The following is a 922,746-nucleotide window of genomic DNA, read 5'->3' as shown; positions in this document are numbered from 1 at the left end:
TATGTGACGAATGTCTTCCAGGCCGAACTGCAGGCCAGCTATGAAATCGACGTGTGGGGCAGGCTGGCCAATCTGAGCGATGCAGCGGGCGAGAGCTACCGCGCCGAACAGGCCAGCCTCGATGCGGCAGCCCTGTCGATCGCGGCCAGCGTGGCGACGAGTTACCTGAATCTGCGGGGGCTCGACGCGCAGCTGGCGCTCACGCAATCGACGCTGCAGCTGCGCGAACAGTCGCGCGAGCTGGCGCGCAAGCAGTTCGAGGTGGGCTACAGCTCGCGGCTGGAATGGCTGCAGGCGCAATCGGAATACCATGCGGCGGCCGAGCAGGTGCCGCAGCTGCAGCGGCAGATCTTTGAACAGGAAAACGCGCTGGCCATCCTCGTCGGCGGCAATCCCGGCCCTATCGCGCGCGGCTTGCCGCTGGCCGAACTGGCGGCGCCGGGCGTGCCGGCCGGCCTGCCGTCCGAATTGCTGCGCCGGCGGCCCGACATCGCGCGCGCGGAACACAACCTGGCGGCCGCCAACGCCAGCCTGGCAGCCACGCGCGACCAGCTGCTGCCCTCGTTCAAGCTGACGGCCGTCGGCGGCGGGCAAGCCACGACGCTCACCGATTTCCTGCATGCGCCCACGGCCCTGTGGCGGCTGACGGCGCTGGCGGCCGGTCCCCTGTTCGACGGCGGGCGCGTGCAGGCGCAGACGGATGCGGCAGGCGCGCAGCGCGACCAGCTCGCGTACACCTATGAAAACGTGGTGCGCAACGCCTTCGCCGAAACGGAGAACAGCCTGGGCGCCATCTACCGCCTGCAGCAGCAGGCCGTGGAAAACGACGCGCGCCGCGCCACGGCGGCGGACACCCTGCGCATTGCGCATAACCGCTACCGCAATGGCTATGCCTCGTACCTGGAAGAGCTGGACGCCCAGCGTACCCTGTACAGCGCCGACGTGGGGCTGCTGCAACTGAAGACACGCATCCTCGTCGCCTCGGTCGACCTGTACCGGGCCATGGGCGGCGGCTGGGCGGCAACGGCCCGCCCTTAACGCCTGTCCCGGCCTGTCCCGGCAGGGGATGGATCCCTCTGCCGGGACAAGCGCCTGCTCCCTCCAGTCGCAGCATCCGTTTTTTTTGCCTGGATGCAGGCGCTTCGGTAACGTCTTGCCGCCCTTTCCCAAAACTCCCCGCATTTCCCCTGTCCGCGGCGGCGCGCCGCCGATCTTTTTTTTGTTGTATTTTTACAACTTCATTTTCACGTTGCTGTACATAAAAAATTTCCACATGGAATTCTTTTGCGATTTCTGTCGTGCTGCGCTTGTGATACCAATAAACATTGTCATTTGAATTATTTTTAGTATCACATTGGAAACACTTTTCTTTCTGATATGTACGCTAGAGTACATAGTGGCATATTGAGCGAAATTGGCATCTTTAGCCTTGATTTCTATCATTTCAAGGGAGTGAAGCCAAAAAACCTGCCGTAGTACCAATTTCAAAAAATAACAAAATAGACACATTTGTTAGCATGAGTGCAAGTGCCTTTGAGTGATTTTTTCATTTCCTTGCTTAATCTCAATTGATTAATTTTTTAATATTTTTATTGCTTGTAAAGCATTAAAAAATGCACCAGAATGTCGCAAATCATCAATGTTGTCATAAATTACACATTGAATATTTGTTGACTTTCGTGCCGCCTTGCCATGTCCGCAGGGTGAAAAAGCAGGCCGTTCGCTGTTTTTTCTGGGCCGGAAGTGCCGTTGCAGCACACCGCACAACCCCCTGACGACTGCCATGCCTATGTCCTCCTTTTTGCGCACTATCTTTTCCTGTCTGATCTCCTGCAAGCGGGGAGGGCCGCGCGGTCTCCTGCAGCGCCTGTTATGGCTGATCGCCTGTTTCTGCACCCTTGGCGCGGCGGGAACGGCGTCGGCGGCGGCAATCGATTTGTCCGTTTCCGCCTACCTGCAGGCGCCGGACCCCGTGCCGCGTGGCGGCAAGGCCAGCTTTTCGGTGGTGGTGACGAACAATGAGGACCTGGTCGATGCGACGGGCACCGTGCGCCTGGCGGTGGAATTGCCCGCCAATGTGAATTTTGCGTCGAGCACGGCGCCGGCCGGTTGCGCCTTCAATCTGGCAGCCAGTCCGCAACTGCTCACTTGCACGCGCAGCGGACTGGGCAAGACCGCGAACTGGACGGTCAATTTCAGCGGCACGGGCTCGGCGGCGTCTGCCGTGGTGACCAAGGCCAGCGTGTCTTTTGTCAACGTGGACACGGACGGCAACAGTTTCAACAACGATTCGATCAAGACGGTCACCGTCATCAAGGGCGCGGACCTGAGCGTCGCCGCCAGCGGCACGACGGGCTTGAGCGGTTGTCCCGCCGCCTGTACGGCAGCGGCCGGCGCAACGGTGGGCTACCGGGTGGACGTGGCGAATGCCGGTCCGGACAGCGCATCGCAATTCAAGGTCACGTACAACTTGCCGGCCAGCGCGGATTTTACCTACGCGTCAGCGTCCGGCACGGGCTGGGCATGCGCCCGTTCGGGCACCGTGCTGACCTGTACCTACAGCGGCGCAGCCATCGGCGTGGGGCAGCAAGCTCCCCCCATCACGATCGGCGGGCGCATCGTCAAGAGCATCGCCGGCACCATCACCAACGGCGCGTCGGTGGCTTCCAGCGACTTGCAGACCGGCGATCCGGAAGACGGCAACAACGGACCGAGCCAGGTCATCGTCACGGTCAAGCCGGGCACCGACCTCGATGCCCGGCAAACCCTGGTGTCGAACGCCAGCGGCCTGAGTTCGTTGACGCAGGGCGAGGCGGTCAGCCTGAACCTGTGGGCCGTCAATAGCGGCACGCAGGACGCCAGCGGCGTCACCGTGAAGACGACGGTGTCCGGCGATTTCACGATCGGTACCTTGCCGGCCGGCTGCGCCAAGGCTGGCCAGACGATCACCTGCAATGTCGGCGCGCTGGCGCTGGGCGCCACCTCTTCGAAGTTCCTGATTCCGCTGACCGTCGCCACCGGCGCGACGGGCGGCGCGAATGTGGTGGACGTGGCACGCAGCGCCCCGCTCGACGGCTTGAACAATCCCGCCTCGGCCACGTACACCATCGTCGCGCCATTCGCCCACCTGACCCTGAGCAAGAGCAAGTCGCCAGGACTGGTCGCGGCCAATGGCCTGATCACCAATACCATCACGGTCACCAATGCGAGCACCTCCACCAGTGCCGCCAGCGGCACCGTGACCGTGACCGATACCTTGTCGCCGCAAGAAAGCTATGTGAGCGCCAGCGGCGCGGGCTGGACGTGCAGCGCGGCGGGACAGCTGGTGACCTGCACCTACACGATCTCCGGCAGCCTGGCGCGCGGCGCGAAACTGCCTGCCCTGATTCTGACCACGCGCGCGCAAGCGGGATTTTCCGGCACCTTGAGCAATACCGCCTGTACCGGCATGGCCGCCGGGTCGGCGCACCAGCCGCCGGACAATGCGAGCACGGGCAATTGCGACACCGCCAGCGTCACGTCGACGCCGTTGAACGTCGACCTGGCCATCGTCAAGACGGCGTCCCTGGTCAGCTTGCCGGCCGCCTCGAATACCTTCAGCTATACCCTGGTGGTCAGCAATGCTGGCCCGGACAGCGCACCGACCGTCAAGGTGGTCGACGCCTTGCCGCACTGGTACAACGGCAGCGGCGGCACCACGGGCGGCAGCGTCGTGCTGGCCGGCAGCGGCGCAGGCGAAAGCTGCAGCTTTGCGTCGACCATCACGTGCACGCTGCTGAACCTGGGCAATGGCGCGTCGCGCACCATCACCATCACGCTTAATCGCCCCTTGAAGGACGGCGCCTTGCTCAATACCGCCACGGTATCGAGCCCGGATGCCATCGACACCGATGCGGCCAATAACAGCTCCGGCGCCACCGTCACCGTGGTGCCGCAGGCCGACGTCGGCGTCACGGCGATGGCCGGTGCGCCAAACCCCGTGCGCGTCGGCGTGCCGCTGGTGTTCACCACCTCGATCCGCAACAATGGGCCCAGCAGCGCGGCCAATGTGGTGCTGCGCCAGGTCATCGATCCGGCCCGCATGGCGTATGTGGCCGGCTCGGCCAGCATCGCGGGCAGCGCCGCGCAATGCACGCTGGTGCCCGCCTTCAGCGGCGCGCCCTATGCGGGACAGTCCGGCATCGAATGCCGGACCTTTGGACTCGGCGATGGCGAGACGCGCCAGCTGATCTTCTCGGTCATCCCCGTGTTCCCGTACCCGGATGCGCTCGACGCGACCTATGCCAGCAGCGCCACCATCAGCACGACGACCGATGACAGCAACGCGGCCAACAACAGCAACAGCACCACCGTCACCGTGATCAGCAAGGAGCTGGACCTGAGCGTGTCGGCCGTCGATACGGGCTACGAACAGAGCCCGTTCGGCGATGCGCTGGTGTACAAGGTCACCGTGCAAAACAATGGACCGTCGCTGGCCACCGGCCTGAAGCTGGTCATCACGCCCGTGCCGCCGCCGCAAAACGGCGCGGCCGTGCCGTATACCATGCTGTGGAATGCCGCCGGCAGCACCTTGCCGGCCGGCGCCTCGTGCAGCCAGCCGGGCGGCGCGGGCACGAACCTGGTGTGCTACCTGGCCAGCATGCCCGGCGACAGCACCTTGGCCAGCGGCGTCAGCCGCGTGTTCGCCCTGAAATTCGATACGGGTCCCGTCAGCAATGCGCCGCCGGGATCGATCACCTACAAGATCAACGCCAGCGTCGAATCGCTGGAAACGGGCGCGGCGCCGTTTGCCGGCGACAAGCTGGCGACGAACAACGTGGTGGAAGAAACCACCACCGTGCTGCCGAAGACCGATCTGATGCTGGTGTCGAAAACCGTTTCGCCCGCATCGCCGTTCAGCATCAACCAGCCCTTTAGCTACACCCTGGTGGTGGGGAATCTGGGACCCGCCCTGGCGGCCAGCACGGTCGTCACCGACGTGCTGCCGGCCGGCTTCGTGCTGACGGGCGCACCGACGGCACGCCTCGGCTCGGGCGCTTCGCTGACCTTGAACAACTGCGTCAGCAGCGGTTCGCCGGTCACCGTGACCTGCACGCTGGGCGTGCTGCCGATTGCCTCGGGCGCAGCCGACACGGTCAACCTGGTCAGCATCTCCATCCCCGTGAAGGCGCCTTACCCGGCCTATGCGGGACCGTTCGCCAGCAATATCACGAATACCGCCAGCATCGTGCCGACGCCGGGCACCTCGCGCGATCCGAACGCCGGCAACAACAGTGCCAGCGTCGACGTGCAGATCGTCAAATCGAGCATCGCCGGCTCCGTGTATAACGATGCGAACCGCAGCAACGGCATGGATGCCGGTGAGAAGATCACCAGCAGCGTGACGTTCTCGCTGTACGGCCAGGATTTCTGGGGCAACGATATCGGCACGGCGGGCGCGCCGCTGACCCTCAGCACCAGCAGCGGCGACTTCCTGTTCGACCGTCTGCCGCGCTCCGCGGCCGGCGGCTACACCCTCGTCGAGACACAGCCGGCCAGCTACGCCGACCTGTTTGAAGTCGCGGGCACGGCCGGTGGCACGCCGCCGCCGGCCAGCTGCGACAACGGCGCCAACTGTTCCGCCAGCGCGGCGCACAACACCATCGGCCAGATCGTGCTGGCGCCGAATACGGCGGCGACGGGCTACCTGTTCCAGGAATACGCGCATGCGGCCATCAGCGGCTACGTGTACGCCGACAAGAACAACAACGGCTTGCGCGAGGCGGGCGAAAATGGCATCGCCGGCGTGCAGGTGAAGCTCTCCGGCCAGACCTTCTGGGGCGCCGACGTGTGCGTCGCGATGGGCAGCGCGTGCACGGCCACCACCGACGCCAATGGCAAATACAGCTTCACGAATGTCCCGCCTAGCCGGCTGGGAGAATCCTACACGGTGACCGAACTGGCCCAGCCTGCCGGCCATGCGGATGGCAAGGAGCAGAACGGCGCCGGCAATGTCGTGGCGAACAGCGCGGGACGCGCGGCGCCGGAAGGCATCGTCATCGGCAGTATCGAACCGGGCCTGAGCTACACCGAGCGCAATTTCGGCGAACTGGCGCTGGCGTCGATTGCCGGCAGCGTCTACATGGACAGCAACCGCGATGCGGTGCGCCAGGGTGGTGAAAGCACGGGCGTGGCCGGTGTCACGCTGACCCTGAGCGGCAACGACCATCTCGGTCATCCCGTCTGTCCCGGCATTGCCGTGCCGAGCTGCACCTTCCAGACGGGTGCGGACGGCAGTTACCTGATTGCGGGCCTGGCGCCGAGCGACGCTGCCGGCTATGCCGTGACGGTCACGCCGCCAGCCAGCCTGTATCACACGGGTGCGCAGGCAGGCAGCCTGGGTGGCCTGATCGACGGCGCCGTGCGCGTGCCTGGCGCGGGCGTGCCCGGTGCGGCGATCCGGACTGCCGGCGCCATCGTGCTGCTGCCCGGCGCCACGGCGACGGGCTACCATTTCGGCCAGGCGCCAGGCGCGGCTGGCGGCGTGGCGCAGTCGCTGTCCGGTTACGTGTATATCGATGCAAACCGCAACGGCCGCAAGGATGGGGGCGAGACGGGCATCGCCGGCGTGACGGTCACGCTGTCGGGTACCACGGCGGACGGTTTCGACGTCTGCAGCGTGATCGTGCCTGCCTTGTGCACGCTGCAAACGGCGGCTGACGGCGGCTACAGCTTCACGGGCCTGCCGCAAAGCGACGGCAACGGCTATGCCGTGGCTGAAACCCAGCCTGCCGCCTACCTCGATGGCGCGGAAAGCGTGGGCACGGTCAATGGCGTCGCGACAGGCCGCATCGGCGGCAGCGCGCCCCGTTTCGACCAGTTCAGCGGCATCGTGCTGCCGAACGGCGGCAGCGCGCGCGATTACAATTTTGGCGAACTGACGGGCAGCATCGCCGGCAAGGTCTACCTCGACGTGGACGGCAATGGCGCGGCCGGCAGCGGCGACACGCCGCTGGCTGGCGTGACCTTGACGCTGACGGGTGGCGCAGGCGGTCCCGTGACGGTGCTGACCGATGCCAACGGCGCCTACCATTTCGACGGCCTGCTCGCCGGTACTTATACCGTGACGCAGACGCAGCCGGTCAATTACGCCGATGCGGCGCAGGCAGCCGGCAATGGCGGCGGCAATGCCAGCGTGGCCAACGTGGTCAGCGCCATCGCGCTGGCGCCGGGCGCGCAATTGACGGGCTACGATTTCGGCGAGAAGACAGGCGCCATCAGCGGCGCCGTCTACGTCGACGCGAACGACAATGGCGTGCGCGATGCGGGTGAAACCGCGGGCATCGCCGGCGTTACCATCACCCTGACCGGCATCGCCCGCGACGGCGTCACGCCGGTCAACCGCACGGCCATCACGGCCGCCGACGGCAGCTACAGCTTGCGCGACCTGCCGCACGCGAATGCGGCCGGCTATACCTTGGTGGAAACGCAGCCTGCCGCCTATCTGGACGGACGCCAGCGCAAGGGCTTGATCGACGGCGCCGCCGCCTGCGCCAATCCGGCCTGCGACATCGGCACGGCCAATACCATCGCGCGCATTCCATTCGATGCGGCGAAGAGCCATACGCGTTTTGACTTCGGCGAACTGCTGGCGGCGAGCATTTCCGGCCGCGTGTACGGCGATGCGAACGACAGCAGCAGCTACGAGAAGGGCGAAGGCTTGCCGGGCGTGAGCCTGACGCTGAGCGGCATCGACAGCCACGGCAAGCCGGTCAATGTCACCGTCGTCACGGACGCCGATGGCAGCTACACCTTCCCTGGCCTGTATCCGTCCGGTCCTGCCGGCTACACGGTCACTGAAACGCAGCCGGCCGGCCTGGGGAATTATCCGGGTGCGACGGGTACCTTTGTCGGCAGCATCAACGGCAAACCGGTCGGTACCGGCGTGGTGGATGTCGTCAGCGGCATCGTCCTGCCGCCCCAGGGCAATGGCAGCGGCTATGATTTCCGCGAACAGGTGTCGTCGTTGCGGGGTTTCGTGTATCGCGACCTGAACGACAACGGCGCCATGGACGCGGGGGAAGCGGGCATCGCCGACATTGAAATCACTGTGCGCGGCGCGAACGGCTTGACCCGTACGGTGGTGACGGGAAGCGATGGCAGCTACCGCTTCGACGGCCTGCCCGCCGGTACCTACAGCCTGCTGGAAAGCCAGCCTGCCGTGTATCTCGACGGCCGCGAAACTGCCGGCAGCGCCGGCGGCAAGGTGAACAACGCCAGCTTCGGCGCGGCGCCGGAACACAACACGATCGGCGACATCGTGCTGCCGGTGGCGACGCAGGCGAGCGGCTACCTGTTTGGCGAACGCCATATGCTGGGCAAGATCGGCGGCGTGGTGTATGCCGACCTGAATAACGACGGCATCCGCAACGATGGCGAGTCAGGCATTGCCGGCGTGACGGTGGTCCTGAGCGGCACGTCCGTCGATGGCAAGCCCGTCAAACTGAGCGTGCTGACGGGCGCCGACGGCAGCTATCTGTTCGACACGGTGCCGGTCAGCGACGCTGCCGGTTACACCCTGACGGAAACGCAGCCGGCCGCTTATGTGGACGGCAAGACGGTGGTGCTGCCAGGATCGGTGGGCACGGCCAACGCCAGCAAGCCTGTCGGCGTGGGCAACAAGGATACGATCACCGGCATCAAGCTGGCGGCGGGCGACGACATGCGCGGCTATCTGTTCGGCGAGAAGGGCATCCCGCAATTGAAGCCGCCCATCATCAACGGCTACGTATGGCTGAACCGCGACGGCAGCCGTGTGCGTCCGCTCGACGGCAGCCAGGCTGGCGTGGCTGGCTGGACGGCCGAGCTGCACCAGGAAGGCAAATTGATCTGCCGCGCCATCACGGACGAAAAAGGCTTCTACCAGTTCGACAACCTGCATTGCCCCGGCTACGAGGCGAGCGGCTTGCCGACGGGTTCCGGCTACGCGATCACCTTCCTCAAGGATGGCAACAACATGCCGAATGTGCCCGTGTCGACGGGAGGCGAAGGCGTGGTGGTGCCAGGTGGCAGCCGCATCACCAACCTGACCTTGCGCGACGGCGACCGTGTCGTCGAGCAGAATCTGCCGCTCGATCCGGCCGGCGTGGTGTACGACTCCGTGACGCGCAAGCCGGTGGCTGGCGCCGTGGTGTCGATCAGCGGCCCTGCCGGTTTTGACAGCGCCACGCACCTGGTCGGTGGTGTTGCGGAGCAGACGCAAACCGTGGGCAGCGACGGCATGTACCAGTTCCTGCTGCAGAACGGCTTCCCCAACGGCGTGTATACGCTGAGCGTGGTGGCGCCGGCGAATTACCTGCTGGCGCCGTCCGGCAGCCTGCCGGCCTGCAAGGGACCGCTGACGGTGGGCCTGGTGCCGGATCCGGCCTTTATCCAGGCGAGCGAGCTGGCGCCGGCATTGTCGACGAAGATGGAACTCGATCCGAACAACTGCACGGGACTGATCGCCGGAGGCGCCAGGACCACGCAGTATTACCTGAGCTTTGTCATCACGAATGGCGGTTCGGCTCCGATCCTGAACAACCATATCCCGCTCGACCCGCTGGGCAGCGACAGCATCATGGTGACGAAGACGACGCCGATGCTGAACGTCACGCGCGGCGACCTGGTGCCGTACACGATCACGGCCAGCAATCCGCAGGCGGCGACCCTGGGCGCGATGGAGGTGCGCGACCTGATACCGGCCGGCTTCAAGTACCGCGTCGGCAGCGCGACCCGCAATGGCGTGCCGGTGGAACCTGTCGTCGATGGCCGCAGCTTGCGCTGGAAGGAAAGCGGTTTCGCGCCGAAGGAGAAGAAGACCTACAAGCTGATGCTGATGGTGGGCAGCGGCGTTGGCGATGGCGAATACGTCAACCAGGCCTGGGCAGCGACGGGCGAGACGCGTATTTCCAACCTGGCTACCGCCACGGTGCGCGTGGTGCCGGATGCCACCTTCGATTGTCCCGACATCATCGGCAAGGTGTTCGACGACCGGAACGCGAATGGCTACCAGGATGACGGCGAAGCGGGCATTGCCGGCGTGCGCATGGCGACGGCGCGCGGCTTGCTGGTGACGACGGATGCGGAAGGACGCTTCCACGTGGCTTGTCCGGCGATTCCGAATGCGGACCGCGGCTCGAACTTCGTCATGAAGCTCGATGACCGCACCCTGCCGAGCGGCTACCGCGTCACGACGGAAAATCCGCGCGATGTGCGCCTGACCCGAGGCAAGGTGGTCAAGCTGAACTTCGGCGCCACCATCCATCGTGTCGTGCGTCTTGAGCTGAGCGACGCCGCATTCGTCGCGGGCGAAACGGCCTTGCAGCCGGAATGGGCCGCACGCATCGAAGGACTGGTGGCCAGCCTGCGCGCCAAGCCATCGGTACTGCGCATCGCGTATGCCGCTGGCGGCGATGCCGCGCTGGCGCAGCGCCGCAGCAAGGCGATCGAAAGCGAGATGCAGGCGCGCTGGCAGGCACTGCAAAACGAATATCCCCTCGTCATCGAGATCGAGGGCGCACAATGAAACCGAAAATGACCATGAACGTTAGCAATCAAGGCACCTTCAAAGCGGCGGCCAGGCCGGTCCCCACGCGGCTCGTGTATTTGCTCGGCAGCATAGGCTTTGTCTGTCTGGGCGCGCATGCGCAAACGGCAAACGAGCACGCGCTGCGGGGGAAAATGCTGGATCGGAGCCACAGCATGGGGGCGCAGCAGCCCTCGAGCGGCGAGCAGGAGTCGCCCGCTTTCAGCGGCCTGGCGCCATCTGGCCTGAGCCGCGCCGAGCGCCGCGTGATCCTGGAAGCGGTGCCGCCGGCCACGCCGGCGCAGCAGAGCGTGACCTTCGACGATCTGCTGTCGGGCACCAATTTCGAGTCCGGCCGCGATGTGCTGCTGCCGGCCGCCACGGCCCGGCTTGACGCGCTTGCCGCACGTTTGCGCGGCAAGCAGAAGGTGCGCGTGCAGGTGATCGGGCATACGGACAACCAGCGCATCGCCGCCTGGTTGAAGCCGACTTTCCCGACCAACCAGCATCTGTCGGAGGCGCGCGCGCTGGCCGTCACGGCCTATCTGATGCGCGCGCTGGACTTGCCGGCGTCGGCCTTCTCCGCCAGCGGCAAGGGCGAGAGCGAAGCGATCGCGTCGAACGCCACGCCGCAAGGCATGGCGCAGAACCGCCGCACGGAAATCCGTGCCTGGTACGAGGAAGCCGTCGAACTGCCGGCTGTCGCCGCCGCACCGCCGAAGCGCATCGAGACGGTGGTGCAGGTCGACGATTGCGCCGTCGCCAGCCAGGTGGCCAACCGCGATGCGGCCTTCTCCATCAGCATAGACGGCGTGGTGCAGGACACCGATACGCCGCAGCAGGAGGCGGACCGCCAGCGCTGCGTCGACGTGGCGCTGGAGCGTTCCGACATCCAGGTCAAGTACGACCCCCTGAACGTCGCGCCGGCCTTGAATGTCTGGCTGGCGGCGCCTTATGCGCAGCGCCGGGCGCCCGTGCGTTTTGGCACGTACACCAATTACGCATTTTTCCAGCAGCGCGCCGAGATCCGCATCTTCGCCAAGGGACAGAGCACGCAGGAGCAGCCATTTGCCATCGTGCCCGCGACGATGGGCGAAGCGACGGCCTGGCAGGCGCCGGCCGATGCGCCGGAGCAGATCGGTTACCTGCTGCGCGTCTACGACGCAGGCGGCAAGTTCGACGAGACGCGTTTGCAGCCACTGCGCCTGCTCGATGCGGCGCCGCCCGAAGCGCCGGGCAAGAAGGCCGGCGGCGAAGCGTTGGCCGGCTGGGGCGAGTCGAGCCTGATCTTGCGCAATATCGATGCATCGGGCGGCAGCGTCACCATCAGCGGCGAGAAGATCAAGCCTGGCCAGCAGGTGACGGCGCTGGGCATGGTCGTGCCGGTCGACGCCAGCGGCAAGTTCGCCATGCGCCAGATCATGCGCCCTGGGCCGCATACGGTGGAAGTGGCCGTGAAGGATGGCAGCGGAGCTGGCATGACCTTCCGCCGCAACCTGAACATCGCCGACAGCGACTGGTTCTATGTGGCGCTGGCCGACCTGACCATTGGCCGCGACCGCACGAAAGGGCCGGCGGAACTGGTCACGGGCGACACGCAGCACTACAGGAACGAGACCTGGGCCGACGGCCGCGGCGCGTTTTACTTGAAGGGCAAGATCAAGGGCGACTACCTGCTGACGGCCAGCGCCGACACGCGGGAACAGCCGCTGCGCGATTTGTTTCACAATTTCCAGAGCAAGGATCCGAACTACCTGCTGCGCCGCATCGATCCGGACAAATACTATCCCGTGTACGGCGACGACAGCACCACCGTCGACGATGCGCCTACCCAGGGGCGTTTTTACGTGCGCCTGGAAAAAGGCGATTCGTCCGTCATGTGGGGGAATTTCCAGACCACCTGGAGCGGCTCGGAACTGGCCCAGTACAGCCGCGGCCTGTATGGCGCCAACCTGCTGTGGAATGGTGCCGCCAGCACCAGCCATGGCGAAAAGGCCAGCACGGTCAACGCCTTTGCCGCTTCGCCGGGCACCTTGCAGTCGCGCGAGGAGTTTCGCGGCACGGGCGGTTCGCAATACTATCTGCGCCATCTGGACCTGACGCAGGGTTCGGAACGCCTGTGGGTGGAAGTGCGCGACAAGGATTCGGGCCTGGTGATCGAGCGCATCCAGCTGACGCCTTCGCAGGATTATGAAATCAACTACCTGCAGGGACGCCTGACCTTGCGCTCGCCGCTGTCCTCTGTGGCCGATGGCGGCGCGCTGGTGCAAAGCGCCAGCTTGAGCGGCAATCCCGTGTACCTGGTGGCGACGTACGAATATGTGCCGGGTCTGAGCGCCATTTCAGGCACGTCGGTAGGGGTGCGCGCCAGCCACTGGTTCAACGACCATGTGCGCATCGGGGCCAGCAATTATCACCAGGGCGAACAGGGTTCGGACCAGACCCTCAAGGAACTGGACCTGACCTTGCGCTACAGGCCGGGTACCTGGATCAAGGCCGAGGCAGCCCGTTCCAGCGGCGACGCCAGCAGCGTGCTCAGTTCATCGAGCGGCGGCTTCGATTTCAACCAGACGACGGCGGGCGGCCGCCCCGCCAACGCGAAGCGCTTCGACGGCGCGCTGGACCTGGCCGACCTGGGCGGCGCGGCGCGCGGCCGCATCGCCGCCTACTGGCAGGACCGCGAAGCCGGTTACGCGGGACCGGGCATGCAGACCCTGAACGGCGAGGCCGTGCGGCAAACGGGCCTGGCGGCGACCGTGCCGCTGGGCGAGCGCACGGAAGTGTCGCTGAAGGCGGATGACCGCACGGCCACCAGCCAGGATGCGCGCGCAGTGGAAGCGGCGCTGCGCCACAAGCTCGATGCGGAGTGGGGCGTGTCGGCAGGTCTGCGGCACGACCGCCGCGACAATGCGGCTGGCAGGGACAATGCCAGCGCCATCCTGAGTCAGGATGGCGGGCGCAGCGACGCCGTGCTGCGCGTCGACTATCGGCCATTGCAGCAGGGCCAGCAAGCCCGGGATGGCGCGCTGGAAAGGACACCGGCGTCGAACGCCGTGCCGCAGCAGGGACTGGAAGGCGGCATCACGGGCCAGCTGGTGACGCAGGGACGCGAGGCAGGCATGGCTGGCGGTCCGCAGTACGGCCCCGACACCACGCTCGCTTCCGGCGTGGCCTCGGCGCGCGTGGCAGGATTGCTGTACGCGCCGTGGGATATGTACGGCTTCGTGCAGCATACCTTGTCGCGCAGCGGCAACCGCACCCTGAATGACCGCGCGGGACTGGGTGGCACCTACCAGGTGAGCGAACGCCTGCGCCTGGGGGCGGAAGCGTCGGGCGGCAGCGGCGGCGCGGGCGGCCAGCTGTTCGGCAATATGCAGATGGATGAACGCAGCAGCGTTTACCTGAACTACCGCATGGAGACGGAATCGCCGGATGTGAACTACAGCGGCCGCCAGTCTACCTTGACGGCGGGCAGCCGCTACCGCCTGAACGACAAGGCGGGCCTGTTTGCGGAAAGCCGCTGGGGCAATGGCGCGGGGCCGCAAAGCCTGACGCACGCGTTCGGCGTGGACCTGGCGCCCACCGAGCGCTGGACCACGGGCATCAAGTTCGAGACGGGCACGCTGTCGAATCCCCTGTCGGGCGACTTGAAGCGCGACGCCATCGGCCTGACGGCGGCATATGCCTACGAGCGGCTGAAGTTTTCCAGTGCGCTGGAGTTCCGCACGGACCGCACGAAGTCGCTGGGGACCGTGGATGGCAGTTGCGCCACCATGCCGGCTGACGGCGGCTGCGTCACGGACGCGAACAGCGAACACCGCAAGGTGTGGCTGACGCGTAATGCGCTGAGCTACCAGCTGGACCGCGATTGGCGCCTGCTGGGCAAGTTCAACCTGTCGCGCAGCAGCTCCACGCGGGGGGCCTTCTACGATGGCGACTACACGGAAGTGGTGACGGGGGCGGCCTATCGCCCGGTCGACAACGACCGCTGGAATACCCTGTTCAAGTACACGTACTTTTATAACCTGCCATCGCCAGGCCAGGTTGACGGCGTCACGGGTGGGGTGCTCGACTATACGCAGAAAAGCCATATCCTGAATGTCGATACGACGTATGACGTGCGGCCATGGCTGTCGTTGGGCGGGAAATTCGGCGTGCGCACGGGCCAGTTGCGCGCGTCGAAGACGCAAGGCGAGTGGTTTTCCAGCCGCGCGGAATTGCTGGTGCTGCGCGCCGACTTCCATATCGTCAAGGAGTGGGATGCCTTGATCGAGGGACGCAGGCTGAAGGCGCGCGAGGCGGGCGATGCGCGTGCCGGCGCCCTGGTCGGCGTCTACCGGCATGTGGCGAAGCACGCCAAGATCGGCATCGGCTACAACTTCACGACCTTCTCGGACGATTTGACGGATTTGTCGTATCGCAGCCGGGGCTGGTTCCTGAACGCCATCAGCACGTTCTGACGCCCATAGGCGCGCCAGGAAAGCAGGACGGTCTCGCGGCTGTCCTGCTTTTTTTTCGCCGTTCGCGTGTCTCCCCGGCAGGCTTGCCGTGGTGGCCGGTGTAATATTGAGCCAGGGAAAGCGGCGGCATGGTGCCAGCGGCTCCCGTCACGAACGAGGTTGTAACATGACGATTTTTGGCATAGGCATCCACATCCTGATCGCGGTATTTTTTGCGATTCACGTGGTGCGCAACGGGCAGCAGCTGTACTGGCTGCTCATTTTATTCATGTTTCCGCTGCTGGGCAGCGTGGTGTATTTCTTCGCCATCTACCTGCCCAATTCGCGCTTGCCGCAAGGCGCGCGCAAGGTGGCTTCAGTGGCCGTGCAAGTGCTCGATCCGAACCGCGAACTGCGTGAGGCAAAAGCCGCTTTCGAGTACACGCCGACGGCGCAGAACCAGATGCGCCTGGCCAGCGCGCAGCTGGAAGCGGGCGATGCGCAGGAAGCTGCATCGACGTATGAAGCCTGCCTGCAGGGTGCGTTTTCCTCGGACCTGGAAATTCGGTTGGGCGCGGCACGCGCCTACCTGGAATGCGGGCGCGGCGCCGAGGCCTTGACGCACCTGGAGTTCATCCGTCGCACGGATATCCATTTCCGTCCCGAGATGGTGTCCCTGCTGACGGCGCGGGCGCTGGCGCAAAGCGGGCGCCAGCCGGAGGCGAAGGCGGAATTCGACGATGCGCTGGCGCGCTACAACAGTTTCGAGTGCCGCGCCGAGTGCGCGATCTGGGCGTTGCAGCAGGGCGACAAGGTGCTGTCGGAACGCCTGCTGCTCGATATCGACAACGCCATGGCTCGCTGGAGCAGCCATACGCGTGCCATGTATGCGCCATTGCTGGCGCGCCTGGAGGCGGCGCGCCGCTGATTTGTTGCCAGTGCCTGACTCAGACGCCAGGCACCGTGTTCTTGCCCTCGACCAGCTTGTACCCCTTGCCATCGAAACCATAGCGCGCGTGGCTGTTCAAGGGCGTGGCGATGCGCGGCGGGTCTTCGTCCGGCTTGACCGTGACGCCCGGCTTGATCTTCTCTGAGGCGCCCTTGAAATCGATCAGCAGATCGTCGTAGGCGCCGCCATTGCGCGCGGGAGCGAAGCGCCACTTGCCGTCGACCATCCAGCACTCGTCCGTGTCAGGCCCGCAGGCGCCCATATTGTCCGAATACAGGTCGATGCCGCCATCGATCGCCGTCACCTTGCCATCGCCGATTTCAAACAGGGCCAGCTGCGTGATGGTGTAACCCTGGCCCGTGTAGCCATGGCGTATCGCCAGTCCCGGCTTGTTCGCACCCAGCATGACCCAGTGCACTTCGCCCAGCTGCCCTGAGGAGCCGAGGGTGGCGATGTTTTCCAGGCGTTTCACGACTTGCCATTGGCCGTCTTCCGGCTGGCCCTTCGGCGCCAGGAAAAACACGTTCAGCAGTCCCGGCGAGGCATGCGCCGATTCGGCAGTGCCTTCCGTGTTCGCCGTTTCCGCATTCGCCACCAGGATGGCACGGCCATCGGGCAGCAGCTTGTGGCTGATGGCGCTGACCACGTAACTGAGTTTGTCGACGTGGTTGTCCGGATCGGACAGGTCGGCCAGCGCATCGTCGCTGTCGTTGCGGTAGTCCTTGCCGAAGACGGCGCGCATCATGCCCACTTCGAGCTCGCGCGCCTGCGGCGTGTTCATCGCTTCCGTCCTGGGCGCGGTGGCGGCCGGTGGCGGCACGTGTTCGGCCGATGCCGTGTCGGCTGCGGGGACATCGCTTGCCACGTCAGCTGCCACGTCGGCGCTGGCGGGGGCGGTCTTGTCCGAGCAGGCGCCGAGCAGTGCGGATACCAGTAGCAGGACGAGCGGGGTGCGGTAATTCATAGGCAGGGCAGATTGCGTTCATGGAGAATGGGCGCAGTATGCCAGATAGATGGAAGCGAGGGAGCGCGGCCTGGTGGCCGGTCCTTCGCTTCCTTGCCCGCAAGGGGCGATTTTGCAAACGGTGGCGGCGCTTATTTTTCCAGCGCCACCTTGTCATCGCGCCGCAGCGGCGCCTTCTGGCGGCGCAGTCTGGCCATGCCGCGCTTGAGCAGGTGCTCCAGGTCGTCGATGTAGGTGAACACGGCCGGCACCACCAGCAGGCTCAATAAAGTCGACGTGATCAGGCCGCCGATGACGGTAATGGCCATGGGCGAACGGAAGCTGGGGTCGGCGCCCCAGCCCAGCGCCAGCGGCATCATGCCGGCACCCATGGCGATCGTCGTCATCAGGATGGGGCGGCTGCGCTTGTGGCAGGCGTCGACCAGCGCATCGAAGCGGTTCATGCCGGCCTGGCGCGCCAGGATCGCATAGTCGACCAGCAGGATCGAGTTCTTGGTGACGATCCCCATCAGCATGATCAGGCCGATCATCGATGGCATCGACAGGGCGCTGCCCGTGATCAGCAGGGCCACGAAGGCGCCGCCGATCGACAGCGGCAGCGCCGCCAGGATGGTCACCGGCTGCATGAAGTCCTTGAACAGCAGCACCAGCACGCAGTAGATGCACAACACGCCGATCAGCATGGCCAGGCCGAAGCTGGCGAACAGCGATGCCATTTCCTGTGCGTCGCCCAGTTCGGCGATCTTCACGGACGGCGGCAGATTCTTCATCGACGGCAGCGCGCGCGCTTCTTCGTTCAGTTCGCCCAGGGTGCGCGAACCGAGTTCCACGTCGAGGGTGACGTTGCGGCTGCGGTTCAAGCGGTCGATCTGCGCCGGGCCGCTTTCCATCGTCACGGTGGCCACGTTCGCCAGGCGCACGGGACCATTTTTGCCGGGCACCGTCAGGCGTTCGATGGCGGCCAGGTCGGCGCGCACGCTGTTGGGCAGCTTGACGCGGATCGGCACCTGCCGCTCGGGCAGGTTCATTTTCGTCAGGTCCGTATCGTAGTCGCCGGCCGTGGCCACGCGCACCGTCTCGCCGATGGCTGCCGCCGTCACGCCCAGGTCGGCCGCCTTGGCAAAATCAGGGCGTACGATGATTTCCGGGCGCACCAGCGAAGCGCTGGAATTGACGTTGCCGATGCCTTTCAGTCCGCGCAGCTCGCGCTCGACCTTTTGCGCCGCCGCCATCAGCGCCACGGGGTCTTCCGAGCGCAGCACCAGCTGCATCTTGACGCCCGTGTCGGGCGGCCCTACTGTGAAGCGCGCACCGGGTATCGCATCGAGCTTGTGGCGCAGCTGCGTTTCCAGGCCCGCCATCGATTCCTTGCGCTCCGTGCGGTGCACGGTGGTCAGGGTCAGCACGGCCCGGCGTGCCTCGGCAGCCGCGCCGGGAGCGAAGGCGTCGCCGCTGGAACCGCCGCCAATCGAACTGAAGACGCCCTGGATGCCTGGCGTGCGCATGGCCGCATCGCGCGCCAGGGCCGCCACGGCCTGCGTTTCGCCCAGGGTGGAGCCGGGAGGCAGTTCCAGGTTGATCTGCGTCTGCGCGCGGTCGGCGGCCGGCACGAAGCCCGTCGGCAGCAGGGGCACGAGGGCGATGGCGCCGACAAAGAACAGGGCTGCGGCGATGGCCGTGGTGCCGCGGTGGTTCAGGCACCAGCGCATGACGCGCAGGTAGCGCGTCATCAGCCAGCCATCCTGTTCTTCCTTGTGCGGCAGCGGTTTCAATATGTAGGCGGCCATCATCGGCGTAAGCAGGCGCGCCACCACCAGCGAGGCCAGTACGGCCAGCACGGCCGTCCAGCCGAACTGCTTGAAGAACAGGCCGGGAATGCCGCTCATGAAGGCCGTCGGCAGGAATACGGCCACCAGCGCGAAGGTGGTGGCGATCACCGCCATGCCGATTTCGTCGGCCGCTTCCATGGCCGCTTCCATGGGCGACTTGCCCATGCGCAGATGGCGCTCGATGTTTTCGATTTCGACGATGGCGTCGTCGACCAGCACGCCGACGACCAGCGCCAGCGACAGCAGGGTGACGGTGTTGAGCGTGTAGCCGAACCAGTAGATGCCGAGGAAGGCTGGCATCACGGACAGGGGCAGGGCGGCGGCGGCCACCAGGGTGGCGCGCCAGTCGCGCAGGAACCACCACACCACCAGCACGGCCAGCAGCGCGCCTTCGTACAGCAGCTCCATCGAGCCCTCGAAGTTTTCCTCGACGGGGAAGGCATTGTCGATCGACTGCTGCAGCACTACATTCGGGTTTTCCTTCTGCAGGTCGGCGATGGCGTCGCGCGCGCCCTTGGCGACGGCCACTTCGCTGGCACCCTTGGTGCGGAACACTTCAAAGGCGACGACCGTTTTGCCATCCTGCTCGGCCAGTGCGCGCGGTTCGGCGACCGTGTCGCGCACGGTGGCCACCTGGTCCAGGCGCACGTGGCGCCCGTCCGGCAGCGGCACTTCCACGCGCGACAGTTCATCGGCCGTTTTCACGGTGGCGATGGTGCGCACCGATTGCTCGGCGCCGCTGATGTCGCCCCGCCCGCCGGGCGCTTCGCGCTGGACCAGGCGCAGCTGGCGCGAGACGTCGAGGGCCGACACTTTCAGGGCGGCCATGCGCGCCTCGTCGAGTTCCACCTGGATCTCGCGGTAGACGCCGCCCACGCGGGTGACGGCACCCACGCCGGGCACGGTCAGGAGGCGCTTTGCCACCGTATTGTCGACGAACCACGACAGGTCGGGTGCGTCGAGCGGATTGTCGACGCCCGGTTTTGCCGTGGCGATAAAGGTCAGCACCACGCGCCCGGCCGTGGACGCCTTGGTGACGGTGGGGTCGCGCAGCTCGGCCGGCATGTCCGCCTTGACGCGGGCGACGGCGTCGCGCACATCGTTGACGGCTTCGGCGATCTGCTTTTCCAGGATGAATTCGACGGTCACCGTGACGACGCCGTCGAGCACCTTGGTGTAGATGTTTTTCACGCCTTGCAGGGTGGCGACGGAGTCTTCGATCTTGCGCGCCACTTCGGTTTCCAGCTGGGCTGGAGCGGCGCCGGGCAGCACCGCGCTGACGGTGACGATGGGCAGTTCGATATCGGGGAAATCCTGCACCGGATTGGCCTTGTAGGCCAGCAGCCCGGCCAGGGTCAGCAGCACGAACAGCATGATGGCCGGGATCGGATTCTTGATCGAGAGGGAGGAAAAATTCATGGTTTTTCCTTACTTTTTCGCTGCGGCCGGCTTGGCAGCTGCTGCGACCGGGGTTGCCACCGGGTTTTGAACATTCCGCACCAGGTCGCCGTCATTGAGGAAGCCTGCGCCGCTGACGACGATGGTGGTGTCGGCCGTGATGCCGCCTAAAATCTCGATGCGGTCGCTCAGGCGCCGTCCGGCCTGCACCTTGATCTGGCTGACCCGCTGGTCGGCATTCAGGCGGAAGACATAACTGAAGCCATCGCGCACGGCGATCGCCTGTTGCGGCACCGTCAGCGCGCCCGAGTTACCCAGTTCGAATTCGCCGCTGGCGTACATGCCGGCCTTGAACGGTGCATTGTTGCCGGCGCTGGCCGGCAGGTCCACGTACACGAGGGCGGAACGCGTCTGCGGGTCGACGGTAGGGGCGATCATGCGCACCTTGCCCGTCAGGACGCTGCCATTGGCAGCCTTGACTTGCGCCAGGGTGCCCGCTTTCAGGTTCAGCAGCTCGGTGGCCGTCACTTCGGCGCGCCATTCGAGGCGGCCCTGGCGGATCATGCGGAACAGTTCCGTGCCGGCGCCTACGACCGAGCCGACGGTGGCCGAGCGCGAGGAAATGATGCCGCTGTCGGGCGCCACCACCTGCGTGTATTTCAGGCGCAGCTGCTGCGCCGCCAACTGCGCCTTGGCGGACGCGATGCGCGCGTTGGCCGTCTGTTCGGCCGTCAGGTACTGGCTGATTTGCTGTGCGCTGATGGCGCCCGTGCTTTGCAGCGAACGGGCGCGCTGCGCGTTGGCGGCGGCTTCCGCAGCATTCGCTTCCGCTTCCAGCACGGCGGCCTTCGCCTGCGCCACGTCGGCATTGACCGTGTCGTTCGAGAACACGGCCAGCACCTGGCCGGCGCGCACCACATCGCCGACATTCACGCGCACATCCGTCAGGCGCAAGCCGTTCGATTCGCTGCCGATGACGGCTTCCTGCCAGGCGGCCACGTTGCCGTTGGCCTTCAGCTTGATGGGCAGGCTGGCCGTTTGCGGCTTGGCCGTGGTGACGGTGAGCGCCGGTTTTTGCGCCGTGTTCTTATCCTTGGCGTCGTCGGCCGCCGTGGAGGAAGGGGAGTACAGGGCAACACCGGCGCCCAGCACCATAAAGAGGGCGGCCAGCGCGAGCGTCATCGGTTTCAAGGTCATTTTTTTCATGTTGTCGTATCCGTCAGGGGGCGTTGTTGGCGATGGCGCTGCTGCTGTTCCAGCCGCCGCCGGCGGCGCGGTACAGCGCTACCCAGGCGGCGCTGCGTTCGCGCTCCAGGTTGACCACGGTGTTTTCGGCGGCCAGGCGCGTGCGGCGCGCGTCTTCCAGTTCGATCAGGCTGGCCAGGCCATTCTTGTAGCGGTCCTCGGTGGCGACAAACGACACGCGGTAGCCTTCCAGCGCCGTTTTCGCGTGGCCGCTGCGCGCGTCCGTGCTGGCCAGGTTGACCAGTGCTTCTTCCACTTCGCGCACGGCCTGGCGCACGCCGGCACGGTACTTCACCACGGCTTCGTCGTAGCGCGCCGTGGCCGCATCGACCTGGGCGCGGCGGGTGCCGCTGTCGAAAATGGGCAGGCTGACGGCCAGCGGGCCGATGCTCCAGGTGCTGGCCGTGATGCTGGTGCCGCCGGCGCGGATATTGCCCTTGCCGATGGAGCCGGAAAGGCTCAGGCGCGGGTAGCGCTGCGCTTGCGCGCCGCGCACTTCAAAGCTGGCGGCCGCCACTTCGCGTTCGGCGCTGTAGATGTCGGGACGTTGGCCCAGGGTTTGCGCCGGCAGCTCCGCAATCGCCACGGGCGAGGGCAGGATGGCCGGGCTGGCCGCCAGCTTCTCGCGCAGCGACGCTTCCGGTATGGCCGACAGGGCCACCAGCGCCTTGACATTCACGTCACAGGCGGCGCGCTGTTCGATGGCGCGGCTGGCGCCTTCGGCGGCGCTGGCGCGGGCCAGGGCGGCGTTGGCGGGCGGCTGGAAGCCGGCGCCGGCGCTCAGCTCCGTCAGGCGTGCCGAGTCGCGGCGCGAGACGGCATCCTGTTCGGACACTGCCTGCAATTGCTGGCAGGTGCGCAGGGCGTAGTACTGGTTTGCCACTTCGGCGGCCACCGAGACGCGGGCCTCATGCCAGCCCGCGCGCGCGCTGTCGTAGCGCTCCTGCGCCGCATCGCGCGTGGCGCGGTTGGCGCCGAAGACGTCGATTTCCCACGACGCCTGCAGCGCGGCCTGCGAGGTGGTGCCGCCGGGCTGCGCCGATTGCTGGCTGGTGCGCACCACGCTGCCCGTCGCATCGAGCGTGGGCGCCAGCGCGGCGCCGCTGGCGACTCTGTCCGCGCGCGCCTGCACGATGCGCGTGCGGGCGGCGGCGATGGTGGGGCTGACCTGCTGCGCGTCGGTGATCAATTCCACCAGCAGGCTGTCACCCTGGCCCTGCCACCAGCTGGCCAGGTCCGTCAGCTTGCCGTTATGCGGCAGTGGCGCCTGCCACTGCACGGGTGCGCTGGCGGCCACCGCTGCGGGCGGCCCCTGCAGGGCGCAACCGCCCAGCGCCAGTACGATGCTGGCGGCCAGGACACGTTGAACGGTGCATCGAATAGTCGTCATGCTGGTCCTTCTGCTTGTCGTTGAGCGGTAGGGGGAGAGGGAGGAATGGTCAGGCGCTGGCGCTCCACGTCGGCCATGGCCAGCGCGTAATCGGTCATGCGTGCCAGCCAGGTGTCGATGGCCTGCGGCGATTCCAGTAGTTGCGGGCGCAAGGTTTGCAGCACCTCGGCGCCCACCATGTGCTGCAGGGCCAGCGAAGCGATGGAAAAGGCCAGGCGGTGCATGTCGTCGCTGTCGTCGGGTGCGCCCAGGTGGCGCGCCAGCACGCGCGTGAGCGCCTCGTGTTCGGGGCGGATATTCTGGTCGATTTCGCGCGCCCACAGGCCCGTCGGTTCGAGCATCTCGCGGCACCACAGGCGCATGCAGTCGCGCGCGATCTCGCCTTGCTGCATGGGGGCGAGCAGCTGCGCATAAAAGCCTTCCAGGCTTTGGCGCAAGGTGAAATGCGGTTGTTCGTACAGGGCGATATTGTCTTGCGGGTTGGCCGACTGCTGGGCGAAGGCGGCGCGGTACAGGCCCGCCTTGTCGCCAAAATAGTAGCTGATGGCTGCGGCGTTCGTGCCGGCCGCCTGCGCCAGTTCGCGCGTGGACGTCTTGGCGTAGCCCTGCTCGGCAAACAGGCGGATGGCGCTATGCAGCAGGCGCTCGCGCGACTGTTCGCCGTCGGAACGGGGCTTGCGCCCTTCGTCGGTGTGGGAAGTGGGGATGGCGTTTTTTTCAATCATGCCGGAGATTTAATCACATATCTCAAACGATTGATATAACTAAATCGTTTGATTTAGTTAAGGAAAGGTGAAGATGAGGGAAAACGCAGGCAAAAAAAAGCCCGCGGTTGTATTCGCGGGCGTAATCCAATGTTCGGAGAACGAATTGGAGGAGACAGTTCTACTATAGCGCTGAAAATGGTGCGGTGCAATACCGTAGAACTACTGTATCGGTCTGTCCTGGATAGCAAGAAATCAAAATTTCATGCTGCGGCGCACAGGAACTCAGGCCTTGCTGCGCAGGGCCAGTGTAAACGTGCTGCCGGAGCCGTAGTCGCTGTTGAAAAACAGGGCGCCGCCGATGGCGTTGGCCAGGTTCTGGCACAGGTACAGGCCCAGTCCCGCGCCTTCCACGTGGCGCGTGGAGGTGGAATCGAGCTGCGAGAAGGCCTGGAACAGCTTGGCCTGGTCTTCTTCCTTGATGCCGGCGCCGCTGTCGGCGATGCTCATTTCCGTCACCAGCACGCCGTCCTCGTCGCGCTGGGCAAGGCTGATGCGCACCGTGCCCTGTTCCGTGAACTTGATGGCGTTGTTGAGCAAGTTGATGAGGATTTGTGTCAATGCGCGGCGGTCCGTGTCGATGATGGCGGGCGGCTGGCCTTCTTCTCCCAGCGCCATTTCCAGCGCCAGGCCCTTTTGCTGGGCCAGGGGGCGCAGGGTGTCGGCCACGTCGGCCATCAGTTCCTGGCAGTGCACGGGTTCGATCGACAGGGTCAGCTTGCCCGCTTCGATCTTGGCCACGTCGAGGATGTCGTTGATCAGCGAGAGCAGATGACGCGCGCTGGCGCGGATGGTGTTCAGCTGCTTGTCCTGGTCGGATGTCAGGGGGCCGGGCAGTTTCATCAGCAGCGCGCCCGTAAACCCGATGATGGCGTTGAGCGGCGTGCGCAATTCGTGCGACATGTTCGCGATGAAGGCGGACTTCATGCGGCTCGCCTCGGCCAGCTCCAGGTTTTTCAGGGCGATTTCGCGGTTGATGGTTTCCAGTTCGGCCGCATGGTGCGCCAGGCGCATGTTCAGCTCGATCACCTGGCGTTCGCGCGCCTGCAGTTCGCCGTTGACCTGCACCGCCTGTTCATACGTGGAAATGAGCAGGTCGAGGATTTGCTGGCGCTCCGCATTGATGAAATGCTTCTGGTCGCCCAGGTACAGGGCGATGCCGATTTCCACATTCTGGTTCTTGCGCAGCTTCTGGTTCATCAGCATGTGGCTGATGCGGTTGAGCAGGTAGTCTTCCGCGTAGGGCTTGCGGATGAAATTGTCCGCGCCGCACTCGATGCCGCGGATGATGTCCTTCGGATCGTTGAGCGAGGTGACGAGGATCACGGGAATGTCGCGCAAGGTCGGATCGGACTTGATGGCGCGGCACAGGTCGTAGCCATTCATTTCAGGCATGACGATGTCGGACAGCACCAGGTGCGGCTTGCGCTCGCGGATGGCGGCCAGGGCCAGCTGGCCATTGGCCGCCACGCGCGCGTTATAGTGCAGGGATTGGATCAGGCGGCGCAAGCGCTCCGCCTGGGTCGGGCTATCCTCGACGATCAGGATCTCGATTTCGTCAGGCTTGATTTGGTTGTTGGAGTCCACAGACCTCTCCTAGAATTTCAGTGTGGTGATGCTGGGCGCGGTGAGCGCGCAATATCGACATCGTATGACTATATCGGATTTAGGTCTGCAAAAGTAACTTCCAAGTAACTATTTTGGCCACAGGGAATGCTGTGGCCGCTTGTCAGTTTTCGCCCTGGAACTGCCCTGCGCGATAGGTCAGCACGAGCGTATCGCGGTGGCCATGTTCGCCGACCGGCTGGATCGGCGTCGATTCGTGGATGACAGACGCATCGTCGAGCAGCAGCAGCGACCACGGCTCGGTCAGGGTAAAGCGCTTGCCGTTGGGGCCATTGGCCTCGAAGATGCGCGTCTCGCCGCCCTTGACCTGTTCGCGCCCGATCAGCAGCACGGCGACGAAATCGACGCCGTCGCGGTGCGCACCTTCCGGCGTGGGGCGGCCGATGCCATCGGTCGTATCGATGCGGAACTGGTGCGCCTCGATGAACCACGGCTGGCTGCCCTTGACCTGTGAGCAGGCGTTGCCCAGCGCGCGGATCAGCTGCTGCCAGGCCGCTTGCGCAACGATAGCCGCTTCGACCGGTTCGAACAGGCGGTGCATGCCGCCGTGCAGGGCGTTGTATTCCACCGGTTGCCAGTGCGGACGGTGCGCCGTCTGCGTCAGGCGCTCGCCATCCTGCACGAAGCACGAGTGGCGCCGGCGGCGATAGCGGCCGCCATCCTTCAGGTAATTGTCCAGCGGGAGGGTATTCCAGCTCCCTTCCAGCGCGCGCAGCGCGGCCAGCGGGCAGCCGGCCAGCGCGGCCACGTCCTGCGGGCGCAGGACGGCATAGCCGTCATCGCGCAAGGCTTCCTTGACGTGGGAAGGGTCGGTAAAGATCGGTGCGGAAGTGCTCATGGCGGTGCCGGCCGCAATGCGGCCTGTCTCAGTTTATCCAGCCTGGCATTCTACGACTTCGCGGCAACTCTTGTGTTAGGTCCGATAGGAATTATTCTTGTTGAGTTAAAAATTCTTTACCAGGGTCAGGCGCAGCGAGCGCGATTCCACCGGATGGAAGTGGATATCGTCGACGGGTTGCGCTTCGCCGGGCAGGCGCGAGGCATAGTAATAGTCGATGGCCGAGTCGCGCCGGTTGGCCAGGTTGTAGCCTTCGACTTCCACGCGCAAGGTCTTGTCGATCTGATAGGCGATGCGCCCGTTCAAGCCCACGCTGGCCGCGGAGCGCACGCTGTTGTCTTCAATCAGCGGGCGCGGGCCGAAGTAGCGCAGGCGCAAGGAACCCGACCACGGCCCCGGCGGCGTCACCGTCATGGCCAACTGGGCCACGCCTTCGATGGCGCCGGGGATGAAGTCGCCCGCCGGGTCGCTGCCGCGCGAGCGCGCCCGTGCATATGCCAGGTCCAGGTCCAGCGACAGCCAGCTGGCCGCCTTGTAGTAGCTGGAAAACTCGATGCCGTAGCGGCGGCTGGGGCGGCCCGCCTCGGTGGCGCCCGCGTCGCCGATGAACAGCAGCTCGGAATCGAAGTCCAGGCGGTACAGCGACAGCGAGGTTTGCAGGCCGGCGATGGCGGCGCTGCGCAAGCCCAGTTCCAGCCCGCGCGAGCGCACCAGGGGCGTGACCTTGTCGGCCGCCTCGCCCGTCTTCGGGTCGACGGTGATCGTCGTGCCGCGCGCGTCGTTGCTGTGAAAGCCATTGCCGATGTTGAGATACGCTTCCGTATCGCGCCACGGTCCCGCGATCACGCTCAGGCTGGGACTGAACAAATGGTCGCTGGCCGTGCCTGAATTGGCGGCGCGGTCGCTGCGTACGTCGAAGCGGTAGGCGTCCGCGCGCAGGCCGGCCACGGTGCGCAGCCAGCGCGACCAGCGCGTGCTGTTTTCGCCATACACGCCGATGCTCGACTCGACGATGTGGTCTTGCCGCGTGGTTGACAGGATCTGCCGCTGCCGCGTGTTGTACAAGCCATTGTGGATATTGTCGTTCTGCAGCTGCACGCCGATGGTGGTGTCGCTGCTGCCCCTGTCCGTGTGGCGGTGCCAGGTATGGCTGGCGTCGAGGCCGGACGTCACGCGCCGGTCGGGCTGGGCGAACTGGTCGCCGTTGTCGGGATCGTCCATCGCATACGTAAAATTCGAGAACAGGGCCAGGCGGTTGGCGATCACATACGCGCTGACCCTGGACGACACGTCGTCCGTCGTCTGGCGCCAGGCGCCCGACAGGCTGTAGCGCTGCGCCTTGCCGCCGTCGCTGGCATCGATGGCGTCGAAGCGGCCCTGGGTGCCTTCCTTTACGGCGCGCAGCGGAATCTGGTCGGTGGCGTTCCAGCTGGCGTCATACGCCATGGCCGTGACGTTGAAGCCGTTGTTGGCATAGCCTTCGCTGTAGCGCAGCACGCCATTGAGCTTGCGGTAGCGGTCCGGCTGCGTGAACGGGCCATCGTTACGCTGTGCTTCGAGTGCGTACAGCAGGCTGCCGTCGCCCGCATCGGGCGAATCGGCCAGCAGGGCGCGGCGAAAGCCGTTTTGCCCGAGTCCCAGGCTGGCGACGCCCTGCGTCAGGCGGTTCGCATACACGACGGACGCCGCCCCCGCCGAGGAGAAGTCGCCTTGCGCCGCCGAATACGGCCCCTTTTTGTAATCGAGGCGCATGGCCAGTTCGGGTATCAGGAAGTTCAGGTCCGTCCAGCCCTGTCCGTGGCCATGGCTGCGCTGGTTGACGGGCATCTCGTCGACGGTGGTGCGCAAGTCCGTGCCGTGATCGAGGTTGAAGCCGCGCAGGTAGAACTGGTTGGCCTTGCCCTCGCCGCTATGCTGGCTGACGATCAGCCCCGGCACGGCTTCGAGCAGTTCGCCGGGCCGGTAGCTGGTGCGCGCATCGAGCTGCTTTTGCGTGACGCTGCCCGCGTTGGCCGAATCGGCCACGCCCAGCTGGTTCAGGCGCGAACCGTCGACCAGCACGCGCTGGAAGATGTCGTCGGCGTGGACGGCGGCAGGTAAAAACAGGGCGGCGAGGAGGAGGGGCAGAGAGCGTGGCGTCATGGGTGTATGGGTGTGGCGGCAGTTTGCCGGTGTTTAGCGGATCGGCAGTTCCGTGTTCTGGCGGTCGAAAATCAGCGTCTGGATGGCGCCGCTGTCCTGCACGTTGAGGGTGTTGCGCTGGCTGGGCAGGAAATCGATCAGCAACTGGTTGTGGATGCGCGTGGCGGGGGCCAGGCGCGTGCGTTCGAGCTCCTGGAAGATCACCACGTTGTCGGCATTGACCTTCATGCCGACCCAGTTCAGGCGCAGGCGCTTGCCGTCCGGCGCCACGAGGTAAAACTGTTTTTCGACATAGCGGCGCAGCGCCGCTTCGCTGTCTTCCTGGCCCAGGTCGAACTGGCGCTGGTACAGGTTGGTCAGCAGCGCCTCGACGTCGTGGCCCGTGTAGGTATGCACCACTTCGGTGCTGCCGCTGGCCGCGTTATAGCTGATATCGGCGATGCCCATATGAAAATTATGGGCGCCCGCCGCCATGCTGGCGCAGGCCAGCGTGGCGCAAGCGAGCAGGCGCCAGCGCTTCACGCCTCGTCGCCCTTGGCCGAGCCGCCGTTCTTGCCTTTCAGCGGCGTATGAAAATCGCGCATCAGGTTATCCTTGGGCGATTTCTCGCTCTTGAACAGTTCCAGGCGCGACGGCGTGATTTTTCGCGGCCAAGCGTTGTTGCTCGTGTCGATATCGGCCGTTTCCCAGTACGGGTCCTGCACCAGGCCCACCATCGGTTCATCCGTGATGACGACTTTGGTGATTTTCTTCGGCGAGTAGCGCCACACTTCGGCCGGCACGCGCTCGACGTACTTCTTGCCGCTTTTCAGTTCGATTTCGAGGATCAGCGGCATGACCATGCCGCCCACGTTCGACAGGTCGACCAAGTACAGGTGCTTGCCCTGTTTCAGCAAGTCCTTTTCCCACGGTTCCAGGGCGGCCAGCGCTTCGGCGTAGGCGTTGCGGTCCTTGTTGGTCACCGTGAAATCGTCGTGCTGGTTGTAGAAATCCTTCAGCTCCGGATGCGCCTCGACCCGGCGCGCCATGCCCTTGTTGGCGCGGCTCGTGACGGATTCCGGCTGGGCGTCCTTTTGCGCCTTCTTCCAGGCTTTTTCCGTTGCCGGATCCTTCGAGCTCACGCCATATTCGCTGATGCCGTCGATGCTGATGTCGACCGGGTCGGTCGTATAGAACCAGCCGCGCCAGAACCAGTCCAGGTCCGTGCCGGAGGCGTCTTCCATGGTGCGGAAAAAGTCGGCGGGCGTGGGGCGCTTGAACTTCCAGCGCTGCGCATATTCCTTGAAGGCGTAGTCGAACAGTTCGCGCCCGAGGATGGTTTCGCGCAGGATGTTCAGGCCAGCCGCCGGCTTGGCGTAGGCGTTGTTACCGAACTGCAGCAGGGACTCGGAATTGGTCATGATGGGCACCTGGTCGCGGCTACGCATGTAGTCGACGATCTCGCGCGGTTCGCCGCGCGAAGCCGGGTAGTTTTCTTCCCACGCCTGCTGCGCCAGGTATTGCACGAAGGTGTTGAGGCCTTCGTCCATCCACGTCCACTGGCGCTCGTCCGAGTTGATGATCATCGGGTAGTAGTTGTGGCCCACTTCGTGGATGATCACGCCGATCAGGCCATACTTGGTGCGCTTGGAGTAGGTCAGCTCGCCCGTCTTCTTGTCTTTCACCGGACGGGGGCCGTTAAACGAGATCATCGGATACTCCATGCCGCCCACGGGGCCGTTTACGGAGATGGCCGTCGGATACGGATAGTCGATGCTGTACTTGTTGTACTGTTCAATCGTGTGCACGATGGCTTGCGTACTGTACTTTTCCCACAGGGGGTTGCCCTCTTTCGGATAGTAGGACATGGCCATCACATCGCTGCCGCCCTTCTTGTATCCCTGCGCATCCCAGATGAACTTGCGGCTCGAGGCCCAGGCGAAGTCGCGCACGTTGGCCGCCTTGAAGTGCCACGTCTTTTGCGCGCGGCTCACTGTTTTTTCGGCCGCTTCGGCTTCCTTCTGCGTGACGATGACGACGGGCTTGTCGCTGCCGCGGGCCTTTTTCAGGCGCTCGCGCTGCGCGGAAGACAGCACTTCCTGCGGGTTTTGCAGCTCTCCCGTGGAGGCGACGATATGGTCGGCAGGAACGGTCAGCTGCACGTCGTAGTCGCCGAATTCCAGCGTGAATTCGCCGGAGCCGAGGAACTGCTTGTGCTGCCAGCCGGCCGCATCGTAATAGGCCGCCATGCGGGGGAACCACTGCGCCACTTCGAACAGGGCGTTCTTGTCGTCGAAGACTTCATAGCCGGCGCGCCCGCCCAGCACCTTCTGTTCGTTGATGCGGTAATCCCAGTCGATCTGGAAGACGAAATCCTGGCCCGGCTTCAGGGGCTGCGGCAAGTCGATGCGCATCATGGTGCGGTTGATAACGTACTTCAGGGGCTGGCCATCCGCGCCTGTCAAGCGGCGGATATTGAAGCCGCCCTGGAAGTCGCCGCGCGCGAGGATGCCGCGCAAGCCTTCGAACTTCATGGTCTCTTCGCCCGTCGTCTTGGCCCACGCCTGGCGCGAGGGCGCCGTGGTCATGCGGCGCGCGTCGGAATCGGGCTTGTAGATATTCTGATCCAGCTGCACCCACAGGTAGCCGAGGGTGTCGGGCGACTGGTTATGATAGGTGATGGTGCCGCTGCCGGCGATCTCGCGCCTGGCTTCGTCCAGCGTCGCGCGGATAGTGTAGTCGGCGCGCTGCTGCCAGTAGGCGTGGCCCGGCGCGCCGGAGGCCGTGCGGTAGGTATTCGGGGTGGGCAGCACCTCTTCGAGCTGGCGGAACTTGTCGTCGAATGGTTCGGCCGCGAAGGCCGACACGGTAAAACACAGAGCCAACGAGGCTACGGAGCCGAAAGAGATGCGCATATTCACCCTGATGTTGTTGTAAGGAAATAGTGGCAACTATTCTATACGCAGGGCGGGGCCATCCATGTATCGATTTGTAATAAAGAAAGGCGGATTTCACGCCAGCTTTTGCCTGGCGCTGTCAGGGGGATGCTTTACCTGATTTTGCTCGGAAAAGCGGCGCCTTTACTCACTTTTCATCAGGCTGTCGCGCAATTGGTTCAGCTGTTGTTTCATGTCCACAACCTGTTCCACGCTGCACTGGCTGGCCGTCAGGATGGCTTCCGGCAGCAAGGCTGCTTCATGGCGCAGCTGGTCGCCCTGTTCCGTGAGGGAAATGATGACTTGCCGCTCGTCGCTGGCGGCGCGCGTGCGCGTCAACAGGCCCGATTGCTCCATGCGCTTGAGCAGGGGCGTCAGGGTGGCCGAGTCGAGGAACAGGCGCTCGCCCACTTCCGACACCGTCAGGCCGTCGCGTTCCCACAACACCATCATCACCAGGTATTGCGAATAGGTGAGACCGAGCTTGCGCAGGAGCTTGCGGTACAGCTTGTTCATGGCAAGCGAGGTCGAGTACAGCGCAAAGCACAGCTGGCTGTCCAGGCGCGGCACCTGGTGCAAGGGATTGGGGGCGGTGGTGGTATCCATGGGCACAGTATATATAGCGCACTACCTAATTGCAATGCGCGGCGCCGGACCTGGCGATCCGGCACCGGGGCGCATAAGCTTAGCCGGCGTAGCGCGTGCGCAGCAGATCGAGCATGGCGACGTTCTGTTCCCACGCGTCGCTCACGGGCTGCTGCGTCCAGGGCAGCGTTTGCGTGTACGGCGCGGGGCCGAATTCCGGCGTGAACGTCATGCGCTCGGCTCCGGCCGCGCGGCGCAGGGCGACGATGGCATCCCACCAGGCCAGGTGGGCGTCGAGTGCCGGTTTCGCTTCCGGTGCGCGGAAGTCGGCGACCTGCGGCCCTTGCGCATGGCCCACGCGCGCATGCACGTGGCGCACCAGCGGCAGCACCTGCGCCAGGGTCTGCGGCTGGTCTTCCAGCAGCGATTCGCAGGCGCAGCACCAGTGCGACAGGTCGGCCGTCAAGGGCAGCTCGGGATACTGCTGCAGATACGGCAGCAGCAGCATCGGATGGCCGGAAAAGCGGCTGCGGTGGATTTCGTGCACGATGGGCACGCCGTGCTTTTCCGAGATGGCGGCGGCCAGGTCGAGCAGCTGTGCATTCTGCGCCGGCGTATAGAAATCCTTGCCCGTGTGGGTGTTGACCAGCACGGGGCGCGCCAGACAGGCGTTCTCCAGCAGTTCGGCCAAGGCGGCGCGGTGCAGATCGAAGTCGCTGTGGAACACGGTTTCCCACTGCGCGGCGATCAGCTGCAGTCCCGCCTTGGCGATGCGCTCCGTCCACTCTTCGCGCAGGGCGACGTCCAGCGGCAGCGACATTTCGATGCCGTCGAAGCCGGCCGCCAGTACCTTGTCGATGAAGACGTCGGGCGGCAGGTCATTATTGCCCCAGTGGGCGGCAAAGACGTCGATGCGCATCAGACGAAGCCCCGCACGGGGAAGGCGTCGTCGCGCTGGATCCAGTTGTGGGCCGCGTATTCCGTCTGGCCGTCGGTGGCGTGCAGGGTGTAGGCGTGGCGCGAGACGGGCGAGCGGTTCGGCGCGCTGTAATGGGGCAGCAAGCCATGGAAGCAGACGAGGGCGCCGGCCTTGACTTCCAACGGCACGGCCGTGCTGTCGTCGGGCCATGGCGTGGCGTCGAGTTTTTCCACGCGCACGGCGTCGCCGTTACGGATGAAGCGTTCGCGCAGCGGGCCGCGGTGGCCGCCCGGTTCCGCCCACAGGCAGCCGTTGTCCAGGGTGGCGTCTTCCAGCGCAAACCAGAACGTGGTCACGCTGATCGGCGTGGTCTCGAAATACGTGGCGTCCTGGTGCCAGCGCACTTCGCCGCCGATGCCGGGCTGCTTGAAGATGTACATCGATTGCCACACCTGCGCATCCGCCAGGCCCAGGTCGCGCGCCACTGCGGCCAGTTTCGGGTCGGCCGAAAAGCTGCGGAAGACGGGGTCCAGGTCATGCATGGCGTGGCCGATCTTGTTGATCGACAGGGACTTGGCCTGCTTCAGCTGGCCGTCCGCGCCGAACGCCTCTTCCTCGAAGAAGCAGCGGATGGTGTTGTCGGAAGCGAGAAAATAATCGTTGGTGTTCTTCGCCTGGTCGCGCGTGGTGAAGATGGACTGGCTGACGCTGGGATCGAATTCGTTGACAATCTGCTCGGCGCGCGCGCGCAAGGCGGCGATTTCATCGGCGCCCTTGAAATCGGACAGGATGATGTAGCCGTCGCGTTGGTATTGTTCTTGTTGTTCGATCGTTAGCATGGCGGCGGCTCCGGAGGTCAATGGAAAGCGCCATTGTAGGATGGGCGAGGGCGGCAAACAATCGCCCTGCGGTTGACAGATTGTCGCCAAAGCGAAGACAATCTTTGACATGGATCAACTAAAAGCGATGGAAATCTTTGTCGAAGTGGCGCGCCAGCGCAGCTTTACGGTGGCCGGGCAGCGCCTGGGACTGACGCGCGCCATGGTCAGCAAGACCATCATGCAGCTGGAAGAACGCCTGCATGCGCGCCTGCTGCACCGCTCCACGCGCGAAGTGAGCCTGACGGACGCGGGCCGCGCCTACCTGGCACCGTGCATGGCCACCGTCAGCCAGGCGCAGGAAGCGGCGCGCATGGTGGCGCACGTGGCGCAGGCGGGAGCCGGGGCGGAGCTGGCCGGGCCGCTGCGCATCCAGGCGCCATCGAGTTTCGGCAGCGCGTGGCTGGCCGACGCCGTCGCCCGTTTCAGTTTGCTGCACCCCCAGGTGCAGGCCGAATTGTTTGTCGACGATGCCCTGCTCGACCCGATACGCCACGGTTTTGACTTGACGATACGCGTGGGCGGCATCCCGGACAGCAGCGCTCTGGCCATGCGTCCGCTGGCGCCGTGCCGCGCCGTGCTGTGCGCCAGTCCCGCCTACCTGGCGCAATGGGGCGTGCCGCAGACGCCGCAAGAGCTATTGAAGCACCAGTGCCTGCATTTCAGCCACCTGACGGATGGCACGAACTGGCATTTCCAGCGCGGCGAGGGAGACCGGCAAGAAGCGGTGAGTGTGCGCGTGCAGGCGGGTTTTACGGCGAACAATGGCCTGGTGCTGCACCAGGCGGCGCAGCGGGGACTCGGCATCGTCTACAGCACCACGTTCCTCGCCTGGCGCAACCTGCTCGATGGCAGCCTGGTACCCGTGCTGCCCGGCTGGGAGCTGCCCCTGAATCACTTGAGCGCCCTGTATCCTGCCAGCCGCCAGCCCTCGCCCAAGGTACGCGCGCTGATCGATTTCCTGGTGGCCGAATACCAGCCCGTGCCGCCGTGGGACCGCGAGCTGGCAGCTGCCGGATTTCTCAGCTGAGGTTCAGCCAAGGTTCAATTGAGGCTCAATTGAGTGCGACGGGTTCCACCGTCCACGCGCCATCCGCGTACACGCGCTCGTCGTCCAGATAAACGGCTTGCGTGACGGCGAAGATATCGACGTGATAGCGCGCATCCTTGCGCTTGAATTGCGGCTTGGCGTAGACGCCGTGCTTGGCGCCCAGCGACAGATGGATGCCGCACATGCGCTCATACGTGCCGATGTCGTTGACCAGCTGTTCGCGCGAAAAGGCGCGGTTCATGCCGAAGCCCAGTTCGCGCACCCATACTTCGCCTTCGTGCGCGCGGATGATTTCCAGCATGGCGGTAAATTCCGGCGTGGCGTTCTCCGTGCCCGTCACGCGCCCCTTTTCGATGATCAGGGTGATCGGCGTGTCGGGGCGGTTGACCATAAAGTGCGTGTCGCCGAAAACAAAGATGCGCACGCGGCCATTGACGGCTTCCAGGTCCTGCGCTTCCGTAAACACTTCGCCCAGGGGGAACTGGCCGCCGATATTGTTCATGCCGCTGTAGTCGCCGATATTGAGCTTTGCCGATTCGAACGGGGAAGCGAAGACCAGCTGCTCGCCGCCGCTGTCGACCATGCCGTGGCGGGCGCCGTCGATGCGCGCCTTCAGCGCATGGCCCACGCCGCGGTAATAGGCGGGGTCGTAGGCCAGCGAGGCGATGTAATGCAAGCCCTGCACGCCGGGCATGCGCGACAGGTGCACGTGTTCGATGACCTTCAGCCCCCGCTTGAACAGCTCGATGCGGATGCGGAACGCTTCCAGGCGGAAGCTGGTCGACTGGATCAGCACGACGAGGCTGCCGGAAGGCAGTTCGGCAAACGCGGCCAGCACGGCGTCGGGCGTGACGTCGTCGAAATCGATGAAGGCGGCGTCCGGCAAGGCCTGGCGATACGCTTCCGTCAGCACGACATTGAGCCAGCTGCGCTTGTCGCAGACGATCAGGGCCGGTTCGTCGGGGCGGTGGCAGATGGCCATGGCCAGCAGGTCGGCCACGTTTTGCGCGGCCACTTCGGTGGCGGCGGCGCTGATGGCGTCGAGCCGGCTGGTGTCATTCTCGGGAAGCGTCATGGTGCGGAGGTGGGGGACGTGAAGTAATCGCAGCATTATAAGGTGATTGCCACTGGCCACACCATTCCCCATCCGGCGGAGGGCAGGCGGCTGCCGCGCCCCTGATTACTTGTGTAGTGCTTTCCGGCAATGTATTATTTGATAAATGGTATTGCAGGGCATGGCAGCGAGCCTGGGAGTGGCCCGGCGCAGCGGCAAACGCATGCGCACGGCGGCTCGCTTCCAGTGATGCAGGGACAACAAGCCAACAGGCGATGATGAAGAGTGTGAAGTGATGAGCATAATCGGACAAGATATTCCCATGGAGCGGCCGGATACGGATGGGCGCGCCGCCGTCTTCGTTCCCGTCACGGGCGTCAAGGAAGATGTCCTGTTGACCATACGCAAGGGTGCGGCCATCGTCGGCTTTGCCAACCACGACCGTACCATCACCGTGTATTTTGAAAGCAACCGCTTTGACGATCCCGTGCTGGCCAAGTGGGAACACAAGGCGCGCAAGGCCTACGACCGCCTGGTCGACAATGCGCCCACCGTGTCGAAACTGACCACCAGCCCTGCCAATTTCGAGCAGATCGGTTATATCAATGGCAAGGGCATCACCATCCGCCGAATGGAAAGCCTGCAGCGCTGGCTCGCGTATTCGGATGCGATGGAGACTTGCCCGGCAACGGATATCATTCCGCGCACGGTGATAGCGAAACCTGAAAGCGTTAAAGTTTAAGAGCGGCGGATACAACGCCCTCGGTGTTGTTGCCTGCCCTGCATTTACCTCGCTGTACTGAAGTACTGTCTTCGGGGCGGCGCCTGGCCCTGCGCATTTTCTCAGCGGCTCCTGGTCTGCGCGCATGAGTATCCAATGGCGCCGCTGGCGCTAATCCGACCTGCGCGACCTACGCCTGACCTCGCTTATCACTACACCACCACGATATTCGCCTGCGCCTTGAGCGGGCAGGGCAGGGTGTCGTCGAAGGTGATTTCGATGGCGCTGGCGACGAACATGCCGCCGATGTGCTGGGCGGCGATTTCGGGCGGCGTGCCGGGCTTGGTCAGGTTGACGTCCTGGGCGAAAACGAAGACGCGCCAGGTGCCGTAGACCTTTTGATCATATTGCAACAAGGTGCGGTAAGCGCGCTTCAAGTCCAGGCTGCCTGCGTAGACGCCATCGTTGGCGCCCGGATCGAAGCCCAGGCCGTCATCGGTCAGCGATTCGACGAAATACAGTCCCTGCGGCGCCTGGAACAGCACGAAGGCATACAGCTCTGTACCGCGGAAGACATTGCCATTGTCGCGCTTGAAGCTGGCGCGCAGCCACAGCGGTTCGTAGGCTTGCACGACGGCGGGCGTATCTGTTTCCACGGGCCCCGCCAAGTGGATGTTGACCTGCGTTTCGTTCACGGCATGCTGGTAGGTGGCGCCCGTGGTGAAGCGCTCGTACTGCCAGCTGATGTCGGCCGTGTAGGGCAGGCCCGCATTCGGCGCTTCCGGCAGCACCCATTTCGCCACCACGCGCTCGGCCAGTGTCAGTTCGCCGGCGGCTGGCGGTGTTGCTTCCTGGCCACGCCAGAACGGGTCCGCGATATCGGAGCAGGCGACGGCGATGGCGCCCGAGGCGATGGCCGAGGCCACGCCCGCCACCGTGAATTCGGGCTGGCCCGCGCCGGCGCCTTCCAGCGAGCAGCAGTCGACGCTGGGATCGGTTTCCTCGAACGGACCGCCCACGCTGAAGCTGGCCTTGCCGGAACCGAGCGCGGCCGAAATGATGGCCACCAGCGCGGCGATGATGGCGATGATGATGGCGAGTATCTTCCACCACGGGTCGGAAAACGGCAGCTCGCCATGCGTGCCCGCATAGGCGGGGTTCGGCGTCCAGACGAGGGTCATGCCGGTCGGCACGATGGGCCCCAGGCCGGGCGGGCAGCGGCAGTCTTTCCCGTCGCCGCCCGTGCTGCCCCAGCGCTTGCCGGGCAAATGGCCTTGCGGCTTGGACAGTTCCAGTGTGCCTTCCTCGACCGTGCACGTGTACGTGTTGGTGGCGCTGTCGAAGCGCGTCTGCGAGACGAAGATTTGCTGGATCGAGCGGTGCGGCGTGTAGCCGTCCGCCTTGGCGACAAAGCTGACCAGGCGCTTGCCGGGCGCGGCATGCTGGAAGTCGGCATCCCACATCACCAGCATGGCCGCGCCGGCGGGAATGCTGGCAAAGAAGAAGGTGCGCGCCACGGGCACGATGCCGGGGTCGCCCACGCTTTCCAGGTACACGGTGACATTGTTCAGGGCGCTGCTGGACATATTGGTGACGTGGGCGGCGATGCGCAAGCCATAGATGGCATTGTCGAAGATGCCATCGGGCAGCATGATGTTGGTGACGGGCTCGATCGCGAACGGCCGCGTCAGCACCTGCAGGGGGGTATCGCTCATGATGCTTGCTCCTCGGGGCTTTGCTGGTCTTGCGCTTGCTCTTTCTCGAGATCGGTGACGATATACGTGATGCCGCCCATGAGCTTGCCTTCCTGGGTTTCGAGTACGCGCAGCAGCGCATACTGGCGCGGCGGCAAGGCTTCGGCGCGCACGCTCAGGTACACGGCCTGCGCCTGCCCGCGCGGCACTTCCAGCGCCAGCTTTTGCTCGCCGGGCGCATCGCCATTGCAGTGGGGCGTGCGCGCCAGGCCCGCTATCAGGCGGGCGTCCCTGGCCGGCTGCCAGCGCTCGAGTCCCAGGGTGGCCAGCAGGTGTTCCGGCAGCTCGCCGCCCTGCTCAATCTGCAATTCCACTTTTTTCGTTGCGCGGGGCAGGGCCGCCACCGCGATGGCCAGCGATTGCGCGCGCCTTGCCGCCAGCACCACGGTGACATTGCGCTGGGCGATCTGCTCGTGCAAGGTGGGCTGGAAGGGAAAACCGTTGGGCAGGGGATCGGGCAGCGGGTTGATGTCGCCCGCGCCGTGGGCCACGGCCAGCAGGCATTCGTGGCCGCCATTGACGATGACGGGGACCCAGGGAACCAGGCACAGCACTTCCTGCGTGGCGCCCGGCGGCAAGTCGGCAAACGCGGAGCCGATCTGCGTGGCGGCGCCGACGGCGATCTGGCCGGAAGGGTCGGCCCAGTAAAAGTCCACGCGCACGCCGTTCGAGGCGCTGTTGCCCGTGTTGTGCACGCGGCCCCACAGGTAATTGCTGGTGCCGGCGATGGGGGCGCCGGGCGGGCCATTCGGATCATTGCCCGGCACCACCCAGATATCGGCGCTGTCCCACCACCAGGGCTGGCCGTCTTCGATGATCAGGTGGGCTGGCATGGCGTTCTCCTTGTCCTTGGCCGCTGCTGGTAGCTTAGACCGCTGCGGCGGATGCTTTTTGATCGGTATCAAGGCCATGAAACACGGCGCCGTTGCGCCGTTGCCGTGCTTGCGTAAGGTAATATTGCGGCAGAACGCAGTGGAATGACTCCAGGAAAAGGTTGGAATGTGCTTGAAACAGTGAATGACGTTTGCATCAACGCCGCTTGCGGCCGGACCTTGCCGCTGCGCGTGGCGCATTGCCCGTTTTGCGGCGCGGGCCAGATAGCGCAAGCGCCTGTTCTGGAGAAAGCCGTGGTGCCGCCGCCGGTGCCGCGCATGCCGCCGCCCGTGCCCGTCGCGCCTCCCACGCCTGCGCCTGCTCCCATGCCGCAGCCCGCGCCGCAGTCCGCACCCGCGCCCAAGCCCGTCCCGCCAGCGCCTGCCGCGCCGGCCAAGGCACCGCCCGCGAAACCGGCCGTCAAGGGTTCGGTGCCGCCACCGCGCCCGCCCGTGCGCCTGCGCACGTGGATCGCGGCGGCGGCGGTGCTGACGGGTATCTGGTTCTTCAACAAGCCCGCCGACAAGCCGGCCAGCGTGGCGGAACAGGTCGAGGCCGCCACGGCGCTGGCGGCACAGTGCGACCTGGATGGGGCGCGCAGCGCGCTGGCCGTGCTGAAAAGCGCCAAGGCGCCTGCCGCGCAGCTTAAACGCTTGCAGGCAAGCATCACCAAGTCCGCCGCCACCTGCGACAGGCAACAGCAGCGGGCACAGGCGTGGCTGGCGCTGCAAGGCAGCGTCAACCAGGCCCTCGATGCGGGCAAGCCGGACGTGGCCGCCACGCGCCTGGCCGCGCACGTCAAGCGCTGGGGCGACGATCCCGACACCCTGGAACTCGATGCCAAGGTGAAAGTGGCGCTGGCCAGCGCCCAGCTCGACCTGGCCGACGCCTGCCTGGCGCGTTCGGACCGGGTCTGCCTGGAAAACAGCCTGATCGCCGCCGAACGCTACAAGCGGCCGGAACTGGCGGCGCGCACGCAGACGCTGCGCACGGCGTTGTCGCAATTGCTCGAGCGTTCGCTGCTCGATGCGGTGCCGGGCCAGTAGCGCCAGGCTGTCAAACGCCCGCCGCGGCCAGGCCGTGCGGGCGTCGCGCCTGTCGGCGGGCGCGATTACTCTTGTGGCACCAGCGCCAGCGCCGCGCTGAAGTCGCCCATCGGCTTGCCGCCGTTGGCCACCAGCGCCTTGTCGCGCGTGCTCAAGCCATCGAGCACGGGCAATGCAAAACGGTGCGTGATGGCGCGCAGGATGGAAGCCGAATCATATTGCGTATGATCAACTAATCCCTTTTTCACGTACGGCGAGACGAGGATGGCGGGCACGCGCGTGCCGGGACCCCAGCGGTCGCCCTTCGGCGGCGCCGCGTGATCGTAAAAGCCGCCGTTTTCATCGTAGGTGACGATGACCAGCATGTTCTTCCACTGCGGACTTTTCTTCAACTGGGCGATGACGCTGGCGATATGCGCGTCGCCGTCGGCCACGCTGGCATAGCCCGCGTGCTGGTTCAGGTTGCCCTGCGGCTTGTAGAAGGTCACGGGCGGCAGCTTGCCGGCGCTGGCATCGCTGAGGAACTGGCTGTCGAAGTCGCGCAGGTGGGCGGCGCGGTAGGCGGGCGCCTTCACCGGGTCCATATTCGCAAAGTAATTGAAGGGCTGGTGGTGGAACTGGAAGTTCGGCGGATTCGGGAAGCTGCCGGCGCGCGCGCTGGCCGTGGCCAGGGCCGTCGTGTCTTTCCAGGCGCCCGCATACCAGGCCCAGTCGATGTTCTTGCCTGAAAGCAAATCACCGATATTCGTCTGCGTCTGCTGCGGCAGGGTGGTGGCCTTGCCCGTGTCCGCATACAGCTTGCTGCTGTCGCCGGACGCCGGGGCGTTGCTGCTGGGCTGGAACGGCGGCTGCATGGTGTTGACGGCATAGAACATGCCCGTGCTGTCGGCCGGCGTCAGCGCGCCGTCATTGGCATACGCGGGCGCGCCGTTCAGGACGGTGCCCGGCGCCGTGGCGGACGGCGTCAGGCGCAGGAAGTTGCCCTTGGCATCGACGTCGATCTTGGCGATCGAACCCTTGGCCACCGAGGTGTCGGCGTTCGGATAGGTGGGCGCGCAGGCGCAGATCAGGTACTGGTGCGTGAGGAAGGAGCCGCCGAAGGCGCCGATGAACAGGTTGTCGGCCAGCGCATATTGTTTGGCGATGTCCCACAGCTGCATCTTGCTGCCGTCGTAATAGCCCATGCTCAAACCACCGGCATCGGAATACGCCGTAAACTTGTCGTTGGCGCCACCGTTGATCTGCATCTGGTTGTTGTAGAAGCGGTGCACGAGGTCGCGCGTGATCACCGATTGCGGCAAGTACAGGGGGCTGGCGGCGTCGTCGATCTGGAGCGGCTTGTTCGGCAGGTTGGCCGATTGCGCCTGGGTGATGACGGTGCTCTGGCCTGCCGCCGTCATGCCGCCCCAGGTGGGCGGCAGCACGGGCAGGGTGCTGCCGTCGTAGTCTTTCTGCGCCACGTAGGCGGAAGTCGACGTGGGATTGACGCCCGGCACGCCGTTCGCGCCCGGGAACAGGCCGTACAGATTGTCGAAGCCGCGGTTTTCCGCGTAGATGACGACGATGGTCTGGATATTGTTCAGCGCCAGGGCGCCGTTCAGGGCGGCCAGCGCGTCGGCGGGCGCCGCTTGCGCGCTGGCGCTGGCGATCAAGGCCGTCACGCTGGCGTTTTCCGCCTTCAGTTTCGCCAGTTCGTCGCCGCTGGCCTTGTTGAAGTCGGACGCCAGGCCCGCTTCCGACACGCCCAGGCGCGCGGCCAGCTTGCTGCTGGCGGCCGCAAAGTCGCCGCCGTTGCCATCCATGACTTGCGCCAGTTCCGTCGACAGGGCGCTCACAAACGCGCTGTGCCCGGCGGGAGCGCGCAGCAGCAGTTTTTGCGTCACCTTGCTGCCGCTGTCGCCGATGGCTTCATGGCGGATGGCGTCCGTGCCGATGGTCACCAGCACGGCGCCCTGGCCGTCCAGCGTGTAGCTGCCGTCGGCGGCCGTGCGCACGGTGGCGGAAGCGTTGTCGCACGTCAGCTTGGCGGTGGCGCTTTCCAGGCACACCTGGGCGTTTTCATAGTAGCTGCCGATCACCTGGCCTTGGGTGCCGGGCGTGATCGCATAGTCGCTGCCGCAGGCGGCCAGGCCCAGCGACAGTAACAACGGCAGGGGCCGCAGGGAGGGTTTTGCGTGCAAGTTCATGTTCATGCCTTCTGGGTGGAAAACGTCGCATGCTAGGCAGGCAATATGTCAGCTGCGTGACATGTCAGCGCCTGTTACATGACGTAATGTACGAACTTGATACATGACGTTTTGCGGGGTTTTGTCACGCAGCTGTCACATGCCGTTGCTACGCTGCCAGCCCATGATGAAAACGATACCCCCTCTGCTGCTTGCCATGTGCATGCTGTCCGCTTGCCAGCCCGCGCCGCCGCCGGAAGCCCAGGCCGCCCCCGCGCCTGCCTACCTGGCCGCGGCCTACGCGCCGGGCCTGAAGCGCCAGCCTTCGGTGGCGGCAATGACGGCCATGGGCCGCGCCATGTTTTTCGAGCCCGGCCTGTCCGTGTCGGGCAAGATGTCGTGCGCCAGCTGTCACAGTCCTGAACACGCGTATGGGCCGCCGAATGCGCTGGCGGTGCAGCTGGGCGGCCCGGAATTGAAGGATGCGGGCACGCGCGCGGCGCCCTCGCTGCGCTATCTGCAGACGGCGCCCGCCTTCAGCGAGCACTATCACGACGACGATGGCGACGACAGCGTCGATGCGGGTCCCACGGGCGGGCGCAACTGGGATGGCCGTGCCCAGTCCGGCCATGAGCAGGCGCTGGCGCCCTTGCTGTCGCCGCGCGAGATGGGCAACCGCGACGGGGCCGCCGTCGTCGCCAAGCTGCGGGCCGGCCCGCTGGCGGCGCAGTTCCGCCAGACGTATGGCGCGGATATTTTCGAGCAGCCGGGCCAGGCGCTGCGCTGGGCGCTGATGTCGCTGGAAGTGTTCCAGGAAAGCCCGGCCGACTTCTACCCCTACACGAGCAAGTACGATGCCGTGCTGCGCAAGCAGGCCGTCCTGAGCCCGCAGGAAGCGCGCGGCCTGGCCCTGTTCAACGATGAACGCAAGGGCAATTGCGCCTCCTGCCATATCAGCCAGGTGAGTGCCGGCGGCGCCTTCCCGCAATTTACGGATTACGGCTTGATCAATATCGGCGTGCCGCGCAACGGCAAGCTGCCGGTCAATGCGGACCCGGCGTTCTTTGACCTGGGACTGTGCGGCCCGGACCGCACCGACTTGACGCAGCACAAGGAATATTGCGGCAGCTTCAAGACGCCGTCCCTGCGCAATGTCGCCCTGCGCAAGGTGTTTTTCCACAACGGCAGCTTTGACAGCCTGGAACAGGTGCTGCGTTTTTACGTGCAGCGCGACACGGCGCCGCAAAAATGGTATCCGGCAGATAAGCACGGCAAGGTGCGAAAATACAACGATATGCCGCCGGGAATGGAAGCGAACGTGAACGTGGAAGCGCCGTTCGACCGCCAGCCGGGCCAGGCGCCCGCCCTGAACGCGGCGGAGATCGCCGACGTGATCGCCTTCCTGCACACTCTGACGGATGGCTATCGGGCGCCCCGTCCTGCGCAGGGAAAACATGGCTAAAAAATATCAAGATACCATTGCTTACAACTACGCCACAAAAGCGTGTTTTTATGTGCGTTAGCGCACGCTAGAAAATTTTAGGCAGGTGTATATTGCGAACTGATCTGTGTCTTTTGATAACAATGAAAGGGAATATCATGAAAGTAAGCAAAAATTGGATGACCGTGTGCGCCGCCGGGATGATGGTCGTGGCACTGGCTGCCTGCCAGAAGAAGAGCGATGTCGCCGCAGGCCCTGCGGAACAGGCCGGCCAGAAGATCGACGCGGCCGCTGCCAAGGCTGAAGCCGACATCAAGGCCGCCGCTACCAAGGCTGACGCTGCCGTGAGCCAGGCCGCTGCCGATACGGGCGCCAAGATGGACCAGGTCGCCGCTGACGCCGACAAGAAAATGAGTGAAGCGGCCGACGCCGTCGGCAAGAAAGTGGAAAAAGCGGGCGAAAAGATGCAGGACGCCGCGCACAAGTAATCATCGCGATCACATCGCCAGGGCCGGCCACGGCCGGTCCGTTCCCCGCAGCGGTCGTCAGGTGACGGCCGCTGCGGTCACGCCATCGCTGGCGCCAGCCCGGCTGGCCTGCGTCGCCGCGCCTGCAGCGGCAGTATCGCCCCCGTCCGTTCCCCCCAGCACCACGCTCAAATCGACAAAGCCGTCGCGCCACGCGCGTTCCAGGTCTTGTTCCACCGCTTCCAGGGTCGTTCTTTCCACCTGCTGAAAACCGCGCAAGCCATACGCCCGGTTGCGCCCGTGCGCCTTGGCCAGGTACAAGGCCATGTCGATCAGGTTGACGCTGCGTTCCCACGTGAGCGGGCGTCCCAGCGGCGCCAGCGGATAGGGCGCAAAGCCCACGGAGACGTGCACCTGGATGGCCTGCCCCTGGTAGTGGATGACCTGCGCCGCCATGCCGTTGAGGATGCGCCGCGCGATATCGTCGAGCCCGTCGCGCGCGACGGCTGGCAGGAAGGCAAGGAATTCCTCGCCGCCCCAGCGCACGATCATGTCCGTTTCGCGCAACACGTCGTGCAAGGTTTCGGCGATCGTCGTCAGCACCAGGTCGCCCGCCGCATGGCCGTAACGGTCGTTGATGTGCTTGAAATGGTCGACATCGAGCAGGAACAGCGCGCCCACGACATCGGCGCCGCCGTAGGCCGGCTGCGGCTTGCCCGCATGGCTGCGCATGAATTCCTGGAAATGGCGGCGGTTGTACAGGGCCGTCAGCGGGTCGCGCGAACTCTGGCGCTTGAGTTCCTGGTTCTTCACCTTCAGCTGCACGTTCGCGTGGCGCACCTTGCGGTACAGCAAGCCGACGATGGCGGACGCCATGGCCAGTACCAGCGCCAGCAGCCACCACACGCGCTGCTGCAGGCGGCGGTTGTCGATTTCCGTGCTCTTGAGCTGATTTTCGCGGCTCAGCAGCTCGATCTGGCGCTGCTTCTTTTCCGCCTCATACTTTTCTTGCAGCTCATACACGGCTTTTTGCCGTTGTTTCTCGAACAACTGGTTCGAGATGCTCCGCTCGCGGTGGTAGGCTGTCACGGCGCCGCGCAGGTCGCCCGCCTTTTCCAGCGCCGTGCCGTATTCCAGCAGCACGGCCTGCATGTCCGGCTGGTTGGCCGTGCGTTCGTAGTAGGCCAGGCCCGTGGCCACGCTTTGCTTGCCTTCCTGCAGGCGTCCCTGGCCGATCAGCGCCTGGCCGATGTTCAGGCGCGCCGTCGCCTCCACCTGTTCATTGTTGACCAGGCGCCCCGCCGTGATGGCTTCATTCGCATAGCGCAGCGCGCGCACGTAGTCGCCTTCCTTCAGGTAGCTGTCCGACAGGTTGACGAGGGTAACGGCCACCATGCCGCGCGCGTCCAGCTGGCGTTCCAGCGCCAGGGCCGCCAGCAGGGCGCGCTGGCCCCGCTGCGGCTGCTGCGCGTCGAGCGCCAGCCCGTATTCCGTATTCTTCGCCTGCGCCATGCGGCCCGGCGACGCCAGGGTGCCGGATACGGCCAGCAATTCATCGAGCACCGCGAAGCCCTTGTCGTATTCGCGCATTTGCGTGTACAGCAGGGTGAGGGCATTCAGGGCGGCGGCCAGGCTGGTGGGGGAGTTGCTCTGGCGCGCCAGGTCGACGGCCGCCTGCAGCTTGGCCAGTGCAAACGGGAAATTACCTTCCTCGGCCCACGACTGGCCCGCGCTGATGGTCGCCTGCACGCGCACGGGCAGGTCGTCCGTGCGGTTGGCGATGCGTTCCGCTTCGAAGGCCAGCAGGTGCGAGGCGCGGCGTTCGTTCAGGGCAAACGTGATGTAGGCCTTGCAGAGCACGCCTTTCGCCAGCGCCACGTCATTCTTGTTGGCGCGGGCGTAGGCGATCAGCTCTTCGGCCAGCTGCATGGCGAGATCGTTCTGCCCCAGGCGCATGCGGACGGTGCTCAGCTGGGTCAGGAATTCCGCGCGCACGGGCAGGGGGGCGTTGCGCGCCTGCGTTTCCACCTCTTGCAGGCGCTGCAGGGCGCGCGCGGGCACGAAGCGGCCATCCTCGCGTACGGCGGCAATCTGCTGCTCCAGGTTGCCGGCCTGGGCATGGACGGCGGGCGGCAGCAGGCAGGCCAGTACCAGCAGCCAATGCGCCTTTCGCCATGATGCCCGTCTCTGTCTGCCTGCCAACGTCCCGCTCCCGCAATGACCACCTGTCTTGAACAGATTATATTCTGTTGCAATCAAGAAATATCATGCGGTGCGCAGAAATTTGCGAAAGTGCACACGGCAGGCATTGACAATGCCCCCTTACTGCGCCAGCTGCTGCAGCAGGTACAGGCGCTGGTACAGGCCGCCTTCGATCTGCATCAGGGCGTCGTGCGGCCCCGCTTCCGTGATGCGGCCGTGATTCAGGACGATGATCCGGTCGGCTTCGCGGATGGTCGACAGGCGGTGGGCGATGGCGATGATGGTCACCTTGCCGCGCAATTCATTGAGGGCCAGCTGCACGATCTGCTCCGTCTGGCTATCGATGCGCGACGTCGCTTCGTCGAGCAGCAAAATGCGCGGCTGGCCGGCCAGCGCGCGGGCAATCGCGATCAGCTGCTTCTGCCCGGACGACAGGCGCGAGCCGCCTTCGCCCAGCGGCGTGTCGTAGCCGTGCTCCAGCGCGGCGATGAAGTCGTGCGCATGCGCGGCGTGCGCGGCCGTCTCGATCTGCTGCTGCGTGTAGCCGCGGCCCATGTCGATGTTTTCGCGCGCCGAGGCAGCCAGCAGGAAGGGGTCTTGCGGCACCAGGCCCACGTCGGCGCGGAAATGCTCGTTGTCGATGCTGTCGAGGGCGACGCCATTGATGGCGATGCTGCCCTGCGTGACGGGGTAGAAGCGCAGCAACAAGGAGAGCAGGGTCGACTTGCCGCTGCCCGTGTGGCCGACGATGCCGAAGAAGGCGCCTTGCGGGATGGTCAGCGACAGGTCGTGCAGCACGGGCTGGTTTTCCACGTAGGCGAAGGTCAGGCGGGAAATGTCCACGGCGGGCAGGTCGACGCCCGCTTTCGCCTGCCGCAGGGCCGGTGTTTCCCTTCCCTGCGCGTGTTCGAGCGCCTGCGCTTCGTCCAACAGGGCCGAGACGCGCGCCGTCGCCACCACAGATTGCTGCAATTGACTGAACTGCATGGTGATCTGGATCAAGGGTTCGATCACGCGCGCGATGTAGCTGATGAATGCGTACAGCACGCCCACTTCGACGGCGCCCATCTCGCGCCGGCCGAAGCTGAAGATGACGACGGCCAGCAGCACGATGTTGAGCATGTCGAGCGCGGGCCGCAGCAGCCAGGCGTTGGCGCGCAATTCCTGCATGCGCGCCGTGTAATGGTCCTGGTTGATGCCCGTGAAGCGCGCGCCGAAGCGCTTTTCCGCGTTATTCGCCTGCAGCACGCTCATGCCGCCGATCGATTCGGCGATCTGCCCGTTGATTTCGCTGCGCAGGGCGCGCGCGCGCGTGACGGCCGGCGCGCTCCAGCGCTGGTACAGGAAGACGATGACCAGCACGGCCGGCAGCAGGGCCAGCACGATCAGCATCAGCCGCCAGTCGAGGAAGGCCATGGCGGCCATGGTGCCGACCAGCACGATGGAGCTGTCGAGGATGACGAACAGCACTTGCACGTACAGCGATTTCACGGCCTCCGTGTCGTTGGTGACGCGGCTGACCAGCTGGCCCGTGATGGCGCGGTCGAAAAAACTCATCGGCAGGCGCAGCACGTGCTGGTACACGGTTTCGCGCAGGCGCTGCACCGAGCGCATGGCCAGGCCGGACAGGCGCACCAGCTGCAGATAGCGCAGGCCGGAAGCGACCCAGCCCGTCAACAGGCAGCCGCCCAGCAGCAGCGACATGCGCGTCCAGTCCAGGTTGCGCGGCAGCAGATGCTGGTCGATCAGGGCCTTGCCCAGAATCGGCCCCGTCACTTCCAGGGCGGCGGCGAGGATCAGCCAGAACGTGGCCCAGTACAGGTGGCGCAGGTCGGGCGCGGCGGCGCGGCGCAGCAGGCCGATGGCTTGCGCGGCCTGGCGGCGCACGGATGGCGTGGCGGTGGCGGCGTGGTCGTTCTTAGATGGCATCGAGGCTGGCCTCCAGTTGTTGATAGCGCCACTGGCTGGCATACCAGCCGTCGCGCTGCATCAGCGCGTCGTGGTTGCCCGTTTCCGTCACGTGGCCGTCGCGCAGCACCAAAATCAGGTCGGCGTTGACGACGGCGCTCAGGCGGTGGCTGGCGATGATGGCGCTACGCTCGGGGCGGCGCGCGCGCAATTCTTCCAGGTGCTGCAGGATGCGCGTTTCCGTGCCCGTGTCGACGGCCGACAGCGCATCATCCAAGAGCAGCAAGCCGTTGTCGGCCAGCAGGGCACGGGCGATCGCCACGCGCTGGCGCTGGCCGCCGGACAGGGTGATGCCCTTTTCGCCCACGTGGGTCTGGTAGCCGTCGGGGAATTGCAGGATATCGTCGTGGATGTCGGCCAGCTGCGCCGCCCGTTCCACTTCCTCGCGCGTGGCGCCGGGACGGGCCAGGGCGATATTGTCGGCGATGGTGGCGGAGAACAGGAACGATTCCTGCGGCACCCAGCTGATGGCCGCGCGCAGCGCATGCAGGGTGTAGGCGTCCAGCGGCTGGCCATTCCACGTGGCCGTGCCCGATTGCGGCGTGACCTGGCGCAGCAGCACGCGCAGCAGGGTCGACTTGCCGCTGCCCGTGGGGCCCACCAGGCCCAGGGTCTGGCCCGGCTGCAGGCGCAGCGAGATGCCGGACAGCGCGGGCGCCGTCTGGCCTGTGTACGCAAAGCCGATGTCCTGCAATTGCAGGGGGCCGGGCGTCAGCGTATCAATAGTGCCATGGTCGTCGATGGCCAGCGGCGCATCGAGCATCGGCTGCAGGCGCTGCCAGGCGGCGCGGCCCCGTTCGATCAGCGAGAGCACCCAGCCGGCGGCGAACATGGGCCAGATCAGCTGGCCCAGGTACATGGAAAAGCTCGTCAGCGCGCCGATGGTCAGCTGGTCTTGCCACACGAGGTAGCCGCCCAGGCCCAGGGTCAGCGCCGTGGCGGCCGTCAGGGTCAGGCCGACGGCCGGCTCGTACGCCGCTTCCCAGCGCTGCGCCGTCAGGCTGGCGTTGGCCGCGTGGCCGGCCAGGGTGGAAAACTGCTTGCTGCTGCGCTCTTCCAGGCCCAGCGCGCGCAGGGTGCGCACGCCCGACAGCGATTCCTGCACATGGTCGTTCAGCGCGGAAAAGCGTTTCAGCGAATCCGTCGACGCCGTGTGGATATGGCTGGAGATGCGCCAGAAGGCCAGTCCCATCAGCGGGAAGGGCAGGAGGGCGATGCAGGCCAGGCGCCAGTCCACGCCCAGCAGCATGATGCCCAGCACCATCAGCAGGGTCAGGGTGCCGTCGAAGCCGGCCAGCATGGCTTCGCCGGCGGCCATTTCGATGGCGTCGATGTCGTTCGTCGCCAGCGCCATCAGGTCACCCGTGCGCTGGTTCTGGTAAAACGACGCGCCCTGCTGCGACATGCGCGTGTAGAAGCGCGTGCGCAGCATCACGCCCAGCTGGTAGGCGGCCTTGAACAGGGTGATGCGCCAGCCCACGCGCAGGAAGTAAATGACGACGCCCACGGCGAGCAGGGTCAGCAGCTCAAGCCACAGTTCGGCCGCCGTCATGCGGTGTGCGGCCAGGGCGTCGATGATGGCGCCCACGCGGCGCGGGATCCAGACGGTCAGTGTTGCCACGCCTGTCAGCATGACGGCAGCGGCGGCATACGCCGGCCAATGCTGACGCACGAAGCCGGCGATGAGCCTCGATAAACTCATGGTTACCTTTTGTTTTGAATAATGGGGTGTCGCGGGGCGGAAGGACGGGCACGCGGACGGAAAGTACGCGTAGGATACAACAAGGCGGAAAAGCGCGCTGTGGGCGGGCACGCAAAAAACGGGCCGTAGCCCGTTGTTTTGCTGCATCAGTGCCGTGCGCGAGGCTTACTTGCGACCGCTGCCTTTGCCGCCCAGCATGTCGAGCTGTTTCGATGGCGTGCCCTTAGGCGCAACCTTGGCTGCCGGCTTGGCGGCTGGCGCAGGGGCGTGCTTCACGGCGGCCTTGGCCACGGTCTTGCCGGCGGCGCTGGCTGGCTTGGCGGCCGGTTTGCTTGTAGGAAATGGTTTCGCGGCCGGCTTGGCCGGTGCGGGCGCGGCGGCTTTCGCTGGCGCGGCGACGGGCGCCGGTGCGGGCTTGACCGCTTCAGGCTTGGCTGCCGGCTTGGCTTCGACCGCTTTCACGGCAGGCTTGTCGGCAATCTTCTCGGCAACCTTGGCAGGCGCCGCTTCCGGTTTGGCTGCCGGCGCGGCGACTGGTGCGGGGGCTGGCGCTGCCTTGGCGGCAGGCTTGACCACGTCTGCAGGCTTGGCGGCAACGGGGGCAGGTGCCGCTGCAGGCGCAGGTACGGCGGCCAGCGCGGGCTTGGCTGCTGCAGGCGCGGGAGCGATGGCAGGGGCGACCGCATCGAGGCGGGCCTTGGCCGAGGCCAGCAATTCAGCCTGGGTGCTCGAGGCGATGCCGAACAGCTGGCGGCTGTAGGCCAGCACGCTTTCGATGTTCGGCTGGGCCTGGCTGGTGCTGTAGCTGAAGAAGTCGCGCGGATCCTGCGTTTCCAGCAGGTGCTGCGCCGTTTCCGCCGTGTGCGACAGGGCGGCCTTGCCTGCATTCAGGTTCAGGGCGATGATTTTCTCGGCGCTTTCAAAGACTTTGCTGGTGAGGGTGCTGAAGATTTGCAGCTGGTTTTCCAGTTGCGACTTGGCGGCGCTGGAAAATTGTTCAGGAAGCGGAAACATATTTACTCCTTTGTACGGATTAAAATGCTGGCAAAACGCTCTGCAAAATCCCGAAAACCAGAGTTGGCCGCGTTTTGTAAAGTGGGTAGCGCGCTAAAAGCTGATCATGGACTTTTTATGATGCAACGCAATATGAATATTCTAGCGGTGATTCGAGTTAGTTGAAAGCTATTTTCTCAAGGGCGTGCGCCGCATGTTTGCCACGGGCTGGCTGTATTCATGCGCCTGGCAGCATTTGCAGAAAGTTTGCGCGTGCGCAAAGCGTTGTCATGGAATCTATGGCTACGCTTTTGCCAGTGAGTATATTCGTGCACTGCAGCATCCTTGAGGAAATAAGATGACAATGCACTGGAAGCACCAGGTACCGCAGTCAACCGAAGGAGTGTCCGCATGGACCTAGTCATCCGCAATGCCAGCCTGCCCGACGGGCGCCGCGCCATCGATATCGCCATCGAGGGCGGCCGCATCGCCGCCGTCGGCCCCGCCTTGCCCGTGACGGGCGCGCAAGAGATCGACGCCGCCGGCGACCTGGTCACGCCACCGTTTGTCGACGCCCACTTCCACATGGATGCCACGCTCAGCTATGGCCTGCCGCGCGTGAACGCCTCCGGTACTTTGCTCGAAGGCATCGCCCTGTGGGGCGAATTGAAGCCGCAATTGACGCAGCAGGCGCTGGTGGACCGCGCCTTGCAGTATTGCGACTGGGCCGTGGCGCGCGGCTTGCTGGCCATCCGCTCGCACGTGGACATCTGCGACCCGCGCCTGCTGGCCGTCGAAGCGCTGCTCGACGTGAAACGCCAGGTGGCGCCGTATCTGGATTTGCAGCTGGTGGCCTTCCCGCAGGATGGCATCCTGCGCAGCCCCGGCGCCTTCGACAATCTGAAGCGCGCCATCGCCATGGGCGTCGACGTGGTGGGCGGCATCCCGCATTTCGAGCGCACCATGGCCGACGGCGCGGAATCCGTGCGCCTGCTGTGCGAATTTGCCTGCGAACGGGGCCTGATGGTGGACATGCATTGCGACGAGTCGGACGACCCGCTGTCGCGTCACATCGAAACCCTGGCCTTCCACAGCCAGCGCCTTGGCATGCAGGGCAGGGTGACGGGGTCGCACCTGACGTCCATGCATTCGATGGACAATTATTATGTGAGCAAACTGCTGCCGCTGATCCGCGAGGCGGGCGTGGCGGCCATCGCCAACCCCCTCATCAACATCACCCTGCAGGCGCGCCACGATACGTATCCGAAGCGGCGCGGCATGACGCGCGTGCCCGAGATGCTGGCCGCCGGCATTCCCGTCGCCTTTGGCCACGACTGCGTGATGGATCCGTGGTACAGCCTCGGTTCGGGCGATATGCTGGAAGTGGCGCACATGGGACTGCACGTGGCGCAGATGACGGGCCAGCAAGCGATGCACGACTGCTTCCTGGCCGTGACGGAGACGCCGGCGCGCATCCTCGGTCTCGAAGGCTACGGCATCGCGCCCGGCTGCCATGCGGACTTGCTGATCCTCGATTGCAGTTCGACGGTGGAAGCGCTGCGCCTGCGCGCGGCGCGGCGCCTGGTGCTGCGGCGCGGGAAAATCGTCAGCGAATCGCCCCGCGCACAATCGCGCCTGCACCTGCCGGGGCGGCCCGATAGTGTGAATTTCCGCCTGGGGCGCTGATACAATCAGCCATCACTTGTTATCGGGAGCACCGCCTTGAAAGAAATTGACATCCGCCCGGCCACCGAAGCCGATTTTGACGCCATGTGGCCGATCTTCCAGACGCTGGTGGCCGCCGGCGACACCTATACCTTCCCCGCCGATACCACGCGCGAAGCGTGCCACGCCTACTGGTTCGGCGCTGGCGTACAAAGCTTCGTCGCCGTGATGGGCACGGAGCGGCTGTTGGGCATGTACAAGCTGGTGGCGAACCAGCCGGGCCATGGCTCGCACGTGGCCAATGCCTCGTTCATGGTCGACCCGGCTGCGCAGGGCGTGGGCGTGGGCTGCCTGCTGGGCGTGCACTGCATGGAAGAAGCGCGCCGCGCGGGCTACCTGGCGATGCAGTTCAACTTCGTCGTCAGTACCAACCTGGCCGCCGTCACCCTGTGGAAAAAACTGGGCTTCACGGTGGTCGCCACCCTGCCGCTGGCCTACCGCCACGCGCAACTGGGCTATGTGGACGCCTACGTGATGTACCAGCTGCTGAGCGACCCGATGCAGTGGCCGGCATGAGCGGCGCCATCACCATCTGCGAGACGCCGCGCCTGCGCCTGCGCACGGTGACGCCGGACGATGCGGCCTTCTATCTGGAGCTGGTCAACGACCCGTCGTGGATCGCCAACATCGGTCAGCGCAACCTCCACACCGTGGAGGCGGCCCGCGCGGCCCTGGAAACGGGGCCGATGGCGCAGTTCCGCGAGCACGGCTATTCCCTGTACATCGTCGAGCGCCGCAGCGATGGCGCGCTTGTCGGCATGGCTGGCCTGGTGCGCCGCGACAGCCTGCCCGGCCCCGATATCGGCTATGCCGTGCGTCCCGCTTACTGGGGCCAGGGCTATGCCTACGAGGCGGCGGCCGCCATCGTGCGGCACGCGCAGCAGGTACTGCGCCTGCGCACCCTGTACGGCATCACCTCGCAGCAGAACCAGGCGTCGATCAATCTGCTCAACAAGCTGGGGTTGCGCTACGAGCGTTTCTCGCGCCTGCCGCCGGAGGGCAGGGAGACGAATATCTACCGCAAGGATTTTCGCCAGGATTGAGCGGCAAATCCGTATCGGCGAAGTGAAAAAAAGTATTTAGAAACCGGCACCTTTTGTAGTGGTGATGCGCCGTCTTTGTTTTTATAGTGGTTTCACCGGTGGAAAACCGCCGGACTATAAAAATGGAGACGTGTTATGAAAATCATGACTGCTGTTGCATGGGGCGCCCTCATGTCCGCCGGGTTTGCAGACGCCTCGGCACAAAGCTGCTCGGTGCCCGTGATCAAGGTGCTGGCGCAAAAAAGCCTGGGCCTGACGGTGATGGAAAAGACCCTCGCCGAGTATGAAAAGAAAAGCGGCACCAAGGTACAAATCAGCTATTTCGGCGAAAACGACCGCCGCTCCAAGGCCAGGCTCGATGCTTCCACCAAGGCCGGCTCCTACCAGATCTACTACATCGACGAAGCCAACGTGGCCGAATTTGCCACGGCCGGCTGGGTCGTCCCCCTGCTCAAATACTTGCCCAAGGAAGCCGACTACGACGACTTTCTGCCGGGCCGCCGCGCCGTCGCCTCGTACAAGGGCGTGGCGTATTTCGCGCCCCTGATCGGCGGCAGCGACTTCCTGTTCTACCGCCGCGACCTGCTGGAAAAGGCCGACATTGCCGTGCCGAAGACGCTCGACGAACTGGTCGCCGCCGTGAAGAAAATGAACAGCCCGCCAAATGTCTACGGCTGGGCGGCGCGGGGCCAGCGCGGCTCTGGCATGAATGTCTGGCGCTGGTCGCCGTTCATGCTGGCCGCCGGCGGCAAGTGGGAAAAGGATGGCGTGCCGACCTTTAATTCGCCGCAGGCCGTGAAAGCGACCACCCTGTACCGCGACCTGTTCAAGTATTCGCCGCCGGGCGGCGCCACCTACGACTGGAGCAATGCGCTCGAAGCGTTCAGGTCGGGCAAGGTGGCCTTCATGATCGAGTCGACGCCCTTCGCCGACTGGATGGAAGACCCGAAAAAATCGTCGGTGGTCGACAAGGTCGGCTACGTGCGCCCGCCCGCGCCGCTGGCGTCGGCCGCGTACGGCCATGGTCTGGCCATTTCCGCCACAGGAGCCAAAGATGAATGCACGCGCCAGGCGGCCGGCAAGTTCATCGCTTTCGCCACGGGCAAGGAGCAGGAACAGGCGCGCCTGAAGGACAACGTCTTCAGCGACTACAACCGCAGCAGCACCATCGCCAGCGACTACTTCCGCAAGCACGTCAAGCCGCAGATCCAGGCGGGCCTGACGGACACCACGCCCGTCTCGCGCGTCACCATCTGGCCTAGCCCAGAGTGGCCGGACATCGGCGACAACCTGGGCGTGGTGCTGGAAGAGGTGTTTACGGGCACGCGCGGCGACGTGCAGAGCGCGCTCGATGAGGCGAATGAGTACGCCACGGAAGTGATGCAGCGGGCCAGTAAACGCAAATAAGCCGCGGGGTCAGTCGCTTCGCGATCGGATTGCGCCCCACTGGGGCGCAATCCCCCGCCGGGTCTGACCCCGGCTCTTGCCTTGGGGTTAAAGCCAGCGCTCGCCTGTTCACGTTTGAAAGCCATCACCATGCCGCATTCCATCCGTAAAAAACGCCATACCTGGCTGCCGGCCGTCTTTCTGACGCTGCCGCTGCTGGTCCTGCTGATACTGGGCCTGGTGCCCACCATCGCCGCCATCAACCTGGCCCTGCAAAACCGCGTGCTGCGCTACAGCGACAGCGACTACGTCGGCTTTGCCAATTTTCTCCGCCTGTTCGGCGACCGCCGCTTCATCAATGCCGTGCAGGTGTCGGCCATCTGGGAAGTGGTCACCGTGGCCGGCTCGCTGATCGTCGGCGTGCTGCTGGCCGTGTTCCTGTTCGAGCGAGTCAAGGGCCGCACCCGCGACATCATCGCGCTGCTCCTGATCGTGCCGGTGCTGCTGCCGCGCGTGTCGGCCGCCTTTATCTGGAAGTTCATGTATTCGCCGCTGATGGGCATTTTGAACTGGCTGCTGGAAATCGTGGGCCTGGGCGGCACGGCCTTGCTGTCCGACCCTGCCACGGCCCTGTACGCGGTGGCGCTGGTCGACATCTGGCAGTGGGGCCTGTTCTTCGGCGCCGTCATCCTAAAGCTGCTGGAAACCCTGCCCGCCGAACCGCTGGAAGCGGCGCGCCTCGACTACGCCAGCACGCTGCAGGTGTATGCGTACATTGCGCTGCCGATGCTGAAGGTACCCATCATGAGCCTGGTGTTCATCAAGATGGTCGAGTCGCTGCGCTCGTTCGACCTGATCTACGTGATGACCAAGGGCGGCCCCGGCATCTCCACCGAAACGCTGGACATGTACGCGTATGCGCAAGGCATCGGCCTGATGGGCAAGGTATCGTACGCGTCCAGCATGGCCGTGCTGATGATGCTGGCCACCACCGTCATTTTCACCTTACTCTGGAAGCGGGTCGCCAAATGGGAAAACTGACTGTTACGCGCGGCCTTGGCGCCGTCACCACCACTGCCATCACCACGGTGATCGTCCTGGTGGCGCTGTTTCCCATCCTGTGGGCCGTGCTCAATTCCTTCAAGGATCTGATGGACATCGTCACGCCCGTGCCGCGCTTTTTCTTCAGCCCGACCCTGGCCAACTACAAGCAGGTGCTGGCCAGTCCGGAAGTGCTGACGGGACTGGGCAACAGCGTGGCCATCGTCGGCGTGGCCGTGCTCCTGGGCGCCGTGCTGGGCGTGCCGGCCGCGTATGCGATCGCCCGCTATCCGGTTCCCGCCAAGAAGGATATCCAGTTCTTCCTGCTGTCCTTGCGCTTCTTGCCGCCCGTGGCCGTCGCCATTCCGCTGATTTCGATCTGGATCGACCTGGGCTTGTACGACTCGCGCCTGTCGATGGTGGTGACGTATCTGCTGGTGACCCTGTCGACCATCATCTGGCTGTCGATTCCCGCCTTTGCGCGCATCCCGAAAGAGATCGAGGAAGCGGCGGCGCTCGATGGCTATGGCCCGTACCAGGTGTTCTGGCACGTTGCCCTGCCGGTGGCCTCGAAGACCCTGATGGGCGGCATCGTCTTCAGCTTCGTGCTGGTCTGGAATGAACTGATGATCGCGCTGGCGCTCACCTCGTCGAAAAGCATGACCCTGCCCGTGGTGGCGTCGGCGTTTACCTCGATGGGGCAGGAAGTGCCGTGGGGCGTGGTGAACGCTTCCACCGTGCTGCTGGCGCTGCCGCCGCTGCTGTTCGTCGGCATCCTGGGCCGGTTGCTTAACTCCATGCTCAAACATAAATAACGATAAACAAGGAAGACAATCATGCAAGCACTCGTACTGGAACAGGCGCATTCAATCACCTTGCGCGACATCGACGTGCCGCTCGCCGTCGGCCCGCGTGACGTGAAAATCAGGATTCATACCGTCGGCATCTGCGGCAGCGACGTGCATTACTTCAAGCACGGCAGGATCGGCCCCTTCGCCGTCGAAGCGCCGATGGTGCTCGGCCACGAGGCCTCCGGCGTGGTGGCGGAAGTGGGCGTGGAAGTCACGCACCTGAAGGTGGGCGACCGGGTCTGCATGGAGCCGGGCGTGCCGCAGTTCGATTCGCCGGCCACCATGCGCGGCCTGTACAACCTCGATCCGGCCGTGCGCTTCTGGGCCACGCCGCCCATCCACGGCTGCCTCACGCCGTACGTCGTGCATCCGGCCGCGTTCACCTTCAAGCTGCCCGACAGCGTCAGCTTCGGCGAAGGCGCCATCGTCGAACCGCTGGCCATCGGCTTGCAGGCGGCGAAAAAGGCGGCCATCAAGCCGGGTGATGTGGCCGTGGTGATCGGCGCGGGCACCATCGGCGCCATGAACACCCTGGCCGCGCTGGCGGGCGGCTGCTCGCGCGTGATCCTGGCCGACCTGGTGCCGGAAAAGCTGGCCCTGTTCGCCGGCAATCCCGCCGTGACCACGGTCGACGTGCGCCAGGCCAGCCTGGCCGACACGGTGCGCGAGGCTACCGATGGCTGGGGCGCCGACATCGTCTTTGAGGCCAGCGGCAGCATGCGCGCCTACGACAACATCGTCGACCTGCTGTGCCCGAACGGCTGCCTGGTGCTGGTCGGCATGCCGCCGGATAAGGTGCCTTTGGATGTCGTCGCCATCCAGGCCAAGGAAGTGCGCATCGAGTCGGTGTTCCGCTACGCGAACATCTTCCCGCGCGCCATCGCCTTGCTGGCCTCCGGCAAGATCGACGTCAAGCCCTTCATTTCGCGCACCTTCGGCTTTGCCGACGGCGTGCAGGCGTTCGAGGAAGCGGCCAAGTGTCATCCGCGCGACGTCAAGATCCAGATCGAACTGGCAGGAGACTAACCATGGCAAATATCGCCTGCAGGCAGCTGAACAAGACGTATGACGAGAAGACGGCCGTGCTGCAGCCGTTCGACCTGGAAATCGATGACGGCGAATTCATCGTCCTGCTGGGGCCATCGGGCTGCGGCAAGTCGACCTTGCTGCGCATGATCGCGGGCCTGGAAGACATCAGCGGCGGCGAGCTGTTGATCGGCGGCGCCGTCGTCAACGATTTGCCGCCCCGCGCGCGCAACGTGGCGATGGTGTTCCAGAATTACGCGCTGTATCCGCACATGACGGTGTACGACAATATCGCTTTCGGCTTGCGTCGCCTGAAGGTGCCGAACGACGAGATCGAGCGCCGGGTGCGCGAGGTGGCGGCCATCCTCAGCCTGGACAGCCTGCTCGATCGCAAGCCACGCGCCATGTCGGGCGGCCAGCAGCAGCGCACGGCGATTGCGCGCGCCATGATCAAGACGCCGCAGGTGTTCCTGTTCGACGAACCGCTGTCGAATCTCGACGCCAAGCTGCGCGCGCAGCTGCGCGCCGACATCAAGCGCTTGCACCGTCGCCTGCGCACCACCACCCTGTACGTCACGCACGACCAGCTCGAAGCGATGACTCTGGCCGACCGGGTGGTGTTGATGAAGGGCGGGCATATCGAGCAGATTGGCACGCCGGCGGAACTGTACAACCATCCGCGCACCCTGTTCGCGGCCGGCTTCATCGGCACGCCGGCCATGAACTTCATCGATGGCGTCGTCGAAAAGGAGGGCGGACAAACGGTGCTGGTGTGCGCCGGCTACCGCTGGCCCCTGGTCTCGCCACGCTTCGCCGCGCTGGCGGCGGGTTCGCGTGTGGTCTTCGGCCTGCGTCCGAATCATTTGCGGGCAGCGCCAGCGCAGGCACGAACGCAGGAACCGGCCGGCACGCATGGCCTGGCGTGCGTGGTCGACCTGGTCGAGCTGCTGGGCGCGGAAGCGCTGATCAGTTTTCAGTGCGGCGCCTTGACCTTGTCGGCCCTGCTGCCGGCGAATGCGGCCAACAGCGCGGCGCAGGTAGGGCAGACCCTGGCGCTGGCCTTCGATGAAGAGCACATGCATCTGTTCGACGCCGACAGCGGGCTGGCCGTGGCGCTCAGTGGTCAGTAAGTGGTTAGAATAGCTGGCACCGAGACTGCGCAAGGGAACTGCCGTGACGCCTGACCTGGAACTGATCCACAAACCGATCCACGAATCGTTTCGCGCGTGGGCGCACGGCTTTCCGCACACCGTGGCGAAATGGCATTTTCATCCCGAGTATGAGCTGCACTTCATCATCACATCGAATGGAAAATTTTTTATCGGCGACCATATCGGCAGTTACGGGGCGGGCAATCTGATCCTGACAGGGCCGAACCTGCCGCACAACTGGGTCAGCGAACTGCCGGAAGGCGTGGTCCTGCCCGAGCGCGACCTGGTGCTGCAGTTTTCCAGCGACTTCATCGAACGTTGCGCGCTGCTGTTCCCGGAAATGGCGCCCCTGAAAGCGTTGCTGGGCGAGGCAGGCAGGGGCTTGCAGTTTCCCGATGCGCTGGGCCTGCGCCTGGTGCCGCTGATGAAGGAATTGACGACGGCGCAGGGCTTGCGCCGCGTCGAACTGTTTACGCGCCTGTTCGGCGAGCTGTGCGACTGCCGCGAGCGGCGCCCGCTGGCCAGCGTCACCTACCTGGCGCAGGCGGGGCGCTACATGTCGTCCACCATCAACCTGGTGCTGGCCTATATCAAGCAAAACATCACCCTGGATTTCTGCGAGCAGGACGTGGCCGACGTGGCGGAAATGAACACCTTGAAATTCACGCGTTTCTTCCGCAAGCACACGGGCACCTCGTTCATTCAATACGTGAACCAGGAGCGCATCGCGCTGGCCTGCGAGCTGCTGATGAACACGGACATGAAGGTCACCGATATCTGCTACCGCACGGGATACAACAACCTTTCCAATTTCAACCGCCAGTTTTTGGCCCACAAGCAGATGTCGCCGTCGAAATTCCGCTCCTGCCTGCTGATGAACATGCCCGAGCCGTCCGGCGACGGCCATTCTTAACTTTCTTTTGGAATCAAATGACTTATCTCGGTATCGATATCGGCACTTCCGAAGTCAAGGCCATCCTCACCGATGACGCCCAGGCCATCCTTGCCAGCGCCGGCGTGACCCTGCGCGTCTCCAGTCCTCATCCCGGCTGGTCGGAACAGAATCCCGAGGATTGGTGGCATGCCACCCTGGACGTCATCGCCGCCATCCGCACTGCGCAGCCGGTGGCGTTTTCCGGCCTGCGCGGCATCGCCCTGTCGGGCCAGATGCATGGCGCCACCCTGCTCGACAAGCAGCAGCACGTGCTGCGCGCGGCCATCCTGTGGAACGATACGCGCGCGTTTGCCGAATGCGTGGAACTGGAAGCATTGGTGCCCGAGTCGCGCGCCATCACGGGCAACCAGGCCATGCCGGGTTTTACGGCGCCCAAGCTGCTGTGGCTGCAAAAGTACGAACCGTCGCTGTTCCGCGCCACGGCCAAGGTCTTGCTGCCGAAGGATTACGTGGCCCTGCGCCTGACGGGCGAGTATGTGTCCGACATGTCCGACGCTTCCGGCACCCTGTGGCTGGACGTGGCCAGGCGCGACTGGTCCGAGCGCATGCTGGCCGCTACTGGCTTGACGCGCGAGCATATGCCGCGCCTCGTCGAAGGCAGCGACGCTGCGGCGCAGGTGCGCCCATCCCTGTGCCAGGAGTGGGGCATCGCGCATCCGGTGCTGCTGGCCGGCGGCGCGGGCGACAACGCGGCCGCCGCCGTGGGCCTGGGCGTGGTGGAGCCGGGGGCCGGCCTGCTGTCGCTGGGTACCTCGGGCGTGCTGTTCGCCGGCAGCGATGGTTTTGCGCCGAATCCGGGCCAGGGCGTGCATGCGTTCTGCCATTGCCTGCCCGAGCGTTGGCACCAGATGAGCGTGATCCTCAGCGCCGCCTCCAGCCTCAGTTGGGTGGCGCGGCTGACGCAGTCGGGCGACATCGGCGAGCTGGCAAGGTTGGCGGAAAACGTCGAGGCGCGCACGGCGCCCATCTTCCTGCCGTATTTGAGCGGCGAACGCACGCCGCACAATGACGCCTCCGCACGTGGCGTGTTTTTCGGCCTGTCGACGGAACACGGGCGCGCCGAGCTGGCCTACAGCGCGATGGAAGGCGTGGCCTTTGCCATGGCCGACGGCAACGCGGCCCTGCGCAGCGCTGGCACGCACCTGAAGGAAGCGTCATTCGTGGGCGGCGGTTCGCGCAGCCGCTTCTGGGCGCAGCTATGCGCGAATGCGTCCGGCCTGGACGTGCTGCGCCACGACCATGGCGTGGCCGGCGGCACCATGGGCGCGGCGCGCCTGGCGCAGATGGCGGTGACGGGCTTGCCGCCCGCGCAGGTGTGCACGCGCCCGCCCGTGCAGGAAACGGTGGCGCCGCAAGCGTCCGCCGTGCTGGACGACCGCCTGGCGCGCTACCGGCGGCTGTATCCGCTGCTGCGCGCGGAGTTCGCGGGAGCGGCTGCGCACTGACGCCGGCAGGTATTTTTGCATTGACATACGCAACGTATGTCAATAACATGCTTTCACATACGCTACGTATGTGAAAGGACTGTCCATGCCCGTCTCCACCGTATCACCCCCGCGCCGCAGTCGCAGCAGCATGATCGAGGAAACCCGCGCCCGGCTGCTGGCGGCGGCGCGCCATGCGTTCGCCGAACAGGGTTATGCGAATACCTCGATGGATGATTTCACGGCCGCCGCCGGCCTGACCCGCGGCGCGTTGTACCACCATTTCGGCAGCAAGGAAAAACTGCTGCTTGCCGTGATCGATCAGCTCGAGGGCGAAGTTGGCGAGCGCCTGCAAGCCATGGCGGACGCCGCGCCCTCTTCGTGGCAAGCGTTTCGCCGCCGCTGCCAGGGCTACCTGGAACTGGCGCTGGTGCCCGAACTGCGCCGCATCATCCTGCAGGATGCGCGCGCCATGTTCGGCGACGTGCCGCAGGCGCACCAGAGCGTCGGCGTCGCCGCGTTGCAGGCGGCGCTGCAGGGGCTGATCGATGAAGGCGTGGCGCTGCCTGCGCATACTGGCGTGACGGCCCGCATGCTGTATGGCGCCGTGACCGAAGCGGCTTTCTGGATCGCCGAAGCCGATGGCGACCCGCCCGCGCGGCTGGCCATGTCGCTGGCCGCTCTCGACAAGCTGCTCAGCGGCCTGCTGGCCGACCCCGCATCCGCTTTCACTTCCCAGGAACCGCCCCATGCAATGGAAAAATAACGCCGACCGTTTTGGCGCGCTCGCCAAGTTCTTTCACTGGACCAGCGCCGCCGCCTTTATCGGCGCGTATGTCGTTGTCTACTATGTGATCTGGTTCCTGGACGAGGAGGCGCCCGGTACGCTGGCGGTACTGAACGTGCACTGGATGCTGGGCTTGCTGGTGGGCGCGCTGGTGCTGCCGCGCCTGGCGTGGCGGCTGCTCGACGTGCAGCCGCAGGATCCGCCCGGCTCCGCGCTGGAGCACAAACTGGCGCACGCCGCGCACTGGGGCCTGTATGGCCTGCTGATCGCGCTGCCCCTGACCGGCTACGTGGGTACGGGCCTGCATACCGACTTTGGCCTGTTTACCGTGCCCAGCTTTCGCGATACGGCGCTGTTCGAGTCGATGGCGACGACTTTCGGCATGACCTGGGAAAGCTTCGAGGCGCCGGTGGATAGCGTGCACCACTTCCTGGGCAAATGGGCAGCCTGGGGCGTGGTGGGCCTGCATGTGCTGGCCGCCGTGTTCCATCACCGCGTGCGCAAGGACGATGTACTGACCCGTATGCTGCCTTGATGCGGGTACGGGCAAGCTTGCCCGGATGACCATGACGGTGACGGAAAATCATGACCATCCAGTCAACCTTGCGCTGTAATTTGTTGTTTCTATGTTGAAAGTGTTTCTCTAACGAAAGCGCTGCTTGGTTTTTCACGGGGCGCGCCCCATGATTTCCCTATTTGGTGAGAATTGGATAGTTTTGGTGGCGCCTTTGTTGCCATCCTGTTCTTGCCGCCGGGAGAAACACATGCAACTCGCGAATCTGAAAATCTCCGTCCGCCTGGGTCTGTTGGGCGCCTTCTTCTTTCTTGCGCTGGTGTTCGTTGGCGCGCGTGGCTGGAGTGCGCTCGACGCGGCCAGTGCGCGCAGCGCGGACGCCATGCAGCGCTCCGTCGCCTTGACGGAAGCGGTCGACGCGGCGCGCAGCGCGCAGGTGGAATTCAAGATCCAGGTGCAGGAATGGAAAAACATCCTGCTGCGCGGCGGCGATGCTGCCGCCTTCCAGCGCTACCGCGAAGCGTTTGTCGCCAGCGGCGCGCAGACGCGCAAGGAATTGAAAAGCCTGCAGGTGATGATGGGCGCATTAAAACTCGACACGGCACCCGTGGAGCAGGCGCTGCAGGCGCACGACGCGCTGGGCGTGAGCTACCTGGCGGCGCTGCAGAAGTATGACGGCGCGCGCGCCGACAGCGCGCAGACCGTCGATGCGCTGGTCAAGGGCATGGACCGCGAACCGACGCGCCAGATCGACGCCATCGTCACGGCCATCGGCAAGCAGTCGCACGCCCTGATGGCGCAGATGAAGGAGCAGGATGATGCCGCGCACCGCAGCGCCAGCATCGCCATGCTGGCCACCGTGCTGGTGACCCTGGTCGTGGGCTCCGTCACCGTGTGGTGGCTGATCCGCAGCATCACGGTGCCGCTGGGCGCGGCCGTCGGCATCGCCCAGCAGGTGGCGGCGGGCGACTTGCGCGCCGTGGTGGCCGACGGCAGCCGCGATGAAATCGGCGACCTGCTGCGCGCCTTGAAAGCGATGAGCGGCAACCTGGCCGCCATCGTGGGACGGGTGCGCGCCGGCACGGACGCCATCGCCACGGCGTCCGCTGAAATCGCCAGCGGCAACATGGACCTGTCGTCGCGCACGGAGGAGCAAGCCAGTTCGCTGGAAGAAACGGCCGCCTCGATGATCGAGCTGACGTCCACCGTGCGGCAGAATAACGACAACGCGGATCAGGCGCGCCAGCTGGCCGGCGGCGCTTCCGACGTGGCGCAGCGCGGCGGCGAGGCCGTGGCGCAGGTGGTGCAGACCATGAGCCATATCAATGCCTCGTCGAAGCGCATCGTCGACATCATCGCCGTCATCGACGGCATCGCTTTCCAGACGAATATCCTGGCCCTGAATGCGGCGGTGGAAGCGGCGCGCGCGGGCGAGCAGGGACGCGGCTTCGCCGTCGTGGCGACGGAAGTGCGCAACCTGGCGCAACGCTCGGCTGCAGCGGCCCTGGAAATCAAGCAGCTGATCGGCGAATCCGTGCGCACGGTGGAAGAGGGCAGCGTGCTGGCCGGCCAGGCGGGGCGCACGATGGATGACGTGGTGAGCAGCGTGCAGCGCGTCAACGCCATCATCGGCGAGATCGCCGTGGCCAGCGTGGAGCAGCGCGACGGCATCGAACAGATCAGCATCGCCATCAGCCAGATGGATGGCGTGACGCAGCAGAACGCGGCCCTGGTGGAGCAGGCCGCCGCCGCCGCAGACGCGCTGCAGCAGCAGGCGGCCAGTCTGGCCGACGCCGTCAGCATCTTCAAGCTGCATGCGGCGCCGGCGCTGGCGTCGACGCCGGAACTGAAGCCGGGCCGGCTGGCGCTGGCTTAAAACGTGTACTTCGCCGTCAGCACGGCGCTGCGCGGATCGCCGAATGCATTGCCGCTGTCGATGCTGCTGATGGCCTGGTAGTAGCTGCGGTCGAAGACGTTGGTCACGCTCAGGCGCACGTCGAGCTGGCGGTTCACTTGCCAGCCCGCGTTCAGGTCGGCCACCGCGTAGCCGCCCTGGCGGATGGCGCTGTTGGTCTTGTAGATATGGTTCTGCGCCCGTAGCGCGCCGCCGACGCGCCACGCATCGGACAGGCGATAGCTGGTGGACAGGCGCAGCAGGCGGCTGGGGCGCTCGGCCGCATAGCGCGCGCCGACGGCATTGCTGCCTTGCGCCTTGGCGTATTCGGCCGTGTTGTAGGTAAAGCCCGCGTTGACCTGCCAGCGCGGCGTCAACGCGCCGGACACGCTCAGTTCAAACCCGTCGCTGCGCACTTCACCGGCCGCCTCGGAGCAAGACAGCAGGCCGGGACCGCACTGCGTCAGCGGCAGCGCTGTCGCCAGGTTCTTTTGCACGATGCGGAACACGGCCGCCGAGGCGTTCAGCGCGCCGCCGAAGTATTCGCCCTTCACGCCCGCTTCCATGTTGATGCCCGTGACGGGATCGAGCAGCACGCCATTCCTGTCGACGGCGCTTTGCGGATTGAAGATGCTGGTCCAGCTGCCGTACAGCGAATGGTGGGCGTCGACGTCGTACACCAAGCCGGCATATGGCGTGACTTCCCGGCTCACCTTGTAGCCGGAGCGCGCGCCCGAAAACGTGTTGATGGCGCGATAGTCGTACCAGTCGACGCGGCCGCCCACCAGCAGGGCCAGCGGATCGGCCAGGCTGAAGCGGGCCGTCGTGTAGACGCCCGTCTGCTTCGTCTTGCTGTCCTGGCCATAATAGAAGGTGCCGATCGCGGGTTTCACGGGCGCGCCCGTATCCCAGCGCACGGGGTTGAAGGTGTAGCTGTAGTCGGGCACCGACTTGTAGCCCTTGTCCTCGGTATCGCGCGTGCGGTAGTTGGCGCCGAAGACGATTTCATGGCGGCGGCCCAGCAGGCTGAAAGGACCGGCTGCCTGCGCATCGACTATGCGCTGCTGGCGGTCGTAGACAAAGGCGTTGGCCGCGCTGAGGCGGAACAGATTTGTCTTCGGCACGCGGGCGATGCCCGTGACGACGGAGTCGAGTTCGTCCTGCAGCGCCTGCGCCGCCAGTTTGACCTTCCAGCCGTCGCCCAGCCGGTGTTCGAGTTCGGCGAACAGGCGCGTGTTTTTCTTGTTCCAGAAGGTCCAGTCGGGCGCGTTGCTGGCCGAGCGGTCGAGCGGCAGGAAACTGCCGTCGAGCGCCGTTGGCAAGCCGTACCACGTGGAGCCGGGATTGCGCTCGTCGTTGACGTGAAAGCCCACGCTCAGGGTCGTGTCGCGCGACAGGTCGGCATCGGCGGTGGCGTAGAGCAGGGCGCGCTTGTGGCGGTAGTTCGAGATGAACGTGTCGGTATCCTGGTAGGCGGCCACGGCGCGTCCGCGCAGGCTGCCCGCCTGGTTCAGTGCGCCGCGCGCATCGACTTCGCCGCGGTAGTCGTTGTAGCGGCCGATGCTGCCCGTGAGCGACACCTCGTTCTGCGCCGTGGGGCGCTTGCGCACGAAATTCATCGTGCCCGACGGGTTGCCCACGCCATTGAGCATGCCGGCCGCGCCGCGCAGGATTTCGACGCGGTCGTACATGGCCAGGGTAGCGAAACCGAGGGTGTCGCCGTCGGCCGACATGGTCAGGCCGTCTTCCGTGAAATTGCTGATCGAGAAACCGCGCGAATAAAAGCTGGCCCGCTCAGTGGCGCCCTTGTTCAGGCTCAGCCCCGGCGTGACATTGGCGATGTCCTCGACCGAGCGGATATTCATGTCGTCCATTTGCTGGCGTGTGACGACGCTGACCGATTGCGGCGTCTCGCGCACGGACAGGTTCAGGCGCGTGGCCGCGTTCATGCTGCCGCTGGTGTAGGAGCCGCTGCCTTCGGTGGTGGCCGAGGCAGCCTGCGCGTTGACGTGCACCTCGGGCAGATTCTGTTCCTGCTGCTGCGTCTGGCCAAGGGCTGGTGCACCCAAGGTGCCGAGAATGGCCGCGGCCATGAGGGTTGGCGCCAATGCGGCGGCCTTTCGCTGTGCGCTGTGTATTGTCATTGATTACTCCCGGTGTCGCGATGATGTGGTGGATGAAGCAGGCGGATGCCTGTTTCAAAATATGCGTCGCTGGGGGAGTGTTGCGCCTGGCTTGCCTGGCCATGCCGCTGCGGTCCTGGCGTGGGCGCAGGGACTCAGATGAATGGAGTTGACTCCCAAGAATGAGAATCATTCTCATTTTAGTGTTGCGCAGCAATTGTTGCAATAATTGGTGAGATTGTCTGTGGGAGGATTGCAACAGTGATCACGCCCCACCGTGATTGACACCAGTCAAGCGGCGCCCGATCAGGCAAATATCGCGCCGGAATTCTTATATTATTTCCTTTCCGCATGGTTCCGCGCCCGGCCGCATGGCGCGCGTTGCAAAGGAAAAGCATGTCTTCCACCTCTTGCCTGCCGGGTGACGCATGACGACGCTGCTGCTGGCGCTGTGCCTGACCCTGGCCGTGATGCTGAGCGTGCTGCTGGCCTGCCAGTGGCAGGCGGCGCGCACGTGGCGCCTGCGCCATGCGACAGGCGTGGTGCTGCAGGCGGCGCAGGCGCAGCGCATGGCAGATGCGCTGGCGCTGCTGCACGCCTTGCCTGCGGCCGTCGTCGGCACCGACCACGCTGGCGTCGTGCGCTACCTGAATCCCCGCGCCAGCGCCATGGGCGGGCTGTTCGGCGACGATGGCCTGGGCCAGCCCGTGACGCAGCTGCTGCCGCTGTTCCACGACGGCACGCCCATCGATGCGGCGCGCCAGGTGCGCGACTGCGTGGCGCAGCAGGAAGTGCTGGAAGTGGCGCGCGGCGCCGTGCTGCTGCGCCATCTCGACGGCAAGCGCATCGACGTGCAGTACAGCTGCGCACCACTGGCGCAGGGCGGCGCGGTGCTGCTGCTGCACGACGTGTCGGCGCGCCGGCGCGCCGAGCAGCAGCTGGAATTCATCGCCCACCACGACGGCTTGACGGGTTTGCCGAACCGGCTGCATTTCCAGATCCGCTTCGAGCACGGCATCGCCTACGCGCGCCGCCACCAGGCGTTGCTGGCGGTGCTGTTCGTCGATATCGACCGCTTCAAATCCATCAACGACAGCCTGGGGCACGACGTGGGCGACCAGGTGCTGACGGAGTTCGCGCGTCGGGTGCAGCAGTGCGTGCGCAAGGTCGACACGGTGGCGCGCCAGGGCGGCGACGAATTCATCATCCTGCTGACGGAATTGCGCACGGCGCACGATGCCGAGCGGGTGGCCGAGAAAATCGTCGGCGCCATCGCTGCCCCCTTCGTCATCGGCGAATACAGCCTGTCGGTGGCGGCCAGCGTGGGCGTGGCCCTGTACCCGGACGATGACGACGACGTCAATGCGCTGATCGAAAAGGCCGACCTGGCCATGTATGCGGCCAAGCGCCACGCGCCCGGCACCTGCCTGCGCTACGCGCCGCGCATGCAGACGCAATCGTATTCGCGCACCATCCTCGAGACGGCCTTGCGCCACGCGCTCGAACGCAATGAATTCGCCCTGTTCTACCAGCCGCGCATGGACTTGAAGACGCGCACGATCACGGGCGTGAAGGCGCTGCTGCGCTGGAAGCACCCGGAGCTGGGCCTGATGATGCCGCTCGACTTTTTGCCGGTACTGGAGGAAATCGCCCTGATCCTGCCGGTGGGAGCGTGGGTGATGGCCACGGCGGTGGAACAGGCGCGCAGGTGGATCGCGCAGGGGCAGATGCTGACGGTGTCCGTCAGCCTGTCGGCGCGCCAGTTCTACCAGCGCGACATCGCGCGCAATTTCGCCGCCGCGCTGGAAGCGGCCGGCGTGCCGGGGCATTGCATCGAGCTGGAAATCGCCGCCGGCATCCTGATCGACCGCAACCAGAACTGCGAACTGATATTGCGCCAGTTCCGCCAGCTGGGCATGGCGATCGCCATCAGCGATTTCGGCACGGGCGACGCTTCGCTCAATTACCTGAAACGCTTTCCCACGGATGCCGTGAAGATCGAAAAATGCTTCGTCGACGACGTGGGCAAGCCGGGCGGCGACGGCGCCATGGTGCGTGCCATCGTGGCGATGGCGCGCACGCTGGGATTGCGCACCATCGCCGGCGGGGTGGAAAGCGGCGAGCAGCTGGAACTGCTGGCCGAGATGGGCTGCGACGAGGCGTTTGGCTATTTCCTGGGCCGCGCCATGGCACCCGAGGGCATCGAGGTGCTGCTCAAAAGCAGTGAAGCCATTCAGAACTGATAGCGCAGCGACAGCATGGCGTTGCGCGGATCGCCGTAGTAGCCGCCCATGCCCGTCGAGTAGTAGCGCTTGTCGAAGACATTGTTGACGTTCAGAGTCGCCAGCAGCTGCTTGCTGACCTGGTATTGCGCCATCAGTCCGGCCACCGCATACGCCTTCTGCGTGAAGCGTTCGCCATTCGGCCCGCGGTCATCCATGTAGATATCGCTCTGCCAGTTCACGCCGCCGCCCAGCAGCAGGCCCGGCACGCCTTGCTCCAGGCGCCACGTGGTCCACAGCTTGGCCATGCTCTGCGGCTGGTTGGTCTGGATGCGTTCGCCGGCGGCATTGCGGATGCGGCTATAGGCATAGCTGGCCGTCAGTTGCCAGTCGGGACGCAGCTGGCCCGATACTTCCGCTTCGAAGCCGCGCGTGGTGGCGCCCTTCACCGTGTGATAGGCGTAGGAACCGCCGCCCGTGCCGATGATCCAGACATTGCCCGGATCGGCTTCGGCCAGGTTCTCCTGCTTCAGCTGGAACAGGGCGGCGCTGGTGGTGAGCTTGCCGCCGAAGAATTCGCCCTTGGCGCCCACTTCGTAGTTCTTGCCTTCCAGCGGCGCCAGGAAACGGCTGTTGACGTCGCGCTGGCTTTGCGGCGTGAAGATGCTGGTGTAGCTGGCGTAGGCCGACCAGTGCTGGCCCAGGTCGTAGACCAGGCCCGCATACGGCGTGATCTTGCCGTTTTCGCGCATGGCGTCGTACAGGTCCGTGTCGTTGAAATAATCGCTGCGGATGTCGCGCTTCCAGTACGACAGCCGCGCCCCGACAATCACCGACAGCGCGTCCGTCGGGCGCAGGCGCAGGGTCGAATACACGCCGCTTTCCCGCTCCCTGTCGTACGAGGAGCCCAGGCGCGTGCCGCTGTAGTCGGGCACCGGCATGGCGCCATGCCAGGCGTGGATATCCGGCACCGTGTAGTCGTAGCCGTCGAGGCGCCAGTTCGGGTAGATGGGGCCATTCGTCTTGAGTTCCGAGGCGCTCACGCCCAGCACCAGTTCATGCTTGCGGCCGAAGGCCTGGAACGGGCCGCTCACGTACGCGTCGAGCGAGGTCTGTTGCGGCTTGCTGTGCCAGTTGGCCAGCCACAGCTTCATGCCGCCGCCCGTCACGCGGTCCGGGTAGCCGTTGCCGGAAAAACCCTGCAGGGCGTCGTACTGGTTGCTGCTGCGGCTGACGGCCACCTTGGCGATCCAGTCGTTGTCGAAATAGTGGTCGAGCGTGGCGAACAGCATGTTCTGTTCGCGGTCATACGTGCTCCACGCGGCCGTGCCGTTCATCGAGCGGGGAAAATGGGTTTGCGAGCCGTCGGCGTAGAACACGGGGAATTCACGCCCCGCGCCCTTGAGCTTTTCCTTTTGGTAGTTGATGCCGGCGCTGAGCACCGTCGAAGGCGACAGGTCCGCTTCGACGATGGTGTACAGCACGTCCTTTTTCTGCTGGTAGCGGTCGATGAACGAGCGTTGGTCTTCATGTGCGGCGACGAGGCGCGCGCGTACCTTGCCGTCCGCCGTCAAGGGCGTCGAGACATCGCCCTCGACGCGGTAACGGTCCCATGATCCCAGCTGCGCGCCGGCCGTGGCGGCGAACGTGCGGCCCGGGCGCTTGCGCACCAGGTTGATGGCGGCCGACGGGCTGCCCGTGCCGCTGATCAGGCCTGTCGCGCCGCGGATGACCTCGACGCGGTCGTAGATGGCCATGTCGTAGGTGCGCGCTTCCAGGCTCTTGCTGGTCGGGATGCCGTCGAACATGTACGACGTGACTTCGAAGCCGCGGGAAAACACCTGGTCGTATTCGCGCGTGCTCGACGAATGGTCCACCGTGATGCCGGGCGCCTGCAGCAGCACGTCCTGCAGGGTTTTCAAGCCCTGGTCCTCGATCTGCTGGCGCGTGATGACGCTGACGGCTTGCGGCGTTTCGCGCAGCGACAGGTTCAGGCGCGTGGCGCTGGTCAGGCCCGCGTAGCCGCGCTTGCCTTCCGTGGTGCCGTCGCGCAGGGCGCTGGAGCTGACGGCCACTTCGCCCAGGGTGGCGGCGATCGGCGCGGCGGGCGAGGCAGCGCCCGACTTGCGCAGCACGTAGCTGCGTTCACCGCTGGGCAGTGCCTCGAGGCCCGTGCCAGCCAGCAGGCGGGCCAGCGCCTGCGGCACCGTGTAGCTGCCGCTCAGGCCCGGCGTGCGCACGCCTTGCAGCAGCTCGGCCGCCGCGCCCACGCTCACCTTCGCCTCGATGGCAAAGCTGGCGATGGCGGCGGACAGCTCGCCCGCCGGCACGTTGAAGGCCGTTTGCGCGGCAACTGGCGCGGCGGCGGCATCGGCTGCCATGGCCGGCGCCTGCGCCAGCGACAGCAGGAGCACGGCGCTGCCGATGGCGCGCGCGAGGGGAGTCAGACGAGGAGGGTGCATGGTCTTGCCTTTCCGGTGAGTGTCGTTGTAATACTCACAGGACAGGCAGCGGTGAAGAAAGGGGCCAATTTTGTAAGTTATTTTTTGCGGGCCGCGATGGTGACCCAGTACGGGCTGCGGTACAGCACGTCGACGGGCAGCATGCGCGCCAGGCTGTCCAGCACGGCGTCCGTGTCGTGGAGCTGGAAGGCGCCCGACAGGCGCAAGCCCGCCACCTGCGGTTCCACGCGCAGCAGGCCGGGGCGGTAGCGCGACAGCTCGAAGGTGAAGGCGTCGAGACGCATGTCCTGCGCCGCCAGCATGCCGCGCGCCCAGGCATCGGCTTGCAGCGGCGCCGGCACGGGCAGGCTGGCGTGGCTGGCGTCGAAGCGGCTTTGCTGGCCTGCCGCGACCGTGCGGACGGTGGCCGAGGGCGCGCGCGGCGTGATTTCCACCGCGTGTTCGAGCACCGTCACGCGGCTGCCGTCGTCGTCGACGCGCACGGTAAAGCGCGTGCCCAGCGCGCGGATGCGCCCATGGCAGGTGGCGACGATGAACGGGCGGCTGCCCGCGTGGTCGGGGCGCGTCTGCACCAGCACTTCGCCGCGGCGCAGGGTCAGACGGCGTTCGTCGGGGCCATACGCCACATCGACGGCGCTGTCCGTGTTGAGCACCAGGGTGCTGCCATCGGGCAAGGATATGTCGCGCCGCTCGCCCACGCCGCTGCGGTAATCGGCCAGTATCTCGTGGCGCGCCAGCAGCCAGGCGGCGGGCGCCGCCATCAGCGCCAGCAATACCTGCACGGCCACGCGGCGCTGCGGCCGGCGCAGCACAGGCACGGCCAGATCCGGCGGCAGCAGGCCAGCCGTCTGGCTCACCTGCTGCACCCTGTTCCAGGCGCGCGCATGTTCCGGGTCGCGTGCGCGCCATTCGGCGCTGGCGGCCAGGTCGTCCGGCGTGGCCTGGCCCGACTGCTCCAATAAATACCATTCGACGGCCTGGCGCGCCACCTTGCGCGACAGCGGAGGATATGGCGAAGCAGGCGCGCTCATGCCGGAAAATCCGGCGCCAGCAGCACGCATTCCGTCAGTGCCTCGGCCATGTAGCGTTTCACGGAGCGCTCGCCGATGCCCAGCAGCGCGGCGATATCCGCGTAGGCATGGCCTTCGATCTGCGCCATGATGAAGACGGCGCGCACCTTCGGTTTCAGGCCGTCGAGCATGGCATCGACCGCTTGCAGCGCCTGCAGGATTTCCACGCGCTGCTCGGTCGATGGCAGATGCTGTTCGGGCAGGGCAGCGAGCGCTGCCAGCCACGCCAGTTCCAGCGACTGGCGGCGCAAATGGTTGATCAGCAGATGTTTGGCGACGGTCGCCAGGTAAGCCTTGGGCGCGCGCAGGGCAGGCGTTTGCGGCTGCATTGGCGCGCCGGCCAGCAGGCGCGCGAAAGTATCCTGCATCAGGTCGGCGGCCTCGGCAGCGTTACCCAGGCGCCGCTGCAGCCAGTGCGCCAGCCAGCCGTGGTGTGCGCGGTAATGGCTTTCCAGCTGCGTGGCCAGCAGGGGGGAGGGCGCGAACGGACTGCCTGGCATGGTGGGGATGGCCTTAATGCAAATAAGAATTATTCTCATTTTAGCGCGGTGAGCGTGCCGATGCAATGCGCTGTTGCTGTCCCGCCACGCACTTGCCTTCACGTGGCGGGACCGCCAAGTCCTCTACAGCAAGGCCAGCGCGACGGCGGCCAGTACGGCCGCGCCGCCGATGATACGCGCCAGGCGCATGGCCTGGTGCGGCGCGTAGGGCAGCAGCCAGATCAGCAGCAAGCCGCAGCCCGTCAGGCTGCCCACCCAGTAGACGAGGCCGTAGCCGCCGCCGGCGATGTGCATGGCCCAGGCGAGGCCGGCCGCCAGCGCCACCCAGCCGGCCCACTGCAAGCGGCGGCGCAGTGGCGCGGGCGGTTCGGCGCCGCGTCCGTGCAGGTCGGCGTAATGGCGGTCCATCGCCAGGCACAGCGAGGACAGGCCCGCATAGCACAGGGCAAACACGAGGAAGTTCGACAGCAGCTCCATCACGCGGCCTCCATCGTTTGCGCCGGTTTCACCGGTGCTGCCTTGGCTGCCTTCACGGGCAGCGGTTTCAATTTGAACGCCGCATACGCGAGGCCCAGGCCCAGCACCAGCACCACCATGTCGAAGGCGGCGACCGCCACGGGGCCGCGGCCCAGGAACAGGGTCACGCCCAGGTGCGAACCGGTCGTGAAGACGTTCAGCACAGGCAGGGATGCCAGCAGGAAGGCGCCGGCGGCCAGCTGCATGCGCCACATGGCGCGCGACGGGCGCAGCTGGGCGATGATGGCGGCCAGGGCCCAGGCGCCGAAGAAGCAGGCGATTTCCTCTTTCGGCCGGTCTTCCATCGTCACGGACAGCAGGCGGTTGGCCCAGAAGTAGGCGCCAAAGGCGATCGGGATGCCGGCGATGGCGCCGATGTTGAGCGCTTCGACCAGGCGCAGGCCGAAGCTGGCGCGCTTGCCGGCGGCCAGCGCCTTGGCCTGCTTCTGGCGCGTCTTGACGGCCCACAGCAAGGCGCCCGTGGCCACCATGGCGCAGCCGGCCAGGCCGGACAGGAAGAACAGGGCGCGCAGCAGCGGCCCGCCGAAATGCGCGACGTGCAGTCCAACCATCACGCCTTGCGTGGCTGCCGCGCCGGGCTGTGCATCGCCATCGCTTGACAACAGCTTGCCGGAAACGCCATCGAATTCCATCGACGGCTGCTTCGACGACATGTCGCGTCCACCGGCGCGCGTCAGCGAAATGGTGGCGTTGGCGTCGCCCGGGTGGTTGACGGAAATGCGCTCGACCTTGCCGCCGCCCCAATGCTGTTCCGCCTGGCGCACGAGGGGCGCGAACGGCGTCAGCGGCGCGGCCACGCCGGCCGCCTTGCGCTCGTCCGAGCGGCCCGGGAAGGCTTCGGCGAAGAAGGCATCCTGGTCGCCCTTGTAGGCGGCCGTGGCGCCGGACGGCATGTACAGGAACATCAGGGTGACGAGGCCCGTGTAGGTGATCATCATGTGGTAGGGCAGGGCCAGCACGGCCGTCACGTTGTGCGCGTCCAGCCACGAGCGCTGGCCCTTCTTCGGCCGGAAGGTGAACAGGTCCTTGAAGATGCGCTTGTGCGTGACGATGCCGCTGATGATGGAGACGAACATGAACATGGCGCAGAAGCCCACGATCCAGCGGCCCCAGATGGCCGACATGTAGTGCAGGTCGAAATGCAGGCGGTAGAGGAATTCGCCGCCCCGCGTCTCGCGCGGCTTGGACAGCACTTCGCCCGTGGCCGGGTCGGCCTTTTCGCTATGAAAATTGCCGCGCCGTCCGCGTTTCTTTTCGCCCGGTTGCGACGGTTTGCTCCAGCCCAGCTGCGTGGCGGGATTGCGCTCGCCGGGCAGGCTGATGAACCAGCGCGTGGCGCCCGTGGCCCGCTCTTCCATCGCCTGTTGCGCGACCTTGGCCGCCACTTCCGTCGTCACTTCGCTGGCGGCGGCGCCATGCAGTTCGGGCTGCATCCACAGGGTGATTTCATTGCGGTAGTAGCTGGCCGTGCCGGCGCAAAACACCAGCAGCAAGATCCAGCAGACGAGCAGGCCGGACCAGGTGTGCAGCCATGCCATCGACTGGCGGAAACCTTCTTTCATGCGAGACTCCAGGATAGTGCGTCCATCCACTGCAGGATGGCGGCGATGACGGCGGCGGGGATCGCGAGGCCCAGCCAGGCGCGCAGGGCGCTGCGCGTGGCGAAGACCCACATCACGGCGCAGGTATAGATGGCAAACGACAGCAGGGTGGCCGTCATGACGGCTTCGGAGCGGGCCATGGGCAGGCTTACCGACAGCAGCATGGTGACCAGCGCGGCCAGCACGTAGCCGCCAACGATGGCCGCCACGCTGCGCGAAGCCACGCCGAGGCGGTACACGGCCCCGGCGGAGAGCCGCAGGCGCGGCATTTTTTCAGTGGTGGCTGGCGCTTGCATGGTCAGTCGTGATCCTTGCTCGGTGGCAGGGCCGGGCCGGCCGGCAGCGGCGTCACGCCTTGCGGCTGCACCAGGCTCAGGGTCGTCACGAACATGGCCTGGTCATAGGCTTGCGCGCCGCGCTGGCCGGCCGTCTTGTCCGTGTGTTGCACTTCCAGCACGTAGGTGCCCTTCCATGGCAGCGGGAAGCTGACCAGGCCTTGCGCATCGCTCCACGCTTCCTTGCCCCAGCCCGACTGCACCACGGCGTTGACCTTGGCTTGCGCCAGCGGCTTGCCCTGGTAGCTGACCTGGAACTGGCCTGGTTTGCCGGTCGGCACCAGGTCCAGGGTCAGCGCGGGCGCTTGCGCCTTGCCGTCGGCGACCAGGCGCGCGGCCGGGACCCACACGGTGCGCGTGGCCTTGCCATCCTTTTTCTCTTCCCACGACGGGTAGTTGTCTTCCTCGACGATGATGCTTTCGCCGGCGCCCACCTTGCCATTCAGGATGAACGCGCCGGCCGTCTTGCTCGCCTGCAGCGGCTGCGCGCCCTTGGCGGACACCCACGTCACGTTCTTGATGCTGAACTTGTCCAGCAAGCCGGGCGAGGCTTCGCGCAGGTTGTCGCCGAATTCGCCGAAGTACACGCTGGCCGCCTTGCCGTCCTGCTGCAGCCAGATCTGGTGCGCGCTGGCCGTGCCGGAAACGAGGGCCGCGCCCAGCAGGGCGGCGGCGAGGGCGCCGAGGCGCGCGATGGAAGTGAGGTGCATGGTGTATGCCTTAGTTTGTGGTGAGAAACGTGGTTGTCGCAGCGGTGCAAAGTACCGGAAAGTGGCGGCGGCAGCGCCGGCCAGCGAACGTGCTCGCGCCATGAAACGACCTTTTTGCGTTATGGATATGGGAAGGCTTGCTTGGCAGGGATGCCTGGCTGGCGCAGCGTGTCATCCAGCTGCGCATCGGCCATGCCGTCCTGGCCGGTCGATGGCAGGCGGGACATGCGAGATGCAGACTCCGAACGGAATCCAAATGTGAATGAGAACTATTCTTATTATAGTGCGAGGTTGCGAGACATGCAAGAGTGTGATGTTGTAAACGCGCACGGCCACCGCAGTGACGCGGCGGCCGTGCGTGCGCGGGAGCGCGAGTTTACAGCTGGCCGCGCAGGGTCAGCATGGCGTTGCGCGGTTCGCCATAGAAGTTGGAACCATACGCGGCCCACACGCGCGTGTAGTATTTTTTGTCGAACAGGTTGTTCACCGTCAACGACAGCTCCAGCGTGGGACTGAGGCGGTAGCCCGCCTGCAAGCCTACCGTGGTGACGGGGCCCTGTTCGAATTTCACGGGCCCGTTCAGGCGGTACATGCTGCTGACGCTGCGCAAGCCGCCGCCCACGCTGATCTTGTCGAGCGCGCCGGCGAGCCGGTAATTGGTCCACAGGTTGAAGTTGTGGCGTGGCGCGATGAAGGAATACAGTTGCGCTTTCTGGTCATCGCTGCCTTCGAGGGTGCGCGTGCTGGTGTAGGAATAGCCGCTCGTGATGTTCCAGCCCGGCAGGGGGCTGCCGCTCAGCTCGGCTTCCAGGCCCTGACTGCGCATCTTGCCGGCGCCGATGGAAAACAGCGGGTTGGCCGGATCGGGCATATCGCGGTTCTCGTCTTCCATGCGGAACAGGGCCGCATGCGCATTGACGTTCTTGTCGAACAGCTCCGTCTTCAAGCCCAGTTCGAATTGCTGGCCCGTGCGCGGCTTCAGGGTTTGGCCTGCTGCGTCCGTGGTGGTCTGGGGCGAGAAGATGCGCGTGTAGCTGCCGTAGGCCGACACCTGCTTGTCGAGCTCATAGACCAGGCCCGCGTACGGCGTGAACTTGGCCCTGATGGTGTTGCTGACGTCGGTGACCTGGTTGAAATACGTATTGCGGTTGACGGCATGGTTGTTCCGGTGCGTCAGGCGCCCGCCCAGGTTGACGGCCAGCCGGTCCGTTGCCTGCAGGCGGGTGCGCGCGTACAGGCCGAACTGTTTGGTGCGGTTGTCGTTACCGTCAGTAAAAGTGTAACTGGCCTGGGGGATATTGTTATCCGGATGGTAGATGTTGATTGGGGTGACCTTGCCGCCGCCGTAGCGGAAATTCTTGTGCACCTGGCGGTAGTCGGCGCCCACGATCAGGTCGTGGCTACGGCCGAACGCCTGGAAGGGCGTGGCCAGGTAAGCATCGACTCCCTGCGTCTTCCAGTGGCTGCGGTAGCTCCAGGTGACCAGGCAACTGTCGCCCGTGACAGGGTCTGCCGAACAATCGGACCAGCCGAAATGGCGCGATGGCTCATCCTGTTCGCGGGACAGGGCGGTCACCTTGAACTGGCCGCCGTTGTCCAGCTTGTGATCGAGTTCGGCAAAATATTCCGTGACCTTTTCCGTGATGTGGTTCCAGGCCGGGTCCAGGTAGGTCGAGCGGGGCACGTCGAGCAGGCGCCCGTCTTCATAGGCGGGCAGGCCGAAGGCGGGACGGCCCTTGTATTCCTGCCAGGTGACGCCGCCCGTCAGCACGGTGCCCGGCGCCAGGTCGATGGCGACGGTGCCGTACAGCAGCGGTTTTTCCGCATACACGTGGTCGACGAAGGAGCGCCGGTGTTCATAGGCGGCCACCAGGCGGCCGCGCACCTTGCCATCCGCGCTCAGGGGGCCGGTGACGTCCGCTTCCGCATAGTAGCGGTCCCAGGAACCCGCGCTGAGCACGCCGCTGGCGGCGAAGGTGTCGCGCGCCCGCTTGCGCACCAGGTTGATGGTGCCGCCCGGGTCGCCCGCGCCCTGGAACAGGCCGGCGGGGCCGCGCAGCACTTCCACGCGGTCATAGATGGCCAGGCCGTAGCCGGCCGACAGGTCGTTGCCCGTGCTGGCGGGCGTCATCACGCCATCGACCTGTACCGAGTCAAGCGCATGGCCGCGCGAGTAAAAATTGCCGTGGTTGCCGCCCGTGCTGCTCGCTTCGACGGTGATGCCCGTCACGCCGCGCATGGCGTCGTCCAGGCTCAGCAAATTCTGGTCGTTCAGCTGCTGGCGCGTCAGCACGGAGACGGACTGGGGAATGTCGCGCAGGCTTTGCCGGCCCTTGCCGATGCTCACCGCTTGCGCCGCATACGACTTCGTCAGCTCGGTATCGATGGTCGCGTCCTGGCGCGCGCTGACGGTGATTTCCGCCAGGGTCGCCACTTTGCCCGTGGCGGCGGGCGCCGGGCGGATGATGACGCTGTTGCCGTCGATGCTGGCGGCCAGGCCGCTGCCGGCCAGCAGGCGCTCCAGGCTGTCGGCCACGCTCAGGGTGCCGCTGACGGCGGGCGCCGTCTTGCCGGCCACCAGTTCCGGCGCAAACAGCAGTTGCAGATTGGCTTGCCGCGCCAGTTCATTCAGGGCTTGCCCCAGCGGCTGGGCGGCGATGGCCAGTTTGACGGGGGACAAGGTTTGCGCCTGTGCCAGGGGGATGTTGCCCAAGGCCAGCATGGCGGCCAGGGCGAGGGGAGCGGGTGTCAGATTGAGGCGGGGGGACCACATGTTGCATTTCTCCAGGTTAATTTATTGTCGATTAACTTGGTAGACGCGGCAGCGGAGAAAACCCTCACCTGCGAATGCGAATTATTTTCATTTATTTTTTTGAAGTTGCATGGCCGGTGCCTGCGCGGCGGCTTTCGGCGCCATGCCGATGGTGCTGACGGTGCCGCTGCGCACGATCTGCACGGGCAAGAGTTGCGGCAGGGCAGCGGCGAAACGGTCCAGCTGGGTCAGGCTGAAGCTGCCGCCGATGCGCAGCCTGGCGACGGCGGGATCGTGCACGACGAAGCCCGTGTCGCCATAGCGTTCGAACTCGGCCAGCGCCGCGCCCAGCGGCACGTTGTCGAAGGTGACCCTGCCGTCGCGCCACGACGCCACGCTGCCCGGGGCCAGGCTGGCGATGGCCGACAGGCGGCCGCTGGCATCGCTGCTGACGCCCTGGCCGGCCCGCAGGTCGACCCGGTCTTGCCGCGCACCCGCCACGCGCACCTGGCCATGCTGCACGGCCACGCGCAGCTTGCCGTCGTGTTCGAGGGTATTGCGCACGGAAAACTGCGTGCCTACCACCGTCACTGTCAGGGGACCGCTGAGCACGTCGAAGGGCTGGCCCTGCTTCGATTGCACCTGGAACAGCGCTTCGCCGTGCGCCAGGCGCACTTCGCGCCGCTGGCGGTACAGGGTGACGTGCAGCTGCGTGGCCGTATCGAGCTGCAGCTGGCTGCCGTCGGGCAGCGCGACGGCCAGGCGCTGGCCGCGCACGGTGGCATATGACTGGCTGAACACGGCTTGCTGTTGCCACCACCGGTAGCCGCCCGCGCCCACGCTCAGCAGCAGCATGGCGGCGGCCGCATACGGCAGCGCGCGCAGCCAATGACGGCGCGACGCCTGCGGTGTCACGTGCGTTGCGGCTGGCGGCACTGCCCAGCGCGCGGCGACCTGCGCGGGAATCCGGCGCGCCACGCGGTGCGTGCTTTGCAGTTGCGCATAGGCGTCGGCATGGGCCGGATCGGCCGCCAGCCAGGCGGCAAACTCGGCCTGTTGTTGCGCATCAAGGTTGCCGTGCCGGCTGAACCAGGTGGCGGCCGCCAGCGCCACGCCATCTTGCGTGGCGGCAAAGTCGGCGTACTCGCGCAAGTCCGCCTGCTCCTGGGCAGAGGGGCCGAAATCATGGCGGGGTGAGTGGGCGGTCATGGGCGCCATTATGTGGCTTCCCGCAAAGAATGCAACTGCGCCTGGCAACTGAGCATGCCGCGCGCGATATGTTTTTCCACCATGCTCACGGAAATGCCCATGCGCGCGGCGATTTGCGCGTGCGGCAATTCCTCGAACACGTGCAGCACGAAGGCGTCGCGGCAGCGGGGCGGCAAGGCGTCGATGGCGGCCACGCAGGCTTGCCAGTCCTGGCTGCTTTCCAGCGCCTGTTCCGGCTGCAGATGACGGGGGGCGGCCGGATGCGCGGCCTCCGGCAGGGCGTCGAGCTCCTCGTGCTGGCGCAAGGCGGCGCGGCGGTGCTTGTCGATCAGCAGGTTGCGCGCCGTGCGGTACAGCAGCGCGCGCGGTTCGCGCACGGCCGCTTCGCCCAGCACGCGCGCATAGCTTTCCTGCACCAGGTCGGCAGCGGCCTCGCGGTTGCGCAAGCTGCGCCAGCAAAAGTTCAACAGTTCTTGGTAATAGCGTGCAACCACGGCGTCCGATGTATGAGTCCGCAGCCAGGAATGCCGCATATGAGAATGATTCTCATTATATGTCATGCCGGGATGTGGTGCTAAGCGGCTTGGCGCACCGTGGCAGATGTACAACGCTTTGCCGCTTGCCTGGCATGCGTTAACATGGGAAGTTAATATGGAGGCAAGATGGCTATACAAATCATCAATACGGCGCCGATAGCCGGCCAGCGGCCCGGCACTTCGGGCTTGCGCAAGAAGGTGGCTGTCTTCAGCGCACCGCAATACCTGGAAAATTTCGTGCAGAGCGTTTTTGACACGCTGGGCGACTGCCGCGGCCAGACCCTGGTGCTGGGCGGCGACGGCCGTTATTACAACCGCGCGGCCATCCAGACGGTGCTGCGCATGGCGGCCGCGCACGGCTACGCGCGCGTGCTGCTGGGGCAAGGCGGCATCCTGTCGACGCCGGCCGTCAGCTGCGTGATCCGCAAGCATGGCGCCAGCGGCGGCCTGATCCTGTCGGCCAGCCATAACCCGGGCGGCCCCGATGGCGATTTCGGCATCAAGTACAACATCGCCAATGGCGGCCCGGCGCCCGAAAAAGTCACCGAGGCCATGTTTGCGCGCACGCAAACGATCACCGAATACCGCATCAGCGACGCTGCCGACATCGACCTCGATACCCTGGGAGTGGTGCGCATCGAGCAGATGACGGTCGAGGTGATCGATCCGGTGCTCGATTACGCGGAACTGATGCAGCAGCTGTTCGACTTCGACGCCATCCGCGCCCTGTTCGCGGGCGGCTTGCGCATCTGCTTTGACGGCATGCACGCCGTTTCCGGCCCGTATGCGACGGCCATCCTGGAAGGCATGCTGGGCGCGCCCAAGGGCAGCGTCATCAACGGCGTGCCCCTGGAAGACTTCGGCGGCGGCCACCCGGACCCGAATCCCGTCAACGCGCAGGAATTGATCGCCATCATGGCGGCCGACGATGGGCCCGACTTCGGCGCCGCCTCGGATGGCGACGGCGACCGCAACATGATCGTCGGCCGCCGCTTCGACGTGACGCCCTCGGACAGCCTGGCCATCCTGGCCGCCAACGCCACCGTGGCGCCCGGCTACCGCGCCGGGCTGAAAGGCATCGCCCGCTCCATGCCCACGTCGGGCGCGGCCGACCGGGTCGCCAGCGCGCTGGGCATACCGTGCTACGAGACGCCGACGGGATGGAAGTTCTTCGGCACCCTGCTCGACGCGGGCCTGGCCACCCTGTGCGGCGAAGAAAGCTACGGCACGGGCTCGAACCACGTGCGCGAAAAGGATGGCCTGTGGGCCGTGCTGTTCTGGCTCAACCTGCTGGCTGAGAAAAAGCAATCGGTGGAAGAGATCGTGCGCGCCCACTGGGCGACCCATGGCCGCAATTATTATTCGCGCCACGATTACGAAGACATCGACAGCGCCGGCGCGGCGCAGCTGATGCAGGCCGTGCGCGGCCAGCTGGCCGCCTTGCCGGGCCAGGCGCTGGGCGGCTACACGGTGGCGCTGGCCGACGATTTCAGCTACACGGACCCCGTCGACGGCTCGGTGGCGACGCAGCAGGGCATCCGCATCATCATGACGGACGGCGCGCGCATCGTGCTGCGCCTGTCCGGCACGGGTACCGAAGGCGCCACCCTGCGCCTGTACCTGGAGCGCTACGCAGCCGATCCGGCGCAGCATGACTTGCCGACCCAGCAAGCGCTGGCGGGGCTGATCGCCGTGGCGGAAACAGTGGCGCAGATCCGCTCGCGCACGGGGCGCGATGGGCCGACGGTGACGACGTAAAAAAAGGGCGCCCGAGGGCGCCCTTTTTGCGTTACATCAAACCGGCATCACGCTTTCGCCGGGATGACCGCCTGGCGGTAGTTGTCCACCATCTTGTAGCGCTTCGCATACAGACCGAAGGCCAGCATGGCGACGGCGGCGAAGGCGGCGAAGAAGAACATCTGGAAGGCTGTCACGCTGATGCCGCTCTCGGCGATCTTGCCGATCACGCCTTCGTTCATGACGCTGCGGTTGACGATCAGCACCCACAGGTTGCCCACCGTGGTCGACAGGTTCCAGAAGCTCATGATGGCGCCCTTCATGGACACGGGCGCCTGGCTGTACGCGAACTCCAGGCCCGTGGCCGAGACCAGCACTTCGCCGAACGTCAGCAAGGCATACGGGAGGATCTGCCACATGATGGAGACGGCGTTGCCGCTGTCGAGGGCCAGCTGCAGCAGACCGATGACGATCCACGCCAGCGAGGAAAAGCCGATACCGGCCGTCATGCGGCGCAGGGCCGTCGCTTCCAGGCCGAAGCGGTTCAGCATCGGGTACAGCACCAGGTTGTTGAACGGGATCAGGAGCATCACCAGCATCGGGTTCAGCGCCTGCATCTGCGCCGGGAGGAACCAGCTTGGTTTTTCCATGGTGTTCGCCTGCACGATCCACGTCGAGGCCTTCTGGTCGAACAGCGAGAAGAACGGCGTGACGAGGGCGAAGATGACGAGGATGCGCAACACGGCGCGCACGCCTTCGACGGCTTCGTCAGGGTGGATGCCGCGTGCGCGTTCCAGTTGCATGGCCGTGCCGATGCTGCCGAAGGCCAGCAGCAATACCAGCGCGGTACACGCGGCAATCACGAAGCCCCATTCGGGAATGCTGTAGAACGCATACAGGGCGCCGATCACGCCGACGTAGGCCACGTACAGGCCGGGACGCGAACCGCCATCGACACGGGCCAGCAAGGCCGTGCGGGCCACGCGGGTGAACGAATCGGGATTCGGCGGCGCCGGCGGCACGTGCACGTATTTCTTGGCGCCCATCCAGAAGACGATGGTGGCGGCCAGCATCATCAGGCCGGGGATGCCGAAGGCGATCGACGGGCCGAAGTCGCGCAGGAACATCGGCATCAGCAGCGAAGCGAAGAAGGAGCCGAAGTTGATGATCCAGTAGAACAGGTCGAATACCAGCTTGGCCTTGTGCTTGTTGGTCTGGTCGAACTGGTCGCCGACAAACGAGGCCACCAGCGGCTTGATGCCCCCGGAACCGAAGGCGATCAGGAACAGGCCGAAATAGAAGCCGTTGACGCTGTTTTCAAACAGGGCCAGGCAGGCATGGCCGGCGCAATACACAAGGCTGAGCCAGAAGATGGTGTTGTATTTGCCAAAGAAGCGGTCGGCCAGCCAGCCGCCCAGCAGCGGGAAGAAGTACACGCCGATGACGAAGGTGTGGAAGACGTGCTTGGCTTCGCCCGTGCGCTGGTCGATCGGGATCATCAGCAGCAAGGTGCTGATGAGGAATGGCGTCAGGATGTTGCGCATGCCATAGAAGCTGAAGCGTTCGCAGCCTTCGTTGGCGATGATGTACGGTATTTGCCGCGGCATTTTGCCCGTGGCGGTTTGTGTCTCGGCCGATGACATTGGCTCTCCCCCAAGTTTTTTTTGTAAGCCGCGATGCTAAGGCCTGCCGCGTTTGCTTGCAACAGAAAAAACGGCCTGTCCGCTATTTCGCAGAGATTTGTAAGGTATTGATTTTCATAAAGACATTACTTTCGGCACTTGCGCGCGCCGGGCGGGGCAGCCACAGCTGCATTTGCAGCATGCCATCCGATGCGGGACAGTCTTCCAGGGTAAAACCGCAACCGAGGTACAGGGTCAATGCCGCGTGGTTGTCCTGCGCCACGGCCAGGCGCACGCGGCCCAGTTCGGGAATGGCGCAGGCATGGGTGATGGCGGCCTGCACCAGTTGCCGTCCCGCGCCGCGTCCGCGCGCCTGCGGCGCCACGTACACGCCCCACAGGCTGGCCTTGTCATGCACGACGGCAATCGGTTCGCGGCGCAGGCCGGCCAGCGCGATCAATTGTTCCTCGTCGAAAGCGCCAAATATTATTTGGTGGGAAGTGGCGCGCAAGCGCTGGGCTATCTGTGCCAGCGGCAAACCGCTTTCCGCCGCATGCGTGGTGCAGAAGGCGGCGGGCAGTTCGGCGATGCCGGCCAGGCGCAGCGCGCGGTAGGCGGCAACGTCGTCTGGCGCGAGGGGACGGACAGTGATGGCTGGCATGTGGGCGAGTATCGGGCTTCGATGCCAGAAAGTAAAGCTTGCGCTGCAAGGCAAGCGTCCCTGGCCATCGCGCCCGTCGCCGGCGCAGGGGCCTTACTGCGTGGCGACGCGCTGCATGGGCGCATTGTCCTTGCGCCATTGTTCCAGGCTGATCAGCTCAGCGCTGACGATGTCGTCGACGAGGATGCGCTTGCCGTCGGGCGAAACGACGAAACTCTCCCACCGATGCGCCGCATCGGGCGTGCTTTCGAAAAAGCTCAGCTGATAACAGGCGACGCCATCGACGAGGCGCGTCTCGGGTGACGTTTCCATCACGGCACCATGGGCGCGGCCGCCCGACGCCTTTTCGATATGCGCCGACCAGGCCTTGATTTCCGGCAAAGCCATCAAGGCATCGATGGCGCGCGCGTTCTGCTCCGGCGCCGCCGTCTGGCTGCTCGCGGCGGGGGCATTGTCTGCCTGCGGCGCGGATTGCTGGTGCAGGTAGAAAGCGCCGAGCCCGGCGGCCAGCAAGCCGGCCAGGATGCCGGCGATGATGGTGGTTTTGGAAGAGGAGGCGCGTGGCGGCATGATGGTGAGCATGGGAAAGAGGGACGATGGCGGCCATGCTAAAGCAAAACGCCCAGGCCGGCAATCGCCGGGCTTGCCAAACGGGTTTGCGAAACGGGTGTGCCAAATCGCCAGGCGAAAAAAAGCCACCTTCCGTAGAAGGTGGCTTTCGGGGCCGCCGGGAGGCGCTGGCAGCTTTTGGTCTGCCAGCCCTGTCCCTGCGTATGCGGCCAGTCGCGCCGTCGCCTGCGCGACTGGCCGCCGGACATTACATCATGCCGTCCATGCCGCCCATGCCGCCCATACCACCCATGCCGCCGCCCATGCCGCCGCCTGCTTTGTCGTCAGCGATTTCGCAGACCATGCAGTCGGTCGTCAGCATCAGCGAAGCGATCGAAGCGGCGTTTTGCAGCGCCGAACGGGTCACTTTGGCTGGGTCCAGGACGCCCATTTCAACCATGTCGCCATACGTGCCATTGGCAGCGTTGTAGCCGTAGTTGCCCGAGCCAGCCAGTACGGCTGCCACGACGACCGAAGCTTCTTCGCCAGCGTTTTGCACGATCATGCGCAGTGGCTCTTCCATTGCGCGCAGGACGATCTTGATACCAGCGTCTTGATCAGGATTGTCGCCCTTGACCGTGATGTTGGCGCGTGCGCGCAGCAGGGCTACGCCGCCGCCTGGCACGATGCCTTCTTCCACGGCAGCGCGGGTTGCGTGCAGTGCATCTTCAACGCGGGCTTTTTTCTCTTTCATTTCGACTTCGGTGGCTGCGCCAACCTTGATCACGGCAACGCCGCCAGCCAGTTTGGCTACGCGCTCTTGCAGTTTTTCACGGTCGTAGTCCGAGGTCGCTTCTTCGATCTGTACGCGTACTTGTTTTACGCGTGCTTCGATCGAGGCAGCTTCGCCGGCGCCATCGATAACGATGGTGTTTTCCTTGCCCACTTCGATGCGTTTCGCTTGGCCCAGTTCGGCCAGGGTCACTTTTTCCAGGGTCAGGCCGACTTCTTCAGCGATCACTTGGCCGCCGGTCAGGACAGCGATGTCTTCCAGCATGGCTTTGCGGCGGTCGCCGAAGCCAGGGGCTTTCACTGCGCAAGTTTTCAGGATGCCGCGGATGTTGTTCACAACCAGGGTCGCCAGCGCTTCGCCTTCGATGTCTTCCGCGATGATCAGCAGTGGACGGCCAGCTTTTGCGACTTGTTCCAGTACCGGCAGCAGGTCACGGATGTTCGAGATTTTCTTGTCGCACAGCAGGACGAATGGGCTGTCCAGTACGGCAACTTGTTTTTCTGGGTTGTTGATGAAGTATGGCGACAGGTAGCCGCGGTCGAACTGCATGCCTTCAACGATGTCCAGCTCGTCGTTCAGCGACTTGCCGTCTTCTACGGTGATGACGCCTTCTTTGCCGACTTTTTCCATCGCTTCAGCGATACGCTCGCCGATCGAGTAGTCCGAGTTCGCCGAGATCGCGCCAACCTGGGCGATTTCCTTGGTCGTGGTGCAAGGACGGGCGATTTTCGCCAGTTCTTCGACGGTGGCTGCAACAGCCTTGTCGATACCGCGCTTCAGGTCCATCGGGTTCATGCCGGCGGCAACGAACTTCATGCCTTCGCGCACGATGGCTTGTGCCAGCACGGTGGCGGTGGTGGTGCCGTCGCCGGCGTTGTCGCTGGTGCGGGAAGCAACTTCCTTGACCATTTGCGCGCCCATGTTCATGAGCTTGTCTTTGAGTTCAACTTCTTTCGCTACCGATACACCATCCTTGGTGACGGTAGGGGCGCCGAACGAGCGCTCCAGGACCACGTTGCGGCCTTTCGGGCCCAGCGTTACTTTGACTGCGTTGGCGAGGATGTTGACGCCTTCGACCATCTTGGCGCGCGCTGCGTCGCCGAATACTACTTCTTTAGCTGCCATGTTCAATTCTCCTGAGTTTCGGGATGTATCTGTCTACAACGTGGAAACAATTACTTGACGACGATCGCCATGATGTCTTCTTCGCGCATGACCAGCAGCTCATCACCGTCAACTTTGACGGTTTGGCCGGCGTACTTGCCGAACAGGACGCGGTCGCCCACTTTGACATCCAGAGGACGGACTTTGCCGTCGTCGAGAATCTTGCCATTGCCTACGGCAAGGACTTCGCCTTGATCCGGTTTTTCAGCAGCTGCATCAGGAATGATGAGGCCGGACGCAGTTTTGGTTTCCTGGTCGAGGCGTTTGACGATGACGCGATCGTTCAATGGGCGCAGATTCATACAAAACTCCTTAAAGTTCAATGGATAAGTGTTGCTAAATGAATACATGCCTGGCGCAGCGCCAGGCCTGCTTTCAGTGACCGCCGTTGAAAGCAGCCCGCAACGGTCAAGCAAACCCCATGTCATCGAGTGCGTGCCGGCGCTGGGCAGTGGTGGCATCGCGGCGTCGCCCGCCGCGTAGTGTTCCCTGCTGTTGTCCGGCATGCACCATCATGTCCTGAGGATTGCTACGAAAGAGTTTGTTAGCACTCTCTACTAACGAGTGCTAATTATAGGGACGCTAAGGGTCAACTTCAAGGGCTTATTCAAGGGGAACATATAGATAGATGCTGAGCAGAGCCTGCATCTACACAGGGTTTGCGCCAGCACAAGCCTCGTTCCCGGGCGTCAGCAACAGGCGCGACTCTAGCATGTCGTTCGGAGAGGGGGTGTTCCTGTACGCACAGGAAACAGAGTTTGACTATGAAATTTGATAAGATGATTGCAATTGCATATCAATATCGCCACATATCACCGCTCGCGCCAGAAAGAACACCATGCCATTCCCGCTTTCCCGTCCCGCCCTGCGCCTGCTGGGTGCCACCGTCATCGGCTTCGCCTGCCTGGGCAATGCCGCCGCGCAAACGCCCACCATCGTCGATGAAATCACCGTGGCGGCTTTGACCCCGCTGGAAAAGGACATGCTGCTCAATGACTTGTTCAACGACTTGAACAAGGATGACGACGACCAGGAAGCCCATGTGTGGGATAACGGCGGCGACCGCGGCGTGCTGGTGAAAGTCACGTATAACTTCAGCAACTCCGGCATGACGGAGCACAGCCTGAAGGCGCACGTCTGTCGCGACCTGAAATTCGTCGTTACGGCAGGCGACAAGTCGCAGGACCTGAGCCGCCGCACCTGTTCGCAAAACAGCGGCCGCTGGGATGTGCAGGGCAAGGATCCGGCGCCCGTCGTATATCCGCCATTCCTGTCCGACGTGACCATCGCCAAGCTGAATGCCAAGGAAAAACAAGCCTTGCTGACGGCTGCCGTGCGCACCTTGAAGGATGAAGAGGATGGCAAGACGCGCCAGTGGAGCAACAAGGGCCTGGGCAATGCGGTGCCGCTGGCAGTGCGCCTGACGCCCTCGGGGACGGACGCCAAACCTGGCAGCTACCGCAGTACTTGCCGCGACTTGACGATGGTGCTTGACGGAAAGGGTGGACAACAGACGCTGACGCGCCGCTCTTGCGAAAACCGCTATGGCGGACTGGATATCGAACCCGATTACGTCGACGAGTAAAACGCCGCCATCGCGGCGCTGGCGGATGCGTGCAGATGGCGAAAAGCGCCGGAAAAAGCGTGTATTGTCCGCCAACTGCCCTGCATTGATGTAAATATGTGTGACAGCGGCGTGATTCGATTGACGCCCATGGAGCGTCCGCCCTATAGTGGCGGGATGATTTCCGAATTCAACGAATTATCCGACAAAATAGGCCTGCTGGCCGAAATGACCCATGCGCTGCGCCGTGAAAACGCGCAATTGCGCAAGGACAATGCCGCGCTGGCCGCCGACAACGCCCTGTACGTGCAACGCATGCGCGAGGCGCAGGAGCGGGTGGAAGCGTTGCTGGAAAAAATTCCCGAACTGGTGCAAGCTGGTCTGGAGCAAGCCGCTTCGGAAGCGGGCGCCTATATTGCCGAGAACGAGAAGGAAGCGTAATGCCGCGTGTCGATGTCAATATCATGGGCCAGTCCTACAGCATGGTGTGTCGCGACGGCGAAGAGCGCGCGCTGCGCGAAGCGGCGATCTATCTCGATAGCAAAATGAAAGCCATCCGCGACGCGGGCAAGGTCAAGGGCAACGACCGCATCGCCGTGCTGGCCGCCCTGGGCGTGGCCGCGGAATTCCTGTCCGTGAAGTCGCCGCAAGGTCCGCTGTCGGAATTGACGATACTGGAAGTGAAGCAGAAAATCTCGGCCATGCACACGGTATTGGATAGTGCTCTGACGCCCCAGGAAAACCTTTTTTAAGCGCGTACGCGACGATTTGTCTTTGCGATGCGCGATCAAAGGAGTAAACTTGGGTCTACCCTGCGGTGTTCGCGATTGCCATATATTCCTTGAACCATTTATGCGCATCGGTTGCGAATTTTGTTTGATGGGAGTGAGCGTCGCTCGTTCGACGAACCCGAAATTGAACTAACGTGACCACCTTGAACCGTTTGGTTCGGGATGCCGGCATAGCGGCACAGGCGGGGCCCAATTTGCAGTACCAAGAAAACGGTTGCAGCATCATGCTCAGCCGTTTTTTTACGCCTGTTGCTTTTGATAGGGAGTGAACATGAAACAATACTGGCTGATGAAATCCGAACCCGATGAAGTGAGCATCGACGACCTGATGGCCGCGCCGCAGAACACCATGCCGTGGTTTGGCGTGCGCAACTACCAGGCGCGCAACTTCATGCGCGATGGCATGCAGCCGGGCGATGGCGTGCTGTTCTACCATTCCAGCTGCCCGCAGCCGGGCGTGGCGGGCGTGGCCGAAGTGGCCAGCGGCGCGTATCCCGATCACAGCCAGTTTGAAGCGGGCGGCAAATATTTCGATGCCAAGGCGACGCCGGAACAGCCGCGCTGGATCAGCGTCGACGTGCGCGGCCTGAAGAAGACGGCGCTGCTGCCCCTGTCCGAGATGCGCCAGATGCCGGAGCTGGAAGACATGCTGCTGCTGAAGAAGGGCAGCCGGCTGTCGATCACGCCCGTGACGCCGGCGCAATGGAAAGTCATTACCGGCAAGCTGACAGGCTAGCCTTCGACCCGGTTGCGGCCATTCTGCTTGGCCCGGTACAGGGCCTGGTCGGCGGCGGCCAGCAATGCTTCCGGCGTTTGTCCTGCGTCACTCAAGGCCAGGCCGATGCTGGCCGTGACCAGGCCGCCGCGCGACGGCGCGTGGGCGATGGCGGCCGCGGCGATCGCTTCCTGCATCTTCTGCGCCACCGCCAGGGCGCCCGCGCCATCGGTGGCGGGCAGGATGGCGGCAAACTCTTCGCCGCCGAAGCGGGCCGCCAGGTCGCTGGCGCGCGGCAGCGCGGAATGCAGGGCCGCCGCGATCCGCACCAGGCAGGCGTCGCCATACGGGTGGCCGAAGGTATCGTTGAGACTTTTGAAGAAATCGATATCGATGATCAGCAGCGCCAGCGCTTGCTGGTTGCGCGCGGCCCGCTGCCACTCCAGCTGCAAGGTCTGGTCGAAGCAGCGCCGGTTGGCGATGCCCGTCAAGCCATCCGTCAGCGACAGCTTTTCCAGCTTGTCATGCGCCGCGCGCAAGGCCAGTTCGCTTTGCATGTAGCGGCTTTGCAGGGTGGCCGAGCGCAGCGCGTGGACCGTCAGCGCGACAAACAGGGCGCTGGCCGCCAGGTAGAAATGCTCGCGCAGCACGACGAATCCCAGTCCGAGCAGGGCTGCCGTGAAGAAGATGGGGCTGAAGTTGTCAATCAGCAAGGTTAACGGCCGCGGCGGCCGCGCTTCTTCCTCGCCCGGCTGCACGCGCATGGCCAGCACCGCCAGCAGCAGGAAAGGCATGCTGGGCAGTATCTCGCTGGGACCGGATTCGGCCAGCGCGTGCAGGGTCAGGTAATTATAGGCGCCCGCGCAGGCGGCGTAGCACCACAGGAACACGCTGAGCAGAAGGTAGAAGCGCCCTTGTGCGCCATCGCGGCGGTGCGCCAGCAGGCGCAGCGAGGCGCAACAGGCCAGGACGAGGTTTTCCACGTTGTACGTCGTCACCAGCAGGCTGGCGGGTATCGGCGCGATCGAGCGCTGGTCGAAGGGCGAGACGGAAAAGATGGCCGTGTAGGTCAGGTAGGCCGCCAGCAGCACTTGCACGGCGTCCAGCCATTGCAGGGTGCGCGAAGGGTGTCTGTCGCTGACCGAGGAAATGGCCAGCAGCAAGGGCGCGCCATACATGAAATAGGCAAAATCGGAGAAATACGTCGTGTCGGACGCCACGTGGCCGCTCAGGTCTTGCCAGGCGGAAAGGGCCATGCCCACGCTCCAGAATAGCATGGCGGCCGCAAACAGGCCCCAGCCCGTGCGCACGACGCCGGGTGCGCTCAGGCTGGCGTTGCGGCAGCAGGCAGCCAGCGCCAGCAGTGGCGCCATCACGCCGAACAGGTAGCTCACGGCGGGACCGCGCGTCCCGGCCCAGGCCGTCAAGGCCAGCTGCGCCAGCACGTAGCCGCCCGCCAGCGCCAGCCAGAATGTCGTGGTCTTCCTCGCATACTGCATGGATGGGACTCCCCGCTCGAATTGCCAACACAGCATGATTGCATGCCTTGCTCTTGCTGCAGGGTAAAGCGATCATTGCGCTATCGCAAGCGAAGATTCATTCCGCAAGGAAATTGTGCTGCTTTGAGGGAAAGATTGCCGGAGGAGGGTGATGGCGCGCCTGTCTGGCGCGCCATCGGGGGAACAGCGGTTTTACGTGTTTGCGGGGCGGGTCTTGGTGGGCGGCGTGCCCATCACCTGGCTTTTATACGCCCACACCAGCAGCGCGATGGCGCCGACGATCATCGGCAAGGACAGCATCTGGCCCGACGTGATCGGCACGCCCAGCCACACGACTTCCCAGTCCGGCGTGCGGAAGTATTCCGTGAAGAAGCGCGCGCAGCCGTACAGCAGGGTGAACATGGCGCCCACGGCCATGCGCGGACGCTGCTTGCGCGCATACAGCCACAGGATGATGAACACCAGGATGCCGTCGACCAGCATCTGGTAGATCGGCGACGGGTGCACGGGATACGGGATGCCCGGCCATTGCATGGCCCATGGCAGGGTGTCCGGGGCGATGCGGCCCGGCAGTTCGGCATTGATGAAGTTGCCCAGGCGGCCAGCCGCGTAGCCGAGCGGCACCAGCGGCGCGATGAAGTCGAGCACGTCGAACAGGTTGCGGCCCGCCTTGCGGCTCCACAGGTACATGGCCAGGATGACGCCGAGGAAGCCGCCATGGAAGGACATGCCGCCATGCCACACCATGAAGATTTCGAGCGGATTGTGCATGAAGTACTCGGGGCGGTAGAACAGCACTTCGCCCAGGCGCCCGCCGATCACCACGCCCAGCATGCCGTAGAACAGCATGTCGTCGAGGTCTTCCTTCTTCCAGCCCAGCACGGCGATATGCGGCTGCTTGATGCGCACGCGGCCCAGGATAATGAACAGGGCGAAGGCCAGCACATACATCAGGCCGTACCAGTGCACGGCGAGCGGGCCGATCTGGATGGCTATCGGGTCGGGCATCGGGTGTATCAGCATGGGGTTTCTTTCTTTGTTTAAAGCTAAGGTTGCGTAGTATGGGGGCGCTTGCGGTTTTTTGCCTTAGCGGCCACTTAATTTAAGGGGCAGTACCGCCGCCGATCTGCTTGCGCAGCAGCGCCAGAAAGCCTTGCAGCACGGCGGACGGGTTGTCGCGGCGCCAGGCCAGGCCCGTTTCCACCAGCGGCGTGGCGTCCTGCAGCGGCCTGTATTCTACGCCCGGGCGCATCAGATTCGATACCGATTGTGGCACAAGCGCGATGCCCATGCCAGCCGAGACGAGGCTGACGATGGTTTGCATCTGGATCGCTTCCTGGCCGATCTGCGGCGTGATGCCGGCCGCGCGGTACACGCCGAGGATGGCGTCGTGCAGGGCCGGCGAGATCGCGCGCGGGAAAATGATCAGGGGCAGGGGCGGCACGTCGCGCAGGCGCACGGGTCCCGGCGTGTTCAAGATGTCGAGGCCGGACGGCGCGGCCAGCACCAGCGGTTCGGCCAGCACGGGCAGGTAGTCGAGTTCCCCTTTCGCCTTCTCGGGCAGGGGCGGGATCAGCAAGCCCGCATCCGTGCGCCCGGCCAGCAATTCCTCGAGCTGCAGGTCGGATGTGGCTTCCTGCAGCGCGATCTGCACTTGCGGATAAGCCGTCTGATACGCGCGCAGCAGCGGCGGCAGCACGCTGTAGTCGGCCGAGGAAACAAAAGCCAGGCTCAGGCGGCCCGCCTCGCCCTGCGCGGCCCGCCGCACCAGTGCGGGCAAGTCCTGTGCCTGCGCCAGCAGTCGGCGCGCCTCGGGCAGCAGGGCGTTGCCGGCCGGCGTCAGCTGCACTTCGCGCCGGGTGCGCACGAACAGGGGTGCGCCCAGCAAGTCTTCCAGGGCCATGATGGTTTGCGACAGCGGCGGCTGCGTCATGTGCAGGCGCGCGGCGGCGCGGCCGAAGTGCAATTCCTCGGCCACCGTGACGAAATAGCGAAGTTGTCGTAATTCAAGATTCATATGCATTTCCATGCTGATCGGATGCTGTGATACATAAAACGACTCACAGACACGTGCATCATATATTTGACAGTGGGACGCGCGCAAGGCAATCTGACGTACCCCCACTGCATGCAGGGTTTTACTGCGAATTTTTCTGTAAGCCCGCACAGTCAGGCACCAACACTTTTGGAAGGTCCATCATGCCGCAATACCGCTCCCGCACCACCACCCACGGCCGCAACATGGCTGGCGCCCGCGCCCTGTGGCGCGCCACCGGCATGAAGGATGGCGATTTCGACAAGCCGATCATCGCCGTCGTCAACTCGTTCACCCAGTTCGTGCCCGGCCACGTGCACCTGAAAGACCTGGGGCAGATGGTGGCGCGCGAGATCGAAGCGGCCGGCGGCGTGGCCAAGGAATTCAACACCATCGCCGTCGATGACGGCATCGCCATGGGCCACGGTGGCATGCTGTATTCGCTGCCGTCGCGCGACCTGATCGCCGACTCCGTCGAATACATGGTCAACGCCCACTGCGCCGACGCGATGGTCTGCATCTCGAACTGCGACAAGATCACGCCGGGCATGCTGATGGCCGCCATGCGCATCAATATCCCCGTCGTCTTCATCTCGGGCGGGCCGATGGAAGCGGGCAAGGTCGTCAAGGTGGTCAACGGCACGCAGAAGATCATCAAGCTGGACCTGGTCGACGCCATGATCAAGGCGGGCGACAGCACGGTGTCCGACGCCGACGTGGCGGAAATCGAACGCTCGGCCTGTCCGACCTGCGGTTCCTGCTCCGGCATGTTTACGGCCAACTCGATGAATTGCCTGACCGAGGCGCTGGGCCTGGCACTGCCCGGCAACGGCACCATCCTGGCCACGCACTCGGACCGCCAGCAGCTGTTCCTGCGCGCGGGCCGCCTGATCGTCGAACTGGCCAAGCGCCACTACGAGCAGGACGATTACAGCGTGCTGCCACGCTCGATCGCCACCAAGGCAGCGTTTGAAAACGCCATGGCGCTCGACGTCTCCATGGGCGGCTCGACGAATACCGTGCTGCACCTGCTGGCCGCCGCGCACGAGGCGGAAGTGGCATTCACGATGGCCGATATCGACCGCATCTCGCGCAAGGTGCCGTGCCTGTGCAAGGTGGCGCCGATGACGGACAAATACCATATCGAGGACGTGCACCGCGCCGGCGGCATCGTGGGCATCCTGGGCGAACTGGCGCGCGCCGGCCTGCTCAACACGACCCTGCCGACGATCCACGCGCCCACCCTGGCCGACGCCATCGCGCAAAACGACATCATGTGCACGGACAATCCGGCCGTGCATGAACTGTTCCGCGCAGCGCCAGGCGGCGTGCCGACGCAGACGGCGTTCTCGCAGTCGGAGCGCTTCGCTGCCGTCGATACGGACCGCAGCACGGGCTGCATCCGCGACAAGGCGCACGCCTACTCGCAGGATGGCGGCCTGGCCGTCTTGTACGGCAACCTGGCCGAAAAGGGCTGCATCGTCAAGACGGCGGGCGTCGATGAAAGCATCCTGAAATTCTCGGGCAAGGCGCGCGTGTTCGAAAGCCAGGACGCGGCCGTCGCTGCCATCCTAGAAGACACCGTGCATGAGGGCGACGTCGTCATCATCCGCTATGAAGGCCCGAAAGGCGGCCCCGGCATGCAGGAAATGCTGTACCCGACTTCCTACATCAAGTCGAAGGGCCTGGGCAAGGCGTGCGCGCTGTTCACGGACGGGCGCTTCTCGGGCGGCTCCTCGGGCCTGGTGATCGGCCACGCCTCGCCGGAAGCGGCCGAAGGCGGCGCCATCGGCCTGGTGGAAGAGGGCGACTTCATCGACATCGATATCCCCGAGCGCACCATCAACCTGCGCGTGACGGATGCCGAACTGGCTGCGCGCCGCGCCGCCATGGAAGCGAAGGGCGATGCGGCCTGGCTGCCCGTCAACCGTGACCGCTACGTGTCGCAGGCGCTGCAGGCGTATGCGGCGCTGACGACGTCGGCCGACCGGGGCGCCGTGCGCGACCTGTCGCAGCTGAAGAAGCGCTGATTTGTTGCGCAGGTAAGACAGCCGGCCCCGATCTGCTGCGCGGGGCCGGCTGTCGTTACATCGCCTTACAAACAACATGGTCATGGGCGCGCAGATGGGGCAGAATATGACTGCCTCTCGTCTACATTGCGTTACTACATTGAAACGCTTGATCTGGGCTCGTGGTGCATCTGCGGAAACACAGTAAAATGCCGCAGGAAGTAACTTTGGAGAAAAGACAATGAAACGTTTTATGTTGGTGAGTGTATTGACCGTATCGGCTCTGGCATCGCAAGCAGCGTTGGCCAATCCGGACCTAGCGAAAGCAAAAAACTGCATGGCTTGCCACGCGGTGAGCACGAAACTGGTGGGCCCTGCGTTCAAGGACGTGGCTGCCAAGTACGCTGGCCAGAAAGACGCGGAAGCCAAGCTCGTGGCGAAAGTCATGAAGGGCGGTTCCGGCACCTGGGGCGCGATCCCGATGCCAGCGAACCCGCAAGTGAGCGATGCTGAAGCCCACACCTTGGTCAAATGGGTACTGGCACAGAAATAATCTGTGCCGCAGTACCTGCAGTCAGCGCGCCGGCAATCCCGGCGCATTTTTTTTGTCTGTCGCCTTCAGATTGCCCATGCCTTCCAGTGTCGCCCGCACCGCCTCGTCGAGCGGCGTATGCGCTTCCTGCCCCAGCACGGCCAGCAGTTGCGCATTGTCCATGGACAGGGGCGTTTGCCACAGATAGCGCATCTCGCGCATTTCGCGCAGGGTCGCCACGAACGGCGACGCCAGCGCCACCAGCCACCATGGAAAGCGCCGGATGACAGGTGGCGCGCCGGTCGCCTGCTCCACCGCGCGGGCAATCGCGCCCGTCATTTGCCGGCCGTCGTGGTCCCAGTGGCCCGCCATGTGAAAGCGCGCAAAGGCGGGCAAGGCGGCGCGCATGGCCAGCAATCGCACCATCGTGCGCGCCACGTCGGGCAGGTAGGACCACTGGTGGCCCACGCCGGGCGCGCCCGGATACAGGATGCTGCGCACGGGCTGGCCAGGCTTGACGAGGCCTTGCGAAAACCAGTTGTTGCCGGCGCGGGGGCCGAAGAAGTCGCCCGCGCGCACGATCAGGACCCTGGCGCCCTGCGTGGCGGCCCATTCCAGGCGCGCCTCCAGTGCCACGCGGATGGCGCCCTTGCGCGTCAGCGGGCGCTGCTGCGCGTCTTCTGTCAATACAGGAAAGGCGTCGGGGCCGAAGTTGTACACGGTGCCAGGCAGCACGATGGTGGCGTTTTCGGCAATCGCCGCGGCGATGGTGTTGTCGAGCATGGGCAGCACCAGCCGGCCCCAGTGGCGGTAGCCGGGCGGGTTGACGGCGTGCACGATGACGGCGCAGCCTTTGGCGGCCGCCAGCACGTCCGCGCGCGACAGCGCATCGCCGCGCAGCCATTCAATGCGGTCGCCCCGCGGCGGCGGCGTTTCTCCCCGCGTCAGGGCGCGCACCTGCCAGCCCGCAGCCAGGAGCTGGCGCAGCATCTCGCCGCCGATGCCGCCCGTGGCGCCCAGTACCAATGCCGTGTTTTTCGTGTTGTCCATCCTGACCTCCGTGTGGTTGATGGAGCCAGTATCTGCCGCGCAAGGTTAATTGGGAATTGACGAGCATCGAGTACAGGCTATACATTTATGTATGACCAATTCGATTGCCTGGGAATATTACCGTTCGCTATTGGCCGTGCTGAAGCACGGCTCCTTGTCCGGCGCGGCCCGCGCGCTGGGCATCACGCAACCCACCGTCGGCCGGCATATCGCCGCGCTGGAACAGGCGTTGGGCGCGACCCTGTTTACGCGCTCCCAGCTGGGCTTGCTTCCCACGGAAGTGGCGCTGGCGTTGCGGCCCCATGCGGAAACCATGGAGCATACGGCCGCCCTGATGGAGCGCGCCGCCAGCAGCCACGGGCAGGGCGTGGCCGGCGTCGTGCGCATCGCGGCCAGCGAAGTGGTGGGCGTGGAAGTGCTGCCGACTATCCTGGCCCGCCTGCGCGCGCGCCATCCGGGCTTGATCATTGAATTGGTATTGAGCAACAAGGTGCAGGATTTGCTGCGCCGGGAAGCGGACATCGCCGTGCGCATGCTGCGTCCGCGCCAGGAGCAGCTGGTGGCGCGCAAGGTGGGCGATATCGAACTGGGCCTGCACGCGCATGCGGATTACCTGGCGCGGCACGGCATGCCGCTGGCACTGGCCGATCTGGCGCGCCATGCCGTCATCGGCTACGACGAAGCGAGCCCCTTCGTACGCAACGCGGGCGCCGCCTTCCAGGGATTTTCGCGGGACAACTTTGCCTGGCGCAGCGACAGCGATCTGGCGCAACTGGCCCTGATCCGCGCGGGCGCGGGCATCGGCGTGTGCCAGGCGGGGTTGGCGGCGCGCGATCCGGCCCTGCGGCGCGTGTTGCCGCAGGCGTTTGCGCTGCCCATGGAAACGTGGGTCACCATGCATGAAGACTTGCGCGGCAGCCTGCGCTGCCGCGCCACCTTTGACGCGCTGGCCGAAGGATTACTGGCTTATGTGGCCGGACAGCAAGAACCGTAGCGAGCGGATGTGAGTTGTGGCTGAGAAGCGGAGCTGTGCGAATGCACAGTGAGCATCGCAGGCCGCAAATCGCGCCGCGCAGTAGGCTCTATTATTTGACCACTTCCATCTTGGTCTTCTTGCCATCTCGATAGGTGAACAAGGTCAGCGCGCCATCCTTGATGTCGCCGTTGGCATCGAACGAGATCGGACCCGTCACGCCCTGGTAGTGCACCTTGGCCAGGAACGGCAGGTAGACGGACGGTTTCGACGACTTGGCATCGGCCATGGCGGTGGCCATGGTCATCACGGCATCGTAGACGTAGGGCGCGTACAGCTGCACTTCCATGTTGTACTTTTGCTTGTAGCGGGCGCGGAAATCGTCCATGCCTTTTTGCTGCGCGCCCGTCACGCCGCCCGCTTCCGCGCAGGTGACCATGTCTTCACCCACGGCGTCGCCCGCCAGCTTGCCCAGCGGTTCCGTGCACAAGCCATCGCCGCCCATGAACTTGGCCTTGATGCCCAGCGCCTTCATCTGGCGCAGCATGGGGCCGCCCACGGAATCCATGCCGCCAAAGAAGATCAGATCGGGATTTTTCGACTTGATGCTGGTCAAAATGGCATTGAAATCGGTCGCGTTGGCATTGGTAAATTCCTTGCCGACGATTTGCACGCCTGGCGCCGCCTTCTTGGCGCCTTTGACGAACTGTTCCGCCACGCCCTGGCCGTAGGCCGTGCGGTCATCGATGACGGCGATTTTCTTCGCCTGCAGCTTGCCCACGGCATACGCGCCCAGGGTGCCGCCCAGCTTGTTGTCATTGGCCACCACGCGGAAGGCCGTGTTGAATTTTTGCTGGGTATACGTGGGGTTGGTGGCGGCCGGGGAAATCTGCGGAATGCCCGCATTGAAGTAAATGCGCGAGGCGGGAATCGTCGTGCCCGAATTCAGGTGGCCCACCACGCCGTTGACCTTGGCGTCGACCAGCTTTTGCGCCACGGCCGTGCCCTGCTTGGGATCGGCGGCGTCATCTTCGGGCACCAGCACGAATTTCACGGCTTTGCCGTCGATCTTGAAGCCTTTGGCGTTCAAATCCTCGATGGCCATCTTGGCCGCGTTCTCGTTATCCTTGCCCAGGTGGGAGCTGGCGCCAGAGACCGGGGCGACGTGGCCGATCTTGATGATTTCCTGCGCGCCCGCATGGCCGGCAAAGGCGAGGGCGACGGCGAGAGGAAGGATTTTGGTCTTGAGCAGCATAAACATTCTCCAATGGATAAAGATACGGCGGCGTCTCGTGAAAACCGCTTCGAGGGGCGGTGCATTTGAAGAAGGTACAACAAAAAACAGGCGGCGCAAAGCCGCTTTTGGGGCTTTTTGCATTTTGTCGCAACAATCACCAAAGTGAGGCGCGATGCACCGATTTCGCAGGCGCGAGCGCACCAAAGAATGGCGTTGGGGGAGATACAGGTGTAGAGAAATCAGGCCAAATATGCCTAGTAAACTGACAGCACCTGATAAAACCGTAGCGAGCGGAAGGGAGAGGTGGCTGAGAAGCGCAACCGTACCAGGGTACGGTGAGCATCGCAGGCCGCCTATACCGACGCGCAGTAGGTTTTTGCAGGTGTCTTAGTGCGCGGGAGGGTGCAGGTGACCCAGCTCGTGGCTGACGGCATGGGCCACGATCTGCTCCAGCGACTGCTGCAAGTCTTCGCGCAGGGCGCCGCGCATGCCGATCAGGGCGTTTTGCAGGGCCGTCTGCAGGACATGGGCAATGCGCTCTTCCAGCAGGTGGTCGATCTTGCCCTGGACTTGATGCAGGATGCGCAGCGTCAGGCGCTGTTCGATGGCGTCCCAGTCGGGTTGCACTATGCTCGGTGGCAACACCGGCGCTTCCTCGACGGCAGGCGCAGCCGCAGCTGGCGCGACAGGTTCCGGCACTTCCGGCCCCAGCAGCACTTCCGTCAGCAGGGGGATGCCCTGGTCGAATGGTTGATCACTCATGACTTGCCTGCCACGAAGTGGGTCGGTTGCACGTTTTGCTGGCGGTAGTGCAGGAAGCGCTGGCGGCCCGCCTGCGCATCTTGCTCATCCATGGAAACGATCTCGAAGACGCGCTGGAATTGCGCGTAATTAGCGGGCGGCAACTGCGACAGGTTGACGAGGATGTCGTGGTGCGGTAAGTCCGCCGCTGCATCATCGGTCAGGATGATGGGCGTCTGCGCCGCCAGCGGATCGCCGGCCAGCACGTGGGGCAGGAAATCCGTGGCGGAAATGGTCCACATGGCGCTGTTCAAGGCGTCGAGCTGGGCGCCATCTTGCGCCAGCACGACGACCTTGTTGCCGGCCATATAGGCCTTGCGCGCCAGGCGGCAGGCGTAGGCCAGCTTGTCCGGCACGTTGCTGTGAAAATCGACGCGGCTCATGGCGATCAAGCGGCCATGCCGCTGTGGCGCAGCAGGGCGTCGATCGATGGTTCGCGGCCGCGGAAGGCCGTGAACGATTCCAGCGCGGGGCGCGAGCCGCCGACGGACAGAATTTCCTGCAGGTAACGCTTGCCTGCCGCCGTGGTGGCGGCTGGGCCCAGCACCTTGGCTTCCTCGAACGCCGCATACGCGTCGGCGGACAGCACCTCGGCCCATTTGTAGCTGTAGTAGCCAGCCGCGTAGCCGCCGGCGAAGATGTGCCCAAAGGAATTCTGGAAGCGGTTGAACGGCGGCGGGATGAGCAGCGAAAACTTGGCGCGCACGCCGTCGATCAGCTGCTGCACGCTCTGGCCCGTGCTGGCATCGTAGTCATAGTGCAAATGCATGTCGAGCAAGGAGAATTCCACCTGGCGCAGGGTTTGCAGGCCGGACTGGAAATTCTTGGCCGCCAGCATCTTGTCGTACAGCGCGCGCGGCAGCGGCGCGCCCGTGACGGCATGCGCCGTCATGTGCTCGAGCACTTCCCATTCCCAGCAGAAATTTTCCATGAATTGCGACGGCAGTTCCACGGCATCCCATTCGACGCCGGCAATGCCCGACACGCCCAGCTCGTCGACCACCGTCAGCATGTGGTGCAGGCCGTGGCCGAATTCGTGGAACAGGGTGATGACTTCATCGTGCGTGAACAGGGCTGGCTGTGCCTTGCCGTCGGCCACGGCCGGTTCCGTGAAGTTGCAGGTGAGATAAGCGATCGGCGTTTGCACGTGCTGGGCGTCGGCGCGTCGTCCGCGCGCGTCGTCCATCCAGGCGCCGCCGCTCTTGCCCGCGCGCGCATACAGGTCCAGGTAGAACTGGCCCACCAGCTTGCCGTCGCGCTCGATGCGGTAAAAACGCACATCCTTGTGCCAGACGGGCGCCGTATCGAGCTTGATGTCGACGGCGAACAGGTTCTGGATCTGGCGGAACAGGCCGTCGATCACCTTGTGTTCAGGGAAATATTGTTTGACTTCCTGGGCCGAGAACGCGTAGCGGCGTTCCTGCAGCTTTTCGGAAGCGTACGGTACGTCCCATGCTTGCAGTTCGGCAATGCCCAGTTCTTCCTTCGCGAATTGTTTCAGTTCTAACAAGTCTTTCTCGGCGAACGGGCGCGCGCGTTTGGCCAGGTCTTCCAGGAAAGCGATGACTTGCGCGGGCGAAGTGGCCATTTTGGAGACCAGCGACACTTCGGCGAAATTGGCGTAGCCGAGCAGTTTTGCCTCTTCTTCGCGCAATTGCAACAGGGTGACGATGTTGTGCGTATTGTCCCAGTCCGCTTTCTTGCTGAAGACGTCGCCCTGGTCCGATGCCTTGGTGGCATTGGCGCGGTAGATGGTTTCGCGCAGCGCGCGGTTGTCGGCAAATTGCAGGATCGGGTAATACGAGGGGAAGTGCAGCGAGAATTCATAGCCTTGCTTGCCCGCCTTGTCGGCGGCGGCGCGCGCGGCAGCCTTCACGTCGTCGGGCAAGCCGGCCAGTTCAGCTTCGTTCTCGACCAGCAACTTGTAGTCATTGGTGGCGTCGAGCACGTTTTCGGAAAAGCGCGTCGACACGGCCGCGTGTTCTTCCTGGATGGCGCCAAAGCGCTCTTTCTTGTCCTCGGGCAACTCGGCGCCGCCCAGGCGGAAGTCGCGCACGGCATTGTCGACGATGCGGCGGCGCGCTGGCGACAGGCTGGCGAAATCGGCGCGCGCCTGCAATTGCTTGTATTTGCCGAAGAGGATTTCGTTCTGGCCCAGTTCGGTCCAGAATTCCGTCACCTTGGGCTGGTTCGCATTGTAGGCGGCGCGCAGCTCGGGCGTATCGACCACGCTGTTCAAGTGGTTGACGATGCTCCAGGCGCGGCCCAGGGTTTCGGCGATCTGGTCCTGGGGCGCGACGAAGTTTTCCCAGCTCACTTCTTCCATGGGCGCTTCCAGCTGCGCCACCGTGGCGCGCGCCTGGGCCAGCAGGGTATCGATGGCAGGTGTGACATGCTCGTGCGTGATCGCGTCGAAGCGTGGCAGGCCGGAAAAATCAAGCAGGGGATTGGTGTTCATCGTCGGTTCGTCCATTCTGTCTTCATATATGGAGCGCCTGAAAAATGTTCAAGGCCAGGCAACGCCGCCATGAGCATTGTCTCAGGTGCTGCTCTTAAATGCGCTCGGCGGCTTCGACCGTGTTCATCAGCAACATGGTGATCGTCATCGGACCCACGCCACCCGGTACCGGGGTGATGTGCGACGCCACTTCCTTGATGCCGGCAAAATCCACGTCGCCGCACAGCTTGCCGTCGTCGTCGCGGTTCATGCCCACGTCGATGACGATGGCGCCCGGCTTGACCATGTCGGCCGTCAGGGTGTTGCGGCGGCCGACGGCGGCCACGACCACGTCTGCCTGGCGTGTGTACAGGCCCAGGTCCGGGGTCGCGCTATGGCAGATGGTGACGGTAGCGTTCGCTTGCAAGAGCAGCAGGGCCATCGGCTTGCCGACGGTGTTGCTGCGGCCGATGACGACGGCGTGCTTGCCGCGCAAGTCCACGCCCGTGCTTTCGATCAGTTTCATGCAGCCATACGGCGTGCACGGGCGGAAGCCGGGCAAGCCCGTCATCAGTTCGCCGGCGCTCAGGACGGAATAGCCGTCCACGTCTTTCGTCGTGGCGATCGCTTCGATGACCTTGTGCGGGTTGATGTGCTTGGGCAAGGGCATTTGCACGAGGATGCCGTGGATGGCCGGGTCGGCATTCAGGCTGGCGATGCGTGCCAGCAAGTCCGCTTCGGACAGGTCCGCTTCATATTTTTCCAGCACCGAGTGGAAACCCACGTCGCCGCACGCCTTGACCTTGTTGCGGACATACACCTGGCTGGCCGGGTCTTCGCCGACGAGAATCACGGCCAGGCCGGGCTGGGTGCCCTTGGCCGTGAGGGCGGCGGCGCGCGTGGCGATCTCGCTGCGCAGTTTTTGGGAGAGGGCGATTCCGTCGATCAGTTGTGCTGGCATGGTAGGGAGGCTGAGAGCTGGTAGGAGGGAAAAGACAGATTATAAAGCCGGGCGGCGCAAAGGGGCGGTTTTGGCGCCAATGCCGTGACGTTAAAAAGCGGGCCACAGACGCGAGCCTGAGAAAATGCCGATGGCGGCGTTGCAACTCCTTGCCGTACTGGCGTACTGTCTGTGTCGCCGCGCCTTGCCCTAGACATTTTTCAGGCCCGCCTGGCCCGGCATAAAAGCGGGCCAGAGACGCGAGCCTGAGAAAATGCCGATGGCGGCGTTGCAGCTCCTTGCCGTACTGGCGTACTGTCTGCGTCGCCGCGCCTTGCCCTCGACATTTTTCAGGCCCGCTTGGCCCGGTATGCCTGCGCGGACGACTGGGGTTTTAATTCGGTTTGCTGATGTGCTCGTAGAGCAGGGCCGGCCAGGGCATGCAAGTTTTCCGGTTTCGGCGCTATTTGCTACTCTGATCACCCTAATTTCCGGGCAGAATTTGCGGCAGTGCAGCATAAATTTCATAGGGTAATTTCACAATACGAAATGCTATATCGTAATTTGAAAAATAGTAAATACGCTGTTAGAATCCCCACACTAAACCGACTTAATAGTAAATAATCAGCGAAATACCGTCCGACAGCGATCCGGAAAATCGGGGTGGGGCGTTCACAAAGGAGACTCAACAGATGTCAGCTCAACTGAACCAGGTAACGACACAGATCGGCACCGACCCGGATATGCAGGAAACCAAGGAGTGGCTGGACGCGCTCGAAGCCGTGCTGGAAAATGAAGGTCCGGAACGCGCGCATTACCTGATGGAGCGCATGGTTGACCTGGCCCGCCGCCGCGGCGCGCAGATCCCGTTCTCCAGCACCACCGCCTACGTCAATACCATCCCCACCAAGCAAGAAGCACACTGTCCCGGCAACCTGGAATACGAAGAGCGCCTGCGCTCGTGGATGCGCTGGAACGCCATGGCCATGGTCGTCAAGGCCAACCGCGCCGACGGCGACCTGGGCGGCCACTTGTCCTCGTTCGCTTCGCTGGCGAACATGCTGGGCATCGGTTTCAACCACTTCTGGCACGCGCCGACGGCCGACCACGGCGGCGACCTGCTGTACATCCAGGGCCACTCCTCGCCCGGCGTCTACGCGCGCGCGTTCCTCGAAGGCCGCCTGACGGAAGAACAAATGCTGAACTTCCGCAAGGAAGTCGACGGCAAGGGCCTGTCTTCGTACCCGCATCCGAAGCTGATGCCTGACTTCTGGCAGTTCCCGACCGTGTCGATGGGCCTGGGCCCGCACATGGCGATCTACCAGGCGCGCTTCCTGAAGTACCTGCACGCACGCGGCATCGCGAAAACCGACAACCGCAAGATCTGGGCCTTCTGCGGCGATGGCGAGATGGACGAGCCTGAGTCCTTGGGCGCGATCGGCCTGGCCGCACGCGACATGCTCGACAACCTGGTCATCGTGGTCAACTGCAACCTGCAGCGCCTGGACGGCCCTGTGCGCGGCAACACCAAGATCATCCAGGAGCTGGAAGGCGAATTCCGCGGCGCCGGCTGGAACGTCGTCAAGGTCATCTGGGGCCCGGGCTGGGACGCCCTGCTGGCACAGGACAAGGAAGGCATCCTGCAGCGCGTGATGATGGAAACCGTCGACGGCGAATACCAGAACTACAAAGCGAAAGACGGCGCCTACGTGCGCAAGCACTTCTTCGGCAAGCATCCGAAGCTGCTGGAAATGGTTGCCAACATGACGGACGACGACATCTGGCGCCTGACCCGTGGCGGCCACGATCCGCACAAGATCTACGCGGCCTTCAAGATCGCCCAGGAACACAAGGGCCAGCCGACCGTCCTGCTGGTGAAAACCATCAAGGGCTACGGCATGGGCAAGTCCGGCGAAGCGCGCAACACGGCGCACCAGACGAAAAAACTGGACGACGAAGCCATCCGCGAAATGCGCGACCGCTTCTCGCTGCCGATCCCGGACGACAAGCTGGCCGACATCCCGTTCTTCAAGCCTGCCGACGATGCGCCGGAAATGGTCTACCTGCACGAGCGCCGCAAGGCCCTGGGTGGCTACCTGCCGCAGCGCCGCCAGAAGTCGGAAGAAACCCTGCCCGTGCCTGGCCTGGACGCGTTCAAGAACGTGCTGGAAGCGACGCCTGAAGGCCGTGAAATCTCGACCACGCAAGCGTTCGTGCGCGTCATTTCGACCCTGCTGAAAGACCCGAACCTGGGCCAGCGCGTCGTGCCTATCCTGGTCGACGAGTCGCGTACCTTCGGCATGGAAGGCCTGTTCCGCCAGATCGGCATCTACAACCCGAAAGGCCAGTTGTACGAGCCGGTCGACAAAGACCAGGTCATGTACTACCGCGAAGACAAGGCTGGCCAGATCCTGCAAGAGGGCATCAACGAAGCGGGCGGCATGAGCTCGTGGATCGCTGCGGCGACGTCGTATTCGACCAACGACCGCATCATGATCCCGTTCTACACCTTCTACTCGATGTTCGGCTTCCAGCGCATCGGCGACCAGGTGTGGGCTTCGGCCGACATGCGCGCCCGCGGCTTCCTGATGGGCGGCACGGCTGGCCGTACGACCCTGAACGGCGAAGGCTTGCAGCACGAAGATGGCCACAGCCATATCTTCGCCGCGACCATCCCGACCTGCATGCCGTACGACCCGACCTTCAGCCATGAAGTCGCCGTCATCATCCAGGACGGCCTGCGCCGCATGATCGCCAACCAGGAAGATGTGTTCTACTACATCACGATCATGAACGAGAACTACGCCCAGCCAGGCATCAAGCCAGGCCAGGAAGAAGGCATCCTGAAAGGCATGTACAAGCTGCAGGAAGGCCCGGCCGACGCCAAGCTGCGCGTACAGCTGATCGGTTGCGGCACCATCCTGCGCGAATCGATCTTCGCCGCCGAATTGCTGCAAAACGACTGGGGCGTGGCTGCGGACGTGTGGTCGGCGCCGTCGCTGACCCTGGTGGCCCGCGATGGCCAGGATGCGGAACGCTGGAACATGGTCAACCCGTCGAAAGAGCAGCGCGTGCCATACGTGACGTCGCTGATGCAGGATACGGACGGCCCGATCGTCGCCACGACCGACTACATGCGCGCGTTTGCAGAACAGATCCGCGCCTTCATGCCGAAGGGCCGCACTTATAAAGTGCTCGGTACCGATGGCTTTGGCCGCTCGGACAGCCGCGCTAAGCTGCGCGAGTTCTTCGAAGTGAACCGTTATTATGTCACCGTGGCCGCGCTCAAATCGCTGGCTGACGAAGGCAAGATCGACGTGTCGGTGGTGGAGCAGGCGATCGCCAAGTACGGCATCGACGCGAACAAACCGAATCCGGTGACCCAGTAATCGTTGTGCGGACCCGATGATGCCAGGGCGGTGCGAAAGTGCCGCCCTGGCGTGTGTGCGGGTCCATCTGACAAATAAAATAACGGAGCAAGCTATGAGCATTGTGGAAGTCAAAGTCCCGGATATCGGCGATTTCAAGGAAGTCGAGATCATTGAACTGATGGTCAAGCCAGGCGATACGGTCAAGGTCGACCAATCCCTGATCACGGTCGAATCGGACAAGGCCAGCATGGAAATTCCATCGAGCCACGCCGGTGTCATCAAGGAATTGAAAGTCAACGTGGGCGACAAGATCGCCGAAGGTTCGCTGGTCCTGCTGCTGGAAGTGGCGGACGACGCCTCGGTCCCGGTATCGGCGCCAGCGCCTGCCGCTGCAGCCCCTGCACCGGCTACTGAAGCTGCACCAGCCGCCGCGCCAGCGCCTGCTGCTTCCGGCGCGCCGGCCCTGGTCGAGGTGACCGTGCCCGATATCGGCGACTTCAAGGAAGTCGAAGTCATCGAACTGATGGTCAAGGTGGGCGACAGCATCAAGGTCGACCAGTCGCTGCTGACGGTCGAATCGGACAAGGCCAGCATGGAAATTCCATCGAGCCACGCCGGTATCGTCAAGGAATTGAAAGTCAAGGTCGGCGACAAGGTGGCCAAGGGTTCGCTGGTGCTGGTCGTGGAAACGACCGGTGGCGCCGCTCCTGCCGCTGCCGCCCCGGCCGCAGCGCCGGCGCAAGCTGCCGCCGCACCAGCCGCCGCCGTCGCTTCGGCGCCGGTCGCCGCTGCTGCCCCGGCACCAGTTGCCGCCGCCCCTGCCGTGAATGGCAAGCTGGCGCACGCGTCGCCTTCGATCCGCAAGTTTGCGCGCGAACTGGGCGTGGACCTGGCCCGCGTGGGCGGTTCCGGTCCGAAGGGCCGCATCACCCAGGAAGACGTGCAGAATTTCGTCAAGGGTGTGATGTCGGGCGCCGTCGCCGCGCCGAACGCACCGGTCGCTGCCAAAGGCGGTTCGGGCGTGGGCCTGGACCTGCTGCCATGGCCGTCGCTGGACTTCAGCAAATTCGGCACGACCGAATTGCTGCCGCTGTCGCGCATCAAGAAAATCTCGGGTCCGAACCTGCACCGCAACTGGGTCATGATCCCGCACGTCACGCAGTTCGACGAAGCGGACGTGACGGACCTGGAAGCGTTCCGCGTCGACACCAACGCCGCCAATGCGAAGAACAAGGATGCGGCCAAGCTGACCATGCTGGCCTTCGTCATCAAGGCCTCCGTCGCCGCGCTGAAGAAATTCCCCGCGTTTAACGCTTCGCTCGATGCCAAGGGCGAAAACCTGATCCTCAAGCAGTACTACAACATCGGCTTCGCGGCCGACACGCCGAATGGCCTGGTGGTACCCGTGATCAAGGGCGCGGACCAGAAGTCGGTCTCGCAGATCGCCCGCGAAATGACGGAACTGTCGCTGCAGGCGCGCGAAGGCAAGCTGAAACCGGCCGACATGCAGGGCGCCAGCTTCACGATTTCGTCCCTGGGCGGCATCGGTGGCACGCACTTCACGCCTATCGTCAATGCGCCGGAAGTGGCTATTCTGGGTCTGTCGAAAGCCTCGATCAAGCCGGTATGGGATGGCAAGGCCTTCCAGCCGCGCCTGATGATGGGCACCTCGCTGTCCTACGACCACCGCGTGGTCGATGGCGCGATGGGCGCGCGATTCTCCGTGTACCTCGGCGAAGTCCTGGCCGACATGCGCAAAATTCTGCTGTAAGGAGCGATTGATGAGCACAGTAGAGGTAAAAGTACCGAATATCGGCGACTTCAAGGAAGTCGAAGTCATCGAACTGATGGTCAAGGTCGGCGACACCATCAAGGTGGACCAGTCGCTGATCACGGTCGAATCGGACAAGGCCAGCATGGAGATTCCATCGACCCACGCGGGCGTCGTCAAGGAATTGAAAGTCAAGGTTGGCGACAAGATCGCCGAAGGCAGCGCGCTGCTGGTGGTGGAAGCATCTGAAGGCGCGGCGGCAGCTGCACCGGCAGCCGCTCCTGCGCCTGCAGCAGCTGCTCCGGCGGCTGCCCCGGCGGCAGCACCGGCAGCCGTTGCCGCCATCCCGGCCGGCAATTACAGCGGCCAGGTCGACATCGATGTCGACATGATGGTGCTGGGCGGCGGTCCTGGCGGCTATTCGGCGGCGTTCCGCGCGGCCGACCTGGGCATGTCGACGGTCATCGTCGAGCGCTACGCCACCCTGGGCGGCGTGTGCCTGAATGTGGGCTGCATCCCGTCGAAGGCGCTGCTGCACGTCGCTTCCGTCATCGATGAAACGGCGCACATGTCGAACACGGGCGTGACGTTTGCCAAGCCGACCATTGATATCGATCAGGTACGCAAGTACAAGGAAGGCGTAATCTCGAACATGACGGGCGGTCTGGCCGGCATGGCCAAGGCGCGCAAGACGCAAGTCGTCACCGGCGTGGGCCAGTTCCTCTCCGCGAACCACATCGAGGTGACGGCTACCGACGGCTCGAAAAAAGTCGTGCAGTTCAAGCAAGCCATCATCGCCGCCGGTTCGTCCGTGGTGAAACTGCCCTTCGTGCCGGAAGACCCGCGCATCGTCGATTCGACGGGTGCGCTGGAATTGCGCCAGATCCCGAAACGCATGCTGGTCATCGGCGGCGGCATCATCGGCCTGGAAATGGCGACCGTCTATTCCACCTTCGGCGCGCGCATCGACGTGGTCGAAATGATGGATGGCCTGATGCAGGGCGCGGATCGCGACGCCGTCAAGGTGTGGCAGAAGTTCAACGAGAAGCGCTTCGACAACATCATGACCAAGACCAAGACGGTGGCCGTCGAGGCGTTGCCGGAAGGCATCAAGGTCACGTTCGAAGCGGCTGAAGCGGGCGCCACGGCGCCGGCGCCGCAGATCTACGACCTGGTGCTCGTCGCCGTGGGCCGCAGCCCGAACGGCAAGAAGCTGGCAGCCGACAAGGCCGGCGTGCAAGTGACGGACCGCGGTTTCATCAACGTCGACAGCCAGATGCGCACCAACGTGCCGAACATCTTCGCCATCGGCGACCTGGTGGGCCAGCCGATGCTGGCGCACAAGGCCGTGCATGAAGCCCACGTGGCCGCGGAAGCGGCTTCCGGCCAGAAGTCGCACTTCGACGTCAAGGTGATTCCATCGGTCGCCTATACGGATCCGGAAGTGGCATGGGCCGGCATCACGGAAGACGAAGCGAAAGCCAAGGGCATCAAGGTCGAGAAGGGCCACTTCCCTTGGGCCGCCTCGGGCCGCGCCGTGGCCAACGGCCGCGCCGAAGGCTTCACCAAGCTGCTGTTCGACGCGGAAACGCACCGCATCATCGGCGGCACCATTGTCGGCACGCATGCGGGCGACATGATCGGCGAGATCGCGCTGGCCATCGAAATGGGCTGTGACGGCACCGACATCGGCAAGACCATCCATCCTCACCCGACCCTGGGCGAGTCGATCGGCATGGCCGCCGAAGTGTACGAAGGCGTGTGCACGGACTTGCCGCCGCCGCGCAAGCGCTGATAAAGAGTTAATTTTCAGTATAAAAAACCCGCAAGCGATTGCGGGTTTTTTTATATCCCTTGATCCTGGCAGCGTAAACCGCAGATGGGGCGTGGCGGATACGCCCCATGTGAAAATTGGTGAGTATTGCCGTATGGAAAAAGTGGCAGAATGGAGGTCTGTCACCATGTTCTTCTTTTTGCTGCAATGGAAGCGTGTGATTTTTCCAGGAATGTTGCCAGCGTGGGGTTCGGTCAAGTTCCGCTGTACCGATGAGAGCCTGCCCCGGTGGATGAATGCATCCCCTGCTGGCGCCCCTCGGAAGCGGGGACTGCGGTGACCGTCGTCGCGTGGCTCGCCCCGCGTGCTCCTCACGCCTTGTCTGCGCTCCTGATGAACTGCCAGCAGAAGACGCTCCCTACTGGGATAGGCCCTAAGAAAGTTTTGCAACAATGAAAAAATTTACCGCCCTCCATATTGCCGATGTCCGTTTGCGCCGGGCCGATGAGCAAGAGCAAGCCGTGATGCTGCATGCCTTGTACCAGGATGTGGCCGCTATCCTGGCGGCGGGCAAGAGGATCGATGCGATTTTCTTCACGGGCCAGCTGGTGGCGCCCGACGCCTGTGCCGACACGACGCCCGTGTATGTCTACGAATACTTCCTGCGCCCCTTGCTGCAGGCGGCCAGCTTGCCCGGCGCGCGGTTCTACCTGGTGCCAGGCAGCCGCGCGCAGGGTGTCGCGGCGGCGGCGCTGGGCAATGCCGGCTTCAGCTTTTTCTCCGCCGATGAGCACGCCAGTGCCGAGCAGCGCGCGCACTACAAGAATATCCACGCCGTGTTCCATGGGCACCAGCATACGGGCGATGCCAGCTCGCTGATGAAGTCGCTGGGCATCTTGTTCAAAAGCAATCCCGGCAGCCTGTACGGTGCGCATGGCCAGATGGCGGCGTTTGCCGTACTCGAGTTCGGCACGGACGCGGCCGATGACGGCAAGGCAGGCACGCAGTGGACGGTGTCCCTGCGCGAGTTCGATGACGTGAGCAAGAACTTCGCCCTGTCGGTGCTGTACACGCCGAATGGGCAGGAAACGGGGCAGGTGGATGCCGAGTATGTGTTTGCCACCTTGCTGCCGCAACTGGCAGGCGAGCGTGCCTATCTCGATGGCTTGCTGGGCATGGCGGGTGCGCCGCGGCGCGTGGACGCCGGCGCGGCTGCCGATGCGCGCGAATTCCTGATGGAGCTGGCGTTCGTGATGTTCGAAGCGAAGACCGTCTTCCTCAGCGCGGCGGAGCTGGAGCGCTTTGCCGGCGACTATTGTGGCGTGAAGGGCTGGAACATGGCGGCCGGGGACTGGCTGGCGCCGTTGTATGCGCATGGCCTGCTGCTGCGGGCCGATGGCCAGGTGGCGTTTTCCTTCGATTACTTCCGCACGTATTTCCTGGCGCAGCGCTTTGAAACGTCGTTCGACCTGATGCGCTATGGCCCCGAGCGCTACGATGGAAGTGAGTCTTCACTTAGTCTCGATGGCGCATCGGCGGCCCAGCCTTTCCTGCGCGCGCTCGGCTTGAACGATGAACACGCCGACGCGGCGGCGATGGAAGACTGCAGCCGCCCCGGCTGACCTGGCGGGCCAGCCGTCCCGCGTCAGCCCGCCAGCGGCTGGCGCAGGGTGCCGCGCAGGAACAGGTCGAGACTGACCGCCACCTTGGCGCGCAATTGCGCCACGTCCGGTTGCGCCTGCGGCGGAAACAGCAGGCGCGACATCTGGTCGCCCAGCAGGCAATTGAGCAGGTGCAGCGCCAGCATGGACGGCGTCAGTTCGGCGCGGAACAGGGGCGCGATGTCGGGTCGGCTGAAAAACTTGACCAGCATCTCGCGCGTCTGTCCCGGCCCCACCTTGTAAAACGTTTCCGCCAGTTCCGGGTGCGTGGCCGCCTCGGCCACCACCATGCGATTCAGGCGGATCGCCGCCGGCATGGTGACGAGCTGCACGAACAGCAGGCCGAACTCGCCCAGGATGGTAGGCAGGGGCCGCATATCCGTTTCCAGCGCCGGCATGGTCGAGAAGTAGGCGGCGCGGCGCAGTTCCACCACGGCATTGAACAAGCCCGACTTGCCGCCAAACTTCACATAAATCGTGCGCACGGCCACATGGGCTTCGCGGGCGATCATTTCCAGGCTGACCTTTCCATACCCCTTTTCCAGAAACAGGCAGCCGGCCGTGTGCAGCAGGTTTTCCATGCGCGCTTCCATGTCGGCCGCGCGCGGGCGGCCGGCTGGCTTGCCGCAGCAGGAAAGCTCCTGGGCAGCTTCGTCGGATTCTTTATCGGTTGGCAAGGTATCGCTGAGGCCGGGATCGGGCATGGTCTGGGTCTCTTTATAAGTGGGAAGGTAAGTGATGGCTCACACTGTAGTGCAAATTAAAATGAAATGCAATCGTTTCATTTCTTGACTTTGGCTTTTCTTTGCCCAATAATGAACCTACATCATTTCATTTCCGGAGCGAGTATGTCCAACCAGCCAGGCCAAGCAGAGCACAAGGTGCTGAGCGCCGTCCCACCCGCGGCTCCGGCCGCATCTTCCGCGCCTGCCGCTTCCGCCAGCTCCGCAGCACCGAATAACCGCGTGAAAATCATCGCCGGCCTGATCGTCCTGGTCGCCCTGGGCGCCGGCGCGCGCATGTGGTACCGCAGCCACTACTTCGTGGAAACGGAAAACGCCTATGTGGCCGGCCACGTGCATCCCGTCTCGGCGCGTATTTCCGGCGTCGTCACCAAGGTCTTCATCGACGACAATCAAATCGTGAAAGAGGGCGACGTGATCGCCGAACTCGACCCGTTCGACCAGCGCGTGAAAACCGAGCAGATCGCCGCGCAGATCGCCAGCGCCGAACAGCAAGTGCTGCAAGCGGACGCGCAGATCGCCCAGGTGCAGGCGCAAGCCAGCGGCGCCCAGGCGCAAGTGGCGCAAGCCGATGCGCAGCTGCTGCGCGCGAAACAGGATGCGGAGCGTTATGGCCAGCTGTACACGAGCCAGATGAAAGCCGTCTCGAAAGCGGAACTCGACGCGGCCAATGCGGCCCGCTCGAGCGCCGTGGCCGACCTGGCCGCCCGCCGCGACAGCGCTTCGGCCGCCAAGGCGCAGATCGGCGCCGCCCAGGCCGCGCGCGACGTGGCCAAGGCACAAGTGGCCGTGCTACGCGTGCAATTGAAGGACGCGGAACAGCAGCTGCAATACAACCGCATCCTGGCGCCCGTCGCCGGCCGCATCGGCAAGCGCAACGTGGAAACGGGCATGCGCGTGCAGCCTGGCCAGCAATTGACGGCCATCGTGCAGGACAACGTCTGGGTCACCGCCAACTTCAAGGAAACGCAGCTGGCCGACCTGCACCGCGGCCAGAGCGTGCACGTGACGATCGACGCCATGCCGGGCAAGAAACTGGTGGGTACCGTGGACAGCTTCGCCCCTGCCTCGGGCGCGCAGTTCGCCCTGCTGCCGGCCGATAACGCCACCGGCAACTTCACCAAGATCGTCCAGCGCGTGCCGGTGAAAATCGTCTTCCAGCCGGAAGACATCAAGGCCATGAATGGCCGCCTGGTGCCGGGCATGTCGGTGATCGCCGAAGTGGAAGTGAACCAGCCCGTGTCGGAAAAGGATGCGCGCCACGCCGCCGCTCCTGCCGCCCAGACCGCCACCCGCTAAGCTTCCATGAGCAGCTCCTCCACCACGCTGGCGAAGCCGCCGGCGTTTCCCGTGATCGACGAGAAAGTCTCCGGGCGCACCTGGCTGGCGGTCGCCGCCGGCATGCTGGGCGCCTTCATGGCGGTGCTCGACATCCAGATCACGAACTCCTCGCTCAAGGATATCCTTGGCTCGCTGTCGGCCACCCAGGAAGAGGGCTCGTGGATTTCCACGGCCTACCTGGTGGCGGAAATTATCGTCATTCCCCTCACCGCGCTGCTGGCGCGCGTGTTCGGACTGCGTACCTACATGATCGGCACCACCGCCTTCTTCCTGCTGTTCTCCACCCTGTGCGGGGCGGCCTGGAACCTGGAAAGCATGATCGTCTTCCGCATGCTGCAAGGGTTTACGGGCGGCGCGCTGATACCGATGGCGTTCACCCTGGTGATGCTCAAGCTGCCGGCGTCGAAGCGCGCCGTCGGCATGGCCATCTTCGGCCTGACGGCCACCCTGGCGCCGGCCATGGGCCCGACCCTGGGCGGGTATCTCTCCGAGCTGTATGGCTGGCCTTCGATCTTCTACATCAACTGGGTACCGGGTGTGCTGCTGATCGCCGGCATGATCTATGGCCTGGACAAGGAGCCGATGCAACTGAAGCTGTTCTGGAAAGCCGACTGGCTGGGCATCTTCTTCATGGCCCTGGGCCTGGGCTGCCTGACCATCTTCCTGGAAGAGGGCAATTCGAAGGACTGGTTCGACTCGGGCTTCATCATCGCCTTCGCCGCGCTGGCCCTGACGGGCATCCTGGGCTGGGTCGTCACCAGCGCCACGCGCGCCGAACCGTTCGTCAACCTGGCCCTGTACGGCCAGCGCAATTTTCTCGTCGCCACCGTGCTGTCGGCCGTGACGGGCATGGGCCTGTATGGCTCGGCCTTTTTGCTGCCCCTGTTCCTGGGCCAGATCGCCGGCTATTCGCCGATGCAGATCGGTGAAGTCATCATGTGGGTGGGCTTGCCGCAGCTGTTCATCATGCCGTTTGTCGCCAAGCTGTCGTCGAAGGTGGACAACCGCATCCTGTGCTCGTTCGGCCTGCTGCTGTTCGGCGGTTCGTGCATGATGAATGCCTACATGGACGCTTCTACCGGTTACGACCAGTTGTTGTGGTCGCAGGTGGTGCGCGCGCTGGGCCAGCCCTTCGTCATGCTGACCCTGTCGAACTTCGCCATGAAGGGCATCGCGCCGAAGGACATGGCGTCCGCTTCGAGCCTGTTCAACATGACGCGCAACCTGGGCGGCTCGATCGGCATCGCCCTGCTGGCCACCGCCCTGAGCACCCGCGAGCACTTTCACTCGCAGCGCCTGGGTGAAGCGATCAACGCGTATTCCAGCGCCACGCAGCTGCGCATCGACCAGTTGACGTCCTCGTTCATGGCCAAGGGCTATGACGCCGTCACGGCCGGCAACCAGGCCTTGCAGGCGATCGACGGCATCGTGCGCCGCGAAGCGTATGTGATGGCTTACAACGACGGCTTCTTCCTCGTCGGCGCCATCCTGCTGGCCTGTATCGTGCCCCTGTGGCTGGCCGACAAACTCAAAGCCCCCGGTGGCGGTGGCGGTGGTCATTGACCGCGCACAGGCCGCACGTGCAGCACCTCAAGAACAAGAAGGTACACATCATGAACACAGTTATGACCAAAATCGCCGCAGCCGCCTCGCTGGCCGTGCTGCTTGCCGCCTGCGGCACCGTGGGCCAGGATTTCAAGGCGCCCGCCAATCTGGCCGGCATCGACACGGCCACGTTCCGCCACGGCGCTGGTAGCGCGGACGCCGCGCAATTGCCGGCCGAATGGTGGAACGTGTTCGGCGACGACACCCTGAACCGGCTGGAACAAGCCGCGCTGCGCGACAACCCGAGCGTGAAAGCGGCCGGCGAACGCCTGCTGCAGGCGCTGGCGCAAAGCGGCACGGCGCGCGCCAACCAGGGCCCGAGCGTGAACGTCAGCACGGGCATCTCGAACTCGCGCACCTCGGCCAATACCTCGCAGGGCCTGGCCCTGGGCAACCGCTCGATCAGCGGCAACAATTTTTCCGTCGGCGGCACGCTGTCGTATGAAGTCGACTTGCTGGGCCGCGTCAAACGCATGGTCGAAGCGGCGGACTCGCAGGCGCTGGCGGCGCAGGCGGACCGCGACGGCGTGCTGCTGATGCTGTCGGCGCAAGTGGCCAGCAATTACTGGCAGCTGCGGGGGCTGGATGCGGAAATGGCGATTTTGAATGGCGCGCTCGATACGCGCCGCGAATCGGCCCAGCTGGTCGAGGCACGCTTCAACGCGGGCCTGACGAATGAGCTGGACCTGGCGCGCGCGAAAGTGGAACTGTCGAACGCGCAAGCCGACCTGCATGAAGTCAAGCGCCAGCGCAACCAGCTGGAAAACAGCCTGGCCACCCTGACGGGCAAGCCGCCGTCGGCGCTGCAGCTGCCGGTGGCCGCCGAACCCTCGTCCTTGCCGCTGCCGCCAGGTATTCCTGTCGGCTTGCCTGCCAGCCTGCTGGCGCACCGTCCGGACCTGGTCTCCAGCGTGGCGGGCCTGCGCGCGGCGAATGCACAGGTGGGCGTGGCCGAAGGCGCGTTTTACCCGTCGCTGCAATTGACGGGCAATTTCGGTTATGCGTCCGAAAAGCTGCGCGACCTGGCGCAGGGCGGTTCGCGCCAGTTCAGTTTTGGTCCGCTGGCCCTGTCACTGCCCATCTTCGACGGTGGCCGCAACCAGGCCAACCTGGATTTGTCCAAGGCGCGCTATGCGGAAGCCGTGGCGAATCATGAAACCAAGCTCCTGACGGCCTTGCGCGAAGTGGAAGACGCCTTGTCCGACGTGGAGCAGCGCCAGTTGCAGGGCGACGCCCAGGCACTGTCGCAGGCAGCGGCCGCGCGCGCCTACCTGGTGGCGCGCACGCGCTATGAGCGCGGCATCTCGACCTACCTGGACGTGACCGATGCGCAGCGCAGCTCGCTGGCTGCGGACCGCGCCGCCGCGCAGATCAAGACCCAGCGCCTGCTGGCGACGGTCGCCGTGGCCCGCTCTTTAGGTGCCGGCTGGCAGCCGGACGGCGAGCTGGCCAAGCTGGCGTCGGCGCCCGCCGCAAAGGTGAACTAGGCTTCCCGGTTACGTGAGCGTGGCCGGCGGCGGTGTCGCCGCCGGCCCGTAGCGTTCCAGCAGAAAATCGATGAAAGTCGTCAGCTTCGGCGTGGGCTGGCGGTCGCGCGCATACACGAGGTGCATGGGGCGCGGCGCCGGCACGTAGTCGGCCAGCAGCGGCACCAGCTTGCCGGCGGCGATATCGCCGGCCATCAGGATTTCCGCCTGCATGACGATGCCGAAGCCGTGCAGGGCCGCCACGCGCAGCGCCTGCCCATTGTTCGAACGGAAGCGGCTCTCGCGCACGGGGCTGCCGTCATCGTCGCCGCTCCTGGCCAGGCGCCAGCGCACATGGCGCGTCCATTGCATGAAATCCAGGCATTCGTGGCGCGCCAGATCGGCCGGTGTGCGCGGCGTGCCGTGTCTGGCCAGGTAGGCGGGCGCGGCGCAGATCACCATCGCATACGGCCGCAGCGCGCGCGCCACCATGGCGGAATCTTCCAGCTTGCCGATGCGGATGGCGGCGTCGAATCCTTCTTCCACGAGGTCCACCGTCCTGTCGTTCAGGTTCAATTCCAGGCTCACTTCCGGATACGCATCGAGGTAGTCGGCCAGCAGCGGCGCGATGCACTCGCTGCCGAACGACACGGGCGCCGTGATCTTCAGCTTGCCGCGCGGCGCCGTGCGCATGGCTTCCGCACCCCGTTCGGCCGCATGGATGCTGGCCAAAATCTGGCGGCACTGCTCCACATATTGCTGGCCGATTTCCGTCAGGCTTTGCCGCCGCGTCGTGCGCGCCAGCAGCCGCGCGCCCAGCCGTTCTTCCAGGTATTTGATGTGCTTGCCCACCATCACGGGCGAAATCTGGAATGCCTCGGCGGCGGCCGTGAAACTGCCCGCATCGACGACGGCGACAAAAATTTCCATGCTGCGCAATTTATCCATGGCGCCTTTATTGCAAACTGTAGATTAGTAATCTTGTAAATTCTAGCGTATTTATTCCTTTTTGTAAGCGGCGCATACTGGCTCCATCGTTCAATCAGACAAGGAAGCATCATGAAAATCGTTATCATCGGCGCCAGCGGCACCATCGGCACGGCCGTCGCCGCCCAACTGGCGCAACGCCATGAAATCATCGAGGTGGGCAGCCGCAGCGGCACGCACCAGGCGGATATGGGCGACATCGCGCAAGTGCGCGCCCTGTTCAAGCGGCTCGGCAAGGTCGATGCCGTCGTCGTCACGGCCGGCAAGCTGCATTTCGGCCCGCTGGCCGAATTTACGCCCGAGCAATTCCAGCTGGGCCTGGACAGCAAGCTGATGGGCCAGGTCAACGTGGCGCTGGTGGCGCAGGAATACCTGAACGACGGCGGCTCGATCACGCTCACGAGCGGTATCGTGGCCGACCAGCCGATCCGCTTCGGCACGGCCGCCACCATGACCAACGCGGCCGTGGAAGGTTTCGTACGGGGCGCCGCCATCGAGTTGCAGCGCGGCGTGCGCATCAATGTCGTCAGCCCCACGGTGCTGGAAGAGTCGCTGGAGTCGTATGGCCCCTTCTTCTACGGCTTCGAACCGGTCGCCGCCAGCCGCGTGGCCCTGGCTTACAGCCGCAGCGTGGAAGGTGCACAGACGGGGCAGGTGTACAAGGTCTGGTAAGCCGCTTGCCATGCCATGGGGGCAGGTGGGACAATCGCAGGCTGAACAAGGAAGCGGCCGCGCCGTGATGGTGCGGGGCGCTTGCTTGCTGTGAACCATACACCGAGGCCCCATGAAAAACATCCTGATTCCCCTGCTGATGGCCGCTGCCGTCGGCAGCGCCTGCGCCGCGACGCCAGCCGCCGCACCAGCCACCCCGGCCACCGCGCAACAACTGACCAGCATGAGCGCCCGCTATGCGCCCGTCGCCCTGACGGCCGATGTCACGCACCTGTCCGCAGGCGACCGCCAGGCCATCGCCAAGCTGGTCGAGGCGGCCAAGCTGGTCGACGTGCTGCAGCTGCGCCAGCGCTGGTCCGGCAATGAAGCGCTGTGGGCGGCCTTGAAGAAGGACAAGTCGGCCCTGGGCCAGGCCCGTCTGAACTATTTCTGGATCAACAAGGGGCCCTGGTCGGTGCTCGACGCCCACGCCTCCTTCATGCCGGCCAGCTATGCCGGCATCGCCATTCCCGCGCACAAGCCGGAAGCGGGCAATTTCTATCCGCAGGGTGCCACCAAGGCCAGCCTGGAAACGTGGATGAATGGCTTGCCGGCGGACGACAAGCAGCAGGCGCAATGGTTTTTCACGACCATCCGCGCGGGCAAGGACGGCAAGTACCACACAGTAAAATATTCGGATGAATACAAGGTGGAACTGAAGCAATTGGCCAAATTGCTCGACGAAGCGGCGGCCGCCACGGACAATGCATCGCTGAAGAAATTCTTGACCCTGCGCGCCAAGGCTTTCCTTGACAACGACTATCTGCCGTCCGACTTCGCCTGGATGGACCTCGATTCGCCCGTCGACATCACCATCGGCCCGTACGAAACGTATAACGACGAGCTGTTCGGCTACAAGGCCGCGTTTGAAGCCTACGTGAACATCCGCGACCAGGCGGAAACGCAAAAGCTGAACTTCTTCGCCAAGCACATGCAGGAGCTGGAAGACAACCTGCCGCTCGACGCCCAGTACCGCAACCCGAAAGTGGGCGCGCTGGCGCCCATGGTGGTGGTCAACCAGGTGTATGGTGCGGGCGACGGCAACATGGCCGTGCAGACGGCGGCCTACAACCTGCCGAACGACGAGCGCATCATCAGCGCGCGCGGCTCCAAGCGCGTCATGCTGAAAAACGTGCAGGAAGCCAAGTTCAAGGCCACCCTGACGCCGATCTCGAAACTGGTGCTCACGCCCGAAGCGCAGCAGGACGTGGATTTCAATTCCTTCTTCACGCACATCCTCGCGCATGAAATCATGCACGGCCTGGGCCCGCACGCCACCATCGTCGACGGCAAGCCATCGACGCCGCGCCAGGACTTGAAGGAAGCGTATTCCACCATCGAAGAAGCCAAGGCCGACATCACGGGCCTGTTCGCGCTGCGCTACATGATGGACAAGGGGCAGCTGAACGATACCCTGGGCCAGGGCGACGTGGCCGAGCGCAAGCTGTACAACACTTTCCTCGCCTCCGGTTTCCGCACCCTGCATTTCGGCTTGACGGATTCGCACGCGCGCGGCATGGCCATCCAGATGAATTACATCCTCGACAAGGGCGGCTTTGTGTCGCTGGGCGATGGCAAGTTCGGCGTCGATTTCAGCAAGATCAAGCAGGCCGTGATCGACCTGGATCGTGAATTCTTGACCATCGAGGCGACGGGCGACTATGCGCGCGCGCAAGCGATGATGAGCAAATACGTGGTCATCCGCCCGGAAGTGCAAGTGGCGCTCGACAAGATGAAGGCCGTGCCGAACGATATCCGTCCGGAATTCGTCACGGCCCGCGCGCTGGACAAGGCGGCGAAGAAATAAGCCCGAGCTTGATTATTGTCAGTGTGAAAAGCCGGCGCCTTTGCGCCGGTTTTTTTTCGTCTTTATTTATGAAAAGTTGCCAGTTTTTCCTTGTGGAAATATCCGTGCCGCTTACCCTGCAATGGTTGCTGCCCCATTTGTCCTGTCGACCCCATGCCCAATCCGCTCTTGCTGATGAGCTTGCTCATCGCCCTATCTCCTTTGCCCGCCGTGGCTGCCGCCAGTCTCACGGATCTGGAAGTGCGCTGGCTGCAGGCGGGCCAGCCCGTGATCGCGTTTGCGCGTGCGCAAGGTTTGCCCATCGATATCATCGTCCAGCCGCAGGAGGCCCCCGGCGCCGTGCCGCTGGCGCTCGGCTACGCAGCCGGGCGCTGCAAGCTGGTGCTGTCCTTGCGCGGCAATGCGCAGGCGGAGGGTATCTTGCAAGATGTCTTGCCCGCACGCCAAGGTGTGATGATCGAAGCGATGACGGCGCATGAGATCGGCCATTGCCAGCGCTACGCGCAGGGCGACTGGCATGCCTTGCCGCGCGGCTTTGTCGAGCCGCTCAGCATGCAGCGGGGCAAGTTGACACCGCTGGCGCAGGAACTGCGCGAGACGCGCCGCGAAGAGGGCTATGCGGATCTGGTGGCCCTGGCCTGGATGCATGCACGCCACCCTGGGCAGTACCAGGAGGTGCTGGCCTGGATGCGCGGCGTGCGCGCGGCTGGCGAGGCCGTGGATGGTTCGCACGCCACGCAGGCATGGCTGGCGCTGGCCGATGGCGCGGGTGCATTTGATGACTCCGCTTCACCATTTGAACAGGCGCAAGTATTGTGGCGGAAGGGCTTGAGCAGCGACAAATAAACATGATTTTTTCCGCGGATGGCCTGTCAGCGTGTGCTGTCGCACGGAGCTTTGCGCGCGGCAGGGGTCTAATCTGGGCATCAATTAACCAGAGAGGAACCATCATGAACAAAATGATCGCACTCATGCTGGCCGCCAGTGCCAGCGCCTTGCTTGCCGCCACGCCCGCGTATGCGCAGGATGCCTCATACAAGAGTTTGACGGACAAGGCATCCAGTGATTACAAGCAGGCCAAGGCCGCCTGCGACAGCCATAGCGGCAACGCGAAAAAAGTCTGCGTGGAAGAAGCCAGGGTGGCGCGCGCCAAGGCCGATTCGGACGCCGTGGCCCAGTACCGCAACACGCCGCGCGAGCTGGGCAAGGCCCGCAAGGACGTCGCCAATGCCGAGTATGACCTGGCCAGGGCCAAGTGCGGCGACCGCACTGGCGCGGATAAAACCACGTGCATGAACGATGCCAAGGCAGCGAAAACGGCCGCGCTGGCTGATGCCAACACGGGCGCCAGGGCCGGCACCAATGTGGCGCAAAATCCGCCCGCCACGACGAAGGAAAATTGCGACGCCATGGATGCGACGGCCAAGGCCGCCTGCGTGACGCGCAACGCGGCCGGCAGCACCAAGACGGCCGTGGCCGACTCCGTCATCACCACCAAGATCAAGGCTGACCTCGTCAAGGACAATGACTTGAAAGCGCTCGATGTGCACGTGGAAACGGTGAACGGCGTCGTCATGCTCAGCGGCTTCGTGCCTTCCCAGGCGCAAGTGAAAAAAGCGGCCGACCTGGCCCGTGGCGTGGAAGGCGTGACGGATGTGAAGAATGGCTTGAAAGTGAAGTAAGCGCATTTTGCACAGGCGTTAAAGCCAGGACTGGAGCCGCACGCAACAGTGCAGCTCCAGCTTTTTTTGATTGTATAAATTATGATCATCATATAAAATGGGGGAAGCCCGCCAGCAGGCGGCGCTGGGCTAACTCTTTTCTCATGGGGACTGCATGCTTTCCTATCCTTTTTCGCAATGGCTGGAGCGGCGCGGCATGCACTTTGCTTGGGTCATCGTCGCCATCACTTTTCTCACGGCATTAACCTCGTCTGCCGCGCTGGGCTTGCCGGGCGCGCTGATGCAACCGTTGAGCCGAGAATTCGGCTGGGATGCGGAGCAGATTTCCTCGGCCCTGGCCGTGCGCTTCGTGCTGTTCGGTTTGATGGGCCCGTTTGCCGCCATCCTGATGGAGCGCTTCGGCTTGCGCAACATCATCTGCGTGGCCCTGGGCCTGATCGCCGCCGGCATGCTGCTGGCCACGCGCATGACGCAGTTCTGGCACCTGGTGGCCCTGTGGGGCATCTTGCTGGGCCTCGGTTCGGGCATGACGGCGCTGGTCTTGAGCGCCGTGGTGGCGAACCGCTGGTTCGAGACGCACCGGGGCCTGGTGGTGGGCGTGCTGACGGCCAGCTCGGCCACGGGCCAGCTGCTGTTCCTGCCCGTGGGCGCCTGGCTGATCGAGCACTACGGCTGGCGCACGGCCGTCATGCCCGTGTTTGCCGCCTGCGCCATCGTCGCCGTGCTGGCCTTCCTGTGCATGCGCAACCGTCCGCAGGATGTGGCCTTGCGTCCGTATGGCGCCGATCCGGCCACGCCGCTGGCGCCACCGCCAGCAGCGAAGATGACGTTTGCCACGCCCTTTTTGATCTTGCGCAGTGTTGCCGCGAATCGCACCTTCTGGATCCTGTTCGGCACCTTCTTCATCTGTGGCCTCAGCACCAACGGCTTGATCCAGACGCATTTCATTTCCCTGTGCGGCGACTCGGGCCTGTCCGCCGTGCCGGCCGCGTCCGTGCTGGCCATGATGGGCGCCTTCGACCTGTTCGGCACGATCCTGTCCGGCTGGCTGTCGGACCGCTATGACAACCGGAAATTGCTGTTCTGGTACTACGGCTTGCGGGGCTTGTCCCTGTTCTGGCTGCCGTATTCGGAATTTACCTTGTACGGCCTGTCGCTGTTCGCCATGTTCTACGGCCTGGACTGGATCGCTACCGTGCCGCCCACCGTCAAATTGGTGGGGGCCACGTTTGGCCGGGAGCGGGCGGGCATGGTGTTCGGCTGGATCTTCGCCGGCCACCAGCTGGGCGCCGCCGTGGCCGCGTATGGGGCGGGCCGCATCCGCACCCTGATGCTGACCTACAACCCGGCCCTGTTCGCGGCCGGCGCCGCCTGCCTCGTCGCCGCGCTGATGGTGCTGGCGATCCAGCGGCAGAAGGCGGCCGTGGCCTCCGCCCAGCTCGCATGAAAAAAACCAGGTCCGCGTGTGCGGAGCCTGGCTTTTTCATTTTTTCAAGATTTCAAGAACGCCTCAGAACACGTTCAGGGCAAGGCGCATTGCCGAAGGCAGTACGAATAGTACGACTAGGCAATGCAACGCCGCCATGGACTGTTCTGTGGTGTTCTTATTTTAAGTATTTGGCCAGCCAGCCCTCGACTTCGCTGTAGAAGAAGCGGCTGTTCTCGCCCTTCAAAATCCAGTGGTTTTCGTCCGGGAACACGAGCAGTTTCGCCGGCACGTTCAGGCGTTGTTGCACGGCAAAGTTCATCAAGGCATTGTTGGCCGGCACGCGATAGTCGAGCTCGCCCACGGTGATCAGGATGGGGGTCGTGAAACCCGTGCCTTTTTCGTGGTTGCCCGCTTGCATAACCGGGCTTTGGTCGCGCCACACGGGCAGGTTCGACCAGACGGGGCCGCCTGCATTCGTTTCTCGGCCGAAACCGCCGTCGCTGGTGCCCCACTGCATGATCAGGTCCATTTCGCCCGCGTGCGAGACGATGGCCTTGTAGCGCGTGGTGGTCGCTTGCAGCCAGTTGGCCAGGTGGCCGCCATAGCTGGCGCCGCCTGCGGCCAGTTTCGTGCCGTCGATGAATGGATATTTCTTGATGGCTTCATCGACACCCTGGTTGACTTCGTCGCCCGGGCCCTTCAAGGGGTCGAATTGAATCGAGCGCGAGAATTCCTCGCCATAGCCGGTGGAACCCTTGTAGTCCGTCAGCAGCACGACATAGCCGGGCTTGGCCAATAAATGATAGTTCCAGCGCAGCACGAACTGGTCGCGCCACATGCTGGCCGCGCCGCCGTGGATGACGGTAAACAGCGGATATTTCTTGTTCGGGTCAAAGTTGGCCGGCTTGACGAGCATATTGTGGATCTGGCGGCCGTCGGCCGTCGTGAACCAGAAGTGCTCGGGCGCCTGCCAGTCGATCTTATCTGCCTTGTCCGTGTTGAAGGCCGTCAGGCGTTTCGGCTGCTTGCCGTTGAAGGCATAGATTTCCGGCGGGTTGATGGCGGACTCCCACACGCCGACCAAGGCCTTGCCGCCGCTGCTCAGCGAGTTGATGGTGCCCGTCGGCAAGGATGGCTCTTCGCGCACGTCGCCGCCCCTGGCGTCGATCGAGTACAGCTTTTCCAGGCCAGCATGTTCATAGCTGAAGAGGACGCGCTTGCCGCCTTCGGGCAGCACGAAGCGGGAGATCGAACGGTCCAGCTTGGCCGTCAGGATGCTCGGCTCCGCCTTGACCAGCGGCCAGGCGAAGCTGGCCAGGCGTTTCACGTCATACACCTTGCCCGGCGTTTGTGCGTCGCTCAAGGCGAACAGGGTCTTGCCGTCGGCGGCAAATTTCAAGGAACCGTAGCTATGTTTGTCCTGCGTCAAGCGCTGCGCTTCGCCGCCCGCCACGGGCAGCAAGTACAGTTGCGAGTAGACGGCTTCGCGCTGGGCCGCATCGCGGTTGGTGGCCGCGTTGAAGACGACGGCCTTGCCGTCCGGCGTCCAGACGGCGTCCAGCGATTGTCCCTCGTCGCCCTGGCCGCCGCCAAAGCCCGGCAGAGTGACCAGTTGCGTGCCCGACAGGATGTCGCGCGGCGTGTTTTCACCTTTCGTATCAGGCTGCGCATCGACGATGAACAGGCGCACCTGCTTGTCGGTCAGCCATTTGTCGAAATAGCGGGGCGCCGTCGTTTCATACGAACGGGCGCTGTATTTGCGCTCCTTGCGCTCTTTCGCGCTTTGCTTGACGTCGGCTTCCGTCTTGTTGCCTGGGTAGATGTCGCTGATGAACAGCAATTGCTTGCCGTCCGGACTCCATTTCGGCATGCGCGCGCCCAGGGTGAGCGAGGTCAGGCGTTGCGCTTCGCCGCCGGCGGCCACGTCGAGGCGGTAAATCTGGCCCGCTTCATCGCCGTCGCGCTTGGCAACGAAGACCAGCTGGCGGCTGTCCGGCGACCAGGCCACGGCGCTTTCGCCCCCCTTGGAAGAGGTCAGGCGGCGCGCGGGGCTGTCGTCAAGCAGCGACTTGATCCACAGGTCGGACGATTGGTCCTTGTTGTCGTAGGCGCTGTCGACCACGGAAAACACGGCCCAACGCCCATCGGGGCTGGCGACGGGTGCGCCCACCCGTTTCATCAGCCACACGTCTTCATGCGTGATGGCGTGCCTGGCCTGCGTGGCGGCAACTGGGGTGGTGGCCTTGGTATCGGCGGCGTGGACGGTCGTTGCCAGCGAGGCGCAGGCCGCTGCGATCAGCAGGGAGCCGAGGGAACGGCGAAGACGGGGTGAGGTCATGGGCGTGGTCCGGAGTAGTGAAAAAAGTACAGCGGGCAACATTATTGCCTATCGTTTCCTGCACTGCCAAGGCTGTGTACCGTTACTTACCAGGCCGGCGCACGCATGGCGGACGGGTGGGGCGTATCCGATCAGTTAAACTTGCCGCTTTACTCACGCTGGCGCCGATTCAACATGAAAATTAGTCTACCCTTATTGAAAACGCTATTGCTGGGCGCAAACTGCCTGCTGGCCGCCCCGGTTTTTGCCGCTGCCGCCGCACCGTACCCGAATACGAGCGCCATGGGCGTGGGGCACGCGGAAAGCACGGCCTGGTATGCGAGTTGCCTGAAGGTCAAGGATGCGGCGCCGCCGCCCGCCGACTTGCCGGCGCCGTCCGCCGTGGCGTCCCTGCAGCAATGCCAGGCAACGGACCTGTATTACGATACCAAGAGTATGTCCTCGCCCAAGCCGGCCGACTGGCGTCCCGCGCGTCATTGCGCCATGGCTACGCAGAACAGCGCCGTGCTGATGATGCTGTACCAGAATGGGCAGGGCGTGCAGAAAGACCCGTTGCTGGCGCTGAAGTATGCGTGCAGCATCGATGCGGCGCCGGCCGAGATGCGGGGGGCGCATCGAGCACTTGCAGCAGATCAATGCCAGCGGACGCGGCATGATCGACCTGTGTGACGACATCACCAGCGGCTACATGATGGGCGTGTGCAGCGCCATCGATGCGCGGCAAAAGCAGCGCGTGCGCGCGCAGGCGACAGATAAGGTCAGTGCGGCCATGCCGGCCGTGGCGCAAGCGTCGCTGCAAAAGCTGCAGGCGGCGGCAAGCAAGTTTGCCGACGCGCGCGCGGCGAATGAAACGGATTTGAGCGGCACGGCGCGCGCCGCCCTGAGCATCGCCGCCCGCACGGCCGAGCTCGACCAACTGGCGCACGATCTGCGCGAGTATGAAGCGGGCAAGTTGCCAGAAAGCATGTCCAAGGAACAGGCGGCGGCGCTCGACAAGGAACTCAACGCCATCTACGGCAAGCTCATGAAAAAGCCGGCGGAAACCCATGCGGGCGCCGTGGGCAAGGATGGCATCCGCGCCACCCAGCGCCTGTGGCTGGCGTACCGCGACGCCTGGATGAACTTTGGCGCTGTGCGCTATCCATCCGTGACGAGCGAGACCTGGGCCGGCCGGTTGACGTCGCGACGCAATGTGCAACTGCAAGATTTGCTGGGGAATTGAGCCATGCGGGAAGCGTACTACCACGAAGACGATTTTTGCATGATCGAACTGTTGCCGTTGGATAATTTACAGCACTGTCTGACGCAGATGGGCGAGCAGCAGGCGTTCGCCGACGCGCACCGCAGCGGCGCCGGCTGGACGGACATGTACGTGCCCGAGGCGCCGCCGTCGCCGCTGCGCGCGCTGGGCATGACGGCGGACCAGCTACGCCTGGCGCTGGCCGACGCCTTGCCGCCCTACGACGCCGTCTACACGGGCTACAGCAGTTACCGGGTGGAATGCAAGAACGTGCTGGCCTTTGGCGGCGACAAGACGGAGACTTTGTTCGCAGGCCTGGACGACGACGGCATCGTGTGCGACCTGTGGTGCAGCGATGGCATGCCCGGGCTGATGCTGCTGCCCTTGAAAGAGCGGTTGCTGCTGGCCGACTGGGGCGCGGGGTTTGCGTGCCCGCTGGCCGATGGGGGACTGTTCGCCCGTTATCTGCAGGAATACGAACTCGACTGATTTATTCGCAGGCGATGGCGTTCGGTTGCGCCACTTTGATGACCGACGCCAGGCGCGCCATGTCGTTGCCGTCGCCTTGCTCCACATATGGTTGATACGTATCAATGACGATGCGCGCACGCGCCTGCCAACCGCAATTGTCGGCCTGGCGCGCGGGTACGCGCAGCAGACGCCGCGCCTCGCCATCGTTGCTGAAACAAAACCACGCATCGTGCGTGGCGGCAGGCCGGGGCAAACGGCCCCACTGCGCCTTGTCGGGCGCGAAGCAGACACGGTTGCCGATGATTTCCAGGCTCATCTCGTCCGTGCGCGCGCTGTACTGGCCGTCGAGCACGATGGGCGTTTGCGCCTGCGCGGACAGGCAGGCGCAGGCCAGGAGGAGGGTGGCGGCAAGTTTCATGCGTTTCTTTCAGGGCTGGCAAGACGAAGGGCTAGTATAACCGGGGGCTGGAAACGAAAAAAGCCAATCCCGGAGGATTGGCTTTTTAGTACTGCGCATTCGTGGTAGGCCGTGCGGGATTCGAACCTGCGACCAACGGATTAAAAGTCCGCTGCTCTACCAGCTGAGCTAACGACCCGAAAGAGGCCGCATTATATATCAGTTGAAAAAGAATGCAAAGCATTCCTGCGAGAAAGTACTGAAGCTCACGGCAGGGCCGCCGTGAGCTTCAGCACTTCGTCGAGACTGGTCGTGCCATCGATGATCTTGCGCGCGCCGGCGATGCGCAGCGGCGTCATGCCGTCCAGCAGGCTCTGGCGGCGCAGCGCGTGCAGGTCGGCCCCCGCCTTGACCAGCTGGCCGAACGTTTCCGTCACGCCCAGCAGTTCATAGATGCCGGCCCGCCCCAGGTAGCCGCTGTGCCGGCACAGGGCGCAGCCGACGGGGCGGTACGCTGCGGCCGGCCGTTCCAGCTGGCCGCCCGTCAGGCGCTGCCAGGCAGCGGCGCCGGGGGCGGCGTCCAGCTCCTTGCAGCCCGGGCACAGGCAGCGCAACAGGCGCTGCGCCAGCACGCCGGCCAGGCACGCTTCCAGCAGATAGGCGGGCAAGCCCAGTTCCAGCAGGCGCATGACGGCCGAGGGCGCGTCATTGGTGTGCAGGGTCGACAGCACCAGGTGCCCCGTCAGCGCCGCCTGGATGGCCATCTCGGCCGTGGCCAGGTCGCGGATTTCGCCCACCATGATGATGTCGGGATCTTGCCGCATCAGCGCCCGCACGCCATCGGCAAACGACAGTTCGATGCCGGCCTGGGTTTGCACCTGCATCTGGTTGAAGGCCGGTTCGACCATTTCGATGGGGTCTTCCACCGTGCACACATTGACTTCGCTGCCGGCCAGTGCCTTCAGGGTGCTGTACAGGGTGCAGGTCTTGCCCGAACCGGTCGGGCCCGTCACCAGCACGATGCCGTGCGTGCGCGCCGTCAGCTGGCGCCAGCGTTCGGCGTCCGCGGGTGGAAAGCCCAGCTCGGCCAGGCTCTTGACGGCCACTTCCGGGTCGAAGATGCGCATGACGAGCTTTTCGCCGAAGGCCGTGGGCAAGGTCGACAAACGCAGTTCGATTTCCTGGCCCTGCGCATTGCGCGTCTTGATGCGGCCATCCTGGGGGCGGCGCTTTTCCACCACGTCCATGCGTCCGAGCAACTTTATGCGCGCCGTCATGGCCAGCAGCACCACGGGCGGCAGCTGGTAGGCCTGGTGCAGGCGGCCGTCGATGCGCAGGCGCACGAGGCCCGCGTCGCGCTTCGGTTCCAGATGGATGTCGGAGGCGCGCTGGGCAAACGCGTATTGCCACAGCCAGTCGACGATGCGCACCACGTGCTGGTCGTTGGCGTCCAGGTTACCCTTGTTGCGCCCCAGTTCCACCAGTTGTTCGACATTCTGGCGCAGCGCCAGGTCTTGCGTGGAGGCTTGCCGGGCCACCTTGACGGAACTGGCCAGGCTGAAAAATTGCGCGATGGCGTCAGCGATGTGCAGCGGATTGGCGATGACCAGGCTCAGCTTGCGCGGCGCCAGCTTGCCCAGCTGGGCCTGCCAAGCGAGCGAGTACGGCTGGGCCGTGGCGATGACGATGCGCTCCGGCGTGCTTTCCACGGGCAGGATGTTGAAGCGGGCCGCATAGCCGGCCGTCATGACGTCGGCCACCTGGCTGAAATCGATGTGCAGGGGATCGATGCGCAGATACGGCAGGCTTGCGCGTTGCGCCAGCCAGGCGCACAGGGTGTCGAGCGTCAGCGCACCGTGGGCGATGCTGCACAGCGGATGCAGGGCCGGCGCCGGCAGCAGGGCGGCCTGGGCGCCGATGGCGGCCGCTTGCGCCGCGTCGAGCAAGCCGTCTTCCTGCAGCCAGGCCAGCAGTTGCGGCAGTTGCAGCGGCGTATCGGGAGAAGGAGGGGATGCGGGCATGGCCGGCGCCTTTCCGGGCTGCCGGCCTTGCCTGGACTTGCCGGCGGTTACAGGGTGCTGACGATGCCCTTGACCCAGGACTTGGCGGGCAGCTTGGTCTCGGCGACGATCTGCTTGGCGCGCTCGAGCAGGGCGGCTTGTGCTTCGGCATCGAGTGCCACTTTCGTCTTGAAAGCGATGGCCACCACGTTCCCATCATGGACTTCCGGCAGGCAGATCACCTGTTCGAACGCAAACTTCATCGCCTTGATGTTCTTTGCATAGCTGGGATGGTCGCCAAACAGGTTGACCGTCATGATGCCGTGCGGCGCCAGGCAGGCGCAGCAGGCGGAATAGAACTCGGCGCTGTCGAGCACGGGACCGCGCGCCGTGGCGTCGTACAAGTCCACTTGCAGGGCGTCCAGCGTGCCGTGGTGGGCCTCATCGTTGACGTAGTCGAGCGCATCCATCTCGCGCACGTGCAGGCGTTCGTCGTTGGGCGGCAGCTTGAACATCGAGGCGCAGATGGTGATGACGGACGGGTTCAGCTCGATGGCCTCGACCTGTGCCTGCGGGAACTGGCGGTAGCAGAACTTGGTCAGCGCTGCCGTGCCCAGGCCCAGCTGGGCGAGGCGCTGCGGCTGCTCGATCCACAGCATCCACGCCATCATCTGCTGCGCGTATTCGAGTTCCGGCCAGTCCGGCTTGCGGATGCGCATGGCGCCCTGCACCCATTCCGTGCCGAAATGCAGATAGCGCACGCCATCCATTTCCGACAGGGTGACAGGGGCGTAGCGTGGCTTGCGCGCAGGGCGCGAGGATTCGACTTGTTCGATGGATTTTCGTTTGATAAGCATAAGGCGGCCTGAAAGTGTGCCGCATTATAGCCCGTGCCGGGGCGCCATAAAAAATGCCAGCCCCATGAGAAAGACATGGGGCCGGCATTTTAGTCCTGAGTAACAACGCTTGACAGAAGCGTCGCGAGCGGAAGGCAGAGGTGGCCGAGAAGCGCAACCGTACTCCAGTACGGTGAGCATCGCAGGCCACCTATGCCGACGCGCAGCAGCTTATGTCAGGCGTTACTGTTGAGCAGGCTCGATGGAGACGCGCAAGCGGATGCGTTCGCCCGGATCGTAGGACATGATGCTCGTGTAGTTGCGGCCGCGGTAGTCGTAGGTGACCTGGTAGCCATTGTTGCGCGATTCCCAGTGGTCGACCTGACGGCATTGCTTGACGGCTTGTTCCTGCATGCCGCCCTGGTAATTGTTCTGGTTGTCGACACGGTCGCCGACGACGGCACCGGCAATCGCGCCAGCGGCTGCCGCGGCCGTGCGGCCATTGCCGCCGCCGACCTGGCTGCCCAGCAGGGCGCCGGCGATACCGCCGACGATGGAGCCGCCAGCGCTGCGCTGTTGCGGTGGTGCCTGGACTTGCACGTATTCCGTACGGCATTCCTGGCGTGGACGATTGATCTGTTCCACTTGCGGCACGACGCGCACGACCTTGCCGAAATCTTCAAAGTCGGCGGCCTGGGCGAGTGGCAATGCACCGATACAAAGGGCTGACATCATCAATTTGGCTTGCAAGTTCATTTGTAACCTCGTTATCTAGAGAATCTTTCAGGGTATTTTTTACAACTTGGGGCTATAGTAATCCCGCCGGGCGGCGACAAGTGTTTCGCGTGGCAACAAAATGTAACAGCCCAAGCCCCTTGCCCCACAGTCTGTAACATGCACTTTCAATCGATACAAGATGTTGAAGTGACTTGAAACCAGCGGTTTGTAACAAATCTTGCGTTTGACATCATATTCGGGTTGATTCATGCAGGACAACACGTTACCCTAATACGCGTATGGCTTATATAAAATCGCACTGAATCGCATAAAAGTTGATACAGATCGAATCACCGCGTGCGCATTGACCCGCGTGCGGGGATGCAATAAGAAGAGCAGCTAGAACAGATCCATACATAACAGGTCGATTTGAGGGAAAAATGAGTTTGTTACTAACCGTGCCGCCCAACCTTGTCCAGTCCATCCGTGCCTTTCGCGTGACCGAATTACAAGACGAGGCGATCCGTCTCGGGCAGCACTTTTTATATGCGCATTGCAACGCTGGACAGACCAAACAACAAGTCATCGGCATTATTGCAGAAGCATTCCTGTTTCCGAAGAACCTGGCGAAGAATTTCGACGCCCTGCGCCTGTGCCTGACGGATACCATGTTCAAGGCGGGCACGCAAACGGGCTTCCTGGTGGTGCTCGAGCAATTGCCAAATACGCAAAAATTCGACAAGGAAGCGCGCGAGATCCTGCTCGACGTGTTCCGCGACGCGGCCGACTACTGGGCCGAGAAGAAAGTCCCGTTCCGCGTCTTCTATTCGTTCGAGTAAATACTTACTCTTGCCGCAGCGCCCTCAAGCGGGCCTCCGGCGCAGGTGAAAACCGGCATCGCCGGGCGGCTGCGGCGCGCCGGCGCTCATGTTGCGCCGCAACAATAATACCGGCCTTTCTAGATTCGCATCGCCATAGCGGGTACAATGCGCGCTATGAAAAATATCGTTATCCTCATTTCCGGACGCGGCAGCAACATGGAAGCGGTCGTCCGCGCGGCGCAAGCCGAGCAATGGCCAGCCCGTATTGCCGCCGTCATCAGTAACCGGGCCGATGCCCAGGGACTGGTTTTTGCCGCGGAACATGGGATAGCGACGGCAGTCGTTGCCAACAAGGATTATGCCAGCCGCGAACAGTTCGATGCGGCGCTGCAAGCCGTGATCGACGGCTTCGCCCCCGACCTGGTCGTGCTGGCCGGTTTCATGCGCATCCTGACGCCGCCCTTCGTCGAGCATTACGCGGGGCGCATGCTCAATATCCACCCGTCGCTGCTGCCGCTGTTCCCGGGCATGGCGACGCACCGCCAGGCGCTCGAGGCGGGCGTGACGGAACACGGCGCGACCGTGCATTTCGTGACTGCCGAGCTTGACCATGGCCCGGCCGTGGCGAGCGCGGTGGTGCCAGTCTTGCCAGGCGACACAGAAGACAGCTTATCGGCGCGCGTGCTGGTACAGGAACATCTGCTTTACCCGCGCGCCATCCGCCTGTTCATTGACGATAAACTGTCAGTCGAGCATGGCCAGGTCCGCGTGGACCCTCAATAAAATATTACAGGAAGAATAACAATGAGATTGCCACCAGCGATACTTGCCAATGCTGAAGAAGTATTGCGCGAAATTTTACGTTTTACGGCTCCGGCCGACACCACCCTGTCGCGCTATTTCCGCGACCATCCGCGCCTCGGTTCGCGCGAACGCGGCGCCATCGCCGAAGGCATTTATGCCGTCCTGCGCAACAAATCGTTCTTCACGGACTTCGCCGAAGCGGGCAGTGGCCCGACCATGCGCCGCTTGACCATCCTCGGCCTGGCCGAAGCCGTCGGCGCCGACTCCCTGGGCGGCTTGACGGAAGAAGAAGTGGAATGGCTGGAACGCATCACGCAGATCGACCGCAGCCTGATGCCGTCGAACATGCGCGCCAACATGCCGACCTGGCTGTTCGACAAGCTGATCGCCCAGTTCGGCGAAGCGGAAACCATGAAGCTGGCCGATGCGCTGAACGCGCCGGCGCCGCTGGACTTGCGCGTCAATTCGCTCAAGGCCACGCGCGACGACGTGATGCTGGCCCTGGCCGAAGCGCCTATCCTCAGCACGCCAACGCCGTACGCCCCGCTGGGCTTGCGCGTGATCAAGAAGCCATCGTTGCAAAACCTGCCATTGTTCCAGAGCGGCGCCATCGAAGTGCAAGATGAAGGCAGCCAGATCCTGTCGCAGATCGTCGGCGCCAAGCGCGGCGAGATGGTCGTCGATTTCTGTGCCGGCGCGGGCGGCAAGACCCTCGCATTGGGCGCGCTGATGCGCAACACGGGCCGTTTGTACGCGTTCGACGTGTCGGAAAAGCGTTTGGCCAAGCTGAAGCCGCGCATGGCCCGCAGCGGCCTGTCGAACGTGCATCCGGTGCAGATCGCGCATGAGCGCGATGCCAAGATCAAGCGCCTGGCTGGCAAGATCGACCGCGTGCTCGTCGACGCCCCATGCAGCGGCCTGGGCACCCTGCGCCGCAATCCGGACGTGAAATGGCGCCAGCAGCCGAACTCGATCGTGGAATTGCAAGCCAAGCAGGCAGCCATCCTGGCCGGCGCGGCGCGCCTGGTCAAGGGCGGCGGCCGCCTGGTGTACGCCACCTGCAGCTTCCTGAACGAAGAAAACGACTTTATCGCCGAGCAATTCCTGGCCGCCCATCCGGACTTCACCCTGGTGCCGATGAGCAAGGTGCTGGCCGAGCAGAAGATCGAGCTGGAAATGGGCGACTACCTGAAATTGTTGCCGCACTTGCACCAGACCGACGGCTTCTTCGCCGCCGTGTTCGAGCGCAAGGTCATGCCGAAAAAAGTCTACGCCGATGAAAAACCGGCCGACGACGCTGACGCTGAACAAGCCGAATAAGCCGTCACGGGCCGCCGCTGCACCTGGCAGTGGCGGCTTTCAATGCCGCCGGCCCGCCTGGCGGCATGGGCCTAGCCCCTCCGTACCACCTCCGTCCCACCCGTCTCACCTTCCGGACCGCATCCGCCATGAATGAAACCCCGCTGCTGAATCTGATCACTGACTTTGTCGACGATTTCCGTCAACCGGCCATCCTGTGGCAGGCGCTGGTCATCGTCGCCTGCCTGGCGCTGAGCTGGCTGCTGGTGCGGCAGTTGCGCGTGTTCCTGCATCAGCGGGCGGAAGCGGCCACGGTGCCGGCCACGCCGGAAACCTTGCAGCGCACGGATAGTTTCATCCGCATCCTGACGCCCGTGCTGGCGGCCATGCTGCTGGGCATTGCGCAGCATTTCCTGGCCAAGTTCCAGTCCGTGAACCTGCTCAGTATTGCCATTCCCCTGTGCACCTCAATGGCGCTGGTGCGCTTCGGGTTTTACGTGCTGCGCCGCATTTTTGCCCGCCACGGCGACATCAGCCCGACCATGTTGCTGCTGGAGAAGATCTTCACGGTGGTGGTGTGGGCCGGCATGGCCCTGTACATCACGGGCCTGTGGCCGGAATTGCACACCTTCCTAGAAGGTATTGTCGTGCCGCTGGGGCGCAACAAGGTGTCCGTGGCTGCCATCTTGCAAGCCGCGATTTCCGTGGCCGTGCTGCTGGTGCTGGCCATGTGGGCCGGCACTTCGCTCGACGAGCGTCTGATGAAAATGCAGGGCTTGCACACTTCCTTGCGCGTGGTGCTGTCGCGCATGGGCCGCGCCGTGCTGATCCTCGTTTCCGTACTGGTCAGCCTGTCGCTGGTGGGCATCGACCTGACGGTGCTGTCCGTGTTCGGCGGCGCCTTCGGCGTGGCGCTGGGCTTTGGCTTGCAAAAGATCGCCGCGAACTTCGTGTCCGGTTTCATCATCCTGCTGGACCGCAGCCTGACCATCGGCGACATGATTACGGTGGGTCAATTCACGGGCAAGGTCACGCAAATCAATACGCGCTATACTGTGTTATTGGGTGGCGATGGCGTTGAATCCATCGTGCCGAATGAAATGCTGATTTCCGGCGGCGTGCAGAACATGTCGCTGAGCAACCGCATGGTCTGGCTGTCGACGGCCGTGTCGGTGGGCTATGAAACGGATCTGGATGTCATCTTCCCCTTGCTGGAAGCGGCGACGGCCAAGGTGCCGCGTGTGTCGCAAAGCAATCCGCCATCGGCCACCCTCGTGCGTTTCGGCGCCGACGGCCTCGATGTGCAGATCGGCTTCTGGATTGCGGACCCGGAAAATGGCACCGGCGGCGTGAAGTCGAATGTGAACCGCGCCATCTGGCGCACCTTGCAGGAACATAAGGTCACTGTACCGTTTCCGCAACGCGAATTGCGTATTGTTGGTACGCCTCCTGCCCCGCTCGCCAGCGCGGCAGAGGGTGAGTCCGCCCCATCCGGCACCCAGCCTTAACCTCGCTGCCTGCCTCCGATTTTGCCTGACCGCACCCATTAGGGCGTACAATCACGCCTAAAATTAACTCTGCCGGACCTCCAGAGTCACTGGAGCGACCGTGCGCACGCCCTGTCCACTTGGAGTAGTAGTAATGACATTGAGTTCCGTTTTACACGACGTTTTGCAGTTCATGGCAACTGGCATTACCGATCTGTCCGCATGGCAAGTTTTCCTGTACACCATGGTGGTCACGCATATCACCATCGCCAGCGTCACGATTTACCTGCACCGCCACCAGGCCCACCGGGCGCTGGAATTGCATGCGATCCCCAGCCATTTCTTCCGTTTCTGGCTGTGGCTGACGACGGGCCAGGTGACCAAGGAATGGGCGGCCATCCACCGCAAGCACCATGCCAAGTGCGATACGGAAGAAGATCCGCACAGCCCCGTGACGCGCGGCATCAAGAAAGTCTTCTGGGAAGGCGCCGAGCTGTACCGCGCTGAATCGAAGAACATGGAAACCATGGCGAAATATGGCCACGGCACGCCGACGGACTGGATCGAGCGCAACTTGTACACCAAGTACAGCTGGCTGGGCGTGGTGTCGCTGTTCGTCATCAATTTCATTTTGTTCGGCGTGATCGGCATTTCCGTGTGGGCCGTGCAAATGATGTGGATCCCCATCACGGCGGCCGGCATCATCAACGGCATCGGCCACTACTGGGGCTACCGCAACTACGACTGCGCCGATGCGGCCACCAACATCATTCCGTTCGGCATCCTGATCGGCGGCGAAGAGTTGCACAACAATCACCATACCTATGCGACGTCGGCCAAGCTGTCGTCGAAATGGTATGAAATCGATATCGGCTGGGCCTATATCCGCGCGCTGGAAATGCTGGGCCTGGCCAAGGTGAAAAAGCTGGCGCCGGAGCCGAAGTTCTCGCACGGCAAGCTGGAAGCGGACTTCGAGACCTTGCAATCGGTCATCGCCAACCGCTACGACGTGATGGCCAAGTATGCGAAATCGATCAAGCATGCCTGGAAGGAAGAGCTGGAACACTTGAAGCACAAGGCGGAACTGGAAAAGCGCTTCCTGAAATCGTCGCGCAAGCTGATGCAGCGCGAGCCGGGCAAGCTGGCCGATGCGCACCACGAACAGCTGTCGGAATTGTTCCAGCACAGCAAGGCGCTGGAAACCATGCACCACATGCGCGTGGAGCTGGGCGCCATCTGGGAACGCTCGCACTTTACGCGTGAGCAATTGCTGCAAAAGCTGCAAGACTGGTGCACGCGCGCCGAAGCGTCTGGCATCAAGTCGCTGCAAGACTTCTCCTTGCGCCTGCGCAGCTATGCCTGAGTAAGCTGTTGCGTCATATCAAGGCCCTGGTTTCCAGGGCCTTTTTTTCGTCCCGGCACAAGGGGAGAGCGGCGAGATGAAAATCAGGGCGAAAAAAAACCGCTCATCGGAGCGGCTCTTTTTACAGAACACAATATCAATTACTTGATTTTGGTTTCTTTGTACGTTACGTGCTTGCGTGCTTTAGGATCGAATTTCATGATCTCCATTTTCGCAGGCGTCGTACGCTTGTTTTTGGTGGTCGTGTAGAAGTGACCCGTACCGGCGGTCGATTCTAACTTGATTTTGTCGCGGCCTGATTTTGCCATGATAGCTCCCTTATTCTGCTAATTAGACTTTTTCGCCACGAGCGCGCATATCGACCAATACGGCGTCGATGCCGACTTTATCGATGACGCGCAGACCGGCGTTGGACAAACGCAGGGAGACCCAGCGGTTTTCAGATTCAACAAAAATACGACGATTCTGCAAGTTAGGCAAAAAACGACGTTTGGTTTTGTTGTTTGCATGGGAAACATTGTTGCCGACCATCGGCTTCTTCCCAGTGACTTGGCAAACACGTGCCATGGCGCACTCCTTAAAGATATTCCAAATTGGAAAAACGAGAGTATATCCAAAATAAGCCGATTTATCAATGACTTGCGAAAAACAATTGTGTCATGTTGTATTGAAATAATTTAACAATTTGACTTTTCCCCTTCTTCATAGGGGAAGGCACTGGTAAACAGCGCTGTTTACTGTTAGATAAGCGTCTCGCTGCAGTGACGTATGTCCTTGTTTACACATGGTTAACTGCCGCCTGGCCAGCCCTGGCCTAGATCTGGCCATGTTCCGCGAACGAATGCACGTGCCGTCCGGCCACGACGAAATGGTCGAGGATGCGCACGTCCACCAGCGACAACGCTTGCACCAGCGCGCGCGTCAGCAATAGATCCGATTCGCTGGGCTCGGGTGTGCCGGACGGGTGGTTGTGCGCCAGCATGACGCTGGCCGCGTTGTGCTGCAGTGCCTGCTTGACGACTTCGCGCGGATATACGCTCGTGTGGGTGAGGGTGCCGCGAAACATTTCCTGGGTCGTGATCAGGCGGTTCTTGACGTCCAAAAACAACACGTGGAATGCTTCATGCGCCAGGTTGCCCAGGGTCAGGCGCAGGTAATCCTTGACGGCGTGCGGCGAATTGAGGGTCTGGCCCGCCTGCAAGTCTTCGATGATGGCGCGCCGCGCCAGTTCCAGCACTGCTTGCAACTGGGCAAATTTGGCGCTGCCCATGCCGTGCACGGCGGAAAAGCTCACGAGGCTGGCGCCAAACAGGCCCCGCAGCGAACCGAAGTGCTCGACCGTGTCGCGCGCCAGTTCCACGGCGCTCTTGCCGCGCACGCCCGTGCGCAGGAAGACGGCCAGCAATTCCGCGTCCGACAGCGATTGCGCGCCATCTTCGATCAGGCGTTCGCGCGGCCGTTCGCCGGCCGGCCAATCCTTGATGCCCATCTTGCCTCCCGTTCGCGCCCGGCTGGTCGTGGCGCCTGCCGATGATTGTCGCGCCTTCCCCGGGCGGCCATGCTGCGCTAGCTCGTCTTCATGGCGAATCCTATGAAAAAAACAAAAACCAAGATGCCCGGCCTGGCCATTTTCAAGCGCTATGATTTGCCTGTCGTTGCATTCCATGCAAGTTGCAGCGGCGGGGAGTCAGGGCCCTGAACTCAATGTCTTCCACTTGTTTTACAGGAGTCGTCATGCCGTACATCAAAGTTATCAATGGAGTCATGCAAGAGTTCAACGCCGCCGGCGTCAACACGGGCAAGGTCAGCGGCATCGGCCTCAATGCGCACGCGTATCTGGAGCGCCGTCAATGGAGCGCTACCGCACCGCTGGCGCCGGAAGTGGAACATCCTGATTACAGTACCGATTTGCCTTATCTTGCGGCCAACGGCTTCAAGTACATCCAGGTGATGGTGGCGCCATTCAACGGCAAACTGGCTGACGGTACGGGCTATCAGGTATGGGACTACGTTGTGGGCGCGCCGAGGTTTGCCACCGACAACACGGTCGTGGACCTGAGAATCCAGGATAAATATTGGAAAGCGGTGCAGGCGCTGCTTGACTATGCGCTGGCCAATGGCATCGGCATCATCGCCTGTCCATTCTGGAATCCCTTTGCCGTGCCGGAGTTGGTGGGGGAAGCGGGCGCTACGGGAGCTACGCCGGACGAGCACGATGCCGCCGCGCGCGCCGCACTGGCCAATCCACAATCGAAAACACGCCACTACATGCGTGCCTTTGCCAAGGCGTTTGCGCAGCGCTACAGCAACCACGCCGGCATCGCCGCCTGGATGGCTGCACAGGAACTGATGGCCATTGCCAAGATAGACTTGACTACCACCCGCGAAATCATCCAGGAAACGGCGCAAGCGCTGCGCGACAACGATGCCCTGGGGCGGATGATTTCCTCGGGTAATGCAGGAATCCCCGCTTACATACCGCACCAGGGTACCCTCGAACAATACATTGCGGAAACCCTGCCATTGATAAATCCGGATCCTGTCGACTGTATTTGTGAAAACCTGTTCTTGAATAATGAATATGTCAGCAGCGCCATGAACAGCAGTGCGGATCTGCCGGCCGACTTCGTCTCGTCTTCGCTCGCCTACCTGCAGGTGATGCAGCGCGCTGCCCATGCCTTGGGCAAACCGTATTACCTTGGCAGCTTTTGCTTGTCGAAAGAGCAAGAAACGGCGTTGCAAGATACCGAACGGCAAGACAACCTGCATGCCTTGCTGAGCGCCATACGCCGTACGGGCGTGCAACTGGCGTGCTATTGGGCCTGGAATGCGGGGAAAACCATGGAGCGCGCCGGTTTGAACCTGGTGGAGACGCCGGGCTACAGTAACAAACGCAAGGCTGTCTGGGACGCCTTGCGCGGCCAAGATGCCATGCGCCCGGCACCGCCCAAGCCCTGTTTCGGCGTGACGAAGACCTTGCAATTCAAGCCTGGCCTGCTGCTCACCGTGCCGTCGTCCGTGCGCTACGAGAGTGCGGATTTTTCGCTGTCGTATTGCATCCGGCAACAGGACTTCTCTTCGACCGTTGCTCTGGCGCAGGCTTTTATCGCACATCAGGCGAACAAGAAAGGATGGGTGCTGCTGACGCAGGATATCAAGACGTTCCTGTATTTATTCAATGGCGTTGGCGACAATGGCCTGGGCGCCAACAGCAATGGGCATGGCTTGAAGGTGGACATTCCCAACCGCTGGTTCCGCTGTACTTATACTGTGAAGCATGATGGACGCATCAGCCTGTATGTGGATGATTTCCTCATGTATCAGAGTTTGCAAAACATGGCGCCGCCATTCTTGAATGCCACTGGCACCCCGCTGGTGATCGGCCGCGCCGTGCATGCGCAGGAGCAGGGCGCGCCAGCCTGGCAGTTGTCGGACGTCATCCTGTACGACCGCGTGCTGACGCCGAAGGAAGTGTATGACTATGGCCAGTATGGCATCGTGCACCGGCCCGTAGGGCGCTGGAAGCTCGACGGCAACCTGGAAGACAGCTCCGGCTTCGGCAATCACGCCAGCACGGCGGGCGGGTTGACGTACGTCAACGTCTGATTCGTCGATTCGACGTCGGATGTGTTGCGCGGCCATGTTTTTTGACAAAAGCATGGCCGCGCCGAGATGGCATGGGGCGCGCTGGCTCAGGGTGGCTTACAATATCGTTTTGCACCAGTTACTTGAAAACTACTATGTCCAACGAGCAACCAGCAGTCGTCACCGAAGCGGCTTACCTCACCCTGCATTATCGTCTTGCCACTGTTGACGGTACTGACATTGTCACGACCTTCAGCGGCAATCCCGCGACCTTGATGCTGGGACAGGGCCAGCTGGCGCCGTTCCTCGAGCAGCGCTTGCTGGGCTTGCCTGAAGGCACGCACCAGACGTTCGATCTGGCGGCCGGCGAAGGTTTCGGCGAGCGCAACCCCGAGCTGGTGCAGTCCGTCTCGCGCGCCACGCTGGACGAGAACTCCGTGCCGGGCGCCGACTACAAGATCGGCGACCTGGTCGATTTCGCCGCGCCGGGCGGCGGCCGCTTTGCCGGCGTGCTGCGCGAAATGCGCGAGGACTCGGCCCTGTTCGACTTCAACCATCCGCTGGCTGGCCAGCCGCTGCGTTTTGAAGTCAAGCTCATCTCGGTCCTGTAAGGAGTAGCGATGGATAAGGAACTGTTACTGGCCCAGCCCCGCGGCTTTTGCGCTGGCGTCGATCGGGCTATCGAAATCGTCGAGCGCGCCTTGCAGCAATTTGGCGCACCGATCTATGTGCGCCATGAAATCGTCCACAACGCCTATGTGGTGGCCGACTTGCGCAACAAGGGCGCCATCTTCATCGATGACCTCGATGACGTGCCTGCAGGCAATACGCTCGTGTTTTCCGCGCATGGCGTGTCGAAAGCCGTGCGCGCCGAGGCGGAATCGCGCGGCCTGAGCATTTTTGACGCGACTTGCCCGCTGGTCACCAAGGTGCACATGGAAGTGAGCAAGATGCGCCGCGAAGGCCGCGAGATCATCATGATCGGCCACGATGGCCATCCCGAGGTGGAAGGCACGATGGGCCAGGCCGATATGGGCATGCATCTGGTGGAAACGCTCGAGGATGTGGCGAAATTGCAAGTTGCCAATCCGGAAAGCCTGGCCTATGTTTCGCAAACAACGTTGTCAGTTGACGACACTAGCGACATTATTGCGGCCTTGAAAGCGAAATATCCGAATATCGCCGAGCCGAAAAAAGGCGACATCTGCTACGCCACCACCAACCGCCAGGAAGCCGTGAAATTCATGGCCCCGCAAGTGGAAGTGGTGATCGTCGTGGGCAGCCCGAACAGCTCGAATTCGAACCGCTTGCGCGAAGTGGCCGAGAAGATGGGCACGCCTGCCTACATGGTCGACAATGCCTCGCAAATCGATCCCGCCTGGCTGGAAGGCAAGCTGCGCGTGGGTGTGACGGCCGGCGCCTCGGCGCCCGAGGTGCTGGTGCAAGCCGTCATCGACCGCTTGAAAGAGTGCGGCGTGAAGAGCGTGCGCCCGCTGGACGGCGTGCAGGAAGCCGTCACGTTCCCGATGCCGAAAGGCCTCGATGGCCTCAAGCGCGACGTCGCCTGAGTCTGCAGGGCGATTGAGTATCGGTGAAATAGTTACCTCAAAACCGAATTTAATTCGGAAATGATCGATTTATTCCAAGCTTAGTTTTTGCAAAAGATCGTTATGATTGCCTCAAGCTTGAATATGTTGTCGTTATGACTAAGCAAGGTCACGCCCTTTTTGAGTGCGTGCACCATGCTGGTGAGAACGGTCCAGGGATGGCACTGCAGGAATTCTTCCTCCGGTGCCGTTTTTGTATCAGCGACCCATGTTCTGGCGGAAGTTGTTCCCGAAAAATGCATATTTGATAGGGCAATCATGGATACATTCATCCAGCAGATCATCAACGGCTTGGTGTTGGGCAGCATGTATGCCTTAGTCGCCCTCGGTTACACAATGGTGTATGGCGTCTTGAATCTGATCAACTTCGCCCACGGCGACGTGCTCATGATCGGCGCCATGGTGGGCTTGAGCATACTCAAGCTGCTGGGCATTTATGTACCGGACTGGCCCGGCTATCTGAAACTGGCCACCGCCATCCTCGGCGCCATTCCCATCTGTATTCTGGTCAACATCATCATCGAGCGGGTCGCCTACCGCCGCCTGCGCAACGCCCCCCGCCTCGCCCCCCTGATTACCGCCATCGGCGTCTCCATCCTGCTGCAAACCTTCGCCATGATGATCTGGACGCGCAATCCCTTGCCTTTCCCGCAATTGCTGTCGACCGACCCCATCAACATAGGCGGCGCCGTGATTTCGCAAACGCAAGTGCTGCTGCTGGCCCTGGCCGCGCTGTCGATGGGCGGATTGGTGTTGCTGGTGGAAAAAACGAAAATGGGCCGCGCCATGCGCGCCACGGCGGAAAATCCCCGCGTGGCGGGTCTCATGGGCGTCGATTCCGACAAGGTCATCGTCGCCACCTTTGCCATCGGCGCCGCGCTGGCCGCCGTGGCGGGCGTGATGTGGGGCGCCAATTACGCGTCCATCCAGTTTTCCATGGGCGCCATCCCCGGCTTGAAAGCCTTTTGCGCGGCCGTGCTGGGCGGCATCGGCAATATCTACGGCGCCATGCTGGGCGGTGTCTTGCTGGGCATTATCGAGAGCCTGGGCGCCGGCTATATCGGCGACATCACGGGCGGCTTCCTGGGCAGCCACTACCAGGATATCTTTGCCTTCGTCGTGCTGATCATCGTGCTGACCCTGCGCCCGTCCGGCATCATGGGCGAACGTGTGGCCGACCGTGCCTGATGTGAAACTGGGAGACTGAATCATGGCACTACTCGATTTTGACGCTAAGAAAAATCCGACCAAAGCCTACGCCGGCATGCTGGGCCTGGCCGCGCTGCTGATGGTGTTCCCGTTTTTTGCCGCGCAGTTCGGCAACTCGTGGGTGCGCATCATCGACATGGCCTTGCTGTACATCATGCTGGCCCTGGGCTTGAACATCGTCGTCGGCTTCGCCGGCTTGCTCGACCTCGGCTACATCGCCTTCTATGCCGTGGGCGCCTACCTGACGGCCTTGCTGGCGTCGCCCCAGTTCGCCATCCTGCTCGAATCGGTGGTGAATCAATATCCGGTGCTGGGTGCATCCCTGGTGCAGCTGATGGGGCCGGAAATCCGCGAAAACGGCATCCACCTGTCGATCTGGATCATCGTGCCGCTGGCCGCTGCCGTGGCAGGCCTGTTCGGCGCCCTGCTGGGCGCACCCACCTTGAAACTGCGCGGCGACTATCTGGCCATCGTGACCCTGGGTTTTGGCGAGATCATCCGCATTTTCATGAACAATTTGAACGACCCGATCAATTTCACGAACGGTCCGCAAGGCATCAATTTGATCGACCCGATCCGCATCTTCGGCGTCAACCTGGCGGGCGAGGCGGGCACCAACAGCACCGTGACGGTGGCCGGTTTTTCCATGCCGTCCGTCAACGCTTATTACTTCCTGTTCCTCTTCCTGTGCATCGCCGTCGTGTTCGTCACCAAGCGCCTGCAGCATTCGCGCCTGGGCCGCGCCTGGGTAGCCATCCGCGAAGACGAGATCGCCGCCAAGGCCATGGGCATCAACACGCGCAACGTGAAATTGCTGGCCTTTTCCATGGGCGCCTCGTTCGGCGGCGTGGCTGGCGCCATGTTTGCGTCTTTCCAGGGCTTTGTTTCGCCGGAATCGTTCTCGCTGACGGAATCGATCGCCGTGCTGGCCATGGTGGTGCTGGGCGGCATCGGCCATATCCCCGGCGTGATCCTCGGCGGCGTGATCCTCGCCTCGATACCGGAAGTGCTGCGCCATGTGGTGGAACCGGCCCAGCAGGCGCTGTTCGGCCACGTGGTGATCGAGGCGGAAGTGCTGCGCCAGCTGCTGTACGGCCTGGCCATGGTGTTGATCATGCTCAATCGTCCTGCGGGACTGTGGCCATCGCCGAAGCACGAAGACCGGCCCGACCACGATGTGGACCAGCCGAACAAATCCACCGGCGTCGTGTCCGCTTAAGGGAGGGAATCACATGAGCGAACAGATCATTCTCAATATCGCCGGCGTAAACAAGCGTTTCGGCGGCTTGCAGGCGCTCACCGACGTGGGCATCACCATCCGCCAGGGGCAAATCTACGGCTTGATCGGCCCGAACGGCGCCGGCAAGACGACGTTTTTCAATGTCATCACGGGCCTGTACCAGCCCGACACGGGCACCTTCGAGCTGGCCGGCAAGCCGTATTCGCCGTCCGCGCCGCACCAGGTGGCCAAGGCGGGCATCGCGCGCACCTTCCAGAATATCCGTCTGTTCGGCGACATGACGGCGCTGGAAAACGTCATGGTGGGGCGCCACGTGCGCTCGCACCAGGGCGTCTTCGGCGCCATCTTCCGCCACAAGGCGGCGCGCGAGGAAGAGGCGTCCATCCGCAAGCGGGCCATGGAGTTGCTCGATTTCGTCGGTATCGCCCAGTTCGCCAACCGGACGGCGCGCTTCCTGTCGTATGGCGACCAGCGGCGCCTGGAAATCGCCCGCGCGCTGGCCACCGACCCGACCCTGCTGGCCTTGGACGAGCCGGCGGCCGGCATGAATGCGACGGAAAAGCTGGCCCTGCGCGAGTTGCTGGTGAAAATCAAGGCGGAAGGCAAGACCGTGCTCTTGATCGAGCATGACGTGAAACTGATGATGGGACTGTGCGACCGCATCACGGTGCTCGAATATGGCAAGCGCATCGCAGAAGGCTTGCCGGCCGAAATACAACAAAACCAGGCCGTCATCGAGGCTTACCTGGGGGGATCGCACGCATGAGCAATATATTGAAGGTGGCGGGCCTGCACGTGGCCTACGGCGGCATCAAGGCGGTGAAAGGCATCGACCTGGAAGTCAACGAGGGCGAGCTGATCGCCCTGATCGGCGCGAACGGCGCGGGCAAGACGACGACCCTGAAAGCCATCACGGGCACTTTGCCTGCCTGCAAGATCGAGGGCACGATCAGCTACCTGGGCGAATCGCTGAAGGGCACGAAATCGTTCCACCTGGTGGAACGGAAACTGGCCATGGTGCCGGAAGGGCGGGGCGTGTTTACCCGCATGTCGATCCGCGAAAACCTCATGATGGGCGCCTACACGCGCACGGACAAGGCGGGCGTCGAGGACGACATCGCCCGCTGGTTCGACGTGTTTCCCCGCCTGAAGGAAAGGGCGGCGCAGATGGCCGGCACCCTGTCCGGCGGCGAGCAGCAGATGCTGGCCATGGCGCGCGCCCTGATGAGCCATCCGAAGCTGCTGCTGCTCGACGAGCCGTCGATGGGCCTGTCGCCCATCATGGTCGAGAAAATCTTCGAGGTGATCCGCAAGGTGTCGTCCGAAGGCATCACGATCTTGCTGGTCGAACAGAATGCACGGCTGGCCCTGCAGGCGGCGCACCGCGGCTATGTGATGGATTCCGGCCTGGTCACCATGGGCGGCAACGCGGCCGCCATGCTCGACGACCCGCGCGTGAAGGCGGCGTATCTGGGCGAGTAAGCGCGTTCGGGAAGTGTTCAGGCATAAAAAATGCCCCAGCTGGGCTGGGGCATAATGGCATCCGTCGGGGAAGTGCGGGATGGATGCCTGGAGGAGCCGATAACAGCAGACCGCCGTGGCGGCCGCTTGATAATTACTTGGCGGCAGTGCGCGGCACGATTTTTTCAGCCGCTTGCGTGAACTGGTTCACGGCCGACGTCAGGTTCGCTTCGATGGCTTCGACGGCTTGCTTGCTGGTTTTCGAGAATTGCTCGTAGCCTGCATTGGCGTTGCCGATGGCGCTTTTCAGGATGGCGACGGCGTTTTCCGAACCGGCTGGCGCGTTCTTGGTGACTTCTTCCACCAGCGACAGGACTTTACGGTTGGTTTCAGCGATCTGCGATTCAGCAGCTTTGCTGAATTCGGCTTGCGTGCCCGACGTGATGGCAGCCAGGTGACGGCCGTAAGCGATGGCTTTTTCGGCGCCAGGCTGGGTTTGGGCAGAGGCCAGCGAGAAGAATTCTTGTGGATCTTTTGCCGACAGCAATTGCTTGGCGGCGGCGGTCGATTCTTCCAGCGTTGCCTTGGCAGCGGTCAGATTCAGTTCGACGATCTTTTCGATGCCTTCGAAGGCCTTGCCCGTCAGCGACGAGAACAGGGCGAATTGGGCTTCCAGGTTGGCTTTGGTAGCGGACGAAAATTGCTCAGGAATTGAAAACATATAAATCTCCAAAAAATCGAAATCTGGTTAATTTGATGCTGCGTGTACCGTTTGGGAAAGCAGGTGAATCTAAATTTTTCAAGCTGAACAAGAATTGTGCAACGCAACAAACCCTATTCTACGGCGAAAAAAACGTAAGTCAAGCGATTCTTGTGCGATGCAACAATTGAATAGATTTGCATCAAAAGTCATTGTTTCTAAAGAGAAATATTTGATTTCTACCTGTTAATGGTTTGTGCTTAAACTATCGTTTCCAGTGGCTGCGGGGACGATCGCGGCGCAGCATGCTAGACTTTGCCTCCCGCACTGGGCAACGCCCCGGTGCCGATCCCGTTTCCCGAGTCGATACCATGTCCAATCTTCCCGCCGCGGCTGGCGCCAGCGGCAAAGCCTCTTTCCTGACTAATCTGGCGCCGATGGCCTTGCCCGGCTTCTTTGTGTTGTTATGGAGCACAGGTTTTATTGTGGCCAAGTTCGGCTTGCCGTATGCGCCGCCGCTGACCTTTTTGCTGCTGCGCTTCCTGGGCGTGCTGGTCATTCTGCTGCCGCTGGTGTTGCTGTTGCGCGCGCCGTGGCCCGTGGGCCAATTCCGCCAGATCGCCGTGGCCGGCATCCTGATGCAGGCCGGCTACCTGGCCGGCGTGTGGTGCGCCATCAAGCTGGGCATGCCGGCCGGCCTGTCTGCGCTGATTGTCGGCATGCAGCCCGTGCTGACGGCCTGCGCCGCGCCCCTGATCGGCGAATCCGTGCGCCCGCGCCAGTGGCTGGGCCTGTTCTTTGGCTTGCTGGGCGTGGCCCTCGTCGTGTATGCGAAGATCAACCTCGTGGGCCTGACCGTGGAAAGCGTGCTGCTGTGCGTGTTCGCGCTGCTGTCGATGACGGCCGGCACCATGTACCAAAAACGCCACTGTCCGCACTTTGACTTGCGCACCGGCACGGTGGTGCAGTTTGCCGCTTCCATCGTGGTGGTCTTGCCATTTGCCCTGTATTACGAAGGATTGGACTTGCATTTCAGCAATGTTCAATGGACGGCGAATTTCATCGGTGCCTTGCTGTGGTCGGTGCTCGTGCTGTCCATCGGCGCCATCTTCCTGCTGTTCGCCCTGATCCGCCGCAGCGATGCGACGAAAGTGACGGGCTTGCTGTACCTGACGCCGCCCACGACGGCCGTGATGGCCTGGCTGATGTTTGGCGAAGCCTTTAATATGCTGGGCATCGCCGGCATGCTGGTGGCCGTGGTCGGCGTGGTGTTCGTGGTCAAGAAATAATAAGCTATAGCGGGAGAGCAGGGCAGTGAACAAGCAAGCATTGGAAACACCAGCGGCGCAGCAAGCCGTCGATAGCGTCATCCTGTCGCGCCGTTCCATCCGCGCCTTTTTGCCCACGCCGGTGGCGCAGGACGAGATCGCGCGCATCCTGGAAGTGGCGGCGCGCGCGCCTTCGGGCGCCAACATGCAGCCGTGGAAAGTGTATGTGCTGTCGGGCGAGGCCCGCCTGCGCCTGTCGCAGCGCATCCTGGCCGCCTACGCCGCACCGAAGGCGCCCGATGCGCCCGCGCGCACGGCCTCATATATCTATTACCCGCGCCAGTGGACGGCGCCGTTCATCGAGCGCCGCCGCAAGATCGGCCTGGACCTGTACCAACTGCTGGGCCTGGAGCGGGGCGACACGGCCGGCATGGCGGCCCAGCATGGGCGCAATTTCCAGTTTTTCGATGCGCCCGTGGGCCTGATCTTTACCATCGAGCGGGTACTGGAACAGGGTTCCTGGCTCGACTACGGCATGTTTTTGCAAAACATCATGCTGGCGGCGCGTGCGCGGGGACTCGACACGTGCCCGCAAGCGGCCTTCATCCATTACCATGACATCATCCGCGACGAACTGGGCGTGCCGGCCGGCGAAATGGTGGTGTGCGGCATGGCCCTCGGCCATGCCGACCCGGACAAGGTCGAGAACCGCCTGAACACGGAGCGCGAGCCGCTGGCCGGCTTTGTTAAATTCATGGACAAATAGACATTACTGGCGACGGGCGGAGAAAAACAGCCGGTTAAGGATGAGTTTGTTTGCTGAACGCCAACGATTTGTATTTCATTGCTGCAATAAATACTGTCCTAACTGTTAAATAGGCTTGCGATTGCTCTGCATTTCGCTACACTGCAATAAGGCAACAGCTTCACGGGGAATTATCGAATGGCTAAGTTTAAACTTGCGCTGGGTATCCTGGCTTCCCTGCTGTTTGCACTGGCGCCGGCTGCGGCCGTGCACGCCAAGGAAGCGAACGGCAAATCCTCAGCCTCGAAGAAACACAACACCAAGAAAATCAAAGTCGTGCTGCGCAAGGGCGCGACGGCCGCGCCGCGCGAAAAGACCGTGCGCCGGGTCGTCATGGTGCGCGGCAAACGCAAGGTCATCTACCAAAAAGTCAGCAGCGTGGCCGTGCCCATGGCCGCACCGATGCCCACCATGGGCGACCTGGCCGGCCTGAACCTGACGCGCGATCCGCTCGACCTGAAGTCCAGCGTGGCGCTGGTGCTGGACCAGGCGAATGCGGAAGTGCTGTTTGAAAAGAATTCCAATGTCGCCTTGCCCATCGCCTCCATCACCAAGATGATGACGGGCCTGGTGGTGGTCGAAGCGCGCCAGGACATGGATGAGTTGCTGACGATCACGGACGAAGACGTCGACCGCGCCAAATTCAGCAGCTCACGCCTGAAAGTGGGCTCGCAATTGACGCGCGCGAATATGCTGCACATCGCCCTGATGAGCTCGGAAAACCGCGCCGCCTCGGCGCTGGGCCGCAATTATCCGGGCGGCTTGCCGGCGTTTGTCGACGCCATGAACAGCAAGGCGCGCCAGCTGGGCATGATGGATACGCATTACGTCGATTCCAGCGGCTTGTCGAAGATGAACGTGGCCAGTGCGCGCGACCTGGGCAAGCTGGCCATGGCCGCCTTCCGCCATCCGCTGCTGCGCGAGTACTCGACGGACCCGAAAGCCATCGTCGAGGCCAGCGGCCAGCCCATGCAGTTTGGCAATACGAATCACCTGGTGGCCAATCCTGGCTGGGAAATCGGCTTGCAAAAGACGGGGTTCATCAATGAGGCGGGACGTTGTCTGATGATGCAGGCGGTCATCGAAGGACGGGCCGTGATCATGGTCTTCCTCGATTCCAAGGGGAAACAGTCGCGTACGGCCGATGCGGGACGCATGCGCAAGTGGCTGGAAGCATTGAAACCTGCCAATATGAGCTTGCCAGGGGGGTAAGGTGTCCAGGGCGGCACGGCCGCCCTGCATTCTTATTACTCTTGAGGAATGAATCCCAAGGTCACGGAAATCTGGTTCGCCGTTTCCACCAGGTCCACCAGCCACTCATCCTGCAGGCGGTCGGCCGGGGCCGAGATCGACAGGCCGGCGATCAGCTTGCCGGTATCGTCGCGGATGCCGGCGGCCATGCAGCGCACACCCAGTTCCAGCTCTTCATTGTCGCGCGCATAGCCGCGCTCGCGCACCAGGCTCAGCTCGCGCTCGAGCTTTTGCAGATCCGTGATGGAATTCTTGTTGTGTCCGGCCAGTCCCGTGCGCGTGGCATAGGCGCGGATGGCTTTCGGCTCGTCCACGGAGAGGAACAGCTTGCCCGTCGAGGTCAGGTGCAGCGGACCGCGGCCGCCGATGGCGCGCACCACCTGCATGCCCGAGCGCTCGGAAAAGGCGCGGTCGATGTAGACGATCTCGTCGCCCTGGCGCACGGACAGGTTGATGGTTTGCTGGGTTTTCTTGTGCAGCTGGCGCATGAAGTCCAGCGCCGCTTCGCGCACGCTGAGGCGGCTTTTCACCACATTGCCCAGTTCCAGCAGGCGCATGCCCAGCCGGTACGTGCCCGGTTCGATGCGGTCGACAAAGCGCGTCAGCACCATGTCGTTGAGGATGCGGTGCGCCGTCGAGGGGTGCAAACCGGAAACCTTGGATAATTCCTTCAGGCTGACCGGGTCGGAATATTTGGCCAGGGCATCGAGCAGGGCGACCATGCGTTCGATCACCTGGATCGTCGTCTTCGGGGCAGCGACCGGTTCAATTTTCATGATGGATTTGGTGCAATGCAGTATTCATGCTTCTTTATACCATGATGTGAAAAAATAGTGAAATGTTCCGAGATATTCAGCGAATAAATGGTCACAGTGCTATGTCGCCCCCATAATGTGCCCACTGCACTTGCTTTACATATGGAAAACTATGCAACCTGTAAACGAATTCAAAAGTAAAAGTGGCTTGAAACGGATTTTCTCCGCTTTTTTCTACTCGCTCGATGGCTTGAAAGCGGCCTGGCGCCATGAACACGCGTTCCGCCAGGAACTCGGTTTGTTCGTCGTCGGCACCGTGATCGCCTTGCTGCTGCGCGTCTCCGCCTTTGAAAAACTGGTGCTGATCGGCGTGCTGCTGCTGGTGCTGATCGTTGAACTGATCAATTCCGCTATCGAAGCCGTGGTCGACCGCATCTCGCTGGACCGCCATCCGCTGTCGAAGAACGCCAAGGATTTCGGCAGCGCGGCCGTGCTGCTGACCTGCATCCTGGCTTTTGCAGCGTGGTCCGTGGTGCTGTTCAACCGTTTCTATTAACTACTTTATCCCCGTTGCGCGCCGTCCATATGCGAAAAATGTATATCAAACGGCGAAACGCTTCGTTCTCTTTGCGGCCATAGCGCCGTAATCTGGTGGCTCTGAAAGTTCAACCACACGGGGATCTTAGATGCTGTCGAAAAAAATCATCACTGCCGCCGCCATCAGCGCGTTTGCCCTTCTGCAAACGGCGCAGGCTGCCGATATCACCCTGCTCAACGTGTCATACGACCCGACGCGCGAGCTGTACCAGGATGTGAATACGGCGTTTGCCAAGGAGTGGAAAGGCAAGACGGGTGACAACGTCAAGATCAAGCAATCGCACGGCGGTTCCGGCAAGCAGGCGCGCGCCGTCATCGACGGCCTGGAAGCGGACGTGGTCACTTTGGCCCTGGCCTACGACATCGACGCGCTGGCCGAGCACAAGCTGCTGGCCGCCGACTGGCAAAAGCGCTTGGCGCACAACAGCTCGCCTTACACCTCGACCATCGTGTTCCTGGTGCGCAAGGGCAACCCGAAAGGCATCAAGGATTGGAATGACTTGATCAAGCCGGGCGTGTCCGTCATCACGCCGAACCCGAAAACCTCGGGCGGCGCCCGCTGGAACCATCTGGCCGCGTGGGGTTATGCCTTGCGCCAGCCGGGCGGCAACGAAGCCAAAGCCAAGGATTTCCTCGGCAAACTGTATAAAAACGTGCCCGTGCTCGATTCCGGCGCGCGCGGCGCCACCACCACTTTCGTGGAACGGGGCATCGGCGACGTGCTGATCGCCTGGGAAAACGAGGCTTACCTGGCCGTCAAGGAACTGGGCCCGACCAAGTTCGACATCATCACGCCATCCGTCAGCATCCTGGCCGAGCCGCCCGTCGCCGTCGTCGATAAATTTGCCGACAAGCACGGCACGCGCAAGGTGGCCGAGGCTTACCTGAACTACCTGTACACGGACGAAGCGCAAGACATCATCGCGAAGAACTACTACCGTCCGGCAACGGACAAGGCGGCGAAGAAATACGCGTCGCAGTTCGCCAAGGTCAACCTGTTCACCATCGAGCAAGTGGCTGGCGGCTGGACGGCCGCACAGAAGGCGCACTTTGCCGACGGCGGCATCTTCGACCAGATCTATCAGCCGAAGTAATCTTCACCGGCAGGCGGCAACGCTTGCCGGAATCGATCACGCAAGGACACATCATGGCGCTGCGCAGCTTTTCCGATTACCGGGTATTGATCGTGCCGGGCTTGCATAACAGCGGTCCCGAGCATTGGCAGAGCCGCTGGCAGCGCCTGTATCCGCAATTCGAGCGGGTCGAGCAGGACGATTGGAACGCTCCCGACCTGGCCACCTGGTCGGCGCGCCTGGACCAGGTGCGGCGGCAGGATGCGCGTCCCACGCTGATCGTCGCCCACAGCTTCGGCTGCCTGACGACGGCGCACAGCCTGGCCCGCGACCCGCAGGGCGTGGCCGGCGTGCTGCTGGTGGGGCCGGCCGATCCCGACAAGTTTGGCGTGGCCAAGGCCTTGCCGCAAAAGCGGCTGCCTTGCCCCGGCATCCTGATCGCCAGCCAGACGGACCCTTGGATGACGGCCGAACACGCGGCGCAGTGGGCACGGCGCTGGAATTGCAAGTATATTGATGGTGGTGCGCTGGGCCATATCAACGCCGAGTCGCGCCTTGGTGACTGGGTCTATGGCCAGGCGCAACTGCAAACACTGTTTGATCTGGCGCAAAGCGACAAACGCCACCGTCAGGCAGCCTGATTCGACGCACATCCCATTGCCACACAACCTCTCAAGGAGATCACGATGACTTTACGCCTGGGCGATGTCGCCCCTGATTTTGAACAAGACAGCTCGATCGGCCCCCTCAAGTTCCACGAGTGGGCGGGCAATTCCTGGGTGGTGCTGTTTTCCCACCCGGCCGACTTCACCCCCGTGTGCACGACGGAACTGGGCCTGACGGCCAAGCTCAAGCCGGAATTCGACAAGCGCAACGTAAAGGCCATCGCCCTGTCCGTGGACGCGGCCGAGTCGCACAAGAGCTGGATCAAGGATATTGAAGAGACGCAAAACACGGTGGTGGGCTTCCCCATCATCGCCGACGTCGACAAGAAAGTATCGGTGCTGTACGACATGATCCACCCGGAACAGTCCGTCACGGCCACCGTGCGCTCCGTCTTCATCGTCGACCCGAACAAGAAAGTGCGCCTGATCCTCACGTATCCGCTGAGCACGGGCCGCAACTTCAATGAAATCCTGCGCGTCATCGACGCCCTGCAATTGACGGACGGCTACACGGTGGCCACGCCAGGCAACTGGAAAGATGGCGACGACGTCATCATTCCATTGACGGTGCAAGACCCGGACGTGATCAAGCAGAAATATCCGAAGGGATTTACGGCAGCGAAACCCTATCTGCGTTTGACGCCGCAGCCAAACAAGTAATTCCGGGGTCAGTTGCTTCGCAATCGGAATGCGTCCCATTGGGATGCATTCCCCCTCGGGGTCTGACCCCAGCATTTGTCTCGGGTATAAATATGTCTAAGAAGCAAAAACGCACCTGTCCGGTGCGTTTTTTTTCGCCCAGCATTTCCATCGGCAAGTATGCAAAATCCATCTAAGCAAATGAGAAATGGTTAGTTCTTTTTATAACGATTGCATGTGATTATTGCACTCTATAACTCAAAAATGTAATAAGAAGGAGTTTCTATGTCTGCAGCATCAGCAGCACCGCTCAAGGCGCGCGGAGCGCCGTTTCGGGTCATGCCGGGGTTTAAGCTGTCACTGGGCTTCACGCTCTTTTACCTGGCCTTGATCGTTCTCATTCCGCTGTCGTCGGTGTTCCTGAAAACTTTCACCATGACATGGGACGCCTTCTTCAGCGCCGTCACGTCCGACCGTGTGATGGCGTCGTACCGCCTGACGTTTGGCGCTTCCTTGATCGCCGCCCTGTTGAACGTGGTGTTTGGCGGCATCCTGGCCTGGGTGCTGGTGCGCTATAAATTCCCTGGCAAGCGCATCATCGACGCGCTGGTCGACTTGCCGTTTGCCTTGCCGACGGCCGTGGCCGGCATCACCCTGACGGCCTTGTATTCGTCGAATGGCTGGTTCGGCCAGTTCATCGAAGGCGTGCTGGGCATCAAGGTGGCGTTCACGCCGCTGGGCGTGGTGGTGGCGCTGACCTTCATCGGCTTGCCCTTTGTCGTGCGCACCGTGCAACCGGTGCTGGAAGACGCGGAAAAGGAACTGGAAGAAGCGGCCGCCAGCCTGGGCGCCAATTCGCTGCAAACGTTTATCCGCGTCATCTTCCCCACGATCTTGCCTTCCTTGCTGACGGGCTTTGCGCTGGCGTTTGCCCGCGCCACGGGCGAGTACGGTTCCGTGATCTTTATCGCCGGCAACATGCCGATGGTGTCGGAAATCACGCCGCTGTTCATTATTACCAAATTGGAACAATACGATTACGCAGGCGCCACGGCCATCGCCGTGGTGATGCTGGTGGTGTCTTTCCTGCTGTTGTTGACGATTAACCTGCTGCAAGCATGGACGCGCGGAAAGGCGAAGAAATCATGAGTACGAATACGACTAGCGTCGCTGGCGTGGACAATGCGCGCCCGGCAGTGCGCCGCTTCGAGCCGAATGTCGGCCCCGTCGTGCTGGAACCGTTGTGGGTACGCACCGTCCTGATCACCGTCGCCTTGCTGTTTCTGACGGCGTTCCTGATCGTGCCCCTGGTGGCCGTGTTTGCGGAAGCGTTCAAGAAGGGCTGGGAAGCGTATATCGCTGCCATTATCGACCCGGACGCGATTTCCGCCATTAAATTGACCCTGATCACAGCCGCCATCGCCGTGCCGCTGAACCTGGTGTTCGGCGTGGCCGCTTCCTGGTGCATCGCCAAGTTCGAATTCCGCGGCAAGAGCATCTTGCTGACGCTGATCGACTTGCCGTTTTCCGTCTCGCCCGTGATTTCCGGCCTGATCTATGTGCTGATGTTTGGCGCCCAGGGCTGGTTCGGCCCGTGGCTGCAGGCGCACGACATCAAGATCCTGTTCGCCGTGCCCGGCATCGTGCTGGCCACCATCTTCATCACTTTCCCGTTCGTGGCGCGTGAATTGATCCCGCTGATGCAGTCGCAGGGCAGCGAAGAGGAAGAGGCCGCCATCGTGCTGGGCGCCTCGGGCTGGAATACCTTCCGCCGCGTGACTTTGCCAAATATCAAGTGGGGTCTGCTGTATGGCGTGATCCTGTGTAACGCCCGCGCCATGGGCGAGTTCGGCGCCGTGTCCGTCGTGTCCGGCCATATCCGCGGCGAAACCAACACCATGCCGCTGCAGGTGGAGATTCTGTACAACGAGTACAACTTCGCCGCCGCGTTTGCCGTCGCCTCCCTGCTGGCCCTGCTGGCGCTGGTGACCCTGGCCTTGAAAGCTTTCATTGAGTGGCGTTTGAACGAGAGCAACGCCGACGATTCCGCCTTACGTTCCACGGAGCACTGATATGACCATCGCAGTTAAAAACATCCACAAGCGCTTCGGCGATTTCGTTGCCCTCGACAATATCTCGCTGGATTTTCCCGCCGGCGAACTGACGGCCTTGCTGGGCCCGTCCGGTTGCGGCAAGACAACCTTGCTGCGCATTATTGCTGGCTTGGAACATCCGGACAGCGGCCAGGTGCTGCTGGACGCGGAAGACGCGTCGAACCGCCATGTGCGCGAGCGCCAGGTCGGTTTTGTGTTTCAACACTATGCGCTGTTCAAGCACATGACCGTGTTCGAGAACGTGGCCTTCGGCTTGCGCGTGAAGTCGCGCAGCGAGCGCCCGTCGGAAGACCAGATCCGCCGCAAGGTCAAGGATTTGCTGGAACTGGTGCAGCTCGATTGGCTGGCCGACCGCTATCCGCCGCAATTGTCGGGCGGGCAACGCCAGCGCATCGCCCTGGCGCGCGCGCTGGCGGTCGAGCCGCGCGTGCTGCTGCTGGACGAGCCGTTCGGCGCCTTGGATGCCAAGGTGCGCAAGGAATTGCGCCGCTGGCTGCGCCGCCTGCATGACGACTTGCACGTCACCAGTATTTTCGTCACGCATGATCAGGAAGAGGCGCTGGAAGTGGCCGACCAGGTCGTACTGATGAACAAGGGCACGGTCGAGCAACTCGGTTCCCCTGAGCAAGTTTATAACCACCCTGCGTCGCCCTTCGTCTACGGCTTCCTCGGCAACGTCAACCTGTTCCACGGCCGCGTGCATGACGGCGTGATGGCCACGGGCGACGCCAGTTTCGAGGTACCCGATTACGCGGGCGTGAGCGACAGCAAGGGCACGGCCTATGTGCGGCCGCACGACCTGGAAATCGACCGCTATACGCAGGGAGCGGAAGGCATCGTCGTGAAACTGAGCCGCGCGCATGCCATCGGCCCGCTGGCCCAGCTGGACTTGCAGCGTGTGGATAACAGCGAACTGATCGAAGCGGTGATGTCGAACGAGCGTTTTACCCATCTGCAGCTGAAGGAAGGCGAGACATTAGTTGTCCGCCCGAAACGCCTCCATGTATTTGTGGAACCCACCCGAACTTGATACAGGATAGCCATGAACTTTCAACAATTGCGATCGATCCGCGAAGCGGCCCGCCGCGGCTATAACCTGACGGAAGTGGCCAACGCCCTGTTCACGTCGCAACCGGGCGTGAGCCGGCAAATCCGCGAACTCGAAGACGAGCTGGGCGTGGTGATTTTCGAGCGCAACGGCAAGCGTTTGACGGGCTTGACGGAGCCGGGCAAGGGCATCCTGAAGATCGTCGACCGTCTCTTGATCGAGGCGGAAAACCTGCAGCAGGCCAGCCTCGAATACAGCGGCCAGACCAGCGGAACCTTGTCCGTGGCGGCCACGCACACGCAGGCGCGCTATGCGCTGCCGAAAGTGGTGCAAAGCTTCCGCGCCGCTTTCCCCGACGTGCGTATTGCGCTACAACAAAGCGCGCCCGAACACATCGCGGAATGGGTGCTGTCTGGCAAGACCGATATCGGCATCGCCACGGAAGGCTTGAGCCAGTTCCCCGACCTCGTGTCGTTCCCGTGCTACCGCTGGAGCCATTTGATCGTCGTGCCCGACGGCCATCCGCTGCTCGAGCACTCGCCCATCCGCCTGGAAGACCTGGCGAAATATCCGCTGATTACCTACGACAAGGGTTTCACGGGGCGCGGGCATATCGACGATGCGTTTGCCAAGGCGGGCGTGGCGACCGATATCATCCTGACGGCCATGGATTCCGACGTCATCAAGCAATACGTGGCGCTGGGCCTGGGCGTAGGCATCGTCGCCTCGATGGCCTTCGACCATGGCCGCGACAAGGGGCTGCGGGCCGTGGAAGCGTCGCATTTGTTCGCCACCAACACGACGCGCCTGGCCGTGCGGCGTGGCGCCTACCTGCGCGCCTACGCCTACGAGTTCATCCTGCAGCTGGCGCCGGACTTGACGCGCGAAGACATCGACCGCGCCATGGCGGGCGAGGACGCCCTCTAGGCGATGGCCGCCCTTTGCGCGCGCGTCAGGCTGGCCACGGCGCGCGCGTGGCTATCCTGCACCAGTTCCGCCAGGTAATCGGCCGGGAAGCGCGCCACGTCGACGATGGTCACCCAGTGAAAGCGGCCCATGTAACGGGCCGGTTTCACGCCGGGCATGTCCGTCAGTTCGATGAAGCGCCCGGCGCTGGCGCGCAGGCTGAAGCGCCACTGCTCGGGTGCGCTGGTCTTAAAATAGGCAAACTTCTTGCCGCTCACTTCATACACGAGGATGTTTGACGGCGCACCGTACAGCACGGCTTGCGCGCCGGGCAGGGCCGCGCAAACGTCTTTCAGTTCATCACTTGTCATTCGTCAACCGCCATGAATTGTTGGGTGTTATGGTCGAAGGCATAGGCCGCGCCGGTGGGAGCGTCCAGCAGCGCAATGAAACGGTCATCCACGCCGAGCACGGCGCCCAGCGACACGAGGGCCACGTTGGCGCTGTCGTTGATGTAGTCGTCGCTTTCATCATTCGCCGTGAAGCGCCAGCCGCTGTCGTCGGCGTTGTCCGGTTCCTCGCGGTACAGATAGCCGACAGGCGCGCCGTCTTCCAGCACTTTTTTCGTCACGAAGCACAGGCCCGCATAGCGGTTGACGAGGTTGTCGTCATCGTCGTGCTGCGTATTGATGATGTGGCGTGCCGCGAAGGCGACGGGGTCTTTGGCTTGCAGATCACGGATGTAGCCTGGCGTGTTGTCGAGCTTGCCGGTGAAGTGTCCGTGCGGCTCGACTGTGTCGACCAGCACCCACATGCGCTCGGCGCCCGGCGCCTGCGGATCGTCGCTGTGGAAGGCGAAGATCAGCTTGACCACCTCGCCGGGGCGCACCTGGGCGATGGCCTCGGGCGGCGATTTGTAGAAGGTGTAGGGATGGCGCGCCGCCAGTTCGGCGGCGTCGGCCAGGTGCCAGCTGGGCATGGTGATCCGTTATCAAGAAGAGGAACACCCATGGTAGCCGATTGCGTGCCAGGATGACCACGCCTACCTTCAGGCTTGCCGTTGCCGCAGGGCTACACCGCTATCTGGCATGTGCCGATCTGCAACAATCCTGCTGCCAGGAGCGGCGCCCGGACATGGCAGGGAGGGCGGCATGCCCCGCGATAGCAGGCACCGGCCATAAATCGATAAGGCCAATTGAAAATGCCAATGGTAAAAATTGTTTCTTTTATTGCATTTCTATTTCCTGAATGATATCTTTTGCTCTGCGATGTGAGAGTGATAGAAAAATAATTAAAATTGCAATTATTAAAATATTTATATCAGGGGAATATATGAACATGACCAAACGCGCGTTGCTGGGTCTTTGCCTGACCGCTGCGGCTTGCCTGGCGCCATTGGCCCAGGCGGCGAGCTGGGTGGAAATCACCGATCCTGCCATGACGGGCTTTTCGGTGGGCGGCAAGACCGTCACCTATGGCAGCGTGGCAGCGGACTCGGTTTGGGTCTATGACGGCGCCAACCCGCCCGGCGCGCAAAGCGCGGCCGCCATCCAGAGTTTGGTCAGCAGCACGTTTGGCCTGCCGTCCAGCGGTACCGGCTCCTTGGTCTTTGCCGCCCAGGGCGACTTGGCCAGCAGCAACTCTGGTTCGTTCACCGTCAACTCCAGCTTTGACTACCTGGCCGTGCATTATGGCCGTGGCGAACTGTTGTTCCACTGGGACACGCCGCTGGCCGCCAATACGGTTGTCAGCATTGCCAACCTGCCGCGTGGCCTGAGCAATTTCCGCGCGTTCAGTTCGGTTTCGGCAGTGCCTGAGCCAGCGACCTACGGCATGCTGATGCTGGGCTTGGGCCTGGTCGGATTTGTCGCGCGCCGCCGCCGCGCCTGAGCCTGCAGCGCCTGAGGGCGCATGCGCTGACGCATGAAAAAAAGCCTGGAAACGCGATGCGTTCCAGGCTTTTTGCATGGCAGAGCGCCATTTACCAGCTATAGCCGGCCTTGGCGTAGTAATAGCGGCCGTTGAAGCCGTTCGGCGCGAAGCCGCTGTACGGCTGGGTGCCGCCATTGTTGAAGTTGCCCACGCTGGTGACCTGGTCAGGATAGCGGTTGGTGACGTTGTCGATACCGGCCACCAGGCGCCAGTTCTTGCCCAGTTTCACGGAACCGGACACGTCCAGCACCCATTGCGGATCGTAATGCTGGTCTTGCAGGGCATTGTTTTGCGGCACGATGAAACTGCCGTAGCGCGTTACGACGCCGTGTGCATTCCAGATGCCGACGCTGTAATCTGCGGCCAGGCTGAACTTGTCCTTTGGCGAACCGACGGTGGCGCGCTGGATGGTCTGGCGGTCGATCAGTTTCAGGTCGTTGGCCGTCAGGATGGCCGGATTGTCCGCCAGTTTCTGTACCGAGGTCTTGTTGTGGTTGTACGCCACGGTCAAGTCCAGGCGGTCCTTGTCCTGCAAGTCGATGCGGTAGGTGCTGACGATGTCCACGCCTTCCGTGCGCGTATCGACGGCGTTGGTGAAATAGCGTCCTGCACCCACCGGCGTGCCTTGCGCGGCGAGGATGTTTTTCAAAGTAGTGCTGAGTATCAGATTGGAGGAAAACAGGATGCGGTCATCGATGTCGATGCGGTAGGCGTCGATCGTCGTCGTGAAGTTGCGCGTGGGCTGGAATTGCAGCCCCAGGCTGTAGTTGCGGGCTTTCTCCGCTTTCAGGTTTTGTGCGCCCAGTGCGCGCGCCTGCGGCGTGTTGACGGCAAAGGTGCCCGTTTCGATGGCTGTATTCGTGCCATTGATGACCTGGAAGTTGGTGGTGGTGATGGTGTAGTACTGCTGTGCCAGCGACGGTGCGCGGAAGCCGCTCGACACGGTGCCGCGCAGGGACAGGGCGTCCGTGAAGGCATAGCGGGCCGAACCCTTGGCCGAGGTGGTGCTGCCGAAATCGCTGTAGCGCTCATGGCGCAGGGCCACGCCGCCGGACAGTTTTTTCGTCGCTTCCGCTTCCAGGTTGACGTAGATCGATTCATTGTGGCGGCTGTGGCTACCCGCGTTTTCGGGACGGAAGCCGGCAAAGCCCTGCGAACCGGTACCGGTATACGATGCTTGCTCGCCAGCGCCGATCGTGTATTTTTCATGGCGCGCTTCGGCGCCCACGGCCACCGTCAGCGGCCCCGTAAAGTAAGCGACGGGGAATTCGCGTGCCGCGTCGAGATTCAGGACGGTCTGCTCATTTTTCAGCGAGCCCACATAGAAGTGCGTGGGGCTGGCGGCAGCCAGATCGAAATTGACGGTATTGTCGAGATCCAGCTTGAACTTGTTGCTGCCGTAATTCAGGCTGGCATCCCAACGCCAGCCGGCCGCCTCGCCGCGCAAGCCTGTCACCAGCGACTGGTCGGTCAGGGTGCTGTTCTGGATCGGCAGGAAGCCTTCGGGGAAGATCGACGAGCGGGTGACGTATTGTCCATTTTTGTCCTTCACCAGGCCTGCGCGCCAGGTGGCGCCGGCCGAGGTGTCGCGCTGGCCGTAGCCGCCGAAGGCATACCAGTCGAGGTTGTCGCCGAGATGGTATTCGCTGTTGATGAAGACGGTAGCCGGCTTGCTCTCGGCATCGCCGTAGCGCAGGTTGACCTTGCCGTAGCGCGGTTCCAGCGGGTTGCTGAAATCGCGGCCGGCGCGGTTGGTGGGACCGCGATCGGCCACTTCCGCCGAGACGCGCACCCAGCCGTCCTCGCCCAGGGCGAAGCCGGCCGAACCCTTGATGGATTTTTGCTTGCCGTCGCGCTCCTGCGTCTGGCCATAGCCCACTTCGACGTCGCCGCCGGCCGCGCCTTTTTTCAGGATGATGTTGATCACGCCGGCAATCGCATCGGAACCGTACTGGGCCGCCGCGCCATCGCGCAGCACTTCCACGTGGTCGATGGCGGCCAGGGGGATGGCGTTCAGGTCGACAGGCGCCGAGCCGCGGCCCAGGGTGCCGTTGACGTTGACGACGGCCGAGGTGTAGCGGCGCTTGCCGTTCACCAGCACCAGGGTCTGGTCGGGCGACAGGCCGCGCAGCTGGGCAGGGCGCACGGCGTCGCTGCCATCGGCACCCGTCGGACGGGGGAAGTTCATCGATGGCAGCAGGCGCGCCAGCACGGTGGCCAGTTCGGCCGAGCCTGTGCTTTGCAGGTCGCGCGAGGTGAGGATGTCGATCGGCGATTCGGAATCGATGGTGCGGCGGTTCTTGGCGAAGGTGCCGGTGACAACCACCGATTGCAATTCGCCTTCGGCCGGCAGCTCTTGCTGCGCTTGCGCCTGCATGGGCAGGCTGAAGCAGGCGATCAGGCTGGCGGCGATAACGGTTTTCACGGGCAGGGCGGGAAGCTGGGAGCGGGCGTTGCTTGAACTCATCGACGATATCTCTTCGGTTGGTGGTTACGCGGACCATGGCGGTCCGACGATGAAATCAGATTAACAGTGGGCACGTGGCGTGCTTACGAATCGTTCTGTCTATCGATATGCAATAAATATCTGAAACACGTCAACATGGCGCGAGTAGCGCATATGGCCTCGTTTCCAGCATACGGCCGGGCAAGGCAAGGCCGCAATGCTGCACAGCAGTAAATTGCCAGCTGTTGTATAAATACGACTATTGCGAGGAGAGGGGGGAGCCTGGCGGCGGCATGCGCCGCCAGACGCAGGGCGGTTACTGCCCTGGATTGGGCGCACTGGCGTGGATGGCGTCGACGGCCGCCACCAGTTCCGGCGACAAAGTGACTTGATGGGCGTCGATATTTTGCTGCAACTGCTCCACGCTGGTGGCGCCGATGATGGTCGAGGCCACGAACCAGCGCGTGTAGCACCAGGCCAGCGCCAGCTGCGCCGGCGTCAAGCCGTGCGCGCGGGCCAGCGCCGCATACTGGCCGGCGGCCGCGATGGTGGCGGGGCGCACGTAGCGGGGGCTCCAGCCGGCCGGAAAGCGCGTCAGGCGGCCCTTGGCTTGCGGATCGTCGAGGTATTTCGCCGTCAGCTGGCCGAACGCCAGCGGGCTGTAGGCCAGCAAGCTGACATTTTCCCGGTGGCAGGTTTCGTCGAGCAAACTCGTCTCGAAATGGCGCGCCGTCAGGTTGTACAGGTTCTGGATGGAGGCGATGCGCGGCAAGCCCTTCAGTTCCGCCTGCTTGATGTATTCGCACACGCCCCACGACGATTCGTTCGACACGCCGATGTGGCCGATCTTGCCTTCCTCGACCAGCTTGCCCAGCACGGCCAGCGTGTCTTCGATGGCGACGCAAGCGTGCTCCTTGCGCGGGTTGTACACGCTGGCGCCGAAGATGGGCAGGTTGCGGCTGGGCCAGTGCAATTGATACAGGTCAATGTGCTCCGTCTGCAGCCGGCGCAAGCTGTCTTCGACGGCGGCGCGGATGTTGACCGCGTCGTGGTCCGTCTTGCCCTTGCGTATCCAGTGCATGCGCGAATTCGGCCCGGCCACCTTGCTGGCCAGCACGATGTTGCCGCGCTTGCCGCTTTTCTTCAGCCAGCTGCCGATATGGCGCTCGGTGCTGCCCTGCGTCTGCGCGCTGGCCATCACCGGATACATTTCCGCCGTGTCGATGAAGTTGATGCCCCGTTCCAGCGCGTAATCGAGCTGGCTGTGCGCTTCGGCTTCCGTGTTCTGTTCGCCGAAGGTCATCGTGCCCAGGCAGATCCTGCTGACTTCCAGGCTGCTGGTACCCAGCTTGATCTTTTTCATGCGCCGTCCTTAGCGGGCCTGCTTGCCGTGCAGCGCGCGCGCGCAATCCTTGATCAGCGCGGGGCCGGCGTAAATCAGGCCGCTGTACAGCTGCACCAGTTGCGCGCCCGCCTCGAACTTGGCCACGGCGTCGCTGCCCTGCATGATGCCGCCCACGCCGATGATGGGCAGTGCATCGCCCAGTTCCGCCTTCAGCAGGCGGATGACATTGTTCGACAGCTCGAACACGGGCGCGCCCGACAGGCCGCCCGCTTCCGCGCCGTGCGGCATGCCTTCGACGGCGCTGCGCGACAGGGTCGTGTTGGTGGCGATGACGCCGTCGATCTGGTGGCGCGTGAGCGACTCGGCGATGCTTTTCACCTGTTCGCCATCCATGTCCGGCGCGATTTTCAGGGCCAGGGGCACGTAGCGCTTGTGCTTGTCCGCCAGGCGCGCCTGGGCATCTTTGAGCTGCGACAGCAGGGCGTCGAGTTCCGACGCACCCTGCAGCTGGCGCAAATTCTTGGTGTTCGGCGACGAGATGTTCACCGTCACATAGCTGGCGTAGGGGTAGACTTTTTCCAGGCACAGCAGGTAGTCGTCGGCCGCGCGCTCGATGGGCGTGTCGGCGTTCTTGCCGATGTTCAGGCCCAGTACCCCGGCGCGGTCCTGGTAGAACTTCGACGCCTGCACGTTGGCGACAAACGCATCCACGCCGCCATTGTTAAAGCCCATGCGGTTGATGATGCCTTGCGCCTGCGGCAGGCGGAACATGCGCGGTTTCGGATTGCCCGCCTGAGCGCGCGGCGTGACGGTGCCCACTTCGATGGAGCCGAAACCCAGGTCGGCCAGCGCGTCGATGTAGGCGCCGTCCTTGTCCAGGCCGGCGGCCAGGCCGACCGGGTTCGGGAAGGTGATGCCCATCACCGTGCGCGGGTCCGCCGCCGGTTTGCCGGCCAGCTTCGTCAGGCCCAGCGCGCTGGCGCGTTTCAGGGCGGGCAGGGTGAGATGGTGGGCCGCTTCGGCATCCATCGAAAACAGCAAGGGGCGGGCGAGGGAGTACAGGATTTTTTCAGACATGGGGCGCTTTGAGTAGGTATGCGGGCTGCCGGGAAGGGCTGGCGGCGCGCGAAATAAGTGGCGTATTTTACCGTGTTCCGCGCGGCTGCCGGGTGTATAGTTCTTGTTGGTCTAATGCAATATTGAATCCTTGATAATTCGCATTCGACCGTGGACCTTCCTGTTTTTTCTCTGTTCTGTTGACTTCATAAGCGAGACATCGATTGAAAAAGACACGCATCCTGACCGCCATCGCGGCCGCCAGCGCACTGCTGCTGAGCCATCCGGCCCTGGCCCTGCCCAATACGCAAGACACCCGCATGCTGAGCGAACCGGCCGTCTCCAGCCGCCACATCGCCTTCATCTATGCGGGCGACGTATGGCTATCGAACCTGGACGGCGGCGGCGCGCGGCGCCTCACCTCCGACCTGGGCGACAAATCCAACCCCGTGTTTTCGCCCGACGGCAGCCTGATCGCGTATAGCGCCAACATCGACGGCAATGTCGACGTGTATGTGATCGCGGCCGCCGGCGGCGTGCCGCGCCGCCTGACCTTCCACCCGGGTGTTGATCTGGCGCAATCGTTCACCCCCGATGGCCAGTCCGTGATGTTCACCTCGCCCCGCGCCGCCTTCAACAACCGCTTCCAGAAGCTGTTCACGGTGCCGGTGGCGGGCGGCGTGGAAACCCAGCTGGAAATCCCCAACGCGTCGCGCGCCACGTATTCTCCCGATGGCCAGCGCATCGCCTACAACCCGCTGGCGCCCGCCTTCAAGCAGTGGAAGCGCTACCGGGGCGGCACCAATTCCTGGCTGTGGCTATTTTCGTCCAGCGACAAATCGATTGAAAAAATCCCCCAGCCGACGACGCGCTCGAACGACGTCGATCCGATGTGGATCAAGGATACCGTGTACTTCCGCTCGGACCGCAACGGCGAATTCAACCTGTTTGCCTACGACGTCAAGACGAAAGCCGTGCGCCAGTTGACGCAGCACAAGGATTTCCCCGTGCTGAACGCGTCGGCGGCGAACGGCACCATCGTCTACGAGCAGGCCGGTTATCTGCACTCGCTCGACATCGCCAGCGGCCAGGCGCACAAGCTGGTCATCGCCGTGGCCAGCGACCTGGGGCAGGCGCGCCCCCGCTGGGTCAAGAACGCGAAATACATCCGCGACGCGTCGATTTCGCCGTCGGGTGCGCGCATCGCCTTCGAATACCGGGGCGAAATCGTCACCATCCCCGCCGACAAGGGCGACGTGCGCAACCTGACGCAGACGGGCGGCGCCCACGAGCGCACGCCCATCTGGTCGCCCGATGGCCGCTCGGTCGCGTATTTCTCGGACGAGTCGGGGGAATACGAGCTGCATGTGCGCTCGCAGGACGGCAAGGGCGCCGTGAAAAAGCTCAAGCTCAATGGCAGCGGTTTCTATGACAACGCCGTCTGGTCGCCCGACAGCAGGAAGATCGCGTTTGCCGACAATGGCTGGAGCATGTATGTGATCGATGTCGGCACGGGCAAGGTGCAAAGAATCGCCACGGAGCCGATGTATGGCGTCGACAAGAGCATGCGCGCCTCGTGGGCGCCCGATTCGCGCTGGCTGGCCTACACGCTCAATTCGCCCACCTACACGCGCAGCGCCTATATCTATTCCGTCGAGCAGAACAAGTCGATGCCCGTGACCGACGGCTTGTCCGACGTGGCCCAGCCCGTGTTCGACAAGAGCGGCAAATACCTGTACTTCTTCGCCTCGACGAATGCTGGTCCCAGCAACAACTGGTTCTCGCAGCAGAACGAAGACAATCTGGTGACGCGCACCGTGTGGATGGCCGTGCTGCGGCGCGACTTGCCATCGCCCCTGATCAAGGAAAGCGACGAGGAAAAGGCGGCCGGCGCGGAGAGTAAAAAAGACACGGCGAAGGGGGAAGCGGAAGCGAAGAGCGAGCCGAAGGTCGACCCGAAGACGGGGCGCGACGACCCGAAAGTGGTCGTGGCGCCGGTGGCGCCGATCCACATCGATTTCGACGGCATCGCCACGCGCATCGTCGACTTGCCGCTGCCGGCCGCGCAATTCTCCAGCCTGACGGCTGGCGCTGCGGGGCAAATCTTCCTGCTGCGCGAAAGCGACGGCAAGAAGGCCGTGCAGCGCTTCGATCTGAAGGAGCGCAAGGCGGAAACCGTGGTGGCGGAAGCCGATGATTTCGAAGTCTCGGCCGACGGCAAGAAGCTGCTGTACCGCCAGAAGGACAATTGGGCCATGGGGTCGGCCACGGGCAAGCTGCTGGCGCCGGGCGAGGGCAAGATCAAGGTCGACGCCATCGAAGTGAAGGCCGATCCGCGCGCCGAATGGACGCAGATTTTCAACGAGGTGTGGCGCATCAACCGCGACTATTTCTACGACCCGGGCATGCATGGCGTGGACTGGAAGGCCATGCGCGACAAGTACGCCGTGTTCCTGCCCGAGCTGTCCAGCCGCGCGGACCTGAACCGATTGATACAGTGGATGTGCAGCGAACTGGCCGTGGGCCACCACCGGGGAGGCGGCGGCGACGATTTTATCGAGGCGAAGAAGGTGCCGGGGGGCTTGCTGGGCGCCGATTATGAAGTGCGCGACGGCCGTTACCGCTTCAAGAAGGTGTATGGCGGCTTGAACTGGAATCCGGCCCTGCGCGCGCCGCTGACGGAGCCGGGCCTGAACGTCAAGGCGGGCGAATACCTGCTGGCCGTCGACAGCCGTCCTTTGCTGCCGCCGACGAATATCTACAGCGCCTTCGAGAACACGGCCGGCAAGGCCATCGACCTGACCGTGGGACCGTCGGCCGACGGCAAGGGCGCGCGCACCATCACCGTGGTGCCCGTGCCGACCGAGGATGCCTTGCGCAACCGAGACTGGATCGAAGGCAATATGCGCAAGGTCAATGCGGCCACGGGCGGCAAGGTAGCGTATGTGTACGTGCCCAATACGGCGGGGCTGGGCCACACCTACTTCAAGCGCTATTTCTTCCCGCAGGCGGACAAGCAGGCCATCATCGTCGACGAGCGTTTCAACGGTGGCGGCAGTGTGGCCGATTACTACATCGAGATACTGCAGAAGAAGGAAATCGCCTGGTGGACCATGCGCTATGGCGCCGACATGAAGACGCCGTCCGCGTCGATCCAGGGGCCGCGCGCCATGCTGATCGACGAGACGGCCGGTTCGGGCGGCGACCTGCTGCCGTGGATGTTCCGCAAAAACAACATGGGCCCGCTGATCGGCAAGGCGACGTGGGGCGGCCTGGTGGGCGTACTGGGCTTCCCCGTGCTGATGGACGGCGGCTTCATCACGGCGCCGAACCTGGCGTTCTGGACGCGCGAGAATGGCTGGGGCGTGGAAAATGAAGGCGTGCCGCCCGATATCGACGTCGAGCAAACGCCGGCCGACGTCATCGCCGGCCGCGATCCGCAGCTGGAAAAGGCGATCGAGGTGATCCAGGCCGAACTGGCGAAGAATCCGCCCGTGCAGCCCAAGCGTCCTGCGTTTCCGGACAAGAGCAGGTAAGCCGGTACGGCAGGCATGAAAAAAGGGGCGCGAGCCCCTTTTTTTACAGGATGACCCACTGCCCCTTGATCCGTGCTTCCAGCGGCTTGAAGTTGATTTTATACGCCATCTTCGGGCTTTGCTTTATCCAGTAGCCCAGGTAGATGTAGGGCAGGCCCAGTTCGCGCGCCTGGGCGATTTGCCACAGCACGTTGTAGGTGCCGTAGGAGGCGCCTGGCACGTCCGGATCGAAAAAGGTGTAGACGGACGACAGGCCGTCGGCCAGCACGTCGATGATGCTGACCATGCGCAGGATGCCTTCGGCATCGCGGAATTCCACCAGGCGCGTGTTGACCCGGCTTTGCAGCAGGAATTGCGCATACTGGTCGCGGCTGTCCTGGTCCATGCCGCCGCCCGCGTGGCGCGTGCTCTGGTAGCGCAGGTACAGCTCGTAGTGCTCGTCGAGGAAGGACAGGGTGGCCACGCCCGCCTGCAGGTCGGCGTGGCGGCTCCAGGCGCGGCGCTGGTTGCGGTTCGGGGTGAACTCGCCCGTCACGACGCGCACGGGTATGCAGGCCTGGCAGCCATCGCAATACGGGCGGTAAGTAAAAATGCCGCTGCGGCGAAAGCCGTTGCGCACCAGTTCCGAATACACGTCGCTGTTGATCAGGTGCGAGGGCGTGGCCACCTGCGAGCGGGCCTGGCGGTCGTCCAGGTAGCTGCACGGGTAGGGCGCCGTCGTGTAGAACTGCAGGGTGGCAAACGGTAGTTCGTTCAGGTGCGTCATGCTGATCCTGTCTGGTCTGTCCGCGGCAATGGAAGTCTGCGTGGAGATATCATAGCTTTTTTATGCCGGCGGCGCAGCCTGCCAATCCGTGATTTGCGCTGCTTCAATGGCGACGCGCACATGGGCGAGGAAGCGCGCGCGCGAAATGGGCGCCGCGCCCAGCGACGCCAGGTGTCTTGTTTCTTGCTGGCAGTCAATCATGGTCACGCCGCGGTCCTTCAGGAAGCGCACCAGGTGCGCCAGCGCGATCTTCGAGCCATCCGTCACGCGCGCGAACATCGATTCGCCATAGAACATGCGCCCGATCGACACGCCATACGCGCCGCCCACCAGTTCCCCGTCCAGCCACAGTTCCGACGAGTGCGCGTAGCCCAGCTTGTGCAAGCCCGTGTAGCCGGCGATGATTTCGTCAGAAATCCACGTGCCCGGGCCATCCTTGCGCGGCGCGGCGCAGGCGCGCATGACGGCGTCGAAATTGCCGTCGAAGCGCAGCTGCCAGCGCCCGTCCGTCGCGGCGCTGCGTTCGACCTTGCGGATCGCCTTGGCCAGGCTGTCGGAGACCTTGAAATGCTCCGTCATCAGCACCATGCGCGGATCGGTGCTCCACCACAAAATAGGCTGGCCTTCGGAAAACCAGGGGAAGATGCCGCGCCGGTAGGCGTCGAGCAGGCGCGCGGGCGACAGGTCGGCGCCGGCCGCCAGCAGACCGGGCGCCTCGTCGGTCAGGGCGCGCGAGACGTCGGGGAACGGGGTGTGGATGTCGAGCCAGGGAATCATGCGGCGTCAAAGGTGGCAGGTGAGGGGATTATTCTGCATCCGTGCGCGCCATCGGGCGCGTGATGTCGCCCGTATGGACGCCGTAGCTGCCGCCTTCGCGGATTTTCACGCGGTCGGCAAAGAACAGTTCCAGGGTGGCGCGGATGGTGGGAAAGGCCAGGTCATCCCAGGGAATCTGCGCTTCCGTAAACAGCTGCACGTCCAGGCTTTCGATGCCCGGCGCGAAATCGAGGTCGCGCAGGCGCGCCAGGTAGAACAGGTGCACCTGGTGCACGCGCTGCACGTTCAGCAGCGAAAACAGGGGGCCTAGTTCGATATTCGCGCCCGCTTCCTCCACCGTTTCGCGTTCGGCCGCATCCGACGTCGTTTCATCGTTTTCCATGAAGCCGGCCGGCAGGGTCCAGTAGCCCAGGCGCGGCTCGATGGCCCGCTTGCACAGCAAGACCTGCAACTGGCCATCCTCTTCCCAGACGGGAATCGAGCCGACCACCATTTTCGGGTTCTGGTAATGGATGGCGTCGCAGTTGGCGCACACATAGCGCGGACGGTTGTCGCCTTCCGGGATGGACAGGCTGACAGGATGGGCGCATTCGGAGCAGAATTTCATGGGCGGGCTTAGGAAAAGAATGATGTCTAGTGTAACGCTTACTGTACACCGCTTACTGTACACCGATTGCGTGCGGCGTGGCGTGACGGGCGGACACAATGCCAACCGGCAATTGGCGAAGCTGCTTGATGCACTTTGGAACGCATTTTTAATAAAATGGCTCTAATAAAATGGCTCTATTGCGGTCTAAGTTGAGATAGCTATTGCCTAAGCCACCTGTTTGCCCTTATAATTCTTGTGCGGGGTGGAGCAGTCTGGCAGCTCGTCGGGCTCATAACCCGAAGGTCACAGGTTCAAATCCTGTCCCCGCAACCAATACCGGAAAGCCGCTGATTCTTGCAAAAGATCGGCGGCTTTTTTCATTTCCGCCTGGCGCTCCCCGTCATTTGCCCATCTGCAATCTTCGCGAGGCGGGGGGCGCATGCAATTGTCAAATCTTGCCCTTTACGCCTCGCAACAATCTGGTATATAATTCTGCTGCGGGGTGGAGCAGTCTGGCAGCTCGTCGGGCTCATAACCCGAAGGTCACAGGTTCAAATCCTGTCCCCGCAACCAATTCGAAGCCGCTGATTCCTCGCAAGAGGGTCAGCGGTTTTTTCGTTGTGCGGCGGTGTTTACTCTGGCACCTGGCGCGCATATACGACCAGCCGCAGGTGGCGGTCCGCATCGATGGTCAGCGAGGTGTGCTCATACGCGATGCCTTCGCCGTCGACGTCCAGGCAGCGCACGCCGGCACATGGCGCATGCACGTCGTGGCGGCGCCACCACAGCTTGAATTCGGGCGAGACTTTTTCCAGTTCGTCCACCAGCGCATGGATGTCCGCTTCCTGCGTGGCGCGCGCATAGTCGCGGCGAAAGCTCGACAGCATCAGCGGCGCCTGCTCTTCCCAGCCGATGAAGCGCGAGCGCAGCAGCGGATCGGTAAACAGGAGCCACAGCAGATTGCGCCGCGCCGGCACATGCGCGCCGAAGCCGAACAGGGCGTCCGCGCCCGCATTGAACGCCAGCACGTCCCAGCGCAGGTTGAGCACATACGCGGGATGCGCCAGTTCGTGCATCAGGCGGCGCACCGGCGGCGGCACCACGCAAAACGTCTTGCCTTCTTCGGCCGGCGGACGCGCATGCGCGAGCAGGAACAGGTGGCGGCGTTCGCCCGCGTCGAGTTTCAGCACTTCGGCCAGCTTGTCGAGAAAGGCGCTGGAGACGCCGATGTCGCGCCCCTGCTCCAGCCAGGTGTACCAGGTCAGTCCCACGCCGGCCAGCGCCGCCACTTCTTCGCGGCGCAAGCCGGGCGTCCTGCGCCGCCCGCCGCCGGGCAAACCCACGTCTTCCGGCGACAGGCGTGCGCGGCGCGCCTGCAGGTAGGCGGCCAGTTCGTGGCGGGTGCGGGCCAAAGTGCGCATGGTGCTGCCTTTCAGGTAAGCCTGTTGCTATCAGTAATAGCATAAACAGTTAAATTGTAATTGTTTATATTGTATTCCAGAATGCCTGCTTTCTTCCCGAAGGCTTGCCCATGTCCGACTATTCTTCTCACGCCAGTACTGGCACTTCCGCCGCCGTGCTGCCCGCCACCGTCTACCTGATCGCCGTGGGCGCGTTCGCGCTGGGCATGGCGTCGTATGTGACGGCAGGCCTGATGCCGATGATCGCCGGCGCGTTTTCCGTTTCCCTGGCGATGGCGGCGCAACTGGTGACGGCGTTTACCCTGGCCTATGGCCTCGGCTCGCCGCTGATGGTGGCCTTGCTGCCGGCGCGCGCGCAGCGCTCCGGCCTTTTGGTCGCCCTGGGCGTGTTCGTGCTGGCGAACGGGGCCAGCGCGCTGGCGCCCGGTTTCAGCGGTTTGCTGGCATGGCGCGCCATCGCCGGCATCGGTGCGGGCGTGTATCTGGCGCTGGGCATCGCGGCGGCGGCGGGCGTGTCGGCGCCGCAGCAGCGGGGCAAGGCCATCGGCGCGATCATGGGCGGCATGGCGGGCGGCACGGTGCTGGGCGTGCCCTTGAGTTTGCTGCTGGCGCAGCAGCTGGGCTGGGCCGCGGCCCTGTGGCTGGTGGCGCTTCTCGGTGCGCTGGCGCTGGTGGGCTTGCTGTGGAAGCTGCCCGCGCTGCCTGCCGCATCGTCCGCGCCGGCCATCTCGCTGCGCCGCAAGCTGGCCTTGCTGGCCGACGGGCAGGTGCTGGCCATCCTGCTCGTTTCCTTGCTGGCGGCCGTCGCCAGCCTGGGCATGTACACCTTCATCGCGCCGCTGCTGGCGTGGTCGGCGCAGGGCGCAGCGATCTCCGCGACGCCCTTCCTGTGGGCCTGGGGCGTGGGGGGGATCGTTGGCAGCGTGCTGGTCGGGCCATGGGCGGACAAGGTGGCGGCGCCGAAACTGACCTGGCTCATCTTGCTGCTGCTGGCGCTGGCCTTGGGCGCGCTGCCGCTGGCGGCCGGCTGGTCGGCCTGGCTGATGCTCGCGCCTATCGTGCTGTGGGGCGCGGCCGGCTGGGCCCTGCAAGTGCCGCAAAACCAGCAATTGCTGGCCGTGCGTGCGCGCCAGGGCGACGGCAACCTGGCCATCGCCCTCAACGAATCGGCGCTGTACCTGGGCAGCGCCATCGGCGCGGCCACGGGCGGGGTGCTGCTCCTGCTGGACTGGCCCATGTGGCTGCTGGCGGCCGGCGCCGCCCTGGTCGCCGCCGCCGCCTTGCTGCTGCAGTTGCCGGCGGCGCGGCGCGGCTAGCCTTTCTTCGCCAGTTGCATACCCACGGGCAGGGCGCGGATGCGCTTGCCCGTGGCGGCGAAGATGGCGTTGCACAGGGCGGGCGCGATGGGCGGCGTGGCCGGCTCGCCCACGCCGCCCAGCTCCATGTCCAGGGTGCCCGGCACCAGGTGCGTGTGGATCACGCGCGGCGCGTCGGCCGCGCGCAGCACGGCGTAGTCGTGGAAATTGCTTTGCTCGACCCGGCCATTTTTAAAGCTGATTTCGCCGCTCATGGCCAGGGACAGGCCCATGATGCAGGCGCCCTCGATCTGCGAGCGCACGCGGTCCGGGTTGATCTGCGGGCCGCAATCCATGGCGATGTCGACCCTCGGCACGATGACTTCGCCGGCCCCATTGATCTCCACTTCGATCACGGCCGCCACATAGGTAACGAAACTGTAGGACACGGCCAGGCCCAGCCCCCGTCCCTTGGGCAGCTTGCGGCCCCAGCCCGCCTTGGCCGTCGCCAGCTCGATCACGTGGCGCATGCGGCCGATATCGACCGGATACTTCGCCGGATCTTCGCCATAGTTCCAGCCGTCGGACAGGTCGGCCGGGTTGATCTTGCGCGCGGGGCCCAGGAGCGCCAGCAGGTAGTCGCGGTGGTCCTTCTTCGCCGCATGCGCCAGTTCGGCCGTGAACGACTGGATGGCAAACGCGTGCGGGATGTTCGACACGGAACGGAACCAGCCGATGCGCGTGTGGGCAGGCACTTCGGGCACTTCGACGCGGATGTTCGCAATGGCGAACGGCACGTTGATCGCCGACATGCCCAGTTCGAACGGCGCCTGCTTGTTCGCGCCGGCGGCAAAGGTCGACGTGATGGTGGGCGCGGCCGTGCGGTGCAGCCAGGCCGTCGGCATGCCTTTCGCGTCGAGCGACGCTTCCAGCCGTTCGACCGATACCGTATGCAGGTAGTCGTGCTGCAGGTCGTCGTCGCGCGTCCACGTCAGCTTGACGGGCGCGCCATCCATGGCTTTCGACAGCAGCGCCGCCTCGACGGCGAAATCGGGTTTCGATTTGCGCCCGAAGCCGCCGCCGAGCAGGGTCACGTGGACGGTCACGTCGTCATACGTCAGGCCCAGGGCCTTGGCCACGTTGCTGCGCGTCGCCTGCGGTGCCTGCACGCAGGCCCACACTTCGGCCTTGCCGTTGGCGATGCGCACGGTGGCGGCGGGCGGCTCCATGGTGGCGTGGGCCAGGTGGGGCAGATAGTACTCGGCGCTGAATTTCCGCGCGGCGGGGGCGGCGGCCAGCGTCGCCACCGTCTTGCCCTGGTCGCGCGCCGGGCTGGCCGGCTGGCGCACGGCCGCTTCCAGCGTCTTGCGGAAGGCTTTCGAATCGTAGCCGCTGTTCGGACCGTCGTCCCATTCCAGCACCAGCGCTTCGCGGCCCTTGATGGCGGCCCAGGTGTTGCTGGCGATGACGGCCACGCCGCCCAGGGGATTGAACATGGCCGGCGGCGGGCTGCCCGCCAGTTCGACGATGCGCAGCACGCCCGGCACTTTCAGGGCCGCCGTCTTGTCCACGCTTTTCAGCTTGCCGCCGAAGACGGGCGGACGGGCGATGACGGCGTACGCCATGCCATCGAGGCGCGTGTCGATGCCGAAGTGGGTGTTGCCCGTGACGATGTCGTGCAAGTCGATGCCGCGCGTGCTGGTTTGCCCGATGTAGCGCAGCTCGCCCGCCGTTTTCAGGCTGATGCGCGCGCGTGGCGGCACGGGCAATCTGGCCGCGTCTTCGGCCAGCGCGCCGAAGGACAGCGAGCGTCCGCTGGCCGCATGCACGACCGCGTGATTGACGGCTTTCACTTCTGTCACGGGTACGTCCCAGCGCACGGCGGCCGCCGTTTCCAGCATCAGGCGCGCCGTGGCGCCCACGTGGCGCATGGCGCGGAACGAGTGGCGCATGCTGCGCGAGCCGTCCGTATCCTGGCTGCCGTAGCGCGCTTCGTCGGCGGGCGCTTGCTGCACGCGCACCTGCGCCCAGTCGGCGCCCAGTTCGTCGGCCGCCACCATGGGCAAGCTGGTGCGGATGCCCTGGCCCATTTCGGAGCGGTGCGCCACGATGGTGACGATGCCGTCGGCGCCGATCGACAGGAAGACCAGGGTGTCGTCGACCACGCCGCCAGCCATATTGTCGCCGCCGTATTTGACGGCATCGGCCGCCATCACGAGGCCGGAAGGGCCGGCCACCAGGGTCAAGCCGGCCAGCGCGCCGGCGGCCTTGAGCCAGTTGCGCCGCGCAGGCGAATGTGCTGCGGCAGTGTCATGGATGCTCATTTGGCCGCTCCTTTTGCGTGGATGCTGCTTGCCGCCTGCTTGATGGCCGCGTGGATGCGCGTGTAGGTGCCGCAGCGGCAGATATTGCCGCTCATCGCTTCGCGGATTTGCTGGTCGTTCGGTCTTGGCGTCTTGTGGAGCAGGGCCGTGGCCGACATGATTTGCCCGGCCTGACAGTAACCGCATTGTGGCACGCCGTGTTCCTGCCAGGCTTGTTGCAGCGCAAGGCCGACCTTGTCTTCGCCCACCGCTTCGATGGTGGTGATCTTCTTGCCTGCGGCGGCCGACATGGGCGTCACGCAGGAGCGGATGGCTTCGCCATCGAGGTGCACGGTGCAGGCGCCGCACAGGGCCATGCCGCAGCCGAATTTGGTGCCGGTCATGCCCAGTTCGTCGCGCAGGGCCCACAGCAGGGGCGTGTCTTCAGGCAGTGCAAGGTCGTGCTGCTTGCCATTGATGGTCAGGGTCGTCATGTGTATTCCTCGGAGTGGGGATGGTGCGGGACAGCGCGACGGCCATCCGCCAGACGGATTAGCTCATCAGTAGGGGATGGTAGCACCGCTCGCCCTGCGCTGCAGGAGATGGCGCCGGTGGCATACTGCGGTTTCTGATATCGGAGTTTTCCATGACATACCCCACAACGGCGCCGGGCTTGCCCGACATCCTCGCTCCCGGCTTGCAGGTGGTTTTTTGCGGCCTCAATCCCGGCGTGGACGCGGCGGCGGCCGGCCACCATTTTCTCGGCCGCGGCAACCGCTTCTGGCCCGTGCTGCACCTGGCCGGCTTCACGCCGCACCTGGTGGCGCCGCAGGACGATGCCAGCGTGCTCGGTTTCGGGCTGGGCTTGACGGCGGCCGTCGGGCGCCCGACCAGCCGCGCGGACCAGGTGGGGAAGGACGAATTTGCGCAAGCGGCGGCGGGCCTGCGGCACAAGCTGGCATGGGCGCAGCCGCAGTGGATCGCCTTCCTGGGCAAGGCCGCCTACGCGGCGATGACGGGAAAACGCCAGCTGGCGTGGGGTGAGCAGCCAGAGCGCTTCGGCGGCGCGCGCGTGTGGATCTTGCCCAATCCGAGTGGCCTCAATCGCGGTTATTCGAAGGAGCGGCTGGTCGACGCGTATGCGGAACTCAAGCGCGCGCTGGGCTGATGCCGGGCTGGCGTTCAGCGCACTTGCGCATGGATGGAGGGGCTTAGCGGGCTTGCTCCAGCTGCGCGTACACGGCGTCGGCGATCTTGCCCAGTTCCCGTTTGGGCAGGCTCGCCGAGAGGGCATAACCGAGCTGGCCGTCGATCCAGTAAAACACGCTCAGGTCCTTTTCCTGCGTATAGCGGAAAGCCGTTTCCTGTCTGCCCGCCCGTTCCTTGGCCACGTACAGGGTCAGGCGCTTGCCACCGCCATCTTCGTACATGAATTGCGCCACGGGGCCATCGCCATCGCCGGGCAGCAAGCGCCCGCCGATCAGGTGATAGCCGAGTGGCGACAGCGCGGGCGGCTGCAGTTGCGTGCCCAGGCGTTTCGACAGCCATTGCACCAGGTGCGCTTCCTGCGCCGCGCCCACTTCGACGGGATGGCGCACTTCGGGCGTGTAGACGGCATGGGCGATGGCGGCGCTGCGCGCCAGGGTCAGGGGGCTGGCGCTGGCGCTCGTGCCATCGCCGCCGCGCAGCAGCCAGCCGCCCGCGCCGCCGGCGATGAGCAGCACGATGGCCGCTGCCGCCTGCATGGCGGGGCGGCGCCAGGCGCCGTTCGCCGCCGCTGGCGATGCCGCCTGCCGCAGGGCCGGCGGCACGGTTTCGTCGAGCACGGGATCGAACAGGGCGCGCAATTGCCGGTTCTGTTCGCGCCACGCATCCACCCTGGCGGCGTCCTCGGGGTGCGCGCGCAGGTGGGCGTCGATGGCCGCGCGCTGCTCCTCGGGCAGGACGCCGTCGGCCAGGGCGTGCAATTGCGCTTCGCTGATGGCTTGCGTTGTCATTTCACGACTTTCAGGGTAGGGGCGCCATGGCTGCCGGCGGGGCGGCCGTCGAGCAGTTCGCGCAGCCGCTCGCGCCCGCGCGACAGCCGCGACATGACGGTGCCGACGGGGATGCCCAGCGTGGACGCCACCTGCTCGTACGGCATCTGTTCCAGCGCGACGAGCAGGATGACTTCGCGCTGCCCCAGCGGCAAACTGGCCAGCGCCGCATCCATTTCGCCGATGGCGATGGCCTGCCCAGGCGCGCGCTCCGGCGCGGGCAGCAGGGCGTCGTCGTCGAGTTCCTGCAGCGCCAGGCCGGGGCGGCGCAGTTGATCCACGTGCAGGTTATGCATGATGGAAAACAGCCAGGGCCGCATCTCGCCACCGCGCTGCCACTGGTCGAACTTGCGCCAGGCCCGCTCCACGGTGTCCTGCACCAGGTCGTCCGCGTGCGCGGCGCCCGCCAGCGCGCGCGCATAGCGGCGCAGGCCGGGCAGGCAGGCTTGCAGCTGGCGGCTGTCCTCTTGCGTGGTCATCGTGGCGGCGGGATGGCGTGCTTAAGGCTTGACGACGTGCCACACGTTCTTGAAATTGTCGCCGGCCGCGTCGCCCGGTTTCTTGTCTTCCTTGTACAGGTACAGGGGCTTGCCCTTGTAGGTCAGCTGCATGGCGCCGTTGTCTTCGCGCTTGATGCTGCCATACGGGGCGGCGGGCGCCGCTTCGGTGGCGATGACGGCGGGCCAGGCCACCAGGCAGCCGCCGCTGCAGGCGCTCTTGCCGCTGTCGGCGACATCCTTGTCGAACACGTACACGGTCATGCCGCTGGCGTTGACCAGCATGCCGTTGGCGGGCATGACGTCGGCGGCAAAGGCCAGCGGGGCGGACAAGGCGGTGCAAAGGGCGGTGGCGGCAAAAGTGGTAAAGCGCATGGTGGTCTCCTTGAGGTTTTTGGGGCTTGCAAGGGATAGACGCGTGCCGCCCGCCGTTTATTCCCCGGCAGGCAAAATATTTTTTTCCGGCGCGTGCAGGCTGGCCCACAGGTGGGCGGCGGCCATGGTGCGGTGCGGCGCGTACTGGCGCAGCCACTGCTCCGTGCGCGCCATGTCCGGCTTGACCTCTTCGCCGAGCAGCTTTTGCAGGGCGGCGCGGATGGCCACGTCGCCGTGCAGCGAGCAGTCGGCATAGCCGTAGCCGCGCAGCAGCGCATAGTTGACGGTCCACGGGCCGATGCCCTTCACGGCCAGCAGCGCCTGCGAAATGGCCGCCACGTCGCCGGAAGGGGGCAGCTCCAGCGACAGTTCTCCATCGTTGACGAGATGCGCCAGGCGCAGCACGGTTTCCGCCTTGGCGCGCGAGAATTTGCGGCTCGTCAAATCCTCGGCGGATAGCCGCGCCACGTCGCGCGCCTCCGGGTAGCACCACAAGCCGCTGGCGTGCCGGCGTCCCGCCTGCACGATGAAGGTGCGGCGCAGGGAAATGGCGAACGGCAGGTTGATTTGCTGGCCGATGATGGCCCAGGTCAGCGCTTCGAAGGGGCTGGCCGATTGCACGATGCGCAAGCCCGGGTTGACGTGGATCAAGGGCGCCAGCAGCGGGTCGGCGGCGGCCAGTTGCGCGAACGGCTGCGGGTCGATGCGCAGGCCGAGGATGTTCAGCAGGGCGCCGTGCAGCGGCGTTTGCAGGTCGGCGACGGTGTCGTCATTGTCGTCGAGGTCTGCCTGGCAGATGGCGGCATCCTGCGTGAACGCCACGTCCAGTACGACGGGTACGCCGGCAAGCAGGATGCCCTTGCGCAGGCCTGTCGGCGTGACTTGTTCCGCCACGGCTTGCGTATCCCGGCTGTGGAAGGCGATGACATCGTCGCGGCGGTAGCCGGCGGGCAGGGGGAGGGTCCAGTGCAGCAGGGTCATGGCGGGCCAAAGTCAGGGAAGGTATCAGGGGGACGATGCTGGCGCATCCCGTTTCTTGCTTTTCACGCTTCAGCGCACGCAGAGGTCAGGGTTGGGCGGGCTCAAGGCGGCCGCGTGCTGGATCTGCAGCGCGTCGGGCACGCCGTTTTTCACGGCCGTCAGTTCGGCCAGGATGGAAATGGCGATTTCGGCCGGCGTCTTGCTGCCGATGTACAGGCCGATGGGGGCGTGCAGGCGCGCCAGCTGCTCGGCGCTGACGTCGAACTGCAGCAGCCGTTCGCGCCGCTTGGCGTTATTCGCGCGCGAGCCGATGGCGCCCACGTAGAACGCAGGGGATTTCAACGCTTCCATCAGGGCCAGGTCGTCGAGCTTGGGGTCGTGCGTGAGGGCGACGACGGCGCTGCGGCTGTCGAGCTTTAATTCCAGCACGAGGTCGTCCGGCATGGCGTGCAGCAGGGGCACGCCCGGTACGTTCCAGCCGCCCCGGTATTCCTCGCGCGGGTCGCAGACGATGACGTGGTAATCCATGGCCGTGGCGATTTGCGCCACGAAGCGCGACAGCTGGCTGGCGCCGATGATCAGCAGGCGCCAGCGCGGGCCGTGCTGCGTGGTGAGCGCCCCGTCTTCCAGGGCCAGCACGGCGCCCGGCGTGGCGCGCTGCAGCGTGACGGCGCCGGTATCCAGATCGAGGCGGCGCTCGACGAGTTCATGGGCTTCCAGGCGCGCCAGCAGTTCGGCCACGCGGCTGCCCGCGTGCAGCGGCTCGATGGCCAGTTCGATGGTGCCGCCGCAGGGCAGGCCGAAGCGGTGCGCCTCGTCGGCGCTGATGCCGTAGCTGACGATTTCGGGCTGCCTGCGCACGATGCCGTGCACGCGCACGGTATCGATCAAATCATCTTCGATGCAGCCGCCGGAGACGGAACCGACCACCGTGCCATCGTCGCAGATGGCCAGGGTGGCGCCCACGGGGCGGGGGCTGGAACCCCAGGTCTTGATGACGGTGACGAGTTCGCAGCGGCGGCCGGCGGCGAGCCAGGCGGCGCTGGTTTTCAGAACTTCAAGGTCGATGCTGTCCATGGCGCGCGCGAGTTACATGCCGCATGTTTGCGGCAAAGTATGGAAAAGTATTCAAGATTGTGGATATACTACCTGTTCCACCACCCTGCGGAGAATTTTCATGTCAAATGAAGTCAAGACGCAAGAAGAGGGTATCCCCAAGTTCGGCAAGTTGCTCATTGTCCTGTTCCTAGCCGTCGTGTTCTGCGGTGCCCTGACCTGGATCATGGGCACCTACTTCCCCAACTTCCCGGGAGCCTGAGCAAACCCTGTTTGATCAGGATTGAGCACAGTGAGCATCGCAGACCGCAAAGCGCGACGCGCAGTAGGTTATGGCAGGCGCTCTAAGGCTTCAGCGGTTTCTTCGCCGCCTGCTTGGCGCGCACGTCGATGACGGCGCGGTTGACGGCGGCCATGCGCGAGTTGGTACCCGGATGCAGGGCCGTGTAGCCGTTGGCGACCGTGGCCGGCACTTGCGTGGCCAGGCGCTGCCAGAAGCGGGCCGCGTTGTCGACGTTGTAGCCGGCGCGCGCCAGCAGGTAGATGGCCAGGGTGTCGGCTTGCACGTCGAGTTCCTGCGGCATGGCCTTGATGCCGGCGGCGCCCGTCAGCATCGACACGTCGGGCTGCACGGCGCCCAGGCTGTCTATGATGCTGCCGGCCGTCCCTGCCGTGCGCTGGCTGCGCGCGTGGTCGAGGATGTTGTGCGCCATTTCGCGGGCGATGACAAAGGCGATGCCTTCGTCGTTTTGCGCCGCATTGACCATGCCGCGCGTGAGCATGATGCGCGCGCCGTCCGAGTAGGCGTTGATATTGTCCGCATTGCCCAGGGCGACGCGGAAGGCGCAGGCGCGCGTGACGGGAATCTTCAGGTCCTGCTGCTGGCCGTCGCGGGCGATGGTCATGTTCAGGTTCGCGCTTTTCGAGGCCAGCGGGCCGACGATGGCGCCAAACGGGCCTTCCGCCTTCGGACCGGCCGGCAGCGGCTTGCCTTCGGCGGCCAGCAAGCCGTCGCCCTTGCGCAAGCCGGCGCGCGCGGCGCCGCTGCCCGGCAAGACGCTGGAGACTTGCATCTGTTCGCCGTAGCCGAGGGCCGCCTGCGCCGCGTCGGCATAGATGCCGGGGTAGGAATACTTGTTCTGCGCCGTGAAGCCCAGCAAGTTGCGCGCATACGTCTTGCACAGGTCCGCATTGTTGATCAGCAGGGGCGCCGAGACTTTCGAGAGGCGGTCCTGCAGCGCCACCATCTTCACCAGTTCTTCCTGCGCCGCCTTTTGCTGCGCCGTCGGGGCGGGCGCATCGGGCGCCGGCACCACGTTGAACGGGCCGCTGACATGCGTCGCCGGCGTGGTGCAGCCGGCGAGGATGGCCGCACTGGCCAGCAGGAGGGGAGTGGCCAGTTGGCGCAGCGAAGTTGGGGCTGTGATCAGATGGCGAAAACCTGGCATGAGAAAATCCTTAATGTTTGCCGGTGCTGCCGAAACCGCCAACACCGCGTTCGCTGTCGCCGAATTCCTCGACGACGTTAAAGCCCACTTGCAGCACCGGCACGATAATCAGTTGCGCCAGGCGTTCCATGGGATTGAGCGTGAAAGCGCTCTGGCCCCGGTTCCAGGTCGATACCATCAGCTGGCCCTGATAATCGGAGTCGATCAAGCCTACCAGATTCCCCAATACGATGCCGTTTTTGTGGCCCATGCCGCTGCGCGGCAGGATCATGGCCGCATACGAGGGGTCGCCGATGTGGATGGCCAGGCCCGTGGGAATGAGCACGGTCTGGCCGGCTTCGATGGTGATCGCCTCGTCGATGCAGGCGCGCAGGTCCAGGCCGGCGCTGCCGGGTGTGGCGTAGGCCGGCAGCATTTCTTTCATGCGGGCGTCGAGGATCTTGATGTCGATATTTTTCATTAATCTAACTAAGCTAAGTCGTGTAAAAGGTTATTTGAGCAGCGAATTCTTGGCCAGCCGCTTCGAGATCTCCGAAATCAGCTGGCGCGCCAGGTTCAGTTTGGAGGCGCGCGGCAGTACGGTATGGCCTTCCTCGTCGAACAGGATGATGGTGTTGTCATCCTGGCCAAACGTGTTCTGGCCGATATTGCCGACCAGCAAGGGGATGCCCTTCTTTTCGCGCTTGGTCGAGCCGAATTCCACCAGGTTTTCCGATTCGGCGGCAAAACCGACGCAGTACGGATAGCCGGCCAGGTTGGTGCGCGCCGCCACGGTGGCCAGGATGTCGGGATTTTGCGCGAACTGCAGCTCCGGCACGGAGCCGTCGGCCTGCTTTTTCATCTTTTGTTCGCTGGCGTTGGCCACGCGCCAGTCGGCCACGGCGGCCACGGCGACGAAGACATGCTGGCCGTCGACGTGGGCGAGTACCGCATCGTGCATCTGCTGTGCGCTTTGCACGTCGATGCGGCGCACGCCGAACGGCGCGTCCAGGGCCGTGGGGCCGGAAATGAGCAGCACCTCGGCGCCCGCTTCGCGCGCCGCGCGCGCCACCGCATAGCCCATCTTGCCCGAGGACAGATTGGTGATGCCGCGCACGGGGTCGATGGCTTCGAACGTGGGGCCGGCAGTGACCAGCACGCGCTTGCCCGCCAATACCTTAGGCTGGAAGGCGGCGATCAGCTCCGTCAGCAGCTGTTCCGGTTCCAGCATGCGGCCCAGGCCCGTTTCGCCGCACGCCTGTTCGCCGGCGGCCGGGCCGAACAGCTTGATGCCGTCGTCGCGCAGCTGCTGCACATTGCGTTGCGTGGCGGGGTTTTGCCACATTTCCACGTTCATGGCCGGCGCCACCAGCAGGGGCAGGTGGGATGGACGGGCCAGGCACAGGGTCGACAGCAGGTCGTCGCACACGCCGTGCGCCAGCTTGCGCATGAAGTCGGCGGAACACGGCGCGATCAAAATCGCGTCCGCATGGCGCGTCAAATCGATATGCGCCATGTTGTTGGCTATGCGCGCATCCCACTGGCTCGTGTGCACGGGGTGGCCGGACAGGGCCTGCATCGTGACGGCCGTGATGAAGTGGCTGGCCGCATCCGTCATCACCACTTGCACCGAGGCGCCTGCCTTTGTGAGCGCGCGGCACAATTCGGCCGCCTTGTAGCAGGCGACGCCGCCCGAGAGTCCCAGGACGATTTTTTTGCCGGACAGTTCCATGCCGTTCTCCTGCGTGTTTATTTGTTTACCCGGCGCAGTTCATCGATGATGAACAGGGCCGCACCGATGCAGATGGCGCTGTCGGCGATATTGAAAGCGGGGAAATGGCCCCAGCTTTTCCAGTGGAAGTCGAGGAAATCGACCACGTGGCCGTACATCAGGCGGTCGATAGCGTTGCCCAGCGCGCCGCCGAGGATCAGCGACAGGGCCCAGCAGAACATGCGCTGGCCCGCGTGCTTTTTCAGCAGGTAGATGATGTAGATGGCGGCCGCCAGGGCGATGCCGGTGAAGAAATAGCGCTGCCAGCCGCCCTGGTCGGACAGGAAGCTGAATGCGGCACCCTTGTTATACGCGAGCACCAGGTTGAAATATGAGGTGATGACCATTTCCTGCGCATAGCGGAAGGTCTTCAGGATCGTGATCTTGGTGATCTGGTCGAACAGGATGACGATGGCGGCAATGCCCAGCCACAGCGTCAGCGGCGATTGCGGTTTCGATGAAAAACGGTTTTTAGTGGCCATATTTTTCCAGGGAAGATAAAGCCGCCGCCTGGCAGCAGGCGGCGGTTGGACGGATAGCATACAACGGCGGGCAAAATCGTAGCGAGCGGCAGCGATTTGTGGCCGAGAAGCGCAACTGTACTCTAGTACGGTGAGCATCGCAGGCCGCAAATCGCGACGCGCAGCAGATTTTGACGCCGTTGTTTAGGCGAAGCGGCGAACTTCGCCCTTGCCAAACAGGTTGCTGACGCAGCGGCCGCACAGGGTGGCATGCGCGGCGTCCGTGCCCACGTCGCTGCGGTAGTGCCAGCAGCGCTCGCACTTCGGCGCCGTCGACGCGGCCACGACCACTTCCTCGGCCGCTTCGTCGGCCACTTCGGCTACCGTTGCCTGCGAGGTGATGAAGACGAACTTCAAGTCGTCGCCCAGGGTCGTCAACAGCTTGTACTTCATCGGCGCGGCCTTGATCGTCAGCTCCGCCTGCAGCGACGAGCCGATGGCGCCCGAGGTACGCAAGTCTTCCAGCTGTTTTGTGACGTCCGTGCGCACGGCGCGCAGGGCCGTGTATTTCTCCAGCAGGTCGGCCGCATCCGCCACTTCCGGCAGCTGCCACCAGGTTTGCGTGAAGATGGTTTCATCGCTGGCGGCATACGCTTCGCTGCCGGCGAAGACGGCCCACGCTTCCTCGGCCGTGAACGACAGGGCCGGGGCCATCAGGCGCAGCAGGCTTTGCGTGATGTGCCACAGGGCCGTCTGCGCCGAACGGCGCGCGTGCGACGTCAGGCCGGAGGTGTACAGGCGGTCCTTCAGGATGTCCAGGTAGAAGCCGCCCAGGTCTTCCGAGCAGTACGTCTGCAGCTTCGACACGACCGGGTGGAATTCGTAGCGCGCGTAGTTGTTCTCGATCTGCGTTTGCAGCGAGGCCATGTTGGCCAGCGCATAGCGGTCGATTTCGAACATCTCGGCCACCGGCACGGCGTCCGTGGCCGGATTGAAGTCCGAGGTGTTCGCCAGCAGGAAGCGCAGGGTGTTGCGGATGCGGCGGTACGATTCCGTCACGCGTTTCAGGATTTCGTCGGAGATCGACAGTTCGCCCGTGTAATCGGTCGAGGCGATCCACAGGCGCAGGATGTCCGCGCCCAGGGTGTCCGAGATCTTTTGCGGCGCCAGCGTGTTACCCAGCGACTTCGACATCTTCTTGCCTTCGCCATCGACCGTGAAGCCGTGCGTCAGCAGGGCCTTGTACGGCGGACGGCCATTGAGCATCGACGACACGAGCAGGGACGAGTGGAACCAGCCGCGATGCTGGTCCGAGCCTTCCAGGTACAGGTCGGCCGGGAATTGCAGCTGCGTCGAGTGCGAACCGTGCGCTTGCGGGCCGCCCAGCACCGTCTGGTGCGTGGCGCCGGAATCGAACCACACGTCCAGCGTGTCCTTGTTCTTCGCGTAGATGGCCGCTTCGTCGCCGATCAGGTCAGCCAGGTCCAGCGCCTGCCAGGCCTCGATGCCGCCTTTTTCGATCAGCTTGGCCACTTGCTCCAGCAGTTCCGGCGTGCGCGGATGCAGGTCGCCCGTTTCCTTGTGCACGATGAAGGCCATCGGCACGCCCCACTGGCGCTGGCGCGACAGGGTCCAGTCGGGACGGTTGGCGATCATGCCGTGCAGGCGCGCCTGGCCCCAGTCGGGGAAGAACTCGGTGTCGGCGATGCCTTTCAAGGCCGTTTCGCGCAAGGTCGCGCCGCCGTCCTTCGGCGTCACGTCCATGCCGGCAAACCACTGCGAGGTGGCGCGGTAGATGATCGGCGTCTTATGGCGCCAGCAATGCATGTAGCTGTGGTCGAACATCTTGACTTCGAACAGCGCACCGGCTTCGCGCAGGGCGTTGCAGATCGGCTTCGACGCTTCCCAGATGGTCATGCCGCCGAACAGGGGCAGGGTCGAGGCGAACTTGCCGTCGCCCATGACGGGCTTGATGATGTCGTCGTCCTTCATGCCGTGCGCCTTGCACGAGATGAAGTCGTCCAGGCCGTAGGCTGGCGCCGAGTGCACCACGCCCGTGCCGCTTTCCGTGGTCACGTATTCGGCCAGGTACAAGGGCGACAGACGGTCATAGAAGGCATCGGCCGCATGCAGCGGGTGGCGGAAGCTGATGCCGGCCAGGGCCGCGCCGTCGCAGGTGGCGATGGTCGTGCCATCGAGCTTGAAGCGCGCCAGGCTGGCGACGACCAGGTCTTGCGCCAGGATCAGCAGCAGCGGCTGGCCATCGCGCTCGGCTTTCACCAGCGCGTACTTGACTTCCGGGTGCACGTTCAGCGCCTGGTTCGACGGGATGGTCCACGGCGTGGTGGTCCAGATGACGATGAAACCGTTATCGGTCGGCAGGGAAGGCAGGCCGAAGGCGGCCGCCAGTTTTTCCGGCTCGGCGAACTTGAATCCGACGTCGATGGCGGGATCGCGTTTTTCCGCGTATTCCACTTCCGCCTCGGCCAGCGCCGACTGGCAGTCGAAGCACCAGTTGACGGGCTTCAAGCCGCGGTACACATAGCCTTTTTCCAGCAGCTTGCCCAGCGCGCGCAATTCGTCCGCTTCATTGCCGTGCGCCATGGTCAGATACGGGTTGTCCCACTCGCCCAGCACGCCCAGGCGAATAAAATCCTTCTTCTGGCGCTCGACCTGCACATTGGCGTAGGCGCGGGCCTTTTCCAGCACTTCCGCCGTCGGCAGGTTCTTGCCGTGCAGTTTTTCGATCTGGATCTCGATCGGCATGCCGTGGCAATCCCAGCCCGGTACATACGGCGCGTCGAAGCCGGCCAGCGAGCGCGACTTGACGACCATGTCCTTCAGTATCTTGTTGACGGCGTGGCCCAGGTGGATATCGCCATTCGCGTACGGCGGGCCGTCATGCAGGATGAATTTCGGACGGCCGGCGGCAGCCTTGCGCACGCGCTCGTAGATTTTCTTGTCTTGCCATTGCTGTACCCATTGCGGCTCGCGCTTGGCCATGTCGCCGCGCATCGGGAACGGGGTTTCCGTCATATTGACCGGGTATTTGCTTTCAGGCTTCTTGTTCTGCTTGGGCGTGGCTGGCTTGTTTTGATCGGACATAATCTTCTTTAATGGTATGGAGTATATTTTTGCAGCGGGTTTGCGACGGCAAGTGCCGCCAGGCGGCGGAGTTGGCCGGCGTCAAATTCGGTCGGTGGCGGTAATGGCGCCGCTGTGCTGCTCAAAATAGGCGCGCGCCTGGTTCGAGTCGCGCTCGATGGCGGCCGTCAGGGTGGGCAAATCGTCGTACTTTTCTTCGTCGCGCAGCTTTTCCAGGAATTCCACGCGCACCAGCTTGCCGTAGCAGGATTGATTGAAATCAAACAGATGCACTTCCAGCAAGACGCGGCCGCTGTCGTCGACGGTGGGGCGCACGCCGAGGCTGGCCACGGCCGGCAGCGGCTGCGGCGCCAGGCCGTGCACTTGCACGATGAAGACGCCGGACAGGGCGGGACGGTGCGCCACGCGCAGGTTCAGGGTGGGGAAACCGAGGGTGCGGCCCAGTTTCTGGCCGTGGATGACATGGCCGGAAATGGCGTACGGATGGCCCAGCAGCTGCGTGGCCAGCGGGAAATCGCCGGCGGCCAGCGCCAGGCGCACGGCGGACGACGAGATGCGCGTGCTGCCGTTCATCACGGTAGGCAATGTTTCTACATGGAAACCATATTTGCGGCCCGCTTCCTGCAGCATGGCCACGTCGCCGGCGCGCCGGGCGCCATAGCAAAAGTCGTCGCCGACCATCAGCCATTTCACGTGCAAGCCATCGACGAGGACTTTTTCCGTGAATTCCTGCGGTGTCAAGGCGGCGAACTGGGCGCTGAAGTGCTCGACGACGACACGGTCGATGCCGGCGTCATCCAGCGATTGCAGCTTGTCGCGCAAGTTGGCGATGCGCTGCGGGGCCTTGGACAGGTCGCCTGCGCGCTGCGCGAAGAATTCGCGCGGGTGCGGTTCGAACGTCATCACGGCCGCTTCAATGCCGAGTTCGGTTGCCGCGCCGCGCACGCGCGCCAGCAAGGCTTGATGGCCGATGTGGACACCGTCAAAATTGCCGATGGTCAGAGCGCAAGGCGCTCGTGCCTGGGCATTGGGAAGTCCGCGGAATACCTTCATAGGAATCTGATGAAAAACTGTGCCAAAAGGGGGATTATACGGACTGTTTCGGGGATGCACACCCGGCAGGGCGGACGCAGGGCGAATTTCACTGCTGAAATGATAAAAAGCGTTGCCGGCGGGTATGCTGGCAACGCTTTAGTATTGATTCAATGCACTCTCAACGTCGAAGCCAAGCGTAGCGAGCGGCAGTGATTTGCTGCCGAGAAGCGCAACCGTACTGTAGTACGGTGAGCATCACAGGCTGCAAAGCGCGACGCGCAGTAGCTTGGGTTCGATGTTAATTACTTATTCATCAAGGTCCAGTAGCGGGCCAGGTCAGCCGCGCCATCCGTGCCCTTGACGGCTTTGAGTGCCGTCGTGGCGTTGGACTTCTTGCCGGCGTGGATGTAGGCGATGCCCAGATGCAGCTTGGCTTCTTCCGCATACTTGGCGGTGCCCAGTTTCACGGCGTCGTTCATCAAGCCCAGACCTTTTTCGGCCTGGCCATCGTAGACCAGGGCGAAGCCCAGCTTGCTCAAGCTGTCGGCGTCCTTGTTCTTGGCGTATTCCGCTTCCGACTTGGCCGCGTTGGCTTTCAGGTCAGCCTGGGTTTTCAGGGCCAGGTCTTTCAGACGCTGGTGACGTGGCGCATCGGCGCCGGTACCCAGCACGCCTTTCTTGTAGCCTTGCTCGATGATGCTCAGCGCTTCGCCAGGATTGCCTGCTTGCAGGGCCAGCTGGCTGATTTCCATGTATTCGGAAGGTTTGCTGAACAGGCCGTTGGCCAGGCGCAGGCGCTGGACATCCAGGCCCAGGCGTTGCGAGAAGCCAGGTTTACCCGAAACGCGGTTCAGCAGGTCGGCCCAGTAGCTGGTTTTCGGATAGCTCGATGCCAGTTTTTCCAGGGTGGCAACGTAGCCGCCCTTGTCATTTTGCTTCAACTGGATGTTGGCCAGCATTTGCAGGCTCGCTTCCGAGTTGCCGCCGCGCGCTTGCAGTTCTTTTGCCGCTTCGGCGAAGTTGCCGCTGACGTAGTAGGTCTGGATCAGCAGTTCGCGCATCTGTGGATCTTCGCGGTCTTTCAGCGAGCGTTTGATCCAGGTGATGGTGTTTGGCCAATCCTTGGCGCGGTAGTACATGCCTGCCAGCGCTTGCGTGAATTTGGGGGCTTCGGCGGCGCTCAGGCGGCCGGAATTGATGACGGCTTCAAAAGCCTTGATGGCGGTGCCGTTGTCGCCAGCGGCGGCGGCAGCCGAGGCGCGCACGCGTTCGATCTGGTAGCTTTCAAAGGCGGTCTTGCCGCCGACGCTGTCAGCTTCGCGCAGCTTGGCCAGTGCTTCCTTGTTTTTGCCGCTGCCAGCGAGTTTTTGCGCTTCTTGCAATGGCTTGCCCACTTCGGCACGCACGGTGTCCGCGGCATATGCCAGCGAGCCCAGGCCGATTACGGGAGTTGCTGCGGTAAAACCGATAGCGGCCATGACGAGGCCGAGATGAGCGAGACGAAACTTGGACATGAGAAAGTCTTTCAGTAAAAAGCGAATAGGCAGGAAGTCCTGCCTATTCGGATGTAAAGATAACCTGATTGCTACAGCTTACTGGAATTGCTCGTTGCCGACCAGACCGATTTTGGTCACGCCCAGACGCTGCGCCGACGCCATCACACCGGCGACGACTTTGTATTCCACCAGCTTGTTAGGACGCAGATGCACTTCTGGCTGATCTGCTTGCGCAGCAACGTTGCTCAGCTTGGCTTCCAGCGTATTACGATCAGGTACGACCTGATTGTCCCACAAGATAGTGCCATCAAAATCGACATCGATCGTGACGACCACTGGTTCGGTTGTCGGTGGCGGCGGGGTGCCGACCGGCATGTTCAGGTTCACCGAGTGGTTTTGCTTAGGAATCGTGATGATCAACATGATAATCAGCACCAGCATCACGTCGATGAGGGGCGTCATGTTCAGTTCCATCATTGGTTCCGGATCCGCGCCTGCTGCGCTTCCCGAACCGACATTCATACTCATAGTGTTTCCTTTAAGAAGTCCAACGAAGCACCGGGCGAAACTGCCGCCCGGCAAGCTTCCTTCAGTGGCGCCCCCATGTTGCCGGGACGCCGCTGTCAGTCGCTATCAGCCCTTGTCAGGTGGTTCGGTGATGAAGCCGACCTTCTGGATCCCGGCACGTTGGGTCGTGTAAATAACCCGGCCGATCGATTCGTAGCGTGTTTCTTGGTCGCCACGAACGTGTACTTCCGGCTGCGGTACTTTCACTGCTTCAACTTTAAGATAATCGAACAATTCGTTCGTGTCTCTCAGTCTGGTCTGGCCCAGGTAAATCTCGCCATCCTTGTTAACAACGATGTTAACGTTTTGCGGCTTGGTTTGAAGGGCTTGGTTGGCCTCGATCGGCAGATCGATTTTCTGCAGCTTGAGGACAACTGGACTGGTGATCAAGAAAATGATCAGCAAAACCAACATGATGTCGACGAGCGGCGTCGTGTTGATTTCTGACATTACTTGATCTTGATCTCCGCTGTCGGAGCCGACGGACATCGACATGACTTATCCGATCTTTTTAGCGCCGGCAGCACGGCCAGCTTCGCTGGTGGACATTACGCCGGAAACCAGAACCGAGTGAACGTCGGCGCTGAACGAGCGGATGTCTTCCATTGCGGTTTTGTTACGACGAACCAACCAGTTGTAACCCAGAACGGCAGGAACAGCGACCAGCAGACCGAAAGCGGTCATGATCAGTGCTTCACCAACTGGACCTGCAACTTTGTCGATCGATGCGTTACCGGTCATGCCGATAGCGGTCAGTGCGTTGTAGATACCCCAAACGGTACCGAACAGACCGATAAACGGTGCGGTCGAACCAACGGTTGCCAGGAACGACAGGCCATCTTGCAGACGCGATTGGACTTTGTCCGAAGCGCGCTGGATCGACATCGTCACCCAGGTCGACAGATCGATTTGTTCCAGCAGGGCGCCGTCATGGTGAGCGGTTGCCTTGGTGCCCGATTCAGCGATGAAGCGGAATGGCGAACCTTCTTCCAGGGTTGCCGAACCAGCAGCGATCGAAGGAGCTTTCCAGAATTTGGCAGCAGCTTCTTTAGCTTGCTTGAAGATCTTCATTTGATCGATCAGCTTGGTGATGATGATGTACCAGGTACCGATCGACATGATGACCATGATGATCAGGGTGGCGCGTGGCACGAAGCCGCCGTCCCACACTGCTTGCAGGCCGAACGGGTTGTGTACTTCTTCGGTTTTGGCTGGAGCGGCTGCATCAGCGGCTGGAGCTGCTGCTGCGTCTGCTGCTGGAGCGGCGGCATCTGCAGCAACTGGTGCTGGTGCAGCGTCTGCCGCAGGAGCCGAAGCGGCAGCCGATGCTGGCGCGTCAGCGAATGCCGGAGCTGCTACCAGAGCGGTAGTAGCGGTAACGGACAACAGAACCGCGGCAAAAAATGCGGACAAACGGGTATTCTTAAACATGCTTCCTCCAAAATTAAAAATAACAGATCGCTGAACGTAATGACAACGAAATCATAGTGTGAGACAGGGGATAACTGTCTCGGGTTTTAATCCAGCGACCAAACGTATTGCATTTGCTGCCAGCCTTGTTCCGGCTTGCCGTCAACTGTTGCCGGCTTAAATGTACAGCGGCTGATACCTTGCACCGCGGCTTTGTCCAGGTCCCTGAAGCCGCTGGACTTCACGATCTTCGAATCAGCGACCTTGCCGTCTACACCGATCAGGAACGACAGTGTCACCACACCGGTTTCCTCGTTACGCTGCGACGACTTTGGATAAGCCGGTTTTTCGCAGACGCTGAAGTCAACCACGGCCGGTGTACGCACCGATTTGGCTGGTCCAGGAGTTGGCGCAGGCTGTGCAGGCGGCGATGGCGGTGCCAATACATTCGTGGCTGGCTTCACGGCAGTCGCATTTGCAATCACGTTCTGCTGTGGTGGCGGCTGCTGCACGTTCACCTCGACTGGCGGAATGAATGGCGGCGGTGGTGCCTTCATTTCTGGCGGCGGTGGTGGCGGTGGAAGATCCTTCGGTGGAGGCGGTTTGACTTCCTCGATAATCTTGGTTTCAACCGGTTCCATCATTTTGGTGACCAACCGCTTGCCCAAGCCCGTCACGATCCCGTAAGCCGCGAGAACGTGCAGCAGGACAACGATAGTGATGCCTGTGTAGTTCTTGGGACTTTTCTCGTTCGAAAAATTCATGCCTGCTTTCTCCAAATACCATCTCTTGTCTTGCAACTGAACCCCAAAATGACGACACAAAGCTCCAGCCGTATCCGGGACGTCGCCGAATTATACATACGAATTCTTTATTTTACACAGATTTTTAACGCCTAAAACCGGTTAAATTTTTGGCGCTTTTGCGCCCTGAAAACGTACTTGCTTATGTCATCTTTGCACGCTTTCGGACATAAAAAAAGGCGGTCTTATCGGTTTTTTACAGCCGTTTTGGGCGACCGCTGCTAAGTTCTCCGATGTGTCGATCTGGCGGAATTATATTTCGTGATATCCAATATGGAAACTGCTAAATTTGGAGAAAAATCTTTCTTTTTGGAAATGTTTTGCCTCGGAACCAGACCACTTAGCCCGTCGCGCGCACCAAACGGGTGCGGAACGCACTTCACCCAGGTCAAAAAAGGCGCTCCTGACAGCCGTTTCGAGGCCGTCAGGCCATACTGAATTCCTATATAGGCATAGGAAGCGCTTATATTCTTGCTATTGATTATTATCAACAAATCATTTCATGGCTTGGCAACCGGGTCATCGCGCCGGTTGCGCTTCTCGCGCCGGCAATTCAAGGTGCCCAGTACCGCCCCCTGTGGGTCGACCGTATCGAGGTGCACATCGAAGCCCCACAGCCGTGCCACGTGCTTGAGCACCTCGGCCGCCTGCTGGTTCAGCGGGCGGCGCTGGAATTGCGTGTGGCGCAGGGTCAGGGCGCGGTCGTCGCGCGTGTTGACGGACCAGACCTGGATATTCGGCTCGCGGTTGCCCAGGTTGTACTGTTCCGCCAGTTGCTGGCGCACGTAGCGGTAGCCGGCATCGTCGTGGATGGCGGAAATGGCCAGTTTTTCATTCTTGTCGTCGTCGAGCACGGTAAAGAAGTGGAATTCGCGGATCAGCCGCGGCGACAGGTACTGGGCGATGAAGCTTTCATCCTTGAAATTGCGCATGGCAAAGTCCAGGCTCTTGCGCCAGTCGCTGCCGGCCATGTCGGGGAACCAGGCGCGGTCTTCGTCGGTCGGGTGCTCGCAGATGCGGCGGATGTCGCTCATCATGGCAAAACCCAGCGCATACGGGTTGATGCCGCTGTAATACGGGCTGTCGATGGGCGGCTGGTAGACCACGTTGGTATGGCTTTTCAGAAATTCCATCATGAAGCCGTCGCCCACCACGCCTTCGTCATACAGTTGGTTCAATATCGTGTAGTGCCAGAAGGTGGCCCAGCCCTCGTTCATGACCTGGGTTTGCCGCTGCGGATAGAAGTACTGGGAAATCTTGCGCACGATGCGCACCATCTCGCGCTGCCACGGTTCCAGCAGCGGCGCATACTTTTCGATGAAGTACAGCAGGTTTTCCTCGGGTTCGGGCGGAAAGCGGGGCGCGGCCTTGCGCTGGTCTTCCTCTTCCTCCTCATCCTCGCGGCGAGGCAGGGTGCGCCACAGCTGGTTGATCTGCGACTGCACATAGGCTTCGCGCTCTTTCTGGCGCGCATATTCCTTCGCCATCGACAGTTTCGCCGGGCGCTTGTAGCGGTCCACGCCATAGTTCTGGATGGCGTGGCACGAGTCGAGCAGCAATTCCACGGCGTCGACGCCATGGCGCTGTTCGCATTCGGCGATGTAATTCTTGGCAAACACCATATAGTCGATGATGGCGTCCGCATCCGTCCAGGCGCGGAACAGGTAATTGCCTTTAAAAAAGGAGTTGTGGCCGTAGGCCGCATGCGCGATCACCAGCGATTGCATGGTCAGGCTGTTTTCCTCCATTAAATAGGCGATGCACGGGTTCGAGTTGATGACGATCTCGTAGGCCAGGCCCATCTGGCCTCGTTTATAACTTTTCTCGGTGGACAGGAAATGCTTGCCGAATGACCAGTGGTTGTAGGAGACGGGCATGCCGACCGAGGTGTAGGCATCCATCATCTGCTCGGCCGTGATGATTTCCAGCTGGTTCGGATAGGTGTCGAGGCCAAACTGTTTCGCCACGCGGCGGATTTCCTCGTGGATTTGCTCGATCAGTTCGAACGTCCATTCCGACTGCTCGGGCAGGGCGTTCGGGTGGCGCAGGCGCGCGAACGGTTCGCCCGGGGTGTTGCTGGCGCGGTCAAAGGCTGCACTCATCATTTCACCTGTTTCTTGAACAGTTCGCGGAAGACCGGGTAGATATCGGCCGGCGTGACGATCTTTTGCATGGCGAAATGGGCGTGATGGTCGAGCACGCCCGCGTATTGCTCCCACAGGTTTTGCTGCGGGCCGTCCGTGATCTCGACATAGGTGTAGTACTGCACCTTGGGCATGATGGTATTAATAAGCAATTGCCGGCACAGCACGGAATCGTTGTCCCAGTTGTCGCCGTCGGACGCCTGCGCCACATAGCTGTTCCATTGCCCGGCGCCATAGCGTTCGTCGATGATGGTGTTGAGCAAGTGCAGCGCGGACGACACGACGGTGCCGCCCGACTCGCGCGAATTGAAGAATTCATGCTCGTCCACTTCGGCCGCCGCCGTATGGTGGCGGATGAAGACGACCTCGATCTTGTCGTAGGCGCGCTTGAGGAACAGATATAACAGGATGAAGAAGCGCTTAGCCGTGTCCTTGCGCGACTCGTCCATGGAGCCGGATACGTCCATGATGCAGAACATGACGGCTTGCGTCATCGGCTTGGGCACCTTGATGCGGTTGCTGTAGCGCAAGTCGAACGGGTCGATGAAGGGGATGGCCAGCAGGCGCGTGTGCAGGTGGTGGATCAGGCGGCGCAGTTCCGTGACGAGCGGGTCGCTGTCGGGCGCGCCTTCGTGCAGCAGTTCGGCCAGGTCTTCCTCGGCCTGCGCCAGCTGCTTGCGGGCGCCGCCGCCGACGGCGATGCGCCGCCCCAGCGCGCCGCGCAGGGAACGCAGCACGTGGATGTTCGATGGCGTGCCCGACATATTGTAGCCGGCGCGCTGGTTCTTGAATTCCGTGGTGGCCGTCAGCTGGGTTTTCACCATGTGCGGCAATTCCAGGTCTTCGAAGAAATAATTCATGAATTCTTCGCGCGACAATTCGAAGATGAAGTCGTCTTCCGTCGTTTCGTCGCTATTGCCCGCCTTGCCCCGCCCGGCGCCACCGCCGCCTTTCGGCCGCGCGATCTGGTCGCCTTTCAGGTATTCCTTGTTGCCGGGATTGACCACTTCCCATACGCCGCCATGCGCGTGGCCGAACGACGGTTCGCCCACGTCCTTGACGGGGATGCTGACCTTCTCGCCATTCTCGACGTCCGTGATCGAGCGCCCCTTGATGGCGCGCCCCACGGCATCCTTGATCTGGCCCTTGTAACGCCGCAGGAAACGCTCGCGGTTGACGGCGGATTTATTCTTGCTTTGCAAGCGCCTGTCGATGAGATATGTCAAAGGGTGCCTCCTTACTTCTCGTCTTGCGCGCCCCGCCAGCCCTCGGGCGGGAGCGCGCCTCCGCTGTCCGCGCTAGGATGACTTGCGCACGCGCAAGTACCATTCGCATAACAGGCGTACCTGCTTGGCCGTATAGCCTTTTTCCACCATGCGGGCCACGAAGTCGGCGTGCTTGTTGGCATCGTCGGCGCTGGCCTTGGCATTGAAGGAAATCACGGGCAACAATTCCTCCGTATTCGAAAACATTTTCTTTTCAATGACGGTGCGGAACTTTTCATAACTGGTCCAGGCGGGATTCTTGCCGCCGTTCGAGGCCCGCGCGCGCAAGCCGAAGTTCACGATTTCATTGCGGAAATCCTTCGGATTGGAAATGCCCGCCGGTTTCTCGATCTTCTCGAGTTCATTGTTCAGCGATTCGCGGTCGAAGCTTTCGCCCGTGTCCGGATCGCGGTATTCCTGGTCCTGTATCCAGAAATCGGCAAACGTCACGTAGCGGTCGAAGATGTTCTGCCCGTATTCCGAATAGCTTTCCAGGTAAGCCGTCTGGATCTCCTTGCCGATGAATTCCACGTAGCGCTGCGCCAGGTGCTCTTTTATATAGGAGAAGTAGCGCTGCTCCAGTTCCGGCGCGAACTGCTCGCGCTCGACCTGCTGCTCCAGTACATATAATAGATGCACGGGATTGGCAGCCACTTCGGAATTGTCAAAGTTGAACACTTTTGACAGGATCTTGAAGGCAAAGCGCGTCGACAAGCCGTTCATGCCTTCGTCCACGCCCGCGTAATCGACGTATTCGTGCATGGACTTGGCTTTCGGGTCCGTATCCTTGAGGTTTTCGCCATCGTAGACGAGCATCTTCGAGAAGATGCTGGAGTTTTCCGGGTCTTTCAGGCGCGACAGGATGGCGAACTGCGCCATCATGCGCAGGGTGCCGGGCGCGCACGGGGCCTTGACGAGCGAGGAATTGGCCACCAGCTTGTCGTAGATCTTGATTTCGTCGGAGACGCGCAGGCAATACGGCACCTTGACTATATAGATACGGTCAAGAAACGCCTCGTTGTTGCGGTTGTTCTTGAACGTCTTCCATTCCGACTCGTTCGAGTGGGCCAGGATGATGCCGTCGAACGGAATCGCGCCGAAGCCTTCCGTGCCCTTGTAATTGCCTTCCTGCGTGGCCGTCAGCAAGGGGTGCAGGACCTTGATCGGCGCCTTGAACATTTCCACGAATTCCATCAAGCCCTGGTTGGCCAGGCACAGGCCGCCCGAATAGCTGTAGGCGTCCGGGTCGTCCTGCGCATAGTCTTCCAGCTTGCGGATGTCGACCTTGCCCACCAGCGAGGAAATATCCTGGTTGTTTTCGTCGCCCGGCTCCGTTTTCGAGATGGCGATCTGTTTCAGCACGGATGGATAGCGCTTGACGACGCGGAACTGGTTGATATCGCCATTGTATTCATGCAGGCGTTTCACGGCCCACGGGCTGGGGATGTTGCGCAGGTAGCGGCGCGGGATGCCGTAATCCTCTTCCAGGATGGTGCCGTCCTCTTCCTCGTTGAACAGGCCCAGCGGCGATTCGTTGACGGGCGAGCCTTTCAGGCAATAGAAGGGCACGTGTTCCATCAGCGACTTGAGTTTTTCCGCGATGGACGACTTGCCGCCGCCGACGGGCCCCAGCAGATACAGGATCTGCTTGCGTTCTTCCAGGCCTTGCGCGGCGTGGCGGAAGTACGAGACCACCTGCTCGATCACTTCCTCGGTGCCGTAGAACTCGCGGAAGGCGGGATAGATCTTGATGATCTTGTTGGCGAAGATGCGCGACAAGCGCGTGTCGTTACGCGTGTCGACCAGCTGCGGCTCGCCGATGGCGGCCAGCATGCGTTCGGGCGCGCTGGCGTACGTCAGCTTGTCCTTCTTGCACAGGGCCAGGTAGTCGGTGAGCGACATTTCCTCTTCGCGGGTGCGCTCGTAGCGTGCTGCATAGTTATCAAAAATGGTCATGTCAATGTCCTTTAATGTAAACCCGTACTGCCAGTCACCATGGCCGCCCGCCTGGCACTCGCCTGGGCTTGCCGCTTGAACTTTTCCTGTACCCCGTATCGATTTTTATTGTTGTTTCAAGCCCGGCTGTCTTTGCGAGTCCGGATTGCCCGGACCAAAAAACTGGCGCTTGATGCCGTGTGCTGACGTGGCCAGCCGGCTTTTTTTTCACTGTTGATAGCGCTTGCTGCACCTACCATTACCCCATGAAATTTATTATTGCTCTAAAGGATCAGGAAGTCAAAAGATATGTCGGCATATCCTTAATACTTGTTTGTAAATTGTTGATTTAATTGGATAAATCATCAAATTTTTCATCGGTTCCAATGAACTTTTGTATACCTTTTAAACCATCATACGACAATTCGCCAGCGCGTGCCGGAGCCGGCCAAGGCGCTGCCGCGGCCTGCGCCATGGCGGCCTGGCGCCGGTGAGGCTGGCCATCTTGCGCTAAGATGCCTGCATGTCTGATGGCCCTGCGCGCCGCGCGTGCGCGTGCGCGAGCCAGCATTTTTATCGTCACCCTATAAGGAACACCCATGATGAACCCCCAATTGCGCGCGATCGTCCGCGGCATGCCGAAGGCCGAACTGCATATCCATATCGAAGGCTCGCTGGAGCCAGAACTGATTTTCGCACTGGCAGAGCGCAATGGCGTGCCTCTGGGCTATGAATCGGTGGAACACTTGCGCAGCGCCTATGCTTTTACGGATTTGCAGTCTTTTCTCGACATTTATTACGCTGGCGCAAGCGTGCTCTTGAAAGAGCAGGATTTCTATGACATGACGCAAGCCTACCTGCGCCGCGCCGAAGCCGATAACGTGCTGCACACGGAAATCTTCTTCGACCCGCAAACCCACACGGCGCGCGGCGTGCCCATTGCCGACGTGATCAACGGCATCCACCGCGCCTGCCAGGACAGCCCCGTCAGCGCCGCCCTGATCCTGTGCTTCCTGCGCCACTTGAGCGAGAAAGAGGCGTTCGAGACGCTGGAAGACGCCTTGCCGCACCGCGACAAATTCATCGGCATCGGCCTCGATTCCTCGGAAGTGGGCAACCCGCCCGAGAAATTCTCGCGCGTGTTTGCCCGCTGCCGCGAACTGGGCCTGCACCTGGTGGCCCACGCGGGCGAGGAAGGCCCGCCGGCCTACATCCGCACGGCGCTCGACGACTTGCAGGTCGAACGCATCGACCATGGCGTGCGCTGCCTGGAAGACGCGGACCTGACGGCCCGCCTGGCGCGCGAACAGATCGCCCTGACCGTCTGCCCCCTGTCGAACACCAAGCTGCGCGTGTTCGACCAGATGCATGACCATAACCTGGTGCAATTGCTCGACGCCGGCTTGCTGGTGACGGTGAACTCGGACGATCCCGCGTATTTCGGCGGCTACATGAACGACAATTTCGACGCCATCTTCGACGCGCTGCCGCTGGGCCTATCCCACGCGCAACGCCTGGCGCGCAACGGTTTCATCGCCGCCTTCCTGCCGCAGGCGCAGAAAGACGCCTTCCTCGCTACCGTCGATGCGTATTTCGCGCAGCACGCCGCCGCCCACGGCAGCGCGCAGTAACTCTATAAAGACCCGCCGCCCATGTTCCGCCTCTCCCTGAAAATGACCGGCCGCGACTGGCGCGCCGGGCAACTGCGTTTCCTGCTCGTCGCGCTGATCGTCGCCGTGGCGGCCCTGTCGGCCGTCGGCTTCTTCGTCGACCGCCTGCGCGCGGGCTTGAACCGCGACGCGCACCAGCTGCTGGGGGCCGACCTGGTCATCAGCGCCGACCAGCCCGTCAATGCGGCCTGGCGCGCGGAGGCGCAGAAGCGCGGCTTCATCCTGGCCGACACGGTGACGTTTCCCAGCATGGCGCAGGCGGGCGAGGGCGGGCAATCGCTGTCGCAGCTGGCCTCCATCAAGGCCGTCTCGCCCGGCTACCCGCAGCGGGGCAAGCTGAAAATCACCACCCAGGTTAGCGAGGCGCAGGATGCCGTCGGACGGCCAACGGACCAGGTGCCGGCGCCCGGCACCCTGTGGGTCGATGCGGCGATTCTGTCCAGCCTGAATGCGAAACTGGGCGATACGCTGACCCTGGGCGACAAGGCGTTTACCGTCACGCAACTGATCGCCAGCGAGCCGGACCGCGGCGCGTCCTTCCTCAACTTCGCTCCCCGCGTGATGCTGCCCTTGAGCGATCTGGCCGCCACGGCGCTGGTGCAGAACGGCTCGCGCGTGTCGTACCGCTTGCTGTTGTCGGCGCCGCCCGCCAAGGCGGGCGAGCTTGCGCAATATCAAGCCTGGCTGGAAAGCCAGATCAAGACGCAAGCGATCAAAGGCGTGCGCATCGAATCGCTGGAGTCGGGTAGTCCGCAGATGCAATCGACCCTGGACCGCGCCGACCGCTTCCTTTCCCTCGTCGGCTTGCTGTCGGCCATGCTGGCGGCCGTCGCCGTGGCCATGGCGGCGCGCCGCTTCATGCTGCGCCACCTGGACGCCTGCGCCATGCTGCGCTGCCTGGGGCTGACGCAAAACCAGGTCACGGCCATGTACGTGATCGAATTCTTATTGGTGGGACTGGCCGGCAGCGTGGTCGGCGTGATGGTGGGTTTCGGCGGCCACCTGGTGCTGCTGGAACTGCTGGGCAAGCTGGTGCAGAGCGACTTGCCGCCCGTGTCCATGTTGCCCGCCCTGCAAGGCGTGGCTACCGGCATGCTGTTGCTGCTGGGTTTTGCCTTGCCGCCGATTTTGCAGTTGCGCAATGTCCCCCATAACCGCGTGATCCGCCGCGAGCAGGAGACGCCGCAGGCGCTGGCCCTGGCCACCTACGGCCTGGGCATCGCCGCCTTCGTCGTGCTGCTCCTGTGGCAAGCGGGCGACGTGAAACTGGCCCTGCTGACGGCGGCCGGCTTCCTGGGCGGCTTCGCCCTGTTCGGCCTGGCCGGCTGGCTGGGCATCCGCTCGCTGAAAACCCTGCGCGGCGCCTTCAACCACCAGGGCTGGCGCTTCGCCGTCACGTCCCTGCAGCGCCGCCCGGGCGCCACCGTCATCCAGGTGGTGTCCCTGGCCCTGGGTCTGATGGCCTTGCTGCTGCTGACGGTGGTGCGCGGCGACTTGATGGTGGCCTGGCGCAACGCCACGCCGCCGGACGCGCCGAACCGCTTCATGATCAATATCCTGCCGGAACAGAAAGACCCGATCGCCGCGCGCCTGGCCCAGGCCGGCGTGGCCAATGCGCCCTTGTATCCGATGATACGGGGGCGTTTGGTGGCCGTGAACGGCAACGTCATCACGGAAACCACCTACGAGGATGACCGCGCCAAGGGCCTGGCCGACCGCGAATTCAACCTGTCGACGATGGCCACGATGCAGGAAGAAAACAAGCTGGTGGCCGGCAAGTGGTTCGGTAATGCGCCGGGCGCGCCAGCCGAGGCGTCGGTGGAAGAAGGCATCGCCAAGACCCTGAAGCTGAAGCTGGGCGACAAGCTGCGCTTCGACATCGCCGGCCAGCCCGTGGAAGCGGCCATCACGAGTTTGCGCAAGCTGGAATGGGGTTCGATGCGCGTCAATTTCTTTGTCATCATCAATCCGGCCGCCATGGCGGACACGCCGCAGACGTGGATCACGGCGTTCCACCTGCCGCCCGCGCAGGCCGACCTGGGCAACGCCTTGCTGCGCGACTACCCGAACCTGACGGTGGTCGACGTGGGCGGCGTGCTCAAGCAAATCCAGGGCGTGCTGGACCAGGTGGTGACGGCCGTCGAATTCCTCTTTGCCTTTACCCTGGCCTCTGGCTTGCTGGTGCTGTATGCGGCCTTGATGGGTTCGCAGGACGAGCGCACGCGCGAAGCGGGCCTGCTGCGCGCGCTGGGCGCCACGCGGCGCCAGCTGGCGCAGGCGCAGCTGATCGAGTTTTCCCTCGTCGGCGCGCTGGCCGGCCTGCTGGCGGCCTCGGGCGCGGCGGCCATGGGCTGGGCGCTGGCCACGTACCAGTTCAAGTTCGCCTGGAGCTTCGCGCCCGGCGTGTGGGCCTTTGGCTTGCTTGCCGGCGCCCTGTGCGCGATCGCCGGCGGCTGGCTGGGCTTGCGCAATGTGCTGAAACATCCGCCGCTGCAAACCTTGCGGGAAAGCTAAGGACTAGGCGCCCACGCTGTCGTCCGCCTGCGCGCGTAAAAATTGCGCGTAGGACATGACTGGCTGCCCCAGCTGGTGCGGCGGCACGTCGAACAGGGCCCAGAAGTAGGTTTCGCGCCCCAGGCAGATGGTCGGCGCGGCGCAATAGCGGAACCAGTTTTCGCCGATGTGCGCCGCATACATGCCGTCGCTGTCGGCATCGGAAAAGTACGGGATCACGCGCATTTCCAGCAAGGCCAGCAGCAGGGACTCGGGCGCGTCGCTGTCGCGCGCCATTTCGTACTGCGTGTGCAGGCTGCGTTCCGTCTCTATGATCATCAGGCGGGCCTGGCCGTCGCGAGTGAAAAACAGGATGCCGCAGGGATTCGGGAAAATATAGAACTCGACAAAGCCATGGCGCCGGCACAGCTCCTGGACGACGGCGGCCATGGCTTCGTCTTGCAGGAAACTATAGTCGTGCAGCAATAGCAAGTCGCGCACCGTGTCCGACTGCTGCAGGAAGAATTCGCGTTGCAGGGAAACGATTTCCTGTTCCAGGATATCGAGCGCATCGTCGTCGCTCTTCTTGATGTAGCGGTCGATCAAGCCCCGGTTGAAGGCCGTCACGGCCACTTTTTCATCGGCCGCGCCCGTAAATAAAATCTTCTTGCACGGCAAGTCACGCACGGCCTGGCAGAATTCCAAGCCATTCATCTGCGGCATCGAATAATCGACCACCAGCACGGAAGGCACGGCAAAGCGCTGCGCCTGGCCGCTGATGCGCCAGATGCGTTCGAGGTCGAGCGCCACGTTGCGCTGGTCGCGCGGCAGGTTTTGCGTGTCGAAATTGACGTGCAGCGGCGTCTCGCCCGGCTGCGTGCTGTGGCGCAGCCAGTGCAGCGCGCTGCTGGTGTCATGAAAGGTCAGGCGCGCCAGCGCGGGATCGAGCTGGAACGCCAGGCTTTTCAGGAAGGAATCGCTGTCATCGATCAATACGGTCAGGGTCGGATGGGAGTAGACGGGCAGTTGCATGCATCACCTTGCGGGGGAAGAGGGTTGTAAGCGGGCAGGCAGGGGCTGGGGAAATTCCAGGATGAAAATCGCATACGCATGCTCGCGCGACACGCAGCGGATGCGCGCCTGCCAGGCCGTGATGATCTGCCGGCACAGGGCCAGGCCGATGCCGCTGCCGTTGTGCACGGGATACGAATAAAAACGCTCGAAGATCAGCGGCAGGCGGTTCTTCGCGATGCCGCAGCCCGTGTCGATGAACAGCAGCCTGGGCACGGGGCGGGCGCCGTCGATGATGATGCGCACGCGGCCCTTGCCGGCCCGCTGGATGGCTTTCAGCGCGTTTCTCAGCAGGTTCAGCAGGATCACCACGCACAGTTCGTCCTGGCCGGCGAACTGGAAGTCGGCGCGCACGTCCACCTTGACGCGGCTGCGCTGGCTGTTGCCGGTGAATGGGTAGCGCTTCAGCACGGAGTTCACCATCGCCAGCATCGATAGCGCCTGGCTGGGCTGCAGGTTGCGGTTCACGGCGCTGGCGCTCATCAGGAACAAATCGATCATGTGCTGCATGTGGCGCACTTCGAACTGGATGCGCGACAGGGCTTCCTGCAGCGGCGGCAAGTCGTGCGCCTGATCGGCCAGTTGCGGCAGCAGCCGACGCATGCCCCGCACATTGGCTTCCACGCTGGTGAGCGGCGTGCGCAGCTCGTGCGCCACGGAACCGAGCCCGGCGGACAGGCCGGCCAGCCGTTCCAGTTCCAGCACCTTGCTGCCCACTTTCACCACGGACAGCGCGGCTATGGTGAACCAGTGCACGGGCAGTTGCTGCAGCACTTCACGCTGCAGCAGGAAGTCGCCTTCCCCCTGCAGGATGACGGCCAGGCAGGCGGTGCTGGTGCCGATCAGGTAGGCGCGGCAAGCCAGCTTCGTTTCGAAATGAAACAGCACGACGAGGCCGATCAGCAGCGATTCGCTCCAGATGGACGAGGCGTGGTTCATCAGAAACATGAAGGTAAAGAAGAAAGGCAGGATGTAGCTGAGCGCGAACAGCAGGTAGCGCGACAGCCAGCGGGCCGAGAAGTGGCGCGCAAACAGGCCGACCGCGCAGATGCCCACGCCCGTCAGGCGCAAGGTCAGGTTTTCATAGGCTTGCGGAAAAAAGTAATTCCACAGCAGGTAGTACAGCGGCATCGCCACCGTGCCCACGGCGGCCAGCATGGCGACCCTGCCGGCCAGGTTTTCATGGGGCATGCGTTCATGCAGCAGCGAATGGAGCAGGCGCCTGCGCCAGTGTGTCCATCGTCCTTGCAATTGCTGCGTCATGACTCTGCCTTGATTCTCTTCAGAACATTATCATCGCGTAAATTTTCCTGGTTGAACGGTTATCTCATCGGACATTGATATACGTCAATGGATGGGTTCGCGAGACGGTCAAGGCTTTAAGCCGCAGCAAACCTTTCCCTAGGAGAAAACTCATGACCATCGCTACCAGCTTGCACGCCCCATCCTTCGTCCGCGCAGAACACTGCTTGCCAGACTACATCGTGCGGCGCATGGATGCGCACCACGTCACGCGCATCGAAAAGCTGCTGGGCGGCCAGCATCCCCATGCTTGGCAACCGACACCCGCCCATGCCATTTTCCTGGCTGGCAATGACTACCTGTCCATCGCCGCCGAGCCGGCGCTGGTGGCGGCCCAGGTGGCGTCCCTGCAGGCGCATGCGGGCGGCATGCTGATGTCGGCCGTGTACTTGCAGGAAGGCAGCGAACAGCACCGGCTGGAAAGCCGGCTGGCCCGCTTCATGGGCAGCGAGGACGGCATCCTGGCGCAATCCGGCATGGCGGCCAACGTCGGGCTGATCCAGTGCATCGCCAGCCCCGGCATTCCCGTCTACCTCGACATGCAGGCCCACGCCTCGCTGTGGGAAGGTGTGCTCTCGGCGCAGGCCCAGGCCGTGCCCTTCCTGCACAACGACATGACGCACTTGCGGCGGCAGGTGGAAAAGCATGGCCGCGGCGTGGTTGTCGTCGACGCCCTGTACAGCACCAACGGCAGCCTGGCGCCGCTGCTGGAATTGCTCGACATCGCCGAGCGCAGCGACTGCGTGGTGGTGGTCGACGAGTCGCACTCGCTGGGCACGCATGGCCCGCAGGGGGCGGGCCTGGTGGAGGCGTGGGGACTGGGCCACCGCGTGCATTTCCGCACGGCGTCGCTGGCCAAGGCCTTCGCGGGCCGGGCCGGTTTCATCAGCTGTTCCAGCCGCTTCAAGGGCTATTTTTTGTCCGAATCACGCCCCGCCATCTTCAGTTCCTGTTTGCTGGCGCACGAGCTGGCGTGGCTGGGCGCGGCGCTCGATTTCATCATGGCCGCCGACGAGCGGCGCGCCACCCTGCAACGCCATACGCTGCAGGTGCGCGCAGGCTTGCGCGAGCTGGGCTACAACGTCAGCGATGGCACGGAGCAGATCGTGGCGCTGGAGGCGGGCGGCGAACCGGCCACCCTGGTCCTGCGCCAGGCGCTGGAACGGCAAGGCATTTACGGCGCCATGTTTTGCGCCCCGGCAACGGCGAAGAACCGCGCTCTCGTGCGCCTGACCCTCAATGCGGGGCTCGACGGGGCGGCCATCGAGCGGGTGTTGGCGGGCTGCGCCGCCATCCGCGCCGAAGCGGGCGTGGAACACTGGTCATCGACGCGGCGCCTGCGCAGGCTGGCGCTGGTGTAGCGTCGTCAGCCGGCCAGCCGGCCCAGGAGGGCTGAAAGCGCTCCCAGCTGTTCTGCCGGCGCATCCTGCAGCAATTCGCGCCCCACCGCCTGCGCGGTGGCGCTCGCATGTCCCAGCAATTCCTGGCCGGCGGCAGTCAGCACGGCATAGCCGACGCGTGCGTCGCGCGCATCGGCCTGGCGCGCCACCAGGCCAATCTTTTCCAGTGGCATCAAGGAGCGCGTGACGCCCGAGGCCGTCAACGCCAGGCGCTCGGCCAGGTCGATGCGGCGCAGGCGCGCACCGGGCGCGCGCTGCAGCTGGTACAGCAATTGATAGTCGCTGAAGCTCAAGCCATGCAAATTGCCCAGGGCGCTGTCGAAGCGGCGCACGATGAGCGCCTGGGCGCGCGCCAGGCGCAGGCAAAAGTCCAGCGCGCCATCGGCGTCCGGCGACGGGAGAGTGTGATCGTTCATGGCGTCCATTTTATCCGTTGCGAAATGCTTGAGTGCGCAAGTGTAAAGCAATGCCGCTCAATACAGCGGCTGGCCTTGCTCCAGCCACTGTGCGCGGTGCAATTCCAGCAAGGCGCCCAGTTCGGCGTCCGCATCGAAGGCGGGGTCGTCGGGCAGCTTGAGCGTATCGATGACGGCGCAGGAAAAGGCCGCCGCGCCGTCGCGCCGCCAGTCCGCCTGCAGCAGGGCGTTGCGGTGCTTGCCCAGGTTCAGCTCGAAGCGGTGCCGGTTCAGCATGCCGGGCGCGTTGCGGCTGCTGTCGAGCAAGGTGCGCCCGCTGGGCAGGTGCCGCAAGGCGATGATGCCCAGCGGCGGCGGCTGTTGCCGGTAGTGCGCTTTCAATGTTGCCTGTCGTGTCTTGTCCATGTTTTACTTCTCCGATATCGTTTGGGTAATCGTTTCCGGTCCGGCGATGCGCGGGATGGCGGTAAATAATGCGGCCGCCACGGCGGCCGCCAGCAGCAGGGCGCCGCCGCCGCAGAACAGCTCGCCAACGCTCAGGTGGCGCAGCAGCGCGCCCGTGGCCGCCGCCGACAGCGGCGCCAGTCCCAGGAAGATGCCCATGAACAGGGCCATCGCCCGGCCCAGCATGGCGGGCGCCACGCGCCGCTGTATCCACGTAAAGATGGCCACCTGCAAGTAGCCGCCCAGCAACCCTGTCACGGCCAGCAGGGCCGCGCCTTGCCAGGCCGAGCTGATTTGTCCCAGCGCCATCAGCAGCAGGCCGACGACCGCGTCGACGAGCAGCAGGGTGGCGCCGAAGTGGCGGCGCAGCCAGGCGCCGCCCAGGCTGGACGCCAGCATGCCGGCCAGGGTGCCGGCGCCATGCGCGCCCATCAGCAAACCCAGCGCGGAGGCGCCATGCAGGCGCTCGCTGGCCAGCACGGGCAAGGCCACTTGCAGCGGCCCCATGACGAAGAATGCCACCACGGCCCAGTACGCATAGCAGCTGCGCAAGGGAAGGTCGCGCCACACCATGGCCAGGCCCGCCGCCATGTCGCGCCACATGCCCTGCGCCGCCGCCGCTGCGGCCAGTGGCCGCAGGCTCACCTGCCGCAAGGTCCACGCGGAGAACAGGAACGTCAGCGCATCGATGGCAAAGGCGGCGGCCAGCGCCGCCATGGAGGTGTGCCGCGCGCCATCGTGGGCGCCGAGCACGAGCGCCGCCAGCAGGGGGCCGGCCAGCAGGGACAGCTGGCGCGCGCCCATCTGCAAGCCATTGGCGTTTTGCAGCGATTGCGGCGGCACGGCTTGCGGCAGGATGGCCGTGCCGGCGGGAATGCCGAAGGCGGCCGCGATACCCAGCGCCAGCGCGGCCGCATACGCGAGCGCCAGGCTGGCCTGGTCCAGCAGCAGCAGAGTGGCCAGCGCCAGCAGGATGGCGGCATTTGCGTATTTGCTCAGCAGCATCACGCGCCGGGGCGAATAGCGGTCGGCGATGGTGCCGCCCAGCAAAATCAGCACGGCGCGCGGGGCGCCCATCAGGGCCACGGCGATGCCCAGGCTGAGGCTATCGCCCGTCAGGCTCAGCACCAGCCAGGGCAGAGCCAGCATGCTGAACTGGTCGCCCAGCATGGAGACGAGGCCGCCGCCCAGCAGCCAGCGGAAGTTGGTATTGCGTAGCAAAGGGGATTCTGCGGTGGTGGGCATGGTTGACCTGTCCGTGTTTAAAGATTGCATAGTAGTTGATAAAAGCTTGAGTGGTCAAGTATATTGCTTTTTATGCCGGCAGCGGCAGCTGGCGACGCATGGGCCGCCGGCGCTTGCGCTATCATGGCGGCCATGACTGATACCACTGCCCCCACCCTCTACGAGACCATCGGCGGCGCCCCCGTGCTGCGCGAAATGGTCGACCGTTTTTATGACTTGATGGAACTCGAAGCCGAGTTCGCCGGCATCCGCGTCATGCATCCGCCTTCGACGGACGGTTCGCGCGACAAGCTGTATTTCTTCCTGACGGGCTGGATGGGCGGGCCGGACTTGTATATCGAGAAATTCGGCCACCCGCGCCTGCGCGCGCGTCACTTGCCCTACGCCATCGGCACCAGCGAGCGCGACCAGTGGCTGCGCGCCATGGCTTGGGCCATGGAAGACACGGGCATCGAAGAGCCCTTGCGCGTGCGCCTGATGGAATCGTTCTATCAGACGGCCGACTGGATGCGCAACAAACCTGACTGACACCCATGAGCCCAATCGAGTTTTACAGCCTGCTGGGCGCCGCCATCGTCGCCATCGTCCTGTTGCTATTGATCTTGCTGCGCCCCCGTGGCGCGGCCGGCGATGGCGCCACCACCCTGGCCCTGGTGCAACAGCACCAGCAGCAAAGCCTGGAGCGCATCGACCGGGTCGAGCGCGAAGTGCGGCTGCAGCTGCAGGCGTCGGCACAAGCGACGCGGCAAGACCTGGCCACCAGCCTGGCGCAATTCCAGGCGGCGACCCTGCAGCAGCTCGACAGCCTGCGCACGCAGATGCAGGCGCAGGGAAAAGTCGGGCGCGAGGAACAGGCGCAAAGCCTGGCGCGCTTTGCCGACAGCACCAACCAGACCCTGGCGCAGCTGACGGAATCGAATGCGCAGCGCATGCTGGAAGTGCGCGCCACCCTGGAAAGCAAGATCCGCGACTTGCAGGCCGACAATGGCGCGCGCCTGGAAGAGATGCGCAAGACGGTCGACGAGAAATTGCACGCGACGCTGGAAACGCGCCTGACTGCCTCGTTCCAGCAAGTGTCGGAGCGGCTGGAAAAAGTCCACCAGGGCCTCGGCGAGATGCAGCAGCTGGCGCTGGGCGTGGGCGACCTGAAGCGGGTGCTCACCAACGTCAAGACGCGGGGAACGTGGGGTGAAGTGCAGCTGGAAATGCTGCTGGAGCAGGTACTCACTGTCGACCAGTACGCGAAGAACGTGGAAACCTTGCCGGGCAGCGGCGCGCGCGTGGAATTCGCCCTGAAATTGCCGGGCCTGTCCGATGGCGGGCCGCCCGTGTGGATGCCGATCGATGCGAAGTTCCCCAAGGAACAGTATGAGCGCCTGGTCGAAGCGGCCGAGCGGGCCGATGCGGACGGCGTGGCCCTGGCCGGACGCGAGCTGGAACGGGCCGTGCGGGGCGAAGCGAAAACCATCGCGGACAAATACCTGGCGCCGCCGCTGACCACCGACTTTGCCATCCTCTTCCTGCCCACGGAAGGCTTGTATGCGGAAGTGTTGCGCCGCCCGGGCCTGGCCGATGAATTGCAGCGCGTGCACCGGGTCAGCATCGCGGGGCCATCCACGTTGACGGCCTTGCTCAACAGCCTGCAAATGGGTTTCCGCACCCTGGCGCTGGAAAAGCGCTCGTCGGAAGTGTGGCAAGTGCTGGGCGCCGTGAAGACGGAATTCGGCAAGTTTGGCGACGTGCTGTCGCAAACCCGGCTGACCCTGGAAAAGGCGGCGAAGAATATCGAAAGCGCGGAAGTGCGCAGCCGGCAAATGGCGCGCAAATTGAAATCCGTGGAAGCCTTGCCGGGCGAGGCGGCTGCCTTGCTGCTGGGTAAGGCGGACGCGGGGCTGTCCGCCGAAGCGGACGGCGAATAGCGCCGCCGGCGTTCAGGCCGCCGCCGCAGGCCGGCGGCGCAGCGTGGCGCAGACCAGCAGCGCGAGTCCCGCCAGCAGCATGGCCCACGTTTGCGGTTCCGGCACGGCGGGCAGGACGGACAGGCCGGTGGGCGGCAGCGAAGGCAGCATGACGGTGGGGTTGAACGGCTCGACGATGATGCTGCTGCCGCGCGGTGGCTGGCCACCGCCTATGCCCGACGGCAACATCGTGTCGCGGCTGCCGCGCACGAAATCGAAGCCCGGCAGGGGCAGGCCGGCCACCACGGCCGGCGGCGCCGCGCCCGTGAGCGAGCCGCCATGCGCGGCGACGGGATGCTCGATGACGGGCACGCCCGTTGCCGCCGGCGCGGCCGCTGCCGGCGTTGCACCGCCCGGCGCGGCGCCAACGGGGGCGGCGCCAGCGCCGCGCGGCCCGGCCGCCGCCTGCGTGATGCGGCTGACATTGCGGCACACGGTGGGCACGAGGATGCAGGCGCCCTGCACGCAGTACACGAGTCCCCTTTCCTGCATCTGCTCGCTCCAGCCTGAGCGCGTGACATTGCGGCAGACGCGGCCCGGGCCGAAATGCATGTCGCTGATGCGCGCATCGTAATTGCCCTTGCCGCGGATGGCGTCGCGGCTGATCACGACGATTTCATCATACTGGCGCGCGCGCATGCGCGCCTTCAATTGCTCGCGCACCTGCGGCGCGATGTCCGGGTACCTGTCCACGGCGGCCACGACGTCGCCCATGAACGGGTCGGCGCCGGGGCGGTTCCAGCTGCAGTTGTCCAGGACGTCGGCCCGAGGGGCCCCTTTGGCGTAGGCGGGCGGCGGCGCGAGGGTCAATAGGCCAAGCAGGCAAGCCGCTCCCAGCATGCTGGCGCCCGCGCTCCAAGAGCGGTGTCTCATTATTAGTTTCCTCGTGAAAACAATATCAAAATTGAACTTTTCGTATAAGTTCGGATGTTATCACCGAAGAAACTTCAATATCAACAAATAAATAAAATAATTACAATTAGTGTTGTGTTTATTGATATGTTATTTGAAGAAATAATTAACATTTTTATCTCAATAGCCGAGCAGTTTCCGGGAAGAAAATTGATTGCGAAGGAGCAATGCAAACGGCCCGCGCAGGGCGGGCCGTTGTGGCGAGGGGGGATAAGTGGCGCAGCGTGGACTGCGGTCCGGCCGGCGCGTCAGCTTGGCCGGTGGGGGCGCGTCAGGTCAATCCCTGGAACAGCACGATATCGACCAGGTCGCCGGCGGCCACGTGGCCTTGCGCTTCATGCAGCACGATCATGCAATTGGCTTGCGTCATCGAGCGCAGGATGCCCGAGCCTTGCGCGCCCGTTACGCGCACGTGCTGGCGCCCGTCCGCGCCGCGCTCGACGATGCCGCGCTGGTATTCCGTGCGGCCCCGTTTCTTGCGGATCGCCGCTTGCGCCGCCACTTGCAGCAGCGGCAGGGCGGACGTGTCCGCGTCGGCGCCCATCAGGCGCAGCAGGGTGGGGCGGGCGAGGAAATAAAACGCCGCCATCACGGCCACCGGGTTGCCGGGCAGGCCCAGCAGTAGTGCCGATTCGCCTTCGCTGGCAATCCGCCCGAAGGCCATGGGGCGGCCCGGGCGCATGTTGATTTGCCAGAAGGCCACGTCACCGAGGCGCGCGAGGATGTCGCGCGTAAAATCGGCCGCGCCGCTGGATACGCCGCCCGAGGTGATGATGACGTCGGCCGTGGCGCAGGCGCCGCGCAGGGCCGTTTCCAGCGCCTGCGGATTGTCCTTGACGATGCCCATGTCGAGGACTTCGCAGCCGAGGCGCGTCAGCATGCCCAGCAGGGTGTAGCGGTTGCTGTCGTAGATGCAGCCCGCGTCGAGCGGCTCGCCGATCGAGCGCAATTCGTCGCCGGTGGAAAAGAAGGCCACGCGCAGGCGGCGGCGCACGGGCACCGTGGCGATGCCCAGCGAGGCCAGCAAACCCAGCTCGGCCGGTCCGAGTATCTTGCCTTGCAGCAGGGCCGGCTTGTCCTGCATCAAGTCTTCACCCTTGAAGCGGCGGTTGTCGCCGGCGCGGATGCAGTCCGGTGCCACGGTAATGCTGGCGTCGCCCGCTTGCAGCACCAGTTCCTGCGGCACCACGCTGTCGCAACCGTCGGGCATGACGGCGCCCGTCATGATGCGCGCGCATTGGCCGCGTCCGATTTTGACCGTGCCGGGACGCCCGGCCAGGATGGTGTCGACCACGGCCAGGGTCACGGGGGTGTCGCCGCCGAGGTCGGCGCCAAGGTCAGCTCCGTAAAGCGCATAGCCATCCATGGCGGAATTGTCGTGCGCAGGCACGCTGATGGGCGAGATGATGTCGGCCGCCAGGATGCGTTCGAACGCTTGCGGCAGCGGCAGTTCCTCGATCTCGGCCACGGGCGCGACGGTGTCGGCCAGGATGGCTTGCGCCATCGGCACGGACAGGCCCTGCGCCTGCTGGGCGGCCAGCTCGTCCGGGGTATTGATGTTGCCGAATGCACTATTGTTTTCGAAGAGTACTTCGGCCAGTTTCAATGGGCCGTGCCAGGTGCGCATGCGGCGTTCGCCGCCGCGCAGATAGGCGTCGAGCTGGGGCAGGGCGGATGTTTTTACCAGGCAAAAGACGGGGTGCGGGCGGCGCACGGCCGTTCCCGTCGCCGCATCGATTTCCTCGGTGACGGCGATGGCCAGGTCGGCATTGTCTTGCGTCAAACCGGCGGCCAGGCGCACCGCCAGGTCGGGCGGCAGCAGGGGCGAGTCGCAAGGCACGGTGAGCAGATAGGGCGTGTTGGCGTGCTGCATGCCGCTGTGCAAGCCGGCCAGCGGACCCAGCTGGCCTGGCAGCACGTCGGGCCACACGGGCAGGCCGAAGCGCGCGTAGTCGCCTGCATCCGCGTGGACGCTGAGGGCCAGCTGGCCCACTTGCGGCGCCAGGCGCTGGGCCACGTGGCGCGCCAGGGGCTGGCCATGCAGGGGCAGCATGCCCTTGTCGCGCTGGCCCATGCGCGTACCGAGGCCGCCGGCCAGGATCAGGCCGGTAATGTCGTGTTTGTTGATCATGTCAGGTAGGAAAATTGGTGCATGCGCCATGGTAGCAGCGGCGGGCGCGCGCTGCGCCCGATTCAGCCGCCGATGTACGACATTTCCACTTTCTTTTTACCGTGCTCAAGCGCACCGCCCGTCAAATCCGTCTGGCTGGTGCGCAATTGCGAATAGCGGTCGCCGCGGCCGCGCCACAGCTGCGCCACGGCCGAGGAGATTTCCGCGTCGCTGCGGCCGCCGCGCAGCAGGCTGCGCAAGTCGTGGCCGCTGCTGGCGAACAGGCAGGTGTACAGCTTGCCCTCGGTCGAGAGGCGGGCGCGGCTGCACTCGCCGCAGAACGCTTGCGTGACGCTGGAAATGAGGCCGATTTCGCCGCTGCCATCGGCATAGCGCCAGCGCGCCGCCGTCTCGCCCGCGTAGTTCGGATCGATGGGCTGCAAGGGCATGTGCGCGGCGATGCGCCGCACCACTTCCGCGGAAGGGATGACTTCCTGCAAGTTCCAGCCGTTCGAGGCGCCCACGTCCATGTATTCGATGAAGCGCAGGATGTAGGGCGTGCCCTTGAAGTGGCGCGCCATGGGCACGATTTCCTGCTCGTTCATGCCGGCCTTGACGACCATGTTGATCTTGATGGGCCCCAGGCCGGCCGCGTGCGCCGCATCGATGCCGTGCAGCACGTCGGCCACGGCGAAATCGACGTCGTTCATGCGCTTGAAGGTGGCGTCGTCGAGCGAGTCGAGCGACACGGTGACCCGGTTCAGGCCCGCATCCTTGAGCGCCTGCGCTTTTCTTGCCAGCAAGGAACCATTGGTCGTCAGGGTCAGGTCCAGCGGCTGGCCCGACGGCGTGCGCAGGTCGGCCAGCATGGCGATGAGCTTTTCGATATTCTTGCGCAGCAGCGGCTCGCCGCCCGTCAGGCGTATCTTTTCCACCCCGTGCGCGACGAACAGGCGCGCGACGCGCGTGATTTCCTCGAACGACAGCAAATCCGTGTGCGGCAGGTAGACGTGGTTCTTGTCGAATACGTCCTTGGGCATGCAATACACGCAGCGGAAATTGCAGCGGTCGGTAATCGAGATGCGCAAGTCGTGCAGGGGCCGGCCCAGGCTGTCGGCCACGTTGCCGCTGGGGCTATCCAGCTGCGCGGGAATCGCCAAAGCCCCGTTGCGGGCTTCGGCGAGGTAGATAATCTTGTCAGCCATGAAAGGTGATACCACTTACGTTGAGTCGTTCAAGGCAGATACGATAGCACGAGGCCGAAGATGGCACAGGCGAGCAGCAATTTGATGGTGCCCACCTGAAACCTGATCAGTGCCACGCCGGCCGCCAGCGCGATGGCGATCGCCAGCCAGTCCCAGTGCGGCAGCGGGTTTTCTTGCCAGAAGACATGGCGGCCAAAGAACAGGGCCAGGCTGGCGATGACGCCCACCACGGCCGCCGAGATGGCCGTCAGGGGCGCGCTCAGGCGCAGATTGCCGCGCGACGCTTCCAGCAGCGGCGCGCCGGCCAGGATGAAGATGAACGAGGGCAGGAAGGTGAACCAGCTGGCGACGAGCGCGCCGCACACGCCTGCCAGCCACAGGTGTTCTCCCGTCACGGCATGGCTCCAGCCGCCGACAAAACCGATGAAGGCGACGATCATGATCAGGGGGCCGGGCGTCGTTTCGCCCAGCGCCAGGCCATCCATCATTTGCGCGCTGGTGATCCAGTGGTAGTGCTCGGCGGCGCCCTGCACCAGGTAGGGCAGCACGGCATACGCGCCGCCGAACGTCAGCAGGGCCGCCTTGCTGAAAAACACGCCCATCTGCGCCAGCGGCTGGTCCGCGCCGCCCGCCAGCGCCAGGCCCAGCCAGGCGAGGAAGGTCAGGGCCAGGCCCACGGCGGCCGTGCCTAGCAGGCGTGGCCAGCTGAAGCGCGCGTGTTCCGGCGTGGGCGTGTCGTCATCGATCAGGGCGGCGCCGTAGCGGGCCGCGCCGCCATGCGAGGCGGCGCCGCCATGGAAGTGGGCCGGCAGCCAGCGGCCGCCCGCCATGCCCAGCAGGGCTGCGGCGAGCACGATCAGCGGAAATGGCAGCTGTAGCGCGGCGATGGCGACAAATGCGCCCGCCGCGATGGCGATCAGGCCGGGACTGCGCAAGGTGCGCCGGCCCAGGCGCCAGGCGGCCGCCAGCACGATGGCGACGACGGCCGGCTTGACGCCGTACAGGATGCCGGCGATGGCGGCCACGTGGCCATACGCCATGTACAGCCAGGACAGGACGATCAGCAGCAGCAGCGAAGGCAGCAAAAACAGCAGGCCCGCCACCAGGGCGCCGCGCGTGCGGTGCATCAGCCAGCCGATGTAGATGGCCAGCTGGGTCGCTTCCGGCCCCGGCAGCAGCATGCAGTAATTCAGGGCGTGCAGGAAGCGCTGCTCGGAAATCCAGCGCCGCTTTTCCACCAGTTCCGCATGCATCATGGCGATTTGCCCGGCCGGACCGCCAAAGCTGACGCAGCCGAGCTTGAGCCAGTACCAGAAGGCGCTGCGCAGGCTGACGGGGGCGGGAAGTTGGTTGGCGTTCTCGTGCATGGCGGCTGGCTGGCAAAGTTGGGGACGTAAAAAAGGGGAAGCCTGAGCTTCCCCTTTCATCATCGGCGGCTGGGCGAACCCTGCACGCTTATGGACGTTGCGTGTTGACCTGGATCAACGGCTCATCCGATTGCGGCGGCAATGGCTTGCGTTCGCGCGGCTTGCGTACCGGAGCGACTGCCTTGGCGGCCGCTTCCTGCGCCAGGCGCAGTTTTTCCGGATCGGTGGCAGCCAGGGTCAGGCCGGCCGAACCGAGCACTGCGCTCAAGTCCAGCGGCGCGGCCACTGGCGCGGCAGGTGCCGGGGCAGGCGCGGCGACAGGCGCCGGCGCTGGTGCAGGAGCAGGAGCAACTTCGGCAACCACCGGCGCGGCTTCCGCCACGACAGGTGCCGCTTCGGCTACCGGCGCTTCTTCCACCACGACGACCGTTTCCACGACAGCAACTGCTTCCACGACTGGCGCCGCTTCGACGATGACTTCCGCTGGAGCAGGGGCTGGTGCGGCTTGCGCTTTTTCGGCGAAGCTGTACTCGGCAACCGGCGCCGGTTCGGCAGCGGCTGGTTCAGCTTGCGCTGCAGCCACTTCGACAGGGGCTGCCGGCACGATCACTTCAGCAACTGGGGCAACTTCTGCGGCAGGAGCGGCTTCTTCGACCTTGGCGATGTCCACGACCTTGGCCACTTCCACCACTTCAGCCACGACGGCTGGCGCGGCTTCGGCGGCAGCTTCCACTGGCGCGGCAGCGACAGCAGCTTCCGGCGCCGGAGCAACCGTAAAGCTGATCACTGGCGCATCCTGGCCTTCGTTCTCGCCATTTGCCGATTCGATCAGCTCGCCCGTTTCGCGGTCGCGGCGGTTGCGGTTGCGGCCGCCACGACGACGGCGGCGGCGCGGTTCTTCGCCTTCCACGTCGTTTTCCGTCTCTTCGCCTTCAGGACCGGCATTCGCCGGTGCTTTCAGCAGGTTGGCCGGTGCGGCGTCGGATTCCGGGCCGCTGGACGGCACGACGACGTTCACTGCGCTGGCGGTGGCGCCAACCAGTGCCAGCTCTTCAGCTTTCACTTCAGCAACAACAGCCTTGTCGGCGCGCGGTTCGCGGCCTTCGCGTGGCTGGCGTGGCGGACGTTCGGCACGTTCCGGACGCTCGGCGCGCTCCGGGCGTTCCGCGCGTTCAGGACGTTCGCCCCGTTCGCGTGGCGCTGCCGTTGCATCGCCGCCTTCGCGTGCTTCACGCGGTTCGCGTGGCGGACGCGGCGGGCGTGGCGGACGGGCCGCTTTTTCCAGTGCTTCCGCTTCTTTCGCGGCATCGTCCTGGGCTGGACGGCCCTGGCCCGGTTCGCGCTCTTCGCGGCCAGGCTTGCCGTTGCGGCCACGGCCACGCGGGCCACGGCTGTTGCGGTCGCCGCGGTCGGCGCCGGCCGGCTTGGCTGGTGCGACAGGGGCGGGTGCCGGTGCCACCGGTGCCGGGGCGCCGGTGAAGAAGCTGATGATCTTGGCGATCAGGCCTTGCGGCGCGGCAGGCGCGGCCACGGGAGCCGGTTTCGCTTCGACGGGCTTGCGCTCGACCAGCGGTGCCGGCTGGTCAGGGGTGATCGTCTTGACGACGGCTTCCTGGCGCGGCTTGGCTTCTTCCTTCTGGCGCTTGCTGTAAGCCATGTCGGTTTCAGCGCTTTCAGCCAGGTTGTAGCTGGCCTGGCTGTCTTCCAGACGCGGATCGTCGTGCTTGATGCGTTCCAGCTTGTAGTGCGGCGTTTCCAGATGCTTGTTCGGGATCAGGATCACGGCGATGCGGTGGCGGTTTTCGATCTTCAGCACTTCGCCGCGCTTTTCGTTCAGCAGGAAGGCGCCCACGTCCACGGGCACTTGCACGTGGATGGTGGCCGAGTTTTCCTTCATCGCTTCTTCCTGGATGATGCGCAGCACTTGCAGGGCGGACGATTCCGTATCGCGGATGTGGCCGGTGCCGGAGCAGCGCGGGCACGTCACGTGCGAGCCTTCGGACAGCGAAGGACGCAGGCGCTGGCGCGACAGTTCCATCAGGCCGAAGCGGGAAATCTTGCCCATTTGTACACGGGCACGGTCATGGTGCAGCGCATCTTTCAGGCGCTGTTCCACTTCGCGCTGATTCTTTGCCACTTCCATGTCGATGAAGTCGATGACGATCAGGCCGCCCAAGTCGCGCAAGCGCAGCTGGCGGGCCACTTCTTCGGCCGCTTCGCAGTTGGTGTTGAAGGCGGTCGTCTCGATGTCCGAGCCGCGCGTGGCGCGGGCCGAGTTGACGTCCACGGACACCAGCGCTTCCGTATGGTCGATCACGATGGCGCCGCCCGATGGCAGCGGCACGGTGCGGCTGTACGCCGTTTCGATCTGGTGTTCGATCTGGAAGCGCGAGAACAGCGGCACGTCGTCGCTGTAGCGTTTCACGCGGTGCACCATGTCGGGCATCACGTGGCTCATGAACTGGTGCGCCTGGTCGTAGATCTCGTCGGTGTCGATCAGGATCTCGCCGATGTCGGGCTGGAAGTAGTCGCGGATGGCGCGGATGACGAGCGACGATTCCTGGTAGATCAGGAAAGCGCCGTTGGCCGACTTGCCGGCGCCTTCGATGGCGCGCCACAGTTGCATCAGGTAATTCAAGTCCCACTGCAGTTCATCGACGTTGCGGCCGATGCCGGCGGTGCGGGCAATGACGGACATGCCAGCTGGCAAGTCCAGTTTATCCATGGTTTCGCGCAATTCCTGGCGCTCTTCACCTTCCACGCGGCGCGATACGCCACCGCCACGCGGGTTGTTCGGCATCAATACCAGGTAACGGCCGGCCAGCGAGACGAACGAGGTCAGGGCGGCGCCCTTGTTGCCGCGCTCTTCCTTTTCCACCTGGACCATGATTTCCTGGCCTTCGCGCAGCGCTTCCTTGACGGAAGCGTTACGCACGTCCACGCCTTCGCGGAAGTACGTGCGGGCAACTTCCTTGAAAGGCAGGAAGCCGTGGCGGTCTTCGCCATAGCTGACGAAGCACGCTTCGAGCGATGGCTCGATGCGCGTGATCACGCCCTTGTAGATGTTGGATTTGCGCTGTTCGCGCCCGGCTGTCTCGATATCGATGTCGATCAGTTTTTGTCCGTCGACAATCGCTACGCGCAGTTCTTCTTGCTGCGTGGCATTAAACAACATGCGTTTCATTTTTATAACTCCGCGACCCGTAGGCCATCTCAAAGCCGCTTCCGGGGAAGCGGCGAAGTACAGGGATATATGCGAGAACGGGAGTGCTGGCGGGGGAAATGCCTAGGCGTGCGGAGCAACAACGCGTACGAGGTATACGTTACGGCCGCAACAGGCGCGGTGAGGTCGATCGTCATGCCGAGTGCACAGGACACCTGCAACTCATCTGAAGCAGCCCGGATGTCGGGGGCAGAGAATGCAAGTGGTCAGCAAATTCAGAGCCAAATCGTAAGCCGGCTCATTACAGGGATCGCGATGGCGAGGCTTGGCCTCAGCCTATTCATCGACAACCCTCAGTATTGTGGCCGCATACGGGGTTTGGCGAAAACGGCAAGCGTTATCAACTTCATCAACCCGCGAGCCCGACTCGATAAGTCGCGCTAACGGGTACTTATCCTTATAATCCAATACACTCACTTCAGCATCTCCACGCGTTATCCGATTACAACTACGGTGCAACCTTGATTCGCGCAGGGATGGTGCATATACATTTTTTTCCACCGAATTTGCAATTTGGCGAGGCCGGTGGAGACGCCCCTGTGTAAAATGTGCTTTTATTCTTACACTCGCAGCAGCCAGGGCCGCAGCAAAAACAATTATATATTCAAAATGAAGGACTTAGAGAGATTTCTGGGAAGACATAGTAAATGAAGAGTCAAAATGATGTTGTTCCCCCTTCAACACCCCCGGTTCAGCCGCAAGCCCAATTCGTAACGATCGCCGAGGAAGAAGCAGGCCAGCGCATCGACAACTACTTATTAAGAGTGTGCAAGGGAGTGCCTAAAAGCCACATCTACCGGATCTTGCGATCGGGAGAAGTGCGGGTTAATAAAGGCCGTATCGATCAGCTGTACCGTCTCGCCGCCGGCGACGTGGTGCGCATTCCACCCGTGCGCGTGGCCGAAAAGGCCGCCACGGGCGCGCCGGCCGCCGAATTCAAGATCATCTTCGAAGATGCGCAGCTGCTCGTCATCGACAAGCCGGCCGGCGTGGCCGTGCATGGCGGCTCGGGCGTCTCGTTCGGCGTGATCGAGCAATTGCGCGCTTCGCGCCCCGACGCCAAGTTTTTGGAACTGGTGCACCGCCTGGACCGCGACACGTCCGGCTTGTTGTTGCTGGCAAAGAAACGTTCCGCGTTGACGAATCTGCATGAACAGATGCGCGACGGCGTCACGGACAAGCGTTACCTGGTGCTGGTGGCGGGCGACTGGAAGAATGCGCGCCAGCATATCAAGTTGCCGTTGCACAAATATACGACGGCCGAAGGCGAGCGCCGGGTGGCCGTGCAGGCCGATGGCCTGGCGTCGCACACGGTGTTTTCACTGTTGCATAAATATCACAACTTCGCCTTGCTGGAAGCGGAATTGAAGACGGGACGCACGCACCAGATCCGCGTGCACCTGTCTTCGTCCGGTTTCCCCATCGCCGGCGACGATAAATATGGCGACTTTGCCCTCAACCGTGCCCTGTTGAAAGCTGACAGCACGCGCGGCGCCCTGAAACGCATGTTCCTGCACGCGCACCAGATCACGTTCACGCATCCGGAAACGGGCAAGACGATGACCTTGAACGCGCCGCTGGCTGCCGAATGCGAGCGTTTCTTGGTAAGCTTGGGCAAACCATTGGCCGTTGCCGCACGCTAAATATCCACCGTGCGCGCGACACTACTCACAAGGTAGTCAGTCGCCAGCATTCATTCTCAAGGAGCCGGCGGCTATGCCGTCGGGAAACATGGCAAGAAAGCAATTTGATCTGATCGTCTTCGATTGGGACGGTACCCTGATAGACAGTACCTCGACCATCGTCAAGTGCATCCAGGCGTCGGCCAAAGACCTGGGCTTGCCAATTCCCACCGAGTTGCTCGCTTCGCATGTGATCGGCCTGGGCTTGCAGGAAGCCATGCAGCTGGTGATGCCCGACGTGGAGCCGAAATACCATGCGCGCATGGCGGAACGCTACCGTTATCACTATCTGTCGCGCGACCATGAGCTGGCTTTGTTTCCTGGCGTCTACGAGATGCTGCAGGAACTGTCGCAGCAAGCGTATTTCCTCGCCGTCGCCACGGGCAAGAGCCGCGTCGGCCTGAACCGCTCCTTGAATGCCGTCAAGCTGCTGTCCCTGTTCGATGCGACGCGTTGCGCCGATGAAACCTTTTCCAAGCCCCATCCGGCCATGCTGCAGGAACTGACGCGCGAACTGGGGCAGGACATGCGCCGCACCGTGATGATCGGCGACACCAGTCATGATTTGTTGATGGCAAGCAATGCAGGCGCGGCCGGTATTGCCGTAGAGTATGGAGCGCATCCGGTGGCACAGTTGCAAGCTTGCAATCCCCTGTATTCGGCCGCCACGGTGGCCGAGCTGCATCAATGGCTGAGCGAGCACGCATGATGAACGATGTTGTCGACGTTTTCATCTGTGCCGCCGACGCCGTGGCCGATGGCGGCAAGGGTGTGCGCTTTCCCGTCTCGGCCGGCGGTGAAGCCACCACGGGCTTTGTCGTGCGCCATGGCGGCAAGGCGTATGGCTACCTGAACCGCTGCGCCCACGTGCCGATCGAACTGGACTGGGCGGAAGGCGAGTTTTTCGAGTCCAGCGGCTTGTACCTGATGTGTTCGACGCATGGCGCCATCTATGTGCCGGAAAGCGGCTACTGTGCGGGCGGCCCCTGCAAGGGCGGGCGCTTGCGCCCGATCGCCGTGGCCGAACGCGATGGCCAGCTGTACTGGCAACCCGACGAGTATGTCCAGCCGCTGCCGGCCTGAGGCCGGGGCAGGCCTTCTGTAATTTACGCAAAGTGAACCATGAGCGATAACACGAATGACAAGCTGGACAGTAGCGCGCCAGCCGCCGGCCACGGCGCCCCTGCGGGACACTGGGAGCGCGAAGTGCTGGAAAAGCTGGTATTTGCCACTTTGCAAGAGCAACGCGCGCACCGCCGCTGGAGCATCTTTTTCAAGGTCTTCGGCTTGCTGATCGTGCTGTTCGCCCTGTGGGTGTTTTATGACTACAACACGGCCGACGACAGCGAAACCCTGGGCCGCCACACGGCCCTGATCGACATCAGCGGCGCCATCGAGTCCGAAGGCAGCGGCTCGGCCGCCGTCGTCATCCCCGCGCTGGACAAGGCGTTTTCCGATGCCGGTTCCGTGGCCGTGGTGCTGCATATTAATAGTCCGGGCGGCAGTCCCGTGCAGGCAGGCATGATCGTCGACGAGATGCAGCGCCTGCGCAAGGGCTATCCGGACAAGCCTTTATATGTGGTGGTCGATGAAATGTGCGCCTCGGGCGGCTATTACATCGCCGCCGCCGCCGACCGCATCTACGTCAACAAGGCCAGCGTGGTCGGTTCCATCGGCGTGCTGATGGATGGCTTCGGCTTCACGGGCGTGATGGAAAAGGTGGGCGTCGAGCGCCGCCTGCTGACGGCGGGCGAGAACAAGGGCTTCATGGACCCGTTCAGCCCCCTGACGGAAAAACACAAGGCGTATGCGCAAGGCATGCTCAATGAAATCCACCAGCAATTCATCGACGTGGTGCGCGCGGGACGGGGCAAGCGCCTGAAGGAAACGGCCGATACCTTCTCCGGCCTGTACTGGACGGGCGCGAAAGCCGTGGAAATGGGCCTGGCCGACGATTTCGGCACGGTCGACAGCGTGGCGCGCGACGTCGTCAAGGCGGAAGACATCGTCGACTACACGCAGCATGAAGGCTTGCCGGAACGGGTGCTGAAGAAGTTTGGCGCCGCCATGGGTGCGGGCGCCATGAAGGCGGCCGTGCAGCAGTCGCAACCGGCGTTGCGCTGAGGACATCACTCTTGGCAGGCAGGCAAGCCAGTCGAGAATGATTTTCAATAAGGTGGTAAATTGGCTTGAAAATAGGGCTGCTTGGGCTATAGTGAAATCGTAGTTCTTTTCAAGGAGGGGCGATATATCAACTATGTTGTCAGTACTAACTTGATTGGCAGGTCTTGGAACTACTCGCCGCATCGCAGATGTGGTTTTGAGTGAATTTACATTCCTCACTAAAGTCCCGATGGGGCTTGGGAACGGCGGCGCAATGCCGCCGTTTCCTTTTGTGCGTCGTTCATGTTCGATGGTCCGGTATCGCTGGATGGGGTTGGGCGTGCTGGCAAGGCAGGCATGCGAGGGCGTGGCATGGCTGGTCGGATGGGCCGCGCTCAGACGGCGCAGCCGTTGCAGTGCACGGGCAGGGGAGCGGCGCTGGTTTCCCTGGCTGCTGTTGCACCGGCGTCAACGTTTATGCTGGTATCGGACGGCATGTCCGCCATGGCGGGCGCGGTCGCGTTGTCGGCCTGCGCATCCGCGTGCGCAAAACCGCCCAGTTCCAGCCAGCACATGAAATGACATTGCGCCTCGGCATGCCAGCGCGTCTGGCTTGCCGGCGATGGCGGCGCGTCCGCATCCTGCGGCGCAGGGGCGGTGCTCCAGCGCGCCACGCCGAGTCTGACCTTGTGCATGGCCGCCTGTTCTGCGGCGATGCGCAGGCGCATGTCGGCGATGTTGCCTTGTAAGGCGATGGTATCGGTATGTTCCATACGATGTCCTTGTCAGTCGGTGCCTAGTTATTATTCCTAAAGCTCGCTAGGCGGATTCCTAACGAAGTTTCAGTCTATCAACGCGATATTCCGAGCGCTTGATATTTCTCAAAGGAATCAACCATTTCTCGCCAAATCTCACCTTGTTCTTTTTGGTATTTCTGCGTGCACCATGGTTTCGTGCCGCCTGGGCCGCCGCGCGGACGCCAGGCGCCGCCGCTTCACGCTGCCAGCCGCTTCTGGTAAAGTCACGCCCATGAGTAAATTATCCCTAGACCGCATCCTGCAATCGCAGGGTTTTGGCACCCGTAAATATTGTCGTTCCCTCATCGAGGATGGCGATGTCGTCATCGATGGCGTCACCCAGACCAATTACCGCACCACCGTCGAGACCGAAGGCCTGGTGCTGCACGTGTTCGAAGAAGAGTGGGTGTACCGCGCGCACCTGTACCTGGCGCTGAACAAGCCCGCCAACTTCGAATGCTCGCGCAAGCCCAGCCATCATCCTGGCGTGCTGACCCTGTTGCCGGAACAATTCACCTGGCGCGAAGTCCAGCCCGTCGGCCGGCTCGACCACGATACGACCGGCATGCTGCTGATGTCCGACGATGGCCCGTTTATCCATGCACAATCGTCGCCGAAGCGCCACGTTCCGAAGATTTACCAGGCCACCACGCAAGAGCCCGTGACGGATGAGCTGGTGGCCCTGCTGCTGGCCGGCGTGCAATTGCACGACGAGCCGGCCCCGCTGGCGGCCCTCGTCTGCGTCAAGCGCGGCGAGCACCAGCTGGAAATCGTGCTCGAGCAAGGCAAGTACCACCAGGTCAAGCGCATGCTGGCCGCCGCCGGCAACCATTGCAGCGCGCTGCACCGTTCCGCCATCGGCAGCCTGACCCTGGAATCGCTGGGCATCGCCGAAGGCGAGTGGTGCTACCTCACGCCCGAGCAGATCGCGCTCCTGGCCTAGCCCCTTCCTGACCGCCAAAGCCGGGGATATCCCGGCTTTTTGGCGTCTTTAGTCTCCATTGCCTGCATTTGACGAAGTTTCCCGCACATGAAATTAGCTACCCTGAAGGATGGTACGCGCGACGGCCAGCTGGCTGTCGTCTCGCGCGACCTGAAAACGGCCCATCTGGCCGATGGCATCGCCTCGACCCTGCAAAAGGCGCTCGACGACTGGAGTTTCATCGCGCCCCAGCTCGATTTGCTGTACCAGACCATCAATAGCGGACGCGGCCATCGCGCCTTCGAATTCGATCCCGCCAACTGCATGGCGCCCTTGCCGCGCAGCAGCCTGCGCGTGGCCGGCGCAGCCTACCTGCAGCAGATCGAGCGGGCCTGCAAGGCGGCGGGCAGCGAGGCGCCCGCCAATCTGCGCGATGCGCCGCGCCTGTACCAGGGTGCCAGCGACGATTTCCTGGGCGCCCAGGACGAGATCGTGCTGGCGCACGAGCAGTGGGGCATCGACTACGAAGCGGGCATCGCCGCCATCACGGACGACGTGGCCATGGGGTCGACGCCGGACCAGGCGCACCTGAACATCAAGCTGTTGATGCTGGTCAACGACATCACCCTGCGCAACCTGGCGCCGGACGAGCAGGCGAGTGGTTATGGTTTCCTGCAGGCGAAACCGGCCATGGCGTGCTCTCCAGTCGCCATCACGCCCGACGAGTTGGGGGACGCCTGGCGCGGCGGCAAGGTGCATTACGCGCTGCGCTGCAGCCTGAACGGCAAGTTGACGGGCCAGCCCCACGCGGGCGCCGACATGGCGTTCAATTACCCGCAATTGCTCGCCCACCTGTGCCAGACGCGCAACGCGCGCGCCGGCAGCGTGGTCAGCGCGGGCGGGGTCGCCAACAAGGAAGTCAAGAAAGGATTTTCCAGTATTTTTGAGCGACGTAACCAGGAGATGATCGCCGATGGCGTCGCCAGCACGCCGTATTTGCTGTTCGGCGACGTGCTCCGGTTGGAAATGCTGGGCGATGATGGTAAATCCCTGTTTGGTGCCATCGAGCAGACCGTGAAACAGGCCGAGGCGAGAAAAAACCGTTAGGAGCCCCGAGAAAATGGCCATGACTGCGTTGCAACCCCTCGCCGTACTATTCGTACTGTCTTCGGGGCTGCGCCTTGTCCTGACCATTTTTCGGTCTCCTTTGAAGTGGGCGCCTGCGGCGCCTTGTTTCATTTAGGCAAAGGAAATACAGGGCATTTGTCCTCCTGTTCCGCCGATGGTAAACAGGCACTTGACTCGATAATGCCACATGCCCAGTCCGTATTGCGCCTAGCCAGGCTGCAGGACTTCACCGGAGTTGATTGATGTCGGAAGACAGCGACGCAGAAAAGACCGAAGCCGCGTCACCGAAGCGCCTCGAGCAGGCGCGTGAGGAAGGCGACGTTCCGCGATCGCGTGAAGTGGCAACGTTCACTGTGTTGATGGCGTCCGGCTGCTGCCTGTGGTTTGCTGGCGACGCCATCGTGCGGCGGTTGACGGCCGTCATGGTGTCCGGGCTGACCCTGGACCGGGAGCAGATACTCAATCCCGACGCGATGATGTTGCGCATCGGCTACGACGTGGGCTCGGTCTTGCTGACGTGCCTGCCGTACGCGCTGGCCATCATGCTCGTCGCCCTGGCTTCGCCCGTGCTGGTGGGCGGCTGGCTGTTCAGTTCCAAGGCGTTTACACCCAATTTTGGCAAGCTCAACCCGATTCGCGGCCTGGGCAACATGTTTTCGAAGAATGCGCTGGTGGAATTGCTCAAGGCCATCGCCAAGACCCTCGTCGTGGGCGTCGTCGCCTGGATGGTGATGCAGCATCAAAAGGACGCCGTGCTGGGCTTGTCGGTGGAATCCCTGCGCGCCGGTTCGGCCCATCTGATCAGCCTCTTGATCACGGCTTTCCTGCTGATCGTCGGCGCGCTGGGCTTGATCGCCGCCATCGACGGGCCGTACCAGATGTGGCATTACGCCAACAAGATGAAAATGTCCTTGCAGGAAGTCAAGCAAGAGTCGAAGGAATCGGACGGCAATCCGCAGATCAAGGCGAAGATCCGCCAGATGCAGCATGAAATGTCGCGCCGCCGCATGATGGCCGACGTGCCGACGGCCGACGTGGTGGTGACCAACCCTACCCACTACGCGGTGGCCTTGAAGTATGGCGAGAATTCGCGCGGCGCGCCGCAGGTGGTGGCCAAGGGCGTCGACGAGGTGGCGGCGAAGATCCGCGAACTGGCCGGCGAACACAAGGTCGCCATCCTGGAAGCGCCGGCCCTGGCGCGCGCGCTGTACAAGCATACGGACATCGGCGACGAGATTCCCGAGGCGCTGTACGGCGCCGTGGCCGAAGTGCTGGCCTACGTGTTCCAGCTGCGCAGCTATGGCAAGGGCCAGGGCGAGCGTCCCGACAAGCCGAAGAAACTCGACGTGCCGCCCGAGCTCGACCCGCAGAATCCCGCCTCACAGACACCGCCCGCAGCCGGCGCAGAAGACAAGAATAAAGGAAGTACACCATGAACGGCCTGAGAATGCCAGCCTGGCTCAGCGGAATGGGTGGCAACGCCAGCAAGGGCATCGCCGCGCCTGTCATCATCATCATGCTGCTGGCGATGATGGTGCTGCCGCTGCCGGCCTTCATCCTCGACATCTTCTTCAGTTTTAATATCGCGCTGTCCATCATCGTGCTGCTGACGGCGCTGTACACGGTCAAGCCGCTCGACTTCATGGCGTTCCCGACCATCCTGCTCGTGTCGACCATGCTGCGCCTGTCGCTGAACGTGGCATCCACGCGCGTGGTGCTGACGGAAGGCCATACGGGCGCCGACGCGGCCGGTAAAGTGATTGAAGCGTTCGGTCACTTCTTGATCGGCGGCAACTACACGGTCGGTATCGTCGTGTTTATCATTTTGACGATCATCAACTTTACCGTCGTGACCAAGGGTGCGGGCCGTATCGCCGAGGTGGGCGCCCGTTTCGCGCTGGACGCCATGCCTGGTAAACAGATGGCCATCGATGCCGACCTGAACGCGGGCCTGATCGGCGAAGACGAAGCGCGCCGCCGCCGCACGGAAGTGGCGCAGGAAGCGGAATTCTATGGCGCCATGGACGGCGCCAGCAAATACGTGCGCGGCGACGCCATCGCCGGCATCATGGTCACCGTCATCAATATCGTCGGCGGCTTGCTGGTGGGCCTGCTGCAGCACGACATGGGCTTTGCCGATGCGCTCAAGAACTACACCTTGCTGGCCATCGGTGACGGCCTGGTGGCGCAGATTCCTTCGCTGATCATTTCCACGGCGGCCGGTATCGTCGTCTCGCGCGTGGCCAGCGAACAGGACATCGGCACCCAGCTGGTGGGGCAATTGTTTGCGAAACCGCAAGTGCTGTATATTACCGCCGGCATCATCGGCGGCATGGGCTTGATTCCCGGCATGCCGAACATGGTCTTCATCCTGCTGGCGTCCCTGCTGGCCGGCTCCGCCTATCTGATCAGCAAGAAACGCACGCAGGAAAAAGCGGCGGCCGAAAAGCCGGCCGAAGTGCCGCAAGCAACCGTGGCGCCCGAGCAGGAAGAAGCCAGCTGGCAAGACATCATGCCCGTCGATACCCTGGGCCTGGAAGTGGGCTACCGTTTGATCCCCCTGGTCGACAAGACGCAGGGCGGCGAATTGCTCAAACGCATCAAGGGCATCCGCAAGAAATTTGCCCAGGAAGTGGGTTTCCTGGCGCCGCCCGTGCATATCCGCGACAACCTGGAATTGAAACCGTCCGCCTACCGCATCACCCTCAAGGGCGTGGAAGTGGGCGTGGGCGAAGCGTTCAACGGCCAGTTCCTGGCGATTAATCCCGGCATGGCCAGCGGCACCTTGCCCGGCCTGGCCACGAACGACCCCGCCTTCGGCCTGCCCGCCACCTGGATCGACGCCAGCCTGCGCGACCAGGCCCAGTCGATGGGCTATACGGTGGTCGACGCGGGGACGGTGGTGGCCACGCACCTGAATCACCTGATCACCTCGCACGCTTCCGAGCTGCTGGGCCGCGCGGAAGTGCAATCGCTGCTCGACCACCTGGGCAAGGAGTCGCCGCGCCTGGTGGAAGACCTGGTGCCGAAGATGCTGTCCCTGTCGACCTTGCAAAAGGTGCTGCAGAACCTGCTGGCCGAGGGCGTGCACATCCGCGACATGCGCACCATCATCGAAACCCTGGCCGAGCATACGGTCAGCACGCAAGACCCGAACGACCTGACGGCGCTGGTGCGCGTGGCCCTGGGCCGTGCCATCGTGCAGCAACTGTTCCCCGGCTCGGCCGAACTGTCCGTGATGACCCTCGACAGCCGCCTGGAGCGGCTGCTGATGCAGGCGATGGGCAATGGCGGCGACGGCGCCGGCATCGAGCCGGGCCTGGCCGACACCATCGCGCACCAGGCGGGCCTGGCTGCCCAGCAACAGGAAGCGCTGGGCCTGACGCCCGTGCTGCTGGTGCCGGCGCCGCTGCGCGCCTTGCTGTCGCGTTTCCTGCGCCGCGCCTTGCCGCAGCTCAAAGTGCTGTCGCATGCGGAAGTGCCGGAAACCAAGACCATCCGCGTCACGGCGCTGGTGGGCGCGCAGTAGTTGTGATGAGCGGCATCGGGGTCGGTTCCTGCGGGACGGACGCCCGGTGCTTGCTTTTGGTCAAATAAACATCAATTTCCTCTCGGCAAACTGAATAACGGGTACTTTCCCGTCCTGTTCCTTCGATCATTTCCTGCAAGCATCGCTAATAATGGAAACTGTCCGGGTGATCTGTGTCCATGTGGAAGACAGCACTCAAGCAACAGGAGTCGACGATGGTCACACAGTTCAGCCAATATTGCGCCACCCCCGCCCTGGGAGGCCGGTCATGAATGTGAAGAAATTTACGGGCGCCTCGTCGCGCGATGCGCTGCGCAAGGTGCGCGAAGCGCTGGGCCCCGATGCCGTGATCCTGTCGAACCGCCAGGCCGATGGCGTGGTGGAAATCCTCGCGCTGGCCAATGACGACGCCGCTTCGCTGGCCTCGCCGCCGGCCGCCTCCGAAATGGCCCAGCCCCGTCCCCAGTTGCAGACCCAGTTCGCCACGCCGCAGCGTCCGGCCGCCCCGGCCCAGCGCCCGGCCGCGCCACGTCCTGCCGCGCCGCGCCAGGCTGCCTCCGAGCCAGTGGACATGGCCCGCATGCAGCAGATGATGGCCAGCGCGCTGGCGCACGTCAAGGAAAACGCCGCCGCCGAGATGAGCGGCATGATGAATGAAATCCGCGCCATGCGCGGCATGATGGAAACCCAGCTGGCGGAAATCTCGTGGGGTTCGACGCAGCAGCGCGAGCCGCAAAAAGCCGTCGTGCTGCGCGAAATGCTGGCGGCCGGCTTCTCGGCCAGCCTGGCGCGCTACCTGATCGACAAGCTGCCGGCCGGCCTCGACGGCGCGCAAAGCATGCGCTGGATCAAGACGGTCCTCAGCCGTAACCTGAATACTGTGGCCAATGAAGACGCCATGCTGGAGCAGGGCGGCGTGTTTGCCCTGGTGGGCCCGACGGGCGTCGGCAAGACCACCAGCACGGCCAAGCTGGCGGCCCGCTGCGTGATGCGCCACGGCCCGGAAAAGCTGGCCCTGATCACCACGGATGCCTATCGTATCGGCGCGCATGAACAGCTGCGCATCTACGGCAAGATCCTCGGCGTGATGGTGCATTCCGTGAAGGACGAGGCGGACTTGCGCATCGCCCTGAAGGAATTGAAGAACAAGCACACGGTGCTGATCGATACGGTGGGCGTGAGCCAGCGCGACCAGATGGTGACGGAACAGGTGGCCATGCTGTCGGGCGCCGGCGCCGACGTGAAGCGCCTGCTGTGCCTGAACTCCACGGCCACGCAGGAAACGTTGAATGAAGTGGTACGCGCGTATCAGGGCAGCGGCCTGGCCGGCTGCATCATGACCAAGCTCGATGAAGCGGCCTCGATCGGCAATGTGCTCGACGTGGTGATCCGCCAGAAGCTGAACCTGTTTTATGTGTCGAACGGCCAGCGCGTGCCGGAAGACCTGTACCTGGCCGACCGCGGCTACCTGATCGACCGTGCCTTCAAGCTCAAGCGCGATGCGGCGGCCACGCAGTTTTCCGACGCCGAACTGCCGCTGCTGATGGCGCAGGCGGCCGCCCGCAACAATGAAGCGCGCGGGGTGCACCTTGGCTAATTTCGATTTCGACCAGGCCGAAGGCTTGCGCCGCATGCTGGCCGGCCCGCAGCCGCGCGTCATGACGTTCCTCTCGGCCACGCCGCAGGACGACAAGGGCGCCATGCTGGTCAACCTGGGCGCGTCGCTCGTCTACGGCGGCAATGACGTGCTGCTGCTCGACGCCAGCGGCGGCAGCGATGGCGTGGCATCGCGCCTGGGACTGGCGCACGGCGCCAGCCTGCGCGACGTGGCGCGCCAGCAGTGCGGCTTGAACCAGGTCATCCACCAGGTGCCGCAAGGCTTCGGCGTGGCCAGCCTGGGCGCGCGCAACCATTTGATGGACAGCATGGATTATGCGGGCGAGGATGAACTGCGCCGCCTGGGCAAGACGTTCGAGGTGCTGGCGCGCCAGAGCGGCATCGTGCTGGTCGACGGCGTCGTGGCGGACGAGGGGGCCTGCTTCCCCGTGCCGCTGATGGCATCGTCGGATATCGTCGTGCAAGTCTCGACCAGCGCCACCTCGATCAAGGCGGCGTACTGCCTGATCAAGCGCCTGAGCCAGGAACTGGGACGCCGTCCGTTCGGCATTCTCGTCACCGGCGCTTCCGAATCCGAAGCAAAAGTGGTATACGATAATATGGCGCAGGCGGCGAGCCGCTACCTGGCCGTGAAGCTGACTTCGATGGGGTCCGTGCCTGCCGACGAGTATCTGCACCGCGCGGCGCGGCTGGGCCGCAGCGTGGTCGATGCGTTTCCGCTGGCGGGAGCGTCGGTGGCGTTTCGCGGACTGGCCGAGCGGCTGGCCCGTTCGGCGGCGCCGGTGCTTGGCGGCACCTTGTACCAGACGGGGAGCCCGCACCAGTTCAGCGCCTGAATCGAACCGCAGCACCAGATAAGATGAGAAAACAATAAGCAGCCTATGTACACGGTCAAAGGGAAATCGAACAAGGACTATTTGCTGACGGAGCACATTCCGCTGGTGAAGCGTCTGGCGCACCATATGAAGGCGAAATTGCCGCCTTCGGTCGAGGTCGATGACCTGATCCAGGCCGGCATGATCGGCCTGCTCGATGCCATTACGCGCTATGAAGAGACGCATGGCGCGCAGTTCGAGACGTATGCCGTGCTGCGCATCCGCGGCGCCATGCTCGACGAATTGCGCACCAGCGACTGGCTGCCGCGCAGCATGCGCCAGAACATGCGCAAGATCGAAGAGGCGATGAGCACCCTGCAGCAGCGCCTCGGCCATCCGCCGACCGAGTCGGAAGTGGCGAAGCTGCTGAAAATGTCGCTGGCCGACTACCAGGAAATGCTGGGCGACGGCGGCGGCCACCAGCTCGTGTACTACGAAGACTTTCATGACCCGGACGGCAATGACAGCTTCCTCGACCGCCACTGCGTGGACGAGGACAGCGACCCCTTGCGTTCCCTGCTCGATACCGATTTCCGGCAATCCGTGATCGATGCCATCGACGCGCTGCCGCCACGCGAGAAAATACTCATGGGCCTGTATTACGAAGAAGAGCTGAACCTGAAGGAGATCGGCGCGGTGATGGGCGTATCCGAATCGCGCGTCTCGCAGCTGCATACCCAGGCCGTCGCGCGCCTGCGCGCAACCTTGAGGGAGCTGGCGTGGACTGGTCCAGCGTAATCGGGCTGGCGCTGGCGCTGGCCGGCCTGCTGGTCGGCCAGGCACTGGAAGGCGGCAAGATGGCCTCCCTGCTGCAGCCGGCCGCCTTTGCCATCGTCATCGTCGGCACCTTCGGCGCCGTGCTGCTGCAGACGCGGCTGCGCACTTTTGTCCGCGGCCTGGAAATGCTGCGCTGGGTGTTCCTGCCGCCGTCCGACACGCGCGCTGCGCTGGCGCGCGACATCGGGCAATGGAGCCTGACGGCGCGCCGCGACGGCCCGCTGGCGCTCGAACGCCTGATGGAAAACACGGCCGACCGCTTCAACGCCAAGGGTTTGCGCATGATCGTCGACGGCATCGCGCCCGACAAGCTGCGTCAGCTGCTCGACGTGGAAATCTCCGCCTACGAAATGGCCGAGCGCCAGGCCGTCAAGGTGTGGGAATCGGCGGCCGGCTATTCGCCTACAATCGGCATCCTGGGCGCCGTGCTGGGCCTGATCCACGTGATGGAAAACCTCACCGACCCCAGCAAGCTGGGCGGCGGCATCGCCGTGGCCTTCGTCTCGACCATCTATGGCGTGGGTCTGGCCAATCTGCTGTTCCTGCCGGTGGCCAATAAACTCAAGGCCATCGTCTCGCGCCGCGTGGTGCAATATGAAATCACGGCCGCCGTGCTGTACGACATCGCCACGGGCGACCACACGCGCATCATCGAAGAGCGCGTGTCCAGCCTCTTGCACGAGCATTGACCATGATGCGGCGCGCGCGCAGGAAGTATGACGAGGAACCGGATAACCAGGACCGCTGGCTGATCTCGTACGCCGACTTCATCACCCTGCTGTTCGCCTTTTTCGTCGTCATGTATGCGATTTCGCAAGTTAACGAAGGCAAGTACCGCGTCTTCCAGAGCGCCATCGGCCAGGCCTTCAGCCTGGAAAAGGGCGCGCCGCCCATCATCATGGAAGCGCCGCAGGCCATCCCGTTGCCCAATCCCGCCCTGAAACGCCGCACGGAAGCCATCCGCCGCGAGCGCGAACACATGACGCGCCTGGCGCAGGACCTGACGTCGACCCTGGCGCCGCTGGTCAAGGAAGGCAAGGTGCGGGTCACGCAGACGAGCCGCGGTGTGAGCGTGGAAATCAATGCCAGCGTGCTGTTCGATCCGGGCGCGGCGGGCCTGACGGCGGAATCGGACCAGGCCTTGCGCGCCGTGGCCGTGCTGCTCAAGGACGACACGCACGACGTGCAGGTGGAAGGGCATACGGATGTGCAGCCGATCAGCAATTCGACCTTTGCCTCGAACTGGGAGTTGTCGGCCGCGCGCGCCAGCGCCGTGGTGCGCCTGTTCATCGCCAGCGGCGTCAAGGCGTCGCGCCTGACGGCCGTGGGCCACGCCGACAATATCCCCGTGGCGCCGAACGCCACGCCGGAAGGGCGCGCGCGCAACCGCCGGGTCGCCGTGACGATTTTGTCGGGCATCCCCGAAACGGTGACGGAAGTGCCGACGGCGCCCGTGGCGCCTGCGCCGGCCAATTGACGCTCGTCAACTGCGGGCTGCCGCTTGGTACAATCGCGCTTTCTTCCTCTTTTATCGTTTCCTCATGAAAAGTAGCTCCCTGGGCGGTCTCGTCTATTCCACTGAAACGGGCCGCATGTGTCCCGCCTGCCGCCAGCCGCTGGCGCAGTGCGCGTGCAAGGCGCAAGCGAAGGCGGCGCCCGCGGGCGATGGCGTGGTGCGCGTCTCGCGCCAGACCAAGGGCCGTGGCGGCAAGAGCGTCACCGTGGTCAAGGGCTTGCCGCTGGACGCCACCGCGCTGGCCCTGCTGGGCAAGCAGTTGCGCACGCAGTGCGGCTCGGGCGGCACCGTCAAGGATGGCGTGATCGAAGTGCAGGGCGACCATGTCGACGCCATCCTGGCTGCGCTGGCCAAGCTGGGCCACCAGCCGAAAAAGGCCGGCGGCTGAGCGTGCGGAGGCGTGCGGCCCGCCGCCGCGCGCCTGTGGTAACGTGCGTTTCCCATCCACGCGCTTCCTCACCATGAACGTCAAATTCACCGGCCTGGCCATCGCCGCCGCTATCGCGGCAGCGCTGGCGCTCGTGTACTGGCCCGCTCCCGAGAGCGGCGCGCCGGAAGCTGCCGCCACCTCCGCCGCAGGCGCGTCGGCGGGACGCAGCCTGGAATCGTATCTGAATATCGATGCCAGCCCGGTCGCCGATGCCGCGCCGATGCCCGTCACCCTGGCGCAGCAGCTCGCGCGCCTGGCGGCCAGCGGCAAGCCGGAAGACGCGTATGCGGCCTACAATCTGCTCGACGACTGCATTTCATTTGAGAAAGAAAGGCGCTTGCCGGGGCTGGAATTCGAGCTGGGGCGCGAGATGACGGCGCAGGAAAAAGCCGCCCAGCAGCAGCTGTGCGCGGGCCTGACGCAGCGCCAGCGCGAGGAGCGCCTCGGCTACCTGGCGACTGCCGCCAGGGCGGGCGTGCCTGGCGCGGCGACTATCTTCCTGTCGGAAGGGCCGTTCGGCGACCGCAGCGCGCTGCGCAACCGTCCCGACGATCCGCTGGTGCAGGCGTGGAAGCGGCAAGCGATCGCCCAGCTGACGGCGCAGGCGGACGAGGCGGAGCTGACCAGCGTGGCTACCCTGATGATGGCCTACCTGCGCGATGGCGAGGTGGTGCAGAAAGATGCGCCGCAAGCGTATGGCTACCTGCTGGCGCTGCGCCAGGTCTACGACGACATCCTCGCGCCCGGCGTCACCAATCCCTACCAGGACGAATACTGGCACTGGCTGCAGGCGGAACTGACGCCGGAGCAGCAAGCGGCCGCCAGCGCCAGGGCGCAAGCTATCGTGGCGAAATACCGCCAGCATGCGGGGCGTCCCGCGCACGGCTGACATACGCTGGGCTGTATGCTTTTTTGCAACAATTGATATGGTTTCGCATGGCTGTGCCGGGCTATGATGGTCGTATATGTGCCCATGTGGGCAGGGTACGCCATGAGGAGCAATACACGGATGTTGAAAGCGACGAACTTGCCGATGCCACGACTGGCTGTCAACTTGGCTGCACTGCGGGCGAGCATGGCAAAGCGCCCCATGCGGGGCGCCATGCGCCTGGGCTTGTGCGCGGGCGCCGTCAATTTTTTCATTGCCATGCTGTTGCTGTTGGCAGCCCTGGCCTTGTTCTCGCCACAGCAGCTGGGCGGCTCCGCTTCATCATCGCTGGAAGGTGCCGGTACGGTCCGGATATTCTGGACAGTCGTCGTCTGGGCGCCATTGTTCGAGACGCTCATCGGGCAGTGGCTGCCGCTTGAAGTGTTGCGCCGCTACAAGGTGCGTGCCGGCTATAGCCTGTTGGCCAGCGCGATACTGTTTTCCGTCTTGCATGTCATGGGCGGCTCCGGCATTTTGCATGCCAGCATGACTTTGATTGCCGGAGGTATCTTCGCGGCCAGCTACTTGGCGGCGCGCAGCTTGGGCCTGGCGCCCGCCTATGTGGCGGCGGCCACGGCGCATGCGTGCAGCAATGGATTAATACTGTGCGGGTCGTTCGTGTTTCCCGATTTGTTGGGATGAGCGTCGAATCAAGGCTGTTAGCCGATGACGACGCGCCGGCTGGCCGTGTTCGTCGTCGGTTGGCCGCTGGGGCCGTAGAAATTGCCGCTCTGGGCCGGGGGGCGCATGGCGTTCAGGGCGCCTTGCGTGTGCAGCATGTGCTTGTTGACGAGCAGGCTGTTCAGGCGGTTTTGTTCCTTGGCTTCGCGCGTCGTCTCGAGCAGGGCTTTCCACAGGGGCGCCGCGTCGGCTTCATTGGCGCCGACCAGCCAGTCTTCCATGCCCGCTTCGGCCGCCGTGAAACCGGCTGCCGCCAGCGCCTGGTGGCGTTGCGCCGCCAACTGGCTCAATTGTCCTACCAGTGCCGTCTTGCGCGCCGTGAGCTCCGTGATTGCATCGATGTCAGCCGCAACCAGATGCCGCTGTTCTTCTTTCATCAATGCCAGCAATGTGGTCATGAGCTGTTGCTCGTCGCGCAGGCTGGAAAACGGAGTCACTGATTGCATGAGGGAACCTATCTATTTCGTGAGTGCAGCAAGTCCTTGACCGTGTCGAGGAGACCGTCCGCCACTTTTTCTGAGTTGACCTGGAACTGGCCGTCGGCGATCGCGAGCTTGATGCGTTCGACTTTTTTCGTGTCGAACACGGCGCCGCTGCCGGCAGTTGCACTGGCCGCTAATGCCTGTCCTTGCGGCGACAGGCGTACATTGTCCGACGTTGTCGGTGTTGCCTGGGCTTTCTCGGCATTCCGGGCGCCGGAGGTACTCGCGGGCGCCACCGGCAGGCCGGGATTGCTTTTAATGGTGTTATCGGTAATTTTCACAGCGTGATCCTCGTCTGGTCGAAGTCAAAAAACTCCGGGATATGTGTCATTATCGGCACCTTTTGCCGAAACTTTAGTGCGCCAGACCACAATATCGCTGTCCATCCGTGTTTAAAACGCCACCTCCACCAGGCCGCCAGCCCGCGCCACGCCGCTGATCTGCTGGCCGCTCTGCGTGCGTACCTGCACCGTCTGGCCATCGCCGGCGCTGCCGATGGCGCGTCCTTCTGATGCCACCTGGAAACCGTTGCCACTCGAAACGACGCGCACCAGCTGGCCTTGCATCACCACCGGTTTGCGGCGCAGGGTGTCGAGGCGCATCGGCGTGCCTGGCGGCAAGGAAATATTCGTGCTGGCGCCCACGACCTGGGCCATGTCGGTGGCGATGCCTGCCGGCAATGCGGCCAGGTCGCCCTGCATCGTCACCAGCTGGCTGGCGTCGATGGCTTGTCCTTGCGCCAGCGGCACAGCGCTGGCCACGTAGTCGCCGACGACGGCCACGTTCGCTTGCAAATAAATAGTCCAGCTGGAGGGCGCCGTGCAGCGCACGCCGACGGTGGTCTTGCCCCAGGCGCGCGCGCCCGGCGCCATGAACGCCTGCGGCGCGGGGCAGGCAGCCAGGTTCAGGCGCGGATCGACGGCGCCGACGGTGACAGTCACCTTGCCGGGCAAGCCGTTGCTTTGCACCTGCAGGAATTGTTCCACGCTGTTGCGCAGCGCTTCCGGCGTTTGCCGGCCGGTGTTTTGCGCCTGCGCCAGCAGTGGCAGGGCGGCAAAAGCAAAGAAGAAAGCGAGCGGTGTTTTCATGGTGATAGGCCTCTGGAATAGTGCCATGATAGTGCGCGCCGCCCCGTTCGAAGCGCCGATTAAGGGGTAAAAGTACGGTCTGATCCGACGATGGTCTTGCTGGTGGGCACCTTACTATGTTTCCTGTCATCACTAATCCGCCATCCTTCCGCCATCTCGGGCGCCAGTGGCAGATCTTTCCGGAGCCTGACATGATAGGGAAACTCGACGATTACATGCGCTTCAACGAGACGGCGCTGAGCCTGCGCTCGACGCGCCAGGAATTGCTCGCCTCGAATATCGCCAATGCCGACACGCCCAACTACAAGGCGCGCGACGTCGATTTCGCCGCCGCGCTGAAGGGGGCGATGGCGCGCAAGGATGGCGTGCCGCCGGCCCTGAAGGGCACGGCACCGCAGCATATGCCGGGCAAGGGCGTGGCCGCAGCTGCGGGCGCACCCGGTGGCGGCAAGGTCGAGACCCTGGCCGACGGCACGCCGCTGCTGTACCGCGCGCCGGCCCAGGGCGCCGTCGACGGCAATACGGTCGACATGGATCTCGAGCGCAACGCGTTTGCCGACAATGCCATCCGCTACGAGGCGGCCGTGACGTTCCTCAATTCGCAGATCAAGGGCATGCTGACGGCCATCCAGGGAGGACAATAATCATGTCGCTATTTAATATCTTCAATGTTTCCGGTTCGGCCATGAGCGCCCAGGCGCAGCGCCTGAACACGGTGGCCAGCAACCTGGCCAATGCCGACAGCGCCACCAGCGCCACGGGCGAAGCCTACCGCGCCAAGCAGGTGGTGTTCGAAGCCGTGCCCATGGCCAACGGCGCCACGGCCGTCAAGGTGCAGAAGGTGATCGAGGACCCGTCGCCGATGAAGCTGGTCTACGACCCGAAGAATCCGCTGGCCGACGAGAAGGGCTACGTCACCATGCCCAACGTGAATACGGTCGACGAAATGGTCAACATGCTGTCGGCTTCGCGCTCGTACCAGACCAACGTGGAAACCATGAACGCGGCCAAGTCGCTGCTCCTGAAAACCCTCACCCTCGGCCAGTAAGGCTGACTGATCATTATGGCAATCATCGATACGAACACCTCCAAAGTCACCGACCTGATGGCGACGATGAATCCGAAGAAGACGACGGCCGAGGCAGGCAGTGTCGAAGCGGAAACGAACAAATTCCTCACCCTGCTGGTTACCCAGCTGAAAAACCAGGATCCGATGAATCCGCTGGACAATGCACAGCTGACCAGCCAGCTGGCCCAGTTGTCGACGGTGACGGGCGTCAACAAGCTCAATACCACCGTGGAAAGCTTGAAAGCCAGCTACCAGCAAGCCGAATCGATGCAGGCGGCCAACATCATCGGCCATGGCGTCTTGACGGCGGGCAAGGACATCAACTTGAGCAAGAGCGCCGCGCTGCTGGGCGTGGACCTGGCCACGGCCGCCGACAAGGTCAAGGTCGTCATCTACAAGGATGGCAAGGAAGTCCATTCCATCGACCTGGGCGCCCAGCCGGCGGGCACCTTGCCGCTGGGCTGGAACGGTTCCACCGCCGACCTCGACAAGGATGGCAAGCCGGTCGTGCTGGCCGACGGCGCCTACACCTTCGCCGTGGAAGCGACGCGCGGCGGCACCAAGCTCAAGGATGCAACGGCGCTGATGTTCGGTTCGGTCGCCAGCGTGTCGACGGGCGCCAATGGCGTGAAATTGAATGTGCCGGGCGTGGGCAGCATCACCATGGCCGACGTGAAACAGATTCTGTAAGCCGCTTCCCCTTAGCGTGACCCTCTACCCCTAATTTCTACCAGGAGAACACAATGTCTTTCCAACAAGGCCTGAGCGGCTTGAATGGCGCCGCCAAATCGCTGGACGTCATCGGCAACAACATCGCCAACTCGTCGACCGTGGGTTTCAAGCAGTCGCAGGCCCAGTTCGCCGACATTTATGCCAACTCGCTGTATGGCGTGGGCGGCAACCAGGCGGGGATCGGCGTGTCGGTCTCGCAAATCGCCCAGCAATTCAACCAGGGTAACCTGGAAACGTCGCAAAATCCCCTCGATATCGCCATCAATGGCGGCGGCTTCTTCCGTACCAGCGTGAATGGCGCCATCCAGTATTCGCGCAATGGCCAGTTCCAGGTCGACAAGAGCGGTTTCATCGTCAACGCCCAGCTGGCGCAGCTGACCGGCTATCCGGCCGACGTCAACGGCAAGATCGTTGCCGGCGCCGTCGTGCCCCTGCAGATCGACCAGTCGGACATGAAGCCCCAGGCAACGACCAAGGTCGACACGCAAGTCAACCTCAATTCGAACACGGCCATGCCGACCACGGTGCCGTTCAAGTCGACGGACGACACCTCCTACCACAAGCAGTTCCCCGTCGAAGTCTTCGATTCGCTGGGCAATTCCCACAACATGGCGAATTTCTATGTCAAGACGGGCACCAACACCTGGGATGTCTACTCGGCCATTGACGGCACGGAAGTAACCAGCATGAAGGTCGCGGCCGCCCTGCAGACGGACCCAGCCTCGCTGGCCGCGCGCGCCGCCTACCAGGCCGCCGCCACGGCCGTGCCGCTGGTGCCGGCCAACGTGACGGCCGCCGCCGTCGCCTATGGCAATGCGGTCGGTGCCGCCGTCTCGGCCGCTGCCGCCGCCGCGGGCGCCACGCCGGCGCAACTGGCCGCCATCGCCGCCACCTACGGCAGCGCAGTGCCGAACGGCGTCAACTCGAGCCGCACGCCCGACCAGATCGACGAGGCCATCCGCAACGTGACCGTGGTGCCGGCCGTCAAGACCGGTTCCCTGGTCTTCAACACGGTCGGCAGCCTGGACCGGGCCGCCATGTTGGCCCTGACGCCGCCGCAAACCTTGCCCGTCACCGTCAACCTGCCGATCTTCCCGGCCACGGGCGCGAATGCGACCCTGTCGGTCCAGGTCGATTTCACCAGGTCGACCCAGCTGGGCACCACCACGGCGGAAAAGAAAACGGAAGCGGACGGCTACAAGGCGGGCCAGCTGAGCCAATTCATCGTCGGTGACGACGGCGTCATCCAGGGCCAGTACAACAATGGCAAGACGCGCGCCCTGGGCCAAGTGGTGTTGAGCAACTTTACCAACCCGAACGGCCTGGAGCCGCTGGGCAACAACGCCTGGGTGGAAAGCTCGGCCTCGGGCAAGCCCATCACGGGCGAACCGAAGACTGGCACCCTGGGCAACTTGCGCGCCTCGGCGGTGGAAGTGTCGAACGTCGACCTGACGGCGGAGCTGGTCAACATGATCACGGCCCAGCGCGCCTACCAGGCGAATGCGCAGACCATCAAGACGCAGGATTCCGTCTTGCAGACCCTCGTCAACCTGCGTTAAGAGTAAGGGGAGCGGTTCTTTCGGACTGCTCCCGGCTTTCGTTTTGCACGGAGAAAACACATGGACCGTCTCATCTACACCGCCGGCTCGGGCGCCAAGCACATCCTCGACAAGCAGGCGACCACGGCGAACAACCTGGCGAACGCCACCAGCACGGGTTTCCGTGCCCAGCTCGACTCGTTCCGTGCCGTGCCCGTGGTGGCCGACGGCATGATGCCGACGCGCGCCTTCGTCGTCGATTCGACGGTCGGTTCCGATTTCACGCAAGGTCCCATGCAGCACACGGGTCGCGCGCTCGACGTGGCCGTGGAAAATGGCGGCTGGATCGCGGTGCAGTCGGCCGACGGTTCTGAAGCCTACACCCGCAACGGCGCCCTGAAACTCAATGAAAACGGCATGCTGCAAACGCAGGGCGGGCTGATGGTGCAGGGCGATACGGGCCCCATGGCGATTCCGCCCGGCGTGACGGTGGCCATCGCCAGCGACGGCACGGTGGGCACGATTTCCACCGACGTGCCGCCCGGCCCCTCGACGGTGCTGGGGCGCATCAAGCTGGTCAACCCGCCCGAGCAGCAACTGGTGCGCGGCGACGACGGCCTGTTCCGCCTGAAGGATGGCACGGTGGCGCAGGCCGACCAGGCCGTCAAGCTGACCACCGGTGCTCTGGAAGGCAGCAATGTCAGCCCCGTCGACTCGATGGTCAGCATGATCGCCCTGGCGCGCCAGTTCGAAACGCAAATGAGCTTGTTGAAGAATGCCGAGAATAACGCGGCGAAAGCCACCCAGATCCTCGCTTTGAATTGATGGGGGCCACCGCATAATGGTCGCATAGAAATAGTCTACAGGGCTGGTTAGCGCTGTTATTGGAGAAATATCATGATTCGTTCCCTTTGGATTGCCAAGACCGGCCTGGAAGCGCAGCAAACGCAGATGGACGTGATCGCCAATAACCTGGCCAACGTCAGCACCACGGGCTTCAAGAAGTCGCGCGCCGTGTTTGAAGACTTGCTGTATCAAAATGTGCGCCAGCCGGGCGCGCAATCGTCGCAGCAGACCCAGCTGCCATCGGGCTTACAGATCGGCACGGGCGTACGCACCGTGGCGACCGAACGCATCCATACGCAGGGCAATCCCCAGGCTTCGGGCAATTCGCGCGACGTGATGGTCAACGGCACCGGTTTCTTTCAGGTGCTGATGCCGGACGGCGCCACCGCCTACACGCGCGACGGTTCGTTCCAGACGGATGCCAACGGCCAGCTCGTCACCTCGGAAGGTTTCGTCATCCAGCCCGCCATCACCGTGCCGACCAATGCGCTGAGCCTGACCGTGGCGCGCGACGGCACCGTCTCCGTCACCTTGCCCGACACTGTTGCGCCATCGCAAATCGGCTCGTTGCAACTGACCACTTTCGTCAACCCCGCCGGCCTGGAATCGAAGGGCGAAAACCTGTACATGGAAACGGGCGCCTCCGGCGTGGCGCAAACCAACACCCCGGGCACGAACGGCGCCGGCGTGCTGATGCAGGGCTATATCGAGACGTCGAACGTCAACGTGGCCGAGGAAATGGTCAACATGATCCAGACGCAGCGCGCCTACGAGATCAACAGCAAGGCCATCACCACATCCGATCAAATGCTGCAGAAATTGTCGCAACTTTAATTTTCATAGTCGTCATGCCATCCGCCGCCGGATGGCAGCGGAGGTTCGCCATGCAATACCCCATCATCGCCCTGTTGTCCGCAGTCCTGCTGTCCGGCTGCGCCATCACGCCTACGTCCATCGTGCAATATCCCACCACCACGCGCGCGCCGATGCCGGAACCGGTGGTCGTCAACAACGGTTCCATCTACCAGCCGTCGACCTACCGTCCCGCCTTCGAAGACCGCCGCGCGCGCCATGTGGGCGACACCATGACGATCGCCATCACCGAGCGCACGAATGCCGTCAAGGCGGGCGCCAGTTCCGGCAACAAGTCCGGCAGCGTGGGCTTTTCCACGCCCGGCTTCGCCCAGGGCCGTTTCGGCGGCACCGTGGCGGCGAATGGCGCGACGAAATTTGCCGATGGCGACAACCAGTCCGCCAGCAACACGTTTTCCGGCACCATCGGCGTGACGGTGATCGAAGTATTGCCAAACGGAAACTTGATCGTCGCCGGCGAAAAACAGATCGCCATGAACAAGGGCACGGAATTCATCCGCTTCTCGGGCATGGTCAATCCGGACACCATCGGCACGGGCAATGTCGTGCCCTCGACCCAGGTGGCCGAGGCGCGCGTCGAATACCGCACCAACAGCCAGATCGACCGCGCCGAAATGGCGTCGATGGCGTCGCGCTTCTTCCTCAGCCTGTTGCCGTTCTGATCATGGCAACGTCGACCTTTCCCCGCTTTCTCGCCATTTTCGGCCTGGCCATCTCCCTGCTGGCGCCCGTGGCGCAAGCCGAACGCATCAAGGACCTGGCCAGCATCGCCGGCGTGCGCCAGAATCAGCTGATGGGCTATGGCCTCGTCGTCGGCCTCGACGGCAGCGGCGACCAGACCACGCAAACCCCGTTCACCATCCAGAGCGTGGCGGCGATGCTGCAGCAGCAGGGCATCAACTTGCCGCAAGGCACTAGTTTGCAGCTGAAAAACGTGGCCGCCGTGATGGTGACGACGGCCTTGCCCGCGTTTGCCCAGCCGGGCCAGTTGCTCGACGTGACGGTGTCGTCGATGGGCAATGCGAAAAGCTTGCGCGGCGGCACTTTATTGATGACGCCCCTGAAGGGCGCCGACGGCCAGGTGTACGGCATGGCGCAAGGCAACGTGCTGGTGGGCGGCGTGGGCGCGCAGGCGGCCGGCAGTTCCGTCGTCATCAATCACCTGAGCGTGGGCCGCATCTCGGGCGGCGCGACCGTCGAGCGCACCGTGCCTTCGGCGCTGGGCGCCAACAACACCATCCGCCTGGAATTGAACGCCACCGATTTCGCCACCGCCAGCCGCGTGGTCGACGCCATCAACAGCCGCTACGGCGCCGGCACGGCCGCCGCGCTCGACGGCCGCGTGATCCAGGTGCAGTCGCCGAGCGGCAGCGACCAGCGCGTGTCCTTTTTGGGCCAGCTGGAAAGCATCGAAGTCAACCCGGCCCGCCTGGCGGCCAAGGTCATCATGAATGCGCGCACCGGTTCCGTCGTGATGAACCAGTCCGTGACCCTGGAAACGTGCGCCATTTCGCACGGCAACCTGTCCGTCACCATCAATGTCGAGCCGCAAGTGAGCCAGCCGGCCCCCTTGTCGGGCGGGCGCACGGTGGTCACGCAGACGGCGCAGATCGATATCAAGAAGGAACCGGGCAAGGTCATGCTGGTCAAGGGCGGCGCCTCGCTGTCCGACGTGGTCAAGGCCCTCAACGCCATCGGCGCCTCGCCGCAAGACTTGCTGGCCATCCTGCAGGCGATGAAGGCGGCCGGTTCGCTGCGCGCCGAACTCGAAATCATTTGATGGGCACGCCATGATCAGTCAAACCGACCTCAGCAATACCGCCGCCTATGACGTGAAAGGCATGGATGGCTTGCGCCAGTCCGCCAAGGCGAAGGATCCCGCCGCCCTGAAAGAGGCGGCCACGCAATTCGAAGCCATGTTCATCAACATGATGATGAAAAGCATGCGCGAAGCCACGCCGCAGGACGGCATCATGGATAGCCAGCAAAGCAAGATGTACACCTCGATGCTGGACCAGCAGACGAGCCAGAACCTGGCCAAGCGGGGCACGGGCCTGGCGGACGTGCTGATCCGCCAATTGTCGTCGTCGAACCAGGCGCTGGCCGCCGATGGCGCCGAAGCGCCGTCGCCCCGTTCCTCGAGCATGGCGCAGGCGCTGGCCGCCTTCCGCCAGCAGCAGGGCGCCCTCGCCGAGGGGGCCGGCAGCGCCGTCGCCAGCGGCAAGACCCTGAGCGACAAGGCCAACGCCACGCAGGCGCCGCACGTGCGCGCCTTCCAGGAAAAGCTGGGCGTGCATGCGGAAGAAGCCAGCCGCGCCACGGGCATCCCGGCCAAGTTCATGCTGGGCCAGGCGGCGCTGGAAACGGGCTGGGGCAAGCGCGAAATCATCAGCCGCGATGGCAGCAGCAGCCACAACCTGTTCGGCATCAAGGCTTCCAGCGACTGGAAGGGCAAGGTCACGGAAGCCGTCACCACGGAATATGTAAATGGCAAGGCGCAGCGCAAGGTGGAAAAATTCCGCGCCTATGACAGCTATGCCGACAGCTTCAAGGATTATGCGCAGTTGATTACCAACAACAAGCGCTACGAAAAAGTCCTGGCCAGCGCGGGCGACGCCAGCACCTTCGCCCAGGGCTTGCAGAAAGCCGGTTATGCGACGGACCCGAATTACGCTGCCAAATTGACAAAAATCATTAAAAATTCTCTGGTCGGCTGACGCCCCGCCTTGCCCCCGTGCAAGCCGCGCGCTTCAAGTTTTCGCCGCGGCTGCCGTAAATACATTTGACGGTAACCAATAAGACACCATGACTTCGAATCTACTCAGCATCGGTAAGAGCGGTTTGCTTGCAGCGCAGGTGGGCCTGTCGACGACCGGGCATAACATCACCAATGCCAACGTGGACGGTTACAACCGCCAGGTGGTGCTGCAGCAGACGGCGCAGTTCAACAATGCCGGTTATGGCTTTGTTGGCAATGGTACCGAGGTATCGCAAGTCAAGCGCCAGTACGACGGTTTCATGGCGGCCCAGGTGAATGCCGCGCAGTCGGCCACCAGTTCGCTCGACGCGTATTACACGCAGATCACGCAGATCGACAATATGCTGGCGGACCCCACGGCCGGGCTGTCGCCGGCGATGGCCGATTTCTTCAAGGGCGTGCAGGATTTCAGCTCGAATCCCTCGTCCGTGTCGTCGCGCCAGGCATTGTTGTCGAGCGCAAACTCGCTGACGGCCCGTTTCCAGGGCCTCAGCGCGCGCCTGACGGAGATCGGCGACGGCGTCAATTCGCAGATCACGTCGAACGTCAAGGTGATCAATTCCTACGCCAAGCAGATCGCGGAACTGAATACCTCGATTACCAACCTGACCGTGAATGAAAGCAATCAGCCCAACGATTTGCTGGACCAGCGCGACCAGTTGATCACGGAACTGAATAAATACGTCAAGGCAACGGTTCAGCCTGGCGCCGGCAATTCGATTACCGTCTCGATCGGCTCGGGCCAGCCGCTGGTGGTGGGCGACAAGAACTTTGAACTGGCCACCACGCCGTCGCCGACGGACCCGAACCGCCTGGACATCGGCTATGTGACGGGCTCGAGCGTCAGCAAACTGTCGGAAAGCTCCCTCAGCGGCGGCGCGCTGGGCGGCTTGCTGGAATTCCGCAGCGGCAGCCTGGACCGCATCCAGAATTCGCTGGGCAAGGTCGCCATCGCACTGGCTTCCACCTTCAATGAACAGCACAAGCTGGGCCAGGACTTGAATGGCGACATGGGGACCGACTTCTTCAAGTTGCCCGATCCCGTCATCGGCGCCGACTACCGCAACAATGCGACCAGCACGACCGTTCTGTCGGCCAAGGTCAGCGATCCGACCAAGCTGACGGCCAGCGATTATGCCGTCAAGTATGACGGCTCCAATTATGTGGTGACGCGCCAGAGCGACGGCGCGAAAACGACCATCAACCCGTATCCGCAAACCGTGCCGCAAACCATCGACGGCGTGGATTTCTCGATCTCGGGCGCGGCCGCCGAAGGCGACAACTTCATGGTCAGGCCGACGGCGCACGGTGCTTCCGACCTGGCTGTGGCGATTACCGACCGCAACAAGCTGGCCGCCGGCGCACCGATCGTCACGGGCGCGCCCGTCAGCAACACGGGTAGCGGCAAGCTGGGCGCAGGTAGCGTGGACAAGGCATATTTGACGCCAGGCAACGCCTTGACGGGCCCCGTCACCTTGACGTACGACAAGGCGACCACTTCGCTGTCGGGTTTCCCCGCGGGCCAGGCCGTGACCGTGAAAGGCTTGAACGGCGCCACCACCACGTATCCGGCCGGCACGGCGAACATTCCGTACACGGAAGGCGACAGCTTCAGCTTTGGCGGCATCAACGTCAACATGACGGGGGCGCCCGCGCAGGGCGATAAGTTCACCATCGGGCCGAACTCGGGAGGCGTGGGCGACAACCGCAATGCCTCCCTGCTGGCGGGCTTGCAGACGAAAAACATTCTCGACGGCGGCAAGGCCACGTTCCAGGGTTCGTACGCGGAAACCGTCAGTTTTGTCGGCAACAAGACGCGCGAAGTACAGGTCAGCGGCTTGGCCAGTCTTGCGTTGTTGCAACAAACCAGCACGCAGCAGCAAGCCGTCTCCGGCGTCAACCTCGATGAAGAGGCGGCCAATCTGCTGCGCTACCAGCAAGCCTACCAGGCTTGCGGCAAGGTCATGCAGATCGCCAGCACCCTGTTCGACGTGGTCATCGGCCTCGGACGTTAATTATTCAAGCGGCGGCGCCTGGCGTCCGCCGCCATCAGGAAGGGCAGCATCATGCGCATCAGTACCAAAATGATCTATGACGCGGGCAGCACGCAGCTGAACAACCTGCAGGGCGCGTTGAACCGTAGCCAGATGCAGCTGTCGGCGAACCGCCGCAACCTGACGCCGGCCGACGACCCGATCGCCTCGGCGCGCGCGCTGGAAGTGACGCAGTCGCAAACGATCAACACGCAATTCGTGACGAACCGCTCGAACGCCAAGAATTTCCTCTCGCAGGAAGAGCTGGCCCTGGCCAGCACCACCTCGCTGCTCGCCGACGTGCAGGAACTGGTGCTCAAAGCCGGTAATCCGGCCTTGAAGGATGTCGACCGCCAGAGCCTGGCCACGGAACTGCAGGGGCGTTTGACGGACCTGCTGGGCATCGCCAACACGTCCGACAACGCGGGCGGCTACCTGTTCGGCGGCTACAAGTCGACGACGCAACCGTTCAGCCAGACGCCGGGCGGCGCCACCTACGCAGGTGACCAGGGGCAGCGCGAACTGCAAGTGGGCTCGGCCCGCTACCTGGCCACCAGCGATTCGGGCGCGGCCGTGTTCGAGAATAATTTGACGGGCAACGGCAAGTTCACCACGGCGGCCGATCCCGGCAACTTCACGCGCGGCGGCGCCGGCATCATTTCCGGCGGCACCGTCACCGATCCCACCAAGTTGACGGGGCACAAGTACTCGATCGATTTCCAGGTGACGGGCACGGGCACCGCCGCCGTCACGACCTATACCGTGACGGACGTGACCCTGGGCCAGACCATCCCGAATCCGGCCGTGCCGGTGGCCTACAAGTCGGGCGACGCCATCAACTTTGACGGCCAGCAAGTCAATGTCGCGGGCAAGCCGGCCGACCTGGACAAATTCACCCTGGAGCCCAGCAGCAAGGAATCGATCTTTAGCACGATTACCAACCTGATCGGTGTGCTGGGCCAGCCGGCCTCGGGCGACGCGGGACAGGCGCGCCTGACGGCCGGTCTGAACGCGGCACACGACATCCTCGATACGGCCTATGACAACGTGCTGTCGGTGCGCGCGGAAGTCGGTTCGCGCCTGAAGGAACTCGACACGCTCGACAGCGCCGGCGACGACCTCGACCTGCAGTATGCGAGCACCCTGTCGGGCTTGCAGGACCTGGACATGGTGAAGGCGATTTCCCTGTTCAGCCAGCAGCAGATCACCCTGCAGGCGGCGCAGAAGTCGTTTACCTCGATCTCGGGCCTGTCGCTGTTCAATTACATCAGCTAAGCGGCCCGCATCGGATAACCGGCAAGCCGGGGCAGGGAGGAGATCTCCCGCCCCGGCTTTTTTGCATCCGCAAGATGGCCGTTCTGGCAAGATATGCAGGCAAACTGTGCAGTCTACCTGCATATCTGGTATAGTGGAGGCCGTTGATCCACTACATGACTGCCATGACCACCCCGCAAGAAGACCACGAACAAGTTCTGCAACTGGCCGGCGAATTGCGCATCCTGGTCGGCAAGCTGCGCCGCCGCCTGCGCGAAGAGGCGCACCTGGGCGATGTCAGCATGTCGCAGGCATCCGTGCTCAGCCGTCTTGAACGCGACGGCCCGGCCACGGCCAGCAGCCTGGCGCGCGCCGAAGGCATGCGGCCCCAGTCGATGGCCGCCACCGTGCTGGCGCTGACCGAGGCGCGGATGGTGACGGGGTCGCCCGACCCGGCCGATGGCCGGCAAACGATATTGACCCTGACGGACAACTGCCGCGCCTGGATCGCGGCCAGCCGTGCCGCGCGGGAAGACTGGCTGGCGCGCACCATTGAAACCCGGCTCACGCCGGACGAAGTCACCGAACTGAACCACGCGGTGGCATTACTCAAACGCTTGGCGGAGTGATCCGCTGAATTTTCCACCACGACCCCGGCAAGGAGCCCGCACGCCCAGATGAACAACACATTCCGTTCGCTACGCATTCCCAATTACCGTATCTGGGCCGGCGGCGCCCTCGTGTCGAATATCGGCACCTGGATGCAGCGCACGGCGCAGGATTGGCTGGTGCTGAGCGAATTGACGCAGCACAATGCCAGCGCCGTCGGCATCGTCATGGCCTTGCAATTCGGCCCGCAACTGCTGTTGCTGCCCCTGACGGGCATGGCGGCCGACTTGCTCGACCGCAGGAAATTGCTGCTGTGTACGCAGGCGGCCATGGGTTTGCTGGCGCTGGGCCTGGGTTTGCTGTGTATCAGCGGCCTCGTGCAACTGTGGCACGTGTATGTGTTTGCTTTCCTGCTGGGCTGCGTGACGGCCTTCGATTCGCCCGTGCGCCAGACTTTTGTGGCCGAAATCGTCGGCGAGGAAGACTTGACGAACGCCGTGGCGCTCAATTCCACCTCGTTCAATGCGGCGCGCATGCTGGGCCCGGCCGTGGCCGGCTTGCTGATCAGCAGCGTCGGCAGCGGCTGGGTCTTCATCATCAACGCCGTCTCGTTTGCCGCCGTGATCGGTTCGCTGTTGCTGCTGCGCGTGGAATTGCTGCGCCGCGCGCCGCGCCTGAAGGCCACGCGGGCCAGCCTGGGCGACGGCTTCCGCTACGTGCGCCAGCGGCCCGACCTGATGGCTATTTTGCTGATGCTGTTCCTGATCGGCACCTTCGGCCTGAATTTCCCCATCTTCCTGTCGACCATGTCCGTGACGGCCTTCCATGCGGGCGCCGGCCAGTATGGCGTGCTCAGTTCCGTGATGGCTTGCGGCTCCGTGGCCGGCGCCCTGCTGGCGGCCGGACGGGGCCAGCCTACGCTGGCCTTGCTGCTGGGCGCTGCTGCGCTGTTCGGCCTGGCTTGCGCGCTGGCCGCCGTGATGCCCAATTATTGGCTGTTCGGCATGATGCTGGTAGTCATCGGCATCGCCGCGCAAACCTTTACCACCAGCGTCAACAGCAGCGTGCAACTGTCGACGGCGCCCGCCATGCGGGGCCGGGTGATGGCCATCGTGCTGGCCATCTCGGCGGGCGGCACGCCGCTGGGCGCGCCCATCGTGGGCTGGGTGGCCGACACCTTCGGCCCGCGCTGGGCGCTGGGCATAGCCGCCTTGTCGGGCCTGGCGGCGGCGCTGGTCGGCGTGCGCTACCTGGTCAAGCATCACCAGTTGCGCCTGAACGGCGACGTGCGGCGCTGGCGCGCGGCGCTGAGCAGCGACCCGCGGTGAGTCAGCGCGCCGGCGCGGCCGGCGCCGGAGGGCGCAAGGGATTCGGCGGCGCGGGCGGCGGCGGCCGGTCGCGCGTGGCGAAGCCGCGCGGCAGCAGGCGCGCCGTTTCTATGCCGCGCAGGAACATGTTCTGGAAGGGCGTGGCCAGGTAGGGCAGGACCATGCCGATCACCAGCAAGCCCACGCCCAGGGTGACGGGAAAACCGATACCGAAAATGTTCAGCTGCGGCGCGGCCCGCGTCAGGATGCCCAGGGCCACGTTGGTCAGCAGCAGGGCGGCGATGATGGGCAGGGAAATTTGCAGGCCGGAACGGAAAATTTCCCCACCCCACGCCGCCAATTGCTGGAAGCCGCCGCCGCTGATGGGACTCGATGAAATCGGCAGGCTGACGAAGCTTTCCGCCAGCGCCGCCAGCAAGACCAGGTGGCCGTTGACGGTCAAAAACATCAAGGTGGCCAGCATGACGAGGAACTGGCTGATGGCGGAAGACCTGCCCTTGGTTTGCGGATCGAAGAACGAGGCGAAGCCCAGGCCCATGGTAAGACTGCTGATTTCGCCTGCCATTTCGATGGCGGAAAACACGATGCGGATGGAAAAGCCCATGGCCAGGCCCACCAGCATCTCTTGCGTGAGGATCAATAAACCGGGCAAGGACATCGGGTTGACGGCAGGCAAGGCCGGCACGGTGGGGGCGATGATCATGGCCAGCAGGGCGCCCAGGCTCACCTTCACCGTGGCCGGCACGGCCGCGTTGCCGAACAGGGGGGCGGCCGCGATCAGGCCGAGGATGCGGCTAAGCGGCCACAGCAGTGCTGCGATCCAGGTATTGAGTTCGATGCTGGACAGGGTCAGCATGGCAACAAGCGCAGCACTAGCCCACCAGGTTCGGGATGCCCGTGAAGACCTGGCGCATGTAGTCGAGCATGACGGACAGCATCCAGGGGCCCGCCACGACGAGGGCGACGAAAATGCCGACCAGCTTGGGGATGAAGGACAGGGTCGCCTCGTTGATCTGCGTTGCCGCCTGGAAAATACTCACGATCAAGCCGATGATGAGGGCGACGAGCAGCATGGGCGCGGCCACCATGAGGGTGATTTCCATCGCATGGCGGCCCAGGGTCATGACGCTTTCGGGTGTCATCGTATTTCCCCTAGTAAAAACTCTGTGACAGCGAGCCCAGCAGCAACTGCCAGCCATCGACCAGCACGAACAGCATCAGCTTGAACGGCAGCGAGATCGTTGCCGGCGACATCATCATCATCCCCATCGACATCAGCACGCTGGCGACCACCATGTCGATGATCAGGAACGGGATGAAGATGGCAAAGCCGATCTGGAACGCCGTCTTCAGTTCGCTGGTGACGAAGGCGGGCACGAGGATGCGCAGCGGCACGTCTTCCGGACCTTGCAGGGCCGGCGAGCGCGACATCTTGGCAAACAGGGCCAGGTCGGCCTGGCGCGTCTGCTTGAGCATGAAGGTTTTCAGGGGATCGACGCCCTTGTCCATCGCCTGCTGCATGGTGATCTTGTTTTCCTGGTAAGGAAGATAGGCATCCGTATAAATCTTGTCGAACACGGGTCCCATGACGAACAGGGTCAGGAACAGGGCCAGCCCCACCAGCACCTGGTTCGGCGGCGCCGATTGCGTGCCGATGGCCTGGCGCAGCAGGGACAGCACGATGATGATGCGCGTAAAGCAGGTCATCATCAGGAGGGCCGCCGGCAGGAAGGTGAGCGACGTCATCAGGATGAGCGTCTGCACCGGCAACGAGTAATTCTGGCCTCCGCCCGGCGCCGGCGTGCTGTTGAAGGCCGGGATGCCCGGCTGGGCCATTGCCCACAGCGGCAAGGCCAGGGCGGCGGCCGCCAGCAGCCAGGTCAGGGGAGTCTTCAAGGTGGACCACGCCATCTGCTGCTTATTTCCCATTGCGTTTTTCGATGGTCTGTTTCAGCCACTCGGAAAAATTGGCGGCCGCGGGGCCGTTTTGCGCCGTGGCCAGTTGCGGCAAGTCGCCTTCCTGGCGCGGCATGGTGGCCAGCGCGTTGATCCTGCCGGGCGAGGCGCCGACGACGATCCACTGGTCGGCCACTTCGACGAGGACGATGCGTTCGCGTCCGCCCAGGTTGAGCGAGCTGACGACGCGCATCTTGCTGTTGCCGCCCATGACCTTGGGGCCATAGCGCTTCATGAACCAGGCCAGGCCGATCAGGAGGGCCAGCACGAACACGAGTGCGAAGATGGTTTGCAGCAAGCTGCCGGCCGAGCTGGTCGGCGCCATCGTCATCGCTGCGCCGGGCGGCATGGCGGGCAGGGCGGCGGCAGGCGCGGAGGCCGGCACCGCCGTTGCAGCCGAGGCGGCCGGCGCCGTGGCGGCTGGCGGTGCCTCGCTGGCCGCCGCGACGGAAGCGCTGGCGGCGCTGGCCGCCGGCGCCGATGCCGGTTCGGCGTGCGCGATGCTGCATGCCGCCAGGAACGGCAGCACAGTGGAAATCAACAGGCCAGGCTTCATTTATTCAATTTTCGGATGCGTTCGGAAGGCGTGATGATGTCCGTCAGGCGGATGCCGAACTTGTCATTCACCACCACCACTTCGCCCTGGGCGATCAGGCAGCCGTTCACCAGCACGTCCATCGGTTCGCCGGCCAGGCCGTCGAGCTCGACCACGGAACCCTGCGCCAGTTGCAGCAGGTTCTTGATGGCGATCTTGGTGCGGCCCAGTTCGACCGTCAGCTGCACGGGGATATCGAGGATGAAATCGATATCGTTGTGCGTTTCCGACTTCGATGCCTGCTTGGAAAAGTCCTTGAACACGGCGGCGCTGGCCGCGCTGGCCGTATTGGCGGCCTGGTTTTGCAGCGCTTCCGCTTCCGCCTTGGCCTGCTCGGCAATGGCCGCGCCCCAATCGTCTTCCGCGCTTTGGTCGTCTTGGTTGTCAGACATGTGTTTCTCCTGTTGTACAGATGCGGGCCGCAGCGGCCCGGGTATTTTTTAATGATTGTTCATGTTATCGGCGTTAGCCAGCAACTTTTCAACCTTCAGCGCATATTGTCCGTTCAACACGCCGTACGTGCAATCCATCACGGGCACGCCGTCGACGGTGGCGGCGATCAGTTCGGGAATATTCAGCGGGATGATGTCGCCCACCTTCATGTTCAGGATTTCATCGAACGACACGCGCGCAGTGCCCAGCGAAGCGACCAGCTCGACTTCGGCGATCTGGATCTGCTGCGTCATCAGGCGGATCCAGCGCTTGTCCACTTCCAGCGCCTCGCCCTGCAGGCTGGAGGTCAGCGAATCGCGGATCGGCTCGATCATCGAATACGGCATGCAGAAGTGGATTTGTCCGGAAACGGAGCCCAATTCCACCGTAAACGTGGACGCCACCACCACCTCGTTCGGCGTGGCGATGTTGGCGAACTGCGTGTTCATTTCTGAACGGATATATTCGAACTCGACGGGGAAGACCGGCTCCCACGACTTGGTGTAGGCCTCGAAGACGATGTCGAGGATGCGCAGGATGATACGCTGCTCCGTCTGCGTAAAGTCGCGTCCTTCGACGCGCGTATGGAAACGTCCGTCGCCGCCGAACAGATTGTCGACCAGCAAGAACACGAGGCCCGGATCGAAGACCATCAAGGCCGTGCCGCGCAGCGGCTTCATGTGCACCAAATTCAGGTTGGTCGGCACCACCAGGTTACGGATGAACTCGCTGTATTTCGATACGCGCACGGAACCGACCGACACTTCGGCGCTGCGGCGCAGGAAGTTGAACAGGCCCACGCGCAGCAGCCGGGCGAAACGCTCGTTGATAATTTCCAACGTTGGCATCCGGCCGCGCACGATGCGCTCCTGGGTTGCCAGGTTGTAGGTACGAACTCCCGTGACATCTTCCGGCGCCTGCGCGTCGTCCTGGTCTCCGTTGACGCCCTTCAGAAGGGCATCGACTTCTTCCTGGGAGAGGAAATTATCGGCCATGGCTGCTTATTGAATGATGAATGCGGTAAATAATACGTCCGTCACGTCCTGCTCCGGCCCTTTGTCCTCGAACGGCTGGTTCACCTGATTGATGATTTCGGCCGCCAGTTGCTGCTTGCCTTCCACGGTATTGAGTTCGGACGCCTTCTTGCCGGACAGCAGCAGCAATAAACGGCTGCGCACTTTCGGCATGTTGACCTTGATCAAGTCCATTTCTTCCGGACTGCTGGCCTGCAAGGTAAACGCGATTTGCAGGTATTGCTCGCCATTTTCCGGCTGCAAGTTGACGGTGAAGGCATCGATGGGCACGAAGACGGGCGGACCTGCCTTGGAAGCGGCATGTTTTTTCTTGCTGGGCGCCGATTCTTCTTTATCGGCCTTGCCATGCAGGAAATACCAGGCGGCACCGCCACCGATACTGCCAGCCACCAGCACCGAGGCCAGCACGATGATCAGAAGCTTCTTTTTCGAGGCGCCGGCGGGAGCCAGGCCTGCATCTGCTTTCGGATCTGCTTTCATTTTTGGATTTGCTTTCAATGGTACTCGAGTGCATGGAAGTGGATCACGACGCCATTATGTCATTATCGGCAAATTCTGCGCAGAAGGATGCAGTGAAAAGAGGGCGGAAGCGCCCTCAACTCGCTGTTTTTAGACGAAAAGTTACGTCAGGGGGCGCGCCAGCGGCTGGCGGACGACGAATTGTCCTCAGGCAAAGGTATCCACGGCACTCAGGCTGGGCCGGCTGCGTCCGCCTGCCGCCGGCGCGATGGCGATCTCGCCACCCGCTACGCCGCCGCCCTGGCCATTGCCACGGCGTTCGCCGGATGCTTCCCGGTTACCCTGGCCCTGCTGTTCCGGCGTGCCGGCCGAGACGGTGGCGCTGCCAAAGGCGATGCCCGCTTCGCTCATCATCTCGCGCAGGCGCGGCATGGCCGCTTCCAGCGCCTGGCGTACTTCCGGCTGGGCCGACATGAAGGCGGCATCGGCCTGGTCGTTGGTGACTGTCAGTACCACTTGCACAGGTCCCAGGTCGGGTGGATTCAAGGTCAGGGTGGCGCTCTGGTCGCCGCCGGCCGCCATCCACACGACTTTCTGTCCCAGTTGCTGGTCCCAGGCCGGCGTGCCGACCCGGCCCGTCAGCTTGTCGGCCGGCACGGCCACGGCGGCGGCCGCCTGTTGCAGCGCGCCCGGTTGCAACTGGGCCGCCAGGCGGCTCAGGTCGGCAGGTGTTTCCTTGATGATCGGTTCGGCCACGGCGGCGCCCGCCTTGGCGGTGGCTGCCAGCTGGGCGTCGATGGCCAGCTTGCCAGGTTCGGCCTTGCCGGTTGGCACGCTGGCGCCCGGTGTGGCGGCCGTCTTGCCCTGGGCCTGGCCCAGGCTGTCGGCAAAGTCGCCGCCGTCGGCTTGCGCGACGGCGGTGGCGGCAGCCTTGCCGCTGCCCTGGCCCGCTGCCAGCAAGGGCCCTGTGGCCGGGTTCTTGCCGTCGGCCTTGACGCTGGCGCGCGCGGGCAGTTCCGGCACAGCCTTGGCGGCTGCGGCCGGCGGCTGGATGGCCAGCTGGATGCTGCCTACCAGGGCCAGCATCTCGGCGGCCGGATCGGCTGGCGGCGCGACTGTCGCGGTAACGGGGGCGGCGGGTACGCTGGCCTCGGCCGGGACGCTGGTGTTGTCGGCGGTGGCGGGCGCGGCCGCCTCGCTGGATTGTGCTGGCGGCTGTTCGCTGCTGGCCGCCTGTTCGGTACCCGTTGGCGCCGGTTTCGCTTCGCTCGCTGGCGCCTGGGCCGGTGTGGCCGCAGGGCTGGTAGGGCTGGCAGGACGGGCCGCCGGCGCAGGCGCTTGTACTTGCGCCTGTGCCATATTGCGGCTGGCCTGGCGTTGCTCGATCTGGCGGTTCAGGGTGCGCTGGAAGTCGCCCGCCGTGCCGCTGGTGGTCGGCTGGCTGCGGTTGGCGGCGCCCGGCGTGGCGTTCGGCGAGACTATCTGGGAAATCGGTGTTGGCTGGGTTTGCATGATGCTGCCTCAGTGTTGCTTAGCGTTTGTAATAGGCTTGTCGCGCCGCGTGCTCATCCATTGCTTTCTGGTCGCGCTTGTTTTCCAGCTTCAGCGCCTGTTCCTGCGCCCGGTTGTTCAGGGTGGTGTACGACATGCGCTTGCGTTCGGCCAACTGCCAGCGCATCTTTTCATTGTCGCTGCGCGCCTGCGCATGCTCGACTACCTGCTGCTGGCCCAGGATGGCGCTGTCGAGCTTGACCATGAAGGCCTGGAAGTTGCGGTAAGCCATGGGCGTAATGCCGCTGCTCATGCTTGTCTCGAAGCGCTTGGCGTAGTCGTCGCGGTAGCCGGACAGCATGTCGAGCTTCTGGCGGCAATCGTCGAGCGCTTTCAGGGCCGCGCCCAGGCGCTTGGCGCAGTCATCCGTTTCGCGCTGGGCAAGGTCGATCAGGGTTGCAAGTTGGGAAGGAGAAGCCATGGCTGATTATATTCCCGCTATGCAAGCCCTAATCAGTCGAATAGAGCGGTAAGTTGCCCCAAGCTCTCGTCCATGCTGACCCGCTCCGTGATTTGCTGTTGCAAAAACGCCTCGATCTTTTCATGCAGGGCGATGGCCTGGTCCAGCACGGGGTCGGTGCCGGCGCTGTAGGCGCCCACGCTGATCAGGTCGCGGCTGCGTTCATAGCGCGAATACAGCTGTTTCAGCTTGCGCGCCTGCTGCTGGTGTTCGTGCGTGGTAATCGAGTGGGCGGCGCGCGAAATCGATTGCTCGATGTCGATGGCGGGATAATGGCCCGCTTCGGCCAGGCGCCGGTTCAGCACGATATGGCCGTCGAGAATCGCGCGCGCCGAGTCGGCGATCGGGTCCTGCTGGTCGTCGCCCTCGGTCAGCACGGTGTAGAAGGCCGTGATCGAGCCGCCGCCTTCCTCGCCATTGCCGGCCCGCTCCACCAGCACGGGCAGCTTGGCGAAGACGGACGGCGGATAGCCCTTGGTGGCGGGCGGTTCGCCGATGGCCAGGGCGATTTCGCGCTGCGCCATGGCGTAGCGGGTCAGCGAATCCATGATCAGCAGCACGTTTTGCCCCTGGTCGCGGAAGTGTTCGGCAATCGCCGTCGCATACGCTGCCCCTTGCAGGCGCATCAGCGGCGGCGTGTCGGCCGGCGCGGCCACGACGACGGAGCGGGCCAGGCCTTCGGGGCCCAGGATCTGTTCGATGAATTCCTTGACTTCGCGTCCCCGTTCGCCGATCAGGCCGACGACGATCACGTCCGCCTCCGTGTAGCGGGCCATCATGCCCAGCAGCACGCTCTTGCCCACGCCGGAACCGGCGAACAGGCCCATGCGCTGGCCACGGCCCACGGTCAGCATGGCGTTGATCGAGCGCACGCCCACGTCGAGCGTGTCGACGATGGGCGCGCGGCCCAGGGGATTGGCGGGGCGTACATTGATGGGGGCGCTGTCCGTCGTGTGCAGCGGGCCCAGCTGGTCGAGCGGGCGGCCCGCGCCGTCGAGCACGCGGCCCAGCAGTTGCGGACCCACGGGCAGGTGGCGCGCGCGGTCGCTGGGGCGGCGGCGCGGGTGCGCCACGCTGCCGGGACGGGGAATGGCCGGTTCGACGGAAAACACGCGCGTGCCGGGCACGATGCCCTCGACGTCGCTTTGCGGCATCAAGAACAGGCGTTCGCCTTCAAAGCCGACCACTTCCGCCTCGACCCGGCCGCCATTCGGCAGCGGCACGGTGCAGGCGGCGCCGACGGCCAGGCGCAGGCCCACGGCTTCCATCACCAGACCGGCCACGCGCGTGACGCGGCCTGAAATCTGCATCGGTTCGACAAAGCCGACCACGGCCGTACAGTCGCTCAGGTAGGCGCGCCAGCGCGCCGCATGGGCAGCAGGGCCTTTGACGGGCTCGCTCACGGCGCCAGCCAGTCCAGGTCTTTGCCCAGCGCATGCGTCAGGCGGTGCCAGCGGGTGGACGTCTGCGCATCGATCTGATTGCTGGCCGTGTCGATCTTGCAACCGCCACGTTCCACGGACGGGTCTTCAATGACGCGCCAGCCGCCCTTGTCGAGCTCATCGCCGATGCCGTCGCGCACCACTTGCGCATCGTCGGGGTTGAGCATCAGCAAGGCTGGTTGTTGCAGTACAGGCAAGTATTCGATGGCTTCGCGCACCATCGGCAGCATCAGCTCCGGGCGCACGGGCAGGGCCGTCTTCAGCATGCCCTTGGCCAGCTGCAAGGCCAGTTCCATCACGTCATTGGCGATCAGTTCGTCGGCCTGGTGCACGGCCGTGCCGAAGTCGACGGCGATGGTTTGCAAATGCGCCAGTTCCACGGCGGACGCCGCCTTGCCTTCCGCATACGATTGCGCATGGCCGTCGGCATGCCCGGCCGCATGGCCTTCCGCATAGCCGGCCGCGCGGCCTTCGTCGAAGGCCGTGGCGCGCGCTTCCTCGCGGATGGCGTCGAGTTCTTCCTGCGTCGGGTATTCCAGCGGCGGGGCCAGTTCTTCCTGGTGCAGCTCGCCGTAGGGATCGGTTTCCGGATCGATTTCGGGCTCGGGGTCCGGTTCCAGCAGCTTGCGCGCCGCCACCACGCTGGGACGCTCGTCGCCAAACGAGGTCATTTCCCAGCGCTGGTACGCGGTTTGCTGCTCTTTGGGAATTAAACTAGACAAACGAATCCTCGCCTTTTCCGCCTAAGACAATCTGCCCCTCGTCCGCCAGGCGGCGCACGATCTGCAGGATCTGTTTCTGCTGCGATTCCACTTCCGACAGGCGCACGGGGCCTTTCGACTCCAGGTCTTCGCGCATCATCTCGCCGGCGCGCTGCGACATGTTCTTGAAGATCTTGTCGCGCAGCTCTTGCGAGGCGCCTTTCAGGGCGATGATCAGCATTTCCGACTGCACTTCGCGCAGCAGCAGCTGGATGCCGCGGTCGTCGATATCGATCACGTTGTCGAACACGAACATTTCGTCCATGATCTTTTGCGCCATGTCATTGTCGTAATTCTTGATATTGTCCATGACGGAGCCTTCTTGCTCGCCGCTCATGAAGTTCAGGATCTCGGCCGCCGCGCGCACGCCGCCCAGCGACGATTTCTTGATGTTTTCGTTACCGGACAGCAGTTTCGTCAGCACGTCGTTGAGTTCGCGCAAGGCGGCCGGCTGCACGCCGTCCAGGGTGGCGATGCGCAAGACCACGTCGTTGCGCAGGCGGTCCGTGAAATGACCGAGGATTTCGCAGGCCTGGTCGCGTTCCAGGTGGACGAGGATGGTGGCGATGATCTGCGGGTGCTCGTTGCGGATCAGCTCGGACACGGATTGCGAATCCATCCACTTCAGCGATTCGATGCCGGACGCGTCCTTGCCGCCCAGGATGCGCGACAGCAGCACGGATGCCTTGTCGTCGCCCAGCGCCTTGGTCAGCACCTGGCGGATGTATTCGTCCGAGTCGAGGCCGACGGTGGAATTGAGTTCCGTCTGCGCGCGGAAGTCGTCGAGCACCTCGACCACCTGGTCGTGCGCGATGCCCTTCATGGTGGCCATGGCGGCGCCCAGTTTCAGCACTTCGCGCGGCCCGAGGAATTTCATGACCTCGGCCGCTTCGCTCTCGCCCAGTGCCAGCATCAGGATCGATGCTTTTTGCAGTCCCGTTGTCTCAGTCATTATTGCCTATCCATGCTTTGATTACGTTGGCCACGACGCGCGGGTCTTCCTGCGCCAGTTTCCGGGCCATCGCCAGGTTTTCGCGATAACCGCGGGCCGTATCTTCTTCCAGTTCTTCCAGCTCCGCTTCGCTGAGCAGGACTTCGTTTTCTTCGCCGTCCTTGCTCAGTTCCGGCTCGATGACGGGCGGCGGGGCGCCGAAATCGTCGATCTTGCGCATGACCGGGCGCAGCATCGGGCGCACGATCTTGATGAAGATATACAGCAGGATCAGGGCCGTGATGAGGAATTTCGCCAGTTCCTTGGCCAGCGGCAAGTTGGCCGGGTCGCGCCACCACTCCAGCTTGCCTTCCGGCGCGCGGTCGATGCCGTCGAAGGGCGAGTTGGCCACGCTGAAACTATCGCCGCGTTCCTTGTTGTAGCCCATCGCTTCCTTGACCAGGTTATTGATCTGGATCATTTCGGCAGGGGAAATCGGCTTGACCGTGACCTTGCCATCCTTGTCGAAGCTGCGGCGGTAGTTGACGACGACGGCCACCGACAGGCGGCGCAGGCCGCCCATGGATTTCTGTTCGTAGCGCACGGTCTTGTCGACTTCATAATTCGTCGTCGATTCCTTCTGTGTCGGCGCCGTCGGCGCGCCGCCCAGGGCGCCCGGCGCCTCGGCCGTCAATGGCGCCGTGGCCACGCCTGGCGGCTGGTTCGACAGCGCGCCCGGCACGCCGGACGGGTTGGCATTGCCGGCGCCCGTCGATTCGCTCGTCTGCTGGCTGCGGATGGTGGACGCTTCCGGCGGGGAATTCGGCTTGTAGGTTTCGGCTGCCTGCTCGCTTTGCGAAAAATCAACATCGGCCGTCGCTTCGGCGCGCACATTGCCTTCGCCGACGATGGGCAGCAGGATCGATTCGACTTGCTTGATCACGCTTTGCTGCAATTGCTGCACGTACTTCAGCTGGTTCGGGTCCAGGCTCTTGATGCCGTTGGCACGGTCCTTGTCCTTTTCCTGGTTCGACAGCAGGGTGCCGGCCTGGTCGACCACGGTGACATTGATTGGCAGCAATTCCGGTACGCTGGACGCCACCAGGTGCACGATGGCGCTCACCTGCAGCTGGTCCAGGCCGCGGCCCGGGTGCAGGTTCAGCAGCACGGAAGCCGTCGGTTTTTGCTGTTCGCGCACGAAGACGGATGGTTTGGGCAGGGCCAGGTGGACGCGCGCCGTGTCGACGGCGGACACCGATTCGATCGATTTCGCCAGTTCGCCTTCCAGTGCGCGCTGGAAATTGACCTGTTCCAGGAATTGCGACACGCCCAGCTTCTGGTTTTCCATCAGCTCGAAACCCACGTTGCCGCCCTTCGGCAAGCCTTGCGCGGCCAGTTTCAGGCGCGCGTCGTGGACTTGCTCGGATGGCACGAGAATGGCGCCGCCGCCTTCGGAAAACTTGTGCTTGATGCCCAGCTGGTCCAGCGATGCGGTGATGGCGCCGCCGTCGCGGTCCGTGTAGTTGGAAAACAGGACCTTGTATTCGGGCGGCTGGTTCCACATGTACAGGGCCACGCCGATGGCGACCAGTGCCGCCACGCCCAGGCCGCGCAGGAAATTCTTGCCCATCGGCGTCTTGGCGAACGCTTGTACGGACTCCACGGGCGAGCGGGCAGGCGCCGGTTCCGGCGGTATGCGGTTCACATCGATTTCTTCGGCTACAGCCATGATTGCCTTCCAGGGCGGTGTATTTACGTGTATTGGGTGGTGCGTGGGGGCCGCTTCCTCGGGAGGATTGGGCGATATGCAGAATTATCCGCCACTGTCACGCGCTTCAATCGTCCAAATAGAAGGCGCTTTTGCCGCCTGCTCGGCCGAGCGGCTGGCGTTGGCGCTGGTATTGTGGAACCCTGGCAACATGTGACGGAAGTTATTGTACCCGTCGTTGCCTTGCAAGCCAGGGTTTTGTTCTCTGGGTGCAACAGGCATGGAACAGTTACGAAGCACACCAGAATCGGGAGGCAAAGTGAAAACAGGCGGTATCGATAGCAGCAGGATCGAGGCGATGATCGCGCAACTGAAGTCGGCGGCCACGCGGCCGGAGGCGAAAATACCGGCGATCCAGACCGAGATGCCGGCGGCGAAGGTGAATTTCGCCGATGCCTTCAAGAGCGCGCTCGACTCCGTGAGCGGCGCGCAAAAAGCCTCGTCCGCGCTGGGCCAGCGCTTTACCATGGGCGATGAAAAGGTCAGCCTGTCGGACGTGATGGTGTCGATGCAAAAGTCGAGCATCGAATTCCAGGCGACGGTGCAGGTGCGGAATAAATTAGTTTCTGCATATCATGAGATCATGAACATGCAAGTTTGAGTTTTAGCTATCCCAACGGCAGATTCCGGGGTCAGTTCCCAAGGAATTGGAATGCATCCCATTGGGACGCATTCCCCCGGCGGGTTTGACCCCAGCTTTCGTTTTGGGTTATCAGCCCAGCCCAGCCATGCGCGCATTCCGTTCTCGTTCGAGGCGCGTGATATAGCGCTGCACGTGCGCCAGCATGCTGCGCGGCAGGTCGACGAACTGGCAGCCGAGTCGGCGGTTCAGCTTATTGTTCAGCAAGGTCATGTCCAGCGAGTTGCGAATTTGCAAAGTCGCCGTGACGATGCCGACGTCGGGCAAGTCGATGCGGCAGCCGGGATAGTCCCGGCCGATGGTCTCGCCCAGCATCAGTTTATTGTCGAGGATGGCGATGCCGCCGCAGCTGATGTCGGCCAGCGGGAACAGGGTGTCGGCGCCGCCCAGCGAGGGCGGCAGGGGAATCGCCACGCGCACGGGATTGCTCACGGGCGTTGTCATGCGGTAATACTCGCGCCGCTGCAAGCGGATCAGTGTTTCTGGAATGGCAATTTTCAAGGCGGGCGTGCCGCCGTAATTGCACTCTTCCACCAGGGCGCTGGCAAACAGGATGCGGATCTTGTCGAGCGAGGTTTCAAACGAAATGCCCTTGGCGGCCACCATGCGCCGGTTCTGGTCGGCATTCACGGAACGGTCGAGGATGACGCTATCGTGGTCGGCATCGACTTCCAGGATGGACGTGACGCACACATCGGATTCACCGTGGATCAGCATGCGGATCAGCTGGTTCTTTTCGCCTATGCTGCGCAGCAAGGCGATGATTTCCCGCCGCGATTCCACTTCAAAATCATGCCAGTTTTCGAGGCCGGAATCCATAATATGTGCTTGCATTGATGCCTGTCTATGTATCGGTGAGGTTGATGCTGGTGTCGGGCGGCGGCGGGATGGGCCCGCCATTCGCAGATTCAATATGATATAACCAGGCCAGCAGTTCCGCAATCGCCCGATACAGGCCGGGCGGAATCTGGCGGTCCAGGTCGACATCCATCAGCAACGCCACTAATTCCTTCGATTCATGCACGAAGACGCCGTGTTCGCGCGCCGTGCTGATGATCTGGTCCGCGATCAGGCCGCTGCCCTTGGCCACCACCTTGGGTGCGGGCGCGCCGCTCTGGTAGGCCAGCGCGACGGCCGTCTGCGGCACCTTGCGCTTGGTGTCGTCAAGCATCGTCCGCTTCCGCTGGCCCGGCGGCGTCCGGCTTGCCGGCGATCGTCAGCGACGTCAATGGCCATCCGGCCGCGGCTAGCGACGCTTCCAGCGCCGCCGCATGCTGGCGCAAGGTGTCGGCGCTGCCTTCGCTGCCCGCTTGCAGCTGGATGGCCACGCGGCCGCCCTGCAAGACCACGTGCGCGGCCAGGTCTCCCAGCAGGGGAAACTGGAAGCGCACGTTGCTGCGCCAGGCCGTCGCTTCCTCGTCGCCGTCGCGCCCATCGTGCTGCTGTCCTTCCGGCGCATCCTTGCTGATATCCCACTGCATCTTCTGGCCGGGCCACGCTTCGCCCTGCCATTGCACGCGCGCCTGTTCGTGCGTATGCAGCTGCAAATTGATCAGTTGCGCCGAGGCAAGGTCGGTCCCCGTCCTGGCCGCCTCGCCTTGCGGGGCTTTCTGCATCTGCGGCTCCAGCAGCAGCGACGCCAGCGGCCGCTTGCCTTCGGCCCATTCGGCCACATGCGATTCATAGAACAGGCCGCTGCTGCCCACCGCCTCCTGCAGTTTTTGCGCCACCTGGGCCGGAGCTGCGCCCGGCGTCGTCATCAGCGGCGTCTTGCCGACCAGGGACAGGGGCGCGCCGGGCACGCTTTCCGCCTGGCTGAGCACAGTGCTGATGGCGCGCGCGGTGGTGCTCAGCTCGGGCGCGGGCGTGTCGCCCGCCAGGGCGGGCAGCAGATTGGCCGGCGTCAGGGGCGCGCGGCTGAGCAGGGTGGCGGCCGTGCTGCTGGCGCGCGTGCCCGCCTGGGCGGCGCCGGGCTGGGGGCCGCGCGTTTCAGCGGCGTCCGGCTCGGCTTCCGCGTCCGCATACGTCAGCAGGGCGCTGGCGGGCTGGTCGCGGTTATTGCCGATTTGAAAAGAGGGGCGGGGATTGATGCCGATCAAGGTCAGCGGGATTTCCGTGCCAGGCTGGGCGCCGGCAGGCAGCTGCATGCGGGCCGGCGTACCGGCCACGCGCACGAGAAAGCTGCCGTCGCCCATGCGGGCCAGCACCTGTCCCTGCATGGATTTGCCGATGAGTCCCTGCAGCGAGCGCTGGAACTCGGCCTGGCGCGGGTCGGCGACGGTGTCGGCCGGGCGAGTGCCCTTGATCGGGGTCAAGGGCGTCATGCCGATTGCATCCATCTTCGGCAACATGATAGCGGACCTTGCCCCGTGGGCGCTTACGCGCCGTAGGCGTTTGCCAGGCGCCGCTCGGTGCCGGTGCTGCTGATCAGCTTGGACAATTGCGCCATCCACGGCATGGTGAGGTCGCGGATCTTGCGGTCGTCTTCCAGGATCTGCTTGATCAGGGCGACCTTGCGCTGGCGGCCAGCGCTTTCCAGCACGACTTTTTCTTCATTCGCCTTCAGCGCGGCCACATGCGTGCTGATGCGCTGTTCCAGCTCTTCGAGCGCGTCCCAGTCGGCGTTGGTGGCGGCGGTCACCATCTGGCCCGTCAGGGTCTGCATGGCTTCGTAGGTGGTCAGGACTTCTTGATTCGTCATCATGGGTCAGGCGCTCGCAAGGCTGGGCATACGTTTCAGATCGGCGCCAGGCATGGCGGCGGGAGTGGCGCCGATGGCGTTCCAGGTTTCGCGCAAGTCGGTGAGCAAGCGCTGCACTTCTTCCAGCAGGGTAATATCGTTGTGCAGGTTGGCCGTCAGCAGGCGCGCACTCATGTATTCATACAGGGCGTCGAGGCCTTCGGCGATCTGGCCGCCCGCTTCCTTGTCCAGGCTGGCGCGCAAGCCATTGTCGATGATCTGGATGGCTTTCGAGATGGCCTTGCCTTTCTCCGGCACATTGCCCGATTTCATGTGCATCTGCGCGCTGAGCACGGCCACCAGGGCGCCGTCGTACAGCATCACGATCAGCTTGTGCGGCGAGGCCGAAACGATGCCCGTTTCCAGGCCGACCTTGGCATAGGCGTTGACGCCGCGTTGTTGGGTTCCAAACATGTAATTCTCCTGATGAATGGGCTTAACGGTTGGCGGCGATGGCGGCCAGCTGCTGGGTCAAATAGGTTTGCATGCCCTGTAATTTATTCAGGGACACGTCCAGGCGCGAGTACTGGGCGCGGTAGCGCGCTTCGATGTCGTTCAGTTTGTCACTGAACTTGTCGCGCTGCGTCGCGATGCTCTTGATGGTTTCGTTGAGGCCCTTGGAGCGGTTGGTGATCATGCCGTCCGTGCCGAGGAAGGAAGTGGCCAGGTTATTCAACTGGTAGGCATAGCCTTGCGAGAAGCTGACGGTGCCGCGCGAGCCGGTGGTGCCGCCCGTGACTTCAATCTTCAGGCCATCGGCCGGCGAACCGGCGGCGCCCGTCAGGGTCTGGCCCGAGCCGATCACCGGTTGTCCGCCCAGGGTGCCAGCCACGTCCGCGCCCTTGACGGGCGCGGATGCGCCGAACAGGTCGGTTGGCGCCGTGCCGGTGCCGCTGCTGATGGCGATATTCGAGACGGAACCATAGCGGCTCGAGGCCAGTACCAGTTTGCCCGCACCATCGACGGAAGCCGACACGGTGGCGCCGTTGTCGGAAAACGACTTCACGCCGTTGATCGATGACTGGATGATGGATGCCATCTGGGCCGGGGTGTACGTCCCGGCAGGAATGACGACCTGGGCCGTATTCTTGGCAGCGCTGGGCTCGGTATCGTTCAGCGTGATGCTCCATGTGGTGTCGCTGCCTATCGTGGTGGTGGCCGGCATCGCGGCGGCCGAGGTGATCGAGCCTTGGCTGGCCATCGTGGTGATCGTCAGTTCATAGCTGCCCGGCTTGGTTGCTGCGGTCGAGCTGGTAAAGGCGACGTTGCTGTCGGTGGCCTTGCCGAGCGCGGAAAACAGGCCGGCGATGTCCGTGAAGTTAGCGCTGATGGCCTTGTCGAGCTTGCTGGAGTCCAGGGTCAGGCTACCATCTTTCTGAAAGGAAATGCCGACCTGGCTCAGGGTGCTCAAACTGCTGTTCAAGCCGGTAATGGGCGCGCCCAATTGCTTGCGCAACTGGCTCTGGATCGATTGCGCGGTGGAGTCCCCCAGCAGGACGCCGCCCTTCTTGGTTTCCGGATCATAGGCCGTCATCTTGGCCATCGCCGTATTCAGGTCGTTATAGGCCTTGACGAAGGTATTGATGCTGGTTTTGACGGTGGAGGTATCTTTCTGCACCGACAAGCTGGTGCTGCCGACCTTGGCAATGCCGAGGGTCACGCCTTCGATGGCCGTATCGACACTGTTGGACGCGCTGGTGATGGCGATGCCGTTGACGCTGAAGTTGGTGTTTTGCGCGGCGCTGTTCTGTTTCAGGTTCTGCGTGCCGCTCGCATCGTAGGACAGCAAGTCATTCAGGGCGCTGTCCGGGGGCAGGCCGTCGCTGCCGCTCAGCGAGATCTTCATGGACGAGTTGGCACCCGTCTTCGACGAGCTCAAGACCAGATGGAACGGCTTGTCCGTGCCGTCCGAAACGATGCTGGCCGTCACGCCCAAGCCCGCGTTATTGATGGCGTCGCGGATGCCTTGCAAGGTGTTGTTGGTGGCGTCGATCACCACCGTGCCCGTCGCCTGCGTGCCGTCCTGGGTGAAGTTGGTGTTCATGTAGGCGCCACCCGAGCCTGCCGTCAGTCCGGCGGCGGCCGGATTGCTGCCGGCGATGGTGATCGGGCTGGCATTGCTCGAGGCCAGGTTGATGGTGCTGGTCAGCGTCACGTTCGAGCCGTCATTGACCGAGTTCGAGGCGTGGCCGATGCCGCCCTTGACCGAGCCCGTCACCACTTCTTCGATGTTCAGGTTGGAACCGTCGGCGCGCGTAAATTTCAGGGTGCCGTCGGCGGCCTTGCCGGTGACGGTGATGTTGGCCGCGGCCAGCGCATTCGAGACGGCATTCGGACCTTCGAGCGTCGTGTCGAGCGAGGCGGCCGTGATGCCGCCGTTGGCGGCCACGCCGTTGCCCTGCGTAACGATCTCGATGCCGCCCACCGACAGCGAATAGGTGCCATCCGCGCCCGTTTCGACGCTGCCGAAGCCGGCGAACATGGTCGCGCTGCTCGACGTCGGCTGGGCCGTGGCGGTCACGCCCGTGGTGCTGCTCTTGGCGTTGATGGCGTCGGCCAGGGCGCGCGCGCTCTTGGTGCTGGCATCGGTGGGGATGGCGGTGCCGTTGAGTATCAGCGAGCCGTTGCTGATGCCGGTCTGCGCCGTGGTGGCGGCCAGGGCGGTGCCGTTCAAACCGAAGGTGCCGCCGGTGAGCGAGCCCAACTGGAAGGAAATCGTCGTCTTGCTGCCCAGTCCGATGGTCGACAGCTTGTTGGCCATGCCGCCCGACATCAGGGTCTGCGACTGGGCAAGTTGGGTGACATTGATGTTGTAGTTGCCGGCCACGGCCTTGGCGCCGGCACTGGCCGACAGCACGAGGGGATCGGCGGGCGTGGCGCTGACTGCGCGGAAGTTATTTGTATTCGACAGGGCCGACAGCGAATTCTGGAAGGTGCTGACGGCGCCACTGAGCGTGCCCATCGCGCTGAGCTTGGCCTGGTAGGAGGCCGTTTTCTTGTCAAAAGTACCCAGCGGTGCGGCTTCGGCCGTCATCAGCTTGTCGATGATGGCATTCACATCCAGGCCGCTGGCGCCGGCGCCGATGCCTATGGATGAAAGGGTAGGTGTGATGGCCACTGAATACTCCTAGGAAAACGCTAATATAAGCTGTTATCGGCAGAATCAATCAGGACTTGAGAGGGGGATTTACCGTGCTGTTTTCAGCGGGAGCAAAAAAGCGGGGAAGAGATGGGAAAATATTGTACGAGTTGCAATAAAAAACGGGGCCGGATAGCCAGGCTACCGAACCCCGTGGTCATGCTGATGCCTGCTGCCGCGATGTCGCATGTCCGTGAGCCATGCCATCATCAGGCGCTTTGGCGGATCAGCGAACCCTTGGCCGAGTCAAAGGTCTTGGCCAATTCCAGCGCTTCCCGGGTGGGAATCTGGCGCAGTACTTCCTTGGTTTCCTGGTCGATGACCTTGACGACCGTGCGTTGGCTGTCTTCATCGATGGAAAACTCCAGGCCTTGCGTCTTCATCTGCGACGACTGGTTCAGCTCCGATACCGCCTTGTCGAGCTGCTCGCGGCTGGGTTCCTTGCTGGCTTGCTGTGGTGCAACCTTGTCGGTTTCCGTGGCGGCGCGTGGCGCTGCCGGGCGGGCCGGTGATGTGTCCGCAGACACATAACTCTTGTCTATCCTGGCCGCGGAGGCGGCCGCTATCGTGTCGATAGTCATGGTGCTCTCCTAGTGAAAATTCCCCGGCCGAAAAAATCCGGCAGGGGAATCAGAGTCCTACGCTGTTGCGATACTAATCAGGGATTAGCCACGCAGCAGGCTCAGGACGCCGTTTGGCAGCGAGTTTGCTTGCGCCAGCATGGCCGTACCAGCTTGTTGCAGGATCTGGCCGCGGGTCATGTTGGCCGTTTCCGATGCAAAGTCGGTATCGACGATGCGGCTGCGCGATGCGGACAGGTTTTCCGTGGTCGATTGCAGGTTGGAAATCGCCGACGAGAAGCGCGATTGCAAAGCACCGTACTGGGCGCGTTGGCCGTTGACCGTTGCCAGTGCTGCATCGGCAATTTTCAGTGCCAGCTGCGCGCCGTCAAACGTCGTCACGTCCAGGGTCGACACGGAGTTCAGGGTCGAACCTTGTGCCGTCGCTTTACCAATCGCCAGGCCGGTGGTGGTGGTTTCCGTTACCGAGAAGCTGTTTTGCGAGTCGAAGGTCACGCGGCCGTTGACCGTGGCGGCGTTGGCAGCGGTGATGATCGATTGCGCTGCAGCTTGTACCTTGCCGTCAGCCTTGTAGCCATCGACGTCGAACTTGACGTTGGCCGTCGTGCCTTGCGTCAGGCTGATGTTCTCGCCCGATGCATTCGTCAGCTTCATGCCCTTGTTGACGCTGTCGTACTGGGCGGTCACGCCGGTCTTGGCCGTTTGGGCATTGATGGCGTTGATGCCTGCAGCATAGTCAGCTGCGGTCGATGCCGTGCCGCTGACGGCGAATGACACGGTGACTGGCTTGGCGTTATCCGAACCGATGGAGAACGAATACGATTCGGCGCCCAGGTTCAAGTTCACATCCGTTTGTGCCGATGCGGTCACGCCCGTTTTTGCCGTTTGGCTGTTGATGTCGGCGGCGACGGATTTGGCCGTGCTGCCTTTAATGGCATCACCTGCACCTGGTGCCGTTTCGGCGACGGCGGCCGTCGTGTCGACGGTCGTGGTGCCGATGGAGCCGGAAATCGTCAGCTTGCCGACAACTGCATTACCTACGGCATCTTTCTTGACAGCCGATGCATCGTTGGCGATACGGTTGTTACCGTAGGTGTTGGTCAGGAAGTTCGCGCCGCTGGCGGAAATCAGCTGATTGGCATCGGCGCCAACCTGGAAGTTGGCCGTACCCATGGTGCCGTCCAGCAGCGCCTGGCCGTTGAACGAGGTGGTTTGGGCGATACGGTTCAATTCCGAACCCAGCTGGCCTACCTCGGTTTGCAGCGCTTGACGGTCGCTCGACGAGTTGGTGGCGTTCGACGATTGCACGGCCAGTTCGCGGATACGTTGCAGGATGTCGCCCGAGCTTGCCAACGCGCCTTCAGCCGTTTGGGCCAGCGAGACGCCGTCGTTTGCATTGCGGGTGGCTTGGGTCATGCCGCGGATTTGCGACGTCATGCGGTCGGAAATTGCCAGACCAGCGGCGTCATCCTTGGCGCTGTTGATGCGCATGCCGGAGGACAGGCGTTGCAGCGAGGTGCTCAGGGCCGACTGCGAGGTCGACAGGTTGCGTTGCGAATTCAGGGACGAGATGTTGGTATTAATTACTGCAGCCATGATAATTCTCCAAACAGGTACTACATTGCGCTATGTGCTAGTCACTTTGGCCTGCCCCGCTGTTCCGGGACAATCAAGCCGCTGTTGTTTAGGGTAACGGTTGCTCTGCGGGAAAATTTATGGCGAAAAGTGCTTTAAATTTTAATTTTTAGCCCTTCAGTTTGCCGCCGGCCGCGCGCTAGACGACATGATTTAAAGAAACTTGAGGGTAAAAATAGTTTTATTTTCATATCGCGCGGACGCCGGCGGAAGGCGGGAAGGCGATGAATGTTATTGTTTTTGCCATGAAAAATGCCGTCCGGCCGGTTGGCGGGACGGCATGGCGTGAAGCGGACCGGGCTTAGTCGGCCACCACCACGCGGTTCTTGCCCGTCTGCTTTGCCTGGTACATGGCGCGGTCGGCGCGCTTGACCAGCTCGGCCTGGTCTTCGTTGGGCAGGCGCAGGGCCACGCCGGCGGAAAAGGTGATCAAGACTTTTTCGTTGTCGTGCAGGAAGAAATGCCGGGTCAGCTCGCGCTGCAAGCGCGTCATCGTCGACGAGGCCGCCTCGACCGTGGTTTCCGGCAGGAGGATGAGGAATTCCTCGCCGCCGAAGCGGGCGATGACGTCCATCGAGCGCAGGGTTTCCTTGACTATCTTCACCAGGTGTTTCAAGGCGGCATCGCCGGCCAGGTGGCCGTAGGTGTCGTTCAGGCGCTTGAAATCGTCCAGGTCCAGCATGGCGATGCACAGCGGGGTGCCGCGGCGGTCGGAGCGGGCCGTCTCGCGTTCGAACACGTCGTCCAGGCCACGGCGGTTCAGGCTGCCCGTCAGCTGGTCTTCCCGCACCAGTTCGCTCATATGCTGGAGCTTGGCTTCCAGGGTGTGGATGCGCTGTTCCGCGTCCTGCACTTCCTGGCGCGCCAGCACCATCTTGTCGCGTGCGCGCAAGGCTTCGTTCTGCACCATGCGCGTTTCGCGCAAGACTTCGTCGAGAACGCTGTTCAGTTCGCTGATATTTTCTGCCTGGCTGATCTTTTCCGAATAGCCGCCGATCTTTTCATGGAAGTCGCCCGTGCTGGCCGCCACTTGCCCCAGGCGGTCGATGAAGGTCATCATCATGTTCTTGACCGTCAGCTTGACGTCGGACAGGCTGTGCTTGAGCTGGCCTTGCTTGTAGATGACTTCCTTCAGGCTGCGCGTGGCGTCTTCCAGCGCGCGCTGGTCGAGCGGGCCGGCGATCAGGTTTTGCACGGCATCGACCTGGCCGCGCAGCCAGCTGTCGTCGTCGAGCAACTGGCTGACGTTGTCCAGCAGTAACTTGAACAGGCGCAGCAGCAATTCCTGCTGCTCGGCCGTGTCGCCGCTCTTCAGCTCGATCTGGTAGCACAGCTGTTTCAGGCGCAGCGCCGCTTCGTTCAGCGCTTCTTCCGTATGGGCCAGCTTGATGGCCGCGCCCAGCGATTCGGCCTCTTCCACCAGCGCGGGCGTGCCCGTTAGCAAGGTGGCGACGGCAAAGCCCAGGGTGCGGCTGAGCAACTCGCGCAGTGTGCGTGTCTGTTCGCCGTCCGGCAGGGGCGGCAATTCGATGCCGCCGCCTTTCTTCACCTGTTTTTCCGCCAGTTGCGCCAGGGTGCGCGCATAGCTGTCCCAGTCGCGCGCTTTCAGGGCGCGCTGGAAACGCCGGCCAAAGTCGCCCAGTTCGCCCGCCGATTCGCTCATCTTGGCGGCAAACTGCGTCAGGACGTTTTCCGCGCCACTCTCCGTGGGTGCGCTGGCGGCCAGGACCGCGGCAGGCGCGCCGGGCGTCTCCGCCGGTTCGCTGATGCCGGCGATTTCATTGTAGATATCGCGGTAGGCGCTCGGCGTCGGGGCGATGCGGCGCGTGGCCAGGCGGCGAAACGCTTCGCGGGCGATATCGGCAGGGTTCATCGCCGCAGCGGCGGCGGTATTCGTGGCGCCGGCGGGAGCGCTTGCTGGTGAAGTTGGCAATTTACTGGACATGTAGGCACAGCCTTTTTAGATATTTCTAATTATCCTCATGATATGCGAGTTGGCAAAGAACTTATTGTGCGAGAAGCAAGGAGAAGTCCTGTCAATTCGCCCGATGCCAGCGGGCATGCCGCTTTGCCGTCAATCCACCAGCTGGTTGCGGATGGCGTAATGCGTCAGTTCGGCGCTGTTCTTGAGTTTCATCTTGACGAGCAGGCGGGCGCGGTATTCGCTGACGGTTTTCACGGACAATTTCAGCTCTTCGGCGATGGCGCCCACGGCCTTGCCCGAGGCGATCATGACCAGGGTCTGGTATTCGCGGTCCGACAAGGTGTCGTGCAAGGCCGTTTCGTGGTCGTCGCCCACCGTGTTGGCCAGTTCCTGCGCCAGCGAGGCGCTGATGTATTTCAAGCCTTGCGCCACCTGGCGGATGGCCGTGACCAGTTCGCGCGGCGCGCTCTGTTTCGTCAGGTAGCCGGCCGCGCCCGCCTTGAGCGAACGGATGGCGTACTGGTCCTCGCGGTGCATGGAGAGCATCAGCACGGCCAGTTCCGGCTTTTCCTTCTTGATCTGCTTGAGCACCTCGATGCCGCTGCGGTCGGGCAGGGAGATGTCGAGCAGCAACACCTGGCATTTCGAGCCGCGGAACAGCTTGATGGCGTCGTGGCCATTTTCGGCCTCGCCGGCCACGATGATGTCCTTCGTATCGGCGAGGATTTGCTTCAAGCCCTCGCGCACGATCGCGTGATCGTCGGCGATGAATACCCGGATGGTGGCTTTTTCTTTCATGACTGCGTTGTTTCCTATCTAATTCACCCACTGGCCGCTTCTGGTGGCGGCCCGCTGTGCGCGGGCGCACTGGCTGCAGCCGCTATTATCGCCTCTCGCGGCGTGGTCAGCCGGATTTTTATGCTCAGGATGGTGCCGCCGTCCGGCCCGTCCATCAGGCTCAGGGTGCCGCCCAGCGCGCTGGCCCGTTCGGCCATGCCGCGGATGCCGAACGATTGCGGCTTGGCGCGGTCGGACAGGCGCATGCCGACGCCATTGTCGGCGATCGACAGGCTGATATGCTGGCGCTGGCGGGCCAGGCGCACGCTGACCTTGCTCGCCTGTGCATGCTTGGCGATATTCGTCAGCGCCTCCTGGGCGATGCGGAACAGGCTGGTCGCCTGGTCCAGCTCCAGTTCGATGTGTTGGCGGTTTGAAATGAACTGGCATTCGATGCCGGCCTGGCGCGCGAATTCCTTCACTTGCCAGTCCAGCGCGGCGACCAGGCCCAGGTCCAGCATGGAGGGGCGCAAGTCCAGCGAAATGCGGTGCACGGCGTCGATGCTGCGGTCGACCAGAGCATCGACATAGTCGGCCTTTTCCTGCAGTTGCTGGTCGTCCGGCGGCAGGCGGCGCGCCAGCATGGCCAGCGCCATCTTGATCGCCGTCAAATTGCCGCCCAGGTCATCGTGCAATTCGCGCGCCAAGCGCGTGCGTTCGTGTTCCTTGACCTTGTCGATATGCGCCGTCAGCTCGGCCAGGCGGGCGCGCGACTGGCGCACTTCGCTCTGTTCCAGCCGGCTTTCCGTGATATTCGTCATGATGCCTTCCCACTGCACCGTGCCATCGGCCAGCGCGCGCGGCGTGGAGCGCAGGTTGATCCATTTGACATCCTTCCAGGCATCGATCCAGATGCGGCCTTCCCAGTTCCAGCTCCACAAGGCGTTTTTCGACGCTTGCATCGATTCCAGATACGAGGCGCGGTCGTCGGCGAGGATCAACTGGTAAAACAGTTCCGGGCGCGCGTGCAGCTGTGCCGGCCCCAGGCCCAGCAGGGCCTGGCAGCCATCGCTCAGGTAGGGGAAGGCGGCGCGCCCATCCGCATGCAGGCAGAACTGGTACACGAGACCCGGCGTATTCGAGACGATGGCGTTGAAGCGCGACTGCACCTGCGCCAGGGCGGCGGCCGTCGCCTGCGGCGTGCGCAAGTCTTCGCCCTCGGCCAGCAGCAGGGCGCGTCCGTGGCGGCTGGCGCGCGACAGGTGCAGGCTGAGCGAATACAGGCTGCCGTCGCGGCGCCGCTGCTGCACGTGCAGCAGGGCTTGTGCACCGATGCTGTCGTCCAGGGTCGCCAGCACGGCGGCCAGTTGCTGCGCGTCAAGCTGCGGCGCCAGGGTGAAGGGTGTCATCGCCAGCAATTGCTTGCGCGCATACTGCAAGTTGTCGCAGGCGGCATCGTTGGCGTCCAGCAATTGCAAGCTGGCCGCGTCGTACAGGTAGATTTCCGGCGCCGCCGCGCGCATGGCGGGGGCCAGGCGGGGAGTGTCGTGCATGGAGTGGCCTTTCTTCATCAGCGGCGGGCGCGCCAGAAGGCGACGAAGCGGCGCAGCACCCTGGCCGGGCGCGAATTATGGCGCCCTTGCGTGCCCTTGCGCAAGCGTTGCCACCAGGCACGGCGGGCGCGGCCCAGCGCGGCCGACAGGCGGCTGACACGGCGCCAGGGGCGCGTGGCGCGCAGGCGGGCGATCCAGCGGTCCTTGGTTTCCATGAACAGACCATGCCAGCGGGCAAACCATGGCAAACTGAGCAGGGTAGGGCGCGTCAGGCTGTACAGGCGCGCCACGGCGGCCGCGCCGCCCAGCTTGGCGATGACGATCACGCCGATGCCGGAAAAGGCATGGCCGCGCGCGATGGCCAGCAGGGCCAGCAGCTTGACGGGGAACAGCAGTACGGCCGGCAGCACGAAGATGGCCAGCGCCCAGTACGACGGCAGGCGCTTGATCCACGCTTCCAGCGCATGCAGGGGCGGAAATTGCGCGATCACCTGCATGAGGCGTGCCCCGGTCGCCCACAGCCATTCCTCGATCAGCAGGAAGATGGCGGCCAGGTAGACCAGCGGCGCGAACAGCCAGCGCCTGACTCTGTAGAATTTTTTCATCCGTCTCCGTGTGCGGCGCAGGTTTGCCGCGATTGCCACGATGATACGTCAAAAAAGCCCGTTTGCCCCCGCATCCCGTGTGCCCGTGGCTCCCTGGCGGGGCTACAATAGACAGATGAATAAAGCCTTTGTAAAAGAATCCGACAACGACGACGATGAAGAAGCGGCCGCGCTGGCGCTGGCCATTCCCGCCGGCGCCAAGAACTACATCACGCCGGCCGGTTACCAGCGCATCAAGGATGAGCTGCTGCAGCTGATCGACGTCGACCGTCCTGAAGTGGTGCGCATCGTCCATTGGGCGGCGTCGAATGGCGACCGTTCGGAAAATGGCGACTATATCTACGGCAAGCGGCGCCTGCGCGAAATCGACCGCCGCATCCGCTTCCTGACGAAACGCATGGACCTGGCCGCCATCGTCGACCCCAGCGTGCACCATGGCAATGACCAGGTGTTTTTCGGCGCCACCGTCACCTATCGCACCAGCGACGGCGAAACGCACACCATCACCATCGTCGGCATCGATGAATTCGACCCCCTGAACGGCAAGATCAGCTGGGTCTCGCCCATGGCCCGCACCATCACCAAGGCGCGCGAAGGCGACGTGATCACCCTCAACACGCCGCTGGGCGAGCAGGAACTGGAATTGCTGGAAGTGACGTATCCGGCGCCGGGGGAGACTTGAATTGATGTGTTCCGCATGAAAAAACGGCTGGGCAGAGAATCTGGCCAGCCGTTTTCTAGTTGCGCTCGCGCAATATCCGATTGACCCCGGCGACCCGGCGCACATTGCGCAGCAGGGCGGCCAGGTGGACGCGGTCCTTGACTTGCACGGTGAAGCGCAGCTGGTCGAGGACGTTGTCCTTGTCTTCATCCATGCCCACGTAGATGATGTTGGCGTCGGATTCGCCGATTTCGGCGGCGACTCGCGCCAGAATGCCCCGTTCGCTGTTGATCAGCACCTTGATGCGGCAGTCGAAGCGGCGGTTCAGTTCCGTTCCCCAGCGCACGGCGATCCAGCGGTCCGGTTCCTTGGCGCGCTGGCGCTTCGCTTGCGAGCAGTCGCTCGTGTGCACGAGCAAGCCCTGGTCGCGGCGCAGCTGGCCGATGATCTGGTCGCCGGGAATCGGCAGGCAGCACGGCGCCAGTTGCACGGAGACGCCTTCGCTGCCGCAGATGGTGACGGGGTCGAGTTCGCTGCCGCTATTGTGTTCCACGGGCATGCTGGCCGCTTCGCCGCCGATCAAACCGAAGATGTGGCGCGCCACCAGGGTGGCCATGCGCTTGCCGATGCCGATGTCCGCGTACAGCTCGTCCATGGAATTGGCGCTCGACTCGTTGAGCAGGCGTTCGACCAGCGGCGCCTGCAGGTCGGCGTCGATGTTCAGTGCGTGCAGCGCCTGGGACAGCAGTTGCTGGCCCAGGGCGATCGATTCGGGCAGGTTGATCGTGCGCAAATGGTGGCGGATGGCCGAACGGGCCTTGCCGGTGCGCACGAACGACAGCCAGGTCGGGCTGGGGCGCGACGAGGAATCGGTGATGATTTCCACGATGTCGCCATTGTGCAGCTCGGTGCGCAGGGGCGAGGTTTCGTTGTTGATCTTGACGGCCACGGTCTGGTCGCCGATGCCCGTATGAATCGAGTAGGCGAAGTCGATGGCCGTGGCGCCGCGCGGCAGGGCGATGATCTTCGACTTCGGCGTAAACACGTAGACGGAGTCGGGGAACAGGTCGACCTTGACGTGTTCGAGAAATTCGGCCGAGTCGCCCGTCTGCTGCTGGATGTCGAGCAAGGATTGCAGCCAGGCATGCGTGCGCTGTTGCAGGTCGGACGGGTTCGATTCGCCGCTCTTGTACAGCCAGTGCGCCGCCACGCCCGATTCGGCCGTGCGGTGCATTTCCTGCGTGCGGATCTGGAATTCGACGGGCGTGCCGTAGGGGCCGATGACGGTCGTGTGCAGCGACTGGTAGCCGTTCAGCTTGCGGATCGCGATGTAATCCTTGAACTTGCCCGGCATGGGCTTGTACAGGCTGTGCAGGGTGCCCAGGGTCACGTAGCAGTCGGCAAAACTGCCCACCACCACGCGGAAGCCGTACACGTCCAGCACTTGCGAGAACGACAAGTGCTTGCTGCGCATCTTTTTATAGATGTCGTACAGGGTCTTTTCACGGCCCGTGACGTCGGCATCGAGCTCGGCCATGGACAAGGTGCTTTTTACGGCTTCCATGATCTTGTTGACCACTTCGCGCCGGTTGCCGCGCGCCGCCTTGACGGCTTTCGCCAGGGTGCGGTAGCGCATCGGATACAGGTGCGAGAACGACAGGTCCTGCAGCTCGTGGTAGATGTTGTTCAGGCCGAGGCGGTGCGCGATCGGCACGTACACTTCCATGGTCTCGCTGGCGATGCGGCGCTTTTTTGCCGCCGTCATGAAGTCCAGGGTGCGCATATTGTGCAGGCGGTCGGCCAGCTTGATCAGGATCACGCGCACGTCGGACGCCATGGCCAGCAGCATCTTGCGGAAGTTTTCCGCCTGCGCTTCGATCTGGCTCTGGAATTCGATCTTTTCCAGCTTTGACAGGCCGTCGACCAGGTGCGCCACGGGCGCGCCGAAGCGCTCGATCAATTCTTCCTTCTTGACGTCCTGGTCTTCCATGACGTCGTGCAGCAGGGCGGCCATGATGGCTTGCGCGTCGAGCTTCCAGTCGGCGCAGATTTCCGCGACGGCGATCGGATGTGAGATATACGGCTCGCCCGAACGGCGCATCTGGCCCAGGTGCATTTCGTCGGAGAAGCGGTAGGCTTCCTTGACTTTCTTCAGGTCGGCGGGAGACAGGTATTCGGCCAGCTTGTCGGCCAGGTGGCTGACGGAGGCCACGCCCAGGGCGGGCGCTGGCGGTACTGCGGGGATGTTGCTGCCGGACATGCCGACGCCGGGCGTGGTTGCGCCCTGCGATTTTGCCGCCTGGCGCGAGGCCAGGGGCGGCAATGCTGCGGAAGTCGTGTCGGCTGGGGTCAGACTCATAAAACGTCGCGTTGCTTCACAGTGTGAATAAAGGATACGGTAGAACCAGGGGTCAGCACTGTTCCGGCACGCGGGTTCCCACTTACATCGGGACCTTTTTCAGCATTTCGATGCCGACTTTACCGGCAGCGATTTCACGCAGTGCAACAACGGTAGGCTTGTCCTTGGCTTCCACCTTAGGGGTGTGGCCTTGCAGCAACTGACGTGCGCGATAAGTCGCAGCCAGGGTCAGCTGGAAACGGTTAGGGATCTGCTTCAGGCAATCTTCGATTGTGATACGGGCCATAGTAACTCCTAAAATTTTTGCGTGGTGCTGTGTGAACTGGCGTGCAGGCGAATTACTCTGCGTGCAGGCCCAGCTGGGCGAATAGCGATGCGTTGCGGGCCGCTTGTTGCGCAAACCGGCAACGGGCCGCTCTCACGATCGCGCTCAGTTCGGACAAAGCGACCGTAAACTCTTCATTGATAATAACATACTCGAACTCGGGAGCGTGTGCGATTTCGCCGCCGGCCGCCAGCAGGCGGCGCGTGATCACGTGCGGCTCGTCCTGGCCGCGCTTGTTCAAGCGTTCTTCCAGCGCATCGATCGATGGCGGCAGGATGAAAATGCCGGCCGCGCGGGGGAATTGCTTGCGCACCTGGCGCGCGCCTTGCCAGTCGATTTCCAGCAGGATATCGGTGCCGGCCAGCATTTGCTGCTCCACCATGATGCGCGACGTGCCGTAGTAATTGCCATGCACTTCCGCCCATTCCAGGAATTCGCCCTGTTCGGCGCGCGCGACGAAGTCTTCCGCCGTCGTGAAATAGTACTCGCGGCCATGCTGCTCGCCCGGACGGGGCGCGCGCGTGGTGGTCGAGATCGACAATTTGATGCCGGGCTCTTGCGCCAGCAATGCATTGACCAGTGTCGATTTGCCGGCGCCCGAGGGCGCGGCGACCACGAACAGGCTGCCGGAGAAGGCGGTAGGGTGGCTCATGCGGATCTTTCCATTTGCGTGTGATGGCGGCGTTTGCGCTTGCGTGGGCGCCGCCCAATTCGGTATTTTACCAAGAGGCAAGGCGGCGAGCCAGCCCCGCGATGCGCCTCGCCGCCCCGCTTGTGCATATTTTGCTTGTTATCCTGAGGAAATAGTTATTTAATTTGGATGGTTTTTTCTCAATAACTATTCTACCGACAGGATGCGCGCATGAAGAATTTCCCGTTTCTCAGTTCCGCCCAGGCCATGTTGTTGCTGCGCGTGGCCATCGCCGTGATGTTCATGGCGCACGCCATCACGCGCATCGCCAATGGCACCATTCCCCGCTTTGCCGGTTTCCTGGAAGACAAGGGATTTATTTACGGCCTGGCCGTGGTGTGGGCGATTACCGTCGTCGAGATCGTTTGCGGCAGTTTGCTCATCGTCGGCAAATACACGCGCTGGGCGGCGGCCGGGCTGATGGTGATCTGCATCGGCGGCATTGCCATCGTGCATGCGGCCAAGGGCTGGTTCGTTGGCGAGCATGGCGCCGGCGGCGTGGAATACAGCATCGTGCTGTTTGTCGCCTGCGTCGTCATCGCCGCCAGCGACCAGGGGCGCGCCGGAGCGCGCCTGGCCTGACGGGGTTTATTCCAGGTTCTGCACCTGTTCGCGCATCTGCTCGATCAGCAGCTTCAAGTCCATCGAGGCGTCGGCCAGCTCCTTGACGGACGCCTTGGCGCCCAGCGTGTTGGCTTCGCGGTTCAGTTCCTGCATCATGAAGTCGAGGCGCTTGCCCACTTGCCCGCCCTTGGTGAGGATGTGGCGCGTTTCGCCCAGGTGGGCCGACAGGCGCGCCAGTTCTTCCGACACATCGATGCGGATGCCGTACAGGATGACTTCCTGGCGGATGCGTTCCATGGCGTCCTGGCGCGACAGGGCCGAATTCGAGCCCTGGCTGGCCAGGCCCAGCGCGTCCTGCATGCGCTCGATGGCTTTTTGCTGGAAGGCCGCCACCACTTGCGGAATCAGGGGCGTGATGCGCTTGACGATGGCTTCCATCGCTTCGATGCGCGACACCAGCACCGCTTCGAGCGCGGCGCCTTCGCGCTTGCGGCTGTCGACGAAGGCGGCCACGGTGCGTTTGGTCAGCGCGCCCACGTCCGCCTGCAGGGATTCCTGTCCCACTTGCGCTTCTTCGATGACGCCAGGCCAGCGCAGCAGTTCGGCCACCGTCATGACGGGGGCGGAGACAAAATGCTGGCCCACTTCGTTTTGCAGGCGCGCCAGTTCGGTCAGCAGGGGCAGGTTCAGCGCCTGCGTGCCGTTTGTGGCGGCCTTGCGGCCAAAGCTCAGGCGTACCTCGACTTTGCCGCGCGTGATGGCGGACATGACGGCGGCGCGCAAGTCAGGCTCCAGGGCCCGCAGATCGTCGTTGATCCGGAATTGCAGGTCGAGAAAGCGTGAGTTGACGCTCTTGATTTCAATTGTCAGTGTGCCTGCAGCACCTTCGCTGGTGGCAACCGCGTAGCCTGTCATGCTTGAAATGCTCAAAGGATTCCCCGATTTGGTCTTGTATACAGTCACTTATACACTTAATCAGCCAGCGCAGGCAATACCGCCCGCGCCGCAAAAACAGAACCGCATGGTCTGATGGCCTGAAAATTGCTGAATAGTGTGCGTTTTACGGCATTGTAAAGAAAATTGTGTTTGGTGGGGCAGGATTGTAGGGATCATGTGTGCGCCGCCTGCCATTGCGTCTTGCGCTGTTGCATGACTGCAAATAGACGGACGCGCGGTGGTAAAATCGCTGCCGCAACCCCAATCACACAGGACATCCCATGACATTTGAATCCCGCCCGAGCGGCCGCGCCGTCGACGCGCTGCGCGCCATCCGCATCACCCGCCAGTACACCAAGCATGCCGAAGGCTCGGTGCTGATCGAGTGCGGCGACACCAAGGTCATCTGTACCGCCAGCATCGAAGACAAGGTGCCGGGTTTCCTGAAAGGCAAGGGCCAGGGCTGGTTGACGGCCGAATACGGCATGCTGCCCCGCTCGACGCACACGCGCATGGACCGCGAAGCGGCGCGCGGCAAGCAGTCCGGCCGCACGCAGGAAATCCAACGCCTGATCGGCCGCTCGCTGCGCGCCGCCTTTGATTTGCAGGCGTTCGGCGAACGCACGCTGCACCTCGATTGCGACGTGATCCAGGCCGATGGCGGCACGCGCACGGCCTCGATCACGGGCGCCATGGTGGCCGCGTATGACGCGTTTTCCCAGCTGCAGGCGCGCGGCGCGATCGCCGCCATTCCCGTGAAAAGCTTTGTCGCCGCCATCTCGGTGGGCGTCTACCAGGGCATGCCGGTGCTGGACCTGGACTACGTGGAAGACTCGGGCTGCGACACGGACATGAACGTGGTGATGACGGAAGCGGGCCACTTCATCGAAGTGCAGGGCACGGCCGAAGGCGCCGCCTTTGACCGCGCCGGCATGAACCGTCTGCTGGACCTGGCGCAGGGCGGCATCGCCGACCTGATCGCCCTGCAGAAGCAGGCATTGGGGATCTGATCTTTACACAGATTTACATCCGCTGGCCCGCCGCGCCGGGCAAAAAACCCACAGCTGCCGCTTCTTGCGGCAGCTTCGGGGCGAGGTGAGGGGGGCGCAAAAGGTTTACAATGTCGGCACTTCAACCGGACTACTGACATGACCCAACGCCTCATCCTCGCCTCCAACAACGCCGGCAAGCTCAAGGAATTCAACGAGCTGCTCTCGACCATCGGTTTTTCCGTCCACGCCCAGGGCGAGTATGCCGTGCCGGAAAGCGACGAACCATTCCACACCTTCGTTGAAAACGCCCTGCAAAAGGCGCGCCACGCGTCGCGCCTGACGGGCTTGCCGGCGCTGGCCGACGATTCCGGCGTGTGCGTCAATGCGCTCGGTGGCGCGCCCGGCGTGTATTCGGCCCGCTATGCCGGCGAGCCGAAATCGGATGCCGCCAACAGCGCCAAGCTGATCGCCGACCTCGAGGCGCATGCCGACAAGTCCGCGTACTACTATTGCGTGCTGGTGTATGTGCGCCATGCGGACGACCCGCAGCCGGTGATCGCCGACGGACGCTGGAATGGCGAAATGATTGCCGCGCCGCGCGGCAACGGCGGTTTCGGTTACGATCCGCACTTCTTCATTCCCGCGCTGGGCAAGTGCGCGGCCGAACTGACGTCCGATGAAAAGAACGCGCTGTCGCACCGTGGCCAGGCCCTGCGCGCGCTGGTGGAAAAGCTGCGATGATCCCGATCAAACTGGTGGGCGCCGTTGCCAAGTCGGCAGCCAAGCCCAGTACCGCTCCCGCGCCGCAGGACGGCATTTCCGGCGCGGCCGGGGCGGCCCTGAAATACCTGCAGCCGGGCGCGCTGAACCTGACGGCCCTGCCGCCGCTGTCGCTGTACATCCATTTCCCGTGGTGCGTGAAGAAATGCCCGTATTGCGACTTCAATTCGCACGAGGTGCGCGGCGACTTGCCGGAAGCCGAATACCTGGCGGCCCTGCGCCTGGACCTGGAAATGGCGCTGCCGCTGATCTGGGGCCGCAAGATCCACACCATCTTCATTGGCGGCGGCACGCCCAGCCTGATGTCGGCGGCGGGCCTGGACCGGCTGATGTCGGACGTGCGCACCTTGCTGCCCCTGGAACCCGATTGCGAAATCACCATGGAAGCCAATCCGGGTACCTTCGAAGCGGAAAAATTCAAGTCCTACCGGGCCAGCGGCATCAACCGCCTGTCGATCGGCATCCAGAGTTTCAACGGCCGCCACCTGCAGGCGCTGGGCCGCATCCATGACGACAACGAAGCGCGCCGCGCGGTGGAGATCGCGCACGCGAACTTCGACAATTTCAATCTCGATCTGATGTATGCGCTGCCCACGCAAACCCTGGCCGAGGCGCAGCAGGACCTGGACACGGCGCTGTCGTTCGCGCCGCCGCACCTGTCGCTGTACCACCTGACTTTGGAGCCGAACACGCTGTTCGCCAAGTATCCGCCCGTGCTGCCGGACGATGACGAGAGCGCCGACATCGCCGACATGGTGGCCGCGCGCGCGGCGCAGGCGGGCTATGGCCGCTACGAAGTGTCGGCCTACGCGCAGCCGGGCCGCCAGGCTAAGCACAACCGCAATTACTGGGAATTCGGCGACTACCTGGGCATCGGCGCAGGCGCCCACTCGAAGATTTCGTTTCCGCACCGGGTGCTGCGCCAGGCTCGCTACAAGCAACCGCGCGCCTACATGGACGCGGTACTGGCCGGTAACCCGGTGCAGGAAGAGCGCGAACTGGCGCGCGAGGAAATGGGTTTTGAATTCATGCTCAACACCCTGCGCCTGACGCAGGGCTTTTCGCCGAACCTGTTCGCCGAGCGCACGGGCCTGGCCCTCAACGCCATCGAGCAGCCGCTGAACGCGGCCGAAGCCAAAGGCTTGCTGTACCGCGACCACCAGGTCATCCGCCCGACGGCGTTGGGATTATCCTTCCTGAATGACCTGCAGCAAATGTTCCTGGAAGACTGACTGCCTTAATGACGCCTGCTAATGCGTGCTGGCGGCGCGCAGGCGCTGCAGCTTGGCCGCGTACAGTCCGTGCTCGCCGCGCGTGGTGCTGGTGTCCATCGCCAGTTCCAGCTGGCGTCCGGCCTGCGCCAGTTGGCCCATGCGCGCATACGCCTGCGCCAGCCAGAAGTGGAATTCATGGTAGTAGGGGTCGCGCGCGATCTCGCGCTTGAACAGGCGCGCCGCTTCCTGGTAGTCGGCGGTTTCCATGGCGCGCTGGCCCAGGTTGAAAAAGTGGAAGGGCGGCTCTGGCTGCAGGGCCAGCAATTTGCGCCGCAGCAGCTGCGCTTCGCCCGTGCGTCCCAGGCCGTCGAGTGCCTGCGCTAGGTTGGACAGCAGCACGGCGTTCGATGGCGAGCGTTCCAGTGCGTAAGCGAGCGTGCGCCGCGCCGGCTCGATGTCGCCGTGGCGCAACTGGATGATGCCCAGTGTATTCAAGGCGCCCGCAAACGTGGGGTCTTGCAGGATGGCGGCGCGGGCATACCAGTAGGCTTGATCGAGCTCGCCGCTGGCCATGGTTTCGGCGGCGCGATTGTTGAGGTACATGGCCAGGATGGTTGCTTCGCGCACTTCCTGCGTGCGCTGGCCGGTGAGGTCTTCGCCCGGCAGGAAGTCGATGAGCAGGATGGCATCGGCGTCGTAGCCGACGGTATTGCTGGCGGCACGGCGTTCCAGCGCGAGATTGACGTGGCCGGCAACGAAATACATGCCGCCGCTGCGGCTCCAGCTCTCATCTCCCAGGACCACCTGGTAGTGCACATCGAGTCCCATTTCCTTGGCCAGCGCGGCCGTCATCAGCACCAGCGACAGGCAATTGCCGCTGCGCGCATCGAACGCCTGTGCCGCCGTGCGCGTCATGGCGGCATCGTATTCCAGTTGCAGCCCGGCCCGGTTGTGGAGGGCATCGGCGAGCGCCCGACGGGGATTCTTGTTGCGCGCCTCGCGCGCGATATCGACACGCACGTATTGCCGCATGGCCTCGCTCATGGCAAACGCCTGCTGCGGGTCGACCGGTATGGTGGGCGCGGCAAAGCTGGCATCGTTGAACAGGTCGGGCGGAGGCAGGGTGGCGGGCGCCGTGGCGCAGCCGGCAAGGGCTGCACACAGCAGCAAGGGGGGCAGGAAGCCCCGGCGCAGCTGTGCGCTGATGCCGCTGATACATTTCATGTTCGTACTCCCGCAGAACGATGTCGGGCGCAACACGTATTGCTGCCGGTGGAGCGCCATGCCACCTGAAACAAGTATCCTCGCGCGCCAGGGCGCTGTCAAACCCTTTCAACTGGCGCCGCCGTCAGCCTTAAAACTCTTCCCAATCCTGCTCGCCCGCTACCTGCGCCTGAGGCTTGCGCGCAGGAGGCGCACTCCTGGCCGCGCTGCCTGGCTGCCTGGCGGGAGTGTTCCTGGCCGCCGGCCTAGCCAGCTTGGCGGCAGCCGGCCGCGCGGCGCGTACCGGCGCCGCCGCGACCATGTGTTCGAGCTGGAAGCCGGCCGCCACTTGCGCCAGGCGCGCCGCCTGGTCCTGCATGCTTTCGGCGGCGGCCGCCGCTTCCTCCACCAGGGCCGCATTTTGCTGCGTCACCTGGTCCATCTGCGCGATGGCCTGGTTGACCTGGTCGATGCCCATGCTCTGCTCGGCGCTGGCGGCAGTGATCTCGGCCATGATGTCGGTGACCCTGCGCACGCTGTCGACCACTTCGCCCATGGTGTTGCCGGCCTGCTGCACCAGCCGCGTGCCGTTGTTGACCTGCTCCACCGAGTCGCCGATCAGGGTCTTGATTTCGCGCGCCGCCGCCGCCGAGCGCTGCGCCAGGCTGCGCACTTCCGTGGCGACGACGGCAAAGCCGCGTCCCTGTTCACCGGCCCGGGCCGCTTCGACGGCCGCGTTCAAGGCCAGGATATTCGTCTGGAAGGCGATGCCGTCGATGACGCCGATGATGTCGACGATTTTCGTCGATGCCGTATCGATGGCACCCATGGTGTCGACCACCTGGCTGACGATGCTGCCGCCCCGTTCAGCCACGCCGGAGGCGGCCACCGCCATCTGGTTGGCCTGGCGCGCATTGTCCGCATTCTGCTTCACGGTGCTGGTCAGCTCTTCCATCGACGACGCGGTCTCTTCCAGCGAACTGGCCTGCTGTTCCGTGCGCGCCGACAGATCCTGGTTGCCGGCGGCGATTTCGCCCGACGCCGTGGCAATCGCATTGGTGCCCGTCTGCACTTCTGACACCACCTTGCGCAGCGCCTCGTTCATGCCGTGCAGCGCGCGCATCAGGTCGCCGATTTCATCGCTGGCAGGCGTGCCGAAATGCGTGCGCAAGTCGCCGTCGGCCACCGTTTCGGCCACCTTCACGGCGGCTTTCAACGGTTGCGTGATCGAACGCGTGATCAGCCAGGCGCAGACGCTGCCCAGGGCCACCACCAGCGCGCACAAGGTCAGCAGCAGGGTGAAGCTGCGTTCGTTGGCCGCCTCGATGGCTTGCGCCGTGGCGTCGATGGCCTGGCGCTGCTGCGCCAGCAGGGCCTTGACGTTGTTCTGGTAATTGGTGGCGGCCGGCGCGAAGCTGTCGCGGTAGGTGCTTTCCGCCTGCGCCGCATTGCCCACCTTGCGCGCATTCATGACCAGGGTCTTGGCATCCTGGTATTTGACGCGCTCGGCGATGGACGATTTGAAGATGGCTTTTTCTGCATCGCTGTCGAGCAGCGCCTCGATTTTCTTCAGCAGTTCGCTGCCCTGTTTCGTGCTGTCGGCGATGGTGTCGGCAAATACGTTCGACAGCGTTTCATCGGTGCTCCTGGCGATCATCGAGGTGCGCGCGATGGCCGAGTAAATCAGCACGTACCAGTCCGATACGAGGCGTTCCTTGGCCAGCGGCTTTTCCATCATTTGCCGCGTCGCTTCGGCATTCATATGGGCGCTGTACAGCGCGTACGAGGTGGAGATCACGGACAGCAGCAGCACCAGCGCGAAGCCTGCAGCCAGGCGCGTGCCGATACGAAGGTGGGAGAGGGCGTGCATGGTCGGAACTCCTGTCGCAGAGGGATTGAAGGTTGCCTGTGCGACATAGTATGCACTGATAAGTGACCAATAGGCGAGGGAAAAGCGCGCTTGTTTTGGCGCTTGTTGCAGTCTCGCCCGTGCTACAGATCGAGCGCCTGGCGCAGGTCCGGCTGCTCGGCCCAGCGGGCGAAGGCGGCCGCCATGCGCTCGCTTTCCGCGATGGCGCGGCGCCAGTCGCGCATGCGCGCCGCGTGGTCTTGCCCGTAATGGGCGAAGTCGCGCCGGTCCGGCAGCTTGCCGTTGGGCAGGCTGGCCACGAAGGCGGGCGAGGGCGAGACGAGGATCATGTTGTCGAGTGCGCTATCGCCGCTGCGCGCGCGGCGCCAGGGCATGGCCTTGTCCAGCCAGCCCGGCACGATATGGTCGGCAAAGTGCGGGTACAGCACCAGGTCCGGTTCGCGCTGGTAGGGCAGGTGCAGATGGTAGTCGACCAGGCCGCCATCCCAGTAGCGCCCCGGCGGCGCGCCGGCGATGTCCGTGACCGCATCGAGCACGAGCGGGATGGAACCGGAGGCCAGCAGCGCGTCGCGCAGGTTGTCTTGCGCCAGCGGCACGAAATGGGAATGAAAGGCGTCGAAGCGCGAGCGCAGCCAGCTGGCGCCGTCCGGCCCCGCATGGAACACCGCGCGCTCGAGCGAGGCGGCCAGGCGCGCGCGCGCCACGGCGTTACCGGCGGCAGCCAGCAGGAAGCCGCGCCGGTCGCGCCATTTTCCTGGCTGCGCCAGGGCGCCGATGCCGCGCACGGCCAGCACGGACAGGCTATGCCGCGCGTGCTGCAGCAACTGCGCATCCTGGCCATCGAGGACGGCGTCGAGCAGGGCGCGGCACGTGCGGCTGACGTGCGCTGCGTCGGGTTTGTCGGGGTAGCGCTGGCCCACGTATTCGCGCACCAGGCGGCGCTGCGCTGCCACCGGGTCGGGAAATACGGCGGCGGCCATGCGCCAGGCGCCGATCGAGGCGCCGACGAAGTGGCGCGGGCGCGGCGCTTGCGCCAGGAAGTCGCCGAACAGCCAGCAATCGAGCTGGTGCAGGATCAAGCCTTTCGGCCCGCCCGCGGCGGCAGGGACGATGGCGACGTCAAGCGCGCGCAAGCCGTTGTCGGCAATGCGGGCACGGGCGCGGCGGCCCAGGCGGATGGTGATGGCGGACGAAGCAGGCAGGGTGGAGGACATGCGCGTGGCGGCTGGTGGCGATTGCCTATTGTAGCGATTGTAGCGTCATGCCGCGCCCATGCGCGGCCGCAGGCGTGCGACAGTTGAGAGGAAAAAGCAATATTATCTGAAATGCAAAGATGCCATGCAAGCGTGCCGTCCTTGCCTTTTTTGAATCATAAGGAATACATGAAACAACCAACCTGCGCCTCCCGCCTTGTTCTGCCAGCCTTGCTGGCTGCCACCCTCAGTGCCTGTGGCGGCGGCTCTTCCTCCTCCGATGCCCAGGTCGCCGTGAATCAGGCCACGCCCGTCAATCCACTCCCTCCGGTGACACCGCTTACCCCACCGCCTGCCGGCAGCGACACGGGCAGCGTCAGCACGCCGTTTGCGAAGGGGCTGAGTCCGCGCTATCTGTTGCTGGCCGTTGCCAGCCAGGCCTACGGCACCCTGGGCAGCGTGACGCAAGACAGTTCCGGCGCCCTGAGCGGGATATCGGGCATCAGCTTCAGCGGCACGCCCGCCATCACGCGCGACGTCGTCGGCGACGCGGCATTTGCGCAGGGACGCTGGTTCACCGGCACCATCACGCGCAGCAGCGGCACTACCGTCATGAGCGGCAACAATGCCAGTGCCCATTACAGCGTCTATAACACGGTGGCGGCCTTGCCCTTCACCGGCGCCTTCCAGTGCGATGCGGGCAAGTTCACGGCGCCCAGCTACACGGGCGGCGCCAGCGTGCAGCAGGACGGCTATTTCGGCGCGGCCAGCGGCAGCGCCACCTTGGCCTTCGGCGCCGCGGGCGCCGCGCTGGCCATGACGGTCGATGTCGCGGCCGGCGGCAGCACTGGCAAGGCCAGCGGCACCGGCACGATCAACACGCCGGGCATGACGGTCATCAGCGGCGGCTTCCTGGGCGGCAGCTCGGGCATGCTGCTGGCGCTGGGGGACGGCGGCACGGGAACCTACCTGGTTACGGGCGGTTACAAGGTGGTCATGGCCAACGGCGCCAATTACCAGGGCGTAGCGACCTTCCGCTGCTCCTGATGGCGCGGACATGAAAAAAGCGGCGCCGTGCATTGCACGGACGCCGCTTTTTTACGCCAGTCGTGTGCTTAGCGCAGTGCCGAGATCATCTGTTTCAGCTTGCCGGAGTCGACGCAGAAGGCGCGGATGCCTTCGGCCAGTTTTTCCGTCGCCATCGCGTCTTCATTCATCATGAAGCGGAAGGCTTCTTCGTTCAGCGACATTTGCACGATGTTGGTCGATGGCGCCGCTTCGGCGCTCAGCTTGCGCTCCACCGGCGCATCGCTGTCGGCCAGCTTTTGCAGCAGGTCGGGGCTGATGGTGAGCAGGTCGCAGCCGGCCAGTTCGAGGATTTGCGAGGTGTTGCGGAAGCTCGCGCCCATCACCTCGGTCTTGTAGCCGAACTTGCGGTAGTAATTGTAGATGCGGCGGACCGATTGTACGCCCGGGTCTTCCGCGCCCACGTAGTCGATGCCCGTCGATTTCTTGTACCAGTCGTAGATGCGGCCGACGAACGGCGAAATGAGCTGCGCGCCCGCTTCGGCGCAGGCGATGGCCTGGGCCAGCGAGAACAGCAGGGTCATGTTGCAGCGGATGCCTTCCTTTTCCAGGATGGCGGCGGCGCGGATGCCTTCCCAGGTGGAGGCGATCTTGATCAGCACGCGTTCGCGGGCAATCCCCGCGTTCGAATACAGGGCGATCAGGTCGCGGCCCTTGGCCACCGTGCCTTCCGTGTCGAACGACAGGCGCGCATCGACTTCGGTGGAGACGCGGCCGGGAATGGTTTGCAGGATTTCCACGCCAAAGGCGATCAGCAGGCGGTCGATGATTTCAGCGGTGGAGGCATTCGGATGGTCGCGCACGGCCTTTTCCAGCAGCGGCTTGTATTCATCCTTTTGCACGGCCTTCAGGATCAGCGACGGATTCGTCGTCGCATCGCGCGGCGTGTAAGCCTGGATCGATTGGAAGTCGCCGGTGTCGGCCACCACGGTAGTAAATTGCTTCAGTTGTTCGAGTTGGTTCATGGCTGCACGGGAAAGAGTGAATGGGCTTGCCGGAGTATTGTACCGAATCCCTTGCCCGAAGCAGCGACTATTGTCTTCCCCGGCACTCCTTGTTCAATTGAATCTTGCTTTTTTAAGAACTCGCGCATAATTGCCTGGACTTGTTTATTTTGCACATTGTTTTGACAAGTAATGTGCGATGCCACTTTCCAGATGAAGAGCATCCTTTGACACAAGATATCGTTAGCGCGGTAGCCGCCTTCAATGGCGCGACGCGCCTGTATGCATTGGCCATCGGCGACGATGGCCAGGACAGCGGTTTGCTGGTCGAAGCCTTTGCCGCCGATGACCGGCTGCAAGAGCTTGGCGCGCGCGAGATTATCGCCTTGTCCACGAATGCCGACGTTGCGCTGGCCTCCCTGCTGGGCCAGCCGGCCAGCCTGCAAATCAGCCTGGCGGACGGCACGCGCACGCAGTTTTCCGGCTATATCAGCGCAGCGGCCATGCTGGGCAGCAATGGCGGCCTGGCGCGCTACCGGCTGCGCATCACGCCCTGGCTGTGGCTGCTGACGCAAGTGCGTAACAGCCGCGTATGGCAAGATCGGAGCGTGACGGCCATCGTCGACGAGGTATTGCAAGCCTATGCGCCGCATGCCCTGTGGCAATGGAGCGACGAGGTGGCGCAGTGCATGCAGCAGGCGGGAGAGCGCAGCTATTGCTGCCAGTACCGGGAATCGGACTTCGATTTCGTGCGCCGGCTGCTGACGGAGGAGGGCATCGCCTGGCGCTTCGACGAGCACACACTGATTTTGTTCGCCGACAGCAGCCAGCCCTGCGCCACGCCCGAGGATGCCAGCAGCGCGCAGGGCGGCGGCTTGCGCTTTCATGGCGCCAGGGCCGGCGAAGCGAGCGACAGCGTGCAGGCGCTGTGCGCGCGGCGCAGCCTGCACGTCGGGCTGAGCAGCGTGCTGAGCTACGACTACAAGGCCAAGAAGGCGGTCGCCGCCAGCGTGCCGACGAATATGGCCATCGGCGGCCAGCATGCGCCGGTGCTGGAAAGCTACGATACGCCGGGCCAGTACTGGTATGCGAATGGCGCGCAGGCACAGCACTATGCCGCGTTGCAGATGCAGGCCCGCGAAGCGCGCGCCCAGCTGTGGCAGGCGCGCTCGACGGTACGCACCTTGCGCGCCGGCACGCGGTTTACCCTGACGCAGGGACCGTTGCCGCAGGCCGATGGCGCCGCGTCCGACTATGTCGTGCTCCGGGTGGCCAGCATCGGCATCAACAACCTGCCGGCGCCCGCCTCCCAGGCGCTGGCTGAACTGTTCGGCCCGGTGCCCGAACTGCTGGACGAAGCCATGCCCGGGCTGGGCGACGGCTTTGCCGACTTTGCCGCCGCGATTGCGCAAGCGCAAGCCAGCGGTTACGCCAACTGCATCGAGATGATCGCCGCGGCGACGCCATGGCGTCCTGTGCATGGCGACAACGACGCGCGCCACCATCCGAAGCCAACGGCCTGCGGCAGCCAGAGCGCCATCGTCGTCGGCGCCGACGGCGGCGCCAGCGGCGGCAGCGAGATCCATTGCGACAAGCTGGGCCGGGTGCGCATCCGTTTCCACTGGCAGCAGGAAGGCGGCGCCACCTGCTGGGTACGCGTGGCGCAGCGCTCGGCCGGCGGCGGCATGGGCAGTCAGTTCCTGCCGCGCATCGGCCAGGAAGTGCTGGTGCAATTCCTGGAAAACGATATCGACCGCCCCATCATCGTCGGCGCCCTGTACAACGGGCAGGGCGAGGGCGGCGTCGCGCCCTCGCCGGGCGGCATCACGGATAAGCCCGCGGATGCCAGTGTCTTCGAGCCGGCGCGCGACCATGCGCCGTCGGCGCAGGGCAACGTGGCCGGCGGCAACAGTCCGGTCTGGCATGGCGCGGCCGGCGGCAGCGCCGGCCACCGCAACGGCGCGGCGCAGTGGGGTATCCGCAGCAAGGAATTCGGCGCCGCCGGCTACAACCAGTTGCTGTTCGACGATACCGACCAGCAGGGGCGCATCCAGCTCAAGAGCAGCCATGCGGCAAGCGAGCTCAATCTTGGCCACCTGATCCATGCGGCCGACAATTACCGGGGCAGCCTGCGCGGCACGGGCGCCGAGCTGCGCACCGACGCTTACGGCGCCGTGCGGGCCGGCGCCGGCCTCCTGATTTCCAGCTACCTCGTCAACCACGACGCGCAGGCGCGCGATCCGGCCGGCGACAATGCACCGGGCATGGTCTTGCTCAAACAGGCGGCCAAGCTGGGTGCAACCTTCAGCGCCGCCGCCGTCACGCACAAGACGGTCGCGTATGCCAGCCACCTGGGGCCGGCCAAGGCGAATGCCAGCGTGCTCGACGAAAAGGCGTCGCCCTTGCCGGCGTTTTTGACCAGCGTCTCCGGCATGCTGAGCCAGGACGATACGGCCGCCGCCAGGCGCGACGCGGCGGGCAAGCCGACCAGCCCCGGCGATGACAAGTTGCCGCACAGCAGCGACGCCATCATCGCCATCGCTGCCCGCGCCGGCCTGGGCGTGCTGGCGGGCCAGGATATCCAGCTGGCAAATGGCGAAACCACCTCCTTGATGAGCGGCCTGGACACCCAGTTCGTCGGCGGCGGCCAGTTGCGCGTGCACAGCGGCCAGGCCATCGGCGCGCTGGCCGGCGTCGTCAAGGCGGGCGAGAATAATATGGGCCTGCAACTGATCGCCGCCAAACAGGCCATCGACCTGCAGGCGCAGGCTGACGTGCTCAACGTGCAGGCGCGCGAGGAAGTCAACATCGTCAGCGCCGCCGCGCACATCGACTGGGCGGCGGCGAAAAGCATCCGCCTGTCGACGGCGGGCGGGGCGAACATTACGATCGAGGGCGGCAACATCACCGTGCAGTGTCCCGGCAAGATCACGGTGCATGCCGGCAAGAAGAGTTTTATCGGGCCGGAACGGCTGGCTTATCCGTTGCCCAGATTTTCCCGTTCCATATGCAAACGATGCAGGCTTAATGCCGCCAAATCAGGTTCGCCTTTTTCTATGGTGAATGAGTGATCAGCCAAACACAACTGTTAGAGGAGCATGAATAGGTGAGTATTAATATGTTTCCCGCAGATTGGAAAGCATCATTGCACACGCGCTTGCAGGCGTTTCGCTGCCAATTTCCCGATGCGCATATTTATGCGCTGGTCGATGGTGTTTTTGACGAGTCGTGTTATCCATTGCTTAAGCGTGCGCAGCACCTGCAATATGAGTTGCTGTTTGCCGGTACGCCATGTGCTGATGAAGAAACTTTGACAGTTTCTCCGCTGCTGGTTGAGTTTCGCGATGCAGGTCGTTTTACTTGGGAACGACTGCTTGAGAAAGCCAATGGTCATCCGGCGCTCAGTTTGATTGTCACGCCGGAGCCGTTGAAACAACTGGCGGCCCGTTTGGCGCCATGGTGCATTGTTGACGCCGCCGACTATACGGTGGCATTGTCGTTTGCCGATACCCGCATTTTGCCGCAGCTTTTCAAGATATTGACGGCGCAGCAGTTGGGCCAGTTTTGCGGACCGGCACACCATTGGCAATATGTCACGCGCAACGGCGATTGGGATGACTTGACCTTGCCTGGTGAGGCGCTTCCGGCGGCGGTTGGCATATCGTTAAGCGAGCAGCAATGCGCTCAACTGATGCGCGCGGCGGAAGGCGACGGTATCCTGTTCCAAGTGCGCGCGACTAGCCCTCGCTTGTTAGAGCCCCATACTGCAGAACACGCCCATGCCTTGGTCGAATATTGGCTGGATTGTGCCGATCATGCACGGCTCGAAGCACCGCCAGATCGATTTGACGTATGTATATTTGGCCTCGAAAATCCAGGCCTGCAAGCACGGCCGCAACTTGCGTCCTGGCTAGCTGAACCTGCACAGGCACAAATGCCAGCTGCATTGTTTGAACTATGGCTAGCAGAGCAATCCTCTGTCGATGTGTCGACGTTATCGGTGGAGACAAAGTCATGATTGTCTTGTTCAGGCAGAGGCTGTGGCGATGCCTCTTGCTGGCCGCATGTTTACCCGGCATCGCCATGGCCGCGAGCATTCAGGCGCTGAATTATTCTTCGCGCGAAGTCGATTACATCGCGGTTGAAAATCCTGGCAATACCAACAGCGGCGGCGGTGGCGATTCGATCCGTCCATACGGGCAGGGCGGATCGATATGCTGTTTCAGCGTGCCGGAAAAGTGGCATGCGGATTTGAAGGTGGTGGTGGTCTATCAGTTGTCCCCGGACCCGACCTTTCATCGCGAGACGGTCAGTGTTCCACCGTATCCGGATGGGAAGGCGGGCGATATCTGGCTGATCGTCTATGAAGATGGCAGCGTTGGCGCCGTGGTGTCGCTTTACGGACCGAGCCGACCGGAGTGGCCGGGAAAAATCAAGGGGTATCCGGTGCCGACGAAGGAGTATCGGGATGAGCGCCGCAAGCAGAAATTGAATAGAGAAAAAGCTAGCTTACTTACGCTGGAAAGAGGACTGTTGCTTAGAGGGAATTCTTTGCCAGATGAGAAGGTAAAGGAGATTCAGGAAATCATTGAGTTTCAGAAAAAAGTCATCCAAAGCTTGGAAGGAAATCCATGACTGCTTTTTTAGCCAAAAGCTATTCTGTTGATAAAAATGATCCGTCTGACAGAGATGGATTTTTTGATGAAGTTAATGAATTGCCAAAGATTTTTGAGTTTATTAGAGATCGTGAATGCCCACTTCCCGGTTTCCCACCGCCATGTGATGTCAATCTGTTTTTCGGCTTCTTTTTCGATGGCACTAATAATAATATGAAACGGGATCTGGCATTTCATTCGCATAGTAATGTGGCACGTTTGTATCACGCATTTCCCGGTGGTAAAGACACGCATGGCAGCGATGCCTGGCCGGACTTGGAAACAAAATACCACAAGAGTTATTTTCGCACCTACGTCCCCGGGGTCGGCACACGCTTCGACGAGGTTGGCGATACGGGCGAGGGATTTAGCATCCTCAGCAGCGACCGGGCGCGCGGTCTGGCTTTTGCCTACAAGGGCGAGAATCGCATCATCTGGGCATTGGTGGAAGCACTCAATAATGTGCACAGATATTATACCGATGCTCCTTTGGTGGACGATAAATTGTTTAAAGAGGGCTTCAATACGCTCAGTTTGCCCAGCAAAGTGCAGCCTTCACCTGCATTGGAGAACGCTTTTACGCAAGCTTTGCAAAAGTTGCACAGCAATTTGCGGCCATTTGTACCGGTTCGGGCGCCGGGGAAAGACGCCAAGAAAGGCAGGGTGATCAATATTTTCGTGTCGATGTTCGGTTTTTCGCGCGGCGCGGCCGAAGCGCGCGCGTTTGCCAACTGGTTTATCTGGTTATGCCAGCTAGATGCGCAACTATGCAACCAGGCTGCGCAACTGGCCGTTATCAAGGACTTCAAGGAGCGTAAGTTAAGTATTGGCACCATTGAGGTGACGTTTGACTTTATGGGTCTGTTCGATACCGTCGCTTCGGTTGGCTTGGCGGCTTCAGCACCCCTCCTGAACGTGGTGGTGGACGGACATGGTGGCTGGGCCGACACCGAAGTGTCGCTCAAAATACCCACGGCACCGGGGCCAAGCAAGTGCCTGCATCTGGTCTCGGCGCATGAAGTGCGCCGGTCTTTTCCCTTGGACTCCGTTGCTCACCTGGGCAATATTCCCGCCAATTGCACGGAAATTGTTTTTCCTGGCGTTCACTCGGACATCGGAGGCGGCTATTTGCCGCAAGAACAAGGGCGCGGTACAGATCCAAGCGGAGGCGACTTGATGTCGCGCATTACGTTGGCCACGATGTACCGGGCGGCGCGCGTGGCTGGGGTGCCGCTGAAGCTGGAAGAGGCCAGTGAAAAGACGAAGCGGGCCTTTCGCATCGATCCGCGCACAATAGCCACCTTCAATGCGTATATCGGCTTTTGCCATGCGCAGCAAGGAGCTGAGCCATCATTGCGGCTCCATAGGGTCATGGAATTCCAGCACATGCTGTACATACAGTGGCGCAAGAAAGTGCTAGGCAAGATGGGAGATTTGCCGAATGTCAAGAATCTGGCAACAAGCTATAAAAGCGGGAAATTCGATTTTACTGATCTCACGATGGCGGACAAAGAGCTGGAGGAAGAGGTTGCAAGCTTTGAGAAGTGGCGCATCGATCAGCGCACGAGCAACAGTAGAGGGCAACCCCGTAATCCCGAATGGAAACCTATCGCCGAATTTTGGGACAAACCGGCGCTACCTGCCGAAGTAAGCAATTTTTTTGAACAGTTCGTACATGACTCGCGCGCGTGGTTCAAACCGCTGGGGAAAGACATTCCCGACTTGTGGTATGCGCTGGAATTGCTTGTGGCGCAGGAAGAGCGAGCCCGTGACTGGGAGAGCGGACCGGATGCCGACCCTGGTAAACCCAATCCCTATAATTTGAGCAAGGCTGAAAAAGAGCAATTGCTGCGATACAAAGCGGTCAAAGGCACCGAAAATGAAATGGATGCGATCGAGCCGGACAAGGGCGGACGCGAGAGCAAACTCATGGGCGGTGGCTACTTGCGTTTCCGGCGGATTTACATGGGATCGGATAGCTTCAAGCCGACGGGTGCTCAGTATGCGGGCATGCTGCCTGTTTTGCACAAGGAACAGCGCGGTATCGCGATGGCCCATCACAGATCTGCCGATGCGGTGGAGCAAGCGAAGACGGTGTAAGGCAAGCTAAGTCATTGAGCTACCCGTGCGCTGGGCTGATACGCGCACATTGCCGGCCTTGCTGGCGGCCTTGACGCAAACCCAATATGCGCATTTGCTGAGCCCCATCTACCGCTGGTGGTCGCTGCGGCGCGATGGTTCCCTGATCAGTTGGCAGGGCGAGGCGCTGCCCAGTCCCGTTCCGGCGGAGTTTGACAAATTTCCGCTCAGCGACGCCGCCTTCGCAGCCCTGGTGGATACCGCCGAAGCCGATGCCATCCTGGCCAATCTGCATGATGTGCAGCCGGACCTGTTTCATTCCGGCACCCCGGCCGAGTGCCACGCGCGCGTGGCGCGTCATTTACTAGTGGCAAGCGCCAGCGGCATCGAGGCGGCAGGCCAGCGTCAGCATTTCAGCGCCCTGGCCTTGATGCTGGCCGATGATTTTACCGTGCATCCGGCGATGGCCAGCCTGTTGCGGCGCACGCGCCAAGGTGCGAATTACCTGTCCGAACTCGACACGCTGCCCGACGATTTCTGGCAGGCGCGCTCGGCTGCCTAGCCTTGTTCCTTCAACTGCCTATTTTTATAAAAGGAAAATCATGAAATGGATTATGTATCTTGGCACGGCCTTGCTGCTGAGCGGCTGCGCCCTCAAGACCAGGCAGGTTGAGCAAGTCGGCCCAAGTCCTACCGCGACAGCGCAGGTGGGTATTGTCAACCATACGGGGAAATATATTTATTCCGCATCGGTGGATGGGGCCGGAGGCGCCAACATGGCCAGGTGGGGGGCGGGGGGGGCAGAAATCTGTTGCGCCTCTATCCCGAGAGTGTGGTATCCGGGAATGAAAGTCCTGGTGCGTTGGAATATGCCTGAAGGGCATACCGACGTTATCAAAGAAAAAATGGTGGAAGTGGAAAAATACGATGAAACGGGAAGTATTTATATCCATTTTTTTCCAAACGATGAAGTTCGGGTTGTGGTTTCAGTTTATCCCGGATATAGCACTGCTCATCCGATACGTCACTATGGAAAACCGGAAAATATCAATCCGTAGGAGTTTATTGCGATCAATGAAAATCTACTCTTGCACATTTTCCTGGTTTTTCTTAAACCATTTGCGACGCGTGGGAGTTCTATGTTTTCTATTGTCATATGTGGCAGTAAAATGAAAAATGGCGTGGTATTTTTTATAAGGTGCAAATGATGAAATGGATTATTTATCTTGGTGCGGCCTTGCTGCTGAACGGCTGCGCCTTCAAGGCCCGGCAGGTTGAGGACGTCAATCCAAGTCCTACCGCGACGGCGCAGGTGGGTATTGTCAACCATACGGGGAAGTATATTTATTCCGCGTCAGTGGATGGAGCGGGAGGCGCCAATATGGCCAGGTGGGGAGCGGGGGGAGCTGATGTTTGCTGTGCTTCTATTCCTCGGGTATGGTATCCGGGAATGATGGTTCGGGTGCGATGGGATATGCCGGAAGAACATACGCATATTGTCAAAGAAAAAATGGTTGAAGTGGAAAAATACGATGAACCAGGGGATATCTATATGCATTTCTTCCCCAATGATGAGGTGAGAGTCGTCGTGTCAAATGCTGGAGGGGGGGCAAAAACTCATCCTATTCTTCACTCCGGAAAACCTGCCAATATTCCTTGATATTATGATCAGTGAAACTCCCCATTCCGCGCCGTTTCCCGTCGGTTTTTTTTTAAAGCCGTTGACGAAAGAGCAATCCGAAATTGCCAAGGAGGCATGTGAAAAGAAAGATGGCGCGCCGTGCAGTATTCCAGTGAGGGTTGGACTTTTCTTTGATGGAACCAATAATAATCTGGAGCGCGATAGGAATGGGGTTAGGACAGGTGTGCTCGATCCAAGAACAAAAAAGCCCATTCCTATAGCTAATGTTGTGGTCGACCCCAATAGTGCCAGCCATAGCAATGTGGCGCGGCTATTTTCGAGTTTTCCCTCGAATAAACGGGGTGCGGGATATTTTCGAAATTATATTCCTGGCGTGGGAACGCCATTTAAGGAAATTGGTGAATTGACTGAATCGGACGAGGGGAAGGCTTTTGCCAAAGGAGGGCAGCCGCGTATTATCTGGGGCTTATTGCAGGTTTTAAATGCAATTCATCGAACGGTTTATGGAGATGAAACTCCATTATATAAATCAGATAAGGCTGGCGAACTTGCCCGTACTTATGATAATGCCGTAGGCCACAAAAAGGTGCCGCATCCCTCAACCGGCAGGGAGCGCTTCATGACCCACTCGGACTGGTTCGCTGAGCATATTGAAAAACTCAAAGTGGCGGTGGCGGCACAACCCAAGCCGCATATTCCATCGCTGACCTTGTCGGTGTTCGGTTTTTCGCGTGGCGCCGCCGAGGCGGTGGCATTCTGCCAGCTGTTTGCCGATTTGCTCACGCCGGGCAAAGGTGAGGGGCAGGAGTTTGCCGGCATTCCGGCCAGCATCGATTTTCTTGGCGTATTCGACACGGTGGCAACCGTGGGCAGTTCGGCGTCTGTCGCGAAAACCACGATCGCGCCTGGCGCGATGTTCGATGGCCATTGGGCCTGGGCCAATGAATTGCTCAAGCCGCTGCCTCGCTGCGTTCAGGCAGGCTTGCATTGCATTGCCACGCATGAGCAGCGCATGAATTTCCCCGTTACACGCTTGGAAGGGAAAATCGAGGAAGTGTATTTTCCTGGCGTGCACTCCGACGTGGGAGGCGGCTATGGTCCGGGCGAGCAGGGAAAGGGACGCGGCGGACAAGCAGCCTTGTTGTCGCAAATTCCGCTCGCGCATATGTTCAAGGAGGCGCGCCTCAAGGGAGTGCCTTTGATACCGTTCAGCGAACTGGAGGCAACGGACCGAGATGATTTCCAGGTCAGTCAAGAGCTTGCCAAGGCATGGGAAGCATATACCGCCGAGCTTAACAAGCAAGGCGCCTTGCTGAGCAAGCATATGGAGCTGTATTACCGCTGGCGCGCCGTGCGCGTCAAGACCCTGGAAGCCACGGCCAGCTTCAAGGCGGCCAACGCGCAGGAGCGGGAGGATCTGGGTTCCTACAACCGTTTGCTGGCGGGCGATCTGGAAGCGCTGCGCGCACGCAAAGCCTTTCGTCATGGCGATGAGGATAAACCGTTCAGCGCCCGGGATATTGCGCGCATCAATCACTGGCAATACTATCGCGCGCAAAATCATACACCGCTGGATGACTGGGAAGCTTGGGCGCTCGACATATTCGATCACCCAAAACCACTGCCGCCCGAAGTGATGCGTTTTTTTGACGACTATGTACACGATTCCCTGGCCGGATTCTATATGGCGGGCGAAGTGACGGAATACGATAAACGGGCCAAGATCGCCTCGTTCGCCGATAAACCGCCTGAAGAAGGCTTTTATAAACGCGCGTATGAACTGAGCCGAAAGACCGAAGTTGCGCAATTGAAACAGAAGAATGGCGAAGCATTGACGCCGGAAGAGGACGCACTGGTCAAGGAAGCGCAGTACGGCACCCCCTACCCAATCCGTACGGATGCCGACAGCGCCGACATGCGCAGTGCGGTGATCACCACGCAAACCTATACGCGTCGCGAGGGTGGCGGCTATATCTTGCGCCGTGGCTACTACCCGCAAAGCGGCTTTTTCCGGAAAAGCGTGCACGAGAAGGAATTGCAACGCATGCCGACGGCCGGCATCCAGGCGGAAGAAGCACCCGAAAAATTCGTGTGGAGTGAAAACTTAACACAGGATATTGCGCAGGCCAAAGCCGATGAAGAGATTTACCTGGCGCAGCAGCGCTATGCAATGCGGATCGAGGCGCTCGCATAGAGCGTGATTTCAGCGCGGCTGGAGCCGAAAGGAAAATCATGAAATGGATTATTTATCTTGGCACTGCTTTGCTGCTGAGCGGCTGTGCGTTCAAGGGCAGGCAGCTTGAGCAAGCCGGTCCAAGTCCTACCGCGACAGCGCAGGTGGGTATTGTCAACCATACGGGGAAATATATTTATTCCGCATCGGTGGATGGGGCCGGAGGCGCCAATATGGCCAGATGGGGAGCGGGAGGAGCCGAGGTTTGCTGCGCATCCATCCCGCGGGTATGGTATGCGGGGATGATGGTTCTAGTGCGGTGGGATATGCCGGAAGAGCATACGCATATTGTCAAAGAAAAAATGGTGGAAGTGGAAAAATACGATGAGCCCGGGGATATCTATATGCATTTCTTCCCCGATGACGGGGTGAGAGTGGTTGTGTCAAATGTGGACGGCGATAGTAAAAACCATCCTATTCTTCATTCTGGAAAGCCTGCCAATCTTCCTTGATAGGATGATCGATAAAAATTTCTTTTCTGGACCGATTCCCATCACTTTTTCTTGAGGCATTCAAGCGTGGGCAGTCCCCTATTTTTATTGCCGTATGTGGCAGTGAAGTAGAAAAACCACGTGGCATTTTTTGCAAGGTGAAAATTATGAAATGGATTATTTATCTTGGCACTGCCCTGCTGCTGAGCGGCTGTGCCCTCAAGGCCAGGCAGGTCGAGGAAGCCCGCCCAAGTCCTACCGCGACGGCGCAGGTGGGTATTGTGAACCATACCGGGAATTTTATTTACTCCGCGTCGGTGGATGGAGCCGGAGGCGCGGATATGGCGAGATGGGGGGCGGGAGGAGCAGAAATCTGTTGCGCCTCTATCCCGAGAGTGTGGTATCCCAGAATGATGGTTCGGGTGCGGTGGGATATGCCGGATGGACTACAGCATATTATTAAAGAAAAAATGGTGGAAGTGGAAAAATATGATAGGCCAGGAGATATCTATATGCATTTTTTTGAAAATGACGAGGTGAGAGTGGTTGTGTCAAATGTGGATGGCGATAGTAAAATTCATCCTATTCTTCATTCCGGAAAACCGGCTGATATGCCTTGATGCCTGTCGCACAAAGCAGAGGCTCCAGCGAGGCTGGAGCCGATGGGGGGATCAGCCGATGAAGGAGTCGAACTGCATGTCGAATTCCTGCAGCGCCTTCTGCGCGTTCTGCATCTTCTTGCGGAACTCCGGCCCCCGTTGCAGGGCCAGGCCCACGGCCAGCACGTCGATCACGACCAGGTAGGCCAGGCGGGCGGAAATCGGGGTGTAGGGGTCGGTATTGAAGACCAGGTCGATCGGGATCAGCACGGTCGCCAGGTCGGCCAGCGGCGTGCCCGATGGGGCCAGCACGACGACGTCGGCGCCGCCGCGGCGCGCCAGTTTCACGGAGCGGACCAGGGCGGGGCTGTTGCCGCGCTGCGAGATGGCCACCAGGCAGTCGCCGCCGCGCAGCAGGGCTGCGGCGATGCTGTGGATGTTCGGGTCGCTGTAAGCCACCGTCGGCACGCCCGAGCGGAAGAACTTGTGCTGCGCGTCGGCCGCCACGATGCCCGACGTGCCCTGGCCATAGAATTCGATCTTGCTGGCGCGCGACAGGATGTCGAGCGCGCGCTGGATCGCTTCCGGGTTCAGGTTGTTGCGCAGGTCGAGCAGGGTGTTGATCGAGCGGCTGCAGATTTTATTCACCAGGTCGGCCGCCAGGTCGTCCTGCGCCGGCTGCTCGTTCGCGCCCGGCATGGCCAGGGCCAGACCCTGCGCCAGCTTCAGCTTGAATTCATGCCAGCCGTCGTAGCCCAGGGTGCGGCAAAAGCGCACCACGGTCGGTTCCGACACCTGTGCGCTTTTCGCCAGCGCCGTGATGTTCTGGCTGACCGTCTGGTTCGGCTGGTCAAGCACGGCCAGCGCGACCTTCTTCTCCGACTTGGAGAGCGAATCGAGCTGGGTGCGGATGGAGTCAAGCAGCATCAGGGTAATCTTCTGGGTTAGTTTTCGGGAACTCGGGGACTGGCAACGGTGAAGCAGGGAATTCGTGGAGCACCGCTCCACGCCTGCGTAACGGTCTGGCCTTGCAAGGCCAGACTCCTTGCGCTTCCAAACTAGTCTTCAGGAAGCGCCTCTTCACGCCACTGCAAGCCATCGCGGCCGATCAGGGCGCTGGCGGCCGCGGGGCCCCAGGTGCCGGCCGTGTAGGGAATCGGCGCGCTGTCGTTCTGTTCCCAGTTGTCGAGAATCGGTTCGACCCATTCCCACGCCGCTTCCAGTTCGTCGCCGCGCATGAACAGGGTCAGCTGGCCGCGCAGGACGTCGAGCAGCAGGCGCTCGTAGGCATCCATGCGCGGGGTCTTGAACGATTCGCGGAAATCGAGTTCCAGTTCCGCCGGTTTCAGACGCATGCCGTCGCCCGGGGTTTTCGCCATCAGGTTCATGCGCAAGCCTTCGTCCGGCTGCAAGCGGATCACCAGACAGTTCGGCTGGAAGCTGGACGTCGGCTGGTTGAAGATAGAGTGCGGAATCTGCTTGAAGCGCACGACGATCTCGGCCAGGCTGTCAGCCATGCGCTTGCCCGTGCGCAGGTAGAACGGCACGCCGGCCCAGCGCCAGGTGTCGATTTCCGCCTTCAGGGCAACGAAGGTTTCGGTGCGCGAGTGTTCCGGCGCGTCCGGCTCGTCGCGGTAGCTCGGCACGGTGGCGCCATCGACGTGGCCGGCGCGGTACTGGCCGCGCACGATGTTCTGCGCCAGGGTGGTGGGCGTGAATTTTTTCAGCGAGCGCAGCACTTGCAGTTTTTCATCGCGCACGGCGTCCGGCGCGATCGAGGTCGGCGGTTCCATGGCGACGATGCACAGCAGTTGCAGCAAGTGGTTTTGCAGCATGTCGCGCAGCGCGCCCGAGGTGTCGTAGTAACCCATGCGGTTGCCCACGCCCAGCTTTTCGGCGATGGTGATCTGCACGTCGGAAATCCATTCGCGGCGCCACAGCGGTTCGAACAGGATGTTGCCGAAGCGCAGGGCCAGCAAGTTCTGCACGGTTTCCTTGCCCAGGTAATGGTCGATGCGGTAAATCTGCGATTCCTGGAAGACCTTGCCCACTTCGGCATTGATCTGCTTGGCGCTGGCCAAATCGCGGCCCAGCGGCTTTTCCAGGACCACGCGCGAATTCGGCGTCACCAGGCCGTTGTCTTCCAGGTTGTCGCAGATGAGGGCGAACAAATGCGGCGGCGTCGCCAGGTAGTACACGCGCGTCAGATCGGCATCGCCGCGCAGCGCTTCGACCAGCGGCGCGTACGTGGCCGCATCGCTGGCGTTGAGCGACACATACACGATGCGCGCGCAGAATTTGCTCCAGGTGGCGGCATTCAGGGTGCTGGCCTTGATGTGGGGACGCGAGTTGGTCTCTACCATTTTCAGGAAGGCATCCTGGCCGCTGTCCTGGCGGCCCACACAGATGATGCGCGCCGTCGGCGGCAAATCGTTCGCGACGTCGCGCGCATACATTGCAGGCAACAACTTGCGCATTGCTAAATCGCCGCTGCCGCCAAACAGGACCAGGTCAAAATCGGTAAGTGCCATAAGTGAGTGTCGTCGCAAAAGTAAAAGGGCCGGAGCGGGGAGGAAGCCGACCGGAAGTGCCAGTCTGTCGCTACTATAATCGATGGTGTAAATTTACTACGTAGAACGGGCAATTGCAAGAAATTTTACTACATTCTCTCCGCTGCCGTCGCCATTTTGCCCGGTATGCATGCCAGCGATGCCAGCACGGCCATTATATGCCGTTCGCCGGCGCCGGCGCAGCGTCCTGCTTTGCATTGGCTTTTCAAAGCAACCATGGTTGCCAGGGAAATTTTCGATTCTCTCCATCATCATTTGCGCTGTAGCAACAAGCAAATCAAGAAATACTGTCAGGATCGCTGTTGGCAGCGTAAAGTAGCTTTGAAGAAAGTAAAAAACCGTATAATTCAAGCTCGAATCGATAGCAACTATTGGTTGTAAGAAATTGTACGATATACACTGCACCGCTAGCGCCGGCCATGCCCCGAACCCGCCATCCGACGTCCATGCGACGTGCAGTCCGCACTGTCCGCAGCATCAGGGCAGGCGACTTAACTTTACAAGACGGCTCAAGGGGACACAATGAATTCAATGCAGCAAGATGTCGATGAACGCACCAGCCTGACAGGCAATAACAAATTCGAACTGTTCCTGTTCAAGCTGGGCACTAGTGATCACTCGACCAGCCGCGAACTATTCGGCATCAATGTGTTCAAAGTCCGTGAAATCATGGAAATGCCGGCCATCACGGCCGTAGCCGGTTCGCACCCCCACATGTTGGGCGTGGTCAACATCCGTGGCCAGATCGTGCCCGTGATCGACTTGCCGATGGCGGTCGGCTGCAAGAGCAATGGTTTGAAGATCCTGATGGTGACCGAATTTGCCCGCTCGACACAGGCGTTTGCCGTGGAAGAGGTCGATGAAATCGTGCGCCTGGAGTGGAATCAGGTGCTGTCGGCCGAATCGAGCGTCGGCGGCGGCCTCGTCACCAGCATCGCGCGCCTCGATGGCGACACGGACAAGACGCGTCTGGCCCAAGTGCTTGATGTGGAACAAATCCTGCGCAACGTGCTGCCGTCGGGCGACCCGGACGTGGACGAGAACAGCATCGGCCCGCAAGTGCGCTTGCCGGCCGGCGCCGTGATCCTCGCGGCCGACGATTCCTCGCTGGCCCGTTCGCTGATCGAGAAGGGCCTCGAAGCGATGGGCGTGCCTTTCATCATGACCAAGACGGGCAAGGAAGCGTGGGAGCGCCTGCAGGCGATCTCGGCCCAGGCCGCCACGGAAGGCAAGACGGCGAAAGACAAGGTTGCGCTGGTGCTGACCGACCTGGAAATGCCGGAAATGGATGGATTTACCCTGACGCGCAACATCAAGAACGATGGCCGCTTCGCCAACATCCCCGTGGTGATCCACTCGTCGCTGACGGGCTCGACCAACGAAGACCACGTCAAGGGCGTGGGCGCCGATGGTTATGTCGCCAAGTTTGTGGCGGCTGAACTGGCGGAGACGATCCGTAAAGTGCTGGCGCGCTGATTTGCGCGCTCGCATGTGAAAAAGCGCCGGTACCCGCGAGGGTCCGGCGCTTTTTTTATGCGGGCAAACGATTACGCCTGATACAGGTGTTCCGGCTGTCCCGCCACGTCCACGCGCACGGACAGCACGTGGCCGCTCAAAGGGTAGTTGGCAATTTCCTCTGCCGAGCGATTATGGCTGGCGCTGGTGATGTACAGGGTGCGCAGGTCCGGGCCGCCGAACGTCACCATGGTGGGGCAGCGCACGGGCACGGCGATTTCGCCCAGCAGATGGCCATCGGGGGCGAAGCGCAAGATCTTGCCGCCTTCAAACATGGCCGACCAGTAATTGCCTTCGCTGTCGACGGCCGCGCCATCGGGGCGCCCGCCGTAATCAAAGGCTTTCTTGTCCGTGGAAAAACGCTGGAATGGTTGCGGCGCGGAAATGGCTCCACTTGCCGCGTCGAAATCGAAGCGGTCGATGCGGTGCGTGGTGGTATCCGAGTGGTACATGGTGCGCTTGTCCGGGGAAAAGCCCAGGCCGTTCGATACGGTCATGCCGCCCGACCAGACCTTGCGCACATTGCCCTTTTCCAGCACGAACATTTCTGCCGCATCGGCGTTGCGCGGCTCGAAAATCGTGCCGACCCAGAAGCGTCCGGCAGGGTCGACTTTGCCATCGTTGAAGCGCGTGGTGGCCATGTCGAACGGCGCCGGGGCGATTTCCGCCAGGCTGCCCGTCTTCGTGTCGAGGTGGGCAAAGCCGCTGCGCAAGGCCACGATCAGGCCGCCGCCCGCGTTGATGGCCAGCGCCGACGGCTCCGTCGGCATGCTCCACTGTTCATGCTTGCCGCTGGCGGGGTGCAGGCGGTGCACGGCGCGGCCATCGATGTCGACCCAGTACAGGGCCGCTTCCTTGCCATGCCATAGCGGGCATTCGCCCACTTGCATGGCTTTGTCGCTGACTACTTTGATCTCGTAAATATTCATAAACCTCAATTAAGTTAATACGCCGCCTTGGCGGCTTTCGCCAGGGCAATCAAGCCATTGGTCGAGCTGTCGTGATGGTCGGGACGGGCTTCGCCCGTCAGTTCGGCCTGGATTTTCTTGGCCAGCACCTTGCCCAGTTCCACGCCCCACTGATCAAAACTGTTGACATTCCACAAGACGCCCTGCACGAAGGTCTTGTGTTCGTACAGTGCGATCAGGGCGCCCAGGGTGGTCGGGGTCAGCTGATCCATCAAAATGGTATTGCTGGGGCGGTTGCCGGGGAACGTCTTGTGCGGCACCAGCGCTTCGATCTCGCTGTCCGGCAAGCCTTGCGCCTGCAAGTCAAGACGCACTTCCTCGCCCGTCTTGCCCGTCATGAAGGCTTCCGACTGGGCAAAGCAGTTCGCCAGCAGGGCGTCGTGGTGGCCGGGCAAATCGTGCGTGGCGCGCAGGGCGGCGATGAAGTCGATGGGCGTGATGTCGGTGCCCTGGTGCAGCAGCTGGAAATACGCGTGCTGCGCATTCGTGCCGCAATCGCCCCAGATGACGGGGCCGGTCGGCACGCCGACGGGCACGCCATCCTTGGTGACGCGCTTGCCGTTGCTTTCCATGTCCAACTGTTGCAGATAGGCAGCAAAGCGGCTCAAGTCCTGGTGGTAAGGCGCGATGGAAACGGAGCCGCAATCGAGGAACTGGCGGTTCCAGAAGCCCACCATGGCCAGCACCACGGGCATGTTCTGTTCCAGCGGGGCCTGGCGGAAGTGCTGGTCCATCGCATGCGCGCCGGCGAGGAAATCGCTGAAGTATTCAAAGCCGACGGACAGCGCCACGGCCAGGCCGATCGACGACCAGACGGAATAGCGGCCGCCGACCCAGTCCCAGAACGGGAACATGTTGTCCGGCGAAATGCCGAAGTCGACGATGGCTTGCGTGTTGGTCGAGACGGCCACAAAATGCTTGGCCAAGTCGCTTTCTTCGCCTTCGAGCAGGAACCAGGCGCGCGCCGTGTTGGCGTTGAGCATGGTTTCAGCCGTAACGAAGGTTTTCGAGGCGACGATGAACAGCGTCGTTTCCGGATCGACTTTCGACAGGGTTGCTTCCATGTCGTGCCCGTCGACGTTGGAAACAAAGTGCATTTCCAGGCCCGGGTTGGCGTAGGAACGCAGCGCCAGGCACGCCATTTTCGGGCCCAGGTCCGAGCCGCCGATGCCGATGTTGACGATGTCGCAAATCGGCTTGCCCGTGTAGCCGAGCCAGCTGCCATTGCGCACCTTGTCCGTAAACGCCTTGACGCGTTGCAGCACATCTTGCACGTCGGCATCGATATCCTGGCCATCGACCACCAGCTTCGTGCCGCGTGGCGCGCGCAAGGCGGTATGCAGAACGGCCCGATGTTCGGTAAGATTGATTTTCTCGCCAGTGAACATGGCTTCGCGCTGCGCTTCCACGCCGCGCTCGCGGGCCAGGTCCATCAGCAGGCCCATGGCGGTGGCGTCGACCCGGTTCTTCGAGTAATCGAGCAGCAGGCCGGCCGCATCCACCGTCATGCTGGCAAAGCGCGCGGGGTCGGCCGCGAACAATTGGCGCAGATGCACGTCGCGCAGGCTGGCGCTGTGCGCTTGCAGGGACTGGAAACTGGCGGTGGCGGTGATGGCAGGAGTAGGTGCTGGCTGGCGCATGGCGGTCGGCTTGGGTGCTTGTCTCGGTTGAAAGGAGCGCGGTGCGTTCGGGGTGGCGAACTGCGGATCCGGCGTTGATGTGAGAATAATACATCAGAAAAACGTAATTTCACTACAGTTTGTGATGTGAAGCTGATTTTGTTGTGCTTTTTTTAGCGATTGCGCCAGTGGTATACAAGAGAGGAGTTGGCCGGTGCTGATACGCGATATTGCCCGGGTTTGCTTTGATACGCCGCAATCCGTGGCTTATTTGTGTTGTTGGCCCATGCAAGAGTGCTTCTTCTTTGCCATTTTGTAGTAAAATTTCACGAAATACTCATTTTTAAGGAAATCCATATGGCGCTGCATCCAGTAGTCGAATCCGTAACAGCGCGCATCATCGCGCGCAGCCGGCCATCGCGCGGCGCCTACCTGGCGCATCTGGATGCTGCCCGCATCCAGGGCGTGCAGCGCGGCGCCCTGTCGTGCACCAACCTGGCGCACGGCTTTGCCGCCTTTCCCGCCAACGACAAGCTGTCGCTGAAGGAATACAAGAAGCCGTCCGTGGCAATCGTTTCCTCGTACAACGACATGCTGTCGGCGCACCAGCCGTTTGAAGGCTTCCCGCAGATTATCAAGCAAGCCGTGCGCGAAGTGGGCGCCGTCGCCCAGTTTGCCGGCGGCGTGCCTGCCATGTGCGATGGCGTGACGCAAGGCCAGCCGGGCATGGAACTGTCGCTGTTCTCGCGCGACACCATCGCCATGTCGACGGCCGTGGCGCTGTCGCACAATATGTTCGACTCGGCCCTGTACCTGGGCGTGTGCGACAAGATCGTGCCGGGCCTGCTGATCGGCGCGCTGCACTTCGGCCACTTGCCGGCCGTCTTCGTGCCGGCCGGTCCGATGACGTCGGGCCTGTCGAACCAGGAAAAAGCCAAGGTGCGACAACTGTATGCGCAAGGCAAGGCCACGCGTGAAGACTTGCTCGAAGGCGAGTCGAAAGCCTACCATGGCGCCGGCACCTGTACCTTTTACGGTACGGCGAACAGCAACCAGATGCTGATGGAAGTGATGGGCCTGCATTTGCCGGGCGCTGCCTTCATCACGCCGAACACGCCGCTGCGCGATGCGCTGACCGCCGCTGCCGCCCAGCGCGCCGCCGGCATCACGGCGCAAAGCGCCAATTACTTGCCGGTCGGCCATATTGTCGACGAGAAATGTATCGTCAACGCCGTCGTGGGCTTGCTGGCCACGGGCGGTTCGACCAACCATACCTTGCACCTGGTGGCCATCGCCAAGGCGGCCGGCATCGTCATCGACTGGAACGATTTCAACGAACTGTCGGCCATCGTGCCGATGCTCACGCGCATCTACCCGAACGGCGACGCCGACGTAAACCATTTCCACGCGGCCGGCGGCACGGGTTACCTGATCCGCGAACTGCTGGACGCGGGCTTGCTGCACGAGGATGTCAACACCATCCTGGGCCACGGCTTGCGCGCGCACTGCATGGAACCGTTCCTGGGCGAAGACGGCAAGGTCTTCTGGAAAGATGCACCGGCTGCCAGCGCCGACGAAAGCGTGCTGCGCCCGGCTTCGAACCCGTTCGCGCCGGACGGCGGCATGGTATTGGTCGCGGGTAACCTGGGCCGCGCCGTGATGAAGGTCTCGGCCGTCAAGCCGCAGCACCGCACGGTGGAAGCGCCTGCGCTGGTGTTCAATTCGCAGGAGGATTTCATGGCCGCCTACAAGGCGGGATCGCTGGACCGCGACTTCGTCGCCGTGCTGCGCTTCCAGGGCCCGCGCGCCAACGGCATGCCGGAATTGCATGCGCTGACGCCCGCGCTGGCCAACCTGCAGGATGCGGGCCGTCACGTGGCGCTGGTCACCGACGGCCGCATGTCGGGCGCGTCGGGCAAGGTGCCGGCCGCCATTCACGTGTCGCCTGAAATCCTCGCCGGCGGCCCGCTGGGCCTGGTGCGCGACGGCGACATCATCCGCCTCGACGCCTTCACGGGCGTGCTCGAAGCGCTGGTGCCGGCCGACGTCTGGCATGCCCGTTCGCTGGTCACTGCCGACCTGTCGCCGAACCACATCGGCATGGGCCGCGAGCTGTTTTCCATGTTCCGTTCCACCGTCAGCGCGGCGGAAGAGGGTGCCACCACCTTCGGCCTGCCGTCGCCGATTCCCACCACCGTCGCCTTGCACGACGCCGACAATGTCGGTGATACCGTACCGGGTTCCGATGAAGACTTTTTGGCTAGGAAATAAGAGATGACCATGACACTACTGGAAATTATGCGCACATCGAGCGTGATCCCCGTGATTGCGATCGACGATCCTGAACACGCCGTACCGCTGGCGCGCGCGCTGGTGGCGGGCGGCATCCGCGTGCTGGAAGTGACCCTGCGCACCAAGCACGGCCTGGAAGCGATCCGCGCCATGTCGGCCGTGCCGGGCGCCATCGTCGGCGTCGGCACCCTGACCCGTCCCGAGGAATTCGCCCAGGCGCGCGACGCGGGCGCCGTCTTCGGCGTCTCGCCAGGCCTGACGTCGGCCCTGGTGGCAGCGGCGAAAAGCAGCGGCCTGCCCTTGCTGCCGGGCGTTATGACGCCGGGCGAAGTGATGGCGGCGCGCGAAAACGGCTTCCAGCAGCTGAAACTGTTCCCGGCAGTGCCGGCCGGCGGCATCGGCATGCTCAACGCGATTTACGGCCCCTTGCCGGACATCACGTTCTGCCCGACGGGCGGCATCTCGCAAGAGACGGCGTCGCAGTTCCTGGCGTGCAAGAACGTCGCCTGCGTGGGCGGTTCGTGGCTGACGCCGAAAGACGCGATCGCGGCCGGCAACTGGGACCGCATCACGGAAATCGCCAAGGCAGCCAGCGGCCTGCGCTCGGTTTAGTCGTACCTGACATAAGCTACTGCGCGTCGCGCTTTGCGGCCTGCGATGCTCACCGTGCTCCAGCACGGTTGCGCTTCTTGGTCACAAATCGCTGCCGCTCGCTACGCTTCTGTCAGGAACTTGACGCTTTGATAATGCGGCAGGCTTGCATGCCTGCCGCGCTTTCTTCTCCTCTTCTTATGCGCGTCTTGCGCCGCCCCCTCACCATCGGCGAAACCGCCATGGCCCGCAGCGTCTTCCAGGGCGCCATCGACTACGCGCGCGTGCGCGTCGTGCGCGGCTCCTTTCTACCATTCGGCTTGCAGGACCAGAACACGGCGATGACGCCGCGCGGCAGCCTGCACTTCATGCCGGCCCAGTACCGCGACGATTTTTCCCGCGAAGGCAACGGCGGCAAGCTGTTCTTCATCCACGAGATGGTGCATGTGTGGCAATACCAGCTCGGCTACAGCGTGCTGCTGCATGGCGTGTTGCTGGCGCTGTGCGGCGGCTACATCCGGCAGCGCGCCTACCGCTACGACGCGCAGGCGGGCGGCGTCCTGTCCGACTTCAACATGGAACAGCAGGGCGACCTCATCGCCCACTACTTCGGCGCGCGCCAGCTGGGCATCCCCGCCTACGTGGCGAAGTTGCCGCAACTGCAGGAGATCCTGCAGGGCTTCTTGCTCGATCCACGTGACCGCGCCTTGCTGCCGCGCTAATTTTCTTTCCCTCGCGAATTTTCCTACGCGCATAAATTTCTGCATATTCAGACCTTGACTTTCGGCTTTGCATTACCTAAATTAAATTATACAAAGAACAATTTATTTGGTTTTATTGCAACGTCGGCACAAGACCGAGAGCAACCTGTCCAAGCGAGTAAATTATGCAGACTAGAAACAACTGTAGGGGAATGTTGCGAATGAAAAAACCATCGCGCGGCGCGGCGCTGGTGGAGTTTGCCTTGATCGCCCCTATTCTTTTTTTTCTCATCGCCATGATCATGGAACTGGGAGTCATGTTCTGGGTTAACCTGACGATGCAGTACGCGGTGCGCGAAGGAGCCCGTTACTCCATCACGGGACAGAACAACCTCGATCCCGCCAGCGCCAACAAGCAGCGCTATGAGGCTGTGCTACAAAAGATCAAAGACAGTTCGGTGGGCCTGTATACCATGGTCAGCCCCGTGGTAGTGGTCAATGGCGTCTCGCAAGCGCCATCCGCGTACAACAACAATATGTTTGGCGCGGCGGGCGATATTGTTGTGCTACAGGTGAACTGCACCTGGCCCGTCATCACCCCCGCATGGCGCTTGATGGCTTTGCTCAATCCTAAAACGTCCACCAGCGCGCCCGGCCAGTACTCGTTCAGCGTCGCTGCCACCATGCGTAACGAGGCTTTCTGATGACACCATCCAAACTATTGGCACGCGCGCGCAGCCAGCAGGGCGTGGCCGCTGTGGAATTCGCCTTGGTCCTGCCTTTCCTGTTGATGATGGCGATACCCGTCTTTGACTTGGCGCGCATCGTGCAAGGCGACATGATCCTTACCAATCTGAGCCGCGAAGGCGCCAACCTGGCCTCGCGCTCGTCGCAAGACCCGCAAACCATAATGACGGCGCTGGCGATGACGACGCCGCCGCTGGACATGGCCAGCAATGGCAGCATGTACATCAGCAAGATCATGGGCAATGGCCCCGGCAAGCAAAACGTCATTCTCGAACATTACCGCTGGATCCAGGGGCCGCAGCAGGCCAGCAAGGTATGGAGCTGCAGCAGCTGGGCCAGCGACGGCACGGGCAAATGCACCAGCATTCCCAGCGCGGGTTCGCCCATCAATGATGCCATGAGCAACCAGCTGGCCAACGGCGAAATTATTTATGTCGTCGAGGGGCTATATCGCGCCAACATCCTGTTCGCTGGCATGAGCCTGGGCTTTGGCGCGCAAACGCCCCAGCTGAGCGGCAATCTGTACGCCAAGACCATTTTTTAGACACGCTGTCATCATTGCGCAGGCGCACGTGCAGGCGCTCGTGCAGGCACCGGGAGAAGACCATGAAAAGCATACGCAGGCGGAATGGAAAACAAAAGGGGCAAGTTCTGATCGTCATCGGCTTGTCAATGGTGGTGCTGATCGGCGCAGTGGGGCTGGCCATCGATTCCGGCCTGGGCTTCATCATCCGTTCCAAGCTCAATGCGGCCGTCGATGCGGCCAGCATCGCCGCTGCGCGCGCCGTCACGCAAGGCGTTGGCGAGGCGGCGCAGCGGGCCAGCGCCCAGGCGGCGGCGCAAAAGTTCTTTGCCGCGAATTTTCCCACTGGCTACCTGGGGGCAACGCCCACTTTCAACGATCCCACCGTGACCTTTGATGCCGGCAAGGTGACGATCGATGCGGCGGCCACTGCCGTCGTGCCCGTGACCCTGATGCGTGTGCTGGGGTTCAATTTGCTGACAGTCAGCGCCGCGGCGCAAACTATTCGCAAGGACCTGGATCTGGCCTTCGTGATGGATACCTCGGGCTCGCTGTCGCCCGTCGGCTCCACCGTCATCAGCAGTGCGCAGCTGTTTCTCAGCAAATTCAATCCGGCGCTGGATCGCATGGCCTTGATCCATTTTTCCTACGGCGCCGAGGTCGATACGCCGATCAGCAAGGTGGCGCGCGGTTTCGACCAAGCGGGAATGAAGACGACCATAGGCAAGTATTCGTTTGACGGCTTGACGAATTCGGCCGAAGGCATGTGGAATGGGCGCGACCAGCTCAACAGCATCGCTCTTGCCAACCGCTCCAGCCTGCGCGTCATCGTGTTTTTTTCCGACGGTTCGCCCAATACGATTTCTTCCGTCTTCAAGTTCAAGACTCCGGCCGACTGCACCACGCCAGGCTCGCTGGTGACGGGCGACGGTACCAGCACCGGGACGCCGGCCGGCCTGTGGCTGATCAACAAACAGGGCACGACAGCTGCCGGCAAGTGCAACCAGGGTTCAAACATTGTCAAGAATCTCGATGCGGCCGCCTTGCCGCAATGGTATAACGCGCATAATCCGACCAACCTGCCGGCCCTGCAGGAGTTTCCCGTCATCACGGCCACGCCACGTGCGGTCACAAACGATACCAGCAGCAATTCGGCCACCTGGATCAATGTCAACAGGGCCTCGCGCAACCTGCTTGAGGCGGTTGCCAGCAAGGCCCGCAGCGAGGGCATGTATGTGTTCACCCTGGGCCTGGGCAGTGAGCTGACGAATGCCAATGGCCCTGCTCCCAGCGACAAGGGCGAAGACATCCTCAAGTGCATGGCCAACACGCCGGATGCCCTGTCGCGCTGTGTGAAGGCGGGCGCCGGTCAACCCATTGGCATTTATTGTCATGCAGCCAATTCCGACGAGTTGAAACCCTGCTTCGAGAAACTTGCTTCGGCCATTTTGCGTATCAGCATGTAGATACGGAAAACAGATGGCCAGGGCCGGATATCCCCTCCGGCCCTTTTTTATTGCCCTTGCACTTAGGCTGCGGCCAGCACATCATACGGCTATGCTGCTGAATCTTCCGCTCGCCGAGGAATCGATGGCGTATGAGGCGGGATACTCGTACCGCATGGCGGAGTGCCCCGCGACGATATGCAAACCTTGCTCCTTGAGGTTTTTAGCCAGCCGAGTCCGGCATGATTGCTGCTAGCAGTCGTCCATGATCGGTGCGGTGTTGTCAGCGGACTTGGTGCGTGGCCGCTGATTGCTGATAGGGACTTGGTTCGGGTACATCCCGAAGCCATCCGTAATGTGGTTGCCAAAGGCTGGAATCGGGCATCGTGCCTGTGCGGCCCTGCAGGCCCGTGGCACGCGCAGCGGCTGAGGTGCCAGGCATCGTGGCAGGAGGTCGTGTTTCAGGGGGGAGGGCAATGCAGGAAGGCGTCAGGAGAACAGGCAAGTGGCGGTTGGAGTGGTGGGGGGTATCTTTGGCCCCCGGCAGCGCTGACTGCCGGGAGCAGGCGGGAAGACTGCGGCCCTAATTGCCACCAGCCATGCCAGGCAGCAGCACGCGGTAGATTTGCAGGAAGGCTGGTCCCATGAGGACGACCAGCAGCGAAGGGAAGATGAAGAAGATCAGGGGAAACAGTAGCTTCAGGGCAATTTTCGCAGCCTGCTCCTCGGCCAGCTGGCGGCGCTTGGTGCGCAACTGGTCAGATTGCACGCGCAGGGAAGCGGCGATGCTGGTGCCGAAGCGTTCTGCCTGAATCAGCATGGCGACCAAGGCATCGACATCTTCCACGCCCGTGCGCAGGGCGAGGTTGCGCAAGGCTCGTTCCTTCGAGTTGCCGGCGCGCAATTCCAGCGTCAGAAGGTGCAGTTCCTCGGCCAGCACGGCGCTTTTCAGCGTGATTTCGGAAGCCACCCGCGCCAGCGCCGCATCCATGGCCAAGCCCGCTTCCACGCAGACCGTCATCAGATCCAGCGCATCGGGAAAACTTTCAAAGATATCGCGCTGGCGCAGGCGGATGCGGCGGTTCAGCCAGCCGTTCGGCAGGTAGTAGCCGAAACCGGCGGCCAGCAGCAGCCACAGCAGTAATGCCGTGCCGCTGTAATGCACGCCGGCCAAGCTCAGGCCCAGGAACAGCAGCACAGGCAGGCCCACGGCGAGGGCTGTCTTGGCGCCAAAATACAGCAGGGGGGCGGAGGGATGGCGCAGGCCCGCATGCATGAAACGCAGGCGTATTTTCGACGTCTCCCAACCTTCTTCTGGCAGGGACAGGCGCGCCAGCGGTCCGCTCAGCTTGACGAAATGCGTCAGCCAGTGGCGGGCGCCGCCCGTCCCGGCCGCGCCCACGCTGTTGATACGGTGGCGCAGCGGGTCGGGTACGGCCAGCAGCAGCACGAACATGGCACCGGCGAAAACGGCGACGAACAGCAAGCCGAGAAAGCCCATTTGCATGGTAGTCATGATGTCGTTCCCCTCAAAAAAATCATACCCGGATATGGATGATATTACGCATGCAGATGACGCCGAGCAGCATCAGCAACAGGGCGCCGCCCAGCATTTTCTGCCCGCCGGGATCGCGGTACAGCAGCTCCAGGAAGGTGGGGTTGGTCAGCTGAATCATGGCTGCCGCACCAAATGGCAACAGCGCCAGGATCCACGCCGACAGGCGCGCCTCGGCTGACAGCACGCGTACCTGTCCCAGTAGCTTCATGCGCTCGCGGATGATGTGGCTGATGCTGTCGAGCAATTCCGATAGGTTGCCGCCCGTCTCGCGCTGGATCAGCACGGCGATGACGAAATAGCGCACGTCCGTGCTGGGCACGCGCGTGGCCAGGTTCATCAGCGCGTCCGGCATGGCGATGCCGAAGTTGACTTCGTCGAAGGCGATGCGAAATTCGTCGGCCAGCGGCGCGTTCATTTCCTCGCCGACCATTTTCAGGGCCGTGGGAAAGGCATGCCCTGCGCGCAGGGCGCGGCTCATGAGTTCCAGCGCGTCTGGCAATTGCTGGCCGATGCGCTGCAGGCGGTGCGCCTTGGCGCGCTCGATGTAGTAAAAGGGCAGCAGCGCGCAGGCGACCGCTACCAGCAGGCGCAGCAGCCAGGGCAGATTGATCAGGCTGGCGCCAACCAGGCCGATGAGGAAGGCCAGCAACACCAGCATGGCCCACTGCGCCACGCTCCACGTCAACCCTGACTGTTCCAGCAGGCGATCGAGTGCATGCACGCGGGGCACTTCCAATAATAATTTCTGCAGCACCGGCGTTTCACTGAGCAGGCGCTGCTTGATCATCGACGTGTTCTGCTCGCCCGCGTGGGCGCCGGCTGACATCACGCGCAGGCGCCGTGCCACCCGTTCCGATTCCGGCCCGCGCACGTTGTTCCAGCTCTGGTACAGGCCTGTGACGAGCAGGACCACGGCGATGAAGATCAGCGCCCCGAAGACGTAATAACTGTAGTCCATGGCGTGGCTCCTCAATGGTATTGGCGGTTGGGATCGAACAGGCTTTCCGGCACGACGACGCCGAAGGCGCGCAGGCGATCGAGGAAACGGGGGCGCACACCGCTGGCCTGGAAGTGGCCGCTGACGGCACCGTCCTGGGCCACGCCCGTCTGACGGAACGTGAAGATTTCCTGCATGGTGATCATCTCGCCTTCCATGCCCGTGATTTCCTGGATCGACACCACCTTGCGCTTGCCGTCCGTCAGGCGCGCCACCTGCACCACCACGCCGATGGCTGCGCTGATTTGCTGGCGCATGGCCTTGCCCGGCAACATGGAGGCCGCCATGCTGATCATGTTTTCCAGCCGCGTCAAGGCATCGCGCGGCGTGTTGGCATGGATGGTGGCCATCGAACCCTCATGGCCCGTATTCATCGCCTGCAGCATGTCGAGCGCCTCGGCACCGCGCACCTCGCCCAGGATGATGCGGTCGGGCCGCATGCGCAGGGCATTGCGCACCAGCGCGCGCTGCGTTACTTCGCCCTTGCCTTCGATGTTCGCTGGCCGCGTTTCCAGGCGTACCACGTGCGGCTGCTGCATTTGCAGTTCCGCCGCATCCTCGATGGTGACGATGCGCTCGGCGCCGCTGATGAAGCCCGATATCGCGTTCAGCATGGTGGTCTTGCCGCTGCCCGTGCCGCCCGAGATCAGGATATTGATCTTGGCCTTGCCCAGACCCTGCAGGATTTGCGCCATTTCGAGCGTCAGGCTGTGATGCTCGACCAGGTCGGAAAGCCGCAGCGGCTGGGCCGAAAAGCGCCGTATCGACATCACGGGGCCGTCGATGGCCAGCGGCGGGATGATGGCGTTGACGCGCGAACCGTCGGGCAGGCGCGCATCGACCATGGGGCTCGATTCATCGATGCGCCGCCCCACGCGCGAGACGATCTTGTCGATGATCTTCATCAGGTGCGCATCGTCGGTGAAGCGGACGTTGCTCAGCTCGAGCTGGCCATGGCGTTCGACATATACCTGGCGGTGCGTGTTGACGAGGATATCCGATATCGACGGGTCGTTCAGCAGCGGTTCGAGCGGCCCGAAGCCCAGTACTTCGTCCTGGATGTCGCGCACCAGGGTACGCCGTTCCAGGTCGTTGATGACGACGCTGTCTTCTTCCAGCAAGCGCCCCACCAGGATCTTCAGGTCGTCGCGTATCTGCTCCTGGGACAGGCGCTGCATGCCTTCCAGGTCGATGCGGTCGAGCAGGGACTGGTGCACGTGCTGCTTGAGTTCCTGGTAGGCGGGGTTGTCGATACTGCCGCCGCGCACGGCACCGAAGGCCGTATTACTGTTCGCGCCCGGGGCGCTGCCGAGGCGTTCGCGCAGGCTGGGGCTGGCGCCATTGATGTCGATGCTCATGCTGTTTCCCCTCGAAGATGAATGGGCCGGCTACGCTGGAACAGGCGTGAAAACAGGCCGGGCGTACTGGCCGCGCGCGTGCCGCCCAGCTTGAGCGCGCACTCCTGCAATGATTTTGCCAGCGCACTGCCGGGCGCCAGCTTCAGCACGGGCACGCCCTGGTTGACCGAGGCTGCCGCCACTGGGTAGTGATTTGGCATGGCATGGAAGATGCGGTGGCCATAGGCCGCTTCCAGGTCGCGCCCGCGGATTTCATCGGTACCCGTATGGCGGTTCAGGATCAGGTGGATCTTGCTGGCCGGGTACTCCAGCGACTGGAATACCTGCAGCAGCCGCTTGCCATCGCGGATGTAGGGCAGGGTTGCCTGCACCACGGGGCAGATCATGTCGGCGTGGTCGAGCGCGCGTACGCTGATGGCATCGAGGCCGCGGCCCGTATCGAGCACGATGAAGTCGTATTCGTGGCGCGCCAGATGCAGCAGCTGGTCGATGTGTTCGGGCTTGATGTCGCTTGCGTGGCCGGGATCTTCGGGAGCTGCGAGGATGCTGAAGTTCGGCGTCACCTGCACCATGCTGGCGTTCAGGAAGGAGGGGTCGAGGCGGTGGATCTGCTGTGCCACGTGCGACAGCGTGGCGGCCGGTTTCTGATCCGAGACAAACAGCGCCGCATCGCCAAACTGCAGGTTCAGGTCGAACAGCGCCACGCGCTGGTTGTCCTGCGCCAGCGCATACGCCAGGTTGGCGGCGAGGAAGGTAGCGCCGCTGCCGCCCTTGCACGAGACGAAGGCGATAATCTTGCCGTCGCGCCGCTCGTGGCGCGCGCTCTTGTCCTCGATGCGCTGCAATGCCGTAGTCAGGGCGGCGCCGTTGTCTGCTTGCGGCAGCACTTCGCGTACCCCCGCGCGCATGGCTTGCAGCAAGAAGTCGCTGCCCTGGTGCTGGCACTGCAAGATGATGGCCATGGCGGGCTGGCGGCTGGCCAGGCGTTCGATGCGCACCAGATCGGCATCGTCGATGAAGGGCTGCGTCAGCAACAGTACGTCTGGCGCGGCCATTTCAGCCGTGCCGGCCAGCCGTTCCAGGCTGCCGACGGCGCTGTCGATATCGTCGCCTGCATGGCGCTCGCGCAACAGCGCCGTCATCGCGGCCAGTTGTTTCTCGTTACTGGAGATAATGAAGATTTTCACGGCAGGCTCCGGCAGTGGCTGGGTGGATGGGGCACGGTTCAGCGTTTGCTCACGCCGATCGTCAGCACATCGGGAATCGGATCGGGTGCGCTATAGGATTTCTGGTACAGCTTGTAGCCGCTGACGGCAGCCTTGCCATCGAGGCCCAGCACGGGATTGCGGTTGGAGACGGCTTCCGGATACAGGATTTGCTGCTGCTTGAGCAAGGTCACCGACTCGCCGAAATGACTGTCGAGTACGGGGGTGGTGGTGGCGGTACAGCCGGCCAGCGCGCCGATCGCCGCAGCGCACAGCAGGCAGCGGGGCAGGGTGGTTGCGAAGGTTTTCATGGGGATGCTCCTATTTGAGATCGTCGATAATGCTGGCCGATGACGTGGCCGCATCGGCTTTCGGCACGGCGCGGTATTGCGGCAGGTCATTGCTGGTCACCGTGGGCGTGGCGACCGGCATGGCGGGTGGCACGGGCGCGGCCATGGCGGCAGGCGGCGGGGCGGATGCGGGCGCGGGCAGCGGTGCCGGCTGCGGCATCGGGGCTGGTGCCGGCGCCGTACCCTCCATTTTGCCTTGGATAAACATGTCGCCGCGCGTAGGCTGTACGTACGGATCGGTGGGCAGCTTGTAGTCGGGTGGCAGCGGTTTGACCAGGTGCGGCGTGATGATGAAGACCAGTTCCGAACGGTCCGTCTGGAAGTCCGTGCTGCGGAACAGGGCGCCCAGCACGGGCACTTCGCCCAGGCCCGGCAAGGCCTTGATATTGCTGGTCACATTATTCTTGATCAAGCCGCCGATGGCGAAGCTCTGGCCGTCGAACAGCTGTACCGTGGTGGTGGCGCGGCGCGTGGTAAATGAGGGCAGGATGGCGGTGGTCGAAATGCCGGTGGCCGTGATGCCGATGCCTTCCTTGTTCAGGTCAGACACTTCCGGCGACACTTTCAGGTTGATGCGCCCCCCTTCGAGCACGGTGGGGGTGAATTTGACGGCCACGCCAAACTCTTTTTCTTCCAGCGTGATGGTGGGCGTGCCGCCATTGTTGGTCTGGCTGACGGGGATGAAGATCTTGCCGCCGGCGAGGAAACTGGCTTCCTGGCCACTGATGGCCATGATATTCGGTTCGGCCAGTACCTTGATCAAGCCATCGCGCTTTTGTGCATCGAGGCCCAGGAAATTGCCATTGCGGCTGTTGCTGGCGCCGATGCTGCTGGGATTGTTGCTGAGCAAGTTCGACAGCAGCGAATAGGTCCAGCCGCCGATGGTCTTGCTCAGGCCCAGGTTCGCACCCAGTTGGTCGACCAGGGTTTTCGACACTTCCGCCACCTTCACTTCCAGCATCACCTGCTGTGGCGCGGCGATCGCCATCAGGTTGATCACGCGCGGCGAGGCCGATGGCCCGCCCGAAGGGTCGGGCGCGGCGCCGGCCGCGGCGGGCGCCGCACCGGCAGCGGCGGCGCCGGCTGCGGGGCGCGAACCGCGCTGCGCATACGCGTTTGCCAGCGACATCACCTGGTCCGCCTTGACGGTGTCGCTAACGACGCCCGACAGTATCAGGGTGTCGCCGGCCACCGTCACGTGCAGGTCTTTTTCATTCGGCAGCAGTTCGGCCAGGCGCGCCTGCAGCAGGCTGGCGTCGATGCTGACAGACAGGTCGATGATGCTCGCTTCATTGTTGCGGTTCCACACGATCAGGTTGGTCGTGCCCACGGATTTTCCCAGCAGGTAGACATCGGTGGTATTGAGCAGGATCACATCGGCGATGCGCGGATCGCCCACCGAGACACGGGCAACGGGAAACGGCAGGTGCATCAGCGTGGACTTGCCTTCGGCCAGGGCCATGTTGCGGCTGAGGTCGGCCCGCCCGCCCGCCGTATCGAGCATGGCTTGCTGCGCCACGGGTTTCATGCGCGGGGCACGGCGCACGACCTTGGGCGGCGGCGTGGTTGCCGCAGCCGCAGCTGATGCCGACGCCGTGGCGCCCGGCGGCGTGGTCGACAGGCCCGGCGACGTGGCAGGCGCGCCTGCTTCGCCATGGGCGGCCGGGATCAGGGCGCCGATGGCGGCGATGGCGAGTGCCATGCGCAGGATGCGGCCTCCGTTTGCTGTGCTCAGTTTGCTCATGGTATTCATGGCATGCTCCTCGTGGTGCTGATCGGATGACGATCAGCGTGGCGTTGTTCAGAATTGTTGGGAGCTGCGTTCCAGCCCTTTGATGACATCGACTTGCGGCCCGGTTGGCCCTTGCGCCATGCGGCGGCGCACGACTGGCCGGGGGGCGGGGGCGGCTACCTGGGCGGCAACCTTGGCGTCCAGCAGGCTGGTCTTGGTGGCGCCTTCCGTGTTGACGGGTTTGTCTTCAATCTGGTTGCGCAGCACCAGCGACAGGGTGCCCACGCTGCGCGCCAGGTCGAGTTTTTCCGTCTGGTCGGGCGTCAGTTCCAGGGTCACTGCATTGACCACCTTGGGCTTGGTGTCGTCACGGTTCGATTCCTGCGCGATGGCCAGCACGAGGATGCGTTCAAGCACGATTTTTGAAATGCTGGGGTCGCGTCCGGAGCCCGTCTTGGCCACGTCATCCTGCGTGTTGACGAGAATGTCGACGTAGTTGCCGGGCAGGGCGAAACCGGCCACGCCGACCACGTCATTGACACGCACCGTCATGGCGCGCTTGCCTTCGCCCACCACGGCCGACAGGCCGCCCTGGGTGCCGGGGGGCGCCAGCTTGCTTTCCATGATCGGTTCGCCGAGCTGGATGCTGGTGCGCGTGACGCGCGCATCGAGCAGTTTCGGGTCGTTGAAGGCGCCCGGCGGCAGTGCGCTGCTGGGCCAGTCGACCATGCGCACCATTTCCGGCGCGATGCGTGCGCCCAGGCTGATGTCGACCAGGGCGACAGCGACCTTGTTGGTATTGCCCGAAGCCTGGGCATTGATCCAGCGAGCGGCCACGATGACCGCCACGAACGCCAGGATGACCGCGAAGGCCATCATCGTCAGAGCGCGTGCGTTTCTCATTTTGATACTCCTTTATGCAGGACCGCAGCCGGTCCGTTCTGTATGCCGGCGGAGCCGTCGGCGGCGCCGAAATAATTGTTCCAGGCCCAGTGCAGCGCGTCGGCTTCGAGCCTTGGCGGGCGGCCCTCATAGCGGGCCATGTCGCACAGCTGGGCCAGGATGTCACGTGGATAGCAGGCCAGCAGGGGCCGCGCGTGCTGGCCGTGCAGCTGCAACAGGTAGTGGTAGGCGGCATGGTTGAAGGTCATGCCGAATTGTTCGCAGACGTGGCGGAACACGGCTTCGTAGTGGTAGCCGCTCAATTCGCCGACATGGATCTTGTAGCCGATACGGCGCAGGAAGGAGTCGTCGGCCAGCTGCTGCGGCGCCAGGTTCGAGGAAAAGACCACGATGACGTCGAAGGGCACCGGGAATTTGTAGCCCGTGTGCAGCGACAGATAATCGATGCGGCGCGCCATCGGCACGATCCAGCGGTTCATCAGTTCCACGGGCGAGCAGCGCTGGCGGCCAAGGTCATCGATGATGAAGATGCCATTGTTCGCCTTCAGGTGCGGCGGCGCCTGGTACAGGCGGGCACCGGGATCGAATTGCAGGTCGAGCATGTCGAGCGTCAGTTCGCCGCCCGTCAGCACCGTGGGGCGCCAGGCGCGTACCCAGCGCGGGTCGGCCGGCGGCGCTACGTCGGTGGCCAGCGTGTGCAGCATGGGATCGAGGAAGGGCAGCACTTCGCCATCGACCATCACCGCGTGCGGCAGGGCGATGGTGCCGCTGAGCAAGCCGTGCAGGCGCTCGGCCAGATACGTCTTGCCGCTGCCGGCGGGACCGTGCAGGAACAGGGCGCGGCCCGAATTCATGGCCGCGCCCAACTGGTCGAGCACCGAGGTGCAGGCCACCACGTCATGAAATTGCTGCATCATGGTTTCCCGCGTGACGTGCATGTGCGCCACGCTTTGCGCCAGTACCTGCGCGCTGTAGTGGGCCAGGGTGACGGGGGCGGGACCGCTGTAGGCATTGCGCCGCAAATAGTCGGCTGCGCGCAGGCGGCCCTGGTCGCCCAGGTGATAGTGCTGGTCGGCGTCCGTGCCGCTATAGCCGTTGCGTTGCACTTCGCACAGTTTTTCGGCGCGCATGAAGGTCAGCAGCGGTTCGAGCACGCCGGCGCCCAGTTTTACATGGGACGACAGGGCCGGCAAACCGATCTGGCCGCGCAAGAACATGACCTTCACCAGCAGTTCCACCAGGAACAGGAAGGGCAGGCCTGTTTCAGCCACGTTGCGCGGTGCGCGCTGCATGGCCGGCATGATGCTGCCGTCTGCGGGCGCTTCTGGGTAGGTATCGGGCATGATGATCGCTCCTTTTGCCGGATGGCGAAGTCAGAAAATGAATGGCAGAAGCCGGTATTTCACTTGCCGCATGTACACGCGGTAGCGCACGTCGGTAGACAGGAAGCGCTCTTCGCGCAGCAAACGCGCCACCAGCATCAGCATGGCCAGCACGTACACGACACCATTCTCGGGCGAGGTATTGGCCAGCAGGTAGCCGCTCAGGGAAATCAGGTAGCTGGCATACAGCGGATGGCGCACCACGCGGTAGGCGCCGCCCGTCTTGATTTCGCGCTGCGCCGCCACCAGGCCGAAGCTGCGGTTCAGCGACAGCAGGCCGGCGATCTGCAGCAGGCTGCCGAGGGCCAGCAGGTAGCGCGCGCCGGGCCAGATGGCCATATCGGCGGGCGAGAGCAGGAAGGGGGCGAAGGTGGCGCCGATGGCCAGCAGCCAGTCGCCCGCATCGGTGGAGACGCTGACGGGGGCCGAGCGCACGACGAAGAACAGGGCGGCGAGGGTTTCTGCGGCGCAGAACAGTAAATAGCTCCAGTCGCCGCCGTGCAGGTAGCCCACCACGTGGGCACTGGCGAAGAAGGTCCACAGGCAAGCCATGGCGATGCTGGTGAACAGGCTGGCGTGGCGCGAGTGGCAGAGGGTGGCGAGGGTGTGCATGGTCGGGTCCTGTGGTGGCTGGTCGTCGGAGCGGCGCGTTTCAGCGCAGGCTCCACAGATGGTGGTATTGCAGGAACACCTGCAGCGCGGTGCCGCTGGCAATGGCGAAGGCGTAGGCCAGCTTGCCGGTGGCTGGCGGCGGTTCGGCGATCGTGGCGGCGCCGCCGGCCATGCTGTGCAGCAGCGCGCCCAGCATCATGTGATAGGTGTTGCGCAGCACCAGGCGCAGGCGGCGGCCTGCCAGCGCGGCGGCCAGGGCCAGCACGCCGCCGCACAGGAAGGTCAGCAGGGCCGCTTCCAGCACCGCATCGGGGCCGAGGAAGGCGCCGCACATGGCCATCAGTTTGACGTCGCCGGCGCCGAGGGCGCGCAGCAGGTACATGGGCAGCAGCAGGGCCAGTCCGGCGCCGGCGCCGGCCAGCGCCTGCAGCAGGCCCAGGCCGCCGAAGGAGGCGTCGAACAGGCCGTTGCCGGATGGTACGAAGCTGTTCAGGATCAGCCCCGCCAGCGTGCCCCACAGCACCAGCTGGTTGGGGATGCGGCGCGTGCGCAGGTCGTGCCACAGCGCGGCAGCGAGCAGGGTGGCCAGCACGGCCAGGCACAGCAGCATGGGCAGGCGGGCGCTCATGATGTCAGTCCTCCCTTGCTCAGGCAGGGCGCCGTGGACAGGTTCATGGCGGGTGCCGCGGCCTGGCTGCCCAGCAGCTGTCCTACCAGGCGCCACACCAGCGCCGCGCCGGCCGCGCCCACATAACCGTCGAGCGCATAGTGCCAGCCCAGGTGGATGGAGCCGAGCAGGATCAGCACGGCGAAGGCGGACAGGGCGAGCCCGGCGGCGCGGCTCACTTTCCAGCCCATGAGCGCCATCAGCACGGCCGTGGCCACATGCATGCTGGGCATGGCGGAGATGCCCAATTCGCCGTTCGTGCCCTTGCTTTGATAGCCTTGCCACAGCATGTCTTGCACTTGCAGGGCCCAGACGGGGACGTGCTGGTTGGCGTCATGCAGGTAGGCCATCAGCGGCGCGTACGGGTCGCTGGCATGCAGGTGGCCGTAGTAGCAGGGGCCGACCGAGGCAAACAGCACTGCCAGGATGCTGCCCAGGGCGATCCAGGTCAGCGCAAAGCTGAGCAGGAACTGCATGCGCAGCAGCGGGCGGCGGGTATCGAGGATGAGCCAGTACAGGATGGCGTAGAACAGGAAGAACCAGAAGTGGTAACTGAAGTTGAGCAGGCCCGTGATGAGCGGGTGGCCCAGCAGCGGCTGCAGCCTTTCCCATGGGGCCTTGCCGCCATGCAGCGCCATGTCCCAGGCGGACAGGCTGGCATCCCAGGTGTACGGATGCAGGCGGGGGATGGCGGCCTTGAAGACGGTGAAGCTGGAGGCGAATATGGGGATCAGCAGCATGGCTGGCAGCGCGTGCAGCAGGCGCTCGTTGCTCAGGTAGCGGCGCAGATCGTGGTACAGATAGTGGCACAGGCGGTGCGGGCGTTTCACCACCATGACGCGGATTGTGTAGCCGCACAGGATGAAGACGGGACCCGTGAGGATGGCCACGAGGAAGCCGGCCAGCACGTTGAGGGTGTCCGAGGCGCTGGGCAGGCCGCCGGCCAGCAGTGCCGCGGCGGCGGCATACAGCAGCACGATCAGCAGCAGGGCGCGGTGGCTGCGCAGCGAGGCGCGCAGGGTATTCATGACAGGGCCAGGACCACTTGGTCCTTGACGTAGACAAACAGCAGTCGGACCTGGTCACCGAGCAGGGTGATCGTGATCACCAGCACTGCCGCGATCAGGCCCGCCAGCAGCGCGTACTCGATCGCCGTGACGGCGGACTCGTCGGATAAACGGCTGAAAAGAGTTTTCACGATGGGCCTCTGATAGGTGAGCAGGGGAAACTTGCCTGTGGCGTTGACCTGGCGGTAACCGGACTGGCGACGTGCCAGCCCGGAGTACCGTGCTCAGGCGGCAGCGGTGTTGGCGGCGGTGAGCTTGGTGCCGATGGTGCTGAATGTCTTTTTCAGCTGCGTGCCGACGATGGTGACGGCAGCGATGATCACCACGGCGATCAGGGCGGCGATCAGGCCATACTCGATTGCGGTGACGCCATCTTCTTCGCGGATAAAGTTTTTGATGAGGTTCATGACAACTCCTGGTGGTGGTTAAGGTACAGCGGTGGGTAAAACGGCATGGCAGCGTTGCTTCCTGGCGCACTCATGGACTTTCGCCCAGTGCCAGCAGTCCGATGATGCAGACCACCGCCATGAGGGCCGCCACAAGTGCATAGCGGTAGAACGCAGCCTTTTCCTTGCCCTGCAAATAGGTGATCAGGGCTGTCGGAAGAAACTTGTCAAAGCGCATGCTGTGCTCCGTGTCGTGGTGGGCCGCGCGGTGATTTGCACTCCGGTAGAGCCACTATAGAAGTCGGCACCTTGATCTACATCAGAAGAACATCCTTTTATCGTGAGGAGGAACTGCTTGTTTTTTTCGTGACAATTGTCATGGTCGAGTTGGGCGCGCGCGGGCGAAGGGAGGCCATGCCGGTGGCTGGCGCAGGGGGCTGCGGGGGAAGGGCGTGCGCGGCCGTGCAGTGGCCGTGCGGGGGGGGGGTAGCGGCGTCAGGCGCCGGGCGGCAATTGGCCCAGCTGGTGCTTGGTGGCGTAGGCGTACAGTTCCAGGCGGTTGTACACGCCCAGCTTGCGGTAGATCGACGTCAGGTGATTGCGCAAGGTGTGTTCGGAGATGAACAGCTGGTCCGCCAGCAGCTTGGCCGGCGTGCCGCTGCCGTGCACCAGCGCGGCGATGATCTTCCTTTCCTTGAGGGTCAGGCTGGCGATGGCGATGGCTTGCGCCGAGCCGCCGCCGGGCTGCGTCAGATGGGTGAGCATACGTCCCAGCATTGCGTGTTCCAGCCACAGTTCGCCCTGGTACACCTTTTCGATGGCTTTCAAGACCATCTCCGCCGGCGCGTCCTTGCTGACGATGCCGCGCGCGCCTTTCAGTACCGTCTGGTCCAGGATGGCCTGGTCGTGGCTGGCCGTCAGCACCAGCACGCGCGTGCTGCCGCATTGCGCCAGCGCGGGCAGGATGGCCAGCGAGCTGATGCCGCCCAGGTCCAGGTCCAGCACGATCACATCCGGTTGCAGCGCCTTCGCCTGCTCCAGCGCCTCGGCGCTGTCGGACGCCGTGGCGACCACGCGCATGCCCGAGTGCTCGCCGCCGATCAGCCGCTCCAGGCCCCACAGCATGGTCTTGTGATCGTCCACCAGCATGACGCTGATGACATGGCCGGCCGGAGGGATGTGGCGTAAGTCATTCATATGGGGATCTCGATCTGCACGGAGGTGTTGCCCAGCATGCCATGCGTGACGCGGGCGGTGCCGCCTAAGGCGGCGGCGCGCTCGGCCAGCGAGTCGGGCAGGAAGTCGGGGACGTGCGCGGCGGCGCATTCGTTGTCGATGCTGATGTGCAGCGCGCCCTGCACGCAGGTCAGCTTGACGGCGCCGTGGCGCGCCGACGTATGCTTGCGGATATTGCTCATGCCCTCGTTGACGATCTGGAACACTTCGGCCGCCAGGCGGTCGTTGATGTGCAGGTCGCCTTCGATATGCAGGGCGATGTCGATGCCATAGAATTCGCGGATCTGCGTGGCCTGGCGGCGCAGCGCGACCAGCAGTTCCGGCTCGCTTTGCACCTGCCCGTTCTTGAACGTGCGCGCGTAGCTGCGCAGGTCGGCGATTACCTGGCCCGACATGATGATCAGCTTTTCCAGCTCCGGCAGCAGCGGGTTGCCCGGTGTGGCTTCGTTGCGCAGGGCGGCCAGGCCATGGCGCAAGCCGATATACGGCTGCACGGCCGTGTCATGCAAGTCGCGCGCGATCTTTTCGCGCTCGCGCGAGGCCGCCTGCGACGCCAGGCGGTCGAGCAGATCGATGTTTTCAATGACGGGAAAGGCCTGCGCGCCGATATGGCTGAGAAACAGGGCGTCCGTCTTGCTCATGCTGGTGGCGGACACGATGAAGATGCGGCCTTTGCCATTGCGCAAGGGCAGCGGTGCGCTGATGAAGGCGTGCGCTTCGAGCAGTTCGGCCAGGCGGCCGCCCGCCGCGTCGTCGTGCCGCAGCCAGCGCCCGCTGTCGGGCTCGAGCATGCGCGCGCCGCCGGACCATGGCAGCCAGCGGCCGGCGGGCTGGTTGTACAGGGCGATCTTGTCGTACGGGAAAGCGAGCAGGGGGCTGGCCGCGTCGTCGCTGAGGAACGAACTCGTATGCACGACGCCCGTGCCCGTATGAATCACGCTGCGCAGCGACCAGACCCGCGTGCCCTTGTCCTGCATGATCAGCAGGCAACTGCGGCCGTTGAAATAACTGCGGGTTTTTTCCAGCACCGAGGTGATGGTCTGGTCGACGCCGAAGCGCGGATTGGACAGCTGGCTGACATCGCGCAGCAGCGCCAGGTGGCTGCGCTGGGTGATGGCCGAGCCGCCCCAGTAGGCGATCATGTAGCCGAGCGCCAGCAGGAAGGTGGTGCGCAATAGCAGGCGCGACAGTTCAGCATCCGTTTCGCCGAACAGGGCGGTGGCGGCAAACAGGCCGGCCGAGGCCAGGGTGATGCGCGCGCCCTCCTCGAAGCCCCGCTGGAACGACGAGGTCAGGATGGCAAAGAAAAAGAACAGGAAGAATAAATTGTTGTGGCTGCTGGTGGCAAACACGATCAGCGCATACCAGGTCACGTCCAGCCAGTACAGCAGGATGTCCTGCGGCAGGCTGAAGCCCAGCAGGGCCAGCACATAGAGCAACAGGCTGTGCATGGTGTAGGCGGAAAAGATCAGCCAGGTGATATTGCTCAGTTTGCCGGCGCTTTCGGGGTCGATGAACAGGGTCAGCAAGGTGGCGCTCGACAGCAGCAGGCGCATGCCGTTCACCATGGTCGTATCCATGCCGGCACCCGGCAAGCCGGATTTGAGGGGAGGATCGAGATTCACAAGCGCTCCTGGCCATGTCCCGCATGGGTGGGCCATGCGCAGGGATAGATACCACAGATAAATTCTTGTTATTGTTGCTGCAATCAGTGACGAGTCTACGCACACGCCGTAAAGATGTCTACTGGAATCATTTGCCCTGCGTTGCTTTTTTTATAGCGGCTGCGCCATCACGCGGTTGCGCCCGGCGCCCTTGGCCTGGTACAGGGCGCGGTCGGCGGCGCCGATCAGGGCGGAGATGGCCAGCGGCTGCTGCGGGTACTGCGTGGCGATGCCGATGCTGACCGTGATGTGCTTGACTTCATTGCCCGTCTTGGCATGCGCAATGCGCAGGTCGGCCGCATGCTGGCGGATTGCCTCGGCCATGCGCAGCGCCTGCGCCGCGTCCGTATCGGGCAGGATGGCGGCAAATTCTTCGCCGCCATAGCGGGCCAGCAAGTCGGTGGGGCGCTGCAGCATGGCGGCCAGCTCGGCCGCCACGCGGATCAGGCAATCATCGCCCTGCTGATGGCCGTAATGGTCGTTGTAATCTTTGAAATGGTCGATGTCGATCATCAGCAGCGACAGCGGGCTGCTGGTGCGCATGGCGCGCCGCACTTCCTTCTCGATCGCCACGTCGAAGTGGCGGCGGTTGGCGATGCCCGTCAAGCCGTCGGAAAAGGTTTGCGAGCGCAAGACCATGGTCTGTTCGCGCAGCAGCTTTTCGCGTCCCACGGCGATGGTGACGTCATTGATCTGGATCAGGCAGTGGCGCGGCGAATCGGGTAAATTGATCGGTGTGACGGCGATGGCTTGCTGCATGCGTTCCTCGGCGTCGTTGCCGCCCGTGGCCGCGCCATGCGTGTACAGCGCAAACGGCGCCTTGTGCAGGGTTTGCGACAGCAGCGACTGGAAATTGTCGCGCAGGGCCTGGGTGATGGCCGAATCGATGCGCTTGTGCCGCATTTCCGGAAAAACGGCGAAGAAATCCTGGCCCAGCACGGCGTCGGCCTGGCGGGCCGAGTGGCGCGCCATCCAGCTGTTCCACAGCACGATGCGGTGCTGTTCATCGAGCACGATGGCGCCCAGGTTCACGGCGCCGAGTATGCTCTCGAGCAGGGCGAGTCGATGCAATGCATCCGGCATGATCGTCACGCCTGTCCCAGGACCTTGGCCAGGTAGCGGCTGACCTGCTGTTTCAGGTCGTGCAGGGCGGACAGGTCGAGCACGAAGGCCACATAGCCATGGATCTGGTGCTTGGACAGCACGAAGTCGATATGCAGCATCAGCACGACGGCTTCGTCATCCTGGCCGCCGAACGAGGACAGGATTTCCGCACTGGTGCCCACGTGGTACAGGGGCAGCGAGCCATGCAGTTCGCTGTCGAACAGGTTGGCCAGGGTTCCGACGCAGGAGTTGAGGATGATGTTGCCGATCTCGCTCATCGCCTCCTGTTCCATCTCCGTCAGTTCCTGCAGCGGCATGGCGTCGCCCACCATCAGGCGCACGATTTCCAGGCTCTTGTCCTCGGGAAACATCAGGATGGCTTCGGTGGCGAAAGCGCCATCGTAATGCTGGCTGACGCCGCAGATGCGTTCGCCATCCTTCTTGCTGCCCAGCAAGGCGGCCGCGTCGGCACGGTTCAGGAAGGTGATCGACGGCACCGACATGGTGACTTCTTCATTCACGATCTCGCTCATGGCCGCCGCCGCATGGCCCACCCCGATGTTGAATATCTCTACCAGGGCATCATTCTCGAGTTCGGAAAGATTGACCATGCTCACAGTCCCAGTGATTCGATCAGCTGGTGGATGCGCGTTTCCGTGATCGGTTTTTCCATGAAGCCGACGCCCAGTTCGCTGGCGCGGTTGCGGGTGGCGTTCTGCACATTGGCCGTGACGAGAATGATATTCGTCTGCGGACACAGCGCGCGCAATTGTTCCGCCGCCGCGATGCCGCCCATGCCGGGCATGTTGACATCCAGTAGTATCAGCACAGGGGTGGCGGTCTTGACTTTCTCCAGGGCTTCCTCACCCGTCGCCGCCTCAATCACTTGCCAGTCGGCATGTTTGCTGAGGATGAACTGATGCGACATCAAACGTGAAACCCGGCTGTCATCGACAACAAGTACCTGTTTACTGTGATTCATGTGCTATTCCTGAAACGTCATATCGGGGCTATCGTGCCATTTTCGCATATTTTAAAGGGCATAGAGTGTAAATGGACGCGCAATTGCCTTAGGGCAAGGTTTTCGCGCTTGCCTGTTGTATCGCGGCGCCTTGTCGGTCATGATGGCCGGCTGGCCGGGCTGGCAATCCGTTAAAATAGCGCCATTCCTCACTTTAGCCTGAATGCCATGACCCAAGACGAATTGAAGCAAGCCGTAGCCCGCGCCGCCATCGACTACGTAGTAAAAGGTGAAATCATCGGCGTCGGCACCGGTTCCACCGCCAATTTCTTCATCGATGAACTGGCCAAGATCAAGGACAGCATCAAAGGCACGGTTGCGTCGTCCGAAGCGACGGCCGCGCGCCTGGCCGGCCATGGCATTCCCGTCTTCGACTTGAACGATGTCGAGTCGATCGCCGTCTACATCGACGGCGCCGATGAAATCACGGCCAGCGGCGCCATGATCAAGGGCGGCGGCGCGGCATTGACGCGTGAAAAGATCGTTGCTTCCGTATCCAAACAGTTCGTCTGCATCGCCGACGGCTCCAAGCTGGTGGAAACCCTGGGCGCCTTCCCGCTGCCGGTGGAAGTGGTGCCGATGGCGCGCGCCGCCGTGTCGCGCCAGCTGGCCGCGCTGGGCGGCACGCCCCGCCTGCGCCTGAAGGCAGGCACCACCGAAGCGTTCATTACGGATAACGGCGGCGAGATCATCGACGTGCTGGGCTTGAAAATTGCCGACCCGGTGGCGCTGGAACAGCAGATCAACCAGATCGTCGGCGTCATCGCTGTCGGCCTGTTCGCCGTGCGCGGCGCCAACGTTTGCCTGCTGGGCATGCCAGAAGGCGTGCGTACCCTGGCGTACTAAGATGATAGCCGGCGTTCGCCGGCATAGATGTGTTAAACGGCGGCCCCTTGCGGGCCGCTTGTCATGTGTGCCTGGCGGTACACGGCCACGGTGCGCAGCAAGCCGCCGAGGAAGATGCCGCTGAAGCAGCCATAGGCGAGGCAGACAGGTACGATGAAGCCGGCCGCATGGGCATAGGCCGGGGCGATGGCCAGGGTCACGGCGACCGCATATTTCATGCAGAAAATGCTCATCATCAAGATCATGGGTACCCAGCTGCCGGGGCGCTGCACGCTGCCCCTCTGGGGAATGGCCACGATGGTGTCTGTCTTGGTCAGCGACCATGCCAGCGCCGCGCCGGCCAGCGCGCCGGCGACCCAGGCGAACGGCGCCATGCCGGCCAAGCCGAAACTGCCATGTACGCCGCTCAGCGACAGGGCCAGCATGACCAGGGGAATGATGCACAGCTTGCGCAAGCTCACTTCGCGGGCGCGGCTGGCCAGCACGCCGCGGTAGACGAGAAAGCCCAGGATGGCCCAGACGTAGAGGGGAGTGTGGCTGAAGATTTGCTGCAACATGGTGTCCGCCTTGGTGTGAGGTTGTCGATGGACGTACTGTGCCAGCCGGCGGCGTGGGCGGCGAGCGGCTTGCGACGAAACGGGGAGGCGGTGCCGTGAAACGGCGGGGAAAGGCGTGAAACGAAGGTGAAACTGCCCGTGACGTGGTCACGGGCAAGCGATACAGCTTATTCCGTAGGTGGAACGTAACCCATGGCCGCATCGGCGCCATCGCCGAAGAAATGCTTTTCCATCTGCGTGGCCAGGTATTTGCGGGCGCGCGCGTCGGCCAGGTTCAGGCGGTTTTCATTGACCAGCATGGTCTGGTGCTTGAGCCAGGCAGCCCACGCTTCCTTCGACACGGATTCGTAAATCTTCTTGCCCAGTTCGCCCGGGTACGGCGGGAAATCCAGTCCTTCGGCTTCCTTGTTGAGTTTGATGCAGTGGATCGTGCGGGCCATCTGTGCTCCTGAATCAGTGTAGAGATAAAGCGTGATTATAAGGCACTTTGCGCCTGCCCTCGCGGGGCCGTCGCGGCCTGGCGACACGCCGTTTGCCGCGCCCTTGCGCTGGATCAAATTTGATCTGCGCCGCCCTAGCTAGTAAGATGCCTTATCGCGCCAGCCGCTGGCGGCGCCTCTTCCAACCAAGTAGTAGCAATTAACCAATATGGAATCCCTATGACCTCAGTGAAAGTCCATGGCATCGATGTCAGCAATACAGGCAGCTTTGCGCTGTTTGGCGGCATCAACGTGCTCGAATCGCGCGATCTCGCCATGCGCGCTTGCGAAGAATACGTGCGCGTCACGCAAAAACTGGGCATTCCATATGTGTTCAAGGCCAGTTTCGACAAGGCCAACCGTTCATCGATCCATTCCTACCGTGGTCCGGGCCTGGAAGAAGGCATGCGCATCTTCCAGGACGTGAAGGCGGCGTTCGGCGTGCCCGTGATTACCGACGTGCATGAACCATGGCAGGCGCAGCAAGTGGCCGAAGTGGTGGACGTGCTGCAATTGCCCGCCTTCCTCGCGCGCCAGACGGACCTCGTCGTGGCCCTGGCGAAAACCGGTAAAGTGATCAACATCAAGAAACCGCAATTCCTCAGTCCTGGCCAGATGGCCAATATCGTCGAGAAATTCAAGGAAGCGGGCAACGATCAATTGATCCTGTGCGACCGCGGCACCTGCCTCGGCTACGACAACCTGGTGGTCGACATGCTGGGCTTTGGCGTCATGAAGAAGACGTGCGACGACTTGCCGATCATCTTCGACGTCACGCATGCGCTGCAGCAACGCGACCCCGGCGGCGCCGCTTCGGGCGGCCGCCGCCAGCAAGTGGCGGATCTGGCCCGCGCCGGCCTGGCCGTCGGCATCGCCGGTCTGTTCCTGGAAGCCCACCCTGATCCCGACAACGCCCGCTGCGATGGCCCCAGCGCCTTGCCGCTGGACCAGCTGGAGCCGTTCCTGGCGCAATTGAAGGCGCTCGACGACCTGGTCAAGTCGTTTGCCCCGCTGAACATCAAGTAATGGTGTTTCAGTAAAGGTGTTTCAGTAAAGAAAAAGCCCGGCATGCCGGGCTTTTTCAGTTTTACAGTGTCTTGATGAGAACCTGGGATTTACGTTGCCAGTTATACATATGCTGGCGGTCCTTCGGCAAATCGTCGACCGTAGCCGGCACGAAGCCCCGTTTCTTGAACCAGTGCGAGGTGCGCGTGGTCAGCACGAACAGCTTGTTCAGGCCGGCGGCGCGGGCGCGGTTTTCCATGTGTTTCAGGATGCGTTCGCCATCGCCCTGGGCTTGCACTTCCGGGTTGACCGTCAAACATGCCATTTCTGCCATCTTTTGCGCGGGGAACGGGTACAGGGCGGCGCAGCCGAAGATCACGCCGTCATGCTCGATGACGGAGAAATAATCGATTTCGCGTTCGATCAGCTCGCGGCCCCGCTTGACCAAAGTGCCGTCCGCTTCCAGCGGTTCGATCAGTTTGATGATGCCGCCCACGTCTTCGATGGTGGCCTGGCGCAAGCTTTCCAGGTTTTCATGGCTGATCATGGTGCCCACGCCATCATGGGTAAACAATTCCAGCAGGGCGGAACCATCCATCGAGAACGGCACGATGTGCGAGCGCTCGACGCCGTTGTGGCATGCCTTGACGCAATGTTTCAGGTAAAACGCCGTGGCGTCGGGCAGGAAGCCGGCCATCAGCACGGCTTCGGCCTGGTGCGACGACAGTTCGCGGATTTCCACGCCCGTCGCGTCTTCCATCATCGGTGTTTCCGTGATGAAAATCAGCTTGTCCGCGTGCAGGGCGATGGCGGCGCTGCACGCCACGTCTTCCATGGTCAGGTTGAACGCTTCGCCGGTGGGCGAAAAGCCCAGCGGCGACAGCAGCACCAGGCCGTCCGAACCGAGGATGGAATGGATGGTTTCGGCGTCGACCTTGCGCGTGATGCCCGTCAGTTCCAGGTCCACGCCATCGATCACGCCCAGCGGGCGCGCCGTGATGAAGTTGCCGGAAATGATACGGATGGCCGCGTGCGACATGGGCGTGTTCGGCAAGCCCTGGCTGAACGCGGCCTCGATATCGAGGCGCAGCTCGCCGGCGGCTTCCTTCGCGCATTCCAGCGCGGCAATGTCCGTGATGCGCACGCCGTTGTGGAAGCGGCCTTCGACGTTACGCAAGGCCAGTTGTTCCGCCACCTGCGGCCGCGAGCCGTAGACGACGGTGACATTGATGTCCAGCGCATGCAGCAGGGACAAATCATGGGCCAGCACCTGCAGCGCCCCGGCGCTGACGAGTTCACCGGGGAAGGCGACCACGAAGGTCTTGCCGCGAAAGGCGTGGATGTAGGGCGCGACTGAGCGCAGCCATTGGACGAATTGGGTAGGGTTTTCCATTAAGCGCATTATAATTCGCTGCGCGATGTGCGCGCTTAAAATACCTGTAAAAAACAATGTCTTCAGCCAGCAATAAGTCTTCCCCTCCTTCCACCGTTGCAAATGTGCCCGCCAGCGGGGATGTTTCCGCGCCTGCGGCCACGCCTGCGCAGGGCCGCCAGCGCCCGCCCGTGAGCCAGCAAAGGCAGCAAGCGCCGCGCGCGGAACAGCAGAAACAGCAACAGCAGCAGCGATCGGGAGAGGGCAAGCCCCAGGCCGCGCGCCCGCCGCGCGAGGGGCAGGAAAGCCGCGAAGCCCGCGATGCGGCCCGCGCCGCGCGCGAAGCGGAAAAGGCTTTCCGCAACCCGCTGCCGCCGATCACGTATCCGGAAGACTTGCCCGTCTCGGGCCGGCGCGAAGAAATCGCCAAGGCCTTGACGGAAAACCAGGTGATCATCGTCTCGGGCGAGACGGGTTCCGGCAAGACGACCCAATTGCCGAAGATTTGCCTGGAACTGGGACGCGGCCAGAAGGGCTTGATCGGCCACACGCAGCCGCGGCGTATCGCCGCCTCGTCGACGGCCAAGCGCATCGCGCAGGAGCTGGGCACGCCGCTGGGCGAAACCGTGGGTTTCAAGGTGCGCTTTGCCGACACCTTGACGAAGGGCGCGTCCGTCAAGCTGATGACGGACGGTATCTTGCTGGCCGAGACACAGACCGACCCGTTGTTGAAAAATTACGACACCATCATCATCGATGAAGCGCACGAACGCAGCCTGAACATCGACTTCCTGCTTGGGTATCTGAAGCAGCTGCTGCCGCGCCGGCCCGACCTGAAAATCATCATCACCTCGGCGACCATCGACGCGGAACGCTTTGCGCGCCATTTCGGCACGCCGGAAAAACCGGCGCCCGTGATCGAAGTGTCGGGCCGTCTGTACCAGGTGGAAGTGCGCTACCGTCCCGTCGAACGGGAGCAGGTGGCCATGCCGGGTGCCGGCGCGGGTAGTAGCGGCGCCGACAAGCCGGGGCAGAGGACGGCCGCCGCGCGCGAAAAGCGCGATTTGATGGATGCCGTCGTCGATGGCGTGGAAGAGCTGTGCCGCATCGGTTCGGGCGACGTGCTGGTGTTCTTGCCGGGCGAGCGCGAAATCCGCGACTGCGCCGAAGCGCTGCGCAAGCACCACCCGCCGCACGTGGAAATTTTACCGCTGTTCGCCCGCCTGTCGGCCGAAGAGCAGGAGCGCGTGTTCAAGACCAGCAATGCGCGCCGCATCGTGCTGGCTACCAACGTGGCGGAAACGTCGCTGACGGTGCCCGGCATCCGCTACGTGGTCGACGCGGGCCTGGCGCGCGTGAAGCGTTACAGCTACCGCAACAAGGTCGAGCAGCTGCAAGTCGAGCCGATCGCCCAGTCGGCCGCCAACCAGCGCGCCGGGCGTTGTGGCCGCGTGGCCGACGGCGTCTGCATCCGCCTGTACGAAGAGCAGGACTATTTGCTGCGCCCGAAATTCACGGAACCGGAAATCCTGCGCTCCTCCTTGGCGGCCGTCATCCTGCGCATGAAGTCATTGCACCTGACGGACGTGGAAACTTTCCCATTCATTGAGCCGCCGCTGGCGCGCGCGGTGGCCGACGGCTATCAGCTGCTGCAGGAGCTGGGCGCCGTCGATGACGTCAACAAGCTCACGCCGCTGGGCAACAAGCTGGCCAAGCTGCCGCTGGACCCGCGCGTGGGCCGCATGATCCTGGCCGCGCTCGACAACGCCTGCCTGACGGAAGTGCTGATCGTCGCCTCGGCCCTGTCCGTGCAAGACCCGCGCGACCGCCCGATGGAGCACCAGCAGGCGGCCGACGAGGCGCACAAGAAATTTGCCGACGAAAAATCGGAATTCCTCAGCTATCTGAAAATCTGGCGTTGGTTCGAGTCGGCCATCGAGCACAAGAAAACCAACCGCCAGCTGCAAGACAATTGCCGCACGAACTTCCTGTCGCAGATGCGCTTGCGCGAATGGCGCGACGTGCACTCGCAGTTGTTGACCATCGTCAAGGAACAGGGCTGGCGCCTGAACGAAGCACCCGCCACCTATGATAATCTGCACATGGCCTTGCTGACTGGCTTGCTGGGCAATATCGGTTTCAAGGGAGAGGACGAGCCGGGCGCGGGCTACCTGGGCGCGCGCGGCATCAAGTTCCATATCTGGCCCGGCTCCTCGCTGCTGAAAAAACCGGGCAAGTGGATCATGGCGGCCGAGCTGGTCGACACGACGCGTTTGTACGCGCGCTGCGTGGCGCAGATCCAGCCCGAATGGCTGGAAAAGGTGGGCGAGCACCTGCTGAAGAAATCGTGGGGCGAGCCGCGCTGGGAAAAACGCTCGGCGCAGGTGACGGCGTCCGAACGGGCGACCCTGTATGGCCTGGTGGTGTACAGCCAGCGGCGCATCAATTATGGCAATTTCAACTTGCCGGAAGCGCGCGAAATCTTCATCCGCGACGCCCTCGTGGGCGGCGACTTCGACACGCGTGCGCCATTCTTTGCGCACAACCACAAGCTGATCAAGGACATCGAAAACCTCGAGCACAAATCGCGCCGCCTGGACGTGCTGGTCGACGATGAACTGATCGCCGCCTTCTACGACAAATTGCTGCCGGCGGACGTGTGCAATGGCGCCGGTTTCGAGAAATGGCATAAAGAGGCCATACGCGAGAACCCGAAGCTGCTGTACCTGAACCGCGAAGAGCTGATGCGCCACGAAGCGGCAGGCGTGACCACCGACCTGTTCCCGAAAACCATGTCCGTGACGGGTCTGGAAATGGGCCTCACCTACCATTTCGAGCCGGGCAGCGTGCGCGATGGCGTGACGTTATCGGTACCTCTGTATGCCTTGAACCAGTTGCCGCGCGAACGCTGCGAATGGCTGGTGCCGGGCATGCTGAAGGAAAAAGTGCATCTGCTGTTGAAATCGCTGCCGCAAAAGCTGCGTCGCCACTGCGTGCCGCTGCCCGATTACGCGGCCAAGTTCTGCGAGCGCGTGCATGCAGCGGGCGTGTTTGGCCGCGGCGACCTGGTCGACGCCATCATCCTCGACATCCGCACGCAGATCACGATCAATGTGCTGACGACGGATTTCAAGCCGGAAACTTTGCCTGCCCATCACTTCATGAATTTCAAGGTGATCGACGAGCATGGCCGCCAGCTGGATATGGGCCGCAACCTGGCCACCCTGCAAGCGGAATTCGGCGGCCAGGCGCGCCAGAGTTTCCAGAAACTGGCCGAAGTGTCGGGCGTGTCCGGCACGGGCACGCCCGGTGCCAAGGTGGCGGGCGCGCAAGTGGCGTCGCGGCTGCAAGCGCAAGCGCAGGGTGCCAACGCGGCGCCAGGCAAGGGCGGCGCGCCGGCCAAGGGCGCAGCCGCCGCTGCGGCGCCGGCGTCGGGCAATGCCACCGTCTCGCAGCACATGGGCTTGACGGGCTGGACCTTTGGAGAATTGCCGGAGTTGCTCGAAATCGTGCAAGGCAAGCTGACCCTGATCGGCTTCCCCGCGCTGGTCGACAAGGGCACGCATTGCGACCTGGAAGTGTTCGACGACCCGACCGTAGCCGCCCGCACACACAAGGTGGGGTTGCGCCGCCTGTTCGCGCTGCAAATGAAGGAGCAGATCAAGTACGTCGAGAAAAGCATCCCCGGTTTGCAGCAGATGGGCATGCAATTCATGGCCCTCGGTTCGCAGGAAGAGCTGCGCGAGCAAATCATCAACAAGGCGCTCGATATTGCTTGCTTGCAAGATCCGCTGCCGCTGGACGCCGCCTCGTTCGCCAAGCGCCAGGCGGAGGGCAAGTCGCGCCTGGTCTTGCTGGTCAATGAAATCGCCCGCCTGCTGTCGCAAGTACTGACGGAATTCCACGGCTTGCCCAAGCGCCTGCAGAATATTCCTGCAGCGGCGGCCACCGATATCCAGTCGCAGCTGCAGGGACTCGTGCATAAGCGTTTCCTGACGGAAAACGAGTACACGCAGCTGGCGCATTTCCCCCGTTACTTAAAAGCGATCAATGTGCGCCTGGAAAAGCTGCGCGCCGACCCAGCGCGCGACACCAAGTTGATGGCCGAGTGGCAATCGGCGGCCGCGCCGTATTTGCGCCAGGCCAAGGACCGCCAGGCTGGCAAGAACACGGACCCGAAACTGGTCGACTTCCGCTGGATGCTGGAAGAGCTGCGCGTGTCGCTGTTCGCGCAGGAATTGCGCACGCCGATGCCTGTTTCGGCCAAGCGCCTGCAAAAGGTATGGGAGTCGATGCAGCGCTAGGTTTTTTGCCTTCGGCCCACGCGTAGGCTGCATGACGCGGTTTTACCGCTAGTCCGGCTGGCGTTGATCCTGCTCATCATCACCGAGCGATGAGCGCGAGCCACCCTGGCTGCTGCCCGTGCCGGCGCGGCTGCCGCTCATGGAGGTGCCGGACATGCTGCTTTCGCTGCCCGATTGCAGGCTGGCGCTGCCGCGCAGGTCGCTGCCCGATGGCATGCGGCTGCCTGCCATGGCGCCGCTGCCGTAGCGCGTGCCGCTGCCATAGAAGGCTTCCATCTGCTGGTTCCACGCTTCGCTGCCCATGTCGGGCCAGTTGTTCTTGTCGAAGCCGGGGGCGTCTTTCAGCAAGTCTTTGTCCACGTTGAGCAGGAAGCGCTTGTTGACGGTATCCAGGGTCAGGCGTTCCCAGGGTACGGCAAACAGCTTGTCGCCCATGCCCAGGATGCCGCCGAAGGACAGCACGGCATAGGCGATCTGGCCCGTGCGCATGTCGAGCATGATTTCCTTGATGTCGCCCAGTTCCTCGTCGTTGTGATTGTAGACATCGTCGCCGAGCAGGGTATCTGCCCCCATCAGTGCCGGCCCCGGGCCGTCGTGGTTGCGGTACATGCCCAGGATGTCGCGGTCCAGATAGCTCATGGTGTTCTCTCCTCTGGTGAAGTGCGGATCGAACATCCAGATTAAGCATGCGCACGAGGTCGCGCTTGATCTGCCTCAATCGTGCCAGCGGCACTTTTATCCGTGTGCAAACGTACGGTGTTGCCAGACAATTGCGGTACTCTATGCATTCTACGGAGGAGGCCGCACATGCTGACGATGCAACGATGCAGTGGGATGAACTTGCGGTACGCTCCACCACGCCATGCGCGCCGCTTGCCATGGTAAAGCCCGCCACCAAATGGCTGCGCGGGCTGCTGCGCGCCGGTAAGGCGCAGCAGCGCACGGCCAGCAAGCTGGCCAAGGTGCTGTTCGGCCCCGTGCCGGCCAAGCCCAAGGCCAAAGCCCGCAGCAAGGTCGTGGCCAAGACCACGCAGGCGAGCCACAAGCCGCGCGCCAGGCCCGCCAGCGACGCGCTGCCCGCCCTGGCGCCCTTCGGCACGCCCCTGTCGCCCCCGCGCGTGCGCAAGCGAACGGCGCCCCCGCCGGGCAAGTGGCTGGCCGCCCACTATGCGCCGTTGCCGGAACTGGGGCAGTTGCCGGGCCGGCGCCTGCCATATTTCCTGTACCTGCCCGAGAAGGCGCCGAGCGCCGCCATGCGCAGCCGGGGCCGGCCGCTGCTGGTGATGCTGCACGGCTGCGAGCAGAGCGCCACGCAGTTTGCCGAAGGCACGCGCATGAACCGCCTGGCCGAGCGCAAGGGCTATGCCGTGTTGTATCCGCAACAATCGCTGCGTTCGCATGCGCGCCGCTGCTGGAAGTGGTACGACAAGCTGACGCAGGACGGCGGCGGCGATGTGCGCCTGATCGTCGGCGCCATCGAGCAGGTGGCGGCCCGTTATGCGATCGACCGCGCGCGCATCTATATCTGCGGCATTTCCGCCGGCGCCGGCATGGCGCATATCGTGGCTCTGAACCATCCGCAGCTGTTCGCCGCGCTGGGCCTGCATTCCGGGCCCGTGTTTGGCGCCGGGCATAACCTGATCGGCGCGCTGGGCGTGATGCAGCATGGTGCGGCCGCCCGCGCCGACGCGGCCATCGATGAAGTGCTGGCGCGCCAGCCCGCGTTTCCCCGCCTGCCCACCATCCTGCTGCAAGGGCTGGCCGACAAGGTGGTGCGGCCCATTAACCAGACGCAGCTGGTGCGCCAGAGCGTGCGCGTCAACCGCTTGCCGGTCGATACCGTGGTGACGGCGCAGCGCTTGCCTGGCGGCGCGGCGGGCGGGCGCAATCCGGCCCATGCGTATGGGCTGCACGATTATCAGGTGGGCAAGCAGGTGTTGCTGCGCGTGGCGCAGGTCGAGCACCTCGAGCACGCCTGGAGCGGCGGCGACGCCAGCCTGCCGTTTAACGACAAGGCCAAGCCCGACGCCAGCAAGATGCTGCTCGATTTCTTCGCCAGCCACCGCCGCCGATAAGCTGCCGTGCCGCGCGCCGCAACGGTGCGCAGGCACTGGTACGCATCGCTTTCCTTTCTCCCGCAGGACCGCTGCCGCGCGCCGGCACGCTGGCCGCGCCCTTTCCGGTGCCGATTTTCAATGCCGCAGCAGCAGTGATTTTTCTAAAGTGGTATTGCTGCGGTATTTAAAAATCACAAAAACAGGCGCTAAAAATACTAACTGGTATACAATTGGTACACGTTTTCAGTGAAGTCGTGTCCGCCGTCCCATGCCCCGACAGCCGGCACGCACTGACGGCAGCCACCCACGTTACGGAACGCGCCATGTCCATCAAGTCCAAGCAGTTGCTGTGGTTTTTTGCGTTTTTCCTCGTCTTTGAACTGAATATCTATCTGTCGAACGACATGATCATGCCGGCCATGCTGGGCATCGTCGGCGAGTTCCAGGCGGAGGCGAAATTCGTCCCCTTGTCCCTGAGCCTGTATCTGCTGGGCGGCAGTTCCCTGCAGATATTCCTGGGGCCCCTGGCCGACGCCATCGGCAAGCGCAAGCTCGTGTTGACCGGCAATACCTTGTTCCTGTTGGCCACGTTGGCCGTGCCATTGACCGCTTCGATCGAGCAATTTCTCGTCGCGCGTTTCATCCAGGGCATGGGCTGCTGCTTCATCTTCGTCGGCTACGCCATGATCCATGAACTGTTCGACGACATGGCGGCCGTCAAGCTGAGCAGCATTCTGTCGAGCACCACCATCCTCGCGCCCCTGGCCGGCCCGATCCTCGGCAGCGCCATCATCAGCCGGCTGGACTGGCGCTACGTGTTTTTCCTCTCCGGCCTGCTGGCGCTGCTGTCCTTGCTGGGCCTGTGCAAGACCATGCCGCGCGCGGCCCCCAGGGTCGCGCGTCTGGACCTGGCTGCCATCGCGCGCAGCTATGGCGCCATTTTCAGCAATCGGCGCTTCATGTTCGGCATGTTCACGGCCGGACTGGCCACCGTGCCCCTGACGGCCTGGATCGGCTTTTCGCCCCTCTTCGTGCTGCAGGAAATGGGCGCCTCCTACGCCACGTATATCGCGCTGCAATGCGTGATCTTGTCCGGTTTCGTTCTCAGCAGCATCGCCATCCAGCGCCTGCGCCAGGATTTCCCCCTCGTGTCCCTGCTGCGCCTGGGCGGGCTGATCGCGGCCGCCGGCATGCTGGGCGCCGGCGCGGGCCGCCACCACGTCGACGTGTTTGCGGCCTGCATGTTTGTCTATTCCATCGGCTTCGGCCTGTTCAACGGGGCCCTGATCCGCAGCGCGCTCACGGCCAGCAAGGAATCGATGACCTTGACGACGGCCGCCATGAGCTTGCTGTACTGCATTTATCTGTCCGCCTGGCTGCAGCTGTACAACGTGCTGTGCCAGCGCTTCGGCTATGCGCTGGAAACGTATGCGCTGCTGAATATCCCCGTCATCGTGGTCATCACGGCCTGCCTGCTGCTGTTCACACGGGGCATGGCGGGACGCCGGGAAAGCGAGGTGCTGCTCGCCCGGCATTGATGGCGCAACGATGCGCATGTTGTCGACCTTGTTTTATCTCCTGCGACGTTTATTGACACTCTCCTGCGGAAAATGGTGCGCCCATGAAAATAGATGACCTGGCCTCGAAACACGATCAAGCAAAGATTTTCAACCTGGAATACGAGTTTCGCATCAACCGGCTGAAACTCGATTACATCACCCTGGCCGATGTCAGGCCGGCTGGCAGCGACCTGGAGCAATTGGCCGCGGAGCACCAGGCGGGCATCGCGGCCCTGCGCAGCTTCGTCGCCCTGAACTTCAACCATTTCAATGCGGCAAGCTGTTCCTCGCTCAGCTGCATCCCCACGCGCGCGCTCGGCGAGGACGAGCGCTACCTGCACCGCATCTGGATGGGCGGCCCCCTGCCGGCCATCGCCTGCGAGGCGATCCAGCAGTGGGGCGCGGCGCTCGACGACGTGCGCTGCAACGGCGGCGCGCCGTATGTTTCCATCCTGTGGGTGTGGGATGCGCAGCAGCTGCGCGATGACGAGCGCTTCAGCCCCACGGGCGGCGCCGGGCGCTACACGATAGGCCGCTACGACATCGGCGGCACGACCCTGCATATCAATTCGCTGCGCGCGCTGGCGCTGGACTTCGCGCCGGCCCGCTTCGATATCCTCGATACCCTGCATACGCAGCGCTATTTCGCCACCTTGTCCGATTATTTCCGCATCCTCATCATGTGCGAGTACGGCGGCCTGTATATGGATGTCGATACGATCCCGCACAATCCGGCGACGATTTTCCTGATGAAGCCGGAAGTGCCCGATTATTTCCAGCGCAAGGATGATGACAGCGAAGAGCGCCGGCATGTCAGCTGGATGAATTTGTTTCTCGATGAAACGGGCATGCTGATCGCCAAGAAGAACGATGCGGCGCTGCGTGTGATCCAGCGCAATGTGAACCGCGCGTATGCGGGTATCGATGCGCAGATTCCCCGTTCCTGCCCGCAATTCGAGGCGCGGCTGTTTGGCCAGTTTTATGCCGAATGGAAGAAAAACCTGGGCGTGACCCTGCTCAGCCATGCCGAGTTTTACCAGCGCTATTGCGTGCTGTATGACGGCGCGCGGGAAGCGGTGGCGGGCGGCATCCGCGGCATGCGCTTGCTGGACGATATCATTACCGACATGCACATCCCCTTGAGCGATGAGGAACGGCGCGCGTATGCGCGCTGCGTGGCGCGGCTCGACGAAATCGGCTGGCAACTCGACGATCCTTTGATCTTGCCCAATATCGTCGACGTGTTCGATATCGAGGAAGTGCCGCGCATGGCGTATGCTGCCCAATTGCGGGCGGATATCGAACATTTCCACTATTACTCGGTGCTGTCGGACGATCCGCAGCTCGACCGCGTGAATGACGTTTTTTGCCGCTACCTGCTGGCCCATCGTTCGCAGCATATTGCCGCCGGCAACTTCTGGCGCCCCACCGTGGGCCGCCACGGCAGCCGCATGCCAACCGCCGGCGATACCGCCCCGCCAGGTGACGAGGCTCAGGCGGGCTTGCTGTCGCATGCGCCGCTCACGCTGGTGCCGGGCGAGCTGCTGGGCGACGAGGCGAAGAACCGCATGGCCAAATTGCTGTTTGCCACCAGTTACCTGGAATACTGTTCGTTCGGCAATAAACTCAATCTGCAGTTCGTTGAATTGCAGCGGCGGCAGAACATCGACCCTTACCTGGCGCATATCCACGGCCTGCATGACGAGGACGGGCGCTTCATCGGCTTTTTCACGGCCGCGACGATGGACGAGTTCCAGGCGTGCGGCGCCGTCTCGTATTACCGCGATGACATGAAGGCGCTCGACGATGCGTATGACGCCTTCGTGCTCGCGCATGCGCGCGCCGACGACTGTTTCGTCAGCAGTTTGGCCATCGACGAAAAATACCGGGGCCAGGGTTTATTCAGGCAGATGTTCCATGAGATCCGCGACTTGTCCAGCCGCAAGGGCTGCGCGCGCATCACCTTGACGGTGTGGGAAAAGAGCGAAGCGCTGCAAGTGTATCTGCACAAGGGTTTTCGCAGCGTGGGCACGTTCGACTATGCCTACAGCCTGTTCTATGACCGGCTGCATTTCCTCGTGTATGAAGGAACTGAGGAAGGTAACTGAGGGGAAGGTGAGGGGAGTGGGGGCGGCCGGCAGCCGCCCCGTGTAGTGTCTTACAGGGCCAGGAAGGCCAGGCCCGCCACGGCCGTCGGCAGCAGGGCGCCCGCCAGCAGGCCGACGGCGCCGATCGATTCATCCTTGAAGCCGCGGCGCAGCAGGGCCACGCCGGCCGGGTTCGGCGCATTGGCGATGACGGTCAGGCCGCCACCGGCCACGGCGCCGGCCATCAGCATGTACTTCGCTTCGTCCGTCATGCCGACGATCAGCGAACCGAGGTAGGTGAGGGCCGCATTGTCGGTAATCGCCGTCAAGCCCAGGGCGCCGAAGAACAGGGCCAGCGGTTTCAGGCTGGAAACGATGGGCTGCAGCCACCATTGCTGCATGCCGCCCAGCACCACCAGGCCGCCCAGGAAGAAGCCGACCAGCAAGCCTTCCTTGAGGATCAGCGGGCTTTGATAACGCTCATACGCCTGCACGAAGCCGAGGAAGAACAGGAACAGGCCGATGAACAGCACGGGATGGTGCGCCAGGGTGACGACGCCGGCCAGCACGATCATGTGCACCAGGCTGACGGCCAGCGGCACCTTCGATGCTTCCACTTCGCCAGCCTTCGGCTTGATGTCGGAGGTGTTGCTGTGCAGATATTTGCGCAGCAAGATGCTCACGCCCGTGGCGTTGACCAGCACAGCGATGGCGGCCTTCCAGCCGAAATGGGTGGCCATGTAGGCGCTGTCCCAGTTCCACGTGGTGGCCACCATCAGCACGGGCGGCGCCGCGTACGAGGTGAGGGTGCCGCCGATGGAAACGTTGACGAAGAGCACACCCAGCGCGCCGTATTTCAGCCATTCAGGGATGCCCGGGCGGAAGATTTGCGGCGCCAGCATCAGCGCGGCCAGGGTCATGGCGGCCGGTTCCGTGATCAATGAGCCCGTCAGGGGCACGAGCGCCAGGCCCAGCCAGACGAGGGCCAGTTCCGTGCGCAGCGGCATCACGCGCGCCACGCCCTTCAACAGGCGCTGCACGGCGTCGAGCACGGGGCGCGAAGCGGCCACGACCATGACGACAAAGACGAACAGCGGCTCCGTGTAATGGCGCGACTCGGCATACTCGATGGCGGCATCGCCGCCCGAGACAAAGGCCATGATGATGATCAGAATGAAAGCCCAGAAGCCGAACACGACTTCCACTTCGCCCAGCAAATGCAGCAAGCCCGCATGGCGGGGATGGCGCCGCGATAATGTTTCAAACGACTTGGCGGCGAAGGTATGGATGAGCGCGAGGCCGAAGACGATGGCGCTGATGAGTTGGATGGTGGTCAAATGCGTTTCCTTATGGACGGAGGAAGCCGCCCGGTGCATTGCCGAGCGGTAAGGAGAGTGCTTATGGTACAGCAATCGATGTGAAAAACGGTGTTTTTCGGACGTCGCGGGACGGCCCCCGGATGGGGATGCGCAGATATGCCTTGCCAAAAGGGGGACTGGATAGTACTGTATATGCATACAGTATTCATCTTCATATTCAATTATGCAACATTCCCAATTGATGGCCTCGCCGGAAGCCTTGCACCCGTCCCTGTGGCGCGCATCGCAGCTGGGGCAGGGCGCCACGCGCTGCCTGGACACGGGCTTTGCCGCCCTGTCCGCGCAGCTGCCCGGCGGCGGCTGGCCCTGCGGCAGCCTCATCGATCTGCTGGTGCAGCAGCCGGGCAGCGGCGAAGTGCGGCTGCTGGCGCCCGCGCTGGCGCAGCTGCCGGGCTTGCCCATCGTGCTGCTGCAGCCGCCCCATCCGCCGCAGGCGCTGGCCCTGGCCGCGCAGGGGCTGGCGCCGTCGCAACTGCTGTGGCTCAAGAGCGCCGGCAGCAAGGATGCCCTGTGGGCGGCGGAAAACATCTTGCGCAGCGGCACGTGCGGCGCCTTGCTGTTCTGGCAGCCGCACGTGCGCGCCGACAGCCTGCGCCGCCTGCACCTGGCCGCGCAGTCCGGCAACACCCTGTTCTGCATGCTGCGCCCCTTGCATGGCGCGCAGGATGCGTCGCCGGCGCCGCTGCGCCTGTCCGTGCGCCCGGCCGCCGGCGGCATCGAGATCGGCTTCATCAAGCGCCGGGGACCGCAGCGCGACGCGCCCCTGTTCCTGCCCCTGCAACCTCCTTCATTACTGCTACGCCATGCGACTCTGGATCGGCCTGTACCTGCCCCGGCTCCCGCTCGAAGTGTTTTGCCCGCGCTGGTCGGCTGACCTTCTCGGCGTGGTGCTGGAGCAGGAGCAAGTGATGGCCGTGTCGCCGCTGGCGCGGGCGGCGGGTATCCGGCCGGGCATGCGCCGCGCGGGTGCGCTGATGCTGGCGCCGCAGGCGCGCCTGCACGAGCGCTCTTTGGCACTGGAGGCGCAGGCGCTGCAAGCGGTGGCGCTGGCGCTGCTGCAATATTCGCCGCTGGTGGCGCAGGGCGAGGAAGCGACCCTGCTCGTCGATGCGGGCGCCAGCCTGCGCCTGTTCGGCGGCGTGCGCGCCCTGTGCCGGCAGATTGCGGCCAGCTTGCGCGCGCTGGGCTACACGGCCCAGCTGTCGTGCGCCCCCACGGCGCGCGGCGCCTGGCTGCTGGCGCGCGCCGGGACGCGCCGGGGCCGCGTGCTGGGCATGGAGAGCCTGGTGCGCCGCCTCGACGGCTTGCCATGCGCCTTGCTGCCGCCCGCGCGCCCCTGGCTGGAATGGCTGGACGGCATCGGCTGCCGCACCCTGGGGCAGTTGCGCCATTTGCCGCGGCCCGGCTTGCAGCGCCGTTGCGGCGGGGCCTTGCTCGACATGCTCGACGATGCGCATGGCCACGGCACGGAACTGTACCTGTGGCTCGAAGCGCCGCCCACGTTTTGCGCCAGCCTGGAACTGTTCGATCGCGTGGAGCACGCGGAAGCGCTGCTGTTCGGCGCGCGCCGTCTGCTGCAGCAAATGACGGGCTGGCTGTGCGCGCGGCAATTCGCCGTCGAACGCATCCAATTGCTGCTGGCGCACGAGCGGGGCAGGGTGGCGCGCCCGCCCACCGTCATCGACCTGGCCCTGGGCGAGGCCGTCTGGCGCGACGAGCATTTATTGCGCTTGCTCAAGGAGCGCCTGGCGCAGCTGGTGCTGGAGGCGCCCGTGATCGGCCTCACCCTGGAAGCGCTGCAGGTGCAGCCGATGGCGCCGCCCAGCGACACCCTGTTTCCCGAGCCGGGCGGCACGCCGCAGGAGCGCCAGCGCTTGCTGGAATTGCTGGTGGCGCGCCTGGGCGCCGAGAATGTCTTGCAGGCGGCGCCGCGCGCCGATTACCGGCCCGAAGCGGCCAACCAGTGGCTGCCGCTGCCGGCCAGGCCAGGCGCACAAAACGCGCAGCCGGACTTGCCGCCCGGCTTGTCCGGCATGCCCCGTCCCGGCTGGCTGCTGGCCCAGCCCATCGCCCTCCTGATGCGCGAACACCGGCCGTTTTATGGCTCGCCGTTGAAAATGGTGTCTGTCGCCGAACGCATTGAGGCGGGCTGGTGGGGGCAGTCGCAGGCGCGCGATTATTTCATTGCCGAAGGACTCGATCACGCCCATTACTGGGTCTACCGCGAACGCATCGCCGGCAGCGGAGAAGATGCCGCGCCGCGCTGGTTTTTGCATGGCTTGTTTGGCTGAATGTGTTGTCCTGCTGAAACTGTCATGCTTGGCTATACTTGCCTGCTTGTGCCACGTCATACACCTCAAAAGGATTTCCATGTCCCAACTCTCCGACTTCCCCATCACCCAAAAATGGCCTGCCCGGCATCCCGAGCGCTTGCAGCTGTACTCGCTGCCGACGCCGAACGGCATCAAGGTCTCGATCCTGCTGGAAGAGCTGGGCCTGGCGTACGAGCCGCACCTGGTCAGCTTCGAGCAAAACGACCAGCTGTCGCCTGCCTTCCTGTCCCTCAATCCGAACAACAAGATTCCCGCCATCCTCGACCCGGACGGCCCCGATGGCAAGCCGCTGGCCCTGTTCGAGTCGGGCGCCATCCTGCTGTACCTGGCCGAGAAAACGGGCAAGTTCATCCCGCAGGACGCGGGCTTGCGCTATGAAACGATCCAATGGCTGATGTTCCAGATGGGCGGTATCGGCCCCATGTTTGGCCAGGTGGGCTTCTTCCACAAATTCGCCGGCAAGGATTATGAAGACAAGCGTCCGCTGGAACGCTATATCGGCGAAGCGAAGCGCCTGCTGGGCGTGCTCGAGCAGCGCCTGCAGGGCCGTGACTGGATCATGGGGAGCCAGTACACGATTGCCGACATCGCCATCTTCCCGTGGGTGCGCTGCCTGGTGGGCTTCTATGGCGCGGGCGATCTCGTCGGCTTTGCCAACTTCCCGAACGTGCAGCGCGCGCTGGACGCCTTCCTGGCCAGGCCAGCCGTTGCCAGGGGCGTGGATATTCCCAAGCGTGATTGAAGCTTGCCAGCCGCCAGCGGCGGCGGCCGGGCGGCGCTACAATGCGCCTTCGGCCGCCCTGCGCGGCAGCTTTGATCTGAGACAATGAAATCCACCCGGCAAGATTTTCCCGGCGCGCACGGCCATGTGCTGGCGGCGCGGCTCGATGCGCCTGACGGCGCCATCCGCGCCTATGCGCTGTTCGCCCACTGTTTTACCTGCGGCAAGGATGTGCTGGCCGCGCGGCGCATCGCGCAAGGTCTCACGGAACACGGCATCGCCGTGCTGCGCTTCGACTTCACGGGGCTGGGCGCCAGCGAAGGCGAGTTCGCCGCCACCAATTTCTCATCGAACGTGGACGACCTGGTCGCCGCCGCTGATTTCCTACGGGCAAAACATGCCGCGCCGCAATTGCTGATCGGCCATAGCCTGGGCGGCGCCGCCGTGCTGGCCGCCGCGTCGCAAGTGCCGGAAGCCACCGCTATCGCCACCCTGGCCGCGCCCAGCACGCCCGCGTACGTGACGCGCATGTTCAGCGCGCATCTGGAGCAAATCGCCGCCGAAGGCGAAGCGCTGGTGCAGCTGGAAGGGCGGCCCTTCCGCATCCGCCAGCAATTCGTCGACGACGCGGGCAGCCACAGCCTGAAGACCCACATCGCCGGCCTGCGCCGCGCCCTGCTGGTGATGCACGCGCCGAACGACACGACGGTCAGCCTGTCGAACGCGATGGAGATCTTTACGGCCGCCAAGCACCCGAAAAGCTTCGTTTCGCTCGACGATGCCGACCACCTGTTGACGGGTCGCGACGACGCGGCCTATGTCGCCAACGTCATCGCTGCCTGGAGCGCGCGTTATTTGAACTAAGCTGAACTAAGTTGTCGCCCATGAAAAACGCCGCGGCAGCAGAAGCTGGCGCGGCGCGGATACTATTGGTACTTTACAACACCTGACAAAATCGTAGCGAGCGGCAGTGATTTGTGGCCGGGAAGCGCAGCCGTGCTAAAGCACGGTGAGCATCGCCGGCCGCAAAGCGCGGCGCGCAGTAGATTTGGTCAGGTGTTCTCAGTCTTCGTCAAATTCGGCGGATAGATCCTTCCAGCCCTTGCTCACGGCAAAGGCAGAAAATTCCTCAGGCGCTTCCAGGACGATCAGTTTCTTGTCTTGCAAGCCCAGGTCGCCATGGCCGAAGTCGGGGCCTACATAGCCAAGGCTGCGCAGGCGGGCCAGGATGTGGCCGACCAGGGTCTTGTCCTTGCAGGCGCCCGCTTCGAGCGGGGCGGCGAAATCGACGTAGACGTCGATGATGCCGTAGCCTTCGTCGAAGATGCGGATGGCCTTGATGTCGTGGGCACGGCCGGAGCCGTCGGTGGCCTTGAAGGGGCCGCTGAGCTGGATGTCGGTGTCATTGTTCATGCCGCCAGCATACACCAAAAGCCGGCCCTGCATGAGGGGTGTCATGCAACCCATCCCTGGATGGGGCATGTAAAAATTTCTTACAAATTCTTTGCCGTCTGGGGCGTTTTTCGCCAATTTCAAGGCCTTGAAAGGGCGTTGGCAGGCCGTATATCGGTAACAGGCGGATGCTCATGGTGAGGTCCGCCCCTCTTATCGCTTTAATGAAAAGGATATTTATCATGCGTACTTTTGACCTTGCTCCCCTGTACCGTTCCGCCATCGGCTTCGACCGCCTGGCGCAATTGCTCAACGAACAGCGCGCCGATGCGCAGCCCAGCTACCCGCCCTACAACATCGAACTCGTATCGGAAGACAAGTACCGCATCGTGATGGCATTGGCCGGCTTCTCGCGCGAAGAGATCGACATCATCACGGAACGCGACTCCCTGCACGTCACGGGCCGCAAGCAGAAAGATGGCGTCGAGCGCACGTTCTTGCACCGCGGCATCGCTGCCCGCGATTTCGAACAGCGTTTCCAACTGGCCAACCACGTGAAGGTCACGGGCGCCACGTTTGAAAACGGCATGCTGACCATCGACCTGGTGCGCGAAGTGCCGGAAGCGCTGAAGCCGCGCAAGATCGAGATCGGCACCACCACTGGCGCCACCGTCAGCGCGCTGGAACAGCGCCAGGCAGCCTGAGCTGAGCTGAGCTGATCCCGGCGCCACGCGCCGGCATCGGCGGGAGGGAACAGCGCTTCCCCATGCAGTAGAATACTGGCCGGTCGATCCGGCCAGTGTCACGTCCGGAGCCCGTTCGGGCCGCATTCAGGGCTTCCATTGGTTGCCCATGCCACGCAAGATTAAACCCCGCTTAAAGGCGCAAATGCCTGTTTCCAAATGGAAAAATGTTAAGCACCGCCTAAGACTCGTGGCCCACTATTGCATACATCAAAATCTCATTGAATGAGGAGCAATTCATGGAACAGCAAACGAATACCGCATCGCTGAAAATCAAACGCACCGTAGCCGCGCTGGCCGCGATCGGTGTGCTGGGCGCCGGTGGCGCCATGGTGATGCATCAGAACAATGCCGGCGCGAATGCCACCGCAGGCACGCCCGCCGCACCCGTGGCCGCGGCAGTCGCGCCTGCAGCAAGCGCGCCGCTGGTGGCCTTGCCCGACTTTAGCCAGATCGCCGCGCGCAACAGCCCGGCCGTCGTCAATATCAGCGTCACGGGCAGCACCAAGGTGGCCTACGACCCATCGGCCCAGGCCGGCAATGACGACTTCGGCAACGACCCCTTCCTCGAATTCTTCCGCCGCTTCCAGGGCCCGCAAGGCGGGCAGCGCGGTGGCCGCGACGTGCCCACGCACGGCCTCGGCTCCGGCTTCATCGTCAGTCCGGACGGCATCATCATGACGAATGCCCACGTGGTGCGCGATGCGCGCGAAGTGACCGTCAAGCTGAACGACCGCCGCGAATTCCGCGCCAAGGTGCTGGGCACGGATCCGAAGACGGACATCGCCGTGCTGAAGATCGACGCCAACAACCTGCCCATCGTGCCGCTCGGCCATTCCAGCGACCTGAAAGTGGGCGAATGGGTACTGGCCATCGGTTCTCCTTATGGCTTCGACAGCACGGTAACGGCTGGCGTCGTCAGCGCCAAGGGCCGTTCCTTGCCGGACGACAGCAATGTGCCGTTCATCCAGACGGACGTGGCGGTGAACCCCGGCAACTCGGGCGGTCCCCTGTTCAACACACGCGGCGAAGTGGTCGGCATCAATTCGCAGATATACAGCCAGACGGGCGGCTTCCAGGGCTTGTCGTTCGCCATCCCCATCGACCTGGCCGGCCGCATCAAGGACCAGATCGTTGCAACGGGCAAGGCCAGCCACGCCAAGCTGGGCGTGACGGTGCAGGAAGTGAATCAGGGCTTTGCCGACTCGTTCAAGCTGGCCACGCCGGAAGGCGCGCTGGTCGCCAACGTGGAGCGGGGCAGCCCGGCCGACAAGGCAGGCCTGAAATCGGGCGACGTGGTGCGCAAGGTGAATGGCCAGCGCATCATCGGCTCGGCCGACTTGCCGGCGCTGGTGGGTACGTCCTTGCCAGGCGACAAGATCAACATGGATGTCTGGCGTGACGGCAAGATCGTCAGCCTGACGGCAACCCTGGGCAATGCGGCCGACAAGGTGGCCGAAGTGGCGAAGAGCGACAGCGCCGCCGGCAAGGTAAAGCTGGGCCTGGCCCTGCGTCCGTTACAATCGGATGAAAAACGCGAGGCGGGCATCAGCGCCGGCCTGCTGGTGGAAGACGCGGGCGGCGCCGCCGCGAATGCCGGAGTGCAGCCGGGCGACGTGCTATTGTCGGTGAATGGCCGTCCCGTCAACACGGTCGAGCAGGTGCGCGACGTGGTGGAAAAATCCGCCAAGTCGGTGGCCTTGCTGATACAGCGCGGCCCCGATAAGATCTTCATTCCCGTGCGCCTCGGTTGATCTGGCGCAGGATGCAAGGTCGATAAAACAGTCAAGATGAAGGAGTAGGGCATGCGCTTATTGCTGGTAGAAGACGATACGATGATCGGCGAGGTGGTGCTCGATTTGCTGCGCGCCGAGCACTACGCGGTGGATTGGGTCAAGGATGGCGACATGGCCGATACGGCCCTGCAAACGCAAACCTACGACCTGGTGCTGCTGGACCTGGGCTTGCCCCGCAAGGATGGCCTCGACGTGCTGCGCTCGATGCGCTTGCGCAAGCTCGACACGCCAGTGCTGGTCGCTACGGCGCGCGACGCCATCGAGCAGCGCATCGCGGGTCTCGACGCGGGCGCCGACGATTACGTCTTGAAGCCGTATGACCTCGATGAATTGCTGGCGCGCATACGCGCCCTGCTGCGGCGCGCCTCGGGGCGGCCGGAACCGATCTTCGAACACCAGGGCGTCTCCATCAATCCGCTGACGCGCGAAGTGATCGCCGAGGGCCACCCGGTCAACCTGTCGGCGCGCGAATGGGCCGTGCTGGAAGCCTTGATCGCCCGTCCCGGCATCGTGCTGTCGCGTGCGCAACTGGAAGAAAAGCTGTACAGCTGGAAAGATGAAGTCAACAGCAATGCCGTGGAAGTGTATATCCATGGCTTGCGCAAGAAACTGGGCAGCGACCTGATCCAGAACGTGCGCGGCCTCGGCTACATGGTGCCCAAGGCATGAGGATGAAGGTCACGGTGACGCATTCGCTGCGCGGCCGCCTGCTGTGGTTTTTGCTGGCGGCCATCATCATGGCGGCCCTGGCGCAAGCCTCGATCGCCTACCGCAGCGCCCTGTACGACGCCGACCAGATCTTCGACTACCACATGCAGCAGATGGCCCTGTCGCTGCGCTCCGGCGCGCCGCTGGCCAACCATGCGCAAGCGTTGCCGGCCGACCCCGTCAACAACGACATGGTGGTGCAGGTGTGGACGCCGGACGGCGTGCAGGTGTTCCGCTCGATCACGCGCGCGGAATTGCCGCAGCGCGCCGTGCTGGGCTTTTCCAACGTGAAAGCCAACGGCACGACGTACCGCATCTTTTCCGTGCAAACCAGTTCCCAGACCGTGCAGATCGCCCAGGACATGGCCGTGCGCAAGCGCATGGCCGGCAGCCTGGCCCTGCGCACGGTGGGGCCCATCGCGCTGATGGCGCCTATTTTGATGCTGGTCGTCTGGTGGGTCGTCAGCGGTTCGCTGGCGCCCGTCTCGCGCGTGCGCAAGCAGGTGGCGGCGCGCCAGGCGGACGATCTGTCTCCCGTCTCGGAAGCGGGCTTGCCCGACGAAGTGCGCCCCCTCGTGCATGAACTGAACCTGCTGTTCGGGCGCGTCAAGACGGCGTTCGACGCGCAGCAGCATTTCGTTGCCGACGCCGCGCATGAATTGCGCACGCCGCTGGCGGCCCTGAAACTGCAGGTATTGAGCCTGGAACGGGCCGAATCGGAAGAAAAACGCAGCCTGGCGATTTCCCGCGTGAGCGCCGGCATCGAGCGGGCCACGCGCCTGGTCGAGCAGCTGCTGGTGCTGGCGCGCCAGGAAGCGAGCGCTGCCAGCGGCGACCAGCTGCAGGCGGTGGACTTGAACGATGTCGTCAAGCGCGCGCTGGGTGACATGGCCGGCATCGCGCAGGCGCGCAAGATCGACCTGGGCCTGCATCACATGGATCCGGCCAAGGTGGCGGGGCAGGCCGATGCGCTCAACATCATGCTGCGCAACCTGGTCGACAACGCCATCAAGTACACGCCGCAGGGCGGCACGGTCGACATCGACCTGCGCGCCAGCCCCGTCGGCGTGACGTTATCCGTGGAAGACAGCGGCCCCGGCATCCCGCCCGAAGAGCGCGAGCGCGTCTTCAGCCGCTTCTACCGCGTGCCCGGCACGGACGCCAACGGCAGCGGCCTGGGGCTGGCCATCATCAAGGCCATCGCCGAACGCCATGGCGCGCGCCTGGTGCTGGATAAATCCGAGCGCCTGGGCGGCCTGTGCGTGCGCGTGGAATTCCCGCAAGCCGCGAAAAGAGCATTTTGACCATGATCTTTGGCATGTTGCATTGACGCGCGCGCCGTGGCCCTATATTGTCTGCGAAACAAGCAGAACCAGACCACGGAGCGCAGCATGCAGAAGATCGGATTTTCAGGAACCCTCGACCCCATCACCAACGGCCATATGTGGGTGATCGGCGAAGCGCGTTCGCTCGCCGACGAGGTGATCGTGTTCCTGTCGCAAAACCCCGCCAAGAAGCCGCAATTTCCCGCCGAAGACCGCAAGCGCATCATCGAACAGAGCGCGCGCGAGTGCGGCTGGGACAATGTGCAGGTGGTCATCGTCAAGGGCGACTACACGGCGCGCGCGGCGAAAAAGCATGGCTGCGACTACCTGATCCGCGGCATCCGCACGACGGCCGATTTCGACTATGAAAACCTGATCCAGCAAACGAATGTGGACGTGCTGCAGGGCGCCAAGACCATTTTCGTCATGCCGCCGCGCGACCTCGGCTCCGTCAGCTCCAGCTTCGTCAAGGCGCTGGAAGGCCCCGTCGGCTGGAACTGGACCATGAAGAAATTCGTCCCCGGCCCGGCCTACCAGGCGTGGATACTCGACTGCCTGCGCAAGGAGTGGGAAGCGCTGTGGAACTACGCCACCGCGTCCGATGCCGACATCGCGCTGGCGGATCACTGGTTCGCCCACCTGACGGGGCCGCAGGCGTATGGCGGCGCGGACCGCCACTATCACAACCTCGACCACCTGGTGCACGGCCTGTCCGAAATCCGCGTGTGGGCCGACAATACCTATGCGCCCAAGCGCGACAGCGCGCTGGTCAAGAAAGCGTTCTGGTTCCACGACGCCGTCTACAGCCACGACGACGACGCCCTGTATTCGAGCGAAGAGGCGAGCGCCCAGCTGTGGCTGGCCAGCGGCCTCGATGCGGGCGACAACCTTGATGTGGCGCAATTGATACGCGTCACCGATCATTTCCAGGGTCCGGGCATCAGCCATCCGCTGAAAGACGCCATGCTCAGCGCCGACCTAGCCATCCTGGGCCAGGATGACGAGGTGTACCAAGCCTACACGCAAGCCATCGGCCGCGAATACGCGCACGTGGATCCCGTGCGCTTCAACGAGCAGCGGGGCCTGGCGCTGCAGCATCTGTGCGCCAAGGCGCAGGCGGGCCAGCTGTTCGGCGATGCATACTTTGCCAACCAATACAACGAACGGGCCATTGAAAACATGCAGAAGGAGATCGCGGCGCTGGCCGGCTGATTGCGCGCATGATGCCGCGCCGCTGGCTTGCCGGTGGCCTTGAGCTGGGTATCACAGACAACTGGTTTGCCAGGGAGCGCCACCGTCGCCGCAGATGCCGGCAGGTCCGCAGGCGCGGGGAATGGCGATGCCGGATTGGCAGACGGGCGCGCCGGTCTGTGCTGCTGGACTCACCGACCCCCAACATTGGCAGCTTGTCAGCATCCATCCTGACGGCAGTTTCTGCGGTATGGGCGGGTAAAATGCAGAGACACCCAACGCGCGGTTGCCGGCATGCGACGACAGCAGCAGTCTGGCCTCGTTTTCCCGGGCATAGGCGGGTGCTTCGACAGGACCGCCATTGGACGAGTTATCCACCCATTGCTTGGCAAAGCCCGTTACGCCCCAATTCTTGTATTGTTGGACATGCAGCATTTCATGCGCCCATAGTGCCGGATCGCGCGCATCGTCATCGCTGCGAAAAATGACGGCATTCAAGACCGTAATCGCGCGCGTGTTGCTGTTAAATTGCATTTGCGCCGCCTGCAGCGTGTTTTGCAAAGCGCTCCACTCGCTGGTCCAGCGGACGGAATCGAGCAGGTCGGGGGTATGCCAGCGCAGCAGGAAAGCCTTGATTTCTGGGGCCATGCTGTTGGCATTGCCGCTGGTGACGACGGCGTTGCGTGCCGATACCATCGCCGCTGCCACCGGCGTGTAGGGAATCTGGCCTGGATTCTGTATCAACTGTATTGCCGTGTCGGGATTTTTTACGACAAATTCGATGATGTCGCCTGTCGTCGGGATACCGGTGGGATTGAGCGGGGCAAGCGGATTCAGAATGGTGCCGATGGGATCTGTCTTGCCACGCTCAGTCACCTTGCCGGGATCGATGGTGGGAGGGAGAATGCAGCCACTTTTAGGAAGGCAGACACATCCGACAAGTGGCGCGCATGCTTCGTATTGACAGTCGGGGCAGCCGGTCGTGGCCGCCGTACCATGGAATAATATGCCTGCCAGCACCAGCCAGCCGGCGGTTGCGCGCGATAGCGTAGCCATGAGATCCCCCCCGATGCAGGTTGCCCTCCGTTTTTGGCATGTCGTGGTGATGGCAACAGCGATGACGATACGCCGGATTCCGGTGCGCGGCAGGCTATTTCGTCTGAAACAAGGAAGGCTTTGCGCTAGCTCAATTCAGACTATTCACTCAGGAACTTTCAGCTTGAAGCGCATGGACAGCGTGCTCATGCGGCAAACATAGGCGATACGTATTTGCGCGGCATGTTGCAGCGCATCCAGCGCGTACCAGGCGGTCATCCGGCAACTGCCGCGCCCGGGCACAGGTATCGCGTCCGGGCGAACCTGTGTCCGGACCCGCAACGCCTGGCCAAACCGACGCGCAGTAGGTTTTGACAGGCGTTCCAGGCGTTACTCCTGCGCATGGGCGCTGGCCCGTCGCCTTAGCTGGCTGTGGCTGCCTTGGCGCGCGCCGCGTGCAATTTCTTGAAGCTGTCGATCAGGCGCTGGTGCCGGTCGAGGCCTTCCAGTTGCATGCTGGTCGGGGTCAGGCCGAAGAAACGCACGCTGCCGTCCACCGAGCCCAGCACCGCATCCATACGGGCGTCGCCAAACATGCGGCGGAAATTGACGACGTAATCGTCCAGCTCCAGCTCGTCATCGAGTTCCACTTCCAGCACCACGTTCAAGGCTTGATAGAACAGTTTGCGCTCGAGCGTGTTGTCGTTGTACTGCAAGAAGGTTTCCACCAGCTCTTTCGCTTCCTCGAATTGCTGCAGGACGAGCTGTATCAGCAGTTTTAATTCCAGCGTCGTCAGCTGGCCCCACACCGTGTTTTCGTCAAACTCGATGCCGATCAGGGTGGCGATGTCGCCGTACTCGTCGAGCTCGCTGTTTTCCAGGCGGTCGAGCAAGTCTTCCAGGCTGGCATCGTCCAGGCGGTGCAGGTTCAGGATGTCGGCGCGGAACAGCAGCGCCTTGTTGGTATTGTCCCAGATCAAATCCTCGACCGGATATACCTCGGAATAACCGGGCACGAGGATGCGGCAGGCGGTGGCGCCCAGCTGGTCGTACTCGGCCGTGTAGACTTCCTTGCCCATGCCGGCGAGGATGCCGAACAGGGTTGCCGCTTCCTCGGCATTCGAGTTTTCGCCGTGGCCGGAAAAATCCCACTCGACAAAATCGTAATCGGCCTTGGCGCTGAAGAAGCGCCACGAGACGATGCCGCTGGAATCGATGAAGTGCTCGACGAAATTGTTCGGCTCGGTGACGGCTTCGCTGGCAAACGTCGGTTGCGGCAAGTCGTTGAGGCCTTCGAAGCTGCGGCCCTGCAGCAATTCCGTCAGGCTGCGCTCGAGCGCCACTTCCAGGCTCGGGTGCGCGCCGAACGAGGCAAACACGCCGCCCGTGCGCGGGTTCATCAGGGTGACGCACATCACCGGATACACGCCGCCCAGCGACGCATCTTTCACCAGCACGGGGAAACCCTGTTCTTCCAGGCCGGCGATGCCGGCCAGGATGCCCGGATATTTCGCCAGCACTTCCTGCGGCACGTCGGGCAGGGCGATCTCGCCTTCGATGATTTCGCGCTTGACGGCCCGTTCGAAAATTTCCGACAAGCATTGCACCTGCGCTTCGACGAGAGTGTTGCCGGCGCTCATGCCATTGCTGACGTACAAGTTTTCAATCAGGTTCGATGGGAAGTACACGGTCTCGCCATCGGACTGGCGCACATACGGCAGCGAGCAGATGCCGCGCTCCGCGTTGCCGGAGTTGGTGTCGATCAGGTGCGAGCCGCGCAGCTCGCCATCGGCATCGTAGATGTCGCGGCAGTAGGCGTCGAGAATCTCTTTCGGCAGCGCATCCTTGCGGCCCGGCTTGAACCAGCGCTCGTTCGGGTAATGGACAAAATCCGCGTTGGCGATGTCTTCGCCCCAGAACGAGCCGGCGTAGAAATGGTTGTTGCTGAGGCGTTCGATATACTCGCCCAGGGCCGACGCCAGCGCGCTTTCCTTGGTCGCACCCTTGCCGTTGGTGAAACACATGGGCGAATGCGCATCGCGGATGTGCAGCGACCACACGTTGGGAATGATGTTGCGCCATGAAGCGATTTCAATCTTGATGCCCAGGCCCGCCAGCAGGCTGGACATATTGGCGATCGTCTGTTCCAGCGGCAAGTCCTTGCCGACGATATAGGTGCTCGCGCCAGGGGCGGGATTCAGGGCCAGCAAGGCCTGGGCATCGGCGTCCAGGTTCTCCACTTCTTCAATGACGAACTCCGGCCCCGCCTGCACCACTTTTTTTACCGTGCAACGGTCGATCGAGCGCAGGATGCCCTGGCGGTCCTTGTCCGAGATATCGGCCGGCAACTCGACCTGGATCTTGAAAATCTGCTGGTAGCGGTTTTCAGGATCGACGATATTGTTTTGCGACAGGCGGATATTTTCAGTGGAAATATTGCGCGTATCGCAATACAACTTCACGAAGTAGGCCGCGCACAGTGCCGATGATGCCAAAAAGTAATCGAACGGGCCGGGCGCCGAACCATCGCCTTTATAGCGGATGGGCTGGTCGGCGATGACCGTAAAATCGTCGAACTTGGCTTCGAGACGCAGCTTGTCGAGAAAGTTGACTTTAATTTCCATGAGGTAATCCAATACTGTGCTTATGAGTTAGCCGCTATTATCCGTGCTTTCCGCCGCAGGGCAAAGATTGTTCGCGGCGGCCGTGCTGGCGGGGAGCCGCAAGACCAGGCCGGCAGGGCAGGCAAGGGGCAAGCTCCCCCATGAAGCGGACGGATAAATGTGCGAGGCGATCTGACTGGACATGCGAATAACATTAATGAGACACGGCGAGCCCCGACTCGCCAAAGGGCGCTGGATAGCGCCGCTGCAAATGGGACAGTGGATTAATCTCTACAATCAATCGATCATCAAAGAAGGTGGCATCCCTGCGCAGTGCGCTGCGGCAGCGCTTTCCGCGTCGACCATCGTGGCCAGCACGGCACCGAGGGCATGCTCATCGGCCAGGGCATTGGGTGACTTGCCATTCATGCAAGAGGCGATGTTCTCTGAAGCAGGGTTGCCCTTTGCGCTCTGGAAGGCCCCTTGGCTGCCGGCTGAAGCCTGGGCAGCGATTTTTCGCCTGCTCTGGTTGTTCGGTTATGCGCGCGGATCGGACTCGTTGCAGATAACCCGGCGGCGCGCCAGGGCCGCCGCCGAGCGGCTGGTTGCGCTCGCCGCCAGGGGGCCCGTGCTGCTGGTCGGGCATGGCATCATGAATCGATTGATCGGCAAGGAGTTGCAGGCCTTGGGTTGGCTTGCCCGCAACAGGCAAGGCAGCCGGTACTGGAGTATGGGAGTGTATGAGCTGTGAAAACCTGTGACGAATGCGGCAGCCGATACCGTGATGACGCCGAAGGCATGGCCAGCCTGTGCCCGGAATGCGCCTCGGTCATCTATGGCTTGCCACGGTGTGAGCACGTGTTCGAGGCAGGCAGATGCCGGAAATGCCTGTGGGATGGCCGGAAAAGTGACTTTGTGCGAAAACTGGAGCAGCAGGGGCGTTGACGCGATATCCGTGTGTGGGGGGGGGCAGCGTCCATCGGCGGTCACCGGTGTTTTCGTGACAATGCATGAGTTTTTCGGATGGATAATTGGCTATCCTCCATGGGGGCTGCCTGCAGCCACTGCTGGACGGTTGATCGCATCTGAATCTCCTGCCGGTGACCGCTCCGTCACTTTCGCTTTGCCTAACCTGATGCAAGGATGAGCTGATGCAATTATCCAATTATCTTTTCTTTACTACCACTTGCGAACAAGCCTTGGCGTTCTACACGCAATGCGGGCTGGGCAAGATAAGCGATGTCTTGCGCTTTGGCGTGGATGGCATGCCGCTCCGTCATGAAGCCATGCGCGGGAAAATCATGCATGCCCGATTTGAAGGACCAGGCGTGTTGTTTTTTGCTTCTGATAATGACGATGCCGAGCCCATGCGAGGGTCCGCACATATTTTGCAAATGCATGACAGGCAGTTAACGAAACAGCTTTTTGACAAGCTGGCGTATCAAGGCGTGGTGACGACACCGCTCGCCATCCAGGTATGGGGCGATTATTACGGTAAATTGACGGACCAGTTCGGGGTGCAGTGGATGCTGAACTGTTCGGCTTAACTAAAAAACAGCGGCTGCCCATGCTGGCGCAGCCGCTGTTTTTATGCGGACGCGGTGATCAGAACTTCACCCACAGCCGCCCGAAGTACGAGGCGCCGTTCAGGCCGAACTGCACGCTGTCGTATTTGAAACCGTTGTCCGTCTCGTCCGCGTTTTGCGTGGTGGGCTTGACGTTGAAGATGTTGTTGCCGCCAAAGGTCAGCTTGGTGTTCTTGCTGATGCTGTAAGTGAAGCTCAGGTCGGCGGACGTCTTGGCCGCGTAACGGGCATTCGGCACGCCTTCGGCCGTGCCGCTGAAGGTGCCCAGGGTTTGCGGGCCAAAATAAATGATGCGCAAGTCCGATTCCAGCTTGCCCGTGATGTAGTCGAAGCCCAGGGTGGCTTTCGCGCGCGGGCCGCCCTGTTCGATGAACAGGCGTTCGCGCTCGGACAGCAGCACGTCTTCAAAGCCCGTCAGCGAGGCGGGCGTCTTGACCTTCGTCACTTCCGTTTTGCTCAAATTCAAGGCCAGGAAGGTGTTCAGGCGGTTGCCGGCCAATTCTCCCTTGTGCGACGCCGTCAGGTCCAGCCCGCGCGTGCGCGTGTCGATGGAATTGACGAAGAATTGCGCCTCGCCCACGCCCAGCAGGGCCAGGCGCGCGGCCAGGTCCGGGTAGTTGTCGGCATTGAAACGGCCCGACAGCACGATGCGGTCCTTGATCTTGATGTTGTACAAGTCGGCCGTCACGGAAATGGCTTGCGTCGGCGTCCAGGTGGTGCCGAAGGTAAAACTGGTGGATTTTTCCTCTTTCAACTTCGGAATGCCGGCCGCGTTGGCGACGGCGCCGCCATTCGGCGCCAGCACCACGTCCGTGGGCACGCCGCCGATGAAGTCGGTGAAGGTGGACGAGAAATACACTTGCTGTAACGATGGCGCGCGGAAACCCGTGCTGGCCGAACCGCGCAGCAGCACGTTGGGTGCCACTTTATAGCTGGCGGCCAGCTTGCCCGTCACGGTGGAGCCGAAATCGCTGAATTTCTCATAGCGCAGGGCCGCCTGGGTTTTCAGGCGTTCCGTCCAGTCCAGTTCCACGTCGCCATACGCGGCGATGCTGTGGCGCTTGGCCTTGGTGGCGTCGCCGGGCTGGAAGCCGGGAAAGCCCTGGCTGCCCGCATTGCCGCCCACGCCCACGCCGTCGGCGTCGTTGTAGGAGCCCGGTTCGCCGGCCATGATCTTGTATTCCTCGCTGCGGTATTCGGCGCCGAAGGCCACGTTCATGCCGCGCATCACCGTGTCGTAGTAGCGGCTGAAGTCGGCGTTGCTGGTCAGCTGCTGGAACGAAAAGCCGCCCGCATCAAAACGGCTGGGGCTGACGCCCTTGCCGCCGTTCATCAGGTCGAGGTTGGCGATCGAGGCATTCAGCGTGTTGCTGATGTCGTAGCGCATCTTGTTGTAGCCATAGGTTTGCGAAAAATCAGCATGCCATTCGCCGATCTGGCTGCGGTGGCCGATGGTGGCGTACTGGTCGTCGATCTTGCCATTGATGAAAGGCACGAAACCGTCCGGATACATGGCGGCCGAATTGCGCGATGGAATGTCGTCGCTGCCGATGCCGCCCCGGCCGAACGCGGCGCTGGACGCGTCGCGCGTTTGCGCGCCGGCCGTGAAGTACAGCTTGCCCGTGGGGCTGGTGGCGTAGTCGCCATTCACGTACAGGGTCTTGTTTTTGGATTTGGTGTCGCCGATGATGCGCATGCTGTCCGCGTCGGCCCGGTTCGAGCGGCCGCGGTCCAGGTATTCTCCCGTGATGGCCAGGGTGCCCTTGTCGCCCAGCGCGATGCCGCAATAGGCGGAGGTCATGTAATTCTTGCCGTCGCCTGCGGAATACTGGCTGTAGCCGGCCACGGCTTCGCAGCCCAGGCTTTTCTTCAGTTCGATGTCGATCACGCCGGCAATGGCGTCCGAGCCGTACTGGGCGGCGGCGCCGTCGCGCAGCACTTGCACGTTCTTGATCGCCAGCAAGGGAATCGCATTCATGTCCGTGCCCGTGTTGCCGCGGTTGCGCGCGCCGAACAGGTTGACGAGCGCCGTCGTGTGGCGCCGCTTGCCGTTCACCAGCACGAGGGTCTGGTCGGAACCGAGGCCGCGCAGGGCGGCTGAATCGATCAGGTCGGCCCCGTCGGCGCCCGTCTGGCGCGTGGAGTTGAACGAGGGCGAGATGTATTGCAGCGATTGCGCCAGATCAAACTGGCCGCCTTGCTCGGCCACCTTGGAAATGGGAATGATATCGACCGGCACCATGGTATCCGTGGCGGAACTGGCGACCCGGCGCGAGCCGACCACGCTGACCGTTTGCACGGGGCCTTCCGTGGCGGCCGCTTCCGTGTTCTGGGCCATGGCGGCAGGACTGAAAACGGCCAGGGCGGCGCTGCCGTACAGGCTGATGAGGATGGCTTGACGCAAGGTGGTGAGGGTCGGCACGCAGTATCTCCAAGTGGCTGATGAGCAAGATTCGTGACTTGATTCTAGTGCCATCTTTTCGGCATTCACCAGCGATACTTTGTTTTGTTATTACAAATTTGCTGTAACTGTTGTTTCCTGGTTGATTATCTTTTGGCCACTGCCTGGCTTGCCTTGTGCTGGTGCGGCATGCCCCATTCAGGTGCTGCGTTGCAGCATGCCGCCCACCCAGATCGCTTGCGTGCTGTATTGCACTTCGATCAGACAGGGCTGCTGCGTCACGTGGCCCTGGTGCAGGCGCAACGACTGCTGCAAGTGTGCTGCCAGCGCGCCCGCCGCCACGCCCGTGGCGCTGTCTTCCAGCGCCGGGTCGAGGTGGTTGAAGTTGCGTCCCTCGTACTCGTGTTCGCCCGTGCGGCAATACGCATAGCAGCCGTTGACCTTGTGCAAGGCGCTCCAGTCGGCGATCAATTCCAGGTTCGGCCGCAGCGCGCGCAGGGTGGTGCGGTCGGCCACTTCCAGCAGCAGCTTCGGGCTGCCGACGGACGCGACCACGGGCGGCGACAGCAAGTGCATGTGCTGGCCCATCAGCTCGGACGGCACATACTTTTCCACCAGGACGGCAGGCGCCGGCTGCGGTGCCAGGCCGATGAACAATCCCTCCGCGCGGCGCACCAGCTGCAGGGCTTGCCCGTGCATGGCGGTCGTCACCGTCAGCGCCGCCGGCGCGCCGGGCGCCGCCAGCAGCACATGCGCGGCCGCCAGGGTGGCGTGCAGGCACAGGGGACTGCGCGTGTGCGGATAAAAATAGTCGAGCACAATGCCGCCGTCCGCCTGGCGGTCGAGGAAGACGCAGGCGCTGACCTGGCGTTCGCAGGCAAAGGACTGGCGCTGCGTTTCGCTGGCGTGGTCGTTTTCCACGACCAGCGCCGCATTGCCGCCACCGGGGGCGGCGCCGAAACATTTTAATGAGTGGACGATCATGGCGGGCACTGTGCAAGGTAAAACCTCAGCATAACTGAGATGGCCGTTTTCAGATGAGTATAATATACTGTGTTTATATACAGTATTGAGGTAGATCATGGGGAGCGCAGTCTTACCCGAGTATGCTGAGTTGTACTGCCTGAGTAATTTCAGCTTCCTGCATGGGGCTTCGCATGCGGAAGAGCTGGTGGCGCGCTCTGTCCAGCTTGCCTACCGGGCGCTGGCCATTACCGACGAGTGCTCGCTGGCGGGTGTCGTGCGCGCCCATGCGACGGCCAAGCGGGCTGGTTTCCCCCTGATTATCGGCGCGCATTTTCACTTGACGCAGGCCGACGGCAGCCCGGGGCCGTCCCTGCTGGCGCTGGTGCGCGATGCCGACGGATACGGCAACTTGTCGGAACTGATCACCATGGCGCGCACGCGGGCGGCCAAGGGCCGCTATTTGTTGACGCCCGACGATTTCGCCGCACCGTCGGTGCAGTTTGCCCATTTGCAGGGCTTGCCCGGCTGTTTGATGATCTTGCTGCCTGGCTATCCGGCCCAGGCCGCGACGCTGCGCGCGCAGGGGGCGTGGATGCTATCCACCTTTGGCGGCGAGCGCAGCTGGATAGGCTTGAACCTGCTGCAGCGGGCACAGGATGACGCCCACCGCGGCGCCGTGCAGGACGCCGCGCAGGCGCTGGGCTTGTCCGTGGTGGCCGTCGGCCATGTGTGCATGCACGTGCGTTCGCGCAAGCCGCTGCTCGACACCCTGTGCGCGATCCGCGTGGGCAAGCCCGTGGGCGAGTGCGGCTATGCGCTGGCGCAAAACGCGGAGCAGCATCTGCGCGCGCGCTTGCGCCTGGCCAATGTGTATCCGCCGCAGGCGCTGGCGGAAACCCTGCGCATCGCGGACCTGTGCAAATTTTCTCTCGACAGCTTGCGCTATGACTATCCCGACGAGCTGGTGCCGCACGGCCACACGCCGGCGACGTATCTGCGCGCAGAAACGTATGCGGGCGCGCGCATCCGTTTTCCGCTGGGCATACCGGCCAACGTGCAGGAGCAGCTCGAACAGGAGCTGGAACTGATCGCGGAGCTGTCGTATGAAGCCTACTTTTTGACCGTGTACGACATCGTGCGCTTTGCCCGCTCGCAAGACATCCTGTGCCAGGGCAGGGGGTCGGCCGCCAATTCGGCCGTCTGCTATTGCCTGCACATCACGGAAGTGGACCCGGCGCGCGGCAATTCATTGGTCGGGCGTTTCATGTCGCGCGAGCGCAACGAGCCGCCCGACATCGACGTCGACTTCGAGCACCAGCGGCGCGAAGAAGTGATTCAATATATCTACGGCAAATATGGGCGCGAGCGGGCCGCGCTGGCGGCCGTGGTGATCAGCTATCGGCCCAAAAGCGCCTTGCGCGACAGCGGCCGGGCGCTGGGGATCGACCTGGCCATCGTGGAAAAAGTGGCCAAGGCGCACCGCTGGTTCGACGGCAAGCGCGATTTGCTGGAGCGCCTGGCCGAATGCGGGCTGGACCCGGAAGCGGCATTGTCGCAGCAGTGGGCCGGCCTGGCGCAGCAGCTGCTGGGCTTTCCCCGCCATTTGTCGCAGCATCCGGGCGGCTTTGTGATTGCGCAAGGAAAGTTGTCGCGCCTGGTGCCGATTGAAAACGCGGCCATGGCCGAGCGCAGCGTCATCGAGTGGGACAAGAACGACCTGGAAGAACTGGGTTTGATGAAGGTCGACGTGCTGGCGCTGGGCATGCTGTCGGCCCTGCGCCGCGCCCTGGAACTGGTGAGTGCGCGTCGCGGCGAGCCACTCCGCCTGCAGGATATTCCTGCCGAAGACCCTGCCACCTACGACATGATGTGCCAGGCCGACACCATCGGCGTGTTCCAGATCGAGTCGCGTGCGCAGATGAGCATGCTGCCCCGTTTGCGTCCCCGTGCATTCTACGACCTCGTCATCGAGGTGGCGCTCGTGCGCCCCGGCCCCATCCAGGGCGGCATGGTGCATCCGTATCTGCAGCGGCGCCAGCAGAAAGAGCCGGTCGATTATCCCAAGGGCTTGGAAAAGGCGCTGGGGCGCACCCTCGGCATTCCCATTTTCCAGGAGCAAGTAATGCAGGTGGCCATCATCGCGGCCGGTTTCACGCCTGGCGAAGCGGACCAGTTGCGGCGCGCCATGGCGGCCTGGAAACGCAAGGGCGGCATGAACAATTACCATGACCGCATCGTCGATGCCATGGTGGAGAATGGTTACGGCAAGGAGTTTGCCGAGGCTATCTTCAGCCAGATCGAAGGCTTTGGCGAATACGGTTTTCCCGAGTCGCACGCGGCCAGTTTCGCGCTGCTGACGTATGCCAGTTCCTGGCTGAAATGCCACGAACCGGCCGCCTTTCTGTGCGCCTTGCTCAACAGCCAGCCCATGGGTTTTTACAGCCCCTCGCAACTGGTGCAGGATGCGCGCCGGCATGGCGTGCCAGTGCTGCCCGTCGACGTGACCGTCAGCGGCTGGGAAGCGGCATTGGAAGCAGGGCAGGACCCCGCGCCCGCCGTGCGCCTGGGCTTGAACAGCCTGTTCGGCATGCGCGCCGAGGCGGCCCGGCGCATCGAGGATGCGCGCGCCATCGCCGCCTTTGTCGATGTGGCCGACCTGGCGCGGCGTGGCGGCCTGGACCGTCATGACTTGCAGGTCTTGGCGGCAGGCAACGCGCTGCACGCGCTGGCCGGGCACCGGCGCGCGGCGCTGTGGCAGGCGGCCGGCGCCGTGCCCGACAGGGATTTGCTGCGCGTCACCACGCCAGAGGAAGACTTGCCCGTGCTGGCCGCGCCGACGGAAGGCGAGAGCATCGTCAGCGACTACCGCGCGCAAGGCCTGACTCTGGGCCGCCACCCGCTGGCGCTGTTGCGCAGGCAATTGCTGGAGCAGCGTTTCCTGCCGGCATCCGCGCTGGCCAGCTACACGGATGGCCAACTGGCGCGCGCCTGCGGCATCGTTACCGTGCGCCAGCGTCCGGGCACGGCCAAGGGCGTCATCTTCATGACCCTGGAAGACGAGACGGGCACCGTCAACGTCATCGTCTGGCCCGACCTGGTGGAAAACCAGCGCCGCGAAGTGCTGAGCGCGCCGCTGCTGGGCGTGTACGGCGTGTGGCAGCGCGAGGGGCTGGTGCGCAACCTGGTGGCCAAGCGCCTGGTCGATATGTCGCATCTGCTGGGGCGTTTGAGGACCAGCAGCCGCGATTTCTGTTGATGCTTGTCAATGTCGGCCAGGCGGTGGCATGATTGTCATATGACTACTTTGCCCGAACCGACACTGCGCCCCGCCCTGGTCGCCGACGCGCCCGCCATCGTCGCCCTGATCGACGACTTGATGCCTTTTTTGACCCTGCACCCGGACGGCGCGGGGGCGGAAAAGTTCATCGAACATTGCCGCCAGCCGGCCATCGAAAGTTACCTGTCTCTCCCCAACTATCGTTACCAGCTGGCGCACATCGATGGCGAGCTGGCCGGCGTGGTGGCCATGCGCGACAACACGCACCTGTTCCACATGTTCGTGCCGCGCGCGCTGCACCGGCGCGGCATGGCGCGCCGCCTGTGGCAGGCTGCCCGCGATGCGTCGCTGGCCAGGGGGAATGTCACGGCGTTTACCGTCAATTCCTCGGCCTATGCCTTGCCCCTGTACGAAAGCCTGGGCTTTGTCGCCACGGGGCCGAAGGTGGAGACGGGCGGCATCGCCTTCGTGCCGATGCGCATGGAGTTGTAAAAATAACCCAACGGCAAGGGCCGGGGTCAGACCCGGCGGGTCTGACCCCAGTTTTTGCTTGCAGGCTTATGGCGCTTATTTACCAGCGCACGATCTTGCCCGGATTCATGATGTTCTTCGGGTCCAGCGCGTGTTTCAGGGCGCGCATGGTGTCGATGGCGCCTTCGCCATGTTCTTCCACGAGAAAGGCCATCTTGTGCATGCCCACGCCGTGTTCTCCCGTGCACGTGCCGTCCATGCCGATGGCGCGCGTGACCATGTCGCCGTTGACCTTTTCCGCGCGCGCGATGTCGTTTGGGTCGTCCGGGTCGACCAGCATCTGCACGTGGAAGTTGCCGTCGCCCACGTGGCCGATGATGGCGTAGACGAGGCCTTGCGCTTCGCAATCGGCCTGGGTGGCGAGGATGCATTCGGCCAGGCGCGAAATGGGTACGCAGCAATCGGTGGAAATGGCGCGGCTGCCGGGGCGCATCTGCAGCAGGGCAAAGTATGCATTGTGGCGCGCGGCCCACAGGCGCGAGCGGTCTTCGGGGCGGCTGGCCCATTCGAAATCGCTGGCGCCGTGTTCCGCCGTGATGGCTTGCACCAGTTGCGCCTGCTCCGCCACGCTGGCCGGCGTGCCATGGAATTCAAACAGCAGCAAGGGTTTTTCCGGCAAGGCCATCTTGTCGTAGGCGTTGATGGCTTTCACGCCGTTTTCATCGAGAAACTCGACCCGCGCCACGGGAATACCCATCTGGATGGTCTGGATCACGGCGCTGACGGCCTCGCCCGTGCCGGGGAACGAGCACACGGCCGCCGAGATCGCTTCCGGCAGCGGATACAGTTTCACCGTCACTTCCGTGATGATGCCCAGCGTGCCTTCGCTGCCGACGAACAGGCGCGTCAGGTCGTAGCCGGCCGACGATTTCTTTGCCCTGGTTCCCGTCTTGATGATGCGGCCATCGGCCGTCACCACCGTCAGGGCCAGCACGTTTTCGCGCATGGTGCCGTAGCGCACGGCGTTCGTGCCCGAGGCGCGCGTGGCCGCCATGCCGCCCAGCGAGGCATTGGCGCCCGGGTCGATGGGGAAGAACAGGCCCGTGTCGCGCAGCTCTTCGTTCAGTTGCTTGCGCGTGACGCCCGCCTGCACGGTGGCCGTCAAGTCTTCACTATGCACGGCTACCATCTGGTTCATTTGCGACAGATCAATCGTCACGCCGCCATGCAGGGCCAGCACGTGGCCTTCCAGCGAAGTGCCGCTGCCGTAGGCGATGACGGGCACGTCGTGCGCGCTGCACAGTTTGACGGCGGCCGCCACTTCCTCGGTGGAATGGGCGAAAATGACGGCGTCCGGCAGCATGGGGGGATAGCTCGACTCGTCGCGGCCATGGTGTGCGCGCATGGCTTGCGTCATGGAAAAGCGGTCGGCAAAGATCAGGGAAAGTACGGCAGCAAGGGATACGGGCAGCGGTTTTTTCAGTACCGCCAACTGGTCAGTTTGATTCACGCAAGTCCTCCGTTTTTTTTATTCTACTCCGCGCCCGGGGATTTCACCGGCGCAGCCTGTTGATTTTTTGCCAGTTGTAAAAAAACCTGCATGGTTTGCCGCGCTTTGGTTGTAAATGAGAATCATTTCTATTAGAATGCCCGCCTATACCTATTTTGCAACAGTTTGACCCGCAGCTCAGACCCCGAAAGGCCATGCCATGAAATTCCCCCTGTCCTTCTCCGCAGTCCTGCCCGCCTGCGTGCTGGCGCTGAGCGCCTGCAGCAGCGTGGCGCCAGCGACTGACGCTGCCACCGGCGCCGCCGCCGCCGCAGCGTCCGCCGCGCAAGACGTGCGCCAGCTGGGCGAAATCGTCGACCTGCGCAGCGGTCAGCGCGTGACTGCCGAACAATTGCTGGCCCAGCTGGCCGTCGCGCCGCGCGTGATCATCGGCGAGCAGCATGACCAGCTCAGCCATCACCAGATCGAGCAATGGCTGCTGCAGCAATTGCAGGGCCAGCGTCCGCAAGGCAGCGTGCTGCTGGAAATGCTGAACCCGGACCAGCAAGCCAAGGTGGACAAGGTCAAGCCGTGGCTGCAGACGGACCCCGTCGTGCGCCCCGAACACGTGGCCGAGCTGCTGGCCTGGCAGCCCAGCTGGAAGTGGGCGCAATATGGCGACTTGGTGATGACCGTGATGCGCGCGCCGTATCCCGTCTGGTCGGCCAACCTGGACCGCAGCGAAATCAAGCAATTGTTTATCGACAAGCCAGTCGTGCAGGGTAAGCATTCGAACCTGGCCAACGACGGCAAGGTGCATGAGAAGCTGAAAGACATCATCCGCGTCATGCATGACAACCAGATCGACGAGCCGCGCCTGGCCGCCATGCTGTCGGTGCAACAGCAGCGCGACCGCCGCATGGCCGAGCGCCTGCTGGCCGCGCCCGCGCCGGCCGTGCTGATCGCCGGCGCCTACCATGCGCACAAGGACCTGGGCGTGCCGCTGCACGTGCAGGACTTGACGGGCGGCCCGGCGCCGCTGGTGCTGGTCCTGGCACAGCAGGGCGCCACGGTGCTGGTGCCGCAGGCGGATTTCGTCTGGTTCACGCCGGTTGTCGCGCCCGCCGTCGCCAGCGCCAAGTAATTTCTTGTATCGCCGCCGGGCGTTCTGCCCGGCACTCTCCCCCAGCAAGCTCCCCCATGGCAGCCAGGTAGTTCGTCCGATTTTTTTGCATGCGCGTGCGCGCCGTTGGCGCAGCCATGCCTGTTACCTGTCAAAGTTCTCATGCGTATCCCCTTGTTCCGTATCAAAGCCGCCAGCTGCGGTGTCGTTCTTTCCCTGTTGCATGCCACCGCGCAAGCGTCCGCCTTACCCCATGACATGTCGCCGCTGGGCATGTTTTTCGCCGCCGACCAGGTCGTCAAAAGCGTGCTCATCGGTTTGCTGGTCGCCGCGCTGGCCACCTGGGTGGTCTTGCTGGTGAAGGGCGCCAGTTTGCTGCAAGCCCGGCGCGAGGCGGCGCATGCCGTCGCCATGCTGAAGACGGCCACCTCCTTGCCGGACGCGGCCGTCAAAGTGGAGGGCGCAGGCGCCATTTCGCTGGCGCAACAGTTGCTCGCTGATGTACAGCAAGAACTGAGTCTGTCGCACGCCAGCGCGCCAGCGGCGGCACTGAAGGAGCGGGCCGGCTTTCGCCAGGAACAGTTCATTGCGCAGCAGGTGCGCGCCATGACGCAAGGCATCGGCTTGCTGGCCAGCATAGGCGCCGTGGCGCCGTTCGTCGGCCTGTTCGGCACCGTGTGGGGCATCATGAACAGTTTTATCGGCATCGCCGTCAGCCAGAGCACGAACCTGGCCACCGTGGCGCCGGGCATCGCGGAAGCCTTGCTGGCCACCGCCCTGGGCCTGGTGGCGGCGATTCCCGCCGTCGTCATCTATAACGTCTTGAGCCGTGGCATCAACCAGTACAAGGCGCAGCTGCGCGCCGCTTCCGCGCAAGTGCTGCTGATGCTGAGCCGCGACCTCGACACGCGCCAGCAGGCCTGAGCCATGGCTTCCCTGTTTCCCTCCCCGGACGACGACACGGCCGATATGCCGGAGTTGAGCGAGATCAATGTCACGCCCTTCATCGACGTGATGCTGGTGCTGTTGATCATCTTCATGGTCGTCTCGCCGCTGGCCACGGTCGACTTGAAAATCGACTTGCCGGCCGCCACGGCCAAGCCCGAACCCCGTCCCGAGAAACCGTTGTTCGTGTCGCTGAAGGCGGACCGCAGCCTGTACCTGGGCGAGTCTCCCGTGGCGCGCGAGCAGCTGGGCAGCCTGCTCGATGCGCAAACGGGCGGCGACCGCCAGCGCACCCTGTTTTTCCAGGCCGACAAGCAAGCCGCGTATGAAGACGTGCTGGGCGTCATGGATGCCCTGCGCCAGGCCGGTTATCTGAAAGTGGGCCTGGTCGGTCGGGAGGGCGGGTGAGTCCGCAGTCCGGGCTGGCGCTGCGCCCCCTATTGAGCTGGGGTATTGCCACGTCGCTGGTGGTGGCCGCTGCGCTGGCGCTGCTGCTGTGGGCCGGCTGGCAGCCCGTCGCCGTGGCGCCCGCCAATCCGGCGGCCAGCGTGATGGTGGTGTTTGCCGCGCAAGCGATGTCGCCGGAGACGCAGGTGGCGCACGCCCTGGGCGCGCGCCAGTCGGCCGCGTCCAGCGCCGCCCGGCCGCCAAAGAGTGCAACCAGGCAAGAGGCGCTGCCGGTGCTGGCGCGCGCCGCCGCACCGGAGATCGTCGCGGCGGAAAAAGAGGAAAAGGCGGCGGCCAGTCCGTCGGCGGAGCCGGGCAAGGATGCCGCGAAGGAAGCGTCCGTGCCCGCGCAGGCCAGCAGCAGCGCCACGCCGGCGCCGGCCGCCGTGCGCGGTCCGCAGGCGGCGCCGTTCAACAGCGACACGCCATCGACCAGCGCGGCGCCGGCCAGCTGGCAAAGCCAGGTGCTTGGCCACCTGGCGCACTTCAAGCGCTATCCGGGCGATGCGCGCCAGCGCAAGCGGGCTGGCGCCGCCTGGGTGCGCTTCCAGGTGGACCGCGACGGCAAATTGCTGGCCAGCGAACTGGTCACGTCGTCGGGCACGGTGCTGCTCGACCGCGAAGCCTTGCAAGTGCTGCAGCGCGCGCAGCCGCTGCCGGCGCCGCCCGACAACGTATTGCGCCAGGGCACGGTGACGGTGACCTTGCCCGTGTCGTTCAAGCTCGACGCCAGCTGAATTTTAAATTTTTCAATAACATAACAAATCGAGGGTGTATGCATATCAAGACAATGACGCAGGCCGTGGGCATCTGCATGGCCTTGCTCGCGCAGCAGGCATGGGCGCAACAGGCGCAAGACAGTGGCAAGGTGGAATTTTCGCCGCTGAATGTATCGGGTGAAACGGTGCCTGCGGAACGGCAGGCGCTGGAAAAACCGGGCGCCGTCAGCGCGCGCGGGGCCGATACGCGCTTGCAGAGCGTCGACCAGATCGTGCGCAGCATGCCGGGCACGTTTACCCAGATCGATCCGGCGCAGGGCGCCGTCAGCGTCAACATCCGCGGCTTGTCGGGCCTGGGGCGCGTCAACATGATGGTCGATGGCGTGAGCCAGAATTACTATGGCAGCGCGCCGTCGTCCGTGTCGCACGGCGGCGTGCCCAGCAGCCAGTTCGGCGCGCTGATCGACCCGAATTTCATCATCGGCGTGGATGTGTCGCGTGGCAATGTCGTCGGCGGCGACGGCGTCAATGCGCTGGCCGGCAGCGCCAATTTCCGCACCATCGGCGTCGATGACGTCGTCTTCGCCGGGGAAAAGACAGGAGCGCGCACGAAGATGTGGACCGGTAATAACGGCGTGGGCCGCAGCGCCATGCTGGCCGTGGCCATGAAAAACCCCGCCTTCGATGGCGGCAGCGTGGGCTTCATGGCCGCCACCAGTGCGAGCGTGATCGGCAACAACTACAAGAATGCGAAGGGTGTCAACAGCGAGGAATTCGGTTTCGGCTACAACCGCTATTACAAGCAAAAGCCCAAGTCGCAATTGCTCAAGCTGGACCTCAAATTGAGCGACTTCCATGCGCTGGAACTGTCGGCGCGCGATTACCGCAGCACGTTTACGCGCCGCGACATCCACAGCGATGACTACTACGTAAAATATCACTACACGCCGTTTTCCGAGTTGATCGACCTCAATGTGGTGGCCAGCAGCAGCCGCGGCAACCAGAAATACATGCCCGAGGCGCTGACCAATTTCATCAACACGAATGCGGCCAACCGCGCCGACGCGGTCGACATCAACAACACCAGCAGCTTCAGGCTGGCCGGCGGCGATGCGCTGGTGACCATCGGAGGCAAGCTGATGCGCAATAAATACAGCAAGCACGTGGAAAGCCTGGTCGACGATCCGGACAATCCGGATGCGAACCAGCAATCGATCGAAAACAATACGTTCGGCCCCGAGGGCGTGCAAAAGATCAACAGCCTGTATGCGGGCCTGCAATACAACCGCGGCATTGTTCAAGTCAATGCGGGCCTCAACTACACGCACTTTGATTTGACGGGCCACAAGCCCGCCTGCGACTTGCGCGTGCAGTGCTTCCCGCAAGGGGCAAGCAATATTGCGTTGAAGGAGCATGGCATCAATCCCTCGCTGCTCGTTTCCGCGCAAGTGACGCCGTGGTTCCAGCCGTTTGCCAGCGCCGAGCGCACCATGCGCGGGCCGAATCCGCAGGAAGTGTTTTTCTCGAATGACGGCGGGGCCTCGATGAACCCCTTCCTGAAGGGCGAGCGGGCCAGCACCTACCAGCTGGGTTTCAATTCCAGCCTGCATGGCTTGCTGAGTGCTAACGATGCGCTGAATTTCAAGGCCCTGTATTTCAAGAGCAAGATCGACGGCTATATCACCAGCCAGTCTTTCCTCGTGTGCGACAGCGGGCGCAAGTGCAATATCGCGGAAGTGATCGCCAAGGACTGGCAGAATGTGGATGAATACGTGACCAATATGTATATCTACATCAACTCGGCCACGCCCGTGTATACACGCGGCTGGGAACTGGAAGCGCAATATCACCTGGGGCCGGCGTATGCGCGCCTGTCGTACACGCGCGAAACGACGCGCCAGCCCACGTCGATCGCCAGCGCCTGGTTTGGCGCGGCCGACATCAGCGAACTGCCCAGCGTGTACTACAACCTCGACGTGGGCACGCGCCTGCTGGACAACAAGCTGGAAGTGGGCGCCATTCTCAAGCACACGGGCTCGAACCGCCGCCTGTCGCCGGACAATGACGCCGATGAAGCGACGGGGGAAGTGCTCAAGGCCGACAATCCGAAGATCCCGGCCGTGATCGACCTGTATGCGAGCTACCAGGTCAGCAAGAACCTGTTCCTGCGCCTGTCCGTGCAAAACGCCATGAACAAGGATTTCTCGGAAGCGCTGAACCGCCTGAACTCGATGCCGTCGCAGTCGCAGGAGAATACGCCGCTGAGCACGGCGCGGGGCAGGACGTATGTGGCAGGGCTGGAGTACCGCTTTTAAAGCAGGCCCAAGCCCCGCTGCCTTGGCTTAATTAATACTCGCGCGGCGTCGTACCATAATAGCTATGGATCGACGTCGCCCAAGCGCTGTCCGCCATGTTCGGCCAGTTATCCGTGTCGAAGCCGGGCGCGTTTTCGATGCGTTCCTTGTCGACGTTGAGGGTGAAGCGCTTGTTGACGGTGTCGAGCAGCAGCGCTTCCCACGGCACGGCGAACAGCTTTTCGCCGATGGTGAAGACGCCGCCGTGCGACATGACGGCGTAGGCGATCTTGCCGCTGCGCATGTCGAGCATGATTTCCTTGATTTCGCCCAGGTGTTCATCCTTGGCATTGTGCACATGGTCGCCGATCAGGGTGTCGGCGCCCATCAGTTCAGGGCCGGGGCCTTTGTGGCCGCGGTTGACATACATGCCGTAGGCGTCGCGTTCTTCGTAGCTCATGATGGACCTCCTGTTGAAAAATCCCAGTCTGCCGCCGGGGCGCGGCAGGGTCTGTTCGCTCGCCCACACAACATATGGAATTGGAAATATTTCAATTATTGTTATTGGGTAATTTTGTTGCGCGTAGACAGCAGGAGGGGGAGGGATAGTCGGTATTTGGCGCAAATTTCCGTGCGCGGGGAGCGACGCAGGCGGGCTTTAGTGTATAATTTCAATTTCCCGCACGTGCCGTTCGGCACCATCTGCAATGACCAAATTTGTCTTCGTCACTGGTGGCGTTGTGTCTTCCCTTGGAAAAGGGATTGCCGCCGCCTCCCTCGCCGCGATCCTCGAATCGCGCGGCCTTAAAGTCACCATGCTCAAGCTCGACCCGTATATCAACGTCGATCCTGGCACGATGAGCCCTATGCAACACGGTGAAGTATTCGTCACCGATGACGGGGCCGAAACCGACCTCGACCTCGGTCACTACGAGCGCTTCATCTCCACCCGCATGAAAAAGGTGAATAACTTCACCACTGGCCAGATCTATGAATCGGTGATCCGCAAGGAACGCCGGGGCGAATATCTGGGCAAGACCGTGCAGGTGATTCCGCATATCACCAATGAAATCCAGGATTACATCCGCCGTGGCGCCGAAGGCTACGACGTGGCCCTGTGCGAAATCGGCGGCACCGTCGGCGATATCGAATCCTTGCCATTCCTGGAAGCGGCACGCCAGCTGAGCCTGCGCGCCGGCCGCAAGAACACGGCGTTCGTCCACCTGACCCTGGTGCCTTACATCGCCTCGGCCGGTGAACTGAAAACCAAGCCGACCCAGCACTCGGTGCAAAAGCTGCGCGAAATCGGCATCTTGCCGAATGCGCTGCTGTGCCGCGCCGACCGCGCCATCCCGGAAGACGAGCGCGCGAAAATCTCGCTGTTCTCGAACATCGAGGAAGACGCCGTCATTTCCGTGTGGGACGTCGACACCATCTACAAAGTGCCGCAAATGCTGCACGACCAGGGCCTCGACAAGATCATCTGCGACGCGCTGGACCTCGATCCTGCACCGGCCGACCTGTCGATCTGGAGCAAGTTGATCTACACGATGGAGCACCCGAAGGCGGAAGTGACCGTCGGCATGGTCGGCAAGTATGTCGAGCTGACCGAGTCGTACAAGTCGCTGATCGAAGCGCTGCGCCACGCCGGCATCCACACGGAAAGCCGCGTCAACATCGAGTACATCGATTCGGAAGAAATCGAAACGACCGGTTGCGACAACCTGGCCAAGTACGATGCCATCCTGGTACCGGGCGGCTTCGGCAAGCGCGGCGTGGAAGGCAAGATCAAGGCGGCCCAGTTTGCCCGTGAAAACAAGATCCCTTACCTGGGCATCTGCCTGGGCATGCAAGTGGCCCTGATCGAATACGCGCGCAACAAGGCAGGCATGCCGAACGCGAATTCGACCGAGTTCGACCTTGATACGGATCAACCTGTTGTTGCACTGATCAATGAGTGGCAAAACCACGATGGTAAAGTCGAGTTGCGCGATGAAAACTCGGACCTGGGCGGTACCATGCGCCTGGGCGCGCAGACCTGCGCCGTCAATCCGGGCACCCTCGCCGCCGAGATCTACGGCAGCGTGGTGACCGAGCGTCACCGTCATCGCTACGAAGCCAATAATCACTACCTGGCCCGTGTCGAATCGGCTGGCCTGATCGTGTCGGCCCGCACGCCGAGCGAAGATTTGTGCGAAATCATGGAATTGCCGCGCACGGGTGAAAATTCCCACCCTTGGTATATGGGCGTGCAATACCATCCCGAGTTCAAGTCGACGCCACGCACCGGCCATCCGTTGTTTACGTCGTTCATCAAGGCAGCGCTGGCGCACAAAGAAGCCAACGCCGCTGCGGAATAACGCGGTCGATCGCGACAGTATTACCCGTAAGACAGCTCCCGGCCAGATCGTTCCCGCCGGGAGTTTCTTTGCCCCCTTTGTGCAATTGCGCATCAGAACGCAGTGTGCAGCCCCTGTTACGCTTAACTTTGGAGAATGACATGAGTGCTATTGTTGATATTATCGGTCGCGAAATCCTGGACTCGCGCGGTAACCCGACCGTCGAATGCGATGTGTTGCTGGAATCGGGCGTGATGGGCCGTGCGGCCGTGCCGTCGGGTGCCTCGACCGGTTCGCGCGAAGCCGTGGAATTGCGCGATGGCGACGCCAAGCGCTACTTCGGCAAGGGCGTGCTGCAAGCATGCGAAAACATCAATACCGAAATCTCCGAAGCCATCATGGGCCTGGACGCCAATGAACAGGCTTTCCTGGACCGTACCCTGATCGACCTGGACGGCACGGAAAACAAATCGCGCCTGGGCGCCAACGCCATCCTGGCCGTCTCGATGGCTGTCGCCAAGGCTGCCGCCGAAGAAGCCGGCTTGCCGCTGTACCGCTATTTCGGCGGTTCGGGCGCCATGCAGATGCCAGTGCCGATGATGAACGTCATCAACGGCGGCGCACACGCCGACAACAACCTGGATATCCAGGAATTCATGATCATTCCCGTGGGCGCCCCGTCGTTCAAGGAAGCCGTCCGCTACGGCGCGGAAGTGTTCCACACGCTGAAAAAGATCCTGCACAAGAAGGGTCTGAACACCAACGTGGGCGACGAAGGCGGTTTCGCGCCATCGCTGGCCAACCATGAAGAAGCCATCAAGCTGATCATCCAGGCCATCGAAGAAGCGGGCTACGAGCCAGGCACGCAGATCGCCATCGGCCTCGATTGCGCCGCGTCCGAGTTCTACAAGAACGGCAAGTACGAAATGGAAGGCGAAGGCCTGAGCCTGACGGCCACCGAGTTCACCAACCTGCTGGCGACCTGGTGCGACAAGTACCCGATCATCTCGATCGAAGACGCGATGCACGAAGGCGACTGGGACGGCTGGGCGATCCTGACGGCAGAACTGGGCAAGAAAGTGCAACTGGTCGGCGACGACCTGTATGTCACCAACACCAAGATCCTGAAAGAAGGCATCTCGAAAGGCATCGCTAACTCGATCTTGATCAAGATCAACCAGATCGGTACCCTGACGGAAACCTTCGCCGCCATCGAAATGGCCAAGCGCGCCGGCTACACGGCCGTCATTTCGCACCGCTCGGGCGAAACGGAAGACTCGACCATCGCCGATATCGCCGTTGCCACGAACGCCCTGCAGATCAAGACGGGCTCGATGTCGCGTTCGGACCGCATGGCCAAGTACAACCAGCTGCTGCGTATCGAGGAAGACCTGGGCGACATCGCCAGCTACCCTGGCCGCGATGCGTTCTATAATCTGAAGTAAGCTGATGTAAAACCCACTGGCCGGCCGGAGATGTTCCGGCCGGTTTTTTAACTGAATGCCCCATGCGCCTGATTACGCTCGCCCTGGCAGCCCTGCTGCTGTTGATACAATTTCCCCTCTGGCTGGGTAAAGGCGGCTGGCTGCGTGTTGCCGACATGGAAGCCCAAGTGGCGGTGGCCAACAAGAAGAACATGGAATTGAAGGCGCGCAACGCCAAGCTCGAATCCGAAGTGCGCGACCTGAAGGATGGTACGGGCGCCGTCGAAGAGCGTGCCCGCTACGAGCTGGGCATGGTCAAACAGAATGAGATTTTCGTGCAGATCGTGCGCAAGGGACAAACCCCGCCACTGCTGGAAACGCCGGTGGACGCCGCGGCGCCACATTAAGATAGTACTACTTCCCGCTTGCCAGCCTGGACCGATTGCCAGGCTGACATATCACTTTACTTCCTTGTACTTATTACCTTGTACTGCTGCACACGCATGGCGCGGCGTGCTGCTGCCTTGCTGCCTTGCTGCTTGCTGCTTGCTGATCAGAAACGGGCCTTGCCGGTCGTGATCAGGTAAAAATGGATGCCGGTGACCACGACGGCGACACTTACCAGTACGGTTTCGAGAAATATCATATAAAAATCCTTGTCAGTATATTTAGTTAGCTTAAAAAAACGTCCAGGGCCAGGCGCCCAGCCGAAGACAGTACGTCAGTACGGCAAGGCGCAGGCAACGCCGCCATGAACGTTTTTTAACCGCGCGAAGCCAGGAAGCGCAGTTCTGCGGCCAGATTCGGCATCAGTTTTTCGTAGCGGTTCGCTTCCGAGTTCAGCAGGGCGAAATCGCGCTTGCTTGGACGCACATAGCGCTGCTCTTCATCGCTGACGCTGCTGGCGATGACTTCCTTCTGTGCCAGTTCGCTGTACGGCTTGGAAGCGAGCAGGGCGCCCAGGAAGGCGCGCGTGGCGCGGCCCAGGTTGCTGAAGTAATTGTCGTTGTCGTTGCTGTAGGTGTTGGTAAAAGTGGACATATGCCCTCCATGAATGGTCTGTTGTTGCATTGCACAATAATGGAGTTTGCGATATGCGTCCAATTTCAAATTCCAATTTCAGAAATTCAAGAAACGCATAATAAGGGCGTAGCCATCGGCCACGCCCTGAAAATGAATTTGTTACGAAATGTTTATCCTGCGGCGATGCGTCCCAAACCCGGATCGTCGCTGAAAAAACCGTCGAGTCCCGTCTCGATATAGCGCCGCATTTCCGCCACGGATCCCGCTTCGTTGCGCGCATTTTCGCCATTGCCGTCGCGGAAGTCGGCCGCCAGGAAGCGGTTTTCCGGACGGAAGGTCCACGTGTGCAGCAGCAAGCCCGCCTGGTGCGCATCGTCGACGATGGAAGAGGGCTTGGCCAGGCGCTGGTCGGCGCCCAGCGGGATGATTCCTCGCGTTGGCGGCGCTACCACGTCCGCGTAGGCGGCGATGTCGCGCAGGCCGGCGGGCGTCGTCATCTGGCCAAACGTCAGCTTGCCGCCCGCCTTGGCCACGTCCATCGGGCGGATATCGCCGCCCACCACCAGCTGCATCAGGCGCACGTTGGCGCGCCGTCCCAGCTTCTCGCGCAAGTATTTCAAATTGGCCACTTCGAAGGACTGGATTTCGATGGGCGCGCGGCGCGTGTACTCGTGCGCCAGCAGGGTCGACAGGAAACGGTCTTCCAGCGCCAGGCCCGCATCGCGGAAATACGTGGAGCTTTTCAGCTCCGGCACGAGGCCGATGACGCGTCCGCTGGCGGCAGATTGCGCTGCAACAAAATCGATGATTTCTTCCCAGGTGGGGATCTGGAATTGTCCATCGTATAAGGTGTTGCCGGTACGTACTTTCGGCAGCCGTTCGATGGCGCGCAGGGTTTTCAGTTCGGCCAGCGTGAAGTCGTCGACGAACCAGCCTTCGTGCCATTCGCCGTCGACCATCTTCTTGCCGCGCCGGCTCGCGAACTCGGGACGGCGCGCCACGTCGGTGGTGTCGATCAGGTTGCTTTCGTGGCGCGCGACCAGAATGCCGTCGCGCGTGGCCACCAGGTCCGGCTCGACGTAGTCGGCGCCGTCGAGGATGGCCTTGGCGTAGGACGCCAAGGTATGCTCGGGACGCAGGGCGCTGGCGCCCCGGTGGGCGAAGACGAGCGGACGGCTTGGCTTTGTTTCCAGCAGGCCCGCGGCAAAGCCGGGTGCGGCTGCCAGCGCCAAGCCGCCGACGGCCGCCTGGACGAAGCTGCGGCGCGAAAAGTGCCGTTGCGGAAGGATAGGCGTACGCATCAGAAATCCGCCGTCAAGGTCAGGAAGCCCTGGCGAGGGGCGATGGGGAAGGTGTTGTACGTCTTGTCGGCCGCGCCGACCACCACGTTCAGCGCGCCTTCGCGGTTGGCCAGGTTGCTCACATTCACGCGCCAGCGCGGGTTTTTCAGCCAGCCGGCCATGGCCGGCAGCTTGCCCGACACGCCCAGGCCCATCAGGAAATAGCTTGGGACGGACAGATCGTTGGTGTACGTCGCATAGCGCTTGCCCACATAGTCTCCCGTCAGTTGCACTTCGATGTCGCCAACCGTGGCGGAAGCAACGAACTTGTTCAGCCATTCAGGCGAGCCCGGCACGTTCTTGCCCGCCGTCAAGACCAGCGCGGCGCCATTGTTGTAATTGTCCGCGTACTGCGAGCGGTTGTACGACAGGGCATTGTAGAACGAGAAATTGTTGCCGAAGTGCACGGTGCCCGCGATATCGATGCCGTCCGTGCGCACGCTGCCCACGTTGGCCAGCACGGGGTTGCCGCCAATGATGGAGGAAATCACGGGCGTCGGGCTGATCTGCAGCAAACGGTTGCTGAAATCGACGTGGTAGACGTTGACTTGGCCATCGATGGCCGTGATGGCGCCCAGGTTCAATGGGTGGCTGCCGCGCACGCCCACTTCATAGGTGAGGGCCGTTTCCGGCTTGGCGTCGCGCTTGAACAGGTCGAAGGCTGCCTGGCTCGACAAGCTCCAGGGCGACGCGCCGCCGCCGCCATAGGTGACGAACTGGCGCATGTTTTTCTGGATATTGAAGTACAGCTGGTCTTGCGGCGTGAAATCCCAGCGCGCGCCCACTTGCGGCAAGAACCATTTTTTCGTGTTGATGGTGCCGACCGGCAATGCCGTCGAGCCGCCGGCGATGGCGCCCTTGGCCGGCTGCACGGGGAATTGGCCATCGGCAAATTGCAGGCTGGACTTGAAGCCGGCTTGCAGGGCGACATCGGGGCGGATGCGCCATTCATCCTGCAAGTGCAGCTGCACCACCTTGTTGTCGATTTCGCTGCCGTACTGCGTGATCAAAGGATTGCTGGGGCGGTCGTACGGCGACGTCGGGTTGTTGACGTCCAGCGCATACCAGCGGCGGTAGGCGGACGAGCGGTTCTGTTCCAGCCACAGGCCCGCTTCCAGCTGGTGATTGCCGATTTCCTTGCGCAGGGTGGAAAGGAAGCCGCCCCGCTTGATGTCGTATTCCGTCGTGCGCACGGCGTAGCCCGAGTTGCCGAACACCTGTTTCAGGTTCTGTTTCGGGTAGTACACGCTGAACAGGCCCGGCAAGCCGGCCACGCCGATGGGGCCGGCCACCACGCCCGCGCCGTCATCCTTGTGGTAATACACCTGGTTCGACCACGTCATGCCTTCGGACAAGTTGGCGTCGAACTTGGCGTAAGCCAGGTAATCGGTGCGCTGCGCATCGCTGTAGTAGTTGCGGTAATTGTTGCCGTCCGCGGCAGGCGTGGCGCCCGTCGGCGACAGGTAATTCAGGGCCGCCTTGAAGTCCGGATACAGGAAGGGGCGCGTGTATGGCGCGCTCGTCTCGCCCGCCACGTGCACGGTGCTGTCTTCGTTCGGCTCGATCTTGTCCGAGTAATTGAAGAACAGGGTCAGCTTGCCCGCCTCGCTGCGGTTGACGTACTTGGCGTTGAACTGGTCGCCGCCCTGGCGCGCATCGAAGTCCCAGGCGCGCGCTTCATGGTGCAGGATGGAAAAATAGGCGCTGCTGCCATCGCCGAAGGCGCCCGTGTCATAGCGGGCAAACGTGCGCGACGTGCGGTGGCTGCCCACCGTTTGCTGCACGCTGGCGCCTTGCGTGGCCAGCGGGTCGCTGGAATAGGTTTCGATGGTGCCGCCCAGGTTGCTGGTCGACGCCGTGGCCAGGTCGCCCGCGCCAGACGACAGCACGACGCTGCGCACGTTTTCGCTGATCACGGCGCGCTGCGGCGACAGGCCGTTGTAGTTGCCGTATTGCTGGTCGCCCAGCGGCACGCCGTCCATGGTGTAGCCCAGTTGTTGGCCGGAAAAACCATGCACGAACAGCGACAGGTTTTGCTCGTTGTTGCCCCATGGGTCGGCCGTCTGGAAGCTGACGCCAGGCAAGGTTTGCAGGGCCTTTAACGGATTCGTGCCGGGCAGGATTTTCTGGATTTCATTCTTGCTCAGGGCGACGGAAGAGCGCGTCTTGCGCGAGGAAATCTCCACGGTGGCCATCGGAGCATTGTCATCGGCAGCGGGGGCGGAGGCCATGTCGGTGGCGGCGGACGCCACGGCGGCGGCGACGGCCGTTTGCGCCAGGGCAGGCAAGGAGAGGCCTGCGGCGCAAGCGCCCAGCAAAACATGGAAGGAATGGCGGCGCAGGGCCAGCGTCAAGTGGGTATTCATCATCAGCCTGTGGAAAGTATTGGAAGTAATACAAGCTGCGCAGCGTAACGGCGGCGCGTGACGGGCTGATGACGAACTGATGACGGGAAGATGACAGCAGAAACAATTGCGCCGCCTCAGGGGCGGCGCGGCAGATTCATTGCGAAAGTGTAATGATCAGTTGATGCTGGCTGCGGGTGGAATCAGGACTTCGGCCGGCGCATCCGTGACGAACAGCTGCGCGCAATCGACCTTGTCGAATTCATAGTGCTGACCGCAGAAATCGCAGTTCACGCCCACTTGGCCCACTTCTTCCAGGGTGCTGTTGACTTCCTCCTCGCCCAGCATCTTGAGCATATTGCCCACTTTTTCGCGCGTGCAGCTGCAATGGAAGCTCGGGTGCAGGGGATCGAAGACGCGGATGGTTTCTTCCCAGAACAAGCGCTGCATCAGGGTATCGATATCCGTCGACAGGATTTCCGCCTCTTTCAGGGTCGAGGCCAGCATCACGGCGCGGTTCCACGTGTCCAGCGCGTCTTCTTCCGACACGGGCGTCGCTTCGGCCTTGCCGCCATGGTGGGGCAGCTTTTGCAGCAGCAGGCCGCGCGAGACGCTGTCGTCCGTGGCCAGCCACAGGCGGGTGTCGAGCTGTTCCGAACGCAACATGTAGTTTTCGATCACGGTGGCCATGTCGTCGCCGTCCAGCGGCACGATGCCCTGGTACGGTTGCTGGCCCGGCACCTTGTCGGCCGGGTCCAGGGTGATGATGAAGCGGCCCTTGCCCGTGGCGTTGAGCAATTGCGGCACGGTGGCCACGTCGGGAATCGTGGCGTCCGGGTCCAGCTTGGCCGTGGCGCGCAGGCGCAGGTCGGAGTCGCACTCGACCACCATCAGGCGCACGGGGCCGTCGCCATGGATTTGCATGATGATGGAACCGTTGAATTTCAGGTTGGCCGACAGCAGGGCGGCGGCAGCCACCATTTCGCCCAGCACTTTTTTCACGGCCGTCGGGTAGGCGTGGCGCGACACCACTTCCTGCCACGTGGCCGAAACGTCGATGAACTGGCCGCGCACGGCGGCGTTGTCGAAAATAAATTTTTGCAGGGTATCCTGGCCGCTAACGGCTGCGCTGATTGCGCCCGTGGTTTCAGTCGTCATTCTCTTATCCAATCTTCTTGAGTTGCGTATTAAATAGCTGGCCGCGTTGCACATAGTTCACGGCGTTGCCTTGTAGCCTGGTGATATCGTCTGCCGTCAGGGCCCGCACGGCTTTCGCCGGTGAGCCGATGATCAGCATATTGTCGGGAAATTCCTTGCCTTCCGTGACCAGCGCGCCCGCGCCGACCAGGCAGTTCTTGCCGATCTTCGCGCCATTCAGGATCACGGCCTGGATGCCGACCAGGGCGCCATCGCCGATCGTGCATCCATGCAACATCGCCTGGTGGCCGATGGTCACGTTCCGGCCGATGTCCAGCGGGTAGCCCGGGTCCGTGTGCAGCACGGCGCCTTCCTGCACATTGCTGTTGGCGCCCACGGTGATGCGCTCGTTGTCGCCGCGGATCGTGGCGCCGAACCATACGGACGTATTCGCTTCCAGGGTCACCTTGCCGATCACGTTGGCCGTGTCGGCAACAAAAGCGGAAGCATCAATCAGCGGCGCATCGGCGCCCAATTGGTAGAGTGTCATCGTTAGCCTGTGGCGGTGGTGGAAGCGCCGGGCACGGCCGGACGCGGAAGTTTTGCGCTATTTTACGCTGTTGCAGGGCAAGTCCGAGCGCCGGCCGCTAATCCGGTATAATTATAGAACGGTCGTACTTTTATGTGCGCCCTATCTACAGACACAGCATGTGGCGCCATCTGCGCCACTTTCAAGGCAGGCATCCGATGAAACCCATGAAACTTTCCCGTTCCGAATTCATCAACATCCGCGGCGCCCGTACGCATGTGCGCCATTGGGGCCGCGAAGGCGCGCCCATCCTGTTCATGGTGCACGGCTGGATGGACGTGGCCGCCTCGTTCCAGTTCGTCGTCGACGAGTTGCAAGGCGACTGGCACGTGATCGCGCCCGACTGGCGCGGCTTTGGCCTCAGCGACTACACGCAATCGGACACCTACTGGTTCCCCGACTATCTGGCCGACCTGGACGCCATGTTGCTGCACTATTCGCCGGACGCGCCCGTCAACCTGCTGGGCCACAGCATGGGCGCCAACGTGGCCGGCCTGTACGCGGGCGTGCGCCCGGAGCGCATCAGCCGCTTCATCAACCTGGAAGGCTTCGGCATGATGGCAACGCAGCCGGAGCAGGCGCCGGCCCGCTACGCCAAGTGGCTGGACGAATTGCGCGAGCCGCCCGCCATGCGCAGCTATCCTTCGCAGCGCGCCGTGGCCGAGCGCCTGCAAAAGACCAATCCGCGCCTGCCCGACGAGCGCGCCGCTTTCCTGGCCGAACACTGGTCGGCGCGCAACGAGGCGGGCGAGTGGGACATCCTGGGCGACCCGCAGCACAAGCGCGTCAATCCCATCCTGTACCAGGTGGAAGAAGTGATGGCGTGCTGGCGCCGCATCACGGCGCCCGTGCTGTGGGTGGAGGCCGATGACACGAATATGTGGCAATGGATGGGGCCCAAGGAACAGGCGCGCATCGAAATCGACCGGCGTTTGGCCTGCATCAAGGATGTGCGCTGCGAGATGATGGCGGATGCGGGCCACATGCTGCATCATGATCAGCCGCAGGCACTGGCGCGGCTGGTGGAAGCGTTTTTGGCCTGATGTGTGTCGGGAACGCTGCAGCGCGATTGGCCAAGCAGCGTACAATGAAAACTTCTTCCATGCTGAGCCCGTGCGGGGTATTGTTTTCACATGCTTAAAGTCGACCTGCATTGTCATTCGAATATCTCCGACGGCGTGCTGTCACCGGCCGCCGTGGCCGCTTACGCGCGCAAGGCGGGCGTGGACGTGTGGGCGCTGACGGACCACGATGAAGTGTCCGGCGTCGCCGCCGCGCGCACGGCCGCGCTGGACCTGGGCATGCGCTTCGTGGCCGGCGTGGAAATTTCCATCACGTGGGCCGGCGAAACCGTGCACATCGTCGGCTTGCAAGTCGATGAAAACAATCCGGGTCTCGTGCAGGGCTTGCACCGCACGCGTTCCGGGCGCGACGCGCGCGGCCGCGAAATCGCCCGCCAGCTGGACCTGGCTGGCATCCCCGACGCCTATGAAGGGGCCTTGAAATTCGTCGGCAACCCGGACCTGATGTCGCGCACGCACTTTGCCCGTTACATCGTGGAAACGGGCAAATGCGCGAACATTCCCGACGTGTTCAAGAAATACCTGTCGGAAGGCAAGCCGGGCTACGTCGAGCACCGCTGGGCCACCCTGGCTGAAGCGGTCGGCTGGATCCGCGGCGCGGGCGGCGTGGCCGTCATCGCCCATCCGGGCCGCTACCGCTTCAGCGACATGGCGCAAGGCGTGCTGTTCGATGAATTCAAACAACTCGGCGGCGTGGCCATCGAGGTCGTCACGGGCAGCCACAGCCCGGACCAGTATCCGGAATACGCGCAGCTGGCCAACGCCTACGGTTTCCTCGCCTCGCGCGGCACGGATTTCCATGCGCCGGGCGAGTCGCGCGTGGATTTTGCCATGTTGCCGCCATTGCCAGCCAACGTCACCCCGATTTGGCACGACTGGTTCTAGGGCGCGGCTGGCCTGCGCCTGCCGCGCGGGCTTGAAAAGTCGCGACTGCATACTTATCTTTTAGTCATTCTTGTTTTCCGGAGCCATCGCCCATGAAACGTATCGTCCTGTTTATTGCAACCAACCTGGCCGTGATGCTGGTGCTGTCGCTCGTGCTCAGTTTGCTGGGCGTGGGCAATCCGGCGCGCGGCAGTACCCTGAACCTGGGCAGCCTGCTGGTGTTTTCGCTGGTGGTCGGCTTCACGGGCTCGATCTTTTCGCTGTTGATCAGCAAACCGATGGCCAAGTGGAGCACGGGCGCGCGCGTGATCGACAATCCGACGTCGTCGACGGAGTTGTGGCTGGTCAATACCGTGCGCGCGCTGTCCGAGCGGGCCGGCATCGGCATGCCGGAAGTGGCCGTGTACGAAGGCGACGCGAATGCGTTCGCCACGGGCGCCTTCAAGAATTCGGCGCTGGTGGCCGTGTCCACGGGCTTGCTGCAAAGCATGAACCGCGATGAAGTGGAAGCCGTGCTGGGCCACGAGATCGCCCACGTGGCGAATGGCGACATGGTCACCTTGACCCTGATCCAGGGCGTGGTGAATACCTTCGTCGTCTTCATGGCCCGCGTGGTGGGTTTCTTTGTCGACAATGTCCTGTTGAAAAATAACAACCGCGAAGGCGGCGGACGCGGCATCGGTTACTTTGTGACCGTGATGGTGTGCGAAGTGATCTTCGGCTTGCTCGCTTCCATCATCGTGGCCTGGTTCTCGCGCCAGCGCGAATTCCGCGCCGACGCCGGTTCCGCCAAGCTGCTGGGCAGCCCCACGCCGATGATGCATGCGCTGGCCCGCCTGGGCGGCGTGCCGCCGGGCGAATTGCCGCAATCGATGCAGGCGCTGGGCATCAGCGGCGGCAATGGCGGCTGGGGCGCGCTGTTCGCCACCCATCCACCCCTCGAACAACGCATCGCCGCGCTGCGCAGCGTACAATAATGCCAACTTAACAAGCTGGTTCGCCAGAACGCTTACACATGAGTCAATTTTTTCATATTCACCCCGACAATCCGCAATTGCGCCTGATCAAGCAGGCGGCGCAGATCATCCAGTCCGGCGGCGTGGTGGCCTTGCCCACCGACTCCTGCTACGCGCTGGTGTGCCAGCTCGACGACAAGGGTGCCGTCGAGCGCCTGCGCCGCATCCGTGGTGTGGATGAAAAGCACCATTTAACCTTGCTGTGCCGCGACTTGAGCGAGCTGGGCGTGTATGCCCGCGTGGACAACCGCCAGTTCCGCCTGCTCAAGGCGGCCACGCCCGGCGCCTATACGTTCATCCTGGAAGCGACGAAGGAAGTGCCGCGCCGCCTCAGCCATCCTTCGCGCAAGACCATCGGCCTGCGCGTGCCGCAGCACCGCATCGTGCAATGCCTGCTGGAAGAGCTGGGCCAGCCGCTGCTGGGCGCGACATTGACCTTGCCGGGCGACGAAGACAGCCTGACGGATGCCGACACGATCCGCGAGCGGCTGGAAAAACTGGTCGACCTGATCGTCGACGGTGGCGTCTGCGCGCATGGTCCCAGTACCGTGATCGACCTGACGGGGCCGGAGCCGGAAGTGGTGCGCGTGGGACGGGGTGACCCGGCCGTGCTGGGTTTGTAGGCGGCATTGTGCGCCCGTGCTGGCGCCGGTCTTCACCTGTTCTTAATGACAACGTAAGAAAGGGGCTGGGACTGCTCTGGTAGAATCGCGGTCATGAGCGATTTCAATACGATAGTCCAGACCGTTGCGGTCTACCTGGTGCCGGTGCTGTTTGCCATTTCCCTGCATGAGGCGGCGCACGGCTACGCGGCCCGCTATTTCGGCGACCCCACGGCCTCGAACGAGGGCAGGCTGAGCCTCAATCCCATGCGGCATATCGACCCTTTCGGCACGATCTTGCTGCCCTTGATGCTGTATTTCACGATCCAGGTGCCGTTCGGCTATGCCAAGCCGGTGCCCGTCGATTTCAGCCGCCTGCGCAATCCGAAGAAGCAGATGGCCTGGGTGGCGTTTGCCGGGCCTGGCGCCAATTTCGTCATGGGCCTGGGCTGGATGATCGCCTTCGTCGTGCTCAGCGTCTTGCCGCCGACGGAAATGGGCATGTTTTTCCGCAAGATGGCGGGCGCCGGCGTCAGCGTGAATGCGGCCATGTTCGTCTTTAACCTGATTCCCGTGCCGCCCCTCGATGGCGGGCGCATCATGACGGGCTTGCTGCCGATGCAGCTGGCGCGCCCTTACGCCAGCATCGAGCGCTACAGCCTGTATGTCTTCGGCGCCCTGGTGTTGCTGATGTACACGGGCATCTTGAACCGCGCCTTGCTGGCGGCGATCGAATTTGTCATCGGCATTTTTGTCACCCTGGTCACGCCCCTGACGGCGATATTGACTTGATGCCCGCAACTGGATGTACGCACATAATTGATGGAAGTACCGATGCAAGTAACTGAACCAATATTAGAAACCGAAGCGATTTCCGGCTGGCTGCGCCGCTGGGCGCCCCTGATCCCGGGCGGTGAGGTGCTGGACCTGGCCTGCGGCGCAGGCCGCCACGCGCGCCACCTGGTAAGCCTGGGCCACCCCGTGATCGCGCTCGACCATGATCCGGAAATGCTGGAAAAGGCGGCTGGCACGGGCATCACCACCTCGCTGGTGGACCTGGAAGCGCCGGGCGCCGTGTGGCCTTTCGCTCCCGGCCGCTTTGCCGGCATCGTCGTCACCAATTATCTGCACCGGCCGCTGCTGGAAGCCATGGTGGCCAGCCTGGCGCCCGATGGCGTGCTGCTGTATGAAACGTTTGCCGAGGGCAATGAGCAGTTCGGTAAACCGTCGAATCCGAAATTCCTGCTGAAGGAAGGCGAAATGCTGACCTGGGCGGTGCAGCACGGCTTGCGTGTGGTAGCGTATGAGGATGGGCGCGTGGAACAGCCAAAAGCTGCTCTGGTGCAACGAATTTGCGCCGTCCGGCCGGATTTTCCACGGTTGGCAGCCCTGCTGCCGACGTTTTGAGCGGCCATACTATGTCAGAATGCACCACAGGCGCGGGCTATCCGCTACAATCGTTGTTTTATTTATCGGCGCTATAAACTTACTATGATCAAGGGCAGCATTGTAGCAATCGTCACCCCGATGCACGCAGACGGCAGTCTGGACTTTCCAGGTCTGCGCAAGCTGATCGACTGGCATATCGCCGAGGGTACGGACGGCATCGTCATCGTTGGCACGACGGGCGAATCGGCAACAGTCAGCGTGGAAGAACACTGCGAACTGATCCAGTTGACCGTCGAACATGCCAAGGGACGCATTCCTATCATCGCCGGCGCCGGAGGCAACTCCACGGCCGAGGCCATCAAACTGACGCGCTACGCGAAAGAAGCGGGCGCCGATGCTGTCTTGCAAGTGGTGCCGTACTACAACCGTCCTACCCAGGAAGGCATGTACCAGCACTTCAAGGCCATCGCCGAAGCCGTCGACATTCCCGTCATCCTGTACAACGTGCCTGGCCGTACGGTTGCCGACATGAGCAACGAGACCATCGTGCGCCTGTCCGCCATCCCGAATATCGTCGGCGTGAAAGATGCGACCGGCAATATCGGCCGCGGCGTCGACCTGCTGCGCCTGGTTCCAGCGGACTTCGCCGTGTACTCGGGCGACGATCCGACGGCCATGGCGCTGATGTTCTGCGGCGGCCACGGCAACATTTCCGTGACGGCCAACGTTGCGCCGCGCGCCATGCACGAACTGTGCGTGGCAGCCATGGCGGGCGAGCGCGCCACGGCGATTGCCATCAATAACAAAGTGTTCCCTTTGCACCAGAAATTGTTTGTCGAGCCCAACCCGGTGCCCGTCAAATGGGCGCTGGCCGAAATGGGTCTGATGCCAGCCGGCATACGCTTGCCACTGGTGCCGCTGGCTGAAAATTGCCATGCCACCGTGCGCGATGCCTTGCGCGACGCTGGCATCCTGTCTTAAGCCGAACTTCAAGCCCGGGCTTGACCAGCCCGGACCTTTCCTGATTCCAGCTGCTACTTAGCTTCTTATCCAGTTACGACATGACTAATTGCAAGAAAACCAAACCGGCGCCTGCCACCATCGCCGTCCGCGGCATCGTCATCGGCGCCGTCGCAGCCAGCCTCGCGGGCTGCGGCATGATCAGTTCGGTAGTCGGCGGCGACAAGGTCGACTACAAGTCGGTCAAGAAAGCCAGCACCCTGGACGTGCCGCCTGACCTGACGCAATTGCAGCAGGACAACCGTTATTCCTTGCCGGATTCGAAAAACGGCGTGGCCACGGCTTCCGGCTACAACGCCCAGCGCAATGCCACGGCCGGCACGCCCGTCATCGTGGGCGCCGACGGCGTGGTGGGTGTCGTGCCCGTCACGGCCGGTGGCGTGAAGGTCGAGCGCGCGGGCAACCAGCGCTGGCTGGTCGTCAAGCAGTCGCCTGAAGTGCTGTGGCCGCAACTCAAGCAATTCTGGGAAGATTCGGGCTTTACCGTCGCCATCGACCAGCCTACGGCTGGCATCATGGAAACCGAGTGGAACGAAAACCGCGCCAAGCTGCCGCAAGACTTTATCCGCAACACCATCGGCAAGGCTTTCGATTCGATGTACTCGACTGGTGAAAAAGACAAGTTCCGCACCCGCGTGGAGCGTCTGGCCGATGGTTCGACCGAGATCTACATCAGCCACCGCGGCGTGGAAGAGGTCGTCACGGGCCGCGACAAGGAAACCACCACCTGGACCGCGCGTCCGAACGATCCGGGCCTGGAGGCGCAATTCCTGGCCAAGCTGATGACGCGCCTGGGCGCGGCTAGCGATGAAGCACAAGCGAAGACAGCCATTGATGGCGCCATCGTGCAGCCGCTGCACGCCAAGCTGGTGGGCGACGCCGCCACGCCGGCGCGCGCCATCGAAGTCGATGAAGGTTTCGACCGCGCCTGGCGCCGTGTCGGCCTGGCGCTGGACCGCGTCGGCTTCACCGTGGAAGACCGCGACCGCACGCAAGGCACGTATTTCGTGCGTTACGTCGATCCGGACGCGGTCAAGAAGGATGGTTTCTTCTCGAAACTGTTCAGCTGGGGTTCGTCGTCCGACAAGGACAAGGAAGCGCAGCGCTACCGCGTCCTGGTCAAGGCCGGCAATGGCTCGACCAGCCTGGTCAGCATTCTCAGCAACGAAGGCCAGCCCGATGTCTCGCCAGTGGCCGAGAAGATCCTGGGCTTGCTGAACGAGCAGCTGAAGTAAGCGGTGCATTCGCGGCGGGTATCACAACCTGCCGCGCAATAAAAAAGGCTGATCCGGGAAACCGGCGCAGCCTTTTTTATTGCCTGCGTCCAGCCTTATATCCTGCGGATAAAACGCCGGACGCAAAAAAGCCGACCCGAAGGTCGGCTTTCTTTAGTGCAGGGTGCTAAATTACTTAGCAGCCGATGCAGCAGCCGAAGCAGCCGAAGCAGCGTCGGTAGCGGCCGAAGCGGCAGCCGAAGCAGCAGCAGCAGCGTCGGTAGCGGCCGAAGCAGCAGCGTCAGCAGCAGCAGCTGGAGCAGCTTCAACTGCTGGTGCTGGTGCTGGGGTTTCAACTACTGGTGCTGGTGCAGGAGCTTCTTCTTTTTTGCTGCAAGCAGCCAGAGCAACAACCATCAGGGAGGCGATCAGCAGGGATTTTTTCATTTGTTTTCCTTAATTATTTCAAAAAATAAATCAATATTGTTGCGATGAATAATTACCGGTAATTATCGCTCGTTAGGTCGTCTTCGAAGGCTTTTCGTACCAGGTGGTGCCTGCCAGACAACGGAAACTTCCTAACCGAATATTATAGCGATTTTTGGTGCGTCGCAATAGGAGCAAGAGGCAAATTCGCAACTATTTTGTGATATCGCAATATTTGCCGAAGCAAATTGCAAGCAAGTGTAAGCGATTTGCGAAAGCGCGACAAAACGATATAAAAATAATATGTTTTATTGCGCTAACGCAGATGCTGTTATTTTACCTACTGTAATACCACTTTGCTACGCCGCCCCCATTCAAGCCAGTTCGAGCCAGCCATCCTGATACCACGTATATAACGCATCCATCACGTCATCGGAAGCCTGGGCCACGGCGGCGCCATCGAGGGCGCGTTCGTTGGCCAGGGTTTCCAGGGCCGCTTTATCGGCCTTGCCAATGGCAAACGATTCGCCATTGATGAAGACATTCTTGCCACGATACAGCATCAGGGTCTTGCGCGACAACACGACACCCTTTTTCTGTGCGGCGTCCGCGAAGCGGCCTACCGTCAGCGGCTTGGACAGCGGCGTGAAAAATACATTGTGCTTCGGTTCCGACAGGTGTTCGCCCAGGAAAATGGTCACGTCTTCTTCCGTGAAGCGCACCTTGTTCATTTCTTCCGCGATGGTGCTGAGCATTTCACGGGGGATTTCCGCCGGTTTGCCCGACGCTTTCAAGTCCGGATCGCTGTAAATGCCCGGCAAGTCGATCGAGTCGGCCATGAATTGCAGGAACGCTTCGCCCAGCTCCTGGAACGTGGGCGAGCGGAAGCCGATCGAATACGTCTGGCAATCGCCGATGGCCACGCCGTCGTGCGCGTAGTGGGGCGGCAGATACAGCATGTCGCCCGGTTCCAGCGTGAATTCTTCATCGGGCGTGAAATTGCTGAGGATCTTCAGCGGCAAGCCGTCGATCAGGCTCAGGTCTTTCTGCGCGCCGATGCGCCAGTGGCGCTTGCCCTGGCCTTGCAGCAGGAATACGTCATAGGAATCGAAATGCGGGCCCACGCCGCCGCCATCGGTGGCGAAGCTGACCATCAGGTCGTCCAGGCGCGCGTCCGGCAGGAAGCGGAACTGGCGCAGCAGGGCGTCGGCCTTGGCGCTGTGCAGGTTGGCGCCCTGCACCAGCAGGGTCCATTCCTTCTGTTTCAGCGAAGGCAGGCTGGTCAAAGGGCCTTGCTGCATGTTCCAGTGGCCGTCCGCATGGCTGACCAGGCGCGATTCGACGTGATCGAGGGTAGCCAGCTCGGCCAGGGCCTTGAAATCGAACAGCGCCTTGAAGCCAGGCACGGCTTGACGGATCAACAAGGGTTTTTTATGCCAGTAGTCGCGCAGGAATTGCGCCGGCGTGATATCGCCGAGGAGAGTTAATGTTTTCATGCGCCCATTATAACAACCGGAAATGCAGGAATGCGCCTGCCGTTGGCGGCGTGAAGGTATAATTTGCCAGCTTATACAATGAAAGGAAGCATAATGAAGATTGCCAAAAATACGGTCGTGACTGTCAACTACAAACTGTCAGACGCGCAAGACAATCTGATCGAAGACGGCCGTCAGCCGATGGTCTACCTGCACGGTGATTATGAAAACACCCTGCCGAAGATCGAAGAAGAGCTCGACGGCAAGGAAGTTGGCTATTCCAACACGATCCAGATCGAACCGGATGATGCTTTCGGTGAATACGATCCAGCCCTGGTGAAGGTCGAGCCGCGCAATCGCCTGCCTGAGCCGCTGGAAGTGGGCATGCAGTTCGAAGGCATGCCGGAAAGCGATTCGCCGGACGAAGAAGCGATGATCTTCACGGTCACCGATATCGCCGACGACAAGGTCGTTCTGGACGGCAACCATCCACTGGCCGGCATCGCGCTGCGCTTCTCGCTGACCGTCGCCGACGTGCGCGAAGCCACCGAAGAAGAAATCGCCCATGGCCACGTGCATGGCGCACACGGCCATGACCATGGCGATGAAGATGATGAAGGCGAAGACGGCGATCACTTCCGTACCCACCCTATTCACTAACACCTGAGCAAACCTGCTGCGCGGCGCGCTTTGCGGCCGGCGATGTTCACCGTACTAGAGTACGGTTGCGCTTCTCGGCCACGCCGCGCCGCTGCTCGCGACGGTTTTCTCAGGCGTCGTGACGTTTGTTGGTCGTGACGCCTGTTGTTGGATAGATAAAGGCTGGCTGCGTGCCGGCCTTTATTTTATCGGCGCAGCGTCGACGCCTTGGCGCGCGCCTGCGCCGATGGGCGGGTAGCGCGTTGACGTACCTCAAAGAATGGCGTCTTGCCGGGCCGGACGGCGATGGCGGACCAGTCGTTGTCGATGCTGACGTGGCCCAGGTTGCCTTTCCAGCTGATTTTCGGCCCGCCAGCCCTGGCTGCTGCCTTTTTACTTTTTCCCTCCTTGCCATCCGCGTCGCCATCGCGCTGCGTATCGACCAATAACACCTTGCCGCTGAACTTCTTGGCCAAAGTGCGGATCTGCTTGCGCGGTCCGGCAAAGCCATCCTGTTTCGAACTGAAGCTGGGCAGCAGCGAATTGTCGTCTTCATCGAGCACGCCCACGTCGCCATCGGAAAACAGCACGATGCCGTCAAGCTGCTTGCGCTGCGCCATGGCGAACAATCGCTGCAGCCAGGAACGGTTGGCGACCAGGCGGTCTTCGAATTCGCTGTTGCGTCCCGCTTCCGGCAAGAAATGGTTGTTATTCGCCGGCAGATTCACGGTGGCAAACAATACGCCGCCGTATTCCCAGTGGGCATTTTCCGCATAGCTGCGGAATTTCGCCGTCGATGACAGCCGCGACAGGGTCAGCTTGTGCTGGCCCAGGCTCTGGTCATCGGCGAAATACACGTCGCGCAAGCGGTTCAGGCGTTCGATGGCGTTGACCCTGCCGCGCGAATTGCGGCAGTTGGCCCAGTCGCTGGCCGACAGCGAGACGATCAGCGGCGGGCCGCTGGCGTCGAGCAAGTCCTTGCGCTGGCCATACAGCTTGTCGCTGCACGATTCGCTGGCGGCCTTGATGCCGGTGGCCACGACGAACGACGCATTGAAGGCGCTCGTGTCGGCGATGGCTTTTTTCAGGGGGCCGTCGTCCGGCCCTGCGTTGAAGGAATGGCCCAGCACGGCAAACTCGAAGCCGGCCTGGTCGACGGGGGCCGCCACCGCCGCTTGCCATGGCAGGCTGGCAGCGAGCAAGCCGGCGGCCAGCAGGCGTATCGAGCTGCGCCGGAAGGTCATGCGGCGGCCAGCCGTTTCAACTGGTACAGCTGCTCCAGCGCGTCGCGCGGGGTGAGCGCATCGGGATCGAGGTCGGTGATGGCGTCGAGCAAGGCTTGCTGCGCCGCGTTCAGCGCGGCCAGCGGTGCCGCCGCTTCCTCTTCTTCCTCTTGCGCATACGGATCGGCGGAGGGCAGGGCGAACAGGTCGCGTTGCGGCGTGGCGTCGAGCGCCTGCGCTTCCAGGCGCGCCAGGTGTTTGCGCGCCGCCTTGATCACGGGCTGCGGCACGCCGGCCAGTTGCGCCACCTGCAAGCCATAGCTTTGCGAGGCGGGACCGGCTTGCACGGCATGCAGGAAGACGATGCTGTCCTTGTGCTCGACGGCGGACAAATGCACGTTGGCGGCGCTCGGATGACTGTCCGGCAATTGCGTCAGCTCAAAGTAATGTGTGGCAAACAGGGTGAAACTACGGCTGGTGTCGATCAAATGGCGCGCGATGGCCCACGCCAGGGCCAGGCCGTCGAAGGTCGAGGTGCCGCGGCCCACTTCATCCATCAGCACCAAGGAATGCTCGGTGGCGCCGTTCAGGATGGCGGCCGATTCCGTCATTTCCACCATGAAGGTCGAGCGTCCGCCCGCCAGGTCGTCGGTGGCGCCGATGCGCGTGAAGATGCGGTCGATGGGGCCGATGGTGGCGGACGCGGCCGGCACGTAGCTGCCCACGTAGGCCAGCAGGGTGATGAGTGCCACCTGGCGCATGAAGGTCGATTTACCGCCCATGTTCGGGCCGGTGATCAAGAGCAGCCGGCGCTCGTTGACGAAGCGGCAATCGTTGGCGATGAAGCGTTCGATCTGCTTTTCCACCACGGGGTGGCGGCCTTCGACGATGTTGATGCACGGCTCGTCGACCAGTTGCGGCGCGGCCCAGTTGTGCTGTTGCGCATGTTCCGTCAGCGCATTCAGGGTATCGAGCTGGGCCAGGCCTTGCGCAATCGTCTGCAGGGTGCCGATGTGCGGCGCCAGTTCGGCCAGCAGCAGGTCATACAGCATCTTTTCGCGCACCAGCGCCTTGTCTTGCGCCGACAGGGCCTTGTCTTCGAACACTTTCAGTTCGGGCGTGATGTAGCGCTCGGCGTTTTTCAGGGTCTGGCGGCGGCGGTAGTCGTCCGGCACCTTGTCTGTCTGGCCGTGCGTGACTTCGATGTAGAAGCCATGCACCTTGTTGTATTCGACGCGCAGGTTGGCGATGCCCGTGCGTGCGCGTTCGCGCGTTTCCAGGTCGAGCAGGAACTGGCCCGCGTTTTCCGACAGCGCGCGCAATTCATCGAGTTCCGCGTCGAAACCGGTGGCAAAGACGCCGCCGTCGCGCACCATGGCGGCTGGTTCCTGCGCCACGGCGCGCACCAGCAAGTCCAGGCAGGCCGTCGGCGTGGCCAGCGCTCCGTGGATGGCGGCCAGCAAGCCGCTTTCGCCGCCCTGGCCGGGACCATAACAACGGACCACGTCGCCGCGCAGGGCGGGCAGTTGCAGCAAGCCGTCGCGCAGGGCGGCCAGGTCGCGCGGACGGGCCGACAGCAGGGCGATGCGCGTGGTGATGCGTTCGATGTCGGGCACTTGCGCCAGGGTGGCGGCGAGCGGACCGGCCGCTTCGCTTTGCGCCAGCGCGGCGATCGCTTCATGGCGCGCGCGGGCCACGTTCTGGTCGCGCCGCGCATGGTGCAGCCAGTGGCGCAGCATGCGCGAACCCATGGCCGTGCGGCAATGATCCAGCAGGGAAAACAGCGTCGGCGATTCCTGGCCGCGGATGGTTTCCGTCAATTCCAGGTTGCGCCGCGTGGCCGCATCCAGGCCGATGAATTCGCTTTCCGTTTCCGTGATCAAAGAGCGCACGTGCTGCAAGCCGCGGCCCTGCGTCGATTGCGCATAGCGCAGCAGCGCGCCGGCCGCGCCGAACGCGGCGCCGAGGCCATCGGCGCCAAAACCCGTCAGGGTCGCCACGCCCAATTGGTCGAGCAGGGCCTTGTGGCCGCCCACCACGTCGAAATGCCAGTCCGGCACGCGGTTGATGTGCGTGCCCGCGTAATCGTCGAACAGGTTGCCGTTGTCGCCGCTCAAGATTTCGGCCGGCACGATGCGTTCCAGTTCCTGCTGCAGGCGCACGGCCACGGTGGCGCTGTCGCCGGAAAACTCCATCAGCTTCAAGGCACCGCTGGCCAGCGACAGCCAGGCCAGGCCCGTGGTGACCGTCTTGCGCTGCGTGATGCTGCACATGGCCAGCAGCGGGCGCTCGGCCTTTTCAGGCAGCAAGTCCGCATCCGTCAGGGTGCCGGGCGTGACGACGCGCATGACCTTGCGCTCGACGGGGCCCTTGCTGGTGGCCGGGTCGCCGATCTGTTCGCAGATGGCCACCGACTCGCCCAGCTTGACCAGCTTGGCCAGATAGCCGTCGAGCGAATGAAACGGCACGCCGCACATCTTGATGGGGTTGCCGCTGGCCACGCCGCGCGCCGTCAGGGTAATGCCCAGCAGGCGCGAGGCTTTTTCCGCATCCTCGAAAAACAGCTCGTAGAAATCGCCCATGCGGTAGAAGACCAGCATCGTCGGGTGGTTTTCCTTGATGCCTAAATATTGCTGCATCATGGGAGTAAGCTTTTCAGCGGAATTCTTCTTTGCCGCGGCGGCGTTGATTTCTTTGGGGACGGTGGTCATGTGTTCTTTGTCGTTGGTCCGGCGGCAGGAAATGCATGCCTGCCGGGCTGTGGGTGGTGCTGTGTGCATTCAAGGCCGCGCCAGGGGGCGGAGCTTGGGTTCAAGGCCGTCATTTTACCGCTTTCGGCGGGCGGGGCGGCGTATTGCGTGCGGATGTGAAAAAGCCGCGCCGGTGGAGGTGGCGCGGCTTGGATATCCGGTGGCACTTGCTATTGGTCGATAAGTGTCTGTCGGTGGCTGTACGGTTTACGTATCGGTGTGGCCGCCTATCGACGCTTCCGGATCAAAACTGAAGACGCGCAGTTCCGGCAAGTCTTGCTCGCCGCGAATGATGCGTACAGTCAGCACAAACGAGAGTTCCCAGCGGCCCTTGCTCTGACCTACGTCAAGGTTGTGTTTCCATTCCTGGCGGATGCGGCGCAGATCGGGCAAGGCTGGATCAGGCGGCAATACATGGGATTCGAAATCCAGGGGCAGCTGATAGGTGGCGCCGGCGGCTTGCAGGAAGGGCGAAGGCAGCGAATAGCGGGTGGGTACGTCGGGGCCGATCTGGGTCAACTGGGGTATGCTGATCAGGCTGCAATCGACGATCTGGAAGGAGGTGAAACCACTGTCTTTGCTGCCACAGCAATTGACTTCCAGGTAGACGTGTTGGCCCTGCTGGAAGTGTACGCCACCCATGTAGGGGCCGTGGCGCGGGTCGGCGCTGCCGTCGCAGGACGTAAACGCATAGTCGAGTTGGTTGGTGATCTGGTCTGCATCAAAGTGGACCGATAACTTCATCCAGGGTTTTTCGTACGTCATGTTTTCTGGTTTCTTTCCATATTAATAAGTAATTTCTGATAGCGAGCATCTCGCCTTAGTGTCAACAGATCGGGAGCAGATTCGATCAGGTTGAGAGGGTAGCCGCGTTCTATGGCCTGCTGCAGCGCCGCCATCGCTTCATTGCGCTTGCCTATCAGTTCATAGGTCAGTGCGGCCCTGAAATGGATGTCTGGCAATGTGGGAGCAAGCTGGACAGCTTGTGTTACGTGCTTCAGCGCATCGTCTTGCGAGCCCGCATAGGCTGAATATAGTGCTAGCCGCGAATTGATTTTTGGGTCGTCTGGCGAGTGGCGTAACATCACTTGAATCAGCGTAATTGCGCGCCGGTAAGAATCGCGTGACAACTCAATCTGTCCGGGCACCCACCGCTGGGCATCCGCCAAGTTCGCCCATAGCAGGTAGTTACCGGGACTGCCTTTAGTTTCTGAGACGGCATTTTTAAATGCCTGCACTGCTCCCAGATAGTCGCCTCGATTAAACAGGGCATTGCCAAGGTTGGTATACAGTTCCCAGTCGGGATGCACCTGCAATCCTTGTTGCAGAACTTGCAGGGCTTCGTCATTGCGATTCAGACGGTCAAGTGTACCGCTGAGTTGGGCATAGGAATTGGCCACATGCGGGTCCATCTGTATGGCTGTCCGAAAGAGCTTTTCAGCCTCCGTGTAATTACCAAGGTTATAGTGCAGCTTGCCCAGGATGGAAATGAAAGGGCGATCACGGGGATACAGTGTGATGGCCTTGCCAAGCACTTCCTGAGCCAGATCAAATTTTTGTGCATGGATGAGTAGGCGCGCCTTACCATACATGCCCAGCAGATTGTTTGGTTCAAGGTTTAAGGCTGCCGTGATTTCCTGCATCGCTTGCGGGCGTTTGCCTTGATATTCCAGAACCCAGGCCTGTGCCACATGGGCAAGCGCCAGCTGATCGTCGGCTACCAATGCCTGTTTTGCCGCGATGTCCGCGCGTTGCAGCCAGGTTTCATCGCGGCCACCACCAATATAGCGCAACGTGAAAGCCAGTGACAGGCCGGCATTTGCAGCAGCATGCTCTGGATTGTGTTTAAGGATGGCACTGAAATGCTCAATGGCCAGTGTCTTACTGCTATCTTGATCGAGCATGCGCAACGCTTCCATCCCCGCCGCCATGCTGGCCATTTCCGAATACGGCGCGGGCGCTTTTTCGCCCGTGACGAACGATTTGACGGCAGGAAGGATATTGGGCAGCTGCCATCCCGCCAGTACGGCCAGCAGCGCCACGCCCGCGCCCCATTTAAGCGTGCGCTTGCGGGGCAGGGGCAGGCGGATGGAGACGCTGGCGGGTGGTTCTTCCTTCGCGGGTATCTCGTCGGCAAGGGGCGTGGCCAGGGTGGGCGGCTCCCCGCGCTGCGCCCCGATCGCCTCGCGCACGTCGCGCATGGTGCGCGGCCGTTCGGCCGGGTCGTGCGCCGTCATCGCGCGCACGAGGGCGTTGATGGCGGGCGGGACGGAGTCGGGCAGGTCGGGCCATGGTTCCGTCGCCTGCATGTGAGCGGCGGCCAGGGCCAGGCCGTTCAGGTGGGCGAAGTGGCGCTGGCCGGCCAGCATTTCGTACAGCATGGCGCCCAGCGCGTAGACGTCGCCGCGCGTGTCGGGCAGGCGGCCCATCAGGCGTTCGGGCGCCATGTAGGCGATGGTGCCCTGCAAGTCGCACAGGGTGGTCGTTTGCGTGGCTTGCGGGTCGATGTGGCGCGCCAGGCCGAAGTCGAGGATGCGCACCTTGCCGTCCGCTTCCAGCATCAGGTTCGACGGTTTCAGGTCGCCGTGGACGAGGTCCATGGCGTGCGCCTCGTCCATGGCATCGGCGATCTGGTAGGCGATGTCGAGCGCCCCCTGCAAGTCGGCCTTGCCGCTGTGCATGAACTGGCCCAGGGTCTGGCCTTCGACCAGTTCCATGACGATGGACTGGCTCGTGCCCTGGCCCTCGATGGCGAAGATGCGCACGAAGGCGGCATGCCTGAGCGAAGCGGCCAGGCGCGCTTCATTGATGAGTTTTTCCGGATGCAGCACGTCGGCTTGCGGTTTCAGGCGCTTCAGCGCCACGCTACGGCACAGCTTGGCATCCCAGGCTTCGAATACATGGCCGAAACCGCCTTCGCCCAGCAAGCGGCGCACTTCATAGTGCCCGCTGATCGTGTCGTCTTGCGGCGGGGTCTGACGCAGGGAGTCGAGCAGTTCCATATACCTTGGCTTCAGAGTGCATCAACGTGGGCATCCAGCATCGAGAGGGTCAATGCGATGTTGGAATGCTCAAGATGATTGATTTTGAGTAACTTCCTGATTTAAAACGATTGTTTCGAATAAGTCAATTAATATTGACAAGGAGTGAACAAAAGCTGCTTTACCTGCGCCAGGAAGGCACTCCTTGCTGACGCATGCGCGCAATCTTGTTCAAACTCAATTTTCTTCCCTCCCGCTTCATCAATAATGCAGACGGGGCTATACCGGCATGTGCCGATCAGGCGATGGGGGCGGGCATGGACGAGTTGCTGCAATACTACGAGCGCGAACTGGGCACCTTGCATGCGCACAATCAGGCGTTTGCCCGACGCTATCCGGCCATCGCCGGCGCGCTGGGCATCTTGGGCGGCGACGTGGGCGACCCGCACCTGGCGCGCATGCTGCAGGCGTTTGCCATGTTCAACGCGCGCACGGCCAAGCGCCTGGCCGACGGCTTCGGCGCCTTCAGCGAAACCTTGCTGGAAGTGAACTTCCCCCATTATTTGCGCCCGTTTCCCGCCTGCGCCATTGCGCGCATCGATAACGATGCGGCGACGGTGACGGAGCTGGCCACCATTGCGCGCGGCACGGTCATGCATGCTGCCGAGCATCAGGGCGTCACCTGCAAGTTCACCACCACCTACGATGTCGCCGTGGCGCCGCTGCGCCTGTCCGACGTGCGCTTCCAATCCATCGTGGCGGCGCCGCCCGCGGTGCGCCTGACGCCGGATATCGGGGCGGCGATCAGCATCACGCTCGAAGCGACGGGCGCCACGTCCACGCTGGACGGGCTGGCGCTGCCGATGCTGCGCCTGTTCCTCGACGGCGAACCTGCGTTCTGCGCCACCCTGCGCGACAGCCTGTTCCTGCGCGCCCGCCGCGCCTATGTGGAAGTCGATGGCGCGTGGCAGCCGCTGGACGCGGTGCCTGTGCATCCGGTCGGCTTTGCCGCCGAGGACGCATTGATACCGGCCAGGGCCGCCTCGCATCCCGCTTACCTTCTGCTGGGCGAATGGTTTGCCTTTCCCGATAAATTCAATTTCGTCGACCTCGACCTGGCCGCGCTGCGCCCATTGTTGCCGCCGGCCTGCCGGCGTTGCACCGTGCACTTGCTGCTGGCCGACGTGCAGGCTGACGCGGATATCGCGCGCATCTTGCGGCCCCTGTCCGCAAGGCATCTGGTGCCGGGGTGCACGCCCGTCGTCAACCTGTTCCGCCAGGCCGCCAATCCCATCCGCCTGACGCACGCGAGCGCCGATTATGTGCTGCTGCCCTCGGTCAGGCAGGCGCATTGCTACGACATCCACAGCGTCGACAGTGTGCAGGTTCTCGGTGAAACGGAGCAAGGCGCCGCGCTGGACACGTTTCACCCGTTTTATTCGATGCGCCATGGCGAGGCGGGCGGGCGCCAGGGGCGTTATTGGGTGACGCGGCGCGACGAGGACATGGCGTTGAGCCATCCCGGCTACGACATGCGCATCTCCTTTGTCGACGGCGCCATGCAGCCGCTGCACGACACGACGCAAACGGTGTCCATCATGCTCACCTGCAGCAACCGCGACTTGCCCAGCCGCCTGGTGTTCGGCCATGCCGCGGGCGACTTGCACCATGACGGCGCGGCCAGCGCCTTGCCGGTGCGTCTGCTGCGCAAGCCCGGCGCGCCCTGTCGCTTCCCTGCGGGTGCGGCGTCGCACTGGCGGCTGATCGCGCAATTGTCCCTGAATCATCAGTCGCTGAGCGAGCAGGGCTTGCCGCTCTTCAAGCAGATACTCGAGTTGTACAACTTGCCCGGTTCGGCCAGCGCCGCGCGCCAGATCGCGGGCATGACCGGACTGCGCCAGCGCGCCGCCAGCACCTGGCTGCACGACGAGGCGGGTGGCAGCCTGGTCTTCGGCATCGACGTCCTGCTGTCCGTCGACGAGGAAGCCTTTGTCGGCAGCGGCTTGCATGCGTTTGCCCAGGTCATCGAACGCTTTCTCGGGCTGTACGTGCACCTGGGTTCGTTTACCCGCCTGATCGTCTTGTCGCAGAAGAATGGAAAGGAGTTGCTGTGCTGCCTGCCACGCAATGGAAACCAGACGCTGGCGTAGTCGCGCGCCTGCTGGCCGATCCGTCCGGCACCGGTTTCTTTCAGGCCGTGCGTTTGTTGTGTGCCTGGATGATGCAGCAAGGCATTTCACAGGAGCAAGTGTTTCGCGATTGCCTGCGCCTGCATGGCAGTGCCTCGCTGTCGTTTGCTCCAGGGGAAATCGAACAACTGTGGCTGGAGCCGCAGGCGGACGGCGAGACGCAGGTGCATGTGCAGGCGGCCATGCTGGGTTTTTTGGGCGTGCATGGCAGCTTGCCGCTGCATTACACGGAAACGCTGGTCCGCCATGAGCGGCAGACGGGCGATGGTGCTCCCCGCGACTGGCTCGATGCGCTGTCGCACCGGGCGCTGACCCTGTTTTACCAGGCCTGGGCCCGATATCGCATCGAATGCCAGCAGGACGCCGACGGCGGCGAATTCCTTCCCCTGCAACTGGCGTTGGCGGGCGCCTGGCCTGCCGAGGTGGCCAGGCAGGAAGATGGCTTGCCTGCGCACGTGCTGGCCCATTACGCGGCCTTGCTGCGCCACCGGCCCGTGTCGGCCGACGCGATGCAGGCGGTGCTGGCCGAGTATTTCGGCGTGCCCGTGCGCTTGCAGCGTTTTGTCGGCGCCTGGTTCCGGCGCGCAGCGCAGGAGCGCACCTTGCTGGCCGCCGCCCATGCCCGGCTGGGGCAGGGGGCCATGCTGGGCGAACGCTGCCGGCGCGCCGACTTGCGCGTGCGCCTGGTGCTGGGGCCGCTAAGCCGCCGCGCCTACGAGGATTTCTTGCCCGGCCGGCCAGGCGCGCTGGCCCTGCGCCAGATGCTGGCGCTGTTCGGCTTGCCTGGCGTGAGCTTCGAGATCCGCCTGGTCTTGCGGCGCGAAGACGTGCGTGGCTGCGTCCTGGGCAGGGGCGCCTGCCTGGCGGAGGATGCCTTTCTGGCCGGCAAGTTGTCGGCCCGTGACCGTGATGACATGCATTACGACCTGCGATTTGATGGCTCCGCCTGAGACCGCCGTGAATGATGGACTTCGCTAACTGTTGGAAGGAAGAAAACCATGGAAGACTTCGCGCAATGGCTGGCCGTGGACAAGGTCTTGACTGCAGGCAATCGCGCCTTGCGGCTGCGCCTCGCCTACCCGCAGGGCGTCAATGACGATGTCTTGCTGCCGCAGCGCATCAGCGGCAGCGAGGCCATCTGCGGCGGTCTGGAATACCGCATCCTGTGCGTGGCCACGGAGGCACAGCTGCCGCTGAAGCAGTTCATCGCCGTGCCGGCCGAGCTACAGATCGTGAACGACCAGGGACAGCTACGCAAGGTGTGCGGCATCGTCGCCGAAGCGTGCGCGGGGCAGAGCGATGGCGGCCTGGCCACCTATCAGCTGGTGCTGCGCGACGGCCTGGCCTTGATGGAGAAACGCATCAATACGCGCGTGTTCCGCAACAAGCATGAATTGCAGATCGTGCAGCTTCTGTTTGATGAGTGGCGACAGGGCAATAGCTTGCTCGCGGCCAGCCTGGATCTCGCCATTGACGGGGCGCTGGCGGCGCGCAGCTTGCCCGCGCGCGAATTCACGATGCAGCACAATGAATCCGATGCCGCCTTTATCCGCCGCCTGCTCCGGCGCCGCGGCATCGCCTGGTGCTTCCAGGCGGGAGCGCCGGCCAGTTCGAACGCCGCCACCACGCCCGTGCATACCCTGTTGCTGTTCGACGACGCCAGCCGTCTGGCGCACAACGTGGCCGGCACGGTGCGCTATCACCGCGATGACGCCACCGAGGAAAGGGATGCCGTGACGGCCTGGAGCGCCGTGCGCCGCTTGCAGCCGGGAAAGTCCGAGCGCTACAGCTGGGACGATGGTCACCCGCACAGCCCGCAGTTTATGGCAACGCGGTCGCAGGGCGGCGTGGATCAGGGCAGCAATGGCAATCGCCTCGCAGCCAGTCTCGACGACTATATCGTGGAGCCGCCGCTGGCCGCCGCCAGCAATGACGACTTGCGGCAACTGGGCCAGCTGGCGATGGCGCGTCACGATTTGGACAGCAAGTGTTTCCAGGGAGAAGGCTGCGTGCGCGACTTTTGCGCGGGCCAGTGGTTCAGCCTGGAAGGGCATGCGGACATCGACAGCCACCCGGTGGCCGAGCGCAGTTTCGTCATCACGGCCTTGAGCGTGGCGGCCAGCAATAACTTGCCGACAGGCCTGGATGCCCGTGTCGAGCGCCTGTTTGCGCAGAGCGGCTGGCAGTGTGACGCTGGCCAGCCGCAAGGGGCGGGTGCCGATGGCCGGGCGGTCTTGCGTTACCGCAACCGTTTTACTTGCGTGCGGCGTGGCATTGCCATCGTCCCTGCCTTTGACCCGCGCAGCGATTTTCCCGTCGTGCGCCTGCAAAGCGCGCTGGTCGTGGGGCCTGCCGGCGAAGAGGTGCATTGCGATGCGCTGGGACGGGTCAAGGTGCGTTTTGGCGCCACGCGCGCGCCGGACCATGCACATGCCAACGGCAGCGGCGCGTCCGATACGGAGCGCGATTCGGCCTGGGTGCGCGTGGCATCGAGCTGGACGGGCAATGGACCGGGCAACGGCAGGCAATGCGGCACGCTGACCTTGCCGCGCATCGGCGCGGAAGTGCTGATCGATTTTCTCGGCGGCGACCCGGACCGGCCCATCATCGTCGGCCAGCTGTACAACGCCGTGGGCGCGCCGCCGGGCTTGAGTGCGCGCGGCGCCTTGCCCGGCAACCGCTACCTGTCCGGCATGCGCAGCCGCGAAGTGCGGGGCGGGCGCGGCAATCAGCTGTGTTTTGACGACACGCCGTCGCAGATCAGCGCACAGCTGGCCAGCGACCAGGCGGCCACGCAACTGAACCTCGGCTACCTGACCGAGCCGCGCAGCGACGGCGCAGGGCGGCAGCGCGGCGACGGCTTTGAATTGCGCAGCGACGCCAGCGGCAGCGTGCGCACGGCCCGCTCGCTGCTGATTTCGGCCTGGAAACAGCTGGGCGCCAGCGGCAAGCAGCTCGACAGCAGCGAGCATGCCGCCGTGATGAAGGAATGCCTGGCATTGTTCACGTCCCTGGGCGAGTTTGCCGTCCAGCACCAGGCGCTGGCGCTGGACGCGGCCGGTAGCAAGGCGCTGGGGGCCGCCATTGCCGCCGACCAGCCCGCCGTCAGCATCGCAGCGCCCGAGGGCGTGGCGCTGAGCACGCCCAGGACCATCGCCGGCAATGCGGGCGCGAATATCGACCTGGTGGCACAGCAGCATCTGCAGCTGAGCGCGGCCCAGCGCTGCAACGTCAACGCGGGCAAGGGTATTTCCCTGTTCGCGCACCAGGATGGCATCGTGCAGGTGGCCCACTTCGGCAAGTTCTTGCTGCAAAGCCAGCACGACTTGCTGCAGGCGGACGCCGCCAAGGACATCCGCCTGACGGCGGGCACGCGCCTGGTCGGCGTGGCGCAGGACGAAATCACCTTCATGACGGCGGGCGGCGCCTACCTGAAACTGTCCGGTGGCGCCGTGGAGCTGGGCGGGCCGGGCGCGTTGATGGTGAAGACCGACGGCCACCACTGGAGCGGTCCGGCCAGCATGAAAGGCGAACTGCCCACCTTCGGCGAAGGCGACTTGGGCCGCGTGCCGCGCTTGCTGCGTCCCACCGACGGCTTGCCCGTCGAAGGCGTGGAAGTGCACATCGAGCGCGAAGGCGACAGCCCGTTGACGGGCGTCAGCGATGCCGATGGGCGCGGGCCGAAGGTGGCGACCGACCACCTGCAGCGGCTGAAGGGATTCTTCTTCCGCCGCCGTTCCTGAACCCCGACATCGGAGACACGCCATGCAGTTCGATCCCCACCCGCCGTTGTGCGACGATCCCAAAATCGATATCCTCGGCCAGTTTTCCTGCAACGCCAATTTCCAGAGCAGCGACCGGGACACGCTGCAACAGTTGCCGCTGCCCGGCATCATCATCTTCGTGCACGGCGTCAATTCCGACGGCGAGTGGTACGCGGCCGCGGAAGAAGGCCTGTGCAACGGCCTCAACGAGCGCCTCAAGCGTTCCTGTCATCACCTGCAGCACCGTGGCGTGGAAGGCGGCGAACTGAAGGCGGTCAATTATGGCGCCGAGATCACGGCGGAAGGCTTTCTCCATCCGGAGATGTCGGCCGATACCCTGATCCGCGATGCCGGCACGTTTTCTCCCGTGCTCCGCTTTCGCTGGGGCTACAAGGCTTCCGGCGAAGAACTGCAGAAATACGGCAAGGGCATCTACCTGAACGAACAGGATTACTGGGGCGGCGGCCCATTTGCCAATGGCTGCAGCGCGCTGGCCGACCTGTGGAAGGAGGGGCTGAGCGAGGATTTGTTTTTGTGGAACAAGATCCAGCACATGAATCCCTTTTCGGAGCGGCAAGTGTACAGTTGCCCGCCGCGCCCGTATTTCGTGCTGGCCGCCTATCGCCTGGCCAGGCTGGTCGAAGCCATCCGCCAGCAGCAGGCCGACGTGCCGGTCACCATCGTATGCCACAGCCAGGGCACGATGGTGGCGATGGCAGCCGCCTTTCTCGGCGTCCGCCTGCCCAAGGTGGATGGCGTTCCTTGCGTGGCCGATAACTATGTCATCTGCAATTCGCCGTACAGTTTGGCGAAACGCAATAGCGCCGAGAACTGGGTAGCCGGCAATCTGCGCGCGGCGGATGGCAGCACGGGCCGGGTGACGGTGCAGGCGCGCCTGGATACCTTGAAAAACTTCTTTGCCATCATCCGCCAGCGCGCCACCCTGGGCGAACTGCAGACAGACGAGGAAATCGACCGCTGCATGGCCAACCTGCAGCACGGTTTTTCCGCCGCCAAAGACCGTGAACGATACGGGATTGCCGGCGCCGCGCGCGGCGGCAAGAAGTCATCGTATGGCCGGGTGACCATCTATTGCAATCCGCACGACGTGGTGGTGTCGTCCGTGGCCATCGAGGGCATCGGCTGGCGCGGCCTGTCGGGCTCGCTGGCCAGGGACAGCAAGGACGGCGGCGAGCTGGCCGCCACCGACGCGGCAGGCGTGTACGTGCAGCGCGTGTTTGCCCAGGGTTTCGAGGTGGGCAAGCAAGGCAGCTATCACTACTGGACCGATCACTGGCGCAAGCCTGCGCCGGGCGGCAACGATTTCTGGTTTCCGGCACAGAAATATGCGTCTTATTCCGTCAAGCAGGGCGTCGAGGCCAGCCAGGAGAGCCGCTTGTCCACCATCCTGACTGTCGGGTTTGCGCCCCTGTTCATCGTGGTCACGGGCCTGGCCCGCAGCCCCTGCAATGCCTCGCCCCACAAGGATTGGAAAATCGAACTGAACGCGCCCGACTTATTGCAGCCCTTCACGCCGCAGTCCTTGCGCTTTGGCCAGACCAGCGAGGAATTCGACGAAGGCTATGATCCGCCCGGCGAATCGCGCCAGGCGGGCAAGCAGCGCGCTGCCGGCGACGATTGTCTTGCCGATCATGCCATCCCGCCCGGCGGCCTGCAGGGGCAGGCGGGAAAAGACGAGGCCAAACGCGTGGACAGCGCGAAGGGCACGGCCGACGACGAGGCGCGCCTGCGATTCGAGCAGCGCGCGGTGATACGCGCCCAGGCTGTACGGGAAGGGAAAAGTCCTGCGGGCAAAAAAGTGCAGCAGGAAATGCCCAACGCCACGCCAGACGCCGACTACCAGCAATGGCGCAGCACGCGCATCGGCGAAATGATGTCCAGCCAGGCGGGCGCCTACGCCACCGACCATTCCTCCATCCTGACCAACCCCATGCACGCGGAGTGGGCGCTTGCGTATGACGTGGCGGTGGGCGTGTGCCGCATCAAGGCTGAGCAGTTGCGCAAGTTGCGGGTGGCGGCGGATTGGAGGTTGTTGGAGGGGTTGGACAAGGATAATCCTGCAAAAGTTTTTAAAGAGTACTTTGCCAAAGCGACACGTAACAAGGTGACTGCCTCGGTGTGGGTAAAAGAAATGCAGGAAGCCAGTCTCCCTGAAAAAATAATCGACAAGCGTGAAAACCCTGCGCGGGATTCCCGGCCTACGTCTGGAGAACTGGCTCACGATTGATGTCATGCGATTTAACGGTTTGTATAGAGCAGATCCTTCTGCAACAGCCTTTTTATAGATGGAGTATTGAGCATGTTCAAAACTATTTTTCTTTATGTGTCCCTGGGATTCCTGGTCGTATTCCTGCTGGCCGCTTGTTCACATTTGCGTTCGTCGCCAGCTACCTTGAGCAGTACTGTTAGCGCTGTACCTGAGGTTAGTCAGCAGCCATACATGGCTCAAGTAGTTGGCTTGCAATGGCTGAATCCCTTGCAGCGGAAGGACTATCCGACGCAATGGCAGTTGCTGTGGATTTTAGGGCTAGTGCAACCAAATCCGAACGACGATATGGTCAGGGAAAAACCCGAGAAATATACCCGGCTGCAAAGTATTGCTTCTATTGCTGTTGGAAATAATGGATCAGAGACATTTGATGGTTATTATGAGAAGTATGTCGAGAAGATGTTTGACTTAATGCACAGTGTTTATTACTCCGACCCAGAGTACTTCTACAACGTTCACTCTGCTGAAAATAAATCGCGCTGGCGCGAGCTTGCAGGCATTCACATTGAGTATGCGCTACCTAAAGGCAAGCTCGACCCAGTGGAAGCAGCCAACTTCGTCCGGGAATATGTTGCTGATACTTTCAGCATCGGCAACGTCCACTCTCCCACCCTTTGGACCCGCTCCACCCCACCCGACGTCCGCGTCACCATGGGCGGCCCCAACGCCGGCTTTACTTCACTTTCCGCCGCGCTCGACTACTTGCAAAGCCACCCGAAAGAAACCGTCTGGGCCATGAACTGGGATGCGCCCAGCCGGCCCCTGGACCGGCAGATCAACGAAAACCTGGTGCTGCTGGTGCTGGCGGGTCCCGATTTTAAAACGGAGCGGGCGCCGCTGGCGTGGCTCGGCTATCCGAGTACGAAACAGGCGGCGGATTTTGACGTCAAAAAGGGCGAACCGCCGCGCCTGGTGCAGGCGTGGACGGCTGCCATCGAAGAGGCCGCCGCGAAGGCCAACCGGCAAGATACGGAGATTGGCTATCTGATCCATGATGCGGGCAATACACACCAGGACTCTTCAGCACGGCTCGGTGCGCTGGCGCAGACGCTCACTCTGCAATTGCCGGAATTCGACCTTCTCAAGCAAAGCTTCAATCTGACTGCCGTGCTGGGCGAAACGGGCGCGGGCACGGCCTTGACGAACGTGGCGCTGGGCATTGCCTATGCGCATCACTTTGGCAAGCCAGTGCTGGTGGCCGGCACCAGCGACCTGTCGGCGCCCGTGGCGCTGGTGGTGGCGCCGCCCGCCGTCGCGCGGCCGATCCGGCCCGACAAGCCGTGGTTCCGCGCGCGTGGCGGCAACCATGCGTATTTGCCGTGGTGGGGCTTGCGCCACGATGCACCCGAGTATTACCAGGGGTTTTCGCAATGAGACGCTTGATACATCCGGGGAGAAGAGCATGCGTGGCGTGATCCGCTTGAACGACCCCACCAGCCATGGCGGCAAGGTGGTGGGCGCGGCGCCGAAGAGTACCGTGCTGGGCGTGGCCGTGGCGCGCAAGGGCGATCCTTGCGTCTGCCCGGTCAAGGGCCACGTGCGCTGCGTGATCGCCGAGGGCGATCCGCAGGTGCTGATCGACGGCGTGCCCGTGGCGTTTGACGGTCACAAGACCAGCTGCGGCGCCAGCCTGATGTCCACCGTGGGCAACAGCGGGCGCGCTTAGGCCAGGCTCGTGTCGATGGCCGTGCCCAGCTTGTCGACGATCTCGTCGACATGGCTGGCGTCGATGATGTAGGGCGGCGCCAGCAGGATGTGGTCGCCGTGCAGGCCGTCGATGGTGCCGCCCATGGGATAGCACATCAGTCCGTTCTGCATGGCGTGCGCCTTGATGCGCGCGTGCAGGCGGCGGGCCGGGTCGAACGGCTGCTTGCTGGCGCGGTCCTGCACCAGTTCCAGGCCCAGGAACAGGCCGCGGCCGCGGATGTCGCCCACGTGCGCATGGCCGTCGAAACGCGCATGCAGCCGCTCTTGCAGCAAGGCGCCCATGGCGCGCACGTTGGCCAGCAAACCGCGTTCCTCGATCTGCCGCTGCACGGCCAGCGCGGCGGCGCAGGCCGTGGCGTGGCCGATGTAGGTGTGGCCGTGCTGGAAGAAACCCGTGCCGGCGCGGATGGTGTCGCGGATGTCTTGCGACACCATCACGGCGCCGATGGGCTGGTAGCCAGCGCCCAGGCCCTTGGCGATGCAGATCAGGTCGGCCGTGACGCCTTCCTGCTCGCAGGCGAACAGGCTGCCCGTGCGCCCCATGCCGCACATGACTTCGTCGAGGATCAGGAGGATGCCGTGGCGCTGGCAAATGGCGCGCATGCGCTGGAAGTAGCCGGCCACGGCGGGCAGGGCGCCAGCCGTGGCGCCGACGACGGGTTCGGCGATGAAGGCCATGACCTTGTCCGCGCCCAGCGCGGCGATATGCTCTTCCAGCTCCTGGCCCAGGCGCGCCACGTAGTCGCCGTCCGTTTCATGGGCTGCCTGGTCGCGCCAGGCGTAGCACGGAGAAACGTGGGTGACGTCGATCAGCAGCGGCTCGAACTGCTGGCGCCGCCAAGCGTTGCCGCCCGTGGCCAGCGCGCCCAGGGTGTTGCCGTGATAGCTCTGGCGGCGCGCGATGACGTGGCGGCGCTGCGGCTGGCCCCGTTCGACGAAGTACTGGCGCGCCATTTTCAGCGCGCTTTCCACCGCTTCCGAACCGCCCGAGACGAAATACACGCTGTCGATGCCGGCTGCCGCCCTGGCGACGAGGAAATCGGCCAGCTGCTCCATCGGCTCGGTGGTAAAGAAGGAGCTGTGCGCATACGCCATGCTGGCCACCTGCTGCTGCACGGCGGCGATCACGGCCGCATCCGAATGGCCGAGGCAGGAGACGGCCGCGCCGCCGCAGGCGTCCAGGTAGCGCTTGCCATTCGCATCGATCAGGTAAGGGCCGTCGCCGCCCGTGGCGACGGGATAGCTGGCGGTCAAGCTGCGGTGGAAGACATGGCTCATGGCATCGCTTTCTTATCGGCAAGGGGGAAGATGGCCGATTATAGGATGCGCCACGTCATATTGCAACGTTTGATGTATTTGTATTTAATTTACATCATTCGATGTTTTTACGTAAGCGCCCAGCGCCCGCAATTGCTGTTCCGCCGCGCCGATGGCCGTGACGGCATCGGGCCCCGCGCGCGCCACCAGCAGTTCCACCAGGCTTTCCACGGCCGCGACGCCGGCCACGATGGAGGGGAAGAACGAGGGGCTGTCGACGGCGATGACGATGCTGGCGTCGGCCTGCAGGGCCAGCGGCGACATGGCGCTGTCGCTGATGGCGACCACCCGGCAGCCGGCCTGGCGCGCCGCCTGCGCCACCAGCAGCGCTTCGCTCGAATACGGCGCGAAGCTGATGACGACGACGGCTTCGCCCGCCTGCAGGGCGCGCAAGTCCATTTCCAGGGTGCCGCCCTGGCCGCTCAGCAGCTGCACGCTGGGGCGCAGCAGCCGGTACAGGTAGTGCAGGGTGTAGGCGATCGGGTGGGCGGCGCGAAAGCCGGCCACGTGCACGCGGGGCGCCGCCTGCAGCAGATTGGCGGCCGCGTCCAGGGCGGCGTGGTTGGCGCTTTCCGTGGCGGCCAGGTTGCGCTGCTGCACCGTGAACACTTCGGTGACCAGGTCGCGCTCTTTCCCCTCTTTGCCGGCCAGCGCGCCGGCTTTTGCCGCGTAGCCGCTTGGTCCCGCGCGCAGGCGCTCCACGAAGATGGCCTTGAGTTCCGGCCAGCCGGCAAAGCCCAGCTGCTGCGCCAGGCGCACGAGGGCGGCCGATTGCACCTGCGCCCGCGCGGCGATGCTGCGCATCGACGAGACGGCCACTTCGTCCGGGTGGTCGGCCAGGTAGCGGGCGCCGGCCTGGAATTGCGGACTCAGCTGCGCATGGCGCGCCTTGATCAGGTCCATCAGTGCCGCATAGGAATCGTGGGGTGTCGCTGCCTGCATCGCCGTGCCTCAGTTGATAGGTTGCGGCGATGGTACAGGATTCGTCAGCGCGCCGGTAGCGGCGCGCCTTGCACCCGGGCAGCCGTGCGTGGACGCAGGCGGGCAAACAGGTGCGGCCCGGCCGGTTTGCGGCGCGGTCCCGTCGTCAGCACGCGCAGGGCGGTGGGCAGCGGCACGTCGTGGCAGTGCAGGAACAGGGCGGCGGCACCCGTGCCGGCCATTTCCTGCAAGGCCAGCGCATGCTCGACCAGCGCCGCCGTGCGCATGTCGAGCCGTACCGGGATGTCGGGTTGGAATAACTGTGTGTCGATGGGCCGTGCATTGCGCATGCTGTCCCCCGCCGGGTTCGCTAGTCAAGCTGCCAGCATAAAAGCGCCCCGGCGCCACCACTTTGCGCCAGATCAATTCCACTGTCGGATAGATTCCACAAGGCAAAAAAACGCCAACCGTTGCCGGCTGGCGCTGAAAACCCTCGAAGGAAGAAAGGGTGGGGGACGGGCTAGTAGCTCCAGCGGACTGAGATACCTACAACCTTGTCATAGCGCCGCACATCGCGCACATAGTCCGGCGTGTCGTGATAGTCGCGGTAGGTCGAGTCGAGCAGGTTGTTCGCGTCCAGCGTCACCGTGGTATTCGGGTTGAGCTTGTACGAGACCGACGCGTCCAGGGTCTTGGTGGGCGCCACGGTCAGGTGGATGCCCTTGCCGCGGTAGTTGTAGTCGTCGACGTACTTGTCGCGCCAGCTGTAGGCCAGGCGCGCCGACCACGGTCCCTGTTCGTACAGGCCGACGATATTGGCAGACCATTTCGACATGCCCGTGAACGGATGCGCGCTGCCATTCAATTCTTCCAGCTCGCCCGTCATATAGGTGGCGTTCGCCTGCAGGCCCAGGCCGCTCATCCAGCCGGGCAACTTGTCGTAGAACTGCTGGTAAGCCATTTCCACGCCTTGCAGATGGCCCTTCGAGGTGTTGCGCGGACGCGTGATGTCGTACTCGATGCCGTCATACGTTTCCTTGGCCGAACCGGACAGGATGTAATTCTTGAAATTGTGGCGGAATACGGTGGCCGTGACGGAACCCGTCTGCGCGAAATACCATTCCAGCGCCGCATCGAGGTTCTTGCCTTCCACGGGTTTGAGGTCGGGATTGCCGCCGCTGCCCGTCGGACGCACCATTTCCAGGCTCTTGCCCAGGGTTACGCCGGGGTTGAAGTCGGCGAAGTTCGGGCGCTGTACCGCCTTGCCGGCCGTCAGGCGGGCGACCAGGTCCTGGCGCAGCATGGCTTTCAGGGTCAGGCTGGGCAGCACGTCCGTATCGGACGTTTTCACGCGCACGGGCGTGACGATGCCGTCTTGCGAGGAATTGCCTTGCAAGTCCTGCTTGGTCTGCACGACGCGCACGCCCACGGTGCCATCGACCGGCACTTGCGCCAGATCAAAGCCGATGCGCGCCTTGCCGTAGACGGCATTGGTTTTTTCCACATCCTTGAAGTGGGTCATCGGATCGTCCGGGCTGCGCTCGCTGCTGCCCGTAAACAACTGGCGCAAGGTGTCCGTGTTGTTGAGCATGTAGTCGCGGCACGGCGTGAGCCAGCTTTGCAGGCCGAAGTTGCCCGTGTTCTTGTGCGAGGTGCATGCCAGGCCGGGCAGGGCGTCCGCGGTCATGATCGACGTCAGCCCGCCTTGCACGTTCTTTTCGCGGATCGATTCGGCCTTGCGCTTGGCCAGGCGCACGCCGCCCGAAAATTCACGGAAGAAGCCCGTGCTGTCCATGTCGTAGGTGACGTCGCCGCGCCAGTCGGTCGAGCTGCCTTCGTCGTGGCTGTGGTTATCGTAGAAGCCCAGCAGCGTGTAGTTCTTCGGATCCAGCATGTCGTAGCCGGGGTAGCTGATCTGTGCGCCGCCGTTGACGTTCGTGCTGCCGATCACGCTGGTCGGATGGGCGAGGAAGTCGAGGATGGGAAATTCGCGCTCGAAGTTGCTGACCGTGCGCGCCAGTTCCGTCGTGGCGCGCAGCTGCGGCGTGATGTCCCAGCGCGCGCCGATGGCGCCTTGCGAACCGATCGAGCGGTCGCGCCGCGCCTGGGTCGAACCGAGCGTGAACGGCGACCAGGGGCCGTCGATCTTGCCCACCGTGGCCGCCTGATTGGTGCCGGGGATCAGGGTGATGTCCGGGTTCTGGCCCCAGGGCAGTGAACCGACGAAGAACTGGCTGTCGAACGCGTGCTTGATCAGGGTCGACATGCCTTCCGCATACACTTCCACCTGCGAGTTCGGGCGCCACTGGAAGGCGGCATTCGCCGCGTAGCGCTTGCGGTCGCCCACGGTGGGGATCATGCCGACGGAATCGGGTCCCGTGATGTTGCCCGCGTCGGGGCGCTTGACGGGTTCGGCGTTCCAGATCGTCTCGTCATAGTATTTGCTGCGCTGGTAGGACAGGCCGAGCAGGGCGCCGAATTCGCCATATGCGGTCTTCCAGCGGTTCGAGACCATGCCGCTGACGTTCGGATCCGTCGAGCCGGACTTGTCGCGGTGCTCGGCGCGCACGTTGCCCGATGCCGTGAAGCCCTTGAAATCGAACGGGCGGTTGGTGCGCACGTCGACCACGCCGGCCGTGCCGCCTTCGACCATGTCGGCGCCCTGCGATTTGTACACGTCCACGCGCTGCAGCATGGCCGTCGGGATGTCGGCCAGGTACAGGCTGCGGCCCACGGAGGTGAACATTTCACGGCCGTTGAGCAGGGTCACCACGCCGGGCAGGCCGCGGATGATGACGGAACCCGCTTCGCCGCCTTCTCGGCGGATTTGCACGCCCGTCACGCGGCCGAGGATTTCGGCCACGTTCTTGTCGGGGAATTTGCCGATTTCATCGGCGACGATGGAGTCGACCACCTGGTCGTTGTTCTTCTTGATCGTTTGCGCGCTCTGTGCCGCCTTGCGCACGCCCGTGACGGCGACGACGGCGATGCCGGCATTGTCGGCTGGCGCCGGTGTTGCCGTTTCCACCGTTGCTACCGCTTCCACGGCGGGCGCCTGTTGCGCCCAGACGGAAGCGCTGCTCAGCAGGCCGGCGCCGGCCAGGGCGGCCACCGTGGCCTTCAAGGTCAGCCGTGTGTTTTGCTTGGGCGTGCGGGTGCCCGTTGCCATCGATTGCTTCATCTTGTCTCCACCTGTATTTTAGTTATGTTGAGAACGCTGCGGCAGTCGCCGCCAGAGCTGAAACTTGCTCAGGAAGCATGGTAGGGGGAATGACTTTGCCCCACAAATGACTTCTTTTGCGATGTCCATATCAATTCCGGTATCCCTGCTGCATCCATGCGCCCTGGCGGCGCACCGCGCGTTTTCGGCGGGCCGCGCGTGCTGCAGGGGAGGTGTCAGGCGGCGCGCGGCGCGGCGCTTTGCGCCAGCCATGCGATGAACTGCGCCTGCGGCATGGGGCGGGCAAAATAGTAGCCCTGTAATTCATCGCAGCCGGCGTGGCGCAGCACGTCGGCATCGGCCGCGCTTTCCACGCCCTCGGCGGTCACCGTCAAGCCGAGGGTATGGCCCAGGCCGATGATGGTTTTCGTCACCGCCAGGTTTTGCGGCGAGCCGTGGATGTCCTGCACGAAGCTCATGTCGATTTTCAGCTTGTCGAGCGGGAAGCGGCACAGGTAGTTCAGGCTCGAATAGCCGGTGCCGAAATCGTCGATCGACAGCGCGAAACCCAGCGCCTTGATGGCGTGCAGGGTGGCGATGGTGTCGTCCACATTGTCCATCAGGATCGATTCCGTGAGTTCGAATTCGATCTGTCCCGGCGTGACGGGAAACTCGCGCAGCACCTCGCGCAAGGTGGCCACCAGGCCGCCGCTTTTCAGCTGGATGGCCGACAGGTTGATCGACACGGCGATGTCGCCCGCGCCCGCCTCGCGCCAGGCCAGCTGCTGGCGGCACGCCTCGCGGATGACCCACGCGCCGATGGCGACGATCAGGCCCGATTCCTCGGCGGCGGGAATGAAGCTGTCGGGCGTGATCAGGCCGTGCTGCGGGTGCAGCCAGCGGATCAGGCTTTCCACGCCATTCAGGCGGCTGCTTTTCGCATCGATGCGCGGCTGGTAGTACAGCACCAGTTCCTGCCGCTCGATGGCGTGGCGCAGATCGCTTTCCAGGTGCAGCTGCTGCAGCTGCTGTTCCTGCATCTGCGGCGTGAACATGCGCGCGTGATCGCGCCCGCCGCTCTTGGCCTGGTACATGGCCGCATCGGCGTGGCGCATCAGGGTATCCATGTCGCCGCCGTGGTCCGGGTAGATGGCCACGCCCACGCTGCACGAGACATACAGCTCGTTGCCTTCCACCTGGTGCGGCTCGCGCATGGCGGGGATCAGCCGCGTGTCGAGCAGGGCGGCGATGGATGCGGCATCGCCGACGCCGTTGAGGATGACGACGAATTCATCGCCGCCCAGGCGGCTGACGGTATCGCCTTCGCGCACCAGCTGCAGCAGGCGCTTTGAGACCGATTGCAGCAGCGCGTCGCCCACGTGGTGGCCCAGCGCGTCGTTGACGTGCTTGAAGCGGTCCAGGTCGACGAACAGCACGCCCACCTTTTCGCCGCTGCGTCGCGCCTGCGCGATGGCGGCCGCCAGGCGCACTTTCGACACGTGGCGGTTCGCCAGTCCCGTCAGCGCATCGTGGTGGGCCATGTGCTCGATCTGCCGCTCGCTGGCCTTGCGTTCGCTGATGTCGAGCGAGCTGGCGATGAAATGCGTGGTGACGCCGTCGAGGTCGCGCACGGCGTTCATCACCAGCCAGGCGGGATAGCTTTCCAGCGACTTGCGCTGCACCCGGATCTCGCCCTGCCAGTAACCGCGCCGCGCCAGGGTCTGGCGCAGGCTGTCGAGCTGCTCGGGCGGGTTCTCCGGCGCGAGCAGGAAGGCCGGGCGCTTGCCGATCAGCTCCACCATGTCGTACAGCGAATGGCGGCGGAAGGCCTGGTTGACGGTGATGATGCGCATGCCGGCGTCCATCACGATCAGGCTTTCGGCCGATGCCTCGAATACCTTGGCCCACAGTTCCAGGCGCGACTCCATCAGCTTCATCTTGTTGATCGGCGTGAAGGTCGACAGCACGGCGCGCTGGCCCTGGTAGTCGATCAGGCGCGCGGAAATCAAGGCCCACGTGGGCGTGCCGCCGCCGCTCCAGCACACCTCGAATTCATCGACGGCGCCCAGGTCGCTCAAGCGCTGGAAGAAGCGCGAACGGGCTTGCGGATGCATGCCGCCCACCCACGGGTCCAGTTCCAGGCCGCCCTGCCACGCGTGCGCGGCCTGGTTCGCGTGCAGCACCTGGTGATGCGGGATCGAGGTGACCATCAGCGGGATGGGAATGGCGTCGACCAGCTGGCGCTGCGCATCGGCCGCGCTGGCGCGCGCCACCAGCTCCTGCTGCGCCATGCGCTGGAAGTCGAGCTGCTGCAGCATGGTATTGAAGGCGCGGACCAGGCGGCCCGTTTCATCCTCGCTGTCCCAGATGGCGCGCAGGCTATGGTCGCCCGTTTCGCGCACTTCCTGTGCCACGCGCGCCAGGCGGCGGATGGGCAGGGCGATCTGGCGCGCGACGAAAAACACCAGGCCCAGTATCATCACCAGCAGCAGCACGGCCGTGCCCAGGTGCAGCCACATGCGCGTGAAGAAACCGTCCACGCGCAGCTGGATCAGACGGTGCAATTGTCCTTCCGCCGCGCGCCAGGCACGCTGCAGGGCCGCGGCGGCCACGGCATCGCGGCGCAGCAGTTCCTGCGTGCCTGCGGGGTTGGCTTGCGCGCCGGCCAGCGCCTGGGTACTGGCGCGTAACTGCGCCACGGCTTGCCGCAGGGCCGCGCGCGAGCCGTCCAGGTGCTGGCGCAGCAGCGGCGTGCTGGCCGCGAACGCCTCCGTGTAGTCGCTGCCGATGCCGGCCATGGTGGCGTCCATGCGCCCCTCCAGTATCAGGAACTGGGTCTGCAGGCGCTGGCGCTGCGCGCCTTCGGCCGTCGCCAGTTGCAGGGCCAGGGCGCGCGTGCTGTTGATCACTTCCAGCAGTTCGGGGAAGCGCAGGATCACCAGCGACATCGTGTAGTAGCTGTCCAGGTCCGGGTCGAGGATCAGGTTCGATTGGTTGCCCACGCGCGTGAGCAGTGCGCGCCCGGCCACGAAGGCGGGCGAGGGCGCGATGCCGTCGTCCGGCGCGGCGGGAGTTTCGCCGGCCTGGCGCAGCAGGGCGGCAAATTGCGCATTCAGTTCGGCGCTGCGCATGCCGGCGCCGAAGCGGCTTTCGGCCTGCTCCACGGCCGCTGCCTGCGCGTCCGGCTGCGCCGTGCTGCGCGCCAGGGGCAGCAGCGCATCGCGGATCGCGGCGATATAGTCATTGCCCGCCATCTCCTTGCGCGAGAAATCGATGGCGATGTATTTTTCGTTGATGAGGATGCCGGAAATGAAGATCACGGCGGACAGGTCGAGCAAATAGATCAGCGCCAGTTTGCGCCCCACCGTCAATTTCCCGATCATGCGCGAGATTCTGCCCACCATGCGTGCCCCACCTTCTCGTCAGCCCATTTATGTTTTCTTATGAGCAATTTTCATGCCTGAATTTACAAGCTTGCAAGGGGGCTTTTGCACCATGCAGGTGCGCGGCGGGAGACGGCGGACGATAAAAAAAGGCGGCCCGCAGGCCGCCCTTGTGTGCACTGTTACAGCGCTCAGGCTTCGGCGACGCGCTTGGCGATGTGCGCCAGCGCTTCTTCCACCTGGTCGATCAGGATCAGGCACAAATCGCCTTCACCGAGGCGCGCCAGGGCCTTGTCGATGGCGACGAATTCGCCGTTGATTTCATCGATATGGCTGGTGCGCTTGGCGCCGTCCAGGCCCTGACGCAGCAATGCCACGACTTCGCCGTCGGCGCGGCCGCGCTGGCACTGGTCCTGGTACAGCAGCACGTCGTCAAACGCGGCGCCGAGGATTTCCGTCTGCTGGCGGATGTCTTCGTCGCGGCGGTCGCCGGCGCCGCTGATGACCACCGAGCGGCGCTTGGCCGGCATGCTTTCCACGGCCTGCACCAGCGCCAGGATGGCGTCCGGATTGTGGCCGTAGTCGGCGATCAGGGTGGCTCCACGATAATCGAAGACGTTGAAGCGGCCCGGCGCATTGTCGGCTTCATTGGCGAAGGTTTTCAGGCCCAGCGCGATGGTATTCCAGTTCAGGCCCACCGCCCAGGCGGCGGCCAGCGACGCCATGACGTTGTCGACCTGAAAGCCGATGGCGCCGTTGCGCGTGATCGGCACTTGCGACAGGGCGATTTCGTGGCGCTCGTTGCCCTGCGCCGCGACCAGCTTGCCGTCTTCCACGTACACCACGCGGTTGCCTTGCGCGCGGTGCGTGGCCATCACGGGATGCGTCTTGTCGGCGGCGAAGAAGGTCACCGTGCCGCTGCAATTCTTGGCCATGCGCGCCACAGCAGGGTCGGTGGCGTTCAGCACGGCCACGCCGCTGTCGGCCACGTTCTGCACGATCACGCGTTTCAGGACCGCGAGGTCTTCCACGGTGGTGATGTAGTTCAGGCCCAGGTGGTCGCCCGCGCCGATATTCGTCACCACGGCGACCTGGCAGCGGTCGAATGCCAGGCCTTCGCGGAGCATGCCGCCGCGCGCCGTCTCGAACACGGCCGCGTCCACGTCCGGGTGCAGCAGCACGTTGCGCGCGCTGCGCGGGCCGCTGCAGTCGCCGCTGTCGATCTGGCGTCCTTCGATGTACACGCCATCCGTGTTCGTCATGCCCGTGCGCAGGCCGGAAGCCGTCAGCAGGTGGGCGATCAGGCGCACGGTGGTGGTCTTGCCGTTGGTGCCGGTGACGGCGACCACGGGAATGCGGCCATCGTCGCCTTCGGCGAACATGGCGGCGATGATGGCTTCGCCCACGGGACGCGGCTTGCCGAACGACGGCGCCAGGTGCATGCGCAAGCCCGGCGCGGCGTTCACTTCCACGATGCCGGCGTTCTGCTCTTCCAGCGGTTTCAAAATGCTTTCGGAGACGACGTCCACGCCGCAGATGTCCAGGCCCACCATGTGCGCGGCCGCGACGGCGCGCGCCGCCACTTCCGGGTGCACGTCGACGGTGACGTCGGTGGCCGAGCCGCCCGTCGACAGGTTGGCGTTATTGCGCAAGATCACGCGCTGGCCCACGGGCGGCACGGATTCGGCCACATAGCCCTGCTTGGCCAGGCTGGCCAGGGCGATGTCGTCGAAGCGGATTTTCGTCAGCGAGGTGGCGTGGCCGCTGCCGCGGCGCGGGTCCAGGTTGACCTGGTCGACCAGTTCGCGCACCGTGTGCTGGCCGTCGCCCACCACTTGCGGCGGGTCGCGGCGGGCCGCTGCCACCATCTTGTTGCCGATGACGAGCAAACGGAAATCGTGGCCCGGCAGGTAGCGCTCGACGAGGATATCGTCGCGGAATTCCTGCGCCGCGAGGAAGCCGGCCGTCAGCTGTTCGCGCGTGGTGACGTTGACGGTCACGCCCTTGCCCTGGTTGCCATCCTTCGGCTTGACGACGACGGGCAGGCCGATCTCGCAGGCGGCGGCCCAGGCGTCGTCCGCATCGATGGCGACACGGCCGTGCGGCACCGGCACGCCGGCAGAATCGAGCAGTTTTTTCGTCAGTTCCTTGTCTTGCGCGATGGCTTCCGCGATGGCGCTGGTGCCGTCCATTTCGGCGGCCTGGATCTTGCGCTGCTTGCTGCCCCAGCCGAACGTCACCAGGCTGCCTTCGGTCAGGCGGCGGAACGGGATGTTGCGGGCCACGGCGGCGTTGACGATGGCGCCCGTCGAGGGGCCCAGGCGCACGTCTTCATCGAGTTCCTGCAGTTGGTGCAGGGCGCCGGCCAGGTCGAACGGCGCATCGGCCAGGGCGGCCTGGCACAGCTGCTGCGCCAGTTCCAGGGCCAGGCGGCCGACGGCTTCTTCCGAATATTCGACGACGACCTGGAAGATGCCCGTTTCCAGGGTCGGCGTGGTGCGGCTGAAGGTGACGGGGCAGCCGGCTTGCGCCTGCAGGCCCAGCGCCGCCAGTTCCAGCACCTGCGCCATCGGCGCGGCGTTGTAGTTGCCCAGCGGTTGCAGCGGGCTCAGTTGCGGGAAGAGCGCGCGCAGGCGGGCTTCGAAGCCGGGCAGCTGGGCGATGTCGAGTTCCTGCGTGGTGCAGGAAACAATGGCTTCCACGGCGGTGTCGTGGCTCCAGAGGTTAGGGCCCCGCAAGGCCCGTACGCGAGATACTTCCATAATTAAACCGTAATCCTGTTGTGTTCTTGTGGGCCCGGCCGTAGCCGGGCTTTTACGTCAAATTAAACCGTAGCGAGCGGATGGGATTTGTGGCCGAGAAGCGGAGCTGTGCGGATGCACAGTGAGCATCGGAGGCCGCAAATCGCGCCGCGCAGTAGGTTTGGTTTGAGGTCTCTGGTTTTCAGTTCCCGATGCAGCCGGGGGCCGCGTCGAAGGTGCGCAGGCCCGCGCAAATGAGGTCGACGGGCAGGTTCAGGGCCCAGGCGGCGGCCGCCACGGCCAGCACGCTGTCGACATTGCCGGCCGTGGCCGGTTTCAGCAAGTCGAGGCACAGCAAGACCGTTTCGATGCCGCCTTCGGCCAGCACGATGTGGTTGCCGCGCACGAACACGGCGCGCTGGCCGGCGGCCAGTTGCGCCGCGATGGCGGCCAGGCTGCCGTCCTGCGCATACAGGATCACGCTGCCGTCGCACAGCTCGGCCAGTTCCAGCACGTGCGCGTTGGCGGCGTTCAGCACGGCCACGCCCGTCGGCACCACCACGTCGACCTGGCTGCGCACGGCCTTGTACAGGCCCGCTTCGTCCAGCACGTCGAAATCCTTGACGCTATCGAGGCTGCCCATGTCCGTGACGACGCCGATCTGGCACTTGTCGTAGGCCAGGCCTTCGGCCAGGATCATGCGCGGATTGCTTTCGAACAGGGCCGTCTGCACGGTGCGGTTGAGCAGCAGGCGCTGGCCCGCGTCCCAGTTCACGCAATCGCTGCTGACGACGCGGCGCTGGTCCAGGTACATGCCTTCGCTGCAGACGGCGCCCGTGTGCAGGCCCGACAGGTTGAGCAGCTTGCACAGCATGCGCACGATCAGGCTGGCGCCGCGCGTGCCCGTCACGCCGATCAGCGGAATGCGGCCCGTTTCCTCGGCGGCGAACAGGTGGTCGACGATGGCCGCGCCAACAGGGCGGGGCTGGCCCACACCCGGCTTGATGTGCGCCAGCAGGCCGGGGCTGGCATTGACTTCGATGATGGCGCCGCGCTGCTCTTCCAGCGGACGCGTGATGTCGGTGGTGACCAGGTCGATGCCGGCGATATCCAGGCCCACGACGCGGGCGGCCAGCAGGGCCGCATGCACGACGGACGGGTGCACGTCGTCCGTGACGTCGATGGCCACGTTGCCGTTCGGCTGGATCAGCACTTTCTGGCCCGCCTGCGGCACGGACAGGGCGGTCATGCCTTGGCGCTGCAGTTCCAGCACGATTTCGCCCGATTCGTGCGGCTTGACGGTACCCAATGGGAAATCTTCGCCTTCGCCGCGGCGCGGGTCGGTATTGATCTGCGTGTTCACCAGTTCCAGCACGGTGGAGACGCCGTCGCCGTCGACCCACAGCGATTCGCCCTTGGCGGCTGCGATCAGCTTGTTGCCGACGACGAGCAGACGGTGTTCGTCGCCCGTGATGAAGCTTTCCACCAGCACGGCCGAGCTGTCGCCCTTGCGCGCGGCCAGGTCGTAGGCTGCCTTCACGTCCGCTTCCGTCATCAGGTTGAGCGACACGCCGCGGCCATGGTTGCCGTCATACGGCTTGACGACGACGGGCACGCCGATGTCCTGTGCTTCTTCCCAGGCCGCTTCGGCGCTGCGCACCAGGCTGCCCTCGGGCACGCGCACGCCGCACGACTTGAGCAGGAATTTGGTGAGATCCTTGTCGCTGGCGATGCCTTCGGCAATCGCGCTGGTGCGGTCCGTTTCGGCCGTCCAGATGCGGCGCTGCGCGGCGCCGTGGCCCAGTTGCACCAGGTTGCCGTCGTTCAGGCGCAGTGAAGGGATGCGGCGCTCGGTGGCGGCATCGACGATGCTGGCCGTGCTCGGGCCCAGGCAGCGCGAATCGACCATGTCGCGCAGGGGCGCCAGGGCCGCTTCCAGGTCGTAGGCTTCATCGTTGATGGCGGCCATCAGCAGTTCGCGCGCGGCGGCCAGGGCGGCGCGGCCCACGTGCTCTTCGCGCGTGCGGAAGGCCATCTTGTAGACGCCGCGCTGGCTGGTCGAGCGTGTCTGGCCGAAGCCCGTGCGCATGCCTGCCAGGTTTTGCAGCTCCAGCACCACGTGTTCGAGGATGTGGGCCGACCACGTGCCTTCGCGCAGGCGCTCGAAAAAGCCGCCCCGTTCGCCCACGCCGCAGCGGTGCTCGATCATGCCGGGCAGCCACGCCACCAGGCGTTCGTACAGGCCGGGCAGGGTATTGGATGGATAGTCTTCCAGTTCGCCGATGTCGACCCAGGCTTCAATCACCGGGCGGTAAGTCCAGATGTTGGGGCCGCGCAAGTGGGTGACGCGGGCAAATTCGATGTTCTTCTTCTTGATCATGTAAGTGGTTTCTTGATAACAAGCCAGGCGTCTGGGCGCCAGATACTTTATGTTGGCTCTACAGAGTCTTTTCAGGCTCGTGCTTGGTTCTTTATCCCGGGTATGCGCAGTGTGCCACTTTTAGCGGCCTCTTGTCGCGTTTGCTTCTCGTATTCTGCTGGTGTTGTCATTCTAATTGTTACTAATTGTTGCCATACTTGTTATAAAGATACCGACTCTGGGCTAAGCTGGAGCATTTGCGCAACAGCGGGCTGTTGTATACTTGCTCCCGTATCGCGGCCGCGTTGCAAAAGCGCCGCGCCTGCCTGGCACTTCCTGCGACAGCCGCGCATTTTTTTTGCGCCGTTTTGCCATCATTCCTTACCGGCAGTCATCCATTCGATACAATACAGGAAATTGCCACTGGTGCATCCACCTCGCCATCGCGCAGTACACAAACATTGATCGGGCGTCTGCCCCATCCCCCAAATCCCGCCCTGAAGGGCTTGGCCTCGAGCCGGAGTATGCTTTACGATGACAACTGAACTGAGTGTTCCTGCAACAACTATTCCCCTCACCTCGCTGCCGGAACACTGGCTGGCGGAAGTCGAGAGCAACCTTTCTCCAGGGGAGAACGTTTTAAGTAGCGTTGAGGTTGACCTCGATGCGCGATTACGTTTCACAAAAGGCATAATTGTTGTCACCGAGAAGCGTTTACTGGCCCGTTCGCCCGGCGATACCGCCTGGAAAAGCTGGTCTTTCCGTCCTGGATTGCGCCTGACGCACCACGACCACGCCGGTGTCGGCCACCTGGAACTGTTCGACGACCACGGTCGCCTGGCTTCGTGGCGCTTCACTTTGGGCCAGAATCTGCACGCCATCCGCGTGCTGGAACAGTTCGTCGAGCGCCTCGACAGCCACCTGACGGGCCAGCCCGTGCTGGAAGCGGAGCAGGAAGTGTGTCCTAGCTGCAAGGCCCCGCTGGAGCCGGAGCAGGAAGAATGCCCGATCTGCGCCAAGGTGCTGTACACGCCGCCATCGACCTGGACCCTGTTCCGCCTGTGGCGCTTCGCCCATCCCTACCGTGGCCAGCTGGCCCTGGGCTTCCTGCTGATGCTGCTGAGTACGGCTGCGCACATGATTCCGCCCTATCTGACGGCGCCGCTGATGGACAATGTGCTGATCCCGTATCAGAACGGCAAGCATATCGACCCGTGGCTGGTGGTGTACTACATGAGCGGCTTGCTCGGTTCGGCTCTGCTGGCCTGGTTGCTGGGCTGGGGCAAGACGTATGTGCTGGCCCTGGTGTCCGAACGCATGGGCGCCGATTTGCGCTCGGCCACGTATGAACATCTGATGAAACTGTCGCTGGAATTCTTTGGCGGCAAGCGCACGGGCGATCTGATGGCGCGCATCGGCAGCGGCAGCGACCGCATCTGCGTCTTCCTGTCGCTGCATTTGCTCGACTTCGCGTCCGACGTGTTGATGATTATCATGACCGGTGTCATTTTGTGGTCGATGAATCCGTGGCTGGCCATCATGACGCTGGCGCCATTGCCCTTCATCGCCTGGATGATCCACCTGGTGCGCGACCGCCTGCGCACGGGCTTTGAAAAGATCGACCGCGTGTGGAGCGAAGTGACCAACGTGCTGGCCGATACGATTCCCGGCATCCGCGTGGTCAAGGCGTTTGCGCAGGAAAAACGCGAAGCGGCCCGCTTCCGCGACGCCAACGCGCATAACCTGGCCGTCAACGACAAGTTGAACAAGGTCTGGTCGCTGTTCTCGCCCACCGTGTCCTTCCTGACGGAGATGGGCTTGCTGGTCATCTGGTGCTTCGGCATCTGGCAGCTGTCGCGCGGCGAAATCACCGTCGGCGTGCTGACCGCCTTCATCGCCTACAGCACGCGTTTCTATGGCCGACTCGATTCCATGAGCCGCATCGTTTCCGTGACGCAGAAATCGGCATCGGCCGCCAAGCGCATCTTCGACATCCTCGACCACGTGTCGAGCGTGCCGGAACCGGCGCAACCGGTCAAGCTGGACAAGATCGAAGGACGCATCGATTTGCGCGAAGTCGGTTTCCGTTATGGCAACCGCGCCGTCAACCGCGGCATCACCCTGAACATCAAGGCGGGCGAGATGATCGGCCTGGTGGGCCACAGCGGTTCGGGCAAGAGCACCCTGGTCAACCTGATCTGCCGTTTCTACGACGTGTCGGAAGGCGCGATCTTGCTCGACGGCGTCGATATCCGCTCGTTCGTCGTGTCCGACTACCGCCGCAATATCGGCCTGGTATTGCAGGAGCCGTTCCTGTTCTTCGGCACCATCGCGGAAAATATCGCCTACGGCAAGCCGCACGCGACGCGCCAGGAAATCATCGCCGCCGCGCGCGCCGCGCATGCGCACGAATTCATCCTGCGCCTGCCGCAAGGCTACGATTCGATGGTGGGCGAGCGTGGCCAGGGCCTGTCCGGCGGCGAACGCCAGCGCATCTCCATCGCCCGCGCGCTGCTGATCGACCCGCGCATCCTGATCATGGATGAAGCGACATCGTCGGTGGACTCGGAAACGGAAAAAGAAATCCAGAAGGCGCTGGACAACCTGGTGCAGGGCCGCACGACGATCGCCATCGCGCACAGGCTGTCGACCCTGCACCGCGCCGACCGCCTGGTGGTGCTGGACCGCGGCCAGGTCGTCGAAGTGGGCAGCCACGATGAACTGATGGCGAAAGAGGGCGCCTATTTCCGCCTCTACGAAGCACAGGCGCGCAACAACGAACTCGCCCTGGATGACAAGGAATAAGCATGGCCAGTACAACTTTTACATTACACCGCGACACCTTCGGCAAGCTGGTGATGACGGACGCGGACGGCCAGGTCTTTGAAGGCGTGGCGCCCGTGCGCGCCTTTCCCATCCAGTCGCCCGACGAAGGTATTTCGCTGGTGCTGGGCAATGGCAAGGAAGTGGCGTGGATCGACCATGTCGACACCTTGCCCGAGCCGGCGCGCAGCCTGCTGCAGGAAGAGCTGGAAGGGCGCGAATTCATGCCCGAAATCGCGCGCGTGAAAAGCGTCTCCAGTTTCGCCACGCCGTGCACCTGGTACGTCGACACGGACCGGGGCGAGACGCAGTTCGTGCTGAAGGGCGAGGAAGACATCCGCCGCATCGGCGCCGCGTCGCTCTTGATCGCCGACAACCACGGCATTCACTTTTTGATTCGCGACATGTTCAATATCGACAAGACGACGCGCAAGATCCTCGACCGCTTCCTGTAGGCGATGCAACAATCAAAAACGGCGCCTTCACGGCGCCGTTTTTTTTATTGGAAGGCCACCTCGGCAAAACTGCGCAGCTTGCGGCTGTGCAGCCGGTCCACGCCCTGGCGGCGCAGCAGTTCCACGGCGCGGATGCCGATGCGCAGGTGCTGGTCGACGCGTTCGCGGTAGAAGTGGTTGGCCATGCCGGGCAGCTTGATTTCGCCGTGCAGCGGCTTGTCGCTCACGCACAGCAGGGTGCCGTACGGGACGCGGAAACGGAAGCCGTTGGCGGCGATCGTCGCGCTTTCCATGTCCAGCGCGATGGCGCGGCTCTGGCTGAAACGACGCTCCGGCGTACGCTGCGGCAGCAGTTCCCAGTTGCGGTTGTCCGTGCTGGCCACGGTCCCCGTGCGCATGATGTGCTTTAAATCATGCCCCGTCAGCTGGGTGATTTCCGCCACCGCCGTTTGCAGCGCCTGCTGGATTTCCGCCAGCGGCGGGATCGGCACCCATAGCGGCAAGTCTTCGTCGAGCACATGGTCTTCGCGCACATACGCATGCGCCAGCACGTAGTCGCCCAGGCTTTGCGTGGTGCGCAGGCCGGCGCAATGGCCCAGCATCAGCCAGGCGTGCGGGCGCAGCACGGCGATATGGTCGGTGATGGTCTTCGCATTGGCGGGTCCCACACCGATATTGACCATGGTGATGCCGCTGCCGTCCGCGCGCAGCAGGTGGTAGGCGGGCATCTGTGGCAGGCGCGGCGGCGCGGCGCCCAGCGCATCCTCGCTTTCCACCGTCTGTCCCACGCGGCGCGTGACCACGTTGCCCGGTTCGACGAAGGCGACGTAGCCGTCGTCGTCCGAGGGCGCGGCGGCGTCGGGTGCGCGGTCCATCAGGGCGTGGCCCAGGCGGATGAATTCATCGATGTAGAACTGGTAATTGGTAAACAGGACGAAGTTCTGGAAATGCTGCGGCGAGGTGCCGCTGTAGTGGCGCAGGCGCTGCAGCGAGTAATCCACGCGCGGCCCCGTGAACAGCGACAGCGGTTGCGCTTCGCCATGCGCCGGTTCGTGCGTGCCGTTGGCGATGCCGTCGTCCATGGCCGACAGGTCGGGCAGGTCGAACAGGTCGCGCATGGCCAGGCGGCGGCCCGCATCCATATTGCCCTCGATATGGTCATGCTCGGCGAACGAGAAATGCACGGGGATGGGCTGGGCGCTCACGCCCACTTCCAGGTGCACTTTCTGGCCGCTGTTATGGTTTTTCAGCAGCAGCGTGAACTGGTCGAGGTAATAATCGCCGAACAGGTCGGGGCGCGTCAGGGTGGTCTCGAACACGCCGGGGCCGGCGACGAAGCCGTAGGCCAGCGGCGAGTCGGCGCGCGCCACGGTGTCCGTCTGGATGCGCACGAAGGGGTAGCAGGCGCGCACCCGTTCGTGCATGTCTTCGCCGGCGACAAAGCGCTGCAGCGCATCGCGCAAGTGTTCGATGCTGCTGCGGTAGATGGCTTGCACCTGTTCCAGCGCCAGGCGTGGATCGTCGAAGCGGGAGGAGGCGATGAAAGGGGGCGTAAGCAAGCGGATTCTCCTTGTAGCGGTTCGTGCATACCATTGTAAGGCAGCAAGGCAAGTCGCGTTGGACGCGTTTTTCAGCAAACCGGGCCGCTTGACGGATTCAAATAGAATCTGTATTCTATTTGAATGGTCAGACTAGCCAAATTCAACGAAAACAACTTCATCGACAGCGCGATCGCCGTCGCCGCCCAGTGCGGCGTGGGCGCCGTCTCGATGGCCGCCATCGCCGTCAAGGCCGGTGCGCCCATCGGCTCCGTGTATCACCGCTTCGATTCGCGCAACGCCATCCTGGCGCGCGCCTGGCTGCGCGTGAAAAGCGACTTCCGCGAGGAAGTGGCCAGCCGCTGGCTGGGTGGCGATACGTGGGCCGGCGTGCACGGCTTGCTGGACTGGTGCCGGCGCAAGCCCGTGTATGCGCGCTTCCTGCTGCAATGCGCGGACAGCCCCGATTTCAGCAGTGGCCTCAGCGAGGAATTGCTGGCCGCCGTCGAAGAGGAGCAGGCGGCACTCGATGCCTGCTTTGTCCGCTGCGCCGAAGCCATGCCCGCCACCACGGAGCTTGACCTGGATCACATGCTGCTCAAATTCGTGCTGATCGACGCGCCCGTGGCCGTCGTCAAGCCTTACCTGACCCAGGAGCGGCCGATCCCCGCCAGCGTCGACGCCATGCTGCGCGCCTCGCACGACGCCGTGCGCGGCTGGGCCGCCCACACCACACACTAACCAAGAAGAAAACCATGCGCTATTCCACCCAGCTTGAACACGGCAAGAAAATCCCCCTGCACGACGAAGAAGGCTTCATCGGCATGCGCGCGGCCGGCCGCATCGCCGCCGACACGCTCGACTACATCGCGCCGTTCGTGAAACCGGGCGTCTCGACGGCCAAGCTCGACGCCCTGTGCGAGGAATTCATGCGCGCCGCCGGCGCCATCCCCGGCACCATCGATTACCACGGCTACAAGCACGCCAGCTGCATCTCCGTCAATCACGTGGTCACGCACGGCATCCCGTCCGAGACCAAGATCCTGAAAGTGGGCGACATCCTCAATATCGACGTCACGCCGAAGTTCCAGGGCTGGTTCGGCGACACCAGCCGCACCTTCAAGGTGGGCGCCGTCTCCATCCTGGCCAATCGCCTCGTCAACACGGCGTATGAGGCCATGATGGCCGGCATCCACACCGTGCGTCCGGGCGCCACCCTGGGCGACGTGGGCGCCGCCATCGAGGCGGTGGCCAAGGCGCAGGGTTTTTCCTCCGTGCGCGACTTCTGCGGCCATGGCGTGGGCCAGGTCTTCCACGACACGCCGCAAGTGCTGCACTATGGCCGCGCCGGCACGGGCATCGTGCTCGAACCGGGCATGATCTTCACGATCGAACCGATGCTCAACGTGGGCAGCTACCAGGTCAAGGTCTTGCCGGACAAATGGACGACGGTGACGAAAGACCGTTCGCTGTCGGCGCAGTTCGAGCACTCGCTGGCCGTGACGGAAACGGGTTTCGAGATTTTCACCCTGACCGGCTCGACCGACCCGCTGGTGTAAGCATGGATGAGGCGCGCCGGCAGCAGCTCACCGATATCGTCGCCGCGAAAGCCGGCGTGGATGTCGCTTGCGCGGCGCGCCACCTGGCGCTGCATGATGACGACGTAGCGGCCGCGCTGCGCGGCATCGACATCGAACGTTTTACGCTCACGCAGCGCCTGCTGAACAAGTACCGGCGTGATCCGGAAGACGCGCTGCAGCACGTGGCGCTGGCCGTGCTGCAGCACGAAGATATCCGCAGCGACAGCGTGCTGCGCCTGGAGCGCATCGCGGCCCTGGCGCCGCCCGTCGCCGGCGTGGTGATGCTGGCCGAGTGGCTGGCCTATGTGGACTGGGAAGGCTTCGACAGCGCCCTGTACGCGAATATCGACGCGGTGGTGGCGTTCATCGGCGGTGCACTGGACCTGCCCGAGGTGGCCGCCAACCTGCTGCAAGCGCGCGATGCAGACGTGTTTGAAACGAGGCGCCCGGCGCTGGCTGCCGCGGCCCTGCTGTTCATCGAGCGCCACACTACGCAGTTTCCCTGACGGCTGGCGCTTTGCCGCCGGCGGGCGCGCGTCTTACAATGGCGGCAAGCACTGTTGCCCCATTTTGAAGACTTCCGCATGAGCGATTTTCCCGAAGATATCTACACCGAGCCGTCCGCCGACGTGCACACCCTGAACAACCTCGGTCCCCTGACCGGCATGGCCGGCATCTGGACGGGCACGCGCGGCCTGGACGTCAAGCCGAAGGCCGACGGTCCGCGCAAGCAGGCCTTCGTCGAGCGCATCGAGCTGCAACCGATCGACCCCGTCACCAACGGCCCGCAACTGTTCTACGGCTTGCGCTACTACATCCACATCACCAAGCCGGATCAAGTCAAAACGTATCATGAACAGGTGGGCTACTGGCTGTGGGAGCCAGCCACGGGCGCCGTGATCCAGACCCTGGCCATCCCGCGCGGCCAGATCGCCATGGCGTCCGGCACGACGACGGCGGACGCCACCAGTTTCGAACTGGTGGCCAAGCGCGATTCGACGGCGTACGGCATCTGCTCGAACCCCTTCCTCGAACACGCGTTCACCACCGTCGAATACCGCATCAAGGTCGATATCCACGCCGATGGCACCTGGGGCTACGACGAAGACACGGTCATGTTGATCCGCGGCAAGGATGAGCCGTTCCACCACACGGACCGCAACCTGCTGACCAAGGTCGGCGAACCGACGCCGAACCCGATGGCCCTGCAGGCGCTGGCCGCAGCCGCCTAAGGTTTTCCTTGCGCCACCGCCTTGACCGCGCGCTCCTCGCCCATGGCGGCGGCGATTTTCCAGCGCTGCATGGCGCTGGCGCGGTCGGGGCGTTTCAGGCCCGCGCCTTCCCAGTCCATCAGGCCCAGGTTGTAGATGTCGCCCGCGCTGCCCTTGTCGGCGGCCAAGGTGAACCATTTGCGCGCTTCCTTGTGGTTGACGGGAATCTGGTAGCCGCGCACGTGGTACAGGCCCAATAAGTGCATGGCTTGCGCATTGCCCTTGTTCGCGGCCTGTTTCAGCAGGTCCAGGCCGCGCGCCATGTTGCGCGGCTCTTGCCAGCCTTCGGCCAGCATCACGCCCTTCGCCGTCAGCGCATAGCTGTCGTTCTTCACGAGGCCCTTGCCGATCAGGGGCTTGGCGGCCACCTGGCGCGCTTCGCGCTGCTGCGCCGTTGGCGCGGTGTTAGGGCCGGGCTTGCCTTCGCCCATCAGCAGCATCCAGCCATATAAACCATACGCGCCCGCGTCGCCCTTGCCGACCAGGCTTTCCAGCATGGCCAGCGCCTGCGCCTTGTCGCCATTTTCATACAGCTTGACGGCCTTGGCGCTGCTCGCGTCCTGCGGCACGGCGGCCGGCGCATGGGGCGCGACGGGCGCCGACGCCATGGCCGTTTGCGGCGGCGCGGAAACCGGGCGCACGCGCACGGGCAAGCCATAGCTGGCGGCCAGCACGGCCAGGCTGGCGGGGGCGAGGATCAGCACTTGCGCCAGCTGGTTGCGGCGGCCCTTGCCGGCGATGCCCATGGCCCGTTCGGCCTGCCGTTCGCCGCCCAGCGCCTCGCTGAGTACCGCCTTGACCTTGCGGTTGAACAGCCAGTAACCGGCGCCCGTGACAAGCAGTCCGGCCACGGCGGCGGCACCGCGGCCGGCGAAGAACCAGGCGGCGATGGCGGCGGCCAGCGCGGCCAGCGCGCTTTTCCACCAGAACTGCTTGGCCAGCCGCGTGTAGACCTGGCGCAGGGCGCCCAGCACGCAGGTGCGCACGTTCTGCGCGTAGTCGGCGGAAACGACATCGACGTGCGCGTGGTCCGCGTCGCCGCTGAGGACGGACTCAATCACGTCCGCATTCAGTTCCGATGCGGCCACGTCGCGCAGCGGCGTCAATAAACCCTGGACGTGGGCCGAGAACAGGCCGTCGTCGGCGCTGCCGGCCAGCGCATCGCTGAGCGCCTTGAGGTCGCCGCGCAGCAGTTTTTCCACGATGTCATCGAGCGTCAGCCAGCGCAAGTCCGTGCCATACGCCACCAGGTGATGTTTTTCCGCGTTGCACGATGCATCCAGGCGCACGATGCGCAGCTTGCCGCCATACAGGGCGTCGACTTCCTGCGGCTGGTCTTCATTGTAAATGCTCACTTTCGCCAGGGCCAGGCTGCTGGCGATGGCTGCCAGTGAGTGCACGCTTTCCTTGTCGCGGATGCGGCGCGCGTCGTCCGGCGCCTGCTTGGGCAGGCTGACGCTGTAGCCGGGCGCCACGTGCACGTCGACCCAGGCCGCCTTGCCCACCTTGCCGGAACCGTCGCAGGGGTTGCAGCGCAAGTCGCCCACGCCGCTGCACGTGCGGCACGTGACCTTGCCGCTGGCGCGGCAGGTGCCGCAATTGATGTTGCCGGAACCGTGGCACGTGTTGCAGCTGACCTTGCCGAAGCTGCAATGGTAGCAAGAGCGATATTCCGTGCGGTATTGCGTGCGCGTTTCGCTGTGGTAGCTGGTGTGCGAGCTGCCGTTGCTGTAGGTGGTAGTGGGCACTTGCACCGTGACGTAATCGGTGACTTGCTCGGACACCGTGCCGCTGCCGCTGCAATACGAGCACGACACCTTGCCGCTGCCGTAGCAGCCATACGCGTCGCAGCTGACGGTGCGCCCGCCGTGGCAATTCCAGCACGTTTCCGTCGTCGCGCCATAACAGGTGTGGCAGCCGATGCGGCCTTTGCCGGAACAGTTGTTGCAGGTATCGAGGTGCCAGTACTTGACGGCGTGCGGCAGGTAGACGCCCGCCTCGACGCCGTTGTAGGCCTGGCCCGCCTGGCGCAAGGCATTGTCGAGCTTGCCCGCCGCGCGGCGCAGCCGCTCCTTTTCCTGCGCGTGAGCGAGTGCTCCCACTTCGTGTGAGCCACAGCGGCAGTCATTGCCCGCCGGCGCGAAATAGCCGTTGATGACGCGCTGCTCGAAGCGCGCCTCGAGCGCGTAATTGGCTTGCAGGGAAAAATCCTGCAGCACGTCTTCCTCGCCCAGCGGCGTGATGTCGTGCGGCTCGAAGCGCGTCTTGTCCTGCACCAGGGTGCGCAGCTTGCCCAGCACGGTGGGCACGTCTTCCTTGTCGAGCTTGATGGGCGCTGGCGCCGTCACGGCCGTTGCTGATGCCTGGGGCATGTCCTCGCTGCCTTGGGTATCGGTGGCCGTGTCGGTGCTGGGGTTCATGCGCGTCCTTTTGCTCTCTGGAAAGATGTTTGAATTTTAGCATCCCCATATGACAAGGCGGCTACCCCTGGCTCCCTTTTTCAGCGCAGGCCGCGGCGGAACTGGTCCGGCGTGCCGCCGCCTTGACGGCGGAACATGGCGATGAAGGCCGAGGCCGTGCTGTAGCCCAGTTCCAGCGCGATCGCCTGCACGGTTGCTCCCTGTTCCAGCAGGGGCAGGGCGGCCAGGAAGCGCTGGCGCTGGCGCCATTCGCCGAACGGCATGCCCAGTTCGCGCTGGCAACGCCGGGCCAGCGTGCGCTCGGTCACATGCAATTGCGCGGCCCACTCGGCCAGTGAGCGGTTACTGCCGGGATCAAGCTGCAGGGCGGCCAGCAGCGCCGCGATGACGGGTTCGTCGCTGCCGGGCAAATAGTTGCGGCTGCACGGCGCCAGCTGCAATTGATCAACCAGTACTTGCGCCAGGCGCTGGTCGGCGGCCGTGGCGGGCGTGGTGACGCCCCGTTCGGCAAAGTCGCCGAGGATCGCCTTGAGCAGGGGACTCAATACCAGCGCGCACGGCTGCGCCGGCAACTGCGCGCACAGGCTGGCATCGATGTAGGCGGAGTGAAACACGACATCCTGGCGGATATAGCCGTCGTGCAAGGTTTCGGGCGGTATCCACACGGCGTACTGGGGCGGCGACAGGTAACGCTGGCCCGCCACCATGATTTCCATCACGCCCGTGGAGCAATACGTGAGCTGGCCCCACGGATGGCTCTGGTAATCGAATTGCTGGTGCGCGTGGTAATCGTCGAGGCGAAAGTACACGGGATAGGGCAGGGCGTCGGAAACGGCGGGAAAGTGCTGGTTGCTGGCCATCGGATCTCCTGTTTTGTCCTGTTCTTTGCATCGTTTGTCCGATATGCATTATATCCATGGAATCGGACCATGCGAAAATGGTGCTCGTTGAATAGTGGAGTTCCTGCATGAAAGCCAAGCATTATCTGTTTCCCGTGATCGCCGTGCTGATCTGGGCCATCAATACCATCGTCAGCAAGATGGCCGTGGGCGTGATCGATCCGGCCGCCATCTCGTTCTACCGCTGGCTGCTGGCCGGCGTGCTGCTGGCGCTCGTGTTTGGCCGCGCTGTGTGGAAGCAGCGGGTCGTGGTGAAACCATATCTTGGGAAACTGTTTGTGCTCGGCATGTTGGGCATGGTCATGTACCAGTGCCTCGCCTACATCGCGGCGCAAACGACGACGGCCACCAACATGGGCATCCTCGCATCGCTGATGCCGCTGCTGGCCGTGGGCCTGTCCGTCTTGCTGTTGAAAGAAGCGCCCACCGTGGGCGGCGTGTTTGGCGGCTTCGTGTCGCTGCTGGGACTCGGCTACTTGCTCAGCCATGGCGACCCGGCCGCCCTGATCGCCCATGGCGCGGCCGTGGGCGACGCCCTGATGCTGCTGGCGTGCCTGTCGTATGCGGGCTATGGCGTGCTGCTCAAGCGCTGGAAGATTCCCCTGAATAACTGGCACTCCCTGCTGATCCAGGTGTGGTGCGCCGTGCCCGTGCTGTTCGTGTATTACCTGAGCCAGTCCGCGCCGCCCGTCACCGGCGCCGGCTTGCCGCTGGTGCTGTTCGCCGGCATCCCCGCGTCCATCGTCGCGCCGTTCTTGTGGATGCACGGTCTGGCCAAGCTGGGACCGAGCCGCGCCACGACTTTGATGAATCTGCTGCCCGTGTTCACGGTGATCATCGCCATGCTGTTCCTCGGTGAAACCTTGCACAGCTACGATGTGATCGGCGGCGGCGTGACCCTGCTGGGCGTGGTGATGGTGCAGTACCTGAAACGCCCATTGAAGCGCGCACAAGCGTAGTATTTTTGCTATGCTGATGTTTTGCACAAGGAGGCGGCATGCACAGCATCGATACCCTCGATACCTTATTAAGCGAACTCGAAGCATTCGGTAACACCAATGACGCGGCGCATACGGAGCGTGCCAGCCGCATGCTCAATATCACGCGCGATACGGGCGAATTGCTGGCCGTGCTGGTGCATGCGCGCGGTGCGCGGCGGGTGCTGGAAATCGGCACCTCGAACGGCTATTCCACCCTGTGGCTGGCGCGTGCGGTACAGCCGCTGGGCGGCAGCGTGGTGACGGTGGAAAAGGCGCAGGACAAGTTCGACATGGCGCATGCTAACTTTGTGCGCGCGCAACTGCAAGGCGTGATTGGCCAGTTGCTGGCGGACGCGGGCGACGTGCTGCGCGATGCGGCTGACGGTGCCTACGATTTCATCTTCCTCGATTCCGCGCGCCAGCAATATGAGTCCTGGTGGCCGCAGCTGGACCGCGTGCTGGCGGCCGGCGGCGTGCTGGTGGTCGACAATGCCAGCTCGCACTACGCGGACATGGCCGGTTTTATCGACGCCATCCGCGCCGACAGCCGCTACACGGCGTGCCTGGCGACGGTCGGCAAGGGCGAATTCATCGCCGTCAAGGCGGGCAACTGATTATTCGGCAACGATAGCCGCTTCCAGTACGCGCACCAGCGATTCGACGCCTTGCGCGTCGACGTCGTCGAAGCGGCCGGGCAAGGGGCTGTCGAGGTCGAACACGCCGATGATTTGACCCTGCGCAAACACGGGCACCACCAGTTCCGAGCGGGAATTGACGTCGCAGGCGATGTGGCCAGGAAACGCGTGCACATCCTGCACAACGATCGACTTGCCTTCGACCACGGTGGTGCCGCACACGCCGCGGCCCTTCTTGATGCGGATGCAGGCCGGCTTGCCCTGGAACGGTCCCAGCACCAGTTCATCGCCTTTCAGGAAGTAAAAGCCGGCCCAGTTGAGGCCCGGCATCGTGTTGAAGACCAGCGAACTGAAGTTGGCCGTATTGGCGATGAAATCGCTCTCGCCGGCCAGCAAGCCTTGCAGTTGCGAACGCAGGTCCGCATACATGGCGTGCTTGGCTGCGGGGGTATCGGTGCCGTAGGCGGCGTCGCTGATGGTAAACGTCATGGTCGTGGTGGCGCTGAAAAAATGGGGAAGGCGCCATGGTAGCGCGTCTGGCGCATCCGTGCGCGGCCTTCACTTTTTCAAATGTTCTTGCGCCAGCTGGCGCAGCAGGGGCAGGGCCGCATGGCCGTGCTCTTCCCGCCAGGCCAGGCCGATGCCGGCCGCCAATTCCTCGCCCTCCACCAATGGCCGGTAGACCACGCCAGCCAGGCGCAGCGCGCGGAACGAGTCGGCCAGCAGGGCCATGCCCTTGCCGGCCGCCACGTCGCCGAGCAGCACATGGTGGTCGGGCGCTTCGCGCAGGAAAATCGGCGCGAAACCATGCCGGCGGAAAACTACCTGGCAATGGTCGAAGAAGGCGGGCTGGCGCGCCCGCTCGAACCAGTAGACGGATTCCTGGGCGATATCCAACAGGCTGAGCTTGCGCCTTTGCGCCAGCCGGTGCCCGGCGGGCAGGGCCAGCATCATGGGCTGGTGCGCCAGCGGCTGCACGGCCAGCTCGAAGGTGGCGCTGGGCAAGGCCAGCAGGGCTGCATCGAGCTGGCCCTTGCGCACGCCAGCCACCAGGCGCGGCGAGGGCGCGGACGTCAGTTCCAGGCGGATACTGCCCAGTTGCCCTTCCAGCGCCGCCAGCAAGGGCCGGAACAGGCCGGCCGCCACGGAAGTGGTCAAGCCCAGGCGCAGGCGCGCGGGCGCGCTGTCTTGCCGCAGCGACGTTTGCGCAATATCAAGCAAATCGAGGATGTGCAGCGCCTGCGGCAGCAAGGTATGCCCCGCCTGCGTCAAGGCCACGCCCTGCGTGTCGCGCTCGAACAATCGCGCGCCCAGCCGCTCTTCCAGCGCCTTGATGGCGCGCGACAGGGGCGGCTGGGTCATGTGCAATTGCTCCGCCGCCTGGCGGAAGTTCAGGCAGCGGGCGACGGCGCAAAACAGGCTCAAGGCATGGGTATCGAGGGCTCTCATACCAGAAAGGTATCACGAAATCGCCCATTCCCCCGCCGGCCGGCACGGCCTAGACTGGCTGCATCGAGTCAACACGTGAGGAGAGCAGCATGCAACAACGACGCATCGGCAATAGCGGCTTGACCAGCTCGGCACTGGGCCTGGGCTGCATGGGCATGTCGGAATTTTATGGTGCCACGGACGAGGCGCAATCGCTGGCCACCCTGGAAGCGGCCCTGGCGGCAGGCGTGACCCTGTTCGACACGGCCGACGCCTACGGTTTCGGCCACAACGAGCAATTGCTGGGACGTTTTCTGAGCAACCATCGCGGCCAGGCCCTGGTCGCCACCAAGTGCGGCCTGGCGCGCGAGGCGGGCAGCTATGCGCGCCGCGTCGACAATTCCCCCGCCACCATCCGCCAGGCGTGCGAAGCGTCGCTGGCGCGCCTGGGCGTGGATGCCATCGACTTGTTCTACCTGCATCGCCTGAACCTGGAGACGCCGCTGGAGGAATCGATGGGCGCGCTGGCGCAGCTGCGGCAAGAGGGCAAGATCCGCGCCGTGGGCCTGTGCGAAGTGAGCGCAGCCACCTTGCGGCGCGCGGCGGCGCTTTGCCCCGTGGCCGCCGTGCAGAGCGAATATTCGCTGTGGACGCGCGAACCGGAGCAGGGCGTGCTGGCCGCCTGCCGCGACGTGGGCGCCAGCTTCTTTGCCTACAGCCCGCTGGGGCGCGGTTTCCTGACGGGCGCCATCGCCGATGCGGCCAGCCTCGACGCGGGGGATTTCCGCCAGTTCAATCCCCGTTTTTCATCCGACAACCTGGCGCGCAACCAGGCCATCGTCGCGCAGGTGAAGGACCTCGCGCGCGCCAAAGGCTGCACGCCGGCCCAGCTGGCGCTGGCCTGGCTGCTGGCGCAAGGCGACGACCTCATTCCCATCCCCGGCACCAAGCGCATCGCGTATTTGCACGACAACCTGGGCGCGCTGGCCGTGCGGCTGGACGGCGCGGAACTGGCGGCGATGAATGCCGCCTTTCCCTTGGGCATGGCGGCGGGCGCGCGTTACACGGAGGAAGGCATGAAGGGCGTGGATGCCTGAAAAAGATGGCGCAGTGTACGCCAGCGTACCTAACTGACACTTTCCTTGCGGGATAATCGCCGGCGATCTGCTAGCATTTGGCAGTGACTGCATGGTGTGTGTTGCACTGTGTTCAACGGTCAGGTATCCGATGAGGTGGATGTTGTTAGATGACGATATTTTCGATATAGAACTGAAATTGTTGCTTGAGGGAATCTTGTTGAGATATCAGCACGATTTCCGCGATTATTCGGTGGCGTCGCTGCGCCGGCGCATGCGCCAGGCCATGGAGCGCTTCGGCTGCGCCAGCCTGTCGCAATTGCAGGACCGCATCTTGCACGAGCCGGCCATGTTCGCGCAGATGCTGCAGTTTTTCACGGTGCAAGTGAGCGAGATGTTCCGCGATCCCGCGTATTTCCGCGCCTTGCGCGAAAAAGTCGTGCCCATCCTGCACACCTATCCGTCCATCAAGATCTGGGTGGCCGGCTGCAGCAGCGGCGAAGAGGTGTGGTCGCTGGCCATCTTGCTGGAAGAGGAAGGCTTGCTTGAACGTAGCATGATTTACGCGACCGACATCAATGTGGAAGCGCTGGCCGCCGCCGAAGCGGGCATCTACCCGATCGAGCGCATCGCCCAGTTCAGCGAGAATTACCAGTTGGCGGGCGGCAAGCGCTCGCTGTCCGACTATTACACGGCTGCCTACAAGGGCGCCATCTTTGAGCGGCGCTTGCGGCGCCAGTTCGTCTTCGCCGACCACAGCCTGGCGACGGACAGCGTGTTTTCGGAGGTGCACATGGTTTCCTGCCGTAACGTCATGATCTATTTCAATAAAGACTTGCAAGACCGCAGCCTGGGCCTGTTCCACGAAGCGCTGGTGAACCGGGGCTTCCTGGGCCTGGGCATGAAGGAAAGCCTGCATTTCAGCCGCCATGCGGCCAGCTTCAACGAGCTGAGCCCGGCTGAACGCATCTTCCAGCGTGCCTGACATGTTGCCGACCTGCGACGTCGCGCCGCCGCCCGCCGGCCTGCGCCTGATCGCCATCGGCGCCTCCGCCGGCGGCGTGGAAGCGCTGGGCATCGTGCTGCGCGCCTTGCCCGCCACCTGCCGCGCGGCCGTGGTCGTGGTGCTGCACCTGGCGCCGGGCCGTTCGAGCCAGTTGCCGCAGTTGTATGCGGAACGTTGCCAGCTGCCCTTGCGCGAAGCGCAGGACAAGGAACCCTTGCAGGGCGGCACCGTGTATTTCGCGCCGCCCGATTACCATTTGCAAGTCGAACCCGATGGCAGCTTTTCCCTGTCGCAGGAAGCGCCCGTGTATTTTTCGCGTCCATCCATCGATGTCTTGCTGGAAACAGCCGCGTACGCTTACCGGCGCGCCATGCTGGCCATCATCTTGACGGGCGCCTCGGCCGACGGCGCGGCGGGCCTGGCGCGCGTGCGGCAGCTGGGCGGTAGTGCCTGGGTGCAAGACCCGCAGTTGGCCAGTTGTGGCATCATGCCGGCCGCCGCGCTCAAGCGGGCCGGCGCCGACCGCGTGCTCGATTTGCCGCAGATGGCTGCCAGCCTGGCCTTGCTCGGCGATGGTGAACACAAGTGAATGGGAATGGTGTAGTGCGTGTAATATATGTGAGAATTGAAACAATGTTTATGTCCATATCGAAACACGATGGCATCTTGCCGTTGCGATGCCTGAAGATGATTCCGTGACCGCCCCTATCCATATCCTCGTCGTTGACGACATCGCGCAAAACCTGGTCGCCGCCGAAGCCGTGCTGGCGCGGCCCGGTATTGTCATCCTGAAGGCAGACTCGGGCGCGCAAGCGCTGGAATTGCTGTTGACGCATGACGTGGCGCTGGCCCTGATCGACGTGCAGATGCCGCAGATGGATGGTTTCGAGCTGGCCGAGCTGATACGCGGCAGCGAACGCACGCGCAGCATTCCCTTGATTTTTCTCACGGCCGCGTCGCGCGAACCGAGCTACAGTTTCCGTGGCTACGAGGCGGGCGCCGTCGATTTCCTGTACAAACCCATCGACGTGAAAGCCTTGCAAAGCAAGGTGGCCGTGCTGGTCCAGCTGTACCAGCAGAAACGCGAGTTGTCGGCCCAGCTCGACGAGCTCAAGCATGCCTTGCACCTGAATGAATTGTTCACGGCCGTGCTGGGCCACGACTTGCGCACGCCCCTGTCGGTGGTGATGAACGGCGCCATGCTGTTGCCGATGATGAGCGACCACCCGAAGGTGATCGTCACGGCGCAGCGCATCGAAAGTAGCGCCAAGCGCATGGCGCGCATGGTCGACCAGTTGCTGGACCTGGCGCGCATCCGTTCCGGCACGATGGAGTTGCGCAGCAGCACGCACGATTACCTGGCGCTGGCGCGCGCCATCGTCGAGGAATTCGAGACGGCCGGCCAGGCGCCCCTTGTCGAGCTCAGCAGTGTTGGCGAGCTGCACGGGCAATGCGACGCGGGCTTGCTGTCGCAAGTCATCTCGAATCTGCTATGCAACGCCCTCACGCATGGCGAGGCGGGCGCGCCGGTGCAGCTGGCCCTCGACGGACGCGACGCCGACAGCATTGAATTGCGCATCGCCAATCGCGGCGTCATTCCCGCCGCCTTGCTGCCGACCCTGTTCGAGCCGTTCCAGCAGGCGGGCGAAAAGCGCAGGACGGGGCAGGGCCTGGGGCTGGGCCTGTACACGGTGAACATGTTCGTCAAGGCCCATGGCGGCACGGTCGAGCTCAGTTCGACGGACGCGCAGGGCACGCTGGCGACGGTGCGCATTCCGCGCCAGTGCCAGGTGCGCGTGCAAGCGGGATTGGCCACATGAGCGCGCCAGCCTGGCCGCGCGGCGGCGGCAGCATGGGCGAGCTGGTGCGCCAGCGCGACTGGTCCGCCACCGGCCTGGGCGACCTCGATGGCTGGCCCGCCAATTTGCGTACCAGCGTCGACATCGTGCTCAATTCGCCGATGGCGATGGTGCTGATGTGGGGCCCGCAGCATGTGATGATTTACAACGACGACTACATCCAGATCGCCGGGGCGCGCCATCCTGCGGCGCTGGGCGGCACGGTGCCGGCCGTCTGGCCCGAAATCTGGGACTGGAACGCGCGCATCCTCGATGCGGGATTGCGCGGCGAGACGCAGGTGCACCGCGAGTGCTGCCTGCCGCTGTTGCGCGGCGGACAGCACGCGGATGTCTGTTTCGACCTGTTTTACACGCCCGTGCATGGCGCAGGCGGCCAGGTCGATGGCGTGCTGTGCACGGCGCTGGAATTGACGGCGCGCATGGAGGAGGGGCGCCAGCTGAAGCTGGCCACGGCCGAACTGGGCGAGCTCAACACCACCTTGCAAGCCGAGAGCGAGGCCGTGCGCGCGGCCAACCGCCGCCTGGGCGAGGAACGCGCGCTGCTGCGCGCCCTGTTCCAGCAGGCGCCCAGTTTCATGGCCATGCTGCGCGGGCCGCAGCACGTGTTCGAATTGGCGAATGAACATTATCTGCGCCTGGTGGGACGCCCCGAACTTGAGCTGCTGGGCAAGACAGTCGAAGTGGCCTTGCCCGAAGTCAAGGCGCAAGGTTTCATCGCGCTGCTCGACCAGGTCTATCGCACGGGCGAACCTTACGAGGGGCGCCAGGTCAAAGTGGATTTGCAGACGGCGGACGGGCAGACGGGCCAGCGCCACATCGATTTCGTCTACCAGCCCATCAAGGATGACGAGGGCGCGGTCACGGGCATCCTCGTCGAAGGCATCGACGTCACCGAGCGCATGGAAGGCGAGGAGCGGCTGCGCCTGGCCCAGCAGGCGGGCGGCATCGGCACCTTCGAATGGTTCCCCGAGACGGGCGCGATGCTGGTGTCGCCCACCTTCCGCCGCCTGTGGGGCATTGCCGACGAGACGGAAGTGACGGAACGGCTGCTGGTGAGCCTGGTCGATGCGCGCGACCAGCAAAAGGTCGGACCGAGCAAGCTGGATCTGGCGCCCAATCCCCTCGAATACGTGGAATACCGCATCCGCCGTCCCGCCGATGGCGCGCTGCGTTGGATCGCGCGCCAGGGCGAGGTGGTGGCCGGCCGCGTGCCGGGCCAGCGCCGCTACGTGGGCGTGTCGTTCGACGTGACGGAGCGGCGCCAGATCGAGGATGAACTCAACGCCAGCCAGGAGCGCATGGCGGCCATTTTCGGCCAGGCTTCCGTGGGCTTGTCCGAGCTGGGCCTCGATGGCCGTTTCCAGCGTGTCAACGGCGCCCTGTGCCGCATGCTGGGCCGTTCCGCCGAAGAACTGCTGAGCCTAAATATGAACGACATCATGCATCCGGCGGACGTGCCTGGCAACGGCGTGCTGTTCCAGCGCCTGGTGGAAACGGGCGAATCGTTCTCGCTGGAAAAGCGCTACCTGAAGCCCGATGGCTCGCAAGTGTGGGTGTCGAGCAATGTCAGTCGCCTGGTCGATGAGCAGGGTCATACGCGTTCCTTGATCGCCGTCAAGACGGACATCACGGACCGGCGCCGCGTGGAAAAGGCGCTGCATGAATTGAACGAAACGCTGGAACACCGGGTCGAACAGGAAGTGAATGAGCGCACCAAGGCTGAAGACGCCTTGCGCCAGGCGCAAAAGATGGAAGCCGTGGGCCAGTTGACGGGCGGCATCGCGCACGACTTTAACAATGTGCTGCAAATCATTTCCGGCAATTTGCATTTGCTGCAGCACCTGGCGGGCACGGATGGCCTCATGCGCCAGCGCCTGGACACGGCGATCGCCGCCGTCGAGCGGGGTGCCAAGCTGTCGTCGCACCTGCTGGCGTTTGCGCGGCGCCAGCCCTTGCAACCGGTGGTGGCCGACTTGACGCGCGTGGTGCGCAACATGGATGCGCTGCTGCGGCGCGCCCTGGGCGAAGCGATCGACATCGTGCTGGTGGGCGGCGGCGGACTGTGGAATACCCTGGTCGACCGCAGCCAGATCGAGAACGTCATCCTCAACCTGGCCATCAATGCGCGCGACGCCATGGATGGCGTGGGCAAGCTGACCATCGAACTGGGCAACGTCGTGCTCGACGAACAGTATGTGCACAACCTGGTCGACGTGCCGGCGGGCCAGTACGTGATGCTGTCGGTGACCGATACGGGCCGCGGCATGAGCGGGCCCGTGCTGCAGCGCGCCTTCGAACCGTTCTTCACGACCAAGCCGGAAGGCGCGGGCACGGGCCTGGGCCTGTCGATGGCGTACGGCTTCGTCACGCAAAGCCGCGGCCATATCCGCATCTACAGTGAACCTGGCGTGGGCACGGGAGTCAAAATCTATTTGCCCCGATCCCTGATGGCCGAAGCGGACGAGGAACTGGAATTGAGCGGCGTCGTCACGGGCGGCACGGAAACGGTGCTGGTGGTGGAAGACGACGTGGGCGTGCGCACCACCGTGGTCGACATGCTGGGCGCGCTCGGTTACAAGGTGCTCAAGGCCGAGGATGGCGAAAGCGCGCTGGCCGTGCTGCACAGCGGTGCGCAAATCGACGTGCTGTTTACGGACGTGATCATGCCCGGTCCCGTCAGCAGCACGGAGATGGCGCGCCAGGCGCGCGAGCTGCAGCCCGATATCGCCGTCTTGTTTACCTCGGGCTATGCGCAGGATGTCATCGTGCACGAAGGCCGGCTCGATGCGGGGGTGGAATTGCTCAGCAAGCCATACCGGCGCGAAGAGCTGGCGCGCAAGCTGCGCCATGTGCTGGCCAACCGCCAGCAGCAAATGCGCGCGCGCCAGTTCGAACGGTCCGGCGCACCCGTGGCCGGCACGCTGGCAAGCGGCAGCACGGCGGCCAGCGTGCTGGGAGGCGGCACGCCGGGGCTGGACTTGACGGGCCATGCGTTGGTGCCGCAGGGGGACATGCCGACTTCGATGAAGATACTCGTGGTGGAAGACAATCTCGATTCCCAGCTGATGGTGTGCGAGCTGGTGGGCATGCTGGGCCACACGGTCAGCGGCGTGTCCGATGGCGAGGCGGCGTGGGAGTTGCTCAACGAGCAAGACTTCGATATCCTGTTTACGGATGTCAGCCTGCCCGGCATGTCCGGCATCGCACTGGCACGCATGGTGCTGCGCGATAAACCGGACATGCGCATCATCTTTTCCACCGGCTATGGCAAGGAATCGATGGATGAGCTGGGCTTTTCCGCCAGCGTCTTGCGCAAGCCCTATGATTTGATGGAGTTGCAAGCGGCACTCGACCAACCCTGACGGGCATGCGCCGGCACGGCCAGCCTGTCCCACCCTGCAGAGGTAAGGCATGACTCCTGAACTGACGATGCTGGCCTGTACCCTCGTGCTGGCGCTGGTGCAAATTCTGCTGCCCGCGCTGTTTCGCACGCGCGAGACGGGCACGGCGTATAACGTGAGCGCGCGCGACGGCGAAGGCCCGCCCGTAGGCAAGATCACGGGCCGCTTGCAGCGGGCCCAGGCGAACCTGTTCGAAACCCTGCCCCTGTTCGCCGCCGCCGTGCTGATCGCCCACGTGACGGCGCAGGAAAGCGCGCTGACCCTGTATGGCGCCGCCCTGTACTTGGCCGCGCGCGTGCTGTACTTGCCCCTGTATGCGTTTGGCGTGCCCGTCGTGCGCACGCTCGTGTGGTGCGTATCGATTGCCGGCTTGCTGATGCTGTTCTGGGCCATCCTCTTCGCTTCCTGAACTCCCCGCCGCTGGCGTCCCGCGGCCGCGTGTCGGAGGCGATGCGCGGCAAGTTCCGATGCCGCCGTTCTCCGGCCGCCCTGGCGGCTGGCCGCGTGCGCTGCCTCGCTAACTGCTGAGTGTCTGGTACTTTTGGTGGAAAACTGAAAGTAACTGCGCCACCACGGGCGGGACTCATCCTACATGCGCTCTTGGCATCCTCCTATTTCTTGCACCCCATGCGCGCACTAAGATGACGGTTCCCTTGCCATGCGAGGGGAAAGAATTGCATGGTTTGCACTGTTTCTGATTCCATCGATCAAGGAGATCATCATGGCCACATCGAGCGACAATAAACAGCAAGGTAGTAAAACCAGTAGCAGCAGTAGCGGCGGCGGCAGCGGCAGCAAGCAAAGCGATACCAGCAAACGGGGTTTCGCTTCCATGGACCCCGCCCAGCAGCGCGAAATCGCCAGCGAAGGGGGACGTGCCGCGCATGAAAAGGGCACGGCGCATGAATTCACGTCGGAAGAGGCGCGCCGCGCAGGCAGCCAAAGCCACAAGAACGATGCCAGCCGGCAAAGCGCCTCCAGCGCCAGCGGCACGCGCGACAATGCCGGCATGAACCAGGAGGGCAACCGCGACAGTGGCAACAAGCAAAGCGGCGGTTCGGGGTCGGGTTCGGGTTCCGCGGGTTCGCGCAACAAGTAGCAGCAAGTGGTAATGAGCGTTAGCGGTGACCATGGCCAGTGGCAGGCACGCCGCTGGCCATGGCCGCATCTGTCCGGTCGCCGCAAAATTTTGATGCAATGCAGCAGGCATGGACTATGATGAAATAGCTGCGCTGGCAAGGTGTAATCGCCTGGCAATCGCCGCGCAGTCAACTCGCATTGATGATCAGGGAGAAGATAATGGGCAACGCGAATACGCCGCAACCGGGCAATAGCCAGGGCGGCACGCCATCCACGGCGGGCAGCAAGCAAAGCACGGCCGACTCGGCCGAAAACTTTGTACTGGTCGATAGCGAGCAAGGTCTCGATATCGGCGACGATCTGTTTTCCATCGGCGAAGTGCGGCGCGCCGACCGCTTGCCGCATCACCAGTCCGGCTCCGCAGGGCAAAGCCGGCAGAGCGCCGACGATGCGCCAGACACCACGGGCAGCACGGGCGTCTGAGCTTCCCTTCCTGACTGTCTGACAATTTCCGCAGGGCCAGCCGCCGGGCGTGTTCGCGCACGGCGGCTGGCCGTTTCCCCTTGCGCGCGGACAATGTCGCCTGCTTGCCGCCGGGGGGGAGACTGGCGACCCGGCTACAGGTCGACCCGTCCTTGTTCGCCCAGATACTTTGGCGGTTCGCCCGTGATGGCGGCCTTGGCCATTTCATAGAATTGCATCATCTTGCTGGCGCTGCTATCCCAGTATTCGGCTGACTGTATCGTTACCTTGATCAGCGACAGCTTCGGATCGTCGGCACCGCCTGGGAACCAGGCTTTTAGCAGCGGGTTCCACAATTCCTCCGCCTTGACGCGGTCCTTCAGCAACTGCGCGTGACCGCAGACGGACACATACAGGCTGTCGCCCGTGTCGACAAAGCTGACGTTGACTTGTGGATTGTTCAGCAAGTCGCGCGTGTAGGCGGCCTCGTCCGAGACAAAGAACCAGATGTGCCCTTCGCTGTCGACCTGCTGCTGCGTCAGCGGCCGGCTGGTGAGGGTGCGCATGTCATCGCTGGTGGTCAGCATGCCGAATTTGACGTCCTTGATCCTGGCCGCGATGCTGGCCAGTTGTTCGCTGGAATATGCTTGCATGGGTGCTCCCTTGATGGTTGTCCTGAACAACAGCATAGGCGGGCGCGGCAGGCGGCTCTGTACGGCAGCTTACGTAGTGGCGACTGCCTGCCTCGCGCCATGTTTCAAAGCTGTTACAAAACGCTGGCCCGGCGGGGCGCCCCATGTATTGACTTAATAAATGATAATCATTATCATTTGTTTGAAAATGAGGCATGAACTTTGATTGAAGGATGGGAATGAAGCACACTGACTTGTCGCGCCACCTGGCCCGCTCCTTGCCGGGAGCGCTCGATGGGTAATGCGGGCGCAGCAGACAAGGCCAAGAACAACGCCAGCCGCGCCGTCTGGCTGAAGAACTTGCATCAATGGCACTGGATCAGCTCAGCGCTTTGCCTGCTGGGCATGTTTCTGTTCGCCATTACCGGCATCACCTTGAACCACGCCGGCCAGATCGAAGCCAAGCCGGCGATCACGCGCCAGAAGGCGGCGTTGCCGGCACCCCTCGTCACGCAACTGGCCGCGTATGCCGCCAAGCACGATGGCGCCAATGCGCCCATGCCGGCCGACGCCGAAGCCTGGCTCAAGCAGCAGTGGTCGCTCAATGCGGGCGGCCGTCCCGCCGAATGGTCGATCGACGAAGTCTACCTGCCGCTGCCCAGGGCGGGTGGCGACGCCTGGGTGCGCATCGGGCTGGAAGATGGGGCCGCCGAATACGAATTGACGGACCGGGGCTGGGTCTCCTGGCTCAACGATGTCCACAAGGGCCGCAACACGGGCGTGGCGTGGAGCTGGTTCATCGACATCTTTGCCGGCGCCTGCATCGTGTTTTGCCTGACGGGCTTATTGATTTTGAAGTTCCACGCGGCCAACCGGCCATTTACCTGGCCGATGGTTGGCCTCGGTATCTTGATACCCTGCGCGATCGCCTTGCTGTTTATTCACTGATCGTTTTTACTCTTACTTTTTTACAGGCACACCATGAAATTACGCTACACCCTGGCGCTTGGCCTTCCCCTGATCGGTACGTCGGCGATGGCGGCCGACCTGTCCCTCAAGCTTGAACTCCCGCAATTGAACGTGGCGGAATACCACCGTCCCTACGTGGCGGCGTGGCTGGAAACGGCGGACCAGAAGGTGGTTGGCAACCTGGCCGTGCTGTACGACGTGAAAAAGAAAGACAAGGTCGGCGAGAAGTGGCTGAAGGACATGCGCCAATGGTGGCGCAAGAGCGGCCGCGACCTGGCCATGCCCGTGGACGGCGTCAGCGGCGCCACGCGTGCGCCAGGCGAACATACCTTGACCTTCCCTGGCGCCAAGGCCTTGCTCGACAAGTTGCCGGCGGGCGAATACCAGGTGGTGGTGGAAGCGGCGCGCGAAGCGGGCGGACGCGAACTGGTGCGCGTGCCGTTCCAGTGGCCGCTGAAATCGGCCCAGTCCGTGCCAGCCAAAGGCAAGGAAGAACTCGGTAATGTCGTCGTCCAACTCAAACCATAAGGCGCACCCCATGTTCAAGCAATTCAACAAACCCCTGATCGCCCTGGCCCTGGCTGGCCTGGCCATGAACGCCCACGCCCACCGCGGCTGGATGGTGCCATCGAGCACGATGGTGGAAAGCAAGGACGCCTGGGTGACGGTGGATGCCGCCGTTTCCGACGGCCTGTTCGAGATCGACCACCAGCCGCTGCGCCTGGACGCGCTGCAAGTCATCGGCCCGGACGGCGCCAAGGTCACGCCAGCAAATACGCTGACGGGCCGTTTGCGCAGCGTCTTCGACGTGAAAATGGAAAAGCCGGGCACGTACAAGGCGGCCATCGTGTCGCAAAACGTGATGGGCAGCTACACCGTGAACGGTGAGCAGAAGCGTTTCCGCGGCAACGAGGAAACCTTCAAGAAAGACGTGCCGGCCGACGCGAAAGACGTGAAAATCACGCGCACGGCAGCGCGCCTGGAAACTTTCTTCAGCAATGGCGAAACCAGCACGGAAGTGTTCAAGCCGACGGGCGTGGGCCTGGAATTCGTGCCGGTGACGCACCCGAACGACTTGCGCGCGGGCGAGAAAGCCACCTGGCGTTTCTTGATCGATGGCAAGCCGGCGGCGAACCAGGCGTTCAGCCTGGTGCCAGGCGGCGTGCGCTATCGTGGCGTGCTCGGTGAAATCCGCCAGAGCACGGATGCCAAGGGCGAGATCACGTTCACCGTGCCGGCCGCCGGCATGTATTACCTGAGCAGCACCTGGCCAGCGGCCGCGCCAGCCGTGGCCGGCCAGCCGCCCGTGATGCCGGAGCGCCGCGCCACCTACGCGGCTTCCGTGGAAGTGCTGCCGCAGTAAGCGGCGGCATCTTCGCGAGCGAGAGCGCCGATGCGCCGGGTCCTGCTGCCGCAGCATATTTCCGATCAGGTCGCGCCGCCCGGCGCCGCGATCCGGGACTTGCGCGGCCTGTCGATGGGCACCAGCTGGTCGGTGCGCTTGCTGGAGCCCGCCATGCCGGGACGCGCGGGCAGCGCCGACCTGCGGCGGGGCTTGCAGCAGCAGCTGGATCTTGTTGTAGCGCAAATGAGCCACTGGGACGAGGACTCGGACCTGGGCCGCTTCAACCGGGCAGAGCCCGGCAGCTGGCACAGCCTGCCCGCCGCCTTTTGCGAGGTGCTGGGCTTTGCCATGCACGTGTCGCAGGCGTCCGGCGGCGCGTATGACCCGTGCGCCGGTACCCTCGTCAACCTGTGGGGCTTCGGCCCCCGCAAGCGCTACGATGAGCCCGGCTTCCTGCCGCCGAAAGACGATACCGTGGCGCTGCTGCTGGCGCAGCGCCAGCGCCGCCGCCTGGAACTGGACTTGCCGGCCCGCCGCGCGCGCCAGCCGGGCGGCTTGCAGCTGGATTTGTCCGCCGTGGCCAAGGGCTATGGCGTGGACCGCCTGGCCCGCTACCTGGACAGCCAGGGCATCCATCATTACCTGGTCGAAGTGGGCGGCGAGCTGCGCGGCGCCGGAAGCAAGCCCGACGGCCAGCCGTGGTGGGTGATGCTGGAACAGGTCGATGGCGCCGCCGATCGTGCCGATAATGCGCAGCATCCGCCGGAAATGCTGCTGGCGCTGCACGGCTTGTCCGTGGCGACGTCGGGCGATTACCGGCGTTTCTTCGAAGATGGCACGGTGCGTTTCTCGCACACCATCGATCCGCGCAGCGGCATGCCGATCGCCAATCAACTCGCTTCCGTCACCGTCGTGCACGCCGAATGCATGGCGGCCGATGCCTGGTCGACGGCCTTGACGGTGCTGGGCCCGGAAGCCGGCATGGCGCTGGCCGAAGAGCAGGGCCTGGCCGCGCGCTTCCTGCAGCGCGACGGCGATGGTTACCATGAAACGCTGAGCAGCCACATGCTGGCCATGCTCGACGAATGAACGATTGATTCCATGATTTTTACGCACGATACGACGCGGCTGGCCTTGCTGGCCGCCCTGTCCCTCAGTTATGCGGGCGTGTGCCTGGCGCCCTGGCTGCGTGCGCGCGCCAGGCGCCGCGCGTCCGACGCCGCGAAGGCGGCGCTGGCCAACAGTCCCGCCTGGCTGGTGGCGTATGCGAGCCAGACGGGCAATGCCGAGGAACTGGCCACGCAAACGGCGCAGAGCCTGCAACTGGCCGGCATTCCCGTGCGCCTGTGTGCGCTGGCCGACCTCACGGCCATTGATCTGCAACAAGCGGAGCGGGCCTTGTTTTTGGTCAGCACCTATGGCGAAGGCGATGCGCCCGACAATGCGGCCGCCTTCATGGGCCGTTTGATGACGGGCGAACTGGCGCTGCCGCAATTGCACTACGCCGTGCTGGCCCTGGGCGACCGCAGCTATGGCCAGTTCTGCGGCTTCGGCCGCGCGCTCGATGCCTGGCTGGCGGAGCAGGGCGCCTCGCGCCTGTTCGAGCGCATCGAAGTCGACCGCAGCGCCAGCGCCACCATCGAGCAATGGTTCCAGCACCTGAGCCACCTGGCCGGTACCAGCGACGCGCCCGACTGGAGCGCGCCCGCATTCGGCGACTGGCGCCTGACACGTCGGCAGTTGCTCAATCCCGGCAGCGCCGGCGGCCCCATCTATCACGTGGAACTGGCGCCCGTGGCAGGCAGCCTGCCTGACTGGCAGTCGGGCGACCTGGTGCAGGTGGCCGCGCCGCTTGATCCTGCGCAACCGCGCGAATATTCGATCGCCTCGATTCCACACGACGGCGGCGTGCACTTGCTGGTGCGCCAGCATGCGCATCCCGACGGCAGCCTGGGCCTGGCCTCGGGCTGGCTCACGGCGCAGGCCGCTGTCGGCGACGTGGTGCAACTGCGCTTGCGCCAGCACCGGCGTTTCCGCCTGGAAGACAATGCCCAGCGGCCCCTGATTTTAATTGGCAACGGCAGCGGCATCGCCGGCTTGCGCGGCCATTTGAAAAGCCGCGTGCTGGCAGGGCAACGGCGCAATTGGCTGATCTTTGGCGAACGCAACCTTGACCACGATTTCCATTATCGCGAGGAAATTGAGCACTGGCATGCCAGCGGCGACTTGCCGCGCCTGGACCTGGCGTTTTCGCGCGACCAGGCGGAGCGAACCTATGTGCAGGACCGCTTGCGCGGCAATGCCGATGAAATCAAATTGTGGCTGCAGCAGGGCGCGGCCATCTACATTTGCGGCAGCCTGGCCGGCATGGCGGGCGGCGTCGACCAGGCCCTGCAAGACATGCTGGGACGGCCCGCGCTCGACGCGCTGGCAGCGGAAGGGCGCTACCGGCGCGACGTCTACTGAGTTGTTGACGCCGCCAGCACGTTCGCGCACACACGGCTATCATGATTGTTTTATCCGCCGAGGAGATACATCATGAGCGACAGTATTTACGACATTCCTTTGCGCCGCATCAATGGCGAACCCACCAGCCTGGATGCCTATCGGGGCAAGGTCGTGCTGGTGGTCAATGTCGCCTCCGCCTGCGGCTTGACGCCGCAGTACGAAGGACTGGAAAAGCTCTACGCCGACAAGCAGGCCGAGGGCCTGGTGGTGGCCGGTTTTCCCGCGAATGAATTCGGCGCGCAGGAACCGGGCAGCAATGCCGAGATCGCCGATTTCTGCCGCGGCACCTTCGGCGTGCAATTTCCCCTGTTTGAAAAAATCGTCGTCAAGGGGCCGGGCCAGCATCCGCTGTACCAGCGCCTGGTGCAAGAGCAGCCGCGGGCGCAGGAAAAGCCGGGCAGCGATTTCCGCGCCAAGCTGGCCGGCTACGGCATCACGCAGGAGCAGCCCAGCGACGTGCTGTGGAATTTCGAGAAGTTTTTGATCAGCAAGGACGGCAAGGTGGTGGGGCGTTTCGCGCCCGACACCACGGTCGATGATGCGCTCTTGCGCGAAGCGATCGCGCGCGAGTTGCAGGCCTAGGTTTAGGCCTGGATTTAGTCGGCGGCGTCCAGCGCGGCCGGCTCCATCTCGCCACTGACTTCCTGCAAGCCCCGTGCCAGGCTGGAGATGCTGGGGTTGTCGATGAAGACGCAGCGCTTGCCCGTGCGCTTGCAATAATCTTTCACGCGCCAGTAGGCGCTGTGGCTGATGCAGCCCGTCTGGCAAATCACCAGGTCGGCCGCCGCCAGGCTCGAATCGAGCAGGTTGGCATTGTCTTCCAGGCCGCCGTCGTGGTGGGCGAATTGCGCGCCGACCCGCTCGATCAGGGCGCGGTAGGTGGCGACATTGCCGCTGCGCCCGCCCACGCACAGGACGCTTTGATCGACGAGGCGGATCGGCATTTTCAGCTTGCCGCCCGTCGGCACTTCCAGCTTCGGCGCCGGTGGCGGCACGGCCGTGCCCGGACGAGGCTGGGCTTGCTTCAAATCCGCGATTTGCTGGCGCAATTCCTTTTCGCGCTCATCCATTTGCGCCAAGCGTTCGACCAGGCGCGTGCGCGATTCCAGCGCCGGGATGGCCGCCTGCAATTGCGCCAGTTCCGCGCGCAAGCCGTCGATCACGCTATCCTTGCCGATCGCTTCTGCACGCGTGCGCAGCAGCACGGCTTCCTGGCGTTCCAGTTCGCCCGTCTTTTCCATCAGTGCTGCCTGGCTGCGCTGTTGCAGCTTGGCCAGTTCGTGCGTCAGGCGCGCATTTTCTTCCTGCAAGGCCGTAAACTTGCCCATGTCGGCGCGCACGCAGGCGCCGGCCTGGTGCTGGATCATGTGCAAGTCTCTGCACATCTGCTCTTCCAGCTCGGCGTCGCAGCGCGGGTGCGTCAGGCCGGCCCAGAAAGCGCCCGACACGTCGCCGTTGGCGACGGCCGTGCGCCACAGTTCGGCCACTTGGTCCGTCGTCTTGGCGCCGCGAAAGCGCAGGATCACGGGGGCGTAGCGGCGTTCGAGTTCCTTTTGCAGCGCTTCGGACAGGCGGTTGCGCGCGCCGCATTCCGTCACGGCGCCCACGTGCACTTCGTAGTCGTCGGCCAGCACGCGCCCGCCCGTCATCTTGCCCACCAGCTTGCGCAAGTATCCCAGGGGCAAGCCTACGCCGACCAGCGGGCAATGACAGGTATGCGACAGTTCCCACAGCCGGCGGCGGCGTGAAGCGAGCGCGGCCGGTTCGGCCCCGCCGCTGGAACAATTGCTGATGACGGGCAGGGACTGGTCTTTGTCACACATGGCGATATCCTGTTGGGCGATGGGGGATGGAAAAGAAATTATTGCGGCAGGGGCGAGGCGGGGCGCTTGGCGCTCAGCATGCGTGCCAGGCGCTCAAGCCAGCTGGTGCTGGGCGGCGCGGGCCGGTGCAGCGCCACGAGGGCAGCCCATTGCTGCGACAGTTGCTGGCAGGTCGCTTGCAGCACGGGGCCCAGGCCGGGCGAGTTTGACAGCACTTGCAGATGGCGTTCGATGACACCCGCCAGTTTCTCGCAGGGACTGCCCGCATGGTAGTGCGACATCAGGTGCAGCACGGCCGACAGCAGCAATTCAGGCTGTTGGCCTTGCGGAGGAGGAAACATCGGGGAAGGTCGGTCGTTCGCCATCAAACACTCCTGTGCGGTGGTTTGGCTGGCTGCGCGCACGGGGCACGACTGGCTGGCGAGTGTGGTGACTGGCTGCCGTGCTGCTTCAGGCAGTCAGGATCAGCTTGTTCAATTGGGTGACGCGCAGGCGATAGATCTTGCCGCTGTGCTCAATCTCCACTTCGCGGCCCTGCTGCAGCAGCGCTTCGCTGGTGATGCGGCGCGCCGGCTGGGCCATGCTGACGGGAGGACGGACGTGGGCGGTAGCGGCATCCTGGATCAAGGCTGGTTTTGAGCTTTGCATGTTGGGCTTTCTTTGTCTCAGTTGAGAATGATTCGTATTTGCATTATTGTTGAATGTGGCCCGAAAAGCAAGGCTTATTTGTGCGGAATCCGCGCTTTTTTACGGTGGGACGGCAGCGTGGGAGCGAGTGCTGCGCAAAGGCGGCCGCTGGCGCGGCGCGGAAGGGGGCGGCAGCAAAAAAGACCCGGCAAGGCAGTGCGCCTTGGCCGGGTCAAGCCTGTGCCAAGCTTGAGGAAATCGGGATGAAGCTAGATGGTGGCCAGCAATTGCGCCGAGGCGCTGGCGGCCGCGGTGGTATCGGCCTTGAGCTTGGCGGCGGCCAGCTGCTTGGCGCGCGAACGCGACGGCGGCAGGCGGCGCAGGGTTTTCAGGGCGTCCGGATCCTTGATGCCGATGGTGCGCTGGTCAACCGTGATCAGGCCGATTTCATTGAAGGCGGACAAGGTGCGGCTGACCGTTTCCAGGGTCAGGCCCAGGTAGCTGCCGATTTCGTGGCGCGTCATGCGCAGGTTGAACAGCTTGCTCGAGTAGCCCATCTGCGCAAAGCGGTCGGCCAGCGAGACGAGGAAGCGCGCCACGCGGGCTTCGGCGCTGAGGGCGCCCAGCATGCCGATCATGGCTTGCTCGCGCACCAGTTCGCGGCTCATCACGCCGTACATGACATTTTCCAGTTCCAGGTGGACACGACCCAGCGCCGTGAGTTTCTTGAACGGCAGCAGGATCAGGTCGCAGTCGGACAGGGCCACCGCTTCCGAGGAATAGTGGCGCGAGTGGATGCCGTCGACGCCCAGCATGTCGCCCTTCATGGGAAAGCTGAGCACCTGCTCATTGCCGAATTCATCGATGAGCACGGTTTTCAGGAAGCCCGAATTGACGATGTACAGGGTGTCGAACGGCTGGCCGATCGTGTGCACGCGCTGGCCCGTCTTGAATTGCACGTGCTGGAACAGCAGTTCGTCGGCGGCGATGGTGCAGGCGCTGGAGATATGCAGCAGGTCGCACACCTCCTTCAGGTTCGACCAGAGCCGGCCCTGGCGCTGGCGTCCTGCTTCCATCGGAGCGGAGGGGGCCAGCGATGGTGAGGCGGCGCGGGTGTCGGGCATTTGCGTGGACAGCATGTTCATCTCCTGGTGACAGGTAGTTCAGAGTTGAATGACGGGGTGCACGGGACGGCGGGCAGGCGTGGGCCGGCGGCGCGCGTTCGGGCAGGTAATGCTCAATTCGCTGAAGACTTGCTGTGTGATGAAATAACTTTCCAGCAACTTGATTACTGGTTTCAGTATGCCAACAAGCGTATGCAATTAATATCAGCAGTGGCTGAATATGGCAGTAGGAGCTGTGGTAGATGAAGTAGGATTGTTCCTACAGTCGACGCGCGGGCGCGCGTCGCCGTATTCAGGTCTTGAAGGGGGAGAGCAGGCGGTGCGCCACGGCATACTGGACCATTTCTGACAGGGAACTCATGCCCATCTTTTGCATGATGCGCGTCTTGTGCGTACTCACCGTCTTGACGCTCAGATGCAGGTTGTTGGCAATTTCCGTGATCGACTTGCCTGCCACCAGCAGGGAAAAGACTTCGAATTCGCGGTCCGACAACTGTTTATGCAGCAAGCTTTCATTCGGCATCATGATGTTGAGCACGAGCTGCTCCGCCACCTCGGCGCTGATGTAGGGACGTCCCGACGCCACCTTGTGGATGGCGCCCACGAGCTGGGTGCCCGCGCTTTCCTTGGTCAGATAGCCTTGCGCGCCGGCGCGGATGGCGCGCACCGCATACTGCTCTTCCTCGTGCATGGTGAGGATCAGGATGGACAGCTTGGGCGCCTCGCTGCGGATTTGCCGGATCAGGTCGACGCCGCTGCGGCCCGGCATCGACAAGTCGAGCAGCAACAGGTCGAAGCCGCCCTGGCGCACATGGTTGAGTACTTCAAAACCGTCGATGGCTTCACCCACGATGTCGATATCCGGCGCGCCGTCAAGGATGCGCTTCAATCCTTCACGCATGATGGTGTGGTCGTCGGCAATCACAATACGTATCATAGGCGGGCAATCTGGTGGCGTGTAATCTGCTCTGTCCGTCACCGGACAATCAAATGTTGAGAAACGAGAAACGTTGTCATTTTAACCGAAGCTGCCGCGCTGTGCCTTTTCTTGCGATGTGCCGGTGCGGCGGCCCCCGTGGCCATGTGACCCCTTATTTTGTCGGGGGTTCCTTGATCAGCCTGTGTACCAGCACGGGCAATTTCGAGTGCGACAGCACCTTGTTGGTCACGCTGCCCAGCAGCAACTGACCCCAGCCGCTGCGGCCATGCGAACCCATGAAAATCAGGTCGCATTGCTGCAATTGCGCCACTTCCACGATTTTCAGGGCGGGGCTGTCGGAAAAGGCCGTCAATCCCGTCGCTTGCAAGCCCCGCTTGGCAGCGGCGTCGAGCACGGGTTGCCAGTGGTCGGCGCCCGCCTTGCGCATGGCGACGCGGTATTCCTCTTCGCTGGGATAGCTCGGCGGAATGATTTCGATGTACACCGGGTACTGGTACTCGGGCGCCACATACACGGCAAGGATGTCGGCGTGCATTTGTTCGGCAAAGGCAACGCCGGCACAGGCCGTCAAGTTGGAGACGGTGGAGCCGTCCGTGGCGATCAGAATTTTCTTATACATGGCAGGTCCTTTGGCAGTGACTCAGCGCGCGCAACGCCTCTTATTGTAGACGTGGCGGCAGCATTGTATTCATGTAAAGACTTGATAATTATCAATACTACTGCACCTTCAGTATAGACAACATTGGCAGAAAGATCGTGTTTAGCTGCGGCAGGGTCCGTCTGGCGCCGTTGCGCAGGCGCTTGAGGGCAGGATTTCTTGTGTCGCGCGTGGTCTTGCACCCACGCCAATGGTAGTATTTCAAAATACAACAGCAGGAACACTTATTTCCTGGCGGAAAAGCTCTTGCGGACCCGCTTTGCACCAGGAAGCGCGTTTTGAGATTTACCAACAGGGCGGCGCCCTGCTACACTCGCACCATCGCAGCGGTATTGCCTCAAATCATCTTAATCGAGAAATTGTGGGTATCAGTCTGTAAAACGCACAGTTCAGGCGGAATTTTGACAAATTATGGAGAAGCAGGGATATGACCAACGCCGCTGATGATTTCGATGCATTATTCGATGAAGTATCCGCGCAAAGCGCGGCCGCAGCCACGCCGGCGCCTGCCGCCGCGCCCGCTCCCGCCGTGATCGCGGATGACGATTTTGATGCGCTGTTCGACTCCGTGTCGGCCAGCGCCGCCGTACCGGCAGCCGCAGCGGCGCCGGTGGCTGCCGCGCCAGCCGCAGCGGAAGCGGCCCCCGTGGCCAGCGCCGACGCGCCTGGCGAAGCGGCCGACCCGGTCGACCAGTCCGACAAGCCGATGTTCGAGCGCCTGGGCGGCATCGTGCGCCTGCTGCACGATTCGCTGCGCGAACTGGGCTACGACAAGGCGTTGACGGAAGCGTCGTCGCAGATCGTCGACGCCCAGGACCGCCTGGAATATGTCGCCACCCTGACGGAACAGGCCGCCAACAAGGTCTTGAACACGCTCGACGAAGGCATGCCGGCACAGGACGTGCTGTCGAAGAAAGCCAAGGACATGGACGGCCGCTGGACGGCGCTGTTCGACGGCAAGCTGAGCCTGGAAGAATTCAAGGCCCTGGCCGGCGATTCGCGCCAGTTCGCGCAAGCCGTTGCCGAAGCGACGGAAGCGGAAAAAGCCCGCTTGCTGGAAATCATGATGGCCCAGGACTTCCAGGACATCACGGGCCAGCTGATCAAAAAAGTGGTCAACATCACCAAGACGGTGGAAAACGAGCTGGCTCAGCTGCTGCGCGACAACGCGCCGGCCGAGGTGCGCGAAAAACTGGCGCAAAAGCCGGTGCCGCTGATGCAGGGCCCGTCCGTGCCGTCGGTGGCGCTGGACCAGGATAATGTAGACGACCTTCTTGCGGATTTGGGATTCTAATGGACGATATGCTCAAGGATTTCGTCGTTGAGGCGATGGATCTTGCGGTTAATGTTGAAGAGCACTTATTGCGCCTCGAGCGTGATCCTGACAACAAGGAAACACTGAATGCCGTGTTTCGTTCCTTCCACACCATCAAGGGTGGCGCCGGTTTCATGGGCCTGCCTGCGCTGGTGGCGGCCTGCCACCTGACGGAAAACCTGTTCGACGCCTTGCGCACGGGCGCCGCGCCCGTGACGCCGATCGCCATCGAGGCGGCGCTACAAGCGTCCGGTTTCGTGGCCGACCAGCTGACGGAACTGGCGAACGGCGCCGCGCCGGAAAGCTTGCCGGCCATGCCGGAAGAGCTGGAACACATCCTGACGAACGCCATCGAAGGCAAGGGCATGGACGCGCCTGCGCCTGCCGCCGCCGTGGTGGCGGAAGCGGCCGCGCCTGTTGCCGAGGTCGCTGAAGTGCTTGCAGCCGCGCCTGCCGCTGTCGCGGCCACTGCCAGCGCCGATGGCCTGGACTGGGAAGGCATGTATAACGCCGTCGTGCCCGAGGCCAGCCGCGTCGCTGCCGCACCGGTGTCCGCCGTCGCCGCTGCGCCTGCCGTCGTGGCCGCCGCGCCTGCCGCTGCTGCCGCCGCCAAACCGGCCGCCAAGGCCTGGGATGGCGCCGAACGCCGCGAAGAGCGCCCGGAAGTGCGCCATGCCGCGCCCGTCAAGGAAGACAGCATCCGCGTCGACGCCGTCAAGCTCGACGCATTGCTGGAAGTGGCCGGCGAATCCGTGCAGGCCGCCAACCAGGCTGCCGTGTTGCTCGAGCGCTTGCTGCAATTCAAATTTGAAGGCCAGGCCGCCACCCTGATGGCGACCCTGGCGGAAACCCTGGAACGCGCTTCGCGTTACTCGACGGAACTGCAGCGGGCCACCCTGGCCACGCGCATGCAGCCCGTCGGCCGCCTGTTCCAGAAATTCCCGCGCCTGGTGCGCGAACTGGCCAAGGATCTGGGCAAGGATGTCGAACTGACCATCGAAGGCGCGGAGACGGAAGTCGACCGCGTGGTGGTCGACAGCCTGTACGATCCGCTCGTGCACATGCTGCGCAACTCGCTCGACCATGGCGTCGAATCGCCGGAAGCGCGCCTGGCTGCCGGCAAGCCCGCCAAATCGTATATTTCACTGAAGGCATGGCAGGAAGCCAACAGTGTCATGATCGTGCTGCAGGATGACGGCAAGGGCATGGACCCGGCTTTCCTGCGCAGCAAGGCCCAGCAAAAGGGCTTGATCAGCGAAAACGCGCAATTGAGCAACGACGAATGCTTCCAGCTGGTGTTCCTGCCGGGCTTCTCGACCAAGGAAGTCGCGTCCAGCGTCTCCGGGCGCGGCGTCGGCATGGACGTGGTGAAAACGGCCGTGGAGAAAAACCGCGGCGCCATCCACATCGAATCGGCGCTGGGCAAGGGCACGAAGTTCGCCATCCGCCTGCCGATCGAACTGTCGATCGTGCCGACCATGCTCGTGTCGACCTCGGGCGCCGCGCTGGCGTTGCCGATGGCCGTGGTGCAGCGCGTCGTCGAATTGCCGGAAACCTTCATGGAAGTGGGCGGCGCGCCCGTGCTGAAAGACCAGGGCCGTCCATTGCCCGTGCGGTCGCTGGCCGGTTCGCTGGGCTACGAATCGTGCAGCGAACGCGTCGGCATTGTTGTCGCTGCGCCACAGCCGTACATTCTCGCCGTGGAAGCCGTCGATGGCACGGCCGACCTCGTGATCAAGCCGATGACGGCCATCACCGTGGAAGGCATCACGGGCACGGCCCGCTCGGCCGAGGGCGAGCTGGTGCTAGTCGTGGGCCTATCTTTCCTGATGGATGGTTGCAGGGGAAGTGTGCGCATGGCTGCCTAACAACACAGGCCAGTTCACATCCAGCCCGCTGCAGACCTCTGCAGCGGGCTTTTTTTCGGCTTTTTTCGATTTTTATTCGCCCCGCCGGCATTTTGGCGGATTTTCGTATCAGCAATTTTTTCGCCATATCCGCAAAGCGCGCCAAATTTTGTATCGCCCATCCCACGCTGGGGCGGCTTTTGGTTCTGCATTGCACAATATATGGCATAATCATTGCCGATCCCTCCGATCAGTAGACAGATCACTTAAACACAGGCTGTGGCAACGCTGCATAAATCATGATGAAGACGCTTTACGACAAACTTTGGGAATCCCACGTTGTTCGGGCCGAAGATGATGGCACGACAATTCTGTACATCGACCGGCACCTGCTGCACGAAGTCACCAGCCCGCAAGCCTTCGATGGCCTCAGCGTGGCGGGCCGCCAGCCGTGGCGCATTTCCGCCAACCTGGCCGTGGCCGACCATAACGTGCCCACCACCAGCCGCGTCGACGGCATTGCCGACCCGGTCTCGCGCCTGCAGGTGGAAACCCTGGACAAGAACGCCCGGCACTATGGCTTGACCTACTTCAACATGAACGACAAGCGCCAGGGTATCGTGCATGTGATCGGCCCCGAGCAGGGCGCGACCTTGCCCGGCATGACGGTCGTCTGCGGCGATTCGCACACGTCCACGCACGGCGCGTTCGGCGCGCTGGCGCACGGCATCGGCACGTCCGAAGTGGAACACGTGCTGGCCACGCAGACCTTGCTGCAAAAGAAATCCAAATCCATGCTGGTGCAGGTCGGCGGCGCCTTGCCGGCCGGCGTGACGGCGAAAGATATCGTGCTGGCCATCATCGGCAAGATCGGCACGGCCGGCGGTACGGGCTACTGTATCGAGTTCGGCGGCTCGGCCATCCGCGCCCTGTCGATGGAAGGCCGCATGACGGTGTGCAACATGGCCATCGAGGCGGGCGCGCGCGCCGGCATCATCGGCGTGGACGACACCACCATCAATTACGTCAAGGGCCGCCCGTTTTCGCCGGCCGGTCCCCACTGGGAACGCGCCGTGGCCTATTGGCGCACCCTGCATTCGGACCCGGGCGCCCGCTTCGACCTCGTCGTCACCCTGAACGCGCAAGACATCGTGCCGCAAGTGACCTGGGGCACGTCGCCCGAGATGGTGATCGGCGTCGATGGCCGCGTGCCGGACCCCGACCAGGAAAAAGACAGCGTCAAGCGCGATGCGATGGAAAAGGCGCTCGTCTACATGAACCTCAAGCCGAACACGGCCATCGAAGACATCCGCATCGACAAGGTCTTCATCGGTTCCTGCACCAATTCGCGCATCGAGGATTTGCGCGCGGCAGCGGCCGTGGTGCGCGGCAAGTACCGCGCCTCGAACGTCACCCTGGCGCTGGTGGTGCCCGGTTCCGGCCTGGTGAAAGACCAGGCGGAGCGCGAGGGACTCGACCGCATCTTCAAGGATGCCGGTTTCGAATGGCGCGAGCCGGGCTGTTCCATGTGCCTGGCCATGAATGCGGACCGCCTGGAGCCGGGCGAACGCTGCGCGTCCACGTCGAACCGCAACTTCGAAGGCCGGCAAGGGCAGGGCGGGCGTACCCACCTGGTGTCGCCCGCGATGGCGGCCGCGGCAGGTATCGCCGGCCACTTTGTCGACGTGCGGGGCTTGCGATGAATTAAGGGAACTGCGTGGTAACGCAGCCAAATTCTGGGGTCAGACCCGCCGGGTCTGACCCCAGCTTTCAGCTGCTGGTTTACACTAGCGCCATTCATTTCCCTGAAACAAACGAGATCATCATGAAAAAACTCTTCGCCCTCCTCATCGCCACCGTCATCTTGTCTGGCTGCAACACCGTCTCCGGCATCGGCCGCGATGTGCAGAAAGTCGGCCAGGTTGTCACTGGTGCCGGCGGAAAATAAACCGCGACGTGCCGGCGCCCTGCGCCGCGCGTCTTACCGAGTAGAAACAGCATGGATAAATTTACGATTTACGAAGGCCTGGTCGCCCCGCTGGACCGCGCCAACGTCGACACCGACGCGATTATCCCGAAGCAATTCCTGAAATCGATCCACCGCAGCGGTTTCGGCCCGAACCTGTTCGACGAATGGCGCTACCTCGACCATGGCGAACCGGGCCAGGACAACAGCCGCCGCCCGCTGAACCCGGAGTTCGTGCTCAATGAGCCGCGCTACCAGGGCGCCTCGATCTTGCTCACGCGCAAGAATTTCGGCTGCGGTTCCTCGCGTGAACACGCGCCGTGGGCGCTCGATCAATATGGCTTCCGCGCCATCATCGCGCCCTCGTTCGCCGACATCTTCTTCAATAATTGCTACAAGAACGGCTTGCTGCCCATCGTGCTGTCGGAAAGCCAGGTCGAGCACCTGTTCAATGAAGTCAAGGCTTTCCCCGGCTTCAAGCTGGTGGTGGACCTGGAGCAGCAATGCGTGCGCACCAGCAATGGTTCCGTATCGTATCCGTTCGAGATCGATGCCTTCCGCAAATATTGCCTGATGAATGGGCTCGATGATATCGGCCTGACCCTGCGCCACGCGGACGATATCCGCGCCTTCGAAGAGCGTCATTTGAACAATCAGCCTTGGCTCGCCAACGTCATCTAATCGATAAAAATATGAAAATTGCAATCTTACCCGGCGACGGCATCGGTCCTGAAATTGTCGCGCAAGCCGTCAAGGTCTTGAATGTGCTGGGCGAATCGTTCGAGCTGGAAAGCGCGCCCGTGGGCGGCGCCGGCTATGCGGCCCATGGCCACCCGCTGCCGGAAGGCACGCTGGCGCTGGCCAAGGCGGCCGATGCCGTGCTGTTCGGTGCCGTGGGCGACTACCAGTACGACAATCTGGAGCGCCAGTTCCGTCCCGAGCAGGCGATTTTGGGCTTGCGCAAGAACCTGGGCCTGTTCGCCAACCTGCGTCCGGCCATTCTGTATCCGGAACTGGCGGGCGCCTCGACCCTGAAACCGGAAGTGGTGTCCGGCCTGGACATTTTGATCATCCGCGAATTGACGGGCGACATTTATTTCGGCCAGCCCCGCGGCGTGCGCGAGTGCCCGGACGGCCCGTTCAAGGGTCAGCGCGAAGGATTCGACACCATGCGCTATGCGGAAGGCGAAATCCGCCGCATCGCCCACGTGGCTTTCCAGGCCGCGCAAAAGCGCGACAAGCGCCTCACCAGCGTGGACAAGGCGAACGTGCTGGAAACGTTCCAGTTTTGGAAAGACATCGTCATCGACGTGCACAAGGAATACCCGGATGTTGCGCTCGATCATATGTATGTCGATAACGCGGCCATGCAGCTGGTGCGGGCGCCGAAGAAATTCGACGTCATGGTGACCGGCAACATGTTCGGCGACATCTTGTCGGACGCGGCCGCCATGCTGACGGGTTCGATCGGCATGCTGCCGTCGGCCTCGCTGGACGCCAACAACAAGGGCTTGTACGAGCCGTCGCACGGTTCGGCGCCCGATATCGCGGGCAAGGGCATCGCCAATCCGCTGGCGACGATCTTGTCGGCCGCCATGATGCTGCGCTATTCGCTCAACCGCGAAGAGCAGGCAAACCGCATCGAAACGGCCGTGAAGCAGGTGCTGGCGCAGGGCTTGCGCACGGCCGACATCCATGAAACGGGCACGACTTTGGTCGGTACCGAGGCCATGGGTGATGCAGTTGTAAAAGCACTGGGATAAAATAGTCTAATGACGGCAGTCGCCGTCTCATCTTGAGGAATGGTAATGAAATTAGTTGGCTTGGTAGGTTGGCGCGGTATGGTCGGTTCGGTCCTGATGCAGCGTATGCAGGAAGAGGGCGATTTCGCCCACATCGAACCGGTGTTTTTCACCACCTCGAACACGGGCGGCGCGGCGCCGGCCATGGCGAAGAATGAAACCATCCTCAAGGATGCCAACAACATCGCCGAACTGTCCAAGTGCGACATCATCATTTCCTGCCAGGGCGGCGACTACACGAGCGCCGTCTTCCCGCAGCTGCGCGCAGCGGGCTGGAATGGCTACTGGATCGATGCGGCCTCGACCTTGCGCATGGAAAAAGACGCCGTCATCGTGCTCGACCCCGTCAACCTGCACGTCATCAAGGATGCGCTGGGCAAGGGCGTCAAGAACTACATCGGCGGCAATTGCACCGTGTCGTGCATGATGATGGGCCTGGGCGGCCTGTTCCAGCACGACCTGATCGACTGGATGACGTCGATGACGTACCAGGCGGCATCGGGCGGCGGCGCGCAGCACATGCGCGAACTGCTGACGCAATTCGGCACCATCAACGGTTCCGTCAAGGCGCTGCTGGACAACCCGGCTTCCGCCATCCTGGAAATCGACCGCCAGGTGCTGGCCACCCAGCACGGCTACTCCCCAGATGAAATCAAGCAATTCGGCGCGCCGCTGGCCGGCAACCTGATCCCGTGGATCGACAAGGACCTGGGCAACGGCCAGTCGAAGGAAGAGTGGAAGGCCGGCGCGGAAACGAACAAGATCCTGGGCCGCGGCATCGATTTCGGCACGAAGGAAATCCCGGTCGACGGCCTGTGCGTGCGCATCGGCGCCATGCGCTGCCATTCGCAAGCCTTGACCATCAAGCTGAAGAAAGACGTGCCGCTCGATGAAATCAACGACATCATCGCCAGCAACAACGAATGGGTGAAATTCGTGCCGAACACGCGCGAAGCGTCCGTGCGCGACCTGTCGCCGGCCGCCGTCACGGGCAGCCTGACGATTCCCGTCGGCCGCGTGCGCAAGATGAGCATGGGCGGCGAATACCTGTCCGCGTTCACCGTGGGCGACCAATTGCTGTGGGGCGCGGCCGAGCCGCTGCGCCGCATGCTGCGTATTTTGTTGGACGCATAACGGCAATTAATTGCTGATCCAGATCAAGCCGGGGCTGTTTTCCCGGCTTTTTTTTCGTCCTGAGCCCGTCAAGGCTCAACCATGCGGAGCTTGCATAGCTCTGGGCATGATGATATGTTGATACCTCTGGAAAAGTAACAGTTTTCCCATGTCAACTAAGATGCCGCCAACTATGCCTGTACACACTCGTCCCCGGGTCGCCTCCCTTGCCATTAAAACACTCAGCAGCGCTGTCGCCTGTGCGGTGTTATTGTCACCGGCGGTATCCGCAGCCGAGCTGGGCAAGATCACGGTGCTGTCCGCCGCCGGCCAGCCGCTGCGCGCCGAGGTCGAATTATCGGCCGTCAAGCCAGGCGAGGCTTCGAGCCTGCTGGCCAAGCTGGCGCCGCCGGACGCCTACCGCCAGGCCAACGTGGAATTCAATCCCGCCCTGAACGCGTTGACGTTTGCCGTGGAAAACCGCAACGGCAAGTCCTTCATCCGCATCAGCTCGGCGCAACCGGTGGCCGAACCCATGGTCGACCTGCTGCTGGAGCTGAGCAGCAAGAGCGGCCGCCAGGTGCGCGAATATGCGTTCGTGCTCGACACGCCCGAAGCGCGCCAGACGCGCGGCGCGCAAGTGACGGCGCCAGTCGAGCCTGGCAAGGCCAAGCCGGCTGCTGCCGCTGCCGATGCTGCGCCACCAGCCGCGAAAAAGGCGGCAGGCGAATACAAGGTCAAGGCGGGCGACACCCTGAGCCGCATCGCCAGCGAACTGAAGCCATCGGGCGTGTCGCTCGACATGATGCTCGTCGCCCTGTACCGCGCCAATCCCGATGCCTTCAAGGGCGAGAACATGAACCGCATGCAGGCCGGGCGCATCCTGGCCGTGCCGGGTGCGGACACCGTGCGCGCCACCGGTGCGGCCGAAGCGAAGGGCATCGTGACGGCGCACGCCATCGATTTCGACGCCTACCGCAACAAGCTGGCAGGCCAGGTGTCGCAAAGCAAGCCGGCCAAGGCCGCGCAAGCGACGCAAAGCACGGCCGGCAAGATCGGCCCGACCAAGGTGCAGGAAAAGCCGACGGCCGTGAGCGAGTCGCAAGACAAGCTGAAACTGTCGAAAGCGGAGCCGGCAGCCAAGTCGGCCGGCAAGAGCGCCGTCGCCAGCGAAGAAGACAAGATCGCCAAGGCGAAGCAGGTCGATGAAGCGGCCGCCCGCGTCAAGGAACTGGAAAAGAACGTCAGCGACCTGGAAAAGTTGATGGCGGTCAAGAGCAAGGCCATGGCCGACAAGAGCGCCCCGGCGCCCGCCAAGCCGGCCGAGGCCGCTGCCAGCGCATCGGCCAGCGCATCGGCCAGCGCCGTTGCCAGCGCCGTCGCCAGTGCACCTGCCGAAGCCCAGCCGCCCGTGCCGAAGGCAAAACCGGTGCCGCTGGTGAAAAAGCCATCGCCGCTGGAACCGACCTTCGCCGACAAGATCAGCGACCACCTGGGCGCCATCGGCATCGGCCTGGCCGCGCTGCTGGCCGCCGTGGCCGCGCTGGTGATCGCGCGCCGCCGCAAGGAGACGCCGCCGCCCGCCGAAGATATCGCCCCCGTGTTCGAGCCGGAAGCGCCAGTGGCGCCGCCGGCCGGCCTTGCGCCGGAAGATCAGCAGTCCGAAGCGAGCAATCACCTGTTTGGCACGGGCGCCGCCGCTGCCGGCGTGGCCGCCGCAGCGGGCGCCAGCATGCTCGACGCGAATGAAACGGACCCCGTCGCCGAAGCGGACGTGTATATCGCCTACGGCCGCGATGGCCAGGCGGAAGATATCCTCAAGGAAGCCTTGCGCATCCACCCCGAGCGCCATGCAGCCCGCTTGAAGTTGCTGGAAATCTATTCGGCCCGCAACGACGTGCGCGCGTTTGAAGACCAGGCCAGCGAGCTGTACAGCCTGACGCGTGGCCAGGGCGAAGAGTGGCCGCAGGCCGCTGCCTTAGGCCTGGCGCTCGATCCCGCCAACCCGCTGTATGGCGATACGGAAGACGACGCCGTCGTCAGCCTGAGCAAGGCTGCCGGCGACGACTTGCATGGCCAGAGCATGGACTTGCCGGACGATTTGTCTACTCCTGCGCCGCTGGCCGACCTGGCGCCGGCCGAACCGGTGTCTTCCGTGGCGGCCCGCGATGCGCGCGATCCGCTCGATTTCGACCTCGACAGCCTCGATTTCGAACCCGTTTCCACCAGCGACCCGATCGTCATGCCGGGGCCGGACAGCAAGCCTGTTTCTGCCGCGCAGGATGCGCACGATGTGCACTATGACGCCAGCATGGATTTCGGCCTGGACCTGGAGCCGCCAGCCGGTCCCGTGAACGGCGTGGGCGCCGGCTTGACGCCGTTGCCTGATCCGTTGAAGGATGTCGACCTGGCCCATTTCGACCTCGACGAGCCTGTCGCGCCCGCTGCCGCGCCGGTGGTGGCGGCCGAGCCTTCCATCGACAGCCTGTTTGACGATGCGCAAACGCCCGCCACCTTGCCGGAAGCCATACCGCCGGCGCAGGAATTCGACCTGTCCGGCATCGACCTGGACCTCAACGATGGCAAGACGGCCAGCGCGGGTGTGGACGACCCGCTGTCGGCCATCCACATGGAAATGGATACCAAGCTGGACCTGGCGATCGCTTATCAGGAAATCGGCGACAAGGAAGGCGCGCGCGAGCTGATCGATGAAGTCATCAAGGGCGGCAGCGAAGAGCAGGTGAAGAAAGCTAACACGATGCGCGCCCTGCTCAGTTAGCAATACCCGCCGGCGCGGCAGGCTGCTGCGCCGGTATAATGCTTCGATGCAAAATATTACGACAGCAACGCCATTGAAGCGTATCGTCCTCGGCCTGCAGTACGACGGCACGGCCTGGCACGGATACCAGAAGCAGGAAGACGGGCAGACGGTGCAGGACCAGTTGGAAAACGCGCTGGAACAGTTTGCCCGTGTGCGCCTGGCTACCACCTGCGCCGGCCGCACGGACACGGGCGTGCATGCGCTCGAGCAAGTCGTGCATTTCGATACGGAATTGAGCCGCGACGTGCACTCGTGGGTGCGCGGCGTCAACGCCTTCCTGCCGAAATCCATCGCCGTACGCTGGGCCAAGGAACTCGAAGGCGATCCGACGGTCAATGACTTCTTCCACGCCCGTTTCAGCGCGCGCGCGCGTACCTATCATTATGTGTTGTACAACAACGCTACCCGTTCGCCGCTGGTGGAAGGCCGTGCCGGTTTCTTTTTCCGTCCGCTGGACGTGGAACTGATGCGCCAGGCCGTGCAGCCGCTGCTGGGCTGGCACGATTTCACGGCCTTCCGTGCCGCGCAATGCCAGGCCAAGTCGCCTGTCAAGCTGATGCATGACATCCGCATCGAGCGGCGCGGCGATTGCGTGATTTTTACGATTACAGCCAATGCCTTCCTGCACCACATGGTGCGCAACCTGGTCGGTTCGCTCGTCTACATCGGCACGGGACGCGAAAAACCGGACTGGCTCGGGCACTTGCTTGAAAGCAAGGATCGTCATGCGGCCGCGCCCACGTTCATGCCGGACGGCTTGTACCTGGCGCAGATCGATTACGATCCGAAATGGGCCTTGCCGCAAGACAGCAGCAGCGCCTTGCCCTGGTTTTGATCTGCATCAATAAAGGATAGCCATGCCTCGCACACGCATCAAGATCTGCGGCCTGACCCGCGCCGAAGACATCCAGGCCGTCGTGGCGGCGGGCGCCGACGCCATCGGTTTCGTGTTTTATCCGAAAAGCCCCCGTTACGTCACGCCGCAGCAGGCGGCCAGCCTGATCGCCGCCATGCCGCCGTACGTGACGACGGTGGGCCTGTTCGTCAATGCCACGCTGGAAGAAGTGCAGGCGGCAAAGGCTGTGGCGCCATTGTCTCTGCTGCAATTTCATGGCGACGAGACGCCCGAACACAGCGCGGCGCTGGCCGGCGCCGTGCAGACGCCGTTTACGCAAGTGTTCCGCGTCAAACCCGACACCTCCTTTGAAGATTTGCTAGAATACGAACAGCGCTATCGCGCCGCCAGTCCCTTGTTTTCGAGTCTTTTGCTCGATACCTATGTGGATGCCTACGGTGGTGCAGGAAAGGTATTTGATTGGTCCCTCATTCCAAAAGAACTCGCGCCTCGGGTCGTTTTAAGTGGTGGCTTGAGCGTACAAAACGCGACTGACGCAGTGGTGCGCGTGCGCCCTTACGCCGTCGACATCAGCAGTGGTGTCGAAGCGTCCAAGGGCATCAAGGACGCGTCCCGTGTCCGCGCGTTTATCGCCGCGGTGCAGGATGCCGATGCCATCATTGCCAGAGGAAACAACCATGAATGACCACACCACCGCGCCCAGCGCAGCCGCCGCATTGTTCCACGCCACCGATTACCCGTTTCCCGACCTGCGCGGCCACTTCGGCCCGTACGGCGGTTCCTTCGTTGCCGAAACGCTCACGCATGCGCTGGCCGAACTGAAGGAAGCGTATGCCCGCTACAGCGTCGATCCGGAATTCCTCGAAGAATTCCGCTACGAGCTCAAGCATTTCGTCGGCCGTCCGTCGCCGATCTACCACGCCAAGCGCTGGTCTGAGCTGGCGGGTGGCGCGCAAATCTATTTCAAGCGCGAAGACTTGAACCACACGGGCGCGCACAAGATCAATAACGTCATCGGCCAGGCCCTGCTGGCCAAGCGCATGGGCAAGCCGCGCATCATCGCCGAGACGGGCGCGGGCCAGCATGGCGTGGCCACGGCCACCATCTGCGCCCGCTTCGGCCTCGAATGCGTGGTCTACATGGGCAGCGAAGACGTCAAGCGCCAGGCGCAGAACGTGTACCGCATGAAATTGCTGGGCGCCACCGTCGTGCCCGTCGAATCCGGCTCCAAGACCCTCAAGGATGCGCTGAACGAAGCCATGCGCGACTGGGTCACGAATATCGAAAACACCTTTTATATCATCGGCACCGTGGCCGGCCCTCATCCATATCCGATGATGGTGCGCGACTTCCAGTCCGTGATCGGCGAGGAATGCCTGGTGCAGATGCCGGAAATGACGGGCCGCCAGCCCGACTACGTGCTGGCCTGCATCGGCGGCGGTTCGAACGCCATGGGCATCTTTTACCCGTATATCGACCAGAAAGACGTGAAACTGATCGGCGTGGAAGCGGCCGGCGAAGGCCTGGACACGGGCAAGCACTCGGCCTCGCTGACGGCCGGTTTCCCGGGCGTGCTGCACGGCAACCGCACCTATCTGCTGCAGGATGAAAACGGCCAGATCATCGAGACGCATTCCGTCTCGGCCGGCCTCGACTATCCCGGCGTAGGCCCGGAACATGCGTGGCTGAAGGATTCGGGCCGCGCGCAGTATGTGTCGATCACGGACGAGGAGGCGCTGCAGGCGTTCCACGACTGCTGCCATATCGAAGGCATCATCCCGGCCCTGGAATCGTCGCACGCGCTGGCCTACGCGGCCAAACTGGCGGCCACCTTGCCGAAAGATAAAATTGTACTGGCCAACCTGTCGGGCCGCGGCGACAAGGACATGCATACCGTGGCGGAACGCATGGGACTCAATTTCAGCTAAACAGCTGAAAAATCCCGCGCAGGTCGGATGAACGCATAGCGCGTCATCCGACATCTCTCACCGATAACACGAAAGCTCGCCATGTCCCGTATCTCCGCCACTTTTGCCAACTTAAAATCCAACAACAAGACCGCCCTGGTCACCTTCATCACCGCCGGCGACCCCGGCCCCGACGCCACCGTGCCCCTGATGCACGCGCTCGTCGAGGGCGGCGCCGACGTGCTGGAACTGGGCGTGCCGTTTTCCGACCCCATGGCCGAAGGCCCCGTCATCCAGCGCGCCTGCGAACGGGCCTTGAAATTCAACGTCGGCATCCACGACGTGTTCGGCTATGTGCGCCAATTCCGCGAAACCAACCAGACGACGCCCGTGGTGCTGATGGGCTACGCGAATCCCATCGAGCGCATCGGCAGCGCCGCATTTATTGATGCAGCGCAAGCGTCCGGCGCGGATGGCGCCATCGTCGTCGACTATCCGCCGGAAGAGTGCGAGGAATTCGCGGCCGCCATGCGCGCTGCGGGCCTGGACCTGATCTTCCTGCTGGCGCCTACCTCGACCGAAGAGCGCATCGCGCAAGTGGCCAAGGTTGGCGGCGGCTTCAGCTATTATGTGTCGCTGAAAGGCGTCACGGGTGCCGGCAACATTGATACGGAACAGGTGGCAGAGCGCCTCGCGGCCATCCGCCAGCATGTAAAATTGCCTATCGGCGTGGGCTTCGGCATCCGCGATGGGGCCACGGCCAAGGCCGTTGCCAAGGTCGCTGATGCCGTCGTGATCGGCAGCCGCATCATCCAGGAGATTGAAAATGCCCCGGAAGGCGGCGCCGTCGACGCCGTGCGCAGCTTTACGGCAGGCATCCGCGCCGCACTGGACGCCTGAGCAAGCTTGTTGTTTAGGCAAGCTCGGGTGGCGGCAAAGTTCGACAGCCCGGCGATAAACGGCTACACTTCGGCCACTGATTTGCCTGTTATTGTGCAATAGATAAAATTTTTGGTGGCGCCCTGCGGGGCGTCGCCGTTTACCGTCTGCCGGGGGCGTCCACCGACGCTACCCCTACAAGGGCCCAAGGAGAAAATATGAGTTGGTTGGAAAAACTGCTGCCACCGCGCATACAGCGTTCTGATGCTGCCGCGCGCAAGACCATGCCGGAAGGCCTGTGGGTCAAATGCCCGTCGTGCGAAGCCGTGCTGTACCGTACGGACCTGGAATCGAATTTGCACGTGTGCCCGAAATGCGATCACCACATGCGCATCCGCGCGCGTGAACGCCTCGACAGCCTGCTCGACGCTGGCGGCCGCTATGAAATCGGCCAGGAAATCCTGCCTGTCGATACCTTGAAGTTCAAGGACAGCAAGAAATACCCGGACCGCCTGAAATCCGCCATGGAAGCGACGGGCGAGACGGATGCGATGGTCGTCATGGGCGGCGCCATCATGAGCCTGCCGGTTGTCGTGGCGTGCTTCGAATTCGAATTCATGGGCGGCTCCATGGGCTCCGTCGTGGGCGAGCGCTTCGTGCGCGGCGCGCAAATCGCGCTGGAACAGAAAGTGCCGTTCATTTGCATCACCGCCACCGGTGGCGCGCGCATGCAGGAAGGCTTGCTGTCCCTGATGCAGATGGCGAAAACCACGGCCATGCTGACCAAGCTGTCGGAAAAGAAATTGCCATTCATCAGCGTGCTGACCGACCCGACCATGGGCGGCGTGTCCGCCTCGTTCGCCTTCATGGGCGACGTGGTCATTGCCGAACCGAAAGCGCTGATCGGCTTTGCCGGCCCCCGCGTGATTGAAAACACCGTGCGCGAAAAACTGCCGGAAGGCTTCCAGCGCGCCGAGTTCCTCGTCACCAAGGGTGCCGTCGACATGATCGTCGACCGCCGCAAGATGCGCGAAGAAATCGCCCGTCTGCTGGCCTTGTTGCAAAACCAGGCCGTCGAAGTCTTGGCGTAACGCCAACGTAACAGGCCGGGCGGCGTCCGCAGGACACGCCCGGTTGCCACGCCACACCATCTCCGCGCCTCGCGCACTGTCTCCTCATCAAGAAGTCTCCCATGCACAAGCTCCCCACCACCTTGCCGGACTGGCTCGCCATGCTGGAAACCCGCCATTCGGAAACCCAGATCAATATGGGCCTGGACCGCGTGCAAGCCGTCAAGGCGCGCATGCAGCTGGCGTTTACTTGCCCCGTGATCATGGTGGCGGGCACGAATGGCAAGGGTTCCACCTGCGCCATGCTGGAATCCGTGCTGTTGCGTGCCGGCTACAAAGTGGGGCTGTACATCAAGCCGCACTTTCTCGATTTTAACGAGCGCGCCCGCGTGCTGGGCGAGATGGCCAGCGACGAACAGATCGTCGCCAGCTTCAATGCCGTCGGGGCCGTGCGGGGCGACACGCCGCTGACGTATTTCGAATTCACCACCCTGGCCATCCTGCACCTGCTGTCGCAGGCCAAGCTGGACGTGGCCATCCTGGAAGTGGGTCTTGGCGGGCGCCTCGACGCCGTCAACGTGATCGATGCGGACGTGGCCATCGTCACCAGCGTCGATATCGACCACACGGATTACCTGGGCGACACGCGCGAAGCGATCGGCTTTGAAAAGGCGGGCATCTTCCGCCCGGGCAAGGCGGCCATCTGCAGCGACCCCGTGCCGCCGCAATCCTTGATCGACCATGCGGAAGCCATCGGCGCCGACCTGTGGCTGATGGGTCGCGATTTCAATTATTCGGGCGACAAGCAGCAGTGGAACTACGGCGGGCGCGAGCAGCGCCGCAATTCGCTCGCGTATCCAAGCTTGCGCGGCGCCAACCAGATCCTCAACGCGACGGCCGTGCTGGCCGCCCTGGAAGTGCTGAAGCTGAAACTGCCCGTGGGCGCGCAGGAAGTGCGCACGGGCCTGGTGACGGTGGAGCTGCCGGGCCGCTTCCAGGTCTTGCCTGGCCGCCCCAGCGTGATCCTTGATGTAGCGCATAACCCCCATGCGGCGTCGGCGCTGAACCAGAACCTGGGCAATATGGGTTTCCACCCGTACACCTATGCCGTGTTCGGCTCCATGCTGGACAAGGATATCGATGGCGTATTGGCCGCGATGAGCGAACACGTCGACCACTGGTGCCTGACGGGCTTGCCTTCGCCGCGCGCGGCCACGGCGTCCGAGCTGGCCGCCAAGGTGCAGATCATGCTGGAAGATAAGCCCGACAGCAGCGAGCATACTGTATCTATTTTCGATGATCCGGCACAAGCTTTTGCAAATGCAATGAGCCGGGCCGGTGAGAATGATAGAATTGTGGTCTTTGGTTCTTTCCTCACCGTTGCCGGCGTGATGAAGGCCCGAAAATCCTCACTTCACTGAAACGCACTCGACTGAAAATCACGCATGGGCTTGTTCTCGAAACTGTTTAAAAACAAGCAAGAATCCTCTGGCGAAGACAGCGGCTTTTATGTCCCTGGCGAAGCACAGTCGCCGACCCGCAAACGCGCCGCCAACACCTCCGGTGGCGGCGGATCGCGCCGTGGCGGCAAGGAAGCGCCGGATCCGGTCTTGCCTGAAAAAAAGCGCGCACGCCGCCGCCTGGTCGGGGCCATCGCCCTGGCCCTGGGCGTGGCTGTCGGCTTGCCGATGCTGCTCGATTCCGAGCCGAAGGCGCCGTTCAACGATATCGCCATCGATATTCCGTCGAAGGAAAAGGCCGTAGCGCCTGCACCGGCACCCGTGCCGGCCGTTCCGGCCCGGGCCGCATCGAATGGCCTGGACCAGTCCGAGGAAATCGTCGACGCGCCGCTGCCGCCTGCGGCCAAGCCGACGCAGGCACCGGCACCCGTGCTGGCCGCCGTCCAGCCTGCGCCGGTCAAGCCAGCCTACGTGGAACCGAAACCCGAGCCCAAGCCGGTCAAGGTGGAGCCAAAACCGGAACCGAAGCACGAAACCAAGCCGGAACCCAAGGCCGAGCCGAAACACGAGTCCAAGCCTGAACCCAAGCATGAAGTAAAACCGGAAGCCAAGCCCGAGACTAAGCCTGCCAAGCCGGCGCAATCGGCCGACGATGCCGCGCGCGCGCTGGCCATCCTGGAAGGCAAGCCGCAGGACAAGCCGCAAGAGAAGGTGCAGGACAAGGCGCACGACGCCGGCAGCGGCAAGTTCGTGGTGCAGGTGGCGGCGCTGGCGACGCAGGACAAGGTTGACGAATTGCAGGACAAGCTGCGCGAAGCGGGCATCAAGTCGTACACGCAGAAAGTCTCCAGCCCGGCGGGCGAACGCATCCGCGTGCGCGTGGGACCGTTCGGCAGCCGCGAAGACGCCGAAAAGACCCGCGCCAAGCTGCAAAAGCTGGGCCTGGGCGGCAGCCTGGTACCGGCGTGATGTTGCAAGGCTGAACGGGCGTGACGATCTTCGATTACCTGGTGCTGTTCGTGCTGGTGACGTCCGTGCTGATCAGCATGATGCGTGGCCTGGTCAAGGAAATACTGTCATTGGTCAGCTGGATCGTGGCTTTTGTCATTGCCAATGCCTATGGCGCCACGCTGGCGAAATTCCTGCCGGAAGCCGTGCCGGGCGAAGCCATCCGATTGTTGCTGGCCTTCGTGGTGCTGTTCATCGGTGTGCGCATTTTGATGGGATTGCTGTCCATGACGGTCGACGCGCTGGTCAAGGTGACGGGCCTGAGCCTGGCCGACCGCACCCTGGGCAGCCTGTTCGGCGTGGCGCGGGGCCTTGTGATCGTGCTGACCGCCGTCATCTTGTGTGGCATGACGTCCATACCGCAGCAGCCATTCTGGAAAAACGCGCAGCTCAGCCCGCTCGCGGAACAGGGCGCGCGCGCCATCAAGCCTTATCTGCCTGCCGCTTACGCGCAGCATGTGAAATTTTGAATTTTTTTTAAAATCAGTAGCACAGTTTAGGAGCACACCATGTGTGGCATCGTCGGCGTCGTTTCCCATCAACCTGTCAATCAATTGCTCTATGATGCATTGTTGCTCCTGCAACATCGCGGTCAGGACGCGGCAGGGATTGCGACCAATCACAGCAGTATGTTTTCCATGCACAAGGCCAATGGCCTCGTGCGTGACGTCTTCCGTACGCGCAACATGCGTTCGCTGCAAGGCACGACGGGCATCGGCCATTGCCGTTACCCGACGGCCGGTTCGTCGAGCGAAGAGGAAGCACAGCCGTTTTATGTGAATGCGCCGTTCGGCATCACGCTGGCGCACAATGGCAACCTGACCAACTGGGAACAGTTGAAGCTGGAAATGTTCAAGAACGACCGCCGCCACATCAATACCGATTCCGATTCGGAAGTGCTGCTCAACGTGCTGGCGCATGAAATCCAGGAAGCGACGACGGGCCTGAACCTGGACCCGGAAGCCATCTTCAAGGCTGTCACCGTGCTGAACCGCCGCGTCAAGGGCGGCTACGCCGCCGTCGCGCAAATCGCCGGCGTGGGCTTGCTGGCCTTCCGCGACCCGCACGGCATCCGTCCGCTGTGCCTGGGCATCAATGAAACGGAACAAGGTCCTGAGTACCTGATCGCTTCCGAATCCGTGGCCCTGGAAGGCATGGGCTTCCGCTTCGTGCGCGATATCGGTCCCGGCGAAGCCGTCTTCATCGATGCTGACAAGCAATTGCACAGCGCCCAGTGCGCCGACAATGCCAGCCTGAACCCGTGCGTATTCGAGTTCGTCTACCTGGCCCGTCCCGATTCCGTCATCGACGGCGCCTCCGTGTACGCCACGCGCCTGAAAATGGGCGAGTACCTGGCCGAAAAAATCCGCGCCGAATTGCCTGGCGTACATATCGACGTGGTCATGCCGATTCCCGATTCCTCGCGTCCGGCCGCCATCCAGCTGGCCATGGCGCTGAACATCGAGTACCGCGAAGGCTTCATCAAGAACCGCTACATCGGCCGCACCTTCATCATGCCGGGCCAGGCGGCGCGCAAGAAATCCGTGCGCCAGAAGCTCAACGCGATCCCGTCCGAATTCAAGGATAAAGTGGTGCTGCTGGTCGACGATTCCATCGTGCGCGGCACCACCAGCCGTGAAATCGTGCAGATGGCGCGCGAAGCGGGCGCGACGAAGGTCATCTTCGCCTCGGCCGCGCCACCGGTGATCTACCCGAACGTGTACGGCATCGACATGCCGACGCGCGACGAACTGATCGCCTACGGCCGCACGACGGAAGAAGTGTGCCGCGAAATCACGGCCGACTACCTCGTGTACCAGGATATCGGCGCGCTGAAACAGGCCATCGCCGACGTCAACCCGGCCCTGACCAACTTCGAGGCTTCGTGCTTCGATGGCGTGTACGTGACGGGCGACGTGTCACAGGAATACCTGGACCGCCTGGAATATGCGCGTCACCATCCGAAGGCGGCAGCGCCCGAAGATACGCCGCGTTCCCAGCTGAACCTGAACCTGGCGACAACAGAAGCATAAGTAAGCTGCCCGGCCGATGCCGGGCATTTTTTTCTCTGCGATCATGAACGATAAAAAAAACTACGGCTTTACCACCACCATCCTGCATAACGACCGCCGCAAGGGCATTGAACATGGCTCCCTGCACAAGCCCGTGCACACTTCCGTTGCCTTTGGTTACGCCGATGCGCGCCAGCTCGCTTCCGTGTTCCAGGGCAAGGAGCCGGGTTTCCGCTATGGCCGCCAGGGCAACCCGACCGTTTCCGCGCTGGAAGACAAGGTCAACAAGATGGAAGACGGCGTGGCCACCCTGTGCTTCGCCACCGGCATGGGCGCCATCGGCGCCGTGGTGCAATCCTTGCTGCGCGCGGGCGACCATGTCGTGTCGTCGGCCTTTTTGTTTGGCAACACCAACAGCCTGTGGCAAACGGTGACGGGGCAGGGCATCGGCGTGTCGTTCGTCGACGCCACCGACGTGGCCAATGTGGCGGCCGCCATCACGCCGGCCACGCGGATTGTTTTCGTGGAAACTATTGCCAATCCGCGCACGCAGATCGCCGACCTGAAGAAGATCGGTGACTTGTGCCGCGAGAAGGGCATCCTGTACATCGTCGACAATACGATGACGACGCCATACCTGTTCCGTCCGAAAGCCGTGGGCGCGGGCCTGGTGGTCAATGCCTTGACGAAATCCATCGGCGGCCACGGCAATGCGCTGGGCGGCAGCTTGACGGATACGGGCGTGTTCGACTGGACGCAGTATCCGAACATCTTCGAGAATTACAAGAAGGCGGCGCCCGCACAGTGGGGCATCGCGCAAATCCGCGCCAAGGCCTTGCGCGACTTCGGCGCCTCTTTGGGGCCGGAAGCGGCGCACCATATCGCCGTCGGGGCGGAAACCATGGCCTTGCGCATGGACCGCACCTGTTCGAACGCGCTGGCGCTGGCGACCATGCTGGCCGCCGATCCGAGAGTGGCGGCCGTGCATTACCCGGGCCTGGCGTCGCACCCGCAGCATGCGCTGGCGACGGACTTGTTCCGCAGCTATGGCTCGCTGTTCAGCTTTGAATTGAAAGATGGCATCGACTGCTTCGATTTCCTCAATCGTCTCAATCTTGCCATTCCCGCCAGTAACCTTGGCGACACGCGCACCCTCGTCATTCCCGTCGCCCACACGATTTTCTACGAGATGGGTGCCGAGCGGCGCGCCAGCATGGGCATCGCCGAGTCGCTGATCCGTGTGTCGGTGGGTATCGAGGATGAGGTGGATCTGCTGGAAGACTTCAGGCACGCATTGGAAGAAGAATAAGGTTTCACTTTTTTGAGAAAAAGATTACATTTAAGTGTAATTAAAGCATATGTGTCTTTTTCTCAATCGGAGAGTGGGAATGAAAAAAATTGTATTTAGTGTTTTTTTATTGTTTTCTTGCGCTGTCTATGCTGATGACCTGACGGATGCGAATAAATTCCTGCAATCCAAGGCTTACCCGCAAGCCTTGGATTTGTACAAGAAACTGGCTCAGGCTGGGAATGCCGAGGCTCAATTTCATTTGGGCGAGATGTATTTGTATGGTGAAGGAGTGGCTGTCGATGCCGCGCAAGCCGGACAATGGTTTGGGCAGGCATCCAAGGCGGGCAACAAGAATGCCGAAGCCGCGCTTGCCCTTATGGCTAACCGTGTCGCGCGAAAAGGTGACATTGATTACTATGTCAACTCATATGCCGGCGAGGATGTTGCCTTGAGTAAGGTCAAGTGCGTTACCCCGGTGATTCCTGCATTCTCCCAAACCAAGCGTCAAATCAGAGATGTGGCCGATAGTGTTGATGCCTGGATGGCGTGCTATAACAGCTTCGTCAGTAATTTGAATGCTTCTTTGCCGCCTGGCAAAGCCATTCCTTCTGATATTGAATCGTTGATGAATGAGCAGGAATTTGAAAAGGCCAAGCTGCGCATGGATGCAGCCTATGCGCGGGTGAGTGCCGAAGGGCGTGAGCTGGCAAAAAATATCTTGGCGCAGCGCGATGAGTGGCACTCCAAAACAGAGGCGTATCTCTTGGCGGAGAATAAAAAAATTCAGACAGAAAATGAAATGAGTGAATTGAATCGCTCACGTACCGCGAACACGCCGCAATGGGTGACCAGTCCTTTGCCAAGCAAATAAGTCAGTCTTGCCGATGTGCTCAATGGGATGGGAATTAAGCGCTCGCAGGTATGCTGCAAGCGCTTTCCCTCTTAATGCCAACTGCGCATGAGTCCGACGGCCAAACCTTCCAATGCAAACTCATCTTCCGGCGACACGGTAATCACCTTGAAGTCCGGATTTTCCGGCAGCAATTCGATGACGGAACCCGTCTTCTTGTAGCGCTTGACGGTGACTTCGTCGCCGATGCGGGCCACGACGATCTGGCCATTCTTGGCGCTGTCGACTTTCTTGACGGCCAATAAATCGCCATCCATGATGCCGGCGTCGCGCATGGACCAGCCGCGCACCTTCAGCAGGAAGTCAGGCTTGGCCGAAAACAGGGCCGGATCGACGTTGTAGCTCGCTTCCAGGTTTTCCTGCGCCAGGATGGGCGAACCGGCCGCTACCCGGCCGATCAGCGGCAGCGACATCAGCAGCGCTGCCGGCACCTTCGACGGCAGCGCTTCGGCGGCGGCGCCGATCAGGCGGATGCCGCGCGAGGTGCCGGGAGAAATCTCGATCGCGCCCTTGCGGGCCAGGGCCTGCAAATGCTCTTCGGCCGCGTTGGCCGATTTGAAACCCAGTTCATTGGCGATTTCGGCACGGGTGGGAGGAAAGCCCGTGTTTTCAATCGCGTCCTTGATCAGGTTCAGGATTTGTTCTTGTCGTGCTGTCAGCTTGATCATGAGCGGTGGGTGCATACTAAAATGCTGTCTATATGAACAGTCTGTATTTTTGTACAGTATCGTTCACTATGCAAGGGGATTTCCGTGTTTTGGGCGAATTTCGCAAGAAATACTTGTCCATGGACGGAAAGCACGGCGGCGCGCGGGCTTTTCGGGCCCATGTGGAAGGAATGATTGAAACGTTTGCAAAAGGCGGTTATAATCTTCGGCTGACCTTCCCACACCCGTCTTGACGCCGGGGTGGGCGATTATCAATCCGACCTGAAGGAGTTTGCATGCGTCATTATGAAATAGTCTTTATCGTCCATCCGGACCAAAGCGAGCAAGTGCCCGCGATGATCGAACGCTACAAAGCCAGCGTAACCACCCGCGGCGGTTCGGTTCACCGCGTGGAAGATTGGGGCCGCCGTCAAATGGCTTACTCGATCCAAAAGCTGCCTAAAGCACACTACATCTGCCTGAACATCGAATGCGACAACGAGACCCTGGTCGAGTTGGAAACAGCATTCAAATTCAATGATGCCGTGTTGCGTCACCTGACCGTTAAAATGAAGAAAGCTGAAACAGCTCCTTCGCCGATGATGAAATCGGTACAACGCGAAGACGCGGCCAAAAGCCACCGCACCGAAGCACCAGCAGCCGCTCCAGCCGCAGCAGCTTAATTCTTGACCAGGATCGTGCGCTGAACCAGCTACAAGTAACCGCCATCATTGCCGAGCGCGAAATATTGCGCTATACCCCGGCAGGGCTGCCGATTGTGAATGCAGTATTGCAACACAGTTCGCAGCAGATGGAAGCAGGGATTGCCCGTTTGACCGAGTTTGATGTTGCCGCGCTAGCCGCTGGCGAAATCTCAGGCCGGTTCAGTCAGGCAAGCTTGGGCGGGGTGTATCAGTTCACGGGTTTCCTGGCCAGGAAGAGCCGCAACAGCAAGAGTTTGGTGTTTCACATCATTGATTTTAGTGCAGTCAATTCTGACTAGCGCATTTTAGATACAGGAGCCTGACATGGCATTCGGTAAAAAGTTCGACAAAAATAAGCTCAAGCTTAAAGAAAAACGCAAACAGCAAAACCCGTTGTTCAAACGCAAGAAGTTCTGCCGCTTCACCGCAGCTCACGTTGAGCAAGTCGACTACAAAGACGTCGACACGCTGAAAGACTTCGTCCAAGAAAACGGCAAGATCATGCCAGCACGCCTGACCGGTACCAAAGCGCACTACCAGCGCCAAGTTGACACCGCAATCAAGCGCGCTCGCTTCCTCGCGCTGCTGCCATACACCGATCTGCACCACGCTTAATCGGTCAGATATTCCTGGAGAAGAACTATGCAAATCATTCTGTTAGAAAAAGTTGTTAACGTCGGTAACCTCGGCGAAGTCGTCAAAGTCAAAGACGGTTACGCACGTAACTTCCTGATCCCGCAACGCCTGGCACGTCGTGCTACGGCAACCGCTGTGGCTGAATTCGAAGTCAAGCGCGCCGAACTGGAAAAAGCTGCTGCCGCTAAACTGGCCGCATCGCAAGCCCAGGGCGAAAAACTGAGCGGCCTGACCGTTCAAGTTGCTCAAAAAGCTGGTGTGGATGGCCGTCTGTTCGGTTCCGTCACCAACTTCGACATCGCTGAAGCGCTGACCAAGCAAGGTTTTGCTGTTGAAAAAGCACAAATCCGCATGCCTACCGGCCCGCTGAAGATCGTTGGCGAGCACAACGTTTCGGTTGCTCTGCATACCGACGTGGTTGTGGAAGTTGTTATCGCTGTCGTTCCAGACGCGAACGCGTAATCGTCTGCGGGCCTGGCCCGCAAGCGTTGCCGCACTATGAAAAGCCGGGTTCGCCCGGCTTTTTTGTGGCCTTTTTTTCGCTCAATTTCAGCCCTTTATTTTTGCCAGCACGCCGAAGCGGGTATAATTCGCGCCATGAACGCCCCCTCTGATCCGCAACTGGATTCCCTCCGTATTCCGCCGCATTCGATCGAAGCAGAACAATCCGTTATCGGTGGTCTGCTGCGCGACAATGCCGCATATGACCGCATCGCCGACTTCATGCATGCGGAGGATTTCTATCGCTATGACCATCGCATCATCTTCGAGCAAATCGTCAAGATGGTTAACGCTTCCAAGCCAGCCGATGTCATTACTGTTTTTGAAACCCTGACCCAGCTCGGCAAGGCCGATGATGTGGGCGGACTCGCTTACCTGAACGCCATGGCGCAAAACACGCCATCGGCCGCGAACATCCGGCGCTACGCGGAGATCGTGCGCGACCGCGGCGTGCTGCGTAAACTCATTACCGTCGCCGACGACATCTCCGGCACGGCCTTCAGCCCGCAGGGCAAGGAAGTCAAGCAGATGCTTGACGAGGCCGAATCGAAGATTTTCGCCATCGCCGAAGAAGGCGCGCGCGGCGCCCAGGGCTGGACCGCCATCCAGCCCCTGCTGACGCAGGTGGTCGAACGCATCGACGAACTGTACAGCCGCGACAACCAGAGTGAAATCACGGGCGTGCCCACCGGTTTCATCGACCTCGACCGCATGACCTCGGGTCTGCAGCCGGGCGACCTGGTGATCGTGGCGGGACGTCCTTCGATGGGCAAGACGGCGTTTTCCGTCAACATCGGCGAAAACGTGGCCATCGACAGCGGCCTGCCCGTGGCCGTGTTCTCGATGGAGATGGGCGGCGCCCAGCTGGCCATGCGTATGCTGGGCTCCGTCGGACAGCTCGACCAGCACCGCCTGCGCACGGGCCGCCTGAACGACGAAGACTGGCCGCGCCTGACGAATGCGATCCAGAAGATGAACGACGCGCAGTTGTACATCGATGAAACGCCGGCCTTGAATTCCATCGAGTTGCGCGCCCGCTCGCGCCGTCTGTCGCGTCAATGCGGCAAGCTGGGCCTGATCATCGTCGATTACTTGCAGCTGATGTCGGCCAATACGCCGGGCGACAACCGCGCCACGGAGATTTCCGAGATTTCACGGGGCTTGAAAGGCCTGGCGAAAGAACTCGGTTGCCCCGTGATTGCGCTGTCCCAGCTGAACCGCTCGCTGGAGCAACGCCCGAACAAACGTCCTGTCATGTCCGACTTGCGTGAATCGGGCGCTATTGAGCAGGATGCCGACGTGATCCTGTTCATTTACCGCGACGAGGTGTATAACCCCGACTCGCCGGACAAGGGAACGGCCGAAATCATCATCGGTAAACAACGTAACGGTCCAATCGGCAGCATCCGCCTCACCTTCATGGGGCAGTACACCAAATTTGGCAATTACAGTGGTGGCCTGGCGCTTTACCAAGGCGACTAACACAGCAGCACTGATATTCCATTGGCCGCCCCTTCATCAAAAGGGGCGGCTTTCTGTAGTAAATAACACGACTCAATGCTTAACGGAGAATGACATGTTTGGACGCTTGATGCCCACTGAGGGCAAGTTTTTTGAATTGTTTAACCAGCACGCGGAATTGTGCGTCAAGGGCGCCAAAGAGATGCTCGGCCTGATGACCAATTTCGATGACCTGGAAAACCGCGTGCATGCGATCGAAAGCATCGAGAAACAGGCGGACAAAGTCACCTACGCCACCGTGGAAATGCTGCACAAGACCTTTATCACGCCGATCGACCGCGATGACATCCATCAGCTGATCACGCGCCAGGACGACATCCTCGACTTGCTGGAAGATGCGGCGCAAACCGTCTCGCTGTACGACCTGAAGGCCGTCACGCCGGAAGCCAAGCGCCTGGCCGAACTGGTACTGGCCTGTACCGAAAAAGTGCGCGACGCCGTCGCCATGCTGCACAACATGGATAACTCGCGCAAGATCGTCGCCATCTGCGAAGAGATCGACCGCCTGGAATCGGACGCCGACCACGTGATGCGCGCCGCCATGTCCAAGCTGTTCCGCGACGAGCCGGACGTGCGCAACCTGATCAAGCTGAAAGCGATCTACGAAATTCTGGAAACCGTGACCGACCGTTGCGAAGATGTGTCCAATATTATCGAAGGCATCATCGTCGAAAACGCGTAAGCGTTGGGCCTGTCCTGAACCAGAATCAGAAAAGAAACTACAATGACCATACAAATCAGCATCTACGTGCTAGGCCTGTTGATCGTCCTCGCACTGCTGTTTGACTTCATGAACGGCTTCCACGATGCCGCCAACGCGATCGCCACGGTGGTCTCGACGGGCGTATTGAAACCGCAGACCGCGGTTGCCATGGCCGCCACGTTCAACTTCGTCGCCATCTTCGTGTTCCACCAGCTGACCGTGGCCGCCACGGTGGGAAAGGGAACCATCGACCCTGCGGTGATCGACCAGTACGTGATCTTCGGCGCGCTGATGGGCGCCATCTTCTGGAATTTGTTTACCTGGTACTACGGGATTCCTTCGTCGTCCTCGCACGCGCTGATCGGCGGCCTGGTGGGCGCCGCCGTCGCCAAGTCCGGCACGGGCGCGCTGGTCGCGGCCGGCCTGTGGAAAACGGTGGCCTTCATCGTGATCGCACCGGTGCTGGGCTTTGTGTTCGGTTCCATCATGATGCTGCTCGTGTCGTGGATCTTCGTGCGTTCGACGCCGCGCAAGGTCGACAAGTGGTTCCGCCGCCTGCAACTGGTATCGGCGGCCGCCTACAGCCTGGGCCACGGCGGCAACGATGCGCAAAAAACCATCGGCATCATCTGGATGCTGCTGATCGCCGCCGGTTACTCGAGCGCGGCCGATGCCATGCCGCCGATGTGGGTCATCATCTCGTGCTACACGGCCATCAGCTTCGGCACCCTGTTCGGTGGCTGGCGCATCGTCAAGACCATGGGTCAGAAGATCACCAAGTTGAAACCGGTCGGCGGCTTCTGCGCCGAAACGGGCGGCGCGATCACCCTGTTCGTCTCGACGGCGCTGGGCATTCCCGTGTCGACCACGCACACCATCACGGGCGCCATCGTCGGCGTCGGCTCGTCGCAAAAAATGTCGGCCGTACGCTGGGGCGTGGCGGGCAATATCGTCTGGGCCTGGATCTTCACGATTCCCGCGTCGGCCTTCGTCGCAGCAGTCGCGTGGTGGATTGGCCACCACATCATGTAATGGATAGCCAACGCCAGTAAAAAGGGAGCTTCGCGGCTCCCTTTTTTTATGCGCCGGCCAGTTCCACCGTCAGCCCTTCGTAGGCAAGGAACACTTGCAGGCCATTGAGGCGGCTGCTGTAGCGCCCCATCACGTCGGCAAACACGGCTTCGAGCTGCTCGTCGCTGCGGGTCGGTTCGTGGTGGGTGCAGTACAGGCGCCGCGCGCCGCAGCGCAGGGCGAGGTCGAAGGCGGCGTCGAAGGTGCCGTGGCCCCAGCCCTGCTTGCCCGGGTATTCCTCGCGCGTGTACGAGCAATCCATGATCAGCGCATCGACGCCGGCGACCAGCGCGTCGATGCCGGCCTGGCGCTGCGCATTGCGCGCCGCGCAGGCCATGTGCTCGGCATGGCCGGGCGGATGCAGGTTGTAGAACGGTTCATGGTCGCCGCTGAAAAACAGCGCGACGCCGCCGCAGTCGATGCGGTAGCCGAGATTGACGACAGGGTGGTTCATTTCCGCGCCGCGCACGCGCGCGCCCCCCACCTCGACGGCTTCGCCGGGCGCCAGGGTGCGGTACTCGATGCTGGCCGCCATGGCCGCTTCGCTGACAGGAAAATAGCTGCCTTGCAGCTGCACCGCCATCACGTGCTCGATGCCGCGTCCGCTGATGGCGTCAAAGGCGCCATGCAGACGCATGCGGTTGCCAGCCACGAACAGGGGCGAAAACATGGGCAGGCCGTGGATGTGGTCCCAGTGGCTGTGCGTGATGAAGACGTGCGCGTCGACGGGTTCGCCCGGCGGCAGTTGCTGCGCCAGCGCAAAGATACCGCTGCCCGCATCGAGGATGATCAGGCTATCGTTGTTGGTGCGTACTTCGATGCACGTGGTGTTGCCGCCATAGCGCGCCGTGCGCGGGCCGGGAGAGGGGATGGAGCCGCGCACGCCCCTGAACGTGAATTTCATTCAGTACCTTGTTACGGTGTAATTATTGTTGATTCTATTCTAATTAATGAGGTTGGCGGCAACATTTATGCGTGTTGCAATACGGCAAGTTATTTCATTTTGTTGCAACTAAGTAATGTACAGTGCGCAGGGTGGCCGTTACACTGGCGCTTGCCGACTTCCCCTTTTTTGCTTGCCCATTACCGGATTGCCACCAACATGCCTCAGTTGCACCCTGAGAAAATCGCCCACAGACTGGAGCAATTGACCGAACTCAGTGTCGCGCTTGGCCATGGCCTGGGCGGCGAAGGGCACGATATCGGCGCGCTGTTGCAGCGCATCGTGCTGCTGGCAAAAAGCATGAGCGGCGCCGATGGCGCCACCCTGTACCGGCCCATGGCCGAGGGCCGCCAGCTGGCGTTCGACATCAGCGTCAACGACAGCCTGGGCATCGCGCAGGGCGCCGACATGGGCTTGCCTGGCGTGCCCCTGTTTGACGCTGCCGGCCAGCCGAACCTGGCGTCGGTGGCCGCGTATGCGGCGAACCTGCGCCGCAGCGTGAACATCGCCGACGTGTACCGCGACGAGGGCTTCAATTTTTCCGGCATGCGCGACTTCGACCGCCACCACGGCTACCACACGCAATCGATCCTGACGGTGCCCATGAGCGACCACGAGGGCGACCTGATCGGCGTGCTGCAGCTGATCAATGCCAAGGATGGCGAGACGGGCCAGGTGCGCGCCTTTTCCTCCACCGACCAGCGCTTCATCGAGGCGCTGGCCGCGCAGGCGGGCGTGGCGCTGACGAATCAGCTGCTCATTTCGCAGCTGGAAGAGCTGCTCGAATCGCTCGTTACGCTGATCAATATCGGCATCGATGAAAAGTCGCCGTACACGGGCCGTCACTGCCAGTTCGTGCCCGAGCTGACGATGCTGCTGGCCGACGCCGCGCACGCCACGCAAACGGGGCCGCTGGCTGATTTCCGGCTCAGCGACAACGAGCGCAAGCAGCTGTGGCTGGCCGGTTTGCTGCACGACTGCGGCAAGATCACCACGCCTGTGCACGTGGTCGACAAGGCCACCAAGCTGGAAACCATTTTTGATCGCATCGCCCTGATCGACACGCGCTACGAAGTGCTGCTGCGCGACGCCGAGATCGCAGCCCTGCGCCAGCAGGCGGCGCAGCCGCAGCAAAAGGACTCCATCGCCCGCGCGCTGGCACAGGAGCAGGCGGCGCTGCGCGAAGAGCGCGACTTCATCCGCACGGTCAACGTCGGCGGCGAGAGCATGGCGCAAGCCGACCAGGAGCGCGTGCGGCAGATCGCCAGGCGCCGCTGGCGCGCGGCCGACGGCGAACTGCGCGATTTCCTCGACGCCGACGAGACGGAAAACCTGACCATCCGCGCCGGCACCCTGACGGCGGCCGAGCGGGCCATCGTCAACAACCATATCAGCGTGTCGATCCGCATGCTCGAAGCGCTGCCGTGGCCCAAGCACCTGCAGAAGGTGCCGGAATACGCGGGCGGCCACCACGAGCGCATGGATGGCAAGGGCTATCCGCGCGGGCTGACGAAAGAGCAGATGTCGGTGCCGGCGCGGCTGATGGCGATTGCCGACATTTTCGAGGCGCTGACGGCGCGCGACCGGCCGTATAAAAAGGGCAAGTCGCTGTCGGAATCCCTGCGCATCCTCGGCAATTTCAGCCTGAACGGGCATATCGACCCGGAGCTGTTCGACGTTTTCATCCGCAGCAAGGTCTATCTGACCTTCGCTGAAAAGCACATGCATCCGAGCCAGATCGATACCGTCGACGAGGCGGCCATTCCGGGCTATACCCCTTGAAGCTGTCGCAGGCCTTGCGCAAGCATGGGGCGCGGTCGCTGCTGGGCATACTGCTGACCTTGGCGGCAGGCGTCCTGTGCCTGGCCGGCAACGACACTGTCGCGCGGCTGGACGCCATGCTGGGCGACTGGCGCATGCGTCTTGAGGCGCCGCAGCTGGACCGCCGCATCGTCATCGTCGACATTGACGAGCAAAGCCTGGCCCGGGTGGGCCGTTTCCCCTGGAGCCGCGACATCCAGGCGCGCCTGGTGCGCCAGCTCACCGGCCATTACGGTGTGGCCGCGCTGGGCTTCGATATCTCGTTTCCTGAAGCGGACACCAGTTCCGGCTACGCCGTGCTGCAAGGTCTGGCGCGGGGCGAACTGGCGGGCGTGGCCGGCTTGCCGGCGCAGCTGGAAAAACTGCGCCCGGCCATGGATTACGATGGCCTGTTTGCCGAGGCCATGCGCGGCCAGCCTGTGGTGCTCGGCTACAGCGTGTCGGAGCAGCAAAGGAAGGGCGTGCTGCCCAAGCCGGCTTTTACCGTTGCCGATTTGAACGGGCGCAGCGTCACGGCCTACGTGGCGCGCGGCTACGAAGCCAATATCGCGCCCCTGCAGGCGGCCGCGCAGGGCGCCGGCATCTTTACGGCGCTGACCGATGCCGATGGCGTGGTGCGCTCCTCGACCCTGTTGCAGCGCATCGGCGACGGCTATTATCCTTCGCTGTCGCTGGCCACGGTGGCCGTCTACCTGCAGGCGCGCGCCATCGCCCCCCGTTTCACGGACACGGCCGATACCCTGTCGGCGCGCGAACTGGCCAGCGGCGGACTCGAACACATCATGCTGTTCACGCCGCGCGGCGCGCTGGCGATCCCCGTGGGCGAAGCCTTGACCACCACGGTGCAGTACCGCGGCGCGGGCGGCCCCGATGGCGGCGCCTTCCGTTACGTCTCGGCGTCCGACGTGCTGGCCGGCACGGTGCCGCCCGCGCTGCTCAAGGGCGCCCTCGTGCTGGTGGGGACCACGGCGCCCGGCTTGAACGATATCCGCGCCACGCCCGTGAATGCGGAATACCCGGGGGTGGAGGTGCACGCCAACCTGATCAAGTCCATGCTCGACGGGCGCTTCAAGGCGCGGCCCGACTATGCGCTGGCATTCGAACTGGTGCAGATCGTGCTGTTTGGCCTGCTGCTGGCGGGCGCCCTGGCCGTGCTGCCGCCGGCCGGCGTGATGCTGGCGACCGTGGGCGCGCTGGCGGCCGTCATCGCCATCAACCTGTACCTGTACGCCGTGCACGACCTGGTGCTGGGCGGCGCCGTGCTGCTGTTGCTGATCGTCGCGCTGTTCATCGCCAACCTGGCGTGGGGCTATTTTTTCGAGGTGCGCAAGGGACGCGCGCTGGTGGCCCGTTTCGGCGAATATGTGGCGCCCGAACTGGTGGCCGAGATGGCCGACGATCCGCAGCGCTACACCATGGAGGGGGAGAACCGCGAACTGACGGTGCTGTTTGCCGACGTGCGCGGTTTCACGGCCATCTCCGAGCAGCTGGCGCCGGCCGCGCTGCGTGAATACATCAACGAATACCTGACGGCCATGTCGGAAGATATCCGCGACAGCCATGGCGGCACCCTCGATAAATACATCGGCGACGCCGTGATGGCGTTCTGGGGTGCGCCCGTCGCCTTTGCCGATCACGCCAGCCGGGCCGTGGCCAGCGCCCTGCTGATGCAGGGCAGCGCGGCGCGGCTGAACCAGCAGTTTTGCGCGCGCGGCTGGCCGGCGCTGCGCATCGGCATCGGCCTCAATACGGGACCCATGCACGTGGGCGACATGGGTTCGCGTATCCGCCGCGCCTATACCGTCATGGGCGACAGCGTCAACCTGGCCGCGCGCCTGGAAGGCGCCAGCAAGCTGTATGGCGTGGGCATCGTGGTGGGCGAGGCCACGCGCGCGGCTGCCGCCGCATTCCTGTACCGCGAGCTGGATCGGGTCAGAGTGCAGGGCAAGCAGGAAGCGGTGGCCATCTTCGAGCCGCGCGGCCTGCTGGCTGATGCTACGGCCGCGGAACTGGCGCAGGTGGAACGCTGGCACGCGGTGCTGGCCCTGTTGCGCGCGCGCGACTGGGCGGCGGCTGGCGCGCAGCTGGCCCGCTTGCAGGCGGACTTTCCCGATGACGGCTTGTACCGGCTGTACGTGGCGCGCCTGGAGCGCTATCGCAGCCTGCCGCCGCCAGCCGACTGGGATGGCGTGACAGAATTGCACAGTAAATAAGGCTGCCGGCGCACCGGAAAATGCCCGTTATTGCAGCATTTTTATCACTGTGCGCGCACTGTTTGTTGCGTTGCGATAAAAATCAGGGAGAAATGTTAGAAATTTCTGACTGGAAACAAAAAGCCGTCTAAAATTTGTCTTCAATCCATTGCCGGACACGCTGGCGCCTGCGGGCCGCGCGCTTGTCCGGTTACACAAGAAATCCTTCACATGACATATCGTTTGGTGCACCTGCTTGCGGGTTCCGCGCTGCTGTTCGCCGTCGGCGCCGCCGGCGCTGCCGTTTCCATGGATGACGCTGCTCCTGCCCTGCAGGAAGATGGTGTGCCGCGTTTCGAGATCCGCCGCTTCGACGTCCAGGGCAATACCCTGCTCACGTCGGCGCAGGTGCAAGCCTTGCTGGCGCCCTTTACGGGAATGCAGCGCGATTTTTCCGACATCGCGCGCGCCATCGAGGCGCTGGAGGCGGCTTACCGCGAGCGCGGTTACAGCGCCGTCCAGGTGCAACTGCCGGAACAGGAACTGGAACGGGGCGTGGTGCGCCTGAGTGTGCTGCAAACGCCGCTGGGCAAGCTCGCCATCAGCGGCAACACGCATGTCGACGAGACCAACGTGCGGCGCGCCTTGCCGTCCCTGCGCGAAGGCGAGACGCCGAACTTGCCGGCCTTGTCGCAAAGCCTGAAGCTGGCCAACGAAAATCCGGCGCGCAAGATCGAAGTGCGCCTGCAGGCCGACGAGCCGGCGGGCGCCATCGACGCCATCGTCACGGTGGCCGATGAGCAGCCCTGGAAAGCCATGCTCAACGTGGACAATACGGGCAATGCGCAAACGGGCAAGACGCACGTGGGCGTGGTGTTGCAGCATGCCAACCTGTTCGGCCGCGACCATGTGGCCAGCCTGCAATACACGAGCAGCCTGGAAAAGCCGGACAAGGTGGGCGTGTATGGCGCCGGCTACCACTTGCCGCTGTACGCGCTGGGCGACTCGATGGATTTTTTCGCCAGCTATTCGAACGTCGATTCGGGCAGCGTCTCGGCCGGCATCTTCGACCTGGCCGTCAGCGGTCAGGGCAGCATGGCCGGCATCCGCTATAACCAGAATTTTGCCCGCAGCGGCGATTTCGAACCCAAGCTCGTGTACGGCATCGATTACAAGGCGTATCGCAACAGCGTGCAACTGTTCGGCATGGAGTTGGGCGCCGACGTCACCGTGCACCCGCTCAGCGTCAGCTACATCGGCGCCTGGACCTTGCCCACGGGCGAGACCAGCGTGGCCGTCACGTTCGCGCATAACATTCCTGGCGGCAAGCATGGTGCGCAAGCCGATTTCGACCGCGTGCGCGCGCATGCGAAGGCCGCCTACAACACGGTGCGCCTGAGCGCCAGCTCGGGACGCGTGCTGGCCGGCGACTGGCAATGGCGCGCGCTCGTCAATGCGCAAGTCACGCCGGACGCGCTGGTGCCTGGTGAGCAGTTCGGCGCCGGCGGCGCCGCGTCCGTGCGCGGCTTTGCCGAGCGCGAGGTGTCGAATGACTCGGGCGCCAGCCTGAACCTGGAACTGTACACGCCGAACTGGTGCGGCCAGGCCCTCGGTTACCAATGCCGCGCGCTGGCCTTCTATGACACGGCATGGCTGCGCCGCAACCATGCGCTGCCCGGCGAAAGTGCTTCGCAAGGCATCAGCAGCGGCGGACTCGGCCTGCGTTTACTGCTGAGCCGCTACGCCAATCTGCAACTCGATTACGCCCATGTCGTCAATGGCGGCGACACGGGACAGCGGGGCGCCAACCGCCTGCATTTCCGCCTCGCCTTGGCCTACTAGTATCAGGATGAACACCATGCAAAACCACGCCCAGCACGCCTCCGTTTTCATCCTGACGCCATCATTTGCTCCACCTCGTGCGCTACCCCTGCGCCGCACGGCGCTGGCGCTGCTGCTGGCCGGCTGCTTCGGCGCGGCGCAGGCCAACCCCGCCTTGCCGCAGGTGGTCCATGGACAGGCGACGTTCAACCAGCAGGGCAATGTGTTCTCGATCACGAACACGCCCAACACCATCATCAACTGGCAGAGCTTTTCCATCCATGCCGGTGAAATCACGCGCTTCATCCAGCAAAACGGCAATAGCGCCGTACTCAACCGCATCACGGGACAAGACCCCAGCAAGATCCTGGGCGCGCTCGAATCGAACGGCAAGGTGTTCCTGATCAATCCGAACGGCATCGTCTTCGGTCAGGGCGCGAAAGTGGACGTGAATGGCCTGGTGGCGTCCAGCCTGGGCATGACGAACGAGGATTTCCTGGCCGGCAAGCGCCAGTTCACGGCGGGCGGCGTGGCCGGTGCCGTCGGCAATGCGGGCACCATCAACGCGGGCAAGGGCGGACAAGTGTTGCTGATCGCGCCGAACGTGGAAAACACGGGCCTCATCACGGCGCCGAACGGCGAAGTGATCTTGGCGGCCGGGCGCAGCGTGCAGCTGGCCGATCCCGGCAATCCGCAATTGCGCGTGCTGGTGTCGGCGCCCGCCGACCAGGCCCTGAACCTGGGCCAGATCATCGCCCAGGGCGGCAGCATCGGCATGGCCGGTGCACTGGTCAGCCAGCGCGGCGTGCTCAACGCGAACAGCGCCGTCGTCGGCGACAACGGCAGGATCGTGCTCAAGGCCAGCGGCAAGGTGCTGCTCGAAGGGGGCAGCGTCACCAGCGCCACGGGCGCGGCAGGCAAGGGCGGCGACATCCAGGTGCTGGGCGAGCAGGTGGGCTTGCTGGGCAATGCGGCAATCGACGCCAGCGGCGCCACGGGCGGCGGCACGGTCTTGCTGGGCGGCGATTATCAGGGCAGGAACGCGGCCGTGCAGAATGCGCGGCAAGTGCTCGTCGGCAAGGACGCCAGCGTCAAGGCCGATGCCATCGACAGCGGCAACGGCGGCAAGGTCATCGCCTGGGGCAATGAATCGGCGCAGGTGCACGGCAGCATTTCCGCGCGCGGCGGCGCGCAAGGCGGCGACGGCGGCTTCGTGGAAACCTCGGGCCATTCCCTGGCCGTGGGCGGCATCCGCGTCGATACGAGCGCACGCCGCGGCAAGCGCGGTACCTGGCTGCTCGACCCCTACGATATCGATGTGGTGCAGGGCGGCGGCGGCAGCCTCGGTGACGTGGACGAGTTTGCCGAAGGTCCGCCCTCCAGCAGCACCAGCATCGGCGCCGACGTGATTTCCAACGCCAACAGCAACGTGACCTTGCAGGCCCAGCACCGCATCAATTTCAGCAGCGCCGTCAATATGCTCCATCCCGGCATCGGCCTGAGCGCCACGGCGGGCGAGACGATCAATGTGTATGCGGCCATCAGCACCAACGGCGGCAATGTGACCTTGTCGGCCAACGACGCCAGCAGCGGCGCCGCGTATGGTTCCAGCGCGAATATCCACCTGAACGCGCCGATCACGACGAACGGCGGCAGCGTGTCGCTGTCCGGCGCCAGCGTGGCGGGCAGCGGCGTGGTCAGCGTCGGCAGCGGCAACCTGTCCCTGCGCGCCAATTTCTCGGGCGGCGAAATCAACCTGACGGGCGGCGGCGCGCGGCTGACGGGCAGCGGCACCGGCGGCCAGACGGTGACCTTGCAGGCCGACAGCATCAGCATCGGCGGCACGCTGGATTTCGGCGGCACCGGCGGGCGCGCCAGCGTGGCGATCAAGCCCCTGAGCAGCTCGCGCCTCATCGACCTGGGCAGCAAGTCCGGCGGCGCCCTGGGCCTGGACGCGGCCGAACTGGCCGGCATCTCGGCATCCTCGCTGACCATCAGCGACGGCAGCAACACGGGCGGCATGCGCATCTCGAATGCGATCAATCTGGCGGGCGACCTGCGCCTCAATTCAGCTTCCCCCATCACGGCCACGGGCGCCGTCACGGTCGGCGGCCTGTTTGCCCTCGACGGCGGCGCGTGGATGCAAAATGCGCCTGGCCTGGCCGCTTTCTCGGCCAGCCGCTTCGCCATCGCGCCGGGCGCCAGCTTCCTGCGCGTGAGCGGCGGCGACGGCAGCACGGCCGCGCCTTACCAGATCGTCGATATCTACGGCTTGCAAGGCATCGGCAGCCTGGGGCTGGGCAACAACTACCGGCTGATGGGCAATATTGACGCCAGCGGCACGACCAGCTGGAACCAGGGCGCCGGTTTTGCACCCATCGCCGGCGGCGATGGCGCAGGGTATGCGGGCATGTTCGACGGCGGCGGTTTTGTCATCAACGGCCTGTACATCAATGCCCTGAACCCGACCGTCAGCTCCGGCGTGGGCCTGTTCGGCAAGGTGCAGGGGGGGACGGTACGCAACCTGGCCCTGCAAAATGGCAGCGTGGCGGGGGTGAACAATGTCGGGGCCCTGGTCGGCCTGAATATCGGCGGGATGCTGGACAGCGTGCGCAGCAGCACCGCGGTCAGCGGCGCCAGTGCCGTCGGCGGTCTGGTCGGCAGCAACGGCGGCACGCTGCGCAATGCCAGCGCCAGCGGCAACGTCGCGGGCATCAATGCGGCCAATGGCGGCAGCATTGGCGGGCTGGTGGGGGCAAACCTGGCCGGCGCCAGTATCGATGCCGCCTACGCCACGGGCGACGTGACGGGAGCGCGCGACAAGGTCGGCGGCCTGGTGGGGAACAATGACGGCGCCATTTCGCAGTCCTACGCCACGGGCGCGGCCCGCGGCGCGGCCAATATCGGTGGCCTGGCGGGACGCAATGGCGGCAGCATCAGCGACGCCTACGCCACCGGTGCCGTCGGCGTGTCGGCCGATGGCGACGTGGCGGTGCCCCGCGCAAACCTGGGCGGGCTGATCGGCTGGAGCGTGGCGGGCAGCAGCGCCAGCCACGTCTACAGCAGCGGCGCCGTGGCCGGCAGCGGCTTTGCGGGCGGCACGGTGGGCGGCCTGGTGGGCCGCGCCGATGTGGGCGCGGGCATCGCGTTCGGTTTCTGGAACTATGAGACGGCCGGCATCCTGATGGACCAGGGCGGCGCCAGCGGCCGCACCACGGCGCAGATGCAGCAGCAGGGCAGCTTCAACGATTTCAATTTCAGCAGCGTCTGGCGCATCTACGATGGCTATACGACGCCGATGCTGAAGGCGCTCCTGAAACCGCTGCAGGTGAATGTCACGGACAATGCCAGCGGCAAGGTCTACGATGGCCAGCTGGCCGCCTTCCTGGGCACGATAGGTTACGTGGGACTGCTCGACGGCGACGCGGGCGTGAATGGCAGCCTCGGCTATGGGACCAATGCACGCAATGTGGGCACCTACGGCTTGACGGGGCTGTGGTCGACCAAGTACGACATCAGCCTGGGCGGCACGACCACCTATGCCATCACGCCGCGCATCCTGACGGTCGGCATCGGCGGCAATGGCAAGGTATATGACGGCAACCTGAGCTATGACGGTGCCACCTTCGTGCTGGGCAATGTGGTAACGGGCGACAATATCAGCATCAGCGGCAGCGCCGCCTTCCTCGACAAGAACGCGGGCGGCAGCAAGGCCGTGCACGCCAGCGGCCTGACCCTGGACGGCAATGAGCTGGGCAACTACAGCCTGGCCGCGACAACGGCGGACGGCACGGCGGCCATCACGGCGCGCATCCTGAATTATGGCGTCTCGGGCGCGCACAGCCGCGTCTACGACGGCACGCTGCAAGCGGCACTGAATGGCTATTTCGAAGGCCTGGTGGCGGGCGACCAGGTCGGCATGGCCGGCTTGCTGGGCAGCTTCCGCGACAAGAATGCCGGTACAGGCAAGGTGGTCGATTACCAGGTGGCGACGGGCCACCTGACGGGCGCCGATGCGGGCAACTATGTGCTCAATGGAAATGCGGGCAGCACCACGGCCGACATCGGCGCACGTGCGCTGAACCTGTCCGGCGTGGTGGGTAACAAGGTCTACGATGGCACGACGGGCGCCAGCCTGGTCCTGGGCGATGACCGTCTCGCCGGCGACAGTTTGACGGCCTCGGCAGTGGCCAACTTTGCGGACAAGAACGTGGGCGCGGCCAAGGCGGTGCAGCTGAGCGGCGCGACCCTGGCAGGCGCCGATGCGGGCAATTATTTTATCGTCTTGCCGACAGGCTTGCTGGCCAGCATTACGCCCGCCAGCCTGACCCTGGCCAGCCTGAGCGCGGCCGGCAAGGTGTATGACGGCACCACGAATGCGGCCGTCAGCGCGTCGGCGAACGGCGTGCTGGGCCAGGATGTGGTCAGCGTGGTGGGCGGCAGCGGCAGCTTTGCCGACAAGAATGTGGGCGCGGGCAAGCTGGTGACAGCCAGCGGCTTCCGCCTGGCGGGCGCCGATGCGGGCAATTACACACTGGAAACGACGGGCGGCACGGCGCAGGCAACGATTGCGCAAAAACAATTGTCAATATGGGTCGGCAGCGGCAGCGGCTTGTGGAGCGACGCCGCCAACTGGGACGGTGGCGTGGTGCCGGAAGGCGCGAACGTGCTGGCTGTCGACTTCAGCAACAGCAAGGGCATCGTCACCTACAGCGCGGCGGCCGGCAGCACCATCCTGAAAAACCTGCATTCGGCGACGGGCTTGCTGTTGACGGGCGGCAGCCTGACGCTCGGTGAAAGCGCGCTGGACTTCTCCGTGCTGGGCGGCCTGGCCGGCCTGGAAATCAACGGCGGCAGCTTGCTGCTGAACGGCAGCCTGTCGGCGGACCGTTATGCGCAAGGCGGCGGTGTGCTGAGCGGCAACGGTAACTTGCTCGTCGCCAACAGTTTTAATCAGACGGCCGGCGCCATCCGGCTGGCGGGCCAGCTGGCCATCACGCAAGCGGCGGGCGATATGCGCTTCGCCAGCCTGGCGGCCAACGAGGTGAAACTGAGCGCCCTGAACGGCGCCATCGGCCAGGATGGTGCCTTGCTTGCCGGCAGCCTGGCTGCGCAGGCGCGCGATGGCATCGTGCTGGGCCATGCGGGCAACCAGGTGGGCAGTTTTGCCGCCAGCAATAGCGCAGGGGGCGGCATTGCGCTGAACAATACCTCGGCGCCGGGCACTCTGATCCTGGGAACCTTGGTAACGGGCGCGGGCAACATTGCCATCGATAACACGGGCGGCGTCATGGCCGGCAACATCAATGCGAATGGCGGCAACGTCAGCGTGACGGCGCACAGCCCCGTCACCGTCAACGGCAAGATCGAGGGCAAGGACATTGCGCTCAATGCCAGCACGGATGTGCTGCTGGGCAATGGCGCGCAGCTGGCAGCGGCGCGCGACATCACCCTGGCGGCCGGCGGCGACATTCGTATCGAGGGCAATGCCCAGGTTCTCGGCGGCGGCAATTTCAGCGCCAGCGCGGGGGGCAATGTGCGCTTTGCGGACACGGCAAGCTTCGCCTTGCCGGCGGCGGCCAGCATGAGCGTGCTGGCGAAAGCGGGCAGCATCACGGGCGACTCGGGCGTGCGCATCAACCGCCAGCGCGCCAACGTCAGCTTGCTGGCGCCGAATGGCACGGTGAACATGGCGGATGCCATCTTCCTGCCTGCCACGACCGTCGACAAGCCCGCCATCGATGCCAGCGCCAGCGCAGCCATCGATGAAGCCTTGCGTATCATCAAGCAGGCCGACCGTGCCAACGCCCCGCTCGCTTCTGCGTCGCCAGCCAAGGATGATGACAAGAAGAAAGACAGCAAGGATGTTGCCGATGCCACAGATAAACCCACAGGATACAAATACGATGATGCCGCAAAAAAAATGTACTGCAATTAAGGCCTTGCTGTGGCTGGCCCTGATGTGCGTGGGCGCGCACGCCTGGGCTGGACAGGTGGCGGGTACGGTGATGCAGTTGAGCGGTCCGCTGATGGCCAAGAAGGCGGATGGCAAGGTGAAAATCCTGGCCATCAAGTCCGAAGTCGAGCAGGGGGACACCTTGCTGACGGAAAAGGAAACCTATGCCTTGATCAAGCTGATCGACAATAGCGAAATCACTTTGAAACCGAATACCAGTTTCGTCATCGAGCAATTCAGCTACACGGCCGAGCAGCCTGACGGCGACCACGCCATCTTCAGCCTGCTCAAGGGCGGCTTACGTTCCGTCACAGGCTTGCTGGGCAAGCGTAACAAGGAGCGTTTCGAGATGAAGACGCCGGCCGCCACCATCGGCATCCGCGGCACGACGTTTGTTGCCACCTATGTGCCAGCCTCGGCGCAGGCGGTGCCAACGGTGCCGACACCAGGCGGGGCGGCGAGGGCGCCGGGCCTGTATGTGCAGGTGCTCGATGGTTTGATTCATGTGACCAATCCTGCCGGGACGCAAAATTTTGCCGCCGGCCAGTTCGGTTTTACGCCCAGCTTCAAGCAGCCGCCCGTGATGCTGCCTGTCAATCCCGGCATCCCGTTCACGCCGCCGCCGGTCTTTTCATCGTCGTCATCGGGCCCGGGCAGCGCGGCAGGCGGCAGCAAGCCGGCCGCAATCGACTGCGTCGTGCGCTAAGCGTCGTCAAACAAGCCCGGCACAGCGTGCAAATAGGGCTTGACCTTCCCATCATGGGATAGCAGATCCTGTCCGTATTCGTTACTCTTTCGTACAGGATCTGCCATGAACCAGGCTGCACTCGCCCCGACTTCCCCCAATTCCGTCGCCGCGCATGCGCAGGCGCTGGCCATCGAAGGCATGAGCTGCGCCTCGTGCGTGGGCCGCGTGGAAAAGGCCTTGGCCGCCGTGCCCGGCGTGACCCAGGCCAGCGTCAATCTGGCCACCGAAGTGGCCAAGGTCACGTCCGACACGCCGATTCCCCTGGCCACCTTGCAGGCGGCCGTGGAAAAGGCTGGCTACAGCGTGGCGCAGCGCGAAATCGACCTGAACGTCGCCGGCATGACGTGCGCCTCTTGCGTGGGCAGGGTGGAAAAAGCCTTGCTGAAGGTGCCGGGCGTGCTGGCCGCCAGCGTCAACCTGGCCACGGAAAGCGCGCGCATCAAGGTGACGGGCGAGGCCGATGCGGCCACCCTGATCGCCGCCATCGACAAGGCCGGCTATGAAGCCACGGTGCCCGCCGCCAGCGAGGCCAGCGCGCCCCTTGCCGCGCCGAATCGCGACGGCTTGAAAGTGGCGTCCGCGGCCGTGCTGGCTTTCCCCCTGATGCTGCCCATGCTGCTGGAGTGGGCCGGCATCCATCTGATGCTGCCCGGCTGGCTGCAATTCGCCCTGGCCACGCCCGTGCAGTTTTACTTTGGCGCGCGCTTCTACAAGGCGGGCTGGAAGGCGGCCCGCGCCGGCAGCGGCAACATGGACTTGCTGGTGGCGCTGGGCACGAGCGCCGCGTATGGCTTATCCGTCTACCAGTGGCTGACGGCGGGCGAGATGCTGCCGCACCTGTATTTCGAAGCGTCGGCCGTCGTCATCACCCTGGTGCTGCTGGGCAAATGGCTGGAAAGCCGCGCCAAGCGCCAGACAGCCTCTGCCATCCGTGCGCTGCAAGTCCTGCGTCCGGAATCGGCCCGCGTGCGCCGCGACGGCGTGGAAATCGACTTGCCCGTGGAACAAGTCAAAGTGGGCGACCTGGTGGTCATCCGTCCCGGCGAGCGGGTAGCCGTCGATGGCGTGGTGGTGGAAGGCGCCAGCCAGATCAACGAATCCCTGATCACGGGCGAAAGCTTGCCGGTCGATAAGCATCCGGGCGACAAGGTCACGGGCGGCGCCATCAATGCGGATGGCTTGTTGCTGGTGCGCACGCAAGCCGTGGGCGGCGAGACGACTTTGTCGCGCATCATCCGCCTGGTGGAAGATGCGCAGGCGGCCAAGGCGCCGATCCAGCACCTGGTGGACAAGGTCAGCGCCATCTTTGTTCCCGTGGTGCTGGTGCTGGCGCTGCTGACCATGCTGGGCTGGTGGTTCGCCACGGGCGAGCTGGAAAACGCCATCATCAATGCCGTGGCCGTGCTGGTGATCGCCTGCCCGTGCGCGCTGGGCCTGGCCACGCCGACGGCGATCATGGCCGGCACGGGCGTCGCTGCCCGTTACGGCATCCTGATCAAGGATGCGGAAGCGCTGGAAGTGGCGCACGCCGTCAATACCGTCGTGTTCGACAAGACGGGCACCCTGACGGTGGGTAAACCTGCGCTGGCGGCCCTGCATGCGCATGGCATCGACGATGCCCGGCTGCTGCAACTGGCGGCCAGCATCCAGCGCGGCAGCGAGCACAGCCTGGCGACGGCCGTGCTCGATGCGGCGGCCGCGCGCCACCTCGAACCCTTGCCAGCCACGGGCCTGTCGGCCTTGCCGGGGCGCGGCCTGGCGGCCCAGGTCGATGGCCTGGAACTGAAACTGGGCAGCACGCGCCTGATGCAGGAGTTGCATGTAGACATGACGCCGCTGGCGGAACAGGCCTTGTCCCTGGAAGCCACGGGCAACACGATCTCGTGGCTGGCTGCGGGATCGGAACTGCTGGGCCTGTTCGCCTTTTCCGACCAGGTCAAGCCGAACGCACAGGCGGCCATTGCCCATCTGCACAGCCTGGGCATCCGCACGGTGATGTTGACGGGGGACAATCAAGGCAGCGCGGACGCCGTCGGCAAGCTGCTGGGCATCGACATGGTGGCGGCGAAAATGCTGCCGGCCGATAAAACCGCTAAAATTGTCGCGCTGAAAGGCGAAGGGGCGAAGGTGGCCATGGTGGGTGACGGCATCAACGATGCGCCCGCGCTGGCGGCCGCCGACGTGGGCATCGCCATGTCGACAGGCACGGACGTGGCCATGCATGCGGCCGGCATCACGCTGATGCGCGGCGATCCGGCCCTGGTGGCGGACGCCATCGATATCTCGCGCCGCACCTACAGCAAGATACGGCAAAATCTGTTCTGGGCCTTCATTTATAACCTGATCGGCATTCCGCTGGCCGCCTTCGGCTTGCTCAACCCCATGGTGGCGGGCGCGGCGATGGCCTTCAGTTCCGTCAGCGTGATCAGCAATGCCCTGTTGCTGCGCCGCTGGAAAGCCCGCAGTCATACAGGTAGCGTGCATACCAAGGAGCAACAAGGATGAATATCGGCCAGGCGGCAAGCGAGACGGGCGTATCGGCAAAAATGATACGCTATTACGAAAGCATTACCTTACTAAAACCCAGCGCGCGCAGCGACGCCGGTTACCGCATTTACACGCCGAACGATTTGCATGCCTTGCGCTTCATCAAACGCGCGCGGGGCCTGGGTTTTTCGCTGGAACAGATCCGCGAACTGCTGTCGCTGTGGCAAAACGACCAGCGCGCCAGCGCGGACGTGAAAGGCATCGCCCTGGCCCACGTGGCGGACTTGAATCAGCGCATCGCCGAACTGACGGAAATGCGCGACACCCTGGCCCACCTGGCGCAATCGTGCCATGGCGACGACAAGCCCGATTGTCCCATCCTGCAAAGCCTGGGACTGGCCGGCGACACGGAAGCGAAACCATGTTGCCATTGATGTAAATCAACGGAGGTGTGCATGGCCTATGAACTGTACTACTGGCCCACGATACAGGGACGCGGAGAATTCATCCGCCTGGCGCTGGAAGAGGCGGGCGCCGAGTACCGCGACATCGCCCGCTTGCCCGAACACAAGGGGCAGGGCGTGCCCGCGATGCTGGCCTGCCTCGATGGCGACAGCACGCCACAGGCCGCCTACGCGCCGCCCGTGCTGCGCGACGGCGACATGCTGATCGGCCAGACGCCGAATATCCTGTTCTACCTGGGCCGGCGCCTGGGCCTGGCGCCGCGCGCTGAAAGCGGCCGTTTGTGGCTGAACCAGCTGCAACTGACGATGGCCGACTGGCTGACGGAAGTGCACGACACGCACCATCCGCTGTCGATGAATCAATATTACGAAGAGCAACAGCAGGCGGCCATGCTGCGCAGTGCGGATTTCCGCGCAACACGCTTGCCGAAATTCCTATCCTACTTCACGCAAGTGTTGCTGAGCCGCCGCGGCCCGTATCTGCTGGGTACAAAGCTCACGTATGGCGACCTGTCGCTGTTCCAGATGCTGGCTGGTTTGCACTATGCGTTTCCGCAAGCCATGGCGCGCCTGGCGCCCGAATATCCTGCCTTGTCTGACCTGCATGGCGCCGTGGCAGCGCGGCCGAATATTGCCCGTTACCTGAAGTCGAAGCGCAGGATCCCGTTCAATGAAGAAGGCATCTTCCGCCATTACCCTGAACTGGACGGGTAAACAAAAACAGCCGGCGCATTGGCCGGCTGTCGTGTCCTTGCTGTTTATTGCGCGCTGGTGACGGGGTAGCCCGCATCGACGATGGCGGCGCTGATGGCGCCCAGTTCGCTCGATGACTCCACCGTGACGCGCTTGCTGGCCAGGTCGATCTGCACCTGTGCGGCAGGATCGATGCCTTGCACCGCTTTCGTGACCGAGCCGACGCAATGGCCGCAGCTCATGTTTTCAACTTGTAACTGATACATGGCAAGCACTCCTTGAATGATTAAGTGCTGCCACTGTAAGCCTTCCCCCGATGGTAAGGTCAAGGGGAAAGCTGGCATGTGGATCAATTCAGCAGGAAATCGACGGCTTGCATGGGCGGCGGCACGTTTTCATCCTGCACGGATTCGCGCAAGCTGATTTCGATGGCGCGGCACATGGCCGACAGCGGTAAATCGTTGGCGTCTTCGCCGAACGGTTCCTCGATCTCGTCGCCCAGGGCATCGAGGCCAAAGAAGGTGTAGGCGACGATGGCGACGACGAACGGCGTCATGAAACCGAGCGAATCGACGAGGCCGAAGGGCAGCAGGAAACAGTACAGGTAGGCCGTGCGGTGCAGCAGCAGTGAATACGAGAAGGGAATCGGCGTGCTGCGGATGCGCTCGCACGAGGCGCCGGCCGCTACCATGGCCGAGACCGTGTTATCGATCTGCGTGGCGAGGATGCTGTCGATACGGCCCTGCGCGATGCAATCGGCCAGGTCGTGACCCATCTGCAGCATCAGATAGTCGGACGGGTTCGTGGCCTGGCAAGCCGCTTCCCATTCGGCCGGGCGCAGCAGCGGCTGCAAGTCGGCCGGTCCGCGCGTGTCGCGCAGCTGGTGGCGCAGCGCGTGGCAAAAGGCGATGGTGCGGTAAATCATGCGCACGCGCACGTCCTCCAGGCCCAGCCTGGCGTGGGCCGGGATGTCGCCGCGTATCATCGTCTGGCACTGGCGCGAGAAATTCCGGCTGCGTAAGACCAGTTCGCCCCACAGCTTGCGCGCTTCCCAGTAGCGGTCGTAGGCGGCCGTGTTGCGAAAGCCCAGGAAGATGGCCAGCGGCAAGCCGATCAGGGTAAACGGGATGGTGGTGAGGATGACCTTGTGGTCGAACAAGGTGCCGTGGCACCACGTGACGAGGGTGGCGATCAGGGTATTGACGATGAGCGTGGTGCGGATGCGCGGCAGGACGGAGCCGCGCACCACCAGGAACAGCCGCAGCGCCGAAGGACGCTCGCGCACGATCATGATGGGCTCCCTGTCGGGTGCTGGGCTGGCGGTGAAAGCCGTGCCCTGTTTTTGTTATTGAAAAACCATTGTGTGGAATGGCAGAGTGGCAAATGCCGGGAACAAAAAGCCCGCAGTGTGTGCGGGCTGAGCTGGGTGTGCATGGGACGCAGTGTAGGGGAGACGGCATGAGTATAGGCCGCCGTCCCGCTTCGCGCCAATTCACAGTGATAATGGATATTATTCATTTCATGAATGAATATTTCATTTGTAAGTTAATGTGTGAATCTCAGTTGCCTGCATCCCGTCCTTGCCGCAGCTTCTTGCGGTGTTCCTCTTGCTGTCGTTTCAATGCTGCACTGGCTGCATAGTCGTTGCGGAACCACTTCGGGTTCTTGCTGCGGCCTAACCAGGTGCAATCGGCCAGGTTGGCGATATCGGCGCAGTCGCAGGCACAGTCGCCGCAATCGGGGACAGGCAGATCGCAATACCCTGCCTGCGCCCGATGGCGCGCACTGCGGCCCCTGGCGTGCTGGGGCTGGGTCTGGGACTGGGCCTGGTGCAGGCGGTGGTGTGCGCTGCAGCTGTGCAAGCGGCGCCGCAGCAGGGAAAGTCCCGGCCGCAAGCCATGGCGGGCGATGACCCTGTGGCCATACGCGGAACAGCTGTCGCGTCCCGTGAGCACGCGGTAGGCGCAGGAAAACCCTTTATGGGGCGACAGATAGCGTTGGTAGGCACCGATCGCCCACAGGGCCAGCTGCGTGCCGCAGGTGTCGAATGAGAAAATGCGCTCTCCTTGGCCGGTCGCGTTTATTGGATGGGATAGTGGTGCGAGCATACGACAGGTCTGCAAAAAAGAATAGCGCCAGCGCACTACATCCCCATGCTTTTCCAGCCATGCCAGGCAAACGCCACCAGCCACGCCAGCAAGATCGCCAGACCCGGCAGCAACAGCCATTTTGCCGCCGTCTCTTCCCACGCCACAAAAGGTCGTCCACCTCGGGCGATGGCCAGCAGCGCCTGCCCCCCGTTCAAGCCGGCAAACGGCAGCAGGTTGAAGGCGCACAGTTTCAACGAGAACAGGGCGAACACCAGCGCAAAGCCGTGCGTGCGAGCAAAGGTTTCCCCTTCACCCAGCAATTCCTGCGCCGTTGACAACGGCGCCAGCGCGCCATGGACGATTTGTCCGAAGGCCGCGACAAAGCGCTCCCAGCCTTGTGGCCCCATGAGCCAGAGCGCCACGGCCAGCAGCACCGCCACGCCGCTCAGGGGCAGCAGCACCTGTTTCCACAGCGGCTGGAAGTTGTAGGCATCGCGGCAGGGATCGTCGTCGTACAGCGTTTCCTCGCGCGTATCTTTCAGCACCACGTTGCCGGCCAGGGGCAGCAGCTTGATGTGGACTTTTCCCCAGGCCAGCAGGGTCGGTCCCACGCCATAACTGATTTGGCGCATGCTGATGCCCAAGGCATGGGCGCACAGGGCCATGATGGAAATGTGGAGGAACATGAAAAAGATGAAGCAGAGCAGCAACTGCAGGGCGGGATGCATCGGGTGAGGTGTCCTGGTGGAATGGAGCGGTATTAGAACATGTCGCAGGGAAAAGTCGCGCACATGAAAAAAGCCCCGCCTGCATCGCTGCAGCCGGGGCTTTCGAATGACCGGGCAGCTCGCGCCGCCCGCCATCACTTACAGTACTTCGCTGGCGTGATCGGCCAGGCGCGAACGCTCGCCGCGCGCCAGGGTGACGTGGCCGCTGTGGGTCCAGCCCTTGAAGCGGTCGACCACGTAGGTCAGGCCGCTCGAGCCTTCCGTCAGGTACGGCGTGTCGATCTGTGCGATGTTGCCCAGGCACAGGATCTTCGTACCGGGACCGGCGCGCGTGACGAGGGTCTTGACTTGTTTCGGCGTCAAGTTTTGCGCTTCATCAATGATGAGGAACTTGTTGACGAAGGTGCGGCCGCGCATGAAGTTGAGCGACTTGATCTTGATGCGCGAGCGGATCAGGTCTTGCGTAGCCGCACGGCCCCATTCGCCGCCATCGGAGTCGGACTTGTTCAGCACTTCCAGGTTGTCGTCGAAGGCGCCCATCCATGGCGACATCTTTTCCTCTTCCGTGCCTGGCAGGAAACCGATGTCTTCGCCCACCGGCACCGTCACGCGGGTCACGATGATTTCATTGTAGAGCTTGGTTTCCAGCACTTGCGCCAGACCGGCGGCCAGGGCCAGCAGGGTCTTGCCGGTGCCGGCCTGGCCCAGCAGAGTGACGAAGTCGCACTCTGGATTCATCAGCAAGTTCAGCGCGAAATTCTGCTCGCGGTTGCGCGCCGTCACGCCCCATACATTGTTCTTCGTGTGGCTGAAGTCGCGCAGGGTTTGCAGCACGGCCGTCTTGCCGTTGATCTGTTTCACCTGGCCATAGAACGGCGTTTCGCCGTTTTTCGGTTCCAGGTAGATGAACTGGTTGACCAGCAACGATGGAATGAACGGGCCCGTCACGCGGTAGAAGGTGGAGCTGTAGCCGTTCTTGCTTTCCTGCCACGATTCCATGTCCTTGCCGTGCTTGTTCCAGAAGTCGTCCGGCAATTGCACGATGCCCGAGTACAGCAAGTCCGTGTCTTCCAGCACATGGTCGTTGAAGTAATCTTCGGCTGGCAAGCCCAGGGCGCGCGCCTTGATGCGCATGTTGATGTCCTTCGACACCAGCACGACGGGGCGGCCATCCTGTTCCGACTCGAGCGAGCGCACGACGGCCAGGATCTGGTTGTCGGCCTTGCCTACTGGCAAGCCAGCCGGCAAGTCGGCGCTTTGCAGGCGCGTCTGGAAGAACAGACGGCCCTTGGCATCCTTGTTGCCCAGCTTGGACAGCAGGATGCCGTGCTCGATGGCGTCGTCATCCGTGTTGCTGATCAGGGCGTCCAGGGTGCGCGAGACCTGGCGCGCATTGCGCGCCACTTCCGTCATGCCCTTCTTATGGTTGTCCAGCTCTTCCAGGGTCATCATCGGCAGGTACACATCGTGTTCCTCGAAGCGGAACAGCGACGATGGATCGTGCATCAGCACGTTCGTGTCGAGCACGAACAGCTTGCTGATGCCGCGCTGGTCGGCGGCGCGGCTGGCGGACGACTTGAGCTGGACTTCGACCGCCTTGTGCTTGGCCGGATGTGGCTGCTCGACTTGCTTGACGGATTTCAGCGGCGTGACCTTGCCCTTGGCTGCCGGCTTGGTTTTCGCGGCAGGAGCAGGGGCTGCGGCCACTGGCGCCGGTGCGGGCTTGGCGACCATCAGGGCCGCCACTTGCTTGATCTTCGTGGCCGCATTGCGGACTGGCTTGGCAACTTCGGCGATCGCCGCTTCAATGATCGGTGCAGCCACTTTCTTGGCTGCCGGGGTTTTGGTGGCCGGGCGCGCTACGCCTGCGGTTGGGTAATCTTGGGTGGCCAGGATGGTGGCTGGCTTGCTCGGTAATTTTGGCAGTGGCATCAGGATCTCAATCAAAAAATTTCTGGAATGAATCGCCCATGGGCAGCCAGCTTCTGGCGGCACTTCTCATGGGGTGGATGCGGGGGGAACAACAATGCTACAGGACGAGTAACTGCCGGAAGGCCGGCAGCATGGCCGGTCATGGACGCCATCGGCGGGCTGCAGGCCCGCCTGGCGGAGTGGATGGAGGCGCTTCGTTGACTCAAAATGGCGATAGGTACCGTGAACTGAACTGCGGTTGAACTAAGCTCGCTGGAAGCCGGCAACGCGCATTGGATCAAAATGGACGATCAATTCAGATGCGCTACGAATTCCAGCACTTCTTCCACGTGAGTTGCGACCTTCACGCCTCTCCATTCTTTCACCAATCGGCCCTGGGCGTCAATCACAAACGTACTGCGCTCGACGCCACGGACCGTCTTGCCGTACATCTGTTTCATCTTCATGACGTTAAACAGCAGGCAAACGGCTTCGTCCGGGTCGGAAATGAGCTCGAATGGCAGCTCCAGCTTGGTTTTGAAGCTTTCGTGCGAGCGCAGGGAATCGCGGCTGATGCCGTAGATTTCCACGCCGGCGGCGACGAATTGCGAATACGCATCGCGAAAGGCGATGTTTTCCGTGGTGCAACCAGGGGTGTTGTCCTTCGGATAGAAAAACAGCACCGTGGCCTTGGCCGGGCGGCCCAGCAACTGAAAGGTCTTGCCGCTGGTCATCGCGGCGCTAAAGTCGGGTATGCTAACGAGGGATTGGCTATCAGCCACAGGTTCTCTCCTGAACGGTGATCATCAGCGCTGTTTTTAATCTGGCAACGCATCCAGGTGCAACAATACAGCATTCAGGCCGCTTTGCCCTGCACAATCAGGCGTCCCGAACGGCCTGGCAACTCATCCCAGGTGACGGGACAAACGGGCAAGTCCGTATTTTTTATCTTTTCATAATAATCGCCCATCGCTGCAAACTGGTAGCCCTGGGCTTTCCAGCCAGCCAGCAGTTGTTCGAAAATGGGGGCGAGTTTCTGTCCTTCAAGTTCCGCATGCAAGGTATATACGTGATCGCGAGGATTGTCGGCCGTCAATGACAGGATATGCGCGGCAACATTGCCGGTCGTGATCAGTTTGCCGTCGATTTCGCAGCCCAGCAATTCATCCAGGGTGGGCAGGGTGGTGGGCAATTGCACGCATTGCAGGATCGTGTTGCCGTTGCGCACGCGGTGCGGGCCATTGCTTGGATGCACCATGGCGCCGCGCGCGTCGAGCATGGCGCGGCCATCGGAGGCATAGCGGTAGCCGGCCGTGTCGTGTTCGACAAAGGCGCTGACATTCATTTGCCAGCCGGCCGCGCCGTGCGTGTGCGGCTTTGTTCCAAACACTTGTTCGTAGCGGTTGGCGGCCTTGCGCATCATGTTGATGGTCCAGGCGGCGTTGCGCTTGGCCACGTTGTCTTGCCACAGGGTGTGATCCCAGGTGTGGATGCCGCACTCGAAACCGGCATCGCGCACGGCGCGCAATTGCGCCGCGCATTGCTTGCCGATATCGGGTCCCGGCAGCAAAGTGCCGTACATCAATGTTTTCAAGCCGTAGTGCTCGACCACCGAGGTGCGCGATACCTTGCTGAAAAAGCCGGGTTTCAAGGCGCGCCGCAGGGCCCAGCCCGTGTGGTCGGGGCCCAGCGAGAACAGAAAGGTGGCCTTGGCCTGGTGCGCGGCCAGCATGCGCACCAGATTGCCCATGCCTTCACGGGTGCCGCGATAGGTATCGACGTCGATTTTCAGGGTCAGGAACGGCTTGCTCAACATTAATCCATCAGTGCTTTGGCTTGGGCTACCTGGCTGCGGTAGGCGTCGAAAATGTTGCGCAGGGAATCGGCCATGGTGGTGGTCGGCGCCCAGCCCAGCTCTTCGCAGGTATTCGTGATTTTCGGCACGCGGTTTTGCACGTCCTGGTAGCCGGCGCCGTAGTAGGCGCCCGAGGTCGTTTCCACGATTTTCACGTGTTTCGCGCCTTCGGCGTATTCCGGGTATTCGGCGGCCAGGGTCAGCATCATGCCGGCCAGGTCGCGGATCGAATAGTTATTGGTCGGATTGCCAATGTTGTAGATCTTGCCGCTGGCGATGCCGTTCTTGTTGGCGATGATGCGGATCAGCGCATCGATGCCGTCGTCGATGTAGGTGAACGCGCGTTTCTGCGCGCCGCCATCGACCAGCGAGATGTTCTCGCCGCGCACGATGTGGCCGAAGAATTGCGTCACCACGCGCGAGGAACCTTCTTTTGGCGTGTGGATCGAGTCCAGGCCGGCGCCGATCCAGTTGAACGGACGGAACAGGGTGAAGTTCAAGCCTTCCATGCCGTAGCCCCAGATCACGCGGTCCATCAGCTGCTTGGCGTTCGAATAGATCCAGCGCGGCTTGTTGATCGGGCCGCAGATCAGTTCCGAGTTTTCCGGGTCGAATTCCTCGTCATGGCACATGCCATACACTTCCGAGGTCGACGGGAAGACCAGGTGCTTGCCGTACTTGGCGGCCGAGCGCACGATCGGCAGGTTGGCTTCGAAGTCCAGTTCGAAGACGCGCAGCGGCTGCTTGACGTAGGTCGAAGGCGTGGCGATGGCGACCAGGGGCAGGATGACGTCGCATTTCTTGACGTGGTATTCGACCCATTCCTTGTTGATCGTGATGTCGCCTTCGAAGAAGTGCATGCGCGACTTGTAGTTGTCATCTTCCAGCAATTCCGTGATGCGGTCCGTGTTCATGTCCATGCCGTAGACATGCCAGTCGGTGGTTTCCAGGATGCGCTTGGACAGGTGGTGGCCGATGAAGCCGTTGACGCCTAAGATGAGGACTTTTTTCATGTGAGATTCTCTTGAGTTAAATCAGTGTGTGCTGACGCGGGTGGTCAGACTTGCTTGCAATTGTTGAGCCGAAATCGGCTCCCCGGCAGCCCTCAGCGCGGAAATGGCCAGCATGCGGCCGTCTCCGCAGACGCCAAAGATGCAATTATCCACTACCGCCAAGCCCGATGGCAAACTTCCTGCGGAATGCTTGCTCAAACGGGCTTTTTCGATAATATAAATGACATCATTGACTTCGGTGAAGGCGCCGGGATAGGGGGGCGCGACGGCACGGTGCAGGTTGTAAACCTGCTGCGCGGGTAACTTCCAGTCGATCCTGCCATCTTCGGGTTTGCGGCCGCCAAAGTAGCCGCCCTGGCGCAAATCGTTGAGCTGGCGCGGCGCCGTGCCGTCCAGCAAGGCCGGCAGCACGTTCCACAGGGTTTGTTCCGCCGCCACGGTGACCTTGCCGAAGACTTCGAAGGCCGTGTCGTCGGGCAGGATGGGCACGGCCGTTTGCGCGACGATGGCGCCGGCATCGGGCTTGACCGTCATTTCATGCAGGGTGGCACCCGTTTGCGGGGCGCCATGCAGCACGGCCCAGTTGACGGGCGCGCGGCCGCGGAACGCCGGCAGCAGCGAGCCGTGCATATTGTAGGCGGGCGCGACTTCCAAGATGCTAGCCGGCAACATGTGGCGGTAGTAAAAACTGAACAGCATGTCCGGTGTTGTCGCCTGCACCTGCGCCAGCAACTCGGGCGCGCGGGCGTCCGATGGCGTGATGTACGGGATGCCTTCCGCCTGGCACAGGCTGGCGACGGATTCGAACCACAGGTTTTCCGTGGGGCTGTCTTCGTGCGTGACGACGAGGGCGATGTCGACGCCGCCGGCCAGCAGCACCTTGATGCAGCGCACGCCCACATTGTGGTAGGCGAAGACGACGGCGCGCGGGGCGCCCATCAGCGGCCCACCTGGCGCTTTTCCAGGCGCACGTACGATGGCGCCTCGGCTTCCGCCTGCGTCATGCCGTCCTGCAAGATGGTTTGCACCACGTAGCGGGGACGGGCGCGCACTTGCTGGAAGATGCGTCCCACGTATTCGCCCACCAGGCCGATGCCGAACAGGATCACGCCCATGAAGAAGAAGGCGATGGCGAACAGGGTGAACACGCCTTCGGCTTCCGCGCCCAGCAGGAAGCGGCGTACCAGCAGGAAGACCACCAGCAATGCCGAGCCCAGCGACAGCGCCATGCCCAGCATGGAAAAGATTTGCAGCGGAATCAGCGAAAAGCCCGTGACCAGGTCGAAATTGAGGCGGATCAGGCTGTACAGCGAGTATTTCGATTCGCCGGCCGCCCGTTCCTCGTGTTCGACGATGATTTCCGTCGGCTTGCGGGCAAAGGTGTAGGCCAGTGCCGGCACGAAGGTATTGACTTCGGCGCATTGGTTGACGAGGTCGATCACGTTGCGGCCATACGCGCGCAGCATGTTGCCCTGGTCGGTGATCTTGATATTCGTGATTTTTTCGCGCAGGCGGTTCATCATCTTCGAGGCCAGCGTGCGCCAGGCGGAATCTTGCCGCTTGCGCCGGATCGAGCCCACGTAATCGTAGCCTTCGCGCATCTTCGCCACCAGGTTGCCGATTTCCTCGGGCGGATTCTGCAGGTCGGCGTCGAGCGTGATCATGATCTGTCCGCGCGAGGCTTCAAAACCGGCCAGGATGGCCATGTGCTGGCCATAATTGCCGTTGAACAAGATTACGCGCGTGACGTCCGGGCGCTGACGGAATTGTTCCGCCAGGATGGGTACCGAATTGTCGCGGCTGCCATCGTTGATGAAGATGATCTCGTAGCTCGTCTGGAGGGCATCGAGGGCCGGATACAGGCGGGCGAACAGGCTGGCCAGGCCATCCTGTTCGTTGTAGATCGGAATGATAATGGACAGTTCAGGTTTCATCGGCGCGCTGCTCATTTGATGAGAATGGATTTGACGGTGGCGACGGCGCGTTCCACGTCCTGTGTCGTCATGGCGTAGAACATCGGCAAGGTCACGGTCAGGCGGCCGATCTTTTCCGAGACGGGGAACATGCCCTCGGTAAAGCCGCGTTCGCGGTACATGGTAAACAGGTGGATCGGTGCGTAATGATAGCCCGTTCCCACGTTTTGCTGCGCCATTTGCTGCATGAAGGCGGCGCGCGTGCCGGGGCCATTGTCGGGCAGGATGATCTGGAACAAATGCCAGTTGCTGTTTTCAAAGTCCTGCACGGGCAGCTGGGCGCCGCTCAGCGCTTCGAAATCGCTGCCGAACTGCGCGAAATAGTGGCGTGCCAGCGCGCGGCGGTGGGCCGTGATCGCCTCGATATTGGCAAACTGGCCCAGGCCGATGGCGGCCATGATGTCGCTCATGTTGTACTTGCCGCCCAGCACATCGACGTCGATGCCGTCGACGCCGCTGCGCGTCACGCCCTGCAGCCGGTATTTCTCGGCCAGTTTCGCTTCTTCCAGGTTGTTGAGGACGAGGCAGCCGCCTTCGCCCGTGGTGATGTTCTTGTTGGCCTGGAAGCTGAACGAGACGAAGTCGCCAAACGCGCCGATGCGCTTGCCTTTCCAGGTGGAACCGAACGCTTGCGCCGCGTCTTCCACGACCCTTAAGTTGTACTTTTCAGCAATCGCGTATAGGCGGTCCATATCGACGGGCAGGCCGGACAGGTAGACGGGGATGATGGCCTTGGTACGCGGGGTGATGACCGCTTCCAGTTTGTCGAGGTCGATATTCCGCGTAACGGGATCGATGTCGGCGAACACTGGCGTGGCGCCCACTTCGATGATGACGTTGGCCGTCGCGACCCACGACACGGGCGTGGTGATGACTTCGTCGCCGGGGCCGATGCCAGCGATGCGCAGCGCGATTTCCATGGTGCACGTGCCCGAATTGAAGGTGCGCACGGGGCGCCCGCCGAAATACTCGGACAGCTGGGCTTCGAAAGCCTGCACTTTCGGGCCGCTGGTGATCCAGCCCGAGCGCAGCACTTCGCCGACGGCGGTGATGGTCGCTTCATCGATGGTGGGTTTGGAAAAGGGCAAAAAGGGCAGGGTAGAGGTCATGGGGCGCAGTTCTTGGATCTGTATTGTGTCAGGGTATCGGCATCGCCGAGGCTGCCAGTGCCGTCAAAAGGCGCCGGCAGGCATGGCTATTTTATATCGTCAGTATGGCGGCGCAGCCCTTCAGCGGTGAAAAATCCTGCTGATGCGGGGGCGGGGCAAGCTGGCCGGGGGGGCGCGATCCGTGCTGCCTCGCGCCCCTTTAAATATTTACTTGTTAGCAACGACCATGCGGCGCGCATCTTCGGCAATCACACGCATGGGCACGCCACGGCCCTGCAATTCCTTGTAACGGTACAGGCTGATAATCGCCATGTCGTGCACGCCGGCATTGGCATCGTTCGTCCATTGCGTGATGAAAGGCTCGATGTTCGGGATGGACAGTTCGGGCTGCTGTTTCAGGCCAAACGTAAACTCATCCCAGTAATCGACGAGGATCACGGGCCGCTGCAGGTAATACGTCAGCGATTGTTCGTAGATGCCGACCGAATAGAGCTTGGTATCGGCTGTCAGTTCGGCCTGGATCTGCGGCAGCATGTCGGTGCCTGCGCGGTTCTGGCCATACAGTTCGGAGCCGGCCAGGATGCAGTGCGTGGCCAGGAAGCCGGCGCCGGCGATGGTCAGCACCGTCATGTCGCGGCGCAACTGGCGCGCATGCAGCAAGGCCAGGGCGCCGCCGGCCAGGGCGAAGAAGCCGGCCGCCATCAGCCATGGCTGGTAGCCCTTCAGCGCGACCAGGGCTTCCGCGTCGCGCGCGCTGGCCTTGCTGAAGGCGATCGGTCCGCCGATCAGGATGGCCGCGCCCAGCACGCACAGCAGGCCGGCGGCGAACAGGCGCTGGCGGCGCGAGGCCGATTCCAGGTACAGCGCCACCAGCAGGGCCAGCGCCGGGAAGATGGGCACGATGTAGCCAGGCAGCTTCGAGGTCGAATAGCTGAAGAAGAAGAAAATGAAGACGGCCCAGACGAGCAGCATCAAGCGGGGCTGGAAGGCGCCTTCCTGGCGCTTGAAGGCGGCGGCCAGGCTTTGCGGCAGCACGCCTATCCATGGCAGGATGCCGGGAATGAGCAGCACCAGGAAGTAATACCAGGCGCCTTCGCGCTTGTGGCCCTTCATCAGGAAGCGCTGGAAATGCTCGTGGATGAAGAAGAAATGCGGCTGTTCCGGATTGCGCAGGGCGACCAGCACGAACCACGGCGTGGCGATGGCAAAGAACAGCAGCAAGCCCTTGACCAGGTGCAGCCGCGTCCAGATGCGCCAGTCGCGCGCGCACAGCGAATACAGCACCAGCACGGCGCCCGGCAGCACGATGCCGATCAAGCCCTTGGCCAGCACGGCCAGCGCCATGGCTGCCCAGCAGGCCAGCATCCAGTTGCGGCGCTCGAACTCCGTGGCGTCGTCGCGCTGGGCGATCAGCAGGCTGCCCAGGGTGAGGGTCATCATGCCCGACAGGCCCATGTCCAGCGAATTGATCTGGCCGGAAGCGAGCCAGAACAGGCTCGATGCCAGCACCAGGCCCGCATACAGGCCCACGCGCGGGCCGAACACTTTCTTGCCCGCGTAAGCCGTCATGCACACGCCGATGATGCCGCACAGGCCAGTCCACAGGCGCGCCTGCCATTCGCCCAGGCCGAAGGCGGCGAAGGTCAGCGCATTCATCCAGGTTTGCAGCGGCGGCTTTTCAAAGTACTTGATGCCGTTCAGGCGCGTGGTGATCCAGTCGCCCGTGACGAACATTTCGCGCGCCATCTCGGCGTAGCGGCCCTCGTCGGGCGGTACCAGGGTGCGCACGCCCAGCGCATACAGGGTGACGACGATGAAGATGCCCAGCAGGGACCACATCAGCACCCGCGACGAGTGCAGTTCGTTGACATTGATTTTCATGCGGGCGTGCCTGCGGCCGGGGCCAGGATCAGGGCCAGCGTGACCTTGCGGCCTTCGCCCATGAGGATATTGTAGGTGCGGCAGGCAGCCTGGCTATCCATGCATTCGACGCCGATGCGGCGCATGGTCAGCGCGGCCGTCAGCTTCGGATGCACGAAACGCTGGCGTTCGCCCGTGCCGAGGATGACCACGTCGGGCGCATCGGCCAGGATCTGCGCGAAATGCGCCTCGTTCAGTTGCTCGAAACTGTCCACTTCCCACGCCCGCGGAGGCATTTCCGGCATGACGATCAGGCTGTAGTTGTAGGGCTGGGCATTGATCTCCACGCCGTTTTCGTCATAGCCGGTGACAGTCTGGTATTGTTGGGTGCTGCTGGCATGGAGTTTCATGGCGATATCGGGGGCTGGTCGTGTCGGTTGATCGGTGCGCGCGCGGCCAAACTGCGTGCCGCGGCCAAGGGCGTAAGCATGCCATAAATGACAGAAAAGAGCGACTGAAAAGCAATATCCTTTCCAAATTGCAATCTTCGGCGCCACAGTGGGACTGCCTGCTTGCTCCATGGTAATGCTGCCAGATTAAGGGAAGATGAAGATGGCGCGTGCCCGATTGCCGTCCGGAGGCGCCGGCGTGGCAGAATCGGCGTCAAATGCTGGGGTTGGCCATGTTTAATTTGATAAAATGGCCTGTTTTCGGCGAGAATGGTTGTTTTCGCCTTGCAGTCTTTCGCATCGCAGTTTCACGGGTTCATAGTTCTGGCGCGGCTATCATGCTGCAAGTTCTGCTTACCGCGCCGCATCACGACAGGGATTTATTTTGCGACCGATTCAGAAATCGAATAAATTGGCGGATGTCTGCTATGACATCCGCGGCCCGGTCCTGGAAAAATCCAGGCAAATGGAAGAAGAAGGCCACAAGATCACCAAGCTCAATATCGGCAACCTGGCCGTATTCGGCTTCGATCCGCCGGACGAGATCGTGCGCGACATGATGCTCAACCTGCAAAATGCCGCCGGCTATACGGATTCGAAGGGCATGTTCGCGCCGCGCAAGGCCGTCATGCACTATACGCAGGGCAAGAACATCGCCGGCGTGACCATCGATGACATTTATTTGGGCAATGGTGCTTCCGAACTGATCGTCATGTCGATGAACGCCCTGCTCAACAGCGGCGACGAAGTGCTGGTGCCGGCGCCCGATTACCCGCTGTGGACGGCCGCCGTCAGCCTGTCGGGCGGCAATCCCGTGCATTATGTGTGCGACGAGCAGAACGAGTGGTATCCCGACATCGAGGACATGCGCCGCAAGATCACGCCGCACACCAAGGCTATCGTCGTCATCAACCCGAACAATCCCACGGGCGCGCTGTACCCGGTTTCCGTGCTGCTGCAGATCGTCGAACTGGCGCGCCAGCACCAATTGATCATTTTCGCCGACGAGATCTACGACAAGGTGCTGTACGACGAAGCCGAGCACGTGTCGATCGCCTCGCTGGCCGACGACGTGCTGTTCATCACCATGAACGGCTTGTCGAAGAATTACCGCTCCTGCGGCTACCGTTCCGGCTGGATGGTGGTCTCGGGCGAAAAGCGCCACGCAAAAGATTACATCGAAGGCCTCAACATGCTGGCCTCGATGCGGCTATGCGCCAACGCGCCGGGGCAGTTTGCCATCCAGACGGCGCTTGGCGGCTACCAGAGCATACAAGACCTGGTGGGGCCCGGCGGGCGCCTGTTGAAACAGCGCGACCTGGCGCACAAGCTGCTGACCGATATTCCGGGCGTCACCTGTGTCAAGCCAAAGGCCGCGCTGTACATGTTCCCGCGCCTGGACCCGGAGATATACCCGATCGCCGACGACCAGCAGTTTGCCTATGAATTACTGGCCGAAGCCAAGGTCCTGATCGTGCAGGGCACGGGCTTCAACTGGATCGCGCCCGACCATTTCCGCGTCGTCTTCCTGCCCAACTCCGATGACCTGACCGAGGCCATGGGCCGCATTGCGCGCTTCCTCGAAGGTTACCGCAAGCGCCACAGCCGGGGCTGAGCCAGACAGTAGCAATACCGATCAACCTGGCGCCGCCCAAGGGGGCGCCACTTATGAGCAGTCAAGCACACTATGAAATCCATCAAGATCGGCCTGCTGGGCCTGGGCAATGTCGGTTACGGCACGTTCAGCGTCCTGAAACGCAACCAGGAAGAAATCAAGCGCCGCGCGGGCCGCGGCATTGAAGTCGTCGCCGTCGCCGTGCGCGACGTGGCGCGCGCCGAAACGCTCGTCGCCGGCGGCTGCAAGGTCGTCAATGACCCCTACCTGATCGTCAACGATCCCGAGATCGACATCGTCGTCGAACTGATCGGCGGCTACGACCTGTCGAAAACCCTGGTGATGCAGGCCATTGCCAACGGCAAGCACGTGGTCACGGCCAACAAGGCCCTGCTGGCCGTGCACGGCAATGAAATCTTCGCCGCCGCCCAGGACAAGGGCGTGATGGTAGCCTTCGAAGCGGCCGTCGCCGGCGGCATCCCCATCATCAAGGCGTTGCGCGAAGGCTTGACGGCCAACCGCATCGAATGGATCGCCGGCATCATCAACGGCACCACCAATTTCATCCTGTCCGAGATGCGCGACAAGGGCCTCGATTTCGCCACCGTGCTGAAACAGGCGCAGGAACTGGGCTACGCGGAAGCCGACCCCACCTTCGACATCGAAGGCGTCGACGCCGCGCACAAGGCCACCATCATGTCGGCCATCGCCTTCGGCATCCCGGTGCAGTTCGACAAGGCCTACGTGGAAGGCATCAGCAACCTCAATGCCGTCGACATCCGCTACGCCGAGCAGCTGGGCTACCGCATCAAGCTGCTGGGCATCACCAAGCGCGCCACCGTCAATGGCGTGGAAGGCATCGAGCTGCGCGTGCATCCGACCCTGATCCCGGCCAAGCGCCTGATCGCCAACGTGGAAGGCGCCATGAACGCGGTGCTGGTGCATGGCGACGCCGTCGGCGCCAGCCTGTACTCGGGCCGCGGCGCGGGCGCCGAGCCGACCGCGTCGTCGGTGATCGCCGACCTGGTCGACATCACCCGCCTGGCCACGGCCGACCCGGAACACCGCGTGCCGCACCTGGCGTTCCAGCCGAACGCGATGACCGATATCGCCATCCTGCCGATGTCGGAAATCACCACCAGCTACTACCTGCGCATGCACGTGGCCGACCAGCCGGGCGTGCTGGCCGACCTGACGCGCATCCTGGCCGAACGCAGCATCTCGATCGACGCCATGCTGCAAAAAGAGCCGGCCGAAGGCGAGACGCATACGGACATCATCATGCTGACGCACCAGACGCAGGAAAAGAATGTCACGGCCGCCATCGAGAAGATGGAAGCATTAAATAGCGTGGTGGGCACGGTCACCAAGATCCGCCTGGAAAACCTCAGCTGAGCGTTTTTAGCGATCCATGCAAAACGGCGCCCGCGGGCGCCGTTTTTTCATCCGATGACTGTCTTAATGCTGCGGTACGTCGGGAGCGCCGACGGGTCCCACGTCCATGCCGTCATAGCTGGCCAGCTGGTTTTCCTGGGCAAACGCCATCAGTTCGCCATTGCGCGCGTGCAGGCTGTCGACGCCATGCACTTCGGCCTTTTCCACGTGCAGCACCCACACGGGCGGTGCCGCCGGATCGTCGAGTTCCGGCTGGTACAGTTCCACCGGGCGGTAGCCCTGCAGCGCCAGCACGGTGGCGGCCTGCTCCAGCGGTTCGGAAGTGGGGTTGGTGAAGTAATAGCCCCACAGCAGCGGCTGGGACAGGTTCCAGGGCGCGTTCTCGGCGATGTTGGCGAACAGTTCGCTTACGTCTTCTTTGGTCATCATGGCGGAATCTTTCAGTCAATTTCAGGGCGAGATATTAACATCGGCGCCCGTGGCGCGCCATGCGCCCATAAAAAAACCGGCTGTGCAGCCGGTTTCTTATCAGCCGTTAAAACGGCTGGATGCTGATGCGCGCGAGCGCGAATCAGAACTTGTAGCGCAGGCCGATCGACAGCAGGTCGGCTTTCAGCTTGGCGCCATCGCCGTTTGCTACCTTGCCGAAGTTTTCGTATTCCGCAACCAGCGACAGTTTTTTGTCGAAGTGGTAAGCGGCACCGATGCCAAAGATGGCGGAGGTCTTGTTGGTCGAGTCGTTAACGTTCTCACCAACGACGCTGACTTTGGTGCGGTTTTGCGATACGCCAGCCTTGGCGAACAGCGAGAACTGTTCGTTCAGTGGCAGGGTGCCGGTGGCGGCAACGTAGAATGCGTGGCTTTTCACGTCCAGTTTATCGCCGTCGAAGGTTGTCGTCAGTTTGCCAAAGTCGACGTAGCCGGCTTCCGCGCCGAAGTTTTGCGTGAGGTCGTAGCCTGCGTAGGCTTTGTAGCCGGTATTGCTTTTCTTGACCGAAGGGGTGTCACCCGACAGTTTCAATTCCGAACGGCCGACGTTGGCGCCAGCATAGAAACCTTCAGCTTGAGCGAACAATGGGAATGCCAGGGCGGCGCCTACGACTGCTGCAAACAATTGCTTTTTCATATTAATCCTAGGTAATTAATGCGGAGAGACTGTCTCGCCGCTTAATGGGAGCCGAATTGTATAGGGATGAATATGTTTATGTAAGGCAATTATTTAAAAAATATTAGAAATAAGCTACGTGTTGTTTTTGGGCAACACTCCGTGTCGAATGACTATCTATGCAGGCCATCATGCGGCGCCGCCGAAATGCACGCTGACTTTCAATCCGTGGCCATTTTCCGCCGTCGCCAGTTCCAGGCGCGCGCCGTGCAGGGCGGCAATGTCGCGCACGATGGCTAAACCTAGCCCCGCGCCGCCAGGATTGCTCTCGAGCGCCGTGCCGACGCGGTAGAACGGCGTGAATACGCGTTCGCGCTCGGCCGGCGGGATGCCCTTGCCGCTGTCTTCCACCTCCAGCACGGCGCCGTGTTCGTGGCCGTTCCCCGTTTGCGCCGCGCGCACGCGCAGGATCACGCTGCCGCCCTGCGGCGTGTAGCGCAGGGCGTTGTCGACCAGGTTGGCCACCAGTTCATGCAGCAGCAGGGCCTGGCCATGCACGGGCGCTTCGTCGGGCGCTTCCAGCGACAGGTCGATATGCCTGCCGACGGCGGCCATGGCCATTTCCAGTCCCACCTGCTGCGCCACGTCGCGCAAGGGGACGGCGTCCATCGCCAGGCTGTCGCCGCCATGCTCGATGCGCGCCAGGGTCAGGAGGCGGTTGGCCAGCAGCACGGTCGAATCGGTGGTGGTGGCGATCGAGCGCACGATGTCGCGCAGGGCGGCGATGTCCGGCGGCCCGCCCGCCTGGCGGTCGCACTCGCGCATGGCCAGTTCGGCCTGGGTTTTCAGCACCGTCAGCGGCGTGCGCAACTGGTGCGAGGCGTCGGCGATGAAGCGGCGCTGGCTGGCGATCAGCTGCTGCAGGCGCGACATGGAGCCGTTCATGGCGCTCACCAGAGGGCGCATTTCCTTGTGCACCAGCGTGGGGTCGACGTCGGACAGGTCGGACAGGGTGCGCGTCTCGACCTCCGTTTTCAAGCGCATCAGCGGGCGCAGCACCAGGCGCACGGCAAACCACACGAGGGCGCCCATCACCAGTATCATCGCCGCCTGCCAGCTCAGGGTGTCGAACAGGATCTGGTTCGACAGGCCGCGCCGCGCGTCCAGCGTTTCGGCCACCTGGATCAGGGCGATGCCGCGCATCGAGTCGTCGTACACGGGTTGCAGCAGGGCGGCAATGCGGATCGGCTTGCCGTGGTAGTCGGCGTGGTAGAAGCGCACCAGGGCGGGATAATTCTGCGAGCGGGGCACGTTTTTCGGCACGGGCGGCAAGTCGCCATAGCCCGACACCAGTTCGCCATTGATGCCCGTCACCTTGTAATAGATGCGGCCCAGGGTGTCTGTTTCGAAGCTGTCGAGCGCCACGTAGGGCACTTCGGCCACCACCTTGCCGCCGACGATGGAGACGCGCTCGGCCAGCGCCCGCGTCGACGCCAGCAAGGAGCGGTCGTAGGCCATGTCGGCCGCGTCGAGCGCGTTGCGGTAGACAAAGACGGCATCGAGCAGCACCAGCATCACCAGGGGGATGAGCAGCCAGCGCAGCAGCTGGCTGCGCAGGCTGCCCAGCGGCCGGCCCTGCGCCCAGCGCCGGCGCAAGCGTTCGAGCATGGGCGGGCGTGGGGCGCGCACGGTCATTTCGGCGCGGCCGGCGCCATGGCGCTGCGCGGCTGCAGCAGGTAGCCGATGCCGCGCAGGGTGGTGATGACGGCGCCGTCGGGCGAGCCGCTTTCCACGCCGCTTTCCAGCTTCTTGCGCACGCGGTGGATATACAGTTCGATGGCGTCCAGGTTGGCGTCGTCGGCCAGCGCAAAGACTTCGTCGAACAGTTTTTCCTTCGACACGGCGCGTCCCGAGCGCGTGATCAGCGCTTCGAGCACCGCGTGTTCGCGCGGCGTCAGGGGAAACGGGGCGCCGGCATAGCTGAACATGCGCGTGACGGTGTCGAAACTGAGGGCACCGCACGCATGCACGAGGGCTTCGTTGCCCTGGCTGCGGCGCAGCAGGGCTTTCACGCGCGCTTCCAGTTCGGCCAGCTCGAACGGCTTGGCCATGTAGTCGTCGGCGCCCAGGTTCAGGCCCTGCACTTTTTCATCCAGGCCGCCGCGCGCCGTGAGTATCATGACGGGAGTCTTGCCGCGCGTGCCGCCGCGCGCGCGCAGGCGGCGCAGCACGTCCAGGCCATCCATCTTCGGCAGGGTCAGGTCGAGCAGCACCAGCGAGTATTCCTGCGTGTGCAGCAGGGCGTCGGCATCGGCGCCGTTGTGGGCGGTCTCCACCGTCAGGTGCGCGTCGCGCAGGGCCTTTGCCAGCCAGTGCGACAGCTCCAGATGGTCTTCCACTAATAATATGCGCATGGTCTCCGCCATTCGTTGAAATGGATGCAGTGTAAGCCTGCCGGCGCCGCGCCGACAGGGGCGGCAATGAATATGTTTGCCCCCTTTGTGGCTGGCTGGCGACACCTGTCAGTCTGAAAGCGAATTGAAAGGATCGCGCTCATATAGTGTGATCCTGATTCATGAAATTGATCAGGCATATCACTAATAACTATATCTAAGGGAGATACTCTACATGAAGAAGACCGCATACTCGCTGGCCGCTCTGGCTGTCCTGGCCGCCGCTGGCAGCGCCCAGGCACAATCGAACGTCACGCTGTACGGCCGCCTGGACGCCGGCGTCAGCACCACCAGCAACGCCGGTCCGAACAAGAGCTCGATGACGCAAGTGAGCTCGGGCGGCATGAACACCTCGCGCTGGGGCATCCTGGGCAGCGAAGACCTGGGCGGCGGCCTGAAAGCTGTCTTCAACCTGGAAGGCGGCATCCTGGTCGACACGGGCGCTGCCGACGGCGCGCTGTTCAAGCGCCAGGCCAATGTGGGCCTGGAAGGCGCATTCGGTCGCGTCGTGCTGGGCCGTTCGTTCACCACCGTGTATGACTTCGTGCTGCCGTTCGATCCGATGGCCTATGCGCCGTTCTATTCGTGGGCCACTTCGGCCAATGCGACGGGTCCGAGCAAGTACGGCATGACGACGGCCTTCGACAACATGGTCAAGTATTCGGGCAAGACGGGCGACTTCAGCTACGGCGCATCGTACGGCTTCGGCGAGCAGTCGACGGGCAACTCGGACAGCGCCAAGCTGTCCACGGCCGTCACCTACAAGACCGGTCCTGTCAGCCTGCTGGCCACGTATGAGCAGGTGAACGGCAATGCCATCGCCGGCGGCGCGCGCGACAAGACCACCGTCTACCACCTGGGCGCCATGTATGACGACGGCCCGTGGAAAGTGCAGGCGGCGGCGCGCGACTACAAGCTCGATCCGGCTGCCTCCGGCAAGGCCGACGTGCGCGGCACCCTGTACTGGGGCGGCGTCAGCTACAAGACCACGCCGGTGATCACCCTGACGGGCGTGATCTACTACCAGGACGTGAAAAACGTGGCCGCCAACCTCAATGCCGATCCGATCATGTACGTGGCGCGCGTGCGCTATGCCCTGTCCAAGCGCACCGACCTGTATGTGGCCGGCGCCTACGCCAAGGCCAAGCACAACCAGTTGGTCAGCCTGTCGCGTGACGATGCCGGTTTCGGCGACACGCAGCGCGGCCTGATCGCCGGCATCCAGCACCGCTTCTAAGGCATGACGATGCTGCGCTCCCTGTTCCTGTCCTTGCTGTGCCTGCTGCCCGCCCTCGCGGCGGCGCAGGCGTCGGCGCCGGCCGAGTGCGTGGTGCCGTCCAAGCCGGGCGGCGCCATGGACCTGACCTGCAAGCTGGCGAAAAAAGGCCTGGCGCAGGAGGGCGCGGCAGCCGCCATGGCGCCGATGCGCATCAGTTATCTGCCCGGCGGCATCGGCGCCGTGGCCTGGCACTCGATGGGTTCGCAGCGCCGCCGCGCGGAGCCGAACACCCTGGTGGCGTTTTCGGGCGGTTCGCTGCTGAATCTGGCGCAGGGCAAGTTCGGCAATGCCAAGGCGGGCGACGTGCGCTGGGTGGCGGCGCTGGGCGCCGACTACGGCATGATCGCCGTGCGCAGCGATTCGCCCTACAAGACGCTGGGTGACTTGATCGCGGCATTGCGGCAGCATCCGGACAAGGTGCTGATCGGCGTCTCCGGCACCATCGGCAGCCAGGACTGGCTGAAGATGGCGCTGGTGGCGCGCCAGGCCGGCATCGATCCGAAAGTACTGCGTTTTGTCGCGCTCGAAGGCGGCGGCGAAGTGTTTACGGCGATGCAGGCCGATTATGTGCAGGTGGTCTCGGGCGACACGTCCGAAGCCACCCTGAACGCCAGCGCCAACCATGCGCGCGTGCTGGCGGTGCTGTCGGAGAAGCGCCTGCCAGGCGTGCTGGCAGGCGTGCCGACGGCGCGCGAGCAAGGCGTCGACGTGGTCTGGCCGATCATCCGCGGCGTGTGGATGGGGCCCCAGGTGCCGGAGGCGGACTACCAGCGCTGGGTGGCCACCTTTGACCGCGTCATGGCCACGCCGCAGTTCGCGGAATGGCGCGCGCAGGCCGGCCTGTATCCATTCGCCCTGACGGGGCCGAAGCTGACGGCGTATGTCAGGAAGGCGGTCGACGAGTATGCCAGGCAGGCGAATGAGCTTGGCCTGATGCGCTGACCGACATCTCATTAAATAAAAAACCTATTCATAGACGGAGACAACCACATGCAAACCAAGACCCTGCTTCAAGCCGCCCTTGCCACCGCGTTTGCCAGCCTGGCCGGCGCCGCTTTCGCCCAGGTACCGGCAGGTTATCCGGCCGACTACCAGAAGATCATCGACGCGGCCAAGAAGGAAGGCAAGGTGGTGATCTACAGCGCCACCGACAGCAAGGCCGCCGCGCCGCTGATCAAGGACTTCAGCGCCCTGTATCCCGGCATCTCGGTCGAATACAACGACATGAATTCCACCGAAGTGTATAACCGCTTCATTTCCGAAGTGGCCGCCGGCGGCAACACGGCCGACGTGATGTGGTCTTCGGCGATGGACTTGCAGATGCGCCTGGCCTCCGATGGCTACGCCCTGAAATACAAGTCGGTCGAAGCGGCCAAGATCCCCGGCTGGGCCATGTGGGACGACCAGGCCTACGGCACCACGTTCGAGCCGGCCGCCATCGTCTATAACAAGCGTTTGCTCGACCCGAAGGAAGTGCCGAAGAACCACGACGACTTCGTCAAGCTGATCGCCACGCCGAAGTTCAAGGACAAGGTCACCACCTACGACATCGAGAAATCGGGCGTGGGCTTCATGTTCATGGCGCAGGATGCCAAGGAATATCCGCAATTCCTGGCGCTGCAAAACGCGTTCGGCACGGCCAAGGTGCGCGTGCAGTCGTCGACGGGCACCATGATGGAGCGTATCTCGTCCGGTGAAAACCTGATCGGCTACAACGTGCTGGGTTCCTACGCGCTGGTGCGCGCCAAGACCGACCCGTCGATCGGCGTGGTGCTGCCCAAGGATTACACCCTGATCCTGTCGCGCGTGCAGTTCATCAACAAGAACGCGAAGAACGTCAACGCCAGCAAGCTGTGGCTCGATTACATCCTGTCGCACCGCGGCCAGACCATCATCGCCAACGGCGCCAAGCTGTTCGCCATCCGCGCCGACGTCACGGGCGAGACCACCTCGGCGGAACTGATCAAGGAAATCGGCACGGCCAACGTCAAGCCGATTCCCGTGCATCCGATCATCCTGCAATTCCTGGGGCCAGCCAAGCGCATGGCCTTCCTGAAGCAATGGAAAGAAACAGCCGGCAAAAAATAACGCCGACTTAGCCGCCCGCGAGCCTGGCTGCGGGCGCACGCCGTACCCTTCATTCATTGGATTCATCATGCAAACTGCTATCTTGCCGCTGCCTGCACGGTCGCGCTCTCCCTTGTCGCGCCTGAACTGGCCGCGCGGCGTGGTCGTGGCGATTACCCTGGTCGCCATTTTCCTGCCGCTGTTCCTGATTTTTTACCAGAGCTTTTTGAACGCGCCCTTCTTCATGCCGGTGCGCGAATTCGGCTTTGATTCCTACCGTTTCATCTTCGATGATCCCGATTTCGCCATGGCCTTCAAGAATGGCCTGATGCTGGCCTTCGGCCTGACCGTCATCGCCGTGCCGCTGGGCGGCATGCTGGCCTTCCTGATGGTGCGCACGGATTTGCCGGGCCGCGGCTGGGTGGCGCCCATGCTGCTGGTGCCGATCTTTGTCTCGCCGATGGTGATGGGCTTTGGCTACGTCGTCTCGATGGGACCCGTGGGCTTCTATTCGATCTGGGCCAAGGAGCTGCTGGGCTTCGTGCCCTGGAATATCTATTCCTTCACCAGCATCGTCATCATCGCTGGCCTGACGCACGTGCCGCACGTCTACCTGTATGCCTCGTCGGCGCTGAAAAGCCTGGGTTCGGACGTGGAAGAAGCGGCCCGCGTGGCCGGCGCTTCGCCGATCCAGGTGATGCTCAATGTGTCGCTGCCGATGATCATGCCTGCACTGGCGTATGCGGGCGTGCTGGTGTTCTTCCTCGGCTTCGAGGTGTTCGGTCTGGTGTTGGTGCTCGGTGATCCGGAAGGCCATCTGGTGCTGCCGACCTATCTGTACAAGCTGACGAACAAGCTCGGCACGCCGTCGTACCACCTGATGGCTGCCGTCGCCGTGTGCCTGGTGATGGTGACCATGCCGCTGGTGATGATACAGCGCTGGCTGCTGAAATCGGCCAACAAGTACGTGTCGATCAAGGGCAAGGGCGCGCGCAGCAAGGCCATGCCGCTGGGCCGCTGGAAGTGGCTGGCGTTTGCCTTGCTGGCCGGCTGGCTGATCTTCACCATCATCCTGCCGCTGACGGGCATCGTGCTGCGCTCCTTCGTGCAGTACTGGGGCGAGGGCGTGCACCTGGCCGACGTGCTGACGTTGCAGCATTTCCGCGATATTTTCGACCAGCCTTCGCTGGTGCGCGGCATCGTCAACACCATCCTGATCGGCGTCGTCGGCGGCGCGCTGGCCGTGGGCTGTTACAGCTTCATCGCGCTGGCCATGCACCGCAAGCAGGACGGCATCACGCGCCTGCTCGATTACAGCGTGCTGGTGCCGCGCGCCGTGCCGGGCCTCTTGGCCGGCCTGTCGTTCCTGTGGGTGTTCCTGTTCGTGCCGGCCTGGCTCGACGGCATATTGAAAGGCATGGACAACGGCGTGGCCCTGTGGCTCAGCGGCCATGTGATCCCCGTGCTGCGCGAAGTGCGCTCGACGATCTTCGCCCTGTGGCTCGCGTATTCGGTGGTGTGGATGGCTTACGGCATGCGCCTCATTTCGACGGCGTTGCTGCAGGTGGGGCCGGAGCTGGAAGAGGCGGCGCGCGCCGTCGGCGCCAGCCGCGGCCAGGTGACGCGCGACGTGACCCTGCCGCTGATCAAATACGGCTTGCTGGGCGCCTGGCTGATGGTGTTCCTGATTTTCGAGCGCGAATATTCGACGGGCGTGTACCTGCTCTCGCCGGGCACGGAAGTGATCGGCGCCATGCTGGTGTCGCTGTGGGCGGGCGGCTCGACCGACCTGGTGGCGGCGCTGTCCTTCATCAATATCACCCTGGTGGCCATCGGCCTGGGCATCGCGCTGCGCTTTGGCGTGAAGTTACATAACTGAGCTGCATAACTAAGAATAGACTGAGACCACATCATGAATGAATTGACCGTCAATGAGCTGTACCTGGACTACGGCACCGGCGCTGCCGCCAACCAGATCCTGAAAGGTGTCTCGATGCACCTGCAAAAAGGCGAAGTGGTCGCCCTGCTGGGGCCTTCGGGCAGCGGCAAGACCACCTTGCTGCGCGCCGTCGCCGGGCTGGAAAGCCCGAAGGCGGGCACCATCCAGATCGGCGAGCGCAATGTCTTCGACGGCGCGAAGCATTTCGAGATGCCGGCCGAGCATCGCAACCTGGGACTGGTGTTCCAGTCGTACGCGCTGTGGCCGCACAAGACCGTGTTCGACAACGTCGCCTACGGCCTCAAATTGCGCAAGATGGGCAGCACGGAAATCGCCGCGCGCATCAAGGAAGTGCTGACGCAGCTGGGACTCGGACACCTGGGCGAGCGCTATCCGCACCAGCTGTCCGGCGGCCAGCAGCAGCGCGTGGCGATCGCCCGCGCGCTGGTGTACAACCCGCCCGTGATCCTGCTCGACGAACCGCTGTCGAACCTGGACGCCAAGCTGCGCGAGGAAGCGCGCGCCTTCCTGCGCGAACTGATCGTGCGCCTGGGCCTGTCGGCCCTGATGGTGACGCATGACCAGGGCGAGGCGATGGCCATTTCCGACCGCATCCTGCTGCTCAATAACGGCAAGATCGAGCAGCAGGGTACGCCGCAAAGCATGTATGAAACGCCGGACACCCTGTTCACGGCCGAATTCATGGGCAGTAACAACCGCCTGCCCGGCAAGGTGGTGCAGCGCGAAGGCAAGCAGGTGCGCCTGCTGGTCGATGGCGCCTCCATGCAGGGCGTGGCGCGCGGCGCCAACGCGGGCACGGAAGTGACGACCATGATCCGCGTCGAGGAAGTGAAGATCAGCGCCACGCAGGTCGACAACGCCATCGAACTGCCGCTGCTGACGTGCATGTATCTGGGCGACCGCTGGGAGTGTCTGTTCGAGCGCGGCGGCGCCGAGAACATCAGCCTGCGCGCGTATTCGCGCCACAAGCTCGAGGCAGGCAAGTACTGGCTGCACATGCCGGCCGATAAGCTCTGGGTGTTTTAACGGTGCCGTGGTGGCTGCGCTGGCGCGCAGTCGGCGCAGCGCTGGCCACGGGTTTGCTGGGCGCCGCCATCTGCCTGTGGCTGCACACGCCGCTGCCGTGGATGATCGGCCCCCTGTTTGCCACGGCCGTGCTGCGCCTGGCGGGGCGCGAACTGGCTTGCCCGGTGCGCGTGCGGGAAGCGGGACAGTGGGCCATCGGCACGGCCTTGGGTCTGTATTTCACCGCGCCCGTGCTGGCCGTGCTCACCGTCTACACGCCATGGATCGCCGGCGCCGTGCTGTTCGCGCTGGCGCTGGGCGCGTCCGGCGCCATGCTGCTGCGGCGCTTCTCCGGCGTCGACCATGCCACCGCCTTCTTTGCCATGGCCGTGGGTGGCGCATCCGAGATGGCGGTGCAGAGCGAGCGCCATGGCGCCGACGTGGGCAAGGTGGCCGCCGCGCACAGCCTGCGCATGATGCTGGTGGTGGCGACCATCCCGTTCGGCGTGCGCTACTGGGGCAGCCATGGCCTGGCAGAAGGGCATGAGACTTCCGTGCCCGGCGCCGCGCTGGTCGACTATGGCGGGCTGGCGCTGCTGGTCGGCATCACGGTGCTGGCGGCCCTCGCATTAAAACGGGGCCGGCTGCCCAACGCCTGGGTCATCGGCCCGCTGCTGGCCGCGCTGCTGCTGACGGCCTGCGGCATCCATCTGTCGCGCCTGCCCGAATGGATGATACGCGCGGGCCAGCTGTTCATCGGCATCGCCCTGGGCACGCGCTTCACTCCCGCCTTCCTGCATGCTGCTCCCCGCTACCTGGCCGGCGTGGCTCTGTGCAGTTTCCTGATGCTGCTGCTGGCGGCCGCCTTCGGACTGGGCCTGTCGCACTGGCTGGGCATCCATCCCGGCACGGCCATCCTGGCCACGTCGCCCGGCGGCATCGCGGAAATGTCGCTGACGGCCAAGGCCCTGCATCTGGGCGTCCCCATCGTCACGGCCTTCCACGTGGCGCGCATGGTGGTGCTGGTATTGCTGATCGGACCGCTGTTTCGCCTGCTGCCGCGTCCTTAATTTCCCCGCACGACGATTTCCTGCACCTGCGGTTCGCGCTGGCGCATGAAGCGCACGATGGAGTCCACCGTGACGACGTCGATCTGGCGCGTCATGCGGCGCTCGAACGGGTGATCGTCGAAGGCGATATTGGCGCGGAACATGCGCGCGCCCAGGCGCGTGGCGGCCGGTATGCTGAGCGTTTGCGGCGCGTAGCTGGCGCTGCGCAGCCAGCCTTGCGCTTCGGCGCGCGTTTCGATCTTGCCCGGCTCGTTGCTGGCAGCGGCCAGGGTTTCCAGCACCCATTGGTTCGAGTTCTGGTACTTGGTGGAAAACGGATAGGCCAGCATATTGTAGTGCGGCTCATGCAGGCGCTTGGGCGTGTTCGACGTCAGCAGTCGCACCAGCTGCTGCTGCGTATCCTGGCCGGGAATCAGGATCAGGCTTTCATACATGAACACGTCATCCATGAAGAAATTACCCAAGCCTTCGTTGTACAGCGACGATTGCGCCGTGCCGCATTCATTGAGTTCATGCACCACCAGCCAGCGGCCCTTCGGGTGGTCGCGCCAGGCCAGCGCCATGTGCGAATAGCGCAAATTGTACTTCGACAGGTCTTGCCCGGCGCGTGCCACCAGCGCCACTTGCGCGCCCGAACCATCGAGCGCCTGCAGGGTCTTTTGCGCCAGGTCCATCGATTTGACGAGGGTGGTCGCATCCGTTGGCTTTTCCTCGCACGAGCGTCCCGCATGGGCGGCGCCGGCCAGGGCCAGGCTGATGATCATGACAGTCAGGCGTTTCATGGGTTCACGCTTTCGAATGGTGGAGGATGGCATTGCCGGCCGCATCCGGCACATAGGCGATGGCCTTGTCCGACAGTACCAGCATGTGGCCCGTCGAGACGGCAACCACCTGGATGGCCGTGCCGGCCGCCAGCGACAGACCTTGCGTGGCTTTCTGGCTCAGCTTGACGGAGGCCGTGGCCGCCTGCGAGGCGCCCCTGGCTGCGCTCTTCAGCACGAGGACGCTGCCGTCGGCCACGTCTTCCACCTTGTCGATGACGATTTCACCGGCGGCGGCCAGCACCGACATGGAGCCGACGAGCACGATGGCCGACGCCATGCTGGCGTTGTCGGACGCGTTGGTGGTGTCGGAATTGGCGGCCTGGGCCAGCGGCGCCATGGTGGCGGCGCACAGCAGGGCGGTGGCGAGCAGATGTTTCATGGGATTTCCGTTTTTCATTGGTGGTTACACTTTGGAGTGGTGCAGCAGCGCCTTGCCCAGTTCGTTCGGGATGAAGGCGATGGCCTTGCCGGAAAGAACCAGCATGTGGCCGGTGGACAGCGCCACGACGTTGACCACGGTGCCGGCCGCCAGCGACAGGCCCTTGGCCGCTTGCGTGCTCATCTGGATGGAAGCGCCGCCCGCTTCGGACGCGCCTTTCAGCACGATGACGATGCCTTCGCCCACCGTTTCCACGCTGGCGACCACCACCTGGCCAGAGGCGACCAGCATCGACATGGAGCCGGCGACGACGATGGCGGAACCCTGGCTGAGGTTTTGCGAGCCTTTCGACAGGTTCTCCGAGGCAGCGGCGTGGACCAGGCCGGGAGCGGCCACGGAGAGCGTCAACAGCGACAGGGACAGGCAGAGGGGCAGCAGGCGTTTCATGTGTTTCTCCTTCAAGTGTGCCAAGTGGCAACGCCATCATTGTAGACTGTGGGCAATTGGTCAATGAAAACGCTACTCGTAGCGGGCAGGCATACCGCAGGTAGCGTATTGCGCTACTTTTTTGCCGTTAGAACCGATGCCATTTTTATAAAGGAAATGCATGCCGCAAACCCACGCCTTGATCGAAGCCTTGAAACGCCTGTTGAAAGCGCGCGCCGTCACATATGCCGAGCTGGCCCAGCGCATCGGCGTATCCGAAGCCAGCGTCAAGCGGATGTTTTCGCAGAAGCAATTTACCCTGCAGCGCCTGGACCAGATCCTGGTGGCCATCGGCAGCGATTTCCAGCAGCTGGCGCTGGCCGTGCAGTCTGCCCAGGCCACGCCCATCCTGATCACGGGACTGACATATGCGCAGGAAAAGGAAATTATCGAGGACACCCGGCTGTTCGTCGTGGCCGTGTCTGCCCTGAACCTGCTGCCGCTGGAACAGATCGTTGCCATCTATGACATCAGCGAGGCGCAAGCCGTGAAATACCTGCTGCGCCTCGACAAGATCGGTTTTCTGGAACTGCTGCCGAATAACCGGGTCAAACTGCTGGTGGCGCGCACGTTTGCGTGGATACCGAACGGTCCCATCCACACGTATTTCAAAAAGGAAGCCTATGGTGACTATTTGAATTCCCAATTCGATGGCGAGACGGAATTGCTGCGCCTGGTGAACGTGATGCTGTCGAAAAAATCCACTGCGGCCTTGCTGGAACGCCTGAAGCAAGTGGCGGTGGAATTCTCGCAGCAACACCAGGAAGACGCGCGCCTGCCCGGCGATGAGCGCCTGGCCATCAGCTTCATGCTGGCGGCGCGTCCCTGGATGCCGCAGACGTTCAAGGCGTTGCTGCGGCAGTGAGCGAGCAAGCCGGTCGATAAGCAAGCCTGCTAGCCTGTAAGCAAGCCAGCCGCCAGCAAGCCAGCAAGCCAGCAAGCAGTGAAGCCAGCAAGCCAGCAAGCAGTGAAGCCAGCAAGTCAGTACGCCGCGATAAAGCCATTTGTGTAAAGCCATTCGTGGCGCCTGGTCTTTCTGGCCGCTAGTCTGGCCGCTGGCCGCGCCTGTTTGCGCCATCCTCCATTGCTTGCCGGCCCATTATTTGCGGGCTCATTTATTGCTGGCCCGTTTGCTGTTGGCCTGTTTTCTGCTGCCCCGTTTGTTCCTGTTGTTCCTGTTTCATTTGCGTCAGCAAGCGCCAGGCAAAGAAGCCCAGCACGCCCACGCCCAGCAGCAGTGCGCCCCACAGCGCGGCCAGGCGCCACGGTGCCCCGTCCTTTGTGACGCGTGCGGGTGCCGCCGCGCCCCCGTTGGGGTGGAGCGGGCCGGCGCTCGCCGTCTTGAGCGCCAGCAATTCGTCTGATTTGAAGCCGGGCGCCACCTGCGACAGCGGTTGCGCCACGGCGGCGGCGTTGCTGTTGCCGAATGCCAGCTGATAAGGCAGCTTGCCGCTGACCAGGAAAACGACGGTGGCCGGTGTCCAGCCCAGGCGCAGGGCGGGCGCATCGCCGGCGTCGAGCTGGAGTTCCGTGGCCGTCTGCAGTACCCATTCGCCCGTTTGCGTCACGGGCATGGCCAGGTCGCCCGAGATCCTCTCCTTGCCATCGAGGCCGATGCGGTAAAACGTCGTGCTCAGCACGGGATCGAAATACGTGCCTTGTACGGGACGCGCCTGGTGGCGCAGGTGCAGCCGGTGCCGGGGAACATAGTTGTGCTGGCGATACACGCCCAGAGTCACGGGCAGCACAACATTGTTGTGCGTCAATTGCAGGGCGATGCTGTCGGCGGGAATGGCGAGGGGCGTGGCGTAGCGCCATTCATTCGCCTGCTTGCCGGGCAAGCCTTGCAGCACGATGGAGGCGCGTGCTGGGGCGATCTCCGTTTCGCTGACGGCTTGCGCCGTGATCGCCGCAAAGGCCAGCGGTTCGCCCGCTTGCCAGCTCAGGCGCGCATAGCGGAAGGCGCGCGGCGCAAAGGCGATGCTGTCGTTGGCCAGGGTTTGCGTGTCGCTGTTGCTGAGCCAATTCAGGGTGGTGGTGCCTATGGCGTCCCATTGCTTCAGGTCATCGCTCACTTCCAGCAGCACTTGCGCACTGTAATTGTCCGTGCGGGCCGGCGGTGTGAAGCGCAAGGCGGCGATGCGCTTATCTTGCGTCTGCTTGCCCAGGTCGAGGATCAGCGCCTGCAGCGCCGCCGTGGTCGCTGCCGTGCCGGCGCGCGTGCTGACCGACAGCAAACGGCCATCGTCCGCCGTGCGGATATCGATGCCTTGCAAGCCATCGCCAGTTGCCGGCGCGCCCGTCACGGGGAAAATGCGGGCGGGAATGGCAGTCCGTTGCGTGGCCGATTGCGCGGGCGGCGCGCCGATGGCGTAGGCCAGGCGCTTGCCGTCCGCGTCGAACAGGCGCAGGTCGGCCAGGCTGGCCGACCTGGCGTGCAGGTAGACGTCCCTGGGCAATATCAGCTGGACGATGCCGGCACCGGCCGGCACCTGCACGGGCATGCTCCAGGCATAGTCCTGTGGCCGGTCCTGGCCGGGCGCGGCCAGCGCGGCGCCTGCCACCAGCAGGCTGCAGCAGATCAATGAGGGCTTCATGCGGCTCCTTGTTGCGGTTCGGCTGAAGCGGGCGCGACAGCCTTGGGGAAGGGCGCCAGGTAGCCGATCAAGACCATCAGCAAGCCGACGCCCACGAAGGAGACGATGCGCTCGATGCCGCCCACGTTCGACAGGTCGATCAGGAACAGTTTCAGGACGACCAGACCCAGCAGCACGGCGCCCAGGCTCCATTGCTGGCGCCGCTGCTGGCGCGCCGCGTGGCGCATCAGCAGCAGGGCCGTCACGCTCCACACCAGCGACAGCATCGCTTGCACGAACTGCGAGGCCAGCATGGCGTCAAAGGTGTAGGGCACGCCCAGGTACTGCGACACCGTGCGCAGCAGCATCAGGTTGAACCAGCCATACAGCAGGCACGCGGCCACGACGGGCAAGCGCGCCTGCCACAGCGCGGGCAGCGGCATCTGGCCCGCCGGCAGCAAGCGGTAGCTGGCAATGGCCAGCAGGACGGCAAAACTCGTGCTCAGGTCCAGCGGATTGAGCAATGGCAAATACGGCAACGGTGCCATGGCGCCGTCGTCGAAGATATTCCATGCGGCGATCAGCAGCAGCGACCATGCCGCCGCCAGCGGTATCAGATAACGCTGGTACCACGCTGCAATCGGCGCCACCGGCCAGGCGCCAGCGCGGCAGCGGCGGATCAGCCCGGCCAGCACCAGCATCATGGCCCAGGCCGGCAAGTAGCGGGCCCAGGCAGGGCTGACGCTGCCTTCATGCTGCGCCAGCCAGGCGCTGACCTGCATGGCGCCAAGCGGCCACAGCATCAACCATGGCGCGGCCGTGCGCAGCGTATGCAGGAAACGCAGCGCGCGCGCGTCGAGTTGCCAGCCCGCTTGCGGCCAGGCCAGCAGCAGGTATTCTCCTGCCGCCAGGGCGCTGGCCAGGGCCAGCCAGCTCAAGCCGGTCGGCAGGTAGTCGCGCAGGTACAGCGCCAGCAACAGGTTGGCGCTCCACAGGCCCAGGCCAATCCAGGCGGCCACGCTGATCCAGCGCAGCTGCGGCCAATCGAGGCGCCGCGCCAGGAGGGCGAACGCGGGCGTCGTGACGCAGACGGCGATCAGGTACAGCGCCAGCCAGTGTTCGCCCGCGTGTGCTTGCAGCGCCAGGTTGCCGTCGATCAGGCGCAGCAGCCAGCTGGTGAAGGGCACGAGGATGGCGGCAAACCACAGCAAGCCGCTCCAGGCCAGCAGGGGGCGCGCCACCAGGGCCAGCAGCTCGTCGCCGCCGCGCGCGCGCAGCGCAAGGAAACGGGCGCTGGCAAAGGCGGCGGCGCCCAGCAGCAGGGCGCTGAGGAAGGAACCGCCGAACAGGTTGGCCGGATGCTGATCCCAGGCCCAGCTGGCGCGGCTGAGCATGACCATGCCGGCCAGTACCTGCACGGCCAGCAGCAGCGCGCGCGGCGCATGCCATTGCTCGCGCCGCGCCAGCGCCGCCAGCAGGGCTGCCACTGCCAGCGCGCTGACGGTGAGCAGGTTCAGTTGCGTGGCGGCATCCGTGCGCAGCAGGATTTCGCTCCAGATGCCGCCCAGCAGCCAGACTGTGGCGGCCGTCAGGAACAGCACGGACAGGCTGCTCATGAACTCCGGATGCAAGTGGCTGCCATGGTGGCGGAAGTTGAAGGCCATCACCAGCGCGGCGGCGGCCAGCAGCACGCAGCCGAGCCAGATGTTGGCGTCCAGGGCCGCTGCCGTGGTGAGTTCCAGCATGGCGCCGAGGAAGGCAAGCCAGGCGGCCCCCTGCACCAGCAAGCCGAAGGCCCAGGCCAGCGTCTGGCGTTGGCGCAAGCCGACCCAGACGATGCCCGCGCCTTCCAGCGCCCAGGCGGCGGACGTCCAGCGGCCGTCGAGGGCGAACGGGATGGCCAGGGTGCCGAAGACGATGCCCAGCGCAAGGAAGGCTTCGGCCAGCAGTTTGAAACCTGCGCGGCGCCACAGCGCCACGGCCAGTCCCGTGTAGCACAGGCCGGCAAGCAGCGCGGAAAATGCCAGGCCAAAGTCAAAGTGCCGGACCAGGCCGTATTGCAGGCCCATGGCCGCCAGCGGCGTGCCGAAGACGAGGGTGCCATCCACGTAATGCTTGAGGCGCGGCGCCTGGCGCGCGCAGTAGGCGATCGCGATGCCGATATAGAACAGCACGAACAGGATCAAAAACAGCTGCGTCGACAGGTAGTGCTCGGGCGAGTAGCGCAGCAGGCCCCAGGTGGTGGCAACGACAAAGGTAAAGCCAAAGCTCAGGACATTCAGGACGCGCCAGGCGCGTTTCAGGGCGATGGCGAAGACGCCCGCGTTGAGCAGCGCGTAATAGCTGAACAGGCCGATATGGTTGCCGCTGCCCGTCGACACGAGCAGGGGCACGGCAAAGCCGCCGACGATGCCGAAGACGGCCAGCCAGACGGCGTTTTGCAGCACGGCCAGCAGACACGTGAACGCCGTCAGCACAAACAGCACGGCAAACGCCAGGCCGGCCGGGATCAGTTCATACAGGCGGAAGGCGCCAAACGTCACCAGCATCAATATCGCCAGCGCCGTGCCCTGCAGCGGCAGGCTGATGCCTGGACGGCTGAGGCGGATGCGCCAGGCCCAGGCCAGCAGGGCAATATCGGCCAGCGCGATGCCAGCCAGGCGCAGCTCGATGGGCAGCGTGACCTGGGCCGACACGTATTTGAGCAGGAAGCTGACGCCGAGGAAGAGGATCAGCAAGCCCAGCTTGGCGACCAGGTTGCCCGTGAATAGCCAGTTTTTCGCCTTGGCAACGAGGCCGTCCGGGTGCGCGATCCAGGACGGGGTATTCGGGACGGCAGGGGCGGGTCTGGCGGGGGGCGGCGGAGCCGGTTTCCGCGCCACGGGGGCTTCTGCTGCGGAGGCTGTTGCCGGCACTGCTGCCGGCGCGACCTGCGCCACCTCGGCCACCTTGATCGCGGCCGCTTGCGGCACGGGGGCGGGTGTCGGCACCGCCACCGGTGCCGCGCTGGCGGGCACGGCCGGTGCGACGGGCACGACGGGCGTAGCCGCAGGCGCTTCGCCCTGGCCTTCCAGCGTCCGCAGGCGCTGCTGGATGCCGTCGACTTCCTTGCGCAGGCGTGCCGTCAGCAATTCCAGATCCGCCACCTTGCGGCGGTACTGCAGCACCAGCACGAAGGCGGTAATCAGCAAGCCAAGGATGAACAGCGTGATCAATCCAAACATGGGGCAGCTTTCCTGAAAGGGCAGGGCGAAGGCGCCCGATGTATGCGCACATTACCTTATTATCAAGAAACAAGCGATTTCTGTTGTGTCAGGGCAAGTGCCAGGAAGCGCGTACGGCGACAAGGCAAGCATGGGGCCGGAGCGGGCTTTTCATATTGATGCCAAGCAAGATGTCGACATTCAGATTGTCGTGCGCAGGATAGTGCTGTATTTTAGCAATTCCTTAATTGCCAGTTCCCTATGCCATGAGTCAAAGCAGCCAGTTTTCCTTATTGTCGCAGCGCCGTTTCGGGCCCTTCTTCTGGACCCAGTTCTTTGGCGCCTTCAACGACAATCTGTTCAAGACGGCCTTGATGGTGATCCTCGCCTACGATGCGCTGAGCTGGACCACGCTCGATCCGTCCACCATCACCAACCTGATTCCCGGCCTGTTCATCTTGCCCTACGTCGTGTTTTCAGCCACGGCGGGCCAGCTGGCCGACAAGTTCGAAAAGGCGGGCCTGGCCCGTTTCGTGAAATGGATGGAACTGGCCATCATGGCCGTGGCCGCCGCCGGCTGGATGACGCATACCCTGTGGCTGCTGGTGGCCGCCGTCGTGGGAATGGGCGTGCACTCGACCCTGTTCGGCCCCGTCAAGTATGCCTACCTGCCGCAGCAGCTCAAACCCGAGGAACTGGTCGGCGGCAATGGCCTGATCGAGATGGGCACCTTTGTCGGCATTTTATTGGGCGAAATCCTCGGCGCCGTGTTGATCGTGCACAAGCCGCTGGGCGTGGAACTGGTGGCGGGCGCGACGATTGCCGTGGCCGTCTTCGGCCTCATCGCCAGCTACCGCGTGCCGCGCACGCCGGCGCCCGAGCCGGACTTGAAGGTGAGCCTGAATTTCGTCGCCGAATCGTTCCGCAACCTGAATTTTTCGCGCAAGAACCGTCCCGTCTTCCTGGCCATGCTGGGCAACTCCTGGTTCTGGTTCTATGGCGCCCTGATCCTGGCGCAGTTCCCCGTGTACTCGAAGGATTTCCTGCATGGCGACCACAGCGTGTTCGTGCTGCTGCTGACCGTGTTTTCCGTCGGCATCGGCACGGGTTCCTTGCTGTGCGAGCGCCTGTCCGGCCACAAGATCGAAATCGGCCTGGTGCCGTTCGGTTCCATCGGCCTGTCGCTGTTCGGCATCGACCTGTATTTCGCCAGCAACGCGTATGCGAATACGCAAGTGGTCGACGCGCTGGCCTTTGTCAGCCAGGCCGGCGTGCCGCGCATTTTGCTCGACATCGTCATGATCGGCGTCTTCGGCGGCTTTTTCATCGTGCCCCTGTTCGCCCTGATCCAGACGCGCTGCGACCCGAAACACATTTCGCGCACGATCGCCGGCATGAATATCCTGAACGCCCTGTTCATGGTGGCGGCCGCCGGCGTGGCCATCGTGCTGCTGGGCCAGGGGTTTACGATTCCGCAGTTGTTCCTCGTCACGGCCATCTTGAATGCGCTGGTGGCGGCCTACATCTTCTCGCTGGTGCCGGAATTCCTCATGCGTTTCCTCGCGTGGATACTGATACAGACCGTGCACCGCGTCAAAGTCGTCGATGGCGAGCGCATCCCGACGGAAGGGGCGGCCGTGCTGGTGTGCAACCACGTCAGCTATGTGGACGCCATCGTCATCATGGCGGCCAGCCCCCGCCCCATCCGCTTCGTCATGGACCACCGCATCTTCAAGATGCCGCTGATGGGCTGGATTTTCCGCACGGCCAAGGCGATTCCCATCGCGCCGGCCAAGGAAGATCCTTTCCTCATGGAAAAGGCCTTCATCGACATCGCGCAAGCGCTGCACGAGGGAGAACTGGTGTGCATCTTCCCGGAAGGCAAGCTGACGCGCACGGGGCAGATCAGCGAATTCAAGGGCGGCATCGCGAAGATCGTCGAGCGCAGCAAGGTGCCCGTGATTCCGCTGGCGCTGCGCGGCTTGTGGGGTCATCTGTTGAGCCATCGCAATGGCCATTTGTTCGAGCGCGCCTTCAAGGCGGGCTTGCGTTCGCGCCTGTCGCTGGCGGTGGGCATGCCCGTGGCGCCCGAGGCCGCCACGCCGGAATTGCTGCAGCAAAAGGTGCAGGAATTGCGCGGCAAGTGGAAATAAACGCTATTTTGTCCGCGTAGCTGCTCCCGTCCGCCGCGCCAGGCGCTGTTCCAGCAGGGCGGCGATGGCGGCGAAGTCCACCGGTTTCGTCAGGTGATGGTCGAAACCGGCTTGTTCCGTGCGTGAGCGCGCCTCTCCCCAGCCCGTCAGGGCGATCAGCAGCACTTCGCGCCCCTGCGCACGCTGGCGTATCTGGCGCGCCGCCTCATAACCATCCATGTCCGGCATGCCCAGGTCCATCACGACCAGTTGCGGCCATGCCATGTCGACGGCCGCCAGGGCTTGCGCGCCGCCATACGCGACACTGGCGGCATAGCCCTCGAGCTGGAACAGGCTTTGCAAGGCATCGGCCGCATCGAGGTTGTCGTCCACCACCAGCACTTGCACGGGTTGGCCAGCGCCGCTGGGTGTCTCGCTGCCGGCCGCCGCCGGCGTGGCCGGGGCGGCTGCCTGGGCGTCGCCGGCGCTGGCCGGCAAGGTGACGATGAAGCGGCTGCCGCGGCCGGGGCCGTCGCTGTACGCTTCGATGTTGCCGCCATGCATCTCGGTAAATTGGCGCGCCAGGCTCAGGCCGATGCCCAGGCCGCTGGCCATCTGGCCTTCCACCGTGCGCCCCTGTTCGAACATGGAAAAGATGCGCGGGATGGCGTCCGGCTCGATGCCGATGCCATTGTCTTCGACCGTCACCTGCAGCAAGCCTTGCGCCAGGCGCGCCGTCATGTGGATGTGGCCGCCTTCCGGCGTGAACTTCACGGCATTCGACACGATATTGGCAAAGATCTGCACCACCCTGGCATAGTCGGCGTGCAAGGTCACGGCATGCGGCGGCAGCGCTTGCGTGATGCTGATGTGCCGGCTGTCGGCTGCGGGCTGGCACAGTTCGATCACATGGTCGAGTACTTGCTGTAAATCAATGTTTTCTCGCTGCAGCAGTACCTTGCCGCTGGTGATGCGCGCCACGTTGAGCAAGTCATCCACCAGCCGCGTCAGGTGCGTTACCTGGCGCTCGATCACGCCGCTGACCTTGCTGACCTGCTCCGATGCGGGATACAGGTGCTTGAGCAGGGCCACCGAGGTCTTGATGGGCGCCAGCGGATTGCGCAGTTCATGCCCGAGGCTGGCAAGGAATTCGTCCTTGCGCCGCTGCGTCTCGCGCACCTGGTACTGGCGCTGGCGTGCGCGCAGCATGGCGTGGGCCGAGGTGATCAGGGTCAATATGTGTACGGGGCGTTCCAGCAGGGTCAGGTTGCCCAGGGTGGCGACGGCTTGCCGCAAAGGCAGGGAATCGAGGCCCGCGTGCGTCAGCAGGATGATGGGCAAATCGGACCAGTCCGGTTGTTGGCGGGCGTAGGCGTCAAGCACGGCGTACACGCCGGCAGGCAAGGATTCGTCCACCGTCAGCACGCCGCCGGCGCCCAGCGCCAGTTGCTCGGCCAGTTCGCCGGCGGAGCGGCAGGCGTGGCTGGCGATGGCCTCGCCGGCGAGCACCCTGGCGGCCAGGGCGGCGTCCTGGCCGCCAGGCGCGTAGATCAGGATACGCTGCTCCATGGCAACTCCTAGGGGAAGGGCGTGCCGCCGATGGTGGGCAAGCCCGACAGGATGCCGTGAAAGCCGGCCAGGGCCGGGCCGATGCGGATGCCCTGCGGGCTGATTTCGAAGCGGCGGATGCTGCGCTCGTGCGCGCTGCCGCGCTTCTTGAAGACGGAAATGGCTTGCCGCACCTCGCCTTCCGTTTCGTAATAGCGCAGCATGATGACGCCGTCGGCCAGATAGCTGGCGTCGGCCGAGGTCGTCATCGAGGTGCCCAGCATGTTTTGCTGCACGCCGACGAGCAGGGTGGCCACGCCCCGCTGGCCCAGGTAATTGAGCAGTTCATGCAGATAGGTGCTCTGGAAGCGCTCGTCGGGCACGGCATGCATGTAGCCGTTCAGGCTATCGATGACGATGACCTGGGCGCCCCGTTCTGCCGCGTCGACCACGGCCTGGGCGAATTCTCCCGGTGTCAGCTCGGCCGGATCGACTTGCTGCACACTCAACAGGCCGGAATCGAGCGCCGCCTGCAGGCGCATGCCCACGCTGTCGGTCCGGTTCAGCAGCTTGCTGCGGGCTTCCTCGAACAGGAACATGGCGCACGGTTCGCCGCGCGTTATGGCCGCGTGCACGAATTGCGCCGCCAGGGTGGACTTGCCGCTGCCGGCCGGGCCGGAAATGAGCGTGCTCATGCCTTCTTCCAGGCCGCCCCCGGTCATGGTGTCGAGTTCGGGCACGCCGCTCGACAGGCGCCGATGGTCGCCATCGCGGCGCGTGTCGGCCGCCACCAGGCGCGGAAAGACGACCAGGCCGTCATGGGCGATCTTGTAGTCGTGCGTGCCGCTGCGAAACGGCACGCCCCGGTATTTCACCACCCGCACGCGGCGCCGGTCATTGCCGTAAGCCTGGTTTTGCAGCTCCAGCGAAATCACGCAATGGGCCACGCTACGCACTTGCAAGCCGTCGTCCAGCGCGGAACGGTCATCGATCAGCAGGGTGGTGCAGTGCCGGCTGGCCAGGTATTGTTTCAACGCCACGACCTGGCGCCGGTAGCGCAGGGGGTTTTCCGCCAGCAGTTGCAGTTCGGACAGCGAATCGAGCACGAGGCGGGCAGGGCGGTGCTTTTCGATGGCGGCGAGGATGCGCTGGTTGGTCGAGGCCAGTTCGATTTCCGACGGGTGGAAGATGGTGTACTGGCGCTCGGGGTCGAGGATATCGTCGCCGGGCGCCACTTCTTCGATGGCGATGCCGGCCAGGTCCCAGCCATGCGACAGGGCCGCGCCGCGCAGCTCGATCTCGGATTCCGCCAGGGCGATATACAGCACGGGCACGCCGCTGCGCGCACCCTCGGCCAGAAATTGCAGCGCCAGGGTGGTCTTGCCCGTGCCGGGGACGCCTTCGACCAGGTACAGGCGCTCGGCCAGCAAGCCCCCCGTGAGGATGGTGTCGAGGCCGGCGACCCCCGTCGACAGCAGTGGCGGCGCGTCCGGGCCGCTCGCGCCATCGTGCTGCCCTGTGTTTCGCGCCTGTGCCGTCATCGTTGCGCCCCCGCTTTGCCACGCCGTGATCACTATACTAGCGCGTCCGGCGCGGCATGTCTTTTCGATACCATTGGTAAATATTCATCGTGGCCGGCGGGGGGCGCGCAAGGCAGTGTTGCGTACGCGACCACGGCTTCAGCAAAAAACGCATTACCCTGCTACAGTAATCATTCAATCCAACTTTCCCGCTTTGCCGTTTTGCCGCCGCCGGCCCGCTTCCCGTTCGAATTGGCGGGCGTGCCGACGCTGTTGCTGCCTTCATTTCATTGCCTCATTGATAATTTAATTCGCTTGATAGTTACTATGTTTCAATTGTAACGATGCTTGACGATTTTAGAATGATCGTTCATTCTTTGATCTGCGTTAATAAATTTAGTCATTTCTAACGACACTAGCCAGCTTCTTTTTCAGAAAGTCCAAGATGCAACCAACATTTTCCTTGACGTCGCCGCGTACGAGCGGCGCTATTGCCGTTCTGTGCGCCACTGTAATCATGGCCGGCTGCAGTAAAAAACAGGAAGCACCTCACGCGCAGCAAGCGCCACAGGTGGTCGTGTTTACTGTTAATCCGGCCGCGTTGCCGATGAGCGCCGAATTGCCCGGCCGTACGAATGCCTACCAGGTCGCCGATGTGCGCCCGCAAGTCGGCGGCTTGATCCAGAAGCGCCTGTTCGTCGAAGGCAGCGATGTGAAAGCGGGCACGGCCCTTTATCAGATCGATCCCGCCACCTACCAGGCTGCCTATAATTCGGCCAAGGCCGCGCTGTCGAAAGCCAAGGCCAACCTGCTGACGGCCGGTCCGAAAGCGTCCCGCTACAAGGAACTGGTCGCCATCGAAGGCGTGAGCCGCCAGGAATACGACGATGCCGTCGCTGCGTTCGAGCAAGCCAAGGCAGACGTCGAGTCCGCCACCGCGGCGCTGGAAACGGCGAACATCAACCTGAAATACAGCACCGTGACGGCGCCGATCAGCGGCCGCACCAGCCGCTCGACCGTGACGGCCGGCGCGCTGGTCACGGCGGGTCAGGCCGACGCGCTGACCACCGTGCAGCAACTCGATCCCATCTATGTCGACGTGACTCAGTCGAGCACGGATCTGCTGCGCCTGAAGCGCCAGATGGCCGACGGCTCGCTGAAAAAAGTGGGCGAAGGCCAGGCCAAGGTCGACCTGATCTTGCCGGATGGCAGCAAGTACAGCGAACCGGGCAAGCTGCAGTTCGCTGGCGTGACGGTCGATCCGACCACCGGCAACGTGATCTTGCGCGCGCTGTTCCCGAACCCGAAAGGCGAATTGCTGCCAGGCATGTACGTACGTGCCCAGCTGGAAACGGGCGTCGATGAAAAAGCCATCACCGTGCCGCAAGTGGGCGTGACGCGCAACCAGAAGGGCCAGGCAACCGCCTTGATCCTGAACAAGGAAAACAAGGTCGAGCAACGCGTGCTGACCACCAGCGGTACCGTCGGCACCAACTGGCTGGTGACGTCCGGCTTGGCCGCAGGCGATCGCGTGATCGTGGAGGGCTTGCAAAAAGTCAAGCCAGGCGCACCAGCCGTTGCCGTACCGGCCAAGGCCGCTGATGCGCCTGCCGCTGCCGCCTCTGCCGCAGCATCGGCTGCCAGCGCCCACTAATTCAGGAGAATATTAATGGCCCGTTTTTTCATTGACCGCCCGATTTTTGCCTGGGTGGTCGCGATCGTCATCATGCTTGCCGGCGTGATTTCGATCCTCAGCCTGCCGATCGCGCAGTACCCGAGCATCGCTCCGCCGTCGATTTCGATCAGCGGCTCCTATCCTGGCGCCTCCGCCAAGACCGTGGAAGACGCCGTTACCCAGGTCATCGAACAAAAGATGAAGGGTATCGACGGCTTGCGCTACATGGCCTCGTCGAGCGATGCCACTGGCGGCATCAGCATCACGCTGACGTTTACCAGCGGCACCAATCCCGACATCGCCCAGGTGCAGGTACAGAACAAGCTGCAGCTGGCTACGCCACTGCTGCCGACGGCTGTCACGCAGCAAGGCTTGGTCGTGTCGAAAGCCACGAAGAACTTCCTGATGGTGTTCGGCTTCATTTCCGAAAACGGCAAGATGGACCAGACCGACTTGAGCGACTATGTGGCCGCCAACGTCGTCGATCCGCTGAGCCGCGTGCCCGGCGTGGGCGACGTGACACTGTTCGGTTCGCAGTACGCCATGCGTATCTGGCTCAATCCGGCCAAGCTGCAAAGCTTTAACCTGACCCCGGCGGACGTGATCACGGCCGTGCAGGCGCAGAATGCGGAAGTGTCGGCCGGTGAGCTGGGCGGCACGCCGTCCATCAAGGGCCAGCAGCTGAACGCGACCGTGTCGGCGCAAAGCCGTCTGCAAACGGTGGAGCAGTTCGGCGCCATCCTGCTGAAAACCACGACCAACGGTGCCATGGTGTACCTGAAGGACGTGGCCAGCATGGAACTGGGCCGCGAGAACTACAATACCGTGGCCCGCTACAACGGCCATGCGGCAACGGGCGTGGCGATCAAGCTGGCGACGGGCGCCAACGCGCTCGATACGGCCAATGCGGCGAAAGCCATGCTGGGCAACCTGAGCAAGCAATTCCCTGAAGGCATGAGCTATCAGGTGGCGTTCGACACGACCCCGTTCGTGAAACTGTCCATCGAAGAAGTGGTCAAAACCCTGGTCGAAGCGGTCATCCTGGTGTTTCTGGTGATGTATCTGTTCCTGCAGAACTTCCGCGCCACCCTGATCCCGACCATGGCCGTGCCGGTCGTGCTGCTGGGTACCTTCGGTATCCTGAACGCGTTTGGCTATTCGATCAATACGCTGACCATGTTCGCCATGGTGCTGGCCATCGGTTTGCTGGTCGACGATGCCATCGTGGTGGTGGAAAACGTCGAGCGCGTGATGAGCGAAGAGGGCTTGTCGCCGCTGGAAGCGACGCGCAAGTCCATGACGCAGATCACGGGCGCGCTGGTCGGTATCGCCATGGTGCTGTCGGCCGTGTTCGTGCCGATGGCCTTCTTCGGCGGTTCGACGGGCGTGATTTACCGCCAGTTCTCGATCACGATCGTCTCGTCGATGGTGCTGTCCGTCGTCGTCGCGCTGGTGTTTACGCCAGCCTTGTGCGCCACCTTGCTCAAGCCGGTCGAAAAAGGCCATCACGCGACGAACAAGGGCTTCTTCGGCTGGTTCAACCGCAGCTTCGATAGCAGCAGCAACAAGTACCAGGGCCTGGTCGGCAGCATGATCCGCCACCGCGCCCGTTCGATGCTGTTGTATGTGCTGTTGCTGGCCGGCCTGGTGTTCATCTTCATGCGCCTGCCGACCTCGTTCCTGCCGGAAGAAGACCAGGGCATCCTGTTTACGCAGATTCAATTGCCGACGGGCGCCACGCAAGAGCGCACCCTGAAAGTGATCGAACAGGTCGAAGACCACTTCATGAACAGCGAGAAAGACAACGTCGCTTCCGTGTTTGCCGTCGCCGGTTTCAGCTTCGGCGGTAACGGCCAGAATACGGGTATCGCCTTCGTGCGCCTGAAAGACTGGTCGCTGCGCAAGGACGTGGCGCAAAAAGCGCCGGCCGTGGCCGGTCGCGCCATGGGCAAGTTGTTGCAGATCAAGGATGCGATGGTGTTTACGTTTGCACCGCCTGCCGTGCTGGAGCTGGGTAACGCCACCGGTTTCGACATGCAGCTGCAGGATATCGGCGGTGTCGGCCATGACGCCCTGATGGCGGCGCGTAACCAGTTGCTGGGCATGGCGTCGCAGAATCCGGCCATGGTGGGCGTGCGCCCGAACGGCCAGGAAGATACGCCGCAGTACAAGATCGACATCGACCAGCAGAAAGCTACCGCGCTGGGCCTGCAGATATCGGAAATCAACCGCGTGCTGAGCGTCGGCTGGGGTAGTTCATATGTGAACGACTTCCTCGACCGTGGCCGCGTGAAGAAAGTGTTCATCCAGGGTGACGCCAGTTCGCGCATGCTGCCGGAAGACTTGAACAAGTGGTTCGTGCGCAATACCGCTGGCCAGATGGTGCCGTTCTCGGCCTTCGCTACCGGCAAGTGGATTTACGCGTCGCCACGCCTGGAACGCTACAACGGCTTGCCGTCGGTAGAGATCCTGGGTACGCCGGCGCCGGGCCAAAGCACGGGCGCCGCCATGAACGCGATGGAAGAGATGGTCGCCAAGTTGCCGCCTGGCATCGGCTTCAGCTGGACCGGCGTGTCGCTGGAAGAGCGCGAATCCGGTTCGCAGACGCCGCAGCTGTACGCGCTGTCGCTGCTGATCGTCTTCCTGTGCCTGGCCGCGCTGTATGAGAGCTGGTCGATTCCGTTCTCCGTGCTGCTGGTGGTACCGCTGGGCGTGATCGGCGCCGTGCTCGGTACGTGGATGTTCGGCCTGTCGAACGACGTGTACTTCCAGGTGGGCTTGCTCACGGTGGTGGGCCTGTCGGCGAAGAATGCGATTCTGATCGTTGAATTCGCCAAGGAAATGCAGGAATCGGGCATGTCGCTGCTGGACGCGACCTTGCACGCGGTGCGTCTGCGCCTGCGTCCGATCCTGATGACCTCGATCGCCTTCGGCCTGGGCGTGTTGCCGCTGGCTATATCCAGCGGCGCCGGTTCCGGCAGCCAGAACGCCATCGGTATCGGCGTGCTGGGCGGTATGTTGACGGCCACGTTCCTCGGTATCTTCTTCGTGCCGGTGTTCTTCGTGCTGGTGCGCGGCTTCTTCTCGAAGCCGGACGCGCCCGCCACGCCGGCGACGCCTGGCTCGCCAGCCGTCACGCTTTCTAAGGATGCGCATTAATATGAAAAAAACGCTACTCTCCATGGCGGCACTGGCCTTGCTGGCCGGTTGCAGCCTGGCCCCGACGTATGAGCGTCCGGCAGCGCCGGCGCCCACGGCGTGGCCGACGGGCCCTTCCTACAAGGCCGACACGGCCGCCGCCGACGCCAAGCCGGTGGCGGACGTCGCCTGGCGCGAGTTCTTTGCCGATGCGCGCCTGCGCCAGGTACTGGAACTGGCGCTGGCCAACAACCGCGACCTGCGCGTCTCGATCCTCAACATCGAGAAGGCGCGCGCCACCTACGGCATCGAACGCGCCGCGCTGATCCCGACCCTGTCGGCGTCCGGCGGCCAGACGGCCAGCCGCGTGCCGAAGAACGCCAGCGCCAACGGCGAAGCGTCCATCAACCGCCAGTACACGGCGAACCTGGGCGTGTCGGCTTACGAGCTGGACTTCTTCGGCCGCGTGCGCAGCCTGTCCGACAGTGCGCTGGAGCAATACCTGGGCACGGAAGAAGCCCGCCGCGCACAGCAGATCAGCCTGGTGGCCGAAGTGGCCAGCACCTATCTGAACCTGGTGGCCGACCAGCAGCGCCTGCGCGTGGCGCAGGACACCCTGAAGAGCCAGCAGTCGTCGTATGACCTGGCCGTGCGCCGCTTCAGTGCCGGTGCGACTTCCGGCCTGGACAAGTACGATGCCCAGACCAGCGTCGAGTCGGCCCGTTCCGACGTGGCCGTTTACACGAGCCAGGTTGCGCTGGATCAAAACGCGCTCGTCCTGCTGGTGGGCGGCCCCGTGCCGGCCGACCTGCTGCCGCAAGGCGAGTTCGGTGCCGTGACGGCCCTGGCGGACATTCCGTCCGGCGTGCCGTCGGACGTGCTGCAACGCCGTCCCGACGTGCTGGCGGCCGAGCGCACCTTGCGCGCTGCCAACGCCAACATCGGCGCGGCGCGCGCGGCGTTCTTCCCGCGCATTTCGCTGACGGCCACGGCCGGCTCGCTGAGCGACAACCTGTCGGGCCTGTTCAAGGCGGGCAGCGGCACGTGGAGTTTCATTCCGCAGATCAGTTTGCCGATCTTCGATGGCGGCGTGAACCGCGCCAACCTCGATATCGCCAAGGTGCAGCGTGAAATTTCCGTGGCGCAATACGAAAAGGCGATCCAGGTCGCCTTCCGCGAAGTGTCCGATGCGCTGGCCCAGCGCGGCACCATCGACGAGCGCCTGCAATCGCAGGTTTCGCTGGTCGAGGCGTCGACGAAGAGCTACACCATCCACGACGCGCGCTACAAGCAGGGCGCCGAGTCCTACCTGAACGCCCTGGTGGCCCAGCGCGCGCTGTACACGGCGCAGCAAAGCCTGATCACGGCGCGTCTGGCCAAATCGACCAACCTGGTGACCTTGTACAAGGTGCTGGGCGGCGGTTGGCAGCCTGAGCAGACAGCCGTCGCGGCGGCTGGCGGCGTCCAATAATCACGGGGACGCCGACGCCGGCCTTGCCCGCAAGGGCAGGGCCGGCGCGCTACTGGAAAATCATGAACCAAGTTGAAAAGAAGCATCCGGATCCCGAGCGCGCCAACACGCGGCGCAAGCAGGTGCTCGATGCGGCCGAAAGCTGTTTCAGCCGCCGCGGCTTCCACGGCGCCAGCATGGCCGAGATCTCGAAAGCGGCCGGCATGAGCGCGGGCCATATCTATAATTATTTTGACAGCAAGGATGCGATCATCGCCGCCTTCGTCATGCAGAATACGGAGCGGGTGTCGAACCTGATGCAGGACCTGGCGCAGCGCGAAGACCCGCTGCAGGCCGTGATCGACAATGCGGGCGAGCATGTGCTCGAAGCGCTGGACCCGAAAACGTGGATGATGCCGCTGGAAATTTTCGCCGAAGCATCGCGCAATCCGGCGATCGCCGACATGCTGCAATGCTCGGACCAGCGCTCGCGCCAGTTGTTTCTCTCCATCATCCGCGATGCGCGCATCAAGCGCGGCTTGCCGGCCGATGAAGAGATGCTGGAAGGCCGCCTGAATGCCCTCGTCGCCATTTACCAGGGCTTGCCCGTGCGCTTCATTCACAATCCGGACGTGAAAGTCGAGCCGCTGATCGCAGGCTTCCGCATCGTCCTGACGGCGCTGCTGCTGAACGAATAGGCCGCTTGCCAGGGCCATGCAAAAAAGTTTGCGCAGTTCGATATGAATCATGCGCAAAGCATGGCAAAAACCTAAAAGCCTCTGCTATAATTCCCACCTCGTCGGGGCGTAGCGCAGCCTGGTAGCGTACATGCATGGGGTGCATGGGGTCGGAAGTTCGAATCTTCTCGCCCCGACCATTAGATTCAAGGAGTTACAGCGCAAGCTGTATAGAAACCCAGTACTGTATATTATACGTTTGTATAATATCGGTGCTGGGTTTTTCCGTTTACATAGCGTATGATTTTCATTGCTGCATGCAGATGGCCCTATCAGTATGCAGGCATTAGTGAAATCGTTTTAGGTGAGGGTTGTTGGTAACACATAAAGATTGTTTTGGCATAAAAATGTGGGCTACTCACTTAAATTTTTTATATCGCGCCATAAGGATTTAGATATGCAAGACCCGATCATCGAACTCAACCAGATTTTGCATTTATACGACGCTGTAAATATGCGCGTTATGGATTCCCGAGATTTTGAGAAATACTTGGGGAAAATTTACTCAAACGTGCGTCTCTTTCAGGCACCGCAAAATCATAGCCGTACTACCGCTAAGGCCACTGAGATTATTAATGTCACCAGTCAGCTTCTTGAGAGAGTTGTTATACATCATCAAGCTAAATCCCGGAGTGCGACGTTAGATGCTGTGAAAGTTTACGATGGCATAGTTTCTGCGCTCGAGCAAATTCTGATGATTGATTTGAATATGCGCGAACAAGACTACGATGCTGCGCGAAAGGAGAGTCAAGCCCTGAATGCGCTTCTGGCCTGCGGCATTCTGCCACCTGGTCATCATGAGGGGCGATTTTCGTCGCGATTTGAGGACGAAGAGGAGACTGAAGCTCGTCGCGTTAAGGCACTTGAGTACGCGCAGGACAATATTGAAGAATTCGCGCGTTTCGTTTTCCACGTCGCTAACAACGACGTGTATGTCCGTGATAAGTTTCTGAACTTGAATAGTTATGACAGCTTGGCCCTTTTCGAAAGGGTAAAATCTCTAAGGGCTGGGATCATAATGGTAGAGGGGCTACCTTCGCTTGCAGATGCCCCTTGCTAAGGATATGTTCTAAGCTTCGACCTTCCAGTCTTGGGAGAAGACAGCCATTCAGCATTCGCTGAGAATGGCTTAAACTTGCGAAGGTCGGGCGTTATTCAATCCATGGCAATGCCATTGGAATCTCGGAAACATCCGCAATCACTTCCTTGATGTAGATATCCGTTGTCTTGCCTGACGTGTGCACCAAGCGCTTTTGAATGTCGGCCCGGCCCTCTCCCCGCCGTGCCGCATCGGTGGCCGCCAAGGCCCTGATATCGCGGAATACCCCGTCATTCTGCGTGCCAATGCGCTCCTTTGCGCGATCCCACATCGAACCAGGGCCTGAGCGGGTGTAGGCGCCGCCTTTTTGCGTCGGAAACACGAACTGGCTGATCAGCCCATACTTGATTTTCAATCCACGGGCGCGGGCGATCACTTCGGCAATTTCGGGAGTGGCGATAATATCGACAGCCTTCCCGCTGGTTTTTTGTGTCTTGCTTGGCTTGATCCTGATCCGTCCATCCTCGATCTGAGATTCGTTCAGCATGCGGATATCGATGCCGCGCGCCCAAAGCAGGTAGGACATATCGATGATGCAGGCGAACATGGGGCCGCTGGCTGTCGGGATGCTCAAGCCCGTGCCCTTGCGTTCCTTGCTCATCATGCCGGCTTCGCGTATCGCCTGCACTTGCGCATGCGTGGCCAGAACCTCGCGTCGTTCGGCCCTGTAGTTGAACATGTCGAGTTGCTCGATAGGTAGTCCAGGCGCAGGCCCGGTTCAGCGACGATGAACTTGAACAGTTTAAGCATTCACAGTCCTCCGAGTCGATTCCCAGACACCATGCAGGACTGCCCTTGCGTTCTTTTATTGATGCAGAATTGATATATCCCAAGTTCTTGAACCAATAAGCCGGCAACAATCGCATTTCCTGGCCACATCTTGTCGCAGGCATGACGCGAGGTCCACGTCGTCAGCGCCGCTATTCATAATGTCCTGCGTATTTCGATGTGTATCGTCGCTTAACGGGAGTCGGTATGCTGGAGCTTCAACCGAAAGATATGCGCGGTTACTTTATGCTGCCCCAGGCGCCTGAAGGGGCTGGCTATTACGTTTATGGAAATGTGGGCGGCCGGCTCAATACCGGCCACCTTGCCCAGTATGCCCACCCCAACCTGATGACTCTTATTCTGTGCATTGAACGTGAGTGGCAAGCTATTGACGAGCGCAAGTTTGGCATCGGTAATATCAGTGTCGCTGGCGGCGCCGAATATGATGGCCATGCCACGCACCAGAAGGGGCTTGAAATGGATATTCGGCCGGTCCGGAACGATAAACTGACAGGGCAGGGAGCGCGCTTGACGCGGTTTGATCCTGCCTATGATCGTGATGCAACAATCCGCTTGATCCGGTTATTCGCGCGGCACATGATGGTCCGCGTCATTTACTTTAATGACACGGAAGTGCAAAAGGTGATCGGGGGCGGACGAGTTCGGTCGGCGATGCGGCATGACGATCACTTTCATGTCGAGATCAGGAGGTATGCGTGAATTGCCGCAGAGCGGGGATTCTTTCAGCATGCGCGCTGATTTCGTTGGCACAGTCCGCCGAGATAGACCTGAAAATGGCGGAAGCCAAGGCTCTCAGCGGCCGCTACCAGGTGTACGGCGGCAGTCTTGCCGAGATGCTGCCGCCGACACCAAACGACCGCCATGTCTCATTCCGGTTCAAGGGGCAGGCTGCCCGCGACCTGTTCAATGGTATCGGGCCTGACGTGCGGCGTGAGCTTGCCTGTAGCGGCGACCCTGATTTCCGCGAGCGGCGCAGGGGGCATCTTCTTTGCGTCCACAACAAGGACAACGGTTACGCGTGCCTGCTTGGGCTCGATCTGCGTACTGGCAAAAGTGAGGCTGGCGGAATTTGCTAGTCGCGTTGGCAATCCAGTGAGTTGACTGGCTTGCCAACGGCAGGCGAACATCGCTGCAAGCTGCAGCGACATGGCTGCTCCGCTAGCCAGTCCGCGTTTTCGCCATTCTGTCCCCCGATTCTCGTCCCCTGTCGCGTAGTCAACCTGGCAATACGGCTTTGGCCTATGATGTGCTGGCACATGCACGTGTGAAGTTTCCCTTCATTCATCAACCATGAGGTGTCCATGATTCGCTATGTCCTGCCTGTCCTGTTGTTCGCCAGCGCACTGCCAGCGCACGCCCAAGCTCCTGTCAATGACACGCCGCTGATCGAGCGGGCCAAGCTGTTTGGCAATCCCAGCAAGTCCGGCGGGCGCATCAGCCCGGATGGCAAGTGGCTGTCGTGGATCGCGCCGCGCGACGGCGTGCTCAATGTGTGGGTGGCGCCGGCCAGCAATCCGGCGCAGGCGCGCCCGCTGACGGAAGAAAAGGTGCGTCCCATCCGCAGCAGCTTCTGGTCGCCCGATTCGAACACCCTGCTGTTCATCCAGGACAAGGGCGGCGATGAAAACTTCCTGCTGTACGGCGTGAATGTCGTGAGCGGCAAGCAGGTCAGTTACACGCCGTTCGAGAAGACCCGCGTGCGCGTGATCCAGATCAGCAGCAAGGTGAAGGACCGTATCTTGATCGGCATCAATAACCGCGATGCGCGCTGGCACGACGTGTACAGCCTGGACCTGGCCAGCGGCAAGCTGACCCTGGTGCTGCAGAACGATGGCTATGGCGGCTATGTGGCCGATGAGCTGCTCAACGTGCGCATCGCCAGCAAGGCGCGCGCCGATGGCGGCATGCAGTACTTCCGCATCACGGACGGCAAGGCCGAGAGCACGCCGCTGGCCGAGGTCGGCCTGGAAGATGCGCAGACGACGTCGCCGCTGGGCTTTACGGTCGACGGCAAGACCTTGTATTGGACCGATTCGCGCGGCCGCAATACTTCGGCGCTGCTGGCGCAGGACGTGGCCAGCGGCAAGACCACGGTGGTGGCGCAAGACCCGCGCGCCGACATTTCCGACGCCCTGTACGACACGCGCACAGGCAAGGTGCAGGCGTATTCCGTCGACTATCTGCAGCACGAATACCTGCCGCTGACGGACGACCTGAAGGCTGACCTGGCCTTCCTGAAGAAGCATGCCAAGGGCCAGTTCAACGTGACGTCGCGCACGGACGCCGATGACAAATGGCTGGTGGGCGTCGATGCCGTCACGGCGCCGGCATCGAGCTGGCTGTACGACCGGAAGAGCAAAAAGCTCACGCAGCTGTACGTGACGCGGCCCGAGCTGGAAGGCGCGCCATTGGTGCCCATGTATCCGCAGCAAATCAAGGCGCGCGACGGCCTGACCCTGGTGTCCTATCTGACCTTGCCGCAGGCATCGAAGGCGGGCGCCGGCGGCGTGCCGTCGCAGGCGGTGCCGATGGTCCTGCTGGTGCATGGCGGCCCGTGGGCGCGCGATACCTATGGCTATAACAGCTACCATCAATGGCTGGCCAACCGCGGCTATGCGGTGCTGTCCGTGAATTACCGGGGCTCGACGGGCTTCGGCAAGCAATTCATCTCGGCCGGCGACCTGCAGTGGGGCCGCAAGATGCATGACGACTTGCTCGACGCCGTGCAATGGGCGGTGAAGAGCGGCGTGACGACGGCCGACAAGGTGGCCATCATGGGCGGCTCGTATGGCGGCTACGCCACCCTGGCCGGCATGGCGTTCACGCCGACGACGTTTGCCTGCGGCGTCGACATCGTCGGCCCGTCGAACCTGTTTACCCTGCTGCAAACCATTCCGCCGTACTGGGAAGCGGGCAAGCAGCAGTTCTACAAGCGCATGGGCGATCCGACCACGGAAGAGGGCAAGGCGCTGCTGAAGGAACGCTCGCCGCTGAACTTTGCGCAGAACATCCAGCGCCCGCTGCTGATCGGCCAGGGCGCGAACGACCCGCGCGTCAACGTGGCGGAATCGGACCAGATCGTGGCGGCCATGGCGGCGAAGAATATCCCCGTCACCTACGTGCTGTTCCCCGACGAAGGGCATGGCTTTGCCCGGCCCGTGAACAACATCGCCTTCAATGCGGTGACGGAAAACTTCCTGGGCCAGTGCCTGGCGGGCCGCGCCGAGCCGATCGGCGCCACGCTGAAGGCGTCCACCGCGCAGGTCAAGCATGGCGCCGGGTTTGCGCCGGGGCTGGAAGAGGCGATGCGGTAGGCGGAGAAAGCCGCGAGGCAGGCACTGCACAGGCGGCCGGGGCGGATGTCCTTGGCCGCCTGTGTGCCGCCGAGTGCGGTGGTGATGGCGTTCATGTCAAAAACTGTGTAAAAGCGGCAATGCTTCCATTAGAATAAATCATTGCTTCAATTACACAGCCCATGAAATGGAATGCCTGGAATGATGAATGTATTGACCCTGGAACACTTTGCCGCGCGCGTCAACGACACGTTTATCTCGGTCGGCGACGGGAATGCCGCTTTCATCCTGAAGGAGGCGCGCCCGTTGCCGTCGGCCACGCTGGAAGGTCTGTTGCGGGCGCCGTTCAGCTTGTTATTCCATAACAGTTCCCCCATCCTCTTCAGCCAGAAAATCTTTCAGCTGCAGCATGATGCATTTGGCGAGGTGGGTATCTTCCTGGTGCCGGTGGCGCGTGACAACCACGGCTTTCTGTATCAGGCCGTGTTCAACTGAGAATGCCGCTGATGCGGGGCAGGCAGGGCCAGGCGGGAGTCCGATGGCGCCGCCTGCCCGGGGCGTTCAAGCCTCAATCAAACGCGGGAAACTCGCCTTGCAGGGCGATGCAGAAATTTACCGCCAGCAGGGGCTGGCGATTTTCATGCGCCTGGCCGCCACCCGCGCTGCCGATGGTCAGTGGCGACAAGGTGACGTTCGGTGTTGCCGCGGGCACGAACGCGTTCGTGCCCGTGATGCTGGTCAGGCCATCGCCATTTTGCGGCACGTTGCGCTGCAGGGTGGCATTGGTCTGGCGGCTCAAGGTCAGTTGATGGGTGTGGTTGGGAATCTCCGTGAGATTCAGCTGGACGGTATTGCTGCCGAACGTTTCGCCCATCACACGCTGCGTCAAGCCTGGCCCCTGGCCCTGGCTGCAGGGCGCGCGTCCTGTGAAGTTGGGCAACTGGAAGGTGTTGACGCCATCGCCGCCATATTGCGTGCCGATTAATGAAAACAGGGCGCTGAATTGCCTGATCTGCAGGGTGGCGCCATTACAGCTTGCCCACCCGGCAGGGGTGAAATTGAAGCCAAAGACTTGTATTTCGCCAAGATATGGTGATGTCACGGTAGGTTCTCCTGATCGATTTTATGGGCTGCGCTTGCGTGCTGGCTGCTATTGTTGGGATGGGTAAATACCTGCCCATGCGATGCAAAACGAGGCGGTCAGGGTGGGCATGGTGTTGTCATGCGGCAAGCTGCTGCCTGCAGTGCCCGTTGCTGCGGGCGCCATGTCATAGGTCGTGAGGCCAGCCAGGCTGCTCGTGTACATCTTGTCGTTATTGACCGGTGCCGCCAGCTGTGCGCTGGTGCCTGGCGCGTTGCTTGTCGCCAGAGTGCTGATCGCACTGAAGACGTGCGTATGCGCAGGCATCTGGGTCGGCAGCAAGGTCACCGTTTCGCTGCCCCCCTTTTGCCCCATGACCCGGGGTGTCAGGCTAGGGCCGGTGCCCTGATGCAAGGGCACCTGGCCGCGCAGGTCGGGTACACCGAATGTATTGACGCCGTCGCCGCCATAGGTGGTGCCCAGCAGGGTATATAGCACCTCGTTATTGGCGATGGACTTCAGGCTGCCGTCGCAGGCAAACCAGCCTTGCGGTATGCGGGGAAAGGAAAACAGGCGGATCTCGCCGACATAAGGTGTAGTCATGACTTTGCTCCGTGGGAAGTGGCTGGCATGTTAGTTGCGCGATGGGAAGACGCCGTTCAGGGCGATATTGAAATTGAGTACCTGGAAGGGCTGCATATTGTTATGCGGCAGGCTGCCGCCCGTCTGGGCCAGAACCAGGTTGTTCAAGGGCACTTGCGGGCCTGCCGTGCCATAGATGGCTTCCGTGCCGCTGCCGCCATACAGGGTGTTGGTCGGGTTCTTTGTAGTGCCTGGCGTGGTCAGCGCATTGGCCGCGTGCGTATGCGGTGGAATCTGACTCAGTGTCAAAGTGATAGCTTCCGCGCCGTTACGAGCGCCGACCTGGTAGGGGACGGGTTGCCAGGAAGCGTCCACCGAACTGCCCGAGCCGACAGGGGTGCTGCCTTGTAAATTTGGCAATGCAAAGTTGGTCGTGCCGTTCCCCCCGTAAAAGGTACCCAACAGGGCAAACAGTGCCTGATTCTGCGTAATTGGCAGCAATTGCCCGTTACATGCTGCAAATCCACGCGGTGCAAACGCAAATCCGCTCATCATGATTTGTCCCAAATACACTTCAGCCATCATCGTTCTCCCGCTGTTGGAATGTTATTGAATGTTAAAGGAATAATATTTTCCATTTGCAATCAATATTGTTTTTTGAAAAACCCTTTTTGTTATAGTTACTTTATTGAAATCTCGAGGTAGCATACGTTGTCGTATGGCAAGCGTCAACATCTGTTGGCCCTCTGGAAGAGCCCTGAATGGGGATCGCTTGCAGCCTGAATCCATGGTTCTTTTTGTCCAAAAAACTCTGTATTGGAGAAATCATGTTGCGTATTTGCAACGATATCGTCGCCCGTCCGGCACATTTTTTGTTCCTTGCTTTTGTCGCAGGAATTCGAGGGCCGGCAGCGGCTCGCCGGGTAGGCCTGGCATCAGCGTTTGGCCGTTTCCTGTATTGCAGCGTTACGCTGTGCTTGCTGATGCTGGCGCTTGGCGCAGGCCCGGCGCAGGCAGCCAACGGCGATCCGAGCACGAAATGTATTCCCAATCAGAGGAGTTTTACTGTCGCATCAGGCGACTCCTATGTCATCGATTTGTCGCTGTGTAGCTCATTTGGCCTGACGGACAATGGCGCGACTGCCTTGCACGGCACGATTACTGGTCTCGTCAATAACGGTACCGGTATTGCGACCTATATCAATAATGGCGACGGGGCGCTGTCCGACAGCTTTGTCCTGTGGGATGAAGACAGCAAGGCGGTGACTTTTACGGTGACCGTCCTGCCCCCTGCGGCTGCCTTCACCGTGACACCGGGCAGCATATCGGCGCCCGTGATCGGCGTGGCGTACAGCCAGGCGATGTCGTCGACCGGCGGTGTCGCGCCTTACAACTACGCGCTTGTCTCTGGTGCTTTGCCACCTGGCATCACTGTGTCGTCGACCGGCGTGATTTCCGGCACCGTGACGGCGACCGGCGCCTATGTGTTCGGCATCAAGGTGACCGACTCGACCTCAGGCACGCCGCTGACCGTCACCAAGAATTACTCCGTGTCGATCGCCGTGCCCACCCTGTCCATCACGCCCACGGTGCTGGCGGCAGGCGGATTGTCGGTGCCCTACAGCCAGCAGATGTCGACCGCGAACGGCACCGGGCCCTTTGCGTATGTGGTGGAATCGGGCAGCCTGCCGGCGGGCCTCACCCTGTCGGGCAGCGGCTTGCTCTCGGGCACGCCCGGTGCTTTGGGCACCTACAACTTTGTGATGAAATCGACGGACAGCACGGGCGGCAATGGACCATACAACACGTCCAGAAGCTATTCCCTGGTGATCAATGCCCAGCCGCCGCCTGCCGTCACAGGTGTGTCGCCTGCGCTCGGTCCGGTTAGCGGCGGCACCGCCGTCACCATTACCGGTACCGGCTTTACCGGCGCAACGGCGCTCAAATTCGGCAGCAACAATGGCCTCAGCGTTACCGTGCTCAATTCCACGACCATCACCGCCACGTCGCCAGCCGGCACCGGTGTCGTGAACGTATTCGTCACTACGCCAGGCGGCACCAACGCCGCCGATCCGTCAAACCAGTTCACCTATGTTCCGGCACCAGCGATCACCAGTATTTCGCCGACGGCGGGCCCAGGCGGTGGCGGCACCACGGTCACCATCAACGGCTCGAACTTTACCGGCGCGACGGCGGTGACCTTCGGCGCGACGGCGGCGACCGGCTACACGGTCAACAGCGCCACGCAGATCACGGCGACGGCGCCAGCCGGTACGGGCACGGTGGATGTGCGCGTCACGACGCCCGGCGGCACCAGCGCCACCAGCGCGAACGACCAGTACACCTTTGTGGCATTGCCGACAGTGACGAGCATTTCGCCCACTGCGGGGCCGGCAGGCGGCGGCGCCACGGTCGTCATCAGTGGCACGAACTTTTCCACCACGACGGCGGTGACCTTCGGCGCCACGGCGGCGACCGGCTACACGGTCAACAGCGCCACGCAGATCACGGCGACGGCGCCAGCCGGCACGGGCACGGTGGACGTGCGCGTCACGACGGTCGGCGGTACCAGCGCCACCAGCGCTGCGGACCAATTCACCTACGTGGCAGCACCGGTGGTGAGCAGCATTTCGCCCACGGCCGGTCCCGCCGCGGGGGGGAGCACGGTCACCATCAGCGGCACGAATTTCAGTGGCGCGACGGCGGTGAGATTCGGCGCTACTGCCGCCATCGGCTTTACGGTCAACAGCGCCACGCAGATCACTGCGACGGCGCCAGCCGGCACGGGCACGGTGGATGTGCGCGTGACCACGTCGGGCGGCACCAGCGCCACCAGCGCGGCCGATCAATTTACCTACGTGGCGGTGCCGACGGTGACGAGCCTGTCGCCTACTGCTGGCCCCATCGCAGGCGGCAGCACGGTCACCATCAGCGGCACGAATTTCAGTGGCGCGACGGCGGTGACGTTCGGTGGCACGGCAGCCATCGGCTTTACCGTCAACAGCGCCACGCAGATCACGGCGACGGCGCCAGCCGGTTCCGGCACGGTGGATGTGCGCATCACCACCATCGGCGGCACCAGCGCCACCAGCGCGGCGGACCAATTTACGTACGTGGCAGTACCGGTGGTGAGCAGCATTTCGCCCACGGCCGGCCCGGCTGCCGGCGGCACCACGGTCACCATCAGTGGCACGAATTTCAGTGGCGCGACGGCGGTGACCTTCGGCGCCACGGCAGCGACGGGCTTTACGGTCAATAGCGCCACGCAGATCACGGCGACGGCGCCAGCCGGCGCGGGCACGGTGGACGTGCGCATCACCACCATCGGCGGCACCAGCGCCACCAGCGCGGCGGACCAATTTACGTACGTGGCGGCACCGGTGGTGAGCAGCATTTCGCCCACGGCCGGCCCGGCTGCTGGCGGTACCACGGTCACCATCAGCGGCACGAATCTCAGTGGCGCGACGGCGGTGACGTTCGGTGGAGCGGCCGCCTCCGGCTTTACCGTCAACAGCGCCACGCAGATCACGGCGACGGCGCCAGCCGGTGCCGGCACGGTGGACGTGCGCATCACCACCACCGGTGGCACGAGCGCCACCAGCGTGAATGACCAGTTCACGTATGTGGGCGCACCGGTGGTGAGCAGCATTTCGCCCACGGCCGGTCCCGCCGCGGGGGGGAGCACGGTCACCATCAGCGGCACGAATTTCAGTGGCGCGACGGCGGTGACGTTCGGCGGCACGGCAGCGGCGGGCTTTACCGTCAATAGCGCCACGCAGATCACGGCGACGGCGCCAGCCGGCACGGGCACGGTGGACGTGCGCGTCACCACCATCGGCGGCACGAGCGCCACCAGCGCGGCGGACCAATTTACGTACGTGGCAGCACCGGCGGTGAGCAGCATTTCGCCCACCTCCGGCCCGGTCACTGGCGGCACCACGGTCACTGTCAGCGGCACGAATTTCAGTGGCGCGACGGCGGTGACGTTCGGCGGCACGGCAGCGGTGGGCTTTACGGTCAACAGCGCCACGCAGATCACGGCGACGGCGCCAGCCGGCACGGGCACGGTGGACGTGCGCATCACCACCACCGGTGGCACGAGCGCCACCAGCGCGAACGACCAGTTCACGTATGTGGGGGCGCCGGTGGTGAGCGGTATTTCCCCGGCCTCCGGTCCAACGACGGGCGGCAGCAGTGTCGTTATCAGCGGCGCGGGCCTTGGCGGCGCGACGGCAGTGACGTTTGGCGGTGCGGCGGCGACGAGTTTCACCGTCAATAGCGCCACGCAGATCACGGCCACGGCGCCAGCTGGTGCCGGCACGGTGGACGTGCGCGTCACCACTGTCGGTGGCACGAGCGCCACCAGCGCGTCGGACCAGTTCACGTATGTGGTGGCGCCGGCAGTCAGCGGCATTTCACCTGCCTTCGGCCCCATCGCCGGCGGCACCAGCGTGGTCATCACCGGTACCGGCTTTACAGGTGCCACGGCAGTGCGATTCGGCGGCAGCAATGCCGGCAGCTTTGTCGTCAACGGCGCCACGCAGATCACGGCCACGAGTCCATCGGGCAGCCTGGGCGTGGTGGACGTGAAGGTGACCACGGTTGGCGGCACCAGCGCCAGCGGCGCGGCGGACCAATTTACGTATATCCCGACCGGTGTCATCACGTTTGCGACACCGACCGCGGCATCCGTTCCATTGGGCAACAACTTCAGCAATGCGGCGACCTCCAGCCTGACGGGCGGCAGTTATGGCGCCTTGAGCTATACCAGCTCGAACGCGGGCGTGGCGACTGTCAGCGGCACCGGCGTCATCACTCCGGTCAGCGCCGGCACCAGCACCATCACCGCGACGCAAGCCGCGGTCGCAGGGGTCAATGCCCAGGCAACTCAAACGTATACCTTGACCGTGACCTCGGCCATCGGCGTCACCCCGGCCAGCTTGCCGGGGGCAACCGTTGCCACCGCGTACAGCCAGCAACTGACGGCCAGCGGCGGTGTCGGTCCGTACACGTTCGCGATAACGGGCAGCCTGCCTGCCGGCATGAGCTCGAACGCCAGCGGCGTCTTGAGCGGCACGCCTACGGCGGCTGGCGATTTTGCGCTGGTGGTGCAAGTGACGGATTCGCGTCAATTCACGGGGACGAAGAGCTACACGCTGTCCGTCGCTTCGGCGGTACTGGCGCTGAACCCGGCCAGCTTGCCCAATCCGACGGCGGAAGCGGCCTACAGCACGACCCTGACGGGGACGGGCGGCACGGCGCCGTACAGCTATGCCGTGGTGGGCACCTTGCCCGTGGGCCTGAGCCTGAATACGGCTACGGGCGTGCTGTCCGGCACGACGAATGCGGCGGGCAGTTTCCCGTTCAGCATCAAGGTCACCGACAGCAGCACGGGCGTGGGTGCGCCATTCAGCCTCAGCAAAAACTACACGCTGACGGTAGCTGCGCCCACCCTGACCCTGACGCCGGCCAGTTTGGCGGCGATCCGTGCGGGCGACGCGTATAGCCAGCCATTCACGGCGGCCGGCGGTGTTGCGCCTTACGTGTACTCCCTGAGCAGCGGCGCCTTGCCGACCGGCCTGGCGCTCGACGCGGCGACCGGCATCGTCAGCGGCACGCCGACGGTGGCGGGCAGCTTCGCCTTCACCTTGCAGGCGAAGGACGCGCACCAGTTCACGGTGCAGCAAGCGCTGACCCTGCAGGTGAACCAGGCGCCGCCACCGGTGCCCAATGAAACGGCGACCACCTCGGCCAACCAGGAAGTGAGCCTGACCATCGCTTCCACGGATGGCAGCCCAATCACGGACGTGACCATCGTCACGCCGCCGCAGCACGGGCGCGTTACGGTGGTCTCGAGCGGTGCCTCGGCGCGCATGGCGCGCGCCGTCGCCGGTGCGAGTTTCAAGGTGACGTATGTGCCGAATGCCAACTACTTCGGTCCGGACAGCTTCAGCTACACGGCGACGGGTCCAGGCGGCACCTCCGCGCCGGCCACGGTCAGCGTGACGGTGGCGCCGCAACCGGTGCCGGTGCCTGTCGCCAAGACGGCGACGGTACTGGCCGGTACGCCGGTGACCCTGCAGGTGACGCAGGGCGCGACCGGCGGCCCGTTCACGGCCGTGGCCATCACTACGCAGCCAGCCAGCGGCACGGCAGTCGTCAATGGCATGGACATCGTCTACACGCCAGGCATCAACACCAGCGGCGACATCAGCATCGGCTACACCGTGTCGAACGTGTTCGGCACCTCGGCACCGGTGAAAGCGACCATCAGCGTCAATCCGATGCCGCAGGTGGCCAGCCAGAGCGCCACGGTGGTGGCGGGCCTGACGGTGACGGTCGACCTGACGGCGGGCGCCACGGGCGGCCCGTTCACGGCGGCCAATGTGCTGAGCGTGGCGCCGGCCGAGGCGGGCAAGGTGGTGGTGCGCGACGTGGGCACGGCCGGCAAGCCGTCGTACCAGCTGAGCTTTGCGGCTTCGGGCAAGTTTGCCGGCGCGGCCGTCGTCAGCTACACCCTGAGCAATGCCTTTGCCACCTCGAAGCCGGGCGTGGTCAACGTGACCGTGACGGCGCGGCGCGACCCGTCGCTCGATCCGGAAGTGATCGGCTTGCAAGCGGCGCAAGCCGATGCGGCGCGGCGCTTCGCCACGGCGCAGCTGTCGAACTTCACGCAGCGCCTGGAAAGCCTGCATGGCGATGGCTGGGGACGGTCGAACTTTGGCCTGAGCCTGACGCCGCCGAACGACAGCGGCAATCCGACGGCAGCGCTGGCGCGCTGGCAAGAGCAGGAAGCGGACCGCGTGTTCGGCACGGCCGTGAAACCGTTCATGCGCAAGGCGTCCCTGCGCCAGCCGGATGCCGGTTTCAGCAGCGATAAGGCGGTGGGCGGCACGGATGTCAGCCAGGCAACGAATGGCTTGCCGGACATGCCGCAGAAGCCGGACACGCAGAAACAGGCGCTGTCGCTGTGGCTCGGTGGCGCGGTCGATTTCGGCCAGCATTATGTGAATGGCCGCGACACGGGCTTCCGCTTCCGCACGAATGGCGTGAGCGTGGGCGGCGATTACCGTTTGAGCGACCTGGCGACCCTGGGCGTGGGTGCCGGTTTCAGCCATGACCGCAGCGACGTGGGCCAGAACGGCAGCCGCAGCACGGCCGACAGCGCCGTGGCGGCCGTGTATGGCAGCCTGCGTCCGAGCAAGGGCGTCTTCCTTGACGGCGTGCTCGGCTATGGCACCCTGCAATACGACGCGTCGCGCTACTTGACCGATGGCAGCGGTTTCGCCACGGGCGAACGCGACGGCAAGCAAGTGTTCGGCGCGTTGGTGGGCGGTATCGAGATGCGCCAGGAAACCTGGATGTGGTCGCCGTATGGCCGCGTGGAACTGATGTCGGCCAAGCTCGATCCGTACACGGAGAAGGCGGCGGGCATCAACGCCCTGAGCTACTTCAAGCAGACGGTGCGTTCGCGCATCGGCGCGCTGGGTGTGCGGGCCGAGGGTATCTATGTCGGTGGTCTGGGCACGTGGTTCCCGCGCGCGCGGCTCGAGTACCGCCACCAGTTCCAGGGCGCCGATGATGCGCGCCTGGCGTATGCCGACCTGGTGGCCGACGGTCCCGTGTACGTGATCCGCACAGTGCCGCAGCAGACGGGCAACTGGACGGCGGGCCTGGGCGTCAAGCTGCTGTTGTCGAACGGCATGACCATCACGCTGGACTACAACAGCAATCTGAATATCGATAGCGGACGTACCCAGTCGGTGATGTTCGGTATCGCCATGCCGCTCAAGTAATCAGTCAGCCTTCAGGCTAGCCCTGATCGCCGGCCCGGAGTCCATCCGGTCCGGCGATTTTTTTTGTCACAGCGACCAAGGATGGTCTTCTGCGCCGGCGACGATGCCGCCCAGCACGGACTGGTCGCGTTCCGCGTGGCTCTGGCGCAGGAACACGGGCAGGTCGGCAGCCAGGCGGGCGAAACGGGCATCGCGGCACAGGGGGCCTGCGCCCAGCGCCCGCGTGGCCAGGTGCAAGACCAGGGTGGCGGCGTCTTCCGTTGCCAGGCGCAGGCGCAGGGCCAGTCCCATGGCGTCGCGTTGCGGGTGCTGGTCGATTTCCGCGGCGCCTTCGCGCAGCAGGGCGCCGGTGGCGCGCAAGACGCAATCGATTTGTCCCAGCTGCGCCAGGCGGACGGGGTCGGGCGCGGCGTGTTGCGCGCGCGCATGCAGGTGGCTGGCGACGGCGCAGGCCGCGCCATACCAGGCGGCGGCGATGCCCGCGCTGCCATGCCAGTAGCCGGGCCGCTGCAGATAGGCGCCCGGCGCGCCCACGGGAAAGGCGCGCGCGGCAGAAAAAGTCACGTCGACGCTGGCGCAGGCATGCATGCCGACGGCTTGCCAGCCTTCGTCCGTGACGAGCACGCCGGGCTGCGACAGGGTCACCGAGGCCAGGCAAGCCTGGCCAGCGTCGTTCCAGCAGCTGATCAAAGCATGGCTGAGGCCCTTCGCCCCGGCACACCAGGCCTTGCGTCCGTCGAGCACATGGCGGCCCTCGGCCGTTTGCCGCAAGCGGACGCGCGCGCCCGGCAGGTCCGCGCACCAGACGCCCCAGCTGCTGCCGGCCGGCACGCCGGAGCCGCCGATTTCCGCCAGGATGGCGAGCGCATCGGTATGGCCTTCATACAGCTTGAGCAGGGAGAGGTCGACGGCGGCGATGGCGGCCAGCATTTGCCAGCGCTGCAGGGTGGCGCCGTGGCCGGGCAGGGGCAGCTGCTCCAGTCCCGCGTCGCGCAAGCGCCGCAAGCCTTCGATGGGGTGGAAAGCGCTGTCCTGAGGCTGCAGCAGGGCGTCCAGTGCAGCGTGGGAGGGCAGGGGAAAGGCATGGTGTGACATGGCAAGCTCCTGTTTTTCTACAGGATAGCTTTTTATTTTTGCAATGTCTGTTTGATTTTACACAGATACCCGCTCACGCTAGCGAGTCCATGAAGCGGCGGGCGAGAAGATGCACCGTGGCAACTGCAGGGCCGGGCGGCCCTGCAGCTGATCACGCGCTTATTTTTTCACGTAGTGCACGTCCAGGACATACACGCCCTTTTCCGGGTCCAGCACCACCGAGTACAGGTCGTTGCCGCGCAAGGACAGGCCGCCGGGGACGCTCAGCGCCGCGTGCATGCCCTCATCCCACATGCACGATTCGCCATTGTCCACCTTGACGCACCATTGCTGTTTGCCATCGCGCAATACATATTGCACGGTGGCGCCGCTGCGCTGGAAGGTATAGGCCGGCACCGACGAGGTGAACTTGTCGACGCGCAAGTTCGTTGCCGCGGCATTTTCCGCCAGCTTGATCGGCATGTCGGCTGTACCGTCCGGCTTGCCGGTGATTTTCGCGCTCATGCCGTCCGTCGCGACCACGGGGCCGGTGCAATCGGCCTTGAAGTAGGTTTCGCCGGTCGGCGTCAGTTCCAACGAACCGCTGCCGTCGCTCTTGAGCGCGACGACGAGCACTTGCCGGTCGTGATTGTCACACGCCGATTGCCACGTGCCAAGATATGCGGCCAGTGGCGAGGTGGAACCGGAATCGCCGGCAAGCTGCTGCGCCGAACTACCCCCACCGCCGCCACCGCAGCCGGTCAGGAGTGCCGCGGCCGAGCCGACCAATACTGCCAATAATTTTTTCATTCAGAGTCCTTTTTATCCGGCAGCGGTGCGTGCCGTCAACGCGGCCTGATTATAGGATTATTAATAGGAAGGAATTCTCACCGAATCTATCGCTGACTTGATTTGGATCATGTCGCGGCAATGCGCTGAAATGGTTTGCGGGAATGAAGGGAGGATGTGGTGTAACTGGTGCGCATTGCGCCGCTCACGCGGCGCAATGGCTGATTACTGACTGATTTATTGTTTTACATAGTGCATATCGAGCACATAAGCACCGTCTTTTTGCATCACGGTAAACAATTCGTTACCGCGCAAATAAAAGCCGCCGTTGTCACTTACTGCCTGTTGTATGCCGGTATCCGGGATGTCCGTGGTGTCGCCACTGCCATCGGTGATGCGCCAATTGGGTTTGCCATTGACCAGCACCGTGGTGACGGCCGGGCCCGTAATCTGGATGGTGTGGGCTGGCAGCGACGATACGACCTTGTCGATGCGGATGTCCGAGGCCGGGCTGTCCGCCGTCAGCTTGAGCTGGATATTGCCTGCGCCATCCGGCGTCGCGGTAATCTTTTCACTCGTGGTTTCCGTAAATTGCACGGGGCCGCTGCAATCGGCAGTGCTGAAGGTTTCATCGTAAGTCGATATTTCCAGGGCGCCGCTGCCATCGTTCTTGAGGGCGACGACGAGGCGCTGGCGGAAAGAGTCGTTACATGCGGGAGTCCAGGTGCCAACATAGGCGGCCAGGGCGGGAGGAGGCGGAGGTGCGACCACCACTGGAGGGGGCGCTACCACCACTGGCGGGACCGCTACGTCTGCATTGCCGTTAGCACTACCATTAGCACTACTGTTTCCGCCGCCACCGCAACCAGTCAATACCACTGTGCCCGATACCATTAATAAAGCCAATACTTTTTTCATCCGTGATTCCTGTAAATCTTCAACCGGCTGGAAGCGTGCCGTATACGCGGCGATATTATAAAGTACATGCGTATCTTATTTTTGTGAAATTTGAAATTGGCCGCAATGCCGGTATTGAAAATGGTCATCGGATAAATTCCGGCAGGAGCGGTAGAACATTCTCCTGGTGCTGATGCGGCGGGAAATAAAGGAAGGTAATCTGAAGTGCGGCCATTCAATGGCACCGAGGAGAAACAGGCGGGTGCCACGCCGAATCCGGCGCGAGGCAGGTATTGAGTTGGCCGTTTATAAAATTCGTGCCGGCGCCTGAATCTGGCGCCGGCCGCCGCCGGAAAGGTCCGGCTTAAAACTCTTCCCAGTCATCGCCTGCCGGCGCCTTGGCTGGCGCATGCTGTGCTGCTTGCGGCTTGGCAACACTCAGGCGTTTGGCTGGCGCGGCGGTCTTGGGCGTCACGGCGCGCGGCGCTGCTGGCGCTGCAGCCGGCGTTGCTGTCGACGTTGCCTGGCGCGCCTGCTCGCCCAGCTTGAACACGCTGACCACCTCGGCCAGATGGCTGGCCTGGTCTTGCAGGCTTTCGGCGGCCGCCGCCGCTTCCTCGACGAGGGCCGCGTTTTGCTGCGTCACGCCATCCATCTGCGCCAGCGCCTGGTTGACCTGGGCGATGCCGTCGCTTTGCTCGGTGGTGGCGACGCTGATGTCGGCCATGATGGCGGTGACCTTGCGCACGCTGTCGACCACTTGCTCCATGGTGGCGCCCGCTTCATCGACGAGCTTGCTGCCGGCGGCCACCTTGCCCACGGAATCGTCGATCAGCAGCTTGATTTCCTTGGCCGCCGCGGCGGAGCGCTGCGCCAGGTTGCGCACTTCCGTGGCGACGACGGCGAAACCGCGCCCCTGTTCGCCCGCGCGCGCCGCTTCCACGGCCGCGTTCAGCGCCAGGATATTCGTCTGGAAGGCGATGCCGTCGATGACGCTGATGATGTCGACGATCTTGTTTGACGAGTCATTGATCGACGTCATGGTTTCTATGACTTTGCCGACCACTTCGCCGCTCTTCTGTGCCACACTCGATGCGGAAGCAGCCAGTTGATTCGCCTGGCGCGCATGGTCGGCATTTTCCTTGACGGTGCCCGTCAGTTCTTCCACGGAGGCGGCCGTTTCTTCCAGCGAGCTGGCTTGCTGTTCCGTGCGGGCCGACAGGTCGTTATTGCCTTGCGCAATTTCCGCGCTGGCGCGTGCCACGTTGTCGGCACTGGCTTGCACTTGCAGCAGCACGGCGTGGATCTTTTCCACGAAGGCGTTGAAACCCTTGCCGATGACGGCCAGCTCGTCGGTGCCCTTGACTTCCAGCTTGACGCGCAGGTCGGCGTCGCCGCTGGACAGGTCCGTCATGGTGCGGCCCAGGGTGCGCAGGGGGCGTGTCAGCTGGTTGACGACGAGAATCAAAATGCCGGCCGTGGCTGCCGCGCACAGCAGGGCGACGATCAGCGTGTAGACCATCAGGTCGCGCGCCGAGGCGGTGGCCACGCTTTTCGGGAAATTCAATTCCACGCTCCACGGCGCGATGTCGGGGTGGATCTGCAGCGGCTGCAGCAAATGGATGTAGCCCTTGTCATCCTCGTATTCATACGCCTGGCCCTGGCGCACCTTTTCCAGGCCGGCGGCCGGCACGTCGTCCGCCTTCTTGCCCAGCCGTGCAGGCTCGGGGTGGCTGGCGTACAGGCCGCCGTTCGAGATCAGGGCCAGCTTGCCGCCCTCGATCACTTTCAGGTCGGCGAGGATTTTCGCCAGGCGCGTGAGCATGAAGTCGGCGCTGGCCGTGCCCTTGAAGCTGCCGTCGATCATGATGGGCGCCACCAGCGAAGCCATCAGCACATCCTTGCCGTCCACGGGGTAGATATATGGTTCCGTAAAGTAAGTCTTGCCGGTGCGCTTGGGCACGTCGTACCAGTCGTTGGCGCCCGCTTTCGGGTCGAAGACGATGGGCTCGACTTGCAGCTTGCCGCCGGCCCCACGCGTCCAGTAGGGCATGAAGCGGCCGCTGGCGTCGTAGTTCGGTTTCTGGTTGGCAAACTCCGCATCCTTGCCGTCGAGTGCGTTCGGCTCCCACGTCACGGCCGAGCCCAGCAAGTCTTCCGAGCTGGTCAACGTCGCCTTGGTCAGTTCATTGATCTGGTCGCGCTGCAGGGGCAAATTCGCGCCCTTGGTGCCGCGCATGGCGCCGGCCAGGCTGGACACGCTCGACAGGTTGCTGGCGATGCGCGCCTGCAGCGCACCGGCCACTTCGCGTGCCGACGTGCGCGCCAGGTCCAGCGCGGCTGCTTCGGCGCTGGCGCTGCTCTTGTAGCCGATCACGGCCGCCGTGACGCCGAGGCTGAGGACGGCGAGCGCGGTGGCGGCGACGCAGATTTTACTGTTCAGTGATAGTTGCATGAGGCTGTTCCTTGATGGGGAGGGGTATCGGTGTCTCGGGCGTCGCGGGTAGCGCGCCTAGAAAGTCTTGCTGACGGCCAGCACGAAGGTGGCCGCGGCCGGGTTCGAGGTGTCGAACTGGCCAGCCGCATTCGGGATGCCCAGCGTGTAATGGTCGTAGGCGTCGGTGGCGCCCCAGGCGCGCGTCACGGCGCCACTCAGGCTCCAGCCGCCGTCGAAGGCCCGCGTGACGCCCACCTTGGCATCGCGCCAGTTCCACATGGCATTGCCCGTGCCCGCCACGCGGCCATTGCCGGCGTGCAGGTTCAAGGTCCAGGCATTGCCCAGGTCGACATTCGCGCCCACGTCCAGGTAGCCCGTGCCGCGCGCATGCGTGATGCCGAAGAAGTCCCGCGTGACGGTATGGTTGTATTTGGCGTACAGCATGCGGTAGGTCAGGCCCAGCGACAGTTCGCCATAGTCGTACCTGACGCCTGTGGCGCGGTACACGGCGCCCGGATACTTGTAGTAATACGCGAGCACGCTGTAGCCCAGCTCGCCCACCGTGCCGCCGTAGCCGCCGTACAGATCCCATTCGACGCTTGCATCCTGGATATAGCGGTCGCTGACGGTGGAAGCCCAGGTGCCCAGCGACCAGCCGCTCGGGTGCGCGTAGTCGACGCCCGCCTGCAGGGCCGGCTTGCCCCAGGTCTGGCGGAAGCCGCGCGAAATGTATTGCGAAGTGAGGCTGGCATTGGCGCTGAAGGTGGCGCCAGTGCTGTCCGTGGTCTGGGCCTGCACAGGCAGCGCGGCCGCCAGCAGGAAGGCGCAGCCCAGCAAGGATGATCCGGGGAAATGGTGGTGCGATGGCATGGCAGTCAGCTCCGTATTTGCCGGCAGCGGCCGTCCAGGCGCGTTGCCCTGATGGTTGCAATAAAAATGCGGAATGGACTTTTGTGAAGGCAAGGCGAGGCCGTTTGCATGCTCGCCTGAACATGCACACATTCTCACCAAACGTAACTGAAAGGATAGGGGCTAGGGCTAGTGGAAGTCAATAAAGTTGCGCTACGGAAATCGTAAGTTGTTGTTTCCTGGCACTTTTTCATGCTCCTGTCACATTTCCGGCCTGCCCCGGCTGGCTGCCTGTTGCAAGCTGGCCTGCAAGCCTGGCAGGGCCGCATGCAAGGCTTGCAGGCTGTCGGCGTCCAGCCCGGCCTGCATTTCCACCCGGCCCGAGGGCTGGCCCCAGACGACCTGTGCGCTGAGCCGGGCGCCGGCGTCGAGTCCCGTGACGCTGACCAGCAGCGCGACTTCTTCCGGGGCATCCTCGGGCACGTCCGCGAGCAGGCAGGAAATGCCGAAATGATAATCCTGGAAGGCGCTCGCCGTGCCGCTGGAAAAGGCGAAGACGGACGCGAGCACCTGCGGCGCAGCGGCCGCAAGTGACGGCAGGGCGGCGCGAAACAGGGGCAGCAAGTCGTTTTCCAGCTGCAGTACCAGCGGATGAGTGTGGCTAAGGACGGTCATGGGCGGATGAAAGGAGTGGCGGCGCGCGATGGTAGCAGTTTTTGCTGCCGCCGTGCTCCTGTACTGGTCCTACCAGTGGCCTCAATCGTCATCGCTGGTGACGCGCGTGCGCACGAAATCGATGTGGCCTTGCATGGCCGTGCGCGCCTCTTCGGGCTGGCTGGCGCAGATGGCCTCGCACAGGGTGCGGTGCTGCGACAGCAGTTGCAGCGAAGTGGCCTCGTCCTGCTGGCGCAAGCCCGTGCCATTGATGGTGATGTGTTCGCGCAGCATGCCGATGATGCTGGTGTGCAAGTGCAGGAACATGGTGTTGTGCGACGCTTGCGCGATGACTTCATGCAGGCGTGCATCGGCCTGCGCCTCGCCGTGCTTGTCGTCGCTGGCGCGCGCCTGTTCCAGTTCGGCCAGCAGCGCCATGATTTGCGCGCGCTCGTCCACGCTGGCCCGCTGCGCCGCAAAGTAGGCCGTCGCCCCTTCCAGCACGCGGCGAAATTCCAGGATGTCGTCGCGCAGGGCGGGGTGGTCGGCCACCAGCTGGCTCCATGGCGACGCCATGCCCGTGCGCAGCTGATCCGTCACGAACACGCCGGCGCCGCGCCGGCTGCGCACCAGGCCCCGCGCCGCCAGCCGCTGCACCGCTTCGCGCACGGTGTTGCGCGAGACGGCATATTGCTGCGCCAGCAGGCGTTCGGCCGGCAACTGCGCGCCCGCCGGCAAGCTGCCGTCCAGCAGGGCGGTTTCCAGCCTGCGCATCACCATCTCGACCCTGCCCCGCGTTTGCATGCCTGTCGCCATCGATGTCTTCCGGTGTTGTTTTAAAGTGGTCCGAGCAATTTGAAGTGGCTTGCGGAAGCTGGAATTATGCGTGAACCAGTCATTCTTAACAACACACAGCGGCGCCGCAGCAACACACAGAGCGCCGGGGAGACACACTCATGCAGCCAGATCCGCGCCAGCCACGCCGCTATCCACCCGCACCGCTCCAGGTGTACCTGTTCGCCACCTGCCTGGTCGACCTGTTCGTGCCGCAGGCGGGGCTCGACGCGGTGCGCCTGCTGGAGCGGGAAGGCTTGCTGGTGCATTATCCGCGCGGCCAGAGCTGCTGCGGCCAGCCCGCCTACAGCAGCGGCAACCCGGAACAGGCGCGCGCCGTGGCCCGCGCCCAGCTCGACCTGTTCGCGCAGCCCTGGCCCGTGATCGTGCCGTCCGGCTCCTGCGCCGGCATGATGCGCCACCACTGGCCGCAGTTGTTCCAGGACGACCCCGTCGCCGGCCCCAAGGCGGCCGAACTTGCCGAACGCGTGTATGAACTGAGCGAATTTCTCGTCTGCGTGCTGCAACTCGATGTGGCCGGCCTGGCCCTGGCTGGCCCGCGGCAGGCCGATGAAAACGTGGTGCTGCACACCTCGTGCGGCGCGCGCCGCGAAATGGGCACGCGGGTGCACGGCGTGGCCCTGGTCGACGCCTTGCCCGGCGTGACGCGCATCGAACACCAGCGCGAATCGGAATGCTGCGGCTTCGGCGGCACGTTTTCACTGAAGCACCCGGATATTTCCGGCGCCATGGTCAGCGACAAGATCGCCTCGGCCTGCGCCACGGGCTGCGGCCGGCTCGTCTCGGCCGACTGCGGCTGCCTGCTCAACATCGGCCACGCCGCGCAGCACCAGGGCGCGCCGCTGCCCGTCGAACACCTGGCCAGCTTTTTGTGGCGCCGCACGGGAGGCGAAGCATGAGCGCCGCCCTGACTGCCCGCGAACGCATGCTGGGACGCCTGCGCGCCGCCGCGCCGTCCACGCCCGAGGCGGTGGACGTCATCGATACGGCCATCGACCAGCACTACCTGGCGCGCCGCGCACAAGCGCCGCTGTCGCCACGGGGCCGGATCGCCGCCCTGCAGGCCGCCCTGCAGGCCGCGCATGCGGAAGTCGATTGCGTGCGCGGCGATGCCTGGCCCGCCCTGCTGGCGCAGCGCCTCGGTGCGCATGGCGTGCGCCGCCTGCTGATGGATGCCGATAGCAGGGAAGGACTGGCCTTGCGGGCCGCCTTGCCGGACGGCGTCGAGGTGCTCTCTTTCGAGCGTCCGCTGGCGCAGTGGAAGGGCGAGTTGTTCGACACCGTCGACGCGGGTTTTACCGTCGCCCGTTCCGGCATCGCCGCCACGGGCACGCTGGTCATCGCGCCCGACGCGGCCACGCCGCGCACGGTGTCGCTGGCGCCGCCGCTGCACATTTGCCTCGTGTATGCGAGCACCCTGCATGCGGACTTGCATGCGGCGGCGCGCGCCGAGCGCTGGGTGGACGGCATGCCATCGAACCTGGTGCTGGTGTCGGGTCCCTCGAAAACGTCCGACATCCAGCAAACCCTCGCCTATGGCGCGCATGGCCCGCGCTGGCTGTGGGTGCTGATCGTCGATGACTTGCCAGCCCGTGAAGGAGGCCAGCCATGAACGCCAAGCCACTGCAATTCGTCAAGCCGGCGGACTTTCATGCGCGCGCCCGCGCCGCGCTGGACGACCCGAAGCTGCGCCAGAGCTTTCGCGGTGCCATGGATTTTTTGCAGGACAAGCGCACGGCGCAGTTCCCCGACGGCGACGAGCTGGAACGCCTGCGCGACCTCGGCGAAGCCGTGCGCCGGCACGCGCTGGCGCGCCTGCCCGACTTGCTGGTGCAGCTGGAAGACAAGCTGACGGCGGCCGGCGTGCAGGTGCACTGGGCCGAGGATGGCGAGCAGGCCAACGCCATCATCCACGCCATCGCGCAAAAGGCCAAGGCAACGCGCTTCATCAAGGGCAAGTCGATGGCCAGCGAGGAAATCGAGCTCAATCACTACCTGGAAGCGCGCGGCATGACCTGCCTGGAGTCGGACATGGGCGAGTACATCGTGCAGCTGGCCGGCGAAAAGCCGTCGCACATCGTCATGCCGGCCATTCACAAGACCAAGGCCGACATCGCCGGCCTGTTCGCCGAGCACATTCCCGACGCGCCCTACACGGAAGACGTCGACAGCCTGATTCAGACGGGCCGGCGCGCGCTGCGCCAGGCCTTCGTCGAAGCTGACATTGGCCTGTCGGGCGTGAACTTCGCGGCGGCCGACACGGGCACCCTGTGGCTGGTGGAAAACGAGGGCAATGGCCGGCTGACGACGTCCGTGCCGGACGTGCACATCGCCATCATGGGCATGGAAAAGGTGGTGGCCAAGCTCGAACATATCGTGCCGCTGGCGAGCCTCTTGACGCGTTCGGCCACGGGGCAGGCCATCACTACGTACTTCAACCTGATTTCCGGCCCGCGCCGCGCCGGTGAACAGGATGGACCGCGCGAAGTGCATCTGGTCTTGCTCGACAACGGCCGCAGCCAGGCCTACGCCGACGAGCAGCTGCGCGCCACCCTGCAATGCATACGCTGCGGCGCCTGCATGAATCATTGCCCCGTCTACACGCGCATCGGCGGCCACGCCTACGGCACCACGTATCCGGGGCCGATCGGCAAGATCATCTCGCCCCACTTGCTGGGACTAGCTGCGACGGCCGACCTGGCCACCGCGTCGAGCCTGTGCGGCGCCTGCGGCGAAGTGTGCCCCGTGCGCATCCCGATCCCGCAACTGCTGGTGCGCCTGCGTACGGAGGCCAATCGCAATCCCGGCGAGCAGGTGGCGCATCCGCTGCGCGGCCAGGGGGCCAAGTTCAGCCGCGGCGAAAGCCTGGTCTGGCGTTTCTGGAGCGGCGCCTTCGCACGCCCGATCAGTTATCGCCTGTTCCGCTGGGCCGCCACCCGGCTGCGCGCACTGACGCCGGGCAAGCAGCTGGGCTGGACGCAGCACCGCAAGCCGTTGACGCCGGCGCCGCGCAGCCTGGCCGACCTGCTCAACGCGCGCGGGCAGGAGGAGTAAGCCGGCCCCCGCAGCACCGAAGCACCGCAAAAAACACGCTACACACAATTACATCAAAAGCCGTTTTTTCAATCAACCCGCATCCACCGGAGGAGACCCGACATGCAAACCTGGACCCAACTTTATACACCGCTCGGCAGCCTGTGGCTGTCGTCCCTGGCGGCAGCCGTTCCCATCATTTTCTTCTTCATCGCCCTGGCCGCGCTGCGCATCAAGGGCCATGTGGCGGCTGCCGTCACCCTGGCGCTGGCGCTGGCCGTGGCGATTTTTGCGTACGGCATGCCCGTGCCGCAGGCGCTGGCGGCGGCCGGCTATGGTTTTGCGTATGGCTTGTGGCCGATCGCCTGGATCATCGTCACGGCCGTCTTCCTGTACAAGATCGTCGTGAAAACGGGGCAGATCGAGATCATCCGCGCCTCGGTGCTGTCGGTCACGGACGACCAGCGACTGCAGGTGCTGTTGATCGGCTTTGCCTTCGGCGCCTTCCTGGAAGGGGCGGCCGGTTTCGGCGCGCCCGTGGCGATCACCTCGGCCCTGCTGGTGGGCCTGGGCTTCAACCCGCTGTATGCGGCGGGCCTGTGCCTGATCGCCAATACGGCGCCCGTGGCCTTTGGCGCCATGGGCATCCCCATCATCGTGGCGGGCCAGGTGACGGGCATCGACCCGTTCCTGATCGGCGCCATGGCGGGCCGCCAGTTGCCGCTGCTGTCGCTGGCCGTGCCTTTCTGGCTGGTCTTCATGATGGATGGCGTGCGCGGCGTGCGCGAAGTGTGGCCGGCTGCCCTGGTAACGGGCGCCAGCTTTGCCGTCACCCAGTACTTCACGTCGAACCATATCGGGCCGGAGCTGCCGGACATCACTTCGGCCCTCGTCAGCCTGGTGTCGCTGACCCTGTTCCTGAAAGTGTGGCAGCCGAAGAATGCCAAGGTGGTCAACGCCGTCGGTGGCGGCGCCGCCGCGCTGTCCGGTTTTGGCGGCGGGGCAGGCAATGCGGACTTGCGCGGCAGCGGCAGCCGCGCCGCCTCGCCCTACACCTTGGCGCAGACGGCGCGCGCCTGGGCGCCGTTCGGCTTGCTGACGGCCATCGTCACCGTCTGGAGCCTGCCCGGCTTCAAGTCCCTGTTCGCCGCCGGCGGCGCGTTGTCCAGTCTGGTCGTCAAGATCCACGTGCCTTACCTCGATAAACTGGTGATCAAGACGATGCCGATCGTGGCGGAGCCGAAAGCGTATGACGCCGTCTTCAAGCTCGACCTGTTGTCGGCCGTGGGCACGGCGATCTTGCTGACGGCCGTGCTGTCGATGTGGATGCTGCGCATGAAGCCGCGCGATGGCATCAAGGCGTTCGTCGAAACGCTCGTGGAATTGCGCCGTCCCGTGCTGTCGATCGGCATGGTGCTGGCGTTTGCCTTCGTGGCCAACTATTCGGGCATGTCGTCCACCCTGGCCCTGCTGCTGGCCGGCAGCGGTGCCGCCTTTCCGTTCTTCTCGCCGTTCCTGGGCTGGCTGGGGGTGTTCCTGACGGGGTCCGATACGTCGTCGAATGCCTTGTTCTGCTCCCTGCAAAACACGACGGCGCACCAGATCGGCGTGTCCGACACCTTGCTGGTGGCGGCCAATACGACGGGCGGCGTGACGGGCAAGATGATCTCGCCCCAGTCGATCGCCGTCGCCTGCGCCGCGACTGGCCTGGTGGGCAAGGAATCGGACCTGTTCCGCTTTACCTTGAAGCACAGCCTGCTGTTTGCCGTCATCATCGGCATCATCACCATGCTGCAGGCGTACGTGTTCACCGGCATGATCCCGCATTGAGCGATCCGTAGAAATACGTAGTAAAACTAGATGAATTGATAGTAAAACGTGCAGATGGTCATGAAAATGACCTGATGCACTGCAGCATGACGACGCTTCCCGGCGTCGTGCCGGGCGGCCGTGTGTTGCCGCATACCCATCCCGTGCTCAAGCGCGAGGCGAGCAGGATGGGTCTGGCGATGGTCTTGCTGGTACTGCTTGCTTCCGGTTCAGTACATTAACGGCTCAGGCCGCTCATCCAGGTGGGCTGCGGGTTGGCACGGGCCAGTTCGCGCATGCGGTATTCCAGATCGTAGCGGTCGGTCGATTCAGCCAGGTAGGCTTCTTCATAAGCGCGTTCGCGGCGGTCGCTGCTTTGGTTCAGCCAGGCACCGACGCGCTTGGCGGCGTGGACGAGGGTGGCGACGATATTGCTGTTTTGCGTGGTGTGGTAAGTAAATGCGGTAGACATGGCAGACTCCTTGAGTGGCGTGCCGCGTTGTGCTGCACTGCAATATAAGTATAGCGATTCCAAGTTATAAGGCTACTTTTGATTTCAAATGTCAGCTATTCATTTTTCAAATAATGGTCGCGAAAGCTGCGCAATACGGGGCTTTAAGGCATAATGCCGGCGCAGGATCGTAGTTTTACTACAAGACGTTTTTGTCCTGGATGTTGTTTTCAGACGCAGCCCGCAGGCGTGCCGCGCCCACAAGACATCGTTCTGACGAGAAACGGTCGGCCGCACGCGCGAGATGCCATGCCTGCCCCGTATCGCTGATGGCAGTCATGGCCCACGCTGATATCTGCGTGGCGCTTGCGCGTCCTGGTGCTGCCCGGGTGGAAACGCTTCCATGCCTGGCGCGATCAACTTGGAATTGAAAAATGGAGAAGGTATGGAATATGTAAAGCAAGGCCAGGGCGTACCGTCCGCACGGGCCGGCACGCAAAACAATACAGGCGCCCTGATCATTGTCACGGTGCTGTTTTTCATGTGGGGATTGCTGACCTCGCTCAATGATGTGCTGATTCCCCATCTGCGCTCGATCTACACCTTGACGTATGTCCAGGCGATGCTGGTGCAATTCTGCTTCTTCGGCGCCTACGCCATCGTTTCGCTGCCGGCCGGCATGCTGATCAAGAAAATCGGCTATCAGCGCGGCGTCGTCGCCGGTTTGCTGATCGCGGCCGCCGGCTGCGCCATGTTTTACCCGGCGTCCACCGGCAGCTATGCGCTGTTCCTCTTGTCCTTCTTCATCCTGGCGGCCGGCATCACCGTGCTGCAGGTGGCGGCCAATCCGTACGTGACGGAACTGGGCGACCCGCAGACGGCGTCGAGCCGCCTGACCCTGACGCAGGCGTTCAACGCGCTGGGCACCACCGTGGCGCCTGCGCTGGGCGGCATGCTGATTTTGTCGGGCACCGTGCTGACGGTGCAGCAGTTCGACCTGCTGCCGGCGGCCGAACAACTGGCTTACCGCGCCAAGGAAGCCGCTTCCGTGCAAGGCCCGTACCTGGTGCTGGCCGCCACCCTGGTGATCCTGGCCGTGCTGTTCGCGCTGGCAAAATTGCCGAAGATTTCGCATGCCGACGATGCGGCCGCCGTGGCGCAGGATGGCCACAAGGTGTCGATCTGGTCGCACCGCCACCTGGTGCTGGGCGCGCTGGCCATCTTCCTGTATGTGGGCGGTGAAGTGAGCATCGGCAGCTTCCTGATCAACTTCCTGGGCGAGAGCCATATCGCTGGCCTCAGCCACGCCGATGCCGCCTATTTCGTCAGCTATTACTGGGGTGGCGCCATGCTGGGCCGCTTCGTCGGCTTTGCCGTGATGCGCTATGTCAGCCCGGGCAAGACCCTGGCCTTCAACGCCGCCGTCGTCATCGCGCTGATCCTCGTCGCCGTGTTCTCCAGTGGTCACACGGCCATGTGGGCATTGATCGCCGTCGGCCTGTTCAACTCCATCATGTTCCCGACCATCTTCAGCATGGCGCTGAACAAGCTGGGCGCGCAAACGGGTCAAGGTTCGGGCATCCTGTGCATGGCCATCGTCGGCGGCGCCATCGTGCCGTTCATCCAGGGCTTCCTGGCCGACCACATCAATTTGCAGCTGTCCTTCCTCGTGCCGGCCCTGTGCTACACCTTCATTCTGTACTTCGGCTGGAAGTACGCCAGCATGTACAAGGACGACGCCGCCAAATAAGCAAGGTGGCGCGATCAATCAAAAGGGTGGCCTCGGCCACCCTTTTTTTACGTCAGTGCGCGAACGGCGTGCCCAGCACGTTCTGGCACACTTCGAGCCAGGCGCGCGCCGCGTGCGACAGGTAGCGCCCGCTCCAGATATGCGCCACCTGCCACGCCACCTCCGGCCCGACGATGCGCACCGCTTCCAACGGTTCGCCTGCCAGGCGGTGGATGAACGGCTCGGGCAGCAGGGCCACGCCCAGGCCGGCCGAGGCCATCGCCACCAGCCAGTCCCATTGCCCGCTCTGGGCCGCAATCGTCGGCGTGAAGCCCGCTTGCGCGAAATGCTGGCGCAGGCTGCGCGTGAGCGCGAAATCATCCTTTAATAACACCAGCGGCAAGTCGGCCAGCGCCTTGAAGGGCAGTGTCGTGCGCTGCTTCTGGAATGTGCCCGGCTCGGCCAGGGCCCAGATCGGGTAGTTGGCCACTTCCACGGCCACGAGATCGAGTTCCGGGTCGGCCGGCAGCACCGTCATGCCGATTTCCAGCTCGCCCCCCGCCACCTTGCGCTCGATCTGCTGGCCCGTGTCTTCCTGCAGGGTCAGGCTGATGTTCGGGTGGCGCGCGCGGAAGGCTTTCAATACGGGCGTGAACAGCACGTTGATCATGGGCGGGATGCCGACCGTCAGGCTGCCGCGCTGCAAGGCCTGCGTGTCGCGCACTTCCAGGGTCAGCTGGCGCATATTGGCCAGCATTTCCTGGCCGTGCTGGTAGACGATGCGGCCCGTGTCCGTCAAGGTCAGCTTGCGCCCGTCGCGCACGAGCAATTGTGCGCCCACCTCGTCTTCCAGCTGGCGCACCATCTTGCTGATAGTGGACTGGGTCAGGTGCAGCGATTCGGCCGCCTGCGTAAAGCTCGACAGGCGCACGGTTTCGACGAAATAGCGCAGGGAACGGATATCCAAGAGGGGCTCGGCGTTGGCAGGGCATGAAAATATCGACTGGATATGACGAAATTAATTCATGCCATGCATGTAAGCGGGATTTTATACTGAATCCACTTATGGGGTTGGTGTATGACAGCCATCCAGTTTGAGAATATTAAGAATATCAGGAGCATCACGATGTACGAGGACCGTATCCGCCACCCAGGCTTGCTCAGCAAAATCATGAGCGCCGATGAGGCAGCCAAATTGTTCCACAACGGCATGCGTGTCGGCATGAGCGGCTTTACCCGTGCCGGCGACGCCAAGGCCCTGCCGCGCGCGCTGGCCGAACGCGCCCTGCAAGACCCGTTGAGCCTGACCCTGATCACGGGCGCTTCGCTGGGCAATGGCAGCGACGGCCTGATGGCTGAAGCGGGCGTGCTGGCGCGCCGCATGCCGTTCCAGGTCGACCCTGTGCTGCGCGGCAAGATCAACAACGGTGAAGTCATGTTCATCGACCAGCATCTGTCGGAAACGGCCGAGCAGTTGCGCTCGGGCAACCTGGCGGCCGTCGATATCGCCGTCATCGAGGCCACCGCCATCACGGCGGCCGGCGCCATCATCCCGACCATGTCGGTGGGCAACTCCGCTGCGTTCGCCCAGCAGGCCACGCAGGTCATTATTGAAATCAACCTGTCTACGCCGCTGGCGCTGGAAGGCTTGCACGACATTTATATTCCGCAAACCTTGCCGGGGCGCGAACCGATTCCCCTCACGCGCGTGGACCAGCTCCTGGGCAGCACGGCCATCGCCATCGACCCGGCCCGCATCGCGGCCATCGTCATCACGGACAGTCCCGACAGCCCGTCGAACGCCTTGCCGCCCGATGCGGAAACGCAGGCGATCGCCGGCCACGTGATCGCCTTCCTGCAAGGCGAAGTGGCGGCCGGGCGCATGGGCCCGGAATTGCTGCCCTTGCAGGCAGGCATCGGCACCATCGCCAACGCCGTGCTGCATGGCTTGATCGGCTCGCCTTTCCGCAACATGACGATGTATTCGGAAGTGCTGCAGGACAGCGCCATCGAGCTGCTCGACTCGGGCCAGCTGGCGTTTGCCTCGGCCTCGTCGATCACCCTGTCGGCCGCCGTGCACCAGAAGCTGATGGACAATATCGACCATTACCGCTCGAAAATCGTGCTGCGCCCGCAAGAGATCAGCAACCACCCGGAAATCGTGCGCCGCCTGGGCATCATCGCCCTGAACACGGCGCTCGAGTTCGATATCTACGGCAACGTCAATTCCACGCATGTATGCGGCACGCACATGATGAACGGCATCGGCGGTTCGGGCGACTTTGCGCGCAATGGGCAAGTGTCGATGTTCGTGTCGAAATCGGCGGCCAAGGGCGGGCGCATTTCCAGCGTCGTGCCGATGGTCTCGCATGTGGACCATACGGAGCATGACGTCGACGTGCTGGTGACGGAGTGGGGCTATGCGGACTTGCGCGGCCTGGCGCCGCGCGAACGGGCGCCACTGATCATCGAGCGCTGCACGCACCCAGACTACCGCGCGCAACTGCGTGCGTATTACGACGCGGCATGTCAGCGCGGCGGCCACACGCCGCACATGCTGGAGCAGGCGCTGTCGTGGCACACGCGCTACCAGGAAACGCAGAGCATGCTGGCAGCGTAGCAGCCGCTAACATCAGGATAGGGCGGTGCGGCACCGCGCCTGCCTTTTTTATTGCTTAGTACATATGCAGCGCCTTGGCGCCCAGGCCCAGCAGGGCAAACGTGGTGGTGGCCTGTATGCCCATGAACCACAGGAAGTGGGTGTGCATGTGCTTGCGGATGTCCCCCAGTTCCGTGCGCAAGGCGTGGCAGTCGCCGCGCAAGTCGCCGCGAAACTGCGTCAGGTCGGCGCGCAGCAACTGCGATTCGCCGCGCAACTCCGTGCGTACATTGTCGAGGCCGTCGCCAAGACGCTGTTCCAGGGTCTTGAACCATAGCCGGTCGTGTTCCCGGTCCGTTTCCAGTTTTGTCAGGCGCGCTTCCATGCGTACAGCATTGTGCGCGCCTTGCTGTTTGTCAAGCCGGTCCGTGGCATAGGCTTCGTTCATCTCGCCCTCCTTCGCGCGAGCCGCGCTGCACCAGCGCAGGCGGCTTCACTCCACTGTCCGCCTTTTCTGTCGGGACGGTTTGCGCTGGATCAAACGTCAGGAAGCCGGTGCAAAGCGCAAACGGATGCCTGCCGTGACGACGGCCAGCAAATCGTCGATATGCGCGTTCATTTCCGGGTGCGGCGTCCACGGGTCGCCCGCATCCATGACGATGCGCAGCGACACGAGGCCGTGCAGCGATTGCCAGAAGACTTGCGTCATCGTGTGCAGCGCCGGCTCGTCCTGGCGCACCTGGCCCGCTTGCGCCAGTTCGGTAAACAGGTGCAGCGCGTAGGCGTACGGATCCTGCTCGATATTGCCGTGTTCGACCTCGACGGCGTCGATTTCCGCGTGCGGCCGCAATTCCATGAAGATCAGCGAATACTCGTCCGGATGCTGGAAGCCGTACTCGATGTAGGCGCGGCCGACCAGGGCGATGCGCTGCCACGGATCATCGCTGGTGGCGCACGCCGTGCGCATGGCGCGCACCAGTTCCAGCAAATCCTTGTCCATGGCCTGGGCGATCAGGGTGGCCTTGTCGCGGAACAGGGCGTACACGACGGTGGTGGAAAAACCGGCCGCCTCGGCTACCTTGCGGATGGAGACGGCGCGCGCGCCGCCTTTCTTGATGAGATCTTTGACGACGTCGATGATGTGCTCGCGCCGCGCCTGAGCCTCGCGTAACTTTCTTTCCTGGATGTTAGTTAACTTCTTGTCCACGACTCTTTCCTGGCGACTCTATGAAAGCAAGAATTATAGGGGGGGCGACCGGGCGCCAATGTGTCAGCCGCTGTTACAAAGCAGTTTTTTGTCCGGTAGATGCAACAGCAGACCGATTTTTCGCGCTTTTGCCCGGCACTTTTCCATCGATGCCCCGGATTGGTGCATAAAACGCCGGGCCAGGCTTTGCGAACGGTGCCAAAGGGCGGAAAATAGCGGGATAGCTTACACTGCGTTTTTTAGCGCAACGGCGCCAGCCCACGAGGCAACGCCGGAACACTTACATTCGGACGGGATCATTACATGACCATTAAAATCAGCCAGAACTTCGACTCGGGCGCCATCGACGTGGTGAGCGCCACCAGTGCCGGCGCCATCGACCTGAACTTGCGCAAGGATAGCCACGCCGACATCCACCAGTGGTTCCACTTCCGCCTGCAGGGTGCGCGCGGCCAGGCGTGCACGATGCGTTTCCTGAACGCGGGCCAGGCCACCTATCCGGCCGGCTATGAAGACTACCAGGCCGTGGCCAGCTACGACAGTGAAAACTGGTTCCGCGTGCCAACGTCGTTCGACGGCCAGGTCATGACGATTTCGCACACGCCGGAACTCGACAGCGTGTACTACGCCTATTTCGAGCCGTATTCGTGGGAACGCCATCTGCGCCTGCTGGGCGAAGTGGCCGAGCATCCGCTGGCGCGCGTGTCCGACCTGGGCAGCACGGTCGACGGCCGCGACATGAACATGGTTACCATCGGCAATTCGCAGGCGGAAAAGAAAATATGGGTCATCGCGCGCCAGCATCCGGGCGAATCGATGGCCGAATGGTTCGTCGAAGGCCTGATCGACTCGCTGCTGGACGACGCCAACCCGATCGCGCGCAAGCTCTTGCAGCGCGCCGTGTTCCACATCGTGCCGAACATGAACCCGGACGGCTCCATCCGCGGCAACCTGCGCACGAATGCGGCAGGCGCCAACCTGAACCGTGAGTGGATGACGCCATCGCTGGAGTCCAGCCCGGAAGTGCTGTGCGTGAAAAACAAGATACACGAAACGGGCGTCGACATGTTCTTCGACATCCACGGCGATGAAGCGCTGCCGTACAACTTTGTGGCTGGCAATGAAATGCTGGAAAATTTCACGCCGGCGCAAGCGGCGCACCAGAAAGCCTTCATCGAGCGCTACAAGCAGGCCAGCCCCGACTTCCAGGACAAGTTCGGCTATGCCGCCAGCAAGTACAAGTCGGACATGCTGACCCTGGCATCGAAGTACGTCGGCCACCACTTCGGCTGCCTGGCGCTGACCCTGGAAATGCCGTTCAAGGAAAACGCCGACTTGCCGGATCCGGCCGTCGGCTGGAACGGCGCGCGCAGCGCGGCCCTGGGCGCGGCCATGCTGCAGCCTATCCTGCTGTCGCTGGATTGAACGGCGTTGTTCATGGGTATCGAGATCGAGCGTAAATTTTTGCTTGCCGGCGACGCCTGGCGGGGCCTGGGCCAGTCGGTCCTGCTGCGCCAGGGGTATTTGTCGTCCGCGCGCGAGCGCGTGGTGCGCGTGCGCATCGAAGGCGAGCAGGCGATGCTGACCATCAAGGGGGCGAACGTGGGCGCGACGCGCGGCGAGTGGGAGTATCCGATTCCGCTGGCCGACGCGGCCGAACTGCTCGACAGCCTGTGCGAACAGCCGCTGATCGAAAAGGTTCGCCACCGCATCGAACACGCGGGCATGATGTGGGAAGTCGACGAGTTCCTGGGCGCCAATGCGGGCCTGGTGGTGGCGGAGATCGAACTGGCCTCGGAAGACCAGCCGTTCGAGAAGCCCGACTGGATCGGCGCGGAAGTGTCGGGCGATGCGCGCTACTACAACGCCAACCTGATCCGCCATCCGTTTTCACAGTGGTAATGTTGGCCACAGAAATTGGAAAATCACGGCATTCATCGTCAGATTGAATGCCGCGTGCGCCGCCATCGCTGGCCATAGCGAAGCATGGCGGCGCCGTAACCATGCGAACAGGCAAGCTGTCGCAAACATCAGCGTCACCCACACCGCCGCCGAGGCCGCATTCAGCGACAGGCCGGCAGCCGTCATGCTCAAGCCATGATGGCACAGGTGTGCCAGGCCGAACAGTCCTGCTTCCACGCAGGTGCTGCTGCGCACGGACAGTTTTTCCTCCAGCGCCTTTTGCAGCACGCCCCGAAAGAAGATTTCCTCGCCGATAGGGCTGAAGATGCAAGCCGGCACGGTGATCATCAGGTGCAGCATCCAGATGCTTAGCCCCGCCGTGGGCGCCGTGCGGCGAAAGCTGGCCGCTATGCTGACAAACCAGTTGTCCGGCGTGGCGCCATACAGCAGCATGCCCAGGGCAAAGCACAGAAGCGCGGCTGCCGCGCCGCAGATCAAGGCCAGCGCATACGGCGCCTTGCCGGAAGGCGCTTGCAGGCCGATGTTGCGGCGTCCATGCGGCGACAGCAAGATCCATGGCAAGGCCGCCATCACGCAAAAACTCAGCGGCAGCATCCAGAACAAACCCAACGGACCCAGCGTGCCCATGACGCGCATGGCGATGAATGCGCTCGCCAGTAACATTGCCAGCATGGGAAACGATAGCGCCAGCAATGCTGGCCGCAGGGGAGAGAGCGAGACTGGGCTGGAAGGCATCGGCGGTCGGGGCGAAAAAAAGGCCGGAAGAAAACTTCCGGCCCCATGCTGCATTAATTAATGAAAATGCTCGGTACCTTGCGGCGTATCTTCCGGCATTTCCGCATGCGCCAGCTCGCCCACCGGGTCGGCAAACAGGGGCGCGCCGCAATCGTCGCAGTATTCGCCGACAAAACGTTCCGCGTGGCGCTTGATCTGCGTCACGCCGGCGGCGTTCAGATGCTCGATAATTTCATCGACGGGCGTCTTTTGCTTGTCCAGCGCGGCGATGCCGACCTGGATCAGGCCTTCGATCGGCGTGCCATCCTCGTCTTCCTGGCCGTACAAAGGCCAGACGATGCCGTAGATGACATCCGGCGCCTGGCGCAGGGTGAAGGCGATGCGGTACTCGTCCACCTGGCCATCGGCCGCTTCCTCGCCGAAACCGGCGATGACGGCGCGCAGTTCCGACGGCTCGATGGCCAGCGTGTGCGTCAGGTAGTGCACGGCGGCGCGTACGGAGACGGGGCGTATCAGCTTGTCCGCTTCGCGGCAGGCCACGTAGTACGCTTCCGGCAGCAGCAGTTCCAGGCCGCAGCCCGGCAGCAGGCGGGCAATCGTCGGCGTCGCCTGCGTGCGCCATTGTTCCAGGGCGGCGCTGCGCTCCTTGATGAAGTCGGGCTGGCTGGCCGGCGTCTGCCAGCGGAACAGGGGGGCGCCGCTTGGGGCTACCACGGCCACCAGCAGGTAGCGCGTATCGGCCAGGAAGGGCGCCGTTTCCGCCTCTTTGCTTGACGGCTTGACGGCCGTGCCTTTCAGGGCGGCCAGTGCCAGCTTTTGCGTCTTGGCATAGGTTTCGACGTGGCTGCGCGGCAACTGGTCGATCGAATACAGGGTCGGCGCCATGGCCATCTTCGTGCCGTCTGCCAGCAGGTGGGCGGCGAAATGCGCGGACAATACGCCGTGCGCGTCGCCGGCCATGGGGCCGGAGGCGATGGAAAAGCGCGTCCACGCGAGGATGGGCACGGCCACCAGCAGGGCGTCGTAGCGCACGTCTTCATGCGTGACGACGGTCGATTCGCTGACGGCTTCAACGCAGTCCATCAGCACGTCGTAGGCGTTCAAGTCTTCCTTGAACAGGCTGCCCAGGGTGTTGTCGATGGTGTCCTGGTGGCCGGTTTTGAGTAATTTCTGGAGCTGCGTATCCAGGCTGTGTTCCCAGGACCGCTCTTCGAGACGGCTGGCTGCCTGTACGATCGCCTGGGCAAAGGTGACCAGGCGCTGGCTGTCGGCAGTCAGTTTATGGGATGAATCTTTGGAAGGACGACGCATAGCGGGATAAGAGTCTCGGAAAGTGAAAAAAATGGATCAGTCAAACAATGATAAACCCTTATAACCGTATTGTAGAGGATTCAGCCGCACGCAATACGTAAGCTGTCCTTAGATCATGCCAATAGTCTGAATTTCAAGGAAAAACGGGGTGCCGGGACGAAAAAAAGCGCCGGTCGGAACCGGCGCTTTTATCTTACCTTACAGCTGGGCTGATTACTCGGCCAGCAGTTGACGCAACACGAATGGCAGGATACCGCCATGCTTGTAGTAATCGACTTCGATCGGCGTATCGATGCGCAGCAGGACTTTGACTTCCTGGCTCGAGCCGTCGGCGCGGTGGATCACCAGGGTAGCCAGTTGCTGTGGCTTGATTTCGCCTTCGAGGCCTTTCAGGTCGAAGGTTTCCTTGCCGGTGATGCCCAGGGTTTGCACGCTGTCGTCGCCGATGAATTGCAGCGGCAGCACGCCCATGCCCACCAGGTTCGAGCGGTGAATACGCTCGAACGAACGGGTGATCACGGCTTTCACGCCCAGCAGTTGGGTGCCCTTGGCTGCCCAGTCGCGCGACGAGCCCGTGCCGTACTCTTCGCCGCCGAAGACCATGGTTGGCGTGCCTTCAGCAACATATTTCATCGCTGCGTCGTAGATCGACATTTCTTCGCCGGAAGGCTGGTGGATCGTGATGCCGCCTTCGACTGCCGAACCGTCCGCTTTCGCAGGGATCATGCGGTTCTTGATGCGCACGTTGGCGAACGTGCCGCGCATCATGATTTCATGGTTGCCGCGACGCGAGCCGTAGGAGTTGAAGTCCGCTTTCAGGACGCCGTTTTCCTTCAGCCACTTGCCTGCAGGACCGTTTTCCTGGATCGAGCCGGCTGGCGAGATGTGGTCGGTGGTGATGGAATCGCCGAACACGCCCAGTGCGCGCGCGCCTTCGATGCCGGTGGCCACTGCCGCTGGCGTCATCGAGAAGTTGTCGAAGAACGGCGGTTCCGCGATGTAGGTCGATTTCGGCCAGTTGTAGACTTGGCCGGACACGGTGGTGACTTTCTCCCACAGCTTGCCTGGCGCGCCCTTGACGTCCGCGTAGTTGTCCTTGAACACTTTGGCGTTCATGGCGAACTTCATCATGGCCGAGACTTCAGCCGAGGTCGGCCAGATGTCGCCCAGGTAGATGTCCTTGCCGCCCTTGCCCTTGCCGACCGGTTCCGTCATCAGGTCGCGCGTCATGTTGCCGGCGATGGCGTAAGCGACGACCAGCGGTGGCGAAGCGAGGAAGTTCGAGCGGATGTTCGGGTGAATACGCGCTTCGAAGTTACGGTTGCCCGACAGCACTGCCGACGCGACGATGTCGTGCGTGGCGATGGCGGCGTTCAGCTCGGGCGTCAGATCGCCCGCATTGCCGATACAGGTGGTGCAGCCGTAGGCGGTTACGCCGAAGCCCAGTTTTTCCAGGTATGGCAGCAGGCCGGCAGCCGTCAGGTACTCGGTCACGACGCGCGAGCCAGGGGCCAGCGAGGTCTTGATGTGCGGAGCGACTTTCAGACCGGCTTCCACGGCTTTCTTGGCCAGCAGGCCGGCAGCCAGCATCACGCTCGGGTTCGAGGTGTTGGTGCACGAGGTGATCGCGGCGATCAGCACGTCGCCGTTCGACACTTTTACGCCGTTCGTCGTTTCGTACACGGCAGCCAGGTCGGCCGGGTTCTTGTTGAAGCCGTTTTCCGTCGTTGGCTTGGCGAACAGTTCGGCGAAGTTCGCCTTGACGTTGCCGATTTCGATACGGTCTTGCGGGCGTTTCGGGCCGGCCAGCGACGGAGCGACCGACGCCAGGTTCAGTTCCACCACGCGGGTGTAGTCGATGTCGCCCGCTTTTGGCACGCCGAACAGGTTTTGCGCCTTGAAGTAGCCTTCGAACGCGGCGATTTCAGCCTTGCTGCGGCCGGTGCCCTTGAAGTAATCGATGGTGGCTTCGTCGACTGGGAAGAAGCCCATGGTCGCGCCGTATTCCGGGGCCATGTTGGCGATCGTCGCGCGGTCGGTCAGGGTCAGCGATTCCGTGCCTTCGCCGAAGAATTCGACGAACTTGCCGACGACTTTCTCTTTGCGCAGCAATTCGGTGATGGTCAGGACCAGATCGGTGGCGGTGCAGCCTTCGCGCAGCGCGCCCGACAGGTTCACGCCGATGACGTCTGGCGTCAGGAAGTAGACCGGTTGGCCCAGCATGCCGGCTTCCGCCTCGATGCCGCCCACGCCCCAGCCGACCACGCCGATGCCGTTGATCATGGTGGTGTGCGAGTCGGTGCCGACCAGGGTGTCAGGGTAGTACACGTCGCCGGCTTTCTTGCCTGCGTGGTGCACGCCGCGTGCCAGGTATTCCAGGTTGACCTGGTGGACGATGCCGAAGCCTGGTGGCACGACGCCGAAGGTGTCGAAGGCTTGCATGCCCCATTTCATGAACTGGTAGCGCTCGTTGTTGCGCGAGAATTCCAGCTTCATGTTCAGGTCCAGCGCTTTCTTTTCGCGGTAGTGATCGATGGTCACCGAGTGATCGACCACCAGGTCGACCGGTACCAGCGGTTCGATTTTCTTCGCGTTGATGCCCATCTTGGCGGCCACGTTGCGCATCGCTGCCAGGTCGGCCAGCAGGGGCACGCCGGTGAAGTCTTGCAGCACGACGCGCGCCACTACGAACGGGATCTCGTCGGTACGCTCGGCGGTCGGGCCCCAGTTCGCCAATTGCTTGACGTGTTCTTCGGTGACTTTTTTGCCGTCGCAGTTGCGCAATACCGATTCGAGCACGATACGAATCGACACTGGCAGGCGGGAGACATTGATGCCCAGGCTTTTTTCCAGCGCAGGCAGGGAATACAGCTTGCCCTTCTTGCTATCCGAAATATTAAAGTCCTTGAGCGTGTTCAGAGTGTTGCGGGACATGACCTCTCCTTGTTGGGTATCGTCTATTTATTGATTATTCAAATTACAAAACATGACTGAGCCCCCGAAGAGGCCCTTGCTGCTCACATCAGCCGCCGGTCGCCGGCAGCACGCCCAGCGATGGCGCGGCCTCCACCACTGCCGCTGGCTTGGCTTGCTCCGCATCCTTGCATTCATTGGCCAGCTGGCGGCCCTGCTTGGAATCGAGCAGCATGCCTTTGGCCGGGATGCCGATCCAGACGAGACCATACAGACGGTTCTCGAAGCGGTTGGCGCCGGTGGTGGTGCCCACGCGGCTCAGGCGGTGCAGGCGCTTCTTCCAGCGCAGGGCGATGTGTTTGTCGTCAGTCGCATTGGTGTAGATGGTAATTTTATTACCAAGTTCACAATTGAAATCGGTGGAAGCGGAGCCGGCGGTATCCGGCTCATCGGATTCTTCCTTGTCGACCACCGACATGGCGAGCGGATGCGCTTCCTTGGCGGCAGCTTTGGCCTTGGTGGCCTTGGCTTTCGGCTTGGCCTTGACGGCCTTGGCTTTTGCCGGCTCCTTGGTATCCGTGGCGGCGAAGCTGGCCGGCGCCAGCGTGAGGGTCATGGCGCCCAGCGCGACGCTGCAGGCAATGGCTAATTTGGAGAGGGACATCGTGTAATTCCTGTCAGTTTTCAGTGGTGCTGGAAGAGGGGGCGTTGAGTAATGCAGCGGCCGCCTCGGGCAGGCCGAGGCCTGCCAGTTTGGCGCGTTGCAAAACGGTCCAATAATATCGGTAGCTGGCGCGGTCGTGCAAGCGGCCATTTTGCGCAATCGGTCCCCAGTTGGCGCGCAGCGCTTCATTGAGGATATTGCTGGCCTCGTTGACTTCGGACAGGCGCGGCGTGAAGGCCTTGATGATGGGCTTGATCTGGTCCGGGTGGATGCTCCACATGCGCGTGTAGCCGAACTCGGCTGTTGCGCGCTGGGCATCGTTGGCCACCACGGCCGAATCGCGCACGTCCGTCGTCACGTTGTGCGACGGCACCTTGCCGTGCGCATGGCAGGCGGCCGCCACTTCCAGCTTGGCGCGCACCACCAGCGGGTGCGTGAACTGGCCCGGCGTGCGCATGGCGGCGGCGGGAATGGCGCCGTAATGGGCCGAAACGAAATCCATGATGCCGAAGGACAGGCATTCGACCTGGGGCAGGGCGGCGATCGCATAGGCGTCGCGCAGCGCGCCATGCGTCTCGATCAGGATGTGCACGGGCAGGTTGTCGCGGCCGGCGCGGCGCGCGTGCAGGTTGATCAGGTCGATGGCCAGCATGGCATCCTGCACGCCGCCCACCTTGGGTACGGCGATATAGGCCAGGCGGGACGCGGCGCTGCAGATGATTTCCACGTCGCGCGCGAAAAACGGGCTGTCGACGTCGTGCACGCGCACGCCGATGCGGTTGAACTGGTTCTCGTCGCTGGCCAGCAGGCCGGCGATCATGTGGGCGTGGGATTCTTCGTTGCCGGCGCTGGCGCCGTCTTCGCAGTCGAACGTGATGTCGAACAGGGGGCCAAGCTCTTGTTGCAAAGCAATCGATTTACGCATCAGCTTTTCAGAGCCGGCGTAGTGGTCGCAAGCGGCGAGCAACAGCGGCTGGCGTTTGCCTTGGAATAAAACCTCGGAAGGGTGCATGCTTAAGGCATTTCTGCAGGTAAAAACTACTTGAGAAAACAGCCGCGCCGCGAATCTCGCGGGCGGCCTTCTTGGCGGGCGGCGCTCAGGCCGCGCCGCCAATACTGGACTTAGGCCAGCAGGTGTTTCACGCCTTCGCGCTCTTCGGTCAGTTCTTTCAGGGTCAGGTTGATGCGCTCTTGCGAGAATGCATCGATTTCCAGACCTTGAACGATGGTGTACTCACCGTTGTCGGTGGTGACCGGGAAGCCGAATACGGTGCCTTCAGGAATGCCATACGAGCCATCCGAAGGAACGCCCATGGTAGTCCACTTGCCGGCGGTGCCCAGCATCCAATCATGGATGTGGTCGATGGCGGCGTTCGCTGCCGACGCTGCCGACGACAGGCCGCGCGCTTCGATGATGGCCGCGCCGCGCTTGCCGACGGTTGGCAGGAAGGTGTTGGCGTTCCATTCCTGGTCGTTGATCAGGTCCTTGACAGCCTTGCCGTTCACGGTGGCGAAGCGGTAGTCGGCGTACATCGTTGGCGAGTGGTTGCCCCAGACGGTCAGCTTCTCGATGTCTTTCACGGCGGTGCCGGTCTTGGCAGCGACTTGCGACAGCGCGCGGTTGTGGTCCAGGCGCAGCATGGCGGTGAAGTTTTTCGCCGGCAGCGATGGCGCCGATTTCATGGCGATGTAGGCGTTGGTGTTGGCAGGGTTGCCGACCACCAGTACTTTGACGTTGCGCGAAGCGACGGCGTCGAGCGCCTTGCCTTGCACCGTGAAGATCTGGGCGTTCGCTTCCAGCAGGTCCTTGCGTTCCATGCCTGGGCCGCGTGGACGCGCGCCAACCAGGACGGCCACGTCGACATCCTTGAAGGCGGTCAGCGGATCGGAGTGGGCGGTCATTTCCGTCAGCAGCGGGAACGCGCAGTCGTCGATTTCCATCATCACGCCCTTGAGCGCCTTCTGGGCTTTTTCGTCCGGGATTTCAAGCAGTTGCAAGATGACAGGCTGGTCTTTGCCGAGCATGTCGCCATTGGCGATGCGGAACAACAGGGCGTAGCCGATCTGGCCGGCGGCGCCGGTCACTGCAACACGCATTGGGGTTTTAGCCATGATGAATCTCCAAAAATGGGAAAGAAAACGGGCTTGAAGCTGGGCTTACGCTTATCCGGAAAAACTATAATGATACCAAAACCGGCCCGCGCCACCGAATTGCTGGTGTACGCTGCCGTCACGCTTGTGCTGCACGAGGCCAGAGTGGCTGGCCGACAACATAAAACGCTGGCTCACAAGTTTTATCGAGGGCAGTTTAGGCCTCCGATCTCTATCTGTCAATCATATCTTATGTCTTATATAAGACAGATAACTGCGTGTGTTTTACTGGACGCGGGCAGTGATTTGTGTTGAAATGTCGGACTATGAATTCCGCCTCGTCCAATCTGACCAACAATGCCACTGCTGCAAGCGGGGCGGTCAGTCCGACCGCGGGCACCCCGGCCACGCCTGTTGCCGCAGCGGCCAGCACCGCCGCCGCCCCTGTTGCCAGCGTCAATACCACTGCCACCGCCGCCGTGCCAGCGCCTGCCGCGAATGCCTCGCCCACCTTCAGTCCTCTGTACCAGCAGATCAAGGCGCTCATCACGCAGAGCCTGCAATCGGGCGAATGGAAGCCGGGCGAACTGATTCCCAGCGAAGTCGAGCTGGCGGGCCGTTTCAAGGTCAGCCAGGGCACGGTGCGCAAGGCCATCGATGAGCTGGCCGCCGAGAATCTCGTCATGCGCCGCCAGGGCAAGGGCACCTTCGTGTCCACCCACCATGAGGCGCGCGCACATTTCCGCTTCCTGCGTCTGGTGCCGGACGAAGGCGTGCCGCATTATCCTGAAAGCAAGTTTATTGAGGTCAAGCGCGTGCGCGCGCCGGCCGACGTGGCGCGCCTGATGGACCTGAAGTCCGGCGACGCCGTCATCTTCATCAAGCGCGTGCAGTATTTCGACGGCGTGCCGACCATCGTCGAGGAATTGTGGCTGCCCGGCCTGATCTTCAAGGGTCTGACGGCCGAGCGCCTGGTGGAATACAAGGGCCCCATGTATGGTCTGTTCGAAACGGAATTCGGCACGCGCATGATCCGCGCGTCCGAACAGATCCGCGCCGTGTGCGCCGACGCGGGCGCCGCGCAATTGTTAAATATCGACCTCGGCACGCCCTTGCTCAGTTCCGAGCGCGTGTCGTTTACCTACGGCGACAAGCCGGTCGAACTGCGCCGGGGCTTGTACCTGACCAGTCGTCATCATTATCAGAATGAACTCAGCTGAAGCGGCGGGGCGCCCGCGGGCGTCCGAACAAGCAGCAAGGCTGAAGTGCATCGCTTGCAAGATGCCTGCCGCAAGGCGGGCAACGGAGACAACGGAAAGCGCAGCGACAGCATGGCCCGCCCCGGCGGGCCGTGTTTTGCCGGCGATTCTGTAATTAAATTACGTGAACTACGGAAAGTAGCGCGGTATTTTGTAGTAAAAAACCATTTTGGTTATATGTAACAATAGATATTGGTATGGGTTGCGAAAATCGGCGAAAATCGCGGCTTCAATATTTAGTTGAAATTCAAAGGGGAGGTTTTTGTTATGTCTGAAGCCGTAAGAGAAGTACCAAAAAAAGAACGGCCGCAATTCCGTAACATTCATGTTACCGAATTGTCGAACTACCGCATGGCTGTCGGCGCCATCGTCTCGATCCTGCATCGCATCAGCGGTTTCATCATTTTCGCCTTGCTGCCGTGCATCCTGTACATGCTGGAACTGAGCCTGCGTTCCGAAATGTCGTATGCCTACTTCCAGGGCATCGCCTCGCACTGGTTCGTCAAGCTGATCACCCTGGGTCTGGTCTGGGCCTTCCTGCACCACTTCTGCGCCGGCATCCGCCACCTGTTCATGGATGTGCACGTTGCCATCGAAAAAGATTCGGCACGCAAGACCGCGTCCTCCGTGCTGGTCGTGAGCCTGGTGCTGACGGCTTTGGTCGCTTTGAAACTGTTTGGAGTATTTTAAACATGGCAGACAATAATATCGGACCGAAACGCCTCGTCGTCGGTGCCCATTACGGCTTGCGCGACTGGCTGGCGCAACGCGTTACCGCCATCGTCATGGTGGCCTATGTTGCCATCCTGCTTATTTCTTTCCTGACCGGCAGCAACTTCAGCTATGAAGGCTGGGCTGGTCTGTTCGCACAGCAGTGGTTTAAATTGTTCAGCCTGGTGACCTTCGTCGCCCTGTTCTACCACGCATGGGTCGGCGTACGCGACATCTGGATGGACTACGTGAAAAGCGCTGGCCTCCGTCTGACCCTGCAAATTGCCACCATGCTGTGGTTGATCGCTTGTGCCGGCTGGACGGTACAGATACTCTGGAGTGTGTAATCGTGGCAGCATATAAATCTGCAATCCCTACCCGCCGCTTTGATGCGGTAATCGTTGGCGCCGGCGGTTCCGGCATGCGCGCGTCGTTGCAGCTGGCTGAAGCCGGTCTGAACGTCGCAGTTCTGTCGAAAGTTTTCCCGACCCGCTCGCACACCGTTGCGGCGCAGGGCGGTATCGGCGCGTCGCTCGGCAACATGGCCGAAGACAACTGGTTCTGGCACATGTTCGACACCGTCAAGGGTGGCGACTATCTGGGCGACCAGGATGCCATCGAATTCATGTGCCGCGAAGCACCGAAAGTCGTGTACGAGCTGGAACACTTCGGCATGCCATTCGACCGCAACCCTGACGGCACCATCTACCAGCGTCCATTCGGCGGCCACACGGCCCACTTCGGCGAAAAGCCGGTGCAGCGCGCTTGCGCGGCAGCCGACCGTACCGGTCACGCCCTGTTGCACACCCTGTACCAGCGCAACGTGCGCGCCCGTACGCACTTCTTCGTCGAATGGATGGCGCTCGACCTGATCCGTGACGCCGAAGGCGACGTGATCGGTGTTGTCGCGCTGGAAATGGAAACCGGCGAATGCATGATCCTGGAAGCAAAAACGACGGTCATGGCAACGGGCGGCGCAGGCCGCATCTTCGCCGCGTCGACCAACGCCTTCATCAACACCGGTGACGGCATGGGCATGGCGGCACGCGCCGGCCTGCCGCTGCAGGACATGGAATTCTGGCAGTTCCACCCGACCGGCGTGGCCGGCGCGGGCGTATTGATCACCGAAGGCGTGCGCGGCGAAGGCGGCATCCTGATCAACAGCGAAGGCGAACGCTTCATGGAGCGCTATGCGCCGACCCTGAAGGATCTGGCGCCGCGCGACTTCGTCTCGCGTTCGATGGACCAGGAAATCAAGGAAGGCCGCGGCTGCGGTCCGAACAAGGACCACGTGATGCTGGACCTGCGCCATATCGGCGCCGACACCATCGCCAAGCGCCTGCCGTCGATCCTGGAAATCGGCCACAAGTTCGCCAACGTCGACGCCACCAAGGAACCGATTCCTGTCGTGCCGACGATTCACTATCAGATGGGCGGCATCCCGACGAACATCCACGGCCAGGTCGTCACCCCGACCGGCCCGGATAATTCGGCCAAGGTTGTCAACGGTCTGTACGCGATCGGCGAATGTGCCTGCGTCTCCGTGCACGGCGCCAACCGCCTGGGCACGAACTCGCTGCTCGACCTGGTGGTCTTCGGCCGCGCGGCCGGCAACCACATCGTCAACAGCGGCCTGAAAGCCAAGGAAAACAAGCCTTTGCCAGCCGACGCTGCCGATTTCGCCATGGGCCGCCTGGCGCGCCTGGAAAACTCGACCGGCACGGAAACCGTGCAGGGCGTGGCGAACGACATCCGCGCAACGATGCAGAAGTACTGTGGCGTGTTCCGTACCGACGAGATGCTGAACAAGGGCGTCGAAGAAATCATGAAGCTTGACGAGCGCCGCAAGCACGTCTCCTTCAAGGATAAATCGATGGTCTTCAACACGGCCCGCGTGGAAGCGCTGGAGCTGGACAACCTGATCGAAACGGCGAAAGCGACCATCGTTTCGGCAGCAGCCCGCAAGGAATCGCGCGGCGCCCACGCCCAGGACGACCATCCGCAACGTGACGACGACAACTGGATGAAGCACACTCTGTGGTATTCGGAAGGCAACCGACTGGAATACAAGCCAGTCGTGACCAAGCCGCTGACGGTTGATACCTTCAAACCGAAACCACGTACTTTCTAAGGCTATACCATGGCACGCACTCTCAAATTCAAAATCTACCGCTACGATCCTGACCAGGATGCCAAGCCGTACATGCAAGACCTGACGGTCGAACTGAAAGACACCGACAAGATGCTGCTCGACGCGCTGCAGCGCATCAAGGCGGACGTCGATGACTCGCTGGCCCTGCGCCGCTCGTGCCGCGAAGGCGTGTGCGGTTCGGACGCGATGAACATCAACGGCAAGAACGGCCTGGCATGCACGACCAACCTGAACGAACTGTCGGAGCCTATCGTGCTGCGTCCGTTGCCAGGTCTGCCAGTCATCCGCGACCTGATCGTCGACATGACGCAATTCTTCAAGCAGTACGATTCGATCAAGCCTTTCCTGATCAACGATTCGATCCCGCCTGAAAAAGAGCGCCTGCAATCGCCGGAACAGCGCGAAGAGCTCGATGGCCTGTACGAGTGCATCCTGTGCGCATGCTGCTCCACGTCGTGCCCGTCGTTCTGGTGGAATCCGGACAAGTTCGTCGGCCCGGCCGGCCTGCTGCAAGCCTACCGCTTCATCGCCGATTCGCGCGACGAAGCCACCGGTGCGCGTCTGGACAACCTGGAAGACCCGTACCGCCTGTTCCGCTGCCATTCGATCATGAACTGCGTCGACGTCTGCCCGAAAGGGTTGAACCCGAACAAGGCGATCGGCAAGATCAAGGAATTGATGGTCCGCCGCGCGATCTGATCACCCTGATCGCGTCCGCTGGGCGCCGTTTGCGGGAAGAGGGTATCCTCTCTTGCCTGCAGGCGGCGCCTGCAAAGCAGCACCGTGCCGCAAGGCACACGTAAAGTGGTAAACCAAATGACAGAATCAATTTTGTCCTCGCATCAGGCCGACCCGGCCAACCGCGCCCGCCTGCGCTGGCGTTCACGCCGTGGCCTGCTGGAAAACGACATTATCCTGACCCGTTTTCTCGATGCGTATGAAACCGAATTGACCGATGAAGAAGTTGACGCGCTGACGCGTTTGCTGGATTTATCGGACAATGCGTTAATGGATCTGGTACTGGCCCGTAAAGAGCCGGAAGGCGAAGTCGATCTGCCGCATGTGCGCGCACTGCTGCAACGACTGCGCATTGCCTAGACGCCTGGGCGATATATTGCAAACGGTGCGAGTGGCGCGCTGTAGCACTGCCGAATTGCGGTGCGAATTGCAGCCAGAATTTTTGATTTTAATTTCGACTCACTCCCGAGAAGGAAGAGCCCATGAATATCTCTGACACAAAAGCTACCCTGTCGTTCTCCGATGGCAGCCCATCGCTTGAATTTCCAATCTACAAAGGCACGGTTGGCCCGGACGTCATCGACATCCGCAAACTGTACGCCGGTAGCGGCAAGTTCACCTACGACCCAGGCTTTATGTCGACGGCCGCCTGCAACTCGTCGATCACCTACATCGACGGCGACAAGGGCGAGCTGCTGTACCGCGGTTACCCGATCGAACAGTTGGCCGTCAACGCCGACTTCATGGAATCGTGCTACCTGCTGCTGAACGGCGAACTGCCGAACGCGGCGCAAAAAGCCAAGTTCGTCGACACCGTCACCAAGCACACGATGGTGCACGAACAGATGCAATTCTTCTTCCGTGGCTTCCGCCGCGACGCGCATCCGATGTCGGTCCTGGTGGGCACCGTCGGCGCGCTGGCATCGTTCTACCATGACTCGCTGGACATCAACGACCCGCGTCATCGCGAAGTGTCGGCCATCCGCCTGATCGCCAAGATGCCTACCCTGGTCGCCATGACCTACAAGTACTCGGTCGGCCAGCCGTTCGTATACCCACGCAACGACCTGTCGTACAGCGCCAACTTCATGCACATGATGTTCGCCAACCCATGCGAAGAGTACAAGGTCAACGACGTGCTGGTGCGCGCTCTGGACCGCATCCTGATCCTGCACGCGGACCACGAGCAAAATGCATCGACTTCGACCGTCCGTCTGGCCGGTTCGTCGGGCGCCAACCCGTTCGCCTGTATCGCTGCCGGTATCGCCTGCCTGTGGGGCCCTGCCCACGGCGGCGCCAATGAAGCGGCACTGAACATGCTGAAAGAAATCGGCACCGTCGAGAACATCCCTGCCTTCATCGCGCAAGTCAAGGACAAGAACTCCGGCGTCAAGCTGATGGGCTTTGGCCACCGCGTGTACAAGAACTTCGATCCACGCGCCAAGCTGATGCGTGAAACCTGCTACGAAGTGCTGCAAGAACTGGGTCTGCAAGACGATCCGCTGTTCAAGCTGGCGATGGAACTGGAAAAGATTGCACTGAACGACGAATACTTCGTGTCGCGCAAACTGTACCCGAACGTCGACTTCTACTCGGGCATCGTGCAATCGGCGCTGGGCATCCCCGTGTCGCTGTTCACCGGTATCTTCGCTATGGCCCGTACGATCGGCTGGATCGCCCAGTGGAACGAAATGATCGCCGACCCAGAGCAAAAAATCGGCCGTCCGCGCCAGCTGTTCGTCGGTTCGACCACGCGCGAAGTATTGCCACTGGACAAGCGCGCTTAAGTTACCGCGTATTGTTCTTGCCGGGCCTTGCGGCCCGGCGCACAAAAGCGAGCCTCGCGGCTCGCTTTTTTTATGCCTGTCCGCACCGCCGGCCGCAAGCCGGGCTGGTATGCTCAGGCCTGGCTTCAACAGAAAACATAACGCGATGAATGACGAAACATGCGCCCCCAGCGGCGTAGCCCTGGGCGATACGGCATTTGGCTACACCTTGTCGCTGATCGGCGGCAAGTACAAGATGCTGATCCTGTACGCGCTGGCGGAAAACACCGTGCTGCGGCATAACGAACTCAAGCGGCACCTCGGCGGCATTGCCTTCAAGACCCTCAGCGTGGTCCTGAAGGAACTCGAAGCCGATGCGCTGATCGTGCGCAAGGAATATCCGCAAGTGCCGCCCAAGGTGGAATATTCCCTCTCAAGCAAGGGTGCCTCGCTGATCCCCGTGCTGCATACCTTGTGCGAATGGGGTGAACGGCACCAGCCTGCCTGATCCGGATACGCCTGGTAAAGGGGATTTCTGCAGTCAAGTAACTTACTTTTTATACTGTATGGGTAATCAATGTGCGTACTTGTGGAAAGTACTCGCCATGGTTATGCTGTTTTTGCCCTTGCAGGCGCGCGGCCATGTGCTGCGCGCCTTGGGGCAGGGTACCGGCTTGCCTGCTTTTTTGTGCATGCGCGTCCGGTGCATCCATCCCATATTCAGGAAAGCAGCATGAAGAAAACCCTCGTTATCGTCTTCCATCCCTCGATCGACACCTCGGTCGCCAACAAGCGCTGGCTGCAGGAGCTGGCGCAGCATCCCGAGCGCTACACCCTCCACGACGTGCACCGGGCTTATCCGGATGGAAATATCGATGTGGCGCGGGAGCAGGCGCTGGTGGAGGCGCACGCCAATGTGGTCTTGCAGTTCCCCGTGTACTGGTTTAACTGTCCGCCCTTGCTGAAGCGGTGGCTCGATGACGTGCTGGCGTATGGCTGGGCCTACGGCACGGGCGGCGACGCCTTCAAGGGCCGCAAGGTGGCGCTGGCCGTCACGGCAGGCATTCGCCAGGAAGACTTCACGCCGGAAGGCAAGTGGAAGGTCACCCTGGCGCAGCTGCTGGCGCCGTTCGATGTCACTCTGGCGTATATCGGCGCCGACAACCGCCGCTTCTTTGCCTTCTATGGTGCGGAAGACGGGCCGAAGGAAGCGGGTTATGCCGGGCGGCTGGCGCGCAGCGCGCAAGAGTATGAACGCTTCCTGGCCGCTTTGTAAGAGCGCTGGTTCAGCCTCAGTTCAAGGCCGCTTCCAGCTGGTGCAGGGCGACCTGCCGGCCCTCCAGCTGCAGGCTGTCGCCCTCATAGGGTTGCGGCAGGACGATGCGGTGCGGCGCATTGTGCTTGAGGATGCCGCCCCAGTGGGCGACCCTGGCGCCGGCCTGGCGGCGTATCGCCTCGACCGTGGCGCCGCTGGCGAGGATATGGGCCTGCGGAAAAGCTTGCTGCAGCACGCCCAGGCCGAAATAGGCTTGTGGTTCGGCCGCGCTGATATAGATGGTGGTCAGGCGCTTGCCGCTGGCGGCGATGGTGTGCGCTAACTGCGCCGCATCGTCGCGCAGGAACTGGGTATTGACGAGGATGGCGTCCGCCACGCCGCTCAGCAGCAGCGAGGTGGACGGTGCGCGGCCCAGCACATCCAACTGGAAGGTCTCCAGCGTGCGGTAGGGGTGAAAGGGGAGGGCGGCGCGTGCAAGCATATTATTCTTTCAATATTAGATACTCTCTCGCATATTATCCTTTCGACCAGGCACGGGAAATAGGGTAGATTGCAATACTTAGTTGCATGAATCGGATGAATCAAGGAGTACCCGCATGGACCGCATCACCGCCGCACAAGTATTCGTCGCCATCGCCGAGCGTGGCAGCATGGTGGCCGCCAGCGACGCGCTCGACATGTCGCGCGCCATGGTGACGCGCTACCTGGCCGAGATGGAGCAGTGGGCGGGGGCGCGCTTGCTGCATCGCACCACGCGCCGTTTGAGCCTGACGGATGCGGGCGAGGCCACCCTGGCGCGCTGCCGGCAGATGCTGGAAGTGGCCGGCGCCATGGCCGTCACCTCGCCCGAGGGCTTCGACACGCCGCACGGCTTGCTGCGCATCACCTGCTCGCAATCGCTGGCGCAGACGGCGCTGGCCGGCGCAGTGACCGCTTACCTGCGGCGCTACCCGCGCGCCGCCGTCGACCTGCAGATGGAGAACCGCGCCGTCAATCTGGTGGAGCAGCGCATCGACCTGGCGATCCGCATCACGAACGCGCTCGAGCCGAACCTGATCGCGCGCCAGCTGGCCAGCTGCGCTTCGGTGGTGTGCGCCGCACCATCGTACCTGGCGGCGCACGGCACGCCGCGCAGGGCGGAAGACCTGGCCCTGCACAACTGCCTGACGTACACGTATTTCGGCAAGAGCCTGTGGCAGTTCACGCACGACGGGGAAGCGCTCACTGTTCCCGTCAGCGGCCGCCTGTCGGCGAATGAGTCGCTGGTCCTGCTGGTGGCAACGGTGGCGGGGGCGGGCATCGCCATGCAGCCGCGCTATTCGGCCGCGCCGCTGATCGCCAGCGGGCAGCTGGTGGAGCTCCTGCCCGCGTACCAGCCGCAGGACATGGGCATCTACGGCATCTACACCTCGCGGCAGCACATGTCGCCCTTGCTGCGCACCATGCTCGACTTCCTGGTGGAGTGGTTTGCCGGTGATCCCGATTGGCTGGCGGCCATCGCGGCGGCGCCGTTGCCGGGCAGACCAGTTGGACGCAAGCGGCACGCCGGCAGGGCTGCCGATGTGCTGTAAGCGCAACAGTGACAGGCTTGCAAGCCCGGGAAAATCAACAACACAGCTTACATTTGCTTGCCAAATAAAATTCAACTAGCGGTTGTTGCGTTACAATACCGCGTGCTATTCTAAATGACGGTATGCAGAATGCTGGTGCAATAAAAAAGCCCTTCCCCACAACTTGATGTGCAATCCGCTAACCGGTCAGGCCGTGTCGCGGAAGGTTAGATTAACCCGCTAATTCCTCGCGAAGCGCGAAGAAAGGTGAGCAATATATGCAGCAATTAACGACCAACTCCTACCTGTTCGGTGGGAATGCTCCGTACGTGGAAGACCTGTACGAGGCGTATCTGAACAACCCAGGCTCGGTACCCGATAACTGGCGTTCCTACTTCGACGCAATGCAGCACGTGCCTGCCGTCGATGGCACCAACAAGCCTGACGTGGCGCATGCCTCCGTCGTCGCCTCGTTCGCCGAGCGCGCAAAAGCTGGTCCGATCCGCACCGTGACCGCTTCCTTCGATGCTGAAATGGGCCGCAAGCGCGTCGCCGCCACGCAGCTGATCGCCGCTTACCGCTACCTCGGTTCGCACTGGGCCAACCTGGATCCGCTGCAACGCCAGGAACGTCCGATGATCCCTGAGCTCGAGCCGAGCTTCTACGGTTTCACCGATGCGGACATGGACACCGTGTTCAACATCAGCAATACCTATTTTGGCCCCGAGACCGCCACCCTGCGCGATCTGCTCAACTATCTGCGCGATACCTACACGCGTTCGATCGGCGCCGAATTCATGTACATCTCCGACCCGGCCGAAAAGCGCTGGCTGCAGGAGAAACTGGAAGCGATCCGCTCCACCCCGAATTTCACCCCAGAGAAAAAAATCCACATCCTCGACCGCCTGACCGCGGCCGAAGGCCTGGAACGCTATCTGCACACCCGCTACGTGGGCCAGAAGCGCTTCTCCCTGGAAGGCGGCGAAACCTTCATCGCCTCGATGGATGAAACCATCCAGCGCGCCGGCGAAAAAGGCGTGCAGGAAATCGTGATCGGCATGGCCCACCGCGGCCGCCTGAACGTGCTGGTGAACACCCTGGGCAAGGCGCCGCAGGAACTGTTCGAAGAATTCGAAGGCAAGCATGGCGACGACCTGCCTGCCGGCGACGTGAAATACCATCAAGGTTTCTCGTCCGACATCTCCACCGCAGGCGGCCCGGTCCACCTGTCGCTGGCGTTCAACCCGTCGCACCTGGAAATCGTCAACCCTGTGGTCGAAGGTTCCGTCAAGGCCCGCATGGATCGCCGCGGCGACGCGCAAGGCGCGCAAGTGCTGCCTATCCTGGTGCACGGCGATGCCGCTTTCGCCGGCCAGGGCGTGGTCATGGAAACGCTGAATCTGGCGCAAACCCGTGGCTACCATACCGGCGGCACGGTGCATATCGTGATCAACAACCAGATCGGTTTCACCACCTCGGATCCGCGCGATGCCCGCTCGACCCTGTACTGCTCCGACGTCGTCAAGATGATCGAAGCACCGGTCCTGCACATCAATGCCGATGATCCGGAAGCCGTGGTGCTGGCGACGCAGATCGCGCTCGACTACCGCATGGAATTCAAGAAGGACATCGTCCTCGACATCATCTGCTACCGCAAGCTTGGCCACAACGAGCAAGATACGCCGGCACTGACGCAGCCACTGATGTACAAGAAGATCGGCCAGCATCCAGGCACCCGCAAGCTGTACGCGGACAAGCTGGTAGCGCAAGGCGTGATTCCTGCCGATGGCGGCGACAAGATGGTGGCCGCCTTCCGCGACGCCATGGACGCCGGCAAGCACACCGTCGATCCGGTCATCTCGAACTTCAAGAACAAGTACGCCGTCGACTGGCTGCCGTTCCTGAACAAGAAATGGACCGATTCGGCCGACACCGCCGTGCCGATGACGGAACTGAAACGCCTGGCCACCCGCATCACCACCGTGCCGGAAGACTTCAAGGTCCACTCGCTGGTTGAAAAAGTACTGGGCGACCGCGGCACCATGGGCCGTGGCGAAATGAACCTCGACTGGGGCATGGGCGAACACCTGGCCTACGCATCGCTGGTATCGTCCGGCTACGCCATCCGCCTGACGGGCCAGGACGCCGGCCGCGGCACCTTCGTGCACCGCCACGCCGTCCTGCATGACCAGAACCGCGAGCGTTGGGATGCAGGTACCTACATTCCGCTGCAAAACGTGTCGGACAACCAGGCGCCGTTCACCGTCATCGACTCGGTGCTGTCCGAAGAAGCCGTACTGGCCTTCGAATACGGCTACTCGACCGCTGAACCGAACACCCTGACGATCTGGGAAGCCCAGTTCGGCGACTTCGCCAACGGCGCGCAAGTGGTCATCGACCAGTTCATCAGCTCCGGCGAAGTGAAGTGGGGCCGCGCTTCCGGCCTGGTCATGATGCTGCCGCACGGTTACGAAGGCCAGGGTCCTGAACACTCGTCCGCGCGTCCGGAACGTTTCCTGCAGCTGTGCGCAGACAACAACATGCAAGTGGTGCAGCCGACGACGGCTTCGCAGATCTTCCATTTGCTGCGCCGCCAGATGGTCCGTCAGTTCCGCAAGCCGCTGGTCATCCTGACGCCGAAGTCGCTGTTGCGCAACAAGGATGCCGGTTCGCCGCTGACCGACCTGGCCAAGGGCGGTTTCCAGACCGTCATCGGCGAAGTCGACGACAAAATCGATGCCAAGAAAGTCAAGCGCGTGGTCGCCTGCTCGGGCAAGGTCTACTACGACCTGGTCAACGCACGCAAGACCCGCGGCCAGACCGACACGGCCATCGTGCGCCTGGAACAGCTGTATCCGTTCCCGCACAAGTCGTTCGCTGCTGAACTGAAGAAGTTCCCGAACCTGGTCGAAGTCGTCTGGGCGCAGGACGAGCCGCAAAACCAGGGCGCCTGGTTCCAGATCCAGCACAACATCTTCGAAGGCCTGGAATCGGGTCAGCGTCTGGCTTACGCCGGCCGTCCTGCTTCGGCGTCGCCTGCTGTCGGTTACTATGACAAGCACTACGCCCAGCAAAAAGATCTGCTGGAAACGGCATTCTCGAAGCTGAAGGGTTTTATCCTGACCAAGTAAGTGGCAGGATGACGGGTGCCGTGCGTATGCATGGTGCCTGTTCGCATACATCGTGACGGAGCGCCGCCCTTGCTACGCAGGGGCGGCGCCGCAATAACAAAATAAACGGAGTTTTACATGGCACAAATCGAAGTCAAAGTTCCCCAGTTGTCGGAATCGGTTGCAGAAGCGACCCTGCTGGCATGGCACAAGAAAGTCGGCGAAGCAGTTGCGCGCGACGAAAACATGATCGATATCGAAACCGATAAAGTGGTGCTGGAACTGCCGGCGCCAGCCGCTGGCGTGATCGTTCAAATTATCAAGGCTGACGGCGCTACCGTCGTCGCCGGCGAAGTCATCGCCATCATCGACACCGACGGCTCGGCCAAGGTCAGCCCGATGGAAGTGTCGGCCGTGCCTGCACCAGCCCTGGCTGCCGCCGCACAAGACGCCGCTACCGCGTCCGCGCCAGCCGCTGCGACCAAAGGCGATGTCGCCATGCCTGCCGCCGCCAAGATCCTGTCCGAAAAAGGCCTGTCCGCTGGCGACGTCGCCGGTTCGGGCAAAGACGGCCGCGTGACCAAGGGCGACGCCCTGGCCGCTTCCGCCAAGCCAGCTGTCGCGCCACTGGCGCCAGCCGCTGCCAAGCCAGCGCTGCAACAAGTTGCCACGCCGTCGGCCGCCAGCCTGGGCGACCGCCCTGAAGAGCGCGTGCCGATGAGCCGCCTGCGCGCACGTATCGCCGAGCGCCTGCTGCAATCGCAATCGACGAACGCCATCCTGACCACGTTCAATGAAGTGAACATGCAGCCGGTCATCGACCTGCGCAACAAGTACAAGGACAAGTTCGAGAAAGAGCACGGCGTCAAGCTGGGCTTCATGTCCTTCTTCGTCAAGGCCGCCGTCGCCGCGCTGAAAAAGTACCCGATCATCAATGCCTCCGTTGACGGCAACGACATCGTCTACCACGGCTACTTCGACATCGGCATCGCCGTCGGTTCGCCACGCGGCCTGGTCGTGCCTATCATCCGCAACGCGGACCAGCTGTCGATCGCCGACATCGAGAAAAAAATCGGTGAATTCGGCGCGAAAGCCAAGGAAGGCAAGCTGACCCTGGACGACCTGACGGGCGGCACGTTCTCGATCTCGAACGGCGGCACCTTCGGCTCCATGCTGTCGACCCCGATCATCAACCCGCCGCAATCGGCCATCCTGGGCGTGCATGCGACCAAGGACCGCGCAGTTGTCGAAAACGGCCAGATCGTGGTGCGTCCGATGAACTACCTGGCCATGTCCTACGACCACCGCATCATCGACGGCCGCGAAGCCGTCCTGGGCCTGGTGGCGATGAAAGAAGCGCTGGAAGATCCTGCACGCCTGCTGCTGGACCTGTAAGCACTGTAGTCCCCCGGCGTAGCCGCCGGGGCAATGTAGCTGATACCCCTTGCCAGAAGACGCAGCTGGCTGATCTCAATGAAAGAGGATTCCCATGAACGTCTCTGAAGAAATCAAGCGTCTGCACGAGTTGCACCTGGCAGGTGCCCTGAGCGACGCGGAATTCGCGCAAGCGAAAGCCAAGCTCCTGAGCAATATCAACCTGGACAAACCGGACAACGCGTCCGGTGCCGCCTCCGGCCCCGCGAACGACCTGGTGCAGGAATTCAACCGCCTGCGCCGGTCGCGCAACGACCGCTGGCTCGGCGGCGTGTGCGGCGGCCTGGGTCGCGCTTCCGGCATGGAAGCGTGGATCTGGCGCCTCGTCTTCGTCCTGTTTACATTGACCTTCGGCTTCGGCGTGGTGATTTACCTTCTATTGTGGATTTTCGTACCAGACGAAGAGATTGGAATAACAAAACATGAGTACTAAACAATTTGACGTAGTTGTCATCGGTGCGGGCCCTGGCGGCTACATCGCCGCCATCCGCGCAGCGCAGCTGGGCTTTTCCGTCGCTTGCGTCGACGAGTGGTCGAACGCCAAGGGCGGCGCCGCGCCTGGCGGTACCTGCACCAACGTCGGCTGCATCCCGTCGAAAGCGCTGCTGCAATCGTCCGAGCATTTCGAACACGCGGGCCACAGCTTCGCCGAGCACGGCATCGACGTCGCCGGCCTGAAGCTGAACCTGGGCCAGATGCTCAAGCGCAAAGACACCGTCGTCAAGCAAAACAACGACGGCATACTGTATCTGTTCAAGAAGAACAAGATCGCCTTCTTCCACGGCCGCGCCGCTTTCGCTGCCGCCGCCGCTGGCACGTATGACATCAGCGTGACGGGCGAAGCCAACGAAACCCTGACGGCCAAGCACGTGGTCATCGCCACGGGTTCGAACGCGCGCGAACTGCCGGGCGCACCTTTCGACGAGAAATTGATCCTGTCGAACACGGGCGCACTGGCCATCGACGCGGTACCAGCCAAGCTGGGCGTCATCGGTGCCGGCGTGATCGGCCTGGAAATGGGCAGCGTCTGGCGCCGCCTGGGTTCCGACGTCACCGTGCTGGAAGGCCTGCCGGTCTTCCTGGGCGCTGTCGACGAGCAGATCGCCAAGGAAGCGTCGAAGCTGTTCACCAAGCAAGGCTTGAAGATCAACCTCGGTTGCAAGATCGGTGCGATCACGCCAGGCAAGAAAGACGTCACCGTGGAATTCGTGGACGCCAAGGGCGAAGCGCAAAAAGCCGTGTTCGACAAACTGATCATCTCGATCGGCCGTACGCCGAACACGAATGGCCTGGGTGCCGACAAGGTCGGCCTGCAGCTGGACGAGCGCGGCTTCATCGCCGTCGACGGCGACTGCAAGACCAACCTGCCGAACGTGTGGGCAGTGGGCGACGTCGTGCGCGGCCCGATGCTGGCGCACAAGGCGGAAGAAGAAGGCGTTGCCGTGGCCGAGCGTATCGCCGGCCAGCACGGTCACACCAACTTCAACACGATTCCTTGGGTGATCTACACCTCGCCGGAAATCGCGTGGGTCGGCAAGACCGAGCAAACCCTGAAGGCCGAAGGCATCGCCTACAAGGCCGGTACCTTCCCGTTCATGGCCAACGGCCGTGCGCGCGCGCTGGGCGACACCTCGGGCATGGTGAAATTCCTGGCCGATGCGACGACCGATGAAATCCTCGGCGTGCACATCGTCGGCCCGATGGCCTCCGAATTGATTTCCGAAGCCGTCGTGGCGATGGAATTCAAGGCTTCGGCCGAAGACATCGCGCGCATTTGCCACGCTCACCCATCCCTGTCGGAAGCGACCAAGGAAGCGGCACTGGCGGTTGACAAGCGCACGTTGAACTTTTAATTGTAGTTAGTCCTACGGGGGCGCTCGCGGATTTTTTCCGCCGGCGCCCCTGTGCGTTAAAGCGAATCCCATGAACGTAGAAGAGTTTTACCAGCACGCGCTGCAGAAGCGTGATTTCAAGGCCGATGCCGCCCAGCGGCGCGCGGTCGACCGCCTGCAGCTGTGCTATGACGAGTGGGTGGCCTACAAGGGCCAGCGCTCGAGCACCTTCAAGCGCCTGCTGAACCGTCCTGCCGTGCCGAAAGGCGTGTATATGTGGGGTGGGGTGGGGCGCGGCAAATCGTTCCTGATGGACAGTTTTTACTCGGTCGTGCCCCTGGTGCGCAAGACGCGCCTGCACTTCCACGAATTCATGCGCGGCGTGCATCAGCAGCTCGATGAATTGAAAGGCGTGGCCGACCCGCTCGACGAGGTGGCCAAGCGCATCGCCAAGAAATACCGTTTGATCTGTTTCGATGAATTCCACGTCTCCGACATCGCCGACGCGATGATCCTGTACAACCTGCTGTCGGCCCTGTTCGCCAACGGCGTGTCCTTCATCATGACCTCGAATTACGATCCGGACCTGCTGTATCCGGACGGCCTGCACCGCGACCGCATGCTGCCGACCATCGCGCTGCTCAAGGACAAGCTCGACGTGATGAACGTCGACGCGGGCGTCGATTACCGCGGCCGCGCGCTGGAGCAGGTGGAAAGTTACTACACGCCGCTCGGCGCGGAGACCGACAAGGCTTTGCGCGACGCTTACACGCGCATCGCCGAGACGGCAGACGAAGACGCGCGCATCCGCATCGAAAGCCGCGAAATCCATTGCCTGCGCCGCGCCGGCGGCATCATCTGGTTCGATTTCGCCACTCTGTGCGGCGGTCCCCGCTCGCAAAATGATTACCTGGAAATCGCCAGCCGCTTCCATACGGTGATATTGTCCGGCATACCGGCCATGTCGGCGGCGCAGTCGTCCGAAGCGCGCCGCTTTACCTGGCTGATCGACGTGTTTTATGACCAGAAGGTCAAGCTGATCATGTCGGCCGAAGTGCCGCCTGATGAGTTGTACACGAACGGCATGCTGGCCAACGAGTTTCACCGCACCGTTTCGCGTATCATCGAGATGCAATCGCGCGAATACATGGAAAAAGAACAGCGCGGCGCGGCCGACGCGATCGTTTGAGGCAGGGATAAGGAACATGATGGCAAATACACTATACAAGCTGGGTGCGGCGCTGGGCCTGGTCCTGGCGTTGTCCGCCTGCGCGCACCAGGGTGCCGCGGCGTTGGATGAGGTCGGCGCGCCGCAGGTGCCCGCCACCTTGTCGGTGGACGAGGCGGACGCCAAGCTGAAGCTGGTCGCCAGCGAGCGCGCGGCAGCGGAAAACGAGTTTGCCACGCGCGAACTGGAGTGCTACGACAAGTTTTTCGTGAATAACTGCCTGGACAAGGCCAAGGAAAAGCGCCGCCTGATCCTCGTGCGCCTGCGCGCCGTCGAAGCGGAAGCGAATTACTTCAAGCGCGCCGAGTCCGTGCGTTTGCGCGATATCGACCTGGCCCGGACGCAGGAAAGTGCGCGCCTGGACGCCGAACAGCGTGCCGCGGCCTTGCCCAAGCCCGTGAAAGTGGTCGCGCCCGAGCCGGCGCCGCCCAAGCCGGAAGGCAAGAGCGTGGCCGAGCGCGAGGCTGAGCACGCGGCGAAGGTGGCGAAGCAGGCCGCCGCCGACGCTGCCGAGGCCCCGCGCCGCGCCGCCCGCGAAGCAGCCTATTCGAAAAAACAGGCTGACGCCGTGGCGCGCCAGAAACGGGTGGCGCAACGCCTGGCCGAGCGCCAGGCCGAGGCGCAGGCCAAGGCTGCCAAGGCGGCGGCCGCCGCTGCCAGCACGCCGGCCGTTGCTGTACCTGTGCCTGTGCCGCCGGCCAAATAACGCTGCCGCGCAGGGGGCAGGCCGGAAAGGGCGTGCCCTAAGCCGCGCGGCAGGTTAAACTACGCCCACTGGCTGCCTGCGTACGCTGCGCGCGCCGGTTTCCCAACACCGTTACCAACACTGCCTGGAACGCAACACATGAGCGATGCACAGCAAATAGAGCGGCGCCTGATTGAACTCAACGTGGAACACCGCGACCTCGATGCCGTCATCGAGTTGCTGATACTCGATGGCCACCATGACGAGCTGCAACTGCGCCGCCTGAAAAAACGCAAATTGCAATTGAAGGATCACATCACCTTGCTGAAAATGCAGTTGGTGCCCGACGTTCCCGCCTGAGGGGCGCCAGTAGCGTCCAGTCCAGCCTTCACCTAAGTATATTTTGACCGATCACAATTTATTGCCCGCAAGCCCAGATGGCCAGCCTGCCGATCTGCCAGCCAGTCTGCCCGCCGAGCTCCAGGCGCCGCCTGGCAAGCACGATGCCGACATCGAGCGCCTGTTTGGCGCCGGCGGCCCGCTCGGTCCGGCCGTGGGCAGCTACAAGCCGCGCCGTTCGCAAACGGAAATGGCGAAAGCCATCGCCAGCGCCATCGACAGCCAGACGACCCTGATCGCCGAGGCGGGCACGGGCACAGGCAAGACCTTCGCCTACCTGGTGCCGGCCCTGATGTGGGGCGGCAAGACCATTGTGTCCACCGGTACCAAAAACTTGCAGGATCAGCTATTCCTGCGCGATATCCCCACCGTGCGCGCCGCGCTGCAGGCGCCCGTTTCCGTCGCCTTGCTGAAGGGGCGCTCGAACTATGTCTGCCACTATCACCTGGAACGCACCCTGCAAAACGGGCGCATGACGTCGCGCGACGACGTGGGCCACCTGCGCGAAATTTCGCGCTTCATCAAGATGACCAGCTCGGGCGACAAGGCCGAGCTGACCAAGGTGCCGGAAAACGCCATGATCTGGAACCTGGTGACGTCCACGCGCGACACCTGCATGGGCGCCGAGTGCCAGTATTACCAGGATTGCTTCGTCATGAAGGCCCGCAAGGAAGCCCAGCAGGCCGACGTGGTGGTGGTCAACCATCACTTGTTCTTTGCCGACGTGGCCCTGAAGGATACGGGCGTGGCGGAATTGCTGCCATCGGCCAACACCATCATCTTCGATGAGGCGCACCAGTTGCCCGACACGGCCACTTTGTTCTTTGGCAATACGGTGTCGACGTCGCAAATCCTGGAACTGTGCCGCGACGTGCTGGCCGAGGGCCTCGCGCATGCGCGCGGCATCGACTGGGCCAAGACCGTCACGGTGGTGGAAAAGGCGGCGCGCGACCTGCGCCTGACCTTCCCGCAGGATATCGTGCGCCTGTCCCTGCCGCAGATCGCCCCCTCGAGCGACTTTTTCCCCGCGCTCGACACCCTCAAGGATGAGCTCGACGGCATGGTGGCCGTGCTGGAAACCCAGGCGGAACGGGCGGAAACGCTGGAACAGTGCCGCGTGCGCGGCGTCGAGCTGGCGCAGCAGCTGAGCGGCTGGAAGTTCGATCCGAAAGCCAAGGTTGCGGCCGGCGAGGAAGCCGTGTTCTGGGTGGAAGCGTTTTCCAGTTCCTTGCAATTGCATAAAACGCCATTGTCGATCGCGCCCATCTTCAACAACCAGCGCGAAGGCACGCCGCGCAGCTGGATTTTCACGTCCGCCACCCTGGCCGTGAAAAACGACTTCAAGCATTTTTCCGAACAGATGGGCTTGACGGGCGAACCGTCGCACACGTGGCCGAGCCCGTTCGATTATGGCGAGCAAGGCTTGCTGTTCGTGCCGCAAAACCTGCCGCAACCGAATTCGCTCGGCTACACGGACGCCGTCATCGACTGCGCCTTGCCCATCATCGAGGCGGCGGGCGGGCGCACTTTCTTCCTGTGCACCACCTTGCGCGCCGTCAAGCGCGCGGCCGAACGGCTGGCCGATGAATTCAAGCAGCGTGGCCTGAACTTCCCCCTGTTCGTGCAGGGAGAAAAGGGACGCACGGAATTGCTGGACCAGTTCCGCGCGGCCGGCAATGGCGTGCTGATCGGCAGCCAGAGTTTCTGGGAAGGCGTCGACGTGCGCGGCGATGCGCTGTCGCTCGTGATCATCGACAAGCTGCCGTTCGCGCCGCCCGACGATCCCGTGCTGGCGGCGCGCATTGAAGTGATGGAAAAGCAGGGCAAGAACGGCTTCATGCACCATTCGCTGCCGGAAGCCATCATCAACCTGAAGCAGGGCGCGGGCCGCCTGATCCGTGACGAGGGCGACCGGGGCGTGCTGATGATCTGCGATCCGCGCCTCATTTCCAAGCCGTACGGCAAGCGCATCTGGCAAAGCCTGCCGCCGTTCAAGCGCACGCGCGACACCGCCGAAGTGGTTGAGTTCTTCCGCAACCTGCCCGCCAGGGGCGCCTAAGTCCTCGCTTAAGTCCTGCCTGCCGGCGCCATCCGCGCGCCGGCGTATTTCCCTTTGTTATCAATCACATGGCGTTTTTCGCGCGGCGCCCGCTTGCGCGCCCGGCATGCCAGAAATCGGCGCGATCGCGCCAGTTTCTGGCATTTTTCCTCATGTCCAGGACGCCAGACACATCTTTGCGCCAGCGCAAACAGGCTTGTTGCCGAGCGGTCTACAGTGAGCTCATGCCTTGCAGGGTCAAGGCGCGGCGATGGCAGGGCCGCACGGGGAACAGGGGGATGCCATGGAGATCCGCTACGGCTGTTTCTTGAGCTACGCGCACGGCCAATATGCGTTCATGAACAAGTTCAAGAATGACCTCATCGAGGCGTTGGCTTGCTATCTGGAACCGCACCTGGACCGCGAGGAAGTCCTGTTCATCGACAGCGAGCAACTGGGCGGCGGCGACGATATCGACTTGCGCGTGGCGCGCGCCATGTGCCAGAGCGTGTGCATGATCGTGCTGTACACGCCCAAATATGAAGCGCACGGCTACACGCGGCGCGAATTTGCCGCCATGCAATTGATCGAGCAGGAGCGGCGCGCCTGGTACGACTTGCCCAGCCACCTGATCATTCCCATCATCATGACGCGCCATCCGGACGGCTTGCCGCCGCAAATCACGGAATCGGGCCTGTACGTGGATTTTTCCGGCTATACCCTGGCCAGCGGCGACCTGAAATCGAATCCGCAATACCTGCCCGACATCGAACGCATCGTGCAGCGCATCGCCACGCATTACCACTTGCTCAAGCGGTCAACACCGCCCGGCCACGATTGCAGCCGTTTCGTGTTGCCCGCTATTCCGCCGGAATGGCGCGCCATTCCGCCTCCCCACTTTCCACGTTAATCACGTAAAAGGTCCTGTCATGGAATGCCAACGCCTCTCCCTGCCGCCTTTGAGCGCCCCTGGCGAAGTCGTCACCTTCTACTCCTACAAGGGCGGTACCGGCCGCACCATGGCCCTGTCGAACATCGCCGTGCTGCTGGCGCGCCGCGAAAACGCCAGCGTGCCCGTGCTGATGCTGGACTGGGACATGGAAGCGCCGGGCCTGCACCATTATTTCGAACAGCACGAGGAGCGACCGGGCGTGCTCGAGTTCTTCGAGGCGTGCCGCCAGCAGCTCGAGCGCATCAGCCTGGAAACGGCGGGCGCGCGCGCCGGCGGGCAGGCCAGGGGCCGGGAAGATGGGGGGCGCGAGGATGCGGCGCTGGCCCAGCGCGTGCTCGACGCCATCGACTGGCAGCAGTACGTGGTGCGCGTCGACCAAGGCAGTCCGCTGTACCTGATGCGCGCGGGGCGCTTCGACGCCAGCTACAGCGAGCGCCTGGCGCAGATGCGCTGGGATCAGCTGTTCGACAGCTGCCCGGCCCTGTTCCGCTGCTTCGCCGATACCCTGGCCCAGCATTTCCGTTACGTGCTGGTCGATTCGCGCACGGGCCGCACGGACAGCGCGGGCATCTGCACCACCTTGCTGCCGAAAAAGCTGGTGGTGGTCTTCACGCCGAACCGGCAAAGCCTGGAAGGCGTCGACGCGCTTGTCACGCGGGCCATCGAATACCGCCGCAGCCATGAAGACGAACAGCGCCCGCTGCTCGTGTACCCCTTGCCCTCGCGCATAGAAATGGGCGACGGGGCGCAGCGCGCCGAGTGGCGCCGCGGCGATGCGCACAAGGGCATCGCCGGCTTCCAGCCCATGTTCGAGCGCCTGCTGCGCACCTCGTATGGCTTGCCGCAGATCGCCCTCGACAGTTATTTCGACGAAGTCCAGCTGCAGCAGACGAAAACCTTTGCCTATGGCGAGCAATTGGCCGTGCGCATAGACCAGGGCGGCGACCGCTTTTCCCTCACGCGCACCTTCGAAGCCTTTTTGCACTGGCTGACGGGCGGCTACTTCCCCTGGCAATCGAGCCGTGAAATCGCCTTGCTGGGCGCCATCAGCGAAGCGCGCCAGGCCTTGCAGGCCGAACCGGGCCGCGCCGTGGCCCTGCCGCTGGCGCGCGACCTGGCGCGCCTGGGCGAGTTGTACCGCAAGGATGGCCGCAGCGGGCAGGCGCTCGATGCCTTCCGCCAAAGCGTCGAGATCCGCGTGCGCCTGTTGGGCGAGGAGCATCCCGACAGCCTGGCGTGCAAGAGCGGCATGGCGCGCCTGTTGCGCCAGCTGGGCAAGCTCGAGGAAGCCCGCTTCCTGGAAGAAGACGTGCTCGACGTGCGCGAACGGGTGCTGGGCAGCGAACATCCCGATACCCTGGCCGCCCGGGCCTGCCTGGCGAAAACCCTGTTGCTGCAGGGTGAACTGGCGGCGGCGCTGCTGCTGCAGGATGCGGTGCTGGCAAGCTATGCGCGCCAGCTGGGCGGCGAGCATCCGCTGACCCTGGAAGCGATGGATGGCCGCGCCGCCACCTTGCTGCGCATGGGCCGGCTGGCGCAGGCGCAGCAAGTGCTGGCCACGGTGGTGGCGGCGCGCGAGCGCCTGTTTGGCGCCGAGCATGGCGATACCTTGCGCAGCAAGCTGGCCCTGGCGCAGGCGCTGGGGCGTGAAGGCGACCTGGAAGGGGCGCGGCGCCTGTTCGCTGCCGTGCTGCAGGCGCAGGAGCGGCGCCTGGGCAGCGACCATGCGGCCACCCTGGCCACGCGCGATTTGCTGGCCGACATCGTCGCCGGGCAGGGCGACTGGGCCGGCGCGCGCCAGTTGCATGAAGACCAGGTGGCGGCGCGCGAGCGCACGCACGGGCTCGATCATCCGGAAACCCTGATGAGCCAGCGCAAGCTGGCCGAGGCACTGCTGCGGCGCGGTGAACTCGATGCGGCGCGCAGCGTGCAGGAGCAGGTGCTGGAAGTGCATGCGCGCCTGCTGGGCGAAGACCACCTCGATACCTTGCACAGCAAGACGCAACTTGCCGGCACCTTGCAGCAGCAGGGCGACAGCGCGGCGGCGCGCCTGCTGGAAGATGCCGTGCTCAGCGGCAGCGACCGGCTCTTGAACGCGCCCGTCACGGGACATGCAGACAGCGTGCTGGACGGCGCGCGACATTTGCAGGAAACCATCCTGGCCGGCCGCGCCAACGGGCACGAAGGGGCCGAGCCGGAGACCCTGGCCAGCATGATCTCTATGCTGCAAGGCATGATCGAGCGCGAACAGTATGCGCAGGCGGGCGAACTGGCCGAACATTTGAAGTCTTGCCTGCTGCGTCCGGGCGTGCCTGGCAAGCTGCGCAGGCGTGGCATGGCGCAGCTGAAAAGGATGTACAAATTACAAGGCGATTTGAATGCCTTGCTGGCCTTGCAGGAGGATGAAGTGCAGGCGCTGGAAGGGGCGCTGTCCGAGGCGCGCATCGAGCAGCGCTGATGCGGCGCGCCATGTCCGCGCGGCGGCACAAATAATGCTGTCTATCGGCGTGCGGTACGCGCAGTGTTGGCATTGCTTCAGGTAAAATCTCGTTATGAGAATTCTTATCAGTAACGACGACGGCTACCTGGCGCCTGGCTTGGCGGCCCTGGCCGATGCGCTCGCCCCTATTGCCGACATCGTCGTGGTGGCGCCCGACAGCAACCGTTCGGGCGCGTCCAATTCGCTGTCCCTGGACCGGCCCTTGTCCGTGCACAAGGCCGCCAACGGCTTTTATTTTGTCAACGGCACTCCCACCGACTGCGTGCACGTGGCGCTGACGGGCATGCTGATCGAGCGCCCCGACCTGGTGGTCTCCGGCATCAACAACGGCCCCAACATGGGCGACGACACCCTGTATTCGGGTACCGTGGCCGCCGCCACGGAAGGCTATCTGTTCGGCATTCCCGCCATCGCCTTTTCCCAGTCGCAGTTTGGCTGGGCCAACCTGGACGCGGCCGCCCGCGTGGCGAGGGAAATCGTCGAGCGCCAGTTTGACGCCCTGCAGAAACCGTATCTGCTGAACGTGAATATCCCCGCCATTCCTTACGAGCAAATGCAAGGCGTGGTGGCCACGCGCCTGGGCAAGCGCCATTCGGCCGAGCCCGTGATCCGCGCGCTCGACCCCCGCGGCCGTGAAATCTTCTGGATCGGCCCCGCCGGCGCCGCCAAGGAAGGCGGTCCGGGCACGGACTTCCATGCTGTTGAACATGGGCAAGTGTCGATCACGCCGCTGCAGATCGACCTGACCCATACCACCCAACTCGATGCACTGGCAAAAGGCCTGGCATGACCGCTCACGATGACCGACAACCATGACCGATAAGCCGCGCACCTTCCCCCTGTCCCTCGATTCGCTGGCCGGCAAGCCCGCCAGGCAGGGCGGGGGGCAGTCGCTGGCCCAGTCCAGGATCGCCACGCCGCAGACGGCCACGCAGAATGCGGCGCAGAGCGCGGCGCGCGGCGTTGCGCAGCCGTATGGCGCGCACGCGGCCATCGCGCCGTCGCGGGCCCAGGCCATCGCCAATGAGCGGGCGCAGCCGGCGGCGGTGTCGCCGCCGCGGCAAAATCCGCTCGTTTCGGAGGCCGTGCGCCGTGCCATGGTGGCGCGCATCGCGAAACAGGGTGTCAAGGACCAGGTGGTGCTGGACGCCATGCAAGCCGTGCCGCGCCACATGTTCATGGACGAGGCGCTGGCGTCGCAGGCGTATATCGACGCCTCGCTGCCCATCGGCCACCACCAGACCATTTCGCAGCCGTACATCGTGGCGCGCATGATCGAAGTGATGCGCCAGGGCGGGGCGTTGCAGCGCGTGCTGGAAATCGGCACGGGCTGCGGTTACCAGGCGGCGGTGCTGTCGCTGGTGGCAAAAGAGGTGTATTCGATCGAGCGCATCCGGCCCCTGCACGAGCTGGCGAAGGCGAATTTGCGCCCGCTGCGCGTGTCGAATCTGCGCTTGCAGTACGGAGATGGTATGCTTGGCCTGCCGCAGGCGGCGCCCTTCGACGGGATCATCCTTGCCGCAGCCGGCCTGGAAGTCCCGCAAGCCCTGCTGGAACAGCTGGCGCCCGGCGGGCGTCTGGTTGCGCCGGTGGGGGCTAAATTGCAACACTTACAACTCATTACCCGGGTGGGGAAAATGGAATGGACTAGCCAAACCCTGGAAGATTGCCATTTCGTACCTTTGCGCCCGGGCACCATATGATCCCCGGATCAGCTAGCAAGCAGGACATATAAATACATGCGAATGATTAAGAAAAGTAACATACTTCTATGTAGCATCACCTTGGCCGCGCTGTTGAGCGGTTGCGGCACGACGGGCGTCCAGGCGCCCGTCGTCGAGCGCCACCCCTCGAGCAGCAGCGCCGCCGCCAGCGATCCGCGCGACCGCGACCCGGCCTATTACACGGTCAAGCGTGGCGACACCCTGTTGCGCATCGCCCTCGAGCACGGGCAGAATTACCGCGACCTGGTGGCCTGGAATGACTTGAGCAACCCGAACGACATCAAGGTCGACCAGGTGCTGCGCGTGTTGCCGCCGAATGGCGACACGGGCGGCGCGCAAACGTCGGCCATCGTCATGCCGCCAGCGACGGAAGTCAAACCGGCCGCGCCTGTCGTACCGAAGAAAACGGGGCCGCGCGGCGAGAAGCGCGCGTATTCCGACGCCACCCTGGCCGAATTGCGCGCCGATGGCGGCATGGGCGACGCCAAGCCTGCGCCAGCCCCGGCGGCAACCGTCGCCGCCGCACCGGCCGCCGCCGCGGCAGCCCCTGCGGCATCGGCGCCTGGCGACGACAAGATCAGCTGGATGTGGCCTTCCGAAGGCAAGGTCATCGGCACTTTCGACGAAGGCAAGAACAAGGGCGTCGATATCGCCGGCAAGGCGGGCCAGCAAGTGGTGGCCGCCGGCGCGGGAAAAGTCATGTATGCCGGGAGCGGAATCCGTGGTTATGGTAATCTTGTCATCGTGAAGCACAGTAATAGTTTATTGTCGGCGTATGCGCATAACCGCAGCATCCTGGTGAAGGAAGGGCAGAACGTCAACAAAGGCCAGGCCATCGCCGAAATGGGCGATTCCGATGCCGACCGCGTGAAGCTGCACTTTGAAATTCGCCAGCAGGGCAAGCCTGTCGACCCTTCGAAATTCCTGCCTAACCGTTAGGTAAAGCAATGACACACGCGCCGCACGACCAGCTGGACGATGACCCGGAACTGCCGGAAGACGGGGCAGACGAAGTCGTGACGGACGATGCCGGCGAACTTGACGGCATCGATGCCGTCGACGCGGGCGAAGGCGGCGAGGTGGCCAGCGTCAGCGTGCTGGTCGAAAGTGTCGATGAATTGAAAAAAGTGCTGGCGGCCGAGCTGTCGACCGATACTACCCAGCACTATCTGAACCAGATCGGCACGCGGCCCCTGCTGACGGCGGCGCAAGAGGTGCATTACGCCACCCTCGCCAAGCAGGGCAATTTCGAAGCCCGGCAAACCATGATCGAGCACAACCTGCGTCTGGTCGTGTCGATCGCCAAGCATTACATCAACCGCGGCGTGGTCTTGCTCGACATGATAGAGGAAGGCAACATCGGCCTGATGCGGGCCATCGACAAGTTCGAGCCCGAGCGCGGTTTCCGTTTCTCTACCTACGCCACCTGGTGGATACGCCAGAGCATCGAGCGCGCCATCATGAACCAGGCGCGCACGGTGCGCCTGCCCGTGCACATGGTGCGCGAACTGAATCAAATTCTGCGCGGCAAGTACCACCTGGAAGCCCAGCACCACGACGGCAAGGATGCCACCGCGGAAGACATCGCCCACCTAGTGGGCCGTCCCGTGGAAGAGGTGCAGGATATCCTGGCCCTGTCCGAGCACGCCACGTCGCTCGACGCGCCGCTCGACAACGACCCGCAATCGTCGCTGATGGACATGTTGCCCGGCGCCAGCGAAGACAGCCCCGACGCGCGCGCGGAACACCATGAAATGACGGTGCTGGTGCGCGACTGGCTGACCAAGCTGCCCGACAAGCAGCGCGTCGTCATCATGCGCCGTTTCGGCCTCGACAACGACGACCCGGCCACCCTGGAAACCCTGGCCGAGGAAATGGGCGTGACGCGCGAGCGGGTGCGCCAGATCCAGCAAGAAGCCTTGATCAAGCTCAAACGGGCTATGGCCGCACGCGGCGTCGTGCGCGACTCCCTGCTGTAGCAAGTCTGATAAAACGCCCATGGCGGCGTTGCATGGCCTCGCCGTACTGGCGTACTGTCTTCGGCCACGCGCCTTGCCCCGCGCATTTTCTCAGGCTTGCTGCCCGGTGAGGGCTTGAGCGGCTTTTGCCTGTCGCGATCTGCTATCATACGCCCCGCTCGCGGCGCCTGACCTTTCCCCCATTCTTTCAAGTTCCAGCGCGGCCCTGCGTCCTGGCCCACTCTTACCTATTGATCGCTATGCAAGAAAATATCATCGAAATCAAATCGCTCGACATGGACGCCCGTGGCGTTGGCCATATTGAGAACGAAGACGGCTCGCCGGGCAAGGTCGTGTTTGTCGAAGGCGCGTTGCCGGGCGAGCGCGTCAGCTTTGTGACGTTCAAGAAAAAGAAGAACTGGGAAATGGCCCGCATGACGGCGCTGCACCGCGAATCGTCGATGCGCGTGACGCCCAAATGCAAGCATTTCGACAATTGCGGCGGCTGCTCGATGCAGCACCTGGAGCCGTCGGCGCAGGTGGCGATCAAGCAGCGCGTGCTGGAAGACAACTTGTGGCATATCGGCAAGGTGCGTCCGCAAAGCATCATGCGCCCCATGTATGGCCCGACGTGGGGTTACCGCTACCGCGCGCGCCTGTCCGTGCGCCACGTCAAGAAGAAAGACGCCGTGCTGGTGGGCTTCCATGAAAAGAAATCGGCGTTCGTGGCCGACATGGATAGCTGCGAAATCTTGCCGCCGCACATCTCCGCCATGCTGCTGCCGCTGCGTGGATTGATTGCTTCGCTGTCCATCTTCGACCAGATGCCGCAGATCGAGCTGGCCGTGGGCGAAGACGTCACCGCCATGGTCTTGCGCATCATGGCGCCCTTGACGGCGGATGACGAAACGAAATTGAAGGCCTTTGCCGACGAATACGGCGTGCAATGGTGGCTGCAGGTGAAAGGCCCGGAAACGGCCGTGCCGTTCTATCCGCTGGACAAGCAATTGCACTACCTGCTGCCGGAATTCGGCGTCAAGATGCCGTTCAAGCCCGTCGATTTTACCCAGGTGAACCACCACATCAACCGCGTGCTGGTATCGAAAGCCCTGCGTTTGCTGGAAGTGCAGCCGACGGACCGCGTGGCCGACCTGTTCTGCGGCCTGGGCAATTTCACCTTGCCGCTGGCCACGCAAGGCAGCGAAGTGGTCGGTATCGAAGGCAGCACCACCCTGACGGAGCGGGCGCTGGAAAACGCGCTGGCCAATGGCCTGGCGGAAAAAACCTCGTTCTCCACGCGCAACCTGTTCGAAGTGACGACGGACGACCTGATCGCGCTGGGCAAGTTCGACCGCATCCTCGTCGACCCGCCGCGCGATGGCGCCATGGCCCTGTGCCAGGCGCTGGTCGGCCTGTCGCAAGTGCGTCCGGACCTGCTGCCGAAACGCATCGTGTATGTGTCGTGCAGCCCGTCGACCCTGGCGCGCGACGCCGGCATCCTGGCGCTGGAAGCGGGTTATGTGCTGAGCAAGGCGGGCGTGGTGAACATGTTCCCGCATACTTCGCACGTCGAATCGATGGCGGTCTTTGATTTGATCTGAGGGCACACCTGATAAAACGTCCATAGCTGCGTTGCCTTGCCTAGCCGTACTTGCGTACTGTCTTTGGCAAGGCGTCTTACCCTGAACGTAGAAAAACGTCCATAGCTGCGTTGCCTTGCCTAGCCGTACTATTCGTACTGTCTTCGGCAAGGCGCCTTGCTCTGAACGTTTTTCAGGCGCGCCGAGGCTATTCAGGGCGCTTGCACAAATTCTGCCTTTTCTCCTGACTCCACAGCAATACCACTTACAGCGTGTTATAAAACTGGTCTGTCTTTTCCTGATCCAGCGTCTTTTTTCATCCTTCCTCTGCCGTTTTTTTGCTTGTCCAGTAGGACAACGCGCCGTCCGTCTCCGCCGTGATGCTTTCTTTGTAAAGTGGTATTGCCCACTTTGAGGCCACTTCAAAACCACTTGACCGCCTATTTTTTCAGCAGCATGCTGTTCTTGCAACTGCAAAAAACAAAATCACAGGGTAGCTTTTTCATTGAAGCAGAGTGGTATTTCCGCAAACCTGAACAGGAGACAACGTGGAAAATTTAATACTCAAGAAAACGATCAGGAACATGATGGTATGTCTGGCCAGCGGTGGCGTGCTGGCGGCCTGCGGCGGCGGTGGTGACGCCGGCGCGCCGGCAGGTTCGCAATTGCTGGCGGCCAGCACGGTGGTCGCGTGCGTGCCGTGGCAAGAGGGCGGCACGTATAACGCGGGTACGGTGGTCACCTACCTGGGCGCCAACTACACGGCCCTGGTGACGCAGACCGATCACGTGGGCTCGGGTTGGAACCCCGTTTCCACGCCTAGCCTGTGGAGCGCAGGCGGCACGTGCGATGGCGGCACCACGCCAACTCCTACGCCGACACCGACCCCGACGCCCACGCCCACGCCGACACCGGCGCCTACCCCGAATCCGACGCCCACCCCGACGCCAACGCCAACCGGCGGCACGTGCGCGCTGGCGTGGGTGGCCGGCACGGCCTACAGCGCGGGCGCCACCGTCAGCTATGCGGGCACGAATTACCGCGCCAATTACTGGACGCAGGGCGATAATCCGTCGACCAGCAGCGGTGCCGCCGGCACGGGCAAGCCATGGACCAGCCTGGAGATCTGCAGCACCACGCCTACCCCGACGCCAACGCCTACGCCGACGCCAACACCGACCCCGACGCCGACCCCAACGCCTACTCCAACACCGACCCCGACCCCGACCCCGACGCCAACGGGCCGCGAAGTCGGTTCCTATTTCGCCCAATGGGGCGTGTATGGCCGCGACTATGAAGTGGCGAACGTGCATACCAGCGGCGTGGCCGACAAGTTGACCTTCATCAACTACGCTTTCGGCAATATCTATCCGAAAAACGGCGGCTATGAATGCGCCATGATCACCAAGACGGAGCCGGGCGCGACGAATCCGAATTCGCCGGATGCGGGCACGGGCGGCGATGCCGAGGCCGACTACATCCGCACGCCGAAGCGCACCGTCGATGGCCAGGCGATTCCTTGGGATGCTCCCTTGTCGGGCAACTTCCTGCAGTTGAGAAAGCTCAAGGCGGCGCACCCGAACTTGAAACTGTTCATCTCGCTGGGCGGCTGGAGCTGGTCGAAGAACTTCTCCGTCGGTTCCGCCACGGATGCGCTGCGCAAGCAGATGGTGCGCTCGTGCATCGACATCTACATCAAGGGCAACCTGCCGGTGCAGGGCGGTCGCGGCGGCGTGGGCGCGGCGGCGAATATCTTTGACGGCATCGACATCGACTGGGAATATCCGGTCGGCGGCGGCCAGCCGTACAACACGGTCAGCCCCAACGACAAGCGCAATTTCACCTTGCTGATGGCGGAATTCCGCGCCCAGCTCGATGCGCTCGGCGCCGCCAACGGCAAGCGTTACCTGTTGACGGCCGCTGTCGGTGCCGGCAAGGACAAGATCGACAACACGGAACCGGCCCTGTACTCGCAGTACATGGATTGGATCAACCTGATGACCTACGACTTCCACGGCGGTTGGGAAAACAGTACCAACTTCAACGCCCAGCTGTTTGCCGACCCTGCCGATCCGTCGACAGGCATGGCGCGCGAATACGTGGGCGACAAGGCGGTGCAGTACATGATTGCCGCCGGCGTGCCGCGCGACAAGCTGCTGCTGGGCATACCGTTCTATGGCCGCGGCTGGACGGGCGTGGCGCCGGGACCGAATGGCGATGGCCTGTACCAGGCGGCCACGGGCACGGCGCCAGGCACCTACGAGTCGGGCATCGAGGACTATAAAATCCTCGTCGCCAAGGCCGGCACGCGCTACTACCATCCCGTGACCAAGCAGCTGTACCTGTACACGGGGGCGGGCGGCCAGTGGTGGAGCTATGACGATCCGACCGTCATCGGCACCAAGGTGAAATACGTCAAGGACCAGGGCTTGCGCGGCGCGTTCTCGTGGGAACTCGATGGCGACGCGAATGGCGTGCTGGCAACCGAGGTGTGGAAAGTGCGGTAATGTTGATGTAGCGTAAGACGCGGCCGGATAGCCATGCTGTCCGGCCGCTTATTCATATAAAAACACGGGAGGCGGGCGATGGCGGCGGTATCGACATTCGGAGTCAAGCAGAAGCAGCAGCAGGAGCAGGAGCAGGAGCTGAGCCGCGAGTGGCGCAGCTGGATCGCGGAAAACCTCATGCTGGGCAGCCATCCGTCGGCGCTGATGCCGGTGCTGCAGCAGGCCGGCATCGCGGCGCCCCTGGCGCGCCGCGAAATCGAGCTGGCGCTGCAGAGTCCCTACCTGGCCGGCGCCGTGCGCCTGTCGAACCGCCTGGCCAAGCGCGACTGGGTGATCGACATCCAGCGCAAGCTGAACCACCTGCGCACCCCCGAGATTCCCCGCCGCGACAAGCTGTCCGCGCAGGAATTCCTGGACGAATACTATTCCACCAACCAGCCCGTCATCATCACGGGCATGATGGATGACTGGCCCGCCATAGCGAAATGGAGTCCCGCGTATTTCCGCGAGCATTACGCGCAGCGCGAAGTGGAAGTGCAGTTTGGCCGCGAAGCGGATGCCCAGTATGAAATGAACAGCGTGGCGCACAAGCGCAAGATGGCGTTCGGCGAGTACGCCAGCCTGGTCGAGACCAGCGGCGCGACCAACGATTTCTACATGACGGCGAATAACAATTCGCAGAACCGCCAAGCCTTGCGCGAGCTGTGGGACGATATCGGCCAGCTGCCCGAATACCTGGAGCAGGGTGGCGGGCCTACAGGTTTCCTGTGGTTCGGCCCGGCCGGCACGGTGACGCCGTTCCACCACGACCTGACGAACAACTTCATGGCCCAGGTCAAGGGGCGCAAGCGGCTACGCATCATGGCCGCCTGCGAGGTGGCGCGCGTGTACAACCAGCGCCACTGCTTTACGCCCGTCGACGGGCGCGACATCGACCTGCGGCGCTATCCGCTGATGGCCGACGTGCAAGTGCGCGAATGCGTGCTGGCGCCGGGCGAGATCCTGTTCCTGCCCGTCGGCTGCTGGCATTTCGTCGAAGCGCTCGACGTATCGATGACGGTGGCGTTTACCAATTTCAGATGGGATAACGATTTTTACAGCAAGTACCCATCGAATCACGACTTTTGATCGTGGCGCCGCATGGCGCGAACCTGCCGCGAACAGCCGCCTTACGGGCGGCTTTTTGCATGTTACGGGGCCATACTTGTATAAAATATTTCCATAAAATAATTGATTCAAATCATTTTGCAGCAATTATTTTGATATGAATGACCATGATGTTTCATTATCCAGATGGCGATGGCGGGCGGATAATTTTATGGCTGGCGCGGCGCCGGGCCGCTGATGGGCTTTGTCGGCGCGCGCCAGCACCGACAACCATCTGGAGGCGGCAGGGCATGAACACGCAGCACACGACACAAGCAGCAATGCAGTTGCAGCAAACACCGAAAATCACCGTGGACACGCGGCTGACGCGCGAAGCGGCCGAATTGCTGGCGAAGGCCGACATCCATTTGAATGGCCGCGCCGCCTGGGACATGCAGCTGCGCAAGCCGGGCGTGCCGGAGCGCGCCTTCGCCAGCGGCAACCTGGGGCTGGGCGAAGCGTACATGGACGGCGACTGGGATGCGCAGCAGCTCGATGAATTCTTTTGCCATTTGCTGCGCGCCAGGGTGGCCGACGATGTGCGCCCCATGCGCCTGGCGTTTCACGCGCTGTACGCGCGCCTGTTCAACTTGCAGACGGAGCGCCGCGCCTGGATGGTGGGCAAGGAACACTACGACCTGGGCAATGCCTTCTATGCGGCCATGCTCGATCCGCGCATGACCTATACCTGCGGCTACTGGAAGGATGCCGGCAACCTGGCCGAGGCGCAGGAAGCGAAGCTCGATTTGATCTGCCGCAAGCTCGGGCTGGAACCCGGCATGCGCGTGCTCGACATCGGCTGCGGCTGGGGCAGTTTCATGCGCTATGCGGCGGAAAAATACCAGGTGCAGTGCGTGGGTGTGACGATCTCGAAAGAGCAGGCCGCGTATGCGCGCGGCATGCCGGGCGGCGAGCGCCTGGACTTCCGCCTGCAGGATTACCGCGACACCGATGAAAAATTCGACCGCATCGTCAGCATCGGCATGTTCGAGCACGTGGGCCACAAAAACCACCGCACCTTCATGGAAGTGGCGCACCGCTGCCTGGAAGACGATGGCCTGTTCCTGCTGCACACGATCGGCAAAAATAAACGCCATTCCACGTGCGATCCGTGGATCGACAAATACATCTTCCCGAACGGCGACTTGCCGTCGCTGGGCCAGATCGGCGACGCCATGGACGATTTATTTGTGGCCGAAGACTTGCACAACTTCGGCGCCGACTATGACAAGACCCTGATGGCCTGGCATGCGAATTTCGAGCAGGCGTGGCCCCGCTTTGCCGCCCAGCTGGGCGAACGCTTCCACCGCATGTGGTCATACTATCTGCTGTCCTGCGCGGGCGCCTTCCGCGCGCGCGATTTGCAGCTGTGGCAATGGGTCTTGTCGAAGCAGGGCGTGCTCGGTGGCTACGAGCGTGTCAGTTGAGATGTGCGGCAACTGATATGATGGATTGATGGATATCAATCAAGCGCGTACCTTCCTGGAAGTGGCTTCCTGCGGCAGCTTCATCATGGCCGCCGAACGCATGCATGTGACGCAGACGGCTGTCAGCGCCCGCATCCGCACCCTGGAGCAGCAGTTGGGGCGCCAATTGTTCGTGCGCAACAAGGCGGGCGCGCGCCTGACGCCGGCCGGCGAGCGCTTCATGCGCCACGCGGCCACCATGGTGCAGGTGTGGGAGCGGGCGCGCCACCAGGTGGCCTTGCCGCCGGGGCGCGACGACGCCGTCAGCATCGGCTGCGAGTTGAGCTTGTGGCAGCCGTTGCTCGGCGACTGGTTGATACGCATGAGCCGCGACTGCCCCGAGATCGCCCTGCGCGCGGAAGTCGACAGTCCCGCGCGCCTGCTCGACGCCGTGCACGACGGCTCGCTCGACCTGGCCGTGCTGTACAACCCGCCCCAGCGTCCGGGCCTGGCCAGCGAATTGCTGGCCGAGGAAAAGCTGGTGATGGTGACCACGCGCGATGACGGCCAGATGCAGGCCGATACGTATGTGTACGTGGACTGGGGCCCCAGTTTCGCCGCCAATCACCAGGCCGCGTATCCGGAGCTGAGCAGCCCGCCCATCTCGATCTCGCTGGGGCCGCTGGCGCTCGTGTATCTGCTGGACGTGGGCGGCGCCAGTTACTTCCGTATCGGCAGCGCGCAACCCTATCTCGATGCGGGCCTCCTGTTTCGCGTGCGCGACGCGCCCGAGTTCTCGCATTCCGCCTACGCCGTGTATGCGGCCCAACGCGACAACCCGACCCTGGACCGCGCCCGCGCCTGCCTGCTGGAGGTGGCGGAAAAGGGCAAGTAGATGCGACAGGCGTAAAAAAGCCGACCCGAAGGTCGGCTTTTTGTTCAAGCGCAATGCTTATTCTTAGTCGCGGCTGCCGCCGGCGAAACCCAGGAGCGACAACAGGCTGGTGAAGATGTTGTACACGTCCAGGTAGATGCGCAGGGTGGCCGAAATGTAGTTGGTCTCGCCGCCGTTGATGATTTGCTGCACGTCATACAGGATGTAAGCCGAGAAGATGGCGATGGCGACCATGGAGATCACGATCGACAGTGCCGAGAGGCCCAGGAAAATATTTGCTACCGATGCCAGGATCAGCACGATCACGCCGGCGAACAGCCATTTACCCATGGCGGAGAAGTCGCGCTTCGAGACCGTGGCGATGGTCGCCATCACGGCCAGGATGGTGGCCGTGCCGCCGAATGCCGTCATGATCAGCATGCCGCCGTTCGAATAGCCCAGGGTGCGCGTCAGGATAGGCGTGAGCATCAGGCCCATGAAGAAGGTAAAGCCCAGCAGGACGGCGACGCCGAGGCCCGAGTTCTTGGTCTTTTCAATCGCGTACATGAAGCCGAATGCGACGGCCATGAAGATGATGAAACCCATGCCGCCGGTCAGCATCGGCAAATGCATCTGCACGCCGATGAAGGCGCCCAGCACGGTCGGGATCATGGACAGCGCCAGCAGCCAGTAAGTGTTGCGCAAGACCTGATGGCGGACTTGCTGCATGCCCCCCGACAGGTCAAAGGTGCGTTGCATGTTCTGATTCATAGTGCCTCCGTGTTGTCAATTCAAATTACTGCTTTGCCCAAGGATAGCATGAGGGCCGGAATTTGCCAAAAAAGCAGCTTAAGATTTCATTAAACTCAAGCGGCAGGGAAGGATGCCCCCTGCCTGTCTGGGTGATATGGGGTGGAGTATGGTAAAATCAAAGGTTGATTGAGTTATCAATTTACCGTTTTAAACCTTACTTTTTATTGGAGTTTTCACACATGGCAATCGAACGCACCCTGTCGATCATCAAACCAGACGCAGTTGCAAAAAACGTAATCGGTCAAATCTACTCCCGTTTTGAAAACGCTGGCCTGAAAATCGTTGCAGCACGCATGACCCAACTGTCGCGCGAACAAGCTGAAGGCTTCTACGCAGCGCACAAAGAACGCGGCTTCTTCAAGGATCTGGTCGACTTCATGGTTTCCGGTCCAGTCATGATCCAAGCCCTGGAAGGCGAAAACGCCGTTCTGGCCCACCGTGACCTGATGGGCGCGACCGATCCGAAGAAAGCAGAAAAAGGCACGATCCGCGCCGATTTCGCCGATTCGATCGACGCTAACGCCGTACACGGTTCCGACGCTGTCGAAGCTGCTAAAGTGGAAATCGCTTACTTCTTCCCAGAACTGAAGGCTTAATTGCCTTAGATAACGTTATTTCCTGGCGTTATCTGTGAAATAACTTATCACCCCCTGTTCCCGCTGCGCTGTGGAGCTTTCGCTCCGGATGCGCGCGGGGACGGATTTTTAGAATAGACATGATCATGAATACGACGACCCTCACCAACTTGCTGGACCTTGATCCCGCGCAACTCATCGCCTACTGCGCCGAGTTGGGAGAGAAACCGTTTCGTGCGAAACAATTGCAACGTTGGATACACCAGTTCGGCGCTTCCGATTTCGACGCCATGACGGACCTGGCCAAGTCGCTGCGCGACAAGCTGGCCACGCGCGCCGAAGTGCGCGCCCCGGCCATCATCAGCGACCACACGTCAACGGATGGCACGCGCAAGTGGCTGGTCAACGTGGGCAATGGCAATGCCGTGGAAACCGTGTTCATTCCGGAAGAAAACCGCGGCACCCTGTGCATCTCGACCCAGGCCGGCTGCGCCGTGAACTGCCGTTTCTGCTCGACGGGCAAGCAAGGCTTCAACCGCAACCTCAGTGTTGGCGAGATCATCGGCCAGCTGTGGATGGCCGAATTCGAATTGCGCCGCACCAAGGGCATCGAACCGGGCCCGAAAGGCGAGCGCCAGATCACCAACGTGGTGATGATGGGCATGGGCGAGCCCCTGCTGAACTTTGAGCCGACCGTCACGGCCTTGAAATTGATGCTCGACGACAACGCTTACGGCCTGTCGCGCCGCCGCGTAACCCTGTCGACGTCGGGCGTGGTGCCGATGATGGACAAGCTGTCGCAGGAAGTGCCGGTGGCCCTGGCCGTCTCGCTGCACGCCTCGAACGATGCCTTGCGCGACGGTTTGATTCCACTAAACAAGAAATACCCGCTGAAGGAATTGATGGCGGCCTGCAAGCGCTACCTGGAATTCGCCCCGCGCGATTTCATTACCTTCGAATACTGCATGCTGGACGGCGTCAACGACAGCGACGAGCACGCGCGCGAACTGCTGGCGCTGGTGCAAGACCGCGAGTTCGGCGTGAACTGCAAGTTCAACCTGATCCCGTTCAATCCTTTCCCCGAGTCGGGCCTGTTCCGCTCGAAAAACCCGCGCATCAAGGCCTTTGCCCAGGTGCTGATGGATGGCGGCATCATCACCACCGTGCGCAAGACGCGCGGCGACGATATCGATGCGGCCTGCGGCCAGCTGGCCGGCGAAGTCAAGGACCGCACGCGGGTGCAGGAACGCATGGAAAAGATGACTGAGTATCAACAAAAATTTGGCGCCAATTTCGGCAAGATCGTGGAAATCCGCTCCTGATGAGGGAAGGCATGGCTTACCAACGCTCGCTCGCTGTGGCCGCTGTTTGCCTGGCCGTGCTGCTGGTCGGCTGTGCTTCCGCTCCCGTCGATGCGGGCGCCGCCTTGCGCCAGGAGGTGCTGGCGAGTACGCAGGAGCGTGCCGCGCTGCGCTTGCAGCTGGCCAGCGCGTATTATGCGCAAGGCCAGCTCGACGTGGCCCTGGCGGAAGCGGAACAGGCCGTGCAACTGGCGCCGAACGATGCGCAAGCCTATGGCGTGCGCGCCCTGATCCTCGCGGCCCAGCGGCAAACTGTGCCTGCTGAGAAAGATTTCCTTTACGCTTTGCGCCTTGCGCCCCACAATCCTGAGTTGAGCAATAATTACGGCCTGTTTTTGTGCCAGACGGGACGCGCCGCGCAATCGCTGGCGTATTTCGATGCGGCCTTGGCCGATGCGGCGTATGTGTCGCCGGAAAAAGCGCTCAACAATGGGGGCGCTTGCAGCCTGGCCCTGAACGATTACCCGCGTGCGGGCGCATATTTGATGCGCGCCGTGCGCATCGCACCGGACGTGGCAGTGACGAACGCCGGCCTGGTGCGCGTGTATTACCAACAGCAAGACTACCGGCAAGCGGCTTATTATTTGCAGCGGCTCGGCAGGATAGCAACAATGGAGAGCCAGACGGCCGATGTGCTGTGGCTCGGGATCAAGGTGCAGCATAAGCTCGGGGATGCGGGTGCGGAAGCTGGCCTGGGGGCGCATTTGCGCAACCACCATTCCGGCTCCCCCGAATATGCTGCTTATCAAAATGGGGCGTTTGATGAGTGAGACAGGGATACCAATGAATTCAGAGTGGGCAGAAACGCCTCAGCAGCAGCCCCAGGGCAATCTTGCGTTGGCAGGCGCACAGTTGAAGGCGCAGCGCGAAGCGCTGGGCTGGCCGGTGGAACAGGTGGCCGACCAGCTCAAGCTGGCGCCGCGCCAGGTGATCGCGCTGGAAGAGGGCGACATGGCGGCTTTGCCGAACGTGGCCGTGGTGCGCGGTTTCGTGCGCGCCTACGCCAAGGTGGTGCGCCTCGACGCGGCGCCGCTGGTGGCCATGATCGAAGTCCATCCGGCGCCGGCGCAAGATCCGGCCGCGCCCGTGCGGCGCGAGATTTCCGCCACGTTTTCCGAATCGCGCTTCCCGTCGATGACGCAGCGTTCGTCGAACCAGACTCCCCTCTGGATCGCCGGCGCCGTGGCTGTTGTCGTGGCGGCCGCCTTTGGCGCCTATAAGCTCGGCTATGTGCCGACCAGCCTGCTGTCCGCGCATGTCGAGAAAGAAACGGCGCATGCGGAAGTGGGTCCCGTGGAAACGACCCTGATCAAGCCGGGCCAGGATTTGACGCCCGTGCAGTCGCCGTCCGTGCCCCTGATTTCCGTGCCGCCGCCGCCAGGCAACGATACGCAGACGGGTGCTCCGGCCTCCGCCATCGCTTCGGCGCCGGCCGCCGCCGTGCCGCCAGCAGCTGCGCCGGCAACGACGCCAGCATTGACGCCAGCATTGACGCCAGCGGCCACGGCCGCCGTCACGCCGCCGGCGGCTGCCGTGGGCGCGAATGCGCTGGTGCTGAAGGTGGAGCAGGATTCCTGGGTGGAAATTCGCCGTCCCGGCACCTCGCCGCTGATTTCGCGTATGGTCAAGGCGGGCAGCACGGAAACGTTCGATATCACCGGTCCGGCCACCTTGGTGGTGGGCAAGCCTGGTGTCGTGCAGGCAACTTTGCGCGGCGCCAAGCTGGACTTGCCGACCGTTGCCGGTGGCACGATTTCCCGTGTCAGCATCAAATAATTGCAGTAATCGTTCAAGCAAACTCAGAAGATAATATTATGGCTACCTCGAAAACAGCGATCGGCTCCGGTCCATCCGGCCGGCGCGACAGCCGCAAGGTGTTGATCGCGCACGGCCAGCGCCAGATATGGGTGGGCGGCGACGCCCCCGTGGTGGTGCAGTCGATGACGAACACGGATACGGCCGACGCCATCGGCACAGCGATCCAGATCAAGGAATTGGCGCGTGCCGGTTCGGAACTGGTGCGCCTGACGGTGGACCGTCCGGAGGCGGCCGCGGCCGTGCCCTATATCCGCGAGCAGCTCGACAAGATGGATATCGACGTGCCGCTGGTGGGCGATTTTCACTATAACGGTCATACCCTGCTCAACGATTACCCCGATTGCGCGCGCGCGCTGTCGAAGTACCGTATCAATCCGGGCAACGTGGGCAAGGGCGCCAAGCGCGACACGCAATTCGCGCAAATGATCGAAGCGGCTTGCCGTTATGACAAGCCGGTGCGCATCGGCGTGAACTGGGGCAGCCTGGACCAGGCCTTGCTGGCGCGCATCATGGATGAAAACGCGGGCCGTGCCGAACCGTGGCCGGCGCAAGCCGTCATGTATGAGGCACTGGTGACGTCGGCCATTGAAAACGCCGTGCGCGCCGAAGAGCTGGGCCTGGCGCGCGACAAGATCATCCTGTCGTGCAAGGTTTCTGGCGTGCAGGACCTGATCGCCGTGTACCGCGAGCTGGCGCAGCGCTGCGACTATCCGCTGCACCTGGGCTTGACGGAAGCGGGCATGGGCAGCAAGGGCATCGTCGCCTCGACGGCGGCCTTGGCCGTGCTGTTGCAAGAGGGCATCGGCGACACCATCCGCATTTCGCTTACCCCGGAACCGGGCGGCGACCGCACGCGCGAAGTCATCGTCGGCCAGGAAATCCTGCAAACCATGGGCTTGCGCAAGTTCGCGCCCATGGTGATCGCCTGTCCCGGTTGCGGCCGCACGACGTCGACCACCTTCCAGGAGCTGGCCGACAACATCCAGACGTATCTGCGCGAGCAGATGCCGGAGTGGAAAAAGTCGTATCCGGGCGTGGAAGCGATGAACGTGGCCGTCATGGGCTGCATCGTCAACGGTCCCGGCGAATCGAAGCATGCGAACATCGGCATCAGCCTGCCCGGCACGGGCGAGTCGCCGGCCGCACCCGTGTTTGTCGACGGCGAAAAAGTCGTCACCCTGCGCGGCGAACGCATCGTCGAGGAATTCCAGGACATCGTCTTGAATTATGTAAAGAGTCACTATGGAAACACGGTTGCCGTCTGAGCCTGATCCAATAAAAAAGTAAAGAAGAACACTATGTCCGAAAATAAGAAATTCGATAAAATTACCGCGGTGAAGGGCATGAATGACGTGCTGCCCGCCGATGCCCCGTTGTGGGAATTGTTTGAAAATACGGCGCAATCCGTGCTGCAAAGCTATGGCTTCCAGCAAATCCGCACGCCGATCGTGGAAGAAACGAAATTGTTCGCGCGCGCCATCGGCGCCGTGACCGATATTGTTGAAAAGGAAATGTATTCGTTCACCGATTCGATGAACGGCGACAACCTGACCCTGCGCCCTGAAGGCACTGCCGGCGTGGTGCGCGCCGTGGTCGAGCACAACCTCGTCTACGAAGGCCCGAAACGCCTGTGGTACAAGGGCCAGATGTTCCGCCACGAGCGCCCGCAAAAAGGCCGCTACCGCCAGTTCCACCAGTTCGGCGTGGAAGCCATCGGTTTCACGGGCCCGGATATCGACGCGGAAATCATCATGCTGTCGCGCCGCCTGTGGGATGATCTGGGCCTGGAAGGCATCCGCCTGGAATTGAACTCGATCGGCGACGCGGCCGAGCGCCTGCGCCACCGCGCCGACCTGATCGCCTACCTGGAAAGCCACAGCGAGCTGCTCGACGAAGAAGCCAAGCGCCGCCTGCATAGCAATCCGCTGCGCATCCTCGACACCAAGAACCCTGCCATGCAGGACCTGGTCAATGGCGCGCCGAAGCTGCTGGACTACCTGGGCGAAGAATCGCTGGCCCACTTCCACGGCGTGCAGAAGATCTTGAACCACAACAACATTCCGTTCACCATCAATCCACGCCTGGTGCGCGGCCTCGACTACTACAACCGCACCGTGTTCGAGTGGGTCAGCGACAAGCTGGGCGCGCAAGGCACGGTCTGCGCCGGTGGCCGCTATGATGGCATGGTGGAAATGTTCGGCGGCAAATCGACGCCCGCCGTCGGTTTCGGCATGGGCGTGGAACGTCTGGTGCTGCTGATGAAGGATGCAGCCGAGCCGGAAGCCCCGGCCCAGTGCGACGTCTACCTGGTGCACCAGGGCGAGCAGGCAGGCTTGCAAGCCTTCGTGCTGGCCGAGCGGATTCGCGATGCGGGCCTGGACGTTGTGCTACATTGCGCAGCGAGCAACGGCGGCGGCAGCTTCAAGACACAAATGAAAAAGGCGGATGCCAGCGGCGCGGCGTTTGCCGTGATCATGGGCGACGATGAAATCGCCAATAATGTCGCGACGGTGAAAGCCATGCGCGAAGCCGATGCCGGTGCGCAACAGAACACGGTGCCGTTCGACGATGTCGTCGACTACGTGGTGGACCAGATCATCGGCGACCACGATTGCGGCCATGACCACGGTCCTGGCGGCCACGTGCATCACCACCATTGATTTGAAGCAATACCGTTCTACCCTCGATCAACTACTCATTAAAACTGACGACCCATGGCATACGATCACGAAGAACAAGAACAACTGGCAACCCTCAAGGCCTGGTGGCAGCGCAATGGCAATCTGACCTCCTGGGTCCTGATCGTGGCGCTGGCAGGCTACAGCGGCTGGGCTGGCTGGCAGTACTACCAGCGCACGCAGGCTGCGCAAGCGGGCCAGCTGTACGACGAACTGCAGAACGCCATCGCCGCCAAGGACACGGCCAAGGTGATGCGCGCGGCCGGCGACATGCAATCGCGCTTCAGCGGCACGGCGTATGCACAGATGAGCGCCCTGTCCGCGGCCAAGGTGGCATTCGATGCGAATGACCTGAAAACGGCCAAGACCCAGCTGCAATGGGTGGCCGAGCATGGCACGGAAGAGTACAAATCCATCGCCAAGCTGCGCCTGGCCGGCGTCTTGCTGGATGAAAAAGCCTACGATGAAGCGCTGAAAGTGCTGGCGACGGCTTCCGTGGCGCAATTTGCCGGCGCCGTGGCCGACCGCAAGGGCGACGTCCTGGTGGCGCAAAACAAGCTGGCCGAGGCACGCACGGCTTACCTGGCCGCGCTGGCCGCGACGGACAAGAACAATCCAGGCCGTCAATTGATCCAGGTCAAACTGGAAGCGATCGGCGGTACGGTACCGGAAGACAAGGCCAAGGCTGACAAGGCTGCCGCCTGACAGGAACACTGATGGCGTGGCCGCGCGGCGTTGTGCGCCGCCGGCCTTGCCCTTACAAGTACAAGAAAAAGGTTGGATAACACTTATGCGTGTCACTGAAAAGCTGGTAGCTGCAAGTCTGTTGGCCCTGATGGCCGGTTGCTCGTCCTGGAACCCGTTCGCCTCGAAAGATCCGAAAGTCGAACCGGCCAAGCTGGTCGAGTTAAAATCGAGCATCGCCGTGCGCGACGCCTGGAAGTATTCGATCGGCAAGGCCGGCGTGTACGCGTTTACGCCTGCGCTGGCCGGCAACAGCCTGTACGTGGTCAATGCGGATGGCGCGCTGGCGCGCCTGGATGCGGCCAGCGGCCGTGAAACGTGGCGCATCAAGGCCGGCAGCGACATCACCTCGAGCGCCGGCAGCGATGGCGCGCTGGTGGCCGTGGGCGCCGCCAAGGGCGCCGTACTGGCGTTCGACGCCGATGGCAAGCAACTGTGGAAGGCACAGGCGTCCAGCGAAGTATTGACGGCGCCCGTCGTGGGGCAGGGCGTGGTCGTGGTGCGCAGCGTGGACAACCGCATCGTCGGCTTCGACGCCAAGACGGGCGAGCGCAAGTGGACGGTACAGCGCGCCACGCCGGCCTTGACCTTGCGCAATGCGCCGGGCATGGTGCTGGGCGGCGCGAATATCTACGTGGCCCAGCCGGGCGGCAAGCTGCTGGCACTGACGGCGGCTACTGGTGTGGTACGCTGGGAGATCGTCGTCAGCGAACCGCGCGGCGCTACCGAACTGGAGCGCGTCTCCGACATCGCCGGCACGCCGGTGGCGTTCGAAGGCGAAGTGTGCGTCGTCACGTACCAGGGCAAGGCAGGCTGCTTCGATGCCGCCACGGGCGTGCCGCGCTGGACCAAGCCGATCTCGTCCGATGTGGGCGTGGCCGTCGACCAGCGTTTCGTGTTTGTTGCCGATGACCAGGGCGCCGTGGTGGCGTTCAGCCGCGAAGGCGGCCAGAGCGCCTGGAAGAATGAGGCGCTGGCGCGCCGCCGCCTGTCGACGCCGGCCTCCTACGGCCGCAGCGTCGCCGTCGGCGACTATCAAGGTTATATCCACTTCCTGTCACGGGAAGATGGCGCATTAATAGGTCGTGTCAGCACCGACGGTAGCCCGATTGTTTCGGCTCCCGTTGTTGCCGGTTCGAATTTGATTTTTCAAACCCAATCAGGGACAGTGACCGCTCTCGCGGTCGAGTAATACAATGAAGCCGGTAATTGCACTAGTAGGTCGACCCAATGTTGGGAAATCGACTTTATTCAATCGTCTGACCCGCTCGCGCGATGCGCTGGTGGCGGATTTGCCTGGGTTGACGCGCGATCGTCACTATGGCGAAGGCCGTGTCGGCGAACGTCCCTTCCTGGTCATCGATACGGGTGGTTTCGAACCCGTCGCCAAGGAAGGCATCATGCACCAGATGGCACTGCAGACCAAGCAGGCCGTGGCCGAGGCCGACGTGGTGGTGTTCATCGTGGACGGCCGTCAGGGCCTGACCCCGCATGACAAGACCATCGTCGACTTCCTGCGCAAGAGCGGCCGCCCGGTCTTGCTGGTGGTCAACAAAAGCGAAGGCATGCGCTACACGGCCGTCGTGTCCGAATTCTATGAATTGGGCATGGGCGATCCGTATGCGATCTCGTCGGCGCACGGCGACGGCGTCAACGACCTCGTCGAAGTGATGCTGGACCTGGCGTTCGCGCAGCGTCCGGATGAGCCTGAAGAGCTGGAAAAGACCGACCGCGGCATCAAGATCGCCCTCGTCGGCCGTCCGAACGTGGGCAAGTCGACCTTGATCAACACCCTGCTGGGCGAAGAGCGCGTGATCGCCTTCGACATGCCGGGCACGACGCGCGATTCGATCGAAATCCCGTTCGAGCGCGATGGCCAGCAATACACCTTGATCGACACGGCCGGTATCCGCCGCCGCGGCAAGGTGTTTGAAGCGATCGAGAAATTCTCGGTGGTGAAAACCCTGCAGTCGATTTCCGAAGCCAACGTGGTCGTGCTGATGCTTGACGCGCAGCAAGATATTTCCGAGCAGGATGCGCATATCGCCGGCTTTATCCTGGAATCGGGCCGCGCGCTGGTCGTGGCCGTGAATAAATGGGATGGTTTGCAATCGCACCAGCGCGATGAAATCAAGATCGATATCGACCGCAAGCTCGATTTCCTGTCGTTCGCGCAAATGCATTTCATTTCCGCGCTGAAGGGCACCAACATCGGTCCGCTGATGAAATCGCTCAACGCCGCGTATGCAGCCGCCATGTGCGACCTGTCGACGCCGAAGCTGACGCGCGCCCTGATCGAGGCCGTGGAGAAGCAGGAACCGCGCCGCAAGGGCTCGATTCGTCCGAAGCTGCGTTATGCCCACCAGGGCGGCATGAACCCGCCTGTGATCGTCATTCACGGCAATGCGCTCGACGCCGTCGGCGATCCTTACAAACGCTATCTGGAAAAACATTTCCGCGATACGTTTGCGCTGGTCGGCACGCCGCTGCGTATCGAATTGCGCACGGGTAAAAACCCGTTCGCACGCACGCCAAGCAAGTAAAATTAAGTGCATATTAAGGCGCCGCAGAGATAATGCGGCGCCGACAGCCAATTCAATGGCTTTTGCACGGAAATAATAAAGTGTTAATGCGCCATGCGCGACAGCGATCGCGAAAACAGGTTACAGTAGCTATGACGCATCTTTCTTTCTTTGAAAGGTGTGAGAGCACTTGAAATCAAGCGAGTCGCCTCCAATTCTTACACAACAACATAAACAACGGAGCTGTTATGAGCAACAAAGGGCAACTGTTACAAGACCCATTCCTCAATGCATTACGCAAAGAGCATGTTCCTGTCTCGATCTACCTGGTCAATGGCATTAAATTGCAGGGCCATATCGAATCGTTCGATCAATATGTCGTATTGCTGCGCAATACGGTGACACAGATGGTGTACAAGCATGCCATCTCGACAGTGGTGCCGGCCCGTGCCGTCAATCTCAATATTGAATCTGAAGCGGAGTAAAGCGTTGAGCTTGACGGCCCAGCGCCTTTCACCCTCCATCGCCCCCGTCAGCGCCAGCGGCGCTGATGCGTTTGCATCGGCGTCGGCGTCCGCCACAACTCATCAGTTGCCATCATGCGCGCGGCACTAGTCGGGGTTGACTTCGGTCACAGCGACTTCGCCGCCAGCATGGAGGAACTCATGCTGTTGTCGCGTTCGGCTGGCGCCGACCCGATTTCCACCATCACGGCCAAGCGTTCCAGTCCGGATTCCGCGTATTTCGTCGGCAGCGGCAAGGCCGATGAAATTGGCGACGTCGTCGTCAACGATGGCCTGGAAATCGTCATCTTCAACCATGCCCTCTCGCCAGCACAGCAGCGCAATCTGGAAAAGCGCCTGAATGTGCGCGTGCTCGACCGTACCAGCCTGATCCTCGACATCTTCGCGCAGCGCGCCAAGAGCCACGAGGGCAAGCTGCAAGTCGAGCTGGCCCAGCTGCAGCATCTGGCCACGCGCCTGATCCGCGGCTGGACCCACCTTGAGCGGCAAAAGGGCGGTATCGGCTTGCGCGGTCCCGGCGAGACGCAGCTCGAGACCGACCGCCGGCTGATCGGCGACCGCGTCAAGGCCTTGCGCGCGCGCCTGGAAAAGCTGCACAAGCAGCGCGAAACGCAGCGCCGCGCGCGCGGCCGCAATCACACATTTTCCGTGTCCCTGGTCGGCTATACCAATGCCGGAAAGTCGACGCTGTTCAATGCCGTGACCAAGGCCGGCGTGTATGTCGCCGACCAGTTGTTCGCCACCCTCGACACCACCTCGCGCCGGGTTTACCTGGGCCAGGACGTGGGCAATGTGGTGATCTCCGACACGGTCGGCTTCGTGCGCGAATTGCCGCATCAGCTGGTGGCGGCCTTCCGCGCCACGCTCGAAGAAACCATCCATGCCGATTTGCTGCTGCACGTCGTCGACGCCGCGTCGCCGGTGCGCATGGAGCAGATCGAGCAGGTCAACCTGGTCTTGAAAGAGATCGGCGCCGATCATATTCCGCAAATCCTCGTGTGGAACAAGATCGATGCGGCCGGGCTGGAGCCTTCGGTGGAGCGCGATGAATATGCTACGATCAGTCGCGTGTTCGTCAGTGCGCAGAAGGGCAGCGGGCTCGACCTGCTGCGCGATGCGATAGTCGAGATGGCCAGGAAGGCGCCCGGTTCGGCCCACCTGTACCAGAACGATGAAGCACTGCAGGAAGATCAGTTTGACGGTCAGTACGACCAGCACGATGGCGCCGCCCCGGACCAGGACGAAGAGCCTGGCGAGGACGATAGGATTTCCACCCACTCCCAAGTCGGAACACGATAGTTATGCTTGTCTCCCTACTCAAAAAAACAGGCTTGAAGTTGTCCCTGAACGATCCCCGCTGGGGCAATCGCAAGGACGACGGCAAGAAAGCCCAAGAAGGCAAAAAGCCCGGCGAAGGTCCGCCGGACCTCGATCAGTTGTGGCGCGATTTCAATCAGCGCCTGAACGCCTTTTTCGGACAGAAGAACCGTCCCGACAACGGCGGCAATAACAACGGCGGCGGCGGTGGTCCGCGTCCCGACATGAAGGGCGCCGGCATCACCGCCGGCGTGGTCGGCGTGATCGCCGTCTTCATCTGGCTCGCCAGCGGCGCCTTCATCGTGCAAGAGGGCCAGAACGGCGTCGTGCTCACGTTCGGCAAGTACAGCCACACCACGCCGGCCGGTTTCAACTGGCGCTGGCCGTACCCGTTCCAGACCGACGAAACCGTCAATGTGTCGCAGGTGCGCACGGTGGAAGTGGGTTACCGCCAGTCGCTGCGCAACAAGCAGGCCAGCGAATCGCTGATGCTGACGGACGATGAAAACATCATCGACATCCAGTTCGCGGTGCAATACACCCTGAAAGACCCGGTCGCGTGGCTGTTCAATACGCGCGACCAGGAAGACACCCTGCGCCAGGTCGCCGAAACGGCGATCCGCGAAGTGGTCGGCCGCAGCAAGATGGACTTCGTGCTGTATGAAGGCCGCGAAAAGGTGGCGTACGATACGCAGCAGCTGATGCAGCAGATCCTCGACCGCTACAAGGTCGGTGCCGTCATCACCAACGTGACGATGCAGGCCGTGCAGCCGCCGGAGCAGGTGCAAGCCGCCTTCGACGATGCGGTCAAGGCAGGCCAGGACCGCGAACGCCAGAAGAATGAAGGCCAGGCTTACGCCAACGACGTCATTCCAAAAGCGCGCGGCGCCGCATTCCGCCTGATGGAGGAAGCTGCCGCGTACAGCGCGATGGTGACCGAGAACGCCGCCGGTAATGCCTCGCGCTTCAAGCAGGTGCTGGTCGAGTACCAGAAGGCGCCGGTCGTCACGCGCGACCGCATGTACCTCGAGACGATGCAGCAAGTGTTCAGCAGTGCCAGCAAGGTCATGGTCGACGCGAAGACGGGCAGCAATCTGCTGTACCTGCCGCTCGACAAGCTGATCGCCCAGACGGCTGCCACCGACGCTGCCGCTGCCGCCGCCCGTGCTGCCGCGACACCCGCAGCCAACACCGTTTTGCCACAGGAAGCCATGCCGACAGTAGAAGTCAATACGCGCCGCGACAGCCGCTCTTCGCGTGAACGGGAGAGCCGCTAATGAACCGTATCGTAGCCGCCCTGATCGCGGGCTTTATCGCGATCATGCTCTTGTCCTCGACCGTGTTCGTGGTCGACCAGCGTAAGTATGCGGTCGTCTTCGCCCTCGGCGAAGTCAAGGAAGTCATCAGCACGCCGGGCCTGTATTTCAAGCTGCCGCCGCCGTTCCAGAACGTGCTGTACCTGGACAAGCGCATCCTGACCCTGGATACGCCGGAGCCGGAACGCTTCATCACGGCCGAGAAGAAGAACATCCTCGTCGACGCGTATGTGAAATGGCGCATCGCCGATCCACGGCTGTATTTCCGCAGCTTTGGCGGCGATGAAAAGCCGGCCCGCAACCGCATGTCGCAAATCGTCAAGGCGGCGCTGAACGATGAAATCACCAAGCGCACCGTGCGCGAAGTGATCTCGGGCCAGCGCGGCAAGGTGATGGAAGCGATCCTGGCGAAGGTTTCGGCGGAAGCGAAGGCCATCGGCGTGGAAATCGTCGACGTGCGCCTGAAACGCGTCGACTACGTCGAGCAGATCAACAACTCCGTGTACGAGCGCATGAAGTCCGAGCGCGTGCGCGTGGCCAATGAGCTGCGTTCGACCGGTTCGGCCGACTCCGAAAAAATCCGCGCCGACGCCGACAAGCAGCGCACGGTGATCCTGGCCGAAGCGTATCGCGAAGCCGAGAAGATCCGCGGCGAGGGCGATGCCAAGGCGTCGCAGATCTATGCGGAAGCGTTTGGCAAGAATCCGGAGTTCTACAAGTTCTACCGCAGCCTGGAAGCCTACCGCGCCACGTTCAAGGACAAGGGCGACGTGATGGTGGTCGATCCGAGTTCGGAATTCTTCAAGTACTTCAAGGGTGGCGGCGCAGCCGGTCCGGCCAAGAAGTAAGGCAGCATCCAGACTGCTCCCGGCCGCAAGGTCGGGTGCGGCAGCAGCGGGGCCGGCGTGAATGCCGGCCCCGTTTTTTTGTGCCCGCCACGCTGTTGCGGGAAGGCGTAAAATGCGGTGTTTTTAGGGCTGTGCGGCAGCGTTTCGGACAACTTATCCCTAAAGGCCCGTGTTTTCGCGTAAAATATCAGGTTCGGCCTCTTGCCTGGCGCGCCCGCCGCTGCCTCGCATGATGCATTTTTTCAACTTTCTTCCGTATCTCGCTCCCTCATGCCGAATTGGCTTTTGCCCGAAAATATTGCCGATGTTCTGCCGTCGGAAGCGCGCAAGATCGAAGAGCTGCGCCGCCTCATGCTGGATAATTTCCGTCTGTACGGATATGAACTGGTCATGCCGCCGCTGCTCGAGTATCTGGAATCGCTGATGACTGGCGCTGGCAAGGATACCGACCTGCGCACGTTCAAACTGGTCGACCAGCTGTCGGGCCGCATGCTCGGCCTGCGCGCCGATATGACGACGCAAGTGGCGCGCATCGACGCCCACCTGCTCAACCGTGCCACCGTCACCCGCCTGTGCTACGCCGGCAGCGTGCTGCATACCCGTCCGTCGGGCCTGCACGCCACCCGCGAACCGCTGCAGATCGGCGCCGAGATCTATGGCCACGCGGGCCTGGAAGCGGATGCCGAGATCCAGGAACTGGCGCTCGCTTCGCTGGCACTGGCCGGTTTCGACGCGGTCCGCCTGGATTTGTCGCACGTCGGCCTGTTGCGCGCTATCATTGCGCAAGACGCCGCTGCCGTGCGCGACGAGGCTGCGCTGTACACCCTGCTGCGCGCGAAAGATGCGCCGGGCTTGCGCGCCCTGACGGCCGGCTACGACGCCGTGACGCGCGATGCGCTGCTGGCCCTGCCGAACCTGTATGGCGATATCGACGTGCTGGCGCGTGCGCGCGAAGTGCTGCCGCCGCTGCCGGGCGTGCTCAAGGCGCTGGCCGAACTGGCCGCGCTGGCCGGTTCCGCGCTGGGCCGCGCCGAAGTGGCGATCGACCTGGCCGACCTGCGCGGCTACCAATATGAAAGCGGCGCGATGTTTGCGCTGTATGTACCTGGCTTGCCGAACGCGGTTGCGCGCGGCGGCCGTTATGACCACGTCGGCGAAGCGTTCGGCCGGGCTCGTCCCGCGACCGGCTTCTCGCTCGATTTGCGCGAACTGGCGCGCCTGTTGCCGACCGCGGAACGGAAGCATTCGATCCGCGCGCCGTGGGGCAGCGCGCCAGAATTGAAGGAAAAAATCGCCGAGTTGCGCAAGGCGGGCGAGGTCGTGATCCAGAGTATGCCGGGTCACAGTAATGAACAAGACGAGTTCGAGTGCGATCGCGTGCTGGTACTTGCCGATAATGGTAGTAGCTGGATTCTTAAAAACTTAGGTTGAGTGATGTCAAAGAAAATTATGGCAAAGAACGTTGTTGTCATCGGCACCCAATGGGGCGATGAAGGTAAAGGCAAGATCGTCGATTGGTTGACCGATCACGCCCAGGGTGTGGTGCGCTTCCAGGGCGGCCACAATGCAGGCCACACGCTGGTCATCGGCGGCGTGAAAACCGCGCTGCAGCTGATCCCGTCGGGCATCATGCGCCCAGGCGTCGCCTGCTACATCGGTAACGGCGTGGTCGTTTCCGTGCCGGACGTGCTGCGCGAAATCGACAAGCTCGAAGCCGTCGGCGTCGAAGTCGCTTCGCGTCTGAAAGTGTCGGATGCCGCACCGGTCATCCTACCTTACCACTCGGCACTCGACCTGGCCCGTGAAGCGGCGCGCGGCGCGGCCAAGATCGGCACCACGGGCAAGGGCATCGGCCCGGCCTACGAAGACAAAGTGGCGCGCCGCGCCATCCGCGTCGCCGACTTGCTGAACGAAGCCCGTTTCGCCGAAAAACTGGCGGAAAACCTCGATTACCACAACTTTGTGCTGGAGCACTACCTGAAGGCTCCGCGCATCGATTATCAGAAGACCCTCGACGACGCGCTGGCCTATGTGCCGCGTCTGCGCCCGATGGTCACCGACGTGTCGAGCGCGCTGTACAAGGCGCACAAGGCCGGCGCGAACCTGCTGTTCGAAGGCGCGCAGGGTTCCCTGCTCGACGTCGACCACGGCACCTATCCGTTCGTCACCTCGTCGAACTGCGTGGCCGGCAATGCCGCCGCCGGTTCGGGCGTCGGTCCTGGCATGCTGCACTACATCATGGGCATCACCAAGGCGTACACGACGCGCGTCGGTTCCGGCCCGTTCCCTTCGGAACTGCCAACGGATGCAGGCGTCGGCCACCACCTGGCGCAAGTCGGCCATGAATTCGGCACCGTGACGGGCCGCGCCCGCCGCTGCGGCTGGTTCGACGCCGCCTTGCTGCGCCGCTCCGTGCAGATCAACGGCGTGACGGGCATGTGCCTGACCAAGCTGGACGTGCTGGACGGTATCGAAACCTTGAAATTGTGTACCGGCTACACCATCGACGGCGTGGCCACGGACATCTTCCCATCGGGCGCCGAAGAAGCCGCCCGCTGCGTACCCGTGTACGAAGAGATGCCAGGCTGGACGGAAAGCACGGTCGGCGCGAAATCGCTGGCGGCCCTGCCGGCAACGGCCCGCGCTTACATCAAGCGCATCGAAGAACTGGTCGGCGTGCCGGTGGACATGGTTTCGACCGGTCCGGATCGTGAAGAAACGATCGTGCTGCGCCACCCATTCGAGTAAGCTGCTGGACACAATCCGCCGCAAGGCGGATTTTTTTAATCACGCTAATAATAAGATTCCACTATCATGACTACCCCACAATCGAACGATCAACATCTCTGGGTCAACTGGGAAGAATACCACCGCCTGATCGAGCGCCTGGCGCTCAAGGTCTACGAATCGGGCTGGAAATTTGACCAGGTATTGTGCCTGGCGCGCGGCGGCGTGCGTCCCGGCGACGTGTTCTCGCGCATTTTTGATTTGCCACTGGCCATCCTGTCGACCAGCTCCTACCGCGAAGACGCGGGCACGGTGCGCGGCGACCTCGATATCGCCAAGTACATGACCATGACCAAGGGCCCGCTGGCTGGCCGCATCCTGCTGGTCGACGACCTGGCCGATTCCGGCGTCACCCTGGACAAAGTCACGCGTCACCTGAAGGAAAACTTCCCTGACGTGACCGAAGTCAAATCGGCCGTGATCTGGCTGAAAGGCTGCTCCGTCGTGCGTCCCGACTACTTCCTGGACGAACTGCCGCACAATCCGTGGATCCACCAGCCGTTCGAAGACTACGACGGCCTGCGCCCGCACCAGCTGGCGGCGTGGATCAAGAAGGGCGAAGCAGGCAAGTAATTTTGCGTGCACTCTTGCTAAAAAAAGACGATCGTGTATCGTCTTTTTTTTCGTCCAAGGAAATGCCATGACCATCTTGCACACGGCGCGCCTGCGCCTCGAACCCGTCACCGAGAAGCATTACGACGCCATGCACGCCATGAACTCGGATACCGAAGTGATGACTTACCTCAATGCGGGCCAGCCAGAGACGGAGGAACATACACGTGCCGCCGTTGCCCGCATCATGGGGCGCTGGGTCGAGTGGGGCTATTCGTGGTGGGCCTTGATCCGCACCGAAGATGAGGTGCTGGTAGGGCTGGCCTGCCTGCAGCATATCGGCGGCGACAAGGCGCAGCCGCACGAAATCGGCTGGCGCCTGGCGCGGGCCGGCTGGGGCAAGGGCTACGCCAGCGAGGCGGCCAACGCCATCGTCGCGCATGCCTTCGACGTCGTCGGCGCGCCCGAAGTGGTGGCCGTGGCCCACCCGGACAATGCCGCCTCGATCAAGGTCATGACGCGCCTGGGCATGCAGTACGTGGGCATGGAGCGCCATTACGACCTCGATAGCGTCGTGTACCGGCTGGTGCGCCCATGACGGCAAGGCCGAAGCCCCTGAAGCTGGGCTGCAGCTACGGCGTGCGCTTTTCGCCCGAAGGCACGCGCCTGGCTGTGCTGGGACGCGACCTGGTCCTGTGGGACGTGGCGGCGCGCCAGAAGCTGTGGCGCGGCAAATTCATCGCGCACATGTCGGACATGGCCTTTTCGCCCGACGGCAGCCGGCTGGCCATCAAGAGTACGACGGGCCAGATGGTTGTGGTGGATGCCCTCGCTGGCCAGTTGCTGCTGAACTTACAGAACAAGAAGGAGGGCGAAGGCTGCGGTCCCGCGTGGTCGCCTTGCGGGCAGTATCTTGCCGACGGCGGCTGGGATGGCCGCCTGCGGGTGCGCGACGCGCAAACGGGCGAGGTGCTCTTCATGCAGGCGCACCCGGGCGAGATGCTGCGCGGCATGTGGGCTATCGATGGCGGCCGGCGTTTGCTGCTCCTGCATGGCGTCAAATCGGTGGAAGAGGGGCAAGTGCAGCCGCCCGACTATTGCAGCGTGTGGGACTGGCCGCTGCAGGCGGGCGCCGGCCGCGTGGTGCTGTCGCTGCCGAAGCTGGCGTCGTGCGCGCCGTCGCCCGATGGCACGCTCCTGGCAGTGCTGCATTACGCTGACGCTCAAGAGTGTCTGTCCGTGCATGCGCTGGACGATGGCCGCCGGCTGGCCACGGTGGCCGTGGAGGCGGGCGGCGGCACGGGCGACGCCTTGCGCTGGCTGCCCGACGGCGGTGCGCTGGGCCGCATCGGCAAGGGCAAGCTGCTGTTCTACGCCTGGCCGGGACTCGGCGTGCTTGCCGAACACGCCATTGCCTATCCCTGCGCACTGGACTTCTTGCCTGGCACGCCATTGGGCGCCATCGGCTCCTGGGAGTCCGGCATGCTGACGGATCTGAATCTTCACAAGGAAACCGCATGATTACCTGTTACCTGCGTTACATCATCGACCCGTATAAATTGCGGGAATTCGAAGCCTACGGCAAGCTGTGGATACCGCTCGTCGAACGCTTCGGCGGCCAGCACCACGGCTATTTTTTGCCGTCCGAAGGCGCCAGCAACGTGGCGCTGGCCATGTTCTCGTTCCCCAGCCTGGCCCTGTACGAGCAATACCGCAGCGACTCGATGCAGGACGCCGAATGCCAGGCCGCCTTCCGCTATGCGGAAGAGACGCGCTGCATCGTCAGCTACGAGCGCAGTTTTTTCCGCCCCGTGTTTGCCTGAACGGGGTCAGTCGCGCTGCGGCGCGCCCAGGGGGAAGAGGTGGCGGTACGGACGTGCCTCCTCCACCGCGCGGGCGAACGAAGGACGGGCCAGCAGGCGCGCGCGGTAGGCGCGCAGCAGGGGCAGCGTTGCGGAAATCGGCTGCGTCCAGTCCGCATAGAACAGCGCGGGGGCGGCGGCGCAGTCGGCCAGGCTGAAGCGGTCGCCGGCGGCCCACGTCCTGCCGTCCAGGTGCTGTTCCAGCCAGGCGTAGGCCAGGTCCAGCTTTTCGCCGGCAAACGCGCGGCCTTCGCGGGTCTTTGCCGGGTCGCCAGTCAGGGCGGCGCCGACGGCATGCTGCACGGGTGTCATGACGTGCAGGTCGAAGTAGCGGTCGAGAAAACGCACGTCCAGCGCCTGCATCGGGTCGTCCGGCAGCAGGCGCAGCGGGCCCGGATGGGCCAGTTGCAGGTATTCGATGATAATGCTGGTCTCGGCGACGTTGCGCTCGCCGTCTACCAGCAGCGGAAACTTGCGCAGTGGCCAGCGCTCGAGCCATTGCTGCAGGTTTTCCGGCATCTCCTGCGCCAGGCAGCGGAAGGCGAACGGGATGGCGTTCTCGTACAGCGCGATGAGTACCTTCTGCGTGTACGAGGAAAAGGGATGGCCGTAGAGGATTAGCGACACGGTGGGAACTCCTGTCATTGTGAAAGGTTGGCAACACGCGCGTGTGCCAACGATAGTGCAATGACAGGATCAATGCAAGCGGTACGCGCCATTCCCGCTTGCCCGCGTGGCGCGCCCGCCTAGCCGAGGTTCGCCAGGTAGCGCAATCCCGTGATGCTGGGGAAGAAGCAATACACGCCGCCCCGCGTGATGACGCTGCGCGAGAAATGCTGCAGTTCGGTATTGCCGCTTCCCTTGGCGCCCACGCCGGGCAAGGTGAAGGAACTGTCGTCCGGGTCGTTGATGCCCAGGAACACGTCCTGGCCGCTGATGTTGAACGTGGCATCGCCCGCCTCGGGACCGGCCGGGCCGACGGCCGATTTGACGAAGGCATCGTCATTGTTCCATTGCTTCATCAGGAATTCAAACTGATTGCGCAGGCTGGCATTGATGAAATAGCCGACCAGGCCGCGCTGCTCCGCGATGGGTGCTGCCGGATCGTATTCGCTGCCGTAGGGCATGGCGCGCCGCACGATGCGGTGGTGGCGGGAGGGGGCGCCCACGACGGCTTCGTCGCGCGGATTGTTGCGCCGGATATGCGCGCCGATCGGGCATTTCAGGCCCAGCGTGTCATCGAGGTCCGGCTGCGCATCGACATAGTGAAAGCGGTTCAGGCTGGCGTCCGGCAGCACGGGGCCGGCCTCGTCCGGCCTGAGCACGAGCGGATTGCCGTTGCGCCAGCGCCCGCACATCTTGGCGGCCACCATTTCGGTCGTGAGCCCGGAACTGGCCGCGCCTTGGCTCAGGATGCTGTCGAACAGCGGCACGTCCTGCTCCAAGATGCGGAAGGCGGCATAACTTCCATTGGTGGACAGTTGCGGCGGCTGCACCTGGTAGGTGCCGCCGTTTTCATTCGGATAGCCGAGCAGGAATTCCCCCGTCTTGACGCTGTTGAGCGGGTCAGGGTCGTGCTCGCGCTTGCGCTGCGGGGCGCCATCGACGTCGGGCTGGGCGATGCTGTCGCGGTAGCCGAAATGCACGCGGTTGTCTGGCAGGGCCACGCCGTCGTGCGCATACAGTTCGCGCCAGCCGGCGGCAAAGGCGCGGCGTAGTGTGGCCGAGGTCGCCTGCAGCACTTCCGTCGATTCGCTGACCCATAGGCTCAGCAGCGCATGCACCTGGCCATGCTGGGTAGCCGGCCCCAGGTTGCCGAGCCAGTGCTCGGGGGCGCTGTCGCCCACGTCGCCCACGGCAGTGACGCTGGCCGGATCGGCCGCGCCCCGTTGAAATGCCTGGTCAAAGGTGGCGAGGTCGGTCGCGGCAACGCCCAGCGCCGACAGGCCGGGAGCGGTAAAGCTGAGATTCAGGAAGCAGGGTGGTTTGGGGTGGATGTGCCGCGCGGTGGTAATGGATGGCAAGCCGTCGCTGCCGTCGAGCAGGGCCGCGATGGTGCGCCGTGCCTGCGCCGCATCCGTGATGCTGAAGATGAAATGGCGCGCCAGGTTGACGCGGTAGCCGCGCAGGATCGTGCCTTGCACGTCGTCGTAATCGATGGTGGAATCGGCCATGCTGTCTCCGGGGGCTGGGGTGGTGGCTGGCAGGGTGGTGGGGCCGCTTGCGCAGCCCCGGCGTGGCTTTCGGCTCAGGTTCGGAATGCGGCGATGATTTTCTGGACGGTCTGCGGATAGGCGCTGTACAGGCCGTTATTGGGCACGTGCTGCGCGGCGTCGTTGGCCGTGATGAAGGCTTCAAATGCAGCCACATGGTTGGCAACGGGAATCAGCGCCTTGCCGCCCACGACAAATTGCAGCAGCGCGTCGAATACCTCGCCCAGTTGGCCCACGAAATCTTCGATGTAGTCGTTGAAGTTGCCGTCATACTCGGTGATCACGCCGATGACCAGGCTATCGGAAGTGCCCGCCGATTGAATGTTGGGCAGCAGGTTGGGCTGGGAGCGGTCAAGCAGGGTAAAGCGGGCAAAGTGCACGGTACCGATAGTGGTAAGGGCGGCATTGATCTTCGGTTGGTATTCCAGCAATGTTGCGGCGATGGCGGTCGGATTGGTGCCTGGCAGCGCCGGCATCATTAAGCACAGTGGATTTGCCATGGGAGGCTCCTCATTACGTGGTTGTCGGGACGACCGACACTACGCCGCGGCACCTGCTGCGTCAAAAACTATATTTTCGCATCTGTTGCTAAATACACACTGTTGCATCATGGTAAATGATGGGAAATGCGGTCTCATGTGGATAGTTGCCGAGCCTGGTCAGCGCTGGCGGGCACTCTGCCGCCAGGCTGTTCCGGCCTGTTTCAGGAAGCGCAAGTGGCGCCGCCGGCAAGCCGGCTTCCGTCGCCATTATTTTTGCAGGATGGGGTGCTGACGCTCCCGATTGCCACGCTTCAATCCTCGGCCTGGAATTCGCTGGCCGAGACGAACAGATCCCACGAGGCGATGAACAGGGCCGCCACCACGGGGCCGATGACAAAGCCGTTCAGGCCGAACAGGGCCATGCCGCCCACGGTCGACAGCAGCACCACGTAGTCGGGCATCTTGGTGTCCTTGCCCACCAAAACGGGGCGCAGCACGTTGTCGACCAGGCCGATGACGAAGACGCCGAAGGCGGCCAGGCCCGCGCCTTGCCAGATGGCGCCCGTGGCCAGGAAGTAGACGGCCACGGGCGCCCAGACGAGGGCGGCGCCGACGGCCGGCAGCAGCGACAGGAAGGCCATCAGCACGGCCCACAGCAGGGGCGCGGGCACGTCGAGGAACCAGAATGCCAGACCGCCGAGGGCGCCCTGAGCAATCGCCACGAGGATGTTGCCCTTCACCGTGGCGCGGATCACCGTGGTGAAATTGGTGAACAGGCGTTGCTTGTATTTGCGGCTCAGCGGCACGGCACCCTTGATGCGGGCCGACAGGGCCGAGCCATCGCGCATCAGGAAAAACAGCAGGTACAGCATGATGCACAGGCTGGTGAGGAATTCGAAGGTGTACAGGCCCACATTGATGGCTTTCACCGCCACCACCTGGCTCACCTGCGTGGCGCCCTCGGCCAGCTTGTCCTGCAGGCTGGCCAGGCTGGTCAGGTTGAAGCGGTCGAGCAAGTTGATCAGCCATTGCGGCAGCACCGCCATGATCTTATCGAAGAACATGGCGACCGTGATTTCCCCCGAACGTACCATTTCCACGACGCTGGCCGCCTGGTTCACCAGCGACACGGAAATGAGCGACAGCGGCAGGATCACGATGACGATGATCAACAGCAAGGTGAGCAGCGACGCCACGCCGGCGCGGCCCCTGGTTTTTCGCAGCAGCCAGCGGTACACGGGCGCGAACAGGATCGCCAGGACGACGCCCCAGAAGATGGCGCCCGCATAGGGCGCCAGTATCCAGCCGAAGCCGATGGTGACGACGCTCAGGAGGAGCAAGAACACTTTCTGGTGCAGCGTGAGGGTAGGCATGGGCGGTGGCGCTATGATCAGGGTTGAGTTGCCCCATCATAAGCGAGGCGTGCTGCGGCGCGCCATACAATTGTCGTGCTGCGTGCGCGAACGCACTTGGCGCCGGCGGGCTGGCAACGCGGTGGCGGCAATTCCAGTAAGCTGTCGTTCCAGGCGTTCCATCCCGGGCGTCTTGACTTCCTTTGACTGCAGGAGCGCGCGTGCTTGACCCCATTCACTTTTATGAACCCGTACAGGGCCATGGCTTGCCGCATGACCCGTTCAACGCCATCGTGGGGCCGCGGCCCATCGGCTGGATCGCCTCGCGCAGCGGCGAGGGCGTGCTGAATCTGGCGCCGTACAGCTTTTTCAACGCCTTCAATTACCATCCGCCGCTGATCGGATTTTCCAGCATCGGCCGCAAGGATACCTTGCGCAATATCGAACAAACGGGCGAATTCGTGTGGAACCTGGCGACGCGTCCGCTGGCCGAGGCCATGAATGCCAGCTGCGCGCCGGCGCCGCCCGAAGTCGACGAATTCGCGCTGGCCGGCCTGACGCCGGCCGCCTCGCGCCTCGTCAACGTGCCGCGCGTGGCCGAAAGCCCCGTGTCCTTCGAATGCCGGCGCACGCAGATCATCGAACTGCAGGGCGCGAACGGGGACGGTGTCGGCAGCTGGCTGGTGCTGGGGGAAGTGGTGGGCGTGCATATCGCGCGCCACCTGCTGACCGATGGCGTGTACGACACGGCCGCCGCCGCGCCGATATTGCGCGGCGGCGGTCCGGCCGATTATTTCGAAATCGGACCGGACAGCCTGTTCCACATGCTCCGGCCCAGTTATCCCTGAAGGAGCGAGGCGGGGCGCTATTGCGGCATGACGCAATGGCATGCGCGACCGGCCAGCCCCCATGCCTGGCGTGACATTTACTTGCCCAGGATCGACGCCACGTTGTCGGTGCCCGGTGCGCCGAACAGTTGCTGCTTGAGGATGTGCAGCTGGTCGCGCACCTGCGCCGCCTTTTCGAACTCCAGGTTCTTGGCGTGGTCGACCATCAGTTTTTCCAGGCGCTTGATTTCCTTGCTGACCTGTTTTTCGCTCATGGCTTCGAACTTCGCCGCTTCCTGCGCCACCTGCAGGGTTTCGCGCGCTTCCTGCGGGCTGTAGACGCCGTCGATCATTTCGCGGATCGATTTCTTCACGCCGATCGGGATGATGTTGTTGGCCGTATTGAAGGCGATCTGCTTGGCGCGGCGGCGCTCCGTTTCATCGATGGCGCGGCGCATGGAGTCCGTGATGCGGTCGCCATACAAAATCGCCGTGCCGTTCAGGTTGCGCGCGGCGCGGCCGATGGTCTGGATCAGGCTGCGCTCGGAGCGCAGGAAGCCTTCCTTGTCCGCGTCGAGGATGGCCACCAGCGACACCTCCGGCAAGTCCAGGCCTTCGCGCAGCAGGTTGATCCCCACCAGCACGTCGAAGGTGCCCAGGCGCAGGTCGCGCAGGATTTCCACGCGTTCCACCGTCTCGATGTCGCTGTGCAGGTAGCGCACCTTGATGCCATGGTCGCCCAGGTATTCCGTCAACTGCTCCGACATGCGCTTGGTGAGGGTCGTCACCAGCACGCGCTCGTCCTTCTTGATGCGCTCGACGATTTCCGACATCAGGTCGTCCACCTGGCTGCTGGCGGGGCGCACGATGATCTGCGGGTCGACCAGGCCGGTCGGACGCACCACCTGCTCGACCACCTGGTCGGAATGCGTCTTTTCGTATTCGGCCGGGGTGGCCGAGACGAACACGGTCTGGCGCATCTTTTGTTCGAATTCCTCGAATTTCAAGGGCCGGTTGTCCAGCGCGGACGGCAGGCGGAAGCCGTAGTCGACCAGGTTGGTCTTGCGCGAGCGGTCGCCGTTGTACATGGCGCTCAGCTGGCCCGTCAGCACGTGCGACTCGTCGAGGAACATCAAGGCATCGGGCGGCAGATAATCGACCAGGGTGGGCGGCGGTTCGCCCGGCAGCGCGCCGCTCAAATGGCGCGAATAGTTCTCGATGCCCTTCGTAAAACCGATTTCCGCCATCATTTCCAGGTCGAAGCGCGTGCGCTGTTCCAGCCGCTGCTCCTCGATCAGTTTATTTTCCTTGCGGAAAAATTCGAGGCGCTCGCGCAGCTCGTCCTTGATGGTTTCCACGGCGCGCAGCACGGTGGAGCGGGGCGTCACGTAGTGCGAACCCGGATACACGGTGAAGCGGGGGATCTTTTGCCGCACTCTGCCCGTCAGCGGGTCGAACAGCTGGATCGATTCGATCTCGTCGTCGAACATTTCCAGGCGCACGGCCAGCTCCGCATGCTCGGCTGGGAAGATGTCGATGGTGTCGCCGCGCACGCGGAAGGTGCCGCGGCCGAAATCGACTTCGTTGCGCGTGTACTGCATCTGGATCAGGCGCGCGATGACGTCGCGCTGGGCGACCCTGTCCTTGACGCGCAAGGTCAATATCATCTGGTGGTATTCGTTCGGATTGCCGATACCGTAGATGGCCGAGACGGTGGCGACGATGATGACGTCGCGCCGCTCCATCAGCGACTTGGTGCACGACAGCCGCATCTGCTCGATATGTTCGTTGATCGACGAATCCTTCTCGATGAACAGGTCGCGCTGCGGCACGTAGGCTTCGGGCTGGTAGTAATCGTAGTAGCTGACGAAGTATTCGACCGCGTTCTGCGGGAAAAAGTCGCGGAACTCGCTGTACAGCTGCGCCGCCAGCGTCTTGTTCGGCGCGAAGACGATGGCGGGCCGGCCCATGCGCGCGATGACGTTGGCCATGGTGTAGGTCTTGCCGGAACCGGTCACGCCCAGCAGCGTCTGGAAGGCCAGTCCGTCGGCAATCCCCTCGGATAACTGGGCGATCGCCGTGGGCTGATCGCCGGCCGGAGGGAAGGGCTGGTGCAGCTTGAAGGGGGAGTCCGGGAAAGAGATAATTGCGCTTTCCGCCTCGCTGGCGGTAGATAATTCGGGCATGTGAATCAGACCTTTGTTAGAATAGTGCTCTGCTGGCGGCCCTGGCGTTGTATTTTGGGGCGCTGTCTACAACTCCGCTGTGAACCTGCTTCCAATCGAATCCAATCTTATCATGACGAACCCAACTGTTTCTGCCAGTCTGTTTAGCGCCATCGAGATGGCCCCACGCGACCCGATCCTGGGCATCACCGAAGCATTTAACGCGGACCAGAATCCCGCCAAAATCAATCTGGGCGTCGGCGTCTATTATGACGACAACGGCAAAGTGCCTCTGTTAGCTTGCGTACGCAAGGCAGAAGCCATCCTGATCGAACAGGCCGCCCCACGCACCTATCTGCCGATCGAAGGCCTCGCCGCCTACGACAAGGCTGTGCAAGAACTCGTATTTGGCGCCGATAGCGCCGTAATTCAAGAGCGCCGCGCCGTGACCGTGCAAGCCATCGGCGGCACGGGCGCGTTGAAGATCGGTGCCGACTTCCTGCAGCGCTTCGCGCCGGGTGCCCAGGTCTACATCAGCGACCCGAGCTGGGAAAACCACCGCGCGCTGTTCGAGAACGCCGGTTTCGTCGTGAATAACTACACGTATTACGATGCCGCCACCCATGGCGTGAACTTCGACGGCATGCTGGCCAGCCTGAACGCCATGCCAGCCGGTTCCATCGTCGTGCTGCACGCCTGCTGCCACAACCCGACCGGCGCCGACCTGAGCGTGGCCCAGTGGGATCAGATCATCAGCGTGGTGACCTCGCGCGGCCTGGTGCCGTTCCTGGACATGGCCTATCAAGGCTTCGCCAACGGCATCGCCGAAGACGGCGCCGTGGTGCGCCGCTTCGCCGACGCGGGCGGCCCGCTGCTGGTATCGAACTCGTTCTCGAAATCGTTCTCGCTGTACGGCGAGCGCGTGGGCGCCCTGAGCGTCGTCGCCGCCAGCGCCGACGAAGCGGCACGCCTGCTGTCGCAGCTGAAGCGCGTCGTGCGCACCAACTACTCGAACCCGCCAGTACACGGCGGCAAGGTGGTCGCCACCGTTCTGGCCACGCCGGAACTGCGCCAGCTGTGGGAAGAGGAACTGGCCGGCATGCGCGTGCGTATCCGCGAAATGCGCAATGCCTTCGTGGAAAAGCTGAAAGCCAAGGCGCCAGGCCACGACTTCGAATTCGTGCGCCAGCAAATCGGCATGTTCTCGTACTCCGGTCTCACCAAGGAGCAGGTGGCGTCGCTGCGCGAGCAGTCGATCTACGCCGTCGACACGGGCCGTATCTGCGTGGCAGCATTGAATTCGCGCAATATCGACATCGTTATTGACGCGATCGCCAAAGTGCTTTAAGATCTTGCTTCTTCGGCGCTGCATGCAAGTGCGGCGCTGATGGCGGTAGAAAGTCGGCGATGGCCGTGTTTGTGAAGATGCGGTATCAGTCTTGCAAATATGGAACAAGCGACATATAATATTGCCTCTTTTCCCTGATAGCTCAGTTGGTAGAGCGACGGACTGTTAATCCGCAGGTCCCTGGTTCGAGTCCAGGTCGGGGAGCCAGAATTCGGAAGGCCACGTTGAAAAACGTGGCCTTTTTTGTTTTTGCGCCGCCGGTGCGCAGCTTGGGGCAAGATAAGATTTTCCCTATGGAAATCTGGACAGCGCCAAGTTTGGCCTATATAATACGGCCTCTTTTCCCTGATAGCTCAGTTGGTAGAGCGACGGACTGTTAATCCGCAGGTCCCTGGTTCGAGTCCAGGTCGGGGAGCCAGAATTCGGAAGGCCATGTTGAAAAACATGGCCTTTTTTGTTTTCCACCGCCGCCAGCGGGGCTTGCCTGTGCGTGATCGCGTTTTGCGCTATCCTGAATGCATCACTTCAGGAGCACCTTCCCATGACTTGTACCTCCGCCTTGCGCCACATCGTCCTGTGCGACTTCCTCGACGGCATCACGTCTGCCAAGCACGCCGAGCTCGTTTATGAGTTTTCCCAGCTGAAACACCGCATTCCCGGCGTGCGGCAATTCGAATGGGGGCCGAACGTCAGCCCGGAAGGCCTCGATGACGGCTTTACCGATTGCTTTACCCTGACCTTCGATGACGCCGCCGCGCGCGACGGGTACCTGACCCATGCGGCCCACCTGGCCTTTGTCGAGCAGCTCAAGCCATGGCTGGGCCGGGTGCTGGTCTTTGACTACTACCCGCAAGAGCATCCCGGCTGACCGACGGGCAAGGCGCAGCCGGGAAATGTACATTTTTCTCGGGGAAATCTGGACATCGTAAAATTTCCCCTATAGAATGCGGCCTCTTTTCCCTGATAGCTCAGTTGGTAGAGCGACGGACTGTTAATCCGCAGGTCCCTGGTTCGAGTCCAGGTCGGGGAGCCAGAACACGCAGTAGCAGAAAGCCCAGCCTTCACCGGTTGGGCTTTTTGCGTTTCAGGGTCGGCGCAGACGCCCGTGTCGCCTGCTCTTGATCCACCGCATGGACCACCAGGCATCTGGCGCTATGCTGGAAGAGACAAGGCGTTGGCGGCTCTGTCATCGCTTGCAATTTCCGGGAGGGGCTGACATGGATGACATCGCGCGCGCCGGACCGGCAACGATCGTGCTCGTGCATGGTGGTTTTGTCGACGGGTCCGGCTGGGAAGGCGTTTACCGGGTACTGCGTGACGAAGGCTGTCACGTTGCCGTTGTGCAAAACCCAACGCTATCGCTGGCGGACGACGTGGCCGCGACGGGCCGGGTCATCGCCGCAGTGCCTGGTCCCGTGGTCCTGGTCGGTCATTCGTATGGGGGCGCCGTGGTCACGCAAGCGGGGAACGATCCCAGGGTCAAAGCATTGGTCTACATCGCGGCGTTTGTGCCCGATCAAGGGGAGTCTGTCGATTCCTTGCTGAAGAATGCCCCGCCTGGCGCGCCGGTGCCGCCGATCTTGCCGCCGCACGATGGCTTCCTGCTGCTCGACCAGAAAAAGTTTGCGGCCGCCTTCGCCGCCGATGTGCCCAGGCACAAGGCCAACTTCATGGCGGCATCGCAAGTGCCCTGGGGGATGGCTGCCTTGACGGGCGTGGTCAGCGCGCCAGCGTGGAGGAGCAAGCCCAGCTGGTATCTGGTCGCAACCGGGGACCAGATGATTGCACCGGCGATGCAGCGCCAGATGTCGGAACGGGCGGGCTCGACGGTGGTCGAAGTTGCCGGCAGCCATGCCATTTACATTTCGCAAGCCCACGCGGTGGCGTCGCTGATCCGCAAGGCTGCGGCGAGCATTGCCGGCGACTAGGCCGGCAGTGTGCCGGCCAGCCTGTCGGCCCCCGAAAAGGGCCCCATGCCATGGGGCGTCGGATCAGGGCTTGGCAGTCGCATCCAAGGTCTTGATGATGGCTTCTTGAAATTGTACCGGTTCATCCTGGTGTATCTGATGCCCGGAATGCTCGAAGAAAAACAAGCCCTTCCTTGGCGCCTTCAAGGTGTCGAAATACGCTTGCGTGATCCTGGTCGAGGTCTGGATATCGTTTTTGCCGACGAAGAAATACACGGGGCAGTCAACACTCTTCAAGGTCTTGGGCAAATCAATGTTCATGACCTCGTTCCAGACGGGCGACCAGGTCTTTGACCATTGCAGAAAACCCGTCTTGAAACCTTCGCTCGTCGCAAATGCCTTGCCATCCTTGTAAAAAAGCCATTTCCGTAAATAAAACATGCTTTCGTCACTCGCAAACGGAAAACTGATGCTGTTCAGCTCCTGGCTGGCGACGGCATTGTCCTTGAAGTGCACTTTCAAGGCTTGCAGCAATTCTTTCTCGCTTTCCAGCTGGCTCACGACAGGATTCGACGCGAAATAGGCATGCAGCAGTTCCGGGTGACGCTTGACGATATCAAAGCCCAGGACGTTGCCCCAGGAACTGCCCAGCAAGTATATTTTGTCCTGCTTTAACTCCTTGCGCAGAAATTGGATGACTTGATACGTGTCCTGCTCCATCTGCCCGACGGACGGCTGCGTGGGGGAGGGATTCAGTTTCAAGGTTTTTCCGGCATCCCGCTGGTCCCATTGCACAATCGTAAATCTGCTTTTCAGGAGATTCGTAAAGGCATCCGCCCCCTTGATCATGGAGCTTCCCGGGCCGCCGGATAAAAACAGCAGCACGGGCTTGTTCGCGTCGTCCGTCTTGATTTCCACCACTTGCTTGATGCCGCCAATATCGGGTGTCAGGGTGGTGGTGACTTCCGCGGAAGCGGGTGTCGCTGCCGCCGTGGTTTGCGCCTTGCATGCGTAGAAGGGAATCAGGGCGGTCAAGAGCACTGCCAATGTCATTTTTTTTATCATGGTGTCAGGGTCGGTTTCAGGTTGCTTGCACCGGCGCATTCTGCGCCGCAGTTGAACAGCTAATTTATCGCATGGTTTCCAGCGGGTACGTCGGGATGTCTCCTCGTTAAAAAGTTGGGTTTATGAAAATCATTGACCTTGCCCGGCATGCAGCCGCAACGCTTCCAGCGCCAGATAAGCGGCTTGCAATTGCGCGGCGATGGCGGCCAGGCCGCTTGCCGCGGGCGCGGGCGGATCGCCGTGGTAAGCCGTGCCGTACTTCGCATGCACGCCGCCTTGCGCGCGCATCGCTTGCAACTGCGCCGCTGTAGGGGCGATGCCGAAGCGGGGCAATACATCGCTGAAAAGGATGTCGGGCAATTGCTTATAGTTAATTAATTGCAACTGGCCTGCCGCCGCGTGGGACCGGGCGGCGTTGAACAGGCTGGCCAGCACGAGGCCCGTATAGCCATCGAGATCGCCCGGCGCCAGCTGGTGCGCGGGCAGCGGCAGCTGTGCCGGGTGCAGCATGCCGGGCACCATCTGCGGGCCGCGCTGGCGCCGGTGCGAGGCCAGCACGGCCAGCGGTTCGCGGTAGACGAACAGGCAGGGCGTGCCGGGAAACGCTTGCCGCAGCAAGTCCAGGCTGTGGATGTGCCAGCAGTCGAACTTGATGAAGAAGTGCGTCTGTGCGCCGGAACGGCGCTGGCCCAGGGCCAGGATGGCCTGGCGCAGCAGGGCGATGCCGGCGGCCGGGTCGCTGCTGTCATGATGCAGGCGCAGCAGCGAGTCGATGACGGGCGGCTCGGACATCACTATGCATTGCGGCAAGGACGCCAACAGCTGGCTCAGCAGGGTCGAGCCGCAGCGCGAGACGTGGAAGATGAAGGCGTCGGGCGCCAGGCCATCGCCGAGCGTCGCCAGCGCCGCCAGCGGCGTGCGGCAGACGCGGCGCTCCCCGTGCGGCTGGCGCGCCAGGGTATTGACAAAGAAGGCGTCGCTGAAGGGTGTTTTTCCCAGCTCGCGCCAGCACATGGCGGCGTCCGCCCATGTTTCGCCCCGCTCCACGTACAGCGGATACCAGCCGCGCAGGTCCATGCCCTCGTGCCACGTTACCGTCTCGCCCCTGGCCAGCAAGCGTTCCTGCTGGGCCAGGCCCGGCGTGGCGCTCACGGCGCGTTCCCGTCGGCCAGGGCGGCCAGCGCGCTGGCCAGCGCCAGGCTGGCGGGCGAGGGCGATAGCCGCAACTGGGCGATGACGGCCCGCACATTGCCATCGTTGATGCTGGGGTCGCCATACCTGTGGGGCGCTTTCGGCACGAAGCCGGCCGAGGCGAACAGCGCTTCGAGCCAGGCATTGCTGATGCAGTCGAGCACGAGGTGGATGCGCGGCGTCGCGCCCCGGTTGTGCACCGCGTGCAGGCAGCTGGCATCCATGTACCAGGCGTGCCCGGCCGTGAAGTGGACGGTCTCACCATCGATGGTAAACAGCACCTGCGGCGAGGTGTGGATGGGGATATGGATGCGGACGAGGCCATCGGCCAGCGACATGCCGGCGTCGCGGTGCTCGCGGATGAGGGTGCCCGGCGCCAGCGCCATCAGGCGCGCGGCGTGAAGCTCGCATGCGAAGCTGGCAAGCACCTCGCGCAGGCAGGGGCAGCGCGCCAGTTGCGGCGTGGCGGCATAGGCGGGGCCGTTGACGGGCATGATATCGCCGGCTGCTCCGCCTGGCGAGCGCAGCGGTATGCAGCTCCAGCCCGTGTCGTAGGCGCCCGTGTTGAAATGGCTGATCCACTCGCCGGCGGCGAACTGGTCGCTGTCGCCCTGCATGCGCGCCACGTCGAAGCGCAGCGGCAGTTGCAGCCAGGTGCTGGGCGGATTCGGCGCCGGCACTATGGCGCGCTCCATTCCAGTTGCTCCTGCACCTCGTTTTCCCCGCGCAGGCGAAAGCCCAGCCGCTGGTACAGTGCGCGCGCGGCGGCGTTGCCCTTGTTGACGGCAAGGTGGATCTGCCATTGCTCCGCAGCGGCTTGCGCCTGCAGGCCGCGCAGCACGGCGCTGCCGGCGCCCTGGCCTTGCGCGGCGGGCAGGATGGCGATGTCGACCAGGTGCAGCACCTGATTCCGGCGCTCCAGGATCAGGCGGCCGATGGGCGTGTCGCCGTGCTGCAGCACCAGGTACACGGCGTGCGGATACGTCTGGCGATAGCCGTGGCTTTGCATGCGCTGCTGCATGGCGATCAGCTGTTCGATGACGGCGGGCGCGGCCGGCATCTGGCGCAGGTCGTCGCGCGTGGAGCCGTACAGCGCGGCGGCAAAGCCTTCGTCGTCATCGCGCTGGACGCGCAACTGGTAGGGGGCGGGCAGGCTGGCGAGGGCGGAAAGCGGCAAGGCGTGCATCGGTGCTCCGGTAGGTGGTTGCGATGGCGGCAAATGAGCAGGCATGTATTTATTTGCTATGCTGCCAATTTTTCCGCGTACTTGCAATCATTTCAAGGAGGCCGCCATGCATTCTGTCTTTATCCCGCCTCGCCCGTGGAGTCGCGCGTGAATCCGGCGCGCGCGGAACTGGCCGCCATTGCGGCCGCGCTGTGCGATCCGCAGCGCTCCCTGGCCAGCCTGGTCGGTGAAACGGTGCAGCTGCGCCAGCTCGTCGAGCGCCATTCGCGCCTGTCCATGGACCGGCAGGACGGCTTGCGCGATGGCGAGAGTTTTCTGCCCAGCGGCTGGGCCATCTCGCCCGTGCAGGCGGGACTGTGCGCGCGCGAGCCGTACCGAAGCGCCGCTTTCATCCAGGGCCTGGCGCTGGCCGTGCGCGAGCGCCTGGACGTGAGCGGCGGGCAGCCCGTGCGGGTGCTGTATGCGGGTTGCGGCCCGTTCGCCCTGCTGGCCTTGCCGGTGATGGCCGTGCTGGATGCGCAGTTGGTGCAGTTTTCCATCCTCGACGTGCATGCCGAGACCCTGGCGTATGCGCGCGACCTGATCGCAGTCCTGGGCCTGGACAGCCACGTCGCCGAGTACCTGTGCGCCGACGCGGCCGCCTGCCGCATTCCTGCCGGCGCCATGCCGGACGTGATCGTCAGCGAAACCATGAATACGGCGCTGGGCAAGGAGCCGCAGGTGGCCATCCTGCGCAATCTGCACGCGCAAGCGCCCGCGGCGACGCTGCTGCCGGCGGCCGTCACCGTGCACCTGGGCCTGGACCGGCGCGCGCCGGATGCGCCGTGCACCGACTGGGGTCGCGTGTTCACCCTCGATGCGGACGCCTTGCGCGCCTGGCAGGATGAAGGGGGCGACAGCTTGCCGGCCGCCAGCATCCGCCTGCCCGAGGTACTGGAACAGGCGCCGCGATTGCTGACGCGCATCCGCGTGCATGGCGACATCGTCCTGGGCGACCATGAGTGCAGCCTGAACCTGCCCCTGGCCTTGCCCGGCAAGCCCAGCCTGGCCGGCGGCAGCGTGCTCGACTTCCATTACCGCCTGGGCAGTCAGCCGGGACTGGCGTTTTGCCTGCGCAGAATGCCTGAATCCATACCGGAATTGCCCAGGGCAGTGTCTCAGTAGTAGTACTACATTGGCAGACTATTTACTTCTGTAGGATAATATGGAACCGGTTCCATCTATGCGCAAATGCAATGTAGCGCAATCATCGAAGTCAATAAAATAACAAGTCTTGCGGGAGTCTCATGAACCATCCAGGCACTGAACCATCTGCAACATCCGTTTCATCCCTTCCTCGCGTCAGCCGCCGCCACGCCCTGATCGGCCTGGCCGCGCTGCTGGCGCAGGCCGGTTTCTGGAGCAATCCCCTGTCCGCCGCCATGTCGGCGCCGGCCAGCGCTCCGGCGCCCGGCTTGGCGCCCGCCACCATGCTGTTCTACACCTTGTCGCAAACGATCACGGGTCACCGCGACCTGTCCGCCGCGACGGCGGCGCGCATCGAGCAAGCCATGCGCACCAACGTGCCCGGCTTCGCCGACCGCTTGCCGCAGCTGGGCGCGCTGCTCGTCACGGGCCAGGAAGCCAAGGCCCTGCTGGCGGCCGCCAGCGCCGCGGACGCCAGCCTGCGCGAGCTGGCGCTGGCCATCGTTGCCGCCTGGTACACGGGCACTGTCGCCGGCCATCCCGCGCAGGGCACGAAGTCCATCGTCGTCGCGTATGCGGAAGCGTTGATGTACCGCACGGTGGCCGATGGCCAGGTCGTGCCGACCTACTGCAATTACGGCCCCCTGTGGTGGCTGAAGGCGCCGCCCGCCGTGGGCGTGTCCGCGCCCGTGGCGCCAAAACCCGTACCGGCCCCGGCCACCACCGGCACTCCCGAAACCAAAGGCAAGCAAGCAAAATGAAATCACCCCAATTCAAGAGTAATGGCGACGTCGTCGCCGATGTCGTCATCGTCGGAACCGGCGTCGTCGGCGCCATGATGGCCGACCAGCTGGCCGCACAGGGTCACTCCGTGATCATGCTGGAAGCGGGCTTGCGCATCGAGCGGGGCCAAGCCGTGGAAAACTGGCGCAACATGCCGTTCGAGAACCGCGTCGGTTCCGATTTCCAGGGCCTGTATCCGCAGGCGGACAACGCGCCCGCGCCGCTGTATTTTCCAAAAAACAACTATGTGGAATTGTCCGGCCCCAGCGGCAGCAGTTTCCAGCAGGGCTATCTGCGCACGGTGGGCGGCACGACCTGGCACTGGGCCGCGTCGTGCTGGCGCCATTTGCCGTCCGACATGCGCATGAAAAGCGATTACGGGGTAGGGCGCGACTGGGCCATCTCCTACGATGAGCTGGAACCGTACTATTGCCGCGCCGAGCAGGAAATGGGCGTGGCCGGCCCCAACGATCCCGCGCTGCAGTCGCCCAGCGAGCGCAGCGCGCCGTATCCGATGGACATGGTGCCCTGGGGCTATGGCGACAAGCGCTTCGCCGAAGTGGTCAACCCGCACGGCTACCGTTCCGTGCCGATTCCGCAAGGCCGCTCGACGCGCCCATGGCAGGGACGCCCGACTTGTTGCGGCAATAACAATTGCCAGCCGATCTGCCCCATCGGCGCCATGTACAACGGCATCCACCACGTGGAGCGGGCCGAGCTGAAGGGCGCGGGCGTGCTGGCCGAGGCCGTCGTTTACCGCATCGACACGGACCAGAACAACCGCGTGACGGCCGTGCACTGGTATGACGCGAAGAAACAGTCGCACATGGCGACCGGCAAGGCCTTCGTGATTGCCTGCAATGGCATTGAAACGCCCCGTTTGCTGCTGCTGGCGGCGAACCAGAACAATCCGAACGGCATCGCCAACAGTTCCGACCAGGTGGGCCGCAACATGATGGACCACTCGGGTTTCCACTGTACCTTCCTCGCCAATGAACCGATCTGGACGGGCCGCGGCCCGGCGCAGAGCAGCTGCCTGGTGGGGCCGCGCGACGGCGCCTTCCGCGCGCAGTATTCGGCCAACAAGATGATCTTGAACAATATCACCCGCGTTGGACCTGCTACCCAGCAATCCTTGAAGCTGGGCCTGGTGGGCAAGGACCTCGACGATGAAATCCGCCGCCGCGCCGCGTTCGGCGTAGACCTGTCGATCAGCCTGGAGCCGCTGCCGGAAGCGCATAACCGCTTGACTTTGAGCAAGACGCGCAAGGACCCGCTGGGCCTGGCCTGCCCCGACATCTACTATGACGTGGGCGACTATGTGCGCGATGGCGCGAAGGCCGCGCATGCGCAGCTGGAGCACATCGGCAAGCTGTTCGGCGCCGTGGAATTCCATATCACCGACAGCCTGAACGCGAATAACCACATCATGGGCGGCGTCATCATGGGTTCCAATCGCGCCGATTCCGTGGTCGACGGCAATTGCCGCGCCCACGATCACGCCAACCTGTGGCTGCCGGGCGGCGGCGCCATGCCGTCGGCCAGCGTCGTCAACACCACCCTCAGCATGGCCGCGCTCGGTTTGCGCGCGGCGGACGACATCACCCGCACCCTGGCAAGGGAGGCAGCATGATGCGCCGCCTGTCCTTCGCTCTCGGCCTGGCCTTGCTGGCCGGCGGCGCCATCGCTGCCGTGCCTGCCTCGGCGCCGCCCGTCACCCTGACGCCGGACCGTCCCGCCGCGCCGGCGGCCGCCAAGCCCGATGCGCGCCTCGAGCGGGGCCGCTACCTGGCCATCGCCGCCGACTGCATGGCTTGCCATACGGCAGCGGGCGGCAAGCCGTACGCGGGCGGCTACGCCATCGATTCGCCCCTGGGCACGATTTACGCGACGAATATCACGCCTTCGAAACAAGGCGGCATCGGCCGCTACACGGAAGCCGACTTTGCGCGCGCGCTGCGGGAAGGCGTGCGCGCCGACGGCAGCCATCTGTATCCGGCCATGCCCTACACCAGCTATGCGCAGCTGACGGATGCGGACGTGGGCGACCTGTATTACTACTTCATGCAGGCCGTTCAACCCGTCGACGCGCCGGCGCGCCAGACGGCCTTGCCATTCCCGTTCAATGTGCGCTTGTCCATGCTGGGCTGGAATACCTTGTTCCTGGACAATAAACGCTTCGTGCCGGACCCAACGAAAAGCGCGCAGATCAACCGCGGCGCCTACCTGGCCGAAGGCCTGGCGCACTGCAGCGCCTGCCATACGCCGCGCAACGCGCTGATGGCGGAAATCGGCAGCCAGACCCTGGCGGGCGCGTCGCTCGGTTCCTGGCATGCGCCGAACATCACGTCCGACAAGGTCAGCGGTATCGGCGCGTGGACGGATGCGGAACTCACGGCTTACCTGAAGACGGGCCACGTGGAAGGCAAGGGGCAGGCGGCGGGGGGCATGGCCGAAGCCATCCAGAACAGCCTGCAGTTTTTGCGCGACGACGACGTGGCCGCCATCGTGGCCTGGCTGCGCACGGTGCCGCCCGTGCGCGCGCCGGGGCAGACGCAAGCCGCCTTCAGCCATGGCAGCGCCGCCAGCGAAGAGCCGCTGCTGCGCGGCATGGCCAGTTCCACCGAGCGCCATTCGCTCAACAGCGGCGCGATCCTGTTTTCCGGCTATTGCGCCAGCTGCCATTCGGCCAGCGGCGCCGGCAGCACGGGCCAGGCCTATCCCGCCCTGTTCAACAACACGGCGACGGGCGGCAGCACGCCGGCCAACCTGGTCTCGGCCATCTTGTTTGGCGTCGAGCGCAAGATCGAAGGGGAAGAGCACGAAGCGTTCATGCCCCGTTTCGACCAGCGTTCGTATGTGCAACCCTTGACGGACGAGCAGATCGCCGCTATCGCCAATTACGTGCTGAAGCAGTATGGCAACCCGGATGTGTCCGTCACGCCCGCGTATGTGGCGCAGGCGCGCAGCGGCGGCGAGAAACCCGTGCTGGCGCGGGCACAACCGTTTATGCTGCCGGGCGGCATCGTGGGAATCTTGTTGTTGATCGCGCTGTTTGTGTGGCTGCGCCGGCGCCGCCAGCGCAAGGAATAAGTGTCGAAACGGCGGCGAATATGAACGTTGGGCGCAACTTGCAGTAAAATGCAGGCTGAAAAATGGTTACGAGCAATCGTAGCCATTTTTTATTCTGGCCCGATCCCGGCAATTGTTTTCGTCTTATTTGAAAATTGACAATGTCCCACTCCCTGCATCACCAATTTTTGCGTTTCGCCGCCGTCGGCGCTTCCGGCACGGCCGTGCAATACAGCGTGCTGTGGGGCGGCGTGGAATGGGCCGGCATCAGCGCCGCCGCCGCGTCCGGCATCGGCTACATCCTCGGTTCCGTCGTCAACTACCTCCTCAATTACTTTTTCACGTTCAAGAGCGACAAGGGCCATGGCGAGGCGGCCAGCAAGTATTTCACCCTGCTGGGCATCGGCTGGTGCATCAATACGGGCCTGATGTGGCTGCTGGTACACCAGCTGGGCTGGTATTACTGGCTGGCGCAGGTGCTGGCGACGGGAATCGGGCTGGTCTGGAATTTCGCGGGCAGCCGCTGGTGGGCCTTCAAGCCGGCCGGCGCAGCGGGAAAGTAGTCATTTCGTCATAAAAAGAGGCGCACTGGCCATACGCAGGCGCCCGGTTTTACCAAAACAAGGGGTTAATCATGCAGTTCCTGGAACGCTATTTCAAACTGAAGGACAACGGCACCAATGTGCGCACGGAGCTGCTGGCCGGCCTGACCACGTTCCTGACGATGGCCTATATCATCTTCGTCAACCCGTCCATCCTCGGCGACGCGGGCATGCCGAAAGACTCCGTTTTTGTTGCCACCTGCCTGGCGGCCGCCATCGGCACCCTGATCATGGGTCTGTACGCGAACTATCCGATCGCGCTGGCACCGGGCATGGGCTTGAATGCGTATTTCTCGTACACGGTGGTCAAGGGCATGGGCATGAGCTGGGAAGTGGCGCTGGGCGCCGTCTTCATTTCCGGCTGCCTGTTCATCCTGGTCAGCCTGTTCAAGGTGCGCGAGATGATCATCAACAGCATTCCGCCCGCGCTGCGCACGGCCATCACCGTCGGTATCGGCTTGTTCCTGGCGATTATTTCCCTGAAAAGCGCCGGCGTGGTGGTGTCGAACCCGGCCACCATCATCGCCCTGGGCGACTTGCACCAGGCGGCACCCATCTTGGCCATCCTCGGCTTCTTCATCATCGTCGCGCTGGACCGCCTGAAAGTGCCGGGCGCCATCCTGATCGGCATCCTCACCATCACCGTCGCCAGCTTCTTCTTTGGCGGCAACCAGTTCAACGGCATCGTTTCGACGCCGCCCGCCATCGAGCCGACCTTGTTCAAGCTCGACATCATGGGCGCGTTGTCGATCGGCATCGTTAACGTGGTGCTGGTATTTTTCCTGGTGGAATTATTCGATGCGACGGGCACCCTGATGGGCGTGGCCAACCGTGCCGGCTTGTTAAAAGACGGCAAGATGGAACGCATGAACAAGGCCTTGCTGGCCGACAGCACGGCGATCGCGGCCGGCGCCTGCCTGGGGACATCGAGCACCACGGCCTTCGTGGAAAGCGCTGCCGGCGTGCAAGCGGGCGGCCGCACGGGCTTGACGGCCGTGGCCGTTGCATTGTTGTTCCTGGGCAGCCTGTTCTTCGCCCCGCTGGCACACACGGTGCCGCCGTATGCGACGGCGCCGGCGCTGCTGTACGTGGCGTGCCTGATGCTGCGCGAACTGACTTTCATCGACTGGGATGACAGCACGGAAAGCATTCCTGCCGCCATCACGGCCTTGATGATGCCATTTACGTATTCCGTGGCCAGCGGCGTCGCCTTCGGCTTCATCACCTATGCGGTATTGAAACTGTTGACGGGCAAGGGCAAGCAAGTGTCCGTGGTGGCTTACATCATCGCCGCCATCTTCCTGTTCAAGTTTATCTACCTGGGCGAATAGCGGGGAGGGCAGGGCCGGAGCCGCGCGTCCGGTACTGCTATCGAAAAAGCGGCAATCGCAAAAAGGCCGCCCGTGCATCCGCAGGGGCGGCCTTTTTTGATGACGGGGCCTACATCAGCAGCGCGGCCACCAGGTCTTTCCTGTCGTCGCTGGCGCTGCCGTCGAAGCGCAAGGCCGCTTCCACGTGCGACAGGTGCTCGACCATCAGGCGCGCCGCCAGGTCCGCGTCGCCGCTGCGCGCCGCCTCGAGAAAGCGGCCGTGTTCGTCGTACGAGCAGGCGGCGGCGTGGCCGGACTGGTACAGCATGGTGATGAGCGAGCTGCGGCCCACCAGTTCGCGCACGATGTCGCGCAGGACGGCGTTGCCGGCGATATCGGCCAGCAAGACGTGGAAGTCGCCCAGCAGCTGCGAACGCAGCGGCGTCGCTTGCGCCAGCGCCAGGCGTTCCGTCTTCAGGTGGCGCTCCAGCATCCGGTAGTCGGCAGGCTTGGCCCGCGCGACGAATTCGCGCGCCAGGGCCGCTTCGATGACGCGCCGCGCGGCAAAGATGTCGCGCGCTTCCGCCTCGGTCGGCTGGCTGACGAAGGCGCCCTTGTCGGGCACCATGCGGATCAATTTATCTTTTGAAAGAATGAGCAGGGCGGCGCGGATCTTGGTGCGGCTGACGCCATACAGCCGGCACAGCGCTTCTTCGCGCAGCCGGGTACCGGGCGGCAATTGGCGCGCCACGATGGCGGCCGCCATATGCTCGGCAATTTCCGCCGAGCTGTCGCCGCTGCCGGGTTTGTCCACCAGGGTTGCGCTTGATTCTGTCATGTCGGGTGAGAGCAGTAAGCCAGGGGCAAGGTGAGCTTGCAAGCGCATGTCCGCGCGGCGGCGTGGTTGACGCCCCGTTGCCGGCATGCCGTTGTGCGCCTTCCATATCGGCAAGGCCTGGCTATTCTACTATCTTGCGTAGCGCCGCGCAGACGGGCGCAGCCATCCGGCGAGGCTGGCCTGCCGGCGACCTGTTTTGCTGCTCATGCAGCAACCATGTCGTAACGACTGGACATGGGAAATTTTGACGTATATAATTCGGCCTCCTTTCCCTGATAGCTCAGTTGGTAGAGCGACGGACTGTTAATCCGCAGGTCCCTGGTTCGAGTCCAGGTCGGGGAGCCAGAACAAGCAGCAGCAAAGGGCCACGTGGCAACACGTGGCCCTTTTGTCATGCGCGCACGGTTTTCCGTTCACGCTGGCCATGCCGTGTTAGCGGCGTGCGCGACGCCGGCCCGCTGCTGGCAGGGGGCGCGCAACGTTTCCCGGATCAGGGATCGACAAACACGTCGAAACGCACCTTGAGCGGGCTGCCCCACGAGATTTCCACCCAGGCCCGGAAGCCGCCGTTGTATGGCGCAATGTTGTACACGGCCATGCGGGCGGCGCCAATGAAACGGTCCTGGGCAGTGGCGCCGTATTCGCTGATGTTGAGGAAGACGCGCGAATTGGCTTTCACGTTGGCATTGGCGAAGTTGACCGAAGGATGCACGCCGTTGGCCGTCCACGTGTAGTAGGTGGTGAAGGCGGCGGGGCTCAGGTTCAAGTCCTGCGCGGCCGCGCCTTTGGCGCTCTGGCCTTCCTGTTCCATCGGCAGCTCGGTTTCTTCCAGTGCCAGGTTGCTGCCGGTGCGATGTTCTACTTTCATTTCCATGATGTACTCCTGATCGATAGTTTGGACGCCGCGCCTGTCGTCGTGCGGCAAGACGCCCTATCTGTTGCCGTGACGGCCAGTGTCACGTCCTGGCTGATAAGGTAGCCGCCTGCTCCATGCTGTGGGAGTAAGCTATTCTAGGCAAACGCGCGGGCAAAAAGGGGGCGGCGCCACCGGAAAAACGGCGCTCGCTTGTGCTGGCGCAAACACCTTGCAGGCAGGCGGCAAGATCTTTTCCCGTAGGCTATTTTTACGGGGCGCCACGCATGCCGCGCAGGACAATGGCACAATAGGCCCAGCCGACCTGCCGATGCGGAACCCGTTGCGAGCCTAGCCCATGCCGATACTGAACCTGAGTGCCGAAACCGATATCTATTACGAATTGATCGAAGGCGACCCCGCCAAGCCCTGCCTGGTATTCCTGCACGAGGGACTCGGTTGCTGTGCGATGTGGAAAGATTTCCCCGCGCAGCTATGCCAGGCGACGGGGTGCCGCGGCTTGCTGTACGACCGCCACGGCTATGGCCAGTCGTCGCCGCTGGCGGCGCGCCGGCAGCTCCATTATTTGCACGATTACGCGCTGTGCGAGCTGCCGCAAGTGCTGGCGGCACTGCTGCCGGGACAGGATCATTTTCTCGTCGGCCACTCCGATGGCGGCAGCATCGCCCTGATCTATGCGGCGCAGCAGCCGCCCCGCTTGCGCGGCATCATCACCGAAGCGGCGCACGTGTTTGTCGAGGGCATCACGCTCGAGGGCATCCGCGTGGCGGACGCGGCGTTTGGCGCGGGCAAGCTGCGCGCGCTGGCGAAATACCATGGCGACAAGACGGAGACCATCTTCAAGGCCTGGTCGGATACTTGGCTCAGCTATGGTTTCCAGTTCTGGAACATCGAGTACCTGCTGCCTTCCGTCGAATGCCCGGCGCTGGTGGTGCAGGGCAGCGAGGACCAGTACGGCAGCGCGGCCCAGGTCGACACGATCGTGGCGCAGGCGCTCAACGCCGTGCCCGCCATGGTCGAGCAGTGCGGCCATACGCCGCACCAGGAGCAGCCGCAGGCATTGCTGGCGCTGATGGAAGGCTTTTTGCAAGGCCGCATGGACGCGGCCACGCATCCAAGACACACATGAGTTCCTCAATGGCAGGCGGGATCGCTGTCCCAGCGGCCCGAGCAGATGCGCGAGCGGCACAGCATGCCTTCGATCAAGCCCAGCTGCTTGCAGCGCCGTAACAGTTCCGCCGTTTCCTGTTCCTGCTCCTGCTCCTGCTCCTGTTCCTGTTTCTGCCGGCGCAGCACCACGTCGCGCACGGGCGCCGCCGTGCCTTCTTGCCGGTGCGCATGGGCCACCATCGCCGTCAGCAAGGCGACGTCGCTGTCGCCGGGCGCGGCAGCCGGCCTCGCTCCTTGTGGTCGCGCGGTCGCCTGGCGCAAGGGCGGCGGCGTCTTGCGCGGCGCGTTCGCGGCCGCCGCCTCGGGCAAGGGCGGTGCCGCCGTATTGACGATGGTGGCCGCCTGCGCCGCCTGTGGCGGCACCGTTGGCGCCGGCATTGCGGGCGGCGCCATGGCGGTGGCGGGCGCCGCCGGCCGGGGCCGCGGCAAGACCTCCGTATCGTAGGCGAACACGGCCGTGATCAGCACCGCCAGGCACAGCGCGCCAACGGCCCCATGCCGCCAGCCGGGGCGCCAGCGCAGGGCCGGCATGGCTGCGGGCGCGGCGACGCCGTGTTCGAGCTGCGACAGGATGCCCTTGCCTTCGATGCGCGCGCCAGCCGCGCCGGCCTTGCCCAGCAGGTCGGGACCGCGCGCCTGGCCATCCCCGGTTTTCAGTAAAGACAAAATATCACCTCCGCAGTGGATCAAATTCGACTGACCTTGATGTAAACCGCGCTCATGCGGGCCGCGGACGCCTACGATCTAGCGATACCGCCGAGCACGCTGCCCGGCCCCGCCGATTCCCCGTCACGGAGCGCCCCATGTTCGTCGCCCTGGTCCTGATGTATTTCTTGCTCGCCTGTTTTGCCTGCTGGCTGCTGCTGTTTCCCGGCGGCCGCGCCATCGTGCTGCACACGCTCGTCAACCTGGGCTGGCGCATGCAGCGGCGCGCGCAGCACTTGAAGGGCGGCAGCGGCGCGCAGTGGCAGCGCGTGCAACGCTACACGGGCTCGGGCATGGCGCGCGCCTGGCAACTGCTGTGGCGGCACCGCTGGCTGAGCCTGGCGGGCAGCGTGCTGGTCATCGTGCCGCCGCTGCTGGCCTGGCTGTCCAGCGACCGCATCGCGCTGCGCGGCTATGTCGACCAGCAACACGTCATCAATGACCAGGTCAGCGACTTGCTGAAAGGCGAGCAGCTGGTGCCGCCGCCGGCCTTGCCGCCGCTGCTGTTTTCCACGGCGGAAGTGACGCAGCTGCGCCCGCTGCTGGGCGGCGCCAGCCGCAACTGGCAATTGCTCGACCACGATTTCGCGCAGCGTTTGCTGCTGGTCTTTAAGATCATGAAGGACGTGCATGGCTACGACATGGTCTTGCTGGAAGGCTACCGCAGTCCCGCGCGCCAGGACCAGCTGGCGGCGGCCGGCCCGAACGTGACGAACGCGAGGGCGTTTCAAAGCTATCACCAGTATGGCCTGGCGGCCGATTGCGCATTCATGCATGAAGGAAAGCTCATCATTTCTGAAAAAAATGCCTGGGCCATGCGCGGCTACCGCTTATATGGCGTGACGGCCGAATCGGTGGGTCTGCGCTGGGGCGGGCGCTGGACCATGATGGACTTCGGCCACACGGAATTGCCGCAACCGCGCGTGCTGGGCAAGTAAGCCGCGCCAGCCATTCTAGCGCCGGGCGGCGGCCGGATTTTCACAGCTGCAAGCTTGCTTGCGCAGCGTCAAGGGCACAGCGGCGCCTGCCGCGCGCTGGCGCCTGGTACTTGTCATATGTCAACAAAGGCGCGCCGCATTGCTGTCAGCATGGGCCGACTCCGCCTCGCTGCGCGGCGGCGTTCCTCCTGCTTTGCGACCTCACCCTGGGCTCATCATGCTGCGACGAATCTGGCATTTCCTCACCGACAGCCGCAATCTGACCATCCTTGGCTTCGTGGCGCTGGCCGTGTTCCTGTACCTGGGCGCCGAAGTGCTGGAAGTGGCGCTGATCTGGGCGCTGGCCTTGCTGTTGCTGGCCTTTGTCACCTGGCTGGGCCTGTGGCTGTGGCGCCGGCGCCGCGCGCGGCGCGATGCGCAGGCGCTGGGCCAGGCCATCCTCAACGAGGCCGAGATCGCCGCCGCGCAAGCGGCCTCGGCGTCGACAGCCAGCAGCACGCAGCAGGGCGAACTGGGCGCCGTGCGCACGGGCATGCTGGCCGCCATCGAAACCATCAAGACGTCCAAGCTGGGCATCAAGTCGGGCGCCGCCGCCCTGTATGAATTGCCGTGGTACATGATCATCGGCAATCCGGCCGCCGGCAAGAGCAGCGCCATCCTGCATTCGGGACTGCAATTTCCCTTCGCCGACGGCAAGATCGTGCAAGGCGTGGGCGGCACGCGCAACTGCGACTGGTTTTTCACCACGGACGGCATCGTGCTCGACACGGCGGGACGCTACTCCGTCGTCGACGAGCACCGCGGCGAGTGGTTCGGCTTTCTCGACCTGCTGAAAAAATACCGGCGCAAGGCGCCCATCAACGGCATCCTCATCGCCGTCAGCATCGCCGAACTGCGCGGCGACCCCGATGTCGGCATGCAACTGGCACGCAGCCTGCGCAAGCGCGTGCAGGACGTCATCGAACGCCTGGAAGTGTTCGCGCCCCTGTACATCGTGTTTACCAAGGCGGACTTGATCGCCGGCTTCACGGAGTTTTTCGCGGATGCCGAACGCAGCGAGCGCGAGCGCGTCTGGGGCGCCACCATGCCCTACCAGCGCAAGCTGCCGACGGCCGACTTGCTGGCGTTCTTCGACCAGGGTTTCGATGAATTGCACGACGGCTTGACGGAGCTGAGCCTGGCCAACATGGCGCACCGGCAACGCAAGACGATGGCGCCCGGCGTCTTCACCTTTCCGCTCGAATTCGCCGCCATCAAGCCGGCCCTGCGCGCCTTCATCGCCACCCTGTTCGAGGAAAACCCGTTCCAGTTCCAGCCCGTGTTCCGCGGCTTTTACTTTACCAGCGCGCTGCAGGAGGGCGAGCCCGTCAGTGCTTCCTCGCAGCAGGTGGCGCGCCGCTTCGACCTGGCTTTCGCGCCGGCCCCGGCCACCGTGCCATCGGGTGCGCGCCAGCATGGCTATTTCCTGCTGGAGCTGTTCCGCAAGGTGATTTTTGCCGACAAGCACTTGGTGGCCAACTATGCCAACCGCGCCAGGCTGCGTTTCAAATATGCCGTGTTCTTTGCCGCCACGGTGTCGCTGGGCGCCTGCCTGGGCGGCTGGAGCTGGTCCTACCTGGGCAACCGGCAACTGGTGGCCAACGTCGAGGCCGATCTGAACAAAGTGGTGAAGCTGCAGGAGCGGCGCCTGGACTTGCAGTCGCGCCTGGAAGCGCTGGAGATCTTGCAGGACCGCATCGAGCAGCTGGAAGCGTACCGCACGCAACGGCCCTGGTCCTTGCGCCTGGGCCTGTACCAGGGAGATTTGCTCGAACGCAAGCTGCGCGAAGAGTACTTTTCCGGCGCGCGCCAGGTCATGCTCACCCCCGTGGCGGGCGCGCTGGAAGCGCTGCTGTTTGAAATGAACGCCAGCGCGGACCAGTTGCAGCCCACGGCGCGCACGCCGCAAACGCCGGCCGCCGCTTCCGTCACGCCTTCCGCCGCGCCGCGCAGCGTGCAGTACCAGGCGGCCAGCGCGACGAACGTGGAAGATGCCTACAATGCGCTGAAAACCTATCTGATGCTGGCCGATAAATCGCATGCGGAAAGCAGCCACCTGAACGACCAGCTGACGCGCTTCTGGCGCGGCTGGCTGGAGGGCAACCGGGGCGCCATGCCGCGCGAACAGATGATACGCAGCGCCGAACGGCTGCTGACGTTTTACCTGGCGCAGGTCGGCGACCCGTCCTGGCCGCGCATCGAGCAAAAGCTGGCGCTGGTCGACCAGGCGCGCGAAAACCTGCGCCGCGTGGTGCGCGGCATGCCGGCGCGCGAGCGCGTGTATGCGGACGTCAAGGCGCGCGCCTCGACGCGCTTTCCCGGCATGACGGTGGCGCGCATCGTCGGCGAACAGGATCAGTCGCTGCTGGCGGGCAGTTACGCCGTCTCCGGCGCCTTTACGCGCCAGGCGTGGGAAAAGTTCGTCGAGGGCGCGTTTCGCGACGCCGCCAACCGCGAGCTGCAAAGCGCCGACTGGGTGCTGAAAAGCGCTTCCACCGACGACCTGACCCTGGAAGGCAGTCCGGAGCAGATCGAGAAAAACCTGGTGGCCATGTACAAGGCCGATTACGCGCGCGAGTGGCAAAAATTCGTGCAGGGCGTCGCCGTCGCCGACCTGAAAGGCTTCGACGGCGCCGTGCAGGCGATGAACCGCCTGGGCGACCCGCAGTCGTCGCCGGTCGCCAGACTGCTGACGACGATTTACGAGGAAACCTCGTGGGACAACCCGGCGCTGCAAAATGCCCAGTTGCGCAAGGCCGAGCGAGGCATCGTCGCCTGGTTCAAGGAAACCGTGCTGCGCCGCGCGCCGTCGCCGCTGACGTCCAGTCCCGGTCTCAATGCGCAGCTCGACCCGGCCCGCCTGGACAAGCCCATGGGCCCCGTGGGCCGCGAATTTGCCGGCGTGGGCAAGCTGGTGGCGGCCAGGGACAACAATGCGTCCCTGATGCGCGCCTACCTGGAAGCGCTGTCGAAACTGCGCAGCCGCTTGAACCAGCTGAAGAACCAGGGCGATCCCGGGCCGGGCGCGCGCCAGTTCATGCAGCAGACCCTGGAAGGCAGCGGTTCCGAACTGGCCGACGCCCTGAAACTGGTCGACGAGCAGCTGCTCACGGGGATGAGCGACGCGCAAAAGCAGGCGATCCGCCCCATCCTCGTGCGCCCGCTGATGCAGACCTTTGCCGTCATCGTCGCGCCGGCCGAACTCGATATCAACAAGACCTGGGCGGCGCAAGTGTATGAGCCGTTCCAGAAATCGCTGGCGAACAAATATCCGTTCGCGCCCACGGCGCGCATCGAGGCGAGCAACCTGGAGATCGGCCAGTTCTTCGGCCCGGAAGGCCTGGTGGCGAAATTCGTCACGACGTCCATGGGACCGCTGGTGGTGCGGCGCGGCGACGTGCTGGCGCCGCGCACCTGGGCCGACATGGGCATCAGCCTGTCGCCGCAGGTGGTGGCGCGTTTTCCCGGCTGGATCGCGCCGCTGGGCGCGGGCGGCGTGGTGGCCACCTCGACGGCGGCGCAAACCGTCTTCCAGATCCAGCCGTCGCCCGCGCCGGGCACGCTGGAATACACGGTGGAGATCGACGGCCAGCAGCTACGCTACCGCAACACCCCGGCGCAGTGGACGAACATGGTGCATCCGGGCCCGCAGGGCGCGGCGGGTGGGCAGGGGGCGCGCATCACGGCCGTCACCTTCGACGGGCGCACGGTGGAACTGTTCAATGAGCCGGGCCAGTTCGGCTTGAAGCGCATGATCGATGCGGCGGCCAAGAAGCGCAAGGATGGCGGCGTGTTCGAACTGCGCTGGGCGCGCGGCGAGGTGGCCGTGGCGGTCGACCTGAAAATCACCAGCAGCGCCGAGGCGGCGGGCGCCGGCGCGGGCGGGACTGCGGCGCTGCAGGAGCAGGGTTTTCGCGGCATGCAGCTGCCCGAGACCATCGTCGGCACGCCCGGCGCTTCTACCGCGCCCGCGCCGGCGATGGCCGCCGCTCCGGCCGTTGCTGCAGTGGCAGCGGGAGTGGCGCCATGATGCGCGCGCAACAGCAGGTACGCCTCGGCTATTTTGGCAAGATCCCCGCGCGCGGCGATTTCATCAAGGCTTGCGACAATCACGCGCTGGTGCAGCTGCTCGACGACTGGCTGGCGCAGGTGATGAATGCCCTGACGGTGGAGCCGCGCTGGAAGCTCAATTACGACGCCTTGCCGCCGCTGCGCTTTGCCTTCGTCGGCACGCGCAGCCGGCGCGCCATCGCCGGGCGCCTGGAAGCGAGCAGCGACCAGTCGCTGCGGCGCTTTCCCTTCATGGCCATGGGCGCGCTGGAAGTCGATGACGCGGAAGCCTTTGTCGCCTGCAGCCCGCTGGTGCTGGCGCCCCTGTGGCAGCGCGTGGAGCAGCTGTCGCAAGGCATCGTGGCCAGCGCCGAACCGTTGCCGGCCCTGCTGGCGCTGGCCGGCAACGTGGTCGACATCGAACCGGCCGCGCCACGCCACGCGGCGCGCCTGGCCGCCTTTTTGCAGGCGCAGACGCTGCATGGCCTGCAGGCGATGCTGGCTTCGCCCGCGTTTCCCGTGACGGTGCGCGAATTGCTGCTGGGCCTGGGCCTGCTGCTGCGGCCCGTGCGCCAGAGCGGCTTGCCGCGCCTGGAGAAAAGCCTGGTGCTGCCGTTGCCGCAGGACGCGCAGCTGCGCGAACTGGTGGCCAGCTTCTGGCTGCATCTGATCGCGCCCTTCCTGCGCCAGGCCGACTTCGAACTGGCGCTGTTCTTTTCCCACCTCGACGAGGCGCCCGTGCTGGTGATCGGCTTTTGCGGCGCCGATCCGCACGGCTTGCGCGCGCTGATCGATCCGCAGGCCGGCTGCGAACGGCTGATCGTCTTCGACCAGCTCGACTGGGTCGAGGAGCAGCTGGGACACGATGCGGCGCTGCGCCGGTTTTCCGCCTGCCTGCAGCAGGAGCAGCTGTCGCTGCGCTCGGCCTGCGCCATGTTTGCCGATACCTTTGCCTGAAGGATTGCGATGAAATCTCCCGTCATTTTCCTGCTGCCGCTGCTGCTTGCCGCCCCCTCTTGCCACGCCCAGGCGCAAGCGCCCCAGACGCCGATGCCGGGGCAGATCCTCGTCACGGGCACCCTGGCCGACGAGGCGGGCAAGGCGGCCGTGCTGGCCCGCCTGCGCGAACTGTATGGCGCCGAGCGCGTGGTCGACCAGATCGCCATCGGCAACGTGGCCGTGCCGGCCAACTGGAACGGCTACGTGCAAAAGCTGATCGCGCCGAACCTGAAGCTCATTTCACGGGGACAGATCAGCATCGACGGCAACAACGTCAGCGTGCGCGGCGAAGTGGCGAACGAGGCGCAGCGCCAGCAGATCGCCAGCGACATCGCCACCAGCCTCAATCCCACTTACATCGTCAACAATGGCTTGCGGGTCAAGGCAGCCGAGGCCGAGCAAGGCTTGCTCGATGCGGCGCTGGACAAGCGCATCATCGAATTCGACAGCGGCAAGGCGTCCATCACGCCGGCCGGCCTGGCCATCCTCGACGAGATGGCGGCCGCCATGCTCAGGCTGCGGGGCCGCAAGGTGGAGGTGATCGGCCACACGGACGACACGGGCCTGCGCGCCAGCAATGTGGCCCTGAGCCAGGCGCGCGCCGAAGCCGTGCGCGCCTACCTGGCCGGCAAGGGCGTCGTCGCCGATTCGGTGCTGGTGTCGGGCCAGGGGCCGGATCGCCCCGTGGCCAGCAACGCCACGGCCGATGGCCGGGCGAGAAACCGGCGCATCGAGTTCCGTATTGCGCAATAGATTGGCTTGACACCTCACAGAACCGTAGCGAGCGGATGAGAGTTGTGGCCGAGAAGCGCAGGTGTGCGAATGCACGGGGACGCCGAGTCATTGAGCATCGCAGGCCGCAAATCTCGACGCGCAGTAGGTTCTGTGAGGTGTTCAGGGCAGGGTGATTGTCAGGTGCGCGGGGCGCGGCGCCAGCTTGACCAGGTCCGCATACGCGGCCAGGGTCGTTTGCGTGCCGCGCGTCAGATGTGTTTTCAGGCCCAGGTAGGCGCAGATGGCCAGCAGGGCGAAAAAGCTCGACAGCGCCCACAGCGGCACATCGCTGCCGCGTTTGTTGACCACCTGGTCGGGGCGTTCCGCGCGCGGCGCGAAGCCGCGGCTCTTGCCCTTGATGTGGGCGATTTCATCGCCCAGGCGCGCCGTCAGGTAGCTGAGTTTTTCGCCGCCGTCGATCGCATACTTGCCCTGGAATCCCAGCAACAGGCACATATGGAAGACTTGCAGCGCCTGCACGCGCATGGCGCCCTTGCCGCGCAGGGCGTCGAGGCGGTCGAAAAAATGTTCGCCGGCCAGCTGGTCGCCGAAGATCAGCAGCTGCAGCGGGCGCCGCTCCCACTGCTTGCGCAGCGTGAAGGGCGAGGCCAGGATGATTTCATCGACGGCCGCGCAGAACGCATATTTGGCCGCCTCGATATCGTCGCCGTCGGCGCGGATCTTTTTCGCCTCGCGTTCGAAGTCGTCGAGGAAGGCCGTGATGCGGTCCATGAAGCCTTGCTCGTCGCCGGGCGCCGAACCGTGCTTCAGCATGAACAGCATGTAAAAGCCTTCATGCATCAGGTCCAGCAGGGCGCTGCCGGCATGGCGGGCGCCGGCAGGGGCGGGGCCGCGTGGTCCCAGCAGGGAAGGCGCCGCGCGCCGTTCGATGAGCTGGCTCATGCCGTCACCGCGATCAGTTCCAGCTGCAGGTCGCGTATGCCGGCCGGCACGTACACGGAAATCGATTGCGCCTTGAGCATCTGCTCGTACAGCGCGCCGCGGTTTTCGATCGCAAAATAATAGGTGTCGGGCCGCACGGGGATGGCGGCCGGCACTTGCGGCGCATGCGACAGTTTCAAGCCGGGCATGGCCGTGAGCACGCATTTTTCCACGTCGTCGGGCGCGCCCACCTTCACGCGCAGCGGCACCACTTCCACCAGTTCGATGGCCGGCATGGCGGCGCGGATCGCCAGGTACAAGGTGGTGTGCTGGTCGATCTTGCCCGAATCGAGCTTGCCCAGGTAGTACGACGGTTGTTCTTCCAGCAGGGCGATGGAAAAATACTTCGACGAAATGACGGTGTCGAGCAGTTCGCGGATGATGCCGTCGATGGCGTCGAAGCAGGCGCCCGGCTGCGCGTGGTCGTAGGCGGGCAGGCTGGCCAGCGTGTAATGCTTGGAGTAGCTGAGCAGGCCGCCCGCCAGGCCCAGCAGCGCTTCGTACAGGCGCTCCGGATGCAGGGCCGGATGGCGCACGTAATGCATCAGCGCGGCGGCGGCCGTGCTGACCGTGTGCAGCAGCCAGAACGAGGACACGTCGCCGGAGCGGAATTCGATCACGTTGCGGCTCGGTTCGCGGTGGTGGCCGTGCAGCGCGCTCACTTTCGCCTGCAAGGCGTCGAGCAGGTGTTCCAGCACGCCCCGCAGGCGCGGCGCGCCGGCGATCGCCAGGCTGGGCGCCATGAACGAGGGCACGGGCTCGAAGCCGCCCGACACCGTGCGCCGCAGGGCGATCAGCGGCAGGCAGTCGTAGGAGCCGCGCGCCTCGCTGTCGGGAATCAGGCGCACGGTCTTCTTCAGGTAAGCCACGTCGGCCACGGCGGACTCCGTGAACAGGTCGGGCGTGGCGCGCAGCGCGTGCGCAAAGCGCGTGGCCGCCGGCGTGCCCGCCGTTGACGCCTGCGCCGTGTAATTCATGCCTTCGCCATTGAGGATGGGCAGCGCCGCGTAATACGTCACTTCCTGCACCGCCGGCGGCAGCGCTTCCAGGTCCACGGGCGGCGGCAGGGTATCGCTGCCCGTTGCGCCGTCGCCCAGCGCCTCGAACACTTCGCCGTCGCGGAAGATCGCCGACAGGGCTTGCAGGCGCAAGGTGCCCGTCTTCAGCGCCGCCAGGTCCCACTCCATGTGCGCCACGCCCCACAGGTAGGGATGCAGCGCGCTGGCCGTGTGATGCAGGCGCGCTTCGTGATATTGATCCTGGCGCTGGAAATGCTGCGGCCGCAGGAACAGGCCCTCTCCCCACAAGATTTTCGCTGCCATGCCCATTGCGTTTCTCCTTGAATGTGTGGCGTGCCGCTGCCGCCGTTACTGCGTTAGCGGCAGCGCAGGGTGGACAGCGGCGCCGTGCCGCCGTCCATGCCGGCCACGCTGAGCGCGCAGGCGTGCAGGCCGACGGTGATGCCGCCGCGTTCCGCGTCGGCGGCGGCAAAGGTGGCGCGCCAGCGCTGCGCCGCAGGCGCGCGGAACAGGGCCACGACGCCGATGAAATACGCTTCCTTGCTGACTTTTTCCTGCACCTCGTAGCGCTGGCCCGGCACCAGCAGCACTTCCTTCACTTCCATCAGGTCGGCGCCCAGCGCCATCTTTTCGCGCTGCGTGTCGAGGAAGCTGTCGTACGGCGCCTGCTCGAAGGCAGCGCTCTGGCGCAGCTTGTAGATGCGCGCCACCAGCGCCAGCGGCCGGCCGTCGGCATCCGTGTTGAGGCGCTGCGCCGCATGCAGGCGGATGCTGACGTTGCGCGGCGGCTTTTGCGCGTCGGGCAGTTCGGGCGGCGGCTTGGCCGCGCCGGCCATCTGCAGCGCCGCGTTGGCCAGGGTGCCGATGGCGCCGCCCGCGCAGCCGGCCAGCGGCAACGCCAGCAGCAGTAGCGCGGTGGTGCGGGCCAGGCGGCGGAGCGGGGCGTCAAATGGCATGGCTGCTCTTTGCAAAGTGAGGAATGGAAATAAATGTGCTGCAGTCATTTAAACGCATGCAGGGGCGACCCGCTTGCGCTGGCGCAAAATCGGTCAGCGATCAAGACAATTACTGCGCCAGATCAGGTTTCATGTCGCTGTACGCGGCTGTGATGTGGAACTTCTTCTTTGCTGATTAATCTCAATCTGGCAAAAAAATTGGCGATCAATAATGGCCTCCACCAAGGCGCCGCCCATCTTTCCCAGCGGTAGCGTCCTCCACGTGAAGGAATGCCCCGATGAAGCCAGCCACCGTGTTGCCCCGTATTGCCTGCCTCGCCAGCGCCTTGCTGCTGGCCGCCTGCGCCTCGCCGGACCAGCCGGCGCCGAAGAAACCTGCCGCGCCGACCCTGGCGCAAGTGATGAGCGACGCCGATGCGGCGGCGCGCGCCGGCCAGTACGAACGGGCCATGACCTTGCTCAAGGGCGGCGGCAGCAGCTACCCGGCCGACAAGGCGCCGTGGCTGCAAATGGCGCAAATGAAGTTCGACCGCGGCCAGTACGGCGACGCCATCGGCCATGCGCTCGAAGCGCTGGAGCGCGATCCGGACGACAAGGTCGCCAACAGCATCGTCGCCGTCAGCGGCTTGCGCCTGTCCGGCAAGGCGCTGGCCGACCTGTCGCGGCAAAACAATCTGAATGGCTCGCTGCGCTCGGAAGCGCAGGACCTGGCCAAGCTGCTGCGCGCGAGCATCGGCGAAGACGTGCTGGTGCCGCCGGCCAAGCGTCCGCCGGCGGCCGGCAAGCGCACCGCCGGTTCCGGCACGCCGGCGGCGAAGGGCGCGGCGCAAGGCAGCACGGCCGACCCGTTCAGCGGCCTGAAATAAGCCGGCATTCCCACCATCCCCTGAGTAAAGGAAGCGACATGCCCAAGTCCGACAGCGTGCAAAAACGCCTGAAGCAGATACGCGCGCCGCGCGTGCAAATGACCTACGACGTCGAAATCGGCGACGCGATTGAAAACAAGGAGCTGCCCTTCGTGGTCGGCGTGCTGGGCGACTTTGGAGGCAATCCGGACAGCGAAAAAAAACGCCTGAAGGACCGGAAGTTCGTCGCCCTCGACCGCGACAACTTCGACGAAGTGCTGGCCGGCGTGGAACCGGTGGCCCGTTTCGCCGTGCCGAACCGCCTCGGCGAGGAGGGCGGCACGTTCGCCGTCGATCTGCACTTCCGCTCGATGGACGACTTCCGCCCGGAATCGGTGGTGCGCCAGGTCGCCCCCTTGCGCAAGCTGCTCGAGGCGCGCACCAAGCTGGCAGACCTGCGCAACAAGCTGGCCGGCAACGACAAGCTGGAAGACTTGCTGACGGAAGTGCTGAACAACACGGACAGCCTGGCCACCCTGAAACCGCAGTTCCCAGCGCAGGAGGATTGAGATGAGCGCCCAGGCAGAAGCCCCAGAATCCCTCGCTGTATCCGCACACGATGCGCCGGCCGCCACCGACTTGCTGGACCAGATCGTCGAGCAAAGCCGCGTCGCCAAGTCCGGCGCCGAACATGCGCGCGCGCGCGACCTGATCTCGGAACTGGTGGCGCAGGTGCTCGACGGCACGGTGCTGATGTCCAGCAGCCTGTCGGCCACGCTGGATGCGCGCGTGGCGGAAATCGACCGCCTGATCTCCGCCCAGCTCAGCGAAATCATGCACGCGGCGCCGTTCCAGCAGCTCGAACAAAGCTGGACGGGGCTGCGCTACCTGGTCGGCAATTCCGATACGGGCACGCGCCTGCAGATCCGCATGTTCAACGCCACCAAGCGCGAACTGGTGAAGGATTTCCAGGCCGCGCTGGAGTTCGACCAGAGCAGCATGTTCAAGAAGGTGTATGAAGAGGAATTCGGCACCTTCGGCGGCGCGCCGTTCGCCGCGCTGCTGGGCGACTTCGCCATCTCGCGCCAGCCGGAAGACATGTATTTCGTCGAACAGATGTCGCACATCGCCGCCGCCGCCCATGCGCCGTTCATCGCTTCGGCCGCGCCGGAACTGTTTGGCCTGGAAAGCTACGGCGACCTGGGCAAGCCGCGCGACCTGGCCAAGGTGTTCGACACCATCGAGTACGCGAAATGGAAAGCCTTCCGCGAATCCGAGGATGCGCGCTATGTCGGCCTGACCTTGCCCCGCTTCCTGGGCCGGTTGCCGTTCAATCCCGTCGACGGCACCACGGTGGAAGGTTTCAATTTTGTCGAGGAAGTCGACGGCAGCGACCACCACAAATACCTGTGGTGTAACGCCGCGTATGCGTTCGGCTGCAAGCTGACGCGCGCCTTTGCCGACTACGGCTGGTGCGCCGCCATCCGCGGCGTGGAGGGCGGCGGCCTGGTGGACGACCTGCCGACCCACACCTTCAAGACGGACGAGGGCGACGTGGCCCTGAAATGCCCGGCCGAAGTGGCGATCACCGACCGCCGCGAAAAGGAATTGAGCGACCTGGGTTTCATCTCGCTGGTGCACTGCAAGAACACGGCGTACGCGGCGTTCTTCGGCGCGCAGTCGGCGCAGAAAAGCCGCAAGTACAACAGCGACGCGGCCAATGCGAACGCGGTGCTGTCGTCGCAGCTGCAGTACATCTTTGCCGTCTCGCGCATCGCCCATTACATGAAGGCCATGATGCGCGACAAGATCGGCAGCTTTGCCGCCGCCTCCAACGTGGAGGATTTTTTGAACCGCTGGCTGATGCAGTACGTGCTGCTCGACGATAACGCCAGCCAGGAACAGAAGGCGCAGTTCCCCCTGCGCGAAGCGTCCGTGCAGGTGCATGAAGTGCCGGGCCGGCCCGGCGTGTACCGCGCCGTGTCCTTCCTGCGGCCGCACTTCCAGCTCGATGAATTATCCGTTTCGCTCCGACTGGTCGCGGAGTTGCCGAAGTCGACCAATTCCTGATCCACCTCTCTTTCAACCACAGGAGCACACCATGGCAATCGATGTATATCTGCAGATAGACGGCATCAAGGGCGAGTCCACCGATGACAAGCACAAGGACTGGATCGAGTGCAAATCGGTCAGCTGGAGCGTCGAGCAGCCGAAGTCCGCCACCGCGTCGACGGGCGGCGGCCACACGGCCGAACGCTGCGAGCACAAGGACATCGTCATTTCCAAGCTGGCCGACCTGGCCTCGCCGGTGCTGCTGCAGACCTGCTCGGCCGGCAAGACCATCCCCAAGGCGCGCTTCGAATTCATGCGCGCCGACGGCCAGGGCGAGCGCGTCAAGTACTTTGAAATCGAAATCGAGAATGTGCTGATCGGCGCCGTCACGCCGAACGTGGAAGAGGGCGACATCCTCGGTGAACACGTCGGCTTCAAGTTCTCGAAAGTGAAGTGGAAATACACGCAGCAAAAAGTGACGGGCGGCGCCGGCGGCAATACCTCGGGCGGCTGGGACCTGGCCGCGAACCGCGTGGCTTGATCCATCCTCGCGCGGCGCGCGGCGGCCACCTGCGCCTGCGCCGCGCCGACTTTTCAGGAGAGCGCATGGACAGTTATGTACCTGGCCTGTTCGACCGCCTGATGGGCGATGGCGGTGCGGCGGCGGCCGGCGTGGCGCCGCGCCTGTCGCTGGAACAATTGAAGGATGCGGTGGCGCGCGACCTGGAAGAGCTGCTCAATACACGCGTGGCCCTGCCGCCCGGCGCGCTCGACGCCTATCCGGAATGTGCGGCGTCCATCGTCAACTATGGCTTGATCGATTTCGCCGGCATGTGTTTGTCGAGCAGCGACGACCGCGCCCGCATCTGCGCCGCGCTGAAGGCCGCCATCGAACGCCACGAGCCGCGCCTGCGCAATGTGCGCGCCCGCCTGGAACGGGAAGCGGGCGCCATCAACCGGGTCGGCTTCGTCATCAGCGGCACCCTGGCCGTGAGGTCCGGTGGCGAGACGGTCAATTTCGACGCCGTGCTGCAGCCGTCGTCGCTGCGCTATTCGATCAACCGCAAGGGAGCCGCCGCATGAGCAACAACTTGAAAACCCTGATCGCCAAGCTGAATGACACGGCGCGCACGGCCGCCACCCGCGCCGCCGCCATCTGCGTGGGACTGGGCCAGTATGAAGTCGATATCGAACACCTGTTCCTGGCGCTGCTGGAGCAGGAGCGCAGCGATTTCGTCACCATCGCGCGGCGCAGCGAAATCAGCCTGACGGCGCTGGAGGCGGACCTGCGCCGCGAAATCGGCGGCTTCCGCACGGGCAGCGCGCGCACGCCCGTGTTTTCGCCCCACTTGCCGCTGCTGTTCGAACACGCCTGGCTGATCGCCTCGCTGGACACGGCGCAGCCGGGTCCTATCCGCAGCCGCCATCTGCTGTTGGCGCTGCTGACGGAGCCGGAACTGTCGCAGCTCGCGTACCGCGGCTCGAAGCTGTTCGCCCGCTTCAGCGTGGAGCAATTGAAGCACCATCCGGACAAGCTGACGGCCGGCTCCGGCGAGGAGGAAAGCGCTGGCGTGCCGCGGCTTTCCGACACCGGCGACGATCCTGTTGCTAGCCTGGCCAGCAAAACCCCGGCGCTGGACCAGTTCACCACCGACCTGACGCAGCTGGCGCGCGACGGCAAGCTCGATCCCGTGATCGGCCGCGAAGCGGAGATACGCCAGGCCGTCGACATCCTGCTGCGCCGGCGCCAGAACAATCCTATTTTGACGGGCGAGGCGGGCGTGGGCAAGACGGCCGTGGTGGAAGGCCTGGCCTTGCGCATCGCCGCCGGCGACGTGCCCGAGGTGCTGCAGGGCGCGCATATCCACGCGCTCGACATGGGCTTGCTGCAGGCCGGCGCCAGCGTGAAGGGAGAATTCGAAAGCCGTTTAAAAAATGTTATCGACGAGGTGACGAAAAGCCCGCATCCGGTCATCCTCTTCATCGACGAGGCGCATACGATGATCGGCGCCGGCGGCCAGGCGGGGCAGAACGATGCGGCCAACCTGCTCAAGCCGGCGCTGGCGCGCGGCGCCCTGCGCACCATCGCCGCCACCACCTGGAGCGAGTACAAGAAGTATTTTGAAAAGGATGCGGCGCTGGCGCGGCGCTTCCAGGTGGTGAAGGTGGAAGAACCCAGCGAAGACATCGCCTGCGCCATGCTGCGCGCCATGGCGCCGCTGATGGAGCGCCATTTCGGCATCCGCGTGCGCGACGCGGCCATCGTCGAGGCGGTGCGCCTGTCGCACCGCTACATCAGCGGGCGCCAGCTGCCCGACAAGGCCATCGGCGTGCTCGATACGGCGTGCGCCAAGGTGGCGCTGGGCCAGCGCGCCACGCCGGCGCAGCTGGAAAACGCGCACCGGCGCCAGGAACGCGTCGGCGCTGAAATCGCCGCCCTGGCCCGCGAGGCGGCCGATGGCGAAGTGCCCGGCAAAGCCGGCGCCGCGCGCCTGGCGCAGCTGCGGCGCGAGCATGACGACGGGCAGGCGGCGGTCGCGGCGCTGGCGCAGCGCTGGGAGCGCGAAAAGGCGCTGGTGGCGCAGATCGGCGAGCTGCGCGCGCAGCTGCGCGGCGAGCGGCCGGGCGAGATCGGCGCGGCGCGCCTGCTGGCGCTGAAGGACGAGCTGGCGGCCCTGCAGGGCGACGCGCCGCTGTCGCCGCTGGAAGTCGATGCGCAGGTGGTGGCCGGCATCGTCGCCGCCTGGACCGGCATCCCGCTGGGGAAAATGCTCAAGGACGACATCCGCACGGTGCTGACCCTGGACGGCGCGCTGCGCGAACGGGTGCTGGGACAGGACCACGTCATCGAGGCCGTGGCGCAGCGCGTGCGCACGGCGCGCGCCAGCCTGGACGACCCGGACAAGCCGCAAGCCGTGTTCCTGTTCACGGGGCCGTCCGGCACGGGCAAGACGGAAACCGCGCTGGCGCTGGCCGACTTGCTGTATGGCGGCGAGCGCAAGCTCATCAGCATCAACATGAGCGAATACCAGGAAGCGCACAGCGTGGCCGGCCTGAAAGGCTCGCCGCCCGGCTATGTCGGCTATGGCGAAGGCGGCGTGCTGACGGAAGCCGTGCGGCGCCAGCCCTACAGCGTGGTGCTGCTCGACGAGGCGGAAAAGGCCCATCCCGACGTGCTGGAACTGTTCTTCCAGGTGTTCGACAAGGGCGTGCTCGACGATGCGGAAGGGCGCGAAGTCGATTTTCGCAACACCATCATCATCGCCACCTCGAACCTGGGGTCGGGCGCGATGATGGCCGCCTGCCTGAACCGGGCGTCACAGGACTTGCCCACGCCGGCCGCGCTGGAAGAATTGGTACGACCGCAGCTGGTGGCGCACTTCAAGCCGGCCTTGCTGGGGCGCCTGAAGGTGCTGCCCTTCTATCCCCTGAACGACGCGGTGCTGGCCGAGATCATCGCCCTGAAGCTGGCGCGCATCGGCGCGCGCATCGCGCGCAACCACCAGGCGCAGTTCAGCCATGACGCGGGCCTGGTCGACGCCGTGCTGGCGCGCTGCACCGAGGTCGATTCGGGCGCGCGCAATGTCGACCAGATACTCAATGGCAGCCTGCTGCCGGCGATCGCCGAAGCGGTGCTGGCGCGCATGGCCGCGGGCGAGCCGGTCGCGTCGATACGCGTCAGCGCGAACAAGCAGGGGCAGTTCAAGTACACGATCCGATAATCCACCTTCCGGAGAGCGCCATGTTCAATCTGGAGCAGTTGCTGCACCCCGTCAGCGCCGTCAGTCCCTGCGGCGACGACCTCACCTTCAGCCAGGAGCTCGACGCCATCGCGCGAGCGCGCCAGCACGACGACCCGAGCCTGGACCAGGGCGAGTGGGTGACGGCGCTGAAGGAAGCCGACTGGCCCTTCGTGGCGACGCGCTGCGAACAGCTGATCGCGGCGCGCAGCAAGGATTTGCGCATGGCCGTGTGGCTGGCCGAGGCGCACGCGAAGACGCGCCACTTCCGTGGCCTGGGCGATGGCTACGCGCTGCTGGCCGGCCTGTGCGAACGTTACTGGGATGGCCTGTATCCGCCGGCGGAAGAGGGCGACCAGGAACAGCGCATCGGCAATGTCTTCTGGCTGCTGTCGCGCACGCCGCAACTGCTGCGCGAGATCCCGCTGACCGAGGGCGCCGACGGCCTGTATGCGCTGCAGGACTTCGATGCGGCGCGCCAGCGCGCGGCCGCCGGCGTAGCGCAGGGTGCGGCCGAGCAGGGCTGGGGCGACGCGCGCCACGACGAAGGGGCAACCTTGGCGCAGATGGAGGCGGCGCGTCAGCTGAACACGCGCGCCTTTTCCGACGGCTTGCTGGCCGATGCGCAGTACTGCATGCAGTCGCTGCTGGCGTTCGAGCGCAGCGTCGATGCGCGTTTCGGCGCCGACGGCCCGAGTTTCCGCGCCGCGCGCGAAGCGCTGGAAAACGCCATTCATTTCATCGCGCCGCTGTCGCCTGGCGCGGATTTTATCGGTGCCCCGGCCGCCGCCGGCCAGGCCGCCGGCGAGGGCGGCGGCGCCATCGTGCAGCGCCAGCAGGCGCTGGCCCAGCTGCGCCAGGTGGCCGATTTCTTCCGCCGCACGGAGCCGCACAGCCCCGTCGCCTACCTGGCCGAGAAGGCCGCCAGCTGGGGCGAGCTGCCGCTGCACCTGTGGCTGCGCGCCGTCGTGAAGGATGCCAACACCCTGGCGCAGCTCGATGACATGCTGGGCACGAACAGTGCAAACGGGTGATGGCGCTGACCCCTTCCATGCTAATCTTCGGGCATGTCCAGAATGCTCATCTTGCCTGCCGCGCTATGCCTGTTCATCGCCGCCGGCGCGCGGGCCGGCACTGCGGTGCCGCTGGTGATTTACGGCGACGACGACTATCCGCCGTACTCCTACGTTGAAAACGGCCAGCTGAAAGGTATTTATACGGAGATCGTGCGCGAAGCGGCGCAATCGATGCCGCAGTATGCGGTGCAGCTGCGTCCCGTGCCCTGGAAACGGGGCTTGCTGATGCTGCAGACGGGCGAGGCGTTTGCCCTGTATCCGCCGTATTCCTGGCGCAGCGAGCGGCCGTATGTGCGCTATTCCGTGCCGCTGCTGATGGAGCAGCTGGTGGTGCTGTGCAACCAGGACGTGCTGGCCAGGCGCAAGCTGCGGCAATGGCCCGCCGATTACGGCGGCCTGCACATCGGCGTGAACGCGGGTTTCCTGCCGGGCGACGCGGGGTTGATGGCGTCCTTGCGCGCTGAAAAAATCGTGCTCGATCCCGCCAAGGGCACGCGCACGAATTTGCTCAAGCTGATGCGCGGACGCATCGATTGCTATGTCAGTGACCGCCTGTCGGCGCAGTGGGAATTGCAGCGCATCCGGCGCGAAGGGCCGCCGGGCACGCCGATGCAGGCAATCGAGGAAACGGCGCAGCTGGCCAGCCAGCAAGGCCACCTTGGTTTTACGGCGCAGCGGCCTGCCGCCTACCCGTATCGCGATGACTTTATCGCACAATTCAATGCGGCCATCGTGCGCATGCAAAATAGCGGCGCGATCCGCCGCATCGTCGACCGCGCATTGCAACCCTGACGCTGCCACCCTGATTCACCCGATGGAGAAGACCATGAAAAAATTGTTGTTTCTGAGTGTGCTCGTGCTGGCCGGCTGCGTGGGCCGCCCCGACAATATTGTGCCTGTTGGTCACTTCGACACGACCCGCTATCTGGGCAAATGGTATGAGATCGCGCGCCTCGACCACTCGTTCGAGCGGGGCCTGAGCCAGGTGACGGCCGATTACAGCCTGCGCCAGGATGGCGGCCTGAAAGTGCTCAACCGCGGCTACAAGGATGCGGATGCGAAGTGGAAGGAAGCGGAAGGCAAGGCGTATTTCGTGGACAAGAAAGACGTGGGCTACCTGAAAGTGTCGTTTTTCGGCCCCTTCTATGGTTCCTACATCGTCTTCGACCTCGACCAGCAAAATTACAGCTATTCCATGATCAGCGGCCCGGACAAGTCGTACTTCTGGCTGTTGTCGCGCACGCCCACCATGGACCCTGCCCTGCAGCAGCGCCTGATCGAGAAAGCCGGCAGCCTGGGTTTTGACACGTCAAAATTGATCTATGTGAAGCAAAACTGACCTTGCTTGCCTGCCGCCCGTTCGTGGCGGCATAGCGCCTTCTGGTTGTTGCTTTTCTGCATGTTATTTCTTGCAATACCACTCTGATTCACTCACAATCTGCTCCAAAGTAGTGCGCTGCGGCGCGCTGCCATTCCGGTGGCGACGTTCGCGTTGCGCCACCGCTCGTGATTGCCGCACGGCAGATGCCTGCTATATTGGTACGTAGCAGTAGGTCGGTTTCGTGGCGTCTGTGCATCGTTTTCTTCAGATAGGAATCACGCAATGAAAAACCTCAAAATCGGCGTACGTCTCGGTGGCGGTTTTGCCGCCGTCCTGTTCCTGTTGACCAGCCTGACCGTGGTGGGCATCGTGCAGATGCAAAGCGCCAGCAAGGAAACCGATGCGCTCGTCAACGTCAAGGTGCGCAATGAGCGCCTGATCGCCGAGTGGACCAAGGTCATCGAGGTCAACGCGGCGCGCACGGCGGCCGCCTGGAAAGTCAGCGATCCCGAACACCAGAAGCAGTTTGAACAGGAAATGGCGGTCTCGTCTGCACGCGCCACGGAAATCCAGAACGATATCGGCAAGAGCGAGCTGAACACGGACGAGCAGGCGCTGTACCAGGAAGTATTAAGCACGCGCAAGGCCTACACGGAAGTGCGCAAGAATGTGTTCAAGGCCAAGAATGTGGGCGACCTGGAACTGGGCAAGCGCCTGTACGAAGGCGACATGGCCGTCAAGCGCGACATCTACCTGGCGTCGCTGAAGAAGCTGGAATTGCTGGAAGCCAAATTGCTCGATGAAACGGCCGCGCAAATCCGTTCGCGCTACGAAAATGGCCGCATGCTGCTGATCTCGCTGGGCGTGGTGGCCATCTTGCTGGGTATCGCCTGCGCCTACTGGATCACGCGCTCGATCACGCGTCCCATCACGCGTGCCGTCGAGGTGGCGGAAGCCGTTTCCGCTGGCGACCTGACCAGCCATATCGTCGTGGAAAGCCGCGACGAGACGGGGCAATTGATGCATGCGCTGAAAAACATGAACGATAAACTGGTGAGTATCGTGGGCCAGGTGCGCGCCGGTACCGAATCGATCAGCACGGCGTCGAGCGAAATTGCCGCCGGCAACCTGGACTTGTCGTCACGCACGGAAGAGCAGGCCAGCTCGCTGGAAGAGACGGCGTCGTCCATGGAAGAGCTGACCTCCACCGTGAAACTCAATGCGGACAATGCGCGCAGCGCCAACCAGCTGGCCATCGACGCCTCGCAGATCGCCAGCAAGGGCGGCGTGGTGGTGTCGGAAGTGGTCAGCACCATGGGCTCGATCAACGATTCCTCGCGCAAGATTGTCGACATCATCAGCGTCATCGACGCCATCGCCTTCCAGACGAATATCCTGGCCCTGAACGCGGCCGTGGAAGCGGCCAGGGCCGGTGAACAGGGCCGCGGCTTTGCCGTCGTGGCCTCCGAAGTGCGCAACCTGGCGCAGCGTTCCAGCGCGGCAGCCAAGGAAATCAAGGGCTTGATCGACGATTCCGTGCAAAAGGTCGAGGCCGGTTCGCAACTGGTGGACAAGGCGGGCCGCACCATGGACGAGATCGTGCAAAGCATCAGCCACGTGACGCAGATCATGAACCAGATCACCGACGCCAGCGATGAACAGCGCGCCGGCATCGAACAAGTCAACCAGGCCATCGGCCAGATGGACCAGGTGACGCAGCAAAACGCGGCCCTGGTGGAAGAAGCAGCCGCGGCGGCCGAATCCATGCAGGAACAGGCGGCCAGGCTGGCCGAGGTCGTGGGCGTGTTCAAGCTCGATGCCACGCAGCAATATGCTGCCGCCCGTAGCAGCCCGTCCGTGACGGCGCCTGCGCCAGTAGCGGCTGCCACGCGGCCCGCCACGCAGCCCGCCATGCGACGCGCGCCAGCATCCCGCGCGCCAGCACCCACCGTGACTGCGACCTCGCCGGACAAGGCGGCGCAAGCGGACGCGGTGCGCGCACGCACGCCGAAGACGCCGGTGGCCTCCGGCGCCGACGAATGGGAAGAGTTTTAAGCACGGATTCTTAAGCGCAGTTTCCCCCTTGGCATGGCGCGGGCGCTACAATCGCGGCTTGAAGACAGCCGCGAACGCGCTCCGCCATGACCACCCGCCGTACCTCCAGCCCTAGCTCAAATCATCCCGCCAGCCATCCCGCCAGTCCTGGCGCTGCATCGTCTTCCCTGGCTGAACCGGCCAAACGCGCGCGCTGCCCAGCCTGCCTGCGCGCCGTCTCCAGCTGCATCTGCCGCTGGATCGCCCCCGTTTCCCACGCGGTGGAAGTGCTGATTCTGCAGCATCCGCTGGAAGTGCACAATGCCAAGGGCAGTGCCCGCCTGCTGCACTTGAGCCTGCCGAACAGCCGCATGCTGACGGGCGAGCAGTTTGCCCCCGATACGCTCGCCGAATTGCTGGCTGACAAGCACAATGTGCTGCTGTACCCGGAGACGCCCGGCGACCGTTCGCTGGGCATCGCCCCGCCGCCGGCGCTCGACCCTGCCAGCTTGCTCGATCTTGCCCGCGTGCGGCTGGTGGTGCTGGACGCCACCTGGCGCAAGAGCCGCAAGATGCTGTATCTGAATCCCCCGTTGCAACAGCTGCCGCGCCTGCCCCTGCGCGACACGCCCGCTTCCCATTACCTGATCCGCAAGGCGCACGCGCCAGACCAGTTATCGACCCTGGAAGCGACGTGCTATGCCCTGATGCAGTTGGAGCAGGACGCGGCCCGCTTCGTTCCCCTGATCGCGGCATTTGACGGCTTTGTCGCACAGCAGTTGAGCTATGTCATGCCGCACGGTGAAAAAGCTTGAAACGGCATCACGCCAGCCCTTGATCTTGCCCGCGCAGCGGCATAGTATACTGTACGTATATACAGTTGATGGGGCCGTTCATGAAAGCAATCATTCCAGAGCACGATGACAGCTTCGCCGGGCAAGCCATGTTGCCGCCGCAATCGCTGAAAGCCCACAAGGGCCGCGGCGCCGTGTCGAACCTGCAAGGGCGCTACGAGGTGCACGCGCGCGGCGGTTTCGATGATGGCTGGGGCGTGGGCGGCCTGGATGAGGCGGCCGGGGAGGCGGCGCCTCCCACCTGGAAGACGCAGGTCAGCGACGAGCAGGCGCGCACCATTCTCACGCGCAACGCTTCGCCCGACTTGCCGTTCAATGTTTCCTTGAATCCGTATCGGGGTTGCGAACACGGCTGCATTTATTGCTTTGCCCGCCCCACGCACAGCTATCTGGGCCTGTCGCCGGGCCTGGACTTCGAAAGCCGCATCTATGCCAAGGTGAACGCCCCCGAACTCTTGCGCCGCGAACTGGCCAAGCCCTCCTATGTGCCCGAACCGATCGCCCTGGGCGTGAACACGGATGCGTATCAGCCGTGCGAGCGCGAACGGCAACTGACGCGGCGCGTGCTGGAAGTGCTGCACGAGTGCGACCACCCCGTGGCGCTGATCACGAAATCGTCGCTGATCGAGCGCGATATCGACATTCTGGCGCCGATGGCGGCCAGGCGCCTGGCGGCCGTGGCCGTCACTGTCACCACGCTCGACCCGGCCATCGCGCGCACCCTGGAGCCGCGCGCGGCTGCTCCGGCGCGGCGGCTGCGCACCATCCGCACCCTGACGGAGGCGGGCATCCCCGTGGGCGTGAGCATCGCGCCCATCATCCCGTTCGTGACGGAACCGGAAATCGAGCAGCTGCTCGAAGCCGTGCGCGACGCGGGCGCCATCCACGCCCATTACGTGGTGCTGCGCCTGCCGTGGGAAGTGAGCCCGCTGTTCCAGCAATGGCTGGAAGCGCACTTCCCGGAACGGGCCCAGCGCGTGATGAACCGGGTGCGCGAAATGCGTGGCGGCAAGGATTACGACAGCGCGTTCGGTACGCGCATGCGGGGCGAAGGCGTGTGGGCTGACCTCATCCGCCAGCGCTTTGAAAAGGCCGTGCACCGGCTGGGCTTGCACGGCAAGGGCGGCCGCTTCAAGCAGCTCGATTGCACGCAGTTCCGCCGGCCGCTGGTGGTGCCGCCGCTGTGCGCAAAAGTAAAAAAAGGCAATGCGGGGCAGCTGGATTTGTTTTAGCGCAAGCAGTGCGGGGCGCGCGCTTGTGCGTTGACACGGGCACGCGCAAAGGCATGCGCGCTGCGCGAAACAGGCGGACTTGGTGGCGAGTCGCATCGCCGTCCTGCGTCCGTCGTGGGTGATGCCGGCAGGGGGAGCGGGCGACGAGAAACTCATCGCCCGCAGGCATGCCGGGCTTAGCCGGAACGGCTCGATCTTGCTGGCTTGATCAGCAAACGGTGGCGTTGCAAGCCATCAGGCAGAGTTGCTGTGCGGTGCCGCTCAAGGCGCCGCAAGCCGCTTTGCACAGGGTGCAGGGAATGCTGGAAGGGGCGACACCCTGGCTGATGGCGGAGATGCTGGGGCTGCGTTGTACGGCTTTGGCTTGCAATGGCAGATTGTTCATTTTAAAACTCCTTGTGGTGGCGCCGCCGCGGGCAACGGCAATGGGTGTGCGTACCGAAGTACGGTGCTGATCGTTTCCCGCCAACGACCGTATGCTGAAGCGCGTGCACGCATCGCTGCGCCCACGAGCCCCGACAATTCAAATGCTGTTGACGTCAGCGTTGCGACCAGTAGCGCACTGCGCCGACGCTGACCGGTATCACATCGCTGACGTCGACGGCGAAGCGGGCGACCGTGTTGGCTACCTGCAGGTTTTCCGGGTTGAAGAAGGTCATGATGATGTCGTAGCACTCGGAGCCCGGGCGGCACACGGGACTCTGTTGCACGACGATGGTATCGAGCTGCATGCCCGTGGTCTTGGCCAGCATTTCCGCCGCTTGCATGGCATTCGTGGCCGAGAAGTTGAGCGCGCGGTCCATGCCCGTGACGCCCAGGTTGCGGAAGTCGTAATAGATGCGGTTCAGGAAGTTTTCCAGGCGCGCGCCCGTGTTGCTGCTGTTGATGTCCAGGCTGTCCTGCACCGCCATCAGGCTGTCGATCAACTGCGGCACATTCCAGCTGAACATGCCCCGGATGGCCGGCTGGATCACGGGAACGACCTGGCCGGACATCAGCCTGGCGGCGCCCGAGATTACGCCGGGAAACGAATTCATGACGACCAGGCCATCGATGGTGCCGACATAGGCCTCGAACAGCAGTTCATAGGTCATGTCGGCATACGGACCGACGGGGACGACCGCGTAAATCGGCGTGGCGTCCAGGTTGACGGTCCAGGTCAGCGATTGGCGGAAATATGGCTTTGCGCGCAGAAATTCGATCAATTGCTGCGGATCGCTCGGATTGTTCCTGTCCGATGGCATGGCCTGGACGAAGGAATCGCGGCGCGCTTCGCTGCCGAAGTCGACGCCCAGGTTGCCCAGCGCATACACCAGGGTCGGGCCCTTGGCGCTGCCGCCGCAGCCGCAATCGGAGGCATCGATGCCGGAAGCGGCGATGCCTTGCCGCGTCGCGCCGGAAGGGCCCGCAAGGTTGGCCAGGGAGGGGGTTTCCAGCATGGGAATGCTGAGCGGATGCGCCTGCGCGGAAGTGTCGGCATTGGCTGGGCTCGCTTCAATCACAGTATCGTCTGACATTTCAATTTTCCCTTTTAATAATAGTTGAGTGGCGCCCGGCACATTCAATGTCCCAGTCAGGAGGCGGCGACAGTCCAGCTCGCCATTGGTGTTGCAACGCGTTGCGCTTTGCAGCAATGCGCTGCAAACTCCACGAGGGTCAGGACGATCCCCATGTTGGTGTTGCCGGCATAGCAGCAAGGCTGCGATGGCCGAGACGATCGGGGTGGCAAAGCTGGTGCCGCTGCTGAGCCGCACGCGCCCTGCGGGCGCGGCGCCGAGGATGTCGGTGCCGGGCGCCATGATGCCGCGCGCGCGATAGGCTTCGCCCCAGTTGCTGTTGGGCATGGGCGCGCCTTGCCGGTCCAGTGCGCCGACGACCAAGGTGTATTTGATGGAGGCGGGAATATGCAGGCAATCGCAGCCGTCGTTGCCCGCCGCGGCGATCAGCAGGACGTTGCGTTCATGGCATAGCTGTATGGCTTTTTGCAGCAGGCCGTCGGCGGTGCCGCTGTCGGACAGTTCGCCGCCGCTGACATTGATGATGTGCGCGCCGTGCTCGACGGCCTGGGTGATGGCGCGGGCCAGGTCGAGCTGCGTGCATTGCGTCAGTGCGCCGTCGGCGCGGTCGGCAAAGATGGGCAGGATCAAGCCCCGACAATGGGGAGCCAGGCCCGTGACGGGACTGCCCGGTTGGCCAAAGATGATGCTGGCGACATGGGTGCCGTGTTGCGATGCCCGGCCGTTGCCGCTGGCACCCGTGGCGAGTGTGTCGAGCGTTTGCAGCCTGGCGCCGGCAAAGCAAGGGTGGCTGGTATCGACGGGACCGTCGAGCACGGCGATGCAGATGTCGGCACAGCCGGTGTTGCCATCCTGCAAGGCAGCCAGGCCGTGCAGCAAGCCATGATTGGCCAGGCTGTCGTGGGTGGTGGATACTTCCATGGTCGTCGGCACGCGGTGCTCCTTGCTGGGTCCTGGAGGGCGGGCGGCGCACCGCTTGAGGTGCTCCGCCCGCCTGCTGCGGCGCCTGCTGCTCCAGCGCCGATAGCATGATCTTTAGCAAGGGACGTGCCAGAAGGCCAAGTGCTTGATTTTTAAAGGATGGGGCGGATTTGCATTGTCGTGCTGCAATAATGTTGGCGGATATCGTCCACCCTTGTTGAGCGGGATGGACGAAAACGGCAGGCGGCAAGGACGGGGAGGGCGCGCCCGGGACACGGCATGGCGTGACGCGGGCGCGTGCGGCGGTTCAACTATCCTTGCTGTAGCAGGCGCGGCTGGGCCGCAGGCGCATGCGCACGAGGGACACCAGGAAGCTGAAGCCTGCCTGGTTCGGATCGATGACCGGCACATAGGTGTGCAGCGCGTCTTCCAGCAGCGCGCTGACGCGCGCGGCGACGCCGACAAATCCTGTGCAGCCCAGCAAGATGGACTGGGCGCCGTCTTCCTGCACGGCCCGCATGGCGGCCTTGAAGGTTTTTTCGACCACCGTGTCCAGCTTGCCGAGGTCGGCGACGGAACAGTCGATGGAGCGGATGGAGGCGAAGCTGTCCTGCAAGCCGTAGGTCTGCATGTGGCCCTGCTGCATGGCGAGCGTGCTGGGCAGTATCGTCATGATCGACAGGCGCTGGCTGAGGGCCAGCGCGGTAAAGGCGGCGGGCGGGAAGCCGCCGAGGATGGGGATGTCGATCACTTCGCGCGCTGCTTCCACGCCGCACATGTCGAAGTCGCTGAGCCAGATGCCGTCATAGCCTTCGCGTTCGATTTCCCTGGCCAGCTGCACCACCGGATAGCCGTTTTGCAGCCAGTCGACGCGGTATTCGATGCAGTCGTTCCCAGTAGAAATATTGCGCACGGACACTTCGACATCGGGCGGCATCACGGGCTCGATGGCGTCGAGCAGGCGCTGGTTGTAGATGGACGTGGCCACCGGCGCCACGATGCAGATGCGCAGCGGCTTCATGCGGCGCTCCCTGCCGCTGCGCCGGCGTTGCCAGTGAGCGGCATGTAGGGTCCCAGGTAGCCGATGGCGTTGATCAATTGCATGAAGCTGTCGAGTATCAGGCCGTCCCGTTCCCGCAATGCCGGATGGGCTTGCAGGCCCAGCAGCGTCACCTTGCGCTGCATCAAGGCCGGGTTGAGCGTGCCGTCCGGTAGCAGCAAGTCGCCATTCGAATACACGGCCTGGCCATCGCCCTCGACAAAGTAACTGATGGTGTCGGGCGCCATGCAAAGGGGCGTGCTGCGGCTGCTGTCCCAGGCCAGCAGCGATTCGTTCTGGTACAGGACCGTGCAGAGCCGTTCACCCGCGCGGATGGTGATCTTGCCCAGGTCGAAGCCATTGCGCGAGTCGACTTCGGCGGCGACGAACGTGCCCTGTGGAAACAATGGCCAGGCGCGCATGTCGCATTGCCGCGCAAGATAATCGACCACTTCCTCCGCGCTGCGCAAGCGTCCTGCCTGCAGTTCGCGGCCCAGGCGCAGGGCGCGTCCCAGGGTGCCGCGCACGGGCAGCGCCCGGGCCAGCTCCGCCGGCGCCATGATCCACATGGCCAGGCCGCCGAACTGCTTGAAATCGGCCTGCGAGACGATGGGGCGCATCATCTGGTCGATGATCGTTGCCACGTCTTGCTGGTGGGCATGGGCGCCGTTCACGCCCTGGCTGGGCTGGACGTCGAGTTCCACGCGCAGCCCCGTCTGGCTGACGAGGAAGGCGGGGCGCGGATTGACGTGCGCGGCCGCATACGTCAGCTGGGGCAGCGAGGGAACGGCGCGGCCGGCCCCGTCGGCGTCGATCACGGCCAGGCCCAGGCGGGCGGCGACCAGGCAGGCGACGAGAAACCCCAGCGCGCCGCTCTCGGGCGGCGCCAGGTAGGCCAAGGTGCGATTTTCCAGCGCCAGGCGCTCCCTGACGGCGAGCACGGCATCGACGGGACCCTGCGGGAAATGGGCGCCATTGATCGCCACGGGCGAACCCAGGTAAGCGACCATGACCGTTTCGCCAGCGGTGGCTTCGTCGACGCCGACCACGCGCACCTGGGCGTCCGGATAATAATCGCCGGCGTGGAACTGGGCCAGCAGGCTGCGCGCGGAAGCGAGCGTGCCGCCGCCGCCGCTGCCGAAGAAGCAGGCGCCCAGCAACAGCGATTCAAGGTCATCGTGGTTCAGCACATAGCTCATGTTGCGGGTCCTCAGGTTGGCATGGCATGGAAATGGCTTGCGCCAGGACGGCCTGCAACTGCAGCGCCTGGGCAAACCGGGGAAAAGCCGTGTCGCGTTCCACGCCGCGCAAGGCGCGCGTGAGGTGATCGAGTGCTTCGTGCCGGCGGCCGCGCTGCAGCAGCAGTTGCGCCAGTCGGGTCGCCACCAGCAGGCTGCCGGCCGCGGCGCCCAGCGCCTTGGCGGTCGACAGCGCACTGCCCAGTTCGCGTTCCGCGTTGTCCAGGTCGCCCACCGCGATCCACGTCCGGGCATGCATGTCGAGCAATTCGACCAGGTAGGCCCGTTCGCCATGTTCCAGCGCCAGTTCGATGGCGCCGTGCAGCAGTTGCCGGGCTTGCGATGGCTGGCCTGCCGACAGCAGCAGTTCGCCCCGCTTCCAGGCCTGGAATGAATGGAAGAGCATGCCGCCTTCGCACAGCATGTATTGCTGGTAGCCGTCGGCGATGCGCTGTTCGGTCTGCGCATGGATGTTGCCTGTTGCCAATGCGCAGGCATGGAATATCTGCCCCACCCCCAGGTAGAATTGATAGCCGTATTCGCTGGCGACGGTTTGCAGGTCCGCCGCCAGGCTTGCCAGCCGGACCCAGTCCTCGAACATGCAGGCCAGCCACGCGGCGCCTTGCAGCGCGATGGCGCGATGGAAGGGGTGCGGGTTGTCGGCGCCGCCGCGCAACGCCAGGTGTTCCATCACCGCGCGCGCGCGGCGGAAGGCGCCGCTCTGGAAGCAGGACAGGCCTTCGAACGTGGTCGACAGCGCGGCGATGTCCAGGCCCTGTCCGCCCGTGTCGGCCGCTGCCGCGCCGCACAGCAGGTGCCCGCGCGCCAGGCAGGCCAGCGTCTCGCGGTAGTCGCCGAGCCAGAACAGCGTGTTGGCCAGGGCCAGGTGGGCCTGCGACAGCAAGTCCGTGTCGCCTATCGCTTGCGCCCGCTGCAGCATGTCTTGCGCCGTTGCCCGCGCCGCCACCAGGTCCAGCGCCATCAGTTGCGAACTCCAGATGCCGAACCGCAGGGCGGTGATTTCCACCTCGTCGCCCAGCGCCGCCGCTTCCTGCAATGCCTGCTGGTAGCAGGCGAGCGCTTCGGTGCTTTGCCAGCCGCTGATGCCGCGGTGTGAAATCGCCAGCCAGCGGTGCAGGTCGCAGCTCAGGCGGCGCGCGGTGCAGGGATGCGCATCGGCGGCCAGCAAGGTGAGGCCGCGGCGCAACACTTCGATGGCCTCCTTGAAGCGGGCCGCCTCGATCAGCGCGCGTCCCTCCAGCAGGCAGACGCGGGCGAAATTGCTGCGCTCCTCGTCGCCATGCACGCGGCGTTCGATGACCTTGCGGTTGATGCCCAGGTGGCGGGCCGCGGTCGTCTTGTTGCCATCGGCAAGGCGCATCGCATAGTCGATCAGCAATTGTTCGGCGGCCGCCAGCTTGTCGTCTCCGTCCAGCCGCATGAGGGCTTCCGCCAGCAGCGTGTGATCGGCGTCCTGCGGCCTGCCCGCCGACAGGAAGGCTTCCAGGCTGTGGGCGTCGATCAGCGCAGATTCGGCCAGTATCGACAGCCGTTCCACCAGGTTGCGCAGTTCGCGGATATGCCCGGGCCAGGCATGCCGGCCCAGGCGTTCCATGGCGGTGGCGGTAAAGCGGATGGGGCGCTTTTGCTGCCCGGCAAAGTGCGCGGCGAGGGCGGCGACGTCGCCGCGGCGCTGGTCCAGGCCCGGCACGTCGAGTTTCAATACCGCCAGCCGGTAATACAAGTCTTCGCGGAAACGGCCCGCCTGCACCATCGCGGCCAGGTCGCAATGGGTGGCGGCCACGATGCGGCCGTTGAACGGCTGGGTATCGCCGCCGCCCAGCGGCCGGAAACAGCGCGATTCGAGCACGCGCAGCAGCTTGCTCTGTACCGCCAGCGGCAATTCGCCGATTTCATCGAGAAACAGCGTGCCTTGTCCCGCCTGGGCGAAAAAACCGGCGCGGCTGCTCAGCGCCCCCGTAAACGCCCCCTTGGTATGGCCGAAGAGTTCGGCATCGATCAGGTGTTCCGGCAGGGCGCCGCAGTTGAGATCGACAAAGGGCGCGCCGGGATCGCCGCTTTGCCGATGCACGAGCTGGGCGATGATTTCCTTGCCGGAACCGGTGGGACCGCTGATGAGCACCGTGCAGCGGGTCGGCGCCACGGCGTCGACCATGCGCAGCAGGCGCTGGAAGATGGGGGAGCTGCCAATGACGTTCAGCCCGCCCCCGAGGCCAGCGCGGTGCAGGGGGGCTTGCACAGGAGCAATGGTGCCCGTCCCGGGCAGAACGTAATGCGGCTGCCTGCCATGCTGTTGCAGCATAGACCTGTCGGACATGGTCGTCTCGCTCCGATGAATTCGCTCCGATCGTGCAGGGCCATCATTTTTGTTTTGCCCTGCTGCCTCCTGACGCGTGCCATTGCCCTACTCGGGCATAAAGGAATCGCGCGTTCCGATTATGGGCGTTAATGAAACGGCGATAGTCGCCAATTGTCACAATAAAAAGATTTTCATCGCTTGCATCATGCAAGCCGGCGGCCCGCTGCAGATCACTGCGCGGCAGGCGGCGCATCCTTCAATTGCGCCAGATGTTGCTCGATGGCAAAGACGTGCGGATCGCTCTTGCCCAGCTCGCGCAGGGCGCTGGCCAGATGCAGCAGGTAGTCGCTGTTCGGGCCGCTGGGGCCGCTTGATCGGGCGATCTGGCGCGCGATGTCCAGTTCCGGCGCGGCGCCGAGGAAGGCGGCGTTTTCCTCGTTGGCGATGTACACCAGGCCTTCGGCCTTGCTGCCATCGTCGAAGGTGATCTCGGTGGCCAGGCGCAGGTAGCCGTTCTTTTCGCGGTGGTCGAGGTGGGCGAAGACTTCGGGCGTGATCAGGTAGGCCATGCCGTCGCACACGGCGCCCGCCTGCGGCACGATGGTGGCGACCCGGCCCGGCGCCATCGGCGTGCCCCGGTGGTCGTGCGAGCCTTGCCAGAAGCGCCGCGTCCAGCCTTCGATGCTGGCGGGGCGCCGTTCGATATACGGAAAATCGGCCTTGTAGATCAGCGAGCCATAGCCGAACAGCCAGACCTGCGCATGGCCGTCGAATGTGGTCATGCGCTGGTTGATGGCGATGGTGGCGGCGTCGATGGCGGACAGGTCGGGCTGGGTCATGGTGCGGGCGGTGAGGGGGCGATGCGCGATTATAAAACGGCGCCAGCCGGGCCGCCCGCTCCCACGTTCCACTCGTGCGTCTCGACAAAGCGGAACAGGAAGGCCATGAAGCTTTCGGCCGCCGGCGACAGCGAACGTCCCGTCTTCGTGTAGACGAAAAAGCGCCGCGTCAGTTCCGGTTCGTGCAGGGCGCGCATGTGCAAATTGTATAGTTTGACCATCGGTTCCGCGTACGGCAGGCACACCGTGATGCCCAGGTTGGCGCTGACCATGGCCAGCGCCGTCGTCATGAAGGTCACTTCATTGTAGGGATTGAGCGACAGCTCGCGAAACGCGCCGTGCATGTCGCGCAGCAGGCGTTCCGTAAATTGCCCCTGCAGCGAAATGAACGGGTAGTCGCCCACGTCGGCCCAGATGACGCGTTCTTTCTGCCGCAGCGGATGCTGCTCGGGGTAGACCAGCACGAAGGGCATTTCGAACAGCACTTGCGCGGCGATTTCCGCCGTCGGATCGCGCTCGGGGCCGATGCCGAAATCGACTTCGCCGCTGAACACGCGCGCCGAGACATTCTCCACGGGGCAGTCGACCAGGCGCAGCTGCACGTCCGGGTGCGCCTGGCGGTAGGCGGCGATCACTTCCGGCAGCAGGGTGCACGCCATCATCTGCGGCGCGGCGATACGCACCATGCCCGTTTTCAGGGCCTTGCGCTGGGCGATGCCGGCCATGGCGCCGTCGAGGTCCTCGATCATCTTCTCGAACAGCGGATACAGCTCGCGGCCGATTTCCGACAGCTGCGTCTTGCGCGTGCTGCGCTCGACCACGCGCACGCCCAGCACGCTTTCCAGTTCCTTGATCAAGCCGCTCAAGGCGGACTGCGTCACGTGCAGGTATTCGGCGGCCAGGGTAAAACTGCCCGTCTTGGCCAGCGCCACGAAGGCGCGCATCTGTCGCAGGCTGGGACTCATAAGATAATCCGATAAATCGATGGTTAAAAATTGTTTGTATGATAGCTGTAACTGGATTCTAATGGTGAAAAGCTGAAAAACATCGCGCCCAGGGCGCCATCCATCGGAGACAGACCGCATGAAAATCAAGCAAATCCACCACGTCGCCTACCGCTGCATCGACGCGAAGAAAACCGTCGAGTGGTACGTCAAGCATTTGAACATGAATTTCGTCCTCGCCATCGCGGAAGACCTGGTGCCGTCGACCAAGGCGCCAGACCCGTACATGCACGTGTTCCTCGACGCGGGCCAGGGCAATGTGCTGGCCTTCTTCGAGCTGCCCACGCAGCCGCCGATGGACCGCGACCGCAATACCCCGGCCTGGGTGCAGCACCTGGCGCTGGAAGTGGGCAGCATGGAAGAACTGCTGGCCGCCAAGGAGCGCCTGGTGGCGGGCGGCATCGAGGTGCTGGGCCCCGTCAACCACGCCATCTTCCAGTCGATCTATTTCTTCGATCCGAACGGCCACCGCCTGGAGCTGGCGGCCAACGTGGGCACGCCGGAAATGATGGCCAAACTGGACGCCGTCAAATGGGAAATGCTGGAAGAATGGTCGCAGACGCGCCGCGCACCGAAGCACGCCGCCTGGATGCACGCGCCGGCCGACGCCTGAGCGCAGCAGATTGACTGCTGCAGACCGACACTCTCTGACCAATACACCGAACCAGGAATACCATGAAACTCGCAACCCTGAAAAACGGCAGCCGCGACGGCGCCTTGATCCTCGTCAGCCGCGACCTGCGCCAGTACCAGCGCGTGGCCGCCATCGCCCCCACCCTGCAGGCGGCGCTCGACAACTGGGACGCCGTCGCGCCCAAGCTGGAACAGGCGTACGCCAACCTGAACGCGGGCCAGGCGCCGGACGCGCAGCCGTTTGATGCCAATCAGTGCCACTCGCCGCTGCCGCGCGCCTACCAGTGGGCCGACGGTTCCGCCTACATCAACCACGTGGAGCTGGTGCGCAAGGCGCGCAACGCGGAAGTGCCGGCCTCGTTCTACACGGACCCGCTGATGTACCAGGGCGGCTCGGACAGCTTCATCGGCCCGCGCGACCCCGTCTTCGCCCTGTCGGAAGAGTGGGGCATCGACCTGGAAGCGGAAGTGGCGGTGATCACGGGCGACGTGGCCATGGGCGCCGGCGCGGATGATGCGGCGACGGCGATTCGCCTGGTCATGCTGGTCAACGACGTCTCGCTGCGCAACCTGATTCCGGGCGAACTGGCCAAGGGTTTCGGTTTCTTCCAGTCGAAGGCGGCCAGCGCGTTCTCTCCCGTCGCCGTCACGCCCGATGAACTGGGCGCGGCCTGGGCGGACAGCAAGCTGCATTTGCCGCTGCTGGTGGACTTGAACGACAAACCGTTCGGCAAGCCGAATGCGGGCGAAGACATGACCTTCAATTTTGCGCAACTGGTCGCCCATGCGGCGAAGACGCGCGAACTGGGCGCCGGCACCATCGTTGGCTCGGGCACCGTGTCGAACAAGCAGGGCAACCTGTTTGGCTCCAGCATCGAGAATGGCGGCGTCGGTTACTGCTGCCTGGCCGAAGTGCGCATGTATGAAACCATCGAACACGGCGCGCCAAAGACGGCGTACCTGAAGTTCGGCGATACGGTGCGCATCGAGATGCGCGACGCGGCCGGCGCCAGCATCTTCGGCAGCATCGAGCAGACCGTGGCCCTGTACGCTGGCGCCACGCGCGCCTGAGGAGGCCGCCCGTGAAGCTGTACACCTACTTTCGCAGTTCGGCCGCCTACCGCGTGCGCATCGCCTTGAATCTCAAAGGCATCGCTTACGACAGCATTCCCGTGCATCTGCTGCAGGATGGCGGCCAGCAGCTGCTGCCCGCCTACCGCGCCGTCAACCCGTCGGCGCTGGTGCCGGCCCTCGACGACGACGGCGCCATCCTGACGCAGTCGCTGGCCATGCTCGAGTATCTGGAAGAGACGCGCCCTGGCGTGCCCTTGCTGCCGGCGGACCCGCTGGAACGGGCGCGCGTGCGCGCGCTGGCGCTGGCCATCGCTTGCGACGCCCATCCGCTGACGAATCTGCGCGTCCTGAAATACCTGAAAGGGACGCTTGGGCTGTCGGACGAGGTCAAGCAGGAGTGGTACCGCCACTGGATGGCCGAAGGGCTGGCGGCCGTGGAAGCGCTGCTGGCGCAGGGCGATCCTGCCGGCACGGGGCTGTTCTGCCACGGCGACAGCCCGACGATGGCCGATTGCTGCCTGGTGCCGCAAGTGTTCAATGCGCTGCGCTTTGCCATCGACCTGGCGCCGTATCCGCGCGTGGTGCGCATCCATGCGCTTTGCGCCGGCTTGCCAGCCTTTATTGCGGCGCACCCGTCGCAGCAGCCTGACGCCGAATAGCAACACACGGCGCCGTGCGGGAAGCCCCGTCTGGCAACAGGCGGGGTTTTTTTATGCGTGCTTGATTTTGATCAGTCAATGCCAGCTTGCCGGTGCGCTACAATTTGCGTTTGCCCAAATACTTCACGTCCCCATGACCGCAACAACCGTTCCTGCCAGCATCACCGATGCCCTGTCCCTGGCGCACGCTTCCTGGCGTCCCATCCTGCTGCGCGGCTTGCAGGCCGTGATGGTGGCTGATCCCGCCTACCTGCCGGCGCTGGCCGCCGACGATTACCTGCCCACGCAGGGCCGGCTGTTCGCCGCCTTTGCCTTGCCGCTGGCGCAGGTGCGTTACGTGCTGGTGGGTGAGGGGCCGTATCCGCGCGCCGACAGCGCCACGGGCGTGTGCTTCATGGATGGCGCCGTCGGCAGCCTGTGGTCGGCCACGGGGCTGTCGAAACCCGTCAACCGCGCCACGTCCCTGCGCAACTTCATGAAGATGCTGCTGGTGGCCGATGGCCAGCTGCAGGACGGCGACACGTCCGGCGCGGCCATGGCGCCCGTGGCGGCGGCCGCGCTGCAAGCGGACAGCGGCGTGACCCAGACCTTGCCCGACTTGCAGCGCAAGATGACGGAACAGGGCTTTTTGCTGCTCAACGCGGCGCTGGTGTTCCGTTCCCACGTGCCGCCCGTGCAGGATGCGCGCGGCTGGCTGCCCTTCCTGCAGGCGGTGCTGGAAGCGCTGGCGCAGCAGGGCGGGGCGGTGCAGCCGCAACTGGTGCTGTGGGGCAAGATCGCAGAGCTCATCAAACGCTTGCCGGTGGCGGCATCCTTGCCGCAGGTGACGGCGGAACATCCGTATAATCTGTCCTTTATCGGCAATCGTGACATGCAGGCCTTGTTTGGCCCGATGCAACTATTGCGTGCTTGAGCTTGAATCATCGCCTGTCTGGCGGAAGTGCGGGGAATATGCAAATCAGTAACGTGGAAGAATTGAAGGCGTGGATCGCGGCGGGCGGCGTGCCCGACTATCTGTATTTCTGGGGGCACACGCCGGCGCAGCCGCAGGTGCCCGACAAAAGCTGCTTCAGCCAGTGGTTTCCATCGCCGTTCAGCCTGGCCGGCGTGACGTATGCGACGGCCGAGCACTACATGATGGCGCAAAAGGCTGCCCTGTTTGGCGACACGGCTGTGCAGGCGCGCATCGTGGCGGCCGAGCGGCCGTCGGAAGTGAAGAAGCTGGGACGCGAAGTGGCGAACTTCGACGCCAGGGTGTGGGAAGCGGCGCGCGCCGGCATCGTTTTCGATGGCAACTTTGCCAAGTTCTCGCAAAAGGCTGCGCTGCGCAAGTTTTTGCTGGGCACGGGCGAGCGCGTCATCGTCGAAGCCAGTCCCGTCGACCGGATATGGGGCGTGGGCCTGGCGTCGGACAATCCGCGCATCCTGGACCCGGCCCGCTGGGACGGCTTGAACCTGCTGGGGTTTGAACTGATGAAAGTGCGGACCGCTTTGCGGGGCTGAAAATTGACGCTGCACCCGCCCGTGACTTCCCGACTGTTGTTTTCCTGATGCCGCCGCGCCTGGCGCGGCCGGCCATGCCCCTTCCAGCCCTGTGGTCATCGAGGGGCGCTCTGACAAACCCCGCCGAATTTGTTATACTTGACTAAATCATTCAACTACTCGGGGTTTGAGGAGTTGAAAAGCCGCAATATTTTAAACCAGTTGACCAGAGGATGTATGCGTCTGACTACAAAAGGCCGTTTTGCCGTGACAGCGATGATCGATCTTGCCCTGCGCCAGGGCAAGGGACCGGTCACCTTGTCCGGTATCAGCCAGCGCCAGTCGATTTCCCTGTCCTACCTGGAGCAGCTGTTCGGCAAGCTGCGCCGGCATGAGATCGTCGAATCGATCCGCGGCCCAGGCGGCGGCTACAGCCTGGCGCGCCGCGCCGACAAGGTGACGGTGGCCGACATCATCATCGCCGTCGACGAACCGCTGGACGCCACGCAGTGCGGCGGCAAGGAACATTGCCATGGCGCCGACGCGGCCACGGGCGCGCGCTGCATGACGCATGAATTGTGGTCCACACTCAACGAAAAAATGGTCGATTATCTGGATTCTGTGTCCTTGCAGGACCTGGTCGACCAGCAGAGACAAAAGAATGCCGAGCAAAGCGTGATGGTGATGCACCGTAACCACGCCGCCCTCGGTTGATAATGACAAAAATACCAGTTGCTGATTGCAGGAGTTATTGATGAACGCCCCAGAAAAAAACGTAGGCCAAGTGCACTTTGAAACCGCACCGCATTTCCCGATCTACATGGATTACTCGGCCACGACGCCGATCGATCCACGCGTCGCCGACAAGATGATTCCTTACCTGCGCGAGCAGTTCGGCAATCCGGCATCGCGCAGCCACATGTATGGCTGGACGGCGGAAAAAGCCGTGGAAGAGGCACGCGGCCACGTGGCGGCCCTGGTGAACGCGGATCCGCGCGAAATCATCTGGACCTCCGGCGCAACGGAAAGCAACAACCTGGCCATCAAGGGCGCGGCGCAGTTCTACAAGACCAAGGGCAAGCACATCATCACCGTCAAGACCGAGCACAAATCGGTGCTCGACACGGTGCGCGAACTGGAACGCATCGGCTTTGAAGCGACCTACCTGGAACCGCAGGACAACGGCCTGATCACCGTCGAGCAGCTGGCCGCAGCCGTGCGCCCGGACACCATCCTCGTGTCGGTGATGCTGGTGAACAACGAAATCGGCGTGATCCAGCCGATCGACGAGATCGGCGTATTCTGCCGCTCGAAAGGCATCATCTTCCATTGCGACGCCGCGCAAGCGACGGGCAAGGTCGTCATCGACCTGCAAAAGACCAAGGTCGACCTGATGACCTTCACGGCGCACAAAACCTACGGCCCGAAAGGCGTGGGCGCCCTGTACGTCTGCCGCAAGCCGCGCGTGCGCCTGGAAGCGCAGATGCACGGCGGCGGCCATGAGCGCGGCCTGCGTTCGGGCACCTTGCCGACGCACCAGATCGTCGGCATGGGCGAAGCGTTCCGCATCGCCAAGGAAGAGATGGACAGCGAAATCGGCCGCATCCAGGCCTTGCGCGACCGCCTGGCCAAGGGCTTGCAGGAGATCGAAGAAGTCTACATCAACGGCGACATGGAACACCGCGTGCCGCACAACCTGAACGTCAGCTTCAACTACGTCGAAGGCGAGTCGCTGATCATGGCGATCAAGGATATCGCCGTATCGTCCGGTTCGGCCTGCACCTCGGCCAGCCTGGAACCATCGTACGTGTTGCGCGCCCTGGGCCGCAGCGACGAACTGGCGCACAGCTCGATCCGCTTCACCATCGGCCGCTTCTCGACCGAGGAAGACATCGATTTCGCCGTGAACCTGCTGAAATCGAAAGTACACAAGCTGCGCGACCTGTCGCCGTTGTGGGACATGTTTAAAGATGGCATCGATATCAATTCGATCCAATGGGCTGCCCACTAACCAATACCCTGGCCCTGTTGGACAGGGCCGGCAAGAATATTTAAGGAGCATCAAAATGGCTTACTCGGACAAAGTACTCGATCACTACGAAAACCCGCGCAACGTAGGCGCTTTCGACAAGGGTGATGAAACCATCGGCACCGGCATGGTAGGCGCGCCTGCCTGCGGCGACGTGATGAAACTGCAGATCAAGGTCGGCGCCGACGGCCTGATCGAAGATGCGAAATTCAAGACGTATGGCTGCGGTTCGGCCATCGCCTCGAGCTCGCTGGTGACCGAATGGGTGAAAGGCAAGACCCTGGATCAGGCGCTGGCCATCAAGAATACGCAGATCGCCGAAGAGCTGGCCCTGCCGCCAGTGAAGATCCACTGCTCCATCCTGGCGGAAGACGCCATCAAGGCGGCAGTGCTGGACTATCAGACCCGCCATCCGGCCGCGTAGAGCACCTGAGAAAACGCCCATGGCTGCGTTGCATTGCCTTGTCGTACTAGTCGTACTGCCTGCGGCAATGCGCCTTGCCCTGAACGTTTTTCAGGCACTCTAGAATTTGTTGGATTTTGATACCTGTTCCCATGTGGGAACAGGAGCGGAGAAATACATGATCACACTGACCGAAAAAGCGGCGAAACACATCAACCGTTATATCGAACGGCGCGGCAAGGGCATGGGCTTGCGCTTTGGCGTGCGCACCACGGGTTGCTCGGGCCTGGCCTACAAGCTCGAATATGTCGATGAAGTGGCGGCCGAAGACAGCGTCTTCGAATCGCACGGCGTGAAAGTCTTCGTCGACCCGAAAAGCTTGCCTTACATCGACGGCACGGAACTCGATTTCGCGCGCGAAGGCTTGAACGAAGGCTTCAAGTTCCACAATCCGAACGAAAAAGACGCCTGCGGCTGCGGCGAGTCCTTCAGGATTTAAACAGCTGGCAAGACCCCGGTCGGTGCGCTGTACCCATCGATTGCGGTACAGCGACCACCGACCATTATGCAAAACCACTTCGAATTATTCCAGTTGCCGGCGCAGTTCTCGCTCGACATGAGCGCGCTCGACGCGGCCTACCGCGACGTGCAGGGCAAGGTCCATCCGGACCGCTTCATCAATGCCAGCAGCGCTGAAAAGCGCGTGGCGATGCAATGGGCCACGCGCGCCAATGAAGCCTATCAAACCCTGAAAAGTCCGCAAAAACGCGCGCAATACCTGTGCGAACTCAATGGCGTCGACCTGCAGACGGAGTCGAACACGGCCATGCCCGTCAGTTTCCTGATGCAGCAGATGGAATGGCGCGAAGAGCTGGGCGACGCCCGTGCCGGCAAGGATGCCGACGCGCTCGATGCCCTGGACCGCCAGTTGCGCGGCGAACGCAAGGCCTTGCTGGCCCAGGTGGCGGCCCAGCTGGACGCGGCCGACTACGCGAATGCCGCGCAAAGCGTGCGCGCCCTGATGTTCCTCGACAAATTCGGCGAGGAAGTCCGTTTTGCCTATGAGGCCATCGAGGCTTGACCAGGCGATCGCTTGACCGGCGTGCCAAGCGCCAGTCTGGCCCGCGACTTATAATGCGCGTCAGGCATCAACTGCATCACGCAAAAAATTAATCGAGGCACGAATACAATGGCACTTCTGCAAATTTCCGAACCAGGCATGTCGACCGCGCCGCACCAGCACCGCCTGGCCGTCGGCATCGACCTTGGCACCACCAATTCCCTGGTCGCCACCGTCCGCAACAGCATTCCCGAGGTGCTCAACGACGAAGACGGGCGCTCCCTGCTGCCCTCCGTCGTGCGCTACCTGCCGAACGGCCACGCGAACATCGGCTACAAGGCCCTGGCCGCGCAAACCACCGACCCGAAGAACACCATCGTTTCCGTGAAGCGTTTCATGGGCCGCGGCCTGGCCGACATCGCCTACGCGGAAAACCTGCCCTACGACTTCCAGGACACGCCTGGCATGGTGCAGCTGAAAACCGTGGCCGGCGTGAAAAGCCCCGTCGAAGTGTCGGCGCAAATCCTCGCCACCCTGCGCCAGCGCGCGGAAGATTCGCTCGGCGACGACCTGGTGGGCGCCGTGATTACTGTACCAGCGTATTTCGACGATGCACAGCGGCAAGCCACGAAAGATGCGGCGCAATTGGCCGGCATCAATGTCTTGCGCCTGCTGAGCGAGCCGACGGCCGCCGCCATCGCGTATGGCCTCGATAACGCGTCCGAAGGCGTGTACGCCGTGTACGACCTGGGCGGCGGCACCTTCGACATCTCGATCTTGAAACTGAGCAAGGGCGTGTTCGAAGTGTTGTCCACGGGCGGCGACTCGGCCCTGGGCGGCGACGATTTCGACCGTCGCCTGTTCTGCTGGATCAGCGAGCACGCCAAGCTGGCGCCGCTGTCGGACGAAGACACGGCCATCCTGATGGTGAAGGCGCGCGAAATCAAGGAATTGCTGTCGACCAAGTCGGAAACGACGATCGACGCCAAGCTCAATTCGGGCGAAGAAATCCATCTGCGCATCACGGCAGCCGACTTTGCCGCCATGACGCAGCACCTGGTCGTGAAAACCATGAACGCCATCAAGAAAGCCTTGCGCGACGCGAACGTGGATGCGGACGACGTCGACGGCGTGGTGATGGTGGGCGGCGCCACGCGCATGCCGCACGTGCAGCGCGCCGTGAGCGAATTCTTCCACACGACGCCGCACGCGAACATCGACCCCGATAAAGTGGTGGCGCTGGGCGCCGCTATCCAGGCGAATTTGCTGGCCGGCAACCGTGCCGCCGGCGACGACTGGCTGCTGCTGGACGTGATCCCGCTGTCGCTGGGCATCGAAACCATGGGCGGCCTGGTGGAAAAGATCATCCCGCGCAATTCGACGATACCGTGCGCGCGCGCTCAGGAATTCACGACCTTCAAGGATGGCCAGACTGCCCTGGCCGTGCACGTGCTGCAGGGCGAGCGCGAACTGGTCAGCGATTGCCGTTCCCTGGCGCGCTTCGAGCTGCGCGGCATTCCGCCGATGGTGGCGGGCGCCGCGCGCATCCGTATCACGTATCAGGTCGACGCGGACGGCTTGCTGTCCGTGTCGGCGCGCGAACTGCGCTCGGGCGTGGAAGCGTCGATCAGCGTCAAGCCGGCCTACGGCCTGGGCGACGACGATATCGCCCGCATGCTGCAGGATTCGTACACCTCGGCCGACGTCGACATGGTGGCGCGCGCGCTGCGCGAAGAGCAGGTGGAAGCGGAACGCATCCTGCTGGCCACGCAGTCGGCGCTCGATGAAGATGGCGGCTTGCTGGATGCAGACGAACGCGCAGCCGTCGACGGCTTGATGAGCAAGGTGCGCGACGCTATTGCGCAATCGCAAAGCGGCGCCATCGACCACCAGGCCCTGAAGCTGGCGATCGAGGCGCTGGCCGACGGCACCGAGGATTTCGCCTCGCGCCGCATGGACCGCAGCGTGCGCACGGCTCTCACCGGCAAGTCCCTGGACCAGGTCGTATAAAACCAATTGAACAGCGGGCCGCGCACATGCCGCGGCCGCGCACCGAATGACAGACTGAAAGAAGACACCATGCCACAAATCGTTATCCTGCCGCACGCCAAGCTTTGCCCGGACGGCGCCGTCATCGAAGCACCTGCCGGCAAGTCCATCTGCGACATCCTGCTGGAAAACGACATCGACATCGAGCACGCCTGCGAAAAATCGTGCGCCTGCACCACTTGCCACGTGCTGGTGCGTGAAGGCATCGAATCGCTGAACGAAGCGACGGAACTGGAAGAAGACATGCTGGACAAGGCCTGGGGCCTGGAAGCCGTGTCGCGCCTGTCCTGCCAGTCCATCGTGGCCGAGGCCGACCTCGTCGTCGAAATCCCGAAATACACGATCAACCAGGTCAGCGAAGGCAGCCACTAACATGAAATGGTCCGACATTCACGTGATCGCCGAGGCGCTGTACGATGCGCATCCGGACATCGATCCCCTGACCGTGCGTTTCACCGACCTGCACAACTGGGTGGTGGAACTGGACGGCTTCGACGATGACCACACGCGCGGCGGCGAAAAAGTGCTCGAAGCGATACAGATGGCGTGGATCGATGAAGCGCGCTAAGGGCGCGGCAGCCGCCGCCACCGCAGTCGCCGCGCCGAAAGACGTCATCACCGCCGCCAGCAACATGCCCGAAATCAAGGATGGCCAGTCGGTCGCCTTGCTGCAGGAATTGCACATCCTGACGCGCGACGGCAAGATGAACCAGGACAGCCGCCGCAAGTTGAAACAGGTGTACCACCTGACGCAATTCATCGAGCCGCTGCTGCGCGAAGTGCAGCTCGACCACCCTGGCGTGTCGCTGGTCGATCACGGTGCCGGCAAGTCCTACCTGGGCTTCATACTGTACGACCTGTTCTTCAAGAACGGCAACGACGGTTCGCACATCTACGGCATCGAGACGCGCGAAGAACTGGTGCAGCGTTCGCAGGAGCTGGCGAAGAAATTCAAGTTCCCCGGCATGTCGTTTTTGCCGCTGTCCGTGGCCGAATCGACGGAATCGACCTTGCTGCCGCAGCAGATCGATATCGTCACGGCCTTGCACGCGTGCAATACGGCCACCGACGACGCCATCCACTTCGCCTTGAAGAAAAAGGCGAAATTCATGGTGCTGGTGCCATGTTGCCAGGCTGAAGTCGCCTCCGTATTGAAGAAGAACAAGGGCAAGAGCCTGGGCAAGAGTGTTTTGACGGAATTGTGGCGCCACCCGCTGCATACGCGCGAATTCGGCAGCCAGATCACCAACGTGCTGCGCTGTTTGCAGCTGGAAGCGCATGGCTACCAGGTCAGCGTGACGGAACTGGTGGGCTGGGAGCATTCGATGAAGAATGAACTGATCATCGCCAGCTACAAGAACTTGCCGCGCCAGCGTCCGACGGAACGCTTGCAGGAAGTGCTGCAAACCCTGGGCCTGGAAGAGATGGGGCACCGCTTCTTTGCCGAAGAGCTGGCCAAGGCGGGCGCGTAAAGTATCCGCAGGGCAAAGTATCCGCAAGGGCAAACGAGGGGAGGAGCGGGTCGGTTACAATACCGGCTTTCTCCTCCTCTTGCTTTTTGCGCCTCCTCCATGACCACACCTATTGAAATGCCCACCGTCCGCCTGGCCAAGCGCCTGTCTGAAGACGTGCCCTGTTCGCGCCGCGAGGCCGAGCTGTATATCGAGGGCGGCTGGGTGACGGTCGACGGCGTGCTGGTGGAAGAGTCGGGCGCGCGCGTGGCAGACAACCAGGAAGTGGTGCTGTTGCCGAACGCGACGCTGGAAGAAATGCCGCCCGTGACGATTCTGCTGCACAAGCCGGCCGGCATCAACGGCGGCGTGGGCAGCGAAGGCAAGCCAGCCCTGAGCTGTTTGCGTCCCGAAGAGATATTCACGCCGGAAAACGTGGCGCCCAGTTCCGTCACGCGTTTCCTCAAGCGCCATTTGATCGGCCTGACCATCACCAATCCGCTCGACACCATGGCGTCCGGCCTGCTGGTATTCACGCAGGATTTCCGCGTCGCCCGCAAGCTGGTCGACGAAGCGAAAACGGTGGAGCAGGAATTCATCGTGGAAGTGGCCGGCGACATCATGGAAAACGGCCTGGCGCTGCTCAATCACGGCTTGCCCTTCAATGGCAAGCCTTTGCCGCCGATCAAGGTCAGTTGGCAAAATGAAACGCGTTTGCGTTTCGCCCTGAAAAACGTGCAGCCGGGCCAGATCGCCCACATGTGCAAGATGGTGGGACTGGACGTCGTCGCCATGAAGCGCTTGCGCATCGGTCGCATCCCGATGGGCGCCATGCCCGTGGGGCAATGGCGTTACTTGCAGGGTTACGAACGCTTCTAAAGCTGCGGCGCCACGATGGAATGGCTTTCTGCAAAGCTTTTCCATAGCCGTTCAGCAATATTCAAGGCGATGGTGTCGGCCTTCTCTTGCAAGGCCGCATTGCCCATGCTCTCGGTCGTGGCGAAGAACAGGGTCAGCCAGCGGCGGAACATGCAGGGCGTGAGGTGTTCCATTTGCGCGTGCTGGGCCAGCGGCTTGCCGTGGTAGCGCATGGTGCCGCGCAGCAAGCCTGACCAGAAATCGACCAGTGTGGCCAGGTGGGCATCCCAATCCTTGACCTCGGCGGCAAAGATGGGGCCCAGCATGGCATCCTCGCGCGCGGCCGCATAAAAGGTGTGGACGAGATGCTTGACTTCGTCTTCGCTGCAGACTTCCTCGCGGTAGGGAGCGAAGCGTGTGTGGGGGAGGGGGGCGGTAGTATTCATGGCATGCCATGATCGCAGAGCCCCCGTGGCGCTTCAATGACCCAGGTCAAGCCGCGTAAAAACTCAGGCGGCGACTTTCTTCGGCTTCTTCGCCGGCGCTGGCAATTGCACGATGTGCGTGCCCGCCAGCTTGTCGTGCAGAAATTGTCCATTGCCCGTGAACAGGGCCGTGCTGGACCACGCCAGGATGCCGGCACCGATGGCGCCCAGGGCTGTCCAGTGCTGCAAGTCCAGCAGATACGACACCAGCAGGGCTGGCAGCAGCCACATCCACGACAGGACATAGCGGTAGGCGGCCACGCGCAGCGGCACGTGGGCGTGGCCCGGCAGCACGACTTTCAGGCGCCACGTCTTCATGGCCAGGGTTTGCCCTTCGCGGCTCCACTGGTGGATGAAATACGCACCCATGACGAGGAAGGCCAGGCACTGGCGCATGTGTTCCGTCAACGGCGTATGCGCACCCTGCACGGCCAGCTCGAACAGCAGGAAGGGCAGGAACAGCACGGCCAGGGCCAGCAGCGACTCGTACACCATGGAAATCAGGCGGCGCTTGATCGTGGGATGGGAAGTGATGCTGGCGGCAGGCGTGCTATTTGGCATTGGTTGGCAGTGGGGCAGGCGTAATGGATGGCGTAACAGATGGCGTGACGGGCACGGTGGCGGGGGCCGCGGCGGGATCGCTCGGCATGGCCGTCGCTGCGGGAGCGGGCGGCAGGACGGGCGCGGCGGCCGCAGGCGCTGCCGGCGTGGCGGGCAGCAGGATCGGGGCCGGCTTGCTCGTATTCGAATTGATCGCGGGCACTTTTTCCAGCGGCTTTTTCGGCACGAGTTCCGTCGCCAGTTTTTTCTTTTGATCTTCCGGCAATTGCTGGTATTGCTCCCATTGCGCGGTTTTTTGACCAGGATCAATCTTCTTCGTGCGCGTATAGTTTTCGCGCACGAGGCGGCGCTGTTCCGGCGTCAGCTTGATCCATTCGCGCATGCGTTCATGCACGCGGGTTTGCTCGTCCGGCGTCATGGAGGCGAAACGGCTGGCGATATCGAGCCATTTCTGCTTGCGCAAGGCTTCCAGCTTGTTCCATTCGCTCGCCAGCGGCTGCAGGGCTTCCTGCTGCGCGCGCGACAGCTTGTTCCACGAGGGATTCTCGCCCGTCTTGGGCGGCGTGCCGCCCTTGCCGGCCGTGCGGGGCGAACCGGGCTTGGCTGTCGAGGCCGGCGCGGGCGCCACCACGGGTGCGGCTGCCACGGGAGGGGCGGCGGGCGCGGCATGTTGCTGCGCGCCTACCCAGGCGGCGCCAGCCAGGGCGCAGGCACCCAGGCCGATGCCGCCGGCCAGCCAGCCTTTGCGTACGCTCGAGCGTGTCATTATTGCTCGCGTTTCGTCAGGTAGGCGTTGAAGCCATGGTCCATATAGGCGGAAAGCGGCAATTCGTCCGACAGCACGGCGGCGTCGATTTCTGCCAGTTCGGCAATATGTTGTTCTTGCTCAAACTGATAGATGCCCACCATGCCGCCGACCAGCAGCAGCAGGGGGATGATCACGCTCATGCGGCCCAGCCACGACAGCGGCTCGACAAACAGGCTGCTGGCCACGCCGGCGAACACATTCTGGCGCACGGCGACGGCGGCAGGCGCGTCCGCCTTCTTGCGCGACAGGGCCAGCTTGCGTGCCGCTGCCAGGCGATCGGTGGCCGATGCGGGCAGGTCGTCGAGTTTTTCGTTCAGTGCATGGCGCACTTTGTAAGCGAAATTGAGATCGTCGGTGTTCATAATTTAATTCCCTTGGCTTTCAGCGATTCGGCGAGCGTGTGGGTAGCTCTAGAGCAATGTGTTTTCACGCTACCTTCGGAGCAACCCATCGCTTCCGCTGTTTCAGCCACATCCATGTCCTGCCAATAACGCATGAGGAAGGCTTCGCGTTGACGTGACGGCAGTTTTTGTACCTCCGCATCAATCAAATCAAGGATTTGCGCGCGCTCGACCTGGTCGGCCGAGGATTCGGCGGCGCTGGAGCCCTGTTCCGATTCATAAGTGTCAAGTATATCAAAATCCTCATGCTCGTCGCCCGAGGGCTTCATGCCGGAAAACAGGCTGACCCAGGTGTTGCGGACTTTTTCGCGGCGGAAATAGTCGAGGATGGTGTTTTGCAGGATGCGCTGGAACAGCATCGGCAGTTCGGCGGCCGGCTTGTCGCCGTATTTCTCGGCCAGCTTGATCATGGCGTCCTGCACGATGTCGAGTGCCGATTCTTCCTTGCGGACCGCGTAGGCGGCTTGCTTGAAGGCGCGCCGCTCGACATTTTCTAGAAAGTCGGATAATTCTTTGTCTGTTGCCATGCGGTATGGGGGATCTTAGCGGCTGCGGGTGCGGTGGGCGAAATGGGGGCGGGTATGCTTTTTGCAACCCCGTGCATGCTAGCAAAAAATGTGCGTTTCCGCAGAGTTTTTGCACTCCGTGCGCGCAAAATGGCCTTTCGGCTGACATTTTCCTTGACCATAATGGTGCGACGCGATACCGTATAGGACGCTTTGAACACCCCAAAGCCCTATGGTCAGGTCGCGACCGGCACACAAGGCCATCCGCGGCAAGACGCGCTTTCATTTGTAGGCAGTTTGTTCTAACCCGCGCCACAAGCGCGAGCGGTTCGTACAGGCGCCACAGAAACTCCGGCCAAACGAGTTGCGTTAAGCGTTGTTTTGTAAGGTATCTATGGGTGCCCAAAGAAATTGCGTGACCGCATGAAAAGGGAAGCAGGAGCACTGTCGCGCACAGCGAACTTCGTCAGGAAAGAACATCCGATCAATCTCCAATGGACCTTGAAAGGAATGTTTCATGAATACCGAAGCAGCAGCAGGACCAATTACGGGCGCAGAAATTGTCGTGCGCTGTCTGGCTGAAGAGGGCGTCGAGCACGTCTTTGGATACCCGGGCGGAGCCGTACTCTACATCTACGACGCCATCTTCCAGCAAAACAAATTCCAGCATATCCTGGTACGCCACGAGCAGGCCGCGATCCACGCCGCCGATGCCTATTCGCGCAGCTCGAACAAGGTCGGTGTCGCCATCGTCACGTCCGGTCCGGGCGTCACGAATGCCGTCACGGGCTTGTCCACCGCGTACATGGACTCGATTCCCATGGTGGTGATCTCCGGCCAGGTGCCGAGCCACGCCATCGGGCAGGATGCGTTCCAGGAATGCGACACGGTCGGCATCACGCGCCCCGTCGTCAAGCACAACTTCCTCGTCAAGGACGTCAAGGACCTGGCAGCGACGATCAAGAAAGCTTTCTTCATCGCCCGTACCGGCCGTCCGGGACCCGTGCTGGTCGATATCCCCAAGGATATCAGCATGCACAAATGCCATTTCGACTATCCGAAGGAAGTCGAGATGCGTTCCTACCGTCCCGTCGACAAGGGCCACTCGGGCCAGATCCGCAAGGCCGTGCAGCTGTTGCTGCAAGCCGAACGCCCGATGATCTACACGGGCGGCGGCGTGATCCTGGCGAACGCCTCGGCTGAGCTGAACAAGCTGGTCGACCGCCTGGGTTTCCCTTGCACCAACACCTTGATGGGCCTGGGCGGCTACCGCGCCTCGAGCGAGCAGTATGTCGGCATGCCCGGCATGCACGGCACCTACGAAGCGAACATGGCGATGCAGAATTGCGACGTCCTGATCGCCATCGGCGCCCGCTTCGATGACCGCGTGATCGGCAATCCGAAACATTTCGCCTCGCATCCGCGCAAGATCATCCACGTGGACATCGATCCCTCGTCGATTTCCAAGCGCGTCAAGGTCGATATTCCCATCGTCGGCAACGTCAAGGACGTGCTGATCGAGTTCCTCGCGCAGCTCGATGCGGCCGAAGCCAAGCCGAACGTCAATGCCTTGAGCAACTGGTGGAAGCAGATCGCCGAATGGCGCGGCCGCGAATGCCTGAAGTACCCGACCTCCGACCTCGTCATCAAGCCGCAATCGGTGGTGGAAAAGGTGTTCCAGATCACCAAGGGCGACGCCTTCATCACGTCCGACGTGGGCCAGCACCAGATGTGGGCTGCGCAATACTACGGTTTCGACAAGCCGCGCCGCTGGATCAATTCCGGCGGCCTGGGCACCATGGGTGTCGGCTTGCCGTACGCCATGGGCGTGCAGATGGCCAACCCGGACGCCACCGTTGCCTGCATCACGGGCGAAGGTTCGATCCAGATGTGCATCCAGGAATTGGCAACGTGCAAGCAGTACCACTTGACGCCAAAGATCATCATGCTCAACAACCGTTTCCTCGGCATGGTGCGCCAGTGGCAGGAAATCGATTACGGTTCGCGCTATTCCGAGTCGTACATGGATTCGCTGCCTGACTTCGAGAAGCTGGCCGAGGCATATGGTCACGTGGGCATGAAAATTGAAAAACCGGGCGACGTCGACGGCGCCCTGAAAGAGGCGTTTGGCATGAAAGACAGGCTGGTATTCATGAACTTCATTACCGACCAGTCCGAAAACGTGTGGCCCATGGTGAAAGCCGGCAAAGGCTTGTCCGAAATGATGCTCGGCTCGGAGGACCTCTAATCATGCGCCATATTATTTCTGTCTTGCTGGAAAACGAAGCGGGCGCCCTGTCGCGCGTGGTGGGCCTGTTCTCGGCACGCGGTTACAACATCGAAACGTTGACCGTGGCGCCGACGGAAGACTCGACCCTGTCGCGCATGACCATTGTCACCAGCGGCTCGGACGACATCATCGAGCAGATCACCAAGCACTTGAACCGCCTCATCGAAGTGGTGAAGGTGGTGGACTTGACCGAAGGCCAGCATATCGAACGCGAGTTGATGCTGATCAAGGTTCGTGCCGTGGGCAAGGAGCGCGAGGAAATGAAGCGCACCGCCGATATCTTCCGTGGCCGCATCATCGATGTCACCGAAAAGACGTACACGATCGAATTGACCGGCAACAAGGTCAAGCTCGACGCGTTCATCGATTCGATCGACCGCGCCGCCATCCTGGAAACCGTCCGCACGGGTGGTTCCGGCATCGGCCGCGGCGAACGCATCCTCAAAGTATAAAAATACAAGCAGCTCTACGCGGCCCTGGCGCCGCATTTAAAACAACAACGCATCATCAAATTATAGGAAATACCATGAAAGTTTTTTACGACAAAGACGCTGACCTCTCCTTGATCAAAGGCAAAAACGTTGCCATCATCGGCTACGGTTCGCAAGGCCACGCACACGCACAAAACCTGAACGATTCGGGCGTCAACGTCACCGTCGGCCTGCGCAAGGGCGGCGCGTCGTGGACCAAGGTCGAGCAAGCCGGCTTGAAAGTGGCGGAAGTCAACGACGCCGTGAAAGCGGCCGATGTCATCATGATCTTGCTGCCGGATGAAAACATCGCCCAGGTCTACAACGAAAACATCGCCCCGTTCGCCAAGCAAGGCGCCGTGCTGGCCTTCGCCCACGGCTTCAACGTGCATTACGGCCAAGTCGTGCCACGCGCCGACCTGGACGTGATCATGGTCGCGCCGAAAGCCCCGGGCCACACCGTGCGCGCCACCTACACCCAGGGCGGCGGCGTGCCTCACCTGATCGCCGTGTACCAGGACAAATCGGGCATCGCCCGCGATATCGCCCTGTCGTACGCGTCGGCCAACGGCGGCGGCCGTGCCGGCATCATCGAAACGAATTTCCGTGAAGAAACCGAAACGGATCTGTTCGGTGAGCAAGCCGTGCTGTGCGGCGGCGCCGTGGAACTGATCAAGGCCGGTTTCGAAACCCTGACGGAAGCCGGTTACGCGCCTGAAATGGCGTATTTCGAGTGCTTGCACGAACTGAAGCTGATCGTCGACCTGATCTATGAAGGCGGCATCGCCAACATGAACTATTCGATCTCGAACAACGCCGAATACGGCGAATACGTGACCGGTCCTAAAGTCGTGACGTCGGCCACCAAGGATGCGATGCGTCAATGCCTGAAAGACATTCAAACGGGCGAATACGCGAAGAGCTTCATCCTGGAAAACAAGGCAGGCGCACCGACCCTGATCTCGCGCCGTCGTTTGACGTCCGAGCACCAGATCGAAGAAGTGGGCGCTAAACTGCGCGCCATGATGCCTTGGATCGCGAAAAACAAGATGGTCGACCAGTCGAAAAACTAAGCATTTTTTGCTGATTCACCATAAAAAAGCCGGCGCAAGCCGGCTTTTTTATGTGCGCCGGCGCCTGGCAGGCAACATCCGTTACAATCAGGCCCATTCAACAATACCGTCAGCCTCATGCTTGTTTTTTCTAAAGTTTTTGTCGGGAATCTTCATGTGGTCAAGCGCCCCGTCGCGGTTGCCGTCAGCTGCTGGTTTCTGGTCATCGGCTCGCTGTTGGCGCTGGTATCGGCTTTCCTCGGCCGCCACGACCCCGCCATGCTGGCCGCAATGGGGGACGGCGCGATTCCCGCCGAAGTGCAATACGCGATTTTGCTCTTCAGCCAGGGCATCACCCTGGTGGCGGCGCTGGCCATGCTGCAACGGCTGCGTGGCGCGCGCACGGTGTATCTGGTGTGGGGCGTGATCGACATTGCGCTCTGCCTGGCGACCTTGCCGGTCAAGATGGACGTCTTGCCTGGCGCGCTCATGTTCGCCGTCATCTGCGCCTTCCTGTACAGTCCGAAATCGAATGCCTGGTTTTCGCCACGCAAGGCGGCTAATGATGCCTGCATGACGCCAGCCTGAGCATGGCTGCCTGAACACGGCTATTTCCCTGCGCACGCCGTCGCGGCGTTTGCGCTACAATTCCGCCCTTCCTTTGCAGTTTCATATAGCTGCATCTGTTTCGGTATCTGCCGACCGCAACGCGCATTACCGCTATTTGATAGCACGCCAGGCTCGTTGAGGCGCTGCCTGCGCAACCCGAGGTACCCACATGACTGACCGTATGACCGCCGCCGTGCCTGTTTCAGGCCCTGCCGGCACTGCCATTTCCCGACGCTTTCCGCTGGCCGCCTTGCTGGCGCTGGCGATGACCAGCTTTATCGCCATCCTGGCCGAAACCTTGCCCGCCGGCTTGTTGCCGCAGATTTCGCAGGGCCTCGGCATTTCCGAAGTCATGACGGGTCAGCTCGTTACGGTGTTTGCGATCGGCTCCATCCTGACCGCCATCCCCCTGACCGCCATGACCAGCGGCTGGCGCCGCCGCAAGGTGCTGCTGCTGGCCGTCGGCGGCTTCCTGGTCTTTAATACCATGACGGCGCTGGCGCCCAATTACATGGTGGCGCTGGCTTCGCGCTTTCTGGCCGGCATGGCGGCCGGGCTGGCCTGGGGCTTGATGGCCGGCTATGCGCGCCGCATGGTCAGCGTGGAACAGCAGGGCAGGGCGATGGCCATCGCCATGATCGGCACGCCGCTGGCCCTGTCGCTGGGCGTGCCGCTGGGCACCCTGATGGGCGGCGTGCTGGGCTGGCGCAGCATCTTCGGCATCATGTCCGGCCTGGCCGTGGTGCTGGTTGCCTGGATACTGGTGGCCGTGCCCGATTATCCGGGGCAAAGGAATGGCGAACGCCTGTCGATCCGCCAGGTGTTCATGACGCCGGGCGTGCGGCCGATCTTGGCGGTGATCGTCGCCTGGATGCTGGCGCATAACATTCTGTATACCTATATCGCGCCGTTCCTGGCGCCGTCCGGCTTGCGTCCCCGCATCGACCTGGTGCTGCTCGTGTATGGCGTGGGCTCGCTGGCCGGCATCTGGCTGGTCAGCCAGTTGATCGACCGGTGGCTGCGCCCGCTCGTGCTGGGTTGCCTCGCCGCGTTGGCCTGCGTGGTGGTCGCGCTGGGCCTGGCGATGGACTCGCCGGCCGTCATCTATGTCAGCATGGCCATCTGGGGCGTCACCTTTGGCGGCGCCGGCACCTTGCTGCAGACGGCGTCGGCCGACGCGGCCGGCGACGGCATGGATGTGGCGCAGGCGATGGTGGCGACCATCTGGAACGTGGCCATCGCGGGCGGCGGCCTGGCGGGCGGCGTGCTGCTGGACGGCTATGGCGCGGCCTCGTTCCCCTGGGCCATGCTGGCCTTGCTGCTGGTGGCCTTGACCATCGCCTGGCGCGCGCGGCGTTACAGTTTCAAGCCGGGCCGGCGCAGCGGCGGCCCGGTGGCGGGCCACTAATAACATTGTTATTTTGAATGACGGTGTATTGAAATGTGAGCAGATGTGACTGGCAAGCACATTTTGTGACGATTTGTTAATTTGCGCCACAGGAATGAATGAGGCGTTAGAATCTACACAGTTTGACAAGTTTCTCAAGCGAAAGAGGTGGCAACAGCCACCCCTTTCGCGGGCTGTCAGCCATATTAACTACCTAGGAGTACCCCATGACCGTGATGAAATCCGTCCTTGTTGCCGCCGCAGCCACCGTTGCCCTGAGCGCACAAGCCCAATCCCTGCCGACCAACGGCACCCTGGTGGTCGTACCCGCGTTTGGCGAAGTCAAGCATGTCAATGACCAGGTGGTCGCTACCCTGGCCGTCGAAGAACAGGACAAGGACAAGGCAGCCGCCGCGTCGCGAGTCAACCAGAAGATGAACAAGGGTATCGCCATCGTCAAGCAGGCCGATCCTTCTGCCGCGCTGAAATCGTATGGCTATTACACCTATCCCGTGTATCCGGAAGAGCGCCCATTGCCAGCCGGCGCCGTGGCCAAGCCACGTTTGCCGACGGCCTGGCGCGTGGGCCAGTACCTGGAAGTGACGACGGCCAATCTGGCAACCCTGCCAAAAACCGTGTCGGCGGCGCAAGGCGTGCTGACCCTGAATGGCTTGAATTTCGGCCTGAAGCCGGAAACCATCCGCCTGCTGGACGATCAGCGCATCGCCGCCACGTATAAGAACCTGAACGAACGCGTGGCCGCCATCGCCAAGGCCATGGGCCGCAACGTTTCCGACGCCGTGCTCGATACGGTGGACTTCGAAGGTTCGGGCAACTATGTCACCGAAAACCGTGCTGCCGCCGCACCGATGATGATGCGCAGCGCCAAGATGGCCGAAGACAGCACCGTCGCCGAACCGAGCTTCGAGCCGGGCGAAACGACGCTCGACATGCGTGTCGTCGGCAAGGTCAAGTTCAAGTAAGTGCATTAGCGTGGAAACAATTCCGCGTTAGACTGTTTTAAAAATCATGGGGCTGTTGGCCCCATGGTCGTTTTTGCCCCATTATTTTTCAGGAGAACACCATGACCGTCATGAAAACCATGCTGGCCGCCGCTGCCGTTACCGCCGCCGCTACCGTTGCCATGGGCGCACAAGCCCAGGCCTTGCCCACTTCCGGCACCCTCGTGGTGGTGCCCGCCAACGGCGAAGTGGTGCATGCGAACGACCAGGTGACCGTCACCCTGGCCATCGAAGAGCAGGACAAGGACAAGGCCGCCGCCGCCTCGCGCGTGAACCAGAAGATGAACCAGGGCGCCGCCATCGTCAAGAAAGCCGATCCGCAAGCCGTGCTGAAGACCCAGGGCTACTACACGTATGCCGTGTACCCGGAAACGGCGCCGCTGCCGCCAGGCGTCGCCGCCAAGCCGCGCGTGCCGACGGGCTGGAGAGTGGGCCAATACCTGCAGGTCACGACGACCAACCTGGCCGCCTTGCCGAAAACCGTTTCCGCGGCGCAAGGCGTGCTGACCCTGAACCGCCTGAACTTCGGCCTGGCGCCCGCCACCATCCGCAAGCTCGACGACCAGCGCATCGCCGCCGCGTACAAGAACCTGAACGAACGCGTGGCCGCCATCGCCGGCGCCATGGGCCGCAACGTCAATGACGCCGTGATCGACACCATCGATTTCGAAGGCTCGGGCAATTACGCGCAGCGCGTCAGCGTGGCCGGCGCGCGCAACATGAGTGCCGACGCCATGGGCTATGGCGGCAACCAAGTGGCCGAACCGAGCTTCGAGCCAGGCGAAACGACCCTCAACATGGGCCTGGTGGCGAAGGTCAAGTTCAAATAAGGCTAGCTTCGGGATCAATATTGTCAGCTTGACGCCGCCACGCTTTTCTTTGGCGGCAGCTCCTCTATAATGGCAATATCGGCGGGCGCATGGCGAGACAGTCATGCGCCTGCCATCTGGCACCGATTCCCCCGCAGTACACAAGATATGGAACAACATGGCAAACTTCCCCCGTCGTAGAGGCAAGAACGGCACCCCCGCAGCATCCAAAGCGTCCCGCTTCAGCAAATTCGTGCGCCAGCCGGTGACCGATGGCACTGGCAAGAAAACCTTGCGCCGCCGCGGCATCTATCTGTTGCCGAACGCCTTCACGACGGCAGCCCTGTTTTGCGGTTTCTACGCCATCGTCATGGCCATGAACCAGAAATTCGAACACGCGGCCTGGGCCATCTTCATCGCCATGATCCTCGACGGCCTCGACGGCCGCATCGCGCGCCTGACGAATACGCAGAGCGAATTCGGCGCCCAGTACGACAGCCTGTCCGACATGGTGTCCTTCGGCGCCGCGCCCGCGCTGGTGATCTACGAATGGTCGCTGCGCGGCATGGGCAAGCTGGGCTGGCTGGCCGCCTTCGTGTATTGTGCCGGCGCCGCCTTGCGTCTGGCCCGTTTCAACACGAATATCGCCGTGGTCGACAAGCGCTTCTTCCAGGGCTTGCCCAGCCCGGCGGCCGCCGCCATGGTGGCCGGCTTCATCCTGTTGATGAACGACCTGGAATTTGCCGGCAACCAGCTGGCCTGGGTGTCGTGGGCGATCGCCCTGTTTTCCGGCCTGACCATGGTCACCAACGTGCCGTTCTACAGCTTCAAGGATGTGAATTTCCGCAAGTCCGTGCCCTTCATCGTGGTATTCCTGCTGGCATTGTTCTTTGCGCTCATCTCCATCGACCCGCCGAAAGTGCTGTTCCCGATTTTCGTCGCCTATGGCCTGTCCGGCTACGCCGTGTTCTTCTGGCGCATGGCGAAGGGCAAGCCCGTCAGCATTATCCAGACCGACCCCGAGCATTGATGCGCTGAGTCGGTAGCGTCGCCAGTCTTCAGCCAGCCAGGAGCAGCCATGAGCACCAGCAACCGACTCATCATTTTTGACACCACCTTGCGCGACGGCGAGCAATCGCCGGGCGCCTCCATGACGCGCGAGGAAAAGCTGCGCATCGCCAAGCAGCTCGAGCGCCTGAAGGTCGACGTGATCGAAGCGGGCTTCGCCGCCGCCTCGCAAGGCGACTTCGAGTCGATACGGGCGATAGCCGGCGCCGTGCGCGAATCGACCATCTGCTCGCTGTCGCGCGCCAACGACCGCGACATTGCCCGCGCCGCCGAAGCGCTGGCGCCGGCCGAGCGCAAGCGCATCCACACTTTCATTGCCACGTCGCCCCTGCACATGCAGATGAAGCTGCGCATGACGCCAGAGCAAGTGCTTACGCAAGCGCAAAACGCCGTGCGCTACGCGCGCCAGTTCACGGACGACATCGAATTCAGCCCCGAAGACGGCAGCCGCTCCGACGAGGATTTCCTATGTCGCGTGCTGGAAGCCGTGATTGCCGAGGGTGCCACCACCATCAATTTCCCCGATACGGTGGGCTACGCCGTGCCGGAAATCTTTGGCGCCACCATCAAACGCTTGCGCGAACGCATCCCGAACTCAGATAAAGCCATCTGGTCTGTCCATTGTCATAACGACCTGGGCCTGGCTGTGGCCAATTCGCTGGCCGGCGTCATGATAGGCGGCGCGCGGCAAATCGAATGCACGATCAATGGCCTGGGCGAGCGGGCCGGCAACACGGCGCTGGAAGAAGTGGTGATGGCGCTGCGCACGCGCGCCGCCTATTACAACTTGACGGTGGGTATCGACACGACGCAGATCGTGGCAGCATCCAAGATGGTGTCGCAAATCACGGGCTTTGCCGTGCAGCCGAACAAGGCCGTCGTCGGCGCGAACGCCTTTGCGCACGCGTCCGGCATTCACCAGGACGGCATCTTGAAGGCGCGCGAGACGTATGAAATCATGCGCGCCGAAGACGTGGGCTGGACGGCCAACAAGATCGTGCTGGGAAAATTGTCGGGCCGCAACGCCTTCAAGCAGCGGCTGCACGAGCTGGGCATCGCGCTGGAATCGGAAGCGGACATCAATGCCGCCTTCATCCGCTTCAAGGAGCTGGCGGACCGGAAATCCGAAATCTTCGACGAAGACATCATGGCCCTCGTCAGCGAGGAACAGCAGGCGCAGGAAAGTGAGCACTACCGTTTCATTTCACTGACGCAGCAGTCGACGACGGGCGCCGTGCCGCATGCGCGCGTGGAATTCCTCGTCGGCGGCAAGCAGCTGAGCTGCGAAGGGCGGGGCGACGGCCCCGTCGACGCCACCGTCAACGCCATCGAAAGCGCGGCCGCCAGCGGCGCGGAGCTGGTCTTGTTCTCCGTCAATGCCATCAGCACGGGCACGCAGTCGCAGGGCGAAGTCACCATGCGATTGTCGCGCGACGGGCGCATCGTCAACGGCGTGGGCGCCGACCCGGACATCATCGTCGCATCGGCCAAGGCGTATCTGTCGGCGCTGAATAAACTGCATGCCAAGGATGAGCGCATCGACCCGCAGCCGTAAGTCGGGGGTCAGACCCGCCGGGTCTGACCCCAGAATTTGATGCTCACCGTACCAGAGTACGGTTGCGCTTCTTAGCTACCTCTCTCTTCCGCTCGCTACGGTGTTATCAGGCGTTGTTGCACAGGTAATGAATCAGCGGAAGAAGCGCCGCTCTTCCTTGGCCGGATCGGGGCCGTTCATCATCATGCGCACGATGCCGTCGTGGTCGAAGTGCACGTGCATCATGGAATCCCACACGCCCGATTCCTTGTAGCGGTAGGACCAGACGTGCAGTTTCGGCAGCGACAGATACGACGTTTCCGTCGGGCGGCCCAGGGTGTGCAGCACGTCTTGCTGGGTCGATACGCCCACCTTGATGCGGGCAAAGCCCGGCGTGTCGAGCACTTGCTCGTAGGAAATGAGCTTGTCGTCGGGGCCGAAACGGGCCATATACGTGTACTGGCCGTACGGGCCCGTCGCGTATTCCAGTTCCGCGCCCGTGGGCAGCTGGTAGATGTTGCTTGGCCGGCCCAGGCGCGCTTCCACGGCGGCGCGCGGTTCGCCCGGTTGCGGCGGCGGGACGTTCCAGCTGGCGCAGCCGGCCAGGACGGCAAACAGCATGGGTGTTGCTAATTTGAGCAGATTTTTCATGTTTGACCTCCTGAAATGCAGGAAAACCCTATCATGCACCGAGAAAAGCGCGCACGGCAGGATACAGGCGGGCATTTTTCCGATATACTTGCGCGTCTGGTTGGCAGCATAGGCCAGTATTTTAATAATCGTAGTTCACGGTGGATAGGGTTCAGACTCTGTGCACCGCATGTGAAAGGTTTATCATGACAGTAGAAAACATCAACAAAGCCGCTATCATCGCGGACAACGCACGTGGTCAAAACGACACCGGCTCCCCTGAAGTGCAAGTTGCACTGCTGACAGCTCGTATCAACGAACTGAACGGCCACTTCAAAGCCCACTCGAAAGATCACCACTCCCGCCGCGGCCTGATCATGATGGTCAACCGTCGTAAGAGCCTGTTGTCCTACCTGAAGGCTAAAGACGCTACCCGTTATCGCGACCTGATCGCTAAACTTGGTCTGCGCAAGTAATTTTTGCCGTACAAGGTTTATACAGAAATGCCTGCGCCAGTTCGCTGACGCGGGCATTTTGTCATTTGAATTCCGGATTTATGTCGAGAAGTACAGTATTCTCTACCGATATCATGTTTTAAAAGTAAAGTAGCAAAGGTGGCAACAAGTAAAGGCAGCATTTTTACGCCGCCTGTGGTGAGGTGAACGACAGCCCCTGAAAATCTGTCGGCAATTAGAAAAGGGATACCCCATGTTTAACAAAGTTACGAAAACCTTCCAGTACGGTCAACACCAAGTGACCCTGGAAACCGGCGAAATCGCACGTCAGGCATCCGGCGCAGTGCTGGTGTCGATCGAAGATACCGTCGTTCTGGCAACGGTGGTGGCACGCAAAGATGCCAAGCCAGGCCAGGATTTCTTCCCTTTGACGGTTGATTATGTTGAAAAAACCTATGCTGCCGGTAAAATTCCGGGCGGTTTTTTCAAGCGCGAAGGCCGTCCTTCCGAAAAAGAAACACTGACATCCCGTTTGATCGACCGTCCTATCCGTCCGCTGTTCCCGGAAGGCTACCTGAATGAAGTGCAAGTCATCATTCACGTGTTGTCGGTCAACCCTGAAATCGATCCGGACATCGCCGCCATGATCGGCGCATCGGCTGCCCTGTGCGTATCGGGCGTGCCTTTCAACGGTCCTATCGGCGCCGCGCGCGTCGGTTACGCCAATGGCCAGTACATCCTGAACCCGACCGTCCAGCAACTGAAAACGTCGGAAATGGACCTGGTGGTCGCCGGTACCGAAACGGCCGTGCTGATGGTCGAATCGGAAGCGAAACAGCTGTCCGAAGAAATCATGCTGGGCGCCGTGGTCTTCGGCCACGACCAGATGAAAGTCGTCATCGACGCGATTCACGACCTGGTGCGTGACGGCGGCAAGCCGGAAGTGGAATGGGCGCCTGCGCCGAAAAACGAAGCACTGATCGCCCGCGTCGCGCATTTCGCCAACGCCAAGATCAATGACGCGTATCAAACCAAGGACAAGCAAGAGCGTACGGCCAAGCTGAAAGCGGCGACGTCGGAAGTGATCGCCGACCTGTCGGCCGAAGCGGCTGCCGCCGGCGGCGCGGCTATCGACAGCGCTGAAGTCAACAACATCCTGTTCGACATCGAAGCGAAGATCGTGCGTACGCAAATCCTGGACGGCGAGCCACGCATCGACGGCCGCGACACGCGCACCGTGCGTCCGATCTCGATCCGCACCAGCGTGCTGCCGCGCACCCACGGTTCGGCCCTGTTCACGCGCGGCGAAACGCAAGCGCTGGTCGTCGCCACCCTGGGCACCGCCCGCGACAGCCAGAAGATCGATGCGCTGATGGGCGAGTTCACCGATTCGTTCATGCTGCATTACAACATGCCTCCGTTCGCCACCGGCGAAACGGGCCGTGTCGGTACGCCAAAACGCCGCGAAATCGGCCACGGCCGCCTGGCCAAGCGCGCGCTGATCGCCGCCCTGCCAGCAGCTGAAGAGTTCAGCTACTCGGTGCGCCTGGTATCGGAAATCACGGAATCGAACGGTTCCTCGTCGATGGCTTCCGTGTGCGGCGGCTGCCTGGCACTGATGGACGCCGGCGTGCCGATGAAGGAACACGTGGCCGGTATCGCCATGGGCCTGATCAAGGAAGGCGGCAAGTTTGCCGTGCTGTCCGACATCCTGGGCGACGAAGATCACCTGGGCGACATGGACTTCAAGGTAGCCGGTACCCGCAACGGTATCACGGCGCTGCAGATGGACATCAAGATCATGGGCATCACCAAGGAAATCATGCAAGTGGCACTGGCGCAAGCCAAGGAAGGCCGCGAGCACATCCTGGGCGAAATGCAAAAAGCCATGCCGCACGTCAAAACCGAACTGTCCGATTTCGCACCGCGTCTGATCACGATCAAGATCAACCCGGAAAAAATCCGTGACGTGATCGGCAAGGGCGGCGCCGTGATCCGCGCGCTGACCGAAGAGACGGGCACCCAGATCGACATCAGCGACGAAGGCGTGGTCACCATCGCTTCCGTCGACGCCGCTGCCGGCCAGGAAGCCAAGCGCCGCATCGAAGAACTGACCGCTTCCGTCGAAGTGGGCAAGACCTACGAAGGCACCGTGCTGAAACTGCTGGACTTCGGCGCCATCGTGCAAGTCATGCCAGGCAAGGACGGCTTGCTGCACATCTCGCAGATCGCCAACGAGCGCGTCAACGCCGTGGCCGATTACCTGAAAGAAGGTCAGCTGGTGCGCGTCAAAGTGCTGGAAACGGATGACCGCGGCCGTTTGAAACTGTCGATGAAAGCTGCCGAAGGCAACGAAGCGCCAGCCGCTTGATGTCCTTCAGGTTCGCCTGAGTGCGGCTTCGGCCGCATGCTCAAAAACCGCCGGCGCGCAAGCCCTGGCGGTTTTTTTATGCGCCGCGTTTGCGCTGTATCGAAGGCGTGTGCCGCGTTGCCCGCCTGTCTGCACCGGCCTTGATCCAGCGCGTATCGGCCGCCGCTGCTCTCTGTAGATTCGGCATGGGATCTTCCCCTGAACGAGTCTTCCAAGGAGATGCAGCATGCGCACATTCTGCGGGCTGGCCGCCGCCTTTCTGCTTGCCGTCGCGCCCGGTGTCCGGGCGCAGCTGGACAGCGCACCGACGCCGGTGCCGTTACCCATCCCTATCGCCGCCGCATCCGCGGCCATGCCGGTGCAAGACCTCGACGCCTTGCGCGCCGTGCATGCGCGCGAAATCAATGACCTCAGCACCTTCAGGACGGCGGGCTTGCAGCGCGAAGCCATCGATCCCTACCTGGACAGCGCGCCGGGCCAGCAATTTCTGCGCGAACTGCGCGCCGCCGATCCTGCCGCCCCGGCCGAGACGATTTACGCGCGCGCGGTCGAGCAGCTCGCCTCCGGCAGCACCTTGCCCGATGTGCAAGCCATGTCGGCCGCGCTGGTGAAGATCGTGCCGCATGGCCAGAATGTGTCGCCGTACTCGCCGTATTTCACCACCAGCGCGCAATTGCAGCTGGCTTCGGGCCAGTGCGCCAGCCTGGCCGACTGTTTCGGCTTGCCCTTGAAGAGCGAGGCGCCGCTGTATGATGTGTATCAGGTCATGCCCAAGGGTACCGTCAGCGTGTTCGTCAGCCAGGTGGCGCCGACGGAAGAGCTGGGCGGGCTGGTGCGGCGCCGTGGCGGGGCGCAGCAGTATCTGCTGCCCAACCGCAGCCTGTGGTCGGCCCCCGTGCTGATCGGCACGATCAAGAATTGAGGAGAGATGATGGATCAACCGCGCCTGCAAGCCCATGCCGCCGAACTGGAACAGTTGTTGACGCGCCTGGCGCCCGCCGATGGAGAAGTGGCCGACCTGCGCAGCGCGCTGGAGCCGCTGCTGGCCCTGGCGGGCAGCGGCGCCTTGACGACGCCCCTGCCGTGGGGCGATATCCCCGGCGGGCGTTATTTCACGGAAGGCGGCTTGCGCCGTTACCCCGAGCTGGAGCAGGCATTCGCCCGTTTCCGCATCGAGGCGACGGGCGGCGAATCGCCGGCCCTGCGCAAGCTGCGCGGCGAGATCTGATTAATATATGGTATCAATTGTTGTTTATGGGTAATTGACTGTCAGTATTGCTTGACGACAAAATCTTATTCCCTGACCATGGCGCATCCCTCCCGATTTTCTCTTTTTTATTGGATGCACCATGTTGTCCTCCCTTAAGGCGCGGCTGATCGCCATCGCCGTTTCCATCGTCGTGCTGGCCATGCTGGCCGTCGCCATCGCCAACTTTTTCACTACCCGCTCCAGCACCCTGGCCGCGCTCGACACGCAGATGCTGCAGTTGTCGCACAGCCATGCCGCGGCCATCGCCGAATGGCTGCGCTCCAAGCAAGCCGTCGTGGGCTCGCTCAAGCAGGGCGCCACGGCGGCCGATCCGCTGCCGGCCCTGAAGGCGGCCGAGCAGGCCGGCACCTTTGACATGGCGTATATCGGCTTTGCCGACAAGCACGCCGTCTTTTCGCAGGAGCGCAAGCGCGCCGCCGACTACGATCCCACGGCGCGGCCCTGGTACAAGCTGGCGTCCGAAGTGGGCGGCCCCATCATCACGGCGCCCTACATCGGGGCCAGCACGGGCAAGCTTGTGGTGACGTTTGCCGAGCCGCTGGGCGGCAAGGGCAGCGTGACGGGCGTGATGGCGGCCGACGTGATGATGGATGCGGTGGTGCAGAACGTCGCCTCGATCAAGCCGACGGCGTCCAGCTATGCCTTCCTCGTCGATGGCGGCGGCAAGATCATCGCCCACCCGGACGGCAAGCTGACCCTGAAGCCGCTGGCCGAGCTGGACCCGGGCCTCAGTGCGCAGGCGCTGGCCGACATCGAAAAGAGCGGTGACGGCGCCGCCATCCGCCTGGGCGAACGCAATGGCATCTTGCATGTGAGTAAGGTGCCGGGCAGCGACTGGCTGCTGGCGACCGTGCTTGACCGTGCAGAAGCGACGCAAGCCTTGAGCTCCATGCTGCGCGCCTCGGCCTTGACGGCCTTGCTGGTGCTGGCCCTGGCCGCCACGGTCTTGAGCGTGCTGGTGGCGCGCGCCCTGCGCCGCCTGGGCCTGGTGCGCGACGCGATGGAAGCGATCGCCACGGGCGACGGCGACCTGACCAGCCGCCTGGATGCGGAAGGCACGGACGAGCTGGCGCAGATCGCCAAGGCGTTCAACTTGTTCGTCGAAAAGATCGCCACCGTGCTGGTGCAGATCCGCAGCATCAGCACCCTGGTGCGCAGCGAGTCGGCCGATATTGCCGCAGGTAATGCCGACCTGTCCTCGCGCACGGAAGCACAGGCGGGCGCGCTGGAAGAAACGGCCAGTTCGATGGATGAGCTGACGTCGACCGTCAAGCAGAATGCGGAAAACGCGCATGCGGCCAATGAGCTGGCCGTGTCCGCCTCGGAAGTGGCGGCCAAGGGCGGCCGCGTGGTGCAGCAAGTGGTCGGCACCATGGCCGGCATCCAGGAAAGCTCGCGCAAGATCGTCGACATCATCGGCGTGATCGACGGCATCGCCTTCCAGACGAATATCCTGGCCCTGAACGCGGCCGTCGAGGCGGCGCGCGCTGGCGAGCAGGGCAGGGGCTTTGCCGTGGTGGCGTCCGAAGTGCGCAACCTGGCGCAGCGGTCTGCCGGCGCGGCAAAGGAAATCAAGGAATTGATCGGCGATTCGGTGGAGAAGGTGGATGCGGGCGGGCGCCTCGTCGATGAGGCGGGTCAGACCATGGACCAGGTGGTGGCGTCGGTGCAGCAATTGACGACCATCATGAGCGAGATCACGGTGGCCAGCCGCGAACAGAGCGCCGGCATCGGCGAAATCAATACGGCCGTCACGCACATGGATACCATGACGCAGCAAAACGCGGCCCTCGTCGAGCAAGCCGCCGCTGCCGCGGAAAGCCTGCAGGAGCAAGCCGTGGACCTGGCGCAAGCCGTCGGCATGTTCCGCCTCGGTGATGCGGGTCCTGCCGCCGCGCCCGCGCCCGTGACCCGCCTCAAGGCGAAGCCGGCCGTTCGTGCTGCCGCGCCGCGCGCGCCAGCCCGCGCGCTGTCGCCGGCCAGGCCCGTCAAGGCGGCCAAGTCCGGCGCCGACGAGTGGGAAGAGTTTTAAGCACGCAGCAGTAAATCGACGTTCATCCGCGTTTTTGTCAGGCCAGCCTGCCAAAAGCGCAGTTCGTCGCAATCGGCGTGTCTGCCGGGGGCGGTATGGCTATAGTGACACCATACCGCAAGCCCACTGCCAGACACCCGAGGAGATTCAAATGAACGTCGCTAAAAACATGGAAGTCATCGCCGTTGCCGCCGCCATCCTGCTCGGCGCCAGCTGCTACGCCATCGCCCCGGCCGCCCCGGCCCTGCAAGTGGCCAGTTCCACGGCCACCCTGGCCGCGCCAGCGAACAAGGCGGCCATGCAAGTGGTGGTGGTCAAGGCCAAGCGCTTGACCGCCTTGGAAAAAGCCCGTTTTGCATAATTGATTGTCAGCAATTTTTGCTGCTGCTACAGTGGCAGCCAGCGGCGATGCGCGCGAGTCCCACGAGGGCGCCGCGACACATAAAAACAAGATACCGAGGATGCACTACATGAAAAAGACACTGCAATTGGCGCTGCTGTTCCTGGCGACTCTGGGCCTGGTGCGCGGCGCGGCCGCCGAGACCCGCTTGCTGGAAATGCGCAACATCGACGCCCGCGTGGTGCGCGTCAAGCTCGATGGCGTGATGGAAGTGCGCATTCGCCAGGGCAACGTGCCTTCGCTGAGCATCACGGCCGACAAGCGCTACATCGCCGATGTCAGCACGGCGCAAAGCGGCGATACCCTGCACATCGAAACGGAAGTGCGCGGCTTCAAGATCGGCCCTTCGTCGATCCGCGCCGACCTGGTCTTGCCGAATTTGCGCGAGCTGAGCTCGGAAGGCTTCGGCAGCACGGACATCACGGGTTTCAAGGGCGAGGAACTGACCCTGTCGCTGGAAGGGGCGGGCAGCATCAAGCTGGTGGGCGACTACCGCAAGCTCAATGCCAGCCTGGGCGGCGTGGGCAGCATGCAGATATGGATCGGTAACAATGAGCGGGCCGAGCTGGACTTGCAGGGGGCGGGCTCTGTCGTGCTGGGCGGACGCGGACGACTCTTGAAAGCCAGCCTGGGCGGCCTGGGCAGCCTGAATGCGCAGCAATTCGAAGCGGACGCCGTGAACCTGGAATTGAGCGGCCTCGGCAACGCCACGGTGAATGCCCATACGAATGCCAAGCTGAACTTGAGCGGGCTCGGTTCGGTGGTGGTGTACGGCAAGCCGGTCAACCGCGATGTCAGCGTCGAGGGCCTGGGCAAAGTTAGCTGGAAGTAAAAGCATCCTGCCGCAGGCCGTATTGGCAGGACAAGAATAAGTAGTCAGACCACATCCCATTCCGATGAAAAAACTGATCATTACATTACTCATGCTGTTGACGATACAGCTACCCGCGCGGGCTGGCTTCGCCGAAGGCGCCAGTGCCTACAACAACAAGAATTACGCCTTGGCCTACAAGGAAATATTGCCCCTTGCCAAGACCGGCAACGCCGATGCCCAGCATTTGCTGGGCTTGATGTATTACATGGGACGGGGCTTGCCGCAGGATTACAAGCAAGCCATGTTCTGGCACCGCAAGGCGGCCGAGCAGGGCAAGGCCGACGCCCAGTATGTGGTGGGTGCCATGTATTACACGGGCAACGCCGTGCTGCAGGATCATAGGCAAGCCGTGGGCTGGTTCCGCAAGGCGGCCGAGCAGAACCATGCCGAGGCACAGCAGGTGCTGGGCCTGATGTACCGCTACCACATGGGTGGCGTGCAGCAGGACAATGTCATCGCCTATATGTTGTGGAATCTGGCGGCCGCGAATGGCAACGCGAATGCGGCCGACCAGCGTGCCGCCGTGGTGCGCAAGATGACGCATGAGCAAGTCGAAGAGGGGCAAGCCCTGTCGGCGAAATGGAAGCCGGGCACGCCCTTGCCGCGCCAGTCGAAAACGGGCGCCGGTTAAGACGGGGCGGTGGTCTGCAGGGGAGGGCGGCTTGGCGTACAATCGCCGTTTTCCCTTGAGAGAGTCCCGCCATGCGTGCAGTTGCCATCAGCCAGCCAGGTCCCGCCGACGTTTTGCAGATCGCGGAACGTCCCATGCCGCAATATAAGGCGGGCGAACTGCTGATCAAGGTGCACGCGGCCGGTATCAACCGCCCCGACGTGCTGCAGCGCCTGGGCAAGTATGCGCCGCCCGCCGGCGCGTCCGACTTGCCGGGCCTGGAAGTGGCGGGCGAAGTCGTCGATGGCGATTTCACCAATACCGCGTTCAAGAAGGGCGACCTCGTCTGCGCCCTGGTGCAGGGCGGCGGCTATGCCGAATACTGCGCCGCCCCAAGCGGCCAGTGCCTGCCCTTGCCGCAAGGCTTGACGGCGCTGGAAGGCGCGTCCCTGCCGGAAAACTTCTTTACCGTCTGGAGCAATGTCTTCGACCGCTGCGCGCTGCTTGACGGCGAAACGTTACTGGTGCAGGGCGGCACGTCCGGCATCGGCGTGACGGCCATCCAGCTGGCGGCCGCCCTGGGGCATCGCGTGTTCGCCACGGCGGGCAGCGACGAGAAGGCGCGCGCCTGCGAGGCGCTGGGCGCCGAACGGGGTATCAACTACCGCACGGAAGATTTCGTCGCCGTCGTCAAGGAATTGACCGGTGGCAAAGGCGTCGACGTCATCCTCGACATGGTGGGCGGCGACTACCTGCCGCGCGAAATCGATTGCCTGGCCGACGATGGCCGCATCGGCCTGATCGCCGTGCAGGGCGGCACCAGGGCGGAACTGGACCTGGGTAGCTTGCTGCGCCGCCGCCTGACGGTGACGGGTTCCACCCTGCGTCCCCGTTCCATCGCCTTCAAGGCGGCCATCGCCGGCCATTTGCGCGCGACCGTCTGGCCGCTGATCGAGGCGGGCAAGATCAAGCCCGTGATCTATCAAACTTTCCCGTTGGAAAAAGCCAACGAGGCGCATGCCTTGATGGAGGCGAGCACGCACGTGGGCAAGATCATGTTGCAAGTTGCCTGAAACGGGGCACTGCCTGTTTGACCGGCATCGGTGCCGGAGTTAGAATGACGGGTTATTAGAATTTAGGCTACTATGCGTCGCAAACTCGTCGTCGGAAATTGGAAAATGAACGGCAGTCGCACCTCGAACGCGGTGTTATTGTCTGAAATAGTTGCTGGCCTGGCTGCCTCTGGCGCCGCCAGCGCCGTCTGTGTGCCTGCGCCGTATCTGGCGCAGTGCCAGGCGCAATTGGCAGGCACGGCCCTTGGCTGGGGCGCGCAGGATGTGTCCGCGCACGCCAGCGGCGCCTACACGGGAGAAATCTCGGCCGCCATGCTGCAGGATTTCGGTTGCGGCTATGTGGTGATCGGGCATTCCGAGCGTCGCGCCTACCATGGCGAGAGCGATGCGCAGGTGGCGGCCAAGACGGTTGCGGCGCTGGCGGCGGGCATCACGCCCATCGTCTGCATCGGCGAAACCCTGGCGCAGCGCGAAGCGGGCCAGACCAATGCCGCGGTGGCGCAGCAACTGGGCGCCGTGCTGGCGGCGATTTCCGCCGACGACGTGGCGAAACTGGTGCTGGCCTATGAGCCAGTCTGGGCCATCGGCACGGGCAAGACCGCCACGCCGCAAATGGCGCAGGACGTGCATCAGGTATTGCGCGCCCAGCTGGTGGCAAAGAATGCGGTAGCGGCCGCCGGCGTGCAAATCCTGTACGGCGGCAGCATGAAGCCGGAGAACGCGAAAGAATTGATGGCGATGCCGGATATCGATGGCGGTCTGATCGGTGGAGCAGCATTGAAGGCGGCGGATTTCCTGGCGATTATTCACGCCGCTGATTGAATTACTTTAAACTAAGAATGGAATTGCAATGAACATGATGTTCAATCTGGTAGTGGTAGTACAGGTTATTTCGGCTTTGTCGATTATCGCGCTGGTGTTGTTGCAGCACGGTAAGGGCGCCGACATGGGTGCCGCCTTCGGTTCGGGCGCCTCGGGCAGCCTGTTCGGTGCGACGGGTTCGTCGAACTTCATGTCGAAATCGACGGGCGTTGCCGCCGCGATCTTCTTCGGCGCCACCCTGGCCCTGTCGCTGATGGCGAATCAACGCGCCACCACGGTCGGCGGCGGCGTGATGGATAAAGTCGTCAAGCCAGTGCCGGTCACCGGCGCGGGCGCGATCCCGACGACGGTGCCAGCGGCAGCTCCGGCTGCCAGCGCTCCGGCAGCGGCGGCTCCGGTTGCCAGCACCCCGGCCGGCGCGATTCCGAAGTAATTCTGTATCAGCTCGATACCTCATCGAGAGTAATTCTCATTACGGGCAGATTATTGCTCAATGTTTTAGCAGTGCGGCAGGAAAAAATCGTGGCGCGCTGGAAGATGTAAAAATTTATCGTTTTTATCTGTGTTTTGATGCATTTGTGCATTAACTTTAGCGGCAAAGCAGAGTAGAATACGGGCCTTACCGCCGACGTGGTGAAATTGGTAGACACGCTATCTTGAGGGGGTAGTGGCGAAAGCTGTACGAGTTCGAGTCTCGTCGTCGGCACCAGAAATCAGAAGCCAGCAACGGCGCACGAGCCATGGCTCGTACAAAGTTGCTGGCTTTTTTTACGAGGATGTGTCGTTCGATCCTGGTCTTAGCTTTGATTGGGGTCGTGCGTTAGATACGCTGCAAATGATCGCAGCGTCCTCATTTAACCGATCGTTCAATATAAGCTCATCAATCGTGAACCTCGAAAATTACTTCCCCGTCCTGCTGTTCATTATTATCGGCCTTGGTGTCGGTATCGCTCCCCAGCTCCTGGGGCGCCTGTTAGGCCCTAACAAGCCCGACGCAGCAAAACTCTCCCCGTACGAATGTGGCTTTGAAGCATTCGAAGACGCGCGCATGAAATTTGATGTGCGCTACTATCTGGTCGCAATCCTGTTTATTTTGTTCGATCTGGAAACGGCATTCTTTTTCCCATGGGGCGTTGCAATGCGCGACCTGGGCTGGGCCGGTTTCGTCACGATGATGGTGTTCATCGCTGAATTCGTGGTCGGATTTTGGTACATTTGGAAGAAAGGTGCCCTTGACTGGGAATAAGCCATGGCTATTGAAGGCGTATTAAGCGAAGGTTTCATCACCACCTCGGCCGACAAGCTGATCAACTGGGCGCGCACCGGGTCTATGTTCCCGATGACGTTCGGTCTGGCCTGCTGTGCGGTCGAAATGATGCATGTGGGCGCAGCCCGCTACGATATGGACCGTTTCGGCGTCGTGTTTCGTCCGTCGCCGCGTCAGTCCGACGTCATGATCGTTGCCGGCACCCTGTGCAACAAGATGGCGCCGGCCCTGCGCAAGGTCTACGACCAGATGGCAGAGCCACGCTGGGTCATCTCGATGGGTTCCTGCGCCAATGGCGGCGGGTACTACCATTACTCCTATTCCGTGGTGCGCGGTTGCGACCGCATCGTGCCCGTCGACGTGTATGTGCCTGGCTGTCCTCCGACCGCTGAAGCCTTGCTGTACGGCATCATGCAGTTGCAGAACAAGATCAAGCGTACCAGCACGATCGCACGCTAACGGGGCCGCTTCAGATTATGACAACACATTTAGAAGTATTGCAAAACGCCCTCGGCACTGCCCTGGGCGATCGCGTTAGCACGACGGTTGCGCTGGGGGAAGTCACCCTGGTCGTCAAGGCCGAGGACTACCTGGCCGTGATGCAGACCCTGCGCGACGATCCGACCCTGCATTTCGAGCAATTGCTCGACCTGTGCGGCGTCGACTACTCGACCTATGGCGACGGTAGCTGGGATGGCCTGCGTTTCGCGGCCGTGTCGCACTTGCTGTCGGTCAAGCACAACTGGCGCGTGCGCGTGCGCGTGTTCGCGCCGGACGACGACATGCCGCTGCTGCCCTCCGTGGTCGGCATCTGGCGCGCCGTCAACTGGTACGAGCGCGAAGCATTCGACCTGCTGGGCATCCTCTTCGAAGGCCACAACGACTTGCGCCGCCTGCTGACCGACTACGGTTTCATCGGCCATCCGTTCCGCAAGGATTTCCCCGTCTCCGGCTATGTCGAGATGCGCTACGATCCGGAACAAAAGCGCGTGATTTACCAGCCCGTGACGATCGAGCCGCGGGAAAACGTGCCGCGCGTGATCCGCGAAGAACATTACGGGATGAAATAATGGCTGAGATTAAGAACTACACCCTGAACTTTGGGCCGCAGCATCCGGCCGCGCACGGTGTGCTGCGCCTGGTGCTGGAGATGGATGGCGAAGTCATCCAGCGCGCCGACCCGCATATCGGCCTGCTGCACCGCGCCACCGAAAAGCTGGCTGAACAGAAGACCTACCTGCAATCCGTGCCGTACATGGACCGTCTCGACTATGTGTCGATGATGTGCAATGAACATGCGTACGTGATGGCCATCGAAAAGATGCTGGGCCTGGAAGTGCCGCTGCGCGCGCAATACATCCGCGTCATGTTCGACGAGATGACGCGTATCCTGAATCACCTGATGTGGCTTGGCACCCACGCGCTGGACGTCGGCGCCATGGGCCCGTTCCTGTATTGCTTCCGCGACCGCGAAGACTTGTTCGACGCCTATGAGGCGGTATCGGGCGCGCGCATGCACGCGGCCTACTACCGTCCGGGCGGCGTGTACCGCGACTTGCCGGATGCGATGCCGCAGCACAAGGCGTCGATCATCCGCAACGCCAAGGCCATCGGCAAACTGAACGAAAACCGCCAGGGCTCGCTGCTGGACTTCATCGAAGACTTCGCGCGCCGTTTCCCGAACTCCGTGGACGAGTACGAAACCTTGCTGACCGACAACCGTATCTGGAAACAGCGTACCGTCGGCATCGGCGTGGTCTCGCCGGAAGATGCGCTGGCCATGGGCTTTACGGGCGCCATGCTGCGCGGCTCGGGCGTGCAGTGGGACTTGCGCAAGAAACAGCCGTACGAAGTGTACGACTTGATGGATTTCGATATTCCTATCGGCACCAACGGCGATTGCTACGACCGCTACCTGGTCCGCGTGGAAGAGTTGCGCCAGTCGAACCGCATCATCAAGCAATGCGTGGAGTGGCTGCGCAACAATGAAGGTCCTGTCATGACCAGCAACCGCAAGGTGGCGCCTCCGGGCCGCGTCGACATGAAGACCAACATGGAATCGCTGATTCACCACTTCAAGCTGTTCACGGAAGGTTTCCACGTGCCGCCAGGCGAGGCCTACAGCGCCGTGGAACATCCGAAGGGCGAGTTCGGCGTGTACCTGGTGTCCGATGGCGCCAACAAGCCGTACCGCATGAAACTGCGCGCGCCAGACTACGCCCACTTGCAGTCGCTCGACGAGATGGCGCGTGGGCACATGCTTGCCGACGCCGTGACCATCATCGGGACGCAAGATATCGTGTTCGGCAGTATTGACCGCTAAGAGGCAAAAAGTATGTTGTTATCAGAGCAATGCTATAAGAAAATTGACCGCGAGCTGGCCAAGTACCCGGCCGACCAGCGTCAGTCGGCCGTCATGGCCGCGTTGGCCCATGCCCAGGATGAACTGGGCTGGCTGGCGCCGGAAACCATGAAGGAACTGGCCGATTACATCGGCATGCCGGCGATTGCCGTGCAGGAAGTGGCCACGTTCTACAATATGTACAACGTGAAACCCGTGGGCAAGCACAAGATCACCGTGTGCACCAACCTGCCATGCGCCCTGTCGGGCGGCGTGCGCGCTGCAGACTACCTGAAGCAGAAACTGGGCATCGATTTCCGCGAAACCACCCCTGACGGCCAGTTCACCCTGGTTGAAGGCGAGTGCATGGGTGCTTGCGGCGATGCGCCTGTCTTGCTGGTCAGTAATAAAACCATGTGCAGCTGGATGTCGAACGAGAAAATCGACGCCATGCTGGAGGAACTCAAGAAATGACGTCACTCCACAACCGCCATATCGATCCATTGATCCTGAAGGATCTGGATGGCAAGAACTGGCATTTGCAAGATTATGTGAACCGCGGCGGCTATAGCGCCCTGCGGCGTATCCTGGAAGAGAAAATCACGCCGGAACAGATCATCGCCGACCTCAAGGCTTCGTCCTTGCGCGGCCGTGGCGGCGCGGGTTTTCCTACCGGCTTGAAGTGGAGCTTCATGCCGCGCCAGTTCCCGGGTCAAAAATACCTCGTCTGCAATACAGATGAAGGCGAACCGGGCACTTTCAAGGACCGTGACATCATTCGTTACAATCCCCATGCGCTGATCGAAGGCATGGCCATTGGCGCTTATGCGATGGGTATCACCGTCGGTTATAACTATATCCACGGTGAAATCTTCCAGGAATACCTGCGTTTCGAAGAAGCGCTGGAAGAGGCGCGCGCCGCCGGTTTCCTGGGCGACAAGATCATGGGCAGCGAGTTCTCGTTCCAGTTGCATGCGCACCATGGTTATGGCGCCTACATCTGCGGCGAAGAAACGGCCCTGCTGGAGTCGCTGGAAGGCAAGAAAGGCCAGCCGCGCTTCAAGCCGCCTTTCCCAGCCTCGTTTGGCCTGTACGGCAAGCCGACGACGATCAACAACACGGAAACCTTCGCGGCCGTGCCTTTCGTGCTGAACATTGGTCCAGAGAAATACCTGGCGATGGGCAAGCCGAACAACGGCGGTTCGAAGATCTTCTCGATCTCGGGCGACGTGGAAAAACCGGGCAACTACGAAGTGCCGCTCGGCACCCCGTTTGCGACCCTGCTGGAACTGGCAGGCGGCATGCGCGGTGGCAAAAAGATCAAGGCCGTGATCCCTGGCGGTTCGTCCGCTCCGGTGATCCGCGGCGACATCATGATGCAGACCGACCTGGACTACGACTCGATCGCGAAAGCCGGTTCGATGTTGGGTTCGGGCGCCGTCATCGTGATGGACGAAACACGCTGCATGGTAAAGGCGCTGGAACGCCTGTCCTACTTCTACTTTGAAGAATCGTGCGGCCAGTGTACGCCTTGCCGTGAAGGCACAGGCTGGATGTACCGCATGGTGCACCGCATCGAGCAGGGGCAGGGTCGTCCAGACGACCTGGACATGCTCAACTCGATCGCCGACAACATCCAGGGCCGCACCATTTGCGCGCTGGGCGATGCGGCTGCCATGCCGGTACGGGCCTTCATTAAGAATTTCCGTGAAGAATTTGAATATCATATCGAGCACAAGCATTGCTTAGTGCCCGCATATATCTAAGCTGCGTCAGGTAACGATCACCATGGTTGAAATCGAAATAGACGGCAAAAAAGTCGAAGTCCCTGCTGGTAGCATGGTGATGGACGCCGCCAACAAATTGGGAACCTACATTCCGCACTTCTGCTATCACAAGAAATTGTCGATCGCAGCGAACTGCCGCATGTGCCTGGTCGAAGTGGAAAAGGCGCCCAAGCCTTTGCCCGCTTGTGCGACCCCGGTCAGTGCCGGCATGATCGTGCGCTCCGCCAGCGATAAAGCTGTGCAGGCGCAAAAGTCGGTCATGGAATTCTTGTTGATTAACCACCCGCTCGATTGCCCTATCTGCGATCAGGGCGGCGAGTGCCAGTTGCAAGACTTGGCAGTGGGCTACGGCAAGAGCGAATCGCGCTACAAGGAAGACAAGCGCGTCGTGCAGCCGAAGGAAGCCGGTCCGCTGGTGTCCATGCAGGAAATGTCGCGCTGCATCCAGTGCACCCGTTGCGTACGCTTTGGCCAGGAAGTGGCCGGCGTGATGGAACTGGGCATGATCGGCCGCGGCGAACATTCGGAAATCGTGTCCTTCGTGGGCCAGACGGTCGACTCCGAACTGTCGGGCAACATGATCGACCTGTGCCCGGTCGGCGCACTGACCTCGAAGCCGTTCCGCTACAGCGCCCGTACGTGGGAACTGTCGCGCCGCAAATCGGTCAGCCCGCATGACGGCCTGGGCGCGAACCTGATCGTGCAAGTGAAAGCTGGCAAGGTCAAGCGCGTATTGCCGCTGGAAAACGAAGCCGTCAACGAGTGCTGGATCTCGGACAAGGACCGTTTCTCGTACGAAGCGCTGGACAGCGCCGAACGCCTGACGTCCCCGATGCTGAAACAAGGCAACGAGTGGAAAGAAGTCGATTGGCAAACGGCGCTGGAATACGTGGCGCACGGTTTGAAAAATATCAAGCACGAGCATGGCGCCGACGCCATCGCCGCGCTGGCAACGCCGCATTCGACGGTCGAAGAGCTGGTCCTGCTGCAAAAAGTGGCCAACGGTCTCGGTTCCGAGCACGTCGACTTCCGCCTGCGCCAGACCGACTTCGCGCTCGACGCAAGTGTCAAACCTTGGCTGGGCATGCCGATCAACGAATTTGGCCAGATCAAGCGCGCCTTCGTCATCGGCTCGTTCCTGCGCAAGGATCACCCATTGCTGGCCACGCGTCTGCGCGCGTCCGTCAAGGGCGGCGCCAAGCTGTCGATCCTGCACGCCTCCGACGATGATCAATTGATCACCATCGCCAACAAGATGATCGTCGCGCCTGGCGATTGGCTGGCGGCCTTGTCGGAAGTGGTCGTTGCTGTTGCTAAAGCGAAAGAAATCGCCGCGCCAGCCGGTTTCGAAGCGGTGAGCGCTTCGGACGTGGCCGTCGCGATTGCCGCCAGCCTGATGGCTGGCGACAACGGCGCCGTGCTGCTGGGTAATGCGGCAACGCAACACCCGCAAGCGTCGCAACTGCATGCTGCCGCGCAATGGATCGCCGAGCAGACGGGCGCCAAGCTCGGTTACCTGACGGAAGCGGCCAACACGGTTGGCGCGCACCTGGTCGCCAAGCCGCGCGCCAACGTGCAAGCAGCGTTTGCCGTGCCGAAGAAAGCCTACGTGCTGCTGCACGCCGAGCCGGAACTCGATGCCGCCAATCCACAAGCGGCCCGCGCCGCCCTGGATGGCGCCGACATGGTCGTGGCCATGTCCGCCTTCAAGCACGGCATGGATTACGCCGACGTCTTGCTGCCGATCGCCCCGTTCGCTGAAACCTCGGGCACCTTCGTCAACTGCGAAGGCCGCGCGCAAAGCTTCAACGGCACCGTGAAACCGCTGGCCGATACCCGTCCAGCCTGGAAAGTGCTGCGCGTCCTGGGCAACATCCTGGGCCTGGCCGGTTTCGACTACGACACGTCCGAAGCGATCCGCGACGAAGCGTTTGGTGCCGGCGTGACCGATCTGTCGGCACAGCTGAACAACATCGCCAAGAACGCCCCGGAAGCGGCAGCGTATGCACCGGCCTCGCCGGCGCTGCAACGCATCGCCGACGTGCCGATCTACTTCGCCGACGCGCTGGTACGCCGCTCCGAACCGCTGCTGCGCACGGTCGATGGCGCCGCGCCGCAAGCGCACCTGTCCCTGGCGCTGGCTGACAAGCTGGGCATCAAGGCGGGCGACAAGGTCAAAGTGGCGCAAGGCTCCGGCAGCGCCATCCTGGTGGCGGCACTCCATGCCGGCCTGCCAGCCAATGTGGTGAAAGTGTCGGCGGCGCATGCCTCGACGGCTAGCCTGGGCGGCATGTTCGGTGACATCACAGTTGAAACAGCAGAGGGGAAAATCTGATGGCTCTGCCTGAATTTGTAAACGTCATCAACAGCAGCGGCCAGGATTTGCTGGGCGGCTCCTGGCCGTTCTTCTGGACCCTGATCAAGATCCTGTGCGTGCTGCTGCCGCTGATGGGCCTGGTTGCCTACCTGACCTTGTGGGAACGCAAGCTGATCGGCTGGATCCAGATCCGCGTCGGCCCGAACCGCGTGGGTCCTTTGGGCTTGCTGCAACCGATCGCCGATGCGCTGAAACTCTTGTTCAAAGAGATCATCATCCCGTCCAAGGCCGCCAAGGGCCTGTTCGTGATCGGCCCGATCATGACCATCATGCCGGCCCTGGCCGCCTGGTCGGTCGTGCCGTTCGGCCCGCAAGCCGTACTGGCCAACGTCAACGCAGGCTTGCTGATGCTGCTGGCGATTACCTCGATGGAAGTCTACGGCATCATCATCGCCGGCTGGGCCTCGAACTCGAAGTACTCGTTCATGGGCGCCATGCGCGCTTCGGCACAGATGATTTCGTATGAAATCCCGATGGGCTTCGTGATGGTCATCGTGCTGATGGTCTCGGGCAGCCTGAACTTCATCGACATCGTTGGCGGCCAGCAAATCGGCTTCTTCGCCGACAAGGGCGTGAACTTCCTGTCGTGGAACTGGTTGCCGCTGCTGCCGATGTTCGTCATCTACCTGGTGTCGGGCCTGGCTGAAGCCAACCGTCACCCGTTCGACGTCGTCGAAGGCGAGTCGGAAATCGTGGCCGGCCACATGGTCGAGTACTCGGGCATGGCCTACGCCATGTTCATGCTGGCCGAATACGCCAACATGATCCTGATCGGCGCCCTGGCTTCGATCATGTTCCTCGGTGGCTGGTCCGCACCATTTGCTTTCCTTGAGTTCTGGGGTGGTTTCGGCGGCTTCTTCTGGTTGTTCGCCAAGACCTTCTTCATCGTGTCGGTGTTCATCTGGGTACGCGGTACTTTCCCACGCTACCGTTATGACCAGATCATGCGCCTCGGCTGGAAAGTGTTTATCCCGTTGACGCTGGTCTACCTGGTCTTCGTCGCTGCCTGGATGCAGACATCCTGGAATATTTGGAAGTAAGAGAGTGCATACGAATGGATAAGGTAAAAGATTTCTTCAGCAGCCTCTTGTTAGGCGAGCTGATCAAGGGCATGGCGTTGACAGGCAAGTACATGTTTTCGCGCAAGATCACGGTGCAATTCCCGGAAGAGAAGACACCGATCTCGCCGCGTTTCCGTGGCTTGCACGCGCTGCGCCGCTACCCGAACGGCGAGGAACGTTGCATCGCCTGCAAACTGTGCGAAGCGGTTTGCCCGGCAATGGCCATCACGATCGAATCGGAACAGCGTGACGACGGCTCGCGCCGCACCACGCGTTACGATATTGACTTGACCAAGTGCATCTTCTGCGGTTTCTGCGAAGAGTCCTGCCCGGTCGATTCGATCGTCGAGACGCAAATCCTGGAATACCACGGCGAGAAACGCGGGGATTTGTATTACACGAAAGAGATGTTGCTGGCCGTAGGCGATCGTTATGAAAATGACATCGCCGCTGCGCGCGCCGCCGACGCACCTTATCGCTGATGGATGCGCCGCAGCTGACCAGCTGCGGCGCGCCCCTCGTTCATCTGTACGTCTATTGGGTTTTTTATGGACTTTAAAACAATTTTGTTTTACGCCTTCGCGCTGATCTTGATTCTGGCAGCGACGCGCGTCATCACGGCCCGTAATCCGGTCCACGCAGTACTGTTCCTGGTACTGTCCTTCTTTTCCGCAGCGGGCATCTGGATGCTGCTGCAAGCTGAATTCCTGGCCATCGTGCTGGTATTGGTGTATGTCGGCGCCGTGATGGTGCTGTTCCTCTTCGTGGTCATGATGCTCGATATCAATATCGACCGCATGCGCGAAGGTTTCTGGGGCTATCTGCCTTTGTCCGTGACGGTGGGCGTGATCATCGTGCTGGAAATGGCCGCTGTCCTGTGGCACGGTTTCCGCAACTTTGCGCCTAGCATCGCTCCGGTGAACGTCAATCTGGGCGGCACCAAGGAACTGGGCCTGCTGATCTACACGAAATATGTGTTCGCCTTCGAGATCGCCGCCGTCGTGCTGCTGGTGGCCATCGTTGCCGCGGTCGCACTGACTTTGCGCAAACGCAAGGACACCAAGCATTTTGCTCCAGGCGATGCGGTACGCGTCAAGCGCAACGACCGCCTGAAGATCATCAAGATGGACGCGGTCGTCGAGCGTCCTGCGGCTGAGCCGGAAGTTAAGGAGGCACCATGACATTATCGCTCACACATTTTCTGGTCCTGGGCGCGATCCTGTTCGCAATCTCGATCGTCGGTATTTTCCTGAACCGCAAGAACATCATCGTATTGCTGATGGCAATCGAATTGATGCTGCTGGCGGTGAATATGAATTTCATCGCGTTCTCCCATTTCATGGGCGACGCGGCCGGTCAGATCTTCGTTTTCTTCATCCTGACGGTTGCCGCCGCTGAGTCGGCTATCGGTCTGGCTATTCTGGTGGTGATGTTCCGTAATCTGGATACCATCAACGTCGAAGACCTGGACAGCCTCAAAGGCTGATGTTTTTCAGACTCGATCTCTCGAATAATAACGATTAAGGTTCATCATGGCGGGGCAACTCCTCAACCCTAACCTCCTTCTTGCCGTACCGCTGGCGCCGCTGGCCGGTGCCGCGATTGCAGGCTTGCTTGGCACCCAGTTCCTGGGTAATTTGGTCGGACGCAAGACGTCGCATACCGCGACGATCCTGGGCGTACTGATTGCGTTCATCCTGTCCGTGCAGACATTGCTGGCAGTGATGGATGGCGCGACATTCAATGGCACGATCTATAACTGGATGACGATCGGCACCCTGAAGATGGAAGTGGGCTTCCAGATCGATTCGCTGTCGGCGATGATGATGTGCGTGGTCACCTTCGTCTCCCTGATGGTGCATATCTACACGATCGGCTACATGAAGGATGACGAAGGCTACAACCGCTTCTTCGCCTACATCTCGCTGTTCACGTTCTCGATGTTGATGCTGGTCATGGCCAACAACTTCCTGCAACTGTTCTTCGGTTGGGAAGCAGTGGGCCTGGTTTCTTACCTGCTGATCGGTTTCTGGTACCAGCGTCCGACGGCCATCGTGGCCAACATGAAGGCTTTCCTCGTCAACCGCGTGGGCGACTTCGGCTTCATCCTGGGCATCGGCCTGCTGCTGGCCTACGCCGGCACCATGAACTACCAGGAAGTGTTCGCCAAGAAAGACGAACTGGCACTGCTGAGCTTGCCAGGTACCGACTGGGCCCTGCTGACCGTTGCCTGCATCTGCCTGTTCATCGGCGCGATGGGCAAGTCGGCGCAGTTCCCGCTGCACGTGTGGCTGCCTGACTCGATGGAAGGTCCTACCCCGATCTCGGCACTGATCCACGCCGCGACGATGGTGACGGCCGGTATCTTCATGGTTTCGCGCATGTCGCCGCTGTTCGAACTGTCCGACACGGCACTGTCCTTCATCCTGGTGATCGGCTCCATCACGGCGCTGTTCATGGGCTTCCTGGGCATCATCCAGAACGACATCAAGCGCGTCGTCGCTTACTCGACCCTGTCGCAGCTCGGTTACATGACCGTGGCGCTGGGCTCGTCCGCGTACTCCGTGGCCGTGTTCCACCTGATGACGCACGCATTCTTCAAGGCACTGCTGTTCCTGGGCGCCGGTTCCGTCATCATCGGCATGCACCATGACCAGGACATCCGCAACATGGGTGGCCTGCGCAAATACATGCCAATCACCTGGATCACCTCCCTGGTCGGTTCGCTGGCCCTGATCGGCACGCCGCTGTTCTCCGGTTTCTACTCGAAAGACAGCATCATCGAAGCCGTCGAAGCGACGCACATCTGGGGCGCTGGCTTTGCCCAGTTCGCCGTGCTGGCTGGCGTCTTCGTTACCGCCTTCTACTCGTTCCGCATGTATTTCCTCGTCTTCCACGGCAAGGAACGTTTCGGCCAGGCGCATGCCCACGGCCATGACGACCATCACGCACCGAAAGCGGCCCATGGCGCGCACGGCGACGCACATGACGACCATGGTCATGAAGAAGAGGAAGATGACCACGGCCACCATGGCCTGGAACCTGGCCAGAAGCCGCATGAATCGCCGTTCGTCGTGTGGTTCCCGCTGGTGATGCTGGCGATTCCTTCGCTGATCATCGGTTACCTGACGATCGGCCCGATGCTGCATGGCGATTTCTTCAAGGGCGTGATCTTCGTTGGCGAAAACCATCCAGCAATGGAAGAGTTGTCGCATGAATTCCACGGCGCAATGGCGATGGCGATCCACGGCCTGTCGACGGCACCGTTCTGGCTGGCATTGTCCGGCGTGGTGGCAGCCTACTACTGCTACATGGTCAACCCGCGTGTACCGGCCTGGTTCTTTGCCAAGTTCCACGCGATCCACACCCTGCTGGACAACAAGTACTACATGGACAAGTTCAATGAAGTCGTGTTCGCCGGCGGTGCCCGCTTGCTGGGTAATGGCCTGTGGAACTTCGGTGACAAGAAGCTGATCGATGGCCTGCTGGTCAACGGTAGCGCCAAGGTCGTCGCCTGGCTGTCCTCGCTGTCGCGAGTGTTGCAGACCGGCTACATCTATCACTATGCATTCGTGATGATCCTGGGCGTGCTGGGCTTCCTGATCTATTTCCTGCCATTCTGGCCCGCTAAGTAAGCTGACCTGATAAAAGAATACTGAGAACCATGATGCAGTCTACGATTTCTACACTACCTCCTTACCTGAGTCTGTCGATCTGGGTGCCGATCATTTGCGGCGTCCTGATCCTGGCTCTCGGCCGTGACAGCAAAGCGGGCTTTACCCGCTGGCTGTCGCTGGCCGGCGCGGTGCTCAGCATGCTGTGCACCTGGCCCCTGATCCAGCATTTCGACAACGCCGCGCACGGCATGCAATTCGTCGAAAAAGCACCGTGGATTGAAACCTTCAATATCTGGTACTCGCTGGGTATCGATGGCCTGTCCCTGTGGTTCGTGCCACTGACGGCCTTCATCACCGTCATCGTCGTCATTTCCGCTTGGCAAGTGATCGAGAAGCGCATCGCCCAGTACATGGGCTCGTTCCTGATCCTGTCGGGCCTGATGATCGGCGTGTTCTGCGCGCTGGACGGCTTGCTGTTCTATTTCTTCTTTGAAGCAACCCTGATCCCGATGTTCATCATCATCGGTATCTGGGGCGGTTCGAACCGTGTGTACGCGTCGTTCAAGTTCTTCCTGTACACCTTCTTCGGTTCGCTGCTGACCCTGGTTGCCATCATTTACCTGCGCAATGTGTCGGGTACTTTCGACATCCTGGCCTGGCATGCGTTCAAGCTGACGATGAATGAACAGATCTTCATCTTCCTGGCCTTCCTGATGGCGTTTGCCGTCAAGGTGCCGATGTTCCCCGTGCATACGTGGTTGCCGGACGTCCACGTGGAAGCGCCTACGGGCGGTTCCGCCGTGCTGGCCGCCATCATGCTGAAACTGGGCGCCTACGGCTTCCTGCGTTTCTCGCTGCCGATCACGCCGGACGCCAGCCACTACCTGTCGGGCTTCATGATCGCCTTGTCGCTGATCGCCGTCATCTATATCGGTCTGGTTGCCCTGGTGCAAACCGACATGAAAAAACTGGTCGCCTATTCGTCGATCGCGCACATGGGTTTCGTCACCCTGGGCTTCTTCATGTTCAACGACATCTCGGTGCAGGGCGGTATCGTGCAGATGGTCTCGCACGGCTTCATCTCCGGCGCCATGTTCCTGTGCATCGGCGTGCTGTATGACCGCATGCATACCCGCAACATCGCCGACTACGGCGGCGTCGTGAATCGCATGCCGAAATTTGCCGCCTTCTTCGTGCTGTTCTCGATGGCCAACTGCGGTCTGCCAGCGACGTCCGGCTTCGTCGGCGAGTTCATGGTGATCCTGGGCGCGGTGAAATTCAACTTCTGGATTGGTCTGCTGGCTGCAACGGCACTGATCTGGGGCGCGGCGTACTCGCTGTGGATGGCCAAGCGCGTGGTGTTCGGCAAGATCAAGAACAAGCATGTGGCCGAATTGACCGACATCAACAAACGTGAATTCTTCATGCTTGCTGTGCTGGCCATCGCCGTGCTCGTGATGGGTCTGTACCCAGCCCCGTTCACCGACACGATGCAAACCTCGGTGACTGATCTGCTTGCCCATGTCAAAGCCGGCAAGCTGCTGCCTTAAATAGAAGACCGATAACATGACTAATGCACCTAATCTGGTACCGCTGTACGCGGAAATCTTTCTGCTGATCGCCACGTCGGCGCTCTTGCTGATCGATATGTTCTTGCCTGCGGCGAAGCGTTCGATCACTTACGTGCTGGCCTTGCTGACCCTGGCCGGCTGCGCCTTGCTGACCGTGGGCGACTTCAACGCGGGCACCACCGTCTACACGTTCAATAACATGTTCGTGTCGGACCCGATGTCGCAGTTGCTGAAACTGTTCTCCTACGGCGCCGTGGCGCTGACCCTGATCTACTCGCGTGCCTACGCCACCGACCGCAGCATGCTGTCGGGTAACCTGGGCGGCGAGTTCTACGTGCTGGCCCTGTTTGCACTGCTGGGCCAGATGATCATGATCTCGGCCAACAACTTCCTGATCATTTACCTGGGTCTGGAACTGATGTCGCTGTCGCTGTACGCACTGATCGCCTTGCGCCGTGACAATGCCAAGGCCACGGAAGCGGCCATGAAATACTTCATCCTGGGCGCACTGGCTTCCGGTTTCATGTTGTACGGTATCTCGATGCTGTACGGCGCCTCCGGTACCCTGGACCTGGGCGAACTGCGCGTGGCGCTGGAAAACGGCAAGACCAACGGCACCATCATGGTCTTCGGCCTGGTGTTCCTGGTAGCCGGCCTGGCCTTCAAACTGGGCGTCGTGCCATTCCACATGTGGGTGCCTGACGTGTATCAAGGTTCGCCGACGGCAGTGACCCTGCTGCTGGGCGCGGCGCCGAAACTGGCCGCCTTCGCCATCACCCTGCGCCTGCTGGCCGAAGGCTTGCTGCCGATGGCGCATGACTGGCAGCAAATGCTGCTGGTGCTGGCCGTGATGTCGCTGGCGATCGGTAACTTCACCGCGATCGCGCAAACGAATTTGAAGCGCATGTTGGCGTACTCGACCATCGCACAAATGGGCTTCGTTCTGCTGGGCTTGCTGTCCGGTACCGTGGATGCACCGAACAACACCCTGAACGCGGCTGGCGCAGCCACCGCCTACGGCGCCTCGATGTACTACGTGATCACCTATGTGTTCACCACCCTGGGTACCTTTGGCGTGATCATGTTGTTGGCACGTAATGGTTTCGAAGCAGACGAACTGGCCGACTTCAAGGGCCTGGGCAAACGCAGCCCGATCTTCGCACTGGTGATGACCCTGTTCATGTTCTCGCTGGCCGGCGTGCCGCCGCTGATGGGCTTCATGGCCAAGTACTCGGTGCTGGCATCGGTATTGGCCACGGGCCAGCTGTGGCTGACCATCGCCGCCGTGCTGTTCTCGCTGATCGGCGCCTTCTACTACCTGCGCGTCGTGAAGATGATGTGGTTCGACGAGCCGACCGACAGCAATGCGCTGGTCGTGCATGGCGACATGCGCGTCGTGCTGGCCCTGAACGGCGTGTTCGTCCTGGCGCTGGGTGCGATGCCTAACAGCATCCTGGCTGCCTGCGCAACCGCCATCACCAAGACCCTGGCGTCCTGACCGATGGATGTCACCGTCTCGAGCTGGCTGGTGATCGCCCTGGGCATCCTGGGCGCCAACCTGCCTTTCCTGAACGAGAAACTGTTTGCCGCCGTGCCCTTGAAAAAGGCGGCGCAAGCAGACGGGGGCAAAGGCTGGCGCAAGCCGCTGGCGCTGCGCCTGCTGGAGATGGTGATTCTGTACTTCATCGTCGGCGCCGTGGCGTTCGCGCTCGAAGCGCGCATCGGCAACGGTTTCCCGCAGACGTGGGAGTTCTATGCCATCACGGGCTGTCTGTTCCTGGTGCTGGCTTTTCCAGGCTTTGTCACCCGCTACCTGCGCAAACGACATTAGCCCCATCGACCGAAAGCGGCGCCTCTGGCGCCGTTTTTTTTTATTGAGCATAATCAAGGTATGGATACTGAACGCATGGATATGAATTTAACTGAGACCAAGGTGGACGGCGAGCTCGTCTACCAGGGCGGCTTCCTGCGCGTGCAGCGCGATCGGGTTGCGCTGCCGGATGGCAAGATCACGGCGCGCGAATTCGTCCTGCATCCGGGCGCCGTCGTCATCCTGCCGCTGCTCGACGATGGCACGGTGCTGATGGAACGCCAGTACCGCTATCCGCTGGACCGGGTCTTCATTGAGTTTCCCGCCGGCAAGATCGACGCGGGCGAATCGCACCTGGCTTGCGCCCAGCGCGAGTTGCTGGAAGAAACGGGCTACACGGCCAGCGACTGGCAATTCGTCTCCACCATCCACAACGCCATCGCGTATTCGGACGAGCACCTGGAACTGTTCCTGGCGCGCGGCCTGGTAGCGGGCGAACGCCAGCTCGATGAAGGCGAATTCCTGGAAACGTTCACGGCCACCGTGCCGCAGCTGCTCGACTGGGTCAAGGATGGCACGATCACGGACGTGAAAACCGTCATCGGCATCTTCTGGCTCGACAAGATTACCAGCGGCGCCTGGCAGCCGGCTTGATCCTGCGCATGCGCACGGCGATCTTCCTGTTGCTGGCGTCGGCCAGCCTGGGCGCACACGGGGCGGCGCGCACGCCGTTCCAGGTGCGCTGCGAAGACACGATCAGCAAGACGGTGTCCGTGCTGACGGCGCAGCAGAACGGCTACAGCATCGACACGCATCTGCCGTACAAGGCCCTGACCGTCATGAAGGGCACGGCGCGCGCCAACACCTGGGTGCTGGGCTTGACGAAGACCGAGTCGCAGGTGCGGATCGCCCTGGCCGGCCCCATGCTGCAAGACCCGGCCAGCGGCTACGAATGCGTGGCGCCGCAGATTACCGTCACCCTCACGTATGCGCCCGTGGTGATCTACATCGGCCGCGAATTTGCCCCCGGCACTTGCGCGTATGATGAGATACTGGCGCACGAACTGCGGCACATGAAAACCTATATGGAACACTTGCCGCGCGTGGAAAAGACCGTGCGCGCCGCGCTGGCCAAGCGCTTCGAGGCGCGGCCCCTGTATGCGCCCAGCGGCACGGCCAAGGCGGCGCTGGCGCGCGAGATCGACACGGGCTGGTTGCCGTACGTCAAGGCCGAAATGCGCAAGGTGGAAATTTTGCAGGCGGCCATCGATTCTCCGCAGGAATATGCGCGCCTGGGCAAGGCGTGCAATGGTGAGATCCAGAATATCCTGGCGGGCAAGACAGCGCCCGCCAACTAGACAAGGAATGGCATGACAGCAGCACCGAATCGCCCCCGTTATTTTGCCCTGATCCCCGCCGCCGGCGTGGGCGCGCGCATGGAAGCGGGCAGTCCCAAGCAATATTTACCTATCGCCGGCAAGCCCATGCTGCGCCACGCGCTCGACGCCTTTCTCGCCAGCCCCCTGATCGCGCATACGTATGTCGTCGTCAGCGCCGAGGATGGCCAGATCGACGCCGTCGTGCCGGGGCAGGGCGCAGCCTCAGGCGTCACTGTGCTGCGCTGCGGCGGCGCCACGCGCATGGAAACGATACTGAATGCCCTGCAGGCACTGCACGGCAGCATAGCCGCCCACGACCAGGTGCTGGTGCACGACGCGGCGCGCCCTGGCCTGACGCCGGCGCTGATCGCAAAACTCATCGCCGAAGTCGCGGACCATCCGGCCGGCGGCTTGCTGGCCTTGCCCGTGGTCGACACCGTCAAGCGGGCAGGGCAGAACAGCCTGTCGGCGCAGACGGTGCCGCGCGACCATTTATGGCTGGCGCAGACGCCGCAGATGTTCAGCTATGCGCTGCTGCACAGGGCCCTGTCGCAAGCGCCCGATCCGCAAGCGATCACGGACGACGCCAGCGCCGTCGAAGCGCTGGGCCTGGCGCCCAGGCTGGTCGAAGGCCACCCGCGCAACCTGAAGGTGACCTTGCCGCGCGACATACACACGGCCGAACTGTACTTGGCCCATCCTTGAATCCTGAACAGAAAGACCGCATGACGACCATCACCACTCCCGTACTGCCTTTCCGCATCGGCCAGGGCTATGACTGCCACGCGCTGGTGGAAAACCGCGACCTGATCATCGGCGGCGTGAAAATCCCCCATCACCTGGGCTTGCTCGGCCATTCCGACGCCGACGTATTGCTGCACGCCATCACGGACGCCATCTTCGGCGCCGCCGCGCTGGGCGACATCGGCCGCCATTTCCCCGACACGGATGCGCAATTCAAGGGTGCCGATTCGCGCACCCTGCTGCGCGAAGCCGTGCGCCGCGTGCAGGCGACCGGTTATATCATCGGCAACATCGACGCCACCATCATCGCCCAGCGCCCGAAAATGGCGCCGCACATCGCCGCCATGTGCGCCAACGTGGCCGACGACCTGGGCGTGAGTGTGGGCCAGGTCAATATCAAGGCCAAGACGAATGAAAAACTGGGCTACCTGGGCCGCGAAGAGGGTATCGCGGCCGAAGCCGTGGCCTTGCTGCTGCGCGCCTGATACGCCACCGACCATCGACCACTGACAGGAGAGAGCATGTTCCAGCTACGCCGTACCAGCATCCTGCTTGCATGGGCACTGGCCGCCGCGCCAGCGGCCCACGCCGAACTGCAAGCGACGGGCGAACCGCCCGCCGCGAAACAGCCATGGAAGGCCGTTACCGTGGCCGAAGGCGTGCGCCAACCGTGGGGCATCGCCTGGCTGGGCGAGGGGCGCGCGCTCGTCACCAGCAAGCAGGGCACCTTGCATCTGCTGAATGGAAAGACTTTTACCGACGTGGCGCTGGAAGGCATGCCCAAGGTGTTTACGGGCGGGCAGGGCGGCTTGCTCGATATCGTCCTGCACCCGCAGGATGCGGGCAAGGCGCAGCAGCGCGTCTACATGACGGTGTCGACCGGCAACAATGACGCCAACCGCACGACCGTCGTGCGCGGCGTGTTCGACGGCAAGAAAGTGGCGGGCATCCAGACCCTGTTCAAGGTCGCTACGGACAAGAGCGGCGGCCAGCACTTCGGCTCGCGCCTGCTGTGGCTGCCGGACGGCACTTTGCTGATGAGCGTGGCCGATGGCGGCAACCCGCCGCTGCGCATCGGCGACCGCCTGGCGCGCGAGCAGGCACAGAATCTGGCCACGCACCAGGGTTCCATCCTGCGCCTGACGGAAGACGGCAAGCCGGCGTCCGGCAATCCGCTGGCCGCCAAGGGCGCCTTGCCGGAAATCTGGTCGTATGGGCACCGCAACGTGCAGGGCCTGGCGCTCGACCCCGTTTCCGGTCGCGTATGGGCCACGGAACACGGTCCATACGGCGGCGACGAGCTGAACCTGGTGGTGGCGGGCGGCAACTATGGCTGGCCCCTGCAAAGCTATGGCGCCGACTACACGACGCATGAGCCCGTCGGCAAGCACGAAGTGGCGGGCATGCTCAATCCGAGCGTGGCCTGGGTGCCGTCGCCGGCGCCGTCCGGACTGGCTGTCTACACGGGCGACAAGATTGCCGCCTGGCGCGGCAGCATCTTCAGCGGCGGCCTGGCGGCCAAGGATATCCGCCGCATCGCCGTCGATGCCAGCGGCAAGGTGACGGGGCAAGACCGCCTGGCCATCGGCGCGCGCGTGCGCGACGTGCGCCAGGGGCCGGATGGCTACCTGTACGCGCTGACCGATGAAGACAACGGCCGCCTGTTGCGCATCGTGCCGCAGTAGCACGGCAGGCGCCCACTTCGCTTAAGATGGCGCCTTTACTTCATTCAAGGTGGCGGCATGGCCCGTGATACTTATGCATACCGGCACGTCGCCGTCGAATCGCGCGCGATTAATGGCCGCGTGGAAATCCGCCCCGTGCCGGGCCAGGCTTTTTCGCCCGAGCTGGCCGTGCAGTGCTCGCGCCGCCTGGTCGACCTGCAGCGCTACCCGCTGGGCAGCCGCTTTCTGCTCTTTGCCAAGCTGACGGACCGCCTGGGCGGCACGCCCTTCCTGTATGCGTATCACGGCGACGCGGATGTGGTGATGACGCCGGCCGAAGTGACGAAATTCCTCGGAGAATTCCGCCGCGGCCGCATCTGATTCCTACGAGGCGATGCAGGCCGCGCCGGCCTTGGCGCCGGCCTGCGGCTTGCCGAAGATGGCGATCGTCAAGCCGCAGCCGAGGGCGAACAAGCCGCCGAGCAGCATCGCGCTGGACACGCCCAGCCGGTCGACGGCCATGCCCCCCAGCAAGGCGCCGGACGCCAGCGACACTTGTACGATGGCAACGAAGAGCGCGCTGCTGCCTTCCATCAGCTCCGGCGCCGCCTTGAACATCCACGTCTGCACGGCGATCGGCATGGCGCCGAAACCGAAACCCCAGACGGCCACCAGCAGCATGGCGGTAAGCGAATGGCTGCCGAACGCGGCCAGGGCCAGGGTGGACACGCCCAGCACGGCGCCCGTCGCCATCAGCGCGGCCCGTTCGTAGCGGCCGGCGGCCCAGCCGCCCACGAGGTTGCCGATGAAGCCGGAAGCGCCGTACACGAGCAGCATGGCGCTGACCGTGCCGGCCGCCAGGTGCGAGATTTGTGTGAGGAAAGGCGCGATATACGTGTAGGCGGCGAACTGGCCTGTGAACAGCATGGCCGTGGCGATCAGGCCCAGCCTGGCCTTGCGGATGCCGAAAATCATCGGCAACTGGCGCAGGCGGATGGCCTGTGTCGGCGGCAGCTTGGGCAGCAGCAACAGTTGGCCGACGAAGACCAGCACGGCAATGGCGCTGGCCGCGCCGAACGCGACCCGCCAGCCCACCAGATCGCCCACCAGCGCGCCGGCTGGCACGCCCGCCACCGTGCCCAGCGAGACGCCGGCGAAGATGATGGACATGGCGCGCGAGGCATGCTGCGGCGCCACCAGGCGCGGGCCGATGGCGCTGCCGATGGCCCAGAAGCCGCCCACGCCCACGCCCAGCATGGCGCGGCCCAGCAGTATCCACGCATACGAAGGGGCCAGCGCCACCAGCAGGTTCGAGGCCACCAGCAGGGCCGTCAGGGCCAGCAGCACGATGCGGCGGTCCAGGCGGCCCGAGCCGACGGTGACGAAGATGGCGGCAAACGCGGCAACGATGCCGGGCGTGGTGATCATCAAGCCCGCCTGGCCCTTGCTGATGGCCAGTTCGGCGGCCATGGCGGGCAGCAGGCCGACGGGCAGGAATTCGGACGTGACGAGGGCGAAGGCGCCGATGCCGACGGATAAGACGGCCAGCCACGGCGCCACGGTGGTATCGTCGTCAGTAGCGTTGGAAAGTGTATGCATGAGAGGTTCCTGAAAAGCCGAGAGGTTTTTAACCGGTCGGTATATAATCAGGGCAGGTGGACATTGTTGTCAATAATTTTTTACCGAACGGTATGAAACAAGATAAAAAAGAAGAGGCGGTCAAGGCGAAAACGGGGCGGCCACGCACGTTCGACGCGGACGAGGCGCTCGATTGCGCCATGAAAGTATTCTGGGAAAAAGGCTATGAAGGCAGTTCCTTGCCGGAATTGACGAAAGCCATGGGCATGAACCGGCCCAGTTTGTATGCCGTCTTCGGCAACAAGGAACAATTGTTCCACAAGGCGCTGGAACGCTACAGCGATACGCGCATGCGGTTTTTCGATGCGGCGCTGGAACAGCCGACGGCGCGCCAGGTGGTGGAAGCCTTGCTGACGCAATATGTCGACGCGCAAACGATGCCGGACGGCCCGCACGGCTGCATGGGTGTCAATGCGGCGCTCGCCTGCAGCGACGATGCCTTGCCGATCCGCGATGAATTGTTCGCGCGCCGGTTGCGCGGTGAAATCAAGCTGCGCGACCGCTTGCGGCGCGCGAAGGAAGAGGGGGATTTGCCGCCCGATTCCTGCCCGGAGCAGCAGGCGCGTTTTGTCGTGACCCTGTCGCAGGGCATGGCCATCCAGGCGGCGGCCGGAGTCTCTCGCGAGCAATTGCAGCAGATGGTGGGCTTGCTGCTGCGCAATTGGCCGATGTAACTACTCCGTCGGGGCGATGGTCTTGGCCAGGTCGCTGGGCGCCTTGCGCCGCCAGGCGGCCGTCAGGGCGGCGGCCAGCATGTCCAGCTCGGCATCCGCCAGGCGTACCGTGATGCCGGCCAGGCGTTCGCCCCACCACAGCTTCTCGCAGCCGGACGGCGTGATGACGGTGGCGATATGCGCCGCTTCCGCATCGAGCAGCACATTGATGTGCTCGTCATCGGGCAGGGTGGCGAAGATCTTCCCGCCCACGCGGAAGGCCGGACGGTCGTGGTGTTCTTCCTCGGTGGCGTCGGGAAACGACAGTGCCAGATAGCGTAGTTCTTCCAGGTCGACCATTCCTCTTTCCCCCAGTTCGGATAGATAGCAGCGTGACTACATTTTGCCATGCTGTTTCGCCGCGTGGTGCAGCGGCATGCGAAAAGAAATGCGCAAGATGCGACACTGGCGCGCGTGCTTGTGGCGCTTGCGCGACAGGTCCTGCCAGCGCGCCAGGGGTAAAATGCCCATCCCGGCAGGCTTGTTCAGCCTGTTTCAAGGTACTTATCATATAAATATCTTACATGGCTAAAAGAAAAATACTTTTCTTCTAGGGAATTTAAGATAGAATAGATTCAACGTTTCACCTGACCCGTCAATTGTCTGGTTTTGTCCCGGGAACCCGAACCCTTTCCAGGACGCTTGCAGTGCCGCCATGGCACGCCGCAAGTCCGCGAAGTTTTGCGGAAGCCACGCCCCCGACCGCTCATTCTTGCAATTCTTGCGCTATGCCGACACGCCTCAATGCAGCGTGTATTCAGCTCAAGCGCCTTCACGCCTGTTGCGCCCGTTGAATACTTATTGACTGGATACCCATTATGAAAAACTTGCCTAAAATCGCTTTGTCCCTGATCGCCGTTGGTGTGTTTGCCCACGCGAACGCCAGCACCATTACCGTTTCCACCGGCTACTCGAATGCCGGCGCGCAAGCGTCCGCCGCCGCTTACCAGTCCGTTGTGAATGCCGCCGTGGCCACGCCGGGCGCCGGCTATGGCACGACGACGATTGCCAGCTACAACAATGTCACGAATAGCAGCCTGTTCGGCAGCGGTTCGAATATCGCCTTCAAGTCGGTGATCAACTTTGGCGTCAGCGCGGCCGATGCGGGCGCCTGGAGCTTCCGCAGCGGCGTCGACTTCGGCAAGGGCGGCGCCCTGTTCCTCGACGGCGTGGCGCTGGACTTCAAGAGCAGCGACCTGTGGTGGGCCGGTAACTACAATAGCAGCAGCCAGTTCCTCGCCGGTTCGGGCACCTTGGCTGCAGGCAATCATACCTTGAGCATCTTTGGCCTGGAAGGCTGCTGCGATGGCGGCCAGCAAGTCCAGTTCAAGGCGGGCAACAACAATTTCGCCAGCTTTTCCAGCACCGACGGTCTGGTTTCGGCCGTGCCGGAACCAAGCACCTATGCCATGCTGCTGATCGGCCTGGGCTTGCTGGGCTTCACGGCACGCCGCAAGCAGGAAGCCAAGTTTTAAGCGCACATCCCGAGCGCACGTAAAAAAGCCCGCCGCTCCGTCAGGATGCGGCGGGCTTTTTTTATGTACGCACTGTCAGTCGCCGCTGTCTTCGTCTTCGTCGGCGCCCTTGGCCGCCTGGCCGCGCTCGGCATCGACGGCGCGCTGCAGGCTGGCCGCGTCGCGGAAGAAGGCATCCGTCGTGTGATCCGGGCTCAGGCGCAAGGCTGGCGGGTAGATCACGGACATGTAGGCCTCGTCGGCCAGGCGGCCGCTGGCCTGCAGGTTGCTCAGCAGGATCAGGGTCGAGCCGACGATGGCCAGCACGACGGCGACGAGGCCGAAGCGGCGCGGATGCTGCGGCTTGATCGTGCACAAATGGTAATAGATCATCGCGCATACAATGACGATGAACATATGCCGTCCGTAGCGCGTCAGCACTTCCAGCGACAGCGCATACGCCGTCACATTGCTGCCCAGTTCCCACACTTCCATGGCCAGCAAGCCGCAGCCGATGATGAACAGGTGGCGGCCGAAACGCGCCCCATGGCCAAACAGGCGGTTTGCCACGGCCCAGATCGACGCCCACACGAGGCCGCCGGCCAGCGCGTAGGCGATGATCATCAGGTAGGAAATCGGTTCGAAGGCGTCCGCGTCGCTCAGCCAGTTGCTGAAGGCGGCCGAGGCGCCGATCATGGCCAGGCCGGCGATGGCGGGGCGCAAGCCTTCCCAGTCGTGCCGGGTCGTGTCGCCCAGTTCGGGCGCCACCGGGTGGTCGCTGGCGCGCACGCGCAGGCGCGTGTGGCCCAGGCGCACGATGCTGTTGCCCGTCATGGCCACCTGCAGTTGCCGCTGGCCCCGGTGGATCACGCCATTCTGGCTGCCCAGGTCGCGCAGCAGCAGGCCGCCTGCGCCGTCGTCTTCGACGATGGCGTGCGCGGCGGCCGCATGCGCGTCGTCGAGGATGAAGTCGTTGTCGTAGCCGCGCCCGATGCGGATCGGCAAGGTGGCTATGCGCTGGCGTTGCCGCACCTCGCCATTGTCGGCGAGGATTTCGATGAAGTATGGTGCTTTCATGGCTTGCGGCGGCTTTCCCGCGACAGCGCTTCGAGGAAGGTGCGCGTGACGCGCATGCCGTTGGCGTAGGACACGCCGCGCGCGTCGATGCGGCTTTGCAGGCTCATGAGTGGCTCATCGGTGCTGGCGGCCAGCAGGGCAAAGTCGTACAGGCCGGTAAACTTGCGGTAGGCGCGCACGCACAGGACGGCGCGCAGGGGCAGGGTGGTGTTCTTGACGAACTGTTCGGTGCATTGCGGGCCCGTCAGGCTGGCGCTCTTGTAGCTGCCGAAACTTTCATTCTTGAACGAAGCGCTGGCCAGTTCGGAAAAGCGCAGGGCGCCCAGACCGCTGCTGCGCAAAAATTCGTGGCGCATCGACACTTGCCCCGTCTGCAGGGCGCCGGAGATGAAGATGGCCGATTCCATGGCGCAGCTGGTGTTGTCGAGCATGTAGGGCTTGTCGGACTTGACGTTGGAGCGGCCCCAGCAGCGCATCTGGTCCGATTCGCGCACGGGCACGCGGTACGGTCCCATGGCTTTCAGGCTCAGGGGCGTGTCGAGCAGGCGCGCCAGCATGACTTCCTGGTGCGCCAGCAGCTGCGCCGTCACCAGCGGCTTGAAGTCTTTCGGCGGCTTGCCTTGCTGGGCCACCTTGGCCAGCAATTGCTGGGCATAGCGGGCCGGCACGAGAAAACTGACGAGTTCGCCATCGAGGCGCTTCGACACGTTCACGCCGGCCACGTCGCCGCTGGCCGTCACGCTGGGGCCGCCGCTCATGCCGGAATTGATCGGTCCCGTAAACATCAGCTGATCGTAGAAGCTGCGCGTGACGACGCCGTTGTACGAGCCTTCCGAGATGGCGAAGCCCAGGTCCAGCGGATTGCCCATCGAATACAGGTACTGGCCCTGGGTCAGGGGCGCCAACCCTTCCGGCATCTTGAAAAAGCCCCTGCCATGGCGGTTCACGCGCAGCACGGCCAGGTCGTGCAGCACGTCGACGGCCAGTAATTCCACATTGCCGCGCTGGCCGCCCGTGTCGACCCATTCGCCCACGTAGGTGTCGGGATCGAGGGCGAACTGGGACACCACATGATAGTTGCTCACCACCAGGTCGCCCGTGCCGATCAGGAAGCCGGAGCCCACGGACGATTGCGTGCGGCCATTTTTCAGCAGCACGCGCACTTGCAGGATGTCGGCGCGCGCGGCCGTGTACAGCTTTTGCGCGGCAGACGAGGGCGGCGGCAGGGCCGCATGTTCCGTGGCGGCGGGCGCGGCGGTGGCCGGCGGCGGCTTGATGGGGGGAGTCGAAGCGGTGGTGGCTGCGGCAGGCGCGGCAGGTACAGGCGCCGCGGCCGCGTGGGCGCCTGCGGCAGCGCACAGGCTGGCCAGCAAGCAGGCGTAGTTAGATAATTTCATGCATCCTTTGTGCGTGAGCAGGAGCGCGGCCGGCGCGGCGCGGTATCGCGCACGCGCCGGCCCGGGGGACTACAGGGCGCCGTCTTCCAGCGCCGGCGCCGTTTGCGGCGTCATCATGTGACCGAGCTTGCTTTGCTTGGTATTCAGGTAGTGCTGGTTGAAGGCGTTGCGGTTGACCAGCAGCGGCACCCGTTCGGCCACCGTGATGCCCAGCGCTTCCATGGCGGCGATCTTGCGCGGGTTGTTCGTCATCAAGCGCAGGCTGTGGATGCCGAATTGCGCAAACATGGGCTTGCACAGGGTGTAGTTGCGCGCGTCGGCCTTGAAGCCCAGCTGTTCATTCGCCTGCACCGTGTCGGCGCCCGCTTCCTGCAGGCGGTAGGCGCGGATCTTGTTGATCAGGCCGATGCCGCGTCCTTCCTGGCGCAGGTACAGCAAGATGCCGCGGCCTTCTTCGGCGATGCGTTTCAAGGCGCCCTCGAGCTGGGCGCCGCAGTCGCAGCGCTGCGAAAACAGCACGTCGCCCGTCAGGCACTCGGAATGCACGCGCGCCAGCACCGGTTCGCCGTTGCCGATATCGCCCAGCACCATGGCCAGGTGTTCTTTACCAGTGGCGTGCTCGACAAAGGCGTGCAGGGTGAACTGTGCCCACGGCGTCGGCAGTGCGCAGGAAGTCGTGTAATCCAATTCGCCTGTCGCCAGGAGGTCTGCGCCGCTTTGCATGGTTGTGCTCATATAGGTAATTGTCAAAAATAAAAGGCGCGCGACACCACTCCGGTGCCGGCGCGCCCTGTCATCATACCAAAAAGCAGGGGAAGCCATTTCCCCTGGCTGAGATTTGAAAGCTGGAATGCCTGGTGATATTGCTCTAATTGCGGCCGGATCAGCCTTTTACAAGACGGCCGGCCTTGCCGAAGCCCCGCTCCACCAGCAACAGCATGCCGCCGAAGATGGACAGGTTCTTCAGGAAGTTCGTCAGCTGGTCCTGGAAGTGGGCCGCGTCCGCGCTCCAGAACGCGTGGAAGATCACGGTGGTCGGAATCAGGAACAGCGCCAGGGCCAGCGCCGCCCAGCGCGCCTGCCAGCCCGTGATCAGCAGCAAGCCGCCGCCCACTTCCAGGGCGATCACGCCCACCAGCAAAATATTGGCGATTGGCAAGCCCTGGCTGGCCATGTAGCCGGCCACCCCCGCGAAGGCGCCGATTTTCAGCAAGCCCGAGACAAAGAACAGCACGCCAAGGGCGGCACGGCCGAGGGGGAGCAGCAGATCAGTGTTATTTTTCATAGTAATCCAATTGTTTTTATCAAGATTTGAGGTTGACTTGCGGTGCCTGGCAAAACCGTAGCGAGCGGCAGTGATTTGTGGCTAAGAAGCGCAACCGTACTTTGTACGGGGGCGCCGAGCCGGTGAGCATCGCAGGCCGCAAAGCGCGACGCGCAGTAGGTTTGGCCAGGTGCCATCATTTAGGCAGGTCGAAGAGGAGGAATTCCGCGTCCTCGGGTTGCGTGATGATCACAGCCGCTTCCTGCGTCAGCTTCAGCGCATCGCCCGCTTTCAAGGGCGTGCCGTTGACCACCAGGCTGCCGCGGATCAGGTGCACATAGGCGAGGCGGCCTTCTTCCAGCGCGTGTTCGGCCTGTTCGCCTTCCTGCAGGATGCTGGCGTAGATGGCCGCATCCTGGTGGATCAGCACGGAACCCTGGCGGCCGTCGGAGGAAGCGATCAGGCGCAGCTTGCCCCGTTTGCTGTCCGGCGCGAAGTGTTTCTCTTCGTAGCTGGGCGGAATGCCCGTCACGTTCGGCTGGATCCAGATCTGCAGGAAGTGCAAGCCATCCGTTGCCGAGTGATTGAACTCGCTGTGGCGCACGCCGCTGCCGGCGCTCATGCGCTGCACGTCGCCGTAGTGCAGGACGGAGCCGGTACCCATGCTGTCCTTGTGTTCCAGCGCGCCGTCGAGCACATACGAAATGATTTCCATGTCGCGGTGGCCGTGCGTGCCGAAACCCTGGCCTGGCGTGACGCGGTCTTCATTGATCACCAGCAGGGGGCCAAAGCCCATGTGCAGCGGATCGTGGTAGCTGCCGAAGGAAAAGCTGTGGTGGGAATTGAGCCAGCCGTGGTTGGCGGCGCCGCGTTCTTCGCTGTGACGAATCTGTAACATGGTGGACTCCGTTTCTATAAGTTAATGTGCGATAATTTCGAAGGACCGTTGCCTGGCGCTACGCCGCGGCTCTTTTCTGCCCTTCGCTGTACGATGGAGAAAGTATAGGCCCCTGTGTCGGGAAAGAAAAACGGAAAATCTTGCGACCTATGATCGAAAAAATCGAATGTTAAGACTGAGCCTGGAAGCCCTGCAAATCGTCGACGCCATCGACCGCCGCGGATCGTTCTCGTCGGCCGGCAAGGAGTTGCACAAAGTCCCGTCCACCATTTCCTATACGGTGGCCAAGCTGGAAGACGACCTCGGTGTGCAAGTGTTCCAGCGCAACGGCCCGAAAGTCATGCTGACGGCGGCCGGCCAGGAATTGCTGAAAGAGGGCCGCTACCTGCTGAAGGCGGCGCAGGACCTCGAACACCGCGTGCGCCGGGTGGCGTCCGGTTGGGAAACGGAATTGTCCATCGGCATCGATTCCATGTTTTCCGCCGTGGCCCTGGCCGACGACGTGCGCGCCTTCTATGACGTGGCGCAGCAGACGCGCTTGCGCCTGTCGCAAGACACCCTGTCGGGCACGTGGGAAGCGCTGCTGGACCGGCGGGCCGACTTGCTGGTGGGCGCGCCTGGCGACGGGCCGGCGGGCGGCGGCTATATCGCGCAGCCGATCGGCATGCTCGACTTCGTGTTTGCCGTGGCGCCCACGCATCCGCTGGCGCAGGTGCAGGAGCCCTTGTCGCGCGGCCACCTGCAGCAGCACCGGGCCGTGGTGGTGGCCGATTCGGCGCGCCAGATGGCGCCGCGCACGGTGGGCCTGCTGCTGGGGCAGGATGCCTTGAGCGTGCCGAACATGCAGGTCAAGTTCGACTACCAGGTGCTGGGGCTGGGCTTTGGCTTCCTGCCGGGACCGTGTGCCCGCGCCGCCATCGCGCGTGGCTTGCTGGTGGAAAAGGCCGTGGAAGAGCCGAAACCGTCGGAAACGTTTTACCTGGCCTGGAGAGTGGGCGAGGATGGCGCGGCGCTGCGCTGGTGGATGGCGCGCATGCGCGAACCGGATGTGTTTGCCCGCCTGGCGCAGCATCTGCCGGGCCATTCGGCGTAGGTCTTAAAATGTTGACATACGCCAACATTTTTAAGTTACCATATTCACAGTATTTCCGCCCGACCTCCACGCCCCACAGTGGGATTTTGATGATTACACACACCGCAGCGCCCCTGATCTGTTCCCCTGACCTGGCCCTAGAGTGGGGTTGCCATGCTTGAGGCGAAGGTTGCGCTGTGCCTGCGCCTGGCCCAGGATGCCCGTGAACAGGCTGGGCTGCAGCAGGCTGCCACCCTGGCGCGGCTGGAGGAGGAGCTGGAGCGGCTGCGCGGTGCCAGCCGGCCCGTGGTGCGCGTGGCGCCCCCCGACGCCTTGCTGGAAATCGATCCCGACGGCTTCTTGATCGGCTGGAACCATGGCGCCGAGCAGATGTTCGGCTATTCCGAGCTGGAAGCCCTGGGCCAGCACATCCTGTTCCTGTATCCGGAAGACGACGCGGAAGCGAGCGTGCTGGAATTGCATTTCACGCAGGGCGACGTGGCCACCGATGTGCGCCGGCGCAAGAAGTCGGGCATGGTGACGTGGCTGCGCATGCACCGCCACGTGATCCACGACCAGGCGGGCAAGGCGTGCGGCATGGCCGTGCGCCTGTCGGCCATGAGCGAGCCGCTGTCCGACGTGGACAAGGTAAGGTTGCACGCACGCATCATCGAAGACAGCGAGCAAGCCGTGCTGATCACGGATGCGGAAGAGCGCATCGTCTCCATCAACAGTTCCTTCAGCCGCATCACCGGCTATTCGCCGGCCGAAGCCATCGGCCGCACGCCGGACTTGCTGCGCTCGGGCGTGCACGATCCCGATTTCCGCGCCAAGGTGCGCGCCGCCATGCGCGGCCACGGCTCCTGGCGCGGCGAAATCATCGGCAAGCGCAAGAATGGCGAACTGTTCCCGCAAGACGTCACCATCAGCGTCGTGCGCGACGAATTCGGCGAAATCAGCCACGTGTTTTCCCTGTTTTCCGATATCTCCGTGCACAAGGATGCCGAGGCGCGCATGCAGCGCATGGCCAACTACGACAGCCTGACGGGCTTGCCCAACCGCTGCCTGCTGAACCAGCTGGTCGACCAGGGCCTGGCCGAGGCGAAACGCCAGGGCACGCATGGCGCGCTGATGGTCATCGACATCAGCCGCATCGGTTCCATCAGCGACACGCTGGGCCATGAAGTGGGCGACCAGCTGGTGATCGCCATCGGCCAGTTGTTCCGCGGCGCCCTGCGCGACGCCGACATCCTGGCGCGCGTCGACAACAGCAAGTTCGTCGTCGCCCTGTTGCATATCGAAAAGCGCGAACACGCGGCGAACGTGGCGCAAAAGCTGCTCAATTTGCTGGAAGCACCGATCAATATCGATGCGCACGCCCTGCACGTGGGCGCCAGCATCGGCATCACCGTGTATCCGGAAGACGGCCTGGAAGCGCCGGCCCTGTTCCGTTTTGCCGACGTGGCCGTGGCCAAGGCGGGGCAGACGATCGAATCGACCTTCCTGTTTTACCGCGAAGACATGAACCGCCGGGCCAAGGAACATTTGCGCCTGGAAAGCGAAATGCGCCTGGCGCTGGGCGACAAGGAACTGGAATTGCATTACCAGCCGAAAGTGAGCCTGGCCAGCGGACGCATCGTGGGCGCGGAAGCCTTGCTGCGCTGGAAGCATCCGATGCGCGGCATGGTCTCGCCCGGCCTCTTCATCCCCGTCGCCGAGGAAACCAGCCTGATTCTGGAGCTGGGCACCTGGGTGCTGGACGAGGCGTGCCGCCAGATCCGCAGCTGGGAAGACCGCGGCCTGCACATGCCGGCCATCGCCGTCAATCTGTCGGCGCGCCAGTTCGATGAACAGTTGCCGGCGCGCATAGCCGCCGTGCTGGAACGCTACGGCGTGCGGCCCGACCAGATCATGCTGGAAATCACGGAAAGTCTGTTGATGCGCGGCGCCGACAAGGTGATCGACATCATGAACCAGCTGGTGGCCATGGGCCTGGCGCTGGCGCTGGACGACTTCGGCACCGGCTATTCCAGCCTGGCCTACCTGAAGAAATTCCCCATCAGCACCTTGAAAATCGACCGCTCCTTCGTCATCGGCTTGCCCTTCGAGGAAAACGATTGCGCCATCGCCCGCGCCATCGTCACCATGGCGCAGCAGTTGCGCCAGGAAATCGTCGCCGAAGGGGTGGAAACGGCCGAGCAGATGCGCTTCCTGCGCGAACTCGGCTGTGACCAGCTGCAAGGTTATCTGTTCAGTCCGGCCGTGCCGGCGGCCGAATTCGAGCTGATGCTGGGTGAAGGCCGGCAATTGCGGCTGGAAGAACTGGCGCTCTAAGCGCCACCCAGCTGCACTTTTTCCAGCAGATAATCGAGCATCACGCGCACCCGCGCCGGCACTTGCAAGCCCGGTCCCACGAAGACGGCGTGCACGATTTCCTTGTCGCCCGGGTTGTAGTCCTGCAGCACGGGTAGCAAATCGCCTCGCTCGATGTCGCGCAGCACGTGCTGGCGCGAAAAGCGTCCCAGCCCCATGCCGGCCAGCACCAGCTGGCGCATGCTTTCGCCATCGCTGACGCAGGTATTGCCCTGCGGCGCCACCTGTATCGATCCGCCCGCGCCATCGAGGAAGGGCCAGGTTTCGTTCTGGCAGCGGAAGTTAAACGCCAATAAATTGTGCTGCGACAACTCCTACGGCGTGCGCGGCAAGCCGTGGCGTGCCGCGTAGGCAGGCGACGCCACGACGACCATCGCGTCTTCGCCCAGTTTGCGCGCCACCAGGTTCGATTCCTTCAGCTTGCCCGTGCGGATGGCGATGTCGGTGCGGTCTTCCAGCAGATCGACGATGGCGTCGCTGACGACGACGTCGAGCACGATGTCGGGATAGCGCTGCGCGAACTCGGGCAGGATGGGCAGCAGATGGCGCACGCCGAACGGCACGAAACAGTTGATGCGCAGGCGCCCGCGCGGCGCCGCCCCTTGCGATGCTTCGCGCTCGGCGCTCTCGATATCGTCGAGGATGCGCTTGCACTGGATAAAGAAGGCGTCGCCCTCGGGCGTGGTGTGCAGCTGGCGGGTGCTGCGCTGGAGCAGCCGCGCGCCGAGCCGCGCTTCCAGTCGATTGACGAGCTTGCTGACGGCCGACGGCGTCAAGGCCAGGCGGCGCGCGGCGGCGGAAAAGGCGCCCGTTTCCACCACGGCGGCAAACACGGCCATTTCGAACGCGCGGTTGATGTCTTGCCTGGCCATTATTGAATCCATTTCACAGGTGTTTCCATTATTGGAGTCTATATCAAAAGCGTTTGCATCGATACACTGGCTGGCTTGAACTCTGCCGGAGAAATACCATGACCACCGCAAACCCTGTTTCCACTTCAGCCAGCAAGATGCCGCCCGGCGTGCTGGCGCTGGCCGTCGGCGCCTTTGCCATCGGCGTGACCGAATTCATCGTCGTCGGCATCTTGCCGACCATCGCGAAAGATTTGTATATTTCCATCGAATCGGCCGGCTCGCTGGTCAGCCTGTATGCGCTGGCGCTGGCCATCGGCACGCCGCTGCTGGTGCTGCTGATGTCGCGCCTGCCGCGCAAGGCTGCCCTGCTGGGGCTGATGAGCGTGTTCCTGGCCGGTAACCTGCTGGCCGCCTTTTCGCACACGTTCGAACTGTTGCTGCTGGGGCGTGTCATCACGGCCGTGGCGCACGGCACGTTCTTTGCCATCGGTGCCACGGTGGCCGCCAGCCTCGTCACCAAGGCGCAGGCGGGCAGGGCGATTTCCGTGATGTTTGCGGGATTGACCCTGGCCATGGTGATCGGCGTGCCGTTCGGTAGTTTCCTTGGCAACTTGATGGGCTGGCGTCTGCCCTTCTTTGCCGTGGTGCTGCTGGCCGCGCTGGGCCTGGCCGCCATGGCGCGCTGGCTGCCGACCGGTTTGCAGCAGGGCAAGGGCGGCAAGGCCATGACGCAGCTGGCGGCGCTGGGCAGCGGCCCCATCCTCACCATGATGGCGGTGACGACGTTTGGCTTCGGCAGCAGCTTTGCCGCGTTCACGTTTATTACGCCCATCCTGACGGATGTGACGGGGTTTTCCGCCACCATGGCCAGCGCCTTGCTGATCGTGTTTGGCGCCGCCACCTTTGCCGGCAACCTGGCGGGCGGCTACCTGACCAGCCACCTGGGCTGGCAAAAGGCCTTGCGCGCGATGCTGCTATTGCTGGCCGTCACGCAAGCGGGCGTGGCGCTGAGCATCAGTTCGCCCTGGATGATGACGGTGATGCTGTTCGTCTGGGGCGTGTTCGCCTTCGGCCTGTCGCCCGCCCTGCAGGCAGGCATGCTGGCCACGGCCGAGCGCTACACGCCGCACGCCGTCGATTTCGCCTCGGGCCTGAACATTTCCGCGTTTAACCTCGGCATTTCCTTCGGTTCCATGCTCGGTGCGCTGATGGTTTCGCGCCAGCTGATGGCGTCGTCGCCCTGGGCCGGCGTGGCCGCCGCGCTGCTGGCCCTGCTGCCGCTGGCCTGGCTGGCGCGCAAGAACCTGGCGTCGCACGTGGCGGGCGCGGCCGCGCACTGAAGTTCAGGTATGCACGGCGACGGCCGGTGCCGCTTTCTTCATGCGCTGCGCCATGTAGGAGCTGCCCATCGACGCGGCCATGATCATGGCGATGGCCAGCCATTGCGGCGCGTCCAGCCGTTCGTCGAGCAGGATGAACGCCAGCATGGCGGCCACGGCCGGTTCCATGCTGCTCATGATGCCGAAGGCCTGCGGCGTCAGCCGTTTCAGGGCCACCATTTCCAGCGAGATCGGGATGGCGCTGGAAATGAGCGCGACGCCCAGGCCCACGCCCAGCACGACGGGTGAGAGCAGGGCGACGCCGCTATGCATCACGCCGACGGGCACGACCACCAGCGCGGCCATGGCCAGGCCCAGCGACACGGAGTGGCCCGCATGCAAATGGCTGGCGCGCTTGCCGAAGACGATGTACGAAGCCCAGCAGACGGCCGCGCCCAGGGCGAACAGCACGCCCGTGGGATCGAGATTGCTGACGTCGTGACCCAGCGGCAACAGCAGCGCCAATCCCGCCACGGCCAGGGCCACCCAGACGAAGTCGAGCGGGCGGCGCGAGGCCAGCAGGGCCACGGCCAGCGGGCCGGAAAACTCGATGGCGACGGCGATGCCGAACGGTATCGTGCGCAAGGCCATGTAGAAGCACAGGTTCGTCAGCCCCAGCGCCGCGCCGTACAGGGCCACCGTGCGCAGGTCGGCGCGGCTCAGCTGCCAGCGCCACGGGCGCCAGAACAGCAACAGCAGCAGCGCGGAAAAGCCCACGCGCACGGCCGTCGTGCCTTGCGCGCCCACCAGCGGGAACAGGCTGTGCTTGGCCCACGACGTGCCCAGTCCCAGGCAGGTGACGGAACCGAGGATGGCCAGCAGGGGAATCAAGGAGGAATAGCGGCGTAATGGCATGGTGATAAATGGCTTGATATCGAAGTGGTGAAAGTTTATTGTGTCTGCTCCGATATTTGCACTGCATTTTGACCTTTATGACGCAACTTTCGCTCACGCCTGCTGTCGCCCTTGACGCCTTCGACCTGGCCATCCTCGATATCTTGCAGCGCGATAACACGACCTCGCAGCGCGAAATCGCCCAAGCCGTGCACTTGTCCGCGCCGGCCGTGCAGCGGCGCATCCGCCGCCTGCGCGAGAGCGGGGTGATCCGCAAGGAGGTGGCCGTGCTCGACGCCAGCCGCCTGGGCCGTCCCCTGATACTGACGGTGGAAGTGCATTTGCACGACGAGCATCCGCTGCGCACGGCCGGCATGCGCGCCCGCATCATGGCCGAACCCGCCATCCAGCAGTGCTACGGCATCACGGGCGAGGCCGATTACCTGCTGGTCATCACGGCCAGCAGCATGGCCGAATACGAGGCGCTGACGGAACGCCTGTTCGGCGGCGACGACAATATCCGCCGCTACCGCACGTCGGTGGCCTTGACTTGCCTCAAGATGGGCTTGCATGTGCCGCTGACATAGAACAAGGGCCAGGCAGATGAGCATTTCTAACCAGATACAAGCGGCCATGCTGGCCGCCATGCCCGCCAGCATGCGCGCCGCCGTGGCAGGGTACGACTGGGCGCGCGACAGCGTCGGTGAGTCGGACGCTGCCGTCTACCGCTTGCAGGGCAGGGATGGCGCGCCGGACCTGTTCCTGAAACACGGCACGGGTGCCGCCGCTGCCGAGCTCGCCGACGAACTGGCGCGCCTGCGCTGGCTGGCGCAGTACCTGCCCGTGCCGGCCGTGGTGCAATTTGCCCGCGCGGCAAGCCCGGAACAGGCATGGCTGCTGACGGCGGCCATGCCTGGCAACACGGCGTGCCAGGTGCTGGAAGACAATCCTGCGCTGGGTCCCGCCGTGGCCGACGCGCTGGCGGCCTTCCTGCGCCGCCTGCACGCGCTTCCCGTCAGCGACTGCCCATTCGACGCCAGCCATGCCGTGCGGCTGGCCCAGGCGCGCCGGCGCATCGATGCGGGCTTCGTCGATGCCGGCGATTTCGATGCCGAGCGGGAAGGCTGGACGGCGCAGCAAGTGTGGCTGGCGCTGCAAGACTACCTGCCGCTCACCCCCGACCTCGTCGTCACGCATGGCGATTTTTCGCTGGAAAATATCCTGATGCACGATGGCGCCGTCGTCGGCTGCCTCGACGTGGGCCGGGCGGGCGTTGCCGACCGCTATCAGGACCTGGCCATCGTTTGGCGTGCTCTTGGTGAGTTGGACGCCGCGCTACCGCCAAGGTTTGTTCAGCACTATGGGATCGTTGATATCGATCAAGGCAAGCTGCAATTCCATTTGCTGCTCGACGAGCTGTTTTGAATGCAGGCAGTCATCACGGCTCTTCGCGCTCGGCGTCGCGTTCGCGGCAACTCAAGGATGCGTAATGGCCCTTGGGCAGCGTGGCCTGGATGGCCACTTCGCGCAGGTTTTTCCGGATATCGACGGGGTCGGTCAGGGTGCAGCGCTGGGCGCGGGCGAACGCCTGCAGCTTTTGCGTGCTGCCGTTGACCTTTACCGTCACGCCGGCCCCGGGGCTGACGCAGCAGCCTATGTATTGCGTGATGTATTCCTCTTCGATGAGCACCAGTTCGTGTCCCATGAAGCTGGCCGGTTTCTTGAGCAGGTAATAATCCGTGTAGTCGAAGCGCTGGTTGGGGCGCTTGCCGATAAAACCTTCGCGCATGTAGGCGGCGATGGCCTTGCCGGAGGTGCCCACTCGCTGCGTCGTGCCCTTTTTCAGGTGCAGCGCATGGATCAGGCCGTTTTCGAGTCCCCCGTCGGCAGCGGCAGCAGATGCTGCAGCGGCGGCGCTGGTGCAAGTGGCGGCGGCGAGCAGAAGAGCGCCGAGCAGGCGGCGGGTGCGGTATTCAGGCATGGGAATGATTCCTTGCATATATTTCACGGGTGGAGGAGAAGAAGCGCAGTGTAGCCCACGCCGGCCTGGGCGCGTGGCACAATGCGTGATCTGCACGCCACGTGCCACTCACCCCAGGACTTTCATGACCCGCGCCATCCTTGACCAAGCCCAGATCCATTCTGCCGCCCGCCCTTTGATCGGCAGCAAGCACAAGGACATCGTGCGCGAAGTGCAGGCGGCCATCGCCGCGCACCAGGTGGTCGTCGTCGGCATGGCGCTCAATCCGTTTCCGCGCAAGGCGCGCAAGATCCTCGACGTGCTGGGCACGCCCTACCAGTACTTGCAATACGGCAGCTATTTGAACCAGTGGCACCGCCGCAATGCCCTCAAGATGTGGACGGGCTGGCCCACGTTCCCCATGGTCTTTGTCAACGGCGTGCTCATCGGTGGCGCCAGCGAGCTGCACAAGCTCGTGGAAAACGGCGAGTTCAGCACCATGCTGGCAAAGAAAGTGCGCGAGTTTTAAGCGCTGTCTTACTCGCCCGGCCGCCACGGCGACTTGCGCGTGCGCAAGGGGTCGAGCAAGCTGCGCAGATCGTTGTGGTCGAGCTCGTACATCAGCGCAATCAGACTGCCCAGTTCGCCCGAGGGAAAGCCCTCGCGCGCGAACCAGCCCAGGTAGTGGCCCGGCAAGTCGGCCAGCAAGCGTCCCTGATATTTCCCATATGGCATTTCGCGCGTGACCAGCAGCGCCAGTTTTTCTGAATTCATGGTGGTGACCCCGTGTGGATGCGGCCAGTGTAGCAGACCGCCCTATTGTTGATTTGCAAGCAACTATCTTCTGTCTGATGAGGTATTTTTCGAAACAAAGAAAACCCCGATACTGCATGCCAACATCATTTATCGGAGTTTGCCATGCCCATTGCCTTGCTCGCGCTGACCCTCAGCGCATTTGCCATCGGAACCACGGAGTTTGTCATCGTCGGGCTGTTGCCTACCATCGCCGCGGACCTGGGCGTCAACCTGCCATCGGCCGGCTTGCTGGTCAGCCTGTATGCGCTGGGCGTCGCCGTCGGCGCGCCCGTGCTGACTGCCCTGACGGGCAAGATTGCGCGCAAGACCTTGCTGCTCTCGCTGATGGTCTTGTTTACCTTGGGTAACTTGCTGGCCTGGAAATCGCCGGGTTACGAAACCCTCGTCATCGCCCGCATCCTGACGGGGCTGGCGCATGGCGTCTTCTTTTCCATCGGCTCGACTATCGCCACGTCCCTGGTGCCGAAAGACAAGGCGGCCAGCGCGATCGCCATCATGTTTACGGGCTTGACCGTGGCCCTGGTGACGGGCGTGCCGCTGGGTACATTCATCGGCCAGCATTTCGGCTGGCGCGAAACTTTCCTCGCCGTTTCGGCGCTGGGCTTGATCGCCTTTGTCGGCAGCCTGCTGTACGTGCCATCGACCATCAAGCACAGCAAACCGGCCTCGCTGCTGCAGCAAGTGCAGGTGCTGGGCCAGCCGCGCCTGCTACTGGTGTACGCCATGACGGCCGTCGGCTATGGCGGTTCCTTCATCGCCTTCACGTATTTGGCGCCGATTCTGCAGCAAGTGTCGGGTTTCAGCGCCGGCGCCGTGGGCGTGGTGATGCTCGTGTATGGCGTCTCCGTGGCGTTCGGCAATATCTGGGGCGGCAAGCTGGCCGACAAGAAAGGCCCCGTCAGCGCCCTGAAACTGATCTTCCTGCTGCTGGCGGCCGTCTTGTTGCTGCTCACCTTCACGGCGCCGCATCCCGTGCTCGTCGTCATCACCGTGCTGCTGTGGGGCGCCGTGGCTTTCGGTAACGTGGCTGGTTTGCAAGTATATGTCGTGCAGCAAGCGGAACATTTCACGCCCCGTGCCGTCGATGTGGCGTCCGGCCTGAATATCGCCGCTTTTAATCTGGGCATCGCCGGCGGCGCCTGGGGTGGCGGCCTCATCGTGGAACACCTGGGCCTCGTGCACACGGGCTGGATCGGCGCTCTCGTCGTGCTGGGCGCATTCGGCTTGACGGCCCTGAGCGGCCGCCTGGACCGTTTGAACCCGATCTCCGTGCGGCCCGCTGGCGCAAAAGCGATGCGGGCGACGGGGCATTGAGAAGCGGGGCGTCCGCTTGGCGTCGCTTCCACGGTGCAGCTTGCCTGTAATCAAGCTGAAATATTTGTCGTTTATGCTCCGGCCTCGTATTCCAGCAGGTCTGTCCCACGATATTTATTTATAACGGAAGAAACAAAAAATGTCGAATTACGCCCCTGAGTCCTCACGCCGCCGCCTGTTGCAACTGTTTGCCGGTGCCCCCATGCTGCCTTTGGCCGGCTTGACCGGCGTCAGCGCTTTTCTGTCCGGTTGTGGCGGCAGTTCGGATAACGACGTGCCAGCGGTGACGCCGCCAGTCGTTCCTGCCGCGACGTTTACCACGGCGGAATTCACCGGCATGGCCGCGCCACTGGCGAGTTCGCCTGCCGCGCTGGCCACGACCACCGTCGGCTCCAAGCTCAAGGTCAATTTCAGCGATGGCAGCAGCAACAGCTATAACCTGGCGTACCAGCCTTTCTTCCTGACGGGCGACCGGGTGCCGGACGGCAAGGGCGGCACCGTGATCGCGGGCGGCTACTTCGACATCAAGAACCAGCCCATCATCGACAGTTCGGTGCCGGGCAAGGAACGCCAGTTCTTCTCGGATTCGCCGGACGGCAGCTCGATGCTGACGGTGGCCAACGCCAGCGTGAGCGGCGTCAAGGGCAAGCCGGTGTTTGCCGTGGTGCAATTTGAATACAACTCGCTGAACCAGGCCGGCGCCTCCACCTATGGCACGCTGCCGTCGCCGATCGCCGTGCTGAGCCTGGACCAGGACCAGACCACCGGCAAGCTATCGCTGGTGAAATACCACAACGTCGATACCTCGCTGGTGAAGGGCCTGTGGATTACCTGCGGCGCCAGCTTGTCGCCGTGGAATACCCATCTGTCGAGCGAAGAGTACGAACCCGACGCCTTCGACCAGGGCCTGGGTGGCCAGACCTTGGCCGTGCTCAAGGAATTCAGCAAGAACGTCTTCGGCGATACGACGACCGCCAATCCGTACGACTACGGCCACCTGCCGGAAGTGTCGGTCAACCCGGACGGCACCGGCAGCATCAAGAAGCACTATTGCCTGGGCCGCTACTCGCGCGAACTGGTGCAGGTGATGCCGGACCAGCGCACCATCCTGGGCGGCGACGACTATACGAATGGCGGACTGTTCATGTTCGTGGCCGACAAGGTGGCCGACCTGGCCGCAGGCGGCACCCTGTACGTCGCCAAATACACGACCCAGCTGACCGAGACCACTACCGGCAAGCTGCAATGGGTCAAGCTGGGCCATGCGACGCACGCCGAGATCAAGGCGCTGGTCGACGGCGGCATCAAGGCCACCGACATCATGGATTCGACCCTGGCCGATCCGTCCGACGCCAGCTACACGAAGATCGTGCTGAACAAGAAAACCGCCTGGGTCAGGGTCAAGGCCGGCCAGGAAAAAGCCGCCGCCTTCCTGGAAACCCACCGTTACGCGGCCCTCAAGGGCGGCAGCATGGCCTTTACCAAGAACGAAGGCACGACGGTCAACGCCAAGGACAAGATTGCCTACTCGGCGTATGCCAACATCCAGGATTCGATGGTCGAAGGCGGTTCGGGCTACGTGGCCGGCCACAACGTCAAGTTCAAGAAACTGGTGGCGGGCGCCGTCGTGTCGCACAAGCTGACGGGCGGACAGAAGGATGACACGGGCGCGGCGATCGACAGCGAATGGGTGCCAAGCGAGTCGACCCTGCTGATCGCGGGCGAAGACATCGCGGCCGATGGCCTGGGCAACACGGCCAACCCGGCCAAGATCGCCAGCCCCGACAACCTGAAGTTCTCGGAAAAACTGCGCACCCTGTTCATCGGCGAGGACAGCGGCAACCACCTGAACAACTTCCTGTGGGCGTATAACGTCGATACCAAGAAGCTGGAGCGCTTGCTGTCGTGCCCGGCGGGCGCGGAATCGACGGGCCTGCATGCGGTCGATGAAATCAATGGCTGGACTTATGTGATGAGCAACTTCCAGCATCCGGGCGACGAGTGGAGCCGCTTCCCCGCCTTGCCGTCCGCGCTGAAGGACCAGATCAACATCATCATCAACACCAACTACAACAGCAAGGCCAGCGGCGCTGTCGGCTACCTGACGGCGGAACTGGCGCAGGTGAAACTGTCGAAATGATGCGCGTCAGCTGACGCCGCAGCGGGCACGCAGGGCAGGCAGGCGCAGGCCTTCCCTGCCGGTGCGTGCCCCTCGCCATCCGCTCCGTCCCTTGACGTTGGTGACGGGGCGTTGGGCGTGGCGGCGCCCGGCGGACGGCTAACTTGCTGGCAGAAAACAGCAAAACGGGGGAAAATGGCGCTTCCCTTCCTTTAGCGTCCCCCATCATGTCCGATATTGCAGCTTCGCCGCCAGGCCTGCGCGCCGCCATCAATCCGAAACCGCTGGGCGTCGCCCTGTTGCTCATCCTGATCGGTGCGTGGTACCTGGCGCACACCGTCGGCATCAACCAGGCCGCGCTGTACGTGGTGGGCGCCTTGCTCGGCATCACCCTGTATCACGCGGCTTTCGGTTTCACGTCCGCCTGGCGCGTCTTCATCGCCGACGGCCGCGGCGACGGCTTGCGCGCGCAAATGCTGATGCTGGCCGTGGGCGTGGCGCTGTTTTTCCCCGCGTTGTCGGCCGGCACCCTGTTCGGCACGCCCGTCGCGGGCCTCGTTTCGCCCGCCGGCACGTCCGTCATCTTCGGCGCCTTCATCTTCGGCATCGGCATGCAGCTGGGCGGCGGTTGCGCGTCCGGCACCTTGTATACAGTCGGCGGGGGCAGCACGCGCATGCTCATCACCCTGGCCGCCTTCATCGTCGGCTCCGTGATCGGCACGGCGCACATGCCGTTCTGGACTTCATTGCCGCAGCTCAAGCCGATTTCCCTCGTCACGACCCTGGGCCTGGCGCCCGCGCTGGCGCTGAACTGGATCGTTTTTGCCTTGATCGCCGCCATCACGGTCTTCGTTGAAAAGCGCCGCCATGGCAAGCTCGTCGCCACGCCCCTGCGCCCGGCGCAGGCGTCGCCCTGGCTGCACGGCCCGTGGCCGCTGGTGGCGGGCGCCGTTGCGCTCGTCGTGCTGAACTTCGCCACGCTGGCGTTGTCTGGCAAGCCGTGGGGCGTGACGTCGGCGTTCGCCCTGTGGGGTGCCAAGGCGGCCTCCGTGGTCGGTATCGACACGGCCAGCTGGGCTTACTGGTCCACCAAGGCGAATGCCGCCGCCCTTGCCGCGCCATTGACGCAAGACAAGACTTCCGTGATGGACATCGGCATCGTGCTGGGCGCCATGCTGGCGGCCGCGCTGGCCGGCCGCTACGCGCCCGTGTGGCGCATTCCGCGCCGCTCGCTGATCGCCGCCATCGTCGGCGGCTTGCTGCTCGGCTACGGCGCGCGCCTGGCCTATGGCTGCAACATCGGCGCCTATTTCAGCGGCATCGTCTCGGGCAGCTTGCACGGCTGGTTGTGGCTGGTGTGCGCCTTCCTGGGCAACGTCATCGGCACGCGTTTGCGTCCGTGGTTCGGCCTGGAAGTGGAAAAAGTCAAACCGACCGGCTGCTGACGCCTGATTGCCTGGGGGCATTGCTGTACGCTTTGTTGTATATTGCTGCCCCTGTTCACCTTTGCCGCCAGCGCAACATCCATGTCCCCAGTCATCCTGTTTGCCGTCGTCCTCGCATATTTCCTGATCTTGCTGGGCGTGGCATGGCGCACCTCGCGCCATGCCACCAACGACAGTTTCTTCATCGGCAACAAGGACAGCAACTGGATGCTGGTGGCCTTCGGCATGGTGGGCACGACCTTGACGGGCGTGACCTTCATCAGCGTACCCGGCGCCGTGGGCAGCAACGGCTTCGGCTATATCCAGCTGATGATCGGCTATGTGCTCGGTTACCTGGCCATCACCTTCATCTTGCTGCCGCTGTACTACCGGCTGCAGCTCACGTCGATTTACCGCTATCTGGAATTGCGCCTGGGGCGGCGCTCCTACCAGAGCGGGGCGGCGTTTTTCATCGTTTCGCGCCTGCTGGGCGCCACGGCGCGGCTGTATCTGGTGGTCAATATCCTGCAGGCAACTATTCTCGACAGCTTCGGCGTGCCGTTCTGGCTGACGGCGTGCGTCGTGCTGCTGCTGATCCTGATCTACACGTATGAAGGGGGCGTCAAGACCATCGTCTGGACCGATACCCTGCAAACGGCGTGCATGCTGGCCGGTCTCGTCATCTGCAGCGTGTTTTTGCTGCGCGAGATGGATTTGTCGCTCGTCGACAGCCTCGAACGCATGCGCGCGCAAGGCCTCACGCGCATCTTCACCACCGACCCGGACAGCCCCGCCTACGTGTGGAAGCATATTCTTGCCGGCATGTTCATCACCATTGCCATGACGGGCATGGACCAGGAAATGATGCAAAAGAACATCTCCGTGCGGACCCTGCGCGACTCGCAAAAGAATATGCTCAGCCTGACCGTGGTGCTGACCGGCGTGCTGCTGCTGTTCCTCTTCCTGGGCGGCTTGCTGCACCTGTACGCGCCGCTGGCCGGCGTGACGGCCACGGGCGATAAATTGTTCCCTGCGGTGGTGCTCGGGCATTTCCCCGCCGTGGTGCAGCTGATTTTCTTCATCGCCCTCATTTCCGCCCTGTTTCCCAGCGTGGATGGGGCGCTCACGGCCTTGACGTCCACCTTCTGCATCGACATCCTGGGCTTGCAGCGGCGGCAGGATTTGAGCCCGGCCGTGCAGATGCGCTGGCGCCGCAAGGTACACCTGGGCTTTGCGGCCCTGTTCTTGATCCTGATCATGGCCTTCAAGTGGCTCGATGATCCCAGCATGATAGGCGTGATCCTGAAGCTGGCCAGCTATACCTACGGTCCGCTGCTGGGCTTGTTCGCCTTCGGCCTGCTGAGCCGGCGCGGCGTGCGCGACCGCTGGGTGCCTTTGGTGGCCGTGGCCGGGCCGCTGCTGTGCGCGCTCATCGAGCAGGAGCAGGCGCTGCTGTTCGCGCATTACCGCCTGGGCCTGGAATTGCTGATACTGAATGGTTCCCTCGTGCTGGGCGGCCTGTTCCTCATTTCCACGCCGCCAGGGCAGGGCGCCCAGGGCGCGCAATACTTGTCAAAATAAGACGAATCCCAAGGCGATCGCGGCCATTTTCAGCTATATTGATTTCCTTTAGGTACATAACCTCACGGAGCATCAATGTCACTCAACCCCTTCCCGCCGCTGCGCCGCGGCTTCGGCGCATTCTGGCGCGCGCTGGACGCCACCCGCCGCGCGGTCATCAATCTGATTTTCCTGCTGATCGTCATCGCCATCCTGATCGCCATCTTTGGCGGCGGCGCCAAGCCCCTGGCGGAAAAGACCACTCTGGTGCTGGACTTGCAAGGCCCGCTGGTCGAGGAAACCCCGGGCGGCGTGCGCGAAGCGGTGCTGGCCAATGTCAGCGGCGAAGTCAAGAAAAACGTGCAGCTGCGCGACGTGCTGGCCGTGCTCGACACGGCGGCCAAGGACAAGAACATCGGTTCCATGGTCATCCTGCTCGACGAATTGCAGGGCGGCGGCCTCGCTTCCCTGCGCGAAGTGGCGGCCGGCGTGGAACGCTTCCGCGCCACGGGCAAGAAAGTGACGGCCTGGGGTTCCAGCTACAACCAGCGCCAGTACCTGGTGGCGGTCAAGGCCGACGAGGTCTTCCTGCACCCGATGGGCGGCGTCATGCTGGAAGGCTTTGGCCGCTACCGCAATTACTACCGCGACGCGCTCGACAAGGTCGGCGTGACGGTCAACCTGCTGAAAGTGGGTACGTACAAGAGTGCGGCCGAGCCTTTCATCGCCAATGGCCCGTCCGAAGCGGCGGCCGAAGCGGACCGCTACCTGAACAACGGCCTGTGGACCACCTACACGACGGACGTGGAAAAGGCGCGCAAGCTGCCGGCCGGCGCCATCATGCAATCGATCGATGCGCTGCCGGCGCTGATGACGGCGGCCGGCGGCGACCTGGGCAAGCTGTCGCTGGACGCCAAGCTGGTCGACGGCCTGAAAACGCGCGACGAACTGCGCCAGTTCATGATGGCGCGCGGCGCGAAGAACACGGAAGGCACGAATTTCCGCCAGGTGAACTACACCGACTACCTGGCGCGCCTGCGCCCCGTACACATCGGCGACGCCGTCGGCGTGGTCATCGCCTCCGGTGAAATCGGCGACGGCATCGCGCCACCGGGCGCCATCGGCGGCCTGTCCACCTCGCGTCTGATCCGCCAGGCGCGCGAAGACAAGTCGATCAAAGCCGTCGTGCTGCGCGTCGATTCGCCGGGCGGCAGCGCCTTCGGCTCGGAATTGATCCGCCGCGAACTGGAACTGACGCGCGCCGCCGGCAAGCCGGTGGTCGTCTCGATGGGCAATGTGGCCGCTTCGGGCGGCTACTGGATCAGCACCTCGTCCGACGAAGTCATCGCCGACGCGGCCACCATCACCGGTTCCATCGGCGTGTTCGCGATTTTGCCGACGGCCGACAAGGTGGTGGAAAAGCTGGGCATCCACACGGCCGGCTCGCCGACCACCTGGCTGGCCGACGCGGGCAACCCTTTGCGTCCGCTCGACCCCCGCTTTGCGCAAGTGATCCAGGGTTCGATCAACCACGTGTATGGGGACTTCCTGAATCTGGCCGCCAAGGCGCGCAAGACGACGCCGGAAAAGATCAATGAAGTGGCGCAGGGCCGCGTCTGGACGGGCTTGCAGGCCAAGGAACGCAACCTGGTCGACCGCATCGGCAGCTACGGCGATGCGCTGGCGTCGGCGGCCAAGCGCGCCAACCTGGGCGCCGACTACCGCGTCACGTACCTGGAGCAGGAAACGTCGAACGTGGACCGCCTGATCGGCATGTTCGGCTCCAAGGCCATGGCCTCGCTGGGATTGGGCGAGCACGTGAAACTGGGCCTGGCCGGCACGGGCTTGCCGGCCGACGCGGCGCTGGGCATGGCGCAGGACCTGAGCTGGCTGTCGGGCATCACGCGCGAGCACAAACCGTTCATGGCCCTCACGCATTGCCTGTGCGAGGTGCCCCTGGGCGGCAAGTAACACCAGCATAGACAAGCTACCCAAGCCGGCTTCGCCCGGCTTGTTTCATATGCAGGACAGCGATGAGGAGCAAGGCATGGCAAGCGACATGAACGAAAAAACCGGCACGGCCATCACCATCCGCCCCTGCGCCAAGGGCGACGAGCTGGCGCTGGCGTTGGTGGGGCAAGCGACTTTCCTGGAAGCGTTCGCCGGCATCCTCGATGGCGCCGACGTCATCGCCCATTGCCAGCGCCAGCACGACGCACAGCTATACCGCGACTGGCTGGCGCTGCCGGCCATGCGGCTGTGGCTGGCCGAGGCCACGCCGGGCGGCGCGCCCGTCGGCTACCTGGTCCTCAGTCCGGCCAGCCTGCCGGTGGCCGACCCGCGGCCGGACGACCTGGAAATCAAGCGCATCTACCTGCTGCACCGCTTCCAGGGCCAGCGCGTGGGCCAGCGCCTGATGCAGGCGGCCGTGGAACAGGCGCGCGCCGGCGGGGCAGGGCGGGTGCTGCTGGGCGTGTACGCGGAAAACCACGATGCGCTGGCGTTTTATGCGCGCTGCGGCTTTGCGCAGGTGGGCCGGCGCACCTTCCGCGTGGGCCGCACCGACTATCAGGATGTCATCCTCGGCATGACGCTGTAAGCGCCAACGGCCTGCGCGGCGCCAGGTCAAGCCGGCTGGCGGGAGATTTGTAGCGAGTTTGTATCTGCATGCGAGTCGCCCGCGCGCCGCCGGCGCCGGGGCGCGACGCCCCGCAAGCCTGATTCTTCCACCGTTCTCCCACAGGGGCGGCGTGCCCGCGGGCACGCCCGATCCTCCCACGCCTGGCTGGCTGTGTGTAATTGTTTCAAGTAGAAATGAAACAGTTACATGACTATGCTAGAGTCGTTTCACGCTAGGGAGCGATGTTTTTTCAGCTGACTTTCAGCTCTTGACTCCCCCGGCTTTGTACCGAAACAACCCCGAAAAACGGTCGTCCGGCCTGAGTGTGTTCCACCTCGGCCGGCGCCACAGACTCGCCGTGCCAGCGGCCTAGACAAGGATAAGCGATGGATTCGCAGACTACACCCAACACCCCGCGGCGCAGCCGCCGTTCGAAAATCGTCGGCACGGTCATCGCGCTGGCCGTGATGGCTGCGCTGGGGGGCGGTGCCTGGTACCTGACCCATTCGGGCGTCAGCGCGCAGCCCGGCGCCGGTGGCCCCGGCGGGCCGGGAGGCCCGGGCGGGCGCCGCGGCGGCCCTTCGACCACCGTGGGCGTGGCCACGGCCGTGAAATCCGACTTGCCCGTGGTGCTCGATGCGCTGGGCACGGTGACGGCCGCGTCCACCGTGACGGTGCGCCCGCAAGTGTCGGGTATTTTGAAGGAGCTGAAATTCAAGGAAGGCGGCATGGTCAAGGCGGGCCAGGTGGTGGCGCAGATCGACCCGGCCCAGTTCGAGATGGCGCTGATGCAGGCCACGGGCCAGCGCCAGCGCGATGAAGCGCAGCTGGAAAACGCGCGCCTGACCCTGAAACGCTATCAAACCCTGCTGGGCCAGGATTCCATCGCGCGCCAGGACGTCGACACGCAGGCCGCCCTGGTCAAACAATTGGAAGGTACCGTGATGACGGACCGCGCCGCCGAAGGCACGGCCAGGCTGAACCTGGGCTACACCAAGGTGGTGTCGCCGATCAGCGGCCGCGCGGGCTTGAAGGTGGTCGATATCGGCAACCTGGTGAGCACCAGCGACACGGGCGGCGTGGTGGTGGTGACGCAGCTGTCGCCCATCGACGTGGAATTTTCCGTGCCGCAGGATAAGGTGCAGACGATCCAGGAACGCCTGAATGGCGGCACGGCCCTGGCGGCGCTGGCGCTGGACCGCACGCGCACGCATACCCTGGACAAGGGCAGCCTGACGGCGCTCGACAACCAGGTCGACGTGCAGACGGGCACCGTGCGCGCCAAGGCCCGCTACACGAACGACAAGATGGCCCTGTTCCCCAGCCAGTTCGTCAACGTGCGCCTGGAACTGGGCAACATCACGGGCGCCGTGCTGGTGCCCGTCACGGCCTTGCGCCACAGCAACAACGGCGACTTCGTGTACGTGCTGAAAGCGGACAAGACCGTTACCGTGCGCATGGTCACGCGGGGCCAGGCGACCACCGACATGGTGGAAATCCGCGCCGGCCTGGAAGCGGGCGAGCAAGTCATCACGGAAGGCGCCGACCGCCTGAAGGAAGGCGCGAAAGTCACCCTGGCGGGCGACAAGCCTGCCATGGGCGGCGCCGGTGCCGCCGGGGCGAACGGCGAACGCCGCCACCGCCGCCAGCACGCTGACGGCGCGGCCAGCGCATCGGCGTCCGCATCGGCATCCGCATCCGCGCCAGCCACAGTGCCAGCTACTGCGCCGGCGAAGGGCGCAGCGCAATGAGTCCATCGACTCCCTTCATCAAGCGCCCCGTCGCCACGGCGCTGCTGATGCTGGCCATCGTGCTGGCGGGGCTGGTCGGCTTCAAGTTCCTGCCGCTGGCCGCCTTGCCGCAGGTGGACTTCCCCACCATCCAGGTGCAGACCCTGTACCCGGGCGCCAGTCCCGAAGTCATGGGGCAGACCGTGACGGCGCCGCTGGAGCGCCAGTTCGGGCAGATGTCCGGCTTGCAGCGCATGAGTTCCACCAGCGCGGCCGGCGTTTCCATCATCACCCTGCAATTCACCCTGGGCCAGACCCTGGACGTGGCCGAGCAGGAAGTGCAGGCGGCCATCAACGCGGGCGGCTCGCTGCTGCCGACCGACTTGCCGGCGCCGCCCGTGTACGCGAAGATCAACCCGGCCGACGCGCCCGTGCTGACCCTGGCGATTACCTCGGACACAATGCCGCTGACGCAGGTGCAGAACATCGTCAACACGCGCCTGGCGCTGAAGATCAGCCAGGTCAATGGCGTGGGCCTCGTCTCGCTGTCGGGCGGCCAGCGTCCCGCCGTGCGCATCCAGGGCGACACCAAATTGCTGGCCTCGTACGGCCTGGGCCTCGACAGCCTGCGCACGGCCATCGCTGCGGCCAACGTCAACAGCGCCAAGGGCAGTTTCGACGGTCCCACGCGCTCGTTCACCATCAACGCGAACGATCAACTCGTCACGGCGGAAGATTACAAGCGCCTGATCATCACCTATAAAAACGGCGCGCCCGTGCGCCTGTCCGACGTGGCGAATGTCGTCGACAGTGCGGAAAACACGCGCCTGGGCGCCTGGTCCGGCAAGCAGCCGGCCATCATCCTGAACGTGCAGCGCCAGCCCGGCGCCAACGTCATCAAGACGGTCGACGCCATCAAGGCCCTGCTGCCCGACCTGCAGGCCAGCCTGCCGGCGGCCATGAAGCTCGACGTGCTGAGCGACCGCACGACGGGCATCCGCGCCTCGGTCGAACACGTGGAAATGGAACTGCTGCTGTCCGTGCTGCTGGTGGTGCTGGTGATCTTCGCCTTCCTGCACAGCATGCGCGCCACCGTGATCGCCAGCCTGTCCGTGCCGATTTCGCTGATCGGCGCCTGCGGCGTCATGTATCTGCTCGGCTACAGCCTGAACAACCTGTCCCTGATGGCGCTGACGATCGCCACGGGCTTCGTCGTCGATGACGCCATCGTCATGATCGAAAACATCGCCCGCTACATCGAGGAGGGCGAAACGCCGATGGCCGCCGCCCTGAAGGGCGCGTCGCAGATCGGCTTTACCATCATCTCGCTGACCGTGTCACTGATCGCCGTGCTCATTCCCCTGCTGTTCATGGGCGACGTGGTGGGCCGGCTGTTCCGCGAATTCGCCATGACCCTGGCCATCACGATCCTGATTTCCGCTGTGGTGTCGCTCACCCTGGTGCCGATGATGTCGGCGCGCTGGCTGAAGAGCCACGCCGATGAAAAAATCAGTGCCACGGGCCAGCGCATCCAGGCTTTCCTCGACAAGGTGATCGTGCAGTACGACCATGCGCTCGTGTGGGTCTTGAAACGCCAGGGCCTGACCCTGCTGGTGGCCCTGGCTACCCTGGTGCTGACCGTCATCCTGTACATCACCATTCCGAAGGGACTGTTCCCCACGCAGGACACGGGCCAGCTGCAGGCGCGCATCGAAACCTCGCAAGCCGTCTCGTACGAGCGCATGGCCACCTTGCAGCAGGCGGCCGCCAGCGCGCTGCTGGAAGACCCCGCTGTCGATACCTTGAGTTCCCTCGTGGGCGTCGATGCGGCCAACAATACCATGCTGCATACGGGTAGCATGCTGATCAATCTCAAGCGTCCGCGCAGCGGCAGCCAGGACGAGATCATGGAGCGCCTGCGCGACCGCGTGGCCAAGGTGGCCGGCGTGACCCTGTATCTGCAGCCGACGCAGGATCTGACCATCGATGCGGAATCGGGGCCGACGCAATACCGCGTCTCGCTCGAAGGGGCCGACACGGCCACCGTCACCGAGTGGGCCGGCAAGCTGGCGGCGCGCATGCGCGAAAAAACGCAGCTGCGCAACGTCGTCACGGATGCGGGCGCCACGGGCGCCGCCGTCACCGTGGGGATTGACCGCGACAGCGCCGCGCGCATGTCCGTCACCACGGCCACCGTCGACGATGCGCTGTACAACGCCTTCGGCCAGCGCATTATTTCGACGATTTTCACGGAAACCAACCAGTACCGCGTGATCCTCGAAGCGCAGCCGGGCATCGTCACGACGCCGTCCGACCTGTCGGACCTGCAGGTGCGCACGGGTTCGGGCAAGTCGACGCCGCTGTCCGCCTTTGCCAGCGTCAGCGAAAAACAGGCGCCGCTGCAAATCACGCACGTGGCGCAATACCCGGCCACGACGCTGGGCTTTGATACGACGCAAGGCGTGGCCCTGGGCAGCGCCGTCGACGCCATCCGCCAGGCGGCGAAAGACATCGCCTTGCCGCCATCGGTGACCTTGACCTTCCTCGGCGCGGCCGGCGCGTATGAAAACTCGCTGTCGAACCAGCTGTGGCTCATTCTGGCCGCCGTCGTCTGCGTCTACATCGTGCTGGGCGTGCTGTACGAAAGCTATATCCACCCGCTGACGATTTTGTCGACCCTGCCGTCGGCCGGCGTGGGCGCCTTGCTGGCGCTGATGATTTCCGGGCAAGACCTGGGCGTGATCGGCATCATCGGCATCATCCTCCTGATCGGCATCGTCAAGAAGAACGCCATCATGATGATCGACTTCGCCATCGAAGCCGAGCGCGATGAAGGGAAAAGCCCGCAGGAAGCCATCCACCAGGCGGCGCTGCTGCGCTTCCGCCCGATTTTGATGACGACCCTGGCGGCCCTGTTCGCGGCCGTGCCGCTGATGCTGGGCTGGGGCGAGGGCGCCGAGTTGCGCCGTCCGCTGGGCCTGGCCATCTTCGGCGGCTTGATCGTCAGCCAGGTGCTGACCCTGTTTACCACGCCCGTCATCTACCTGGGCTTCGACCGCCTGGGCCAGCGCTTCGCGCGCAAGACGCCCGGGGTGAAGCTGGACAAGCCGGCCGATAACGCGGGGAGCGCCGCGTGAACCTGTCCGAACCGTTCGTCAAGCGCCCCATCGCCACCGTGCTGCTGACCATCGGCATCGCACTGGCGGGGATCGGCGCCTTCTTCGTGCTGCCTGTCTCGCCGCTGCCGCAGGTCGATTATCCGACCATTTCCGTCAGCGCCAGCCTGCCCGGCGCCAGCCCCGCGACCATGGCCACGTCGGTGGCCACGCCGCTGGAACGGCGCCTGGGCGTGATCTCGGGCGTCAACGAGATGACGTCGTCGTCGGGCACGGGCTCGGCGCGCATCAATCTGCAGTTCGACTTGAACCGCAAGATCGATTCGGCCGCGCGCGAAGTGCAGGCGGCCATTGCCGCCTCGCGCGTGGACTTGCCGGCCACCCTGCGCAGCAACCCGACCTACCGCAAGGCCAATCCGTCCGACGCGCCCGTGATCATCCTGGCGCTGACGTCGAAGACGCGCACGCCGGGCCAGATCTACGACGCCGTGTCGAACCTGGTGCAGCAAAAGGTGGCGCAAGTCAAAGGCGTGGGCGACGTGGAACTGGGCGGCGGCTCGCTGCCGGCCGTGCGCGTGGAACTGCTGCCGTACCAGCTCAATCACTATGCCGTATCGATGGAAGACGTGCGCGCGGCCATCCAGGCCAGCAACGCCAACCGCCCGAAAGGGGCGATTTCCGGCGACGAGCGCAGCCTGCAGATCTATTCGGGCGCGGCGACGGCGTCGGGCGGGCGCAGCGCCGCCGATTACCGCAGCCTGGTGGTGGCCTGGCGCGACGGCGCCGCCATCCGCCTCGACGACGTGGCCGAAGTGGTCGACGGCGTGGAAAACAACAATACCCTGGGCCTGTTCAATGGCGACCCGGCCGTCATCGTGCTGATCACGCGCCAGCCCGGCGCCAACGTCATCGCCACGGTGGACGGCGTGCGCGCGCTGCTGCCGCAACTGCAGGCGCAGCTGCCCGGCGACATCAAGCTGCAGGTGGCGTCCGACAGCACCAATTCCATCCGCTCGTCCCTGCACGAGATCGAGTTCACGCTGATCTTGTCCATCGTGCTCGTCGTGCTGGTGGTCAGCGCCTTTTTGCGCAGCGTGCGCGCCACCATCATCCCCGCCGTGGCCACCATCGTCTCGCTGCTGGGCACTTTCGGCGTGATGTACATGCTGGGCTTTTCGCTAAATAACCTTTCCTTGATGGCGCTCACGGTGGCCACGGGCTTTGTCGTCGATGATGCCATCGTGGTGCTGGAAAACACGCAGCGCCACATCGAGGCGGGCATGGACCGCTTCAAGGCGGCCCTGCTGGGCGCGCGCGAAGTGGGCTTTACGGTACTGTCGATCAGCCTGTCGCTGGTGGCCGTCTTCATCCCGCTGCTGTTCATGGGCGGCCAGGTGGGGCGGCTGTTCCGCGAATTCGCCGTGACCCTGTCGGCCGCCGTGATGATTTCGCTCGTCATCTCGCTCACCACGACGCCGATGATGTGCGCCTGGCTGCTGAAAAGCGGCGAGCACCACAAGCCGCCAGGCGTCGTCGCGCGCTGGTTCGAACGGGGTTTCGAGCGCATGCTGAACGTGTATGAACACTGCCTGGACTGGGCCCTGTCGAGCGCCGCTCTCGTGATGACGATTCTCGTGTTCGTCGTCGGCCTGAACGTGTACCTGTTCGCGGCCGCGCCCAAGGGCTTTTTCCCGCAGCAGGACACGGGCCAGATCAACGGCGGCATGCGCGCCGACCAGAGCATCTCGTTCCAGGCCATGCAGGCCAAATTGCGCCAGCTGGTCGACATCATCAAGGACGATCCGGCCGTCGCCACCGTCGTCGGGTTCACGGGCGGCGGCAGGGCGGGGGGCGGCTTCATGTTCATCGATTTGAAGCCGGCCTCGCAGCGCACGGACAAGGGGCAAGCCGTGATCGCCCGCCTGCGTCCGCAGCTGGCCAAGGTGACGGGCATTTCGCTGTTCCTCAACCCCGTGCAGGATTTGCGCATGGGCGGGCGCTCCAGCAATTCCACCTACCAGTACACCCTGATCAGCGACAACCAGGCGGACTTGAAGAAATGGGCGGCGAAACTGGCCGACCAGATGAAGCTGCAGCCGGCCCTGATCGACGTGGACACGGACCAGGCGGAAAACGGCGTGGAAACCTTTGTTTCCATCGACAAGGACCGCGCCACGCAGCTGGGCGTGCAGGTGAAGGATATCGACAATGCGCTGTACAACAGCTTCGGCCAGCGCCAGGTGGCGACCATCTACGATGAGCTGAACCAGTATCACGTGATCATGGAAGTGGCGCCGCGCTACGCGCAAAGCCCGGAAGCGCTGCGCTCCGTGTACGTGCCCGCGTCGAATGCGGCCACCGTCGCCGCCACCGGCACGACGGCCGCCAGCGCCGCCGCGGCCAGCACCAGCGTGGCCGCGACGACGTCCAATACGACGGCGGCGCGCGATCCGTCCAGCGGCTCGGCCTTGAGCACCACCCTGGCGAAGATGGTGCCGCTGTCGTCGTTCAGCAGCTTCGCGGAAAGCTCGACGGCGACGTCGATCAACCACCAGGGCGGCGAACTGGCGACCACCGTGTCGTTCAACCTGGCCGACGGCTATCCGCTCAGCGACGGGCAGGCTGCCGTGGCCCAGGCGGAGTCGGAAATCGGCATGCCCGTGAACGTGCGCGGCAGCTTCCAGGGTTCGGCGAAGAGTGCGCAGGACAGCAACAAGGAGCAGCCGCTGCTGATCCTGGCGGCCATCGTGGTGATCTACATCGTGCTGGGCATCCTGTACGAAAGCCTGATCCACCCCGTCACCGTGCTGTCGACCTTGCCGTCGGCGGGGGTGGGCGCCGTGCTGGCCTTGCTGCTGTTCCGCATGGAGTTTTCCATCATTGCCCTGATCGGCGTGTTCCTGTTGATCGGTATCGTCAAGAAAAATGCTATATTGATCATCGACTTCGCGCTGGAGGCCGAGCGTTCGCGCGGGCTGACAGCTGTGGAAGCGGTGCGCGAGGCTTGTTTGCTGCGTTTCCGCCCCATTCTGATGACCACCCTGGCGGCGGCGCTTGGCGCCTTGCCGCTGGCGATCGGTTTCGGCGAGGGGTCAGAGCTACGCCAGCCCTTGGGGGTCGCCATCATCGGCGGCCTGATTGCCAGCCAGTTACTCACATTGCTGACCACCCCGGTGGTCTACATCCTGCTCGACAAGCTGCGCACGCGCAGCGCCGACGAGCAGCAATTGAGCCGCATTCCTGGGCCAGATAACCCGAGCACACAATCATGAAGCAAGTAAAACCTGTCGTATCGACCGTCCCTGCACGCCACCTGCTGGCACTGGGCGTGGCCACCGCCGTCCTCCTGCTGGCCGGCTGCGCCGTCAGCCCCGCGTATGAAACGCCGACGGCCGCCGCGCCGCAAACGTTCAAGGAGGCGGCCGGCTGGCAGCCCGCCGTGCCGGCCGACACCCTGGAGCGGGGACCGTGGTGGACCCTGTTCGGCGACGCCCAATTGAACCAGCTGGCCGAAGGCATCGACATCTCGAACCAGAACGTGGCCGCCGCCATCGCTTCCTACGAGCAGGCGCGCGCGCTGGTGCGCGAACAGCGCGCCTCGCTGTTCCCCACCGTGAACCTGACGGGCAGCGGCGCCCGCTCGGGCGGCGGGGGCGAGCAGCAGACGAACAACAACTTCAAGGCCGCCATCGGCGCGTCGTGGGAACCGGACGTGTGGGGCAAGCTGCGCGCCGGCGTGACGGGGGCGGACGCCAGCGCCAGCGCCAGTGCGGCGGACCTGGCCGCCGCCCGCCTGTCGGCGCAGGGCGAACTGGCCACCAATTACTTTTCGCTGCGCCAGAGCGATGCGCAGATCGCGCTGCTGAATGCCACCATCGATGGCTACAAGCGCGTGCTTGACATCACCAGCAACCGCTTCAATTCGGGCATCGCCGCCAAGTCCGACCTGCTGCAGGCGCAGACGCAGCTGGCCAATGCGCAGATCGACCTGTCCAGCCAGACGCGTTCACGCGCGCAGCTGGAACATGCGATCGCGATTTTGCTGGGCAAGGCCCCGTCGGACTTCAGCCTGGCCGTGGCGCCGTGGACCCTGACCGTGCCCGAAGTGCCGTTGGGCGTGCCGTCGACGCTGCTGCAGCGCCGTCCCGACATCGCCGCCGCCGAGCGCCGGGTGGCCGTGGCCAACGAGCAGATCGGCATCGCCCGTTCCGCGTATTACCCGAGCCTGAACCTGACGGGTTCCTACGGTTCCGGCGCCAGCAAGGTGGGCGACCTGTTCAATGCCTCATCGAGCCTGTGGTCGCTGGGCGTGTCGGCCGCGCAAACCCTGTTCAACGCGGGCGCCACCACGGCCAGCGTGGATGCGGCCAAGGCGGGACACGAGGCGGCCGTGGCGCGCTACCGCCAGACGGTATTGAGTGCCTTTGGCGCCGTGGAAGACCAGTTGTCGGCCACGCGCGCGCTGGCCGAACAGCTGGCCCTGCGCCAGCAGGCGTCATCCGCCGCCGACCAGGTCGAGCAGCAGATGCTGAACCGTTACAACGCGGGCCAGGTCGGCTATACGGACGTGGTGACGGCGCAAGTGACGGCCCTGTCGGCGCGCCGTTCGCTGGTGCAGGCGCAGGCGGACCGCCAGACGACGGCCGTGGCCCTGATCCAGTCGCTGGGCGGCGGCTGGCACGTGCCGCAGGCGCAGTAAAGGGGACGGCTAGGGGGCAGCCTGGCGCAGGGAAAAGCCCTGCGCCAAATTCGTGTTTTGCCGCGCATCTTGAGTGCTAGAATGCAAGATTATCAATTCCCAGCCTGACGCTTTGGCCGTGGCTGCACTCTTGCAGAAGATGACACGCAGTAAACACAGCAATGCTTCCGTCCCTGAAGTGGCCACCATCGTTTTCCCCGTGGTGGCCATCGGCGCATCCGCCGGCGGACTCGATCCCATCGTTGCCTTCCTGGCGAACGTGCCGCAGGAGAGCGGGATTGCCTATGTGGTGATCCAGCATCTTGATCCCACGCAAAAGGCCATGCTGCCGGAACTGCTGCAGCGCGCCACCAGCATCCCCGTCACGGAAATCACGCACCAGGCGGAGTTGCGGCCCAACCATATCTATGTGATACCGTCGAATGCCGACCTGGGCTTGTCCAAGGGGCGTTTCGTGCTCAGCGAACCGGTGCAGCTGCGCGGGCACCGCTTGCCTATCAATATCTTTTTCGAGAGCCTCGCAAGCGAGCTGGGCGAACTGGCCGTGGGCGTGATTTTTTCCGGCATGGGCAATGACGGCACGCGCGGCTTGCAGGCGATCAAGCAGGCAGGGGGGCTGACCCTGGCCCAGCATCCGGACACGGCCAAATTCGACATGATGCCGCAAAGCGCGATTGCCGCGGAAGTGGTGGACCTGGTCGACTTTCCCGACAAGATGCCGGACAAGATCATCACCTATCTGTTTCGCAGCAGCTTCCTCAGCCTGCCGGGCCATGAACCGAACGGGCGCAATTCCTTGCAGGAAATTGTCGCCTTGCTGTCCGAACACACGGGCAACAGTTTTACGGATTACAAGATCAACACGGTGCTGCGGCGCATCGAGCGGCGCATGAGCTTGTATCAAATGACGTCGATGGAAGAATACGTGCCGTACTTGCGCGCCAATCCGGGCGAAATCGACTTGCTGTTCAAGGAATTGCTGATCGGCGTGACGAGTTTCTTCCGCGACCCGAAAGTGTGGGAATACCTGAAGATGGTCGCCTTGCCGCAATTGCTGGCGGCCCATCCGGACGGACGCGCGTTCAAGGCCTGGGTGCCCGCCTGTTCCACGGGCGAGGAAGCGTATTCGCTGGCCATGGTGTTCCATGAAGTGGTGGCCAGCATCAATCCGCCGTCGAAGTACAGCCTGCAGATCTTTGCCACCGACCTGTCGGCCGACGCCATCGACCGCGCGCGCCAGGGACGCTTTCCGCACAGCATCAGCAGCGACGTGTCGGCCGAACGCCTCGGGCGTTTCTTCTTGCGCGACAAGAACGATTATCACGTGAAGAAAGAGATACGCAACACGATCATCTTTGCCCAGCAAAACATCATTTCCGACCCGCCGTTCACCAAGCTCGACATCCTGTGCTGCCGCAATCTGCTGATCTACCTCAATGCCAAGTTGCAGCAGCGTTTGATACCCCTGTTTCATTACGCCTTGAACCGCGACGGGATTTTGCTGCTGGGCAGCGCCGACACGCCCGGCCATTTTTCCGACCTGTTTTCACCGCTGACCACGTCGACCCGGCTGTACCGCCGCCTCGACAACCTGGCGCGTCAGCGCCTGCCCACGTATTTCCCCACCAAGGTATCGTTGGCATCCCCCCCTACACCTAGCGACACGAGAGAAGTCAGCATGACTGGAAAGATTCAATCCCATGTCGAGCAATTATTGCTCCAGAAATATTCACCGGCTGCCGCGCTGCTGAACCAGGATGGCGACATCCTGTACATCAACGGGCGCACGGGCGCCTTCCTCGAACCGGCAGCCGGCAAGGCCAACTGGAATATCCATGCGATGGCGCGCGAAGGCTTGCGCTATGAGCTGGCTGGCCTCATCAAGGAAGCCTTGCAGAGCGAGAGGGTGGTGCGCCTGAAGGGGCTGGTGGTCAAGGATCACCTGGGACAGTCGCTGGGCGTCGACCTGAGCGCGGAAGCGCTGAGCCAGCCTGAATCCTTGCGCGGCATGGTGTTTGTCACGTTTGCCAGCGCGCCGCTGGTGGCCGAGGCGCGCCGCGGCCGCTCGCCGAACCCCAAGGTGCTGGAACTGGAACAGCAACTGGCGCAGGCGCGCAATGAAATCCAGGCCGTGCGCGACGAGATGCAGACGTCGCGCGAGGAACTCAAATCGGCCAACGAGGAACTGCAGTCGACCAATGAAGAGCTGCAATCGACGAACGAAGAGCTGACCACGTCGAAGGAAGAGATGCAGTCGCTCAACGAAGAGTTGTACACGGTCAATGCCGAGCTGCAATCGAAGGTCGATGATTTGTCGCTGGTCAATAGCGACATGAAGAATCTGCTCAATAGTACCGATATCGCCACCATTTTCCTCGACAGCGACCTGCGCATCCGCCGCTTCACGGCGCCGGCCACGCAAATCTATAAGCTGATCCAGACGGACTTGCGCCGCCCGCTCAGCGACATCGCCAACGACCTCGATTATCCGGGCCTGGAAGACGATGCGCTGGAAGTGATCCGCAGCCTGGTGTTTTGCGAGCGGCAAGTGGAAACCAAGACGGGGCGCTGGTACAACGTGCGCATCATGCCGTACCGCACGATCGAAAATGTGATCGATGGCGTGGTGGTGACCTTCATCAACATTACAGAGTCGAAACTGCTGGAAGCCCAGCTGCGCCAGATCCAGTCCGGCGCCGTGGCCGGCGGCAGTAGCGGCGAGCACGTGTCATGAGCGAACCATTCGACGGCAGCGCGCCGGCCCGCCTGAGAGAGCAGGCGGAGCAATTGGCCGCGGAGCAGCGCCAGCCCGCGCCGCAGTCGAATGAAGACGTGATGCGTCAGTTGCATGAGTTGCAGGTCAGCCAGATCGAGCTGGAAATGCAGAGCGCGGCCCTGGCCGAGCTGGAACAGCTGAAAAATGAATTTGAAAGCAGCCGCGACCGTTATGCGCAGCTGTATGAACAGGCGCCCGTCAGTTACTTTTCGCTGGCGCGCGAAGGCGTGATCACGCGTGTCAATGTGGCAGCCTGCGGCTTGTTGCAACGCGACAAGAACCGGCTGCTGGGACGGCGTTTCGAGCAATTCGTCGCCCCCCAGGCGCAGGGCGGCTTCCGGCGCTTCCTCGACGCCGTCTTCACCGGCGGCGCGCGCCAGGTGCTCGAAGCGCCGCTGTTCGAAGGCGAAGCGGGCGGCATGTGCGGCATGGTGCGCATCGAAGCCAATTACGATGCGGACAGCGCCACGGCGCGCATGCTGGTGACGGACCTGGGCGACGAGCACGCGCGCGAATCGGCCTTGCGGCGCGCCTTCGTGATACTCGACAGCATACGCGAAGGCGTGCTGGTGACGGACAGCGCCAACCGCATCATTTCCGTCAACCCCGCGTTCACCACCATCACCGGTTACCAGGCGGAGGAAGCCATCGGCCGCGATCCGTCCTTCCTCGGCGGCGGCACGCATCTGCCGCATTTTTATGAAGCCATGTGGCGCAGCCTGCACCAGGATGGCAGCTGGTATGGCGAACTGGTGAACCGGCGCAAGAATGGCGAGCGCTTCGTCGAATCGCTGTCGATCACGCCGATGCGCAGCCCGGATGGCGCGATCAGCCATTTTGTCGGCGTGTTTTCCGATATCACCGAGCGCAAGCTGGCCGAGGCGGACTTGCGCGAACTGCACCGCGAGCTGGACCAGCGGGTGGTCGACCGCACGGCCGAATTGCTGCGGGCCAATCAGCACCTGCAGCTGGAAGTACACCAGCGCGAGCGGGCACAGGAAGCCTTGCGCGATGCCGAGCGCTTCTTTCACGCCACCATCGATTCCCTGACGGACCGGGTGCTGGTGCTGGACCGGTCGGGCCGCGTCGTGCATGCCAACCAGGCTTGCCTGGCCTTCGTCGGGCAAACGCCGCAGCCGCTGCACTACCTGGAATTTTGCGACACGGACCCGCGCTGGCAGCGCAGCGCCGGGCGCGAGCTGGCCGCCGGCATCCGCTCCGTCATCGCCGGTAACGCGGACACGTTTGCGCTCGAGTATGAGTTTGCCACGCGCTCGGGTCCCCGCTGGTCGCAGGCCAGGATCAGCCGCTTCCTCGGCGAAGGGCCGCTGCGCGTGGTGGTGGCGCACACGGACATCACCGAACGCAAGCTGATGGATGGCGCCCTGCGCCAGTCGCATGCGCAGCTGCGCCAGCTGGCGCTGCACCTGGAAACGGCCAAGGAAGACGAGCGCAAGCGCATTTCGCGCGATATCCACGATGAACTGGGGCAAAACCTGCTGGCGCTGCGCATCGATATTTCCATGCTCAGCGCGCGTACGGAAGGCTCCCATCCGCGCCTGCACCGCCGGGTCGGCGCCGTGCTCAGCAATGTCGACACCACCATCAAGAGCGTGCGCGGCATCATGAACGAGCTGCGCCCGATGGCGCTGGACCTGGGCTTGCAAGCCGCCATCGAGTGGCAGGTGGGCGACTTCCGCAAGCGCAGCGGCGTTGCTTGCCAGCTGCTGATACGCGACGAGGCATTGTTTTCCGCCATCGGCAGCCAGGTCGAGATCGTGCTGTTCCGCATCGTGCAGGAAGCGCTCAGCAACGTCATGCGCCATGCCCAGGCCAGCCAGGTCGAGATCGAACTCAGTTCGGATGCCTGCGCCGTGTACGTGGCCATCAGCGACAACGGCATCGGCATCACGCCGCAGCAGCAGCGCAAGAAGCAGTGCTTTGGCCTGATCGGCATCGCCGAGCGCGTGACGGCGCTGGGCGGGCAGTTCGAGGTCGGTGTGCCGGCCTCGGGCGCCGGTTGCCGGCTGGCCCTGCAGATCCCCTTGCAGGGGACGGGGCGGCCGGCCGCCTGATACAGAAATTGCAATGGGATAATTTTTGCCGACTCAGGCCGCCTGGACAGGCTATACTTTCGCCTGCTTTTTATGGAGGAGCAAATCTTGTTCAAGACAATCGTATTACCAGTCGCCTTGCTGGGCGCGTTCGCCGGCGCACACGCTGACGAAGGGCAGTGGCAACCACACCAATTGCCGCAGCTGAAAGCCGAACTGAAACGGGTCGGCATCGACATTCCTGCAGAAAAACTGGCCGACCTGAGCAAGCACCCGATGAGCGCCATCGTGTCGCTGGGCGGCTGCTCGGCCGCCTTCGTCTCCGACGCCGGCCTGGTGGTGACGAACCACCACTGCGCGTATGGCGCCGTGCAGCGCAATTCCACGCCGGAACACAATTACATCACCGACGGCTTCCTGGCCAAGACTCGTGCTAGCGAGCTGCCGGGCGGTCCGAACAGCCTCGTGTATGTGACGGACAAGGTGGAAAACGTCAGCGACCGCGTGCTGAAAGGCTTGACGGCCGACATGAGCGGCCGCGCGCGCCACGAAGCCGTGGAAAAGCGCATCAAGGACCTGATCGCCGAATGCGAAACGGACAAGATGTACCGCTGCTCCGTGCCCGCCTTCCACCGCGGCCTCGAGTACTACCGCATCCGCCAGATGATGATACGCGACGTGCGCCTCGTGTACGCGCCATCGGACAAGATCGGCAACTTCGGCGGCGATACCGACAACTACGAGTGGCCGCGCCACACGGGCGATTACTCGTTCCTGCGCGCCTACGTGGGCAAGGATGGCCGTCCGGCCGACCCGTCGCCCGACAACGTGCCGTACCAATCGAAGGATTTCCTGGTGGTGTCGGCCGAAGGCTTGAAAGCCGGTGACGGCATCTTGCTGGCGGGCTACCCCGGCCGCACCAGCCGCTACAAGCTGCCGGCGGAAATCCGCTTCGCGCGCGATACGGCCTTCCCCCTGAAAGTATCCGAACTGCAAGCGGATCTGGCCGTGATGGCCGACTCGACGAAGGGCGACGCTGCCGCTGCCGTGCGCTATGCGAGTGTGGTGAAAAGCATCAACAACGTGCTGAAGAAAACCCAGGGCTTGCTCGACGGTTTCGCCCGCAAGGACATCGCCGCCATCAAGGACGTGCAGGATGCCGAGTTCCGCGCCTGGTACGCGAAACAGCCGAACGTGTCGCCGACCCTGCTGGCCGAACTGGACGCGGCGATCGCCAGCGACATGGCCTTGAGCGAAGAAGAGTTCGCCTGGAGCGTGGCCACCAACAGCGACTTGCTGAAAAGCGCGCGCACCATCTACCGCCTGTCGCTGGAGCGCCAGAAAGCGGACGCCGAGCGCGAATCGGGCTTCCAGCAGCGCGACCTGGCCTTCATCAAGGCCCGCCTGGCCCGCCTGGAACAGTCGTATGTCAACAAGGTTGACCAGGCGCGTTTTGAAGCCGGTCTGAAGCGTTACGCGCAACTGGCGGCGAAGAGCCATCCGCAAGGCCTGGACGCGCTGCTGCCGGCGCCAGGCGCCGTGGCGGCCCTGTATCAGCAGACGCAACTGGCTGACACGGCCAAGCGCCTGGCCTGGCTGGAAAAGGACCAGGCCGCTGTTGCCCAGTCCGATGACGCTTTCATGGCGCTGGCCATCAAGCTGCAGCCCGTCGAGGCGGCGCTGGAAGAGCGCCGCAAGGAAATCGACGGCAACCTGGAACGCGTGATTCCGCAATACATGCAAGCCGTGATTGCCTGGAAGAAATCGCAAGGCAAGCCGGTCTATCCTGACGCCAACTCGACCCTGCGCGTCACGTATGGCACGGTATCGCCGTACTCGCCGCGCGATGGCATCACCAAGGGGCCGTTCACGACCGTGGAAGGCATCGTCGAGAAAGTCACGGGCAAGGCTCCGTTCGAAGCGCCGCAAGGCTTGATTGACGCCGTCAAGCAAAAACGCTACGGTCAGTTCCGCGACCCGGCACTGGGCACGGTGCCCGTCAACTTCCTCACCAGCGCCGACACCACGGGCGGCAATTCCGGCTCGGCCGTGATGAACAAGCGCGGCGAATTGATCGGCCTGAACTTCGATTCGACGTATGAATCGATCACCAAGGACTGGTACTTCGACACGGCCATCACGCGCGCCATCCACCTCGACATCCGCTACATGCTGTGGGTGATGAAGGAAGTGGACCACGCGGATAACTTGCTGCAGGAAATGACGATCAAGTATCCGAAGGCAGTGAAAGCTGCCAAGAAATAAGCTTCAGCTTGCGCTAGCGCAAAGCCGCATCCGCCGCAGGGCCGATGCGGCTTTTTTGCGGCCGCACCGTACGCGCGGCCGGCGCCTGCCGCATCGGTTGCGCCACGTATAATTCCGATCACTTTCCACTCTTATTTTTTCGACAGGCCCGCCATGCCCCCGACTCCCGCTTTACCACTTGATTGGCAGACATTTGAAACTGCCTACGACGTCGAAGAAACCTGCTTCAAGCTGGCCAGCGCGTCGCTGGCCTTGCTGGGCGCGTCCCCATTCAAGGACCAGGCATTTTCCGCCTTTGCCTTCAACGCCGTATCGTTCCCCTCCCTTTCGCTGAGCCTTGACACTGATCCCGCCAACCGGGAGCGCGATTACTATCCTCCGGACTGGTCGAACGAGTGCATCGAAGTCGACGTGCCGGAAATCGGCCAGCTGTGGGAGGAGGGCTATGCAAGGATCGAAGGCGCGCTGCTCGAGCTGATCGACGCTGCCGATGACGAACTGCTCGATGCCATCGAGGAGGGCTATCTGCACAGCCTGAGGAAAACCATGGTGCGGCTTGAAACGAGCCATGCGTTCGAGCAGATCAAGACCTGCCCGCGATTCTGGACCGTCGTCACGCAAATCGACGCGGATACGGAGGAGGAGGAGCGGCTGCTCGACCAGGTGCGCCAGGGTCTGCCGGCGTGAGCCTCCGCCGCTATTGCAAGCCGCGCGCTATAGCAGGGCTTGCCAGCGCCTGACTTCCGCGTCCGTCAGCATCGGCCCCCAGCCGCCACGCAGCGCCGCATCGTGCTGCACATAGTGCGCAAGCGGCGGCGCCGCCACGCCATGCCTGGCACAGATTTCAAGCACGGCTTCCAGCTGGCGCCGGCTTGCCGCAAGGTCATCGCCATGCCAGGTACAGGCGCTCGTTTCCAGCACATGCCCGACAAGTTGCTCCAGCGCGCCGAGCAGGTGCCCGGGCAGCGCCATGCGCAGGTCGTCCGGCCAGGGATCGCCCATGCCCGTCACTGCCAGGCCAGCAAAGCCGCGCTCCCAGGTGGCAAAATCCCCAGGCGCGAGCTGCGCCACCTTCCACACGTGGCCGGCGAACGCGGACAGCGCGGGGTGGTGCAGGGCATGCTGCCGGCAAAAGCGTTGCAGGCACGTGAGCGCAAGGCATTGCCTGGCAATCACGGAGAGCGTGTCTATCGATATGTCATGCATGAATCATCAGTTCCTGAAGGTGGCACTTGCCGATAAGCGAGTCAATTTGGCTTTATTGCGGTTGTCCCGCCTGGCAAGGCAGCTGCCGCAGCGCCTCCACGGGCAACTGAAAAAAGCGCGGCACCATGGCGGGCGACAGCTCGTCGCCGCCGTCCGCCATGGCCAGGCGGCCACTCAGCAGCAGCATCACGTAGCCGTGGCCCAGCGACCAGCCGGCGCTGGCGGCGGCCTTGTCCCAGCGCGCATCGAGGCCCGCTTCGCGCACGGCCGCGCCGGCCGTCTGCAGCACGTACTGGAAGCACGCCTGCGCCGCGTCCTGCAAGGCGGGGAACTGGCGCACGTCCTGGTGTTCGAACATCAGCCGGTAATGGGCCGGCGCGGCCAGGGCGAATTCGATGTATTGCTGGCCCAGCAGCTGAAAACGCTGTTCGGAAGGCAGGCTGCCCTGCGGCGGCAGTTCGGCTTCCCATTTGGCGATCAGGCTGGCGAAGCCGGCCGCCGCCACGTCGGCCAGCAAGGCTTCCTTGCTGGGAAAGTGGCGGTACACGGCGGCGATCGACACGCCCACCGTGCGCGCCAGTTCGCGCAGGGAAAGGGCGGCGTCGTGCTGTTGCGCCAGTTGCGCGATGGTGGCGGCGACCAGGGTGTCGCGCAGGTTGCCATGGTGATAATTGCTGTTCGTGCTCATGTTATGTTATCGCTGTTCACATTGTCGTGTATGATGGCCATGTTATCACTGAACACATGGAGAGCACATGCAAGAGATGAACAATGCGGTACGCGCCGTGGCCTTGCCGCCGGGCGCCAGCATCGCCCCCTTGTACCCGGGCAGCCACTTGGCCGACGCGTATGCCGTCGAGTTGCCGACTGCGCAGGCGCGCCAGATGGACATGGAAAGCCTGGCGCGCGTGCTGCTGGGCAGCCAGCCGGGCTGGGCGCGCAAGCTGATGGTGGTGCGCGACGCCATCGTGGCGCGTTTCGGCATCCGGACGGCCAGGCAGATGGAAGCCAGGCCTGGCAAGCGCATCGGCATCTTCCGCATCTTTGCCGTCAGCGACGATGAAATCATCGTGGGCGAGGATGACAGCCACCTGGATTTCCGTTTGTCGGTGCTGCGCAACCGCGACGCGGGGCGGCATGGCAGCGTGACCATGTCCAGCGTCGTGCATTGCCATAATCGGGTGGGGCGCGCCTACATCCTGGTGATCCGGCCCTTCCACAAGCTGATCGTGCAGCGCTCGCTGGCGCGCGCCGTCAAGGGCGGCTTTGCCTGAGCGGGGGAGGGGGCTGGCGGTGCGGGCAATCTTGCTTATTCATGGCTGGTATTGCATACTGCACCACCAGCCTCATCACGATTCCCATGAACGATACGCTTCTCCTGCTGGGTTTTGCCACCACGCCGCTTGAACTGATTTCCTTTGTCCTGGCATTGACAACCGTTGCGCTGAACATCCGCCAGAATCACTGGGCGTGGCTGTTCGCCATCATTTCCTCGGCCGCCTACGGTTTCGTGTTTTTCGAATCGCGCCTGTATGGCGACATGGCCTTGCAACTGCTGTTCATCAGCGTCTCGTTCTGGGGCTGGTACCAGTGGCTGCATCCGGCCAGCGGCGGCAAGACCCTGCCCGTGACGCGCCTCGACGGCCGCGGCTGGCTGGCATGCGCCGTCGGCTGGCTGGTGGGCTTCCTGCTCATCGCCTGGCTGCTGACGACGACGGACACGGACGTGCCCCATGCGGACGGTTTCCTCACGGCAGGCAGCCTGGTGGGACAATTCCTGCTGTCGCGCAAGAAACTGGAAAACTGGATCGCCTGGATCATCGTCGACGTGCTGTACGTGTGGCTGTATGTGCACAAGGGCCTGACCCTGACGGCCGTGCTGTATGCGTTCTTCGTCGTGATGGCCGTCATCGGCTTGCTGGCGTGGCGAAAGTCGGCTCCGGCCGCGCCGAGCGCGATGGTCCTCAAGTGATGGAGCGTTGCGTGCGCGTGGCCATCCTGGGCGCGGAATCGTCGGGCAAGTCGACCCTGGCGGCGGCCCTGGCCGAGCGCTATGGCAGCGTCTGGGTGCCCGAGTATTTACGCGAGTTTGTGGAAACGCAAGGCAGGGTGCCCGTGGCGGCGGATCAGTATGGTATTGCGCGTACGCAAGTCGAACGCGAAGCGGCCGCTGCCGCCCAAGCCCGCCACTTCCTGTTTTGCGACACGACGCCCTTGATGACGGTGGTGTACAGCCGCCATTATTTTCACGGTGCAGATGCGCAACTGGCGGCGCTGGCCGATGCCACGCAGTACGATCTGACCCTGGTCACGGCACCCGACAGCCCCTGGGTGGCCGATGGCTTGCAGCGCGAGTCGGAAGCCGTGCGCCAATTGATCTACCGCTACCTGCTCGATGAGCTCGACGCGCGCGGCATCGTCTACCACGTGCTACGCGACAGCCTGGAGGCGCGCCTGGAACAGGCGGCGCCTTTGCTGCAGCAGGCGCTCGCTGCGGCGCCTGTCATTTCCCTCAATTAGAAGTCAAACTGCGCCGAGACCTTGAACGTGCGGCTGGCGCCCGGATACAGATAGCCATCCGATTCCGGCGTCACGTCGCGCCAGTAGAACTTGTCGGCCACGTTGTTGACGGTGGCGCGCAGCACGGCGCGCGTGCCGGCGATGCGCGTGGCGTACGCGGCGCCCAGGTTGAACACGTTGTATGACGGCACGAAGGTCGTGTTGCTGTACTCAAACGCTTTCTTGCCCGCATACTCCCAGCTGCCATTCACGCTCAAGCCCGCCACCTGTTGCACGGCGTAATCCGCATGCACGGCCGCCTTGAAGGCCGGCACGTTGGGCACGCGCTTGCCGTCGAGGTCGGCATTGCCCGTGCCTGACTGCTGGCTGTTCAGGGCCGTCACGGACGCGCCCAGGCTCAGGCTGGACGATGCCTTGCCCTGGGCCGACAATTCCAGCCCCCGGTGCTGGGCCTGGCCTTCGCGCACGAAGTTATAGGCGGTGTTGTCGACGTACTGGTTGAATTCCAGGCCCTTGCGGATCTGGAACAGGCTGGCCGCCAGCATGAAGTCCGGCGTCACATCCATCTTCACACCCAGTTCGACCTGCTTCGAGCGGCTGGGCGACAATTCCACGTTGGCATTGAGCGCCTTGCGGTCGGCCGTGCCGCCATGTTCCATGCCTTGCGAATAGGCCGCATACACGGAGAGATTGTCGAGCGGGGTGTAGACGAGCGAGACGTTGGGCAGCAGGAAATCGTGCTTGGCGCGGATTTCCGTATCGGCCTTGAGTACATACTGGTAGCCGTCGACATTGATATGGCGCAAGCCGCCATGCAGCTTCCAGTTCGGCGCCAGGCTGACGATGTCCTGCACGAAGACGGAGTTTTCCGTGTCCTTGCGCACCAGGCGTACGGGGCCTTGCACGCCCGTCGACATGTCGACGATCTGCGGGCGGTAGATGTTGCTCACGCCGGCCCAGTCGTACACGTACAGGCCGGCGCGGTCCTTGCGGCGGAAGGTCGAGACGCCGGCCGTGAATTCATGGCGCAGGGAACCGGTGGCGAACTTGCCCTGGATCATGGCTTGCGCGCTCAGCGGTTTTTTCGTCTCGCCCAGGCTGCGGTAGTCATACACGTCGAAGTCGCCATTGCCGCAGAAGCCGGGGTACAGGTCTTGCGCGCTGCAGCCATACGGGAAGGCCGTGTAGTCGTCGCGCTTGAACGAGTGCTGGTTGGCCGACAGGGTGGCATGCCAGTCGTCATTGAACGCGTACTGGAAGCGCAGGCCGAGATTGCTGGTGACGGTTTCCACGGGGCGCGTCCACGGCTGCAGGTTGAGCATGGCGTCGGCGCTGATGCCGGTCGGCAAGGTTTTATTGTTCAGCAGCTGGAAGCCGGGCGCCGTGGCCTGCGCCTTGTCCTGGTAGTCGGCATCGATTTGCAGCAGGGCTTGCGGCGAAATCTGCCAGTCGAAGGCGCCGGAAATGAACTTGCGGTTGCCGTCCGCGCCCTTGATGTAGGAGCGCAGGCGCTCGGCGGCCACGTTGACGCGGTAGCCGAAGCGCGTGTCTTCCAGGCGGCCGCCCAGGTCGATGGCGCCGTATACGGTGCCGCGCTCGCGCGTTTCCACGGTGACCGTGCGCAGCGGGGCGGCGGTGGGGCGCTTGACGATGAAGTCGATCACGCCGCCCGGCGCGGCCACGCCTGCCTGCAAGCCGGCCAGGCCCTTCAGCACTTCGATGCGTTCCTTGTTTTCCAGCGGGATTTGCGTGTCGCCAGGAATGGCCACGCCATCCTTGCGGTAGCTGGAATTGTTATCGAGCTTGAAGCCGCGGATGGAAAACTGTTCCGCATAGCCGACGGCGTTGTAGGCATCGTTGATGCTGGTGTCGAGCTTGACGGCATCGCTGAGATTGCGGATCTGCAAGTCCTGCATGTCTTTTTGCGAAATGACGGTGACGGATGCCGGCGTCTGCAGCAGCGGCGCGTCACTGAAGCCGCCCACGGAGGCGCGCTTGGCGGCCGGCGCCTTGCTGGCCGTGACGACGACTTCGGCCATGCTTTGCGCCTGCGGGTCGGCTGCGTCGGAAGCCAGGGCGGGCGCGGCAAACGCGTGCAGGATGGCCAGGGTCAATACAGAAACAGATAAATTCGGTGTGGACATAGATTGCTCGTGGTTCAAGCCGTCTCTGTAAAAAGAGCACGGCAGGCTGCTTGTTCGGCTGGCGCCAACGCAGGAGCTATCAAAGGAGGGAGGTACTTTGCGCTTTCCTTCGCTGGCATTATCCAGATCAGGTACGAAGGGTATCTCTCACCCGGATTACTGCTCCAGGACCCCTAGCGAAATGACAGCTTAGCATGAACCACGGCCAGCTGTCCCACCCGGCTGACCGTTTTACAACAGTGTGGCTGGAATTTGTAAACTGAGCTACAGACTGAGTTCCAGCACCTTGCGGCTGACGGCGGGCGTCACTTCGCGCTGTTCGCCCAGGGCCGTCATGCCGTGCGCTTCCAGGGCGGACACGACGGCGTCCACGCTGGCGTGGTTGAGGCCGTAGTCGGCCAGGCGCGTCTTGACGCCCATGTGGCGGAAGAAGAATTCCGTGCGCGCGATGGCGGCTTCGATGCGGCCATCCTCGTCGCCGCCGTCCAGGCCCCACACGCGGGCCGCGTATTGCAGCAGCTTGGCGCGCTTGGCTTGTTTGCGCACGCGCAACATGCTGGGCAGGATGATGGCCAGGGTTTGCGCATGGTCGAGCTCGTACAAGGCCGTCAATTCGTGGCCGATGGCGTGCGTGGACCAGTCCTGCGGCACGCCCACGCCGATCAGGCCGTTCAAGGCCAGGGTGGCGCTCCACATCACGTTGGCACGCACGTCGTAGTCGTCCGGGTGCGACAGGGCTTTCGGGCCTTCTTCGATCAGCGTCAATAAAATGCCTTCGGCGAAGCGGTCTTGCACGGACGCGTTCACAGGGTAGGTCAAATACTGTTCCATCACATGCGCAAACGCATCGACGACGCCATTGCCCACCTGGCGCAGCGGCAAGGTGAACGTCTTCGACGGGTCCAGCACGGAGAATTTAGGATATACCTTGCGGCTCATGAACGAGCGCTTTTCTTGCGTGGCCTTGCGCGTGATCACGGCCGAGCCATTCATTTCGGAACCCGTGGCCGGCAAGGTCAATACGGTGCCGAAGGGCAGGGCGGCTTCGACGATCTTGCCCCCTTTGGCCAGGATGTCCCAGGCCACGCCTTCGTGCAGGGCGGCCGCGGCGATGAACTTGGTGCCATCGACCACGGAACCGCCGCCGACGGCCAGCAGGAAATCGATGCGCTCGCTTTTCACCATGGCCACGGCCTGCATCAGGGTTTCATAGCTGGGATTGGGTTCGATGCCGGCAAATTCCAGCACCGTATGGCCGGCCAGCGCCGCCTTGACTTCATCGTAGACGCCGTTCTGCTTGATGCTGCCGCCGCCATACGTCATGAGCACTCTGGCCTGGGGCGGGATCAGCGCCGTGATGGCGGCGATCTGGCCCTGGCCGAAAAGGATTTGCGTCGGATTGTAAAAGTCGAAATTGAACATGGGGCTCCTGCCGCTGAGGTTTAGGCTGTTGCTGATCCATGATTATGGCCGAATGGGTGGAAACGTGCCGTGGACGCTTGAGCTTTTCGTCCGCGCGGTGGAGAATGCAGCCGATGTCACCACCACGCGAAAAGGAATGCGCATGACCACCGTCCCACTGGAAGAATCCGGCTTGCCGGCCACCGCGCTCGACATGCACCGCGCCATCGGCGCCACCATCGCCGCACTGCAGGCGCTGGACTTGAACAGCCAGCGTTTCGAGGCGTGCACGGACCCGGAACTGCGCCGCGTGCTCGCGCACGCGGGCGACACCAGCCGCAAGGAAGCGGCCATGCTGCTCGAATGGATGCGCCGCCGCGACGCGCGCCTGGACACGGCCATGAAGGAAGCGCTGTTCAAGGCGGGGCCGATTGTTGCCCAGTATCACTATGACGAGAAAATATTGTAACTATTGGTTTGTTGCTGTGGCGTACCATGCGCCACTTTCGCATCGCTTCGCGTAGACTGTGCCCCTAATTAAATTTAACGTCGGATAGCAGCGGCTGTCCGGTGTATTTCAGGGGGCTTCAAGAAATGAGATCATTACCATACCGAGAAGGCAGCTGGTTTGCCGTGCCCTTGCCGGGCGGCGGCTATGCCGTCGGCGTGGTGGCGCGCAGGGCGCCTGCCGGGCGCATCATGCTGGCGTATATGTTCGGGCCGAAGCGCGACAGCTTGCCCACGCTGGAAGAGCTGGAAGGCTTGCGCCCGGAACAGGCCGTGCGCCGCCTGCGCACGGGCGACATGGCCCTGCTCAACGAGCGCTGGCCCCTGCTGGGCGACAGCCGCCACTGGGAGCGCGACGCCTGGCCCATGCCGGCCTTTATCCGCCGCAATGAATCCTTGCAGCGCGCCTGGCGCGCCAGCTATGCGGATGCCGACCCTGCCAAGCTGAACCGCGAGGAATCGATTCCCTTCGATACGCCGGGCATGGAAAGCGATTCCCTGTACGGCTATGGGGCGACGGAATTGTTGATGAATAAATTGCTGGCGCAGGAACAGGCGTCCGCCTGAGCGGCAGGGAACGGCACAGCTGTACCGTTCCCGTTCGGTTATGCCGCTGGCAAGCTGATCTGAAACGCGAGGCCGCCGCCTTCGCGGTTGCGCACTTGCAATTCGGCGCCATGGCGCAGCAGTACGCGGTCGACGATGGCCAGACCTAAGCCTGCGCCATTGGCCTGACCACGCGCCGTGTCGAGGCGGGTGAACGGCTTCATCAGCTGCTCGATCTTTTCCGCCGGCACGCCCGTGCCGTGGTCCTGCACCTCGATGATCACCTTTTTCGCGCCGTGGCTGGTGCGCACCTGGCAGGCGATGTCGATTTCCGTCACGTCGCTGTCCGGCGTCTTGCCATAGCGGCGCGCATTCTCGATCAGGTTGTTCAGCACGCGGCGCAGGTCCGTGGGATTGCCCATCGCATGCGCGCCGTCGGCGATGCTGGCGTTGATCTTCACATCCGGCAGGCGCATCGCTTCGCGCGTCATGTCGTTGAGCAAACCGCTGAGGTCGACGTCGGTAAAGCTCGACGCCTCCGTCGGCCTGGCATAGTCGAGGAACTGGCCGATGATGGCGTCCATTTGCCCGATATCGGACTGGATGCCTTCGCGCGCCTCGTCCGACAGGTTCGCCATTTCCACTTCCAGCTGCATGCGCGCCAGCGGCGTGCGCAAGTCGTGCGAAATGCCCGCCAGGATCACGGCGCGGTCCGATTCCACCTGTTTCAGGTCGTCGACCATCTGGTTGAAGCTGCGGTTCGCCTCGATGATTTCGATCGGCCCCTTTTCCGGCAGCGGCGCCGGCTGCTTGCCCTTGGCGATGTCGCGCGCGGCCGCCGTCAAGCGCGACAGCGGCAGATTGATCAGGCTGGAAATGATGGCCGCGCCCAGCAGGGACAGCAGGGACACGAGGCTGGCCCAGCCCAGCCACTGGAAGCCCGTCAGGCCGCGCAGGCGCTCGCGGTCCAGCATCAGCCAGTACTCGTCGTCGTCGATCTTGAAGCTGACCCAGAAGCCGGCCACGCCGTTGACGCGCGCGGAAAAGCGCGTGTCCTTGCCCAGCTTGGCCTTCACCAGCGCCTCGATGTCGGGCATCAGGTAATTGTCGGGCGGCGGCTCGATGCGGTCGTCTTCTTCCAGCGAGAAGATGCGGATGCCTTCATTGCTGACGAGGTCGAACAGCAGCTCGCGCCGCAGTTCGGGCGCCGAGTGCGTCAAGGCCGCATGCGTGATGGTGACGACGGAAATGATCTGGGCGGAAATCTGCTGCGCCTGCGGCTCGCGCTGGATGAAGGAGATCATGCTGAACCACGCGATCATGCTGACCGTGGTCAAGGTGCCGAGCAGCAAAAAGGTGCGCCAGAACAAGCCGCTTTTCAGCCGCGCCAGGCTGATATCGGGAAAAAGCTTCATCATGCCTCGCCAGCGATCAGCGCGGCTGTCCGTCCGGGATGAAGACGTAGCCGAGGCCCCACACGGTCTGGATGAACAGCGGGCTCGACGGATCTGGCTCGATCAGCTTGCGCAGGCGCGAGATTTGCACGTCCAGGCTGCGGTCGAACACTTCGTATTCGCGGCCGCGCGCCAGTTCCATCAGTTTTTCGCGCGACAGGGGCTGGCGCGCATGGCGGGCAAACACTTTCAGCACGGAAAACTCGCCCGTGGTCAGGGGCACCGTTTCGCCATTCTTTTTCAGGGTACGCGTGCCCAGGTCCAGCACGAAGTCGCCGAATTCGAAGGTTTGCGGCGTTTCCGACGGCGCGCCCGGGATTTCATCGGGACCCTTGCGGCGCAGCACGGCGCCGATGCGGGCCACCAGCTCGCGCGGATTGAACGGTTTCGGCAGGTAATCGTCGGCACCCATTTCCAGGCCCACGATGCGGTCCACGTCTTCGCCCTTGGCCGTCAGCATGATGATCGGCGTCTGGTCGCCCGCGCCGCGCAGGCGGCGGCAGATCGACAGGCCGTCTTCGCCCGGCAGCATCAGGTCGAGCACCAGCAGGTCGTAGCGTTCGCGCAGCCACAGCTTGTTCATGGCCGTCGCGCTCTCTGCCGTAAAGACATTGAAACCCTGTTCGGTCAGGTAGCGGCGCAGCAGGTCGCGCAGGCGCACATCGTCATCGACCACCATGATTTTTGCCTGGTGGCCGTGGATCGATTGCGTTGGTGTGTTGCTGCCGGAAGTGGAGGTTGTGGTCATTTAGGGTGTCGTGTTATCTTATATTAGTTGCTATAGTAACGCCTCGCGCGGCGTCGGCAAGGGGCTGTGGCGACCCATTACAAAGTGTTACAAACTTTACCCAATTACTCTTACTGCACCGTGTAAAGCATCATACACTGGGGCCACAGTGGAAATCAGCTTTAAGTTTATACGGCATCGCGGAAGAGGAACTCAATGAATATCTTTACTAAAAAAATTCACGCCGCTCCCAGCGCAGCTATTGCCGCACGTACAACTGTGCTGTCCGCATTTGCCGTTTGCTCCGTGTTTGCCGCCAGCCTGGCGTCAGCGCAAAACCAGCCGCCGCCACGCCGTGACGACCAGCAGCAAATGCAGGCTCAGCGGTATGAACAGGTACAGCGCACCAGCAGCAATGATACGCGACTGCGCGAACAGCGTGACGCACGCAGTTTCGACACGCGCGCCGAAGAGCAGCGCCGCGCCAACGAAGGCGCCGACGCTTCGCGCCGCACGGGCCGCATGACGCCCGACGAACGGCGCGACCTGCGCCGCCAGATCAACGAAGTGGGCCAGGATATCTATTCCAACCCGCCGCGCCGCTAGGCAGCCATCCCCCCTCCGACAGGGCCATCTCGCAAGACATGGCCCTGTTTGCATCTGGTCGCATGCATTGTTGCTCAGTCAGGCACACGGCCCCGCCCCGTGATATTGTTCTAGTGCACGGAGGCAATTCTTTGAAATGGCTGCTGGGGGAGGCAAGGCGTGAGCGACGACGACACACCCGTTCCGGATGCGGTCCCCGCAGGCGGCTTGCCGCACGGCCTGGTCCAGCGCGACGAGGGCGTGTTCCTGGACCTGTCGCTGGCGCCGGCGCAGCTGCGCGCCGCCGTCGACCAGCTGTTCCAGTCGGGGCAGTTGCTGGCGGGTCTCGATTACGGTTTGTTCCTGCTGACCCTGTTCCATGCCCCCGCACCCCGCGCCGCGCCCAAGGGCGACGCCTTGCTGCGCATCGCCGTGCGCGTGGCGCCATTCCCGCCCCAGCGCCGCGCCCTGTATAAACAGGTCAAGATCCGGGGCGACAGCGCCGAGTTTTATTTTGAAACCTTGCCTGCCGACGCGGATGGCCAGGCGCCGGCGCGCCGCGAGTTTGACGAGCTGGTGGCTGACTTGTGGTGCAAGGGCGTGCACTACGGCATCGATAGCGTGGCCGTGCGCGCCATGCTCGCCAGCGGCAAGGCCGAGCGCATCACGGTGGCGCGGGTGCTGCCGCCGCAGCCGGGGCGCGACGCCCAGCTGGTCGAAGTGTCGCAAGGCATCCACCGCGACGATGCGCCGCGCGAACGCTCCGATGGCCGCCTGGATTTGCTCAGCTTCAAGAACCGCTTCCCGCAAGTGAAAAAGCACGCGCGCCTGCTGCGCCTGCTGCCGGGCACGCCCGGCTTGCCTGGCTATGACCTGGCCGGCAAGGCGCTGCCGCCGCCCGCGCCGCTGGAGCTGGACCTGGCTGCGGTGGCGGGGCCAGGCACGTCGGTCGAGTATTTCAGCGATGGCGCTTTCGTCGTCGCCACCATGGATGGCTATGTGAATGTTGATGAGCACGGCAAGATGTCGATCGAAAACAAGATCGTCAGCCGCGAAGGCGTCAGCAGCCGCACCACGGGCAATCTGAAGCTGCGCGCCGCCTACGAGGAGTACGGCGAAGTGCAGGAGCAGCGCCAGCTCGACGGCAGCGACATCACCATCCATGGCGACGTGTATGGCCATCTGCACTCGCATGGCGGGTTGATATGGCTCAAGCGCAACCTGGTGGGCGGCACGGCCTTCAACGAACACGGCGACGTGCGCGTCGAGGGCGTCGCCTCCGGTTCCGTGCTGCAGGCGCTGAGCGGCGAAGTGCACGTGAAGCGGGCCGAAAGCTGCGTCATCGCCGGCACGCGCGTGGTGATCGACAGCGCCAGCAATTGCGAGATCATCGCCGACGAGGTCGTCATCGAACTGGCCGAAGGCTGCGCCGTGGCGGCGCGCACCATCCGCATCGGCAGCGCCGGTCCCCGCAGGCAGGTGGAAATGCTGCTGTTCCCCCTCGTGCCCGACTTGAGCGCGCTGGAGCAAAAGATCGGGGAAAGCCTGGCGAAGGCGGCGCAATTCCTGCAGGTGCAGCACAAGCGCCAGCAGGAAATCGATGCCATCGCGCAATTGCCCGAGGTGCGCAACTACCTGACCCTGGCGGGCCAGCTGCGGCGCGGCGAATTGCAGCTGCAGCCAACGCAGCAGCTGCAGTACGACAAGCTGGCCGCGCGCATCGCTCCCGTGCTGAAGGAGGTGGCGCGGCTGCGCGTGGAAGTGAAACAGTCGGAAATCCTGCACGCGCAGATGCTGGCGCTGGTGGAACAATTGCGCCAGGAGCGGCAGGCGACGGCGGGCCAGTCGCGCTGCACCCTGGGCCTCGTCGATGGCGAGACGACGGTGCGCGCCCTCGTCGTGCCGCCCGGACCGGCCAAGGTCTACGACCGGCCGCCGAAGGAAATCAAGGCCTTGCTGCGCAGCGCCACGCCGGCCACGCAGCCCGTGTTCGCGGACAGCACGGGCAGCCTGGACTGGACCTACCAGCCGCCACTCTGATCAGTCGATAACTTTGCCGCGGGATTGCTTGAGGACGCTGTGCGTGCTCTTGCTGTCGAGGCGGCGCCGCTGCGAGCTGCGCGTGGGCTTGGTGGCGCGGCGCACGGCGGGCAGGAAAGTCACGCTGTCGATGATTTCCTGCAAGCGCCGCAATGCCTCTTCCTTGTTCTGCTCCTGGCTGCGCGACTGCTGCGCCTTGAGCACCAGCACGCCATCCTTGCTGATGCGGCTGTCGCGCAGGGCCAGCAGCCGTTCCTTGTACGCTTCCGGCAGCGACGAGGCGGCGATGGGGAAGCGCAAATGGATGGCGCTGGACACCTTGTTGACGTTCTGCCCGCCCGGGCCCTGGGCGCGGATGGCGGAAAATTCAACTTCAGCGGGGTTGACGAGGTGTTGCATGGCCTGCCTGTTGGGGGATGATGTGGGTATTGTAAGGGAAGATGGCTGCGCCGGCGCAAGGCGGGGCGCCGAGGTCAGGCTGGCCTTCCGGGAAAGTTGAGTTTTCTCAACGCCGCCTGCGGCGATGCTGGTTAGCATGGGGCCAACGTTGCGCCACTGCGCATCCTGGCAGCGCTTACCGGATGAAAGGAACACCATGCAGCCCACGACCACGCCTGGCGCCGCAACCGCGCAATACCTGACGCAGTACTTGAGCTTCCGGCTGGGCGGCCTGGAATACGGCCTCGATTACCGTTGCGTGCGGGAATTGCGCCCCCTGAAGGAACTCGACCGTTTTTCCTCGGAAGGGGAAGTGCTGCACAGCGTGGCCGTCTCGCGGGGCGTGATCATTCCCATCGTCGACATGCGCGCCGCGTTCGGCAGCGCCCACGGCGCACCCGACCCGGCCACCGACGTGATCATCCTGCAGCTGAGCAATGGCGTGATGGGCATGGTGGTCGATGGCGTCACCGATATCGTCAGCCTGGCGCCCGCCGACATCGCCGCCGTGCCCGGCCTGGGCGAGACGGAAGCCGATTACCTGCTGGGCCTGGGCACAGTGGCGGGTCGCCGATTGATCCTCGTCGACATCGACCGCCTGATGGCGATCCGCAGCCCCAGCCCCATGCAGGCGGCATAAAAAAAGACGACCCGGAAGTCGTCTTTTGTCGCTACTTGCTTAACCGAGCTTTTCGAGTTGATCTTGCAAGTCCAGCCATTCCGCTTCCAGCTGCGCCAGGTCCTTGGTGAAGAAGGTCTGGTCGGCCAGCAATTGCTTCAGCTTGGCCTTGTTGGCCGCGTCGTAGATGGTCGGCTCGCCCAGCTTGGCGTCGGTTTCCGCCTTTTGCGCATTGCGCTTGGCGATCTGCTCTTCCTGGCGCTTGATCTTGTTTTCGATCGGCTTGCGCAGGGCGGCTGTTTTCTGGCGCTCTTCCGCTTCCTTGCGCTTGTCGCGCACGGGCGCGGCAGGGGCGGCAGCTACCGGCGAAGGTACGGAAGACGTCACGGGGAAGTCCGTCTTGTTGGCCTTGCCGGCGGCCGGCAGCACGTCCGTGCCTTTGCCCAGCTTGGTCTTGAACAGCCAATCCTTGTAGTCGTCCAGGTCGCCGTCGAACGGTTGCAGCTTGCCGTCGGCAACGATGATGAATTCGTCGGTGGTGGCGCGCAGCAAGTGGCGATCATGGGAAACGACGACCAGCGTGCCTTCGAACTGGGCCAGCGCTTCCGTCAGCGCTTCGCGCGTTTCCAGATCCAGATGGTTGGTCGGTTCATCGAGCAGCAGCAGGTTCGGACGCTGCCAGACGATCAGGGCCAGCGCCAGACGGGCTTTTTCGCCGCCCGAGAACGGTGCGATCGAGGCGGTGACCATGTTGCCGGGGAAGTTGAAGCCGCCGAGGAAGTTGCGCAGTTCCTGCTCGCGCACGGTCGGGGCGATCTTCGCCAGATGCCACAGCGGCGATTCGTCGTGGCGCAGCATTTCCACCTGGTGCTGGGCGAAGTAGCCGATGTTCAAGCCCTTGCCCATGGTGGCGTCGCCCGTCAGCGGCATCAGTTCGCCGGCGATGGTCTTGATCAGGGTCGATTTGCCGGCGCCATTCTGGCCCAGCAAGCCGATGCGCTGGCCGATCTGCAGCGAAAACTTGATGCCGTTGACGATGGTTTTATGCGTGATTTCGCCCGTCGCTTCGTTCTCGATCTTGTAGCCCGCATCGACGTCTTCCATCACCAGCAGCGGGTTCGGAGCCGACAGCGGCTCGCGGAATTCGAACGAGAATTCGGCGGCGGCGCGCAGTGGCGCCAGTTCTTCCATCTTCGCCAGCGCCTTCATGCGGCTTTGCGCCTGGCGGGCCTTGGATGCTTGCGCCTTGAAGCGGTTCACGAACGATTCCAGGTGGGCGCGCTTGCGCTGCTGCTTTTCCAGCGCGCCGGCGGCCAGGATCATCTGCGCCGCGCGTTGGCGCTCGAAGCTCGAATAGTTGCCCGAGTAGCGTTTCAGCTTGCGCTCGTCGATATGCACGACCACGTTGACGACTTCGTCGAGGAAGTCGCGGTCATGGGAAATGATCAGCAAGGTGCCGGCGTAACGCTTGAGCCAGTCTTCCAGCCAGATGATGGCGTCCAGATCCAAGTGGTTGGTCGGTTCATCGAGCAGCAGCAGGTCGGACGGGCACATCAGCGCTTGCGCCAGGTTCAGACGCATGCGCCAGCCGCCGGAGAAACTGGCCACCGGTTGCTGCATCTGGTCCAGGGTGAAGCCCAGGCCCAGCAGCAATTGCTCGCCGCGCGATTGCACGGTATACGCGTCGGCATCGGCCATGGCGCTGTAGATTTCGCCGATGGCGATACCGTTTTCCGACGTGGCAGGCTCCGACTCCAGGCGCGCCAGTTCCGCTTCCAGTTTGCGCAGGGTGACGTCGCCGTCGATCGCATAGTCGAGCGCGGCACGGTCCAGCGGCGGCGTTTCCTGCGCCACGTAAGCCACGCGCCACTTGGCCGGGAAATCGATCTCGCCCTGGTCAGGGTGCAATTCGCCACGCATCATGGCGAACAGGCTCGATTTGCCCGCGCCATTGGCGCCGATCAGGCCGATCTTGTCGCCCGGATTGAGGGTGACATCGACTTGTTCGAGCAACGGTTTGATGCCGCGCATCAGGCTTACTTGTAGGAAACGTATCATTTTTTTCTTTGTGTTGTAAATTAAGGCGCTGCGCGCTGACGCCAGCGCTTATACCAGCTTGAGCTGCTCGGCCGTCAGCAGGAAGACCATGTCGTCGCCTGCGCTCGTCGTCAGCCAGGTCAGGCCCAGCTCGCCGAAGGCCGCTTCCGCGTATGCGCGTTCGTTGCCGATTTCAATCATCAGGATGCCGTCATCCGTCAGGCGCTCGGCCGCGCCGGCGATGATCTTGCGCACCAGGTCCATGCCGTCGCTGCCGCCGTCGAGGGCGATTTGCGGTTCGGCCAGGTATTCCTGGGGCAGGGCGCCCATCGACGCGGAATTCACGTATGGCGGGTTGCTGATGATCAAATCATATTTCTTGGCCGGCACGTTCGTGTACAGGTCCGATTCGATCAGGGTGACGCGGTCCTGCAATTTGTACGTGTCGACGTTGCGCTTGGCCACGGCCAGCGCATCGGCGGAAATGTCTACGGCGTCGACCTGGGCGTTCGGGAAGGCGTCGGCCATCATGATAGCCAGGCAGCCAGAACCGGTGCACAGTTCCAGGATGTTTTCCACGGCTTCCGGTTCCGCCACCCACGGCGAGAAGTATTCAGGGATCAGCTCGGCGATGAAGGAGCGGGGCACGATCACGCGCTCGTCGACGTAGAAGTTGTACGTGCCCAGCCAGCCTTCCTTGGTGATGTAGGCGGCCGGCACGCGGTCGATGCTGCGGCGGTCGATGACGCTCATCACGCTGGCCACTTCCGACGGCAGCAGCTTGGCGTCGAGGAACGGTTCGAGCTTGTCGAGCGGCAACTTCAACGTGTGCAGGATCAGATAGGCTGCTTCGTCGAACGCTTCGGCGCTGCCGTGGCCGAAAAACAGCTTGGCGGTGTTAAAACGGGTAACGGCGTAGCGCAGCAGGTCGCGTGGCGTGGAAAACGGGTTCGGGGTCATGGCATTCTCGAAAAGACGGTGTTCTGGCCCGCCGTGACGGGCCTCGGTATTCTGGTTCAGACGGGCAGCAAATGCTCCAGGGTGCGCCGGTAAATATTCTTCAGGGGATCGATGTGGCGCAGTTCGATGTGCTCGTCGATCTTGTGAATACTGGCATTGGGCGGCCCGAATTCTATCACTTGGGGGCAGATTTGCGCGATAAACCGGCCATCCGAGGTGCCGCCCGTGGTCGACAGCTCCGTCGTGAGGCCCGTTTCTTCCAGGATGGCGGCCGACAGCGCATCGCTCAAGGTGCCGCGCGGCGTGAGGAAGGGCAGGCCGCTCAGGGTCCACTGCAAATCGTATTGCAAGTCATGCCGGTCGAGGATGGCGTGCACCCGTTTCTGCAATCCCTCGGCCGTGCTGGCCGTGGAAAAGCGGAAATTGAAGTCGATCACCATGTCGCCCGGAATCACGTTGTTCGCGCCCGTGCCCGCGTTGATATTCGACATTTGCCACGAGGTCGGCAAGTAATACTCGTTGCCCGCATCCCATTTCTCTTCGACCAAGTCGGCCAGCGCCTGCGCCGCTTCGTGGATGGGATTCATTGCCAGGTGCGGATAGGCAATGTGACCCTGCACGCCCTTGATCGTCAAACGGCCCGACAGCGAACCGCGGCGGCCGTTCTTGATCATGTCGCCCAGTTGCGCGCTCGACGTCGGCTCGCCCACCAGGCAATAGTCGATCTGTTCGCCGCGCGCCTTCAGTTGCTCGCACACGATGACGGTGCCGTCCGTGGCCGGGCCTTCCTCGTCGCTGGTGATCAGAAAGGCGATCGAACCCGTGTGCTCGGGCGTGGCGGCGATAAATTCCTCGCAGGCAATTACCATGGCGGCGATCGAGGTCTTCATGTCGGCCGCGCCACGGCCGTACAGCTTGCCGTCGCGGTGCGTGGGAATGAAGGGCAGCGAACGCCATTGCTCGACGGGGCCGGTCGGCACCACGTCCGTATGGCCGGCAAAGACGAACACGGGCGACGTCGTGCCGCGGCGCGCCCACAGATTGGTGACGTCGTTCGACTGTATCGTTTCGCAGACAAAGCCCAACGGCGTGAGGATGTCGATCAGGTGCTGCTGGCAGCCCTTGTCGTCGGGCGTGACCGAGGACAGGGCGATCAGTTTTTCGGTCAGGGCAAGGGTTTTGGAGGTGGTCATGGGTAAGGTCGTGCCGGCAACATCGTTCCGGTTGTCAACTAAGTATGGTTACAGCGAGAAAAGGGTCTTGTATTGCGCATCCGAAAACGCCACGCTGAACTGGCCATCCTTGTCCAGTACGGGGCGCTTGATGATGGACGGGTTTTCCAGCATCAGCTCCAGGGCGCTGGCCGCGTCGGTGATCGATGCTTTGCGCTCGTCGGACAGGGCGCGCCACGTCGTGCCTTTCTTGTTGACCAGCACGTCCCATGGCAATTGCGCCAGCCACGCCTCGACGGTGGCGTGTTCCAGGCCCTGCTTCTTGAAGTCGTGGAAGGTGAAATCGAGTTGCTGCGCGGCCAGCCAGGTGCGGGCCTTTTTGACGGTATCGCAGTTGGGGATACCGTAGAGTGTAATGGTCGTCATGGGTAGGGCTAAGGGGGTATGAATGCGGTTCGCTTGATCGCGGCGCTTGCGCTGGCGCGATATGCGATGTTAGCCGACATTATACAGTCGATGCACAGTCGATGCGGCAGTGCAACACGCCCCAGTGATTTCCCTTACACGGGCCGTGGCGCCGCCTTGCCCGATTCGGCCGGACCGAAATGCAGGCCCAGCCGCAGGGCCAAGGCGCGCAGGGCGCCGCTTTCCTGCAGGTGCAGGGCCAGCGCAATGTGGCCGTCGGGGCGCACCAGGTAGGCTGCGTCGCGGCCCAGGCCGGCCAGCTTGGCGGCGACATTGAAGGTGTAGCAATGCACGGGCAGTTTCAGCACGCGCGCTTCGTCCAGCAGTTCGGGCGCCGCTTCGCCATAGATGTGCAATTGCCAGTCCATGCTGCGCAGGGCCGTGAAATTGTCTTGCGTGCCGTCCGAGAACCACGGCAGGCGGTCGCCGCCGCGCAAGTATTCCGCGTGGCCCGCGGACAGGGCGCTGTCTTCATAGCTGATCTGGATTTGCGACACGGTCCGGAACAGCAAGCGGCGCGCCCGCCCGAAGCCGGAGAGGAAGGGCAGCGCGTGCGGCACCAGCCAGCGGCGCAGGAATTGCCCGGCGATGCCTTGCGCGACGATGGCCTGGAAGGCGCGGTCGGTGGTGGCGACGAGCTTGCGGGCAAACACGATGCGCTCGCTTTCATAGGTGTCGAGCAGGGCGTCGTTGCTTTGTCCCCGCAGCTTTTGCGCCAGTTTCCAGGCCAGGTTGACGGCGTCGCCCAGGCCCGTGTTCATGCCCTGGCCGCCCACGGGGCTGTGCAGATGGGCCGCGTCGCCGAGGATGAAGCAGCGCCGTTCGCGAAACTGCGCCGCCACCCGGTGATGCACTTTATACGTGGAAAACCAGTTCACGTGCTCGACCTGGATATTCAGCAAGCTTTCCACCTGTTCCCGCACGTCGTCGAAGACGGGCGCCGGCGCGCCTTCCGGCTTGTCTGGCAGGATGCCGATCAGGCGCTGCATGCCGCTGGTGCGCACGGGCAACATCAGCGCAAAAGAGTTCGCGCCCAGGTGGGCGTGCAAATCCGTGTTGTTGCCGGCCACTTGCGCATCGGCCACGTAATACAGGTGGTCGTAGGTGCCGCCGGAGAACGCGAAGCCGGCGATCTCGCGCACCTTGCTGCGGGCGCCGTCGCAGCCGCAAATATAATTAAACGTGCAATATTGCCGTTCGCCATTATTGAGCAGAATGGCTTGCACTTCGCTATCGTCCTGCGTCCACAGGTCCAGCGTGACGTTCCATTCCACATGCACGCCGGCCGCGGCCAGCTTGCTGATAAGAAAGCGTTCATGCTCGTCCTGGGGCAGGCTCAGCACGAAAGGATAGGGGCTCAGGCCTTCGCCGATCTCGCCCAGCGCCAGTTTCACCAGCTCCTCGCCGCCTTCGTGGATGTGCATGGCATTGATCTTGATGCCCAGGTGCACCAGCTCGTCGGCAAAGCCCAGCTGCTGGTAAAACTCCAGGGTGCGCGCATGCACGGCCATGGCCCGCGACGCCTGGCCCGGTCCGCTGTTTTTATCGATGATGCGGCAATCGACGCCATGGCGCGCCAGGCGCAAGGCAAGCATGAGGCCGGTAGGACCGGCGCCGACGATCAATACGGGAGGAGTATTCATGCCATCCAGTATAGGACAGGATGGGTGATGGCTGCGCGACGATTGAAGTTGCTATCTGGAAATGAAAATGTCCCGCCGGGGCGGGACATTCAGGGGGCTACGTGCGCCTTGCGGCGCAGTATTTAGATGCCGCGCAAGAGTTCGTTGATGCCGGTCTTGGCGCGGGTCTTCGCATCCACGCGCTTGACGATCACGGCGCAGTACAGCGAGTACTTGCCGTCTTCCGAAGGCAGGTTGCCCGAGACCACGACGGAGCCGGCTGGCACGCGGCCGTAGGTGACTTCGCCCGTGGCGCGGTCGTAGATCTTGGTCGACTGGCCGATGTACACGCCCATCGAGATGACGGAGTTTTCCTCGACGATCACGCCTTCGACGATTTCCGAACGGGCGCCGATGAAGCAGTTGTCTTCGATGATGGTCGGGTTCGCTTGCATCGGTTCCAGCACGCCGCCGATGCCGACGCCGCCGGACAGGTGGACGTTCTTGCCGATTTGCGCGCAGGAACCGACGGTGGCCCAGGTGTCGACCATGGCGCCTTCATCGACGTAGGCGCCGATGTTGACGTAGGAAGGCATCAGCACGACGTTCTTGGCGATGAAGCTGCCGCGGCGGGCGACGGCTGGCGGCACCACGCGGAAACCGCCCTTGGCGAAGTCTTCCTTGGTGTAGTTGGCGAACTTGGTCGGGACCTTGTCGTAGAACTGCATCGTGCCGTCCGATGGCAGCACGACGTTGTCTTCCAGGCGGAACGACAGCAGCACGGCTTTCTTGACCCACTGGTTGACGACCCAGTCGCCCGAGGTTTTTTCCGCCACGCGGATGCTGCCGTTGTCCAGGCCATTGATGACGTGGGAGACGGCGTCGCGCAGTTCGGCCGTGCCGTTGCCCGGATTGATCTCGGCGCGGTTTTCCCAGGCCTGGTCGATGATGTTTTGCAGTTGTTGGCTCATGATGATGTCTTATTAGTGAGTTAATGCGGATGCGGAAAGCTGCTGGCAGAATTTTACTATGCGTAAGGCCGCTTCCAGCCCTTCGGCCGTTTCGGCCACGAGGGCCATGCGGATGCGGTTGCGGCCCGGATTGATGCCGTGCGCGTCGCGCGCCAGGTAGCTGCCAGGCAATACCGTCACATTATATTCGGCGTACAGGCGTTGCGCGAATTCGGTGTCGGACAGGCCCGTGCGGCTGACGTCGGCCCACAGGTAGAAGCCGGCGTCCGGCAATTGCACGTCCATCACCGATTGCAGCAGCGGCGTGATGGCGTCGAACTTGGCGCGGTACTTGGCGCGATTTTCCTCGACATGGGTTTCGTCGTTCCAGGCCGCGACGGAGGCCGCCTGCACGGCAGGGCTCATGGCGCCGCCGTGGTAGGTTCGGTAGAGCAGGAATTTTTTCAATACTTCGGCATCGCCGGCGACAAAGCCCGAGCGCATGCCCGGCACGTTCGAACGCTTCGACAGGCTGGAAAACACCACCAGGCGCGCATACGGGCGTAGGGTGGTGGACAGGCCCAGCATGTGCGCCGCCTGCAGCGCGCCCAGCGGCGGCGTGTCGCCGTGGTAAATCTCGGAATAGCACTCGTCGGCGGCGATGACGAAATCGTAGCGCTCGGACAGGGCGAACAGATGTTCCCAGTCCGTCAGGGTAAGCACGGCGCCCGTCGGGTTGCCTGGCGAGCACAAAAACAGCAGTTTGACCTTTTCCCACACGCTGGTCGGTACGCTGTCGTAGTCGCAGCCGAAATTGCGCGCCGGGTCGGAATTGACGAAATACGGTTCGGCGCCGGCCAGGTAGGCGGCGCCTTCATAGATCTGGTAAAACGGATTCGGGCTGATCACGAGCGAACCGGCGGCCGGATCGATCACCGTTTGCGCCAGCGCAAACAACGCTTCGCGCGAACCGTTCACGGGCAGGATTTGCGTGGCAGGATTGAGCTTGGGGATGCCATAGCGGCGCTCGAGCCAGCCGGCGATGGCTGTACGCAAGGCTTCCGAACCGATGGTGGTCGGATAGCTGGCCAGGCCATGGATATTGTCGACCAATGCCTGCTCGATGAAAGCCGGCGTCGGGTGCTTGGGTTCGCCCATGCCCAGGCTGATGGGCGCATACTCGGGATTGACCGTCACGCCGGCAAACAGCTGGCGCAGCTTTTCAAAGGGATATGGCTGCAGTTTAGCAAGAAGTGGATTCACGGAACGGACCAGGGCAAGAGTGGAAAGACGATGTTGCTCAGCGATTGCTAGGCGATTGCTTGGCGCGGCAGACTTGATGCCGGTCAAATAATGAGCCGCGTCTTTCATTATAGCCGCCCTCGCGGGGCCGCTGTGCAAGCGGCATCGGCGTGAGGGCTGCCCGGCCTGCCACGGCATGCCGCAGCGGGGAGTGCCATGCCATGGCGCGGCAAGGTAAAATACGCTATGTCTACCTTACTTCCCACCCTGCTTGCCATTGAAACCTCGTCCGAACTCGCCTCCTGCGCCTTGTTGCGCGGCGATGTCGTCCTGTCCCGCGCGTCGTCGGGCGTGCGCACCCATTCCCAGTCCATCTTGCCGATGGTGCAGGAATTGCTCGCTGAAGCGGGCGTGACCCTGGCCGACGTCGACGCCATCGCCTATGGCTCCGGCCCCGGCTCGTTTACGGGCGTGCGCACGGCTTGCGGCATCGCGCAAGGCCTGGCCTATGGCGCCAGGCTACCCGTCGTGCCCGTCGTCACCCTCGACGCCATGGCGCTCGCGTGCCATCAGCAACATGGCGCGCAACGCATCGTGACCGTGCTCGACGCCCGCATGGGCGAAGTGTACTGGGCGCAATATGATTACCAGGATGGCTTGCAGATTGTTGCGCCACCGGCCCTGAGCGCACCGGCCGGCGTGGCGCCGCAAGGCGATGTCGCCGCTTGCGGCAACGGTTTCAGTGCATACGCCGAAGCGCTGGCCCCGCTGCCGTGCGCCGCGACTGCCGACGCCGCCATCATGCCGCACGCCGTGCAAGTGGCGCAGCTGGCGCGCATCGCCTTTGCGGCCGGCCAGTTCGTGACGGCGGCCGAGGCGCAGCCTTTGTATTTGCGCAACAAGATCGCCTTTACCAGCGCGGAACGGCAAGAGATGCAACAGGCCAAGGCCGCTGCGGAGTCCGCGCAATGAGTGTGGCGGACCAGGACCGCGCTGCCGGCTGGGACTTGCTGCGCCTCGACTATCAGCCGATGGTCGAAGCGGACCTGGTTGAGGTGCTGGCGCTGGAGCAGCGCGTGTATCCGCATCCCTGGACGCACGGCAACTTTGTCGATTCGCTCAAAAGCGGATATCCGGCCTGGGTGCTGCGCGACGTGGATGGCACCCTGCTCGGCTACTTTTTGCTGATGCTGGTCGTCGACGAGGCGCACTTGCTCAACGTGGCCGTCGAAGGCGCGATCCAAGGCCAGGGGCTGGGCCGCTTCCTGCTGAACCAGTCCTGCGCCTGCGCGCGCCAGCTGGGCATGGAATCGATGCTGCTGGAAGTGCGCCCGTCGAACGTGCGCGCGCTCGATATTTACCAGCGCTATGGATTTGAACAGATCGGCCGGCGCAAGGGATACTATCCGGCCAGTAACTCGCAACGTGAGGACGCCATCGTGATGCGTTATACCTTATGAGCCGCAGCGTCGTTTTCCTCGATGAAATGGGCGTCGGCCCCCTGTGGCGCTTGCGCCAGGGTGGCGCGCCCGAGGCCGCTGAAGCGGCTGACGTTGCCGAGATCGTGGAAGCAGCAGCGGCACCGGTGGCCGCCGTGGTTGAAGCTGCCGCGCCGCCCATACCGGTAGCGGAGGTTGTTGCTGAGGTGAAAGCCGTTGACGTTGCTGCGCCTGTCGCTCCCACTCCTGCCACGCCTGCCGCCACGCCTGCCGCTCCCGCCGCATCTGACGATACGGCCTGGTTCGACGATGCGCCGCCACCGCCGCCCGCCAGACAGCTGAGCGATGCCGATATCGCCGCCCTCGACTGGGATGGCTTGACGGCGGCCGTCGCCAAGTGCGCGCGCTGCGACCTGTGCAAGACGCGCAAGGGCGTCGTCATGGGCCGCGGCGACCGCCAGGGCGATTGGCTGATGCTGGCCAGCAGCCCGTCGCGCCTGGAAGAGCGGGAAGGGCGCGCCTTGCCGGGCGAGCAGGGCAAATTGCTCGACAATATGCTGAAAGCCATCGCCGTCGATGCGGATAGCGATGTGTACATCACGCACTTGCTCAAGTGTCGTCCGCTCGACGAGGGGGGGCAGGAACGCTTGCCGACAGAAGCCGAGTCGGCCGCCTGCCGCCCGTATTTCGAGCGCGAACTGGCCCTGCTGCAACCGCGTACTATTTTGACGCTCGGCTCGATGGCCGCCGCCGGCATCAATCCCGGCGAGAAACCCGTGCGCGGCACCGTGCGTCAGCTGGGGAAGGCCTCCGTCGTGGCCACTTTCCACCCGGAAATGCTGCTGCAGGACGAGACGGGCAAGGCCAAGGCGCGCGCCTGGGCCGATCTGTGCCTGGCGAAAAGCACGCATGGTGATTCGCACGGTGAGTGATGCCGCCGCTGGCGCATTCCAGGCTCGCTTCGAGCGCCGCTGGGGGCATCTGACGCACCCCCGCGTGCGTGCGCTGGCCTGGCTGCTCGACTCGCCCGACTTGCTGGACCCGGCCAGCTCCCACTGGGGCGGGCGCATCGCCAGCCTCGCGCCCGTCACGCCTTCTGTTGCCGCTTGGCTGGGCGCGCTGCAAGACGATCCGTCGCCGCTCGATGCGGCGCTGGGGCCGAAATTCTATTCCCGCCTGGGCCTGTACGCTGAAAAGCTGCTGGCCTTTTATTTTGAGCAACACGGACTGCTGCAAGCGCATGGCTTGCAAGTGCAGGTGAACCGCAACGACACGGTGGGCGAGTTCGATTTCCTGCTGCGCGATGGGGCGCAGGGTGACGCGTTGCTGCACTGGGAATTCGCCACCAAGTTCTACCTGCTGGAAGGCGCGCCCGATCCCGGTGTCTTCAATCACTTGATCGGCCCCAACCTGGCCGATACCCTGGGATTGAAGATGCGCAAGATCCTCGACAAGCAACTGGCCTTGTCCCGCCATCCGGCCGCGCAAACCCTGCTGGCGCAGCCCGTGCGGGCGGCGCAGGCGCTGGTCAAGGGCTGGCTGTTTTATGCCCCGGACGCCACGCCCGGCCTGGACGGTATTTCCCAGGATCATGGACACGGCTTCTGGTGCGCGCCCACACAATTGCCGGAACGGTGCTATGTCGTGCTGCCGCGCTTGCAATGGCTGGCGCCGTTCAAGGGCCGCGACGTGGAAGTGCTGGACGTGGAGGCCTTGCGTGCGCGCTTGTTTGATCTGGCGCAACCGGTGATGGTGGCCACGGTGGATAATGTCGAAGGCTGGGAAGTGGAGCGCACGCGTGGTTTTGTCGTGCCGCCTGACTGGACGGAGCAGGCTGCCGCGCGGCGGCTGGCCGGCATGCTGCCAGCGTAATGCCGGGGGCTGATCCGCTGGGTCAGCCCCCCGAAATTAATGCTTTTGCTCGCCAATCAAGGAAAGATTGTCGTGCTCGGCCTGGTTCAGCTTGTGCTTGCGCATGATCATGTACATGGTGCCGGCGACGAACAGGCCGAACAGGGTGATGATGATGTTCAGCGGCAGGTGCAAACGGATCATGATCGAATACACGGCCAGCATGGTCAAAATAGACAGGTTTTCATTGAAGTTTTGCACGGCGATGGAGTGGCCTGCGCTCATCAGCACGTGGCCGCGGTGTTGCAGCAGGGCATTCATTGGCACGACAAAGAAGCCGGACAGGGCGCCGATCAGTATCAGCAGCGGGTAGGCGATCCATACGGAATGTACTTGCGTCATCATCATGACGATCACGCCCATGGCGATGCCCAGTGGAATGACGGTCAGCGATTTGCGCAGTGGAATGAAGCGGGCCGACAGCACGGCGCCGGCGGCCACGCCGATGGCGACCACGCCCACCAGGCTGGTCGCCTTGTCGAAAGGCATGTTCAAGGATTGCTTGGCCCATTCCAGCACGATCAGCTGCAAGGTGGCGCCGGCGCCCCAGAACAGGGTCGTCACGGCCAGGGTGATCTGGCCCAGCTTGTCTTTCCACAGGATGGAATAGCAATTGGCAAAATCGGTGATCAGTTTGATAGGATTGCGTTCCTGGTGCGGATATACGCAGCCCGTGTCGGGAATCTTCAGGTTGGCCAGGGTCGCCAGCACATAAATGCCGACCACCACGCACAGGGCCGCTTCCGTCTTGTTGGTGATGCCCGTGTCGATCAGGGGGAAGTCGAAGGACAGCAGCATGTCGGACACGTGGCCGCTGACGAGCGCGCCGCCCATGACGGTGCCGAGGATGATGGAAGTGACGGTCAAGCCTTCGATCCAGCCATTCGCCGCCACGAGCTTTTCCGGCGGCAGCAGTTCCGTCAGGATGCCGTATTTGGCGGGCGAGTACACGGCCGCGCCAAAACCGACGACGGCGTAGGCCAGCAGCGGGTGTACGTGGAAGAAGACGAGGGCGCAGCCGAAGATCTTGACCATGTTGGCGATGAACATGACCTTGCCTTTTGGCAATGCATCTGCGAAGGCGCCGACAAAAGCGGCCAACAGCACGTAAAACAGCACGAACGACAGTTTGAGCAGCGGCGTGATCCACGCCGGGGATTTCATGGACACCAATAAATCGACGGCGACAAAAAAGAGGGCGTTATCTGCCAGCGAGGAAAAGAACTGCGCCGCCATGATGGTATAAAAACCACGATTCATTCTGGATTGCCTGAAATCATATCTGGCTTGCTTTATACCACGAAAAAACGGCAAACCCCAAGTTTGGAAGGGGCCGCTTTGCATACTCTTGCCTAAGCGAACCTTAATTTTTCTGCCGTAGAAAAATACACATACATGTGAGCATTTTATAAATGATGTCCTCTGCATACGACCTTGGGTGTCTGCCGTGTCCGCGTACGGTGCATCCGGTAAAATACGGCTTTCCCACCCGCCGTGAACGATGCATATGCCCAGGCCCCTTCTCGCCACCATCCATCTCGATGCCATGCAACACAATCTGGCGCGCGCCCGTGCCGGCGCCCGCGGCGCCAAGGTGTGGGCCGTCGTCAAGGCAAATGCCTATGGCCACGGCCTGGAACGGGCCATGCGGGGCTTTGCCGGGGCCGATGGCCTGGCGCTGGTCGAGGTCGACTACGCCGTGCGTCTGCGCGAACTGGGCTGGACCAAGCCCATCTTGCTGCTGGAAGGCTTTTTTGACGCCAGCGATTTGCCCGTCATGGCGCAATATGGCTTGAATGGCAGCGTGCATTGCGAGGAACAGATCGCCCTGCTGGAGGCGGCGCACTTGCCGCACGCCATCGATGTGCACTTGAAAATGAATACGGGCATGAACCGCCTGGGCTTTACGCCGGACGCCGTGGCGGGGGCATATGCGCGCCTGCGCGCCATGCCGCATATCGGCACGATCACCCTGATGACGCACTTCGCCAACGCGGACGAGGCGGCGCCCACGCGCTTGCCCCTGGAGCAGCAGATGCTGCGTTTCGAAGCGGGCGCGGCCAGCATTGGTGTACCCTTGCCGCGCAGCCTGTGCAATTCGGCCGGCGTGCTGCTGCACCATCTGGACAGCGACTGGGTGCGCCCCGGCATCATGCTGTACGGCGGCACGCCCAGCGGCGCTCCCGGCGGCACGTCCGCGCAGGCGTTCGGCTTGCTGCCCACCATGACCTTGCGCAGCAGCATTATCGGCATCCAGGATATCGCCGCCGGTGAAGTGGTTGGGTACGGCAGCCGCTACAAAGCGGCCGGCAATATCAAGGTGGGCGTGGTGGCGTGCGGCTATGCGGACGGCTACCCGCGCCACGCGCCCGAAGGCACGCCCGTGCTCGTCGACGGCGTGCGCACGGGACTCATCGGCAGGGTGTCGATGGACATGCTGATGGTCGACCTGACGCACGTGCCCGGTGCAAAAGTCGGCAGTGCCGTCACCTTGTGGGGCCAGGGCATGCCGATCGACGAGGTGGCCCTGGCCGCCGGCACCATCGGCTATGAGCTGATGTGCGCACTGGCGCCGCGCGTGCCCGTGGTCGAAGCGACACAGTGACGGCGGCCCGCTGTTTGTATATACTGTATATATAGACAGCAGTTTCACCTTACCCGGGCAAAGTACACCATGGCAAAAGTCAAGACCATCTACACCTGCAGCGATTGCGGCGCCATCAGCAACAAATGGATGGGGCAGTGCACCTCGTGCAACCAGTGGAATACCATGGTGGAAACCCTGCCCGAGACGGGCGGCAACAACCGCTATTCGAACCCGCAGCACATGTCGCTGGCGCAGACGGCGCCCGTGCTGTCGCTCGACGATATCGACGCCATCGACGTGCCCCGCTTCGGCACGGGCATCGAGGAATTCGACCGCGTGCTGGGCGGCGGCATGGTGGCGGGCGGCGTCGTGCTGATCGGCGGCGACCCCGGCATCGGCAAGTCGACCCTGCTGCTGCAGGCGCTGGCCAATATGTCGCACCACAAGCGCGTGCTGTACGTCAGCGGCGAGGAATCGGGCGCGCAGATCGCCTTGCGCGCCAAGCGCCTCGTCATCGACGCCAAGGAACTCAAACTGCAGGCCGAGATCCAACTGGAAAAGATCCTGGCCACCTTGAACGACCTGAAGCCGGAAGTGGTGGTGATCGACTCCATCCAGACCGTGTATTCGGACGCGCTCAGCTCGGCGCCTGGTTCCGTGGCGCAAGTGCGCGAATGCGCGGCCCAGCTCACGCGCGCGGCCAAGCAGACGGGCGTGACCATCATCCTGGTGGGTCACGTGACGAAAGAGGGCGCGCTGGCCGGTCCCCGCGTGCTCGAACACATCGTCGACACGGTGCTGTACTTCGAGGGCGACGCCCATTCCAGTTTCCGCCTCGTGCGCGCCATCAAGAACCGTTTCGGCGCCGTCAATGAACTGGGCGTGTTCGCCATGACGGAAAAGGGCTTGAAAGGGGTGTCGAACCCGTCCGCGCTGTTCCTGTCGCAGCACGACAACCAGGTGCCGGGCTCGTGCGTGATGGTGACGCAGGAAGGTACGCGCCCGCTGCTGGTGGAAATCCAGGCCCTCGTCGATACGAGCCACTTGCCGAATGCGCGCCGCTTGTCCGTCGGCCTGGAGCAGAACCGCCTGGCCATGCTGCTGGCCGTGGCGCACCGCCACGCGGGCATCGCCGCCTTCGACCAGGATGTGTTCATCAACGCCGTGGGCGGCGTGAAGATCACGGAACCGGCGGCCGACCTGGCCGTGTTGCTGGCTATTAATTCGTCGATGCGCAACAAGCCGCTGCCGCGAGGGCTGGTGGTGTTTGGCGAAGTGGGGCTAGCCGGCGAAATCCGTCCCGCGCCACGGGGCCAGGAGCGCTTGCGCGAAGCGGCCAAGCTGGGCTTTACCTTGGCCGTGGTGCCCAAGTCGAACTTGCCCAAGCAAGTCATCGAGGGCCTCAAGGTCATCGGCGTCGAGCGCATCGACGAAGCGTTCAACAAGTTGCGCGACCTGGAGTAAAAGTTGGTATGGTTTAAATGCCAAGCTTGAGACAAGTCAAACAAAATTTCCGTTTAGAACTATAATATTTGTCCGATGGATGCGCCTCGCGCATCCGCATCGACAATGCATAGATAGAGAAGCGGAATACAGTGTCAGTTGAGCAAAGGCAGGGCGCACGCAAGATATTGCGTGCCAAGGCAATGTTGGTAATGGATGGCGCGGGCCCCGTGGCGGCGCGCACCCTCGATGTGGGGCCGGGCGGCATGTCGGCCGTCATCGCGGAACCGGTGCCGACAGGCAAGAAGGGCAAGGTGCTGTTCGAATTGTTTTACGATGGCGCGGCGCACATCATCGAGGCGCGCGTGACCGTCTCGCACTGCATTTTCAGCAGCGCAGGTTTCAAGGTGGGACTCACTTTCCAGCAGCTGGACATGGCCGTCAGCAGCGCCATTTCGAAATTCATGCGCTGAGGCACGCCCGAAGATAAACGGCAAGTGATTGCGCTAAAATGGTGCATATGGGTTTGCAGTCAGGAAAAACCTGTTCTGTTCGCTGTTTTGATATTCCGGTAATACTGCATAATTATCAACCAGAAGAGGGACCTTGCCGCGCCACGCGCGCCTGCCGTCCGTTTCCAGCGCAGCACGGTCAGGACCTGAACCGTGCGCCATGACCTTACACCCGACGGGAACGCCTACCATGTTTAATTCGACCATCAACAGCAGGGCCTACACCAATAACACGCAGCAGACGACGCAGGGCAATATCTCGGCCGATGTGTATGCGAAGGTGGAGCGCCAGATGCAGTCGCAAAACACGGGCGTAGTCAAGCTCAACGCCAGCCTGGCGCGCGACCAGGCCAAATTCTCCGGCCTGGGCCAGCTGCAATCGGCGCTGGCGAAATTCCAGACCGTGGCCAAGAACATGGCCGGCAGCGGCCTGGCCACGTCGGCCACGTCCAGCAGCAAGGATGTGCTGAGCGCCACCACTACCGACAAGGCGGTCAGCGGCAGCCATGAAATGAACGTCAAGCAACTGGCGCAGGGACAGACCTTGCTCAGCGGCGCGCAGAAATCCTCGAGCGCGGCCATCGGCACGGGTGCGCCCGCGCTGGTCAAGATTGAAGTGGGCTCGGCCGACGGCAAGCAATTTACGCCCGGCAGCGGCAAGATCATTGCGGTGACCATCGACAGCAGCAACAATAGCCTCGACGGCATCGCCGCCGCGCTCAAGCAGCAGGGCGTCGACGCCAGCGTGGTGAAGGGCGCCGATGGCTATTCGCTGGCCATCAATGGCAAGAGCGGCGCCGACAGCAGCATGCGCATCAGCGTGTCCGGCGACGCGGCCGTCAGCAATCTGCTCAGCTATGCGCCCGGCGCCGGCAAGGGCATGCAGCAAACGGCCGCCGCGCAGGATGCGCTGCTGACCGTTGACGGCAAGGAAATCAAGAGCGCCACGAATACCCTGACGACGGCCGTCGAGGGCGCCACCATCGAATTGAAGAAAAAAGGCACGACCGACCTCGTCATCGCCAAGGACAGCAGCCAGATCGCCAGCAACGTGGCCAGCTTCGTCACGGCCTACAATGAACTCAACAGCAAGCTGCAGAGCCTGCAGCAGGGCGACTTGAAGTCCGACACGGCCCTGGGGCAAGTGCGCTCGCAGATGGAACAAGTGCTGCGCACGGCCAGCACGGGCGTGCCATCGTCGGTGCTGGGCAGCGCCGGCGTGACCCTGGGCAAGAGCGGCGAGCTGGTGCTCGACGACAAAAAACTCAAGGCCGCCATCGCGGCCGATCCGGACGCCGTCAGCAAGATGTTCACGAATAACGGCAAGGGTGTGGCGGACCAGTTCGCCAGCAAGATCGGCGAGCTGACGGGCGAAACGAGCATCATCCGCAAGGAAGTGCAGACGGTCGGCAAGGACATCACGACGCTCACCAACAAGAAAGCCGTGCTGGCCAAGGCGCTGACGGCCCAGGCGCAGGCGCTGGTGAAAGCGTATTCCGCCCAGGAACAGATGGGAACGAACTCGGCCTTGCCGGGTTATACGGGCAAGAATTCCCTGTTCGACTTCATGGCTTGAGAGCGCACCGCTAAAGCGCCCATGGCGGCGTTGCATCGCCTTGCCGTGCCAGCGTACTGCCTGCGGCGCTGCGCCTTGCCCTGAGCGCTGTATCGGCGCGCTTTCCAGTTGGCTAGATTCTGTCGCCCTGGGCAAAGAAGGCCGACGGCGAACTGCCGAAAGTCTTCTTGAACATGGCGGAAAAGGCCGACTGGCTGGCGTAGCCCAGTTCTTCGGCCACTTGCGACAGCGGCACGCCGCGCGCGATCAGGGGCGCCGCGTGCGCCAGGCGCACTTGCTGGCGCCACTGGCCAAAACTCATGCCCAATTCCCGTTCGAACAGCCGCGCCAGGGTACGCTCCGAGGCGCCGACCTGCTGCGCCCAGTGTTCCAGGGTCTGGTTCAAGCCCGGTTTCTCGATCAGGCTGTCGCACAGGCTTTTCAGGCGCTTGTCGCCCGGCAAGGGCACGCGGATGGGGCGCGTGGCCGAGCGTTTCAATTCGTCGAGGATCAGTTCGGCCAGCAGCGCTTCGCGCGCCGGTTCCTGCCCCGGATCCAGCTGTTCCAGCGCCATGATCAGCTGGCGCAGCAAATTCGATACTTCCAGTACCTTGCAGTCGTGGCCCGCAAAGGGCGCGCGCGCGGCATGGATGCACAGGGGGCGCAAGCGGGTCTTTTCCAGTATCGTGACGGCATGCTCCACGTTGGGCGCGATCCAGATGGCGCGCATGGGCGGCAGCACCCAGCTGCTGTTGTTGGCGGTGATGCGCAGCACGCCTTCGAGCGCCATCGTGACCTGGCCCCAGGGGTGGCTGTGCGGCAATAAGAATTCATCGGGTTGCAGGTCGCGCGCGATCATGGTCACGGGAATGGTGGCGCTGGGCGCTTCCCGTGGCGGACACATGCGGGTATGGTGGAGGATAGGTACACCCATCAGCTTGGCCTTAATTCGATAAATTATGTCGTTCTGTCGGAAAACAGACGATGGTATTTTGCATACACTTGAGCTTCACCAGTATAAGACAGGGTATGACATGATAACAACTAACTCGGCATCCGGACTTCCCACCTTGCGCGGCGATGCGCGCGTCATCGCCCTGGTGGGGCTGGCGCATGGCGTGTCGCACTTTTATCACCTGATCCTCGCGGCCCTGTTCGTCTGGCTGAAACCCGCCTTCGACCTGTCGTATGCGGAACTGGGCTTGCTGATGACGGTGTTCTTCATCATCTCGGGCGTGGGGCAGGCGCTGGCCGGCTTTGTCGTCGACCGTTTCGGCGCCCGTGCCGTGCTGTTTTCCGGCATTTTCTTGCTGGGCGTGTCGGCGCTGGCCCTGTCCACCGCCCACAGCTATGCGGCGCTGATGCTGGGCGCCATGCTGGCCGGCATGGGCAACAGCGTGTTCCATCCGGCCGACTACACGATCCTCAACCAGCGCGTGTCGGCGGCCCGCGTGGCCTACGGCTTTTCCGTGCATGGCATCAGCGGCAATATCGGCTGGGCCCTGGCGCCCCTGTTCATGACGTATGTCGCCACCAACTACGACTGGCGGGTGGCCTTGCAATGCGCGGCCGTGCTGCCGTTCGGCGTGCTGCTGATCCTGTTCCTGAACCGCCACGCCATCCGCCCCGAACCCGTGAAACAGGCCGCGCCGGGCCAGGCCGTGGGCGGCGAAGGCACGCTGGACTTCCTGCGCCTGCCTGCCGTGTGGATGTGCTTTGCCTTCTTCTTCATTACCGCCATCGCCCTGGGCGGCATCCAGAGCTTTGCCAGCGTGGCCCTCGTCAAGCTGTACGGCATGAGCCTGGCGCTGGCCACGAGCGCCTACACGGCCTATATGCTGGCCTCGGCCGTGGGCATGCTGGCCGGCGGCGTGGTGGGCGCGCGCAGCAAGCAGCCGGACCGCAACGTGGCGATCGCCTTTGCCGCCGCCGCGCTGCTGGCCGTGCTGCTGGCCATGGCCGTCGTGCCGGCCTGGGGCGCGGTGGTGCTGATGGGCGCCATCGGCCTGATGTCGGGCGTGGCGGGGCCGTCGCGCGACCTGATGATACGCGCGGCGGCGCCGAAGAATGCCACCGGGCGCGTGTATGGCGTCGTGTATTCGGGCCTCGACAGCGGCCTGGCCGTAGGGCCTTTGTTCTTTGGCGCGCTGATGGATGGCGACCATCCGGCCATGCTGTTCGTCTTCATCGGCCTGTTCCAGGCGCTGGCGATCGCCACGGCCGTGGGCGTGGGCGGCAAAACACGTGCCGCGGCGCTGCAAAAGGCATAGAATCGTTGCCATCTGCCATGAAAGGAATCCCCATGACCTTTGCCACCACCGACCTGTGCGACGACTATGCAGCCATGCTGGACGATGGCACCCTGGCCGTGCTGCCGCCCGTGTACCGGGCCTTCGGCCAGCGCGTGCGCTTCAGCGGCCCCGCCACCACCTTGCACGTGTTCGAGGACAATGCGCTCGTGCGCAGCACCCTGGAAACGCCGGGCCAGGGCCATGTGCTGGTGATCGATGGCGGCGGCAGCCTGCGCCGCGCGCTGGTGGGCGGCCAGCTGGGCGTGCTGGCCGAAAGCAACGGCTGGGCTGGCATCGTCGTCGATGGCTGCATCCGCGACAGCGAGGAAATCAATGTCTGCCAGATCGGCGTGCGCGCCCTGGCCACGCATCCGCGCAAGAGCAACAAGACGGGCGCCGGCCAGCGCGACGTGCGCGTGCAGATCAGCGGCGTGGCCGTGCATCCGGGCGACTGGATCTATGCGGATGCGGATGGCATCCTGGTGGCGCGGCAAGAGCTTGATTGAGGGTCGTCCTCTGGAGGAAGGGGGAGGTGCCTGAAGACGTTGCAAATTGCTCACATTAAATATATTTTTGCAAAGTTCTTGGATTTTCATCCTGGCTGCGATATGATTTCACTTAAGGTAACTTTAATGCCAATAAGGCAAGGAAATCAACTCATGAAAATCGCCACCATCGCAGCCGTTGTCGCCCTGTTTGCTGCCGGCACCGCCAGCGCCAGCCCTGTCAACCTGATCACGAATGGCAATTTTGAAACAGTTGCTTCCGGCTATACCTTCGACAGCGGCTTTAAAGTCGTCAACAGCGGTTCGTCGGCCATCACTGGCTGGACCGTGGGCGCCAGTTCCGTCGACCTGATCCGCAATGCGTATAACGCCATCAACGGCTACAGCGTCGATTTGCTGGGTACGCCAGGTCCGGGTTTCCTGTCGCAAAATTTCAGCGTCGTTGCCGGCCAGACGTACAGCCTGACCTTTGACATGGCGCGCAATTCCGGCGGCCCAGCAGGTCAGGGCGTGAGCGTCAATTTCGGTGGCGTGGTGGGGGATTTCTACTCGACGGCCGCCGCCTCGAACACCTTGTACAGCAACACCCTGAGTTTCACGGCCGCTTCCACGGGTCTGGCGACCCTGTCGTTTGCCAGCGCCGCCAAGGCTGGCACGCCGTTCGACAATTACTCGGGCGCCGTGATCGACAATGTTTCCGTGATGGCCGCCGTGCCTGAACCGGAAACCTACGCCATGCTGCTGGCCGGCCTGGGCCTGATGGGTTTCCTGCGCCGCCGCAAGGCCGGCAAGTAATTCCAGCTTTGCGCCACGTCAAAACCGCCTGCTGCGTTGCACAGGCGGTTTTTGTCATTTTGGGGGCGGCGCGTAGCCCGCATCGGGCAAACAGCCGCCGCGGCGGTATTTAGCTGACTGCATCGGCATTGCCGCGCAAGGGGCAGTCCGCCGCCTGCGGTTCCATCCGCCGCGCCAGTTCGCCGCGCAGCTGCGTCAAGCCGGCGATGCGCGCATCGATGTCGGCCAGCTTGCGCGCCAGCGCCGCGCGCAGCAGGTCCGCCATGGCCGGATCGCCTGCGCCGGCCAGCAGCGGCATGTCGGCCTCGATTTCCGCCAGCGTAAAACCCAGCTGCTGCGCCGTGCGCAGGTAGCGCAGCCAGTCCGCCGCCTCGGGCGGGTAGTCGCGGTAGCCATTCGCGCCGCGCCGCGCGCGCAGCAAGCCCCGCTTTTCATAGAAGCGCAGGGTATCGCGGCTCAAGCCCGTCGCCTGCGCCATCTCGCCGATCTGCATGGAAATATTCCTTCATAAAATGCTTGACCATGGAGTGTACTCCAGCCTTGAGAATGGATGCTTTCCATACACAGGAGTTGCCATGTTGTCCGTTTCCGCCTTCCGCCGCGTGGTGCGCGCCAGCGCCATTTACGATGTGCTCATGATTGCCCCGTTTACCACGCCGTGGACGTTTTTGCTGCTGCGCGAGCACTTGAACGCCATCAACCTGGCCCTGGGCGGCGCGCCACTGCCAGTGTTCGAACCCTTGCATTTGCTCATCAGCAGCTTGCTGGGCAGCGTGGTGATGGTCTGGTCGGTGCTGCGCATGCTCGATCCGCAGCCGCGCTTCGGCCGCTATGACGCCGTGGCCCGCTACCTGTTTTCCACCTGGATGGCGTGGGCCTTGCTCATGACGGGCCAGCCCCTGCTGTGGCTGTTCCTCGTGCCGGAGCTGGCCTGGGGTCTCGCGCAAAGCTTGCCGGTGCGCCGCAGCGAGGGTGGGCGGGAAGGGCGCGCGCGCGAATCGCTGTTGAGATGACGATAACGAAATGCAATAATGGCCGTGCTCGCAGTGCAACAATGACTGCAATGAACGACTATTAAGGGAATGACTATGCAGCAGGATGCCGCAGGAAAAAACATGGCGTTGCTCGATCCGGTGGTGGCGCCGCGCATCGCGGTGACGCGCCTGGTGACGGGCCTGCTGCAAGGCTTGCTGCTGTACTGGCTGTACAGCACGGCGCAAGACAAGGTGTGGCCCGCCACGGAAGCCTATCTGCTGGGCCCGTTGATGCTGATCAGCTTGCTGTTGCCCATCTTGCTGGTGTCCAGCCTGGGTCACATGTCCCTCAAGCGCATCGCCCTGTGGATGGCCGGCGCGGCCGTCGTGCTGGCCGTGCTGGCCTGGCACGACGTGGCGCGTGGCGCTGAGCACGTGATTTGGGGCAACTACAAGCCGGGCGCGCCGCTGCGCGTGATTTCGGCCCAGCTGTTCGGTTTTTGCGTGGTGGGGTTTTATATCGCCCACGCGCTGGTGCTGGCCAGCGCCCAGGATGGCCGGCGCATCGCCCGCTACCCGACCTACTTTGAAATCGCCTGGAAGCTGGGCATCCAGTTGCTGTTTTCCCTGCTGTTCGTGCTGGGTTTGTGGCTGGTGCTGTGGCTGGGCGGGCAATTGTTCCTGCTGATTAAGCTCAGTTTCCTGAAAAAGCTGCTGGGCCAGGCCTGGTTCGTGATTCCCGTCATCTGCTTCGCGTTTTCCTTTGCCATCCACATCACCGACGTGCGCCCATCCATCGTGCGCGGCATCCGCACCTTGCTGCTGGTGCTGCTGTCGTGGCTGATGCCGATCGCCGCCGTGCTCGTCTCCGGTTTCCTGCTGACCTTGCCTTTCATCGGCTTCGAGCGCCTGTGGGCCACGCGCCATGCGGCGTCCGTGCTGCTGGGCATGGCCGGCGTGCTGGTGGTGCTGATCAATGCCGCCTTCCAGAACGGCGAAGTAGGCCATGGCGTGGCGCGCGGCATCCGCCTGGGCACGCGCCTGGCTTGCCTGCTGCTCCCGTGGGTGGTGGGCATCGCCATCTATGCGCTGACCTTGCGCGTGATGTCGCACGGCTGGACGTCCGACCGCCTGATCGCGGCCGCCTGCCTGCTGGTCGCCACCTGCTACGCGGCCGGCTATGCCTGGGCGGCCAGCAAGTATGGCGACTGGCTGCACCTGATCGCCAACGTCAACGTGGCCACCGCCTTTGTTACCCTGCTGGTGCTGTTCGCCCTGTTCTCGCCGCTGGCGGACCCGGCGCGCATTTCCGTGGCCAGCCAGATGGCGCGCCTGGACAGCGGCAAGGTGGGCGTGGACAAGTTCGATTTCGAATACCTGCGCTTCCAGGGCGCCCGCTATGGCCAGGCGGCCTTGCAGGAATTGACGAAACGCACGACGGGCCCGGATGCGGCCATCGTGCGGGCGCGCGCCGACGCCATGCTCAAGCGCCAGAACCGCCTCGACGAGACGGGCGCGCTGAGCGACGTGTCGATCAACCTGACCCTGCGTCCGGCGACGGCGAAGCTGCCGGACAGTTTCCTGCGCCAGGACTGGACGCAAGTGGGCCCCGCCTGGCGCCTGCCCGCCTGCTTGAAGCGGGCAGGGCCGCAGTGCGACGCCTACCTGCTCGATTTCGATGGCGACGGCAAGCAGGACGTGTTGCTGATCAGCAATGATCCGCGTGCCTCGTCGGTGTTGCTGGCGGAAAAAGAAGACGGCAGCTGGACGGCGCGCGGGCAAATCCCCACCGATGCCCTGCGCTGCAAGCCCCTGCGCGAGAAGCTGCAAGCGGGCCAGTTCCAACTGGTGCCGCCGAAGGTGCGCGAGCTGGAAGTGGATGGCCAGCGCGTGCCGATGACTTTGTATACGCCGGAGGACGAGGTCAGCTGCCCGGACGAAACGACGCCGGCACCGTAAATGGCAGGAGGAGGGCGCGCAGCGGGGCTTGCAGCGCCGGACGACACCGCCAGCTTGCCCTGAAGGCAGCAATGTCGTGCACTGCATCATTCCGACGGTCCCGTATCGGCGGAAGCTGCGAATGACGATGGCCGGCCGGAGGCTGCCACTGAAGCGTTGAATCTGACAGCGCTGGCCGAGCCACCCTTCTGGCGAGAACAGATCGGATGGAAGCGGATGCTGTTTGTTTTCCTCATCGAGGTGATTTGATTTTTCTGCAATATGTTGCGCAATATATTGTATGATTGGATTTCACCGAGGGGGAACATCAGAATGCGTTATCACTTATGTCTGCTTCAAACGCTGTCGGCCTTGTCCATCCTGTGCGCACCGGGCGCTTTTGCCGGGGAGCCTGGCCTTTCGCGCAATGAAAAGAGCGAGATCATCGCCTCCCTCAATAGCACCTTGAATGCAAACTACGCGTTTCCGGACATCGCAAGAAAAATTGCGCCGGTGCTTCAGGAGCATCTGACCAAGGGCGATTATGACTCGGCGACGACGCAGGCAGAGTTTGCGAGCAAGCTGACGGACGACCTCGTCAAAGTCAGCGGCGACCTGCATTTCTTCGTGGGCGCCGACCCCAAATGGATCGCGGAATTCAAGGCAAAGGCCAACCCGACGCTCAAGGCCAAGATACGCAAAGAAGAATTGAGCAGGCTGGAGGAGACCAATTTCGGTTTCGACGAGGTCGCTCGCCTGAAGGGAAATATCGGTTATCTACGCTTCAGCTATTTTGCCGATCCGGAACTTGCCCATGATACGGCGGCGTCCGTTATGCGCTTCGTCGGCAATACGGACGCCCTCATCATCGATTTGCGCTATAACAATGGCGGGCATCTGGAAATGGCGCAGTTTCTGGCGAGCTATTTCTTCTCCAGCGAGAAAGACCAGCTGCTCTTTGACTATTACTATAACGAGGATGGCAAGCGTATCCAGCGCGGGCAATGGGTGTTGCCGGGCCTGCCGGGCAAGCGCATGGTGGACAAGCCCGTCTATATCCTGACCGGCTCCACGTCGTTTTCCTCCGCAGAATGGTTTTCCTATGCGATGAAGAAGCTCGGGCGAGCGACACTGATCGGGGAGCGCACCGCCGGCGGTGCGCATCCGGTGGCCCGCAAGCCGCTCAACGACGATTTTTTCGTGCAAGTGCCGATCGGCCAGATCCAGGATCCCGTGGAGCATGGCGATTTCGAAGGAACCGGCGTGCAACCCGATATTCCAAGCCCGTCCATCCGCGCGTTGCCTCTGGCGCACAAGCTGGCGCTTGAACATCTGGCGAAGACCGATGACGCCAGGCGAACCGAACTTGCCTGGCTGCTCCCCAGCTTGACGGCAGCGATCGAGCGCCCGCATGTCGATGCCGGGCTGTTGACGCAAGCCGCCGGAAAATATGAAGGCCGCCAGATCGTCCTGGACAAGGGCACGCTCTACATTATCTGGCGCGACCGGTTTCGGGTCGCGCTGGAGCCGATCGGTCCCGACCTGTTCGCGGTGGAAGGCGTGTCGGATTTTCGATACCGCTTGAATGTTTCGCGCGGGAAAGTGACGGCGCTGGAACGCGTGAACCAGGACGGCGGCATCCAGAGGTACAAGCGCCTTGACTGAGAAGACACCTCACCCGGCCGCGATCGATGACGCCGTGTTTCTCGGCCGCGCCGTCGAACGGCTGAGCGTCCTGATCGCTGAGCAATCCCAGACCGTCTTCGACACGATGGGGATCGTCATCCCGGTTCGTTCGTGTTCGCTGATGACTGTTCTGGCGACGCTCGGCACGGCCTCCGCCTCGGACCTGGCGCGCGAACTCGGACATTCGCACCAGCTGGTCATGCAAAAGATACCCAAGCTGCTCCGCCTGGGCCTGATACAGCATCGGAACGATGACAATGATGCCCGGCGACGGATATTCATGCCCACTGATGAGGGTTTGTCGCAGCTGGCGAAATTCGGGCAGTGCACGGTGCTGATACGGGCGGCCTATGCCGGCTTGTTTGCCGAGGTGGGGGACGTGAGGCAATTCGTGGATCGGGCCGCCGATGCCCTCCACGCGAAGCCGCTGGACAAACGCATCGATTCCCCGGGCTGACGCAGACGGTGTTTGCTTCAGGCCGCGAGCAGAGCTTTCCGCATGCTTGTCCGGGCGGGGGGCCGCTGTAGCAGTCGTTCGACTGATACAGCATGTGCTTGTATGGGTCGCCTTGTGCCTTGTCCCTGGCGTGCCGCGCTTCTAGACTGGGGCCTTCTCCACGCTGCGACTGCCTGCCATGACCGAACTCTTGCCCCTGATGAGCTATTGCTTTGTGATGTCCGCCACGCCCGGGCCGAACAACGTCATGCTGGCCACCACCGGCGCCAATTTCGGCTATCGCGGTGCGCTGCCGGTGATTCTCGGCATCCAGGCCGGCATCTTCGTGCAGACCGTGCTCATGTGCGTGGGCCTGGGCAGCGTGTTCGTCGCGTATCCGATGGCGCAGCAGGTGCTGCGGATCGCGGGCGCGCTGTACCTGATATTCCTGGCCTGGAAGCTGGCCGGCGCCTCGGTGGCGGGAAGCAGCGCGCCGAAGGCCGTGTCGTTTGCGCAGGCGGCGCTGTTTCAGGCGCTGAACCCCAAGAGCTGGCTCAAGGCGGTCACCATGGCGTCCGTCTTCATGCCTGCGCAGGGCAACATGCTCGCCAGCGCGCTGCTGGTGTCCGCGACCGGCACCGTGGTGGGCACGCCGTGCAACGCCATGTGGGCGCTGTTCGGCGTCTCGATCCGCAGCGTGCTGAAAGCGCCCCGCAACCAGCGCATATTCAATCTGGCGATGGGGGCCGTCCTGCTGGTCCTCGCCGTGCTGTTTTTGCGCTAGACTGCCACCCATGTTCGCCATCGACCGCTCCTCGCCCATCGCCCTGTTCCAGCAGATCGAGGCCGCATTGCGCCAGCAGATCGCGCAACGCGTCCTGCCCGGCGGGACCAGGCTGCCGTCGATCCGCCAGCTTGCCACGCAGCTCGCGGTGAGCACCAACACCGTGGTGGTGGCGTATGACAGGCTGGTGGCCGCAGGCGTCATCGATACGCACGGCACGACGGGCTTCTTCGTCTGCACGCCAGCTGACGCCGGCAGCGCCATTCCCGACGAGGTGGCGCTGGAAGCAGGCCAGGAGCAGGAGCCGGTCTGGCTGAGCCAGCAAGTGAACGACCAGCGTCCGGGCGTGATATTGGCCAGCAGCGGAGCCTTGCCGCCCACCTGGCTGCAGGATGCGCTGCCGGCGGCCGCCGTGCAGCGTGGCCTGGCGCGCAGCGCGGCCGGCATGGCCTCGCGCTGTCCGCCGCAAGGGCTGGCCGAACTGCGCGAGCAGATCGCGCTGCTGTTGCGCGGCATCGGCGTCGCCGCGGACGCCAGCCACATCCTCACCACGTTCGGCGGCACCCATGCAATCGATCTGATCTGCCGCACGTTTTTGCAGCCCGGCGATACGGTGCTGGTGGAAGACCCCGGATATTTCCTGATGTTCGGCAGGCTGCGCCAGGACGGCGTGCGCCTGGTGCCCATCAGGCGCCGCCCCGATGGCCTCGACCTGGACGAGCTGGAAGCGGCCTGCCGCGCGCACCGTCCGCGCCTGCTGTTTGTGCAGACGGCCTTGCACAACCCCACCGGGTGGAGCAGCAGCGCCGCCAACCTGCACAAGGTGCTGATCATGGCGCAGCAGCATGGCTTCCTGATCGCCGAAGACGACGTGCACGGCCATTTTCAGCCCGGCCACAGCACGCGGCTGGCATCGCTGTCCGGACTGGACGGTGTGATCTACTACTCCAGCCTGTGCAAGGCGCTGAGCCCGGCCCTGCGCATGGGCTACCTGGCCGCGGCGCCCGCCTTGCTCAAGCTGCTGATGCGCACCAAGATCCACGCCATCATGACTTTGCCTGCGCTGAACGAATACGTTTTGCTGGAAGTGCTCAAGGCCGGCAACCTGCGCAAGCACCTGGAGCGGCTGCAACGCAAGATCATGGTGGCGCGCAACGCCAGCACGCGGCAATTGAGCGCGGCCGGCGTGCTGTTCGAGCAACCCGGCGACGCCGGCATTTTCCTGTGGGGCAGCATGCCCGAAGGGCTGGACGTGGACTTGCTGGTGCAGGACGCCTACCGCAACAAGATCCTGCTGATGCGCGGCGCCGCGTTCTCGGCCAACGACACGCCCGACCAGCACATCCGCTTCAACGTCGCCTTCAGCCAGTATCCCCGCGTGAGCGCCTACCTTGAAGAGCGCCTGCGCGCGGTGGCTGGCGCACGCTCAAGCCTGGCCCGCGCCAGCGGCGCCGCCAGCCTCGGCGGCAAGCCCTGAGCATGGTCTGCGCCTTTCCTTGTCATTTATTGATATTCTGGAGGGGCTCTTTTTTCGTCAGCGTGTCAATTTGGTATGCCGCCCCCCCGTCGCCGGGACGGCGCACCGGTTGCCCATTCCACTTTCACCAGGGAAACAAGGAAGCGCCATGAACAAACAGATCATCCTCAACCTGCCCGTGAAGGACCTGGAGAAATCCAGGGCCTTCTTTTCCGCCCTCGGCTTTACCTTCAATTCCCGCTTCAGCGGCGAGAACGCGGCCTTCATGAACATCGTCGACGACACCATCCAGGCCATGCTGACGACCGAAACCTTCTTCCAGTCCCTGATCGGCAAACCGGTGGCGAAGGCAAAAGAGGCCAATGAAGTGGTCATTTGCCTCAGTTGCGAAAGTCGGGAAGAGGTGGACAGCCTGATCGCCAGGGCCAAGGCCGCCGGTGGCCGCATACCGCATCCGCCGGAAGACCATGGTTTCATGTACGACCAGGGCTTCGAGGATATCGATGGCCACCTGTGGAACCTGGTCTGGACGGCGCCGGAAGCCTGACGCGCCGAGCAAGCGGAACAGGCCGTATCAGTTTTTCGTGCGCACCTGGCGCACGTGGTTTTCCAGTTCGCTGAACGAGGGGCGTTCCGTGGCGGAAATGACCTTGCGGCCGAATTCCACGGCCAGCGCCGGCGCATAGCCGTTCAGGCTGGCCAGCAAGGTCACTTTCACGCACTGATACATCTTTGCCGTTTCATGGTGCTTGCGGCGCAGCAAGCTGGCCAGCGGCGCGATGAAGCCGTAGGCCAGCAGGATGCCGATGAAGGTGCCCACCAGCGCCTGCGCGATCAGCACGCCCAGCTCGGCCGGCGGCAAGCCGACGGAGGCCATCGTGTGTACGACGCCCATCACGGCGGCCACGATGCCGAAGGCGGGCATGGCGTCGGCCAGCTGCGAAATCGTCTGGATCGGCATTTCCGCATCTTCATGGTGCGTCTCGATCTCGTTATCCATCAGGTTTTCGATCTGATAAGCATCCATATTGCCCGACACCATCAGGCGCAGATAATCGGTAATGAATTCCAGGATGTGCTCGTCACCGAGCGTGTACGGGTATTTCACGAAGATGGGGCTGCGGTACGGGTCGTCGATATCGTCCTCGACCGACATCAAGCCTTCCTTGCGGATCTTGCTGAGGATTTCATACATCAGCCCCATCAGTTCCATATAGCGGGCCTTCGTGTATTGCGAGCCGTGGAACAGGGTGGGGATGGCCGCGAACGTGGCGCGGATGGCCTTGGCGTCGTTGCCGACAAAGAAGGTGCCCAGCGCCGCGCCGCCGATCATCAGCAGTTCCAGCGGCTGGAACAGGGCCGCCAAATGGCCGCCCTGCATGGCGAAGCCGCCGAAGACGGAAAACAGCACGACGAGAAATCCGAGTATGACTAGCAAAACCTACTCCTTCATAATATTGCCATATCGCAATATTGTAGTGTAACCCGATTTGCCTGCGGTAGCCGCGTCCGGCTGCAGCTGCTGGATGAGAAAATTGATAAAAGCGCGCACTTTGGCGGGCAATTGGTGACGGCTCGGATAATAGGCGTACAGGTCGGCCGGCGCCAGCGCGTAATCGTCCAGCACAACGCGCAGGCGGCCGCTGTCGAGGTAGCGGGCCAGGTCCCATTCCGAGCGCAGCAGGATGCCGTGCCCGTCCAGGGCCCAGCCCAGCACCACGTCGCCATCGTTGCTGGCCACCGTGCCGCGCACCTTCACAGTGTGGGTGGCACGCCCTTTGCTCAAGCGCCAGATGCCGTAGGCGTCATCGTTTTGCCGGTGCACGATGCAGCGGTGCTGCGCCAGCTCGTCCGGGGTGCGCGGCGTGCCGTGTGCCTGCAGGTAGGTGGGCGAGGCGCACAGGAAGCGCCGGTTCGACATGATCTTGCGGGCCGACAAACGCGTGTCGGGCAAGTCGCCGAAGCGGATGCCCAGGTCGTACGCCTGCTCGACCAGGTTGATGGGGCTGTCCGTCAGTTGCAGCTGCACTTCCAGCTGCGGGTGGCGCAGGGCGAATTGCGACAGCAGGGGCGCGATCACCGTGCGGCCGAAACCCAAGGTGGCATTCACGCGCAGCAACCCCTTGGGTTCGGCGCTGCCGCTAGCCAGCGACTCTTCCATGGCGCGGATATCGTCGAGGATCTGCCGCGCCTGCTGCAGATAACTTTCGCCGTCGCCCGTCAGGCTGATGCGCCGCGTGCTGCGGTTCAGCAGGCGCACGCCCAGGCGCTGCTCCATCAGCTGCAGGCGCTTGCTGACGGCGGGCGGCGTGATGCCCAGCTCGCGCGCCGTGGCCGACAGGCTGCCCAGCTTGGCCAGCAGCACAAAGAAGGCCATTTCCGTGGTGGCGTCGCTTTTCATTATTAACTTCAAGTGAAAAATGGTTTAAATTGCTATCAATTATACGATTACGTATCGCGGTTAAGCTGGCGTCACCATTCAAACACAGGAGACCCGCATGAAAATCGTCGAGATCCGCGAAAAGACCATCCCCATCTCTTCCCCCATCCGCAACGCCTACATCGATTTCACCATGATGACGTTAAGCCTGGTGGCCGTCGTCACGGATGTGATGCGCGACGGCAAGCCCGTCGTCGGCTACGGCTTCAATTCGAATGGCCGCTACGGCCAGGGCATGCTGATGCGCGAGCGCTTCATCCCCCGCATCCTCGACGCCGATCCCGCTTCGCTCGTCACGGCGGATGGAAGCAATTTCGACCCGCACAAGGTGTGGGATTGCATGTACACCAATGAAAAGCCGGGCGGTCACGGCGAGCGCTCGGTGGCCATCGGCACCATCGACATGGCCATCTGGGACGCCGTGGCGAAGATCGAGAACAAGCCCCTGTTCCAGCTGCTGGCCGAGCGCCACGGCACGGGCGTGCCGGACAAAAAAGTGTTCGTGTATGCGGCCGGCGGCTATTACTACCCGGGCCAGAGCCTGTCCGCCCTGCAGGACGAGATGCGCAGCTATATCGACCGCGGCTACACGGTGGTCAAGAAGAAGATCGGCGGCGCTTCGCTGGACGAAGACTTGCGCCGCATCGACGCCATCATGGACGTGCTGCAGGATGGGCAAAAGCTGTGCGTGGATGCCAACGGCCGTTTCGACCTCGACACGTCGATCGCCTACGCCAAGGCGCTGCGCCAGTACGACCTGTTCTGGTATGAAGAGGCGGGCGATCCGCTCGACTTCGAGTTGCAAGCGACCTTGCGCAGCTATTACGACAAGCCGATGGCGACGGGCGAGAACCTGTTTTCCATGCAGGATGCACGCAACCTGATCCGCTACGGCGGCATGCGCGCCGACCGCGACTGGCTGCAGTTCGACTGCGCCCTCAGCTACGGCCTGGTGGAATACCTGCGCACCCTGGACATGCTGCAGCAGCACGGCTGGTCGCGCAGCCGCTGCATCCCGCATGGCGGCCACCAGATGTCCCTGAATATCGCGGCAGGGCTGGGCCTGGGCGGCAATGAATCGTATCCGGACCTGTTCCAGCCCTTCGGCGGCTTCCCCGACGGCGTGCGCGTCGAAAACGGCCACATCACCATGCCGGACCTGGTCGGCATCGGCTTCGAGGGCAAGGCGAACCTGTATGCGGAAATGCGCGCGCTGAGCGGGCTGTAGGCTCAGGCCGGCGCCTGGCGTTTCATCTGCGCGGCGGGGCTGCTCTTCTCCCAGCGGAACAGCCACATGATGATCAGCTTGGTCGTGGCGCTGACGCAGGCCAGCAGCAGCAGGGGCCAGCCTGTCGATAATCCCATGACGCAGGCAAAGAAGATGGTGCTGGCATCCATGGCGAGGATGAACTGGCTCATTTTCAGGGACACGGCGCCCGTCTTGCCCGAGCGCCAGATCAAGCGGATCTGGTGCGCGTAGCCCTGCGCCAGCAGCACGGTGACGGCGACGAGCAGGCCTTGCGAGATTACGCGCTTTTCATCGCTGAAGGTGGGGCCGAAGGCCAGCCCCGCCATGCCCGCGCCCAGCAGCAGCGCGCAGGCCAGCAGCGCATGGCGCGATGTCAAGCTGCGGCGGTCGCGGTGGATTTCATACAGGATGGCCAGCGCGATCAGCGAGGCGACCAGGCGGGGCCAGACGATGTAGTGGTTGAACGGCGTGATCGAGTAGCCGTACACAAAGAACGCGCAATACGCGAGGAAGCTGACGGTGAACTGGTTGATGGACAGGATGTCGGTCGTCTTGCCGGCGCCGATGCCGGCATCGCGCTTGCGCTGCCAGATTTTTTGCAGCTGCGACCACAGCCCGTACAGGCTGACGACGATGAAGAGGGAATTGAGGCTGCCGGCAAGGGCGTACAGGGAAGGGGGCTGCAAGGTATCTCCTGGGAAAGCCAAGGCGCCGTTGCCGTGACAGGCCGCCTTGTCTATACATTTTATTTTGGCAATATGCTCTCATGAAATAAATTAGCAGGCAAGCAATGATTGCGCCGTCGGGGCCTGTTGCCGCGGCACTTGCCTGAACGTACCTGTTCCTGCGCTTGGCCCTATAATTGCGGCATGACTTTCTTATCACATCGTGCCCGCTCCGTGCTGGGCAGTATCGGCAAAATGGCCGTTTCCCTGATTCTCCTGTTGACCGCACTGTGGGGCGCGCTGGCGCTGTGGTACCAGTTGTCCGGCGGCACGGCCGCGCAAGCCATCGGCGCGCTGCTGTGGGGCGCGCTGGGCGTGGCCAGCATCGCGCTGTGGTGGACGCGCGGCGATGCGCGCGTGCTGCTGCCATATGCGGCCGGTTTTCTCCTGCTGCTCCTGTGGTGGAGCCTCATCACGCCGAAACAGCAGCGCGTGTGGGCCGACGACGTGGCGCGCAACGTCACGGGCACGGTCAAGGGCAGCACCGTTACGCTGGACAATGTGCGCAATTTCGACTGGCGCAGCGACGACGACTACACGGTCAAGTGGGAACAGCGCAGCTACGACCTCGACGAGCTGCGCACGGTGGACACGGCGCTGTCGTACTGGACGGGGCCGTACATTGCGCACACCCTGATTTCGTTCGGCTTTGCCGACGGGCGCTTTTTGACGTTTTCCATCGAAATCCGCAAGGAAAAGGGCGAGAGCTTTTCCGCCATCGGCGGTTTCTTCAAGCATTTCGAGATGAGCCTGATCGCCGCCGACGAGCGCGACATCCTGCGCGTGCGCACGAATGCCCGGGGCGAGGACATGCATCTGTACCGCGTGATGATGCCCAAGGCGGCCATGCGCTCGCTGTTCCTCGCCTACCTGGACGAAGCGCAATCGCTGAAGAACCAGCCGCAGTTCTACAACACCCTGACGGCCAACTGCACCACCATCGTCTTCGAGATGGTGCGCCGCATCGTGCCGGGCCTGCCGCTCGACTACCGGCTGATGGCTTCGGGCTACCTGGACCGCTACCTGTTCGACGTCAAGGGCCTGGTGCCCGGCCAGACCTTCCAGCAGCTGCGCGATGGCGGCCACGTCACGGCGCGCGCGCGGGCGGCCAACGACGACGCGGACTTTTCGCATGCGATCCGTCGCGGCATGCCGGGCTACGATGAAACGGGCCACCCGAAGCTGCAAATGCCCAGGCAGTAATCAACTTGCAGCACAACGTCCAACCAAACCGTAGCGAGCGGAAGGAAGAGGTGGTCGAGAAGCGGAACTGTACTTTAGTACAGTGAGCATCGCAGGCCGCCTATGCCGACGCGCAGTAGGCTTGGTTGGGCGTTATCTGTCATTGCTTTATACTGTCGCTATCCCGACCGGCCGCACATTGCGGCCGGTCTCACTTCATGACTAAATAATAAGAAGGCCCGCTATGCCATTTTCCTCACTGGGTCTGATTCCCGCCCTGGTCCGCGCCGTCGACAAGGCCGGCTATGCCGCGCCGACGGCCATCCAGGCGGCCGCCATTCCCGCCATCCTGCGCGGCAGCGACGTGCTGGGCGCGGCGCAGACGGGTTCCGGCAAGACGGCCGCCTATGCGCTGCCGCTGCTGCAGGCGCTGATGGCGCCCGTTTCCGGCCCGCGCCAGGTGCGCGCGCTGATCCTCGTGCCCACGCGCGAGCTGGCGGCGCAGGTGGGGCAGACGGTGCACGCGCTGGCCAAGCCGCTGCCGATCAAACTGAAGATTTCCGTGCTGTTCGGCGGCGTGTCGATCAATCCGCAGATGATGGACTTGCGCGGCGGCGCCGATATCGTCGTCGCCACGCCGGGCCGCCTGCTGGATCTGGTGCGCCAGAATGCCGTCAAACTGGGCGGCGTGTCGCTGTTCGTCCTGGATGAAGCCGACCGTTTGCTCGACATGGGTTTCAGCGAAGAAATCAACGCCATCCTGGCGCTGCTGCCCAAGCAGCGGCAAAACCTGTTCTTCTCCGCCACCTTCCCCGAGAACGTGCAGGCGCTGGCCGACGGCCTGCTCCGGGAACCCGTGCGCATCGAAGTGGCGTCCGAACCGCAGGACAAGCCCGACATCGTGCAGCGCGCCATCACGGTGGACGTGCCGCGCCGCACGCAGCTGCTGCGCTACCTGATCCTGCAGCAGCAGTGGGAGCGCGTGCTGGTATTCGTCGCCACCAAGTACGCGGCCGAACACGTGGCCGACAAGCTGCAGCGCGCGGGCCTGCACGTGGGCGCCTTCCACGGCGAATTCAGCCAGGGCACGCGCAGCCAGCTGCTGGCCGACTTCAAGGCGTGCCGCTTGCAGGTGCTGGTGGCCACCGACGTGGCCGCGCGCGGCATCGACATCGCCGGCTTGCCGGCCGTCGTCAACTATGACTTGCCCCGTTCGGCCGTCGACTACACGCATCGCATCGGCCGCACGGGCCGCGCCGGCGAAAGCGGCACGGCCATCAGTTTCGTGACGGCCGATACGGAAGCGCATTTCCGCCTGATCGAAAACCGCAACGACTTGCGCATTGTGCGCGAAGTGGTGGCCGGTTTCGAGCCGACGGAACTGCCCGCGCCCGTGCATCCCGTCACCGATACGGTCAACGGCGGCGTAAAGGGCGCGCGCAAGAGCAAGAAGGACAAATTGCGCGAAGCCGCGGCCCTGGCGGCGAAGGCGGCCGAGGGCAATTAAATCCACCTTATGTGCGCTAGCCGCTTGAACGGCCACGTTTCCCGGACTAAGATTGTGTTTCTATAAAGCAAGGGGACGTGCATGCACAGGATCATGATCAAACGGGCGGCCGCTGCCGCCTGCCTCGCGGCGCTGGCCGCTTGCGCCGGCATGGGCGGCAACCATGGCACGTCCGGCATGCAGATGCCGGGCAAGGCGCCGGCCGATGCCGCCGTGGCCGCCACCTGGTACAACCCGCCCAGCGAATTTCCCGGTATTTGCCTGACCCAGTTCAAGGATGGCAGCCTGCGTTTCGACGGTGGTTTCGCCTTCTTCAATCCAGGCCGCTGGGCCTACGATGCGGCCACGTCCGAACTGCGTTTGCAGCTGGCGCCGACCCCATCGCTGGAACTGGCGCACGCGCAAACGGTGCTGCACCAGAACCTGCTGAGGGTTGAGGCGGCCAGGAACACGCTGGTGTACGCCGTGAAAGCCGATACGCAGGCCATCGGCCTGGGCGGCTTTGTGTTTTACCGCGACACGCCGTGTCCGGCACGGCGCGGATAAATGCCGGATAAGTGCCATAGAGGAATATTTAGTCGTATAATTTCAAGGCAGGCTGGCTGCCGCGCAAGACTCTCCTGCGCGGCAAATCCCCCCTCCAGGCAAGCTCCGATATCGCCGCGGCGATGAGAGGATGGTCCGATGGATGTGCACGATGAGCATGGTATGCCAGGGACTGTGGCGGCGGACGCCGTGGCGCCGCCGCGCACCTTGCTGCTGGTCGATGACGAGCCGAATATCCTCGCTTCCCTGAAGCGCCTGCTGCGGCGCGACGGCTACCATATTTTGACGGCCGCCAGCGGCCAGGAAGGGCTGGAAGTGCTGGCCAGCCATGCCGTCGACGTCATCGTGTCGGACCAGCGCATGCCCGGCATGCTGGGCGCCGACTTCCTGCGCAAGGCCAAGTTGCTGTGTCCACAGACCATCCGCATCATGCTGTCGGGCTATACCGAATTGCAGGCCGTCACGGACGCCGTCAACGAGGGCGCCATCTTCAAGTTTCTTACCAAGCCCTGGGAAGACCATCAGCTGCGCGAGCATATCGCCGAAGCGTTTCGCCTGAAGGGCATCGACGACGACAATGTGCGCCTCAATGCCCAGCTGCGCGACGTCAACCAGGCGCTGGCCGCGGCCAATGCCGCCATGCAGGCGCTGGTGTGTCAGCAGCAGCACCAGATCAGCCGCGATGAAGTCAGCCTGGGCATCGCGCGCGAAGTGCTGCAATTCCTGCCGCTGCCCGTGATCGGGCTCGACGAGGACGGCATGATCGCCTTCATCAACGGGGCGGCCGCGAACCTGTTCGAACGGGGCGCGGCCTTGCTGGGCAACGAGGCGGCGATCGTCTTGCCGCAGCTGTTCGACGGGCAGGGCACGCCCCGCCTGGCCGCCATCGATGGCCAGCCGTATGTCGTGGCCGTCCATCCGATGGGCTTGCATTCGCGCTCGCGCGGCAGCCTGGTCACCCTGAGTCGTCATGGAGCAGGTACATGAGTATAAGCGTGAGTACAAGCGGACGCGAGATTTCCATGGAGCAGGCGCAGGAAGGCATGGTGCTGGCGCAAGCCTTGAATGACGCCAGCGGCGCCGTGCTGCTGGCCCAGGGCGCCACCCTGACGGCGGCGAACTTGACGGCCTTGCGCAGGCGCAATGTGGAGCGCTGCCACGTCGTCATGGACGAGGAGCCGGACCCCGCCGCGCAGGCGCATGCCGAGCAGGAACGGGCGCGCCGCCTGGAGCGGCTGGCCGTGCTGTTCCGCGCCACGCCGCCCGATTCCGCGGGGGCGGAACTGCTGGCGCTGCTGCAGCGCTACCGCCAAGGGGGCGCGGTATGACACGCCTCAGTTTTGAACATATCATCCGCCAGATACAGGAACTGCCCTCGCTGCCCGTGGTGGTGCTGGAACTGCTGTCGAGTATGGACCAGGACGATACGGACGTGCATGTGCTGGCGCAAAAGATCGAACTGGACCAGGCCCTGGCGGCAAAGACCTTGCGCATCGCCAACTCCTCGTTCTACGGCATGCAATCGAAGGTCACCAGCATTCCGCAAGCCGTTTCCGTGCTGGGCTTTCACAGCATCCGCACCGTCGTCACGGCTTGCGCCCTGACGGGCAGCTTCGCGCCCGTCAGCGGCGGCTTCGATTTCCAGGCGTTCTGGCGCCACTCGCTGGCCACGGCCATCGCCGCGCGCCTGCTGGCGCCGCACTTGCGCGTCAATCCGGAAACGGCGTTCACGGCGGGACTGCTGCACGACCTGGGCACCCTGGTGCTGGTGACGCGCTTCCCGGCCGAGCACGCGCTCGTGCGCAGCCACCGCCAGGCGCAGGATTGCCAGATGGCCGAGGCGGAACTGGCCGTCATCGGCATCGATCACGCGCAGGTGGGCAGTGCCCTGGCCGCCTACTGGAAGTTTCCCGCCGCGATACAGCAGGCGGTGGCCGACCACCATGCCATCGACCGCCTGGACGCGGGCGGCTTGCCGCTGGCCGTGCACCTGGCCAATGCCGTCGCCCTGGCGCTCGACCTGGCCGGCGTCGACGATGCGCTGGTGCCGCCCCTGTCGCCCACGGGCTGGCGCAGCGTCGCCCTGGACGAGCCGGCCTGGCTGGCGCTGCTGCGGCAAACGGAACACACCTTCGATGAAATGTCGCGGATCATGCTGGCATGAACAGGACAGAGGCCATGGACACAGAAGCAGGGCAGGCACTGCCGGCCAAGCCGGAACGCCGCAAGACCGATTCCATCGCGCTGTCGGCGTTTTTCGACGGCCATCCCGTGGCCACGTTCGCCATCGACACGGACCACGTGATCACGCACTGGAACAGCGCCTGCGAACAGTTGACGGGCTTCACGGCCGCCGAGATGGTCGGCACGCGGGACCACTGGAAGGCGTTTTATCCGCAGCCGCGCGCCTGCCTGGCCGACTTGCTGGTGGCCGACGATATCGCATTCGGCGAAAATGAACTCTATCTTGGCAAGCTGAAGCGCTCTTCCGTGATCCCCGGCGCCTACGAAGCCGAGGATTTCTTTGCCGACATCGGCCCCGACGGCCATTGGCTGCATTTCACGGCGGCGCCCCTGCGCGACCGCCAGGGCTGCCTGGTGGGCGCCATCGAAACCCTGCGCGACGTCAGCGAGCGGCGCCTGGCGGAACTGGCGCTGCGCAAGGCGCACGACAACCTGGAACACCTGGTGGCCAAGCGCACGGCCCAGCTGGCTGCAATGAACGAGCGCCTGGCCGACGATATCCGCCAGCGCCAGATCGCCGATCTGGAGTTGCGCGAGCGCAACCTGGCCCTGACGGAATTGAACAGCAAGCTGTCGCTGGCCCAGCAAAAGCTGCTGCAGTCGGAAAAGCTGGCGTCGATCGGCCAGCTGGCCGCCGGCGTGGCGCACGAGATCAACAATCCCATCGGCTATGTGTTTTCCAACGTCGGCACGCTGGAAGGCTACCTGGACGACCTGTTTTCCATGCTGGACGCCTATGAGGAAGCGGAACCGGCCGTCGCCGACCCCGTGGTGGCGGCGCGCCTGCGGGCGCTGCGCGAACAGATCGACCTGGATTTCCTGCGCACCGACATACCGATGCTGATGGGCGAATCGAAGGAAGGCATTGCGCGCGTGCGCCGCATCGTGCAGGACCTGAAGGACTTTTCGCGCACGGACGCGCACCAGGAGTGGGTCTGGGCCGACTTGCGCCAGGGCATCGATACCACGCTCAATATCGTGAACAACGAGGTCAAGTACAAGGCCGACGTGGTGCGCGAATATGCCGACATTCCCGATATCGAATGCCAGCCTTCCGAGCTGAACCAGGTGATCATGAACCTGGTCGTCAACGGGGCCCACGCCATGGGCGAGGCGCGCGGACGCATCACCCTGCGCACGGGCAGCGACAACGCCACGGAAGTGTGGATCGAGGTCGAGGACACGGGCGGCGGCATCGCGCCCGAACACCTGTCGCGCATCTTCGACCCCTTCTTCACCACCAAGGCCGTCGGCAAGGGCACGGGGCTGGGCCTGTCGCTGGCCTACACGACGGTGCAGAAACACCACGGCCGCATCGACGTGCGCAGCGTCATCGGCCGCGGCACCACCTTCCGCATCACCTTGCCCGTGCGCCAGGCGCAGGCCGTGGCACCATGACCGAACAGGACAGCATGAGCACCAGCACCGCGGCCGCGCCGCCACCCACCATCCTGTGCGTCGACGACGAACCGAATATCCTGTCGTCGCTGCGCCGCCTGTTCCGTCCGCACGGCTACCGCGTGCTGACGGCCGAGAGCGGCGCGGCCGGCCTGGCCCTGCTCGACAGCGAGACGGTGGACCTGGTCATCTCCGACATGCGCATGCCGCACATGGATGGCGCGCAATTCCTGGCCCAAGTGCGCCGGCGCTGGCCCGGCACCATGCGCTTGCTGCTGACCGGCTATGCCGACATCCAGTCCATCCTCGACGCCATCAACCAGGGCGAGATCTACCGCTACGTGACCAAGCCCTGGGACGAGAACGATATCGTGCTGGTGGTGCGCCACGCGCTGGAACGGCGCGCGCTGGAAGAGGAAAAACGGCGGCTGGAAGCGCTGACGGCCAGCCAGAACGTGGAACTGCAGGCGCTCAACGCCAGCCTGGAAGCGAAGGTGGCCACGCGCACGCAGCAGCTGAAACTGTCGCACGACGAGGTGCAGGCGGCCAACGAGCGCCTGAAGGCCACGTTCGTGACGACCATCAAGGTGTTTTCCAACCTGATCGAGATGCGCGGCGGCAAGCTGGCTGGCCATGCGCGGCGGGTGGCGGAGCTGTCGCGCAAGCTGGCGCAGGCGCTGGGCCTGGAAGGGCAGGAAGCGCGCGACGTGTTCATCGCGGCCCTGCTCAAGGATATTGGCAAGCTCAGCTTGAGCGACGATGTGCTGGAATTGCCGGCCAGCGCCTGGACGGGCGAGCAGCTGGCCGCGTTCCGCAAGCATCCGCTGCGCGCTGAACAGCTGCTGATGGCGCTGGAGGAATTGCGCGCCGTCTCCGTGATCCTGCGCTCGCAGCTCGAGCGCTTCGACGGCGGCGGCTTTCCCGATGGCCTGGTGGGCCTGGCCATTCCGCTGGGCGCGCGCATCCTGGCGCTGGCGTCCGATTACGACGGCTTGCAGATCGGCGCCATGGTGCAGCGCAGCCTGCGCGCCGACGAGGCCCGCAGCCTGATCTACGACAGCGTCGGCAAGCGCTACGACCCGGCCGTGGTGGCCGCCTTCCGCGGCATCATGGAAGAGACGGAACCACCGGCGCGCGACCTGACGGTGCTGTCGGGCCAGCTGGAGCCGGGCATGGTGCTGTCGCGCGACCTGATCAGCCGCGACGGCCTGATGCTGCTGGCGGCCGAACACGTGCTGACGGCCCGCGTGATCAGCCAGCTGCTCGACTTCGAAAGCAAGAATGGCGGGCGCCTGAGCATCCGCGTGTACGCGCCGCCGAAAGATGCCTAGGCGTTCGTGGCGCCCGGCGGCTGCAGCGGCAGGTGCACGGTAAAGCGCGTGCCGCGGCCCACTTCCGAGGCCACGTCGATGCGTCCGCCGTGCTTGTTGACGATGCCGTACGACAGCGACAGGCCCAGGCCCGTGCCGCTGCCCACGGCCTTGGTGGTGAAGAATGGCTCGAAGATGCGGTTCAGGTGCTCGGGCGCGATGCCGGCGCCCGTGTCGCCGATTTCCACCCATACCCAGTCGTCCGCGTGACCGGTGCGGATGCTGATCACGCCGTCGCTGCCGATGGCCTGGCCCGCGTTGACGAGCAGGTTCATGAAGACCTGGTTCAGCTGCGAGGCCAGGCATAGTATCGGCGGCAGCTCGCCATAGTGTTTCTCGATGCGCGCCTTGTATTTCAATTCGTTGGCGACGATGTTCAGGGTGCTGTCCAGGCCCGCATGCAGGCTGGCCACTTGCCAGTCCGTCTCGCCCACGTGGGAAAAATCCTTCAGCGCCTGCACGATGTCGCGCACGCGTTTGAGGCCATCCATCGATTCGCGCACCAGGTCGCCGATGTCGTCCTGCAGGAAGGCCAGGTCGGCCTGCGCGCGCACCTGGGCCACCCTGTCTGCCAGGGCGGGGCCGTCGAGCGGCTCGTGCATTGCCGCCTCGTATTGCGCGATGACGTCGAACAGGGTGGCGACATAGCCTTGCAGCGAACTCATGTTCGAATTGACGAAGCCGATCGGGTTATTGATTTCATGCGCGATGCCGGCCGCCAGCTGGCCGATGGACGCCATCTTTTCCGATTGCAGCAGCTGGTCGTGCGCTTCCTGCAACTTGCTGATCAGTAGTTGCTGCTCTTCGCCGCGCGCCTGCAGCATCGCTTCCATGCGTTTGCGTTCCGTGATGTCCGTCAGCGAGCCGATCACCTCGAACGGCACGCCGTGCTCGTCGCGCACGAGGCGCAGGCTGTCGTGCATCCACAGATAGCTGCCGTCGCGCACGCGAAAACGGTATTCATAGGCGCGCGCGCCTTCGACGAAGATCTGCGCCAGGCTGGAAAAGATGCCGGGCGCATCGTCGGGGTGGATGTGGTCGAACCAGAAATTGGGGTCGGCCACCATTTCCTCGGGCTGGTAGCCCAGTACATTGAGGGCATTGTTGCTGACGAACGTCATCTTGAAGTCGCCGCTGGGCACGGTGCAATAGATGATGGAGGGGGTATTGTCGAGCAGGTATTGCAGGCGCACGGCCGTGGCGGCCGAGGCGTCATCGCCAGGCGCCGACCCGGCATGCCGGCCGGTATCGGGAGTGGAAAGGTCGAAATCCTCGAACTGCATCGTCACACCTCGCTGCCTGCACGGCCTTGATGTCATCCCCGCTCGATTATGCCTGATTCTGCCTGCCCTGGGCCGCCAGCGGCGCGCTCAGGGGGCCAGCGGCTGCTCGACGATCGCCATGCGCCGCGCGATGCGCTGCGCCGCCTGCGTATCGCCCGCCTGTTCGGCGCGCAGGCGCTGCACGCCCAGCCACGCCAGCAGCGGACGGCGCCAGCCCTGGTCCGAGGCCGTGGCGACGGCCGTATCGAGCAGCTCCGGCGTGGCGCGGCTGGCGCGCAGCAGCACGCCGGCCGCCACCAGCTGCGACAGCGGGTCCTTGATGGCGGCCACGGCGCTGGCGGCGGCCGTGTCCGAGCCGGCGCCGGCGGCCGCCCGCTGCGCTTCCGGCAGCAGGGCGACGTCGGCCGTTTGCGCCTTGCCGGCCAGCCAGGCCGCATACGCGCGGTCGGCGGCTGTCGCGTCGGCTTGCAGGGCGTCAAAGCCGGCGCAGTCCTCGAAGGCCAGGCTGGCCACGCGCGTGGCGCAGCGCAGCAGTTCGATGCGCGCCACGAGTTCGAGCTTGCCCGTGCCGGCCACCTGGCTGCGGGCGCGCCGGAATTCCGTCTGTTCGACGAGGGCGTTGCCACTCAGGTAAGCCGCTTGAAACCGTTCGACGGAACTTTGCGCATTCATTTTCCAGTCCGGCACGGGCGGGCCGCTGGAGCAGGCGGCCAGCGCGGCGGACAACAGCGCGGCCAGGGCAGGCCGGAGGATATTGATATTTATCATGGCAGTTTGATCTCCGGATTGCGCTTGAATGGCCACTTGCGGTTGATTTCATTGACCAGCTGCTCGACCTTGCGCAGATTGCTTTCCACGTCCGCGCGCAGCGGGCCCAGGTCGGCCGTGGCCGCCTTGGCGTTGGCGCCCACGGCTTGCGCCTCGACCAGCACGGCGTCGACTTTTTTCAGGCTGTTGCGCGTGTCGGCCAGCAGGGCGTTCAGCTGCACGATGGTTGCCTGCGCATCCGTCATCACGCCCTTGTCGCCGAAGACGCGCGTATCGGCATTGGCCACCAGGCCATCCGTGCGGCGCGCCAGCTGGTCGGCCGTGACCAGCAGGGCGTTGGCCCGCTCGATCAGCAGGCGCGACTGCTTGTCGTCGCCCGTCAGCAAGCCCATGGCCCCGCCCGGACCGCTCAGCTTGCCCGTCACGGCCTGCACGTTGCGCATGGTGCCGTCGAGCGCGGAATCGCTGCCCGTCAGGTTGCCCAGGTTGTTCAGCAAGTCCTTGGCGGCGGCCAGCAGGCGGGGGATTTCCGCCGCCATGTCGCCCACCAGCAAGTCGCGCGTGGCGTCGTCAGGCAGGGGAGGGTCCGTCAGGATGCCGCTGTAGGCGCGCAACTTGGCGCCGCCCACGATGCCCCGTTCCAGGGTGAAGATGGAGCTAGTGCGCAGCCAGTGCGCATCTTTGCGCGGCACGTCGATGATGACGCGCGCGCGCCCGTCCGGCGCCAGCTCGATGCGCTGCACGCGGCCGATGGGAAAGCCGGAAAAGGTCAGGTCGGCGCCCACGCCGACGCCGTCCGAATCGTCGGCCGTCAGCACCAGCGTCTGCGTCGCTTCGAAGGCGCCGCGCGCATACATCAGGTAGACGACGGAGCCGACCACCAGCACGAACATGAAGACGAGCAAAATGGCCGCCTTCAGTTCCGCGTGGCGCACGGGCGGCGGGGCGGGCAGGACGGCATCTTGCGCGACACCGGCGGGCGCCGTCACGTCGACCTGGTCGGGATTTTGGGGTTGGCTCATGGCTTCTGGCTCTCGTTTGGGTGGTTCGGGGATGGCTGGCGGCGGCGGGCGGGGCATCAGTAGTAATTGCCCATCAGCGAAGCCACTTCGACCAGCAGGATGACGGAAAACAGGCGCAGCATTTCAGACAGGCCATGCGCGGCCCACAGGCGGTTGCGCCGGCCGTGCGGCTCGTCCGGATAGTAGGACGAGGCCAGCGGGATCAGGGCCACGGCAAAGCTGAAGAAGATGACCTTGAGCATCAGGATCAGGGCCACGGCCGGATTGAAGATCTGTCCCACGACGCGCGTATAACCCTGCAGCGCCCACGGCGTAAAACCGTAGATGGTGATGTAGGCGAGGATCAGCGACGTGACGCAGCTGACGATGGCCAGCATCCACACGGCAAAGATGCCGGACATGACGCGTGGAAAGTATTCGCGGCGCAGCAGGTCGACGCCCTGGCGCTGCATGGTATCGAGCATGCCGGAAGAGCGCATTTGCGCAAACGCAATGCCGTCGGGCAAAGTCAGGCGCAGCGCGACGAACAGGGCGGCCGTCAGTGGGATCAGTTCCAGCACCAGCACGCGCACCACCATTTCCAGCGCATAGCGCGACAGGCCATAGCTTTGCGCGCTGACGACGACGATGCGGATGAGCACCAGGCTGACGAGCGCGCAGGCGACGCTGAACCACACGAGGTTCGGCGCCGTGTTCGTCACGAGGCGGTGCGCGAGGATGGGGCGGTTGTCGCGGTTATAGCTCGACGGCGACAGGGCCAGCGAAAACACGAGGATGGCGAAATGCAGCATGCGCCACCAGCTGACCAGCCAGGCCATGGTGGCCCGGTGCAGGCGGCGCAGGCTGATGATGAGGGAGACGGATAGGGTCATCATGGCATCTTAACATCAGCCCGGCCCGGCAAGCACGGCTAGCGTGCGCGGCTATCCGAACAGGGCGAAGCCGGCCATCACGACCATCAGTACGGCGATGTATTGCATCGGAATCCAGAACAGGGTGTGGCGTTTGCGCAAGATGACTCTTTCCTGCGTGGCCGGGTCGATCAGTTCGCGTCCTGGCGCGTTGTTCAGGCGCACGCCCGCATACCAGCTGGCGGCGGCCGCCAGCAGGAAGGCCAGGGCCAGGGTCCACGTGTGGCTCTTCGTGTATTCCTCGCCCAGGGTGGCGCCAAACAGCGCTTGCGCAGCCACTACGACGATGAAACAGATCAGGGGGGCGAGTATGCCGAAGCCTTGCCAGATAAGCATAAAAATTCTCCAGTGGATTGAGGGAACCCGCGGCGGCGTGCCGGTGGCTGTGCCCGGCGGGGCTGCGGATTCTATCAGACTTATCAAAAAGAAAGTTTCTTATCGGCACTATTGTGCGCGGCTGTCATGCGGCGCTGGCGGTGGCCACGCTGGCGATGATGGCGTCGGCCGCCGCGCGCACGCGGGCAGAGCGGTTCAGGTCGGCATGCATGACGAGCCACACGTCGTAGCTTTCCGCCCGCTCGGGCCAGATGCGCACGAGCAGCGGGTCGATATCGCCCAGGTGGGTGGCCAGCTCGGCCACGCCCAGGCCCGCGCGCGTGGCTTCCTGCAGCATCGCCGCCGAGTTCACTTCCATGGCCACCCGGGCGTTGGCGACGGATTCGCCGGCGAGCTTTTCCGCGTGACGGGGCGCCACGGAATGGTGGTAGATGACGATGTCGTGTCCGGCCAGCGCCGTGCCGCGCACGGGTTCGCCCCGCTGCGCCAGGTAGCTTGTTGAGGCATACAGGCCCAGGCTGCGCTTGACCAGGTGGCGCGAGATCAGGTCCGGGTCGGTGGGACGCACGGCGCGCACGGCCAGGTCCGCTTCGCGTCGCGTCAGGCTGGCCAGCTGCGGCGCCACGTGCAGCACGATGCGGATGTCCGGGTGCGCCGCGTGCAGCCGCTGCATGGCGCGGATGACGAAGTGGCTGGCCATGGTGTCGGTGGTGGCCACGCGCACCAGGCCGGACAGGCGGTTGTCGACGCCCTGCATCTCGCGTTGCAGCTTGTCGGCCGCCCGTTCCATCGCTTCGGCCGCGTTCAAGGCCAGCTCGCCGGCCGGCGTGGGCACGTAGCCGGACGGCGTGCGCAGGAACAGGGTGGCGCCCAGCGAGCTTTCCAGCGCGGCCAGGCGGCGCCCGCACGTGGCCTGGTCGATGCGCAGCAGGGCGGCCGCACCGCGCAGGGTGCCGGCCCGGCCGATGGCGAGAAAGATGCGCGCGTTATCCCAGTCCATAAGCCCAATCCATGGTTTGTTTTCCTGTCGTTATTGTGATGCATTTTTGCATCATGGTGCCGATTTTATACCTGTTTACTGCATTCCTCAACACTCGCATAATGACTGCCCCCCGTCCCTGCAAGGAAATACCATGCCTGCCCCCACACCACTCCTGCTGACCCTGGCGTTCGGCTTCGTCATGGCCATGCTCGACGTCACGGCCGTCAACGTGGCGCTGTCCGATATCGCGCTGGACCTGGCCATACCGCTGACGGGCCTGGTGTGGGTGGTCGATGGCTACACCTTGACGTTTGCCGCGCTGCTGCTGGCCGGCGGCGCGCTGGCCGACCGCTACGGGCCGAAAGCCGTGTACCAGGGCGGCCTGGGCGTCTTCATTCTCGGTTCGGTGCTGTGCGGCGCCGCGCCCGACGGGCATTTTCTGACGGCCGCGCGCCTGCTGCAGGGCGCGGGCGCGGCCCTGTTCATGCCCAGTTCGCTCAGCCTGCTGACGCACAGCTTTGAAGACGAGCGCGAACGCACGCGCATGCTGGGCGCCTGGTCGGCGCTGGTGGGCGTGGCTGGCGCGTCCGGCCCCCTGATCGGCGGCATCCTTGTGCACCAGTTCGGCTGGCGCAGCGTGTTCTGGGTGAATGTGCCGCTGGGCGTGCTGGCCATCGTCATGGCGCAGCTGTTGCTGGCCGCGCCGGCGCGCCAGCCGCGCGATCTATCGCTGTTCAGCCATGCGCTGGGCGTGGCGGCGCTGGCGGGCCTCAGTTTCGTGCTGATCGAAGGTCCCGTGCTGGGCTGGCTGTCGCCGGGCGTGCTGGCGGCGGGGGCCTTGACGGTGCTGTCCGCCGGGCAATTGCTGCGGCGCGAGCGCAGCGGCAGCCACCCGCTGTTGCCGCGTGCACTGTTTCACAGCAGCAGCTTTGGCGCGGCCAATGGTGTGGGTTTTTTGATCAATTTCTGCGTGTTCGGCCAGCTGTTCTTGTTGAGCTTGTTTCTGCAGCAGTCGGGCGGCGCCGATGCCTTGCAGTCGGGCTTGCGCCTGCTGCCCATGATGGCGGCCTATACGGTGGGAAATTTTATGGCGGGAAGTATTGCGGCGCGTCATGGCACGCGCTTGCCCATGCTGCTAGGCTTGCTGGTAGGCGCTGGCATGGCCTTGCTGCTGATGGCCTTGCGTCCCGGCACGCCCTATTTCCTGCTGGCGCTGGGCACGGCCGTGATGAACGTGGCCATCGGCATCGCCATTCCCGCCATGACGGCCACCGTGATGGGGGTGGCCGGCAAGCAGCATGCGAACAGCGCGGCGGCGGCCTTGAATGCGAACCGGCAAATCGGCGCGCTGGTGGGCGTGGCCCTGATCGGCAGCATCCTGCACATGGTGCCAGACTGGTCGCTGCGTCTGCCGCTGGCATACGCGACGATCGCCGTCGCGTATGGCCTGGCGGCGGGCCTCGTCTACCGCCACGTGCATTTGCCGAAGGCCGTGGCCGCCTGAAGGCTGGCCTGACGGCTTATTGCCCGCGCGTGCTGCGCCACTCCACCAGTTCTTCGATGGTCAGGATCGGCATGCCGTGCAGTTCGGCGAAGCGCTCGATATCGTCGCCGCGCATCATGGTGCCGTCCGGGTTCATCAGTTCGCACAGCACGGCGGCCGGATTCAGGCCCGCCATGCGCGACAGGTCGACGGAGCCTTCCGTGTGGCCACGACGCTCGAGCACGCCACCGGGCGCGGCGCGCAGGGGGAAGACGTGGCCAGGACGCACCAGGTCGGCGGGCTTGGCGTTCGGCGCGATGGCCGCGCGGATGGTGGTCACGCGGTCGGCGGCCGACACGCCCGTCGTGACGCCGTCGCGCGCCTCGATGGAGACCGTGAACGGCGTGCCGTAGCGGCTGCCGTTGTCGGACGACATGGGCGGCAATTCCAGCGCGCTGACAACGTCCGTCGGCAGGCACAGGCAGACGATGCCGCTGCATTCGCGGATCAGCAGGGCCATGGTTTCGTTCGTCAATTTTTCGGCCGACAGGATCAAATCGGCTTCGTTTTCACGGTCGAAATCGTCGAGCAGGATGACGGGAATGCCGGCGCGCATGGCGGCCAGGGCGGATTGGATGCGACCTTCCAGGTCATTGGAAAGCAGGGTATAGCTGTTGACTAACATGGTGAAACGCTCCTCGCATAGGCGAAAAACGCTGCAGGGCAAGCGAATAGACGCAACTGGCCGCATCGCCGTGGCGATGGGACATCACACTACTGCACATCTTCTTTCATCCGGACTATACCGTCGGCTCTGGAGTCTCACCAGATCTGCTGACCTCGCCAAGCGGTGCCTGGAAAGCGCTCGCGGGCTTGACCGTTGCCGGTCTTACCGCCGGTGGGGAATCGCACCCCGCCCCGAAGACGTTGTTGTGCCGGTCCACATGACCGGCGGCAACACTTTAGCACAATTGAAAAAAGATGGCAGGGCACTGTTGAGTTTGTCATTCGACAAAGTTGCCCGGGGAAAGCAGTTTTTCCTAAGCTGTTTTTAATGGCGGAAACAGGATTTCAGTGTAAGGTATGCCTACTGAATCTTACCGTTGAGAATACATGAAGCTGAGTAAATTACGCCTGATCTCGGGCGCCGTCTTGCTGGCGTGCGCCTGCATGGCCCAGGCAGAAATCCGTTTGAGCGATCCCTTGCCGCTGGCACCAGAAGTTACCGTCGGAAAATTGCCGAACGGCTTGACCTATTACATCAAGAAAAATGCCCGTCCCGCGCAAAAAGTGGAATTGCGCCTGGTGGTGAAAGCCGGTTCCATCCTGGAAGATGACGACCAGCAAGGCCTGGCCCACTTCACGGAACACATGGCCTTCAATGGCTCCACGCATTTCAAGCGCAATGAGCTAATTTCCTATTTGCAATCGATCGGCGTGAAGTTCGGCGCCGACTTGAACGCCTACACGAGTTTCGATGAAACCGTGTACGTGCTGCCGATTCCGACAAACAAGAAGGAAAACCTGGAAAAGGGTTTTCTCGTGCTGGAAGACTGGGCGCATGGCTTGAAATTCAATCCGGCCGACATCAACAGCGAGCGCGGCATCGTGCTGGAAGAGGCGCGCCTGGGCAAGGGCGCCAGCGACCGCATGAACAAGGTGCTGTATCCGAAACTGCTGAATGGTTCGCGCTATGCGGAACGCATGCCGATCGGCAAGGAATCCGTGCTGAAAACGTTCAAGCCGGAAGCCATCAAGCGTTTCTACAAGGATTGGTACCGTCCCGACCTGATGGCCGTCGTGGTGGTCGGCGACGTGGAGCCGAAACAGGCTGAAAAACTGATCCAGCAGCATTTCGGCAAGCTGAAGAACCCGGCGAAACCGCGTCCGCGCCTGTATGCGGAAGTGCCGCAGCGGGCGCAAACGGAAGCGCTGGTGATCACGGACAAGGAAGCGCCGGACGACGCGGTCTTCATCCGCTACCCGATCCGCGCCGCGCAGGAACCCGTCACGATTGCCGACTACCGCCGCCAGATGATCGAAAACCTGTACGGGCAAATGCTCAGCGCGCGCATGCAGGAGTTGACGCAGCAGGCGAACCCGCCGTTCATCCAGGGCGGCAGCAGCATGGGCAAGCTGGTGCGCGGCTATGAATCGTTCAGCGCGTATGCCTTGCTGGGCAAGGGCGGCGTGCAGCCGGCCGTCGATGCGCTGGTGCAGGAAGATGAGCGGGCGCGCCGCTTCGGTTTCAGCCAGGATGAGCTGGACCGCGCGCGCAAGAACATGCTGCGCAATTACGAGCGTGCGTACAGCGAACGCGACAAGTCCGATTCGAGCGGTTTCGTGGCCGAGTATTCGCGCAACTTCCTGGAGCAGGAAGCCATCCCCGGCATCGCCAATGAATTGCTGTACGCGCAGGAACTCTTGCCGCAGGTGACCTTGCAGGAAATCAACGAGACTGTGGCCAAGGTGATTCCCGACCAGCAAAAGAAACTGGTGGTCTTCATGGGCGCCGAGCCGAAAGCGGGCGATGCGGCCTCGGTGGTGCCGACGCAGCAGCAATTGCTCGACGCCGTGGCGAAAGCCGAGCAGCAAACCATCGAGCCGCGCACGGAAAAAGTGCTCGCCAGCAAGCTGATGGACGGCCCGCCGGCCGGCGGCAGCATCGTCGCGGAAAAGTTGAACAGCGCCATCGGCGTGACGGAACTGACCTTGGGCAATGGCGTGCGCGTGCTGCTCAAACCGACGGACTTCAAGAATGACCAGGTGCTGATGGGTTCGACCCGCTTCGGCGGCCAGTCGCTGTTCGGCGACGCCGACATCTACAACGCCCGCTACGCCAGCGCCGTGGTCGGCAGCATGGGTTTGAAAGACCTGGCGCCGCTGGACTTGCAAAAAGTGCTGGCCGGCAAGACGGTCAACGTGGGCGCTTCGCTGGGCGAGCTGAGCGAAGGCTTCGGCGGCTCGGCCAGCAGCGCCGACGTGGAAGCCATGCTGCAACTGGTGTATTTGTATTTCCACGACGTGCGCAAGGATGCGGGCCTGTACCAATCCTTCATCGGCAAGCAGCAGGACCTGGCGAAAAACAGCATGGCGCAGCCGGAAGCCGTGTTTTACGACGCCATCCAGCACGCCATGTTTGGCGACAACCCGCGCGTCGATGGCGTGCCGCGCGTGGCCGATTTCGACAAGGTGGGCCTGGACCGCTCGCTGGACATCTTCCGCCAGCGCTTTTCCAGCGCGCGCGACATGACCTTCATCTTCACGGGCAGCTTCGAGCTCGACAAGATCAAGCCGCTGATCGCCAGCTACCTGGGCACCTTGCCCGTGGCCGAGGTGCCGCACGCCTACCGCGACGTGGGCATGCGCCCGGTGACGGGCGTGGTCAAGAAGGATATCTACATGGGTAGCGAGCCGAAGAGCACGATTTCCATCACCTTCAATGGCGACGTGGCGTATTCGGACGAGCAAAAGCTGACCCTGCAGGCGCTGGGCGAGGTGCTGAACCTGAAAGTCATCGAAGTGCTGCGCGAAAAGATGAGCATGATCTATGGCGGCGGCTTCGAGACGTCCATGGGCCAGCATCCGTATGGCCATTATTCCGTGGCCCTGAACTTGCCGACGGGACCGGAAAACGTGGACAAGGTGATCGCCGCCGCGTTTGCCGAAATCAACAAGATGAAGACGGACGGGCCATCTGCGGCGGACCTGGAAAAGGTCAAGCTGAACTGGATCACGCGCCAGCAGAAATCCTTGCGGGAAAATAATTACTGGATGAACCAATTGATGGGTTCGGTAACGCAGGGTCGCGATCCCGCGTACCTGCTGCGCTACGAGCAGCGCGTGCGCGCCCTCACGCCGCAAGCCGTCAAACTGGCGGCGCAGCGCTACCTGGACATGCACAATTATGTACAGGTAGTACTGTATCCGGAACGCAAGAACGTTGCAGCCAAGTAAGCTTCATTGTCGAACTGCGGGAGCGGCAAGGTGGCGAAGCTGTTAAACTGCCGCTGATGGATGTGATCGCAATTTAACAAGCAAGGACTGTACGATGGCTAAGAAAGAAGAACTCGATCCGGAAACCCTGGAATTGATCAACTGGTGTATCGAGGTCGAAGGCTTCCTCGTGGCCGGCGGCGCCACTGTGGCGCAGGCGCAGGACCATATCGAAGAGCAGGTCGAGTGGTTCACCGACCAGTTCTACGACGGCTTGACGCCGGAAGAGGCGGCCAAGGAAGCCTTGGCCTGACCTGTCAGTCAGACTTCAGCAAGACATATGCGGGCGGTGCCTGCCGGGCATCAGCCTGGTAGCGCCGCCCGCTTTGCTTTTCTGAAAAGATTTCCACATGGAAATTGTTTATAATTCCACATTTTATTCTTTACCCAGGCTCCCATGACTCTCCGTTCGCGCATTCTCCTCCTGTGTTTCAGTACCTTGCTGGGCATCGTCCTCATCGCTTCCTTCTCCCTGTATTCGCTGCGCCAGACCATGATGGCGGAAAGGGTCGAGCAATTGACGGTGCTGGTGGAATTGGCCAATGCCTCGGTGGAAAAGGCGTATGCGCTGGAACAGTCGGGCAAGCTCACGCGTGAGCAGGCCCAGCAGCAGGCCAAGCTGGCCATCGGCAGCTTCGTCAAGGACGAAATGTATTATTTCGTGCGCGATTTCAGTACGGACTTGCTGTACGTCCACCCCAATCCTGCGCGCATCGGCACGCCGCAAAAGAACATGAAGCAGTCGGGCGACCGCTACCGCGTGGCCCTCGCCACCAGCCGCATCGGCCTGGTGCAGGCGGATGGCACGCGTCCCGGCGTGAAGGATCCGGTGGCAAAAATGTATGCCGTGGTGAAATTTGCGCCATGGGATTGGCTGATCGGCACGGGCACGTATATCGATGACATCAACCACAAGTTCTGGGCCCAGGCGGGCGTGCTGCTGGCCATCGGCGGCGCGCTGATGCTGGTGGTGGGCGCCCTGGCGGCCCTGATGCTGCGCCGCATCCTGGGTCAGCTCGGTGGCGAACCCGATTATGCAGCGGCCATCGTGGCGCAAATCGCCCAGGGCGATTTGACGACGCAGATCGATACGCGTCCCGGCGATACATCCAGTCTGTTGATGGCGATCAAGGCCATGCGCGATAACCTGGCGCACCTGGTGAGCCAGGTGCGCAACGATGCGGAATCCATTTCCACGGCATCGGGCGAGATCGCTTCCGGCAACCACGACCTGTCGGCGCGCACGGAGCAGCAGGCGGGTTCGCTGGAAGAAACGGCGTCGACCATGGAAGAAATGACCTCGACCGTGCGCCAGAATGCGGACAATGCGCGCCAGGCCAACCAGCTGGCCATTTCTGCCTCGCAAGTGGCGAGCCAGGCGGGCGGCGTGGTGAGCCAGGTGGTCGACACCATGGGCGCCATCAACGCCTCGTCGAAAAAGATCGGCGACATCATTGCCGTCATTGACGGCATCGCCTTCCAGACGAATATCCTGGCCCTGAATGCGGCCGTGGAAGCGGCGCGCGCGGGCGAGCAGGGCCGTGGTTTCGCTGTCGTCGCCAGCGAGGTGCGCAACCTGGCGCAGCGCTCGGCCGCCGCCGCCAAGGAAATCAAGCAATTGATCGACAGTTCCGCCGAGCAAGTGGGCGCCGGCGAAAAACTGGTGGCGCTGGCGGGCGAGACGATGGAAAAAGTTGTTTCCAGCGTGCAGCATGTGACCGATATCGTGGCCGAGATTTCCTCGGCCAGCGCCGAGCAGAGCGCCGGCATCGAACAGATCAACCAGGCCATCGTCGAGATGGACAACATGACGCAGCAAAACTCGGCCCTCGTCGAGCAGGCGTCGGCGGCGGCGCAGGCGATGAACGAGCAGGCGGCGGGGCTGGCGCAGATCGTCAGCGTGTTCAAGGTGGGCGCAGCGGCGCCGGCGGCGGCAGCGCTACAGCGCAGCGTGCCTGCGGCGCGGCGCCTGACGCGCTAAGCGCTTTTTTCTGTCATTGGGGAACTTAACCCCGGCTCACCTGTCCAACTTTCTTCGTCCGCAAGGGATGCACAGAAGAGGTGAGCATGACAGACGGTTTTTCGTATCACGCGGCGTTCGCCCGCAACCTGGGCTGGGTCACGCAAGCGGAGCAGGACAGCTTGCGCGGCAAGCGCGTGGCCATCGCCGGCATGGGCGGCGTGGGCGGCGTGCACTTGCTGACCCTGGCGCGGCTGGGCATCGGCGCCTTTCACATCGCCGATTTCGACACCTTCGATATCGCCAATTTCAACCGCCAGGCCGGCGCCATGGTGTCCACCCTGGGCCAGCCCAAGGTCGCGGTCTTGGCGCAGATGGCGCGCGATATCAATCCCGAACTTGATATTAAACAATTTCCAGACGGCATACACGACAGCAACCTGGCCGAGTTCTTCGCCGGTGTCGACCTGTATGTGGACGGCCTGGATTTCTTCGCCTTTCCCGCGCGCCAGGCCACCTTCGCCACTTGCGCCCGCCTGGGCATTCCCGCCATCACGGCCGCGCCGCTGGGCATGGGCACGGCCGTGCTCAGCTTCCTGCCGGGCGGCATGACGTTCGAAGAATATTTTGGCTGGGGCGACTTGCCCGAGGAAGAAAAAGCCCTGCGCTTTCTCGTCGGGCTGGCGCCGGCCGGCTTGCATGCTCGCTACCTGGTCGACCCGTCGGCCATCAACCTGAAGGAGCGGCGCGGGCCGTCGACCATCATGGGCTGCCAGCTGTGCGCGGGCGCGGCCGCCACGGAAGCCTTGAAGATCCTGTTGAAGCGGGGCAAGGTGATGGCGGCGCCGCACGGCATGCATTTCGACGCCTACCGCAACAAGCTCGTGCATACCTGGCGTCCTGGCGGCCACCGTCATCCGTTGCAGCGCCTGACGATGGCCATCATCCAGCGGCGCCGCGCTGCACAGGGGGCATAAATGGCGCAAGCACCGCAGATCGATCCCGTGCTGGAAAACATTCTCGAGCAGGCGCGCTGGGCGCCCAGCGGCGACAACACGCAGCCGTGGCGCTTTGAAGTCGTGGCGCCGCGCCATGTCGTCGTGCACGGTTTCGATACGCGCAGCCATTGCGTGTACGACCTCGACGGCCATCCCAGTCAGCTGTCGCTGGGCGCCTTGCTCGAAAGCATGGCTCTGGCGGCCAGCAGCCACGGCTTGCGCATGGAAGCGCGCCGGCGCCTGTCCATGCCCGACACCCTGCCTACCTTCGATGTGCGCCTGGTTGACAGCCCCGGCATGCCGCCCGATCCGCTGGCGGCCTTCTTGCCGCAGCGCAGCGTGCAGCGGCGCCGGCTCAGCACGCGCAGCTTGCGCGCCAGCGAAAAGGCGGCGCTGGCGGCCAGCTTACCGTCCGGCTACGGCGTGCAGTGGTTCGAAGGCAGGCGCGCGCGCCTCGCCTGCGCGCGGCTGATGTTCGACAATGCGAAGCTGCGCCTGACCATGCCGGAAGCGCACAAGGTGCACCGCGACGTGATCGAGTGGGGTGCGCGCTACAGCACCGACCGCATCCCGGAGCAGGCGCTGGGCGTCGACGCGATGACGGCGCGCCTGATGCGCTGGGTCATGCACAGCTGGCGCCGCGTGGAGTTCTTCAATACCTGGCTGGCGGGCACCGTCGCGCCGCGCCTGCAGATGGACTTGCTGCCGGGCCTGTATTGCGCCGCCCATTTCGTGCTGCTGGCTGACGCGTCGCCGCGCCACATCGACGATTACGTGGCGGCCGGGCGCGCCATGCAACGCTTCTGGCTGACGGCCACGCAACTGGGCCTGCAATTGCAGCCGGAACTGACGCCGCTGATCTTCGCCCGCTATGTGCGCGAACGGCGCGCCTTTTCGCGCACCGATGGCCTGCAGGAGCTGGCGCAGGCACTGGCCGTGCGCTGCCAGGCCGTGCTGGGGGCGGCCGCGTTGGATCGGGCCGTGTTTCTCGGGCGCATAGGCGCCGGCCCGGCGGCCAGTGCGCGCTCGCTGCGCCGTCCGCTGCAAGACTTGCTGGTGGCGCCAACGGCGGGCCAGTGAGGCGCGCGTGACGCCCCGTCAGCGCCGCCGCCGGGGCGCCAGGACGGCCAGCGCCAGCAAGCCGGCCGCCAGCAACGGCAAGGTGCCCGGCAGCGCCATTGGCGTGACGCCTGGCACATAGGCCAGTTCGGAACTGTTCAGCATATTCAACACCAGCGTGTAGCTGCCGGCCGCCAGCCTGTCCGTGACGGCGCCGTACTGCCCGCCGCACGCCGTGCCGACGCCCGTGCCCGTGGGGGCGCCGCAGCCGCTGGGATCGTAGGTGAACACGCTGCCGCTGGTGAGCGGCGTTTGCGCGTAGCCCGTGTTGAGGCTGGCCGCATCGGCCAGTTCGGTGCCGCCCAGGATGCCGGAGCCGAGCTTGCCGTCGGGTGCCCAGCTGAAGACGATCTGGCCATGTTCATCGATGATGCTGAACGTCATCGCCATATTCGTCGTGGCCGCCGAGCCCGTGCCGGCCAGCGCGTCCAGGTACAGCTGCATGAAGGGCAGGGCCTGGAAGTCGAAGGCCAGGGTCGCGCCCGGTTGGCCGACGACGAAATTGACGGTCATCGCGGTGCTGGAACCGTTGCGCCCCGAGGCGTCCGCGCTGCCGCCGCCCGCCAGGAAGGTTTCTGCCGCGTTCACGGTATGCGTGCTGGTCGAGCCCGGTGGGAAGGGGGGGATTTGCGAGGCGACGATTTGCGCTTCGCCGCGCGCATACGAAGCATTGCCCATGCCTTGCGGGGTAAAGTCGTTCTCTCCCTTGCTGACGGCGCCGCGTTTCGCCTGCGGCGCGTCGATCTCGTTGCTGCCGCCATTGATGACGCTGCTGCCATTGAGCGTGGCGGTCGTGCGTGACAGGTCGATGTTGCTGAGCAGGGTGACGGAGCCGGAGGGATTGCTGATGACCAGGCCAAAGACGCTGGTGTACGAATAGCCGTAGGCGGCGGCGCCGGCAGTGCCGCTGCTGGCCAGCAATAGCAAGCTCAGCAGGAGCATGGGCAATCGGGTACAAGAAAATGTAGTCATGAAAATCCTCATCTCCTGGTCGGCCGGGTTGTAAGGAAAACCGACAGGCTTGCCACATGAAAAAGGCGAGGAAACTCCCTCGCCTGTGCATCCCCCTGTTGCCTGGTTCAGGCGCTGACCTTGCGGCGGCTGGCATAGCCCAGGCCGGCCAGGCCCAGGCCCAGCAGCGCCAGGGTGCCCGGTTCCGGTGCCTGCTTGACCAGGTCCACGCTCTCCACCGCATTCAAGGTCAAGGTGTAGTTGCCGGCCGCGAGGGCATTGCTGACGGCGTTGAAGTTGCCGCCGCAAGTCGTGCCCACGCCGGTGCCGCCAGGCGTGCCGCAACCGGTGGGGTTATACGTAAACAGGTTGCCGCGCGTCAGGAAGTTGGTCGCCAGGCCGGTGTTCAGGTTGGCCGCATCGGCGTTTTCCGTGCCACCGAAGATGCCGGAGCCGACGACGCCATCGGGCGTCCAGTTGAAGACGGTCGCACCGGTCGAGTTGGTGATGGTAATGGTCATCACCAGGTTGGCCGTCGCGGTGGACAGTTGTCCCACTGTGCTTTGCAGGAAGACTTGCATGAATGGCGAGGAGAAGAAGTCAAAGCTCAGCGTTGCCGTGGGCGAACCGACGACGAAGTTGACGGAGAAGCCCGTGGTCGAGCCGTTGCGGCCGGACGCGTCGGCCGTGCCGGCTGGGCCGGCCAGATGGGCCTCGGCCACGTTCACCGCCTGCGTGGAGGTGGAGCCGGGCGGGAACGAGGGAAACTGCGTGCTGACGATCTGCGCATCGCCGCGCGAGTAGTTGCCCGAGGCGCCTTGTTGCGTGAAATTGTTTTCCCCTTTGGTCACGGCGCCGATGGCGGCGCGGGGCGAGTCGAGCAGGCCGGGGCCGCCATTGATGACGCTGACGCCATTCAGGGTGGCCGTGGCGCGCGAGATCGTGGTGCTGTTCAGGGCGGTGATCGAGCCCGTGGCGGCGACGATCTGCAAGCCGAAGATGTTGTTGTAGGCGTAGCCGTAGGCGCCCGCCTGTGCGCTACCGGCGGCGCACAACATGGTCAGTGCGGCTGCGGCCGGAAGCAGTTTCAGTTTCGAGAGTTTCATTGTATTCACCTCGTGGTTGAGTGAGTCTGGAAGTGTTGCCTGAGTCCTGTCTGCAGGTGCTCATGGCCAGACTTAAGCGACTTCCATGCCAACGCATGAGGTTCTTTTGAAATCAAGGACTTGGCGTGCTTTTGTTGACGTGCTGCAGGTGTTGCCGGACTCTCTGTAAGAAAAGCCGACGCCGCCCGTCAAGGCTGGCCGCCTTGCGGCGAAGACCCCAGCAGGGCGTGCAGATGGGGCAGCAAGCGTTGCCCTGGCACATAGTCGCGCATGGCCGTGGCCAGCTGGCGCGCCGCCAGCCTGGCCCGGCCATCGTCGAGCATGCGCGTGGCGGCATGGCGCAGGGCGGTTTCATGGAAGCGGTCGGCGCGCAGCAGCAGGCCGGCGCCGGTCCCCGCGATGCCGTGCATGTTGAGGAATTGGTCGAGGTTGCTGGCGATGCCGATGACGGGCACGCCTGCCGTCAGCGCCTGCTGGCTGGTGGGGCTGCCGCCGTTGCAGATCACCAGGCTGGCGCGCCGGGCCGCCGCGTCGCCCGGCAAGAAGGGCGCGACGTGGGCATTCGGCGGCACGGCATCGACGCGGCCGGTGCCGGCCGTGGCCGCCAATACGGTGACGGGCAGGGGCGCCAGCGCGTGCAGCACGCGCGGCAGCAATTGCCCCTGGCCGGAACTGCCCAGGGTGACGTAGATGATGGGTCGTCCACTGCTCAGTTCCGGGCGCTGCCACCAGTCCGGCAAGTCGAGCGGCGGCGCCCAGATGATGGGGCCCAGGTAGTCGTGCGTGGACGGCATGGCGTGCGGCGGGAACAGTTGCGGAATATCCGCATACACGGTGCGGTCCGCATCCGTATAGATGCGCCGCAGGTCGCTGCCCAGCGACGGCAGGCCATGGCGGCGGCGCACGCGGTTCAGCGGCACGGCATGCGAGGCGAAGGCCAGCGGCCGGATCAGGCGGAACAGGGGGGCTGCCAGCCAGATGGGCAGCAGGCGGGTCAGGGGCAGGCTGGGCACCGTGTAGTGCTGGCGCACGTACGGACTCCAGTAGGCATTGCTGACGGTGAGGTAGGGAATGCGCTGCAGGCGCGCGCTGACGGACAGCGACAGGCGGAAGTCGCCGATCACGAGATCGGGCTGGACGGTATTGAGCAGGCGCAAGTCGTCTTCCACATATGCGTGCAGGGTGCTTTCCGTGTAGACGGGCTTGCCGTGCGCCAAGGCCTGTAGGAATTGCAGCGATGAAATACTGTCGATGCGCCAGCGGCGAAAGGGCGCCTGCTTGAAGCAAAAGTCATAGCCATCGGCGCAGGCAAAATGCACCTCATATTTGTCCTCGTCGAGTCCCTGGGCCAGGCTCAGGGGGCGGCCGACGTGGGCCAGGGTCACTGCCTCGGCCATAAAGAGGATTTTCTTGCGCGCCATGGGGATTGCTTGCATTCGCAGGTGAGAGACCTGTTAGGTTGGAGTGGCGCCGCGCCGTTTAGTTCCCGCAGCGGCTTGCCACTGGCGGGCGCCAGGATTTGGCCGCATCGGCTAGAGTGGGGCAAAGGAGGTCACATGCAAACCCAATTCCGTCCTGCCCTGTTGCGTGCGCACAGCACGCCCGAACCCGATATGCCGCCACCGCCGGAAGGCGATCCCGTCACGCCGCCGCCGGAAACGCCGCCCCACATCGAGCCCGTGCCCGTCGAGGAGCCGACGCCGCCGCCGCCGCCCGTGAAAATGCAGTGACGGGGCGCGGTGCACCGCCGGCATGGCGGTGACGGGGAGATGCGCGCCGCGTTTATTTCCGATCGGAAATGGACTGCGCGGTGGCCGCCAGCGCCACGCCATTTAAACAACAAAAACGCCAATAAATGTTGCCGAGTGGATACAAATCAAGCTCTAACTGTCGAGTGTCATGCGGCCGTCACGATTCTGTTCTTATAATGAGACATCATAAAAATTCTTGTACAGGAGACCATCGTGGGCAATTCCTTGCATAACAAAATTTACCTGGGCCGGCGCCCTGTGATCACCAGCAAAAACCTCGTGGCGCTGGCCCTGGCGGGCGCCGTGGCGGGTTGCGGCCTGGCATGGCTGCTGCTGCGCAGCTACAAATAACGGTCGTCGCGCCCGTGTTTCCGCCGCCTGGCCGCCTGGCGGGCGGCGGTAGATTCACGTTGCCTGTTGCCGATGCGCAGCGGGGCGCGTACCATGGGGGCCGAACACCTGGCCTTTTATGGAAAAGTAATGAAGAACGAGAAATTAACGACCGATGAATATGACGCGCTGGAGCAAGTTGCACGCGGCATCAAGACCGAGCGCCCCAGCGCTTGCGTTGCCCGCAATGCCAAGCGCCTGTCCGGCCTGAAGCTGCTCAGCTATGCACGCGATGGCCGTTTGTCCATCACCGAGAAAGCACAACAACTGCTGTTCCTGCGCCGCTGCATCATGGGGCTGCGCGCCGTCGCCACCGATCCGCTGACCAAGCTGGACTCGGACGTGGCTTATTTCCTGGGCAAGAAAGCCCACATCGTGGCGCGCGCCGAAGGCGAGGGCCACGACATTTCCGACAAGGGCCGCGACTCGCTGGCCGACATCGATACCCTGGGCCTGTAAGTCCCGCTACCGGCCCCTGGGGCCGGTTTTCACATCTTCCCTCACTTTTAATTTCCCCCTTTGGAGAACACTTTGGACAGCGCGATGAACTGGTCGGCCCACGAACTGACGATGACGGTCTTGATGACGCCCGATATGGCCAACTTTTCCGGTAACGTGCACGGCGGCACCATCCTGAAGTACCTCGACAGCGTTGCCTATGCCTGCGCCAGCCGCTATTCGGGCAGCTACGTGGTCACCCTGTCGGTGGACCAGGTGATGTTCCTGCAGCCTATCCACGTGGGCGAACTGGTGACGTTCCTGGCCTCGATCAATTACACGGGCACGACGTCGATGGAAGTGGGTATCCGCGTGGTGACGGAAAACATCCAGCAGCGCCTGGTGCGCCACGCCAACAGCTGTTATTTCACGATGGTGGCCGTGGATGCGAACCGCAAGCCCGTGGCCGTGCCGCCGCTGGCGCTGGAGACACCGGAACAGCAGGTGCGCTTCGAGCAGGCCAAGCTGCGCAAGCTGTCGCGCCAGAAAGTGTCGAAGAAATAAAGCGTTGCGGGCATAAAAAAACGGCCACCAGAGCGATCTGGTGGCCGTTTTTCATTGCATGCCTAGAGGCAATGGCAAACCGTGATTAACGGTCGCCGTAGCTGCGGCGTGCGCCGTCGGTGCTGCGCGGGTTGGAGCCCTTGTAGCCGCCGCCGGTGCTAGGTGCGCCGTCTTTACGCGGTGCGCCCGGCTTGCTGAACGTGCGTTGGCCTGGCTTCGCGCCGCCACGGTTGTCGCCTGGTTTCCAGCCGCCTGGACGGGCGCTCGAACGTGGTGCCGATGCCGTTTTCTTTGGCTCGAAACCTTCGATGACATTGACCGGGATCAATTGCTTGGTGAAGCGTTCGATGCGCTTGACGTTCATGCCTTCAGCGTGGTTCACCAGCGAGATGGCCAGGCCATTGCGGCCAGCGCGGCCGGTACGGCCGATGCGGTGGACGTAGTCTTCCGGGAACTTCGGCAGATCGTAGTTGAACACGTGGGTGATCGTCGGCACGTCGATACCGCGGGCGGCAACGTCGGTGGCAACCAGCACTTTGACCTGGCCGCGGCGCATGCCGTCCAGGGTGCGGTTACGCGCGCCCTGATGCATGTCGCCGTGCAAGGCGGCAGCCGAGAAACCGGCGATGTTCAGACGGTCGGCGATGGTGTCGGCGTCACGCTTGGTGGCGGTGAACACAACAGCCTGGTCCAAGGTTTCGTCGCGCAGCAGGTGGTCCAGCAGGCGATTCTTGTGCGACAGGTCGTCGACGAAGTGGACGCGCTGCGTGATGTTTTCATGCTTGTTGCTCGAGCTTGCCACCTGGATGACCAGCGGGTTTTTCGTGATGCGGCGGGCCATGTTGCCGACCACGCCATCGAGCGTTGCCGAGAACAGCATGGTTTGACGGCCTTCCGGCGTCGCTTCGACGATCTTTTCGATGTCGTCGATGAAACCCATGTCCAGCATGCGGTCGGCTTCGTCCAGCACCAGGATTTCCAGTTGCGAGAAGTCGATCTTGCCCGAGTCCATGTGGTCGATCAAACGGCCAGGGGTCGCGACCAGAATCTCAGGATTCTTGGCCAGCAATTGCATCTGTTTAGGGTAAGGCATGCCGCCCAGGATCGACACAGCCTTGATGCGGCGGATGCCGGTGCTGTACTTGTCGGTGTTGGTCGTTACTTGCAGGGCCAGTTCGCGCGTCGGCGTCAGCACCAGCATTTTTGGCTGGGCAGCCTTGAAGCGTGGACGCTCGCCGCGGGCGCGCGATGCTTGCATTTCCTGGTTTGGCGTCTTGCCGGCGGCGCTTTGTTCGGCGCTGGCCAGTTTGTGCAGCGACGGCAGCATGAATGCTGCGGTCTTGCCCGAACCGGTCTGCGACGAGACCAGCAGGTCACGGCCTTCGATCGCGGCTGGAATCGCTTGCGACTGTACCGCGGTTGGCGCGGTGTAGCCCGATTCGGTCAGAGCGGCGAGGATGGACGGATGCAGGCCTAAGGATTCAAATGTCATTCTTTTTCTTTCGTGAAAATCAGCGTTCTTGCAAAAAGCAGAACGCAAAATAGCAACGCCAACCAAAACGAAATGACTCAACTAGAAAGAAATTTCGGCACAAAAGCTTTGCGCCGGGACGGTGTCAGGTGCGACACACAAGGCGGGAGGGCTTTATTAAGCGGCATCCTGTGGATGCGCTAAGGCTTGCGAAGCTGCTAAGTTTGTAGTGCATGTAACTGCGGTGTTGCCATCGCTTCAAGGAAACATATTGCAGCGCACAACGACACTATACCGTATTTGCTGCCGTTTTGCACGGCTTAAATGGGAAGAAACGACAGTCCTACCACGTTTTGCTCATGTTTCCTATGTGAAATCAGTAAGAATACGTAGTTTTCTTCCGTTTAATGGAGCATGGCCACGATGTCGGCGGGCAGCGGCGGCGCCTGTCGCGTTTCCCTGGCCAGGTTGATTTGCCGGGCCGCTTGCGCCACGTCGACCAGGCTGCGTTCCAGCTGGTAAGTCCCCTTGGCCTGCAGCCAAGCCAGCACGTCGGCCAGGTGCCAGATGGTGGCGCTGCCCTCATGCACGGGCGCGGGGAAGCTGTGGCGGTGTTTGTTCATCAGCTTGTGCAGGTTTTGGCGAGACAAGCCCAGCACTTGCGCCACGTCCGTCAGTCCCACGAAGTCGGGGGCGGCCTCGGCCAGCACGGCCCCGGGCACGATGGCTTTCACATCGGCCATGGCGCTCAGCAGTGCTTCGCTGGCATTGCTGGCCTCGCGCGTGAATTCCAGCGCCAGGCGGCCCGCTTGCCCGATGCCGGCCAGGGCATCGTCGCAACCGCCGCCGCCCAGGCGCTCGGCCAGCGCATCGAGGTCGGTTTCGTTGTCGGGCAGGCGGTATTTGAGAGTAAAGATGTAATCCATGATGGCTACCCCCTGGATTTGCGTTGCATGCAGTCGTGTATCAGCTTATTGAAAGTGCAATTGTCGACCACCCGCCGTATCGCCTGCGCATGGTTGCCGGGATTTTTCGGCGTGCTCCAGATGCAGGCGATGCAGAATTCGCCGCAGCGGCAGCTGGCATCGTTGTAGGGGCAGTAGATCTTGCCCCAGGCATGGCTGCCACCCACCTCCACGCGCCAGCCCTGGTTTTCCGCGTGGCGCAGCGCCGCTTCGATGTCCTTCTTCGGGTGCGGGGAGCGCGCCATGCGATGCCTCCAATGTAGGTCGATATTCTATGGTTGTCAAGTGACAACCGCAGAGTATCGGCTGCCACCGCATTACTCTACTTCGGGATTGACTGCCATCACTTGCGAAAAGCCGCCATCGACGTAGGTAATTTCACCCGTGATGCCCGACGCCAAGTCGGACAGCAGGAAGGCGGCCGTGTTGCCGACTTCCTCGATGGTGACGTTGCGTCGCAGCGGGGCGTGTTCGGCCACAAAGCCCAGCAGCTTGCTGAAATCCTTGATGCCGGACGCGGCCAGGGTCTTGATGGGGCCGGCCGAGATGCCGTTGGCGCGGATGCCGCGCGGGCCCAGCGATTCGGCCAGGTAGCGCACGGACGCTTCCAGCGATGCCTTGGCCAGGCCCATGGTGTTGTAGTAGGGCACGGCGCGCACGGCGCCCAGGTAGGTCAGGGTCAATACGCAGGCGCCCGGATGCAGCAGGGGCAGGGCGGCCTTGGCCATGGCGGGAAAGCTGTAGGCGGAAATATCGTGCGCGATGCGGAAACTGTCGCGCGACAGGCCGTCGAGGAAGTCGCCGGCGATCGCTTCGCGCGGCGCGAAACCGATGGCGTGCACGAGGCCATCGAGGTGTTCCCAGTGCTGCGCCAGGTCGCTGAAGACGGCGCTGATCTGTTCATCGCTGGACACGTCGCAGTCGAAGACCAGTTCGCTGCCGAATTCCGCCGCAAATTCCGTGATGCGCTCCTTGAAGCGTTCGCCCACATAGGTGAAGGCGAGGGTGGCGCCTTCGCGGTGGCAAGCCTTGGCGATGCCATAGGCGATGGAGCGGTTCGACAGCAAGCCCGTGATGAGGATTTTTTTGCCTTGCAAGAAAGCCATGACGACTCCTGTCTGGGTAGGTGGGCGGGTAAGGCGGATGTGCAACCGGCCGCGACAGCAAAGCTGTGGCGGCCGGTGAGGTAGGTCAATACAGCTCAGGCAATCAGTGACGGGCCTTGGCGCGACTGTTGCCGCCGCCGCGCTGGATGCGTGGTTTCACCAGGGAAATTGGCGCGGCTTGCACCTTGCCTCCCTTGGCGGCGCGGCGCAGTGCCTTGGCGGCCCGTTCCGGACGGTCCGCTTCCAGCAGCATGGTGGCGCTGTCGGCGATTTCCTGGGTGATGTCCTTGTTCATCGTGGCCGAGGTTTTCGGCACGAGGATGGTGGAGCCGGCGCGCAGGCTGGTGCGCTGTGGGATATTGTTGGCCTGGCGCAGCACGTCGGCCGTGGTGCCGAATTTCGACGCCAGGGTTTCGATGCGTTCGCGCGCATTGGTGATCTTGTGCGTCGTCCAGCTCGACAAGGCATGGCCCCATTGCGCCAGGTTGGTGGTGAACTTGGCGGCGTTTTCTTGTGGCAACAGAATCTTGGTCTTTTCGCCGCCGATGATGACGGGGCGGTTAAATTGCGGATTCAAGGCCTTGAATTCATCCATCGACAGTTCGGCCAGCTGGGCGGCGACGGTGATGTCGATGTCGCTGGTCTTGTCGATGGCCGTGAAGTAGGGCTGGTTGTCGACCACGGGCAGGGTCAGGCCGAACTGGGCCGGATTGGCGATGATGTTTTTCACCGCTTGCAGCTTGGGCACGTAGTTGCGCGTTTCGGCCGGCATCAGGTCGGCCAGGCTTTCGAAGTCGGTTGGCTTGCCCAGCGCCTGGTTTTTCTTGATGGCGCGCTGTACCGAGCCTTCGCCCCAGTTGTAGGCGGCCAGGGCCAGTTGCCAGTCGCCAAACATGTCATACAGGCGCTGCAGGTACGTCAGGGCCGCATCGGTCGAGGCCAGCACGCCGCGGCGCTCGTCCTTGAACATGTTTTGCTTGAGGTTGAAATCGCGTCCCGTGGCGGGCACGAATTGCCACATGCCGGCCGCATTGGCGCTGGAGAACGCTTGCGGGTTGAAGGCGGACTCGATGAACGGCAGCAAGGCCAGTTCCGTCGGCATGCCGCGCTTTTCCAGTTCCTGCACCACGTGGAAGATGTAGCGCGAAGCGCGCGCCGTGGTGCGGGCGATGTAGTCGGGGCGGGTGGCGTACCAGTTGACGTGATTGGCCACCAGCTGGTTATTGATGTCGGGAATCGCATAGCCGCTGCGGATGCGGCCCCAGACGTCGGCTTCGCGCAGCGGATCGGAATTGTCGCTGAGGTTTTTCAGCAGGCGGTCGGTCTTTTGCAGGCGGTTGTCGAGGGTGGGGAGTTTCGCCGTGACCTGGGCGGTCATCGGGATCAGGGCAGGTGCGGCGGCGGCGACTGGCGCGTTATCGCTCTCAACACCGGCTTCGTACGCCTGGCTGAGGGCGGGCGCAAGCGCCAGTGCCAACGCCGCCAGGACGGTAGATTTAAAGGAGTTTTCGTGCATAGTGTTCCATTGTTGTCGTCGGAGAAACATCGGACAGACCCATGATCAAGCAGCGAGTGTACGTATATCCACATGCAGGAGTCAAGAATTATGTCAGCATGATGACAGGAAATAAGCGGCAATAAGTGGGATACGGCTGAGTTTCCATTCGCAAATGCTGTCATTATTGCAAATTTAATTTGCCCAATGCGTGATTCGGCCGCTGTTATAGCATACATGGCGAAGAGGCTGGCGCAAGCTTGGACAGCGCCGGGCATGAGGCTGCGCAAAAGTGCGTACAATTTGGCTTTGGCCGGCCATTCGGCTGCCGGCCGCCATATTGATAGAGAGTTAAGTATATGAACACCCCGACGCGCCACGACGACGACAACGCCGTCATCATCGCCAATACCGTTGCCTGGCTGGAAAAGGCCGTGATCGGCCTGAACCTGTGCCCGTTCGCCAAGGCCGTGCACGTCAAGAAGCAGATCCGCTACGTGGTGTGCGAATCGAGCAATCCGGAAGATTTGCTGGCGCTGCTGATGGACGAGCTGCAAATCCTGGCCGACACGGATCCCGAGCAGATCGACACGACCTTGCTGATCCATCCATATACCCTGAACGATTTCCTCGACTACAACGAGTTCCTCGATGTGGCCGACGCGGCCGTGGAAGACATGCACCTGGCGGGCGAACTGCAAGTGGCCAGTTTTCACCCTGCCTATCAGTTTGCCGAGACGTTCGAGGACGACATCAGCAACTACACCAACCGTTCGCCGTACCCGACCCTGCATTTGCTGCGCGAAGACAGCATCGAGCGCGCCGTCGAGGCATTCCCGGAAGCATCGGAAATTTTCGACAAGAATATTGCCACACTGGAAGCGCTGGGCACTGAAGGCTGGGAAAAGCTCGGCTTGCCGAAGGTATCCTGATGGCGGACAAGGAATTGCCGCCGCGTCCCGATACGCCCTGCGTGGCCGTGTGCTCGACAACGTTCGATGAAATCTGCCGCGGCTGCGGCCGCAGCGTGGTGGAAGTGGCCCACTGGGTGTCGATGACGGATGAAGAGAAGGAAGTGGTGTGGGTGCGCATCCTGGCGCAAGGGTATCCGCGCAGGAATACATGACGTGTTTGTGTTGCCGAACCCAGCGGCAAATGCTGGGGTCAGACCCGACGGGTCTGACCCCATATTTCAGCGCTAGCGATCAATAACTACCAATAAAATCTTTTTTGCCCACTTCGATGCCATTGTGGCGCAGGATGTCGTACGCCGTCGTGGCGTGGAAGAAGAAGTGCGGCAGCGCGTAGTGGAACAGGTAGGTCTGGCCCGTGAAGTGCTTGGTCTTTTCGCCGCTGCCGGTGGTGATGGCGCGCGTTTCGCTGCCGTCGATGTCCGCCTGCGGCAGGCTTTCCAGGAAGGCGATGGTTTTCACGATGCGCGCTTTCAGCTCAGCAAAGCTCTGTTCGCTGTCTTCATACGGTGGCACGGCCACGCCGGCCAGGCGCGCGCCGCAGCCCTTGGCGAAGTCGGTGGCGATCTGGATCTGGCGCACGAACGGCAGCATGTCCGGGAACAGGCGGAATTGCAGCAGGGCGTTCGGGTCGATTTTCTTGTCTTGCGCGTGCGTTTCCGCCTTGTCCAGGATGGCGGCCAGGCTGCCCAGGATCTGTTTGAAGACGGGGATCGAAGCGGAGTAGATGGAGAAGGTCATGATGGTTCCTCTAGGTAAAGTGGCGCGATGATAGCAAGCTGCGCGCTTTTCTGCTGGCGCCGGCCTGGCGCGCCGGCATGCGTGTGGTTTTTCAACCCTGTTTATATGACATCAGGTAGCCGCCGGCGCGTGTTTGTTGGTGACTTTTCCCGCTTTTTGCATGCATAATTGCTCCTGATAAAGATTCGTCCCGCCTCGCCACCCGATTCCCCTGTAAAGTCAATGATCGCCCGCCTGATCCCTGTTGCCCTGTTGCCGCATGTTTAATTCACCTTCTCAGCGCCTGCGCGCCAGCCTGCGCGTGCTGTATGGCTCGTCGATCTATGGCGCCTTGCTGCTGGTGGTCTTTGGCGGGCTGGTCGTGCCCGCCATCTTCGGCAGCTATGTGCTGGTCGGCGTGCATGAGCGCCAGTCGGCGCGCACCAGCCTGAACGAGGCATTGCAGCGCAATGCCGACATCCTGGCGCTGGGCATGCAGGAGTCGCTGTGGAACATGAATGCGGAATCGGCCCACTCGCTGGTCGAGTCGGTGATGCGCGACCGCTCCGTGCTGCTGGTGAAGGTGCTGGGGCAAGGCGACACGGAATTCATCCGCCTGCGGGCGCCGCAGCGCCCCGTGGGCAATCTGTACCGCGCCGAGCGCGACATCCTCGTGCGCGGCGAACGCATCGGCCACGTCGTCGTCGAAATGGACGATGCGCGCAGCCAGCAGGAGCTGCGCGAAAAGCAGATCTCCTATATTTTCGTGCTGGGCGCACAGCTGGCCGTGTCGATGGCGCTGATCGTGCTGTTCCTGAACCGCCGCCTGTTGAAACCCCTGCGCCGCCTGACGCGCTTTTCCGACCGCCTGTCGCACGGCGATTTCGACACGCCGCTGGCTTCGCACAGCAATGACGAACTGGGGCGCCTGACGGCCCAGCTCGAGCAAATGCGCGCGGCCATCGGCCAGCTGTTCGAGGACGTGGGCCAGCGCGAAGAGCGCTTCCGCACCATCGTCACGCAGGTGCCGGGCGCCGTCTTCCGCTACCGGCCCGACGGCCCCATCGATTTCGTCAGCGACGCCATCGAGGAAATTTCCGGCTATTCGGCGCGCCAGTTCATGCGCGGCACCACGCATGCCTGGGCCGACCTGATCTGCCCGGAAGACCGCCGCGAGCACCGCCGCGCCGTGCGCCAGGCGGTGGCCGAGGTGCGGCCGTATGCGCTGGAATACCGCATCATCGACGCTTTCGGCATCGAACGCTGGGTGGCCGAGAATGGCCAGCCGCAGGCGGGCGAGCAGGGCGTTATCTGGGTCGACGGCATCATTGCCGACATCAGCCAGCGCAAGCACCACGAGATGCGCATCGAAGCGCTGCTGACGGAGCAGAGCGCGATTCTCGACAACGTGATGTTCGGCGTGATGTTCGTGCGCCACCGCCGTATCATTTCCGTCAATCGCCGCTGCGAGGAGCTGTTCGGCTACGACCATGCCGAGATGACGGGCCGTTCGACGTCCATCGTGTTTGCGAGCGCGTATGACTTCGAGGACGCGGGCGAGCGCCAGTATCCGGCGCTGGCCCAGGGCGGCGATTTCAGCGAGGAGCGCCAGTACAAGCGGCGCGACGGCAGCCTGTTCTGGGCGCTGGTCAGCGGCTGCGCGCTCGATCCGCTGCGCCCCAATGAAGGCAGCATCTGGGTGTATGCCGACATCACGGCGCGCAAGGAAGCCGAGGAAAAGCTGCGCCTGTCGGCCACCGTGCTCGAACATATTGCCGACGGCGTGATGGTGGTCGATGCCAGCGGCATCATCGTCACCGTCAATCCCGCCTTCACGCAGATCACCGGCTATGCCGAGGCCGAGGCGGTGGGCCAGCACTCGTCGCTGACACGCTCGGCGCGCCACGACGCGGCGTTTTACCAGGCCATGTGGGATGAGCTGAAGGCCAGCGGTTTCTGGCGCGGCGAAATCTGGCACCAGCGCAAGAACGGCGAACTGTACCTGGAGTGGCTGACCATCAGCGCCGTGCGCGACACGCACGCCACCACCACGCATTACGTGGGCGTGTTCAGCGACATCACCCTGATCAAGGAGTCGCAGGAAAAGCTCGACCACATGGCCCACCACGACCCGCTGACGGCGCTGCCGAACCGCCTGCTGTTCCACGACCGCCTGCAGCACGCCTTGCTGCGCGCCGCGCGCGACCAGGAGCAGCTGGCCGTGCTGTTCATCGACCTGGACCGCTTCAAGAACGTCAATGACACCCTGGGCCACCATGTGGGCGACGAATTGCTGCAAAAGGTGGCCGGCCAGCTGGCGGCCCGCCTGCGCGAAGGCGACACCCTGGCGCGCCTGGGCGGCGATGAATTCATCGTCCTGCTCGAACGCGTCGACGGCGAGTACGGTGCGACGCAAGTGGCGGAAAAGTTGATGACCATGTTCGACCAGCCCTTCACGGTGGCCGACCATGAACTGTTCGTCACCTGCAGCGTGGGCATCAGCCTGTATCCGGACGATGCGCTGGACTTGAACATGTTGATCCGCAATGCCGACGTGGCCATGTACCAGGCCAAGGCGCGCGGGCGCAACGGCTACCGCTTCTATGCGCCGTCGATGACGGGCGAAGGCGTCGAGCGCCTGCGCCTGGAAACCTTTTTGCGTCGTTCGATCGAGAAAAACGAGATGTTTCTGAATTACCAGCCGCAGGTGGAAATCGACACGGGCCGCCTGGTCGGCGTCGAGGCGCTGGTACGCTGGAACCATCCGGAACTGGGCCTGGTGCCGCCGGCCCGCTTCATTCCGCTGGCCGAGGACAGCGGTTTCATCAACCAGCTGGGCAAATGGGTGCTCGACGAGGCGTGCCGCCAGATGATGCGCTGGCAGGCGCAGGGCTTGCACGTGCCGAAGATGGCCGTGAATCTGTCCGTAAAACAGTTCGAGCGGGGCAGCATCGCCGGCATGGTGGCCGACATCCTGACGGAAACGGGCCTGGAGCCGCAGCGCCTGCAGCTGGAAGTGACGGAATCGGTGATCATGAACACGGGCGACGCGCTGGGCTTCATCAACGATTTGCACGCCATCGGCGTGGGCCTGGCCATCGACGATTTCGGCACCGGCTATTCCTCGCTCGCGTATCTGAAGCAGTTGCCCGTGCAGACGCTGAAGATCGACCGCTCCTTCATCAAGGATATCTCGACGGACGTCAACGACGAGGCGATCGCGATCGCCATCATCCAGCTGGGCAAGAGCATGCAATTGTCCGTGATTGCCGAAGGCGTGGAGACGGAAGAGCAGGCCGCCTTCCTGCTGCGCCATGGCTGCAAGCTGGCGCAAGGTTATTTTTATAGCCGTCCGGTGCTGGCACAGGATATGCTGGAGCGCTGGACCGATCCGCTGGATCAACCACTAACCAATTAAAGGGTATCCCATGGCCGGAGAAAAAAACACGTCGCGCCGCCGTTTCCTGCTCGGCGGTCTGGGTCTCGGCGTGGCCGGCGTGGGCGCCCTGGTGCTGGGCTGGGGCGTGCTGCCGCCGCGCCAGCGCCTGCATGGCAGCGCGCCGCTGCCGCTGCAGGATGGCGCCGTGGCGCTGAACGGCTGGCTGGCCATCGGCACGGACGGCACGGTGACCCTGGCCATGCCGCGCAGCGAGATGGGGCAGGGCGTGCACACGGCCTTGCCGATGCTGGTGGCCGAGGAACTCGACGTGCCTTTGAGCAGCGTCAAGCTGATCCAGGCGCCCATGGACAAGATCTTCGGTAATGTCGCCATGCTCAAGGATAGCCTGCCGTTCCACCCGGACGACCAGGGCCGCCTGAAGGCGCTGGCGCAGTGGACGGTGGCCAAGGCGGCGCGTGAGCTGGGCGTGGTCGTCACGGGCGGCTCGTCGAGCGTGAAGGATGGCTGGGGCCCCATGCGCGAAGCGGGTGCGTCGGCGCGCGCCATGCTGGTAGGCGCCGCCGCCGCGCTGTGGCAAGTGTCGCCCGGGCAATGCCGCACGGAAGATGGCGCAGTGCTCCACCCGGATGGGCGGCGCGCCAGCTACGCCAGCCTGGCGCAGCGCGCTGCCGGCGTCGACCCGGGCACGCCCGTGCTCAAATCCCCCAAGGATTTCAAATTGATCGGCCAGCCGGCGCCGCGCCGCGACACGCCGTCCAAAGTCAATGGCAGCGCGCGTTTCGGCATCGATGCGCGTCCGCCCGGCATGCTGTATGCGGCCCTGCATCTGCCGCCGCGCCTGGGCGACACCCTGGCCGCGTTCGACGCGGCGCCCATACTCGCCATGCCGGGCGTGAAAAAGGTGCTGGACCTGACGCCGCACCTGCCACAGCGCGGCACGTCGGTCACCTCGTGCGCCGCCGTGGTGGCCGACACCTGGTGGCGCGCGAAACAGGCGGCCGCCGCCTTGCCGACGCAGTGGAAGGCTGGTCCGCAGGCGAACCTGTCCAGCGCCGGCGTGTATGCGGAGTTTGCCCGCCTGTTGGATAGCGAGGCGGGCCATGCGTACCACGCCAGCGGCGAGGTGGAAAGCAAGGCCGTGCAGGGTTTGCGCAGCGTCAAGGCCGAGTACCGCGCGCCATTTCTCGCGCACGCCGCCATGGAACCCGTCAACTGTACCGCGCAAGTCAAGGATGGCAAGGTGATGTTGTGGGTGTCGACGCAGGCGCCCGGCATCGCCGTCGACGTGGCGGCGAAGGTGGCCGGCGTCGATGCGAAGGATGTGACGATCGAGGTGCTGCTGCTCGGCGGCGGTTTCGGCCGCCGCCTGGAAGTGGATATGGTGGCCCAGGCCGTCGCCATCGCGCTGCAGTGCGGCGGCGCGCCCGTGCAGCTGGTGTGGACGCGCGAACAGGATACGCAGCACGATATGTACCGTCCCGCCGCGCTGGCCCGCTTCGCGGCCCGCCTCGACGAACACGGCCGCATCGCGTCCTGGGACAACAAATCCGTCAGCGCTTCCATCACGCACCAGTTCTTGCAGCGCAATTTCGGCTTGCCCGGTGCGGGGCCGGACAAGACGACGGCCGAAGGCGAATTCGACATGCCGTATGAAATCGCCAACCAGCGCATCGCCCACGTGATCGCCGACAGTGCCGTGCCGGTAGGCTATTGGCGCTCCGTGGGGCATTCGCACAATGCATTCTTCAAGGAAAGCTTTATCGACGAACTGGCGCATGCGGCGGGGCAGGACGGCGTCGCCTTCCGCCGCGCCATGCTGGTGAAGCATCCGCGCCACCTGGCCGTGCTCGATGCGGCCGTTGCCAGGGCGGGCAGTCCTCCGCCCGGCCATGCGCATGGCGTGGCCCTGCATCAGTCGTTCGGCAGCATCGTGGCGCAAGTGGCGCAAGTGTCCGTGGAAAACGGAGAAATTCGCGTGCAGCGCGTGGTGTGCGCCATCGATTGCGGCATTGCCGTCAATCCGAACATCATTGCCCAGCAGATGGAGTCTGCCGTGCTGTTCGGCTTGTCCGCAGCGCTGGGCGGCGAGATCACGTTCCAGGAAGGCAAAGTGGCGCAAAGCAACTTCCACGATTATCCCGTGCTGCGCATGGGGCAAACGCCCGAGGTGGAAACCATCATCATTGCCAGCGCGGAACACCCCGAAGGCGTGGGCGAGCCGGGCACGCCGCCGATCGCGCCGGCCGTGGCCAATGCCGTGTTCAGCTTGACGGGAAAACGGCTGCGCAGCCTGCCGCTGCGCCTGGGCTGATCTTACTGATCGAGTGTCGCGGCCAGCATGTGGCGCAAGTTGCAGTCGCGCTGCCAGTCGCGCCGTTCCTGCGTGCTGGTCGACAGCCGCGCCAGTTCCTCGACGCCGAGCGCCTGCTGCGCCTGCACCATGCGGTGCGCCAGGCCGCCGTCGGGCAGCACGGTGCCGAAGAAGGCCACGTTGTCGTCGTGCTGGATCAGCAGGGTGGGGAAGTTGTCGATGTCGAGGTCGCCCACCACGTCGGCCTGGTCTTCGATGTCGACCCAGACGAAGACGGTGTCCGGGTGGCGCGCGGCCAGTTCCTCGAACGTGGCGCGGTAGCTGCCGCAAGTGCCGCACCACAGCGCGCACAGGCAGGCCACCGTCCAGCGCGGGCCGGCCAGGGCTGCCGCGACGTCGGCGCGGTTATCGGTCGTGAGGGTCAGGCTGTGCATGGTCGTATCTATTCAGTAGGGCGATGGGCGCCGGGCGCCCGATGCGCGTATTCTACCGCGCCCGGCGACGCCAGTCGCGGGAATGCATGAGCTTGTTTATCCGTGTTTTTTGATGCAACGCACCTTTCTGGTGGATAATGCTGGTAATTGCGCGCTGATTACGCTGGTCCATGCTGTTTCCTGGCCCCGCAGCCTGACCCCTCCAGTCTGTTTTCATGCCCTGCCCGGTGTCAGCGCTCCCGCCTTTATTTATTTTTATTATGGAATTAGCCAGCTTATGTTGAGTTACCGCCACGCCTTTCACGCGGGTAATCACGCCGATGTGTTGAAACATTATGTGCAGATTCAGTTGTTGCAATATCTGAATCAAAAAGATACCGCCTATAGTTATATCGATACCCATTCCGGCGCGGGCGTGTATGCGCTCGACGGTGGCTATGCGTCGAAAAATGCCGAGTACGAAACGGGCATCGCGCCCCTGTGGGACCGCACAGACTTGCCGGCTTCGCTGGCCGAGTACATGAAGCTGATCAAGGAAATGAATCCGAGCGGCAAGATGCGCTATTACCCGGGTTCGCCGTACTGCGCCGACAAGGTCAGCCGCGAGCAAGACCGTCTGCGCCTGTTCGAGCTGCATCCCGCCGACGCCAAGATTCTGGCCGACAACTTCCGCAAGGTCGAGGCGCATGCGCTGGCCCAGGGCGAGCGTCCTACCGTGCGCGGCAAGCGCGTCATCATCACCAAGGCGGACGGCTTCCAGAGCCTGAAAGCCCTGCTGCCGCCGCCATCGCGCCGCGCGCTGGTGCTGATCGACCCGCCGTATGAAGACAAGATGGATTACCGCAAGGTCAAGGACACCCTGGCCGACGCCCTCGTGCGCTTCCCGTCGGGCATGTATGCCGTCTGGTACCCCGTACTGCAGCGCATGGAATCGCGCCAGTTCGCCGACAAGCTGAAGCAATTGCCCAGCTCGGACTGGCTGCACGTGACCCTGACGGTGAACACCCCGTCGCCGGACGGCTTCGGCTTGCACAGCAGCGGCATGTTCATCTTGAACCCGCCATACACCCTGGAGCCGATGTTGCGCGAAGTCATGCCGTACCTGGTGAAGGTATTGGGCCGCGACGACGGCGCCAAGTTTGTATTGGAAACGGGCAAGGGCGGACAGAAGAATACGGGCACCAGAAGAGTGTAATCCTGCTTGTCTTGGTAGTACTGTAATAAAAAACGCCACGGGCAATATACCCGTGGCGTTTTTTATGGGCGGGAGTTTACTGTCCCAGCAGCAAGAACACGGTCGGTTTCTTGTGGAAGTCCGGGGCCTTGCCGGCAGCCAATTGTTTCTTCCACTGTCCGCCATTCCACGTTTGCACGCTTTCCGTGTCCAGACTCAGGTCGGTGGCGACGCAGATCAGGGTCGATGGCGCGCATTGCGCCACGAGGGCGTCGAGCATGGCGGCGTTACGGTACGGCGTTTCGATGAACAGCTGGGTCTGCTTTTCATTGCGCGAACGCCCTTCCAGTTCTTTCAGGCGCTTGGCGCGCAGGGCCGCGTCCGTGGGCAGGTAGCCGTTGAAGGCGAAGCTCTGGCCGTTCAAGCCGCTGGCCATCACGGCCAGCAGGATCGACGACGGACCCACCAGCGGACGCACTTTAATGCCGTGCTGATGCGCCAGGCGCACCAGGTCGGCGCCGGGATCGGCCACGGCGGGCACGCCCGCTTCCGACACGAGGCCCGCGTCGCGCCCCGCCAGCAGGGGCGCCAGCAAGCCGGCCAGCGCTTGCGCCGGGGTATTCACGTTGAGTTCGGAAATCGTGATTTCCTGCAGCGGCTTGGCCAGCGGATGCTGGTTGCCGATCAATTTCAGGAAGGCGCGCGCCGTCTTGGCGTTTTCCGCAACAAAATAATCGAGCTGCGACGTGATGTGCCGTACTTGCTCCGGAATGATGTGGGCCAGCGGGTCGGCCGGGCTGTCGGACAGGCCGAGGTGGTTGGGAATCAGGTACAGGGTGCCGGTCATATTCTTATTGTCGGTAAATTAAAGGGTGAAAAACGTGACGCCTGCCTTGCGCAGCATGCCGGTGAGGGCGATCAGCGGCAAGCCGGTGAGGGCGGTCGGGTCGGTGGTGGCGATGCGTTCGAGCAGGGCGATGCCCAGGCCTTCGTTCTTGGCGCTGCCGGCGCAATCGTACGGCTGCTCGATGCGCAGGTAGGCGTCCAGCTCGGCATCGGGCAAGTCGCGCACGGTGACGAGGGTCTGGACATCTTCCACCTGCGCCACAGGCACCGCCTGGCGCCCGTCCAGCAGGCACAGTGCCGTGTGGAACACGGTCTGGCGTCCGCGCATGGTTTGCAGTTGCAGCAGGGCATTCGCATGGTTGCCGGGTTTGCCGATCTGCGCGCCATCGAGGGTGGCGACCTGGTCGGAGCCGATGACGAGGCTGCCAGGATGGCGGTCGAGCACGGCCTGTGCCTTGGCCTGGGCCAGGCGCAGGGCCGTGGCGCTGGGGCTTTCGCCTGGCAGGGGGCTTTCGTCGAGATCGGGCACGGCGACTTCGAAAGGCAGGCGCAGGCGTTCCAGCAATTCCTTGCGGTAGGTCGAACTCGATGCAAGAATCAAGCGCAATGGGGCGGAAGTTGGTATCATTCGGTAGTGGATGGCGGCCGGCATGGCCGCGCTGGTCAATGTCAGTGGAATTTCACGCAAATTCCAGGGCGCAGAGCCCCTGACTGAGGCTCCATGCGGCATGACGGTGTTAATGAAATTGTCATGTTTATGGCAATGATTGCGTCAAAAAAGATGCTTAGCCTTTGACTCCGTGCTAAAAACCCTGTTATTATCGCAGGTTTTCCGGGGAAATTTTCTACCAATGAATGCTTTTGTGATCGACGCCTTTGATTTTTGTCGTATCAGCGGGAGCCGCGAGGGTGTAACTCCTGTCGCTGAAATGACCCGGTTGACCAAGGATTGTGCAGATAATTCCGGCGAGATCGCCTGGAAGATCGTCGGCGGCACCAGCAAGCTGGGCTACCCGCAACTGACCTTGTCGGTCAACGGCACCGTTCAGCTGGTTTGCCAGCGCTGCCTGACTCCGTATGCTTACGCGATAGATTCTTCGACTGTTCTGATGCTGGGCAAGGATGACGAGCACGCGGACGAGATCGAAGAAATCATCAACGATGAAACGATCGACGTGATCGTCGGCAGCCGCAGCATGGATGCCGCGGCCCTGATCGAAGATGAAGCCTTGCTGGCCCTGCCGCAGGTACCCAAACACGACGTCTGCCCCGATACGGCGCAGCTCGATGCTCTCAAGACTGAAAAGAAATCGCCGTTCGCGGCACTGAAAGACTTGAAGCCAGAATAAAGTAGTGTAAGAAAGGAAGCTTTAAAAAAACCGTAGCGAGCGGCCCAATATCGTCTTGAGTAGCGCAAGCGTACAGAAGTACGCTGAGCAACGCCGAGGCGATAGTGGGACGCGCAGTAGGTTTTTTATGCTTCCTGTAAAGAACGTGTCAAACGCGTGTAGTAATCGAGTATGGCAAGTGTAGTGAAATGTAATTGTAATAAACGATGTCGGTCCGGGCTATTTTCGGGTAGTCTTTGCCGCTGGGATACTCGATTCGCATGTATTTGCTAATCGATTGTGCTAAAATTTTAGAACTTATGTATTAGGAGTCATCATGGCAGTTCAACAGAACAAGAAAACCCCTTCCAAGCGCGGCATGCACCGTTCGCACGACTTCCTGGTCGCGCCGCAATTGAGCGTCGAGCCAGTTACCGGCGAAACACACATGCGTCACCATATCAGCCCTAACGGCTTCTATCGTGGCCGTAAAGTGTTGAAGACCAAAAACGACGAGTAATCGACGTTTTTGTTGGGTAAGATGAAAGCGGTGTTGCGTGGTTATTCGGCGTGGCGCCGCTTCTTCTTTTTTATCGGCTGCAATTCATCTTGCGCACCCGTCATTTTGAATCAAGCTTGCTCAGGCGGTGCATGACATGCTGCGCCCTGCATATGCTCCAGTCCGATTCACATCTTGCCGCACGCCCGCAGCGGTATTGAATCAACACAAATGACAATCAAAATTTCTATCGACTGCATGGGCGGAGATCACGGTCCCTCAGTCACTATCCCCGCAGCAATTTCCTTCGTAAAACATGAGCCTGAAGCCGAACTGATCCTTGTTGGATTGGAAGACGTGATCCGTGCCGAACTGAAAAAACATAAAGCCGACACGCATCCGCGCCTGTCGGTATTGCATGCCTCCGAACAAGTTACCATGGACGATCCCCTGGAAGTGGCCCTGCGCCGCAAGAAGGATTCCTCCATGCGCGTGGCCATCGAACAGGTCAAGAACGGCGTGGCGCAAGCCTCCGTTTCCGCCGGTAATACGGCAGCCCTGATGGCCGTGTCGCGCTATGTATTGAAAACCATGTCCGGCGTCGACCGCCCGGCCATCTGCAGCATCTTGCCGAATCAAAAGAACGGCCCCACCTACATGCTGGATCTGGGCGCCAACGTCGATTGCGAACCGCATCACTTGCACCAGTTCGCCATCATGGGTTCCGTGCTCGTGTCCGCCATGGAAGGCATCGCACGCCCCACGATCGGCTTGCTGAACGTGGGCACGGAAGATATCAAGGGCAATGAAGTGGTGAAGCTCACCTCGAAGCTGCTGCAGGCCGACCACGAGCGTGGCGCGCTGAACTTCTACGGCAACGTGGAAGGCAACGATATCTTCAAGGGCACGACCGATATCGTCGTCTGCGACGGTTTTGTCGGCAATGTCACCCTGAAGGCCATCGAAGGCCTGGCGCGCTTCATGAAAGACGTGCTCACTTCCGAATTCAAGCGCAATCCGATTACCATGCTGGGCGCGCTGATCGCCCGCGGGGCCCTGAAAGCCATCGGCAACCGCTTGAATCCATCGCGTTACAACGGCGCCAGCCTGCTGGGCTTGCGTGGTCTCGTCTTCAAGAGCCATGGCAGCGCCGATGCCTATTCCTTCGAATGGGCCTTGCGCCGCGCCTTTGATGCGGCAAAAAATGACGTGCAAGCGCACCTGGCCAGCCTGATCGCCGAGCTGATGCCGCGCACGCCAGTACCGGACGAACCTACATCAACAAGCTCTACCATTTAGTGGACGGGTATTTGCATGACTGTTTTTAGCAAAACTTACAGCAAAATTATCGGTACCGGCAGCTACTTGCCGGAGAAGCGCGTCACCAACCAGGATCTGACCGAACAGCTCGCAGCCAAGGGCATCGAGACGTCGGATGAATGGATCGTGTCGCGCAGCGGCATTTCGGCGCGCCATTATGCAGCGCCGACGCAAAACTCCTCGGACCTGGGCGTGGAAGCGGCCAGGAAGGCCCTGGAAATGGCGGGCCTGAACGGCAACGACCTGGACCTGATCATCGTCGCCAGCTCGACCCCCGATTTCTTCGGCAGCTTCCCCAGCACCGCCTGCATCGTGCAAAACAAGCTGGGCATCACGAACAACTGCGCCGCCGTCGACGTGCAAGCCGTCTGCAGCGGCTTCGTGTATGCGGTGGCCACGGCCGACAGCTTCATCCAGTCGGGCATGCACAAGAACGTGCTGGTGATCGGCGCCGAAGTGTTTTCGCGCATCCTCAATTTCGACGACCGCGGCACTTGCGTGCTGTTCGGCGACGGCGCTGGCGCCATCGTCATGACGGCATCGAAAGAGCCGGGCATCCTGGCCACCAAGCTGCACGCGGACGGCCGCCACTCGAACATCCTCAGCGTGCCGGGCAGCCTGGCTGGCGGCGCGCTGGACGGCAGCGCCTTCCTGTACATGGATGGCCCGGCCGTGTTCAAGCTGGCCGTGTCCGTACTGGAAAAAGTTGCGCACGAAGCCCTGGAACATGCCAACATGACCTCGGACCAGATCGACTGGCTGATCCCGCACCAGGCGAACATCCGCATCATGAACAGCACGGCCAAGAAACTCGGCTTGCCGCTGGACAAGATGGTCGTCACCGTCGACCAGCATGGCAACACCTCGGCCGCCTCGATTCCGCTGGCGCTCGACATCGCCGTGCGCGATGGTCGCGTCAAGAAGGGCGACAACGTCATGATGGAAGGCGTGGGCGGCGGCTTTACCTGGGGCGCCGTGCTGGCGCGCATGTAATCCCGCAACATTATTAAAAAAACGGAGTCGACATGACACAATTTGCATTTGTTTTCCCAGGCCAAGGCTCGCAAGCGATTGCGATGCTCGACGGTTTCGCCGGCAACCCCGTGGTTGCGCAGACCGTCGCCGAAGCGTCGGACGCCCTGCAATTCGACCTGGGCAAGCTGATCGCCGAAGGTCCGAAGGAAGAACTGGATCTCACCACCAACACGCAACCGGTGATGCTGACGGCGGCCGTGGCCTTCTACCGCGCCTGGCTGGCGGCCGGCGGCCCCGTGCCGACGGTCGTGGCCGGTCACAGTCTCGGTGAATACTCGGCGCTGGTCGCCGCCGGCGTCATTTCCTTCAAGGATGCCGTGCCGCTCGTGCGTTTCCGCGCGCAAGCCATGCAGGAAGCCGTGCCCGTCGGGCAGGGCACGATGGCTGTCGTGCTGGGCCTGTCGGATGACGACGTGCGCGCCGCCTGTGCGGAAGCGGCGGCGGAAAACCCGGCCCTGGTGGTCGAGCCCGTCAATTTCAATGCGCCAGCGCAAGTCGTCATCGCCGGCCACACGGCTGCGGTCGAGCGCGCATGCGAACTGGCCAAGGCCAAGGGCGCCAAGCGCGCCATGAAACTGCCCGTCTCCGCACCTTTCCATTCGTCGTTGCTGAAGCCCGCGTCGGACCGCTTGCGCGAATACATGGCCGGCCTGACTTTTTCCGCGCCGCAGATCGCCCTGATCAACAACGTCGACGTGGCCATCGTCAACGACGTGGCCGGCATCAAGGATGCGCTGGTGCGCCAGGCGGCCAGCCCCGTGCGCTGGGTGGAAACCATGCAAAAGGTTGCCGCGGATGGCATCACGCAAGTGATCGAATGCGGTCCGGGCAAGGTCCTGATGGGCCTGGCCAAGCGCATCGACCCGGTGCTGGTGGGCGACGCCATCGTCGACCAGGCTTCGCTGGAACGCATTTTGACGCAGCTCAAATAAACATCAGATCGCGGCAGGCTGCCTGCCGCGGTTGCTCTTAAGGATACTCATGAATTTAGCAAATCAAGTCGTGCTGGTCACGGGCGCCTCGCGCGGCATCGGCCGCGCCATCGCCACCGAACTGGGCAAGCAGGGCGCCACCGTGGTCGGCACCGCCACCTCGGAAAGCGGCGCGCAAGCGATCACCGATTACCTGGCCGCCGAAGGCGTGGCGGGCAAGGGCCTGGTCCTGAACGTGACCGATGCGGCGCGCTGCGCGGCCGTCGTCGATGAAGTGCAGAAAACCTACGGCAGCCTGTCGATCCTCGTCAACAACGCGGGTATCACGCAAGACCAGCTGGCCATGCGCATGAAGGATGAAGAGTGGGACAGCGTCATCTCGACGAACCTGTCGGCCGTCGGCCGCCTGTCGCGCGCCGTGCTGCGTGGCATGATGAAAGCCAAAACTGGGCGTATCATCAACATCACGTCGGTCGTGGCTTCGTCGGGTAATCCGGGGCAAATGAATTACGCGGCGGCCAAGGCCGGCGTGGAAGGCATGAGCCGCGCCCTGGCGCGCGAAATCGGCAGCCGCAACATTACCGTGAACTGTATCGCGCCGGGCTTCATCGATACCGACATGACCAAGGCTCTGAGCGAAGAGCAGCATGCGGCCCTGTTGACGCAAATTCCCCTGTCCCGCCTGGGCAAACCGGAAGACGTGGCAGCGGCCGTGGCCTTTTTGGCCTCGCCGCAAGCGGCGTATATCACGGGCACGACCCTGCACGTGAACGGCGGAATGTACATGAATTGATGTGAAAGGTAGACAGGGCGGGCGTTTGTGGCATGATTCAACGGTCGTTTTTGTCTATAATCGCATCTTTTAGCAGCAGCTTCGGTTGAATTAGCAGCAGACACCGAAATTAGTATTCGGACGCGCAAACCTGATAAAATGCGCGCACTTTCCGTAACACACACTTTGGAGCCATAACATGTCGGATATCGAACAACGCGTTAAGAAAATCGTCGCTGAGCAACTGGGCGTTGCAGAAGCAGACATCAAAATCGAATCCTCCTTCGTCGACGACCTGGGCGCCGATTCCCTGGACACCGTGGAACTGGTGATGGCCCTGGAAGACGAATTCGAAATGGAAATCCCTGACGAACAAGCTGAAAAAATCACCACCGTGCAACAGGCGATCGACTACGCCACCGCACACGTCAAGGCCTAAGCCTGTCTGACCGACTTCAGGAGAATCGCTTGAGCCGTTCTAAAAACCGTCGTGTTGTTGTCACCGGCCTGGGTTGCGTTTCACCAGTCGGCAATACTATTGCCGAGGCGTGGGGCGCAATCATTGAAGGTAAATCCGGCATTGCCACGATTACCAAGTTTGATGCACAGCCATTCACCACGCATTTTGCCGGTGAAGTCAAAGGTTTCAATATCGAAGAGTACATCTCCGGTAAGGAAGCCCGCCATATGGATACCTTTATCCATTACGGCATGGCTGCAGGCATCCAGGCGATGCAGGACTCCGGCCTGGAAGTGACCGAAGAAAACGCCGAGCGTATCGGCGTGATCATCGGTTCCGGTATCGGCGGCTTGCCGCTGATCGAGGAAACCAAGTCCGAGTACGAAAAGCGCGGTCCGCGCCGTATCTCGCCATTTTTCGTGCCTGCCTCGATCATTAACATGATCTCTGGCAACCTTTCGATCAAATATGGTCTGAAGGGCCCGAACCTGGCGATCGTTACAGCGTGCACCACCGGTTTGCACAGCATCGGTGCCGCAGCGCGCATGATCGAGTACGGCGATGCCGACGTCATGATCGCCGGCGGTGCCGAATCGACCGTGTCGCCGCTGGGCCTGGGCGGTTTCGCTTCGGCACGTGCCTTGTCGACCCGCAACGACGATCCGGCAACGGCATCGCGTCCGTGGGATGCCGACCGCGACGGCTTCGTGCTGGGCGAGGGCGCTGGCGTCATGGTGCTGGAAGAGTACGAGCACGCGGTGGCCCGCGGTGCCAAGATCTATGCCGAAGTGCATGGTTTCGGGATGAGCGCAGATGCTTATCACATGACCTCGCCGCTGGAAGATGGTAGCGGCGGCAGCAAATCGGTGATCGCGGCCCTCGACAACGCAGGCTTGAACGCGGATCAGATTCAGTACCTGAACGCGCACGGCACGTCGACCCCGCAAGGCGACGTGGCGGAAGTGATGGGCATCAAGCGCACCTTCGGTGATCACGCCAAGAAACTGGTCGTCAACTCGACCAAGTCGATGACGGGCCATTTGCTGGGCGGCGCGGGCGGTCTGGAAGCGGTGTTTACGGTCCTGGCATTGCACCATCAGGTGTCGCCTCCGACCATCAACATCTTCAACCAGGATCCGGCGTGCGATCTCGATTTCTGTGCCAACACGGCGCGTGATATGAAGATCGATTATGCAGTGAAAAATTCGTTCGGCTTCGGCGGCACGAATGGCACGCTGATTTTCGGTAAAGCGAAATAAGCAGGAACTTTCAAGCGCTCGCTACGGTCAAATCGTAGTGAGCGCTGATTCGCCGCCAACGTTCGTTGGCGGCTGAATTTGCCCGGCATGGTGCCGGCGCGCCTTTTTTCTCCCATGAACTATGTCGATCGCGGTAGCGGCTGTCATTCGCACGCCTGTCTGTTTGCGCCTGTTGCAAGCGGTGCTGGGACTGTGCGCCTTGCTGGCCGCCTGGCCCTTGAGCGGCCTCTGGCGCAGTCTGCCCGCGTCCGGCCAGCTGGTGGGCGGCTATGCGCTGGGCTGGAGCGGTGCCTTGCTGAGTGCGGCTGGCGGCGTGTTTTTGCTGGCTTTGCTGCGCCGGCGCAGAAAGCCGCAGGCGCTTGATATTTCGCCGGTCGGGCAGTTGCGGCTGGCGGTATATCTGGAGCATGGCGCGGCGCCGGATGCCGGTGCTGCCGGGCTGGTGCAGCCGGCCGGGCCGGGGCCTGTGGCGGCGCCTGGGCTGCGCCTGTTGCCGGGCTCGACCCTGTGGCCGTCGCTGCTGGTGCTGTGCCTGGCGGATGCCGCCGGACGGCGCACGGCGGTGCTGGTGCAGCGCGGCGGCAGTTGCACCGCCTTCCGCCCGCTGGCCGTGGCTTGCCGGGCGATCGCGGCGCGGAACAGGGAAGAATAAAAGTGGGACGAACACTGAACTTCTTGCAGCGGGCCAACTCTATATCCATACAGGCGCCCACGCTGCATGACTACAGGGACATCGGGCGTGAGGACAGAGCGCGAGTATGATCAGTTGCTGGTCGAGCGGGTGCAGGCTGGCGACAAACGGGCATTCGATGTGCTGGTATCGAAATATCAGCGCCGCTTGATGCGCCTGGTGTCGCGCCTCGTGCATGACCCGGCGGAGGCCGAAGATGTGGTGCAGGAAACCTTTATCAAGGCATACCGGGCGCTGCGCCATTTTCGCGGCGAGGCCGCCTTTTATACCTGGTTGTATCGCATCGGCATCAACACGGCCAAGAATTATCTCGTCACGCAGGGGCGGCGCGCCGCCACATCCAGCGATGCCGACGCCGAGCAGGCGGAGTCTTTCGATGACGGCAATAAATTGCGCGACAACAATACGCCCGAATCGGTGCTGGCCAGCAAGCAGATTGCCGCCACCGTCAATGCGGCCATGGATGTGCTGCCCATCGAATTGCGCACGGCCATCGTGCTGCGCGAGATCGAGGGCCTGAGCTATGAAGAAATATCGGAGATCATGGCGTGCCCCATCGGCACCGTGCGCAGCCGGATTTTTCGCGCGCGCGAAGTGATTGCGGAGAAATTGAAGCCGTTGTTGGACATGCCGATTGACAAGCGCTGGTAATCTGGAGAGTATGAGGTTGGCATGGCTGCGCCCGGTTTCCGCACCGATCCTCTTGAAATGGCAGGACCCATCATGGATACGCATACACGATTGCACGAGACTATTTCCGCGCTGGCCGATGGCGAGCTGGCGGCGAGCGAACTCGAACTGGCGTTTGCCGCCCTCGATACGCCATCGGGACGGCAAGCCTGGGATGCCTATCGCCATATCGGTGAGGTGCTGCGCTCGGAGCAGTACGGCCATGCGCTGAGCGCCCAGTTCGATGCGCGCCTGGCCAGCCGCCTGGCCGCGGAGCCGGCACCCGAAGAGTCCGCTGCCCATGCGGAACCGCTGCCGCCCCTGGCCGCCGGCATCGTGCCGCCTGGCGTGGCCGAACCGCTGGAGGCCGGGCCGCTGGCGCAGCGCTAGCGGGCGCCTCGTCCATCTTATGCCTGGCTTAACCTTCCCGTCGCCCCCTTGACACTGGCCTTCCGTACGATTGACACTGTGCGCAGGCAATATCTTGCTTTTGCGATATATTGTTGCATTGTTTGCCATGCGCGCTGTCAGGTGGGTTTGCCCCTGGATTTCCGTCATGACGGCCAATCATGCGCGCAGGCAATCGCCTGATCCGCGTTTTGAACCGTTTATATACTCGAAAAGATCCTTTCCATGAAAAAAAACATGTGTGCCGCCAGCAAGTCGTTTTCAGTGAAGACGCTTTCCGCCTTATTGTTCGGGACGGCTGGCGTCTTCCTTGCTCCCACCATGCTGGGCCTGGCGCCACAGGCGCAGGCCGCTGTGCCGGCCGTGAAACTGCCTGATTTCTCGGACCTGGTCGACGCCGTCGGCCCGGCCGTGGTGAATATCCGCACCACCGAACGCCTGAAAATGGGCGGCGCCGGGGCTGGCGTGGGCGGTCAGGATGAGCAGGAAATGCAGGAATTCCTGCGCCGCTTCTTTGGTGGCGCCATGCCCGCGCCGCGCCAGCAGGCGCCCCGTGGCGGCCGCCGCGCCGTGCCGCAGGAGCAGGAAGTGCAGCGCGGCGTCGGTTCCGGCTTCATCATTTCGGCCGATGGCTACGTGCTGAGCAACGCCCACGTGGTCGACGGCGCCGACGAGGTGTATGTGACCCTGACGGACAAGCGCGAATTCAAGGCCAAGGTGATCGGTGCCGATGCGCGCACCGACGTGGCCCTGCTGAAAATCGAGGGCGCCAACTTGCCGCGCCTGACCATCGGCGACTCGAACAAGATCCGCGTGGGCGAGTGGGTGATCGCCATCGGCTCGCCATTCAACCTGGAAAACACGGTGACGGCCGGCATTATTTCTGCCAAGTCACGCGATACGGGCGATTACCTGCCCCTGATCCAGAGTGACGTGGCCGTCAACCCCGGCAACTCCGGTGGTCCGCTGATCAATATGCGTGGCGAGGTGATCGGCATCAATTCGCAGATTGCCACCTTGTCCGGCGCCTACAATGGCATTTCGTTTGCCGTGCCCATCGATGAAGCCATGCGCGTGGGCGAGCAGCTGAAAAAGACGGGGAAAGTCGTGCGCGGACGCATCGGCGTGCAGATCGGCGAAGTGAGCAAGGACGTGGCGGAATCGCTGGGCTTGCCGAACGCCAAGGGTGCGCAAGTGTCGATGGTGGAGCCGGGCGGGCCGGCCGACAAGGCGGGCATCAAGCCGGGCGACATCATCCTGAAATTCAACGGCGCGCAGATCGAGCGTTCCTCCGACCTGCCGCGCCTGGTAGGCGGCGCCGCCGTCAACGGCAAATCCACGGTCACCGTCTGGCGCAAGGGCGCGCAGCAGGACATTCCCGTCACCGTCGTCGAGCTGGAAAGCGAGAAAACGGCGAAGAAGGGCGCCAAGGAGCCGGAAGCGCAAGCCGTCAATGCGCTGGGATTGAAAGTCAGCGACGTGCCGGCCGCGAAGAAGCAGGAGCTGAAGATCGAGGCGGGCGTGCTGGTCGACGATGCCGATGGCGTGGCGGCCCTGGCCGGCTTGCAGCCTGGCGACGTGATCTTGCAATTGAACAACGTTGCCGTGAAAGACGCCAAGCAGTTCAATGCCCTGGTGGCCAAGCTCGATCCGAAAAAGTCGTCGGCCGTGCTGGTGCGCCGTGGCGACGTGGCGCAATTCGTTTCGCTGCGTCCGTCTGCCAAGTGAGTTTCTGATTCCATCCGCATCCCGGCTCCGGCCGGGATGCCTTTCCCTTTTCTTCATGCACTTCACCCTCTATTCCCGCAGTTATTGCCATTTGTGCCAGGACATGCTCGACGCCTTGCTCCTGCTGCAAGCGCCCGGAAAGCCGTTCACCGTGGACGTGATCGATATCGATGCGTCGCCCGACGCCTCGCTGCTGGCCCGTTTCGACGAGCTGGTGCCGGTGCTGTTCGGTGACCTGGCGCAGCCCGAGCTATGCCATTATTTCCTCGATGAAGCAGCGGTACGGCGCTGCCTGGCGTAGCTTAAATGGCAATATTGACACTGCATTGCACCATTATGGTGCTGAAAACAGCCGAAAATGTCGGCTTGGCCCGGTGCCGGCCTCATAAGACGGGCTTTCTACTCTGAAATCCGGTAAAATGGGGAGGTCGAAAAAGCTACTGTCCGAGGCAGCAGCTTCTGTCGCTTCAAAAGCGCTCGCCTGGGCATGCAGATGTCCTGCTCGGAGCGCTTTTTTCATCATGAGTGGGGCGCCTGGTTCTGGCCCTGTTTGGCCCGGACATGATTCCCCTGATTCCTGTTAAAGCAGTGTCGTCAACTTCGCACTTATATTAGTTAATGAACAACATACGCAATTTCTCCATCATCGCCCATATTGACCACGGTAAATCGACCCTGGCTGACCGCATCATTCAATTGTGCGGCGGCTTGTCCGACCGCGAGATGGAGGCGCAGGTGCTCGATTCGATGGATCTGGAGCGCGAGCGCGGCATTACCATCAAGGCGCAAACGGCGGCCCTGCACTACAAGGCGCGCGATGGCCAGATCTACAATCTGAACCTGATCGATACGCCAGGCCACGTCGACTTCAGCTATGAAGTGTCGCGCTCGCTGTCGGCGTGCGAAGGCGCGCTGCTGGTTGTTGACGCGTCGCAAGGCGTGGAAGCGCAAACCGTGGCCAACTGCTACACGGCGCTGGACCTGGGCGTGGAAGTGGTGCCCGTGCTGAACAAGATCGACTTGCCGAACGCGGATCCTCCGAGCGCCATTGCCGAGATCGAAGACGTGATCGGCATCGACGCAGGCGACGCCGTGCATTGCTCGGCCAAGACGGGCTTCGGCGTGCTGGACGTGCTCGAGCAGCTGATCGTCAAGGTGCCGCCGCCGAAGGGCGACCCCGATGCGCCGCTGCAGGCGCTGATCGTCGACTCCTGGTATGACGCCTATGTGGGCGTGGTCATGCTGGTGCGCGTCATCAACGGCACCCTGAAACCAAAAGACAAGATCCGCCTGATGGCCACCGATTCGGTGCAGCTGGTGGAAGACATCGGCGTGTTTTCGCCCCGTTCGCATTCCTTGCCGCAATTGTCGGCAGGCCAGGTGGGCTTCATCATCGCCGGCATCAAGGAATTGAAAGCGGCGAAAGTGGGCGATACCGTCACCCTGGCCAACCGTCCTGCCGCCGCGCCGTTGCCTGGCTTCAAGGAAGTGCAGCCGCAAGTGTTCGCCGGCCTGTTCCCCGTGGAAGCGAACCAGTACGACGCGCTGCGCGACTCGCTGGAAAAACTGAAATTGAACGACGCGGCCCTGATGTACGAGCCGGAAGTGTCGCAGGCGCTGGGCTTCGGCTTCCGCTGCGGCTTCCTGGGCTTGCTGCACATGGAAATCGTGCAGGAACGCCTCGAACGCGAATTCGACATGGACCTGATCACCACGGCACCTACCGTGGTGTACGAAGTGATCCAGCGCGACGGCACCATGATCAACGTCGACAATCCGTCGAAGATGCCCGATCCGTCGCGCATCGAGGAAGTGCGCGAGCCTATCGTCACGGTCAATCTGTACATGCCGCAGGAATACGTGGGCTCCGTGATCACCCTGTGTATCGGCAAGCGCGGCATCCAGATGGACATGAGCTACCACGGCCGCCAGGTCAAGCTCGTGTATGAAATGCCGATGGCCGAGATCGTGCTGGACTTCTTCGACCGCCTGAAATCGACATCGCGCGGCTATGCCTCGATGGATTACGAGTTCAAGGAATACCGCGCGGCCGACGTGGTCAAGGTCGACATGCTGATCAACAGCGAAAAAGTCGATGCGCTGGCCATCATCGTCCACCGCTCGAACAGCCAGTACCGTGGCCGCCAGGTGGCCGCCAAGATGCGTGAACTGATTCCGCGCCAGATGTTCGACGTGGCCATCCAGGCGACCATCGGCGCGAACATCATTTCGCGCGAGAACGTGAAAGCCTTGCGCAAGAACGTGCTGGCCAAGTGCTATGGCGGCGACATCAGCCGCAAGAAAAAATTGCTGGAAAAACAAAAGGCGGGTAAGAAACGCATGAAGCAAGTGGGTTCCGTGGAGATCCCGCAAGAAGCATTCCTGGCAATTTTACAAGTGGATGGTTAATACATGAACCTGCAAGTGATTTTAGGAAATTTCGCTTTAATCCTGTTCGTGCTGATGGTGTTGACGGGCCTGGTCTGGTGCCTGGATGTGTTTTATCTGTCCAAGCAGCGCCGCAAGGCGGCCGACCTTGCCCTGGCCGAGTTCGATGCGCGCCAGTCCAAGCTGGCCGCCGAGGGCATCAAGTCCGATGCGGGCGGCAGCCGCGCCACCATCGAGGCGGCCCTGTTGCGCCAGCCGACCTGGGTCGAATATTCGGGCAGCTTCTTCCCCGTCATCGCCCTCGTGTTCTGCCTGCGCTCGTTCCTGTACGAGCCATTCAAGATCCCGTCGAGCTCGATGGTGCCGACCTTGCTGGTGGGCGATTTGATCCTGGTCAACAAGTTTACTTATGGCATTCGTTTGCCGATCGTCAACAAGCGCATCATTGAAGTCAACGATCCGCAGCGCGGCGACGTCATGGTGTTCAAGTACCCGAAAGATATGTCGCAAGACTATATCAAGCGCGTGATCGGTGTGCCCGGTGATAAAATCACCTATGAAAACAAGCGCTTGACGGTCAACGGCAAGGAAGTGCAATACACGCCGCTGGACGACTACCTGGACGACGAAAGCACCGTTTACCACAAGCAGCTGGAAGAAAACCTGACGGGCGTGAGCCACCGCATCCTCAACGACGAGCCCGCTCCTACGTTGAACTTGCGCGAAGTCAAGGATTTCCCGCACAAGGAGTCGTGCGACTACAACGAAGACGGTTTCACTTGTGTGGTACCAGCAGGAAACTACTTCATGATGGGCGACAACCGCGACAATAGCGCGGACAGCCGCTACTGGGGCTTCGTGCCGAACGAGAACATCGTCGGCAAGGCTTTCCTGGTGTGGATGAACTTCAGCAATCCGAAAAGAGTGGGCGGCATACACTAAGCCGTCCCTATGGCTGCCGCGCCGATTCCCCGCGCGGCGGCCAGCCGAATTACTCAGATGACACAGAAACAACAATGAATCTTCAGTTATTGCAAACCCGTTTAGGCTATACGTTCCAGGATGCTGGCCTGTTGCAGCAAGCCTTGACGCATCGTAGCCACAGCAGTTTGCATAACGAGCGGCTGGAATTCCTCGGCGACTCCATCCTCAACTGCGTGGTCGCTTCCATCCTGTACGAACGCTTCAAGTCCATCGACGAGGGCGACCTGTCGCGCCTGCGCGCGAATCTGGTGAAGCAGCAGTCGCTGTATGAAATCGCGCAAAAGCTGGAACTGTCGCAATTCCTGCGCCTGGGCGAAGGCGAGCTGAAATCGGGCGGTTTCCGCCGTCCGTCCATCCTCGCCGATACCCTGGAAGCCTTGCTGGGCGCGATTTTCCTCGACACGGGCTTCGACGCCGCCAGCACGGTGATCCGCGCCTTCTACATCCCCATCCTCGACTCGGTCGATCCGCAAACCTTGGGCAAGGATGCCAAGACCCTGCTGCAGGAGTTTTTGCAAAGCAAGAAAATTTCGCTGCCACAATACAACGTGGTGGCTACCCACGGCGCCGCCCACAGCCAGGAATTCGAGATCGAATGCCTGGTGCCGAAATTGAACATCCAGGTCTACGGCCGTGGCGGAAGCCGCCGCGCCGGTGAGCAAGCCGCCGCCAAACTGGCGCTCGACGTGGCCGAGCAGGCGCTGTTGAAGTCGCCAGCCGCCAGCCGCAAGCCGAAACCGCGCGCCGCCCAGCTCAAGCTGGCCGGCATTGCCACCATCCAGAGCGACGACGCGGCAGCCCCTGCTGCCCCGGCGATCGCCGCTCACACTAAACAGAATCGACACTAGCATGACAGCCACCAAAATGCCCGACAACTTCCGCTGTGGCTATATCGCCATCGTGGGCCGCCCGAACGTGGGCAAATCGACCCTGATGAACGTGCTGATCGGCGCGAAGGTCAGCATCACTTCGCGCAAGGCGCAAACGACGCGCCACCGCATCACGGGCATCCAGACGGTGCCGGACGCGCAATTCATCTACGTCGACACGCCGGGCTTCCAGACGCGCCATTCGAACGCGCTGAACAAGACGCTCAACAAGACCGTCACCAACACCCTGATTTCCTCGGACGTGATCTTGTACGTGATCGAGGCAGGCACCTTCGGCCCGGCCGACCAGCAAGTGATGGACCTGCTGCCGAAGGAAGTGCCGTGCATCCTCGTCATCAATAAATCGGACCGCGTGAAGGACAAGGCCGTGCTGCTGCCGTTCGCGCAAAAAATCGCCGCCATGCGCGACTTCGCCGCCATCGTGCCCGTCTCGGCCAAGCTGCACTTCCAGCTGGAAGGCTTGCAGGACGAGATCAAGCGTTTCCTGCCGGAAAACCAGCCTATCTTTGGCCCGGACGACATCACGGACCGCAGCGAGAAATTCCTCGCCTCGGAAATCGTGCGCGAAAAACTCTTCCGCTTCGTCGGCGACGAACTGCCGTACACGAGTACCGTGCTGATCGAGAAATTCGAACAGGAAGGCGATCTGCGCCGCGTGTTTGCCGCCATCCTGGTCGAGCGCGATACGCACAAGTCCATGATCATCGGCAACAAGGGCGCGCGCCTGAAGGAAGTCTCCACCCAGGCCCGCCTGGACATGGAAAAGCTGTTCGGCGGCCCCGTGTACCTGGAAATCTGGGTCAAGGTCAAATCGGGCTGGGCCGACAACGAGGCGGGCTTGCGCGCCTACGGCTACGAGTAATCCGCAACCCGGGGGCGACGCCACACGCATGAGCACCACCACGCCAGCGCTGCACGATCTTGCGCCAGCTTCATCTGCTGCATCCGCACCTGTCCCCGCGTCGGCGGCCATCGCGCCGCCGGCCGCAGCTCCTGTCACTCCTGCCGCGCCGCGGCGCAGCCGTCCGCCCGCGCGCGACGGACGCATCACGGGCCAGCCAGCCTTCGTGCTGCACAGCTATCCGCATAAAGAAACCAGCCTCATCGTCGACGTGTTTACACGCGAATACGGCCGCATCGCGCTCGTCGCCAAGGGCGCCAAGCGGCCCCATTCGCAGTTGCGCGGCGTGCTGCAAACCTTCCAGCCCCTGCAGGCGGGCTGGACGGGCAAGTCCGAGCTGCGCATCTTGACGGGCGCCGAATGGGTGGGCGGTATGTTGCCGCTGGAAAAGACCGCCTTGCTGTGCGGCTTCTATTTGAACGAATTGCTGGTCAAATTGCTCGCGCGCGACGATCCGCATCCCGTCCTGTTCGACCACTACGTTGCCACCTTGAATCAACTGGCGCACAATGAGCCGCCGCCCATCGTGCTGCGCAAGTTCGAGCGCGCCCTGCTCAAGGAAACGGGCGTGGCGGCCGACCTGACGCGCTGCACGGGCACGCGCCAGGCCGTCGAGGCGGGGCAGGTCTATGTGGTCGACCCGGAACGGGGGCCGCGCCCGGCGCGCGCCAGCGATGCCTGGCCCAGGATCACGGGCAAGACCCTGCTCGACATGGAGCGCGAAGATTATCTGGACGCGGCCACGCAGGCGCAAAGCAAGCTGCTGATGCGCTTTTTGCTGGCCCATCAACTGGGCGGCGCCACCTTGAATACGCGCCAGATACTGATCGATTTAATGCAGCTGTAGCTGCGGTTTGCAGCAGGACAGCACTTTACGGATACCATCACTATGAGCTTTTTGCAGCCTTCCGGCCCCGTCATCGACCTGGGCGTCAATATCGACCACGTGGCCACCTTGCGCAATGCGCGCGGCACCGCCTACCCGGACCCGATCCGCGCGGCCCTGCTGGCCGAACAGGCGGGCGCCGACGCCATCACCCTGCATCTGCGCGAAGACCGCCGTCACATCAAGGATGCGGACGTGATCGCCATCGCCCCGCAATTGCTCACGCGCATGAACCTGGAAGCGGCCGTCACGCAAGAAATGATCGACTTCGCCTGCCGCATCAAGCCGGCGGACGTGTGCCTGGTGCCGGAAAAGCGCACGGAAGTGACGACCGAGGGTGGCCTGGACGTGGTGCGCTATTTCAAGGAAGTGCAGGCGGCCGTGCAGCAGCTGCAAGGCGAGGGCATTCGCGTGAGCCTGTTCATCGATGCCGATGAGCAACAGATCGCCGCCGCCGCCGAGCTGGGTGCGCCCGTGATCGAGCTGCACACGGGCCGCTATGCCGATACGCAAGGCGCCGAGCAGCTGGCCGAGCTGGAACGCATCAAGGCGGGCGTGCTGTTCGGCGTGGGGCGCGGCTTGAAGGTCAACGCGGGCCACGGCTTGCATTACACCAACGTGCAAGCGATCGCCGCCATTCCCGATATTGCCGAGCTGAACATCGGCCACGCCATCGTCGCGCACGCCGTGTTTGTCGGCTGGGAAAATGCCGTACGCGAAATGAAGGCTATCATGGTGGCCACGCGCATCGCCGGCAAGGCATAAGCGCGCACAAAGGAGGCAGCATGATCTACGGCATCGGTACCGATATCTGCAAGATTCCCCGCATCGAGGCGGCCCTGGCGCGCCACGGCGAGCGTTTCGCGAAAAAGATACTGGGGCCGCAGGAGCTGGAAAAGTTCCGTGCCCGCAGCGCCAAGAATGCCGTGCGCGGCGTGCGTTTCCTCGCCACGCGCTTCGCGGCCAAGGAGGCGTTTTCCAAGGCCATCGGCCTGGGCTTGCGCATGCCGATGACCTGGCCCGCCGCGCAGATGCTGAACCATCCCAGCGGCAAGCCGATGATCGTCTGCAGCGGCGTGCTGGCCGAGTTCATGGAGCAGCACCGCCTGAGCGCGCAAGTGACCATCAGCGATGAAGAAGAATATGCGGTCGCGTTCGTGATCGTGGAACAAGCAGGGTAACTATAAGTGCGCCATAAGTGCGCAATGAGCCAGCAATGACCGAAGCAAGCCCAGAATCTTCCTTGGCGGAAACGCCGCCCGACCCGCGCGCGCAGGTGCTGGCCACCGTCGCCAAGCTGCCGAACTTACCCGGCGTGTACCGCTATTTCGACGCCGCCGACAAGGTGCTATACGTCGGCAAGGCGCGCGACCTGAAAAAGCGCGTCTCCAGCTATTTCCAGAAGAACCTGGCCAGTCCCCGCATCGCCATGATGGTCGAGCGCATCGCGCGCCTGGAAACGACCGTCACGCACAGCGAAGCGGAAGCCTTGATCCTGGAAAATAACTTGATCAAGGCGCTGCAACCGCGCTACAACATCCTGTTCCGCGACGACAAGTCGTACCCGTACCTGAAAATCACCAATGGCGATGCGCCGCGCATGGTGTATTACCGGGGCGCGGTGGACAAGAAAAACCAGTATTTCGGGCCGTTCCCCAGTTCCTGGGCCGTCAAGGAATCGATGCAGATACTGCAAAAGGTTTTTCTCATCCGCACCTGCGAGGACAGCGTGTACGCCAACCGCACGCGGCCCTGCCTGCTGCACCAGATCGGCCGCTGCAGCGCGCCGTGCGTGGACCTGATCAGCAAGGAAGACTATAAGAACGACGTGGAAAATGCGGCGCGCTTCCTGCGCGGGCGCCAGAGCGAGGTGATGGCCGACCTGGAAAAGAAGATGCACGCCTTTGCCGCCGAGCTGAAGTTCGAACAAGCCGTGGTGGTGCGCAACCAGATCGCCTCGCTGTCGCGCGTACTGCACCAGCAAAGCATGGAAACGACGGGCGACGCCGATGTCGACATCCTCGCCGTGCTGGTGCAGGGCGGGCGCGCCTGCGTCAACCTGGCCATGGTGCGCGGCGGGCGCCACCTGGGCGACCGCGCCTACTTCCCCAGCCAGCTCAGCGATGCGGCTGCCATTGCCGAGGAGCCGATCGAGGTGGAAGTGCTGGCCGCCTTCCTGGCGCAGCACTACACGGAAAAATTCATTCCCGGCACCCTGATCCTGAATATCGAATTCGACCAGCCGGCCCTGATGGTGGCGCTGATGGAGCAGTGCGGCCACCGCATCAACCTGATCTTCCAGCCGCAGGGGCAGCGCCGCCAATGGCTTGAGATGGCGCAAAAGGGCGCCGAGATTTCGCTTGCGCGACTGTTGTCGGAGCAGGGCTCGCAGCAATCGCGCACGCGCGCGCTGGCGGAGGCGCTGCGCCTGGAAACGGAAGACCTCGACAGCCTGCGCGTGGAGTGTTTCGACATCAGCCACACGCAAGGCGAGGCGACGCAGGCGTCGTGCGTCGTATTCCATCACCACGCCATGCAGAACGGCGAATACCGGCGCTACAACATCAACGACATCACCCCCGGCGACGATTACGCGGCCATGCGCCAGGTCCTGATGCGCCGCTACGAGAAAGTGGCGAATGGCGATGGCGTGATGCCCGACGTGGTCTTGATCGACGGCGGCAAGGGGCAGATCGAAATGGCGCGCCAGGTGTTCGCCGAGCTGGGACTCGATATCAGCTTGATTGTCGGCGTGGCCAAGGGGGAAGGGCGCAAGGTGGGCCTGGAAACCCTGCTGTTCGTCGATGGCCGCGCGGCGCAGGAGCTGGGCAAGGAATCGGCGGCACTGATGCTGATCGCGCAAATCCGCGACGAGGCGCACCGCTTTGCCATTACGGGCATGCGCGCCAAGCGCGCCAAGACGCGCCAGACCTCGCGCCTGGAGGAGATAGAAGGCATCGGCGCCAAGCGCCGCCAGAAGCTGCTGTCCCGCTTTGGCGGCTTGCGCGGCGTGGTCGATGCCAGTGTCGAGGACCTGATGTCGGTGGAAGGGATTTCCACGCAACTGGCAGAAGAAATCTACAAGCAGCTGCACTGATGATAGAGCCGCCTGGTCCGGTGCCGCGGCAACCGGACTAGGCTAATACCCTGTGGCCATGTAGACTAGTGGCGCTTTCTTCACGCTTTCCTCATGTTCAATTTACCCGTCGGCCGATTGCTCTCTTATGCCTTTTAATATTCCCATCCTTTTGACCTGGCTGCGCGTGGCCCTGATACCGCTCGTCGTCGGCGTGTTTTACTTGCCGCCGTCGATGCTGCTGCATGGCGACCAGAACCTGGTTGCCACCCTGGTCTTCATTGTTGCCGCCGTCACAGACTGGTTCGACGGCTTCCTCGCGCGACGCTGGAACCAGACTTCGGCCTTCGGCGCCTTCCTCGACCCGGTCGCCGACAAGCTGATGGTGGCGGGTGCCTTGCTGGTGCTGGTGCAACTGGACCGTGTCAATGCCGTGCTGGCCTTCATCATCATCGGCCGCGAAATCACGATTTCCGCGCTGCGCGAATGGATGGCGCAGATCGGCGCCTCGAAGTCGGTAGCCGTCAGCTCGATCGGCAAGATCAAGACGGCCGCGCAAATGACGGCCATTCCCTTGCTGCTGTACCACGAAGTGATCTTTGGCGCGATCGATACCCATGTGTGGGGCGAGAAGCTGCTGTGGATCGCCTGCGTGCTGACGGTGTGGTCGATGTTTTACTATTTGCGCCTGGCGTGGCCTCTCATCAAGGAAAAGGCTGGAAATCTGCACTAAGAACAGGCAGGCGGCTGCTTTGTGCGGAATATTTTGCAAAAGACCAGATATTGCCCGTTGACAGCCCCTGTAATCCCTCTATAATGCTGGCCTGTTGTTGATGACGCGGGAGTAGCTCAGTTGGTAGAGCGCAACCTTGCCAAGGTTGAGGTCGAGAGTTCGAGACTCTTCTCCCGCTCCAGTTTTCTGGATCGTGTCATAGGTAAAAACAGCAGATGCAGTAAAAAGTAGTACTGGCGATGTAGTAGAGCTTCTGATACAATGTTGTCCACTGCGGGAGTAGCTCAGTTGGTAGAGCGCAACCTTGCCAAGGTTGAGGTCGAGAGTTCGAGACTCTTCTCCCGCTCCAGTGAATGCTGGATCAGCAGTAAAGCAGCACTGGTAAACGGTAGCAAAAGGCAGTAAAATAGCGGTTCGTATGCGGGAGTAGCTCAGTTGGTAGAGCGCAACCTTGCCAAGGTTGAGGTCGAGAGTTCGAGACTCTTCTCCCGCTCCAGCGAAAGCTGAAGCAGTACAGCAAGAATGGCAGTAGCAGAAAATAGAAGCTCCAATGCGGGAGTAGCTCAGTTGGTAGAGCGCAACCTTGCCAAGGTTGAGGTCGAGAGTTCGAGACTCTTCTCCCGCTCCAGAATTCTAAAGGGAAGCTAAGCTGGCTTCCTTTTTTTATCCGCCGCCATGCGCGGCGCGATTATGCGGTAACCAAGCTCCAATGCGGGAGTAGCTCAGTTGGTAGAGCGCAACCTTGCCAAGGTTGAGGTCGAGAGTTCGAGACTCTTCTCCCGCTCCAGTTTTCAAGGTGGGCCGCAAGGCGCATCCAAGCAGTTCCTCTGGCGAGGTAGCAAAGAGGTTATGCAGCGGCCTGCAAAGCCGTTTAGACGGGTTCGATTCCCGTCCTCGCCTCCAGATGAAAAAAATAGCCCACTTTCGAGTGGGCTATTTTTTTGTCTGCGCTTTGGCCAGACTTTTGCCGATGGCGCATCTTGTATAATGCCGGCAAGCTCAGCCGCGCCGCCTGGCGCCTTGATGAACCTCCCCCTTTCCGCCATACCGATGTAGTCACTGACGACTTTCCTGTTCCGTTCGACCTCAGCGCCGCGTTTCTGTGACGCCCGCTGGCATGGCCGCGCCTGATTATTCTCCATCCGGCCGGCATTTTCCTGTTCCGACTTTGGATACGCATCAATGATCAACACAACTTTTCGGGATGAGTGGTACTCGAACCTGCAAAAAAACGTCTTGGCGGGCTTGACCACGTCATTTGCCCTGGTGCCAGAATGCATCGCCTTTGCCCTGGTGGCGCAGCTCAATCCCCTGATGGGCCTGTATGGCGCCTTCATCATCTGCGCCATGACGGCCATCTTTGGCGGACGTCCCGGCATGATTTCCGGCGCCGCCGGCTCCATGGCCGTCGTCATCGTGGCGCTGGTGGCGCAACACGGCGTGCAATACCTGCTGGCTACCGTGGTGCTCGGCGGTATCTTGATGGCGTTATTCGGCATCTTGCGTCTGGGCAAGCTGATTCGCATGGTGCCGCATCCCGTGATGCTGGGTTTTGTGAATGGCCTGGCCATCGTCATCGCCATGTCCCAACTGGAACACTTCCGCCAGGCCACGCCGCAGGGCGAAGCCTGGCTGCAAGGCACGCCCTTGCTCGTGATGGGTGGCCTGGTGCTGCTCACCATGGCCATCGTCTACGTGCTGCCGCGCCTGACAAAAGCCGTGCCGCCGGCGCTGGTGGCCATTCTGGGCGTGGGCGTGCTCAGCCATGTTTTGCACCTGCCCACGCGCACCCTGGGCGACCTCGCGCATATCGCGGGCGGCTTGCCGGCCCTGCATTGGCCTGCCGTGCCGCTGGACATGGCCACCTTGCACATCATTTTTCCGTATGCGGCGCTGATGGCCATGGTGGGTTTGCTGGAAACCTTGCTCACTTTTAATCTCACGGATGAGATAACAGAAACGCGGGGGCAGCCGAACCGCGAATGCATCGCTCTCGGCGCATCGAACGTCGTCTCGGGCCTGTTTGGCGGCATGGGCGGCTGCGCCATGATCGGGCAGACGATGATCAACCTGAGTTCCGGCGGCCGCTCGCGCCTGTCGGGCGTGACGGCCGGCGTGATGATCTTGCTGTTCATCCTGTTCCTGTCGCCGCTGATCGAGCGCATCCCGCTGGCGGCCCTCGTGGGCGTGATGTTCGTCGTGGCGCAGCAGACGTTTGCCTGGGGTTCCTTGCGCGTGCTGGGCAAGGTGCCGTTGCAGGATGCGCTGGTGATCGTCGCCGTGACGGTGATCACGGTATTCACGGACCTGGCGATGGCCGTGCTGTGCGGAATCGTCATCGCCGCCTTGAATTTTGCCTGGCAACATGCGCGCGACATGCGTGCCGACATCGATGACAGCACGCAAGGCATGCGCGTCTACTTGCCGCATGGCACCCTGTTTTTTGCTTCCACCACGCATTTCCAGGAACTGTTCCAGGCAGCGTCGGACCCGGCCCGCGTCATCCTCGACTGCCGGCACCTGCACATGGCCGACCACTCGGCCATCGCCGCCATCGAATCGCTGTATGAGCGCTATGACAGGGCAGGCAAGCATCTGCAGGTGACGCATCTGTCCGCCCGCAACGAGGCCTTGCTGCAGCGGGCCGGGGTGGATGTGGGCGTGGCGTAAAATATTGGATTGCTGAATGTCTGTGGAGTGTGAATGCTGTCGAACGAACAAGAACAATTATTGCAACAAAGCCAAACGGCTTTTGACGCCTACTATGACGCGCTGGGCGCTTCGCTGGTGAATTTCGTCGAGCGCCTGGGCATCCAGCCGGCGCACGAAGTGTTGACGAACGCGGCCGAATACCTGCCGTACATCGATGCGGCCATGCGCACCATCGTCATTCGCGACGAGAGCTGGCAGTGGGTAAAAACCATGCTCGGCTACTTTATCGGCGAGTATTTCGTGCAAGGCCATGCGGGTTGCTGGTATGTGGAAACGCGGGCGGAGTCGCCGTATTTCTGCCGCATCATGGTGGGCGGCTTCGAGCATGGCATGCCCGTGGACGCCGCCATTGATCCGGAAGCGCTGGCGCTGGAATTTCTGGGGCAATCCGCGCCGCGCGAGCTGGCGGCACTGATCACCCAGGCGCAAGCCCGCGCGGCGTGATGCCGCACGGCTTGCAGAAGCGGATTTAAAACTCTTCCCACTCGCCTTCGGCCGGGCTTGTTGCCTTGCTGCTGGCGCGCGTCGCGGGCAGGCGCAGGGCGGGGGCCGTAGCCTTGCGAGCCGGTGCGGCTGCTGGCGCTGCGGGCGCGCTGCGTTGCGCCGCCTTGGTGCTGAAACGGTCGGTCGCGGCTGCATTGGCGTCCAGGCGGAAGACGCTGACCACCTGCGCCAGTTCGCTCGCCTGTTCCTGCATCGCTTCGGCCGCCGCCGAGGCTTCTTCCACCAGGGCTGCATTTTGCTGCGTTACCTGGTCCATTTCGGAAATGGCCTGGTTGACTTGCTCGATGCCCGCGCTCTGTTCTTCGCTGGCGTTGCTGATCTCGCTCATGATGGACGTGACGAAGCCGATGCTTTGCACGATTTCTTCCATCGTCTTGCCGGCCTTGTCGACCAGGTCCGTGCCCACGTCGACTTTTTGCACGGAGTCGTCGATCAAGCCCTTGATTTCTTTTGCCGCCGCTGCCGAGCGCTGCGCCAGGTTGCGCACTTCCGTGGCGACCACGGCAAAGCCGCGACCCTGTTCGCCGGCGCGCGCCGCTTCCACGGCCGCGTTCAAGGCCAGGATGTTGGTCTGGAAGGCGATGCCATCGATGACCGAGATAATATCGACGATTTTCTTCGACGAGGTATTGATCTCGCTCATGGTGGCGACCACTTCGGCCACCACGGCGCCGCCGCGGCTGGCGATGCCGGCCGCGTCGCCAGCCAGTTTATTCGCCTGGCGCGCATTGTCCGCGTTTTGCTTGACGGTCGAAGTCAGTTCTTCCATCGACGAGGCCGTTTCTTCCAGCGAACTGGCTTGCTGTTCCGTGCGCGACGACAGGTCCTGGTTGCCGGCGGCGATTTCCGCGGAGGCCGTGGCGATGGTGTCGGTACCGCTGCGCACCTGGCCGACGATGCCGACGAGGCTATCGTTCATGGTTTTCAGGGCATGCATCAGCTGGCCCGTTTCATCGCGGCCCTGGGCCGTGATGACGCTGCTCAAGTCGCCCGCTGCCACGGTTTCCGCCACTTTCACGGCGGCGCGGATGGGGCCGGTGATCGAACGCGTGATCCACCAGGCAAAGCCGATGCCCATCAGCACGGCCAGCACGCCCATGGTGATCAGGAAGATGCGGGTGCCGCTGTAAGCTTCGATGATGCTGGCGCCGACGCCGTCGGCCGCCTTGATCTGCATGCCGGCAAAGCGCTTCACTTCGGCCAGGTAAGCCACGGTGATGGGCGCGACTTCCTTGTCGAACACGATCTTGGCGCCCGCCACGTCGCCGTCGGCCTTCATCTTGAAGGCGCGTGCGCGCGTCGTCACGTAGTCGGTGCGCACCTTGCGCACCACCTTGAACTGCTCGATCACGGCCGGGTTGAGCAAGGACGCGATGATGTCGTCCTGCAGCTTGCTGGAACGCTCCGCATCGACCTTCAAGTCTTCCTCGATCTTGGCGCGCACGACCGGATCGGTGATCTCGAACGAGGCGACGCCGCGCACGCTGTTCAGTTCAATGATCTTCGACCATTCGGCCACCATGCGCTGGTTCTTGATGCTGGTATTGATGAGGCGATAGGTCAGGTCGCTGGCCGTTTGCATGCGCACGAGGGCGGTGATGGTCAAGGCGGCAAGCAACAGCAATACGACAGCAAAGCCGACGCCAAGGCGGCTGCCGATGTTCAGGTTTTTCATGTAATTCCTAACAGTTTAATAGTCATGATCGCCGCCGCCAGCAGGGGCGGACAGGCGCCGCAAGGCGCAGGGGATCGGGGTCTTCGGGTGCCGCGTGATAGCTGTGCGGCGCGCCACGCTGAGCGTGGCGATGGAGGTAAAGCAAGGGGCATATCGGTCAGGCTGACCGCTGCCCAGCAAGCCGCAAGTATAGCATTGACGCAGGGAAATAGTTTCTGGCGGCAATTTTAATTATTTTTTGATATTGATTTCCTGTTGCTTTTTTACGTCAAGTACCTAGTTAATAAGTACTATCACTTACATTCATCCTTACTTTTCCCATCGCTGGCTGATAAAATACTAATGATAATCATTCGTATTAAAACTTCGACCAGGGAATTGTATGCAGCAACAGCGCAAGCCAGGATGTAAACCGATCACCATCGCCGTACTGGGCGCCTTGACCTTGGGCGCCACGCCACTGGCGGCCTGGGCACAGGAAAGCTTGCCCGCCGTCACCGTGACGGCGTCGAAGGACAAGGATGGCTACGTGGCCGCCACCTCCGCCAGCGGCACCAAGACGGAAATGGCCTTGCGCGACGTGCCGCAAACGATCAACGTGGTGCCGGCCGCCGTCATCCGCGACCAGAACGCCATGTCGATCCAGGACATCATGAAGAACATCCCCGGCGTGGGCTTGTCGACGGGCGACGGCCAGCGCGACCAGGTGTTCATCCGCGGCTTCACGGCCATTGGCGACCAGTTCGTCGACGGCTTCCGCGATGACGCGCTGTATTTCCGCGACCTGTCGAACGTGGAGCGCCTGGAAGTGATC

Annotated in this window: 820 protein-coding genes, 15 tRNA genes, 1 other RNA gene, 3 pseudogenes and 2 riboswitches (2 of these 841 running past the window's edge); of the genes and pseudogenes, 503 read left to right on the top strand and 336 right to left on the bottom strand. The window is 63.2% G+C overall.

What is annotated here, in order from left to right; translation table 11 throughout:
• Positions 1-1,038, top strand: the 3' portion of a protein-coding gene (locus tag O3300_RS12050) for an efflux transporter outer membrane subunit (RefSeq protein ID WP_305053028.1). 372 nt of this gene lie to the left of the window's left edge; the window shows 1,038 of its 1,410 coding nt (coding positions 373-1,410); its start codon lies beyond the left edge, outside the window; its stop codon occupies positions 1,036-1,038.
• A 534-nt stretch (positions 1,039-1,572) separates the two neighbouring features.
• On the opposite strand, the gene O3300_RS12045 is transcribed toward O3300_RS12050, so the two are convergent.
• Entirely contained in the window at positions 1,573-1,785 is a 213-nt protein-coding gene (locus O3300_RS12045) for a hypothetical protein (protein ID WP_251350580.1), read from the bottom strand.
• 151 nt (positions 1,786-1,936) lie between these two features.
• Here O3300_RS12045 and O3300_RS12040 point away from each other — a divergent pair, with 151 nt between their 5' ends.
• From O3300_RS12040 to O3300_RS12030, 3 genes are all read left to right on the top strand, one after another.
• Complete coding sequence (locus O3300_RS12040; RefSeq protein WP_305053027.1) at positions 1,937-10,546, top strand: SdrD B-like domain-containing protein; 8,610 nt, start codon at positions 1,937-1,939, stop codon at positions 10,544-10,546.
• Positions 10,547-10,560: 14 nt separating this feature from the next.
• Positions 10,561-15,006, top strand: coding sequence for an OmpA family protein (locus O3300_RS12035; protein WP_305053026.1), 4,446 nt, complete (start codon positions 10,561-10,563; stop codon positions 15,004-15,006).
• A 166-nt stretch (positions 15,007-15,172) separates the two neighbouring features.
• A complete protein-coding gene (locus tag O3300_RS12030; protein WP_251350585.1) occupies positions 15,173-15,913 on the top strand; it encodes a tetratricopeptide repeat protein in 741 nt (246 codons plus the stop codon).
• A gap of 19 nt (positions 15,914-15,932) precedes the next feature.
• On the opposite strand, the gene O3300_RS12025 is transcribed toward O3300_RS12030, so the two are convergent.
• The 13 genes from O3300_RS12025 to O3300_RS11965 form a co-directional block, all read right to left on the bottom strand.
• A complete protein-coding gene (locus O3300_RS12025) occupies positions 15,933-16,898 on the bottom strand; it encodes a hypothetical protein (protein WP_305053025.1) in 966 nt (321 codons plus the stop codon).
• A 131-nt stretch (positions 16,899-17,029) separates the two neighbouring features.
• Entirely contained in the window at positions 17,030-20,146 is a 3,117-nt protein-coding gene (locus tag O3300_RS12020) for an efflux RND transporter permease subunit (protein WP_305053024.1), read from the bottom strand.
• Between the two features lie 9 nt (positions 20,147-20,155).
• A complete protein-coding gene (locus tag O3300_RS12015; RefSeq protein WP_305053023.1) occupies positions 20,156-21,331 on the bottom strand; it encodes an efflux RND transporter periplasmic adaptor subunit in 1,176 nt (391 codons plus the stop codon).
• Positions 21,332-21,344: 13 nt separating this feature from the next.
• Entirely contained in the window at positions 21,345-22,760 is a 1,416-nt protein-coding gene (locus tag O3300_RS12010) for an efflux transporter outer membrane subunit (RefSeq protein WP_305053022.1), read from the bottom strand.
• Positions 22,757-23,485 (bottom strand): CerR family C-terminal domain-containing protein, encoded by a 729-nt coding sequence (locus tag O3300_RS12005; RefSeq protein ID WP_305053021.1) that lies wholly within the window; start codon positions 23,483-23,485, stop codon positions 22,757-22,759. The genes O3300_RS12010 and O3300_RS12005 overlap by 4 nt, the downstream gene beginning before the upstream one ends.
• 264 nt (positions 23,486-23,749) lie before the next feature.
• Positions 23,750-25,111, bottom strand: coding sequence for a hybrid sensor histidine kinase/response regulator (locus O3300_RS12000; RefSeq protein WP_099666722.1), 1,362 nt, complete (start codon positions 25,109-25,111; stop codon positions 23,750-23,752).
• Positions 25,112-25,253: 142 nt separating this feature from the next.
• Positions 25,254-25,988 (bottom strand): 2OG-Fe dioxygenase family protein, encoded by a 735-nt coding sequence (locus tag O3300_RS11995; RefSeq protein WP_099666723.1) that lies wholly within the window; start codon positions 25,986-25,988, stop codon positions 25,254-25,256.
• A 105-nt stretch (positions 25,989-26,093) separates the two neighbouring features.
• Positions 26,094-28,130 (bottom strand): TonB-dependent receptor, encoded by a 2,037-nt coding sequence (locus O3300_RS11990; RefSeq protein ID WP_305053020.1) that lies wholly within the window; start codon positions 28,128-28,130, stop codon positions 26,094-26,096.
• Positions 28,131-28,163: 33 nt separating this feature from the next.
• Positions 28,164-28,652 carry a DUF6702 family protein gene (locus O3300_RS11985; RefSeq protein WP_289903766.1) on the bottom strand — a complete coding sequence of 163 codons (489 nt, stop codon included), beginning with the start codon at positions 28,650-28,652 and terminating at the stop codon, positions 28,164-28,166.
• Positions 28,649-31,024: a M1 family metallopeptidase gene (locus O3300_RS11980; protein WP_305053019.1), complete on the bottom strand. Its 2,376-nt coding sequence runs from the start codon at positions 31,022-31,024 to the stop codon at positions 28,649-28,651. Before O3300_RS11980 ends, O3300_RS11985 begins: the two co-directional genes overlap by 4 nt.
• A 165-nt stretch (positions 31,025-31,189) precedes the next feature.
• Entirely contained in the window at positions 31,190-31,651 is a 462-nt protein-coding gene (locus tag O3300_RS11975; RefSeq protein WP_099666727.1) for a MarR family winged helix-turn-helix transcriptional regulator, read from the bottom strand.
• A gap of 79 nt (positions 31,652-31,730) precedes the next feature.
• Positions 31,731-32,549: a sugar phosphate isomerase/epimerase gene (locus O3300_RS11970; protein ID WP_305053018.1), complete on the bottom strand. Its 819-nt coding sequence runs from the start codon at positions 32,547-32,549 to the stop codon at positions 31,731-31,733.
• Positions 32,549-33,388 carry a phytanoyl-CoA dioxygenase family protein gene (locus tag O3300_RS11965; RefSeq protein WP_305053017.1) on the bottom strand — a complete coding sequence of 280 codons (840 nt, stop codon included), beginning with the start codon at positions 33,386-33,388 and terminating at the stop codon, positions 32,549-32,551. The genes O3300_RS11970 and O3300_RS11965 overlap by 1 nt, the downstream gene beginning before the upstream one ends.
• 109 nt (positions 33,389-33,497) lie before the next feature.
• Between O3300_RS11965 and O3300_RS11960 the strand changes: the two genes are divergently transcribed.
• On the top strand, positions 33,498-34,457 hold the full coding sequence (locus O3300_RS11960) for a LysR family transcriptional regulator (protein WP_305053016.1): 960 nt from the start codon (positions 33,498-33,500) through the stop codon (positions 34,455-34,457).
• A 25-nt stretch (positions 34,458-34,482) separates the two neighbouring features.
• On the opposite strand, the gene O3300_RS11955 is transcribed toward O3300_RS11960, so the two are convergent.
• Positions 34,483-35,553, bottom strand: coding sequence for a hypothetical protein (locus tag O3300_RS11955; RefSeq protein ID WP_251350601.1), 1,071 nt, complete (start codon positions 35,551-35,553; stop codon positions 34,483-34,485).
• A gap of 301 nt (positions 35,554-35,854) precedes the next feature.
• On the opposite strand from O3300_RS11955, the gene O3300_RS11950 reads away from it, so the two are divergent.
• Positions 35,855-36,274, top strand: a complete 420-nt coding sequence (locus O3300_RS11950; RefSeq protein ID WP_077408133.1) for a hypothetical protein — start codon at positions 35,855-35,857, stop codon at positions 36,272-36,274.
• A 191-nt stretch (positions 36,275-36,465) separates the two neighbouring features.
• Here O3300_RS11950 and O3300_RS11945 read toward each other — a convergent pair whose 3' ends face one another.
• A complete protein-coding gene (locus tag O3300_RS11945) occupies positions 36,466-37,968 on the bottom strand; it encodes a hypothetical protein (protein WP_305053015.1) in 1,503 nt (500 codons plus the stop codon).
• Positions 37,965-38,840 (bottom strand): hypothetical protein, encoded by an 876-nt coding sequence (locus O3300_RS11940; RefSeq protein ID WP_305053014.1) that lies wholly within the window; start codon positions 38,838-38,840, stop codon positions 37,965-37,967. Before O3300_RS11940 ends, O3300_RS11945 begins: the two co-directional genes overlap by 4 nt.
• Positions 38,841-39,008: 168 nt before the next feature.
• On the opposite strand from O3300_RS11940, the gene O3300_RS11935 reads away from it, so the two are divergent.
• Complete coding sequence (locus O3300_RS11935) at positions 39,009-39,926, top strand: hypothetical protein (RefSeq protein ID WP_305053013.1); 918 nt, start codon at positions 39,009-39,011, stop codon at positions 39,924-39,926.
• 65 nt (positions 39,927-39,991) lie between these two features.
• Here the strand turns inward: O3300_RS11935 and acpA are convergent, their stop codons facing one another.
• On the bottom strand, positions 39,992-42,112 hold the full coding sequence (gene acpA / locus O3300_RS11930; protein ID WP_305053012.1) for an acid phosphatase: 2,121 nt from the start codon (positions 42,110-42,112) through the stop codon (positions 39,992-39,994).
• Positions 42,113-42,278: 166 nt separating this feature from the next.
• Here acpA and O3300_RS11925 point away from each other — a divergent pair, with 166 nt between their 5' ends.
• Positions 42,279-43,553, top strand: a complete 1,275-nt coding sequence (locus tag O3300_RS11925) for a cytochrome-c peroxidase (protein WP_305053153.1) — start codon at positions 42,279-42,281, stop codon at positions 43,551-43,553.
• 137 nt (positions 43,554-43,690) lie between these two features.
• Positions 43,691-44,020: a hypothetical protein gene (locus O3300_RS11920; protein ID WP_077408123.1), complete on the top strand. Its 330-nt coding sequence runs from the start codon at positions 43,691-43,693 to the stop codon at positions 44,018-44,020.
• Between the two features lie 57 nt (positions 44,021-44,077).
• Here the strand turns inward: O3300_RS11920 and O3300_RS11915 are convergent, their stop codons facing one another.
• The 4 genes from O3300_RS11915 to O3300_RS11900 form a co-directional block, all read right to left on the bottom strand.
• Entirely contained in the window at positions 44,078-46,201 is a 2,124-nt protein-coding gene (locus tag O3300_RS11915; protein WP_369812277.1) for a diguanylate cyclase, read from the bottom strand.
• Positions 46,202-46,321: 120 nt separating this feature from the next.
• Positions 46,322-48,130, bottom strand: a complete 1,809-nt coding sequence (locus tag O3300_RS11910) for an ABC transporter ATP-binding protein (protein WP_305053011.1) — start codon at positions 48,128-48,130, stop codon at positions 46,322-46,324.
• Entirely contained in the window at positions 48,120-49,871 is a 1,752-nt protein-coding gene (locus O3300_RS11905; RefSeq protein WP_305053010.1) for an ABC transporter ATP-binding protein, read from the bottom strand. The genes O3300_RS11910 and O3300_RS11905 overlap by 11 nt, the downstream gene beginning before the upstream one ends.
• A gap of 165 nt (positions 49,872-50,036) precedes the next feature.
• A complete protein-coding gene (locus tag O3300_RS11900) occupies positions 50,037-50,885 on the bottom strand; it encodes a phasin family protein (RefSeq protein WP_305053009.1) in 849 nt (282 codons plus the stop codon).
• Positions 50,886-51,275: 390 nt separating this feature from the next.
• Between O3300_RS11900 and O3300_RS11895 the strand changes: the two genes are divergently transcribed.
• From O3300_RS11895 to O3300_RS11835, 13 genes and pseudogenes are all read left to right on the top strand, one after another.
• Complete coding sequence (locus tag O3300_RS11895; protein ID WP_305053008.1) at positions 51,276-52,550, top strand: amidohydrolase family protein; 1,275 nt, start codon at positions 51,276-51,278, stop codon at positions 52,548-52,550.
• Positions 52,551-52,586: 36 nt separating this feature from the next.
• On the top strand, positions 52,587-53,105 hold the full coding sequence (locus O3300_RS11890) for a GNAT family N-acetyltransferase (protein ID WP_305053007.1): 519 nt from the start codon (positions 52,587-52,589) through the stop codon (positions 53,103-53,105).
• Positions 53,102-53,632: a GNAT family N-acetyltransferase gene (locus O3300_RS11885; RefSeq protein ID WP_305053006.1), complete on the top strand. Its 531-nt coding sequence runs from the start codon at positions 53,102-53,104 to the stop codon at positions 53,630-53,632. Before O3300_RS11890 ends, O3300_RS11885 begins: the two co-directional genes overlap by 4 nt.
• A 135-nt stretch (positions 53,633-53,767) precedes the next feature.
• On the top strand, positions 53,768-55,039 hold the full coding sequence (locus tag O3300_RS11880) for a sugar ABC transporter substrate-binding protein (RefSeq protein ID WP_369812276.1): 1,272 nt from the start codon (positions 53,768-53,770) through the stop codon (positions 55,037-55,039).
• A gap of 129 nt (positions 55,040-55,168) precedes the next feature.
• Positions 55,169-56,059, top strand: a complete 891-nt coding sequence (locus O3300_RS11875) for a carbohydrate ABC transporter permease (RefSeq protein ID WP_305053005.1) — start codon at positions 55,169-55,171, stop codon at positions 56,057-56,059.
• Entirely contained in the window at positions 56,047-56,874 is an 828-nt protein-coding gene (locus O3300_RS11870; RefSeq protein WP_305053004.1) for a carbohydrate ABC transporter permease, read from the top strand. Before O3300_RS11875 ends, O3300_RS11870 begins: the two co-directional genes overlap by 13 nt.
• A 21-nt stretch (positions 56,875-56,895) precedes the next feature.
• A complete protein-coding gene (locus tag O3300_RS11865; RefSeq protein WP_305053003.1) occupies positions 56,896-57,936 on the top strand; it encodes an NAD(P)-dependent alcohol dehydrogenase in 1,041 nt (346 codons plus the stop codon).
• 2 nt (positions 57,937-57,938) lie between these two features.
• Positions 57,939-59,054: pseudogene (locus O3300_RS11860) on the top strand (ABC transporter ATP-binding protein); the annotation flags it as partial.
• 55 nt (positions 59,055-59,109) lie between these two features.
• Positions 59,110-60,000 carry an AraC family transcriptional regulator gene (locus O3300_RS11855; RefSeq protein ID WP_305053002.1) on the top strand — a complete coding sequence of 297 codons (891 nt, stop codon included), beginning with the start codon at positions 59,110-59,112 and terminating at the stop codon, positions 59,998-60,000.
• A gap of 17 nt (positions 60,001-60,017) precedes the next feature.
• Complete coding sequence (gene xylB / locus O3300_RS11850; RefSeq protein WP_305053001.1) at positions 60,018-61,487, top strand: xylulokinase; 1,470 nt, start codon at positions 60,018-60,020, stop codon at positions 61,485-61,487.
• A 130-nt stretch (positions 61,488-61,617) separates the two neighbouring features.
• Entirely contained in the window at positions 61,618-62,232 is a 615-nt protein-coding gene (locus tag O3300_RS11845; protein WP_305053000.1) for a TetR/AcrR family transcriptional regulator, read from the top strand.
• Positions 62,216-62,788 carry a cytochrome b gene (locus tag O3300_RS11840; RefSeq protein WP_305052999.1) on the top strand — a complete coding sequence of 191 codons (573 nt, stop codon included), beginning with the start codon at positions 62,216-62,218 and terminating at the stop codon, positions 62,786-62,788. The genes O3300_RS11845 and O3300_RS11840 overlap by 17 nt, the downstream gene beginning before the upstream one ends.
• 229 nt (positions 62,789-63,017) lie before the next feature.
• A complete protein-coding gene (locus tag O3300_RS11835; protein ID WP_305052998.1) occupies positions 63,018-64,643 on the top strand; it encodes a methyl-accepting chemotaxis protein in 1,626 nt (541 codons plus the stop codon).
• Here O3300_RS11835 and O3300_RS11830 read toward each other — a convergent pair.
• Positions 64,640-66,769, bottom strand: a complete 2,130-nt coding sequence (locus O3300_RS11830) for a TonB-dependent siderophore receptor (RefSeq protein ID WP_305052997.1) — start codon at positions 66,767-66,769, stop codon at positions 64,640-64,642. The two genes, O3300_RS11835 and O3300_RS11830, sit on opposite strands and share 4 nt — an antisense overlap.
• A 443-nt stretch (positions 66,770-67,212) precedes the next feature.
• Here O3300_RS11830 and O3300_RS11825 point away from each other — a divergent pair, with 443 nt between their 5' ends.
• Positions 67,213-69,027, top strand: a complete 1,815-nt coding sequence (locus O3300_RS11825) for a bifunctional diguanylate cyclase/phosphodiesterase (RefSeq protein WP_305052996.1) — start codon at positions 67,213-67,215, stop codon at positions 69,025-69,027.
• Here the strand turns inward: O3300_RS11825 and O3300_RS11820 are convergent.
• The 10 genes from O3300_RS11820 to O3300_RS11775 form a co-directional block, all read right to left on the bottom strand.
• Positions 69,018-71,468, bottom strand: coding sequence for a TonB-dependent receptor (locus tag O3300_RS11820; protein WP_305052995.1), 2,451 nt, complete (start codon positions 71,466-71,468; stop codon positions 69,018-69,020). The genes O3300_RS11825 and O3300_RS11820 overlap by 10 nt on opposite strands.
• A 77-nt stretch (positions 71,469-71,545) precedes the next feature.
• Positions 71,546-72,499, bottom strand: coding sequence for a FecR domain-containing protein (locus tag O3300_RS11815; RefSeq protein ID WP_305052994.1), 954 nt, complete (start codon positions 72,497-72,499; stop codon positions 71,546-71,548).
• The gene (locus O3300_RS11810) at positions 72,496-73,038 is read right to left on the bottom strand and encodes a sigma-70 family RNA polymerase sigma factor (RefSeq protein WP_305052993.1); all 543 of its coding nucleotides are present in this window, start codon (positions 73,036-73,038) and stop codon (positions 72,496-72,498) included. The genes O3300_RS11815 and O3300_RS11810 overlap by 4 nt, the downstream gene beginning before the upstream one ends.
• Before the next feature lie 123 nt (positions 73,039-73,161).
• Positions 73,162-73,515 carry a DUF3325 domain-containing protein gene (locus O3300_RS11805; protein WP_305053150.1) on the bottom strand — a complete coding sequence of 118 codons (354 nt, stop codon included), beginning with the start codon at positions 73,513-73,515 and terminating at the stop codon, positions 73,162-73,164.
• Complete coding sequence (locus O3300_RS11800) at positions 73,515-75,137, bottom strand: PepSY domain-containing protein (protein ID WP_305052992.1); 1,623 nt, start codon at positions 75,135-75,137, stop codon at positions 73,515-73,517. The genes O3300_RS11805 and O3300_RS11800 overlap by 1 nt, the downstream gene beginning before the upstream one ends.
• Entirely contained in the window at positions 75,134-75,472 is a 339-nt protein-coding gene (locus O3300_RS11795; protein ID WP_289898722.1) for a DUF3649 domain-containing protein, read from the bottom strand. Before O3300_RS11795 ends, O3300_RS11800 begins: the two co-directional genes overlap by 4 nt.
• Before the next feature lie 2 nt (positions 75,473-75,474).
• Positions 75,475-76,221, bottom strand: coding sequence for a DUF4198 domain-containing protein (locus O3300_RS11790; RefSeq protein ID WP_305052991.1), 747 nt, complete (start codon positions 76,219-76,221; stop codon positions 75,475-75,477).
• Between the two features lie 376 nt (positions 76,222-76,597).
• Positions 76,598-78,994 carry a TonB-dependent receptor gene (locus tag O3300_RS11785; RefSeq protein ID WP_305052990.1) on the bottom strand — a complete coding sequence of 799 codons (2,397 nt, stop codon included), beginning with the start codon at positions 78,992-78,994 and terminating at the stop codon, positions 76,598-76,600.
• A gap of 87 nt (positions 78,995-79,081) precedes the next feature.
• Complete coding sequence (locus O3300_RS11780; protein WP_305052989.1) at positions 79,082-80,182, bottom strand: FecR domain-containing protein; 1,101 nt, start codon at positions 80,180-80,182, stop codon at positions 79,082-79,084.
• A gap of 8 nt (positions 80,183-80,190) precedes the next feature.
• Positions 80,191-80,676: a sigma-70 family RNA polymerase sigma factor gene (locus O3300_RS11775; RefSeq protein ID WP_289903810.1), complete on the bottom strand. Its 486-nt coding sequence runs from the start codon at positions 80,674-80,676 to the stop codon at positions 80,191-80,193.
• Positions 80,677-80,844: 168 nt separating this feature from the next.
• Between O3300_RS11775 and O3300_RS11770 the strand changes: the two genes are divergently transcribed.
• The gene (locus O3300_RS11770; protein ID WP_305052988.1) at positions 80,845-82,476 is read left to right on the top strand and encodes an alpha-D-glucose phosphate-specific phosphoglucomutase; all 1,632 of its coding nucleotides are present in this window, start codon (positions 80,845-80,847) and stop codon (positions 82,474-82,476) included.
• Between the two features lie 47 nt (positions 82,477-82,523).
• Here the strand turns inward: O3300_RS11770 and O3300_RS11765 are convergent, their stop codons facing one another.
• From O3300_RS11765 to groES, 5 genes are all read right to left on the bottom strand, one after another.
• The gene (locus O3300_RS11765; RefSeq protein ID WP_171985176.1) at positions 82,524-84,062 is read right to left on the bottom strand and encodes an oligopeptide:H+ symporter; all 1,539 of its coding nucleotides are present in this window, start codon (positions 84,060-84,062) and stop codon (positions 82,524-82,526) included.
• A 118-nt stretch (positions 84,063-84,180) separates the two neighbouring features.
• Positions 84,181-84,738, bottom strand: a complete 558-nt coding sequence (locus tag O3300_RS11760) for a GNAT family N-acetyltransferase (protein WP_099666761.1) — start codon at positions 84,736-84,738, stop codon at positions 84,181-84,183.
• Positions 84,739-84,831: 93 nt separating this feature from the next.
• Positions 84,832-85,308 carry a hypothetical protein gene (locus O3300_RS11755; RefSeq protein WP_251350640.1) on the bottom strand — a complete coding sequence of 159 codons (477 nt, stop codon included), beginning with the start codon at positions 85,306-85,308 and terminating at the stop codon, positions 84,832-84,834.
• Positions 85,309-85,555: 247 nt separating this feature from the next.
• Positions 85,556-87,205: a chaperonin GroEL gene (gene groL, locus O3300_RS11750; protein ID WP_034786546.1), complete on the bottom strand. Its 1,650-nt coding sequence runs from the start codon at positions 87,203-87,205 to the stop codon at positions 85,556-85,558.
• A gap of 50 nt (positions 87,206-87,255) precedes the next feature.
• Positions 87,256-87,546 (bottom strand): co-chaperone GroES, encoded by a 291-nt coding sequence (gene groES / locus O3300_RS11745; RefSeq protein WP_010400979.1) that lies wholly within the window; start codon positions 87,544-87,546, stop codon positions 87,256-87,258.
• 536 nt (positions 87,547-88,082) lie between these two features.
• Here groES and O3300_RS11740 point away from each other — a divergent pair.
• The 5 genes from O3300_RS11740 (at position 88,083) to O3300_RS11720 (ending at position 90,335) form a co-directional block, all read left to right on the top strand.
• On the top strand, positions 88,083-88,829 hold the full coding sequence (locus O3300_RS11740) for a hypothetical protein (RefSeq protein WP_305052987.1): 747 nt from the start codon (positions 88,083-88,085) through the stop codon (positions 88,827-88,829).
• A gap of 129 nt (positions 88,830-88,958) precedes the next feature.
• Positions 88,959-89,249, top strand: a complete 291-nt coding sequence (locus O3300_RS11735; protein ID WP_306558416.1) for a DUF904 domain-containing protein — start codon at positions 88,959-88,961, stop codon at positions 89,247-89,249.
• Entirely contained in the window at positions 89,249-89,560 is a 312-nt protein-coding gene (locus O3300_RS11730; protein ID WP_034747344.1) for a cell division protein ZapA, read from the top strand. The genes O3300_RS11735 and O3300_RS11730 overlap by 1 nt, the downstream gene beginning before the upstream one ends.
• Before the next feature lie 54 nt (positions 89,561-89,614).
• Positions 89,615-89,792, top strand: a non-coding RNA gene (gene ssrS, locus O3300_RS11725) — 6S RNA.
• 78 nt (positions 89,793-89,870) lie between these two features.
• Positions 89,871-90,335 (top strand): EVE domain-containing protein, encoded by a 465-nt coding sequence (locus O3300_RS11720; RefSeq protein WP_305052986.1) that lies wholly within the window; start codon positions 89,871-89,873, stop codon positions 90,333-90,335.
• On the opposite strand, the gene O3300_RS11715 is transcribed toward O3300_RS11720, so the two are convergent.
• From O3300_RS11715 to O3300_RS11705, 3 genes are all read right to left on the bottom strand, one after another.
• Positions 90,332-91,849, bottom strand: coding sequence for a GGDEF domain-containing protein (locus O3300_RS11715; RefSeq protein WP_305052985.1), 1,518 nt, complete (start codon positions 91,847-91,849; stop codon positions 90,332-90,334). The genes O3300_RS11720 and O3300_RS11715 overlap by 4 nt on opposite strands.
• Positions 91,850-92,005: 156 nt before the next feature.
• Positions 92,006-92,836 (bottom strand): prolipoprotein diacylglyceryl transferase, encoded by an 831-nt coding sequence (gene lgt, locus O3300_RS11710; protein ID WP_305052984.1) that lies wholly within the window; start codon positions 92,834-92,836, stop codon positions 92,006-92,008.
• Between the two features lie 79 nt (positions 92,837-92,915).
• Complete coding sequence (locus O3300_RS11705) at positions 92,916-93,830, bottom strand: LysR family transcriptional regulator (protein WP_305052983.1); 915 nt, start codon at positions 93,828-93,830, stop codon at positions 92,916-92,918.
• Positions 93,831-94,012: 182 nt separating this feature from the next.
• Between O3300_RS11705 and ilvD the strand changes: the two genes are divergently transcribed.
• On the top strand, positions 94,013-95,878 hold the full coding sequence (gene ilvD, locus O3300_RS11700; protein WP_289898712.1) for a dihydroxy-acid dehydratase: 1,866 nt from the start codon (positions 94,013-94,015) through the stop codon (positions 95,876-95,878).
• Positions 95,879-96,098: 220 nt separating this feature from the next.
• Positions 96,099-96,410, top strand: coding sequence for a c-type cytochrome (locus tag O3300_RS11695; RefSeq protein ID WP_099666767.1), 312 nt, complete (start codon positions 96,099-96,101; stop codon positions 96,408-96,410).
• 21 nt (positions 96,411-96,431) lie between these two features.
• Here the strand turns inward: O3300_RS11695 and O3300_RS11690 are convergent, their stop codons facing one another.
• A complete protein-coding gene (locus O3300_RS11690; RefSeq protein WP_305052982.1) occupies positions 96,432-97,439 on the bottom strand; it encodes an NAD-dependent epimerase/dehydratase family protein in 1,008 nt (335 codons plus the stop codon).
• Positions 97,440-97,530: 91 nt separating this feature from the next.
• Between O3300_RS11690 and O3300_RS11685 the strand changes: the two genes are divergently transcribed.
• Positions 97,531-98,433, top strand: a complete 903-nt coding sequence (locus O3300_RS11685; RefSeq protein ID WP_305052981.1) for a LysR family transcriptional regulator — start codon at positions 97,531-97,533, stop codon at positions 98,431-98,433.
• A gap of 91 nt (positions 98,434-98,524) precedes the next feature.
• Here the strand turns inward: O3300_RS11685 and O3300_RS11680 are convergent, their stop codons facing one another.
• From O3300_RS11680 to folD, 5 genes are all read right to left on the bottom strand, one after another.
• Positions 98,525-99,667 (bottom strand): branched-chain amino acid ABC transporter substrate-binding protein, encoded by a 1,143-nt coding sequence (locus O3300_RS11680; RefSeq protein ID WP_305052980.1) that lies wholly within the window; start codon positions 99,665-99,667, stop codon positions 98,525-98,527.
• Positions 99,668-100,036: 369 nt separating this feature from the next.
• A complete protein-coding gene (locus O3300_RS11675; RefSeq protein WP_305052979.1) occupies positions 100,037-100,411 on the bottom strand; it encodes a hypothetical protein in 375 nt (124 codons plus the stop codon).
• On the bottom strand, positions 100,408-100,833 hold the full coding sequence (locus tag O3300_RS11670) for a DNA polymerase III subunit chi (protein ID WP_289911276.1): 426 nt from the start codon (positions 100,831-100,833) through the stop codon (positions 100,408-100,410). Before O3300_RS11670 ends, O3300_RS11675 begins: the two co-directional genes overlap by 4 nt.
• 5 nt (positions 100,834-100,838) lie before the next feature.
• Complete coding sequence (locus tag O3300_RS11665) at positions 100,839-102,923, bottom strand: M3 family metallopeptidase (RefSeq protein ID WP_369812275.1); 2,085 nt, start codon at positions 102,921-102,923, stop codon at positions 100,839-100,841.
• Between the two features lie 79 nt (positions 102,924-103,002).
• Entirely contained in the window at positions 103,003-103,848 is an 846-nt protein-coding gene (folD, locus tag O3300_RS11660) for a bifunctional methylenetetrahydrofolate dehydrogenase/methenyltetrahydrofolate cyclohydrolase FolD (protein ID WP_099666771.1), read from the bottom strand.
• Between the two features lie 671 nt (positions 103,849-104,519).
• Between folD and aceE the strand changes: the two genes are divergently transcribed.
• From aceE to O3300_RS11640, 4 genes are all read left to right on the top strand, one after another.
• Entirely contained in the window at positions 104,520-107,216 is a 2,697-nt protein-coding gene (gene aceE, locus O3300_RS11655) for a pyruvate dehydrogenase (acetyl-transferring), homodimeric type (RefSeq protein ID WP_034747396.1), read from the top strand.
• A gap of 94 nt (positions 107,217-107,310) precedes the next feature.
• Complete coding sequence (gene aceF, locus O3300_RS11650) at positions 107,311-108,969, top strand: dihydrolipoyllysine-residue acetyltransferase (RefSeq protein ID WP_305052978.1); 1,659 nt, start codon at positions 107,311-107,313, stop codon at positions 108,967-108,969.
• 10 nt (positions 108,970-108,979) lie between these two features.
• Positions 108,980-110,764 (top strand): dihydrolipoyl dehydrogenase, encoded by a 1,785-nt coding sequence (lpdA, locus tag O3300_RS11645; RefSeq protein WP_099666773.1) that lies wholly within the window; start codon positions 108,980-108,982, stop codon positions 110,762-110,764.
• A 431-nt stretch (positions 110,765-111,195) separates the two neighbouring features.
• Positions 111,196-112,365 (top strand): hypothetical protein, encoded by a 1,170-nt coding sequence (locus O3300_RS11640; protein WP_305052977.1) that lies wholly within the window; start codon positions 111,196-111,198, stop codon positions 112,363-112,365.
• Between the two features lie 23 nt (positions 112,366-112,388).
• Here the strand turns inward: O3300_RS11640 and O3300_RS11635 are convergent, their stop codons facing one another.
• The gene (locus tag O3300_RS11635; protein ID WP_305052976.1) at positions 112,389-113,108 is read right to left on the bottom strand and encodes a TetR/AcrR family transcriptional regulator; all 720 of its coding nucleotides are present in this window, start codon (positions 113,106-113,108) and stop codon (positions 112,389-112,391) included.
• A 144-nt stretch (positions 113,109-113,252) separates the two neighbouring features.
• Here O3300_RS11635 and O3300_RS11630 point away from each other — a divergent pair, with 144 nt between their 5' ends.
• The 3 genes from O3300_RS11630 to O3300_RS11620 are packed head-to-tail and all read left to right on the top strand — an operon-like array spanning position 113,253 to position 117,580.
• The gene (locus O3300_RS11630; RefSeq protein WP_251350661.1) at positions 113,253-114,446 is read left to right on the top strand and encodes an HlyD family secretion protein; all 1,194 of its coding nucleotides are present in this window, start codon (positions 113,253-113,255) and stop codon (positions 114,444-114,446) included.
• A 6-nt stretch (positions 114,447-114,452) separates the two neighbouring features.
• The gene (locus O3300_RS11625; protein WP_077408028.1) at positions 114,453-116,051 is read left to right on the top strand and encodes a DHA2 family efflux MFS transporter permease subunit; all 1,599 of its coding nucleotides are present in this window, start codon (positions 114,453-114,455) and stop codon (positions 116,049-116,051) included.
• A 50-nt stretch (positions 116,052-116,101) separates the two neighbouring features.
• On the top strand, positions 116,102-117,580 hold the full coding sequence (locus O3300_RS11620; RefSeq protein WP_305052975.1) for an efflux transporter outer membrane subunit: 1,479 nt from the start codon (positions 116,102-116,104) through the stop codon (positions 117,578-117,580).
• Positions 117,581-117,589: 9 nt separating this feature from the next.
• On the opposite strand, the gene O3300_RS11615 is transcribed toward O3300_RS11620, so the two are convergent.
• Positions 117,590-118,507: a LysR family transcriptional regulator gene (locus tag O3300_RS11615; RefSeq protein WP_251350662.1), complete on the bottom strand. Its 918-nt coding sequence runs from the start codon at positions 118,505-118,507 to the stop codon at positions 117,590-117,592.
• A 111-nt stretch (positions 118,508-118,618) separates the two neighbouring features.
• Between O3300_RS11615 and O3300_RS11610 the strand changes: the two genes are divergently transcribed.
• From O3300_RS11610 to O3300_RS11590, 5 genes are all read left to right on the top strand, one after another.
• Positions 118,619-119,218 (top strand): short chain dehydrogenase, encoded by a 600-nt coding sequence (locus O3300_RS11610; protein ID WP_305052974.1) that lies wholly within the window; start codon positions 118,619-118,621, stop codon positions 119,216-119,218.
• 112 nt (positions 119,219-119,330) lie between these two features.
• Complete coding sequence (locus O3300_RS11605) at positions 119,331-121,064, top strand: hypothetical protein (protein ID WP_305052973.1); 1,734 nt, start codon at positions 119,331-119,333, stop codon at positions 121,062-121,064.
• Between the two features lie 153 nt (positions 121,065-121,217).
• Positions 121,218-121,910 (top strand): hypothetical protein, encoded by a 693-nt coding sequence (locus O3300_RS11600; protein ID WP_305052972.1) that lies wholly within the window; start codon positions 121,218-121,220, stop codon positions 121,908-121,910.
• A gap of 104 nt (positions 121,911-122,014) precedes the next feature.
• Positions 122,015-122,746 carry a BON domain-containing protein gene (locus tag O3300_RS11595; RefSeq protein WP_305052971.1) on the top strand — a complete coding sequence of 244 codons (732 nt, stop codon included), beginning with the start codon at positions 122,015-122,017 and terminating at the stop codon, positions 122,744-122,746.
• A 154-nt stretch (positions 122,747-122,900) separates the two neighbouring features.
• Positions 122,901-124,193 carry an MFS transporter gene (locus tag O3300_RS11590; protein WP_305052970.1) on the top strand — a complete coding sequence of 431 codons (1,293 nt, stop codon included), beginning with the start codon at positions 122,901-122,903 and terminating at the stop codon, positions 124,191-124,193.
• A 157-nt stretch (positions 124,194-124,350) separates the two neighbouring features.
• On the opposite strand, the gene O3300_RS11585 is transcribed toward O3300_RS11590, so the two are convergent.
• Positions 124,351-126,513 carry a S9 family peptidase gene (locus tag O3300_RS11585; protein ID WP_305052969.1) on the bottom strand — a complete coding sequence of 721 codons (2,163 nt, stop codon included), beginning with the start codon at positions 126,511-126,513 and terminating at the stop codon, positions 124,351-124,353.
• 174 nt (positions 126,514-126,687) lie between these two features.
• Here O3300_RS11585 and O3300_RS11580 point away from each other — a divergent pair, with 174 nt between their 5' ends.
• Genes O3300_RS11580 through O3300_RS11570 form a run of 3 tightly spaced genes read left to right on the top strand, consistent with a single transcriptional unit; the run spans position 126,688 to position 128,242 of the window.
• Positions 126,688-127,182: a hypothetical protein gene (locus O3300_RS11580; protein WP_305052968.1), complete on the top strand. Its 495-nt coding sequence runs from the start codon at positions 126,688-126,690 to the stop codon at positions 127,180-127,182.
• A complete protein-coding gene (locus tag O3300_RS11575; RefSeq protein ID WP_305052967.1) occupies positions 127,136-127,735 on the top strand; it encodes a lysozyme inhibitor LprI family protein in 600 nt (199 codons plus the stop codon). The genes O3300_RS11580 and O3300_RS11575 overlap by 47 nt, the downstream gene beginning before the upstream one ends.
• 39 nt (positions 127,736-127,774) lie before the next feature.
• Positions 127,775-128,242, top strand: coding sequence for a hypothetical protein (locus O3300_RS11570; protein ID WP_305052966.1), 468 nt, complete (start codon positions 127,775-127,777; stop codon positions 128,240-128,242).
• A 1-nt stretch (position 128,243) separates the two neighbouring features.
• Here the strand turns inward: O3300_RS11570 and O3300_RS11565 are convergent, their stop codons facing one another.
• From O3300_RS11565 to O3300_RS11545, 5 genes are all read right to left on the bottom strand, one after another.
• Positions 128,244-128,642: a hypothetical protein gene (locus O3300_RS11565; protein WP_251350670.1), complete on the bottom strand. Its 399-nt coding sequence runs from the start codon at positions 128,640-128,642 to the stop codon at positions 128,244-128,246.
• A gap of 102 nt (positions 128,643-128,744) precedes the next feature.
• Positions 128,745-128,820, bottom strand: a tRNA-Lys gene (locus O3300_RS11560).
• A 67-nt stretch (positions 128,821-128,887) separates the two neighbouring features.
• Positions 128,888-130,642 carry a GspE/PulE family protein gene (locus O3300_RS11555; RefSeq protein ID WP_305052965.1) on the bottom strand — a complete coding sequence of 585 codons (1,755 nt, stop codon included), beginning with the start codon at positions 130,640-130,642 and terminating at the stop codon, positions 128,888-128,890.
• A gap of 47 nt (positions 130,643-130,689) precedes the next feature.
• Positions 130,690-131,478: a spermidine synthase gene (locus O3300_RS11550; protein ID WP_289898694.1), complete on the bottom strand. Its 789-nt coding sequence runs from the start codon at positions 131,476-131,478 to the stop codon at positions 130,690-130,692.
• A 222-nt stretch (positions 131,479-131,700) separates the two neighbouring features.
• Positions 131,701-132,213: a glycine zipper 2TM domain-containing protein gene (locus O3300_RS11545; protein WP_034785134.1), complete on the bottom strand. Its 513-nt coding sequence runs from the start codon at positions 132,211-132,213 to the stop codon at positions 131,701-131,703.
• A gap of 401 nt (positions 132,214-132,614) precedes the next feature.
• On the opposite strand from O3300_RS11545, the gene O3300_RS11540 reads away from it, so the two are divergent.
• The 5 genes from O3300_RS11540 (at position 132,615) to O3300_RS11520 (ending at position 137,948) form a co-directional block, all read left to right on the top strand.
• Positions 132,615-133,013 (top strand): barstar family protein, encoded by a 399-nt coding sequence (locus O3300_RS11540; protein ID WP_034747450.1) that lies wholly within the window; start codon positions 132,615-132,617, stop codon positions 133,011-133,013.
• 156 nt (positions 133,014-133,169) lie between these two features.
• Positions 133,170-133,778: a phosphoribosylglycinamide formyltransferase gene (gene purN, locus O3300_RS11535; protein ID WP_099666788.1), complete on the top strand. Its 609-nt coding sequence runs from the start codon at positions 133,170-133,172 to the stop codon at positions 133,776-133,778.
• A gap of 21 nt (positions 133,779-133,799) precedes the next feature.
• On the top strand, positions 133,800-135,119 hold the full coding sequence (locus O3300_RS11530) for an RsmB/NOP family class I SAM-dependent RNA methyltransferase (protein WP_099666789.1): 1,320 nt from the start codon (positions 133,800-133,802) through the stop codon (positions 135,117-135,119).
• Between the two features lie 128 nt (positions 135,120-135,247).
• On the top strand, positions 135,248-136,606 hold the full coding sequence (locus O3300_RS11525; RefSeq protein ID WP_289903849.1) for a mechanosensitive ion channel family protein: 1,359 nt from the start codon (positions 135,248-135,250) through the stop codon (positions 136,604-136,606).
• 172 nt (positions 136,607-136,778) lie between these two features.
• On the top strand, positions 136,779-137,948 hold the full coding sequence (locus tag O3300_RS11520) for a fatty acid desaturase (RefSeq protein WP_369811458.1): 1,170 nt from the start codon (positions 136,779-136,781) through the stop codon (positions 137,946-137,948).
• Between the two features lie 140 nt (positions 137,949-138,088).
• Here the strand turns inward: O3300_RS11520 and rpmG are convergent, their stop codons facing one another.
• The 3 genes from rpmG to radC form a co-directional block, all read right to left on the bottom strand.
• Positions 138,089-138,256 (bottom strand): 50S ribosomal protein L33, encoded by a 168-nt coding sequence (gene rpmG / locus O3300_RS11515; protein WP_010400929.1) that lies wholly within the window; start codon positions 138,254-138,256, stop codon positions 138,089-138,091.
• A 22-nt stretch (positions 138,257-138,278) separates the two neighbouring features.
• Positions 138,279-138,515 carry a 50S ribosomal protein L28 gene (rpmB, locus tag O3300_RS11510; protein ID WP_010400928.1) on the bottom strand — a complete coding sequence of 79 codons (237 nt, stop codon included), beginning with the start codon at positions 138,513-138,515 and terminating at the stop codon, positions 138,279-138,281.
• Positions 138,516-138,762: 247 nt separating this feature from the next.
• Positions 138,763-139,437 carry a DNA repair protein RadC gene (gene radC / locus O3300_RS11505; protein ID WP_305052964.1) on the bottom strand — a complete coding sequence of 225 codons (675 nt, stop codon included), beginning with the start codon at positions 139,435-139,437 and terminating at the stop codon, positions 138,763-138,765.
• Positions 139,438-139,682: 245 nt separating this feature from the next.
• On the opposite strand from radC, the gene O3300_RS11500 reads away from it, so the two are divergent.
• The 7 genes from O3300_RS11500 (at position 139,683) to O3300_RS11470 (ending at position 147,071) form a co-directional block, all read left to right on the top strand.
• Positions 139,683-141,554 carry a LamG-like jellyroll fold domain-containing protein gene (locus O3300_RS11500; protein WP_099666792.1) on the top strand — a complete coding sequence of 624 codons (1,872 nt, stop codon included), beginning with the start codon at positions 139,683-139,685 and terminating at the stop codon, positions 141,552-141,554.
• Positions 141,555-141,688: 134 nt separating this feature from the next.
• Positions 141,689-142,144, top strand: coding sequence for a peptidylprolyl isomerase (locus O3300_RS11495; RefSeq protein ID WP_305052963.1), 456 nt, complete (start codon positions 141,689-141,691; stop codon positions 142,142-142,144).
• Between the two features lie 9 nt (positions 142,145-142,153).
• The gene (gene ispH, locus O3300_RS11490; protein ID WP_099666793.1) at positions 142,154-143,101 is read left to right on the top strand and encodes a 4-hydroxy-3-methylbut-2-enyl diphosphate reductase; all 948 of its coding nucleotides are present in this window, start codon (positions 142,154-142,156) and stop codon (positions 143,099-143,101) included.
• Positions 143,102-143,398: 297 nt separating this feature from the next.
• Positions 143,399-144,328 (top strand): branched-chain amino acid ABC transporter permease, encoded by a 930-nt coding sequence (locus tag O3300_RS11485; protein ID WP_077407985.1) that lies wholly within the window; start codon positions 143,399-143,401, stop codon positions 144,326-144,328.
• A 22-nt stretch (positions 144,329-144,350) separates the two neighbouring features.
• Positions 144,351-145,568: an ABC transporter ATP-binding protein gene (locus O3300_RS11480; RefSeq protein ID WP_251350675.1), complete on the top strand. Its 1,218-nt coding sequence runs from the start codon at positions 144,351-144,353 to the stop codon at positions 145,566-145,568.
• Positions 145,569-145,581: 13 nt separating this feature from the next.
• Positions 145,582-146,355: an ABC transporter ATP-binding protein gene (locus O3300_RS11475; protein ID WP_099666795.1), complete on the top strand. Its 774-nt coding sequence runs from the start codon at positions 145,582-145,584 to the stop codon at positions 146,353-146,355.
• Entirely contained in the window at positions 146,352-147,071 is a 720-nt protein-coding gene (locus O3300_RS11470) for an ABC transporter ATP-binding protein (RefSeq protein ID WP_070256673.1), read from the top strand. Before O3300_RS11475 ends, O3300_RS11470 begins: the two co-directional genes overlap by 4 nt.
• Positions 147,072-147,204: 133 nt before the next feature.
• Here the strand turns inward: O3300_RS11470 and O3300_RS11465 are convergent, their stop codons facing one another.
• Entirely contained in the window at positions 147,205-147,771 is a 567-nt protein-coding gene (locus tag O3300_RS11465) for a phasin family protein (protein WP_305052962.1), read from the bottom strand.
• A 350-nt stretch (positions 147,772-148,121) separates the two neighbouring features.
• Here O3300_RS11465 and O3300_RS11460 point away from each other — a divergent pair, with 350 nt between their 5' ends.
• The 3 genes from O3300_RS11460 to pbpG all read left to right on the top strand — a co-directional run bounded on the left by O3300_RS11460 (position 148,122) and on the right by pbpG (position 151,035).
• Positions 148,122-149,039: a DMT family transporter gene (locus tag O3300_RS11460; protein ID WP_369812177.1), complete on the top strand. Its 918-nt coding sequence runs from the start codon at positions 148,122-148,124 to the stop codon at positions 149,037-149,039.
• A gap of 25 nt (positions 149,040-149,064) precedes the next feature.
• Positions 149,065-149,784, top strand: coding sequence for a nitroreductase (locus O3300_RS11455; RefSeq protein ID WP_305052961.1), 720 nt, complete (start codon positions 149,065-149,067; stop codon positions 149,782-149,784).
• 177 nt (positions 149,785-149,961) lie between these two features.
• On the top strand, positions 149,962-151,035 hold the full coding sequence (gene pbpG, locus O3300_RS11450; protein WP_099666799.1) for a D-alanyl-D-alanine endopeptidase: 1,074 nt from the start codon (positions 149,962-149,964) through the stop codon (positions 151,033-151,035).
• Between the two features lie 35 nt (positions 151,036-151,070).
• On the opposite strand, the gene O3300_RS11445 is transcribed toward pbpG, so the two are convergent.
• Complete coding sequence (locus O3300_RS11445) at positions 151,071-151,850, bottom strand: IclR family transcriptional regulator (RefSeq protein ID WP_099378009.1); 780 nt, start codon at positions 151,848-151,850, stop codon at positions 151,071-151,073.
• A gap of 151 nt (positions 151,851-152,001) precedes the next feature.
• Between O3300_RS11445 and O3300_RS11440 the strand changes: the two genes are divergently transcribed.
• The 8 genes from O3300_RS11440 (at position 152,002) to O3300_RS11405 (ending at position 158,892) form a co-directional block, all read left to right on the top strand.
• The gene (locus O3300_RS11440) at positions 152,002-152,385 is read left to right on the top strand and encodes a diacylglycerol kinase (protein ID WP_305052960.1); all 384 of its coding nucleotides are present in this window, start codon (positions 152,002-152,004) and stop codon (positions 152,383-152,385) included.
• A 130-nt stretch (positions 152,386-152,515) separates the two neighbouring features.
• Positions 152,516-153,520: a sulfate ABC transporter substrate-binding protein gene (locus O3300_RS11435; RefSeq protein ID WP_099666802.1), complete on the top strand. Its 1,005-nt coding sequence runs from the start codon at positions 152,516-152,518 to the stop codon at positions 153,518-153,520.
• 53 nt (positions 153,521-153,573) lie between these two features.
• Positions 153,574-154,140: an alpha/beta hydrolase gene (locus tag O3300_RS11430; RefSeq protein ID WP_034747509.1), complete on the top strand. Its 567-nt coding sequence runs from the start codon at positions 153,574-153,576 to the stop codon at positions 154,138-154,140.
• 45 nt (positions 154,141-154,185) lie between these two features.
• Positions 154,186-154,824 carry a peroxiredoxin gene (locus tag O3300_RS11425; RefSeq protein WP_034785187.1) on the top strand — a complete coding sequence of 213 codons (639 nt, stop codon included), beginning with the start codon at positions 154,186-154,188 and terminating at the stop codon, positions 154,822-154,824.
• A 318-nt stretch (positions 154,825-155,142) separates the two neighbouring features.
• Positions 155,143-155,952, top strand: coding sequence for a sulfate ABC transporter permease subunit CysT (cysT, locus tag O3300_RS11420; RefSeq protein ID WP_099408869.1), 810 nt, complete (start codon positions 155,143-155,145; stop codon positions 155,950-155,952).
• A complete protein-coding gene (gene cysW, locus O3300_RS11415) occupies positions 155,949-156,875 on the top strand; it encodes a sulfate ABC transporter permease subunit CysW (protein WP_251350677.1) in 927 nt (308 codons plus the stop codon). Before cysT ends, cysW begins: the two co-directional genes overlap by 4 nt.
• Position 156,876: 1 nt before the next feature.
• Positions 156,877-157,947, top strand: a complete 1,071-nt coding sequence (locus O3300_RS11410) for a sulfate/molybdate ABC transporter ATP-binding protein (RefSeq protein WP_034747519.1) — start codon at positions 156,877-156,879, stop codon at positions 157,945-157,947.
• A gap of 12 nt (positions 157,948-157,959) precedes the next feature.
• Positions 157,960-158,892, top strand: a complete 933-nt coding sequence (locus tag O3300_RS11405) for a CysB family HTH-type transcriptional regulator (RefSeq protein ID WP_070256667.1) — start codon at positions 157,960-157,962, stop codon at positions 158,890-158,892.
• Here O3300_RS11405 and O3300_RS11400 read toward each other — a convergent pair.
• Positions 158,889-159,242, bottom strand: coding sequence for an MmcQ/YjbR family DNA-binding protein (locus O3300_RS11400; RefSeq protein WP_289898687.1), 354 nt, complete (start codon positions 159,240-159,242; stop codon positions 158,889-158,891). The genes O3300_RS11405 and O3300_RS11400 overlap by 4 nt on opposite strands.
• Positions 159,239-159,850, bottom strand: a complete 612-nt coding sequence (locus tag O3300_RS11395) for a DUF2185 domain-containing protein (RefSeq protein ID WP_305052959.1) — start codon at positions 159,848-159,850, stop codon at positions 159,239-159,241. The genes O3300_RS11400 and O3300_RS11395 overlap by 4 nt, the downstream gene beginning before the upstream one ends.
• 353 nt (positions 159,851-160,203) lie before the next feature.
• Here O3300_RS11395 and O3300_RS11390 point away from each other — a divergent pair, with 353 nt between their 5' ends.
• Positions 160,204-160,761 (top strand): PEP-CTERM sorting domain-containing protein, encoded by a 558-nt coding sequence (locus tag O3300_RS11390; protein WP_305052958.1) that lies wholly within the window; start codon positions 160,204-160,206, stop codon positions 160,759-160,761.
• Positions 160,762-160,852: 91 nt separating this feature from the next.
• Here the strand turns inward: O3300_RS11390 and O3300_RS11385 are convergent, their stop codons facing one another.
• The 3 genes from O3300_RS11385 to O3300_RS11375 form a co-directional block, all read right to left on the bottom strand.
• Positions 160,853-163,270 (bottom strand): TonB-dependent siderophore receptor, encoded by a 2,418-nt coding sequence (locus O3300_RS11385; RefSeq protein WP_305052957.1) that lies wholly within the window; start codon positions 163,268-163,270, stop codon positions 160,853-160,855.
• A gap of 295 nt (positions 163,271-163,565) precedes the next feature.
• The gene (locus O3300_RS11380) at positions 163,566-164,612 is read right to left on the bottom strand and encodes an aldo/keto reductase (RefSeq protein ID WP_305052956.1); all 1,047 of its coding nucleotides are present in this window, start codon (positions 164,610-164,612) and stop codon (positions 163,566-163,568) included.
• A gap of 9 nt (positions 164,613-164,621) precedes the next feature.
• Entirely contained in the window at positions 164,622-165,671 is a 1,050-nt protein-coding gene (locus O3300_RS11375) for a quinone-dependent dihydroorotate dehydrogenase (protein ID WP_305052955.1), read from the bottom strand.
• A 203-nt stretch (positions 165,672-165,874) separates the two neighbouring features.
• Here O3300_RS11375 and O3300_RS11370 point away from each other — a divergent pair, with 203 nt between their 5' ends.
• On the top strand, positions 165,875-169,186 hold the full coding sequence (locus O3300_RS11370) for a S41 family peptidase (protein WP_305052954.1): 3,312 nt from the start codon (positions 165,875-165,877) through the stop codon (positions 169,184-169,186).
• 43 nt (positions 169,187-169,229) lie between these two features.
• On the opposite strand, the gene O3300_RS11365 is transcribed toward O3300_RS11370, so the two are convergent.
• Genes O3300_RS11365 through O3300_RS11355 form a run of 3 tightly spaced genes read right to left on the bottom strand, consistent with a single transcriptional unit; the run spans position 169,230 to position 171,336 of the window.
• Positions 169,230-169,952, bottom strand: a complete 723-nt coding sequence (locus tag O3300_RS11365) for an arginyltransferase (protein ID WP_099666809.1) — start codon at positions 169,950-169,952, stop codon at positions 169,230-169,232.
• Positions 169,953-170,012: 60 nt separating this feature from the next.
• On the bottom strand, positions 170,013-170,729 hold the full coding sequence (gene aat / locus O3300_RS11360) for a leucyl/phenylalanyl-tRNA--protein transferase (protein ID WP_305052953.1): 717 nt from the start codon (positions 170,727-170,729) through the stop codon (positions 170,013-170,015).
• Between the two features lie 28 nt (positions 170,730-170,757).
• Positions 170,758-171,336 (bottom strand): NUDIX hydrolase, encoded by a 579-nt coding sequence (locus tag O3300_RS11355; protein ID WP_099666811.1) that lies wholly within the window; start codon positions 171,334-171,336, stop codon positions 170,758-170,760.
• Positions 171,337-171,574: 238 nt separating this feature from the next.
• On the opposite strand from O3300_RS11355, the gene O3300_RS11350 reads away from it, so the two are divergent.
• Together O3300_RS11350 and O3300_RS11345 are read left to right on the top strand one after the other, a co-directional pair.
• A tRNA-Met gene (locus O3300_RS11350) sits at positions 171,575-171,651 on the top strand.
• A 163-nt stretch (positions 171,652-171,814) separates the two neighbouring features.
• Positions 171,815-171,891 (top strand) — tRNA-Met (locus O3300_RS11345).
• A 59-nt stretch (positions 171,892-171,950) separates the two neighbouring features.
• Here O3300_RS11345 and O3300_RS11340 read toward each other — a convergent pair.
• A complete protein-coding gene (locus O3300_RS11340; protein WP_289898680.1) occupies positions 171,951-172,739 on the bottom strand; it encodes a helix-turn-helix transcriptional regulator in 789 nt (262 codons plus the stop codon).
• Positions 172,740-172,849: 110 nt separating this feature from the next.
• On the opposite strand from O3300_RS11340, the gene O3300_RS11335 reads away from it, so the two are divergent.
• Positions 172,850-174,055, top strand: a complete 1,206-nt coding sequence (locus O3300_RS11335; protein ID WP_305052952.1) for an MFS transporter — start codon at positions 172,850-172,852, stop codon at positions 174,053-174,055.
• Here O3300_RS11335 and O3300_RS11330 read toward each other — a convergent pair.
• Positions 174,052-176,358 carry a xanthine dehydrogenase family protein molybdopterin-binding subunit gene (locus O3300_RS11330; protein WP_305052951.1) on the bottom strand — a complete coding sequence of 769 codons (2,307 nt, stop codon included), beginning with the start codon at positions 176,356-176,358 and terminating at the stop codon, positions 174,052-174,054. The two genes, O3300_RS11335 and O3300_RS11330, sit on opposite strands and share 4 nt — an antisense overlap.
• Positions 176,355-176,831 (bottom strand): (2Fe-2S)-binding protein, encoded by a 477-nt coding sequence (locus O3300_RS11325; RefSeq protein ID WP_289903870.1) that lies wholly within the window; start codon positions 176,829-176,831, stop codon positions 176,355-176,357. Before O3300_RS11325 ends, O3300_RS11330 begins: the two co-directional genes overlap by 4 nt.
• Positions 176,832-176,983: 152 nt before the next feature.
• On the opposite strand from O3300_RS11325, the gene mug reads away from it, so the two are divergent.
• Complete coding sequence (gene mug / locus O3300_RS11320) at positions 176,984-177,505, top strand: G/U mismatch-specific DNA glycosylase (RefSeq protein WP_305052950.1); 522 nt, start codon at positions 176,984-176,986, stop codon at positions 177,503-177,505.
• 43 nt (positions 177,506-177,548) lie between these two features.
• Here the strand turns inward: mug and O3300_RS11315 are convergent, their stop codons facing one another.
• From O3300_RS11315 to O3300_RS11295, 5 genes are all read right to left on the bottom strand, one after another.
• On the bottom strand, positions 177,549-178,334 hold the full coding sequence (locus tag O3300_RS11315; RefSeq protein WP_305052949.1) for an anti-sigma factor: 786 nt from the start codon (positions 178,332-178,334) through the stop codon (positions 177,549-177,551).
• Positions 178,331-178,852 carry an RNA polymerase sigma factor gene (locus tag O3300_RS11310; RefSeq protein ID WP_305052948.1) on the bottom strand — a complete coding sequence of 174 codons (522 nt, stop codon included), beginning with the start codon at positions 178,850-178,852 and terminating at the stop codon, positions 178,331-178,333. The genes O3300_RS11315 and O3300_RS11310 overlap by 4 nt, the downstream gene beginning before the upstream one ends.
• Before the next feature lie 21 nt (positions 178,853-178,873).
• Positions 178,874-179,245, bottom strand: coding sequence for a hypothetical protein (locus O3300_RS11305; protein ID WP_289903876.1), 372 nt, complete (start codon positions 179,243-179,245; stop codon positions 178,874-178,876).
• A gap of 57 nt (positions 179,246-179,302) precedes the next feature.
• The gene (locus tag O3300_RS11300) at positions 179,303-180,226 is read right to left on the bottom strand and encodes a DNA-3-methyladenine glycosylase (protein ID WP_099666820.1); all 924 of its coding nucleotides are present in this window, start codon (positions 180,224-180,226) and stop codon (positions 179,303-179,305) included.
• Between the two features lie 69 nt (positions 180,227-180,295).
• A complete protein-coding gene (locus O3300_RS11295; protein ID WP_305052947.1) occupies positions 180,296-181,303 on the bottom strand; it encodes an XdhC family protein in 1,008 nt (335 codons plus the stop codon).
• Positions 181,304-181,403: 100 nt separating this feature from the next.
• On the opposite strand from O3300_RS11295, the gene O3300_RS11290 reads away from it, so the two are divergent.
• Positions 181,404-181,544 carry a hypothetical protein gene (locus tag O3300_RS11290; protein ID WP_162835767.1) on the top strand — a complete coding sequence of 47 codons (141 nt, stop codon included), beginning with the start codon at positions 181,404-181,406 and terminating at the stop codon, positions 181,542-181,544.
• A gap of 82 nt (positions 181,545-181,626) precedes the next feature.
• Here O3300_RS11290 and O3300_RS11285 read toward each other — a convergent pair whose 3' ends face one another.
• The 14 genes from O3300_RS11285 to O3300_RS11220 form a co-directional block, all read right to left on the bottom strand.
• A complete protein-coding gene (locus O3300_RS11285; RefSeq protein WP_305052946.1) occupies positions 181,627-182,730 on the bottom strand; it encodes a M48 family metallopeptidase in 1,104 nt (367 codons plus the stop codon).
• A gap of 10 nt (positions 182,731-182,740) precedes the next feature.
• The gene (dut, locus tag O3300_RS11280) at positions 182,741-183,190 is read right to left on the bottom strand and encodes a dUTP diphosphatase (RefSeq protein WP_099666823.1); all 450 of its coding nucleotides are present in this window, start codon (positions 183,188-183,190) and stop codon (positions 182,741-182,743) included.
• 30 nt (positions 183,191-183,220) lie between these two features.
• Complete coding sequence (gene coaBC, locus O3300_RS11275; protein ID WP_099666824.1) at positions 183,221-184,441, bottom strand: bifunctional phosphopantothenoylcysteine decarboxylase/phosphopantothenate--cysteine ligase CoaBC; 1,221 nt, start codon at positions 184,439-184,441, stop codon at positions 183,221-183,223.
• A 17-nt stretch (positions 184,442-184,458) separates the two neighbouring features.
• The gene (gene lspA, locus O3300_RS11270) at positions 184,459-184,962 is read right to left on the bottom strand and encodes a signal peptidase II (protein WP_077407922.1); all 504 of its coding nucleotides are present in this window, start codon (positions 184,960-184,962) and stop codon (positions 184,459-184,461) included.
• Between the two features lie 183 nt (positions 184,963-185,145).
• Positions 185,146-188,046 carry an isoleucine--tRNA ligase gene (gene ileS, locus O3300_RS11265; RefSeq protein WP_099666825.1) on the bottom strand — a complete coding sequence of 967 codons (2,901 nt, stop codon included), beginning with the start codon at positions 188,044-188,046 and terminating at the stop codon, positions 185,146-185,148.
• Positions 188,047-188,127: 81 nt separating this feature from the next.
• Positions 188,128-189,099, bottom strand: a complete 972-nt coding sequence (locus O3300_RS11260) for a bifunctional riboflavin kinase/FAD synthetase (RefSeq protein ID WP_305052945.1) — start codon at positions 189,097-189,099, stop codon at positions 188,128-188,130.
• Positions 189,100-189,383: 284 nt separating this feature from the next.
• Positions 189,384-190,595 (bottom strand): hypothetical protein, encoded by a 1,212-nt coding sequence (locus tag O3300_RS11255; RefSeq protein ID WP_305052944.1) that lies wholly within the window; start codon positions 190,593-190,595, stop codon positions 189,384-189,386.
• A gap of 78 nt (positions 190,596-190,673) precedes the next feature.
• A complete protein-coding gene (locus O3300_RS11250) occupies positions 190,674-191,105 on the bottom strand; it encodes a biopolymer transporter ExbD (protein ID WP_170840419.1) in 432 nt (143 codons plus the stop codon).
• A gap of 105 nt (positions 191,106-191,210) precedes the next feature.
• Positions 191,211-191,639, bottom strand: a complete 429-nt coding sequence (locus O3300_RS11245) for a biopolymer transporter ExbD (RefSeq protein WP_077407915.1) — start codon at positions 191,637-191,639, stop codon at positions 191,211-191,213.
• Between the two features lie 3 nt (positions 191,640-191,642).
• Positions 191,643-192,575 (bottom strand): MotA/TolQ/ExbB proton channel family protein, encoded by a 933-nt coding sequence (locus O3300_RS11240; protein ID WP_199534342.1) that lies wholly within the window; start codon positions 192,573-192,575, stop codon positions 191,643-191,645.
• An 86-nt stretch (positions 192,576-192,661) separates the two neighbouring features.
• Complete coding sequence (locus O3300_RS11235) at positions 192,662-193,318, bottom strand: energy transducer TonB (protein WP_099377981.1); 657 nt, start codon at positions 193,316-193,318, stop codon at positions 192,662-192,664.
• Positions 193,319-193,857: 539 nt separating this feature from the next.
• Complete coding sequence (locus O3300_RS11230) at positions 193,858-195,459, bottom strand: SpoVR family protein (protein ID WP_099666828.1); 1,602 nt, start codon at positions 195,457-195,459, stop codon at positions 193,858-193,860.
• Complete coding sequence (locus O3300_RS11225; RefSeq protein ID WP_077407911.1) at positions 195,459-196,727, bottom strand: YeaH/YhbH family protein; 1,269 nt, start codon at positions 196,725-196,727, stop codon at positions 195,459-195,461. The genes O3300_RS11230 and O3300_RS11225 overlap by 1 nt, the downstream gene beginning before the upstream one ends.
• A gap of 72 nt (positions 196,728-196,799) precedes the next feature.
• Positions 196,800-198,722: a PrkA family serine protein kinase gene (locus O3300_RS11220; protein WP_099666829.1), complete on the bottom strand. Its 1,923-nt coding sequence runs from the start codon at positions 198,720-198,722 to the stop codon at positions 196,800-196,802.
• Positions 198,723-199,300: 578 nt separating this feature from the next.
• Between O3300_RS11220 and O3300_RS11215 the strand changes: the two genes are divergently transcribed.
• Positions 199,301-200,332: an adenosine deaminase gene (locus tag O3300_RS11215; protein WP_099666830.1), complete on the top strand. Its 1,032-nt coding sequence runs from the start codon at positions 199,301-199,303 to the stop codon at positions 200,330-200,332.
• 21 nt (positions 200,333-200,353) lie between these two features.
• On the top strand, positions 200,354-202,885 hold the full coding sequence (locus O3300_RS11210; protein ID WP_305052943.1) for an ABC transporter permease: 2,532 nt from the start codon (positions 200,354-200,356) through the stop codon (positions 202,883-202,885).
• Positions 202,886-202,888: 3 nt separating this feature from the next.
• Here the strand turns inward: O3300_RS11210 and O3300_RS11205 are convergent, their stop codons facing one another.
• A complete protein-coding gene (locus tag O3300_RS11205) occupies positions 202,889-203,896 on the bottom strand; it encodes a response regulator (RefSeq protein WP_289911221.1) in 1,008 nt (335 codons plus the stop codon).
• A 3-nt stretch (positions 203,897-203,899) separates the two neighbouring features.
• The gene (locus O3300_RS11200) at positions 203,900-205,198 is read right to left on the bottom strand and encodes a HAMP domain-containing sensor histidine kinase (protein ID WP_305052942.1); all 1,299 of its coding nucleotides are present in this window, start codon (positions 205,196-205,198) and stop codon (positions 203,900-203,902) included.
• A gap of 152 nt (positions 205,199-205,350) precedes the next feature.
• Here O3300_RS11200 and cqsA point away from each other — a divergent pair, with 152 nt between their 5' ends.
• Complete coding sequence (gene cqsA, locus O3300_RS11195) at positions 205,351-206,598, top strand: alpha-hydroxyketone-type quorum-sensing autoinducer synthase (protein WP_305052941.1); 1,248 nt, start codon at positions 205,351-205,353, stop codon at positions 206,596-206,598.
• Between the two features lie 5 nt (positions 206,599-206,603).
• Here cqsA and O3300_RS11190 read toward each other — a convergent pair whose 3' ends face one another.
• The 3 genes from O3300_RS11190 to O3300_RS11180 are packed head-to-tail and all read right to left on the bottom strand — an operon-like array spanning position 206,604 to position 208,742.
• On the bottom strand, positions 206,604-207,053 hold the full coding sequence (locus O3300_RS11190; protein WP_099668394.1) for a MarR family winged helix-turn-helix transcriptional regulator: 450 nt from the start codon (positions 207,051-207,053) through the stop codon (positions 206,604-206,606).
• Positions 207,054-207,110: 57 nt separating this feature from the next.
• Entirely contained in the window at positions 207,111-207,458 is a 348-nt protein-coding gene (locus tag O3300_RS11185; RefSeq protein WP_143451483.1) for a GIY-YIG nuclease family protein, read from the bottom strand.
• 3 nt (positions 207,459-207,461) lie between these two features.
• Positions 207,462-208,742 carry an MFS transporter gene (locus tag O3300_RS11180; protein WP_305052940.1) on the bottom strand — a complete coding sequence of 427 codons (1,281 nt, stop codon included), beginning with the start codon at positions 208,740-208,742 and terminating at the stop codon, positions 207,462-207,464.
• Positions 208,743-208,874: 132 nt separating this feature from the next.
• On the opposite strand from O3300_RS11180, the gene O3300_RS11175 reads away from it, so the two are divergent.
• Both O3300_RS11175 and rmuC read left to right on the top strand, forming a co-directional pair.
• On the top strand, positions 208,875-209,270 hold the full coding sequence (locus O3300_RS11175; protein WP_305052939.1) for a group II truncated hemoglobin: 396 nt from the start codon (positions 208,875-208,877) through the stop codon (positions 209,268-209,270).
• A gap of 5 nt (positions 209,271-209,275) precedes the next feature.
• Positions 209,276-210,661, top strand: a complete 1,386-nt coding sequence (gene rmuC / locus O3300_RS11170; protein ID WP_289898665.1) for a DNA recombination protein RmuC — start codon at positions 209,276-209,278, stop codon at positions 210,659-210,661.
• Between the two features lie 12 nt (positions 210,662-210,673).
• Here rmuC and O3300_RS11165 read toward each other — a convergent pair whose 3' ends face one another.
• From O3300_RS11165 to O3300_RS11145, 5 genes are all read right to left on the bottom strand, one after another.
• Positions 210,674-211,573, bottom strand: coding sequence for an MHFG family PEP-CTERM protein (locus O3300_RS11165; RefSeq protein WP_305052938.1), 900 nt, complete (start codon positions 211,571-211,573; stop codon positions 210,674-210,676).
• A 310-nt stretch (positions 211,574-211,883) separates the two neighbouring features.
• Entirely contained in the window at positions 211,884-213,743 is a 1,860-nt protein-coding gene (glp, locus tag O3300_RS11160; RefSeq protein ID WP_305052937.1) for a gephyrin-like molybdotransferase Glp, read from the bottom strand.
• A gap of 62 nt (positions 213,744-213,805) precedes the next feature.
• Positions 213,806-214,927, bottom strand: a complete 1,122-nt coding sequence (gene moaA / locus O3300_RS11155; RefSeq protein ID WP_289911212.1) for a GTP 3',8-cyclase MoaA — start codon at positions 214,925-214,927, stop codon at positions 213,806-213,808.
• 29 nt (positions 214,928-214,956) lie between these two features.
• Entirely contained in the window at positions 214,957-216,294 is a 1,338-nt protein-coding gene (gene chrA, locus O3300_RS11150; RefSeq protein WP_305052936.1) for a chromate efflux transporter, read from the bottom strand.
• An 88-nt stretch (positions 216,295-216,382) separates the two neighbouring features.
• A complete protein-coding gene (locus tag O3300_RS11145) occupies positions 216,383-219,478 on the bottom strand; it encodes an Rne/Rng family ribonuclease (RefSeq protein ID WP_305052935.1) in 3,096 nt (1,031 codons plus the stop codon).
• A 686-nt stretch (positions 219,479-220,164) separates the two neighbouring features.
• On the opposite strand from O3300_RS11145, the gene O3300_RS11140 reads away from it, so the two are divergent.
• From O3300_RS11140 to O3300_RS11125, 4 genes are all read left to right on the top strand, one after another.
• The gene (locus tag O3300_RS11140) at positions 220,165-221,160 is read left to right on the top strand and encodes an RluA family pseudouridine synthase (RefSeq protein ID WP_077407877.1); all 996 of its coding nucleotides are present in this window, start codon (positions 220,165-220,167) and stop codon (positions 221,158-221,160) included.
• Positions 221,161-221,248: 88 nt separating this feature from the next.
• Complete coding sequence (locus O3300_RS11135; RefSeq protein ID WP_035821424.1) at positions 221,249-221,908, top strand: HAD-IIIA family hydrolase; 660 nt, start codon at positions 221,249-221,251, stop codon at positions 221,906-221,908.
• Entirely contained in the window at positions 221,905-222,282 is a 378-nt protein-coding gene (locus tag O3300_RS11130) for a Rieske 2Fe-2S domain-containing protein (protein WP_115057572.1), read from the top strand. Before O3300_RS11135 ends, O3300_RS11130 begins: the two co-directional genes overlap by 4 nt.
• 39 nt (positions 222,283-222,321) lie before the next feature.
• Entirely contained in the window at positions 222,322-223,323 is a 1,002-nt protein-coding gene (locus O3300_RS11125; RefSeq protein WP_099666845.1) for a S49 family peptidase, read from the top strand.
• A gap of 374 nt (positions 223,324-223,697) precedes the next feature.
• Here the strand turns inward: O3300_RS11125 and O3300_RS11120 are convergent, their stop codons facing one another.
• Positions 223,698-224,075 carry a hypothetical protein gene (locus O3300_RS11120; RefSeq protein ID WP_305052934.1) on the bottom strand — a complete coding sequence of 126 codons (378 nt, stop codon included), beginning with the start codon at positions 224,073-224,075 and terminating at the stop codon, positions 223,698-223,700.
• Between the two features lie 256 nt (positions 224,076-224,331).
• On the opposite strand from O3300_RS11120, the gene O3300_RS11115 reads away from it, so the two are divergent.
• The 12 genes from O3300_RS11115 (at position 224,332) to O3300_RS11060 (ending at position 236,463) form a co-directional block, all read left to right on the top strand.
• Entirely contained in the window at positions 224,332-225,042 is a 711-nt protein-coding gene (locus O3300_RS11115) for a pseudouridine synthase (protein WP_034754110.1), read from the top strand.
• An 87-nt stretch (positions 225,043-225,129) separates the two neighbouring features.
• Complete coding sequence (locus O3300_RS11110) at positions 225,130-226,128, top strand: fumarylacetoacetate hydrolase family protein (RefSeq protein WP_305052933.1); 999 nt, start codon at positions 225,130-225,132, stop codon at positions 226,126-226,128.
• A gap of 263 nt (positions 226,129-226,391) precedes the next feature.
• Positions 226,392-227,585 (top strand): flagellar biosynthesis protein FlhB, encoded by a 1,194-nt coding sequence (gene flhB / locus O3300_RS11105; RefSeq protein WP_092608479.1) that lies wholly within the window; start codon positions 226,392-226,394, stop codon positions 227,583-227,585.
• Entirely contained in the window at positions 227,582-229,678 is a 2,097-nt protein-coding gene (gene flhA / locus O3300_RS11100) for a flagellar biosynthesis protein FlhA (RefSeq protein ID WP_077407865.1), read from the top strand. The genes flhB and flhA overlap by 4 nt, the downstream gene beginning before the upstream one ends.
• A 268-nt stretch (positions 229,679-229,946) precedes the next feature.
• Entirely contained in the window at positions 229,947-231,275 is a 1,329-nt protein-coding gene (gene flhF / locus O3300_RS11095; protein ID WP_034785293.1) for a flagellar biosynthesis protein FlhF, read from the top strand.
• Positions 231,268-232,131 carry an antiactivator of flagellar biosynthesis FleN protein gene (locus O3300_RS11090; RefSeq protein WP_099666848.1) on the top strand — a complete coding sequence of 288 codons (864 nt, stop codon included), beginning with the start codon at positions 231,268-231,270 and terminating at the stop codon, positions 232,129-232,131. Before flhF ends, O3300_RS11090 begins: the two co-directional genes overlap by 8 nt.
• A gap of 45 nt (positions 232,132-232,176) precedes the next feature.
• The gene (locus tag O3300_RS11085; protein WP_077407859.1) at positions 232,177-232,908 is read left to right on the top strand and encodes an RNA polymerase sigma factor FliA; all 732 of its coding nucleotides are present in this window, start codon (positions 232,177-232,179) and stop codon (positions 232,906-232,908) included.
• Positions 232,890-233,636: a flagellar motor protein gene (locus tag O3300_RS11080; protein ID WP_099666849.1), complete on the top strand. Its 747-nt coding sequence runs from the start codon at positions 232,890-232,892 to the stop codon at positions 233,634-233,636. The genes O3300_RS11085 and O3300_RS11080 overlap by 19 nt, the downstream gene beginning before the upstream one ends.
• Positions 233,637-233,641: 5 nt before the next feature.
• A complete protein-coding gene (motD, locus tag O3300_RS11075; RefSeq protein WP_305053148.1) occupies positions 233,642-234,424 on the top strand; it encodes a flagellar motor protein MotD in 783 nt (260 codons plus the stop codon).
• 64 nt (positions 234,425-234,488) lie between these two features.
• Positions 234,489-234,851: a translation initiation factor Sui1 gene (locus O3300_RS11070; protein ID WP_305052932.1), complete on the top strand. Its 363-nt coding sequence runs from the start codon at positions 234,489-234,491 to the stop codon at positions 234,849-234,851.
• Positions 234,852-234,894: 43 nt separating this feature from the next.
• Positions 234,895-235,782: a hypothetical protein gene (locus O3300_RS11065; protein WP_305052931.1), complete on the top strand. Its 888-nt coding sequence runs from the start codon at positions 234,895-234,897 to the stop codon at positions 235,780-235,782.
• Between the two features lie 186 nt (positions 235,783-235,968).
• Positions 235,969-236,463, top strand: a complete 495-nt coding sequence (locus O3300_RS11060; protein ID WP_305052930.1) for a CPBP family glutamic-type intramembrane protease — start codon at positions 235,969-235,971, stop codon at positions 236,461-236,463.
• 17 nt (positions 236,464-236,480) lie between these two features.
• On the opposite strand, the gene O3300_RS11055 is transcribed toward O3300_RS11060, so the two are convergent.
• The 3 genes from O3300_RS11055 to flgA all read right to left on the bottom strand — a co-directional run bounded on the left by O3300_RS11055 (position 236,481) and on the right by flgA (position 238,072).
• Positions 236,481-236,948 (bottom strand): flagella synthesis protein FlgN, encoded by a 468-nt coding sequence (locus tag O3300_RS11055; protein WP_099666853.1) that lies wholly within the window; start codon positions 236,946-236,948, stop codon positions 236,481-236,483.
• Between the two features lie 8 nt (positions 236,949-236,956).
• On the bottom strand, positions 236,957-237,265 hold the full coding sequence (gene flgM, locus O3300_RS11050) for a flagellar biosynthesis anti-sigma factor FlgM (protein WP_034787161.1): 309 nt from the start codon (positions 237,263-237,265) through the stop codon (positions 236,957-236,959).
• 111 nt (positions 237,266-237,376) lie between these two features.
• Complete coding sequence (flgA, locus tag O3300_RS11045) at positions 237,377-238,072, bottom strand: flagellar basal body P-ring formation chaperone FlgA (RefSeq protein ID WP_305052929.1); 696 nt, start codon at positions 238,070-238,072, stop codon at positions 237,377-237,379.
• Between the two features lie 191 nt (positions 238,073-238,263).
• Here flgA and flgB point away from each other — a divergent pair, with 191 nt between their 5' ends.
• The 13 genes from flgB (at position 238,264) to O3300_RS10980 (ending at position 251,112) form a co-directional block, all read left to right on the top strand.
• A complete protein-coding gene (flgB, locus tag O3300_RS11040; protein WP_099666855.1) occupies positions 238,264-238,716 on the top strand; it encodes a flagellar basal body rod protein FlgB in 453 nt (150 codons plus the stop codon).
• A 2-nt stretch (positions 238,717-238,718) separates the two neighbouring features.
• Entirely contained in the window at positions 238,719-239,120 is a 402-nt protein-coding gene (flgC, locus tag O3300_RS11035) for a flagellar basal body rod protein FlgC (protein ID WP_071075845.1), read from the top strand.
• Between the two features lie 15 nt (positions 239,121-239,135).
• Positions 239,136-239,831, top strand: coding sequence for a flagellar hook assembly protein FlgD (locus O3300_RS11030; RefSeq protein WP_099666856.1), 696 nt, complete (start codon positions 239,136-239,138; stop codon positions 239,829-239,831).
• Between the two features lie 53 nt (positions 239,832-239,884).
• Positions 239,885-241,432, top strand: coding sequence for a flagellar hook protein FlgE (locus tag O3300_RS11025; protein WP_099666857.1), 1,548 nt, complete (start codon positions 239,885-239,887; stop codon positions 241,430-241,432).
• A gap of 60 nt (positions 241,433-241,492) precedes the next feature.
• On the top strand, positions 241,493-242,236 hold the full coding sequence (locus O3300_RS11020; protein WP_070253727.1) for a flagellar basal body rod protein FlgF: 744 nt from the start codon (positions 241,493-241,495) through the stop codon (positions 242,234-242,236).
• A gap of 72 nt (positions 242,237-242,308) precedes the next feature.
• The gene (gene flgG, locus O3300_RS11015) at positions 242,309-243,091 is read left to right on the top strand and encodes a flagellar basal-body rod protein FlgG (RefSeq protein ID WP_034754070.1); all 783 of its coding nucleotides are present in this window, start codon (positions 242,309-242,311) and stop codon (positions 243,089-243,091) included.
• A 50-nt stretch (positions 243,092-243,141) separates the two neighbouring features.
• Entirely contained in the window at positions 243,142-243,792 is a 651-nt protein-coding gene (locus tag O3300_RS11010) for a flagellar basal body L-ring protein FlgH (RefSeq protein WP_077407839.1), read from the top strand.
• Between the two features lie 2 nt (positions 243,793-243,794).
• Positions 243,795-244,910, top strand: coding sequence for a flagellar basal body P-ring protein FlgI (locus O3300_RS11005; RefSeq protein WP_099666858.1), 1,116 nt, complete (start codon positions 243,795-243,797; stop codon positions 244,908-244,910).
• Between the two features lie 10 nt (positions 244,911-244,920).
• The gene (flgJ, locus tag O3300_RS11000; protein ID WP_305052928.1) at positions 244,921-245,847 is read left to right on the top strand and encodes a flagellar assembly peptidoglycan hydrolase FlgJ; all 927 of its coding nucleotides are present in this window, start codon (positions 244,921-244,923) and stop codon (positions 245,845-245,847) included.
• Between the two features lie 88 nt (positions 245,848-245,935).
• A complete protein-coding gene (gene flgK, locus O3300_RS10995; RefSeq protein ID WP_305052927.1) occupies positions 245,936-247,903 on the top strand; it encodes a flagellar hook-associated protein FlgK in 1,968 nt (655 codons plus the stop codon).
• A 51-nt stretch (positions 247,904-247,954) separates the two neighbouring features.
• Positions 247,955-249,196 (top strand): flagellar hook-associated protein FlgL, encoded by a 1,242-nt coding sequence (gene flgL, locus O3300_RS10990; protein WP_180278709.1) that lies wholly within the window; start codon positions 247,955-247,957, stop codon positions 249,194-249,196.
• A 155-nt stretch (positions 249,197-249,351) separates the two neighbouring features.
• Complete coding sequence (locus O3300_RS10985; protein WP_369812274.1) at positions 249,352-249,804, top strand: MarR family winged helix-turn-helix transcriptional regulator; 453 nt, start codon at positions 249,352-249,354, stop codon at positions 249,802-249,804.
• Positions 249,805-249,852: 48 nt separating this feature from the next.
• A complete protein-coding gene (locus O3300_RS10980; RefSeq protein ID WP_305052925.1) occupies positions 249,853-251,112 on the top strand; it encodes an MFS transporter in 1,260 nt (419 codons plus the stop codon).
• Position 251,113: 1 nt separating this feature from the next.
• Here O3300_RS10980 and fliR read toward each other — a convergent pair whose 3' ends face one another.
• From fliR to O3300_RS10910, 14 genes are all read right to left on the bottom strand, one after another.
• Positions 251,114-251,968 (bottom strand): flagellar biosynthetic protein FliR, encoded by an 855-nt coding sequence (gene fliR, locus O3300_RS10975; protein WP_305052924.1) that lies wholly within the window; start codon positions 251,966-251,968, stop codon positions 251,114-251,116.
• A gap of 16 nt (positions 251,969-251,984) precedes the next feature.
• Entirely contained in the window at positions 251,985-252,254 is a 270-nt protein-coding gene (gene fliQ, locus O3300_RS10970) for a flagellar biosynthesis protein FliQ (RefSeq protein WP_035821365.1), read from the bottom strand.
• 10 nt (positions 252,255-252,264) lie between these two features.
• Positions 252,265-253,023: a flagellar type III secretion system pore protein FliP gene (fliP, locus tag O3300_RS10965; RefSeq protein ID WP_369812289.1), complete on the bottom strand. Its 759-nt coding sequence runs from the start codon at positions 253,021-253,023 to the stop codon at positions 252,265-252,267.
• Between the two features lie 7 nt (positions 253,024-253,030).
• Entirely contained in the window at positions 253,031-253,624 is a 594-nt protein-coding gene (fliO, locus tag O3300_RS10960; protein WP_305052923.1) for a flagellar biosynthetic protein FliO, read from the bottom strand.
• Positions 253,621-254,055 carry a flagellar motor switch protein FliN gene (gene fliN, locus O3300_RS10955; RefSeq protein ID WP_034754038.1) on the bottom strand — a complete coding sequence of 145 codons (435 nt, stop codon included), beginning with the start codon at positions 254,053-254,055 and terminating at the stop codon, positions 253,621-253,623. The genes fliO and fliN overlap by 4 nt, the downstream gene beginning before the upstream one ends.
• A gap of 48 nt (positions 254,056-254,103) precedes the next feature.
• Complete coding sequence (gene fliM / locus O3300_RS10950; RefSeq protein ID WP_034754035.1) at positions 254,104-255,090, bottom strand: flagellar motor switch protein FliM; 987 nt, start codon at positions 255,088-255,090, stop codon at positions 254,104-254,106.
• A gap of 6 nt (positions 255,091-255,096) precedes the next feature.
• Positions 255,097-255,609 (bottom strand): flagellar basal body-associated protein FliL, encoded by a 513-nt coding sequence (gene fliL, locus O3300_RS10945; protein WP_099666868.1) that lies wholly within the window; start codon positions 255,607-255,609, stop codon positions 255,097-255,099.
• Between the two features lie 186 nt (positions 255,610-255,795).
• Positions 255,796-257,100, bottom strand: a complete 1,305-nt coding sequence (locus O3300_RS10940; RefSeq protein WP_305052922.1) for a flagellar hook-length control protein FliK — start codon at positions 257,098-257,100, stop codon at positions 255,796-255,798.
• Positions 257,101-257,119: 19 nt separating this feature from the next.
• On the bottom strand, positions 257,120-257,560 hold the full coding sequence (gene fliJ / locus O3300_RS10935) for a flagellar export protein FliJ (RefSeq protein WP_077407817.1): 441 nt from the start codon (positions 257,558-257,560) through the stop codon (positions 257,120-257,122).
• 32 nt (positions 257,561-257,592) lie between these two features.
• Positions 257,593-258,909 carry a flagellar protein export ATPase FliI gene (gene fliI, locus O3300_RS10930; protein WP_233516143.1) on the bottom strand — a complete coding sequence of 439 codons (1,317 nt, stop codon included), beginning with the start codon at positions 258,907-258,909 and terminating at the stop codon, positions 257,593-257,595.
• 89 nt (positions 258,910-258,998) lie between these two features.
• A complete protein-coding gene (locus O3300_RS10925) occupies positions 258,999-259,712 on the bottom strand; it encodes a flagellar assembly protein FliH (protein WP_289911482.1) in 714 nt (237 codons plus the stop codon).
• Between the two features lie 43 nt (positions 259,713-259,755).
• Complete coding sequence (gene fliG / locus O3300_RS10920; protein ID WP_077407811.1) at positions 259,756-260,754, bottom strand: flagellar motor switch protein FliG; 999 nt, start codon at positions 260,752-260,754, stop codon at positions 259,756-259,758.
• A complete protein-coding gene (fliF, locus tag O3300_RS10915; RefSeq protein ID WP_305052921.1) occupies positions 260,747-262,462 on the bottom strand; it encodes a flagellar basal-body MS-ring/collar protein FliF in 1,716 nt (571 codons plus the stop codon). The genes fliG and fliF overlap by 8 nt, the downstream gene beginning before the upstream one ends.
• An 84-nt stretch (positions 262,463-262,546) precedes the next feature.
• Entirely contained in the window at positions 262,547-262,903 is a 357-nt protein-coding gene (locus tag O3300_RS10910; RefSeq protein ID WP_253192922.1) for a hypothetical protein, read from the bottom strand.
• Here O3300_RS10910 and fliE point away from each other — a divergent pair.
• Complete coding sequence (gene fliE, locus O3300_RS10905) at positions 262,800-263,102, top strand: flagellar hook-basal body complex protein FliE (RefSeq protein WP_230539976.1); 303 nt, start codon at positions 262,800-262,802, stop codon at positions 263,100-263,102. The genes O3300_RS10910 and fliE overlap by 104 nt on opposite strands.
• A gap of 111 nt (positions 263,103-263,213) precedes the next feature.
• On the opposite strand, the gene O3300_RS10900 is transcribed toward fliE, so the two are convergent.
• From O3300_RS10900 to O3300_RS10845, 12 genes are all read right to left on the bottom strand, one after another.
• Complete coding sequence (locus tag O3300_RS10900) at positions 263,214-263,960, bottom strand: flagellar brake protein (protein WP_099666871.1); 747 nt, start codon at positions 263,958-263,960, stop codon at positions 263,214-263,216.
• A 25-nt stretch (positions 263,961-263,985) separates the two neighbouring features.
• Complete coding sequence (locus O3300_RS10895) at positions 263,986-264,312, bottom strand: EscU/YscU/HrcU family type III secretion system export apparatus switch protein (protein ID WP_099666872.1); 327 nt, start codon at positions 264,310-264,312, stop codon at positions 263,986-263,988.
• Positions 264,305-265,465, bottom strand: coding sequence for a flagellar hook-length control protein FliK (locus O3300_RS10890; protein WP_305052920.1), 1,161 nt, complete (start codon positions 265,463-265,465; stop codon positions 264,305-264,307). Before O3300_RS10890 ends, O3300_RS10895 begins: the two co-directional genes overlap by 8 nt.
• Before the next feature lie 53 nt (positions 265,466-265,518).
• The gene (locus tag O3300_RS10885; protein ID WP_305052919.1) at positions 265,519-265,845 is read right to left on the bottom strand and encodes a flagellar protein FliT; all 327 of its coding nucleotides are present in this window, start codon (positions 265,843-265,845) and stop codon (positions 265,519-265,521) included.
• A 3-nt stretch (positions 265,846-265,848) separates the two neighbouring features.
• On the bottom strand, positions 265,849-266,295 hold the full coding sequence (gene fliS / locus O3300_RS10880; RefSeq protein WP_289903915.1) for a flagellar export chaperone FliS: 447 nt from the start codon (positions 266,293-266,295) through the stop codon (positions 265,849-265,851).
• 22 nt (positions 266,296-266,317) lie between these two features.
• Entirely contained in the window at positions 266,318-268,999 is a 2,682-nt protein-coding gene (gene fliD, locus O3300_RS10875; protein WP_257218879.1) for a flagellar filament capping protein FliD, read from the bottom strand.
• Between the two features lie 230 nt (positions 269,000-269,229).
• Complete coding sequence (locus tag O3300_RS10870; RefSeq protein ID WP_099666874.1) at positions 269,230-269,601, bottom strand: flagellar protein FlaG; 372 nt, start codon at positions 269,599-269,601, stop codon at positions 269,230-269,232.
• An 84-nt stretch (positions 269,602-269,685) separates the two neighbouring features.
• Entirely contained in the window at positions 269,686-271,197 is a 1,512-nt protein-coding gene (locus tag O3300_RS10865; RefSeq protein ID WP_034787088.1) for a flagellin, read from the bottom strand.
• A gap of 340 nt (positions 271,198-271,537) precedes the next feature.
• Entirely contained in the window at positions 271,538-273,109 is a 1,572-nt protein-coding gene (locus O3300_RS10860; RefSeq protein ID WP_077407790.1) for a GGDEF domain-containing protein, read from the bottom strand.
• 201 nt (positions 273,110-273,310) lie between these two features.
• Positions 273,311-273,958, bottom strand: coding sequence for a response regulator transcription factor (locus O3300_RS10855; RefSeq protein WP_077407788.1), 648 nt, complete (start codon positions 273,956-273,958; stop codon positions 273,311-273,313).
• A gap of 23 nt (positions 273,959-273,981) precedes the next feature.
• Positions 273,982-275,490 (bottom strand): sensor histidine kinase, encoded by a 1,509-nt coding sequence (locus O3300_RS10850; protein ID WP_251350727.1) that lies wholly within the window; start codon positions 275,488-275,490, stop codon positions 273,982-273,984.
• Between the two features lie 17 nt (positions 275,491-275,507).
• On the bottom strand, positions 275,508-276,095 hold the full coding sequence (locus O3300_RS10845; protein ID WP_305052918.1) for a hypothetical protein: 588 nt from the start codon (positions 276,093-276,095) through the stop codon (positions 275,508-275,510).
• A 115-nt stretch (positions 276,096-276,210) separates the two neighbouring features.
• Here O3300_RS10845 and greB point away from each other — a divergent pair, with 115 nt between their 5' ends.
• Positions 276,211-276,777, top strand: a complete 567-nt coding sequence (greB, locus tag O3300_RS10840; protein ID WP_289898644.1) for a transcription elongation factor GreB — start codon at positions 276,211-276,213, stop codon at positions 276,775-276,777.
• A gap of 55 nt (positions 276,778-276,832) precedes the next feature.
• Here the strand turns inward: greB and O3300_RS10835 are convergent, their stop codons facing one another.
• The 3 genes from O3300_RS10835 to gmk form a co-directional block, all read right to left on the bottom strand.
• Positions 276,833-279,115 carry a bifunctional (p)ppGpp synthetase/guanosine-3',5'-bis(diphosphate) 3'-pyrophosphohydrolase gene (locus O3300_RS10835; protein WP_251350731.1) on the bottom strand — a complete coding sequence of 761 codons (2,283 nt, stop codon included), beginning with the start codon at positions 279,113-279,115 and terminating at the stop codon, positions 276,833-276,835.
• An 82-nt stretch (positions 279,116-279,197) separates the two neighbouring features.
• On the bottom strand, positions 279,198-279,401 hold the full coding sequence (gene rpoZ, locus O3300_RS10830) for a DNA-directed RNA polymerase subunit omega (RefSeq protein WP_010400723.1): 204 nt from the start codon (positions 279,399-279,401) through the stop codon (positions 279,198-279,200).
• 52 nt (positions 279,402-279,453) lie between these two features.
• Entirely contained in the window at positions 279,454-280,092 is a 639-nt protein-coding gene (gene gmk / locus O3300_RS10825) for a guanylate kinase (RefSeq protein ID WP_099666877.1), read from the bottom strand.
• A 210-nt stretch (positions 280,093-280,302) separates the two neighbouring features.
• Here gmk and O3300_RS10820 point away from each other — a divergent pair, with 210 nt between their 5' ends.
• The gene (locus O3300_RS10820; protein ID WP_251350732.1) at positions 280,303-280,713 is read left to right on the top strand and encodes a DoxX family protein; all 411 of its coding nucleotides are present in this window, start codon (positions 280,303-280,305) and stop codon (positions 280,711-280,713) included.
• A 6-nt stretch (positions 280,714-280,719) separates the two neighbouring features.
• Here O3300_RS10820 and O3300_RS10815 read toward each other — a convergent pair whose 3' ends face one another.
• Positions 280,720-281,610 carry a YicC/YloC family endoribonuclease gene (locus tag O3300_RS10815; protein WP_289903925.1) on the bottom strand — a complete coding sequence of 297 codons (891 nt, stop codon included), beginning with the start codon at positions 281,608-281,610 and terminating at the stop codon, positions 280,720-280,722.
• A gap of 302 nt (positions 281,611-281,912) precedes the next feature.
• On the opposite strand from O3300_RS10815, the gene rph reads away from it, so the two are divergent.
• The 3 genes from rph to hemW all read left to right on the top strand — a co-directional run bounded on the left by rph (position 281,913) and on the right by hemW (position 284,635).
• The gene (rph, locus tag O3300_RS10810) at positions 281,913-282,641 is read left to right on the top strand and encodes a ribonuclease PH (protein WP_034787067.1); all 729 of its coding nucleotides are present in this window, start codon (positions 281,913-281,915) and stop codon (positions 282,639-282,641) included.
• 138 nt (positions 282,642-282,779) lie between these two features.
• Complete coding sequence (rdgB, locus tag O3300_RS10805; RefSeq protein WP_099666881.1) at positions 282,780-283,364, top strand: RdgB/HAM1 family non-canonical purine NTP pyrophosphatase; 585 nt, start codon at positions 282,780-282,782, stop codon at positions 283,362-283,364.
• Positions 283,361-284,635 (top strand): radical SAM family heme chaperone HemW, encoded by a 1,275-nt coding sequence (hemW, locus tag O3300_RS10800; protein WP_099666882.1) that lies wholly within the window; start codon positions 283,361-283,363, stop codon positions 284,633-284,635. Before rdgB ends, hemW begins: the two co-directional genes overlap by 4 nt.
• 18 nt (positions 284,636-284,653) lie before the next feature.
• Here hemW and O3300_RS10795 read toward each other — a convergent pair whose 3' ends face one another.
• The 3 genes from O3300_RS10795 to O3300_RS10785 form a co-directional block, all read right to left on the bottom strand.
• Positions 284,654-285,841 carry a tetratricopeptide repeat protein gene (locus O3300_RS10795; RefSeq protein ID WP_099666883.1) on the bottom strand — a complete coding sequence of 396 codons (1,188 nt, stop codon included), beginning with the start codon at positions 285,839-285,841 and terminating at the stop codon, positions 284,654-284,656.
• Between the two features lie 130 nt (positions 285,842-285,971).
• Positions 285,972-287,690 (bottom strand): methyl-accepting chemotaxis protein, encoded by a 1,719-nt coding sequence (locus O3300_RS10790; RefSeq protein WP_305052917.1) that lies wholly within the window; start codon positions 287,688-287,690, stop codon positions 285,972-285,974.
• A 122-nt stretch (positions 287,691-287,812) separates the two neighbouring features.
• A complete protein-coding gene (locus O3300_RS10785; protein ID WP_305052916.1) occupies positions 287,813-288,904 on the bottom strand; it encodes a patatin-like phospholipase family protein in 1,092 nt (363 codons plus the stop codon).
• Between the two features lie 168 nt (positions 288,905-289,072).
• Here O3300_RS10785 and O3300_RS10780 point away from each other — a divergent pair, with 168 nt between their 5' ends.
• Positions 289,073-289,930 carry a hypothetical protein gene (locus tag O3300_RS10780; RefSeq protein WP_305052915.1) on the top strand — a complete coding sequence of 286 codons (858 nt, stop codon included), beginning with the start codon at positions 289,073-289,075 and terminating at the stop codon, positions 289,928-289,930.
• A 68-nt stretch (positions 289,931-289,998) separates the two neighbouring features.
• Here O3300_RS10780 and tal read toward each other — a convergent pair whose 3' ends face one another.
• Positions 289,999-290,934 (bottom strand): transaldolase, encoded by a 936-nt coding sequence (gene tal / locus O3300_RS10775; RefSeq protein ID WP_131687779.1) that lies wholly within the window; start codon positions 290,932-290,934, stop codon positions 289,999-290,001.
• Between the two features lie 206 nt (positions 290,935-291,140).
• Here tal and O3300_RS10770 point away from each other — a divergent pair, with 206 nt between their 5' ends.
• The 10 genes from O3300_RS10770 to O3300_RS10725 all read left to right on the top strand — a co-directional run bounded on the left by O3300_RS10770 (position 291,141) and on the right by O3300_RS10725 (position 302,573).
• Entirely contained in the window at positions 291,141-293,984 is a 2,844-nt protein-coding gene (locus tag O3300_RS10770) for a type VI secretion system Vgr family protein (protein WP_305052914.1), read from the top strand.
• Positions 293,985-294,019: 35 nt separating this feature from the next.
• The gene (locus O3300_RS10765; RefSeq protein WP_305052913.1) at positions 294,020-294,931 is read left to right on the top strand and encodes a DUF4123 domain-containing protein; all 912 of its coding nucleotides are present in this window, start codon (positions 294,020-294,022) and stop codon (positions 294,929-294,931) included.
• Entirely contained in the window at positions 294,928-295,548 is a 621-nt protein-coding gene (locus O3300_RS10760; RefSeq protein ID WP_305052912.1) for a DUF3304 domain-containing protein, read from the top strand. Before O3300_RS10765 ends, O3300_RS10760 begins: the two co-directional genes overlap by 4 nt.
• Positions 295,545-297,668, top strand: a complete 2,124-nt coding sequence (locus tag O3300_RS10755; protein WP_305052911.1) for a DUF2235 domain-containing protein — start codon at positions 295,545-295,547, stop codon at positions 297,666-297,668. Before O3300_RS10760 ends, O3300_RS10755 begins: the two co-directional genes overlap by 4 nt.
• 25 nt (positions 297,669-297,693) lie before the next feature.
• Positions 297,694-298,209 carry a hypothetical protein gene (locus O3300_RS10750; RefSeq protein WP_305052910.1) on the top strand — a complete coding sequence of 172 codons (516 nt, stop codon included), beginning with the start codon at positions 297,694-297,696 and terminating at the stop codon, positions 298,207-298,209.
• 40 nt (positions 298,210-298,249) lie between these two features.
• Positions 298,250-298,705 carry a DUF3304 domain-containing protein gene (locus O3300_RS10745; RefSeq protein WP_305052909.1) on the top strand — a complete coding sequence of 152 codons (456 nt, stop codon included), beginning with the start codon at positions 298,250-298,252 and terminating at the stop codon, positions 298,703-298,705.
• 146 nt (positions 298,706-298,851) lie between these two features.
• Positions 298,852-299,307 (top strand): DUF3304 domain-containing protein, encoded by a 456-nt coding sequence (locus O3300_RS10740; protein ID WP_099666891.1) that lies wholly within the window; start codon positions 298,852-298,854, stop codon positions 299,305-299,307.
• 4 nt (positions 299,308-299,311) lie between these two features.
• Positions 299,312-301,483: a DUF2235 domain-containing protein gene (locus tag O3300_RS10735; protein WP_305052908.1), complete on the top strand. Its 2,172-nt coding sequence runs from the start codon at positions 299,312-299,314 to the stop codon at positions 301,481-301,483.
• Positions 301,484-301,521: 38 nt separating this feature from the next.
• A complete protein-coding gene (locus O3300_RS10730) occupies positions 301,522-301,974 on the top strand; it encodes a DUF3304 domain-containing protein (protein ID WP_305052907.1) in 453 nt (150 codons plus the stop codon).
• 146 nt (positions 301,975-302,120) lie between these two features.
• Positions 302,121-302,573 (top strand): DUF3304 domain-containing protein, encoded by a 453-nt coding sequence (locus tag O3300_RS10725; RefSeq protein WP_099666894.1) that lies wholly within the window; start codon positions 302,121-302,123, stop codon positions 302,571-302,573.
• 51 nt (positions 302,574-302,624) lie between these two features.
• Here the strand turns inward: O3300_RS10725 and O3300_RS10720 are convergent, their stop codons facing one another.
• From O3300_RS10720 to O3300_RS10710, 3 genes are all read right to left on the bottom strand, one after another.
• Positions 302,625-303,479: an SIS domain-containing protein gene (locus O3300_RS10720; RefSeq protein WP_034750862.1), complete on the bottom strand. Its 855-nt coding sequence runs from the start codon at positions 303,477-303,479 to the stop codon at positions 302,625-302,627.
• Between the two features lie 131 nt (positions 303,480-303,610).
• A complete protein-coding gene (gene zwf, locus O3300_RS10715; RefSeq protein ID WP_034750861.1) occupies positions 303,611-305,083 on the bottom strand; it encodes a glucose-6-phosphate dehydrogenase in 1,473 nt (490 codons plus the stop codon).
• A 96-nt stretch (positions 305,084-305,179) separates the two neighbouring features.
• The gene (locus tag O3300_RS10710) at positions 305,180-305,473 is read right to left on the bottom strand and encodes a hypothetical protein (RefSeq protein ID WP_305052906.1); all 294 of its coding nucleotides are present in this window, start codon (positions 305,471-305,473) and stop codon (positions 305,180-305,182) included.
• 171 nt (positions 305,474-305,644) lie between these two features.
• On the opposite strand from O3300_RS10710, the gene O3300_RS10705 reads away from it, so the two are divergent.
• Entirely contained in the window at positions 305,645-306,598 is a 954-nt protein-coding gene (locus tag O3300_RS10705; protein WP_070281275.1) for a chemotaxis protein, read from the top strand.
• A gap of 71 nt (positions 306,599-306,669) precedes the next feature.
• On the opposite strand, the gene O3300_RS10700 is transcribed toward O3300_RS10705, so the two are convergent.
• Both O3300_RS10700 and pgi read right to left on the bottom strand, forming a co-directional pair.
• On the bottom strand, positions 306,670-307,566 hold the full coding sequence (locus tag O3300_RS10700) for an SMP-30/gluconolactonase/LRE family protein (RefSeq protein WP_289903950.1): 897 nt from the start codon (positions 307,564-307,566) through the stop codon (positions 306,670-306,672).
• A 14-nt stretch (positions 307,567-307,580) separates the two neighbouring features.
• A complete protein-coding gene (gene pgi / locus O3300_RS10695; protein WP_305052905.1) occupies positions 307,581-309,245 on the bottom strand; it encodes a glucose-6-phosphate isomerase in 1,665 nt (554 codons plus the stop codon).
• Between the two features lie 336 nt (positions 309,246-309,581).
• Between pgi and edd the strand changes: the two genes are divergently transcribed.
• From edd to O3300_RS10665, 6 genes are all read left to right on the top strand, one after another.
• Complete coding sequence (gene edd / locus O3300_RS10690; RefSeq protein ID WP_305052904.1) at positions 309,582-311,495, top strand: phosphogluconate dehydratase; 1,914 nt, start codon at positions 309,582-309,584, stop codon at positions 311,493-311,495.
• A 3-nt stretch (positions 311,496-311,498) separates the two neighbouring features.
• The gene (eda, locus tag O3300_RS10685; RefSeq protein ID WP_289903953.1) at positions 311,499-312,128 is read left to right on the top strand and encodes a bifunctional 4-hydroxy-2-oxoglutarate aldolase/2-dehydro-3-deoxy-phosphogluconate aldolase; all 630 of its coding nucleotides are present in this window, start codon (positions 311,499-311,501) and stop codon (positions 312,126-312,128) included.
• A 188-nt stretch (positions 312,129-312,316) separates the two neighbouring features.
• Positions 312,317-312,829, top strand: coding sequence for a Rhs element Vgr protein (locus tag O3300_RS10680; RefSeq protein ID WP_305052903.1), 513 nt, complete (start codon positions 312,317-312,319; stop codon positions 312,827-312,829).
• A 200-nt stretch (positions 312,830-313,029) separates the two neighbouring features.
• Positions 313,030-313,512 carry a TadE/TadG family type IV pilus assembly protein gene (locus O3300_RS10675; RefSeq protein ID WP_305052902.1) on the top strand — a complete coding sequence of 161 codons (483 nt, stop codon included), beginning with the start codon at positions 313,030-313,032 and terminating at the stop codon, positions 313,510-313,512.
• A complete protein-coding gene (locus O3300_RS10670; RefSeq protein WP_305052901.1) occupies positions 313,512-314,099 on the top strand; it encodes a TadE/TadG family type IV pilus assembly protein in 588 nt (195 codons plus the stop codon). The genes O3300_RS10675 and O3300_RS10670 overlap by 1 nt, the downstream gene beginning before the upstream one ends.
• 62 nt (positions 314,100-314,161) lie before the next feature.
• Positions 314,162-315,544, top strand: a complete 1,383-nt coding sequence (locus tag O3300_RS10665) for a vWA domain-containing protein (protein ID WP_305052900.1) — start codon at positions 314,162-314,164, stop codon at positions 315,542-315,544.
• 562 nt (positions 315,545-316,106) lie between these two features.
• On the opposite strand, the gene O3300_RS10660 is transcribed toward O3300_RS10665, so the two are convergent.
• The 19 genes from O3300_RS10660 to O3300_RS10570 form a co-directional block, all read right to left on the bottom strand.
• A complete protein-coding gene (locus O3300_RS10660; protein ID WP_305052899.1) occupies positions 316,107-317,039 on the bottom strand; it encodes a type II secretion system F family protein in 933 nt (310 codons plus the stop codon).
• A 22-nt stretch (positions 317,040-317,061) separates the two neighbouring features.
• Entirely contained in the window at positions 317,062-318,039 is a 978-nt protein-coding gene (locus O3300_RS10655) for a type II secretion system F family protein (RefSeq protein ID WP_305052898.1), read from the bottom strand.
• Positions 318,040-318,050: 11 nt separating this feature from the next.
• On the bottom strand, positions 318,051-319,436 hold the full coding sequence (locus O3300_RS10650; RefSeq protein WP_369812273.1) for a CpaF family protein: 1,386 nt from the start codon (positions 319,434-319,436) through the stop codon (positions 318,051-318,053).
• Positions 319,433-320,623, bottom strand: a complete 1,191-nt coding sequence (locus O3300_RS10645) for an AAA family ATPase (RefSeq protein ID WP_305052897.1) — start codon at positions 320,621-320,623, stop codon at positions 319,433-319,435. The genes O3300_RS10650 and O3300_RS10645 overlap by 4 nt, the downstream gene beginning before the upstream one ends.
• Before the next feature lie 38 nt (positions 320,624-320,661).
• Positions 320,662-320,952 carry a pilus assembly protein gene (locus tag O3300_RS10640; protein ID WP_305052896.1) on the bottom strand — a complete coding sequence of 97 codons (291 nt, stop codon included), beginning with the start codon at positions 320,950-320,952 and terminating at the stop codon, positions 320,662-320,664.
• Between the two features lie 10 nt (positions 320,953-320,962).
• Entirely contained in the window at positions 320,963-322,744 is a 1,782-nt protein-coding gene (locus tag O3300_RS10635; RefSeq protein ID WP_305052895.1) for a type II and III secretion system protein family protein, read from the bottom strand.
• Between the two features lie 48 nt (positions 322,745-322,792).
• Positions 322,793-323,626 carry a Flp pilus assembly protein CpaB gene (cpaB, locus tag O3300_RS10630; RefSeq protein ID WP_305052894.1) on the bottom strand — a complete coding sequence of 278 codons (834 nt, stop codon included), beginning with the start codon at positions 323,624-323,626 and terminating at the stop codon, positions 322,793-322,795.
• On the bottom strand, positions 323,623-324,969 hold the full coding sequence (locus tag O3300_RS10625; protein WP_305052893.1) for an ATP-binding protein: 1,347 nt from the start codon (positions 324,967-324,969) through the stop codon (positions 323,623-323,625). The genes cpaB and O3300_RS10625 overlap by 4 nt, the downstream gene beginning before the upstream one ends.
• Positions 324,970-324,999: 30 nt before the next feature.
• Entirely contained in the window at positions 325,000-325,620 is a 621-nt protein-coding gene (locus tag O3300_RS10620) for an isoprenylcysteine carboxylmethyltransferase family protein (RefSeq protein ID WP_305052892.1), read from the bottom strand.
• Between the two features lie 40 nt (positions 325,621-325,660).
• Positions 325,661-326,248 (bottom strand): prepilin peptidase, encoded by a 588-nt coding sequence (locus tag O3300_RS10615; protein ID WP_305052891.1) that lies wholly within the window; start codon positions 326,246-326,248, stop codon positions 325,661-325,663.
• On the bottom strand, positions 326,245-327,315 hold the full coding sequence (locus O3300_RS10610; RefSeq protein ID WP_305052890.1) for a phosphatase PAP2 family protein: 1,071 nt from the start codon (positions 327,313-327,315) through the stop codon (positions 326,245-326,247). Before O3300_RS10610 ends, O3300_RS10615 begins: the two co-directional genes overlap by 4 nt.
• Entirely contained in the window at positions 327,312-327,485 is a 174-nt protein-coding gene (locus O3300_RS10605; protein WP_305052889.1) for a Flp family type IVb pilin, read from the bottom strand. Before O3300_RS10605 ends, O3300_RS10610 begins: the two co-directional genes overlap by 4 nt.
• Positions 327,486-327,578: 93 nt before the next feature.
• A complete protein-coding gene (locus tag O3300_RS10600; RefSeq protein WP_305052888.1) occupies positions 327,579-327,761 on the bottom strand; it encodes a Flp family type IVb pilin in 183 nt (60 codons plus the stop codon).
• Between the two features lie 70 nt (positions 327,762-327,831).
• Positions 327,832-327,978: a hypothetical protein gene (locus O3300_RS10595; RefSeq protein WP_158300249.1), complete on the bottom strand. Its 147-nt coding sequence runs from the start codon at positions 327,976-327,978 to the stop codon at positions 327,832-327,834.
• A gap of 257 nt (positions 327,979-328,235) precedes the next feature.
• A complete protein-coding gene (locus tag O3300_RS10590) occupies positions 328,236-328,937 on the bottom strand; it encodes a response regulator transcription factor (protein ID WP_305052887.1) in 702 nt (233 codons plus the stop codon).
• The gene (locus O3300_RS10585) at positions 328,934-330,601 is read right to left on the bottom strand and encodes a sensor histidine kinase (protein WP_305052886.1); all 1,668 of its coding nucleotides are present in this window, start codon (positions 330,599-330,601) and stop codon (positions 328,934-328,936) included. The genes O3300_RS10590 and O3300_RS10585 overlap by 4 nt, the downstream gene beginning before the upstream one ends.
• 150 nt (positions 330,602-330,751) lie before the next feature.
• Complete coding sequence (locus O3300_RS10580) at positions 330,752-331,723, bottom strand: sensor domain-containing diguanylate cyclase (RefSeq protein ID WP_305052885.1); 972 nt, start codon at positions 331,721-331,723, stop codon at positions 330,752-330,754.
• Between the two features lie 5 nt (positions 331,724-331,728).
• Complete coding sequence (locus tag O3300_RS10575; protein WP_034786994.1) at positions 331,729-332,355, bottom strand: chemotaxis protein CheC; 627 nt, start codon at positions 332,353-332,355, stop codon at positions 331,729-331,731.
• Positions 332,356-332,357: 2 nt separating this feature from the next.
• Positions 332,358-332,726, bottom strand: coding sequence for a response regulator (locus O3300_RS10570; RefSeq protein ID WP_305052884.1), 369 nt, complete (start codon positions 332,724-332,726; stop codon positions 332,358-332,360).
• A 207-nt stretch (positions 332,727-332,933) separates the two neighbouring features.
• Here O3300_RS10570 and rpiA point away from each other — a divergent pair, with 207 nt between their 5' ends.
• On the top strand, positions 332,934-333,611 hold the full coding sequence (gene rpiA / locus O3300_RS10565; protein WP_077407708.1) for a ribose-5-phosphate isomerase RpiA: 678 nt from the start codon (positions 332,934-332,936) through the stop codon (positions 333,609-333,611).
• Positions 333,612-333,643: 32 nt separating this feature from the next.
• Here the strand turns inward: rpiA and O3300_RS10560 are convergent, their stop codons facing one another.
• Together O3300_RS10560 and O3300_RS10555 are read right to left on the bottom strand one after the other, a co-directional pair.
• Positions 333,644-334,213, bottom strand: a complete 570-nt coding sequence (locus tag O3300_RS10560) for a DUF6622 family protein (RefSeq protein ID WP_369812288.1) — start codon at positions 334,211-334,213, stop codon at positions 333,644-333,646.
• A gap of 122 nt (positions 334,214-334,335) precedes the next feature.
• Positions 334,336-334,608 carry an oxidative damage protection protein gene (locus tag O3300_RS10555; protein WP_034750797.1) on the bottom strand — a complete coding sequence of 91 codons (273 nt, stop codon included), beginning with the start codon at positions 334,606-334,608 and terminating at the stop codon, positions 334,336-334,338.
• Between the two features lie 219 nt (positions 334,609-334,827).
• Here O3300_RS10555 and kdsA point away from each other — a divergent pair, with 219 nt between their 5' ends.
• Positions 334,828-335,673 (top strand): 3-deoxy-8-phosphooctulonate synthase, encoded by an 846-nt coding sequence (kdsA, locus tag O3300_RS10550; protein WP_034750794.1) that lies wholly within the window; start codon positions 334,828-334,830, stop codon positions 335,671-335,673.
• A gap of 61 nt (positions 335,674-335,734) precedes the next feature.
• Here the strand turns inward: kdsA and argA are convergent, their stop codons facing one another.
• Positions 335,735-337,045, bottom strand: a complete 1,311-nt coding sequence (argA, locus tag O3300_RS10545) for an amino-acid N-acetyltransferase (protein WP_046685875.1) — start codon at positions 337,043-337,045, stop codon at positions 335,735-335,737.
• Between the two features lie 170 nt (positions 337,046-337,215).
• Between argA and hrpA the strand changes: the two genes are divergently transcribed.
• Positions 337,216-341,328, top strand: coding sequence for an ATP-dependent RNA helicase HrpA (hrpA, locus tag O3300_RS10540; protein ID WP_369812272.1), 4,113 nt, complete (start codon positions 337,216-337,218; stop codon positions 341,326-341,328).
• A gap of 48 nt (positions 341,329-341,376) precedes the next feature.
• Here hrpA and O3300_RS10535 read toward each other — a convergent pair whose 3' ends face one another.
• Positions 341,377-341,967, bottom strand: a complete 591-nt coding sequence (locus O3300_RS10535; protein WP_305052881.1) for a PRC-barrel domain-containing protein — start codon at positions 341,965-341,967, stop codon at positions 341,377-341,379.
• Positions 341,968-342,206: 239 nt separating this feature from the next.
• Here O3300_RS10535 and O3300_RS10530 point away from each other — a divergent pair, with 239 nt between their 5' ends.
• The 3 genes from O3300_RS10530 to O3300_RS10520 all read left to right on the top strand — a co-directional run bounded on the left by O3300_RS10530 (position 342,207) and on the right by O3300_RS10520 (position 347,052).
• Positions 342,207-343,403 (top strand): PHB depolymerase family esterase, encoded by a 1,197-nt coding sequence (locus O3300_RS10530; RefSeq protein ID WP_305052880.1) that lies wholly within the window; start codon positions 342,207-342,209, stop codon positions 343,401-343,403.
• 305 nt (positions 343,404-343,708) lie between these two features.
• The gene (locus O3300_RS10525; RefSeq protein WP_305052879.1) at positions 343,709-344,923 is read left to right on the top strand and encodes an MFS transporter; all 1,215 of its coding nucleotides are present in this window, start codon (positions 343,709-343,711) and stop codon (positions 344,921-344,923) included.
• 83 nt (positions 344,924-345,006) lie between these two features.
• Positions 345,007-347,052 (top strand): GNAT family N-acetyltransferase, encoded by a 2,046-nt coding sequence (locus O3300_RS10520; RefSeq protein WP_305052878.1) that lies wholly within the window; start codon positions 345,007-345,009, stop codon positions 347,050-347,052.
• A gap of 50 nt (positions 347,053-347,102) precedes the next feature.
• Here O3300_RS10520 and O3300_RS10515 read toward each other — a convergent pair whose 3' ends face one another.
• Entirely contained in the window at positions 347,103-348,368 is a 1,266-nt protein-coding gene (locus O3300_RS10515; RefSeq protein ID WP_305052877.1) for a putative Na+/H+ antiporter, read from the bottom strand.
• A 205-nt stretch (positions 348,369-348,573) separates the two neighbouring features.
• On the opposite strand from O3300_RS10515, the gene imuA reads away from it, so the two are divergent.
• The 4 genes from imuA to O3300_RS10495 all read left to right on the top strand — a co-directional run bounded on the left by imuA (position 348,574) and on the right by O3300_RS10495 (position 352,328).
• On the top strand, positions 348,574-349,284 hold the full coding sequence (imuA, locus tag O3300_RS10510; RefSeq protein WP_305052876.1) for a translesion DNA synthesis-associated protein ImuA: 711 nt from the start codon (positions 348,574-348,576) through the stop codon (positions 349,282-349,284).
• Positions 349,214-350,701, top strand: a complete 1,488-nt coding sequence (locus O3300_RS10505; protein WP_099666921.1) for a DNA polymerase Y family protein — start codon at positions 349,214-349,216, stop codon at positions 350,699-350,701. The genes imuA and O3300_RS10505 overlap by 71 nt, the downstream gene beginning before the upstream one ends.
• Positions 350,702-350,780: 79 nt before the next feature.
• Positions 350,781-351,485: a glutathione S-transferase N-terminal domain-containing protein gene (locus tag O3300_RS10500; RefSeq protein ID WP_251350362.1), complete on the top strand. Its 705-nt coding sequence runs from the start codon at positions 350,781-350,783 to the stop codon at positions 351,483-351,485.
• A gap of 84 nt (positions 351,486-351,569) precedes the next feature.
• Complete coding sequence (locus O3300_RS10495) at positions 351,570-352,328, top strand: S9 family peptidase (RefSeq protein WP_305052875.1); 759 nt, start codon at positions 351,570-351,572, stop codon at positions 352,326-352,328.
• Between the two features lie 198 nt (positions 352,329-352,526).
• On the opposite strand, the gene O3300_RS10490 is transcribed toward O3300_RS10495, so the two are convergent.
• The gene (locus O3300_RS10490) at positions 352,527-352,877 is read right to left on the bottom strand and encodes a hypothetical protein (protein ID WP_099668403.1); all 351 of its coding nucleotides are present in this window, start codon (positions 352,875-352,877) and stop codon (positions 352,527-352,529) included.
• A 221-nt stretch (positions 352,878-353,098) separates the two neighbouring features.
• Between O3300_RS10490 and O3300_RS10485 the strand changes: the two genes are divergently transcribed.
• The 5 genes from O3300_RS10485 (at position 353,099) to coaD (ending at position 358,640) form a co-directional block, all read left to right on the top strand.
• On the top strand, positions 353,099-353,560 hold the full coding sequence (locus O3300_RS10485; RefSeq protein WP_099666924.1) for an Hsp20 family protein: 462 nt from the start codon (positions 353,099-353,101) through the stop codon (positions 353,558-353,560).
• Between the two features lie 278 nt (positions 353,561-353,838).
• Complete coding sequence (locus O3300_RS10480) at positions 353,839-355,353, top strand: Do family serine endopeptidase (RefSeq protein WP_251350364.1); 1,515 nt, start codon at positions 353,839-353,841, stop codon at positions 355,351-355,353.
• 51 nt (positions 355,354-355,404) lie between these two features.
• Complete coding sequence (locus O3300_RS10475; RefSeq protein WP_034783312.1) at positions 355,405-356,064, top strand: response regulator transcription factor; 660 nt, start codon at positions 355,405-355,407, stop codon at positions 356,062-356,064.
• 2 nt (positions 356,065-356,066) lie between these two features.
• A complete protein-coding gene (locus tag O3300_RS10470; protein WP_289911481.1) occupies positions 356,067-357,407 on the top strand; it encodes an ATP-binding protein in 1,341 nt (446 codons plus the stop codon).
• 87 nt (positions 357,408-357,494) lie between these two features.
• Positions 357,495-358,640, top strand: coding sequence for a pantetheine-phosphate adenylyltransferase (gene coaD / locus O3300_RS10465; protein ID WP_305052874.1), 1,146 nt, complete (start codon positions 357,495-357,497; stop codon positions 358,638-358,640).
• A gap of 51 nt (positions 358,641-358,691) precedes the next feature.
• Here the strand turns inward: coaD and O3300_RS10460 are convergent, their stop codons facing one another.
• Both O3300_RS10460 and O3300_RS10455 read right to left on the bottom strand, forming a co-directional pair.
• Positions 358,692-359,675 (bottom strand): DUF4157 domain-containing protein, encoded by a 984-nt coding sequence (locus O3300_RS10460; RefSeq protein WP_305052873.1) that lies wholly within the window; start codon positions 359,673-359,675, stop codon positions 358,692-358,694.
• 401 nt (positions 359,676-360,076) lie between these two features.
• Positions 360,077-362,278, bottom strand: coding sequence for an OsmC domain/YcaO domain-containing protein (locus O3300_RS10455; RefSeq protein WP_251350367.1), 2,202 nt, complete (start codon positions 362,276-362,278; stop codon positions 360,077-360,079).
• A gap of 196 nt (positions 362,279-362,474) precedes the next feature.
• Here O3300_RS10455 and O3300_RS10450 point away from each other — a divergent pair, with 196 nt between their 5' ends.
• Complete coding sequence (locus O3300_RS10450; protein WP_251350368.1) at positions 362,475-363,008, top strand: histidine phosphatase family protein; 534 nt, start codon at positions 362,475-362,477, stop codon at positions 363,006-363,008.
• A gap of 400 nt (positions 363,009-363,408) precedes the next feature.
• On the top strand, positions 363,409-363,804 hold the full coding sequence (locus O3300_RS10445) for a VOC family protein (RefSeq protein WP_251350369.1): 396 nt from the start codon (positions 363,409-363,411) through the stop codon (positions 363,802-363,804).
• A 58-nt stretch (positions 363,805-363,862) separates the two neighbouring features.
• Here the strand turns inward: O3300_RS10445 and O3300_RS10440 are convergent, their stop codons facing one another.
• Both O3300_RS10440 and O3300_RS10435 read right to left on the bottom strand, forming a co-directional pair.
• Positions 363,863-366,265: a TonB-dependent siderophore receptor gene (locus O3300_RS10440; RefSeq protein WP_289898609.1), complete on the bottom strand. Its 2,403-nt coding sequence runs from the start codon at positions 366,263-366,265 to the stop codon at positions 363,863-363,865.
• Between the two features lie 177 nt (positions 366,266-366,442).
• Positions 366,443-367,228 carry a PhzF family phenazine biosynthesis protein gene (locus tag O3300_RS10435; RefSeq protein WP_305052872.1) on the bottom strand — a complete coding sequence of 262 codons (786 nt, stop codon included), beginning with the start codon at positions 367,226-367,228 and terminating at the stop codon, positions 366,443-366,445.
• A gap of 97 nt (positions 367,229-367,325) precedes the next feature.
• Between O3300_RS10435 and O3300_RS10430 the strand changes: the two genes are divergently transcribed.
• A complete protein-coding gene (locus O3300_RS10430; protein ID WP_305052871.1) occupies positions 367,326-370,466 on the top strand; it encodes an error-prone DNA polymerase in 3,141 nt (1,046 codons plus the stop codon).
• A gap of 39 nt (positions 370,467-370,505) precedes the next feature.
• A complete protein-coding gene (locus O3300_RS10425) occupies positions 370,506-370,979 on the top strand; it encodes a GNAT family N-acetyltransferase (protein WP_305052870.1) in 474 nt (157 codons plus the stop codon).
• Between the two features lie 79 nt (positions 370,980-371,058).
• On the opposite strand, the gene O3300_RS10420 is transcribed toward O3300_RS10425, so the two are convergent.
• Positions 371,059-372,468 (bottom strand): FAD-binding oxidoreductase, encoded by a 1,410-nt coding sequence (locus O3300_RS10420; protein WP_369812271.1) that lies wholly within the window; start codon positions 372,466-372,468, stop codon positions 371,059-371,061.
• A gap of 199 nt (positions 372,469-372,667) precedes the next feature.
• Here O3300_RS10420 and O3300_RS10415 point away from each other — a divergent pair, with 199 nt between their 5' ends.
• The 5 genes from O3300_RS10415 to O3300_RS10395 all read left to right on the top strand — a co-directional run bounded on the left by O3300_RS10415 (position 372,668) and on the right by O3300_RS10395 (position 377,996).
• On the top strand, positions 372,668-373,591 hold the full coding sequence (locus O3300_RS10415; protein WP_305052869.1) for a ChaN family lipoprotein: 924 nt from the start codon (positions 372,668-372,670) through the stop codon (positions 373,589-373,591).
• A 153-nt stretch (positions 373,592-373,744) separates the two neighbouring features.
• Positions 373,745-374,494, top strand: a complete 750-nt coding sequence (exbB, locus tag O3300_RS10410; RefSeq protein WP_289916742.1) for a tonB-system energizer ExbB — start codon at positions 373,745-373,747, stop codon at positions 374,492-374,494.
• Between the two features lie 3 nt (positions 374,495-374,497).
• Positions 374,498-374,923, top strand: a complete 426-nt coding sequence (exbD, locus tag O3300_RS10405) for a TonB system transport protein ExbD (RefSeq protein ID WP_305052868.1) — start codon at positions 374,498-374,500, stop codon at positions 374,921-374,923.
• Complete coding sequence (locus O3300_RS10400; protein ID WP_305052867.1) at positions 374,920-375,699, top strand: energy transducer TonB; 780 nt, start codon at positions 374,920-374,922, stop codon at positions 375,697-375,699. Before exbD ends, O3300_RS10400 begins: the two co-directional genes overlap by 4 nt.
• Before the next feature lie 38 nt (positions 375,700-375,737).
• Positions 375,738-377,996, top strand: a complete 2,259-nt coding sequence (locus O3300_RS10395) for a TonB-dependent receptor domain-containing protein (protein WP_305052866.1) — start codon at positions 375,738-375,740, stop codon at positions 377,994-377,996.
• 31 nt (positions 377,997-378,027) lie between these two features.
• Here the strand turns inward: O3300_RS10395 and O3300_RS10390 are convergent, their stop codons facing one another.
• A complete protein-coding gene (locus tag O3300_RS10390; RefSeq protein ID WP_251350379.1) occupies positions 378,028-378,435 on the bottom strand; it encodes a PRC-barrel domain-containing protein in 408 nt (135 codons plus the stop codon).
• Between the two features lie 247 nt (positions 378,436-378,682).
• On the opposite strand from O3300_RS10390, the gene O3300_RS10385 reads away from it, so the two are divergent.
• From O3300_RS10385 to ftsB, 3 genes are all read left to right on the top strand, one after another.
• On the top strand, positions 378,683-380,335 hold the full coding sequence (locus tag O3300_RS10385) for a CTP synthase (RefSeq protein WP_099666940.1): 1,653 nt from the start codon (positions 378,683-378,685) through the stop codon (positions 380,333-380,335).
• A gap of 140 nt (positions 380,336-380,475) precedes the next feature.
• On the top strand, positions 380,476-381,759 hold the full coding sequence (eno, locus tag O3300_RS10380; protein WP_034750709.1) for a phosphopyruvate hydratase: 1,284 nt from the start codon (positions 380,476-380,478) through the stop codon (positions 381,757-381,759).
• Between the two features lie 62 nt (positions 381,760-381,821).
• Positions 381,822-382,145, top strand: a complete 324-nt coding sequence (gene ftsB / locus O3300_RS10375) for a cell division protein FtsB (protein ID WP_035821182.1) — start codon at positions 381,822-381,824, stop codon at positions 382,143-382,145.
• A 355-nt stretch (positions 382,146-382,500) separates the two neighbouring features.
• Here ftsB and O3300_RS10370 read toward each other — a convergent pair whose 3' ends face one another.
• The 5 genes from O3300_RS10370 to O3300_RS10350 form a co-directional block, all read right to left on the bottom strand.
• Positions 382,501-382,779, bottom strand: a complete 279-nt coding sequence (locus tag O3300_RS10370; RefSeq protein ID WP_099666941.1) for a hypothetical protein — start codon at positions 382,777-382,779, stop codon at positions 382,501-382,503.
• 152 nt (positions 382,780-382,931) lie between these two features.
• Positions 382,932-384,062, bottom strand: coding sequence for a glycerophosphodiester phosphodiesterase (locus O3300_RS10365; RefSeq protein ID WP_099666942.1), 1,131 nt, complete (start codon positions 384,060-384,062; stop codon positions 382,932-382,934).
• Positions 384,062-386,470, bottom strand: a complete 2,409-nt coding sequence (locus tag O3300_RS10360) for a TonB-dependent receptor (RefSeq protein WP_305052865.1) — start codon at positions 386,468-386,470, stop codon at positions 384,062-384,064. Before O3300_RS10360 ends, O3300_RS10365 begins: the two co-directional genes overlap by 1 nt.
• Before the next feature lie 153 nt (positions 386,471-386,623).
• Positions 386,624-387,604 (bottom strand): Hsp33 family molecular chaperone HslO, encoded by a 981-nt coding sequence (hslO, locus tag O3300_RS10355; RefSeq protein ID WP_305052864.1) that lies wholly within the window; start codon positions 387,602-387,604, stop codon positions 386,624-386,626.
• A 4-nt stretch (positions 387,605-387,608) separates the two neighbouring features.
• A complete protein-coding gene (locus tag O3300_RS10350) occupies positions 387,609-388,133 on the bottom strand; it encodes a gamma carbonic anhydrase family protein (protein WP_070260363.1) in 525 nt (174 codons plus the stop codon).
• A 206-nt stretch (positions 388,134-388,339) separates the two neighbouring features.
• On the opposite strand from O3300_RS10350, the gene O3300_RS10345 reads away from it, so the two are divergent.
• The 8 genes from O3300_RS10345 (at position 388,340) to bamC (ending at position 395,401) form a co-directional block, all read left to right on the top strand.
• Positions 388,340-389,215 (top strand): alpha/beta fold hydrolase, encoded by an 876-nt coding sequence (locus O3300_RS10345; RefSeq protein WP_305052863.1) that lies wholly within the window; start codon positions 388,340-388,342, stop codon positions 389,213-389,215.
• A 90-nt stretch (positions 389,216-389,305) separates the two neighbouring features.
• Positions 389,306-390,139, top strand: coding sequence for a 3',5'-nucleoside bisphosphate phosphatase (locus O3300_RS10340; protein WP_077407646.1), 834 nt, complete (start codon positions 389,306-389,308; stop codon positions 390,137-390,139).
• A gap of 92 nt (positions 390,140-390,231) precedes the next feature.
• A complete protein-coding gene (htpX, locus tag O3300_RS10335) occupies positions 390,232-391,116 on the top strand; it encodes a protease HtpX (RefSeq protein ID WP_099666947.1) in 885 nt (294 codons plus the stop codon).
• A gap of 38 nt (positions 391,117-391,154) precedes the next feature.
• Positions 391,155-391,778 carry an L-threonylcarbamoyladenylate synthase gene (locus tag O3300_RS10330; RefSeq protein ID WP_077407642.1) on the top strand — a complete coding sequence of 208 codons (624 nt, stop codon included), beginning with the start codon at positions 391,155-391,157 and terminating at the stop codon, positions 391,776-391,778.
• A gap of 93 nt (positions 391,779-391,871) precedes the next feature.
• Positions 391,872-392,549 carry a site-2 protease family protein gene (locus O3300_RS10325; protein WP_289911080.1) on the top strand — a complete coding sequence of 226 codons (678 nt, stop codon included), beginning with the start codon at positions 391,872-391,874 and terminating at the stop codon, positions 392,547-392,549.
• Positions 392,550-392,591: 42 nt separating this feature from the next.
• Positions 392,592-393,164 carry a bifunctional 2-polyprenyl-6-hydroxyphenol methylase/3-demethylubiquinol 3-O-methyltransferase UbiG gene (locus O3300_RS10320; RefSeq protein WP_099666949.1) on the top strand — a complete coding sequence of 191 codons (573 nt, stop codon included), beginning with the start codon at positions 392,592-392,594 and terminating at the stop codon, positions 393,162-393,164.
• An 84-nt stretch (positions 393,165-393,248) separates the two neighbouring features.
• Positions 393,249-394,127 (top strand): 4-hydroxy-tetrahydrodipicolinate synthase, encoded by an 879-nt coding sequence (dapA, locus tag O3300_RS10315; protein WP_305052862.1) that lies wholly within the window; start codon positions 393,249-393,251, stop codon positions 394,125-394,127.
• Between the two features lie 80 nt (positions 394,128-394,207).
• The gene (gene bamC, locus O3300_RS10310; RefSeq protein ID WP_305052861.1) at positions 394,208-395,401 is read left to right on the top strand and encodes an outer membrane protein assembly factor BamC; all 1,194 of its coding nucleotides are present in this window, start codon (positions 394,208-394,210) and stop codon (positions 395,399-395,401) included.
• A gap of 171 nt (positions 395,402-395,572) precedes the next feature.
• Here the strand turns inward: bamC and O3300_RS10305 are convergent, their stop codons facing one another.
• Together O3300_RS10305 and O3300_RS10300 are read right to left on the bottom strand one after the other, a co-directional pair.
• The gene (locus tag O3300_RS10305) at positions 395,573-395,827 is read right to left on the bottom strand and encodes a hypothetical protein (protein ID WP_034783358.1); all 255 of its coding nucleotides are present in this window, start codon (positions 395,825-395,827) and stop codon (positions 395,573-395,575) included.
• A gap of 353 nt (positions 395,828-396,180) precedes the next feature.
• Positions 396,181-397,302 carry a cupin domain-containing protein gene (locus O3300_RS10300; RefSeq protein WP_251350385.1) on the bottom strand — a complete coding sequence of 374 codons (1,122 nt, stop codon included), beginning with the start codon at positions 397,300-397,302 and terminating at the stop codon, positions 396,181-396,183.
• A gap of 93 nt (positions 397,303-397,395) precedes the next feature.
• On the opposite strand from O3300_RS10300, the gene O3300_RS10295 reads away from it, so the two are divergent.
• A complete protein-coding gene (locus O3300_RS10295; protein ID WP_152250192.1) occupies positions 397,396-397,941 on the top strand; it encodes a peptidylprolyl isomerase in 546 nt (181 codons plus the stop codon).
• A 185-nt stretch (positions 397,942-398,126) separates the two neighbouring features.
• Here the strand turns inward: O3300_RS10295 and O3300_RS10290 are convergent, their stop codons facing one another.
• The 4 genes from O3300_RS10290 to O3300_RS10275 form a co-directional block, all read right to left on the bottom strand.
• Positions 398,127-399,164, bottom strand: coding sequence for a hypothetical protein (locus O3300_RS10290; RefSeq protein WP_305052860.1), 1,038 nt, complete (start codon positions 399,162-399,164; stop codon positions 398,127-398,129).
• A complete protein-coding gene (mutS, locus tag O3300_RS10285) occupies positions 399,161-401,854 on the bottom strand; it encodes a DNA mismatch repair protein MutS (RefSeq protein WP_305052859.1) in 2,694 nt (897 codons plus the stop codon). Before mutS ends, O3300_RS10290 begins: the two co-directional genes overlap by 4 nt.
• Positions 401,855-402,100: 246 nt before the next feature.
• Complete coding sequence (locus tag O3300_RS10280) at positions 402,101-402,658, bottom strand: hypothetical protein (protein ID WP_099666956.1); 558 nt, start codon at positions 402,656-402,658, stop codon at positions 402,101-402,103.
• The gene (locus O3300_RS10275; RefSeq protein ID WP_305052858.1) at positions 402,655-404,895 is read right to left on the bottom strand and encodes a serine/threonine-protein kinase; all 2,241 of its coding nucleotides are present in this window, start codon (positions 404,893-404,895) and stop codon (positions 402,655-402,657) included. Before O3300_RS10275 ends, O3300_RS10280 begins: the two co-directional genes overlap by 4 nt.
• A gap of 296 nt (positions 404,896-405,191) precedes the next feature.
• On the opposite strand from O3300_RS10275, the gene tssF reads away from it, so the two are divergent.
• The 6 genes from tssF to O3300_RS10245 all read left to right on the top strand — a co-directional run bounded on the left by tssF (position 405,192) and on the right by O3300_RS10245 (position 414,783).
• The gene (gene tssF / locus O3300_RS10270) at positions 405,192-407,024 is read left to right on the top strand and encodes a type VI secretion system baseplate subunit TssF (protein ID WP_305052857.1); all 1,833 of its coding nucleotides are present in this window, start codon (positions 405,192-405,194) and stop codon (positions 407,022-407,024) included.
• Entirely contained in the window at positions 406,985-408,013 is a 1,029-nt protein-coding gene (gene tssG, locus O3300_RS10265; RefSeq protein WP_251350391.1) for a type VI secretion system baseplate subunit TssG, read from the top strand. The genes tssF and tssG overlap by 40 nt, the downstream gene beginning before the upstream one ends.
• A gap of 48 nt (positions 408,014-408,061) precedes the next feature.
• Positions 408,062-410,806 (top strand): type VI secretion system Vgr family protein, encoded by a 2,745-nt coding sequence (locus O3300_RS10260; RefSeq protein WP_251350392.1) that lies wholly within the window; start codon positions 408,062-408,064, stop codon positions 410,804-410,806.
• Between the two features lie 22 nt (positions 410,807-410,828).
• On the top strand, positions 410,829-413,075 hold the full coding sequence (locus tag O3300_RS10255) for a DUF3274 domain-containing protein (protein WP_305052856.1): 2,247 nt from the start codon (positions 410,829-410,831) through the stop codon (positions 413,073-413,075).
• A gap of 72 nt (positions 413,076-413,147) precedes the next feature.
• Positions 413,148-414,491 carry a hypothetical protein gene (locus tag O3300_RS10250; RefSeq protein WP_251350394.1) on the top strand — a complete coding sequence of 448 codons (1,344 nt, stop codon included), beginning with the start codon at positions 413,148-413,150 and terminating at the stop codon, positions 414,489-414,491.
• A 28-nt stretch (positions 414,492-414,519) separates the two neighbouring features.
• On the top strand, positions 414,520-414,783 hold the full coding sequence (locus O3300_RS10245; RefSeq protein WP_305052855.1) for a PAAR domain-containing protein: 264 nt from the start codon (positions 414,520-414,522) through the stop codon (positions 414,781-414,783).
• Here O3300_RS10245 and O3300_RS10240 read toward each other — a convergent pair.
• From O3300_RS10240 to cphA (O3300_RS10210), 7 genes are all read right to left on the bottom strand, one after another.
• The gene (locus O3300_RS10240) at positions 414,780-416,102 is read right to left on the bottom strand and encodes an aspartate aminotransferase family protein (protein ID WP_305052854.1); all 1,323 of its coding nucleotides are present in this window, start codon (positions 416,100-416,102) and stop codon (positions 414,780-414,782) included. The two genes, O3300_RS10245 and O3300_RS10240, sit on opposite strands and share 4 nt — an antisense overlap.
• Positions 416,103-416,186: 84 nt before the next feature.
• A complete protein-coding gene (locus O3300_RS10235) occupies positions 416,187-417,083 on the bottom strand; it encodes a MurR/RpiR family transcriptional regulator (RefSeq protein WP_305052853.1) in 897 nt (298 codons plus the stop codon).
• A 44-nt stretch (positions 417,084-417,127) separates the two neighbouring features.
• Positions 417,128-417,412 carry a hypothetical protein gene (locus O3300_RS10230; protein WP_077407612.1) on the bottom strand — a complete coding sequence of 95 codons (285 nt, stop codon included), beginning with the start codon at positions 417,410-417,412 and terminating at the stop codon, positions 417,128-417,130.
• Positions 417,413-417,582: 170 nt separating this feature from the next.
• Positions 417,583-420,243 (bottom strand): TonB-dependent receptor, encoded by a 2,661-nt coding sequence (locus O3300_RS10225; protein ID WP_305052852.1) that lies wholly within the window; start codon positions 420,241-420,243, stop codon positions 417,583-417,585.
• A 215-nt stretch (positions 420,244-420,458) separates the two neighbouring features.
• Positions 420,459-423,605, bottom strand: a complete 3,147-nt coding sequence (locus O3300_RS10220) for an EAL domain-containing protein (protein WP_305052851.1) — start codon at positions 423,603-423,605, stop codon at positions 420,459-420,461.
• 191 nt (positions 423,606-423,796) lie between these two features.
• Complete coding sequence (cphA, locus tag O3300_RS10215; protein WP_305052850.1) at positions 423,797-426,367, bottom strand: cyanophycin synthetase; 2,571 nt, start codon at positions 426,365-426,367, stop codon at positions 423,797-423,799.
• Positions 426,368-426,548: 181 nt separating this feature from the next.
• A complete protein-coding gene (gene cphA / locus O3300_RS10210; protein WP_305052849.1) occupies positions 426,549-428,726 on the bottom strand; it encodes a cyanophycin synthetase in 2,178 nt (725 codons plus the stop codon).
• 513 nt (positions 428,727-429,239) lie between these two features.
• Here cphA (O3300_RS10210) and O3300_RS10205 point away from each other — a divergent pair.
• Together O3300_RS10205 and O3300_RS10200 are read left to right on the top strand one after the other, a co-directional pair.
• Positions 429,240-431,510: an ABC transporter ATP-binding protein gene (locus O3300_RS10205; protein WP_305052848.1), complete on the top strand. Its 2,271-nt coding sequence runs from the start codon at positions 429,240-429,242 to the stop codon at positions 431,508-431,510.
• A 2-nt stretch (positions 431,511-431,512) separates the two neighbouring features.
• The gene (locus O3300_RS10200) at positions 431,513-431,983 is read left to right on the top strand and encodes a DUF1854 domain-containing protein (protein ID WP_099666965.1); all 471 of its coding nucleotides are present in this window, start codon (positions 431,513-431,515) and stop codon (positions 431,981-431,983) included.
• A 44-nt stretch (positions 431,984-432,027) separates the two neighbouring features.
• On the opposite strand, the gene O3300_RS10195 is transcribed toward O3300_RS10200, so the two are convergent.
• Positions 432,028-433,542, bottom strand: coding sequence for an AMP nucleosidase (locus O3300_RS10195; RefSeq protein ID WP_305052847.1), 1,515 nt, complete (start codon positions 433,540-433,542; stop codon positions 432,028-432,030).
• Positions 433,543-433,665: 123 nt separating this feature from the next.
• On the opposite strand from O3300_RS10195, the gene O3300_RS10190 reads away from it, so the two are divergent.
• From O3300_RS10190 to O3300_RS10175, 4 genes are all read left to right on the top strand, one after another.
• The gene (locus O3300_RS10190; protein WP_034783384.1) at positions 433,666-434,262 is read left to right on the top strand and encodes a TetR/AcrR family transcriptional regulator; all 597 of its coding nucleotides are present in this window, start codon (positions 433,666-433,668) and stop codon (positions 434,260-434,262) included.
• 14 nt (positions 434,263-434,276) lie between these two features.
• Positions 434,277-435,080: a type I methionyl aminopeptidase gene (gene map, locus O3300_RS10185; RefSeq protein WP_099666967.1), complete on the top strand. Its 804-nt coding sequence runs from the start codon at positions 434,277-434,279 to the stop codon at positions 435,078-435,080.
• A 2-nt stretch (positions 435,081-435,082) separates the two neighbouring features.
• A complete protein-coding gene (locus O3300_RS10180; RefSeq protein ID WP_305052846.1) occupies positions 435,083-435,607 on the top strand; it encodes a hypothetical protein in 525 nt (174 codons plus the stop codon).
• Positions 435,608-435,685: 78 nt separating this feature from the next.
• The gene (locus O3300_RS10175; protein WP_251350406.1) at positions 435,686-436,333 is read left to right on the top strand and encodes an FABP family protein; all 648 of its coding nucleotides are present in this window, start codon (positions 435,686-435,688) and stop codon (positions 436,331-436,333) included.
• Here O3300_RS10175 and O3300_RS10170 read toward each other — a convergent pair.
• Entirely contained in the window at positions 436,330-438,792 is a 2,463-nt protein-coding gene (locus O3300_RS10170) for a hypothetical protein (RefSeq protein ID WP_305052845.1), read from the bottom strand. The two genes, O3300_RS10175 and O3300_RS10170, sit on opposite strands and share 4 nt — an antisense overlap.
• Positions 438,793-438,872: 80 nt before the next feature.
• Positions 438,873-439,652 (bottom strand): helix-turn-helix transcriptional regulator, encoded by a 780-nt coding sequence (locus O3300_RS10165; RefSeq protein ID WP_289898580.1) that lies wholly within the window; start codon positions 439,650-439,652, stop codon positions 438,873-438,875.
• A gap of 107 nt (positions 439,653-439,759) precedes the next feature.
• Here O3300_RS10165 and O3300_RS10160 point away from each other — a divergent pair, with 107 nt between their 5' ends.
• Both O3300_RS10160 and O3300_RS10155 read left to right on the top strand, forming a co-directional pair.
• The gene (locus O3300_RS10160; protein WP_305052844.1) at positions 439,760-440,650 is read left to right on the top strand and encodes a DMT family transporter; all 891 of its coding nucleotides are present in this window, start codon (positions 439,760-439,762) and stop codon (positions 440,648-440,650) included.
• A 38-nt stretch (positions 440,651-440,688) separates the two neighbouring features.
• Positions 440,689-441,285: an O-methyltransferase gene (locus tag O3300_RS10155; protein WP_180278714.1), complete on the top strand. Its 597-nt coding sequence runs from the start codon at positions 440,689-440,691 to the stop codon at positions 441,283-441,285.
• On the opposite strand, the gene O3300_RS10150 is transcribed toward O3300_RS10155, so the two are convergent.
• Positions 441,286-441,795 carry a GAF domain-containing protein gene (locus tag O3300_RS10150; RefSeq protein ID WP_305052843.1) on the bottom strand — a complete coding sequence of 170 codons (510 nt, stop codon included), beginning with the start codon at positions 441,793-441,795 and terminating at the stop codon, positions 441,286-441,288.
• A 69-nt stretch (positions 441,796-441,864) separates the two neighbouring features.
• Positions 441,865-442,755, bottom strand: a complete 891-nt coding sequence (locus O3300_RS10145; RefSeq protein WP_305052842.1) for a LysR family transcriptional regulator — start codon at positions 442,753-442,755, stop codon at positions 441,865-441,867.
• 89 nt (positions 442,756-442,844) lie between these two features.
• Between O3300_RS10145 and O3300_RS10140 the strand changes: the two genes are divergently transcribed.
• The 8 genes from O3300_RS10140 (at position 442,845) to O3300_RS10105 (ending at position 451,639) form a co-directional block, all read left to right on the top strand.
• Positions 442,845-443,831, top strand: coding sequence for an aldo/keto reductase (locus O3300_RS10140; protein ID WP_305052841.1), 987 nt, complete (start codon positions 442,845-442,847; stop codon positions 443,829-443,831).
• Positions 443,832-443,961: 130 nt separating this feature from the next.
• Positions 443,962-444,795, top strand: a complete 834-nt coding sequence (locus tag O3300_RS10135; RefSeq protein WP_034783398.1) for a protein-glutamate O-methyltransferase CheR — start codon at positions 443,962-443,964, stop codon at positions 444,793-444,795.
• Between the two features lies 1 nt (position 444,796).
• The gene (locus O3300_RS10130; RefSeq protein ID WP_099666975.1) at positions 444,797-445,405 is read left to right on the top strand and encodes a chemotaxis protein CheB; all 609 of its coding nucleotides are present in this window, start codon (positions 444,797-444,799) and stop codon (positions 445,403-445,405) included.
• A 106-nt stretch (positions 445,406-445,511) separates the two neighbouring features.
• Entirely contained in the window at positions 445,512-446,636 is a 1,125-nt protein-coding gene (locus O3300_RS10125) for a hybrid sensor histidine kinase/response regulator (protein ID WP_305052840.1), read from the top strand.
• Positions 446,633-450,037 (top strand): PAS domain S-box protein, encoded by a 3,405-nt coding sequence (locus tag O3300_RS10120; RefSeq protein ID WP_289916687.1) that lies wholly within the window; start codon positions 446,633-446,635, stop codon positions 450,035-450,037. Before O3300_RS10125 ends, O3300_RS10120 begins: the two co-directional genes overlap by 4 nt.
• Before the next feature lie 49 nt (positions 450,038-450,086).
• Positions 450,087-450,485 (top strand): MAPEG family protein, encoded by a 399-nt coding sequence (locus tag O3300_RS10115; protein WP_099666977.1) that lies wholly within the window; start codon positions 450,087-450,089, stop codon positions 450,483-450,485.
• A 312-nt stretch (positions 450,486-450,797) separates the two neighbouring features.
• The gene (locus tag O3300_RS10110) at positions 450,798-451,175 is read left to right on the top strand and encodes a KGG domain-containing protein (protein WP_305052839.1); all 378 of its coding nucleotides are present in this window, start codon (positions 450,798-450,800) and stop codon (positions 451,173-451,175) included.
• 200 nt (positions 451,176-451,375) lie between these two features.
• Positions 451,376-451,639: a hypothetical protein gene (locus tag O3300_RS10105; protein ID WP_077407571.1), complete on the top strand. Its 264-nt coding sequence runs from the start codon at positions 451,376-451,378 to the stop codon at positions 451,637-451,639.
• 134 nt (positions 451,640-451,773) lie between these two features.
• On the opposite strand, the gene O3300_RS10100 is transcribed toward O3300_RS10105, so the two are convergent.
• Positions 451,774-452,271 carry a pyridoxamine 5'-phosphate oxidase family protein gene (locus tag O3300_RS10100; RefSeq protein WP_305052838.1) on the bottom strand — a complete coding sequence of 166 codons (498 nt, stop codon included), beginning with the start codon at positions 452,269-452,271 and terminating at the stop codon, positions 451,774-451,776.
• Between the two features lie 273 nt (positions 452,272-452,544).
• Here O3300_RS10100 and O3300_RS10095 point away from each other — a divergent pair, with 273 nt between their 5' ends.
• From O3300_RS10095 to O3300_RS10070, 6 genes are all read left to right on the top strand, one after another.
• Positions 452,545-453,198 carry a PepSY-associated TM helix domain-containing protein gene (locus O3300_RS10095; protein ID WP_077407567.1) on the top strand — a complete coding sequence of 218 codons (654 nt, stop codon included), beginning with the start codon at positions 452,545-452,547 and terminating at the stop codon, positions 453,196-453,198.
• Positions 453,199-453,231: 33 nt separating this feature from the next.
• Positions 453,232-453,747 (top strand): DUF2271 domain-containing protein, encoded by a 516-nt coding sequence (locus O3300_RS10090; RefSeq protein ID WP_077407565.1) that lies wholly within the window; start codon positions 453,232-453,234, stop codon positions 453,745-453,747.
• Between the two features lie 10 nt (positions 453,748-453,757).
• Positions 453,758-454,582 (top strand): DUF4198 domain-containing protein, encoded by an 825-nt coding sequence (locus tag O3300_RS10085; protein WP_305052837.1) that lies wholly within the window; start codon positions 453,758-453,760, stop codon positions 454,580-454,582.
• Between the two features lie 30 nt (positions 454,583-454,612).
• On the top strand, positions 454,613-455,653 hold the full coding sequence (locus O3300_RS10080) for an FAD:protein FMN transferase (RefSeq protein WP_305052836.1): 1,041 nt from the start codon (positions 454,613-454,615) through the stop codon (positions 455,651-455,653).
• A 12-nt stretch (positions 455,654-455,665) separates the two neighbouring features.
• Positions 455,666-457,030 (top strand): sulfite reductase subunit alpha, encoded by a 1,365-nt coding sequence (locus O3300_RS10075; RefSeq protein ID WP_305052835.1) that lies wholly within the window; start codon positions 455,666-455,668, stop codon positions 457,028-457,030.
• A 72-nt stretch (positions 457,031-457,102) separates the two neighbouring features.
• A complete protein-coding gene (locus O3300_RS10070; protein ID WP_305052834.1) occupies positions 457,103-457,654 on the top strand; it encodes a glutathione peroxidase in 552 nt (183 codons plus the stop codon).
• Positions 457,655-457,668: 14 nt separating this feature from the next.
• Here O3300_RS10070 and O3300_RS10065 read toward each other — a convergent pair whose 3' ends face one another.
• From O3300_RS10065 to O3300_RS10040, 6 genes are all read right to left on the bottom strand, one after another.
• Positions 457,669-458,895, bottom strand: a complete 1,227-nt coding sequence (locus O3300_RS10065; protein WP_305052833.1) for a DUF2325 domain-containing protein — start codon at positions 458,893-458,895, stop codon at positions 457,669-457,671.
• Positions 458,896-458,933: 38 nt separating this feature from the next.
• On the bottom strand, positions 458,934-459,260 hold the full coding sequence (locus tag O3300_RS10060; RefSeq protein WP_099666986.1) for a hypothetical protein: 327 nt from the start codon (positions 459,258-459,260) through the stop codon (positions 458,934-458,936).
• Positions 459,261-459,345: 85 nt separating this feature from the next.
• Positions 459,346-459,543, bottom strand: a complete 198-nt coding sequence (gene hemP / locus O3300_RS10055; protein WP_034750559.1) for a hemin uptake protein HemP — start codon at positions 459,541-459,543, stop codon at positions 459,346-459,348.
• 248 nt (positions 459,544-459,791) lie between these two features.
• A complete protein-coding gene (locus O3300_RS10050) occupies positions 459,792-460,598 on the bottom strand; it encodes a Crp/Fnr family transcriptional regulator (protein WP_035821063.1) in 807 nt (268 codons plus the stop codon).
• A gap of 340 nt (positions 460,599-460,938) precedes the next feature.
• The gene (locus tag O3300_RS10045; RefSeq protein ID WP_034783426.1) at positions 460,939-461,583 is read right to left on the bottom strand and encodes a response regulator transcription factor; all 645 of its coding nucleotides are present in this window, start codon (positions 461,581-461,583) and stop codon (positions 460,939-460,941) included.
• 154 nt (positions 461,584-461,737) lie between these two features.
• Positions 461,738-462,205, bottom strand: a complete 468-nt coding sequence (locus O3300_RS10040) for a universal stress protein (protein ID WP_099666987.1) — start codon at positions 462,203-462,205, stop codon at positions 461,738-461,740.
• A 466-nt stretch (positions 462,206-462,671) separates the two neighbouring features.
• Between O3300_RS10040 and O3300_RS10035 the strand changes: the two genes are divergently transcribed.
• Positions 462,672-463,538: a protein phosphatase CheZ gene (locus O3300_RS10035; protein ID WP_305052832.1), complete on the top strand. Its 867-nt coding sequence runs from the start codon at positions 462,672-462,674 to the stop codon at positions 463,536-463,538.
• Positions 463,538-465,427: a chemotaxis protein CheA gene (locus O3300_RS10030; protein ID WP_305052831.1), complete on the top strand. Its 1,890-nt coding sequence runs from the start codon at positions 463,538-463,540 to the stop codon at positions 465,425-465,427. The genes O3300_RS10035 and O3300_RS10030 overlap by 1 nt, the downstream gene beginning before the upstream one ends.
• A gap of 14 nt (positions 465,428-465,441) precedes the next feature.
• Here O3300_RS10030 and O3300_RS10025 read toward each other — a convergent pair whose 3' ends face one another.
• Positions 465,442-465,618 (bottom strand): hypothetical protein, encoded by a 177-nt coding sequence (locus O3300_RS10025; protein WP_305052830.1) that lies wholly within the window; start codon positions 465,616-465,618, stop codon positions 465,442-465,444.
• An 87-nt stretch (positions 465,619-465,705) separates the two neighbouring features.
• Between O3300_RS10025 and leuC the strand changes: the two genes are divergently transcribed.
• The 17 genes from leuC to O3300_RS09940 all read left to right on the top strand — a co-directional run bounded on the left by leuC (position 465,706) and on the right by O3300_RS09940 (position 484,462).
• Complete coding sequence (leuC, locus tag O3300_RS10020; protein WP_305052829.1) at positions 465,706-467,109, top strand: 3-isopropylmalate dehydratase large subunit; 1,404 nt, start codon at positions 465,706-465,708, stop codon at positions 467,107-467,109.
• 122 nt (positions 467,110-467,231) lie between these two features.
• Positions 467,232-467,354: an entericidin A/B family lipoprotein gene (locus tag O3300_RS10015; protein WP_010400408.1), complete on the top strand. Its 123-nt coding sequence runs from the start codon at positions 467,232-467,234 to the stop codon at positions 467,352-467,354.
• Between the two features lie 51 nt (positions 467,355-467,405).
• On the top strand, positions 467,406-468,053 hold the full coding sequence (gene leuD / locus O3300_RS10010) for a 3-isopropylmalate dehydratase small subunit (RefSeq protein WP_251350427.1): 648 nt from the start codon (positions 467,406-467,408) through the stop codon (positions 468,051-468,053).
• An 11-nt stretch (positions 468,054-468,064) separates the two neighbouring features.
• Complete coding sequence (gene leuB / locus O3300_RS10005; RefSeq protein WP_305052828.1) at positions 468,065-469,135, top strand: 3-isopropylmalate dehydrogenase; 1,071 nt, start codon at positions 468,065-468,067, stop codon at positions 469,133-469,135.
• A 45-nt stretch (positions 469,136-469,180) separates the two neighbouring features.
• A complete protein-coding gene (gene asd, locus O3300_RS10000) occupies positions 469,181-470,308 on the top strand; it encodes an aspartate-semialdehyde dehydrogenase (protein ID WP_071653368.1) in 1,128 nt (375 codons plus the stop codon).
• Between the two features lie 244 nt (positions 470,309-470,552).
• Positions 470,553-473,066: a FimV/HubP family polar landmark protein gene (locus O3300_RS09995; protein WP_305052827.1), complete on the top strand. Its 2,514-nt coding sequence runs from the start codon at positions 470,553-470,555 to the stop codon at positions 473,064-473,066.
• Between the two features lie 73 nt (positions 473,067-473,139).
• Positions 473,140-473,943, top strand: a complete 804-nt coding sequence (truA, locus tag O3300_RS09990; RefSeq protein WP_305052826.1) for a tRNA pseudouridine(38-40) synthase TruA — start codon at positions 473,140-473,142, stop codon at positions 473,941-473,943.
• A gap of 22 nt (positions 473,944-473,965) precedes the next feature.
• Positions 473,966-474,649 (top strand): phosphoribosylanthranilate isomerase, encoded by a 684-nt coding sequence (locus tag O3300_RS09985; RefSeq protein WP_305052825.1) that lies wholly within the window; start codon positions 473,966-473,968, stop codon positions 474,647-474,649.
• Complete coding sequence (trpB, locus tag O3300_RS09980; RefSeq protein WP_305052824.1) at positions 474,642-475,892, top strand: tryptophan synthase subunit beta; 1,251 nt, start codon at positions 474,642-474,644, stop codon at positions 475,890-475,892. Before O3300_RS09985 ends, trpB begins: the two co-directional genes overlap by 8 nt.
• 81 nt (positions 475,893-475,973) lie before the next feature.
• Entirely contained in the window at positions 475,974-476,771 is a 798-nt protein-coding gene (trpA, locus tag O3300_RS09975) for a tryptophan synthase subunit alpha (RefSeq protein ID WP_099666998.1), read from the top strand.
• Positions 476,772-476,968: 197 nt separating this feature from the next.
• Complete coding sequence (gene accD, locus O3300_RS09970; protein WP_010400390.1) at positions 476,969-477,841, top strand: acetyl-CoA carboxylase, carboxyltransferase subunit beta; 873 nt, start codon at positions 476,969-476,971, stop codon at positions 477,839-477,841.
• Positions 477,842-477,942: 101 nt separating this feature from the next.
• Positions 477,943-479,241 (top strand): bifunctional tetrahydrofolate synthase/dihydrofolate synthase, encoded by a 1,299-nt coding sequence (folC, locus tag O3300_RS09965; protein ID WP_305052823.1) that lies wholly within the window; start codon positions 477,943-477,945, stop codon positions 479,239-479,241.
• A 24-nt stretch (positions 479,242-479,265) separates the two neighbouring features.
• Entirely contained in the window at positions 479,266-480,249 is a 984-nt protein-coding gene (locus O3300_RS09960; protein ID WP_305052822.1) for an SPOR domain-containing protein, read from the top strand.
• 20 nt (positions 480,250-480,269) lie between these two features.
• Positions 480,270-480,758 carry a CvpA family protein gene (locus O3300_RS09955; protein WP_077407525.1) on the top strand — a complete coding sequence of 163 codons (489 nt, stop codon included), beginning with the start codon at positions 480,270-480,272 and terminating at the stop codon, positions 480,756-480,758.
• 39 nt (positions 480,759-480,797) lie between these two features.
• Positions 480,798-482,321 carry an amidophosphoribosyltransferase gene (gene purF, locus O3300_RS09950; protein WP_034783451.1) on the top strand — a complete coding sequence of 508 codons (1,524 nt, stop codon included), beginning with the start codon at positions 480,798-480,800 and terminating at the stop codon, positions 482,319-482,321.
• Between the two features lie 43 nt (positions 482,322-482,364).
• Complete coding sequence (locus tag O3300_RS09945; protein ID WP_305052821.1) at positions 482,365-483,609, top strand: cystathionine gamma-synthase family protein; 1,245 nt, start codon at positions 482,365-482,367, stop codon at positions 483,607-483,609.
• Between the two features lie 79 nt (positions 483,610-483,688).
• Positions 483,689-484,462, top strand: coding sequence for a tetratricopeptide repeat protein (locus O3300_RS09940; protein WP_251350437.1), 774 nt, complete (start codon positions 483,689-483,691; stop codon positions 484,460-484,462).
• A 71-nt stretch (positions 484,463-484,533) separates the two neighbouring features.
• On the opposite strand, the gene lexA is transcribed toward O3300_RS09940, so the two are convergent.
• Positions 484,534-485,169: a transcriptional repressor LexA gene (lexA, locus tag O3300_RS09935; RefSeq protein ID WP_034783454.1), complete on the bottom strand. Its 636-nt coding sequence runs from the start codon at positions 485,167-485,169 to the stop codon at positions 484,534-484,536.
• Positions 485,170-485,201: 32 nt separating this feature from the next.
• Here lexA and O3300_RS09930 point away from each other — a divergent pair, with 32 nt between their 5' ends.
• The 8 genes from O3300_RS09930 to O3300_RS09895 all read left to right on the top strand — a co-directional run bounded on the left by O3300_RS09930 (position 485,202) and on the right by O3300_RS09895 (position 490,245).
• Positions 485,202-485,402: a hypothetical protein gene (locus tag O3300_RS09930; protein ID WP_305052820.1), complete on the top strand. Its 201-nt coding sequence runs from the start codon at positions 485,202-485,204 to the stop codon at positions 485,400-485,402.
• Between the two features lie 42 nt (positions 485,403-485,444).
• Entirely contained in the window at positions 485,445-485,831 is a 387-nt protein-coding gene (gene rpsF / locus O3300_RS09925; protein ID WP_010400028.1) for a 30S ribosomal protein S6, read from the top strand.
• Positions 485,832-485,851: 20 nt separating this feature from the next.
• Positions 485,852-486,151: a primosomal replication protein N gene (priB, locus tag O3300_RS09920; RefSeq protein ID WP_034783455.1), complete on the top strand. Its 300-nt coding sequence runs from the start codon at positions 485,852-485,854 to the stop codon at positions 486,149-486,151.
• 25 nt (positions 486,152-486,176) lie between these two features.
• Positions 486,177-486,467, top strand: coding sequence for a 30S ribosomal protein S18 (gene rpsR / locus O3300_RS09915; protein ID WP_010400024.1), 291 nt, complete (start codon positions 486,177-486,179; stop codon positions 486,465-486,467).
• Positions 486,468-486,494: 27 nt separating this feature from the next.
• Entirely contained in the window at positions 486,495-486,950 is a 456-nt protein-coding gene (gene rplI / locus O3300_RS09910) for a 50S ribosomal protein L9 (RefSeq protein WP_034783456.1), read from the top strand.
• 135 nt (positions 486,951-487,085) lie between these two features.
• Positions 487,086-488,471: a replicative DNA helicase gene (locus O3300_RS09905; RefSeq protein ID WP_034750488.1), complete on the top strand. Its 1,386-nt coding sequence runs from the start codon at positions 487,086-487,088 to the stop codon at positions 488,469-488,471.
• Positions 488,472-488,565: 94 nt separating this feature from the next.
• A complete protein-coding gene (locus O3300_RS09900) occupies positions 488,566-489,192 on the top strand; it encodes a DUF47 domain-containing protein (RefSeq protein ID WP_010400015.1) in 627 nt (208 codons plus the stop codon).
• Between the two features lie 42 nt (positions 489,193-489,234).
• Positions 489,235-490,245, top strand: coding sequence for an inorganic phosphate transporter (locus O3300_RS09895; protein WP_034783457.1), 1,011 nt, complete (start codon positions 489,235-489,237; stop codon positions 490,243-490,245).
• Positions 490,246-490,291: 46 nt separating this feature from the next.
• Here O3300_RS09895 and O3300_RS09890 read toward each other — a convergent pair whose 3' ends face one another.
• A complete protein-coding gene (locus tag O3300_RS09890; RefSeq protein ID WP_305052819.1) occupies positions 490,292-491,188 on the bottom strand; it encodes an MBL fold metallo-hydrolase in 897 nt (298 codons plus the stop codon).
• A gap of 198 nt (positions 491,189-491,386) precedes the next feature.
• On the opposite strand from O3300_RS09890, the gene O3300_RS09885 reads away from it, so the two are divergent.
• The 8 genes from O3300_RS09885 (at position 491,387) to O3300_RS09850 (ending at position 507,430) form a co-directional block, all read left to right on the top strand.
• On the top strand, positions 491,387-493,009 hold the full coding sequence (locus O3300_RS09885; RefSeq protein WP_305052818.1) for an HD family phosphohydrolase: 1,623 nt from the start codon (positions 491,387-491,389) through the stop codon (positions 493,007-493,009).
• On the top strand, positions 493,006-495,261 hold the full coding sequence (locus O3300_RS09880; protein ID WP_305052817.1) for a CHASE2 domain-containing protein: 2,256 nt from the start codon (positions 493,006-493,008) through the stop codon (positions 495,259-495,261). Before O3300_RS09885 ends, O3300_RS09880 begins: the two co-directional genes overlap by 4 nt.
• Positions 495,262-495,471: 210 nt before the next feature.
• Entirely contained in the window at positions 495,472-497,082 is a 1,611-nt protein-coding gene (locus O3300_RS09875) for a ShlB/FhaC/HecB family hemolysin secretion/activation protein (RefSeq protein WP_305052816.1), read from the top strand.
• A 16-nt stretch (positions 497,083-497,098) separates the two neighbouring features.
• On the top strand, positions 497,099-502,999 hold the full coding sequence (locus tag O3300_RS09870; protein WP_305052815.1) for a YDG domain-containing protein: 5,901 nt from the start codon (positions 497,099-497,101) through the stop codon (positions 502,997-502,999).
• Positions 502,968-503,723 (top strand): FecR family protein, encoded by a 756-nt coding sequence (locus O3300_RS09865; RefSeq protein WP_305052814.1) that lies wholly within the window; start codon positions 502,968-502,970, stop codon positions 503,721-503,723. The genes O3300_RS09870 and O3300_RS09865 overlap by 32 nt, the downstream gene beginning before the upstream one ends.
• Before the next feature lie 105 nt (positions 503,724-503,828).
• Positions 503,829-506,270: a heavy metal translocating P-type ATPase gene (locus tag O3300_RS09860; protein ID WP_305052813.1), complete on the top strand. Its 2,442-nt coding sequence runs from the start codon at positions 503,829-503,831 to the stop codon at positions 506,268-506,270.
• Positions 506,267-506,686, top strand: coding sequence for a Cu(I)-responsive transcriptional regulator (cueR, locus tag O3300_RS09855; protein ID WP_289904088.1), 420 nt, complete (start codon positions 506,267-506,269; stop codon positions 506,684-506,686). Before O3300_RS09860 ends, cueR begins: the two co-directional genes overlap by 4 nt.
• A 21-nt stretch (positions 506,687-506,707) precedes the next feature.
• Complete coding sequence (locus O3300_RS09850; protein WP_305052812.1) at positions 506,708-507,430, top strand: glutathione S-transferase; 723 nt, start codon at positions 506,708-506,710, stop codon at positions 507,428-507,430.
• 44 nt (positions 507,431-507,474) lie between these two features.
• On the opposite strand, the gene O3300_RS09845 is transcribed toward O3300_RS09850, so the two are convergent.
• From O3300_RS09845 to O3300_RS09785, 13 genes are all read right to left on the bottom strand, one after another.
• Entirely contained in the window at positions 507,475-507,675 is a 201-nt protein-coding gene (locus O3300_RS09845) for a heavy-metal-associated domain-containing protein (RefSeq protein WP_070260542.1), read from the bottom strand.
• Between the two features lie 83 nt (positions 507,676-507,758).
• Entirely contained in the window at positions 507,759-508,700 is a 942-nt protein-coding gene (locus O3300_RS09840; protein ID WP_305052811.1) for a bestrophin family protein, read from the bottom strand.
• Between the two features lie 268 nt (positions 508,701-508,968).
• On the bottom strand, positions 508,969-509,517 hold the full coding sequence (gene yidD / locus O3300_RS09835; protein WP_305052810.1) for a membrane protein insertion efficiency factor YidD: 549 nt from the start codon (positions 509,515-509,517) through the stop codon (positions 508,969-508,971).
• Positions 509,518-509,552: 35 nt separating this feature from the next.
• A complete protein-coding gene (locus tag O3300_RS09830) occupies positions 509,553-510,227 on the bottom strand; it encodes a site-2 protease family protein (RefSeq protein WP_305052809.1) in 675 nt (224 codons plus the stop codon).
• Between the two features lie 138 nt (positions 510,228-510,365).
• Positions 510,366-512,159, bottom strand: coding sequence for a PhoH family protein (locus tag O3300_RS09825; RefSeq protein WP_305052808.1), 1,794 nt, complete (start codon positions 512,157-512,159; stop codon positions 510,366-510,368).
• Positions 512,160-512,449: 290 nt separating this feature from the next.
• Positions 512,450-512,920, bottom strand: a complete 471-nt coding sequence (locus O3300_RS09820) for a peroxiredoxin (RefSeq protein ID WP_092606418.1) — start codon at positions 512,918-512,920, stop codon at positions 512,450-512,452.
• Positions 512,921-512,994: 74 nt separating this feature from the next.
• Complete coding sequence (locus tag O3300_RS09815) at positions 512,995-513,954, bottom strand: polysaccharide deacetylase family protein (RefSeq protein ID WP_099667013.1); 960 nt, start codon at positions 513,952-513,954, stop codon at positions 512,995-512,997.
• Positions 513,954-515,006, bottom strand: coding sequence for a bifunctional UDP-4-keto-pentose/UDP-xylose synthase (locus tag O3300_RS09810; protein ID WP_070290550.1), 1,053 nt, complete (start codon positions 515,004-515,006; stop codon positions 513,954-513,956). The genes O3300_RS09815 and O3300_RS09810 overlap by 1 nt, the downstream gene beginning before the upstream one ends.
• Positions 515,007-515,027: 21 nt before the next feature.
• The gene (locus O3300_RS09805; protein ID WP_305052807.1) at positions 515,028-515,945 is read right to left on the bottom strand and encodes a formyltransferase; all 918 of its coding nucleotides are present in this window, start codon (positions 515,943-515,945) and stop codon (positions 515,028-515,030) included.
• Positions 515,945-516,940, bottom strand: coding sequence for a glycosyltransferase (locus tag O3300_RS09800; RefSeq protein WP_251350449.1), 996 nt, complete (start codon positions 516,938-516,940; stop codon positions 515,945-515,947). Before O3300_RS09800 ends, O3300_RS09805 begins: the two co-directional genes overlap by 1 nt.
• An 11-nt stretch (positions 516,941-516,951) precedes the next feature.
• Entirely contained in the window at positions 516,952-518,088 is a 1,137-nt protein-coding gene (locus O3300_RS09795; protein WP_305052806.1) for a DegT/DnrJ/EryC1/StrS aminotransferase family protein, read from the bottom strand.
• A 207-nt stretch (positions 518,089-518,295) separates the two neighbouring features.
• Positions 518,296-519,969 (bottom strand): glycosyltransferase family 39 protein, encoded by a 1,674-nt coding sequence (locus O3300_RS09790; RefSeq protein WP_099667016.1) that lies wholly within the window; start codon positions 519,967-519,969, stop codon positions 518,296-518,298.
• The gene (locus O3300_RS09785; RefSeq protein WP_099667017.1) at positions 519,966-520,358 is read right to left on the bottom strand and encodes an Mth938-like domain-containing protein; all 393 of its coding nucleotides are present in this window, start codon (positions 520,356-520,358) and stop codon (positions 519,966-519,968) included. The genes O3300_RS09790 and O3300_RS09785 overlap by 4 nt, the downstream gene beginning before the upstream one ends.
• A gap of 424 nt (positions 520,359-520,782) precedes the next feature.
• Here O3300_RS09785 and O3300_RS09780 point away from each other — a divergent pair, with 424 nt between their 5' ends.
• Together O3300_RS09780 and O3300_RS09775 are read left to right on the top strand one after the other, a co-directional pair.
• Positions 520,783-522,012 (top strand): pyridoxal phosphate-dependent aminotransferase, encoded by a 1,230-nt coding sequence (locus O3300_RS09780; RefSeq protein ID WP_152256881.1) that lies wholly within the window; start codon positions 520,783-520,785, stop codon positions 522,010-522,012.
• A gap of 72 nt (positions 522,013-522,084) precedes the next feature.
• Positions 522,085-523,407 carry a homoserine dehydrogenase gene (locus O3300_RS09775; protein ID WP_099667019.1) on the top strand — a complete coding sequence of 441 codons (1,323 nt, stop codon included), beginning with the start codon at positions 522,085-522,087 and terminating at the stop codon, positions 523,405-523,407.
• 63 nt (positions 523,408-523,470) lie between these two features.
• Here the strand turns inward: O3300_RS09775 and O3300_RS09770 are convergent, their stop codons facing one another.
• The 4 genes from O3300_RS09770 to O3300_RS09755 all read right to left on the bottom strand — a co-directional run bounded on the left by O3300_RS09770 (position 523,471) and on the right by O3300_RS09755 (position 526,926).
• Positions 523,471-523,836 (bottom strand): ribonuclease E inhibitor RraB, encoded by a 366-nt coding sequence (locus O3300_RS09770; protein WP_305052805.1) that lies wholly within the window; start codon positions 523,834-523,836, stop codon positions 523,471-523,473.
• 142 nt (positions 523,837-523,978) lie between these two features.
• The gene (locus O3300_RS09765; protein ID WP_251350453.1) at positions 523,979-524,533 is read right to left on the bottom strand and encodes an outer membrane beta-barrel protein; all 555 of its coding nucleotides are present in this window, start codon (positions 524,531-524,533) and stop codon (positions 523,979-523,981) included.
• Between the two features lie 168 nt (positions 524,534-524,701).
• Positions 524,702-526,180, bottom strand: a complete 1,479-nt coding sequence (locus O3300_RS09760) for a sensor histidine kinase (RefSeq protein WP_305053145.1) — start codon at positions 526,178-526,180, stop codon at positions 524,702-524,704.
• Between the two features lie 23 nt (positions 526,181-526,203).
• The gene (locus tag O3300_RS09755; RefSeq protein ID WP_251350454.1) at positions 526,204-526,926 is read right to left on the bottom strand and encodes a response regulator; all 723 of its coding nucleotides are present in this window, start codon (positions 526,924-526,926) and stop codon (positions 526,204-526,206) included.
• A gap of 214 nt (positions 526,927-527,140) precedes the next feature.
• Here O3300_RS09755 and O3300_RS09750 point away from each other — a divergent pair, with 214 nt between their 5' ends.
• The 6 genes from O3300_RS09750 (at position 527,141) to O3300_RS09725 (ending at position 534,346) form a co-directional block, all read left to right on the top strand.
• On the top strand, positions 527,141-528,202 hold the full coding sequence (locus O3300_RS09750) for a porin (RefSeq protein WP_099667023.1): 1,062 nt from the start codon (positions 527,141-527,143) through the stop codon (positions 528,200-528,202).
• A 3-nt stretch (positions 528,203-528,205) separates the two neighbouring features.
• Complete coding sequence (locus O3300_RS09745) at positions 528,206-529,186, top strand: tripartite tricarboxylate transporter substrate binding protein (protein WP_305052804.1); 981 nt, start codon at positions 528,206-528,208, stop codon at positions 529,184-529,186.
• A gap of 48 nt (positions 529,187-529,234) precedes the next feature.
• On the top strand, positions 529,235-530,332 hold the full coding sequence (locus O3300_RS09740; RefSeq protein ID WP_099667024.1) for an ABC transporter substrate-binding protein: 1,098 nt from the start codon (positions 529,235-529,237) through the stop codon (positions 530,330-530,332).
• A 67-nt stretch (positions 530,333-530,399) separates the two neighbouring features.
• Complete coding sequence (locus O3300_RS09735; protein WP_070219148.1) at positions 530,400-532,190, top strand: iron ABC transporter permease; 1,791 nt, start codon at positions 530,400-530,402, stop codon at positions 532,188-532,190.
• Between the two features lie 33 nt (positions 532,191-532,223).
• Positions 532,224-533,297, top strand: a complete 1,074-nt coding sequence (locus O3300_RS09730; RefSeq protein ID WP_077407473.1) for an ABC transporter ATP-binding protein — start codon at positions 532,224-532,226, stop codon at positions 533,295-533,297.
• A 2-nt stretch (positions 533,298-533,299) separates the two neighbouring features.
• The gene (locus O3300_RS09725) at positions 533,300-534,346 is read left to right on the top strand and encodes an AbrB family transcriptional regulator (protein WP_305052803.1); all 1,047 of its coding nucleotides are present in this window, start codon (positions 533,300-533,302) and stop codon (positions 534,344-534,346) included.
• Here the strand turns inward: O3300_RS09725 and O3300_RS09720 are convergent.
• Genes O3300_RS09720 through O3300_RS09710 form a run of 3 tightly spaced genes read right to left on the bottom strand, consistent with a single transcriptional unit; the run spans position 534,343 to position 535,996 of the window.
• Positions 534,343-535,128: a DUF2145 domain-containing protein gene (locus O3300_RS09720; protein ID WP_305052802.1), complete on the bottom strand. Its 786-nt coding sequence runs from the start codon at positions 535,126-535,128 to the stop codon at positions 534,343-534,345. The two genes, O3300_RS09725 and O3300_RS09720, sit on opposite strands and share 4 nt — an antisense overlap.
• Positions 535,129-535,132: 4 nt before the next feature.
• A complete protein-coding gene (locus O3300_RS09715) occupies positions 535,133-535,549 on the bottom strand; it encodes a hypothetical protein (RefSeq protein WP_305052801.1) in 417 nt (138 codons plus the stop codon).
• 24 nt (positions 535,550-535,573) lie between these two features.
• Entirely contained in the window at positions 535,574-535,996 is a 423-nt protein-coding gene (locus O3300_RS09710) for a hypothetical protein (protein ID WP_251350458.1), read from the bottom strand.
• Between the two features lie 160 nt (positions 535,997-536,156).
• Here O3300_RS09710 and O3300_RS09705 point away from each other — a divergent pair, with 160 nt between their 5' ends.
• Positions 536,157-536,900, top strand: coding sequence for a helix-turn-helix transcriptional regulator (locus O3300_RS09705; RefSeq protein ID WP_305052800.1), 744 nt, complete (start codon positions 536,157-536,159; stop codon positions 536,898-536,900).
• 250 nt (positions 536,901-537,150) lie between these two features.
• Here the strand turns inward: O3300_RS09705 and O3300_RS09700 are convergent, their stop codons facing one another.
• Positions 537,151-538,632, bottom strand: a complete 1,482-nt coding sequence (locus tag O3300_RS09700) for a DUF3999 family protein (protein ID WP_305052799.1) — start codon at positions 538,630-538,632, stop codon at positions 537,151-537,153.
• Positions 538,629-541,835 (bottom strand): DUF2339 domain-containing protein, encoded by a 3,207-nt coding sequence (locus tag O3300_RS09695; RefSeq protein ID WP_305052798.1) that lies wholly within the window; start codon positions 541,833-541,835, stop codon positions 538,629-538,631. The genes O3300_RS09700 and O3300_RS09695 overlap by 4 nt, the downstream gene beginning before the upstream one ends.
• A gap of 245 nt (positions 541,836-542,080) precedes the next feature.
• Between O3300_RS09695 and O3300_RS09690 the strand changes: the two genes are divergently transcribed.
• The gene (locus O3300_RS09690; RefSeq protein WP_251350461.1) at positions 542,081-543,967 is read left to right on the top strand and encodes an MFS transporter; all 1,887 of its coding nucleotides are present in this window, start codon (positions 542,081-542,083) and stop codon (positions 543,965-543,967) included.
• A gap of 3 nt (positions 543,968-543,970) precedes the next feature.
• On the opposite strand, the gene O3300_RS09685 is transcribed toward O3300_RS09690, so the two are convergent.
• Positions 543,971-545,515 (bottom strand): ATP-binding protein, encoded by a 1,545-nt coding sequence (locus O3300_RS09685; RefSeq protein WP_305052797.1) that lies wholly within the window; start codon positions 545,513-545,515, stop codon positions 543,971-543,973.
• A gap of 8 nt (positions 545,516-545,523) precedes the next feature.
• Entirely contained in the window at positions 545,524-547,035 is a 1,512-nt protein-coding gene (locus tag O3300_RS09680; protein WP_305052796.1) for an ATPase domain-containing protein, read from the bottom strand.
• Between the two features lie 424 nt (positions 547,036-547,459).
• Between O3300_RS09680 and O3300_RS09675 the strand changes: the two genes are divergently transcribed.
• The 6 genes from O3300_RS09675 to O3300_RS09650 all read left to right on the top strand — a co-directional run bounded on the left by O3300_RS09675 (position 547,460) and on the right by O3300_RS09650 (position 555,074).
• The gene (locus tag O3300_RS09675) at positions 547,460-548,668 is read left to right on the top strand and encodes an efflux RND transporter periplasmic adaptor subunit (RefSeq protein ID WP_099667035.1); all 1,209 of its coding nucleotides are present in this window, start codon (positions 547,460-547,462) and stop codon (positions 548,666-548,668) included.
• A gap of 15 nt (positions 548,669-548,683) precedes the next feature.
• Entirely contained in the window at positions 548,684-551,848 is a 3,165-nt protein-coding gene (locus tag O3300_RS09670; protein ID WP_289916605.1) for an efflux RND transporter permease subunit, read from the top strand.
• Between the two features lies 1 nt (position 551,849).
• The gene (gene adeC / locus O3300_RS09665) at positions 551,850-553,298 is read left to right on the top strand and encodes an AdeC/AdeK/OprM family multidrug efflux complex outer membrane factor (protein WP_251350465.1); all 1,449 of its coding nucleotides are present in this window, start codon (positions 551,850-551,852) and stop codon (positions 553,296-553,298) included.
• 62 nt (positions 553,299-553,360) lie between these two features.
• A complete protein-coding gene (locus O3300_RS09660; protein ID WP_099667038.1) occupies positions 553,361-553,975 on the top strand; it encodes a TetR/AcrR family transcriptional regulator in 615 nt (204 codons plus the stop codon).
• A 102-nt stretch (positions 553,976-554,077) separates the two neighbouring features.
• Positions 554,078-554,154, top strand: a tRNA-Pro gene (locus tag O3300_RS09655).
• A 257-nt stretch (positions 554,155-554,411) separates the two neighbouring features.
• Positions 554,412-555,074, top strand: a complete 663-nt coding sequence (locus tag O3300_RS09650; RefSeq protein WP_305052795.1) for a hypothetical protein — start codon at positions 554,412-554,414, stop codon at positions 555,072-555,074.
• A 91-nt stretch (positions 555,075-555,165) separates the two neighbouring features.
• Here O3300_RS09650 and O3300_RS09645 read toward each other — a convergent pair whose 3' ends face one another.
• A complete protein-coding gene (locus O3300_RS09645; RefSeq protein WP_305052794.1) occupies positions 555,166-555,792 on the bottom strand; it encodes a tyrosine-type recombinase/integrase in 627 nt (208 codons plus the stop codon).
• Between the two features lie 296 nt (positions 555,793-556,088).
• On the opposite strand from O3300_RS09645, the gene O3300_RS09640 reads away from it, so the two are divergent.
• The 4 genes from O3300_RS09640 to O3300_RS09625 all read left to right on the top strand — a co-directional run bounded on the left by O3300_RS09640 (position 556,089) and on the right by O3300_RS09625 (position 559,690).
• Entirely contained in the window at positions 556,089-556,601 is a 513-nt protein-coding gene (locus O3300_RS09640; protein ID WP_305052793.1) for a penicillin-insensitive murein endopeptidase, read from the top strand.
• Positions 556,598-556,978 carry a hypothetical protein gene (locus O3300_RS09635; protein WP_305052792.1) on the top strand — a complete coding sequence of 127 codons (381 nt, stop codon included), beginning with the start codon at positions 556,598-556,600 and terminating at the stop codon, positions 556,976-556,978. The genes O3300_RS09640 and O3300_RS09635 overlap by 4 nt, the downstream gene beginning before the upstream one ends.
• A 225-nt stretch (positions 556,979-557,203) precedes the next feature.
• Positions 557,204-559,216: a S9 family peptidase gene (locus O3300_RS09630; RefSeq protein ID WP_305052791.1), complete on the top strand. Its 2,013-nt coding sequence runs from the start codon at positions 557,204-557,206 to the stop codon at positions 559,214-559,216.
• A gap of 183 nt (positions 559,217-559,399) precedes the next feature.
• Positions 559,400-559,690: a hypothetical protein gene (locus O3300_RS09625; RefSeq protein ID WP_152281270.1), complete on the top strand. Its 291-nt coding sequence runs from the start codon at positions 559,400-559,402 to the stop codon at positions 559,688-559,690.
• 73 nt (positions 559,691-559,763) lie between these two features.
• Here O3300_RS09625 and O3300_RS09620 read toward each other — a convergent pair whose 3' ends face one another.
• From O3300_RS09620 to O3300_RS09605, 4 genes and pseudogenes are all read right to left on the bottom strand, one after another.
• On the bottom strand, positions 559,764-560,297 hold the full coding sequence (locus O3300_RS09620) for a tail fiber protein (protein WP_251350470.1): 534 nt from the start codon (positions 560,295-560,297) through the stop codon (positions 559,764-559,766).
• 48 nt (positions 560,298-560,345) lie between these two features.
• Complete coding sequence (locus tag O3300_RS09615) at positions 560,346-560,879, bottom strand: phage tail protein (RefSeq protein ID WP_305052790.1); 534 nt, start codon at positions 560,877-560,879, stop codon at positions 560,346-560,348.
• Positions 560,880-560,909: 30 nt separating this feature from the next.
• Positions 560,910-561,167 (bottom strand): phage tail protein, encoded by a 258-nt coding sequence (locus tag O3300_RS09610; protein ID WP_257219084.1) that lies wholly within the window; start codon positions 561,165-561,167, stop codon positions 560,910-560,912.
• A 144-nt stretch (positions 561,168-561,311) separates the two neighbouring features.
• Positions 561,312-561,410: pseudogene (locus O3300_RS09605) on the bottom strand (tail fiber protein); the annotation flags it as partial.
• 593 nt (positions 561,411-562,003) lie between these two features.
• Here O3300_RS09605 and O3300_RS09600 point away from each other — a divergent pair.
• Positions 562,004-568,654, top strand: coding sequence for an IPT/TIG domain-containing protein (locus O3300_RS09600; protein WP_305052789.1), 6,651 nt, complete (start codon positions 562,004-562,006; stop codon positions 568,652-568,654).
• Between the two features lie 66 nt (positions 568,655-568,720).
• On the opposite strand, the gene O3300_RS09595 is transcribed toward O3300_RS09600, so the two are convergent.
• From O3300_RS09595 to O3300_RS09565, 7 genes are all read right to left on the bottom strand, one after another.
• The gene (locus O3300_RS09595) at positions 568,721-569,749 is read right to left on the bottom strand and encodes an acyl-CoA dehydrogenase (protein WP_305052788.1); all 1,029 of its coding nucleotides are present in this window, start codon (positions 569,747-569,749) and stop codon (positions 568,721-568,723) included.
• 159 nt (positions 569,750-569,908) lie between these two features.
• Positions 569,909-570,538 (bottom strand): hypothetical protein, encoded by a 630-nt coding sequence (locus O3300_RS09590; protein WP_289898533.1) that lies wholly within the window; start codon positions 570,536-570,538, stop codon positions 569,909-569,911.
• Between the two features lie 216 nt (positions 570,539-570,754).
• A complete protein-coding gene (locus tag O3300_RS09585) occupies positions 570,755-571,435 on the bottom strand; it encodes a hypothetical protein (RefSeq protein WP_305052787.1) in 681 nt (226 codons plus the stop codon).
• Between the two features lie 343 nt (positions 571,436-571,778).
• Positions 571,779-573,869: a methyl-accepting chemotaxis protein gene (locus tag O3300_RS09580; RefSeq protein WP_099667051.1), complete on the bottom strand. Its 2,091-nt coding sequence runs from the start codon at positions 573,867-573,869 to the stop codon at positions 571,779-571,781.
• Positions 573,870-573,926: 57 nt separating this feature from the next.
• Positions 573,927-574,721 (bottom strand): TorF family putative porin, encoded by a 795-nt coding sequence (locus tag O3300_RS09575; protein ID WP_305052786.1) that lies wholly within the window; start codon positions 574,719-574,721, stop codon positions 573,927-573,929.
• 240 nt (positions 574,722-574,961) lie between these two features.
• Positions 574,962-575,375 (bottom strand): hypothetical protein, encoded by a 414-nt coding sequence (locus tag O3300_RS09570; RefSeq protein ID WP_305052785.1) that lies wholly within the window; start codon positions 575,373-575,375, stop codon positions 574,962-574,964.
• A gap of 81 nt (positions 575,376-575,456) precedes the next feature.
• Positions 575,457-576,158, bottom strand: a complete 702-nt coding sequence (locus O3300_RS09565; protein WP_257218899.1) for a FadR/GntR family transcriptional regulator — start codon at positions 576,156-576,158, stop codon at positions 575,457-575,459.
• A gap of 152 nt (positions 576,159-576,310) precedes the next feature.
• Here O3300_RS09565 and O3300_RS09560 point away from each other — a divergent pair, with 152 nt between their 5' ends.
• The 5 genes from O3300_RS09560 to O3300_RS09540 all read left to right on the top strand — a co-directional run bounded on the left by O3300_RS09560 (position 576,311) and on the right by O3300_RS09540 (position 581,293).
• Positions 576,311-577,108, top strand: coding sequence for a (Fe-S)-binding protein (locus tag O3300_RS09560; protein ID WP_305052784.1), 798 nt, complete (start codon positions 576,311-576,313; stop codon positions 577,106-577,108).
• Positions 577,105-577,821 (top strand): LUD domain-containing protein, encoded by a 717-nt coding sequence (locus tag O3300_RS09555; protein WP_305052783.1) that lies wholly within the window; start codon positions 577,105-577,107, stop codon positions 577,819-577,821. The genes O3300_RS09560 and O3300_RS09555 overlap by 4 nt, the downstream gene beginning before the upstream one ends.
• A complete protein-coding gene (locus O3300_RS09550) occupies positions 577,818-579,263 on the top strand; it encodes a LutB/LldF family L-lactate oxidation iron-sulfur protein (RefSeq protein WP_305052782.1) in 1,446 nt (481 codons plus the stop codon). The genes O3300_RS09555 and O3300_RS09550 overlap by 4 nt, the downstream gene beginning before the upstream one ends.
• Before the next feature lie 102 nt (positions 579,264-579,365).
• On the top strand, positions 579,366-581,072 hold the full coding sequence (locus O3300_RS09545) for a lactate permease LctP family transporter (protein WP_305052781.1): 1,707 nt from the start codon (positions 579,366-579,368) through the stop codon (positions 581,070-581,072).
• Between the two features lie 86 nt (positions 581,073-581,158).
• The gene (locus O3300_RS09540) at positions 581,159-581,293 is read left to right on the top strand and encodes a hypothetical protein (protein ID WP_305052780.1); all 135 of its coding nucleotides are present in this window, start codon (positions 581,159-581,161) and stop codon (positions 581,291-581,293) included.
• Here O3300_RS09540 and O3300_RS09535 read toward each other — a convergent pair.
• Entirely contained in the window at positions 581,290-581,523 is a 234-nt protein-coding gene (locus O3300_RS09535) for a DUF3563 family protein (protein WP_077407407.1), read from the bottom strand. The genes O3300_RS09540 and O3300_RS09535 overlap by 4 nt on opposite strands.
• Positions 581,524-581,947: 424 nt before the next feature.
• On the opposite strand from O3300_RS09535, the gene fucP reads away from it, so the two are divergent.
• Positions 581,948-583,252: an L-fucose:H+ symporter permease gene (fucP, locus tag O3300_RS09530; RefSeq protein WP_092607048.1), complete on the top strand. Its 1,305-nt coding sequence runs from the start codon at positions 581,948-581,950 to the stop codon at positions 583,250-583,252.
• Between the two features lie 52 nt (positions 583,253-583,304).
• Here fucP and O3300_RS09525 read toward each other — a convergent pair whose 3' ends face one another.
• Positions 583,305-584,198, bottom strand: coding sequence for a LysR substrate-binding domain-containing protein (locus O3300_RS09525; RefSeq protein WP_305052779.1), 894 nt, complete (start codon positions 584,196-584,198; stop codon positions 583,305-583,307).
• A 159-nt stretch (positions 584,199-584,357) separates the two neighbouring features.
• Between O3300_RS09525 and O3300_RS09520 the strand changes: the two genes are divergently transcribed.
• Positions 584,358-585,851, top strand: coding sequence for a succinate CoA transferase (locus O3300_RS09520; protein WP_305052778.1), 1,494 nt, complete (start codon positions 584,358-584,360; stop codon positions 585,849-585,851).
• A 55-nt stretch (positions 585,852-585,906) separates the two neighbouring features.
• Here the strand turns inward: O3300_RS09520 and O3300_RS09515 are convergent, their stop codons facing one another.
• Entirely contained in the window at positions 585,907-586,278 is a 372-nt protein-coding gene (locus O3300_RS09515) for a hypothetical protein (RefSeq protein WP_305052777.1), read from the bottom strand.
• Between the two features lie 96 nt (positions 586,279-586,374).
• Complete coding sequence (locus O3300_RS09510; RefSeq protein WP_289916558.1) at positions 586,375-587,037, bottom strand: TetR/AcrR family transcriptional regulator; 663 nt, start codon at positions 587,035-587,037, stop codon at positions 586,375-586,377.
• Between the two features lie 303 nt (positions 587,038-587,340).
• Here O3300_RS09510 and O3300_RS09505 point away from each other — a divergent pair, with 303 nt between their 5' ends.
• Both O3300_RS09505 and O3300_RS09500 read left to right on the top strand, forming a co-directional pair.
• Complete coding sequence (locus tag O3300_RS09505) at positions 587,341-588,462, top strand: M14-type cytosolic carboxypeptidase (protein WP_305052776.1); 1,122 nt, start codon at positions 587,341-587,343, stop codon at positions 588,460-588,462.
• Positions 588,463-588,474: 12 nt separating this feature from the next.
• Positions 588,475-588,939, top strand: coding sequence for a CYTH domain-containing protein (locus O3300_RS09500; protein ID WP_251350488.1), 465 nt, complete (start codon positions 588,475-588,477; stop codon positions 588,937-588,939).
• Here the strand turns inward: O3300_RS09500 and O3300_RS09495 are convergent.
• From O3300_RS09495 to O3300_RS09470, 6 genes are all read right to left on the bottom strand, one after another.
• On the bottom strand, positions 588,928-589,632 hold the full coding sequence (locus O3300_RS09495) for a CPBP family intramembrane glutamic endopeptidase (protein ID WP_251350489.1): 705 nt from the start codon (positions 589,630-589,632) through the stop codon (positions 588,928-588,930). The genes O3300_RS09500 and O3300_RS09495 overlap by 12 nt on opposite strands.
• A 120-nt stretch (positions 589,633-589,752) precedes the next feature.
• Entirely contained in the window at positions 589,753-591,006 is a 1,254-nt protein-coding gene (locus O3300_RS09490; protein ID WP_099667064.1) for a DUF2863 family protein, read from the bottom strand.
• A gap of 213 nt (positions 591,007-591,219) precedes the next feature.
• Complete coding sequence (gene acnA, locus O3300_RS09485) at positions 591,220-593,940, bottom strand: aconitate hydratase AcnA (RefSeq protein WP_305052775.1); 2,721 nt, start codon at positions 593,938-593,940, stop codon at positions 591,220-591,222.
• Between the two features lie 88 nt (positions 593,941-594,028).
• Positions 594,029-594,583, bottom strand: a complete 555-nt coding sequence (locus O3300_RS09480) for a hypothetical protein (RefSeq protein WP_099667066.1) — start codon at positions 594,581-594,583, stop codon at positions 594,029-594,031.
• Between the two features lie 13 nt (positions 594,584-594,596).
• Positions 594,597-595,595 carry a CoA ester lyase gene (locus O3300_RS09475; RefSeq protein WP_289916548.1) on the bottom strand — a complete coding sequence of 333 codons (999 nt, stop codon included), beginning with the start codon at positions 595,593-595,595 and terminating at the stop codon, positions 594,597-594,599.
• 110 nt (positions 595,596-595,705) lie between these two features.
• Positions 595,706-596,695 (bottom strand): malate dehydrogenase, encoded by a 990-nt coding sequence (locus O3300_RS09470; RefSeq protein WP_034789110.1) that lies wholly within the window; start codon positions 596,693-596,695, stop codon positions 595,706-595,708.
• A 305-nt stretch (positions 596,696-597,000) separates the two neighbouring features.
• Between O3300_RS09470 and O3300_RS09465 the strand changes: the two genes are divergently transcribed.
• From O3300_RS09465 to O3300_RS09425, 9 genes are all read left to right on the top strand, one after another.
• Positions 597,001-597,894, top strand: a complete 894-nt coding sequence (locus O3300_RS09465) for a GntR family transcriptional regulator (RefSeq protein ID WP_289916544.1) — start codon at positions 597,001-597,003, stop codon at positions 597,892-597,894.
• A 306-nt stretch (positions 597,895-598,200) separates the two neighbouring features.
• A complete protein-coding gene (gene sdhC / locus O3300_RS09460; protein ID WP_034752080.1) occupies positions 598,201-598,623 on the top strand; it encodes a succinate dehydrogenase, cytochrome b556 subunit in 423 nt (140 codons plus the stop codon).
• Positions 598,624-598,625: 2 nt separating this feature from the next.
• On the top strand, positions 598,626-598,991 hold the full coding sequence (gene sdhD / locus O3300_RS09455) for a succinate dehydrogenase, hydrophobic membrane anchor protein (RefSeq protein WP_034752078.1): 366 nt from the start codon (positions 598,626-598,628) through the stop codon (positions 598,989-598,991).
• A 2-nt stretch (positions 598,992-598,993) separates the two neighbouring features.
• A complete protein-coding gene (gene sdhA, locus O3300_RS09450) occupies positions 598,994-600,775 on the top strand; it encodes a succinate dehydrogenase flavoprotein subunit (RefSeq protein WP_099667069.1) in 1,782 nt (593 codons plus the stop codon).
• Between the two features lie 9 nt (positions 600,776-600,784).
• The gene (locus O3300_RS09445) at positions 600,785-601,495 is read left to right on the top strand and encodes a succinate dehydrogenase iron-sulfur subunit (protein ID WP_034752075.1); all 711 of its coding nucleotides are present in this window, start codon (positions 600,785-600,787) and stop codon (positions 601,493-601,495) included.
• A 117-nt stretch (positions 601,496-601,612) separates the two neighbouring features.
• Positions 601,613-601,894 carry a succinate dehydrogenase assembly factor 2 gene (locus O3300_RS09440; protein WP_034752073.1) on the top strand — a complete coding sequence of 94 codons (282 nt, stop codon included), beginning with the start codon at positions 601,613-601,615 and terminating at the stop codon, positions 601,892-601,894.
• Positions 601,895-602,016: 122 nt separating this feature from the next.
• On the top strand, positions 602,017-603,321 hold the full coding sequence (gltA, locus tag O3300_RS09435; protein ID WP_099667070.1) for a citrate synthase: 1,305 nt from the start codon (positions 602,017-602,019) through the stop codon (positions 603,319-603,321).
• A 145-nt stretch (positions 603,322-603,466) separates the two neighbouring features.
• Positions 603,467-603,808, top strand: coding sequence for a helix-turn-helix domain-containing protein (locus O3300_RS09430; RefSeq protein ID WP_099667071.1), 342 nt, complete (start codon positions 603,467-603,469; stop codon positions 603,806-603,808).
• Between the two features lie 225 nt (positions 603,809-604,033).
• Complete coding sequence (locus O3300_RS09425; protein WP_305052774.1) at positions 604,034-604,576, top strand: NAD(P)H-dependent oxidoreductase; 543 nt, start codon at positions 604,034-604,036, stop codon at positions 604,574-604,576.
• A 16-nt stretch (positions 604,577-604,592) separates the two neighbouring features.
• Here the strand turns inward: O3300_RS09425 and O3300_RS09420 are convergent, their stop codons facing one another.
• Positions 604,593-605,057: a hypothetical protein gene (locus O3300_RS09420; protein WP_305052773.1), complete on the bottom strand. Its 465-nt coding sequence runs from the start codon at positions 605,055-605,057 to the stop codon at positions 604,593-604,595.
• 115 nt (positions 605,058-605,172) lie between these two features.
• On the opposite strand from O3300_RS09420, the gene O3300_RS09415 reads away from it, so the two are divergent.
• The 20 genes from O3300_RS09415 to O3300_RS09320 all read left to right on the top strand — a co-directional run bounded on the left by O3300_RS09415 (position 605,173) and on the right by O3300_RS09320 (position 631,520).
• Entirely contained in the window at positions 605,173-606,147 is a 975-nt protein-coding gene (locus tag O3300_RS09415; protein WP_305052772.1) for a LysR family transcriptional regulator, read from the top strand.
• 257 nt (positions 606,148-606,404) lie between these two features.
• Positions 606,405-609,257, top strand: a complete 2,853-nt coding sequence (locus O3300_RS09410; RefSeq protein WP_034789088.1) for a 2-oxoglutarate dehydrogenase E1 component — start codon at positions 606,405-606,407, stop codon at positions 609,255-609,257.
• A 117-nt stretch (positions 609,258-609,374) separates the two neighbouring features.
• A complete protein-coding gene (gene odhB / locus O3300_RS09405) occupies positions 609,375-610,631 on the top strand; it encodes a 2-oxoglutarate dehydrogenase complex dihydrolipoyllysine-residue succinyltransferase (protein ID WP_230542174.1) in 1,257 nt (418 codons plus the stop codon).
• A gap of 94 nt (positions 610,632-610,725) precedes the next feature.
• Complete coding sequence (locus tag O3300_RS09400) at positions 610,726-611,103, top strand: PspC domain-containing protein (RefSeq protein ID WP_077407361.1); 378 nt, start codon at positions 610,726-610,728, stop codon at positions 611,101-611,103.
• Positions 611,093-612,523, top strand: a complete 1,431-nt coding sequence (gene lpdA, locus O3300_RS09395) for a dihydrolipoyl dehydrogenase (protein WP_034752057.1) — start codon at positions 611,093-611,095, stop codon at positions 612,521-612,523. Before O3300_RS09400 ends, lpdA (O3300_RS09395) begins: the two co-directional genes overlap by 11 nt.
• Positions 612,524-612,593: 70 nt before the next feature.
• Complete coding sequence (zapE, locus tag O3300_RS09390; RefSeq protein ID WP_034752052.1) at positions 612,594-613,691, top strand: cell division protein ZapE; 1,098 nt, start codon at positions 612,594-612,596, stop codon at positions 613,689-613,691.
• Positions 613,692-613,710: 19 nt separating this feature from the next.
• Positions 613,711-614,436 (top strand): hypothetical protein, encoded by a 726-nt coding sequence (locus tag O3300_RS09385; protein WP_251350500.1) that lies wholly within the window; start codon positions 613,711-613,713, stop codon positions 614,434-614,436.
• Positions 614,437-614,574: 138 nt separating this feature from the next.
• Complete coding sequence (locus tag O3300_RS09380) at positions 614,575-614,775, top strand: YdcH family protein (protein WP_034752051.1); 201 nt, start codon at positions 614,575-614,577, stop codon at positions 614,773-614,775.
• 61 nt (positions 614,776-614,836) lie between these two features.
• Positions 614,837-616,873, top strand: coding sequence for an ATP-dependent DNA helicase (locus O3300_RS09375; protein WP_369812270.1), 2,037 nt, complete (start codon positions 614,837-614,839; stop codon positions 616,871-616,873).
• 283 nt (positions 616,874-617,156) lie between these two features.
• Positions 617,157-617,762 (top strand): toll/interleukin-1 receptor domain-containing protein, encoded by a 606-nt coding sequence (locus O3300_RS09370; protein ID WP_035820738.1) that lies wholly within the window; start codon positions 617,157-617,159, stop codon positions 617,760-617,762.
• 19 nt (positions 617,763-617,781) lie between these two features.
• The gene (locus O3300_RS09365) at positions 617,782-620,262 is read left to right on the top strand and encodes a tetratricopeptide repeat protein (RefSeq protein ID WP_305052771.1); all 2,481 of its coding nucleotides are present in this window, start codon (positions 617,782-617,784) and stop codon (positions 620,260-620,262) included.
• A 94-nt stretch (positions 620,263-620,356) separates the two neighbouring features.
• The gene (gene surE / locus O3300_RS09360; RefSeq protein ID WP_034789072.1) at positions 620,357-621,094 is read left to right on the top strand and encodes a 5'/3'-nucleotidase SurE; all 738 of its coding nucleotides are present in this window, start codon (positions 620,357-620,359) and stop codon (positions 621,092-621,094) included.
• A 22-nt stretch (positions 621,095-621,116) separates the two neighbouring features.
• Entirely contained in the window at positions 621,117-622,007 is an 891-nt protein-coding gene (locus O3300_RS09355) for a protein-L-isoaspartate(D-aspartate) O-methyltransferase (protein ID WP_305052770.1), read from the top strand.
• 42 nt (positions 622,008-622,049) lie between these two features.
• A complete protein-coding gene (locus O3300_RS09350) occupies positions 622,050-622,967 on the top strand; it encodes a peptidoglycan DD-metalloendopeptidase family protein (RefSeq protein ID WP_305052769.1) in 918 nt (305 codons plus the stop codon).
• A gap of 8 nt (positions 622,968-622,975) precedes the next feature.
• A complete protein-coding gene (gene rpoS / locus O3300_RS09345; protein WP_077407335.1) occupies positions 622,976-624,007 on the top strand; it encodes an RNA polymerase sigma factor RpoS in 1,032 nt (343 codons plus the stop codon).
• Positions 624,008-624,246: 239 nt separating this feature from the next.
• On the top strand, positions 624,247-625,587 hold the full coding sequence (gene rlmD / locus O3300_RS09340; RefSeq protein ID WP_099667081.1) for a 23S rRNA (uracil(1939)-C(5))-methyltransferase RlmD: 1,341 nt from the start codon (positions 624,247-624,249) through the stop codon (positions 625,585-625,587).
• Between the two features lie 527 nt (positions 625,588-626,114).
• Positions 626,115-628,073: a glycosyl hydrolase family 18 protein gene (locus O3300_RS09335; RefSeq protein ID WP_305052768.1), complete on the top strand. Its 1,959-nt coding sequence runs from the start codon at positions 626,115-626,117 to the stop codon at positions 628,071-628,073.
• A gap of 78 nt (positions 628,074-628,151) precedes the next feature.
• Positions 628,152-629,201 (top strand): cupin-like domain-containing protein, encoded by a 1,050-nt coding sequence (locus O3300_RS09330; protein WP_289898508.1) that lies wholly within the window; start codon positions 628,152-628,154, stop codon positions 629,199-629,201.
• 299 nt (positions 629,202-629,500) lie between these two features.
• Entirely contained in the window at positions 629,501-630,646 is a 1,146-nt protein-coding gene (gene cfa, locus O3300_RS09325) for a cyclopropane fatty acyl phospholipid synthase (RefSeq protein WP_099667083.1), read from the top strand.
• 28 nt (positions 630,647-630,674) lie between these two features.
• On the top strand, positions 630,675-631,520 hold the full coding sequence (locus O3300_RS09320; RefSeq protein ID WP_099667084.1) for a LysR family transcriptional regulator: 846 nt from the start codon (positions 630,675-630,677) through the stop codon (positions 631,518-631,520).
• Between the two features lie 63 nt (positions 631,521-631,583).
• Here O3300_RS09320 and O3300_RS09315 read toward each other — a convergent pair whose 3' ends face one another.
• A complete protein-coding gene (locus O3300_RS09315; protein ID WP_034752039.1) occupies positions 631,584-632,270 on the bottom strand; it encodes a Bax inhibitor-1/YccA family protein in 687 nt (228 codons plus the stop codon).
• A 221-nt stretch (positions 632,271-632,491) separates the two neighbouring features.
• Between O3300_RS09315 and ndk the strand changes: the two genes are divergently transcribed.
• The 19 genes from ndk to O3300_RS09220 all read left to right on the top strand — a co-directional run bounded on the left by ndk (position 632,492) and on the right by O3300_RS09220 (position 651,177).
• Complete coding sequence (gene ndk, locus O3300_RS09310; RefSeq protein ID WP_034752036.1) at positions 632,492-632,908, top strand: nucleoside-diphosphate kinase; 417 nt, start codon at positions 632,492-632,494, stop codon at positions 632,906-632,908.
• A 125-nt stretch (positions 632,909-633,033) separates the two neighbouring features.
• Positions 633,034-634,209, top strand: coding sequence for a 23S rRNA (adenine(2503)-C(2))-methyltransferase RlmN (rlmN, locus tag O3300_RS09305; protein ID WP_305052767.1), 1,176 nt, complete (start codon positions 633,034-633,036; stop codon positions 634,207-634,209).
• An 11-nt stretch (positions 634,210-634,220) separates the two neighbouring features.
• Entirely contained in the window at positions 634,221-635,018 is a 798-nt protein-coding gene (gene pilW, locus O3300_RS09300; RefSeq protein WP_305052766.1) for a type IV pilus biogenesis/stability protein PilW, read from the top strand.
• Positions 635,019-635,085: 67 nt separating this feature from the next.
• Positions 635,086-636,024 carry a helix-turn-helix domain-containing protein gene (locus O3300_RS09295; protein ID WP_369812269.1) on the top strand — a complete coding sequence of 313 codons (939 nt, stop codon included), beginning with the start codon at positions 635,086-635,088 and terminating at the stop codon, positions 636,022-636,024.
• A 38-nt stretch (positions 636,025-636,062) separates the two neighbouring features.
• Positions 636,063-637,331: a flavodoxin-dependent (E)-4-hydroxy-3-methylbut-2-enyl-diphosphate synthase gene (gene ispG / locus O3300_RS09290; protein WP_305052764.1), complete on the top strand. Its 1,269-nt coding sequence runs from the start codon at positions 636,063-636,065 to the stop codon at positions 637,329-637,331.
• A 33-nt stretch (positions 637,332-637,364) separates the two neighbouring features.
• The gene (hisS, locus tag O3300_RS09285) at positions 637,365-638,726 is read left to right on the top strand and encodes a histidine--tRNA ligase (protein ID WP_099667087.1); all 1,362 of its coding nucleotides are present in this window, start codon (positions 637,365-637,367) and stop codon (positions 638,724-638,726) included.
• Positions 638,727-638,780: 54 nt separating this feature from the next.
• Positions 638,781-639,449: a tetratricopeptide repeat protein gene (locus O3300_RS09280; protein ID WP_099667088.1), complete on the top strand. Its 669-nt coding sequence runs from the start codon at positions 638,781-638,783 to the stop codon at positions 639,447-639,449.
• An 85-nt stretch (positions 639,450-639,534) separates the two neighbouring features.
• Entirely contained in the window at positions 639,535-640,680 is a 1,146-nt protein-coding gene (gene bamB, locus O3300_RS09275) for an outer membrane protein assembly factor BamB (RefSeq protein WP_099667089.1), read from the top strand.
• A gap of 4 nt (positions 640,681-640,684) precedes the next feature.
• Positions 640,685-642,031, top strand: coding sequence for a ribosome biogenesis GTPase Der (gene der / locus O3300_RS09270; protein ID WP_070221915.1), 1,347 nt, complete (start codon positions 640,685-640,687; stop codon positions 642,029-642,031).
• A gap of 227 nt (positions 642,032-642,258) precedes the next feature.
• Entirely contained in the window at positions 642,259-642,495 is a 237-nt protein-coding gene (gene hfq / locus O3300_RS09265) for an RNA chaperone Hfq (RefSeq protein WP_008450615.1), read from the top strand.
• 114 nt (positions 642,496-642,609) lie between these two features.
• Entirely contained in the window at positions 642,610-643,833 is a 1,224-nt protein-coding gene (gene hflX / locus O3300_RS09260; RefSeq protein ID WP_251350515.1) for a GTPase HflX, read from the top strand.
• A 2-nt stretch (positions 643,834-643,835) separates the two neighbouring features.
• Positions 643,836-645,128 (top strand): FtsH protease activity modulator HflK, encoded by a 1,293-nt coding sequence (hflK, locus tag O3300_RS09255; protein WP_070254060.1) that lies wholly within the window; start codon positions 643,836-643,838, stop codon positions 645,126-645,128.
• On the top strand, positions 645,128-646,015 hold the full coding sequence (gene hflC / locus O3300_RS09250) for a protease modulator HflC (protein ID WP_099667091.1): 888 nt from the start codon (positions 645,128-645,130) through the stop codon (positions 646,013-646,015). Before hflK ends, hflC begins: the two co-directional genes overlap by 1 nt.
• Before the next feature lie 270 nt (positions 646,016-646,285).
• Positions 646,286-647,446: an ATP phosphoribosyltransferase regulatory subunit gene (locus O3300_RS09245; RefSeq protein WP_099667092.1), complete on the top strand. Its 1,161-nt coding sequence runs from the start codon at positions 646,286-646,288 to the stop codon at positions 647,444-647,446.
• Positions 647,447-647,449: 3 nt separating this feature from the next.
• Positions 647,450-648,763 carry an adenylosuccinate synthase gene (locus O3300_RS09240; RefSeq protein WP_086147765.1) on the top strand — a complete coding sequence of 438 codons (1,314 nt, stop codon included), beginning with the start codon at positions 647,450-647,452 and terminating at the stop codon, positions 648,761-648,763.
• Positions 648,764-648,829: 66 nt separating this feature from the next.
• Positions 648,830-649,375, top strand: coding sequence for a phosphoribosyltransferase (locus O3300_RS09235; RefSeq protein WP_034752020.1), 546 nt, complete (start codon positions 648,830-648,832; stop codon positions 649,373-649,375).
• Positions 649,376-649,442: 67 nt separating this feature from the next.
• Positions 649,443-649,952 carry a GNAT family N-acetyltransferase gene (locus O3300_RS09230; protein ID WP_099667094.1) on the top strand — a complete coding sequence of 170 codons (510 nt, stop codon included), beginning with the start codon at positions 649,443-649,445 and terminating at the stop codon, positions 649,950-649,952.
• Complete coding sequence (locus tag O3300_RS09225; RefSeq protein ID WP_305052763.1) at positions 649,949-650,875, top strand: WD40 repeat domain-containing protein; 927 nt, start codon at positions 649,949-649,951, stop codon at positions 650,873-650,875. Before O3300_RS09230 ends, O3300_RS09225 begins: the two co-directional genes overlap by 4 nt.
• Positions 650,872-651,177, top strand: coding sequence for an NIPSNAP family protein (locus tag O3300_RS09220; protein ID WP_034752016.1), 306 nt, complete (start codon positions 650,872-650,874; stop codon positions 651,175-651,177). The genes O3300_RS09225 and O3300_RS09220 overlap by 4 nt, the downstream gene beginning before the upstream one ends.
• Before the next feature lie 6 nt (positions 651,178-651,183).
• Here O3300_RS09220 and O3300_RS09215 read toward each other — a convergent pair whose 3' ends face one another.
• From O3300_RS09215 to O3300_RS09200, 4 genes are all read right to left on the bottom strand, one after another.
• Positions 651,184-651,843 (bottom strand): glutathione S-transferase family protein, encoded by a 660-nt coding sequence (locus O3300_RS09215; RefSeq protein WP_305052762.1) that lies wholly within the window; start codon positions 651,841-651,843, stop codon positions 651,184-651,186.
• A 119-nt stretch (positions 651,844-651,962) separates the two neighbouring features.
• Positions 651,963-653,390, bottom strand: coding sequence for a hypothetical protein (locus O3300_RS09210; RefSeq protein WP_305052761.1), 1,428 nt, complete (start codon positions 653,388-653,390; stop codon positions 651,963-651,965).
• A gap of 74 nt (positions 653,391-653,464) precedes the next feature.
• The gene (locus tag O3300_RS09205; protein ID WP_289916498.1) at positions 653,465-653,929 is read right to left on the bottom strand and encodes a hypothetical protein; all 465 of its coding nucleotides are present in this window, start codon (positions 653,927-653,929) and stop codon (positions 653,465-653,467) included.
• Positions 653,930-654,222: 293 nt separating this feature from the next.
• On the bottom strand, positions 654,223-655,284 hold the full coding sequence (locus O3300_RS09200) for an AI-2E family transporter (protein ID WP_099667099.1): 1,062 nt from the start codon (positions 655,282-655,284) through the stop codon (positions 654,223-654,225).
• Positions 655,285-655,484: 200 nt separating this feature from the next.
• Here O3300_RS09200 and O3300_RS09195 point away from each other — a divergent pair, with 200 nt between their 5' ends.
• The gene (locus O3300_RS09195) at positions 655,485-656,111 is read left to right on the top strand and encodes a flavin reductase family protein (protein WP_305052760.1); all 627 of its coding nucleotides are present in this window, start codon (positions 655,485-655,487) and stop codon (positions 656,109-656,111) included.
• 77 nt (positions 656,112-656,188) lie between these two features.
• Here O3300_RS09195 and uvrB read toward each other — a convergent pair whose 3' ends face one another.
• Positions 656,189-658,276 (bottom strand): excinuclease ABC subunit UvrB, encoded by a 2,088-nt coding sequence (gene uvrB / locus O3300_RS09190; RefSeq protein WP_099667101.1) that lies wholly within the window; start codon positions 658,274-658,276, stop codon positions 656,189-656,191.
• Between the two features lie 112 nt (positions 658,277-658,388).
• On the opposite strand from uvrB, the gene O3300_RS09185 reads away from it, so the two are divergent.
• The 6 genes from O3300_RS09185 to O3300_RS09160 all read left to right on the top strand — a co-directional run bounded on the left by O3300_RS09185 (position 658,389) and on the right by O3300_RS09160 (position 661,531).
• Complete coding sequence (locus tag O3300_RS09185; protein ID WP_180278725.1) at positions 658,389-659,603, top strand: amino acid aminotransferase; 1,215 nt, start codon at positions 658,389-658,391, stop codon at positions 659,601-659,603.
• Positions 659,604-659,734: 131 nt separating this feature from the next.
• Positions 659,735-659,810 (top strand) — tRNA-Asn (locus tag O3300_RS09180).
• A gap of 135 nt (positions 659,811-659,945) precedes the next feature.
• Positions 659,946-660,021 (top strand) — tRNA-Asn (locus O3300_RS09175).
• A 123-nt stretch (positions 660,022-660,144) separates the two neighbouring features.
• Positions 660,145-660,471 carry a Dabb family protein gene (locus O3300_RS09170; protein ID WP_289898498.1) on the top strand — a complete coding sequence of 109 codons (327 nt, stop codon included), beginning with the start codon at positions 660,145-660,147 and terminating at the stop codon, positions 660,469-660,471.
• 89 nt (positions 660,472-660,560) lie between these two features.
• Positions 660,561-660,636 (top strand) — tRNA-Asn (locus O3300_RS09165).
• Positions 660,637-660,820: 184 nt separating this feature from the next.
• Positions 660,821-661,531, top strand: a complete 711-nt coding sequence (locus O3300_RS09160; protein ID WP_305052759.1) for an alpha/beta hydrolase — start codon at positions 660,821-660,823, stop codon at positions 661,529-661,531.
• A 63-nt stretch (positions 661,532-661,594) separates the two neighbouring features.
• On the opposite strand, the gene O3300_RS09155 is transcribed toward O3300_RS09160, so the two are convergent.
• From O3300_RS09155 to O3300_RS09140, 4 genes are all read right to left on the bottom strand, one after another.
• The gene (locus O3300_RS09155; RefSeq protein ID WP_257218906.1) at positions 661,595-662,614 is read right to left on the bottom strand and encodes an alpha/beta fold hydrolase; all 1,020 of its coding nucleotides are present in this window, start codon (positions 662,612-662,614) and stop codon (positions 661,595-661,597) included.
• 90 nt (positions 662,615-662,704) lie between these two features.
• On the bottom strand, positions 662,705-663,727 hold the full coding sequence (locus O3300_RS09150) for a sulfotransferase (protein ID WP_305052758.1): 1,023 nt from the start codon (positions 663,725-663,727) through the stop codon (positions 662,705-662,707).
• The gene (locus O3300_RS09145) at positions 663,724-664,461 is read right to left on the bottom strand and encodes an aspartyl/asparaginyl beta-hydroxylase domain-containing protein (protein WP_305052757.1); all 738 of its coding nucleotides are present in this window, start codon (positions 664,459-664,461) and stop codon (positions 663,724-663,726) included. Before O3300_RS09145 ends, O3300_RS09150 begins: the two co-directional genes overlap by 4 nt.
• The gene (locus O3300_RS09140) at positions 664,446-664,952 is read right to left on the bottom strand and encodes an N-acetyltransferase (RefSeq protein ID WP_289910851.1); all 507 of its coding nucleotides are present in this window, start codon (positions 664,950-664,952) and stop codon (positions 664,446-664,448) included. The genes O3300_RS09145 and O3300_RS09140 overlap by 16 nt, the downstream gene beginning before the upstream one ends.
• Before the next feature lie 147 nt (positions 664,953-665,099).
• Here O3300_RS09140 and O3300_RS09135 point away from each other — a divergent pair, with 147 nt between their 5' ends.
• From O3300_RS09135 to O3300_RS09110, 6 genes are all read left to right on the top strand, one after another.
• Positions 665,100-666,116 (top strand): hypothetical protein, encoded by a 1,017-nt coding sequence (locus O3300_RS09135; protein WP_305052756.1) that lies wholly within the window; start codon positions 665,100-665,102, stop codon positions 666,114-666,116.
• Between the two features lie 122 nt (positions 666,117-666,238).
• Positions 666,239-666,898, top strand: a complete 660-nt coding sequence (locus O3300_RS09130) for a sugar dehydrogenase complex small subunit (RefSeq protein WP_305052755.1) — start codon at positions 666,239-666,241, stop codon at positions 666,896-666,898.
• Positions 666,895-668,553 (top strand): GMC family oxidoreductase, encoded by a 1,659-nt coding sequence (locus tag O3300_RS09125; RefSeq protein ID WP_251351369.1) that lies wholly within the window; start codon positions 666,895-666,897, stop codon positions 668,551-668,553. Before O3300_RS09130 ends, O3300_RS09125 begins: the two co-directional genes overlap by 4 nt.
• Positions 668,550-670,013, top strand: a complete 1,464-nt coding sequence (locus tag O3300_RS09120; RefSeq protein WP_289898490.1) for a cytochrome c — start codon at positions 668,550-668,552, stop codon at positions 670,011-670,013. The genes O3300_RS09125 and O3300_RS09120 overlap by 4 nt, the downstream gene beginning before the upstream one ends.
• Positions 670,014-670,153: 140 nt before the next feature.
• Positions 670,154-670,555, top strand: a complete 402-nt coding sequence (locus tag O3300_RS09115; RefSeq protein ID WP_034788967.1) for a GtrA family protein — start codon at positions 670,154-670,156, stop codon at positions 670,553-670,555.
• A gap of 71 nt (positions 670,556-670,626) precedes the next feature.
• A complete protein-coding gene (locus tag O3300_RS09110) occupies positions 670,627-671,925 on the top strand; it encodes an NCS2 family permease (RefSeq protein WP_092606241.1) in 1,299 nt (432 codons plus the stop codon).
• A 109-nt stretch (positions 671,926-672,034) separates the two neighbouring features.
• Here O3300_RS09110 and O3300_RS09105 read toward each other — a convergent pair whose 3' ends face one another.
• A complete protein-coding gene (locus O3300_RS09105; protein ID WP_305052754.1) occupies positions 672,035-672,742 on the bottom strand; it encodes a GntR family transcriptional regulator in 708 nt (235 codons plus the stop codon).
• Between the two features lie 269 nt (positions 672,743-673,011).
• On the opposite strand from O3300_RS09105, the gene O3300_RS09100 reads away from it, so the two are divergent.
• Positions 673,012-673,087, top strand: a tRNA-Asn gene (locus tag O3300_RS09100).
• A 145-nt stretch (positions 673,088-673,232) separates the two neighbouring features.
• On the opposite strand, the gene O3300_RS09095 is transcribed toward O3300_RS09100, so the two are convergent.
• Positions 673,233-673,616: a hypothetical protein gene (locus O3300_RS09095; protein WP_251351372.1), complete on the bottom strand. Its 384-nt coding sequence runs from the start codon at positions 673,614-673,616 to the stop codon at positions 673,233-673,235.
• Between the two features lie 337 nt (positions 673,617-673,953).
• Between O3300_RS09095 and O3300_RS09090 the strand changes: the two genes are divergently transcribed.
• Positions 673,954-674,745 carry an alpha/beta fold hydrolase gene (locus O3300_RS09090; protein WP_099667114.1) on the top strand — a complete coding sequence of 264 codons (792 nt, stop codon included), beginning with the start codon at positions 673,954-673,956 and terminating at the stop codon, positions 674,743-674,745.
• A gap of 5 nt (positions 674,746-674,750) precedes the next feature.
• Here O3300_RS09090 and O3300_RS09085 read toward each other — a convergent pair whose 3' ends face one another.
• The gene (locus O3300_RS09085; protein WP_305052753.1) at positions 674,751-675,452 is read right to left on the bottom strand and encodes a hypothetical protein; all 702 of its coding nucleotides are present in this window, start codon (positions 675,450-675,452) and stop codon (positions 674,751-674,753) included.
• A gap of 137 nt (positions 675,453-675,589) precedes the next feature.
• Between O3300_RS09085 and O3300_RS09080 the strand changes: the two genes are divergently transcribed.
• The 4 genes from O3300_RS09080 to O3300_RS09065 all read left to right on the top strand — a co-directional run bounded on the left by O3300_RS09080 (position 675,590) and on the right by O3300_RS09065 (position 682,270).
• Positions 675,590-676,429: a M15 family metallopeptidase gene (locus O3300_RS09080; protein WP_305052752.1), complete on the top strand. Its 840-nt coding sequence runs from the start codon at positions 675,590-675,592 to the stop codon at positions 676,427-676,429.
• Positions 676,430-676,646: 217 nt separating this feature from the next.
• A complete protein-coding gene (gene tssM, locus O3300_RS09075; RefSeq protein WP_305052751.1) occupies positions 676,647-680,498 on the top strand; it encodes a type VI secretion system membrane subunit TssM in 3,852 nt (1,283 codons plus the stop codon).
• A complete protein-coding gene (gene tagF, locus O3300_RS09070) occupies positions 680,495-681,475 on the top strand; it encodes a type VI secretion system-associated protein TagF (protein ID WP_305052750.1) in 981 nt (326 codons plus the stop codon). Before tssM ends, tagF begins: the two co-directional genes overlap by 4 nt.
• Positions 681,476-681,484: 9 nt before the next feature.
• Complete coding sequence (locus O3300_RS09065) at positions 681,485-682,270, top strand: OmpA family protein (RefSeq protein WP_305052749.1); 786 nt, start codon at positions 681,485-681,487, stop codon at positions 682,268-682,270.
• Positions 682,271-682,411: 141 nt separating this feature from the next.
• On the opposite strand, the gene icmH is transcribed toward O3300_RS09065, so the two are convergent.
• From icmH to tssJ, 3 genes are read right to left on the bottom strand one after another with little or no spacing between them, the layout of a single operon-like run.
• Positions 682,412-683,194, bottom strand: a complete 783-nt coding sequence (gene icmH, locus O3300_RS09060; protein WP_077407211.1) for a type IVB secretion system protein IcmH/DotU — start codon at positions 683,192-683,194, stop codon at positions 682,412-682,414.
• Complete coding sequence (tssK, locus tag O3300_RS09055; RefSeq protein ID WP_305052748.1) at positions 683,191-684,561, bottom strand: type VI secretion system baseplate subunit TssK; 1,371 nt, start codon at positions 684,559-684,561, stop codon at positions 683,191-683,193. The genes icmH and tssK overlap by 4 nt, the downstream gene beginning before the upstream one ends.
• Before the next feature lie 47 nt (positions 684,562-684,608).
• Complete coding sequence (gene tssJ, locus O3300_RS09050; RefSeq protein ID WP_305052747.1) at positions 684,609-685,208, bottom strand: type VI secretion system lipoprotein TssJ; 600 nt, start codon at positions 685,206-685,208, stop codon at positions 684,609-684,611.
• A 278-nt stretch (positions 685,209-685,486) separates the two neighbouring features.
• Between tssJ and O3300_RS09045 the strand changes: the two genes are divergently transcribed.
• The 12 genes from O3300_RS09045 (at position 685,487) to O3300_RS08990 (ending at position 698,362) form a co-directional block, all read left to right on the top strand.
• Positions 685,487-686,074, top strand: a complete 588-nt coding sequence (locus O3300_RS09045; RefSeq protein ID WP_305052746.1) for a tetratricopeptide repeat protein — start codon at positions 685,487-685,489, stop codon at positions 686,072-686,074.
• A 38-nt stretch (positions 686,075-686,112) separates the two neighbouring features.
• Entirely contained in the window at positions 686,113-686,622 is a 510-nt protein-coding gene (gene tssB / locus O3300_RS09040; RefSeq protein ID WP_305052745.1) for a type VI secretion system contractile sheath small subunit, read from the top strand.
• 1 nt (position 686,623) lies between these two features.
• Positions 686,624-688,123: a type VI secretion system contractile sheath large subunit gene (tssC, locus tag O3300_RS09035; protein ID WP_305052744.1), complete on the top strand. Its 1,500-nt coding sequence runs from the start codon at positions 686,624-686,626 to the stop codon at positions 688,121-688,123.
• 31 nt (positions 688,124-688,154) lie between these two features.
• Positions 688,155-688,646, top strand: a complete 492-nt coding sequence (locus O3300_RS09030) for a type VI secretion system tube protein Hcp (protein ID WP_034750126.1) — start codon at positions 688,155-688,157, stop codon at positions 688,644-688,646.
• 65 nt (positions 688,647-688,711) lie between these two features.
• Positions 688,712-689,188 (top strand): type VI secretion system baseplate subunit TssE, encoded by a 477-nt coding sequence (tssE, locus tag O3300_RS09025; RefSeq protein ID WP_305052743.1) that lies wholly within the window; start codon positions 688,712-688,714, stop codon positions 689,186-689,188.
• The gene (tssH, locus tag O3300_RS09020) at positions 689,185-691,827 is read left to right on the top strand and encodes a type VI secretion system ATPase TssH (RefSeq protein ID WP_305052742.1); all 2,643 of its coding nucleotides are present in this window, start codon (positions 689,185-689,187) and stop codon (positions 691,825-691,827) included. The genes tssE and tssH overlap by 4 nt, the downstream gene beginning before the upstream one ends.
• 20 nt (positions 691,828-691,847) lie before the next feature.
• Complete coding sequence (gene tssA, locus O3300_RS09015) at positions 691,848-692,879, top strand: type VI secretion system protein TssA (RefSeq protein WP_305052741.1); 1,032 nt, start codon at positions 691,848-691,850, stop codon at positions 692,877-692,879.
• A 33-nt stretch (positions 692,880-692,912) separates the two neighbouring features.
• Complete coding sequence (locus O3300_RS09010) at positions 692,913-693,713, top strand: ABC transporter substrate-binding protein (protein ID WP_305052740.1); 801 nt, start codon at positions 692,913-692,915, stop codon at positions 693,711-693,713.
• 34 nt (positions 693,714-693,747) lie between these two features.
• Complete coding sequence (locus O3300_RS09005; RefSeq protein WP_305052739.1) at positions 693,748-694,260, top strand: lipocalin family protein; 513 nt, start codon at positions 693,748-693,750, stop codon at positions 694,258-694,260.
• A 264-nt stretch (positions 694,261-694,524) separates the two neighbouring features.
• Positions 694,525-696,297, top strand: coding sequence for a methyl-accepting chemotaxis protein (locus O3300_RS09000; protein ID WP_305052738.1), 1,773 nt, complete (start codon positions 694,525-694,527; stop codon positions 696,295-696,297).
• Between the two features lie 86 nt (positions 696,298-696,383).
• Positions 696,384-697,091, top strand: a complete 708-nt coding sequence (locus tag O3300_RS08995; protein ID WP_305052737.1) for a tRNA-uridine aminocarboxypropyltransferase — start codon at positions 696,384-696,386, stop codon at positions 697,089-697,091.
• Between the two features lie 128 nt (positions 697,092-697,219).
• Positions 697,220-698,362 (top strand): PA0069 family radical SAM protein, encoded by a 1,143-nt coding sequence (locus tag O3300_RS08990; RefSeq protein ID WP_305053143.1) that lies wholly within the window; start codon positions 697,220-697,222, stop codon positions 698,360-698,362.
• 208 nt (positions 698,363-698,570) lie between these two features.
• Here O3300_RS08990 and O3300_RS08985 read toward each other — a convergent pair whose 3' ends face one another.
• The 7 genes from O3300_RS08985 to O3300_RS08955 form a co-directional block, all read right to left on the bottom strand.
• On the bottom strand, positions 698,571-698,747 hold the full coding sequence (locus O3300_RS08985) for a hypothetical protein (RefSeq protein WP_251351391.1): 177 nt from the start codon (positions 698,745-698,747) through the stop codon (positions 698,571-698,573).
• Positions 698,748-698,901: 154 nt separating this feature from the next.
• A complete protein-coding gene (locus tag O3300_RS08980) occupies positions 698,902-700,812 on the bottom strand; it encodes a S8 family serine peptidase (protein ID WP_305052736.1) in 1,911 nt (636 codons plus the stop codon).
• Positions 700,813-701,107: 295 nt separating this feature from the next.
• Entirely contained in the window at positions 701,108-701,821 is a 714-nt protein-coding gene (locus O3300_RS08975; RefSeq protein ID WP_305052735.1) for an aspartate/glutamate racemase family protein, read from the bottom strand.
• On the bottom strand, positions 701,818-703,038 hold the full coding sequence (locus O3300_RS08970; RefSeq protein ID WP_305052734.1) for a DUF917 domain-containing protein: 1,221 nt from the start codon (positions 703,036-703,038) through the stop codon (positions 701,818-701,820). The genes O3300_RS08975 and O3300_RS08970 overlap by 4 nt, the downstream gene beginning before the upstream one ends.
• Positions 703,013-705,415: a sigma 54-interacting transcriptional regulator gene (locus tag O3300_RS08965; RefSeq protein WP_305052733.1), complete on the bottom strand. Its 2,403-nt coding sequence runs from the start codon at positions 705,413-705,415 to the stop codon at positions 703,013-703,015. The genes O3300_RS08970 and O3300_RS08965 overlap by 26 nt, the downstream gene beginning before the upstream one ends.
• A 212-nt stretch (positions 705,416-705,627) precedes the next feature.
• Entirely contained in the window at positions 705,628-706,212 is a 585-nt protein-coding gene (locus O3300_RS08960; protein ID WP_099668429.1) for a gamma-glutamylcyclotransferase, read from the bottom strand.
• Between the two features lie 53 nt (positions 706,213-706,265).
• Positions 706,266-707,201, bottom strand: a complete 936-nt coding sequence (locus O3300_RS08955; protein ID WP_099667134.1) for a LysR family transcriptional regulator — start codon at positions 707,199-707,201, stop codon at positions 706,266-706,268.
• Between the two features lie 118 nt (positions 707,202-707,319).
• Between O3300_RS08955 and O3300_RS08950 the strand changes: the two genes are divergently transcribed.
• From O3300_RS08950 to O3300_RS08880, 15 genes are all read left to right on the top strand, one after another.
• Complete coding sequence (locus tag O3300_RS08950; RefSeq protein ID WP_092710160.1) at positions 707,320-707,853, top strand: VOC family protein; 534 nt, start codon at positions 707,320-707,322, stop codon at positions 707,851-707,853.
• A gap of 62 nt (positions 707,854-707,915) precedes the next feature.
• Complete coding sequence (locus O3300_RS08945; protein WP_305052732.1) at positions 707,916-708,944, top strand: fumarylacetoacetate hydrolase family protein; 1,029 nt, start codon at positions 707,916-707,918, stop codon at positions 708,942-708,944.
• A gap of 11 nt (positions 708,945-708,955) precedes the next feature.
• Positions 708,956-709,606, top strand: coding sequence for a maleylacetoacetate isomerase (maiA, locus tag O3300_RS08940; protein WP_305052731.1), 651 nt, complete (start codon positions 708,956-708,958; stop codon positions 709,604-709,606).
• Positions 709,607-709,739: 133 nt separating this feature from the next.
• A complete protein-coding gene (locus O3300_RS08935; protein WP_305052730.1) occupies positions 709,740-710,519 on the top strand; it encodes a uracil-DNA glycosylase in 780 nt (259 codons plus the stop codon).
• Between the two features lie 38 nt (positions 710,520-710,557).
• Complete coding sequence (locus O3300_RS08930; RefSeq protein WP_251351403.1) at positions 710,558-711,109, top strand: NADAR family protein; 552 nt, start codon at positions 710,558-710,560, stop codon at positions 711,107-711,109.
• 216 nt (positions 711,110-711,325) lie between these two features.
• On the top strand, positions 711,326-711,802 hold the full coding sequence (gene iscR / locus O3300_RS08925) for a Fe-S cluster assembly transcriptional regulator IscR (RefSeq protein WP_065310626.1): 477 nt from the start codon (positions 711,326-711,328) through the stop codon (positions 711,800-711,802).
• Positions 711,803-711,842: 40 nt separating this feature from the next.
• Positions 711,843-713,099 carry an IscS subfamily cysteine desulfurase gene (locus O3300_RS08920; RefSeq protein WP_099667139.1) on the top strand — a complete coding sequence of 419 codons (1,257 nt, stop codon included), beginning with the start codon at positions 711,843-711,845 and terminating at the stop codon, positions 713,097-713,099.
• A 55-nt stretch (positions 713,100-713,154) separates the two neighbouring features.
• Entirely contained in the window at positions 713,155-713,541 is a 387-nt protein-coding gene (gene iscU, locus O3300_RS08915) for a Fe-S cluster assembly scaffold IscU (protein WP_034750082.1), read from the top strand.
• 157 nt (positions 713,542-713,698) lie between these two features.
• Positions 713,699-714,019: an iron-sulfur cluster assembly protein IscA gene (gene iscA, locus O3300_RS08910; RefSeq protein ID WP_010399774.1), complete on the top strand. Its 321-nt coding sequence runs from the start codon at positions 713,699-713,701 to the stop codon at positions 714,017-714,019.
• 66 nt (positions 714,020-714,085) lie between these two features.
• Positions 714,086-714,601, top strand: coding sequence for a Fe-S protein assembly co-chaperone HscB (hscB, locus tag O3300_RS08905; RefSeq protein ID WP_230520945.1), 516 nt, complete (start codon positions 714,086-714,088; stop codon positions 714,599-714,601).
• 108 nt (positions 714,602-714,709) lie between these two features.
• A complete protein-coding gene (gene hscA, locus O3300_RS08900) occupies positions 714,710-716,590 on the top strand; it encodes a Fe-S protein assembly chaperone HscA (RefSeq protein ID WP_305052729.1) in 1,881 nt (626 codons plus the stop codon).
• Positions 716,591-716,659: 69 nt separating this feature from the next.
• Positions 716,660-717,001, top strand: coding sequence for an ISC system 2Fe-2S type ferredoxin (fdx, locus tag O3300_RS08895; protein ID WP_034750070.1), 342 nt, complete (start codon positions 716,660-716,662; stop codon positions 716,999-717,001).
• A gap of 1 nt (position 717,002) precedes the next feature.
• Positions 717,003-717,197: a Fe-S cluster assembly protein IscX gene (gene iscX, locus O3300_RS08890; RefSeq protein WP_071322763.1), complete on the top strand. Its 195-nt coding sequence runs from the start codon at positions 717,003-717,005 to the stop codon at positions 717,195-717,197.
• The gene (locus O3300_RS08885) at positions 717,184-718,101 is read left to right on the top strand and encodes an SAM-dependent methyltransferase (RefSeq protein ID WP_251351407.1); all 918 of its coding nucleotides are present in this window, start codon (positions 717,184-717,186) and stop codon (positions 718,099-718,101) included. Before iscX ends, O3300_RS08885 begins: the two co-directional genes overlap by 14 nt.
• A gap of 99 nt (positions 718,102-718,200) precedes the next feature.
• Positions 718,201-718,959, top strand: a complete 759-nt coding sequence (locus O3300_RS08880; protein ID WP_305052728.1) for an rRNA pseudouridine synthase — start codon at positions 718,201-718,203, stop codon at positions 718,957-718,959.
• Here the strand turns inward: O3300_RS08880 and O3300_RS08875 are convergent.
• The 5 genes from O3300_RS08875 to O3300_RS08855 form a co-directional block, all read right to left on the bottom strand.
• Positions 718,956-719,384, bottom strand: a complete 429-nt coding sequence (locus O3300_RS08875; RefSeq protein ID WP_289916432.1) for a group III truncated hemoglobin — start codon at positions 719,382-719,384, stop codon at positions 718,956-718,958. The genes O3300_RS08880 and O3300_RS08875 overlap by 4 nt on opposite strands.
• Positions 719,385-719,447: 63 nt before the next feature.
• Positions 719,448-719,984, bottom strand: a complete 537-nt coding sequence (locus O3300_RS08870; protein WP_305052727.1) for an RDD family protein — start codon at positions 719,982-719,984, stop codon at positions 719,448-719,450.
• On the bottom strand, positions 719,974-720,750 hold the full coding sequence (locus O3300_RS08865) for a DUF3106 domain-containing protein (RefSeq protein ID WP_305052726.1): 777 nt from the start codon (positions 720,748-720,750) through the stop codon (positions 719,974-719,976). The genes O3300_RS08870 and O3300_RS08865 overlap by 11 nt, the downstream gene beginning before the upstream one ends.
• Positions 720,750-721,154, bottom strand: a complete 405-nt coding sequence (locus O3300_RS08860) for a DUF3619 family protein (protein ID WP_099667147.1) — start codon at positions 721,152-721,154, stop codon at positions 720,750-720,752. Before O3300_RS08860 ends, O3300_RS08865 begins: the two co-directional genes overlap by 1 nt.
• Positions 721,151-721,720 (bottom strand): RNA polymerase sigma factor, encoded by a 570-nt coding sequence (locus O3300_RS08855; RefSeq protein ID WP_034779551.1) that lies wholly within the window; start codon positions 721,718-721,720, stop codon positions 721,151-721,153. Before O3300_RS08855 ends, O3300_RS08860 begins: the two co-directional genes overlap by 4 nt.
• 496 nt (positions 721,721-722,216) lie before the next feature.
• Here O3300_RS08855 and O3300_RS08850 point away from each other — a divergent pair, with 496 nt between their 5' ends.
• From O3300_RS08850 to O3300_RS08810, 9 genes are all read left to right on the top strand, one after another.
• A complete protein-coding gene (locus tag O3300_RS08850) occupies positions 722,217-723,947 on the top strand; it encodes an acetolactate synthase 3 catalytic subunit (protein ID WP_099667148.1) in 1,731 nt (576 codons plus the stop codon).
• Between the two features lie 2 nt (positions 723,948-723,949).
• Positions 723,950-724,441 (top strand): acetolactate synthase small subunit, encoded by a 492-nt coding sequence (ilvN, locus tag O3300_RS08845; RefSeq protein ID WP_010399754.1) that lies wholly within the window; start codon positions 723,950-723,952, stop codon positions 724,439-724,441.
• 74 nt (positions 724,442-724,515) lie between these two features.
• Entirely contained in the window at positions 724,516-725,532 is a 1,017-nt protein-coding gene (ilvC, locus tag O3300_RS08840; protein WP_034750044.1) for a ketol-acid reductoisomerase, read from the top strand.
• Positions 725,533-725,688: 156 nt separating this feature from the next.
• A complete protein-coding gene (locus O3300_RS08835) occupies positions 725,689-726,099 on the top strand; it encodes a hypothetical protein (protein ID WP_305052725.1) in 411 nt (136 codons plus the stop codon).
• Positions 726,100-726,289: 190 nt separating this feature from the next.
• Positions 726,290-727,528, top strand: coding sequence for an MFS transporter (locus O3300_RS08830; protein ID WP_369812268.1), 1,239 nt, complete (start codon positions 726,290-726,292; stop codon positions 727,526-727,528).
• A 206-nt stretch (positions 727,529-727,734) separates the two neighbouring features.
• Positions 727,735-728,490, top strand: a complete 756-nt coding sequence (locus tag O3300_RS08825; protein ID WP_099388393.1) for an SIMPL domain-containing protein — start codon at positions 727,735-727,737, stop codon at positions 728,488-728,490.
• Between the two features lie 101 nt (positions 728,491-728,591).
• Positions 728,592-729,359, top strand: a complete 768-nt coding sequence (locus tag O3300_RS08820; protein ID WP_305052724.1) for an SIMPL domain-containing protein — start codon at positions 728,592-728,594, stop codon at positions 729,357-729,359.
• Positions 729,360-729,516: 157 nt separating this feature from the next.
• On the top strand, positions 729,517-730,368 hold the full coding sequence (gene pssA, locus O3300_RS08815) for a CDP-diacylglycerol--serine O-phosphatidyltransferase (protein WP_077407095.1): 852 nt from the start codon (positions 729,517-729,519) through the stop codon (positions 730,366-730,368).
• A gap of 48 nt (positions 730,369-730,416) precedes the next feature.
• Positions 730,417-731,961 carry a 2-isopropylmalate synthase gene (locus O3300_RS08810; RefSeq protein WP_289898465.1) on the top strand — a complete coding sequence of 515 codons (1,545 nt, stop codon included), beginning with the start codon at positions 730,417-730,419 and terminating at the stop codon, positions 731,959-731,961.
• 132 nt (positions 731,962-732,093) lie between these two features.
• Here O3300_RS08810 and bamE read toward each other — a convergent pair whose 3' ends face one another.
• Positions 732,094-732,591: an outer membrane protein assembly factor BamE gene (bamE, locus tag O3300_RS08805; RefSeq protein WP_099667153.1), complete on the bottom strand. Its 498-nt coding sequence runs from the start codon at positions 732,589-732,591 to the stop codon at positions 732,094-732,096.
• A 185-nt stretch (positions 732,592-732,776) separates the two neighbouring features.
• Here bamE and rpsO point away from each other — a divergent pair, with 185 nt between their 5' ends.
• From rpsO to O3300_RS08640, 33 genes are all read left to right on the top strand, one after another.
• A complete protein-coding gene (gene rpsO, locus O3300_RS08800) occupies positions 732,777-733,046 on the top strand; it encodes a 30S ribosomal protein S15 (protein WP_010399743.1) in 270 nt (89 codons plus the stop codon).
• Between the two features lie 232 nt (positions 733,047-733,278).
• The gene (gene pnp / locus O3300_RS08795) at positions 733,279-735,396 is read left to right on the top strand and encodes a polyribonucleotide nucleotidyltransferase (protein WP_166447941.1); all 2,118 of its coding nucleotides are present in this window, start codon (positions 733,279-733,281) and stop codon (positions 735,394-735,396) included.
• Between the two features lie 226 nt (positions 735,397-735,622).
• Positions 735,623-736,318 carry a hypothetical protein gene (locus tag O3300_RS08790; RefSeq protein ID WP_305052723.1) on the top strand — a complete coding sequence of 232 codons (696 nt, stop codon included), beginning with the start codon at positions 735,623-735,625 and terminating at the stop codon, positions 736,316-736,318.
• A gap of 6 nt (positions 736,319-736,324) precedes the next feature.
• Positions 736,325-736,624 carry a hypothetical protein gene (locus O3300_RS08785; RefSeq protein ID WP_305052722.1) on the top strand — a complete coding sequence of 100 codons (300 nt, stop codon included), beginning with the start codon at positions 736,325-736,327 and terminating at the stop codon, positions 736,622-736,624.
• Positions 736,625-736,745: 121 nt separating this feature from the next.
• A complete protein-coding gene (locus O3300_RS08780; RefSeq protein ID WP_305052721.1) occupies positions 736,746-738,698 on the top strand; it encodes a methyl-accepting chemotaxis protein in 1,953 nt (650 codons plus the stop codon).
• A 151-nt stretch (positions 738,699-738,849) separates the two neighbouring features.
• Positions 738,850-739,059 carry a hypothetical protein gene (locus O3300_RS08775; protein ID WP_099667156.1) on the top strand — a complete coding sequence of 70 codons (210 nt, stop codon included), beginning with the start codon at positions 738,850-738,852 and terminating at the stop codon, positions 739,057-739,059.
• A 109-nt stretch (positions 739,060-739,168) separates the two neighbouring features.
• Positions 739,169-739,930 (top strand): GIN domain-containing protein, encoded by a 762-nt coding sequence (locus tag O3300_RS08770; RefSeq protein ID WP_099388387.1) that lies wholly within the window; start codon positions 739,169-739,171, stop codon positions 739,928-739,930.
• A 64-nt stretch (positions 739,931-739,994) separates the two neighbouring features.
• Positions 739,995-740,603 carry a tetratricopeptide repeat protein gene (locus tag O3300_RS08765; protein WP_305052720.1) on the top strand — a complete coding sequence of 203 codons (609 nt, stop codon included), beginning with the start codon at positions 739,995-739,997 and terminating at the stop codon, positions 740,601-740,603.
• Between the two features lie 71 nt (positions 740,604-740,674).
• The gene (locus O3300_RS08760; protein WP_305052719.1) at positions 740,675-741,655 is read left to right on the top strand and encodes an NAD(P)H-quinone oxidoreductase; all 981 of its coding nucleotides are present in this window, start codon (positions 740,675-740,677) and stop codon (positions 741,653-741,655) included.
• A gap of 72 nt (positions 741,656-741,727) precedes the next feature.
• Entirely contained in the window at positions 741,728-742,477 is a 750-nt protein-coding gene (gene tpiA / locus O3300_RS08755) for a triose-phosphate isomerase (protein WP_305052718.1), read from the top strand.
• A 28-nt stretch (positions 742,478-742,505) separates the two neighbouring features.
• Positions 742,506-742,910, top strand: a complete 405-nt coding sequence (secG, locus tag O3300_RS08750; RefSeq protein WP_034749996.1) for a preprotein translocase subunit SecG — start codon at positions 742,506-742,508, stop codon at positions 742,908-742,910.
• A 191-nt stretch (positions 742,911-743,101) separates the two neighbouring features.
• A tRNA-Leu gene (locus O3300_RS08745) sits at positions 743,102-743,186 on the top strand.
• 177 nt (positions 743,187-743,363) lie between these two features.
• Positions 743,364-743,723 (top strand): NADH-quinone oxidoreductase subunit A, encoded by a 360-nt coding sequence (locus tag O3300_RS08740; protein WP_010399734.1) that lies wholly within the window; start codon positions 743,364-743,366, stop codon positions 743,721-743,723.
• 3 nt (positions 743,724-743,726) lie between these two features.
• Positions 743,727-744,203, top strand: a complete 477-nt coding sequence (locus O3300_RS08735) for an NADH-quinone oxidoreductase subunit B family protein (RefSeq protein ID WP_010399733.1) — start codon at positions 743,727-743,729, stop codon at positions 744,201-744,203.
• Positions 744,204-744,220: 17 nt separating this feature from the next.
• Positions 744,221-744,814, top strand: coding sequence for an NADH-quinone oxidoreductase subunit C (locus O3300_RS08730; protein WP_034779526.1), 594 nt, complete (start codon positions 744,221-744,223; stop codon positions 744,812-744,814).
• Positions 744,814-746,067, top strand: a complete 1,254-nt coding sequence (locus tag O3300_RS08725) for an NADH-quinone oxidoreductase subunit D (RefSeq protein WP_034749992.1) — start codon at positions 744,814-744,816, stop codon at positions 746,065-746,067. Before O3300_RS08730 ends, O3300_RS08725 begins: the two co-directional genes overlap by 1 nt.
• Positions 746,068-746,079: 12 nt before the next feature.
• Positions 746,080-746,559, top strand: coding sequence for an NADH-quinone oxidoreductase subunit NuoE (gene nuoE / locus O3300_RS08720; protein WP_034779513.1), 480 nt, complete (start codon positions 746,080-746,082; stop codon positions 746,557-746,559).
• On the top strand, positions 746,556-747,851 hold the full coding sequence (gene nuoF / locus O3300_RS08715; protein WP_010399729.1) for an NADH-quinone oxidoreductase subunit NuoF: 1,296 nt from the start codon (positions 746,556-746,558) through the stop codon (positions 747,849-747,851). Before nuoE ends, nuoF begins: the two co-directional genes overlap by 4 nt.
• 22 nt (positions 747,852-747,873) lie before the next feature.
• Positions 747,874-750,207 carry an NADH-quinone oxidoreductase subunit NuoG gene (nuoG, locus tag O3300_RS08710; RefSeq protein WP_305052717.1) on the top strand — a complete coding sequence of 778 codons (2,334 nt, stop codon included), beginning with the start codon at positions 747,874-747,876 and terminating at the stop codon, positions 750,205-750,207.
• Positions 750,207-751,289: an NADH-quinone oxidoreductase subunit NuoH gene (gene nuoH, locus O3300_RS08705; RefSeq protein WP_071076363.1), complete on the top strand. Its 1,083-nt coding sequence runs from the start codon at positions 750,207-750,209 to the stop codon at positions 751,287-751,289. Before nuoG ends, nuoH begins: the two co-directional genes overlap by 1 nt.
• Before the next feature lie 14 nt (positions 751,290-751,303).
• Positions 751,304-751,792 carry an NADH-quinone oxidoreductase subunit NuoI gene (gene nuoI / locus O3300_RS08700; RefSeq protein ID WP_010399726.1) on the top strand — a complete coding sequence of 163 codons (489 nt, stop codon included), beginning with the start codon at positions 751,304-751,306 and terminating at the stop codon, positions 751,790-751,792.
• A 66-nt stretch (positions 751,793-751,858) separates the two neighbouring features.
• Positions 751,859-752,491 carry an NADH-quinone oxidoreductase subunit J gene (locus O3300_RS08695; protein ID WP_034779507.1) on the top strand — a complete coding sequence of 211 codons (633 nt, stop codon included), beginning with the start codon at positions 751,859-751,861 and terminating at the stop codon, positions 752,489-752,491.
• Positions 752,488-752,796 (top strand): NADH-quinone oxidoreductase subunit NuoK, encoded by a 309-nt coding sequence (gene nuoK / locus O3300_RS08690; protein ID WP_010399724.1) that lies wholly within the window; start codon positions 752,488-752,490, stop codon positions 752,794-752,796. The genes O3300_RS08695 and nuoK overlap by 4 nt, the downstream gene beginning before the upstream one ends.
• A 46-nt stretch (positions 752,797-752,842) precedes the next feature.
• The gene (gene nuoL / locus O3300_RS08685) at positions 752,843-754,945 is read left to right on the top strand and encodes an NADH-quinone oxidoreductase subunit L (protein ID WP_305052716.1); all 2,103 of its coding nucleotides are present in this window, start codon (positions 752,843-752,845) and stop codon (positions 754,943-754,945) included.
• Between the two features lie 29 nt (positions 754,946-754,974).
• Entirely contained in the window at positions 754,975-756,477 is a 1,503-nt protein-coding gene (locus O3300_RS08680; protein WP_305052715.1) for an NADH-quinone oxidoreductase subunit M, read from the top strand.
• Between the two features lie 16 nt (positions 756,478-756,493).
• Positions 756,494-757,996, top strand: coding sequence for an NADH-quinone oxidoreductase subunit NuoN (gene nuoN, locus O3300_RS08675; RefSeq protein WP_099667163.1), 1,503 nt, complete (start codon positions 756,494-756,496; stop codon positions 757,994-757,996).
• Between the two features lie 3 nt (positions 757,997-757,999).
• Positions 758,000-758,329 carry a DUF2818 family protein gene (locus O3300_RS08670; protein WP_289910803.1) on the top strand — a complete coding sequence of 110 codons (330 nt, stop codon included), beginning with the start codon at positions 758,000-758,002 and terminating at the stop codon, positions 758,327-758,329.
• 75 nt (positions 758,330-758,404) lie between these two features.
• Positions 758,405-758,962, top strand: coding sequence for an NUDIX domain-containing protein (locus O3300_RS08665; RefSeq protein WP_070255807.1), 558 nt, complete (start codon positions 758,405-758,407; stop codon positions 758,960-758,962).
• Positions 758,959-759,666 carry a hypothetical protein gene (locus tag O3300_RS08660; protein WP_305052714.1) on the top strand — a complete coding sequence of 236 codons (708 nt, stop codon included), beginning with the start codon at positions 758,959-758,961 and terminating at the stop codon, positions 759,664-759,666. Before O3300_RS08665 ends, O3300_RS08660 begins: the two co-directional genes overlap by 4 nt.
• A 12-nt stretch (positions 759,667-759,678) precedes the next feature.
• Positions 759,679-760,392: a 2-C-methyl-D-erythritol 4-phosphate cytidylyltransferase gene (gene ispD, locus O3300_RS08655; RefSeq protein ID WP_099667166.1), complete on the top strand. Its 714-nt coding sequence runs from the start codon at positions 759,679-759,681 to the stop codon at positions 760,390-760,392.
• A 20-nt stretch (positions 760,393-760,412) separates the two neighbouring features.
• A complete protein-coding gene (gene ispF / locus O3300_RS08650; RefSeq protein WP_305052713.1) occupies positions 760,413-760,916 on the top strand; it encodes a 2-C-methyl-D-erythritol 2,4-cyclodiphosphate synthase in 504 nt (167 codons plus the stop codon).
• A gap of 36 nt (positions 760,917-760,952) precedes the next feature.
• Complete coding sequence (locus O3300_RS08645; RefSeq protein ID WP_305052712.1) at positions 760,953-762,116, top strand: PQQ-dependent sugar dehydrogenase; 1,164 nt, start codon at positions 760,953-760,955, stop codon at positions 762,114-762,116.
• Positions 762,117-762,173: 57 nt separating this feature from the next.
• Entirely contained in the window at positions 762,174-762,476 is a 303-nt protein-coding gene (locus O3300_RS08640) for a hypothetical protein (RefSeq protein ID WP_170846310.1), read from the top strand.
• Positions 762,477-762,479: 3 nt separating this feature from the next.
• Here O3300_RS08640 and O3300_RS08635 read toward each other — a convergent pair whose 3' ends face one another.
• Complete coding sequence (locus O3300_RS08635; RefSeq protein ID WP_305052711.1) at positions 762,480-763,694, bottom strand: MFS transporter; 1,215 nt, start codon at positions 763,692-763,694, stop codon at positions 762,480-762,482.
• A 92-nt stretch (positions 763,695-763,786) separates the two neighbouring features.
• On the opposite strand from O3300_RS08635, the gene O3300_RS08630 reads away from it, so the two are divergent.
• On the top strand, positions 763,787-764,407 hold the full coding sequence (locus O3300_RS08630; protein ID WP_077407037.1) for a TetR/AcrR family transcriptional regulator: 621 nt from the start codon (positions 763,787-763,789) through the stop codon (positions 764,405-764,407).
• On the opposite strand, the gene O3300_RS08625 is transcribed toward O3300_RS08630, so the two are convergent.
• Entirely contained in the window at positions 764,408-764,746 is a 339-nt protein-coding gene (locus O3300_RS08625) for an MmcQ/YjbR family DNA-binding protein (RefSeq protein WP_099667171.1), read from the bottom strand.
• A gap of 518 nt (positions 764,747-765,264) precedes the next feature.
• On the opposite strand from O3300_RS08625, the gene O3300_RS08620 reads away from it, so the two are divergent.
• Positions 765,265-765,921, top strand: coding sequence for a CCXG family PEP-CTERM protein (locus tag O3300_RS08620; RefSeq protein WP_099667172.1), 657 nt, complete (start codon positions 765,265-765,267; stop codon positions 765,919-765,921).
• 75 nt (positions 765,922-765,996) lie between these two features.
• Here O3300_RS08620 and O3300_RS08615 read toward each other — a convergent pair whose 3' ends face one another.
• The 5 genes from O3300_RS08615 to O3300_RS08595 all read right to left on the bottom strand — a co-directional run bounded on the left by O3300_RS08615 (position 765,997) and on the right by O3300_RS08595 (position 770,536).
• Positions 765,997-766,977 (bottom strand): FHA domain-containing protein, encoded by a 981-nt coding sequence (locus O3300_RS08615; protein ID WP_305052710.1) that lies wholly within the window; start codon positions 766,975-766,977, stop codon positions 765,997-765,999.
• Positions 766,974-768,374: a serine protease gene (locus tag O3300_RS08610; RefSeq protein ID WP_305052709.1), complete on the bottom strand. Its 1,401-nt coding sequence runs from the start codon at positions 768,372-768,374 to the stop codon at positions 766,974-766,976. Before O3300_RS08610 ends, O3300_RS08615 begins: the two co-directional genes overlap by 4 nt.
• Positions 768,375-768,443: 69 nt before the next feature.
• A complete protein-coding gene (gene ribA / locus O3300_RS08605) occupies positions 768,444-769,097 on the bottom strand; it encodes a GTP cyclohydrolase II (RefSeq protein WP_077407024.1) in 654 nt (217 codons plus the stop codon).
• A 160-nt stretch (positions 769,098-769,257) separates the two neighbouring features.
• Positions 769,258-769,659, bottom strand: a complete 402-nt coding sequence (locus O3300_RS08600) for a DoxX family protein (protein WP_305052708.1) — start codon at positions 769,657-769,659, stop codon at positions 769,258-769,260.
• Positions 769,660-769,834: 175 nt separating this feature from the next.
• A complete protein-coding gene (locus O3300_RS08595; RefSeq protein ID WP_289910790.1) occupies positions 769,835-770,536 on the bottom strand; it encodes a pirin family protein in 702 nt (233 codons plus the stop codon).
• A 166-nt stretch (positions 770,537-770,702) separates the two neighbouring features.
• Here O3300_RS08595 and O3300_RS08590 point away from each other — a divergent pair, with 166 nt between their 5' ends.
• Together O3300_RS08590 and O3300_RS08585 are read left to right on the top strand one after the other, a co-directional pair.
• A complete protein-coding gene (locus O3300_RS08590) occupies positions 770,703-771,629 on the top strand; it encodes a LysR family transcriptional regulator (RefSeq protein WP_251351450.1) in 927 nt (308 codons plus the stop codon).
• A gap of 153 nt (positions 771,630-771,782) precedes the next feature.
• The gene (locus O3300_RS08585) at positions 771,783-773,942 is read left to right on the top strand and encodes a bifunctional diguanylate cyclase/phosphodiesterase (RefSeq protein ID WP_305052707.1); all 2,160 of its coding nucleotides are present in this window, start codon (positions 771,783-771,785) and stop codon (positions 773,940-773,942) included.
• Here the strand turns inward: O3300_RS08585 and O3300_RS08580 are convergent.
• Positions 773,939-774,820: pseudogene (locus O3300_RS08580) on the bottom strand (LysR family transcriptional regulator). The gene O3300_RS08585 and the pseudogene O3300_RS08580 sit on opposite strands and share 4 nt — an antisense overlap.
• Positions 774,821-774,951: 131 nt before the next feature.
• Between O3300_RS08580 and O3300_RS08575 the strand changes: the two are divergent.
• The gene (locus tag O3300_RS08575; RefSeq protein WP_305052706.1) at positions 774,952-776,175 is read left to right on the top strand and encodes an MFS transporter; all 1,224 of its coding nucleotides are present in this window, start codon (positions 774,952-774,954) and stop codon (positions 776,173-776,175) included.
• Between the two features lie 3 nt (positions 776,176-776,178).
• Here the strand turns inward: O3300_RS08575 and O3300_RS08570 are convergent, their stop codons facing one another.
• Positions 776,179-777,069, bottom strand: a complete 891-nt coding sequence (locus tag O3300_RS08570; protein WP_305052705.1) for a DMT family transporter — start codon at positions 777,067-777,069, stop codon at positions 776,179-776,181.
• Positions 777,070-777,146: 77 nt separating this feature from the next.
• On the opposite strand from O3300_RS08570, the gene O3300_RS08565 reads away from it, so the two are divergent.
• Together O3300_RS08565 and O3300_RS08560 are read left to right on the top strand one after the other, a co-directional pair.
• Positions 777,147-777,635 (top strand): Lrp/AsnC family transcriptional regulator, encoded by a 489-nt coding sequence (locus O3300_RS08565; protein ID WP_305052704.1) that lies wholly within the window; start codon positions 777,147-777,149, stop codon positions 777,633-777,635.
• Positions 777,636-777,651: 16 nt separating this feature from the next.
• Entirely contained in the window at positions 777,652-778,473 is an 822-nt protein-coding gene (locus tag O3300_RS08560) for an APH(3')-I family aminoglycoside O-phosphotransferase (RefSeq protein WP_305052703.1), read from the top strand.
• A 13-nt stretch (positions 778,474-778,486) separates the two neighbouring features.
• Here O3300_RS08560 and O3300_RS08555 read toward each other — a convergent pair whose 3' ends face one another.
• Positions 778,487-779,029, bottom strand: coding sequence for a hypothetical protein (locus O3300_RS08555; RefSeq protein WP_143451502.1), 543 nt, complete (start codon positions 779,027-779,029; stop codon positions 778,487-778,489).
• Between the two features lie 124 nt (positions 779,030-779,153).
• On the opposite strand from O3300_RS08555, the gene O3300_RS08550 reads away from it, so the two are divergent.
• Positions 779,154-779,537: a glutaredoxin gene (locus tag O3300_RS08550; RefSeq protein WP_305052702.1), complete on the top strand. Its 384-nt coding sequence runs from the start codon at positions 779,154-779,156 to the stop codon at positions 779,535-779,537.
• An 8-nt stretch (positions 779,538-779,545) separates the two neighbouring features.
• Here O3300_RS08550 and O3300_RS08545 read toward each other — a convergent pair whose 3' ends face one another.
• Positions 779,546-779,782 (bottom strand): DUF3820 family protein, encoded by a 237-nt coding sequence (locus O3300_RS08545; protein ID WP_034749909.1) that lies wholly within the window; start codon positions 779,780-779,782, stop codon positions 779,546-779,548.
• 144 nt (positions 779,783-779,926) lie between these two features.
• Here O3300_RS08545 and O3300_RS08540 point away from each other — a divergent pair, with 144 nt between their 5' ends.
• The 14 genes from O3300_RS08540 (at position 779,927) to O3300_RS08475 (ending at position 806,188) form a co-directional block, all read left to right on the top strand.
• On the top strand, positions 779,927-781,138 hold the full coding sequence (locus O3300_RS08540; protein WP_099667185.1) for an MFS transporter: 1,212 nt from the start codon (positions 779,927-779,929) through the stop codon (positions 781,136-781,138).
• Positions 781,139-781,277: 139 nt separating this feature from the next.
• Positions 781,278-783,278 (top strand): PhoX family phosphatase, encoded by a 2,001-nt coding sequence (locus tag O3300_RS08535; RefSeq protein ID WP_251351464.1) that lies wholly within the window; start codon positions 781,278-781,280, stop codon positions 783,276-783,278.
• Between the two features lie 206 nt (positions 783,279-783,484).
• On the top strand, positions 783,485-784,702 hold the full coding sequence (locus O3300_RS08530) for a YeeE/YedE family protein (RefSeq protein ID WP_305052701.1): 1,218 nt from the start codon (positions 783,485-783,487) through the stop codon (positions 784,700-784,702).
• An 81-nt stretch (positions 784,703-784,783) separates the two neighbouring features.
• Positions 784,784-786,262, top strand: coding sequence for a sodium:solute symporter (locus O3300_RS08525; protein WP_305052700.1), 1,479 nt, complete (start codon positions 784,784-784,786; stop codon positions 786,260-786,262).
• Positions 786,263-786,337: 75 nt separating this feature from the next.
• Positions 786,338-788,212 carry a signal peptide peptidase SppA gene (gene sppA, locus O3300_RS08520; RefSeq protein WP_099667188.1) on the top strand — a complete coding sequence of 625 codons (1,875 nt, stop codon included), beginning with the start codon at positions 786,338-786,340 and terminating at the stop codon, positions 788,210-788,212.
• An 88-nt stretch (positions 788,213-788,300) separates the two neighbouring features.
• Positions 788,301-788,840, top strand: coding sequence for a GNAT family N-acetyltransferase (locus O3300_RS08515; protein ID WP_099668434.1), 540 nt, complete (start codon positions 788,301-788,303; stop codon positions 788,838-788,840).
• A gap of 407 nt (positions 788,841-789,247) precedes the next feature.
• Positions 789,248-790,612: an efflux RND transporter periplasmic adaptor subunit gene (locus tag O3300_RS08510; RefSeq protein WP_305052699.1), complete on the top strand. Its 1,365-nt coding sequence runs from the start codon at positions 789,248-789,250 to the stop codon at positions 790,610-790,612.
• Positions 790,609-793,728, top strand: coding sequence for an efflux RND transporter permease subunit (locus tag O3300_RS08505; protein ID WP_305052698.1), 3,120 nt, complete (start codon positions 790,609-790,611; stop codon positions 793,726-793,728). The genes O3300_RS08510 and O3300_RS08505 overlap by 4 nt, the downstream gene beginning before the upstream one ends.
• Positions 793,725-796,979 carry an efflux RND transporter permease subunit gene (locus tag O3300_RS08500; protein WP_305052697.1) on the top strand — a complete coding sequence of 1,085 codons (3,255 nt, stop codon included), beginning with the start codon at positions 793,725-793,727 and terminating at the stop codon, positions 796,977-796,979. The genes O3300_RS08505 and O3300_RS08500 overlap by 4 nt, the downstream gene beginning before the upstream one ends.
• Positions 796,976-798,406 (top strand): efflux transporter outer membrane subunit, encoded by a 1,431-nt coding sequence (locus O3300_RS08495; protein ID WP_305052696.1) that lies wholly within the window; start codon positions 796,976-796,978, stop codon positions 798,404-798,406. Before O3300_RS08500 ends, O3300_RS08495 begins: the two co-directional genes overlap by 4 nt.
• 139 nt (positions 798,407-798,545) lie before the next feature.
• A complete protein-coding gene (locus O3300_RS08490) occupies positions 798,546-801,140 on the top strand; it encodes a chemotaxis protein CheB (RefSeq protein WP_305052695.1) in 2,595 nt (864 codons plus the stop codon).
• A complete protein-coding gene (locus O3300_RS08485) occupies positions 801,137-803,257 on the top strand; it encodes a PAS domain S-box protein (RefSeq protein ID WP_305052694.1) in 2,121 nt (706 codons plus the stop codon). The genes O3300_RS08490 and O3300_RS08485 overlap by 4 nt, the downstream gene beginning before the upstream one ends.
• Before the next feature lie 87 nt (positions 803,258-803,344).
• A complete protein-coding gene (locus tag O3300_RS08480; RefSeq protein WP_369812267.1) occupies positions 803,345-805,501 on the top strand; it encodes a S46 family peptidase in 2,157 nt (718 codons plus the stop codon).
• Between the two features lie 153 nt (positions 805,502-805,654).
• A complete protein-coding gene (locus O3300_RS08475) occupies positions 805,655-806,188 on the top strand; it encodes a hypothetical protein (protein WP_305052692.1) in 534 nt (177 codons plus the stop codon).
• 27 nt (positions 806,189-806,215) lie between these two features.
• Here the strand turns inward: O3300_RS08475 and O3300_RS08470 are convergent, their stop codons facing one another.
• Both O3300_RS08470 and O3300_RS08465 read right to left on the bottom strand, forming a co-directional pair.
• Positions 806,216-806,707: a hypothetical protein gene (locus tag O3300_RS08470; RefSeq protein ID WP_305052691.1), complete on the bottom strand. Its 492-nt coding sequence runs from the start codon at positions 806,705-806,707 to the stop codon at positions 806,216-806,218.
• Positions 806,708-806,759: 52 nt separating this feature from the next.
• Positions 806,760-807,395: a TetR/AcrR family transcriptional regulator gene (locus O3300_RS08465; RefSeq protein ID WP_251351636.1), complete on the bottom strand. Its 636-nt coding sequence runs from the start codon at positions 807,393-807,395 to the stop codon at positions 806,760-806,762.
• 67 nt (positions 807,396-807,462) lie between these two features.
• On the opposite strand from O3300_RS08465, the gene O3300_RS08460 reads away from it, so the two are divergent.
• The 3 genes from O3300_RS08460 to O3300_RS08450 all read left to right on the top strand — a co-directional run bounded on the left by O3300_RS08460 (position 807,463) and on the right by O3300_RS08450 (position 809,227).
• Positions 807,463-807,981 carry a DUF2867 domain-containing protein gene (locus O3300_RS08460; RefSeq protein ID WP_289910771.1) on the top strand — a complete coding sequence of 173 codons (519 nt, stop codon included), beginning with the start codon at positions 807,463-807,465 and terminating at the stop codon, positions 807,979-807,981.
• 86 nt (positions 807,982-808,067) lie between these two features.
• Positions 808,068-808,679 (top strand): nicotinamide riboside transporter PnuC, encoded by a 612-nt coding sequence (gene pnuC, locus O3300_RS08455; RefSeq protein WP_099667198.1) that lies wholly within the window; start codon positions 808,068-808,070, stop codon positions 808,677-808,679.
• Positions 808,679-809,227 carry an ATP-binding protein gene (locus O3300_RS08450; RefSeq protein WP_305053141.1) on the top strand — a complete coding sequence of 183 codons (549 nt, stop codon included), beginning with the start codon at positions 808,679-808,681 and terminating at the stop codon, positions 809,225-809,227. The genes pnuC and O3300_RS08450 overlap by 1 nt, the downstream gene beginning before the upstream one ends.
• On the opposite strand, the gene O3300_RS08445 is transcribed toward O3300_RS08450, so the two are convergent.
• Positions 809,224-811,371, bottom strand: coding sequence for a TonB-dependent siderophore receptor (locus O3300_RS08445; RefSeq protein WP_305052690.1), 2,148 nt, complete (start codon positions 811,369-811,371; stop codon positions 809,224-809,226). The two genes, O3300_RS08450 and O3300_RS08445, sit on opposite strands and share 4 nt — an antisense overlap.
• 87 nt (positions 811,372-811,458) lie before the next feature.
• Positions 811,459-811,556: riboswitch (TPP riboswitch) on the bottom strand.
• 79 nt (positions 811,557-811,635) lie between these two features.
• A complete protein-coding gene (locus O3300_RS08440; RefSeq protein WP_099667201.1) occupies positions 811,636-812,793 on the bottom strand; it encodes an iron-containing alcohol dehydrogenase in 1,158 nt (385 codons plus the stop codon).
• 142 nt (positions 812,794-812,935) lie between these two features.
• Here O3300_RS08440 and O3300_RS08435 point away from each other — a divergent pair, with 142 nt between their 5' ends.
• Together O3300_RS08435 and O3300_RS08430 are read left to right on the top strand one after the other, a co-directional pair.
• A complete protein-coding gene (locus O3300_RS08435; RefSeq protein ID WP_034750230.1) occupies positions 812,936-813,241 on the top strand; it encodes a hypothetical protein in 306 nt (101 codons plus the stop codon).
• A 125-nt stretch (positions 813,242-813,366) separates the two neighbouring features.
• Positions 813,367-813,846: an Imm26 family immunity protein gene (locus O3300_RS08430; RefSeq protein WP_099667202.1), complete on the top strand. Its 480-nt coding sequence runs from the start codon at positions 813,367-813,369 to the stop codon at positions 813,844-813,846.
• 38 nt (positions 813,847-813,884) lie between these two features.
• Here the strand turns inward: O3300_RS08430 and O3300_RS08425 are convergent, their stop codons facing one another.
• Together O3300_RS08425 and ompR are read right to left on the bottom strand one after the other, a co-directional pair.
• Positions 813,885-815,243 carry a sensor histidine kinase gene (locus tag O3300_RS08425; protein ID WP_077406916.1) on the bottom strand — a complete coding sequence of 453 codons (1,359 nt, stop codon included), beginning with the start codon at positions 815,241-815,243 and terminating at the stop codon, positions 813,885-813,887.
• A gap of 13 nt (positions 815,244-815,256) precedes the next feature.
• Positions 815,257-815,958: a two-component system response regulator OmpR gene (gene ompR / locus O3300_RS08420; RefSeq protein WP_223278807.1), complete on the bottom strand. Its 702-nt coding sequence runs from the start codon at positions 815,956-815,958 to the stop codon at positions 815,257-815,259.
• A 264-nt stretch (positions 815,959-816,222) separates the two neighbouring features.
• On the opposite strand from ompR, the gene O3300_RS08415 reads away from it, so the two are divergent.
• Together O3300_RS08415 and O3300_RS08410 are read left to right on the top strand one after the other, a co-directional pair.
• On the top strand, positions 816,223-816,612 hold the full coding sequence (locus tag O3300_RS08415; RefSeq protein ID WP_099378341.1) for a hypothetical protein: 390 nt from the start codon (positions 816,223-816,225) through the stop codon (positions 816,610-816,612).
• Positions 816,613-816,771: 159 nt separating this feature from the next.
• Positions 816,772-818,631 (top strand): flagellar assembly protein A, encoded by a 1,860-nt coding sequence (locus O3300_RS08410; RefSeq protein ID WP_305052689.1) that lies wholly within the window; start codon positions 816,772-816,774, stop codon positions 818,629-818,631.
• Here O3300_RS08410 and arfB read toward each other — a convergent pair whose 3' ends face one another.
• The gene (arfB, locus tag O3300_RS08405) at positions 818,632-819,030 is read right to left on the bottom strand and encodes an alternative ribosome rescue aminoacyl-tRNA hydrolase ArfB (RefSeq protein ID WP_034779396.1); all 399 of its coding nucleotides are present in this window, start codon (positions 819,028-819,030) and stop codon (positions 818,632-818,634) included.
• Positions 819,031-819,226: 196 nt separating this feature from the next.
• Here arfB and O3300_RS08400 point away from each other — a divergent pair, with 196 nt between their 5' ends.
• Complete coding sequence (locus tag O3300_RS08400) at positions 819,227-819,709, top strand: chemotaxis protein CheW (RefSeq protein ID WP_077406904.1); 483 nt, start codon at positions 819,227-819,229, stop codon at positions 819,707-819,709.
• Between the two features lie 39 nt (positions 819,710-819,748).
• Here O3300_RS08400 and O3300_RS08395 read toward each other — a convergent pair whose 3' ends face one another.
• The 7 genes from O3300_RS08395 to dapC all read right to left on the bottom strand — a co-directional run bounded on the left by O3300_RS08395 (position 819,749) and on the right by dapC (position 828,157).
• Positions 819,749-821,746 carry an ATP-binding cassette domain-containing protein gene (locus O3300_RS08395; protein WP_289897235.1) on the bottom strand — a complete coding sequence of 666 codons (1,998 nt, stop codon included), beginning with the start codon at positions 821,744-821,746 and terminating at the stop codon, positions 819,749-819,751.
• Positions 821,747-821,794: 48 nt separating this feature from the next.
• Complete coding sequence (gene prmB / locus O3300_RS08390; protein ID WP_099667205.1) at positions 821,795-822,685, bottom strand: 50S ribosomal protein L3 N(5)-glutamine methyltransferase; 891 nt, start codon at positions 822,683-822,685, stop codon at positions 821,795-821,797.
• A gap of 56 nt (positions 822,686-822,741) precedes the next feature.
• On the bottom strand, positions 822,742-823,878 hold the full coding sequence (dapE, locus tag O3300_RS08385; protein ID WP_305052688.1) for a succinyl-diaminopimelate desuccinylase: 1,137 nt from the start codon (positions 823,876-823,878) through the stop codon (positions 822,742-822,744).
• Positions 823,879-823,926: 48 nt separating this feature from the next.
• The gene (locus tag O3300_RS08380; RefSeq protein WP_305052687.1) at positions 823,927-824,283 is read right to left on the bottom strand and encodes an ArsC family reductase; all 357 of its coding nucleotides are present in this window, start codon (positions 824,281-824,283) and stop codon (positions 823,927-823,929) included.
• 134 nt (positions 824,284-824,417) lie between these two features.
• Positions 824,418-825,965, bottom strand: a complete 1,548-nt coding sequence (locus O3300_RS08375; RefSeq protein ID WP_305052686.1) for an FAD-dependent oxidoreductase — start codon at positions 825,963-825,965, stop codon at positions 824,418-824,420.
• Between the two features lie 122 nt (positions 825,966-826,087).
• Entirely contained in the window at positions 826,088-826,915 is an 828-nt protein-coding gene (dapD, locus tag O3300_RS08370; protein ID WP_070282206.1) for a 2,3,4,5-tetrahydropyridine-2,6-dicarboxylate N-succinyltransferase, read from the bottom strand.
• A gap of 12 nt (positions 826,916-826,927) precedes the next feature.
• On the bottom strand, positions 826,928-828,157 hold the full coding sequence (dapC, locus tag O3300_RS08365) for a succinyldiaminopimelate transaminase (RefSeq protein WP_305052685.1): 1,230 nt from the start codon (positions 828,155-828,157) through the stop codon (positions 826,928-826,930).
• Between the two features lie 225 nt (positions 828,158-828,382).
• On the opposite strand from dapC, the gene tsaB reads away from it, so the two are divergent.
• Genes tsaB through O3300_RS08345 form a run of 4 tightly spaced genes read left to right on the top strand, consistent with a single transcriptional unit; the run spans position 828,383 to position 831,447 of the window.
• A complete protein-coding gene (gene tsaB, locus O3300_RS08360) occupies positions 828,383-829,108 on the top strand; it encodes a tRNA (adenosine(37)-N6)-threonylcarbamoyltransferase complex dimerization subunit type 1 TsaB (RefSeq protein WP_305052684.1) in 726 nt (241 codons plus the stop codon).
• Positions 829,105-829,596, top strand: coding sequence for a ribosomal protein S18-alanine N-acetyltransferase (rimI, locus tag O3300_RS08355; protein WP_289910765.1), 492 nt, complete (start codon positions 829,105-829,107; stop codon positions 829,594-829,596). The genes tsaB and rimI overlap by 4 nt, the downstream gene beginning before the upstream one ends.
• Entirely contained in the window at positions 829,593-830,507 is a 915-nt protein-coding gene (locus O3300_RS08350; protein ID WP_305052683.1) for a uracil-DNA glycosylase, read from the top strand. Before rimI ends, O3300_RS08350 begins: the two co-directional genes overlap by 4 nt.
• A complete protein-coding gene (locus tag O3300_RS08345) occupies positions 830,485-831,447 on the top strand; it encodes a DUF1853 family protein (RefSeq protein WP_305052682.1) in 963 nt (320 codons plus the stop codon). Before O3300_RS08350 ends, O3300_RS08345 begins: the two co-directional genes overlap by 23 nt.
• A gap of 36 nt (positions 831,448-831,483) precedes the next feature.
• Here O3300_RS08345 and lplT read toward each other — a convergent pair whose 3' ends face one another.
• Positions 831,484-832,746: a lysophospholipid transporter LplT gene (lplT, locus tag O3300_RS08340; protein WP_034779369.1), complete on the bottom strand. Its 1,263-nt coding sequence runs from the start codon at positions 832,744-832,746 to the stop codon at positions 831,484-831,486.
• A gap of 247 nt (positions 832,747-832,993) precedes the next feature.
• On the opposite strand from lplT, the gene alr reads away from it, so the two are divergent.
• The 4 genes from alr (at position 832,994) to fliD (O3300_RS08320) (ending at position 837,604) form a co-directional block, all read left to right on the top strand.
• Complete coding sequence (gene alr / locus O3300_RS08335; protein WP_305052681.1) at positions 832,994-834,091, top strand: alanine racemase; 1,098 nt, start codon at positions 832,994-832,996, stop codon at positions 834,089-834,091.
• 69 nt (positions 834,092-834,160) lie between these two features.
• Positions 834,161-835,537 carry a DNA repair protein RadA gene (gene radA, locus O3300_RS08330; RefSeq protein WP_034779363.1) on the top strand — a complete coding sequence of 459 codons (1,377 nt, stop codon included), beginning with the start codon at positions 834,161-834,163 and terminating at the stop codon, positions 835,535-835,537.
• 131 nt (positions 835,538-835,668) lie between these two features.
• The gene (locus O3300_RS08325) at positions 835,669-835,989 is read left to right on the top strand and encodes a PilZ domain-containing protein (protein WP_305052680.1); all 321 of its coding nucleotides are present in this window, start codon (positions 835,669-835,671) and stop codon (positions 835,987-835,989) included.
• Positions 835,990-836,218: 229 nt separating this feature from the next.
• Positions 836,219-837,604 (top strand): flagellar filament capping protein FliD, encoded by a 1,386-nt coding sequence (gene fliD, locus O3300_RS08320; RefSeq protein WP_305052679.1) that lies wholly within the window; start codon positions 836,219-836,221, stop codon positions 837,602-837,604.
• A 112-nt stretch (positions 837,605-837,716) separates the two neighbouring features.
• Here the strand turns inward: fliD (O3300_RS08320) and O3300_RS08315 are convergent, their stop codons facing one another.
• Positions 837,717-838,517: a helix-turn-helix domain-containing protein gene (locus O3300_RS08315; protein WP_180278731.1), complete on the bottom strand. Its 801-nt coding sequence runs from the start codon at positions 838,515-838,517 to the stop codon at positions 837,717-837,719.
• Positions 838,518-838,617: 100 nt separating this feature from the next.
• On the opposite strand from O3300_RS08315, the gene O3300_RS08310 reads away from it, so the two are divergent.
• The 3 genes from O3300_RS08310 (at position 838,618) to O3300_RS08300 (ending at position 841,175) form a co-directional block, all read left to right on the top strand.
• Positions 838,618-839,853, top strand: coding sequence for an MFS transporter (locus O3300_RS08310; RefSeq protein ID WP_305052678.1), 1,236 nt, complete (start codon positions 838,618-838,620; stop codon positions 839,851-839,853).
• Between the two features lie 32 nt (positions 839,854-839,885).
• Complete coding sequence (gene rraA, locus O3300_RS08305; protein WP_035820358.1) at positions 839,886-840,380, top strand: ribonuclease E activity regulator RraA; 495 nt, start codon at positions 839,886-839,888, stop codon at positions 840,378-840,380.
• Between the two features lie 153 nt (positions 840,381-840,533).
• Complete coding sequence (locus O3300_RS08300) at positions 840,534-841,175, top strand: choice-of-anchor C family PEP-CTERM protein (protein WP_305052677.1); 642 nt, start codon at positions 840,534-840,536, stop codon at positions 841,173-841,175.
• Positions 841,176-841,284: 109 nt separating this feature from the next.
• Here O3300_RS08300 and O3300_RS08295 read toward each other — a convergent pair whose 3' ends face one another.
• Complete coding sequence (locus tag O3300_RS08295; protein WP_305052676.1) at positions 841,285-841,668, bottom strand: MerR family transcriptional regulator; 384 nt, start codon at positions 841,666-841,668, stop codon at positions 841,285-841,287.
• An 82-nt stretch (positions 841,669-841,750) separates the two neighbouring features.
• On the opposite strand from O3300_RS08295, the gene O3300_RS08290 reads away from it, so the two are divergent.
• The 7 genes from O3300_RS08290 (at position 841,751) to O3300_RS08260 (ending at position 849,017) form a co-directional block, all read left to right on the top strand.
• Entirely contained in the window at positions 841,751-842,188 is a 438-nt protein-coding gene (locus O3300_RS08290) for a hypothetical protein (protein ID WP_289897248.1), read from the top strand.
• 102 nt (positions 842,189-842,290) lie between these two features.
• Positions 842,291-844,108 carry a DUF4153 domain-containing protein gene (locus O3300_RS08285; protein ID WP_305052675.1) on the top strand — a complete coding sequence of 606 codons (1,818 nt, stop codon included), beginning with the start codon at positions 842,291-842,293 and terminating at the stop codon, positions 844,106-844,108.
• A 312-nt stretch (positions 844,109-844,420) separates the two neighbouring features.
• Positions 844,421-845,752 (top strand): S41 family peptidase, encoded by a 1,332-nt coding sequence (locus tag O3300_RS08280; protein WP_305052674.1) that lies wholly within the window; start codon positions 844,421-844,423, stop codon positions 845,750-845,752.
• Entirely contained in the window at positions 845,745-846,230 is a 486-nt protein-coding gene (locus O3300_RS08275; protein ID WP_305052673.1) for a MarR family winged helix-turn-helix transcriptional regulator, read from the top strand. Before O3300_RS08280 ends, O3300_RS08275 begins: the two co-directional genes overlap by 8 nt.
• Positions 846,231-846,408: 178 nt before the next feature.
• The gene (locus tag O3300_RS08270; protein WP_289904286.1) at positions 846,409-846,993 is read left to right on the top strand and encodes a LysE family translocator; all 585 of its coding nucleotides are present in this window, start codon (positions 846,409-846,411) and stop codon (positions 846,991-846,993) included.
• A gap of 10 nt (positions 846,994-847,003) precedes the next feature.
• The gene (locus tag O3300_RS08265) at positions 847,004-848,470 is read left to right on the top strand and encodes a PLP-dependent aminotransferase family protein (protein ID WP_305052672.1); all 1,467 of its coding nucleotides are present in this window, start codon (positions 847,004-847,006) and stop codon (positions 848,468-848,470) included.
• Between the two features lie 148 nt (positions 848,471-848,618).
• Entirely contained in the window at positions 848,619-849,017 is a 399-nt protein-coding gene (locus O3300_RS08260; protein WP_305052671.1) for a VOC family protein, read from the top strand.
• Between the two features lie 27 nt (positions 849,018-849,044).
• On the opposite strand, the gene motA is transcribed toward O3300_RS08260, so the two are convergent.
• Both motA and O3300_RS08250 read right to left on the bottom strand, forming a co-directional pair.
• Positions 849,045-849,908, bottom strand: a complete 864-nt coding sequence (gene motA, locus O3300_RS08255; protein ID WP_077406831.1) for a flagellar motor stator protein MotA — start codon at positions 849,906-849,908, stop codon at positions 849,045-849,047.
• A 3-nt stretch (positions 849,909-849,911) separates the two neighbouring features.
• Positions 849,912-850,871 carry a LysR family transcriptional regulator gene (locus O3300_RS08250; RefSeq protein WP_305052670.1) on the bottom strand — a complete coding sequence of 320 codons (960 nt, stop codon included), beginning with the start codon at positions 850,869-850,871 and terminating at the stop codon, positions 849,912-849,914.
• A gap of 97 nt (positions 850,872-850,968) precedes the next feature.
• Between O3300_RS08250 and O3300_RS08245 the strand changes: the two genes are divergently transcribed.
• Positions 850,969-852,138, top strand: coding sequence for a mandelate racemase/muconate lactonizing enzyme family protein (locus O3300_RS08245; RefSeq protein ID WP_305052669.1), 1,170 nt, complete (start codon positions 850,969-850,971; stop codon positions 852,136-852,138).
• A 2-nt stretch (positions 852,139-852,140) separates the two neighbouring features.
• Here the strand turns inward: O3300_RS08245 and O3300_RS08240 are convergent, their stop codons facing one another.
• Positions 852,141-852,845: a hypothetical protein gene (locus tag O3300_RS08240; RefSeq protein WP_305052668.1), complete on the bottom strand. Its 705-nt coding sequence runs from the start codon at positions 852,843-852,845 to the stop codon at positions 852,141-852,143.
• Between the two features lie 183 nt (positions 852,846-853,028).
• Between O3300_RS08240 and O3300_RS08235 the strand changes: the two genes are divergently transcribed.
• The 8 genes from O3300_RS08235 (at position 853,029) to O3300_RS08200 (ending at position 861,092) form a co-directional block, all read left to right on the top strand.
• The gene (locus O3300_RS08235; RefSeq protein ID WP_289916344.1) at positions 853,029-854,087 is read left to right on the top strand and encodes a DUF4105 domain-containing protein; all 1,059 of its coding nucleotides are present in this window, start codon (positions 853,029-853,031) and stop codon (positions 854,085-854,087) included.
• Between the two features lie 223 nt (positions 854,088-854,310).
• Positions 854,311-855,573, top strand: a complete 1,263-nt coding sequence (locus O3300_RS08230; RefSeq protein WP_305052667.1) for a DEAD/DEAH box helicase — start codon at positions 854,311-854,313, stop codon at positions 855,571-855,573.
• 81 nt (positions 855,574-855,654) lie between these two features.
• Complete coding sequence (locus O3300_RS08225) at positions 855,655-856,119, top strand: hypothetical protein (protein WP_305052666.1); 465 nt, start codon at positions 855,655-855,657, stop codon at positions 856,117-856,119.
• A 162-nt stretch (positions 856,120-856,281) separates the two neighbouring features.
• On the top strand, positions 856,282-857,106 hold the full coding sequence (locus O3300_RS08220; RefSeq protein ID WP_305052665.1) for a response regulator: 825 nt from the start codon (positions 856,282-856,284) through the stop codon (positions 857,104-857,106).
• Positions 857,107-857,114: 8 nt separating this feature from the next.
• On the top strand, positions 857,115-857,447 hold the full coding sequence (locus tag O3300_RS08215; RefSeq protein ID WP_305052664.1) for a hypothetical protein: 333 nt from the start codon (positions 857,115-857,117) through the stop codon (positions 857,445-857,447).
• Positions 857,444-858,283, top strand: coding sequence for an HDOD domain-containing protein (locus tag O3300_RS08210; protein WP_099667234.1), 840 nt, complete (start codon positions 857,444-857,446; stop codon positions 858,281-858,283). Before O3300_RS08215 ends, O3300_RS08210 begins: the two co-directional genes overlap by 4 nt.
• Positions 858,284-858,297: 14 nt before the next feature.
• Positions 858,298-859,761 carry an ATP-binding protein gene (locus O3300_RS08205; protein WP_305052663.1) on the top strand — a complete coding sequence of 488 codons (1,464 nt, stop codon included), beginning with the start codon at positions 858,298-858,300 and terminating at the stop codon, positions 859,759-859,761.
• A gap of 14 nt (positions 859,762-859,775) precedes the next feature.
• Positions 859,776-861,092 (top strand): HD domain-containing phosphohydrolase, encoded by a 1,317-nt coding sequence (locus O3300_RS08200; RefSeq protein ID WP_305052662.1) that lies wholly within the window; start codon positions 859,776-859,778, stop codon positions 861,090-861,092.
• On the opposite strand, the gene O3300_RS08195 is transcribed toward O3300_RS08200, so the two are convergent.
• The 6 genes from O3300_RS08195 to O3300_RS08170 all read right to left on the bottom strand — a co-directional run bounded on the left by O3300_RS08195 (position 861,089) and on the right by O3300_RS08170 (position 866,451).
• Complete coding sequence (locus tag O3300_RS08195) at positions 861,089-862,414, bottom strand: ATP-binding protein (RefSeq protein WP_305053140.1); 1,326 nt, start codon at positions 862,412-862,414, stop codon at positions 861,089-861,091. The genes O3300_RS08200 and O3300_RS08195 overlap by 4 nt on opposite strands.
• Before the next feature lie 87 nt (positions 862,415-862,501).
• Positions 862,502-863,182: a hypothetical protein gene (locus tag O3300_RS08190; protein ID WP_305052661.1), complete on the bottom strand. Its 681-nt coding sequence runs from the start codon at positions 863,180-863,182 to the stop codon at positions 862,502-862,504.
• The gene (locus tag O3300_RS08185) at positions 863,179-864,204 is read right to left on the bottom strand and encodes an MlaD family protein (protein WP_099667239.1); all 1,026 of its coding nucleotides are present in this window, start codon (positions 864,202-864,204) and stop codon (positions 863,179-863,181) included. Before O3300_RS08185 ends, O3300_RS08190 begins: the two co-directional genes overlap by 4 nt.
• 56 nt (positions 864,205-864,260) lie before the next feature.
• Positions 864,261-865,079, bottom strand: a complete 819-nt coding sequence (locus tag O3300_RS08180) for an MlaE family ABC transporter permease (RefSeq protein WP_369811429.1) — start codon at positions 865,077-865,079, stop codon at positions 864,261-864,263.
• A 48-nt stretch (positions 865,080-865,127) separates the two neighbouring features.
• Positions 865,128-865,451 carry a hypothetical protein gene (locus tag O3300_RS08175; protein ID WP_305052660.1) on the bottom strand — a complete coding sequence of 108 codons (324 nt, stop codon included), beginning with the start codon at positions 865,449-865,451 and terminating at the stop codon, positions 865,128-865,130.
• A gap of 124 nt (positions 865,452-865,575) precedes the next feature.
• Positions 865,576-866,451: a LysR family transcriptional regulator gene (locus O3300_RS08170; protein WP_289910741.1), complete on the bottom strand. Its 876-nt coding sequence runs from the start codon at positions 866,449-866,451 to the stop codon at positions 865,576-865,578.
• Between the two features lie 133 nt (positions 866,452-866,584).
• Here O3300_RS08170 and O3300_RS08165 point away from each other — a divergent pair, with 133 nt between their 5' ends.
• Positions 866,585-867,937, top strand: coding sequence for an MFS transporter (locus O3300_RS08165; protein WP_305052659.1), 1,353 nt, complete (start codon positions 866,585-866,587; stop codon positions 867,935-867,937).
• Positions 867,938-867,953: 16 nt separating this feature from the next.
• Here the strand turns inward: O3300_RS08165 and ribB are convergent, their stop codons facing one another.
• On the bottom strand, positions 867,954-868,601 hold the full coding sequence (ribB, locus tag O3300_RS08160; RefSeq protein ID WP_099667243.1) for a 3,4-dihydroxy-2-butanone-4-phosphate synthase: 648 nt from the start codon (positions 868,599-868,601) through the stop codon (positions 867,954-867,956).
• A 94-nt stretch (positions 868,602-868,695) separates the two neighbouring features.
• Positions 868,696-868,846, bottom strand: a riboswitch (FMN riboswitch).
• A 183-nt stretch (positions 868,847-869,029) separates the two neighbouring features.
• On the opposite strand from ribB, the gene O3300_RS08155 reads away from it, so the two are divergent.
• The 5 genes from O3300_RS08155 to O3300_RS08135 all read left to right on the top strand — a co-directional run bounded on the left by O3300_RS08155 (position 869,030) and on the right by O3300_RS08135 (position 875,950).
• On the top strand, positions 869,030-871,873 hold the full coding sequence (locus O3300_RS08155; RefSeq protein ID WP_305052658.1) for a pitrilysin family protein: 2,844 nt from the start codon (positions 869,030-869,032) through the stop codon (positions 871,871-871,873).
• 94 nt (positions 871,874-871,967) lie between these two features.
• On the top strand, positions 871,968-872,165 hold the full coding sequence (locus tag O3300_RS08150; protein ID WP_010399555.1) for a hypothetical protein: 198 nt from the start codon (positions 871,968-871,970) through the stop codon (positions 872,163-872,165).
• Positions 872,166-872,309: 144 nt separating this feature from the next.
• The gene (locus tag O3300_RS08145; protein ID WP_099667245.1) at positions 872,310-873,893 is read left to right on the top strand and encodes a methyl-accepting chemotaxis protein; all 1,584 of its coding nucleotides are present in this window, start codon (positions 872,310-872,312) and stop codon (positions 873,891-873,893) included.
• Positions 873,894-873,979: 86 nt separating this feature from the next.
• Complete coding sequence (locus O3300_RS08140) at positions 873,980-874,849, top strand: ThiF family adenylyltransferase (protein WP_099667246.1); 870 nt, start codon at positions 873,980-873,982, stop codon at positions 874,847-874,849.
• Positions 874,850-875,950: a nitroreductase family protein gene (locus O3300_RS08135; RefSeq protein WP_305052657.1), complete on the top strand. Its 1,101-nt coding sequence runs from the start codon at positions 874,850-874,852 to the stop codon at positions 875,948-875,950. It begins immediately after the preceding gene.
• Positions 875,951-875,968: 18 nt separating this feature from the next.
• On the opposite strand, the gene O3300_RS08130 is transcribed toward O3300_RS08135, so the two are convergent.
• From O3300_RS08130 to O3300_RS08120, 3 genes are all read right to left on the bottom strand, one after another.
• Entirely contained in the window at positions 875,969-876,961 is a 993-nt protein-coding gene (locus tag O3300_RS08130; RefSeq protein ID WP_305052656.1) for an EDSAP-1 family PEP-CTERM protein, read from the bottom strand.
• A 107-nt stretch (positions 876,962-877,068) separates the two neighbouring features.
• A complete protein-coding gene (locus tag O3300_RS08125) occupies positions 877,069-878,046 on the bottom strand; it encodes an EDSAP-1 family PEP-CTERM protein (RefSeq protein ID WP_305052655.1) in 978 nt (325 codons plus the stop codon).
• 188 nt (positions 878,047-878,234) lie between these two features.
• A complete protein-coding gene (locus O3300_RS08120; protein WP_305052654.1) occupies positions 878,235-879,467 on the bottom strand; it encodes a glycosyltransferase in 1,233 nt (410 codons plus the stop codon).
• 135 nt (positions 879,468-879,602) lie between these two features.
• Between O3300_RS08120 and O3300_RS08115 the strand changes: the two genes are divergently transcribed.
• From O3300_RS08115 to O3300_RS08100, 4 genes are all read left to right on the top strand, one after another.
• On the top strand, positions 879,603-879,776 hold the full coding sequence (locus tag O3300_RS08115) for a hypothetical protein (RefSeq protein ID WP_162835752.1): 174 nt from the start codon (positions 879,603-879,605) through the stop codon (positions 879,774-879,776).
• A 246-nt stretch (positions 879,777-880,022) separates the two neighbouring features.
• Entirely contained in the window at positions 880,023-880,148 is a 126-nt protein-coding gene (locus tag O3300_RS08110) for a hypothetical protein (RefSeq protein WP_257218939.1), read from the top strand.
• A 129-nt stretch (positions 880,149-880,277) separates the two neighbouring features.
• Positions 880,278-880,646: a hypothetical protein gene (locus tag O3300_RS08105; protein WP_099667251.1), complete on the top strand. Its 369-nt coding sequence runs from the start codon at positions 880,278-880,280 to the stop codon at positions 880,644-880,646.
• Positions 880,647-880,730: 84 nt separating this feature from the next.
• Positions 880,731-881,189, top strand: a complete 459-nt coding sequence (locus O3300_RS08100; protein ID WP_071326331.1) for an acyl-CoA thioesterase — start codon at positions 880,731-880,733, stop codon at positions 881,187-881,189.
• A gap of 85 nt (positions 881,190-881,274) precedes the next feature.
• Here the strand turns inward: O3300_RS08100 and O3300_RS08095 are convergent, their stop codons facing one another.
• The 5 genes from O3300_RS08095 to O3300_RS08075 all read right to left on the bottom strand — a co-directional run bounded on the left by O3300_RS08095 (position 881,275) and on the right by O3300_RS08075 (position 886,247).
• Complete coding sequence (locus O3300_RS08095; protein ID WP_071322891.1) at positions 881,275-882,681, bottom strand: DEAD/DEAH box helicase; 1,407 nt, start codon at positions 882,679-882,681, stop codon at positions 881,275-881,277.
• 383 nt (positions 882,682-883,064) lie between these two features.
• Complete coding sequence (locus tag O3300_RS08090) at positions 883,065-883,586, bottom strand: AlpA family transcriptional regulator (RefSeq protein WP_289910732.1); 522 nt, start codon at positions 883,584-883,586, stop codon at positions 883,065-883,067.
• A gap of 5 nt (positions 883,587-883,591) precedes the next feature.
• Positions 883,592-883,870, bottom strand: coding sequence for a hypothetical protein (locus O3300_RS08085; protein WP_251351586.1), 279 nt, complete (start codon positions 883,868-883,870; stop codon positions 883,592-883,594).
• Between the two features lie 72 nt (positions 883,871-883,942).
• The gene (gene fabI, locus O3300_RS08080) at positions 883,943-884,731 is read right to left on the bottom strand and encodes an enoyl-ACP reductase FabI (protein WP_099667252.1); all 789 of its coding nucleotides are present in this window, start codon (positions 884,729-884,731) and stop codon (positions 883,943-883,945) included.
• 103 nt (positions 884,732-884,834) lie between these two features.
• Entirely contained in the window at positions 884,835-886,247 is a 1,413-nt protein-coding gene (locus tag O3300_RS08075; protein ID WP_034779271.1) for a transglycosylase SLT domain-containing protein, read from the bottom strand.
• Positions 886,248-886,585: 338 nt separating this feature from the next.
• Between O3300_RS08075 and O3300_RS08070 the strand changes: the two genes are divergently transcribed.
• Together O3300_RS08070 and O3300_RS08065 are read left to right on the top strand one after the other, a co-directional pair.
• Positions 886,586-887,158: a DUF1415 domain-containing protein gene (locus O3300_RS08070; protein ID WP_099667253.1), complete on the top strand. Its 573-nt coding sequence runs from the start codon at positions 886,586-886,588 to the stop codon at positions 887,156-887,158.
• Positions 887,158-887,352: a DUF1289 domain-containing protein gene (locus tag O3300_RS08065; RefSeq protein ID WP_034779267.1), complete on the top strand. Its 195-nt coding sequence runs from the start codon at positions 887,158-887,160 to the stop codon at positions 887,350-887,352. Before O3300_RS08070 ends, O3300_RS08065 begins: the two co-directional genes overlap by 1 nt.
• A gap of 79 nt (positions 887,353-887,431) precedes the next feature.
• Here O3300_RS08065 and O3300_RS08060 read toward each other — a convergent pair whose 3' ends face one another.
• On the bottom strand, positions 887,432-887,938 hold the full coding sequence (locus O3300_RS08060; RefSeq protein ID WP_034779265.1) for a DUF1993 family protein: 507 nt from the start codon (positions 887,936-887,938) through the stop codon (positions 887,432-887,434).
• A gap of 259 nt (positions 887,939-888,197) precedes the next feature.
• On the opposite strand from O3300_RS08060, the gene O3300_RS08055 reads away from it, so the two are divergent.
• Together O3300_RS08055 and O3300_RS08050 are read left to right on the top strand one after the other, a co-directional pair.
• Positions 888,198-891,335, top strand: coding sequence for an EAL domain-containing protein (locus tag O3300_RS08055; protein WP_251351584.1), 3,138 nt, complete (start codon positions 888,198-888,200; stop codon positions 891,333-891,335).
• A gap of 10 nt (positions 891,336-891,345) precedes the next feature.
• Positions 891,346-893,628, top strand: a complete 2,283-nt coding sequence (locus O3300_RS08050) for a xanthine dehydrogenase family protein molybdopterin-binding subunit (protein WP_305052653.1) — start codon at positions 891,346-891,348, stop codon at positions 893,626-893,628.
• Positions 893,629-893,630: 2 nt separating this feature from the next.
• Here the strand turns inward: O3300_RS08050 and O3300_RS08045 are convergent, their stop codons facing one another.
• Both O3300_RS08045 and O3300_RS08040 read right to left on the bottom strand, forming a co-directional pair.
• Positions 893,631-894,062 carry a thioredoxin family protein gene (locus O3300_RS08045; RefSeq protein WP_305052652.1) on the bottom strand — a complete coding sequence of 144 codons (432 nt, stop codon included), beginning with the start codon at positions 894,060-894,062 and terminating at the stop codon, positions 893,631-893,633.
• Positions 894,063-894,114: 52 nt separating this feature from the next.
• Positions 894,115-894,396 carry a hypothetical protein gene (locus O3300_RS08040; RefSeq protein WP_171984907.1) on the bottom strand — a complete coding sequence of 94 codons (282 nt, stop codon included), beginning with the start codon at positions 894,394-894,396 and terminating at the stop codon, positions 894,115-894,117.
• Between O3300_RS08040 and O3300_RS08035 the strand changes: the two genes are divergently transcribed.
• Entirely contained in the window at positions 894,340-895,257 is a 918-nt protein-coding gene (locus tag O3300_RS08035) for a 23S rRNA (adenine(2030)-N(6))-methyltransferase RlmJ (RefSeq protein WP_070255356.1), read from the top strand. The two genes, O3300_RS08040 and O3300_RS08035, sit on opposite strands and share 57 nt — an antisense overlap.
• 76 nt (positions 895,258-895,333) lie before the next feature.
• Here the strand turns inward: O3300_RS08035 and O3300_RS08030 are convergent, their stop codons facing one another.
• Both O3300_RS08030 and O3300_RS08025 read right to left on the bottom strand, forming a co-directional pair.
• Entirely contained in the window at positions 895,334-896,083 is a 750-nt protein-coding gene (locus O3300_RS08030) for an SAM-dependent methyltransferase (RefSeq protein WP_289910727.1), read from the bottom strand.
• Positions 896,084-896,101: 18 nt separating this feature from the next.
• On the bottom strand, positions 896,102-896,710 hold the full coding sequence (locus O3300_RS08025; protein WP_305053139.1) for a Maf-like protein: 609 nt from the start codon (positions 896,708-896,710) through the stop codon (positions 896,102-896,104).
• Positions 896,711-896,933: 223 nt separating this feature from the next.
• On the opposite strand from O3300_RS08025, the gene O3300_RS08020 reads away from it, so the two are divergent.
• From O3300_RS08020 to O3300_RS07960, 13 genes are all read left to right on the top strand, one after another.
• Entirely contained in the window at positions 896,934-897,431 is a 498-nt protein-coding gene (locus O3300_RS08020; RefSeq protein WP_099667258.1) for a DUF177 domain-containing protein, read from the top strand.
• Between the two features lie 316 nt (positions 897,432-897,747).
• On the top strand, positions 897,748-897,930 hold the full coding sequence (rpmF, locus tag O3300_RS08015; protein ID WP_034749653.1) for a 50S ribosomal protein L32: 183 nt from the start codon (positions 897,748-897,750) through the stop codon (positions 897,928-897,930).
• A 210-nt stretch (positions 897,931-898,140) separates the two neighbouring features.
• Complete coding sequence (gene plsX / locus O3300_RS08010; RefSeq protein WP_034779241.1) at positions 898,141-899,208, top strand: phosphate acyltransferase PlsX; 1,068 nt, start codon at positions 898,141-898,143, stop codon at positions 899,206-899,208.
• Between the two features lie 15 nt (positions 899,209-899,223).
• Positions 899,224-900,222, top strand: a complete 999-nt coding sequence (locus O3300_RS08005) for a beta-ketoacyl-ACP synthase III (protein ID WP_305052651.1) — start codon at positions 899,224-899,226, stop codon at positions 900,220-900,222.
• 32 nt (positions 900,223-900,254) lie between these two features.
• On the top strand, positions 900,255-901,196 hold the full coding sequence (fabD, locus tag O3300_RS08000; protein WP_035820249.1) for an ACP S-malonyltransferase: 942 nt from the start codon (positions 900,255-900,257) through the stop codon (positions 901,194-901,196).
• Positions 901,197-901,245: 49 nt separating this feature from the next.
• Positions 901,246-901,989: a 3-oxoacyl-ACP reductase FabG gene (gene fabG, locus O3300_RS07995; RefSeq protein ID WP_035820245.1), complete on the top strand. Its 744-nt coding sequence runs from the start codon at positions 901,246-901,248 to the stop codon at positions 901,987-901,989.
• 178 nt (positions 901,990-902,167) lie between these two features.
• Positions 902,168-902,407: an acyl carrier protein gene (acpP, locus tag O3300_RS07990; protein ID WP_008449912.1), complete on the top strand. Its 240-nt coding sequence runs from the start codon at positions 902,168-902,170 to the stop codon at positions 902,405-902,407.
• A gap of 29 nt (positions 902,408-902,436) precedes the next feature.
• Positions 902,437-903,687 carry a beta-ketoacyl-ACP synthase II gene (gene fabF / locus O3300_RS07985; protein ID WP_099667260.1) on the top strand — a complete coding sequence of 417 codons (1,251 nt, stop codon included), beginning with the start codon at positions 902,437-902,439 and terminating at the stop codon, positions 903,685-903,687.
• 121 nt (positions 903,688-903,808) lie between these two features.
• A complete protein-coding gene (locus O3300_RS07980) occupies positions 903,809-904,339 on the top strand; it encodes a hypothetical protein (protein ID WP_305052650.1) in 531 nt (176 codons plus the stop codon).
• A gap of 66 nt (positions 904,340-904,405) precedes the next feature.
• On the top strand, positions 904,406-905,029 hold the full coding sequence (rpoE, locus tag O3300_RS07975) for an RNA polymerase sigma factor RpoE (RefSeq protein WP_171985072.1): 624 nt from the start codon (positions 904,406-904,408) through the stop codon (positions 905,027-905,029).
• A gap of 72 nt (positions 905,030-905,101) precedes the next feature.
• Positions 905,102-905,437 carry a sigma-E factor negative regulatory protein gene (locus O3300_RS07970; RefSeq protein WP_077406705.1) on the top strand — a complete coding sequence of 112 codons (336 nt, stop codon included), beginning with the start codon at positions 905,102-905,104 and terminating at the stop codon, positions 905,435-905,437.
• 243 nt (positions 905,438-905,680) lie between these two features.
• Entirely contained in the window at positions 905,681-907,183 is a 1,503-nt protein-coding gene (locus O3300_RS07965; RefSeq protein WP_099667262.1) for a DegQ family serine endoprotease, read from the top strand.
• Positions 907,184-907,238: 55 nt separating this feature from the next.
• Positions 907,239-907,484 carry a glutaredoxin family protein gene (locus O3300_RS07960; protein ID WP_099667263.1) on the top strand — a complete coding sequence of 82 codons (246 nt, stop codon included), beginning with the start codon at positions 907,239-907,241 and terminating at the stop codon, positions 907,482-907,484.
• A 33-nt stretch (positions 907,485-907,517) separates the two neighbouring features.
• Here O3300_RS07960 and O3300_RS07955 read toward each other — a convergent pair whose 3' ends face one another.
• Positions 907,518-907,706, bottom strand: coding sequence for a hypothetical protein (locus O3300_RS07955; protein ID WP_143451506.1), 189 nt, complete (start codon positions 907,704-907,706; stop codon positions 907,518-907,520).
• Positions 907,707-907,801: 95 nt separating this feature from the next.
• Here O3300_RS07955 and lepA point away from each other — a divergent pair, with 95 nt between their 5' ends.
• The 17 genes from lepA (at position 907,802) to O3300_RS07870 (ending at position 920,197) form a co-directional block, all read left to right on the top strand.
• Positions 907,802-909,592 carry a translation elongation factor 4 gene (gene lepA, locus O3300_RS07950; RefSeq protein ID WP_305052649.1) on the top strand — a complete coding sequence of 597 codons (1,791 nt, stop codon included), beginning with the start codon at positions 907,802-907,804 and terminating at the stop codon, positions 909,590-909,592.
• 3 nt (positions 909,593-909,595) lie between these two features.
• Positions 909,596-910,513: a signal peptidase I gene (gene lepB / locus O3300_RS07945; protein ID WP_099667264.1), complete on the top strand. Its 918-nt coding sequence runs from the start codon at positions 909,596-909,598 to the stop codon at positions 910,511-910,513.
• 74 nt (positions 910,514-910,587) lie between these two features.
• Positions 910,588-911,403 (top strand): ribonuclease III, encoded by an 816-nt coding sequence (gene rnc, locus O3300_RS07940; protein ID WP_077406693.1) that lies wholly within the window; start codon positions 910,588-910,590, stop codon positions 911,401-911,403.
• 1 nt (position 911,404) lies between these two features.
• The gene (era, locus tag O3300_RS07935; protein WP_099667265.1) at positions 911,405-912,307 is read left to right on the top strand and encodes a GTPase Era; all 903 of its coding nucleotides are present in this window, start codon (positions 911,405-911,407) and stop codon (positions 912,305-912,307) included.
• 28 nt (positions 912,308-912,335) lie between these two features.
• Complete coding sequence (recO, locus tag O3300_RS07930; protein WP_305052648.1) at positions 912,336-913,193, top strand: DNA repair protein RecO; 858 nt, start codon at positions 912,336-912,338, stop codon at positions 913,191-913,193.
• Between the two features lie 42 nt (positions 913,194-913,235).
• Positions 913,236-913,997, top strand: coding sequence for a pyridoxine 5'-phosphate synthase (gene pdxJ, locus O3300_RS07925; RefSeq protein WP_251351575.1), 762 nt, complete (start codon positions 913,236-913,238; stop codon positions 913,995-913,997).
• Positions 913,998-914,017: 20 nt separating this feature from the next.
• The gene (gene acpS, locus O3300_RS07920; protein WP_077406683.1) at positions 914,018-914,413 is read left to right on the top strand and encodes a holo-ACP synthase; all 396 of its coding nucleotides are present in this window, start codon (positions 914,018-914,020) and stop codon (positions 914,411-914,413) included.
• Between the two features lie 35 nt (positions 914,414-914,448).
• A complete protein-coding gene (gene uvrC / locus O3300_RS07915) occupies positions 914,449-916,329 on the top strand; it encodes an excinuclease ABC subunit UvrC (RefSeq protein WP_077406680.1) in 1,881 nt (626 codons plus the stop codon).
• A 127-nt stretch (positions 916,330-916,456) separates the two neighbouring features.
• On the top strand, positions 916,457-917,041 hold the full coding sequence (gene pgsA / locus O3300_RS07910; RefSeq protein ID WP_034749601.1) for a CDP-diacylglycerol--glycerol-3-phosphate 3-phosphatidyltransferase: 585 nt from the start codon (positions 916,457-916,459) through the stop codon (positions 917,039-917,041).
• 105 nt (positions 917,042-917,146) lie between these two features.
• Positions 917,147-917,222 (top strand) — tRNA-Gly (locus O3300_RS07905).
• 92 nt (positions 917,223-917,314) lie between these two features.
• Positions 917,315-917,390, top strand: a tRNA-Gly gene (locus O3300_RS07900).
• Between the two features lie 71 nt (positions 917,391-917,461).
• A tRNA-Gly gene (locus O3300_RS07895) sits at positions 917,462-917,537 on the top strand.
• A 56-nt stretch (positions 917,538-917,593) separates the two neighbouring features.
• Positions 917,594-917,669 (top strand) — tRNA-Gly (locus O3300_RS07890).
• Positions 917,670-917,752: 83 nt separating this feature from the next.
• A tRNA-Gly gene (locus O3300_RS07885) sits at positions 917,753-917,828 on the top strand.
• A 42-nt stretch (positions 917,829-917,870) separates the two neighbouring features.
• Positions 917,871-917,944 (top strand) — tRNA-Cys (locus O3300_RS07880).
• Positions 917,945-918,223: 279 nt separating this feature from the next.
• The gene (locus O3300_RS07875; protein WP_305052647.1) at positions 918,224-919,711 is read left to right on the top strand and encodes a SulP family inorganic anion transporter; all 1,488 of its coding nucleotides are present in this window, start codon (positions 918,224-918,226) and stop codon (positions 919,709-919,711) included.
• 33 nt (positions 919,712-919,744) lie between these two features.
• On the top strand, positions 919,745-920,197 hold the full coding sequence (locus O3300_RS07870) for a hypothetical protein (RefSeq protein ID WP_251348073.1): 453 nt from the start codon (positions 919,745-919,747) through the stop codon (positions 920,195-920,197).
• A 25-nt stretch (positions 920,198-920,222) separates the two neighbouring features.
• On the opposite strand, the gene O3300_RS07865 is transcribed toward O3300_RS07870, so the two are convergent.
• Positions 920,223-921,932, bottom strand: a complete 1,710-nt coding sequence (locus tag O3300_RS07865; protein WP_251348074.1) for a methyl-accepting chemotaxis protein — start codon at positions 921,930-921,932, stop codon at positions 920,223-920,225.
• A 382-nt stretch (positions 921,933-922,314) separates the two neighbouring features.
• Here O3300_RS07865 and O3300_RS07860 point away from each other — a divergent pair, with 382 nt between their 5' ends.
• Positions 922,315-922,746 carry the beginning of a TonB-dependent siderophore receptor gene (locus tag O3300_RS07860; protein ID WP_305052646.1) on the top strand. 1,728 nt of this gene lie beyond the right edge of the window, so 432 of the gene's 2,160 nt are visible here — the first part of the coding sequence; it begins with the start codon at positions 922,315-922,317; its stop codon lies beyond the right edge, outside the window.

The sequence above is a fragment of the Janthinobacterium sp. SUN206 genome (genome assembly GCF_030587305.1).
Classification (GTDB): domain Bacteria; phylum Pseudomonadota; class Gammaproteobacteria; order Burkholderiales; family Burkholderiaceae_D; genus Janthinobacterium; species Janthinobacterium kumbetense.
Note: the sequence above shows the minus strand (reverse complement) of the source record. Positions and strands in the feature narration are given on the sequence as shown.

Bases quoted from the DNA above. Each gene is read 5' to 3' on its own strand.
- O3300_RS12045 (WP_251350580.1), bottom strand. From the start codon at position 1,785: ATGGCAGTCGTCAGGGGGTTGTGCGGTGTGCTGCAACGGCACTTCCGG.
- O3300_RS12035 (WP_305053026.1), top strand. From the start codon at position 10,561: ATGAACGTTAGCAATCAAGGCACCTTCAAAGCGGCGGCCAGGCCGGTC.
- O3300_RS12030 (WP_251350585.1), top strand. From the start codon at position 15,173: ATGACGATTTTTGGCATAGGCATCCACATCCTGATCGCGGTATTTTTT.
- O3300_RS12025 (WP_305053025.1), bottom strand. From the start codon at position 16,898: ATGAATTACCGCACCCCGCTCGTCCTGCTACTGGTATCCGCACTGCTC.
- O3300_RS12020 (WP_305053024.1), bottom strand. From the start codon at position 20,146: ATGAATTTTTCCTCCCTCTCGATCAAGAATCCGATCCCGGCCATCATG.
- O3300_RS12015 (WP_305053023.1), bottom strand. From the start codon at position 21,331: ATGAAAAAAATGACCTTGAAACCGATGACGCTCGCGCTGGCCGCCCTC.
- O3300_RS12010 (WP_305053022.1), bottom strand. From the start codon at position 22,760: ATGACGACTATTCGATGCACCGTTCAACGTGTCCTGGCCGCCAGCATC.
- O3300_RS12005 (WP_305053021.1), bottom strand. From the start codon at position 23,485: ATGATTGAAAAAAACGCCATCCCCACTTCCCACACCGACGAAGGGCGC.
- O3300_RS11995 (WP_099666723.1), bottom strand. From the start codon at position 25,988: ATGAGCACTTCCGCACCGATCTTTACCGACCCTTCCCACGTCAAGGAA.
- O3300_RS11990 (WP_305053020.1), bottom strand. From the start codon at position 28,130: ATGACGCCACGCTCTCTGCCCCTCCTCCTCGCCGCCCTGTTTTTACCT.
- O3300_RS11980 (WP_305053019.1), bottom strand. From the start codon at position 31,024: ATGCGCATCTCTTTCGGCTCCGTAGCCTCGTTGGCTCTGTGTTTTACC.
- O3300_RS11975 (WP_099666727.1), bottom strand. From the start codon at position 31,651: ATGGATACCACCACCGCCCCCAATCCCTTGCACCAGGTGCCGCGCCTG.
- O3300_RS11970 (WP_305053018.1), bottom strand. From the start codon at position 32,549: ATGCGCATCGACGTCTTTGCCGCCCACTGGGGCAATAATGACCTGCCG.
- O3300_RS11965 (WP_305053017.1), bottom strand. From the start codon at position 33,388: ATGCTAACGATCGAACAACAAGAACAATACCAACGCGACGGCTACATC.
- O3300_RS11960 (WP_305053016.1), top strand. From the start codon at position 33,498: ATGGATCAACTAAAAGCGATGGAAATCTTTGTCGAAGTGGCGCGCCAG.
- O3300_RS11955 (WP_251350601.1), bottom strand. From the start codon at position 35,553: ATGACGCTTCCCGAGAATGACACCAGCCGGCTCGACGCCATCAGCGCC.
- O3300_RS11950 (WP_077408133.1), top strand. From the start codon at position 35,855: ATGGAGCGGCCGGATACGGATGGGCGCGCCGCCGTCTTCGTTCCCGTC.
- O3300_RS11945 (WP_305053015.1), bottom strand. From the start codon at position 37,968: ATGAGCGATACCCCCCTGCAGGTGCTGACGCGGCCGTTCGCGATCGAG.
- O3300_RS11940 (WP_305053014.1), bottom strand. From the start codon at position 38,840: ATGCCAGCCCACCTGATCATCGAAGACGGCCAGCCCTGGTGGTGGGAC.
- acpA (WP_305053012.1), bottom strand. From the start codon at position 42,112: ATGAACTTGCACGCAAAACCCTCCCTGCGGCCCCTGCCGTTGTTACTG.
- O3300_RS11925 (WP_305053153.1), top strand. From the start codon at position 42,279: ATGAAAACGATACCCCCTCTGCTGCTTGCCATGTGCATGCTGTCCGCT.
- O3300_RS11920 (WP_077408123.1), top strand. From the start codon at position 43,691: ATGAAAGTAAGCAAAAATTGGATGACCGTGTGCGCCGCCGGGATGATG.
- O3300_RS11910 (WP_305053011.1), bottom strand. From the start codon at position 48,130: ATGCCATCTAAGAACGACCACGCCGCCACCGCCACGCCATCCGTGCGC.
- O3300_RS11905 (WP_305053010.1), bottom strand. From the start codon at position 49,871: ATGAGTTTATCGAGGCTCATCGCCGGCTTCGTGCGTCAGCATTGGCCG.
- O3300_RS11900 (WP_305053009.1), bottom strand. From the start codon at position 50,885: ATGTTTCCGCTTCCTGAACAATTTTCCAGCGCCGCCAAGTCGCAACTG.
- O3300_RS11895 (WP_305053008.1), top strand. From the start codon at position 51,276: ATGGACCTAGTCATCCGCAATGCCAGCCTGCCCGACGGGCGCCGCGCC.
- O3300_RS11885 (WP_305053006.1), top strand. From the start codon at position 53,102: ATGAGCGGCGCCATCACCATCTGCGAGACGCCGCGCCTGCGCCTGCGC.
- O3300_RS11880 (WP_369812276.1), top strand. From the start codon at position 53,768: ATGAAAATCATGACTGCTGTTGCATGGGGCGCCCTCATGTCCGCCGGG.
- O3300_RS11875 (WP_305053005.1), top strand. From the start codon at position 55,169: ATGCCGCATTCCATCCGTAAAAAACGCCATACCTGGCTGCCGGCCGTC.
- O3300_RS11870 (WP_305053004.1), top strand. From the start codon at position 56,047: ATGGGAAAACTGACTGTTACGCGCGGCCTTGGCGCCGTCACCACCACT.
- O3300_RS11865 (WP_305053003.1), top strand. From the start codon at position 56,896: ATGCAAGCACTCGTACTGGAACAGGCGCATTCAATCACCTTGCGCGAC.
- xylB (WP_305053001.1), top strand. From the start codon at position 60,018: ATGACTTATCTCGGTATCGATATCGGCACTTCCGAAGTCAAGGCCATC.
- O3300_RS11845 (WP_305053000.1), top strand. From the start codon at position 61,618: ATGATCGAGGAAACCCGCGCCCGGCTGCTGGCGGCGGCGCGCCATGCG.
- O3300_RS11840 (WP_305052999.1), top strand. From the start codon at position 62,216: ATGCAATGGAAAAATAACGCCGACCGTTTTGGCGCGCTCGCCAAGTTC.
- O3300_RS11835 (WP_305052998.1), top strand. From the start codon at position 63,018: ATGCAACTCGCGAATCTGAAAATCTCCGTCCGCCTGGGTCTGTTGGGC.
- O3300_RS11825 (WP_305052996.1), top strand. From the start codon at position 67,213: ATGACGACGCTGCTGCTGGCGCTGTGCCTGACCCTGGCCGTGATGCTG.
- O3300_RS11820 (WP_305052995.1), bottom strand. From the start codon at position 71,468: ATGCACCCTCCTCGTCTGACTCCCCTCGCGCGCGCCATCGGCAGCGCC.
- O3300_RS11815 (WP_305052994.1), bottom strand. From the start codon at position 72,499: ATGAGCGCGCCTGCTTCGCCATATCCTCCGCTGTCGCGCAAGGTGGCG.
- O3300_RS11810 (WP_305052993.1), bottom strand. From the start codon at position 73,038: ATGCCAGGCAGTCCGTTCGCGCCCTCCCCCCTGCTGGCCACGCAGCTG.
- O3300_RS11805 (WP_305053150.1), bottom strand. From the start codon at position 73,515: ATGGAGCTGCTGTCGAACTTCCTCGTGTTTGCCCTGTGCTATGCGGGC.
- O3300_RS11800 (WP_305052992.1), bottom strand. From the start codon at position 75,137: ATGAAAGAAGGTTTCCGCCAGTCGATGGCATGGCTGCACACCTGGTCC.
- O3300_RS11795 (WP_289898722.1), bottom strand. From the start codon at position 75,472: ATGCAAGCGCCAGCCACCACTGAAAAAATGCCGCGCCTGCGGCTCTCC.
- O3300_RS11790 (WP_305052991.1), bottom strand. From the start codon at position 76,221: ATGCACCTCACTTCCATCGCGCGCCTCGGCGCCCTCGCCGCCGCCCTG.
- O3300_RS11785 (WP_305052990.1), bottom strand. From the start codon at position 78,994: ATGTGGTCCCCCCGCCTCAATCTGACACCCGCTCCCCTCGCCCTGGCC.
- O3300_RS11780 (WP_305052989.1), bottom strand. From the start codon at position 80,182: ATGACCGCCCACTCACCCCGCCATGATTTCGGCCCCTCTGCCCAGGAG.
- O3300_RS11770 (WP_305052988.1), top strand. From the start codon at position 80,845: ATGGCTATACAAATCATCAATACGGCGCCGATAGCCGGCCAGCGGCCC.
- O3300_RS11765 (WP_171985176.1), bottom strand. From the start codon at position 84,062: ATGCCGCGGCAAATACCGTACATCATCGCCAACGAAGGCTGCGAACGC.
- O3300_RS11760 (WP_099666761.1), bottom strand. From the start codon at position 84,738: ATGCCAGCCATCACTGTCCGTCCCCTCGCGCCAGACGACGTTGCCGCC.
- O3300_RS11755 (WP_251350640.1), bottom strand. From the start codon at position 85,308: ATGCCGCCACGCGCCTCCTCTTCCAAAACCACCATCATCGCCGGCATC.
- groL (WP_034786546.1), bottom strand. From the start codon at position 87,205: ATGGCAGCTAAAGAAGTAGTATTCGGCGACGCAGCGCGCGCCAAGATG.
- groES (WP_010400979.1), bottom strand. From the start codon at position 87,546: ATGAATCTGCGCCCATTGAACGATCGCGTCATCGTCAAACGCCTCGAC.
- O3300_RS11740 (WP_305052987.1), top strand. From the start codon at position 88,083: ATGCCATTCCCGCTTTCCCGTCCCGCCCTGCGCCTGCTGGGTGCCACC.
- O3300_RS11735 (WP_306558416.1), top strand. From the start codon at position 88,959: ATGGAGCGTCCGCCCTATAGTGGCGGGATGATTTCCGAATTCAACGAA.
- O3300_RS11730 (WP_034747344.1), top strand. From the start codon at position 89,249: ATGCCGCGTGTCGATGTCAATATCATGGGCCAGTCCTACAGCATGGTG.
- O3300_RS11720 (WP_305052986.1), top strand. From the start codon at position 89,871: ATGAAACAATACTGGCTGATGAAATCCGAACCCGATGAAGTGAGCATC.
- O3300_RS11715 (WP_305052985.1), bottom strand. From the start codon at position 91,849: ATGCTGTGTTGGCAATTCGAGCGGGGAGTCCCATCCATGCAGTATGCG.
- lgt (WP_305052984.1), bottom strand. From the start codon at position 92,836: ATGCTGATACACCCGATGCCCGACCCGATAGCCATCCAGATCGGCCCG.
- O3300_RS11705 (WP_305052983.1), bottom strand. From the start codon at position 93,830: ATGAATCTTGAATTACGACAACTTCGCTATTTCGTCACGGTGGCCGAG.
- ilvD (WP_289898712.1), top strand. From the start codon at position 94,013: ATGCCGCAATACCGCTCCCGCACCACCACCCACGGCCGCAACATGGCT.
- O3300_RS11695 (WP_099666767.1), top strand. From the start codon at position 96,099: ATGAAACGTTTTATGTTGGTGAGTGTATTGACCGTATCGGCTCTGGCA.
- O3300_RS11690 (WP_305052982.1), bottom strand. From the start codon at position 97,439: ATGGACAACACGAAAAACACGGCATTGGTACTGGGCGCCACGGGCGGC.
- O3300_RS11685 (WP_305052981.1), top strand. From the start codon at position 97,531: ATGACCAATTCGATTGCCTGGGAATATTACCGTTCGCTATTGGCCGTG.
- O3300_RS11680 (WP_305052980.1), bottom strand. From the start codon at position 99,667: ATGCTGCTCAAGACCAAAATCCTTCCTCTCGCCGTCGCCCTCGCCTTT.
- O3300_RS11675 (WP_305052979.1), bottom strand. From the start codon at position 100,411: ATGAGTGATCAACCATTCGACCAGGGCATCCCCCTGCTGACGGAAGTG.
- O3300_RS11670 (WP_289911276.1), bottom strand. From the start codon at position 100,833: ATGAGCCGCGTCGATTTTCACAGCAACGTGCCGGACAAGCTGGCCTAC.
- O3300_RS11665 (WP_369812275.1), bottom strand. From the start codon at position 102,923: ATGGACGAACCGACGATGAACACCAATCCCCTGCTTGATTTTTCCGGC.
- folD (WP_099666771.1), bottom strand. From the start codon at position 103,848: ATGCCAGCACAACTGATCGACGGAATCGCCCTCTCCCAAAAACTGCGC.
- aceE (WP_034747396.1), top strand. From the start codon at position 104,520: ATGTCAGCTCAACTGAACCAGGTAACGACACAGATCGGCACCGACCCG.
- aceF (WP_305052978.1), top strand. From the start codon at position 107,311: ATGAGCATTGTGGAAGTCAAAGTCCCGGATATCGGCGATTTCAAGGAA.
- lpdA (WP_099666773.1), top strand. From the start codon at position 108,980: ATGAGCACAGTAGAGGTAAAAGTACCGAATATCGGCGACTTCAAGGAA.
- O3300_RS11640 (WP_305052977.1), top strand. From the start codon at position 111,196: ATGAAAAAATTTACCGCCCTCCATATTGCCGATGTCCGTTTGCGCCGG.
- O3300_RS11635 (WP_305052976.1), bottom strand. From the start codon at position 113,108: ATGCCCGATCCCGGCCTCAGCGATACCTTGCCAACCGATAAAGAATCC.
- O3300_RS11630 (WP_251350661.1), top strand. From the start codon at position 113,253: ATGTCCAACCAGCCAGGCCAAGCAGAGCACAAGGTGCTGAGCGCCGTC.
- O3300_RS11625 (WP_077408028.1), top strand. From the start codon at position 114,453: ATGAGCAGCTCCTCCACCACGCTGGCGAAGCCGCCGGCGTTTCCCGTG.
- O3300_RS11620 (WP_305052975.1), top strand. From the start codon at position 116,102: ATGAACACAGTTATGACCAAAATCGCCGCAGCCGCCTCGCTGGCCGTG.
- O3300_RS11615 (WP_251350662.1), bottom strand. From the start codon at position 118,507: ATGGATAAATTGCGCAGCATGGAAATTTTTGTCGCCGTCGTCGATGCG.
- O3300_RS11610 (WP_305052974.1), top strand. From the start codon at position 118,619: ATGAAAATCGTTATCATCGGCGCCAGCGGCACCATCGGCACGGCCGTC.
- O3300_RS11605 (WP_305052973.1), top strand. From the start codon at position 119,331: ATGAAAAACATCCTGATTCCCCTGCTGATGGCCGCTGCCGTCGGCAGC.
- O3300_RS11600 (WP_305052972.1), top strand. From the start codon at position 121,218: ATGCCCAATCCGCTCTTGCTGATGAGCTTGCTCATCGCCCTATCTCCT.
- O3300_RS11595 (WP_305052971.1), top strand. From the start codon at position 122,015: ATGAACAAAATGATCGCACTCATGCTGGCCGCCAGTGCCAGCGCCTTG.
- O3300_RS11590 (WP_305052970.1), top strand. From the start codon at position 122,901: ATGCTTTCCTATCCTTTTTCGCAATGGCTGGAGCGGCGCGGCATGCAC.
- O3300_RS11585 (WP_305052969.1), bottom strand. From the start codon at position 126,513: ATGACCTCACCCCGTCTTCGCCGTTCCCTCGGCTCCCTGCTGATCGCA.
- O3300_RS11580 (WP_305052968.1), top strand. From the start codon at position 126,688: ATGAAAATTAGTCTACCCTTATTGAAAACGCTATTGCTGGGCGCAAAC.
- O3300_RS11570 (WP_305052966.1), top strand. From the start codon at position 127,775: ATGATCGAACTGTTGCCGTTGGATAATTTACAGCACTGTCTGACGCAG.
- O3300_RS11565 (WP_251350670.1), bottom strand. From the start codon at position 128,642: ATGAAACTTGCCGCCACCCTCCTCCTGGCCTGCGCCTGCCTGTCCGCG.
- O3300_RS11555 (WP_305052965.1), bottom strand. From the start codon at position 130,642: ATGCCCGCATCCCCTCCTTCTCCCGATACGCCGCTGCAACTGCCGCAA.
- O3300_RS11550 (WP_289898694.1), bottom strand. From the start codon at position 131,478: ATGCTTATCAAACGAAAATCCATCGAACAAGTCGAATCCTCGCGCCCT.
- O3300_RS11545 (WP_034785134.1), bottom strand. From the start codon at position 132,213: ATGAACTTGCAAGCCAAATTGATGATGTCAGCCCTTTGTATCGGTGCA.
- O3300_RS11540 (WP_034747450.1), top strand. From the start codon at position 132,615: ATGAGTTTGTTACTAACCGTGCCGCCCAACCTTGTCCAGTCCATCCGT.
- purN (WP_099666788.1), top strand. From the start codon at position 133,170: ATGAAAAATATCGTTATCCTCATTTCCGGACGCGGCAGCAACATGGAA.
- O3300_RS11530 (WP_099666789.1), top strand. From the start codon at position 133,800: ATGAGATTGCCACCAGCGATACTTGCCAATGCTGAAGAAGTATTGCGC.
- O3300_RS11525 (WP_289903849.1), top strand. From the start codon at position 135,248: ATGAATGAAACCCCGCTGCTGAATCTGATCACTGACTTTGTCGACGAT.
- O3300_RS11520 (WP_369811458.1), top strand. From the start codon at position 136,779: ATGGCAACTGGCATTACCGATCTGTCCGCATGGCAAGTTTTCCTGTAC.
- rpmG (WP_010400929.1), bottom strand. From the start codon at position 138,256: ATGGCAAAATCAGGCCGCGACAAAATCAAGTTAGAATCGACCGCCGGT.
- rpmB (WP_010400928.1), bottom strand. From the start codon at position 138,515: ATGGCACGTGTTTGCCAAGTCACTGGGAAGAAGCCGATGGTCGGCAAC.
- radC (WP_305052964.1), bottom strand. From the start codon at position 139,437: ATGGGCATCAAGGATTGGCCGGCCGGCGAACGGCCGCGCGAACGCCTG.
- O3300_RS11500 (WP_099666792.1), top strand. From the start codon at position 139,683: ATGCCGTACATCAAAGTTATCAATGGAGTCATGCAAGAGTTCAACGCC.
- O3300_RS11495 (WP_305052963.1), top strand. From the start codon at position 141,689: ATGTCCAACGAGCAACCAGCAGTCGTCACCGAAGCGGCTTACCTCACC.
- ispH (WP_099666793.1), top strand. From the start codon at position 142,154: ATGGATAAGGAACTGTTACTGGCCCAGCCCCGCGGCTTTTGCGCTGGC.
- O3300_RS11485 (WP_077407985.1), top strand. From the start codon at position 143,399: ATGGATACATTCATCCAGCAGATCATCAACGGCTTGGTGTTGGGCAGC.
- O3300_RS11480 (WP_251350675.1), top strand. From the start codon at position 144,351: ATGGCACTACTCGATTTTGACGCTAAGAAAAATCCGACCAAAGCCTAC.
- O3300_RS11475 (WP_099666795.1), top strand. From the start codon at position 145,582: ATGAGCGAACAGATCATTCTCAATATCGCCGGCGTAAACAAGCGTTTC.
- O3300_RS11470 (WP_070256673.1), top strand. From the start codon at position 146,352: ATGAGCAATATATTGAAGGTGGCGGGCCTGCACGTGGCCTACGGCGGC.
- O3300_RS11465 (WP_305052962.1), bottom strand. From the start codon at position 147,771: ATGTTTTCAATTCCTGAGCAATTTTCGTCCGCTACCAAAGCCAACCTG.
- O3300_RS11460 (WP_369812177.1), top strand. From the start codon at position 148,122: ATGTCCAATCTTCCCGCCGCGGCTGGCGCCAGCGGCAAAGCCTCTTTC.
- pbpG (WP_099666799.1), top strand. From the start codon at position 149,962: ATGGCTAAGTTTAAACTTGCGCTGGGTATCCTGGCTTCCCTGCTGTTT.
- O3300_RS11445 (WP_099378009.1), bottom strand. From the start codon at position 151,850: ATGAAAATTGAACCGGTCGCTGCCCCGAAGACGACGATCCAGGTGATC.
- O3300_RS11440 (WP_305052960.1), top strand. From the start codon at position 152,002: ATGCAACCTGTAAACGAATTCAAAAGTAAAAGTGGCTTGAAACGGATT.
- O3300_RS11435 (WP_099666802.1), top strand. From the start codon at position 152,516: ATGCTGTCGAAAAAAATCATCACTGCCGCCGCCATCAGCGCGTTTGCC.
- O3300_RS11430 (WP_034747509.1), top strand. From the start codon at position 153,574: ATGGCGCTGCGCAGCTTTTCCGATTACCGGGTATTGATCGTGCCGGGC.
- O3300_RS11425 (WP_034785187.1), top strand. From the start codon at position 154,186: ATGACTTTACGCCTGGGCGATGTCGCCCCTGATTTTGAACAAGACAGC.
- cysT (WP_099408869.1), top strand. From the start codon at position 155,143: ATGCCGGGGTTTAAGCTGTCACTGGGCTTCACGCTCTTTTACCTGGCC.
- cysW (WP_251350677.1), top strand. From the start codon at position 155,949: ATGAGTACGAATACGACTAGCGTCGCTGGCGTGGACAATGCGCGCCCG.
- O3300_RS11410 (WP_034747519.1), top strand. From the start codon at position 156,877: ATGACCATCGCAGTTAAAAACATCCACAAGCGCTTCGGCGATTTCGTT.
- O3300_RS11405 (WP_070256667.1), top strand. From the start codon at position 157,960: ATGAACTTTCAACAATTGCGATCGATCCGCGAAGCGGCCCGCCGCGGC.
- O3300_RS11400 (WP_289898687.1), bottom strand. From the start codon at position 159,242: ATGACAAGTGATGAACTGAAAGACGTTTGCGCGGCCCTGCCCGGCGCG.
- O3300_RS11395 (WP_305052959.1), bottom strand. From the start codon at position 159,850: ATGCCCAGCTGGCACCTGGCCGACGCCGCCGAACTGGCGGCGCGCCAT.
- O3300_RS11390 (WP_305052958.1), top strand. From the start codon at position 160,204: ATGAACATGACCAAACGCGCGTTGCTGGGTCTTTGCCTGACCGCTGCG.
- O3300_RS11385 (WP_305052957.1), bottom strand. From the start codon at position 163,270: ATGAGTTCAAGCAACGCCCGCTCCCAGCTTCCCGCCCTGCCCGTGAAA.
- O3300_RS11380 (WP_305052956.1), bottom strand. From the start codon at position 164,612: ATGAAAAAGATCAAGCTGGGTACCAGCAGCCTGGAAGTCAGCAGGATC.
- O3300_RS11375 (WP_305052955.1), bottom strand. From the start codon at position 165,671: ATGTCTGAAAAAATCCTGTACTCCCTCGCCCGCCCCTTGCTGTTTTCG.
- O3300_RS11365 (WP_099666809.1), bottom strand. From the start codon at position 169,952: ATGACGCACCTGAACGAACTACCGTTTGCCACCCTGCAGTTCTACACG.
- aat (WP_305052953.1), bottom strand. From the start codon at position 170,729: ATGATTCCCTGGCTCGACATCCACACCCCGTTCCCCGACGTCTCGCGC.
- O3300_RS11355 (WP_099666811.1), bottom strand. From the start codon at position 171,336: ATGAAATTCTGCTCCGAATGCGCCCATCCTGTCAGCCTGTCCATCCCG.
- O3300_RS11340 (WP_289898680.1), bottom strand. From the start codon at position 172,739: ATGCGCACTTTGGCCCGCACCCGCCACGAACTGGCCGCCTACCTGCAG.
- O3300_RS11335 (WP_305052952.1), top strand. From the start codon at position 172,850: ATGTCCGACTATTCTTCTCACGCCAGTACTGGCACTTCCGCCGCCGTG.
- O3300_RS11330 (WP_305052951.1), bottom strand. From the start codon at position 176,358: ATGAGCATCCATGACACTGCCGCAGCACATTCGCCTGCGCGGCGCAAC.
- O3300_RS11325 (WP_289903870.1), bottom strand. From the start codon at position 176,831: ATGACGACCCTGACCATCAATGGCAAGCAGCACGACCTTGCACTGCCT.
- mug (WP_305052950.1), top strand. From the start codon at position 176,984: ATGACATACCCCACAACGGCGCCGGGCTTGCCCGACATCCTCGCTCCC.
- O3300_RS11315 (WP_305052949.1), bottom strand. From the start codon at position 178,334: ATGACAACGCAAGCCATCAGCGAAGCGCAATTGCACGCCCTGGCCGAC.
- O3300_RS11310 (WP_305052948.1), bottom strand. From the start codon at position 178,852: ATGACCACGCAAGAGGACAGCCGCCAGCTGCAAGCCTGCCTGCCCGGC.
- O3300_RS11305 (WP_289903876.1), bottom strand. From the start codon at position 179,245: ATGCGCTTTACCACTTTTGCCGCCACCGCCCTTTGCACCGCCTTGTCC.
- O3300_RS11300 (WP_099666820.1), bottom strand. From the start codon at position 180,226: ATGACCCTGCTGCACTGGACCCTCCCCCTGCCCGCCGGCTACCGCCGC.
- O3300_RS11295 (WP_305052947.1), bottom strand. From the start codon at position 181,303: ATGGACAGCATCGACCTTGAAGTTCTGAAAACCAGCGCCGCCTGGCTC.
- O3300_RS11290 (WP_162835767.1), top strand. From the start codon at position 181,404: ATGTCAAATGAAGTCAAGACGCAAGAAGAGGGTATCCCCAAGTTCGGC.
- O3300_RS11285 (WP_305052946.1), bottom strand. From the start codon at position 182,730: ATGCCAGGTTTTCGCCATCTGATCACAGCCCCAACTTCGCTGCGCCAA.
- dut (WP_099666823.1), bottom strand. From the start codon at position 183,190: ATGAAAAATATCGACATCAAGATCCTCGACGCCCGCATGAAAGAAATG.
- coaBC (WP_099666824.1), bottom strand. From the start codon at position 184,441: ATGGAACTGTCCGGCAAAAAAATCGTCCTGGGACTCTCGGGCGGCGTC.
- lspA (WP_077407922.1), bottom strand. From the start codon at position 184,962: ATGGCCACTAAAAACCGTTTTTCATCGAAACCGCAATCGCCGCTGACG.
- ileS (WP_099666825.1), bottom strand. From the start codon at position 188,046: ATGTCCGATCAAAACAAGCCAGCCACGCCCAAGCAGAACAAGAAGCCT.
- O3300_RS11260 (WP_305052945.1), bottom strand. From the start codon at position 189,099: ATGAAGGTATTCCGCGGACTTCCCAATGCCCAGGCACGAGCGCCTTGC.
- O3300_RS11255 (WP_305052944.1), bottom strand. From the start codon at position 190,595: ATGTCCAAGTTTCGTCTCGCTCATCTCGGCCTCGTCATGGCCGCTATC.
- O3300_RS11250 (WP_170840419.1), bottom strand. From the start codon at position 191,105: ATGAGTATGAATGTCGGTTCGGGAAGCGCAGCAGGCGCGGATCCGGAA.
- O3300_RS11245 (WP_077407915.1), bottom strand. From the start codon at position 191,639: ATGTCGATGTCCGTCGGCTCCGACAGCGGAGATCAAGATCAAGTAATG.
- O3300_RS11240 (WP_199534342.1), bottom strand. From the start codon at position 192,575: ATGTTTAAGAATACCCGTTTGTCCGCATTTTTTGCCGCGGTTCTGTTG.
- O3300_RS11235 (WP_099377981.1), bottom strand. From the start codon at position 193,318: ATGAATTTTTCGAACGAGAAAAGTCCCAAGAACTACACAGGCATCACT.
- O3300_RS11230 (WP_099666828.1), bottom strand. From the start codon at position 195,459: ATGAGTGCAGCCTTTGACCGCGCCAGCAACACCCCGGGCGAACCGTTC.
- O3300_RS11220 (WP_099666829.1), bottom strand. From the start codon at position 198,722: ATGACCATTTTTGATAACTATGCAGCACGCTACGAGCGCACCCGCGAA.
- O3300_RS11215 (WP_099666830.1), top strand. From the start codon at position 199,301: ATGATGAACCCCCAATTGCGCGCGATCGTCCGCGGCATGCCGAAGGCC.
- O3300_RS11210 (WP_305052943.1), top strand. From the start codon at position 200,354: ATGTTCCGCCTCTCCCTGAAAATGACCGGCCGCGACTGGCGCGCCGGG.
- O3300_RS11205 (WP_289911221.1), bottom strand. From the start codon at position 203,896: ATGCAACTGCCCGTCTACTCCCATCCGACCCTGACCGTATTGATCGAT.
- O3300_RS11200 (WP_305052942.1), bottom strand. From the start codon at position 205,198: ATGACGCAGCAATTGCAAGGACGATGGACACACTGGCGCAGGCGCCTG.
- cqsA (WP_305052941.1), top strand. From the start codon at position 205,351: ATGACCATCGCTACCAGCTTGCACGCCCCATCCTTCGTCCGCGCAGAA.
- O3300_RS11190 (WP_099668394.1), bottom strand. From the start codon at position 207,053: ATGAACGATCACACTCTCCCGTCGCCGGACGCCGATGGCGCGCTGGAC.
- O3300_RS11185 (WP_143451483.1), bottom strand. From the start codon at position 207,458: ATGGACAAGACACGACAGGCAACATTGAAAGCGCACTACCGGCAACAG.
- O3300_RS11180 (WP_305052940.1), bottom strand. From the start codon at position 208,742: ATGCCCACCACCGCAGAATCCCCTTTGCTACGCAATACCAACTTCCGC.
- O3300_RS11175 (WP_305052939.1), top strand. From the start codon at position 208,875: ATGACTGATACCACTGCCCCCACCCTCTACGAGACCATCGGCGGCGCC.
- rmuC (WP_289898665.1), top strand. From the start codon at position 209,276: ATGAGCCCAATCGAGTTTTACAGCCTGCTGGGCGCCGCCATCGTCGCC.
- O3300_RS11165 (WP_305052938.1), bottom strand. From the start codon at position 211,573: ATGAGACACCGCTCTTGGAGCGCGGGCGCCAGCATGCTGGGAGCGGCT.
- glp (WP_305052937.1), bottom strand. From the start codon at position 213,743: ATGATCAACAAACACGACATTACCGGCCTGATCCTGGCCGGCGGCCTC.
- moaA (WP_289911212.1), bottom strand. From the start codon at position 214,927: ATGGCTGACAAGATTATCTACCTCGCCGAAGCCCGCAACGGGGCTTTG.
- chrA (WP_305052936.1), bottom strand. From the start codon at position 216,294: ATGCACGAGAACGCCAACCAACTTCCCGCCCCCGTCAGCCTGCGCAGC.
- O3300_RS11145 (WP_305052935.1), bottom strand. From the start codon at position 219,478: ATGAAACGCATGTTGTTTAATGCCACGCAGCAAGAAGAACTGCGCGTA.
- O3300_RS11140 (WP_077407877.1), top strand. From the start codon at position 220,165: ATGAAGAGTCAAAATGATGTTGTTCCCCCTTCAACACCCCCGGTTCAG.
- O3300_RS11135 (WP_035821424.1), top strand. From the start codon at position 221,249: ATGGCAAGAAAGCAATTTGATCTGATCGTCTTCGATTGGGACGGTACC.
- O3300_RS11130 (WP_115057572.1), top strand. From the start codon at position 221,905: ATGATGAACGATGTTGTCGACGTTTTCATCTGTGCCGCCGACGCCGTG.
- O3300_RS11125 (WP_099666845.1), top strand. From the start codon at position 222,322: ATGAGCGATAACACGAATGACAAGCTGGACAGTAGCGCGCCAGCCGCC.
- O3300_RS11120 (WP_305052934.1), bottom strand. From the start codon at position 224,075: ATGGAACATACCGATACCATCGCCTTACAAGGCAACATCGCCGACATG.
- O3300_RS11115 (WP_034754110.1), top strand. From the start codon at position 224,332: ATGAGTAAATTATCCCTAGACCGCATCCTGCAATCGCAGGGTTTTGGC.
- O3300_RS11110 (WP_305052933.1), top strand. From the start codon at position 225,130: ATGAAATTAGCTACCCTGAAGGATGGTACGCGCGACGGCCAGCTGGCT.
- flhB (WP_092608479.1), top strand. From the start codon at position 226,392: ATGTCGGAAGACAGCGACGCAGAAAAGACCGAAGCCGCGTCACCGAAG.
- flhA (WP_077407865.1), top strand. From the start codon at position 227,582: ATGAACGGCCTGAGAATGCCAGCCTGGCTCAGCGGAATGGGTGGCAAC.
- flhF (WP_034785293.1), top strand. From the start codon at position 229,947: ATGAATGTGAAGAAATTTACGGGCGCCTCGTCGCGCGATGCGCTGCGC.
- O3300_RS11085 (WP_077407859.1), top strand. From the start codon at position 232,177: ATGTACACGGTCAAAGGGAAATCGAACAAGGACTATTTGCTGACGGAG.
- motD (WP_305053148.1), top strand. From the start codon at position 233,642: ATGCGGCGCGCGCGCAGGAAGTATGACGAGGAACCGGATAACCAGGAC.
- O3300_RS11070 (WP_305052932.1), top strand. From the start codon at position 234,489: ATGAAAAGTAGCTCCCTGGGCGGTCTCGTCTATTCCACTGAAACGGGC.
- O3300_RS11060 (WP_305052930.1), top strand. From the start codon at position 235,969: ATGGCAAAGCGCCCCATGCGGGGCGCCATGCGCCTGGGCTTGTGCGCG.
- O3300_RS11055 (WP_099666853.1), bottom strand. From the start codon at position 236,948: ATGCAATCAGTGACTCCGTTTTCCAGCCTGCGCGACGAGCAACAGCTC.
- flgA (WP_305052929.1), bottom strand. From the start codon at position 238,072: ATGAAAACACCGCTCGCTTTCTTCTTTGCTTTTGCCGCCCTGCCACTG.
- flgB (WP_099666855.1), top strand. From the start codon at position 238,264: ATGATAGGGAAACTCGACGATTACATGCGCTTCAACGAGACGGCGCTG.
- flgC (WP_071075845.1), top strand. From the start codon at position 238,719: ATGTCGCTATTTAATATCTTCAATGTTTCCGGTTCGGCCATGAGCGCC.
- O3300_RS11030 (WP_099666856.1), top strand. From the start codon at position 239,136: ATGGCAATCATCGATACGAACACCTCCAAAGTCACCGACCTGATGGCG.
- O3300_RS11025 (WP_099666857.1), top strand. From the start codon at position 239,885: ATGTCTTTCCAACAAGGCCTGAGCGGCTTGAATGGCGCCGCCAAATCG.
- O3300_RS11020 (WP_070253727.1), top strand. From the start codon at position 241,493: ATGGACCGTCTCATCTACACCGCCGGCTCGGGCGCCAAGCACATCCTC.
- flgG (WP_034754070.1), top strand. From the start codon at position 242,309: ATGATTCGTTCCCTTTGGATTGCCAAGACCGGCCTGGAAGCGCAGCAA.
- O3300_RS11010 (WP_077407839.1), top strand. From the start codon at position 243,142: ATGCAATACCCCATCATCGCCCTGTTGTCCGCAGTCCTGCTGTCCGGC.
- O3300_RS11005 (WP_099666858.1), top strand. From the start codon at position 243,795: ATGGCAACGTCGACCTTTCCCCGCTTTCTCGCCATTTTCGGCCTGGCC.
- flgJ (WP_305052928.1), top strand. From the start codon at position 244,921: ATGATCAGTCAAACCGACCTCAGCAATACCGCCGCCTATGACGTGAAA.
- flgK (WP_305052927.1), top strand. From the start codon at position 245,936: ATGACTTCGAATCTACTCAGCATCGGTAAGAGCGGTTTGCTTGCAGCG.
- flgL (WP_180278709.1), top strand. From the start codon at position 247,955: ATGCGCATCAGTACCAAAATGATCTATGACGCGGGCAGCACGCAGCTG.
- O3300_RS10985 (WP_369812274.1), top strand. From the start codon at position 249,352: ATGACTGCCATGACCACCCCGCAAGAAGACCACGAACAAGTTCTGCAA.
- O3300_RS10980 (WP_305052925.1), top strand. From the start codon at position 249,853: ATGAACAACACATTCCGTTCGCTACGCATTCCCAATTACCGTATCTGG.
- fliR (WP_305052924.1), bottom strand. From the start codon at position 251,968: ATGCTGACCCTGTCCAGCATCGAACTCAATACCTGGATCGCAGCACTG.
- fliQ (WP_035821365.1), bottom strand. From the start codon at position 252,254: ATGACACCCGAAAGCGTCATGACCCTGGGCCGCCATGCGATGGAAATC.
- fliP (WP_369812289.1), bottom strand. From the start codon at position 253,023: ATGGCGTGGTCCACCTTGAAGACTCCCCTGACCTGGCTGCTGGCGGCC.
- fliO (WP_305052923.1), bottom strand. From the start codon at position 253,624: ATGAAGCCTGGCCTGTTGATTTCCACTGTGCTGCCGTTCCTGGCGGCA.
- fliN (WP_034754038.1), bottom strand. From the start codon at position 254,055: ATGTCTGACAACCAAGACGACCAAAGCGCGGAAGACGATTGGGGCGCG.
- fliM (WP_034754035.1), bottom strand. From the start codon at position 255,090: ATGGCCGATAATTTCCTCTCCCAGGAAGAAGTCGATGCCCTTCTGAAG.
- fliL (WP_099666868.1), bottom strand. From the start codon at position 255,609: ATGAAAGCAGATCCGAAAGCAGATGCAGGCCTGGCTCCCGCCGGCGCC.
- O3300_RS10940 (WP_305052922.1), bottom strand. From the start codon at position 257,100: ATGCAAACCCAGCCAACACCGATTTCCCAGATAGTCTCGCCGAACGCC.
- fliJ (WP_077407817.1), bottom strand. From the start codon at position 257,560: ATGGCTTCTCCTTCCCAACTTGCAACCCTGATCGACCTTGCCCAGCGC.
- fliI (WP_233516143.1), bottom strand. From the start codon at position 258,909: ATGCAGATTTCAGGCCGCGTCACGCGCGTGGCCGGTCTGGTGATGGAA.
- O3300_RS10925 (WP_289911482.1), bottom strand. From the start codon at position 259,712: ATGACCTCGTTTGGCGACGAGCGTCCCAGCGTGGTGGCGGCGCGCAAG.
- fliG (WP_077407811.1), bottom strand. From the start codon at position 260,754: ATGACTGAGACAACGGGACTGCAAAAAGCATCGATCCTGATGCTGGCA.
- fliF (WP_305052921.1), bottom strand. From the start codon at position 262,462: ATGGCTGTAGCCGAAGAAATCGATGTGAACCGCATACCGCCGGAACCG.
- fliE (WP_230539976.1), top strand. From the start codon at position 262,800: ATGATCGCGCAACTGAAGTCGGCGGCCACGCGGCCGGAGGCGAAAATA.
- O3300_RS10900 (WP_099666871.1), bottom strand. From the start codon at position 263,960: ATGGATTCCGGCCTCGAAAACTGGCATGATTTTGAAGTGGAATCGCGG.
- O3300_RS10895 (WP_099666872.1), bottom strand. From the start codon at position 264,312: ATGCTTGACGACACCAAGCGCAAGGTGCCGCAGACGGCCGTCGCGCTG.
- O3300_RS10890 (WP_305052920.1), bottom strand. From the start codon at position 265,465: ATGACGCCCTTGACCCCGATCAAGGGCACTCGCCCGGCCGACACCGTC.
- O3300_RS10885 (WP_305052919.1), bottom strand. From the start codon at position 265,845: ATGATGACGAATCAAGAAGTCCTGACCACCTACGAAGCCATGCAGACC.
- fliS (WP_289903915.1), bottom strand. From the start codon at position 266,295: ATGTTTGGAACCCAACAACGCGGCGTCAACGCCTATGCCAAGGTCGGC.
- O3300_RS10870 (WP_099666874.1), bottom strand. From the start codon at position 269,601: ATGACTATCGACACGATAGCGGCCGCCTCCGCGGCCAGGATAGACAAG.
- O3300_RS10865 (WP_034787088.1), bottom strand. From the start codon at position 271,197: ATGGCTGCAGTAATTAATACCAACATCTCGTCCCTGAATTCGCAACGC.
- O3300_RS10860 (WP_077407790.1), bottom strand. From the start codon at position 273,109: ATGAACCCTGCCGATATCGCCCGCGAAGCGTTTCGCCGCCTGGCCACG.
- O3300_RS10855 (WP_077407788.1), bottom strand. From the start codon at position 273,958: ATGAAAGAAAAAGCCACCATCCGGGTATTCATCGCCGACGATCACGCG.
- O3300_RS10850 (WP_251350727.1), bottom strand. From the start codon at position 275,490: ATGCACGACACTCCCCGCCTGGCCCCCGCCATGCGCGCGGCGGCGCCG.
- O3300_RS10845 (WP_305052918.1), bottom strand. From the start codon at position 276,095: ATGAAAAAATTCTACAGAGTCAGGCGCTGGCTGTTCGCGCCGCTGGTC.
- greB (WP_289898644.1), top strand. From the start codon at position 276,211: ATGAATAAAGCCTTTGTAAAAGAATCCGACAACGACGACGATGAAGAA.
- O3300_RS10835 (WP_251350731.1), bottom strand. From the start codon at position 279,115: ATGAGTCTGACCCCAGCCGACACGACTTCCGCAGCATTGCCGCCCCTG.
- rpoZ (WP_010400723.1), bottom strand. From the start codon at position 279,401: ATGGCCCGTATCACAATCGAAGATTGCCTGAAGCAGATCCCTAACCGT.
- gmk (WP_099666877.1), bottom strand. From the start codon at position 280,092: ATGAGCCACCCTACCGCCTTCTCCGGCAGCCTGTTCGTGGTCGCCGCG.
- O3300_RS10820 (WP_251350732.1), top strand. From the start codon at position 280,303: ATGAAGAATTTCCCGTTTCTCAGTTCCGCCCAGGCCATGTTGTTGCTG.
- O3300_RS10815 (WP_289903925.1), bottom strand. From the start codon at position 281,610: ATGACAGGCTACGCGGTTGCCACCAGCGAAGGTGCTGCAGGCACACTG.
- rph (WP_034787067.1), top strand. From the start codon at position 281,913: ATGACATTTGAATCCCGCCCGAGCGGCCGCGCCGTCGACGCGCTGCGC.
- rdgB (WP_099666881.1), top strand. From the start codon at position 282,780: ATGACCCAACGCCTCATCCTCGCCTCCAACAACGCCGGCAAGCTCAAG.
- hemW (WP_099666882.1), top strand. From the start codon at position 283,361: ATGATCCCGATCAAACTGGTGGGCGCCGTTGCCAAGTCGGCAGCCAAG.
- O3300_RS10795 (WP_099666883.1), bottom strand. From the start codon at position 285,841: ATGAAATGTATCAGCGGCATCAGCGCACAGCTGCGCCGGGGCTTCCTG.
- O3300_RS10790 (WP_305052917.1), bottom strand. From the start codon at position 287,690: ATGCACGCCCTCTCCCACCTTCGTATCGGCACGCGCCTGGCTGCAGGC.
- O3300_RS10785 (WP_305052916.1), bottom strand. From the start codon at position 288,904: ATGTCCTCCACCCTGCCTGCTTCGTCCGCCATCACCATCCGCCTGGGC.
- O3300_RS10780 (WP_305052915.1), top strand. From the start codon at position 289,073: ATGAAACAACCAACCTGCGCCTCCCGCCTTGTTCTGCCAGCCTTGCTG.
- tal (WP_131687779.1), bottom strand. From the start codon at position 290,934: ATGAACCAACTCGAACAACTGAAGCAATTTACTACCGTGGTGGCCGAC.
- O3300_RS10760 (WP_305052912.1), top strand. From the start codon at position 294,928: ATGATTGTCTTGTTCAGGCAGAGGCTGTGGCGATGCCTCTTGCTGGCC.
- O3300_RS10755 (WP_305052911.1), top strand. From the start codon at position 295,545: ATGACTGCTTTTTTAGCCAAAAGCTATTCTGTTGATAAAAATGATCCG.
- O3300_RS10745 (WP_305052909.1), top strand. From the start codon at position 298,250: ATGAAATGGATTATGTATCTTGGCACGGCCTTGCTGCTGAGCGGCTGC.
- O3300_RS10740 (WP_099666891.1), top strand. From the start codon at position 298,852: ATGATGAAATGGATTATTTATCTTGGTGCGGCCTTGCTGCTGAACGGC.
- O3300_RS10735 (WP_305052908.1), top strand. From the start codon at position 299,312: ATGATCAGTGAAACTCCCCATTCCGCGCCGTTTCCCGTCGGTTTTTTT.
- O3300_RS10730 (WP_305052907.1), top strand. From the start codon at position 301,522: ATGAAATGGATTATTTATCTTGGCACTGCTTTGCTGCTGAGCGGCTGT.
- O3300_RS10725 (WP_099666894.1), top strand. From the start codon at position 302,121: ATGAAATGGATTATTTATCTTGGCACTGCCCTGCTGCTGAGCGGCTGT.
- O3300_RS10720 (WP_034750862.1), bottom strand. From the start codon at position 303,479: ATGCTGCTTGACTCCATCCGCACCCAGCTCGATTCGCTCTCCAAGTCG.
- zwf (WP_034750861.1), bottom strand. From the start codon at position 305,083: ATGGCACTTACCGATTTTGACCTGGTCCTGTTTGGCGGCAGCGGCGAT.
- O3300_RS10705 (WP_070281275.1), top strand. From the start codon at position 305,645: ATGAATTCAATGCAGCAAGATGTCGATGAACGCACCAGCCTGACAGGC.
- O3300_RS10700 (WP_289903950.1), bottom strand. From the start codon at position 307,566: ATGAATATTTACGAGATCAAAGTAGTCAGCGACAAAGCCATGCAAGTG.
- pgi (WP_305052905.1), bottom strand. From the start codon at position 309,245: ATGCGCCAGCCAGCACCTACTCCTGCCATCACCGCCACCGCCAGTTTC.
- edd (WP_305052904.1), top strand. From the start codon at position 309,582: ATGGCGCTGCATCCAGTAGTCGAATCCGTAACAGCGCGCATCATCGCG.
- eda (WP_289903953.1), top strand. From the start codon at position 311,499: ATGACCATGACACTACTGGAAATTATGCGCACATCGAGCGTGATCCCC.
- O3300_RS10675 (WP_305052902.1), top strand. From the start codon at position 313,030: ATGAAAAAACCATCGCGCGGCGCGGCGCTGGTGGAGTTTGCCTTGATC.
- O3300_RS10670 (WP_305052901.1), top strand. From the start codon at position 313,512: ATGACACCATCCAAACTATTGGCACGCGCGCGCAGCCAGCAGGGCGTG.
- O3300_RS10665 (WP_305052900.1), top strand. From the start codon at position 314,162: ATGAAAAGCATACGCAGGCGGAATGGAAAACAAAAGGGGCAAGTTCTG.
- O3300_RS10660 (WP_305052899.1), bottom strand. From the start codon at position 317,039: ATGACTACCATGCAAATGGGCTTTCTCGGCTTGCTGTTCGTCGCCGTT.
- O3300_RS10655 (WP_305052898.1), bottom strand. From the start codon at position 318,039: ATGGACTACAGTTATTACGTCTTCGGGGCGCTGATCTTCATCGCCGTG.
- O3300_RS10650 (WP_369812273.1), bottom strand. From the start codon at position 319,436: ATGAGCATCGACATCAATGGCGCCAGCCCCAGCCTGCGCGAACGCCTC.
- O3300_RS10640 (WP_305052896.1), bottom strand. From the start codon at position 320,952: ATGAAAACCTTCGCAACCACCCTGCCCCGCTGCCTGCTGTGCGCTGCG.
- O3300_RS10635 (WP_305052895.1), bottom strand. From the start codon at position 322,744: ATGAATACCATGAGCAAACTGAGCACAGCAAACGGAGGCCGCATCCTG.
- cpaB (WP_305052894.1), bottom strand. From the start codon at position 323,626: ATGAGAAACGCACGCGCTCTGACGATGATGGCCTTCGCGGTCATCCTG.
- O3300_RS10625 (WP_305052893.1), bottom strand. From the start codon at position 324,969: ATGCCCGATACCTACCCAGAAGCGCCCGCAGACGGCAGCATCATGCCG.
- O3300_RS10620 (WP_305052892.1), bottom strand. From the start codon at position 325,620: ATGCACACCCTCGCCACCCTCTGCCACTCGCGCCACGCCAGCCTGTTC.
- O3300_RS10615 (WP_305052891.1), bottom strand. From the start codon at position 326,248: ATGAGCGCCCGCCTGCCCATGCTGCTGTGCCTGGCCGTGCTGGCCACC.
- O3300_RS10610 (WP_305052890.1), bottom strand. From the start codon at position 327,315: ATGAATACCCTGCGCGCCTCGCTGCGCAGCCACCGCGCCCTGCTGCTG.
- O3300_RS10600 (WP_305052888.1), bottom strand. From the start codon at position 327,761: ATGAACCTCATCAAAAACTTTATCCGCGAAGAAGATGGCGTCACCGCA.
- O3300_RS10595 (WP_158300249.1), bottom strand. From the start codon at position 327,978: ATGCGCTTTGACAAGTTTCTTCCGACAGCCCTGATCACCTATTTGCAG.
- O3300_RS10590 (WP_305052887.1), bottom strand. From the start codon at position 328,937: ATGAATGACTTACGCCACATCCCTCCGGCCGGCCATGTCATCAGCGTC.
- O3300_RS10580 (WP_305052885.1), bottom strand. From the start codon at position 331,723: ATGCCGGATGCATTGCATCGACTCGCCCTGCTCGAGAGCATACTCGGC.
- O3300_RS10575 (WP_034786994.1), bottom strand. From the start codon at position 332,355: ATGGTCAATCTTTCCGAACTCGAGAATGATGCCCTGGTAGAGATATTC.
- O3300_RS10570 (WP_305052884.1), bottom strand. From the start codon at position 332,726: ATGAATCACAGTAAACAGGTACTTGTTGTCGATGACAGCCGGGTTTCA.
- rpiA (WP_077407708.1), top strand. From the start codon at position 332,934: ATGACCCAAGACGAATTGAAGCAAGCCGTAGCCCGCGCCGCCATCGAC.
- O3300_RS10555 (WP_034750797.1), bottom strand. From the start codon at position 334,608: ATGGCCCGCACGATCCACTGCATCAAACTCAACAAGGAAGCCGAAGGA.
- kdsA (WP_034750794.1), top strand. From the start codon at position 334,828: ATGACCTCAGTGAAAGTCCATGGCATCGATGTCAGCAATACAGGCAGC.
- argA (WP_046685875.1), bottom strand. From the start codon at position 337,045: ATGGAAAACCCTACCCAATTCGTCCAATGGCTGCGCTCAGTCGCGCCC.
- O3300_RS10535 (WP_305052881.1), bottom strand. From the start codon at position 341,967: ATGAGCTATCTGGACCGCGACATCCTGGGCATGTACCGCAACCACGAC.
- O3300_RS10530 (WP_305052880.1), top strand. From the start codon at position 342,207: ATGGTAAAGCCCGCCACCAAATGGCTGCGCGGGCTGCTGCGCGCCGGT.
- O3300_RS10525 (WP_305052879.1), top strand. From the start codon at position 343,709: ATGTCCATCAAGTCCAAGCAGTTGCTGTGGTTTTTTGCGTTTTTCCTC.
- O3300_RS10520 (WP_305052878.1), top strand. From the start codon at position 345,007: ATGAAAATAGATGACCTGGCCTCGAAACACGATCAAGCAAAGATTTTC.
- imuA (WP_305052876.1), top strand. From the start codon at position 348,574: ATGCAACATTCCCAATTGATGGCCTCGCCGGAAGCCTTGCACCCGTCC.
- O3300_RS10505 (WP_099666921.1), top strand. From the start codon at position 349,214: ATGCGACTCTGGATCGGCCTGTACCTGCCCCGGCTCCCGCTCGAAGTG.
- O3300_RS10500 (WP_251350362.1), top strand. From the start codon at position 350,781: ATGTCCCAACTCTCCGACTTCCCCATCACCCAAAAATGGCCTGCCCGG.
- O3300_RS10495 (WP_305052875.1), top strand. From the start codon at position 351,570: ATGAAATCCACCCGGCAAGATTTTCCCGGCGCGCACGGCCATGTGCTG.
- O3300_RS10490 (WP_099668403.1), bottom strand. From the start codon at position 352,877: ATGAACAATGACACCGACATCCAGCTCAGCGGCCCCTTCAAGGCCACC.
- O3300_RS10485 (WP_099666924.1), top strand. From the start codon at position 353,099: ATGCGTACTTTTGACCTTGCTCCCCTGTACCGTTCCGCCATCGGCTTC.
- O3300_RS10480 (WP_251350364.1), top strand. From the start codon at position 353,839: ATGGAACAGCAAACGAATACCGCATCGCTGAAAATCAAACGCACCGTA.
- O3300_RS10475 (WP_034783312.1), top strand. From the start codon at position 355,405: ATGCGCTTATTGCTGGTAGAAGACGATACGATGATCGGCGAGGTGGTG.
- O3300_RS10470 (WP_289911481.1), top strand. From the start codon at position 356,067: ATGAAGGTCACGGTGACGCATTCGCTGCGCGGCCGCCTGCTGTGGTTT.
- coaD (WP_305052874.1), top strand. From the start codon at position 357,495: ATGCAGAAGATCGGATTTTCAGGAACCCTCGACCCCATCACCAACGGC.
- O3300_RS10460 (WP_305052873.1), bottom strand. From the start codon at position 359,675: ATGGCTACGCTATCGCGCGCAACCGCCGGCTGGCTGGTGCTGGCAGGC.
- O3300_RS10455 (WP_251350367.1), bottom strand. From the start codon at position 362,278: ATGGAAATTAAAGTCAACTTTCTCGACAAGCTGCGTCTCGAAGCCAAG.
- O3300_RS10450 (WP_251350368.1), top strand. From the start codon at position 362,475: ATGAGACACGGCGAGCCCCGACTCGCCAAAGGGCGCTGGATAGCGCCG.
- O3300_RS10445 (WP_251350369.1), top strand. From the start codon at position 363,409: ATGCAATTATCCAATTATCTTTTCTTTACTACCACTTGCGAACAAGCC.
- O3300_RS10435 (WP_305052872.1), bottom strand. From the start codon at position 367,228: ATGATCGTCCACTCATTAAAATGTTTCGGCGCCGCCCCCGGTGGCGGC.
- O3300_RS10430 (WP_305052871.1), top strand. From the start codon at position 367,326: ATGGGGAGCGCAGTCTTACCCGAGTATGCTGAGTTGTACTGCCTGAGT.
- O3300_RS10425 (WP_305052870.1), top strand. From the start codon at position 370,506: ATGACTACTTTGCCCGAACCGACACTGCGCCCCGCCCTGGTCGCCGAC.
- O3300_RS10415 (WP_305052869.1), top strand. From the start codon at position 372,668: ATGAAATTCCCCCTGTCCTTCTCCGCAGTCCTGCCCGCCTGCGTGCTG.
- exbD (WP_305052868.1), top strand. From the start codon at position 374,498: ATGGCTTCCCTGTTTCCCTCCCCGGACGACGACACGGCCGATATGCCG.
- O3300_RS10395 (WP_305052866.1), top strand. From the start codon at position 375,738: ATGCATATCAAGACAATGACGCAGGCCGTGGGCATCTGCATGGCCTTG.
- O3300_RS10390 (WP_251350379.1), bottom strand. From the start codon at position 378,435: ATGAGCTACGAAGAACGCGACGCCTACGGCATGTATGTCAACCGCGGC.
- O3300_RS10385 (WP_099666940.1), top strand. From the start codon at position 378,683: ATGACCAAATTTGTCTTCGTCACTGGTGGCGTTGTGTCTTCCCTTGGA.
- eno (WP_034750709.1), top strand. From the start codon at position 380,476: ATGAGTGCTATTGTTGATATTATCGGTCGCGAAATCCTGGACTCGCGC.
- ftsB (WP_035821182.1), top strand. From the start codon at position 381,822: ATGCGCCTGATTACGCTCGCCCTGGCAGCCCTGCTGCTGTTGATACAA.
- O3300_RS10370 (WP_099666941.1), bottom strand. From the start codon at position 382,779: ATGTCCACTTTTACCAACACCTACAGCAACGACAACGACAATTACTTC.
- O3300_RS10365 (WP_099666942.1), bottom strand. From the start codon at position 384,062: ATGCGTACGCCTATCCTTCCGCAACGGCACTTTTCGCGCCGCAGCTTC.
- O3300_RS10360 (WP_305052865.1), bottom strand. From the start codon at position 386,470: ATGATGAATACCCACTTGACGCTGGCCCTGCGCCGCCATTCCTTCCAT.
- hslO (WP_305052864.1), bottom strand. From the start codon at position 387,604: ATGACGACTGAAACCACGGGCGCAATCAGCGCAGCCGTTAGCGGCCAG.
- O3300_RS10350 (WP_070260363.1), bottom strand. From the start codon at position 388,133: ATGACACTCTACCAATTGGGCGCCGATGCGCCGCTGATTGATGCTTCC.
- O3300_RS10345 (WP_305052863.1), top strand. From the start codon at position 388,340: ATGAAACTTTCCCGTTCCGAATTCATCAACATCCGCGGCGCCCGTACG.
- O3300_RS10340 (WP_077407646.1), top strand. From the start codon at position 389,306: ATGCTTAAAGTCGACCTGCATTGTCATTCGAATATCTCCGACGGCGTG.
- htpX (WP_099666947.1), top strand. From the start codon at position 390,232: ATGAAACGTATCGTCCTGTTTATTGCAACCAACCTGGCCGTGATGCTG.
- O3300_RS10330 (WP_077407642.1), top strand. From the start codon at position 391,155: ATGAGTCAATTTTTTCATATTCACCCCGACAATCCGCAATTGCGCCTG.
- O3300_RS10325 (WP_289911080.1), top strand. From the start codon at position 391,872: ATGAGCGATTTCAATACGATAGTCCAGACCGTTGCGGTCTACCTGGTG.
- O3300_RS10320 (WP_099666949.1), top strand. From the start codon at position 392,592: ATGCAAGTAACTGAACCAATATTAGAAACCGAAGCGATTTCCGGCTGG.
- dapA (WP_305052862.1), top strand. From the start codon at position 393,249: ATGATCAAGGGCAGCATTGTAGCAATCGTCACCCCGATGCACGCAGAC.
- bamC (WP_305052861.1), top strand. From the start codon at position 394,208: ATGACTAATTGCAAGAAAACCAAACCGGCGCCTGCCACCATCGCCGTC.
- O3300_RS10305 (WP_034783358.1), bottom strand. From the start codon at position 395,827: ATGAAAAAATCCCTGCTGATCGCCTCCCTGATGGTTGTTGCTCTGGCT.
- O3300_RS10300 (WP_251350385.1), bottom strand. From the start codon at position 397,302: ATGAAAACATTAACTCTCCTCGGCGATATCACGCCGGCGCAATTCCTG.
- O3300_RS10295 (WP_152250192.1), top strand. From the start codon at position 397,396: ATGAAGATTGCCAAAAATACGGTCGTGACTGTCAACTACAAACTGTCA.
- O3300_RS10290 (WP_305052860.1), bottom strand. From the start codon at position 399,164: ATGACCTTCCGGCGCAGCTCGATACGCCTGCTGGCCGCCGGCTTGCTC.
- mutS (WP_305052859.1), bottom strand. From the start codon at position 401,854: ATGACCACCGTCCCCAAAGAAATCAACGCCGCCGCGGCAAAGAAGAAT.
- O3300_RS10280 (WP_099666956.1), bottom strand. From the start codon at position 402,658: ATGACGTACGAAAAACCCTGGATGAAGTTATCGGTCCACTTTGATGCA.
- O3300_RS10275 (WP_305052858.1), bottom strand. From the start codon at position 404,895: ATGGAACTGCTCGACTCCCTGCGTCAGACCCCGCCGCAAGACGACACG.
- tssF (WP_305052857.1), top strand. From the start codon at position 405,192: ATGGACGAGTTGCTGCAATACTACGAGCGCGAACTGGGCACCTTGCAT.
- O3300_RS10260 (WP_251350392.1), top strand. From the start codon at position 408,062: ATGGAAGACTTCGCGCAATGGCTGGCCGTGGACAAGGTCTTGACTGCA.
- O3300_RS10255 (WP_305052856.1), top strand. From the start codon at position 410,829: ATGCAGTTCGATCCCCACCCGCCGTTGTGCGACGATCCCAAAATCGAT.
- O3300_RS10250 (WP_251350394.1), top strand. From the start codon at position 413,148: ATGTTCAAAACTATTTTTCTTTATGTGTCCCTGGGATTCCTGGTCGTA.
- O3300_RS10245 (WP_305052855.1), top strand. From the start codon at position 414,520: ATGCGTGGCGTGATCCGCTTGAACGACCCCACCAGCCATGGCGGCAAG.
- O3300_RS10240 (WP_305052854.1), bottom strand. From the start codon at position 416,102: ATGAGCCATGTCTTCCACCGCAGCTTGACCGCCAGCTATCCCGTCGCC.
- O3300_RS10235 (WP_305052853.1), bottom strand. From the start codon at position 417,083: ATGCAGGCAGCGACACCCCACGATTCCTATGCGGCACTGATGGACCTG.
- O3300_RS10230 (WP_077407612.1), bottom strand. From the start codon at position 417,412: ATGCGCAATGCACGGCCCATCGACACACAGTTATTCCAACCCGACATC.
- O3300_RS10225 (WP_305052852.1), bottom strand. From the start codon at position 420,243: ATGAAGCAATCGATGGCAACGGGCACCCGCACGCCCAAGCAAAACACA.
- O3300_RS10220 (WP_305052851.1), bottom strand. From the start codon at position 423,605: ATGATCGGGAAATTGACGGTGGGGCGCAAACTGGCGCTGATCTATTTG.
- cphA (WP_305052850.1), bottom strand. From the start codon at position 426,367: ATGGAAGTATCTCGCGTACGGGCCTTGCGGGGCCCTAACCTCTGGAGC.
- cphA (WP_305052849.1), bottom strand. From the start codon at position 428,726: ATGATCAAGAAGAAGAACATCGAATTTGCCCGCGTCACCCACTTGCGC.
- O3300_RS10205 (WP_305052848.1), top strand. From the start codon at position 429,240: ATGACAACTGAACTGAGTGTTCCTGCAACAACTATTCCCCTCACCTCG.
- O3300_RS10200 (WP_099666965.1), top strand. From the start codon at position 431,513: ATGGCCAGTACAACTTTTACATTACACCGCGACACCTTCGGCAAGCTG.
- O3300_RS10190 (WP_034783384.1), top strand. From the start codon at position 433,666: ATGGTCAGACTAGCCAAATTCAACGAAAACAACTTCATCGACAGCGCG.
- map (WP_099666967.1), top strand. From the start codon at position 434,277: ATGCGCTATTCCACCCAGCTTGAACACGGCAAGAAAATCCCCCTGCAC.
- O3300_RS10180 (WP_305052846.1), top strand. From the start codon at position 435,083: ATGGATGAGGCGCGCCGGCAGCAGCTCACCGATATCGTCGCCGCGAAA.
- O3300_RS10175 (WP_251350406.1), top strand. From the start codon at position 435,686: ATGAGCGATTTTCCCGAAGATATCTACACCGAGCCGTCCGCCGACGTG.
- O3300_RS10170 (WP_305052845.1), bottom strand. From the start codon at position 438,792: ATGAACCCCAGCACCGACACGGCCACCGATACCCAAGGCAGCGAGGAC.
- O3300_RS10165 (WP_289898580.1), bottom strand. From the start codon at position 439,652: ATGGCCAGCAACCAGCACTTTCCCGCCGTTTCCGACGCCCTGCCCTAT.
- O3300_RS10160 (WP_305052844.1), top strand. From the start codon at position 439,760: ATGAAAGCCAAGCATTATCTGTTTCCCGTGATCGCCGTGCTGATCTGG.
- O3300_RS10155 (WP_180278714.1), top strand. From the start codon at position 440,689: ATGCACAGCATCGATACCCTCGATACCTTATTAAGCGAACTCGAAGCA.
- O3300_RS10150 (WP_305052843.1), bottom strand. From the start codon at position 441,795: ATGACGTTTACCATCAGCGACGCCGCCTACGGCACCGATACCCCCGCA.
- O3300_RS10145 (WP_305052842.1), bottom strand. From the start codon at position 442,755: ATGAGAGCCCTCGATACCCATGCCTTGAGCCTGTTTTGCGCCGTCGCC.
- O3300_RS10140 (WP_305052841.1), top strand. From the start codon at position 442,845: ATGCAACAACGACGCATCGGCAATAGCGGCTTGACCAGCTCGGCACTG.
- O3300_RS10135 (WP_034783398.1), top strand. From the start codon at position 443,962: ATGAGGTGGATGTTGTTAGATGACGATATTTTCGATATAGAACTGAAA.
- O3300_RS10130 (WP_099666975.1), top strand. From the start codon at position 444,797: ATGTTGCCGACCTGCGACGTCGCGCCGCCGCCCGCCGGCCTGCGCCTG.
- O3300_RS10120 (WP_289916687.1), top strand. From the start codon at position 446,633: ATGAGCGCGCCAGCCTGGCCGCGCGGCGGCGGCAGCATGGGCGAGCTG.
- O3300_RS10115 (WP_099666977.1), top strand. From the start codon at position 450,087: ATGACTCCTGAACTGACGATGCTGGCCTGTACCCTCGTGCTGGCGCTG.
- O3300_RS10110 (WP_305052839.1), top strand. From the start codon at position 450,798: ATGGCCACATCGAGCGACAATAAACAGCAAGGTAGTAAAACCAGTAGC.
- O3300_RS10105 (WP_077407571.1), top strand. From the start codon at position 451,376: ATGGGCAACGCGAATACGCCGCAACCGGGCAATAGCCAGGGCGGCACG.
- O3300_RS10100 (WP_305052838.1), bottom strand. From the start codon at position 452,271: ATGCAAGCATATTCCAGCGAACAACTGGCCAGCATCGCGGCCAGGATC.
- O3300_RS10095 (WP_077407567.1), top strand. From the start codon at position 452,545: ATGGGTAATGCGGGCGCAGCAGACAAGGCCAAGAACAACGCCAGCCGC.
- O3300_RS10090 (WP_077407565.1), top strand. From the start codon at position 453,232: ATGAAATTACGCTACACCCTGGCGCTTGGCCTTCCCCTGATCGGTACG.
- O3300_RS10085 (WP_305052837.1), top strand. From the start codon at position 453,758: ATGTTCAAGCAATTCAACAAACCCCTGATCGCCCTGGCCCTGGCTGGC.
- O3300_RS10080 (WP_305052836.1), top strand. From the start codon at position 454,613: ATGCGCCGGGTCCTGCTGCCGCAGCATATTTCCGATCAGGTCGCGCCG.
- O3300_RS10075 (WP_305052835.1), top strand. From the start codon at position 455,666: ATGATTTTTACGCACGATACGACGCGGCTGGCCTTGCTGGCCGCCCTG.
- O3300_RS10070 (WP_305052834.1), top strand. From the start codon at position 457,103: ATGAGCGACAGTATTTACGACATTCCTTTGCGCCGCATCAATGGCGAA.
- O3300_RS10065 (WP_305052833.1), bottom strand. From the start codon at position 458,895: ATGTGTGACAAAGACCAGTCCCTGCCCGTCATCAGCAATTGTTCCAGC.
- O3300_RS10060 (WP_099666986.1), bottom strand. From the start codon at position 459,260: ATGGCGAACGACCGACCTTCCCCGATGTTTCCTCCTCCGCAAGGCCAA.
- hemP (WP_034750559.1), bottom strand. From the start codon at position 459,543: ATGCAAAGCTCAAAACCAGCCTTGATCCAGGATGCCGCTACCGCCCAC.
- O3300_RS10050 (WP_035821063.1), bottom strand. From the start codon at position 460,598: ATGGAAGCAGGACGCCAGCGCCAGGGCCGGCTCTGGTCGAACCTGAAG.
- O3300_RS10045 (WP_034783426.1), bottom strand. From the start codon at position 461,583: ATGATACGTATTGTGATTGCCGACGACCACACCATCATGCGTGAAGGA.
- O3300_RS10040 (WP_099666987.1), bottom strand. From the start codon at position 462,205: ATGTATAAGAAAATTCTGATCGCCACGGACGGCTCCACCGTCTCCAAC.
- O3300_RS10035 (WP_305052832.1), top strand. From the start codon at position 462,672: ATGACCAACGCCGCTGATGATTTCGATGCATTATTCGATGAAGTATCC.
- O3300_RS10030 (WP_305052831.1), top strand. From the start codon at position 463,538: ATGGACGATATGCTCAAGGATTTCGTCGTTGAGGCGATGGATCTTGCG.
- O3300_RS10025 (WP_305052830.1), bottom strand. From the start codon at position 465,618: ATGCAGAACCAAAAGCCGCCCCAGCGTGGGATGGGCGATACAAAATTT.
- leuC (WP_305052829.1), top strand. From the start codon at position 465,706: ATGATGAAGACGCTTTACGACAAACTTTGGGAATCCCACGTTGTTCGG.
- O3300_RS10015 (WP_010400408.1), top strand. From the start codon at position 467,232: ATGAAAAAACTCTTCGCCCTCCTCATCGCCACCGTCATCTTGTCTGGC.
- leuD (WP_251350427.1), top strand. From the start codon at position 467,406: ATGGATAAATTTACGATTTACGAAGGCCTGGTCGCCCCGCTGGACCGC.
- leuB (WP_305052828.1), top strand. From the start codon at position 468,065: ATGAAAATTGCAATCTTACCCGGCGACGGCATCGGTCCTGAAATTGTC.
- asd (WP_071653368.1), top strand. From the start codon at position 469,181: ATGAAATTAGTTGGCTTGGTAGGTTGGCGCGGTATGGTCGGTTCGGTC.
- O3300_RS09985 (WP_305052825.1), top strand. From the start codon at position 473,966: ATGCCTCGCACACGCATCAAGATCTGCGGCCTGACCCGCGCCGAAGAC.
- trpB (WP_305052824.1), top strand. From the start codon at position 474,642: ATGAATGACCACACCACCGCGCCCAGCGCAGCCGCCGCATTGTTCCAC.
- trpA (WP_099666998.1), top strand. From the start codon at position 475,974: ATGTCCCGTATCTCCGCCACTTTTGCCAACTTAAAATCCAACAACAAG.
- accD (WP_010400390.1), top strand. From the start codon at position 476,969: ATGAGTTGGTTGGAAAAACTGCTGCCACCGCGCATACAGCGTTCTGAT.
- folC (WP_305052823.1), top strand. From the start codon at position 477,943: ATGCACAAGCTCCCCACCACCTTGCCGGACTGGCTCGCCATGCTGGAA.
- O3300_RS09960 (WP_305052822.1), top strand. From the start codon at position 479,266: ATGGGCTTGTTCTCGAAACTGTTTAAAAACAAGCAAGAATCCTCTGGC.
- purF (WP_034783451.1), top strand. From the start codon at position 480,798: ATGTGTGGCATCGTCGGCGTCGTTTCCCATCAACCTGTCAATCAATTG.
- O3300_RS09945 (WP_305052821.1), top strand. From the start codon at position 482,365: ATGAACGATAAAAAAAACTACGGCTTTACCACCACCATCCTGCATAAC.
- O3300_RS09940 (WP_251350437.1), top strand. From the start codon at position 483,689: ATGAAAAAAATTGTATTTAGTGTTTTTTTATTGTTTTCTTGCGCTGTC.
- lexA (WP_034783454.1), bottom strand. From the start codon at position 485,169: ATGATCAAGCTGACAGCACGACAAGAACAAATCCTGAACCTGATCAAG.
- O3300_RS09930 (WP_305052820.1), top strand. From the start codon at position 485,202: ATGAACAGTCTGTATTTTTGTACAGTATCGTTCACTATGCAAGGGGAT.
- rpsF (WP_010400028.1), top strand. From the start codon at position 485,445: ATGCGTCATTATGAAATAGTCTTTATCGTCCATCCGGACCAAAGCGAG.
- rpsR (WP_010400024.1), top strand. From the start codon at position 486,177: ATGGCATTCGGTAAAAAGTTCGACAAAAATAAGCTCAAGCTTAAAGAA.
- rplI (WP_034783456.1), top strand. From the start codon at position 486,495: ATGCAAATCATTCTGTTAGAAAAAGTTGTTAACGTCGGTAACCTCGGC.
- O3300_RS09905 (WP_034750488.1), top strand. From the start codon at position 487,086: ATGAACGCCCCCTCTGATCCGCAACTGGATTCCCTCCGTATTCCGCCG.
- O3300_RS09900 (WP_010400015.1), top strand. From the start codon at position 488,566: ATGTTTGGACGCTTGATGCCCACTGAGGGCAAGTTTTTTGAATTGTTT.
- O3300_RS09895 (WP_034783457.1), top strand. From the start codon at position 489,235: ATGACCATACAAATCAGCATCTACGTGCTAGGCCTGTTGATCGTCCTC.
- O3300_RS09890 (WP_305052819.1), bottom strand. From the start codon at position 491,188: ATGAAATTCACGTTCAGGGGCGTGCGCGGCTCCATCCCCTCTCCCGGC.
- O3300_RS09885 (WP_305052818.1), top strand. From the start codon at position 491,387: ATGCCTCAGTTGCACCCTGAGAAAATCGCCCACAGACTGGAGCAATTG.
- O3300_RS09875 (WP_305052816.1), top strand. From the start codon at position 495,472: ATGACATATCGTTTGGTGCACCTGCTTGCGGGTTCCGCGCTGCTGTTC.
- O3300_RS09870 (WP_305052815.1), top strand. From the start codon at position 497,099: ATGCAAAACCACGCCCAGCACGCCTCCGTTTTCATCCTGACGCCATCA.
- O3300_RS09865 (WP_305052814.1), top strand. From the start codon at position 502,968: ATGATGCCGCAAAAAAAATGTACTGCAATTAAGGCCTTGCTGTGGCTG.
- O3300_RS09860 (WP_305052813.1), top strand. From the start codon at position 503,829: ATGAACCAGGCTGCACTCGCCCCGACTTCCCCCAATTCCGTCGCCGCG.
- cueR (WP_289904088.1), top strand. From the start codon at position 506,267: ATGAATATCGGCCAGGCGGCAAGCGAGACGGGCGTATCGGCAAAAATG.
- O3300_RS09850 (WP_305052812.1), top strand. From the start codon at position 506,708: ATGGCCTATGAACTGTACTACTGGCCCACGATACAGGGACGCGGAGAA.
- O3300_RS09845 (WP_070260542.1), bottom strand. From the start codon at position 507,675: ATGTATCAGTTACAAGTTGAAAACATGAGCTGCGGCCATTGCGTCGGC.
- O3300_RS09840 (WP_305052811.1), bottom strand. From the start codon at position 508,700: ATGATCGTGCGCGAGCGTCCTTCGGCGCTGCGGCTGTTCCTGGTGGTG.
- yidD (WP_305052810.1), bottom strand. From the start codon at position 509,517: ATGCTCGCACCACTATCCCATCCAATAAACGCGACCGGCCAAGGAGAG.
- O3300_RS09830 (WP_305052809.1), bottom strand. From the start codon at position 510,227: ATGCATCCCGCCCTGCAGTTGCTGCTCTGCTTCATCTTTTTCATGTTC.
- O3300_RS09825 (WP_305052808.1), bottom strand. From the start codon at position 512,159: ATGCCACTGCCAAAATTACCGAGCAAGCCAGCCACCATCCTGGCCACC.
- O3300_RS09815 (WP_099667013.1), bottom strand. From the start codon at position 513,954: ATGTTGAGCAAGCCGTTCCTGACCCTGAAAATCGACGTCGATACCTAT.
- O3300_RS09810 (WP_070290550.1), bottom strand. From the start codon at position 515,006: ATGAAAAAAGTCCTCATCTTAGGCGTCAACGGCTTCATCGGCCACCAC.
- O3300_RS09805 (WP_305052807.1), bottom strand. From the start codon at position 515,945: ATGGGCGCCCCGCGCGCCGTCGTCTTCGCCTACCACAATGTGGGCGTG.
- O3300_RS09800 (WP_251350449.1), bottom strand. From the start codon at position 516,940: ATGAAACCTGAACTGTCCATTATCATTCCGATCTACAACGAACAGGAT.
- O3300_RS09795 (WP_305052806.1), bottom strand. From the start codon at position 518,088: ATGACCTCTACCCTGCCCTTTTTGCCCTTTTCCAAACCCACCATCGAT.
- O3300_RS09790 (WP_099667016.1), bottom strand. From the start codon at position 519,969: ATGAAAATCAATGTCAACGAACTGCACTCGTCGCGGGTGCTGATGTGG.
- O3300_RS09785 (WP_099667017.1), bottom strand. From the start codon at position 520,358: ATGAAACTCCATGCCAGCAGCACCCAACAATACCAGACTGTCACCGGC.
- O3300_RS09775 (WP_099667019.1), top strand. From the start codon at position 522,085: ATGAAATCCATCAAGATCGGCCTGCTGGGCCTGGGCAATGTCGGTTAC.
- O3300_RS09770 (WP_305052805.1), bottom strand. From the start codon at position 523,836: ATGATGACCAAAGAAGACGTAAGCGAACTGTTCGCCAACATCGCCGAG.
- O3300_RS09765 (WP_251350453.1), bottom strand. From the start codon at position 524,533: ATGAAAAAGCAATTGTTTGCAGCAGTCGTAGGCGCCGCCCTGGCATTC.
- O3300_RS09760 (WP_305053145.1), bottom strand. From the start codon at position 526,180: ATGCTCGAACGCTTGCGCCGGCGCTGGGCGCAGGGCCGGCCGCTGGGC.
- O3300_RS09755 (WP_251350454.1), bottom strand. From the start codon at position 526,926: ATGCGCATATTATTAGTGGAAGACCATCTGGAGCTGTCGCACTGGCTG.
- O3300_RS09750 (WP_099667023.1), top strand. From the start codon at position 527,141: ATGAAGAAGACCGCATACTCGCTGGCCGCTCTGGCTGTCCTGGCCGCC.
- O3300_RS09745 (WP_305052804.1), top strand. From the start codon at position 528,206: ATGACGATGCTGCGCTCCCTGTTCCTGTCCTTGCTGTGCCTGCTGCCC.
- O3300_RS09740 (WP_099667024.1), top strand. From the start codon at position 529,235: ATGCAAACCAAGACCCTGCTTCAAGCCGCCCTTGCCACCGCGTTTGCC.
- O3300_RS09735 (WP_070219148.1), top strand. From the start codon at position 530,400: ATGCAAACTGCTATCTTGCCGCTGCCTGCACGGTCGCGCTCTCCCTTG.
- O3300_RS09730 (WP_077407473.1), top strand. From the start codon at position 532,224: ATGAATGAATTGACCGTCAATGAGCTGTACCTGGACTACGGCACCGGC.
- O3300_RS09720 (WP_305052802.1), bottom strand. From the start codon at position 535,128: ATGAAACGCCTGACTGTCATGATCATCAGCCTGGCCCTGGCCGGCGCC.
- O3300_RS09715 (WP_305052801.1), bottom strand. From the start codon at position 535,549: ATGAAACATCTGCTCGCCACCGCCCTGCTGTGCGCCGCCACCATGGCG.
- O3300_RS09710 (WP_251350458.1), bottom strand. From the start codon at position 535,996: ATGAAACGCCTGCTGCCCCTCTGCCTGTCCCTGTCGCTGTTGACGCTC.
- O3300_RS09705 (WP_305052800.1), top strand. From the start codon at position 536,157: ATGCCGCAAACCCACGCCTTGATCGAAGCCTTGAAACGCCTGTTGAAA.
- O3300_RS09700 (WP_305052799.1), bottom strand. From the start codon at position 538,632: ATGAAGCCCTCATTGATCTGCTGCAGCCTGCTGGTGGCAGGCGCCGCG.
- O3300_RS09695 (WP_305052798.1), bottom strand. From the start codon at position 541,835: ATGTTTGGATTGATCACGCTGTTCATCCTTGGCTTGCTGATTACCGCC.
- O3300_RS09690 (WP_251350461.1), top strand. From the start codon at position 542,081: ATGAGTCAAAGCAGCCAGTTTTCCTTATTGTCGCAGCGCCGTTTCGGG.
- O3300_RS09685 (WP_305052797.1), bottom strand. From the start codon at position 545,515: ATGGAGCAGCGTATCCTGATCTACGCGCCTGGCGGCCAGGACGCCGCC.
- O3300_RS09680 (WP_305052796.1), bottom strand. From the start codon at position 547,035: ATGACGGCACAGGCGCGAAACACAGGGCAGCACGATGGCGCGAGCGGC.
- O3300_RS09675 (WP_099667035.1), top strand. From the start codon at position 547,460: ATGCAACCAACATTTTCCTTGACGTCGCCGCGTACGAGCGGCGCTATT.
- O3300_RS09670 (WP_289916605.1), top strand. From the start codon at position 548,684: ATGGCCCGTTTTTTCATTGACCGCCCGATTTTTGCCTGGGTGGTCGCG.
- adeC (WP_251350465.1), top strand. From the start codon at position 551,850: ATGAAAAAAACGCTACTCTCCATGGCGGCACTGGCCTTGCTGGCCGGT.
- O3300_RS09660 (WP_099667038.1), top strand. From the start codon at position 553,361: ATGAACCAAGTTGAAAAGAAGCATCCGGATCCCGAGCGCGCCAACACG.
- O3300_RS09650 (WP_305052795.1), top strand. From the start codon at position 554,412: ATGCAAGACCCGATCATCGAACTCAACCAGATTTTGCATTTATACGAC.
- O3300_RS09645 (WP_305052794.1), bottom strand. From the start codon at position 555,792: ATGTTCAACTACAGGGCCGAACGACGCGAGGTTCTGGCCACGCATGCG.
- O3300_RS09640 (WP_305052793.1), top strand. From the start codon at position 556,089: ATGCTGGAGCTTCAACCGAAAGATATGCGCGGTTACTTTATGCTGCCC.
- O3300_RS09630 (WP_305052791.1), top strand. From the start codon at position 557,204: ATGATTCGCTATGTCCTGCCTGTCCTGTTGTTCGCCAGCGCACTGCCA.
- O3300_RS09625 (WP_152281270.1), top strand. From the start codon at position 559,400: ATGAATGTATTGACCCTGGAACACTTTGCCGCGCGCGTCAACGACACG.
- O3300_RS09615 (WP_305052790.1), bottom strand. From the start codon at position 560,879: ATGACTACACCTTATGTCGGCGAGATCCGCCTGTTTTCCTTTCCCCGC.
- O3300_RS09595 (WP_305052788.1), bottom strand. From the start codon at position 569,749: ATGTCACACCATGCCTTTCCCCTGCCCTCCCACGCTGCACTGGACGCC.
- O3300_RS09590 (WP_289898533.1), bottom strand. From the start codon at position 570,538: ATGAAAAAATTATTGGCAGTATTGGTCGGCTCGGCCGCGGCACTCCTG.
- O3300_RS09585 (WP_305052787.1), bottom strand. From the start codon at position 571,435: ATGAAAAAAGTATTGGCTTTATTAATGGTATCGGGCACAGTGGTATTG.
- O3300_RS09580 (WP_099667051.1), bottom strand. From the start codon at position 573,869: ATGCAACTATCACTGAACAGTAAAATCTGCGTCGCCGCCACCGCGCTC.
- O3300_RS09575 (WP_305052786.1), bottom strand. From the start codon at position 574,721: ATGCCATCGCACCACCATTTCCCCGGATCATCCTTGCTGGGCTGCGCC.
- O3300_RS09570 (WP_305052785.1), bottom strand. From the start codon at position 575,375: ATGACCGTCCTTAGCCACACTCATCCGCTGGTACTGCAGCTGGAAAAC.
- O3300_RS09565 (WP_257218899.1), bottom strand. From the start codon at position 576,158: ATGCAAACGCGGGGCAGGGTCGAGATGGTGATGCGCAGGCTGGAAACC.
- O3300_RS09560 (WP_305052784.1), top strand. From the start codon at position 576,311: ATGCAGCCAGATCCGCGCCAGCCACGCCGCTATCCACCCGCACCGCTC.
- O3300_RS09555 (WP_305052783.1), top strand. From the start codon at position 577,105: ATGAGCGCCGCCCTGACTGCCCGCGAACGCATGCTGGGACGCCTGCGC.
- O3300_RS09550 (WP_305052782.1), top strand. From the start codon at position 577,818: ATGAACGCCAAGCCACTGCAATTCGTCAAGCCGGCGGACTTTCATGCG.
- O3300_RS09545 (WP_305052781.1), top strand. From the start codon at position 579,366: ATGCAAACCTGGACCCAACTTTATACACCGCTCGGCAGCCTGTGGCTG.
- O3300_RS09540 (WP_305052780.1), top strand. From the start codon at position 581,159: ATGACGACGCTTCCCGGCGTCGTGCCGGGCGGCCGTGTGTTGCCGCAT.
- O3300_RS09535 (WP_077407407.1), bottom strand. From the start codon at position 581,523: ATGTCTACCGCATTTACTTACCACACCACGCAAAACAGCAATATCGTC.
- fucP (WP_092607048.1), top strand. From the start codon at position 581,948: ATGGAATATGTAAAGCAAGGCCAGGGCGTACCGTCCGCACGGGCCGGC.
- O3300_RS09520 (WP_305052778.1), top strand. From the start codon at position 584,358: ATGTACGAGGACCGTATCCGCCACCCAGGCTTGCTCAGCAAAATCATG.
- O3300_RS09515 (WP_305052777.1), bottom strand. From the start codon at position 586,278: ATGAACGAAGCCTATGCCACGGACCGGCTTGACAAACAGCAAGGCGCG.
- O3300_RS09505 (WP_305052776.1), top strand. From the start codon at position 587,341: ATGACCATTAAAATCAGCCAGAACTTCGACTCGGGCGCCATCGACGTG.
- O3300_RS09500 (WP_251350488.1), top strand. From the start codon at position 588,475: ATGGGTATCGAGATCGAGCGTAAATTTTTGCTTGCCGGCGACGCCTGG.
- O3300_RS09495 (WP_251350489.1), bottom strand. From the start codon at position 589,632: ATGCTGGCAATGTTACTGGCGAGCGCATTCATCGCCATGCGCGTCATG.
- O3300_RS09490 (WP_099667064.1), bottom strand. From the start codon at position 591,006: ATGCGTCGTCCTTCCAAAGATTCATCCCATAAACTGACTGCCGACAGC.
- acnA (WP_305052775.1), bottom strand. From the start codon at position 593,940: ATGTCCCGCAACACTCTGAACACGCTCAAGGACTTTAATATTTCGGAT.
- O3300_RS09480 (WP_099667066.1), bottom strand. From the start codon at position 594,583: ATGTCCCTCTCCAAATTAGCCATTGCCTGCAGCGTCGCGCTGGGCGCC.
- O3300_RS09475 (WP_289916548.1), bottom strand. From the start codon at position 595,595: ATGCACCCTTCCGAGGTTTTATTCCAAGGCAAACGCCAGCCGCTGTTG.
- O3300_RS09470 (WP_034789110.1), bottom strand. From the start codon at position 596,695: ATGGCTAAAACCCCAATGCGTGTTGCAGTGACCGGCGCCGCCGGCCAG.
- O3300_RS09465 (WP_289916544.1), top strand. From the start codon at position 597,001: ATGAATTCCGCCTCGTCCAATCTGACCAACAATGCCACTGCTGCAAGC.
- sdhC (WP_034752080.1), top strand. From the start codon at position 598,201: ATGTCTGAAGCCGTAAGAGAAGTACCAAAAAAAGAACGGCCGCAATTC.
- sdhD (WP_034752078.1), top strand. From the start codon at position 598,626: ATGGCAGACAATAATATCGGACCGAAACGCCTCGTCGTCGGTGCCCAT.
- O3300_RS09445 (WP_034752075.1), top strand. From the start codon at position 600,785: ATGGCACGCACTCTCAAATTCAAAATCTACCGCTACGATCCTGACCAG.
- O3300_RS09440 (WP_034752073.1), top strand. From the start codon at position 601,613: ATGACAGAATCAATTTTGTCCTCGCATCAGGCCGACCCGGCCAACCGC.
- gltA (WP_099667070.1), top strand. From the start codon at position 602,017: ATGAATATCTCTGACACAAAAGCTACCCTGTCGTTCTCCGATGGCAGC.
- O3300_RS09430 (WP_099667071.1), top strand. From the start codon at position 603,467: ATGAATGACGAAACATGCGCCCCCAGCGGCGTAGCCCTGGGCGATACG.
- O3300_RS09425 (WP_305052774.1), top strand. From the start codon at position 604,034: ATGAAGAAAACCCTCGTTATCGTCTTCCATCCCTCGATCGACACCTCG.
- O3300_RS09420 (WP_305052773.1), bottom strand. From the start codon at position 605,057: ATGCTTGCACGCGCCGCCCTCCCCTTTCACCCCTACCGCACGCTGGAG.
- O3300_RS09415 (WP_305052772.1), top strand. From the start codon at position 605,173: ATGGACCGCATCACCGCCGCACAAGTATTCGTCGCCATCGCCGAGCGT.
- O3300_RS09410 (WP_034789088.1), top strand. From the start codon at position 606,405: ATGCAGCAATTAACGACCAACTCCTACCTGTTCGGTGGGAATGCTCCG.
- odhB (WP_230542174.1), top strand. From the start codon at position 609,375: ATGGCACAAATCGAAGTCAAAGTTCCCCAGTTGTCGGAATCGGTTGCA.
- O3300_RS09400 (WP_077407361.1), top strand. From the start codon at position 610,726: ATGAACGTCTCTGAAGAAATCAAGCGTCTGCACGAGTTGCACCTGGCA.
- lpdA (WP_034752057.1), top strand. From the start codon at position 611,093: ATGAGTACTAAACAATTTGACGTAGTTGTCATCGGTGCGGGCCCTGGC.
- zapE (WP_034752052.1), top strand. From the start codon at position 612,594: ATGAACGTAGAAGAGTTTTACCAGCACGCGCTGCAGAAGCGTGATTTC.
- O3300_RS09385 (WP_251350500.1), top strand. From the start codon at position 613,711: ATGGCAAATACACTATACAAGCTGGGTGCGGCGCTGGGCCTGGTCCTG.
- O3300_RS09380 (WP_034752051.1), top strand. From the start codon at position 614,575: ATGAGCGATGCACAGCAAATAGAGCGGCGCCTGATTGAACTCAACGTG.
- O3300_RS09370 (WP_035820738.1), top strand. From the start codon at position 617,157: ATGGAGATCCGCTACGGCTGTTTCTTGAGCTACGCGCACGGCCAATAT.
- O3300_RS09365 (WP_305052771.1), top strand. From the start codon at position 617,782: ATGGAATGCCAACGCCTCTCCCTGCCGCCTTTGAGCGCCCCTGGCGAA.
- surE (WP_034789072.1), top strand. From the start codon at position 620,357: ATGAGAATTCTTATCAGTAACGACGACGGCTACCTGGCGCCTGGCTTG.
- O3300_RS09355 (WP_305052770.1), top strand. From the start codon at position 621,117: ATGACCGATAAGCCGCGCACCTTCCCCCTGTCCCTCGATTCGCTGGCC.
- O3300_RS09350 (WP_305052769.1), top strand. From the start codon at position 622,050: ATGATTAAGAAAAGTAACATACTTCTATGTAGCATCACCTTGGCCGCG.
- rpoS (WP_077407335.1), top strand. From the start codon at position 622,976: ATGACACACGCGCCGCACGACCAGCTGGACGATGACCCGGAACTGCCG.
- rlmD (WP_099667081.1), top strand. From the start codon at position 624,247: ATGCAAGAAAATATCATCGAAATCAAATCGCTCGACATGGACGCCCGT.
- O3300_RS09330 (WP_289898508.1), top strand. From the start codon at position 628,152: ATGGCGGCGGTATCGACATTCGGAGTCAAGCAGAAGCAGCAGCAGGAG.
- cfa (WP_099667083.1), top strand. From the start codon at position 629,501: ATGCAGTTGCAGCAAACACCGAAAATCACCGTGGACACGCGGCTGACG.
- O3300_RS09320 (WP_099667084.1), top strand. From the start codon at position 630,675: ATGGATATCAATCAAGCGCGTACCTTCCTGGAAGTGGCTTCCTGCGGC.
- O3300_RS09315 (WP_034752039.1), bottom strand. From the start codon at position 632,270: ATGAATCAGAACATGCAACGCACCTTTGACCTGTCGGGGGGCATGCAG.
- ndk (WP_034752036.1), top strand. From the start codon at position 632,492: ATGGCAATCGAACGCACCCTGTCGATCATCAAACCAGACGCAGTTGCA.
- rlmN (WP_305052767.1), top strand. From the start codon at position 633,034: ATGAATACGACGACCCTCACCAACTTGCTGGACCTTGATCCCGCGCAA.
- pilW (WP_305052766.1), top strand. From the start codon at position 634,221: ATGGCTTACCAACGCTCGCTCGCTGTGGCCGCTGTTTGCCTGGCCGTG.
- ispG (WP_305052764.1), top strand. From the start codon at position 636,063: ATGGCTACCTCGAAAACAGCGATCGGCTCCGGTCCATCCGGCCGGCGC.
- hisS (WP_099667087.1), top strand. From the start codon at position 637,365: ATGTCCGAAAATAAGAAATTCGATAAAATTACCGCGGTGAAGGGCATG.
- O3300_RS09280 (WP_099667088.1), top strand. From the start codon at position 638,781: ATGGCATACGATCACGAAGAACAAGAACAACTGGCAACCCTCAAGGCC.
- bamB (WP_099667089.1), top strand. From the start codon at position 639,535: ATGCGTGTCACTGAAAAGCTGGTAGCTGCAAGTCTGTTGGCCCTGATG.
- der (WP_070221915.1), top strand. From the start codon at position 640,685: ATGAAGCCGGTAATTGCACTAGTAGGTCGACCCAATGTTGGGAAATCG.
- hfq (WP_008450615.1), top strand. From the start codon at position 642,259: ATGAGCAACAAAGGGCAACTGTTACAAGACCCATTCCTCAATGCATTA.
- hflX (WP_251350515.1), top strand. From the start codon at position 642,610: ATGCGCGCGGCACTAGTCGGGGTTGACTTCGGTCACAGCGACTTCGCC.
- hflK (WP_070254060.1), top strand. From the start codon at position 643,836: ATGCTTGTCTCCCTACTCAAAAAAACAGGCTTGAAGTTGTCCCTGAAC.
- hflC (WP_099667091.1), top strand. From the start codon at position 645,128: ATGAACCGTATCGTAGCCGCCCTGATCGCGGGCTTTATCGCGATCATG.
- O3300_RS09245 (WP_099667092.1), top strand. From the start codon at position 646,286: ATGCCGAATTGGCTTTTGCCCGAAAATATTGCCGATGTTCTGCCGTCG.
- O3300_RS09240 (WP_086147765.1), top strand. From the start codon at position 647,450: ATGTCAAAGAAAATTATGGCAAAGAACGTTGTTGTCATCGGCACCCAA.
- O3300_RS09235 (WP_034752020.1), top strand. From the start codon at position 648,830: ATGACTACCCCACAATCGAACGATCAACATCTCTGGGTCAACTGGGAA.
- O3300_RS09230 (WP_099667094.1), top strand. From the start codon at position 649,443: ATGACCATCTTGCACACGGCGCGCCTGCGCCTCGAACCCGTCACCGAG.
- O3300_RS09225 (WP_305052763.1), top strand. From the start codon at position 649,949: ATGACGGCAAGGCCGAAGCCCCTGAAGCTGGGCTGCAGCTACGGCGTG.
- O3300_RS09220 (WP_034752016.1), top strand. From the start codon at position 650,872: ATGATTACCTGTTACCTGCGTTACATCATCGACCCGTATAAATTGCGG.
- O3300_RS09210 (WP_305052761.1), bottom strand. From the start codon at position 653,390: ATGGCCGATTCCACCATCGATTACGACGACGTGCAAGGCACGATCCTG.
- O3300_RS09205 (WP_289916498.1), bottom strand. From the start codon at position 653,929: ATGGCAAATCCACTGTGCTTAATGATGCCGGCGCTGCCAGGCACCAAT.
- O3300_RS09200 (WP_099667099.1), bottom strand. From the start codon at position 655,284: ATGCCTACCCTCACGCTGCACCAGAAAGTGTTCTTGCTCCTCCTGAGC.
- uvrB (WP_099667101.1), bottom strand. From the start codon at position 658,276: ATGCCCGAATTATCTACCGCCAGCGAGGCGGAAAGCGCAATTATCTCT.
- O3300_RS09185 (WP_180278725.1), top strand. From the start codon at position 658,389: ATGACGAACCCAACTGTTTCTGCCAGTCTGTTTAGCGCCATCGAGATG.
- O3300_RS09170 (WP_289898498.1), top strand. From the start codon at position 660,145: ATGACTTGTACCTCCGCCTTGCGCCACATCGTCCTGTGCGACTTCCTC.
- O3300_RS09160 (WP_305052759.1), top strand. From the start codon at position 660,821: ATGGATGACATCGCGCGCGCCGGACCGGCAACGATCGTGCTCGTGCAT.
- O3300_RS09155 (WP_257218906.1), bottom strand. From the start codon at position 662,614: ATGCGCCGGTGCAAGCAACCTGAAACCGACCCTGACACCATGATAAAA.
- O3300_RS09145 (WP_305052757.1), bottom strand. From the start codon at position 664,461: ATGGAGCGCGCCATAGTGCCGGCGCCGAATCCGCCCAGCACCTGGCTG.
- O3300_RS09140 (WP_289910851.1), bottom strand. From the start codon at position 664,952: ATGCACGCCTTGCCGCTTTCCGCCCTCGCCAGCCTGCCCGCCCCCTAC.
- O3300_RS09130 (WP_305052755.1), top strand. From the start codon at position 666,239: ATGAACCATCCAGGCACTGAACCATCTGCAACATCCGTTTCATCCCTT.
- O3300_RS09125 (WP_251351369.1), top strand. From the start codon at position 666,895: ATGAAATCACCCCAATTCAAGAGTAATGGCGACGTCGTCGCCGATGTC.
- O3300_RS09120 (WP_289898490.1), top strand. From the start codon at position 668,550: ATGATGCGCCGCCTGTCCTTCGCTCTCGGCCTGGCCTTGCTGGCCGGC.
- O3300_RS09115 (WP_034788967.1), top strand. From the start codon at position 670,154: ATGTCCCACTCCCTGCATCACCAATTTTTGCGTTTCGCCGCCGTCGGC.
- O3300_RS09110 (WP_092606241.1), top strand. From the start codon at position 670,627: ATGCAGTTCCTGGAACGCTATTTCAAACTGAAGGACAACGGCACCAAT.
- O3300_RS09105 (WP_305052754.1), bottom strand. From the start codon at position 672,742: ATGACAGAATCAAGCGCAACCCTGGTGGACAAACCCGGCAGCGGCGAC.
- O3300_RS09095 (WP_251351372.1), bottom strand. From the start codon at position 673,616: ATGGAAATGAAAGTAGAACATCGCACCGGCAGCAACCTGGCACTGGAA.
- O3300_RS09090 (WP_099667114.1), top strand. From the start codon at position 673,954: ATGCCGATACTGAACCTGAGTGCCGAAACCGATATCTATTACGAATTG.
- O3300_RS09080 (WP_305052752.1), top strand. From the start codon at position 675,590: ATGTTCGTCGCCCTGGTCCTGATGTATTTCTTGCTCGCCTGTTTTGCC.
- tssM (WP_305052751.1), top strand. From the start codon at position 676,647: ATGCTGCGACGAATCTGGCATTTCCTCACCGACAGCCGCAATCTGACC.
- tagF (WP_305052750.1), top strand. From the start codon at position 680,495: ATGATGCGCGCGCAACAGCAGGTACGCCTCGGCTATTTTGGCAAGATC.
- O3300_RS09065 (WP_305052749.1), top strand. From the start codon at position 681,485: ATGAAATCTCCCGTCATTTTCCTGCTGCCGCTGCTGCTTGCCGCCCCC.
- icmH (WP_077407211.1), bottom strand. From the start codon at position 683,194: ATGAGCCAGCTCATCGAACGGCGCGCGGCGCCTTCCCTGCTGGGACCA.
- tssK (WP_305052748.1), bottom strand. From the start codon at position 684,561: ATGGGCATGGCAGCGAAAATCTTGTGGGGAGAGGGCCTGTTCCTGCGG.
- tssJ (WP_305052747.1), bottom strand. From the start codon at position 685,208: ATGCCATTTGACGCCCCGCTCCGCCGCCTGGCCCGCACCACCGCGCTA.
- O3300_RS09045 (WP_305052746.1), top strand. From the start codon at position 685,487: ATGAAGCCAGCCACCGTGTTGCCCCGTATTGCCTGCCTCGCCAGCGCC.
- tssB (WP_305052745.1), top strand. From the start codon at position 686,113: ATGCCCAAGTCCGACAGCGTGCAAAAACGCCTGAAGCAGATACGCGCG.
- tssC (WP_305052744.1), top strand. From the start codon at position 686,624: ATGAGCGCCCAGGCAGAAGCCCCAGAATCCCTCGCTGTATCCGCACAC.
- O3300_RS09030 (WP_034750126.1), top strand. From the start codon at position 688,155: ATGGCAATCGATGTATATCTGCAGATAGACGGCATCAAGGGCGAGTCC.
- tssE (WP_305052743.1), top strand. From the start codon at position 688,712: ATGGACAGTTATGTACCTGGCCTGTTCGACCGCCTGATGGGCGATGGC.
- tssH (WP_305052742.1), top strand. From the start codon at position 689,185: ATGAGCAACAACTTGAAAACCCTGATCGCCAAGCTGAATGACACGGCG.
- tssA (WP_305052741.1), top strand. From the start codon at position 691,848: ATGTTCAATCTGGAGCAGTTGCTGCACCCCGTCAGCGCCGTCAGTCCC.
- O3300_RS09010 (WP_305052740.1), top strand. From the start codon at position 692,913: ATGTCCAGAATGCTCATCTTGCCTGCCGCGCTATGCCTGTTCATCGCC.
- O3300_RS09005 (WP_305052739.1), top strand. From the start codon at position 693,748: ATGAAAAAATTGTTGTTTCTGAGTGTGCTCGTGCTGGCCGGCTGCGTG.
- O3300_RS09000 (WP_305052738.1), top strand. From the start codon at position 694,525: ATGAAAAACCTCAAAATCGGCGTACGTCTCGGTGGCGGTTTTGCCGCC.
- O3300_RS08995 (WP_305052737.1), top strand. From the start codon at position 696,384: ATGACCACCCGCCGTACCTCCAGCCCTAGCTCAAATCATCCCGCCAGC.
- O3300_RS08990 (WP_305053143.1), top strand. From the start codon at position 697,220: ATGTTGCCGCCGCAATCGCTGAAAGCCCACAAGGGCCGCGGCGCCGTG.
- O3300_RS08985 (WP_251351391.1), bottom strand. From the start codon at position 698,747: ATGAACAATCTGCCATTGCAAGCCAAAGCCGTACAACGCAGCCCCAGC.
- O3300_RS08975 (WP_305052735.1), bottom strand. From the start codon at position 701,821: ATGAAGCCGCTGCGCATCTGCATCGTGGCGCCGGTGGCCACGTCCATC.
- O3300_RS08970 (WP_305052734.1), bottom strand. From the start codon at position 703,038: ATGAGCTATGTGCTGAACCACGATGACCTTGAATCGCTGTTGCTGGGC.
- O3300_RS08965 (WP_305052733.1), bottom strand. From the start codon at position 705,415: ATGTCCGACAGGTCTATGCTGCAACAGCATGGCAGGCAGCCGCATTAC.
- O3300_RS08955 (WP_099667134.1), bottom strand. From the start codon at position 707,201: ATGAGTCCCAGCCTGCGACAGATGCGCGCCTTCGTGGCGCTGGCCAAG.
- O3300_RS08950 (WP_092710160.1), top strand. From the start codon at position 707,320: ATGAAAATCAAGCAAATCCACCACGTCGCCTACCGCTGCATCGACGCG.
- O3300_RS08945 (WP_305052732.1), top strand. From the start codon at position 707,916: ATGAAACTCGCAACCCTGAAAAACGGCAGCCGCGACGGCGCCTTGATC.
- O3300_RS08935 (WP_305052730.1), top strand. From the start codon at position 709,740: ATGACCGCAACAACCGTTCCTGCCAGCATCACCGATGCCCTGTCCCTG.
- O3300_RS08930 (WP_251351403.1), top strand. From the start codon at position 710,558: ATGCAAATCAGTAACGTGGAAGAATTGAAGGCGTGGATCGCGGCGGGC.
- iscR (WP_065310626.1), top strand. From the start codon at position 711,326: ATGCGTCTGACTACAAAAGGCCGTTTTGCCGTGACAGCGATGATCGAT.
- O3300_RS08920 (WP_099667139.1), top strand. From the start codon at position 711,843: ATGAACGCCCCAGAAAAAAACGTAGGCCAAGTGCACTTTGAAACCGCA.
- iscU (WP_034750082.1), top strand. From the start codon at position 713,155: ATGGCTTACTCGGACAAAGTACTCGATCACTACGAAAACCCGCGCAAC.
- iscA (WP_010399774.1), top strand. From the start codon at position 713,699: ATGATCACACTGACCGAAAAAGCGGCGAAACACATCAACCGTTATATC.
- hscB (WP_230520945.1), top strand. From the start codon at position 714,086: ATGCAAAACCACTTCGAATTATTCCAGTTGCCGGCGCAGTTCTCGCTC.
- hscA (WP_305052729.1), top strand. From the start codon at position 714,710: ATGGCACTTCTGCAAATTTCCGAACCAGGCATGTCGACCGCGCCGCAC.
- fdx (WP_034750070.1), top strand. From the start codon at position 716,660: ATGCCACAAATCGTTATCCTGCCGCACGCCAAGCTTTGCCCGGACGGC.
- iscX (WP_071322763.1), top strand. From the start codon at position 717,003: ATGAAATGGTCCGACATTCACGTGATCGCCGAGGCGCTGTACGATGCG.
- O3300_RS08885 (WP_251351407.1), top strand. From the start codon at position 717,184: ATGAAGCGCGCTAAGGGCGCGGCAGCCGCCGCCACCGCAGTCGCCGCG.
- O3300_RS08880 (WP_305052728.1), top strand. From the start codon at position 718,201: ATGACCACACCTATTGAAATGCCCACCGTCCGCCTGGCCAAGCGCCTG.
- O3300_RS08875 (WP_289916432.1), bottom strand. From the start codon at position 719,384: ATGAATACTACCGCCCCCCTCCCCCACACACGCTTCGCTCCCTACCGC.
- O3300_RS08870 (WP_305052727.1), bottom strand. From the start codon at position 719,984: ATGCCAAATAGCACGCCTGCCGCCAGCATCACTTCCCATCCCACGATC.
- O3300_RS08865 (WP_305052726.1), bottom strand. From the start codon at position 720,750: ATGACACGCTCGAGCGTACGCAAAGGCTGGCTGGCCGGCGGCATCGGC.
- O3300_RS08860 (WP_099667147.1), bottom strand. From the start codon at position 721,154: ATGAACACCGACGATCTCAATTTCGCTTACAAAGTGCGCCATGCACTG.
- O3300_RS08855 (WP_034779551.1), bottom strand. From the start codon at position 721,720: ATGGCAACAGACAAAGAATTATCCGACTTTCTAGAAAATGTCGAGCGG.
- O3300_RS08850 (WP_099667148.1), top strand. From the start codon at position 722,217: ATGAATACCGAAGCAGCAGCAGGACCAATTACGGGCGCAGAAATTGTC.
- ilvN (WP_010399754.1), top strand. From the start codon at position 723,950: ATGCGCCATATTATTTCTGTCTTGCTGGAAAACGAAGCGGGCGCCCTG.
- ilvC (WP_034750044.1), top strand. From the start codon at position 724,516: ATGAAAGTTTTTTACGACAAAGACGCTGACCTCTCCTTGATCAAAGGC.
- O3300_RS08830 (WP_369812268.1), top strand. From the start codon at position 726,290: ATGACTGACCGTATGACCGCCGCCGTGCCTGTTTCAGGCCCTGCCGGC.
- O3300_RS08825 (WP_099388393.1), top strand. From the start codon at position 727,735: ATGACCGTGATGAAATCCGTCCTTGTTGCCGCCGCAGCCACCGTTGCC.
- O3300_RS08820 (WP_305052724.1), top strand. From the start codon at position 728,592: ATGACCGTCATGAAAACCATGCTGGCCGCCGCTGCCGTTACCGCCGCC.
- pssA (WP_077407095.1), top strand. From the start codon at position 729,517: ATGGCAAACTTCCCCCGTCGTAGAGGCAAGAACGGCACCCCCGCAGCA.
- O3300_RS08810 (WP_289898465.1), top strand. From the start codon at position 730,417: ATGAGCACCAGCAACCGACTCATCATTTTTGACACCACCTTGCGCGAC.
- bamE (WP_099667153.1), bottom strand. From the start codon at position 732,591: ATGAAAAATCTGCTCAAATTAGCAACACCCATGCTGTTTGCCGTCCTG.
- rpsO (WP_010399743.1), top strand. From the start codon at position 732,777: ATGACAGTAGAAAACATCAACAAAGCCGCTATCATCGCGGACAACGCA.
- pnp (WP_166447941.1), top strand. From the start codon at position 733,279: ATGTTTAACAAAGTTACGAAAACCTTCCAGTACGGTCAACACCAAGTG.
- O3300_RS08790 (WP_305052723.1), top strand. From the start codon at position 735,623: ATGCGCACATTCTGCGGGCTGGCCGCCGCCTTTCTGCTTGCCGTCGCG.
- O3300_RS08785 (WP_305052722.1), top strand. From the start codon at position 736,325: ATGATGGATCAACCGCGCCTGCAAGCCCATGCCGCCGAACTGGAACAG.
- O3300_RS08780 (WP_305052721.1), top strand. From the start codon at position 736,746: ATGTTGTCCTCCCTTAAGGCGCGGCTGATCGCCATCGCCGTTTCCATC.
- O3300_RS08775 (WP_099667156.1), top strand. From the start codon at position 738,850: ATGAACGTCGCTAAAAACATGGAAGTCATCGCCGTTGCCGCCGCCATC.
- O3300_RS08770 (WP_099388387.1), top strand. From the start codon at position 739,169: ATGAAAAAGACACTGCAATTGGCGCTGCTGTTCCTGGCGACTCTGGGC.
- O3300_RS08765 (WP_305052720.1), top strand. From the start codon at position 739,995: ATGAAAAAACTGATCATTACATTACTCATGCTGTTGACGATACAGCTA.
- O3300_RS08760 (WP_305052719.1), top strand. From the start codon at position 740,675: ATGCGTGCAGTTGCCATCAGCCAGCCAGGTCCCGCCGACGTTTTGCAG.
- tpiA (WP_305052718.1), top strand. From the start codon at position 741,728: ATGCGTCGCAAACTCGTCGTCGGAAATTGGAAAATGAACGGCAGTCGC.
- secG (WP_034749996.1), top strand. From the start codon at position 742,506: ATGAACATGATGTTCAATCTGGTAGTGGTAGTACAGGTTATTTCGGCT.
- O3300_RS08735 (WP_010399733.1), top strand. From the start codon at position 743,727: ATGGCTATTGAAGGCGTATTAAGCGAAGGTTTCATCACCACCTCGGCC.
- O3300_RS08730 (WP_034779526.1), top strand. From the start codon at position 744,221: ATGACAACACATTTAGAAGTATTGCAAAACGCCCTCGGCACTGCCCTG.
- O3300_RS08725 (WP_034749992.1), top strand. From the start codon at position 744,814: ATGGCTGAGATTAAGAACTACACCCTGAACTTTGGGCCGCAGCATCCG.
- nuoE (WP_034779513.1), top strand. From the start codon at position 746,080: ATGTTGTTATCAGAGCAATGCTATAAGAAAATTGACCGCGAGCTGGCC.
- nuoF (WP_010399729.1), top strand. From the start codon at position 746,556: ATGACGTCACTCCACAACCGCCATATCGATCCATTGATCCTGAAGGAT.
- nuoG (WP_305052717.1), top strand. From the start codon at position 747,874: ATGGTTGAAATCGAAATAGACGGCAAAAAAGTCGAAGTCCCTGCTGGT.
- nuoH (WP_071076363.1), top strand. From the start codon at position 750,207: ATGGCTCTGCCTGAATTTGTAAACGTCATCAACAGCAGCGGCCAGGAT.
- nuoI (WP_010399726.1), top strand. From the start codon at position 751,304: ATGGATAAGGTAAAAGATTTCTTCAGCAGCCTCTTGTTAGGCGAGCTG.
- O3300_RS08695 (WP_034779507.1), top strand. From the start codon at position 751,859: ATGGACTTTAAAACAATTTTGTTTTACGCCTTCGCGCTGATCTTGATT.
- nuoK (WP_010399724.1), top strand. From the start codon at position 752,488: ATGACATTATCGCTCACACATTTTCTGGTCCTGGGCGCGATCCTGTTC.
- nuoL (WP_305052716.1), top strand. From the start codon at position 752,843: ATGGCGGGGCAACTCCTCAACCCTAACCTCCTTCTTGCCGTACCGCTG.
- O3300_RS08680 (WP_305052715.1), top strand. From the start codon at position 754,975: ATGATGCAGTCTACGATTTCTACACTACCTCCTTACCTGAGTCTGTCG.
- nuoN (WP_099667163.1), top strand. From the start codon at position 756,494: ATGACTAATGCACCTAATCTGGTACCGCTGTACGCGGAAATCTTTCTG.
- O3300_RS08670 (WP_289910803.1), top strand. From the start codon at position 758,000: ATGGATGTCACCGTCTCGAGCTGGCTGGTGATCGCCCTGGGCATCCTG.
- O3300_RS08665 (WP_070255807.1), top strand. From the start codon at position 758,405: ATGGATATGAATTTAACTGAGACCAAGGTGGACGGCGAGCTCGTCTAC.
- ispD (WP_099667166.1), top strand. From the start codon at position 759,679: ATGACAGCAGCACCGAATCGCCCCCGTTATTTTGCCCTGATCCCCGCC.
- ispF (WP_305052713.1), top strand. From the start codon at position 760,413: ATGACGACCATCACCACTCCCGTACTGCCTTTCCGCATCGGCCAGGGC.
- O3300_RS08645 (WP_305052712.1), top strand. From the start codon at position 760,953: ATGTTCCAGCTACGCCGTACCAGCATCCTGCTTGCATGGGCACTGGCC.
- O3300_RS08640 (WP_170846310.1), top strand. From the start codon at position 762,174: ATGGCCCGTGATACTTATGCATACCGGCACGTCGCCGTCGAATCGCGC.
- O3300_RS08635 (WP_305052711.1), bottom strand. From the start codon at position 763,694: ATGCATACACTTTCCAACGCTACTGACGACGATACCACCGTGGCGCCG.
- O3300_RS08630 (WP_077407037.1), top strand. From the start codon at position 763,787: ATGAAACAAGATAAAAAAGAAGAGGCGGTCAAGGCGAAAACGGGGCGG.
- O3300_RS08625 (WP_099667171.1), bottom strand. From the start codon at position 764,746: ATGGTCGACCTGGAAGAACTACGCTATCTGGCACTGTCGTTTCCCGAC.
- O3300_RS08620 (WP_099667172.1), top strand. From the start codon at position 765,265: ATGAAAAACTTGCCTAAAATCGCTTTGTCCCTGATCGCCGTTGGTGTG.
- O3300_RS08615 (WP_305052710.1), bottom strand. From the start codon at position 766,977: ATGAAAGCACCATACTTCATCGAAATCCTCGCCGACAATGGCGAGGTG.
- O3300_RS08610 (WP_305052709.1), bottom strand. From the start codon at position 768,374: ATGAAATTATCTAACTACGCCTGCTTGCTGGCCAGCCTGTGCGCTGCC.
- ribA (WP_077407024.1), bottom strand. From the start codon at position 769,097: ATGCAAAGCGGCGCAGACCTCCTGGCGACAGGCGAATTGGATTACACG.
- O3300_RS08600 (WP_305052708.1), bottom strand. From the start codon at position 769,659: ATGAAAAATAACACTGATCTGCTGCTCCCCCTCGGCCGTGCCGCCCTT.
- O3300_RS08595 (WP_289910790.1), bottom strand. From the start codon at position 770,536: ATGTTACAGATTCGTCACAGCGAAGAACGCGGCGCCGCCAACCACGGC.
- O3300_RS08590 (WP_251351450.1), top strand. From the start codon at position 770,703: ATGTTAAGACTGAGCCTGGAAGCCCTGCAAATCGTCGACGCCATCGAC.
- O3300_RS08585 (WP_305052707.1), top strand. From the start codon at position 771,783: ATGCTTGAGGCGAAGGTTGCGCTGTGCCTGCGCCTGGCCCAGGATGCC.
- O3300_RS08575 (WP_305052706.1), top strand. From the start codon at position 774,952: ATGACCACCGCAAACCCTGTTTCCACTTCAGCCAGCAAGATGCCGCCC.
- O3300_RS08570 (WP_305052705.1), bottom strand. From the start codon at position 777,069: ATGCCATTACGCCGCTATTCCTCCTTGATTCCCCTGCTGGCCATCCTC.
- O3300_RS08565 (WP_305052704.1), top strand. From the start codon at position 777,147: ATGACGCAACTTTCGCTCACGCCTGCTGTCGCCCTTGACGCCTTCGAC.
- O3300_RS08560 (WP_305052703.1), top strand. From the start codon at position 777,652: ATGAGCATTTCTAACCAGATACAAGCGGCCATGCTGGCCGCCATGCCC.
- O3300_RS08555 (WP_143451502.1), bottom strand. From the start codon at position 779,029: ATGCCTGAATACCGCACCCGCCGCCTGCTCGGCGCTCTTCTGCTCGCC.
- O3300_RS08550 (WP_305052702.1), top strand. From the start codon at position 779,154: ATGACCCGCGCCATCCTTGACCAAGCCCAGATCCATTCTGCCGCCCGC.
- O3300_RS08545 (WP_034749909.1), bottom strand. From the start codon at position 779,782: ATGAATTCAGAAAAACTGGCGCTGCTGGTCACGCGCGAAATGCCATAT.
- O3300_RS08540 (WP_099667185.1), top strand. From the start codon at position 779,927: ATGCCCATTGCCTTGCTCGCGCTGACCCTCAGCGCATTTGCCATCGGA.
- O3300_RS08535 (WP_251351464.1), top strand. From the start codon at position 781,278: ATGTCGAATTACGCCCCTGAGTCCTCACGCCGCCGCCTGTTGCAACTG.
- O3300_RS08530 (WP_305052701.1), top strand. From the start codon at position 783,485: ATGTCCGATATTGCAGCTTCGCCGCCAGGCCTGCGCGCCGCCATCAAT.
- O3300_RS08525 (WP_305052700.1), top strand. From the start codon at position 784,784: ATGTCCCCAGTCATCCTGTTTGCCGTCGTCCTCGCATATTTCCTGATC.
- sppA (WP_099667188.1), top strand. From the start codon at position 786,338: ATGTCACTCAACCCCTTCCCGCCGCTGCGCCGCGGCTTCGGCGCATTC.
- O3300_RS08515 (WP_099668434.1), top strand. From the start codon at position 788,301: ATGAACGAAAAAACCGGCACGGCCATCACCATCCGCCCCTGCGCCAAG.
- O3300_RS08510 (WP_305052699.1), top strand. From the start codon at position 789,248: ATGGATTCGCAGACTACACCCAACACCCCGCGGCGCAGCCGCCGTTCG.
- O3300_RS08505 (WP_305052698.1), top strand. From the start codon at position 790,609: ATGAGTCCATCGACTCCCTTCATCAAGCGCCCCGTCGCCACGGCGCTG.
- O3300_RS08495 (WP_305052696.1), top strand. From the start codon at position 796,976: ATGAAGCAAGTAAAACCTGTCGTATCGACCGTCCCTGCACGCCACCTG.
- O3300_RS08490 (WP_305052695.1), top strand. From the start codon at position 798,546: ATGACACGCAGTAAACACAGCAATGCTTCCGTCCCTGAAGTGGCCACC.
- O3300_RS08485 (WP_305052694.1), top strand. From the start codon at position 801,137: ATGAGCGAACCATTCGACGGCAGCGCGCCGGCCCGCCTGAGAGAGCAG.
- O3300_RS08475 (WP_305052692.1), top strand. From the start codon at position 805,655: ATGCCCCCGACTCCCGCTTTACCACTTGATTGGCAGACATTTGAAACT.
- O3300_RS08470 (WP_305052691.1), bottom strand. From the start codon at position 806,707: ATGCATGACATATCGATAGACACGCTCTCCGTGATTGCCAGGCAATGC.
- O3300_RS08465 (WP_251351636.1), bottom strand. From the start codon at position 807,395: ATGAGCACGAACAGCAATTATCACCATGGCAACCTGCGCGACACCCTG.
- O3300_RS08460 (WP_289910771.1), top strand. From the start codon at position 807,463: ATGCAAGAGATGAACAATGCGGTACGCGCCGTGGCCTTGCCGCCGGGC.
- pnuC (WP_099667198.1), top strand. From the start codon at position 808,068: ATGAACGATACGCTTCTCCTGCTGGGTTTTGCCACCACGCCGCTTGAA.
- O3300_RS08450 (WP_305053141.1), top strand. From the start codon at position 808,679: ATGGAGCGTTGCGTGCGCGTGGCCATCCTGGGCGCGGAATCGTCGGGC.
- O3300_RS08445 (WP_305052690.1), bottom strand. From the start codon at position 811,371: ATGTCCACACCGAATTTATCTGTTTCTGTATTGACCCTGGCCATCCTG.
- O3300_RS08440 (WP_099667201.1), bottom strand. From the start codon at position 812,793: ATGTTCAATTTCGACTTTTACAATCCGACGCAAATCCTTTTCGGCCAG.
- O3300_RS08435 (WP_034750230.1), top strand. From the start codon at position 812,936: ATGACCACCGTCCCACTGGAAGAATCCGGCTTGCCGGCCACCGCGCTC.
- O3300_RS08430 (WP_099667202.1), top strand. From the start codon at position 813,367: ATGAGATCATTACCATACCGAGAAGGCAGCTGGTTTGCCGTGCCCTTG.
- O3300_RS08425 (WP_077406916.1), bottom strand. From the start codon at position 815,243: ATGATGAAGCTTTTTCCCGATATCAGCCTGGCGCGGCTGAAAAGCGGC.
- ompR (WP_223278807.1), bottom strand. From the start codon at position 815,958: ATGGTGGTCGATGACGATGTGCGCCTGCGCGACCTGCTGCGCCGCTAC.
- O3300_RS08415 (WP_099378341.1), top strand. From the start codon at position 816,223: ATGAATATCTTTACTAAAAAAATTCACGCCGCTCCCAGCGCAGCTATT.
- arfB (WP_034779396.1), bottom strand. From the start codon at position 819,030: ATGCAACACCTCGTCAACCCCGCTGAAGTTGAATTTTCCGCCATCCGC.
- O3300_RS08400 (WP_077406904.1), top strand. From the start codon at position 819,227: ATGCAGCCCACGACCACGCCTGGCGCCGCAACCGCGCAATACCTGACG.
- O3300_RS08395 (WP_289897235.1), bottom strand. From the start codon at position 821,746: ATGATACGTTTCCTACAAGTAAGCCTGATGCGCGGCATCAAACCGTTG.
- prmB (WP_099667205.1), bottom strand. From the start codon at position 822,685: ATGACCCCGAACCCGTTTTCCACGCCACGCGACCTGCTGCGCTACGCC.
- dapE (WP_305052688.1), bottom strand. From the start codon at position 823,878: ATGACCACCTCCAAAACCCTTGCCCTGACCGAAAAACTGATCGCCCTG.
- O3300_RS08380 (WP_305052687.1), bottom strand. From the start codon at position 824,283: ATGACGACCATTACACTCTACGGTATCCCCAACTGCGATACCGTCAAA.
- O3300_RS08375 (WP_305052686.1), bottom strand. From the start codon at position 825,965: ATGAATACTCCTCCCGTATTGATCGTCGGCGCCGGTCCTACCGGCCTC.
- dapD (WP_070282206.1), bottom strand. From the start codon at position 826,915: ATGAGCCAACAACTGCAAAACATCATCGACCAGGCCTGGGAAAACCGC.
- tsaB (WP_305052684.1), top strand. From the start codon at position 828,383: ATGTCTACCTTACTTCCCACCCTGCTTGCCATTGAAACCTCGTCCGAA.
- rimI (WP_289910765.1), top strand. From the start codon at position 829,105: ATGAGTGTGGCGGACCAGGACCGCGCTGCCGGCTGGGACTTGCTGCGC.
- O3300_RS08350 (WP_305052683.1), top strand. From the start codon at position 829,593: ATGAGCCGCAGCGTCGTTTTCCTCGATGAAATGGGCGTCGGCCCCCTG.
- O3300_RS08345 (WP_305052682.1), top strand. From the start codon at position 830,485: ATGGTGATTCGCACGGTGAGTGATGCCGCCGCTGGCGCATTCCAGGCT.
- lplT (WP_034779369.1), bottom strand. From the start codon at position 832,746: ATGAATCGTGGTTTTTATACCATCATGGCGGCGCAGTTCTTTTCCTCG.
- alr (WP_305052681.1), top strand. From the start codon at position 832,994: ATGCCCAGGCCCCTTCTCGCCACCATCCATCTCGATGCCATGCAACAC.
- radA (WP_034779363.1), top strand. From the start codon at position 834,161: ATGGCAAAAGTCAAGACCATCTACACCTGCAGCGATTGCGGCGCCATC.
- fliD (WP_305052679.1), top strand. From the start codon at position 836,219: ATGTTTAATTCGACCATCAACAGCAGGGCCTACACCAATAACACGCAG.
- O3300_RS08315 (WP_180278731.1), bottom strand. From the start codon at position 838,517: ATGGGTGTACCTATCCTCCACCATACCCGCATGTGTCCGCCACGGGAA.
- O3300_RS08310 (WP_305052678.1), top strand. From the start codon at position 838,618: ATGATAACAACTAACTCGGCATCCGGACTTCCCACCTTGCGCGGCGAT.
- rraA (WP_035820358.1), top strand. From the start codon at position 839,886: ATGACCTTTGCCACCACCGACCTGTGCGACGACTATGCAGCCATGCTG.
- O3300_RS08300 (WP_305052677.1), top strand. From the start codon at position 840,534: ATGAAAATCGCCACCATCGCAGCCGTTGTCGCCCTGTTTGCTGCCGGC.
- O3300_RS08295 (WP_305052676.1), bottom strand. From the start codon at position 841,668: ATGCAGATCGGCGAGATGGCGCAGGCGACGGGCTTGAGCCGCGATACC.
- O3300_RS08290 (WP_289897248.1), top strand. From the start codon at position 841,751: ATGTTGTCCGTTTCCGCCTTCCGCCGCGTGGTGCGCGCCAGCGCCATT.
- O3300_RS08285 (WP_305052675.1), top strand. From the start codon at position 842,291: ATGGCGTTGCTCGATCCGGTGGTGGCGCCGCGCATCGCGGTGACGCGC.
- O3300_RS08280 (WP_305052674.1), top strand. From the start codon at position 844,421: ATGCGTTATCACTTATGTCTGCTTCAAACGCTGTCGGCCTTGTCCATC.
- O3300_RS08270 (WP_289904286.1), top strand. From the start codon at position 846,409: ATGACCGAACTCTTGCCCCTGATGAGCTATTGCTTTGTGATGTCCGCC.
- O3300_RS08265 (WP_305052672.1), top strand. From the start codon at position 847,004: ATGTTCGCCATCGACCGCTCCTCGCCCATCGCCCTGTTCCAGCAGATC.
- O3300_RS08260 (WP_305052671.1), top strand. From the start codon at position 848,619: ATGAACAAACAGATCATCCTCAACCTGCCCGTGAAGGACCTGGAGAAA.
- O3300_RS08250 (WP_305052670.1), bottom strand. From the start codon at position 850,871: ATGAAAAGCGACGCCACCACGGAAATGGCCTTCTTTGTGCTGCTGGCC.
- O3300_RS08245 (WP_305052669.1), top strand. From the start codon at position 850,969: ATGAAAATCGTCGAGATCCGCGAAAAGACCATCCCCATCTCTTCCCCC.
- O3300_RS08235 (WP_289916344.1), top strand. From the start codon at position 853,029: ATGACTTTCTTATCACATCGTGCCCGCTCCGTGCTGGGCAGTATCGGC.
- O3300_RS08230 (WP_305052667.1), top strand. From the start codon at position 854,311: ATGCCATTTTCCTCACTGGGTCTGATTCCCGCCCTGGTCCGCGCCGTC.
- O3300_RS08225 (WP_305052666.1), top strand. From the start codon at position 855,655: ATGCACAGGATCATGATCAAACGGGCGGCCGCTGCCGCCTGCCTCGCG.
- O3300_RS08220 (WP_305052665.1), top strand. From the start codon at position 856,282: ATGCCAGGGACTGTGGCGGCGGACGCCGTGGCGCCGCCGCGCACCTTG.
- O3300_RS08210 (WP_099667234.1), top strand. From the start codon at position 857,444: ATGACACGCCTCAGTTTTGAACATATCATCCGCCAGATACAGGAACTG.
- O3300_RS08205 (WP_305052663.1), top strand. From the start codon at position 858,298: ATGGACACAGAAGCAGGGCAGGCACTGCCGGCCAAGCCGGAACGCCGC.
- O3300_RS08200 (WP_305052662.1), top strand. From the start codon at position 859,776: ATGAGCACCAGCACCGCGGCCGCGCCGCCACCCACCATCCTGTGCGTC.
- O3300_RS08195 (WP_305053140.1), bottom strand. From the start codon at position 862,414: ATGCAGTTCGAGGATTTCGACCTTTCCACTCCCGATACCGGCCGGCAT.
- O3300_RS08190 (WP_305052661.1), bottom strand. From the start codon at position 863,182: ATGATAAATATCAATATCCTCCGGCCTGCCCTGGCCGCGCTGTTGTCC.
- O3300_RS08185 (WP_099667239.1), bottom strand. From the start codon at position 864,204: ATGAGCCAACCCCAAAATCCCGACCAGGTCGACGTGACGGCGCCCGCC.
- O3300_RS08180 (WP_369811429.1), bottom strand. From the start codon at position 865,079: ATGATGACCCTATCCGTCTCCCTCATCATCAGCCTGCGCCGCCTGCAC.
- O3300_RS08175 (WP_305052660.1), bottom strand. From the start codon at position 865,451: ATGCTTATCTGGCAAGGCTTCGGCATACTCGCCCCCCTGATCTGTTTC.
- O3300_RS08170 (WP_289910741.1), bottom strand. From the start codon at position 866,451: ATGGACTGGGATAACGCGCGCATCTTTCTCGCCATCGGCCGGGCCGGC.
- O3300_RS08165 (WP_305052659.1), top strand. From the start codon at position 866,585: ATGCCTGCCCCCACACCACTCCTGCTGACCCTGGCGTTCGGCTTCGTC.
- ribB (WP_099667243.1), bottom strand. From the start codon at position 868,601: ATGTTAGTCAACAGCTATACCCTGCTTTCCAATGACCTGGAAGGTCGC.
- O3300_RS08155 (WP_305052658.1), top strand. From the start codon at position 869,030: ATGAAGCTGAGTAAATTACGCCTGATCTCGGGCGCCGTCTTGCTGGCG.
- O3300_RS08150 (WP_010399555.1), top strand. From the start codon at position 871,968: ATGGCTAAGAAAGAAGAACTCGATCCGGAAACCCTGGAATTGATCAAC.
- O3300_RS08145 (WP_099667245.1), top strand. From the start codon at position 872,310: ATGACTCTCCGTTCGCGCATTCTCCTCCTGTGTTTCAGTACCTTGCTG.
- O3300_RS08140 (WP_099667246.1), top strand. From the start codon at position 873,980: ATGACAGACGGTTTTTCGTATCACGCGGCGTTCGCCCGCAACCTGGGC.
- O3300_RS08135 (WP_305052657.1), top strand. From the start codon at position 874,850: ATGGCGCAAGCACCGCAGATCGATCCCGTGCTGGAAAACATTCTCGAG.
- O3300_RS08130 (WP_305052656.1), bottom strand. From the start codon at position 876,961: ATGACTACATTTTCTTGTACCCGATTGCCCATGCTCCTGCTGAGCTTG.
- O3300_RS08125 (WP_305052655.1), bottom strand. From the start codon at position 878,046: ATGAAACTCTCGAAACTGAAACTGCTTCCGGCCGCAGCCGCACTGACC.
- O3300_RS08120 (WP_305052654.1), bottom strand. From the start codon at position 879,467: ATGGCGCGCAAGAAAATCCTCTTTATGGCCGAGGCAGTGACCCTGGCC.
- O3300_RS08115 (WP_162835752.1), top strand. From the start codon at position 879,603: ATGCAAACCCAATTCCGTCCTGCCCTGTTGCGTGCGCACAGCACGCCC.
- O3300_RS08105 (WP_099667251.1), top strand. From the start codon at position 880,278: ATGAAGAACGAGAAATTAACGACCGATGAATATGACGCGCTGGAGCAA.
- O3300_RS08100 (WP_071326331.1), top strand. From the start codon at position 880,731: ATGAACTGGTCGGCCCACGAACTGACGATGACGGTCTTGATGACGCCC.
- O3300_RS08095 (WP_071322891.1), bottom strand. From the start codon at position 882,681: ATGACATTTGAATCCTTAGGCCTGCATCCGTCCATCCTCGCCGCTCTG.
- O3300_RS08090 (WP_289910732.1), bottom strand. From the start codon at position 883,586: ATGGATTACATCTTTACTCTCAAATACCGCCTGCCCGACAACGAAACC.
- O3300_RS08085 (WP_251351586.1), bottom strand. From the start codon at position 883,870: ATGGCGCGCTCCCCGCACCCGAAGAAGGACATCGAAGCGGCGCTGCGC.
- fabI (WP_099667252.1), bottom strand. From the start codon at position 884,731: ATGGCTTTCTTGCAAGGCAAAAAAATCCTCATCACGGGCTTGCTGTCG.
- O3300_RS08075 (WP_034779271.1), bottom strand. From the start codon at position 886,247: ATGCACGAAAACTCCTTTAAATCTACCGTCCTGGCGGCGTTGGCACTG.
- O3300_RS08070 (WP_099667253.1), top strand. From the start codon at position 886,586: ATGAACACCCCGACGCGCCACGACGACGACAACGCCGTCATCATCGCC.
- O3300_RS08065 (WP_034779267.1), top strand. From the start codon at position 887,158: ATGGCGGACAAGGAATTGCCGCCGCGTCCCGATACGCCCTGCGTGGCC.
- O3300_RS08060 (WP_034779265.1), bottom strand. From the start codon at position 887,938: ATGACCTTCTCCATCTACTCCGCTTCGATCCCCGTCTTCAAACAGATC.
- O3300_RS08055 (WP_251351584.1), top strand. From the start codon at position 888,198: ATGTTTAATTCACCTTCTCAGCGCCTGCGCGCCAGCCTGCGCGTGCTG.
- O3300_RS08050 (WP_305052653.1), top strand. From the start codon at position 891,346: ATGGCCGGAGAAAAAAACACGTCGCGCCGCCGTTTCCTGCTCGGCGGT.
- O3300_RS08045 (WP_305052652.1), bottom strand. From the start codon at position 894,062: ATGCACAGCCTGACCCTCACGACCGATAACCGCGCCGACGTCGCGGCA.
- O3300_RS08035 (WP_070255356.1), top strand. From the start codon at position 894,340: ATGTTGAGTTACCGCCACGCCTTTCACGCGGGTAATCACGCCGATGTG.
- O3300_RS08040 (WP_171984907.1), bottom strand. From the start codon at position 894,396: ATGTTTCAACACATCGGCGTGATTACCCGCGTGAAAGGCGTGGCGGTA.
- O3300_RS08030 (WP_289910727.1), bottom strand. From the start codon at position 896,083: ATGACCGGCACCCTGTACCTGATTCCCAACCACCTCGGCCTGTCCGAC.
- O3300_RS08025 (WP_305053139.1), bottom strand. From the start codon at position 896,710: ATGATACCAACTTCCGCCCCATTGCGCTTGATTCTTGCATCGAGTTCG.
- O3300_RS08020 (WP_099667258.1), top strand. From the start codon at position 896,934: ATGAATGCTTTTGTGATCGACGCCTTTGATTTTTGTCGTATCAGCGGG.
- rpmF (WP_034749653.1), top strand. From the start codon at position 897,748: ATGGCAGTTCAACAGAACAAGAAAACCCCTTCCAAGCGCGGCATGCAC.
- plsX (WP_034779241.1), top strand. From the start codon at position 898,141: ATGACAATCAAAATTTCTATCGACTGCATGGGCGGAGATCACGGTCCC.
- O3300_RS08005 (WP_305052651.1), top strand. From the start codon at position 899,224: ATGACTGTTTTTAGCAAAACTTACAGCAAAATTATCGGTACCGGCAGC.
- fabD (WP_035820249.1), top strand. From the start codon at position 900,255: ATGACACAATTTGCATTTGTTTTCCCAGGCCAAGGCTCGCAAGCGATT.
- fabG (WP_035820245.1), top strand. From the start codon at position 901,246: ATGAATTTAGCAAATCAAGTCGTGCTGGTCACGGGCGCCTCGCGCGGC.
- acpP (WP_008449912.1), top strand. From the start codon at position 902,168: ATGTCGGATATCGAACAACGCGTTAAGAAAATCGTCGCTGAGCAACTG.
- O3300_RS07980 (WP_305052650.1), top strand. From the start codon at position 903,809: ATGTCGATCGCGGTAGCGGCTGTCATTCGCACGCCTGTCTGTTTGCGC.
- rpoE (WP_171985072.1), top strand. From the start codon at position 904,406: ATGACTACAGGGACATCGGGCGTGAGGACAGAGCGCGAGTATGATCAG.
- O3300_RS07970 (WP_077406705.1), top strand. From the start codon at position 905,102: ATGGATACGCATACACGATTGCACGAGACTATTTCCGCGCTGGCCGAT.
- O3300_RS07965 (WP_099667262.1), top strand. From the start codon at position 905,681: ATGAAAAAAAACATGTGTGCCGCCAGCAAGTCGTTTTCAGTGAAGACG.
- O3300_RS07960 (WP_099667263.1), top strand. From the start codon at position 907,239: ATGCACTTCACCCTCTATTCCCGCAGTTATTGCCATTTGTGCCAGGAC.
- O3300_RS07955 (WP_143451506.1), bottom strand. From the start codon at position 907,706: ATGATGAAAAAAGCGCTCCGAGCAGGACATCTGCATGCCCAGGCGAGC.
- lepA (WP_305052649.1), top strand. From the start codon at position 907,802: ATGAACAACATACGCAATTTCTCCATCATCGCCCATATTGACCACGGT.
- lepB (WP_099667264.1), top strand. From the start codon at position 909,596: ATGAACCTGCAAGTGATTTTAGGAAATTTCGCTTTAATCCTGTTCGTG.
- rnc (WP_077406693.1), top strand. From the start codon at position 910,588: ATGAATCTTCAGTTATTGCAAACCCGTTTAGGCTATACGTTCCAGGAT.
- era (WP_099667265.1), top strand. From the start codon at position 911,405: ATGACAGCCACCAAAATGCCCGACAACTTCCGCTGTGGCTATATCGCC.
- recO (WP_305052648.1), top strand. From the start codon at position 912,336: ATGAGCACCACCACGCCAGCGCTGCACGATCTTGCGCCAGCTTCATCT.
- pdxJ (WP_251351575.1), top strand. From the start codon at position 913,236: ATGAGCTTTTTGCAGCCTTCCGGCCCCGTCATCGACCTGGGCGTCAAT.
- acpS (WP_077406683.1), top strand. From the start codon at position 914,018: ATGATCTACGGCATCGGTACCGATATCTGCAAGATTCCCCGCATCGAG.
- uvrC (WP_077406680.1), top strand. From the start codon at position 914,449: ATGACCGAAGCAAGCCCAGAATCTTCCTTGGCGGAAACGCCGCCCGAC.
- pgsA (WP_034749601.1), top strand. From the start codon at position 916,457: ATGCCTTTTAATATTCCCATCCTTTTGACCTGGCTGCGCGTGGCCCTG.
- O3300_RS07875 (WP_305052647.1), top strand. From the start codon at position 918,224: ATGATCAACACAACTTTTCGGGATGAGTGGTACTCGAACCTGCAAAAA.
- O3300_RS07870 (WP_251348073.1), top strand. From the start codon at position 919,745: ATGCTGTCGAACGAACAAGAACAATTATTGCAACAAAGCCAAACGGCT.
- O3300_RS07865 (WP_251348074.1), bottom strand. From the start codon at position 921,932: ATGAAAAACCTGAACATCGGCAGCCGCCTTGGCGTCGGCTTTGCTGTC.